Source organism: Chryseobacterium sp. IHB B 17019 (assembly GCF_001456155.1).
Classification (GTDB): Bacteria; Bacteroidota; Bacteroidia; order Flavobacteriales; family Weeksellaceae; genus Chryseobacterium.
In genome coordinates this window covers 3,339,637-4,072,208 of the sequence record NZ_CP013293.1, presented here as the reverse complement: position 1 = coordinate 4,072,208, position 732,572 = coordinate 3,339,637, and the positions used below count along the sequence as shown (strand labels likewise).

The window sequence follows — 732,572 nt, the reverse complement described above, 5'->3', positions numbered from 1 at the left end:
TCGTATAATCTTCTGGATTAGCAGTGAAAACAAACTGTATGTCTAAAGGCATTCTCACTTTAAAACCACGGATTTGAACATCACCTTCCTGCAAAATATTAAATAACGAAACCTGTATACGAGCCTGAAGGTCCGGCAATTCAAATCACAAAAATACATCGGTTAGCACGCGGAATCATTCCGAAATGTATCACACGATCATCCGCATAAGAAAGTTTAAGATTAGCAGCTTTAATAGGATCGACATCACCGATAAGATCTGCAACCGTCACATCCGGAGTCGCCAATTTTTCAAAGAATCTGTCATCGCGGTGCAACCATTCAACTGGTGTATTATCTCCTTCTTTTTCAATAAGTTCTTTGGCATAGCGTGAGATTGGATTGAAAGGATCATCGTTAATTTCACTTCCTGCGACAAATGGAATCCATTCATCTAATAAAGCAGTCATCATTCTTGCCAATCGGGTTTTCGCCTGGCCTCGAAGACCTAGTAAGTTGATATTATGACGGCTGAGAATAGCGTGTTCCAATTGAGGAATAACTGTATTTTCATACCCAAAAATCCCTTCAAAAACAGGCTCTTTTTTAAAAATTTTATTTCTTAAATTATCTCTTAACTCATCTTTGATATTTTTAGATTTATATTCTGTTGCTTTTAACGAACCTAATGTTTTTATATCTGGCTTTGCAGTCATTTTATTAATTTTAATATCTGATTTATTTATTAGAATATTATTAGTGCCTAATTGTTTAAAAATTGATTTAACGGATTCTTTTTTTTACGGTTAGTCTCGTAATCTTCAAAAATCATTTGACCTAAACCGTTAAGTCCCGTATAAAAAGCTTTTCCCTGATTGGCTTCTGTAAATTCTCTCACAAACTGTTGAAGATAAGCATCCTGAGCAATCATAAAAGTAGTGATGGGAATATGCAATCTGCGAGCCTGAGCCGCCATATTGTAACATTTTTTGAACCACATATTCGTCCAAACCAAAAGAATTCATGTAATAAGAACCATCTGCCTGTCGTACACAGCTTGGTTTTCCATCAGTAATCATGAAGATCTGTTTATTGGTATTCCGTTTTCTTCGCAATATATCCATCGCCAGCTGAAGACCTGCAACCGTATTGGTGTGATACGGCCCGACCTGCAAATAAGGAAGCTCCTGAATCTTAACCGGCCACGCATCATCTCCAAAAACAATAATATCCAAAGTATCTTTCGGATAACGGGTAGTAATTAGTTCTGCAAGCGCCATTGCGACTTTTTTGGCAGGAGTAATACGGTCTTCTCCATACAAAATCATACTGTGGCTGATGTCTATCATGAGAACCGTACTCATCTGAGATTGGTGAATACTGTCTTCAACAATTAAATCATCTTCAGTAAGATGAAAATCACCGATACCATTGTTGATCTGTGCATTTTTAAGGCTTTCAGTAATAGAAATTTTCTCAACAGGATCTCCAAAACTATAATTACGGAATTCCCCCGTTGTATCTTCGCCTGTACCGCTTTTATTGGTCTTATGATTTCCACTTCCACTTTTCTCGAGATTTCCGAAGATCTGTTTAAGAGCCTGTTTACGGATATTTTGTTCCATTTTTGCACTCAACTGTACGCTACTCCCGTTTCCATTGGGATCTATTTCCTCGCGGATATATCTCTTTCTCTTAAGATCTTCGATAAAATCATCTATAGTATATTCTGGTGTAGTAAGTTTGTATTCATCATCAAGCATTCGAAGCCAGTCTATCGCTTCATCAAAATCTCCTGAAGTATGGGTCAACAGATCCGTAAAAATCTCCAGCAACCGATCAAATACGGACAATTCCGGTGCTTTATAAGTTTCAAACCTGAACCCTCTCACAATATGCTCTTTCATAAGATAAAGTTACAACATAAAATAAAAAGTTTCCAGAGATTTTATCTATCAATGTCTATTAACCAAACAATTTTCGTAAAATAATTAGGAGCTATTTCCAGCTATCCGCTCATACTCCTCACGCCATTGCTTTTCTGTTACATGTCCTCCAACTCTCCTACATCCAGTTGCGGGGTAACCGCTCCTATCTGGGCTAGGGTCTTCCTGCAATTCAGGCAATAGAAGTTGTGAAACAATCCCCGCTTTATCAATCAAACCATTTACAACATTATCATTAACAGCATTAAATTCCCCTCCTCTGGAGGGTGGCAAAAAATTCAAATATTTTTGACGGGAGTGGTTTCAAAGTAGCTCCCATAAGCACAAGAACCTCAAACCTCTTAAGTTTCTTCCGGTATCTAACAATGGATGATTTTTAAATATTTCTATACTACATTAATATCTTTGTAGTTACAGGCCGCCCTTACAGGGCTCATACATCCAAACATATAATCTGGGCTATTAACAGGTCGCTCCTCCGGAGCTCCCCGCATTTAGCATTTAGCATTTAGCATTTAGCATTTAGCATTTAGCATTTAGCATTTAGCATTTAGCATTTAGCAAAAATAAAGGAGCGGAAGATAATGAACAGTTTTTTTGGTTATTTGGATTTTTTAACGCAAAGCAAGACAAAGAATAATTTAATTTTAAATATAAAAGGTAAACAAAGGTGTAAACTTAGCCAGGTAACACAAGACGATAATATATAAATGGTAATTAAGAATGAAGAATGATCTCTCGCAGATTGGTGATTAAGCAGATTTTTAAATGTAAATAAAAGCTCATTGTTCGTAAAATGTATAATGAAGATTTCCTATTAAAGAAGATTTTAGATCCTTCCAGGATGACAAAGAGAGTATGAAAGTTAAAGGGGTTTAAGATTGTTTTACTTCGACAGGCCGCCCTTACAGGGCTCATAATCCAAACATATAATCTGGGCTATTAACAGATCGCTCCTCCGGAGCTCCCCGCATTTAGCATTTAGCATCTAGCATCTAGCATCTAGCATCTAGCATCTAGCATCTAGCATCTAGCATCTAGCATCTAGCATCTAGCATCTAGCATCTAGCATCTAGCAAAATTATTAATTACCATTGCTTATTACTCATCTATTTTTTTTGGGGTATGGAGTTGTTATGGTATAAAACGAAAAAAGTCTCATACACATTTATGTATGAGACTTTTGTTTATTCTTTTGTTTTTGATTTTAGCGTTTGTAGTTTTTTGCTTTTTGGGCATAAAAAAACTCCTTCATCGATTGATGAAGGAGTTTTAAATAAAAACCGGCGGCGACCTACTCTCCCGCTTTCGCAGTACCATCGGCGCTGGTGGGCTTAACTTCTGTGTTCGGAATGGGAACAGGTGAGCCCCACCGCTAAAACCACCCTAAAGGTTGTATATAAGATATCAGAGGTGAGATTTCAGATTTCAGACTTTTAATGGTCTTAAATCTGATGTCTTCTATCTGACATCTGTTTTAATCGATAAAAACTTTCACAAAGACAAAACCTTGGTTGCACTTATAAGGCTTGTTTTATAGTAACCAATAGGCTATAAATCTACGGGTAATTAGTACTACTCGGCTATGCTGTTACCAACTTTACACCTGTAGCCTATCAACGTTGTCATCTCCAACGACCCTTAAAAGATGTCTCATCTTGAGGCGAGTTTCACACTTATATGCTTTCAGTGTTTATCTCTTCCAAACGTAGCTACTCAGCGGTGCACCTGGCGGTACAACTGATACACCAGAGGTTTGTTCAATTCGGTCCTCTCGTACTAGAATCAAGCCCTCTCAAACATCTAACGCCCGCAATAGATAGAGACCGAACTGTCTCACGACGTTCTGAACCCAGCTCGCGTGCCACTTTAATGGGCGAACAGCCCAACCCTTGGGACCTTCTCCAGCCCCAGGATGTGACGAGCCGACATCGAGGTGCCGAACCTCCCCGTCGATGTGAGCTCTTGGGGGAGACTAGCCTGTTATCCCCGGAGTACCTTTTATCCTATGAGCGATGGCCCTTCCATACGGAACCACCGGATCACTATGTCCTGCTTTCGCACCTGATCGACTTGTAGGTCTCACAGTCAAGCACCCTTATGCCATTACACTCTACGCACGGTTACCAAGCGTGCTGAGGGTACCTTTGAAAGCCTCCGTTACTCTTTTGGAGGCGACCACCCCAGTCAAACTACCCACCACGCAATGTCCTTCTAAAAGAAGTTAGGCTCCAAGTAAGTAAAGGGTGGTATTTCAACGTTGGCTCCACACACACTAGCGTGCATGCTTCAAAGCCTCCCACCTATCCTACACATTACTTACTCAAAGTCAATACGAAGTTATAGTAAAGGTTCACAGGGTCTTTTCGTCCCATTGCGGGTAATCGGCATCTTCACCGATACTACAATTTCACCGAGCTCGTGGCTGAGACAGTGCCCAGATCGTTACACCATTCGTGCAGGTCGGAACTTACCCGACAAGGAATTTCGCTACCTTAGGACCGTTATAGTTACGGCCGCCGTTTACTGGGGCTTCAGTCAAACGCTTCGCATTGCTGCTAACGCCCTTCCTTAACCTTCCAGCACCGGGCAGGTGTCAGACCCTATACAGCATCTTTCGATTTAGCAGAGTCCTGTGTTTTTGATAAACAGTCGCCTGGGCCTCTTCACTGCGGCCACCATTGCTGATGGCGTCTCTTCTTCCGAAGTTACGAGACTATTTTGCCTAGTTCCTTAGCCACGACTCACTCGAGCACCTTAGGATTCTCTCCTCGACCACCTGTGTCGGTTTTGGTACGGGTTGCTTCACTTCGGCTTTTCTTGGATCCGATTTCACTATAACAGCTTCGCCCGAAGGCTAGGCCTTGACACTTCCGTCCGTCTTCAATAGCTACGTCGAACCGTCCCCTTTTTAGTGTGAGCAAGTATGGGAATATTAACCCATTGTCCATCCACTACCCCTTTCGGGTTCGCGTTAGGTCCCGACTAACCCTCAGCTGATTAGCATGGCTGAGGAAACCTTAGTCTTTCGGTGAGGGGGTTTCTCGCCCCCTTTATCGTTACTTATGCCTACATTTTCTTTTCTGTCCGCTCCACAATACCTCACGATACTGCTTCGGCGCAAACAGAATGCTCTCCTACCAGATATAATTAATTATAAATCCATAGCTTCGGTAATATGCTTATGCCCGATTATTATCCATGCCGAACCGCTCGACTAGTGAGCTGTTACGCACTCTTTAAATGAATGGCTGCTTCCAAGCCAACATCCTAGCTGTCAATGCAGTTCAACCGCGTTGCTTCAACTTAGCATATATTTGGGGACCTTAGCTGTTGGTCTGGGTTCTTTCCCTCTCGGACATGGACCTTAGCACCCATGCCCTCACTGCCGCAGAACATTTATTAGCATTCGGAGTTTGTCAGGAATTGGTAGGCGATGAAACCCCCGCATCCAATCAGTAGCTCTACCTCTAATAAACTTTTTTGCGACGCTGCACCTAAATGCATTTCGGAGAGTACGAGCTATCTCCCAGTTTGATTGGCCTTTCACCCCTACCCACAGGTCATCCGAAGACTTTTCAACGTCAACCGGTTCGGTCCTCCACTCTGTGTTACCAGAGCTTCAACCTGCCCATGGGTAGATCACAAGGTTTCGCGTCTAATCCTACTAACTATGCGCCCTATTCAGACTCGCTTTCGCTCCGGCTCCGGACCTGAAGTCCTTAACCTCGCTAGTAAAATTAACTCGTAGGCTCATTATGCAAAAGGCACGCCGTCACCCAACTTGTGGGCTCCGACCGCTTGTAGGCGTACGGTTTCAGGTTCTATTTCACCCTTCTATTCGAAGTGCTTTTCACCTTTCCTTCACAGTACTTGTTCACTATCGGTCTTTCAGGAGTATTTAGCCTTGGAGGATGGTCCCCCATATTCAGACAGGATTTCACGTGTCCCGCCCTACTCATTTATCATCTATATATACCTTTCATATACGGGGCTATCACCCTCTATGGCTGCACTTTCCAGTACATTCTATTAAATATATAAAGACTTTTGGGCTAATCCGCGTTCGCTCGCCACTACTTACGGAATCTCTTCGATTTCTTTTCCTCCGGGTACTTAGATGTTTCAGTTCTCCGGGTTTGCTCCTCTTGCGAGGTGACAGGTCTTCAACCTGCCGGGTTGCCCCATTCGGACATCTCGGGATCAATTCGTGTGTGCCAATCCCCCGAGCTTTTCGCAGCTTACCACGTCCTTCTTCGCCTCTGAAAGCCTAGGCATCCGCCATACGCCCTTAACGATTTCTTTCCTATTTTTAGGTTACTCAAGCACTTATAAGTGCTCGGTTTTCTCTTTGTGATGTCTTTACCGTTAATGTCAATGATCAAATTCTTCTTGTCAACTTAATGAACAGATGTTGTTTTTGGCTCCATCCGTAACTTTTAAACTAAGTCTTCAAAACTGTGGAGAATAAGGGAGTCGAACCCTTGACCTCCTGCGTGCAAGGCAGGCGCTCTAGCCAGCTGAGCTAATTCCCCCTCTAGTAGACTTCAGATTCCAGATTCCAGATCTCAGACTTTTAAATCTGATGTCTAGCATCTTATATCTTCCCGTCTTTTACAATTAGTAGTCTCGGGCAGGCTCGAACTGCCGACCTCTACATTATCAGTGTAGCGCTCTAACCAGCTGAGCTACGAGACTGTCTTTTAGACTAACAGATCCTAGATGCTAGATACAAGACTTTTGCATTCGTCTTGGTTCTTGGCTCTCGGCTCTTGTATCTCTATCCCTATACTAATTTCTAGTGGGTTTTGTATGTTTTTAAATATAAATCAACCAAATAAAAAACTAAAGCCTCTCTTTAAGTAAGTACTTTGTATCTTGCGATACTAATTTTGTTTATCGTCCCGAAAGACGCTCTAAAATGAGATGTTCCAGCCGCACCTTCCGGTACGGCTACCTTGTTACGACTTAGCCCTAGTTACCTGTTTTACCCTAGGCAGCTCCTGTTACGGTCACCGACTTCAGGTACCCCAGACTTCCATGGCTTGACGGGCGGTGTGTACAAGGCCCGGGAACGTATTCACCGCGCCATGGCTGATGCGCGATTACTAGCGATTCCAGCTTCATAGAGTCGAGTTGCAGACTCCAATCCGAACTGAGACCAGCTTTCGAGATTAGCATCCAGTCGCCTGGTAGCAGCCCTCTGTACTGGCCATTGTATTACGTGTGTGGCCCAAGGCGTAAGGGCCGTGATGATTTGACGTCATCCCCACCTTCCTCTCTACTTGCGTAGGCAGTCTCACTAGAGTCCCCAACTGAATGATGGCAACTAGTGACAGGGGTTGCGCTCGTTGCAGGACTTAACCTAACACCTCACGGCACGAGCTGACGACAACCATGCAGCACCTTGAAAATTGCCCGAAGGAAGGTCTATTTCTAAACCGATCAATTCCCATTTAAGCCTTGGTAAGGTTCCTCGCGTATCATCGAATTAAACCACATAATCCACCGCTTGTGCGGGCCCCCGTCAATTCCTTTGAGTTTCATTCTTGCGAACGTACTCCCCAGGTGGCTAACTTATCACTTTCGCTTAGTCTCTGAACCCGAAAGCCCAAAAACGAGTTAGCATCGTTTACGGCGTGGACTACCAGGGTATCTAATCCTGTTCGCTCCCCACGCTTTCGTCCATCAGCGTCAGTTAAGACATAGTAACCTGCCTTCGCAATTGGTGTTCTAAGTAATATCTATGCATTTCACCGCTACACTACTTATTCCAGCTACTTCTACCTTACTCAAGACCTGCAGTATCAATGGCAGTTTCATAGTTGAGCTATGAGATTTCACCACTGACTTACAGATCCGCCTACGGACCCTTTAAACCCAATAAATCCGGATAACGCTTGCACCCTCCGTATTACCGCGGCTGCTGGCACGGAGTTAGCCGGTGCTTATTCGTATAGTACCTTCAGCTTTCCTCACGAGGAAAGGTTTATCCCTATACAAAAGAAGTTTACAACCCATAGGGCCGTCGTCCTTCACGCGGGATGGCTGGATCAGGCTCTCACCCATTGTCCAATATTCCTCACTGCTGCCTCCCGTAGGAGTCTGGTCCGTGTCTCAGTACCAGTGTGGGGGATCACCCTCTCAGGCCCCCTAAAGATCATTGACTTGGTAGGCCGTTACCCTACCAACTATCTAATCTTGCGCGTGCCCATCTCTATCCACCGTAGTTTTCAATATCAAGTGATGCCACTCAATATATTATGGGGTATTAATCTTCCTTTCGAAAGGCTATCTCCCTGATAAAGGCAGGTTGCACACGTGTTCCGCACCCGTGCGCCGCTCTCAAGTCTCCGAAGAGACTCTACCGCTCGGCTTGCATGTGTTAGGCCTCCCGCTAGCGTTCATCCTGAGCCAGGATCAAACTCTCCATTGTATGTTTGTTCTGACTCACTCAAAGTTTTGACGCTTTAGTTTTTCCTTACTTGGTTGTTATATCTATTTTTCAATGATCTCTTTTCTTCCGCTTTCCCGGCTGCCTTTTTCTGTCGTTAAGCATTGCCGTATTTGCGTGTGCAAAAGTAAAAATTATTTCCTAATTGACCAAATGTTTTTACAAAGAATTTTAAAGTTTTTTAATTCACCCTAATCTCTCCATTCCCACTCAATCAATCCTACTCCTGCGCTCCCGTTTTACCGGACTGCAAAGATACAAAAACTTTTAAAACTCACAACTTTTTTTTATTAAAAAAATTAAAGTTTTTTGTCCTATCCTCCTATAGTACTGATATACTACAAAGTAGTTCTTTTTAATCTTAACCGCTTTCCTTAAAGCTCCTCTGCGCTACTGACATACTCTCGTTTTCAGTGGGGCAAAAGTAATCACTTTTACCCCATACTTCCAAATCTATTTAACATAATGTTCATATTTTATTCATAGACAATCATAAGTCACTGAAAGCCTGAATCAATAATTTTAAACGAGGGGGTGATAGGTATTGTGCGACGGGTTAAAGAGTCAGAGAGTTGGAGGGCTGGAAGGGTGAGAGTAGGAGAACAGAGGTTGTGATACCCATTAGGCTAAGTTGTTGATGAAGGTTGGTGGCTGGTGGTTTTCTAATAAACCTTATAGGTTTTAAAAACCTATAAGGTTGGGGTTGGGGAGTTGGCGGTAAAGATTATCGTGCCCAAATAAAGTAATGTAAAAGAATTCTTTTTTCTTTACTGTTTCGTTTGTCATTCTGATGAAGATCTAATTCTACATTTTCTTATTCTGAGATTAAAAACTTTTAGATTATAAAAATTAAAACTAATTTGATTTATATACATTACTGTCATTCCGAAGGAATCTAAACTGCATTTTTTGTATACAAACTCTTTTCTTTAGATTTTAATTTTGGAGAAGGCTAATTCCAGTTGGATCAAAAATAGTCTTTTAGTATAGGGCATTAAGAAAAAATTTTCAAGGTTTTTAAAAGCTTTGAGGATTTAGGTAAGTGTAAGTTATTTTGTTTTTTATTTAATCACTGATAACACGGATTTGCACAGATGTTTGTGGTATTTTTTTGATTAAAAAGTTGTCCTGCTCAAAAGCTTAATGTAGTTTAATGGGCTACTAAAAAATATTAATAATCCTTTGTTTAGATTCTTTCAGAATGACAAGCTTTGAGATATTGATAGAATAAAAATATAAAATTCTTTCATCACATTTTCTACCATTAAAAAATAGTGTAAGAAGTAAAATGAATTAAGAATAACTTTTTGCGACTTTTATTGAAATATATTCCGGCATCTAACAATGGATGATTTTTAAATATTTCTATACTACATTAAATATCTTTGTAGCTACAGGCCGCCCTTACAGGGCTGATACATCCAAACATATAATCTGGGCTATTAACAGGTCGCTCCTCCGGAGCTCCCCGCATTTAGCATTTAGCATCTAGCATCTAGCATCTAGCATCTAGCATCTAGCAAAATTATTAATTACCATTGCTTATTACTCATCTATTTTTTTTGGGGTATGGAGTTGTTATGGTATAAAACGAAAAAAGTCTCATACACATTTATGTATGAGACTTTTGTTTATTCTTTTGTTTTTGATTTTAGCATTTGTAGTTTTTTGCTTTTTGGGCATAAAAAAACTCCTTCATCGATTGATGAAGGAGTTTTAAATAAAAACCGGCGGCGACCTACTCTCCCGCTTTCGCAGTACCATCGGCGCTGGTGGGCTTAACTTCTGTGTTCGGAATGGGAACAGGTGAGCCCCACCGCTAAAACCACCCTAAAGGTTGTATATAAGATATCAGAGGTGAGATTTCAGATTTCAGACTTTTAATGGTCTTAAATCTGATGTCTTCTATCTGACATCTGTTTTAATCGATAAAAACTTTCACAAAGACAAAACCTTGGTTGCACTTATAAGGCTTGTTTTATAGTAACCAATAGGCTATAAATCTACGGGTAATTAGTACTACTCGGCTATGCTGTTACCAACTTTACACCTGTAGCCTATCAACGTTGTCATCTCCAACGACCCTTAAAAGATGTCTCATCTTGAGGCGAGTTTCACACTTATATGCTTTCAGTGTTTATCTCTTCCAAACGTAGCTACTCAGCGGTGCACCTGGCGGTACAACTGATACACCAGAGGTTTGTTCAATTCGGTCCTCTCGTACTAGAATCAAGCCCTCTCAAACATCTAACGCCCGCAATAGATAGAGACCGAACTGTCTCACGACGTTCTGAACCCAGCTCGCGTGCCACTTTAATGGGCGAACAGCCCAACCCTTGGGACCTTCTCCAGCCCCAGGATGTGACGAGCCGACATCGAGGTGCCGAACCTCCCCGTCGATGTGAGCTCTTGGGGGAGACTAGCCTGTTATCCCCGGAGTACCTTTTATCCTATGAGCGATGGCCCTTCCATACGGAACCACCGGATCACTATGTCCTGCTTTCGCACCTGATCGACTTGTAGGTCTCACAGTCAAGCACCCTTATGCCATTACACTCTACGCACGGTTACCAAGCGTGCTGAGGGTACCTTTGAAAGCCTCCGTTACTCTTTTGGAGGCGACCACCCCAGTCAAACTACCCACCACGCAATGTCCTTCTAAAAGAAGTTAGGCTCCAAGTAAGTAAAGGGTGGTATTTCAACGTTGGCTCCACACACACTAGCGTGCATGCTTCAAAGCCTCCCACCTATCCTACACATTACTTACTCAAAGTCAATACGAAGTTATAGTAAAGGTTCACAGGGTCTTTTCGTCCCATTGCGGGTAATCGGCATCTTCACCGATACTACAATTTCACCGAGCTCGTGGCTGAGACAGTGCCCAGATCGTTACACCATTCGTGCAGGTCGGAACTTACCCGACAAGGAATTTCGCTACCTTAGGACCGTTATAGTTACGGCCGCCGTTTACTGGGGCTTCAGTCAAACGCTTCGCATTGCTGCTAACGCCCTTCCTTAACCTTCCAGCACCGGGCAGGTGTCAGACCCTATACAGCATCTTTCGATTTAGCAGAGTCCTGTGTTTTTGATAAACAGTCGCCTGGGCCTCTTCACTGCGGCCACCATTGCTGATGGCGTCTCTTCTTCCGAAGTTACGAGACTATTTTGCCTAGTTCCTTAGCCACGACTCACTCGAGCACCTTAGGATTCTCTCCTCGACCACCTGTGTCGGTTTTGGTACGGGTTGCTTCACTTCGGCTTTTCTTGGATCCGATTTCACTATAACAGCTTCGCCCGAAGGCTAGGCCTTGACACTTCCGTCCGTCTTCAATAGCTACGTCGAACCGTCCCCTTTTTAGTGTGAGCAAGTATGGGAATATTAACCCATTGTCCATCCACTACCCCTTTCGGGTTCGCGTTAGGTCCCGACTAACCCTCAGCTGATTAGCATGGCTGAGGAAACCTTAGTCTTTCGGTGAGGGGGTTTCTCGCCCCCTTTATCGTTACTTATGCCTACATTTTCTTTTCTGTCCGCTCCACAATACCTCACGATACTGCTTCGGCGCAAACAGAATGCTCTCCTACCAGATATAATTAATTATAAATCCATAGCTTCGGTAATATGCTTATGCCCGATTATTATCCATGCCGAACCGCTCGACTAGTGAGCTGTTACGCACTCTTTAAATGAATGGCTGCTTCCAAGCCAACATCCTAGCTGTCAATGCAGTTCAACCGCGTTGCTTCAACTTAGCATATATTTGGGGACCTTAGCTGTTGGTCTGGGTTCTTTCCCTCTCGGACATGGACCTTAGCACCCATGCCCTCACTGCCGCAGAACATTTATTAGCATTCGGAGTTTGTCAGGAATTGGTAGGCGATGAAACCCCCGCATCCAATCAGTAGCTCTACCTCTAATAAACTTTTTTGCGACGCTGCACCTAAATGCATTTCGGAGAGTACGAGCTATCTCCCAGTTTGATTGGCCTTTCACCCCTACCCACAGGTCATCCGAAGACTTTTCAACGTCAACCGGTTCGGTCCTCCACTCTGTGTTACCAGAGCTTCAACCTGCCCATGGGTAGATCACAAGGTTTCGCGTCTAATCCTACTAACTATGCGCCCTATTCAGACTCGCTTTCGCTCCGGCTCCGGACCTGAAGTCCTTAACCTCGCTAGTAAAATTAACTCGTAGGCTCATTATGCAAAAGGCACGCCGTCACCCAACTTGTGGGCTCCGACCGCTTGTAGGCGTACGGTTTCAGGTTCTATTTCACCCTTCTATTCGAAGTGCTTTTCACCTTTCCTTCACAGTACTTGTTCACTATCGGTCTTTCAGGAGTATTTAGCCTTGGAGGATGGTCCCCCCATATTCAGACAGGATTTCACGTGTCCCGCCCTACTCATTTATCATCTATATATACCTTTCATATACGGGGCTATCACCCTCTATGGCTGCACTTTCCAGTACATTCTATTAAATATATAAAGACTTTTGGGCTAATCCGCGTTCGCTCGCCACTACTTACGGAATCTCTTCGATTTCTTTTCCTCCGGGTACTTAGATGTTTCAGTTCTCCGGGTTTGCTCCTCTTGCGAGGTGACAGGTCTTCAACCTGCCGGGTTGCCCCATTCGGACATCTCGGGATCAATTCGTGTGTGCCAATCCCCCGAGCTTTTCGCAGCTTACCACGTCCTTCTTCGCCTCTGAAAGCCTAGGCATCCGCCATACGCCCTTAACGATTTCTTTCCTATTTTTAGGTTACTCAAGCACTTATAAGTGCTCGGTTTTCTCTTTGTGATGTCTTTACCGTTAATGTCAATGATCAAATTCTTCTTGTCAACTTAATGAACAGATGTTGTTTTTGGCTCCATCCGTAACTTTTAAACTAAGTCTTCAAAACTGTGGAGAATAAGGGAGTCGAACCCTTGACCTCCTGCGTGCAAGGCAGGCGCTCTAGCCAGCTGAGCTAATTCCCCCTCTAGTAGACTTCAGATTCCAGATTCCAGATCTCAGACTTTTAAATCTGATGTCTAGCATCTTATATCTTCCCGTCTTTTACAATTAGTAGTCTCGGGCAGGCTCGAACTGCCGACCTCTACATTATCAGTGTAGCGCTCTAACCAGCTGAGCTACGAGACTGTCTTTTAGACTAACAGATCCTAGATGCTAGATACAAGACTTTTGCATTCGTCTTGGTTCTTGGCTCTCGGCTCTTGTATCTCTATCCCTATACTAATTTCTAGTGGGTTTTGTATGTTTTTAAATATAAATCAACCAAATAAAAAACTAAAGCCTCTCTTTAAGTAAGTACTTTGTATCTTGCGATACTAATTTTGTTTATCGTCCCGAAAGACGCTCTAAAATGAGATGTTCCAGCCGCACCTTCCGGTACGGCTACCTTGTTACGACTTAGCCCTAGTTACCTGTTTTACCCTAGGCAGCTCCTGTTACGGTCACCGACTTCAGGTACCCCAGACTTCCATGGCTTGACGGGCGGTGTGTACAAGGCCCGGGAACGTATTCACCGCGCCATGGCTGATGCGCGATTACTAGCGATTCCAGCTTCATAGAGTCGAGTTGCAGACTCCAATCCGAACTGAGACCAGCTTTCGAGATTAGCATCCAGTCGCCTGGTAGCAGCCCTCTGTACTGGCCATTGTATTACGTGTGTGGCCCAAGGCGTAAGGGCCGTGATGATTTGACGTCATCCCCACCTTCCTCTCTACTTGCGTAGGCAGTCTCACTAGAGTCCCCAACTGAATGATGGCAACTAGTGACAGGGGTTGCGCTCGTTGCAGGACTTAACCTAACACCTCACGGCACGAGCTGACGACAACCATGCAGCACCTTGAAAATTGCCCGAAGGAAGGTCTATTTCTAAACCGATCAATTCCCATTTAAGCCTTGGTAAGGTTCCTCGCGTATCATCGAATTAAACCACATAATCCACCGCTTGTGCGGGCCCCCGTCAATTCCTTTGAGTTTCATTCTTGCGAACGTACTCCCCAGGTGGCTAACTTATCACTTTCGCTTAGTCTCTGAACCCGAAAGCCCAAAAACGAGTTAGCATCGTTTACGGCGTGGACTACCAGGGTATCTAATCCTGTTCGCTCCCCACGCTTTCGTCCATCAGCGTCAGTTAAGACATAGTAACCTGCCTTCGCAATTGGTGTTCTAAGTAATATCTATGCATTTCACCGCTACACTACTTATTCCAGCTACTTCTACCTTACTCAAGACCTGCAGTATCAATGGCAGTTTCATAGTTGAGCTATGAGATTTCACCACTGACTTACAGATCCGCCTACGGACCCTTTAAACCCAATAAATCCGGATAACGCTTGCACCCTCCGTATTACCGCGGCTGCTGGCACGGAGTTAGCCGGTGCTTATTCGTATAGTACCTTCAGCTTTCCTCACGAGGAAAGGTTTATCCCTATACAAAAGAAGTTTACAACCCATAGGGCCGTCGTCCTTCACGCGGGATGGCTGGATCAGGCTCTCACCCATTGTCCAATATTCCTCACTGCTGCCTCCCGTAGGAGTCTGGTCCGTGTCTCAGTACCAGTGTGGGGGATCACCCTCTCAGGCCCCCTAAAGATCATTGACTTGGTAGGCCGTTACCCTACCAACTATCTAATCTTGCGCGTGCCCATCTCTATCCACCGTAGTTTTCAATATCAAGTGATGCCACTCAATATATTATGGGGTATTAATCTTCCTTTCGAAAGGCTATCTCCCTGATAAAGGCAGGTTGCACACGTGTTCCGCACCCGTGCGCCGCTCTCAAGTCTCCGAAGAGACTCTACCGCTCGGCTTGCATGTGTTAGGCCTCCCGCTAGCGTTCATCCTGAGCCAGGATCAAACTCTCCATTGTATGTTTGTTCTGACTCACTCAAAGTTTTGACGCTTTAGTTTTTCCTTACTTGGTTGTTATATCTATTTTTCAATGATCTCTTTTCTTCCGCTTTCCCGGCTGCCTTTTTCTGTCGTTAAGCATTGCCGTATTTGCGTGTGCAAAAGTAAAAATTATTTCCTAATTGACCAAATGTTTTTACAAAGAATTTTAAAGTTTTTTAATTCACCCTAATCTCTCCATTCCCACTCAATCAATCCTACTCCTGCGCTCCCGTTTTACCGGACTGCAAAGATACAAAAACTTTTAAAACTCACAACTTTTTTTTATTAAAAAAATTAAAGTTTTTTGTCCTATCCTCCTATAGTACTGATATACTACAAAGTAGTTCTTTTTAATCTTAACCGCTTTCCTTAAAGCTCCTCTGCGCTACTGACATACTCTCGTTTTCAGTGGGGCAAAAGTAATCACTTTTACCCCATACTTCCAAATCTATTTAACATAATGTTCATATTTTATTCATAGACAATCATAAGTCACTGAAAGCCTGAATCAATAATTTTAAACGAGGGGGTGATAGGTATTGTGCGACGGGTTAAAGAGTCAGAGAGTTGGAGGGCTGGAAGGGTGAGAGTAGGAGAACAGAGGTTGTGATACCCATTAGGCTAAGTTGTTGATGAAGGTTGGTGGCTGGTGGTTTTCTAATAAACCTTATAGGTTTTAAAAACCTATAAGGTTGGGGTTGGGGAGTTGGCGGTAAAGATTATCGTGCCCAAATAAAGTAATGTAAAAGAATTCTTTTTTCTTTACTGTTTCGTTTGTCATTCTGATGAAGATCTAATTCTACATTTTCTTATTCTGAGATTAAAAACTTTTAGATTATAAAAATTAAAACTAATTTGATTTATATACATTACTGTCATTCCGAAGGAATCTAAACTGCATTTTTTGTATACAAACTCTTTTCTTTAGATTTTAATTTTGGAGAAGGCTAATTCCAGTTGGATCAAACATAGTCTTTTAGTATAGGGCATTAATAAAAAATTTTCAAGGGGTTTAAAAGCTTTGAGGATTTGTGAGTCCAAGTTATTTTGTTTTTTATTTAATCACAGATAACACGGATTTGCACAGATGTTTGTGGTATTTTTTTGATTAAAAAAATAATCCTGCTTCAAAAAAGCTTAATGTAGTTTAATGGGCTACTAAAAAATATTAATAATCCTTTGTTAACATTAATATCTTTGTAGTTACAGGCCGCCCTTACAGGGCTCATAATCCAAACATATAATCTGGGCTATTAACAGATCGCTCCTCCGGAGCTCCCCGTATCTGACATCTGGCATCTGGCGTCTGGCATCTAGCAAAATTATTAATTACCATTGCTTATTACTCATCTATTTTTTTTGGGGTATGGAGTTGTTATGGTATAAAACGAAAAAAGTCTCATACACATTTATGTATGAGACTTTTGTTTATTCTTTTGTTTTTGATTTTAGCATTTGTAGTTTTTTGCTTTTTGGGCATAAAAAAACTCCTTCATCGATTGATGAAGGAGTTTTAAATAAAAACCGGCGGCGACCTACTCTCCCGCTTTCGCAGTACCATCGGCGCTGGTGGGCTTAACTTCTGTGTTCGGAATGGGAACAGGTGAGCCCCACCGCTAAAACCACCCTAAAGGTTGTATATAAGATATCAGAGGTGAGATTTCAGATTTCAGACTTTTAATGGTCTTAAATCTGATGTCTTCTATCTGACATCTGTTTTAATCGATAAAAACTTTCACAAAGACAAAACCTTGGTTGCACTTATAAGGCTTGTTTTATAGTAACCAATAGGCTATAAATCTACGGGTAATTAGTACTACTCGGCTATGCTGTTACCAACTTTACACCTGTAGCCTATCAACGTTGTCATCTCCAACGACCCTTAAAAGATGTCTCATCTTGAGGCGAGTTTCACACTTATATGCTTTCAGTGTTTATCTCTTCCAAACGTAGCTACTCAGCGGTGCACCTGGCGGTACAACTGATACACCAGAGGTTTGTTCAATTCGGTCCTCTCGTACTAGAATCAAGCCCTCTCAAACATCTAACGCCCGCAATAGATAGAGACCGAACTGTCTCACGACGTTCTGAACCCAGCTCGCGTGCCACTTTAATGGGCGAACAGCCCAACCCTTGGGACCTTCTCCAGCCCCAGGATGTGACGAGCCGACATCGAGGTGCCGAACCTCCCCGTCGATGTGAGCTCTTGGGGGAGACTAGCCTGTTATCCCCGGAGTACCTTTTATCCTATGAGCGATGGCCCTTCCATACGGAACCACCGGATCACTATGTCCTGCTTTCGCACCTGATCGACTTGTAGGTCTCACAGTCAAGCACCCTTATGCCATTACACTCTACGCACGGTTACCAAGCGTGCTGAGGGTACCTTTGAAAGCCTCCGTTACTCTTTTGGAGGCGACCACCCCAGTCAAACTACCCACCACGCAATGTCCTTCTAAAAGAAGTTAGGCTCCAAGTAAGTAAAGGGTGGTATTTCAACGTTGGCTCCACACACACTAGCGTGCATGCTTCAAAGCCTCCCACCTATCCTACACATTACTTACTCAAAGTCAATACGAAGTTATAGTAAAGGTTCACAGGGTCTTTTCGTCCCATTGCGGGTAATCGGCATCTTCACCGATACTACAATTTCACCGAGCTCGTGGCTGAGACAGTGCCCAGATCGTTACACCATTCGTGCAGGTCGGAACTTACCCGACAAGGAATTTCGCTACCTTAGGACCGTTATAGTTACGGCCGCCGTTTACTGGGGCTTCAGTCAAACGCTTCGCATTGCTGCTAACGCCCTTCCTTAACCTTCCAGCACCGGGCAGGTGTCAGACCCTATACAGCATCTTTCGATTTAGCAGAGTCCTGTGTTTTTGATAAACAGTCGCCTGGGCCTCTTCACTGCGGCCACCATTGCTGATGGCGTCTCTTCTTCCGAAGTTACGAGACTATTTTGCCTAGTTCCTTAGCCACGACTCACTCGAGCACCTTAGGATTCTCTCCTCGACCACCTGTGTCGGTTTTGGTACGGGTTGCTTCACTTCGGCTTTTCTTGGATCCGATTTCACTATAACAGCTTCGCCCGAAGGCTAGGCCTTGACACTTCCGTCCGTCTTCAATAGCTACGTCGAACCGTCCCCTTTTTAGTGTGAGCAAGTATGGGAATATTAACCCATTGTCCATCCACTACCCCTTTCGGGTTCGCGTTAGGTCCCGACTAACCCTCAGCTGATTAGCATGGCTGAGGAAACCTTAGTCTTTCGGTGAGGGGGTTTCTCGCCCCCTTTATCGTTACTTATGCCTACATTTTCTTTTCTGTCCGCTCCACAATACCTCACGATACTGCTTCGGCGCAAACAGAATGCTCTCCTACCAGATATAATTAATTATAAATCCATAGCTTCGGTAATATGCTTATGCCCGATTATTATCCATGCCGAACCGCTCGACTAGTGAGCTGTTACGCACTCTTTAAATGAATGGCTGCTTCCAAGCCAACATCCTAGCTGTCAATGCAGTTCAACCGCGTTGCTTCAACTTAGCATATATTTGGGGACCTTAGCTGTTGGTCTGGGTTCTTTCCCTCTCGGACATGGACCTTAGCACCCATGCCCTCACTGCCGCAGAACATTTATTAGCATTCGGAGTTTGTCAGGAATTGGTAGGCGATGAAACCCCCGCATCCAATCAGTAGCTCTACCTCTAATAAACTTTTTTGCGACGCTGCACCTAAATGCATTTCGGAGAGTACGAGCTATCTCCCAGTTTGATTGGCCTTTCACCCCTACCCACAGGTCATCCGAAGACTTTTCAACGTCAACCGGTTCGGTCCTCCACTCTGTGTTACCAGAGCTTCAACCTGCCCATGGGTAGATCACAAGGTTTCGCGTCTAATCCTACTAACTATGCGCCCTATTCAGACTCGCTTTCGCTCCGGCTCCGGACCTGAAGTCCTTAACCTCGCTAGTAAAATTAACTCGTAGGCTCATTATGCAAAAGGCACGCCGTCACCCAACTTGTGGGCTCCGACCGCTTGTAGGCGTACGGTTTCAGGTTCTATTTCACCCTTCTATTCGAAGTGCTTTTCACCTTTCCTTCACAGTACTTGTTCACTATCGGTCTTTCAGGAGTATTTAGCCTTGGAGGATGGTCCCCCCATATTCAGACAGGATTTCACGTGTCCCGCCCTACTCATTTATCATCTATATATACCTTTCATATACGGGGCTATCACCCTCTATGGCTGCACTTTCCAGTACATTCTATTAAATATATAAAGACTTTTGGGCTAATCCGCGTTCGCTCGCCACTACTTACGGAATCTCTTCGATTTCTTTTCCTCCGGGTACTTAGATGTTTCAGTTCTCCGGGTTTGCTCCTCTTGCGAGGTGACAGGTCTTCAACCTGCCGGGTTGCCCCATTCGGACATCTCGGGATCAATTCGTGTGTGCCAATCCCCCGAGCTTTTCGCAGCTTACCACGTCCTTCTTCGCCTCTGAAAGCCTAGGCATCCGCCATACGCCCTTAACGATTTCTTTCCTATTTTTAGGTTACTCAAGCACTTATAAGTGCTCGGTTTTCTCTTTGTGATGTCTTTACCGTTAATGTCAATGATCAAATTCTTCTTGTCAACTTAATGAACAGATGTTGTTTTTGGCTCCATCCGTAACTTTTAAACTAAGTCTTCAAAACTGTGGAGAATAAGGGAGTCGAACCCTTGACCTCCTGCGTGCAAGGCAGGCGCTCTAGCCAGCTGAGCTAATTCCCCCTCTAGTAGACTTCAGATTCCAGATTCCAGATCTCAGACTTTTAAATCTGATGTCTAGCATCTTATATCTTCCCGTCTTTTACAATTAGTAGTCTCGGGCAGGCTCGAACTGCCGACCTCTACATTATCAGTGTAGCGCTCTAACCAGCTGAGCTACGAGACTGTCTTTTAGACTAACAGATCCTAGATGCTAGATACAAGACTTTTGCATTCGTCTTGGTTCTTGGCTCTCGGCTCTTGTATCTCTATCCCTATACTAATTTCTAGTGGGTTTTGTATGTTTTTAAATATAAATCAACCAAATAAAAAACTAAAGCCTCTCTTTAAGTAAGTACTTTGTATCTTGCGATACTAATTTTGTTTATCGTCCCGAAAGACGCTCTAAAATGAGATGTTCCAGCCGCACCTTCCGGTACGGCTACCTTGTTACGACTTAGCCCTAGTTACCTGTTTTACCCTAGGCAGCTCCTGTTACGGTCACCGACTTCAGGTACCCCAGACTTCCATGGCTTGACGGGCGGTGTGTACAAGGCCCGGGAACGTATTCACCGCGCCATGGCTGATGCGCGATTACTAGCGATTCCAGCTTCATAGAGTCGAGTTGCAGACTCCAATCCGAACTGAGACCAGCTTTCGAGATTAGCATCCAGTCGCCTGGTAGCAGCCCTCTGTACTGGCCATTGTATTACGTGTGTGGCCCAAGGCGTAAGGGCCGTGATGATTTGACGTCATCCCCACCTTCCTCTCTACTTGCGTAGGCAGTCTCACTAGAGTCCCCAACTGAATGATGGCAACTAGTGACAGGGGTTGCGCTCGTTGCAGGACTTAACCTAACACCTCACGGCACGAGCTGACGACAACCATGCAGCACCTTGAAAATTGCCCGAAGGAAGGTCTATTTCTAAACCGATCAATTCCCATTTAAGCCTTGGTAAGGTTCCTCGCGTATCATCGAATTAAACCACATAATCCACCGCTTGTGCGGGCCCCCGTCAATTCCTTTGAGTTTCATTCTTGCGAACGTACTCCCCAGGTGGCTAACTTATCACTTTCGCTTAGTCTCTGAACCCGAAAGCCCAAAAACGAGTTAGCATCGTTTACGGCGTGGACTACCAGGGTATCTAATCCTGTTCGCTCCCCACGCTTTCGTCCATCAGCGTCAGTTAAGACATAGTAACCTGCCTTCGCAATTGGTGTTCTAAGTAATATCTATGCATTTCACCGCTACACTACTTATTCCAGCTACTTCTACCTTACTCAAGACCTGCAGTATCAATGGCAGTTTCATAGTTGAGCTATGAGATTTCACCACTGACTTACAGATCCGCCTACGGACCCTTTAAACCCAATAAATCCGGATAACGCTTGCACCCTCCGTATTACCGCGGCTGCTGGCACGGAGTTAGCCGGTGCTTATTCGTATAGTACCTTCAGCTTTCCTCACGAGGAAAGGTTTATCCCTATACAAAAGAAGTTTACAACCCATAGGGCCGTCGTCCTTCACGCGGGATGGCTGGATCAGGCTCTCACCCATTGTCCAATATTCCTCACTGCTGCCTCCCGTAGGAGTCTGGTCCGTGTCTCAGTACCAGTGTGGGGGATCACCCTCTCAGGCCCCCTAAAGATCATTGACTTGGTAGGCCGTTACCCTACCAACTATCTAATCTTGCGCGTGCCCATCTCTATCCACCGTAGTTTTCAATATCAAGTGATGCCACTCAATATATTATGGGGTATTAATCTTCCTTTCGAAAGGCTATCTCCCTGATAAAGGCAGGTTGCACACGTGTTCCGCACCCGTGCGCCGCTCTCAAGTCTCCGAAGAGACTCTACCGCTCGGCTTGCATGTGTTAGGCCTCCCGCTAGCGTTCATCCTGAGCCAGGATCAAACTCTCCATTGTATGTTTGTTCTGACTCACTCAAAGTTTTGACGCTTTAGTTTTTCCTTACTTGGTTGTTATATCTATTTTTCAATGATCTCTTTTCTTCCGCTTTCCCGGCTGCCTTTTTCTGTCGTTAAGCATTGCCGTATTTGCGTGTGCAAAAGTAAAAATTATTTCCTAATTGACCAAATGTTTTTACAAAGAATTTTAAAGTTTTTTAATTCACCCTAATCTCTCCATTCCCACTCAATCAATCCTACTCCTGCGCTCCCGTTTTACCGGACTGCAAAGATACAAAAACTTTTAAAACTCACAACTTTTTTTTATTAAAAAAATTAAAGTTTTTTGTCCTATCCTCCTATAGTACTGATATACTACAAAGTAGTTCTTTTTAATCTTAACCGCTTTCCTTAAAGCTCCTCTGCGCTACTGACATACTCTCGTTTTCAGTGGGGCAAAAGTAATCACTTTTACCCCATACTTCCAAATCTATTTAACATAATGTTCATATTTTATTCATAGACAATCATAAGTCACTGAAAGCCTGAATCAATAATTTTAAACGAGGGGGTGATAGGTATTGTGCGACGGGTTAAAGAGTCAGAGAGTTGGAGGGCTGGAAGGGTGAGAGTAGGAGAACAGAGGTTGTGATACCCATTAGGCTAAGTTGTTGATGAAGGTTGGTGGCTGGTGGTTTTCTAATAAACCTTATAGGTTTTGAAAACCTATAAGGTTTGGGTGAGCAGATAATGTTTTATGTTGGCTTTGGAACCACCCCGTCAAAAATTCAGAGAATTTTTGACGGGGTGGTTCCAAAGGAGGGGAATTTTTAATGCTTGGTTATAATGATAGGTATAGGTGGGTGGATTATGGGTGGGGATTGAGGAAACCTGTATTATTGTTGTGGACTGCCTCTATAAGGGTACGGGACATCCTAGCCCAGATAGGAACGGTTACCCCGCAACGGGATGTGGGAGAGCTAGAGGGTTTGGAGTGGGAAAGCCCGGCGTGAGGAGTATGAGTGGATAGCTGGATTAGCTCCTAAGAAAAAATCAGAGCTTAGTTACTCTGATTTTCTTTATTATATATGGTACTGAGAAATTCTGCGTAGGACTTTTCGAGGCCAATGATGTCTCCACTTTTTAAATTGAGTCCGCCTGTGCCGGTGTCGTCAGACTTTACTTTTGTAGCCGAGATCTGGAAATACTGGTTGGAGCTGTTTTTCTTCGGCTGGATTTTTATCGTTGAGCCTAATAATTTTTTTGTTGAGATTGTATAAACTTCGCCGGGAATAGTTTTTATTATTAAATAGGATCTTGGCGAAATGGTATAATCTTTTTTATTTAAAGCTATTTTCTGTTCTTTTTCCGAAGATGCGAATAGATATAAGGATCCCGTTTGGTTGATTAATTTGTCTTTGGGTAAAAAATATAAATTGAGGCGATAGTTGGCCGGATTGAAATTTTGTGGGGAGCCATCAACATTTTCGAAGGGTTTTAATGAAAATGAGTTGGCTCCGATTTCCTTTGCTTTCTTATATATCAATGAAAAAACTTCAGCGTCATCTTTTGAGAATCCCTGAACTTCGATTTCTCCTAAATATTCTGCTCCTTTTATTTCCGATTCTATTTTATATAAAAACTTATCTGTGTTTTCTTTTGTTTTTTCAACTTTGGTTAAGTATACGTTTTGCGCATTAAAAAAATGCATCAAAAAAACAAAAACAGTGAATATTATTTTTTTCATTCTATATATATTATTGTGTAAGAATATTTACACATTCTTCCAGGCTATTTTCCCAGTATTTGGGTTCTATTTTATAGACTTCTTCAATTTTGTCGAGACACATGGTGCTTCTTTTAGGGCGTTTTGCCGGAGTTGGATATTGTTCTGTTGTTAATTGATTCAATTTAATGTTGGATTTTGAAAGCTCAGCGATTTTTTGGGCAAATTCAAACCAGGTTGTTTCCGGATAGTTGGAAAAATGAAAAATTCCAAAAGTCTTTTTCTTTCTTTCAATGATTTCCATGATTGCTTCCGCCAAATCATTTGCGTTGGTAGGTTGTCCGAATTGGTCTGCGACAATTCCAAGCTCATCTTTTTGGGAGAAGAGATTCAGCATTGTTTTGACGAAGTTTTTATTAAACTCAGAATACAGCCACGAAGTTCTCAGAATAATGGTTTTAGAATTAATCTCTAAAGCCAATTCTTCTCCTTTTAATTTTGATTCGCCATAAACGCCGATCGGGTTGGTGAAATCATCTTCGGAATAACATAAATTGGTATCACCATCAAAAACGTAGTCAGTGGAAACATGGATGAACACCGTTTTAAAGTCTTTGCAGGCCTGAGCCAGATTCCCAACTCCTGTTGCATTAACAGCAAATGCCTTTTCCTTTTCGGTTTCAGCAAGATCTACTGCGGTGTAGGCAGATGCGTTGATGCAGAAATCCGGCTTGTTATCATAAAAGAATTTGCTCACTAAATCCTCATCTGTGATATTGAGAGTTTGCGAGTCTGTAAAGATAAATTCATAATCCAGTTCAAAATTGGGTGTAATCTTTCTGATACAGTTTCCCAATTGCCCGTTACTTCCTATTACTAGTATTTTTTTCATTATGAATTTTTTGCGTTTTGTGATCTTAAAAATTTAACTCTCGACTGGAAATCTTTCTGCTCTAAATCTACATAAAATTTACCAAATGTATCTTTAATGTCTTGTGGATGTACTTCTGATTTTCTTGTTTTAACATTAAAATAAATTACCGTCACCCACAATACTGCATGAACTGTGTTTTCGTCCAGGCTTTTCATTAAGATCTCAACTTTTGCAGTCCTGTCCTGAACATCGATGGTTTTGCTGCTGATCACCACCGAGGTATTGTATCTTACTTCTTTTAAATATGCTATTTCGTTTTGAATCGCGATCCAGGTACAACCAGTCTTTTTGGTATATTCTTCGTAAGTGAAACCGTAAAATGTTTCGACATGATCTTCTCTGGCATTGAACATATATTCCAGATATTTCACATTATTTAAATGTCCGATGGGATCACAATCGCTAAACCTAACCTTTACCGTAGTTGATACTTCTTTATTCATTTTGCAAAAATAAAAAAAACCACCTCTAAGTGAGATGGTAAGTTTTATAAATGTTTGTTAATTGTCAAAATTATTGAACACCTAATTCTTTTTTCACAGCTGGAGTCGCATCCGGACCTCCTTTGAATACGAAAGCAGAAGAGTTTGCATCCATGATATAATCGTAACCGTTTGCTTTAGCAACTTTATTTACAGCATCATTCAGCTTTTTCTCGATTGGTTCGTAAGCTGCATCTTGCTTAGCAACAAAGTCTTTTTGAGCTTTGTCGTTCATTTGCTGGATTTCTTCCTGCATTTTTGCTAATTCAGCTTCTCTAGCTTTGTTTTCGTCAGCAGTTTTCTTAGGTGCTTCTTCAGAATATTGCTTTAATTTAGCTTGTCCAGCATCTGCCTTCTTTTTAATTTCAGCTTGTTTAGTATCTAAGAAAGCTTTAAGATCAGTATCTGCTTTTTTCTTTTCAGGCATTGCATTAAGAACACCTATAACATCTAAAGTAGCAATTTTTTGAGCTTTTGCCATACCTACCGATACAACCATCATTACCGCTGCAAATAATACACTTAATTTTTTCATAATTGGTAAATAAATAATTTAATTTGTTTTTTAGATCTTTAAATTTAGTAAAAGTTAATTTCAACTTTTACTTTTTACTATTAGTTTTTTCTTTTTTGTCGTTTCCTTTTAATAAGATATCCAAAACCTTGTCTGAATAATCAAATCTTTTCTGAAGGAAAATTACATTGTTACTTGTTTTATCAAGAACCATGCCCAATCCGTTTTTCTCAGCCATCGTTTTGATTGCGCCCCAGATCTGATCCTGGAAAGGCTGAACTAAATTTGTTCTCAGCTTTTTAATTTCTCCAGTAGCTCCGAAACGTAAGCTGGTAGTGGTTTTGATATTTTTCTCCAGATCCATTACTTCCTTTTCTCTTAGCTTCAACTGATCGCCTATCAAAAGCACTTTTTCACTTTCAAAGGCTGATCTTTTACGTTCATATTCAGATTGTAGGTTTTGAAGTTCAGATTCCCAAGTGTCAATCTGTGAATTTAGTCTTGCCTCCGCCTCTTGATATTGAGGAAGCTTATTTAAGATATAATCAGTATCCACAACACCAATTTTTTGTGCGTTGCTTATACCAAAAAGCAAAAATAAAACAAACGAGAAAACAATTTTAAAATTTTTCATATTGTGAATTATAATGACTGATTCATCAGGAAGTGAGTCTTCCAACCAGAAGGTTCTGATGAGCCAATTGGTTTATCAAATCCATAAGCGAAGTCAAATCCAATAAGACCAAATGCTCCCATATAAACTCTTACACCAACACCCACTGATCTTTTTAACTGGAATGGATTATAACTACCCCAAGAATTCCAAACATTTCCTCCTTCAGCAAACGTTAATGCATAAATTTTTGCAGTTTGATTTAATGAAATCGGATATCTTAATTCTAACGTAAATCTGTTATAAATAGTACCTCCTCCTAATGGAGTAACATCGACGTCTGACTGTCCTCCGTAAGTAGATGCGTTTTCGTAACCTCTCAACGGAATCAATTCTCTACCATCATATCTACCACCGAATAAGCCTGTACCTCCAACATAGAATCTTTCAAATGGCGGAGCTCCCAAGTTTTTGTTGTATCCGTCCATGAATCCCATCTCAGCAGAAGATCTCAACACCAATTTCCCAACAATCTCGTTGTAAACATCGGCTTTGAACTTCACTTTATAGAATTCCATCCATCTGTATTTGTCAACCGGCGTCATTGTAGAATAATCTTTGTTACTAAACGCTGAATACGGCAGTGTAAATTTCACAGAGAGATCTAAGTTTGAACCTACTGTAGGGAAGATCGGGTCTATACCTGCAGAGTTTCTGCTCAATCCTAAGTTGATACTCAAGTTATTTGCAGAACCGTAATATTCCGTTGTTCCACCGAAATCAAAAGGATAATTTTTAAAATCATACTTCTGATACTGAATTCCCGTGTATAATGAGAAATAATCATCCGGCCATTTCAACAATCTGTTCAACCCTACTGAAGCGGAGAAAATATTCAACTTCTGAGAATCTCCGTAAGCATCTGAGTATTTTACTCTTGAGTTGTTTAAACTTACAGAAAGTGCTGTAGGTCTTGTTCCGAATAACCATGGCTCTGTAAATGAGATCCCGTAATTCTGGAAGTATTGACCAGCCTGCGCCTGAATAGATAATGTTTGCCCATCACCTTGAGGAACCGGCTTAAAGTCTTTAAACTTAAGGAAATTTCTCAATGAGAAGTTGTTGAACGTTAATCCCAACGTTCCGATGAAGCTGTTACCACCGTAACCTGCCTGCAACTGAACCTGAGAAGAACCTTTCTCCACCAATTTCCAATTAATATCTACCGTATTATCCTGCTGGTTTGGCTGGATATCCTGGCCGATCTGTTGTGGGTCAAAGAATGACATCCCCGCAAGATCAAAATATGTTCTTTTGATATCACTTTTAGCAAAAAGGCTTCCCGGCTTTGTTCTTAAAGCTCTAAGGATCACGTGGTCATGAGTAGTAGTATTACCTTCCCATGTTACTTTGTTCCAGGTTGCTTTTTCACCTTCATTGATACGGATTTCAAGATTGATTTTGTCTCCGTCTACAGATTTTTCAACGGGAGTTACGTTTGAGAAAAGGTAACCGTTGTTCATATAAACAGACTTGATATCGGAATCATCTTCCTTACCGCCGTCTTCCCCTACTTTTTTGTTGAATCCTACTGCATCGTAAATATCACCTTTTTTATATCCTAAAAGTCTTTGTAAATAATCTGTAGAATATACTGTATTTCCGGTAAAGGTAACATCACCAATGTAATATTGCTTACCTTCTTTAAGTTTTAAATCGATTTCGTAATTGTTGTTTTTGTTTCTCCAAACAGAGTCTGAAACAATTGCGGCATCTCTATATCCTAAAGAGTTATAATAATTGATAAGGTTTTGTTTGTCTTCCTGATATTTTTCTTCGATGAATTTTGAAGATTTTAAAATACCACCAATCCCGAATCTTTTTTGTTTGGTTTCTTTAAAGGCTTTATTTCTAAGTTTTCTGTCGGTAACAGCTTGGTTTCCTTCAAACTCGATATGGTCGATCTTTACTCTTTTGCCTTTATCAACAGTAATCGTCCAGTCTACTAAATTAGGATCTCCTGCATTTACCTTATCCTGAATCGTAATTTTAGCATCTGCAAATCCTTTTTTGACATAGTCTTTAGGAATATTTGTTTTAAGGCTTGAAACTAAATTTTGAGTAATTTTAGTCCCCGGCTTAAGATTGTTATCTTTTGCTAATTTTTCGCCTTTAGATTTTCCGATCCCTTTACCTGTGAATTTCACTTCACCAAGGTCTTTGAGGTCTTGTAAATAAAATCTTAAAACAATAGTCTCGCCTTCAATACTCTGAACATATACCTCTACTTCCGAGAAAGATTGGGTGTCCCAAAGCTTTTTTACAGCGTTACTGATTTTCTGTCCCGGAATGTCTACAGTTTCTCCTTTTGTAAGTCCTGTAAACCTCAAGATCTGAGCCGGCGTATATTTTTTCACCCCATCTACAACGATGTCTTTCAATGTATACGTTCCTGCTTGATTTTCTGCATGTACAGGATTGCTCACTTTTGTGCTATCCTGTGGAGTTACCTGTCCATAAAAATGTGCAGAAGCAACAAACATAATGATGGGTAATAGTCTAAACTTCATTTTATCGTAGTCTTTCTTTTCTTGTTTTACTGGATTTTTATTTGTTCACCGGTCATCCCGAATCTTCTTTCCTTGTTTTGATAATTAACAATACACTGGAAGAAAATATCTTTTGTAAAGTCCGGCCACAGAACATCTAAAAACTGCAGTTCTGCATAGGCGATCTGCCAAAGGAGGAAATTACTGATTCTGATCTCACCGCTCGTTCTGATTAATAAATCAACAGGTGGAAAATCTTTTGTATATAGATAGCTTTCGAATAATTTTTCATTAATATTCACGGTATCTATCTTACCTTCTTTTACGTCTTCGCTTATGTTTCTAACGGCATTCAGTATTTCATTTTGTGAGCCATAGCTAATGGCCAATACCAAATTCCCTTTTGTGTTTTCTTTTGTAAGTTCCACCACCCGAAGAAGCTGATCTCTTACGAGTGACGGCAGTTTTTCTAAATTTCCAATGACATGCATCCTTAGCCCTTTACTGAAAATCTCTTCCGCCTCCAACAATAAGGTTTCTACAAGTAAACTCATTAAAGTATTTACTTCTTCCGTAGGACGGTTCCAGTTTTCCGAAGAAAAGGTATAAAGCGTTAAATATGGAATATGAATCTCATTGCACGCATTAATGGCATTTCTTACAGCATTAATGGCATTCTTGTGACCGAAAGTTCTTTCTTCGCCACGAGATTTTGCCCATCTTCCATTACCATCCATGATGATAGCAACATGCTTTGGTAAATTCTCAGTATCTATTTTATCTTTTATCAACGACATATTAATCACAATAACATGGAGGTCTTCCAAACGAATATGTCAGCCCTAAGCTTACGGTATTCATCCAGTCCTTAGACCTAAGATCTCCAATATTTCTCTCTCCTAAAAATTTAGCCTCTCTTTCCTTAGACACTACATAATAAGCATCTGTCTCAAGTAGAGAGCCACCTGTAAGAGGACTTAAAATATCTCCATTATATGTAGAAACCACGTCTTTACTCAGAATTTTACTGTGATCCAGCTGATCTGTCATCGTGTATCTAAATGTAGCTTCTGCGAAGATAGCCCAGTTATAGTTAAATTTATATTTCAAGCCTACTCCAAAAGGAATATGCATTGTAGTTTTTTTACCGGTAGTGTAAACTGGTGTCGTTGTAAAATCAAGCTCGTTGATTGGAGCCTGAGCAACACCGTCTGCATCTCTTCTAAAGTCGTTCACCAAAGTAGCCTTTGGAGCATCAAACATCAAAGCACCTACCCCACCGAAGATATATGGACTTACCATACCTTTCTGCTCATTGTTTACCGGGAAGAAGTTGTATTCAAACATCAAACTTGCTTCATACACATCATTTTTTCCAAATGCATTTCTGTTCTTTCTGTATTCTTCTTTGGCAACCTTGTCGCTAAACTGAATCTGGTTGTATCCAAGATCTAATCTTACAGTTTGGTGAGGATTAAAATTAAACCTATATAAAATACCTCCATAAAACGGAACTCCCCAATCCGACGCTTTACTTAAATCCAATGGCTTTTGTAAAATATAATTAGTTCTTCCTATATCACCCACCAGGTTACTCATACCTAGACGAACTCCCAATTCGTTTCTTTGAGCTTTAACACTTACCACAGTTCCTAGAGCGGCAAGGAAGCTAAACAATAATTTTCTATTCATAAAAGAATATGGATTTATGGTTATTTTAAAATTTAATTTTTGCAAATATAAAACATTTTTATATTAATGATAATCTTAATGTTTAGTTAAAAATAAACAAAAAAACATAATTTGTTATAAAGTAAACGATAAACTCATGAAAATATTCTTTTTTTAATAGATTCAAAAATTTATTACCATATAATAAACCCCCATTAAATGAGGGCTTAAATGTATTATTTTTTATTGAATATTGACTGAACTTTATTCCTAATTCTTATCAACAACGGTTCTTTATAGTTTTTATCCTCATCAAAATACCCATATCCATAGCCGTATCCATAGCCGTAACCGTATCCATAGCCATATCCCTGCTTCGTATTATAATCATTGTAAACAATTCCCAAATGATTAATTTCTCCGTTGTGATACTTCTCAGTGATCATTTTCAGCATATATTTTTCCGTGTATTCATGGCGAACTACATATAAGTTGGCGTCAGAATACTTCATCAGCTCATAAGAATCTGCCACCAAACCTACCGGCGGGGAGTCAATGATGATGAAATCATACCTTTCTTTTAGATCTTCAATGAACTTTACGTTTCTTGAACTCATCAAAAGCTCCGAAGGATTGGGAGGAATAGGCCCCGATGTTGCTACATCAAGATTCGGAATTCTTGTTTTATTGATAATCTGATCAACTCCTACTTCACCTGTAAGATAGTTTGAAATACCATATTGATTATCAATTTTAAAGTCCCCGAAAATTTTTGGCTTTCTTAAGTCCATTCCTAAAAGGATTGTCTTTTTATCACTTAAACCGAGCACTGAAGCCAGGTTGATTGAAACGTATGTTTTTCCTTCACCACCAATGGAAGAAGTCACTAAAATCACTTTACTTGCGTCATTTTCTCCAGACAGGAATCTTACATTTGCCCTGATCCCTCTAAATGCCTCTGAAACAGAAGATTTTGGCTGGTCCAAAACGGTAAGCATATTCTCATTACTGTTGTTCCCGATTACACCAAGTAATGGAATTCTTGTAGCATTAAGTAACTCTCTGATGTTTCTGATTTTACTGTCAAGGAACTCGCCAACTAATATAAACAGCAATGGTAGAACCAATAATCCGCCGATAATTCCTGCTTTTGCAGCTTTAACATTTGGCCCGATTGGTCCTTGCCCAACATTTTTTGCAGGGTCAATCACACTTATATCCGACTGGTTTGCAGCCATTCTCAGGTGTGTTTCATTCTGCCTTCCCAGTAAGCTGTTGTAGGTAGCTTCAATCATGTTATATCCTCTTTCTGCATCCAGATACTTTCTTTGCTTTTCAGGATAGGATGAAAGATCTGCATTGGCATTTGCTACCTGCTGGTTGATCTTGTTTATTTCGTTATAATATCCTGTATAATAGTTTCTCAAAGCACCCGAAGAGCCTGTTTTGGCTTCATCAATCAGTCTATTGATTTCCAGCATCGGCTCAGAATTCGGCTTATAAATCAAGGCCATTTCTCTTCTTTTAAGATATAGGGCTCTTAGTTCTGATACTGAAGCGGTGAACAACCCATCCTGAAAACCAGCTGCCGTTGTATTGATCATTTTATCAAAGTTCTGCGACTCAAGGCTGTTCTTGATTTGATTTAATGAAGCTAATTTACTCTCAAGATCTGCTTTTTTTGCCTCCAAATCTTTAATTCTGGTCAAAGATTTTTCATCCCTGTCTTTAATATCATACAACTTTTCGGTTGTTTTCATATAATTCAGGACATTTGCACTTGAATCCAGCTTTTTTCTGATTGTAGTAAGATTATCCTGCAAATAAATATCTGTATTTTTATCTACCAACATTTTATCAGCAAGTCTTTTTTTCTGTAGCTGGCTTACTGATCTGTTCAGGAAATTCACGGTACTGTTAAGATTATACCCTTTTTTGGTAATAATCATTATGGTACTGATTTCCTTATCAAATTCCACTCCTATTGTAGAAGTAATATCTTTAACAGATTGATTTACTGTACTTAAGCTAACAATAATATTGTTCAGTTTAATTTTTGGCGCCAAGTGACTGGAATGCAGTCTGAATTTTAAGTTCGGGGAAGTGTACCACTCTCCTACTTTTATAATTTTATTGGCAGGTCTTTCGTATTGACCGATGTTTGTAAAACCTTCGGACTGATAGCTATATAAATTAGTAGAATGTCCTTCGTCCGGTAAAATTACTTCATAAGTATTACCACTCTTAGGAATAAGGGTAATGGGATAATTTACCTGTTGAGGATATTTTTTATCAATTTGTAAATAAACAGGAGAATCATCCTTATCCAAATAAGTGGATTTTATGATTCCTTTGGTAGAATAATTCACAAAAAGATCCAATTCTTTCACCAAAAATTCATTGTGAGTTCTTGACAAAAGCATTTTCTTTAGATATACTCCATCCTGATTTCCTCCCTGTCCCCAGATAAAATTGATGGACTGGCTAGGAGTGAAATAGCTGGAGGTGTTATTGGAAATACTTAATGACAGATCCGAGGCATAAATATTCTGTGCGTAATATTTGCTGTAAACCCATGAGAGTCCATAGCCTATAAAAAGCATAAGCACAAACCAATACCAATTTTTTAAAACTCTTCTTAAAAAATGTTCAATATCAAATAACGAAAAAGATCCGTATTTTTCCTTCTGAGAATCATTCTTCTCCACGGTCGTGTTTTTTCCTGGAATCATGATTTTAAAGGTTTTTAAGAAGTAGATAAATTGACAACGCAGTGGTAATCACCGAAACTCCGGTTGTAAGAGTCTGGATAGGATCTTTCCCGAATCCGTTCAAGCTTTTCGCTCTTGTATTCAGGTATATTTCATCACCGTTCTGTACGTAGTAGTACGGCGAGTTCATTACATCTTCACGGGTAAGGTCTATTTTTGCGATTTTTATCCCTTCCGGCAGTTTTCTGTGGATCACAATACTTTTTCTGTCGATTGTCCTGTTTAAACCTCCGTTTATTGCTAAAGCTTCGGTAACGGTAAGTGTATTTTTATGAGCTACTTTTTCACCGGTAATCCCTGTAGTTTCAACATCTCCAAGTATATAATAGGTAATTCCATCAGTATTTAAACGTACTTCGGATTTTCCTTCCTGAAAGTTTTCATTTACTTTATCCTGAATTTCCTGGGATATTTCCTCAATTGTTCTTCCTTCAGCTTTAATATATCCGATTCCGAAGACATTAATATCTCCTTTAGAATCTACTTTTAAACCATTAAAATAAAAAATAGAGTTACCACCTGTGCCACCGCCACCAGATCCGCTTATTGAGCCTCCTCTGCCGCCTGTTGCTGCATTGTTTGTACTCGGGGCAACAGTAGATCCGGACGTATTCAACGATGAATAAAACTGTGCGGCATCTCCTTTGGGAGTTGTAACGATGTTAAGGTTTAGGATGTCATTTTTAGTAATTCTATAAACGGGAATGTTATAGGGAACCAAACCTTCTTCATTGATCACAAGACTTTCATTCGGTTGCATGTATCGCACATCTTTTGTGGTGATACAAGAAGTCGTAATCAGAAAAGGTACTATTAAAAGGAATAAATACTTATAATTCTTCATCATATTTTCAAGTTGTTTGCAAAAATAAAGATTTAATTGTTAGTCTTTTTATTATTCTTTAAAAGATAAATAAAATCTGGAATGTAAGCTCCTAAAAAACCAAGGAAAACAATAACACCCAGTAATAGATTTACATTAATGTGCCTGAAACAATAAGCTACACTCACTACAAAAAGATAATATAAAATAATATAAAAACTTGATCTTCTGTGGGTAAGATTCAGTTTCAGCAATTTATGGTGGATATGATTTTTATCTGCGTCAAAGGGTGATTTTTTATTGGCCAGTCTTATAATAATCACATTCAGGGTATCAACAATAGGAAGAATGAGAATAGCGACTGCCACTACCGGTGCCGACTGCAAGTGATATCTTGGGATGGTTGGAAGCTCTTTGTCAATAAAAATATCAATGAAACAGATTGAAGTAAATGCCAATAGAAACCCTAAAAGCATTGACCCCGTATCACCCATAAATATTTTATTGGTCCTGTAGTTTGAAAGATTGTAGTACAGAAACCCTAGGACCGCTCCTATGATCACCACGGATAAGATAACCAGTGGATAATTAAATTCCCCTAACCGATAATAACTAATCCCGAAAAGCGCACTGCAAATCACAGAGTATCCTCCGGCAAGCCCGTCAATTCCGTCAATAAGATTAAAAGCATTAATAAGGATAATAAAAGTAATAATACTGAATATGACACTTACAATATATCCCATCTCATAAATCCCGAATATTCCGAACAAGCTTCTTACCCTTATATCGGAGCCCATGACAATTAAAGCTGACACAACAATCTGCGCAACCAGTTTTTTGTAGGCTCTCATCACCACAATATCATCCATTACGCCTACGTAGAGGAGAATCACAAGTGAGGCAAACAAAAATTTGTACAGATCAAAAAGCTCGTATGCAAAGATGGAGGCACAGATTCCTATAGAATAAAAAATAGCAATCCCCCCAAGATTTGGTATCTTACGTAAATGGGAACTTCTCACGCCCGGCTCATCCATCAAATTTTTCCTTCTGGAAATCTTAATAATGGTAGGAACAGAGAAAAACGTGATGAGGAACGAGAACAAAAAACCCAACCCCATTTTTACATAGAAAATAGGAACACCAGATTGAGTTAAGAACAATTCAAAATTCTTCATTTTTTTTCTATTCAAGCACTTAATGTCTCTTTTAAAAGCTTTGTCGACCTCGCAAAAACATTTGGCTATTAGTTTTTACAATACCGAAACAATAGTACTTACACTTGTGTTTAAACTAATTTTCTTATCAGTCTTTTCTGACCCGCAAAAAATAACAGATAAAAAATCTTTTTTTTCAGGGGCAAAGATAACAGATAATTTTTATCAAAACGACTATACTTCAATATATCTTTGATTTTTATATTTCTTTTTTTCATGAAAAGCCCAAGTTTACTGGACATTTCATAAAAAAGCTTTTCATCTTTTACAAAAGCCAGATAAGCAAGAAAAGAATAAACGCCCTCAAAAATCTGAAAATTTTTAAGCTCTTTTCTTTTTCCTGAATATCGGGATTGTTCAAAAGCCATTTCCACCTCTTCCACAGCTTTCAGGATATCAAGTCCTTTTTCCGTGTGCGTTTTTGTGATGGAATCTGTTCTTTCCAGATATTGATAATGAAAATTCTGGGTTTGAGCAATGGTCTTACATTCTAATAAAAGTTGTGGAATCAACTGAATATCCTCAAAATGTGCTCCTTTTTTAAATCTTTTCCCGTTAAAAAGTTCTTTTTTAAACAATTTATTACAGGCAAAATAACTCAAATCAGAAAAGACAGAAAAATTTTTATTCAGATCGATCTTTTCAGGCATATTTGGAATTTGTGTGAGTTTTTGGGTAACATTTCCGTTTTGATCAACCTTTTGAATATTGCAGACCACCATCTTAGAATAGTGTTTCTCTGCCAGATTCACCATTTCCTCAAACATTGTGGGCGTAACATAATCATCACTGTCCACAAAACCTATATAATCTCCAGTCACACGGTCAATTCCAAAGTTCCGGGCGTCACTCAGACCACCGTTTTCTTTAACGAAAGGTTTAATTTTTTCGGGGTATTTTTGAGCATAATTTTGAATGATCTGCTCAGAATTATCCTTACTTCCATCATTTACAACCAGAATTTCAATATTTTGATGTGTCTGATTAATCAAAGAATCAAGGCATTTTGCCAAATAATTTTCGACATTATAAACAGGAACAATGATGGAAACTTTTGAGGGAACGTTTGTCATACATTAAATTTTCGTCAGTCGTGCATTCAGCCAGCCTTTTTTGGCTTCATCAAAATCTTTCCTCGAACAGGGAATACAGTTTTCTATATTTTCATCCTCCCCGAAATACCAAAGATTACTGAAAGTATCACGTTTAAAAGCATATTGCCTGTCATCAACCAGAACATAAAACACCTCGTACTGCCTTTCTTTCGGATGAGATTTCTGGATGTTGATTCCTTCAATCAGATACCATATCATTTGTGCAAGAAGCTGATGGTTCAGTTGATTTTCAGAATAAATATTATAATTAAAAATCCCTACGGATTTCAGGTTTTCACTCAACCCGATTTCTTTCATGTAGGCGCAGATTTCTCTTCGGTTCAAGCCATTCACCTGCGGATTCATTGAAAAAGGATCGCCGAAACTTTCGATAGCATCACAATTTACAGTCACCAAATCAGCTTTTCTGAAAAACGGTTCTGTTTTTTCCGTGGAATTCATCATTTCAGCCAGACGGACAATCTCAAATTCCACTTCTTTAATCAATTTCACGGTATCAACTTCATTTAAATGCTTTTGATAGCCTAAATGATGATAGTTTTTAATTGAAAAGTTCTTAGCTCCGAAAATTTTACTTAAGAAAGTATGTTCGTTAATTATTTCACCCTGCTTAAGGGAAATAATATTGCTGATTTGAGTATAATTAATATTTTTCGTGTGGAAATTCAATGCTGAAAAAAGTGAAAAAGCAAAGTCATTTGAACCTCCGATGATTACCGGAATGGCTCTTTTATAATGACAAGCCGACAATACTTCCTGTAAAATATAATGGGAATCCTGAACAGATTTTCCTGAAACCAAATCTCCCAAATCCACAACCGGAATTTCAAAATCCAACTGTGAAAGCTTGTAAAACTCCTTCCTGATTCCTGTGAAGTCCTGCACCTCCGCGCCACCATCCGTACCTCTGTAATCCGAAACGAAAAGAAGAACAATGCTGTCTTCCTTTATATCTTTCGTGATTCGACTTCCGATCTGCCAGCTTTCGGTTTTGAAATTTCTTGGTGAAATGATAAAATCTTCAAAATTCATTTGATATCCTGCATTGTTTCCGCAAACATACAAAAAACCTCATCAACTTGAAATTGTGCCGCCTTTTTTGTTAATAAAAAACCATCAACAAATTGTTAACAGCTTCTTTATTTTATTTAAACAACTTTGTCAAAGATTTAAAACTTTGACAAAGTCTGCGGACATATTTTTAACTTTTAGTCTTTACAATTTCAAACACAAATGTCGTAGAAGTCTCGAATTTTCCGCCCTGCGTGGCTCCGAATAAAAATTGAGGCGTTTCTCCGTCTTTACTCAACAAAATCATTGGCCGTTCTAATCTTCCGAATCGTTTTAAATGTTTAGCTGGACTGGTTTCATTAATGTAATGCAACATGTTGAGATAAGCAATCTCAGGCTTTGTCCAGTGGACTCCGTCTTTTGTCGTTAAATGCAATCCATATTCATGGTTAAAAAATCCCATGTCTCGCGCTACCATATGGAATTTTCCTTTTTGCTTCCACACAAATGCATCTTCAAGCTGAGCATTGTTGGGCAAAGATGAAAAGTCAATTACAGGATTTTCGGAAACTTTAATGTAAGGTCCCATCGGAGAATCTGCCTTTGCCAAGCCATATTTTCGATTTCCCCTGACGGCTCCTTTTTGAGTTTCATATTCTTCGGTATTCCAGGATTTGTAAAAGAGCCAATATTTACCGTCGTTTCCTTTTACAAAAGCGGGATTTGTCGTACAATGATCGTCCCAAGTTCCTTTTTCTCCGGGAAGAAGCAAAGGTTGATCCGGTCTTGTCCATTCTCCGTTAAGACTTCTTGAAGTAGCAAGGCCAATTCTTTTGGTATTTGTTTTTCCATTAGAATTTCCCATGAAAAACAGATAATATTGATCATCTACTTTCTTAATTAAAGGGTTATGACAAGTTGTTGCATCCCAAAATTCGCCTCCTCTCGGCGCAAGAATAACCTGCTTATGCTGAAATTCATCAAAAGGAGAATCTGCTTCTGCCCGACAGATTTCGGATCCGTTGAGCCAGCCGCCCATTCCTTTTTCTTTTTTCCATCTGGAATAAAAAAGGTGAACTTTTCCGTCTTCACCCCAAATCGGAGAGCTGCACCAGATATAATAATCCTCCAAAGAAAATTGCCTTCCAATTGGTTTTAAATTAAAATATGGCTTGTCTGAAAAATCTAATTTTGTAAATGATAAACCCAAAACCACAGCCGCGATTCCCAGGGCTGAAGTCTGTAAAAAATCTCTGCGTGTGAACGGCTTGCTCATTTTATTTATTTGAAAGCTAATTTAGTATAAGCTTTTAAATAGAGTGTCCCGCACTTTAGGGTATTTTAGCTGCTGAATTTTTATGAATGTAATTTTTATGAATGTTTTTAGTTTCGGCGGCTTCGCCGCCGAAACTAAAAACCACAAAAAAACCACAAAAAAACCGCTACATTTTGTGGCGGTTTTTTATCTACTTATTTCTTTTTAGCAACTGCTTTCTTCGTTGTTGTTGCCTTTTTAGTCGTTGCTTTTTTCGCGGCCGGTTTCTTTTTCTCAGCAAAGGCTTTAGGATCCTGATCTGTGATCCATTTTTTCACCTCATCCAAAGAAACATCTTTCAATTCTTCGGCGTCGTATTTTATATCATCCTTTTTCTTCGGGATTTTAAACATTGCTTTTCCGAATTTAACAAAAGGACCCCATCTTCCGTTTTCAATGGAAATTTTTTCTTTTTCCCACTGCTGGATATATCGGTTTGCTTCCTTTTCGAGCTTAGCATCAATTAATTCATTGATGTCGCTTTGAGAAAGATTATCAAAATTATATCTCTTCGGAACGTTGATGAAAATATCTTTATACTTAATGAAAGGCCCGAATCTTCCGGAACCTTTTGTTACAGGTTCGCCTTTGTACGTTGCAATCGGGGCGTCTGCTTTTTTCTTTTCATTGATGATTTCTTCAGCACGTTTCTGGTCAACAGAAAGCGGATCTTCACCTTTCGGAATGCTGATGAATGTTTCTCCCCATTTCACGTAAGGTCCGAATCTTCCGACCCCCACAGAAACAGGCTGTCCATCAAATTCATTTAAATCAAAAGGTAACTTAAATAGTTCCAAAGCCTCATCAAGGGTGATTGTTGCAATATTCTGACCAGACATCAATGAAGCAAAAACCGGTTTTTCCTCATCATCCGTTTCCCCGATCTGAATCATGGCACCGAACCTTCCGATTCTGGCGTGGACATTTTTACCCGTTTTCGGATCGAGTCCTAAAAGTCTGTCTCCAGTTGCCCTGTCTGCATTTTCTTCTACGTCTTCAATTCTCGGATGGAATTTTGAGTAGAAATCGGTCATCATTTCTTTCCACTTCTGAGCACCGTTTGCAATTTCGTCAAAACTTTCCTCAACTCTTGCTGTAAAGCCGTAATCCAGGATTTCTTTAAAATTATCTGTTAAGAAATCACTTACCACCTCACCGGTATCCGTTGGAACAAATTTATTTTTATCCCCTCCGAATTTTTCTTCAAGGACTTCTTTTTTGATTTTATCTTTTGTTAAAGACATTTTCACCACCTCACGAGTCTGCGGTTCAATCTCTCTTTTGTCAACATATTCACGGTTCTGGATTGTCTGGATGGTCGGCGCATACGTAGACGGACGTCCGATTCCCAATTCTTCCAGCTTTCTTACCAGTCCGGCTTCCGTATATCTTGCACTTGGCCTTGTGAATTTTTCTGTTGCTATAATTTTTTTATAATCTAAAACTTCTCCAACGCTTACTTTTGGAAGTAATTTTTCATTGTTTTCTTCATCATCCTCTTCGGTTTTAACGATTCCGTAAGCTTTTAAGAAACCATCAAAAATGATAACTTCACCTTGCGCTTCAAAATTGTGAGGCAGTTTTGCGTTACCGATTTCGATCACTGTTTTTTCAATTTTGGCATTTGCCATCTGGGAAGCCAGTGTTCTTCTGTATATTAATTGATATAATTTGCTTAATTGAGCATCACCAATTGTTTTTACAGAAAAATCTGTCGGACGGATGGCTTCGTGGGCTTCCTGAGCTGATGCGGATTTTGTAGTGTAATTTCTTGGTGAAGAATATTCTGGGCCGTACTCCCCGATAATTTGTTTTTTTGCACCTTCAATAGCTTCCTGAGAAAGGTTTACCGAGTCGGTTCTCATATAGGTAATGTGTCCTTCTTCATATAACCTTTGGGCAAGACGCATGGTGTTGGTAACATTATATCCTAATCTTGAAGAAGCCTCCTGTTGTAACGTAGAAGTTGTAAAAGGAGCTGATGCAGAACGTGTTCCGGGTTTTGTTTCAACATTAAGAACTTTGAATTCAGTAGTTTTTGCTAATTCTAAGAATTTTTCCGCGTCTTCTTCTTTTTCGAAGTCTTTTTTAAGTTTAGCGGCAATTTCCTGTTCGGATTTGTTTAGGAAAATTCCGTCAAGCTTAAAACTTGCTTTCGGAACAAATTCACGGATTTCTTTTTCCCTTTCAACAATCAATCTTACGGCAACCGACTGTACTCTTCCTGCTGATAATCCCGGTTTTACTTTTTTCCAGAGCACCGGAGACATTTCAAAACCTACGATTCTGTCCAGAACCCTTCTTGCCTGTTGTGCATTTACTAAGTTTTGATCAATATCTCTTGGGTTTTCAATCGCTTTTAGAATGGCATTTTTAGTAATCTCGTGAAAAACAATTCTTTTTCTATTTTCCGGCTTTAATTTTAATTCATCAGCTAAATGCCATGCAATTGCTTCCCCTTCGCGGTCTTCATCGGAAGCCAGCCAAACCATTTCGGCTTTTTTTACGGCAGCTTTCAATTCTGTTACCAATTTCTTTTTATCCGCCGAAACTTCGTAATCCGGGCTGAATGTGGCAAGATCAATCCCCATCCCCTTTTTAGGTAAATCCCGGATGTGCCCGAAACTGGATTTCACATCGAAATCCTTCCCTAAGTATTTCTGAATAGTTTTTGCTTTTGCCGGTGATTCGACGATTACTAAATTTTTCGACATTCTAAAAATTTTTTGCAAAAGTAAAGTTTTTTTATTAGATAGGTTTTGTAATATCACTATTTTAACAATTGATAGTTTATATCAATGGCTAAATCCTAAGTTTAGTTATGTATTTACTATTTTTTTAATCAATTTTATTTAAATAACAGCAAAACAAATGGGATAAAACTTTCGCTTTACCCCATTTTCAGTATTATCTCAAATATTTAATCCTTAATAATTTTTATAGCTTCTTTTGAAGAATTAACCCTCACCAGATAAGTCCCTGAAATCAATGAAGATACATTTGTTTTTCCATCTTCAAACTTACCGGTTTTCACAAGCTGACCAGACATGTTATAGATCTGATAATAATAACCATCCTTATTATCCGGAGCGTCGATATATAACTCATCTTTCACTGGAACTGGGAATAATGAGATTTTTTTGTCATTTATAATTTCCAGTGCATCATTTTTACTTAGAAGAGCGGCTGATTTGGCTGCAGGTAAAGATGTGATGCGTACTCTGGGAATTACTCCTTCTTCATTTCCATTAGCGTCATACTTTATTTTTACGCAACGGCAGCTCATTCCGAAATAAGGATCATTATTGTCATGAAAAGCAATCATACGATTGGCTGTAGCGGCTGCGTCAAACAAAACATTGATAGGTCTTCCGATATAATTTGCATTGAGAGCTGCTGTCCAGACCCCTGGATATTGATAATTTATAAAATTGTAAGTTCCTGTTGCAGTCTGATTGCTCATCACGCTTCTAAATCCCCGTGAACCGGAATTTGGATAGTTTCCTATACGATAGGAAGGATTCATAAACATATACCCAATAGTATAGCTGTATGTTGCACTCCTTCTTACTCTTTGTCCTAAATAATCAGTTATTACGCTATATGAAGTTGCTACATTTTTGTCTATTTTATACCAAGGTGTCATACCGAAATCTTTTCCGGAGGCGATTGCCACACTTGAAAGATCAGGAATTCTCCACCCGGCAGGACAAGGATCAAACGGAGATTTTTTGCCACCTCTTCCCCATCTGTCCGGAGCGAGATTGGGCTCGTTGGCCAGCCAGTCTGTTCCATTAGTATAAGATGGGGTGGCGCTGTTGTAGGGAGCAAAAGCACTTGGAATCATATAGGTCAAAGGGTTTTTCACAGAATATGATAATACTTTTGCTATTTTATCTGAAACTTTATCTGCCGCTAAAACATTGGCATTTGCTGTATTAGTATAAGTATTATAGGGAACAATAAAGCTTCCTGTCATATTATTATAATTCGCAGCAGAAAGTGCGGTATAAGCCAACGTTCCACTTGCGGTAAGACTTCCTAAATAAACAGAGTATGACGCCCTGTCGTCCGCATACTGAAAAACAGGCAGCGGATCTTTTCTTCCCCATTGATAATGTAATCCTGTAGAAGCTTTAATTTTGGCCAACTCTGCCGCGGTAGGTGTAAGCGGATTTGCTACGGTAGGAAACGCGTCAACAGCTCCCAAATTTCTGTCCATAAATTCTGTTTGGAAAACATTATCAGCTTTTTTAACAAAATTAATATAATTAGGAACCGAAGTATCCGGAAGTTCTGTAGTATAATTATAACTACCTAGTGGTGTATCGGTAATCCAGATATGCCAAGACCAGTACACGGGATTTGAAACACTTCCATTATGCAGTGTGATTACTGCATTACCACTTTGATTAGGATTTACCGTAACTGAAATTTTTGAATTTGAAATCTCAGACAAAGAACCCGGTGAAGGATTGAGTACAGATAATTTATTGATCAAATTAGTATTCGTTGTCCAAAAAACATTGGCTTGAAGGTTATTATAACTTATCGGGTCTAAAATATCTTTATTATTTAAAATCTGGCTTTGTACAGAAAATGCTTTGCTTACAGGAATATCAATTGTAAATGAAGATCCTGCCTTTACTGCCTGATACGTGTTCGGGTTTTCAAGGCCTTCACGGTATTCTGTAGGAGGAACAAGATATACCGTGGGAAAATTATAGTCATTTACTATATACAGCGGGTCTTTCACACATCTGCATCCATTAGCATCTGATGTTACACTTGTCCCTAAAGGAAAATACCAATATCTCCCCTGCACATTTGGGAAATTGGGATCTGGTATATCCGGCTGTCCTTTGTCCGGGATCATGAAGAGGGTTCTCGCTCCTACCGCAGGTGTTGCATCAAATTGTCTCGGCATTGTTGCCGTCCATAAAGCAACATGATGCTGATCAGAGTATTGTCCTAAATGGGCATTAATAGACAATACACCCGTGCCCGGGTACAATCCCATGTTCAATCCTCCGACATTAGAAAAATCAAAACCAACGTTTGGATATAATTTTGCTCCAACCATAAAGCTCGGAACTCCGGAATGGGTAGGTTTTATGATGTGATATCCGTTTTGTTCAAAAACATTTTTTCCCATGTTGGTCCTCACTCCATAAGGAGAATAATCTACTCTGATATCATCGATATAACTTGCAGAGGCCAAATTTGCCACTAATACTGAAGGAAGCCTCCAACCATTAGGACAGGGATCATAGGATGATTTGTTCTTGTAAGGTTGTGCCGCATCATTAGCATTATAATTTGTATTTATCAACCCTTGAGAATTATCAGACCAGAGATTAAGCTCCGGTAACCGATTGTCACTCAATCCCGACATTTTACCAAACCAATTGACCATTAAATTGGCATTATTGTTATAGTAAGCAAGTCCGGAATTATCATCTTTATTTACATAGATAAGACTTAAAGGGTTTTTTACGGATAACCTGATATTATTGGTAATATTTGCATTTGAAAGCAACACGAATTTCCTTAAATTATCTATGGAAGTTGCTCCGGTAAAGTTTTTCGCTCCTCTATGTCTCACTCTCCCGATGGAACCGGAAACCTCATAAAAATCATTTCCCCTATAAACCAAAGGCGGTATTGGATCTTTTCTTCCCCATTGATAAAGCAGTCCGCCGTTCCTGTTCCAATCATTGGCAGTAATGGAGCTTGTTACCGCTCCCAAGTTTCGATCCATCCAGCCCCAGTCTGCATCCGGAATTGCTTCAATAATGCCGTTTGCTCTTTCTCTTTTGAGATTTGGGAAGCTTTTATATCGGGATCCGTTGGTAGGATCATCTGTCACCCAGACATGCCATGACCAATAGATCTCCCCATCTATCCTGAATGCTATAACCGCATTTCCTTTTTTGGCTTTATTAATTGGAACTTTGATTTTTGCATTCTGTCCGGAATCCGCTATTTCGAGCGTGTAGCCCGGACCTGATTTTATCAGGCCATGTACATCTTCCCATAAAACATCAGCCGTTATTTTTCCTGTGGGAATGGAGGAACCGCCTATATATTTGTCCTGCTCCCACATGACATAGGCTTTTTTTACCGGAATATAGAGCCCGTCACTATTACTTACGGGATCAAAAATATAACTATTGGGTGCTTTGGTCCAATCCGGCAAAAGTGATTTTGAAGTTTTTTCTAATGCTTTTGTATTAAAGCTTACCGGTTTTCTATCTGCTGTAGAAGATTTTATTATGGAGTCTGGAATTTTCTCAAAATTTGAAAATTCTGCATTGCAGAGAGAATTTTTCTTCTTCCATTCAAAACTTGTCCCGGCATAAATTTCGTTCGTGACTAGGCAACATAGCATTGCCGCAAAAATGTTAAGTGACTTTTTCATATCCTTGATTTTGTGTGTCTTTTGAAGTACAACATTTAAACCCTTGTTAAAAAAAATCGATTTATTTTATAAATAACACTTAAATAAATAAAATTACCTATTAAATAAATAAAATTATTAAATTATATGTGTCAAAATTTCATTTTCCAACTTGAGCATTGCGAAAATACTGCATTTTTTGAAAAAATTTTTATGCTTATAATCAATTTAAATTAATATTAATAATGAAAAAGCAATAGATTACGTAAATAATACAGAAACAAAAAAAAGACAACACCTAGGTGCTGCCTTATTAAATCATTGTTTTTAATGTTTTTATTCTTTGATAATCTTCGCTAGTGTTTCAGAATCGTTTATTCTTATTAAATATGCTCCGGTTATTAAAGAGGAAAGATCAGTCTGTTCATTTTCAAACTTACCGGATCTCACTAACTGCCCAGACATATTGTACACCTGATAATGATATTCTTTTACTTTATCATTGCCTTTGATGTATAAAATACTTTTCACTGGGTTCGGGAATAATTCAAGCTTATTTTGGGCTACTTTTTCTTCAATTATTGCTTTTGCTAAAACATTTGATGCTTTTGCTGTTGAAGTGGTTGTTACTTGTAATCTTGGTACTGGTCCTGCCTCGTTTGCACCGTCTGTTTTTATTTTTACGCATCGGCAACTGGCTCCGAAGTAAGGATCATTATTATCTTCATAAGGCTGGAGGGTTGAATAACTCACATCGCCTCCTAAAGACATTGGACGACCATATGAATATGATAACCCTGCCATCCAAATTCTGAAATATCCCCTATCAACATTAGAATTAATGACTGATGTAGAACTTCCCGTTACCGTTCTAGCCCCCCGAATTCCAGCTATAGAATAATTACCTATTTTATAAGCAGCATTATCAAAGATAAACGCCCAGTGTCCACTATATGAGAACCCTCTCCCTAAATATTCTGTTGTAAATTTATAAGAAGCATTTTCTATTATCCCTTTTTTATAAAAAGGAGTGGCCCCGAATGTTTTAATTTCCTGAGCAATAGAAGTAACATCAGGAATCCTCCACCCTTCAGGACATGGATCAAATGGTGATTTATTGCCTCCTCTACCCCATCGGTCCGGAGCAATGTTGGTTTCGTTAGTCAACCAATCAGAGCCATTAGTTGCTCCTGCTTTGTATGGTTGTTTATTACTAGGTTTCATAAAGACTAATGGATTTTTTACAGAATAGGCTAATACTTTTGATATTTTTTCAAAGATATTATCTACAGCTAAAATATTAGCATTGGATGAATTTCTGTATACATTTGATTCTACAATATACCCGGCATCGTATGCAGCTGATGAAAGCGTTGTAGGATAAGTAATATTTCCATTATCATCAACATTACCTAGATAGATATTATATGTAGATCCACCGATATTAATGAATGGAGGAATCGGATCTTTTCTTCCCCATTGATAATGCAATCCTCCTGAAAGTCTTATTTTTGCCAAATCTGCAGAACTTGGAGTTCCTGAAACGCCAGGCATCATATCCTGAGCTCCAAGATTTCTATCCATAAATTCGGTTTCTAATATTCTTCCTTGTTTTATATAATTTACATAATTAGGAGCCTCATTAACTGGCTTGTCAGTCGTATACTTTATGGTCTCAACATTTGTATTAGTCACCCATATATGCCAGCTCCAGTAAACAGGATTAGCAGTACTGCCGTTACGTAAGGTTATTACAGCGTTACCAGCCTGATTAGCCGCTATTTTTACATTAATATTTGTAGTTGAAATATCATTCAATGATGATGGACTTATATTAGAAAGTTTGATCTGACTTATTAAGTTTTTATTATCCGTCCACAAAACATTTACTCTAAGATTATTAAAATTAAGCGAATTCAAAATCTCTTTATTATTTAATAATTGACTTTGAACAGAAAACGCTTTACTAATAGGGATATTTAATTCCGAAACTGTAGAAGATTTAACGATATTGTAACTGTTAGGATTGCTTATTCCGGTAATATATTCTACTTCATCATTAAAAAATTCTGTTGGAAAATCATATTGATTTACTATATATAATGGGTCTTTGATACATCTACAAGCAGCTGCATCCTGTGTTGTCGCACTATACATAGGATTATACCAAAATATCCCAGTTACATTGGGCAGATTAGGATCTATTACATAGGGTTGATCTTTATCCGGAATCATACTTAAAGATGCCGCTCCGGTTACTGGCACATTATTTACAGCAGCTTTATGCATTGTAGAAGTCCAGATTCCAACATGATGCTGATCAGTATATTGACCCACATGATAATTTCGTAGAATAGCTCCATTGCCAGGAAATATTCCCATATTGTTGCCTCCTACATTCGACATATCAATACCAAAATTTGAATAAACCTTAAAGCCTTTAAAATAATCAGGAACATTAAAATCATTAGGTTTTATTTTATAGTGATATGTTTTTATACCATTCGCATTTTCATCATAATCAAGTTGATTAAGTTTTATCGTATTCTTAATACCAAACGGACTAAAATCCAGCCTTACATCTTCTGCCAAATTTGCTACCAACATAGAAGGAATTCTCCATCCATTTGGACATGGATCATAAGATGACTTATCCCTATATGGTGCCGCTGCAATGTTTTCGTTATAATTAACAATAGTAAGTCCTTGTGAATTATCAGACCATAAATTTAATTCACTTAATCTGTTTGCTGGTAAAGCAGAAGATGTTCCGAACCAGTTTATTGGGGCGTTTAAATTATCTGCGCTACCCGTTTTATAATATGCTTGTCCGGAATTATCATCTTTATTTATATAAATAAGCCCCAACGGATTATTAACCGCAAAACGGATGTTATTCTGAACATTTGCATTTGATAATTTTATATATTTTGAAAATGTATTTATTTTCTGCCATGTAGTACTATTAGTATTATCTATAAATGCCTGATGTCTGATTCTCCCCACTGTACCAGTAACTTCATAAAAATCATTTTTATGCTGCAGAGGTGGTTGTGGATCTTTCCTACCCCATTGATAAAGTAATCCACCTGATCTATTCCAATCATCAGACGTAATTGTACCTGTTAAAGCTCCTAAGTTTCGATCCATCCAACCCCAATCTGAAGTAGGGATAGGTTCTATTGTACCGTCATTTCTTTGCCTTGTTACACCGTCAAAACTTTTATATTTTGTTCCGTTACGCGGGTCATCTGTTACCCAAATATGCCATGACCAGTAAATCTGGCCGTCAGAACCTCTAAGTGCTATTACTGCATTTCCTTCTTTGGACTTATTAATAGGAACTTTAATTTTTGCGTTTTCACCAAGACCTATAATTTCTAATGCATAATTTGTCTTAGACTTAATTAAACCAGGAACATCTTCCCAATAAACATCTGCTGTAATATTTCCATCAGGAATAGACCCTCCACCCATATGTGCTCCATTTCTCCACATAACATATGCTTTCTTTACGGGTATATATAATCCGTCATTTTCTTGATTGGGAACAAAAATATAGCTATTTGGTGCCTTGGTCCAGTCAGCGATGCTATTATTATCAGGAATAGCCCCAGCTTTTAGGCTATAGCATCCATTAGAACACTCTCCCGTATCTAAAGCTGTATCAAAAATTCCCACATAATTAATAAACTTAGCAATCTCGCTTTGTATATCCTGTAAAGATCGTATAGATTGTGAAGTTGTTGTGGCATCATTCCGAAGTGCACCCATTCCGTAGAACGTCATTTCCGGAGTATTTGAAATAATTAAATTTTCAGATCCGGGACCTCTTCTTGCTCCTGCCTGATCATTTCCATATCCGAAGAATGCAGCTCCATAATTACTATCAGCAGTTAAGGTAATGAACGAGCCATTGTTTTTATAAACCCTTAATCCAGTGGCCTGACTTGAAACAACTACAATTGGTTCCTGATCTGTGATAAACTCGGAAAGCTTTTTATGAATGGTATTCAATGTATTAAAATACTTACTCTGAAGCTGAGTAGGATTTGTGAAATCATGATATCCTAACCCGTTTGTTTCACCTTCCCACTTGCTGAATTTCAGCATTAGTCCGTTGATGGAAAATTTACCTGCAAACATATAAACGGGATCATTATAACTGTATAAATACGGTGTTGGATGACCTGCTATATTATTATAAATATATTCCGGAGTTGAGCCAAGAATATTACTTGCTGTTCCCTGATTGACCATTTTAATGGATTTCACACCAGAATTATCAATAAGAGAGGCGGGAGAGGCAGGAGAAAAGACAACATCATCCTTTTTATTATCCATTTGAACATTTCCGATCTTGTTCCACGAATAAACCGAAGTTACTCTATCTTTCACACCCGTTACCTTACCACTTGGATCCGTAATAAGTGTTCCTTCTTTTTTGGGAGTTAAAAGAATGGTGTATTCATTTTCGTCAAGGTCGCAATTTGTAGCGGCGTAATCTCCAAACTTATAATGTTGTATGGATTTATTCCAGACGATCGTATTAAAGTCTGTAAGATTTGTATCGGAACTAAGCTCAACTTTCAAATCATATGAGCTTTGTACGGATGCAGGAAGTTCAAAACTGGCTTTAACAGTTTCATTGTACTGATTGTAAGAATATAGCATTTTACACCAGCCAGTAACCCAATTTCCCTGGGAATCTTTATACTTGACTGATAATCTTACATGGTCGTTTAAGAAAGACTTTGTCAATTTACCTTCTAGCACTACCAATCCCTTCTCATTCACATTTTGTTGAATGACGATATTTGAATCAAGGTTGTAAAGATATGGCGGCAGATAGTTGCCTGCCATTTTGCTCAATGCTCTACCTGAATTACCCGGTGCTGACGGTAAGTTAGCAGTAGCATGAACGGAAGCAATACAGAGTATTGCAGTAAAAATCTTAGAAATAGATTTTTTTTTCATACGTGTTTTTATGTTTATTAATTATAAAGAATATAACGGGTTATTCGATTAACCAATAATTAATCAAAAGACCTACATATTTTCTAAGGTATTAAAGGTGTGGAAGAATTTTTCTAAATTAGAAATCAAGAAATAGCTAATAAATCTTAGTTAAAATTTTTCATTAAAATGTGTTTTTTAAATTTTTGTAAATATAGAACTTTTATCAGTCTTCTACAATTATTTTTTAAGCTCAATATACTAATATATAATTGTAGACTTAAATAATAAATTACGGATTTAATGCTGAAGTTTATTACGGCAAAATATGATTCTTATACAAGTCAATTGTAAATTTACCTGCGACAATGTTTCGGAAGCTGGCAAAAACAACGAAATTGAAAATTACCAACGAAATAATAAAGCTGTATATTAATTTCTTCCCATTTGAGGAAACTACATACATCGCATTAGGAATAATCACATAAGCAAAACCGATAAATGCTCCTGCCATCCTGGACGAGAATACGGGATTGTTTCTAAAGATAAAATACATACATATTCCAAATACTGCAAATACCTTATGATACTCATAATATGGATATTTCTCCTCCATTTTTTTATCGAAGGTAAACAGGAAAAAAGTAAGGATAGCCATCATTGCCTCAGGAATACCAAATCCACCGTTTAATCTTTCAGCTGTCTCGTCAATATATCCATTAAATCCTTCAACAAGCATACTGTCTGCTGTTAAATTACCCAGAAAATCCCCAAAAACTCTATAAACCTCAAAAGGTGAAAGGAAAACAGATCCTAAAATTAAAACAAGCATAGTCGTCCTGTTTAAAGGAAGCTTTACAAGCCAATACATTGGTAAAAATAAATAACAAACATTATGTATTCCCGTAGCTATAAAGACCCAAAAAAGATAGGGAAGCAACTTTCTTTCCTTTATGTACCGTATCGCAAAATAAATTACAAAAGTTCCTAAATTCTGCCTTATCTGCCCACTTTCACCAATGAAAAAGTTCGGGATAAACATAAATAAAGTAAAGGTAAAAGGATAAAATGTATTGTCTTCCGTATATTCTACCTTAAAGATCATCGCAAAAGTTGCTACAACAAGGGTAACTATATAAAACGGAGCATTAAATATATTCAGTAAAATCTTATTAATCAGCGCATACAACCATTCTATTTCTACATTTTCCGAACCTTCTATATGCAGTGCTTTTCTAAAAATATTAATATATTCCTTGGTATCAGAATAAATATAAATCCCTCGATAACTACCATAATCCGGTCCTACATTATCACGAAGTCCTACAATAAGTATTAGATAAATTGCTAAAAACCAAAACCATTTCTTTTCAACTTTGTTGCCAAAAACCTCCTGGATACTGAAAAATAGCATGTAAACAATCGCTATAATATAATATGGGTGCAGTAAATTCATGCCTTGATTTTTGAATTTTTAAATTGATAAAGCGCCACAATAATTGCCGTAAGAATAAGAGGCAGAAAAAGTCTCACCTCCCAGAACAGCCCCACTAAAGTGATCATAATAAGATAAGGCATTGAGAAAAAAAGATATTTTTTCAATACATTTTTATTCTCTTCATTTATGCACATTTGATAAATAAAGTTCAAAACAATAATTGCAAAAAACAGTCCGGCCAAATTAAACGGGCTTCCAAAATTTCTATTAATATAAAAGCCCTCTACAAAAGTCGTTTCTTCCTGCGTAATCATTTTTCTCAACCCTAAATAAGGAACAAGAAATGCAATAACCAAAGGAATAATCTGCCAGATAAATTTATATTTTTTTTCTTTTAAATCATTAAAGTTAAAGAAAACAGCAGCAAAAAAAGCAATATTAAGACATGCAGTTTCCCTTACAAAGGTTGACACAATAATTAGGGCTATCAGTATATAATAGTATGATTTTTTCTGGGTTAATGAATATTTAAATGTTAAAAAAACACCTGCCAGATAACAAAACAATGCAATGGTATCACAATTCGTTGGAGCATACTGTGTAATCACAATAAAGAAAACCGACAGCAGATGAATAATTCTCCTTACATTATTATTCCGAAGAAATTCTGAAGCATTAAGTTTAAAAATAGAATTGAGTATCAGAGAACACAAAATAAAGAAAAAGCTGTTCATCACGAAAAGCCCATGATAAAAAGGTGTTCCGTTTTTGGAAAAAAAATTCTTAAAAGAAGAAAGCGGATGATTCAAAAGATATTCCATCATATCAGTCATCTGTACACTAAGGTAATTAGGAATTACCCTGTAAGCATACACGGAACTGAATAAAAACGCCGGAGGTCTTTCGGAAGTCTTTAATCTCGTATAAGATGATTCGAACCCATAATAAGACATCGCAAACAACAAAAGCGGAAGAACTATTACAAATAAAAATCCGTTTATTTTTTCATCAAATATTTTAAACATATCAAAATCTAAGCTATATTACTTAGGTAATTTTTGCTTTAAAATGTATTTCATCAATCGGGAACTTTTGCAAAAGTAGAAGTTTTTTTCATTCCACCTAGAATATTTTATTGATTTTCAGACAAAACTTATTGTTAAATCTTTTTAAAGTAATAATGAAAAAATTAAATTTGCAAACTTGATTTTACAATGTCATGCATCGCTTCTTTATATTTTTATATTATCTGATCGCTAAAAATAAGCTTTTGTCTGTACTTTTTGCAGTCGGAATAGCTGTTTTATGCGGTTTCTTTGCTTCAAAAATTAATTTTGAAGAAGATATCAATCAGATAATTCCCAAAAATGAAAAATCTGATCTTACGGCAAAAGTATTGAAGCAGCTTAATTTTTCTGATAAAATTATTGTCATTATTGAAAACAAATCCAATGAAGACAGTTTTCTGCTATCGGAAACGGCAGATACTTTTTTAAATAAAATTGAGCCTTTACAAAAATACATCGGCTCTGTTCAGGGAAAAATTAATGACAATGAAATCTCAGAAACTTTCGATTTTGTGAATCAAAACCTTCCCTTATTCTTAGATGAGAACGATTATAAGGAAATTGAAAGGAAACTTCAAAAAGATAGCATTGCAAAACAGGTTGAAAACAATTATGTTTCATTAGTTTCGCCTACAAGCCTGGTAACCAAAGAATTTATTAAAAAAGACCCGCTCGGAATCACTTTTTTAGGGATCAAAAAACTGAATGCTCTTAATGTCAATAAAGATTTCAAGCTTGAAGACAACTATATCGTCACCAAAGACGGCAAAAACCTCCTGCTTTTCCTCGACCCGAAAAATAAAAGCAACGATACCAAAAGCAACGAATACTTTATCAACCAGCTTAATACTATAAAGGACGGAATTAATAAAAAATTCAAAGGAAAAACTGAGATCAGCTATTTTGGTTCGCCGGTCATTGCCGTTGCCAATGCCCAACAGATCAAAAAAGACATTCAAAATACGGTGATGATTTCCATGACGGTACTTTTGATCTTGCTGATCTACTATTTCAGGAACTTTTTTACGCCGATCATTGTATTTTTGCCGACCGTGTTCTCGGTTTTGCTTGCCCTTTTGATCTTGTACTTTATTAAAGATAAAATTTCCGCCATTTCACTAAGTGTCGGCGCCATTCTTATAGGAATTACGATTGATTATGCTCTCCATATTCTTACCCATTACAAGCACAATAATAATATTGAAGAGCTTTACAAAGAAATTACAAAACCTATTATTTTAAGCAGCGTGACGACTGCAGTTTCATTTCTGTGCCTGATTTTTGTGCGTTCGGAAGCGTTGAAAGATCTGGGACTTTTTGCTGCGATTACCGTTATTTTATCCTCAATTACTGCACTGATTATCGTACCTCAACTCTACAAACCAAAGGAAGAAGAACACAGCCCGAAGGCAAATTTTATTGACAAAATAGGTTCTTATCCTTACGAAAAAAACAAACCGTTGATCATTGTCTGTTCAATTATTATTGTGGCATGTATTTTTGGTTTCAGACATGTTGGTTTTAATGAAGATATTGGTGATTTAAATTATATTCCAAAAGATTTAAAAATCAGCGAAGCAAAACTTCAGAAACTTTCAGACATCACTTCAAAATCCATCTACACGATTTCTTACGGGAATTCAGAAGAAGAAGCGTTGGCCAGAAACTCACAATTAAGCCAATTTTTGGAAAAAGAAAAACGAGAAGGGAAAATTTTAAGTTATAATTCTCTTGGAAACGTTGTTTTATCTGAAAAAGATCAACAAAAAAAGATCGAAGCATGGAAAAAATTCTGGGACAACAATAAAAAGAACCGGACAATCTCCGAACTGATTGATAACGGCTCCAGATTCGGGTTCAACAGCTCCGCTTTTGATCAGTTTAATGAAAATTTGAATAAAAATTATACTGCGCTAAGCTTAAAAGACTACTCAGCAGTAAAAGCTTTACAGGTTTCAGAGTTTTTAAGCAACGAAAATGGCTTTTTCACCGTTTCGAATGTCGTAAAAGTTGATGATAAAAAAAGGGATACCTTCATCAAAGATGTTGAAAAAAATCACGATGCTCTTGCGATTGACCGCCAGCAAATGAATGAAAACTTTTTAGGCTTATTAAAAAGAGATTTTAATACTTTAATTAATTATTCTCTTTTAGCGATTATTTTGACGATCATTGTTTTCTTCAGGAATTTTGAGCTTACCATCCTTACCATGTTCCCGATTGTATTGACGGGGGTTGTGACAGCGGGGATTCTGTATTTTTTGGGATTAGAATTAAATATTTTCAGTACGGTAGTTTGTACGCTGGTTTTCGGGGTAGGAGATGATTTCAGTATTTTTCTTACTCAGGCCATGCAAAAGGAACATACTACAGGGAAAAATGAGCTTCCTACTTATAGAATTTCTATTATCCTTGCGGTTTTCACAACTATTCTTTCTATCGGATCACTTGTTTTTGCAAAACATCCGGCATTGCATTCCTTGGCTTTAGTAGCTCTGATCGGGATGTTTTCCGTAATCATTATTACCTCAACTTTATATCCGTTTTGGTTTAGGGTATTAATCATAAACAGGGCAAAAAAAGGACTTTCACCAATTACTTTCAGATTATTATTAAATTCAATTATTTCTTTTCTGTATTATGGATTAGGAGGGATGATATTTTCCGCTATTGGAAGTATTTTCGTGAAAAATTCAAAAGGCAGGACATTAGATTTTATTAAATTAATTTTAGCTAAGTTTTTAACTTCTGTCTTATATTCCAATCCATTTGTAAAGAAAAGAGTCATCAAAAACCCAAAAGAAGATTTCAGCAGGCCGGCGGTAATTATTGCAAATCATACGTCATTTCTTGATACATTGGCTTTGGCGATGAGCAATCATAAGATTATTTACCTGGTGAATGACTGGGTGTACAATTCGCCGGTATTTGGAAAATTGGTAAGGGCTCTGGGTTTCTATCCGGTTTCGCAGGGAATCGAAAACGGAATGGATAAATTGAAAGAAAAAATAGAACAGGGCTATTCCCTGGTTGTCTTTCCGGAAGCAGAACGCTCTTACACAAACGATGTGAAGAGGTTCCACAAAGGGGCTTTTTATCTGGCTGAGCGGTTCGGACTGGACATTTTGCCGCTTTACATTCACGGGAATTCTGAGGTGTTGCCGAAAGGGGACTTTATTATTTATGACGGTGCGATTACAGTAAAAGTTGGAGACAGAATCAACAAGGATGATGTGTCATTTGGTAAAAATTATTCAGAAAGAACCAAAAAAATTAATGCTTATTTCAGAGAAGAGTTTGCGAAATTGAGAAGTAGTCTTGAAGATGAAAATTATTTTAAGAAAAAATTATTTTTAAGTTTCTTATATAAGGATAATGAAGTGGTAAAAGAGATGAAGGAAGATTTCAAAGCCAACAAATCTGCTTATTTTGAATTGAACAGGCATATTCCAAAAGATGCAAACATTTTGCACTTTGCAGATGATTTTGGGCAAAAAGATGTTTTACTTACCCTTCAGGAAGCAGGCAGAAGAATCTTCACATTTATAAAGAATGAAGAGAAAAGAACAATTGCCCAGCAGAATTATATAGTAAAAAGGAGAAAGATTAATTACATAAAAGATCTTACGGAAATTAATAAGAGTATTGACGTTCTTTTGATTTCAGATGAAAATTTTAATAGCGGTGAAATCACGGAATTACCTGAAACCATCGCCCTTCTGAACATTCAGAACAATCCTTTTGAAAATAGGAATTATGAATTAAAATTCAGTTCAGAATCATTAAAAATATTTAAAACCAGATAATAAATAGGAAAAGCATATTTTTGTAAACGCTAAAAAGTATTAATGAAAAAAAATATACTGATTATATATTATTCACAGACCGGCCAGCTGGAGGATATTGTGAAAAATGTTGCCCGTCCTTTTGAAGAAAAAAAGGATGACTATGATGTTACTTTTTACAATATCCAGCTGAAGAAAGAATTTCCTTTCCCTTGGTCCAGTGATGTTTTCTTCAATACATTTCCGGAATCTTACCTGCAGATTCCCAGCGAAATCCTTCCTCCGCCTCAAGAGGTGCTAAACAAAAAGTTTGATCTTATCATATTCGGATATCAGGTTTGGTATCTGACGCCTTCTATCCCGATTATTTCATTCTTAAAAAGCAGCTTTGCGGAAGGTATTTTAAAAAACACACCGGTTGTCACCATTTCCGGAACAAGAAATATGTGGATGCTATCGCAGGAAAAGCTGAAAGTTTATTTAAGAGATTTAAAAGCTAATCTGGTAGGAAATATTGCACTGGTAGACAGACACGACAATTATACAAGTGTATTGACCATCCTTCGCTGGATGACTACCGGACAAAAAGAAAAGTCCGGAATATTGCCCGCTGCCGGAGTTTCGGAGGAAGAAATTTCAGGTTCTGTAAAATATGGCGAGATTATTGAAAGACATTTCGCCAATAATGATTTGAATACTCTTCAGCCGGATCTGATAAAAAACGGAGCTGTGGAGATCAGGCCATTTTTGGTAAGGGTAGAAAAAGTGGGAAACAAAATTTTCACTGTTTGGTCTAATCTCATCATTAAGAAAAAAGAAAAACGACCATTGCTGATCAAATTCTTTAAGGTATATTTGATGGCAGCCATATGGATTATTTCACCGATCGTGTTGGTTTTACACTTGTTGACAACCCCACTTTTTTGGTTTAAAAGAAAAAAACAAAGAGAATATTTACAAGGAATTAATTTAAAATAGAATGAACGACGTATTCATAACAAAAGCATTTACATACTTACCTAATGAACCGGTTTCTAATGACGAGATGGAAACGTATCTTGGCTATATAAACGGCGCTCCCTCAAAAGCAAAGTCTATTATTTTAAGAAACAACAAGATTACTACAAGATATTATGCTTTAGATAAAGAAGGAAACCCAACTCATACCAACGCACAAATCGCAGCCAAAGCTGTGGAAGGGCTTTTTGATGAGAAATTTAAAAAAGAAGATATGGAATTGCTGTCCGTAGGGACTTCTTCTCCGGATCAGATCCAGCCTTCGCATGCTTCGATGGTTCATGGAGAATTGGATATGAATAAGTCTCTCGCCATCAATACCGCATCAGGTCTTTGTAATTCCGGAATGAATGCTTTGAACTACGGATTCCTTTCTGTAAAAGCAGGAGTTCATAAAAATGCAGTCTGTGTTGGCTCTGAAAGAATGTCTGCATGGATGACTGCAGATAAATTCAACCATGAGGCAGAAAACCTGATCTTATTGGAAGAAAGACCGATCATCGCCTTCAAAAGAGAATTTTTAAGATGGATGTTGTCTGACGGGGCGGGTGCATTTTTATTGGAAGGACAGCCACGAGAAAACGAAGTTTCCTTAAAAATAGAATTTATAGACTTCTATTCCTATGCTCACGAAATCGAAGCGTGTATGTATGCAGGGACAGAAAAGCAAGAAGACGGAAGCTTAAAATCTTGGGCAGATTATCCTTCTGACGAATGGTTGAAGCAATCAATTTTTGCATTAAAACAAGACACGAAAGTTTTAGATAAATATATTTTGGTAAAAGGCGCAGAAAGTTTGAGATCATCTTTCGACAAGCACAACCTTGATCCGGATACTGTGGACCACGTTTTGGCTCATATTTCTTCAGGATATTTTAAAGAAGGCTTAAAAGACGAATTTGCCAAAGTAGGATTGGATTTCCCTTGGGAAAAGTGGTTCTACAACCTTTCTGAGGTTGGAAACATCGGTGCAGGTTCTATTTTCATCGCCCTGGAACAATTAATGAATTCCGGAAAGTTGAAAAAAGGAGAAAAAGTACTTCTTTGTGTTCCGGAAAGTGGAAGATTTGCTTATTCTTGTGCTTTATTAACGGTTTGCTAATGGAAAACAAACTGCCAACATCTGATCAAAATTTTGTGGAAAGTTTAATTCCGCAGCGATTTCCTTTCGTAATGGTAAACAGCATTACGGATTATTCTGAAAATCATTTGATTTCAGGTTTTGAAATAAAAGAGGAAAACATTTTTGTTCAGAATAGAGTTTTTCAGGCTTCAGGCTTGGTGGAACATCAGGCACAGAGTGTAGCTTTACATACCGGATACAAATTTTATCTGTTAGGTAAAGAAGCTCCAACAGGCTACATCGGTGCTATTAAAACTTTTGAGGCAACGGCATTACCGGAATTGGGAGATCAATTGACATCAGAAATTTCTATCCTCAATGAATTGATGGGAGTAACGCTGGTAGATGTCGTGACAAAGGTAAATGATGAGATTATTGCAAAATCTCAAATGAAAACTGTTATAATGTAAAGCAATGGAAATCAAGGAAGAACATATCATCAACATGCACAATTTTCTGCCACATCGCGAGCCGATGCTTATGGCGGATCATATTTTGGAACTGACCAAAGAAAAAGTTGTGACTTCCTTTGAAATCAAAGAAGATAATATTTTTGTTCATAATAATGAGTTTACAGAAGTTGGTTTAATTGAAAATTCTGCGCAGACCTGTTCATCCATTTTCGGGCAAAGTTTCTTCGAAAATCCTGAAGCAGACACAAAAGTGATCGGTTTTATTACCAATATCAAAAAAATTGAAGTTTTCGCCTTGCCGAAAGTCGGTGATAAAATCATTTCAAAAGCGTCATTGATTTCGCAGTTTGAAAACATCTGCAATATCTTTTGTGAGACTTTTAATAATGATGAATTATTAATAAGAGCTGAAATAAATTTGTTTATTCAAGAAGTAAAGCACTAACTAATGAAAAAGCAAGACCTTCCTCAAGACGAGAGCAATCTGAAATCAGCCAACATGACCGAAGTGTTGTATGTGACTGATGAAAACGATAATTACACCACCGCCAACAGCATTGGTTGGGAAGCCAAAAAAGCAGCTTTGGAGGAATCCATGGAGCTGATTAATGAGAGAATTGAAGAAGCAAAACAAAATGTTGCCAATAATATAGTAAGTCCTATCATTTATTTCATGGAACTGAATAAAATGGATTTACAGGTTCTTTCAGCCTATGTCGGAATGTGGCAATGGCGTGTAAAAAGACACGCAAAACCAAAAATATTTAAAACACTAAGCGAATCCGTACTGAAAAAATATGCCGATGCATTCGGAATTTCAGTGGATGAATTAAAAAACTTCGACGGAAAATAGAATTATTAAAATAAACAGAGTTTGTCATTCTGAGGAACGAAGAATCTCAACAAAATAAATTTATTTTCCAGATATAAAGACAAAAGTTAAAAATGAAACTCAATTTTGAACACCATCAGACCGCACATTGCGAAAACGGTGTCGCCTCTAATTTATTATTAAACAAAGGTTTAAAGCTCAGCGAGCCTATGATTTTCGGAATCGGTTCCGGATTATTCTTTGTGTATTTACCTTTTTTAAAAGTAAATTTTGCACCCGGTTTTAGTTACAGGCCAATGCCCGGAGCTATTTTCAGCAAAGCAGCAAAAAGACTGGGAATTAAAATTAAAAGAGTAAAATTTTCAAATCCTCAGGAGGCTCAAAAAGCCCTTGAAAAAAACCTTGAAAACAATATACCGACAGGACTTCAGGTGGGAGTTTTCAACCTGACTTATTTCCCTGAAGAATATAAATTCCATTTCAATGCCCACAATTTGGTGGTTTATGGAAAAGAAAACGGAAGATTTTTAATCAGTGATCCCGTAATGGATTACACCACTTCTCTCTCAGAAGCAGAACTTGAAAAAGTGAGATACGCCAAAGGTGCACTTCCTCCAAAAGGCCACATGTACTATCCTACCTACATTCCCGAAAATGTAAATCTCGAAGAAGCCATCAAAAAAGGAATCAAAGATACCTGTAAAAATATGCTGGCTCCGGTTCCACTTATTGGGGTAAAAGCCATGAGATGGGTGGCCAGAAGTATCCCGAAATGGGCAGAAAAGAAAGGCACAAAAGTGACCAATCATTACTTAGGGCAATTGATCAGGATGCAGGAAGAAATCGGGACCGGTGGCGGTGGTTTCAGGTTTATTTATGGAGCTTTTCTACAGGAAGCATCAGTTATTCTTAAAAATGATGAGCTAAAGGAATTGTCTAAAGAAATCACGGCAATCGGTGATCTTTGGAGAGATTTCGCAGTAGATATTGCACGGGTTTATAAAAACAGAAATTCAAAAAGTAATATTTACAATGAACTTTCAAAATCAATGCTTCATATTGCAGATCTGGAAGAAGCTTTTTATAAAAAATTGAGAAAAGCTATCTAAATCATGGCAGAGAATATTATTGAGATTAAAAATCTATATAAAAAATACAAAAATGCAGAAGATTTTTCTGTAAATGATATTACTTTGAATATCGAAAAGGATGAGATTTATGGAATCCTCGGCCCCAATGGAGCAGGAAAAACTACTTTGATTTCCATGCTTTCCGGATTGATAAAACCGACCTCAGGGACATTTAAAATTAATGGATTATCTCCTCAAAAAGACGGCTATAAATTAAGACAAATTATCGGAATTGTTCCTCAGGAATACGCTTTATACCCAACCCTTACAGCCAGAGAAAACTTAATGTTTTTCGGAAGCCTGTATGGTTTAAGCCATAAAAAACTAAGAAACGCCATCGACGAATCTTTGGAAATCATGGGATTGTCAAAATTCGCTGATAAAAAAATAGAACAGTTTTCGGGAGGGATGAAACGCCGTTGCAACCTTATTGCCGGAACACTTCACAACCCAAAAGTTTTGTTCCTGGACGAACCCACAGTTGGCGTTGACGTTCAATCTAAAAAAGTAATTATTGATTTCTTGCAGGAATTAAACAAAAACGGGACTTGCATCATTTATACCTCCCATCACCTTTCGGAAGCGGAAGAGTTTTGTACTAAAATTGCGATTATCGATCGAGGAAAAATCCACGCCATAGGAACACCCGAAGAACTGGTGACAAGAGTGGCCAGCGCCGAAAACTTGGAGGATGTTTTCATTTCATTAACCGGAAAAGAATTAAGAGATGTTGTTGTATAAACTGTGGAGAAGCTTCGTTAAAGAAATCCTTTTACTGAAAAGAGATATCGGAGGAATTGTGATTATTTTCGTAATGCCTTTATTGTTGATCGTCACGATTACATTGATTCAGGATTCTACTTTTAAAAATCTTGAAGGTTCAAAAATCCCGATTATTTTCATTGATAAAGATAAAGCTGAGGTTTCAAAAAGCATCAAAAAAGAGCTTGAAAACAGCAAAACGTTCCAGCTTTTGACCAATTATAATGAAAAATCAGCTCAAAATGCAGTTTTTTCAGGTGATTATCAGATGGCCATCGTCATTCCGGAAAATTTAACGAAAGATTTAAATTCAAATATTGATTCTAAAGTTCAGGCAATCGTCAGTTCGTTCGGAATTGAAACCGATTCTGCCTCGGCCAAAAAGAAAGTTGATATAAAAGCCAAAGACATTCATTTGTATTTTGACCCTGCTACCAATGCCGGATTCAAAAACTCCGTGATGAATTCCGTGAATAAAATGGTTTTTGAAATCGAAAATAAAAAGATTTACAAAGCTTTCCAGGACCAATTGGGAACCACGGAAAATCTTGAAGAAAATAAAAATTTAATAAGCTTTAAAGAAATCACTCCGAAAAAAGGAGCGACGGAAATCATTCCGAACTCTGTTCAGCACAACGTTCCCGCTTGGGCGCTGTTTGCAATTTTCTTTATCGTTGTACCTTTATCTATTAATTTAGTTAAAGAAAAAAGCCAGGGAACGAGCGTAAGGGTAAGAATCAGCCCAACTCCATATTTTGTGCATATTTTAGGGAAAACATTTACCTATCTTATTATCTGTATCGTTCAGTTTTTGCTGATGGTTGCAGTAGGAATTTACCTTTTCCCTTATATGGATCTGCCACAGTTTGATGTGACAGGAAAAATGTTTCATTTGATTATTGTTACCATTTTTGCAGGTTTGGCAGCGATTGGTTTCGGGGTTTTATTGGGAACAATTGCCGATACTCAGGAACAATCTGCGCCGTTTGGAGCAACTTCCGTTGTTGTTTTGGCAGCCATCGGAGGAATTTGGGTTCCGGTATTTTTAATGCCGGATTTTATGCAGACCGTCGCAAAATTTTCCCCGATGAATTGGGGGTTAAATGCTTATTACGACATCATTTTAAGAAACAGCGGAATCGGAGGAATCGCCAAAGAACTCGCTTTATTATTTTTATTTTATCTTGCAGTGGTATCCATTTCACTATTCTACGAAAGAAAACAAAATGCAGTCTGAAAAAAACATATTAAGTTGCACGGAAGAAATCCGCGTAAGATTCAATGAGACAGATCCTTTGGGAATCGTCTGGCATGGGCATTACATCGTGTATTTCGAGGATGGCAGGGAAGCTTTCGGGCGCGAACATGGGTTGACCTATCTTGATATTCAAAAGGCTGGTTACGTTACACCTATTGTAAAAAGTACATGCGAACATTTTCTTCCTTTAAAATACGGAGAAACCTTTAAGATTGTAACGACTTTCGTGAATTCCACTTCAGCGAAATTAATTTACCGATACGAGCTTTTTAACGAAAACAATAAATTAGTCTGTTCCGGAGAAACTATTCAGGTTTTCTTGGATTCTGATAATAATTTATGCCTGTATAATCCTGAGTTTTTTCAAGCTTGGAAAGATAAAATGGGATTATGAGAAAAGAAGTTTACATAACAGATTATAACTGCGTCACTCCTTTAGGTTTTGATGTTTCTTCCAATTGGAATGCTCTTTTAGAAGGAAAATCAGGTGTAGCTTTACATAAAGTTATCGAAAATCATGACTCGTTTTTCGCTTCAATGATTGATTCTGAAAAACTGGAAAACGAGTTTCAAAAGCACTTTGAGAATCTTAATTTCACCAGACTGGAAAAAATGTTTTTGTTAAGTCTAAAACCTTTAATTGAAAGACATAACATCACAGAAGAAACCGCATTTATTTTATCGACAACAAAAGGAAATATCAGTTTATTAAAAAATCAGACGACTTTGCCGGAAGGGGTTTTTCTTTCAAGCTTAGCACAAAAAATCGCTGATTTTTTCGGATTTAAAACAAAACCTATTGTTGTTTCTAACGCCTGTGTTTCGGGAGTAATGGCGATTGCTGTTGCGAAAAACATGATTCAAGCCGGAAAATATAAAAATGCTTTCATTGTTGCAGGCGATGAGATTACAGAATTTGTGATTTCAGGATTTAATTCTTTTCAGGCAATTGGAACTGAACCTTGCAAACCTTATGACAAAAACCGAAACGGAATAAATATTGGCGAAGCAACGGCAGCAGTTTATATTACTTGTCATTCTGACGAAGGAAGAATCTCACAAAACGAAAAATTTAGTTTTAAAGTTTTGGGAGACTCAGCCATCAACGATGCGAACCATATTTCCGGGCCATCAAGAACGGGTGAAGGATTGTTTGCAAGCATCAAAAATGCAATGACAGAAGCTAAAGTTTCAGCAGAACAGATTGATTTCATTTCTGCTCATGGAACGGCAACAATATACAACGACGAAATGGAAGCCATCGCTTTCAACAGAATGGAATTACAGCATGTTCCTTTAAACAGCATGAAGGGCTTTTACGGACACTGTTTAGGCGCATCCGGTTTATTGGAAAGCATTATCTCCATGGAAAGTGCACTTCACGGAACTTTAATTTCATCTAAAAACTTTGAAGAACCGGGAATTTCCCAACCTTTGAATATCATTAAAGAAAATCAACCTGCAAAAATCAAATATATTTTGAAAACAGCTTCAGGTTTTGGTGGGTGTAATGCAGCAATTGTTTTAGAAAAATGTTAACAATGAAGACAGACATTTGCACCATAGAAAATTCAACAATTATCGTAAATAATGAGATTATTTTTGAAAGTCAAACCGAAATATTTTCAGAGTTTGCAAAAGAAGCTTATAAAAGTTTAGAACTAAATTACCCTAAGTTTCACAAAATGGATAATTTGAGTAAGCTTGCTTTTTTGGCTTCAGAAGTGATACTGAAAGATGATGACCACTGCAGAACAGCGTTGGTTTTTGCTAACAAATCATCAAGTTTAGACACCGATTTTAAATATCAGGAAAGCATCAATTCTCAGGAAAATTATTTCCCAAGTCCTGCCGTTTTTGTGTATACTTTACCGAATATATGCGTGGGTGAAATCAGTATCAAACATCAAATGCAGACAGAGAATGCTTTTTTTGTTTTGGATGAATTTGATGAAAATTTTTTAAACGATTACTCAGCCCAGATTTTACAGTCCGGAAAGGCTGATAAAGTATTGTGTGGCTGGGTAGAACTCTATCAGGAAAGTTATAAAGCTTTTGTATATTTGCTAACTTTATAAATGTAACAATATAACAGTGAAAAATGTAACAATCTTAATTGGAAACTGTTACATTGGAAAATAAAAGAAATTATGGAAAACTTAAGAGAAGAATTAAAGCACAAAATTATCGAAGTTCTTAACCTTGAAGACGTTGCAATAGAAGAAATCAAAGATACAGATCCATTATTCGGGGGAGGCCTTGGATTGGATTCTATCGACGCTCTTGAATTAATTGTTCTTCTTGATAAAGAATATGGAATAAAATTAGCCGATCCTAAAAAAGGAAAGGAAATTTTCGCATCTATTGACACAATGGCGAAATTTATTGAAGAAAACAGAACAAAATAAAATAATATACCAATGTATCAATGTAACAGTCTAGCAATTAATTGGTAAACTATTACATTGTTAAATTGTTACATTTTATATAAAATGAGTCAAAAAATTGCCATAACCGGAATGGGAATCATTTCCTCCATTGGAAACAATGTAGAGGAAAATTTTCTTTCGCTGCAATCTGGTAAACACGGAATTTCAGACATTCAATTGTTTGAAACCCGTCACGCCGGAAATATTAAAACAGGCGAAATAAAATTGTCTAATGAAGAATTGGTCCAAAAACTTCAGCTTTCTGAAGACAACAATGTGACGAGAACCGCTTTATTAGGCATGGTTGCTGCAAAAGAAGCTGTACAAAGCGCCGGAATTTCGGATATTAATGAATATAAAACAGGCTTGATTTCCTCAACAAGCGTTGGCGGAATGGACATCACTGAAAAATATTTTTATACCTACGAAGATTTCCCTGAAAAGCAAAAATATATCGACTCTCACGATGCCGGAAATTCCTCATTGGCGATTGCGGATTTTCTTGGCTTAAAAGGCATGGTTTCTACCATCAGTACAGCCTGTTCATCTGCTGCAAATGCCATTATGATGGGTGCAAAACTGATTAAAAACGGTGTTTTGGACCGCGTAATTGTTGGTGGAACGGATTCACTTTCAAAGTTTACTCTGAATGGATTTAACACGTTGATGATTCTTACCGATTCTTACAACACCCCTTTTGATAATGACAGAAAAGGCCTGAATTTGGGTGAAGCAGCCGCTTTCCTTATTTTGGAATCCGACGAAATTGTTAAAAAAGAAAATAAAAAAGTTCTCGGTTATCTTTCAGGTTATGGAAATGCGAATGATGCCCATCACCAAACCGCTTCTTCTGAGAACGGACAAGGTGCCTATTTAGCAATGGAAAAAGCCTTAAAAGTTTCAGGTTTACAAAAGGAAAACATCGATTATATCAATGTTCATGGAACAGCAACTCCAAATAATGATTTATCAGAAGGTATTGCAATGATCAGAATTTTTGGTGAAAACAATGTCCCTGAATTCAGTTCTACGAAAGCGTTTACAGGTCACACTCTGGCGGCGGCGGCGGGAATTGAGGCTGTTTATTCGATTTTAGCAATGCAAAATAATGTCATTTTTCCAAACTTGAATTTTAAAACAAAAATGGAAGAATTTGATTTGACGCCTGTTACAGAATTGAAAGAGAAAAATATTAATCATGTGCTTTCCAATTCATTTGGATTTGGAGGAAATTGTTCAACTTTAATTTTCTCAAAATCATGAGTGTAGTTTACATCAACAGTGCAGCCTGCATCTCTATTCAGGACACTTTAAACGCTCAATTCTTTCAAAATCTTAAGTCTGAGAATTTCACTCAGATTGTAAAAGCTATTGAACCGAATTACAAAGAATTCATTCCGCCAACCATGAGCAGAAGAATGTCTAAAACAGTGAAAATGAGCTCGGTAGCATCACACTTCGCATTAAAAGAAGCAGGAATTGAAAAGCCAGACGCGATTATTGTAGGAACCGGAATGGGCTGTTCACAGGATTCTGAAAAGTTCTTGAAAAATGTTCTTGAAAATAATGAAGAATTTTTGACTCCGACTTATTTTATTCAATCCACTCACAATACGGTTGCAGGGCAAATTGCTTTGGGACTGCAATGTCACGCTTATAATTTCACCTATGTAAACACTTCTTCGGCCCTTGAGTTTTCGTTTTTGGACGCAAAGCTTCAAATTAATGACGGAGAAGCTGACAATATTTTGGTAGGTTCTACAGACGAACAAACCGACAGAACAATGGCGTTGTATAAATTAAACAATACCATCAAAAAAGATGAAAATTTTCCCGTTGACTACTTACATTCAACAACGGATGGAGTTATCTGGGGTGAAGGTGCAAGTTTTTTTGTCTTAGGAAAAAATAAAACAGAGAAATCTTACGCACAATTGAAAGATATTAAAATTAGCAGTAGATTAGATGTAGCAGAAACTCAACAATTTATTGAAGATTTTTTAGCTAAAAATGATTTAACTAATAATCATATTGACGCTGTAATTTTAGGCTTCAGTGGAGATGCAAAGTCTGATGTTTATTATACGGAAATAATGGATTTATTTAATGATTCTGCGTTGTTGTATTACAAACATTTAAGTGGAGAATTTAATACAGCAAGTGGTTTTTCTACATTTATGGCTTGTCATATTCTTAAAAATCAAGAGATTCCGGAAGTGATGATGATTAATACTGTCAAAAAAGAAGGTATTAAAAATATCCTACTGTATAATCATCTTGGAGGAAATGATCATAGTTTGGTTTTGTTGGAGAAGGCTTAAATATTTTAACCAAAACTCAAAAACAACTTAAAGATGAAACACTACCCGTTTATTCTATTTTATCTTTTCTGTAATGTATTTGTTTATGCATTTCATGGGAGTGTTTGGGTGTATTTGTTTTGTTTTTTTGCGTTTTCAGCGGTAGTAGTTTGGGGTTCTTTTGATATCACATTAGGCTATTTTATTAATAATATTACTCATAAAAGAACAAAGATCAAGGAAGTAGCATTGACTTTCGATGATGGACCCACTGAATTTACTCCGAGATTTTTAGATATTTTAAAAGAAAATCAGGTAAAAGCAACCTTTTTCTGCATCGGAAAACAGATTGAAAAACATCCTGAAATATTCCAAAGGATTATCAATGAAGGCCATATCATTGGAAATCATACCCTTTCACATTCAAATAATACCGGATTTTTGTCAACTTCAAAAATGGTTGAAGAAATTGAAAAATGTGATGAGATTATCTCTAAAACCGGAAAAATTAAAACAGATTTGTACCGGCCTCCATTCGGAGTTACCAACCCGAATATTGCAAAAGCGATTAAGAAAACCCACAAAAAAAGTATCGGATGGAATGTCCGTTCTTTAGACACGATCATAGAAGATGAGAAAAAAATTTACCGAAAAGTAACAAAAGGATTAAAAAAAGGAAGTATAGTTCTTCTTCACGATACTTCGGAAAAAACGTATAATGTTTTGGTAGATTTATTGCTATTTTTGAAGGATAAAAAATATTCGACTTTTACAATTGATACAATTACAAATTCAAAGAAAAATGATTAAAAATATTGCTTTTGGGGCATTTTTATTAGTTTCCAGTCTCTTTTTTGCTCAAAATACAGCAATGTCCGGAGCAGAGGCAAAAGCATTCGTGACAAAAATTTCATCCGAAACAAAGCAGATAAAAACATTGCAAAGTGATTTTACCCAAACCAAAAAAATGGACTTTTTGGATAAAAACATTGTTACTCATGGGAAAATGTCTTTAAAATCCCCGAATATGTTGAGCTGGAAGTACACAAAACCTTATCAATACAGCATTGTTTTTAAGGAAAATAAAATTTTCATTAACGATCAGGGTAAAAAATCTTCCGTTGATGCAAAAAGTAAAACCTTTGAAAAGATTAATAAATTAATTGTCGGCAGCTCAAACGGGCAGATGTTCAACGATCCGGAATTTTCTGTGAGCTATTTTAAAAATGCGAATTTTAATATTGCAAAATTTACTCCTAAATCTACACAATTACTGAAATATATTAAGCAAATTGAACTTCATTTTCCTAAAAACCAGTCAACGGTTTCACAGGTAAATATGACGGAAGCTTCGGGGGATACTACCAATATTGTTTTTAAAAACACAAAAATCAATGCGTCGATTCCTGCTTCAGAGTTTTCTTTATAGTTTAGTTTTTCTGCTGTTTCTTTCGTGTAAAACATACAAGCTTACGGGTGTAAAACCTACTCCAAACTTTGAGAAAACAGTTGAAAACTTATACTTTTCATCCAATGAAGATTATGTTTATAAATGCCAAATGGATATTTATAAAAATCACGTAAGTGGAATTCTTATTATTAAAAAAATCAACGAAACGACTCACCGTGTTGTATTAACATCTGATTTTGGAAATAAATTAATCGATTTTGAAATTTCAAAGGATAATTTTACATTGAATTATGTTCTTCCCGATTTAGATAAAAAAATTGTCATTAATTTTTTAAAGGATGATTTCCAACAGCTTTTAAAGCAGAAATATCCTGTGAATGAAAGTTTTGAAAACGAAAAATTTAAAATTTATCTTTCAAAAATTGATAAGAAAACTTATTATTTATTTTTCAACAAAGAAAATAATTTGCTGAATCAAATTATATATACAAAAAACAATAAGGAAAAAATCGATTTTACTTTTGATGCAAAAAAACATATCTTCGCGGATAGTTTAAATCTTCAGCACAAAGATTTCAAAATCAACATAAAATTATTTCAAATCACTGAAACAGAGTAATCTATGCAAACAATTCTTACAGATTTTTATATTTTACAGTCTTATGAACAGACAGAGAACGGGGGTTTCGTTGCCAATATCAGCTTAAATAAAGATCATGATATTTTCAAGGGTCATTTTCCTGGAAATCCTGTGACTCCGGGAGTTTGTATGATGCAGATTGTAAAGGAACTTTCTGAAGAGTTTACAGGGTTAAAATTATTCTTAAAATCAGCTTCTAATGTGAAATTTATGGCGATTATCAATCCATTTGAAACACCGGACCTGAAACTTCAACTGGATATTACTCAAACGGAAAACGAAGTTAAAGTAAAAAACATCACGTCTTTTGGCGAGACAATTGCATTAAAAATGTCAGTTAACTATCAAAAATTGACAATATGAAACTTATTTTATCTTTCTTAACGGTATTTTTTTTATTCTTTCAAACAGGTCTTGATGCATTAAGAAACAGCTATGCAAAAGCAAATTCCTCCAATGCAAATACAGAAGCTTTCATTAATATCGCAGAAAAACAATCAGGTTCTGATGTGGTGACAAACGGTTACAAAGCCGCTGCAAAGATTATGGAAGCAAAAATTGCCAAACAAAACAGAAAATCTCTTGTAAAATCCGGCGCAACAACCCTTGAAAGTATTATTAAAAATAATCCTAATAATATCGAATTAAGATTAATAAGATTAAGTATTCAGGAAAATATTCCGAAAATCGTAGGATACAGAGGAAGCCTTAAAGATGACAAGACATTTATTTTAAATAATTACGGCAAGCAAAATGCTACCATGAAAAATTATATTAAAAGATTTGCAGCACAATCTAAAACCATCACGGACACAGAAAGAGCAACATTAAAATAAACCAATGACCCTGCCTGAAGTACAGAACGCGATTTCAGAAAAGAAAATCTGTGTTTTAATACCTACTTACAACAACGAAAAAACCCTGAAAAGGGTGATTGACGGTGTCTTGGATTATACCGGAAATATTATTGTTGTAAACGACGGCTCTACCGATTCTACATTGGAAATTTTAAATCATTATCCTCAAATAACGGTAATTAATTTACCTGAAAACAAAGGAAAAGGCAATGGATTGAAAACCGGATTCAGAAAGGGGAAAAAATTGGGGTACAATTACGCTATAACCATCGACTCAGACGGACAGCATTATCCGGATGACATTCCTGTTTTTGTAGAAGCCCTAGCCCATGAAGAGCAGGATGTTTTACTGATCGGAAACCGGAATATGTCTCAAGACGGGATTCCAAAGAAAAGCAGTTTCGGGAACCGTTTTTCCAATTTTTGGTTTTGGTTTGAAACAGGAATTAAGCTGGAAGACACCCAATCCGGGTACAGATTATATCCTTTACACAAAATCCCGAAAAAATATTTTACACCGAAATTCGAGTTTGAGATTGAAATTATTGTAAGAACTGCATGGCGACACGTACCTGTGAAAAATGTTCCTATCAAGGTTTTGTATGATCCCGCAGAAAGAGTTTCGCATTTCAGGCCTTTCAAAGATTTTACGAGGATCAGTATTCTGAATACGATTTTGGTGACAATCACTTTGCTGTACATTATTCCGAGAAATTTCGTGAATAATTTCAAAAAAAAAAGCATTAAAAAATTTATAAAAGAGGACGTTCTGGAAAGTGACGGAACCAATCGTACCAAAGCATTTTCTATTGCATTGGGTGTTTTTATAGGATTTTCTCCTTTTTGGGGATTTCATACTTTACTGGTGATATCTTTGGCCGTACTTTTTAAGTTGAATAAAATCTTGGCTTTTGTAGCTTCAAATGTGAGCCTACCGCCATTTATTCCTTTTATTATTGCGGCTTGCCTGTTTTTGGGCGCACCTTTTGTTCATGGTGACAGTAATATTCTGAGTCAGGATCTGAATTTTGAACTGGTGAAAAATAATCTCCTCCAATATGTGATCGGAAGTGCTATTTTAGCAACAACCATGTCCGCGATTGCAGGGATTGCGACTTTTCTTTTTTTGAATAAAGTAAGCCCGGAAAACGATTAACTTCAAAAAAACTGCAAAGCCTTTCGACCTTGCAGTATTATGTTATTTTAAATTAAAATTATTTCTTCGTTACTTTCTGAGAATATGTTTTACCGTTTTTATCAATTAAAACTAATAGATAATTACCGGAATTCAATTGCTTAATAGAAATTGAGTTTTGTTCTACCTTGGCTTGTAAGACTATTCTACCGGTCATTTCATATACTTTGGCTTCCTGTGGAGTGAAATTATTTTTAGCTTTAAAATAGATAATATCAGAAGCAGGATTCGGGTAAATTGTGAATATTTCCTGGGTATCGTGAATTTCTTCTGTTCCTAAGAATGTTCCTTCCACTACGTTTAATGTTGTATTCGGGGCTACATTAAAGATGGTATCTACAATGCCTGAAGGCCATTTTACCACCACTTTTGTGATAGCTGTTGCTTGGCCAATCCCGAAATGCACATTTAATGTATTCATATTTCTGAAGCCTATCCCACTTTGCACGTCACGGATCTGTTTTCCCCAAGCTCCGTAGATCTCTACCCTTGCCCCAATTCCATTTCGGTTACTTTGGGTTCCTTTTAGGGTAATTTTCAGCCACTTATTGGTATTTCCGTTATTGATCATGATTTGACCTTCATTTTGGATATCCAGAAAACCATCATTATTAAAATCTCCGATCGGCCTGTTATTATAGTTTAAATTATACTGACTGGCATTCGGAACAAATGTAAGATCACCATTTCCAAACATAATGGTATTTCCTGCTCCTAATACGTCCAGGAATCCGTCATTATCAAAGTCATAAGCTACATATTCCCTACTCAATGCAGAAACGGCGTCATATCCCGAACCTACAGAAACATCCGTAAATGTTCCATTACCATTGTTTTTCATGACTTTACTTAAGCCATTATTCGTAGAATTAATTCCAACGACTGCATCCATCCAACCGTCGTTATTAAAATCTCCCCACGCAGAAGACCATGTCTGTACCGGGTTGTTCATGTTTGCTGTCGCAGCAACATTGGTGAAAGTTCCGTTGCCATTATTTCTATGCAGCTCATCAATATTCCCTCCGGGACCTGATCCTCCACCGCTGCATTTAGCAATATATAAATCCTGGTCTCCATCATTATCATAATCCATCCAAATCGAGCCATAATTCCCTCCGGAAGGGAAATCTCCCAATCCTCCCTGGTTATGATTCATATTGGTTCCGTCGTTAATATAATATCTGTTCGGGCCATTGTCGTCACATACAAAAGCATCTAATTTTCCATCATTATTAATATCGATAAAATTGGTGCGCTGTACCAGGAAAGACTGAGGTTTTCTGTCGACTGTAAAGGCTGTTCCGTCTGCATTAGCTTTCAAAAAGGTGATTCCGCTTCCGGAACCATACACAAGATCATTAAAGCCGTTATTGTCATAATCTCCCGCAGCAATACTCCAGGATGGCGGTATTATGGTATTGGGAGTGGTATAAGAAACACTGTTGAATCCTCCACCAGCTTGTTGATAGGCAATAACAAGAGAAGTATTATTAACCACAGAAACTATGTCATCCAGGTAATCCCCGTTCATATCCACCACACAATGATTGTAATCACCCGGTGCATTTATGGGTTGTGAAGTAAATGAAATCCTGTTGATTCCCGGTGCTGCTTCGGAGAGTGTAATATTGAAGCCCTCAGAAGAATATCTATTATCAAATACAATATAATAGGTAGTTCCTGCAATGGCATTAAAAGACACTTGTGAAAATGTTCCGGAAAAGTCATCATTAGCGGCAACACAGCTTAGAGCTGTGCAACTTCCGTTAAAAACCATTAACCTTGTATCAGGACTTTGTGCCGCAGCTGAAGTAAAAACTGTAACGGTTTTATCCTGCGTCGCAATATATTTATACCACAAGCCTTTTGTACCGGGTAGCCCCAAAGAGCAAGCCGATGCGGGCGGAGTTCCTGTAATATTCGGGGCTGTTGTGGTCCCGGGAACTAATGCGATGGCCGTAGCACATGTTAATTGTGCAAAGCCCCATGTTATATTCAATAATAAAACAAAAAGGGATAATATTTTTTTCATGGTTATTAATTTGGTCGTTATTAATTTTTTACGGACAGTTTTGATTTAATGTACTGATCCACTGTTTTAAAAGTTGTACGCCTTCATCATGAACAACTGTTCTTCCGAGCAAAGGCATTCTGTTGCTTTCATCAGTAGAAGTAAGCCTGAAGTGCATCACTGACTTGTTAGGATTTCCGGGAGTGATAATTCTTTCCAACGACGGATCAATAGGCTCATCTGCCATAATACAAACTCCCATTTTCGCGAAGTTGGCTGTCTGGGTGAAACTTAAACGTATGGCGCGATAATCACACCTTGCATTTTCCTGATGACAATGGGCACAGTTAATATCAAGATAAGAACGTAGGCGAATATCCAAAGGCTTGCTTGTATCATTATAATTGACTGTAGAAACTATATTAGAAGGATAACTTTGAAGATATCCTTCATCCACTAATTTCTGTAATTGATTTTTCAAACCGTTGGGATAGTTGTACGTTATGTTCAGGTTTTGTGGTTTTACGCCAATGGGAACAGGTTTGTTGTCAAGTTTGTGACATGCATAACATTCTGTTTCAGAAGGAATTCTATAATCTGTTGTGATCACATCTCCATTATCTTTTTTGAAAGTAATATTTTTAGAACTGCCGCTTGTAAAATCACTTCCGGTAACGAGCTCGGCTTCTGTCTGAGCATCATTCCAAAGGTATTCTGCGAAAATCCAACCGCTGGATTTCTTAATCATCAAACGGGTTTCGATGATTTTAGCAGTATTACCAGGCTGAATTGTATTGTAATAGAAATTCTTAATGAGAACCGTCCCTACAGGGAAATTCAGTGATTTGTCATCTGCCTCATAACTTGCTTTTATACCTTCCGGCATCCAGATAAATCTCTTTTTTGAGGCATAGTCCGTAAAAAGCGAGCTGGCCGGTTCATAAGGAATCACCCTCGAGACAGGGTTTAGGTTTTTAATATCACCCTTAAAAAAAGCATAAGTGGAGAGTTTGGAATAAGGAACAGCATCAATATTAAAGTTGACAAAGGAACTTTCAGGTTCAACACCTCCTATTTGTTCGTCACTTTTACATGAAAACAGCATCAGGAAACAAAAAACAGAGAATAAGTAAATTTTCTTCATTCATTTAATAATTAAAAAAACGAAGTTAAATAATAAATCTACATTTTGCCAAAATTTTGCTAATAAAAATGAGTTTTGATTAAAAATATTCAATTAAAACACGCAAATTGGAATAAATTAATCAATAAAAACAAATTATTTATAAACCACATCCGAGAACAATAACGGAGTAGTAATAATAGTAGCAAAAATCGCTATAATCACCAATACCAACTGCATGGTATAGTAGGTTTTAGCTTTATCTTCTTCCTTCACCTCAAAAGGAAATTTGAAGTTTTCAGGTTTTCTTAAACAAAGCCAAATAATTAACAAGATAACGAGATTAAGAACAATCGGGAAAAACAAAAACATTTTACTTCCAAAGCCATCTGCATTTTTTCCATAACCATGAATAGGAATTATATCCGGAATTGAATCAAATTTATTGAATAAATAAACAGAATAACCGATAATTATTACAAAAGGAACCGCAAATAAAATCTTTATACTCTTTGGGATCATTTTAATTTCTTTATTGTTTTTTGCAAATATTTTTCAACATTTTCTTTATCAGGAACCGTTGTGATTTCTTTTGTCAGAGCCTTCTCAAATTCAATTTTTGCTTTAGAATATTCTTTTTGATTAAAATAATACTTCCCGGTTTGATAATAAACCAGCCAAAAATCAGGATTTAAAGAATGATAATGACTAAAAAATTCTTCTGTGAGTATTTTTTTATTACTAATTGCATCTTCAAATTGAGAACTTCCTTTTTTATATTCTTCGTAATTTTTGTAATCTTGAGAATTTACGAAAGGATCTTTAGCAATATTTAAATCTGACTTTGCAAATCCACCACTTTTTAACCTTTTATCGGAAAAAATTTCATTCAAATCATAGCATACAAATTCTCCCAACTGATAAGGATTTGAAGACACCCAAACCAATTTTTTCTGAGGCGAAAAAATCACTGCATGGTGCGCCAACAGCTGATTGATCGCTTTTTCATTCCCGTACCCTATTTTTTCATTTTTTAAGCCCGACCTATCTCTTAAAACAGAAGCCATTTTCTCAGGATTTAGTTTTTTATTTTCCTGTAAAAGCTCTTGAAGTTTTTCATAACGGTATTCCGAATGGCTTTCTACAATATGTTTTTGATTTCTCTTATCATCTTTGTAAGCATCAGATTGAAAGTGATTGGTACAAAAAACCCGACTTGTATTTTCAACTTTGTACACTCCAAAATTATCAGGAGAAACTTCAATAATCACAGCATTTTTATCGTTCGCACTTCCCACCAGAATCGATTCTGAAACGAAAACTTTTCTCTTTTTTGCAATCGCAATCGCTTCGTCAATATTTTTTGCGTATTGTAAAATTTCTCTTGTCACCAAAGAAATCGGAGTTTTTGCTGTCAATGGAATTTTTGATTTTCCCGCGTTAATTGTCACTGTAATTCCTTCCTTATTCATCCCCGAAACTACACCGATCATCCCGGGCCAACTTACAGACATATAAGGAATTCCGTCTTCGGGTTCTACAAATTCAACCAACTTATTTTTAGCAAAATCATCTCCCACGTAGAAGTCAAAATTCCGCCCGATCAGCAGATCTCCGTCTTCCGTATTTTCATTCCAAACCGCGAGAGAAGTACAGCCCACCATCATCAGATCCTGCATCGCATGCCCAATGTCGTGGGCTCCGTGAAGATATAGGCTCCGCAGATATTTTGGAGCAATAAAGTCATATTTATCAGATGAATACTTGGACAATCCATACAATTCTGCCTGATAATCTTCACGAACGTTCAGGTACATTTTTCTGTTGTACCATTTCAGAAATCCTCGCAACAAATTTTGTTTAAATTTCGACGGAACAAAGCCTTCAACTTTTGAAAAGAAAATTTCTTCCTGTTTCTGCATTAAATTTTGTGTTAAAGCTCCATTGTTATAGCCCAACTGCAGGGGGTTTCCTTTAATGTACAGCTCCCAAAGCTGTTGCTTATTTTTGGTTAAATAATTTTGATTAAAACTAAAAGTTGAATCATTGATTTTATTCACTTCCGGGATTTCCAGGGAATATTGTTTTACGTCAGGAACGTGTTTTATTGATTTTCTGACACCACAAGATGTAAGGCTTAGGATTAAAAATAAATAAAATAAGGTACTTATTTGACATTTGTCTTTTTGACGATAGGAAGAATTTCCACGAATTAGTTTGGATTTTTCACTCCACTCCATTTCATTCTGAATGACAAAAAACTGCATATTATTTTCCTTCTTCACTTTTATTTTTGTTAATCAATTGTGTTAATCTTTTGTCAATAAGCTCTTTACCTAAAATTTCAGAGCAAGTATTGAAAGCCCCGATTGTACAGCCCAAAATCCCATGCATATTGACAGATTGCCCTGTAAGAAAGAGATTGTCGATCTTCGTGCGTGGAGAAACCATTGTTTTTAAAGGATTTTCTGAACTTTTAATATAGCCGTACATATTTCCGTCAAAACTTCCGATATAATCCCGGTAGGATAAGGGTGAGGAAGTGTACATTCTTTTAATAGATTCCCTTATATTCGGAATTTTTTTCTCCAAAGCATCAATCATTTTTTCTGTTTTTTCCATCTTAAATTGGTCATACAATTCTCCTCTCTCATGCTCATCAACGACCGTGTTGACCGTATTTTCCCATTGCTTCACCTCATCAAAATCCATATATGAAATAGCAGTTATACTTTCTGCAAATTCCGGATGATGTTTTGATTGCGTAGAAGAAAGCATATACGTTTCGGGCCACTTTTCCTTGTCGTAACGATAAGCATTCCAAACCAAATCTTCCGATGAATAATGGTAAATATTATAATTAAAATTAGAAATTGTATGCGGCTTCAACACCAAATAAACACTGAAACATGAGGAAACAGGTTCCCAGCTTAAGACCCTGTTTAAAAAGGATTTTTTCAACCGTTCTTCTCCAATCAGTTTAATGGTTGCACGAATTTCTATATTTGATATAAATTGTTTCGCTGAATATTCTTTTCCGGCTTTCGTTCTGACTGAACTTAATTTTTGATTGTCATTAAATACAAACTCAGAGACATCAGAGTGTTTATGGACTTCCGCGCCATACTGACGAAGCTTCCTGATCAGTAATTTTGAAATCTGGCTTCCGCCTTTCACACATTTGTAAGCACTTTGAATGTAGGAATTGACCGTCAAAGCATGAACATAAAAAGGTACATTTTCAGAATCTCCGGCATATAAAAAGTTTGAACCTAATAAAATGGATTGTAGTTTTTTATTCGACGTTAGCGATTCAATAAATCTTTTTGTATTAAGATGGAGAATTTCTTCATTATAATTTTCTCTTCCGATCAGATTATATCTCGGAAACTGGCCGCAAACTCTCTGAATTTCCTCACAATAATCTTCCAGATTGTCTCTTTCTTCAGGAAAATATTGAGATAATTGTTCCACAAAATTCTCATAACCCTGAGCGTGCGGATATTCTATCTCATCATCTCCGAAACTGATTTTATCATACCCATTTTCATCCATTTTCTGAAGCTCGAGTTCATCCATAATTTCCAGATAAGAAAAATATTGATGAAGATTTTGCCCTTTCGAAAGCCCGCCCAGATAATGAACTCCCGTATCAAAAATTAATTTGTCACGTGAAAATGTCTGTAAATTTCCGCCGTATTGATTGTTTTTCTCCAAGACACAGACTTTCAAGCCCTCTTTCGCCAAAACCAGCGCCGAAACAAGGCCGCCCAATCCGCTGCCGATAACAAGTATGTCGAATTCTTTTTTCAAAGGAGAAATTTACTTAGTAAGATATAATTTTAACGCAAAGATCGCAAAGATTTTTCTATAAACTTCATGTTTTAAATTCGCAAAACGTGTTAACACTCAGCAAAGAAAAATATTTCTAAAATATCTTAATAATTTAAGTTTTAAATATTAGTTTTCGAGGTAAAAGTAGGAAATTAATCGATATCATCCCAAAAATCAAAGTAATTGAACCATTGGAGAGGATATTTTTTAATCATGGATTCAAGATTTTGGGTATAAGAATTCAAAAGTCCTTGAGCGTCACGCTTTTTCACATTCTGAGCCACTCTTGCAAACAGGTGATAATGAAGGTTTTTCTCTTTCATCACATATACATACACAACGGGAACTCCCAATCTGGAAGCGATTAAGAAAGGTCCGGCCGGAAATTTTGCACTCTTTCCGAGTAAATCACCCTCAAGATATTTTGAACCTTCAAAATAACGGTCGCCGGTAAAACAAATCAGTTCATTCTTCGACAACGCCTCATTGATCTCGAAAATATGAGACATATCGTCCTTGATGTAAATGAATTTGATGTTGCTTTTGTTTACAGCAACACTTTCCAGGTATTCTTTTATTATCGTAACTTCCTGATCTGTTGTCACTAAATTAATCTGACAATCAAAATCGATATCCGCAAAAAAATATTCTGCAACTTCAAAATTACCGATATGAGCACTGATAAGAACTCCGCCTTTTTTTTCGGCTAAAAGATTTCTAAGGTTTTCAATACCGTCGAATTCATAAGTATATTTATCCCGTAACCCTGCCGAAATCGCTGTTTTATCAATTAAAACCGTTCCGAAAGTGAAATAACTTTTATATATTGAAATTTTTGATTTCCAATATCCGTAATTTAATCTTTTTTGGAAATAATATTTGTAGTATTTATTGCTCTTTTTTTCGAATAAAAAGTAATAGAAAGCAACAAAATAAAGCACAATATATGAACTCCGGACCCCGATATTTCTAATGCACCAGACGAAAATTTTGTATCCTAAAATCGTCCCTTTAGATTTACCTTTCCACTTGTTCATAGTTTTAATTTAACAATGTATCAGCTTAACAAAGTAACAATATTTTTAAACATTGATAAACTGTCAGATTGCTAAATTGTTACATTTTTAGAGTAAAGTTTTATCGATAGTTATCCGTTTTTTTCAGCGATTTTGTTCTCAATAGTTGAATAAAAGTCATCAAAAGTGACCATTTTCTTGAAGTCTGCCTCGCCTAATTTCACACCGAAATTAGATTCGATCACTACAACCATATCAATATAATCTAAGCTGTCTAAGCCTAAAGTCGTTTTTAAGTTAGCATCATTGCTGATTTCATCGCCGTCTACCTCGAATTCATTCACCAAAAAGTCGTTGACGATCGCAACAATTTTTTCCCTTTCCATGTTTTTAATTAAATTTTTTAACAATTAATGCGGAATTGGTTCCCCCAAATCCGAAAGAATTTGACAAAAATACGTCAATTTTTTGACTTTTTGTTTCAGAGACTAAATTTATCTTTTTTGCCTCATCGTCAGGGTTTTCCAGATTAATATTTGGGGCAACGAAATCATTCTGCATCATCAGAATTGAGTAAATAACTTCACTAGCACCCGCCATCCAGCATTCGTGACCGGTCATTGATTTTGTAGAACTTACCGGAACTTCATTTCCGAAAATCTCATAAATTGCTTTTGCTTCATTCGCATCGCCAATCGGCGTAGAAGTCGCATGGGCATTGATATAATCGATATCTTTTGCTGATAAGCCGGATTGTTTTAAGGCTCTGTCCATCGCTAAAGCCGGACCATCAACATTTGGGGTAGAAATATGCCCTCCGTTTGACGAAAAGCCATAACCGATGATTTCACCAAGAATATTTGCGCCTCTTTTTTGAGCAGATTCTAAACTTTCAACAATTAAAGTTGCCGCACCACCGCTCGGAATCAGACCGTCTCTTCCTGAATCGAAAGGTCTTGACGCTTTTGTAGGCTCATTTTCTCTTACTGAAAAAACTCCCAATCCATCGAAGCTTGCCATCGAATATTTGTTGGTTTCCTGAGCTCCTCCACAGACGATCATGTCTTGTAACCCACTCTTAATCATCATGTAAGCTAACCCCAAAGAGTGAGATCCGCTTGCGCAGGCTGCGCTGATGGTAAGATTGATTCCTCTTAATTTAAATATCGTGGAAAGGTTCATGGTAACAGTTGAGTTCATTGATTTGAAAATCGCTCCTGAACCCATCAAAGTAGTATCTTTTTTCTCTCTTGCAATGTCGATTGACTCCACAACTGCCTGAGAAACACTATCATTACCATATAAAATCCCTACTTCATTATGATCTAAAAAATCCTGATCAACTTTCGCCTGTTTTAATGCATCGATGGTCGCTAGATAAGCGTATTCGCTTTCCTCGCCCATACTTACGCGCTGTCTTCTGTTTAAAAGGCTTTTCAAATCAGGCTTCGGGACAACACCCGTCAATCCCGATCTGAAACCGAATTCTTTTCTTTCCTGAACTAATGCAATACCGGATTTTCCTTGATATAGAGATTCCTTAACTTCTTCTAAAGAGATTCCTATACAAGAATAAATTCCCATTCCGGTAATTACAACTCTGTTTTCCATTAAATCTTAGGTTTTAGGTGGCAGTTTCCAGGTTGCAGCTATCACTGTCACCTATTATCTGCTACCTGATTTTATGAGTAAATTCCGCCGTTAATATTAATTATTTCACCTGTAATGTACGATGACTTCCTGGAAGCTAAAAACGCAACCAAATCAGCCACTTCTTCCGCTTCACCGAATCTGTTGGCAGGAATCATTGCTTTTAATTCATCTTCATTGAATTCCTGCGTCATATCTGTTCTGATGAATCCCGGTGCTACTGCATTTACCGTGATATTTCTTTTGGCGACTTCCTGAGCCAGTGCTTTTGTAGCTCCGACTAAAGCTCCTTTTGCTGCAGAATAATTCGTCTGACCCGCCGTTCCTTTCACTCCGGAAACCGAAACCATATTGATAATTCTGCCGTATTTGTTACGTAACAATTTTTGAATAAAGAAATTCGTCACGTTGAAAAATCCATTCAAACTTGTGTTAATCACAGCGTTCCAGTCTTCACTTGGCATCCACATGAATAATCCGTCTCTTGTAATTCCGGCATTATTCACAATAACTTCAACAACAGAATTAGGATTTTTTTCCTGCCATTCCGTTAAAACTTTTTGAGTTTCTTCGGCATTTCCTACATCGAATTTAAGGATTTCTGCGGTAGAGCCCAATTCTTCTACTTTAGCTAAAGTTTCCTTTGCTGCAGCTTCATTTGAAGTGTAGTTGATTAGTATGTGATAATTTTTTTCTTCTGCCAGTTTTATACAGATTGCTCTTCCAATTCCTCGTGAGCCGCCTGTGATGATTGCACATTTCATGTGTTAATGGTAATTTTAGTTTTTTAAAATAATTCTTTCATCTTTAGTTTTTAAACAATTAATTATGTAAAATAATTACATCGTTTTTAAATATTTTTTCACTTCCTCCAAATATGGATACATGACCATATCATCTGAAAAAGCAGGGATGATCTTTCTTATTTCATCATACAATTCTTTTGTTGACGATGAAACTTTATCTTTAAACTCAAGATATTCAATGGCTTGAATGATAGTAATTGCTTCAATCGCTAAAACTTCAAAAGCATTTTCAATCACCTTTCTGCAAATCACCGCAGCATTCGTCCCCATGCTTACAATATCCTGATTATCATTATTATTAGGAATACTGTGAACGTACATTGAGTTTGATAACATCTGGCTTTCCGCCGTTGTGGAAGTTGCCGTAAACTGAACACCCTGCATCCCGAAATTAAACCCTAATTTACCTAAATTTACAAAAGGAGGCAAAATTTCGTTGATTTTTGAGTTTAAAAGATAATTTAATTGCCTCTCTGCCAACATTGTAAGCTTCGTAACCACAATTTTAAGCTTGTCCATTTCCAAAGAAATATAATCTCCGTGGAAATTTCCACCGTGGTAAACGTGTTGGCCTTCAACGTCTATAATTGGGTTATCATTCGCTGAATTGATCTCATTTTCAAGGACTTTCTCAGTATATTCCAACGTATCCAAAACAGGTCCTAAAATCTGCGGAACACATCTCAAAGAGTAATATTCCTGAACCTTTTCTTTAAATACCTTTTCCTGCTCTTCAAAATGAGTATACAAATGATCTTCCCTTTTTCTAATCAATTTACTGTCAGACAAATGCGCACGCATTCTTTCTGCAATTTTTTGTTGTCCCGCATGAAGCTTTGTTCCGTTTAAAGCTTCAGATAAGTGATCATCATAAGCCTGAACAATTTCATTAATCGCACAAGATAATTTAATGGAAATATCAGTCAATTGATTGGCTTTGTATGCATTAACAATACCAATTCCTGACATAACGGAAGTCCCGTTCATTAAAGCAAGCCCTTCACGAATCTCCACTTGAATGGGTTTTAAACCTTCAATTTCAAATACTTCTTTTGTCGATTTTCTTTCTCCCTTATAGAAAACTTCACCTTCGCCAATTAAAACCAGAGCCAAATGCGCCAGCTGAACCAGATCGCCACTTGCGCCAACGCCACCATGTTCAAAAACAAGTGGTGTAACATCCCTGTTAATGAGCTCTTTAAGCAAATCAACTACGGAATGGTGCACTCCGGAATTACCCAACGACAAAGTATTCAATCTGGCCAACATGCAGGCTTTCACTTCTGCCGGCGGAAGAGGATTTCCAATTCCCGAAGAATGACTTCTAATGAGGTTATACTGAAGCTGATGCGTATCTTCATCGCTGATTTTAAATTGGGCCATCGGTCCGAAACCTGTGTTCACACCGTATATTACCTTGTTTCTGGAAAATTCTTTTAAAAACTGAAAACTTGCATCCACTCTGGCAAGAAGTGTATCATCCAGTTCTATTTTTTCATTTTCAATGATAATTTTCTGAAAGTCTTTCAGTTTTAAAAAGTTGTCTATTTTCATTAATTAAAGTAATAATGAGATAATGTTGTAATTATTAATTAATTGTCATTAATTTTGCGGCAAAGATAAAAGTTTTATTAAAATAAAAAATCAAAGATGGGCAAAGAATTTGTTGATGTGCTCGTAATCGGCGCTGGGCCGTCCGGATGCGTATCTTCTTCATACTTAAAGAAGAACAATATCAACGTAAAAGTTGTTGAAAAGACAAAATTTCCAAGATTGGTTGTAGGCGAAAGCTTAATTCCAAGGGTCATGGATCATTTTGACGAGGCCGGACTTTTCCCTGCTTTGGATAAAATGGGCTTTGAAAAAAAATTGGGAGCGCGTTTTTTGCGTGGCGATGAAGTCTGCCTGTTTGATTTTAGTGATAAATTCGGGGAAGGATGGGACTGGACGTGGCAAGTTCCCAGAGCGGATTTTGATAATACTTTGGCCCAGGAAGTTATTAATAAAGGTATTGATCTTGAATTTGAGACAGAAGTTATCGGTATTGAGTTTCACGGAACAGATTCTGTCACTACCGTGAAAAATAAAAATGGAGAAACGAAGGAAATTCATGCAAAATTTGTGATCGATTCCAGCGGTTACGGAAGAGTTTTGCCGAGATTGTTGGATTTGGAGAAACCTTCAAAACTATCTCCACATTCTGCAATTTTTTCCCATGTAGAAGACGTTAACAGAGAAGAAGGCGTAGAAGGAACTTTGATTTCTTTTGATATTATTGAAACGGAAGTCTGGCTTTGGGTGATTCCTTTTTCCAATGGAAATACGAGTGTCGGAATCGTTGGTCCAACTGAATATATCGATAAATTATCCGAAAGTGGAGATCCCGCAGAAGCGCTGAGAAAGGCAATTTCGCTTTCTGATTATTATGTAAAACGTTTTGGTGATGTGGATTTTCTTTTTGAACCAAGACATTTGAAAGATTATTCCTGTTCGGTAAAAAAATTATTTGGAGACGGATTTGCTTTGACGGGAAATGCTTCGGAATTCCTTGATCCGGTTTTTTCTTCAGGAATGGCTTTTGCAACGGAAGGCGGAATGACAGCTGCAAAACTGGCATTAAGACAGCTGAACGGCGAAAAAGTTGATTGGCAAACAGAATTTGCAGATTATATTTTATACGGCGTGGATGTTTTCACCACTTACGTGAAAGAATGGTATACCGGAAATCTTCAGGAATTATTTTTCCACCGCCCGGAAAATCCAGATGTAAAGAAAAAAATATGTGCAGTTTTGGCTGGTTACGTTTGGAATAAAGAAAATCCTTTTGTGAAAAAACACGATACTGTTGTTAAAAATCTTGCGAATCTAATTAAAATGGAGAAGCAACAACAATAAAAAAACGGTCTGAGATTTCAGACCGTTTTTGTTTTTATTTTAAAGCATTTTTGATTTCTTTTCCTAATAATTTTCCTGTCTTTTCGTATGCTGCAGATATTCTTCCATATTCCATTCCATAATTAACCTTACTTCCGATCCCTTCAATTTTATCACCTTGAACTTTAGCTAAAACCTTAGATGGGTTTTCAGTTTCAACAAATATCAGCTCCGAAGACAATTTACCCGGTTGCATTACAAATCCGCTCCAGCCCGCATAAATCCATTTTGATTCTATAATTAAAGTATATTTTACTGAGGCATTTTTACTAAATTTAATTTTCTTCGCTTTATCATTTAATCCATCAATAAATTTGTCAAAAAAAACAGATTCTTTATGTTTTTGCCACTCTTCATCCCATTTTCTCCAAGATTCTTCGCTTTTCTTTGCTAACGTTTCTGTCTTTCTTCTTTCAAGATATTGAGCTTCAGTATAATTTTCAGCCTGAAAAAGAGGATTTTCAAATTTGAATTGAACATTGACCTCAGTCTGATCTTTCAAGAAATCAAAATTCCCCGATTCGAAGTTAATTTTGTTCTGCGCAAAAGCTATTGTTGCGATTGCCATAAATAAAAGCAGAAATAATTTTTTCATAGTTTATTTTAAATTAAGTCCGCAAAGATATTATAAAAGACAGCTCAAACGAAGTGTCTTAATTATATTTTTGTTAAATCTTAAAAATCAGATCTACCTCAAATCAATAAATGCAATTGGTTTTCTGCTATTCGGATTGTGAACGGTTTTAGACAAAACATCAAAATCAATGATTTCAATTTTCGGACTTACCCTTAATTTTGCACGGAAATGATCCCTTACTTCATTTACGAAGCTTTCAGATTCGCTGTCTGTACTTACCTTAATGATAATTTCATCCAACCCGATTTCATTCGACTGAATAACAATCTGATAGCACAAAATATTATTAAAATCATTCAGAATATCGTTCATCGCAGGCGGATACAAAGTCGTTCCTTTATATTTGATCATCTGCTGTTTTCTTCCTACAACCGGTCCTAACCGCATGGTATTTCTTCCGCATTGACAAGGCTCGTAATGCGCTTTTACAATATCTCCCGTTTTGAATCTTAACAATGGAAGAGCCTCAACACCCAAAGTTGTGATCGTCAATTCGCCGCTTTCGCCTTCTTTTACAAGGTTCCCATCGTCGTCAAGGATTTCTGTGATAATTAATTCCGGGTGATGATGTCCTCCGATTTGATATTCGCATTCCGTAAATGCCGTGCTCATTTCTGTGGAAGCGTACGTTGAAAACAACTTAATATCCCACTTTTCTTTTATTTTCTGAGATAAAATATTATCTGTAAAGTCCTGATTTTTGATACTTTCCCCGATACAAACAGCTCCATAAACACTAGAATTTTTATAATCTAGCCCATGTTTTTCAGCATAATCGATCATTTTCAACAGAAAAGACGGAACAGTAATCAAATATATCGGCTTATACCTAAAAATTGAATCCCATTGCAATTCCGGAATTCCGGGGCCCATCCTGACAACACTTGCACCCATTTTTCTTAACCCTAAAAAATAAGCCAACCCAGCCATGAATCGTTTATCAATGGTCGTAATCATCTGAACCACATCACCTTTTTGAATTCCGGCGCAGACAAAAGAAATCGCTTCGTTGTACGCCAGTCTTTCAAGATCATTGTCTGATAATCCGAAGGTTACAGGATCTCCCAATGTGCCTGAAGTTGTGCTGTAATCCACAATTTTATCATGAGTGATACAGAAAAAATCATCGTTATTCTGCTGTATGTCATTTTTTGTAGTCGTGGGGATTTTCTGTAAATCTTCCAACGTCTGAATCTCAGAAACACTAATATTATTTTCTTTGAATAATTTTTGATAAAAAGGCGAATGATCTTCAAGATAAGTTAAAAGCTCCTGAAGTTTTTGCTCCTGAAACTTTTTTATTTCCTGACGGTCTGATTTTTCGATTGATGGATAGAATTCCAATGTTTTTATTTTAAAGGACAAATTTATTTATTTAAAATTAAAAATATTCATCTTAATTTTTAACCACAGATTTGCACAAATTTTCTCAGATGATTGTGTTGTAATTTTGTGTTTATTCGTGAAAACATTTGTGTCATTTGTGTTTAATAAAATTATCTCGAAAAACTAAAAGTCTGCGTATTTGTATTCCCCGCGGTATTTGTCGTGGTAACTTTCAAAGTATGAGACCCGGAACCTTTCGGGCATTTTTCGTCGAAAACATAAACAAAATCATCTTTTACTCTGGCAAAACGGAGCCATTTTCCATCCAATTCCGCACGAAATGATTCAATATCACCGATTTTGGTTGTTCCTTTTAATCTTAATGAACCGGAACTTACAATTGCTCCATCTTTCCAGCTTGGCGACACCGAAGGCAAACTATTGTCTAACAACAGCCTTACGGTTCCTAGCCTATTGAATTGACCTTCTGCCCAATCACCATTCCATTTTGGTTTGATTATATTTTTATCGCTTCCATAATTGAGCTCTAAGACCGTTTTGCCTTTTTCTTCGTTGGATAATTTTCTGTTGGGTTTGATTTTTACCGTGTAATAATCATGCACCGGAATGGATGAATTATTCAGAACAACAGCGTTGGAAACTGCGGCTGCGTCTGACTTTTCAGACATATTAAAATTTACAGCATCATAAACAGCGTTTTTACTTAAATTAATTTCCGCATTATCTGTTTTAATTATCTTTCCTTCGTTTGGACTTACAGTTTTATCACCAGAAGAAATTTTACCTGAATTGGTGGTAAGCTGAACTTTTGTTGTCAATCGGCTCGTGTTTCCTTTGACATCTTTTAAAACTATTTCGATATTATGGATTTCGTTATCCTGAAGATTGATAATTCCATCTGATCCGGAGCTGTAATTTTTCAGTTTCATTCCTGGCAAAGTCGATAAATGCTGAATGCTAATTTTATCACGAACAAATTTTGGATAATCAATACAGCCGTTCAAATAACGTGTATCATCGTAATGTACCTTATCAATTTTAAAATTATAAATCAGTTTTCCATCCATAAATAATTCGGCATCATAAATCCCCAGATTAAACCCCTGATTCGCTTTATCAACAGCTTTTATCGCAAAACTTATGGTCGGAGAATTCACCTGAATAACATTGGAAGTATAAACATTTCCTGCTTTTTTCACGGCAATTCCGTTTGCTCCCGGCTCGTAAGTACTGAAACGTCTGTCGTACCAATATAATCCACTGATGATGGGAGCAATTCCATCTGGAATATTGAATCCAAAAAGCAATGGATTAATACATTCCTCTGTTTTTGTATCTCTGATTTCAAAATGTAAATGAGGACCGGCAGAACCTCCCGTATTTCCACTCAACGCAATTAACTGTCCTTTCGTCACAGGAAATTGGTTCGGAGAAAAAGTAATATCCTGCTCCCATTTCTCATCTTTGTACTGTTTTTCTTTTACAAATTCATCGAGTTTATCGAAATATTTATTTAAATGTGCATAAACTGTTGTATAACCATTCGGATGAGTCACATAAACAGCATTTCCAAAACCGTATCGTTCGACTTTTATTCTGCTTACATAACCATCTGCTGCTGCAACGACAGGTAAATTTTCCTGACTGTTAGTCCGCATATCCAATCCCATATGAAAATGATTGGAACGGACAGCTCCGAAATTGGCAGCCAGCTGAATAGGAATATTTAAAGGATTTCTGAAATAATTTTGAGGATAATTATCCTGGGCGAAAATTAGACTTCCATTAATTAAACAAACTAAGAATATCACTTGGGAAAAGGCTTTCATACAAATGGTTTTAAGTGGTATTTTAAAATTACGAAATTTCTTTTTATTTTCCAGAGATTTCAAGGATTTTCACAGATGATTTAACAAACAATATAAGAATTATAAGTTTAGACAACGAAATCTTTGTGCTTAATGGACGAAATTAAATATGCTCAATCATATCTGTGAAAATCTGTGAAATCTGTGGGAGAAAATAATTCAAAAAGTTGGCTGATTCACCATTAACAATTCACAAAAAAACAATCTCTGCATTTATATTTCTGAAAGAGAAGTTTTTAATAGATGATCTCAAAATAAAACATATATTATAAACCGACAAATTTTAGTAAATTTGCCAACTTAATTAATCAACGATATTGAGATATTACAATGAGCCAGTTTAAAGAATACAAAAACCTCAACCTTATTGATGTTGCAGAGAATGTAGCGGAATTTTGGAAACAAAATAAAACCTTCAATAAAAGTGTTGAGATTCGTGAGGGGAAACCTGAGTTTGTTTTTTATGAAGGTCCACCTTCAGCAAATGGTATGCCCGGAATTCACCACGTTATGGCCAGAGCATTAAAGGATATTTTCTGTCGTTATCAGACCCAAAACGGGAAGCAGGTTTTCCGTAAAGCGGGTTGGGATACACACGGACTTCCTGTGGAGCTGGGCGTAGAAAAAGAATTAGGAATCACTAAAGAAGATATTGGCTCAAAAATTTCTATTGAAGATTACAACAAAGCTTGTCGCGAAGCGGTAATGCGTTACACCGATGTTTGGAACAACCTTACCGAAAAAATTGGGTATTGGGTTGACCTTGAAGATCCGTATATCACGTATAAGTCAAAATATATGGAGACGGTTTGGTGGTTGTTGAAACAATTGTATGATAAAGGATTATTGTACAAAGGTTACACGATCCAGCCTTATTCTCCAAAAGCAGGAACCGGACTTTCTTCACACGAAGTTAATCAACCCGGAGCTTACCGTGATGTTTCTGACACAACGGTTGTAGCACAATTCAAGACATTACCGGAAACATTACCTTCGTTTTTACAAGGTTTTGGAGACGTACACTTCTTAGCCTGGACGACAACTCCTTGGACATTGCCATCTAACACAGCTTTGACTGTCGGACCAAAAATCGATTATGTTTTAGTAAAAACTTTCAATCAATATACTTTTGAGCCGATCAATATTGTTTTGGCTAAAGCATTGGTTGGAAAACAGTTTGCAAAAAAATATAGTGAAGGAACAGACGAAGATTTTGTGAATTACACTTCAGAAAGTAAAGTTATTCCTTATAAAATTCTAGCAGAATTCAAAGGTGCTGATTTAGTTGGAATTAAATATGAGCAGTTATTAGATTATGCCAAACCTTACCAAAACCCGGAAAATGCTTTCAGAGTAATTTCAGGAGATTTTGTGACAACGGAAGATGGAACAGGTATCGTTCACACGGCGCCGACTTTTGGTGCAGATGATGCGAAAGTAGCCAAAGAAGCTACCCCAGAAGTTCCGCCAATGTTGGTTTTAAATGAAAACGGAAACCCGGTTCCTTTGGTAGATTTACAGGGAAGATTTTTATCTATTGTAAAAGATGAAATCTATGGTTTTACCAATGAATATGTAAAAGGAGAATATCTGAGTGATGATGAAAAAAACACAGAATTCAACATTCAGAAGGAGCAATTAAAATACATTATTTCTGACTTAAAAGCGTATTTATCTGTTGACGAAAGAATTGCTTTAAAATTAAGAAAGGAAAATAAAGCCTTTAAGGTTGAAAAATACGTTCACAGTTACCCACACAGCTGGAGAACTGATGAGCCGCTTTTATATTATCCGTTAGATTCTTGGTTTGTTAAAATGACCGCTGTAAAAGAGAATTTGGTTAATTTAAACAAAGAAATCAACTGGAAGCCAAAATCAACAGGAGAAGGCCGTTTTGCCAACTGGCTGGAAAATGTAAACGACTGGAATTTATCACGCTCAAGATACTGGGGAATCCCATTGCCAATCTGGAGAACTGAAGATTTGAAAGAAGAAATCATCATCGGTTCTGTAGAAGAATTATACAACGAGATCGAAAAATCCGTTGCAGCAGGATTTATGAAAGAAAATCCGTTCAAAGGTTTTATCATTGGAAATATGTCTGAGCAGAATTATGCTTTGGTCGATCTACATAAAAATATTGTTGACAAAGTAATTTTGGTTTCAAAATCAGGAAAAGAAATGAGACGTGAAAGCGACTTGATCGACGTTTGGTTTGATTCAGGTTCAATGCCTTATGCACAGCTGCACTATCCTTTTGAAAATAAAGAATTAATCGATTCTAATAAAGCATTCCCCGCAGATTTCATCGCAGAAGGTGTTGACCAGACCCGTGGTTGGTTCTACACGCTTCATGCCATCGGAACGGCGGTTTTTGACTCGGTTGCATATAAAAATGTAATGAGTAACGGACTTGTTTTGGATAAAAACGGTGTGAAAATGTCAAAATCCAAAGGAAATGGAATTGATCCGTTTGAAACATTAGCGGTTTACGGACCTGATGCTACACGCTGGTACATGGTTTCAAATGCAAATCCTTGGGAAAATCTGAAATTTGATATCGAAGGAATTGATGAAACTAGAAGAAAATTCTTCGGAACACTTTATAATACCTATTCATTCTTTGCTTTGTATGCGAATGTGGACGGATTCAATTATTCTGAAAAAGAAGTGGAAAATCGCCCGGAAATCGATCGTTGGATTTTATCTGAATTAAATTTATTAATTAAAGAAGTAAAAGCATTCTACGAAGATTACGAACCGACAAGAGTGGCAAGAGCGATCAGCAATTTCGTGAATGACAACTTAAGTAACTGGTACGTAAGATTATGCAGAAGACGTTTCTGGAAAGGAGATTACTCAGACGATAAAATCTCTGCTTATCAGACTTTGTATACCTGTTTGGAAACTGTTGCTAAATTATCTGCGCCAATTGCACCGTTCTTTATGGATCAATTGTATCAGGATTTAAATAAAGTAACAGGAAAAGACAAAGCTGAGTCTGTTCACCTGACGGATTTTCCGGTTGCCGATGAAAGTTTAATCGATCAGGATCTGGTTGAAAAAACGCACTTGGCACAGAGTATTACGAGTATGGTTTTCTCTTTGAGAAAGAAAGAAAACGTGAAAGTTCGCCAGCCGTTACAAAAAGTTTTAATTCCTGTTTTGGATAAGAAAACGGAAGAACAAATTTTAGCGGTTGCAGAATTAATTAAGCAAGAAGTAAATGTTAAAGAAATACAGTTAATCAACGCTGAAGAAGCATCACATTTAATTGTAAAACAAATAAAACCGAACTTTAAAACATTAGGTTCAAGACTTGGAAAAGACATGAAAACAGTTGGAGGAGAAATTTCAAATCTTACTCCAGAACAAATTTCAGAGCTTGAAAAAGAAGGAAAAATGAACATCCAAGGGTATGAAATTACTCTTGAAGATGTAGAAATTTCAACAAAAGATATTCCGGGATGGACGGTGACTTCCGACGGGAAAACAACTGTGGCATTAGATTTGAAGCTAACAGATGAATTGAAATCTGAAGGTATTGCAAGAGAATTTATCAACAGAATCCAGAATCTTAGAAAAGAAAAAGATTTTGAATTAACTGATAAAATTTCAATTGCTTTGGAAGAGAATTCTCCATTCTTAAATGATATAAAGAAAAATGAAGAATATATTTCATCGGAGGTCTTGTCAAATAAAATAGAAATTGTATCTTCACTTTCAAATTTTAACGAAATCGAAATAGATGAGGTTAATTTTAAGATAAATGTTGAAAAAAATTAACATATAGTTATTGTTTTTCAAATTCCATTTCATAATTTTATTAAAAAAGAGAAAAGAACATGTCAGACGAAAGAGTAAGATATAGCGATGCTGATTTGCAGGAATTTAAAGCTATTATTAAGGAAAAAATAGAAAAAGCCGAAAACGATTTGAAACTGATCAGAGAGAGTTTCATCAACGACCAGAATAACGGGACTGATGATACTTCCCCTACTTTCAAAGCTTTTGAAGAGGGTGCTGAAACGTTGAGTAAAGAACAAAATTCTATTTTGGCCGGAAGACAGGAAAAATTTGTACGCGATCTTAAAAACGCTTTAATAAGAATTGAAAACAAAACTTATGGCGTTTGCAGGGTGACAGGTAAATTAATCCCTAAGGAAAGGCTTCTGGCGGTTCCTCACGCAACATTGAGCATTGAAGCGAAAAATATGCAGAAATAACCGCAAGGTTAATTAAAATAAATTTGGGTTTATATTGTATTTCATGAATACTTTATAAACCTAATTTTTAATTTATATCCATGAGCGAATTATTAATCTTAGGAATAATTGTCGTTGCCGTTTTAGCGTTTTTCAATAGGAATTGGATCAAAAACAGGTTCTTTCCCGACAAGGAAAAGAACTATACGATGGACGATAAATTTAATTCTGATAAGCGCGAAAGGGAAAAAGAAATCGACAGGCTATTAAGTAAGATGGGTAAAAACGGAATCAATGATTTATCTGAAAAAGATAGGAAAAGGCTCGATGAATTGTCCAAAAAATAAAATTTAAATAGAGAAAAATGGAATCTATAATAGTACACACCAAAAATGCAATGGAACTGAATGCGCTGAAAAGTGTTTTGAAAGAAATGAACATTCGTTTCGAGAAATTCCATACCAAAAATACCCACCACAACCAGAAAACGATCAAGAAAATTGTCGATCAAAAAAACGAAAAAATAGGAAAACCGTTTAAACCAAAAGGATTGTAATGAAATCGCAAGGCGGTTCATATCATCATTAAAACAATTCAATTCTCTTATGAAAAAGATATTATTTGTAACGTTTCTTATTTTATTAATAGATCAGGCTTCAAAAATTTATATTAAAACTCATTTCAACCTGGACGACAGTATTTCGGTATTTCCGGGCTTCAAACTTACCTTCGTGGAAAATCCGGGAATGGCTTACGGGCTTCATTTCGGCGGCGTAATCGGGAAATATTTCCTGGTAATTGTAAGAATTTTCTTAATCGGGGGAATGATTTATTTATTCAAAAAATGGTTGCAGCGTGGCGAATCCAATTATCTTCTGATTCCGATGGCTATGATCTTTGCCGGAGCAATTGGTAACCTGATCGACGGTATGTTTTACGGGCTTATTTTCGATAGCGGAACAGTATACGATGCAAGTATCGACCGATGGATCGGCTATGGCGGGATTTCAAAAATTGTCCCTTTTGGTGAAGGATACTCTACTTTCATGAAAGGATGTGTAGTTGATATGCTTCATTTCCCGCTGGTAGACTGGAATGTTCCTGAAAATGTCCCATTAATCGGAGGAAAACATATTGAATTTTTTAAATATATCTTCAATGTAGCAGATTCAGCAATTACAGTGGGAGCTATTTTTTTATTAGTCTTCAGAAAAAAAGCATTCCCGAACGGACTCGAATTTTAGAATATTTTACATTAGATGAAAAAAAATATAAAAAATCTTTTTAAAATTTTCCTGCTTCTTATTGTTGCAGGAATTATTTTTATTGCCTGGGCAAATTACAGCATTCAGAAAAACAGTGACTTATACGTTTCTTACAATATTGCAGATATTCCTGAAACCAAAACTGCACTTCTTCTTGGAACCAGCAAAAATCTCAACAGTGGTGTACCCAACGCCTATTTTTATAACCGAATTCAGGCAGCCGTGGATCTGTATAAAAGCGGTAAAATAAAATATATTATCGTAAGCGGCGACAATAGTACAAAAGACTACAATGAGCCAGAAGACATGTTGCTGACTTTAACAAAATACGGAATTCCGCAAGAAAGAATTTTCCTGGATCATGCCGGTTTTAGGACTCTGGATTCTGTAGTAAGGGCTAAAGAAATTTTCGGACAGACTAAGCTTATTATTATTTCACAAAAATTCCATAATGAAAGAGCTGTATTTTTAGCTAAGCAAAACGGAATAGATGCGTTCGGATATAATGCTAAAGATGTAAATAAATATGCCGGCTTTAAAACCAATATGAGAGAGTATCTGGCTAAGACAAAGGCTTATTGGGATTTGATTTTCGGTGTTGAACCAAAGTTTGGCGGAGAGAAAATTTTGATTCCTTGATTTTTTCTCTTTGATTTTTTATTCAATTTTTTTTAACCGCAAAGTTTTAAATTAACCATAAACAGCTTTAAGTGGGCCAAGAAGAATCAACAAGTTGATTTGATGAAGCTGGATTTTCAAGCTTCACGCAGCAATTTTTTTGCCTTTGCCCTCTCTTATAAAAAGTGAGCTAATAAAATCTTTGCATCTAAAAATATAAATATCTGTGAAATCAGTGGTACAACCTTTAGTGTACTTTAAACTGATTCTCGTAAATTTGCAATTCATTAATTTTAAATATAAATTTTAAACAATGTCAAGAATTCTTACCGGCATTCAAGCCACCGGAACACCACATCTTGGAAACTTGTTGGGTGCTATCATTCCTGCGATTGAGCTATCAAAACAGCAAGGAAACGAATCATTTTTATTTATCGCAAACTTACATGCTTTAACGCAGATTAAGGATGCTAAAGTTTTAAAACAATATACCTACGAGATTGCTGCGGCTTGGCTTGCTTGTGGATTGGATACCGAAAAAACATATTTTTACAGACAGAGCGATATTGCAGAAGCCTGTGAACTTTCTTGGCATTTATCATGTTTTTTTCCTTATCAGAGACTTACTTTAGCGCATTCATTTAAAGATAAGGCAGACAGATTGCAGGATGTAAATGCAGGTTTGTTTACGTATCCTATTTTAATGGCGGCGGATATTTTATTGTATGATGCAGAGATTGTCCCTGTGGGAAAAGACCAGCTTCAACACTTGGAAATTGCCCGTGATGTCGCTGTAAAATTTAATAATCAGATGGGTGAAGTATTGACTTTACCACAGGCTGAGCTTCAGGAAGACACCAAATATGTTCCCGGAACAGACGGTCATAAAATGTCGAAATCCAGAGGAAATATCATTAATATTTTCTTACCTGAAAAGGAACTGAAAAAACAGGTAATGAGCATCGAAACAGATTCAAAATCCGTGGAAGAACCGAAGGATCCTGAAACTGATAAAGTTTTCGCCATCTATCAATTGATTGCAAATCCTGAGCAGACAGAAGAATTAAGAGCTAAATATTTAGCCGGAAATTTCGGTTATGGGCATGCAAAAAAAGAGCTTTTGGATTTGATTCTGACAAGATTTGAAAAAGAAAGGGAAACTTTCAACTATTATATGAACAATCTTGATGAATTGGAAGCAAAACTTCAGGAAGGAGCAGCAAAAACGAGAGTTATCGCTCTGGAAACCATTAAGAGAGTAAGAGAAAGCTTAGGAGTTTAAATAATTCTATCTAAATAATAACGAGCGGTGTCACAATGTTGATACCGCTTTTTATATTTTAGTGCTTCTGTGGCTTTCAAGGATTCTTTCTCTGTGAATTTCGCCCCACTCTCTCAAAATCATAAGAATTTTGGTGAGAGACAGCCCGTGTTCCGTTATCTGATATTCTATTGACAAAGGGTATTCATCAATAATATTTCTTGTAATCAGTAAGTTTTCTTCCAGAAATTTCAGTTCTTTGGATAAAGTCCGGTCAGTAATTGTTTTTAATTCCCTGGAAATTTCACTGAACCTTTTTGGTTTGAATGAAAGGCAAATGATGATGGGGATTTTCCATTTTCCTGTTAGAACATCAATGGTATCCGCCATATTAAGGATTTTGTTATAACAGATATTCTGTTCCAGTTTTCCCAGATAGTCTTCATTAAAATTTAGTGTATTGATCATCATTATTTAGTGTATTGATTATTACCTATCCTATAAGATAGTGAATGAGAAAACTACTGTTTCTGTCCCTAACTTTGCAATATAAAATTAAGAAAAAAAATGAAACCAAAATTTTTAAGTTTAATACTAATTGCATTAATGGGATTAATAAACATTAATGCCCAGACAAAAACCATAAAACAAAAATCTTCACCTATCCTTCAAAAAGAAAATACTGTATTACTTTTAGTAGATGAGCAGGTTGGACTTCTTTCCGGAGTAAGAGATATCAGCACCGCTGAACTAAGAAAGAACGTAGTAGCAATGGCCAAAGCAGCACAGATCATGGGAGTTCCCGTTATTATTACAGCTGTGGGGTCTGACGGTTTATGGGGCCCGGTAATTCCTGAGCTTACTGCAGCATTACCGAATGTTACGATCATTAAAAGAAGCGTAATCAATGCATGGGATGATCCCAAAGTTGTAAAAGCTGTGGAGGCAACAGGACGTAAACAAATTCTGATTGCGGGTATTTCCCTTGAAGTTTGTGCCTCTCTTCCTGCAATCTCTGCTACACAAGCCGGATACGATGCAAGAGTGATTCTTGATGCCTCAGGGACATTTAACGAAAGCAAAAGAGTAGCTGGTATCCAGAGACTTACCACTTTGGGCATTCCATTAACGGACTATGCAACTGCAGCAGTAGAATTATTAAGAGATAATGCTGATCCTAAGGCTCATGACGTTTATAATGTTTTAGGACTTGATTTTGCTACAACAGTTTGGCAATTAAATGATGCCGTAAAAAAAGGATACAAATAAAAACGAATAGCTTCAGGAGGTATAAACACAATAAATAATAAAATGATGAAAATTTTAAATATAATTTCGAGCCCTGTTAATGGCACTTCAGCAAGTACAAAATTAGGGAATGCCATTGTAACTAAACTACAGGAAAAATACGCCGACAATACGGTTACTTTAAGAAATATAGCACAAGAGCCACTTCCTCACCTTGAAGAAATACAGATGACTTCCTTTTTTACTGCTGATGAAAAAAGAACACCGCAGCAGAAAGATGCATTAAAATTATCCGATAAAGTAGTGGACGAGGTAATGGATGCCGATGTCATTGTAATCAATGTTCCGATGTACAATTTTGGTATTCCTTCTACTTTAAAAACATGGCTGGATCACCTGATAAGAAAAGATATTACTTTCCAACATTCTACCAGCGGAATTCAGGGAATGGTGACCGGCAAGAAAGTATATCTGGCAATTTCTTCAGGAGGTATCTATAGTGAAGGCCCTAGAAAACATCTGGATTATACTGAAAATTATCTTAGATCCGTTCTTGATTTCATCGGCATTACTGATGTTACAGTTTTCAGGATAGAAGCACAAAGTAAGCCGGACTTAAAAGAAGAATATGCCGCAAAAGCGATGAAAAATATTTCAATATAAATAACAGAAATTCTTCAATTACAAGCTAAAAACACAAACACTGATGAAAATTTCTTGATGAGAAGCCTTATATGAAGGCTTCTTGTTTTTTATAAATATTCTTTAATCTGCAACAGATGTTTAATGACTTTTAATCCTTCTTCCTCCCTGTTCTCATTGAGAACATCAAAGAAAATAACATCCATTCCAAAACTTTGTGCGCCTACAACATCTGCAATCCAATCGTCCCCGATCAGAATACTGTTTTCTTTTTGGGCATCAGATAAGCCTAAAGAATATTCAAAAATTTTAGGATTCGGTTTTCTTACGCCAACAGAATCCGCGCTGGTGATGGTTTGAAAATATTTAGCAATTCCGGATAAAATGCATTTTCTCTCCGTTACTTCTTTGAAACCGTTGGAAATAATATGCAATATGTAGTTTTTAGCTTTAAGATATTCCAAAATATATTCTGCGCTTTCCACCAACTCATTATGATTAAGAATTTTATCTAAAAAATGCTCCTCAAAATACATTGACAGCTCTTCATCATCAATATTAAAATGTTTAAAAGTATCGTAAAAACGGTGCTTTCTCAGATATTCCTTACCAATAATCCCATCGCGGATTTTTTCCCAGAGCCTCTCGTTTATTTCATGATAAACGGAATGAAACTCCTCAAAATCAATAGCATATTTTAAAGTAATTTCTTCTTTTTCGAAAAGATCTTTGATAGTAAGGTAAGCGTTCTTGCGGTGATCCCAAATCGTATTGTCCAGGTCAAAAAAAATGTGCTGAATTTTCATACAGCACAAAATTAATTTTAATTTTTGGAAATCGGGTAACTCTTTCTCTCAGTTTTTACAACTTCAAGGTTCTTTGAAAAATTGAGCAAAAACTCAATCGTTTGTTTCTTAGGTTTCAAAGTTTTCACTTTTAAGGAATCATTTTTTCTCATAGGCGATGAATGTTTTTCCTTAAAACGAGAATTTCCCAAAATTATTATCTATCGTGTCAAGATAATATTATTTTCGTCCATGATTTTCCTCAGGTTTATCAACGCGTAACGTACTCTTCCCAACGTGGTATTGATGCTCATGTCTGTATGATCGGCAATTTCTTTGAAGCTTAATCCGTCAAAAAACCTAAGTTTGATGACTTCCTGCTGATTTTGTGGCAAAAATTGAAGCATTCTCATAAGATCTTCCTGGATCTGATTGCTTACCAACTGGTCTTCAATATTTTCCGAAGGTTCTCTTAATAGATCAAAAATAGAATATTCATCTGTTTCAAAAGTAGTTTCTGAAACTTTGATGTTTTTTGATTTTGATCTGAAATGGTCGATAATAAGATTGTGGGCGATTCTTTTTGCCCAAAGAATGAACTTTCCTTCTTCGTTGTAGCGTCCTTCCTTCAACATTACAATGATCTTCATGAATGTATCCTGGAATACATCATTGGCTAGATCTTCATCATTAATTTTGTAAAAAATGAATGTAAACAGTTCTCTCTGATGACGATGAATAAGGGTTGACAACGCCTCTTCGTCTCCTTTCTGGTAAAGGGAAATTAGTAAACTATCCGATTTTGATTTCATAACTTTTCTTCTCAATAAATATTTGCTGACAGTCATTCGTCCAGATATTTTATCTGGTGACAACTGTAAATACAAAACAATTCTTCAGAGTAAAGTCAAATCAATAGGCGGTACAATTTTATATGATGTAAATATAATAAAAAATTAATAACTGTTAACCAATTATTAATTTTTTACGAGAAAAATTTAAAATAAATCATTTAAACATGTCATGAATGAATACAGTAGGCACATTTAGTGTAAAATTAATATTTAAACCTTTTAGCTCTTTTCCATTTATTCCGCTGTCCCCGATAGGAAAAGCATAGCCGCCGGTGAGGTCTAATATGCCGAAAAGGGTAACGCCGATCTTCGGAGCAACATATTTATTGGTTCCTTCCGCACCGATTAAGAAATAATAAGAATGATAGAAGTCTACATTTTTTTCAAAATTTAACAAAACATCTGCTGATAATTTTGGCATTATGGCAAACTTGGAATTGGCTGAACCCATCAATGCAGAGCCTCCCAAGCGGTAAATCACATCATCGTTTTTCAGGAAAAGTAATTTCCCTCCCACTTCTCCAAAGCTTTGGTTTTGATAGGTATATCCTACACTTATCATTTTATGCATGGTATACTGAGCTTTAGCAAATATGCTTAGAAAGAATACGGAAAATATTGTAATCGCGAATCTGGCGTTCATCATCTTAAATCTATTTAGGTGTAAAATTAAAAAAAACTGCCTTACCGGAAAGATAAAGCAGTTATTTATTATTTAAGTCTAAAATTAAATTCCGAAAGCGGCTTTAATTTCTTCTACTTTGTCAAGTTTTTCCCATGTAAAGAATTCCAATCCTGTAAGAGTTAACTCGTTTTTCTGTCCTTTATTGAAGGTTTTGTCAGCTACATAATGCTCTCTTCCCATGTGGCCATATGATGCTGTATCCTGATAAATAGGATTTCTCAATTTTAAATTTTGTTCGATTGCGTAAGGTCTTAAATCGAAGATTGTAGACACTTTTTTCGCGATATCACCATCGTGAAGATCTACTTTTGCCGTTCCGTACGTATTGATATACAATCCGCAAGGCTCAGCAACTCCAATTGCATAAGAAACCTGCACCAAAACCTCATCAGCAACACCTGCAGCCACTAGATTTTTAGCAATATGTCTTGTTGCATAAGCAGCACTTCTGTCTACTTTTGAAGGATCTTTTCCAGAGAAAGCACCACCACCGTGAGCACCTTTTCCACCATACGTATCAACGATGATTTTTCTTCCTGTAAGACCTGTATCTCCGTGAGGACCACCGATTACGAATTTTCCTGTAGGGTTGATATGATATTTGATCTGATCGTTGAATAACACTTTTATTTCCTCAGTCTGTTGGGCTACAACTCTTGGAATCAAAATACTTTTGATGTCTTCACGGATTTTGTTCAGCATTTCTTCCTCAGCTCCGAAATCATCGTGTTGGGTAGAAACCACGATAGAATCAATCCTGATTGGTTTGTGATCATCAGAATATTCAATAGTTACCTGGCTTTTTGCATCCGGACGAAGGTATTTAATATCTGTATTTTCTCTTCTGATTGCAGAAAGTTCTTTAAGAATAGTATGTGCTAAATCCAGCGCCAAAGGCATGTAGTTCGCTGTTTCGTTGGTTGCATATCCAAACATCATCCCCTGGTCACCCGCACCCTGAGCATTTGCCTTAGCTTCAAAAGATTCGTCGGTTACCACTCTGTCAACTCCCTGATTGATATCCGGAGACTGCTCATGAATGGCAGAAATAACTCCACAAGAGTCACCATTGAACATGTATTCACCTTTCGTATATCCGATTCCGTTGATCACTTCTCTTGCGATAGTCTGTACATCAAGGTAGGCATCAGATTTCACTTCACCAGCCAAAACTACCTGCCCTGTTGTAACAAGTGTTTCACAGGCAACTTTTGAAGATTTATCGTAAGCTAAAAAGTGGTCGATTAATGCATCGGAAATCTGATCAGCGATTTTATCCGGATGTCCTTCTGAAACTGATTCAGATGTAAATAAATAAGACATATTATTCTTTGTTTTTTAGATTAAAATTGCGAAGAAAAATAAGAATAAATTGCCCGGAAAAGACTAAAAAAGATTACTGTTTTAGCATATTTTTATAGAGGTTGCAATCAGGTCAAATTTTTCCTCGTTCGTAAACGTTGGCAAATTTAAGTACTATTTTTTAATACTCAAAACTTTTGTTTACTAATTTTTATTTCTTTAAATTAATGGTTTATAAAGCGTTAACAACAAAGCTATTGTGGTTTTATGCTCACAAATTCTTTAGGACTTTCATGATAATTAAGCTTTTTCTCTAATGCAGCTCTGATAGAATGTGATAATTCATCAATAATTTTCTGCTTAAATGTCGGTTTGTAGTAAATAATACTTATTTCTCTGTATGGGAAAGGCTTTTTAAATCTGAAAACATTTTCTTTTTGGCGTTCAGAAAGCTGGCTCAATGCCAACTCAGGCAGGATACTGATTCCTCCCACTTTATCTACCATGTGTACCAACGTCTGGATATTTGAAGCTAAGAAATCCAGATTTTTAGGCTTCAAAGTATTTTCCTTCAGGTGACAGATATTTTCAAATTGATTTCTCAGACAGTTTCCTTCTTCAAGAAGCCATACTTTTTCTACATTTAATTCCTCAGGAACTACGTAAGAATTTTTCTTGTTGGCCTCAGTATCGGAGCTGTAGATCATCAATTCTTCATTAAAAAGGAAGTCCTGATAGAATTCATCAGCCGTATCATAAGGTGTAGAGATAATTCCGGCATCCAGCTCTCCGGCTTTCAATGCCTTAATAATATTATCCGTGGTCATCTCTTTTACATTCATCTGGATTTTCGGGTTGTCTTCCAAAAACTTAAAAATCTCAGTAGGTAAAATAAAAGAAGAAACGGTAGGGATGATTCCGATATTGATGGTGCCTCCTAAAATATTATTTAGCAGATTGGCTTTATTCTTCAGCTCATTGACAGACTCTATGATAACCTTTGCCTGATCGATGATCTGAAGGCCCACATCTGTGGTACGAATCGGGTGTGTAGTCCTATCGAAAACTTTCACATCCAGTTCATCCTCAAATTTCTGTATCATTGCACTTAGCGTTGGTTGTGTAATAAAACATGCCTGAGCTGCTTTACCAAAATGTTTGTACTTATCTACAGCGATAAGATACTCCAGTTGCTGAATGTTCATCTAATTAATATTATCTATTACAAAGATATGATGTTTTTGCTATTAGTAATTAAAAATTAAAGTAATTTTCACTGAAGCCTTTAGCAGTTTCAGTTTTTAATAATAATTCAAATAGATAATGAAAGGTAATGCCTATCAACAAGGATATGCAGTCATTTATTCATACTATACAATTATCTAATAATCAGCAGCAAACAATTTTAAAATAAGTAACTTTTTGGTGATTTATGTTTATTTATTCAAATATTAAGCTAAATTAGTACTCCATGAAAAAAATATCAATAATATAACATTTTAACTTATGGACTCAAAAAAACTAAACCAAGAAAGCAGCTATCCGCTTCATTACAATTTTAATGAAGCACAGGTAGAGATTAGAAGAAATTTGCAAAATGATTCTTTTGGATTATTTAATGACGTTATTTTTATAAACGGACATTACAGCCATGGCTGGATGATATAAAACGCCATATTACTATCAATGATTTACTTGATTATAAAAGATTATACACTTACGAATAGTTCAGACAGTTATAAACAAAGGGCCGGTAATGGCTCTTTTATTTTTACAATACTATAAGATTAATAAAATCTATTATACCTATACAAACCTCAAGTAAATTTGATATTTACTACCTTTACATCATCGAATGCAATTAAGAAATTATTCATACAAATCATAAGCATATGGATTCTAAAAAATTAACGTTAAGCAACGGCTCTCCTTACTTTGAACATCAGGATTCACAGACAGTCGGCCCAAGAGGCCCGGTTTTGTTGCAGGATTTTATACTTCAGGAAAATCTGGCGCATTTTGTAAGAGAAAGAATCCCTGAAAGGATTGTTCATGCAAAAGGAAGCGGTGCGTATGGAACATTTACCGTGACACACGATATCAGTCAATATACAAAAGCAAAACTATTTTCTAAAGTTGGAAACTCATGCAGGATGTTTGCTCGTTTTTCCACTGTTGGAGGCGAAAAAGGAAGCGCAGATACGGCAAGAGATCCTAGAGGTTTTGCTTTAAAATTTTATACAGAAGACGGAAACTGGGATCTGGTAGGAAACAATACCCCTGTTTTCTTTATTAAAGATGCTAAAAAATTTCCAGATTTCATACATACCCAAAAAAGAGTTCCGAAAACGAATCTGAAAAGCGCAACCATGATGTGGGATTTCTGGAGCCTAAATCCGGAATCTCTTCACCAGGTTCTTATTTTAATGTCGGACAGAGGAACACCTTACGGATACAGGCACATGCACGGTTTCGGATCTCATACGTATTCCATGATTAATGATAAAAATGAAAGAGTTTGGGTAAAATTTCATTTCGTTACAAAACAAGGGATAAAGAATTTCTCAAACGAAGATGCCGTAAAAATGGCGGGAGAAAACCCGGATTTTGCACAGGAAGACCTTTGCAATGCCATTGAGAACGGAGATTTCCCGAAATGGACCATGTATATCCAGATAATGACAGAAGAGCAGGCAAGAGATTTCAGATGGAACCCTTTTGATGTTACGAAAGTGTGGTTTCATGAAGATTTCCCAATGATCGAAGTGGGAGAAATGGAATTGAATGAAGTTCCTGTCAATTATTTTGCTCACGTTGAACAGTCTACATTTTCACCAAGCAATTTAATTAACGGAATCAGCTTTTCACCGGATAAAATGCTTCAAGGCAGATTATTTTCTTATCCCGACGCCCACAGATACAGGGTTGGCGTAAATTCTCACCTGTTGGAAGTGAACAGATGCCCTTTTGCGGTTAATAATTACCAGCGAGACGGTTTTATGGCAGATTCAAGCCAGTATCAGGACAAGCCGAATTATCACCCGAATAGTTTTGACGACATTAAGCCGGATCCTTCCTATAAAAATTATGAATATGAATTAGACAGCGCCCATGTGTCCAATTACAACAGAAATGAAAACGATGATGATCATTATACTCAGCCAGGATTATTATATTCAAAAGCGATGAGTCCGGAAGACAGGCAGAATCTTGTTACAAATATTGTTGGAAGCATGAACCAGATCAACGGCCCGAAGAAAGATGAAATCATCAATCGTCAGCTGTGTCACTTTTTCAGAGCAAATATTGAGCTTGGCATGAAAGTGGCATCTCAACTGAATGTCGTTATCGATGCAAATATGATGAATCATTCCAAATAATTATATTGAATAACAATAATTTCAATAATAAAGGAAAAAAAGTTAATATTTTTCCTTTTTTTTGTAAAAAATTTATAATTTGCACAAATAATATTAATGCTGAAAATGAGTTACGAGAATATATTATTAAATAAAGAAGATAAAGTATCTACCATTATAATAAACAGACCTGAAAGTTTAAATGCATTAAATGCTCAAACGATTAAGGAAATAAGTTCTGCACTGGAAGAACTCAATTCAGACATTTCTTGTAGAGTGGTTGTTATTACAGGAAGCGGAGAAAAGTCTTTTGTTGCAGGAGCAGACATTAAAGAATTCAGTGATTTCGGACAGGAGAAGGCAGAAGAATTGGCCAGAAACGGACACAACACTTTATTCAACAAAATTGAAAATATGACCAAGCCTGTGATTGCAGCCGTAAACGGTTTTGCTTTAGGCGGTGGTCTTGAGCTTGCTATGGCATGCCACATCAGATATGCATCGGAGAATGCAAAATTGGGTCTTCCGGAAGTGACTTTGGGATTAATTCCTGGTTATGGAGGAACTCAAAGGCTTCCGAAGCTTGTAGGAAAAGGTATTGCCAATGAAATGATCTTCTCAGCCAAAATGATTACTGCTCAAAAAGCAAAAGAAATCGGGTTGGTAAACGAAGTGTTTCCTATTGAAGAATTATTAACCAAAACAAAGGAATTAGCAAACGTAATTGCCCACAACTCACCAATGGCAATTTCTAAGGCAATTCGCGCAGTGAATTTATCAGATACGGATAAAGGCTTTGAAGCCGAGATTAAATATTTCGGAGAAGTTTTTGAACTTGATGATAAAAAAGAAGGAGTAACCGCTTTTATTGAAAAAAGAAAGCCAAACTTCTAAAAATTATCCACCTTAAACAAATTATTTCGAAACAAAACAATGCTGCGGTATGAATAAGTTTGACAAAGCTTATCTTAAAATGGCTCAGGAATGGGCAAAACTTTCCTACTGTAAACGAAAGCAGGTAGGAGCTCTTATCGTAAAAGATAGGATGATTATTTCAGATGGTTACAACGGTACTCCCTCAGGATTTGAAAACTGCTGTGAGGATGATGACGGGAAAACACACTGGTATGTACTGCATGCAGAAGCCAATGCGATCTTAAAGCTGGCCGCATCTACACAATCTGCAAAAGGTGCGACCTTGTATTTGACACTTTCGCCCTGTAAAGAATGCAGCAAGCTCATTCTACAGGCAGGAATTACAAGGCTGGTGTATATTAATGAATATTCGGACGAAGACGGAATATCGTTCCTTAGAAACCATAACATTGAAATAGAACAAATTTCGGATATTGAACTAAAAAAATAACACAACAATGACTTGGGATGAAAAAATTAAGGATTTTGAAATCTTTCTTCGATTCGAAAGAAATTTTTCAGAAAACACACTCGACGCCTACATTCGGGACATCAGAAAATTAAAAGAATACGCAGAAGAAGACCTGGAAAACATCGGCCCGGATTCCATCGGCTATGAAAATCTACAGGAGTATATCTTCAACCTTTCCAAACAAAAATTCAGCGAAAGATCGCAGGCAAGATGGATCTCTTCCATTAAAGCATTCTTCAAATATCTTTTGGAGGATGAATATCGTGATGACAATCCGGCCTCTTTGCTGGAAGGCCCCAAGTTGGGATTGTACCTTCCGGATACCTTAAGCCTTGTAGATATCAACAAGATTATCAGTGCTATAGAGATAAATTCTGATCTCGGAAAGAGAAATCAGTGCATTATCGAAGTATTGTACGGATGTGGGCTTCGTGTTTCGGAACTGATTGATCTTAAAATTTCTAATATTAATTTTAGAGAACAATATATCAAGGTAAATGGAAAAGGAAATAAAACCCGTTTCGTTCCTTTGGCTGATTATACTGCAGAATTGCTGGAAGGCTATATTCAGGAAACCCGTTCTAAAAATAAAATTAATAAAAAGTATGAAGACACCCTATTCCTCAACAGTAGAGGAACATCGATGTCCAGAGTAATTGTATTTTTAATTATTAAAGAACTGACTGATAAAGCGGGTGTAAGCAAGAAAATCTCGCCACACACATTCAGACATTCTTTTGCTACCCATTTGCTTCAAAACGGGGCGGATCTTCGTTATATTCAGGAAATGCTGGGTCACTCAAGCATCACTACAACGGAAATCTACACCCACCTGAAAACCGAAGAACTTCGTGATGTGATCCTGTCATATCACCCGAGAAATATTAATATTGCTCAATGAAAATATTGAAATATTGCCCAAGCTGCGGCAAAGAATCTCTGAATTGGGATGGCGAAAAAAAATGGAGCTGTCCCAATTGCAATTTCACATTATACAACAACGTAGCCGGAGCTGTGGCTGTCGTGATCAGGCATAATGATGAAATCTACCTTACCAGAAGAAACAGAGACCCGAAAAAAGGCAAACTTGATCTTGCCGGAGGTTTTGTAGATCCTAAGGAAAGTGCAGAAGAAACATGCAAAAGAGAGCTTTTTGAAGAATTGCAGCTTGATATCGATATTTCAAATTTAAAATACTTAACAAGCCTTCCAAACGTCTATCAATATAAAGAGATTGATTACAATACAATTGACCTTTTTTATGAATATAATGTTTCCGAGAAGTTTGAAGTAAATCTTGAATTATCTGAAATTTCAGAAGCGGCATGGATTCCGTTAAAAGAATTGAATCTTGATGATCTTGCTTTTGATTCCCAAAAAAGGTTTTTTGAAGGGTATTTGAAAAATATTTAAATTATTTTGCCACAGATTTCAAAGATTTGCACAGATGATTGCGCATATTTTCTTATAGAAAGTTAAACGTAAACATCTGTACAAATCTTTGAAATCTGTGGTTAATTTTATTTGAATTAATAAGTTTTAGACTTCAGCATCTCCTCAAAATAGGTTGTCAGTAACACTCTTTCGGCTTCCGAGAGATTGGCTTCTTTGTGATAAACAATATAAGCCGGCATTGGCATCGTTTTATTCTGAATGGTCTGAATAGAATTACTCAGCATACTTTCCTTTAATTCTTTATTATAAGTTTCCCAAACAGAAAAATTCAGATGCTCCCTTCCTTCGTTGATATGGCTTTTCACCGACCATGAGATGGGTGCAATATAAGCGTATTTCGGGTATACCGTTTCATTGGAATGGCAGTCATAGCAAGCTCCTTTTATCAGTCCTCTGATTTTTTCAGGAGTATTTTTAGCATCAACAAAATTTACTTTGTGATCAACAGGCAGATTTACTTTATCCGTGGGAATAAACTGAATTAAGGCAAAACCTAATAAGCTCCAAAAAAGGATTTTTTTAAACGTTTTCATTGGCATTACCTTGTTGGTGTCAACACGGCATCATTAGTCTTTAAATCCATTTTCTTTGTATCCTGCTGCTGAGTATTCGTATTTGTCTTCGGCAAGCTTAGTTTTGAAGTATCCAAAGCTCTTGTATCTTTCAGATCCCAGTTTTCATTACTGTCCCAAAGCGGTCGTACAACCACTACCTTATAATAGATGTAAGAATCTTCCGCAAATATATCATTCTGGAAGTCAGCTTCATCCCAATATTTATTTTCATTGTTATCCACCAAAATCCTTACAATATATTCTCCAGGCTTCAGAATATTAAACTTAACCTCATCACCTTTTGTGTATTTTTGGAATAAGACTTTATCAGAAGTATCAACCAGCTGAATCCAGTAGCTTGAAGACGGCGCATTTTGCAGTTTAAATGTTAAGCTTCCGAAATTTTCAATTTTATCAACTTCAAAATCAAAACGTTTGGACTGTGTATTCTTGGCATAAAAAGATGAAACCGTTTCTTTCGGAACTGTCAGCTGATATTTTTTTCCTGATACAAAATCTGATTTTACCAAAATCTGATAAGGATTCGTCTCAGAAATATTTGCTGTGAAAGGGACTGTATTTATTGTATCACCTTCCATTCTCAGAGCCCATTTATCCGGATTGATTTTATCTAAATAATAATTCGAGCTTATCTTGAAATCTGCTTTTGGAGCCAACATTCCCCCGCCATTATCACTGTTGATATCCATGGCGTTTTTCGTATTGTACTTATAAAATACTGAAACGGTATCCTGTTTATTGTCTGCATTGTAGCTGAATTTTAAATTTTCGGTTACCGTTTGCCCAACATTACTTTTCACCGCATCAAACCAGATATTTACAGAATCAGATTTTGGGCGATGTGTTGCTTTAATATTCTGGAGCTTTTCATTAATGGAAAGCACTTTTACATCACTAGGTTTACCTTCAAAAGTCATTAAGATACCACCAGGAGTTTCTTTCATTTCGACATATTTTAAAGGCTTTTTGGATGGAAATAATTTTAAATTTAACCCTGAAACAGACTTTTCAACAACTACATGCTCTTTCTGGAAACCTACCTTTTCTTTTCCGGGATCGTACATTGAGTTTCCGTTCTCGTCGTCAAAAGCGATAATCTTATATTGTCCCGGAGACAGATAATTCAGTTCATAATAGCCATCCTCATCCACTTTTGTGATGTAGTAAGGCTTCTGCTTGTAATTAATAGTATCTTTTACCTGATACAGCCCGACAACAAATTTGTTTTCAGTAGTATTTTTTATAGATAATGCATCTTTGACGTCTCCACTGATGTAGAGATCATCAAGTTTTTCACCTGTGGAAAAAGCGAAATTGAAATAACGTAAAATATTAGCTTCATTATTATCGGCAATGGAGTTCCCGAAATTGAAATTATATGTCGTATTCGCCTGCAATGTATCCGTCCATTGAATTAAAATAAATTTATTCGCAATATTGGAAGGAATAATTCTTTTAATATTTTTAATAGGCGGGGAAATAATCAGGTTTTTGCTGACATCTTTCAGCGTTATATATTCGTCAAAATCAATACGGAGCTCTTTGATATCTCTTGGAACATTAATTCTTGTCGTATCAATATTTGAGCTTAAAAATTTGGGGGCCAATGTATCTTTTGCTCCACCAACAGGGGAACCAACTCTTGCACAAGACTGCAAAAGAAAACCAATGACAAATATTAGAAGAAGTCTTTTCATGAATATGTTTAAGCAAAAATAAACATTATTCTCCATAAACCTCGTTATGACCGTTCAAAGTATCCTTATCATCGCTCATAATGCTGTGAAGCTTGTCTTTCTGAGGTGGAAAATCTTCAAACAACCCGGACAGAGCCAATGCAGTATATACTCTGTTTGAATATTTGTTTCCGATGGCCACAATCGTTACTTTTGATTTTAACAAATGAGCAAAAACAGAATTAGTTCCATGCCACCACCCGTTGTGATACGTCAGCTTTTCACCGTTATCAAAAATTTTCATCCTGAAACCAAGCCCGTAATTATTTGTCCCGAATTTTTCATTGCTGTAAGGCGTAAAAACCATTTCCATAAGTTCCGGCTTTAAAAAATCCTTAGAATACATCGCTTTTGAAAAACTATATAAATCTCTTGGTGTTGTATAGACATTTTTATCACCATAGATAAGATCCAGCCTGTCCAGAGGATACAACCTGTTTCCACCGTAATAGAAAGATTGAGAAGCCGTCGGGATATCTTTTTCCTGGAAAATAAAGGAGTTTTTCATTTTCAGCGGATCAAAAATCATCTCTTTCATTGCCTGAGGAAAAGGAACTTTCGTTACTTTTTCGATCAATAAAGCCAGCATGGCAAAATTCGTGTTGCAATACATAAAGCCGGTATCGGTATCTCTGGCCAAATCAGGTTTATATTTAATGATCATATTTAAAACATCCTGATTTGTAATAAAAGTCTTTGAAAGCTCTGCCGGAGCGGGTTGTATTTTGGTAATAAAATATTCGTATTTCGGAAGGCCGCTTCTTTGAGATAATAAATTTTTTACCGTAACATCTGGGTAAGGAAACCCGGGAAAAAACTGGGTCAGATGATCTGATAATTTTATTTTTCCGGCTTCCACTAATTTCAGCATAGCCATTGCCGTCAACGTTTTTGAAACTGAAGCAACGTGCAGCGGTGTATTTTTATTAATCGTTTTTTGGTCACCTTCTCTGGCAAAACCTCTGTAATTTTCATAAAGAATGTCATCTCCTTTTGCAACTAAAACTCCGCCGCTAAGATTACTCCCTTCCCAAACCCTTTTATAATACTGATCAATGTATCGTACCAAAGAAGCTTTGTCAGAAAGTTCGCTATCTCCTTTTGTGAAAACAGTACTCAAATCTACGTTCCCGTAATTAGGAAGACCGGTCGCACTTCCGGCGACAGTATCTTGATTTTCAGAGTTTTTTTTACAGGAAAAAAGGAATAAAAAGACAGTTAAAAAAAGTACAAAATTACGCTTCTTCATGAGTTTCGAAAATGAGCGGCAATTTAATAAAACTCAAAATAATTATTATATATTGAGTGCGAATTATGAATTATTTAACATAAAAGAACGAAATAGCGAATAAGCTAAAATACGAAAGTGTTATACGTTTGTTACGTTATTTGCTAAATGAAGCTATAATTTTATCAACAATCACCTGCGCCAGCTTTTCCTTGCTTTGAATGGTCCATCCTGCAATGTGGGGAGTCACAATTACTTTTTCGGACTCCAGAAGATATTTTAAGTCTTCATTTTCTGTTTCCAAATGCTCAAAAGATGATTTTTCGTATTCTAAAACATCAAGACAGGCTCCTTTTACTTTTCCGGCTTTTATAGCTTCAACTAAAGCTTTAGTTTCTACATTTTTCCCTCTTGCCGTATTCACAAAATAGAAATCGTTTTTCATATCAGAAATAAAAGGTCCGTCTATTAAATAATAAGATATTTCAGTCAAAGGAATATGTAAGCTCAAAACCTCAGCTTTTTCTTTTAATTCTTCCAAAGAAACCTGTGTAGCATATTCATCTGAAAGGTTGGGCAAAATATCATGAAAAATCACTTTACAGCCAAATCCCGAAAGTCTTTTTGCGGTGGCTTTCCCCATATTCCCGTAGCCGATGAGCCCAACAGTTTTTCCCATTAATTCGTCGCCCCTGTTTTCTTCACGCAGCCAGATTCCGTTTTTTACTTCCTGTGATGCAATGAAAAGCCTGTTCATTAAAACCAATAACATTCCAACAACATGTTCCGCTACAGAATCTCTGTTTCCTTCGGGAGAATTAATTAATTGAATTCCCAGTTTTTCAGCAACAGGAATATCAATATTTTCCATTCCGGCTCCCACTCTTGCAATGAACTTCAGATTTTTTCCTTTCTCTAAAAAGTTTTTATCCAAAGGAATTCTGCTTCGGATAATAACCCCGTCATAATTTTCGATTTTGTTGCAAACCTCATCATAAGTAGATACGAAATCTTCTTCCAGAATAAAGTTTTTTTCTAAAAGCTGATCGGTAATTAATGGGTGGTTCTTATCTAAAAGGAGGATCTTCATTTTTTTTAATTTAACACAAATGACACTAATTTTTTCACGAATAACACTAATTCTTATTATAAATTTCCGTTGATTACTCTTTTAACTCCATTTTTAAAATGAAGTGTATTGAAATTCATTAACATCCCTAGTTTACAATTACTTAAACGAAGATACGTCAGAATCTGAGCCAGATGAATATCATTCAAAGATTCAACAGATTTTATTTCAAGAATAAATTTATTTTCAATTATTAAATCGAGTCTATATCCAATATCTAATTTTACTTCATCATAAACTAGTGGCATCGGTTTCTGTTTTTCAACAAGAAGATGATGCTTTCTTAATTCATAAAACATGCATTCTTCGTAAGCACTTTCCAACAATCCCGGCCCTAAGCTTTTATAAACCAAATAACCTGATTCATAAACAATTCGCGATATATCATTTTCTGAAATATCCGTTTTCATATTTTTTTCATCTTTATGTTTTTAATTTAAAGAATTACACTAATATCCCATTGTAACACTATTAAATTATTTGTGAAAATCCGTGTAAAACATTTGTGCTTATTTGTGTTTAATTAACTAGGTTCCTGGAACAATTTCTTCAACTCCACAGATTCCAAAGGTTTCATTCTTCCTGAAAGAATCAATGACAGCTCTTTTCTTCTGAAAGCTGCGGCATGTCTAGATTTTTCCTCTTCTGTTTCCGGAATCATATCGGGAATAGGAATTGGCCTGTTGAATTCATCCACAGCCACGAATGTATAAATTCCCTCATTGGTATGAACTTTCGTCTGATTGATAGGATCATCCAGCCAAACATCTACGTAAACCTCCATGGATGTGGAAAACGCTCTGGAAACTTTAGATTCCAACACTACCACTCCGCCTTCCGGAATCGGATGATTGAAGGAAACGTGGTTTACAGAAGCCGTCACTACTCTTCTTTCGCAATGTCTTGCTGCGGAGATAGATGCACAGCGATCCATTTTTGCCAACAGTTCGCCTCCAAAAAGGTTTCTCAAAGAATTTGTTTCGTTCGGAAGAACAATATTTGTCATGATAGTCAGAGATTCTGACGCTTTTTTTACTTTTGCCATTTAGTCTTAGTGTTGTGTGTTGTGGGACTTTTGACATCATTTTGTGTTGCCGGCTGAACGGCTGAATCTTTTTTCAAAGAATCTATAACCGGTGGAGTATAACTATGTAATTTCACAGTATCTTTTTCAATCCTGTGGGTTTTTGTCTGTACGGAAATATTCGTTTTATCGAAGGATTTTTTCCCGAAAAGAAGCTCCTGTTGAGTATAAGCTACATAAATAATTCCTAAAACCGGAATAATAACCAAGAAAGTCCAAAGAATTGATTTATTAAATTTATAATCCTTTTCAGAATTTACAGGAACTTTTTGTTTCAGATTTTTATTATTAATGTCTGAAATTATGATTTCTTCCAAGCCGTAAAAATTGGGATGGTCAGATTGCAGCCTGTTTCCTTTAAAATGAGTTTCGCCGTCCTCAATGAAAATTTCTCCCAAACCCTGAATTTCCAGTGTTTGGTCTGCCTGCAATTTTTTCTTCCAAAAATCTGTTTGAATCTGCAGATCTGTTTTTGACGCTTCCAAAGTCATCTGCTTGTGATTCGCGATAAAAGCCGCCAATTCATCAGATTGCACCTCATAATCAGGCGAGTAGACGATTTGACTGGCAGGAGGAAGAATGCTCCCATTTTCGGAATTGATAATTGCTTTGGAATTTTCAAGAGAAAACACCCCAAATCCCGGAACTGTAACGGTCCCGAATTGTTTCAAATATTCTAAAATGTAAGCTGAAATATTCATTTGGTGGCAAATTTATGACTTTTTCGTGACTTTTGGAGAGATTTATTTTTAAGTTGAGATTAAGATTAAGGATAAGATTGAGACCGATTTAATTTAATATTTTCAAATCTGAAAATCCACAAATAAAAAAGACTGCCGAAGCAGCCTTAAAAAAATCTAACTTTTACCTTTTACTATAATTTAGTTTAAATATAGCCTGATTGATTACTGAATTTTCCAGCTGATCCCGAACATAAAATTGGTTCCGGCTTGGGAAAAATAGTAGGGAGTTCCGTCATAAACAGCTCCGTTGTTCACATACTTTTTGTTGAAAATATTATTCACCAAAAGCTTCAATGCAATATCATTATTTTTTATTTTAAATTGATATTGTGCATTAAAATCCGTCAAAAGATAATCTTTCAACTGTAAATTTTCATCTTCTGAATTATCTAGGTATTGCTTTCCAACGTATTGATTCATTAATGCAAACTGGAAGTTTTTTGTAGGATTAAATTTCACTCCTAAATTGGCAATAACGTCCGGCGAAAAAGAAATCTGAGTATTACCTAAATCTTTCGTTGAACCTTCATTTTCTACTTTAAAATCTAAGTTTCTGTTGTTGCTGAAGCTTACATTTCCTGAAACCTCCCATTGTTTTGAAAGTTTTGCCAAAGCTCCTAATTCAATTCCGCTTCTGAAACTTTTCCCGGAATTGGTTCTGATGAAAGCTCCGACATTATTCAGTTCACCATTTAAAACTAACTGATTGACATAATACATATAATATAAATTCGCCGTAAACGACACAATCCCGAATTGTTTTTCTAAACCAGCCTCAAAATCATGAAGTTTTTCTGCTTTAACGTTATTATTGGCTAATAAATCATCTCTGTTTGGCTCTCGGTGAGCATGAGCATAGGAAATGAAGATTTTTCCTTGTGGAATTCTATAATTAACTCCCGCTTTTGGGTTGAAAAACAACCAGTTTTTGTCCAAATTAGCACCTTCATCGTCTCCTTCCGTAATAATTCTCGTATCGTAATCAATATTTCTCAACTGCAGATCTCCAAAAAATTCAAAGTTATCAACTCTGACTAAAGCTTTTGCAAATCCCGCTACTTCATTTTTCACAGAACGGTTTCTGTAGTATTCGTGCTCATCAATTTCCGGGAAGAAAACGCCGGTCACATTTCCGAAATGTCTTCCGTAATACTGATTTCCTACAATTCCGAAATTCAAATCAAGATTCTCAAATTTTCCGTACAATGTAGAAACTAAGCCATAAAAGTCATTATTCAGCCATTTTTTTCTGATAAAATCTGAGTATTCTTCACCATTTGTATCAGCCAAATTGTATCTCGCAAAAGGATCTCCCTGCTTGTAATTTTCATAGTAACCTTTTCCTTTTGTGTAATGTAAAGTTGTTTCTAAATTCCAACGGTCATTAAATTTTTGCTCCCAAAGTAACTGGTAATGGTTTTGTCTGTAATTATCAGTTTCGTTGTCGTAAAAACCAACGATATTTTCCCAATTTGCATCATAAATTGCTCCGGAATAATTGAATTTCGGGTTTGTTTCCCAGGTTTTCCTATCAATTCCGTTCCAGGCCTGATACGTTTTTTCTTTTCCACCAAAAGCCATTAAGCGGATTCTCGTTTTTCCTTCTTCATACAAAGCTGTGAAATTGTAAGAATCCAGTTTTGAAAAAGCTCTGTCAATATAGCCGTCGGAATTGATGTGCGTGTATCTTCCCATCACAGAAAGCCTGTTTCCCCAGAATTTTCCGGAACCTATTTCCGCAGAATATTTGTAGGTGTTGAACGAACCGTAGCTGTCATCGGTTTTAAAATAAAACTTCTCTTCAGGATCTTTGGAAAGAACATTGATACTCGCCCCAAACGCTGCCGCACCGTTATTTGAAGTTCCAACTCCTCTTTGAATTACGATTTGTGACGCAGAGCTTGTAAGATCCGGGACATTCACAAAAAAAGTTCCCTGGCTTTCGGAATCGTTGTATGGAACGCCGTTCATCATGACATTAATTCCGTTTCCTGCAACTCCACGAATCCTGAATCCCGTGTAGCCAACACCATTTCCGGCATCCGAAGTTGAGATAATGGAAGTCTGGTTTTTAAGAAGGATCGGCAGATCCTGACCTAAATTCCGGCTGTCAATATCTTTGGCAACATTGATGATTTCTTTGGCAACAGGAAGTCTTTTGGTAAAATTAACAGCTTCAATTTCCCTTATTTTCAGGGAATCGGTATTTTGTGCTTGTAAAAAAGCAAAAGAGCCAACGGTAAGCCCTAAAAAAAATAATCCTTTCATTCTATAAATTTTTAAAATTTAATGAATAAAAGGGGCGGATTATTTATAATTGATAAGCGATAAAAGATGATTGATTTTAACTTTTTTTATAAAAACTGATAAAATTATTTATCAATTATCATTTATCAATTATATAAATGCTTCCCTAAACAGCATTACCCGTTCCAGGTTCATTGGGTATAATCTCAGCTTGTTACAGCACCCCTTTATTTCAGTCGCGAAATTACGAAAAATTTACGAAATGTTGGTTTTAAGCTTTTAGGATTAATTTTTAGTTAAAAAATTCGCAGATTATAATTGAAGAAGATGCTTCGGCTCCAGCCTAATACGTTTTGTTTTTTGAATCAACGTAGTAGTAATTTTTTCCGTCTTTGGAAACATCAAACATCTTCCCCAGTTTCCAGCTGAAGTTTCGTTTTATATCTGAATATTCAAAAGGGATAATAATATTGTTATTGACATCAATGACCCCGAAAGTATCATTTTTTGAAGCAACAATCATAGGATTTGCTACATCATCTCCTTCCAGAATATATAAATATTCATATTGAGGATATATCTGAAAATCTCTGTAATCCTGAGCATTTCGGAATTTTGCTTTTTCTATAATACCGAAAAAGCCGTTCATAGTGTAGGCCTGAAATAGCTGCTGCACGTATTCTTTATGAGCACATTGCCCAAGATCCTCTTTTTTAAATTTATAAACCCTCTTTCCTTTTTTATTTATCCTATATGATATTTCATCCTTTTCCACCGTTGCATAATCTGCTGTTCCGAACTTTCTTACTTTTTCGTTAGGTGAATTTAAAAGATTACAATCTTCATAAAAAAATACGGCAATATGATATTCCGGTTGGATAATAAACTTTCCTTTCTGGTTTACATAGCCAAAATTTCCGTCTTTCTTTTTCGGGATCAAAAGAGGAATTTCTGCATTCACCACAGGTAAATCAGAGGTTTTCTTCGGCGTTCCGGTTATCTTTTTAACAGCAGTTTTCGGTGTATTTTTAATAGGCAGTTTCTTCACAGATTTGGTCTGAGAAAAAATGAAAACTGAAATAAATACGCATAAAAATTGAACTACATTTTTCATATCCATCATTTGGTTGCAAAAATACGACCAAAAATAGAAAATATAAAATTCATATTTATAAAGAATCTAAATAATTTAACTCCGATAAAATATTAAAAATTCGTAATTTTGGGAACATTTTAATTGTTTGATAATTTTAAAACGTTTTTGAGATATGACATTTGATATCGATATGATCAAAAAAGTGTACGAGCGTTACCCGGAAAGAATTGCTGCGGCAAGACAAATCGTGGGCAAACCTCTTACATTATCAGAAAAAATACTATACACTCACCTTTGGGAGGGTAATGCTACACAAGTTTATGAAAGAGGGAATTCCTATGTGGATTTCGCTCCGGACAGGGTAGCAATGCAGGATGCAACTGCACAGATGGCACTTTTACAGTTTATGCAGGCAGGAAAAAGCAAAGTTGCAGTTCCTTCTACAGCTCATGCCGATCACCTGATTCAGGCAAAGGTAGGTGCAGATAAAGATTTACAGGAAGGTATCAATAAAAACTCTGAGGTATTTAATTTCTTAAGTTCCGTTTGTGATAAATACGGAATCGGATTCTGGAAACCGGGAGCTGGTATCATTCACCAGGTTGTATTGGAAAATTATGCATTCCCTGGAGGTATGATGATCGGTACAGATTCTCACACGGTAAACGCGGGAGGATTGGGAATGGTAGCCATCGGTGTAGGTGGTGCTGATGCAGTAGATGTAATGGCGGGAATGGCTTGGGAACTTAAAATGCCTAAACTTATCGGTGTAAAATTAACTGGTAAAATGAGCGGATGGACTTCTGCCAAAGACGTTATCTTAAAAGTAGCAGGAATTCTTACTGTAAAAGGTGGGACAGGATGCATCGTAGAATATTTCGGGGAAGGAGCAGAATCTCTTTCGGCAACCGGTAAAGGTACTATCTGTAACATGGGTGCTGAAATTGGGGCTACAACTTCTACTTTCGGGTATGATGATTCCATGAGAAGATATCTGGCTGCTACAGGAAGACAGGATGTAGTAGATGCTGCTGATAAAATTGCTGAGCACTTAACGGGTGATGCTGAAGTATATGCAAACCCTCATCAATATTTTGATCAATTAATCGAAATCAACCTTTCTGAACTTACTCCTCATCTTAACGGACCTTTCACTCCGGATTTAGCGACTCCTGTTTCTGAATTCAGAGCTAAAGCGGAAGCAAACGGATGGCCATTAGAAGTTGAATGGGCTTTGATCGGTTCTTGTACCAACTCTTCTTACGAAGATTTGTCAAGAGCTGCTTCTATTGTAGAAGATGCTGTAGCCAAAGGTGTAAAGCCAAAAGCTATTTTGGGAATCAACCCAGGTTCAGAGCAGGTAAAATATACAGCTGAGAGAGACGGATTCTTAGATTCTTTCAGAAAATTTGAGAACGCAAGAATCTTTACTAATGCTTGTGGGCCATGTATCGGTCAATGGGACAGAGAAGGCGCTGAAAAAGGTGAGAAAAACTCTATCATCCACTCTTTCAACAGAAACTTTGCAAAAAGAGCTGACGGTAACCCAAATACTCACGCATTCGTAGCTTCTCCTGAAATGGTAGCTGCTGTAGCGATCTCTGGAAGATTAGACTTCAACCCGATTACAGATACTTTAACAGCTGAAAACGGTGAGCAGGTAAAATTAGATGAGCCTAAAGGTTCTGAATTGCCGGCAAGAGGATTCGCAGTAGAAGATGCGGGATACCAAGCGCCTTCAGCAGACGGATCTATTGTTCAGGTAAATGTAAGCCCTACTTCAGACAGACTTCAGTTATTAGAAGAGTTCCCGGCTTGGGACGGTAAAAATATCGAAGGAGCTAAAGTATTGATCAAAGCTTTCGGAAAATGTACAACTGACCACATTTCTATGGCCGGACCATGGTTGAAATACAGAGGTCACCTTGATAATATTTCAAATAACATGTTGATTGGAGCCGTAAATGCTTACAACATGGAAACTAATAAAGTTAAAAACCAACTAGACGGTTCTTACGGAGAAGTTCCTGCTGTACAAAGAGCTTACAAAGCTGCAGGAGTTCCTTCAATCGTTGTGGGAGATCAAAACTACGGAGAAGGTTCTTCAAGAGAGCATGCTGCAATGGAACCAAGACATCTTGGAGTAAAAGCAGTATTGGTAAAATCATTCGCGAGAATCCACGAAACTAACCTTAAAAAACAAGGTATGCTTGGATTAACTTTTGCAAACGAAGCTGATTATGACAAAATCCAGGAAGACGACACTGTAAACTTCCTAGATCTTGAGCAATTCGCTCCAGGTAAACAATTGACTTTAGAATTCGTTCACGCAGACGGAACGAAAGACATTGTTATGGCAAATCATACTTACAATGCTCAGCAAATCGATTGGTTTAAAGCTGGTTCTGCATTAAACTTGATTAAACAACAAGAAAATTAATTGTTAGATTAAATTAATCATAAGTAAAGCAGTTCCAATTGGAGCTGCTTTTTTTGTGTTTTTAATCCCATATTATTTCACGATATGAAGAAAAATCTTTACTTTTGCACTGATCAAAAAAAATTATCATCGTGAATACTGTTTCCATCATTTTAATCTGTTTCTTCGCTGTAAGACTCATTACAATTTTTATTTCCATCAAAAACGAGCAAAGAATAAAAAAATCAGGGGCTATAGAATACGGAAAACTAAATTCGTTATTACTAACTCTTGCTCACATCGCTGTTTACGGAGGTTCGTTTTATGAAGCATATACCAACAATGTTGAATTCAATCTTTACTTAAAAATCGGTTTATGTATTCTTACATTTTCATATTTGATGCTATTTTATGTAATCTATGCGCTTCGTGAAGTTTGGACGGTGAAAATTTTCATCGTTCCCAATCATAAAATTGTAAAATCATTTTTGTTCAGAACTGTCCGCCACCCGAATTATTTTTTAAATGTAATTCCCGAAATCATTGGCGTTACCTTATTATGTAATGCCTGGAAAACGATGATGTTTGTACTTCCGGTTTATCTTGTTATTTTAATCATAAGAATTTATCAGGAAGAAAAAGCAATGAAAGGGATGTTATAAATTAAACTTCATATTTAATCATAATAAAGGTTTTGCGTTTGCAAGACCTTTTTTTGTAACAAAACTTATTTTTCAGCGTCTAACTGATAGAAGTAGAAAAAACATTATGAAAAAAATAACTATTCCGTTGCTGATTTTAGGCTCAATATTTACCTATGCCCAGGAAAAGCCTGATAATCAAACCAAAGAAAAACAAATCGAAGGAGTTACGATCACTAAAACTAAAAAAGCTGTTGAACAAAAAGCTGACCGTACCATTTTTGATTTCTCAGAACAGCCGCAACTCAATAACGGGAATGTTTTAGAAGGAATTAAAAAACTTCCCGGCCTTGTTTCTACAGACATTGCAGGAATGATGTATCAAGGAAAAGTTTTAGATGTTTATCTTAACGGAAGACCTTTAAATATTACCTCCAACGAATTAAATTCTTTTCTTGAAGGCATGCCTGCCAATTCAGTGGACAGAATTGAAGTGATCACGCAGCCCGGCGCAGAATTCCCGGCCACTTCCGGAGGTGCGATCATGAATATTATCACGAATAAAAATGCCAATAAATATTTAACGGCAACTTATTCAGGAAATTATTCTTTCACCAATTACGATAAATTCCGAAGCAGAACGAGTAATTCATTAAACTTAAATGCAAGAAATAAAATTTTCGGATGGCAATTGAACATCGGTCAAAACTATCGTGAAAGTATGCTTACTACTAATCAAAATGATTTGTTACGAAGCAATACAGACAGATACGGACGCGGATATTTTGCAAAATCAGGGTTGACTTTTGATCTTGGGGATGACAGATTATTATTAAACTACGATATTTATCACAATAACAATGACAATTACACCTTGAGTGATGGTGAAGGAGCTGAAAAAGTTACAATTCCCAACACCAACCCTGAACAATTTTATTACAGAGACTTTATTTTTGATGCTTCCGATGCCGCGCATACTTTGAATACGAGACAGGAAGCGGTTGTCACTTATCAAAAACGATTTGATGATAAAGCTCAGAAATTAGATTTCCAGTTTGGATATACAAAATCGGACAGCAAATTTGATCAGGATAACATTTTCAGAAGAGGTACATTTTACAATCCGGAAGAAGCATTTTCATTTACAGCAGGAAATGTTTTAAGCAACAAATCCGATATGAGAATCGCCAATTTTAAAGTCGATTATTCTCAACCATTGAAAATTCTTGACGGTGGAAAAGTAAGCTTGGGAGGTTTATATGAAAATCAGGATTTTGATACGGAAAGCAAAGGTTTAACGAATTTAGAATATAAAAGACAAACTACAGCAACTTATCTGGAATTCCAGGCTAAGTTGAAAAAGTTTGACTTTATTTTAGGGACACGTGCAGAAAACTACGATATTTCGGGAGTTACGAGAGTGTTGGACAGTACAAATACTGTGGTTCAGAAGGATTTAATTCCATTTAATAAATTTAAATTATTCCCGAATGCAAGCGTTCAGTACAACTTAATGAACCAAGTGTATGTTGCTGCAAATTACAATAAAAAGATCAGCTTACCGAGTATTTCTGCCTTAAACCCGAACAACACAACGTTTCAGGGACCCAATACACAGGTAACAGGTAACCCGAATCTACAGCCAACAATTTTTGATAATTATGAATTGAAAGTTTCGGCCTTCGATTATGCTTTCATCGGATACAGTGTAAGTTCGGCGAAAAATCAGGTGGCTCAGATCATTAGAAAAGATGGTAAAAACCTGTACAATGAGCAGGTGAATATTTCCAATATGAAGATTCACAACTTCAATGTGGGGCTTCCGATTCCGTTTATGGTTTTCAGTAAGCCGATCAGTGAGATTATGAAGTTTAATTTTAATCCTGATAAAATTAATTTCATGTATCTGTACGCGGGTTATCAAAAGCATGACATTGACAATCTAAACAATAAAGGTTTCTGGATTTTTAATATTATGACGCAAATTATTTTGCCGAAAGAGATTAAATTAACGGCAAATTACAGTTATTTAACGCCAAAAGCAGGATATTTTTATTTCACGGCGGAAAAACCATTTAATAATTCTTTAGATATAACTTTAACAAAGAAATTTATGGATAACCGTCTTACGGTTTCTGTTTTTGCGAATGATATTTTCAACGGGCAGGTAATGCAGGTGCGTTCCAATCCGCCTTCCGGAGAAGCTGTTTATATGAGGAATAAATATGATACGAGAAACTTTGGTTTATCAATCAATTATAAAATCCCAACAAAAAATAAGTTGGCCAAAGAAGATCCAAACATCCTGAACAGTACCAAAAAAGAAGAAAATGGCGGTGTAATACAGCCAGGACAATAACTTAAACAATAAAAAAACGGCTCATTAATCTGAGCCGTTTCTTTTTATTATTTCTTAATCACTTTAATGGATTGTTTCGTTCCGTCCTTCATATCAAGAATTAAAATATATAAACCTTGCGAAAGATCATTAAACCTTAAAACTGATTCTGCTTTGACGTTATTTTTAATTAATTTTCCGGAAACATCAGTTACCTGAATTGATTTTACCATCTCCGGCCTGTCAATGTTAATAACATCCGTGAAAGGATTAGGATAAACCTTCAGCAAATCTTTTGATTTTACTTCCGAAGTAGACAAACAATTGGCATCTACGGTTGCCATTACTGTTGTTCTTGGAGATTCACATCCCGAATTTACTTTAAGATTATACATAAAATAATAAGAATCGGAAGCTGCATTTGAGCCTGTTGTAATACTGAAATTAGGAATTGAATATGGGAAAACCGCATTACTCTGATAATTTCTGTAATAATTTCCACCGGACATTCTCATTCTGTAAGTTCCCGGCGTCAGTGTCATATTGATAGGAACTGTCTGAGGTGTTGTTCCATCACTTGCAATTGTGGAAGTGAAAGGAATGGTATTAATTACACTAAATGATGTTGGTCCCTGTAAAATTTCGAGCGTTGTACTTTGTCCTGCCGATTCCGGAAATACATCTGTCGAAACTAAAGTTAGCGGCTGATTTGTCACTTCAAACTGAATATAATAAGTATTAATTGCTCCTGTTATAGCCGGTGCTGCCATAGAATTCGGAGTTGCCGGACCTACAAACATAGAAGTTCCGTTGGTAGCAGAAACATAATATGGAGTCGTAACAGATAGTGCAGGTGTCGTAAAAGTACTTCCTGTACCTACGACATTTCCTCCTGAGCTTGCGTCATACCAAGTCAAAACAGCTGCAGGATCCGTTGTCACTGCTGATAAAGTTGCTGTGCTTCCCGGACAGACCGTAGCCTGAGTAGTTGAAGAAACTACAGGCGGCTGACATTGTGTAGTAAATTGTACAGGTAATAAAGACCATGCACTGAAATTACCTGAACCACAATTTGATCTTACCCAAACATAATACGTTGTTGCAGCCGTCAGCGGACTTAATGTAGCTGTCGTACCCGCAAAGTTTGGCATTGTAGGAGGTGTAGAAGAAGTTGGCGGTGTACTTGAAGTACTGTAATAAATATCATAACTCGCCGGTGCGGTGGAAGGAGCCTGCCATGTGATATTTGCTGAATTTGTTGCAGTGGATACTACGGTTAACGTTTGTGGAACCCAGCATGTAGGTGGAGTCCAGGTATACGTTAATCCAGCAGTAGGCATTCCCGGAACAGCATTAATTGTATGAAAATTCTGTGTACTCGAATTCGCAGTACCTGGAGTAGAACTTATGAATTCCAGTGATGTTGCATTTAGCCTGTTATTAAAATCAGCATTAGAATTTCCCCTTAAACCAATCTGTACAGTTCCGGACAAAGCAGTGTTACCTATAATATAACCTCCGGTATCATATACGGTATTAATAACATTTGTGGTTTCATGTAATCTTATCTGAAATGCAAATGCATACGCTGCCGTTACAGAAGTACTGCTGTTTGGGCGGAAATTTTTCCACTGAACAACAACCTCACGGTTGGGAGCCGTCCCCAAAGTTTCCCAACTGATACTTCCTGTAGTCCCGTTAATTTCATACATACTGCTGATATCTCTTCCGAAAGCCGCAATAGCTCCTTCATAGGCAGTTGTAGAGGAAATAGGTGTTGTAGTTGTCGTGGAAGGTGCTGTTGCCCCGAATGTTACAAAACCATTCGTCGATACATTCATGGAACTATAAGAAATTCCATTAAAAACAAAGTTAAAAGGTAATGTTACAGGATAAACAGCGCTGTTAAGATTAGTTGTAGAGGTATTACCCGTCGCAATATCTAAATTTGTTCCGCTAATAGCCGAAAAACTCCCTGCCGACTGGGTAAAGCTATAGGTACTTACCTGAGCCGTGTTATATATTCCTAAAAATAATGCAACCCCAAGTATGGTTGGCGTAAAAAACTTTTTTCCCCTCTCCGGAAGAGAGAAAGATTTGTAAAAATGTTTCATTTGGATGTGGATTAAATTAATCTTAAATATACATTTTAAATAAACATTACCCAAAATAAATAACAAATTCAAAATAATATTCGGATTAAATTAACTAAAACAAAATAAAATGCTTTTTCACATACCACAAAAGATAGAAATATTCTTTCTTGGAAATTAGAAATCAAGAGTCTGAAATCTCCAGTTTAAAGTATCAATTAATGTTAATTGATTGACGTGTAAAGGCAAATCAGTCATTATTTTCAATGTCAAATTTGCCATCATGCTCCCAACAATTCCCGGTAGGGCTCCCAAAACTCCGAGACTGTCACAATCCGGAAGATTTTCATCCAAAGGTGGTTCAGGAAAAATATCCCTCAAGTTTTTGCTTCCTTTAAAATTGAAAATAGCAACCTGCCCCGAAAAGCCTAAAATACTTCCGTAAACCAACGGTTTAGAAAGCTTTTTACAAGTATCGTTAATTAAATACCTTGTTTTAAAATTATCCGAACCATCAACAATAATATCAAACCGAGAAATGATTTCTTCTGCATTTGAATCATTGATTTTGCTTTCAATTCCGATAAAATCGACTTGATGATTAAGGTTTTTCACGAACTGTTCTGCACTTTTCACTTTTGAAATCCCAACCGAATTTTCATTGTGAATAATTTGTCGGTTTAAATTATGTAGTTCAACCTCATCAAAGTCTGCAACTCCCAAAGTCCCAACTCCCGCCGCCGCCAAATACTGAATAACTGGGCTTCCCAAACCACCGGCTCCAATGACAAGAACTTTTGAATTCATGATTTTTCGTTGACCTTCAAGTCCTATTTCTTCAATAAAAATCTGTCGGCTGTATCGTGCAAAAGTGTCTTCGCTTTTCATAAATAAGTTATGGTTGAATCATTTTAAATTTTGTTTTTAATGCAAAGATCTCAAGGTTAGTTTTAAAGTTTTACTGCATATTTTTTGTCCGCAAAGGCGCTTCACTCAGCCAGGGCGAAAAATAACATCTATCATTTGCAGAGTGAAACGCCTTTGCGAACGGAGAGATATGATAGTTGGATGAAAAATTTTGCGAACATTGCGTTAAATAATTTCTAGATTTAAATTCCACTATAAACAGAATCCCAGTCTTTCATCACAGGATCATAGCCTGCTTTTTTAATGATATTTCTAATTTCCTCCATGCTTCTTTCGTCACTGGTTTCAAATTGTTCCAAAGACTCTTTATCAACCGCATAACCACCGGGATTCGTTTTTGAAGCCGCACTCATCGCCGTTGCTCCCAATGAAATGATATTATCTCTAAACTTTTCATTTTCTCTTGTTGAAATAGAAATTTCCAGATCTTCGTTCCAAATTCTATAGGCGCAAATTAATTGTAATAAATCTCTATCAGACATGATAAAATTCGGTTCAATGATTCCTTCGGCAGGTCGAAGTCTCGGAAATGAAACGGAAAATTTACTTTTCCAATACTGCTTTTGAAGATAATCGATGTGTAACGCATTAAAAAAGCTATCGACTCTCCAATCTTCCAGACCGAGCAAAACGCCCAACCCTATTTTGTGAATTCCGGCTTTTCCGATTCTGTCAGGCGTTTCCAAACGAAAATTGAAATTCGACTTCTTACCTTTCGGATGATATTCTTTATAAACTTCCTGATGATACGTTTCCTGATAGACCAAAACAGCATTCACACCCGCATCATGAAGCTGCTGATATTCTTCTTCCGACAACGGCTGAACTTCAATTGAAATATTGGCAAAATGTGGCTTCAACAAACGGACAGCATTCAAAAAATAATTAATCCCGACTGTTTTATTCGCTTCTCCGCTTACCAACAAAACGTGATTGACATCCATTGATTTTAAAACAGTGGCTTCTATCATCAATTCCATATCAGAAAGTGTTTTTCTTTTAATGGAATTATCCAAACTAAAACCGCAATACGTACAAATATTCTGACATTCATTGCTCAGATACAGCGGAGCATACAGCTGGATAGTTTTTCCGAATCGTTTCTGAGTGAGTTGCTGCGTCATTTTCGCCATGACCTCCAATTTCTGAGCCGCAACAGGTGAAAGAAAATTCAGGAAATCTTCGATTGTTTTATTCTTTTTTTGAAGACTGCTTTCCACATCAGATAACGTCACTTTTTCAAGTTTTGCCTTTACCTCATCCCATTGATAATTTTCAAAAAAATCTTTAAAACTCTTCATAAAATTAAGTTTAATCAAATAAGAAAGAAGTCAACGGACTTGATGCTTCAGCATGATTCCCAATCGCTCCTAAACCAGATTCAAAGGCTCTTCTTCCGGCAATTACCCCTTCTTTAAAAGCTAATGCCATATTCACAGGATTTCTTGCAACCGCAATGGCAGTATTCACCAAAACCGCATCAGCGCCCATTTCCATGGCTTTTGCCGCATCGGAAGGTGCTCCAATTCCAGCATCAACAACCACAGGAACATTACTTTGGGCAATAATTATTTCTAAAAAGTCCAGCGTTCTCAAGCCCTTATTCGTTCCAATCGGCGCTCCCAAAGGCATCACAACTGCTGTTCCTGCATCTTCCAGTCGTTTGCATAAAACAGGATCGGCATGAATGTAAGGCATCACAATGAATCCTAATTTTGCCAATTCTTCCGTTGCATAAAGGGTTTCAATAGGATCTGGTAATAAATATTTTGGATCAGGATGGATTTCCAGTTTTACCCAATTGGTTTCCAATGCTTCTCTTGCCAATTGCGCTGCTAAAACCGCTTCTTTTGCTGTTCTGGCTCCTGAAGTGTTGGGTAAAAGATGAGATTTTGTAGGTTTTAAAGCACTCAACAAATCGTCTTCTGAAGATTGGGAATCGATTCTTTTCAATGCCATTGTTACCATTTCACTTCCTGAAGCGATAATGGAATCGGTCATTTCTGAAAGGTTTCCGAATTTTCCTGTTCCTAAAAACAATCTCGATTCGAAAGTTCTTTCTGCTATAATTAATGGTTGATTTTTCATTGTAAAACTTTTTTAAATTCTTTTACGAAAGTCGGTTCGTTTGTAATTACTCCTGAAACTGCGACACCATAAATTCCTATTTGCTGTAATAATTGAATGTCATTCAGAACAACTCCGCCAATGGCAAATATTTTTGGAATTTCTAATGATTTTTCTTTTAAATCTTGAATGATTTTTTCATACCCTTCAAAACCTAAAATCGGGCTCAGTTTTTCTTTGGTTGAAGTAAATCTCAAAGGTCCCAAACCGATATAATCACATGGCTCATTCATTCTTTGAAGAACATCTTCGATGGTGTTTGCTGTTCCTCCAATAATTTTATTTTGACCTAAAATATGTCTTGCAATTTCTATAGAAGTATCTTTTAATCCTAAATGAACACCGTCTGCATCAATATCTTTTGCAATCTGAACATGGTCATTAATGATACAAACTGTCTGATTGTCTGAGCATAAATTTTTTGAAATTTCACAAAGTTTAATAAATTTATTTTCAGGAGCATTTTTCCAGCGAACCTGGATCCATCTTACTCCGGCATCAAGAGCTTTTCGGATGTTCAGTTCCTGGTCTTCTATCGTAAATCCTTGTGAGATGTATTGTAATTTTTCCATTTAATTCTTAATTTAATTTTTAACGCAAAGATCGCAAGGTTAGTTTTAAAGTTATACTGCATATTTCTTTTTCGCAAAGGCGTTTCACTCAGCAAAGACAGCACGTTTTACTCATAATTTTTAAGAATGAAAACCCAGTAAAGTAGAATTACTTGTTAAAAACTTTTCAATGTATAATTTTCCGTTTCGGCAGGCATTTTCTAAATTTTCACCTAAAGCTAAATGACTTGCAATCGCAGAAGAAAGTACACAACCGGAACCATGTTTTGGGTAGAAAACCGAGGTTTCATCATTTGGATGAATTGCAATTTCTTTTCCATTATCCAATAAAATATCCATGCCTAATTTATCCTCTCGATGTCCACCTTTAATTAAAACTGAACATGAATTTTTCGCATTTTTAAAAAGATTAAATTTCTGTAAAACCCTATATTCATTATAGTTTGGTGTCATTAAATCAATTTGTTGTAAAACATTTTCCAGTTCAGAAATTGTATTCAGATCAAAAAAAGAAAACTCGGATGTACTTTTCAAAACGGGATCCCAAATTATTTTTGTTTGAGGATTAATAGATTTAATTGTTTTTACAATTTCAGTTAAAAATTCCGCATCTTTGACAACTCCGATTTTTACAACCTGAACAGCATATTTTTTCATTAAAACATCAATTGAGTTCAAAATTTCATCTAAAGGTTGCCAATTCAAACTCAAACATTGAGATTCTGTCTGTAAAGTCATTGCCGTACAAACTCCTAAACCCTGAACTTTCAACTGTTCCATTGTTTTAATATCCGCCAACAAACCTGCTCCACCACTTGGATCGTAGCCTGCAATACTCATTACGAAAGGACGTTCTGTCTGCATTTTTTGAAAATTTGTAAAGGTTGATCACTTTCCCAAATCGCACCTAACAAAGCCACGCCATCTACTCCACTTTCAAAAGCTTCATTGATATTATTTTCATTAATTCCTCCCAAAGCAATTAATTTTACATTGTGATTATCACGACCTTTAATCTCATTTAAAATCGTTGAGCTTTCTCCATATCCTTTTTTAGAAATACTCGGAAAAACCGGACTGATAAATGAATACTCCCAGTCTTCATTTAATTCATTAAAGCTTTCAATATCATGAACAGATGTTGAAATTGTTTTATCTGAAAAAGATTTATACAAATCATTTCGTCTGTCAATTTCCCGGAAATGAAATCTTGAAATAGTATAATCTTTCGACAAATTATAATGATTATGCAAAACCAATTGGTGATGAAATTTTGAATTTATCTTATGAATAAAATCCGTCATTTCTTCTGAATTGATGAAAGGTTTTCTGATGTGAAGCAAATCCAAGCCTTCCTGAAATAATTCATTCATAATTTCAGTTTCGTTCTCAATAATCTTTTCAGGAGTGATAACGATGATCATATATAAATTTCTTTCCCTTTTTCGATGAATTCCTGAGATTTGTCGAACATTCCTTTTTCTGCGGATTCACGGATTTCCTGTGTAATTTTCATAGAGCAGAATTTCGGTCCACACATTGAACAGAAATGGGCAATTTTCGCTCCATCCGCAGGAAGTGTTTCATCATGATAAGATCTTGCAGTTTCTGGATCCAACGAAAGATTGAACTGATCTTCCCAACGGAATTCAAATCTTGCCTTACTTAAAGCATTGTCCCTATATTGTGCTCCTGGATGGCCTTTCGCTAAATCTGCAGCATGAGCAGCCAATTTGTAGGTAATAACTCCAACTTTTACATCTTCTTTATTCGGAAGTCCTAAATGTTCTTTCGGTGTCACATAACACAACATCGCACAACCAAACCAGCCAATCATCGCTGCCCCAATTCCCGAAGTAATGTGATCATAACCTGGTGCAATATCTGTAGTCAAAGGACCCAATGTATAAAACGGAGCTTCGGCACAGACTTCCAATTGTTTCTCCATATTTTCTTTGATCATATGCATTGGAACGTGACCTGGACCTTCAACCATCACCTGAACATTATGTTTCCAGGCAATTTTTGTAAGTTCTCCCAACGTTTCCAGTTCTGCAAACTGCGCTTCATCATTGGCATCAGCAATTGAACCCGGACGAAGACCGTCTCCCAAAGAAAAAGCAACATCATATTTTTTCATGATTTCGCAAATTTCCTCGAAATGGGTATATAAAAAGTTTTCTTGATGATGAAACAAACACCATTTTGCCATAATAGAACCACCTCTCGAAACAATTCCCGTCACACGTTTTGCAGTCAAATGAATATATCTCAACAAAACTCCAGCGTGAATCGTGAAGTATGAAACTCCCTGTTCTGCCTGTTCGATCAACGTATCTTTAAAAATTTCCCAGGTTAAATCTTCTGCAACACCTTTTACTTTTTCCAATGCCTGATAAATCGGAACGGTACCAATCGGGACAGGACTGTTTCTGATGATCCATTCCCTGGTTTCATGGATGTTTTTTCCCGTAGACAAATCCATAATCGTGTCGGCTCCCCATCGGCAAGCCCAAACTGCCTTTTCAACTTCTTCTTCAATGCTTGACGAAACGGCACTGTTTCCGATGTTGGCATTAATTTTAACCAAGAAATTTCGTCCGATAATCATCGGTTCGCTTTCGGGGTGATTGATATTGTTGGGAATAATCGCTCTTCCGGCTGCAATTTCATCTCTTACAAATTCAGGAGTGATTTTGCTTTTCGGCGTTCTTGCTCCAAAACTATTTCCCGGATGTTGAAAAGCCATGTCTTTTGAAACAGAATCCAGCTGCTCAATTTTTTGGTTTTCTCGGATGGCAATGTATTCCATTTCAGGAGTGATGATGCCCTGTTTTGCGTAATACAATTGGGTAACTTCTTTACCTTCTTGGGCAACTTTTGGCTTGTGATTGTAAGAAAAACGCAGCTCATCCAGTTTTGAATCAGCAAGGCGTTTTTTTCCGTAGTCGGAAGTAATTCCATCTAAAATTTCGACATCATCTCTATCCAAAATCCATTGTTCTCTGATTCTTGGGAGTCCTTTTTCGATATCAATTTCAGAACTTTCGTCTGTGTAAGGTCCTGAAGTATCGTAAATGGTGACAGGCGGATTTTCTTCAATTTTTCCATTGGTAAGTTTTGTCGGACTTAATTGTATTTCGCGCATCGCTACATTAATGGGATGAATTTTCCCTTCAACATAGATTTTTTTTGAGTTCGGAAACGGTGAACGTGTGATGTTGTGAGCCATAAAAATATTTTTTAACCGCCTTGAGTAGCAGTGATAATTAAAATTGAATCTTTGTCGTTGAGAATAGTTCCCGCCCAGAATGACTGCGGAATAATGCGATTGTTGAGGGCAACTGCAATACCTTTTTTCTTTTCGGGTATTTCAATAGCCAATAATGCTCCCAGGGTTTCGGGAAGTGAATCAAATGTTCGTAATGTGTGATTGATTGTGAGTTCCATTCCTAAATTTTTTAAATATACTTTAGGAATGTCCGTCATTGCACAATAGAATGTGCAGCAAAAGTCATCTCACTTTTCCCTACGCTGGTATAATCCAGATCAGGTTCAAAGGGTAAAATCTCAGTCCGCTTCTCGCAGACACCCCTAAAGTTTGGACGAAGTTAGTTATTTTTTTGAAATGGGCAAAATTTTTCAGAAGGGGCTGGAAGTTGGATGAAGGCTGGAGGTTTTGTAACCGTAAAAAGTATTATTTGATTTTAATTATGGGCTAAAATAAAAAATGGAACCCCCGAATATAACTTCCAGCTTCCATCTTCTAACTTCCGACCTATTAAAAATCAATCCTCACAAGCTCTCCAAATCGCATCATTCTGCGGAACGGGAGCTGTAATTTTTATTTTTTCTTTGGTAACAGGATGAATAAATTCCAGCTTCCTGGCATGAAGATTAATTCCGCCGTCCGGATTGGAACGTGGCGCTCCATATTTTAAATCACCTTTAATGGGAATTCCTGTTTTTGACAACTGAGCCCTGATTTGATGATGCCTTCCTGTTTCAAGATCAATTTCAAGAAGTAAATAATTATCCAACGTTTTAATAATATGATAAGTAAGAATCGCTTCCTTTGCGCCTTGTGTAGCTTTCGGGAAAACAATAGCCTTATTATTCTTTTCGTTTTTCTGTAAGTAATGAACCAGCCTTTGCGTCTGGGGAATCATTTCCTTAGCAACAACTGCCCAATATGTTTTTTCGATTTCACGGTTTTTTACCATTTGGGTTAATCGGGTAAGGGCTTTTGATGTTTTAGCATAAATCACCAACCCCGATGTCGGCCTGTCAATACGATGGACCAAACCCAGAAAAACATTTCCGGGTTTATTGTCTCTTTTTTTTATAAAATTTTTAATTGAATCCAATAGAGATTCATCGCCGGTTTTGTCGCCCTGTACAAGCTGCCCGACCTTTTTATTAATCACCAAAAGATGGTTGTCTTCATACACAATCTGCTCCTCCATGATCTACTGACGGTACGTTGGTCTGTTTGTAAATGAAAGAATAATTCCTCCTAAAAGTCCAATTGTTTTTATCCCTGCAATCTTCCATTCCAAAGGAAATAATGCTCCCACGATACACAGTGCAGCTGCGCCGTACATTGCATACATAAAGTTTTTATTGGTAAGAGATGGTGCCTGCAGGAAAAAGCTAATCCCAATGAGCACATAAAAGATTCTTCTGGAAAGTAAAATATTAATTTCCGGTGAAAAGAAATTGAACCATCCCGCTGCAAGGCAAACCAATGCAACGATGGAAAGAATTCCCTGTGTAGATTGTTGATTTTTCATTAATTAGTAACTTTCATTTTCGTTAGGAAAAGTCTGGCTTTTCACGTCTTGTACGTATTGAGAAACCGCTCCTGTGATTTCTGTGTAAAGGTCAAGGTATCTTCTTAAAAATTTTGGACTGAAACCTTTATTCATTCCAACCATATCGTGGTAAACTAAAACCTGTCCGTCACAATGAGGTCCGGCTCCGATTCCGATGGTTGGGATTGAAATTGCTTCTGTCACTTTTTTGGCTAAATCTGCTGGAATTTTCTCTAAAACAACAGAAAAACAACCCAATTCTTCCAAAAGTTGTGCATCACTGATTAATTTTTCAGCTTCAGCCTCGTCTTTCGCTCTTACTTTATAGGTGCCAAATTTATAAATGGATTGTGGCGTTAAACCCAAATGTCCCATCACAGGAATTCCGGCATTGATAATTTTCTTTATTGATTTTGAAATCTCTTTTCCTCCTTCAATTTTCACAGCGTGAGCACCACCCTCTTTCATCATTCTTACCGCAGATTCCAAAGCTTTTTCAGGATTGCTCTGATAAGATCCGAAAGGTAAATCAGCAACTACCAAAGCTCTGTCCGTTCCCCTCACAACACTTTGGGCATGATAAATCATCTGATCCAAAGTAATTGGCAATGTTGTTTCAAAACCCGCCATCACATTAGCAGCAGAATCCCCGATCAGAATTGTATCAACTCCTCCTGCATCCACCATTTTCGCAGTGGTAAAATCGTATGCCGTAAGCATCGTTATTTTTTCCTTGTCGAATTTCATTTTACGCAAGGTTTCAGTCGTAACTTTTTTAATTTCAGAGTGAACAGACATAATGTATCTATTTTAAAAGTTAAAAAGTCGGCCCTGAGCCGACTTAAATTTTGTATGATTTATAAAACTACGTGTCCTAGTTTCATTAATTTGTCGTGGTTGAGAATTTTGATGTTTCTTCCATCTACTTCGATGAGATTGTCTCCTTTAAATTCGGAAATCAAACGGATTGCACTTTCTGTAGCCGTTCCGATAATGTTGGCAATTTCTTCCCTTGTTAAAGAAATTTTGATAAATCCTTCAGGGTCAACTCCTAATTTCTGTTCCAACAGCAATAAAATCTCCGCTAATCTTTCTCTTACCGTTTTTTGAGCCAGGAAAGTAATCGTATTTGATGATTCTCCCAATTCATAAGAAATTTTCTGAAGCATTATAAAAGAAAGCTGGGAATCGACTTCCAGCAGATGCATGAAAACATCTGAAGGTAAAAAAGTAGCTTCAATGTCTGTCATAGCTTCAGCCTTCGCCTGGAAATTTTCCCCGCAAAGCAAAGAACGGTATCCGATGATGTCCCCTTCTTTGATAAATCTTAAAATCTGATCTTTTCCGAAAGCTCCTGATTTTGATAATTTTGCAGCACCTCTCTCCAAAACATAAACCCCTCTCGGAGTTTCACCATCCTCGAAGATCGTATCATGTTTTTGAAAACTCAGTTTCTTTTTGGCGTTGATATATTTATCAAAATCTGCACTTGAAAGTCTTTCCTTAAATGATTTATCATTAAAAACTCTGGCGAACCTCTCTTCAATGGCAATCTGTTGTTCCTGCGACATTTTATATGACATTTATCACAAAAATAGAACTTTTTAACTCGATAAACAAAAAAAATTGTTATAATTTTGTAGTTCAATAATTTATGGAGGTGAGCGAGAACTGTTTTCATTGTGGTCAGGGTATCGAAAAGGAAAGAATTTCTTTTGATGAAAGGATTTTTTGCTGCAACGGCTGTAAGTCTGTTTACGAGATTCTGAATGCTAATAATTTAAGTAATTTTTACGAATTAAATAAAAGAGCAGGAATTCGTCCGAGCGATGAAAATTCTTCACAGTTTGATTATTTAGATACTCCGGAAATTTTTGAAAAAGTAACCGATTTCTCAGAAGGAAACACAAGCCTTGTTACATTTAAAATTCCCGTAATCCATTGTTCATCATGCATTTGGCTATTGGAAAGCCTTCATACTTTAAACAAAGACATTAAATATTCCCAGGTCAATTTCACAAGAAAGACCTTACAGATTTCATTCAACCATAATGATTTAAAACTAAGCGAATTAGCTAATTTCTTAACAAATTTAGGATATAAGCCCGTTATCAGCCTTGAAACGGCTGATAAAAATGTTGAGCATCTCGATAAATCCCTGCTTGTAAAGTTTGCTATTGCCGCTTTTGCTTTCGGAAACGGGATGTTCCTTGCCTTTCCTGAATACATCGGTGGCGAAGATTATTGGATGGATCACTATAAAGGGCTTTTCAGGGCTTTGATGTGTTTTCTCGCGATTCCGGTTGTAGTTTATTCGGCTTCGGATTATTATAAATCTGCTTGGTATGGATTAAAAAATAAAATTGTCAACATTGATGTTCCGATTGTTTTGGGAATTATTGTTCTTTTCGGTCGTAGCTTGTATGAAGTTGCAACTGATTATGGGCCAGGATATTTCGATACTTTATGTGGACTTTTATTCTTCATGCTTTTAGGCAAAATTTTCCAAAAAAGGACCTACAGTGCGCTGTCTTACGACAGAGATTACAAATCATTCTACCCGATTGCAGTAACAAAGGTTGATTTTGAAGGAAAACAGGATAATATTTTACTTTCTGAAATTAAAATTGGCGATAGAATTTTAGTCAGAAATCAGGAAATTATTCCTGTTGATGCCATTCTGATTCATGGAGAAGGGAATATTGACAATGGTTTTATCACCGGAGAAAGTGCAACGATCAGCAAACAGCCGGGAGATAAGATTTTTGCAGGGGGAAAACAAATTGGATCTTCTTTGGAGTTGGAAGTTATTAAAAATGTTGATCAGAGTTATCTGACTCAGCTTTGGAATAAAGAAGCTTTCAAAAAGCACGAAACAGGGCTTGACACACTTACAAATAACATCAGTAAATATTTCACATTCATTATTTTAGGCATTGCTTTACTATCCGGAATTTATTGGGCAACGGTTGATTTCGAGAAAATGTTTCAGGTAATTTCCGCGATTTTAATTATTGCCTGTCCTTGTGCGCTTGCGTTGTCAGCACCTTTTACTTTTGGACACATTATGAGGATTTTAGGTCGAAATAAGTTTTATGTAAAAGATACTTTAACGATCGAAAAAATTGCAAAATTAGATACCATTGTTTTTGATAAAACAGGCACAATTACCCACAGAAAAAAATCCAATATCAAATATGAAGGTTCGGAAATAAAAGACTTTGATTTACTGAATATTAAAACATTATTAAAGAATTCAAACCATCCGCTTTCTAAATCTTTATATGAATTTATTGAGATAAAAGATGAGTATTTCCCGGTTGAAAATTTTCAGGAGATCTCCGGAAAAGGATATGAGGCAAGCATAAGAGGAAATGTTTACAAGATCGGTTCTGCAAAATACAACAATCAGGAATCTAAAAATCTTGAAACAGCTGTATATATCAGTAAAAATGGAGAATTTTTAGGGAAATTTATTTTTAAAAATGAATACCGCGAAAATCTTAAAAATTTATTCAAAAAACTGACTGATTATAAAATTTTTATTCTGAGCGGAGACAATTCTTCTGAAGAAAACCAGTTGAAGGAATTAATCCCGAATTATCAGGGAATGGCCTTCAATCAAAGTCCGGAAGACAAACTTAATTACATCCAAAACCTTCAGAATCAGAAAATGAAAGTCGCCATGCTTGGAGACGGACTGAATGATGCGGGAGCATTGAAACAAAGCAATGTCGGGATTGCCATTGCAGACGACACCAACAGCTTTACACCCTCATCCGATGTGATCATGAATGGTGAAAAAGTAGTCAGGCTGGATGACTATCTCAACGTTTGTAAGGGCTCGATTACGATTGTGAAAATGACATTTATAATCAGTTTCCTTTACAATATTGTCGGTTTAAGTTACGCAGTTACAGGACATATGCACCCACTTTTTGCAGCGATACTTATGCCTATAAGTTCGATCACGGTGGTAACGTTTACAACATTTTCGACTTGGATCCTGGGCAGAAAATATTTCAAAAAACAGGCTTAAAAGCCCTTATTTAGACTGATTTTAAATTAGCTGAAATCCTTATTTCGTGATGAATGTCATTATTTTTCATTAAATTTGAACCCCGAAAATAGGTTAATTTTGTTGTCTGATGGATATTCTATATTTAATGATCCTTTGCAGCGTTTCTTTGGCTGCAGTTTTCCTGGTCGTCTTTATAGTCTATGCCAGAAAAGGACAGTTTGAAGATGATGAATCTCCGGCTGTACGAATACTTTTCGATTCCGAAGAAATCAAGGAAAAGGAAGGTGATGGCAACGAAGAAGGCGATAAAGAGAAAGGAGAAAATAATAAAATTGAAGAAAAAAGTGAATAGTTGATATGGAAACACAAAAGTTTAGTTATGACAACAATATTGTCCGGGCATTTCTTTATGCGACCGTAGTTTTCGGGATCATAGGGTTTTTGTTTGGGCTTACAGCAGCATTAATGCTCTTCTATCCGGAGCTTCCAGAGTTTTTCTTTGGGACGGATGATACTACCATCCAGAGTTTGAGAAGCGGAAATATCCAGGGGCTTATCAATTCCCAGGGAGCATTTGGTTTCGGAAGAATAAGAATGTTGCATACTACGACTGTAATTTTTGCCTTCGTATGTAATAGTGTATTTGTGGGAGTTTATTACTCTTTACAGAGATTATTAAAAACAAGAATGTATAGCGACACCCTGTCTTGGATCCATTTCTGGACTTGGCAGATCATGATTGTGGCGGCTTACATTACTTTCTTTATGGGAATCAACACCTCTAAAGAATATGCAGAACACGAATGGCCAATTGATATTTTGATCGCAGTTTCATGGATCATTTTCGGGGCAAATATGTTCTTAACAATTGCCAAAAGAAGAGTAAGACACTTGTATGTTGCAATCTGGTTCTACATCGGTACGTGGATTGCGGTAGCAATGCTTCATATTTTCAATAACCTTGAAGTTCCATTATCATTCACAGGATGGAAATCTTATTCTGCTTATGCGGGTGTAAAAGATGCTATCGTTCAGTGGTGGTACGGTCACAATGCCGTTGCATTTATCTTAACGACTCCGGTTTTAGGTTTGATGTATTATTTCTTGCCAAAAGCTGCAGACAGACCGGTTTTCTCTTATAAACTGTCTATTATTCACTTCTGGTCATTAATTTTCGTATATATCTGGGCTGGTCCTCACCACCTTCAGTATACAGCGTTGCCGGCTTGGGCTCAGGCAGTGGGAACAGGTTTCTCTATCATGTTGATCGCACCATCTTGGGGAGGAATGCTGAACGGGCTTCTTACGCTGAGAGGAGCTTGGGATAAGGTAAGAGAAAATCCTATCTTGAAATTCTTCGTTGTTGCAGTAACTTGTTATGGTATGGCAACTTTTGAAGGACCTTTATTGGCAACGAAAAACATTAACAAAATCGGTCACTTTACAGACTGGGTAATTGGTCACGTACACTTAGGTGCTCTTGGATGGAATGGTTTCATGGCATTCGGGGTTATCTATTATCTGATCCCAATCTTGTGGAGAACGAAATTATATTCTACAAAATTAGCGAATTGGCATTTCTGGCTGGGAACGTTAGGAATTATTTTCTATGCGGTTCCAATGTATATCTCAGGATTTACTCAGGGATTGATGTGGAAACAATTCAACCCGGACGGAACTTTAGTTTGGAAAAACTGGCTGGACACTGTAACGGCGATTATTCCTTACTTTAAAATGAGATTCTTAGGAGGATTATTTTATCTTTCAGGAGCTATTTTAATGGTTGTAAACCTTATAGCAACGGTAAGAAAAGGATCATTCCAGAAAGATGTACCTGCAGAAGCACCAGCTTTAGCAAACATTGGAGCTAAGCGTAAAGAAGGAGAAGGTACTCACCTTTGGTTGGAGAGAACACCAATGTTATTAGGTATTTTATCTTTATTAACGATCTCAATAGGTAGTATGGTGGAAATCATCCCTACTCTATCTCTTAAGAAAAGTGTTCCAACCATTTCAGCAGTAAAACCATATTCCCCATTAGAATTAGAAGGAAGAGATCTATATATCAGAGAAGGATGTAACGCTTGTCACTCGCAGATGGTAAGACCATTCAGAGATGAGATTACTAGATTCAACGGTAAAAACGGACAATACTCTAAAGCAGGAGAGTTTGTATATGACAGGCCGTTCCTTTGGGGATCGAAGAGAACAGGACCGGATTTGCATAGAGAAGGTGGTAAAAACCCAAGCTCTTGGCATTACAAGCACATGTACAACCCAAGATCTACGTCTGCAGGTTCTATCATGCCTCGTTACCCTTGGTTAATTGCCAACAATCTTGACAGATCTAAGATGGTGGACAAAATGAAGTTGATGAAGAATGCATTTGACGTTCCTTACACAAAAGCTGAAATTGATTCTGCAAATTCTTGGGCAGATAACCAGGCTTCAAAAATTGTAAGAGATATCTTCTCTGAAGCAGCAGACTTAAAAGACGCTTATGCTAAGAGACCTAAAGGTGAATTAGAGAAAAAAGAAATTGTAGCTCTTATTTCTTACCTACAAAGATTAGGAACGGATATCAAGACAACTGAAATAAAAACAGCAAGTAATAACTAAAAAACATTAAAAGGATCGTATCATGATACCTCAGAACTTTAAAGACATATTATCCAACACAGATAACGCTGGTTTTTACCAGACGTTGGCTCTGATTTTCTTTATGCTGTTCTTCGTAGCTTTGGTAATTTATGTTTTTAGCAGGCCTAAAAAATATTACAAAGAGGAAGAAGAAGCACCTCTGCAGGATGATGAAGATGATGATTTTAATTTAAAAAATTAAGCTACTATTATGAAACAAAGAACACCTGTTGTTGTAAACATTTTAATAATAATCGGACTTTTAATAGTTTTTTATTATCTGTTTGTACAAAGCTATAATTTCTTAGGATCACCTTATTTCTGGGGAACTGTAGTAATTGCCGGTATTTTAGCATATATCCACAGTGCCATTGGAGATTTAATTGAAAATAATAAATTCAAAAAACTGTCTCCTGAAGAGAAAGCGGCATATTTAGCTGAAAAGAAAGTTCCTTACTTAAAGAGATTATATAACGCAGCATTCAAAAAGCAATCTGCAGCTGAAGAAAAGGATATCCTTATCGACCACGGTTTCGACGGAATTATGGAGTTGGATAATCAATTACCAAAATGGTGGTTAGGTTTATTCTATTTTGGGACCGCTTTTTGTATTGTGTATATCACAGCCTATTCTTTCACAAACTTCGCCCACCCGCTGGACGAATATGAGCAAGAATATAAGGAACAATTGGCAAGTATAGAAGAATATCAGAAAAACCAGCCTCCTGTAACTATTGAAACAGCAAAATATTCAGCTGATAATATTGCAGAAGGTAAGGAGTTGTTCAAAACAAATTGTGCATCTTGTCACAAGGAAGATGGTAGCGGTGGTATCGGGCCAAACCTTACTGATAACTACTGGATCAACCAGCCGGAGAAAACATTATTTAAAACAGTTTTCCATATGGACTGGAACGGTTCTCCTACCAACCCTTCGATGAGACCATTCGGTAAAAACGGTGAGGTTTCCGGAGCTGAAATTGAAAAGATTGCAGCATACGTTTATCACATCAACCAGGAATTACCTCCAGTGGCACCTGCTCAGGGTGGAGCTGCTCCTCAGGGAACTGAAGCACATTGGGAAAAAGAATAATTTTAAATAAAAATTAAAGCATATGAAAAAACATAATTTGTTATTAGAAAAAAATAGTAACGAATTATGTTTTTTCTTTTTTTAAATATATAGTAAAATGTCAGACATAGAAGAAATAGAAGTACGCGGCGGACAGGGACAAGTTCTGGACCCTGAAACTTACAGAGATTCTATAGGGACAATGGATCAATCCGGAAAAAGGAAATGGGTATATCCCAAAAAACCTAAAGGAAAGTATACCAACTATAGATATCTTGTAAGCTATATTTTATTACTCATTTATTTTGCGGTTCCATTTATTAAAATCAATGGAAATCCGCTGATACTATTCAACGTAATTGATAGAGAGTTTTTCATCTTTGGACAACCCTTCTATCCTCAGGATTTTTTCATCCTTACTCTTGGAGCGATTGCTTCCTTAATATTTATTATTGTATTTACGATTGCTTTCGGTAGAATTTTCTGCGGGTGGATCTGTCCTCAGACAATTTTTCTAGAAATGATCTTCCGTAAAATAGAATATGCTATCGAAGGAGACAGAAACAAGCAGATGAAGCTTGACAGACAAGAATGGAATACCGAAAAAATCTGGAAAAGAGGTCTTAAATGGACTGTTTACGTCATCATTTCTTTAATTATTACTCACTTTATGCTCATGTATATTGTAGGTTATAAAGAAATTTTCAGAATCATTTCGGAAGGACCGTTTGCACATCCCACCAATTTCATTGTAATGGTCCTCTTTACGGCAGCCTTTTACTTTGTATTTGCTTGGTTCAGAGAGCAGGTTTGTACATTAGTTTGTCCGTACGGAAGATTGCAGGGAGTTTTAATTGATAAAGACACCATCAACGTTTTCTACGATTTTAAAAGAGGCGAAAACAGAGCCAAATGGAGAAAAGGTGAAGACAGAAAGGCAGCCGGAAAAGGAGACTGTATTGATTGCCATCAATGTGTGGTGGTCTGCCCTACCGGAATCGACATCAGAGACGGACAACAGCTGGAATGTGTGAACTGTACAGCATGTATCGATGCCTGTGATGAAGTAATGGAGAAAGTAGGTCTTCCAAAAGGACTGATCAGATACGCCTCAGAAAATGAAATTGAAAAGGAAACTGAATTCAAGTTTACGGGAAGAATGAAAGGTTTTGCCTTAATACTTGTTCTTTTGGTAGGATTTTTAGGCTATCTTCTCTATAACAGAGGTGAAATGGAAGCAAAATTCATTAAGCCTGCTGGAAGTACCTTCTTCCTGAGAGACGGAAAGATCACCAATACTTACAATTATACTTTCTTAAACAAGACCAACGACAAAAAGCTGGTAACTATTAAAGTAATCGAGCCTAAGCATGGAGAAGTAATTTACAGTGCTTCAAGCAAGATTGCGGTAGAAAGAGACAAAATTACAAAAGGAACCATTAATATAAGCTTCCCGGAAAAAGAGATGAATCTTTCCAAACAGAATATTACCATCGGGGTGTATGATATGAAAGGAAACCTGGTAGATTCTTATCAGACTTATTTTGAGGGACCATTTAAATTACAATTTTAATTTTAAGCAATGAAGAACTTCAGTTGGGGACACGGTGTTGTAATCGCATTATTTGCGTTCATAATTTTTATTTTGTCGATGCTTTTTCTTTTCCCGAACGGGCAGAAAAATTCAGAGATGGTAACTGATAATTATTACGAAGAAGAATTAAAATACCAAGATGTAATTGATGCTAAAAGAAGAGCTGACCAATTGCAGGAAAAGCCTGTATACAGCCAAAATAAAAACGGAATTACCATTACTTTTCCAAAAGACTATGACAATTCCAATACTACGGTAAAATTTGTTTTAAACAGAACCGACGACCAGAATCTGGATATACATAAATCTGTACAGCTTGATGCCAACAAATCATTCATAATTCCCGCTCAGGTACTGACACTGGGAAATTATACATTAAGGCTAAACTGGACAAAAGATAAGACAGACTACCGAATGGATTACGACGTGATATGGAAATAGCACTTATTGTATCGGCAATTGCGCTAGGTTTCGCTTCCGGATTCCACTGTATCGGGATGTGCGGACCTATTGCCTTGTCGATGGGATTAACAAAAAAGCAGGCTACCAATTACTACCTTCAGAATCTTACGTATCAATTTGGGAGAATTTTTACGTACTCCCTTCTAGGAGCGATTCTCGGGACTATTGGTGAGGGGTTTGAAATGGCCGGTTTCCAGAAATATCTTACAATCGCTGTTGGGATTTTATTGATTGTAATGGCTGTTTCTTCTTTTGGAGGAAAGGATTTTGCTTCAAAAATTCCTTTTTTTTCTAAATTTTTATTTAAAGTTAAATCAAACTTAGGAAAGCTCCTTCAAAAAGCAGATTACCGCTCAAGATTCACCACAGGAATATTAAACGGATTTCTACCTTGCGGAATGGTTTATATGGCTTTAACGGCTAGCCTTGCAAGCGGAGGAATCTGGCAGGGAGCTTTATATATGGCTTTATTTGGGTTGGGAACACTTCCGTTCATGTTTGCAGTAGTTTTGGCCGGTAATCTGATGAATCAAGCTTTTAGAATGAAAATTTTAAAGGTGATTCCTGTTGTCATGATTATTTTAGGCGGATTGTTTATCGTGAGAGGCTTGGAGCTGGGAATCCCTTATATTTCTCCACCCGCTGCAGCAATGACGATTTCCAAAGACAATAACGGACAATGCCATTTGCCGGGAGATCACAGTACGCATGATCACAGCAAAGAAAATTGTCATTAAAAATAGTTTAACCTAACAAAAAAAACCTCTGAAAGATTTTCAGAGGTTTTTTTGTTTTATATTTAAATAATTAAATTAATTAATCAAATCAAATCTCGCATATTCAGCAACCTTCTTTGGAAGCTTAATGCCTTCTGCTGTCTGATTATTTTCAAGCAAAGCCGCCATAATTCTTGGCAATGCCATTGCAGAGCCGTTTAATGTATGAACCAGCTGAGACTTTCCTTCCGTTTTGTAACGGCATTTCAATCTGTTCGCCTGGAAAGTTTCAAAATTGGAAACAGAGCTTACTTCCAGCCACATTTCCTGAGCTGCACTCCAAACTTCAAAATCGTATGTCATCGCAGAAGCAAAACCAGTATCGCCGCCACAAAGTCTTAATACTCTGTATGGAAGCTCAAGATCAGTAAGAATTTCCTTGATATGTTCCACCATTTCTTCCAGAACAGCGTAAGAATTTTCCGGCTTTTCAATTCTTACGATTTCTACTTTTTCAAACTGGTGAAGACGGTTCAAACCTCTTACGTGAGCCCCGTAACTTCCGGCTTCCCTTCTGTAGCATTGTGAAAAAGCAGTATTTTTTATCGGCAAATCTTTTTCCTCGAACAAAACATCACGATAAAGATTCGTCACAGGAACTTCTGCAGTCGGAATTAAATATAAATTATCTTCATTAATAAAATACATTTGCCCCTCTTTATCAGGCAATTGACCCGTTCCGTATCCTGAAGCTTCATTGACAACGTGAGGCGGATTCACTTCCATATATCCTTTCTCAACATTCTTATCCAGAAAATACTGAACCAAGGCTCTTTGTAATCTTGCACCTTTACCAAGATAAACTGGAAAACCTGCACCTGCGATTTTTACTCCTAATTCAAAATCGATAAGGTTGTATTTCTTTGCCAGTTCCCAGTGAGGAATTGCTCCTTCACCAAGACCTTCCACATCGTGAGATTGATAAATGATTTCGTTGTCATCTGCAGATGCACCGCTTTTTACCTTTTCATTCGGAATGTTTGGGAGTTGGTACAGAATATCTAATAAAGCCTTTTCTTTTGTATCTAATTGTGACTGCAATTCTTTACTGGACTCTTTGTATTGCGCTGTTTTAGATTTTGCGGATTCAGCTTCTTCTTTTTTTCCTTCTTTCATTAAAATCCCGATTTCTTTGGAGATTTTGTTGATTTCGGAAAGTTGGGAGTCTAATTCAAACTGAATTTTTTTTCTTTCGTCGTCAGTAGCAATAGCCTCATCTACCAACTCAAGATTCTTGAATTGTCTTTTTTTAAGACCTTCTAAAACGCGCTCTTTGTTGTCGCGCAAAAAATTGACTTGTAACATTTTATTTAGATGTTAATTATTAGAATGTTGATCATCAGAAATGTCAACAGTTTTGCAAATTTAAAATTATTTTATGATAGTAACTACGTTCGAGGAACCCGGTGTTTTCGTAAATCTCAATGTATCATTATAATACACTTTCGAGACTTCAAAAACTGAAGGTGTCCAACGGTACTGGATCTCCAGCTCTTCACTAATAGTGTCTATCACTGTATTGTTCAGGTGTTTTAGTAAAGATACTGTGATTACAGAATGATACGTTTTGTTATTTGGATCAAGCGTATCCAGCCCAACTCTTTTGGCGCCTGCAATATATTCTATGAAAAGCGTAGAATCTGAAGTTGCCTTCAACGAACTGCTTACCGGAGCAATATCTTTATCACCATTTACATCATTCATACTGTAAGTAAAATAAGTGGTATTCTTCTTTTTATGAAATAAATCCCGCCCGGCATCATTTTTCATATAAATATTTATGATCTGATCAATTTTCTGCAAATCTTCATCATCGCCGTTTTTACAACTTAAAAACGCACAAAAAACTACCAGAAAACCAAAAACAATATTCCTCATTCCCACAAAGATAAAAACTTATTTAATTTTTTGGAAGATAAATTTTCTTATTTAAACACAAATGTTATCCGGACTTGAATTCCCCTACGGCGAAAATTGAATTTTTGACGGGTGGTTAAATAAAAGTTCGCTTAGTATTGTACTCTATTTCTTCAAAACCTTCTTCAACAACAAATTAATTTCTGCCTTCGACAAAATAAAATCCTTAATATGAAAATCCGTTATCTGATAAAACCTCCAAAATAATAGCGCGGAAGAAAGGCAATAAGAAATCGAAGTAATCACACAGGCACCCTTGATTCCCCATTTCGGAATAATAAAAAATGATGAAATCACTGTAAAAATAAGTCCGACAATAGCTTTTACATTTAAAATCCTTAATTTATTAATTCCGGCAAAATAATATCCTATAATATTACTGACTGCAATGGCCAAAATTCCGGGTGAAAGAAATAACACAATTTCTTTAGTCTGATTAAAATCTTTCCCAAAAATCATAGAATACACCTCTGCAGGAATTAACAACATTATAATGATAAATAATAAGGTAATCAAAAAGCTGACCCTCAAAGAAACTTTGGTCTTTTCAATGGCATCATTGGAATTTTTATTATTAATAACATCCGCATAAAGCACCACAGAAAGACTCCGGCTCACTGTCCATATCGCCTCTGAAAAAGCAATACCAACAGAAAAAACGCCGACACTCACAATTCCTTTGAAATATTCAAGGAAGTAAAAGGATAATCTGTTATTTAAAAATTGTAGAAAAGCACTTAATTGGGTTTTCCAACCGTAATCGAATAGTTTACTACCAATTTCTTTAGAAAACGAAATATTTTTAAAATTGCATTGTCTTAAAACCTGAAAAGCGCTCACTAAAAACAGCAATCCGAAACAGCTTATTTGCGCGATAAAATAAGAATCAACAGAAGTAATTTTAACGATATAAACATTAATGACAATAAATACAATATGAATAATTTGCTGTAAAACAGTATAAAGATTGAACATTTTAATGTTCCGCTGTCCCACAAACAAATTCACATTTGTAGCTAAAAGTGACGATAAAACAGAAAGAACAATCAGATAGTTAGAATATTCCGAACCATGATTAAAACTGAAAAAAACAGGAATCAATATTCCAATAATAACTGACCATAAATAGGCAAACGGTAAAATTTGCTCAACCTTAAATTTTGAGGCAAAATAACTCATGCTGCTTCCAACAAAGATATTCGCAAAAAAGCTGATGATGGTAAGGTCTGCAATCACTATCGAAATCACACCTTTCCCCTCACTGCCCCACATATTCGTGGAGTAAATGACTAATCCAAAATTTAATATTAAAATTAAAAAACGGGAAAAAAATGTTTTCAAAATAGTGTTTTGCTTCATCTTATTTTATAGATTTTTTGATGAAGTTGATAAATGAGTTTTTAATAACATTCCAGTTATAGTTCTTCTCATATTCTGACCTGGCATTATGAGCGTGTTTAAAATATAATTCAGGGTTTTCGATATATGTGAGAATAATATCCGCTATTTCATCAGAATTTGTAGGATCAACCAAAAACCCAAATTCTGAAACGTTTACCTGTTGCCGGGTTGCTTTCAGATCTGTATAAATAACCGGCTTCCCAGAAGCTGCATAGTAAAATATTTTTATTGGAAGACAATGATGATTTTCATAATTCAGAGTTCGCAAATCAAAACAAATATCAGCGTCTGTGTAAGCTTCTGTAAAGCTTTCAAAAGAAGCCGATTTCTTAATAGTGATATTCTCAAATTGATATTTTGAAATTAATTCTGAAAAATATTTCTCATCTTTTTCTTTTCTGGTACCTCCCATTAATAAAATTGAAATCTCAAGATCTGGCTTTTTATTCTTTAAACTATTAATTGCCTCGAAAAAGTTTCCGATTCCTTTTTCTTCGGAAAATTGGCCTGTATAGCATAGGGTAATTTTATTTTGCTCTAATTTTTTGATGTGTTGATGGATATAAATATCATCCGGATAATAAGGTAAAACAATACTTTTTTTAAATGGGAAAAAATATGCCAGAGGAAATTTTTTCGTGTTTTCGCCAAAAATATAATGAGTGCTGATAAAGCCTGCATACAATTGGACAAGAAAAAACTTAACAGCGTGAATAATATTTAATGGAAAGGAAAAATTTTCAACCATTCTCATCGATGGATACCATTCCGTAATATCGTAAATAACACTGATTTTTTTCTCTTTTTTGAACTTCTTTGAAGCAATCACAGCCAATGGCTCAGAGCAGATGATACAATCCGGCTGGAAGGTATCGCAAACTCTTTCGAAAACTTTCGTTTTCTCTTCCGTGCTCTTTTCTAAAATAGAATAAGATTCAATTTCAATTCCTTCAAGATAACCTTGGAACTCTGAAGAAAGACTGCAAATTTTAACTTGATTTCCCTCACTTTTAAGCGTCTTCGCCTGATGATAAAATATTCTATCATCGTCGTATCGGTGAGCAGTGGTTAAAAAAAGAATCTTCAACATCGTTTTGAATAATTTTAATCAGAAATCTTTTAATAGGGGATTTTTTACAAATATACTTTAAAGCAAAAAAGTGGAATAGCTCCACTTTTCTTTTTATTGATTTTAATAAGTTTACTTAATAGAAGCGGCCCAACTCTTTTCAAAAGGCAAAAGAAAATGACTTAGGAAATCCAGATATGTATTTTTTGAAAAATCAAAAACCTGAATATCACTAGAAACCTCCCCATTTCTCACCTTTGATTTAAAATCCATAAGCTTCAATGTCTTAACTTCTCCATCTTCTACAAAGCTTGCTTTCATTCTGTCGAATAAACCAAGCTGAAACTCTTCATCAATTTCTCTCATTACCTTTCCAAGTGCATCAATACTGCATCCGGAAGCCAATTCCTTCTCCTCATCTACACAAATAATAATAAATTGATTCTTTTCAATTTTAAAAGATGATGAAAGTGGTTTTCCGTGTGCCGCCCAAGTTGCCAGAAAATCGAAAAGCTTTTCTGTAATCAGCTTGGCCTCTTTTGTTTCTAAAGGTCTTGATGCCGGATATATGATAACTCTATAATCGTTTGTTTCTACAATGTTTGATTCTTCAATCTTCATTTCTGATAAATTTATAAAGTATAAAATTACGCAATTTTCCTGAGTTTAAAACCATTATATTTTTTGCTTAATGCATACAAAAACATTAGAAAAAGCAACATAATAAATCCAAAGAAAAATCTTAACCCCGCTGAATTTGGAAAAAATAAAAATTTGATATAAATATTTGCGAAGATAAAAAGTGAACAGATTCTTACCCACGAATGTTTTGAAAAAAAAAATAAGTCCTAAAAGCCCAGTGGATATGAGTTCACGAACAGTAGATGTAGGTGTTTAAAGGTATATAAACTACCGATGTACCCGGGCATATCCCAGTCATACACTCTATTCTCGTAATTCCAATAGCTAAGAAATGTCAACAGAGACAATATGAAAAAAAAGGAAAGCCTCCATTTTATTTTCATGGAAATTTGTTTCAATTTATAAATCTTCCGCTTCAGCAAGAAGTTCTACAATATCTTTTACTTCAACTTCGGTATTTTTATTGAAATGTTTCACACCATCCGTCATCATTGTATTACAGAACGGGCAACCTGTTGCAATTACTTTAGGCTCAAAAGATAATGCTTCTTCTGTTCTTTCGATGTTAATGTCTTTATTGCCTTTTTCAGGTTCTTTAAACATCTGTGCACCTCCGGCACCGCAGCAAAGTCCATTTGTTTTACAACGCTTCATTTCTACAAGCTCTGCATCCAGTTTTTCTAATAAAATTCTGGGAGCCTCGTATTCATTATTTGCTCTTCCTAAGTAACACGGATCATGGAAAGTGATCTTTTTCCCTTTGAATGCACCGCCTTCAATCTTCAATCGTCCTTCTTCCATTAAGGTTTTGAGGAATTGTGTATGGTGAACAACGTCATAGTTTCCACCCAGACTTGGATATTCATTTTTAAGGGTGTTGAAACAGTGTGGACAAGCCGTTACAATTTTCTTTACTTCATAAGCGTTCAGAACTTCAATATTTGTCAGGGCCATCATTTGAAAGATGAACTCATTTCCAGCACGTTTTGCAGGATCTCCCGTACAGCTTTCTTCCTGTCCTAAGACTGCGAAATCAACACCTATTTTATTTAATATTTTGCAAAATGCTTTCGTAATTTTTTTAGCACGGTCGTCAAAACTTCCTGCACAACCCACCCAAAATAAAACTTCAGGTGATTTTCCTTCGGCAGCATATTCTGCCATTGTTTTTATATTGAAATCCATTATATTATGAATTTTTATTTAAATAGTTTGTTAAAAATTTTTTCAAGAAGAGTCACTTTTATTTCTTTACTGTCATTATAAGTTTCTATAATAAATTTATCTAAATTATCATATTTCTGACGATTTAAAATAGCATAATTCCTTGAAAAGGATGCATCAAATAATAAAGTCTGAAATAAAAAATAAAAACAGAAAAACCTAATGGGAGGAAACAATAAAAATTCAGAAGACTTTATGCTCTTTATAATGATATAAATGATAAAAAATATTGACGGTATCCATAAAGAATAATTACCTACATTATTAGGGAGATTACTCTGGGAGAAAAGATACACTACAAAATTGATCCAAACAATATTGATAACTATTAGATAGAAAGACAGCCTAATTTCCAGCTCATTTTTTTCTATAAAGTTGACAATTTTTTGCATGGTTTATTATTAATCATTTGCCCAATTCAGACGATCCGCCTGATTATACTGCCAAGGAGCGGCATTGTTTTCTACATTTGTCATCATAAGATTCAATTCCTGCGGTGCTGCAGACTGCTCCATCACGAGGAATCTTCTCATTTCGAAAATAATAGAAAGCGGATCAAGCAATACGGGACAAGCCTCAGTACAGGCATTACATGTCGTACAAGCCCAAAGTTCTTCTTTTGTGATATAATCGTTCAGGAGTTTCTTTCCATCATCAACAAAACTTCCGTTTTTATCAATGTTTTTGCCAACTTCTTCCAAACGGTCTCTTGTTTTCATTAAAATTAATCTCGGAGACAGTTTTTTTCCTGTAATATTTGCAGGACAAACATCAGTACAACGACCACATTCCGTACAGGAATAAGCATTTAAAAGCTGAACCTGATTTAAGTCAAAAACATCTTCTGCACCAAATTTTGAAGGAACTTCTGCCTCACTTCCTTCTGCCGGAGCAGCGTAAGGATCAGCATTCGGGTCCATCATTAATTTAATTTCCTGAGTTACCGATTCCAGATTATTGAATTTCCCTTTTTTCTCCAGATTGGCGTACCAAGTACTAGGAAAAGCTAAAATTATATGTAAATGTTTTGAATAATAAAGGTAATTCATAAAGAACAAAATCCCTACAAAATGGAACCACCAGGCTCCTCTTTCTATAAAGAATAGAAAACCATTATCAAAACTAAAAACTTCAAAAAATGGAACAAAAGTCATCTGACTGATCGGGAATGATCCTACCTGATGAAACCCTTCAAAACCTCTCATCTGAAGAATAGAATCTGAAGCATTCATTGTGAAAAAAGCCATCATTAAAGCAAACTCGATGATCAGAATCCAGTTGGCATCCTGTTTTGGCCATCCGAAAAGTTCTTTCATGGTTAACCTCTTTACCCCGTAAAAATTTCTACGGATGAAGAATGTCACAACCCCGATTACAACCAAGATTGCTAAAACCTCTAAAGTTGCTGTAAAGAAATTGTAAAAACCATGCCCTAGAATTGTTGCTAAAAATCTATGTGTCCCGAAAATCCCATCAACGATGATCTCGATAAGTTCTATATTAATAATGATAAAACCGACGTAAACGAAAAGGTGCAAAATACCGGCAATCGGCCGTTTTCCCATCTTGCTCTGCCCCATTGCCACTCGTGCCATGGTTTCCCAGCGCTCTCCTTTTCTGTCATTTCGGTTGATCTCGCGTCCTAATCTGATGTTTCTATATATCTTTTGCAGACTTTTTGCAAAAAGTCCAAAACCTGCAACTAATAAAATCAGAAAAATTATATTATCGATATATTGCATGGTAATCTATTAGTCTTTATTATTTTTACCAAAAACCGAGAAATTAATATATCTCTTCGGATTTGCTTTCATGTCTTCAATTAATGAATTCAAATTGGTAGATGCAGAATTCAAGTTGTTGTAAAGCTGCTCATCTTTCATCAGTTTACCCAAGCTTCCCTGTCCGTTATTGATACCGGCAACTACATCATTAAGTCTACCAACAGTAGCATCCAGATTAGCAATAGTAGCATTCAATCTCTTCGTATCGATGCTTTCTGCCAGGTTCCCATATTTATCCAAAGTCACTTTACCACTTTGCATGGTAAGGCTTGCATCATCCAATACTTTCTGCAGCTTCGGATCGTTATTTCCCACCAGAGTATTCACACTTCCGGCCGTGGTCTGAAGTGCTGCAACGGTTTTATTAAGATTGGCTAATAAAGCTCTGATTTCTTCTCGGTTTTGAGCGTTTACGACCTGATTTGCATTGGCCATTAAAGAATCTACACGATATAAAACCGTCTGTAGTTGATCTTTCACGGGACCTACTTGAGAAGAAAGGCTTCCCAAAGTTCCCAGTTTGAAAGCTCCTTTTAACGTATCTCCATCTTTTGCAGTTGGCCCACCGTATGCAAGATTTACTCGCATTTCTTTTCCTGACATCAATCCTGGTTCGAAGATCTCAAGTGTGGAATTTTTTGAAAACTCAAAATTATTGTCAACTGTGATTTTTACAAGAAAATCAATTTTACCGTCTTTGGCGGTATGAGGTATAATTTTATCAACTTGCCCCACTTTCAAACCATTGATGGAAACGGGCGAGGATTGAGCCAACCCTTCTACGTTGTCATATTTTGCGTAAAATATATTATCGGTAGTAAAAAGGCTTCTGCCCTTCATAAATTGAAATAAAATCACAAATCCTACAATAGCTAAAAGTGCAATTACACCAGCTTTTAATTCTTTACTGAACTTCACTTGCTAAATTTTTTCTAATGAGCAAATATACTACATTTTAATTAATGTTTTTCTTTTATTGCTCTGCGTTGAACACAAAAAAAGTGGCAAAAATTCTGCCACTTTTATATTTTAAAAAATTAATTTCTATTATTGTTGAGAACCTACTTTGTTCCAGATCTCAATTCTATAATCATCAATTTTAGCATTATCCTGTAAGCTCTTCAACCAAGCTTGACCGAACATTCCTGCGTTTCTCTGAGTGATAGATTCTGTGAACTGTTTAAGATCTCCAGGCTGTTTGTTTACCGTTTCGTTCTTTTTGATTAAAACATAAACTCCTGTTCCGCCTTCTACCGGCTTAGAAAGCTGTCCTTTCTTAACACCGAATGCTGCACCGGCAACTTTCGGCTCCATTGATCCTGCAACTGAAGGATTCAATAGGTTAACCTGAGCCGATTGTTTTGTAGTAGCAAATTGCTTAGCAATCTGATCCAAATTCCCTGCTTTACCGATTTTTTCAGAAATCTGTTTTGCAGCCAATTTATTTTTAACTACCACTTCGATCTGATCTCTCACAGATTCCGGATCAGCAGTTCCTTTTTCCTGCTTCCCGTTTAAGTAAACTACAATTTTATCTCCTGTCCCGTCTACAGTGAAGAATTCTGTATCCCCTTTTTCTCTTTTCTTATCAAAAGCCCATGCAAGGATTTCAGCATCTTTATCTGTTCCTAAACCTTGAAGCTGACCGTCAAATCTCTTCGCCTGTTTAGGATTTGAAAACTGGTAGTTTCCTTTTTTAGCAATATTCACGAAATCGTTGAAGGATTTCCCTTGAACCTGCTGGATAAATTTTCTTGCTTTTTTATCAGTTTCAGCTTCCGTAGCATCAGAAGGCTTAACAGCTTTTACTAAATGGGCAACTTTATAACCCATCGTTCCTGCCTTTTTATCTTCTACATTAATGATGTGATAACCAAATTCTGTTTCTGCAAGACCTGTAGATCCTTTAGGATTGCTTGCCAGGAAATTAAGATATCCCGGAGCAAACTGACTTTGAGGAGTCGTCCATCCCACGCTACCGTTTCTTTCAACTGCGTTTGGCTCATCAGAAAGCTTAAGACCATTTGCAAATGCTGCAGGATTACCTTTAATCACAGTTAAAAGACTATCAGCAATCTTTTTCGCTTGCTCCTTAGTTCTTGTTGCTGTAGATCTCTCCGCACCTTTGTACGCAATTAAAATATGCTTAGATAATGTAGAATCAGAAGCTTTTTTATCTAAAAGTTTAGAAACTACATAGAAGTTTTGCTCTTTGTACGGTCCGAAGGTTTGTCCAATCGCTGCTGTAGCAATCTGGCCCTGGATAGTCTGTGGCAATTGGTTTGGCATTACATACTGATTGCTGAAAGGCATATCAGAATTCGCCATAACAAACATAGAATCGTTTTTAGTATTCTGGAAATTTTCTGCGCCTCCACTTGCATCAGTTCCTGCTGAGAATAGCTTATTGATTTCTTTCTGAGCCGCCGCATCATCTGCTGCACTTGGCTGAGAAGGGAAATATACAACACCTAGATTTCTGCTCGCTTCCGCTTTGAACATGATAGGATGCTGCTTGATATAATTCGCTAAATCTTCAGCAGTAACTTTAATATTATTTTTTTGAAGGTATGCAGCATAATCAATTTTTACAAAGTCGATATCAGCTAGCTGATCTCTTTGCTTCATTAATTCTTCAGCTTCTTTTTTACCTGTCGTAATACCTTGGGAAACATTAGCAAAAACCTGTCTTGCCATCAATCTGTACTCGATTGACTTTCTGGTTTTCAGCCATTGATTGTATCCTTCCGGCGAAGCAGCCTTCATGTCTTCGATTTGTTTTTTAAGCTCCTGAGTCTTGAAATTCCCTTTCTCATCAAAGAACTGCTGCTGTTGAGCAAACATCTGATCATACTGAAGTTGATTCCAGAAATAATCTTCCGTCATTTCAAAGCCCAGCTTTTCGAATTGTTGTTTAATCAGTTTCGATTGCACAAGCAATTGCCAAGCCTGCTCCTCAAGACCTGCTTTTGGCTGGCCCTGCTGATCTGCCTGTTGCTGCAACACGAAAAGTTGATCATTAAACTCTTCACGGGTAATTTTCTCACCATTCACTTTTCCTAAAACATCAGGATTTTTACCAAAAACCTTATCGATACTCTCCGGGTTTACAAGGAACGCCAAAAGCGCTAATGCAATTACTCCCATCAAAAGCCAAGGCTTACTCCTAATTTGTCCTAAAATTGCCATTATATATATTATAGTTTTTTATCAGTGTGCGAAAATACACATTTTTAAGAAATTACGGAAATCAAAGCCCTCTTTTTAATTTTTTTAAATTTAAATTTTACAAAAAAGGAAATTTTGACCATATTTTTTGTTAAAAAATGAATGGCATAAGTCTTGTGCAATTTAAGCACACATCATATGCAATCTCTTTTTAAAGCATATTGTGAAATTTCACGTTAACGAATTAAAACGGCAATGACAATTTGTCATTCGATTTACTATGACAGACTTTGAAGATATTAGTTTAGAAGAAATGATAAGCGATGGATTTGATATTGTAGCTGAAGAGATCAACCTTTCCGATCTTGCGGAGACAGAAAAAAATTCTGAGCAAAAGATATTCCCGATCCTCCCTGTAAGAAATATGGTAATGTTCCCGAACGTTGTTATTCCCATTACAGCAGGCAGAAAAACATCAATTCAGCTTCTTGAGGAAGCACAGAGAAATGGAGATTTTATAGGTATTATAAGCCAGAAAAACTCAGATCTGGAACAGCCGACCGTAAATGATTTGTACCAAACCGGGACTTTGGCGAAAATCATTAAAATCATAAAGCTTCCCGAGGGTAACATTACAGCCATTACCAAAGGATTCCACAGATTTAAGATCAAGAAAATTGTTGAAACTTCACCTTATTTTAAAGCTGAAATTTCAAAATTAAAAGACGGAAAAGCAAAAAATAAGGAAGAATATGAAGCACTCCTGGAAAATATTAAAGATTTAGCCTTAAAAATAATAGAGCTTGATCCCAACATCCCAAGTGCCGCGAACTTTGCCATTAAAAACATCAACAACAATGATGATTTATTAAATTTCATCTGCACAAACGCTAATTTCCCCTCTTCTGAAAAGCAAAAACTGCTTGAAGAGAAAAACTTGCTGGAAAGAGCCAGCAAATGTTATGAAATGATGCACGAAGATTTCAGAAAACTGGAATTGAGGAATCAGATTCATCAGAAAACATCAAAGGATCTTGACAAACAGCAGAGAGAATATTTTTTAAATCAACAGATCAGAACCATCCAGGAAGAGCTTGGAGGCGGACCTGAAAGCGATGTTGAAGACCTCATCAAAAAGGCAAAAGAGAAAAAATGGACTAATGAAGTTGAAGAACATTTCCAAAAGGAGCTCAACCGATTACAACGCCAAAATCCAAACTCACCCGATTATAATGTCCAGAGAAATTATCTTGATTTTTTCACGGATCTTCCCTGGGAAACCTATACCAAAGACGTTTTTGATATTGCAAAAGCCGAGAAAATCTTAGATAAAGCCCATTTCGGACTGGAAGATATTAAGAAAAGAATTCTGGAACACATGGCTGTTTTAAAATTAAAAAACAACATGAAATCCCCTATTCTATTGCTTGTAGGACCTCCGGGAGTTGGTAAAACTTCACTCGGGAAATCTATTGCCGATGCATTGGGAAGAAAATATGTAAGGCTTTCTTTGGGCGGGCTTCACGATGAAAGTGAAATCCGTGGTCATAGAAAAACCTATATCGGGGCAATGGCGGGAAGAATCCTTCAATCTATCAAGAAATCAGGGACTTCCAATCCTGTGATTGTTCTGGATGAAATGGATAAAATTGGGCAAGGTTTACATGGCGATCCGAGCTCAGCGCTTCTAGAAGTTCTTGATCCTGAGCAAAATAAGTCATTTTACGATAATTTCTTGGAAATGGACTATGATTTATCTAAAGTAATGTTTATTGCTACGGCAAACTCATTGTCAACGATTCAGAGCCCGTTATTAGACAGGACTGAGATTATCCAGATTGCAGGATATACTTTGGAAGAAAAAATAGAGATTGCAAAGAGACATTTAATAAAAAAACAGCAGGAAGAAAACGGCTTGGATTCAAAATCATTCAAGCTTGGCAATGCTGAACTGAAACATATTGTCGAAGCCCACACTTCAGAAAGCGGGGTAAGAACTTTAGAAAAACGAATTGCCGGAATCGCCCGTTGGGTAGCCCTCCAAACCGCTTTATTAAAAGATTATGACCCAAAAATTTCAATTGAAAAAATTGATGAAATTTTAGGTGTCCCGAGACCGAAAAGCTTATCTGAAATCACTGGGGTTCCAGGTGTTGTGACAGGTTTGGCGTGGACAAGCGTAGGAGGAGATATCTTATTCATTGAGAGTATATTAAGTAGCGGAAAGGGCACTTTGACAATGACCGGAAATCTGGGAACAGTCATGAAAGAATCAGCTACAATTGCATTAGAATATATCAAAGCAAAGCATGATGAGCTGGGAATTTCTCAGGATGATATTGAAAAGAAAAACATCCACGTCCACGTTCCGGAAGGCGCAACCCCAAAAGACGGACCTTCTGCAGGTATTGCAATGCTGACATCGATGGTTTCTTCATTTAAAAATAAAAAAGTAAAACCTCATCTTGCCATGACGGGTGAAATTACTTTAAGAGGAAAAGTACTTCCTGTCGGCGGAATCAAAGAGAAACTGTTGGCAGCAACAAGAGCCGGGATCAAAGATGTAATTCTTTGTGAAGCCAATAAAAAAGACGTTGAAGAAATAAAAAAAGATTATCTTAAAAACCTTAAAGTACACTACGTCAATAGAATGGAAGAGGTAATTGACATTGCTATTGAAAAATAATTCATAAAAATCATCATTATTAATAAAGAAGCACGTTTCAGATTTTGGGACGTGTTTTTGTTTTTTTTATATTTAAATAAATGTAAAAATGATATTGGCTTTTATTATTTTTGATTCTTCATTACAGATTTCATTCATTCGGATTTATTATTAATTTTGCAAAAAACAAAAGATGAAAAAACTAAGCATTTCTATAGTGTTGCTTGGAGCTGTTTTCGTTTCAGCTCAGGAAAAGGAAAAAGAAACTCAAATTGAAGATGTAGTCATTGTCGGAAACCGAAATGCTAAGCGAACTAAAATAGAAACGCCGGTTCCGGTAGATGTCATCAGCATCGAAAAAATACAAAAATCTTCACCACAAACTACCGTTCAGGATTTACTGAACTACCTCATTCCTTCTTTTAATTCTGTAAAGCAGACAGCTTCAGACGGAACAGAGCATATTGATCCTGTGAGTTTAAGAGGTATGGGTCCGGATCAGGTTTTAGTTTTGGTGAATGGTAAAAGAAGACATACAACATCTTTGGTTAATTATCAGAATACAGTTGGTAATGGCTCTGTAGGAACAGATCTTGGGACAATTCCCGTGATTGCGATTGACAGGATTGAAGTTTTAAGAGACGGCGCGGCAGCACAATACGGCTCTGATGCCATTGCCGGAGTCATTAATATTATCCTTAAAAAAAATATGGGCGGTTCCGCAAGTTTAAATTACGGAATTACCGGAAGAAATGATGGGGAAACTTACCAGGCAGGAGCCAATTACGGAGCTTCTTTAGGAAAAAAAGACGGGTATATCAATCTTTCATTACAGTTGAGCCACAAAGGAAAAACAACGAGAACACAGAATCATAATCTTGATATTTTCGGGGATAATTTTGCCTACGATTTTGCTGATGATCCCGCTACGGCAAGAGCTGATGATGATGAAATAATTCGACAAAGAGGTCTAACCCGTGACGATTTCAATTTCCAGATCGGAGATGCCCAAATCAGGCAGGCACAATTATTTTTTAATTCAGAATATCCTTTTAATGATCGTTTTAAACTATACTCTTTCGGAGGATTCAGCATAAAAGAAGGTGAAGGTTTCGGTTTCAGAAGGCTTCCAAGTGAAACTTCCAACAATGTAAACTCTATTTATCCCAACGGTTTTCAGCCGGTTTTAGGTTCAAAAGTTTATGATATTTCTTATGCAGTCGGAGCAAAATATAATGTGAATGACTGGCTTTTTGATCTGAGCAATACTTTCGGGAATAACACTTTCAATTATGATGTAAGCAATACGGTGAACGCTTCTTTAGGAGCAAAATCACCAACAAGTTTTAAGGCGGGATCACACAGTTTCCTTCAAAATACAATCAATCTTGATGTTTCTAAAAATATCAACAATTTTAATATTGCTTTTGGTGGAGAATTCAGGTTTGAACAATACGATATTCAAGCAGGTGAAGAAGCTTCTTACTCAAGATATGATATTAATGGAAATATAGCAGTTCCGGGATCTCCAGTTCCGATGGAAGGAGCAGGCGGATCGCAGTCTTTCATTGGTTTTTCACCGAATAATGCTTTAAGAAAATCGAGAAATTCAACGGCGGTTTATGCAGATGTTTCTTATGATTTAGATAAAAAATTAAATATAGATTTAGCCGGAAGATTCGAGAATTATTCAGATTTTGGAAGTACTTTGAACGGGAAACTGGCCGTAAGGTATGAATTTGTAAAAAATTATGCTATCCGTGCTGCGGTGGGAACGGGTTTCCGTGCGCCATCTTTGCAACAGCAGCATTTTAATAATTCTTATGCGGATATTTCTACAACAGGAAATTCAATTGTTACAAAAGGTATTTTTAACAATGATAGTGGGGCCGCAAAAGTGCTTGGTTTTGATAAGTTAAAACAAGAAACTTCCGTCAATGGAAGTGTAGGATTTACCTTGAAGCCGGCAAACAGGCTTTTCATTACGGTGGATGGATATTTAATTAAAGTAAAAGACAGAATCGTTATTACAAGTAATATTACAGACGATCGACTGACGCCTTACGGAGTGGAAAGCGGAAGATTTTTTGCCAACGCCATCGATACAGAAACAAAAGGTGTCGACCTTGTTGTTTCCTACGATTGGAAATTGGCCGGTGGAAATTTAAACATTAATCTCGCAGGAAATTATACCGAAACAAAAATCACGGATTTTCATTTTCCAGCAAATCTACAGACGCCTCAAAACGAATTTTTCGGGCCGGATCAGATCAATATTATCGAAACATTATCTCCAAAAACAAAAGCCACACTGGGCTTGAATTACGGAATTGGAAAATTTAATTTCCTGGTGAGAAATACCTATTTCGGGAAGGTGATTCGTGATGGTTATCCATTTGGTGACGTTCAGGAATTTGCTCCAAAAGTAGTGACCGATGTAAGTGTAGGCTATGATTTCACGAAAAATGTTAACCTGACGGTCGGGGCAAACAATGTTTTTGATGTTTTCCCGGATTTGCAGATTTATGAAAATTCTTATTTTGGTGTTTTCAAATATGCGCCGGTTCAAATGGGAACGTTGGGGAATTATTTCTTCGGAAGGCTTAATTTTACATTTTAATTAAATGGAAAACACTTCACATCAAATCGGCTGGAAGACTGCGGTTGCCATCGTCGTTTCAAACATGATCGGTACAGGAATTTTTACAACTTTGGGCTTTCAGCTGGTTGATATTACGAATACCTACAGCATTTTCCTTCTTTGGGCAATTGGAGGGGTTTTGGCTTTGTTCGGTGCTTTTTGTTATGCGGAATTGGGAGCTCATTTTAAAGGAAACGGAGGCGATTTTATTTATCTCAAAGAAACCTATCATCCGCTTTTGGGTTATCTGGTGAGCTGGATTTCTCTGATCATCGGGTTTTCTTCGCCGGTGGCTTTGGCCGCCCTGGCAATGTCGAAATACCTTTCAGCTTTTAATTATTCTTTTGGAAACGGTTTTGCCATTGGAATGATTTTTCTGGTGGCAATGTTTTTATCGTTTAGTTTAAAGGCTTCGAGCAGGTTTCATAATTTTTTTACTTTTATTAAAATAGCTTTTGTTGTTGTTTTAATCATTCTTGGCGTAATGCTTTCGGGACCGGAAATCGGAAATGGTTTAAAATTAGATAATTCCTGGAAAAACGAAATCATGCTTCCTGCTTTTGCAACTTCTTTGGTTTTTGTAACCTATTCATATACAGGTTGGAATTCCGCTTCATATATTGCAGGGGAGATTAAGGATGTTCAGAAAAACCTCCCGAAATCATTGATTTTAGGAACCGTTTTTGTAACCGTTTGCTACCTTTTGGTTAATTTTATCATGCTGAAACATGCTCCTGTCAATCAATTAGCAGGAAAGGAAGATGTGATGGGAGAAGCGGCCAATAATATGCTCGGACATACTTTCGGAAAGGTGGTAAATATCTTTATTGCATTGCAATTGGTGGCGACAATCAGCGGATATTTGTGGGTTGGTTCAAGACTAACGCAGGCTTTTGCTAAAGAAAACAGATTATGGAAAACTCTGTCAGCCGGCAATCAGAAAGGAATTCCGGTAAGAGCTATTTTCGCTCATGCTATTATTGCAACGTTGATTATTCTAACGGGAAGTTTTAAAGAAATTTTTGTTTACACTTCTTTTATCCTTCAATTGTTTGCGAGTTTGGCAATTTCTACGGCTTATTTCATTAAAAAAGATCAACGGAAAATATTTAAATCAAATTTGTTTTACGTTTTTCCGACCGTTTTTTTATTATTTAGCTTTTACATTTTATATTTCACTTTAGTTCACAATCCAAAAGAAAGCATGATCGGATTGGGGATTGTTGCAGTAGGAATTGTTTTGTATTGGGTTGATAAAAGGTTTTCCAGAGTTAAACATTGAACTATCAGGACGATTTAAGTTGTTAAGTTTAATTAAAGAATACTTTGCTTTAAGTCAAAAAGCAGTCCTTTAAAATCGACATAGGAAGCTGATTTTTAAAGAAAGCCTACCCCACTTGTGAATCAAACTATTAGTTTTAAAATTGAATTAATAATCCTTATCTTTGCACCCACAAAATTTTCATAATGTCTAAATCATTAATTCCAAAATTAGAAGCTATAAAACAACGATATAATGAGGTTGCCGACCTTATTATTCAGCCTGATGTGATTTCAGACCAAAAAAGATATTCTTCTTTGAACAAAGAATATAGCGATTTGGGAAAAATTGTAAGAGTTTACGATCAATATAAAGGAGCTTTGGACACCATCGAAGAATCCGACGAAATCATTGCTGACGGATCAGATAAAGATTTTGTTGAATTGGCAAAAATCGAGAAAAACGAAGCGTTGGAAAAAATTCCCGGACTAGAGGAAGAATTAAAAGTATTATTAATTCCGAAAGATCCTGCAGATGATAAAAACGTAATTGTAGAATTACGTGCCGGAACCGGTGGTGATGAAGCGGCTATTTTCGTGGAAGATATTTACAGAATGTATTCCATGTATTTCAAAACAAAAGGCTGGAAACATGAAGTGACGGATTCCAACGAAGCGGCAAAAGGATACAAAGAATTGATCATGAAAGTGGAAGGAGAAGGCGTGTACGGAATCATGAAATTCGAGTCCGGAGTTCACCGTGTACAGCGTGTTCCCGAGACGGAATCTCAGGGTAGAGTTCACACTTCGGCCATCACGGTTGCTGTTCTTCCGGAAGCAGAAGAAGTTGATTTTGAATTGAATCCTGCGGATATCGAAATGCAGACTTCACGTTCAGGAGGAGCCGGGGGTCAGAACGTAAACAAGGTTGAAACCAAAGTTCAGTTGACACACAAGCCTTCAGGGTTGGTGGTTGTTTGTCAGCAGGCCCGTTCTCAGTTGGCCAACCGCGAACTGGCAATGGAAATGTTGAGAACGAAATTATACGACATCGAATTACAAAAAGTTCAGGGAGATATTGCTGCACAGCGTAAATCAATGGTTTCTACAGGTGACCGTTCGGCAAAAATTAAGACCTACAACTATCCTCAGGGAAGGGTGACAGATCATAGAATCAACAAATCTATGTACAATCTTGACGCTTATATGAATGGTGATATTTCTGAGATGATTGACGCAGTAATCATGGCAGAAAACGCTGAAAAGATGAAAGGCGAGGAAGAAAACTTATAAAAAAGTATTAAAAAATATACAATCAAGGCTCCTGAATTCAGGGGCTTTTTTATTTGATATAGATTCCTTATTTTTGAGAAAATCGAATTTTGATATGAATTTTAAACCGATCTTATTAACAGCCGGAGTTTTGTTCTCCGCAGCAATGTATTCTCAAAATATGACTTATCCTAAAGCAGTAAAAGGAAATCAAAAAGATATGTACTTCGGAATTTCTGTTGCAGACCCATTTAGGGATTTGGAAAATGATTCCGACGCTACTCAGAAATGGGTGGATCAGGAAGTGAAGCACAGTCAGGACTATCTTTCAAAAATTCCTTTCAGAGAAGAGATCAGAAACCAGTTGAGAGATATCTGGAACTACGAAAAAATTTCAGCACCTTTCAAAGAAGGCGATTATACTTATTATTATAAAAATGACGGCTTACAGGCTCAGTCGGTTTTATACAGAACAAACAATCAGACAAAAGAAACGGAAATTTTCCTTGATCCCAATAAATTTTCGGCAAAAGGAACAACTTCCCTGTCTCAATTGTCTTTTAATAAAAAAGGAAATCTTGCAGCGTATTCAATTTCAGAAGGTGGAAGCGACTGGAACAAGATTATCGTCATTGATGCCATTACCAAAAAGCAGATTGATGAAACTTTAGTGGATGTAAAATTCAGCGGAATTTCATGGCAGGGTGATGAAGGGTTCTATTATTCAAGCTATGACAAGCCGAAAGAAGGAACCGTACTTTCCGGAATGACGGACAAGCATAAGGTATATTTTCACAAATTAGGCACAAAACAATCTGAAGACCAATTGATTTTCGGGGGAGATAAAACTCCGAGAAGATATTTAGGAGCAGGCGTTTCTGAGGATCAGAGGTATTTAATTATTTCTGCTGCCAATGCGACCAACGGAAATGAATTATATATTAAAGATTTAAAAAATGGAGGAGAATTTGTCAGAATTAATGAAGGTTTTGATATCAACGCCAATATTGTTGATACGCAAAGCGACGATCTTTTCATTTTTACTGATAAAGATGCCCCAAATATGCGTTTGGTAAAGACAAGCATCAAAAATCCAGCCCCGGAAACCTGGAAAGATGTAATTCCTCAAACAGATAATGTATTGTCAATTTCTACTGGAGGCGGCTATTTCTTTGCAACGTATATGATCGACGCGATTGATAAGGTGAAGCAATATGACAAATCCGGAAAGCTGATCAGAGAAATTTCTCTTCCCGGAAAAGGAAATATTTCGGGATTCGGAGGTAAGGAAAAAGAAAAGGAACTTTATTTTTCATTCAGCAATTATATCACGCCCGGAACAACCTACAAATTCAATGCGGATACAGGAAAATCGGAGGTTTATCAAAAGCCTAAAGTAAAATTCAATCCTGAAGATTATATTTCTGAGCAGGTTTTCTATACCTCAAAAGATGGGACAAAAATCCCGATGATGATCAATTATAAAAAAGGGACAAAGCTAGACGGGAAAAATCCTACAATTTTATACTCTTATGGAGGTTTCAACATCAGTTTACAGCCTGCATTCTCAGTTGTAAATGCCATATGGATGGAAAACGGCGGAATCTATGCCGTTCCAAACATCCGTGGCGGTGGTGAATATGGTAAAAAATGGCATGATGCGGGAACAAAACAGCAAAAGAAAAATGTTTTTGACGACTTCATCGCAGCGGGAGAATATTTGCAAAGCAAAGGTTATACATCCAAAGAATATATGGCTCTTTCCGGAAGGTCAAACGGCGGACTGCTTGTTGGTGCAACGATGACAATACGTCCTGACTTAGCTAAAGTTGCCTTCCCGGGAGTTGGGGTTTTGGATATGTTAAGATACAACAAATTCACGGCTGGGGCGGGCTGGTCTTATGATTACGGAACTGCAGAAGACAGCAAGGAAATGTTTGAATATTTAAAATCATATTCTCCGGTTCACAATGTAAAAAAAGGAACCTGCTATCCTTCCACAATGATCATTACAAGTGATCATGACGACAGAGTTGTTCCGGCCCATTCTTTCAAATTCGGGGCAGAATTGCAGGAAAAACAGGCATGCAACAATCCGATTTTGTTAAGAATCGAAAAAAATGCAGGTCATGGAGCAGGAAGAGCAACCGATCAGGTGATCAGTGAAAATGCTGATTTGATTTCTTTTGCTTTGTATGAAATGGGAATTAGAAAGTTGGGAAAATAATTTATTCAAAAATAAAATATAACATCAATAGGAACGGGCTAAAGCCCGTTTTTTATTTAAATCAAAGTAGTTTAAACAAAAATGACACTAATATTTTCAAAAATACCCACATTATCCGTGTAAATCCGTGAAATCTGTGGCAACAAGAAGATGTTTATACGTCATTTCTATTTAAAATTAATCACAAAATTATTATTTCAAAAATGTGTAATTTTAGCCATCAAATAAATCAAGTATGAGAAGGGAAGTTCAGAATAAAACTCCTCAATTTAATATAACCGAAAAAAATATTGAAATCTATTCTTTTGAAAAAGATGGATTGCAGTTAAAATCCTCTTACAAATCAGAAGATGTTAAAGATCAAGCCTTAACAAAGACTTCCCCGGGAATTGAGCCTTATTTAAGAGGACCATATTCGACAATGTATGTTCAAAAACCCTGGACGGTTCGTCAATATGCAGGTTTCTCAACAGCGGAAGAGTCGAATGCTTTTTACAGAAGAAACTTGGCGGCAGGTCAGAAAGGACTTTCTGTCGCTTTCGATTTGGCAACCCATAGAGGTTACGATTCAGATCATGCAAGAGTTGTTGGTGACGTTGGAAAAGCGGGTGTTGCCATTGATTCTGTGGAGGATATGAAGATTTTGTTTAATGAAATTCCATTAGATCAGATTTCGGTTTCTATGACGATGAATGGAGCGGTTTTACCGGTTTTGTCTTTCTATATCGTGGCTGCAGAAGAACAGGGAGTGAATCAGGAATTGCTTTCCGGTACGATTCAAAATGATATTTTAAAGGAATTTATGGTGAGAAATACCTACATTTATCCACCTGCACCTTCCATGAAAATCATTGCCGATATTTTTGAATATACTTCGCGAAATATTCCGAAATTCAATTCAATTTCTATCTCGGGTTATCATATGCAGGAAGCGGGAGCTACTCCGGTTCTGGAAATGGCTTATACTCTTGCAGATGGTTTAGAATACGTACGAACAGGAATAAAAGCAGGCATGAAAGTCGATGATTTTGCCCCGAGATTATCCTTTTTCTGGGCAATCGGAATGAATCACTTCATGGAAATTGCAAAAATGCGTGCTGCAAGATATATCTGGGCAGAATTATTGAAGCAGTTCAATCCCCAGAATCCAAAATCTTTGGCTTTAAGAACCCATTCACAAACTTCCGGATGGTCCTTAACCGAACAGGAGCCTTTTAATAATATTACAAGAACAGCAATTGAAGCGCTGTCTTCTGCTTTGGGCGGGACGCAGTCACTTCATACGAATGCCTTGGATGAAGCGATTGCTTTACCAACGGATTATTCGGCGAAAATTGCAAGAAATACCCAGATTATTCTTCAGCAGGAAAGCGGAATCTGCGATGTTGTAGATCCAATGGGCGGAAGTAATCTGGTGGAAAGCTTAACCCAGCAAATGATCAAAGAAGCGATGAAATACATCGATGAGGTTGAGCAGGAGGGCGGAATGACAAAAGCTATTGAAGCAGGAATTCCTAAGATGAGAATTGAAGAAGCGGCAGCCAAAAAGCAAGCTAAAATTGATAGCGGTGAAGAATTTATTATTGGAGTTAATTCTTTCAGATCAGCTTTAAAACAAGATCAGATCGAGATTTTAGATATTGATAATACGGAAGTTCGAAGAAAACAGATCGAAAGATTAAACAAAATAAAAGCAGAAAGAAATCCCGAATCCGTTGAACAGATTTTAAATGAAATCAGAGAATCTGCAAAAACAGGAAAAGGAAACCTTCTGGCATTGTGCATTGAAGCGGCAAGGAGAAGAGTGACTCTTGGTGAAATGAGCGATGCTATGGAAGAAAGCTTCGGAAGATATAAAGCAAGCATAAAAACAATTTCCGGTGTATACGCTATGAATGCAGGAAAAAATGAATATTTCGAAAAAGCCCTGAATCTTACTCAGAAATTTGAAGAAGAAGAAGGTCGTCGTCCAAGATTAATGGTTGCAAAAATGGGACAGGACGGTCACGACAGAGGCGCAAAAGTAGTGGCAACAGCGTTTGCGGATATGGGATTTGATGTGGATGTTGCTCCATTGTTCCAAACTCCGGAAGAGGTTGCAAAACAGGCAGTTGAGAATGATATTCATATTTTAGGGGTATCTTCTTTAGCGGCAGGTCATAAAACGTTGGTTCCGCAGGTTGTCGCGGAATTGAAAAAACTCGGTGCAGACGATATTACAATCGTTGTAGGGGGAGTAATTCCACAACAGGATTACGAGTTTTTATACGCCAACGGTGCCGACTTTATCTTTGGTCCAGGAACCAATCTTCCGAAATGTGCCGTAGATATTTTGGAGAAATTTTTAAATTAAATTAACTTTTCAAAAATAAAATTTGCATGGCTTTTGTACTGTCTAATGAAAAATTTCATTATGGCTTATACAGTAGTTTCAGTATTTCCGGTGACTGTAGATACAGAGGAAATTAAAAAATCTTTAAAAGAAAATGGCTTTCAGGAAGCGAACATCATTGTTTCCAGGTCAAAATTAGAAAATGAATCGTCTGCTGGTGATTATAGAGACGATGTAACAACAAGAAACTTTTGGGACTTTGTTTTCGCTCATGATACGGAAATGTTGGAGGCGTACAGCAGAGAAAGTGTCGGTAAAAATAATATCATTGTGTATGCCGATAATCTTGAAGAGGCTCAAAAAGCAAATGATGTACTCAATGCCAACGGAGCCGTGAAAGTATATAAAAAACAACAGGAAGAGCCACATGCTCCGGCAGGAATGTCCGAAGAAGTTTATAACGGTATCATTGCGAAAGCAAAACACGACATCTATTTTCTCGGTTCAGAAAGGGTTTATCACTCCAATGAAGGCAGGGGAATGAATGATGAAATGGACAGCCAGGGCTCCAAAGATTAAAATTTTAATAAGAAATACAGAAACCTGAATAGTAAAAACATTCAGGTTTTTTTATGAAAAAATTTGCATATTCAGAAAAAGTAATATATTTGCACCTGAAAATCAAGTTTAACCAATTAAAAAACAACGAAGCAATGTTCAAAGCGACACAGAATTCTACAGTTGGATTACCCCTTATGGTGGTAAGGCTTCGTGGTTTGGTACACTCATAGGAATAACAGTATAATGAAATATCAAAACCCGAAGTCGTAGAGATTTCGGGTTTTTTTTGCGCAATATTTCAAACTCATATCAGTTTCCCCGAAATCCTTTTTTAATAAAATGTAGGACTTTCCGAATAGCCAATCTATTTTTTAGAAGCTATTTCCCGCTTTCCGCACTCGCTATTTTGTGGTTTTCGGGCGGCGGCGAAGCCGCCGCCCGAAAACCACAAAATGAGCTCAAACAAGTGCTGCAATCGGGGCTAGGAGAAATGTCCGCCAATAAAACCTAACAGGTTTCAAAAAACCTGTTAGGTTTAACAAATTAAAATCAACTAAAATTTTAGTTGAAGGAGAAATGATCGGAATATTAGGTCTAACTTCTAATATCTCACATCTAATATCTTAAACAAAAACAATGGGAAATTTAAAACTTAAAGGAAAAGACATATTAAAAATAGGCTATCCAAACAATCAAAGTGTAAACATCGCTTTGGAAGTCATGAAAAGAAATTTTGCAACGAAAAATATACATCATGTAAAATCTCTTTTAAAGGAAATTCTGATGAATCCGGAGAATTATGAAAAAGATTTAACCTTCGGACAAATTGCAGAAGCCCTGCTTTCATCCAGGAAAACAGAAAAAAGAATGCTTAATACAAACCGTACTTCTTTTCACATTTTTGGAAATAATATTTCGGATGAAGCCAAAAACCAGTTGTATACCGCATTGAAACTCCCCATTGCAACACAGGGAGCTTTGATGCCCGATGCTCACAGTGGTTATGGACTTCCGATCGGTGGAGTTCTTGCCGTAGAAAATGCCGTGATTCCTTATGGAGTCGGCATGGATATTGGCTGCAGGATGAGCCTCAGTATTTTGGATACGCCGGTTTCATACTTGGATGGCGCAAGAGATAAATATGAAAAAGCGCTGGCCGAGCATACCAAATTCGGAATGTATGAAACACATAAATCTCATGTCGATCACGAAATTTTCGACAGAGATACGTTTGATTTAATTCCGATTTTGAGAAGGTTAAAAGGAAAAGCCATCAAACAAATGGGAAGTTCCGGTGGTGGAAATCACTTTGTGGAATTCGGGGAAGTTGAGATTACGGAAGAAGACGAGCAGATCGGGCTTCCGAAAGGAAAATACCTCGGAATCCTTTCACACAGCGGTTCGCGTGGTTTGGGAGCTGAAATTGCTCAATATTATTCAAGAGTTGCCGTAGAACAATGTCCGTTGCCGAAAGAAGCACAAAACTTCGCCTGGCTGGATTTGAACACGCATCTCGGATTAGAATACTGGACAGCAATGAATCTCGCAGGAGATTATGCTTCGGCCTGTCACGACGACATTCACCGGAGGTTGGTGAAAGCAGTCGGAGGACGGGTAAAAGCGAAAATTGAAAACCATCACAATTTCGCCTGGAAAGAAATCCACAACGGAAAAGAAGTGATCGTTCACAGAAAAGGCGCAACTCCTGCCAACGAAAATGAATTGGGAATGATTCCCGGGTCGATGACGGCAAAAGGATTCATTGTTCGCGGAAAAGGAAATCCGGATTCACTGAATTCAGCTTCGCACGGCGCAGGACGAGCTTTTTCAAGAGGAGAATGCAGAAATCTGTTCACTCAAAATGACATCAAAAAAGAATTAAAATTAAAGAATGTCACTTTGATGGGTGGAAACACCGAAGAAGCACCAATGGCATACAAAGACATCAACGAAGTCATGAATGCACAAAGCGAATTGGTAGATATTCTAGGAACTTTTCAGCCAAGAATTGTGAGGATGGATAAGTAAAATAGTTGTTGGTTTATAGTTGTTGGTTAATGGATTTAACTGACAATTATTAACCTTCAATAATCAACAAAAAAATAACAAAATGGGAGCATCACATAACATAAAAAGATACGGTGAAGTCTGGCCGGAATTTAGAATTCAACACGGACTGGAAATTTTAGAAAAATTAAAAAATAAAGTCATTTTATCAGGAGGTTGGGCGTGGCATTTTTTGTCTGAAACAGGGCATACGGAATACAAGCACGCTCACGACCATAAGGATATTGATATTTTTGTGTCTAAAGAAAATGTTGCTGAAGTCGTTATGACTCTTCAGCAGGAGGGTTTTCAGAAAGTATGGACCCGCTACGATCATTTACCAAGTGAAGAAAATTTCCGCAGGTACGAGAAAACAGTCGAACTGGAAAATAAAAAGTTTCACAGAATAACAATAGACTTTTTTGAAAGAAACGATTTGGAAACCGTCGAAGCCAACGGATTTACAGTTGTGAAACCGGATGTTTTACTTTCATTTTACAGAAATATCCATTCTAGTGATAAATGTTGGGCAGTGATGGCTGCAAAAGATTTATTAGAAAGAGGAATTGATCCCGTTGGTCATCCGAGATTAAGTGAAATGCCAAAATAACAATGGACAAATTAATACAAATAACCTCAGGAAGAGGACCTTTAGAATGTCAATGGGTGGTTGCCAAAGTTCTGAAGGTTTTCCTTGATGAAACAAAAAACGATAATATAGATTACGAAATCATACACCGAGAAAATGGTGATGAAAATCTGACATTGAAATCTGTAACCATCCTTTTAAAAGGAAAAAATTTAAATGAATTTTTAAAAACATGGTTGGGAAGTATTTGTTGGACAGGAAAAAGCACATTCCGGAAATTGCACAAAAGAAGCAATTGGTTCATAGGGATTTTTGAACTGGAAGGATTAGAGAAGATTGATTTTAATGAAAAAGACATTCAGTTTCAAACTACAAGAAGCCAGGGAAGTGGCGGACAAAACGTGAATAAAGTGAACACCGCTGTTCGCGCAACACACTTACCTACGGGACAAAGTGTTTTTGTGCAGGATTCCCGGTCACAATTGGAGAATAAAAAATTGTCGATCACAAGACTAAAAGAAAAAGTGACAGGAATTTATATTCAACAATTGGAAAAGAGGATGCAGGAAACCTGGAACAACCATTTGCAGGTGCAGAGAGGAAATCCGATCCGAACATTTTCCGGAACAGATTTTAAAAAGAATTATCAGGAAAAATCTTTCAAAAAACAAAGAAATCAACTGAAAAATGAATTAAAAAACTACAAAAATGACCTTAACTAAAAGTAAATACTACTTCGAGGCTTTAGATAATTACCCTTACAGCTTGCCGGATTGCCTGGAAGCATTGAATTATGCGCTGTCTTACGATCCTGAAGATGCCGACAGCCTGTGTTTGATGGGAAGAATCTACAGCGAGATGCTGACCGACTACGAAAAAGCAAAGCTTTATTTTGAAGAAGCCATGCAATGTGATGTTACGAATTTAAACGTTCCGCAATATTACATCAAATGCCTTTTGGATAACGAAGATTTCCAGGAAGCAGAAAAACTGATTGCTTATTCATTAAAAATCAAAGGGATTGACAAATCAACCTTATGGTTATACAGATCTTTACTTTCTGAGAAGAGAGGAAGTTTATCTAATGCTTTGAAATTTTTAGACGAAGCTGAAAAATACTGTTTTACATCATGCAGTTTCGAGATGATAAAAGACCGTAAAAAATTCTTAAAAGAAAAAATGCCGAAGAAAAAGCAAACTAAAAAGAAGAAGGAGACGAAATAAGTCTCCTTTTTTTGTAAATTTAATAATGGAATTACGGTTTGAGCTTAAACAATTACATTTAAAAGAAACATTTTCAATTGCTTACGGAAATTACAACAAAAGAGATGCATTATTGATAGAATTATCTCACCAAAATTGTAACGGGTTTGGAGAATGCGTCGCGATCGATTATTATCAAATTGATTTTCAAAGTTTTGTCTTAAAATTAAAAGAAATTAAACCTAAAATTGAAGCTCAGAAAATTATTCATCCGAAAGATTTTTTTAAATTTTTATTGAATCTAAATTTGCATCCCTTTTTACTTTCAGCATTGGATTGTGCCTACTGGGATTTGTTCGGTAAGCTGGAAAATAAAAGCTTTATTGAGCTAAATCAAATTCCTTCTGAAAATTCAGTTGAAAGTTCCATCACGATTTCCGTTGCCAGTGTTGAAGATCAAATTAAAAAAATTGAGAAAAGCGGGTGGAATAAGTTCAAGGTAAAATGTAAAAGTTTAAATAAAAATGATATTGAAAGACTGTTGAAGTTAAATAGAAATATCGCATTAGATTCCAACGCAAGCTTCACCGATGAAGACTGTATCTGGCTTCAGGAAAATACTGAGGTTCAAAAGTTTTCATATCTCGAACAGCCGAGACCCATCGACAATTATCACGTTTTAAAGAAAGAAAGTTTTGCCAATTGGATGGCAGATGAAGATTGCCAGAATATTGATTCTTTGGATGAATTAGTTCCATATTATAAAAGCATTAATATCAAATTAATGAAATGTGGCGGATTAACACCCGCTCTGGAAATGATTAAAAAAGCCCGTGAATTAAACTACAAAATCATGATCGGCTGCATGACAGAATCTACCGTTGGCATTTCTGCGGGATGTGTTTTGACAGGACTTGTTGATTATGCAGATTTAGATGGGGCAAATCTTATTTCCAACGATTATGCCACCGGAAATTTTGCAGAAAACGGCAAAATAATATTATCCCAAAAACCAGGCTTAGGAATTGAGCTGAAATAAATCATTAATAGTGAAGTGAATACTCAATACGTTCACTTGTCAATTTTTGCGTTAAAATGAAACACAAAACAAAAATAGACTTCAAAAGAAGCCTATTTTTTATTTACAGAAATCAGATAATCATAAACCATTTGATGTTGATCATCATTCAGTTTAGCTCTTGGAGCCATTCTGCTCAATGTTTTTATCCATCCCTGATCGTCGTGCCTTTCGGGATTTGGCAGTCCGTGACACTTGTTGCATGAATTTTCAAAAATGGTTTTTCCCTGTGCCAGTTGTTCCGAGGAAGTGTACTTAGGTCCTGTTACGGCAGTACTTTTGGGTCCACACGACACCAAAAATGCGGAAATACCAATTATACCAAAAATCATTTTTTTCATAATAATATTTTTTTTGAGGTGATTATTTTTTCACAGATACGATATAATCGTAAACCCATTGATGTTGTTCATCCGTAAGCTTTGCTTTTGGAGCCATAGAATTCATAATTCCCACCCACTGTACTGAATTGTGAGACGTTGGATCAGGAAGTTTGTGACATTTTCCGCATGAGTTTTCAAAGATTGTTTTTCCTTGGGCTATCTGTTCTGCTGTAGACGTTGCAGCTACCGGAGCTGTCGCTGTTGAAGCTTTTGGAGTACACGACACCAACAAAACAGCAGTGAAAGATGCTACAGCTATTATTTTTTTCATTGTTTAATTATTTGATTTAAAACAAATGTAGGAAATTCCCTTTCTTATTGATGAGACAGTGCATAATTTAGAAGAAATACAAATTAAAAAGTGCGAATGATAAATTTCATTTCACTTGTCAATTGAGAATTTTGTGAATTTAAAAAAAAGAAATTAAATTCTTAAAAAAATTCACAAGCAAAGCAAATTCACTATTGACCGTTGACTTTTATTTGTCTATTTTTGAATTAATGAAATTTTCTACAGAAGAGCTAATAGAAGGAATAAGATCGGGAAACAAACGCCTGATCGCAAAAGCTATTACATTGGTTGAAAGTAAAAAATCCGAGCACAGACAACAGGCGGAAGAACTGTTGAAACAGATCATGCCGTTCACAGGAAACTCAATCCGAGTAGGTGTTACGGGAGTTCCGGGGGCCGGAAAATCAACTTTCATAGAAAATTTCGGAAGACTGGCGATTTCTAATGGTAAAAAAGTGGCTGTCCTAGCCATTGACCCGAGTTCTGCTATTAATAAAGGAAGTATTTTGGGTGATAAAACCAGAATGGAAGAACTCGCCAAAGAAGAAAATGCCTTCATCCGCCCCTCCCCAAGTTCCGGATTTTTGGGAGGTGTTGCCAATACAACTTTTGAAACGATGATGATCTGTGAAGCAGCAGGCTATGATTTTATTTTAATTGAAACAGTTGGTGTGGGTCAGTCTGAAGTTCTGGTTGCTGATATTACTGATGTCTTTTTATTTTTAAAAATAATTGGCGGCGGTGATGAGCTTCAGGGAATCAAGCGCGGAATCATGGAAATGGTGGACGTGATTTTCATCAATAAAGTGGAAAAAGAAAATCTTCAGAAAGCAAAAAATACAAGGCTAGAATTAAAACGTGCGTTGGATTTTATTCCATCTAAAGAAAAAGACTGGAGAGTTCCTGTTTTGCTCGGTTCTGCCTTGCATAATGAAGGATTGAGTGATGTTTTCGAGAAAATTAATGAGTTTATTAGTCTTAAAAAGAAAACCAACCGATTTGAAGAAGTTCGGACTCAACAGGCAGAAAAACGCTTTGAATATTGGGTTCAGGAATATATTCTATCAATGATGAAGAAAAATAACGCTGCGGAAGAAGCTTATATTCAACATAAAAAAAATGCTTCGACCATGGTTTCCAATCCAAGTACCGAAGCAAAATTATTTGTGGAAAAATTTTTATCTAAAGATTAAGGTTGAGGTTTTACCTCTTCATTTTTAGTAATATATCCGTCGTAAGAAATTGGTTGCCTGTCGTTACTTCTGATTGATGTGAAAGCTTTCCCGTTTTTAAATACTTCAATGATAATTTCATCTGCGTTACTTACATCGTTCGGTTTAATACTTACAATCCAGTTTCCTTTTTTATTTTGAGATTTGTTTACTGTAAAATCTTTTGATGTAAATCTGTAGCTGTTTTTATCTGTATTTCCATAAGTTGCATTGAAAACCCTTCCAAAATAAGGTAAAACTACTTCCAGCTTATCCTTTCTCAAATCAACACTGTAGTTACTTCCGGTAAGATCCAGAATTCTTGTGGATGTAGAGTTCGGCATAGAATTCATTACATTGATGACGTCATAATTCGTAGGAGTTGCTCTTTCCGCACGAAACGAAAAATCCTGGGAATTCACGAGCATCGACACTGTTTGAGAATCCATTCCACTCTGCGAAGAACAGTTTTGAAAGAGGAATAAAAACCCAAAAACAAATATGATTGAAATATACTTTTTCATGATAATAAAATAATTGTTAAATTTAAATAGCAAAATGTATGCAAATATATTGCTTAGAAACTATTTTGGAACAAAAATTGTAAAGGTTGAACTAATACACTCGAACTATGAAAATAAAACATTTATTAGGAATAGGAGCAGTTGCCCTTTCAGTTGCTGCCTGCACCACGAACCCTATCACGGGTAGATCTTCTTTGCAGCTAGCAAATAATTCAGAAATTCTGACGATGTCTTCTCAGGAATACAGATCGACATTGACAAAATCAAAAGTAATCACAGGAACAGCAGATGCAAAAAGGGTGGTGAATGTAGGATCGAGAATAAAATCTGCAGCAGAAAGATATTATCAGTCTATTGGACGTTCTGCGGATCTTGCGAATTATAGCTGGGAGTTTAATCTTATACAGAGCAACGAACTGAATGCATGGTGTATGCCCGGAGGAAAAGTTGCTGTATATACAGGAATTTTACCGGTTACCAAAAATGATAACGGACTTGCTGTAGTAATGGGGCACGAAGTTTCTCATGCTTTGGCAGGACACGGAAATGAAAGAATTTCTCAGGCAATGGTGGCTCAATATGGAGGTGCTATTTTGGGAGGAACAATTTCTAATGCGCAATGGGCAAATGTTTTCCAGAAAGTCTATCCTATCGGATCTCAGGTTGCCTTATTGAAATACGGCAGAAATCAGGAGTCTGAAGCAGATAAAATGGGATTATATTTAATGGGGATGGCAGGTTACGACCCAAGAGAGGCAGTCCCTTTCTGGAGCCGAATGGAAGCCTCATCTAAAGGAGGAAGACAACCGGAATTCTTATCCACCCACCCGAATCCTGAAACAAGAATATCAGATATTAATAAAGATCTGCCTAAAGCTCTTGAATATTATAAGGCTGCGGGAGGAAAAATATAATTAATAAAGAATTTTTAATCTTGAGTAAAGCCTTATTGAATTTTTTTAAATTTGGTAAGGCTTTCTAATTTTTTAATCGCTAAACACAATATTATGAAGAGTTTATCACTTACAGGACTTGTACTTTTGGCTGTTTCAGCTTTACTTTTTTATCTGACGACAGATTTTACCGTTGAGCAAATCAGAATGCCTCATATTATGGGAATAATGGGAGGTATCGGAATTGGGTTGATCATTGGTGGACTTGTAGGATATGTCAGTAAAGGAAGCGCCATAAAGCAAGAGCAGAAAAGAAAGGAATATAAACAATTACAAAAAGATAAAGAAGAGCTGGAAAAGCAGGCAGCGGAAATCGCAAAACGTGAAGCCGAACTTCGGAATCAGCAAAATCAAAATCCTCAAATCTAAGATTTGAGGATTTTTTATAGTTGTTATTTTCTTTAATTTAAAACTTGTATCCAACACCTACCATAAATAAATTTGGTCTGTTGTCGTATCTGATTTCTTCACCCGAAACTCTGTTGATAAAGTTTCTGGAATCTTTGCTGAAAGCACCTTCATATCTTGCATTCACAAGAAATTTCTTGATTTCAAGCTGAGCTCCGAACTGATAACCTACAGTAAAATTTTCTCTCGCATTCTCCTGAAAATCGTTGAAGGTATCTTCTTTGCTTAAATTATAACTCGCAACCGGACCTACGAAAACACCCAACATATCTCCTAAAACCTTATGTCCAACAAGCACTGGTAAATCAATACGGCTGCTTTTGATGTCAAAAGTCGTGTTTTCTGCAGTGAATTCGTTTTTAAAGTTGGTGTAATATAATTCCGGCATTACAAAAAATGCCGCCGGAAGATTCGCCTTCAATGAAAGCCCGATATTGAAGCCTACATTGTTTTTTCCTTCACCTTCAATGGCCTGGTTTACTGTTCCTTTAATATTTTTCCATGACGGTGAACCTGTCGGGAATATTAAGTTTGCTTTAGCAGCTAAAGAAATCTGAGCTGATGCAAGCATGGAAAACCCTATTAATGCTATACTAAGAACCTTTTTCATTGTCTTCTATTTTTGTGATTGTATTATCAATAGTTTTATTATTTTCAAGTAAATATTCTCTCAATTCTTTAAAAAGCTCTGACGAATAAACGAAATCAATCAGATTTTTATTGCCCGCTGTAATGAGAATGTCCTTATTACCTTCCCATTCTTTAATTCCTAATCTTAAGTAAACAATTTTCTCGCCAATCGTCATTACAGAGTTCATATCGTGCGTATTTATGATTGTGGTAGTATTATATTCTTTTGTGATTTCCAGCAAAAGATCATCGATTACGTTAGAAGTATAAGGATCCAAACCTGAGTTAGGCTCATCACAGAAAAGATATTTCGGGTGATTTACGATGGCTCTTGCAATGGCCACACGCTTTTGCATACCTCCGGAAATTTCAGAAGGAAATTTTCTGTTTGCTTTATCCAAATGTACTCTTCCGATTACCTCAAAAACCCTTCTTTTTTTCTCCCTGAATGTAAGATTGGTAAACATATCCAAAGGAAACATAATGTTTTCCTCCACCGTTAAAGAATCAAACAAAGCACTTCCCTGAAACAGGGTCCCGATTTCCGAACGAAGGTGCTGTTTCTCCTCTCTATTCATTACATTAATGTCTCTTCCATCAAAAAGAATCTCTCCCGAAGAAGGTTGATAAACATTCAATAAACTTTTTAGGAAAACAGTTTTCCCCGAGCCACTTTGCCCGATAATCAGGTTTACTTTTCCTTTTTCAAAAGTTGTTGAAATTCCTTTAAGTACTTCAACCTCATCAAAACTTTTCTTTAAATTTTTTACCTCAATCATTAGCTTAATATTAATTGGGTTAAAAGTAATTCCGAAAGGATAATGAACACCATTGTCCAAACCACAGCCTGTGTACTTGCCCTACCTACTTCCAGTGACCCTCCTTTTACATTATATCCGAAATAAGACGGCACCGTAGCAATAATAAATGCAAAAACAATGGTCTTGGTAAAGGCGTAATAAACAAAAAGATTAGGCATATACATCTGAATTCCTGTAATATAGTCGTTGGTGGTCCAGTTACCCGTTAAAACCCCGGCCAAATACCCTCCGCCAATACCGAATACGATACTAATGGCAATCAGTAGCGGATTAAAGATCATACAGGCGATTATTTTTGGTAAAATCAAAAAGTTTGGTGAATTTACTCCCATAATATCCAATGCATCAATCTGCTCCGAAACCCTCATTGTTCCAATACTCGAAGCAATATATGAACCAACTTTTCCGGCAAGAATAAGGCTGATAATGGTAGGTGAAAACTCCAGAACCAAAACCGCTTTTGTAGCATATCCTACAAATGACGGCGGAATGGGGAAATCCGAAGTGTCAAAGTTATTAAACATCTGAATGGCTACTACCGCCCCCACGAATATGGATGTAAAGATAACCAACCCAAATGAGTTGACACCCAAATCATTGATCTCTCTCATGAATAGTTTCCAGAACACTCTCATTTTCTGAGGTTTCTGGATGGATTTACCAACAAGGATTATATATTCTCCTATCGCTGTAAAAAACTTTTTTAACATGCTGCTAAATTAGACTTTTTTTATTAATTCTAAGGTTGAGGCTAAGGTTGAGGTTTAGTTTAACCTGAATTTAGTCTTCCCTTTATTTCGCATTTTTATCTCCGCCTACAACCAGAAAAATTGTTTTTAAAATAATAACCAGATCCAGCACAAAACTCCAGTTTCTCACGTAGAAAGCGTCTGCCAAAACTCTTTTATTCATTTCCACTTCCACATCTCCTGCATCGCCACGAAGTCCGTTTACCTGTGCAAGACCAGTAATTCCCGGGTTCACCATGCTTCTAAGACTGTATCGCCCGATCTTTGGCTTATAATAATTATCAACAGCCAACATGTGTGGTCTTGGGCCCACAATTGACATTTCTCCTTTCAAAACATTCAAAAACTGTGGCATTTCGTCTAAGCTGGTTTTTCTTAAAAATTTTCCGAATCTGGTAATTCGGGAATCATTTTCACTCGTAGTTCTTGTTGAAGATTCATCATTTACGATCATTGTTCTGAATTTAATACAATCAAAAACCTCCTCATGAAAACCATATCTTTTCTGTATGAAAAAAACAGGCCCTTTTGATGTTGATTTAATTAAAATTGCAATAATCGGAAACAGCCACGAACAAATGCAAACCAAAACAAAGACTGAAAAAACAACATCAAATGTTCTTTTTAATAAAAAATTGGAGTAATAATCCAACGGGTATTTTGCCTGATTCAGAACAGGTTGCGTCTGAATATATCCCATATCATACAGGAAAAAATCACTTTGTGTGATACTCGGAATCAATGAAATATGAACCTTATTAGCTTCTGCTAATCTGAAAATTTCTTTTTCGGTATCTTCATCGTAAGAATTTTCTATCGGGACAAACAAAGTATGAATACCGTTTGCTTTCCAGAATTCTATTAACTCGTTAGGCTTTATTTCAGGATTACTGTATTCGAAAATTTTGTACCCGTAATCTTTTCTTTCCTTTAAAATATTTTTTAAAACCTCCGTTGAGCTGTTTTCGTCCAGGAACATAATATTCCTGTGATTGATCCCTAAACTACGGATATATTTAATTCCGAAATAAATAAAGGATTTTGCCAGAAAAATAAAGAAAAACAGATAAAACGAAAGCCAGTAAATATCCGAATTGAAAAATACGTTATAACTCACTTTCCCAATCAGTAAAACCCCCAGAATAAATATCAGAAAATGAAGGAGAAGGCGCTCCAGAAACAAGGTATAAGTGAGGTTTCTGGGAATATTGTAGATTCTTGTCCTGCCACTGAGGAGCATCCAGAACAAAAATAACAACACTAAAGAAAATGCATTCTGGTACCATGTTTCCTGATTGTATTTCAAATCCTGGTTTCTGCTTACAAAAAAGAATATGAAAATAGATGCAATAACCAGAAGGTCAAGCAAAATGATAATCGATTTCAGGTATCTAGAGTATCGAATTCTCTGCATCTAGCTGTATTACGGATACGAAAGGCTAATTTACATATTTTTATGGGATATTCAGATATTTATGGGTCTGAACTGATGCCCGCCATTCCGGATGCTGTAAAATGAAATCAGTAATTTTCGGGTACATTTCGTCCCGCTTACTCCATTCGCTCTGCAGATATAAGGTACAGTTTTCCGAAACTTTTGCGGCCTGTTCCTGAGCAAATTTAAAATCATTATTATTAAAAACAATCATTTTAAGCTCATGAGCTTTCTGATAGATTTCTTCTTTTGGAAGTCCTGTTTTCTTTGGTGAAAGGGTGATCCAGTCGATGTGTCCGCTCATCGGATACGCTCCGGAAGTCTCAATATGAACCGTGCATCCCAATTCTTTTAATTTGGATGTTAAAATATCTAAATTCCACATTAATGGCTCACCGCCTGTTAAAACAATTGTTTTACAGTGACTTGCCGCAGTTTTTGCAATTTCTTCTGCATTCATTAGCGGATGTAAATTTGGATCCCAGCTTTCCTTTACATCACACCAGTGGCACCCAACGTCGCAACCGCCCAATCTGATGAAATAGGCTGCTTTTCCGGTATGCGCTCCTTCCCCCTGAAGAGTGTAAAAATGCTCCATCACCGGGAGCATTTTACCTTCTTTTAATAAAATATCTTCTTCTATTTTCATTTTAAATTAGTCGTTATAGACCGAAGTTTTGTAAGCAATGATGGTATTTTTCATCAACATCGCTCTTGTCATAGGCCCAACTCCTCCCGGAACCGGCGTAATCCAGCTTGCTTTTGCAGCACAGCTGTCAAAATCCACGTCACCGGCAAGGTAATATCCTTTTGGAGAGTCGTCGTCTACTCTTGTAATTCCTACGTCAACAATCACGGCTCCTTCTTTGATCATGTCTCCTTTTAAAAAATGAGGATCACCTAAAGCTGTGATTACGATGTCTGCTTTTTTAGTATATTCTTCGATGTCTTTGGTGTAAGAGTGCGTCAATGTAACCGTTGAGTTTCCAGGGAAATCTTTTCTTCCCATCAAAATACTCATTGGTCTTCCCACGATTTTACTTCTTCCGATAATTACACAATCTTTACCTTTCGTTTCAATATTATATCTTTCTAATAATGTTAAAATCCCGAATGGAGTTGCAGGCAAGAAAGTATCCATTTCCAACGCCATTTTCCCGAAGTTTTCAGGGTGAAAACCGTCAACATCTTTTCTTGGATCGATGGCATTAATGATTTTCTCCTGGTCAACCTGATCTGGTAAAGGTAACTGAACGATGAATCCGTCAACTGCTTTTGATTTATTTAATTCATCGATTTTTTCCAATAATTCAGATTCAGAAACCGTGCTTGGGAATTTGATTAAGCTGGATTGAAATCCTACTTCTTCACAGTCTTTTACTTTAGCATTTACATAAGCCTTGCTCGCTCCGTTGTTTCCAACAAGAATGGCCACCAAATGCGGCGCTCTTCTTTTGCTTTCAAGGATTTTATCAACTTCAACCTTGATTTCTGCTTTTATTTCTTTGGATACTTTTAATCCGTCAAGAATTTCTGCCATTTTTATTTTATTACTTTTTATTATTAGATTTTAAGGATATTTTTCCGGATTCTGATGAGTGCAGAAAACGGAAAGTATGTAAATTATTTTTTCTTTATCATCAACTTCATAAAATATGATGTAAGGAAATTTCTTTACCGGAAGAGCTCTTACCTGTTTAAACCTTTTCTGAAAATAAGGATTATTTATAATTTTGTTAATAGAAGCGTCGAATTGGTTATTAAAATTCTTGAGAACTTTTAATGAAATACTAGCATAATAATCTGTCGCTTCTTCGATATTTTCTTCAGCAAGCGGTAAAAACTTAAAATTAAAGTCCATATTTGGATCTCATTCTCTTCAAGGATTCCTTACCATCTACTGCCTTAGATTTATCTTGTTTTAAAGCTGCTTCTATAGATTTCACCATCTCGTCAGTCAATTCAAAATCATCTTCATTTTTTTCAAAGCTGATTTTCATTTTTTTCAAAAAAGTTTCCACAAAGGTCTCTTCTTCCTTATTGTGTAGGTTAATGATAATCTGTGTCATATCTTTATTTTTAATCAAAATTAATGAAAATCCTGAACAGTTATTTATTTCCTTTATAATAATTAATCAACCCATTCGTCGAGCTGTCGTGAGAGTTAATGGTCTCATTATTTTCAAGTTCCGGTAGAATTTTGTTTGCTAAAACTTTTCCTAATTCTACACCGAATTGATCGAAGCTGAAAATATTCCAGATCACTCCCTGAACAAATATTTTATGTTCATACATTGCAATTAACTGCCCCAATGAAAATGGAGTTAATTCATTGAATATAAATGAATTTGTTGGCGTATTTCCATGGAAGACTTTATAATTTAATAAGAAATCAATTTCTTCATCAGATTTCCCGGAATTCTTTAATTCTTCCTCAACTTCCTCTTCTGTTTTTCCGAAGGCAAGTGCCTCAGTCTGAGCGAAAAAGTTAGCCAGCAATTTATCCTGATGATCAGAAACTTTGTTTGGGCTTTTTGCATACGCAATAAAATCAGCAGGAATCAATTCTGTTCCCTGGTGAATCAATTGATAGAAAGCATGTTGCCCGTTTGTTCCCGGCTCGCCCCAAATGATGGGCCCTGTTTCATATTCTACGAATTCACCATTTCTGTCAACACATTTTCCGTTACTTTCCATGTCGCCTTGTTGAAGATATGCTGCAAATCTGTCTAAATATTGAGAGTAAGGTAAAATTGCATAGCTTGTCGCTGCAAAGAAATTACGATACCAAATTCCCAATAATCCCATTAAAACAGGAATATTGTCAGCAAAATCAGCTGTTTGGAAATGTTGATCTGTATCAAAAGCCCCTTTTAATAATTGCTCAAAATTTTCATATCCGACTGAAAGAACGATGCTAAGACCAATCGCACTCCAAAGTGAATATCTTCCGCCAACCCAATCCCAGAATTCGAAGATGTTTTCCTCTGCGATTCCAAAGTCTTTAACTGCCTGAACATTAGTCGATAAAGCCACAAAGTGTTTGGCGACATCTTCCTGTTTTCCAGCTTTCAGGAACCAGTCTTTTGCTGAATTGGCATTGGTCATTGTTTCCTGGGTTGTAAATGTTTTAGAAGCAATGATGAATAATGTTGTTTCAGGGTTTAAGTTCTTTACAACTTCTGCGATATGATTTCCGTCCACGTTGGAAACGAAATGAACATCTAACCTTGTCTTAAAATGTTTCAAAGCCGAAACTACCATCACGGGCCCCAAATCTGAACCCCCGATTCCGATATTCACAACATCAGTGATTTCTTTTCCGCTGAAACCTTTGTGCTCTCCCGAAATAATGCTTTCCGAGAAAGATTTCATATGATCAAGAACTCTTTTAATCTGAGGCTTGATATTTTCGCCATCAACTAAAATTTCTTTATCAGAAAAATCCCTCAAAGCGGTATGCAAAACCGCTCTTCCTTCTGTTTCATTGATTTTATCTCCGGAAAACATTTTAGAAATAGCGTCTCTTAACTGGCATTCTTCTGCAAGACTTAATAAAAGCTCTTTCGTTCTATCGTCAATTAAATTTTTAGAATAGTCAAAAAGGAAGTTGTCTCTTTTTAATGAAAATTCATTGAAACGGTTCGGATTATATTGAAAAAGAGTTCTTAAATCAAAATCATTGTTTGCAAAATGCTCATCAAGAGCTTTCCAGCTGTTGGTTTGGGTAGGATTTATTTTTGATAGCATATGTTTAGAAATTAAGGTTTTAGAGCGTAGGATTTAGGATCTTGGTGTACCAAATCCTCATGCCATATTATTGATCTGCAAATTTACGGAATTTTACTGCAATGATGTTAATTGATGATTAAAAATCAACTGGTAATTGTAGCCTGTTACCTTTTAAATCATTACTTTTAAATTAAATATTTTCATTAAAGATCATGATTAACAGAAGAAGTTTCATTAAAAAATCAGGATTAGGGCTTGGTTTTTTTGCTTTGCCAACCTCTGCAAAATTTTTATATACAATTGATTACATTTCGAAGAGACCGAATATCAATCAAAGGAAATTCACTTCCCAGGCAGTTGAAAATACGATCAAAACTGTCAAAAAATCTATTGCTGATGAAGAACTGGCCTGGATGTTTGAAAACTGTTTTCCTAATACATTGGATACAACAGTAAAATTTTATCAGAAAAACAATAAATTTTATACGTATGTAATCACGGGAGATATTGATGCGATGTGGCTTCGAGATTCTTCGGCGCAGGTTTTCCCTTATCTGAGTCTTGCAAATGAAGATAAAAAGTTAAAGGATTTGTTGAAAGGTGTGATCAATAAACAGGTTGAATGTGTTCTTCTTGATCCTTACGCGAATGCTTTTTTTGATGATTCGAGTAAAATAAGTGAATGGAAAAATGATTCAACACAAATGAAACCGGGAGTTCACGAGCGGAAATGGGAAGTTGATTCTCTGTGTTATGTCATGCGTTTGTCTTATCATTACTGGAAAACGACCGGAGATTCTTCTGTTTTTGATGCAGAATGGAAAAAATCGATGCTTTTGATTTTGCAGACTTTTAAAGAGCAGCAAAGAAAAAATTCTAAAGGGCCATATTGGTTTCAAAGATCAAACGGAAATGCTTTGGATACACAATTTGAAGGAGGTTTTGGAAACCCCACGAAGAAAATCGGACTCATTCACTCGATGTTCCGGCCTTCCGATGATGCTACTTTTTATCCTTTTTTAATTTCTTCCAATATGTTTGCGGCGGTGTCTTTAAGGCAAATTGCTGAGATTTTTTCGATGATTTTAAAGGATGAAACTTCTTCAATTCAATTTAAAGATTTAGCAAAAGAAGTGGATGAAGCCATTCAAAAGTATGCGATTTTAAATCACCCTGAAGCCGGAAAAATTTATGCTTTGGAAATTGATGGTTTCGGAAATGCTTTATTTATGGACGATGCCAATGTCCCTAATTTACTGTCGATTCCTTATTTGGGCTATGCTTCAAAAGAGGATGAAGTGTATGAAAATACAAGGAGATTTTCTTTAAGTCATGCCAATCCATGGTTCAGTTCGGGAAAATTTGCAAAAGGAATTGGCGGTCCGCATATCGGTGAGCATAAAATCTGGCCTCTTGGTTTGATTATGCAGGCTTTGACAACGGATGATGAGGAAGAAATAATTTCTTGCCTAAAGATGTTAAAAGCCACTCACGCCGGAACAGGCTTTATCCATGAATCTTTTGACGTCGATAATCCGAAAGATTTTACAAGATCCTGGTTTTCCTGGGCAAATACACTTTTTGGTGAGCTGATTCTTCATTTATATAAGACAAAACCCGAAATTCTGAAAAGAAAATTTTAAGCATAAAACCTCCGGAAAATCTGGAGGTTTCTTGTAAAATCTAAAATTAGTTTATTTAACCGCAAAAAGAATCAAAAGCTATTTGCATATTTTTTAATTAGCAGAAACAAAAGTTTTCCAAAAATAAAAAATCAAAAATTTTAAAGTTTATGTGCTCTTCTTTACGTTTTTTTTGATAAACTTAAAATATTAATGGGTTAAGCTTTTGCTTCTTTTGCGGTTAAAATATATAGATAACCAAAAGGTTAGGATAGCTTATATTTGTGGGATATTCTGTTCTGTTTTTTTCACTGGTTTTCTTTTTCTCAGGAAATAAACAATCACGGCTCCGATCAGTAGAATTGGCCAGATCATAATTAATCCCACAACAATTTTCTGAATTAAATAAAACCCTTCTACAAAAGCATTTTTTGCATCGTAAATGAAATTGAATTTATATTTATTGTCGATATTTTGCGTATTAGTGATCGCAATTTCTGCCATACGAAGATTAGGTTCTTTGATGTAAATATCAATTGTGCTGTATTTCAGGTTGTCTGTAACATCCATATTAGCCAATTGTTGTTGATTTTCTTCCGACATATTTCCGTTGTCTAGTTCTACTTTATCCTTATTCGCTTTTAACTGAGAAATATTTTCACTTGTTTTCTTAATTCTTTTACCTTCCAATTCGGCATATTTGATGCTTGAAGTCACGTCTTCTGCATTGATAGACCTTGAATTCAGGAATAATTTTTTATCATTAATTAAGGTTAAAAGTGCTCCTAGTTTTTCAGTCGGAACCCTTACCTGCATTGTATTTTCAGTCTGATATTTTTTCACCAGCATTGCGTTTTCATTTGAAGTATTGTAGGTCTCTTCTGAAATTACATTACTTCGTAAGTTGCTGTGCGTCACAAATCCACCCAATTCCTGAACTGATTTTTCGATGGAAATTGTAGCCTCGTAAACATCTTTTACTTCCATATTGACATCTGCTGTTTTGATAAACTGTTTGTCCTTCACCTTCATTGTAGCAGCCGAAGAGACACTGTCTGAAATAATGACTGCCGAAGAATCTGCCGCCGCGGATATTTCATAATCTGCTGTTGCCTCCCCTTTTTTACATGAATAAATTCCCAATAGAAGCGCTGTTGCGATTGATAATCTGATGTAAGTTGTTTTCATAACTATTTATTTTTAATGTTTGTTTATTCCAAAGTTCAGTCTGAATTTTTTGTAATGTTTGAAAATCACGGGTAAAAAATTTGTAAAGAAAAAATTATATTTTAAATATTTTAAAATCAGCGTTTTGTAAAATAAAATCAATTAAACAGGCTTGTTTTCGGATTAATTTTTGCTTACCTTTTACAAGTCAAACACACAAAACACTACTATGTCAAATACTTTTTCCAAAATCAGAAACGCAATAGAATTGTTCAGATCAATTGATTTTGATCAGCTAAGTGAAATTTCTCAAAAAGTAAACCTCCCGAAATTGATGGAAAACTTTTCCAAGCTGGATGACAAACAGCTTAGCGGAATGATGAAAATGCTCGATCCGAATAAAAAGAAGAAGGAGCTTCCGCCGATAGACGGAGATTTCTACGATATTTATCACACATTAAGTCCCGAGCAGCGAGAAATTCAGCTTAAAGTAAGAGCGTTCATGGAAAAAGAAGTGAAGCCTTTGGTGAATCATTATTGGCTCAGAGACGAATTTCCACATGAATTAATTCCAAAATTTCAGAAACTCGATATTTGCGGGGTAACGTATCAAGGTTATGGCTGTCCCGGATTACCTTTTTTAATGGAAGGTGTACTAGCGATGGAGATGGCTCGGGTTGATGCTTCAATTGCTACATTTTTTGGAGTACAATCCGGCTTGTCGATGGGTTCTATATATATGTGCGGTTCGGAGGAGCAAAAACAAAAATGGCTTCCACAGATGCAGAAATTCGAGAAAATCGGAGCTTTTGGTTTAACAGAACCTGAAGTTGGTTCGGGAGCAGCGGGAGGATTAACGGTAACCTGCAAAAAAACTCCTGATGGCTGGATTCTCAACGGACAGAAAAAATGGATCGGAAATGCAACTTTTGCAGATTTAATAATTATTTGGGCAAGAGATTTGGGTGATGGCGAAGTAAAAGGTTTTATTGTTGAGAAAGATAATCCCGGCTATTCCGTTGAGAAAATTAAAGGAAAAATGGCGTTGAGAATCGTTCAGAATGGATTAATTACATTAAAAGATTGCCTGGTAACGGAAGAAAACCGTTTACAGAACGCCAATTCATTTAAAGATACTGCAAAAGTATTGAGAATGACCAGAGCCGGAGTCGCATGGATGGCAACGGGTTGTGCAAGAGGAGCTTATGAAAGCGCATTGGATTACACAAGAAAAAGAGAACAGTTCGGGAAACCAATTGCTTCTTTTCAAATGATTCAGGGGCATTTGGTAGAAATGTTGTCGAATCTTACAGCAATGCAGACGATGGTTTTCAGGCTTTCTGAAATGCAGGACGAAGGAATTTTAAAGGACGAACATGCTTCTTTAGCCAAAGTTTTCTGTACGATGAGAACGAGAGATATTGTTTCCAGGGCTCGTGAAGTGATGGGAGGAAACGGAATTCTGCTTGAATATGACGTAGCAAGATTTGTCGCCGATGCGGAAGCCATTTATTCGTATGAAGGAACGAAAGAAATCAATTCACTGATTGTCGGAAGATCGATTACCGGTTTCAGTGCTTTTGTATAACAAAAAATTGATAGTCATTTTAAAGTGAATGATCAACAGTCAATTTGCTCCGCAAGTGAATTTTAAAATTGACAAGCAAAGCGAATTGACTGTTGGCCATTCACATATATCAGCTCACTAAAGCTTTATATTTTTCTTTATTGTCAATAAGCATCCAAATATTGATTAAGAATAAAACACCTGCTATTGTCATGCCCATTGTAGATTTATCCATTGTGAAAACGTGAACTACAATTCCTACCATTACCGGTAAAATTACGATAGCACCCAAAGCTCTTGTCTTAGGGAAAATAAAAAGAAGCCCACCAATAATTTCTACAATACCTACCAATGGCATTAACCAGGTGATTTCCCCGAAAGCAGCGAAAAGCTTCATTTGTTCAGGGGTAGGCTTGGGAGCCGGCATATAATTTAGGAATTTGTTTAATCCGGCATTAATAAACATTAACCCAAAAAGAAGGGACAGAATAAATTTTACGATTTTCATAATTGATAATTTTTTATCAAATTTAAGTAAAAATACAATCCATTGATTAAAAGTGAACTAAATTTTAAAATCATTATCAAATAACTGCCAATTATTGCCCATTACTCATAATCAGTCCATTTCCTCTAATGTAATATTCTTTGAAATTTTGTATTTCTTTTTCTTTTTATGAGGCTTTTCTTCTTCTCCAAGTAATCTTCCCCAAGGTTGCAGACCTTCCACTCTTTCAAAAATAATTTTAAGAATTGCGATCGCCGGAATACAGAGAAACATACCCGCTATTCCCCAAAGATGTTCCCCAATAATTATTCCTATGAATGAAAACAGGGCATTAATTTTTACTTTTGAACCCACCACAAACGGTAAAATAATATTCCCGTCAACAATGTGAACAGCTACGTATCCGATAATTACATAAATACAAGTGGATGGCGTTGTAGTCGCAAAGGCAATGAAACAGGAAATCAAAAGCCCGATACATATTCCCAAATATGGAATTACATTTAATAAACCTGTCAAAATCCCCAGAAGAATAGCATATTTTACTCCTAAAATTGCCAATACAATTGATGTAAGGATTGAAACAATAACTACCTGCAGACAAAGTCCGATGATATATTTTTTCGTCATCACACGAACTTCATTCACAACTTCCTGAACGCTTGATTTATGTTTTTCGTTAAAAACCGATACAATAAAATTATTTAAAACCCTTCTGTAATTTAAAATGAAAATGAAAAACAGAATAAAGAAAACAATAAAACCGAGCCCCGTAGAAAATATTCCGAAAGTAAAGCCCAAAATTACAGCGGATGAAGAAAGAAGCTTATCCAACCCCTGATCCAGATAATCCAACTGCTCATCGATTTTCACATGAAAAGTGGCCGAAACCCAATTTTGGAGATCATTAAAAACGTTGTTAAACTGTACTCTCAGATGCGGAAGATCTTTACTGAAATCCGACAATTGTGACCCGAAGAAGTACACAAGCCCCGTTAAAATCATCAACATCATCAAAACAGAAGTGATGGTAGATAATGATCTTGTAAATCTTAACTTCTTTTCCATAAAACTGGCAACCGGCAAAAAAAGCATTGCCATTAAAAAAGCCAGAAAGAACGGAGCCAGAATACTTTCACCCAACGCCAGAAGATACCCGATCCCGATAATCGAAATGACTACAAGTGTAAGCTTAACAAGGAAAGGGAATCGAATAAAATTCATAATTTTAAAAATCTACTATAAAAATAAGAAAAACCCTCCGAACTGAAGGGTTTATTTTTATTTATCGGATTCTTTAGCCGGTTTACTGTACAATCATCTTCTGAATGGCAATTCCGCTATCAGATTTCAGATGAACCAAATACGTTCCGGCAGGATAATTTGTTTTTAAATCATAGATTCCGTTCTCATTTTTTAGCTTAAATGAATCCATTTTTTTACCACTCAAGTCGTAGATGGTGATTTCTCCGTTTTTAGCTTTGTGATAAATTAATTTTGCTGATCCATTTTTTACCGGATTATCAGCAATTTGCAGAGATAATTTGTTTTCTGCATTTTCATCGATAGTCGATAAACTTCCCACATAATTTCCGAAGATTCTGAATTCTCCTGGCAGAAGGGTAATTGGAGCTGTTGTAGATGTGATATTTGACACAGAATTATCCATTAAATTCTGCCATTGCCCGATATAAGGAAAATAAGGAACAACATTTTGAGATGATGTAGTGTAATTTGCCAGAACCACAACATTTTTCACACCATTCACAATAGTATTATCATATACATAGATTCTTGTTATCAAACCATCCGGATCGTTTGCCAGGTTATTGGATTCTACGCTGTATGTCTTGGATTTGAAAACCGGATAAGTATTTCTTAAACTAATAATTTTCGCCCAGGTATCATAAACCGCTTTTCTGCTGGCGTTTGTATCATAACCTAATGTGAAAGCAACCGGTTTTTCGTCAGTTCTGCAACCACTGTTGATTGATCCGTCTGCACATCTGTTGATGCTGAATTCATATCCCAATTCTCCAAACTGCCAGATCATTTTCGGGCCGGGAGTCGTGAAAAATGTTGCTCCGAAAGTTTTCATTCTATCTAAAGCCGTATTCAAGTTTTTAACGTCATAGCTTCCGTTTACTGCACCGTATGCAAGATTTTTAAACATTAATCTTTCCTCATCATGACTTTCTCCGTAGCCAACCGCGTGCATATTCATGAAGCCGTGAAGGGTATGATTCATTCTGTCGTAGCTGCTGTTTTCCTTGTAGCCCATTGTGTTTTGGTTGTAAGGCTCGGTTTGCTTGTTCCAAAGCATTACGCCTTTTCCTTCTGCAATCCTGTAATTTGCCCATTGCTGTTCTTCCTGATCTGTTCCCAGATGCTCAAAAATCATGTAAGAATTTGGGTCAATGGCCCATTGTCTGTCAGCGTAGTATTTTAGAATATCTACCCTGTCCTGCTGATAAGCGTTGGTGCATGTTTCGTCACTTTCGGAGCAGCTTTGCGTGAAACCTTTTGTTAAATCCCATCGGAAACCATCAATTTTATATTCTGTCAACCATTGCTGAAGACATCTTTCAACGTAATATTTAGTTGAAGCACTTGTATGGTTGAAATCATTGAAAACATTGTATGAGTGTTTAGGAACCTGATTAAAATAAGGATTATTCGCAGCAATATCTCCATAGCCGTCTCCGTCCGGATCTACGTTCCAGAGTCTTGCCAATGGAGAACGTCCGGTAGCATGATTAAACGCAATATCCAAAATCACAGCGATGCCGTTCTGATGGCATAAATCAACAAACTCCTTGAATTTTTCAGGCGTTCCATACGCTTTGTCTAAGGCATAATGAAACGATGTATTGTATCCCCACGAAAGATTTCCTTCAAATTCCATGATGGGAAGAAGCTCGATAGCGTTGATATTTAATCCTTTTAAATAGTTGATTTTGTTAATTAATGACTGCCAGTTTTTTTCCTGGGTGAAATCTCTCAACAATAGTTCATAAACGACAAGATTTTCTTTTGCCGGCCTTGTGAAATTTGTCACCTGCCAATTGTAAGGAGTCTGTCCTGTTTTAAACATAGAAACCTCGAAGCCCTGTCCAGTCGGGAATGGAGGCAAGCTTGGGTAAGTAGAAGCAGAAATCCATTGATCATCATAGGAAGATAAAATCTGTGGAGAATATGGGTCTGCAACTTTTTTGAGATCGTTTGTCCTGTATTGGAATGTATGTAATTGCTGCGGCGTTAAACCACTTAATTCAATCCAATATAAATCCGGGTTTACGGTGTCTCTTTTCATTAAATAAGAATCGTTCACCACCCAATTGTTGAAGCTTCCGATCACATGAACGAAATTTTTAGACGGAGCATATAAAGCCAACCCAACTTTAGTATTATCTGTCGGATGATAGTTTATTCCCTGTCTCATCCAGTTTGGAATTGCTTCGGAAATAACCGTTCTCGGAATCTGTAAAATGAAGGTTGCATTTTTTGTATTTGAATTGGTATCTGTGGCGATCAGTTCCATATTAGCGTCCGCCGTTACCGTATAATTGAAGGAATAAGAAGTTGAGGGTGTGGAAGTAGAATTGACGGCCGTTCCATTCGCTTTTAGCTGAAATGTTGAGTTTACATTTGTTGTCGCCGTAATATTGATAGAATTTCCTGCCGGAACCGATGTCAAGCTGTTCGCAGCTGGGTTTGTCATGTTTATATTTAAAATTCCGACGTTTACAAAGGTATCGGATGTTTGATGAGCACCTGCTTTATCTTTTAACAAAAATCCAAACCTCCCGATTCCCGTTCTACCGTAAAAAGTAGTTGGAGTGAAGGATAGAGAATAAGTATCTGTTGCCGAATTATAATTTAATTTATTTAACTCGTTGGAATTACTCCAGCTTCCATTGGTAGGGCAATCCTGACTGTTCTGATAATTTGCATCCAAAGACCAGGACCAAATATAAACCGCGTTATTGGAAACTCCCCAAGCCGATTCATCAATCTGATTTCCGGGTACAGTCAAAGTAATGGCATCCGTTTCGTTGAACGGATTCGGAGTGATGGTATAGCTTATCTGCCCAAAAACCAGAGCGACAATAAACAGCATTATACCGGAATAAAATTTCTTCATAAAGTTCGTTTTTTCAAATTAGTAGTATACGAAAGTTAATTATTTTTTAAGAATTTTTCATCTTTTAATGAAAAAAATGCATTTTTTAACTTCCTGAAAAACTATGCATTACCTAATAATTAGGTACTTTAATTTTTAATTTAAGTTTTGTCTAATTCAGGATCAAGATTGTCCGTTTCAGCTAAATTTTAATGGTTTTGCCTGTTTAAGCTTTTTACTTTTGACGCATCATTTAAAAAATCATACTATGAAGCCATCAACACGAAAAATTTATTGGATTAGTGCAATTCTTATTTTAATTTTTAATCTCGGATTACATGCTCAACAACCGAAAAGCTCATTAGGAACATTAAAACAAATTGATGCAGGCGCCCTGAATATCGGTTATACAGAAGCCGGACCTTCCAGTGGAACCCCTGTAATTTTACTTCACGGCTGGCCTTACGATATTCATAGTTATGAGGAGGTTGTTCCAATATTGACAGCAAAAGGATATCGAGTAATTACACCCTATTTGAGAGGTTTTGGTACGACTCGTTTTCTTTCTGATAAAACAATGAGAAATGGTCAGCAGTCGGCAATTGCAATGGATATTATTAATTTAATGGATTCCTTAAAAATTGACAAAGCGATTGTCGGAGGATTTGATTGGGGCGCAAGAACTGCGGATGTAATGGCTGCGCTTTGGCCGGATCGTGTGAAAGGCCTGGTTTCCGTAAGTGGATATTTAATCACCAATCTGGATTCTAATAAAAATCCATTGCCTCCTGCAGCCGAATCAGGGTGGTGGTATCAGTACTATTTTTCTACGGATCGCGGTGAAAAAGGATATAAAGAAAACACGTATGAATTCAATAAGCTAATCTGGAAAACCGCTTCATCATTATGGAATTTTGACAAATCAACTTATGATCAGACCGCACAGTCTTTCAATAATCCGGATCACGTGGCCATTGTTATTCACAATTACCGATGGAGATTGTCTTTAGCAAAAGGAGAAACAAAATATGATGAACTGGAGAAAAAATTGTCAACACGGCCTGTAATTACGGTTCCCTCCATTACGATCAGCAGCGATTTTGACGAAGCAGCCATCGATGGAAAAGCTTATGCCAATAAATTTACAGGAAAATATTCTCATAAAATTTTAAAAGGAATAGGACATAATGTTCCCCAAGAAGACCCGAAATCCTTTGCTGAGGCCATTTTTGAAGTGGACGGATATTCAAAATAGTTCACAATTTACAATCACAATTCATAATTCATAATAAATAACAATCTAATTTTTTTAACAATGGAAAATAATCAAACCTTAACCGCAGAAAAAGTGTTATACACAGGAAAAACTCACACCACAGGAGGCCGAGACGGATTTTCTAAAAGCTCCGACAATAATCTTAATGTAAAACTTTCAACACCAGGTGGAATAGAAACCGGGACGAATCCGGAACAGCTTTTTGCCGCTGGATGGTCAGCCTGCTTTATCGGAGCATTGGGAATTGCTGCCAGAAAAAGAAAGATCAGACTTTCGCCCGAAACAGCAGTAGATGCTGAAGTGGATCTTTGTATGAGTGACGAGGCTTATTTTTTACAGGCTCGATTGAATGTTAGTCTTCCGGGAATTGACAATGAAACAGCAAAATTGCTTACTGAAGAAGCTCATCAGACTTGTCCATACTCTAAAATGTCGAGAGGGAATATTAATGTTGAAATTAATATTATCTGATTTTAAACAGAATTTACCTATATTTTTTAAACAGATTATGGCGCGGGCCTTTGGCCCGCGCCATAATCACTATTTTAATAGAGTTAATATGAATTAAATATTTATAGAATTAATTTTTTATTACTTTTTTAGAAATAGCTTCTCCATTTTTTAATTTTAATTCTACAATGTACATTCCGTTAGAAAGACCTTGCATATTAATTTGATTATTGGAGAACTGGGCATTGATTTTTTGTCCTACAGCATTAATGATGTTTAGGTTTTCGATGGATGAATCAGCTTTAATATTCAATATTCCTTTGGTAGGATTTGGATACATTTCAATTGAATTAATCTTAAGACTTATATCAGAAGTTGCCAACCCTGTAAAATCTTTGATACATCTTACTGACTCTCCCTGACCTCTTGCGCCTCCGGAAGTAGGAGTAACAATAGTTGATCCAACATAAAGAAATTTTCCACCTGTGTTTGCGGTGTCTGAACTCCAAAAATATCCCCTTTGTCCGACATATGTGAGGTTCCCGGTAGTATTGCTTCTGTAGCCCCCTGCAGGTAATTTCAAATAGCTTAAATATGCTGATGACGGATTGGTAATACCTTCGGCACCAACTAAAGTTACCCATTCTGCAGTTTTGGGAAGCCTCCACCCCTGCCCGATTGCCATGCATGGATCTGCGCCGATTGCGGCAGTTGCTTCCGTCTTGTTATTCGCGTTCCAGGCATCACTTGTCGCATTGGTTGCCCACCACGACGCGGAGCCGGAACCGATTATAAATGAGTTCACTCCTGCCAATCCCGCTGGAGAGTTTGTAGAAGGTATTGTTGTTGTCGCAGAAGTTCTCAACTGGTGGCCGTCATCCCATCTTCCCCATTGGAAAAGGTCTCCGAAAGAATCTGCATCATCAAATGAGGAAGCCACTTTTGCACTTCCTAAATTTTGTTGAAGCCAAATTTTTCCATCTGCACCTCTTACGGTTGTGTACGTAACAGATTGTCCATTATAATTGAATGTCACACAACCAAGATCCCCTGTATTGGTTCCTGGATCGGTACATTGTTGAGCATTTATATAACCTGCTGTACTCATCAACAGTCCTAAACCAACTCCAATTTTCTGCATCACAACTTGTAATTTTCCAAACATATTTAATATTATTTTTATTTATTCTAAATTATATTTAATTTTGCACAAAATTAGTTGACTTTATTAACCTCAGGTTATCATTTCCAACCTTTTTGTTATCCCAGATTCAGCTATTATTTGAAGTTGTACCATACCTGTAAAGCCGTTTATATGAAGAATCAATCAGATAAAGGATTATTTTTCAGATCTGAAGACATAAAAATTGTTATGCAGGAAGACTTGTATCCTGAAAAATTTTCATCTTCGATAATAATTGAAAGCCCATTGAGTTTTAACATTTTGTTTTTGCTGAGTCCTGATATTTATCTTAAAACACCCGACTGCGGTTCAAAATTTTTATTCAAAAAAAATCAATACATTCTACATTATTCATCACAGGAAAATATTGTTGAGCTGTGGACAGAAAGACAGGAAATTTTAAAATATCTTCAAATTCAGATCAGTTATAATTATATTGTGAACCTCATCAATCCTGAATACGATAAAGAAAGTGCACATATCCTGGAAAGCATGATTAAGAATAATTTCATTTTCCTTCATAAGCAAACTCCACCGTATATGACTGTTGAAATGCACATGATTTTAAAGGAAATTCTAGGCCATCCCCAAAAAGGAGTAATGCAGAAATTATTCGTTGAAGCAAAAATTATTAAATTTTTAATTCTGATTTTTGAACAGTTTAATGGAAAAAACATCACTGAGGAAACTCCGGAAATACCGTTAATGATCAAAAAATTCGTTGATGAGAATTACCATAAGAATATTAAAGTTGAAGACATCGGGAAGCTCATCGGTATCAATCAAAATAAAATCCGAAAAGAATTCAAGACACAATATAATATTACTGTGAGTGATTATATTGCAGAACTAAGGATGCTGAGAGCAAAAAAACTCATCATTAACAAAGAAATACTGATCAAAGAAATTGCCATAGAATGCGGCTATGAATATGTGCAGAACTTCACAAGAGCCTTCAAAAAGAAGTTTGGAGTCTCACCCGAAAAGTTAAGAATGCAATAAAAGAAAAACCACCTACTAAAGTAAGTGGTTTAATATATGTTGTTTTGCTTTGATATTGCTTTCTCAGAATTCAAGTGAGAAAACAATGACAATCAATTAATGATGTCCGTGTCCGTGATCATCGTGTAAGAAAGGACCGTTACCTTTAGGGCTGCTGTAGATCACCTCTACACCTTCCTGCTCATTAACTTGCTTTCTTCTGATATCTTCAGGATCAAAAGGTTTTACTTTCCCGAAATATTCTTTCAAACCTTCTGTCAACCACATTGGAATTACCAATCCGAAGAACATAAAAATACACCAAAAACCTACCAGGAACATTATCACGAAGAAAACTGTCCATAGGAATTGGTAAAACGGCCAAAACGCTGATAAAATCGTTATCATTTCTTAAAGATTTTAGGCAAAAATAGGACTTTTTATTTTTGTACACAAAAGATATGTAGCCTATTTTATTATTTATTTTGATTTTAAACTAAATCCAAATAATAAGTATTGCTATTTTCTTATCACGAAACTCAAGTTATTTAAATAAAAATTTAACCAACATTTTTTCTATACATTTGCAAAAAAAAATTTCAAATGAATAAAAAAATTTTAATTTCGGCATTATTAGGTTCTTCATTGTTAATTTATTCTTGTAGCTCAAAGGAAGTAAAAACCGGAGACCAAACATTAAACGAAACAAGTTCTGCTGCAGTGGCAGATTCTACATCTGTTTCTAAAACAAATATAGCTTCCGCTTCAGACCAAAAGTTAGTTGGAAAAATATTTGAAAGACAACTAGCACCTGGAGAAAAACCAAATAAAGATCCTGAATTGTCTAATCCTGGCTTTATTGAGTTCAAAACAGATTCTACTGCTGATTATTTACCTGGTGGCGATATTATTTTCCCTGCTACTTATCAGGTTTCAGGAAATAAAATCTCTTTAAAATCTGACATGGGAGACGAAAAAAAGGAACTAACAATTGTTGATGAAAATACGCTTAAAGATTCTAAAGGCAATACTTATAAAGCAAAGTAAATCTGCAACTTCATTATAAATAAAATTCCAAAGCAAGCTTTGGAATTTTTTTATATACGTTTATAAAAGCATCACATGCTAATATCTTAACAAAATATTTTCTGATTTAATGAGCAAGATCTGCAAAGAAATCATTCCCTTTATCATCCGTAATAATGAATGCAGGAAAATCTTTCACTTCGATTTTTCTTACAGCTTCCATTCCTAATTCCGGGAAATCTACCACCTCAACGGATAAAATATTATCTTTTGCAAGAATTGCAGCAGGTCCACCCACTGATCCCAAATAGAAACCTCCATACTTATTACAAGCATCCGTAACGTCTTTGGTTCTGTTTCCTTTTGCCAACATCACCATGCTTCCGCCGTGGCTTTGGAATTCATCAACATAAACGTCCATTCTTCCCGCCGTTGTAGGCCCGAAGCTTCCTGAAGCCATACCTTCTGGAGTTTTTGCAGGTCCTGCGTAATAAATCGGGTGATTTTTGAAATATTCCGGCATTGGTTGTCCGCTGTCCAATAATTCTTTGATTTTTGCGTGAGCAATATCTCTGGCAACAATCAGGGTTCCATTTAATTTTAATCTTGTTTTGATCGGATATTTTGAAAGCTCTGCTAAAATTTCGGGCATTGGCTTATTCAAATCAATCTCAATCGCTTCTTCCAAATGTGGCGGTGTTGCGGGTAAAAATCTTTTCGGATCTTGTTCCAATTGCTCTAAGAAAATACCTTCTTTGGTAATTTTACCTTTAATATTTCTATCTGCCGAACAGGAAACTCCCATACCAACCGGGCAAGAAGCTGCGTGACGTGGCAATCTTATCACTCGAACATCATGAGTCAGATATTTACCTCCAAACTGGGCACCAATAGCACTTTCCTGGCAGATTTTCTGAACTTTTGCTTCCCATTCCAAGTCTCTGAAGGCTTGTCCGGCTTCATTTCCTTCTGTCGGAAGATTATCGTAATATTTCGCGGATGCTTTTTTCACCGCAGCTAAATTTGCTTCCGCAGAAGTTCCACCAATCACCAAAGCTAAATGGTAAGGCGGACAGGCAGCCGTTCCTAAATCTGAAATTCTCTCTTTTACAAAAGCTTCAAGAGATTTTTCGTTTAATAAAGATTTCGTTTTTTGATAAAGGAAAGTTTTGTTGGCAGAACCTCCACCTTTTGTTAAAAATAAAAACTCGTAGTAATCTCCTTTTTTAGCATAAATATCAATCTGCGCCGGAAGATTTGAACCCGAATTTTTCTCGTCAAACATCGTCAAAGGGACAACCTGAGAATATCTTAAATTCCTTTTTTGGTATGTGTTATAGATTCCTTTGCTTAAATATTCACCGTCATCAACGCCCGTGTAAACATTTTCTCCTTTTTTACCCATCACAATCGCAGTTCCTGTATCCTGACAAGAAGGCAAAGCTCCTTCAACGGCAACCGCAGCATTCTGCAATAAGTTATACGCAACGAATCTGTCGTTATCTGTAGCTTCAGGATCATCAATAATTCTTCTCAAACTTTCTAAATGTGAAGAACGAAGCATGAAAGAAACATCGGCCATTGCTTCTTCAGCCAATAGCTCAAGACCTTTTGGATCGATGGTTAAAATTTCTCTTTCTCCCAATTTTTCAACTTTCACATAATCTGATGTAAGCTTTTTATACACCGTATCATCTTTCTGAATCGGATACGGATCCTGATATCTAAATTCCATTCAATTTTTCTTTGGGTGCAAAAATACGGCTTACGCAAAAAACATGAGTAAAATCAGTGACTTAGATTGATATTTATAATGATTATAAATTGCGAGAGTTTTCATTTATATTTAACTTTATGGAACCTATTTTTAACCACAAAAGACACAAAAGCTTTTTGACACATTAGTTATCTTAAGTTTAATAAAATAATGTCTTAGAAGAACACATAAGTTTTTGAAACCTCTTCGAGATTTCATTTTGTGAGCTTTGTATAGCTATTAAAATTTCAATTTAAATCTTTTGTGCCTTTTGTGGTTAAATAAAAAATTAAAAATTTCAATCACAATGAATTACAGAATAGAAAAAGACACCATGGGAGAAGTGCAAGTTCCTGCTGATAAGTTTTGGGGCGCACAAACGGAACGTTCTAGAAACAATTTCAAGATTGGGCCGGAAGGTTCTATGCCACATGAAATTATCGAAGCTTTTGCTTATTTAAAAAAAGCGGCTGCTTTCACCAACACGGATTTGGGAGTTCTTGCTGCCGAAAAAAGAGATATGATCGCGAAAGTCTGCGACGAAATTTTAGAAGGAAAATTAAATGACCAGTTTCCTTTGGTGATCTGGCAAACGGGTTCCGGAACACAGTCGAATATGAATGTGAATGAAGTTATTTCCAACCGGGCCCATGTCAATAATGGCGGAACTTTGGGCGACAAATCTGAAGTTCACCCGAATGATGACGTGAACAAATCCCAGTCTTCTAACGATACATATCCGACAGCAATGCACATCGCCGCCTATAAAAAAGTGGTTGAAACAACTATTCCTGCGGTTGAAAAATTAAGAGATACCTTAAAAGAAAAATCAGAAGCGTTTAAAGATATCGTTAAAATCGGGAGAACCCATTTGATGGATGCCACTCCATTGACTTTAGGCCAGGAGTTTTCCGGGTATGTCGCTCAGTTGAATTATGGAATTAAAGCGTTGAAAAATACATTACCTCACCTTTCCGAGCTTGCTTTGGGAGGAACTGCAGTGGGGACTGGATTGAATACTCCAAAAGGTTACGATGTAAAAGTAGCGGAATATATTGCAAAATTCACGAATCTTCCTTTTGTAACCGCAGAAAATAAATTTGAAGCTTTGGCTGCTCACGACGCCATTGTAGAATCTCACGGAGCGTTGAAACAACTGGCGGTTTCGTTATACAAAATTGCTCAGGATATCAGATTATTGGCTTCCGGGCCGCGTTCGGGAATTGGTGAAATTCATATTCCTGAGAATGAACCGGGCTCGTCAATTATGCCGGGAAAAGTAAATCCTACACAAAATGAAGCGATGACAATGGTTTGCGCGCAGGTTTTAGGAAATGATACTACGATTTCTTTTGCAGGAACTCAGGGTAATTATGAACTGAATGTTTTCAAGCCTGTGATGGCTTACAATTTCTTACAGTCGGCACAGTTGATTGCGGATGCATGTATTTCATTTAATGATCATTGTGCAGTAGGAATTGAACCGAATCATGAAAGAATTAAGGAGTTGGTAGACAAATCTTTGATGCTCGTAACTGCCTTGAACACTCATATCGGTTATGAAAATGCAGCAAAAATTGCCAAAACAGCTCATAAAAATGGAACAACGTTGAAAGAAGAAGCTATTAATTTAGGTTTTGTAACTTCCGAACAGTTTGACGAATGGGTGAAGCCTGAAGATATGGTGGGAAGCTTAAAATAAAATTAATTCAATTCAAATATCAGATAAAGCTCTAGGAATTCTTAGGGCTTTTTACTTATAATATTATGAATAACAGATTTTTATATTAAATTAAATTATTTTTCATATATTAGTGATATAAAATCAACCCAAAAATTATTACTATGAAAAATTTAAAGAAAATTAACAGAGAGAATCTTAAGCAAGTGTTAGGCGGTCATACATGTCCTTCCGGAACGTATCACATTACTTATAACGGATATCACGCATGCTGCCTTCAAATCCCGACTGGAAATCCTTGTACATCCACAAAATGCCTGGTTCCGGTAGAAATGTGTGATGGAGGTGTAAGCTAGCACACAATCAATAGTCGATAAAAACAAAAGACTGGAGCCAATAACTCCGGTCTTTATTTATACTGTAACTGTTGAAACCTGATCGGCAAAATATTGTTCCAGATCCTTCAATGTTTCGGGAGTGGTCAAAATATCTTTTACCAGCAGACCTTTATTTACGACAACAATCCTGTTACAAACCTCAGTGGTATGCGAAAGATCGTGGCTCGAAATAAGGAAAGTCACGCCGTCCTGCTTTGATAATTCTTTGATTAAGTTTTTTAATTTAATCTGGGTTGAAGGGTCAAGATTAGCGAAAGGCTCATCCAAAATAATGATCTCAGGATTTCCGATAATGGCACCAATAATTCCGACTTTCTTCTGATTACCTTTTGAAAGGTCACGAACATATTTTCCCGAATTTAAAATTTCTCCATTAAAAAGATCATGAAACTGTTTTAGAAATTCATCCACAGAAGCTTTATTCTGCCCTCTCAACTCTCCGATGAAATAAAAGTATTCTTCCGGCGTGAGATAACCGATTAAAAAAGAATCATCTACAAAAGCTGAAACTTTATTTTTCCAGGCTTCGGATTCGTTTACTTTGATGCCGTCTATGCTTACGAAACCTGTTGTAGGCTGTATTAAATCAAGCATTAAACTAAAAAGTGTAGTTTTTCCCGCTCCATTGTTCCCAACCAAGCCAAAAGTTTCGCCTTTGGGAATTTCAAGGTTTTCTATATTTAAAACGGTTGCTTTTCCGTATGTTTTAGATAAATTATTTACTGTGATCATAGTTTAATCTTTATTTTTGAATGCTTCCAGCGTGCTGTATTTTTCTGTTTTATAATGCTTTACAATAATATCAAAAATTTTCTCTCTTAATAAAAACCCGATCAGTCCCAGAACTGCAACACTTATAACACCCGCTGCAATTCCGAAGAAATGCTGCATTACTGCGAAAACTACCATCGGTAAAAACATTTTTGGAATTAATAGTAATAAAGCTTTTAAATTAAAGCTGCTTTTCTGCCCCATTCTTTTTTCTTTGGCATTAAGGTCAATCTGTGCTTTGTTGAAGGCTCCCGACCAAAGTGTAAATTGAGAATTTACGCCTATATTATAGATCCCTGCCGCAAAAAAGGCCAGATAAACATTCCATCCGAAATAAACATATCCCAAAGCAACGATAATAGAAGCCGCCGTTACGATATTCATCAGCCACCATTTTGCTTTCAGATATTCTTTATAGGGAACGTTTAAAGTCATCATTAGCGGATAATAGGAGCTGTCGAAGGCTGGAACTTTCTGCCCAAACATAAACTGAAATCCTCCCGTTACAAACAATCCCATAAACATCATCATCGCCGGAGTTTTGTAAATGGATGATGTGAACATCAACATTCCGTAAAAAAGAAACGTAAAGCTGCCGATCAAAATGCCTTTGGTTACTTTGTTTCTTCGAAGCATCTTAATGTCGTTATTGATGAAAGTCCCGATGGCTCCGTATTTGTTTAAGAAAGCAATATTCTCAGTTTTACCTACAGTTTTTTTCGCTTCAAGGCCCTGATCAAGATAAAATACTTTTCGGATATGATGGTAACAGATCTTCCAAAGACCCAAAAATAAAACAATAGAAATAACAGCAAAATAAGGTCTTTCAAAGAAATTGTAGAAAACCTTTTCAGAATAAGAAAGTACCGGAACAATATTGTAATATGCCAAAACTCCAATTACAGCAAAAATACATCCTACAACAATCGCAACGACCTCTTTGTCATTAAATAAAATATTGATAAAATTATTAAGGTAAAACAACAGGGAAACACCGATAAACCAACCCAAGACACCTGTAAAGCTATATCCGTTGAATAATGCAATCCCGCAAAATGTAATAAAAAACAAAGAGTTCAGCCAACTTAAAGCGGACAAAAACGTCTTACTCAATAAATAATTAACCAGCGTTTTCTTGGAAATATTTAAAGTAAGGAACGGCTTAATGTTCTGAGTCGGCATTTCCTGCCAGATATATTTGATAATCAGATCAATTGCCCAAGCCGCAATAAGAAACTTTGAAACAATTTTTACTGGATTTTGATGCATCTTTTCCTGAGTACCGTAAAATATAATAAACGCGGCTCCCGCAAAACATAACATAAAATAGAGAATCCCGATAAAACGAAGAATTTTCATTGCCACATTAATCCCTAAAGAACTGCCACGAAAAAAACTTTTGATTTCTAATCTCAGAAACTTAAAAAACATAGTTATCTTTTTTACATTAGTAAATATAATACAAAATATGTTACAGAATTTTTAGTTTAATACGAATACAGACCAAAATTAACCCGCAGAATGCTGTGCGGATTAATTTTGTTATTTTTTAAAGTTATGTTTTACTTCGTATCCTTTATATTATCAGATTTTATAAGTAACGCTCAGAATATTGATACCATGCGAGGTGTCCTGACATCATTAGTTCCATATTCAAAATACAGTCCTCAAACTTTTCCTGCCAGGAACCTACATCAGGCAATGAGGATCTTACAGCGACAAACTCTTGGACATCCCTGTTATGCATATTGATAGCCTCTGCTTTGGCTTCTTCCAGTGTACAATTCCATTCATGTTGAATCACCAAGATGCTATTCATTGTATCGCCATTTTTAATATCTTTTTTAACGGAAAATACATCATTACACAGAGCTGTTATTCTGGTAAAAAGATGTCGTAACTGAAGCAGTGTAGGGTTGTATAGAATTTCTTCTGGCGGCATGAATCCGGTCACTATATCTGCAAGATAGCTGTCTCATTTCCACCTAAAGCCTTTACTCTTATTGCCATAAACTCTTTCAAAGGCAGAAATTTGCGGCCTCCACTACGACTGTACTCCGCTTCTTGTTTCATGCCATCAAACCAAGCTATATGACCAAGGGCAAATCGCTTCATCCACTGCGGGCTTACGTGTGGCAATATAGTATCTCTTACAATAACGGTCCTGCGAACAATATCGTTGTCTTCTGGCCGGGGACTACCCCCATTCAATATTTCCAGCATTCGTTCACTTGCTCTCGGAAGCTCCTCCAGAGGTCCATAGCTATAATAGTCATCAATAATAAAAGCCCAAATAATCCATTGAGCAATGATAAGACCTTGATCGAAAGTGGCATTCGGAAAATAAGTGGCAATCACATGACCTACTTTAATTGCTTTCATTTGCTTATTAAATGATGGCGTAAAGCAGGTATATTCATCAATCCAGTTGTCTACAATTTTTTCCAATGCCGGTCCGTGAGGACTAATCTTAACAGGAAATGGATAGGTAATTTGTGGGGTGGTGTTGGTATTCATGGTAGTGATTTAGTTTACCAACTAAGATACAAATCATTCTTATAGAATAAATAATAATTAAGAAATAACGCCTATTTATTGATGTTTTAAATTGATTTAAATTTATCCTATCAGTTCTTTTGCCTGCGCCAACGCCGCTTCCGTAATTTTACTTCCTGAAAGTAATTGGGCAATTTCGTTTAATTTTTCGTCGTCGTTTAAAGTAACAATGGTCGATTGCGTTTTTCCGGAAATATCCTGTTTTACAACCTTGTAGTTATTATTTCCTTTTGCTGCAACCTGCGCCAGGTGAGAAATGACGATCAATTGCATATCTGCAGACATTTCACGCATCAGATTTCCTATTTCTTCCGCTACTTTTCCTGAAACTCCGGTGTCGATTTCGTCTAAAATTAAAGTTGGAAGCTCATCACTTTCGGCAATTATTTTCTTTACCGCCAACATTACTCTTGATCTTTCACCACCGGAAATGGCAGTTTGAATGGGTTTTAAAGGAAACCCGGAATTCGCCTGGAATAAAAGCTGAATATTTTCTTTCCCAAATTGATTAAAATCGGCAGAATCTTGTAGATCAATATCAACCCTCGCTTTTTCAAGGCCTAATTTTTTAAGTAAACCTTCTGCTTTCTGAACAAAAACCGGAATACTTTTCTTTCTGTTTTTAGAAAGTTTTTCTGCAAGAGTTTGAAGTGTTTTTTCTTTTTTGACAATATTTCCTTCAATTTCAGCAATAAGAGTTTCCAGTTCGGAGGCTCCTTTCTGTTCGCCGGCTAACTGATCTCTTATTTCTTTTAACTCATTGACATCGGAAACATTATGCTTCAAAAATAAAGCGTTAATTCTATTATTTAATTCAGAAAGTAATGCTAAGTTTTCAGGATTAATTTCAATTTCATCGGCTTCATTTTCAAGCTCTGAAATGATATCTTTTACTTCAACAAAAGAAGTTTCCAGTCTTTCATCAAGCTCAGAAAAATTGTTTGAAACTTCTGCAATTTTTGATAATTTACTTTTAGCTTCATTAAAAAAGGAGAAAATCCCCACCTCTTCCTGATGGAACCTTGATAAGATCTGCGCCAGATTTTCAGAAATCATCTCAGCATTTTCCTGCACAGAAAGCTGGTTTTGGAGTTCTTCATAATCAACATCATCAAGATTTAAGTCCTCAAGTTCTGTTAAAAGAAATTTTTTGTAATCACTTTCTTTATTGTTTTCGGAAAGCTGGGTCTGATATTTTTTAAGCTGAGTTTTAAAACTTATAAAATCTGAAAATTCATTTTGATATTCTTCAATAATCTGCTTATTTTCGGAAAGCCCGTCGATGATTTTAAACTGGTATTCTGAAGTAAAAAGATTGGAAGTTTCAAATTGGGAGTGAATATCAATTAATTGAGAAGACAATTCCTTCAAAACATCCAGGGTCACCGGAACATCGTTGATAAATGCCCTCGATTTCCCGGAAGGCAGAATTTCCCTGCGAATGATCGTTTGATGTTCGTAATCAAGATCATTTTCAACAAAGAATTTTTTGAATTGATTATTTAAGTCAAATTCCGTTTCAACAATGCTTTTTTCTTCCGTATTGGATATTGATTTTATATCAGCCCTTTCGCCCAGGATTAGTCGTAAAGCACCTAAAATAATAGATTTTCCGGCACCGGTTTCCCCAGTGATCACTTGCAGACCATTGTGTAACGATACTTCAAGGGTATCAATCAGGGCAAAGTTTTTAATATAAATTCTCGAAAGCATTGATAATAGCAGATTACTTAGCTATTGCAAATATAGAACTTTAGATGGCAGAATTCAAGTTAAGATTACTGTTTCCATTTGCTCCATCTGGCATCTGTATTTTTTGGAGATAAAATGGTCATTACATTTTTAAGATCTCCCAATACAATCCCTCCATTATTTCCGGAATTGAAAACATTGAAAATCTCGTCTGCTTTTGCATCTATAAAAAGATTAAAGTAATACGCCTGCTGAAAAGAATTTTCATATTGCTTTAACTGCATTAAGGCATCAAAAATCACTTTTTTCGCTGCAGTCTGGTCCTGGTTGAACAAATTATCCAAACCGGCCCTGTGATACGAGTAACTCGTTGCACGCAACTGACTCCAGTTCGGGCTCATGATCTCTTTAATAAGAATTGAACGGCTTCTGGGCTCGTTGACCTGCTTCCAGCCGTCATAAGTGTTCTGAGATTCGCCATTTTGTGCGATCTGCTGTGCTTTTTGAAACCATTGTGTTCCGGCCATTGATTGGAAACTATCCGCATCAACCCCTAAAATCACATAAACATAAAAACTGATCACATCAATCAGGTTTTTTCCTGAAAACTGTCTTTCATTGAATATAAGGTTCTCATTCTCAACATAATCAAAAGAAAATCTCTGATCCTGAAGATTAAGAAGCGGACTTTCATAAGTTGTATTAAATACCGGGCGAACGGCCTGTACTACGAGATTTCCTCTGAAACGGTTCCCGTCTCTTTCAGTAATGACGATGGCAAAATTAGATTTGATCTTTTCAAAGTTCTGAAGTTTTTTGCCCGTCCAGCTTGTGTTATTGATAAAATCCCTTAGGCTTTTCTCCAACGCTTTATAAGCTGATTGGTTACTTCCTCCCAATTGCTGGGAATTCACCTGGACTGTCGCTAATAATTCCTGAGAAAAATTAAGATTAAACAAAAACAACAGTAAAAATATGCTTAAAAATTTTTTCATTATCTATTAAAAATTGAGAACGGAAATTTATTAAAATTATTTTAAAATCTGAGCCTCAACGAAATCCAAAATGTCTTTTGCTACATCATCTTTAGATTTGAGGTCGAATTCTTTCTTTTCCGTTTTGGTAAATATTTTTATTTTATTGGTATCTTTTTTAAAGCCTGCTCCTTCATCACGAAGAGAATTCAGGACAATCATATCCAGATTTTTTTTGGCTAATTTTCCCTTTGCATTTTCTTCTTCATTCTGGGTTTCCAAGGCAAAACCTACCAGAAACTGATGTGTTTTCTTTTCTCCCATTGTTTTCAGAATATCTGGATTTTTAACCAGTTCAATCGTTAAATTGTCATCATCCTTCTTGATTTTTTCCTTCGCAACATCTCTCGGAGTGTAATCTGCAACGGCGGCGCTTGCAATTCCGATGTCTGTTTTATCATAAAACTCGAATACTTTTGCCAGCATTTCTTTTGCTGAAGTAACCTTATGTAAATCAACATTTTTATTATTGATAGTCTGAGAACTCGGTCCGGAAATTAAAATGACCTTTGCACCTCTTTTTGCCGCTTCTTCTGCTAAAGAAAATCCCATTTTACCGGAAGAGTGATTTCCGATAAACCTCACAGGATCAATAGCCTCGTAAGTAGGTCCAGCTGTAATTAACACTGTTTTTCCTTCTAGCGTTTTTCTATTATTTAAACTAAAAAAATCTTCAACAGTTTTTGCAATTGTTTCCGGCTCGGCCATTCTTCCCTGTCCAATCAATCCGCTCGCCAGCTCACCACTTTCTGCAGGAATAACAATATGTCCGAAGTCTTCCGCCAGTTCTAAATTTTGCTTAGTAGAAGGATGTACATACATATCCAAATCCATTGCAGGTGCGATGAACACAGGACATTTTGCAGACATATACGTTGCAATAACCAGATTATCACACATCCCATGAACCATTTTTGCCAACGTATTTGCCGTACAGGGTGCAACGATCATTACATCCGCCCATAAAGCCATTTCCACATGACTGTTCCAGGTTCCGTTGTCACCGTAAAAGTCGGTATAAACAGGTTTTTTTGATAAAGTGGAAATACTCAGTTTGGTCACAAAGTGTTCTGCATCAGGAGTCATAATCACCTGAACTTCCGCACCTTTTTTGACAAAATCCCTGATCAGAAAATGAATTTTATAAGCAGCAATTCCTCCAGAAACCGCGATGAGAATTTTTTTCCCGGAAAGACTCATTTAGTTTTAATTTTAAGAATACTAAATTACTTATTTTTTTCTCATAAATGTATTTTAACCAACAATTGTAAAGGCTTACATCAAAATCAACTTTTGCTTCTGCCGAACTGAAATCCATTTTACTTTATAAAATGGTTTAGACTATCTGCCAGTTTCATTGTAAATACAGCACTTCCCTTAGCACTTAAATGTCCATAATCATAAACATTGCCGGGAGAATAAAGCTCTTTAAACTTATTGCGGGAAGAGAAATCCAGAATTTTTGCATTAGGAATCTTTCTTAATTCCGATAATTCTGTTGGTTTTGCAAAGGGCGGGAGTATCAAAATCAGCTTAATTCCTTTACTGTCACATTCTTTTGCTAAAAGCCCCAATTCATCAACTAGTGCAGGGTTTAATTTTTTCTTTACCGTTTTTTCGAAATTCTTATTATCTCTGGAAATAAATGTTGTGTCTTCTAAATATTGCAATCTTAATTCCTTAACTTTTAAAAGTTTTTCATAATCTTTTTCTAAAGGATAAAATCCATTATTATAATTTACAAATTCATTTTGGGGTTTATCTCTTTGTCCTAATTTTTTGAGGTAAAAAATATTAGCCAAAAAATGAGAAACGGATAAAAATGAAGAATTCCAGTCATGGTCATTTATAAAATACTTTAATTCAAAATTTACAGTAGAAAAGTCATGACAGTATAAAAATTTTTCAGTGTAGGCATTTATATCAAATGGCTGCACATCCTGGATTTCAAAAATGATATATTTAATATTCTTATTTATGTTTATCTGACGGAATACATACATACTTTCCGAGAAGAATGTACCTCCGGTCGCCAAATTGTAGGCCTTTATTTTATGTAATGTTGCAGAGTCCAGCAGTCCCGGCTGCATCTGTCTGTACATCCTGCTGCTTCCAAAAACAACTGTATTATATTTGTCTGAATGCTTATTATAATAGTTCACTTTCTGTCTTATGAAGTAGTCACCATACAGCCTGTACTTTTTTAGTGAACTCAGCCAGTATCCAACTAAAAAAAGACAGAAACACAAGAATATAAGATTAAGAATAAATTTTTTCATAATTATTAAAATTGAAAATAAATAAACTCTTTGCTTCCAAAATTTGCATACCGAAGGATAATAAAGATTATAATCAAATATATTATCCTTCGTACCCAGCGATTATAATTGCTAATTTCTAGACCGTGAAATTTCTGTCTGTTTATCCATTCGATGAAAATCATCAGTATTATGAAACATAAAATTTTGAAGGGAAAAGGGTTTGGAAGTGAAAATAAGGTGTTGGAAAATATATTTTTAATATACTGTAATGCCTGAGAAACACTTTCTCCCCGAAAGAAAATCCATGCAAAGCACACCAATAAAAAGGTAAGGAATATATTAATGACTTCTTTAACAGAAGGTATGCTTCTATTCAGCGCCACTACTTCGAGATTGTGGCGGTTTTTATTAGTAACAAGCAATGGTAAAAAATAAATTGCATTAAGCCCGCCCCAAATAATAAACGTCCAGTTGGCTCCATGCCAAAAGCCACTCAGCAGAAAAATGATAAAGGTATTTCTTATTTTCATCCACATCCCTCCTTTACTTCCGCCTAATGGTATGTAAACATAATCCCGGAACCATGACGAAAGCGAAATATGCCATCGTCTCCAAAACTCCGCTATATCCCTTGAAAAATAGGGAAATGCAAAATTCTTCAACAGCTCAATTCCAAACAATCTGGAAACCCCTAACGCAATATCAGAGTATCCTGAAAAATCACCGTAGATCTGGAATGCAAACAGGATGGCTCCCATTACCAGATTACTGCTGCTCTCCGTTTGATAATTTGTAAAAATTTCATTGACAATAGGTGCGCAGTTATCTGCTATCACCATTTTTTTAAAGAATCCCCAAAGGATCTGCCGCATCCCATCTATGGCCTGATCATAACTAAAAATTCTTTTTTTCTGGATTTGAGGTAGTAAGTGTGTCGCTCTTTCAATAGGTCCGGCAACAAGCAGCGGAAAGTAACTTACAAATACTGCATAATCTATAAAGTTTTTTTCAGCAGCAATTCTTTTTTTATAAATGTCTATTACATAAGAAAGCCCATGAAAAGTATAAAAGGATATTCCTACAGGAAGTATGATATTCAGCATCCATATATTGGGATAAAATCCAGCCCGGTGAAGCAGATCAGCAAAACTTTCTACAAAAAAATTATAATATTTAAAGAAGCCCAGGAAGCCGAGATTAATAGTAATACTTAGAATCAGCCAAAATTTTGATTCTCTTTTTGTTTTACTTTTTTCGATTTTAAGTCCTGATACAAAATCCAATCCGATTGAAAACAACAGCAGCAAAAGAAACCTCCAATCCCAACAGCCGTAAAAAAAGAAACTTGCTAAAAGAAGCAATATATTCTGATACTGATATTTTTTATTAAAGACAAACCAATAAAAAATGAATACCACAGGTAAAAACAGCAAGAAACCGACTGAATTGAAGAGCATAAATGTTCATTTGAGTTTTTTTAAAATTACCCAAAAACAATTGCAAATTTGAAAAAGCAAAAAACATCCTAAAAATTAAATACTTGATAGAATCCCTTTCTTTTCAATGCTAAATTTAAATGAGAAATAAATGTGATATATATAAGAATATTGAAACTTATTTTGTGAAAAAAAGCATATAAAACAACAAAGGTCATAAAGAATTACTCCTTTATGACCTCCATATATAAAAATACAAATGATTTTTATTTTCTTTCTTCAGTTTTTCTGAAGTAAATATCTTCATTCAACCACTCTTCGATAGCAATAGAAGTTGGCTTTGGAAGCTTTTCGTAATGTTTTGAGATCTCGATCTGCTCTCTGTTTTCGAAAACTTCTTCCAATGTAGAATTGTGAACAGCGAACTCATCAAGCTTATTATGCAATTCTGTACGAATCTCCGCATTGATCTGCTCTGCTCTTTTTCCCATGATAACAATCGCTTCGTAGATTGAGCCTACTTTGTCTTCAATCTTATCCTTATCGTAAGTAATGGTATTTACTTCTGCTTTTGTATCTTTTACACTCATTTTGAGAATATTAATTTTATTTAAGTTCGCAAATTTACGAATTATCTTTGAATTTTGAAAGTCGCTGCCGGTGGAGGGGTCTGAAGTGCCGCGCTATCCCTCTGGATCTGCATTGCTTTCTTCTCTGCATCTACCTGATCTTTCATTTGTTGTTCCGTTTTTGACTTTTCTGCAAGCTTTGCAGCTTCTTTTTTCTGTCTTTCCGTAAGCGCTGCAATTCTTGCCTCCGTATTTTTCTTAACTACAACAAAATCTTTCTTTTCTTTTTCAAGTTTTTGTCTAAGCTCTACTGCCGTTTTTGCAACATCAGTATTAGGCATTTCTTTTTCCACCTGTCTTGTGAAGGCCAAGGCACTTTCGATACGCTCATCTTTAAGATCATAAACAGATTTTAAAGCCAGCTCGTAACGGGATTTTAAAATATAATCATAAATTTTCGGGCGAAGCTTTGTACTTGGAAAATCTTCCAATACGTTTTCCAATGCTACGTTTGCCGCCTTATAATCGCCCATATTGAAGTATTGTCTTGCGTTTTCGTAAGATTTGAACTCTAACTTATACGAAAGCTCCTCAATAAGAGTATTGATATTTTTTGAACGTTCCGAATTCGGATAATTATTCAAAAAGTCTTGTAATTCATTGATTGCCAACTCCGTACTAGTCTGATCCAGGTTGTAGTCCATAGAACCTTCATAGTAACACAAAGCCGACATATAAGCCGCCTCTTCTTTTCTGCTGTCCTGAGGGAAACTTATAGAAAAGTTTTTAAACTGGTGACCTGCCAATTTGTAGTTTTTGTCATAATAATTGGCATATGCCGAATTGAAAACCACATTTGGAGCATCATCCGTTCCTGCAACCAGATTCGGAAGCCTGTCATAAAGCGCCAATGCATTCTTCCACTTCTTTTTAGCAAAATTTTCATTAGCTGCTTTCAAAATGAAGTTCTTATCAGCACTTTTCATCGCTTTTTCCTGCTGGCTCACGCAAGACGCCACTACAGCCACAGCAAAAAGACCTAAAATATATTTTTTCATATAAAAAATTCAACAGTTTTCGGATTGTACAGCCGATTTACTAATTTGCAAAAATATAACTTTTTTGTCAATAGATTTTTTTTTATGATTATTTAACGTAATTTTAGTCTGCAGCGTATCCCAAAATTGCAAAAACACTCATTAAGAGATTCATTCTTACTTTTTTTTCGGCTTCTTTGGTATAGGTTTCTTCATTTTTGTTCGGAACATAGAGTTCGTAAAAATTTCTGTTACGAATTACAAATAATGTAGAGCCAATAATGGTTGTAAGGACATCCTCAGGTTTTGGTGTAAAAGTAAAAACTCCGGAAGTCACTCCTTTTTTAATGACCTCATCCAGTTTTTTAACAAACAGCTGATAAAAATCCAACAATTCATCTTTTAGATTATCCGTATGACGAAGTTCCTGCGTAACAAAACCGTGGAAATAATTATATTTAAATAACTGAGCAACAATATATTTTATAATCTCCTTCATCTGCATTTCCGGTTTCCCATCTTTGATCGTGTCTGCAAATTCTGAAAAATTTTCCCTGGTTTTCAGCACCCTGTACTGATAAAGATAAGACATCATTTTTTCCTTGGAACCAAAATAATAAGAGATCATCGCTACGTTGATATTAGCTTTGGAACAGATGTCTCTTACGGAGGTACCCTCGTAGCCTTTTTTAGCAATCAGCTCTTCGGCAATGTCTAAAATATGGATTTGTTTTTCCGTAAATTTTTTCTTCATGTAGTGTACTTTGAGTAAAGTTAAGAAATTTTTAACAGATTTATAAACGTTTGTTTAAGAAATTTACGTTAATTCTAAATTAATAGTATTTTTGAAAATGGATTTTTTTGATTTTCATCACCATAAGAAAAATATCTCATTCGGAATTTACAACCTCGACCAGGAAGCCATTCCGGAGGATTTTCCGTATTCATTAGGTATTCACCCGAAGGATATTGATGTGGACAATATTGAAAATCAATTCCATTGGCTTGAATCCAATATTACTGAAAATTGTTTTGCGATCGGGGAATGCGGACTGGACTCTTTGGTTGAAACAGCTCAGAAAATTCAAGAGAAAGTTTTTTTAAGGCAAATTAAAATTGCCAACGATCTTAAAAAGCCCGTCATCATTCATTGTGTGAGAAAATTTTATGAAATAATTTCATTTAAAAAATTCGCCGAACAACCAATGATCATTCATGGTTTTAACAAAAAACAAAATATTGCGGAAGATCTGCTTAAAAATAATTTTTATCTGAGTTTTGGAAAAGCGGTTTTGTATAATTTATCTTTGCAAAATACTTTGAAAATTACTCCTTTAAACAAAATCTTTCTGGAAACGGACAATGAAGATTTCAACATCGAAGAATTGTACCGGAAAGTCTCAGAAATAAAGGAAATTTCTTTGGAACACGTAAACAAACAAATTTTAGAAAATTTAGAGACAATAAAAAATGGATAAGTACTGGTTGGAAAGAACGGAGCTTCTCATCAAGGAAGAAGGGTTGGAAAAGCTGAATAAAGCAGCTGTTCTGGTGGTAGGTTTGGGTGGAGTCGGTTCGTTTGCCGCCGAATTTCTGGCAAGAGCCGGGGTCGGGAATATGACAATCGTAGATGGTGACACTGTTGATATCACAAACATTAACAGGCAGTTACCGGCTTTACATTCAACAATAGGCCAGCATAAAGTGGACCTTGTGGGTGACAGGCTTTTAGATATTAATCCAAAACTTAATTTAATCAAAATCAACGAGTTCCTAAACCCTGAAAGAATGGATCAGATTCTTGATCAGGGAAAATTCGATTATATTCTTGACTGTATTGATAGTGTAACGCCAAAACTTAAGCTGCTAATCTCAGCCAGAAGAAGAAAAATAAAAATTGTCAGCTCAATGGGAGCCGGCGGAAAAATAGACCCGAGCAAAGTAATGGTAAGGGATATCAGCAAAACCCACAATTGCTATCTGGCAAAACAGGTAAGAAAAAGGCTGAAAAAAGAAAAAATAAATAAAGGAATCCGTTGCGTGTTTTCTAATGAACTTCAAAATGAAGAAAGCCTAAAAATGACCGACGGAACCAACTATAAAAGATCTTTCTACGGAACGATCAGCTATATTCCTGCGATTTTCGGGCTGTATGCGGCGGCGGAAGTTATTAATCATTTAGTGAAGAAAAAGTAAATCCAATATTTGCTCGACAGGCTTAGCATGACATCACTAAAACAAGACGTATAGTATTGGGTCTCTCATGCCGAGCCCGCCAAAGCATCGTAAAATAAATAAAAATATACCTTATATTTACGTCCGTAAATGACAGATTTCAAATATCCCAGAGCCGAAAAACTCAAAAAAAACATCGAGATTACTTTACTTTTTGAAAAAGGTAAATGGAAAACGAATGGGAATTTGAGAATTATTGTCCTTAAAAACAAGCCTACAGTTCCGGTTGAAAGCACCAAGTTTGCGGTTTCAGTTTCTAAAAAATATTTCAAAAAAGCGGTTCACAGAAATCGTATAAAAAGGCTTTTGCGGGAATGTTACCGTTTAAATAAAGAGGTATTTAAAGAAGCTTTTGGCGACAAAACGATGGCGATGCTTTTTTGGGTTTCTCCGGAAATGCCGGAAAAATTTCAGGATGTGGAAGCGCAGTTTATTAAGCTTTGTGAAGCTCAGAAGAAATTATAACTAAGACATAAAAATTTGTGTAATCCGTGTGAAGAATATTAACCACAGATTTTCACAAATGATTGAGAATATTTTTTAAATTTCTGGGGATTTATAAGAATATAATTTTTGTAACTTTATAGGAAACAAATCTGAAAATTAATATGTTAGACAATGTTCCCTATCTACCTTATGTACTGAGTGCATTTATTGGCATCGGTCTGGCTGCCGCAACGGGCTTTAGGGTTTTCCTGCCGATGTTTGCCGTAAGTTTAGCCTCGTACCTTCATTGGATCCCGATGAATGAGCAGTTTGAATGGCTTGCAGGGCTCCCTACACTCATCACTACCGGAATTGCCACTATCGTGGAAATTTTGGCGTATTACATCCCTTTTATCGACCATTTACTGGATACAGTTTCTGTTCCGATGGCTACGGCTGCGGGATCAGTATTATTTGCGAGTCAGTTTGCGGATCTGGGAACATTTCCACAGTGGGCATTGGCCTTAATTGCGGGCGGCGGAACAGCAGCAACGATAAGTTCGGGATTTGCGGGTATTCGGGCGGCATCTACGGCTACGACCGGCGGGCTGGGAAATTCTGTAGTTGGAACTACGGAAACAGCCGGGGCAGGAATTATGTCTGTCCTAGCAATGGCAGCCCCCGTTATTGCAGGGATTTGTGCGATTGCTTTGGTAATATTAGTTATAATCGTTGGACGAAAAGCCTGGCGAAAATTGAGGAATAAAGATGTCATTGATCATACATAAAAAACGGCTGAAAATTTTCAGCCGTTTTTTTATTTTATCTTTTTTAAATTTCCCAAAAGAATTCCTAAAGGTCCCAATATTGGAAAAAGAATTAAAGCAATATAAGGCAGAACGCCTGATTTAGTTTTAAACAAAATCATAATTGCTGAAATATATAATCCAATTACTGCAAGTGCAGCAAATAATATTGCGAAAGGTGTGATTAATAATATACCCATTAATTTATCCTTTACTTCTAAAATCTTTTATTTCCTGAATTTTCCCTTCATAATATTCTTTCTTTTCAGGGGTTTTTCTGATCAGGGTTTCGAATGCTTTTATGGCTTTGGTGTATAATTTTTGTTCAACATAAAGATTGGCCAACGTTTCTGTCATTAAATGTGAAATGTCATCATTCTTTTCTTTAACAACAAAATTAACTTCATCTTTTAATTGACTGATTTTAGGATTATTTTCAATAAAATTTTCGATTACTTTAGTTTTAAGATCCTTATCTTTTTCGCCCTCCTCGGTTCTGTCAATTTTCAGCCAGTTTTGCCAGGTGTTGATAAATCCCGGGATATTACTGTCTGCAAGAATTGGTTTAATTACTTTTTCTTCTGAGACTTCGGATTCTTCAACTTCTTGAGTCTCTTCCTGCTTTTCCTCTTTTTTAGGCTCTGCAATTGTCCATCCCTTGCTAAAGAAAGAAACATTCATCACTGGAACATCTTCCTTAGTTTCTTCAGTTTTTGGGGCTTCTTTATCAATTTGAAGCTCCTCCATATTTTCTTCGAATTTTTCGGATTTATCTTTCTGCAATTCAGGGATTGCTTCTATTTCAGGTAGAATTTTTTCCTGTTTTGTAATTTCTTCTTGTTTAATCTCAGGTTGAGAAACTTCGGCTTTCTTAGTTTCAGTCTCGGTTTTTGGTTGAGAAATTTCCGCAGGTTTATTGATCAAAGAATCCGGAAGATTAGATTCAAAAGACATAGGCTTCCATGCAGATTTTATTTCTGTTTCTGCCGCTGGCTGCATCTTTTCTTCTTCAATAGCCGCCTTTTGAAGCTCTTCGGTTTTTTCCAGCTGAGCTACTGTTGGTTTCTCTTCTTTAATTTCCTGTTTAGCTTCTTCTTTAATTTCAGGCTCAATCGGTTTTACCTCAAAGCTTTGTGTTTCCGCAAAACTGATATCGTGACCAATATTTTCAGGTTCCTCTTCTTTTTTCCTTTCCTGAGAAGCTGCTTTTTCCTTCATTTTTTTCTCAACTTCCTCTATCAGACGGCGCATTTCTTCTTCATGTTTATTAAAGCTGGATTGGGAAACTTCTGGCTTCTTTTCTTCAGAACCCGCCTGAATTTTTACATCAGGTAGGAAAGACTCCATTCCGTGAAAACTTAGTTCTTCATCATCACGAACTGATTTTTTTTCTTTTTCCGAAGAAATTTTATCTTCATTAATGATTCCTTCGGGAGTAAATTCTGTTATTCTTTCAGTTTTATCTACCTCCAGACTTTCAGTTTCAATAACAGTTTCCTTTTCTTTTATTTCTTCTTCAATTTTGTTATTCTGATCCTTAACTTCAGGTAAAAAAGGTTCCGTTTCGTGAAAACTTAATTGTGAATCACTCAAAATTTCCTGTTTTTCCGGTTCGGAATTGATTTTTTTCTCCTCAATAATTGTTTCAGGAGTAAATTCCTGAATTTCTTCAACTATCTCAGGTTTTTTCTCAATTTTCTGAGTAACAATGGAGCCAGATTCAAGTGTAGATTCAAGATCAATTGTTTCTACATTTTCATCATTTAAGAAATTTTCTTCGCCTTCAAACAGAATTCTGTTTCGCTCACCATTTACATAAATATGCTTAGTTTCCTCCCTCAGAGCTGAAAGAACGCAGATTTCTTCTTTAGCTTCAACTGCTTCAACGGTTTCTACTTTTGGTTCTTCAATTATTTCAGGCTTAACCTCAGCCTTTGGAGTTTCTTCTCTCCTGATCGGGAAGCTGGAAAGTCTTGCTTTCTGTAAAAGTTTAAGCGGATTTTCAGTAGGAATTACCTTTTCCTTTACGGTTTCAGGTTGGGTTTCAACTCTTGGCTTTTGTTGAATTTTACCGTTGATCAGCTGATATAGAATTTTTTTATCCGTTGTATAAGCCGCCGTTGTGGAAAGTACTTTCTGATAATTTTCCTGATCATGAAGATGCACCCCATATAAGTATAACGCTCTGATATTCTGAACATAGGGAAAAGAATTAATTTCCTCTTTCAGAAGATTGAGATCCTCTGACTGAATGTTTTTCGGGGCCTTTAATAATTCTAAAACTCTATGATTCATGTTACCAATTCGCTACAATATCGTTAAATATTTTATTAATAATTCTGTCCGTCGCAATTTTCACCTGAGATGTTTCGATCTCAGACTGTGACAAATTACTATTAAAAACGGCCTCATCGGAATATGTCCTGTCAAAACTGAAATCCGGATGAAGCTTATTTTCATAATGTACTTTCACCGTGATGGTCAGTTTGTTTTGAGACTCCTGAATAGTTCCACCGGCATTTGTGGGAACTGTTGTAGAGCTGATTGTTGTTGGTGTGATGGAATAATCCGTGATTTCTCCTTCAATGAGGATATCCGGGTTTTCTTTTGTCCCTTTTAAAGTTGTTCTTTGTAGAAAACGATTTTGAATATCGGTAGAAAACTGCTGTGACAAAGTAGGATTCACCAACGCTGCATTATTTGGAAATTCGTTGATCTGCACTGTTTTTTCATCCGTAAGGGATGATCCGGTAAAACTGTAGCAAGAGTTGAGAACTCCCAAGCAAAGAAGTAAAAGCCAGGCAAATTTTGGCCGATTGATTTTGTTATTTTTAATTTTAAAATTCATTTTTTGATCCGATTTCTTTTATTTCGTCATAGGTAACCTGCTGCATTGCGTCTTCAAAAGCAAAATAATGGGATGTATAAAGTAATGGTAAAGTAAATAAAAGCCCGATACCACAAGCCAAAATTCCCAACTGTGCAAGAATACTTATCACAATTGTAAACAGGAAAATTGACAAAAGATTACCTTTCCCCATTGTTACAGACATATTCCAGGCGGTTTTAATATCCTTCACACCTCCCAAAGATATCACTGCTGGCATATAAAACCCTTTTAAGCAAACTATTACAAGTGCAATATATAAAATAATCATGTAAGGGATAAAAAATATCATTGCTGTGGATGGCTCCCCATTATTATTAGCCATTATCGGCATCATAATGATCATAGGAATGTACAACAGCAAAATTCCCCCGATAAGAATCAACTGCAAAATGAAGTATGGCATAAAGTCATCAAAATTGAAAATATCTCCCGCACTTGCCTGTTTGCCGGCTCGTAAGTCTCTGCAATATTTATAAAAGTTTCCTACGGCCAAAAAGCTGCAAAATGGGATAATTGACATTAGAATGGTAAGCAAAAATGCTCCAAAAAGGCCTCCGAAATTGTTCTTTAAAAATTCATAGCCCTTGCTAATGTATTCTCCTAATTTAAAATTGACTGGCTTTGCGTTGATTTGCATCATAATTTTTTATTCTTCTAGGTTATATTGTTTTATTTTTCTGTATAAAGTTCTTTGTGAGATTCCCAGTTCATCAGCAGCTTTGTTTCTTCTTCCTTTATGCTTTTCCAACGCTTTGATTATCAAATCTTTTTCGTTATTCTGAAGCGACAAGGATTCCGGTTTGTTTTCTTCAATTTCAATATCTTCAATATCCTCATAGCTTTCTTCCTGATTTGAAATGATCGTCGGATTTTGGACTACAGGTGAATCATTTTTATTTTCAAAATACAATAAAGAGTTTGGCGCTACATTCTGCTGTGTTTCAGGAGTATATATTCTGTTGATCAGGTTTTTTTCATGATTGCTCAGGTCAGAAGTTCCGCGGTTCTTTATCAATTCCGAAGTTAAGGATTTTAAATCATTAATATCGTTCCGCATGTCAAAGAGAATTTTATACATAATTTCTCTTTCGCTGCTGAAATCAGTTTGCTTCTGAGAATTGGGCGTATTAACAACCATGGGAAGATGGGCATCCATCGGAATATATTCTGACAGCTTTTCTACCGTAACATGTCTGTTTCTTTCCACAACGGTCATTTGCTCAACCAAATTTCTGAGCTGACGAATGTTTCCTGGAAAAGCATAATTTTCAATATAATGAACGGCACTTGGTTCTAATTCCAGCTCCGGCATTCTGTATTTTTCAGCAAAATCGATCGCAAACTTTCTGAATAGCAGGTGTATATCTCCTTTTCTTTCTCTCAAAGGAGGCATGTCAATCTGCACCGTATTCAAACGATAAAATAAGTCTTCCCGAAATCTCCCGTCATGAATGGCCTTCATCATATTGACATTCGTTGCGGCAACGATTCTCACATTTGTTTTTTGAACCTGGGAAGAACCCACTTTCATGAATTCACCGCTTTCCAGCACTCTCAACAGTCGAACCTGCGTCTGCAAAGGTAATTCCCCAACCTCATCAAGAAAAATTGTCCCTCCGTCTGCCACTTCAAAATACCCTTTTCTGGTAGCTGTAGCTCCTGTAAACGCGCCTTTTTCGTGCCCGAAAAGTTCAGAGTCAATAGTTCCTTCCGGAATGGCTCCACAGTTCACAACGATGTATGGCTGATGTTTTCTTTTTGATTCTGAATGAATAATTTTCGGGATAAATTCTTTACCAACACCACTTTCTCCTATCACAAGGACAGAAATGTCTGTAGGCGCCACTTGAATTGCTTTTTCCAAAGCACGGTTTAAAGCCGGAAAATTCCCGATAATTCCGAAACGGTTTTTTATATTTTGTAACTCGATACTCATAAGTTAATTTAGATTATTGATTTAAAATTCAACCTACATTAATGTATTGTAGATCTGTTAATTAGTTTGAAATATTGTTTACACTTTAACTAATTACATCTAAATAATCCTTATTTCTAATCTTTGAAACTTTACTTTTAAAATATAAGATTCCGGCAAAGAAGTTTTCTTCACCGTTTTTTTCGAAATTTTTCAGGAGCTGATCATGTTTTTCTTTTTCAGAAAAAACTGTTCGTCCTGTATTTTTATGGGAATAGTTTTGCTTTTTGGAGAAAAATTTTCCAATAAGATCAATGGCATTTTGCTTATGATGAATGGCAAAATGAATTCCCTCTTTTTCCTTTGTACAAAATCTTTGTGAAGCTTCACAACCCTGAGATTTTAAAAACTGATGGTAAATTTCGTATAACTGCCTGCAATCATCACTTTCAATAGACCCATTAGTAATCTGTGCCGAAATATTACTACAGATTATTACCAACAATACACTTAGGCAATATTTATGAAATTTTTCCATTGTCTGAGTTTAAAATGTTAATAAAATCTTCTTTAGTAGGCAAAACCGTAAGGTATTTACTTGCAAAAAACTGCGAATTATCTTCCGGCAAAGTATATTGAACCAAGGCTTCGCTTTTATCCTGACAAAGAATAATTCCTATGGTTTTATTTTCACCTTCAAGTCTTTTTTCTCTATCGAAATAATTTACGTACATCTGCATTTGCCCTATATCCTGATGCTTTAGCTCACCAATTTTTAAATCTATCAAAACGAAACATTTCAAAATTCTATTATAAAAAACAAGATCTATTTTAAAATGTTTTTCATCGAATGTTATTCTGTCTTGTCTTGCAACAAATGTAAAGCCTGTTCCAAGCTCCAAAAGAAAGTGTTCTAATTTATCAATTAGTTCGGATTCCAGTTCATTTTCAGAATAATCCGGCTTTTCAGATAAACCAAGGAATTCCAGAATATAAGGATCTTTAATAAGGTCTTTTGGTTTTTCTACAATTTGCCCCTTTTCCGAAAGCTGAAGGATTTCTTCTTTATTTTTACTTAAAGATAATCTTGTATATAAAGCTGAATCGTATTGTCTTTGTAATTCTCTTAAACTCCAATTATTTTTATAGCTTTCTATTTCGTAGAATCTTCTTTCTTTAGCATCTTTTATTCTCATTAATTTAAGGTAATGAGACCAGGAAAGTTTAAATTTTATAGAATTCTGATGAATTTGCCCCTGATTTATTAATTTTTCTAAGGTTGTTTCCGATTCGCCAGACAGTGTTTGTCTTTTTTCAACATACTCATTATCAGCATCATGTAAAAAGACAGACAGTGTTTGTCCTTTTGAATAAATCAAATAAAATTGTCTGATTTGTTTAAGGTTTGACACAGAAAATCCTTTACCAAATCTCTTCGTAAGATGTAGAGATAAATCTTTAAGGACAGTCTTACCATATTCAGCCCGATTTTCGCCGTTTTGTTCATCTTCTACAATCATCCTCCCAATCTCATAATAAGTGAGAACCATGGTTTGATTCACAGCAACCACAACTTTTTTCCTGGCATTATCCAATAATGCAGAAATATTCTGTAAAAGTTGTTGTGATTGCAGATTGTTCATTATTATAAGAACTAACTTTAAATTCTATACTGTTTCCCCTAAAAGCGTGCCCTGTGTATTGTCGAATACAAAAACGTCCACAATGTCACCAATTTTTTGTCCGTCCAGTTTATCAAAAACACAAACTGCGTTCTGAGAATTTCTTCCTTTCCATTGGTTTTCGTTCTTTTTGGAAGTTCCCTCAATTAAAATCTGGTGAACTCTTCCTACATAAGATTTCATTCTTTTTCTGGATAATTCGCCCTGTAAAGCAATCACTTCCGCCAAACGTCTCTGTTTCACATCAGCCGGAATATTGTCTTCCATCTTCTTGTGAGCCGGAGTTCCGGGTCTTTCTGAATAAGCGAACATATAACCATAGTCGTATTCAACTTCTCGCATCAAACTTAATGTATCTTGGTGATCTTCTTCCGTTTCGTTGCAGAAACCGATGATCATATCCTGAGAAAAAGAAATGTCCGGAACAATTTCTTTCGCCTTTTTAATTAAATCTAAATATTCTTCGCGAGTATGTTGTCTGTTCATGGCTTCCAGCATTTTATTGCTTCCACTTTGAACCGGAAGGTGAACATATTTGCAGATATTGTCGTGCTTCGCCATCATTTTGAACACATCCAGACTCATATCCTGAGGATTGGAAGTAGAGAACCTGATTCTCATTTCAGGAACTGCTTTAGCCACTAAATCAAGTAAATGTGCAAAATCAACAGCCGTAGCTTTCTGCATTTCCGATGCTTTTGCGAAATCTTTTTTAGGACCGCCACCATACCAAAGGTAAGAGTCTACGTTCTGTCCTAAAAGGGTAATTTCTTTATATCCACTTTCCCAAAGGCCTTTACATTCTTCCAAAATCGAATGCGGATCACGGCTTCTTTCTCTTCCTCTCGTAAAAGGAACCACGCAGAATGTACACATATTATCACAACCTCTTGTAATGGTAACGTAAGCCGTAACACCATTTCCGCCCAAACGAACAGGATTGATATCCGCGTAAGTCTCTTCTTTTGAAAGAATTACGTTGATGGCATCTCTTCCGTCTTCGGTTTCTTTTAAAAGGTTTGGTAAATCTCTGTACGCATCCGGACCAACCACAAGGTCAACCAATTGCTCTTCTTCCAAGAACTTGGTTTTCAGCCTCTCAGCCATACAACCAAGAACACCGACGGTCATGTTGGGTTTTTCTTTCTTCAGATTTTTAAACTGAGAAAGACGCATTCTCACCGTCTGCTCAGCTTTTTCACGAATTGAGCATGTATTAAGAAGGATAAGGTCTGCTTCTTCTACTTTAAGGGTTGTATTGTATCCCTGTTCATTAAGGATTGACGCAACGATTTCAGAATCAGAGAAATTCATCTGACAGCCGTAGCTCTCCAAGAATAATTTCTTAGAGTTTCCATCTTTTTCAGCGATTGCAAAAGCTTCACCCTGTTTTGTTTCGTCTATATATTTTTCTTGCACGATAGTCTCTGTTTAAGGTTTAAAGTTTGAGATGTAAAGCCTATTGCCATGCAATTTTAACTTATCTCATTAAACTCTGAACTCATTGAATTTGCAAAGATACAAAATATTGTGACAGAATGGCAGGAGTTTATCACATTCCGATCCAAGCCATTAAGTATTATTTTACACATCCGTCGCAATCGACGACAAATTCATTTTTATTTTAATTTTTGAAGTTACCGGTTGTCCATTACAGGTCGCCGGAATCCAGTTTTTTTTGATTCTTCTTACCACATATTTCATATCATCAAAGAAAACTTTACTGTTGGCTACTTTCGGGGAACCTTCTATGTTGGTGACTTTCCCGGTTTGATTTACAGTCATGGTAAATGTAAAATCTCCGTTCAAAACATAAAATTCTGAGTTAAGATAATCATACATATATCTTCTCAACATTTCTTTGTACGCCGGAATTCCGCCTTCGAAACCTGCTGCCTTGAAATCATCGCAGTTTTTTACAGCGATCTGAAATAGAGGTTCTTTAATATCTATTTTTAAAATATTTTTGTTGTTTTCCGTAATCATATTATCATCCCTTTCCTCAACATCGAACTGTGCAAAGGCAACATTTGAAATGAAAAGTCCCAGAAATAGCACCAGTGATTTCATGATCTTATTATTATCGATTAACAACACAAAATTACAACCAAAAAACAAAGAAACCTCGCTATTGGGCGAAGTTTCTTTCTAAATATTTTCATTTTGATTATAAAATTTCAATCTGATTTCTCAGCAAATCCTCAAATTCGTCTCTTTTTCTGATCAGATGAGCTTTTCCATCAAGGAATAATACTTCGGCAGGCTTTAATCTTGAATTAAAATTAGAACTCATCTCAAAACCGTAAGCTCCGGCATTATGGAACGCCAAAATATCGCCTTCTCTTACTTCATTCAGTTTTCTGTCCCATGCGAAAGTATCTGTTTCACAAATATTTCCTACTACCGTATAAATTCTTTCCGCCCCCTTTGGATTAGATAAATTCTCGATAACATGGTAAGAATCGTAGAACATCGGACGGATCAAATGGTTGAATCCTGAATTAACGCCTACGAAAACCGTTGCTGTCGTTTGCTTAATTACATTAGCTTTAACTAATAAATAACCGCTTTTTCCAACCAAAAACTTTCCAGGCTCAAACCAAAGCTCAAACTTCTTTCCTGTTGATTTTGAAAACTCGGAAATTACTTTCTCTACTTTTTTACCCAGCGTTTTTACATCCGTTTCTTCTTCACTGTCCTGATAAGGGATTTTGAAGCCACTTCCCATATCCAAATATTTTAAATTAGGGAAATGTTCAGAAAGTTCCAGCATGATATCCAAAGCCTGTAAAAAAACTTCCGGATCTTTGATCTCACTTCCTGTATGCATGTGAAGCCCTTCTACATTAAGGTTTGTGCTTTTCATCACTCTCTCGATGTGACGAACCTGATGGATGGAAATACCGAATTTGCTATCAATATGACCTGTTGAGATTTTATAATTCCCGCCGGCAAAAATATGCGGGTTGATTCTTACCAAGATCGGATAGGTATTCCCATATTTATTCCCGAATTGCTCAAGAATAGAAATATTATCAATATTGATATGCACCCCGAACATCATTGCTTCCTCTATCTCGGCTAAATCAACACAATTGGGAGTGAATAGTATTTTTTCTTTCGGAAATCCTGCTTTTAAACCAAGTTTTACTTCATTAATAGATACACAATCCAAAGAAGCACCCAGGTTCTTGACATACTTAAGGATGTTGATGTTGGTCAACGCCTTTGCAGCATAGAAGAACTTTGTGTGTTTTAAAAAAGAAGATGTAAGCTTTTCGTATTGAACTTTGATAGATTCTGCATCGTAAACGTACACCGGTGTGCCAAACTCATTGGCAATCTTTAATAATTCTTTTGAATTCATAATTAAATAAGTAAAAACTTCTTTTGTTTAAGAATGCAAAGGTAGTTAGAAATGTTTATAATTTAGAACCAAGCAGATAGAATATTATTCCTATAATTTTACATTTACAGGATAAAAAACTTTTTCAAGACAATTTATCAGTGTTTTATTTTGTAAATTTTAAGAATCCCAAATACCCAATCAACAGTTTAGAGCATTAAACACAGTAGCAGAAAGGGAAATAACCTTTTCGTTTTAACAACTACAAAAAATTACAGTTATTTTGGTAATGGTAATGTTTCAAAATCGCCGCGGAGTAAAGCCAGCTGCAATTCATTATTAAGGTCTGTGGATTGAAAAAGCAGATCTATTTTCAATTTGGAAAGTTTACTTAACGTCTGAATTTGTGTGAAAAGCTCGTAAAAACCATAAGAAATTACTTTACCGTTTTCAACAATTAAAAATAGTTTTTCACCCAATTTTCTTCCCTGTCCCAGCCAAAGCTCGTTTCTTTTTTTAAACTCGATTTTCTTTTTAAAGAATTCAATATCGTTGTATTCTTCAATCTTTCCGATGAATTGAATTGCTTTTGAACCCTGTGTAAAGGACCTGAATTTCAAAATTGGCTTCTCTGCTTTGTTCAGCTTATTTTTTTCAACAACGTATTTATTATTCCTATAATATAGCCCGAACGGCAACATTTCCCTTTTCTTGATCCCTTTCGAATTTAAAATCAGTTTGGCGATAATATCCGTTCCGGTAAGCTCAAAATTGATCTGTTCGACATTTTTCTGAACCGGCTCCCATTTTTTTGATTTGGAATTAAAAATTTTCTTAGAAAACTTATTAATATCCTGAACATGATCCGTAAAAATGATTTTACCTTCCTCATTCTGGAAATAAACGAAGCCTTTTTCGTTCGGAAGATCCTGCGTCAAGACTTTGATTTTGTTGATATAAGTCTTCGCATTCGTCTCGTCATGCTGTTTTTGAATGATTTCGTTTTCAGTATCCTTAGAAACTAAAAGCTTAAATAATTCTAAAGTCGCCCGCGCATCACCTTCAGCCCTGTGATGATTTGTTAAAGGAATTCCAAGCGATTTTACCAATTTACCGAGGGAATAGCTTACTTCATCAGGAATCAGTTTTTTCGCTAACGGAATTGTATCTAACGTGTTGATTTTAAAATCATAGCCAAGCCTTTGGAAAGACTGGCGAAGCATCCTGTAATCAAAATCTATATTGTGCCCAACTAAAGTTGTATTTTGGGTAATTTCGATGATTCTTTTGGCAATTTCATGAAATCTCGGGGCAGTTTTGACCATTTTGGGGGTAATATTAGTCAATTTCTGTACAAAAGGGGTAATATCACCTTCAGGATTTACCAATGATATAAACTGGTCAGTAATCTTCTGACCATCATACCTGTAAATGGCTATATCTATAATGCATTCTTTTCTGTAACCTGCACCATTACTTTCTATATCAATTATTGAATACATTTAAATTTATACAACTTCTTTTAGATTAATAATACCCTTGCACAACTTATGCCAACGTCTGCCTCAATGTTTAAGGCAATCCTGCTAAAATAATAAAAAAATATATAATTCTATCTTCGTCTTCCTCCTAATCCCAGCATTCCCAGAATTGCTTTTGCTCCTTCGCGCATCAGAGTACTTGTAAAAGTCCTTCCTGCACTGCTTTTTAAAACCTGTTCTAGCATTCCAGGCTCTTCTTTTACGGGACGTGATTTTTGAGTAGGGCCGGAATTTTCAACCGCCTGCTCCATTCTTTTTACCAGGATTTCATAGGCTGATTCATTGTCTACAAGCTTATCATATTTGGCCACCAAAGCTGATTTGTTTGTTAAATCAGTGATTTCTGCATCATCCAGGACATCCATTCTTGATTCGGGAGAAATTAAATACGTATGAACCAACGGTGTCGGAATTCCTTTTTCATCCAAAGCCGTCACAAAAGCTTCCCCGATTCCTAAATTTTGAATTAAAGTTGGAGCATCATAAAATTCCGTTGTAGGATAATTTTCTACCGCTTTTGAAATTTCTTTTTTATCTTTTGCTGTAAAACCTCTCAAAGCATGCTGGATTTTTAATCCTAATTGGGACAACACCGCTTCAGGAACATCTCCAGGAATCTGCGTAATAAAGTAGATCCCGACTCCTTTTGAACGGATCAGCTTCACCATTGTTTCGATCTGTGAAACCAATGCTTTTGAAGATTCATCAAAAATCAAATGAGCTTCATCAATGAAAAGAACCAATTTTGGTTTTCCACTGTCACCTTCTTCCGGGAAAGTCATGTAAATTTCCGCAAAAAGCGATAACATAAACGTTGAAAACAACTGTGGCTTGCTTTGAATATCAGCAACTCTCAGGATATTTACCACCCCTTTTCCGTCTCTTGTTTCCAGCAGATCATGAACGTCAAAGCTCAGTTCTCCGAAGAAACTTCCCGCTCCCTGCTGTTCCAGAGCAACGATTGATCTTAAAATTGCACCCAAAGAAGCAGAAGCAATGGAGCCATAATTGGAAGCCAGTTCTGCTTTACCCTGCGGATTTTCAGTGACATATTGCAAAACTTTTTTAAGATCATTAAGATCAATTAAAGGCAAGCCCTTATCATCACAATATTTAAAGACAATTGACATGATACTTTGCTGAGTTTCATTCAATTGTAAGATTTTACTTAACAAAACAGGCCCGAATTCGGTAACGGTAGCCCTCAATTTTACGCCTCTTTCTCCGGAAATTGTCATCAATTCTACCGGAAAAGCCTGCGGATTATAGGGAAGCTGTGTTTTTGCATATCTTTCCTGAATAGCAGGATTTTCTGTTCCCGCTTCTGCAATTCCCGAAAAATCGCCTTTAATATCTAAAACCAAAGAGGGGATTCCCGCGTGAGAAAGCTGTTCTGCAAAAACCTGGAGTGTTTTGGTTTTACCCGTTCCTGTGGCTCCGGCGATAAGACCGTGACGGTTAATAGTTTTCAAAGGAATGGTAACGTTTACTTCGGGAACTACTTCTCCGTCCAGCATTCCTTTTCCCAATATAATATGTTCTCCTTTCGGAGTATATTTTGCATTCAGCTCCTCTATAAATTGATTTTTATCTGACATGTGGTTTTTTTTAACTTATAAATATAAAAGTTTTTGCAAAATATTCATCATTAAGAAATAATATTAATCAAGTTCTGATATTAATTTTTTTATAAATATTTTTGTTACTATAAATTAATAGCATGAAAAAAAATTTATTATTCCTATTCTTTTTCATTTTCTCTATATTTTTTTCACAAAACAGAAAACAGCCTGTTGATTTAAAAATAAAAGGAGATTATAACCATCTTCCGACAAAAACTACTTTTCCTGAGCTTTGGGCCGGATTTCAGAGACAAGCTGTTATTTCTTACAATATGAAAAATACTCATATTGGCGTAAGCTATCTTCAGCAGACTTCAAAGAAGAGTAAAACCGTACTTACCATTTATCTTTATCCTAAAGAATATATTGATAATCAAATATTAAGGGATGAATTCTACAGTTACGGCTATGCGCTTAACCGAAACTCCAATAAAAATGTTGATGTAAAACCTTCTTTTGGAAATCTTTCTAATGACAAACTGAAAGTGAGCTATATCTATTCTGTTTTCAACAATTCATTGGGACAGCCGGATTTCTTCAAAGGAGTAAAATATGTTGATAAAAATTCATTACTTTCCATCTATGAATGCGGCGGATGGACATTTAAAATAAGAGCTTCAAGTGATGAAATGACCAATGATCAATTAAATGAACTGAAAAATAAAGTTGAAAATTATTTTGGAGTTTTAAATGTTGCTTCCTTAAAAACGTTACCAATAAATAAAGTTCCGGACATTATTTTATCTGCTGCTGTAAAAAGAGATTCTATGATGATGCATGCAACTTCGGAAGCTGCAAAGGAAAAAATCAACTGGCTGGCAAAGAATTTGGAGGAGAAAGAAATCCTAACCGGTTTCAATGACATGAGAATTGATTCTGAAATATACTCAATTGAAAAAATGATCGCTTATTACAAAGCCCATGAAAACGATTGGCAGATCAACCCTGACACAAAAAAATATTTTGATGAAATGATGAGAATTGCTGAAAACGGAAGATTAAAAGATCATGTGTACGAAAAATATCATGGCCTCATTGATTACCCCGAAGGTGTGTCAAGAAAAGAAGATTATGTACAATTCAAAATTGACAAAAACATCTCCGAGAATACCAACGAGATTTTCTATAAAATTTTCTATAAGCTGGAATAGTTTATTATAGATTTATTCTATTATAATAGATTTTTTAATTTTAGCCTATTTTAAAAAAATAAACACGATTTTTGTATTCATAAAACATTAAAACTGTTACACCACATAATGAAAGTCGAACAAATATATACCGGATGTCTGGCTCAGGGTGCGTACTACATCGTATCAGAAAATGAAGCAGCCATCATTGATCCTTTGAGAGAGGTAAAGCCCTATCTGGATCGTCTGGAGAAAGATAATGTAACTTTAAAATATATTTTTGAAACACATTTCCATGCAGATTTTGTCTCTGGACATTTGGATCTAAGCAAAAAAACGGGAGCCCCGATTGTTTACGGACCGACTGCTCAACCCGCATTTGAAGCTACTATTGCAGAAGACAATCAGGTTTTTGAGATCGGGAAAGTAAAAATAAAAGCTCTTCACACGCCCGGCCACACGATGGAAAGTACAACCTATCTTTTGATCGACGAAAATGGCGTAGAAACGGCAATATTCACCGGTGACACATTGTTTTTGGGTGATGTAGGAAGACCAGATCTTGCTCAGAAAGCAGGAAGCCTTACCCAGGAAGATCTCGCCGGAATTTTATACGACAGTCTTCACAACAAAATTTTGCCTTTGGATGACAGCATCACGGTTTATCCGGCACATGGAGCGGGCTCGGCGTGCGGAAAAAACATGCAGAAAGAAACTGTTGATATTTTAGGAAATCAAAAAAAGACAAACTATGCTCTTAATCAGCCGAATAAAGAATCTTTCATTAAAGAAGTTCTGGATGGGTTGACAGCTCCACCAAAATATTTCGGGATGAATGTTGCCATGAACAAAAATGGTTACGACAGCCTTGATGTAGTGATGGATAAAGGTTTAACGCCAATTCCTGTTGAGGATTTTGAAGCGTATGCCGAAGAAACGGGAGCATTAATCCTTGATACAAGAGGCGCGGCCGATTTCCATAAAGGATTTGTTCCGAATTCTGTAAATATCGGTTTAAAGGGTGATTTTGCACCATGGGTAGGAACTTTAATCGTTGATGTAAAACATCCGCTTTTGTTGATCGCTGATGAAGGCACAGAAGAAGAAGCCATTACAAGACTAAGCCGGGTTGGGTTTGATAATGTTTTAGGATATTTAAAAGGAGGTTTTGAAGCCTGGAAAAATGCAGGAAAAGAAACGGATGATGTGAAAAGAATTTCTCCAGCCGAATTTGCAGAACAGTTTACAGAAAACTCCAAAGTAATTGATGTAAGAAAAATAACGGAATATTCTGCGGAGCATATTAATAATGCTTACAACAAACCGTTAGATACGATCAGTGATTGGGTAAAATCAATTGATGATTCTGAACATTTTTTCCTGCACTGTGCGGGAGGTTACAGAAGCATGATCGCAGCAAGCATCCTTAACTCACACGGAATCAGAAATTTCAGCGAAATAGAAGGAGGCTTCAACGGAATAAAAAAAACAGAAAAATTCCCGACATCAGATTTTATCTGCCAATCGAAAATAATGTAAAATATAATGAAAGGAAAACTTTTTGGAATTATTCTTGCTGCAATATTGATGTTGAGTGCCTGTAAAACTGCTCATGTAGCGGAAGCACCAAAGTCCAATATAAAAGATGTGATCAACAGTTCTGACGTAACTTTGGTTGATGTAAGAGTTCCGGAACAATATGCAGAAGGAACAGCAAAAAATGCTGTGAATATTCCTTTAGCGGAAATTCAGAATAACACAGAATCTCTGAAAGGTAAAAAAGTAGTTGTTTTCTGCAACAAAGGAATTCAGGCAGATCAGGCAATGGAAATTTTAAAGAAAAATGGCATTGATGTCTACGACGGTACAAGCTGGAAAAACGTAAAAGCCATTCAGGATCAGAAATCTGAGAAATAATAATAATAATAATAATAAATCATCACACTTTAGTTTATTAGGTAAGCCATTTAACAACACAAAGTTTCGATAACCTTCGATTATTCTTTTAAGTGATTTTAAATTCAGGCTTAATCTTTTTAAGCTAAAGTGTTTTTTAAATAAAACCAATCATGTCACAAAAATTTCAGGAAATCATAGACTCCGAAAGACCAGTATTAATCGACTTTTTTGCAACCTGGTGCCAACCTTGCAAAGTACAGTCGTCAGTTTTAAATACAGTAAAGGAAAATGTGGGCGAAGGTGCCAGAATCATAAAAGTAGACGTAGATCAATATCCGGCTCTGGCCAATCAGTATGGTGTTCGTGGCGTTCCGACATTGGCTATCTTCAAAAAAGGAGAAATGCTGTGGAAGGAAAGCGGCGTACACGATGTGAATACTTTGACACAACTTTTAAAAGAATATGCTTAAACTGTGAAAAATCAGATTTTTTTTAAATTTATTTGACCACAGATTTACACGAATTTACACAGATGTTTACGCTTAAAACTATAAAATATCCGCAGTAATCGTGTAATCTGTGGTTAAAGCTACAATTGAATAGAAAAACTATCCCTATCATTCAAAAACTGAAAATGATTTCTAAAATCCTTCAATTCATCTAAATTTAATTCCGCGGAGACAATATCCCCACTTTTCTGTGAAATTTCTGTTCCGTCTGCAAAAAAACAATGAGAACTTTCCTGATAGAAAAGATTATTTCCGTCCGTCCCGATCCTGTTCAGCCCAAACACAAAAGACAGATTTTCGATTGCCCTTGCTTTTAACAGATGTTCCCAAGCTCCTACCCTTTTTTCGGGCCAGTTGGCGATGTATAAAATGGCATCATAATCATCATTATTTCTTGCAAAAACAGGAAAACGAAGGTCATAGCAAACCTGCAAGAGAATCCTGAAACCCTTATAATTCACAATTGCCCTCTCCCTTCCCGGCGTATACACCTTATCTTCTCCCGAAAAGGAAAACAAATGTCTTTTATCGTAAAAATCAACATGAGAATCCGGTTGCACAAAATACATCCTGTTGTAAAATTTACCGTCCTCCTCTACAGACGCGCCTCCGCAGAATGCTGCATTCTTTTCCACTGACATTTTCTTTAAAAGCTCCAGAGATTCTTGATTTCTGTCGGCAACTTCCGATGCATCCATGCAGAAACCCGTTGAGAACATTTCCGGAAGCAGGAAAATATCAGCATTTTGATTTTGCAACTCTTTTTCAATAAGTTGAAAATTTCCGGTTTTATTTTTCCAGATGATGTCTAGATTCAGTCCTGTGATTTTCATAAACTTCGTTAAAATACTTCAATAAAAATACGATTTTCCGTTGATTTCGGTTCTATTTTTGATGCGAATATTTTTTAGCAATAACTATTAAAGAGTAAAATTTATGAAGAAATTGATTTTAATGTTCATGATAATTTTCATGGGAACTGCTGCAAATGCTCAGGCATGGACCGGAAAGGGAGACCAAAAGATTAATGCAGGATTGAGCGCCTGGGGATACGGAACCGGAATTACAGGAACTTATGATTATGGCCTTAACGGGCTGATCTCAGTAGGAGCAGGACTAAATGCTTATTTCGGCAACTATAAAGACAATGATGATGACAACAGAATCTTCGTTTTTGGACGGTTGAATTTTCATTTGAAAGACGCACTGCAATTACCTGAAAAATGGGATGTTTATCCCGGTGTTGATGTGGGAGTTGTAGGAAGCGAATTCGGGCTTGGTGCTCATATCGGGGCAAGATATTTTTTCACTGACAAAATCGGAGTTTTTGCTGAAGTCGGAAACAATGGCAGTTTAGGCGTTTCTATTAATTTATAAGAAATCATCATATTTATGACAAAGCTTCTCGTTTCGGGGAGCTTTTTTATTTGGCATAGTTTTGATAATTGTTACCTTTGCAAATTAAACATAAAAAGTATTAATGGAATTAGCAATCAAGATTTTCCAGTTCATTCTAAGTATTTCTATTTTAGTAGTCCTTCATGAGCTTGGGCACTTTCTCCCGGCAAAGTGGTTTAAAACCAGAGCAGAGAAATTTTTTCTGTTTTTTGATCCTTGGTTTTCAATTTTTTCAATGAAAAAAATCAATGGAAAATGGCAGTTTAAATTTCTTTCACAAAACCTTCCGGACACAGAAATCATCGAGGTGAACGGAGAAAAGAAAGAAGTTCCTATTGATATATCAAAGCTTCCAGACAGTGACTGGAGAAAGCATCCGGAAAAAACAAAATACGGTATCGGATGGCTGCCTTTCGGTGGATATGTGAAAATTGCCGGAATGGTGGATGAAAGCATGGATACCGAACAGCTGAAAAAGCCTGCCCAACCTTGGGAATTCAGATCAAAACCAGCTTGGCAGAGATTAATCATTATGTTGGGTGGAGTTACGGTAAACTTTTTCCTGGCGTGGGTTATTTTTTCGGCGTTAGTGGGTAAAAACGGTGAGAATATTTTTGAGGCAGATAAAATCACCACTCCTCTTCATTATACGGAAGCAGCGAAAAAAATGGGCTTTCAGGACGGAGATAAAATCCTAAAGGTTGATGGAAAAACTCAAAAAGACTTCAAAAAACTAGCTTTAGATGTCTTATTAAGTGACGAAATTACTGTTTTAAGAAACGGTAAAGAAGTTACTTTTCCTACAAGTGATGACGGAAAAGCCATTGCATTTAACAATCCGGAGCCGAGAGCATTCCTTACCCCAAGGATGACACCAATAGTTGATACAATTGTTACGAAATCTACCATTGATGCCGGACTGAAAGAAGGTGACAAAATCACGGCAATTAATGGAAAGCCTATTCAGTATTACGATGAATTGAAGCCTTTGGTAATACCTAATGCCGGAAAAGTTGTTGATTTTCAAGTTCAAAGAAATGATCAGATTGAAAATTTAAAAATACCTGTTTCTAAAGATGGAACTATTGGGATCGCAACTTATAAAGACATTGAGAAATATACTGTCCATAAAGATTATAAATTCTTTGGAGCCATAAAAAGAGGGTTTACGCTTACGATTGAAAGTTTAACTTATCAGATTAAACAATTTAAGCTAGTATTCAATAAAAAAGTAAAAGGTTACAAAAAAGTAGGCGGGCCTTTAGCTATTATTAAAAACATGCCTGTTGACCAAGGTAAAGACGGAAGTGTATCCATAGACTGGTCTGCATTCTGGGGCTTCACAGCAATGTTCTCCGTATGGCTTGCATTTTTGAACTTAATTCCTATTCCGGGATTGGATGGCGGACACGTAATTTTCACTTTATATGAGATGATTGTGGGGAAACCTGTTCCTCAAAAAGTATTGGAAAACGCACAGATGGTGGGAGTTATCTTCCTGCTAGGCTTGATGTTGTTGATCTTCGGAAGTGACATTTTCAAAGCGGTTACGGGAAGCCTATAATATTTTTAAAAAATTTCAATAAAATATTTGTAAGGTATAAATATTCGTCCTATATTTGCACCACTAAAAAAGAAGGACATTCCTCCTTAGCTCAGTTGGTTAGAGCATCTGACTGTTAATCAGAGGGTCGCTGGTTCGAGCCCAGCAGGAGGAGCCAAAAAGACTTACAGAAATGTGAGTCTTTTTTTTGCTTTATGTTTTTTAAATTTCTTATTAAATTATAAAATTTAAACTCCTGAAAAATAATCAAATACACTAAAAAGCCTTTTAACAGGAGAAAATTTCAGTTTTTTTGTAATTAAATATTTGCTTGATATTAATATTCCTATTATATTTGCACCACTAAACAAAGGGACATTCCTCCTTAGCTCAGTTGGTTAGAGCATCTGACTGTTAATCAGAGGGTCGCTGGTTCGAGCCCAGCAGGAGGAGCCAGAAAAGACTTACAGAAATGTAGGTCTTTTTTATTTACGTTAATAAAAATTAATCTATCATTTCCACTCTTTTTATAGTGATTTATTGATAATAATCGCCAAATACTGAATTATTTTAACATTAAATTTAAATTCTTCGTAAATTGTGGTAACAATAACTATCACAATTATCAAATATGAAAAGATTATTATTATTCACAGTATTAATTCCACTAGCATATTCAGCTCAAGTTGGAATTCAGACACCCACGCCAACCTCTACATTAGACATTGCCGCAAAAAATCCAACAGGAACCGCCACCTCAGTAGATGGAATTATCATTCCCAGAGTTGACAGGCAAAGAGCCCAGTCTATGACAACTGTACCCGTTTCAACTTTAATTTATATCAGTGACATATCTACGGGAACAGCAGCTGGAACAACAGAGGATGTAAACTCTGTAGGATTCTATCATTTTGATGGCACAAAATGGATCGCTCTGATTACAACATCGTCCAACAACGACTGGCATACTATCGGAAATGCAGGAACTAATCCCACGAGCAATTTCGTAGGAACGACTGACAACCAGAATTTAGTTTTTAAAAGAAACAATGTAAACTCTGGCCTCTTAGGTACAATTAATACATCTTTTGGAGTAGGTTCGCTGCCATCTTCCACCGCACTTTTAAGTACGGCCTTTGGAGTAAGCTCGTTAAGTGCGGCCACATCAGGAAGTGTTGCCAACTCGGCTTTTGGAAATCAATCACTTTCTGCAAATACTACGGGCGTACAAAATTCGGCATTTGGACATCAGGCCCTATTAAATAATACAACCGGATCAAGGCTGACAGCAATAGGAAGTGGCGCTCTCAGGTCAAACAATGGGGGAGATAATGTTGCCGTAGGATATAATGCCCTTGATGTATTGAGTGGTACAACCGCTTTCAATGTTGCTGTGGGAGCGGATGCACTAGGTACTTTAACAACCGGTACAGCTAATACAGCTATTGGAGACAATACCGGAAATCCTGCTTCTGGAGCAGGCGGAGTTGCATTAACATCAGGAAACAGAAATATTTTAATTGGAGCAAATTCTACTTTCTTAAATGCAGCAGCAAACAGCCAGATGAATATCGGAAACGCAATTTTCGGGACTAATTTAAGCATTGATATCAACAGCCTTACGGCGAATATCGGTATCGGAACAGCAACACCCACTGCAAGATTAGAACTCGCTTCCGGAACCAATGGAGTTTCCGGAATGAAATTCACCAACATTAATAATGCAACAGTTACCACTCCCAATGCTGCGGCTTTAGGTGTAGATGCTTCAGGAAACGTAGTAATACAAAATGTGGCGCCTCTTACTACAAGTTTTAAATCTTTTTCAATTGATGCAAATTCTGCTACTAATTCATTAATTACAATTGGATCACTGGAATTTAGATATCCCTCAACAACCTGTACTTCAACATCATCCTTTGTTCAGGTGAGATCTACAACCGGAACTAATAATTTGGGGGTACAGCATGCCATATTAACAACTGCACAGAATGGATCCGGCTTCGTAAACACTACTCCATTAACAGCGACTCCTACCTTTACAAACCTCACAGGAATACCGTTAAATTGTGTTCAGGACGGGCATGCACAATTCAACTTTTTCTCTTATACCGACAGGACTTTCTATAGGGTAAATGTTCATGTCGCAGATGGTGACAGTCAAGGTTTTGGAGCCTTAGGATACATCTTTGTTGAGCTTCAAAAATAGATTATTCAGTCTTATCCTATTTTTTAACAAAATAATAATGATAACACCTTCAAAATGATGGTGTTATTTTTGTTACATTTGCAGTTTTGTATTTATTTATAAAAAATCTTTTGAAAAACCTAATCTTTTAAAATAACAGCATACTTTTTGTTTATGCTAAATGCTTGAAGAAACAACTAATGTTAATTAATAATTCTAAATATTATTCTCTTTTTATCCTTCTCTTTTTTGTCGGTTTTTTTTGCGCACAAAATTCGGCGAACGGAAGAATCGTTGATGCAAAAACCAACAAAGAAATCACCGGCGTTGATGTTTTTATCAATGAAAATAATAAACCGGCCTTAACAACGACTTCAGGAAACTTTATCGTTCAGTCTGACAGTATTATTTATAAATTAAAATTTCTGAGAAAAAATTACGCTCTGGAAACGGTAAATGTCACTGCTGAAAGTGCCTCTAATATTTTTGTAAAACTTTCTCAGGAAAAAGAAAGCAATATTGAAGAAGTCGTTATCCACAACGAAAAACCGAAATACAAAAATAAAAAAGAAAACCCCGCTTATGCAATCATGCAGAAAGTCTGGGAAAGAAAAAGAAACAACGGATTAGACAAATTCGATACTTATACTTACAAAGAATACGAGAAAATTCAGTTTGATGCGAACAACCTTGACAGCGCATTTATGAAGAAAAAAATCTTCAATAAGCTTGAATTTATTTTTGATTATAAAGATTCCACCGCAACCGGGAAAATCGGGCTTCCCATTTTCTTAAATGAAGCCGTATATGAGAATTATGGTGAAAATAAGCCTTCAAAAAGATCAAAAAGGCTTTTGGTTGCTCAAAAAACATCAGGCTTTCAGGATAACCAGATTATTACGTTGACGGCAAAAAACCTTTACCGAGATATTAATATTTATGATAATACTTTAAATTATTTTGATATTGGTTTTCCAAGCCCGGTAGGAGAAACAGGCTTCAGCACTTATGAATATAATTTGCTTGACACCGTTTCCGTAAGAGGAGAAAATGCTTATAAAATCCGTTATCAGCCAAAAAGAACAGAAGTTTTAGCTTTTCAGGGTTATCTTTATATTGACACGGATAGCTATGCCGTTTTGGGGGCTACTTTAAAATCAACACAAAAAATTAACGTTAATTTCATCAATTCAATTTCCACTGAACTTGAATATGATAATCCGGATGAAAACACCTTTCTACCAAGGAAGTTCGTCACAGAGATTGAAATGACACCTTTTTCCAAAAAGAAAACATCAAAGAGCATCATTGCAAAAAGATCAGTCGATTATTCTGAATATCAATTCAATAAACCTCTTGAAGAGAAAATTTTTGTAAGAAGAGAAGAGGAATATGATGATAAATTTGTTGATAAAGATGATTCCTACTGGGTAAAAGCCAGGCCGGATTCTTTATCCAAAAGCGAACAGGGGATTTACGAAATGCTTAATAAACTTCAGCAGACGCCAAAATTCAACAGAATTATAAAGCTATATGAGACTTTGGGCTCAGGCTATTACAATGTCAAGAAATTAGGTATTGATATAGGTCCGATTTTCTCTATTTACGGCAAAAATGAAGTGGAAGGCGATAGAATTCGATTGGGAGCAAGAACCTATTTCACAAGAAATGACCCGTGGAGGGTTCAGTTTTATACGGCTTACGGTTTCAAAGATCACCAGGTAAAATATGGTGCTGAAGGTAGATTTATGTTCAACAGAGTCAACAGGTTTACAGTTGGAGCCGGGACAAGAAGAGATGTCCTGCAATTAGGAGTTCAGCTTACGAACGACGATGGAATTATGGCAAGGACCTTCGCTTCATCAACAATTTTTGCAAGAGGTGAAAATGCTTCATTGAGCTCCGTAAACCAAACCAATGTCTTCACATCAATAGAACCCTGGAAAAACTTCCAAATCAGGCTAGATGGCACGATGCAAAGCATTAAATCTGCCAATCCGGAAGGATTCAACCTGATGTATTACAAAGACGGCAACTTGAGGAAAACCACCAATGATTCTCACTTTACTTTAAGCCTGATCGCAAGGCCGGGTGCAAAATTCTCGCAAACTGGGATTGACAGATACGAACACGGAACGCTGGCTCCTACCATTGTTTTAAAATATACAAGAGGTATTGAGGGGTTATTCGGGTCTGATTTTAATTATAATAAATTACAGTTCCTTTTCTATAAACCGGTTTTACTCGGAAGCTGGGGAAAAACGTTGGTAAATTTTGAGGCGGGGAAAAACTTCGACACCGTTCCTTTGGCTTTACAGAACATAATTCCTGGGAACCAGTCTTATAGCTTGGCGGCGAATACTTTTGCCCAGCTTAACTATTATGAATTTGTGGCGGACACCTATACAACGCTGCATCTGGAGCATCATTTTAACGGTAAGATATTGTCCTATATTCCTTTAATTAAGAAATTAAAATTGAGAGAAGTTGCCTTCATCAGAGGAGCTTACGGAACTTTGAGCGATGCTTCAAAAGCAATCAATGTAGAAGGGTTCAAATATTCTGCCCCGAGTGAACATATTTACTTTGAATACGGTTTCGGAATTGAAAATATCGGTTTTGGAAACTTGAGGATTTTCAGGGTGGATTTCAACTGGCGAGGAAATTATCTTGACCGCCCGGACATTTCAAAATTCGGCGTGAAGGCCGGATTCCAGGTTGGCTTTTAAAAATATAAAATCTCCTTTCGAATGAAAGGAGATTCTTTTTTGAAATTAAACGTCCATTTTAAATGTCACTAGTATTACAACCTCCGCAAATCGGCACTAACGTTTGTGGAGATAGGCAAACAGGACGGCTTCCTGCCGGTAAACTACAGTACCAGTCGCAAGAAATACCTTCGCACTTAAAACCTCCTTTTAAGGTCTTAAGCTCATGTCTTGAAAGCTTTTTTAAGTTTTTCATATCGTATAATTTTAATTTGGTGATTTTATTATAAACGAGGAAAATTTAATAATCGTATTAAAATTATGAATTAATTTCAAGAAACAACGATAATTTTTAATAATAATAAGCAAAACCAATTAATATTAAACAACTAATTATAAATACTACTTTATTTTTAAAGCTAATTTCTGGGATTTATAAGGTTCAGGCGAGCACATTCACTATAATGAAATATCGAATATGCTTAAAATATATTTTAAAAAAATAAACAGTTACAACGTAAAAAACCTCAGCATTTATTTGCTGAGGTTTTTATTTTTTATAAAACGCTGATTATGCGTTTGCTTCTACAGATACGAAAGATCTGTTATTTGCTTTTTTTCTAAAGACTACTTTACCGTCAATTAGAGCAAACAAAGTGTGGTCTTTACCGATACCCACGTTTGCACCTGGGTGGTGTTGAGTACCTCTTTGTCTAACAATAATGTTTCCAGCAATAGCTTCCTGACCTCCGAAAATTTTCACACCTAATCTTTTAGAGTGAGATTCTCTACCGTTTTTGGAGCTACCAACTCCTTTCTTGTGTGCCATTTTATTAGTGGATTATTATTTATTTAACGCTTTGAAACTTTCAATATTCTTAACGATAGCTGCATCTACTTCAGCGTGTGTAAGAACATTTTTTTCTAATTCTACTTTTACTGCTTTACCTAAAGTAACCAGAGTTTCTCTGTTTTCTTTAGTCTGAGACAATCCGTTTTTCTTCAAGTGATAGTTCAATTCATGATCTTCACCAAAGTTTACCGTTTCGTTATCAGCAAGAATCTCTGCTTTAGCAGTTTCTTTTTTAGCCGCTTTTTCTTTCTTTGGAGCACCTTCAAAACCTGTAATACCAGTGATTTGAATTTGCGTTAAAGATTGTCTGTGACCATTCTTTACTTTGTAACCTTTTCTTCTTTTCTTCTTGAAAACGATTACTTTATCAGCTTTTACGTGGTCTAGGATCTCTGCTTCCACAGTGATTCCGTTTACAGCTGGGGCGCCTACAGTGATTGCTCCGTTTACAGTAAGAAGTACTTTATCGAAAGATACTTTACCTCCTTTGTCTCCTGATAAACGGTTTACAAACAACTTTTGGTCTTGCTCAACTTTGTATTGAAGCCCTGCTATTTCTACAATTGCAAACATTGTTTATAAATTTTTAGTTATTTCGAGGTGCAAATATATGAAAATTTTCTAATTACCTTACACTCAAACCCATCTTTTTTACAAATTAAAATTTTAACTATGTTTTGAATAATTTTTCACCTTAAAGTGATAATATTTTTCAGATAATTTTATACCTTCGTTTACACCTAAAATATTTAATATGAAAAGAAACTTTAAATTCCCCTTACTAGCGGGAGCAATTGCTGCACTCTCATTATCAGCATGTAATGACGACTCAATGGAAAATCCGGTAACAGCGGAACAACAGGAGCTAAATGCAAAAATCGATCAGCCCAACGAGCTTGAAAAAGTCTGCTATTATGTAGATCAGTACTGGAGTTCTTCATCTGTTTTGACGACTTCTCTACAAAATTCTACAGACACCAATTTTATGAATTCGCAGATGACAAAAATCGCAAGCCTGTGGGGAAGAAGCAATCCAACGCTGAGATTTGTAAATGACCCTTCCAATTTTAATTCAACGTACAATGCGATTTCTTATTCTACGGGGAAAATCTATTACGGGTATGCTATTTATTATGATGCCAAAAGCAAAGGCGGAGATATTGTCAATGCAATGATCCTGGCTCACGAGTATGGCCATCAGCTGCAGTACATTTTCGGCTTACCATCTGTAAATGAGTCCACTGCAAGACCCAACGAACTGGAAGCAGACGGTTTCGCAGGGTATTATCTGAGAAGACCGAACGGGTACAATCAAACTTCATTTGCGCAAATTGCTGCAGCTTATGAGTTTGCCCAAAGCATCGGAGATTATCAGACGACAAGTCCAGGACATCACGGAACTCCTCCACAAAGGAGATCTGCAGTTCGTCTAGGCTTCCTTTTAGGACAGTACAGCCTTTCTGCAGCAGATTTTGATTACAATTTCTTCTATTATTACCAGGGTGTTTTGAACGGAACTTACAAAATGGGCAAGAATACAAGAAATCCTGAGATTGACGCTTATATGAGTCAGTACATCGATGAATTGAAAAGAATTCAGAATGGAGAAATCTCTGCTGAGGAATTCAAAGATCTTAAATAAACATTCATTTTCGATATATTTAAGAAAGGAGGTAAGCTATTTGTCTTACCTCTTTTTGTTGATTAATAGTAAGGAAGGAGGGGTTTGGGATGATGGAATTTTAGAAAATCCTATCAATATTTTCAAGGTTATTTACTTCCTGCTCCAACTTCAAACTTCCAATGAATTAATTTCTTACTTTTGAAAGATATTCCAAATAATGAACAGAGATCTATACATTGATTTTGCGAAAGGTCTGGCAACCATTTCCATTATATTTATACATACGGCTTTCTGGTCGGGACAACTTTATATTCCGGCGGAAGTACGGGTTTTTTCTCTGGTTTTTGACGTTGCTTTATTCTATGCGCTCAGTGGTATCACATCAGGCTCCAATATTGAAAAAACATTGTACAGGCTTCTGAAACTACAGATCACGTATATGATTTTTGTGACATTTCTGTTTTTTCTGGACTACTTTTTTAAAGTTTTTGGCTTAAGCTTTTTCTCTTTAGAATGGCTGCAGAGCTTTTATTCAACTTTTGGATCAAAATATTCTGCAATCAATATTTCTGCCGAACCGCAATGGCAAAATCTCGGTAACTGGTATCTTCATCAATATACCAATGCAGACACTTTTCCTGTCGTGATGGGAAGCTTCTGGTATTTGAGGGTTTATTTTATCTTAACAGTTTTCGGACTTTTAATTTTAAGATTTTTTCCCAAGCATATCAATTGGTTTATCGGAATTTGTGTTACTTTGACACTGCTGTTCAATATCTTTCCTGAAATTTATCCTTCAGGACAAGTGGGTTATGTCGCATTTTATCTTTGTATATTCTTAATTGCCAACAAAATGCGTGGTAAAAAAATCCCCACAAAAATAATCCCGGTTCTTTACGGAGTTGTTGCCGCCGCCCTTATATGGATGTTCTGGTATTACGGAAATGAAATTTTTTACAAAATCAACAGAAATAAATTTCCTCCAAAAATCCCTTATATTATTTGGTCTTTATTTTCCCTGGTGACGCTTTTTGTTTTTTACAACAGATTAAAAATTACAAAAGAAAATTTTATTACCTATATCGGGAAAAATGCTATATTTTTCTATTTCGCCCAAGGAATAAGCTCTTCTTTGATTTATTTTTTAGTTGCCCCATTAAAAGATAATATGCCCTGGTGGTTATTAATGGTTCTAATTTATGCCTTCAATATTCTTATAGCTTACGCTATTTCAGCAGGATTGAAGAAAGTTGATGACTTAGGATGGAAAATCCTGGAATTTTTAAGAAGAAAAACGGCAGCTAAAATTTAATCATTACGTTTTCCGCCCCTTGCTATAAGTGCAATAATAATGATCAGAATAACCGCTCCGCCGATGATATACATAGGGTCAGCGTACCATTCTGTGGTAGTTGTAGTTTTTGTAGAGTTTACCTTTTCAACAACCTCTCCTGTATTTTCCTGAGCAAAAGCTGCTACGGAAGTAAACATTATGAATGCAAATACTAAGATGGCATTCATTTTACTTTTTAAAATTGTAATCGTTTCCATTGTTTATATTTTTAATTGTTTTTAAAAGAATAACAAAAAAAGTACCAGCCATTTAATAAGTTAATGAAAAAGATATTTAAGTAAAAATCTTAACTATAAATAAACTTCTATCATATCACAATTTATTTTAATTTTACAGAAATTTTTTAAGTCATGTTTAAGTTGAAACTTCCTACCGATCCAAGGTGGGCAAATATTGCAGAGGAAAACATTGAAGAAATTTTGACGGATCATGCCTGGTGCGAGCAAAAAGCCGCTACCAACGCTATCGGATTGATCACCATGCTTCCCGAATATCCGGAAATTGTGACAGAACTTCTCGCCATTGCGCAGGAAGAGCTTGAGCATTTCAACCAGGTTCATGAGATCATTAAAAAAAGAGGATATACTTTTGGGCGCACAAGAAAAGATGATTATGTCAACGAGCTTATAAATTTTATCCAAAAAGGCGGCAACAGAGACGATCTGATTGTTGATAAAATGCTTTTTGCAGCGATGATTGAAGCAAGAAGCTGCGAAAGATTCAAAGTTCTTACTGAGAATATTAAAGATGAAGAGCTTAAAACATTTTACAGAGAGCTGATGATTTCCGAAGCCAACCATTACACGACTTTCATTGGTTTTGCAAGACAATTGGGAGACGAAGAAAAAGTAAACAAACGTTGGGAAGAGTGGCTGGAATATGAAGCAAAAATTATCCAGTCTTACGGGAAAGGTGAAAGTATTCACGGATAAAAACAGATTATAAAATTGAAAAAACTGACTTTTGAAAATATTGCTAATTATTTTCTGAAAAATTTCTTTCAGGGGTTGGTTATTATTGGCCCGATCGGGCTCACCATTTTTGTAATTTGGTATGTTGTTACTTCTATTGACAATATTATTCCTTCGGTTGCCAAAGAAATTCCGGGGTTAGTTTTTATTTCAACTATTTTAATTACAGCACTTTTAGGATTCTTAGGAAATAAATTCGTGGTCGGAAAGTTTTTTTTCGATACCATGGACAGTATTTTGGAAAGAACCCCGGGAGTAAAGCATATTTATACCCCCACAAAAGATGTAATGTCTTCGTTTGTTGGAGATAAGAAAAAATTTAACGATCCTGTTTGGGTTAAAACCAATGAAAATCCCGAGATTTGGAGAATCGGATTTTTAACTCAAAAGGAAATGGCAGATGTTGAAAAACATAATTACGTAGCTGTATACCTTCCTCATTCCTACGCTATTTCTGGCTGGGTAATCGTGACGGAAGAGAAAAACATCAAACCTGTAGTGGGTATGACGGCTGCTTCTGCAATGAAATTTGCGGTAAGCGGTGGTGTTGCCGGGTTCCATTCTGATGACAATATCTTCAAAGCACCGGAATAGTTTCTTTTATTCTAAAAAATAGCCACTTCCGGCTGTTATTCATTTTACGTCTTAAATATTATGTTAAACCAAAAAAAACTACATTTTGGACACCATCACATATATCGTTTTACTTTTAACTACTTTTAACTCAAATAATTACAAAAATATGAACAAGAATCCTCTTCTCAATTGCGATTACGAAAAGGGAGTATGCGAAATCCTTGATGCGCCAAACACAGAATCCTCAGTAGATCAATTACAAGATATTGCTACAGATAAAATTCACATTATTTATTATACAGACCCTATTTGCTCTTCTTGTTGGGGGATTGAACCTCAGCTAAGAAAATTCAAACTGGAATACGGAAATGCAGTGGAAATTGATTACAGAATGGGAGGGCTTTTACCATCTTGGGATATCTATAACTCCGGTGGAATCAGCAAGCCAAGTGATGTTGCACACCATTGGGAAGAAGTAAGCCCATACTATAAAATGCCTATCGAAGGAGGAGTATGGCTGGAAGACCCGCTGAATTCTTCTTATCCTCCATCCATTGCTTTCAAAGCAGCCCAAATGCAGGATGCAAAAAAAGCAATCAACTTCATGAGAATCACCCGCGAGATGGTTTTCCTTGACAAATTAAATATTACCAAAGACGAGAATCTTGAGAAGGCAGCAGAACTGGCAGGATTAGATGTTAAGCAATGGAAAGAAGATTATGAATCCAAAGCTCAGATCGAGTTCAAAAAAGATCTTGACCTTGGAAAACAGCTTGGAGTAAGGGGATTCCCTACTTTAATCTTTACCAAAGATAATGAGATGTTGGATGTTCTTTACGGATTTAAGCCTTATGCAGAATTCGAACAAAGAGTGAAAAAAATCAAGCCTGATGTAAAGAAAAAAGCATATTCTTCAGAGTGGGATCAGTTGTTTGCAGTTTATCCTACTTTAACGACTCAGGAATTTGCTGTGCTTTCCGACATCAGTTTTGAAAAAGCATTCGAGAAACTACAAAACCTTACCAACGAAAACAAAATCACCCGCAAAAAATATAAAAACGGAGATTTGTGGATTCTTAATAAAAACTAATAACACTAACTAAGGGATGAACAAAGTTGCAATCATAGGAGCTGGAGTTTCCGGATTGAGTATGGCCAATTATTTGGAAAAAAATAATATTGACTACCATATTTACGAAAGAAGAACTCAAAATGACCTGAAAGGTCACGGATTTATCCTTCCCAAAGAAGGTATTGAACATCTATCAAGTATTATTGATATTGATGACCTTTACGGAAAAGGAAGTTTCCTGAAAAAATATATTCATTACTGCCAAAGCGGCGAGGTGCTTTCTGAAAAGGATCTTGATGATGTTTTTGTGGTTTCCAGAAGTGCTTTGATAGAAATTTTGGCTAAAGGTATTCCTTCCCATAAGATTTCTTACAAGACAACAGTAAACTTAAACGGTTTTTCAAATGGAAAAGCTGATATAACTCTTGATGAAGATACTCCACTTGAAGCAGATATTGTTGTAGCTTCGGACGGCTCAAGAAGCAGAATCAGAAGAACTATTTTTCCGGATGAAACGATGAAAGCTGTTCTGGAAAATGAAGTGGTAAATATTATTGAAAATGAAGAACTTGCCAGCCAGATTGAAAGCAATTTTCTCAAATTCCATCATGAAAAAGGAGGTCTTACTTTTGGAGTTCTGAAACTTTCAGCATCAAAAATCCTTTGGTATTGCCAGTTTGATATTACTAAGTTTTTCATTAACGAAGATTATACTCCGGATTGTATCAGACAGTTTATGCTGGATAATTTCGGTGACTGGAATCCTTTGATTTCATCTATTATTGAAGGCTCAAGCTATGAAAACGCTCATATCTGGAGAGTGTATGAATTGGAAAAATTAAATCCTTTCTATCACGAAAATGTAGTGTTCGTCGGAGATTCAGCACATCCGTTGATTCCTTTTACGAGTCAGGGAGTTACTTCTGCGCTTAAAGATTCTTATACTTTAACCAATCTTTTATTGGAAGAAAATGATCTTAATGAAACTTTCAAAAAGTACGAAGAAGAAAGGAAACCCGAGATTGAGATTCATATCAAAAACGGAAGAGCATTATTGGATCAATTCCTTTTACCACTGAACGAACAACCGAAAAATACCTTACCAATTTCTTATAAATAAAAATGTTTACAAATACTGATATTAATTTCGAAGCCCTGAAAAGAAAAGCCTACAACGGCAGATGGGCAACGCTGGAAGATGGAATAATTCCTTTAACGGCAGCTGATCCGGATTTCAGGATGTCATCAGAAATCGAACAGGGAATTATTGAATACATCAAAGACGGTTACCTCAGTTATGGTCCGTTTTCCGGTATTCCCGAGTTTAAAAAAAGTGTTGCGGAACATTTTAATACTGAGAAAAAAGGAAATTTTACGCCTGACAATGTTTTAGCTGTAAATAGTGCTGCTCAGGGTATGTTTTTAATCGCCAAATATGTTTTAAATCCTGGAGATGAAGCCATTATCTTTGATCCCGTTGATTTCCTTTTCAAAAAAACGGTAGAAGCTGTTGGCGGAAACATAAAACTGTGTGCTGTTGATTCCAAAACGGGAGATATTGATTTTGAAATGTTGCTTTCATTAATTTCTCCTAAAACAAAGCTGATCAGCGTCTGCAATCCTCACAATCCTGTGGGAAGAGTTTATTCTAAGGAAATTTTAAAGAAAATCTCGGAAATTGCAGCGGCCCACGACCTTTGGGTAATGAGTGACGAAATCTGGAGTGATATTGTTTACGATAAAAAAGAATTCAATACCTATTCTTCGGTTTCTGAGGAAGCCAAAAAGAAAAGTTTTACGGTTTTCGGTTTTTCAAAATCTTTTGGAATTGCAGGATTAAGAATTGGTGCCGTTTTGTGTAATGATCAGGAATTATTGGATGATTTTACGGAAAAATCTAATTTCAATTCAACCATTGAAGGCGTTTCTACTTTATCACAAATTGCTGCAAGTGTGGCGATTGACAAAGCAAAACCTTGGTTTAATGATTTTTTGACACATTTACAGCACAACAGAGATCTGGCGCACAGCATGTTGAGCAATTCAGGAATTCTGACTCCAAATCTACCTGAAGCAACTTTTGTAATCTTCCCTAAAATTGAAAACGGAATGTCTAGTGAAGCATTTGCCCAGCATGTTTTACAGCAAGGAAAAGTAGCAATCGTTCCCGGATCGGAAAGATGGTTCGGAAAAGGCGCGGAAGGACACATCAGAATTTGTTTCTCAACTTCACGAGAACTTCTGACAGAAGGATTAAACAGAATTATCAATAGTTTCTAAATACAAAACGCCTGGAATTCCAGGCGTCTATTTTTGATCTTTAATTTATTTCTTAGAAATCCTATACAATTTCCCACTGTCGGTCACTGCATACAGATTTCCGTCACTACCATTCAAAACATCACGAAATCGTTCTTTCTGATCTTCTAATAATCGTTCTTCGCCGACCACTTTATTATCTTTCATGACAATTCTATTGATATGTTCACCGCTTAAACAGCCGATCATCAGATTTCCTTTCCATTCTTCAATATTACCGGTGTAAAAATCAACTCCACTTGGTGAAATCACAGGATCCCAATAATAAATGGGTTGTTCTGTTCCTGCTTTTTGGGTGGTACCGTTGTTTATTTTCTCCCCGGAATATTCAATCCCGTAAGTAACGTCTCCCCAACCGTAATTTTTCCCGGGTTGGATCAGGTTAATTTCATCACCCCCTCTCGGTCCCATTTCCACATCCCAAAGCGTTCCGTTTGGATCAATTACCATTCCCTGAGGATTTCTGATTCCGTAGGCATAGATCTCAGGCTTATATCCTGCTTTTCCAATAAAAGGATTTCCCGGAGCCGGTTTTCCGTCTTTGGTTATTTTTAAAATTTTTCCTAAATAATTATCCGTTCGCTGAGCATAGACCCTTGTCTGTTTATCCGAACGTTCTCCAGTACCCACAAACAGATTTCCGTCTCTATCAAAAGCCAGTCTGCTGCCGTAATGCTTATCTCCGTCATAAGTTGGAGTTGCTCTGAAGATTACTTTTACATCAGAAATTTTCTTCATGTCCGACGAAAGTGTTCCTTTTGCAACCGCAGTGTGATTACCTTCTCCAAAAGGTTCCGAAAAACTGAAATAAATAATATTATTGGTCTTAAAATCGGGATCAAGTGCTACATCCAGCATTCCTCCCTGCCCTTTTGAGTCAACTTTTGGGAAGCCTTCTATTTTGGAAATCTGTTTTCCATCTGTTGATACGACATTCATGTATCCTCTTTTATCGGTAATTAAAAATCTTCCGTCCGGCAAATTGATAATTCCCCAAGGTTTTCCTAAGTCCTTGCTTAAAATTTCCACATTATAGGGTGTGGTGGTCTTTACTGCTTTTATTCTTGTCTGCCCTGCGAAAGCCGGCTTATAATTAGAATTTGGCTCTTTTGTTTCTACACTTCCATCATTTTCAGCCTGCTGAGCATTGGCTGTACTTTTTTTGCACGCTGTTAAAATTAGAAATAAGCTTAATGCTGAAACATAAAATCTATTGAATTTCATAATATTACGATTTGGTGATTTAAAAAATGAATGGAAAAATAATGCCACAAAAAAAGCACTACTGGGTAGTGCTTCAAATTTATTTCTTAATTATTTTATGTTTAAAAGAAATTCCGTCTTCAAAAGTTGCTTTTAAAATATAAACTCCCGGCTGGAGTTCACTGATATCAGATTCTCCACCCTTGAACGTTTTCACCAGTCTTCCATCTGTAGAATACATTTCAGTTTCCCTGACTTTCTTCGTACTTGATATTTTTATAAAATTGGTAGCCGGATTTGGATAAATTTTAATGTCGGTAACTGTCATTTCCTGAGTTCCTAAAATGGCAGCTGTTTCACCTTGAAAATATACGGACAAAGGAAAATCTCCCTGCTGACCAACAAATTGAGCATCCGGAACCATAATCACAAAGGTCTGTAAGCCTGGCTGCAGAGTTCCTACGCTTATTTTCCTGATCGGAATTGAGTTTCCTGGGCACCAGTTGTTCCAGGAAGTCCACCACGCCGTAGATTGCGGCGAGCTTCCGTAAATACCATTTCCCTGAGTATTGTACTGACGGAATGGTTCGCAGGAAATTCCTCCGGGTTTGTACGTATAAATCTGCGCGTCATTAAGATAAACATAATGCTGTCTCCTTACATATTCTTCTCCGCCGCTGTTTGCCCCGTGATTTGAAGTAATAAGGTAAAAATTGGCATTATTAACTGTATTTGTTAATGTAAAATTCAACATCCTCAATGTCATTCCCGGCTCGTCTGTTCCATTATAATTATTAAAGCTTTTATTGGCCGCCATTGTCATAAGAAAATTATTTACCGGCGGAATGGAAGAATTATTATCCGTAACAAAAGTAAGTGAACCTTTGAAGACATCAATCCTCCCCGAGCATCCTGCAACCTGAGTCTGGGCGGCGTAAGGAACTCCGAAAACCGTAAACTCTATCCAGAAATCAAATTGAGCACGCAAAATCGGGTCTTTGAAAATGGCTCCTATATTATCTACCTGAAAAGTATAAGGAACACTTGTAGGAGACACATTTTTATTCATAAACGGTGTTATAAATCTCCCGATTTCAAGCTTTTTAACAATATTTGTATCGTAAGAACTCGCCCCTTTAGGAACCAATGCCAGAAAAACATGGGCAAGACGGTCATAATTATCACACAAAGCACCAATGGTAACATTCATAGTCACCTGATTTCCAAATGAATCAAGTTGAGTATCCGTCATTTTCTTTGTATAGGTACTATTATTTAAACGAATTGCTCCCGAAGGCAAAGGCTGGCTGACTGTAGATGCATACATATCATAAAAAACCGCCTCTTCATAAAAAGCAAGTGTAGTCGGTGGAAGTGCGCTCTTTCCAAACAGGGAAACGAAAAAACAAATTAAGGCTAGAGAAAATAGATTTTGTTTCATATTACTTTTAAAGAATTAAAAAGCAAATATAATTCAAAAAGAAGCAAAAATACATACAAACTTGTCAATAAATACATTTAAATATTAAAAATAACAAAATACGAAATCAGAATTTTTCTTGGAAAAGCTTAAATTCATTTAATTTAAAAACAATTAACGGCCATAATGAATTAAAAACATTTTAATAATCTGAAAATCAATTAAAAGCATTAACTCCAAAATTGGAAAGCTAAATCCTTTCAATGTCAGCAATTTCTTTCGTATTTTTGTTTACATAACATCACTTTTCTATGCAGTTCAAACTTCAATCAGAATATAAACCCACTGGAGATCAGCCACAAGCCATTGAAAAACTTACCGAAGGAATCCAAATCGGCGAGAAATATCAGACTTTACTGGGTGTTACGGGATCCGGGAAAACCTTTACGGTAGCCAATGTAGTTGAGAATGTACAAAAACCGACCCTCGTTTTAGCTCATAATAAAACATTGGCAGCTCAGCTTTTCATGGAGTTTAAAGAATTCTTTCCGGAAAATGCTGTCGAATATTTCGTGAGCTACTACGATTATTATCAGCCTGAAGCTTATATTGCTACAACGGGAACTTATATTGAAAAAGACCTGAGCATCAACGAAGAAGTTGAAAAGTTAAGGCTTTCTGCAACAGCCAGTTTGCTTTCCGGAAGAAGAGATGTTTTGATTGTAGCTTCAGTTTCATGTATTTACGGTATCGGAAACCCAACGGAATTCCATAAATCATTAATATCAATAGGAATTGGTGAAAAAGTAACGAGAACCGCACTGCTCCATTCTTTAGTTAACGCATTGTATTCCAGAACATTAAATGAATTCCAGCGGGGTACATTCCGGGTAAAAGGAGATGTGATTGACGTATTTCCGGCTTATGCTGATAATGCCGTGAGAATCCAGTTTTTTGGAGACGAAATTGAAAAAATACAAAGTTTTGACCCGGTTTCAGGGAATGTTACTTCAAGTTTTGAGCAGATTCAGATTTATCCGGCTAATCTTTTTGTGACTTCAAAAGAAACGCTGAACGGAGCAATCAGGCACATTCAGGATGATCTGGTAAAGCAGGTTGATTTTTTTAACTCTATTGAAAAACCACTGGAAGCCAAAAGGTTACAGGAAAGAACCGAGCTGGATCTTGAAATGATCAAAGAATTGGGCTACTGTTCTGGCATTGAAAACTATTCGAGATATCTGGACGGAAGATTGCCCGGTTCAAGACCTTTCTGCCTATTGGATTATTTCCCGAAAGATTTCTTAATGGTAATTGATGAAAGCCACGTAACAGTTCCTCAAGTCCACGCCATGTACGGAGGAGACCGGAGCAGAAAAGAGGCCTTGGTGGAATATGGTTTCCGACTTCCGGCTGCGATGGATAATAGGCCTTTAAAATTTGAAGAATTTGAAGCGATCCAAAATCAGGTTATCTACGTTTCTGCAACACCTGCAGACTACGAACTGGAGAGAACCGGTGGAGCTTATGTTGAACAGATTATCCGTCCGACAGGGCTTTTAGACCCTATTATAGAGATAAGACCTACTTTGAATCAAATTGATGATTTAATGGAGGAAATCCGGAAAAGAGCTGAGGTTGATGAAAGGGTTCTTGTAACAACCCTAACCAAGAAAATGGCGGAGGAGCTGACGAAATATTTCACAAAATTCGGGATCAGAACGAGATATATTCACTCTGATGTTGAAACCTTGGAACGTATTCAGATTATGCAGGACCTTCGTTTAGGTCTTTTTGATGTTTTAATCGGGGTAAACCTTTTACGAGAAGGTTTAGATTTACCGGAAGTGTCTTTAGTAGCGATTCTCGACGCCGATAAAGAAGGAATGTTAAGAAGTAGAAGATCAATGATCCAGACTGTAGGCCGCGCTGCAAGGAATATTAACGGAAGGGCGATTATGTATGCCGATAAGATCACAAAATCCATGCAGGCAACTTTAGACGAAACAGAATACCGTCGTGCAAAACAAATACAGTACAACGAAGAACACGGACTGGTCCCTACAGCTTTAAATAAAAAGATTTCTGAAAGCCTTGTGGGAAGAAGCAAAGATTTCCCTGACGAAAAATATACGCAGAAAGAAATCCTTCAAAAAGTTGCCGAAGCAAAGGCAAGCTATACCAGTGAAGACATCGAAAAGGTAATCGAACAGAAGCAAAAAGAAATGGAAGCCGCCGCAAAAAACCTTGATTTCATCAAAGCCGCAAAATTAAGGGATGAAATTGCTGCTTTAAAAGCATAGAGTTTCGGCGGCATCTTCGATGCCGCCGAAACTCTATATTAAAACTTGTAGGTCTTTGTTTTAGGCTTTTCATAGCTTACTGTACCTCCACGAATGGGAATCAGCAAATCCATCAAGCCATTTAACTTTATTTCATAAATCGTTGAAAGCTGCATTCCGAGCTTTCCCTTGGGCATTCCTTTGCGGTAAAACCATTCCAGGTAGCTTACCGGAAGGTCGGCCAAAACTGTTCCTTCATATTTTCCGAAAGGCATTTTTACGACACAAATCTCCTTTAATATCTCCGGATTTATTCCTTCTTCCATTTTATACTATTAAATCAATTTTTTGTTCCAAATCATCATCTTTATCCGGTAATTTTAGCTCTGGTGTGTCATCATCAGAAAATTCGTTTCTGTAAACCTGGATTAAAAGCAATGTTAGAGAAATTAAAATCGGACCGAAAATCAAACCCATAAATCCAAACAGGCTCATTCCCATAATAATTCCGAAAACCGTATTGAGAGGATGAACATCTTCAAGTTTTTTCAAGAGAGTAAAACGTAAAAGATTATCCGTAAGCCCTACGATGATCAAACAATAGGCAGCCAGACCAAGCCCAGGACCTGTATCCCCTTCCGCAATCATGTAGATACAAACCGGGATATAAACAACCGCCGCTCCAACTACAGGAACCATTGAGGCCGCAGCCGTTAAGGCAAAAAGTAAAACAGGACTAGGAGCTCCAAAAATAAAATATCCCACTAACGCAACAAGCCCCTGACCAAGTGCTACTACCGGAATTCCGATGGCGTTGGCCATGATTAGCTTTCTCATTTTTTCTCCTATTAAAGAAACATTTGCTCTTTTTAATGGTGCGGATGATGCTAAAATTCTTTCGAAAAGCCTGGGTTTTTCCAGCATAAAATAAAGAATAAAATACATGGAAAGCACTATTGTAAGGGTATTGAAGGTACCACTAAGAGCTTTGGTCGAGAATTGTCCAACGCTACTCTTCAGCCTGGTCATATTATCTTTACTTAAAATATCAACTCCTGCTTTTGAATAGATGTAAGAGTGTATTTTTTCCAGAAACACATTGAACTTCTGCATATAAGCCTGTGCATTTCCTAGTTTTTCTATTAATAAATCTCCAATAAAATAAAGTGGAAGAATAAGAACAATCAAACTTGCCAGCATTAACGATAATGATGAAGCCCACGGTTTCCAGTTTTTTTCTTCCTGCAGGTAAAAATTATACTTCCGGCAAACAACATAAATGGTGATTGCTCCTAAAACTGAAGGTATAAAAAGGGCAAGATTAAAACATATTAAACCCGTAAGCACCAGGATAATAGCAAGTAAGGAAACCTGCTTTATTTTAACACTGCTTATTTGCTGATCTTTGTTCATTATTTGCTAAACGTTATTTGTCTTGGTTTTCCTAAATAAGCACAATATGTAGAATACATTACGATCATAATAAACGGAGCGGTAATTATAACTCCTATACAGCAAAGAATAATTCCACTGACACTGATGAGTCCACCAAGTAATCCTGCGCCTAAAAACGTGCCGTAATTCTCTTTTGCAATATTAAAAGTTTTGCTAATTGCATCCATTGCATTAGCATTTTCAAATAACAAAATAGGATACCCCAAAAGGAAAAGAGGAAAAACAAAAAAGAAAGGAATCCCGCACATTGCAGCTGCAATTCCAAAAATAATTGTTGTAATTAAACTATATAAAAGAATATTTCCTAAATTCTGACGATAGCCGATAAACAAATCAGAAAATTCTATAGCACTTTTAGTATTAAATTTATTAGCAATATAAATCAATCCAACATACAGTGGAGAAAGCAAAATTCCCAAAATACTTGAAAAAGAATAGTACAGAGAAAATTCCGGTCTACTCCAATATTCGTATTTTGAATAATCTCCATCAAAGTCCCCGAAATCCGAAAAGCCTTGCCACGCGTTGAATCCAGTAATTGCCTGCAAAACAAAATCTCCGATCAAATATATAATCATTGAAATAATTGCATAAAGGAAAACCCCTTTGTACATCTCGAAAGCATGGGAAATAATAGATCCCGTGGTTCTCTCAGGCACAGAACCCTGTTGGTCAAATTCATTAAATTCTGACATGGTGTTTAATTTTTAATGTTGTTTCTACCAAATTTAACTTTTTTTGACAGAAAAACATTAAAACAAACTGAAATTTATCTTTTCTCAGTAAAAATTGTCTTATAAAGCGAATAAATCATCGCATTCCAGAAAGGAAAAGTGAGCAATCCACCTACAAAAAATAGCGCAAAACCTATATACTTAAAAATAACTGCCACAATCGCGCAAACGAATATTTCAATGAAAAACATTCTCAAGGCGCGGATATTTAATGAAATTGCTTCAAAAATCCTCTTATCCATAAAAAACATCAAAGGCGTAACAAATAACGTCACACAAACCCAAATAACCGCCAAAATAACGGTAGGAATTGTAAACCTGTACACAAAATACCAGAAAATATAAAATCCTACATACTTAAAAAAATTAATCCCATTGTATCCCACCAGCAAATCACCAAGCTCACGTTTTTCACCCAAATCAATTTTTCTGAAAATCTGGAAAAAACCAACATTTAAAGGATATAAAAAAATTGCAGTTCCCATCATCCATAATGAAAACGACTGAAAGCCATCAGTCACAGCCATTTTATTCAGCTCTGTCAAATAAACCTGAGTCCCGTCTTTCAGGTATTTTGAAACTTCATTGAGCTGACCGAAAATTCCGTATTTCATATCGCAGAAAAAGAATACCGTCATAAAGATTCCAAAATATATAATGGAAAAGATTAATTGAAAAATCAATGTTTTGTTCCAGTAGAAAAATGCCTGCTTCAAAATAAAATCGATTCCCGGTTTCTGTGGATATTTGTTTTCCATAAAAAAATTTTGTGCAAAAGTAAACATCAATAATTACTTTTGTCGAATGTTTTCAACGAATCATCAAAAATTTATGGAAATGGATGAACTTTCCCTTCAGAAGGTTCCCTATTTCTTTATCATAGACTTCCTTGCAGAAAATATTGAGGTTTTTAAAGAAAATGAAATTGAAAAATCAGGCTTATTAATTGATTTTCAGAATTTTTCAACGACAAAAACTCAACACGAATTAATTAAAAACATCGAATGGAAATCTTATCCTGAGACACTGGAAAATTTTAAATCAGGATTTGATATTGTTCAGAAAAATATTCGCTTTGGAAATTCTTATCTTGTAAATTATACAAGAAAAACGAAAATTGAGACGAATTTAACACTTGAAGAAATTTTTTTTCATTCAACAGCGAAATATAAAGTTTTTTATAAAGATTTTTTTGTATTTTTTTCTCCTGAAACTTTTGTAAAGATCATCAACGGAAAAATTCTGACTTATCCAATGAAAGGCACCATTGACGCCTCATTGGAAAATGCTCCGGAAATTTTGAAAAACGATAAAAAGGAGAAAGCTGAGCACTACACCGTTGTAGATTTGCTTCGAAATGATCTCAGCATGGTGGCGGATGATGTGAAGGTTGACAAATTCCAGCATATTGATTTCATCAAAACACAGCAAAAAGATTTGTATGCCATGAGTTCCGAGATTTCAGGGAATCTGAAGCCTGAATTTGACGGGAAAGTGGGAAGTATTATGGAAAAACTTCTTCCTGCCGGTTCTATTTTAGGGGCTCCAAAACCGAAAACTTTAGAAATTATCCTTGAAGCCGAAGGTTATAAAAGAGGCTATTATACAGGCGTTTGCGGTTGGTTTGATGGTAAAAATCTGGACAGCTGCGTGATGATCCGTTTTATTGAAAAAGAAGGCGATGAGCTTTATTTCAAAAGCGGCGGTGGAATCACCCACATGAGCAAATTAGAAGACGAGTATCAGGAAATGAAAAACAAAATCTATGTCCCAATTCATTGAAAGCATTAAAATTGAAGATAAAAAAATCTTCTTATTAGAATATCACCAGAAACGTGTAGACCAGACTTTTACCCATTTTGGTAAGGAAGGCACTATTGATCTGGCCAAGATTTATAAGCATCTGGAGCATGATGAAGATGGCCTTTTTAAATTAAGGATTGTGTACGATTTGGATAAAAAAGTCCGTACTCAGATGATCCCTTATGCGATTCCGGAAATTGAAGATTTTCAATTAATTGAAAACAACAGCTTCGACTATTCCTTTAAATTTGAAGATAGAAAAGAGCTTGAAAAGATGAAGATGAAAGCAAAAGCGGAGGAGATCATTATTGTTAAAAATAATCATATCACGGATACTTCTTTCTCCAATCTTCTATTCCTGAAAGGTAAGGATTGGTTCACCCCGACATCCTATCTTTTGAACGGCGTGCAAAGACAAAATCTTTTAAAACATAAAGAAATAAAAGAAACCGAGGTTACGTTACAAAACATAAAAGAATTCTCTCATTTCCAGATCATTAACGCTTTAAATGACTTTGATGAGAACTTTATATATCCGCTGGACAGAATTATTAATATTCCGGGAGACGAAGAATATTTAGACTTTTAAATCTTCTTTCATAAACGCAAAATAAGACTTCAGCACGTCTGCGCTATTCTTTCCGTATGTATTGACTTCCAGTATTTTAGGTTGTACATCAGGCTTGAAGAAATTTTCCATCACTCTGTCAAGGGTCGCTTCCTCATCCACTTTAGTATAGGAGAACCCAAAGTGTTTGGCTAAATGTTCTGCAGTTTTATGATGCTTTGTAGTGATAAATTCGTCTAAAGTATTGGGGTTTGCATTTCCAGGCCCGGGAATAATTTTAAAAATATTTCCTTCCCCATTATTAAAGATCATAATCCTTACAAATGGCGGAATATACTGATTCCAAAGTCCATTAATGTCATAAAAGAAGCTTAAATCTCCTGTAATCAATAAAGTAGGATTGGTATTTTTGATTGCAAAACCCATTGCTGTAGATGTTGAGCCGTCAATACCGCTGGTCCCTCTGTTGCAGTAGATTCTTCTTTTACCATAATCAAACAATTGAGCATACCTAATCGCCGAACTGTTGCTGAAATGTATATTATAATTTTCAGGAATCGACTCCGAAGTCCTGTTGAAGAAATAAAAATCTGAAAACTCAACAGTATTTAAAAACTCTTCATGTTTTGCATCTTTTTTATCCCGCAAAACATCCCAAAGGTTGTAGTATGGTTTTGGCTCTAAACTTACGAAATTCAACAACTTAGAAAAGAAAACCTCGGGTTTGACTTCGATTTTTTCTGTTAATGCAAAATAAGTATCCGGCTGCCAAACTTCATCCAGATGCCAGTGTTGTTTTGGCTGAGCGTTTCTTAAAAACTGTTTTACCTTTTTAGACACTACATTCTGTCCGATAGTAATCAGTAAATCAGGCGCATAAGTCTTATAATCTTCTTCCGTAAAATTAAAAATATAACGGTCGATATGTCTGAAGAATTTTTCGTGATACAGATTTGAATTAACTTCACTTAAAACTACAACAGAATGATTCTTAACCAATTGCGTCAACTGGCTTTCCAATTCCGGGCTGTAATCCCTTGTCCCCACTAAAAGCATGATTCTTTGTGAAGTATTCCAGTCTGCAACCAGGTTTGACGGAATTTCATATTCTTTCTGCTTAATTGTTTTTTCAACGTCAGGAAACGTCGGAAGCTCTGAAACTAATTCATACAGAGGCTCTTCCAACGGAATATTGATATGTACCGGACCTTGCTTCTCAATGCAAAGCTCGATTGCTTTTTTAATAATGTCAAAATTAATGTCTTCCGCATTTTCCTTACTGTCTTCCAAAAGCTGGAAATCTCCGTAAGAATGTTGATGAAAAAGATTATTCTGTCTAATGGTTTGTCCATCAAAAATATCCACGTAATCTGTTGGTCTATCAGCAGTTAAGATCAAAAGTGGAGTATTGGAATAAAAAGCTTCCGTGATGGCAGGGTAATAATTCGCTGCTGCCGAACCGCTTGTACAGGTTATGGCAACAGGTTTTTTCTCACTCATCGCCATTCCCATCCCAACAAAAGCTGCACTCCGCTCGTCTACAATACTGAAAGCATTAAAAATTCCAGGCATTTCCGCAAAATGAATCGCTAAAGGAGCATTTCGTGATCCCGGTGAAATAATAATATCTGAAATTCCGTATTGCTGAAAAAGGTGTGCGAGTATTTGAATACTTCTCTTAGAAGAATATTTTTTCATGGGACAAATTTAATTTATAAATGCTTAACACGGAAAAGATTTTAATTTAAAAAATGTAAATTAGCATTCGTTAAATTTCTAAAAATGGATAAAATACCTAGTGTAGACCTGCGTGATTTCCTTTCGGGTGACCCGGAACGCAAACAGAAATTTGTAAATGAAATCGGAAAAGCTTATGAAGAAATTGGTTTTGTTGCTTTAAAAGGCCATTTTCTTGATGACAAACTGGTAGATGAATTGTATGAAGAGGTAAAAAACTTTTTTGAGCTGCCAACGGAAACGAAACAGAAGTATGAAATTCCGGGAATCGGCGGACAGAGAGGCTATGTAGGATTCGGTAAGGAAACTGCAAAAGGCTTTAAAAAAGGAGATTTGAAAGAGTTTTGGCATTTCGGGCAATATGTCTCTGATGATTCAAAATATAAAAGCGAATATCCTGATAATGTGACCGTTGAAGAACTTCCAAAATTCAATGAAGTAGGTAAAGAAGCTTATAAAATGCTTGAAAAGACCGGACAATATGTGTTGAGAGCTTTGGCTTTGTATCTTGACCTTGATGAGTTTTATTTTGACGATAAAATTGCAGAAGGTAATTCTATTTTAAGGCCAATTCATTATCCGCCAATCACTCAGGAACCGGATGATGCAGTAAGAGCAGCCGCGCACGGAGATATTAATCTGATTACTCTTTTGATGGGATCTCAGGGGAAAGGACTTCAGGTTCAGAATCATAAAGGAGAATGGATTGATGCGATTGCGGAGCCGGATGAATTGATGATCAACGTTGGCGACATGCTTTCCAGACACACCAACAACAAATTGAAATCTACAATCCACAGAGTGGTAAATCCTCCAAGAGAATTGTGGGGAACTTCAAGATATTCAATTCCTTTCTTTATGCATCCAGTCAGTTCAATGTCTTTAAATGCTCTTGAAAATTGTGTCGATGAAAACCATCCGAAGATATATGAAGATACCACAGCAGGAGAGTTTTTACATGAAAGACTGATAGAACTAGGACTGATAAAAAAATAATATACCACACTTGTTTGAGTTAATAATTTTTTAATTATCTTTACTTTACTATCAAATTTTTAATTAAAATAATATGAAAAATTTAAAAAAACTAAGTAAAGGCCAATTAAAAAGCATTAAAGGAGCAGGTGGAATTAAACTTCCGGAACCAGAATTTTGTATGTACGCATGCAATGGAGTTGTGATTTGCGCAGCTTGCAGTGATGACTTCAAATGCCCGGATGATTCAATGTAATTGAACTCAAAAATTATACAAGAAACCGTTCCTTTTCGGAGCGGTTTTTTATTTTTAATTAAATTTTTAACAGATGGCACCAATATTTTCACAAATAAACACAAAAAACAATACACAATCATCTGTGAAAATCCGTAAAATCTGTGGTTAAGATTAATCAAATAATCGCAATTGCTGATCTTTAGATCCTGTAAAATTTGCAGTTGTAAGTTTTGGAAATTCTTTCCCATCGAAATATTTTTTTCTTCCGATTTTAAAAGTATTATGAATCATTTCTGCAATATTTCCTTCTCCTTTTTGCCTGTTAAAATATCTTTTCTCACCTAGCTTTCCACCTCTCATTGAACGAATTAAATTCAATACTTTTTGCGCCCGATCCGGAAAAGCAGATTCTATCCACTTTACAAAAACAGGTTCTACCGTATCATTCAATCTTACCAAAGTATAGCCGAAACTTTGTGCTCCAGCATCGGAAATAGCTTTTAAAATCGTTAAAGGTTCATCACTGTTCAATCCCGGAATAATGGGTGCAACCATTACATTCACAGGAACTTTGTTTTCGGAGAGGATTTCTACGGCTTTCAGCTTATTTTTTGCCGAGCTTGTGCGCGGTTCCATTTTCCTGCGCAGTTCCTCGTTAATGGTAGGAATGCTGAGTGAAACGGAGACCAAATTCTGTTCAGCCATTGGCTTTAATATTTCAATATCCCTTAAAACCAGAGCATTTTTCGTGAGAATATTGACAGGATGCCTGTAATCAAGGCAGATCTGCAACATCTTTTTTGTAATCTCGAATTGCCTTTCAGCAGGTTGGTAACAGTCGGTGTTTCCTGAGAGTAAAATCGGGGCAGGTTTATAACCTCTTTTCTGGAAAAATTTTTCCAGTAATTCCGGTGCATTTTTCTTCACCATTATCTTTCTTTCGAAATCAATCCCAGCGCTGTATCCCCAATATTCGTGGGTAGGTCTTGCAAAACAATACGAACATCCATGCTCACAGCCCTGGTATGGATTCATGGAATATTCCATCGGCAAATCTTCGCTTTTTACCTGATTTACAATGGTTTTCGGGAAAACTTCCGTGAAAGTTGTTTTTACAGTTTCAAAATCTTCATCTTCAGGTTCAAAGGTATATCTGTCGAAACGGTTGATAACATTTCGCTGAGCTCCCTGACCTTTTATGATATTTTCGTTCTGCATTTCAGATGTAAAATTAGAATGGAATTTTTTGAAAATAATGAGTTTTAACACTAAAGTTTTCCACAAAAAAATCCAACACTTTCAAAAGTGTTGGATTTAAACATAATTAAATATATTTTTTTACTACTTCAGTGCGTAAAATTCCACGCCGTGGTATTCGTCGTCGTGGTTTTTTTCATCAAAGTGCCTGTGATAGTCTGAATAGGTATCACTATATTTTTTGTCTTTTCTGTGTAATATTTTTTTAATCCCTATAAAGCTTAATACTGCCAAAAGACCAACTCCTCCTGCCAGTAATACTCCGACTTCTTTTTTCATGTTTGTCCGATTTATTAAACTGTTTATTGCAAAAAGTATACCCAATTAATCAATTCAAATTATAAATTTTGTTAACATTAAAATTGAATCCTAAGAAAAATATTATTCATTAAAATGCCTTAATTTCATTGTCAATGGTTTAATTATTGTAGTAAACAATAAAAATTTTATTATGGAAAGTACAGGAAATATTGACAAAATGACTACCTTAAGTCAGGTCATGACGAGATTAGCACAAAGAGGTATCCACAGAGAGTTTAGGATGAATGAAGACCGTGAAATGAAGTTTGAAAATTCAGAAAAAATCTACACTCCGTCTGAATTAACCATCATAAAAACTTACCGTTTTGAGGGACCGAGCAGCCCAGATGACAATGCCGTTTTGTATGTTGTAAAAGATAATGAAGGAAACCACGGAATGATCATTGATTCTTATGGTGCGGAGAGTAATTACCCAAAGGAATTTGATAATTTTTTAAGAGAAATTCCTATTTTAGAAAGTGACGAATTTGATTTTGAATAAAATAAAATAAGCCCGGAACTATTCAGCTTCGGGTTTTTCTTTTTTCTTGAAAACACCTTTCAGAAAGCCTTTCTTTTTTTCTTCTGCCGGTTTCGGCTGTTCCTTTTTCTCAGGGCGCGATCTTTTTATTTCCTGTCCGATTTCTTTTACAGACTGTTTCATATCTTTTACCCCTGCCACTGTTTTTTGAACAGTTTTCTTGGTTTTATCTATATTAATTCCTATTAAAGTTTTCTTCAAACCCTGCTCAATTCCTCTCCAAAACAAATTAAAAAAGGATTTGGTAGGATCTCTTTCCACATCTTCAACCATCACATCCTGAGGAAGTTTACCCGAATTTGATTTTACAACAAGATTGGCAATTGCTGAAAGGAAACCTTTCTTTTCATTATTATTTTTGTCTAAAATGGCAACCTTCAAATCTTTATGCCTAAGATTAAATCTCCCATTCAAGCCTTTAGGATTCCCCCTGAAATTAAAAATCATCTCCTGAATAGTTCCTGTAGCCGTCACATGCAGATACGGACGGATAAACGGATTGATTCCTGCCGCAGGAAGATTGAGCGCCCTTCCGGAAATATTAAATATATCACGCTGATCTGCCACATCAAAATTCCAGCTAACAGCCAATGGAGCCATATTCATGAATGAGCAATTGATTCTGATGTCAACTTTTGTGGGTTTTCCTTTTGTTTTTGCAGAATTTAAGTTTTTCACATTCATATTAAAATTACTGAATGTAAGTTTTCCCGGTCCCAGGCTTTCCGGAGTATCTTCTTCATAGACCAGAACCGAGTTTTTCAAATCAAGATTATTGACAATCAACGGAATTTTAATGGATCTGAGCATTCTGGAGTACAAAGGCTTTTCTTTCGGGTCGTCTTTTGGGATTTTGCTCCTGAAAATATTGGCATCTGCAGACTGGATCACTACATGGGAAGCCGTGATGAACTTGTTTTCAGAAAAAAGATCCCAGTTTCCCTCAGCTGAAATCTGATTTGCTTTTAAATCATATAAATCCCTTTCCACAGGTATCATTTTGATAAACTGCGCCCTTGAAACGAGAGGCTTCATCCCAAAATTGTTGATCTGGACTTTATTTTTATTTAATTTTAAAAGCCCCACCGTCATATTGTAAAATTTGGTTTTGTAGGCAAAATTGCGGGTCGTCAGAAAATAATCTCCTACTTTTAAAGTGTGCCCGTAATAATTGGGCTTGGACTTGTATTCAACATTATTAATTGTTGCATTTAAATCATTAAAAACCAAAGGCTCGCCTCCTTTATCATAAGCAACATTAGAGTTTTTCAAAGTAACTTTTCGGGCTAGAATGAGCTCTACGTTATTCTCTTTACGAACTTTCCGTGCAATTTTTTCACCAATTTTTATTGTTCCGTTTGCTTTATCAACCAAAATATCTTTTATATCAAGATTTAATTTTCTATTGATAAACTCAAACTTATTGATATTAAAAGAAGCGAAATTTGCTTTTAAATTCATAGCTCTTCTTCCCGGGTCGAGCACATTCGGCGTAACGGAAATATCCCTCATTTCACCGCTTTTTTGGTTCAGGGCAATGCTTCCAATACTATAATTCTGATGAGTCGAGTATACAATATCTTTTCCCGAAAACTGGAAGTTTTTATAGCCCACCGGGATTACCTGTTCCCTTGTTTCTTTGTCAAATTTTAATGTATTGGCATTAAGATTAAGGCTTTTTGCAACCAAAAGATCATTTCCGTCCGGTTTGACTATTTTTACGGTCGCATTATTCACTCTTACATCTTCCAGATTAAGCTCAAAATCAGAGGTTTTTTTAATTTTTATAGGAACAGCATCCGTATTGAAAACCAAAAGATTAGGATATTGAAAATCTGCATTGGCAAGAGAAACGATATTTTTTTTAAGAATCACATCTTTGAATTCCATTTTTGGAATACTAAACTGATACAGCTTTGTTCTTTTCGGATAAAATCTTTTCAGCTGATCAATATTCAACAAAGGAATTAAACGGAAATCTTCCACAGACATTTGCCCGTTCGAAGTCGTTATTGATTTGATTTTTAAAGCATAAATATTATCCGGACGAACAAAAAAGTTCTTTCCTTTAATATCATATTTATCAAAAACAACCGGAAGCTGGTTTTCAACAGACTCTTCCGTCATCTGCAGGTTTTCAACATCCAAATTCAAATCCTGAACAGATAAAAACTTTTGTTTTGTATGTCTGAAAATGCTGATGCTTCCGTTATTGATCCTGATATTTTCGAAAAGAAAAGGATTTCTTTTTTTGCCTGTTTTATTGTCGACCGGCTTTGCAAGTACAATATTCAGGCTGGGACTTGATAACAATAAGTCAGATGAATTGATCTGCTTATTAAAAACGGCATCATAAATCCCAAAACGGCTGACCTTCAAAGTGTCAATTGTTCCTTGAAGCCCGATCACATTAATATTCTGAGGGTTCTTACTATTAACGGAAACGCCCGTTGAAAGGATATTTCCGGACAACAGATCAACCTCCAAAAGCTTATAGGAAATCTTGTAATCCGTATTGTTTTTGATGTAATTAGGAAGCTGGGTTTTAAGCCAGATATTAAGTCCGAAATTTGCGAGAAGGATCACTCCCAGCAGAATCCCAAAACCTATTAAAAGCTTTTTAACCCATTTTCTCATATTGTTATTTGTTTTTATTTAATAGGATCAATTACTGATATTCAATTCAATAACATATCCTTCATGCCCTCTCACATTAATAAACTCACCACCATGGAAACCAAGATACTGTCCTTTAATGCCTGTAAGTCTTCCAGTGAATTCCGGTCTTTTATCCAACGTGAAAGAAGCTACTTTTTCTGGTTTTTCAAAAGGATAGTCGAATGTCCAGAGGTTTTCACCTTCACTGTAGAATTTCTGAAAATCTTCCGGAAAGTATTCTTTTATTTTTTGTTGGAAATCTGCTAAGTCAATATCATCTTCCAAATCATCCTGAAGCATTTTTTTCCAACTTGTTTTATCGGGAACATGCTGTTTTAAAGCAACTTCAATCATTCCTGCTTCGTAGCGGTTTTCAGTTCTTGCAATAGGCAATGCAAATGTCGCACCCTGATCGATCCATCTTGTAGGAATTTGTGTATTTCTTGTCACGCCCACCTTCACTTCTCCGGTGTAAGCCAGATAAACCGTGTGTGGCTGAAGCTGAATTTGCTTTTCTACGTCCAGATCACGCTCTGCAACGCCCAAATGCGCTGTAGAAAGTTCCGGACGAATGATGGTATCACTCGCGTAAGGACTTTCAAAAAAGCAATTCTTACAAAATCCCATTCTGTAAATCGGTTTACTTTCCTGGCAGTTTACACATTGAAAACCTATATGTTTTATCGTTAATTCTTTCCCGAACAGCTCATTCATGTGGATAAGATCACCCGATAGATTAAGATAATATTGGATCGGCTCATCATTGAAGCTCGTCATCTTTAAAATTTGCCCTTGAAAACGCATATTAATTTTATGTTACTTTTTTAAGTAAATTTAATGATTATATTTTCAAAAACTAATTTTTATATTTTTGCATTATTAAAAGACACGGATGAAATATCTTGTAACAGGCGGAAGCGGATTTATTGGTTCACACTTAGTAGAACAATTATTAAAAAAAGGACATTCTGTCATAAACATTGACAATTTTGATGATTTCTATAGTTATCAGATAAAAATCAAAAATACTTTAGAGTCAATTGACAAAATTTCGGATTTTGAATTCTCTGATAAGGAGGATGATATTAAGAAATTAATTTCTCTTTCAAAATCAGACAATTATACACTTTATCATCAAGATATTCGGGATAAAAAAGGGCTTGAGGAAATTTTCCAAAATCATAAAATTGATCTAATTATCCATCTTGCTGCGCTTGCCGGAGTTCGGCCATCCATTGAAAGACCTTTGGAATATGAAGAAGTAAATGTTCGGGGAACGATGAATCTTTGGGAATTATGCAAAGATTTTACTATTAAAAAGTTCATTTGTGCTTCTTCATCAAGCGTTTATGGCAATAACGAAAAAACTCCTTTTGCCGAGACTGACAATGTTGACAGCCCTATTTCACCCTATGCTGCAACTAAAAAATGTGGAGAAATTTTAGGTCATGTTTACCATGATTTATATAAAATTGATATGATTCAGCTAAGGTTTTTCACGGTTTATGGTCCGAGACAAAGACCTGATCTAGCTATTCATAAATTTACAAAATTAATTTCCGAAAATCAGGAAATCCCTTTTTACGGAGACGGAACCACAGCCAGAGATTATACCTATATTGATGATATTATTGATGGAATTACAAAATCCATTACTTATTTAGAAAATAATTCGGACGTTTATGAAATTATGAACCTTGGGGAAAGCCAAGTGATTAATTTAAATGAAATGCTTTCCACCATAGAAAATACCTTGGGAAAATCTGCCATTCGGAAAAATCTGCCAATGCAGCCGGGAGATGTCCAGAAAACCAATGCCGATATTACAAAAGCTAAGACATTAATAGGCTATAAACCTGACACCAACTTCCAAAATGGCATAAAAAAATTTGTGGAATGGTTTTTGAGAAAATGACTCAAGGTAAGTAGCAGAACATCGTTTAAATGCTCTCTGTAACCTACAATGAACAAAAATTAATAAAAAGAATTGAAAATCAGGTGTAAAAAAGCATATAATATAAGCTATTTTTATACTTTTGCAAAAAATTAGAGAAATTATGTACTGGACATTAGAATTAGCTTCATACTTAAGTGACGCACCTTGGCCAATGACTAAAGCAGAGCTTATTGACTACGCAATCAGAACTGGTGCACCTATGGAAGTAGTAGAAAATCTTCAGGCTATTGAAGACGAAGGTGAGATCTATGAATCAATTGAAGAGGTTTGGAGTGATTATCCAACCGATGAAGACTTCCTTTGGAATGAAGACGAATATTAATTAAAGCGATAAGCTTTAGGCAATAAGCTTAAAGCTTTTTTGCCCTTTTTCAAATATCAATTTTTGCGCAATAAGCGTGTTAATAAAACGCTTAAAGTATATCGCTTTAAGCATAAAGTAAAAAATTTATGAGTTTTTTAAACAAAGTTCTTAAAGGGTTTTTGGGAGACAAGAAAGCGCAGGACCTTAAAGAAGTAAAAAAAGTTGTAACAAAAATCAAAGCTGTTGAACCAACAATTCAGCAATTGTCTGATGATGGTTTAAGAGATAAAACTGCTGAGTTTAAAGAGAGCATTAAAACCGCCACCAGCAAAATCACAGCTCAAATAGAACAGATCCAGGAGCAAATCAAGGCATCTACAAATGTAGATGAAAAAGAAGCTCTTTTTTCAAAAATTGAAGCTCTGAAAAAGGAATCATACGAAATTGAAGAGAAAATCCTCCTACAAATCCTTCCTGAAGCTTTTGCCTTGGTAAAAGAGACAGCAAGAAGATGGGCTGAAAACGGAGAAATCCGTGTGACAGCAACTGATTGGGACAGACAATTAGCAGCTGCAGGTAAAGATTTCTTAGAAATTCAGGGGGATCAGGCTGTTTGGAAAAACTCATGGGATGCTGCCGGAACACCAGTAAACTGGGACATGGTACATTATGATGTTCAGTTTATCGGAGGGGTTATTCTTCACAGTGGTAAAATTGCCGAGATGGCAACCGGTGAAGGTAAAACTTTGGTAGGTACGCTTCCAATTTTCTTAAATGCACTTCCTGGAAGAGGAGTTCACGTAGTAACCGTGAATGACTACCTTGCAAAAAGGGACTCCGCTTGGATGGGACCGCTATATCAATTCCACGGTATGTCAATCGACTGTATTGATAACCACCAGCCGAACTCGGACGGAAGAAGAAAAGCATACAACTCAGATATTACTTACGGAACGAATAACGAATTCGGTTTCGATTATTTGAGAGATAACATGGTAACTTCACCTTCAGAACTGGTACAAAGAGAATTAAACTTTGCTATCGTGGATGAGGTTGACTCTGTTTTGGTAGATGACGCAAGAACACCATTGATTATTTCCGGTCCGGTTCCACAGGGAGACAGACAGGAATTCGATGTTCTGAAGCCTTCCATCGACAGAATTGTTGAAGTTCAGAAAAAAACCGTTTCTGCAATTTTTAATGAAGCTAAAAAATTAATCGCTGCAGGAAACACGAAAGAAGGAGGATTCAAATTGCTTCAGGCATACAGAGGTCTTCCTAAAAACAGACAATTAATTAAATTCTTATCGGAAAGCGGAAACCGCGCATTGCTTCAGAAAACTGAGGCTCAATACATGCAGGACAACAACCGTGATATGCCGATTGTAGATAAAGATCTTTACTTCGTAATTGAAGAAAAGAACAATCAGGTTGACCTTACAGACAAAGGGGTTGAATACATGTCTCAAGGAAATGAAGATAATAATTTCTTCGTTCTTCCGGATATCGGAACTGAAATCGCAGAACTTGAAGCTAAAAATTTATCTAAAGAAGAAGAATTTGAAGCTAAAGAAAAACTATTCTCTGATTTTGCCGAAAAATCCGAAAGAGTTCACACAATGAGCCAATTATTAAAAGCATATACCTTATTCGAAAAAGATGATGAATATGTGGTAATTGATGGCGAAGTAAAAATCGTTGATGAGCAGACAGGCCGTATCATGGAAGGAAGACGTTATTCAGACGGTCTTCACCAGGCGATTGAAGCGAAAGAGAACGTAAAAATCGAGGCTGCAACCCAAACTTTTGCAACCATTACGCTTCAAAACTATTTCCGTATGTACAACAAGCTTGCGGGGATGACAGGTACTGCCGAAACTGAAGCAGGCGAGCTTTGGGAAATCTACAAATTAGACGTTGTGGTAATTCCTACCAACCGCCCAATTTTAAGAAATGACAAACAGGATTTAGTTTTCAAAACTAACAGAGAAAAATATAACGCAGTAATTGAAGAAATTGAAAAATTAACAGCAGCAAGAAGACCTGTATTGGTAGGTACGACTTCTGTTGAAATTTCTCAGTTACTTTCAAAAGCGCTTCAATTAAGAAAAATTCCTCACCAGGTTCTTAACGCAAAGCTTCACAAAAAAGAAGCGGAAATCGTTGCAGGAGCAGGACAGCCGGGAGTTGTAACTATTGCAACCAACATGGCGGGTCGTGGTACCGATATTAAACTTTCCAAAGAAGTAAAAGAAGCCGGAGGTTTAGCAATTATTGGTACAGAAAGACACGATTCAAGACGTGTTGACAGACAGTTGAGAGGTAGAGCAGGACGTCAGGGAGATCCGGGAAGCTCGCAGTTCTATGTTTCTTTGGAAGATAATTTGATGCGTCTTTTCGGTTCTGAAAGAATCGCAAAAATGATGGACAGAATGGGTCATAAGGAAGGTGAAGTTATTCAACATTCTATGATTAGCAAATCTATCGAAAGAGCTCAGAAAAAAGTAGAGGAAAACAACTTCGGAACAAGAAAAAGGCTTCTTGAGTATGATGACGTTATGAACAAACAGCGTGACGTTATTTATAAGAGAAGAAAGAATGCCTTATTTGGAGATCACTTAAAGTACGATATCGCGAATATGATTTTTGATGTAGCCAATTCAATTGTAAACAAAGGAAAAGCTACAGGAAGTTATAAAGATTTCGAATATGAGATCATCAAAACTTTCACCATGGAATCTCCAGTTTCCGAAAACGATTTTAAGAATAAAACTGTTCAGGAACTAACGAATCTTTTATTCCAGGCAGCTCAGGATGATTATCAGATGAAGCTGAACTTATTGAAAGAAAAATCATTCCCAATCATTGAAAACGTATATCAGAATCAAGGTTCTATGTTTAAAATGATCCAGGTTCCTTTCACGGACGGTCACAAAACACTGACGATCGTTGCAGATCTTAAGGAAGCCTATGACACAAAATGTGAGAGCCTAGTAAATGATTTTGAAAAGAACATCACTTTATCAATCATTGATGAAAACTGGAAGCTTCACCTTCGTGAGATGGATGATTTAAGAAAATCCTCTCAGGGTGCCGTTTACGAGCAGAAAGATCCATTGGTAATTTACAAACAGGAATCTTTCCACCTATTCAGTGAAATGATTGACAGATTAAATAAAGAAATTATTTCTTTCTTATATAAAGGAGAAATTCCTTCATAAGAATTATTTAATAATAGAATAAAAACCGCTTCAATACTGCTTGGAGCGGTTTTTTATTATTTATTGTGTAATATTTTATGATAAATATCAATTCTGAAATTTATTTAGAATAATTAAAAACAATATATTTGCAGAAAATTTTTGAGTTTCATGAAAAATGTACTGATTTGTGCTTCTATGTTGGGTTCTATGCTAGCGTTTGCACAGGAAAAGGATTCTATCAATTCTAAAAATATAGAACAAGTTATCATCAATAAAATGGTGAAAAAACTCGATACCGAATCCTCCAACAAAATGCCGGTGAAATTCATAGAAAATCCACAAGTCTATTCTTCTATCGATAAAGGGATTTTAGAAAATGAAAATATTTTCACTGTTGATGATGCTTACAGAAACGTAACTGGTTTACAGAAAATGTGGAACCCTACAGGAAGAGCCGGAGATGGCGGTTCATTCTTCGTTTTGAGAGGTTTTCCTTCGCAAGCTTCTACACGAAATGGTGTGGTTGCACCCGTAACCTCAACAATTGATGCAATAAACGTGGAAACACTGGAGTTTTTGAAAGGTCCAGTTGGAACACTCTATGGAAGCACAGTCGCTTCTTACGGCGGCCTTATTAACAGAGTTACCAAAAAACCTCAGCCAAATTTCTTTGGTGCAGTTTCAGCTTCTGCCGGAACTTACAATACTTACAGAGCAACTGCAGATATTAACGCTCCGATTACAAAAGACTTGCTTTTTCGCATAAATACGGCTTATACAAACGAAGGAAATTTCACAAAAACTGACGCTAAAAATCAATATACTACATTCGCTCCCAGCTTGACTTGGAATGTTTCCGACAAATTGCAGTTAAATGTAGATTATGAATTATTCCACAACCGGGTAACAGCAAATCCTTATTTCTTCTATCTTTCACCGAAAACCTTGAACGGAATTGATAATATGAAAGATTTAGAAAAAGTAGCAGGCTTGGATTATAAAGAATCTTTCACGGGAAAAGATCTATATATGACTGCAAGAAATTCTAATGTTTTTGGAAATGTGAAATGGAAAATCAATGATAATATCACTTCAAATACTTACATCAATAATTCCGATTCTTATTCAGACGGCTACAATCCATATTTTTCGGTTGCATACGATGCTGTATCTTCTTCGTATTTAGTTGCAAGAGCAGACCAATCTACAAACGGCAGTAAAAAATCTTGGTTTCAAATTCAACAAAACTTCAATTTCAATTATGATTTCTCAAATGGAATGAAAAACAGAACTGTTGTTGGTTTTGACTATATGAGGACAACGGAAAGATTACGTTACAAGTATTTGAACTCTAATTTTGATACTGTAGCAGTTTCAGGTGCAGATTATTCCGGAATGAATAATGACGCATTGTCTGCACTTTATGCAAATTCCGCAAATTATTCAACATGGGATTATTTGAGAGATTTGAATACCTATTCAGGATATATTTCCAACTTATTTACTCCGATTGCCAACTTGCATATTATAGCAGGGCTTCGTTATGAAAACAATGATTATTTAGGCGGAACGTCTGGACCAAATTCGGAGAAAGCATTCAACCAATCCGCATTTTCGCCAAAAGCCGGAATTGTTTACGAAATCGTGAAAGATAAATTTTCGGTTTTCGGAAATTACCAAAACTCATTCAAATCCAATGGGTATTATACTTCTGATATAGCGGGAAATACAACTTTATCAGACCCGGAAAGAGGAAACCAGTTTGAAGGAGGTTTCAAAGCGAGTTTATTTAATAATAGATTCAATGCAACGGTTTCTTACTACAACATCAAAGTGAAAAACCAATTGCTTTACACAGGAGAATATGCCCCAAATTTTGTTTCTGTTCAAAAACAGGCTGCTTCTACACTCAGCAAAGGTTTCGAGTTGGAAGTTAACGCATATCTTGTAAAAGGTTTCTCTTTAGTTGGAGGTCTGGCTTACAATGATACAGTGGATGAATCCACAGACTTAAGACCAACAACGGCGGGTTCGTTTTGGAATGCAAATTTCAATTTGGCTTACCAGTTTGTTGATGGAAAAGCAAAAGGTCTCGGATTCGGATTTGGTGGAAATTATGCCAGTGACAATAATGTAACAGGAGATTTCATTTTACCAAAATATTTCGTTTTGAATGCCAATGCGTTCTATGATGCCAAGAAATTCAGAATCGGAGTTAAAGTTGATAACTTCACGAATGAACATTATTGGACAGGATATTCTACGGCAAATCCACAAAAATTAGCAAACTTCTTAGGAACGATTGCTTATAAATTTTAATCAACAACAAACCCACTATTCCTGAAAATTCAGGAATAGTATATTTTAATGAGGAAGAAACATCATCATAAGAAAAAACCTTCATTTACAAAAAAATGGTCTGCCAAACTGCATTTGTGGTTTGGCTTATCCATTGGTATTATTGTATTTATTGTTTCTTTGACAGGGACGATGTACGTTTTCAAAGACGAGATTCAGGGTGCTCTTAGAAAAGATGCTATTTATGTAAAAGCTGAAACGATTACACAAAAACCCTTGTCAATTGAGGCTCTTCGTGAAAAAGTAGCGTTGGAGATCAATGAAAAATATCCTATAAGCTCTGTTGAAATTCCTTTAGATAAAAACAAATCTTATGAGTTTCTGTATTACGAAAAGGATAAAAAAGCATGGAATTATTTTGATGAAGTAAAAATCAACAAATTAATTTATGTCAATCCATACACCGGCGAAATCCTTGGAATTTACAATGAAAAGTACGACCTCTTCCCTATTCTAAAAGCCATTCACTGGAGTTTATTGCTAAAAGCAGACTGGGGGAAATATGTGGTAGGGATTCCGGTGATTCTTTTCATCATTATGCTGATTACAGGAATTATCCTTTGGTGGCCGAAAAGCAAAAAAACTGCAAAAGGGCGCTTTTGGTTCAATTGGAAAAATGTGAAAAACTGGAAACGTAAAAACTATGATCTTCACCGTATTTTAGGATTTTATGCATCATTTATTAGTTTACTTTTAAGCTTATCCGGAATTTATTTTGCTTTTCCATGGGTGAAAAATGCATTCAATTTTACATTATCAGGTTCAGTTGACTTGCCTAAAGAAAAGGAAATCAAGTCGCCTGATTCGCTTTTAACAAAAAACAATTCGGTTTTTGATCTTACTGCTCAGGAAACAAGAAAATTATACGCCGGATCTTCAAGCTTCAGAATTCCATTAAACGGAAAAAATAAAAAAGGAAAAGAATTAAAAAACATTCCTGTTATTGTTTATGGTGAAAACGGAAAATTTGCCATCAGAAATCAGATTGTTTTTGATAAATATTCAGGGAAATTATTATCAAATAAACCTCATCAGGAACTTAACAACGCAGAAAAATATGCCAATGCCAATTATGATATTCACACAGGATCATACTTTGGGTTGGTGGGAAAAATCATTTGGTTCATCACAGGATTAATCTGCACATCATTACCCATAACGGGATTTTTAGTATGGCTGGGAAAAAAGAAAAAAGGAATTAAAACACTATCATGAAAAAAATAATACTATCTGTAGCAGCATTAACTGCGATTACGACATTTGCACAAAAAAAAGATTCTTTACAGGTTAAGGATATGGACGAAGTTGTAATGACAGCATCCAGAAAAAGGGAGAATATCAAAGAAATACCAAGCTCCGTAACAATTGTTGGTGAGAAACTGGTTCAGTCACAATTGACGGTAAATTCAGACATCACAAGCATTTTACAATATACGGTTCCGAGTTTAGCGACAAGCTCAGGACAGACTTCAAATACCGGACAGACATTGAGAGGCCGCCAGGTTTTGGTCTTAATTGACGGAATTCCGCAATCTACTCCACTTCGAAATGGGGCGAGAGATTTAAGATCTATCGATCCTTCGGTGATCGAAAGAATTGAGGTAATAAAAGGCGCTTCATCCATCTACGGAAACGGTGCAGACGGAGGTATCATTAATTATATTACAAGAAAAAGCAATTCTGATAAAAAAATTTCCGGAATTTCTCAATTTGGGATTACAGGACAGCCTTATGGCGGAACATTAGGCTTCAGGGCAAGTCAATTGCTTTCAGGAAAAATTACTAATAAATTCGATTATGTAGTTTCTTTAGCCTACGAAAGAACAGGTTATATGAAAGATGCGGATGGCGTGAATTTAAGTCCTACTTACAGCACCGCAAAGATGGATAATTACAACGGAATGTTGAAGTTAGGCTACAACATCAATGACAATCAAAGAGTTGAGGCATCATACATTGGTTACGCATCAAAATCTGATTTAAATTTAGGCTTAAAAACAGGAAAATACGGCATCACACCAACCATCGGTGAAGGCGAAGGAAAAAACCTGGAAACCACCCCACAGGGAACGCCGAGAAACCATAATTTCAAAGTAAGCTACGACAATAAAAATATCTGGAAAGGAACTTCATTGAATGTAAACCTTTATTTACAGGACTTCAGAACCGTTTACGGATACAGCGATACATTTTTTAATGGTGGTCAGTCCAACGTAATTTCAAAAAAATACGGAGCAAGAGCAAACTTCGATACTCAACTTTGGAATGCTCAGAATTCTCAGGCAGAAATCATTTACGGAGTCGATATTTTGAACGATAAAACCGTTCAGAAGCTGGAAGACGGCCGCTACTGGACGCCCGATATGGATATGACCAATATTGCTCCATTTGCTTTAATTAAAATCGATTTATTAAAGAAAATTACCATCAAAGGAGGTCTTAGATATGAAAATATGAGTGTGAAAGTTGGAGATTTCAACACCCTTTCAACCATTAAAAACGACGGAACCTTTACCCAAAGTATTTTCGTAAAAGGCGGAGATTTGGAATACAACGCATTGGTTGGAAACATTGGGATCCGTTACAATATCAATCCCATGATCAATATTTTCGGAAGCTTTTCACAGGCCTATTCCATTAACGAATTGGGAAGAATTTTGAGAACATCAACTTCTGACACCATCACCAACCTTGAAACAAAGCCCATCATCGTCAACAATTACGAATTGGGAGCAACAGGACAGATCACAAAATGGTTCAATTATGAGATAACATCTTACGTAAGTACTTCAAAATTAGGTGCAACCTTCATTCAAAGCCCGGACAGAGCGCTTACCATTCAGAGAGCGCCGGAAGTGGTGTATGGTGTGGAAGGATTTTTACACTTCAACCCAACGAGATGGATCAATTTCGGGGGAAGTTACAGCTGGATAGAAGGAATTACTTCACCGAAAGACGACGGAGATTATTCAACAAAAATCAACAACAGCAGAATTTCCGCACCCAAAGTTTTGGCTTATGTTCAGGTGAGACCAACGCAAAAATTAACTGTTGGATTGGATATGCTCCACGCTTTCGGGCAAGACAGATTCGATCCGAATACAAAAACCGGTTTGTATCCTTACGGAGAGGGCGAAGTTCCGGAATACACGGTTTTCAACTTTAAATCAAGCTATGAAGTCAATAAAAACTGGAAAGTTTCTTTAGGAATCGAAAACGTTTTCAACAAAATGTATCAACCCGCAATCGCTTGGTGGGCAGCAAGAGACGCAGATTTTACCAATTCTTTAGGAATGAGAGGAACCTTTATGGTTGAATATAAATTTTAATTAAAGCTGTTTTAAGTTTTTATTTGAAGCTTTATCCCGCTTTCCACTATATCTTTTTCTCCATCGCTTTTTTTCAAAGCCATTCAGAAAAAGGATGTCGTTGCAATCGGGGCTAGGGTTGTAGCCCGTCAATTTAAACATAGAAATATCCACAATGTTCTCATCCTGAAAGAATCTAAGGATAGTATGAAAAATAGGAAGATCCATACATAGATCCTTTCAGGATGACAACATTGTGCGAAAATAAAATAATTATTTATAAACATTCTAAATAAAAATTAAAAGATTTATCTTTGTCAAACTTTAGGGAAAACATGAGGAAAAAGCACCACCATAAGAAAAAGCCAAGTGCATTCAAAAAATGGACAGGAAAACTGCATTTGTGGTTTGGTTTGGGCATTGGTTTTCTGATTTTTATCATTTCCATTACCGGAGCTTTGTTTGTTTTTAAAGACGAAGTTGAAAACTTTACCAGAAAAGATGTTATTTACCACAACGAACAAAATATTGATCAGAAGCAGGTTCTTCCAATCCGTGTTCTGGAAAAAGCAGTGGTGGAACAGGTAAAAGAAAAATATCCCGTTCATTGGGTAAATATTCCTATTGATAAAAAGATGTCATACCTTTTCTACTGGTATGAGCACAATCCGAAAGCTTGGAATTATTTTGATGAATTTCCGATCTATAAAGTAGCTTACGTCAATCCTTACAACGGAAAAGTTTTAAAAACTTATGACGAAAAAAACGGATTTTTCCAGATCGTAAAAATGATCCACTGGAGCTATCTTTTAAAGCAGGAATGGGGAACTTATGTCGTTGGAATTCCAGTGATTATATTTGTCATCATGCTTATTTCCGGTATTATTCTCTGGTGGCCGAAAAATAAAGCAGCCAGAAAACAACGTTTCTCTTTCAAATGGGAAAATGTAAAAAGCTGGAAAAGAAAGAATTATGACCTTCACAATGTTTTAGGTTTTTATGCTTCAATATTTGCTTTAATCTTTTCATTAACAGGATTATTTTATGCATTTTTTGCTGTTCAGGCGGCTTTCTATTTCATTTTTTCAGGAGGAAGCACACAATATCCGGACTTTTCATCAATTACAACAAAAGCTCCGATTGAATTAAGAACAGAAGGAACTTTAGATAAAATCAGCAATACTGTTAAAGCAAAATATCCGGATTCATACGGTTTTTCGCTCGATCTCGGCCACGAACATATGGACGATCACGAGCACCCGAATTTTGAAGTTTATGTAAAACACTTATCATATTCTTATCACAAAAGCAGCAGCCTTATTTTCGATGAAAACTCCGGTGAATTGCTTCATACTCACGATATGAAAGATAAAAATTTCGGTGAAAAAACTGTTGGAGCCAACTATGACATTCATGTTGGATCCATTTTAGGCCTTCCGACAAAGATCATTGCTTTCATTGTAAGCCTCATATGTGCCTCATTACCAGTCACCGGCTTCATGATCTGGTGGGGAAGACGAAAAAAGAAAACGGTAAAAACCGCTTAAAAACTTTTTTAAATAATTACTTAGTTAATAATCCATTAATACAATCTTTTTTATAATTTTAACCTTTTAGAATTTTACAAAAGAAATGTCACTAATAGATTTATCAAAAAACGTTGCTCTGGGGATTGATATCGGTGGAACAACCACAAAGTTTGGAGTTGTAAATCATCGAGGCGAAGTTCTTGAAAAAGGCAGCATACAAACAGATGTCTACGAAAAAGTTGAGGATTTTATCGATGCACTTTATGAAAAGGTTTATCCTTTAATTGAAAAGCACGGTAAGGAAAAAAACTTTGACGGAATAGGTGTAGGTGCCCCAAACGGCAACTATTATAAAGGAACCATTGAGCAGGCGCCCAATTTACCATGGAAAGGAGTAATCCCTTTTGGTGAAATGATGCAGTCCAGGTTCAATATGCCTTGTACGATAACCAATGATGCCAACGCGGCCGCAATTGGAGAAATGCTTTTCGGGGCAGCAAGAGGAATGAAGGATTTCATTATGATTACTTTGGGAACAGGTGTTGGAAGCGGAATCGTGGCTGGTGGTAAATTAATCTACGGACATGACGGATTTGCAGGAGAACTAGGCCATACCATCGTAAAACCGGGTGGAAGAAAACACTGGAGTACGGGTTCTGAAGGCAGTCTGGAAGCATATGCATCAGCAACAGGAATTGCGATCACCGCAAAAAAAATGAGAGCAGAATTCCCGGAATCTATGTTGAGCCAGTATCCTGAAGAATTAATCAATTCTAAAACGGTTCATGAATGTGCTTTAAAAGGTGATCCTATCGCGATTGAAGTATTCAGATATACAGGCCAGAAATTAGGGGAAGCATTGGCGAATTTCGTGATGTTTTCTTCACCGGAAGCTATTCTTTTATTTGGAGGAGTAATTAAAGCGGGAGATTTTATCTTAAAGCCAACAAAGCTTCACATGGAAAGAAATCTACTTCCGATTTTCAGAAATAAAGTAAAATTGGTTTTCAGCGAACTGGACGAAGCGGATGCTGCTATTTTAGGAGCGAGCGCTTTGGTTTGGGACAAATAATAAATGAAAACATTAAATAATATTGAGCATCCTTTTGGGTGCTTTTTTGTTTTTCTTTTATCCCACAGATTTTCACAGATGATTGCCTGATATTACTTTATATACAAAATCCTTGTCAAGGTTTAAAACCTTGACAAGGATTATTTTGAGAACTATTTAACCAAATATTTTCTGTTTGTTATTTACCAAGTCTATCAGTCTAATTTGTGCTTAAAACCCTGTTTTCAACATAAAAATGAAAAACTTTTTCTTACTTTTGATTAGTTTTTTAATACAATAATCAACTTAGAATGGATAACAATAATTTAGAACAGATTACTTTTGGGGGCGGATGTTTTTGGTGTGTGGAAAGCTGTTTCAATATGCTGAAAGGAGTGAAATCTGCAATCTCAGGATATTCCGGAGGTCATAAAGACAATCCGACTTACGAGGAAGTGTGTACAGGAGAAACCGGACATGCAGAAGTGGTACAGATTACTTATGATCCGGCGGTTATTTCTTATGAGCAATTGATGGATGTATTCTTTTTCCTTCACGACCCTACGCAATTAAACAGACAGGGAAATGACATCGGAACTCAGTACCGTTCAGTAATTTACTATAAAGATGACGCCGAAAAAACTAAGGCTGAAGAAGCAATTGAAAAATCAAAACAATCAGGAAGATGGCAGGGAGCGTACGTGACGGAATTAACAAAATTCGATAAGTTTTGGCCGGCTGAGCAATATCATCAGGGGTATTACAATGAAAACCCAACACAGCCTTATTGCAGCGCTGTTGTTGGTCCGAAAATCCAGAAGTTTAAAAAGCATTTCGGGGACTTGGGAATGTTGAATGAGGAATAATATTTAAGTTTTGTTAAACGGGATAAAGCCCTTCCTATTGATAAAATAAATGCGAAGAGAAAAATCTCTTCGCATTTTTGTTTACGCAAATAATTGATATGAAAAATCTAATATCCAGGATTTTGCGAGAAATCTTTCGATGCATCAAGCGTTGCCTGAGGAATCGGGAAAATTCTTCTGTAAGGTTGAGAAGCAGGTTTTGCCGTTCCCGGAAGATCAAATTTTCCGAACCTGATCATCGCTTTTCTTCTGTACATTTCCCAATACAACTCGTATCCGGATTCTTTAAAAAGAGTATTTGCATCCAGAGAAGCAATCGCCACTCCCGGAGCATTTCCGAATAAGGCTTCGCGGGTTCTGCTTGTTCTTAATTTATTAACATCAGTCAGCGCCGCCCCTACATTTCCGCTTCTGAAATAGGCTTCTGCCCTCATCATGTAGATGGCTCCTAATCTGTACAATGGCACGTCCATTCCGCTGGTTCCGTTATTTCCTAAGCCCGGGTCGAATTCAAATTTGAAATTTCTAACCCCTCTGTTGATTTGAGCCTGTGTGAATACCGCTTCGGAAGGATTATCAAAGTTCAGTTCCGGGGTAAAATCTGCTGCAAGAGTTGTATTTTTTTCTGTAAATAATTTGAAAACTTTAATTCTTCCGTCAGAAGTCAACTCAAAATTACCATTGGTAATTTTAGGTCCGTATTGCTGGCCAACCTGAAGGCCTCTGTTGAAATGAAACCAAGGCTTTCCTGTCCCCTCCACTTTACTTGTTGAAGGTACGCTTACATCTGTTCCATCATTTTTGAACCATGTTCCATCGTCATACTGATAATATCTGTGGAAACGGGGATCTTCGAAATTTCCGTTCCATGAATAATAGAATTCCGGAGTGACGCAATTGGCATTTGTTCCTCTGTTATCCGGCGAAGGCTTCTGGATTCTTTCCATTGACATATAGGCCAAATCATTATCCGAACCTTTATCTGAGCTGGCAATTTTCTTCTGGACGATCGTAAAGATCATTTCCTTACTCGTATGATTATTAATATCAAAATTGTGGAAATAATTAGACTCTAAGCTGAAATTTGGATTATTAATCAACAAATCAGAATAATAAATTACTCTGTCCATATCCGTTCCTCCTCCGTTCACTGCTTGCTCTAAAAAATTAAAACTACTTGCTGTTCTATTCTTTAAAACTGCTCTGTTCAGATACATATCTGCCAAAAGTGCATAAGCCGCCTGTTTTGTAAATCTTCCGGCGTGCGTATTCTGAGTTTTAATATCTGCTAAGTTGGGAATAAGTCCTTCTACCTCAGTGATTAAAGCATCAATTGTAGTTTCTGCTTTCCTGATCTGAATCGGTGCATTGATATTATCCGGATCTCTGTAAGGAGCCTGTCCAAACAAATCGATTGTTGTATAGGTATAAAATGCCAATAATCCTTTTGCTTCTGCTAAAAACAATGCTTTATTGGCTCCGTTGCTTTTGTTGGCACTTGATATTGCCGTTAAGGATTTTGTAATTCCAAAATTCAGTTGGTTCCATGTTGTTTTCACAACATCATTGTTGGCATCCCACGTGAATTCGTGCATGGCTCTCCATTTTCCTCCATCTCCCCAGTCACTTCCTCTTGTTGGTAAAATTGCTTCGTCAGTAGAATATTCCTGCAAAGCAAAAACACTTCCATGATCTACAAAAGTTCCTTCACCAAGCTGACTGTAAGCCGCAGCCAAAGCCGCTTCAGGGTCTGCAACTTCAGATCCCAAAACCTCATCGATTACTTTTTCATCCAGATTTGTACATCCTATTAAAGCCAGTACAGCAAAGGATAAAACGATTTTATTGATATTTAAAAATTTAGATGTCATGATTCTTTTAACTTAAATTAAAATTTAACGGTTGCTCCCAAAATGAAAGTTTTCGCAGACGGATATGTCGTATAATCAATTCCCAAAGACTGGTTTCCTCCAACCTGTTTGTTTGTATCAACAAGCGGATCATACCCTGTGTAGCTGGTAATTGTAAATAAATTCTGCGCGCTTATATAAAGATTAATGCTTCTCAGGAATTTCAACTGATTCATATCGAAAGTATATCCCAATCTTACATTGTTCAGACGAATAAAGTCGGATTTTTCAAGATATAAAGAAGACAATTGCGGTTGATTGGTAAAGTTTGCTCCTGAACTGTAGAAGTCATTCAATACGTTTCTGTCTGAAGCTAAGTTGTTGATATTTAAATCCAATGCTGTATTATTAACCAAATAACCTCCCGTCTGTCCGATGAAAGAGAATGCAAAATCAAACTTCTTGTATTTCATATAAGAATTGACCCCAAAAGTAAAGTTCGGAATAGCTCCTTCGAAAATCTTTCTGTCATTCTGATCGATTCTTCCGTCTGTATTCAGGTCTTCATAAATGTATTTTCCGTTGGCATCAACTCCCAGATAATTATACATATAAAAAGATCCGGCTTCGTAACCGTTTCTGTAAATATTCGCCGTAACTCCGGAAAGTCCGGGACCGGAAACTTCCCCCGAATAGATTGCCGAAACAGGAAGATCTTTCACCACATTATTTACTGTGGCTCCGTTTACGTCAAAACTCCAAGTGAAATTTTCATTTTTAATGATTTCTGAACCTAATGAGAATTCAAAACCTTTGTTAACGATCTGTGCATCAACATTTCTCCACACCGTACTTGTCGGACTTAAAGGACTTGAAGGAATATTTAAGATAGGATCTTTCGTTGTTTTGTGGTAATATTCCAGTGATCCGTACAATTTATTTTTAAATAAACTAAAATCCGCACCGATATTGGTTTGTTCCACAACTTCCCATTTCAGATCAGGATTTACGGTTCTGTTGATCGAAACTCCATTGATCAGATTTAAATTATCATATAAATAATATCCTGCAGCCTGCGTCAATGAGGAACTCGCCTGTGTAATTTTGTTTGGAACTTCCTGGTTTCCGGTTTGTCCCCAGCTTCCTCTTAATTTTAATTCGTTAATAAATTGAGAATCACTCAGGAAATTTTCATTGGAAACCGTCCAACCTACGGCAACAGAAGGAAAATAACCGTATTTGTTGTTCTTTCCGAAGCGGGTTGAGCCGTCTGCTCTTAATGAAGCCGTTAATAAATATTTTTTATCAAAATTGTAATTTACCCTTCCGAAATACGACTGTAACTCGTTTTCCTGAGCATAGCCCGCTCCCGGAACAAATGCCGTTCCCGAATATCCAGGATTAATTTCCGGAGCAATTCCTGCACCCTGAGCTGCAATATCTCTTACTCCAAAATATGTTCCCGTAGATTTGAATTTCTGATAAGAGAAACCTCCCAATAAACTGAAATTATGTTTATTTAAATTAAAATCATACGTTAAATAATGTTCCAAAAGCACATTATAAGAGTCAAGATTGGCCTGAACATACATTCCTTTCGGCGTTCTGTCAGTAAGGTTCGGATACATGGTTGTATTTCTTTCCGACATTGTTTTATCAATCCCTAAATTGAATTTATAATGTAATCCCGGCAAGATTCTCAACGTCGCTTCCGTATTTCCTAATACCCTGAATGTATTGGTCTTATCATTATAAACACTCAACAAATACAATGGATTGTAGTGAGCATTCATATTAAAATTAGTAAAGTTTCCGTTTTCATCATAGACGGAGCGCGTAGGATTTGCCATCAAAGCATGGATGATTAACTGACCATCAGATCCTGCATTTCCTCCATTCGGAACGCCAGTTTCTTTGATATCACTCGCCGTAAGGTTTACTTTAACTTTTAATCTTTTGTTATCGAAGAAAGATTCTTCTGCATTCAAACGGGCTGTTGTTCTTTTGAAGCCGCTGTTCAGCACGATTCCATCCTGATCTATGTGGGAAAGTGAGGCAAAATAATTGCCCGTTTCCGTAGCTTTTGAAAATGAAACCGAGTGGTTGGATGAAACTGCATTCCTGTAGATTTCGTCCTGCCAGTCTGTATTTCCGCCGTGGTCGTACAATTTATTGATCCCTGCTGATCTGTATTCGTCGGCAGTCATTAAATCTAATTTCTTAATCACAGAAGAAAAGCCTAAATAGGTGTCATAAGTAAACATCGGTTCACCCTTCTTTCCTCTTTTTGTTGTTACCAAAACAACACCGTTTGACCCTCTCGCCCCATAAATTGCCGCTGCGGAAGCATCTTTCAACACAGTGATGGATTCAATATCGTTTGTATTCAGAAAGTTTAACGGGTTTTTTGCCTGAGCATTTCCTAAACCAACATTCGGGCTTTGTGCACTTACCGCATCATTACTCAACGGAACACCGTCTACAACGAACAAAGGCGTGCTTCCACTCCTGATTGATCCGATTCCCCTGATTGAAACATTCACTCCCGCTCCCGGTTCTCCACTCGATTGAACAATACGGACACCGGCGATTTTTCCCTGCATCAAATTATCAACAGAAATATTCATTCCTTCCTTGAAATTTTCGGCTTTTAACTGGCTTACAGCACCCGTTAAATCAGATTTTTTCTGAGAACCATAACCTACCAAAGTCACCTCCTCAATAGAAGTAGCATCTTTTTTAGATTGTAATTTTACAGAAACCGAAGTACTTGAAATTTTCACGATCTGATTTGCATATCCGTCGTAAGAAATAGACAGCGTTTGCCCGATATTGGCAGAAATACTGTAGTTTCCTGATGCATCGGTAGTGGTTGTGGCTCCGGTTTCAACGACCGTTACAGTTGCCCCTTCAATCGGGGAGCCTTCCTGATCCGTTATGTTTCCGGTGATCGTTTCATTCACCTGCGAGGAAACAGAATAGTTTGCCATCAATCCTTCCGCATGAGCCTGGTTTGCCGCCAGGAAAATTATTGCGATCGGGATTAGCTTTTTAAACTTAAAAAAATTAATTTTGTGGTACATATCATTAAGTAAAGTAATTGCAAGACGTTACATTGCTTAATAAAAAGCCGCTGTTGTTGCCGCAACAGTGGTTTTCATTTTAGCCTGTTAGTTTTTATTTTTTCGACATACAAAGAAAAAGGATATACCACAAAATCACTTTAACATAATATTATTTTAAAATCAACAAAATATAAATATCTCAAAATGAGAAAATAAATAATATTCATTATCAATTACTTAGAAACCTCCATTTTTAGGCATTTACATAATCGTAAAAAACACTTAACATAATATATAGACAGCCTGGAAAAAAGAGTTCTTAATTTCGCTGTTACAAAAATTGATCTAATGAAAAAGGCAGTATTACTGGGTTTATATTTATCTTCAATAAACCTATTCTGGTCTCAATCTCAAAATTTAACCGATTTAAAAATTAATGAAATCCAGGTGATTGGCTCACATAATTCTTATAAAAAGGCCATCCTTCCCGAGGTTTACAGTTATTTATCTAAAAAAGATACTCTGAATTGGCTGCCGAGAATTCAATATGAACATATTCCAATACCTCAACAATTGGATCTGGGATTGAGAAACCTCGAAATTGACGTGTATGCAGACAGCAAAGGCGGAAAATATGCCCATCCCAAAATTTTGGATCTTGTAAAAACAACACAGTCTTTTGACCCGGAAGGAAAAATGAAAAAGCCCGGCTATAAGATGATCCACATTACCGATATTGATTATCAGACATGGTATTATACGCTGGAAGATTGTTTAAAAGACCTAAAAAAATGGTCTGATGCACATCCTGATCATGACCCGGTTTTCATTACGCTTGAACCGAAAGACGGAAAAGCCAACCAATTCGGGACAGAGCCGGAGCATTATACTTCAAAACTTTTCGACGATCTGGATAATGAGCTAAAAAAATATTTAGGAAAAAATAAAATTATCACTCCGGACGATATCAGAGGAAATTATTCAACTCTGAATGAAGCGGTTTTACATAAAAACTGGCCGAAAGTGAAAGATGCAAAAGGAAAATTCCTATTCGTACTGGATAACAACAGCGAAAACAGAGATTTGTACATGAAAGATCATCCTTCATTGAAAGGTAGAATGGTTTTTACAAACTCCGCTCCGGGAACGCCCGAATCAGCAGTTTTGTTCATGAATGATCCAAGCCCCAAGATTGCCGAACTGGTACAAAAAGGCTACATTATCCGCACCAGAGCCGATGCAGACACGATGGAAGCGAGAAAAGAGGATTATTCAAGGTTTGAAAAAGCTAAGGAAAGCGGGGCACAGATTATTACGACGGATTATTATCAGCCAAGCCAACTTTTTAAGTCAAACTATAAAATTAGTTTTGAAAATAACACGTACGAAAGGAGAAATCCTGTAATAGGAAAATAATATAAGAGCAAGTAAAATTTCATATTAAGGGGGAAAGGTTGTCTGAATTTTTGGGCAGCCTTTTTATTTCAAACAAAAAAATTACATACTTTTTATCTCCCTTTTCTTCAAATCTATTTCAAAATGATCTGCCGGATCTGCATTTGAAAGCAAAGAAAGAATTTTAAAAATAGATTTTAACTGCAAAATAAAAGGATCCTGGGATTGTTTTTCTTCAAACAGTTTTTCCAGTGTTTGATACTGCTGCAGCCTTTCTTTTGGAATATCTTTTTTGGCCAGTTCGTCCGCAGATTGGAATTTGTATAAGTCTAAAATCAAATCTTCAAAACTCCATTTTTGAAATGTTCTTGAATCAATTCCTTTCTGTGTTAATTGATTTTTATCCTGAATTAACAACAATAAATTTTCGCCGTTAAGCTTTTTTGATCGTTCAACTAAATCTTTCGGCCAATCAGACGGAATCATTCTCAGACGGACCAATTCTTTCAAATGAAACAACATAAAATCATGATACGTTTTTGATTTTAAAATATCTTTATTCCAGAGAATTTTGGTGTGCTCTTTTTGTAAAGTCTCATATTCTTTTTCGTATAGTGGAAATAATTCATCGAAATTGGGAACATCATTTAAAACTTCCGTTTTCACTTCTACTTTATCAGGTGATTTTATCGTTAAAATTTTATATGCCGGAAGATAAGCTGCTAACGAAGGAACCTGAACATTTACCAGCATTTTATCTCCAATTTTACGAATTCCTGTGTCGTTGATGTGCATGTGCCCGGCAAAATGAATTTGTAAACCCGCTTCGGCAAAGGCTTTTGAAACTTCTTCTTCAGGAACTCTTTCTAATTGCCATTTTTTTTCTCCCAACAAATTTTTAATTTCACCGGTTGCTCCATCATTATAATCAATCATCGGATAGTGTGTGAAAGCAATGACCGTTTTCCCGTTACTTTTTGCTTCCTGCGTAATTTTTTTCACCCATTGGATCAAATGTTTTTTATTGGTCAAAACATTATTGTAGCCAATGCTTGCTCCTTTATAATTTGAAGGATTATCTGGATTTTCATTTAAATTTTTCGGAATGTAAGTATTGCCGTCGATAGCCATCATCCAAACTCCTTTTACGGGTTCGACAACATAGCTTAAATCGGGAACAGAAAAGCCTTTGGAAACTTCATACATTCTTTTTGAATAACCGGCATTTTGAAGAGCTTTTTCATAAGCATAATCTTTGTAAGAGCCTTGGTCAAAAGGTGTACCCCAATACAAATCTTCTTTTTTAGGGTAAAAACCAAAGTCTCCTAGCTCATTTAAAATCTCCAGATATCCGGATTCTGCAATATCTTTTGTGATGATTTTATTATTGGCTTTACCCATATTTTCCTTACTGTAAATTCCCAATGGATTTCCGTCTTGTCCAAGAAAATCATCTTTTCCGGCATCCTGTAGAAACGGTCCGACAGGATCGTGATTTCCCGTCGTGAGATAAAAATTTATCCCATATTTTTTGTGGTATTGGTCTAGAATTTTGTGAAGTCCGCGAAGGTTGTACGCCTGTCCGTCATCCGAAAAATCGCCGGGCATCGCGACAATTTTGATTCCTTTTGCGGCAATATCATCCAACGCTTTCAGGAAAGCGAAATAATTTTCATTAAAAATCCTGGTTGAATGCAATTGCGAATTCATCGTCCTGAGAATAGTCGGTTTTGCGTTTTTAGGATTGATAATTCCTTTAAAATTGTTATCCGAAAAGCTTCCGTACAAATCCTGAAAATGCACATCAGAAAGAAATGCGATCTGTACTGGCTTTTGAGCAGAAAACACCGTGAAAGTAAATAGTAGAAGTAAGAATATTCCTTTATTCATCTTAAATAGACGAAGGTAGAGGTTTCTTTTTCGAAGTGTTTTAAATGAAGATTAAATTATCATGAAAATTATTCTTCAATTTGTAGTGAGTCTGTTTGTACTCCTGCATGGTTATATAGTATTGTCTCTGAAACATCTTTCAATGCTTTTCCATTTTCAGGATGTATGCCTGGGCTTGTAAAAAATTCTACATTATTGTTGCTTTTATCATACCAAACATTGCCCATCGCATTTTCTACTGTTAAAGTATCTTCCCTATTAATTTTTTTAAAATATTTAAATAAACTTTTATTCATTGGAATCACTTCAAATTGTGGTCCCAAATTACTACTGTCAGTTGCTTTATATCTGTCATTATTCCAATACATATAGTCTTTTTCTATATCCGGTTTTCCTCCAAACATTATACCTAAAGGATTTGTTAATGCATTATTAGTTTTCTTACCATTTGAAAAAATAACACCACCAGTAACAAGAAGTAAAACAAAAGCCATTTCGATAATGCCTAACCCATTTTTCTTCAAGAAATCCGGCATTTGTAGAATAGGCTTATTAGTAATATTTATAACAATCTTAGAAATGGTTTCGCTGATTGTGTATTCTATTGTTTTCCAATCCGAACAATAATTTCTAAAATTCTCATACTCTAAATATCTGCTTAAATCATCAAGAATTGCAGGTTTTATATTATAATCTTTTTCGTTCTCAACTATGGTTTTATAATATGTTTCAAAAGACTTATAGCTAAGATTTATTCTAAAGTCATCTAACAAATCTCTTTCTAGAGATTTCAAAATTCCACTAAATGTTTTTTCAGTGGTTTCATTTGATGCTTTTTCAAACACTTCTTCTAATAATTTCTTTTTCTGGAGTAAAAATCTTGACATATAAATAAAATTTTATTCGGAAAATTAAAGACTTATTCTCAAAAACAATTACGGTTTCCCGTAGAAAAGTTTCCAAGAACTTTCCAAGAACTTTCTAACCCTTGCCTTTGTTTCCGCCGTTACTTTGTCCCAGAAATCAGTGATAAACAAAACATTACAAAAACAAATTTACAAAACTGATTTCAAATTACCAGATAAAACGGAGGTAAAACTCCGGGTTGGGAAGCAGATGTTTCTCCTCCGTTTTTGAAGGTTCCACTTCCCAAAAAATTTAAGAAGCGCTTCGAAATTTTTAAAACGTGTAACACTATCTGCGATCTGTTTCGCAGGGAAGAGCGCGAATGCTTTAACATTAAATTTTTTGACAAAATGATACAATTTATTTTAATGCTACTAGGTTTAGCATTTGGAAATCATAACGGAAACACAACCTCATGCAATAATAACAACCAAAATCAGGTAACTACATTAGACGACGAACCGGGTGAGCCGGGAACGGGAATAGATCCGGGAACGGGAACCGGCGGTGATGGAGGACCAGTAGGAGGGAATACAGGACAATTACCTCCTCCTTTTACAAATCCATAAATTAATGAAGGACAGATTGCATAAATCTGTCCTTTTTGTTACTTTGCATAAAAACTAACCACCATGAAAATATCATTCTTTTTACTTTTATCATTCTTTCTATTTTCCTGCAAAGAAGAAATTAAACCTCCAGAAGATAATATTAATTTTAGTAAAGCAATTGTATGCAGGGATTCGAAGGCGTATGATTCTGCATTTTACTATTATAATTTGGCTAAAATTGATTTTATAGAAGCGAAAGATTCAATTAGCTCAGCCAAATCTTTAATCAATATGGCGTACATTCAAAACGGCAAAGGAGATTTCTTAGGAGGAATTGAATCATCTTTGGAAGCAAACAAATTTCTTAAGAGAGAAAAAGATAATAGTGTTAGAAGTTTACTAGGTAAAAACTACAATAGCATAGCTATTTCATTTAATTATTTGAAAGATTATGACAGTGCTTATAGCTTTTATAATAAAGCTTTAAAGTATATTGAGAATAATGAAGATAGATATGTCTGTTATAACAATATTGGAGACTTATTGATAAGCCAAGGAAAAATAAATAAAGCAAAGAAATATTTAGAAAAAGCTGTTTTAGCCGATAGCAGTTATAATTACTCCAGAGCTTTAAATAATTTTGCAAAAGTCAAATATCTTGATGATAAAAATTATGATCCCTTACCAGAACTATATCGGGCATTAGAAATTAGAGAAAAAACACAAGATGGCCCAGGACAAAATTCAAGTTTTGAGACATTATCTACTTACTATTTAGATAAAAATAACAAACTGTCTTTAGAATTTGCGAGAAAAATGCTTCAAGCCGCAACTAATAATGAAAGTCCTGATGATCAAATCTTAGCCTTGCAAAGAATCATTAATTTAGATCCAAAAAGTTATTTAGAAAATTTTCAAAGATTTAATTCAATAAATGATAGTCTACAAATTAGTAGAAATAAAGATAAAAGACAATTTGCTATAATAAGATTTGATGTTGATAAAATAAAAGATGAAAAAGCAGAAAAAGAAGTAGAATTATTACAACGAAATATTGGCATAATTGCCCTACTTCTAGCTATTACCTTCATTATAATCTGGTATCGCAAAAGACAAAAAAGACTCAAACAAGAAAATGAATTAAAAATAAAAAACACCCAGCTCAAGCTCTCCAAAAAAGTCCACGATGTTGTTGCTAATGGAATTTACCAGGTGATGACAAAAATTGAAAATCAGGAGCAGTTTGATAAAGATAAAATGCTGGACGAGCTGGAATTTGTGTACGAAAAGTCCCGAGATATTTCCTATGAAAAAACAGAATCCGGTAATGAAGAAAAAGATTTCAGTGAGGAAATTTCTGAATTGATTGGTTCTTTCAACAACGAAAATGTAAAAACCTATCTTGCCGGAAATGATAAAAATATCTGGTTTAAGGTAGAGGAAACAACAAAAGACGAAATCTACCAAATTATCCGTGAATTGCTTGTGAATATGAAAAAACACAGCAAAGCAGATCGAGTAGTTTTCAGGTTTGAAAGAGAAAATGATGTGATCAAAATCTATTATACAGACAACGGAATCGGCATTTCCGGAGATGTAATTCATAAGAATGGCCTGTCTTCTACGGTTTCCCGTATGGAAACTATGAACGGAGAAATTATTTTTGACAACAAAACTGAAAAGGGATTGAAAATCAATATTTCATTTCCTGTTTCTTAAAAAATTAAAAAATGTTCAAAAAAATTCTAATCGCCGAAGACCACGAAATGGGCAGCTATTCTGTTCAAAAAACATTGGAAGACCTCAAGATTCCTAAAGTTGATTATGTTTATTATTGTGATGATGCCTTAGCTAAGGTCCAGAAATCCATCCGGGAAAAGGAACCTTATGATTTGTTGATTTCCGATCTTTCTTTTGAAGAAGATCATCGTGAGCAAAATATTAAAACCGGTCAGGAACTGATCAAAAAAGTAAGGGAAATACAGCCTTTGTTAAAAATAATTGTGTTTTCCGGTGAAGATAAACCCAGAATTATTGATTCGCTTTTTAATGAATACCAAATTAATGGCTATGTCCGTAAAGCGAGAAATGATTCTAAGGAATTAAAAAAATCCATTGCCTCAGTTTATATTAATGAAAATTATTTATCCCTTGATCTTAAGCAGGACATGAAAAAACTGAACAGTTATGAGTTTTCTGCTTATGACATCACTTTAGTTTCTCTTCTCTCAAAGGGCATTTTACAGAAAAATATTCCTACTTATCTTGAAAACAACAATATAAGACCTTATAGTTTAAGCAGCGTTGAGAAAAAATTAAACAGCTTAAAAGAAGATCTGGAAGTTACCAGCAATGAGCAGTTGGTTGCCTTCTGTAAGGATATTGGGATTATTTAAAAACAACTTCTTACACATACTTGATAAAACCTTTCAATCTTTTTTGAGAGGTTTTTGTGTTTTTAAGTGTTTTACGGTTTCCCGTAAGGTTTGGTTATGAAAGGGTTATATTTTTGAATCAAATTAATATCCATTAAAACCTCATACAATATGAATCAGATTAACACAACCTATAAAAAAGCTCTTTATCTAAAAAAAACAATTTTAATTCCTTTAAGTATTTCTTGTCTTCTTTTTGTAAAATGTACAAAAACTGATTCTCTTCCTCAAAATATTCCTGTTGAAAAGACTGTTAAGATAGAAGAAAAGAAAAATGATTTAAAAACAAGATTAGAGAAGGAAATAAAATCATTAGAAAAAGATTCTGATTTAACAAAAAATGTTAATTCTGTAGATGGAATAGTTATAGTTCTTGCTCTTTACAAAGTATATGCATCCATTATAAAAGAAGGGAAGGAAAGCCCTTATGTTGAGGAGCAAAAATTAGCAAAAAGTCTCGAGAAAAAGGTAATGAATTCCCAAATAAAAGCTTTTCCAAAACTGAGACTTATCTATTATAAATTAATGAAGGAAAAACTTTGGGAGAATGATATTGAGGTTAAAATTATTGGTTCAACAAACAAAACCTTACAATTTACAGCAGGATATTTTGCCAGCAATAAAAATATTCAAGAAACTCAATCCACATTACATGAAATGCTCTTGAACTTGAGATTCAAACAAACTCAGTATAAATGGTATTCCGGTGATGACGAATATACCTACTACAATATTGAGTCTCTAAAAGATTCTGAAATCATTGACGAAACACTTTAAAAAATTAACCATAATGGATCTTAAAATTAAACTTGAGCAACTGCATCAGAAAGTAGTTGGCTTAAAAGACCAGATCGGTACGGAAGAAGCTACGAAAAATGCCTTTGTAATGCCTTTTATACAGATTTTGGGATATGATATTTTCAACCCAACCGAAGTTGTTCCCGAACATGTCTGCGATATTGGAACTAAAAAAGGAGAAAAAGTAGATTATGTAATAAGAAACAATGATGAACCTATTTTTATTATTGAATGTAAACACTGGAAGGAAAGTGCGGATGCCCACAATTCCCAGCTTCACAGGTATTATCATGTTTCGAAAACGAGGTTTGGAGTTCTTACCAACGGGATTGTTTACAACTTCTATACAGATCTTGAGAAACCTAATATTATGGACGAAAAACCTTTCTTTACCATCAATATTGAAGATTTAAAAGACAGTTCAATTAAAATTCTTGAAAGCTTTACGAAAAAAGACTACAATCTCGAAAGTATTCTGGATTCGGCCGAAGCCTTAAAATACATCAAAGCCATTCGAAAGGAGTTTGAAAAGGAAATAGAAAATCCATCGGATGAAATTGTAAAACTTTTGGTCAGTCGGTTTTTTGAAAAACCTATTACAGCCAACAGGATGATTTCTTTTAAGGAATATACCAAGAAAGCTTTATCAACTTCCATCAATGAATCCATCAGTTTCAGGCTTAAATCTGCATTAAGCATCAACGAACAGATTGAGAAACAGGGCGATAATGTAAAACCGTCTCAACCGATCGATGAAAATAATGATTCTAAAATTGTGACAACAGAAGAAGAGCTTGAAGGGTTCCAAATTGTAAAAGCCATATTGAGAGAAAAAATTCCTTCCTCTAGAATTGCCCATAGAGACACATTGTCGTATTTCGGGATTTTACTGGATGATAACAACAGGAAGCCTCTTTGCAGATTGCATTTCAATACCGTAAATAAATACCTGGAAACATTTCATAACGGAAAAGAATCCGGAGAGAAAGTTTTGCTGAACAACCTCGATGAGATTTACAATTACAGGAATCAAATTCATCAGACTTTGGAAAATTATAATTAAAGCCATGAAAAAACTAATACCATTCCTTATAACAATACTGGGTTTATTTCTTTTAAATTCTTGTTTTAAAGCAAATGATAATGTAGGACATGACGGAAGATGTACCGGCTCTGCATATTGTACGGCTTGCAAAAATTGTTCCCGTTGCGGACATTGCAGCGGAGGAGGAACCTGCGGAGCTTGTGGTGGTGGATCGTCAGAAACGAGTTCTTATCATCGTTCGTCAAAAAAAGGTAAGCCTAAAAAATCAAGGTCTTCCGGTTATGATAATTTTAAATCAAATAACCCCAAAGGAAATAAATCTACCAAAGGTCCATCTGTTTTCATTGATAAAATAAACATCAATACCAACAACAGATATATTGCAGGGATTGGAACAACAAATATTTACGAAAAAACTTCATTAAAATCTAAAATAATAGCAACAGTTCCAAAAGGTACGAAGTTGATTCAGCTTTCTAAACAAGGATCATGGTACAAAGTACAGATTAAAAAAGGAGGAAAAACGGGATATGTTTATTCTAAGGATGTAAAATAATTAAAAACAAATAACATGAATCTAAAGAAATTTTTAAACGAAGAGCAAGATCCGAAAGCCGTCGAAAAGCTTTTAGTTAAAATAAACAGCCTTCTCACTTCACAGGAGTTTGTAGAATATATTGCGGTTCAGAAGAAACCGGCTCTTAACTTGTCTCCCGATTGTATTGCGCTTACCAACAGAAGAATTATTTTCTGCAGGCCTAAAAATTTTGGTTTGTCGATGGATTTTCAGGATTACAGTTGGGTTGATGTTGCAGATTGTCACATCAAGGAAGGAATTATGGGTGCTACTTTTATGATGAAAACGACAAGAAATCTCACCAATATGATGGATTATCTTCCAAAAACTCAGGCAAGAAAGCTTTATCAATATGCTCAGGAAATTGAAGAGCAGATGAGAGCTGTTCGCAGAGAAAAAGACCTTGAAGCCAGAAGAGCTTCCGCAGGCGGAGTTACAGTAAATAATGCAACTCCAATTATTACACAACCACAGCAATTCCAACAGCAGACACCTCAGCTGATTGAAAATGAAGATCCGTTTGCCCTTTTACAGAAACTGAAAGGCTTAATGGAAAACGGGATCATTTCTCCCGAAGAATTTGAAAACAAAAAGAACGAAATATTATCAAGAGTTTAAAATTATGAAATCAAAATTTACTGCCGCACTGCTTGCTTTTTTCTTAGGAGGATTGGGCATTCACAGATTTTATTTGGGACAGAATAAACTAGGCCTTTTTTATCTTCTCTTTTTCTGGACTTTCATTCCTGCGTTGATCGCGCTGTTTGATTTCTTCGTGTTCATTTTTATGTCCGAAGATAATTTTAATTATAAATATAATCTCCGCACAGGATTTTAAAAACTTTATACCATGAAACCTTTCCTTACATTCTGTGCTATAAGCTGTTTCGCTGGTATTTTCAGGCTTCCTATTGAGTATTATACTTTTCTCAGAGTGTTGGTTTCCATTGGAGCGCTCATAGTTATTTATAGCTTTTTAAGTTCTAAACAATATAACTGGAGTACAGTATTTATCGTGATACTTATTATTTTCAATCCTGTTTTTCCTATTTATTTATACAGAAAAAGCTTGTGGATTCCTATCGATACCATTACAGGAATTCTGTTTTTGCTGGTCGCTTTTGCGGAAAAATTAATACAAAAAAAGAAGGAAGTAGAACATACAGAAGAAACTTCAGAATACTCAACCGGACCTAGAACACATTCCCGGGACAGAATTATTAACCCTAAAAAACCAAAAGAAGACTAACCAACCATGGACAACACTCAAATTACAGAAAATCTTAAAGCCCATTTCTTACGACTCTATCAAATGGCAATTTGTGATGATGATTTCAGCGCATTAGAACTCAAAATGTTATATAAATGTGCGGAAGACAGAGGTATTTCTTCTAAAAATCTAGACGATATTCTTTTAAATCCTATTAATATTAAATCTCTCCTTCCTCAAACGATCGAAGAAAAAGTAGATTATCTGTATGATCTCACGGTAATGATCTGGGCAGACGGAATTGTTTCTCCCAACGAATATTCCGCGATGGAAAAATATGTTTTAATGTTCGGCTTTGTGGAAGAAAATGTAAAAGCCATCGTCGATTACCTCATCGAAGCCGTACAAATCGGTAAAGATAAAACTGATATTTTATATGAATTAAAAAACTAATACACTATGGATACCACCAGTATAAAAAACTTATTTAAATTAAAATCAATTCCCATTGAGCCTCCGAAAGAAGAACCACCCAAAACGGAAACCGATTCCCATGAAGAATCTCCCGAAGAAAGCCGAAAACGCACCTATCACGAAGGCGGCTACAGAGATAGCTCCAGAAACAATGGAAACCACACGACTCTGTCTATCTGCCTTGATGCCGTTTACTCAAAATTCCAGAATGAGGAAAAAGAAATGGTAGAAAAACAGCAAAAACTCAAAGAATCTTACGTTAACGAACAAAAAAACAGGGAAACTGAAATCAAAGCTCTCACTGTTTCGTTAGAAACTAAAGAAGAACAGCTAAAAAACAAAAATACCGAGATTGAAAATCATCAAAATACTATTGAAAAATTAAAAGCTGAAATTCTTGATCTACCAAGAAACCCGGAAAAGTATAATGTAAAAGCTTCAAAAGGAGCTTCCTCGAAGTTCTGGATCGGCGCGATTCTTTTGATTCCTATCACATTGTATTTGCTTACCTTTTATATTTCAACTTCATATTCTGCATTTTTTAAAAGTTTTGATGCAAAAGTGACTGTCATCCAAAGTGTTTTGGATGCACAGGCTCTTACTAAAGCCTGGAATGAAGGTTTAATTGAAGGTGCATTTGTGACTTTAATTCCGTTTGTATTTTTAGGATTAGGATTTCTCATCCACATGTTTAGCGAAAATAAAACGTGGGTAAATTATGTCAAATTAGGATTACTATTTGTCGTAACATTTATTTTCGACGCCATTTTAGCCTATGAAATCGAATCTAAATTATATGAATTAAACAAAACTTTTGAATCTCCACCATTCGACCTTAAAATTGCTTTTACTAAGAACCAGTTTTGGGGAATTATTTTCGCGGGATTCATTGTTTATATCATCTGGGGACTGGTTTTCGACTTTGTGATGAAGGAACACAGAGAAAAAGATAAGATTAAAAACGAACAGGAAATCAAACAAAAAAACGTTCTTTTTCTTTTAGAAAAAATTAATGTTCTTAAAAAAGAAATTGAAGAAGTTTTCGTAAACATTGGGAATACAAAAGAACTTATCATAAAAACACGAGGCAGAATAGAAGAGCTTCAAAATATTATTGACGGAGTGATCATTCCTACCAAGGATTACAAGTTGTACGCTTCCGAATATGTTCAAGGCTGGGTTACATTTATTGGTGAAAAAATAGCCGTCTCAAAAACTGAAAAGCAAAACATGATCGACAGTTGTATTGAAACCTACAACACCAATCTGGAAAGCGTTGGGGCTAATTCTGATAATCAAAATCTTGTTTATTTATCTGCACTTTAAATCACGAATTATGAAAAAAATATTTTATGTATTAATGATCATTTCTTTGGTTTCGTGCTGTAAAAAAGAGCCAACAATCCCGGGAGGAAATGAGGACTCAATTGTTTCCGATCCAAACAATATTAATGTGAGTATTTTAATTGATTTATCAGACAGAATCGATCCTCAAACCAACCCAAATCCCACCATGGAATATTTCCAACGGGACACAGAATACATCAAAGCCATCGAAAAAGGATTTCTGAATCACATTAAAACAAAAAGAATTATCACATTTAATGATCAGATGCAGGTTTTCTTTAATCCGGAACCTTCAGACCCGAAAATGAATGAATTTACAAAAGCGCTTAAAATATCTTTTGATAAAAACACAAGCAAAGATTATTTTAGTTCTGTTGAAAAAAAATATTCTGAATTGCCATTAAAGATTTATCAATCAGCTATTAAAGATGGAAATTACGTAGGTTCAGATATCTGGGAATTTTTCAAAAATAAAGTGAAAGATTACTGTATAAAAGATGACCACAGAAATATTCTCTTTATTTTGACGGATGGATATATGTATCATCAAAATACAATGTTTTCAGAAGAAAAGAAAACGTCATATTTAACTTCAAAATTGATAAAATCAAACGGTCTTGTGACTTCTGATTTTAAAGATATCATCGAAAAAAACGGACTTGGATTTGTGAAAGCCAATGAAAATCTAAGCAATCTGGAAGTTATTGTTCTGGGAATCAATCCGGAAAAAGGAAATCCTTTTGAAGAAGGCGTTATCAAAGAATACTGGGAAAACTGGTTTAAAGAAATGAAAATCAAGAACTACCAAATAAAATCCGCCGACCTTCCTTCCAACCTTGAGCCCATTATTTTAAAAGCGATTTCAAATAAAAATTAAAAAAACACTCAATATATTTAACTAATCAATAAGAAAGCGAAGAAAATTTTCCTCGCTTTCTTTATTTTCTCAACATTTCCGTATGTGGAATGTCATCTTCTAAATATTTCTTCCCTGTATCTTCAAACCCAAATTCCGAATAGAATTTTAATAAATAATCCTGTGCAGAAATCCTGATTTCAGAAGTATGGAAACGGTTTTCTATCGTTTCAACCGCATATTTCATAAGTTGTCTTCCTATGTTTTTTCCTCTCGCAGCATCGGTTGTTAAAACTCTTCCTAAAGAAGCCTCTTCATATTTAATTCCCTTATCAAAAATTCTGCAATTGGCTAAAATTTTCCCGTCTTCTTCCGCCCAGATGTGAACTGCTTTTTGATCATAATTATCCAGATCAGGATATGGACAATTCTGTTCAATCACAAAAACATCAATTCTTGCTTTTAAAACAGCATATAATTCCGGAACGGTAAATTCGTCAAAGGTTTTTATTTTCCAAATAATATTATTCATCGAAGGTTACACTATTATTTTTTAAAAACTCGTTTGTTGTTTGTATAAAATTTAGGATTTCATCGCATCCTTCTTTCTTTTCAGCGGAAGTCACGTAGATTTCCGGTAAATCTTCCCATGTTTTGTGAAGTTCTGCTTTATAATCTTCTACATTTTTAATCGCTGCATTCGGTTTCAGCTTGTCAACTTTTGTAAAAACAATCGAAAACGGAACCCCACTTTCGCCACACCATTGGATAAATTCTAAATCAATTTTTTGTGGTGTATGCCTTGAATCCACCAAAACAAAAAGGTTTACAAGGTTTCTCCTGTTAAGAATATAGTTCGTAATCAGTTTTTCGAAATCCTTTCTAATTGATTTTGAAACTTTTGCATATCCATAACCCGGTAAATCCGTCAGATACCAGTCTTCATTGACCAAAAAATGATTAATAAGCTGGGTTTTTCCTGGAGTCTGCGAAGTTTTAGCCAAATCTTTGTGATTCATCATTGCATTAATCAATGAAGATTTTCCAACATTTGACCTCCCGATAAAAGCATATTCAGGAATTGTAGGTTCCGGACAGTCCTGCCACTTTCCGCTGCTCTTTACAAACGTTGCTGTTTTAATAACCATTTTTTAGAATATTTTTAGAAAAACAAACCATTAAGAAAAGCTCTTAATGGTTATTTATATTGTTAAATTTTAAACCTTTTCTTTTAACCAGCTGTAAAGAATTTCATTGAATTCATCCGGCTTTTCCATCATCGCTGCGTGGCCGCATTTATCAATCCAGAACAGATCCGAATTTGGGATAAATTTATGCATATCTTGCGCTACTTCAGGAGGTGTCACATTATCCTGCTTTCCCCAGATCAGACACACCGGTGTAAGAATTTTGGGAAGATCATTCAACATATTGTGTTTGATGGCGCTTCTTGCCAGCATAACTGTTTTTATCCCCTTCATCCTGTCATTCACGACTCCAAAAACCTCATCCACCAAGTCCTCAGTCGCAACACTTGGGTCATAAAAAACCTCTTCTGTTTTCTTTCTTATATATGAACGGTCATTTTTCCTTGGAAAACTATCCCCGAAAGTTCTTTCGTATAAACCCGAACTTCCGGTAAGAACAAGATTTTTAACCAAATCAGGTCTTGCCAGTGTTAAAATAAGACCTATATGACCTCCCATTGAATTTCCCACAATCGTTGCAGGACCCTCAACATGAGTTTCTATAAACTTGGCTATATATTTTGCAAGAGTCGTAAGATTAGTATTGAGTACCGGCAAATCGTAGATTGGCAACTGAGGAACATATACTTTGAATCCTCTGTCTGAAAAAAAATCTACCATTTTATCGAAATTACTCAAACCACCCATTAACCCGTGCAACAGCACCAATGGATGTCCCTCTCCCGCCTCAACAAAGGTATATTTCTTTTCTTTTTTTGTACTAAATATCATATAATGCCTTAATAAAGCCTTGCAAAAATACAAATTAAACCTCAAAAATATTTTGATTACCCTAATTTAAAATAAAAATAATATACCAAACTGCTTTTTCTTCACTTTTTTGAATGCCACTTTGCTATGGGCCAAATAACACATTTCATAATAAGCTTTATATCAATTTGTTATAGCTATTAAGTTCAATTATTGATAAAACTTATTAACATTAAGGCAAAAAGTGGGCAAAAGTGGGAATTTTTAGAAATTATTATATAAATTTGTCCCAAATGAAAAGTTTCATTGGAACATACGAGTGTAAAATCGACGATAAAGGCCGATTGAAAGTTCCTTCCTCTTTGATCAAACAGATGGAAGACTTTGACGATAAGGCTTTTGTAGTCAAGAGATCCGTGTTCCAACCTTGCCTGGAGGTTTACCCCATGAATGCCTGGGATAAAATGATGGGCAAAATTAATAAACTAAACAGATTCATTAAAAAGAATGCTGATTTCATTAGAATGTTTACGGCAGGAGTAAAAACTGTAGAATTGGATAATGCGGGAAGATTGCAGATTTCAAAAGACCTGATGCATTTCGCAAATCTTCAGAAGGATATTGTGATCACAAGCGCAGGAGAATTATTTGAGATTTGGGATAAAGAAGCTTACGAGAAAGTAATTTCCACCAATGAAATAGATTTTGCCAGCCTTGCCGAAGATGTAATGGGCTCTTTCGATGAAGAATAACCGCGCTGATTATTAAATTAAATAAAAAGCGAGAAAAAACACAACTTAAACATGTATCATAACCCCGTTTTGTTGAAGCAAAGTGTTGATGATTTGGTGACGAATCCAGACGGAACATACGTGGACTGTACTTTTGGTGGCGGTGGCCATTCAAGAGAAATATTAAGCAGGCTTTCGGATAAAGGAAGACTGTTTGGTTTTGACCAGGATTTAGATGCTCTTAAAAATACAATTGATGACCCGAGATTTACATTAATCAATCAGAATTTCAGGTTTCTGGAAAATTCTTTATTGATGTACGGAGTTTCTCAAGTGGACGGCATTTTGGCTGATCTTGGTGTTTCATCTCACCAGTTTGATGAAGCGGAAAGAGGTTTCTCCACAAGAAGCAATGCACCGCTGGACATGAGAATGAATGTGATGCAAAGCCTTGATGCCAAAAGAGTAATCAACGATTATGATGAAGAGCAGCTGGCGGATATTTTTTACTATTATGGTGAATTGCGAGAAGCGAGAAAATTAGCAAGAGATATCGTCCATCACAGAAAAAATAAAAGCATTAATACAACGGAAGACTTGAAAAAATTATTCAATTTTCTTCCACCGCATAAGGTTAATAAATTTTATGCCCAGTTGTTTCAGGCGATTAGAATTGAGGTAAATCAGGAGCTTGAGGTTTTAAAAGAAATGCTGATTCAGGCTTATAATGTGTTAAGACCGGAAGGAAGATTGGTCGTAATTTCTTACCATTCATTAGAAGACAGGCTGGTAAAAAGATTTTTGAAAAACGGAATGTTTGAAGGCGAACCCGAAAGAGACATTTACGGAAATTATAAAAAGGCATTTGAGCTGGTAAAGAGTAAAGCGATCATCCCCGACGAGAAGGAAATCGAAGAAAACTCCAGAGCCAGAAGCGCAAAAATGAGAACAGGAATAAAAATATAAATGATTAATAATAAATGATAAATGATTTCAAACTCTATCAATTATCATTTATCAATCATCAATTATAAACAACGTGGCAAAAAGAACAACATATCGCCCTCAAAAGAAGCTCACTTTTATAGACATTATAAAAGGAAACTTCCTGAACCGTGATGAGGTGAAGATACATTACAAGTATTTCCTCCTGTTGTTCATATTAATGATGGCGATGATTTACAGCAACCATTTGGTTAATAAAAAAATCAAGATCGTCAACGCCTTAAAAGAAGAAACAGAAGAATATAAATCGAGAAACGCTTACGCACAAAGTAAGCTGATTAAAGTAAAAATGGAATCGCAGTTGGGGAAAGAAGTGGCAAAAGATTCATTAATGACTCTTGAAAACCACCCTCATAAACTGCTAATAAAACTGGACAGTACAGATGCAAAAGCAAAATGAATACGATAACAAACGTAAAAGAACGTTACGTTGGGGCTACCTCTTTGCAGTGGTGGCTTTGTGCGTGTTTGTGCTTTTCCTTACGAGGATTGTAATCCTTCAAAATACTAATGTCCAGGAAATTAAAGACGATTACATTAATAAAAATTACCGCGAGGCTACTTTAAAAGCTGCCCGTGGAAACCTATTCGCTTCCGACGGTTCAATTCTCGCAACCACCGTAATGCGTTACGATATCTATCTGGATTTCAAAACAATGAAAGATACTGTTTACACTAATAATATCGGTGCATTAACGGATTCTTTAAGCAAAATGTTTGGAAAACCGAGAGGAGAATTCAGAAAGAAATTTGACGAACAGAGAAAGAAGAAAAATCAATATTACACCCTTGTAAAAGGTCTGGACTTCGATCAATACGACAGAATCAGAAAATTTCCAATCTTTAAAAGAGGTAAAAATAAAGGAGGTTTCATTGTTGACAGGAACTACAAAAGAGAATTGGCTACTACTGAAATCGGAGCCGGAACCATCGGAATGGATAACGGTGTATACAGTTCTGGTCTGGAAGGGGCTTTCTCAAAATATTTAAGAGGAACCGACGGAAAAAGATTAGAGCAAAGAATCAACTCTTCACAATGGAAGCCAATTGATTACTGGAAAGTTCAGGAGCCAGTTGATGGTGAGGATGTTTACACAACATTAGATCTTAGAATTCAGGATATTGCACATTCAGCTTTAGAAAAACAACTGATCAATTTTGAAGCAAAACACGGAACCGTGATTGTAATGGAAGTTGAGACTGGGAAAGTTCGTGCCATGGTAAATTTAAGAAAAACCGAAGACGGAAATTACGAAGATTCCTACAATTACGCCATAAAAGATAATATCGAACCGGGTTCTACATTTAAAACCATTTCGTTGCTGGCAGCAATGGACGACGGTTTTATCGATGAAAATACAACAGTAAATGTTGGTGGTGGAGTTTGGACGTATGCAAAACAAAGAATTTCAGACGGTCACGGCGGAGGAACGTATGATATCAGTGATGTTTTGGCTAAATCTAGTAACGTAGGAACGGCAAAATTAATTACGAAATATTACGCCGACAAACCCCAGATTTTCCTTGATCATCTGAAACGTTGGAAATTATTCGATAAAATGGAGATCGAGCTTCCGGGAATCACAAAACCGAAAATCGTAACGCCGGAAAATAAAAGATGGAACGCCGCGACATTGGCGTCAATCGCTTACGGATATTCCTCGAACATCAACTTATTACAATTGGCAACTTTCTACAATGGGGTTGCTAATGGCGGCAAAATGCTAAAGCCTCTATTCATCGATAAAATTATGAAAGACGGAAAGGTAATGTACAATGCAAAACCCGCAGTAATTGTTAATAAAATGGCTTCTGAAAAAGCTATCAAAATGATGACTAGCGCACTGACAAAAGCCGTTGAGAAAGGGACAGGAAAAAGTATTTTCACCCCAAATTTAAAAATGGCAGGAAAAACCGGAACCGCAAGATTTGAATATTGGTTGCCTGGTCCAATGAAGTACCGTGCATCATTCGCAGGCTTCTATCCGGCTGATAATCCGAAATATACGTGTTACGTGATGATCAGTGAGCCGAATACGGCCAAAGGATTTTACGGAGGAACGGTTTCCGCGCCGGTATTTAAAGAAATTGCCGGAAAAACATTCCTGAAAACACCTCAAAACATTGAAAAAGAAATGCTTGTCGACAGAAAGGTAAACCTTAATAAAATGGTGGAACCGAATGTAAAAGTAGCAGTTAATAATAAGCAAATGCCAAGTGTAGTCGGATTAATCGGTAAAAATGTAATTCCGCAGTTGGAAAATTTAGGATACCGTGTTGACTATAAAGGAGTGGGAAGAATTAAAGAACAATTTCCATTGGAAGGCACAATAATCAGTAAAAACCAGAGAATTTATTTGTCTCTGCAGAATTAAAATATAAAGCATCAAGGAAATGCAATTAATTGAATTATTAAATAGAATCCCAGTCTTGGAAATTCACGGTGACAACACCCGTGAGGTTTCAGAATTGGTTTTCGACAGCAGAAAGGTTACGGAAAACTCTTTGTACATCGCAATGAGAGGAACCGTTGTGGATGGGCATTCATTTATTGCTTCTTCGGTTGAAAAAGGCGCAACAACAGTTGTTTGCGAAGAATTTCCTGAAAATTTAGATGAAAATATTACTTATGTTAAAGTAAAAGATTCTTCCAAAGCTTTAGGTCAATTAGCTTCCAATTTTTATGGAAATCCATCCGAAAAGTTAAAATTAATCGGAGTTACAGGAACAAATGGAAAAACTTCCGTTTCTACCCTACTTTTTGATGTTTTTAAAAACTTAGGATATGATTCTGCTTTACTTTCTACGGTAGAAATCAGAATTGGAGATAAAATAATTCCGGCGACTCACACGACTCCGGATGTTATTACGATTAATAAAATCTTGGCTCAGGCCCTTGAGGAAGGCTGTGATTTTGCTTTCATGGAAGTAAGTTCGCACGGAATCGCTCAAAACAGAATTGAAGGGTTACATTTTAAAATTGCAGGTTTTACCAACCTTACGCACGACCATTTAGATTATCATAAAACTTTCGATGAATATTTAAAAACAAAGAAAAGATTTTTTGATGAATTAAATGAAAATGCCGTTGCCATCACCAATGTAGATGATAAAAACGGAAATGTCATGCTTCAAAACACGAAGGCCACGAAAAAGTCTTATGCTTTGAAAACAATGGCCGACTATCATGGAAAATTACTGGAAGTTGATTTCAACGGAATGTTGTTGAACTTCAACGGAAAGGAATTCTGGACGACCTTAACAGGTAAATTTAATGTTTACAATTTACTGCTTGTTTTCGGAATCACTTCTGAACTTGGTTTTGAGCAGGACGAAATTCTTCAGGCAATCAGCAAGTTAAAAAGAGTTTCCGGAAGATTTGAGACTTTCAAATCAGACGGCGGGATTTTCTTCATTGTAGATTATGCTCATACTCCGGATGCCTTGGAAAACATCCTGGACAGCATTAATGATATCAGAACAAAAAACGAAAGATTAATCACAGTTTTCGGTTGCGGAGGCGACAGAGATCAATCCAAAAGACCTGAAATGGGAAATATTGCCACAAAAAAATCAACATTGGCAATTATCACTTCGGATAACCCGAGAACGGAAGATCCGGCACAGATTATAAAGGAAATTGAAGCTGGCGTTGAACCTCAAAACTTCAGCAAATACACTTCAATTCCGGACAGAAGGGAAGCCATAAAAATGGCGATCAAATTTGCAGAACCGAAAGATATTGTTCTCGTAGCCGGAAAAGGCCATGAAAACTATCAGGAGATTAATGGTGTAAAAAATCATTTTGACGACAAAGAAACGATCAATGAACTTTGGAAATTGATGAGTAAGTAAAATTTATAATCAATAATTGATAAATGTTAATTGATTTTACCATTCATCAATAATCATTTATCATTTATTAAAATTTAAACAAATGCTATACTATCTATACGAATACTTAACCAGCCAGGGAATTCACGTTCCGGGATTAGGAATGCTGAAATATATCTCTTTCCGTGCGGGAATATCAGTTTTGCTGTCTTTGATTATCGCTTTGGTTTACGGGAAAAGAATAATCAACTATCTGAGAGCAAAGCAGATGGGCGAGTTGGTTCGTGATCTTGGATTGGACGGACAGAAGCAAAAAGAAGGGACGCCTACAATGGGTGGCCTTATCATTATTTTGGCGACCATTATTCCGGTTTTGCTGTTTACTAGAATTACCAATGTTTACATTGTTCTTCTGTTGGTTTCAATGCTTTGGATGGGCGTGATTGGTTTTATTGATGATTATTTAAAGAAAATTAAAAAAAATAAAGACGGTTTAAGTGGAAAATTCAAAATTGTAGGACAGGTCGGATTAGGACTAATTATTGGAGTTACAATGTATTTCCACCCTGACATTACGGTTAAAAGAAAATATGCAGATGCGAAAGTAGTGAACAGAAATAATGTAGAGCAAAACTTCATGCCTACGGAAAAAATCACCGTTTCTACCGTTCCTTTTGCTAAAAATAATGAGTTTGATTACAGCGGAATCCTGTTTTGGATGAATGATAAAGACGCTCATGAATGGGCATGGATCGTTTTCATCCCTATCGTTATTTTTATCGTAACAGCCGTTTCAAACGGAGCAAATATTACAGATGGAATCGACGGTCTCGCAGCAGGAACAAGTGCCGTCATACTGCTTACTCTGGCGCTTTTCGCCTACCTTTCCGGGAACATCATTTTTGCAGATTATCTCAATATTATGTTCCTTCCGAATATGGGGGAAACCACCATTTTTGCCGTCGCAATGGTAGGTGCCGTTATCGGGTTTTTCTGGTACAATACCTATCCGGCGCAGGTTTTCATGGGCGATACGGGGAGTTTGATGTTGGGAGGAGTAATTGCTGTTTTAGCCATTATTCTAAGAAAAGAATTGCTGATCCCTGTATTATGCGGAATATTTTTAATTGAAAACTTATCTGTAATGCTTCAGGTTGCAGTTTTCAAATACAGAAAGAAAAAATTCGGGCTGGAATATGCCCAAAACAATAGATTGTTTAGAATGTCACCATTACACCATCACTATCAGAAAGGCGGTTTCCACGAAAGTAAAATCGTCAACAGAATGATAATTATCGGTGTAGTTCTGGCAATTGTATGTCTCATTACATTGAAGATGAGATAAATCAGCTGTAAGCGATAAGCATTAGGCTTAAAGCTTACCGCATAAAGCATAAAAAGAATGAAAATAGTTGTTTTAGGAGGAGGCGAAAGTGGTTGTGGAGCTGCTTATTTGGCTAAAAAACAAGGGATGGAAGTATTTCTTTCAGACAAAGGGGCCATTAAGGATAACTATAAGCAGTTTCTCACTGAAAATGAAATTGAATTTGAGGAGGAAAACCACGATGAAGAAAGGATTCTAAATGCAGACTGGATTGTAAAAAGCCCGGGAATTCCGAAAAAGGCAGAAATTATTAACAAAATTCATGAGAAAGGAATCAGGCTTTCTTCTGAAATTGAATTTGCTTCGGAATTTACCAATGCGAAAATCATTGCGATCACCGGAAGCAACGGAAAAACAACGACCACGTCTTTAATCTATTACATCCTGAAAAATGACGGACTGAATGTAGGTTTAGGCGGAAACATAGGATACAGCTTTGCAAAACAGGTTGCTGATGAGAATCATGAATATTATGTATTGGAGGTAAGCTCTTTTCAATTGGATGATATTCAGAACTTTAGACCATATATTTCTTTATTGTTGAATTTGTCTCAGGATCATTTGGATCAGTACAATTACAATTACGAAGAATATGCTTTAGCAAAGTTCAGAATTACTGAAAATCAGGAGAATGACAACTTCTTCATCTACAATAAAGATGACGAAATGAGCAAAAATCTGCTGGAAAAATTAGAAATAAAAGCGAAGATGATTCCTTTTTCAACAAAAGAAAAACTGTCTGAAGGAGGTTTTATTAATGAAGATAAAATTGAGGTAAAATTAAAAGATGATTTCTCCATGAAAATTGAAGAATTGTCACTTTTAGGAAACCATAACGTTGCCAACAGCTTAGCCGCTTCAATCGCTGGTAAAATATTGGAAATCAATAATGAAAGCATCAGAAATTCATTAATGACTTTCCAGGCAGTTGAACACAGACTAGAGTTTGTAACTGAAATTGATGGGGTAAAATACATCAACGACAGCAAGGCAACTAACGTTAACGCAACGTATTACGCTTTAGAAAGCATGAAAAACCCGACCGTTTGGATTGTCGGAGGTTTGGACAAAGGAAATGACTATACCGAAATTGAAGATTTAGTTAAAAAGAAAGTAAAAGCAATTGTTTGCTTAGGAATTGACAATCAAAAGATTATCAACTTCTTTAAAGATAAGAAAGAGTTTATTTATGATACCTCAAGCATGGCGGATGCAGTGAAGATTTCAAAATCTTTGGCAAAAAAGGGAGATACCGTTTTACTTTCCCCATGTTGCGCCAGTTTTGATTTATTCAAAAGCTATGAAGACAGAGGCCGTCAGTTTAAAGAGCAGGTATTAAAAGCCAATGGCAATTAACCAAAGCCAATAGCAGTACATATGAACGAACAAGACACAGACAGCAGATTTGAATTCCTGAAGGGCGATAAAGTACTTTGGATGGTCATTCTTGTGATCTCCATTTTCTCTATTTTCCCTGTATATTCAGCAAGTTCGAATCTGGAATATATCGTGAATAACGGGACTACAACTGGTCACGTTATCAAGCATATGTTTTTTGTGGTCTTAGGATTGGCAATCATGAGAATTGTGGGAATGGTAAAATATGAGTACATCGGAAAACTCAGCAGCATTCTGCTCGGTTTAATGGTTATTCTATTGATTATCACTATGTTTACAGGACAGACAATCGACGGAGCAAGTGCTTCCAGGTGGTTGAAAATCCCCGGGACACCGATCTCATTTCAGCCTTCTTCATTTGCATTTTTAATGTTGATTATTTATCTGTGTCGATATTTAACCAAGAAAATTACCCGCGAAAGGCTTCCGATTGAGAACATTATGTACATTTTCGGGCCTATTTTACTGGTTTTTGTATTGGTTGCGAAAGATAACGGTTCTACGGCTTTAATGATTTTAATGGTTTCCGTGGTTGTTTTAATTATAGGACAACTGCATTGGAAATACATTGCAGGATTCATTTCCTCTTCATTTGTTGCGATTGTTTTGTTTTTATTAATTGCTCTAAATACAAACATGATCGGCGGAAACCGTGTTCACACGTGGATGAGCCGTATTGAAACCTTCACGTCAAGCAAAGCCAAAACAGCCGATGTAGATGATGAAAGCGTAAAAGCGAAAAACTACCAGGTAATGCAGGCAAAAGCAGCCATTGTTCACGGTGGGATTACCGGAATGGGACCGGGAAAAAGTGCCTTAAAACAAATGCTTCCACAATCTGCATCCGATTTTATTTTTGCGGTAATTGTCGAAGAATATGGAGTTATCGGAGCTGCTTTCCTGATCTGTCTGTATTTAATTATGATAATCCGTATCGTAATGATAGCCAGTAAGATGCCCGCCTTTTTCGGATCGTTGCTTGTGCTCAGCCTTGGGGTGATGATTTTTATACAACTCTCTGTAAATATTGCAGTTGCAGTCAATCTGATTCCGGTGACAGGGCAACCGTTGCCATTGATAAGTTATGGAGGAACATCAATGTTGGTTACCTATTTGCAATTAGGAATTATTTTAAATATAAGCTCAAGAATCCAGATTTATGACGAAGAAGGAATGGGCAAAAAACAAAGTGTAGCTGAAATAAACGATATCGCTTAGAACGAGAATAAAGATAAAAGAATAAAGACTTAAAAAATGAACAATCAATCAGTCAATAGCCAAAAGCCAAAAGCCATCCGCGTTTTATTATCCGGCGGCGGAACGGGAGGACACATCTTCCCAGCCATCGCTATTGCTGATGAAATCAAGAAAAGATTTCCTGATGCTGAGTTTTTGTTCATTGGAGCCAACGGAAAAATGGAGATGGAAAAAGTTCCGCAGGCAGGTTATAAGATTGAAGGAATTGATATTGCCGGAATCGACAGAGGAAATATGTTGTCGAATTTAGGTTTGCCTTTTAAGATTTTAAAAAGCTTATCTAAATCAAAAAGAATTATTAAAAAATTCGCTCCGGACTTTGCAGTGGGAACAGGAGGTTTTGCCAGTGGGCCGGCTTTGTATGAAGCAAGCAAACTGGGAATTCCAATTTTTATTCAGGAACAAAATGCCCATGCAGGGGTAACGAATAAAATTTTAAGTAAAAAAGCAAAAGCTGTGTTTACGGCATACCCGAAAGTGGATGGTTTTCCGGCTGAAAAAATACTGTTTCTAGGTAATCCAATTCGTGAGAATATCATTTCAGGAATGCAGGAAACAGCTTCGGCAAAAGAAAAAATGGGACTGGATAAAGACAAACTGACGATTTTATCTGTCGGTGGATCTTTAGGTTCAAGAACATTAAACAACGGCTGGAAAGAAAACCTTGAGAACCTTAAAGAAAAAGGTTATCAATTGATCTGGCAAACCGGAAAGTTGGATTATGCAGAAATTGTTGGAAGCCAGAAGCTGGAAGCTGGAAGTGAAAATAGCGAAGCTAAAAAAACTTCCGACACCCAACTTCCATCTTCCATCCAAATAAAAGAATTCATCAAAGATATGGAAACCGCATATTCTGCGGCAGATGTAATTGTTTCCAGAGCAGGTGCGATTGCCATTTCAGAGTTGGCGGTAGCGCAGAAGCCAGTATTGTTGGTGCCTTTCCCTTTCGCAGCGGAAGACCATCAAACAAAAAATGCCATGAATCTGGTTGAAAAAAATGCAGCCAGAATGGTAAAAGACTCTGAAATGCATGAAAAATTCTGGAATACCCTTTCAGAAATCTGCGAAAATGAAAGTGTAAGAAAAGAAATGTCTGAAAATCTGAAATATTTTGCCAAGCCTAATGCCGCAAAAGAGATTGTAGACGAGATTTTTAAGAAAATATAAAGAACTAATAACCTCAATGAATATGAAAACAAGATTTTTAATATTACTCCTGGTTGGCTTTTTTGCCAATTTATGGACCGCACAAACTCTTGTAAAACCTGCAGATATTAAAATTTCTGCTATAACATCTTACCTTAAAGGTAAAGGATATACTATTTTGGAAGAAACCCCTCAATATATTGAGGTAAAAACAAAAAACAATACGTATATTTTTCTGGATCTTGATGTTAAAAAACAAGCAATATATTACTCTACTCATATTCTTGTAAATACCTCTGCAAGTAAAGATAAAATTAGAGACTATACAGAAAAGGTTAATAGCATGATACCTATTGTTAAAGCAATACATGTTGAAGAAAAAAAGAAAGTCATGTTTGAATATGCTTTTTGGACGATGCATGGATTTACTTATGAATCTTTTGAAGACTCTCTTTCTGAATTTAGTTTATTCGTCGGTGATGCTCTGAATTTAGATAAAGAACGTCAAATATTACAATAATTGAAAATGAAAGTTTTAGAAACATATCAAAATTTTTACTTCGTTGGAATCGGAGGTATCGGGATGAGTGCTCTGGCGCGCTATTTCCATGCTTCGGGCAAGAAAGTTTTGGGCTACGATAAAACCAACACCAAATTGACGACGGCATTAATGAACGAGGGCATTGATATTGTTTTTGAAGATCTTATCGATGAAAGAATAACTTCTCTTGAAAAGGAAAATACACTGATAATCTATACTCCGGCCATTAAAAAGCTTGGGATTTTAGATTATCTTAATGAAAATCAGTTTGAAGTGCTGAAACGCGCAAAGGTTTTAGGTTTAATTACAGAAAACACAGATTGCATCGCTGTTGCCGGAACCCATGGAAAAACAACGACGTCTACTTTGGTTTCGCATTTGTGCAAAGAAGCAGATTTGCCTTTTTCATGCTTTCTTGGAGGAATTTCTGAGAATTTTAAATCGAATTTTCTATATAACGGCTCACAATATTCAGTGGTTGAGGCAGATGAGTATGACAGAAGTTTCCTAAACCTTTCTCCGGACTGGGCAGTGATAACTTCCACAGATGCAGATCATTTGGATATTTATGGAGATAAAAATACGATTGAAGAAGGTTTCAGACAATTTGCGGCCTTAGTTCCGAATGACAAACAACTTTTTGTAAGAAAAGGAATTGAAATCGGAAGACCTCATCTGACGTATGCCGTGAACGAGGTTGCTGATTATTATTCAGATAACCTTCGAATGGAGAATGACAAAATCTATTTTGATTTTCATACCCCAACTGAAACCGTGAAAGATTTTATCTGGGAAATTCCGGGAATTCACAATGTTGAAAACGCGACGGTTGCGTTGGCTATTTTAAATAATCTGGGAGTCGATTTCGAAACTTTAAAGAAAGCAATTGCCAATTTTAAAGGAATTAAAAGAAGATATACCAAACACAGATATCAAAACGGTAAAATATATATCGACGATTATGCTCACCATCCTACAGAGATTAATGCCGTGGTAAGCTCGATCAGAACTTTTTACCCTGAGAAAAAACTATTGGTTGTTTTTCAGCCGCATTTGTTCAGCAGAACAAGGGATTTTGCAGACGGATTTGCTGAAAGTTTAAACAATTCTGATGAACTGATTTTGCTTGACATTTATCCGGCAAGGGAACTTCAGGAAAATTTTGAAGGAATAACTTCAAGCTGGCTGCTAGATAAAGTAACATTAGATAAAAAAGAAGTATCAACATTAAATGATGCTTTTAATAAAATAAAAGAAAAAGAATTTGATATTCTTCTCACAGTGGGCGCAGGAAATATTGATACGCTGTATGATCCTATTTGTGAATGGATGGAGAAAAATTAGTTTAAAATAAATGAAAAATAAATACAGAATATTAAAAATTGCTATCACGGTAATCCTCCTTGGGTTCCTGTTGAGTTTCTCTTTGAAGAAATTCAGCGGCCAGAAGATTACGGATAATAAAATTTCTGTAAAAATGAATGAAAAAACTCCCGTTTATTTTATTGATGAAAAAGACATCCGGGAAATTGTAAAAAAAGAAAATCCTTCAGGGAAAGTCGGAGACTTGAATATTCCGGCTTTGGAGAAAAAAATTAATGCCCTTCCGGCTGTTGACAGCGCGAATGTTTATTTAAACTTAAATGGAAAATTAAACTTAGATATTAAGCAGAGAGTTCCGGTTTTTAGGTTAAATAAAGAAGGAAGAGATTTTTACGTGGACGAAAAAGGAACGGAATTCCCGATTTCAAAAACATATTCACATCCTTGTATGCTCGTAACAGGAAATGTAAAGAAAGATGAATATGAAAAACTCGCTGAACTGGTTGGCAAAATCGACAAAGATGATTTCAGTAAAAAATATTTCATTGGAATATCAAAAGATAAGGATGACTACAATCTTCTTACAAGCGATGGCAATTATAAAGTAGAAATTGGAGACTTAGATAATATTGACTTTAAAGTAAAAGGTTTTAAAACATTTGTAGAAAAATATCTTGTGTATCAGGATCCTCAAAAATACAGCATGGTTTCAGTAAAATATCAGAATCAGATTGTAACAACCCTGAATCCTTATTTTAAAGAAAACGACAGTATTTTGAAGGCAGGAAATAAAGAGTTGGCAAAAGTTCCAACCCCAACAACTGTCAAAAAAAATACCGAAGCAAAACCCAAAAAGGCCGAAGCAAAAAAAGAAACTAAAAAAACAAGCTCAGCGGCATCAAAACCGAAGGTGAGCACAAAACCAAAAGCTATAACCAAGCCTAAGGAAACAAAAAAAACAGAGAAGAAACCAACGGCAGCAAAGCCGAAGACAAAAGCAAAAGTTAAAATAGAATAAAAAAATCAAATCGATATAATCAAATGGAAAATCAAGAGTATTCAGTAGGTCTGGACATCGGGACAACGAAGATTGTCGCGATTGTCGGAAGGAGGAATGCACACGGGAAAATAGAAGTTCTCGGTGTTGGTAAGGCCAAAAGTCTTGGGGTTCACAAAGGTATTGTGAATAATATTTCGCAAACCATTAATTCAATCAAAGCTGCTGTGTCTGAAGCACAGTCCAGCGCAGGAGTTCCTATCCGTAAAGTAACGGTGGGGATCGCCGGGAAACACATCCGTTCCCTGCAGCACTCCGATTATATTATGCGTGAACATCCGGATAAATTCATTACAGATGATGACATTGAAGCATTGAAAGATCAGGTCAAGAAGCTGGTCATGCTTCCTGGCGAAGAAATTATCCATGTACTTCCTCAAGAATATAAGGTAGATTCCGAAGGTGAAATTCAGGAGCCTGTAGGAATGCACGGAAAACGTTTAGAAGCTAATTTCCACGTTGTAGTAGGTCAGATGGGAAGCATCCGAAATATCGCAAGATGTGTTCGTGAAGCCGGATTGGAGATGGAAGCCCTTACGCTGGAACCTTTGGCATCTTCGGAAGCCGTTCTTACAAAAGAAGAGAAAGAAGCAGGAGTCGCTATCGTAGACATCGGTGGTGGTACAACGGATATTGCTATTTTTAAAGACAATATCATCCGTCATACCTGCGTAATCCCTTACGGTGGCGGAATTATTACAGAAGATATTAAAGAAGGATGTTCAATTATTGAAAAGCATGCCGAGCAATTAAAGGTTAAGTTCGGTTCTGCGGTTCCTGAATTGGAAAAAGACAGTACGTATGTAACCATTCCAGGGCTTCATGGAAGACCTGATAAAGAAATTTCACTTAAAACTTTAGCACAGATTATCAATGCGAGAGTAGAGGAAATTTTGGAAATGGTAAATACGGAATTAAAAGCTTACGGCGCCTTCGAACAGAAGAAAAAGCTAATCGCAGGAATTGTTTTAACGGGGGGTGGATCAAACCTGAAACACCTTCGTCAGCTGGCCAATTATACAACAGGTTTCGACAGCAGAATCGGTTTTGCTAATGAATATATCGCCAACGACAAAAACCAGTATCTGAAAGGTCCCGAATTTGCAACTTCTATTGGATTATTAATGGAAAGTTTAAAAATCAGGGATAAAAAACAGATTGCTGAAATAGAAGAACCCGTTCAGGAACAAGCCCAGGCACAGCCAAAAGCTGATACTGCAACAAGTCCGGCCGAAACCGAACAACAAACGGGAACTATGGCAGAGCAACAGATTCTGCAGCAGGAAACTGCCAGCGAACAGCAACAAAAAAGAGCGGCTAAACTGACTTTCGGGCAGTCGCTTATGGAAAAAGTAAAAAAATTCTTCGAAGAAGTAGAATAAATATAAGGGATAAACAATCAATGATAAAAGCTTACAGCATATCGCTTACTGCCTAAACCATTGATTAATTATAATTATAAAAAAGTATAGTTATGGAAAATTTAGGAACTCAGGGGTTTTCATTTGATTTACCAAAAGGAAATTCATCAATAATAAAAGTAATCGGTGTAGGAGGCGGTGGAAACAACGCGCTGAAACACATGTATGAAAAAGGAATTCACGGCGTAGATTTCGTGATTTGCAATACAGACGCTCAAACCTTAGATAACAACCCGGTTGCCAACAAAGTACAGTTGGGAACTACCATTACAGAAGGTCTTGGTGCAGGTGCTGATCCCGAGGTAGGTGAAAAATCTGCTATCGAAAGTATCGAAGACATCAAAGCTGCGATGGGACAAAACACCAAAATGGTTTTCATCACTGCCGGAATGGGTGGTGGTACAGGAACCGGTGCCGCTCCCGTTATTGCCAAAGTGGCAAAAGATATGGGAATTCTTACCGTAGGTATCGTTACCGTTCCTTTCAGCTTTGAAGGTAAAAGAAGACTGGACCAGGCAGAAAACGGACTTGAAAAACTAAGAAATAATGTTGATTCTTTAATTGTCATTAATAATGATAAACTAAGACAGCAGTTCGGGAACCTTGGATTCAAGCAAGGATTCTCAAAAGCCGATGAAGTCCTGACCAACGCGGCAAAAGGTATGGCAGAAGTTATTACCGGTTATTTCGATGTAAACATTGACTTTAGAGATGCCAAATCTGTGCTTCAGAATTCCGGTACGGCATTGATGTCTACAGGAATTGCTTCAGGTGAAAATAAAGCGGAAGAAGCCGTGAAAAAAGCACTTGATTCCCCATTGTTGAACGACAACAAAATTACAGGCGCCAAAAACGTTCTGTTGTTGATCAGAAGCGGTGTGGAAGAAGTTACCATGGACGAGATCGGTGTTATCATGGATCATATCCAGAAAGAAGCAGGAAATACGGCAGACATCATCTTTGGAGTTGGTGCTGATGAAGAATTAGGAGATTCTGTAAGCGTTCTTGTAATTGCAACAGGTTTTTCAAATGATAATAAAAAATTTTCAGGGCCGGCGGAAAAGATCAAAATCAGTTTGAATGACTCTTTTGATGTTCCCAAAGAATCACCTTTCAAAACAAGAGAAGAAAGAGAAATTACTTCTGAATCTACTCATGATTTCGGAGGGAAAAGCCTTTTCAGATTAGATGACGAAGACAGTGACGCTCCGCAGTTCAATGCTTCGCCTGCTGAAAAAAAAATGATTATTGAGGATGAAATTGTAAAAGCTGAAATCAAATTCTTTGATAAAGAGAAAGATACACTAGACAATCCTGCCCAGAACTGGAGAAACGAAGATGAAGAAGAATCTTTCAACCTATTTTCTTTAGATGAAGAAATAGAAGATCCTAATGATCTGGAAATCGAATCTTTTAAATTTGAATTTGATAATAAAAAGGAAGAAACTCAGGCAACTAACAGTTTGAACAATTCTTTTTCAGAGGAAAAGCCTGTTGAGTTTAGCTTCTTTGTGAATGAGCCTATCAAGAATGAGCCAAAATCAGATTTTGGGCAGCCAAAAGCGGAATTTTCGTCTTTCAACGAGGTGAATCAATTAACGGAAGAACCCCTTCAAAAAGTGGAACATTTCTTCCAGAATTTAAAAGAAGAGCCAAAAGCTGAAACTCTTCCGGTTGCTGAAACAAAAACAGAAGCCGAAGCTCCAAAAACCACAGAATCAGAATTCACTTTTGTGAATAAAACGGTGGATCAGGATAAGGTAATTGAAAGAAGAAATAAATTAAAAGAATTCAATTCACGCTATCAGAGTTTTGACAGCTCAAGCGAATTTGAATCTGTTCCTGCCTTCAAAAGAAAAAATATTTCCATTGAGGGAACTAATGCTTCAGACCAAAATATCAACACTTATTTGTCTGATAACAATGGTTCTATGCAAGTAAGAGAGAACAGATTTTTAAATAAAGATGTAGATTAAAATGTTGTAAGCAATAAGCAGTAAGCCATAAGCTTTCCAAGTCGAAAGTTATTCAAAGCATGCTGCTTACTGCCTAAAACCTAAAGCCCAAACCATGAGTTTAGAAAATACAATAAGCGAAGCTATAAAAACAGCAATGAGAGCTAAAGACAAAGTTGCTTTGGATTCTCTTCGTGCCGTAAAATCTCAGATATTATTGCTGAAAACAGAAGCCAGAGGAGCAGAAGTTTCACCGGAACAGGAAATTGCTATTCTCCAGAGAATGGTAAAACAACGTAAGGATTCTTACGACCAGTTTGCCGCACAGGGAAGAAATGACCTGGCGGAAGTGGAAGAAGCGCAGATGAAAATTATTGAGCAATTCTTGCCGAAACAGCTTTCTTCAGAAGAGCTGGAAGCAGAAATGAAAAATATTATCGCTGAAACCGGCGCTGAATCTATAAAAGATTTAGGAAAGGTAATGGGAATAGCATCAAAAACATTAGCCGGAAAATCTGACGGGAAAAGTATTTCCGAGATGGCGAAAAAGCTGCTTTCTTAGTTGATTGTCGGCTGTTCTAGTTACTATTATAGTAAACATTAGCAACCTCAAAACAAACAACAATTTTATACGGATATTCAACCTTTGCATATCGATTTGATTAAAGAAGCCCGGAACTTTCGTTCCGGGCTTCATTTATTTGTTTGTAAATTTAATTGATTCAATCTTATCAAGCAGAATTGAATAAAACATGATGATTGAGGAAATGGAATAAAAATTTTTTCATGGTAGATTGTTTTCAGAATCATTTCAAATTTAATAAAAATATTTAAATATTAACAAATTTAATTTATATAAATCGATAATTTCTTAAACAATTAATATTCAATACATTTTATTTAACAAAAGCACTGATAGTTTTTATATATTGAAGAAAACTAAAGAAATGCTTAAATTTGTATCTGATTAAAAAACAAAAATATGTATCCAACAGATTTAGTAATGCCTATGAAGGCTGAACTTACAGATAAAGGCTTTGAAGACCTGACAACTCCTGCTCAGGTAGAAGAAGCAATAAAGCAATCAGGAACTACCTTATTAGTGATCAATTCTGTATGCGGATGTGCTGCAGGAGCTGCAAGACCAGGGGTTGTTTATTCTTTGACGGGAGATAAAAAGCCTGATCATTTGACGACTGTTTTTGCAGGTTTCGATACTGAAGCCGTGGCGGAAGCCAGAAAACACCTTGCTCCATTCCCTCCAAGCTCTCCTTGTGTAGCCTTGTTTAAGGATGGAGAATTGGTTCACATGCTTGAAAGACACCACATTGAAGGAAATCCTGCGGGAGCAATCGCGGCAAACCTTCAGGCTGCTTACGATGAGTATTGCTAAGAAATAATATACCTAAATAGAAAACCGTTACAAATTTTGTAGCGGTTTTTGTTTTTTATGGAGCTTTTTCCTGCTTTCCGCTATATCTTTTTGGTCGCGGGCTCCGCCCGCACCAAAAAGGATGTCGCTGCAATCAGGGCTAGGGTTGCAGTCGTTCTATTCAAAGATGGAATATCCACGATGTTGTCATCCTGAAAGGATTCAGACACGATTCTTTCCATTACTTTTCTAATACTATGCCTAGTTTCAGGATGAAAACTTTGGGGATATTGTAAAACAAATTCATTTAGGCTTCCAAAGAAAAAAATAAGTTTTAATTTTTATTTAACACTATAAAAAATTCTCAGAAAATGCAAATATCATTATATTTGTTGTAATGGCGACGAAAGCACTTTTCAATACTGTGGTCAATTGGTTTATCCGTCAAAGGATAGATCAGATTCAGAATTTCATGGATCATCCCATTGAAACACAAAAAGGAATATTATTTTCCCAGTTATTTCATGCCGAAGATACGGAGTATGGCAAGAAGTATGGTTTTAATTCCATCTCGAGTTATCAGGATTTTAAAAATAAAGTCCCGATCGTGACGTATGAAGAAATGGAGCCTTATATTGAAAAAGCCAGACAGGGGCAAAAAGATGTGAGCTGGCCTGGCTACATCAAACATTTTGCAAAATCATCCGGAACAACGAATGCAAAAAGCAAATTTATCCCGATTTCTACAGAAAGCCTGGAATACTGCCACATGAAAGCCGGAAAAGACATGGTTTCCATTTATGCCAATAATCATCCGGAAAATCAGCTTTTTAACTATAAAAATTTAAGATTGGGCGGAAGCTCCGAGCTTTATGCAGATTTTAATACAAAATTTGGCGATTTATCCGCTATTTTGATTGATAACCTCCCGTTTTGGGTAGAAATTACAACCACTCCCAGCAAAAAAGTTTCTTTAATGGGAGAATGGGAAAGTAAGCTGAAAGCAATTACTTCTGAGGTGAAAAATGAGGATGTAGGAAGTATTTTGGGCGTTCCAAGCTGGATGATGGTTCTTTTACAAAGAGTAATAAAGGAAACCGACGTTAAAAACATATCAGAATTATGGCCAAACCTTGAAGTGTTTTTTCACGGCGGAATCAGCTTTAAACCTTACAGAGAACAGTACAAGAGTATTATCGGGAAAAATATCAACTACTATGAAATTTACAATGCTTCCGAAGGCTTTTTCGGGATCCAGGACAGATCAGACAGCGATGAAATGTTGCTGATGCTGGATTACGGCATTTTTTACGAATTTATTCCGATGGATCAGTTCCATTTTTCAAATCCGAAAGTGGTAAGCCTTGAAGATGTGGAAGTAGGGAAAAATTACGCTATGGTCATTACTACAAACGGTGGTTTGTGGAGATATTTAATTGGAGATACTGTAGTTTTTACCTCAATCAACCCTTTCAGGATAAAAATAACAGGACGAACGAAACATTATATCAATGCTTTTGGGGAAGAATTAATGATCACCAATGTAGAATCTGCGCTTTCCAGAGCTTGTGAGGAAACCAATGCTTCAGTCCTGGATTTTACGGGAGCTCCAGTCTTTATGAAAGAAAATGAAGGTGGCGCCCATGAGTGGATTTTTGAATTCTGCAAAGAGCCAGATGATCTGGACCGTTTTATTGACGTTTTTGATCAACATCTAAAGTCTATCAACTCTGATTATGAAGCGAAACGCTACAACAATATGACTTTGAAAAGACCCATCGTACATATTGCAAAAGAAAAATTATTTTACCAATGGCTGGAATCCAAAGGAAAACTGGGTGGCCAGAATAAAGTCCCAAGACTCAGCAACGACAGGGAATACATTGACCCGCTATTGGAATTGAACAAATAAAAAAACCGCAGAGCGTTCTGCGGTTTTCTTTCATTAATTATTATTTACTTGCTTAAATCTTCTTTTATTTTTTTCGCTGCTTCTTCAACTTTGGTAGCACCTTTTTTTGCAGCTTCCTTAGCATCTTCCCCTACCTTATTCGCTTCGGTTTTTATATCTTGCCCAGCTTTGTGAAGATCGGCTTTTGTTTTGTCCGCAGTTTCATCAATCTGGTTTTTTGCTTTTTGAGCTGCATCGTCTATTTTATTTCCAGCTTCGTCAATTTTTGCTTGGGCATTTTCCTTTGCCTGATTTATTTTTAAAGAATCAACACCGATTCCACCTCCAGAAACTGTTGTAGTTGTAGTTGTTACTGTTCCGTCCGGATTTTCAACTTTCTCGGTCTTAGTCGTTGATTTTGTACATGATACCACCAAAGTGGCGATCAATACAGCTGATAAAATGTTTTTTTTCATATTTATAATTCTGTTTTTAAAACGTAATTTGTATTAAAATATTATTCTGTTTTTGTTTCAGGTGTTGCCGGAGTTTCTGCGCTTTTTTGCTTTTTCTCGTCTTCCGCTTTCTTTTTATTTTCTTTTTCCAGCTCTTCCTTTAATTTTTTCTCTTCTTCCTGAAGCCTTAAAGCCTCTTTCACAGAGTCCTGATATTTTTGGGAAGACATCCGGATCTGCCGCACAACATCAATAGAAGTGGCGCCCGCAGAAAAGGAATCTACAGCTACGGTGTCGTAACTTGCTTTTGTACTGTCAGTTGGATAAAAATCTGCCGGTTCTTTTTTTGAACAGGATATCATTAATCCCCAAAAAAGAAATCCCGCAAAAAGTAAATTTTTCATGGAACTAATTTAACAGAAATTCTGCAATTACAGGATAATGATCTGATAATTGTACAGAATTATCCACTTTATAGCTTAAAGGAATAATGGATTTTGAACTGAAAATATAATCAATCCTTAACGGAACCTTATAATCATGAAAGCTTGAAGAACTCCCGTTCCCAGCCACCAAAAAAGCATCCTGAAGGTCTCTTCCAAGATTATAATATTCATAAGAATTCGGAACTGAGTTGAAATCTCCCGCCAAAATCACGGGATAAGGTGAAAGATCTATTACTTTCCTGATCTTTTTGATCTGATTTTCATGGGCCTTAAAAGTAGGAATCATGTGGGAGAGAAGCGTGTTGATATTTTTCCCTCCCTTTCCGAAACCGTCAAATTTTAACATGGATTTGTGCAATCTGAATGGCTCAAGATAGACATTAATAATTCTTATGATCTTCCCGTTGATATCAACATCGGCATAGAAAGAATTTCCCCTGGATTCATCAGTAATAAGCTCTTCCTGTCTTACGATCTTATGCTTTGTTTTTAAAATAACAGAAGGATATTTCACTAGATCCTGTCTCAGTAACCGATTGGTGTCTCTTTCCTGAACCAAAATAATATCCGCATCCTGATCATGAATATATTTCTTTATCTTTTCCCAACCAAAATCGCCATATTTAACATTGAAAGTCAATACTTTAATATCCCGAATTGATTTTAAGTTTTCTGTTTTCGGAGAGAAATTCACCCATCGCCGGATAGGATTATAGAATAAAAAGATGCCCAAAACAAAGGCAATTGCAATTTTTTTTCTTTTGACAACCCAAACCAGCGTCAACAAAATATACAGTGTAATAAGATAAGGAAAACCTAAAGACAGCAGATTAAGATTACCTACTAGATTAGGCGGAATCCACGCATTTCCCAACGTGCATAAAAGTAAAACGGCAACACTAATATGGACAAACAATAATATCTGGCGTAATTTCATGAAAACAAAGTAAGGGTACCACAGATTTTTATCAAAAACCCTACCACGTTTAAAATTTTAACCTTTTTTATGATTTACCTTTCTAATTTAAAGGTAGTGAGTACTGGGTAATGATCGGAAAGCTTCACGGAACGGTCCACTTTATAGCTAAGCGGCTGAATTGATTCTGAAGTAAAAACATAGTCAATTCTTATAGGAAATTTATAATCATGAAAACTTGTAGCGCTTCCCTTTCCAGCCTCTACAAAAGCATCCTTCAATCCGTCAACCAAATGATAATATTCATACGAATTCGGAACCGAGTTGAAATCACCCGCCAAAATTACAGGATATGGTGAATTTTCTACACTTTTCCTGATTACGGCAATTTGCTCCTGGTGCATTTTAAAAGTAGGGATCAGTCTTTTCACAACATCTTTTACTTTTTGTTTATCTTCCTCACTGTTGCCATCCAGCTTTACCATTTTCTTTTCAAATTTAAAAGGCTGAAGATACATGTTAATAATGCGATAGGTTTTTCCTTTTATTTCAATATCTGTTTGGGTAGCGTAGGCATTATTATATTCATAATCACTTTCAATAAGCTGCTTATGATCAATAATCCTGTACTTTGAAAACATAGTGATGATCGGGCTTTCCGGACCTTCTTTTAATCCTTCAAAGTGATATTTTTTATTGCCTCCATATTCCTGAAACAATACAATATCAGCATTCTGGCTGTTAATATATGATTCAATATTTTTTACTCCAAATCCGCCGTTTTTAGCATTAAAGGAAACGATTTTCAAGTCGGGAGTTTCACTTTTCACAGAGGAATAATTAATACATCTGGTAACAGAATTAAAGAATAATAATCCCAAAAGCAGGAAGACTATCCCTCTTTTTTTCCAACTGAAAATCCAGAAAATGGTCAGAAGTATGTAAGCTGAAATCAAAATAGGAAAACCTAAAGAAAGCAGATTAAGCCATGGAAAAACTTTCGGTGGAACATAAGCATTCAGTAACATCCCGACTAAAAGAAGGAAAATTCCTAAATGTAAAATTAAAAATATGAGACGAACGACTTTCACAGAGAGATGTTAATTAAACCTATATAAATGTTTTCTCCAAATCCGGGCCAATATCCATCCAACCAGAGCACCTCCAACGTGAGCCAAATGTGCAATCCCCCCTACATTCCCTGAAACTCCTAAAAATATGGAAACAACAATGACAACCGGCATCAAATATTTTACTTTCATAGGAATTGGAATAAACATCATCGCAATTTTTGCATCAGGATATAGCGTTGCAAAAGCAGCTACCACTCCGAAGATAGCTCCTGAAGCGCCTACCATTGGGGTTATAAGATCTGCATACAAATTCAGTGCTTGTTTATTATTCAGATAAGGTGTGGGATCAAAACCAAATTTTTTTAAATCTGATTTCATAAAAATTTCCGCTACATTAACATTAGCATTGGTAAGCTCGTTTGTTAATTGCTGAACTTCATAAAAATTCCAGAGATTGAACAAGAAAAATGCTCCCAAGCCGCTGGCAAAATAAAGAATCAGATATTTCTTTTCACCTAAACTTTGTTCTAAAATCGGTCCGAAGCTCCATAATGTCAGCATATTAAAAAGTATATGCATAAGTCCACCATGCATAAACATGTGAGTAATAATCTGCCAGGATTTAAAATTGGGAGAAAATGGATAAAATCCAGACAATGTATTATATAATTGTGGCATCATGAAAGACGTCAAAATAAACATTAAAACGTTTATAATGATAATATTTCTTGTAACCGGCGGTATATTGTTAAACATTTAAAACTTATTTTTAAAATCATTAAAAGGAACCTCAAAAAAACACCTTTTCCCGTTTGGTAAAAATTCCGGGAAGCCTAATGCCGTAAAATCTTTCAGCAACTGTTCCGCATCTTTTTTATAAATAAAATCAAACCTGGATTTTGATTGCATCTTGCTCCATTGATTCTGATAGAATTGCAAAAATTCTCCTTCAGTTTTATATTCCAGGATCTCAAAAAGATTCTCAAGGAATTTCATGACCTGCGTTTCTTTCAACCCTTCCGGAACGGCATCAATTCTCAGTACATTTTCATGAGCGATACTCATTTCAAACCCGAGTTCGGGAAGATACTTTTTGATTGATTTATATTTATTTTTCTCAATTTCGTTCATGTGATATTCCAGGGAAAAAAGCAGAGCATGGCTGTTTGTTGTTCCTTTTTTCAGAGGTTTTGTACTCTCCGAAACCACGAGCCTGTGCATTCTTCCCAGATCCAGCATCAACGTTCTGTCACCTTTATTGAAGAGCCAGTATCCGTTGGGCAGCCTCATCAGGTCTTCATCAAAGTCTTCATCTTCAAACAGATTGATCTTTGAAGGTTCTGCGGCGATATTCTGATGGTACATTTCCGCAAGATTCTGAATTTCAACCTGTTTTATTTCCCTTTCTTCCAAAAACGGGTTGTAGTCTTTGTCTACAATAATTTCCGGCATTTTCAGGGTTCCACCACTGTTTCCTTTGCTTGGAAAAGTCTTCTGCATGATCTCATCCAATTGTGGATCTCTTTCAAAATCCAGGCTTGGAGCTACATTATAAATTCCTAAAGATCTTTTTATGGTTGATCTCAATAAAGCAAAAATAAGATGCTCGTCTTCAAATTTTACTTCTGTTTTTTGTGGATGAATATTGACGTCTATTTTTTCGGGATCAAGTTCCAGAAAAAGGAAAAAAGTTGGAATATAGCCCGGTAAAAGCAATCCGTCAAACGCTTCCTGAACCGCCTTATTAAAATATGGGCTTTTAAAATATCTTCCGTTGACAAAAAGAAACTGCTCGCCTCTTGTTTTTTTCGCGCCTTCCGGCTTTGCAACAAAACCGTGAAGTTTGCACCAGATAATATCTTCTTTAATCGGAATGAGCTGCGGTTGTAATTTTCTTCCGAAAATATCCACAATACGCTGCATCTGGCTGCCTTTTCTTAACCTGAAAACCGCTTCATCATCATGAAACAAAGAAAATTCTAAGTTTTCATGAGCTAAAGCAACGCGTTGAAACTCATCGATTACATGTCTGAATTCGATATTATTATTTTTAAGGAATTTCCTTCTTGCAGGAACATTGTAGAACAGGTTTTTAACTAAAAAATTAGAACCGTCCGCCGTCTGAATCGGGTCCTGAAACTGGAAAACCCCACCTTCAATATAGATATTTGTCCCGATGGTGGCATCTTTTTGTTTTGTCCTCAATTCCACCTGGGCAACGGCGGCAATGGAAGCCAACGCTTCGCCACGAAAACCTTTCGTGGAAATCTTGAAGATATCATCCGTTCCCCTTATTTTGGAGGTGGCGTGTCTTTCAAATGCCATTCTTGCATCGGTTTCAGACATTCCCTTTCCGTCGTCAACTACCTGTATCAGATTTTTTCCGGCATCCCTTACGATAAGCTCAATCTTAGTTGCATCTGCATCAATGGCGTTCTCCAAAAGTTCTTTCACAATGGATGCAGGCCGCTGCACCACTTCCCCTGCCGCAATTTGGTTGGCTACATGATCTGGTAAAAGCTGAATAATATCTGACATAAAAAAACGAAAATCAACTTACAAAAATAACTAAAGCAAATGGGAATAAAAATATAAACTATAAATAAAAACTCTTATTCTTTTCTTAAAATCTTAGTTTCTTTTGCTGATTACCGTTCTGAATCTTTCTTATTACTTAAAATTAATATTTAAGCTTAAATTTCAAAGCACTTGTTTAATTAACAAAATTCATTTTAAATCCAAAATCAATTAAATAATTAAAAGGCATATTGATAATTAACAAAAATAAAACATAATAAATCCCATATTAATGAAATTTTATTTTGAAATAATCTCTCAAATGTATATTTTAGCTTAAAAACTAATTAATTCCTTAAAAAAACTATCTATTTTTCTTTAATTCTTAAGAATATTCTAAGCAACTTCCTTATAAAGACATTCTACTTTTTAAAAAACTCTTAACAATAAATTTTTATGAAAAAACTTATCTTCCCTCTGCTTTTAATTACTGTATATTACAGCAATTTACAAGCTCAAACAACTAATAATGTTGGTATCGATACAACAACTCCTGGTTCAAAACTTACCGTTAATGGTTCGTTTGCACCGGCCTACAGAGCAGTAACAGGAAATTACACCATGACCGGTGACGATTATTATCTTGTTTCCAACAGTGCTGCCAACAGTACAGTAACTCTTCCGGCTGCACAAGCTGTTGGTTCCGGCAATTTTAAAGGTCGTTTGTATGAAATCAAAAATACACATGCTACCAGTACATTAACTGTAGTAGGCAGTGGAACAGAACTCATTGATGATGTGGGCGCAGCAGGTCTTGCCTCTATCAGTATTACTCCGGGTGACGGGGTGCTTTTAGTGAATAACGGGAATACTTCGGGTACAACCTGGGAAGTAGTGAGTTTTCACAGTGCTGTTCCTACCAAAAGCTACGACTGGCTGAAAGGAGCTAATCAGTTCCCTATAAGTCCTACAGATAACAACACAACAATCTACCACATGGGCGGTAATGTAGGTATCGGAACCAATGCGCCAACTTCCAAAGTGGATGTTGAAGGTGGTAATATCGAGCTTACACAGGGAAATTCCTTGCGATGGGGACCTGATGATACAGGAGAACGTATTTTCTCAAACGCAGGATTAGGAGGTAATTCCGGTAATAATCTACATATAGAATCCAGAGAATATATGTATTTCATTGCCGACCGTAATAATACATCGGCAGCAGGCAACGACGTAGGCTTTGTCTGGGGTACGAACACAAGCTGGCAAGACGGAACTCCTACAGAGCTGATGCGTCTTACTGATGCCGGTAATGTAGGAATTGGGACTGCTATTCCTACTGAAAAACTGCATGTAAACACTTCTGTTGTTAATGAAGGAATTGCCTTATCTCAAACTTCGCTTACCAATACTGTCATGCTTAATTCTAACTCCGGAGGCGGATATCTTGGCTTTATCAACAATAGTGCAAGTACCGACGCTGGGCTTACAGCGTATATTCAGCAGCGGGAACCTAATGGTACAGGCGGAGTTGCCAATGACCTGGTATATGTGGCTCAAGGCGGAACCCACCATTTCCTTCAGGCGGTAGGTATCAATACGAGTGCTCCTGCTGCAGGTTTTTGGCTGGATGTAGCCGGTAATATCCAATGTAATAATATCCAGTTAACCGCTTATGCAGGAACAACCAACAGGGAAATTGGAGTAAATGCCGGCGGGAGTATAATCATTTATCCTTCTGATCAACGCCTTAAAAAAGACATTGCTGATGTAAATGATGGTTTAAGTAAAATAATGAAGCTCCGTCCTGTATATTACAACTGGAAAAATACGGAAGAATATGGAAAACAAAGAGAAGTTGGCTTTATCGCACAGGAAGCGAATAAAGTAATTCCTGAAGTTGCAAGCACCTTTAAAAAAGATGGTGAAGAATACAACTCTATAAATTACTCCAGAGTGGTTGCGGTGCTTACAAAAGCGATTCAGGAACAACAGGCTTTAATTGAATCTCAAAATAAGCGTATTGCCGAGCTGGAAGCCAAAGGAAAAACAGCTTCCTCCCTCGAAGAAAGAATCATAAGAATGGAAAAAATTATAGAAGAAGAGAGTGCAAAGAAATAAATTGAGATTTATTGATCTTTCATAAAAATAACAGCCCTCACCGTTTAAAAAGTGAGGGCTGTTTCACAGCTAGTTTATACAAAATTAATACTGATATTTTAATTATTTAATCATCAAATATAAGCTTCCTCTTATTTTGCCTTTTTTCTTTTATTTCAGGAATTCCGTGGATTTTATCATACAAATAAGCCATAAGATTCGGTTTTTTATAAATTTTACTGTATCTGTACTGCGTGTGAAAATGTCTCATGTGAATTTTATAAGCATCATACCCGATGACCACCAAAAGACACAAACTGATCACATAAAAAACCCTGAATTCAAGATAATAATACGTTAAGCCCGAGAAAACCGCACCCAGAACATAGGCAATCATAATACTCGATAAAAGCTTGGCCCTTCCGATAAGCTCATCATTTTTTCTGAATTTTTTCTGGGTAAACATCGAAAATAATATTCCCAAATCGGTTGTAGTTCCTGTAAGGTGCGTAGTTTTCACAGAGAAATTGGAGATACTTGCCGTCAAGCCATTCTGCAAACCTGTTGCAAAGAGCATTAATGCAACCAGATATTCGGTTTCCTCCAGTGTTTTGCGGTAATAAAACTGCCCATACATTCCCACAAACAACAGACAGATGATTTCCAAAACCAAAGGCATTGCATGGGCAAAATATTTACTCTTATTATTAAAATTAATAACAATAAAATTCGACACGAAGCTTCCGAAGAAAAAAAGGAAAATCCAGATTCCTACGACCGCAACCTGCGCCCAGTTGCCCTTGCTTATTTCCGCCGCTAAAATGGCGTAATGTCCCGTCACATTTGACGTAAAAGAGAGAAATATCAACAGAGAAGCTATATTTATAGTACCCGCCGTGAAGGCAGTCAGCGTCCCCAATCTGATGTTGTCTCCTAACGTCCTGCTGTTACTATAATTCCTTAACATTTTAATTTTTTTAATGTATTTTATTAGGCTTCCACAAAAATCTCTGCCAGTCTTCCTTTTTCAGGAAGGGTTTCACGAATCTCAACAGAAATTTCATGAGACTTAAGATCTTTACAGTTTTTGATGTAAGGAATCAGGTCAAACTTGCCTTTACCCTTACTTTTTATGGACGAAGAATAATAGGCTTCCTCAATATTTTCCGCTTTTACATAATTATTAAATGTCCGCTGGAAGCTTCCCGTAAAGATGTCACAGACAATCTTATTGATGAGATGAGGATATTTATTTCTGATTATTTCGTAAGCCTCACAAAACTCAACCGGTCTGAGCTTACTGAAAATCACACTTTTCGTATTAAACAAAAGATCCCTGATAGAATCTCCCATATCATATCCCGAAACCAAAAGAATATTGTATTGATTCTGGTAGTCCGAAGCGTCCTTTTCTCTCAGTACCTTTTTCAAAATGTTTAAAGATTCAAGAGAATAATCCGTGGCTATTAAAATTGTTTTGGTCATATTTTTAAGATTTAGTTTATTATTCTTTTTTGATGATACAAAACTAAAATGACCAAATTAAAAGCTCTTTGGAATGGAATTAAAATGTGATTAAAGAAATTAAAATGAGATTAGAAAATTGTTAAGGATGATTAATATTGCGGAAGCATCTTGAATTTTATATTAATTCTCTTCCGATTGTTTCGTGTAAAAATTCGGGAAACGAAGCTGTACCGTTGTGCCCTGATTTTCATGAGAACTCACGGTCAGCTCACCGTGGTGCATTCTTACGATATTTCTTGCCAGAGGCAGCCCGATTCCGTAACCCTCGTAGTTTTTTGTGTTGGAAGCACGAAAAAAAGGATCGTAAATTTTATTCATTTCCAGCTCAGGAATTCCGATTCCGGCATCTTTCACAATAATGTAAACATCTGTATCTGTGGCTCCCAAAGAAACCCTAACTTGTTGGAAGTTGGAATATTTACAGCCGTTTTGAATAATATTGGTAACCGCAAGATGCAGCAATTGTTCGTTACCCTGAACTTTTAATTTTTTTGGATTATCCGGTAACATGCTTATATCCAGATAAATATTGTTTCTTGAATCAATTCTTCGTAGCGTCTCGATAACATCCCACAGCAATTGATCGATCCTGACTTTATCCATTTTCTGGATCTTACCATCAAATCCTGTTTGAGCGATCATCAATAATGCCTTGATCTTTTTGTCCAGTTTTTCAGCTTCATCGAGAATAATCCCCAACGTTTCCTTGTATTCATCGTTGGTTCTGCTGATGGAAAGCGCAACATCCGCTTCACCCATAATCGAAGTAAGAGGCGTTCTCAATTCATGGGAAACATTCCCTATCAGGTGATTTTGGGTTTCAAAAGACGTTTCGATACGGTTCAGCATATCATTAAAGGTATCCACCAATTCATTTAATTCTTTATTATCCGGCTGAGATTCAAGCCTCAAGTGGAGATTTTCAGAACTGATTTCCTTTACTTTTCCTGTGATTTTTAAAATGGGTTTAAATAAAGTTTTAGATAAATAAAAAGAGAAAATCATACTAAAGAACAGCGAAAGTACAATACAAGTTATTAAAGTTCGCTTCAAAAACCCTAAATAATAAACTACATAATGATTTTTGGCGGAAGCTATGGCAATATAATCTTTATCATCATATTTAAAAGTCTGCCCTATATAATAAAACTCTTTGTCATTATAATTAGCCTCTCCGTTTTTTACAATACTTTTAAAGAAATAGTCCGGGATATGGACTTCCTGAGAAATTTTACTAAAATTAGAATCTGTAGGAACCGCAAAAACATAGTCCCTTTCCATTGGCAATTCTTCATCATTCAATCCGTTTAGAATATAATTTGGAGGAAGGTCAAGATCATCTTTGCTTTTTTCAATCTGAATGATTGTTGCCGTACGAATTTTTAGGAGCTCATAAAACCTCTGGTGCGAAAAGTTGACAATCGAAAAATACACCAATCCACTGAACAGCAATATGATGGCAGTAAAAACCAACATCAGAAGCACCATTGTTTTGGTCTGATTTGTGACAACTTTATTAAACATCTTTAAGATTTTTTCAATACATAACCCATTCCTATCACCGTATGAATCAGTTTATTATCTTCCTGATTATCTAATTTTTTTCTTAAATAATTCACATAAACGTCTACAACATTGGTTCCCAGCTCATAATTCACGCCCCAAACCGCATCCAGAATCTCAGCTCTTGAAATAACTTTTTCGGGATTATTCAGGAAATATAAAAGCAATTTGTATTCCGTGGAAGTCAATGTAATCTCTTCCCCTGCGCGGGTAACTTTTTTAGTATAGTCATTTAAAGTCAAATCTGAGAACTGAAAAACATGTTCATTATCTGATTCAGACTCTGTGATTTCCGGCGTATTTCCGTTACTGCTTCTTCTCAGCAGAGACTTCACACGCGCTACTAATTCAATGAATTTAAATGGTTTAACTAAATAATCATCACCCCCACTTTCCAGCCCAAGAACAATATTTTCAGAACTTCCCAGAGCTGTTAAAAATAAAATAGGAACATGCTGATTGGTTTTCCTTATTTCTTTACAGACATCAAGCCCGTTCATTCCCGGCAACATAATATCCAGAATTACCAGATCGAAATCATTTGCCTGGACCAGCTGTACTCCCGTAGGCCCATCAAAAGCCACAGAAACTTCATACCCATTTTCCTGCAATCCTTTCTTAATAAAGGACACAACACTGGTTTCGTCTTCAATCAGGATAATTTTTTTCATTGAAATAAGGAATTTTACAAAAATAGAAAAAAGAAGGGAAACGCAGATTTAGAAATCATTTTTAAATGAATTAAAAGCAAATAAAGCTGTAGAAAAAGTCAGTGACAGTATTGTAAAGAAACTTGTTTTAAAAATCAAAGCCATTATCAACGTAACAGCACAAATAATCATTAAAATAAAAGAGACTGTTTTGTTCATTTTTTAAGTTTTTTAAAATAAAAAACCCTCCGTAAATAATTACAGAGGGTTTTTGTAAGTACCCCAGACGGGACTTGAACCCGTACGTCCTTGCGGACACAGGATTTTAAGTCCTGCGTGTCTACCAGTTCCACCACCAGGGCATGGAGTGGAGCGAAAAACGGGATTCGAACCCGCGACCCCAACCTTGGCAAGGTTGTGCTCTACCAGCTGAGCTATTTTCGCAAAACGTGTGCGGATGAAGGGACTCGAACCCCCACGCCTCTCGGCACCAGATCCTAAGTCTGGCGTGGCTACCAATTACACCACATCCGCGTGTTTTTGTTAAGTTTTATTTTAAAGAACTTGTTTCGTTTTTGTGAGTGCAAATATAGGACATTTTTCTTTAGTTGCAAGAGTTTTCAAAGAATTTTTTAAAATTTTTATATTTTTTTTTCATCACTCGTTTTATTACATTTCATTTTATTACTTTTACATCGTTAATTAATTTAATATGGAATTACAAGGAACGGTAAAGAAAATATTTGATGCTCAGACTTTTGCGAGCGGTTTCCAGAAAAGAGAAATGGTTATTTTGACGCAGGAACAGTATCCACAGCCAATAAACATCGAATTTTTGTCTGATAAAATCAGTTTATTAGATAATCTTAAGGAGGGAGAAAATGTAAAAGTTGGGATCAACATCAGAGGAAGAGAATGGGTTTCTCCTCAAGGTGAAACTAAATATTTCAACTCAATTACGGGATGGAGAGTAGAAAAAGTTTTCGACAATGGTTCGGAGCCTACACAAGCTGCGCCTTCTCAATCTGCATCACCGGTTTCAAACGAAAATCCTTTCGCTGGAGACGAAGACGATGATTTACCTTTTTAATTAAAGAATACTATCAGATAATAATCCTGCTTTTTATTAAGTGGGATTTTTTTTCCTAAAAAATGGTTCGATTAGACAAAAATGAGATTGCATTTCCGGATCCTGAAATTTATGACGGTCATGAAGGCTTAATAGCGTTTGGAGGAGATCTGTCCGTAGAAAGAATCTGGTTTGCCTATCAGCTCGGGATTTTTCCGTGGTATAATCCCGGGGAAGAAATCTTGTGGTGGTGTCCGGATCCCAGGTTTGTTTTATTTCCGGATGAGCTCAAAGTGTCAAAATCAATGAGAAAAGTCCTAAACAGGAATGTTTTTACCTTTTCAGAGAACCAAAACTTTAAAGAAGTGATTAAAAACTGCCAGCAAATCAGCAGAAAAGAGCAAAGCGGAACGTGGCTTTCGGATCAATTGATGGAGTCTTTCATTCAGCTTCATGAATATGGACTGGCAAAAAGTATCGAAGTCTGGCAGAATGAAGAGCTGGTTGGTGGATTTTATGGTCTTCAGATCGGGAATGTTTTCTGCGGCGAAAGTATGTTTGCAAAAGTAAGTAATGCTTCAAAAGCCGGATTTATTCACTTTGTGGAAGCTCATAAAAATGACATTGAATTGATTGATTGTCAATCCCATACAGACCATCTTGAAAGCTTGGGAGCAAGGATGATTCCTAAACAAGAATTTTTAAACATTTTACACCAAAACAATGAACGCAAATAATGAAAAATGGATTCTTCTGGTTGTTTTAAGCATCATTTGGGGATCGTCTTTTATTTTGATTAAAAAATCTTTAGAACATTTCGATCCATATCAGGTGGGAGCTTTAAGGGTTTTAATTGCCGGAATTATTTTAATGCCAATTGCTGTTTCAAAATATAAATTATTTCCGAAAAAACATTTAAAATGGCTTCTTTTGGCTGCATTTACAGGAAATTTTATTCCGATGTTTTTATTTCCGATTGCGGAAACGGAGGTAAGCAGCAGTATTGCGGGAATTATTAATTCGATGATGCCGATTTTCGTGATTATTGTAGGCGCGCTCGCCTGGAAATTTGAAACAACAAAACAGCAGCTTATAGGGATATTAATAAGTTTTGCGGGAGTTTGCCTACTTGCTTTCGGAGGAGATGGCGAAGGTGGAAAATTTAAATTGATTCCTATTTTATTGTTATTACTCGCCACTTTATGTTATGCGGTAAGCACCACTACGGTAAAATCTAAATTAATGGATGTTTCTTCCACCATTTTATCTGCTTTTGTTTTTGCATTTGTTTTATTTTTTCCTTCATTAATTGCTTTAAGCTTCACAGGATTCTTTTCAACATTTAGTTTTGATGAAAATAATCTTACAGGCCTTATGTTTGTAAGCTTATTATCCATTTTCGGAACAGGATTGGCGATGATGATGAATTACCGCCTATTAAAGGTATCTTCGCCTCTTTTTGCATCAACCGTGACTTTGCTGATGCCGATTGTTGCCATTATCTGGGGTATTCTCGATGGCGAAACTTTAAGCTCGTTACAGTTTGTAGGGGCAACCATTATTATAGCCGGACTGATATTTTTAAGAACAAAATCAAATATTATCAAGAAATAATTGTTTTTTTTAAAAAGATAACTCCCTGATTCTAAATCCAGTATACTTTATTTTTGTTTTTTTCTATACTTTTGTGTAATACTTTATTATGTAGTGTTGTCTTAATAACATAACAAAATAAAAAAACACACAATGAAAAAAATTGCAATGTTCTCATTTTTATTAATGAGTATTTTCACTTTATGTCAGGGAATAAAATTTGACGAAGGTAGTTTTGCTAACATTTTAGCTAAAGCAAAAAAGGAAAATAAGCTCGTATTTATTGACGCCTATACTTCTTGGTGTGCTCCCTGTAAACTAATGGCGAAAAATATTTTCCCACTCCAGTCTGTGGGAGATTACTACAACTCCAACTTCGTTAATGCTAAAATAGACATGGAAAAAGGAGAAGGGAAAACTTTGGCAAAAAGATATGCTGTTACCTCTTTCCCCACTTATCTTTTTATAAATGGTGATGGCGAAGTTGTACACAGATTCGGCAGCAGTCTTTCGGAGGCCGAGTTTTTACAGTTGGGAAAAGATGCTACAGATCCGTCCAAGCAATTTTCTTTAATAAAGAAAAAATTTGAAAAAGGAGAAAAAGACCCGATATTTTTAAACACAGCCATTGTTGCCTTTCTAAGCACCGGAAATTCAGACCTTGCAGAAAAAGCTATGGATCAATATTTTAAACAGAAAAGCGACATTAGTGAAGATGATGTAGACCTTATTGCCAGTATGATCTATCAAAAGCCGGAGGGTAAGTATTTTGATTTTTTTATAACTAAAAAAGATAACATCCTAAAAGTCATAAAACCCGAAAGCTATAATTCTTACGAGAAAACCTTCAAAACAAAACGTATTGTTGCCAAGAGCTATGATAAGAAAACCAATAAGTTCAGTGAGTCCATATTCCTTACTGAAGCAGAAAAATATTTCGGAAAAGAAAAAGCTCCTCAGGTTTTATTACAATATAAAGCAGGAGCAGCTTTGCATGATAAAAACTATTCCGGCTATGAAAATTTAATGCTCCAGATACTTCAACATCCGGCATCTTTCAGCTCAGCTGAATTGAATACTGCCGCATGGAATTTCTTTGAGCATGTAAGCAATCCTTCATCATTGGAAAAGGCTCTGGCTTGGGCAAGAGAATCAGTAAGAAAAAGTGAAGGCTATGACAATGCAGATACTTTAGCTAATCTTTACCATAAAACAGGGGATAAAAATAATGCCAAAATCTGGGCTGAAAAAGCAATAGAACTGGCAAAAAGCTCTAATAGAGATTATTCTGAAACAGAGAAACTTTTAAAGAGCCTTTAATTTAAGACAAAACCCTGCACATCTGCAGGGTTTTTATTTTGATTTAAATTAATAATTTTAAAGGCAGCCAATTGTAAACGTCAAGCTTCCACAATTTCCAGACTTTTAATTCTTCTTCTTTACTTTTGCCTTGGCCTTTTTCACCTCATCTTTAATGAAAGGATATTTTTTCTGCATATCCGAAACTAAAGTTGGATCTAAATCTAATGCCTGAAGCAATGTTTCCTTACCTTTGTCCTGTTCTTTCAAGTTGAAATAACAGTTGCTCAGCTGGTAAAACAATTCCGCTCTGTGATGCGCTTTTACAGCTCTGTTTAAAACCAGAATAGCTTCCTCATATTCGCCCAAAAGCATCAATACTTCGGAATAAGCATACCAGTTGTAAAACCTTGAAGGCTCGGCGTCCACCAGTTTTTTAAGACAGGAAAGACTTTCTTCAAACTTACCCGCATCAATGAATAAAAATGCTAACCTTTTTTGATAATCAAGATTATTTTCATTCAGGTGAGTGGCTTCTTTTGCAAAATGCAGCGCCTCCGTCATCCCTCCCATTTCTTCGTAAAGATAAGACTGCTCCATCATGGCAAGATAAAACTGAGGGTCTTCCCTTAATGATTTCTGAAAGGCATTTAAAGCTATAATCGGTTGTTTTAAAGCCTTATAGCAAAGTCCGATTTTATAAAATGTAAATGCTTTCGTGTATTCCAGCTCCAGCATTTCTTCATAGACCTCAATGGCTTTTTTGTATTGACCTAAAGCTTCATAACAAGCCGCTTTATTGGCATAAACACCTACAGAGCTTGAGTTGATCGCCAACAGATAATCATATCCTTTTATGGCTTCTTCATAATTTTTCCTGTTGAAATAATATTGCCCGTACTCAAACCATGCGACTTCAGAATAGGCAAATTCATCCAAATATTCATTTAGAAAGGCAATTGCCTCCTCGTTCTTATTCAAATCTGCAAAGCAAACCATACAGTTTTCCAACGCATAATCGTCCGTCGGATCTTCTTTCAGTGCTTTTCTGTAATGTTTAAGAGCGTTAAAAGGATCCCCTAAATTCACATATTCATCTGCAATGAAATTATGAAGAAAATTCTCTTCTTCTTTTAATTCCAAAGCTTTCTTACAAATTTCAATGGCTTTTTTAGGATTTCCAAGGTTCGAATAATACTTTGCGTAGCAAACCAAAAAGTCTGTGTTTTCCATAGAAGAACCCTTCAGCTCGTCGATAAGCTCTTTCGCCGTATTATAATCTTCCCATTCCAGAAGAATTTCAAGCCTTTTGATCTTGATATCTAAAGAATTGGGATGAAGCTTAAGCCCATAATTAACCGCAGTATCGGCATAATTAAAGTCACCCAGCTCCAGATAGTAGACAATGATATCCTCTAACTCTTCTGTATCAAAGTAGAATTCATCATGGTTTTCCATCATTTCTTCGAACTTTTTTACAAGTTCATTTCCAAAATATTCTTCCAATATAAAACAGTTTTAAGATTTAAGACTTGAGATATGAGATATACAAATACTCGGTTCTGAAAATCTTAGTACTATAAAGTTAATAATAATTCCTTTTTAAAATGATGAATTAGCTGTTAATTTTTTTAAATCAAACTATTGATTTTAGCTATCATGTCATCACCTAATTTATCGGCTTCTTCCTGAGATTTAGCCTCTGTATAGATCCTGATAATCGGCTCTGTATTAGATTTTCTAAGATGAACCCAATTATTTTCAAAATCTATTTTAACACCATCTACCGTAGACACCTCTTCATTTTGATATTCTTTTTCCATTTTAGTTAAAATATCATCAACATTTATCTCCGGAGTCAGCTCAATTTTCTTTTTACCCATGAAATAACTTGGGTATCCGGCTCTTAATTCAGAGACCGTTTTATTTTCTTTAGCCAGATGCGTTAAAAACAACGCTACACCTACCAAAGAATCTCTTCCGTAATGCAAATCAGGGTAAATAATTCCACCGTTTCCTTCTCCGCCGATTACTGCGTTTTTTTCCTTCATTAAAGTAACCACATTCACTTCTCCCACTGCACTTGCAAAATATTCTGAGTTATGGGATTGCGCAACATCTCTCAGAGCACGGCTTGAAGAAAGATTGGAAATCGCCACGCCGTTTTTATTTTTCAATAAATAATCTGCAACAGCAACCAAAGTGTATTCTTCGCCGAACATTTCACCTTTTTCGTCGATTAATGCTAATCTGTCCACATCCGGATCTACTACAACGCCAAAATCAGCATTTTCTTTTTTAACCAATTCACAAATGTCTCCCAAATGTTCTTTCAACGGTTCAGGATTATGAGGGAAATGACCTGTCGGTTCGCAATATAGTTTTACGGTTTCACAGCCCAATTTATCCAACAACATCGGAATTGCAATTCCTCCTGTAGAATTTACCGCATCTAAAACCACTTTGAATTTTTTAGCTTTAATGGCTTCTACATCTACCATCGGCAAATCAAGAATCTGCTGGATATGAATATCAAAAGCATCATCTCTCGTTTCATACTTACCCAAATCATCAACTTCTGCATAATTGAAGTCTTCGCTTTCAGCCAAAGCCAACACTTCTGCGCCATTTTCTCCACTGATGAATTCTCCTTTATCGTTTAACAATTTCAGGGCATTCCACTGTTTAGGGTTGTGGGAAGCAGTAAGGATAATTCCGCCGTCTGCTTTCAGTTCCGGAACCATTATTTCAACAGTCGGAGTGGTAGAAAGTCCCAGATCAACTACATTAATTCCAAGTCCCTGTAATGTCGCTGTAACCAAAGAAGAAACCATTTGTCCGGAAATTCTTGCGTCTCTTCCGATGATTAATGTTAAATCTTTTTTATTTTTTTCATTCTGAAGCCAAGTTCCGAACGCCGAAGCAAATTTTACAACATCAAGTGGTGTCAGGTTATCATTTACTCTTCCACCGATAGTTCCTCTGATCCCTGAAATAGATTTGATTAACGACATTATATTTTTATATTTTTTTAAAGTTTAAATAAATTTTGTGCAAAGATACTTATAAAATAGGAACCTTCTTTTGAATTTTATCATAAGTGTTTTTTACTGCTTTTGGCGGTGCAAAACGATATCCTATATAGATTAATCCGTAGATATTGTTGTTCTCAACAGTATAATTGTCCTTCTCATCATACGCAGACGCATTGAAATTAAGTTTTCCACCAAATAAAAATCGATCTGAATTATATCCGATGTGAAGTCCTCCCGACCCTCTCACGGTAGCATATTGTGCTTTTTCTTTCGGTCCTTTTGATCCATCTTCCAGAGTATCTCTGAAGCTTGTGAATTTTCCTCCGAAACCTACCGTTAAATAAGGAGCAACACTTACTTTATCGGCAATTACCCAATTGTAAAAGTAGCCGATATTAGCTCCAATGTTATATTGATATTCTTTAATTTTCTGGCCATCAAGGACATCCCTGAAAATTGTAAGGTCATAATCTAAAAACGGCACCCAGCTTCCGCTGCTGTTTTTCTGCCATTCGCTCTGTGTATAAATGCTTTTTAACGAAAAATCTTTCTTTAAAACATACGAAGTCGAACCACCGAAGGTCTGCACCCTAAAATCCGGAAACTGCAGATAACCATCTCTTTCTTCCTGCCACCCCGGAATCAGATCCTGCATATTTTCAATATAAAATCCTTTTACATTTTTATAGTAAACCGTCTGGATGAATCTTTTAGGAAAAAACCTTAATCTGAAATCTGTGTAAGAGCTGTTTCCCTTCAATTCATTATCATTATTCCCAGGGAAAAATTTCGGAGCAAAGGATAAAGTGGCACTTATATTTCTGTAATCAAGAGATAATGATGTTTTTGTCTTATTGTTGATGGAAAATTCCATCTCTTTAATCACATTTTCCTGATCCGTTTCTGAAAAGGTAAAACTCTCCAGATTCGTATCCAGATTGACACGGATCATTACCTGATCTACATAAGATTTGATTTTTGTACTGTCGATCTGGGCATCCGCAGGCGTGTACAACAGACCAAGTAAAAAAAGATATGCTGCTTTTGGTTTCAAATAGAGTTAACTTAATATTTCGGAGCTGAAAATAGTGTTTTTTTTAATTCATAGTGTTAAAAACCTATGAACATCCACAATCTTTGTCGCAGTTTGTTCTTTTTGAGCTGAATTTTTTCGGGGCAAAATTCTTCCTGAGTATCTTAAATAAAGAATAGCAGGCAAATGCAACGACCAAAAAAACAATAATATATTGTAAAATAAGCGAATCCATTACTTTAAAATCTGATATGCTATCATCGACACAAAATATGCCAAACCTGTCATCATCACAACCTGTAGGCCGGTCCATCTCCAGCTTTTGGTTTCTCTGTAGACTACTGCGAGTGTGGAAACACACTGCATTGCAAATGCGTAAAATAAAAGTACCGAAACCCCTGTTGCAAAACTGAAAACTTTTTCGCCGTTGGGTTTTACGTCTCTTTTCATTTTATCGATTACTTTCACTTCCGGAGCATCATCTTCCAGGCTGTACAGCGTAGACATCGTTCCTACGAAAACTTCCCTTGCCACGAAGCTCGTCAGAATTCCGACGCCCATTTTCCAATCGTAGCCGAGTGGTTCAATTATCGGCTCAATTCCTTTTCCCATTTTGGCGAGGTAGGAATGATCAAGCTCAACATTCGTGGCTACAAATTGATTCGGCTTCTGTTTTGGACCGAAATAACTCAGAAACCAAATGATGATACTTACAATGAAAATAATTTTTCCCGCTCCGGTAATAAAATCCCAGACTTTACCCAAAACCATTTTAAGATCATATCCGAAAAGCGGTTTTTTATACGTCGGCAAATCCATTACCAGATACGTTTTACCTTTATTTTTAATAAATCTTTTAAGAATTGCTGCGGAAAATAATGCTACGGCGAAACCGAGCAGATACATCCCCATCAACACCAAAGCTTTATATTTTATTCCTAAAAATGTTCCGTCCGAAATAATCAATCCGATGATGATGCTGTACACCGGAAGCCTTGCCGAACACGTCATAAAGGGTGTTACCAGAATGGTTAACAGTCTTTCTTTTAAATTTTCAATATTTCTGGTGGAAATTACCGCCGGAATTGCACAAGCCGTCCCAGAAACCAGCGGAACGATGCTTTTCCCGTTTAATCCAAATGGTCGTAAAAGCCTGTCCATCAGGAAAACAACTCTCGCCATATATCCTGAATCTTCCAGTAAATACAGGAAATACAGTAAAATCCCAATTTGCGGCGCAAATACTACAATTCCTCCGATTCCCGGAACAATTCCGTTGGATATCAATGAGTTGATAGGTCCTTCCGGTAAATGTTCGCTCGTGAAAGCGGCCGTCCATGAGAAGAGATCGTCGATCCAGTTCATTGGATATTCGGCCAGGAAGAAAACGCTTTGGAAGATGATTAATAAAATCATCAAAAAAACTATATATCCCCAAAATTTATGTACTAAAACTTTATCAAGCTTTTCTGTCAATAATTCTTTAAACTGAGGTTTTTTGGATATAACATTTGATAAAATCTTATCAACATGCTGATATCTTCTTACTGTTTCCTGGACCTGTAATCTTTTCGGAACGAGACTTTTAGAATCCGGGTCGTTCATTAACCCCATAATGGATTCGATTCTGCCTAAATCCGTTCCCAAAGAAAGGCTCATCCAGGCTTTGTATTCGTTATCTATCCCTTTATGAGAAGCTACTTTCTGAATAAAATCTTTATGCTCATTCGGCGTTTCGAACGATTGTTTTTCTGCTTTTACAAACTGATTATTTAAAACAGCTTTTTTAATTTCTTCAATACCAATCTGCTCTTTAGCGTTGGTCTGAATAATTTTAATGCCTAAAGCGTCTGAGAATTTTTGAATGTCGATATTAATTCCCCTTCTTTCCGCCTGATCAATCTGGTTTACCACCAAAATCATCGGAACACCAAGATCCTGAATCTGTTGGAATAAAAGAAGTCCTCTTTTTAAGCTTAATGCTTCAAGAATGTAAATAACACCTGCATAATTTTTCTGCTCATCGATAAGAAATTTTGAAAAAATGGCTTCATCTTCCGAGCTCGGGTAAATACTGTACGAACCCGGCAAGTCGATGACCTCAACTTCCTCATTCTTAAAAGTATAATGCCCCGAATGGCTCGCTACGGTAACTCCTGCATAGTTTCCGGTCTTTTGTTTTTTATTGCAAAGTGCATTGAAAACCGTTGACTTTCCTACATTTGGATTTCCGACTAAAAGTACCTGTTTTTTCTGAGTGTCCTGCATTAATTCAATTCTTCGACAATGATATAATCTCCTTCTTCCTCACGAAGGGCGATACGGCTTTTCTCATCCCCAAATTCTACATACATCGGTCCCTTGAAGGGAGCCTGATACAAAATCCTGAACGCGGTCTCCGGAAGAAGCCCCATTTCGATGATTTTATTGGGCATTCTAAGACTGTCATTATCATACCCCAAAATCTTTCCCATTTTGTTTTTGGGAAATCCGCTCAACTTATGTAAATCCTTATCTTTCAAAAGCCTACTTTTTGTGTCTGCAAATATAGGCTATTTAAATTTAATCTAAATAACAATGTTTTATGAAAAAAATCAACCCAAACACTTATCTGTATCCGGGTTGATTTAAATATAATTTAGTTGATATGAATGCTATTTTTTCCCTGAAGAAGGCTGAGTCAGCTCAATCGGATTGTCATTAGAATTAAAGAAATCCTTGTACATTTTCTCCTGCTTTTTCATCATGTCCCCGATTGTTCCGTCCATTCCGGGAATTGTTTTAGACATCATTTCCTGTGTCATCATTGGTCTTGCCGTAGCAAACGGATCTTTCTTAAAGTCATTAAAAGTTTTTTCGAATTTGGCTCTTGGCATATCCGTTACCTTTAAGCTCATATTGGAAATTTTTTCTGCATAAGATAATTCTTCCCAATTTGGAACTTTTTTGTTCCCTTGAAGAATCCATGAGTAGTTTTTGCCTTCATCTTCGATTTTAACAATTAATCCCGGAAGCCCTGAGAATTTATAAGGCCCATCCTGGAAAGGAAGATCTGTACTGAACCATGCCGTCCATTTTCTGCCTCCGAATTCTGCGGTTGCTTTTTGAGCATTGTAAGCTCCTATTTTTTCTTTTTCGTTTGAAATTTTCCAGTCGAATTTTATGGTTTCACTATATGCAATGCCCATTGGACTGAATCCGCTTGCTATTCTCTCAATATACTGCATTTTCATGTCAGGATATGTTTTAACAATTTTTTCAGAAAATTTCGGCATTTTGATTGATTTAGACATGTCTTTAAATACTCCAGATTTTTGCATCATTTCAATCTGAACTTTAATAATTGAATCTTGTCCAATCACGGTATAATCTCTGTAAACAGATTTGTCTTTTACAATATCAAGAACTGTCATCACTTTTTCCAGCTTCGCTGAATCTTTCCTTGGCTTAAAGGTCAATTCATAAAAAAAGCGGTTGGCTGTTTCTTTAGAATCTTTGTCCTGTGCATTTACAAAAGCAAAAAGAGCAATAAAAAATATTGAAAATAGGTTTTTCATTTTTAAGGGTTTACTAATTAGTTAGTGGTTTCTAACTTTTGTTACAGTTTTTTTGAATTTATTTTTTTTCTTCATCCCTAAAGTTCTATCTTTAAGTAACTTAAAAACAAATATTATGGACACCTTATCCCAATTAAGAAATGAACTTCAAGAAGAGTATCAGACGACCAGAAAGTTTTTTGAAATTTATCCTGAAGGAAAAAATGATTATACTCCGCATGAAAAAAGCATGAAACTGATGCCTCTTGCAACGCATATTGCAGAGGTTGTCGGGTGGGCAGATACGATGCTGAAAACTTCGGATCTTGATTTTGCCAACACAGATTACAGGCCCAAACAACTTTCAACAAGGGAGGATTTATTAAAAGCATTGGATGAAAATTATCAGTCAAGCAATAAAGCTCTCGAAAATGCAAATGAAGAGGACCTGAACCAAACCTGGGCATTGAAGAACAACGGTGAAGAGCTGGCAAAATGGTCAAAATACGGCTCAATTCGTCATAGTTTGAATCAGATTACGCATCACAGGGCTCAGCTTGGAGTGTATTACAGGTTGAATGATATTCCATTGCCTGGAAGCTATGGCCCGTCTGCAGATCATCAGGGATTTTAAAATTTAATTCTTATCATAATAAAAAAACCAACCTCAGTGAGATTGGTTTTTATTTTTATTTAAAGTTGAATTTTACGGTGAACATGACCTGGCTTGGGCGAAGCTGGATTCTGGTGTATCTGATATTAGTGGTATTAATATCATAAGTTTCAAATACTTTTTTATTTGCGATATTCATCCACTTAAGTTCAAAATCAATCTTCTTTTTTGCCCATGTAAACTGATATGACACATCATAAAAGCCATTATGGTATTTCTGATCGTTTGCATTTGTATTTATCTGATCCCAATTGAATCCAATTGTGTGGTTTTCTATAGGATAGAAGAATACCCCGAGATTATGTGTAAATCCTGTTCTCTCAGCATTTGTAATTACTTTTCCTGTACTTTTCTGATTTGTTCGTGAGAAACTTGCATTATAATCAACGCTCATCCAGGTGAAATAGGTATTATTAAATTTCACGCCGAATGATTGACTGTTATTATTATTAGTATAGGACTCGTTATCTAAGAAAGCATCAGATTTCGTTGTATTATTACTATAACTAAGTGATGCATTGGTTTTAAATTTTGGAAAATATTTTCCTACTTCTGCGCTGTAGCTGTTATTTAAAATATGATTATCCTGTTCAATATATTGCAATGTAGTATATCCTGCATCATTAATGATAGGATTTGAGATAAGGTTTCTCTTTGCATCAGAAAATCTGTAGTTGATATTAAAAAATAAGTTATTCAGAGGATTTCTGTATTCTAATCTTGTTCCTGCGGATTTATTATTATTTTGAGGAATAGGATTATTAATATCCATGGCGTTGATCCCGTTTGGAGAGTTCATTAAAAACCCTGAATAGGCAGTATTTATTTCACCAAAATTGTTGTTGATATTGGCATTTACCGAAGCTTTCCAGAAAGAAGCAAAAGTATATTGTGCAAAAACACTTGGCTCAAAAGTAACTTTATTTACAGACTTTGAAACCAACCTTAAAGGATCTTCCGCTTTGATATTATTGGAGTTTACCGGAAAGTTTGCATACAACATCCATGCATCATTTTTATAATTTACTCCTAAGCTTCCATAAGGTGTTGCTGTTGTATATTTTAGATCATTACTATATTGCGTTGGTAATACATCTATTGTTGTAATGTTTGACAAATCAGAAACCAAATTTGTTGATTTGAAATTAAACCCAACTTCCGGAGTAAAAGTCCATCCTTTTGTAGAAAAACCAATATTTGCGGAATGATTGGCTTCAAAGGTTTTAAGTCTTAAATCCTGACGAACAAAATCACTTGCAGGGTTCGGTGTAAACCCTGGAATAGCCAAATAAGATGATGGTGAAACTTCTAAAGTCTGCTTATCCGTTTGATAACTTATGAAAGATAAAACATTTACCATTTTTTCCTTCCACGGAATAATTGTACTTAATGAGTTTTGGAAAGATACTGTAGGCGACTCAATAGCTTCATCGGCATTGGTTTGAATACCATCGCGGTCTGTCCTGTTTACTACCCCTCTGTCTGCATTCCAATATTGAGAGAAGCTGGTTGTATTTTTAAAGAATCCCTTTTTGGCATTTTTGGTGAAAATCAATTCTCCTTTGGCTTTATCTGTGTAAAAATTATTAAGGATTTTAACAATATTTGAAGCCCCGTTGAAATAATTGGTTTCATCAATAGATTCTCTTTCTACTGCGTTATTCGTATAGTTTGCATTAGCTTTTAGTTCCCATTCTTTTTTCTTATCTATATTTGTAAGATAGTTTGCTGACAGATAATGTACGCTATTCATTAAATATCTTTTCACAGGAAGATTTGGAGTACTTGCGTTTTCTACATTTAGCCAGTCATTTTGGGAAGCGTTGATTCTTCTTCCTTCAAACCGGCTTCCAAATGCCAGAATATTTCCTTCATTTTCCACTTGCTCACCCATATTGTTGGTCTTGTAATTAACAACCCACTGGCTTTTCTGCCCGAAAAACATAGGCGTTAATTTTACGTTCCAAAGCCATGGATCCCCGAAACCTGTTCCCACTTCTCCACGACCAGTCATTGTTACTGAGTTTTTAAGCTTAATATTAATAGCGGCCTGGTCAGAAGGCACTTTATCCTGAAGGATTTTTACGGGCTGGTGATTTTCAAGAACCTCAACTTTCTGTACGGCATCCTTTGGAAGAGAATTATTGATCGTTCCGTATCCTCCTTCCATCAAGTCTTTCCCGTTTACGTAGAATTTGTTGATGGCATTACCCTGATAGAGAATTGTTCCGTCTGTATTGACTTCAATACCCGGGATTTTTTTCATGACATCAGCCAATGTCCTGTCACTTTTGCTGTCAAAAGCTTTAAGATCATAAGCAATGGTGTCACCTCTTGCGGTGATCAGCTTCGTTTTCAACTGAACTTCTTTGATTTCCGTGGCTTCACCCTGCATTTTAAAATCCAGGCTTTGATCACTGTTATTGATTTGTTTTGTAAGAGGTCTTTGGTTGAAAGCCTTCACTTTCAGGTCTACATTGGGCTCCGCAGAAGTGAAGGTTACTTTATATTCTCCTTTAGAATTGGTGATTGCGTAGGCCAGGATTGCATCTTTTCCTGGCTCTTCCACGGTCACACTCGCGCTTGGAATAGCAACACCATCTTCATCCGTGATCTTTCCGGAAACTGTTTTTTGTGCAAAAGACAGTACGGAGAGAAAAATCAACAGGAATAGAGAGATTTTCATTTTCATAATTTATTATTTGCTTAATTAGTTAGTGCTTACACGTTTTTGTTACACTTCTTTAAAGATTGGTTTTGACACAAAAGGTTAAAGCTCTATTTATCACTACAAACTTAGTGATAATTTTTGATTGTTTTCAGATTCTTTATTTTCTGACATTATATTTATTGTTTGATAGAAAATTTTTCTCCGTTTTTCTCTTTATCAATCTTATTTAATCAAAAAATAAAACTTTATGCATTTTAATTTTTGATTTTTTTTAATGATCTATAGTTTTGCACAAATCTCGCGATGGTGAGTTTTTCTTCATATCACTAAATTATTGTTTAAGGAATTGGAAGCATCGGTGGATGTAATTTTTTCTTCCTATTTGTGTTTTGATACCCTGATTTTTTCAGGGTATCTTATTTTAATAATCTGATTAAGGCAACATCAACTTATATCATGTCACAAACCCAGGAATAAAATAAAATTGTATTAATAAGAAAATCAGCAAATTATGAGACTCTTGTTTGCTATGAAAAAAAATAAAAATTTTTTTTTACAATAAATCATTCAACAAAAAGGGATAAATTATTTCTTATATGAAGCATAATTTTTCATTTAAATAAAATTTTAAAAAACAAAAGCAAAATGTCAATATTTTATCCTCTTTTGGCCGATTTTGTTTATTAAATAAAAGTTTTATCTTCGCATCAGAATGAATTTTTATTCAATCAATTTGTGTTTTTGCCCTGTAAATCTTTTGCAGGGTATTTTGTTTTTATATTACTTAATTATTCTTTTAAAATTTTAAATTCAGACTGAATTGTTAAAATAAATTTGAATCATAGATTAAAAAAAGCTTAAACTTGTTAACATATATTTTTATTTAATAATTTTGTAATATTAAAATTTAAAAAATGGGAATCAACTTAAAGCCGATAGATGTTGTAGATGATATTACTCAGGAAGAATTTATAAGTAAATATCTTAAACCAAGAAGGCCCGTTGTGATCAAAAATATGGCAAGAAAATGGCCGGCGTATCAAAAATGGACTATGGAATACATGAAGGAAGTAGTTGGAGATGTGGAAGTTCCGTTATATGACAGTTCCAAGGCAGACCCCGCCGCTCCCATTAATACACCTACCACTAAAATGAAATTTGCAGATTATATAGACCTCATCCAAAGAGAGCCTACAGATCTTAGAATTTTCTTTTTTGATCCTATAAAACACGCTAAAAAATTATTGGAAGATTATATTTCTCCAAAAGAACTGATGGGTGGCTTCTTAGACAAGTATCCATCTATGTTTTTCGGTGGAAAGGGATCCGTTACGTTTCTACATTTTGATATCGATTTAGCCCATATTTTCCATACCCATTTTAATGGAAGAAAACATGTCATTTTATTCGAAAACAAATGGAAGGAAAGGCTGTACCAACTTCCTTATGCAACCTATGCATTGGAAGATTATGATATTGAAAACCCAGACTTTACAAAGTTCCCGGCACTGGAAGGCATAGAAGGAATTGAGTGCTTCCTGGAGCACGGAGACACTTTATTTATGCCTACCGGATGGTGGCACTGGATGAAATATCTGGACGGAAGCTTCTCCATTTCGCTAAGAGCCTGGGACAAATCCTGGGCTGTAAAAGCACATTCTTTATGGAATCTTACGGTTCAGCGCAAATTTGATGATATCATGAAGAAAAGTTTCAAGAAAAAATACATGGACTGGAAAGAGAAAGTAGCCATCAAACGAGCAGAAATTGCTTTAAAAAGAGGCTTACCAAAATAAAAAGAAGACGTTTCTATATGAAGCGTCTTTTATTTTTAATTAAAACTGAGTTTCTTCATTCTAAATTCAAAAGAAGTTCTTCCATATTCCTCGTAATCTCGTTACATGAAAAACATGCTTCTTTTCCATCTTGAAAAAACCATCTGCATTGCGAACGAATCGGGCAAAAGAATAATTCTGCCTGTTGATTTGTATTAAAATTCTGAACTTTTTGTGACAATGAACATTTAGATTCTTCATTATTCCATTGAGCGCAACCTTTTTCCACACATTTTCCTGTAAACCGGAATCGTTGTTCCAGGCTGTTTTGATCTTTATTCAGCTCAAGAAAATCTTCTGTGACGGTAAGAGGCGTAATAAACTGAACATTCCCGTCCTTGTTCATGACTCCGAAAAGCTGTGCCCCAACTTTTCCAATATAGCTGGGACACATCTTCTTTGAAGAATTAAAACTAACCTCCATAACTTTTGATTTGAGACTGAAGGTCTTTAATCTGGCCTTGGATATCAATTCCCGGTTTGAAAATGATGATTCCCCACGGAAACCATTCTTTTACTCTAAGAGGTTTTACCAACCCCCTGAAATCTCTGTGTGCAGAAAAAGCCTGTGTATTATCTACTTTTGAAAGTTCGGAAAGTACAACACTTTGAATTCCCCTGTCAATGTTTTTCAACTGCTCATCGGTAAGGTCTACGCCTTCCAATGAAACGAAAAAATGCTTTTTAGTTGCCATAATGTAAGTTTTATTTGGTTTTACTTAAAGCAAATTTCGTCTGGTAAAAAACAAAAAACGTCAGGGAAAACAACAATTCCGTGTGTGAAAAACACTGAAATTAGACATTGACAATCAATAAACTAACTCAAATATTAAAATTATAAAATTCTGTAAATCGGGTATTGCCGGAATGTTTTTTCTTCGAAGTACGGAGAGTTTCTGTAGATCCAGTCAAGTTGTGCTTCTCCATCATCTGCAAACTTCTTGTCGGAAGATTTTTTAGCTTCAAATTTTTGTTTTAAAGTTTTATCTTTTCTTAATAATTCTGCTGCAGTATCTTCAAAAATATAAGCTGAATAATATTCCTTCTGAGATAATATTCCGTCGAAGAAATTCCAGTTGAAGAAAGAATCTAACGCTTCCGGTTCGAGGGTTTCGATAATATATTTTACGCCTTCCTGATTGGTCGGAACGATGTAGTCTCCTTCCGAAAATGTTATATTTTTATCTGATTTATCAACCTTTGTTTCGTAATGAAGATAGTGGCCTTCATAAGGATTTTTAACTGTTTTAAAATCATTGATCTTGTAGGATTCCACGGCAATTGTACTGTCTTTTTGAAGAGGTTTCATTTGAATGCGATTTCTCTTAAACTCTTCAATGACACGATATTGCGATTGCGGAATCACATAATATTTTGGAATTGTAAGGTAACCGGTGGGGATTGCCGTTGTAAACAATTTGATTTTCTTTGTGAAAGGTTTGTTCCTGTCATAATACAACCTTGGCTTTCCGGAAATTTCACTTGACTTATACTTTCCTTCATATCCTTTGAAATCCATGGTAGAATATTTCGTAGAATCTATTTTCCAACGAATTCCATACGGTTTTCCAGCTTGGTATTGTTTTAAATTATCAACCCGAAGTTGTTTTATCTTTTTGTAGTCTTTATCTAAATTTTGAAGATTAACCAACATATATTTGTACGTTGCATCCACTCTTTTGCCGTAAGGCTTCAACATGTGTGTTTCCGGAACGGTTCCCAAAGAATTAAACAAAGAGGTGTAGCCTGTAGAATATCTCGGGGAATCCTCAAAAGCCGCAAAACCAACCTCCGGAACATCACCGTGAATATTGACATAAGGTGTGCTTTCATACCCTAATTTCTTTAAATCTTCAAGATTTTTAGCCTGGTAATTATTGTAAAAGTATTCTCCCAAAACGGTTCCCAATCGTTCCTTAAAAGTTGAAATATAGGTGAAAGTATATTGATAGTCAGCGCCATTACTTACATGATTATCAATAAAAACATCAGGTTTCAGCCATTGATAAATCTCCTGAAAACTCCTCGCATTTTTTGAATCTGCTTTAATAAAATCTCTGTTTAAATCGAGATTCCTTGCATTCCCCCGGAAACCGTATTGCTCCGGTCCATTCTGATTGGCCCTGGAATATGAACCGCGATTTAACATTCCACTTACATTATAAGCTGAGATGGCAGCAACGATAAAATTCTGAGGAGTTTTTATTTTTTTTGAAGCTAAATCTCTCATTAACATCATGGTAGCGTCAATACCGTCCGGTTCGCCAGGATGAATCCCATTGTTGATGAAGAGAATTGCTTTTTCTTTTCTTAATTGATTTAAATCTTTTTCAGGAAAAGGGTTGTAGACAACAACATAAATTGGCTTCCCATTATCATCTTCCCCTTTTTTGAGGTATTGAATGGTATTAAAACTCTCGGCTAAACTTTGATAATAAGCATTCATCTCACCATAATTAGCCGTCTGATTTCCATTTCCTTTCTCAAAAGGTGTCTGGAAATTATTCTGTGCAAAAAGTAAAGATGAGGCGAATGGAAATAGAAGATATTTCAGTTTCATGGAGTGATATTTCGAGCTTTAAAATTACTGAAACTTTAGGAAACCGATTGTTTGTTTTTAACGCTAAGATCGCAAAGTATTATTTAATGTTTGTATTTTTTCATTCGCAAAGGCGTTTCACTCAGCAAAGAAATTCAACATAAAGCTTGACTTTTCTCTGTTTGTTATCCCGTAGAAATTATTAAGGGTTAGTTTGTAAAGATTCGTGTATAGATTCCTACGGAATGACAAATTTATGGTGAATCTGTGGAAATAATTATCTCGAAATATATTTTGCATCCACAAAATCTGTAAGCCAGACTCCATTTTCCGAAAGGTAAAACAAAATTCCGTCATTAAACATTTCCCCTGTTCTGATCATTAGAATAACAGGTTTTCCGTGGCGCATTCCGACTTTGGTTGCTGTTTCTTTATCCAAGCTCAGATGAACATGCTGCCGACTTCTTTTCTCAATCCCTTTTTCTAGAATGAAATCAACATTCTTTTGAGCCGTTCCATGATAAAGAAATTCCGGTGGCTGTTGGGGTTTTAAAGCCAGATCAATATCAATAGAATGCCCTTGGTTTGCTCTGATTTTTGATTTATCTTCATTAAAAATAAAACGTTTTTTATCATTAGTTTCCACTACCTCATCGAGCTGTTCTAAAGTGAAATATACTTTATTATTGCCCGATTTTGATCGCAATTCCTCAACATTTGCCCAGCCGTTCTCATCCAATGTTAAATTGATTGTTTCCGGCTGGTGTCGAAGGATAAGGCTTAGAAACTTGCTTATTTTCTTCTTTTCTTGTTCGTTCATGGTTGCGTTTTTATTCATTAATTATTTGTAATGTTTCATTACGCCAGATCTACCAATTTATCAAATAATAACTGCATTCCCTTGGTTGCTGTTTCTTTCATCACAACAGCTCTTTCTCCGTATCCGAAGCCCGTTTCATTGGGATTGATAACAATTAAAAGGCAATCATCTTTGATCTCATGAACCAAGCCTGCCGCCGGATATACCTGCAGAGAAGTCCCGATAACCAGTAAAATATCAGAGTCTTTCACGATTTCCCGGGCTGTCTCGTACAAAGGAACATCTTCCCCGAACCAAACGATAAAAGGCCGCAATTGTGCACCATCCTCAGCTTTATCCCCGATATTGATATCTCCTTTTTGTTCGTAAATCAGCTTTTTATTGTTGCTCGAACAGGACTTGAACAATTCCCCGTGAAGATGAAGAATATTGGTAGAACCTGCTCTTTCGTGCAGATCATCAATGTTTTGAGTGATAATCTGAACGTCAAAATATTTTTCCAGTTCTGCCAATAATCTGTGAGCATCATTGGGTTGAACCTCATGCAGCTGGCGCCGTCTCTGATTGTAAAATTCCAGCACCAAAGCGCTGTCTTTTCTCCATCCTTCCGGACTTGCCACATCTGTTACATTATGATTTTCCCAAAGGCCGTTTCCGTCCCTGAATGTTTGTATTCCGCTTTCGGCACTGATTCCTGCGCCGGTTAATATGGTTAATTTTTTCATTGGTTTTTAATTTATTCTTGTTCTTTAACGCAAAGTTCACAAAGAATTTCTTAATGATAATCTGTTTTTTATTTCGAAAGGGCTGTTCGTAAACTTTCAGTTTATACTCAGCAAAGAGATTTGTTTAGTTTATCAAATAACTTTTCTGTTTAAAATCAACTTTTCAATAAGAGCAATCGCTGCTTTTTCCCTTTCCTCCCAACTTCCGGAGATCTCCAGGAAATTAACTTTGTTTTCTTTTAAAACATTCCGGTGGCTTTCATCCAGCTTGTTTCTTTCTTCCAATTCAAGGCGGGTCCCGTCCTGAATATATTCTGCATCTTTTGTTGAATAAAGGTATAAATCGGCTTTATTTTTCTCGATAATTTCTTCCGGAACGAATAATTTTCTTCCGAAAACAAATTCAGCATAAGATTTTGTAATGTGAATATCGGTATCAATTAGGGTTAAATAACTTTCATTATGTTCTACATTTTCAATCCTGTTGGCGTGTTCTGTATAGACTTTCTCAAGATCTTCAAACTCAAATTTGTTGGAATCCGAAATTAAGTCTCTCCCCGCTTCGGAAACTTTATTTGCTTTAAAATATTCAGACAGCTTATTCGTCATCATTGTTTTACCTGTTGATTCTGTTCCTAGAAAAACAACTTTTAATGTAAAATATTTTTGAACGGCTAATGGCAGATAGTTCCAGTTTTTAAAAACATTTGTGCGGATTTCTGATGCAGATATTTGGATGTTTTCACGTTTTTCATCAAACATAAAATGCTCAATATCCATAATCACAGAAAGCATTTCCCCATATTCTTCGGAAGTCACGAGGAAATTTTCAGCAGGAAAATATTCATTGAAAACCTGGCTCCAGATTTTGGACGCTTCCCAATCGGAAACCGAAGTATTCGGAAAGTCTCTTTCGCTGTATTTAAAAACTTTTACTTTCAGATTATTGTTGTCCGGAAATGTTTCTTTAATCCACTGTTTTCTGATATTACCATCAATTTTTTCACTTTCTTCATGACATACCAAAACCGTTACACTTCCTTTTTCAAGGGCAAACTCGATCATCTTTTGATGACCGATATGAAACGGATAAAATTTTCCAAATACAAAACCTTTCATTTAAAAAATTTTAAATTTTACAGAAACCATATAGTTTCTCGGCATTTGAATAAAATACTTTCCTGTTCCATCTGCCTCTGTATATCCATAATTGTAATATCTTTTATTCGTCAAATTATTAACGAAAAATCCTATCTGCCACTGTTTCCAATCATACAAAATCCCTGAATTGAAAATGACATAAGATGGCAGTTTTGTGGTGTTAGAAAAATCCATGTGTGAACTGTCTTGAAACCTTGAATTTAAGTTAACTGTAATATTTTTAATTTTATAGCTTACTTCCTGATTTACAATAAATTTTGGCGTCAATATCGGACTAAACGAAATGTTTTCTTCCCTAATTTTAGCAAAGACAAAAGATGAATTATTTTTCACATTCCAATGTTCATTAATTTGATAATTTAATGAAAGTTCTGCACCCATTCTATAGCTATTATCGACCTTATTTGTTAAAGCTAATCCGTTTGGTCCGAAATTTCCGTTTAGTATAATTTCATTTTTAAAATCCATGTAAAACACATTGAATTCCAACTTTAATTTTTCTTTATTTAAACAATAACCTAACTCATAATCATTCACATATTCCGGTGTAATTGTTCCTAGTATCAATTGATTATTTTCATCCAACATTAAATTATCATTTCCCGCAAAAATATCATTTCTTGTCGGCTCCCTCCCCACTCTTCCTAAGCTGAAATATACATTTGACGTATTGTTAATCAAATAATTAACTCCAAATTTTGGATTAAAGAAATTCCAGTCCAATTTTTCCATTGAAAGATCTCCTTTATACCTGAAATCTGCAAATCGGTATTGAAAATCTGCAGAGAAAATAAATTTACCTGCTTTAAATTCTGCCTGCCCAAAAGCACTTACATCATTTTTGTAGCCAGTATTTCTGTACAATTCACCGAGAGACATTTCGCTTCCGATATGATTTCTGTGATAAATATTTCCGTTAACTCCTAATACAATTTTTCCATTTTTAAACTTATTTTGAAAATTAGTATAAAAACCTAAAAAATTGGAAGCAAAAGCATAGTTGTAAATTTCTCCATTTTCCGGTAATCCGATAAAATTATTCCAGTTAAAATCATAATTTCCGTTCAAATATGTGTAATGAATACTACTTTGAAGAGAAGAAGAGTGACTCAATTTCGTCTGGTTAAAAACCTGTAAGAATGTCTGGAAAAATCTGTCTTTTTCATCTCTGTTTCCATTTGTTCTGGGATCCTTATCAATCTGCTCCTGAGTTACCCCCAACCAAGCCAGTTGATTTCTCTGATTTCCTATCAAAGCATTAAACTTCCAGATGCTTTTATCCTTAAAAATTCCTCCGCTGATAAAGGCAGACTGACCATGATTAGTAGAATTGTATTTGTAGCCATCTGAATAAATTTCTGATAATCTTATGTGAATTGCTTTGTTATTTTTAATTCCTGAAGTATATTTTCCGTACAGCCTCAATGAATTATAAGAACCGTAATTTGCGCCGAATTCAAGATTTCTTTCCATCAAAGCTGGAGAAAAAAGCTGGATACTTCCACCATAACTCGCTGTTCCATTCTTCGATAAACCCACTCCTTTTTGAATCTGAACTTTATCAAATGAATTAAAAATATCAGGATAATTCGAAAAATAAGACCCTTGATCTTCCGGTTCATTCATTGGAGCCCCATCAATCGCAACATTGATTCTCGTCTGATCAATCCCGCGAATTCTGTAGTAAGAATAGCCATTGTTTCCGCCTGTATCCGAATAAGCCGTTACCGACGGAACAGATTCCGACAATAAGAATGATGGCTCCTGACCAACGTTTTTAATATTTTTAGAGGGACTGATATTGTGGAAATTCACAGCCTGCCGTCTTCCGGCTTCACTTTGAATCACCACCTCCCGAACATCTGTGATTGAATCTTTTTCCTGTGAAAAAAGGTAAGAAATTGGGATAAATATTGCTAAAAGCGTGAGCTTTTTCATGGTTTAAAGATTTAAAAGCTTTTTATAAATCATTTCATTTTCCTCATCAAAACAGACAAAAATAACTTTTTCAATAATTTCTGAATTAAAATTCTGAATTTCATCAACAGCAATTTTCCCAGCTAATTCTTTCGGAAACCTATAAACCCCTGTGCTAATATTAGGAAAAGCTATGATTTTAACATCAAGACTTTCTGCTAATTTCAAAGAGTTTTTATAGCAATTTGCTAATAAATGTGAACTTTTTTCTTCATCATTATTCCAAATAGGACCAACGGTGTGTATTACATACTTTGCAGGAAGATTTCCGGCCGAAGTAACAACAGCTTCCCCCGTTTTACATTTTCCTTGTCTGTTTCTAATTTCAATACATTCATCCAAAATTTGTTTTCCGCCTACACGATGAATTGCTCCGTCAACACCACCTCCGCCAAGTAAAGATGAATTGGCCGCGTTGACGATTGCGTCTGTTTTTATTTTGGTGATGTCACCTTTTATTAATTCAATGTTCATAAAATCTGCTTTTTTCCCATTTCTCTACTTTTTTTGTCCAATCCGGAATTGTATTTTCGCTACAACAAAGAATACTTATTCCTCCTGCCATTGCACAGATTGTATCTCTGTCACCTAATGCTGCAACAGTATTCCAAAGGCACTTTTCAAAGTCATTTCGATACTTTGAAAGCATCCATAAAACAAGAGGAACAGTGTCCTGAGCTGTCATTTTCATTCCATTGCCAAGCGTTTTTACCAGCAATTCAATGCTTGGATTTCCATCCATATAAAGAACTTTATTTAATTTGCTTTTCATATCGGAATCGTCCAATTCACCCTGAATTTTTAGAATAAAATCTTTTTGGCTGAACTCTACTCCTCTTTTTTTCTCCTGCACGGCAAAAGCTGCTGCCAAAGCTATAGCTTTTGTTCCTTCTATCGCTTCTTTATTCGCATGGGTAACTTCACAGGAAAGAGATGCATTTATTTTAATTTTTTCTAAATCGTCATAAAAATAGGCCCCAATTGCAGACGCTCTCATTGCACCGCCATTTCCCATAGAACCCTGTCCTTCAAATTTAGAATAAGAAATTTCTTTCCAGCAATTTCCCTGTTTAATCGATCTGAAATATTGATGCATTGATGGCCCATATCCTCTATTAATATCTAAATAATAGTTTTTTGTAAACTCTTGTGCCAAGAAATTTTGATCAATTTCTCCAAACTTTTGTAAAGATTTAAAAATAACGATTGACATTATTGTATCATCTGTAAAATCAAGAGAACTTTGAGGAAGAGTTTTTTGATAAATGTTCTTTTTCATCAAATTCTCTTCTCCAAAAAAGCTTTCTCCAAAAGCATCTCCAATAGAAACTCCATTGAGACATCTTAAAGCAAGAGAAATTCTATCTTTTAATGTACATTTCATAATTGCGTTATTTTTACACAAATTTAAAAGAACACGAGAGATCAACCAAATTTATTTGCGTTTATTTTACGCTAATATATATAATTAATTGATTTTCAGCGATAAAATTTATTTAATTTCAAAATAAAATCCTTGTTCTTCAAGCTCTTTATATTTCTCCTGATTAAAAGTGAACAATTTTCCCGGTCTGCCGCTGCCTTCTTTTTTAACGTTATTAGTTTCATTTAGGAGTCCGTAGCTCATTATTTTTTTGCGGAAATTCCGACGGTCAATTTCTTGCCCGATGATTGTTTTATAAAGGTTTTCAAGGTCTGAAAAAGGAAATTCTTCATTGAGAAGATTAAACCCGATTGGTTGATATTGAATTTTTGTACGAAGTCTTTTTAAGGCAATATCAATTATGCTTTGGTGATCGAAAGCCAGGCTTGGAAGGCTATTGACACTGAACCATTGTGCATCATCGGCATCAGAATCTGCAAAAAGTTCATGATAAGATGGATTCACAAGCCCTAAATAAGCCACAGAAACCACCCTATTCCTCGGATCACGACCAACATTACCAAAAGTGTAAAGCTGCTCCAAAAAATCCGGCTTTATGCCTGCCTCTTCATGCAATTCCCTTTTTACGGCATCGTCCAGATTCTCATCATCCAAAACAAGTCCGCCCGGAAGAGCCCAACCTCCCTTGAAAGGTTCAATATTTCTCTTAATCAAAAGGATTTGCAGATCTTTTTTATCAAAATAACCGAAAATAACTGCGTCTACAGCAACTTTTATATCCTGTATTTTATGGGGAGATTTCATAATTGATTTGCGTTACGATTACACAAAGTTACAATTTAGGACGGTCAACATCAATATTAAAATAATAATTCTTTGCAAAGAAAATTTCATTACTTTTATAAACAACTTAAAATGAAACTATTATGAAAAATTTATTATTCGCAGCTTGTACCGCACTTCTTTTTGTAGCCTGTGAAAAAGGAAAGCCTGCCGCGGACTCAGATTCTAAAACAACAGATTCAACGGAATGGAAGCCTGTAGATTCTGCAACGGCAACCAAAGCATGGATGGATTATGCAACTCCAGGAGAGATGCAAAAAATGCTGGCAAAATCTGACGGAATGTGGACAGGCGAAACCACAATGTGGATGGAAGCCGGAGGAAAACCGATGACGAGTAAATCTGAAGCGACCAATAAGATGATTTTTGACGGACGTTATCAGGTAAGCGAACATAAAGGAAACTTTATGGGAATGCCGTTCGAAGGCATGAGTATTGTAGGCTACGACAACGCAAAGAAAAAGTTTGTAAGCACATGGGTTGATAATATGGGGACTGGAATTATGCACACAGAAGGCGATTGGGATGCAGCTAAAAAATCCATTGAATTCAAAGGAAAAATGACTGATCCTTCAAGACCCGGAAAAGACTGTGACGTAAGAGAAGTTTTTACATTTGTGGATGATAATACCCAGATCATGGAAATGTACGGCCCTGACTCAAAAACAGGAAAAGAATACAAAACAATGGAAATAAAATACACCCGTAAAAAATAATTTACAGTGAAATTACTGTCGTAAAATAGTGATTTTACTTATTGATTGCTTGATAGTTATCATCAATTTTGGTATAAACAAAAGGTACTGCCGAAAACCTGAAAAGTAGGCATTAAACTAACAATACCATCATGAAAGCATTATTAAGAATCTTTATTGTAGTCATCATTATTATTGGCGGCGTTTTAATTATTGTAGTAGGGAAAAAACCTTTCCCAGAACCGGAATGTATAGTCTGCGGACCCAATCTTGTGAGAATTTTAGGAATTGCTGAAGTTATCCTCGGATTAGGAGCATTAGTCATCCAGGGAAATCTCATGGAGAAGCAGAGAAATATTTGAAAAATAAAAGACCGATAAAATTTATCGGTCTTTTTTATGGTTTAATCGTTAAGTTTCAAAACTGCCATGAACGCGGATTGCGGTACTTCTACTCTACCAATCTGCTTCATTTTTTTCTTACCCTCCTTCTGCTTTTCCAATAATTTTCTCTTTCTGGAAATATCCCCACCGTAACATTTTGCGGTAACGTCTTTTCTTAAAGCCTTAATGGTTTCTCTTGCAATAACTTTCGCTCCCAAAGCCGCCTGAACAGCAATATCAAACTGTTGTCTAGGAATCAGCTCACGAAGCTTTTCACACATCCTTTTACCGATGTAATAAGCATTAGAATCGTGAATCAAAGAAGATAATGCATCTACCATATCCCCATTAATCAGGATGTCCATTTTCACCAACTTGGAAGCCCTGAATCCGATTGGGTGATAATCGAATGAAGCGTACCCTTTAGAAATAGATTTTAGCCTGTCATAGAAATCAAAAACAACCTCAGCCAAAGGCATGTTGAAGATCAATTCAACTCTTTCAGATGTCAGATAACTTTGGTTTACGATCTCTCCTCTTTTTTCGATACATAAAGTCATTACAGCACCTACGAAATCAGATTTTGTAATGATAGAAGCTTTAATGAAAGGCTCTTCCACTCTGTCCATTGTTGACGGATCCATCATTTCGGATGGGTTGTTGATCAAAATCGGAACATCCGGTTCTTTTTTAGTATATCCAAAATAAGAAACGTTCGGAACCGTGGTGATCACGTTCATATTAAACTCTCTGTCAAGACGTTCCTGAACAATTTCCATGTGAAGCATTCCCAGGAATCCGCAACGGAAACCAAAGCCTAGAGCAGCAGAACTTTCCGGTTCGAAAACTAAAGAAGCGTCATTTAATCTTAATTTTTCAAGAGAGAATCTTAATTCTTCAAAATCTTCAGAATCAATAGGATAAATTCCTGCAAAAACCATCGGCTTTACTTCTTCAAAACCTTCAATCGGTCCCGGAGCAGGATTTTCAAAAGACGTAATGGTGTCTCCTACCTTTACTTCACGGGCATCTTTGATCCCCGAAATCAGATATCCTACATCTCCACAATGAACGGTTTTCTTTGGAACCTGTTTCAGTTTTAAAGTACCAACCTCATCTGCTCCATATTCTTTTCCTGTTGCAAAGAATTTAATTTTTTCGTTTTTAGAAATACTTCCGTTTACCACTTTGAAGTAAGCCTCAATTCCCCTGAAAGGATTATAAACAGAGTCAAAAACCAAAGCCTGAAGCGGTGCATCCGGATCTCCCACCGGAGCCGGAATCCTTTCCACAATCTGCTCCAGCAAATGAAGAACACCCTCTCCTGTTTTCCCGGAAACCCTTAGTACATCTTCATATTCGCAACCGATCAAATTCATAATTTCATCTGTTACTTCTTCTGGATTTGCGGAAGGAAGGTCAATTTTATTCAAAATCGGAATGATTGTCAAATCATTTTCCAACGCCAAATACAAATTACTAATAGTCTGTGCCTGAATACTTTGAGCAGCATCTACAATAAGAAGCGCTCCTTCACAAGCAGCAATTGAACGGGAAACTTCGTAAGAAAAATCTACGTGTCCCGGTGTATCAATCAGATTTAAAATATATTTTTCTCCTTTATATTCATAATCCATCTGGATCGCATGAGATTTGATCGTAATCCCACGCTCTTTCTCCAAATCCATATCGTCAAGTGTCTGAGATTGTAATTCTCTCTGAGTCACCGTATTGGTATACTCCAAAAGACGATCCGCCAAAGTACTTTTACCGTGGTCGATATGGGCGATTATGCAAAAATTTCGTATGTTTTTCATTTAAGAACCTTGTAATTTGCAAAGATAAGAAAATGCGAGGGAATTTCTAATTCTTATTTTATTGGGTGAAAATTTATTTTTTAGAAGCTGTTTCCCGCTATCCACTTTTACTCCTCGCGCCAAAGCTAATCCAATTCTTGCTGTGGGGTAACCGTTCCTATCGGGGCTAGGAAGTGCGGCAGTACAAAGTGAATTGTGAATTTTTAGGACTTTCTAATCACTGCGAAGCAAAATTCACTTGTTAAACCACCCCGTCAAAAATTCTTTCGAATTTTCGCCACCCCTCCAGAGGAGGGGAATTTTCACCGCTCAAAGTTCCTTGTTATTTATTGTAGCTTGTCATTACTAATAAAAATTTTTAACTTTTCACATTAAAATCTTTACAGAAAGCCAAAACTTATTTTAAATTCATGAAAAAAGTTCTTTTATTCCTTTTAATTATTCCCTTAACCCTGTTGAAATCTCAATGGGTTGAAAACGCACCGCAAAATCCCGAAGAATTTGTAAATCCGTTAATAGGAACCCTTTCAAAACCTTCTTTATCGAATGGAAATACATATCCCGCCGTCGCTGTTCCCCACGGAATGAACCTTTGGACACCGCAAACCGGAAAAAACGGAAACGGATGGCAATACACTTACGATGCAGACAAAATCCGTGGAATAAAACAAACGCATCAACCATCGCCCTGGATGAACGATTACGGAATGTTTTCAATCATGCCTGTGACGGGAAAAATGCGTTTTAATGAAGAAGAAAGAGCAAGTTGGTTTTCCCATAAATCAGAAGTTGCAAAACCTTATTATTACAGTGTTTATCTGGCTGATCACAATGTAACGGCCGAAATAACTCCGACTGAAAGAGCTGCACAAATGCGTTTAACATATCCGGATTCCAACGATTCTTGGTTTGTGGTGGATGCTTTTGATAAAGGTTCAAGCATTACTATTATTCCTTCTCAGAATAAAATTGTGGGATATTCAACAAAATATTCAAGAGGAAAATTGGTTGGTTTTAAGAATTATTTTGTGATTTATGCGGATAAACCTTTCACGAAATATTCAACATGGAAAGATAAAGATTTTGTAAAAGATGCATTGAAAATTACAGGAGATCATTGCGGTGCAGTGGTCGGTTTTGCAACAAAAAAAGGCGAAAAAGTAAATTTGAGAATTGCTTCATCTTTTATCAGTTTAGAACAGGCAGAATTAAATTTACAAAGAGAATTAAGCAAAGATTCATTTGATGAAACTTATAAAAAAGCAAAATTAGCCTGGAATGAAAAATTAAAACGAGTTGAAGTTGCGGGCGGAACCATCGATCAGATGCGGACTTTCTATTCTTCCTTATATCGAATGCTTTGCTTTCCACATAAAATGTATGAAATTAACAAAGCGGGGGAAGTTGTGCATTACAGTCCGTATTCAGGAAAAACTGAGGCTGGTTATCGTTTTGCGGGAACCGGTTTTTGGGACACTTTCAGGGCACTCTACCCTTTTTTAAATCTGGTTTATCCAAGCATTAATGTTGAAATGCAGAAAGGCTTAATCAACGATTATAAAGAAGGCGGCTGGCTTCCGGAATGGTCAAGTCCCTCTTATTCAAATATTATGATTGGAAATAATTCTGCTTCTGTGGTGGCGGATGCCTACATGAAAGGCTTGCGGGGTTATGATATTGAAACTTTATATCAGGCGTTGCTTCACGGCGCAAATAATGAAGGTCCGGAGGCGACTGGAAGACTGGGAATTGAGTATTATAAAAAGCTGGGTTACGTACCTTATGATGTGAAAATCAATGAAAATACTGCAAGAACATTGGAATATGCTTACGATGATTTTGCGATTGCCCAATTAGGAAAAGCCCTTGGAAAACCGGAATCTGAATGGGGAGAATATTACAGGCGTTCCCAAAATTTCCAAAAAGTAATTGATCCAGAGACAAAACTGGCTCGCGGAAGAAACCAGGATGGCAGCTTTCAAGCACCTTTTAATCCTTTCAAATGGGGTGATGCTTTTACGGAAGGTAATTCGTGGCATTACACATGGTCGGTTTTTCAGGATATTGAAGGATTGGCCAAATTAATGGGCGGAAGAAAGGATTTTTCAAAAAAATTAGATCAGATTTTTGAGTTACCTCCTATTTTTGATGACTCTTATTATGGTTCAACAATCCACGAAATTCAGGAAATGGTAAATGCGAATATGGGACAATATGCTCACGGAAATCAGCCGGCTCAACATATTATTTATTTGTATAATTATTCCGGAGAGCCCTGGAAAACACAATATTGGGTTCGCGAAACGATGAACCGCCTGTATCAGCCAACACCTGATGGATATTGCGGCGATGAAGATAACGGACAGACTTCGGCCTGGTATATTTTCTCGGCACTTGGTTTTTATCCCGTAACTCCGGCGACGGATCAGTATGTTTTGGGCGCTCCTTTATTTAGAAAAGCAACAATTAATCTGGAAAATGGAAAAACTCTTGAAATTAAAGCTGATAATAACAGCGAAGAAAACAGATATGTGAATTCCTTACAATTTAATGGAAAAAAATATTCTAAAAATTGGCTAAGTCATCATGAATTAATGAAAGGCGCAACCCTGAAATTTGATATGTCTCCTCAACCGAATAAAGATCGGGGAACGAATGAAAAAGATTTTCCTTACTCTTATTCTAAAGACAAAAAATAAAGAAAAAGAGAGACAGTTGTCTCTCTTTTTTATTCTATTATTTAGTTTTACCAAAGTTTTCGGGTAAGATATAATGCCCTGTGAAAGGATCTAATGAGACTTCGGTCCCTGCCATAGCTCTTCTTTTTTTTGCCGCACCCGCGTCAATGGCTGCAATGGCCACATTAGCCGCAACACTTCCTATCAAACCTGCAATACCTCCGCCAATCATAATAAAAGAAGAATTAGATTCGGGGAAAAGTTCTTCTTTTTTAACCTCAATAAAAAGCCCCTGATCATCCCTGAAAATTTCAACATAACCCACAGGAATTACCTTAAACGGAATTCCATTATGAACAAATGCATAAAAGTTTCTTATAGGCTCTTTTTTCTCTCCGTTAACCGCTTTTGTTACGATTCCTTTTGTATTGGTTTCAATAATAAAACCCGGTTCAGGATTGTGCGTGAAAAAACTATAGTAATCTTTATACACACCATCTTTTAAAGTTTCTGTTTTTAAAATATCAAGCTTATCTTTTAATAAAGAAGTATAATTTGGAAGGTCATTTTCTGAAATACTATATTCCCATGGTTTTAATTTATAAGAACTTTTAAACAAATCCGTAAAAATAAGTGTTGTTTTTTTTGCCAAACTTTGTGCTAAATACGGCGTAGTGCGTGATGAAACTGTTGCGACTGTATCTATCCTATAAACAAAATGATACCCATCATCTCTTTTAATGAAAGTGCTTGCTCTCAGGTTTAATTTTCCAATTGAAGACTTTTCTTTTTTATCTTCTGTTATTTCTATATTTTCTAATAACAAAACAAAGTTATCATTTCCTCTTACCGGATTATTTTTGTAGAACCAGTCTGTGATATCTTTTTCTGCGTTGTTTTCAAAAACAACATTTACCTGATCTTTGTGATACATGACAGATCCGATATCCTTATTTGGTCTTTGATCAATGACCGTAAAAGTTTTAATGGATTTTTTATCGTCTTTAATAGATTTTGACAGGTTTATGGTTTCCTTTTCCTGCGCCATTAATTTCACAGAAAACAACAGTAATATGAAAATTTGCTTCATCAATTTATAATTTTTTCAAAAATATGAATTAGTTCAACATAAAAAAACTCTCACAAAGATTTGTAAGAGCTGTTATTTTATTCATTCAAAAAATCATTATAAATTTCAAACATTTATTTTGTGAAAATGTATCCTCCGGTCAGAGAATCTATATAAACATAGGATTCTATGGTAGATTTATAGCCGATTCCATTCATGGCCCCACTATTTGAGTTTGACGCAGAATCTATTGCCGCACCTATCAAAGCGCCTACAACTCCTCCTGCAATAGCACCAACCATGGCTCCTCCCCCTTTATTCTCAGCAAAAAGATTGACTCTGGAGCTAAAAATTGAAAATCCTTTTTTATCCTTCTTCATTTCATCGAAACCAACAGGTGTTAGTTTATATGCCTTTCCACCTTCTACATAACAATACATCTCGGACAAAGACGTCTGTATGCCGTTTTGCATTAATCGTACAACCTTACCTTTTCTATTTTTTTCAGTAGAATAATCTGCATTGGGTTCTTGATTATAAAAACTTTTAAAACTGGTATAAACTCCATCCTTAAGTTCAGGATTATTAAATGCTTTATAATTTTTGCCTAAATATTCATTGTAATTATTGATCTCACTTTCAGGAATAAATGATCCGGAAATTGTGTTGGAATAAGAGGCCTTAATAAATTCTGTGATGATATCAGAAATTCTTGGAACCAAATATCTTTGAGCATGAGATGTTATTTTCGGATTACAAACAATCACATTGTCAAAACGATTAATAAAATAATATTTGTCATTTCTTTTTAAAAAACTCGAAATTCTTATTTTCAGTTTTGCATAAGGAAAATCTTTGTTTCTATCCTGCTCATCATATACTTTAAGTTCTTCCAGCATGACAACAATGTCTGTATTTCCTAATTTCTTATTATCATTCAGAAACCTGCTTTCAATGTGGCTTTTCAGATTCTCATCAGCAAATTTTATTTCCGCCGTTTCATCTTTATCTGTAATTGTACCTATTGTTTTATCCGTTCTGTTATCAACAAAAGTAAGGGATTTTGTACGTCCGTTTTTGTCCTTAATATTCTGGTCAAGCTTGATCAGCTCAACTTTTTGAGCAGAAATAAGCACAGAAAACAGAATGAATGCCAGTATTTTCTTCATAATTTATGTTTAAAAATTGCCGCAAAAATACAAATTCATTTAAAATTAAACGACCCTCACAAATAAATTGCAAGAGTCGTCCAACATTAAAAAAATAAACTATTATGGGTTTTGTCTTTGTCTCGGAGCGTCATTTTTGTTTCCGTGAGGCTTTCTTTCGTTCATTTTATCTCTCATCATTCCCTCAGATTGAAACAGCTTCAAGACTTTTTGGCAAGGAATTACCTGCTGCATTTTATCAGCGTATTTTTTTCTATTATCTAATAACTTTTGTCCAACATCAAAGCTTTGCTGAAGTTTGGCTTTAGCCTCATCATCTGACAAAGTTTCAGGATTAAAATTGGAATTGAACTGACTTTTTATCTGCTTCTGACTTTCCAGATATTCATTATAAATTTCTGTAAATTCAGTTTTGTCGCTTGGGTCAATATTCAGATTTTCCATCACCATATTGTTCCTGAACTTAGTAAGAAGCGCCTTTCTTTCTTCCGGAGAAAGATTGTTTATTACTTCTTTTCTTTGTTTAGGGTCCATCTTCTTCCAGTCATAATCTGTCCTTTGGGCGTTCAGTCCAAAACCATAAATAATTAAAAGTGTAAATAATATCTTTTTCATCTTTCTCATTAATTATATAAATCCAAATAAACGTCCTGCGTTGAATTGCTAGCCAATTCTGAAATTTCAGAGTTTGTAAAAGAATCCAAATATTCGTTCATCTGAGCTTCCGTTTTTTTGGAAGCAGGTTTTACTGTTTGAGTTTTCATCTCAGCCCTTGTCTTATCTGCCTGGTTATCCTGCACATAGATAGGCTTCTTATTATTCTGACTTTCACCTGTTTGATTGTTGTTTTCAACAGAAGTTAAATCAGATTTTAAAGTTTCATAGGCGATTTCGCTCTCTGTCTTTGTTTTCTGGTTATTTACAGCATAAGATGTCTGAGAATCCGTCTGGTCTTTTGTTGAATCATTGTTTAAATTATAAACAAAAGTCGCCCCAAAAATCAAAGCTAATGACGCCGCAGCAGCATATCCCCAATTTAATTTGAAGATAGGTGCTTTTTTCCTAGCTTGTAAATCATTCATCACATTTTGCTGAATATTTTCAAACAAATTATCAGGAATTGTGTAAATGTTTTTACGTTCAAGTTTTTCTATATCGAACTCTTTCATCTCTGTTTTTTCAAAAATTATCTCTCGTAATTTTCTTTAATATATTCTTCTATCTTTTGTTTGGCATAATGATAATTCGTTTTTAAAGTCCCTACCGACATCTCTACAATTTTCGAGATTTCTTCGTAAGGCAAATCATCATAATACCGCATCATAAATACCAGTTTCTGCTTTTCCGGCAGGCTTTGTATGGCGCTCTGTAGTAAGATCTGTATTTCTTCTGCATTTCCGTCCGTATTATCTGCCACCAAATTCTGCATATAATATTCCGGGTCTTCATCCGTTTTCTGCATTTTTTTCAGTTTGTTCACCTGCTGCAGCGCTTCGTTGGTAGCAATTCTGTACAGCCATGTATACAGCTGGCTATCATTTTTAAACTGGTGAAAATTCTGATAAGCTTTAATAAAAGTCTCCTGCAATGTATCCTGAGCAAGATCTCCATCCACAATAATTCTCCGTATGTGCCAATACAATCTACTTTGATAAGCATCCATCAAGGCACGAACTCCTTTTTCGAGAGTCCGTGGATTTTGCATCAACGAAATAATTTCCGCGTCCTTAATCTTCATAAGATGCTTTCATTGTTTTGGATTACAAAAATAACTGAAAGTTAAATTACTCCTTCAATTTTCAGTCCAATATATTCAAAATATAAGAATTTTCAGATACTTTTTAATGAAATTAGTATAAAACGCTGGGTTCGCAAAGATTTGTTTTATTTCTGCCGCATATTTCCGTCGCAAACTTCCCTCATAAAAAACTCATCACAAAAACCTATCTTTGTTATATGCAAATTGTAATTATCGGTTCCGGAAATGTAGCCTTTCATCTGGCCAAAGCTTTTGTTCTGAATGACATTCCTTTAGCCCAGATTTTTGGAAGGAATGAAAAAGAATTAAATCAAATTTCTTCAGCGTTAAAAATTCCGTACTCGACGGAAAAACTAAAGGACGCAGATTTATACATCGTCTGTGTAAGCGACAATTCTGTGGAAAATGTATCTCAGTTAATTACTAAAAAAGACAGTCTGGTTGCCCATACTTCCGGTTCGCTTCCGAAAGAAATTCTGACAGGAGAGTACAGAAAATCAATTTTTTACCCACTTCAAACTTTTTCTAAATCAAAAGAGCTGGAATATGAAAAAATTCCTTTTTTTATAGAAGCTGAAAATGAAGAAGATAAAAAATTCCTTTTTGAAATAGCTTCCAAAATCTCAGGAAATGTAATGGAAAGCACTTATGAAAAGAGAAAATATATTCATTTAACGGCTGTTTTTGCCTGCAATTTTGTCAATCATCTTTTTTCTAGGGCAAAAGAAATTTCGGATTCCCAGGAAATTCCGTTTGAATATTTTTTACCGTTAATTGATGAAACGGTACAGAAAATTCATGAAATAGATCCTAAATCAGCACAAACCGGCCCGGCTGTGCGAAACGACAAACGGATATTGGAATTACATGAGCAATTACTAAAAGACGAAAGTCTTGAAATTTACAAAACAATGAATCATTCTATTCAGAAAATGTATGAGCTATAAAGAGAAATTAAAAGATATAAAAGCATTTGTATTCGATGTAGACGGGGTTTTCACGGACGGAAGCATTTATTTAATGCCCGGAGGAAACATGTCGAGAGTAATGAATGTTTTGGACGGCTATGCGGTCGTTAAAGCCTTAAAAAACAATTATTTAATCGGGGTAATCACCGGTGGGAATGATGAAATGGTAAAACACAGGATCAATTATCTCGGAATTGAAGATTATTATCCTAAATCACCAGATAAAATGATCGATTTTGAAGATTTTAAGGCGAAATATAATCTTAAAAACGAAGAAATCTTAACAATGGGAGATGATATTCCGGATCTGCACATTATGGAAAACTCCGCGATTGCGACTTGTCCGGAAAATGCCGTTCCGGAAATCAAAGAAATTTCAAATTACATTTCACCTAAAAAAGGAGGAAGTGGGGCCGTGCGAGATGTCATTGAGCAGGTCATGAAAGTTCAGGGAAAATGGCATGATGATAACACACAATCAGTTTAATTAATTGAAAATGAAATTATTATTAGCATCACAATCTCCCAGAAGAAAAGAATTATTGTCCAGTTTAGGCTTCGATTTTGAAGTCGTGAAAATCGACTGTGAGGAAATCGTTCCCGACCATATCAAAGTGGGAGAGTCCGCAGCTTATTTATCTGAATTAAAAGCAGAGGCATTCAGAAAACTGGAAGAAGGTGAGGTTTTACTGACAGCTGATACTGTTGTAGCCATTAATAATCAGTTTCTTGGAAAACCGAAAAATGAAGAGGATGCAAAAGCAATGCTACAAATGCTTTCAGGGAAAACACATCAGGTTTATACCGGAATTACGATTAAAACTTTAGATAAAACCATCACACAAACCGATGTTGCAGAAGTAGAATTTGATGAAATTACAAATGATGAAATAGCGTATTACATTCAACATTACAAACCTTTCGATAAAGCAGGAAGCTACGGCATCCAGGAATGGCTGGGAATGGCGAAGATTAAGAAGATGAATGGCAGCTTTTATACCATTATGGGATTGCCTACCCATTTGGTTTACAAAATTTTGAAAGAAATATAAAGAGTTTCAATACAAAATTTTATTATTTTTACAAAATCATCTATCCTACTGATAATAAAAAGTAGATTAGCGAGTTATATTGAAATAATGAAAAAGAATATTTTATTCCTTTTAGTGCTTTGTATCGTAGCTTCTTGTGCCACAAAAACCAAGAGGCCGGATCAGAGATCGAAGTTCATGAAAGGATTTTCCACATACTACAATACCCTTTTTAATGCAAAAGATGCGTTAAACAGCGAATTTGAAACAAGAGATAAAGGTCATAAGGACAATTTTTATGCACCTTATATTCCTATTCTCACCTATGAGGATCAACCTTTGGGAAGTGATCTTGGTCAGTCACAGGCTTTTGCCGAAAATTCCATGAAAATGGCTGAAGTAAACAGACCTGCCCAGAATAATCCCAATAACGGTAAAAATGGTCCTCCGGGAATGCCGCCAGGAATGCCTGGAAATCCGGGCAATAACACTTTGTCTGGAACAAACGGTGTGGGAGCTGATCCCAATCAGCCGGAACAGAAAGGGGCAACAACTTTAGAAATTGCAGAGGCAAAAGCTTTAAAAGCAATTAATAAATATTCTGTCATCAAGCATGGTGAAGAGCAAAACAAACAGATTTTTGAAGCTTATATGATTCTGGCCCAGGCACGAATCTATAGAGGCAAATCTTTGGAAGCTTTAGATGCTTTAAATTACGTTTTCACCCACATGAAAGATGATAAAAGGCTTCCTTTGGCTAAAGTTTATCAAGGTTTAGCCTACGCTCAGGTAAAAGATTATCATAAGGCTCAGGATGTTTTCAATAAATTAAAAAGTGAAAAAATAAGCAAAGACTATGATAAGCTTTTAAGCATTTATCAGGCTGAAGCTTATTTGGATGCAGATAAAAAAGAAGAAGCCGTAAAAGAGCTTGACCGCGCTTTTGAACTGAATTCCAACAGAAAACTGAAAAGCAGAATTGCATACCTGAGAGGACAGGTGTTGGAAAATATCGGACAGAACGAAAGAGCTAGAGAAAGTTTTATGGCTGCTTATAAATATGCCAATGATTTTGAATTTGAGGTAAAATCGCAAATCGAAATTGCAAAAACTTTTAACGGAAAAGGAGATTACAGCGGCGCAAAAAAATATCTTGAAGACATCAGTAAAAAAGGAACTTATGGCTCGAGAAAGAACGAATTTTACTATGCACTAGGCTTAATGGCCAATAAAGCCGGAAAAAAGGACGAGGCTCAGGAATATTTCAGAAAATCTCTGAAAGAAAAAGTTTCGGATCCACAGGTTCGTGGTCTGGCTTATTATGAAATAGGAAAGGGGTACTTGGACAAAAATGATTATATCGGGGCAGGAGCTTATTATGATTCTGCATTGGCTGTAATGACGTATGAACCTTCAAAAGTTCTTTTAGCTGACCAATCAACTTACATTAAAAAAATCTCAAGAAACTATTATTTAATTAAAAAAAATGACAGTATTCTGAATTTAGCTAAAATGAGTACTGAGCAGAAAACCGACTTTTTCACAAAATATATTGCAAAAATAAAAGCAAAAGAAGAAAGGGAAGAACTGGAAAGAAGACGTGCGGAAAGAAGCAAAGGGTTTGATACAGGAGTTTACAATGCAAATTCAATTTTTGCCAACAGCTCAAGTTCTTTTGAAGATTTCGGAGTGGCAACAAGAGGTTTTTATTTCTCAAATACCGGAACTGTAAGCAAAGGAACTTCTACGTTTAAGCAGACCTGGGGAGAAAGAGCCCTGGTTGATAACTGGCGTTTTTCTAAAAAAATGGCAACGATTGAAGACATGAAAAATGAGGCTTTAGGAACAACCGATGTCCCAAATCCAAGACGTTTTGAGCCTGCTTTTTATATTGAACAAATTCCTACAGATGCAACCAAATTAGGCCAATTGAAAAAGGACAGAGATACCGCTTCTCTGGGATTAGGCGTAATGTATCAGAATTACTTTACAAATACTCCTTTAGCTACCAAAACATTGTATGATCTGGTGGATGTAAAGCCGGAAGAAAAGGTAATGCTGCAGGCTTTGTATGAAATCTTCGCGATGAATTATGAGAAAAATCCACAGATTGCAGAAAGGGCAAAACAGATTTTACTGACGGATTATCCATATACTTCTTATGCAGAATTTGCGAGAAATCCTAAGAATACCAGCTTCGTAAAATCTTCTGTAGATGTTGAAAGCCAGTATAAACAGGCTTTTGCGTTGTATGAATCTGAGAAATTCGGGGAAAGTAGGGAAATTATAGATCAAACGATTCAGAAATATCCTAAAGATGCTTTAGTCCCTAAATTATATTTATTAAATGCCTTCAATGCAGGGAAATCGAGTGGGAAAGAGGTAATGATCCTCCAGCTGGAACAGATTGCTTTGAATTATACCAAAACTCCGGAAGGAGAAAAGGCCAAGGAAATGCTTAATTACCTGAAGTCTGAACTCAACTTCCAGCCTACGGATAATAAAGGAAATAATGTGCCTCAGAATCCTGGAAATTTGGGCAATAATGTGCCACAGAATCCGACACAGCTGAACAATTCCGGTGTTCCTCAAAATCCAGCTAATAACAGCCAGATGATGAACAACCCTCAACAAGTACAGCCGTCCAGCGGTAATACTAACCGCCCGCCAAAGAATCCTAACTAATGTTTTACAAAATCCGGGTTCAATACCCGCAAAACCTCAATAAAAAAGAAAAGCGAAGATTAATTCTTCGCTTTTTTTATACCTTTTATTTTTTAGTCAATAGAATCTGACGGTTTCTTTTTCTTTACTCCATGAAATTCTTTGAGGTAAAACGGTTCGAAATATGCAACGTCTTCAAACTCTTTTTTATCAATTTTTTCAATAGTTTTTTTGATTAAATACTGAGCAGAAGGGTAGATGCTTTCATTATATTCAGCGTTTGGAAGCTGTAAAATGTCCTTTGCTTTTTTCGCGCCGTCTCCTACAAAAAGTATTTTTTTATTTTTAAATTCTTCAAAAGAAGTTTCATCTAAAATTTTAGCTTCCGTTTCAGAGATCTCATCTCCGGTTTTCCCATCATAAACAGCTGTATAAACCTCCATTCTCCTTGCGTCCACCATTGGGATTACAAAATCATAGTTTTGCCCTAAAAAAGGCTCAATCATGCTTTCTAAAGAATTCACGGCAATCAATGGAACTTTTAGCCCATAACAAAAGCCTTTTGCAGAAGAAGCACCAATTCTTAATCCTGTATATGAACCAGGCCCTTTGCCCAAAGAAACGGCCTCAATATCCTTCATTGAAATTCCGGCGCCTTCCAAAGCCCATTCTACAAAAGTGTGGAGACTTTCGGACTGCTTATAGTTTTCAGAAACCTCTTCCGTCAAGCAAAGCAGCTTTTCATTTTCAGAAATAGCTACCGAGCAGTTTTTTGAAGATGTTTCGAGATATAAAATTTTCATTTTTTTAATGTAACAATTTAACAGTATAGCAATTTATCAATGAATAAAATGCTAAACATTCTGCAAATTTAAGCCATAATTTCGAAACTATTTTCTGTAAATCGTTCTTGGTTCCGCCTGAGCTGTCGGGTAAATCGTCATATCAGAAATACAGACATGTTTCGGAGCATTCACACAATACGCGATAGAATCTGCAATATCTTCGGCTTTTAAAGGCTCATACCCTGCATACACTGTTGCTGCTCTTTCGTTATCTCCTTTAAATCTAACCAAAGAAAAATCCGTTTCAACAGCTCCAGGTTGAATATTGGTAACCTTAATACCGAATTCGGTTAATTCTAAACGCATTCCTTCGGAAATAACATCGACGGCTTTTTTGGTCGCACAATACACAACTCCGTTTGCATAAGTCTGTCTCGCTGCAATCGAGCTGATATTCACAATATGTCCGGAGTTTCTTTCTTTCATTCCAGGAATAATCATTTTGGAAACATATAAAAGCCCTTTCACATTTCCGTCGATCATAGAGTCCCAATCGTCGGTTTTGCCTGCAGAAAGAGGGTCTAAACCGTGTGCATTTCCTGCATTGTTAATCAAAACATCAATATTTTTCCATTCTTCCGGAAGCGAATTAATGGCAGTTTCAACTTCCTCCAGATTCCTGACATCAAACTTTAAACTAAATATTTCGGTGAAAGCAGAAAGTTCTGTTTTTAAAGACTCCAAAACTTCAGATCTCCTTCCACAAATAACGACTCTGTTATCTTGTTTTGCAAGAAGCTCTGCAGTGGATTTTCCTATTCCGGAAGTGGCTCCGGTCACTAATATTGTTTTCATAAAAATTATAAATCTTTAATATAGCGATCTTAATAATTTAACAAGATTACAATCATTGGTAAACTGGTACATTATTAAATTGTGCATTATTCAATTGGCATCGAATGCTTCAAAAGCATCCTGAATATGTTCGATAACTAATCTTCCTTTTTCATCCGGAAGAACAGAAATTATGTCAAATCTTACTTCCTGGTTTTTATTAAATTCTTCCAGATAATTGTTCGCTGCGGAGACTATTAATGAAATTTTCCTTTTGTTAACGGCTTCCTGAGGCAACATAAAAGCATCTGTTGAACGTGCTTTTACTTCTGTAATAATAATTAAATTATCTTTTTCAGCAATGATGTCTATTTCCGCTTTTTGAAAACGGAAGTTTCTTATTAAGACTTTATAGCCGTTTTTCTGTAGAAATTCTGCTGCAAGATCTTCTGCTTTCTTTCCTAAATCGTTGTGTGAAGCCATTGTTGGGATTTGAGGGTTTTAGTGTTTGTGAGTTAAAATCACCTTATTTTTAAAATAATTTATTCTTAAAACTCAATCTTAACCTTATCCTCAACTTTTACCTTCACATTTCCACCGATAATCAGCGGTCGGTTGTCTTTGATATGACCATTTGGAAAGCCAAAAACTACCGGAAACTTGTATTTTGAAATTCTGTCTGAAATTAATTGATAGGTAAATTCATCGAAGCTTTCTTCGTATTGTTTATTGTCTTTTTCATCGCCCATATTGGTCATTCCGCCAACAATTAATCCTGATATTTTTTTAAAAACACCTGCCAGTTCCAAGCTCATAATCATTCGGTCGAGCGCGTAAAAATTTTCGCCGATATCTTCAATGAATAAAATTTTATCTTTAAAATCAAAAGAATATTTTGTTCCTAAAAGCGCATAAATTAAGGCTAAATTTCCTCCAATCAATTCTCCTTCAATATTTCCATTCTTATTAAATTGATGCGACTCAAGGTTATATTTTAGCTTTTTACCCTTTAAAATATCAAAAATAAGATCATAGCTTTCTTCCGTTACTCCAAAGCTGGAAGTTTTAACGGTTTGTCCGTGAATGGAAGCGAACCCTTTTTTCAATAAATAACTTTGGATCACCGTGTTATCAGAATAACCGATGTACCATTTTTGATTTTTAATGAAATTTTTTAAGTTTAAGCTTTCAACTAAATGCTGACATCCGTAACCGCCTCTGGAAGCCCAAATTGCAGAAATTTCGTTGTCATTTAAGGCCCAATTGAGGTCTTTTATTCTTTCCTGTTCTGTTCCTGCGTAATTGTAGCCGTTGGAAAACTTAGTATAAAGATGTTCTCCTAAAATGGGTTCGTAACCTTTGTTTTTAATCATTTCGATTCCCTTTTGAAGCTGAGTCTCATCTACGGCTCCGGCAGGGGAAATAATGGCTATTTTATCACCTTTTTTAAGGGATTTTGGAAAGATTTTTTTCATTTGGTCTTTTGATATTTTACTTCAGTTTTTTCGGCTTCTTCCAATTGCCTATCGAATTGATTGAATTTTTTGAAGCTTTGCAGGAAAATAAAGAAGCTGAAAACGATGAGGATTCCGCCAACAATTCTTCTGATCTGGTTGGCAAGTCTTTGTGTCAATTTATCGTGGAATTGCTTTGCCAGAAAGATCTTTGCAAGGTCAATACAAAGGTAAGTGGCAATAACAATGCTGATGTAAAAAATAAAATTGCCGGTATCCGGATATTGATTCCTTACGGAAATCACCGTTACCAGCCAGAAAAGGATTACTCCTACATTTAAAAGATTAAAGAAAAAACCATTAATGAATGTTTTAAAATAATTCTGATTAATGATTCTTTCTTCGCCGGGCATGTGCATCTTGGTTTTGGTAACCATCATCACGATGCCGTATATAAAAATAAGTATTGCTGTAATCCTGTAAAAACCAGGATGTTTGTCTATTAAAGTAACAATATCTGCACTTGCATAATAGGCCGCCAAAATACACAGAAGATCTGCAGAAATAACGCCGATATCCAAGGCCAGGGCATGTTTTGGGCCTCTTGAAAAACTGGTTTCTATGAGCAGGAAAAAAATAGGTCCTATAAAAACCAGACTCAACATGAATCCCAATACAATAGCAGATAATATAAGTTCAAACATTCAATAGCTTTTTAAATGAAAAAAATTTCATCCCACTTATACAAAGTTAGCCTTTATGTTTTAATTAATCAACAATCTTGAAATCTAACTGCTTTTGAATCAAGTTTGCCTTCACAACTTTTATCTGAACATTATCTCCCAATTGGTATCTTTTTCCGTGTCTCGAGCCGTATACTGCATGAGTTTTGGAATCATAGGTATAAGAATCGTCCACTAAATCTCTTAATTTAATCAAGCCTTCTGCACCATTTTCAGGGATTTCTACCCAGAAACCAAATTCAGCAACACCGGAAATTACTCCATTGAAAGTTTCTCCCAAATGTTTTTCCATGAATTTCACCTGCATGTATTTGATAGAATCCCTTTCTGCATCGGCCGCCAATCTTTCCATGGAGCTGCAATGCTTTGCTTTTTCTTCAAGCTCTGCTTTGTTTGGAGATTTTCCTCCATCCAGATAATGTTGAAGCAAACGGTGTGCAATCAAATCCGGATAACGACGGATAGGAGAGGTAAAGTGAGAATAGAAATCAAAACCAAGCCCGTAGTGACCAATAGGCTCCGTTGAGTATACTGCTTTGCTCATACTTCTCATCGCTAGTGTTTCGATCATATTTTCTTCGCCTTTTCCTTTTACGTCGTGCAATAATCTGTTTAATGATTCGGCAACTTTTTTGGTATTGGCAAGATCCATTTTATATCCGAAAGTGGAAACAAAATCTCTTAAAGATTCCAGTTTTGCAGGATCCGGATCATCATGAATCCTGTAAATAAATGTATTCTGAGAGATTTCTCCTCTTTTATTTAAAGAAACAAATTCAGATACTTTTTTATTCGCAAGCAGCATGAATTCTTCAATCAAATGATTTGAATCTTTACTTATTTTAAAGTAGACACCCACCGGCTCATTTTTTTCATCTAAATTAAATCGAACTTCGCTTCTGTCGAACGTAATTGCACCGTTTCTGATACGTTCTGCTCGCATGATTTTCGCTAATCTGTCCAACACATTGATTTCTTCCTGAAGATCACCCTGTTTTGTTTCAATTCTTTCCTGAGCTTCCTCATACGAGAATCTTCTGTCAGAATGAATAACCGTTCTTCCAAACCATTGTTTATGAATTTTTGCATCATCATCCAGTTCAAAAACAGCAGAGAATGTGAATTTATCTTCATTCGGACGAAGTGAACAAACATCATTACTCAAAACTTCCGGAAGCATCGGTACAACGCGGTCTACAAGGTAAATTGAAGTCGCTCTCTGATAGGCTTCATCATCTAAAATAGTTCCGGGAACCACATAATGTGAAACGTCCGCAATATGAACACCAATTTCCCAGTTCCCGTTTTCTAACTTCCTGATTGACAAGGCATCATCAAAGTCTTTTGCATCTTTCGGGTCAATGGTGAAGGTCGTAATTCCACGCATATCCCAACGTTTTGCTACTTCTTCATCATTGATACTTCTGTCAATTTTATCGGCATCTCTTTCAACTTCTTCAGGGAATTCGTATGGTAAGCCGTACTCTGCAAGAATAGAGTGAATCTCCGTTTCATGCTCACCGGGAGCTCCTAAAACCTGGATAATTTCACCTTCAGGATTTTTGTCGCCGGGTTTCCATTCTGTCATTTTTACGACTACTTTATCGCCGTCTTCCGCACCCCCGAATTTTCCTTTAGGAATAAAAATATCTGTATTTATTGTCTTTTTATCACAAACAACAAATCCGAAATCTTTATGGGTAACCACCTGTAAAGTTCCTACAAATTCCGTTCTTGTTCTTTCCAGAACTTCCAAAACAGAACCTTCCAGTTTTTTTCCTTTATAAGTATAGGTTACGATTAAAACTTTATCACCCTGTAACGCATCTTTTACATTTTTGGAATGGATAAAAATATCATCTTCCAGTCCTTCGACACTTACGTAGGCATTCCCGGATTGGTTGAAATCTATAGTTCCGGTAAGTGTTCCTTTTATATTAAGGTTTACGATATATTTTCCTTTTTCTGTTTCTTTAATCCTTTCATCAGCCTGAAGCTTATGCAAAGCCTGGATAACAAGCTCTCTCTGTCTTGGATTTTTGTGATCTATTCCGTCCGCGATCTGCTTATAATTATAGATCTTCGTAGAATTTTCATTCATAAAACGCAGAATAAGTCTTCCTATTTCCTGTAATTTATGATCATTTTTCTGACTTATATATTTTCTTTTTTTTGGCATATTTATTAATTATTAGTTAGTTACAATTTTAATTTAAAAAATTAAAACTGTTTTTAAATCATCTCACAATTATTTAGATAAATTTTAATATTTACTAAAACTATTATTCTTTATTTCAACAACATCAATTTTCCTTCCAATTTATTTACAAGGGGAGTTTTAGTTTTGTATAAATTTAATACAAATATGGAGAAGAGAGGGGAAAACCTTTTATTAAATATTGTAAAGGTTTCTGGTAGATAATAGATTGGTAAATTCTATTGTACGGTGCAAATATACAAAATTAAAAATAAATAAGGCTTGCAAATTGATTTACAAGCCTTTATAGTTTTAGCAAAATGCGATTTTATCAACTCTGTTTTGGTGTCTTCCACCTTCAAAATCTGTTGACAGGAATTTATCTACAATTTCAATAGCTAATTCCTTAGAGATAAATCTCGCTGGTATCGAAATCATATTGGCATCATTATGCTGTCTGGCCAATGTTGCAATCTCCGGCATCCAGCAAAGTGCGCAACGAATTTTCTGATGCTTGTTTGCTGTAATCTGAACTCCATTTCCACTGCCACATATTAAAATACCTAGTTCATTTTCTCCGTTTTCTACTGAAGTTGCCGCAGGATGCACGAAGTCCGGATAATCCACACTGTCTGTGGAGAACGTTCCAAAATCCTGAACCTCAAAGTTTTCTGATAAATAGTTCTTAACAATTTCTTTGTATTCAAAACCTGCATGGTCAGCGGCAATAGCGATTTTTCTTTTCATAAACTGCTTTATTAAGTCTTACTTGATTCATTTCCTTACAAAGGTAAGAATAATAACAAAGCCTGTTAGTCTTTCGGGGGTAAATTGTGAAAAGCATTGTGAATAACTGTGGATAACTCCGGCAAAGTAAATGTTTCGTAACATGGAAAAAATTTGTAATGAAACTTGCTTCCTAAAATTTTAACAAATACTTTCGAAAACTTTCGGGTGAGATTTATGGAGTTTCTCCATAGATCAGTTATTCATAAAGATCTTGGAGAAAAGTTATCCATAATTGTTAGTAACGAACCAAAGAATCAGATTTACAGCAATTTGTATTGTGAATTAAATATGAATTGAATTGAAAATTAATGTTATGAAATATTTCTCAAAAACTTATCCCCGAAACTCACATCACTTAACAACAAAGACATATTCTTTTTTTTATAAAGAGAAAAAAATGTTGATTAGTGAATGTTGGGTTTGCGGGAAAGTTTTTGAAAACTTTTGTCGGGTTGGGCCTTTTCAAATATTTTAAAATCTTACATTTGTGAAAAGAAAATTCTAGGTTATTTATGAAAACAATCAATGATTTCAATTTTAAAGAAAAGAAGGCTCTGGTAAGGGTGGATTTCAATGTTCCGCAGGATGACCAGCTGAAAGTTACAGATAATACAAGAATAGTGGCGGTAAAGCCTACCATTGATAAAATCCTTAAGGACGGAGGTTCTGTAATCCTGATGGCTCACCTTGGAAGACCAAAAGGTGAAGTAAAAGATGAGTTTTCGTTGAAGCATATAGTTGGAGAAGTTTCTAACGTTTTGGGCCAGGAAGTAAAGTTCGTAGAAGAATGTGTAGGAGAGAAGGCTGTACAGGCTGCATCTGAACTAAAGCCAGGCGAAATTCTTTTATTGGAGAATCTGCGTTTTCATAATGAAGAAGAAAAAGGTGATGAAGGCTTTGCTGAGCAGCTTTCTAAATTAGCAGATGCTTATGTAAATGATGCCTTTGGAACAGCCCACAGAGCACATGCTTCAACAGCTGTAATTGCTAAATTTTTCCCTTCAACTAAATTTTTCGGTTTACTGATGGCAAAAGAGCTTCAGGCAATCGACAGAGTTTTAAAAAGTGGTGAACGTCCTGTAACTGCGATACTTGGAGGATCAAAAGTTTCAACTAAAATTACCATTATAGAAAATATTTTACCAGCCGTCGACAATTTAATCATCGGTGGTGGAATGGCTTTTACATTCATTAAAGCTCTTGGTGGGAAGATAGGAAATTCATTGGTTGAAGAAGATAAATTACCTCTTGCTCTTGAAATTTTAGGAAAAGCAAAGCAGCATAATGTAAAAGTTTATCTGCCGTCTGATGCAATCATTGCCGAAAGTTTTAGTAATGATGCTGATAGGAAAGAAATTGATATTTATACAATTCCTGAAGGATGGATGGGATTGGATGCAGGCCCGAAATCAAGAGATCAATTTAATGATATTCTTTTAAATTCAAGAACAATTCTTTGGAACGGACCAATTGGAGTTTTTGAAATGTCAAATTTTGCAGCAGGAACTATTGCTCTTGGTGATAGCATTGCAGAAGCAACAAGACAGGGAGCTTTCTCTTTAGTTGGAGGTGGGGATAGTGTTGCTTTCGTGAAGCAGTTCGGATATGATGAGAAAGTGAGCTATGTTTCGACTGGAGGTGGAGCGATGCTTGAAAGTTTGGAAGGATTGGAACTTCCCGGAGTTGCTGCAATTAATAAATAAGAAATTGTAATTAATATAAATTTTAAGTCCGCTGAGTTTTTGGTGGACTTTTTATTTTATTAAATTATAAATATTTGGTTTTTATTAAACTTTGTGAAAATGATAAAATCAAGTTTTGAGGAGCTTAAATTATTTATAAACTTAAATAAAATTTTCTGTTAACATTTACAAAGTAAAAATTTAGATATACCGTTAAAAATAAAAACTCAAGAAATTTTCTTGAGTTTTTTAATTTTTTATGTAGAATTGCTGAAAATTGACCTTTAGAAATGTGTCAAAAATCGATTTTCTACTTTTTTTCGATAATGTATATCAAACTTGAAAATTCGTTCGAAAAAAGGGCTTTTACGTTAGAAATCGTTCCGTAGATGATGGCTTTTAGCCAAAAAAGGGGTGATTTTTTATATTTTTCGCTCAACATTGAGATGTAATAAGAATCTAAAACCAAAGGTTTGATTTTTCTCATTTTCCAGTTTGGTTTCTTTGAAATTAAATTTTCCATTCCGTTTTTTGAAAAATGATAGATGTGTCTTGGTACATCATAAGCTGCCCAATATTCTTTATAATGTTTGGCATCGTAAGAAGTAGGGTTGGGAACAGCTATAATTAATAGTCCTTTTTCTTTTAACTTTTTATTGAAAATTTCAAGCATTTCATCCTGATTTTCTACGTGCTCGAAAACATGCCATAGAGTAATTGCATCTAGACTTTGATCTTCAATATTATTAATATCGTCTAAAATTTTAGCTTTTGAAACTTTACTGTGTGCTGCATTCCTTGCATCTGCATCTGGCTCAAATCCGAAAGTTTGAAAATCATTTTCTATATATTTTACAAATTCTCCGGCACCACAACCATAATCTAAAACTCTGGATCCTTTTTGAATTCTATCTAAAAGAATTGTTTTTTTATACTGTAAATTGAATGACTGTAAAAATTTATAAAGCTTTTCTTTTAAACTTCCAGAATCCTGATGATGAGAAATATAATCTTCGCTTTCATAATATTTGGAAATATTGGATGGAATAGGGGAGGTTTTAAAAACTCCTTTTGTTTCCGTTTCTTTAATTTCAAATATTTCCTGTGAAAGAAAATGATCTTTAATTTTCATTTTATTCGTATTTAAAATGAAATTTGAAGCTCTTTTAAAGCCTCAAATTTCAATTAATTTTATTTCAAATTTTCTTTATGTTTCACGTGAAACATATATTAATTATCGTCCTAAATAAACCAATAAAACATTAATATCAGCGGGAGAAACGCCACTTATTCTTCCGGCCTGGGCAATTGTTTTTGGCTTTACATTGGTCATTTTTTGTTTGGCTTCTGCAGAAAGGCTGGAGATCTTTGTAAAATCAAAATCTTCCGGAATTTTAATATTTTCCAGACGGTTTAATTTTGCTACATTTTCTTTTTCCTTTTCAATATACCCTTTATATTTGATATTTACTTCTGCCTGTTCCCTTACTTCATCGTCATATTGAGAAGCTTTTTCCTTTATAATATCAATATTTTCCAACTTTTCGAGTGTAATATTAGGTCTTGTAAGGAATTGAGCTGCTCTGTAAGCCTGATCTACAGGATTACTATCCATACTCTCAAGAATAGGATTAATAACGCCTGGTTTTAAAGAGGTTTCCCGTAAAAAGGCTTCAAGTTCCTCACTTTTAGCAATTTTCTCTTCAACTCTTCTTAGTCGATCTTCTTTTGCAAGGCCTAATTGATAAGCTTTTTCAGTTAATCTGATGTCTGCATTATCCTGTCTTAAAAGTAGCCTGTATTCTGCTCTGGAAGTGAACATTCTGTAAGGTTCTTCCGTACCTTTTGTGATTAAATCATCGATTAAAACACCGATATAAGCTTCATCTCTGTTAAGAATGAAATCATCCTTTTCGTGTACTTTATTGTGGGCATTTATACCTGCAATTAATCCTTGTCCGGCTGCTTCCTCATAACCGGTTGTACCATTAATCTGACCTGCAAAGTATAAATTATCGATTAATTTTGTCTCTAAAGTATGCTTTAATTGAGTAGGAGGGAAGTAGTCATATTCAATAGCATAGCCTGGACGAAACACTTTTACATTTTCAAAACCTGGAATATGCTTCATAGCTTTGATCTGAACATCTTCCGGTAAAGAGGAGCTGAATCCGTTTACATATATTTCTACCGTTTTCCAGCCTTCCGGCTCTACAAATAACTGGTGCCTGTTTCTTTCTGCAAAACGATTGATTTTATCTTCAATACTTGGGCAATATCTTGGTCCCAAACTTTGAATTGTACCATTAAACATAGGACTTCTGTCGAATCCTTCACGTAAAATATCGTGCACCGTTTCGTTGGTATAAACGATATGGCAACTTAATTGTTTAGTTATTTTGGGAGTATCTAAATAGCTGAATTTTTGAGGGTTTTCATCTCCTTTTTGTTCTTCCATTTTAGAATAATCAAGGCTTCTTCCATCTACTCTCGGTGGAGTACCGGTTTTCATTCTTCCTGCTTCAAAACCTAAGGAAACGAGTTGTTCTGTAATACCAAAAGCTCTTGGTTCACCCATTCTTCCGCCGCCTAATTGTTTATCTCCAACGTGGATTAATCCGTTCAGGAAAGTACCGTTTGTAAGAACTACTGATTTACTTTTTATCTCAATTCCCAAAGAAGTAATAACACCTGTTACCTTGTTATTTTCGACAATAAGCTGTTTTACCATATCCTGAAAGAAGTCAAGATTTGGTGTGTTTTCTAACGCTAAACGCCATTCTTCTGCGAAAAGCATCCTGTCGTTTTGTGTTCTTGGAGACCACATGGCGGGACCTTTGGAAAGGTTTAGCATCTTGAATTGAATAGCAGATTTATCCGCCACAATTCCTGAATATCCTCCCATTGCATCTATTTCGCGTACAATTTGTCCTTTTGCGATTCCACCCATCGCGGGGTTGCAGCTCATCTGTCCGATAGTCTGCATGTTCATTGTAACTAGCAGCGTTTTTGAACCTAAGTTTGCTGCTGCAGCTGCTGCCTCACATCCTGCGTGACCGGCACCAACTACAATTACATCATATATTTCTGAAATCATTTTAATTGCTTGTTTAAGCCTTAAATTTTTTATTTTCTATTAAATGTTTCACGTGAAACATTGTTTCGAAATAAGGTCTGAAAGTGCCTGTATTCCGTATTATTTAGCCCCGATAGTAGCATTTGTTTGAGCTCTTTTTTCTTTGAAAAAGAAAAAAAGCGAGTGCGGATAGCGGGATTAAGCTTCTAATTATTTAATTATTATATTTTGCTAAATAATGATCTTCTTTACTTCGCATTAACTGTTCTTCTTCCTCGGTTTTATCCTTGTATCCACAAAGGTGAAGAATGCCGTGAGCCAAAACTCTTCTTAATTCTTCTTCATATTCTCTGGATAGGGTAGAAGCATTGTCTGAAATGCGCTGCAAAGATACGAAAATCTCTCCGCTTATCGTTTTCCCTTTTACATAGTCGAAAGTAATAATGTCTGTATAGTAATCATGCTGTAGATAATCCTGATTTACTTTCAGCAAATATTCATCATCACAGAAGATATAATTGATTTCTCCAAGTTTTTTTCCTTCTGAAAGAATGATATCTTCCAGCCATTTTTTGTAGTCTGCGTGTACAGATTCCGGTAAGTTTTCGTAAAAGAATTGTATCATTGTTTAAAACCAGTGTCCTAAAATAACACTGAATATGCCTTTTTGATTATTTTTAAGTGAGTGACTGAAGTTGACCTTGATCTGCCCGAAAGGCGATTTGTATCCTGCCGTAATTCCCAGTGAGCTATAATTTAGCTGTACAGCGTCTTCGAAGCTTATATCATCGGAAAGATTGGCTAATGAAAAGTTTCCGCTGATGAAATAGTTTTTATTAAACTTAAACTGAAGATCATTGGAAATTAAAATAACATTATTGGTATTAAGTTGCCCAAAATAGAATCCTGAAAAGCTTCTGAAATTAACAATATTCTGTTCAAAAATTCCTCCCAGTCTGTATTGGTAGAATTGAGGAAGATTGTTTCCTATTGTGATTCCGCCGTACAGGTTGAGGCGATAGGTGAATTGTTTTGTTAAAGGAATATTGATTCTGATATCCGCTTTTACCTGAACGAGCCTTTTTTCAACTTCAGATTTCATTAAATCGATTACCTTTCCTTCAGCATTAATGTAAATTCCGCGGGAAGGGAAGTCTTTGTCGTTCTGAGTATCGCTTTTTAAGAATACATAGGGGTTCAAAAACCGGCTGTACCGTTTATTGTTACCATTGGCTTCGGCTTCGAAATAATCGTGGCTAATTCCGCCTCCTATGGCAAATTTATCTTTCCAAATGGATTGGATATAGGCTTCATTCCTGAACCATTCCCAATTATCAATATCATAATTGTTATCATCTTTAAGATAAAAACTCATTCCCGAAGAATAAATACCGAATCCGGGAATATATCCGTTATCAATAAAATAATTTAAATAGTATCTTGGCTTATCTCCAACAATTACATCCAAAGAAAGATTGGTATTTCTAAATAAGAGCCGTTTTGCAGAATAATTAACAAGAAGTCCGGTCTTAAAAACTTCATCATAATGCAAACCGAATTTTACAAAATGCCGTGTATTATCTTCCGTTACATAAAGTTTCAGATAATTAGATTCGTTTTCAGGAACAATATCATAATTGATAAATTTATAATTATTGGTAGCAACAAGCTTATCTATTTTTTTATTAATGCTTCCGTAAGTTTGCATGGAAGGAAGCCGCAGTCCCATTTTTCCTAAAACATAGTTTGTACCGTAAATCCGGCCTCCGTCTATGGAAATGCTGTCAATTTTATATACATTGGAGTAAATAGGATTTATGCGTTGCCGAAGACGGTCAAAAGGACGTTTGGGCAGTTGTGATAAGATTTCGGAATATTTCAGGCCTTCTGCATAGCCGCTGTCGAGGATCTTTTTCTTTTCGTCATAGCTTGTGGCGGTCATACCTTTCAGATCAGGTTTAATATTAATATCAGTGTATTTATATTGTTTCCGGGTATCTTTCTTGATTCCCATGTCAATAATCTGATTAAGAATGTCGATAATGCTGTTTAAATCCTCTCTTTTGGATAGGTCCTGGTTAAGATCCACGCCGATGACGATATCGATTCCTTTGTCCTTTAAAGGCTTTGAAGGATAGTTTACCGTCATTGCTCCGTCAATATAAATGCTGTCCCCAATTTTTACGGGGTCCATTAACGAAGGAAAGGCTGAGCTGGCCATAATGGATTGTACCAGATCTCCTTTTTCAAATATCTCCATATTGCCGCTTTCCAAATTGGTGGCAACACACATGAAAGGAATCGGAAGCTTTGAAAAATCATTGATATTTGAAACGTTTTTAAATAATTCTTTAAGTAAATAAACATTTTTTTGTCCTGTACTAATAGAAGAGGGAAGAGTAATTTTTCCGTTTTTTAATGGAATAGACAAGAGATATTTGTCTACGGATTTATTGAAGAAAGTAGTTTCCTGGCGGGTAGATTTTGGATCGAGTATCAATGAATAAAAATCGGTATCCATCACAATTTTTTCAATTTCCTTTCCAGAATAGCCTGAAGCATAAAGTCCTCCCACAATAGCACCCATACTTGTTCCGGCGATGTAATCAACCTTTACTCCTAAGGAATCCAATACCTTAAGCACTCCCACATGAGAAAATCCTTTAGCACCGCCGCCAGCAAGTGAAAGCCCGATTTTAGGATTTTTCGGTATCACAAGGCCTTTCTTCACCTGAGAATGGATCAAAAGCAACTGAAAAGCAAATAAAATAATCAGGAATTTTCTCATAAGTGTTAATCTTTTACATAAATCCGTTTCACACGGGGTGAAATAGAGGTTAATACTTCGTAAGTAATGGTTTTACAATATTCTGCGAACTCTTTTAGGCTTGGTTTTGCATTAAAAACAGTTACCGTATCCCCTTCTTTTACATCCGGAACATGATCGACGTTGATCATCATCATATCCATGCAAATGCTTCCGATAATGGGAGCCAGTGTTTTATTGATGCCTACATTCCCAACCTGATTCCCAATTAATCTAGGAATTCCGTCCGCATATCCTACAGGAATTGTTGCTATTTTTGTGGTGTGATCCGTTTTAAATCTTCTGCTGTATCCCACCGATTCTCCATTTTCTACCATAGAAATCTGCGAAATCACTGTTTTAAAGCTTACTACGGACTGCAGTTGTTTTTGTATTTCACTATTTGGTGATTCTCCTAGCATTCCGATTCCAATCCGGACCATGTCATATTGATAGTTGGTATAACTTGTTATTCCTGAAGAATTCAAAATATGTCGGATAGGGGAGTAACCTAATTTTTCAATTAAATATGTCGAACTTTTTTCGAAAGTTTCAAGTTGATGCATGGTAAATTCTTTCTCTTCCGGCATATCCGAGGAGGAAAGGTGGCTGAAAATACTCTGAACTTTTACATTAATTTTATTTAAGGTTTCGCTTAATTGATCTAATTCAAAACTCTTAAAACCAAGGCGATGCATGCCTGTTTCCAATTTAATATGAACAGGATATTTTTTGTCATAACCTGATTTCTGAACTGCTTCATAAAATAGTTCCAGCACTCTGAAGCTATAGATTTCCGGCTCCAGGTTATATTCAATCACTGTTTCGTAACTGTGCTGTTCAGGATTCATGACAACAATGGGTACGGTGATTCCTTTTTTTCTCAGCTCAACACCTTCATCCACAAAAGCAACGCCAAGATAATCAATATGATGATGCTGTAGGAATTCTGAAATCTCATAACTCCCTAGTCCATAAGAATTTGCTTTTACCATAGCCATCATTTTAGTCGTCGGTTTCAGTAAAGATTTATGATAATTGATGTTGTGTAGAATTGCATTTAAATTAATTTCTAAAACCGTATCATGCTTTCTCAGTTCAAGAATATCTTTTAATTTTTCGATTTCAAATTTTCTTGCTCCTTTTAATAAAATGATTTGATTTTCAATTTCTGTAAGATGTTTACTGTCAATTAATTCCTTAGTATTAATGAAAGTAAAAGTTTTAGATTTAAATAATTCACTAAATTTTGATATTTCATTGCCTATCAGGAAAACAGAATCGAATTTTTGTTCGTTTACTAATTCTGAGACTTCTTCATAAAGCTCTTTAGAATTTGAATTTACCCCAACAATATCCGTTAAAACAAGGGATTTTTTCGGTTTTTTGTATTCATTTAAAAATTGAAGGGCGGTTTTCAGAGAGTCTAAATCAAGATTAAAAGAATCATTGATGATCATATTATTTTTAATTCCTTCAATGGCTTCAAGGCGCATTTCAACAGACTTTAAAGCATTGATTTTCTCGACAATCTTTTGGTTATCGATATTCAGTTCTTTTAAAACGGTTATCAGCGCCAAAGCATTCGTTAAGGTCGCTTCGTCCCTTTGATGAACGGGAAAAGTGATTTCTTCGTCAAAATATTGTACAACAACATTTCCATCTTTTGAAATACTGTTTGTAATTAAAACCTGATTTTCTTTTTTTAAACCGTAAGAAATTAATTTCTTACTTGAATATATTTCTTTTATCTTTCTGTCAACCAATACGTTGTCACCATTGTAAATGATGACTTCAGAGTTTTTAAAAAGCTTTATTTTTTCATCAATTAATTCTTCTTCAGATTCAAAATTCGCAAGGTGGGCGGTTCCGATATGAGTCAGCAAACCAATCTGAGGGTGAAAAATATTTTCCAGCTTCTGCATTTCATCAGGCTTCGAAATCCCGACTTCAAAAATTCCCAGCTCATGAGAATTATTGATTTGAAGCAGAGAAAGCGGAAGACCGATCTGAGAATTGAAACTTTTGGGGCTTTTTACGGTCGGAAATTCGTTCCAGAGGCATTGATATAACCATTCTTTTAAAATAGTTTTCCCGTTACTTCCCGTAATTCCAATGGATTTAAGATGAGAATTTTCGAAATGATATTGGGCTAGTTTCTGAAGAAAATCCACGGAATTTCCAACAATAATCCACGTTATATTTTCAAACTGCGGAAAATGATGCTCGGAAATAATTACAGTAATACCTCTGTCAATCGCTGACTCAATAAACTTTTCCCCTGAATTTTTATGGGTATTGATGGCAATAAAAGCAGTGTTTTTAGTAGAATAAATAATCCTGCTATCAAAAGCTATATTTTTGATAATTAATTCCTTATCACCAATTATCTGTGCATTGGTAATTTCTGCGATCTGATTTACTGTATAATTCATTGGTGCCCCTTCTACTTTATATTCTAAGGCAAAAAACCAAAAATGACGAATAAGCTTAGCTTAAATTAAGACCTTAATTCATTTGCTTTTAGCTTTATCAGCCATCTTTGCTTTTTAGCTAATTTAACTATTTTTTCTTCTTTAAAAGTACTTCATCAATAAAAACACGCCGGCTAACCGCTTCATAACTCTCCGTTTCGCCCAGTTCCACAAGGTTGTTTCCGGAAGAAATCCTCATGGAATAATTAGCAAGATTTCCTGTTCTTTTACAAATAGCATGCACTTTCGTTACATATTCTGCGGTGGCCATCAAATTCGGCATAGGCCCGAAAGGTCGGCCCAAAAAGTCCATATCCAATCCTGCAATGACTACTCTTACTCCGCTGTTTGCCAATTGATTAGATACATCAACAATGCCCTCATCAAAGAATTGCGCCTCATCAATCCCTACAACATCACAATTGGAGGCCAACAAAAGTATTTCGTTGGGATTTTCCACGGGTGTACTGCGAATTTTATTCTGATTATGAGAAATTACATCCTCATCAGAATAGCGTGTATCCAGTTTCGGTTTGAAGATCTCCACATGCTGCCCTGCCATTTCTGCCCTTCTCAGCCTCCGGATCAACTCTTCGGTTTTTCCGGAAAACATTGAACCACAAATAACTTCCATCCAACCGCTTTGTTTGGAATGATTAATTGTATTTTCTAAAAACATTTGTTAAATTAGCCGTATATTTTTAAGATCAAAAGTAAGCAATTTTAACAAGATTCTTAATATGCAAAACATCCAAGACTTAAAGGAAAAGATTTTTTTTGAATCCAAGAATATCATAGCTATTCTGGACAAAATAAGCAATGTAGACGAGTTACTTTCCAAGCAAGATCTTGTGGATGAGCTTGCGAACAGGATTTCGTTCTTACGTTTGCTGGAAAAAAATATAGAATATTTCGGGAAGGAAACTTCTTCATCAGGTTTAGAAATTCATAGAAGCGTGGTTTCAGAAATTGCTGTTGCAGAAGCCTATAACGCAGACAATGAAGTAACCGAAGAAGAAGCGATTTTCAATAATGAATTCAACGAAATCAACGAAAAAGGGAATGAATCTTTTTCAAATGGAGTAACTGAGGAGGAAGCAATTTTTAACAATCAATTAAACGAAATTGTTGAAGGTGAATTCCATGAATCACTGGTTAATCTTGTTGAAGAAAATTCTGAGCCGGAAATTGCTGAAGATTCAGAAGAGCAAATCCAAAAGCATACTGTAACGGAAGAAGAGGCTGTTTTTAATAATCAATTGAATGAAATTGATGAAAATGAAACTTCGGAATTCAGCGAAAGTGCTTTAAGTTTTGTTGATGAAGAAAGAATTTTAGCAGATTCTGAGCCGGAAAATGATGATGATATTCATGAAAAGATGTTTAATAACGAAATAACTGAGGAGGAAGCTATTTTCAATAATCAATTAAACGAAATTGACGAATTCGAAAATGAAATTTCTGATGATCGCGGAGACGAACTGAATGATTTTGATGAAGAGGAAAAAATTCAGGATAATTTTGAATCCAATATAAATAATGAACCTGAAACTTCTGAGATTACCGAAAAAATTCCAAGCATTTTTGATACGGAACCAATGGAAACCGATCTGTTGATCGAAGAAAATGAAGAACAGTTTATCATATCAAATATAGCAATGGATCAGGGAGAAATGGCGACCGAAACTTCCAATGCAGAAAATATTGTAAACGAAATAAAAAACGAAGGCAGAAGCGAGGAGGAAGAGCAGGAAAGAATTATCCTGGCGGAAATTAACGACAGAAGGAAAATCGTAGAAATCAACAGGCCTGTTCCTGAAGGAGAAAAAGAAAAATTGGCTTCTGATGAAAATTTCGAAAACTTAGAACAATATCAGCAGGAAAAAAAGATAAAGTTAGCCAATATCAAAGGATTAAAAGCTGTACAGACACTTTTTGATGATGATCACCTGGAAAGAGTATTTCCGGAAGAAAAAAGAACTTCTACAGAGAGCAAAGAAGATACGGGAAGCATTTTAAAAACCAATATTCCTACCAATTTTATGGAAGCGGAAAAGCCAAAGCCCCAGTTTAAGCTTGATTTGAACGACAGGATTGCTTTTACAAAAACATTATTCGGAGGAAGCCAGTCTGAACTGAATGAAGTGGTAAATAACCTAAACAGCTTCAAAAACCTGGAAGACGCAAAAGAATACCTGAGCGATCTTTATTATCAGAAAAAATGGAGTAAAGTAGATGAATACGCCCAAAGACTGTGGATATTGGTAGAAAATAAATTTTTATAAAACAAATTTTGAGCGGAATTCTATATTTTGTTCCTACACCGGTCGGGAACTTGGAAGATATGACTTTCAGAGCGGTAAATGTACTGAAAGAGGTTGATTATATTTTGTGCGAAGACACGAGAACTTCAGGGATTCTTCTGAAGCATTTTGAGATTTCCAAGCCTTTAAAATCTTATCATCTGCATAATGAGCATCAGGCCACGGAAAAGGTGATTACAGACCTTAAAAACGGTCAGAATATTGCGATTATTACCGATGCAGGAACTCCAGGAATCTCGGATCCGGGTTATTTGCTCGGAAAAGCGGGAGCAGATCATCAGATTGAAATGATTTGCCTGCCGGGAGCAACAGCTTTCGTGCCGGCTCTGGTAGTTTCCGGGCTGCCGAATAATGAATTTCTTTTTGCCGGGTTTTTACCTCAGAAAAAAGGAAGGCAGACAAAGCTGAAACAGCTCGCAGAAGAGAAAAAAACCATCGTTTTATACGAAAGCCCTCACAAAATAAACACAACTTTAGAGCAGATCAAAGAATTCTTTGGGGAAGAAACTAAAGTAAGCCTGAGCAGGGAAATCTCCAAAAAATTTGAGGAGACTAAAAGAGGGACAATCAATGAATTAATTGAATTCTCAAAAAGCAAAACTTTAAAAGGTGAGATTGTTCTCATTGTAAATAATTCCATTTAATTGAAAAAAATAATTTTCGTGCTGTTTTCATCGGTTTGCCTTGGACAGACGGATCAGTACAAGCAGATACTTTTAACCAAAAAACTAGGCAAAGAAGTACATTCCTACACGAAAGGCTACGGAATGACCACAGACGCCAAAACCGGGAAATCCGGAATTGTAGACTCTTTAGGCAATATTACTTTTGATTATCCTTCTAAAAGTGAGATCTCTCATTTGTGGAAAAACAGATTTATTTTAAAAGTAAAAGCCGGAAATTCCAACGGAAAGATTGCTTTAATTGATGAAAAAGGAAAAGAATTAATCCCTTTGGCTCAATTTAAATACAGGACATGGGAAAAAAAAGACAGGTTAATTTACTCAAAACAGGGAAAAGAATGTGTTTATGATTTTAATGGAAAACAGATTATTCCTTTTTCTGATAAAATAGAATTCGCAAGCGAGAGTAGATTTTTTGTTAAAAAAAATGGAATTTGGTTAATCTATGACTTTAACGGAAATAAAATTTCGGACAGAGAATTTACCGACGATCTTCGTTTTTATAAAGGCAGAACTTACCTTACAAAAGGTGAAAAGTCCGGAGAAATCATTGATAATAACGGCAAAACGCTAAGTACAATTTCCAACCATAATATCGACAATATCAATGCTTTTCCTTATTTGGTAACTCTTGATCCGATAAAAAACAAATATGGGATTATTGACGAAAAAGAGAATGTAATTGCAGATGAAATCTATGAACAGGCTTTCGTGGGAAGAGAATATATTTACCTTACAAAAGATGATAACGTAAGCATTTTTTCAAAGAAGGAAGGAAGAGTGTATGGTCTTGATTATCATTATGTAAACCCATTATTTAATGGGTTATTCAAAACTTCTCAAGACTCTAAAAATCCAAAGGCTGCAGTCATAAAACTGAATGGAGAAATTGTCTTTCCAAAAGAATATGACAGAATAGAAGGTTTAAATATCGCTGGTGAAAAATATCTTTACTTAAGAAAAGGCGAAGAAGAAACGATCCTGGATAAAAATTTAGAAAAAGTCTTAAAAGATGATTACGAAATAGAAAAAATATTTCCTAATACATTGATTGTAAGCAAAAGCGGTGTCTATTACAAATTTTCCCCAACAGATGCACAATACAAAGAGCTGAAAGGGTTTGCAGAAATGAAACCCTTGGAATCGTATCCAATGCTGATCGGGAAAAATACAGAAAACCTGTACGGAATACTTGACGAGCAGGGAAATGAAATTATCCCGTTTATCTACAATGATATCATAACTTTCGTTGGAGCTAATGAATTTGTAGTGAAAAAAGACAACAAATTCGGAATTACCAACCATAAAAACGAGCCGCTGACAGAAGTTATTTTCGATAAATATCTAGCGGACAAAAAGGGAATAAAACTCATCAAAGGAAAAGATTCAGAGTACATCTATTTTAGTGAACAGGAGGACAGGAATTTCATCGATTAAGTGCTTCCTATGCTCTTACATGACAAAAAACAGTTATAAAATTTTACTAAAAAAATGATTTAGAATGCTTTGAATAACATTTTATAATATCTTTGCGGACCGCTTATTTTGATAAAATTAAATATTGGTATATTAGTCAACTTTCAAAAGGCTAATAAGTTATAAAGAAAATAATGTCATAAATATGAAACTATTAGAAGGAAAAGTAGCGCTAATTACAGGAGCTACGAGAGGAATCGGGAAAGGGATTGCTGAAATGTATGCTCAACAGGGAGCAAAAGTAGCATTCACTTATGCGGGATCTGTAGACAAAGCGAAGGAATTAGAAGCGACTTTAAGTTCTGTAACTCAAATTAAAGGTTACCAATCTGATGCATCAGATTACGATGCGGCTCAAAAACTGGTTGAGGAAGTAATGGCTGAGTTTGGCCAGATTGATATCCTGATCAACAATGCAGGAATTACAAGAGACAACCTGCTGTTGAGAATGTCTAAGGAAGATTGGGACACAATTATCAAAGTAAATCTGGATTCTGTTTTCAACCTTACAAAAGCGGCTATCAAGCCGATGATGAAGGCAAAATCAGGGTCTATTATCAATATGACTTCAGTGGTAGGGATTAGCGGAAATGCAGGCCAGGCAAATTATGCTGCGTCTAAAGCAGGAGTTATCGGTTTTACAAAATCTGTAGCCCTTGAGCTGGGTTCCCGAAATATCCGTTGCAATGCAGTTGCGCCCGGGTTTATCGAAACCGAAATGACGGCTGCTCTGGATGACAAAAAAGTTCAGGAATGGAGAGACGGAATTCCGTTGAAAAGAGGCGGAAAACCTGAGGATATTGCCAATGCCTGTGTGTTTTTAGGAAGCGAAATGGCGTCTTATATTACAGGTCAAACGTTGAACGTTGACGGCGGAATGTTGACATAAAAAGAATATGAAATTAGTACAGAATATCATCTTATTCTTGTCGATTTTATTATGCATCGGTCTGATTTACATTGCTTTTTTTAATGTATATCAGACCGATGATTATATTTATTCCTGGGGCGCAAAAAGACTCGGGATCATAGGAAACAGTATAGATTTTTATACAAATTGGGGCGGAAGATACTTTGGATATACTCTTAATATGTTGAATCCGGTTTCTCAGGACCCGGAAAATATTTTACCTAAACTCTATCCTATATTTTTATTTTCAACCTTTATTGGCGTTTCTGCCTTAAATTTTAAACAATATTTTAAATATTCCTTTTCAGATTCATTAGTGAAAGGATTTCTGTTGTTTTTCTTCTACACAACTCTTCTGATAAGTATTTCCGAACATTATTATTGGATTTCAGGAGCGAATATTTACTTTATACCTTTGATTTTATCAGGTTTTTTACTGCTTTTTTATGGTAAATTTCAGGAATCAGGAAAAATGGGATGGTTTCTTTTAAGTGCTGTATTAGTGGCAATTTTAATGGGATCTAATGAAATTCTGGCATTAATTCTTTTGGGAGCCTTAATCGTATTAAATTATCAAATTAAATCAAAAGAAAACAGGATTTTATTAATCATCGGAACGATAGGATTTTTGATAAGCTTTTTAGCACCCGGAAACTTCAAACGACTGGCAGATTCTACAGATATCTTTTATATAAAATGGGCAAAAAGAGTAGGAGTATTAGGAGCAAATACCATTTATATTGCATTCAAAACTGTGCTTGTACTGCCACTTTTTATCAAAGTTTTTGAAAAAGAATTGCAGATAATTATTAAAAAAATAAGCTTTAAAAAAGCAGTTTTAATTTGGGCAATTTCATTTCTGCCCTTACTTTTTACGGGCTACATTATGAACACGGTCGGGCGTCAGTTTGAGAATATTATTTTCTTTTTCTTGCTTACTTTTTCCGTGGTGATGATGTTTAGATGGAAGGGGATAAAAAAATTATGGGGAATCTCCTTTATTGTTGTTTTTTTGCCACAATTCAATATTTTCCCTGAAAGATATTCTAATTTTAATATAGATTATAACTTAAGCTCTATTGTTAAAGAAATCCTTTATACAGACTTGAAAGCCTATGATCAGGAGATAGAAGACCGTATTTCTGCCATTAAGAATTCAAAAGAAGATTCTTTGATTTTAAATAAAATAAAAACCGTTCCCAACGTCTTGTATTTTGATGAAATGTCTTCCGTAAATGAAGATAAAAAATACGTGAATGACCAGTTGCAGAAGTATTTTAATAAGAAATATATCAGAACAGAATAATCTATTTTGTATTCAAAACTTTATTGTAAATCGTCTTCACCTGAAGATCACCAAAGCCTAAAATTTCAAATTCTTTCAGGAACTTTTCAAAGATAATATTAAAGTCTGTTGTACCGGTTTTGACTAAATTTTCAATAAAAGCTTCAAGATTTATAGTTGAATATGCTGTTATCACTTCTTTCAAAAAATGAAAGCAATTGGATTGATTACTAGAGAGTTCTTTCAATAATTCAATATTGTTGTTTCGATAAGCTTCCCAAAGATTGATGCCTAATTCGATATCTTTTTCTTCAAACAAAACCTTTGAAAGTAATGACGCTTCCAGATCTGAATTCTCGGAAACAGAGAATCCCTTCCAATGATCTTTATTCGTTGTTTTTGGAAAAACACGGTAGATTTTTAACCCTTTACTATCAGATAATAATGAAAGGCAAAACCACATATTCACCTGGCAAAACAGATCATCTTCAAACCAAAGATTGACCTCAGAACCTTCCGGAATCTTCAATAATTTTTCGAATTCCGAAACCACTTTTGAATAATAGCATTTCTGTGAATTATTATAATCTCGTTCAATATACTCAGACCGTATTTTCCAGAAACTATCCAGATTATCAGCCTGTAACGGCCCGCAACTAAAGCTTCTCTACAAACAATGATCTCGCCGGCGATAGAAGTTTTCTTCAACTGATCGGCGAGATAATCTCCGTTTGCTATGTTGAATATTACATTCAATTATTAATCCTTAAATATTTGATTTTCTTGCTCTTGAACCCGAATAAAAGTCGTTCTTTTCGACAGTTCTTTCAATTTTGAAGCTCCCACATACGTGCAGGTAGATCGAACACCTCCCAAAATATCCTTCACAGTCTCCGAAACCGGACCTTTGTAAGCCACTTTCACTGTTTTCCCTTCTGAAGCCCTGTATTCTGCAACACCACCAGAGTGTTTATCCATCGCGGTTTTTGAGCTCATTCCGTAGAACAGTCTGAATCTTTTACCGTTTTCTTCAATGATTTCGCCGCCGCTTTCATCATGACCGGCAAACATTCCGCCCAGCATTACAAAGTCTGCACCTCCACCAAAAGCTTTGGCCACATCTCCCGGAACTTTACAGCCACCGTCTGCAATAATATGCCCTCCCAACCCATGCGCCGCATCAGAACATTCGATAATCGCGGAAAGCTGAGGATAGCCAACGCCTGTTTTTACTCTTGTTGTACAAACAGAACCCGGCCCGATGCCCACTTTTATGATATCTGCTCCCACGAGAAGAAGCTCTTCCACCATTTCTCCGGTTACCACATTGCCCGCAATGATGATTTTGTCAGGGAAATTAGCTCTTGCTTTCTTCACAAAATCAACAAAATGTTCGGAATAACCATTGGCTACATCAATGCAGAGAAACTCGATTTTTGGGTGCTTTTCGAGGATTGTCCTGATTTTTTCTTCGTCTGATTTTCCGGTTCCCGTGCTTAAAGCAATATATTGATGAATGCTGTCCGGCTGGCTGTTCAAAAATGCTGACCATTCTTCAACGGAATAATGCTTATGAACAGCTGTAATTATTTTATCTTTTGCCAGTTCTACAGCCATTTCAAAAGTTCCCACCGTATCCATGTTAGCGGCAATTATCGGGGTTCCTTTCCATTTCTTTTTAGTATGTCTGAATGTGAATTCTCTTTCCAAATCAACCTCAGAACGGGATTTCAATGTAGAACGTTTCGGTCTGAACATCACGTCCTTGAATCCCAGTTTTATATCATATTCAATTCGCATTTCTTGTATTTGGTTTAAATTGTTTAAATAAAATTAGCAAATAATCTTAAATATCTTACTTTTGAAGCAATGGATTTTCCTGTTACTTTTCACATTTTCGGCAAAACGGTTCTCGCACATCCTGTTTTTGAAGCATTGGGAATGTTTATCGGAATGCGGTATTATTTTTATTTAAAAAGAAAATCGAAGGAAAAACTTCCCTTTAATACTTCTGCTGCAGTTTTAATAGGGGCAATGGCGGGAGCTTTATTAGGTTCAAAATTAATTGGCAATCTGGAAAACCCGTATAAACTTTTCGAACATTTTGACTTTAAAACTTTCTGGACTAATAATACGATTGTCGGCGGATTGGCTTTCGGGCTGATCGGAGTGGAACTGGCAAAAAAAGTTGTCGGACATAAAGAAAGTACAGGAGATTTAATTGTTTTTCCTTTAATATTGGCCATAATTATCGGAAGAATCGGCTGTTTTCTGACAGGAATTTACGAAGAAACCTACGGAATTCCTACAGATTCCATCTTTGGGATGCATCTTGGAGATCAATATTTGCGGCATCCCGTTGCTTTGTATGAAATTGTATTTTTAATAATGCTTTGGATTTGTTTAAAATTAATTGAAAGGGAAAAAATATATCCGCCAGGTTTTGTGTTTCAGTTGTTTATGCTCAGTTATTTTACTTTTAGGTTTTTCTTGGATTTTATAAAACCGAGATTGGAATTAATCGGAAATCTTGGAACCATTCAATTAGTCTGTATTGCTGTAATTATTTATTATATTTTTAAATTGAAAAGCACAAAAACTGTAAATTCACATTAAAATACTTCACATGAAATCTTTAATATTATTAGAAGTTGGGAATCTCGGGGGATTAATTGCCATGATCATCATCGTTTTTATTTTGGGGGCATTATTTATTTCCTTTATTATCACGATGATTGTGAAAGTTTATTATGAATGGAAAGGCGATAAAAAATTCTCAAGAAAACAATTTATTCAAACAATGCTTATCTCTTTGTTGCTGTGCGGTTTAGTGAGTGGGGCAATTTGCGGAGGCGGACTTTAAAACTACATTATGCCAGTAAGAAACTATACATATTACGATTATACCATCAGCCTTTGCCCGGAATGCCTGAAAAGGGTAGGTGCAAAAATCATTATTGAGGATGGCGCGGTTTTTATGACCAAAAGATGTCCGGATCACGGTTTTTTTAAAACTAAAATTGCTTCCGATGTTCATTATTACAAAAATATCAGAAACTACAACAAGGCTTCGGAAATACCTGTACATTTCGGGACGGATGTAGAATATGGCTGTCCGTACGATTGTGGTTTATGTGTTGATCATGAGCAACATAGCTGTCTTTCCATTGTGGAAGTGACAGATCGTTGCAACCTTACTTGTCCCACTTGTTATGCCATGTCTTCACCGCATTACGGAAGCCACAGAAGTCTGGAGGAAATTGAAGCAATGTTTGATATTATTGTTAAAAACGAAGGTGAGCCGGACGTTGTCCAGATCAGTGGAGGTGAACCGACGATTCATCCGGAATTTTTTAAAATAATGGATCTTGCCAAATCGAAACCCATCAAACATTTGATGTTAAATACAAACGGGGTACGGATTGCCAATGATCCCGGTTTTGCAGAAAAGCTGGCAACGTATGCTCCGGAATTTGAAATTTATCTTCAGTTTGATTCTTTCAAGCCCGAAGTTTTGCAGGATTTCAGAGGGAAAGATCTCACGGATGTCAGAATGAAAGCTTTGGAAAAATTAAATGCTTTAAATCTTTCTACAACCCTTGTAATTGTTCTTCAAAAAGGTAAAAATATTGATGAAATAGGAAAAATTATTGATTTTGCTTTAAAACAAAAATGCGTCCGCGGAATTACTTTTCAGCCCGTTGAAATTGCCGGAAGAAACCGAGAAGATTCTGCTCATGAAAAAATTACATTAACGGAAGTAAGACAGGAAATTTTAAACCAGTTTCCTCTCTTAAATTCTGATGATATTATTCCTGTTCCCTGTAATCCGGATGCTTTGGCTATGGGCTATATTTTGAAGTTGGAGGGTGAAACAATTCCTTTAACACGGTATATCAATCCTGCTGATTTACTGAATAATGAAACCCGGAATACAATTGTCTACGAACAGGACACAGGTTTGCAGATGCAGCTTCTGGATATTTTCAGTACCGGGATTTCTGTGGATAAAGTACAGCCTAAAGTGAATCAGTTATTGTGTTGCCTTCCAGAAGTTTCAGCTCCGAATTTGGATTATGATAATCTGTTTAGGATTATTATTATGAATTTTATGGATGCCCATGATTTTGATGTGCGTGCTGTGAAGAAATCATGTGTTCATATCGTTAATAAAGATTTGAAAATGATTCCTTTTGAAACGATGAATCTTTTTTATAGGGATGATAAAATTAAATATCTTGAAGAATTGAGGAAAGAGGATAAGGTATTATTTTGATGTCCTTTTGTCTTGAAATAAAGAACGAAAAATTCAAGACTGGAAACTTCCGCTAAAAATTAAAATTTAATCCTAAGATCCCCAAAACTTGCGCGAGATCAATGTTGTTCTTCGATTCAAAATTCTGTCGCGCTTCGAACAGTGGGAATTTTTTAACGGATTAATTTTTAATTTTCTTAACGCCCCATTTTCCTATGTTGTTAAAAACCAACACAATCATCTGTGTTAATTTGCTAAATCTGTGGTTAATTAAACAAAAGGCGTAAACAATCTTACGCCTCAATATATTTAATCAAAATTCATTACTTCTTCCAACGTCTTCATGTATTCGTAAGCCGTTAAATCAAACTTCACAGGGACAATGGAAATATATCCATTCGCCAAAGCCGTTTCATCAGCATCTTCAGAATCATCCATATTGTTGAAATATCCTGTAAGCCAGTAATATTTTTTACCGTGAGGGTTTACTCTTTCGTCGAAGCTTTCCTCCCATTTTGCGTGAGCTTGCTTGCAGATTTTTACGCCTTTAATTTCTTCTTTAGAAAGTTTCGGGATATTTACATTTAAAACAATCCCTTTTGGCATTGGGTTTTCCAACGTTCTTCTGACAATATTCTGAATATATTCTTTTGCTTGGGTAAAATCTGCTTCCCAGCTGAAATCCAACAGGGAAAAACCTATTGACGGGAGTCCTTCTACGCCGCCTTCTACAGCTGCGGACATCGTTCCTGAATAGATCACATTGATTGAAGAATTCGCTCCGTGATTGATTCCTGAAACTACAATATCCGGTCGTCTTGGAAGAATTTTATCGAGAGCCATTTTTACACAGTCTACGGGAGTTCCGCTGCATGAAAAATCCCTTTGAGGGCCTTCAAGATGTACTTCTTCAAAACTTAGGGTAGAATTAATGGTAATAGCATGGCCTTTACCGCTTTGTGGAGAGTTGGGAGCTACAACAACAACTTCTCCGATTTCGTTCATAAAACTGACAAGATTTCTGACTCCCGGCGCTGTAATTCCGTCATCATTTGTAACCAGAATAAGTGGTCTTTCCATATTAAAATTTAATTTTAACAAAAATACTTAAAAGTATCCGATATTTGTAAAGAAGGTATTAAATTTGATAGTTTGTAACAGTAAATGAAAATTTACTACTAATTGAGATACTTTTAAGAAAATTAATAAAAATACATGACAGATTTATGTGGAAAAATTTCAAACTAAATAAATTTTTACTTCTAATTCCATTAACAAGTCTAATGTTTTGTTTCAACTCGCCACAAAACGATGATGAAAAGATGCAGACGATAATGGTGAGCGTAAAAAACACACTTTCCTATCTACATTACAGCCCGAAACCTATCAACGATGCCTATTCAAAAGATGTTTATAAGCATTATTTTGAATTGGTGGATCCGGCTAAGAGATACTTCCTGCAGTCGGATATGGATGAATTCGGAAAGCATGAAACAAAGCTTGATGATTATATCAACACGGGTGATCTTACGTTCTACAAACTGACTATTGACAGGCTGTACCAAAGAGTGGACGAAATTGATAAAATCACTCAGGAGATTTTCAGTAAGCCTATCAGCCTTGAAGAAGATGAAAGCCTTACCCTTGAGCCAAAATTGAAAAAAGTTCCGGCCAACAAACAGGAGCAATACAATGAGTGGAAAAAATTCATCAAATACAATATTCTTCAGGAAATTGAATCGATGAACAGCAAAGAAGAAGCTCAGAAAGAGAAAAAAGATTCTGTTCAGAAATATAAGCTAAAGGATACCATCAAATATCAGCCATTAAATCAGGAAGCGAAGATCAAAAAAGCTACAGATGAGGTAAAAGATCTTGTGAAAGAGACGTTTACAAGATTTAAAAAGAGAAAGAAAATGGATTGGTTTACCGTATATATGAATGCTTATACTGAAGTTTTCGATCCGCATACCAACTATTATTCTCCAAAAGATAAAGAAGATTTTGATACCAATTTCACAGGAAAAGTAATCGGAATTGGGGCAATTATCCAAGAGAAAAAAGGAAATCTTTATTTAGGGGCCCTTACTATCGGTGCTCCGGCCTGGAAGTCAAAACAGCTTTCGGAAGGTGATAAAATTTTAAAGGTAAAATCTAAACCAAAAGAAGATGCCGTAAATGTTGTAGGAATGCTTTCTGACGAAGCTGTACGCTTAATCAGAGGTGAAAAAGGAACACCAGTGACTTTGACTGTTCAGAAAAAAGACGGAAGCATCAAAGATGTTACGATGATCCGTGAAGAAGTTGCTATAGAAGATACTTTCGCAAGAAGTATTGTGGTAAACTCTCCAAACGGTAAAAAATATGGTTTCATCAATTTACCAAGCTTTAATGCTGATTTTGAAGATGCTAAAGGAAGAAATGCTTCCGATGACATTAAAAATGAAATCCTTAAACTTAAAGAGCAAAACATCCAGGGAATTGTTTTGGATTTAAGAAATAATGGAGGTGGTTCATTAACGGAAGTTGGTGATATTATGGGACTTTTCATGAACGCAGGACCTTATGTTCAGGTAAAAGATGGAAACGGAAAAATCCAAACTTTAAAAAATAAAAACGAAACTCCAATTTGGACAGGCCCTCTTGTAATCATGCAAAACGAGCTTTCTGCTTCTGCTTCTGAAATCTTGGCGGGTGTAATGCAGGATTACGGAAGAGCAATGATTATCGGTTCGCCTCAATCTTTCGGAAAAGGAACTGTTCAGACGTTTGTTGACTTAAACAGATTCTTAAATACAGAAGATGATTTCGGGTCTTTAAAGCTGACGATCCAGAAGTTCTACAAAATTACAGGAGAATCTACTCAGAGAAAAGGAATCGTTTCTGATATCCAAATGAAAGATTTCTTCACCTATGCTGAAATTGGAGAAAGATATGATGATTTTGCTTTAGCTTGGGACAAAATACCGTCTACAAACTTCCAAAAGCTTAATTATTTCAACATTCAGACTTTGGAAAAGGCAAGCGCAGACAGAATGGCTAAAAATGCAAAATATCAGCTGTTGTTAGAATCTGCTCAATGGAGAGAACAACTAGACAAAGAAGAAACAATTACTCTTAATATCAATAAGTTCAACGAACTGATGAAGCAAAGAAAAGCTCAGATCGAGAAATTCAAATCGTTGACTAAATTTGAAAACGGTCTTCAGTTTACAATGTATCAAAACGAAATTGAGAGAGAGAAAAAAGACGAAGCATTCAAGAAAAAATCTGAGATCTGGATCAAAAATCTTAAGAAAGATCTTTATCTTCAGGAAGCAATGAATATTATTGCAGACATGAGTGTAAAATCTTAATATCAATAAGATCACATAAAAAAACCGCTAATGAAATTAGCGGTTTTTTTATTTAAAATAATTGAATTATTTAATTTCTACACAACCTACTCTTCCTCCTGCATTTCCGGTTGGCTGAGTATGGAAATCATCTGCTGCAGCATGTACGATAAGACCCTTTCCGATGATGTTTTTAGATTCGTCTGTACACCCAAGACACCATTTGTTGGTCTTGAAAGTCAACGTGGCAACTCCGCTCTGGTCAGCCACTAAATTACCGATATCTCCCATGTGGAAATGCTCGGCTCCCCATTTTCCGTGGTCGTTTTTCGATGGATTCCAGTGTCCTCCGGTAGAAGTTCCGTCCGCTGCGGAGCAGTCTCCTTTTTCATGGATATGCACTGCGTGAATTCCTGGAGTAAGATTCGTTACATCAAGTTTCATGATAACTTCATCTCCCTTTTGAGTAAACTTTGCCGTTCCTCCTGTCTGTGTGTCGCTTTTAGACATGATCTGATACGTATTTGTTGTTCCGCATGAAACAGCAAATAGCGTACATCCTGCTAATAATGCTAATGTTGTACCTTTCATTGTAAATGATTTAAAGTGATTTTACGATAAATTTAAAAAACATTTTCCAAAATGCTTTATGATTTGTGTTCTTTTTATGTTAATAGGCGGTTTTTACAGCTCAGCGATCAAAGCTTACCTTTCGGTAAGAATTTTTTTAAATAGAATGCTTTAGAGTGCTATTTTTGAACCGAAAATAAAAGCTATGGAAACGCAGAGTAAAAAATTATTATTTCTCATTTCTTTTTTATCATTTACATTAAGTTTTGCACAGACAAAAATCTCAGGGAAAGTAACGTATAGAAATAAAGGAATAAGTGAGGTAAATGTAACATTAAAAGATACTTATGACGGAGCAACAACGGATGCCAACGGGAATTTCTCTTTTGAGACTTCAGAAAAAGGCAATAAAGTATTGACATTTACTCATCCGAAATATATTGATGTTGAAAAACCAATAACGATTGAAAATCAGGAAGTTTCTATAAATGCAGAGTTAAAAGAACAGATCAACGAGATTGATGCTGTCGTGGTTTCCGCAGGTTCTATCGAAGCGAGCGACAAAAAACGGGCAACTGCTCTTTTGACACCAATTGACATCTACACAACCGCCGGAGCAGACGGACAAATTTCCTCGGCGCTGACTTATCTTCCGGGTGTTCAGAAGGTTGGAGAAACAGAAGGTCTTTTCATCAGAGGCGGAACCGGCACAGAATCTAAAATTTTTATGGATGGAAGCTTGATTAATAATTATTTCTCAAGTTCAGTTCCGGGAATTGCCGGGAGAGACCGTTTCAACACGTCACTTTTTAAAGGAAATGTTTTTTCAAGCGGTGGATATTCTGCGCTTTATGGGCAGGCTCTTTCCGGGGCGTTGATGTTGGAAAGTGTTGATCTTCCGGATCAGAGCTCTTACGATTTCGGAATTTCTCCAATCTTTTTGAGTGGTGGGTTTCAAAGATTAAGCGATAGTAAAAATTCGTCTTTTGGAGCGACTTTAGGGTATTCAAACTTAAAATTGATGCAGGAAGTTTTTAATTTTAACACCAATTTCAGTGATGCACCACAAGGTTTGAATGCAGATTTTAATTTCAGAATTAAAACAAAATCAGGCGGGTTTTTTAAATATTACGGAATGTACGATTCCAACAGGATGGGCGTAACTGTGGAAAGCCTTGAGCCGGGAAATGATTTTTCTCTGGTTAATTTAAAAGGGAAAAATACGTATCACAATTTATCTTTTAAGCAAAAATTCGGGAAATATTTATTGAATACAAGTGCTTCTTATTCTTATAACACATCTGATTTAAAATTTTCAACTCAGAATAATGAGATTGAAACAGGGAACACAAAAGTTCTGAACGACGCAAATTACATTAATTTCAAAGCTGTTTTAGAAAGGAAAATCAATAAAATCAGCGCCTTGCGAGGCGGATTTGAACTAAACAGCACAAGCGAAAAACTCAACTTCAATAATTTCGTAGAAAAGCATTACAAAGATTTAATTTCTGCCGCTTTTGTGGAAACGGATTTGGGTTTTAGCAACCAGTTATCAGCAAAAATAGGGGTGAGAGCGGAGAATTCATCTTATCTTAAAAAAAGTAATATTGCACCACGTGTGGCGCTGGCTTATCGTTTTGCAAAAGACTGGACAACATCTTTCGCTTACGGGCTTTTCTATCAAAATCCGGAAAGCAAATATATCAACGGTCCCGCAAACCTGGGTTTCCAGCAATCACAGCACTATATTTTCCAGGTTCAGAGGGCGGCAGATGGAAGAAGTTTACGATTTGAAGCCTTTTACAAAAAATATGATGATTTGTTGAAAGTTAAAAACTTACCCTTCACAGACGGTCAGAATCAATATATCCAAACGGCAGACAATAACGGTGGTTACGGCTATGCAAAAGGACTGGAACTGTTCTGGAGAGATAAAAAAACATTTGAAAACATCGATTATTGGATAAGCTATTCATTCTTGGATTCCAAGAGGGATTTTATCAATTATCCTCTTAGTTTAAAACCGAATTTCGCTTCCGAACATACAATTTCTGCTGTTGCAAAAAGATTTATTCCAAAATGGAAAACAGGAGTAAATTTTTCTTATACCTATGCAAAAGGACGTCCTTACTACGATATTGCAGCGAAAGATGTGAACGGAGAATCAATGTATTACATCAGAAATGAAGGAAGATTAAAAGATTATAACGCTTTGAATTTCAGCATTAATTATCTTCCGAATTTGGGAAAGAAAGATGCAAAAGCATTCACCGTTCTTGTTTTAAGTGTGTCGAATATTTTAGGAACAAAAAATGTTTATGGATATAACTTTTCAATGGATGGATCAAGAAATTCTACAGTCGTTCCACCGGTAAATACCTTTATTTTTGTGGGCGCTTTTATCAGTTTTGGAGTTGATAAAACACAGGATGCCATCAACAACAATTTGTAAAAATCTCAATGAAACGGACTTTTAATAATTTAATTATATAAATTAAATACATATCTTTGAATAATATAAAATATAACCTTAAAAAATAGAAAAAATGAAGAAATATCTATTAAGTTTTGCTTTAGCTTTCATGAGCTTAATGGCTTTTGCTCAATCAGATTACGAAAAGGCAATGAAAGAAAATATTGCAAAAGTTGAAACGGCTCAAACGGCAGAAGAATTTACAACGTTAGCAAATAATTTCCACAGAATTGCAGGAAAAGACGAAAACAACTGGCTGCCTTTTTACTATGCAGGATTGGCAAATATCCAAAAAGGTAGAGCATTAATGAGAGAAGGGAAAATGCAGGATCTTGACTTCATCGCCGGACAGGCTCAGAAATATATTGATGCAGCTTCTCACGTAGCACCTACAGACAACGCGGAAATTCATTTGCTGAACAAAATGGCAGCTTCTTTAAGAATGATGGTGAATCCTCAGCAAAGATATATGACGGACGGCGCAAAGGCTGCTGAAGAAATGAAAAAAGCGGAAAAACTTGACCCAAACAACCCAAGAGTTGCCCTGATCAAAGCGGAAGATACTTACTTCACACCGGAGCAATACGGAGGCAGCAAAACAAAAGGAATGGAGCAGTTCAAAGATGCTTTGGCAAAATTCAACTCATATACTCCGAAGTCAGCATTGGAACCAAACTGGGGCAAATCAGAAGCTGAATATTTTGTAAGCGGAGCTAAAAAATAATATTTTTAATATCTCATCTGAAACCTTTCCATTTTTGTGAAAGGTTTTTTTATGCGGCTCAGTCAGGAAAAATGACGGGTCGGCGAAAAATAATTTTTGATACCTTTAATTTCGGTTAATTTTGACCCAAGAAAACTACACATGAAACGTAAAAGCATTATCATATTACTTTGGGTGACGTTGGGAACGACCTTGTTTTTCTTTTTATTTTTTAACAATGAAAAGACCTTCCGGAACTTTGGGATTACTTTGCTCATCTGCACCATGTATTCTTTCATTCTCGGCTTCGGAAATATGGTTATTAATGATTTTCTCAACAAAAAGTTTCCGTGGTCCGAAACCACCAGAATGAGGGCGTTTCTCAGCATTGTATCCATCATTATAGGAAATTTTATTTTGGTATATTTCTGTAATTATATGAACTATGTTGTCATTCAGAAGTCTGCCACAATAGAAGAGTTTTTCTCTGCAAAATACGGTTTCATGAATTGGTTTACGATCAATATTGCGTTGCTGATCTCGGCCTTTCTTCATGCAAAAAGCTTCATGGAAGAATTGAAAAAAACATCCAGAAAAGAAGTTGTAGAGCAGAAATTAATTGCAAAATCAGCCAATGCACAATTTGAAAGTTTAAAAAATCAATTGGATCCTCATTTTTTATTTAATTCTTTAAATGTTTTAAGTTCATTGATTGACGAAAACCCACGGCAGGCTCAGAAGTTTACGGCCTCAATGTCAAAGATTTACCGCTATGTTTTGGAACAGAAAGATAAAGAGCTGGTAACCGTAGAAGATGAATTGGAATTTGCAAAAACCTATTGTGAATTATTGAAAACCAGGTTCGAAGACAGTGTGGATTTTGTTTTTGATGTTAAAAAAGAGGACTACAGAAGATTTGTCGTTCCGTTGTCGTTGCAATTGCTGTTGGAGAACTGTATCAAGCATAATTTTGCGACTTCTTCAAAACCATTGATTATTAGAATTTTTTCTGAAAATGATACACTCTGCATTGAGAATAATCTGCAGGTAAGAGAGCAAATAAAAGAAAGCTCAGGGATCGGTTTGGCGAATATTGTTCAGCGGTATTCTTTGCTTACAAAACGGAATGTTTTCATTGAAAAATCCGAAGATTATTTTAAAGTAAAACTTCCGGTATTATCCGTTAAGCCAAACGTTGTGAGTACACCTGTTGAGGATAAAGACAAAGCATACGAAAGAGCAAGAAAGAGGGTAAGAGAAATGAAAAGCTTTTATGGAAACCTTATTTCGTATTGTATTATCATTCCTTTTTTAATGATTATTAATTTGATAACAAATCCGGACAACATTTGGTTTGTTTTTCCAATGCTGGGTTGGGGAATCGGGCTTGCGGCACACGGAATGAGCGCTTTTGCGATAGGGAAAAGATGGGAAGAAAAAAAGATCCGGGAAATTTTAGAAAAGGAAAACAAACAATAAAATAAATGATTATGGAAAATATAAGTAAAGACGATATCAGATATCAGCAGGCAGAGAGAAAAGTGAAAAAAATGAAGAACTTTTATGTGTTTACATTTATTTATTTCGCTGTGAATATTTTTATTTTATTCCTGAATTACAGAGGCTTAAAACCTAATGAAACGATATGGCAATTGAAATATTTTGCATTACCACTCTTCTGGGGAATCGGTGTTGTAGGGTACGGGATGAGTCTGTTTTTACCGGGTTTTATACTCGGAAATAAGTGGGAAGAAAAGAAAATTAAGGAATTGATGGAGAAAGAAAAACAGCTTTAAGTATCAATTAAAAATAACAATCAATCGTGAAATGGAACGGTAAAAAATTAATAACTTTACTATAACCATTTCACGATTTTGTTTTCTATCCATTAACGTTAAAAATATTAAAATGAAAACACTGCAAATCATATTCATTATTTCAATGATCGTTTGGTTTATAAGCGAATTTCTGTACAAAAATATTTTAAAATCAAACGAAAAAGACAAGAAAGACAAAGACAAATCGACCTTGAATATCTTATGGATTGCCATTCCGCTTTCTGTTGCCTTAGCTGTGACGGCTTCCTATACAACGGAGTTTCCGGTTACAGATGAGGTTTGGATCTATTATTTAGGTGTAGCATTTATTATCATTGGAATAATTTTAAGGTATATCATTATCAAGTCTTTAGGGAAATATTTTACCGTAGATGTGACTATAAAAGAGGATCATAAAATCAAAAAAGAAGGCTTTTATAAATATGTAAGGCATCCATCCTATAGTTTTTCATTATTGACTTCTCTTGGCTTTGGATTATACTTAAATAACTGGTTGTCATTGGTTTTGGCTGTTGTTCTGCCGCTTTTAGCATTCGGGTACAGAATTAAAGTTGAAGAACAGGCTTTAATTGAACAGTTTGGTGATGAGTATCTGGAGTATAGAAAAAAAACGAAGAAACTGATTCCGTTTATTTATTGATGGACATTTTACCCAACAATTACTCTAATAAAAAGATCCTGATTCGGTTGAGTCGGGATTTTTACATTTCAGGAAGCAATTTCTACGGTTCGGTTATATAAAATTGATTTCAGGCAGCTTTCCGGCCTACATTTGTCTCAAGAAAAACCAACAAACTTTAAACTTAAAAATTATGGAAACATTTACAAACAAAGAAAATCTGGCGTACGAAAAAGCAATAAGAAGAGTAAAAGAACTGAAAAGCTTCTACGGAAACCTTACCTCTTACTGTCTGGTAATACCTTTTTTAGCAGTTTTAAATCTTATAACTGCTCCGGAACAATTATGGTTCTACTGGCCAATGCTGGGATGGGGAATAGGTCTTGCCGCACACGGGATCAATACTTTCGGAATTGGAAAAAACTGGGAAGAAAAGAAAATCAGAGAATTGATGGAAGAGGAGAGAAGAAACACAAAAACACTTTAATTACAATAACTTTGAAAAATTAATACAATGGACTACAATCAGGCACAACAAAGAGTAAACGACTTAAAAAAATTCTACAAAAACCTTCTTTGGTTTGGAATTGTTTCTTTAATTATCTTCTTTAATGATGTTTTTGAAAAAGGAAGATTTAATATCACATTACTTGACGGATCGATATTTTTAGCTATTTGGGCTATTGTTTTAACGGTAAAAGCAGTAAAGTTATTTGTTCTAAATTCCGAATGGGAAAAGAAAATTTTACAGGAAGAAATGAAAAAAACAAAACAGCCTATTCAATTTTAAAAGCTGATAAGTTTTAAGTAAATTTATTTCGAATTTTAAAAACTAAATCTGGAACTCAATGATCAAAACTGTCATTATCGAAGACGAAAAACCTGCTTCAAGGAAACTGGAAAGAATGCTGAATGAATTCCCTGAAATTGAGGTGGTTGCAAAAATAGAATCTGTGGAAGAAGGTGTGAAATGGTTTTCAGAAAACGAGCATCCGCAACTGATCTTTTCGGATATTGTTTTGGGAGATGGACTGTCATTTGATATTTTTGAGAAAGTTCCTACGAAAGGCTTTATTATCTATACAACGGCTTTTGATCAATACACTTTAAAAGCTTTCAAATTAAATAGCATTGACTACCTTTTAAAACCAATTTTAGACGAAGATCTGGCCGGAGCTATTGAGAAATTCAAATCTTTTCTTCCTTCGGATAGCTCTGTCAATTCACAGGAAATTAAGCAGTTAATTAAAAAAGATAAAACAACACTGTCCAGGATTTTAGTTAAAATCGGGTATAATTTGAAAATTGTTCAGACTCATGAAGTAAGCTGTTTTTTCAGTGAAAATAAGATTGTTTACCTGCAGACTCAGGAGCGAACTTATCCCTCGGATTTTACCCTGGATGAGCTGGAAGATATTCTGGATGAAAAGAAATTTTTCAGGGTCAACCGACAGTTTATTATCAACTCGGATTATATCAAAAACATTCACACTTCTCCTTACTATAAAGTCGACCTTGAATTTCAGCCACAGGAAGAGATTACCGTAAGCCGGGATCGTGTAAAGGATTTTAAAGACTGGCTGGTAGGGTAATGTTAATTTTTTATAGAATACATCAAGGTAAAATAATGTCTATAAATATAATGCAAAGTATGGATTTGTCTGTTTTTAATTATTTTAAAGCTCTTCCGGGTTTCACCTTAAACGGAAAATATAACGGTGGAGGAATTCTCCCGGCTAATCCTATAAGCAATATCAATAATGGTACACTGGGATATTTTTCTGCCCATACTTCGGAGAAGAAAACAATTATAATTAACTAGAGTTTTAATATAAAATATTTATTAAATTTGAGATATATAGAAATAAAATTTATAAATAACCAATATTATTATGAAAAATTTAAAAAATCTCTCAAGAAAAGAACTGAAAGCAATTAAAGGAGCAGCAACTTGCCCTTCAGGAAATCATTGGTGCCCGGATGCTGCAGTGTGCGTGCCGATCATCGTGGAATGCTATATTATAGTACCAGAATTACCAGAAGGAGGATGTTTATCCTGTTAATGAGTTTATTAAAAGTTCTTCATCATGAAGAACTTTTTGTTTTATCCCTTTTATCGAATTATTGAAACTTCTTTTCAACAACTATCTGTAATCAATTCTATTAGATTCAGTGTCTTCAAGTTGTTTTATGATAGATTTCGGGATTTCGTCACTGTCAATCGGATAACTGATTGAGTCAGGAACAAATGTTTTTACAGTTCTGTTTTCCTTTTAAAATCATTCATGGAGAATATTTCCAAAGCTACATTTTACTTCATGACTCTGATTTTTGCCTTGGGAATTGTAAAATTAATAAGAGGAATTATGTTAGGTAAACCAATTGGCTTTTTAATGGTGGTCTTGATTATGGAAATACTTATCACTGTATGTATTAGCTCATTTAAAGTAAAGGACAAGATTAAATACTTTTAATTTCTTCAAAGAGCTATAAGTCAAAAAAGAAAACATTTCGTATTTAAAATCTCATAACTAAAGTTAATTGTTGTTAATTTATTAAAAGTTGAATATTGTTAGATAATCAACATTTTATTGCTTTTAAGTATATTGTATAGTATAATGTTTAAATTGTTTAAAAATTTTCATCCAAATTAATTTAATTAAAAATATTTTAAAATTTAATTAAAAACCTGTTTTTTATCATAAAAATTTATGGGTTTAAAATCTGTGTATATTTGCAAAAAATACACAAACACACACAAATGATGCGCACTACTACGCTGGCTATTTTTTTGTCAGTACTTACCTATGCTCAGCGAACTGAAAAAGATGAAGCTCTCATAGAAGAAGTTGTTATCAACGAAAAAAGAGAAGCAATTACCAAAACCAATTTGGGAGCGGAGGTAATAGATATCCAGAGTATTTCCAAAATTCCCGTATTACTTGGTGAAAAAGATATCATTAAAACACTGCAGTTTCTGCCTGGGGTTGTATCTACTGAAGGTTCATCCGGGTTTAGTGTGCGTGGCGGAGCGATCGATCAAAACCTTACTTTATTAGATGACGCTCCGGTTTTTAATAACTCTCATTTGGGAGGTCTTTTCAGTACATTCAATAGTGATGCTTTGAAAAGTGTTACCCTTTACAAAGGGAATATGCCTCCATCATTCGGGGGAAGACTTTCTTCGGTAATAGATATAAAATCAAAGGATGGAGATTTTAATAAATACAATTTTTCCGGCGGTATAGGCTTGATCAGCAGTAGATTAAGCATTGATGGGCCAATACAAAAAGGGAAATCATCTTTTATAATCTCTGCAAGACGAACGTATGTAGATCTTTTTTTCTCTGATGATTCGGATGTGGAGGATCTCTTTTTTTATGATATAAATGCAAAGGCAAACTTCCAGCTAAACAAAAATAACGGAATTCATTTATCAACTTATTTCGGAAGAGATGTTTTAAATTTAAGAGACTCTAAAAATTACTGGGGCAACATTGTAGCTTCATTGGACTGGAACAGTATCATCAACAGCAAATTAAGATCGAACACTTCATTAACCTTTAGCCGGTACAATTATAAAACAAGCATCCCGGATTCTAAAGGAGAACCCTTGGAAATAATTCCGAATATGGATAATTTCGGGCTGAAACAGAATTTTACCCACTATTTAAGAGAAAACCATATCCTGAACTACGGTTTGCAGTCATCATACTATACCTTTAATACACCCAATCTTCCCGCAAGAATACAGTCCGGATTCTTAAAAGATCCGAGATCGATGTGGGAAAGCGCATTGTATGCCAATGATGAGTTTAAAGTAAATGATAAATTTTCTATTAATTACGGCTTAAGACTTTCCATGATTTCTTCCAAAAACAAAGGGGAAACAAATAGTTATTTTAATCTGGAACCGAGACTGGTTTTTAATTATGAGTTTATTAAAGATAATATTTTCAGATTGGGATATACAAGAAATACACAGCCCTTACAAACTTTATTGACTCTGGATGGAAGCATACCTATTGATATTTTCCTTAACACGAAAAAGCCGGCAATCGCGGATCAGGTGAATTTTGGCTATACAAAAAAAATCAATAAAGATTACGAATTCAATGCTGAAGTTTTTTATAAAAAAATGTCCGGACTTCAGGATTATAAAGAGGGAGTTGTGATTAGTGTTTTGGGCGATCTGCAAAGCAGTTTACTGTATAACGGAAGGGGAAGGGCCTACGGACTCGAAATTTTAGCAAAGAAAAATAATGGAGATCTTACTGGATGGATATCCTATACATTGTCTAAATCCCAAATGCAAATTGACGGGATTAATGGTGGAAGATGGTACAATGCAAGGCTGGATAAAACACATAATCTTGCCATTGTTGCCAACTATCAGCTTTCTACAAACTGGTCCTTATCAGGCGCATTTTCTTTAAGCACGGGAATTGCCGTAACGCTTCCTACGGGAAGATATGAACTCGATGGAGAAACCTATCTGCAGTTTGGAGACAAAAACAGCAACAGGATGCCGCTTTATCACAGATTAGATCTTAGTGCCACTTATGAACGCAAGAGTAGTAAACGTTTTAAAGGCTCATGGACATTTGGTTTTTATAACATATATGCACAGAAAAACCGCGAATGGCTTTATTTTGAAAAAAACAGGGATAATCATGACCAAATAGAGGTGAGTCAAGACGGTCTTTTTTTTAGATTAATTCCCAGTGTAACTTATAATTTTAAATTTTAAACCAATGAAAAAAAATAAAATTTTAATTTTCTTCTCTTTATTAATTCTTTTAGTAAACTGTGAGAACGAAATTGCCCTGGATGACATGAGCGGTAAAGTAGTGATTGAAGGTAATATAACAGATGAAGCCGGGCCTTATTATGTAAAAGTAACGAAATCCACAAAGTTTTTTGACGGAAGCGGAGAAAATTTCATAGAATATGCCAAGGTTGTTATCAGCGATCAAAACGGGCAGACAGAAACTCTGGTATATGATGAAGATGGGACCTATCAGACAATTAATTTCCACACCCATTATGGTGATACTTATACGCTGTCCGTAACCGTGGAAGGAAATACCTATAAAGCAACCAGTAAAATGCCTGAATATGTAGAATTTAGTGGGTTGAAGCAACAGATGATTTACATTTATGATGAGTACAGAAAAGGCTTGATTCCTTTATTTACTGATCCCGCTGCTCAGGAAAATTATTACTTTTTCAAAAGCCAGGTAAATGATGGTGAATATTTTAGCTACACCCCAATATCTGATGAAGGACAAGATGGACAGGTTAACTCCAAACCACTTTCCAGAGGGTTTAAAGAAAAGGATACGGTATTAGTTGAAATGCAGTGTATTGACAAGCAAGTTTACAATTATTTTAAAGATCTTCCTCAGGCCAGCTTTGAAAATAATGGCGAAACTTTATCTCCAATCAATCCTATAGGGAATTTCAGTAATGGCGCATTAGGGTATTTTTCAGCACACACAACTTCAACGAAGACTATAATTATTGAATAAAATATAGATTAATTTATTCAAATAATTCAAAAAATAAGCCCGAAACAATCTTTTGTTTCGGGCTTTATGTTCATCAGGACTATTTAATTCTCTTCTTTTTCTTTGGTCGTTTTATAACCGTATTCTTTGCATACATAGCAGGTAATTGCCAATAGAATAATACTTAATATTAAATGTGATTTTTCAGGATTTGCAATCGCCTGATAAAGATTATACCCGAAAACGGCAGATACTAAAGCAATTAATACTTGGTTAGTAATGATGTACTGTTTTTTTAAAGTAGCTTTCATAATTAATATTTTTTAATTGTTATACCAAGTAAGTATATCAATTCAAAATATGTTACAGAAAAATTTTAAAATTATGAAATAACCCCGCTTCCCAAAAGCTCTTCACCGTCATACCAAGCCGCAAACTGCCCTTCCGCAATGGCAGACTGAGCTTCTTCAAACTCAATATAAAAAGCGTTTTCAAACTGATGCAGTGTTGCTTTCTGTAATGGCTGTCTGTACCTGAATCTCGCCATTACCTCCATAGATTCGCCATTTTTCAGTCTTAAATCTTCACGAACCCAATGAAGCTCAGAATTATCAATCTTTAAAGCCCTTTTCAAAAGTCCCGGAAACTGATGCCCTTCTCCTACGAAAAGAATATTATTTTCCATATCTCTGGAAACGATAAAGCAGCTTTCCTTGTGTCCGCCGATTCCTAATCCCTTGCTTTGTCCGATCGTAAAAAATTGGGCTCCCTGATGCTTGCCGATTACTTTTCCGTCGGATTTTTTATAATTAATTTTCTTGCTTAAAAATTCCAGCTCTTCTTCTTTTGAAGAAAATTGAGGTATTTCTTGCCCAAAAAGTGGAGAATCTTTAAAGATTTCTACAATTTCGCCTTCTTTTGGAACCAATTGCTGTTGCAAAAACTGTGGAAGACTCACTTTCCCGATAAAACACAATCCCTGGGAATCTTTTTTATCAGCCGTCACCAACCCAATTTCCTTTGCAATTTCTCTTACTTCAGGTTTTGTCAGTTCACCAATCGGAAATAATGCTTTAGATAATTGATCCTGAGATAATTGACACAAAAAATAAGACTGGTCTTTATTGTTATCTTTTCCTGCCAAAAGGTGGAAAATTTCTTTACCATTTTCGTCGAAAGTTGAGGTTACCTGCGCATAATGTCCTGTCGCCACCTTATCTGCACCCAAAGACATCGCCGTTTTCATAAAAACATCAAATTTTACTTCTCTGTTACACAAAACATCCGGATTCGGGGTTCTTCCTTTCTGATATTCGTCGAACATATAATCAACGATCCGTTCCTTATAAAGATCGCTCATATCAATCACCTGAAACGGAATTCCCAATTTCTGGGCCACCATTAAAGCATCATTGCTATCCTCTATCCAGGGGCACTCATCTTCTAATGTCACGGACGCATCGTTCCAGTTTCTCATAAATAAAGCCACGACTTCATGGCCTTGTTGCTGCAGCAAATATGCTGTAACACTGGAATCTACACCTCCAGATAATCCTACTACTACTTTCATTGTATTCAATTTTACGAAACTCTTAACGGGAGTTCTTAGTTTGATCCGGCAAAAATACAATTAAAAAAATTCGTAAAAAAATCATATTTTTAGCATTGATAAAAACAATATTTATGAAAAAATTTATTATTCCGTTGATACTCATGATTTCAGGATCAGTATTTTCCCAGGTTTCGGTAGGTGCAACGCCGCAGAACAACAACAAATGGACCTTCGGAGGTGGAATTGGGGTTGGTTTTGGAAGTAACAGCGCTTTTTACTTATCCGCTTCACCCAGAGTAGGTTACAGGCTTACGGATGATCTTGAAGGTGGAATAGCGGGAAGCATTTCCTGGCAGACTTCTGATTATTACAGATCTACCATGCTTGGTGTTGGCCCTTTTTTGAATTATTATATTGCAAGGACGTTTTATTTAAGTGCTAATTATCAGCATTATTTTATCAATTATAAAGACAAATTTTACGATTATAAAATGAATACGGATGAAGATGCTCTATATCTCGGAGGCGGTTATATGCAGAGAATAGGGAATAATTCCTACATGCAGCTGGGAATTATGTATAATGTTCTATGGAAAGAAAACGAAAGTGTTTTTTCCAGTGGTTTGGTTCCTAGTATTGGTTTTGTGGTGGGGCTTTAATTAAACACAATTAACACAAATGTTTTCAAAAATAAAAACACGAACATCTTTGTAATCAGAGTAATCCGTGATTAAAAAATAGTTAAAATTAAAATAAAAAAGCATCGAGAAAACTCCCGATGCTTTTATTTATATTAAATTATTTGTTTAAGACTGAGAAGACTTTTCCGCCGACTTTTTAGTTTTTGAAGTTTTTCCGGCCAAGCCGTCTTTCGCTTCATTAACATCTAAAACAATCGTTTCTCCTTCATTTAATTGCTTGTTTACCAGCATTTCAGCCAATAAATCTTCAATATATTTCTGGATAGCACGCTTCAATGGTCTTGCCCCGAAGTCTTTATCCCAACCTTTTTCAGAGATAAAGTCTTTCGCTTCTTCAGTTAATTCCACTTTATAACCTAATTTTTCTAATCTGCTGTACAGCTTATTCAATTCAAGATCAATAATTTTCTTGATATCGTCTTGTACAAGAGAGTTGAAAATTACAATGTCGTCAATTCTGTTCAGGAACTCAGGAGCAAATGCTTTTTTAAGGGCATTTTCAATAGTACTTCTTGCTCTTGTATCTGAGCTCGACTTTTTCGCAGAAGTTCCGAATCCTACACCATCTCCGAAATCTTTAAGATCTCTTGTACCGATGTTTGAAGTAAGGATAATGATCGTATTTCTAAAGTCAATTTTTCTACCTAAACTGTCTGTAACATGTCCTTCGTCCAAGATCTGCAACAGAATGTTGAATACATCAGGGTGAGCTTTTTCAATCTCATCCAAGAGAACCACAGCATAAGGTTTTCTTCTTACAGCTTCCGTTAATTGTCCACCTTCTTCGTATCCAACGTATCCCGGAGGCGCACCAACCAATCTTGAAACCGCGAATTTTTCCATATATTCACTCATATCAATTCTGATCAAAGCTTCGTCAGAATCGAATAATTCTCTTGCCATTACTTTCGCAAGCTCAGTTTTACCAACACCGGTTGTTCCTAAGAAAATGAAAGTACCGATCGGACGGTTCGGATCTTTAAGACCGGCCCTGTTTCTTTGGATTGCCTTAACAACCTTTTTCACAGCATCTTCCTGACCGATAACTTTTCCGTTCAGTTTTCCGTCCATTTGGGCTAATTTATCAAGCTCATTCTTACCAACTTTCGTTACCGGAACTCCACTCATCATAGAAACCACTTCCGCTACATTTTCCTCCGTTACGGTTTCTTTTTTCTCTTTTACATCTTTGTCCCACTTGTCCTGAGCAGCATTCAGTTCCATTTGAAGTCTTTCCTCTTCATCCTTCAGTTTTCTTGCTTCAAGATAATCCTGAGCTTTTACTGCTTTTTGTTTTAATTCCTTGATATCTTCAATTTTCTTTTCAAAATCAATGATTTCTGTAGGAACTTTCATGTTTTTAATATAAACACGGGATCCGGCTTCGTCCATCGCATCAATCGCTTTGTCCGGTAAGAAACGGTCTGTAATGTAACGAGATGTCAAATTGACACAAGCTAAAATCGCTTCATCAGTATACACTACATTGTGGTGTTCTTCGTATTTATCTTTGATTTGATTTAAAATCTGAATGGTTTCATCAATTGAAGTCGGTTCCACCATCACTTTCTGGAATCTTCTTTCTAAAGCACCGTCTTTTTCGATATATTGACGGTATTCATCCAGAGTTGTGGCACCAATACATTGGATTTCACCTCTTGCCAAAGCTGGTTTGAACATATTTGACGCATCTAAGCTTCCTGTAGAACTTCCTGCACCAACAATAGTGTGAAGCTCATCAATGAATAGGATGACATCTCTGTTTTTCTCCAACTCGGTCATGATGGCCTTCATTCTTTCTTCAAACTGACCACGGTATTTTGTTCCGGCAACTAAACTCGCCAAATCCAAAGTGATCACACGTTTTCCGTAAAGAACTCTTGAAACCTTTTTCTGTTGAATTCTTAAAGCCAACCCTTCCGCAATCGCAGATTTACCAACTCCAGGCTCCCCAATAAGAAGCGGATTGTTTTTCTTTCTACGTGATAAGATCTGAGAAACTCTCTCAATTTCTTTTTCACGGCCGATTACAGGGTCCAGTTTTCCATCCCTTGCCAAAGAAGTTAAGTCTCTACCAAAGTTGTCCAAAGTTGGAGTTTTACTTTTTGCAGAGCCTAAGTTTCCTGTTGGCTTCCTCATTTGCTCAAATTCCTCTCTTTCATCGTCATCGTCATAAGCACTCATTTGTGGCGCCTGTCCGGAATTTTTAAGCATTGTTTGATACTCTCTTGAAACTCCTTCATAATCAATGTCGTAAGCTCCTAAAATATTTGAAGTAGGGTCCTCATATTTATATAGAATGCCCAGAAGCAAATGAACGGTATTAATCTCATTGCTTTTGTATTGTCTGCATTCCAGCTCCGCACGTTTAACGGCGTGATCCGCCATCTTAGTGAAAGAAATATTAGTAACCTCCTCAGAAATAGGATTTAGACTTGCTGTATTTAGAGTTTCAATTTTTCTTCTGATTTGTGTTAAATCCGCATTAAGGTTTTGAAGGATTTCTTTTGCAGAGTTTTCCGTTTTTATAATACCTAAAAGTAGATGTTCTGTATTAAGAAATTCACTTTTCAGCCTTTTAGCTTCGCTTTTGCTTTGTTTGAACACTTGGCTCAAACCTTGTGAAAACTTATAATCCATAATATATCTCATTAGAATAAAGGCAACGTTGCCGTTTATCCATTATCTAAATTACAAATATTTTACCAAAAACCAATAAATGACTTTATGGCAGAAAAAATTTTATTATCTTATTGAAAATGATTAAGTTTGTTATCCTTTAAATTTCTCTCATGAACCCCAACGTTGCTACTTATATCGGATATTCGGCTTCACTTTTTATCGTGTTGAGTTTTATATTGAAAGATGTAAGAAAAATTAGAATTGTCAACATGGTTGGCTGTATCTGTTTTGTCATTTATGGTGTTTTCAGCGGAATGCTTTGGCCTGTGATCATTCCGAACGGACTGATTTGCTTCATACAGGTGTATCATCTTTTGGCGGATAAAAAGAAGTAATGCAAAGAAAAAGAATTATTACCTCCGCTTTCAGTAATTTATGTACAGATCAGCGTATAGAAAAGGTTTGCAGCACTTTGCATAAGAATGGTTATGAGGTTGAACTGATAGGAAACGACTGGGGTGGAAGTGGAAAAATGTCGCGGCCTTACCCTTTTTCAAGAATAAAATTAATTTCAACAAGCTTAAAAACTGCTTATTTTGAATTCAACTGGAAATTATACCATGAATTAAAGAAAAAAGCAGATAAAAACACAATTCTTCATGCCAATGATTTAGATGCTTTGCTTCCGAATTATTTAATATCAAAAAAATTAAATATTCCGTTAATTTTTGATAGCCATGAAATTTTTTCCGAAATGCCGGCAATTCAAGGCAAAATGTCACAAAAATTATGGCGTTATCTTGAAAAAAAAATAGTTCCAAATATAAAATTCATGATTACGGCAAGTTCAGGGTACGCGAATTGGTTTAAAAAACAATATGGAATTCAGCCTGTTGTTGTTCAAAATTCGCCAAGAAAATCAGATTTTACTCTTGAAATTCCTGAAAATAGCCCTAAAATTATTTTATATCAAGGGGTTATTAATCCATTTCGCGGAATTGATAAAGCAATTCTGGCTATGCATCATTTAAATAATGTGATTTTTAAAATTGCAGGTGATGGCCCAAAGAAAAGAGAATATGAAGAATTGGTGATTAAAGAAAATCTTCAACAAAAAGTTCAGTTTTTAGGAAAATTATTACCTGAGGATTTACGGAAAATTACGGTAACAGCCGATTGCGGAATGAGCATTGAAGAAAATGGCGGCGAAAGTTATTATTATTCTTTGCCTAATAAAGTGCTGGATTGCATTCAGGCGCGTGTTCCATTAATATTGTCAGATCTTCCTGAAATGCAGAATATTAAATCACAATTTGACATTGGTGAAATTATCAAAAATCACCAACCAGCAACCATTGCAACAGCTATTCAATCAGTTTTAAATAAAGGAAGAAAAAATTATCAACCGGAGCTTGAAAAAGCCGGCAATTTACTTTGCTGGGAAAATGAAGAAATCAAATTGCTTGAAGTTTTTGAAAAAGCATCCTCGTTGTGAACTATAACAGTAAGCGATAATCAAATTAATAATGGATTATATTAATTGGCTTAGCGTCTAAAGCTTACCGCCTAAAGCATAATTTAGTATCTTTGCAGAAAGAAATTAGTTAAAATGACCATTAAAGAAAAACAGCAGGAAATAATCGACGAATTTGCGTTTCTTGACGATTGGGAGCAAAAGTATGAGTATATTATTGACCTTGGAAAAGAGCTTAAAGGGCTTGCTGAGGACAAGAAAACTGATGAAAACCTGATCAAAGGCTGCCAGAGTAAAGTTTGGATTGATGCGGAATTCAAAGATGGAAAACTGTTTTTCAATGCAGATTCTGACGGTATTTTGCCGAAAGGAATCGTTTCTTTGCTGGTGAGCATCTACAGCGGTCATTCTACCCAGGAGATCTTAGATTCTGATTTCGAGTTTATCTCAGAAATCGGGTTGCAGGAATTTCTTTCGCCTTCAAGAGCCAACGGATTGATGGCCATGACAAAACAAATCAAATTTTACGCGGTTGCTTATCAGTTGAAATCGTAGTTGTGACAAGAATTTTAGCATATCGTTTTTCTGCTTTTGGTGATGTTGCAATGACAGCGCCTGTGTTCCGGGAGTTTCTGGAACAAAATCCTGATGTGGAAATTGTAATGGTTTCCCGGAAGAATTTTGAAAGCTTATTTGCTGATATTCCGAATGTTATATTCAAAGGAATCGACCTTGATGAATATAAGGGTTTCTTTGGATTGACGCGATTGGCGAATGAACTAGTTAAAGAATTTCATCCTGATCTGATTGCCAATCTTCACGATGTGATCAGAACAAAAATTTTAGATAAAATATACCGAAGAAAAGGGCTTAAAGTATTCAAAATCAATAAAGGAAAGGAAGAAAAAGAACACCTGACGGATATATGGAATTTAAATAAAATCCAGCTAAAGAAAACAGTAGAGCGCTACGCTGATGTTTTCCGTGAGATGGGCTTTACATTTGAATTATCACATGAGCTGAGGCCGGCTTCAGGCAAAAGGGAAGGTATTGGTTTCGCTCCTTTCGCGCAACATCGTGGAAAAATGCTTCCACTCGAAAAATCTTATGAATTGATAAGAATTCTTGCAAAAAGACATAAAATCTACTTTTTCGGAGGAGGAAAACAAGAAACCGAAACGCTGGAAAAATGGGCTAGTGAAATTCCCAACACAGAAAGCTTGTCGGGAAAACTAAGCCTTATAGAAGAATTAAACAAAATCTCTGAGCTGGAATTAATGATCTCCATGGATTCTGCCAATATGCATTTAGCGAGCCTTGTGGGGACCAAATGCATCTCTATTTGGGGACAGACCCATCCGTTTGCCGGATTTTTAGGTTTCGGGCAAAGTGAAGATAATGTGGTTCAGGTAAAGGATCTGAGCTGCAGGCCATGCTCTGTTTTTGGTGATAAGGAATGCTATCGTGGTGATTGGGCTTGTCTGGAAGAGCTTAATATTCAAAAAATTGTCGAAAAAATTTATAATTAAGACCTTTCATTTTGAGAGGTTTTTTTAATTTAAATAATTGGTTATAAAAACTTAGTGTTTATTGGCATAATATTTTAATATATTTACAAAAAAGAATTATGAAAACACTAAAAAAGATAGGAGCCGTTATAATGGTAGGGTTATTTGTCATTTCCTGCGTCCCTGTTGTAAAATCTAATGGAAATCGCGGACTTCCTCCAGGCCAGGTAAAAAAAGTGACAGGAGCTAAATCTGCCAAGCATTATGCTCCCGGACATAATAAGTAATATTGATCAACTATTACAACAAAAAAATCTCCCAAAACTTTGAGAGATTTCTGTGGGTCCTGAGGGATTCGAACCCCCGACCCTCTGGGTGTAAACCAGATGCTCTGAACCAACTGAGCTAAGAACCCGAATTTTTTTAAAAGGTCTCGTTTCCTTTTGTGTGGGTCCTGAGGGATTCGAACCCCCGACCCTCTGGGTGTAAACCAGATGCTCTGAACCAACTGAGCTAAGAACCCTCTTTATCGTTGTTTTCTCGATTAGAGTGGTGCAAATATACGACTTATTCGGAAATCTCCAAATTTTTTTCTAAAAATTCTCCCACTACAAAGTTGCTTCCACCGACAAAAATCATTTCATCATTTGTACATTCCTCTTTTGCAGAAAGATACGCTTCCTGTACAGAATCAAAAATTTTATAAGAAATTTTCGCGGCAATTAATAAATCTTTATAATCTTCCGGATGCCTTCCCCGATGAATAGATGGTTTTGCAAAATAAAATTCAGAATTTTCCGGCAAAATTTTCATCACATCATCGATTTTTTTATCGTTTACGAAGCCTAAAATAATGTGTTTATGCTTATTAATTGAATTTAACTGATGGAAAACATATTCCAGGCCGGCCTGATTGTGGGCTGTGTCACAAATCGTCAGTGGATTTTGTGAAAATTCAAACCAACGGCCGATGAAACCGGTGCTTTTGTGGACGTTTAAAAGGCCTTTTTCAATGTTTGCATCTGAAATAATGAAATTTAATTTCCTTAATTCTTCAATTAGAGCTAAAACAACTTTAATGTTTTTCTCCTGATAGTTTCCTTTTAAATCAGATTTTAAGTCGGATTTTAATAAAGAAGCATCGATAAACGAAGCATTTTCTTCCTTGGCTTTATTTTTAATTATACTTTTAACGACATCCTTTTCGTCACCGGAAATTACCGGAATTTTATTTTTAATAATCCCGGCTTTTTCACCTGCTATTTCTTCAATTGTATCTCCTAAAATATTCTGGTGGTCCAGCTGTACATTGGTAATCGCAGAAACCAAAGGTGTAATAATATTTGTTGAATCCAATCTCCCACCCAAGCCAACTTCAATAATGGCAAAATCTACTCTTTGTTGATAAAAATATTCAAAGGCCATAATCGTTGTAAATTCAAAAAAAGATGGCTGAATATCTTCCGGAAGCTGTCTGAGTTTTTGAATAAATTGATAGACAAATTCTTTATCACAATTTTCACCGTTTATTTTGATACGTTCCGTAAAATCAATGAGATGCGGTGAGTTATATAAACCTGTTTTGTAACCGGATTCCTGAAGAACAGAAGCCAGCATATTGCTTGAAGATCCCTTTCCGTTTGTTCCCCCGATGTGGATGCATTTTATTTTTTCCTGAGGATTTCCGAAAAATTCACAAAGTTTTATAATATTATCCAATCCCGGTTTGTATGCTTTCTGACCGTCTATCTGGTAATTCGGGGCTTGCACGAAAAGCCAGTCAACAGCTTCCTGATATTGTTCGTTTGTCATGATGCAAAATTCTCAAAAAGTTTGATTAAAAGAAATAAAAACTTCTATTTTTAAATTAAGTTTAAACAATAATTTTTTAAAACTGTAACTTTTCTATATTTGAATCGTCTAATCTTGTAAAATCATTATATGAAAAAAGTTTTGACTATTATTTTGGGATTATCTTGCCTGGCTGTAAATGCCCAGAAAAAGTGGTCTTTGAGAGAATGTGTAGACTATGCCACCAAGCATAATCTTCAGGTGATCCAAAATGAATACTCAAAACAAATGCAGGACCTGAACCTGAAAATTGCGAAGAAAAACTATCTTCCTTCTGTCTCTGCAAGTGTTGGAAACAATGTGAGTTTCGGGCAGGCTTCTTTGGGAACGGGAAGTATCAGAAATGACAGATTCAGTAATAACGCAAATCTTGGAGCAGATATTCTTGTTTATAACAATGGGAGGCTTGAAAAAACTGTAAGAAAAACAGAATTTGATGTGGAAGCCAGCCAGTATGATATTGAAACAATCAAAAATGATATTTCGCTTCAGATTGCTCAACAATACTTAACAACTTTATTAAATAAAGAAATTGTAAAAATTTCCCAGGCTGCTGTTGAAAATGCCCAAAAGCAATTTGACAGGGCAAAAATTACAACACAGGTCGGAACTACAGCCCAAACGGTTTTAGCGGAAGCGGAAGCGGGATTAGCAAGAGAAAAGCAAAACTTAAAAACAGCCGAAATTAACGTAGGAAGGAGTTTGTTTGCACTGGCGCAGCTTCTACAGCTTCAGGAATACAAAGATTTTGATGTGGAAGATGTAGATGTTCCGGATCAGTTGGCGCCACAATTGAAGTCTGTTGATGAGGTTCTTACAACGGCTTATGAAACCCAGCCACAAGTGAAAGCGGCAGAAAGCAGAATAAGATCGGCGGAAGCTCAGACTGAAGTTACCAAAACGGCTTTTTGGCCAACAATTACGGCAAGTGTAGGAATAGGGAGTTTTTATAACAATTTGCTTAATACCAGAACGATAGGAATCGATGAATTGGGGAATCCAATCAATGAGCATAATTTCTTTAATCAATATAAAGATAATTTCGGACAACAGGCCGGAGTTTCCGTTAATATTCCGATTTTTAATAAAGGAATTACAAAACTTCAGGTAGAGCAGTCGAAACTGAATGAAAGTATTGCTAAAACCACTTTATTGCAACAAAAACAAACTGTGAAAGAAAATGTTCAGAAGGCACAGTTTGATGTTGATGCAAATTATGAAATTTATTTATCTGCTGTTCAGGCCGAAAGAAGTACAAAGCTAGCTCTGGATTTTGCGGATAAAAGCTATGCAGCGGGAAGATCCACAATCTATGATGTAAATACTGCAAGAAACAATTATGCGAATGCACAAGGCTCTGTGGCTCAGGCTAAATATAACTATCTTTTCAGTCTAAAATTATTGAATTTCTATGCGGGAATTCCGTTAAGTTTATAAAATGTCAATTCAATCCTTAGAAAAATACTTACCTCAGAATACATTACAATATTTAAAAGTCTGGTTTGCAGATTACTATATTCATATAAAAATTACAAGAAACAGGGATTCCAAATTAGGAGATTACCGTAAGCTTCCGGATCATTCCCATGAAATTACGATCAATTCTACATTGGTTCCCCATCTTTTTTTCTTCGTCCTGACTCACGAACTGGCGCATCTCATTGCCTTTGAAAAATATGGACGCAGGATCTCTCCACACGGAAATGAATGGAAGGAAACCTTCAGGCAGATGCTTTTGCAAAGCCTTGATGTTTATGAAGAAGAATTGAGGCCAATCATCATAAAGTTTTCAAAATCTCCGAAAGCAAATTTCATGGCAAGTCCTGATTTGGTTAAATATTTTCACATTGAAAAACAAGATGATACCCTTCTGTTCATTGAAAGATTACAAAAAGGGGACTTTTTTATTTATCGAAATGAGAAGTATTTGTTAGAAGGTCTGATTAAAAAAAACTATCTTTGTAAGAACCTGGCTACAGGAAGAAAGTATTCTTTCAAACCTTTGGCTAGGGTAGAAAAATGCACTTAAGAATGTCAAAATCAGATAGATATTGCGTGATTATGGCAGGAGGAATCGGCAGTAGATTCTGGCCTATGAGTACGCAGAAATTTCCGAAACAATTTCAGGATATTTTAGGAGTAGGGCGCACAATGATTCAGCAGACGTATGACAGAATCAGCAAGATACTTCCTAATGAAAATATATTTGTCATTACAAATAAAGAATATGTTGAGCTGTCTCATCAGCAGTTACCTGAAATTCCGCAAGAAAATATTGTGGGAGAGCCTCTGTTGAAAAATACGGCACCCTGTAATCTTTACATGGCCAATAAAATTGCACAAATTGATGCTGATGCAACAATGATTGTCTTACCGGCAGACCATTTGATCTTAAAAGAAGATATTTTTTTGGAAAAAGTAGAGCTTGCTTTCGATCTTGCTTCCAAAAATGATTATTTGGTTACATTGGGAATTACGCCTACAAGACCAGATACGGGTTATGGTTATATTCAGTTTGTAGACAAGCACAATTCAGATTATTACAAGGTAAAAACTTTTACGGAAAAACCTATTCTGGAGATTGCAAAAAGCTTTCTTGAAAGTGGAGATTTCCTTTGGAACGCCGGGATTTTCATATGGAATGTAAAAAGTATTCATCATGCTTTTGAAATGTATCTTCCTGAGATGACACAGCATTTTATGGCTTGCGAATACAATGCGGACAGTGAAAAAAGCTGTATTGAGCTGATTTATCCTAAAGTACAGAAAATCTCAATAGATAATGGGATTTTAGAAAAAGCTAAAAACGTTTACGTAATTCCTGCAGATCTTGGCTGGAGCGACCTTGGAACGTGGACTTCCGTATATGAAAACACGGAAAAAGATGAAAATGAAAATGCTGTGAAGCTAAAACATTTTCTGGCGTATAATTCAAAAGGAAATGTTATTCGCTTAAAAAACAGTAATAAAGCTGTTATTATTGACGGACTGGAGAATTATATTATTGTAGATACGGATAAAGCCTTACTTATTTGCCCGAGAGAAAATGATCAGCTGATCAAAGATTATGTTCTGGACTTGAAAAACTTAAAGAAGGGAGACAAATATATGTAAATAATTGGCATACTTTGTGCCTCACTTTGAGCTATGAAAAAAAATAATTCTAAGTTTATTGTATTCATTTTCTTGCTTTTAGGGGTTTTTTCTTTGGCTCAGGAAAAAAAACAGTTTTTAAGTATTCAGAATGTTTTACAAAAAATGAACCCGAACGGTAAGATAGATTCCTGGTTCCTGATATACAACACTTATGGGAAAGATAATGTTCTTGTAAGTTCGGGAAAGAAGGATTATACACCGCAATTTTCAGGTTTTGATGTGGTTCCGGATGAAGACAGTTTTTATTATATTGCCTATTCGCAGAACGGGAAATTGAATTATATTACTGAACTTCAAGAACTTAAAAATTTCATTGGGAAAATTGATAATGTAGAAGAAGCTGCTATTATTGCAATGTCCGAAGGCTATTTTATTGATGAAGAATTCAAAGATGTAGCGGGAAATTATTATGAAGATACTTCCAATTACTATTTGGATCTGGGAAAACTAACCTCAAAAGAATGCCCTTATCAAAAAAAGCATTATACTTTAACGATAAGTAAAACAACAGGAATAATTAACTATACAAAGGATAATGGGACTTATATTGAACTTTACAATAAAAAGTGCACCAACAATCCGAGGCTTTTAAAAATAGAGAAAAAAGAAGAACCAAAAGATGAGCCTAAAAAATCCACAAAATCCACAAAACGCAGATAAATTCTACGAAACAGAACGATTACTCATTCGTCCAATGTCTTTGGAGGATGCCGAGTTTATCCTTGATCTTTACAACAGACCGAAGTTTATTCAGTATATCGGGGATCGTAATATAAAAACGGTTGCTGATGCTGAGAATTATATTAAAAATAAGTTTCTTCCACAGCTTGAAAAGTTAGGTTATGGTAATTATCTAGTGCTTACAAAAGAAGGAAATCATAAAATCGGTGGAGTAGGAATTTTTGAAAGAGAAGGCTTGGATGTCGTAGATATTGGGTTTTCTTTGCTGGATGAATTTGAAGGAAAGGGTTACGCCTATGAAGCGGCTTTAAAAGTAAAATCAATCGGAATGGATGATTTTGGATTAAAAAAGATTTCCGCCATTACTGTAAAAGACAATTATTCTTCCCAAAAATTAATTGAAAAACTAGGTCTGAAATTTCAGAAATACGTTACCATTCCCGGAGATGATGAGGAATTAATGTACTACGAAACGGAATAATTTTATGGTTCTTTGTCATTCTGACGAAGAGAAAAATCTAAGCAATAATTACCCTATGTTTGTCATTCTGAAAGTATCTAAGCATAGTATCAGAGAGTAGTTAGAAAATTCATTTCTAGATCCTTTCAGAATGACAATATGACGATCAAAATTGAATAAAAACTAGATTTTTCACTCCACTTCTTTTCTTTCAGAATGACAATAAAATTTTTAAAACTATACCTCCAGAATTTGTTCAGCCGCAGTCTTCGATGTCACTTTTTCAATAACCCTTGTACAAAAGCCATTTTCATCAAAAATAAAAGTCGTTCTTACAATTCCCATATACGTTTTTCCAAAAGTGGTTTTTTGTTGCCACACCCCGAATTTGTCAATAATATCATGACTTTCATCCGCAATTAGGTCATAAGGAAATGCAAATTTGCTGTGGAAATTTTTCTGTTTCTTCACCGTATCTCCACTTATTCCCAACAACTGAAAACCTGCTTTCTTGAGCTTAGAATAATTGTCACTCAGGTTACAAGCCTCCACAGTACAGGTTGGAGTATTTGCCTGAGGATAGAAAAAAACAACTAATTTTTTTCCAATTAAATTTTCAGATTTTACCGTTTCCCCGTCTTGATTTATTCCTTCAAATTCCGGTAATTTGTCTCCAACTTTCAGCATAATACATTAATTTTGTTCAAATTTAACGGTTAAATGACAAAAAAGCAAAGAGCAGCGCTTATTCAATTAGAATTAGAAAAATTATATCCGGAAGTTCCTATTCCGTTGGCTCATACAGATCCTTTTACATTAATGGTTGCAGTGGCACTTTCTGCACAGACCACCGACAAAAAAGTGAATGAAGTGACTCCAAAGCTTTTTAAAGTAGCCGGAACACCCGAAAAAATGGCAAAGCTGGAAGTGGAAGAAATAAGGGAGTTAATCAAAGAAATAGGGCTTTCCAATACAAAGGCAAGAAACCTGAAAAGAATGGCCGAACTCCTTTTGGAAAGGCACAATGGAGTAGTACCCCAAACTTATGAAGAACTGGAAGCCCTTCCCGGGGTTGGTCACAAAACAGCATCCGTGGTGATGAGCCAGGGCTTCGGATTTCCTGCTTTTCCTGTTGATACACACATTCACAGGCTGATGACGCAATGGAAACTAACTTCCGGAAAGAATGTAGTAGAAACGGAAAGAGACGCAAAAACAATCTGGCCGGAAAATGTATGGAACAAGCTTCACCTTCAAATCATCTTCTACGGCAGAGAATATTCTCCCGCAAGAGGAAAAGGCGAGAAAGATTTTATTACGAAAATGTTGTTCGAGAAATAAACAAAATAAATCAGCCGCCGCAAAATTCCCCTCCTCTGGAGGGGTGGCGAAAATTCGTAAGAATTTTTGACGGGGTGGTTAAAGAAGCAGCTGTTTAAAAGTTATTCCACATCCAACAATCTTCTGTGATAATTAATCTGTCCCAAATGATATTCCAGATGTCCAAGCAGATGAATCAGAAAATATTCTGTCGTCATTTTGTATCCTAAGGCTTCAAGTGGATATTCTTTTTCCATATCTTCGGCAGATAAGTTTCCAAGCGAGGAATTTATAACTTCAATCGTACTTTCAATTTGTTGAATCAGCTCTGCTCTTGGAATATTTTTTAAAGAAAATTCAAGATCGCGATTTCTGATATATCCTGAATTTCCAAGTTGTGCACCAACGAAATGGTTGAGGTTTCCAACCAGGTGAAGGCACAGATTTCCTGCAGAATTTAAAATATTTTTATCGGTTTTCCAGATTGTTTCTTCGTTTTGATAAGACTCAATTTCTGTTTTCAGTTTATTTAAATCTCTTGTGAATAGTGATTTTAGGCTTTCTGCTATCATTGCACGTTTTTATTGGTTTTGTTTTAATTGTAAAAGTATATCATAAAGTTTTGTCAATCCTCTTGTTCCCATGCCACCGTAATCGGAGATGTTTTTTACTTTCAGACTATCGTAGGTTATCTTCAGCGATGTAGTTCCGGCATCAGAATAGCTTACATTGTATTCTTCTTCAAGGTTTTCAAAATCAATATAATGTAATAAGTCGATAATTCCTTTAAATTCCTCATTCGAAAGTTTTGAAGATGAAACTTTGGTATTATAATCCTCGTCAATAATCCAGGTTATATCTTTATTTGATACTATTTTTATTTTAGTTGATGAACGATTCCAATATGATCCGGTGTCCTCAAGTTCTATTTCTAAAATATTATGTTTTTTAGGATTGCTGTTTTTTTCAATAAAATCACCGTATTTATAAACAAGGTTTTCTTTTGTTAATTTACTCAGACTTCCATATTGGTCTAATATCTTTACACTTTGATATTCTATTTTATTGCCTTTTACAGTAGAAAAAGAACATTGCTCGTAGAGTTTTCCTTTGCTCAGGGTTTTGGATTCAAAATAATTGCCCTTGTCTAAAATATAAATTGTTCTGGGGCCTTCGGTTGTATTTCCTGTTACCAGAAGATCTGTTAATCCATTGTTATCAAAATCTGCTTTTCCCCAGTTTTGTTTTAATTTCAAACTATCTGCAATCACATTGCAATACCAGTCATAATCAATTTTATCATCTATATTTAGTTCATAATTACTTTTATTGTTCTCATTTTTGATGAAATTTTTAACATCATTTGTTGACAGTAATGAATCAATTTTATTTAATTTTTGAGAATAGAGAGTTGATAAAAAACATAAAAATAACACAGAAAAAAGAGCTTTACCCATATTCAAAAATTGTAATGTAAATCTAAACAAAAAGTCACAAAAATTAATTTGTGACTCAGATATTTTAATGAGGAATTTCTTCCACCAAAACCTCGTTACCGGCTTTGTCGTAATACGTACAGGTGAATTTATCCAAATCAACAAACCATTTTTCCACTCCTGTTTCAGCACAATCCCTGCAAAATTTCATATAATCCGTTTCTCCTCTTTGATGCATTTTCATATATTGAATAAATCCTTCTTTGTCAACCAGCTTTACAATTTTTAAATCCTCATATTGAGGTTCCGAAGTTGTTGTAAATGCATTTTCTCCAAAATATTCGGTATGACTGTCCTTTACCCAAGTTTCAAAGGATTTTACACCCATTTTCTTGATTTCCTGAATGTAAGCCGGAAAATCTGCTCCCGACTTTACTTTGCTGTGGGCATCTTCAATTTGTTTTACCGTAAACATTTTTTCGTTTGTATTTTTTCAGTTAATTTACTTCTGTTTCTTAGCCCAAAGCTCCATTTTCCTATTCAAAACATCCAAAGGAAGACATCCCTGGCTCAGAACTTCATCATGGAATTTTGCTAAATTGAATTTATTTCCCAATTGTTTCTGGTATTTCTCTCTCAACTCACGAATTCTCAATGACCCAATTTTATAGCCCAAGGCTTGTCCCGGCATTGCCATATATCTTTCTACCTCGGCGGTTGCACCTGCTTCATCGTAGGAAATATTGCTTAAAAAATATTTAATAGCATCCTCTCGCGACATTTTTCCTGTGTGCAATCCGGTGTCAACAACCAATCTTACCGCTCTCAACATTTGATCGCTCAGATAACCCATTTTTTGATAAGGATCCGTATACAACCCGAATTCCGGACCTAAAGTTTCGCAATAGTGAGCCCAGCCTTCACCATACGCCCCAAACCAACCGAATCTCATGAATTTCGGGAGTTTTGTGTTTTCCTGCTGCAGGGAAACCTGATAATGATGCCCCGGAATGGCTTCGTGAAGGAAAAGCGATTCCATTCCTGATGTTACATTAAATTTTGTTGGGTCCGGCAAGGGAATATAGAAAATTCCCGGTCTTTTTCCATCCGGAGTTCCCTGTGTGTATTCTGCACTCGCACTCGCCTCCCTGAATTTTTCCGTCTGTCTGATCTCAAATCCGGTTTTTGGAGTAACGGAAAACATAGTCCTCAATTTCGGGGTTATTTTTGCTAAAATTCCGTTGAAACCGTCCAAAACTTCTTTTGAAGTCTTGTAAGGCATTGCTTTCGGATCTGTTTTCACATAATTGATAAATTCTTCCAGAGTTCCGGAAAACCCAACCTGCTGCTTTACTTTTTCCATTTCTGCCCGAAGCATAGCAACTTGTTGTTGTCCTATTTTATTAATCTCTTCAGGCTTTTTATTGGTTGTTGTCCAGCTTTTTGCGTAATATCGGTAAATTTCTTTTCCGTTGGGCAGGCTGTTGTAACCGTCTGTTTCTCTTGCTTTTGGAAGGTACTCTTTTTCTAAGAAATCACCCATTTTTGTATAAGCAGGAATGATTTTATTGATGATCGCATCTTTATAAAGTGCTGAAAACTTTTCTTTTTGTTCTTTTGTGAAATCTTTGGGGAAGTTTTTAATAGGGCCGTAGAAAATATTCTTATCTAAGTCCGTCGTAGTCATTTCTTCTGCTCGCATTTGAGGAATCATTTTGACAACAAGCTTTTTAGGCAAAACCATTTTATTGTTAATTCCTTCACGAAAATTATCAGCCGCTGCATTCATCCAGCCAGGGAATTTCTCCATTCTTTTGAGCCAGTCGCTGTAATCTTTTTCTGTTTTAAATGGCTGACTTCCCTGTCCGCTTCCATACAGAGGAAACGTCAACGGCAATCCTCCAAACTGGGTGAAAGGAATATATTCAGGATGATAAGCGTAAGCTTCAACTTTATCTTTCAAGGTATAATCCAATACATCATAAACCACTTTATCGTCATCAGAAAGACTCTTGTAATCAACATTTTGTAATTGTTTCTGCACCGAATTGTAAAAAGCAACCTCGCCGGAAATAAAATCCTTATCAATATTGATCGGAAGCTGGTCATTATATCTCAAATCACCTTGTGAAGTCGCCTCCAAGGGGTATAATTTTAAATATTGCTCATAGTAATTGGAAGCAATAGAGTCCAGATTGGAAGGTGTGACTTTCGTTAAAGGGGAATCCGATTTTTTGCAGGAAACAAGGCCTATCATTAGCCCCAACCCCAAAATACTTTTCGATAAAATGTTTTTCATTTTCCAGAATATTTGTGAAGCAAATGTAAATATTAAAACTAAAATAGCGGCAAAAGATTATTTTTTAAGTCTGATTTTCTTGATCCCGACAAGAATTTCCCCTCCTCTGGGGTGGCGAAAATTCGTAAGAATTTTTGACGGGGTGGTTTTTAGAAGTGAAATGTGAACGGTCAATTCTCAATTCTCAATTTTTATTGTGCTAGATTAACAATTCACTTACAAAGTAAAATTCACCATTCATTTTCATAGCCCAGATAGTAACGGCATCCTTTTTTGTTGCGGGCGGAGCGAAGCGGAGGCCGTAACAAAAAAGATACAGTGGATAGCTGGATAAAGCTCCTAATAAAAAGAAACCCAGTTTAGCTTTAATCTTTTAAAATTTACTTTTTAAATAATGTTATTGTTAATAATCACTCATTTTTCAAAAATAATTTTCAAAAAATTTTTCACAATCAATCTATTTTTTATCTTTGTCGCAAAACGTTTAACAATCATATTATTACCGTTCTTTTTTAAGAAATAATGAAAGGGATTTTAAAAATTTACCATCCGGAGGAAACGCTAAAGTACAATATCAGAAATACTTATTGTAAAGCGGTTTACAGCAACCAACAACATCTCCTAGAGGTTGAGATTATTACGGATGACAGCTTGGATCATGTAGATGATGATTCATTACAGTACAATTTTCCGCAACTCTCGCTTGAGATTTTCGATTTCCCTATCGACTCTGCGGAAATAGAAGGAAAAACAATCACAATCAATGATTCTGAGGAGGAAACTTTTACGGAAGTAGATCTTTTCGATGATGAGGATGCCTTCATTTATGATAATGAATTGGTGTTCGACAAAAACGAAGAAGGAGAACTTCAGGTGATCTGGAAGGGAACCATTGATGATTTTTACACCGGATCAGGAACCCCGATTCCTTTCAGGCTTAAGTGTGAATTCAAGCAGGATGCTATTGAGATAGACGAAGATTAGATCTTCTTCATTCACTTTATACCCGAATTTCTTTTCAAATTATTTTTTGGAAAGAAATTTGCTGTTTTACGAAAATAACATATTTTTAAGTTGTTTTTAAGCAATTTTTAAGATATCAATTAATAATATTCCACTACATTTGTCGTTAAAACTTTTATAAAAATTCACTTTAATGCTGTTAACGGAACTTACTCAGATTTTATTTGCACAGGTGGCTGCTCCTGCAGTAGCTGCAGACGATTTAGAATTTTCATTTTGGAAGATCATGTTTCATGGGGGAGCTTTCGCTAAGATAGTGATGTTTACCGTATTGCTGCTTGGTATATTTTCCGTGTATCTTTTCTTTGAACGTTTTTTCTTTATTAAAAGATTAACATCAAAAACAGATGCCAATTTCATGGATAATATTGAAGATTTCATCAAAGAAGGCAAAATAGAATCTGCAGCAGATTATTGCAAGAGACAGAATTCTCCGGAAGGCAGAATTTTGGAAAAAGGAATTTCAAGATTGGGACGCCCAGTTTCAGACATTGTAAGCGCAATGGAGTCTCAGGCGCAGATAGAGGTGGCCAACATGGAGAAAAACCTGAACCTTTTGGCTGTTGTACCAAGTATTGCCCCGATGTTGGGGCTTTTAGGGACGGTTATCGGGATGATTATTGCTTTCTTTAATTTATCTCATGCCAGCGGTTCTTTCTCTCCGAAAACATTGTCTGAAGGTATTTATACTGCGTTGGGACAGACGGCAGTTGGTTTGGCGGTGGCAATTCCAGCGAACTTTTTCTACAATATTCTTTTAACAAGAATTGATAAGTTTGTATTGAAAGCTCAGAATATGTCGGGCGAATTTTTAGACCTTATCAACAAACCTTTATAATCTTCATTATGAAAATTCAGAGAAGAAATAAGGCGAACCCGGAATTTAGTTTAGCAGCGATGACAGACGTTATCTTGCTGATGCTGATATTCTTTATGATTACTTCATCAGCAGCCAATCAAAGTGCTATTGAGGTTAATTTACCAAAGGCCGGAGCAGTGGAAGATAACATCCCAAATCCTTTGGTGATAAGCATAAAACCCGATGGCTCTTATTTTGTAGACGATAGTCCTGTTACGAAGGATCAACTGGAAGCAATGATTGTTAATAAATTAACCAATCAGACCAATAAATCTTTCACGATAAGAGCAGATGAAAACACCATGCATAAAGATGTGGTTTTTGTGATGGAAATTGCCGAAAAACATAAATTTAATATCGCCATTGCAACGGTTAAAGATAAATAGTACCTCCGGAACTCCCGGAAAAAGATCATTTTAAGATGAGAAGCTATATTGTAAACAAAGACGAACAAAACAGAGACAGGATTAAAAGTGCATTGCTTTCTATCCTGATTTGGTCTGCGATTTTGCTTTTTGTTTTCCTTTATAAATTAAAGCCGGAACTGGATAAGCAGCCGGATGAGGTGGTTACCACAATGCTTGTCAATTTCGGGGACAACAGAAACGGAAAAGGTGAAGAGGAGCCGGCCGATCAGCCGGGAAGCTTAGCCGCTGCAACGGAAGAAATTACCACTGAGCCTGTGGAAACGGCCGTTCCTGAAACAAAAACGGTAATAAAACCCGAGCCTCAGCCTGAAACTAAGAAATCTGAATCGAAGGAAAAGATTATCACAGGAAAGAATTCAAAGGTTAGTGTTCCAAAAAAAGAAGACTCGAAAAAGTCTGATAAAGCAGCTACAAGTTCTTCTGCTTCAAAGAATACTAAAAAATCCGGTGCAACAACGGCAAATTCCAAAACAGGGAATGGTGATGGAAAAGGTACTGCTGCAATTGGAAACCTGATCCGTGGAAGAGGCACAAAAGCCGGAAGCCAGGGGGACGGAACAGGAATAGGAAATGCTGGAGATCCTTTAGGAGGAGATGGAAATGGTGACAGTAAAGTAGGAATTGACAGGAAATTAGTTGGTTTCATTCCCGGAACGATGGGAAGAGGCGGATCTCAACCGGCAAACAGCTGTACTGCAAGTGGAGCCATTACCATTGCTTACACCGTTGATAAGGCTGGAAATGTGGTTTCAGCAAGAAGAGCCGGCGGAACATCTGATCCGTGTATTACTTCAAACGCGATTTCGTGGGTGAAAAAGTATGTGAAAGCTGAAAAAGCAAGCACATCTTCATCAGGAACGTATAAAATTATATTCTAATACAAAAGCACTTTATTCAGTGCTTTTTTTAATTTCGTTGATTCTATTGATAACGGGAAGGGCAAAAATTCCGCTGGTTTGAAGGTACAGTTCGTAGAACGTTTTTGCTTTGTCTAAGAAATCAGAGTTGTTGGTTTGTTTTCCCGTAAAATAAAAGAGATTTCCCAACATTTCGTAATAATCTTTGTGGTCCCTTTCCTGTCTTTCATTAACGATTGCTATAATCTCTTCTTTTGATTTTGATGAGATCTCCTTGAAATCAATCTTAAAAATATCTTTCATTAAAGAATCAAAATCCAGCTCTTTCTGCATTAAACTTTCTTCTGGTTTGTCTAAAATCAGTTTTTCTAATGCCTGAGTTAATTGACGGATTAATCTTAATGTGAATTCTTTATCTGTAATCATAGTTTGATTGTTATCTTATTAATTAAAAGTTTAAAAAATCCTCAGTCTCGGTTAATTCACTCCACCTTGCCGAAAGAAATTTAGCATAATGAGCAGATGAAATACCATATGTTCCCAAAGAATGACCATCATTGACCTCCACTAAAAACATCTCTCCATTTTCATTTAACCCAAAATCCAAAGCATACGAATTAGGCTGTGAAGTAAATGAATTTATTGCTGATAAAACGGTCTTTACATCGATTTTTGTATCCCAATCTCCTTTGTATCTTCTTATGTCAAGAATTTCTTTATAACGGATAAAACACCTCCATTCTGTTTTAAAATTTACAAGTTCAGGACACCATATTTTTATATCATTCTCTTCATCAATTAATCCTAAAAGGTCCATTTCGCTTTTAATGACCTTTCCTGCGAATAATTTTGTTTCTGTTTGGGGCTTAATAAAAATATTCCATTCTTTTTTATTAAATATTTCATTGATTGAAGAAGTCCAAATCTTTCTTTTTAAAAATGGTTTTAATTCCTCAGGATAATCTATTTCTTTATTTTCGCGGATAATATTTAAATTTTGCAATCGCTTTCTTACATTTCCAATTCCACCAACAATAATATTTTCAGGATTTTTATTTGAAATTTCATCAGCATCGACAAATTTTTCAATCTCAAAACCAAAATTTTTAAAACCTTCATTGGCAATAAAAGCATTAACATTATAGAATTCACCTCTTTTATCAGTTTGAATATAAGCTTTCATAAATTGAATTAAGCAAAGAAAAGATAAGCCAAAGCAATCGCAGTAATAACCCCAACCAAATCCGCCAAAAGCATAGCAATTACCGTATATCTCGTATTCTTCACGGCTACGGCCCCAAAATAAACTGCAATCACATAAAACGTCGTATCTGAGCTTCCCTGAAGAACCGCTGCCAATTTCCCCTGGAAACTATCCGCCCCGAAAGTTGCCATTGTATCAACCATCATTCCACGCGCTCCGGAACCGGATAAAGGCTTGATTAAAGCAGTCGGAAGTCCATCCACAAATCTTGCGTCTAAGTTTGCATTATAAGCAACCCATTTCATTCCGTCGATGATTACATCAAAAACGCCGGAAGTCCTTAAAAGAGAAATAGCGATCAACATTCCGACTAAGTAAGGAATAATCTTTACACAAGTCCAGAAACCTTCTTTTGCTCCTTCAATAAAAGCATCAAAAACATTAATCTTTTTATAAACTGCTCCCAAAACTATCGCCACGAAAATAAAGAGGATCAGTCCGTTACTCAAAACTTTACTGAAATCGTCGAGTTCATCTTTGCTTAATTGAACTAAATATACAACCAGCAAAGCAATAATTGCTGAAATTCCGCCAACATAAGCGATAACAACAGGTCTTAATAAATTGATTTTCTGATACAAAGAAACAATAATCATGGCTGCTAAAGTTGCGGCAAACGTGGCAATCATGCACGGAAGGAAAATATCCGTCGGTGTTTTTGAACCCATCGAAGCCCGGATTGCAATAATAGAAACCGGAATCAGTGTCATTCCTCCAGCATGAAGGCAGAGGAACATGATCTGTGAATTACTTGCCGTGTCTTTATTGGGGTTCAAAGTCTGGAGGCTTTCCATCGCTTTCAAACCAAAAGGCGTTGCTGCATTATCCAGCCCTAAAAGATTCGCGCTGAAATTCATCAGCATATGTCCGAAAGCCGGATGGTTTTTAGGAATTTCAGGGAATAATTTAGAGAAAAATGGTTGAATTAAACGACTTAAAAGATTAATTCCCCCCGCTTTTTCTGCAATACTCATGAATCCCATGAACAAGGTCATAATTCCAATCAAGCCGATACAGATTTTCACCGCGGTTTCAGAAGTTCCGATCACGCCATCAGCTTCCTGAACACGGTAAACTTTTACGTCTTGTTTCAGAGAATCGGTTTTATAATGAATTCTGCTGTCTGCAAAATCAGGTTTTTTCATCAGGCTGTCCCGAACAATGGGAGAAAGCGTATTCATTTTCTGTGTTGCGATCTGCACCGTATCGCCGCCTTTCCCAACAACCATATCATTAAAAATGGTTTTGTAATGGCTTGACGAAATGTATTTTATACTTGCAATAGCAATGGCAACAATGATAAATGCCGACCAAATTCTGCTGAGAACCATTTGATTGAATTAATATTGTTTAAACTTATCAAAAAATCTTCAGATTACAAAGAGACGGAAGGATTTAAAGGTTTTCATTTTCGTTTTTAGGAGCTTTTTCCCGCTATCCACTGTATCTTTTTTGTTGCGGTCTCCGCTTTGCTCCGCCCGCAACAAAAAAGGATGTCGTTTCTATCGGGGCTAGGAAAAGGGAATGGTGAATTTTACTTTGTAAGTGAATTTTTAATCTAGCATAATAAAAATTGTCAATTAGCCATTGACAAGTCACTACTAAAACCACCCCGTCAAAAATTCTTGCGAATTTTCGCCACCCCTCCAGAGGAGGGGAATTCTAACCGCTACAACTATGCGTCATTGCGAACAGACTGAAGGTCTGCGAACGTAGTTCAGAAGCGACGAAGAAATCTCATTATGAATGATTTTGTTGTTTTAGCTGTTTAGATCCTTTTAGGATGACAACTTTATCATTAAATTTAATAAAAAGGGAAAATTATTTCTCGTCTAGATACACCAAGAACCCTTCAAAATTATCATCCGGATTTTTCAAAACTTTGGCGTCTGCCATTTTTTTCTCGAGGGCATCAATAAAAAAGCCTTTTTCAAAAAACTGGCGGTGAATTCCGGGCAATAATTCCATGAAATAATCCATCCCGATTTTATTGTTATGGAGATCCATTTTTGTTTCCAATGGTTTGTTGGGGAACAGATCTTCGTGCATATCGGTGATTCTTTTACAAAAATTGAGTGCTTTTCGGGGTGATGAGACTTTACAGCAATACATCATGATAAAACAGGTCCACAGTGCATGCCTGAAAGCATTTCCGATCCCGTTGTTGGAAGCTGTTTTCGGAAATTTCTTTTGCGCGATGGTAAATGCCTGAGCTGTAGCATAGAAACTTAATAAAGAAAAAATAGGATGCGGCAAAACAAGCGATAAAAGACGCATAATTTTTTTTAAGCTTAAAGTCTTAATCGTATTAAAAAATATCCTGAAAGTTCTCATAAATAAAAATCTCTCCCCAATTAGAGAGAGATTATAGTATTTTGTTACAAATTGTTATGCATTTACTGCTAATAATTTAACGGTCTTAGAAACAGTATCCTGAATTTCAGTTCTTTTCACAATGAAATCCACGAAGCCTTTTTCCTGAAGGAATTCCGAGGTCTGGAAACCTTCCGGTAAATCTCTACCGATGGTTTCACGGATAACTCTTGGTCCTGCAAAACCGATCAAAGCTCCCGGCTCAGCCATGATAATATCTGCTGTCATTGCGAAAGAAGCGGTAATACCACCAAAAGTAGGGTCACAAAGATAAGCGATGTATAAAAGCCCTGCTTCTGAAAGCTGCGCCAATTTTGCCTGTACTTTTGCCAACTGCATCAGAGAATAAGTTGCTTCCTGCATTCTCGCCCCTCCTGACTGACAAATAATCATGTAAGGAAGCTTGTTTTTGATACAGTAGTCTACCGCTCTTCTGATTTTTTCACCCATTACAGAACCCAAAGACCCTCCGATAAAGGCAAAATCCATACACGAAACCACCATTTCGGTTCCTTTTACAGTTCCTACTGCGTTTCTGATAGAATCTGTAAGCTTTGTTTTGGCTCTCACTTCCTTTAGACGGTCTGCGTAAGGTTTTGTATCTTTAAAATTAAGGATGTCTATACTTTCAACATTTGCGTCCAGTTCAGTAAACTTACCTTCATCAAAAAGGATTTCAAAAAATTCTGCACTTCCTATTCTTACATGAAATCCGTCTTCCGGAGAAACATAATTGTTTCTTCTCAATTCATCATGTTCCACTACTTTTCCTGACGGAGTCTGGTGCCAAAGACCTTTTGGAACGTCTTTTTTCTCGTCGGTAGAAGTCGTAATGTTTTTTGCTTTTCTTTTAAACCAGTCGAATGCCATATTGTTTTATAATTGATATGTGATAAATGATAAGAGATGAAGAAAGCGGTTTAGAAAATCACTTATCATTCATCTTTTATCAGTTATAATTATTTAAGCGTATTTACGTTATTTAAATCTTCAAACGCTTTTACCAATCTTGTAGAGAAAGTTTCTTCACTTTTTCTTACCCAAACTCTTGGGTCATAGAATTTTTTGTTTGGTTTTTCTTCACCTTCAGGGTTTCCGATTTGAGTTCTTAAATAATCAATATTGTTGATCATATAATCTCTAGCCCCTTCTGTGTAGGCAAACTGAAGATCTGTATCGATATTCATTTTGATAACTCCATAGTCGATCGCCTCTCTGATTTCTTCCAAAGTAGATCCTGAACCTCCGTGGAATACAAAGTTGATAGGTTTCGCAGCAGTCCCGAATTTTTCCTGAACAAATTTCTGAGAATTATCAAGGATTTTCGGAGTAAGGACTACGTTTCCTGGCTTGTAAACTCCGTGTACGTTACCGAAAGCAGCAGCAATGGTAAAGTTGTCGGAAATAGCCTTCAGTTTTTCGTACGTGTAAGCTACATCTTCCGGCTGAGTATATAATTTTGAGTTATCAACATCTGAGTTATCAACACCGTCTTCTTCCCCTCCTGTAACCCCTATTTCTACTTCAAGAGTCATTTGCATTTTGGCCATTCTTTCGAAATATTTAGCAGAAACTTCTAAGTTTTCTTCTAAAGACTCCTCAGAAAGGTCAAGCATGTGAGAAGAGTAAAGAGATTTTCCTGTCTGCTTGAAGAATTCTTCGTTAGCATCCATTAATCCGTCGATCCAAGGCAATAATTTCTTTGCACAGTGGTCTGTGTGAAGAATCACAGTAGCTCCGTAAGCTTCTGCAAGCGTGTGAATATGTTTTGCGCCGGCAATACCTCCTAAAATAGCAGCTTTTTGTCCGTCATTGCTTAATCCTTTTCCTGCGTTGTAAGCAGCTCCACCGTTTGAGAACTGAATAATAACAGGTGAGTTTAATTTTGCAGCAGTTTCCATTACTGCGTTTACGTTACTGGAACCAATTACGTTTACTGCCGGTAATGCAAATTTGTTTTCTTTAGCATGCTGAAAAATATCAGTAACTAACTGACCTGTGGCAACTCCTGCCGGGAAAATTCTACTCATGTTTTACTTTTTAATATAAATTATTAGGATGTTTGTAAAATTCCTGTAAAGGTAATAATTTTTAAGATATTCTTAATTTCTTTTGTCCCTTCCCCAAAGTAGCTTCTGGCGGATGGTTTCATAGAAACTTAAGTTATTCGGCTGTACCAGCAAAATCTGGAAACCGGCCTTTCTGATGACAATTTCTTTATCTGTTTCTATGTGTATCAATCGGGAATCCAGTGAAAGTGAGTATTGTGGCACCCGGCTTTCTACTTTAAATTTTATTTCAACTCTGTCGTTTACTACCAAAGGCCTTACATTCAGATTGTGGGGAGCGATAGGGGTAATGACAAAATTTTCGTTATTTGGTGAGATGATAGGTCCTCCGCAGCTTAAAGAATAAGCCGTAGAACCGGTGGGGGTCGAAACAATAACACCGTCTCCCCAGAATACATTCAAAAATTCGTCATTAATATAAGAATCTACCGTAACCATCGAGGTTGTTTCTTTTCTGGAAACGGTAACATCATTTAAAGCATACGGAAAAAAGTCCTGTAAAACAGGTGAAACCACTTCTATCACAGCGCGGCGGCTTGTTTTTACATCACCTTTCAGAATGGAATCCAACTCCTTAAAGGCTTCTTCTTTGGTAAAACTTGCCAAAAATCCCAGTCTTCCGGTGTTTACACCTACAATCGGGATTTCAAGGTCTTCAATAAAGGTTAAAGAATTGACAATTGTTCCGTCTCCTCCGAAAGTAAAGAAAAGATCTACTTCTTTATCTATAAGGTCCTGTTTGCAATTAAATGTTTCAAAAATCTTTGAAAACTGAAGTGCTTCAGCCATTTCGTCGTACAAAACAGATTTTACGTTTCTGTTTTCAAGCTCTGAAATAAATTTGCTTAAATATAAAAAAGTATCAAGATCTTTTTTCTGAGAATATATGGCTGCCTTCATTAGTTTTTATATTTCTATAAATTTCTGGAAAAATCCGAATCTGTCTTTAAATAAATCCGATTTTTCATCAGAATAGTATTTTTCAACGATTCTATAATCATACCGGTCAAATGTCTCATCAATGGAACTCAGGTTTTCATTGCTGATTTTTATCGTCACATGAATGGCTTCATCAGACATAAAACTGATAAATGCACCATAAAATTTAGAATTATTACTCTCCACAATATTGGCGATCTCCGTCATGGAATATTTTCTTGAAGGAACTTCTACCGTAAGGATTGCTCCCGATTCCGAAAACAGCGGATATTTCGACAAATCCTGAAAAATATCCTCACAGCCGATATACCCCAAGTATTTTTCTGCCTTGTTGATGACAGGAATTACATTGGCGTTGAATGTGTAAAACAACCGGATACTGTCCATAATGTTATTATCTTCAAGAATCGCAAAACGTTCGATCTGATGTTCCAGATCCTTCAGGGTGCCTTCTTCTTCGTAAAGGAAATCCTGTGCGAGTGCCCCGTAAAAGTGATGGGATTTTTTGATGAAAATATGGGAATATCCAAATGCTTCTAACATGTCTCTTGCTGATTCTATTGAGTCAGTCAGGCTAAAACATGGGTAATCTTTTGAGATATAGTCCTTGATAAACATTGTGCTAATTTATAAAAAATTAAACGAAGATTTCAATTCAAAAATAAAAACTTAGCAAAAAAAGTAAATCCGGATAAATAGATTACAACTCATTTATTTTATCTGATCTTACTCATAACTTTAATATTTACAATTTTGAAACCATTTCTCGAAATTTCTTGATTAATATTTCAAATAAATAATTATTAGTTAGTTGAAGCTTCAAAAGTTTAAAAAATAAATTGATACTTTTTGATTACCTGTATATTTGTTTAACTTATTAAATAAGAAAATCTAAAACGTTATTGCATTTTTTTAAATTTAAGAAATGAAAATATTTGTATTTATTTTTTTTATACCTCTCTTTATCAATTGTCAATCCAATAGATTTGTTTACGAATATAAATCGATTAAAGACATTAATAAAATAGGTGATACAACAAAGGCTGTCATGTATTTGGATGTTTTTAAAAAAGGATCTGTGTTTTATGATGCACAAAATTATAGAGATGATTCAATTGCGATATCAAAAGGGTATAAATTAAGCCTTTTCACAGACAGGGTATATAAAGAATATCCGGATACTATTTTTCTGATCACCAGAGTAAACAATGATTTTTATTCGGTGTCAGATAATAGGAATATGAAATGGGATATTTCACCTGAAAAAAGGGAAATCAATAAGATGATTGTTCAAAAAGCTACTTTAAATTTTGGAGGAAGAATTTGGAATGCCTGGTTTTCTACAGATATTCCCATATCTGATGGGCCATATAAATTTCAGGGCTTACCGGGACTTATAGTAAAAATAACAGATAATACCTTAACACATACCTTTGAGCTTGTTTCTACTCAAACAATAAAGGGAAATTTGAATAATAAAACGGATCACGGAAAATTAATTCCTATCGATCAGAAACAATATAAAAAGTTATATAAGGAATATCGTGAAAACCCTAATAAAAACTTTCAGGGGGTGGAAGTTTTAGAAACGCAGGATGGAAAAAGCAACAGTGAATTCAAAAAGAATATGGAGAAGTATTATAAAAATAAAATAAGAAAAGAAAACAACATCATCGAAATTGATTTGCTAGACGAATAATAATAAGATATCAGTGAATTTTGAGATAAAAAAAATTTAGGAAAAATCGATTTTAAAATTTGTTTGTGAAGAAAAAAAATTTACCTTTGTAGCCTTTCATTTTTACTTTTTATTAGATTTATTTCAAACTGCACTGTCTAAAAGACTTCTGCAGTTTTTTTATTTTAGAGCCTTTGCAAACTCCCACATTACGATTCCGCCACATACACTTACATTCAATGAATGCTTGGTTCCCAATTGCGGAATTTCAATAAACGAATCTATATTGTGAAGGGCTTCATCACTGATTCCTTCTACTTCATTTCCGAGAATAACGGCGTATTTTTTTGATTTATCAATGGTAAAATCGGTGATTATCCGGCTGTCCGTGGTCTGCTCAATACCTACAATTTCAAATCCCTGAGATTTGAGATCCTGAATTGTTGTATTTATATCACTTTCATGGCTCCAGTCAACACTTTCCGTTGCTCCCAAAGCAGCTTTGTGAATTTCACGGTGTGGAGGCTGAGGTGTAATTCCGCAGAGGATAATTTTTTGAATCAGAAAAGCATCCGCTGTCCTGAAAGTTGCCCCTACATTGTGCATGCTTCTGATGTTATCCAAAATGACTATCAAAGGAATTTTTTCAACAGTTTTGAATGTTTCCACGTCTATTCTGTTGAGGTCTTCCAGTTTTAATTTTTGTACCAATTTTATTGTATTGAGATTAATTTGTTTCGAGGCTTATTTCGTGTTGCAATTTACCAAATTTTACAATTTTAATCTAATTACTTTTTGAGTTAATGAATCTCCTGAAGTTTTTCACATAAAAAAGCCGCCTCAAAAGAGACGGCATATTAAAAAGAAAAATTAAAATTAAGATTTCGGTTCACAGGCTTCTGAGCCCAGATTTCTCCACATAGGGCCGGAAGAACTGCCTGGTTCATCTCCGGGACCTGCGTAATAGCTTGCCTTCCATTGAGAGCCATTGTGATTTACATAGCTATTGGCATCGTAGCTTCTTATGTTGTTCCAAGGAGTTGCGATATTGCTTACTAACATCCATCCATCATGTATATCCGGAGCCTTTTCACCGGCATTGATGTAATGTTTATTTTCCCATACTAATCCTTTATAGCTTACTTTATAGGCTCTTTCTTCGGGATAGGTTGAAGATGAGCTCCATGCCGGATAATTATCAGCATCGGGATCAGTACATTGACTAGGATCTGGAGACGTGTCTTTTTCCACTAATAATCTTGCCGTTGCATCTGCAGTTTGTCCATTACGGTCACTAACCCTGCACGTTATATCAAAATTTGTACTGTTTGAAACATTGTCTGTTGCATAAGTAATATGAGACATATTGTGATCAATATCCGGAGAGGTTAATGGGTCCGGCAAATTCCACGAATAGGTAAAAGGACCTTCACCACCCTTAACTGTAGCATTAAATTTAGCCGCAGAGCCAACTTTCACGTTTTGTGAATTAGGCATTATTTGTAATGTAGGAACAGATGGTGCAGAGCTGTCTTTTACTGCTAAGCTCGCACGTGCCTGCGTTGATTTGCCATTTTTATCTGTTACCGTGCAAGTAATATCAAATGTTTTATCACCTGTTATATCACTTGTTATATAAGTAATATTTTCTTTATCAAGATGGTTGTCATCAGTGCGCAACCCTGTAGGCAGATTCCATAAATAAGTAAAAGGGGCATCTCCCTCAGTGGAAGTTGTGAAAGAAGCATTTTCTCCTTTTTCTACTTCATTTCTGGATGGTGATATACTTGCGGACGGACCTGGTTCTGTTGCCCCGTCAAAATCCAGATCAAATGTCTGATAAAATGCATGACCTGTATCTGCTACAATCCAGGCTACAATCATTATATGATAGCCTGATTTTTGTGGCAAAATTACACTCGTTTCTGTGGGAGCTGCACCTTCTGGGAGAGGTGTGGGATAGTGATGCATGTAAAAAGGGGCAGGTTCAAGTTGGTCAATGGTAATCCTTTCATTTTGGAACCAGCCATCTTTTGTGATCCAATAATTATAACCTCTTGTTTCATGTGGAGCACTGTATTTCCAGCTTATTTTAAAATCCTGCCCGGAACTTACTTTTATTCTTGGCCAGGTTTTTCCTTTTTTTTCCTGGAGTGCAGTATCTGTATAGTTTACAATATCCCAGTCGGATCCGTGTTCATTTGTCCAGCCTCCGCTGGAGATAAAATTGTTCGGCGGTATTGGCCTGTAAATTCCTTCATATTGAGGATCGTCCGGATCTACATCGCCCGGATAATTGTCTAATCCTGCGATTTCTTTTGTTGGGAAGAATTTTCCCCCTTCAAATTGACGGATGTTCCACTCAGCTAACCACCCTTGGGTTAGAGCAAATTCGCCACGGGAATCATACGCGTGGCCATGTTTTGGATTTGGCATAGTTTTAAAAATTTAAATTAATATTTTAAGTTTGGTTGACTAATAAATATCACAATGCCAGTTCAATTAGGGATTTATAAAATTAAAAAAAATATTAATAAAAAAAACATTTTATTTATAAAATAAAACAATAATTATTATATGGTTGAAATTTTTCTACTAAATAAAGGTGTTTTAGCATACTATAGAATTTTTCTATAACAGTTTGATAAACAGATGGAAATAAGAAGGGGATTGCTAAATGAGTCTGCTTTAATTCATAATCTGGTGAACACTTCTTTCAATATTCTGTGCAATGGCCTCCATCGGAATATCATTCTCGTCATTACCGAAAGGATCTTCAATTTCTTCCGCAATCATTTCAAGGCTCATCAGAACATAATATACAAAAACCGTCAAAGGAATAATGAAAAAACCAATCGAAACCACATAAGCTATAGGAAGTGCCAAAACATATAAAATGATAAACTTCTTCACAAAAGAGGAATAAGAATAGGGGATCGGAGTATTTTTAATTCTTTCACAACCTCCGCAAATATCAAGAAACCCCGAAAGCTGTGTGTCTAAATATAAAATTTCAATATCCGAAATTTTTCCTTCTCTTTTTAATTGATTTAATTTATGAGTTAAAAGAATAACGATTTCGCTCGGACCATGATGCTTTATATATTGTTCAATTTCAGAATAATCTTCATCCAAAGCTAGCCTTGTTGACTCCTTAGAGAGGTGTTTTGCTAAAAAATGAGGGAAATATTTTAAATATCTTGCAATCTGCTCCGCGTCTTTTCTGTCGTTTTCAAGAATAGAATTTATTTTAATGGCAAAATTCCGGGAATCGTTCACCAGTTTTCCCCACAGTTTTCTTCCCTCCCACCATCTGTCGTAAGCTGTATTGGTCCTGAAAACCAACAATAAAGAAAGCACAAAACCCAGTAAAGAATGGATAAGGCTCACATTGCTCACCGCAGATTTTGAAGAAAGATGAAGATATTCCACTTCCAGATATTCTATTCCCCAGGAATATAGCCCTACAAGAATCATCGTTGGAAAAAGAATAATTAATGTATCATTTTTATGTAAGCTGAAAAGTATTTTCAGGAAATGTTTGGTATTATAAACTCTCATAAATTTCGTTGGTCTTACAAATATAAACTTTAAAATTTTTTTAGATTTCAAAAAAACATTACTTTTATTTGCATTTTAAATACCACACAAAATGATTCTCGAAAACGTTGATGTAGTAACTGATATTAGTAAAGAAGATTTTCAGAAAAATTATTTCAAAAAGCATAAACCTCTTTTGATTAAAAATTTTGCGAGCCGATGGGATGCCTTCGACCAGTGGAATTTTGATTTTATCCGTGAAAAGGCAGGAAACCAGGAAGTTCCGTTGTATGACAATAAGCCTGCAGATGCTTCCAAAAGCTCCGACGCTCCTGTTACTCAGATGAAGATGAAGGACTATATTGATACCATAAAAAGCAAACCTTCAGACCTTCGTATTTTCTTTTATATCATTACCGACAGGCTTCCGGAATTGTTGAAAAATTTCACCTATCCTGACTTGGGAATGAAATTTTTTAAACGGCTTCCGACATTGTTTTTCGGAGGAAGTGAGGCTCATGTTTTGATGCATTATGATGTAGATTTGGGAGATTTTCTTCATATTCATTTTGAAGGAAAAAAAAGAATTTTATTATTTGATCAAAAACAATCTCCATTTTTATATAAGGTTCCGTTGTCTGTTCATACTATTTACGAATTGGACTATGAAAATCCAGACTATGAAAAGTTTCCCGCTTTGAAGCACGCCAAAGGCTTTGAGATTTTTATGGAGCACGGTGACGCGCTTTTTATTCCGGGAGCATTCTGGCATTTCAACAGGTATCTGGAACCCGGATTTTCAATGTCACTGCGCGCGCTTCCTAATAAGCCTAATGTTTTTGCGAATATGTTGTATCACGTTTTTATCATGAGATATACGGATAAACTGATGCGTAAGATTTTTAAAGCTAAATGGGTAGACTACAAACAAAAATGGGCATACAGGAACAGCTCAAGAGAACTTGAGAAACTTTCAAAACATTGAATAATTAACAAAGACTTCTCTTAACAAAGAAAAGCCTTTTGTTTAGGATTAAAAACTATTGATAAAGCTTTATCCGGATAACCTTTCTCCCAAGATTATCTTTTGTCGTTTCCAAAAATACGGGAAAACCGCCACCGATTCCATTAAAATCAATAGTATTGGATAGCGAAAAGGTAGGCTGATTATAGTTTCGTATTAAAGTAGATTCTTTTTGCCCGTCATCTTTATATATGACATTATTTTCGGAGAAAAGAATATAATCTGATTTGTTTAAATATAATTTCTTCACCGGCGAACCCAAATAGGTATATCTGCCCAGCGAAGGATTATAAGATAAGATAATATCAGACTCGTGATCACTATTGGAGTGCAGCTCCTGAGTATATTCTTTTCCTTCATCATACTGAAAGGTGAGAAGTATAGAGGGAAGTGCCCTGCTGTTTCTTATGACAAGCGTTTGCTCATCTATAGTAGCATCCGTACAGGAATACAGGGATATCATAGAAATGATAATCCAAAATAACTTTTTCATCAAATGTTGTTTTACAGTGCAAATTTATAAAGTGTTGTAAAATAGCCTGTTATAAATACTGTTAATTTTTAAAGCATAAAAAACAGTTTGAGTTAAATCTTTGTTAATGATATTTTGCAGTACGGAAACATCTAATAGATTTTAATGTTGAAAACAGTTTTTCAGATAGGATAAATGCTTTACTGTTTTTATTTCCTATTTTTACGAACCCAAATTTTAAGATAATTTTTAATGGCAAAGGCGACGAAGAAAGAGACCCCGTTAATGACGCAGTACAATACCATCAAGGCGAAATACCCGGATGCACTTTTACTATTCAGGGTGGGAGATTTTTATGAAACTTTTGGGCAGGATGCAATTAAAACATCACAGATTTTAGGAATTGTCCTTACGAAAAGAGCGAATGGGGAAGGGCACATCGAATTAGCTGGATTTCCGCACCACTCCGTAGATTCTTACTTGCCAAAACTGGTAAGAGCAGGAATGAGAGTTGCCATTTGTGACCAATTGGAAGATCCAAAAACTGTTAAAGGAATTGTAAAAAGAGGAGTGACAGAATTGGTGACCCCCGGAGTTACCTTCAATGACCAGGTCTTAAATTCAAAAAAGAATAATTTCCTTCTTTCGCTTCATAAGGAAAAAGAGAAATTCGGGATTGCTCTGGTGGATATTTCTACGGGAGAATTCCTGGTGAGTGAAGGGAATTTGGAAAAATTGCTTCACATCGTCGGTACTTTTGATCCGAGTGAAATTATTTACCAGAGAAGTGTTCAGCTTCCGGAGCAGCTTAAAAATAAAAGTGCTTTCAAGCTCGAAGACTGGGCATATCAATACAATTTTGCCTACGAAAAACTTACGAATCATTTTAAAACCAATTCCTTAAAAGGTTTCGGAGTTGAAAACCAACCGTTAGCGATTACCGCAGCGGGAGCTATTTTTGCTTATTTAGTTGAGGACACGCATCATAATTTACTTTCACACATCACCAAGCTTCAGGTGATTCCGCAGGAAGATTATCTGATGATGGATAATTTTACCTTGAGAAACCTTGAAATCGTCTATCCAAGCAATCCACAGGGAAAATCTTTATTGGATATTATCGATAAAACTTCTACTCCAATGGGCGGAAGATTGTTGAGGAGAAGAATTATTTTACCTTTAAAATCCGTCAATGAAATCAACAGAAGACTTTCTTTGATTGATTTTTTAAACGAAAACGATCATCTTAAATATGAAATCTGCCAGTTATTAAAATCCATTTCGGATTTAGATCGATTGATGGGAAAACTGGCGGCAGAAAAGATCTCACCGAAAGAATTAGGTTATCTCCGTCAGAGCTTAATTAATATTCATACAATTAAGGCCCTACTACATCCTCACGCCGATGTTTTGGCTTGGCTTGAGCCTTTATATGATCAGGATGAACTGATAAAATGTCTTCAAAACCATTTGAACGATGAACTTCCTGTAAATCTTGCAAAAGGAAATGTAATTAAAGAAGGAATTTCTGAAGAGCTGGACAGATTGAGAGGACTTCAGTCTAAAGGCCGTGGCTTCCTGGACGAAATGTGTCAGAGGGAAATCGAAAGAACAGGAATCACAAGTCTTAAAATTGATTTTAATAATGTTTTCGGATATTTCATTGAAGTTCGAAATACGCATAAAGACAAAGTTCCGAGTGACTGGGTGAGAAAACAAACCCTTGTAAATGCAGAAAGATACATTACCGAGGAGCTGAAAGAATATGAAAACCAGATTCTTGGAGCGGAAGAAAAAATAGGAGTTTTAGAAAACGAACTGTACAGAAATGTCTGTTCTGAAACGATGATTTATATTGACCAGATTCAGGAAAATTCAAATATTATTGCGCAGCTTGATGTTGCAGTCGGGTTATCGGAACTCGCTGTTTCTGAAAGCTATACGAAACCGGTTTTAAACGAAAGTTTTGCGATCGATTTAAAAGAAGCCAGGCACCCGATCATAGAAAATGCACTTCCGCTAGGAGAAAAATATATCCCGAATGATATTTTCTTAGATAAAGATACTCAACAGATTATCATGGTTACCGGACCGAACATGGCGGGTAAATCTGCTATTCTTCGGCAGACCGCAATTGTTTGTTTAATGGCTCAGATCGGAAGCTTTGTGCCCGCAAAACATGCGGAAATCGGGATTTTAGATAAAATTTTTACAAGAGTAGGAGCCACGGATAATATTTCTGCCGGTGAATCAACTTTCATGGTAGAAATGAATGAAGCGGCGAATATTTTAAATAATATTTCAGAAAGAAGCTTAATTCTATTAGACGAAATAGGCCGTGGAACTTCCACCTACGACGGTGTTTCTATTGCCTGGGCGATCGCAGAATATCTTCACCAGCATCCAACTCAAGCGAAAACATTATTCGCAACCCACTATCACGAGCTTAACGAAATGACAGTGAATTTTGAGCGTGTGAAAAACTTCCACGTTTCCATTCAGGAGAATAAGGGAAATATTATCTTTTTAAGAAAATTAATTCCCGGAGGAAGTGAGCACAGTTTCGGTATTCATGTGGCAAAATTGGCTGGAATGCCTTCAAAAGTGGTCAACAGAGCCAATGAAATTCTTAAAACGCTAGAAGCAAGCCGAGCTCAGAGCGGTTCCTCCGAAAGCATCAAAAGAGTTACCGAAGAAAATATGCAGTTGTCTTTCTTCCAGTTGGATGATCCTGTTTTGGAAAATATTCGTGAAGAATTGACAAAAATTGATATCAATACCTTGACGCCGATAGAAGCTTTAATGAAGCTGAATTCTATTAAAAAAATGATTGGTGGATAAAATAAATATAGATCAAAGTAATCTTTATAAGTTTTTTAGTCAAAACTTACTTTTAAAGGTAATCTAAATTTCGATCGAACAATTTGTCCATTATTAATACCGGGAATCCATTTTTGTTTTATTTTAGAAATGGCTCTTTCTGTTTCTTTATTGAATAAATCATTATTTCCTGAAGCTTTAATGTTACTCATTGATCCATCAGTCTCTACTATGAAAGTAATTTCACATGATGCATTCTCTTTAATTTTTTGAATTACTTTCTGTCTGAAATTTTTTACAATTAATTGTTTAAATACCTCATTTCCGTTTAAAAATACAGCTCTTTTTTCGTTTAAAAGATAGGTTTCCTTGTTTGCTGGAATTTGTAATTCTTCCATGATTTTTGTTACTGCAATAGAATCTTGGGCAAATAAAATATTGCTAATTATCAGACATAAAAGTGTAATTATTTTCATTGATGAATTTGTGCAAAGATAAAATTTAAAGATTTAATCTTAATATTTCTTCAAAGTTAAAGGAAAAGTATACATATAGCGAACCGGTTCTCCATTGATTGTCGCAGGTTTCCATTTTACAAACAGCCTTCTCACAGCAACTTCTGCGGCTTGAGAATGTTTTTTGTCGTCCCCGGTTGCGGTGACATATCTTACATATCCCGTTTTTTCAATAATAAAATAAACTCTTGTATTAATCTTGCTTGATTTTACATCGATAACGTCCATACTTTCTGCAAATTTTCTCTTAAAAGTATCCATTCCGCCGGGAAATTCAGGAGCCGTATCTGCTTTGGTGACAACATCATCCAGCTTCATTTTTGTTTTTAAAACGGCATAATCCGGAAGTTGTGTCACGCTGCTGAATTCCTGAGCAAAAACTGAAACACTTAAAAAAAGACCTAAAAAAAGTATTATTTTCTTCATAATCACAAAAATAGTTTATCTTTTTTTGAAGCAAAAAAAGAGCCGAAGCTTAAAATTTTTAATGATATGGTGTAGAAAACCAGAAATTTTTAAATTAATTTAAAATAACACATAAAAAAAAGAGAGCCGAAGCCCTCTTGATTTTATAAGTGATTGTACTCGTAAGTTATAACTTTCGTTTGGTACAAAGTTCCGTTTTGGTCTTTATATTTTTTTGTTTCCTTGGTTGGATAGCTTGAAGAATTATATTCAAATGTAGAAGAGAAAATTGTAGTTTCCCATCCACCGTTTGTATAACCAACTTTATCACTGTAGTTTAAAAGGTTGTGCGCAGAACCAGTCATGCCTTCCGCATTAATGATTTTTAAATATCCAGTCACATTTTTGAAGGGAGAATTTGAAGAATCATATGAAACACCAAGCAAACCACCACTTCCTGTAAGTGTTCCTGATGATTGAGTTTCAGTTACTGTAGTTGTCCATCCTTTAATAGAGTTGTCCATATTTAATAAAGCATCTCTTTTATGAACTTTGGTATAGCCAACCATAGTATTATTTGTAGTTTCAACAATTTTAACATTATTATTGGTTACATACGTATAATCAATAGTCGTTGTATAATTATTGATTCCGGTACTGGTATGAGTCATTACTGATTTACTAAGTCTACTGTTGCTATCATAGGTTAAGACAGTAGATTCCGTTATTGAACCATCTTTTTCAACAATCTTAGTGATCAGATCACCTGTATAAGTATACGTTGTTGTATCCCCACTTGAGTGTTTTCTCTCCGCAATTTTGTTACCATTATACGTAAATGTATAAGTTTCTCCGTCATCCACCATTTTCGTTACTAAAACAGGAGTATTACCGTTGGGATTTTCATTTGGATTGGTGCTATCGTCATCACCATTAGAACAAGATGCCAGGAAAAAGACTGGCAATAATAAATAACTTTTTTTCATAAATTTTTTTTAAAGAAGTGCAAAAGTATTAAAAATAATAATAGAAAACGAACAATTCATTCAAAGTTAAATTCATAAGCTTTGGCTTACAATATTTTACTAATTTTGAGTATGAAGAATTTAATCAAAATACTATTCCTATTGTTGACTTTTACGGTCACAAAGGCACAGCAGACAAAAGTTCCTTCTATAAAATATGAAGAACTTGAAAAAAGAATTCAGCAGGAAAAAGATAAATTGCTTGTCGTGAATTTCTGGTCGACAACTTGTGCACCATGTGTAAAGGAGTTGCCTGATTTTATGGAGGTTAATAATAAGTATGTTGATAATCAGAGATTTAAAATGATTTTAGTTTCCCTGGACAGATTGGTGGACATGGAAAGGGTTATTAAATTCATTAAAAATAAAAACCTCACCGCCGAAGTTATACTGCTAGATGACATCAAAAGAATGAACACCTGGATTCCACGTTTTGAGAAGAATTGGGACGGAAATATTCCCGTGACAATCTTTTATAAAAATGGCGAAAAAATTCATTTCAATGACGGCGAAATGAGTAAAGAAAATCTGGAAAATACGATTGTAAAAAATTTACCTTAAACAAATATCTTATGAAAAATTTAAAAATTTTAATAACAGCTGTTATAGTCGGGCTTGGATTACTAAGTTTCACAACAGGAACAGATCATAACGGACCTCAAAAAGAGAATAAATCTTCTGCAAAAGGCTACGAAATCGGAGATGAAGCAACGGATTTCAAACTAAAAAATGTTGATGGAAAAATGGTTTCCCTAAACGATTTCAAATCTGCAAAAGGCTTTATTGTGATTTTTACCTGCAACCATTGTCCTTACGCAAAAAAATATGAAGACAGAATTATAGAATTAGACAAGAAATATAAGTCTCAAGGCTATCCCGTAATTGCTATCAACCCCAATGATCCGGCTGTACAACCTGAAGACAGCTACCAGAAAATGATTGAAAGGGCAAAACAAAAAGGCTTTACATTCCCATATTTAATGGATGAAGGGCAGAAGATTTTTCCTCAGTATGGAGCAACAAAAACACCTCATGTTTTTCTTATACAAAAAGAAGGTGGGAAAAATATCGTGAAATACATTGGTGCCATCGACAATAACTACGAAAACCCAAATGATGTTTCAGAATATTATGTTCAGGACGCCGTAAATTCCCTGATTAAAAATGAGCCGATAAAAATGACAAAAACAGTCGCCATCGGATGTACGGTGAAAGTAAAGAAATAAATATATATTTGTGAAATTAAAAAAATCGGGATTCGTATGAATGCCGATTTTTTATGCTTAAAAATTTAAATGATGAAATTCAAATTCAGTTTAAAATATTTTCTTTTAACGATTGTTATTTTCTTAATTGAGGTCTTAATCGCCACCAAATTAAAAGATATTTTCCTTTTCCTGGATTGATATTCTTTGTTATGCTGCTGGATGTTTGTTGTTGAGTATTTTTGTTAAAACTGAGGATTCAAAGAAAAATTTAAATTAATTTATCTTCCAAAACTGTCATATTTATCTTCCGCATATTTTATAAAACGGTTTAGAAGGGCCACATTTTCCTTTTCCATCGGAGAAAGATCATTGTCGACGTTGCTGGAAACAGGGATGTACCAATCCGTCTGCTCGAAGAAATTTCTATAAGTCGCTTTTTTAAAAGAATATCCGTGTCTCGCAAAAACCGAATTTTTGATGATTTCCATATCCAGTTTTCTAAGGTTTTTAAGGTCTTTTTCCGTAAGTTTTTGTTTGGAAGCATTTAATTTAAATACAGCATCGGAAGCCACCCTGTTTTTTGAAGCCGTGAAAGTTTCGGTCTTCCCTGTTTCTTCATCAGTGTATTTTTCGACAAAATCTTTCGGATTTTCCCAATCGATGAGGTCGTTATCCTTACTCAGCATAAAATTAGGATTGTAAACGAATTCTTTTTTGGTAAGCTTTAATGTTTTTGTAGGAGCTTTTACAGCGGATTTATTGAAAGCCGTCCAGCTTCCTGTCAGACTGTCTTTATTTAACTTAATTTCAAATCTTCCATCCGTTTTATCATCTCCCGGTTCATCCAAAACAAATGATTTTGAGACCTCATTGAAAACCCCGCGGAAAGGGCGCTGATTGCCTTCTACAATGCTTTGTCCGTAAACACTATCCTTCGTGATTCTATTGATTTTTAAAGATATTTTCTTGTAAACTTCACCTTCATATTCTTCGCCATATTCAGGAGTAATCATTGCTTTTCCTGCAAAATCGCCCATATAAATTCCGTAATATTCCGTGTAAATTTCAGGAACTGCCATCGAGTCTTTTTTAGCGGTAAGGCTGTCTTTTGAATTATTTATGGCTTGTGTATCCTTTTTACAGCCAACCAAACTGATTGTAAATAAGGAGATTAATGTTATTTTTAAAGTTTTCATATAAGTTTTTTTGTGATTAAATATTCAATTAAAATGATATTCGGGATCCAGCCGAGCCAGGCAATAATTTGATAAACATCCATGGGACTTGGGTGAAATAAATATACGATAATTACCTTCCAAATTCTTAAGGTAACGGCAGATAATGTCAACGCAAAACTCCTCCACATCCACTGTTTGTGGTGGGTGAAGTTTTTCCTTCTTGCCGATTGATACGCCTTAAAAGTCGAAAACCACCATAAACTACCTAATATAACGAAAGAAAATTTAGAAAAAATTCCGCCATTAGCAAAGAATCCCATATAAATCCCTGACGGAGCAGTCAAAATTAAAATCAGAAAAATATAAACCTTTCCAGAAGTTTTATGGAAATTTTTTAATCCGAAATCTTTTCTTATAATGGATAAAAATCCTGACAATAATACAAAAATACTTGTGTAAACATGAGTGTAAAAAAAGTAGAGATATTCCGGTCTTTCAACAACTTCTGTTTGTTTAATCATTAAAAAGCTGACATCAGTTTTTAGCGGAATATATTCTAAAGTGATTTTTAACATCAGCCAAAAGAAATACCCAAATCCCAAGATGAAAAGGATTCTGAAGATGTGCGGCATATTTTTTTTGACTAAAACCATTTTCATAAGTTTTTTTAGCGTCGAATTTGTCATTTTGACGAAGGAAGGATCTCAACAATATTAAAGAGATTCTTCATTTCACTCCGTTCCATTCAGAATGACAAACATTTGCATTTTATTTTAAATTCAAATCCTGAGCAATTAGCCAAGCTTCACTCCAACACGCCTGAAAATTAAAGCCACCGGTTACTGCATCAATATTTAAAACTTCACCGGCAACATAAAAATTAGGTAAAATTTTCGAAGACATATTTTTAAAATTAATTTCCTTTAAATCAACACCTCCCGCTGTTACGAATTCATCTTTAAAAGTCGATTTTCCGGTCACATTAAATTTCTTTTTGCACAAATTTTCAATAATTTTCTGCATTTCTTTTCCTGAAATATTCGCGACTTGCTTATTATGATCAACATTTGAAACTTCTAAAACCCGCTGCCAGAAACGATTCGTAATATCAAATATTTTTGACTGCCCGATTGTTTTCTTTGGATTTGATTGTTTAAAATTCTGAAATAATTCTTCTGCATCCTCAATATCTTTTGAGATAAAATTAACTTCAATTTCAAAATTATATTTCACTTTCGCTAAATTAATCGCTTCCCACGCAGAAATTTTCAAAATTGCAGGTCCCGAAAGTCCCCAATGGGTAATCAATAAAGGCCCGCTTTCTTCTGTTTTCAATTTTGGAATTGATGTTTCTGCCATTTCAAAGGTTGTTCCGGCAAGTTCTTTCAACAAATCATCTTTAATATTAAAGGTGAAAAGAGATGGAACCAAATCAATAATTTTATGACCCAGATTTTCAATGATTTTTAAGGATTTTGGTGAGCTTCCAGTTGCATAAATAATAAAATCAGCTTCAAAATCACCCAAACTTGTTTTTATTAAATATTTTTCGTCTAATTTCTCAATTTCCTTTACAGAACATTTTGTTTTTACTCCAACATTTTTTTGTTGAATTTCATTTAAAAAAGTATTGATAATGGTTTGTGAAGAATTGCTTTCAGGGAAGATCCTGTTGTCGTTTTCTATCTTCAACGAAACTTTTCGTTGATCGAACCAATCCATCGTGTCACCCGGCTGGAATTTTGTAAAAACGCTTAATAATTCCTTGTTGCCACGAGGATAAAACCGAACCAGTTCTTTCGGATCAAAGCATGCATGGGTGACATTACATCTTCCTCCTCCGGAAACTTTCACTTTCTGAAGAACATCTGAATTTTGTTCGAGAATGGTAATTTTATATTTCTTTTCGTCAAGATTTGCTGCACAGAAAAATCCTGCCGCACCGCCTCCGATAATGATAATTTGCTTCATAGTTTATTTAATCTTATGCTCAAGATTATTTTTCCAAAAGTACAATTTTTATAAACCATCTTATTTGAGTAATTTTGAGGAATATAATTTTAATTATTCTAAAACAGATTTCTAAATGATATTTTACCATAAATTCGAAGTTCGTTGGAGTGATCTTGATGCCAACAAACACTTAGCAAACTCTTCTTACGTTCAATATTGCGCCCAAACCAGAATGGCTTTTATGAAACAGGAAAAAATGGGAGTTACGCAAATGAGCCGATGGGGAATAGGTCCTGTAATCATGCATGAAAGGTTTTCTTTTTTCAAAGAAATATTTGCAGATCAGACAGTGATTGTAAGCCTGGAAATCGATGCCTGTGCAGAAGATTGTTCTATCTATCGTTTTGTACACAAATTTTATACTCCCGAAGGAGAACACTGTGCAACAGCCGAAGCAACGGGTGTCTGGATAGATACAATGTTGAGAAAAATGACAACACCACCGGATGATGTGGTAGAAGCAATGAATAAATACAAATCTCCGGAAACAACAGTTTTAACAAGAGAAGACTTTAAAAAACTTCCTTTCCGTCCGGAAAATATTAATCCGGCAGAACTTAAATAATAAATGATAAGAGGTAAATGATCATTGATAGCTAAAGATCTTCAAATCATTTATCTCTTATCAATCATCACTTATAATTAAAAGATATGTTTGAAGATAAAGAACCGGAATTAACGCCGATTTCTAAATTAGGAGAATTTGGTTTAATAAAGCATTTAACAGATCATTTTCCCTTATCCAATAAATCCTCGGAGCTTGGAGTGGGAGATGATGCGGCCATTATTAACCCTGAAAATAAAAAAGTTATCCTTACGACCGATGTTTTGGCGGAAGGGGTACATTTCAATTTGGGATATGTTCCGTTGAAGCATTTGGGATACAAAGCCATTGTTGTTAATCTCAGCGATATTGCAGCAATGAATGCAACTCCGACTCAGATTCTAGTTTCTCTGGCTGTTTCAAATCGTTTTCCGGTGGAAGCGCTGGAAGAAATTTATTCCGGAATTCAGGCGGCTTGCAGTCGTTACAAAGTTGACTTAATTGGCGGAGATACAACAAGTTCTAATGCCGGACTTGTCATGAGCATCACAGCAATAGGACTTGAAAATGACGAAAAGATTGTAAAAAGAAGTACTGCAAAACCAAACGATCTACTTGTGGTGACAGGTGATTTGGGAGGTGCCTATATGGGACTTCAAATTCTGGAAAGAGAGCATGCCGTTTTCCTTGCAGATCCGAATATGCAGCCTGAAATGGAGGGCTACGACTATATTCTGGAAAGACAATTAAAGCCTGAAGCAAGAACTGATGTGAAAGCTATTTTAGAACAATTGGATATCAAACCAACTTCTATGATTGATGTTTCTGACGGTTTGGCTTCGGAAATTCTACATATTTCTGATCAATCGAAAGTAAGTTTTAGATTGTATGAAGAGAAAATCCCGATGGATAATCTAACGATAACTACGGCGGATGAATTTAATTTAAATCCTGTAATGGCAGCATTAAGTGGAGGTGAAGATTATGAATTGCTATTCACGATTTCACCAAATGATTTTGACAAAATTAAAAACCACCCGGATTTTACGATTATCGGTCATGCTGTAGAAAAAGAAGAAGGGAATTTTATGGTGGCGAGAGGCTCTAATCAACTTGTGGCGTTGACAGCACAGGGTTGGGATGCTTTTTTGGGAAATCAGCAAAATGATTAAAATTTATTTAATTTAAATATTGTAACCACTGCTCTTGTAGTGGTTTTTTGTTAAATCAATATGTAGCAAATAGCAATTTTCTAAACATTCCTTTTTAGTTTATGAAAAGATTATATCTTTGTAAAAATTTCATAAAACACAAAAATTTAAACACAATCCGATGAAAAATGTATACTTCTTATTAGATTTCTTTTCTAATCATATTTCTCTTAATGGGGAATTAAAATAGATAATCACTTAATTTTAACACAGTTTTTACTACTTGATATTTGAATTGTCAAGAAGGATTATATTATATATATGATCAACTAAGGAAAAATTAATTATTTTTTCACCACAATAAATTATTATAAAAATCATATTAATGTAAAATTTTTATGGTTTCAATCTACAATACTTAAAAACACACGATTAATAAACAATGGTCTTAATTATATCAATAACCCTAATAATTTATTCCAGCAATACACAAGCACTTCATCCAATAATGGAACAATTATTATTGGGCAAACGACAAGATTATATTTTGAAATAGGAAATTATGTTCCTACTACTTCTGCTACGCTTTCAATTCTTGATTCCTCCGGAGCAGGTGTTAATTTCCCGAATTCTACATTATCCGGCCAGCCAGGAATTGCTAAAAATACTTTTGTAGATCTACAACCAGGCGTTTATAGTTATCATTTAAACTTCTTTCATGCATCAGGATCAAGTGATTATGGAAAGATCTACATTACAAATGGAGGAAGTGAGTCTATCATTACAAACTTTACAAACTCACCTCCGCATAAACCGGTATTAACTCCACAAAATCCTACATCGGCATTAAACTCAGATCAATACGACAGCAGGCTCGGAATCCTATACCGTGGCTGGGGAGCATTTGTGTTAAATGGTAATAATGCGGCTAAAATAAATATTATTGAAGCTTATGATGTTAACAGCAATTTTGCCAACGGAGGAACAATTGCTGAAATGAAAGTAGATGAAACGAGGCTGAAACTTAACAATGCTTATGGCACAGACCCGGGAACAAACCCTACAATCAACGAACCTACTATTGACGCTAACGGGAATGTTGCTATTACAGATAATGATGGAGCATTGTCAAAAAACTATTTCCTGACAATTAATTCTAATGTAAACAATGATGACAAAGGAAGATTAGTAGATATTGATCCTACTGTTTATATATCTCAAAATACAATCAATGCTTCACGTTTGGGAATTCATAATATAGACTCTAATTTTAATAACCATTCACTAAGCCAAGCTGTCGGTTCTGAATTGAATGCTCCTGACATTCAACTGAAAAATCAGAGTGTGAGCGTGGGCGCAGGAGCTAGTGTAGGCTTTGCGGGTATAAACGCCTCAAAAACTATTTTTTCTGAAGCAAAATCTGTGCGTAACGTATTAGATTATAACGGAGACGGTTTCCCTGATGATTTTAATAAAACCAATGTTAAAATAACATATCCTATAGGATTTTTATCTGGAAAATCAATGAGTGTGGGAAGCCAGTCTATTTCGAAAGCCAGTTCTACAGGCGTCTCGTCCGGATATTCATTTGTACATGGAGAATCTTCCAGAATGGCATTTATACAGACGGCCGGTAAAAATTCTAAAAATAAATCATTTAATGAAAGCTTAATAGAGAGCTCGGTTAACAGTAAAGAGGGCTCAACAAAGCTTTCAATAAGTGTAAATGGAGATGTTTCAAGTGAAAATTCCAAACAGACATTTTTAGATATTAATGGGGATGGGCTTCCGGATAAATTTAATACAAATAGCTTTGAGTTGAATATCGGAAACGGCTTTGCAGGAAACGATTCCTGGGGAACGGATTTTACTTCTGAAGGAAAAGGGGCCGGATTTGGACTTGGAGGAGGAATAAGCCTGTTTAGAGGTAGTTTTGAATTCGGAGTCAATTTTAGTTCCAATACAAGTAAAACTACAAAAGAATTGGTTGATATTAATGGTGACGGATTAGCAGATAAGGTAGAATATGCCGGAAATAATGCAACGGTATATCTTAATTTAGGAGATAAAATGTCTGGTACTCCATTAAACTTAAGCTTTCCAAATGGAGACGATATCCATAAAGATGTATCTGTGAGTGTTGGAGGAAATGCGGCAGGAACTATCTTAATTCCTATTCCTATTGTTGCCGGTGTGAGCGGACTAAAACTGAATGTTACATTAGGAGTTTCGAAAGGAACTTCTACCTCAAGGTCTAATGCTACCTTCAAAGACATGAATGGGGATGGCTATCCTGATTTTGTAACATCGGATGATGCAGATAATGTTAAAGTATCCCTCAACCAAATAGGCACGACAAACCTTCTTAAAAAAGTAACAACCCCAATGGGAGGATCTTGGGAGGTTGCTTATGAAAGAATAGGAAATACTTACAATATGCCACAAAGTAAATATGTTTTAAAAAGCGTAATTACCAACGATGGCTTTACAGGAGATGGTGCATTTGGTGTTGATATTTCAAAGGTTACTGTTGATTATTCAAATCCATATTATAGTCGTAGAGAAAGAACATTCTATGGGTTTGATGGTGTTACAGTCAATCAAATTGATACCAAACAAGGTGGAGCTTCTTCGAATGTGGTTTATAGAAAAACGATACAAAAATTTAATAATAGTAATTATTACCTGAAGGGAGCATTGCTTACTGAAAGACTTATAGATTCAAATAATAAGACGTGGACAACAAAGGTTAGTAATTATTCATTAAGAAAAATAAAAAGCACGAACGATTCATTTTTATATAAAGAAAAAGAAAACGAAAAAACATATGAAGAATATGCTTGTTTTGTAGCCTTAGACAATACAAACTCTCACTTTACCGAAGGAGATACAGGTTGGAAAACTACAAACACAAAAATAAAAAAATATGACCAATGGGGTAATGCAACAGAAGTAGAAGACTTGGGAGATCCTGATATCGGTGCTTCAGAAGTTTTAAATAGTACGGTTACTTATACATTGGTCAACCCATCGGCTTATATAGTTGCACCTACGTCAGTTAAAAATACAGCAAATAGTGTCACCAGGGAGAAAAAAGCAGAATATAACTCAAACGGGGATCTTTCAAAAATGACGATCCTTAATCAGGGTGCTAATTATTCTGTTTATGATTTTGAATATGATATTTACGGAAATATCACCAAATCTACAGGTCCCGCAAATTATGCAAACCAAAGATTTTTCCATCAGTATATCTATGATGATAATGTAAAAACCTACCCGGTAAAAGTTCAGGACGCATTTGGATATAGCAGCAAAACAAAATATGATTTTAGATTTGGATTGCCAACTCTTACTGAGGATATGAATCTTCAACCAATGAGATATGTTTATGATGCGAAGGCAAGAACAACTGAGATCACAGGGCCGTATGAAATGTTCAACAATATTCCGTGGACGATTAAATTTGAATATAATCCAATTACGGATGCCCCACAAAATGCTACAAACGCACAATCTTATGCAATTACTAAGCATTATGATCCGGAATATGCAGATAATACGATTAATACAATAACAATTGCCGATGGTTTCGGAGGAGCTGTTCAGGTTAAAAAAACCGGAGATATTCATAATCAGGGGTTAAAATATATTGTTGCAGGTAAAGTAGAAGAAGATGCATTTGGAAGGGCATTAAAAACATATTACCCAACTGTTGAAAGTGTGGGCTCAAACAATATCCAGTATAATCCGGATGTAGATAATATTGAACCTACAATTAATCAATACGATGTATTGGACAGAGTCGTTTACACAAAATTACCTGGAGAAAACCTGTTCTCAACAATTTCGTATGGCTTTGCAAACGATGTTCAAGGAAGAAACATGTTTGAGACTATTTTTACTGACGAATTGGGAAGTGTTAAAAAAACATATACCGATATCAAAGGCAGGACGACATCCGTTTTTGAAGGTTCAAATACGGGAGATATTAAAACTCAGTTTACCCATGATGCCATTGGTGAAATACAGCAGGTAAAAGATGTACAGGGAAATATTACCACATCTGTTTATGATGATTTGGGTAGAAGAACAGCCTATACTCACCCGGATAGTGGATTGACTACTTATACCTATGACTCTGCGGGGAATATGTTAAGTAAAAAGAATTCAGCTAATGAAACTGTAGAGTATCAATATGATTATACAAGATTAAAAGCAGTTAATTACCCTGTTTACCCCGAAAACAATGTAAAATATTATTACGGAAATGCGCTGGATGCTGCCGCGATGGATAATAATTCTGTAGGAAGACTATGGTATCAGACAGATGCAACAGGGACACAGTATTTAAAATACGGAAGATTAGGAGAGCTTACCTACCAAAGACGTTCGGTGGCAGTGCCTAATGCAGGAGTATACTGGTTCGGTACAGAATGGAAGTATGATACCTGGAATCGTGTAAAAGCTATTACTTATCCTGACGGGGAAATCTTAAACTATACCTATAATAAAGCAGGAAACCTTAAGACGGTAACCTCTGCAAAAGACGGATTTAGTTATCCGATGATCAATAATATAGGATATGACAAATTTGAGCAGAGAGTCTATTTAGCCAATGGTAACGGTACGGAAACTACATATGAGTATGAAACAAACCGCCGGAGACTGTTGAAAATGTTTGCTAAAAACAGTACAAGACATTTCATGCAGAATATTTATCAGTATGATGTTGTCTCAAATGTCATGCAGATCCATAACAATGCTCCTATAGTCAATGGCCTTTTGGGTGGAGGAACCAACCATGCTTTTGGATATGATGATCTCTATCGTCTGACTTCAGCTTCAGGAAACTGGAGAGGAATCAATACACAAGGTCAGGAAGAGCGCCATCGTTATACTGTAGGAATGACTTATGATAATATGCATAATATCATGAGCAAAACACAAAAGCATGAATGGACTACAGGCGCAACAAATAACAACTGGACGGCTTTAGAACCAACATCTTATAGATTAAACTATAAATATGAAGATTCGGCACACCCACATGCTCCGTCTACCATTATAGATGAGCAGAACCTGGTTCCGACTTCTACATGCTGTAACCCGAACGATCCGGGAGTGAAATTCCATAGATATGAGTATGACCAAAAAGGAAACCCTCTGCAAACAGTACAGGAAACATGTGGATTGGATGAGCAGAAAGCAGTTTATCAATGGGATGAAGAAAACAGATTACGCTTTGTAGACACCAATCCTTCTACACCCGAAATTGACGGAGCGGCGATTTATACCTACGATGCAGGAGGAGAGAGAATTATAAAAGATGTATTATATTCCGGCTATTTATTCAGAACAGCAGGAGAACAAACGAACACTTGGCCACAACCGATCGTAACTTCTCATGCAGTAACAATGTATCCAAACGGATTATTAACTTTAAATTTCTCGTTTGATAATACAGGAGCTTTAGAACCAAAATATACCAAACATTATTATGCAGGAAGTCAGAGAATAGTTACTAAAAACGGAACAGGTAAAAATGTAGGAGCCTTCAACTGTCAGTGGCTGATCATACCATTTGCAGGAAGTACACCGCCTATAAATCCTGTCGCAGTTTCTAATACTATTTTGCAGACATCTACCCAAAGTAGTTTGACCATAATGCAGCAAAATTCAATAACTCCACCGCCAAATTACGGACAAAATGCAGGGTTTAATGGAAACTGTGTCAGCGATTATCCAGGAGTTAAAGAAAACCAGATCTATTGGTTCCATCCGGATCATTTGGGATCAAGCAGCTATATTACGGGAATAGACGGTGAAGTAACACAAAATATTGAATATTTCCCGAGTGGTGAAACCTTTGTAGAAAACCACAGAAACAGTAACCATAGCCCATATAAATTTAATGGCAAGGAATTGGATGCTGAAACGGGGTATATGTATTATGGGGCGAGATATTATAATCCTAGAGTTTCTCTTTGGCTGAATGTGGATCCGCTAGCGGAGAAGATGCCAAGCTGGTCGCCTTATGCCTATGCGTTTGATAATCCGATTCGTTACATTGACCCAGATGGTAAAAAACCAACTCCCGCGGAGGCATCGGCAATGGCATTGCATGTATATGGTGAGCATAAAGATAATATGCTGATTGGCGGATGGAGAGTTTCTAAAACAAAATTTGATGGAGTTCGTTTAAATGATATAGAGTCTGGTTTTAAATCTCAGGTTTATGAGAGAGTGGTCAATGGAAAAGTTACGGAATATGCTTATGCCACAGCAGGGACAGAAGATATAGAAAAGGATGGTGTAGCGGATTTAGTGCAACCATTGGGCGCATCAAGCCAATATTCTTTATCAGCTCAAAATGCTACTGCAATTTCTAACCAATTAGGTGATATAGAGCTTACCTATACGGGACATTCATTAGGGGGCGGTTTAGCGGCACTTAATTCTAATCTTACCCGTAGATCAGCTGTTACCTTCAATGCTGCAGGCGTAGGTATGTCTACAAAGTATCTGAACGGGTTTAGTAACTCAGATATGAAAGGCTTTTTTGGAGGCTTTACTGCAGCCTTCAGAACTGAAGGGCTTATTGATGCTTATATTATGAGAACAGATCCTCTTAACAAACTACAGAATAGCCTTACATCCGCAGGTTTAATTATGCCGGATGTAAACGGAAAAAAACACTATATTACTCCAAGAACAGCAGGGGCCATATTTAATGGACACAGCATGGATCATATGGTGAAGCATTTAGGTATTAACCCTGATAAATACAAAAAATAATATGAAAAGAATTATAATACTATTTTCATTGTTATTAATGGCAGTGGCTTGTAGCAAGATAGACAGGAATAAAAAGGCAGATAAGAATAAACTTCTGGGTGCGGATTATAGATTGTTTCAGGATACTCCGGCTTGGGAACTGACAAAAGCAGTCTGGGATGATGATGTAGATAAAATCGATGAAGAAGTGAAAAAGAATCCTAGAATATTAAACTATCAAGAAACTCTATATGGGAAAACCCTTTTACACTTAAGTTCTTATAATAATAATTACAAAGCTTTTAAAGAACTCTTGAGGTTAGGAGCTAATCCTAACATTGCCGATTCTTTACATTGCACAACACCATTAATTGAAATAGCTCTATCTTTTGATGATAAAACTAAGTATGCAGAAGAGCTGATTAAATACAAGGCAAATGTTAATTATGTTGAATGTAATAGTGGAAAGGAAGAACAAAAAACCTACGCTACTCCACTAATAGCAGCATCTAATCGAAATAATTTGGAGTTAGTAAAGCTACTTATTGGAAATGGGGCTAACATAAATTATACTAATCCGAATGGAGAAGATGCTCTATCTGCTGCTGCTTTATTCAAAAATTACGATGTTGTTTTATATCTTTTACAGCAGGGAGCAAATTGTAGCAAGATTTTATACAAAAAAGGCGGAGCAGTGAATCCTAAAGATATTTATATGAAAGACTGGATAGTAGATGAAGCCGACCACTCTGCAAAAGAATATCAAGAGATAAAAGAACTCCTTAGAAAGAAAGGATGTTTATAACTAACAACCCCCGCTGCGCAAAGTCTGTGACTTTGAGCCAGATTAATTAAAAAAAACCGCTACTAAATTGTAGCGGGTTTTACATTAAAAAGGAAATTAATTTTACATTTATAGTAAAAAACAAAAAGATGAAAGAAGGATACATTATAAGAGATCAGGAGAAGCCACATTTTATAACCTTTACAGTTGTAGATTGGGTAGACGTTTTCACAAGAAAAGTTTATAGAGATGTAATAATTGAGTCCCTAGACTATTGTAAAAAACATAAAGGTCTTATACTGTATGGCTATGTCATAATGAGTAATCATATTCATTTAATTATACAATCAAAAGAAGGTAAGCTGTCAGATTTAATCAGAGATTTTAAAAAATTTACATCAAAGAATATTTAGAGAAAATACAAACAGAACCAGAAAGTAGGCGAGAATGGATGCTGGAAAGATTTTCTAAAGCAACAGAAAGTCATAGCAGAAATAAAACCTATCAATTCTGGCAGTATGGTAATCATGCGGAGGAAATCTATACTTTGCCCTTTTTATGGGATAAGCTTAATTATATTTATTTAAATCCTATAAGGGCGGGTCTGGTAGATAAGGCACATCATTATTTATATTCATCTGCAAGTAATTATGTTCTGGGAAATGGATTATTGGATGTAGAACTGGCAGATAATCCTGTAATTGATGTAACTAAGAAAAATGAGTTTTGGAAATATAATAATTATAATGATTAGCTCAAAGTCACAGACTTTGCGGAGCGGAAGATAACAGGAATAAGCTTGAAAGAGCTGAAGTTAGAAAATAATCTCTGCCAAATAAAAAAGCCAGCTCAATCAGCTGGCTTTCAATTTATAAGTAAAGCATTACGCCTTCACAATATTCACAATCACCTCAACCGCCTTTTCCATGCTCTCTAAAGCCACATATTCATAAGGTCCGTGGAAATTCATTCCTCCTGCAAAAATATTCGGACAAGGAAGTCCCATGTATGACAATTGCGCTCCGTCTGTTCCGCCTCTGATTGCTTTGATTTTAGGTTCGATATCCGCTTCTTTCATTGCTTTTGCGGCAAGATCGATGATGTGCATTTTACCTTCAAATTGCTGTTTCATGTTGCGGTATTGCTCTTTAATCTCGACTTCGGCAGTTCCTGCACCGTGTTTTTGATTAAATTCAGCCACTTTTTCTTCCATGAATTTCTTTCTTGCCTCAAATTTATCAGCGTCATGATCGCGGATGATATATTGAAGTTTAGCCTCAGAAATATCAGCGGTAAGATCCATTAAATGATAAAATCCGTCAAAACCTTTCGTGGTAGCTGGAGTTTCATTAGCCGGAAGCAGCTGAATAAATTCAGCAGCTAAAAGACCAGCATTCACCATTTTTCCAAAAGCATAACCGGGGTGTACACTCAATCCGTGGATTTTTACGACAGCACCTGCAGCATTAAAGTTCTCATATTCCAATTCTCCAACCTCGCTTCCATCCATTGTATAAGCGAATTCCGCCCCAAATTTTGCCACATCAAATTTATGTGCACCTCTTCCGATTTCCTCATCTGGAGTAAATCCAACGGCAATTCTTCCGTGCTTTATTTCAGGATGAGCGATCAAGTATTCTGCAGCCGTTACAATTTCTGCACAACCTGCCTTATCGTCTGCTCCAAGAAGTGTATTTCCGTCGGTTGTAATTAAAGTCTGACCGATATATTGCTTTAAACTTTCAAATTTTGAAGGCGATAAAGTAAATCCTGTTGTCTGATTTAAAACCAAATCACTTCCGTCATAATTTTCCCAAACCTGTGGTTTTACATTTTCCCCACTGAAATCCGGCGAAGTATCATAATGTGAAATAAATCCAATGGTAGGCTTATCATTATTTTCAAGATTTGAAGGCACATATCCCATGATATAGCCATTGTCATCAATTGAAACATCTTCAAGACCGATCGTTTTCAGCTCTTCAACAATATATTTTGCGATATCCCATTGTTGAGGTGTAGAAGGTGTTGCTTCACTTTCTGCATCACTTGTTGAATATATTTTTACATAACTAAGAAAACGGTTCAGTAACTTTTCTTTCCACAATTGGTTGAATTCTATTGCGCTCATTATTGATATAAAATTTTTACAAATATACAATGTAATTCTTTCATAACTTTAAACTAAGTTGCCAACACATCATGATGGAATAATTATTGTCGGATTTTATTTAAGGTTAATTTAATTCTCAAAAAAATGAAAATAGCAACATATAATGTCAATGGTGTCAACGGCCGTCTGCCGGTTTTACTTCAATGGCTGAAAGAAGCCCAGCCGGATATTGTCTGTCTTCAGGAATTAAAAGCCCCACAAGAACGATTTCCTGTAAATGCCATTAATGAAGCCGGTTACAAAGCTATTTGGAAAGGGCAGAAAAGCTGGAACGGGGTTGCGATACTTACCAAAGATCTTGATATTGTAGAGGTGCAGGATTCTTTACCGGGAGATCCTGATGATTTCCAGAGCCGATATATAGAAGCAATTATTGATAATATTGTAGTTTGCTGTCTTTATCTTCCGAACGGGAATCCTTATCCGGGACCTAAGTTTGACTATAAATTAGCATGGCTTAAGCGCTTTAAAAAACGAACAAATGAATTAATAAAAATGGAACTTCCGGCTATTCTTATCGGGGATTTTAATATTATTCCGACACCATTTGATGTCCATAAGCCGGAACGTTGGGAAAATGATGCCCTTTTCAGGACAGAAGTAAGAAAAGTATACCAGGATTTAATGAAAAAAGGGTGGCTTGATTCTATCCGAACCCTTTATCCGGAGGAAAAAATCTATACTTTCTGGGATTATTTGTACAAAGCTTATCAGCGTAATGCAGGAATCAGGCTGGACCATATTCTGTTAAGTCCTTATTTAAGTTCGGCTTTGCAGGCAGGAGGTGTTGACAGTCACGTGCGCGGTTGGGAGAAAAGTAGTGACCATGCTCCCGTCTGGATAGAATTAAAAAGATAAAATTTTTAATCTAATTTGAATATACCGCCTTATTTTGAAATACATTCATCCCTGCGATTGTATTATTGGCCGTATTATAAATAATCTCAACAGTAAAATATGAAATTTCATATAAAACATATTTTAATTTGTCTATTGTTGTCTCATTCATCACACGTCCCTGATTCATAACAATATTGCACTGAGCCTGATCCGGCAGGTTTTTAAAATCGTAATAAGAAATATTCATAGCTGTTAATTTTAATAGTATTTTAATTATTCTGTGAGTATATATGCAATTTGTTTACCAATTTGAAAACAAAATGTACCACATTTTCAACTTCTATCAATTAATCCTGAATTGATGAGTTTTATGTGACAGCTTCTTAATTATAAACTGTTTTTTTAAATGAATCTTAACGACCATATTTGCTTTTCCATAATGTAATTTCAGCTTTAGATTCGTTATTGGTATTTGAATATGAATTATCGAAATTTTAAATAAGATATAAACCTTTGAGAATCAAATTAATGTTAGCTTTGTATGTTTCGGAATCGAAATTGATAAGTTTTATTATATTTGAGAAAATCAAAAGTACCAATGTTTCTTACTGAATGTCCGCGTGATGCAATGCAGGGTTGGGGAGAATTTATCCCGACTGATAAAAAAATAGATTATATCAACTCTCTCATGGATGTTGGTTTTGATGTATTGGATTGTCTTAGTTTCGTTTCCCCGAAAGCAATTCCCCAAATGGCCGACTCTGATGAGGTTGCCGAAAATATTGACAAATCCCGCTCCAACACAAAAGTTTCTGCGATTATAGCAAATTACAGGGGCGCTGAAAAAGCATTAAAACATCAGTCTGTGGATATTATCGGTTTTCCTTTTTCTATTTCTGAAACTTTTCAACACAGAAATACCAATAAGAATCAGGAAGAAGCCTTCAATGAAATCGTTAAAATGCTTGAACTCGTAAAAAGAGAAAACAGACAGCTAAACATCTATTTTTCAATGGCTTTTGGGAATCCTTACGGTGAAATGTGGAAATGGGAAGATGTAGATTTCTGGGCACAAAGGTTTTCAGAAATTGGAGTTAAAAATATCTTACTTTCTGATACAACGGGAGTTGCAACGCCGGAAACCATTGCTCTTTTGTTCGACAAAATACCTTCAAAATATCCGGATATTAATTTTGGGGGACATTTTCATAACCGTTATGAAGATTCCTATTCAAAATTAAAGGCGGCCCATGATAACGGCTGTACAAGATTTGATACAGCAATCAAAGGAATCGGCGGTTGCCCGATGGCAAAAGATGATCTGGTGGGAAATATGCCTACAGAACAGCTTATTAACTTCATGAGTGTAGAAAAAATCGATCACAAATTAAATTTATTAAACTTCGAAAGCTCTTATAATAAAGCGAAAGATATTTTTCATTTTTAAATAGAAAATGTAGTATTAGCGATATCATCCTGAGCCTGTCGAAGGATTTCAATAATTAAAATAAATTAAAAATATCAATAGGAGCGGGCTTTAGCCCGCTTTATTATTCAAAACTCAAATGGCTTTAGCCAAAAATTACTTTAATCAAACCAAAAATCAACAAAATGTTACCCATCATCTCACCTTCCGAATTAAAGAATCTTCCAACCAAAAAGCTCATCATTCTTGACGCGAGAGCCGGAAAAGATGTTTATCAAAACTATTTAAATAAACATATCAAAGGAGCAAGGTTCATAGATCTGGATAAAGATCTGGCTGAAATTGGTGAAAATGCCGCATTCGGAGGAAGGCATCCTCTTCCAGGTCCCGAAAAATTTGCAGAAACACTTTCAAAGCTTGGGATTTCAGAGGATTCCCATATTGTTGTTTATGACGATAAAAACGGGGCAAATGCAGCAGCAAGAGCTTGGTGGATGTTAAGATCTTTTGGGTTTGAAAATGTCCAGATTTTGGATGGCGGATTTCAAAATGCTGAAAAAGAAGGATTAGAGTTTTCATCGGGTGAAGAAACTTTTGAAAAGGCAGAACTAATTAAAAAAGGCAATTGGCTTCTTCCGGTTTCGACATTGGAAGATGTTGAAAATGAATTGATAAACAATAATTCTACTGTAATTGATGTAAGAGATGCTTATCGCTATAAAGGAGAATCTGAGCCTATTGATTTAGTTGCCGGACACATTCCCGGAGCCATTAATATTCCTTTTTCAGAGAACCTTGATGAAAATGGAAATTTCCTTACACCAGAAATTTTAAAAGAAAAATATTCAAAATTATTACAGAATAAGCCCCAGAGTTTAATTATTCACTGTGGTTCCGGAGTTACCGCCTGTCACACTATTTTAGCATTGAACTATGCCGGGCTCAAAATCCCGCATTTATATGTAGGCTCTTGGAGCGAATGGAGCAGAAGGGAAGGAAAAGAAATTGCAAGGGAAAGTTAAAAAAGTAGCTGTCCATTTGTCATTCTGACGAAGAAAAAATCTCAGCGTTAGTTTAGAGAGATTCTTCACTCCGCTTTCGCTTCGTTCAGAGTGACAAAACGTGTAAACAATAAAGGCTGCCAAAAACTGACAGCCTGTTATATTTTAAAGTCAAATTTTAAAGCATTCCCAGCTCAAACTTCGCTTCTTCACTCATCATATCCTTGTGCCAGCTCGGTTCGAAAGTAAGCTCTAAATCAACACTTTTTACGTTTTCTACCTCTGCCACCTTGTCTTTTACTTCTTGTGGAAGCGTTTCTGCAACAGGGCAGTTCGGGGTAGTAAGGGTCATAATGATTTTAACATCCGCATCATCGGAAATCTGAACATCATAAACGAGCCCCAATTCATAGATATCAACCGGAATTTCAGGGTCATACACGGTTTTTAAGACTTTGATGATTTCTTCACCAATGTCAGCAATCTGATCGTCTGTAAATTTCATTTTTTAATCTAAATTGATGTACCTTTTCAACAAATCTTCCTGACGCATCCGCCGGAAAATATTTGCCAAAGTTAAGACATCTTTTTCACAATAGTCAACTATTCTTTGCAAGTCTTTCTCTATGTAGTAGATTGATGAAACCATTGATCCGTCAATATCATCCTTCGGAGTAGGAATTCCGAAAAGATGGGCTAATAATTCTAATGAGACAAAGCTTTTGTAATCCCCAAACTTCCAAAATTCCATCGTATCAATATGCGGAATTTCCCAAGGCTTTTTCCCGAACATCTGAAATGGAGTGGGAGGCTGTATTCCATTGATTAAGAATCTTCTGGCTATCCAGGGGAAATCAAATTCTTTTCCGTTGTGAGCACAAAGAATCACATCCCGAAGCCTCGGACTGTTAAATATTTCGCCAAATTCCTGAAGCATTTTCTTCTCATCGTGATTTGCAAAACTTTTTATTTTTAAGGTATCATTCTTTTCGAGCATACCGATGGTAATACAGACAATTTTTCCGAATTCTGCCATTATTCCGGCTCTTTCCGGATAAAAGTCTTCTGCGGAAATTTCATCTTTTCTTTGAAACCTCGTTTTTTTATCCCAGAGCAAGCGTTCGGTCTCAGATAGATCTTCCCACAAGGCTGCACCGGGAACTGTCTCAATATCAAGAAATAAAATCCTTTCTAAAGGAATGTTTTGTATCATTTTTATTGCATTTCGAACCCGAATATACATAATAAATTAATTACCAAAAACGTTTAATTTATACACAAAATATCATTCTATGAAAAATTTTATATTATTAGGCAGCTGTATATGCGTGCTTTTTTTCGCTTCATGCAATGATTCCGACGAAAGTGGTACAGCTACAGTAAACGTACGTCTTACTGACGGACCTGCGGATTATGATGCTGTTAATATTGATATTCGGGGGATTGAGATCAATAGCAACGGACAGTGGGTCGCCCTAAACTTTCCAAATCCAGGAGTTTACAACCTTCTAAACTTTAAGAACGGAACCGATGTGGTATTAGGTCAGGCAGTATTGCCGGAAGGAGAAGTTTCTCAGATGCGAATGATTTTAGGCCCGAATAATACATTAGTTGTCAATGGAGTTACACATCCGCTTCAAACTCCGTCTGCACAGCAAAGCGGGCTCAAGTTCAACTGGCACCAAACTTTAGCGGCCAATGGAGCTTATACCGTATGGATAGATTTTGATGCAGGAAAGTCTATCGTAACAACAGGAAACGGATCTTATATTTTAAAACCAGTGATCAGAACTTTCTCTGAGCTTACCAACGGACAGATAAAAGGATATGTACAGCCAGCGGCAGCTGAAGCAGTGGTACATGCGATTGTTGCTTCGGATACTATCGCGACTGCAATTCCTAATACTGACGGATTCTTTATGTTTTCAGGCTTGCCACAGGGAAATTACACGGTTTCTTATGATGCTGATGATGGCACCGGTTATGTGGATGAAAATACCGGCAGTGTTACAGTAACCTTTGGACAAATTACTGATTTGGGAACTAAAACTTTGCACCCATAAAAATCAACCAACCTGAAGGCCATTCTTTGTAGGAAGTGATGTTGTAATTAATGTTACTTCCTGCTTGTTTTCGCCGTACACTCCCAAAACAAGGCATTCGCTGAAAAAGTTGGCGATCTGTTTCTTCGGAAAATTAACAACGGCAAGAATCTGTTTTCCGACCAATTCTTCTTTGTGATAAAGAGCTGTGATCTGTGCGGATGATTTTTTTATGCCCAAATCTCCAAAATCTATTTCTAGCTGATAAGAAGGATTTCTGGCCTTTTCAAAGTCACTTACAGAAATTATCGTTCCGCATCTGATATCTATTTTCTCAAAATCTGTCCACGAGATTTCGGGTTTTATTGTCATGATAATGAGTTGATTAAGTGTTCTACTTCTGTTTTCTGTTTTGCATATTTTTGTTGAAGCTCAGAGCCTTCACCCATTCTTTTGTAATATTCCAGTGCTTTGTTTCCAAATGCCTTTTTATGAAAATCTGAAACTTCCGGAATTTGTGGGAAAAATTGATGAAAGAGCATTTCATAATAGGCCTGAAATTCCCTTTCATTCTTATCTTCAACCACTTGTCCCGGTGCTTTCTGACGTACGTGAAGCATTTCATGAGCTACCATATTTAAAACCAAATTAAGATCAAAATCAAATAAATTCTTAGGAATCATTACTTTTTGTGGCCCTCCCAATTCACCTTCAGCTGTTAGCAGCATTGAGTTCGGGGAAAGTTCCGGCCTGAATCCGAATCCTGCAAAATTTTCATGTTCCAGATTAAATGAGCGTATCAGATATTCTGCCGCATCAAGAATCTGGTCGTGTTCTTTATAAGCGTCTAGATGCAAATTGACCTGTTCAAAATTCATTTCAAAAGATGTTTTAACAAATGTATTAAAATAAAAAAACTTAAAAATAATTTTTAGAACATAAAAAATTTACTATTAAAGATCAACTAGTTATGAATTTTTTAAAACATTTTTGTTAATTCTCATGCAAGATTTCCGAAAAACCTGATTTATATAGTTGAGTACTCAAAGGAATAATATTTAATGCTAAAAAATCAGAATATGAAGAAATTAACAGTACTTAAATCTTTAATAGTGGGTTTAACTGTCTTTTTGGGGCTTTCTCTAACATCTTGTAATGATGATAGATACGAGCCGACTCCAGTAAAACTGGAAGATGTAAACGGAAATTATAAAGCGAGATTGGTGACTTCACAGGGAAGTAAATTCAACGAAAAGATCATTGAGTTTAAAGCAAAAGATACAATCATCACTTTTAAGGATTTCCCGGTGAGAGAAATTGTAAAAACGATCATAACAGATCCGGTAAAAGCAGATACAGCACTGGCGCACATCGGGAAAGTGGAATATACATTAAATTATCAATCAAAGATAAATAGCGGTCAGAACGTGGTAGAATTATCTTTTGAGCCTAAAACTTTAGCCTTTCAGATTCCTGTGGACGGAGTTGTAAAAAACACGGTAGTGAAGTTGGTGGCTAAGCAAAAAGGATTTTTCATTGGGTACGACTGGTCTTTGAGGTTTGGATTGGAAGCTGAAAAAATAACTGTTGACGGACTAGAATTAACCCCTTATCAGACAATAAAATACGATGTCCCAATTAGTGTTAAAAATTAAGTAATGGTTATTTGTCAAATAGGTTGAGCCTCTTCTGAGGCTTGCCTATCTTTGCATTATGTAAAATCAATAGTCAATGGATGATGTTGCAATGAATCAATGAAAGAAAATAATGAGCAGATTCTGGTAAACCGCCTTCTGAAAAAGGAGGAAGCCGCTTGGAAGGAGCTTTTTGGAGCTTATTCAGGTAGTCTTACCTATGTCTGTTCGCGATATATTATTGATAAAGAGGATGTTCACGATGTTTTACAAAACAGCTTTGTACAGATGTTCCGCTCTATTGAGTCTTTTGAATATCGGGGAAGTGGTTCTTTGAGAGCCTGGATTACAAAGATAGTAGTGAATGAATCTTTAAAACATATAAAACAAAATCCTGATTTGAAGACTGTTTCAGGAGATTTTGAAATTCCGGATGAGCAAATTGAAGAGGAGGAGCCCGATTTAGAAGAAATTTCACAGCATACAATAATGAAGATGATACGCTCACTTCCGGAAGGGTACAGGACGGTTTTCAACCTCTATGTTTTCGAAAAGAAAAGTCATAAAGAAATTGCAGAAATAATGGGCATCGCAGAGAATTCTTCTGCCTCCCAGTTTCACAGAGGAAAGGCAATGCTTGCCCAGAAAATAAAAGAATATAAAATGTCAAAAGCAGCGCAATATGAATAATGAATGGTTAAATGATCTGCGCAATAAAATGGAAGATCACACAGAAGATGTTCCGGACGGGCTATGGAATGACATCAGCACCGAGTTATTCGGGGAGGATGATGCCAAAAAGGCTGTTGGGTTTAGTGATCTTAAAGCTCAGAAAAATGCTGTCAAAATGAATTACAAAACTCTGCTATATCGTATTGGCGGGGTTGCGGCTGCTATTGCTATGTTTTTTATCGGAGGTAAATTATTAGATTTTAATGGAAAAAAAGAACCGTCAAAACAATCAAAATATTCATCTCATCAATCCAAAACAAACTCAGGAGAAGCGATTTCTCATCAGAAACCATCAATTAAAAAAGAGAATAAAGCTGTTGAGAATTATTTTAACGAAAGAAATGATTTAAGTGAAATTAATTCAAGCATAAGTCATGTTTTTAATAAAAATATTTTTGAAAATCCTTTAAATAATCCCGAAACGAATATCTGGTACAATTCAGTGCTGGAAGTTGAAAAACCAAACCAGGAAGGGAATTTATTTAACCAAAATCAAAATCTGGCTCAAGAAAATACAATTAAAGAGAAAGAAAATAACGGAGAAAAAGAAAATTACGAGCTCCTGACCAAAGAAGAAAGAGAATGGAAAGAAAAATTTGAAGAGGCGGAAAAAGCAAAACTAGCCAAAAACCAACCCAAAAGATGGATGTTAGGCGTAGCTACAGGAAATGCATCCTCAAATTCCAGTGAGCAGTATCCGGGATATGCCACATTGAACGGAACCACACTCAGCCTTCCGGAAATATGGGGAATGGATTATGGAGCAGATCCTTTAATGGCGATTCTTATAGCCAATCAGGATAAAAAAGTGGATGCAAAAATTAAGCATAAAACACCGATCACCTTTGGGGCTTCCGTGTATTATAATTTGGGTAAAAGATGGGGCATAGGAACGGGAATTAATTATACCAGGCTTTCTGCAGATCTTACCACGGGAAGCAGTTCCAATTTTATCAGCAGCGAGCAGAATATTCATTATGTGGGAATTCCTGTTCAGGTTAATTATAATGTGGTTGAGAAAGGCGCATTTACAGGCTATGTAGCAGGAGGAACGGTGATAGAGAAAGCAGTTTCCGGTGATATTAAAACAAAATATACCGTTGATGGCGTAATAAAAGAAGAGACCAAAGAAAATATCAGCGAAAAGCCTATTCAGGTTTCTGTAAACGGAGCCGTGGGGTTACAATTGAAAGTAATCAAAAATATAGGGATTTATGCTGAGCCGGGAGTGAGCTATCATTTTAAGGACAACAGCTCATTAAATACGGTATACAAAGAAAAACCATTGAATTTCAATCTGAAATTCGGGATCAGGTTATTGCTTGATTAATATTAAAACCAACACAATTAAATTGAGTATATGAAATCAAAACTAATTTTTTTAAGCCTTTTGTTTTTAAGTTTTTTAAATATAAAGGCACAGCAGTGTACACCAACGATTACAAGCCCAAGATTGGGAACAATGTTTTCCGGGAGCGTGGTTTTTTGTAATTCTGAAAGCGAAACACTTTCTACAACACAGACGTATGCCAGCTATCAATGGTACAAACAGGAATGGTATTGGCAATCACCAAATCCTAATCCGTGGGTAGCAATTCCGGGTGCAAATTCCCAGACCCTGACAATTAACGGAACAGATGACATGCTGCACAACTTCAAGGTGGAAGTTACTGATGGAGATTGTACCGCAGAAAGCCCGTCGATCCTTGCGGATGGATATGCTTACGGACTTCCTTTCATGATGGTGGATCTTCAGCCCGGAACTTATGAAGAAGTAGGGCCTGGGGTATATAATGTTTGTCAGGGAGCGAGTGTACAGCTTAATAACGGATTCCCAGGTGTTTATGGGCATCATACTTGGTTCAAATGCCTTCCAAGCAGTAATCCGCCATCGCCTACCGATCCTTGTATCATTGCAGGGGCAACAGGGGATTCTTATGTAGCTACAGAATCAGGATTTTACGGGTTTTATGCTTGTACGGAATATTGTCCTGACCAATGTGAAATGTTAAGTGACGCGGCATATATGCAATTAAACTTCGGAAACTGGAGCTTCTGTAACCTATCAACAGGGGAAACAAAACCTAAGGAAAACAGCTTAAGTATCTATCCGAATCCGACTTCACAATTCCTATACATTGGGAAAGTATCAGAGAAAAAATACACGGAAATCTCTATTATCGATATGTCCGGAAAGCTTGTACAGCAGAAAAAAGATCATATCTATTCTGAACCTATTAATGTAAGCAGCCTTGTTCCGGGAACGTATATGGTTGTTTCTAAAAGTGCAGATGGGAAGATTTATAAAAACAAATTCATCAAGAAATAAGATATAAAGTCCGACAGTGGATTTTAGTTTTTTCAATAATTCTCTCTGGCGCAAGGCTTTTTTGCTTTGCGCTTTTTATTTTAATAAATGGAAAAAGCCCGCTAAATCAGCGAGCTTTGTTATTTCTAAATTGTAAGATTATTTTATAATAATTTTTTTGGAAACCGTATTTCCTTCTGAAATTAATTTTAATAAATAAACTCCCGACTGTATTCCGGCTACAGAAACTTTATTGGTTCCCGAGTTCAGCTTCTGGGAAGGAATCAACAGCTTCCCTGAAAGATCATACAGCTCATATTTTGTATCTCTGTTTTCTTTGGTTTCGATAGTAAAAGATCCCTGAGTTACAGGATTAGGATAAATTTTAATATTATTTTCTAAAGGTTTTACCTCTGTAGTAGCCAAAACTCCGTTGCCAATTCCTACGGCATACCAAGCTTTTGCAACCTGCAAGCCTTCATTGCTTGTAATTCCGTACAGGTCAATGGCTGCTTTTTTGGTTGCATTATAAAAATCCATATAGCCGCTATTTGGGGTGAGATAATTCATTAAGGCCCTGAAAACAATTTTTTCAGCCTTTTGAATAGTGATTCCCGACACCGCAAAAGTATTCCCGATATCATTGGTTCCCGAACCTCCTACAGATAAGAGATAAAACCAGTAATTTCCGACACCGCTGTTTGTATGAACACCGCCGTGGTCGTTACTTTCACTAGGTGTCACATTAGTATTTTGCCAGTAAGTTCCAAGATAAGTATCAGGTTGGGCAGAGCCTGCAATTGACTGTGCTACATTAGGATTGGCCATGTTTCTAAAATATGTTCCCGGATAGGCTGATACAGGAATTGGTATTCCCTCTCCGATAGTCCAGTTGGGAGTAATTCCTGAGTAAAACTCTATTGCTGTTCCCATCATATCTGCGATAGATTCATCCAGCGCGCCGGATTCTTTTTGATAATTTAAGCCTCCGTGGCCGTTTCTTCCGCTAATTAAATGGGTATATTCATGTCCCGTAACATCCAGGTTTACCAACGGATTAAAAACCTGAGCATTCAAATACTTCCCACTACCGAAAATCATAAAAACCTGACCATTGTTATCCACCGCAGCAGCATTTGTCCCGTCCCCGGAATCACTGAAATTATAATAATTTTTTATTACCGAACCAAGACCATCATAGCTGTTTCTGCTATGTCTCGTTAAATAATAATCATACGTTTTCTCCATTCCCCAATGTACTTCTACCGCAGCCTTTGTGGCATCAGAAGTGAAGTTGGGTGTATTGCTTGTATATTCTGCATTCGTAATGCCTTGTAATGTTCCGGTTACGGGATTGATCGTAGTATTGGTTCCGTTGTAAGTGTAGATTTTTCTTGCATTATCTTTTAATCGATAGCTTCCGTTGTAAGAATCCACAGTAATCTGCTGATTACCTTTATTCAGCGTTGCACTTGTGGATGGAGTGTCTGTATGACGTATTTTTGAAAGTTTATTAATGATTTTACGAGAAGAATTATCAATATAATAAGTAAAAGACTGCAAAGGACTTGCTGCGAAAACATCAATTTTTGATACATAAAAGCTTTGAATTCCTCTGCCTGTGTCAATTGTAGCAATCGCCTGTTCAAAATTAGAAAAAGAAAGCTCAATATTTTTCTTAAGATCTGCTTTTACGATAGTTTCAGTTTCAGATTGAGATAAAGAATTTCCTGTTGATAGGTCTATTTTGGATGTTACTTCACCATTTACGTAAGTTAAAAACCCATTTTTTTCGTGCAGGGATACTATTTCATCGGCTACTTTTACATTTTTATAATAATGTTGTAGAGTAATATGCTTAAATCCTAAATCATCACTTTCTTCATTAATAATTTTAAATGTGTGGTCACTGTTAGCATCCATCCATTCATTTAAACGATTAATCAGCTGTTTTGAAGTAACATTTTTCCCATCCATATCATACTGGAAACTTCCCGTTGAAGGATTGGTTTTAAATGAAGGTAAACTGTTGTTGGATGTTTGCTCGGAAGGATTCCGTTCCTGTGCTATTAAAAGATTAGATTGAAAATAAAAGCTTACAGCACCTGTAAGTAATAAACTTAAAGTAATTTTTCTTGTCATCTTGTGTTTTTTTAATTATAATATTTACCGTTTCAATATTCCGAATGTAAATTTTCACAAAATTATCAAGAATAATGCCATAAATTAAAACAGTTAAAAAAAGCATAAGATGCCCTGTAATTTTAAGGCAAAAATTAATAAAAAACTGTATAACCAATGACTGACTTACATTTTTAAATACTTATCATATAACATAAAAATATTTTATTTTAAATTAATCAAAGTGCGAAAATTATTTTTTCTGCTGAAAAATTGGAGTTAGAAAAATAAATTAAATTTACAGCAAAACACGATAAATGCTGATTAAAATTTTTGGAAGTGCCATTCACGGTGTTGCGGCACAGACAATTACGATAGAAGTCAATATAGATACAGGCGGGGTAGGATATCATTTGGTTGGGCTTCCCGACAATGCGATTAAAGAAAGCAGCTATAGAATTTCCGCGGCCTTGAAAAATGTAGGCTATAAAATTCCCGGAAAGAAAATCACGATCAATATGGCTCCTGCAGACCTCAGAAAAGAAGGGGCTGCCTATGACCTGTGTATTGCTATCGGAATCCTTGCTGCTTCTGATCAGATTCTTGCAGAAAATGTACATGAATACATTATCATGGGTGAGCTTTCCCTGGATGGAACTTTACAGCCGATCAGGGGAGTTCTGCCAATTGCAATTCAGGCCAGGGAAGAAGGCTTCAAAGGAATTATTCTTCCAAAACAAAACACACGGGAAGCAGCAATTGTCAATAATCTCGATGTGTATGGTGTAGAAAATATTAAGGAAGTTATTGATTTTTTTAATGAGGGAAAGCCACTTAAAAAAGTTGAAATTGACACCCGAAAAGAGTTTCAGGAAAAAATCAACGATTTTCCGTTCGATTTTTCGGAGGTTAAAGGACAGGAGACTGCAAAAAGAGCAATGGAAGTTGCAGCAGCCGGCGGTCACAATATTATTTTGATAGGCCCTCCCGGAAGTGGCAAAACCATGCTTGCCAAAAGGGTTCCCAGTATTTTGCCTCCATTAAGTTTAAAGGAAGCTTTGGAAACAACAAAAATCCACTCTGTTGCAGGAAAGATGGGAAGAGTGACTTCATTGATGACCGTTCGGCCGTTCAGGGCTCCCCATCACACAATTTCGGATGTAGCACTTGTCGGAGGTGGAAGTTATCCGCAGCCCGGCGAAATTTCTCTGGCTCATAACGGTGTTTTATTTTTGGATGAAATGCCGGAATTCAAAAGGACGGTTTTGGAGGTTATGCGACAGCCATTGGAAGACCGGGAGGTGACCATTTCGAGGGCGAGATTTACCGTTAATTATCCTGCGAGCTTTATGTTGGTTGCCTCCATGAATCCCAGCCCAAGCGGATTTTTCCCGGACGACCCGAATAATACTTCCAGCACTTACGAGATGCAACGGTATATGAATAAGCTTTCGGGGCCGCTTTTGGACCGGATTGATATTCATATTGAAGTCCAGAAAGTTGAATTTGAACAATTGGCAGAAAAGAGAAAAGGAGAAAAAAGCGAAGAAATCAGAAAGCGCGTTCTTACGGCTCGGGATATTCAAAGGGAAAGATATAAGGATTTAAAAATCAGTTATAATGCTCAGATTGGGCCGAAAGAAATCGAAAAGTTTTGTGAATTGGATGAAGCTTCGTTCAACCTCATCAAACTAGCCATGGAAAAGCTGAATCTTTCTGCCCGGGCCTACGACAGGATTCTGAAAGTAGCCAGAACTATTGCCGATCTTGAGGAGTCTGAAAATATTTTGTCACAGCATGTTTCGGAAGCGATACAATATAGAAGTCTGGATAGGGAATTTTGGAATGTTTAAAACAAATAAAAGACTGTCTTATGACAGTCTTGCTTTTATCGTCCTCCCTCAAAACTAAAAGATAAGGGTATTTTACTGTAAAAATCTTCATCTTGTTGCTTTGCAATTTTTTTATCAGTAAATAATTTTTTTGCAATTTGCAAGGCATTCATATCCACAAAGAATGAACCGGAAGATTCTGCAATTTCCAAAGGTTCATAAATTCCTTCTTTTGTAATTCTGAATAGAATCTTGGTTTTAATAATATTTGTGTCGTAAAAAATATATTCCTCAATCTGGTATTGTCTTTCAATTTCATTTCGAAATATTGTGGAAAAGCATTTTTTCGGATCAACATCAGTTTCGCATTTAATTAGGACGGGAAGATTAAAGTTAGTGGTATACAACGCCAGCTTCTCAAATTTTGATTTATTTCTTTTTTTATTCTGGTAAAACTCTTTGTATTTATCATCAACAATCTTTAAATTTTCATCATAAAAACGTTCTCTCAGCGCCTTATCATCTTTACTGAGCTTTTCTATATATTGATAAATCTTTGAGTAATCTTCGTATTTTTTATACAATAAAGCGTCTTGATTATCCAATTTTAACGCTACGGAATCTTGATGAGTAAGCCTTGGGCCGGCAATTTGAACCGGATGATCATCTTTCAGATTTTGTTCTTTCCTGAATTGTTGAGCTTCCTTATGAGCCTTTTCTGATAAATATTTCTGAACCTTATTTTCTGAATCCAATATTTCTAAAATTTCCTGGGAAATTTTTTCCTGTTCAGCAATCTGGGCTTTAAGATCTTTGTTTTTTATTTGTGATGGAATAATTGAGTTATTTTGTGAATAGGCTTTTAAACAAAATAATATCAATATATAAGTAGATAACCGCTTCATAAGTTATAGTTTAGATTCTTTTTACAATTCAGCAAATATATTCTTTTTTGTTGAAGGTTATATTCGTTTTGTTATATTGATAATTACAAATAAAAACCCGCGAAAGTTTTCTTTCGCGGGTTTTAAAAATATATCAAATAAGATTATTTTTTCTTTCCTTTTGCCGTTGTTGACTTAGGCATTTTTGTTTTTGTATCAGCAGGAGTATTTTCATCTCTTACCAATTGCAATTCGTCGATCAATCTTCTTGCACCAGCATATTTGTCAATAGTCCAAAGAACGAAACGAACGTCTACGTTGATAGTTTTCTGCCATTCCGGCTCAAAAACGATATCACCACTCAATGCTTCGCTGTTTCCGTCGAATGCGATACCAATAAGGTTTCCGTCTCCGTCAATTACCGGCGAACCAGAGTTTCCTCCTGTAATATCATTATTGGAAAGGAAGTTTACAGGCATATATCCTTTTGCATCTGCATACTGACCGAAATCTTTCAGATTGTAAAGGTCAATCACTCTTTGCGGAAGGTCGAATTCTTCGTCACCTTTTTTGTATTTTCCAACGAGTCCGGTCATATCCGTATAATAGTTGTCAGTAACACCGAAGTAGTTTCTGTCTGTTCTGATCGGCAATTTGTCTACCGTTCCATATGTTAATCTCATGGTAGAGTTTGCATCCGGATAGAATTTTTTATCAGGCATTGACTTCATTAATCCTGCTAGGAATAATCTGTTGTTTTTAGCAAAATTATCATCAATTTTTACAAATCTTTCAGCAGATGCTTTTTGATCAGCCATGATTGCGTTGGCAATTTTCCAAAGCGGATCTGCATCCAATTTTAATTTGTCTGGGTTCAACATAAAGTTGGTCGCAGAAACTTTATTAGCAAAGATTGAAGAATAGGCAACATTAGAAAGGTTATTGGCATCCAATCCCATAATGGTAGGGGAAGCAACATCTGGTTTTACTCTTGTTTTATAAAGATTAACCAGAGAATTCATCATTTCACCTTCAAGCTTTGTATTGATGTTTTCATAAGCAGATTTAAGAGCCGCTTCTACTTTTGGCTTCATGGCCAATCTTCCCTGCATATCCTGATCAGCGTAAGATTTAAGTACGCTTCCAACCTGTAATGCAAGTGAGAAATATTTAGCATTTCTTAAAAGCTGAGAAGCATAGTTTCTCTCAACATTTCTGTCTGAAGTTTGTTTGTAATAGATGGAGATATCATCCAAAACAGTTTCATATTCAGCAACATTGGCAGGTTGTACGGCCCACGCTCTGAAAGTTTCTTCTAATTTCTGCTTATCGGTAATCGTTCCGTTTTTGATTACAGCATCAATAGTTCCCTGTCTGTTTTTCCAGTAGTTGGCTACAGAAGCGTACTGAGAAGCATAGTTAAGCTGAGTAGCTTTGTCCTTGTCCATGTACTTCTTCATTACATCCATTGCTAATTTTGAAGATTCTACCCAAGCCGGATAATCTTTGTTTACCATCTGCTGGATTCCGTAAGAAGTCAGGTAACGGTTTGTTCTTCCAGGATACCCTAAAATCATTGAGAAATCACCAGGCTTAATTCCTTTAAGAGAAACCGGTAAGAAATGCTTAGGCTTCAATGGAACGTTCCCTGGAGCATATTCAGCAGGGTTTCCTGCAGCATCAGCGTACACTCTGAAAACCGTGAAGTCTGCAGTGTGTCTTGGCCATTCCCAGTTATCAGTATCACCACCGAATTTTCCTAATGATGAAGGTGGAGCACCTACTAATCTGATATCTTTATAGTCTTGATAAACAAAATAATAGAATTCGTTTCCGTTGAAGAAATCTCTTACAACTACTGTGTATTTTCCGTTTTCAGAGTTTTCAGTCTGGATCGCTTTTGTTTCAGCATCGATCACAGCTTTTCTCTCTGCAGCGGTCATTTTGTTATTTAATTTTGAATTGATTCTTTGCGTAGCATCATCCATTCTCACCAAAAATCTTACATAAAGATCTTTCGCATTGAATTCATCTTTTTGCTTCATTGCCCAGAAACCATTCTTCAAATAGTCTTTTTCAGGAGTAGAAGCTGCAGCTACCGCCCCATAACCACAGTGGTGGTTTGTAAAAATAAGTCCTTGGTTAGAAACAATCTCACCTGTACAAAAGCCACCGAAACTTACGATAGCATCCTTTAAGCTTGAGTTGTTTACTGAATAAATTTCTTCAGGTGTAAGATGCAATCCTTCTTTTTGCATATCTACACCATTAAGTCTTTTGACAAGCATTAACAGCCACATGCCTTCATCCGCTCTCATCTGAGCAAACCCCAACAGGAATGTGAAAAGTAGAAATAGTCTTTTCATTTTATAAAATAATTTTTGTGTCGCTAATTTACTAATTTTTATGCTATTCTGCCCGGGAATGGTATGAAAATGGATTTGAATGTGCTATGAAAAGAATATTACTGTCAGTTTTCGTGATTTTATTCGCAACAATAATGCTGAATTGTGCTTCATCAACAACGCAAAATTCTAAGCCCGAAGCCAGGAATCATCAGATTCAGAGGGAATGGATGATGATTGCTTTTAAAAATTATTCTAAACCCCAACTGGTTGAAAATAAAGCTAAAATTAATTTAACAGAAAATATTGAGAACGGAAAAATCAGGGGTGGGGCTTTTATGGGTTGTAATTCAATGTTTTTCACTTCAGAATTTATATCTGAATCAAAAAACGAAGGAAAAGTAAAAATTTCCGGAATCGGATCAACAATGAAAGCTTGCCAGAATATGAAACTGGAAGACGATTTTTCTGAAAGGTTCAAAAAAATGACGAAATATTCCGTTCAGGGACATTTCCTGACCTTATCTGATGACAATGGTAATCAAATGAAGTTTATTGCCGCGGATTGGGATTGATTTTGACTTAATTGTATCTAAACAGAAGATACTCTATCTTACTTTTTATACCACCACTGGCTATCCTTCCTGTCAGAACGCTTCACTCCATTATTCAAAGTATAGGCAAAACCAACGCCCAGCGTCTGTTTAAGCTGTGTTTTTTGAATCTGGTTGTGGTCATACAGTAAATCCAGCGTTATATTGGATGAAATAAACTTATTAACCTTTAAATTTAAAATCATTCCGTAAGCAAGAACCAGCCTTTCAGGATGGTCCAGATAATTGGAGAAAACGGATGCTGTGTTGGTAAGATTAATATTTTCCATTAATTTAACCTTATAAAAAGCCGTTCCCAGAAAACCGAACTGCAATAATGAAGAGTCTCCGCCAGCTTTTAAACCATAAGTTCCTGCTGTCTGAAGGTCTTTATCCAAAACAAAAGTCCATCTGGCATTGGTAGGGCGTAAGGTGACATTCACATTATCATTCGGTCTGTACGTGATACCCATCCCCACATTTACATAACCCGGAGCCATAAAATTTGATATCTTCTTCGCTTCAGGATTGTTTCCATCTTCATACCCTGTTGAAAACTGCGACTGGAAACCGGCCCCAACCGACATATACCAGCTTTTTGACACTTTTCTTCCGTAGTTTGTGGAAACATTAATGACATCCTGGGTTTTTCTTACTCCGATGCCTTGTGTATTGTTTTGTCCGTAATTTAAAGTGATGATATTTTCCCAAAGATCCTTGTCTTTTTCGTAGGTAATATTATAGTCTACACCTGCGAGCCAGCCGACGTTATTGGCACCACCGCCCACCCAGTTTGAGAAAGCAGCCTGATTAATCATTAATGAATTCTTTCCTAAAACCGACCAGTGTTTTACCGTGTCTGCAACTGCGGAATCTTTTTTAATTTCTTCCTGAGCACTTACAAAAATCCCCAAAGAAAGGGTAAGGATTGATAAAAACTTCTTCATTATCCAAAATTTTCATTTACAAAGTTCTTACAAAAGTATTAAATATAATTTTTGAAAGCCAGCATTCACAGACGATCACTTCAAAATTGAATGACAAATATTGATGTTTCCAAATAAAGCTGATGAAAATCATTACCTTTTGTCTGAAATAATCTTGAAACTCAACAATTCATCGCCAAATTTTCCGAAATTTATCCTTGGCTTTTCATTTGACGTAAATCCTTCATGCTAAAAAATAATGTAATTTCCAAAAAAGCGCTTATATACCCTTTGCTGATGCTCGCAGCAATGTGGGTTGGTTATTTCCTCCAGCTAAACGGCTTTTTTGAAAGTTGCTTTGGAGCGATTATTCCATTGTTGCCAGAAGGCTTACTTGGGATCATTACCTCTCCACTTTTGCATGGAAATATAGATCATATCGTTGGAAATTCTATCCCAATCGCCGTCTTGATGTTTTTACTGTACCAGTTTTATCCTTTGGTGGCCAATAAAGTATTTATCATCGGATGGCTTGCGACGGGCTTTTTAGTCTGGCTTCTTCCACCTATTGACATCATGACCGGTGATTATCTTTATACCTGTACAATTGGGGCTAGCGGAGTGGTATATGTCCTTGCTTTTTTCCTTTTCTTTAGTGGAATTTTTAAATGGAATACGAAGCTTCTTACTATCTCTTTACTTGTTGTTTTGTATTATGGAAGTTTGATTTGGGGAATGCTGCCTGAAGAACTGCTTTACAACCTTCAGGAGCCAAGCAAAATCTCCTGGCAGGCGCATCTTGCGGGTGCGGTTGTAGGAATTATTCTGGCATTTGCATTTAAGAAATTCGGTGAAAAAAAGAAAAAATTCATCTGGGAATTTCCTAATTATTACAGTGAAAAAGATGATAAACTATGGCAGGAATACAAAGAAAATCATCCAGACCATTTTTTAGAACTTCCATACAAGAAAAAGGACGATATCTGGGAACGCCTGGATGAGCTGAGAGGAAAATAAGAATAAATTAAACAATTAAAACATTCAGTTCAGAATGAATTAAGAAAAATAATCCGCCGAACTTTGTGTTGAAAATCTAATATTCTTACATTTGCCAAAACAGCACAAATGTATTCCGAAGAACATCTTTACTCCATCGCTCTGCGCGAATGCAACCTAATCGGCGATATCAACTTTCATAAACTTGTCCGGATATTCGGGAGTGCAAAAAGCGTTTGGGAAAACGCGCCCAAAGAATATAAAAAGCTGGATGGCATCGGAAAGAAAATGGTTTCCGATATGGGAAACCCCGAACATCTGAAATTTGCAGAAAAAGAACTTATATTTTGCGAAAAGAATAATATTAAAATCAACTTAAGGCATTTCCATGAGTTACCGCAATTCTTGAATGAGTGTGATGATGCTCCGGCAATCCTTTACCAGAAAGGAAATTTTGATGATTCTATGCAGAAACTAAGTATTGTCGGAACCCGGAATATGACTTCTTACGGCAAGCAATTTATTCATGATTTTTTCGAGGAGACACAATCCTTCGATTATATTTCGGTGAGTGGGCTGGCTTTGGGAGTAGATAAGGAAGTTCACGAACAATCAATTCATTTTCAGATACCTACGGTTGCCGTTTTGGCTCACGGGCTTCATCTTTTGTACCCTGCAAAAAACAGAAATTTATCAGAGAAAATTTTGGAAGAAGGCGGAGCTTTATTGACGGAATTTAATTCTTCAAGGAAGCCGGATCGTGAGAATTTTATTCAAAGGAATAGAATTGTGGCAGGAATTTCTCCTTCAATCATTGTGGTGGAAACCGCATTTGGGGGTGGATCGATAAGCACTACAACATTTGCCAACGGCTATAACCGCGAAGTTTTTGCCCTTCCGGGAAAAATTACCGATAAACAAAGCCAAGGTTGCAATCACCTTATTTTTCAGCATAAAGCAACGGCAATTTCTACGATCAAAAATTTGATAGATTATCTTGGATTTAATAAACCAAAGCAGAAAATTGAAGAATTATTTCCGGCTGATGAGGTTACTATTCAAATGACTGAAAATCAAGAATTAATATTCAGATTAATTTTTAATAATCCACAAATTTCTTTGGACAGTCTTGTAGAGAAATCTGACCTTTCTTCACACAAAATTTTACCTGTAATTTTGGAATTAGAGCTTTTGGGGAAACTAAAATCATTTTCCGGGAGGCAATTTATAGCAATTTAAGAATTAACGATTTCTTAATATTGCATTGTTTTACAGCTAACATTTAATTATTAACAAAATAAAGGCTTAAATTATTAATTTAATAATATTAACTCATTATATTATTAAATTTTAAACAATCATTGTTTAAGGTGTTGTGAATTTTGAAAAAAAAATTAAATTTGTTGGCAATAATATTCAACCCTAATATATGGAACAATATAATATTGACCAGAAAATCCAAGAGTTTATAGCAAAAATTGAGGCGAAAAACCCTAATGAGCCAGAATTTTTACAAGCCGTAAAAGAAGTTGCTGTTACAGTAATTCCGTTTATCATGACGAAAAAGGAATACACGGGAATGAAGCTTCTTGAAAGAATGGCTGAGGCTGAAAGAATCATCATTTTCAGAGTTCCATGGGTTGATGATAAAGGAGAAATCCAGGTAAACAGAGGTTTCAGAATCCAGATGAACTCTGCGATCGGACCATACAAAGGAGGAATCCGTTTCCATCCTACTGTAAACCTTTCGGTTCTTAAATTCTTAGCTTTCGAGCAGGTATTCAAAAATTCTCTTACGACGCTTCCGATGGGAGGTGGTAAAGGAGGTTCAGACTTCGATCCGCAAGGAAAATCTGATATGGAAGTAATGCGTTTTTGCCAGGCTTTCATGACGGAATTGTGCAAGCACGTAGGTCCTGAAACAGACGTTCCTGCCGGAGATATTGGTGTTGGTGCAAGAGAAATAGGATATTTATTTGGTCAATACAAGAAAATAAGAAATGAATTCACAGGGGTTCTTACAGGAAAAGGCCTTGCTTACGGTGGTTCATTGATCCGTCCTGAAGCTACAGGATACGGTGTTGTTTATTTCGCAGAGCAAATGCTTAAAACAATCGGAGAAACATTCAAGGATAAAACAGTAACGGTTTCAGGTTTCGGAAACGTAGCTTGGGGAGTTATCAAAAAAGTATCTGAGCTGGGTGGAAAAGTAGTAACTATTTCAGGACCAGATGGATATGTTTATGACAAAGACGGAATCGAGGGAGAAAAAATAGATTATTTATTAGAATTAAGATCTTCTGGAAACAACAGAGCTGAAGATTATGCTAAAAAATATCCTTCTGCTCAATTCTTTGCAGGAAAACGTCCTTGGGAAGTGAAGTGTGATGTTGCCATCCCTTCTGCAACTCAAAATGAGCTGGATCTTGAAGATGCTAAAATATTGGTTGGAAATGGTTGCCTTTGCGTGACTGAAGCTGCAAATATGCCTTCAACGCTTGATGCCATCAATTATTTCTTAGACAATAAAGTATTATTCTCTCCGGGGAAAGCTTCTAATGCGGGTGGTGTTGCCACATCAGGATTGGAAATGACTCAAAACTCAATCCGTCTAAACTGGACTTCTGAAGAGGTAGACGCAAGATTGAAAGAGATCATGATCGGAATTCATAAGGCGTGTAGAGACTACGGAAAAGAGGAAGACGGCTATGTAAACTATGTAAAAGGTGCAAATATTGCCGGTTTCGTAAAAGTTGCTGAAGCAATGCTAGCGCAAGGAGTAGTATAAAAAACAAAGGTTGGGAGAATTCCCGACCTTTTTTGATATAACCTGTTCCCGGGATTATAAATGGGAAAAAAGTAAAAAGTGAAAGGAGAAAGCGTTGATATATTCAACGCTTTTTTTTATTTGGTTTCTTTTTAATCTCTAAATTAAATGAGATGCTTAAATTATGGTCAGTAAAATAAACTTCTATAAAACAGTTAGTAGAGTCATTATGCTGAGCGTAGTCGAAGCATCTTTATGTTACAATAATTTATTAAATTTAATATATGAAAAACAGCTTTAAAAATATTGATGAATACATGCTCCTGTTCCCGGAAATTCAGGAAAAATTAGAAGAATTGAGAAAAATAATTCACGCTCAAAATCCTGAGATTGAAGAGTATATTGGATATCAAATGCCGGCTTTTAGGTATAAAAATAAGCCTTTGGTTTATTTTGCAGGTTATAAAAAACACATCGGGTTTTATCCCGGTCCGGAAGGTATTAAAAATTTTGAAAAAGATTTTATCCAAAGAAAGTATAAGTTTTCGAAAGGAGCAGTACAATTTCCTGTGAATGAGGAGCTTCCGTTGGATTTAATTAAACAGCTTGTGAAGTTCAGACTGGATGATATTGATCAAAAAAAATCCTGAAATAATATATTCCAGGACTTTCTTTCTACTTATTACGACTTATTTATTTTTCTTTTTTGTTTTTCTGTCACTTTGTACAGCATCTTTGTTATTCAGGTTGGTTGTATCGCTTTTTGCTTTATCCCAACTGTTGTTGTTGTTAGTGTTATTCATACTGTTAGTATTATTCGTACTATTGCCGTTATTCAAAGTACTGTTGTCATTCCTCATGTCCCGATTCGTGGTATCGGTTTTCGTGGTGTCTCTTTTCTGTGGTGTTGTCTGTGCCGAAACAGCTACCGTTCCTACTAGTAATGCTGTTGCCAAAATTAACTTTTTCATAATATTAATAATTTTTAAAATGGTATTATGGTAAGTACAATTTTCATACTAAAACATCATGTAACTTATTGTTTTAACGGGTTTTATAATTTTTTAAGATAATTTAAATTATAAGCATTATAAAATAAAAATCCTGAAACATAATGTCTCAGGATCTCATTTCTACTTTGCTTAAAAAACTTTACTTAGATCTTTTCTTTTTAGACTTTTTTTCTTCTTTAGTTGCTTCCACTGGCTTTGTTGCTTCCAGGCTTGTATCCGCGCTCACACTTGCTTCGGTTGCTGGTGCTGCTGCCGTTGCATCCACAGTAGCTGTTGCTGCCGTTGTACTCTGATCTTGGGCTGTGCCTAAAGTTGCCTGTGTATTCTGTTGTGTTTGAGTAGTCGTTTGGTTATTAGGGGTTTGTGACGGGTTCTGTGGAGTTCCTGTCTGTGCCGATAATGCGATTACGCCGACTAATGTAAACGCTGCTGTTAAAACTAACTTTTTCATAATACTAATATTTTAAATGGTTGTTTAATATTTGTAAAACGAAGCATTTTAATTTAATAGTATATCGAAGAAGCGTATTTAACGATACTTTATCGTTTTTTAAGATGTTTTTGGATTATACTTTATTTTGCTAAATTTTTCATAATTTTTTCCACAAATTCGAATGCTGCAGGGCAAATGAGCGAATTTTTCATCATCAGATCATTGATCTGGTAAATCTTCTTCCGATCTGTGTGAGGGTACTCTCTGCAGGCTTTCGGGCGTACTTCGTAGATGGAACAGGTGTTATCATCATTCAGGAAAAAGCAGGGAAGATTTTGAAGCACTTTATCATTATCTTCATCCACTCGCAGGAATTTGGCTTCAAAATCTGCCGGTTTCATACGAAGGTGCTTAGCAATTCGCTCAATATCTTTTTCAGTGTACAAAGGGCCGGTTGTTTTGCAGCAATTGGCACATTGAAGGCAATCTACTTTACTGAAAACCTCGTCATGCCCTTCCTGAACAATATAATCAAGGTTTCTGGGCGGCTTCTTTTTTAGTCCGTCCAAAAATTTCTTGTGCTCCTTTTGTTTTTGTAAAGCCTGTTTTTTGTAACCTTCTAAATCCATTTATTATTGCTCCTCCAAAACAGGAAGATCTGCTTGTTGATAATGATTAATTCTGTCCAAATCCAAAATTGTAGACAGATTTTCTTTGTCGGGATAATACATCGGGATAAATTTAGCTCCGTAAATAATCTCTTTGGAGACATACGAAGACCTCTGAACTACCGTATTCGAAAACACCTCATCAAAAGCACGTACATGCACAATGATTTCAATATCCGTATTTTTAAAATCCTCTTCCGAGAAACCAAAAAACGGTGACTCTTCATCTATTTTATGAACAACCGTCCAATTGAGCGCCAATGTATTAATTTTACTTAGCTGAGTTTTTAAAGTATAAAAATTACTTTTCGGAACACTGTTTTCAATTACTTCAATCGCTGTTGAAACGATCACATCTGCATCTGTAAGAGAATTGTTTTTGTAAGGAGCCAGCCTGAACATTAAAGCTGAACCTTCCTTAAAGGGAGCAATCACCGCAATATCAGAAAACTTCAAATAGGCTCTCGGCCTGGAAAATCTTCCGTAAAAAAGTCCCGTTGCAATGGCAAAGGTAAGCAATCCCAGAAAGGCTTCAAAAGTGGCCACAAGGCTTGCCGTAAAACCTACCGGCGCAATTCTTCCGTATCCAACTGTTGTAAAAGTCTGTGAACTGAAGAAAAAGACATCAATAAACTCATTCATCGGGTTGCTTTTGTCGATGCCCGTTAAATGTTCAACCCCGATTAAAAAATAAATTAAAGCAAACAAGATATTCACAATAATATAAGCTATCACCAGATATGAAAGAAACTGGAATGTAGACAAATCCAGCATGGTGTGATACCAGCTAAAGCGGTTGAGAATCCCAACCCCTTTTTTATGCACGTTCGGAAGGCCGTCTTTATTAATAAACCTTCCCGAAGCATTGTCCCCGAAACCACTGTTTTCAGTATTTTTCTGCCGAATTTTCTGTCTGAATCCTCTTGCCATTTTTTATTTTAATTCTAATTGTTGATTAGCAAATAAGTAATTAATCTCTATCGTTTTTGCTGCATTTAGTTCATTCTTGCATTTACTCATTTGCTTAAATCCAACATGCAAAGATAAAATATTGTTTTCATGAAATTTATCAACTTGATGATTGAATTTCTCAATTGATTTTGCACTAACTTTGAAGTATGAAAAAGTTGGAATCAAGACAGGATATTGAGCATCTTGTGAATTCATTTTACAGCAAAGTTGTTAAGGATGAGGTAATTGGGTTCTTCTTTAATGATATTGCGAAAGTTGATTGGGACAAACATCTTCCGAAAATGTATTCGTTTTGGGAATCCATTCTTTTTGGGCAGATGAGCTATAAAGGAAATCCGATGGCCGTTCATTTTCCAATCAATGAAATTCAGGCGATGGAACAGAAACATTTTGACCGCTGGCTGGAACTTTGGAAAACATCAATCGAAGAAAATTTTGTAGGTGAAAATGCAGATATGGCTATTTATAAATCTGAGAATATTGCAAGACTGATGGCTTATAAAATGGATTTGGCGAGGAGGCTTTAATGATTTTTAAATTTTAATTATGGATTTTAGATTTTTTAAAATTCATTATTTAAGGGACAATTACGGTAAAAATATAAGCAGCAAGATTGACTAATAAAACTGTACCGTAAAGGATATTGGTTTTCCCCCGGCTCAGGGAAAGCATGACGATAAACACCGATAAAGAAAGGAGAATAATATCTTTTTTGTCAAGGCCTAAAACCAAAGGGATATCATACATAATACACACCGCAGAAACCGCAGGAATCGTTAATCCGATACTGGCTAACGCCGAACCCAATGCAAGATTCAAACTGGATTGGATCTGATTGCTGCGTGCCGCCCTGATCGCTGCTAGACCTTCCGGAAGAAGAACTACCGCCGCAATAATCACCCCAACCAGGGATTTTGGAGCTCCTAAGCTTCTTACCATACCTTCAATCGTCGCAGAAAGACCTTTAGCCATCATGACCACAATCGCAAGGCAGATGACAAGGATTACAAAGCTTATTGCGGTTTTAGGAAATGAAGGAATATAATGTTCGTGGGAATGATCTTCCGGTACAATGAAATAGTTTCTGTGCCTCACCGTCTGAACCATTAAAAATACTCCGTAAATAACGAGACAGGCAATAGAAACAAATGTCAATTGTGCTTTATTGTAAAATGGTCCGTTGATACTTGACGTGAAATTCGGGAGAACTAAGGTTAAAACCAAAATGGAAACGATACAGATGAGATAAGTGGTGGCCGAAGTACGCGCAAAAAATTGTTCATAATATTTCACTCCACCTACCAAAATACAAATCCCGAGAATCCCGTTGAGAATAAGCATTACTGCTGCAAAAACCGTGTCTCTGGCCAGCGTGATCGCCTGATCTCCGCCGGCAACCATCAGTGAGATGATCAAAGCAACTTCAATGATGGTGATACATAATGCCAGGATAATTGTACCAAAAGGTTCGCCAACTTTATGGGCTACGACTTCCGCATGATGAACTGCTGATAAAACGCTTCCCGTGAGTAAAAGTCCGGCAATTACATCAAACACAACACCTGTTCCCATCAGTCCGGAAAAATAATATCCTACTGCTAAAACAGGAAAAATATAAGTATAATGTAAGAGTTCCTTTAATTTCATAAGTGTCTACAAAATACAAAAAATCTATGGAATTTGAAATATTAAAAGAAAATATTAATAACATTTTAATGATGCCAGAAATAAAAATCCTGGAAATCCGTCAGCATGTGAAACAAAAGCCCGATGCCAATAATTCTAATATTCCCTTTGAAAAAGAGCATCAAAAAATACACCGCAATCGCATAATAAGAATGTAAAAAGTGAAATCCTATGCTTCCCCTGTCCGGATCAAAAATAGGGTGAGCAAATAAATGATCCAGGTCTACGAGCATGGTTGCCAATAGAATAATATACACCTTTTTCCAATTTTCACGGTAAAAAATTAATGCAATAAAAACCGGAAAAATAAAATGTAAGAAATAGTGTGTGACCGTTTTTATTAATATAATGTCAGATTGATCCATCAATAATTAAGCATTTGTGTTTACCACCTTAAAATCAAAGGTAGCTCTTCTTTTTTACCTTTTAATATTATGTAATAATCTTCTCCTTTATTTCCATAGAAAATATAATCTATGCTTGAAACTATTTTCTTTTCAGTTGCCGTTACTGTTTTAAATGAAGATAATAACAGAGGATTATTTCTTACAAAAATATAGTTTTCGTTTAATTTTGAAGATAATTGTACAGGTTTTCTCGTTGATTTTATTTCCATTCCGGTTTTATTTTTTTCAACAAAATTAGGTTGAAACGGAATTGCCGTGAATTGGTTTCCAGCATTAACCCATTTTTTATTTTGAAAATATTGCCAGGTTTTTTCCACGTCCTTGCTTTGAAGAACAATCACATAATTCGGCTGAGTAATGGTTTGGAAGGTCTTTTTTTCAATTTCATTAAAATTATCATCATAGCCGTAAGTGATAATCGTATCCTTTACCTGCTCGAGTTCTGCTGTTGCCTTAAAATGAGTAACTTGGGAAGAATCTGCCAGATTTACATTGAAAAAAGCGGAAAAATATCTGATGTTTTTGGCATCCAGTTCTGCATCAAGAAAAAGCATTTTTTGTTGGAGGTCAGATATGATCGGAGCAAAATTTTCTGTTTTTGGTGTATTTTTTATTTCAATTTCATCTGAATTTAAATCAATCGAAAAATTCCGGATTCGCTGTCCCGAAATGAAGGAAATACTTCCTAAGCTATTATCAATAAACGAGTCTGCATTAAAAACATTTTTCCCCGAAGATATTGAATGACTGATCTTCTCAAAAGCCAGATCAGAAGTGCCAACGATACATTTTTCACCATCAATTTTCAAGAAAAGCTGGTCTTTTTGGAATATATTTTCTCCTTTTCTTACAAATTTCTGCTGTTTCAGATATGCTGAGAATTTCTGTTTGTCTGTGAGCTCAAAAACGCAGTACCACTGTAAAAAGCTAGTATTTTTAATATGGAAAATCTGAAAAAAATCGGGAACTTCCACTCCCGATTCCTGTATAAAATTTGCATTTCCTTTTTTGCCTTTTCCCCGAAACCATTGGGAAGGATGTGTTGCAAAGCTTGCAATATATTGTCTCTTAAGGTTTTTCACGTCTATTAAAATTACGGCATCTGCATTTTCAGGGATATATTTCAACGTTTTATTTTTATGAAACAGTAAAAAATAAATCGTGGCCGCAATTAGAAGAACCGCTAAAACAATAAGCTTCCTTTTCATTATAATATTGGCGTTTTTTTCTCAGATTCCTTGATTTTGTAAATATCATCCACCAAATCAAAGAAATACATTAAACTGTTTTCTGAGGAATTTTTAATATTATAATCAACCTCTGTCTCTATTCTATTTCCTTTTACTTCGGTTTTGAAGTACATTTCCCCAATATTTTTCTTGAATACATCCATTATTTTTCTTTCAGAAGTAGTCTTGAATTCTTTCTCCAGACCAATCAAAAGCCTTTGCATATCCAGTCTTCCGGAGATGGGATATTTAGCCGAATCTTTCATCCATTGTTTAGATTTTTCAGATTGACTTTTAGGGAAAGTATTATCCATTGAAGTAGTTATATAAACAATTCCGTCTCTAACCGTAAAGAATAGCTGATCAAGATAACCTGTCGCTTTCCCTTCTTTAAATTCATAATAATCTCCTTTTTTAGAGAATTTTTTCGCTGTTTTCTTATTTGTTGCTAAAACATCAAAAATACGGTTCCAGTATCTTTCGTTATCAGTTGCGAATGCAAAAGTGAAATTGGGTACCATTACTTCCTTCGTTTTCTTTACTTCTTTTTCATTGTAATCGTCGTCGTAATCGTAATCTGTATATTCCACTGTTTTGGATTTTAATTCATTCAGAACAAAAATCCCGTTCCCCGGTGCTATTTTAGTAATTGCTTCTTCATCCAGAACAATTTTCATGGTTTCCATGATCAGCTCCATTTCTTTTTGATAATCAGACTCACCGGAATTTTCAAGCAAGCTGTACATTAAATCAAAATATTTGCTTCCATTGAGATTTACCATGTAATATCCCATGCTTTTATCATTGATTAATGCCGACAGTTTCTTGTTTTTTCTTCCTTTATAGATTGACGAGAAATTTTTCTGAACGTCAGGATCTTTATGCTGATAATTATTGACAAGTTTTACTTTATCTTTTTCAAAATACAAATTGTATGATGAGTTGGAATTGTACATGGTATTAAAAATCTGTCCGAACTCAAACCTTTTCATCATTCTTCCATAAATCCCTTCATTTACGATTCTTCCGTAGTCAGAATATACGAAAACATCGGCGTTCAGGTCACGGAATGAAATTACATCTTGCGAAACTTCAATCTCCAGACTTGAACTGAAATATTTATCAAAATCACTTTCCGCGAGTTTTTTCACCACCTTGAATCTTTCAATATTCAAAGAGTCAAGTTCTTTTTGATAGGCCAGATCTTCCTCAGTTTCTTCAGCTTCCATGTTCTCATCTTCAGCAGGGGGAGGCAAAACTTCCGTATTTTTATCAGAATAAATTGTATCTGTTGACCCTTTTTTCTCTTTCGGGTATTCGTGGTGTTTTTCGAGGTATTTGATATCTTTCTGAATTCTTGCGATTTCAGTATTGTGTTCTTTAATATCTTCTTTTAAATATTTAATATCATCTTTCAGAATCTGAATTTCTTCCTTATAATCGAAAGGTTTTTCCTGCTCGTCAGCATAAGCGCTGTCTGCCACAACCGCTGCTGTGCTGTCAATAACCGCTACCGCACTGTCCACAGCAACGGTCATGCTGTCTTCTTCCATCCAGTCTTTGTAGGGCTTGCTGTAGCTGATCATTTTTAGAACTGCCCGATTCCCGTTCCAGGCTACAAAAACATCATCATCCAGATTTACATAAGAATAATTGTTTTTTTTGGAAACTTCCAAGCCTTTTTTCTTAGTAGAATTGATGAATTCTTGAAATTTTTCTTTATTATCCAAAATAAAATGTGCCGTGTAGGCTTTCACAGAATCATTAAAAATGGCATAATGATATTGGGTTGCATCGTATTTAATTCCTGTTTTTGAATAATCTGTCCATGAAGGTTTTTCTTTTCCTTCTTTGGCAACTTCCTGCAAAAATGGATTGAACTTTTGCCAGTCGATTTTTTTATTAAGCTGTCTTCCGTTGATTTCCATATAGAAAACGGCATCGGCCGGAATTTTCATTTTTTGTTGCGCAAATGCAAGCACAAAACCGAAAAGTAAACAGATAGTTTGTGCTTTTAATAGGATATATTTCATGGTTTTTAAGATTATTGGAAGAAAATATTATTCTGTAATTGTTTTTTCTGAAGGATAAGATCTAAAATATTAGCTTCAAACTTAATTGCTTTTTTGTTGGGCGAAAGCAGGTATAAAGTATTGGATTGAGATTTTATGGTATTTTCAAATTGTAAGACGGAAATATACTTGGCTCCATTAAAGATTTCTTTGTCGGCTTTGCTCATCTTGTCGTAATCCGTTTTGAACGTATTGATTTTATTTCTCACAAATGATTTCTTTTGAAGGCTTTGATTGTAAATCTGTGAAGGAATCATTTTTCCAAGAATATTTTTAGCTTTTAATTGTTCCAGTCCGGCATTAATGTTTTCAATCTTTTTAAAATTACAGCTTAATTTTATGATGTAATTATCAAAATCCATTGAAGTTTTTACATTGCTGATTCCCGGGGTAGCTCTGAAAATCTTTGCCGCTTCATTGATTTTATTTTCAATTTCGGCTTTTTTAGGAACTTTTTTTCCGTTGATTGTTTCCATTTTAGAAATAGAAGCCAGCCTGGTTTTGCTCTTGCTTGCGTTGAGAATAACTGTGTATTCCCCGCTTCCGTCAGCCTTTACATTGACCTTATCAAGAATATCGAAACAACTTGTCAGGAATAATAATGGAATAAGCAGAACAAACTGCTTCAGAAAAAGTTTCATAGTTGAGTTTTAAAGCGCAAAAGTACATCTTATTTTTAAATTCTGCCTTTTAGATAATCCTGTCTTAAGCTTTCCTCCAGTTTTTCGATGGCGTATCTTAAGCAGGTTCTCGGCATTTCTTTGTAGTATTTATTTAAATAACTGATGAGCTCTGCTTCATTTTTTTGACCCATTTCCCGCAATAGCCAGCCGTTTGCTTTATGCATGAGATCGTGGTTGTGCTTAAGATTCTGAGTTACAAATTCTTTCATCAGGTCAAATGAACCTTTTTTCACATAATACATTGTCCCAACCACAGCTATTCTTTTGTGCCACATTTCTTCGGAACCAGAAAGCTTTCTCAACAGCTCTTCTTTCTGATTTTCAAAGGCATATCGGCCCAAAATTTTATAACAGCTGGAATCCACCAGATCCCAATTGTTGACATACTGAAGATGATTTAAATAAAATTGAACTATTTCGTCTTTTACCGTTTTATCTTTTGTTTTTTCAAATTTAAAAATGAGTATAAACAAGGCAGTCAGTCGATGTTCATGGTATTTTGATGAAAGTAATTGGCTTAATTCATCCAGAGAAATTTTTGAATAATACTCTTTAGCTACAATCCTCTGATCCGGAACTTTTACGCCAAGAAAAAGATCTCCCTCCCCGTATTCTCCTTTCCCGGTTTTGAAAAATTTTGGAAAAAATGCGGCTTTTTCAGGAATGGATAAGACAGCCAGGGCTTCTTCTATTTCTTTTAAGGTGTTGTTCATCTTTTTTTATAAATAATTTCGCCTATCCAAAGTAACACTTTCCTTCTCTTCTTCTTCCTTCGCAATTTTCTTCGGATTGGCAACTTTTCCAATCGTAAGTCCCTGAACAATAATTGAGAATACCACCACGCAATAGGTAATACTCAAAACAATATTGCTGTATTCGTTCTTCGGGATGGACAATGCCAAGGCAATGGAAACGCCACCACGAATTCCTCCCCAAACCAGCACCTTCACCGTCTGCGGACTGAATCTTGTTTTAAAAGACATAAACTTCGTAGGTCCCCAAATCGAAATAAATCTCGCCAATAAAACCACAACAATCGCCAGTGCTCCCGGAATCATGAAAAGTCTTAAATCTTTTATCATTAGCAGCTCAAAGCCGATGAAAAGGAAAAGAACTGCATTGAGAATTTCGTCAATCAATTCCCAGAATTTGATGAGATAGTCCTGAGTCACGGATTTCATTTTAAATTTCATATTAAAATTCCCCATGAATAGCCCTGCTGCTACCATCGTTAACGGCCCTGAAATATGCATTTGTCTGGCAATAAGATAACCACCCATCACCACAGAAAGCGTTACAAGAACGGAAATTATATAATCGTCCACTTCACGCATCAGTCTGGAAGTTACCCAACCAAGAACTACACCCAGCAAAAGTCCGCCACCGGCTTCTTTTAACAGTAAAATCCCGATACTTTCAACACCGAGATCTACTTTATTACCAATCGCAAGCTGAAGAATAACCGTGAAAACCACGACCGCCATACCGTCATTGAAAAGTGATTCTCCTGCAACTTTAGTTTCCAACGCTTTTGAAACATTGGCCTGTTTTAGAATACTCAAAACCGCAACGGGATCTGTAGGAGAAATCAATGCCCCAAAAAGGAGACAGTAGATAAACGGAAGCTGAATTCCCACCAGAGGAAGGAGATAAAACATCCCGAAACCCACTACAAACGTGGAGATTACCACTCCTGCAGTAGAAAATATAACGACGGGCCGAAACTGTTCTTTGAGGTCATCGATATTAATATGAATTCCCCCCGCAAAAAGAAGAAAATTGAGCATGGCACCCATCAAAACCTCCGTAAAGTCAATGCTGATCATCAAGTTGTTGAGATGTCCAAAGGTTCTTGGTAAAATGGTTTTCCCGAAAGAAACCAGAAATATTGAAACTACTATGGCAATTACCATAATTCCGATGGTGCTCGGAAGTTTAAGAAATCTGTAATTAAGGTATGAAAATATTGATGCTAAAACGATTAACGCTGAAAATGAATAATATAACTCCACTAAGTTTTTTTAAAAATTTGTTTTTAAGATTAGTAATCCAGATAAAGCACTTTGATATAGACTTTACTGTTGTCTTTTTCCCAAATGTCAAGCATTCCGTCTTTTAAAGGTTTTGATCCTCTTGTAAAATCTTCGCCGATTTGCAGAATATTAAGTAAAATATACTCATCTCCTACAGAATTTACCAGATAAGCTGTTTTTTCGGTTTTTCCGTCACCTGATTTCTTAATGGCATCTGTCAGCAGCCTAAACTGGCTCACATGATGAGAGAAGTTACTCGCATCCTGTTTCGAATCATAAGCACGAAGCAAAATGAGTAAAACATCCAGATTGGTAGGATCTTTTTGATATAAAGCAGTACCCAGTTTGACGCATTCATCAGCATTTCTCTCTTTGAAAAATTCAGCCAGTTTTTTGAAGTCATCATCCATTGTTGAGACTTTATTTTCCTGAAAGTTTCTTCCGTAATACAGATATTGAGCTTCAAGGCTGTCCAAAGACTTGGGATACGCTTTATATTTAAAAATCAGCTTATCATAATTGTATGGAGATTGCTTGTTAGTAAGATTTTTCTCTATACTTTTAAAATCCGGCTTCAGTTTCTGGCCAAAACCGAGAACCGAAACAAAAAGCAGTAAAAGGAAAAAGTGATATTTCATTAATCTTTGTTTTCTTCTTCCTCATCGTTATCGAAATATTCGAAAAGGAAATCATTGTAAGGGAATCTGGAGATATGGATCTTCATTACCTCATCGTAAATCATTCGCTTCATTTCCGGGAAATTTTCCTTCGTTAATGCTGAAATGAAAACGGTAGGATATTTAGACTTCGCCATCCATGTTTTCGTCCATTCTTCAAGAGAAATATTTCGTTTCGTAGACGGCGTAAGATCATCTTCATCTTTTTTCTCATAACTGAAATCATCGATCTTATTGAAAACCATTATCATTGGCTTTTGATGGGCATTGATTTCCATTAAAATCTGATTTACGGAATCAATATGATCTTCAAAACTTTCGTGAGAAATATCCACCACATGAATCAGCAAATCAGCTTCTCTTACCTCATCCAACGTAGATTTGAAAGATTCTACAAGCTGGGTCGGCAATTTTCTGATAAACCCAACGGTATCCGTTAAAAGGAAAGGTAAATTTCCAATGACAACTTTTCTTACGGTTGTATCCAGTGTTGCAAATAATTTATTTTCAGCAAAAACCTCAGACTTCGACAATGCATTCATCAATGTAGATTTTCCAACGTTGGTGTACCCTACCAAAGCGGCACGAACTACTTTCCCGCGATTGTTACGTTGTGTTGCCATCTGTCTGTCAATCGTTTTCAATTTATCTTTCAATAAAGATATTCTGTCACGAATGATACGTCTGTCGGTTTCAATTTCCGTTTCACCGGGACCTCTCATCCCGATACCTCCTTTCTGACGCTCAAGGTGGGTCCACATTCTTGTTAATCGTGGTAGAAGATATTGATATTGAGCGAGTTCTACCTGTGTTCTTGCATAAGAAGTTTGAGCTCTCTGGGCAAAAATATCAAGGATAAGATTGGTTCTGTCAAGAATTTTTACTTCTATTTCTCTTTCCAGGTTTTTAAGTTGGGAAGGCGATAATTCGTCGTCAAAAATAACGGTTCCTATCTCATTTTCCTTTACATATTCTTTTATTTCCTGAGCTTTTCCGCTTCCGATGAAGGTTTTGGAATCCGGTTGGGTAAGTTTTTGAGTAAAACGTCTGTCGACTGTAGCACCTGCCGTGAAAGCCAAAAACTCCAGCTCATCCATATATTCCTGAAGCTTTTCTTCATCCTGATGCTGCGTAACAACGCCCACCAAGATTGCCTTTTCATAGTTATGTTCTTTCTTTTCTAGCATTAAATTCTGTCTATGTTTGTGAGATTTACAAGTTAACATTTTTCATGAAAAAAAACAAGATGAATTTATGAAGTACATTTTTTGTATTAATTTGAGTTCATGTTGGGATTGATTGACGGAAAATGAATAACTTTAGGATATAATTTTAATTTTTACAGTTAAAATTATTCAAAAACTAATCCAGAGTATCATGATTACTAATATTAAGTGCCTGATAATTGATGATGATGAGCTGGACAGGCTGGTTCTTCTTCATTATCTTAAGCAATATGAGAATATTGAGGTCATCGCATGTCTCGATTCAGCAGAAAAGGCGATTCCTTTCCTTGATTATCCTATTGATCTTCTTATCACCGAAACCAGTATGAAAGGAATGAACGGCTTGGAATTCAGGAGAATAGCCCACAAAATTCCCGCCTGTATTTTCATTAGCTCTTATTCTGAATTTGCTATTGATACTTATGAGCTTAATACTTTAGATTTCATTATAAAACCCTTAAAACCAGAACGTTTTCATCAATCTATTCAAAAGATTTTTGATTTTTTTGAAACAAAAGAAAAATGTGAATGTTTTGATGCTTTACTGGGTGAAAATAGCATTAAAATAAAAGAAGGATGTAATATTTTTCAGGTAAAAATTACAGACATTCTTTATCTTGAAGCTTTAAAAGATTATACAAGGATCATCACTCCAGAAAAAAAGCACTGCATTCTGGATTCTATTGGGAATATTTTACATAAAACGCATTTTGATTCTTTTGTCAGAATTCATAGAAGCTTTGCCGTTCCCAGACATTTGATAAGGAGTAAAAACACTCATGAAGTAGAGCTCGTACATCAGATAAAACTTCCCATAGGAAGAGCTTATAAAGAAAATCTTTCCTTTTTTGAACCTCAAAGTTAATCTTCCAAAATACCGGTAAACAGTGATATTTTGCTGTAAAACCGCAACAATAATTCTACTTTTTGTCGTTTGTCGATTTTTTCTGTCGTTCGTCTATTTTCCGATTATCCGTGCTTGATATGTGGTAATTTAGTCTTCCAAAATTCTCTTTAAAAATTTTGACTTAAACCAATTAATAACCACAAAACTATTTTATATGAAAAGGACATCTATTCAATGCTTCTTTCTCATTCTGTTTCTCGTCCCCATCAGTCTGTTGAAAGCACAGCAGGCAGTTCTGGCAACGGGAGCAGATGCAACAGGAGGCAGCGGTTCGGTTTCTTATAGCGTAGGGCAAGTAGCCTACCTTATCAAAGGAACCAACCGGGAAATTTCTGAAGGAGTACAACAAGTCTACGAAATTACCACACTCGCAACCGACGAAACGTTTACATCAACTGAAAAAGGTATTTTGCTTTATCCTAATCCTTTCAAAGATTATCTGTACCTGGATTTTACCACAAACAGCTTCAAAGGCTCAGAGTATCAGCTTTATGACGCTCAGGGAAAACTGATTAAAAAGGATAAAATCACTCAGTCCAAATCTGAATTTAATTTTTCTTCTCTTCCTTCCGCGATGTATATCATCAAGATTAGCCGAAACGGAGAAAGTATCAAAACATTTAAAATCATTAAAAAATAATTACCATGAAAAAAATATTATTCGCAATGGGACTTGTGTTGGGTTCACACCTAGCCTTTGCACAAGTACCTGAAAAAATGAGCTATCAGGCTATCGTTCGAAACGCGGGCGGACAGGTTTTGGCTAATCAAAGTGTAGGCATCAGAGCAAGTATTCTGCAGGGTTCTCCGGCAGGAGCGGCCGTCTATTCTGAAAGACTTACAGGAAATACAAATGCCAATGGCCTTCTTACATTAGAATTAGGCTCGGGAACAGTACTTACCGGAACTTTCAATACAATCAACTGGTCTACAGGAAATTATTACCTTAAGACAGAAACAGATCCTACAGGTGGTACAACGTATACCATTACCGGAACAAGTCAATTATTGAGCGTTCCTTTTGCCATGTATGCAAAAACTGCCGGTGGCGGTGGAGGAAGTTTCTCAATTCCTTATACAAATACGGTTAATAACGCGGCAAGTCTTTTTTCATTAACAAATGACGGGGACGGAACCTCTTTAGAAGGTGTAAATAATACAACTTCTTCAAGCATTGCCTCTGTGAGAGGTATCGTAAGCAATATAGCTCCTGGAGGATTCTCTGCTGGGGTTCGCGGTATCAATAACGGTACAGGCGGACTAGGAGTTGGAATCTGGGGAAGCCAGGCAGGAAGCGGATGGGGAGTATATGGTGTGACGCCAACAGGTTTAGGAATTTACGGAAATTCATCAGGTGCCGGATACGGAGTATATGCCAACAGTAATACGGGAACGGGTCTTAATGCAACCAGTACTACCGGTATTGCAGCTACTATAGCAAATTTTAATAATGCTAACAATAATAATGTCCTTAATGCCACAAACGTAGGAAATGGAACTGTTGTCAATGTAAGTACTACAGGAAGCGGAGCGGGTGTTCGTAGTTCTACAGAATCAGGATTTGCAGTTCACGGAATTACTTCTGCCCAAACTTCTGCGGGTATTATTGGTGACAATAACGGAGCCGGAGAAGCAATAGTTGGTAGAACTACCAGCGATATTGCCGGAGCAGTAGTAGGTAGAAATGATGGTGGAGGATACGGAGTAAGAGGTTTCGTGTCCACTAATGCTACAGGAACTTCAGTCGGTGTTTTGGGACAGGTTGGACTTAACAGTGGGAAAGGACGTGCAGGACGTTTTGAAAACCTTAACGCAAGCAACGACAGAAATACTTTTGAAGTAGCTTCTAATACGAATGGTAACATTCCTGACAACACACAAGGTAATGCATCTTCTTTCTTTTTAAATAACACAAACAGTGTTGGAGCCGCAGTAAGAGGAGAAGTTAATACTATTTTCGGGAACTTTGGTGCTTCGGGTATTTTCGGAGTTTCTTCAGGAACGGGTGGCCGCGCAGGATTATTCTACGCATCAAATCCAGCAGGAAACGGAGCTTCATTAATTGCCTTAACCGATGGAAACGGAAACGCCATCACAGCCAATGCCGGTAAAAACGGGAATGGAGTAGAAACAAATGTAGATGGAACCGGAAATGCTCTATACGCCTGGGTACCTACATTTTCATTGGGACGAGCAGGAAGATTTAACATTTTTAATGAATCCAATACCAGCGACGTAATTACAGTAACTACAGTAGGAAACGGTATCGGTGGAAACTTCAAAGTGGACAGGGTAACTGGAACTTCTGCTGCGGTAAAAGGAGAAGTTAATTCTCAGTTTGCAAATTTCGGGACTGCAGGTGTTTACGGAGTGTCTGCAGGCACCGGTGGATATGCAGGTTTATTCTATTCCTCTAACGCCGCGGGGAACGGCCCAGCTTTATTGGCGCTTACAGAAGGTGGCGGTAATGGAATTACTGCAAATGCAGGCGGAAACGGGGACGGTATAGAAGCAACTGCGGACGGAACAGGTAGTGCAATTTATGCCTGGACTCCTAACTTCGGAGTAGGACGTGCGGCAAGATTTGCGAACTTCAATAGTGCGAATGCTCAACCTGTAGTACACATAAGCTCCAATGGTACGGGTTCTACTCTTCTTATTAATCATCAAGGGGCTTCGGGGAATATTGCTGTCTATCAAAGTGCATCAGTAAATGAAGCTCGTATCAATAAAGATGGTAGAGGATTCTTTAATGGAGGAACACAAAACAGTGGGGCCGATATCGCCGAAGCTTTTGACGTGGAGGGAAATATTTCGGCCTATGAACCTGGAGATATTTTAGTAATTTCAACTACAAAAGACAGATCCGTAGAAAAATCTTCAACTCCTTATTCTACTCTTGTAGCCGGAGTTTATGCTACAAAACCGGGAGTTTTATTAACGGAAGAACATATTGACACCGATATTTCAGATAAAGTGCCGATGGGCGTAATCGGGGTAATTCCGACAAAAGTCTGCCTTGAAGGAGGAAAGATTAAAAGAGGAGATCTTCTGGTAACTTCATCAAAATCAGGAGTGGCCATGAAAGCGAATCCTAAAAAAGTAAGAATCGGGCAGGTTCTTGGAAAAGCACTTCAGGATTATGATCAAAACGGAATCGGAAAAATAAACGTACTTGTAAACATTAAATAAACCATCATGAAATCATTATATATTATAGCATTTTTAGCGTTGAGTGCCAATATTTACGCACAACAAGACAAAAAAGCCGAAATACAGGAAGCTGCTAATTATAAAGAATCTAAAGAATTCGAAGCCAGAATGATGAAAGAAGCTCAGGAAAGAGCTGCTCAAAAACCATCTGCAACGGCATTAGCTTCCGAACAGGGCCTTGAAATGAATAAACAACAGTCTCAAAAGCAGGAAACGACAGCCAATTCGGGAAAATTACTCCCAAATACGGCAAGTTTTGAAGAATTTTTAGCAACAATACCGGGAAGACAAGCCCGTAAGGCCAACCATTCTAAAAGCACAAATACCAATACCCAGGGAGTATTGAGTACTCCTGAGCTAACGATTTATGACATTAAAAAAACAATCCCTAAAAACTAATATCCTATCAGATTTTTCAACAAAAGAAGCCCGTATTGCGATACGGGCTTTTTAATTTAAATACATAAAAAAACAAAAGCACTTCATTTGAAGTGCTTTGCTATTATCAATTATATATTGTTAAAACTCTATATCAACTCCCAGTTTCTCCGCCAAAAGCTTTGAAACTTTCTCCTTTAAAGGCTCAATATCAATATTCTGCATTGCATCGTTTGCAAATGCGTACAACAATAACGCCTGAGCTTCTTTTTTGGAAATACCTCTTGCTCTTAGGTAGAACAGGGCATCTTCGTTCAATTGACCCACTGTACAACCGTGAGAGCACTTCACATCGTCTGCAAAAATCTCCAATTGAGGCTTGGTGTCAATCATTGCTCCTTCGCTTAATAAAACGTTGTTATTCTGTTGATAAGCATTCGTTTTCTGAGCAAGTTTGTCTACAAAAACCTTCCCGTTGAAAACCCCGTGAGATTTTCCGTCGAAAATACCTTTGTAGTTCTGATAACTTTCACAGTTCGGGAAGTTGTGGTGAACCGCCGTGTGGTGATCTACCAGCTGGTCTTTCCCGATAATTGTGATCCCATTCATGAATGAATTGATATTCGATCCGTTATGAATGAAATCCAGATTGTTTCTTACCAGTTTACCTCCGAAAGAGAAGGTATTTACAGTCGTTAAGCTGTCTTTTTCCTGCCTTGCGAAAGTATTGTCAACTAAATAAGAAGTATCGTTATCGTTTTGTAATTTATGCCAATCCGCTTTTGCATTTGGATAGGTGAAAATTTCTGTCACAGAGTTTGTCAGAACATATGTGCTGTCAAAATTGTGGTGACTTTCAATGATTTCCACTTTTGCACCTTCCTCTACGATCAATAAATTTCTCGTATTGTAGAATGTGTTTTCTTCCTGATTTTGAGAGATATAAAAAACATGGATTGGTTTTTCAATCACAACATTTTTAGGAACTTTTAAAAAGAAGCCATACTTGCAGTAAGCTTGATTTAAGTTCGTAAAAGCAGATTTGTCCGAAGCAATTGTATTAAAATATTTATCAAAAACATCTCTGTGTTTCTCATCATTCAACGCATAATTGAATGAAAGAAACTCAACATTTTCAATAGAAACTTTGGACAATTCTTTACGAAGTTTACCATTCACGAAAGTAATCCAGTCAAAATTTTCTTCACCAAGATGGAGTTCATCCAATTGCTCTTTGGTGATATTATGACTTTCTTTCGGGAAAAAGTTGTATCCTTTTTCAGTAATCTCCTTTAGGTTGGTATATTTATATTCTTCGTCTTTTTTCGTTGGAAAACCTAAGTTTTCGAATCTTCGAAGAGCAGCTTTTCTCTCGTCATCCAAAAATCTGTGACGAAGACTCTCCAAAAACTCACCGTGATTTTCAATTATCTGATCGTATAAAGCCATTACTGATATTTCGGCCATCACACCTTAATTTATATTTTTAAATTATAATAATGCGGTTTTTCCGCTTATCTTAAATGAAAAAATGATAATCTTTCACTTAAAAATTTTCTTCTTAGTTAAGAAGCCAATCGTAACCTTTTGCTTCGAGTTCCAAAGCAAGGGATTTGTCACCGGTTTTGATGATTTTCCCGTTTGCTAATACGTGAACGAAGTCAGGTTGAATATAATTAAGCAATCTTTGATAATGTGTAATCAAAAGAACTGCATTTCCTTCATTTTTAAACGCGTTTACCCCATCTGCTACGATTCTCAATGCATCAATGTCTAACCCTGAATCTGTCTCATCAAGAATAGCCAATTTTGGATTAAGCATCATCATCTGGAAGATCTCGTTTCTTTTTTTCTCACCTCCCGAAAACCCTTCATTTAAAGATCTTGAAAGGAAATCTTTTTTGATTCCCAATTGCTCAGATTTCTCACGAATCATGGCAAGCATCTCTTTTGCGGGCATTTCTCCCAAGCCGTTTGCCTTTCTGTTTTCGTTTAAAGCAGCTTTAATAAAGTTAGTTACAGAAACTCCCGGAATTTCCACCGGATACTGGAAAGAAAGGAAAATTCCTTTGTGTGCTCTTTCTTCAGGGGCATCTTCGATAATATCTTCACCACCGAAAAGGATTTCACCGTCCGTAACTTCGTAGTCTTCTTTCCCTGCAATCACAGAAGAAAGAGTAGATTTTCCGGCTCCGTTCGGTCCCATGATCGCGTGAACTTCACCCGGTTTTATTTCTAAGTTGATACCTTTTAAAATTTCTGCGCCATCTTCAATTTTGGCGTGCAAGTTTTTTATATTTAACATAATTTCAATATGATAATTTGGTAATGAGATAATATTATAATTATCTCCTACCGCTTATTTTGGATGTTATAATTATTTTATTTGTGATATTTTCAATTTCCTTTAATTTTTCAATTAATTCATCACAACTTGGATAACTTTCAGAGTGCTTACACAAAAGTAACCAATAGTTTGTTTCTTCTATTTCTTTTGCAGAAATTTTAAATTTATGGATAAAATCATTCCTGCTTTCAGAATTTTGTGCTTCTCTTATATTCGCTCCAATTGAAGTTCCTGATTTTAAAAGCTGATTTGAAATAACAAACTTTTTCTGTTCATGAAGTAATTCACAATATTTGATAATTTTTAATGAAAACTCAAAAGTCTTAGTAAGAATAATATTCTCTTTCATTATCAAATTATCTCATTAACAAATTACCACATTCTCAATTATCCAACAGAACCTTCCAAAGAAATCTCCAACAATTTCTGGGCTTCAATAGCAAACTCCATTGGTAATTTATTTAAAACTTCTTTACTGAAACCATTCACAATCAGAGCAATTGCTCTTTCTGTGTCGATACCCCTCTGGTTACAGTAGAAAATCTGATCTTCCCCGATTTTTGAGGTGGTAGCCTCGTGCTCCAATTGTGCAGTTGGATCTTTGATCTCAATATAAGGGAAAGTGTGTGCTCCACATTCATTACCCATCAATAAAGAGTCGCACTGAGAAAAGTTTCTTGCTCCTTTTGCAGAAGGCATTACTTTTACCAGTCCTCTGTATGAATTCTGAGATTTTCCTGCGGAAATACCTTTGGAAATAATCGTTGATTTCGTATTCTTTCCGATGTGGATCATTTTCGTTCCTGTATCTGCATATTGGTGATTGTTGGTCACCGCGATAGAGTAGAACTCACCGATTGACCCATCACCTTTCAGGATACAAGAAGGATATTTCCATGTAACGGCAGAACCTGTTTCCACCTGTGTCCAAGAGATTTTTGCGTTCTTTTCGCAAAGCCCTCTTTTTGTTACAAAATTGAAAACTCCACCTTTTCCTTCTTCATTTCCCGGATACCAGTTCTGAACGGTTGAATATTTAATTTCTGCATTATCCATTGCAATTAACTCAACAACGGCTGCGTGAAGCTGGTTTTCGTCTCTTGATGGTGCTGTACATCCTTCAAGGTAAGAAACATAGCTTCCTTCATCGGCAATTACAAGTGTTCTTTCAAACTGGCCTGTTCCTGCCTGATTAATACGGAAATAGGTTGATAATTCCATCGGACATCTTACGCCTTTTGGAATATAGCAGAAACTTCCATCAGAGAAAACTGCGGAATTTAATGCTGAATAAAAATTATCTCCTCTCGGAACTACTTTTCCGAGGTATTTTCTTACTAGATCAGGGTGATTTTTTATTGCTTCAGAAATGGAGCAGAAAATAATTCCTTTTTCCATTAATGTATCCTGGAACGTTGTCTTTACAGATACTGAGTCCATTACGATGTCAACCGCAACTCCTGAAAGTCGTTTTTGTTCTTCGATATTGATTCCAAGCTTAGCAAACGTAGCCAATAATTCGGGATCTACTTCATCCAAACTTTCCAATTCCGGCTTTACTTTTGGAGCAGCATAGTATTTAATCGCTTGAAAATCAGGTTTTTCGTATTTAATATTGGCCCATTCCGGCTCTACCATTTTCAGCCAGATTCTGAAAGATTCCAAACGCCATTCCGTCATCCATTCAGGCTCTTCTTTTTTAGCAGAGATTGCACGGACAATGTCTTCGTTTAAACCAATCGGGAAATCTTCATAATCGATCTTTGTTTCCCAACCGAATTCATATTTTTTATTTTCTAGATCGACTCTTAAATCGTCTTCAGTATATTTACTCATTTTATTAGATTATAGATTTTAGACCTTAAATGTTAGTTTCGCAATTTGCTAATTTCTAACCTCTAGTTTCTAACTTCTAATTATAAAGAAAAACTTTCTCCACATCCACATGTTCTGGACGCGTTCGGATTGTTGAAAACAAATCCTTTTCCGTTTAAACCTCCTGAAAATTCAAGAGTTGTCCCTGCTAAATAGAGGATTGATTTTTTATCTACAATAATTTTGATATTATTGTCTTCAAAAACTTGATCAGTGTCTGCTTTTTGGTCGTCAAACCTCAAAACATATTCTAAACCAGAACATCCTCCGCTTTTCACCCCTACTCTTATATAATCTTCAGCAGGGTTAAAGCCTTCCTCTGTCATCAGCTGGATGGCTTTTGCCTTTGCTTGGTCTGATACTTTTATCATTGTATTTATTTAGAATGATTTAATAGTGCAAAAATACGAACTAATTTCCGCAATCTCAAATCGAAGATATCTATTTTAATGATTCTGTTCTTAATAGCATTATTAATAATTTAAAAACCGCATTAATATTTGCTTGAGAATCCACAGATATCCGTTTTGATTTTAACTTTGATGCATAATTTTGATCTATAAAGAAATGAAAAGGAGTATATAGAATTAAGATTTTATAACGCTTTAAACCAACAATTAAAATTAAATAATGAAAAAATTAGGTATAATTGCTTTCGCACTATTCATACAGACTGCTTTTGCACAAACAAACAGATTTGTGTATCAAGTCACCATGAAACCCGATGCTTCGAACAAAAGTGATATTAAAACAGAAAATGCGTACCTCGATATTTCCGCCGAAAAATCAGTTTTCTACTCTGAAAACAGGATTAAAAGAGATTCTATTTTGCAGAAAGCTTTTCAAAGTGGCGGTGGAAGAGGAAGTGTTGACAGAAATCAGATGGAAGGTTTGAGATCAATTATTAATTATTCCATTGAAAAAGATAAGAAAAATCAAAAAACATTTTTCAAGGACAGAATTGGCAGGGATAATTATTCTTATGAAGAAGACAGACCTATCAATTGGAAAATTTCATCTGAAACCATGAAGATTGGTGAATATAAAGTCCAAAAAGCGGAAACAGATTTTGGAGGAAGAAAATGGACTGCCTGGTTTACCACAGATCTGCCTTATCAGGATGGACCTTACAAATTCGGTGGGCTTCCGGGGCTTATTGTAAAAGTGGAAGATGATAAAGGAGAATATTCTTTTGATCTAATGAAAAACTATAAAATTGCAGATTTTCCTACCTTAAACCAATTCGGGAACACCATTAAAGTGAAAAGAGCTGATTTTGTAAAGCAACAGAAAAAATTCATGGACGATCCGATGTCTTTCATGACTCAGGGTGGCGGCGGACAATTCAGAATAGCGGCAACTCGTGGCGGTGGAAATCAAAATCCTGCTGAAATGAGAAAAAGAATGGAAGAGAGGATAAAAGATGAAGCGAAAAAGAACAGTAATCCAATCGAATTGCAATAAAAAAACTCCTGGAGAATTTCTTCAGGAGTTTCTATTTTTATAAAGTTAAATTATTTCAAAAGCTGGTTAAAAGTATCACCCTGCCTAATGTCGCCGGTGTTGTACCCCTTCATGAACCATTCTTTACGTTGTGCAGATGAGCCATGCGTAAAGCTCTCTTGATTCACATAGCCCTGAGATCTTTTTTGAATGTTATCATCGCCCACCGCTTCTGCAGCTTCAATTGCGGACTGGATATCTCCTGGCTCTAAAATATGTCTGTTTGCATCAGTTCTTTTAGCCCAAAGTCCGGCATAGAAATCTGCCTGCAGCTCTGTTGCAACGGAAACTCTGTTCATATCTGCTTCAGAATATCTACCGCTTCTTCTCAATTGATCTACTTTTTGTGTTGTTCCCAAAAGAGTTTGCACGTGATGACCTACTTCGTGAGCTAATACATAGGCAACTGTAAATTCGGTAACCTGTGCTCCGAATCTTTGCTGCAATTCATTAAAAAACCTCATATCCATATAAACGGATTGGTCGGCAGGACAATAAAACGGTCCCATTGCTGATTGAGCTGTTCCACAACCGGATTGTGTAGTATTTTCAAAAAGGATAATTTTTGGGGGAGTATAAGTCATACCGTTTTCTTTAAATACCTGATCCCATGTAATAATGTTCCATTTTCCCATCATGTCAACCATTTCCCCGACTTTTTTATCTTCGGCGGTTAATTCTCTTTGTTCGGTACCTGCAGAACTCGATCCGGCACCGGAAGAGAGAACCGAAGAAGGATCACCACCCAGGAAAAATATAATTGCAGCGATAATGAGCGTTCCCAGTCCGCCTCCTACAACGGCACCGCCGCCAAGTCCACGTCTGTCTTCCACATTACCACCTCTGTCGTTAGTCCATTTCATAGTTTGTATTTATTTGTATGTAAATTTAGAAATTTAATGAATACATTCTATGAAAGCAGAAAATATTTTATCATTTAATTAACGGTTAAGCTGATTTTTTTCCAGCCAGTATGATGTAGATTGATATGCAGAAATTGTTTCTTCAATAAGTTTTTTATTCTGATCTGGAGTTTTCAATTGCTTTTCGTCATAATAAATATTAAACTCCGGAGACAACTTATTTTTTTGTTGCGTTAAAGCATATTGTTTTACTTTTCTCAAAGGAGAAATTATAGTCAAATAATTGTCCTTCACAAATCCTAAATCCTGATAAGTTGCAATGTAAGCTTTGGGCTGGAAACCCTTTTTAAAAATATCCTGACCCAAAAATTTAGATTGATAATTAAAATTCAACAGTCCGAAAAGGGTAGGCATCACATCAATCTGTGACATGGTTTGTGTGAATTTCTGAGGCTGGATGAAACCTTCGGAGAAAATCATTGCCGGAATTTTGTATTTATCCATCGGAAGTTCCGTATCTCCGGCACTTGAAGCACAATGATCTGCGATGACCACGAAAACGGTGTTTTTGTACCAATCTTGTTTTTTTGCCATTTCAAAGAACTTACGAAGAGAATAATCGGTATATTTTACCCCTCCTTCACGGGATTTTACATCTCCTGGAATGTCAATTTTTCCGTCAGGATAAGTAAAAGGCCTGTGATTGGAAACCGTCATCCAGTGATTGAAGAAAGGTTTTCCGGATTTTGCTTCGGCGTTCATGGTTTGGATGGCCTTTTTTGCCATATCTTCATCAGCAACACCCCAGACGTTTGCGAAAGTAATTTCTTCCGGCTTAAAATTGTCACGATCAACAATTCCGTAGCCGTTTCCAGCAAAGAAATCCCGCATATTGTCGAAATAACTGTATCCGCCGTATAAAAATTTTACATCATAACCTTTTGATTTGAAAACACTTCCGGTGGTGAATTTGTTTTTATTATTTTCTCTCTTGATGATGCTTTCTCCTGCAGTGGGTGGGATGCAGAGTGTCAATGCTTCCAGGCCGCGAACGGTTCTGTTTCCCGTTGCATAAAGATTGGTGAACATCAGAGAATGGTCTGCCAAACTATCCAGAAAAGGAGTGATTTTTTGTGTATTTCCATAATGTTCCATGAAATCTGCGGATAAGCTTTCAATAGAAATTAAAACAACATTTTTCTTTAATTCCGGCTGATCTGAAGTGATATTTCTTTTTAGAACAGGTTCCGGATATTGATTGAGAAAATTATTTTCGGCCGTTTTTTGATTAATTGTGGGGTAAAATTGGAAATAATCCAGTTCGTTGTGAGTAAATGCCCAATAAAATTTAGGTAACCCATTCGCCTGGATTTCTCCTTCAAAAACACTGTTCCCTTTGATTTTCGTAGTAAGGCTGAGACCAAATAAGCTAATACCTATTAAAACAAAAAAAGCTCCCAACAACATCAGTTTTTGTTTAATATTCGGAAAATCTAAAAGCTCCATTTTTGTTTTTCTATAAATGAAAACAGAGATCAGTGCGGTTATGGTAAAAATTGCCAGAAATAAAGGAACTACAGGGTAACTTTCCATGATATTTCCAATCACCTCGTTGGTATAAATGAGATAATCTACCGCAATAAAATTATATCTTAAACCAAATTCATTATAAAAGAAATATTCACTTACCGCATTGAAAACAATTAACAAGATATACAAGAAAAGGGTGATAAAATAAAGCGTATTCCTGATTTTAAGGCGTCTTTCCGGGAGAAAAAACATTAGTGCAAAGAAAATTATTTTTACACCGATAAAAGCCAGTGCAATTTCTGCAACCGAGCCTCCATATTGTTTAAATATATTATTCGGGATGAGGAGTATATACAAAAAGAAAAGTACCAATGCGCCCAGAATGATTTGTCCATACGGCTTCTGGTATTTTGAGTCAGATAAAAATAAAAAATAAAGGGCCAGAAAAGGGCATGTCAAGATAAAAACAAAAGAATCATTGATTGCACCGATTATCAGAATCTTCAATATTTCAAAAAAACCAAAACTTACTGTTGTAATGGGGTGAAAAAAGAAAACTACTCTTACAAGTAAAGAAATGATAAGATATAAAGCTCCTAAATAAAGGAACGGTTTCATTTTACTAGAAATCATCTGATTTATCTGATATTAAATTTCTGCAAAGATAACTTTTATGCTGATTTGTTTAATAATAAAAACAAAAAGCTGTTATTAATTAGAAATTTTATAAATATTTAAAAAAATATTAAGAAAATCACATATCGGAAAAATCATCACAAAATTGGACTTAAATGAAAAAAAGAGCCATCTTTTAATAGCTCTTGTATTTTAAATTTTAATTAAAAAGTGTTAAAACTAAGAATGCCCGAAACCGATATTTCCTTTTTTACCGGCAAGATTTTTCTTAAAATCTATCATCCTTAAAGCTGTTACCGCAGCTTCTACACCCTTATTTCCAAGATCACCTCCGCTTCTTGCGATAGATTGTTCCTTTGTATCATCTGTCAATACGCAGAAAATGGTAGGGGTATCCGTCATGATATTACAATCTTTAATGCCCTGAGCAACGGCCGAGCAGACATAATCGAAATGTGGCGTTTCTCCACGAATCACACACCCGATTGAGATTACAGCATCATATTTACGCTCCTTGCAGAGCTGCATGCTTGCATAGTTTAGTTCAAAAGCTCCCGGAACCGGAAAAAGTTTAATATTTTCAGATTTTACTCCTTCTTTTTGAAGAATTTCCAGAGCTGCATCACGAAGATTATAGGTTACAAAATCATTCCACTCAGAAAAAACAATGCCGATAGAAAATTCATCGGCATTTGTTATATTAAGTGGCTTGTAATCAGAAAGATTAACTGTTGCCATTGTTTAGTAATATTTAGTCATTTCAATATAAGAATCAGACATTCCGTTGTCGTAGTCCTGATATTTTTCGTCAATTGTTGCAAAATATTTTTTAGCTTCCGGTTTTTTGTTTAATCCTAAAGCCAAAATACCAGCTTTTCTTGTAAAATAATAAGTTGTATAAGGATCATCAGTTGCAGAAGCAGCTTTGTCCAACAATTGCAAAGCCTCATCATTTTTATTAAGACCAGATTTTGCATCAGCCATTGCGCCAAATTTCATGGCCATCAGCGTTTTGTTGTCAGATGAAAAATTATCCAAAAGATCGTACGCTTCCTGGAATTTTCCTTCTTTAAACTTCAAAATACCAGCATTATAAGCAGAAAGCTTACCAACATCAGTTCCTGAATATTCATTATAAGTTCCTAAGAAACCTGGATTTGCAGCAGATTTTCCTCCTAATGCCTCTTTTTCTTTACCTTCAGTAAGGTTTTTCTGAGCAGCAAGGAAACTTTTTACAGCTTCAGTATTTTTAGGAGCCACAACGAATTGTTTGTAACCGAAGAATCCCAGAACACCTAAAATAAGCACTCCAAAAACAATACCTAGCGGTTTTGAATATTTTTCAAGGAATCTTTCTGTGTTTAAAGCCTCTCTGTCAAGATCTTTAAAAAACTCCACTGTTTCTTTACCTTCTTGCTCATTCTGAGCATTCTTTGTAAGTTTTGCCATAAATTCTTAAAAATTGAATTGCAAATTTAATTGTTTCTGAATGATTTACAAAATACTTTGTGTGTATTATTGATTTTATTTGAATAAATAGAGTAAATTGTTAAAGGTGAATCGTGTATTTATTGAAAAAGATGGCTTCGACTTTGCTCAGCGTGACATATAATACTATTAATAATAGATTGTTTAAATGTGTCATGCTGAGCAAAGTCGAAGCATCTTATTTTTAAATGAAAAGTTTAATATTCTAGAATATGATAAACTTCTGCGTTGAATTTCTTTAATTTTTCCTGTCCGTTCAATTCTTTTAAGCCAATTAAGAAACTGAATTGGGCAACTGTTGCACCTTGTTTTTCAACCAGTTTTGCAGCGGCTTCTGTTGTTCCGCCTGTTGCTAGAAGATCGTCATGGATCAGCACTTTCTGTCCGGGTTTTATCTGTCCTTCGCGGGTTTCAATTTCTGCACTTCCGTATTCCAGGTCGTATTTTTCTGAAACAACGGGTGGAGGAAGTTTCCCGGCTTTTCTTATTAAAATAAACGGAACTTCGAGGGCAACAGCAATAGCAATCCCGAAAAGATAGCCTCGACTTTCAATTCCGCAAACAGCATCCACTTTTCCTTTACTGAATTCAACAAGATCTGCGATCACATCTTCATACAGTTTTGGGTCTAAGAAAATAGGGGAGATGTCTTTGAACTGAATTCCCGGAATCGGAAAATCAGAAATATTTTCAATTGTTTCTTCTAATCTCTTAATTAATTCTTGTGAAGCCATCCTAAGGATTGATTTTATAGCTGGAAATTTTCCATTCTCCGTTTACATTTTTCAGTCCGAAGGTTGCTTTTAAGGAAGTTGTTTTTCCGCTTTTATCCGTTACGTCATATGTTGCATTTACACTCGCCACATTTGGAGTTGTAGCATTGGTAGTAATATTTTTTACGCTTACATTCTTTACAGATCCGAATCCTGAAGTTGGGTTTGAGAAAGATTCATAATTTCCCCAGCTTGGATTGCTTGAAGCGTTAAAGGCTGCTTTTAAGTTTTGAGAGCTTACATTATTTAAAAAGCCTGTTACTGTACTTTTAGGGTCTGAAGCAGGTTGTTTAGGAGTTGCCGGAGTTGTTGTAGGTGCCGCATTAGGATCCGTTGTTGGAGGAGTTGTAGCGCCCGGATTATTTGGATCAATTACCGCAGGATCTTGGTTTACCGCAGTTGAATCTACTTTTGGTACAGCAGGAACTTTCAGTAATGATGAATTTACATCCAAACCGATTTTCGTCATTTTAAAAGTTTTTGCCGTTGTTTTTACGGAAACGGTGATGTCAATTTTATTGTCTACCACTTTAGCTGCGGGAATGGATGAGAATTTTAAATTAAATCCTTTAAAATTGTTATCCTGCATTAAATTTTTCGCTGTTGAAAGTTTTACACCATTACTGAAAACTTCGAGTGTCGTTTCCAGGCCGGCGCCGGTGAATGCGATTGGTTTTCCTGCATTGTCAACTAATCTCGGTACAATTTGAATGGCCGTTGGTGCTCCCGCCCCATCGTCTCCTGTAGGTCTTGTAATAACGCTCAAGGAGTTTGCTTTTACATCATTCGGGTCACTTTCTTTTGCCTTGTCATCTCCAAAGATATTCATTTCTCCTAAAGACGGTGGCGCTGTACTGGCCCATTCAATGCCGTTTTTCTGAGCCACCTGATCTGCCATAGACATGATTTCAGGTACTTTTTTCCCGTTGATCAGTTGTCCGAGGGCTTTTAGTTCCGCAACATCGCCATCTGCCTCCACGCCAAAAGTTTTTAAAATATAAAGAGCTTCATTAAACTTAATTTGTTTAATGGTCGGAAGACTGGCCGTCATATCATTGATACTCGACTGTAAAGTTTTAGTATTCGTAGCATCTACATGGTCCTTCTTACATGCTGTGAAAAGCAATAAGCTGAAAACGAGTAGAAAAGAAAACTTTTTCATTTTAATTCGGTTTACCACAAAAATAATAAAACCTTTATTAATAGACGGTTTTATTTTTTATTTTGTTGCTCTTTTAGATCTGCTCCGAAAAACGAGCTAAAAATATTCTGCATATTCTGATATTCCGGGTCTTTCCAGTATTCTGTTGTGTAATAGCTGGAATTGGTATCAAGTTTTATTTTTTCTAAATTATTTTCGTTTTTAAAACTTATTTCAGTGGGATAAAAATTACCATAAACCGTAATGGCATTATAATCTGGTTCACTTTTATGTTTAAAATGCAGAAAAACAATTTTATTATACTCTAAAAGGTCTTTCAACGTTTTTTTAGAATTTTTTTCATAAGCGATATTTAAAATACTTTTGAAATCAAAGAATCTGTAACCGAATAATGCAAATTCTTTTTTCTGAAGGGCTTCTCCTGTGATCTCAACTTCATCTTTACGGTCTCCTTTTAATTCTGTGAATTTTGATCTTTTATCTTCTTTGTATTTCAGTATATTTCCAACATCATCCATTTCCGGAATTTCTAGAAAAGTATCGTAGTCCCAGGAATCCGTTTTTTTTCTGTCTTCTGATAGATTTTCTAATTTGAATACTCTATACTGCTCGATACGGGAAGTTTTTAATTTTTTAGTTTTATTGTCAAAAATATAGGTGATTATTCCATCTGTAAAACTGCTCAACTTGTTATTTACGGTAACATAAGAATTGAAATTACCTTTCACAAAAATGTATTTTGCAGGTTTATTATTTTTAATGACAACGGTTTCGATATCTTTTACATTATCAATTATTTTAATCACGTCTTGATTGAAGTCTGCATAAGAAAGTGTAGCGACGGTAAGATTGTTATGAACCAACTTAAATTTTTCCTGGTCCGGCTTCAATACCTGTTTATCAATTTTTCCATCGATATCAGAATACGCCACAATGCTTCCGTCTTTTCCAAAAACTGAAACTTTTGGAAGGGGTTTGTTTGTTCTTTCGGAAATAAAAGTAATGGTTTGTGCATTAATGAAGCTAAGCATCAGCACAAAAAATAACATTAAATAGTTTTTTTTCATAGTATTTATTTTACTTATGTTTAATTGATTTTTTATTCTATGGGTTTTTCTATTGTATATTCTTCTTGTAAAATTTTCCTGAATTCTTCTTTGGTAACACCTCTTTCAGATTTAAAACTTATATTTATCCAAGCCTCTTCATCAGCTATGTATTTCCCTTTTCCATAGATTGTATCTGAGATTTTTTGCAGCTGATACTGCTGTGCATCTAATGTATAAATTTTCTCACCTGCTTCATTTAATTTTAAAGTTTTAGGTTTGTTTTCATTAAAGAAGGCTTGTTCTTGGATTTTGATATCATAATGCTTCCCTGAATATGTATATGGATCATTAAAAGTAATAGTTAAAAACGGTAGTACAATGGCAAACGAAGCATTCCAAATGCAGTGGTACAATATGCTGTAAAAAATATTTAATCTAATTCTGATATAGCTGAGAATAAAGCCACCACATATTTGTGAGATTAGAATTAATGGTAATAACGCATAAAACTTCCAGGAATCATTAGCATAATTAGTCAAATGCAGTAATCCAAATATTGAGGAAAGAAAATACACTAGAAATGGAAAAATTCTGTTCCATTTTTCACGCGTTATTAATTTTGAAAAAAGAATATTATACCTCAGAGGATATCTTAAAAGTAACTCCTCTGCAATAGGAGCTGCTACAACAGCTAAGAGAAATCTAAATAATAAGGTGTCGGGGATATTGAGATCATCTGGATTTAAACTTTTAGTCGAAATTAGTTTTTTAACAAGAAATAGTATCGGAAAGACAACCAAAAAAGTAAATATTGTCTCAATAATCAAAAAATTAAAAATCATTGAAAATTTCCTTCTTGCTGGAATCTCTAGCTGAAAATCATTTGGTCTTTTAATAAAAGAAATAAAATTAACGAAATCGTTTTTTAATTGTAATAGGAACATAAATTTGTATTTCTTAATAGGTTGGTTTTTAAACCAATTTGTTACAATGGTTAATATTTTGCAAAAAAAAGACTGATTATTACAATCAGTCTTTTTTATTTTTATCTTGTTACAAATTCCTTAGAAAGGATACTCATAAATTTCAGATTCGTGTAGGTAAGGGTTCCCTGTAGGGATAAGCTTAAGTTTCGATAATGCTGAAAGCACTGTAAACATAAACAATCCAACTACAAATAGAACTGCTCCTAAGATTAAGATGAATACTTCAGGAGTTTTCCAGTATGGACCTACCGTTCCCGGCATTACCATGTTGAAGTAATCTAAAAGGTGTCCTAAAATAACAACTACTGCCATTGTTGTAACCACTTTGTAGTTTCTCTTGATGCTGCTGCTTACTAAAACCAATAATGGTAATAAGAAGTTTACAATCAGCATCGGTAAGAACGTAGGAGAGTAGTGCTGGAATCTTCCAAAGAAATAATTAACCTCTTCCGGAACGTTCGCGTACCAATATAACATGAACTGAGCGAACCACGTATACGTCCAAAGCATACTTGTAGCGAAAAGGAATACTCCTAAATCATGCAAGTGATTGTCATTGAACTGTGGTAAGAATCCATTTTTCTTTAAATAAACACTTAAAAGAATGATAACAGCGATTCCGCTTGAAAGGCAGCTAACCATTGAATACCAGATATACATTGTAGAATACCAGTGAGGGTCAATAGACATCAACCAATCCCAAGCCCAAGCTGCAGAAGCAAATCCGAAGAATGCAATATATCCTACTGCCCATCTGTAAAGCATTTGATATTCTACTTTATCAGACTTGGTATCGTCTACTTTTTTAGATTGAGCTTTAAGCTTCCATGCGAAGAAAGATGCACCTAAAACATAGATGAAAGTTCTGATTGCATAGAAAGGAATATTTAAGAATCTTTTCTTTTCGAATAAGATCACGTCAAAATGAGCAGAGTTAGGGTCTGTCAAATCCGGATCCATCCAGTGGAAAAGGTGTCCCTGGTGGAAGATATTCAGAAGCATTAAAATGATCAAAATAGCCCCTCCGTATGGAATATAAGAAGCAATAGCTTCCATTACTCTTGTAATAATAATTGGCCAACCTGCGTGGGCTGCATGCTGAATACAGTAAAAAAACAATACAGCACAACTTACTCCAAAGAAAAATACAGCTACAAAATGTATTGCCGCTAAAGGCTGGTTGTGAACCTGAAGTGTAGCATGCTCTAAGTGAGCAGTGTGATCCTGAGGTCCTACCATTTCACTAGAATGCGTAGGAGCAGTATGACCGGAAGCATGAACAGCCTCCATCATATGTTCAATTTGTTCTGTAGAAATCCCTTTATTCATAAAGAAACCGATACCAAATAGAACTAAACCTACAACAAGAAGGATTATAGAAGTTGATTTTAATTTTGGTGAAAAACTATACATTTCTTTTCTTATTTTTTAGTTTCGGTAGTTTCTGTCTTTGCATCCGCTGCTGGTGCAGGTGTTGCTCCTGTTGTTGCCGGTGCAGCTGCAGCAGGTGCCGCCGCTCCTTTCTTGAATGCGTTCATTACATACATGGCAACTCTCCATCTGTCTCCAGCGTTAAGTTGTCCCGCATAAGATCCCATCGCGTTTCTACCGTTTGTTAATACATAATGAACAGATCCTACAGTAAGTTCTCTATCAGCATAATTCGGTACACCTGAGAAAGCTCCTGACTGTACAATTGGTCCTTGTCCATCTCCTCCTACACCGTGACAAGCAGCACATGTACGATCGAATAACATTTTTCCTCTTTCAATATCCTTTTCAGCGTTAGCCGGATTTAAAGGTGAAGCTGTTACTGATTTTGATGCATCATATCCTGCATTGTATTCGTCTACATTTTTCGGAAGTAATCCTTCTTCGAAAATACCGTCTTTATTTTGAGCTACTGATCCTTCTACAGGGGAAAGACCTGTTGCAAAACTGTTGTTAGCAAAAGCAGGAATTTCGTTTTCGTGATCTGAATATGCATCCTGAGCTTTCATCAATGGATCATAAGCTACCGGGAAATACATATCAGGGAAATATACTAATGGTGTATTTTCTTTCGGTCCGCAAGAGTTAAGTAAAACTGTTGTTAACCCTAAAACCGCTGTAATTCTTAATACATTCTTTTTCATTTTAAGCATCTTTAACAGTTATTTCTTCAACTCCAGTTTCTATTAGCAACTGCTTTACAGATTCTACATCCTCCGTTACGAATTCCATCATGAATTTATCATCTGTTGTTCTCGGATCCGGGTTTTGTGCAGGTGCTCCAGGATACATTTTGTTTCTTACCAAGAAAGTCAATGACATCATGTGAGCGGCACAGAATACCATAAGCTCGAACATTGGTACTACGAATGCCGGCATATTGTGTGCCCAATCGAATGCTGGTTTACCACCGATATTTTGTGGCCAGTCATGATTCATTACATACCAGGTTACAGTAGCACCGATAGTAACACCATAAAGAGCGTAGAGAAAAGCAGCATCAGAGATTCTGGTTTTCTTTAAACCTAAAGCCTTATCTAGTCCGTGAACCGGAAACGGAGTATATACTTCGTTTATTGCGATTCCTTTATCGTTGAATGCTTTAACGCCGTTCATTAAATCGTCGTCGTCAGCATAAAGTCCGTATACAATTTTAGTGGTGCTCATCTCCTTCTTTTGCTTTATAAGTTTCACCTGAGATTTTCAAAATCGATTTTAATTCGGCCTGTGCAATTACAGGGAATGTTCTTGCGTATAATAAGAATAATACAGAGAAGAATCCGATTGTTCCTAAGTATACACCCACATCAATAATCGTTGGCTTAAACATTGTCCAAGATCCTGGTAAATAGTCTCTGGAAAGGTTGATAACGATGATATCAAAACGCTCAAACCACATACCGATGTTGATAATTAATGCAACAATGAAAGTCCAGATAATATTCGTTCTTAGTCTCTTGAACCAGAAAGAAGCAGGAACTACAAGGTTACAGATAATTAGTGACCAGAAAGCCCACCAGTAAGGTCCAACAGCAGCACCAGGAGAAAGATAAGTAAAGTCTTCAAATCTTGATCCGGAATACCATCCGATGAAATATTCGGTTGCATAAGCTACAGTTACCATACCACCTGTTAAGATAATTACGATGTTCATGATTTCGATATGATACATTGTAATATAGTCTTCTAAGTGACATACTTTTCTTGCAACCAACAATAGTGTTTGTACCATTGCAAATCCTGAGAAGATCGCACCGGCAACGAAGTAAGGAGGGTAGATTGTAGAGTGCCATCCTTTAATAACCGAAGTTGCGAAGTCAAAAGATACGGTAGTGTGTACTGAGAATACAAGTGGAGTTGCCAAACCTGCAAGAACCAAAGAAAGTTCTTCGAATCTTTGCCAGTGTTTTGCTTTACCACCCCAACCGAATGCAAGGAATGTATAAATTTTCTTAGTCCAAGGAGTTTTTGCTCTGTCTCTGATCATTGCAAAGTCAGGAATTAGTCCCATGAACCAGAATACTGTTGATACTGAGAAATACGTAGAGATCGCGAATACGTCCCAAAGTAGAGGAGAGTTGAAGTTCCCCCAAAGAGAACCGAACTGGTTTGGTAAAGGGAAAACCCAATATCCTACCCAAACTCTACCCATGTGGATTACCGGGAAGATCGCTGCCTGTACTACGGCGAAGATGGTCATCGCTTCCGCAGATCTGTTTACAGACATTCTCCATCTCTGTCTAAATAATAATAATACCGCTGAGATTAGGGTTCCGGCGTGACCGATACCAACCCACCATACGAAGTTAGTAATATCCCATCCCCAGTTAATAGTTCTGTTAAGTCCCCATGCTCCAATACCTGTTCCGATAGTATAAGCGATACACCCGAATCCATAGATGAATAGAACTAAGGCTGCATACAATGAAATCCACCATAATTTGCCTGCTCTTTCTTCGATAGGTCGTGCGATATCTTCTGTGATATCGTGATAAGTTTTGTGACCAATAATTAGAGGTTCCCTTATCGGAGCTTCGTAATGTCCTGACATTTTTTACCTATTTATTATTTAAACTTTATTTTTCTACTCTGTTTCTTACTTTAGTGTGATAGAACACGTTTGGCTTGGTTCCGATCTCTTCCAGTAAATAATATCTTCTGTTGCCAGCATATAATTTTCTGACTTCAGATGCCTTGTCATTCATGTCCCCGAACTGGATAGATCCAGTAGTACAAGCTTTTGAACAAGCTGTCTGGAATTCTCCGTCTTTTACCACTCTATTCTCTTTCTTAGCCTCAAGAATAGTAGTTTGAGTCATTTGGATACATAATGAACATTTCTCCATTACCCCTCTTGTTCTTACCACTACATCCGGATTCAGCACCATTCTTCCAAGGTCGTTATTCATATTGAAATCGAACTTGTCATTAAGGTTATACGTAAACCAGTTGAAACGTCTTACTTTGTAAGGACAGTTGTTTGCACAATATCTTGTACCGATACATCTGTTGTATGCCATGTGGTTTTGACCTTGCTTACCATGTGAAGTAGCCGCTACCGGACATACCGTTTCACAAGGAGCGTGGTTACAGTGCTGACACATTACCGGTTGGAAGATCACATCAGGATTATCAGCCGGGTGGTTCAATGCACCTCCGTCTCCGAATGCAGTACCGTACAATTCTGGTACAGCCATTCCTTCTTTTAATCCTTCATAAACTTCTACCTTCTGTCTTGAAGAATAGTAACGGTCAATTCTTAACCAATACATATCTCTGGACATTCTGATCTCTTCTTTACCTACAACAGGAACGTTGTTTTCTGCCTGACATGCGATGATACAAGATCCACAGCCTGTACAAGAGTTAAGATCGATAGACATATTGAAGTGAGGCCCGTCCGTATCATCGAAAGAATCCCAAAGGTCAATCTTTCTTGCCGGAAGAGCACCGCTGATTGTATGATATTCCAAAGGCTTATTCCATCCATCATGTTCGTCATCAAATGCTACATTTAAGAAATCAGCCAAAGGAACTTCCTTAGCAATTTCATAACGTCCCATTAATGTATTCTGAAGCTGGATACCTGCAAATTCATGATCTTCTCCTGTTTTTTCGATTTTAACATTAGATAAAGCTAAGTTAGAACCATCAAATAAAGGATAAGCATTTACACCTGTATCAGCTGTAGCTCCTGAGTTTTTCTTACCATATCCAAGCGCAAGACCTACAGATCCTTCAGCTTGTCCTGGTTGAACGAATACAGGAACATCTTTTATTGTTACCCCATTTACAGTAAGATTTACGATAGAACCATCCAACTGCATTCTTGCATTAAGATCGTTTTCAATACCTAATCTTTCTGCATCTTTAGGAGACATTGTCAGATAATTATCCCAAGACATTCTTGTGATAGGATCCGGTAATTCCTGCAACCAAGGATTGTTTGCCTGAGTTCCGTCTCCCATTGAAGTCTTAGTGTATAATACCAATTCTAAATCAGAAGCTTTGAAACCGCTTACTTCAGCAACAGCCTGAGCTGCATTTCCTCCTGCGTAAGACAATGTCGTTGCATTTGAAGAAACATTGATACCGTTATATAAAGCTTTGTTGAAAGAAGTTCCTCCTAAAATAGAAGAAGCACTAGCTTTTAAATAGTCATAATAATTGTTTGCAGCATTGTTTTTACCATTCTTCCAAACCAATAGAGATTCTTCAATCTGTCTTGATTTGTAGATTTTCTGGATTGTAGGCTGCATTAATGAATATACACCTGTCTGAGGCTCAATATCACCCCAAGATTCCAGCCAGTTAGCTACAGGAATTACAGCCTTCGCTGCTTTGTACATTTCATTTTTCTTATCGGCAACAGCGATTACATAAGGAACTTTTTCTAAAGATTTTTTGAAATCTTCTCCTTTGTGGTAAGAATAAATAGGGTCTACGTTGTTTGCAATTAAAACACCAACCTGACCTGCATTTACCCATCCAAGGAATTCCTGGAATCTTGCTTTATCGAAATCTTTTAGGAAGTTAGCCTTACCAGTGAAAGCAACTGATCCTAATTTTTGGTTAATTAAATGAGCTAAAACCTGAGCACCTTTAGAACCGTCTGCGAAAACAACAGCTTTGCTGCCTTTTGCCTGAAGTTCTTTTGCAATTTCAGAAGCAGTCTTATCTGAAGTACCACCACCAACGATTGCGTTGTAAACTTCAACCAAAGTTTTGTTTACAAGGCTTGGTTTTAATCTAACTCTTGAGTCAGCATTAGCACCCGTAAGAGACATGTTTGATTCCACTTGGATGTGTCTCATCATGTTTGCTCCCGGCTTTCTTGCTGCTGCGTAAGAAGATTCTAAACCTCCGCCATTATAATCTCCTAAGAAATCAGCCTGGAAAGCAACTACCAATTCAGTTCCTTTAAGATCATAAACCGGCAATGCTCTTGTTCCGAAAACTTCCTGAGCTGCATCTAAAGCTGCTGCATAAGGGAAAGCATCATAAGTTACTAATTCAGCTGTAGGATATTTTGCTTTAAATTCAGCAAATAATTTTTTGAAAGTAGGTGAAGCAAAAGAATGTGATAATAATACGATTCTTTTACCTGCAGCTTTAGCTTCCTCCAATCCTTTGATTACAAAACTGTCTACTTTATCGAAAGTTTCGTCTTTACCTTCAAACTTAGGTTGTTTTACTTTATCGTTATCATATAGAGAAAGTACACTTGCCTGAGCTCTTGCGTTAGTTTTACCTAAATCACCGGCAGCTGGATTCGGCTCAATTTTGATAGGTCTACCTTCACGTGTTTTTACTAAAACACTGGCAAAATCAAACCCGTCGAAATATGTTGAAGCATAATAATTCGGGATCCCTGGAATAATGTCGTGTGGTTTTACCACGTAAGGAATCGTCTTAATTACCGGAGCTTCACAAGCAGCTAATGTTACTGCTGCAGTAGAGAAACCTAATAATTTTAAGAAATCTCTTCTTGAAGTTCCGGAACCGTTTTGTTCCGCATCTCCAAGGAAATCTTCTACAGGAATTTCTTCCTGGAACTCTTTCTGAGCCAGCTTATTGTTTAAAGCTGGATCTTTAAGTTCGTGAATACTTCTAAATTGTATTTTGTTTGAAGCCATTTGATACTTCTAATTTTTAGTTATTAATAATGACATTTACCACACTCAAGACCTCCAATTGCATCTACAGTAATCTTACCACCATCTTTAGGGTATTGTTTTTTCAACTTGTCATGTAGATTCTTGAAGTATTCTTTATTATAACCGTTGTTCATATCAACTTCAGTAGTTCTGTGACATTCGATACACCATCCCATTGTGAAGTCATTAGCCATCTGAACAACATTCATTGTGTCAATTTTTCCGTGACAAGCTTTACATACAACATCAATTTTGTTGTTAGGATTCTTTTTGTTGAAAGAATTGATGATCGCCTGCTCACCTGCTACAACGTGTTGTGAGTGGTTGAAGTATACGAAGTCCGGCATGTTGTGGATTCTTGTCCATTCAACCGGCTGGGTTTTTCCTGTGTACTGTTGTTTTTCAGGGTCCCAACCTGTAGCGGCATAGATTTTCTGGATTTCTCCATCGTAGAATGCCTTGTCTTTTCCAGGCTCCATGTAGTGTTCTGCGTTGTATTCAGAAATTGTTCTGTGGCAGTTCATACATACGTTCATTGATGGGATCTCAGATACTTTACCGTATTTAGCACTAGAGTGACAAAGTTGACAGTCAATCTTCTGTTCTCCAGCGTGGATTTTATGTGAGAAATAAATAGGCTGTTCCGGCTTATATCCTTTGTAAACCCCGATCCACATGATCCAGTTCCAAATTCCATAAGTTGCCAACAGAGCAAGGATTGCAATTAATCCCTTACCTACGTAATGATATTTCTGGTAGATTTCACTGAAAGAACGAACTCTTGATTCGTTAAGCCCCGCAAGATCTTCAGATTGTCCTAATTTTACTAATTGTCTTAGTTTCATTAAGATCCAAACCAATAAACCTGCAATCGCTATAAGTGAAATAATTACAACGTTTGTTGTAGTGGTGCTTGCAGGAGCTGCCGCACTGCCTGCTGATGTTGCTTTTGCATCGTCAGTCTTTGCTGGTTCCGGTGCCGGAGGATTAGTTGTATAAGCTAAGATGTCATCAATATCCTTATCCGTAAGATTAGGAAAGACCTGCATCTCAGTCTTATTGTATTTTTCGAAAATCTCATTGGCGTATTTGTCTCCAGAAGCTCTCAGAGCCTTGTTGTCCTTGATCCACTTATGAAGCCAATCTTTGTCTACACCGCCTTCTGTCTTTACTCGTTCTACAACACCCTTCAGAGGCGGTCCTACAACTTGTTTGTCTAGTGCGTGACATGCAGTACAATTTGCTTTGAAAAGTTTCTCACCATTCTTTGGATCGCCGTCTTGCCCGTAAATTGAAGCACTGGTTGATAACAATAAGCCTATTGCGATCAACGTTTGTCTATAATGCTTTCTCCAACTAATCATTTAAATTATCTTATGTTAGTAAAATATTGAACATTCAATCAATTCGGCAAAAATAATATATTTAACAGGAATTTAACGGTATATCCAAAGGGGAAAATATCATTTACGTTTAATTTGTATTGATTCTAAATAACCATGTTTGGTATAATTTTTTAATTTATATAAATTTGCGGAAACAAAGTTTAAATGAGAAATTTAATCAAAATAATTTCAGTATTATCATTATTTAGTTTTTATAATGTTGATGCTCAACAGATTGTCAAAAAGGATACATTGTCCGGGACAGAGCTCGTAATGACTATGGATTCTAAGGTAAATGGTGCCTTGGAAAACCTAGAGGAAAAGTGTTCCAGGGGACCTTCACCAGCGGGTATCAGGGATAATGATGAAAATTATACAGCTTCAAAACCTACAAAAATCTATGTTCCGAACAGAGAACTGACCAATGCAGAGATTTGTAGAAAAAATCCAAGGATTTTAGGATATAAAATCCAGATTACAACAGTAAAAAGTAATGAGGAAGCCAATGAAGTGAAGTCTTATTTCAGAAAAAGATTCCCAAATCTGAAAGTTGAAACTGATGCTTCGTTGAGACCCAACTATAAAATCCTTGCCGGAAGCTACTTTACGAAACAAAGTGCAGCTTCTGATCTTGCGAGAGTACGTGAGTATTTTAAATCGGCAATTGCGATACAATACAGGATTTTCTGTGCTGAAGCAAAGTAAAAATTTAATCTAAGGTATAAAAATTGAGCTGAGAATTTTTCTCGGCTTTTTTTATTTAATATAAATTTAATAATACTTGTTCAAGAACCAGAAAAATTCGGTCATTCTCAGGTAATTGTTGGTTATTAAATAGATAAAAAGGATGCAGAAAACAGCCGTCAGAAAAGATAACATTTTTGGTGATTCCTTGTATGAATAAAAGAGCCAACCCAAAAGCAGTGGGTAAACAAAAACAAAATGACCCCCGTAAATATAAGCCGTATGAAGCCCGAATTTCATGATACAATGGATGATAATATCCATCAGAAATGAAATCATAATTACCTGAACTAATTTATTTTTGAAGTTTCTGAAATAGCTCCAAAAAATTAAAATTAATAAAATGAGAATGAAAATATAAGGTCCCCATGAAGAATAAACATCCATTATAATGCCCTTGTAATCAAACCCTTGTGTGTTGTGTTTGTCTCTGATAATAAAATTTGAGAATAAAATATTTCCTCCAAAAAAATAGGAGAGAATCATATCCCAGGTAGGGGTGGATTTTACGCTGGAAAATTTTTCATACTGCTCACTGGTTTTGTTGAAAATTTGTTTATACTTAAAATCAAGTCTGTTCAGGTATAGCAGGACAAAACAAATGATCGTAAAAAGTACTCTCAAAACAGCATTCCCAAATTTTTTCCAATTCTTAAATATATCTTTTTCAAAAGCAATGGGAATGAAAATCTTTGCAATATTTGTGATCGTAATTCCTCCGACAGAAATTCCGGAAAAGGCTAATGCCAAGGCTGGGATTTTTTGTTCTTTCTTTAATTTTATTGCAGCATAATGATGAAATAAAGTCAGTAAAAATAGAGTATAAGTAAAGTTCTCAGGAGTAAAAGAAAGTAAAAGCGTAGTCGAAAAAGCTCCGAAAAATAAGATCAATAAAAAATTAAGAACTAAGGGTAGTTTAATAATATTTTTTAAATATTTAAAAATCTGAAGAACACTCAGACTCACTGTGATATTGCTGAACCAGGCCAAAGCAAAACGGAAATTTCCATCCATCTTTCCATGTGAAAAAAATAAAGCTAATCCTCGAATCCAATTGAAAAAATAATATGAGAACGGATGTCTTTCAACGCTTCCGCCAGAGAGTACAATTGCCCGATTGTCAAAGCTGAAATATGCGTCATAAGGAATCCTATCATCAAAAATTATCTTGTAATGGATGGCAATATATGAGCCTAAATATCCGTAACAAACTAAAAAGAAAAGAAAAACAACAAGCTCAAGACCTGTTGAAGGAAAAATTAACTTAAAAAAATCAACGAATTTTGTTTTGAACTTTGACACGCGCTAAAAGTTTCTGCAAAAATAAAATAAAAAACTCACCATTGAGGTGAGTTTCATTTAAATATATCGTGAGTGATATTATTCTTTGATAATTTTTTCAGAAGATGAAGTTCCGTCTGTGAACTCAACTTGCATTAAATAAGTTCCTTTTGGAAGTAATGAAAGATCTGATTTTTCAGCATTTGTTTTTATCAGAGATCTTCCGGCCATATCCACTACAGTAGAAGACTTGATCTTTTTATCAGTTTTGATATTGATTTCTCCTTTTGTAGGGTTAGGGTAGATGCTTACTGATTTTGTTTTAGTTCCAACTTCATTAGTAGCAAGAGCTGTTCCGGTAGTAATTTTAACATCATCAACCATAAACATATATTTGTCTGATGCCATATATTGGATTCCTACTCGGATATTTTGACCTGCATAAGCATTTAGATCGTAAGTAACTTGTTGCCATGCAGCATAAGGTGCAGTAAGAGCAGCCGTTCCGGAGATAATTGTGAAATTAGAGGCAGTAGTTGGTGTACCAGTACCTGTATAAACACCAATTTTATAATTTTCTATAAAGGCTGGAGAAAGAGCTTTAACCCATAATGTTAATACATTATTAGTTGCTCCCAGATTTACTACTGGAGTGATCAGCCAGTCATTGTTTGCATTGACTCCGCCATCAGGAACTCCCGCCCATGATACCGCGCATTTCAGACCTCCATGTGGAGAAAAATTTCTTACTTCTTCATCAACACCTGGAATTGATGTTGCATTGTTTGTTGCATTACTTGCTGAAAGATTAAATATTTGAAAAGCCATAGGGCCACCTGCATTAGCCCAATTGGCACTCCACGTTGTTGTTCCTCCAACTACAGGACCTCCTCCTGTATAAGTATCAAGACCATCAAGATCTAACGTTTGCCAGCTTCCAAATCCTGTAATTGCAAAATTTGTGTAGGATTCAAATCCCTCATCTAATAAAACAGTTTGAGCATTTACTAATGACATAGTAAGCAATAGACTTGCAGATAGTAAAATTCTTTTCATAGTAACTTTTTTTTGTAAAAGTAATTAAAAAAAGAAAAATAACAATCATTTAGCATGTTAAAGTTAATTATTTACAAATTTTAACTTAAGAACTGCAAGAAAGCATCGAGCATCCTGAAATATCGTCATAGTTGGAAGGTCTTTTTACTGAAAATTCAGGGTAAATTTCTTCATAAGGGTTCTCTAATGCTTTTGTTAATTTCTCCAGCATTTCGATTTTGCCATCGTTAATTTCTTCGATACATTGAAACAAAAGATAATTTCTCAAGATAAACATCGGATTTGTTTTTTTCATTAAATCTAATGATTGCTCTCTCGAAATTTCGTTTTCTTTTAATCTTAATTGATAATTTGTCATAAAATCTTCAAGCTTTGATGATTTTTCATCATCCAGAAAAGTGTAGGAAACATTTTCAAACTGTGTCTTAAGATCGGCCTGATCATCATACTTTCCAAGCTGATTAAAAAATAGGGTATAATCCAACTGAAGTTCCTGCATCAGTCCCTGCCAATTGGTAAAAAACTGCTCGTCACTTTTTAATAATCGGTCAAAACCAAATTTTTTACAAAGCATTTTATCATGAGATTCCCAGAAATAGCTGCCGTAATCATTCAAAACATCTTCCAAAAACTTTTCATCCTGAATTAAAGGGTGAAGTGCGTTGGCCAGCTGCCAAAGATTCCATTGAGAAATTTGTCCTTGTTTTCCGAAGGCATACCTTCTTCCCGGCAAATCGGTTGTGTTGGGGGTGAAATTGAGATTGTATTCATCCATCATAGAATAAGGTCCGTAATCAATTGTCAAACCGAGAATCGACATGTTATCTGTATTCATCACCCCGTGGACAAAACCTACACGATACCATTCAACCATAAGATCAGCGGTTCTTCGGGAAACATTTTCAAAAAAGTCTTTATATTTCTGAACACCTTCTGAAGTGATTTCCTTAAAATAATTTTTAATGGTAAAATCAGCAAGATCCTGCAATGTTTTATATTCTCCTTGAGCCGACATCAACTCAAAATGACCGAAACGTAAAAAACTGTCTGCTGTTCTAACAACTACGGCTCCTTGTTCATTCTGCGGATTCCCATTATACATCATATCTCTCACTACATCTTCTCCGGTAAAAGCCAAACTTAAAGCTCTGGTTGTGGGAATATTTAGATGAAACATGGCTTCACTCATCATATATTCACGGACGGATGATCGCAAAACAGCTCGGCCGTCTGCGTGTCTGGAATAAGGTGTTGCTCCGGCGCCTTTCCATTGGATCTCGGTTTTCTGTCCCGAATTATTGGTGATCTCACCGGCGAGAATTGCTCTTCCGTCTCCTAATTGCCCCGCCCAATTCCCGAATTGATGTCCTGCGTAAGCCGTAGAATATGTTTTAATATTTTCAGGAAGGTTGTTTCCGACTAAAAAGTCAAGGTCTTTTTCCTCAAATTTTCCAAGCCCGATTTCTTCTGAAAGTGTTTCATTAAATGCAATTAATTTCGGGTGGTCAAAACCAACAGGATCAATCGTTGCAAACAAGACTTTCGGAGTATTTCTCTGCATTGGGTTGCCGGAAAAGTCTCCCGGAAATATTTTTATAAAGGGTTGTTCAATTTTATCAATATTCATATATCAAAGATATTAATTATAAAAGAAAGACCTTCCAAATGATTGAAAGGTCTTGTATATTTCTAAAAGAGAAGTTATTTATTATTAAAGTCAATATCTTCACTTGTGTTCAAGTTTTCATTGACATTTTCTTCTTTTTTACCTGAATTATTTTTTGGAGTAGTAGGCTCCACCGGTTTCGGATTTTTGATTTCGTCGATGGTCTGCAATCCTCCGTCATCTCCGTACCCTGAGCTTAATCCTTTAAGATCTGAGCATCCGTCTTTCCATTCCGAAGGTTTTACGAATTTATCGTCAGGTGAAATGCCTAATGTTTTATCCGCCCAGACTTTTTTCATGAAAATTGCCCAAATTGGGAGTGCCATTTTCGCACCCTGACCTTCGCCGGTTCCGAAGAAGTGGGTTGCCCTGTCTTCCCATCCTACCCAGGCTCCTGTTGCCAGTTTCGGAACAATCCCCATAAACCAACCGTCCGAGTTGTTCTGTGTAGTACCGGTTTTACCTGCAATTTCCACATCTTTTGATATACCTTTTCTGCCAAGCTCTCCGGAAGCTGTACCATATTGCGCCACCCCTTTCATCAATTCGATCATGGTGTAAGCGTACATTGGGTTCATTACTTCTTTCGGCTCTACGTTTACTTCTTTGATTACTCTACCGTTTGCATCTTCAATTCTCCAGATCATTTCCGGCTTGTTGTAGTTACCATAATTGGCAAAAGTACTGTAAGCTCCTACCATTTCGTAGATCGTAATGTCTGATGAACCTAAAGCCATTGGTAAACTTGTCGAAATATCTTCCGTCACTCCCAGATCTCTTGCGGTCTGTATTACACTTTGCGTGCCTGTCATTTCTGCAAGACGTAAAGCTACCGGGTTTTGAGAATGCGCCAAAGCATCTTTTAAGGTAAGCATTCCTCCTCGTCCAGGAACGTGATAGGTTCCTTTATTAAAACTTGCATTAGAAACCACAGAACAAGGTGTCATTCCTAATTTCATGATTGCAGTTGCATATACGAAAGGCTTGAATGTTGATCCTACCTGTCTTTTTCCTTGCTTGATGTGGTCATATTGGAAGTGCTGCCAATCGATACCTCCAACCCAGGCTTTGATCTCACCTGTTCCCGGAACCATTGACATCAGACCCGCCTGAGCCACTTTCTTATGCCATCTGATAGAATCCCAAGGAGACATTTCCACTTCCTCTTCTCCTGCCCAAGTAAAACGCGATGTTTTGACCGGTTTTTTGAACTCCATCATAATAGAATCTTCAGAAACACCTGCCGCCTTCAACTGCTTGTAACGTCCGGTTCTCTTCATGGCCTGAAGCATCAGACTATTAATTTGCTTGTCATTAAGATAATAGAAAGGCCAGTTTTTTCTGCCTCTTTGCTCTGCATCAAATCTTTTCTGAAGATCAGTAAGGTGTTCCCTGATAGCATCTTCTGCATATTTCTGCATTTTGGAGTCAAGAGTAACATATATTTTTAAACCGTCTTTATAAAGGTTTAATTTTTTACCGTTTTCTTTTTCGTAATCTTTAAGATAATTATCGATTTCCTTTTTTAAGTAAAACTTATAATACGCAGAATAATCATCATTAATATTTTTGATTGGGTGATAATCCAGGGTAATCGGTGTCGAAACTCCTTTTTCGTAAGTAGCCTGATCAATATACCCCGTTTTTAGCATCTGTTCCAACACAACATCCCTTCTTGCTTTCGCTCTTTCAGGATTTCTCATTGGGTTGTTTTTTACTGGGTTTTCCAGCATCGCTACAAACATTGCGGCTTCGGGTAAGGTAAGCTGGGAGGTTTTTTTGTTAAAATAAACTCTCGACGCCATTTCAATACCGTTGGCATTATATAAAAAGTCGAATTTGTTGAAATATAAAGTAACAATTTCTTCTTTAGTATATCTTTTCTCAAGACTTACGGCAACGATCCATTCTTTGAGCTTTTGGAAGGCTCTTTCAATTTTATTCTGAGAAGCTCCGTTTGTAAAAAGCAGCTTTGCCAGCTGTTGGGTAATGGTAGAACCACCGCCTCGTCCACCTCCGTAGACAACCGCTCTGGCAACAGACTGCAGGTCGATTCCGGAATGTTCTTTAAAACGCTCATCTTCTTTTGCTTGTAAAGCGTATACAAGATAAGGTGGAAGTTCTTTATAGATAACAGGCTGCGTTTTTTCCTTTTCAAATTTCCCTAATAAAACACCGTCTGAAGAGTAAATTTCAGAGGCGACATAAATATCGGGGTTTTCAAGCTCTTTTACATCAGGCATTTCTCCAAGAAAACCTTGAGAAACGGCAAAGAAAAGACCTGAAATTCCTAAAATCACAGCAATGAGCCCAATCCAGATGAATCTGACCCATTTTTTCCAAGCAGTATTTTTCTTTTTGGGAGGAAGAGGGAAAGTTTTCCCTTTGTTTCCTGTGCTTTTTTTGTTTTCTTCCATTTATGATTACGGTTTAGCCGTTTCAATTTTTACTCCAATGTCTTCAATTCCCGGAAGGTTGTCGTTTCTCATTGCCTGAGTCACACCGATTTCATATTTTCCTTTTGCCGGAAATTTATAATTTAGTTTATACTGAAATAAAGTTTCCTTCGTGTCACCAAATCCTGTACCAAGCCATTCCCCGTTGGGCTTTGCCAATACATAATTCAACGTATCAGTTTGTTTTTTCTTACTTTGAAGATCGGTGAAATTGACAATAAATCTCACATTGCTGTAAGGATAATCACTATTATTTCTTACAACAAATATAATATTTTTAGGATTTTGCGGATCTGAAATTTCAAGATTAAATTTTTGTTCACTTTTCTTATTCCACTTATTATCAACGGAATTCATGATAACTTCTCCTTCCGAGGAAGAATTACAGCTAAAGAAAAGAATAAGAGTAAATAACCCTAAAATTTTACGCATTGTTATCTTTTTTTGGAGGAAACTTCTTTTTGAATTTCTTTTTATTTGGGTTTGGTTTTTTTTCGGCGTCAGAACCAGATGCGGCATCTACTTTCTCCAGTTGGGCTTTTGGCTGTTGAGGCTTTTGCTGTCTTGGCTGATTATTAGAATTTGCATTCGGGTTTTGTGGCCTTTCCTGTCTTTGAGGAGACTTTTCACCTTTATCAGTATGGTCTTGTCTTTCCGGCCTGCTGTTATTTCTCTTTTGGCCCTGGCTTTGACTGTTCTGATTGTTATTTGGTCTGTTCTGATTCCTGTTTTTGTTATTATTACCCCTGTTTTTCTTCTCGAATCTGTCAACATTATTCTCCTGTATCAGGTCGATGCTTACAAATGATGCATCTGGCTGTCTCAGTTCTTCAAGAGGCAGGGTTTTCTCGCCACGTTTGTTTTTTGCTATTAATTTTTTCACCAAATCAATATCAAAATCATACCACGCCATAGAGCTGTCTACGTAGGCAAACCACATTTTCTTTTTGAAAACATCAATTTTAATACAAAAAGCTCTTCCTTTTTCCGTGTCCAACGTTGTTGAAGAAGAAGGAAAGTCGCTCAACGCATCAAGATAGCTGTCTAATTCATAATTAAGACAACATTTAAGTTTTCCACACTGTCCTGCAAGCTTCTGAGGATTAATGCTTAATTGCTGATATCTCGCAACATTCGTGTTCACAGATCTGAAATCTGTCAACCAGGTTGAGCAGCAAAGCTCTCTTCCACAAGACCCAATTCCGCCTACTTTGGCAGCTTCCTGTCTGAAACCAATCTGCTTCATGTCGATTTTCGTTCTGAAAGCAGCAGCATAATCCTTAATCAACTGTCTGAAATCCACACGGTTTTCAGCGGTATAATAAAACGTAACCTTCGAAGCATCTCCTTGATACTCAACATCCGTGATCTTCATTTCGAGACCTAATCTGTGAGCGATTTTTCGGGCTTCTAATTTTACATTATCTTCTTTTTTTCTTGCTTCCTGCCAAACTTCCAGATCTTTCTGGTTGGCCTGTCTGTATATTTTTAGGGCAGATTCTTCAGGAAATTTCTTCTTTTTCATCTGAATCTTTACCAATTCTCCGGTGAGACTTACCACACCTACATCGTGTCCGGGACTCGATTCTACTGTTACTACGCTACCTATATGTAAAGGAACATTATTTACATTTTTAAAAAACGATTTTCTGTCATTTTTAAATCTAACTTCCACATAATCACATCTGTTTGATGCGGGATTGTTGATGTTAGAAAGCCAGTCAAAAACACTTAATTTATAACTATTACCACAGGTATTTACATTTTCACAGCCATTCGCGGTTTTCTTGGGTCCGCAAGAATGTGCAGAATCGCCGGATGTTTTACATCCACAACTCATATATTATATATTTAATCTTGCAAATTTATGATTTTTATCTTTATGTGGTCTAAAATAATCAAATATTAAGTAATTCGGGTGTTTAAGATTAAACAAAATTTAATATTCTTAACTTAATCTCTGTTAAATATCTAATACCAATTGATTTAAGAAGATTTTTGTGAAAGTGTTATTTTAAACATAGTTTTCTTTGTTCATATTGTTTAAAAATTTATGATTTATTAACAGGAGTAACCAAAATAATTTTATATTTGATACTATTAATAATAGTCTATGAAAAAAATATTAGTATCAACTGCATTATTGGCAGGGGTTTTATCTTACGCGGGAGGCTTCAGGGTTTCTCTCCAGGGGGTGAAACAATTGGCGATGGCACACACCAGTGCGCATGCTGAAGATGCAAGTGTGGCATTCTTTAACCCTGCGGGTATGTCATTCATTCCCTCGAAACTAAGCATCGTTGCGGGAGGGTTTGGAGCGAGTAATAAAGTTACTTTTCAGAATTTAAATACTTTACAGAGTACTGAAACTGATAACCCGATGGGAACACCCATTTATGCTGCGATTGCTTATAAACCGATAGATAAATTGTCAATCGGGTTCAGCTTTTCAACACCTTTCGGGAGTACTATCGAATGGCCGAATGATTGGGAAGGTAAAGAAATGGTACAAAAGCTTGAGCTGAAAAGTTTTTACTTCCAACCAATGGTTTCCTATAAATTTAATGACTGGCTGGCTTTCGGGGCAAGCTATATTTATGCGAGAGGAAAAGTGAATTGGGATAAAGCGGTAACTCAATTTGGAGGCGAGCTTAATATTAAGGATGAAAAAGCAAGCGGCCACGGATATGGCTTCGGGTTTTATTTCAGACCTGATCCAAAACTTGATGTGAGTATTGCGTACCGTTCACCCGTTGATATGAAAGCTAAAAACGGTAAAGCTACCTTTAAATTCCCGTCTGCTTCTATTTATCCTTTGCTGGGATTGGATCCTGCAACTGGAACAGACAATTTTACAGCAACATTACCTTTAGTGGAAGAATATACTATTGGTTTAACATATAAAATCACTCCGAAATGGTTGGTTTCAGCAGATTTCAACTACCACGGATGGGAAAGATATGGCAGGCTGACCCTGGATTTCGAGAATGCTCCTGTTGGAAATCAGGCAGATCCTACGGTTTTGGTTTCGCCTAAAAACTTTAGAAATTCTAAAACATTCAGATTGGGAACTCAATATGCATTCACTAATATGATCTACGGACGTTTGGGAGCTTATTATGATGAATCTCCTTATACTGATGAGAATTTTATCCCGGAAACACCTTCATTCAATACGTATGTTGTAACGGGTGGGGTTGGATTTAAGCTAAAACAATTCGGGGTTGATATTGCGGCAGGATATGCAATGCCACAGGCAAGAGATGTGAAGAATGCCGGTCTTGGTTTCTACGGACAGGCTAAGGCTACAGCGTTCTATTTAGGTTTAGGTTTATCTTATAACCCTTTTTAATTGACAGACTATGAAAAAAATTATAATTTCTACATTCGCTATTTCTGCTCTTCTTTTTACAACGAGCTGCGAAAATGATTTCGATACAGATGTAAAAGATGTTGTGGTAACTTCCGGAGAAGCAAATTTTTCTAGATATATTGCACTGGGAAATTCCCTGACCTCGGGTTATAGAGACGGCGCTCTGTATGTTGACGGACAAAATGAATCATATCCATCAATGATTGCTCAGCAAATGAAACTTGCAGGAGGAGGAGATTTTAAACAACCGTTAATGCCAAATAATATTGGAGGTTTCAATAACCTTCCGGGTTTTGCCGGAAAGCTTAACCTTCAGGTAGTTAATGGGGCTTTAAGTCCTGTTCCAAGTGCGCCGGGAGGAGCATTGGATAATGTAGCCGCAGGGAGACCTTATCAAAATATGGGAGTTCCGGGAGCAAAATCTTATCATTTGGTAGCACCTGGATACGGAAGTATGGCAGGGCTTGCTTTAGGAACTGCGAATCCTTATTTTGTAAGATTTGCATCTTCTGCTACCACTACTGTTTTGGCTGATGCGATGTCTCAGACGCCTACATTTTTCTCTCTTTGGATAGGAAGTAATGATGTATTATTATATGCTACAAGTGGAGGGACAAACTCTCAGACGGTAGGAGGTGTTACAACGTATACTGCGGCGACAGTTCAGACAGGAAATACAAATCCGGCAACTTATAAGTCCAATGATATTTCAGACCCGAATGTGGTGGCTGGTTCTATTAAAGGAGTTTTAGATGGTTTAAAAAGCGTTGGAACTACAAAAGGAGTTATTGCAAACGTTCCTTATGTTACTTCAATTCCTTTCTTTACAACCGTTCCTTACAATCCTTTGACGCCTGCGGCTTTAGGAACAAATCTTACAACACTTAATACAAGCTTGTATGGTCCGCTAAAACAGGCACTTACTGCTTTCGGAGCCGGAGATAGAATTAATTTACTTTCTTCTACGTCTAATAATCCTGTTTTAATTAAAGATGAATCTCTTACGAATCTTGCTCCACAGCTTACCGCAGCCTTGACACCTTCTTTAGGATTGCCAACTGCAACAGCTTTCGGACAGATTTTCGGGCAGGCAAGACAGGCAACATCAGAAGATTATATTCTTCTTACATCAAGCTCAGTGATTGCAAGTACGGCACCTGGAGCACCGTCTCCTGTGAATGTTTATGGAATTTCTTATCCGTTACAAAATCAACATGTATTAACAAAAACAGAAGCAGCTAGCGTAAAAACGGCTATCGATGCTTATAATGGTTCTATAAAAACGCTTGCTGATTCTTACGGGCTGGCTTTTGTAGATGCTAATTCTAAAATGGTTGAGCTTAATGGAAAATCAGGAATTACATTTGATGGTGTAAAATACACCGCTAAATTCGTGAGTGGAGGAGCTTTCTCTCTTGATGGGGTTCACCTTACAGGAAGAGGATACGCAATTGTTGCCAATGAATTTATCAAAGCGATTAATATGAAATATAAATCTACCCTTCCACAGGTAGATGCCAATAAATATTCGGGGGTAAAGTTCCCATAATATTTAGATAAATAAAAACTTAGAAACCACAAGACAGATTCTTGTGGTTTTTTTTTAAATTTGCAAAATCTTTAAAAAGTAAAAATGGCCGATCAGTTAAGTTATCTATTTTGTACAAGGACGAGTAAGGACTTGGCAGAGAAAATTGCCCAGTATTATGGGCAGGAATTAGGAAAAATCAACTTTCAGGAGTTCAGCGACGGGGAGTTTGAGCCTGTTTTGGACGAATCTGTAAGAGGAGGAAGAGTTTTCTTAATTGGATCTACATTCCCTCCAGCAGACAATCTTTTGGAACTTCTTCTAATGATTGATGCTGCGAAAAGAGCTTCTGCTAAAAGCATTACAGTCGTACTTCCTTACTTCGGGCTTGCAAGACAAGACAGAAAAGACAAACCAAGAGCGCCAATCGGCGCAAAATTGGTTGCCAATCTTTTGACAGCCGCAGGAGCAACGAGAATCATGACGATGGATCTTCACGCAGATCAGATCCAGGGATTCTTTGAGATTCCGGTAGATCATTTGTATGCATCTACAATTTTTGTAGATTACATCAGAGATCTTAATCTGGAAGATCTTACCATCGCTTCTCCGGATATGGGAGGTGCAAAAAGAGCAAAAAACTATGCCGGTCACCTTGGTGCTGATGTAGTAATTGCTTATAAAGAAAGAAAAAAAGCAAACGTTGTAGAAGAAATGTTCCTTATCGGGGATGTAGAAGGTAAAAATGTAATTCTTATTGATGACATGATCGATACGGCAGGAACGCTTTGCAAGGCTGCAGACATCCTAATGGAAAAAGGAGCAAAATCAGTAAGAGCAATGGCAACTCACGGAGTACTTTCAGGGAAAGCGTATGAGAATATTGAGAACTCAAAATTGTTGGAAGTAATTGTAACTGACTCAATTCCTGTGAAAAATAATTTGTCATCTAAAATAAAAGTGCTATCTTGCGCCGCATTATTTGCAGACGTTATGAAGATGGTGCATGAGCACCAGTCAATTAGTAGTAAGTTTATTATCTAATTGATTTTCAGAATTTTGCAAGCTTAAATCAAAATAATTTTTTAAATTTTTATAAATGAAATCTATTACAATTCAAGGTACAAAAAGAGAAAACGTGGGCAAAAAGTCTACAAAAGCTTTACGTGATGCTGAATTAGTTCCTTGTGTTGTTTACGGAGGTGGCGAGCCATTGAATTTCTCTGCAGAAGAGAGAGCATTCAAAGGTTTGGTATATACTCCTGAAGCACACACGGTATCTATTGAGGTTGATGGTCAAACAATTCCGGCTGTTCTTCAGGACATTCAGTTCCACCCGATTACAGATAAAATTCTTCACGCAGACTTCTATCAGTTATCTGAAGATAAGCCAGTTGTTATGGAAGTTCCTGTAAGAATTACAGGTCGTTCTAAAGGTGTTGTAGCTGGTGGTGTTTTACGTCAGTCTTTCAGAAAACTGAAAGTAAAAGCAATCCCTGCAAACTTACCTGATGAGGTAGTTGTAGATGTTACTCCATTAAAAATCGGTAACAAACTTTACATTGGAGCAATCAAAACTGAAGGATATTCTTTCATGCACCCGGACAATGCAGTTGTAGTAGCTGTTAAGATGTCTAGAAATGCAATGAAAGGTGGTGCAGTGGCAGATGACGATGATGAAGAAGAAGTTGCAGCAGAAGGAGCCGCTCCGGCAGCGGAAGAAACAGCAGCTGAATAAGAATTGCTTATTAAATAATATAAAACCTGTCAATGTATTTGGCAGGTTTTTTTTATGATTAAAAGTAAATAATATCAGGTCAAAAATTTTAGTGTCCTTTTATAAGTGAACGGCTTTGCGAACGAAAAATACTTACAATTAAATTATCCATTTATAGCGACCTTTAGCGTTGAAAGAATTTCACATAAATCCATCGAATCTTTGTATCAATTATCTTGCAACAAGAATCCGAAAAAAAGCCGTAAATTTGAAGTGTTCTAAATAAGAGCGTTTAATTTAAAAATTTAATAAATGTTTGACATTCAGGAAATCAGAAGTCAGTTTACTATATTAGACAGGCAGGTGAATGGTAAGCCGTTGGTTTACTTAGACAATGCGGCGACATCACAGAAACCCAACTCAGTTTTAGAAGTTTGGAATCAATATTACACAGATCTTAATGCGAACGTACATAGAGGAATTCATACTTTAAGTCAATTAGCTACCGAAGAGATGGAGCTTTCCAGAAGGAAAATCCAGAAATTCATTAATGCTAAGCATGATTTTGAAGTAATTTTCACAAAAGGAACTACAGAAGGATTAAACCTTATCGCTTATATTTTAACTCAAAAATTAAAAAAAGACGATGAAATTATTATTTCTTATCTGGAACACCATTCCAATATTGTTCCATGGCAATTGCTTTGTGAAAGGACGGGAGCAAAATTAAAAGTCATTCCCATTGATGAAAACGGAATTTTGCAGCTTGATTATTTGGATCAGTTTTTAAGTGAAAAAACGAAGGTTGTTTCTTTTAATCAGGTTTCAAATGCATTGGGAATTGTAAACCCGATCGAGGAAATTATAGCAAGAACAAGAAAAAATACGGATGCTTATATCGTAATAGACGGTGCACAATCCGCTCCACACTTCACTATTGATGTTCAGAAACTCGACTGCGATTTCTTTGTTTTTTCAGGACATAAAATGTATGCTCCCATGGGAACGGGAATTTTATATGGAAAACAGGGAATTCTTGAGGATTTGCCACCATTTCATGGGGGAGGAGAGATGATTGCCACTTGTTCTTTTGATGGGACAACTTATGCCGCATTACCTTTTAAATATGAAGCCGGAACGCCAAATGTAGGAGGGAATATTGCGTTGGGAGCCGCAGTTGATTTTATTCAGGAAATTGGACAGGCTAATATCCAAAGTCACGAAAACGCTTTATTAGAATATGCTCAAAAGAAGCTTCTGGAACTGGATGGAATAAAAATTTACGGTGAAAAGGCAAAAAGAACGGGTGTAGTTTCTTTTAATCTGGAAAATGTAGGAATCTCTTCCGATGTAGGAATGATCCTTGATAAAATGGGAATTGCCGTGAGAACCGGCCATCACTGTACACAACCCATCATGGAATTTTTCAATATTGCAGGAACGGTAAGAGCTAGTTTTGCGGTTTATAATACTTTCGATGAGATTGATCTTCTTGTGGAAGGCGTAAAGAAAGCGCAACGAATGTTATCGTAATTCCTAATTCAATATTTACTCATAGAAAATCCCTTTCAATTCCTGAAAGGGATTTTTATTTTAAGTTAAATCTTATTTTATATATAAGTCTGCATAAAATTTGTCATTCCGTAGGAATCTCGACATTTTATACAATTTTTAAGCTAAGCCTGCATTCCTGCGAAATGATCAACATACTGTAAATCAGTGTAAATATGTGAGATTTGTGGGAGAAAACAAAATTAATTATTCGGTTTCCAATCCACCACCGCTCTGATAAACGCCTCTGCATTTTCCAAAGGAATATTAGGCAAAATTCCATGTCCCAGATTGGCTATATATCGGTCTTTCCCGAAACGGTTGATCATTTCATTCACCATTTTTTTAATCGTTTCAGGGGTAGAATGTAATCTTGCCGGATCAAAATTACCCTGCAAGGTCATAGTATGATTGGTCAACGTTCTTGCAAACTCGGGCTTAATCGTCCAGTCAACACCCAAAGCAGAAACCGGAGACTGAGTCATTTCCTCTAAAGCAAACCAGCAACCCTTCCCAAAAACAACAACGTGTGTCAATGGACTTAAGGCTTCAACAATCTGGCTGATATATTTCCAAGAAAACTCCTGATAATCAGACGGAGAAAGCATTCCGCCCCAGGAATCAAAAACCTGAACCGCAGAAACTCCTTTTTCAACTTTTCTCTTCAAATAAGCAATCGTAGTATCTGTAATTTTCTGAAGTAATAAATGCGCTGCTTCCGGCTGTTGGAAACAGAAAGATTTCGCAATATCAAAAGCTTTACTTCCTTTTCCTTCCACACAGTAGCAAAGAATCGTCCATGGAGAACCTGCAAAACCGATCAACGGAATTTCATTGTCTAATTTCTGCAAAGTCAGTTCAATGGCATCAAAAACATACCCTAATGTATCGTTCACATCAGGAACTATAACATTTTGAACCTGTTCCAGCGTTCTTATCGGATTATCCAACCACGGGCCAACATTTTCCTTCATCTTAAAATCAATTCCCATCGCCTGAGGAACCACCAGGATATCAGAGAACAAAATCGCAGCATCCAAAGGATACCTTCTGATAGGCTGTACAGTGATTTCTGAAGCCAGTTCCGGGGTCTGACATCTTGTGAAAAAATCAAATTTGTCACGAAGAGCAATGAATTCCGGCAGATATCTTCCGGCTTGTCTCATCATCCAAACGGGCGGTCTTTCCACGGTTTCTCCGCGAAGCGCTTTTAAATACAGGTCGTTTTTAATCATAATTTATTTAAACTGATATTGCCATCGTACCTTTTATCAATAATAAGTATTTTAAAAGGATTAAAATGACTAGTTGTAGAGGTTACTGTTTTGTCTTTTATTGAATATCTGACAATTATATTTCCTTGATCTTTCACAATGTTATTGACTACAATTTCCTTATTCTTAAAAGATTGAGGAGCAATTAATGCAACTACATTATTCTTTGAAAAATCAATTTGTGTTGGTTTTCCATCTGAAAGCGCATATCCGTCTTTACCTATTTTTGGCTCCATAGCAAAAAGGCTGCTGAATTCTTTGAAAGAGGTAATTTTTTTAGAAATAACTTCTTCATTATCCATTTTACCCATGTAGTAATTATGAGCTTCAGAATAAACTACATTGGGATCATTCGGGTTGAATGTACTTCTGGATGAGCAGGAAAAAATAAATAACAAACTGATAAATAAAAGTGTTAATTTTTTCATTTTTATGTTTTTTTTAATTGTTTCCGCATCAATTCCAAAATAGATGCCAACGTATTCCCATGAGAAGTTAAAACCGGTTTTGAGGTATACTTTTTAAGTTCATCAGTTGTTGTTTCCCCGATGGAATAAAGCGTCATATCACCAAAAAAATTTTGCTTTGCAAAGCTACGAACTCCGCTCGGACTAAAAAAAACAGCCGCATGATATTTTTCAGTTATCAGAGGATTGAGTTCCTCAGTATTGTAAACCGTAATTTTTTTATACTTTATATTTTGAAGGGGAAGATTGTGATCCAGAACGTCCAATGCTATATTTCCACAGAAATGTAGGAATTTTTCATGTTGGCAGTTATCAATAATAAACCTGGAGAGCGTATCTGCATTTTTCAAAACTTTAAAAGTCCCGAAACCGTGTTTTCTTATTTCCCGTTTTGTTTTTTCGCCAACACAATAGATTTTATTGTAATTTTTTGAAGTAAAATTTTCGTTGGGTTTAAAATGATTCTTAAAGAAAGCGTCAACGCCATTTACGCTTGTAAAAATCAAAGAGCAATCTCTTAAATCAAATGGATTTACTTTTATAGGATTGGTCTTAATTACCTCAACACAATCAACCAGAATATCCTCTCCTAACTCTCCGGATATCACAGATGGGTCTATATTATTAGTAAATAAGATTTTCATGTTTCTTACATTTGAGAAAAGCTGAGGATTTAAGCTAATAATCTAAAGTTTAAAATCCAAAATTTAGAATTAATTAAATCTAAAGTTGGTTTTTAATTTCTGCCATCAATTCTTTTCCGCCGTTTTCGAGAACAATTTTCGCAAATTTCTTTCCATAATTTTCTCCTTCTTCATAAACGAAATTCTCATCGGTAGCGATACAGTTTCTACCATCCAGCGAACAAAGAGCCGCTTTGAAACGGATCTGGTCATCAAAAATCTCTGCAAAAGCTCCAATGGGTGCAGTACAACCTCCCTCCAGAGTATTTAAAAAGCTTCTTTCGATTTCTACGCAGATTTGCGTTTTTGTGTGATTGGTAAACTGCCTTACAACTTCGTTGATTTCTGTCTTTTCAGAGTGTCCCGCAACAGCAATTACGCCCTGTGATGCGGCAGGAATTAAGAACGGCAGCATTTCGTAATCGATGTCCATTTTCATCCTTTTGATTCCGGCTAAAGATAAAATAGTGGCATCAAAATCTCCTTCTTCAAGCTTCTGAAGGCGTGTCTGTATATTTCCACGAATGTCAGAAAATTCAGCTTGTGGGAAGTTTTTCAGCCAAAAAGCTCTCCTTCTTAGGCTGCTTGTCGCTAGTTTCAGTTCGTGGAATTCCTTATTCTGTGCAGATTCTTTTCTGATCAGAACGTCATGTGGAAAATCTCTTTCCAGATAAGAAATCATCTCAATATTTTCAGGTAAAACAGTAGGAACGTCTTTTAAAGAATGTACGGCGATATCAATCTCGTCATTCAGTAATGCGACATCAAGATCTCTCGTAAAAATCCCGGTGATTCCCAAAGAATAAAGGGGTTGAGTAAGATTTTTATCCCCCGAAGATACGATGGGTACAATTTCCGTTAAATAATTATTGTTCTGAAGATGTCTCGCAACTTCTCTTGCCTGCCAAAGTGCAAGTGCGGAATTTCTTGTTCCGATTCTAATGCTTTTCATTGAATTCGTTGTTTGGTTGTTCAACTAATATTTCGTGCATTAATTTACTAATTTCTTCGGCTTTTAACGGATTATCTATTATATATTTTGCAAAACGGTTGGTAATTTTCTGAATCATTTTATCGGAAAGTTCCATGTCCGTGATGTTTATGTATTTATTTTTTTTGTAAAAATTGTGCATTTCATTACGTTCCATATTCTTTAGAACCGCTTTGAAATGATGAATATTGGGAGCCAGTTTTCTCTTTTTTTCCCATTCAAGGAAATCTTTTGTCATTTCCTTAATGATTTTTTCAGCCTTCGGAATTTCTTTTTCTCTCTGCTGAATGGTTTCCTGAATCTGTTTTGAAAGCTCATCAACATCAATCAACGTTACATTTTCGTTTTCCGTTACATTTTTTTCAACATTATGCGGAATCGAAAGGTCGATAACAAGCGTTTCCTTTCCGTTCGGGAAATGGGATTTGTTGACGATCGGGTGTTTGGCTCCGGTTGCTACGATGAGAATGTCTGTATTTTTCAGCTCTTTATCAAATTCTGTGTAATCAATATTAGGAATATTATATTTTTCAGAAATTTTTGCAGCTTTTTCCTTTGTTCGGTTGGCGATTTTAATTTTTGGCTGATAAACGTGTTTTACCAGATTTTCAACTGTATTTTGTCCGATTTCACCAACACCCAGCAAAAGAATATTTTTTTCAGTAATCCTTTTTTGATTATTTAAAATATAATGAACCGCAGCATAAGAAACAGAAGCTGCACCGTTGGAAATCCCGGTTTCATTTTTAATTCTTTTCGAAATCTGAATCGCAGAATTAATCGCTCTTTCCAAATAAGGATTAGAATTTTGCCTTTCTTTTTTGAAACGGCTATATGCTTTTTTGATTTGCCCGATAATTTCAAAATCCCCGATAATCTGGCTTTCCAGGCCGGCCGCCACTCTGAATAAATGTGTTAAGGCTTCTTCTTTGGTTAAAATATTAGCAAACTGTAAAAAATCCATCAAATTGACTCCAATGGTTTTACAATATTCTTCAGCTACTAAAAGATAATTGGGAGAAGTGGTATAAATTTCGGTTCTGTTACAGGTAGAAACCACAAATGCATCCCCTAAATCCTCGTCATGAATCCGGGTCACAAAGCTTTTGATATTTTCATCAAAGAACGCAAACTTCCCCCTCGTTTCTACATCAGCCTTTTCAAAGCTAATGGAAAGTACGGCAAAATTCGACGTTTGATGTATGTTGGAATACTGTAACATAAGCGTGGCAAATTTACATTTTTTTTAGCAATTCGTTCTCTGATACTGTATATGATAATTATCGTAAATAACTATTTTGGGATGGTTCTAAATAATTAAAAATAGTTTAGCATTTTTATGTTAAGCTTTTGCTCTTAGATTTGAGTCAAATGTTAAAAATTTTAAGGTTTATCATTCGTAAGCAAAATATACTGTGACCTCAGAAAAATTTCCATCTTCCACCATCCCGCTTCCAGCCGCCAATCCCCTTAATTTTAATTGAATTTTATGTGATAAATACTTAAAATAAAAGTTAATGGATTGTTGAAAACTTTAATAAAATTTTAACCAAATTATATGCTTACGGAATTTCTTTAGTAGTCTTAAATTTATATCTTTGTAAATCTTTAAAAAATCAGAAGGAAAATATGAGTTTATTCGATATGTTTACGCAAGAAATTGCGATAGACCTTGGTACTGCCAACACCCTTATCATCCATAATAATAAAATTGTTATAGATCAGCCGTCAATTGTTGCAATTGAACGTTCTACGGGTAGGCCGATTGCCGTCGGTGAGCAGGCAAAACATATGCAGGGTAAAACTCACGAGGATATCAAAACGATTCGTCCGTTGAAAGATGGGGTAATCGCAGATTTCCACGCTTCTGAGCACATGATTAAAGAATTTATCAAAAAAATTCCTGGTATTAAAGGCAAATTTATTCAGCCTGCCTTGAGAATTGTGATCTGTATTCCTTCCGGTATCACTGAAGTTGAAAAAAGAGCGGTAAGAGATTCTGCTCAGAAAGTAAATGCAAAAGAAGTACGGTTGATTTATGAGCCAATGGCTGCTGCAATCGGGGTTGGAATCGACGTTCAAAAGCCTGAAGGTAACATGATTATCGACATAGGCGGTGGTACTACGGAAATTGCGGTGGTAGCTCTAGGAGGTATCGTTTGCGACAAATCTGTGAAAATTGCAGGTGATGTATTTACCAATGATATTGCTTATTACCTAAGAACTCACCATAATCTTTACATCGGGGAAAGAACTGCAGAAAGAATCAAAATCGAAGTAGGTTCTGCCGTTGAAGATTTAGATGTTGATATTGAAGATATTCCGGTACAGGGTAGAGACCTTATCACAGGTAAGCCGAAAGAAATTATGGTTGGGTACAAAGAAATTGCCCGTGCATTAGACAAATCTATCATCAGAATTGAAGATGCCGTAATGGAAACACTTTCTCTTACGCCTCCGGAATTGGCTGCTGATATTTACAAAACCGGTATATATCTTGCTGGTGGTGGTGCTTTATTGAGAGGTCTTGCGGACAGATTACACAAGAAAACCGGTCTTCCTGTATTTGTTGCAGAGGATCCGTTGAGAGCTGTAGTTCGCGGAACGGGTATTGCGCTTAAGAATATGGATAAATTCAATTTCCTGATTAAATAATTCTAACCTTTTTACGAACACATCTGAATGGGATTTTTGCTGAGATTATTTTCGAAGAACGCGCTTTTTGTCTTCTTTATATTCCTGCAAATCATTGCTCTGGTTCTGATATTCTCTAAAAATGCCATGCAAAGATCCTGGATTGCCGGCCAGACTGCCGCGTTCAATTCCTGGGTTTCAGGGTATATTGATGAGGGTGTTTCTTATTTGAAACTAAAGCAGATTAATGAAGATCTTGTTGCTCAAAACAAGGCTTTAATGGTTGAGCTTTACGGAAAACAGGGCGCTGCAAATCCTCAGTTCAGAAAAGTTCATGATACGCTGGGAGGCGGACAAATCTATACATTCGTGGATGGAGAAATTGTTTTCAACAGTATTAACAGACGAAATAATTACTTTACAATCAACCGGGGCAGACGAGACGGGGTATTTCCTCAGATGGGGGTAATGGCTCCGAGAGGTATTGCGGGAATTGTGATCAATTCTACGGATAGCTACTCATTGGTACAATCGGTTTTGAGTGTTAATAGAATCAGGATTAATGCTTCTTTAAAAAGCTCAGGCTATTTTGGAACACTTACCTGGAATGGGGATAATTCCAGAGTAATGCACCTGGCGGATATTCCCAAATATGTTGCTTTGAAAGTTGGTGATACTGTTGTAACAGACGGGAAATCAGCAATTTTCCCTAAAGGCGTAATGATAGGAACTGTAGCGGGCTACTCCGTTGATAATAAAACAGGATTCTGGGATATCTCAGTGGAATTAAGTGAAAAAATGGGAGCTTTGCAAAAAGTTTTCGTTGTTAAGAATCTTAAAAAAGCTGAGGTGCAAAAAATTCAGGATACAATGCAAGCCGTAATAAATAAGGAAAATGATTAGCAGAACTTTATTTACCGACATATTAATCATGATTTTCCTGGTTGCATTACAAATATTTGTATTGAACAGGGTCACTATTTTCGGGAAATACACTCCGGTGCTGTATCCTGTATTTGTCATGTTTTATCCCTTTTTTAGAAATAAATTTCAGTTTCTGGCTTTAAGTTTTCTGATAGGACTATCAATCGATATGTTCCTGAACGAGGGCGGGATCAATGCTTTTGCAACAACCCTGATCGCTTACTTCAGAACCTTGATTTTCAGAACTTCTACGGATACTTCCACAGATTTTTTCTCTTTTCAGTCCCTTCAATGGGGGCAGTTTTTATTGTTTTTATTCTCGAGTATCTTTTTACATCAGCTTTTAGTACAATATATAGAGTTCTTTAAGTTTAGTAGATTTTTTGAAATATTATTTAATGTATTGGTAACGAGTATAATTTCGTTTATATTTATAGTTATGTATGCATTAATATTTAAAATCAAACAAAAAGTTTGAACACACGTTATTTAAAAATTTTTTCCATTCTCGTTATTATCGCCTTGATTTTCGTGGCGAGACTTGCATATTTGCAGTTATTAACTGATCGTTATGCTTTAAATGCAGCGAATACTTCCATTAAAATTGAATATGTAATTCCACAAAGAGGGGTGATTTTTGATCGTAACGGTAAAATCCTCGTGGGGAACCAGCCTGCCTATGAAATTTCTTTCACTCAGGCTTTGATGAAACCGGATTTTGACACCCTTGGCTTTTGTAGTTTAATGAGAATTACAAAGGATGATTTTATCAAAAGAATTCAGCTTATTAAAAAAGAAAAATATTATTCCAAGCTGAACCCGATGACTTTTATGAAGGATTTGAGCAGGGAAGATATTGCGAGAGTCCAGGAAATTATATTTAAATATCCTGCTTTCAGTATTGTTCAGAGACCTCAGCGTCAATATGAAGTTTCTACTTCCGGAAACCTTTTGGGATATACCAGTGAAGTAAATGAGAGGGAAATTAAAAAAGACTCAACCTATTATTTACCAGGCGATTTCATCGGGAAAACCGGCGTTGAAAAGTCGTATGAAAAAGAACTTCGTGGGATAAAAGGAATGAAGTATATTCAAAAAGACATCAAGCTTCGAAATATAGGTTCTTATAAAAACGGATCTCTGGATAAGGATGTGGTTACCGGAAAAGATCTTACTTTAACCATTGATTACGATCTTCAGAGAATGGCCGAAGAAATGTTGGTCAACAAACACGGAGCAATTGTTGCAATAGACCCGAATAACGGTGAAGTTCTTGTTGCAGCCACCGGACCGGATATTGATCCGAACTTATTTACAGGCCCAAATAAATCTAAAAATTTATACGCTCTTTCAAAAGATACTATTTACGACAATCAGCCTACTTTCGACAGATCGCTTCAGGCAGCTTACCCTCCGGGGTCTACTTTTAAATTGTTAACCGCTTTAGCGGCAATGCAGATGGGAGTGATGGATGAAAACACGATTTTCCCCTGTGGTGGCGGATTCAATTATAGAGGATTAAGAATTAAAGGGCATGGTGGAGCAGATCCCTTGATTCCCGCGATTCAGATTTCCAGTAACTGCTACTTTTCTTACGCTTATTTAGCGATTATAAACAAATATCCGGGAAATCCCTCAAAAGGAGTGGACGAATGGAAGAAAATCATGAGTAGCTTTGGTGTAGGAGAGTTTCTGAACAACGACTTTGCGGTAGGAGCAAAGGGTAGAATTCCTTCCGGTGAATTCTATGAAAAAAGAATGCAATCTATTCTGAAGGCAAGCGGTTCGAAAAAAGACCCTAAAAACTGGGACCCTTTAGCTACCGGGGCTGTCTTCAACGGAATGGGGCAGGGAGATGTTTTGGTTACTCCGCTTCAATTGGCCAATTATGTTGCAGCCATCGCTAATAAAGGTTGGTATTACACTCCACATATCGTAAAATCCATTGATGGAAAACCGAATCCTGATAAAAGATTTAAGACAAAACATAAAACACTTGTTGATCCGAAACATTTTGAACCGGTACTGAAAGGTATGGAAGCTGTAGTTTTGAGAGGTACGGCGCATGGTTTGAAATCAAATGATTTTACACAGTTGGCAAAAACGGGTACAGCACAGGTTCCACAAGGGAAAGATAACTCTATCTTTGTGCTGATAGCACCTGCAGACAAACCGAGAATTGTTGTGGCTGCGGTAATGGAGCATGCAGGTTTCGGGGCGACTTGGGCAGGTCCTGCAGCGACTGTAATTGCTGAAAAATATATCACAGGAGATCTGAAGCGTGAACATCTTTACAAAAAGATGACAACCTCCAGCTTTATGCCTGAATACAAACGTCAATGGATTGCTGATTTGAAGCGTAAAGGTCTTTATAAAGATCCGAAAGAAGATTCTATAAAGCAAAAAAGGATTCAGGACAGCTTGGATTTTATTAAGCAACAAAAGGCAAAGCTGCAGAAACAGATAGATATTGAAACAAAGAATAATAAAAATACAAAATCAACAAAGTAATGAAATGGGCTGAAGGAATAGATAAATTGGGTCTCGGCCTGTATTTCCTGCTTTGCATTTTTGCCATTGCAAATATCTACAGTGTTGACCACAAGTTAGGAGAAAAGCAATTGATTTTCTTCTGTATTTCTTTGTTTGTAGGATTAATAATTTTCGTGGGAAGAAGCAAATTCTTCGAAAACATGTCAGCAATTATATACATTGGCGGTGTTTTACTTCTTATCGGGCTTTTCCCTTTTGGTAAAGAAATTCTTGGGCAGAAAAACTGGTACAAATTTGGGAGTTTTACGATGCAGCCGGTGGAATTTGCGAAAATAGGAACAGCATTAATGCTTGCCAATTATGTTTCCGGGCCAGAATTTAATTTAAGTAATAAAAAATCTCTTTATACTACACTTGCCATTGTAGGAATTCCGGCGGCAGTAGTTTTGATGATTCCGGATGTAGGATCAATGTTGGTTTTCATTGCTTTTTTCATTGCGTTGTATCGTGAGGGATTGAGCGGATTACTATTCGGGATAGGATTTCTTTTTGCGGGTGTTTTCCTGATTTCTTTAGCGATAAATCCAATTTATGTAGCTGGAGCCATTGTCCTCATTATCGGAGGTTGGATTGCTATGAATTACTATAAAATGTCCTGGAATATTATTTCTATTTCCGGAATTGTTGGTTCTGTTGTTTTATTGTGCGGATTAGCTTTTGCATCACCAAAGATTTTAGAAAAGCTTCCAAAACACCAGAGAGAAAGAATTGAAGTTTTATATAAAGGCGAAAAAGCGTTCAGAGATACGTCTGGATATAATTTATTATACTCAAAAACTGCGATAGGTTCCGGTGGGCTTTTTGGAAAAGGTTATCGTGAAGGTTCCGTAACACAGGGAAAATTCGTTCCTGAGCAGGAAACCGATTATATTTTTTGTACAGTGGGTGAAGAGTGGGGCTTTGTTGGAAGTGCCGTCCTTATTCTCTGTTACTTGGTCTTCATCGGCCGGATTTATTATCTCGCAGAACAGCAGAAATCAGCATTTAACCGTGTTTTCGGATATTGCTTTGCTTCGATCCTATTAATGCACTTTACGATCAATTTAGGAATGGTAATGGGCCTTTTCCCGACAGTTGGTATTCCGCTGCCTTACTTTAGCTATGGAGGAAGCTCGCTGCTTGCCTTTTCGATCATGACTTTTATTTTTTTTAAACTGAATTATTCGGATAGGAATAGCTTGGTGTAATAGGCTGAAGTTTCGAGGTGGGAAGCTGGAAGTTTAATAATATTCTTTTTTAAATTCTATTAATCATAATTCCAATGAAAGAAGCACACGTTCTGGACCAAACTTTCGAAAACACAGACTTCACCCAACAACCTTTAGAAAAAGGCGAATACGAAAACTGCATATTCAAGAACTGCAATTTTGAATATGCAAATCTTTCCGGTTTCAGCTTTAATGACTGTGAATTTATCGGATGCAATATGAGCATGGCAAAACTTCTTACAACGGCTTTTCGTGATGTGGTTTTTAAAGAATGCAAAATGTTTGGGCTTCATTTTAATGACTGTAATGAATTCGGGATGTCGTTCAGGTTTGATGGTTGTTCTTTAAACAATTCTATCTTTTATAAAACTACCATTAAAAAGACTTTATTTAAAAATTCAAAATTAATAGAAGTTGATTTTGCAGAATGTGATTTATCAAATGCAATATTTAGCGGATGCGACTTATCCGGAGCTATTTTCGAGAATACAAACCTTGAAAAAGCAGATTTCAGGACTTCAGTCAACTATTCAATAGAACCTTCTCAGAACAGGCTTAAAAAGGCTAAATTTTCTCTATCCGAAGTTTATGGACTTTTGCATAAATTCGATATTGAAATTGACAGGAATAGTTAATTTTGCTAGAAGCTAGAAGCTAGAAGCTAGAAGCTAGTATTAGCGATGCTATATTCCCCTTCCTTGAAGGGGTGGATTTTTGCAAGGCAAAAAGACGGGGTAGTTAAAAATACAGCTGTTGGTTTCGAGAGTCTCACCAACGAGCAATAAAAAAACCATCAAAAATTTTGATGGTTTCATTATTTAAATCAATTATTTAAAATTAAAAACTTGTTCCGTTTGATGCAGGAGTCGTCGTTGCAAGATTGTTATAAGCTTCTCCGTTTTCATTGATAATTCTTTTTCCGAATCTGTATCTAGGTCCCCAATAAGAATCATTCAGTGAAGAAACCATTACGCCTCTTGAAGTAGCTGCGTGGATGAATTTCACTTCACCGTCTTCTGTTACGCTTTCTACAATACCTACGTGAGAAATTCTTCTGCCATGAGAAAAGAAAATCAAATCTCCTTTCTGAAGCTCGCTTTTTTCGATTTTTTCACCTTCCTGAGCCTGAGAAGCTGCTACTCTAGGTAAGCTAAGCCCTGCTGCTGCCCCGAAAACTGAAAGAACAAACGCTGAACAGTCGATACCGTTTCTTGTCATTCCTCCGTATCTGTAAGGCGTTCCAAGGTAAGTTTGCGCCTCTGTAAGGATATTGTCGATGGTTTTATTGTGTCTGATTGATTTTGCAATTTCAGAATTTTTAATAGAATTTTTAGCATTAGCTAAAGATGCCGCCTTTTCAGCAAGAAATGAGTTGATCAATTGCTGCTTATCCTGCTCCATTTTCTTTGTGTCGATAGAAGCTAGTTTGGCATCTGTTTTGTATTCTTTAGTGTAAGTTGCTGGTTTTGAAACTACGTAATTTGTAACACACGATTGTAACGATACTGTAGAAACGAAAGCAACTAAATAAAACAAAACTCTTTTCTTCATATATATTTGATTATCCGTGTTAAAAATGGAATATTATTTTTCAAAAGCATTACAAAAATATGTATTCCAGCCAAAAGGGCTTTGATATGATTATTATCAGGTTCTATTTTTAACACATTTTAACATATTATCTAAGTATGTTAAAGAAAAACAAACCGCAACCGCCTATTTTCGGTGAGTGTGCGGTTTTTTTTATTAAGGTTTTTTAACAAAATAAATGTAATTCCTTTACTAATCGTACTTCAGGTTTTAAAACTCCAACTTTTATATCTGTTAATAAAACAAAAAAACTCCCCGGAAAAATGCCGGGGAGTGTAATTAATATGGAACTTTACAAATGTTACTTTGTAAATAACATTTCTCTGTATTTTGTCATTGGCCAAAGCTCATCATCCACCATCATTTCAAGATCATCAGAAGCATCTCTGATTATATCAAATAGAGGTTTTACCTTGTTACAGTAGTCTTCTGCCTGTTTTTGGCTGTCTGTTACGGCTTTTGCCGCTTCCCTTGCCTTGATCAGGTCTTCAACACCTAGCTTGATTTTAGATACATTTTCAGAAATATTTGTGATCAGACTCATTTGCTCTTTTGCTAATGTCTTGAATTCTTTATCTCCGAAAATTTCTTTAAGACCTTTTACATTTTCAATTAATCTGTTCTGATAATTTAAAGCAGAAGGAATAATGTGGTTTCTTGCGATATCACTTAAAACTCTTGCTTCAATATCAATCACAGTAGAATATTTTTCTAATTTGATTTCATTTCTAGCCTCAACCTCTCTATGATTGAAGATTCCTATTTCTTCATACAGATCAAGGAATTTCTGATTCATTTCCTGCTTTAATGCTTCAGGAGTTGTTTTCCAGTTATTCAGGCCTCTCTTTTCAGCTTCTTTCGCCCAGTCATCAGAATATCCGTCACCTTCAAACATAATGTTTTTACACTGCTTGATGTATTCTCTTAATACGTTGAAGATGGCTTCGTCTTTCTTAAGACCTGTTTCAATTAAGGCATCAACTTCTTTTTTGAAATCGCTTAATTGTTTTGCCGCAATTGTATTCATTACCGTCATAGATTCTGCACAGTTTGCAGAAGAACCTACCGCTCTGATCTCGAATTTATTTCCTGTAAATGCAAATGGAGAAGTTCTGTTTCTGTCAGTGTTATCTAACAAGATTTCAGGGATTTTTCCAACAACATTTAGTTTTAAATCTGTTTTTTCGTCTGGTGAAAGTTTTCCTTCCGTTACTTTTTCAAGCTCTTCCAATACTCTGAACAACTGGCTCCCAATAAATACAGAAATAATTGCCGGCGGAGCTTCGTTTGCGCCCAATCTGTGATCGTTGCTTGCTGATGCAATGCTTGCTCTTAAAAGATCCGCATATTCGTGAACCGCTTTAATTGTATTCACGAAGAACGTTAAGAACTGTAAGTTTTTCTTAGGATTTTTTCCAGGGCTTAACAAGTTTTCACCTGTGTCAGTTGCTAAAGACCAGTTGTTGTGCTTTCCGCTTCCGTTTACTCCTGCGAATGGTTTTTCGTGGAATAAAATATGGAAGTGGTGTCTGTGAGCAATTCTCGCCATGATATCCATCAACAAAGAGTTGTGGTCTACGGCAACGTTTACTTCCTCAAACATTGGAGCAAGCTCGAATTGGTTTGGAGCAACCTCATTGTGTCTAGTTGTTACAGGAATACCCAATTTCATACATTCGATTTCCAATTCCTTCATGAAGTTCATTACTCTTGTAGGAATTGAACCGAAATAATGGTCATCTAATTGCTGTCCTTTTGCCGGAGAGTGTCCCAATAAAGTTTTACCTGTTAAAACTAAATCCGGACGAGATTGATACAATGCTGAATCAACCAGGAAATATTCTTGTTCCCAACCTAAAGTTGGAGTTACTTTTGTTACATTTTTGTCAAAATACTGCATTACGTTGGTTGCAGCTTCGTCTACAGCGTTCAACGCTCTTAAAAGAGGTGCTTTATAATCTAAAGTTTCTCCTGTATAAGAGATGAAAATAGAAGGGATACATAATGTAGTTCCCATAATGAAAGCTGGAGAAGTAGGATCCCAAGCGGTATAACCTCTGGCTTCGAAAGTGTTTCTGATACCACCGTTCGGGAAAGAAGATGCATCCGGCTCCTGCTGAATCAATAAGTTTCCGCTGAATCTTTCGATTGCTCTACCTCCTTCAATTGGGGTGAAGAAAGAATCGTGCTTTTCTGCAGTACTTCCTGTCAAAGGCTGAAACCAGTGCGTGTAGTGAGTTACTCCTTTGCTCATTGCCCAGTCTTTCATAGCTACAGCTACCTGGTCTGCAATGTGTCTTTGGATTTTAGTTCCTTTTTTCATCGCATCCAAAATAGATTGGAATGCTTCTTTTGTTAAATATTCTCTCATTGTCTCTTCTGAGAAAACATTCTGACAGAATAATTCTGACAATTTTGCAGGGACTTCAACAGAATTATCTTTTCTAAAGTCCTTGAATGGTAGGGTTTCTAACGCTTTGAATCTTAAAGTTGACATAATAAGGTTAATTTTTACAGGGCAAATTTACAAAAAAAATGAATTGAAAATATTTTCACCCTAAAATTTTAAGGGGTAATTTTAATTTTAAATAAATTTTAAACAGTGATTTGGTTTTTGAAAAGGGGTAAAGCCATTATAAAGTTTAAAACCCGATACTACATATTAAGATCGCTTACAATTACTAATAACATATATAAATATTACGTTAAACCATTTATTAAAAGTTACTTAAAATAAGTTGCAGGGAGATTTTGTATATTTGTGTGAAATTTATTTTATGACAAATTCTAGAGCAAGAGAAACAACGGAAGCAATTGAAAGATTGTATATTTCTATGAGACACCTCTTTTACAGAGGTTTTTTTAAACCCGCCGGTGTTTCAGGAGAGAGTATCAGAAGTTTGTTGAAGACCATTAATCCGGAAATTTACGGAAGCATGAATATTCCGAGCAAATTGGAATTGGATGGTTTGATGTACGTTCTGGACAGGCTTCCGGAAGGGATTGAAGAATGCGCTTTTATTCATCTTACATCAGATGAAGGTTTTGATAAAGGAAGTTTCGAGCCAATAGTACCTAAAAAAAGACGAAGAAACTGCTACAGAATCGATGAGCATCAGATGAACATTGAAGTTCTTCTAGGACGTTCGGAAATCTATGATATTCTTACTCACCTTACATTTTTATTTATAGAAGCGGATAAAATTAGAAATCTGGCCTTCATTCAGGATGAAAACTGGAAACCGACACGCGCTTTTAAAATTATTGAAGAAGTAGTAAAAGGCGAAAAAAAATTCAGCAGAAGAGAAAAAGAGGTTGCTCTTATTCATTTATCTTCTTTAATAGGAAGAACTTTTGATGAGACATTAAATGCTTACAATACTTTCGGGGATGACAGCAATCCGGACCGTTTATTTAAAATCATCTACAACTTAGGAAAAGTAAGCCTGGAGGATGCAAAACAGACGAGAGAAAGGGAAATTCATTTCAGTGCGATATTAAAGGAAAGGGTAGGACATCATTATTTTGGTGAAAAATGGGCCAACAAAGTGAAAGAAGTTTTGTTTGAAAACGATCTTCACATGCGTCCGCTGCATATCATTTCTGCCAACATGCACTCGGTGAAAAATATGCTGTATGCAAACGATGCTTTAAAGAAAAAAGACCCTAAAGAAGTTGATTACAAATTATACGGAGATATTTCTGATAAAAAAGAACTTCGCGACAAGGTTTCAAAATATGCTTTGGAAGAAGGTTTGATCTATATTAATGACAAGAGCGGAAGTAATATTGATGTTCAGATTATTGATTTAAGCAAAACAAATCTTAAGAATACTCCTTTCGGACACATAAAATACGGTGGAGACGATGTGATCATGGTTTTCGATTATGCTTTCGGCGAGCAGGCTTTTGAGGTAATGGATGAATTGTTGAGGCCTTTCGAGCAGAAAGAAGAGGTGTATATGATGAAGGTAAAATCTGTTTCTATCATGGGGAAAGCGGGAATTCTTGCCGGTGGAAAAGGAGATATCATGATCCCGACCGCCCATATTTTTGAAGGAACGGCAGATAATTATCCTTTTGAAAATGCCTTAAAACTGGATGATTTTATTGATGATGAATTGCAGGCTTTTGAAGGTCCGATGATTACCGTTTTAGGAACTTCACTTCAAAACAGGGATATTCTTTCTTATTTTATGAATACTTCATGGAAGGCAATCGGTCTTGAAATGGAAGGAGCTCATTATCAAAAAGCCATTCAGGTGGCGTCTAAAATCAGGCATCATATTGCACCGGATCTGTTCGTCTGCTATGCGTATTATGCTTCGGATAATCCTCTGGAAACAGGAAGTACGCTTTCTTCGGGAGGTTTGGGACTTACGGGTGTGAAGCCGACTTATCTTATTACGTTGAGAATCTTGGAGAAAATTTTGCAACACGGAAAAAAGGAAGTTTCTATTAAAAAATAGTTTATTCTTAAATTAAATATAAGCCTCGAATGTTTTTGCATTTGAGGTTTTTTGTTTTTAAACACAAATGGCACTAGTTTTTTCACGAATTACACTAATTTCTATCCTTGTCAAGGTTCAAAACCTTGACAAGGGTGATTGGAAAAACTACGTCAGCTGTAAAATCCGCGAGTAAATCAAATTAATTATCTTTAAAAAAAATTAAAACAATGAGTTCAACTTCACAATTAGCCAAAAGATTTCGGGAAGTATTGCTTGATGGTTTATGGATTGCCAATACTAATTTTAAAGATCAGCTTAAAGATGTAGCCTGGGAAACGGCAACAACAAAGGTCGGTTCTTTAAATACCATCGCTATGCTCACTTTTCATATTGATTACTATGTCGCAGGATTGGTGAATGTATTTGAAGGCGGCGATTTGGAAATAAAAGATAAATACAGTTTTGATCTTCCACCAATTGAGTCTCAGGAACAATGGGAAGCTTTATTAAATAAACTATGGACGGATTCCGAAAAATTTGCAGCCTTATTGGAACAAATGCCCGATTCTAAAATGAATGAAGTATTTGTTGATGAAAAGTACGGGACTTATTTAAGGAATATTGATGGAATGATCGAACATGCTTACTATCATCTTGGGCAGATTACTTTGATTAAAAAGCTTTTGAACTAAAGCATAAATAAGTACTAATTTTTTCACGAATAACACGAATACTGTTCGTGCTTAAAATTGTGTAGACATTGTGATATTCGTGTTTAAAATATTTAACAATTAAATTTAAAATCAATCTAAAACCATAACGAACAAAACAAAAACCTCATCATAACTCCACATTTGAGGTTATTATTTTAATTACATATCTTTAAAAAAATAAAATTTTAAATGAAAAAATCGGTTGCAATCCTGTTTGCATTTATCATTTCACAATTTCAGGCGCAGCAAGGTCCTTATTATCAGCAGGCTGCGAAATATAAGATGAACATTGATGTAAATGCAGAAAAATTTACTTACACTGGAAATCAGACATTGGAATACACCAACAACTCACCGGACGAACTGAAAGTTGTCTATTTCCACTTGTACTGGAATGCTTTCAAACCAAATTCTATGATGGACCAAAGAGTGGCAAATCAAGGGAAAAATGGTGATTCAAGATTGCAGAAAGACGGAATTTCAAGATTGGCTTCTATTCCTAAAGATCAGGAAGGAACGCAAAATATTCATTGGATCAAACAAAATGGTAAAGATCTGAAGTTTGAAATTCAGGAAACGATCATGAAAGTGTATCTGGCAGAACCGATTAAGCCAAATTCAACCACAACTTTTACGATGGATTGGGATGCCGTGATTCCGCAGCAGATCAGAAGAAGCGGTAGAAATAACAAGGAAGGTGTTGATATGACCATGACGCAATGGTATCCGAAAATTGCGGAGTACGATTATGATGGCTGGGCAACGTTTGATTATGTAGGAAGGGAATTCCATGCGCCGTTCGCAGATTTTGATGTTACCATTAAAATCAATAAAGATTATGTAATCGGAGCCGGAGGAATCCTTGAAAACCCGGCAGAAGTAAAAGGCTATGATCCAAACGCAAAAATTAAAGCCGAAAAAAATAAAACAATATGGAGATGGACGGCGAAAAATATACTAGATTTTGCATGGAGTGCCGACAAAGATTATATTGTGAAAAGTTTTGATGTTCCGCAAGGCCCGAAAGTGTTTTTTGTATACCAGAATAATGATAAAACGAAAGTTTGGGAACAGGCTCAGCCTTATGTGACAAAATATTTCCAGTTGATGAATTCTCATTTCGGGAAATATGTTTACCCCACTTACGCTTTCATCCAGGGAGGTGATGGTGGAATGGAATACGGAATGTGCACGATGATTTTGGGTGAGGCGAAAGATATTCAGGGGTTAATGGGACTGATGGCTCACGAAGGTGCTCACTCTTGGTATCAGCAGATGTTGGCTACGAATGAGCCGATGCGTCCGTGGATGGATGAAGGGTTTACAAGCTATGCCGAGACTTTTGTGATGTCGCAATTGTTTCCGGAAGATCTCCCGAATCCGTTTGCAAAATCAGTGGATGGTTATAGAAATTTCATTAAAAAAGGAATCGAAGAACCGGCCGTTTGGTTTGGCGACCACCATGATAACGGGACTTCTTACTCTTATGCTTCTTACGTGAAAGGGGAGTTGTATCTGGTGCAGTTGGGTTACATTATGGGAGAGCAGAATTTAGCTGAAACATTGAAGCAGTATTATGATCAATGGAGTATGAAGCATCCGTCTGACAGGGATTTCCTGCATATTGCCCAAAAAGTTTCGGGGATGGATTTGAAATGGTTCCAGAATTATTGGATCAACACGACAAAAACGATCGATTACGGAATTAAAGACGTAAAATACGATGCAAAATCCACAACCATCACTTTGGTGAATAAAGGACAAATTCCGATGCCTATTGATTTCAGTGTAATGACAACAGATAAGAAAATTATCACGTACCAGATTCCAATGAATATGACACACACCTGGAAGGAAAAAGATGCGTACGGCGAGTTTAAGACAATTCCTTACTGGCCGTGGACACAGAAAGAATACACGGTGATAGTTCCTTATACAAAAGCCCAGTTGGCGGTATTGGGAATTGATTTCAGCCAGAGAATTGCTGATGTGAATTTGGAGGATAATTTTGTTGAGGTGAAATGATTTTTAAGATAAATAAAAACCGCAGATTTTTTCTGCGGTTTTTTTATGGATTTATACGTTTATAAAATTCATCAATTATCTTTTCTTTTTCTTTCAGCTTTTTGTTGGAATTGATAATATTCATGGAAAAACTAGCTCCGATAGGACTGTATCCAAGATTTAAACAGGCAGTATTGATTAAACTTGCTGTTAAAATAGAAGCATAAGGATCAGGTAATTTATTCTCTAATTTATAATTTTCAATAAATGCTATATATTTAGGATCATTAAGCTCATTATCAATTTTATCGGTATCTTTTTTAGTGATAACCTTTTTTAGCTTTATTAATTCTTTCATATAAGATAAGCTATATAGATTCATTCCTATGTTATTCTTTAATTGAATTGTATCTGTGTTATAGTTTATCATTGCTTGTTTGGTTAGATGATTAATATCTCTTACCATTATAAGCTCTTTTCCATTCTTATTTTTGTATATAGAAATTTTAAATCTGTCTTCCGGATAAGGTTTAGTTGTTAATGGAATACTGTCAAGGGTTTCTAATTTTATCACTATAAAATCTGATGGTTTTTCGGTAACATCCCAAATCTTATAATGACTTTTATATTTATTTATATTAAATGGCTCCAAAGAAAATGTTGTTGATGCATATAACGTGTCATGAGACTGTTTATAAACATGCATTTCATCAGGGCCAATAAAATAATATGGTTCTTTGAATACTTGTGAGTTTATTAAACTATATAGACTTAATAAAAAGATGAATGATATTTTTTTTATCATAAGATTATAGTTAATTAATGATTTTTTTAAAAACATACCAATTCATTAATCCTAAAGCTAATACTATTACTATACAAAAGAAGTTTATTTCTACATTAAAAAAAAGAATCGAAATATTATATAGGAATAATAAATATAGAATTTGTAGTGATATTTTATTACCGAACCGTTTAATTATAAAAAATAAACAGATATATATAAGAAAATAAGCACTTATACCAATAATTAATATTTCGTATAGAAAAAAATAGATTAAATAAAATTTTAAGGTTGAACCAGTAAAATTTGAAGGATTAATTAGAATTAAACTATCATATTGTTTATTAGGAGAACTAGTGATTAAACCAAAAAATATTTGAAGAATATTTTTTATAAAAACAAAAACAATAGTTGTTAATAATAATTTATGTATATTATCCGCAAATTTCATAGATTAAGAATTAATTACAGCCTAAACTTGATAAGGGGGCCTTATTTTTCAAATAGTTTTTAATCTTTGAGTAAGCAGGTCTATATGTTTTAGGTTCTAACTTATTAGCCAACCCTCCATTTTGTGGTAAATTAATATAGTTTTCCAGTTTAGTCTGCATACCCTTCCATAATTCATCGGCTTTTTTAAATGCAAAACTCTCTGCTAAATAACTGATTCTTTCACATATTTAGGTTTCCCTAAAATTGAGTCTTTGATAACCTGAGAATTAAAAAGAGCAGGTGAAAAAACTAAAAAGAATAATATTTGTTTCATGTTCATCATTTGAAAAGCCTCTTTTCAGAGGCTTGAATTATTGTTTTGTAAAAATTATATCTTTAGGTTCATCCGGTAAATTTATTTTTATACCTCCGGCAGGATAATCTGGACAATTTATATTAGTAATAACTGTTGATTCTGGTATGTAATTCCATTTCAAGTGTGTTGAATCGATGTATGTTACATCAATCATTCCCCAACCAACACCACATTTTCCTCCTTCATAATCAAAAATTATAGAACCATCAATATCTAAATCCATACTAGTGATATTAGCATTTTCAAGAGTATAATTCTTTGTACTCTCTACTATTTGATTATTAACTAAAATTTCATATTTAATTACCAAGACATCACTATAGTAACTTTTACTTATTAAATTAATAGGCCGATCTTCTTGTTTTGTAATATAAAGATGTATTTGTTTATCTCCTACAGAAGCATTCCAACTTCCCACATATTTGTTTAAGTCATTATTTAAATCTTTTATATGTGCATTATTGGGAATTTGACTATATTTCGTGCTTAATGGTAAATTTTGAGCATTACATGAAGATGTAGTTATTGCAAATAGAATTAAAATTATATTTTTCATTTTAACAAGATTTTGTTTCTGGAATTCCGTTTGAGTTTTGTTCTATTGTTGAAGTTGTAGTACTTCCGTTTTCTTCATTTACTTTTATTAATTGTATTTTATCTTTTAACCCCATTTTTTCAAGCATATTAAAAAATAATTTTTCAAGACCTAAATTTGAGGCTTTTTGACCAAAACCTTTATATTCAGATTCCAAAATTTGTATGTGATGCTTTTTATATTCTTTAACTAAATTTTTTACATAGGCTTCTTCTTGAGCATCCGTCATAGCAAGAGGCAAATCAGATGCCGTTCCTGTAAAATTAATAAAATAAGTTCCGGTAGAAGATACCATACCACTGTATGCATTCCCAAGAGTACTAGCATCCTGTTCTCTCACAATATGTAAAAATGTCATAATATCTTTCGGTGCAAACATAGCAATGGTTGGTAGTTGATGCGTATGCACAGTTCCCAAAGAGTTGGGTCCTATTCCAAATTCTATTTGATTGTTGACAATGACACTTCCTGGTAGAAAAGTTCCACTTTTTAATTCCTGAAAGCCTCCTTCGTCTTTTGAACTTGTCCCGGAATGTTCTTTTAAAGTAATAAGAGAACTTTTTATTTGTGGTTTGCTTATTATAGTCTTTATTTTATTGCAAGGAGTATACTTCGGATTCCCGCCCAGATTCGGCAAAGTAGGAGTACCGATAGCACATCCATTCTCATCTGTTAATGTTGGATCTAGTGAGGTAGAGGGTACCACTACACAGGGCGGTTCTTCCGGCTGTGGGTCTGGATTTGGAAAGATTCCACCACCTCCCGAGCTTCCTCCTCCACCGATAGGATAGAAAGAATCATCAATAGGGTCAGGATCTCCTGTACATACCATAGCAACCATTGTATAATGCTTTGCAGGATAGCCTCCACCCCCTTCTGCACTCTCCCAGTTACAGCTTCCCCAGGTGCTTTCATTTCCTGCATGATGATCTCCTGTGTAGCAGGCGAAATAAACATCTACATCCTGATAGCCGCATGTTTGTTTTCCCATAGGATTTCCAAATGTTCCTTTTTCAAGTTCTGTCACTTCTACTTTTCCTTTTCGGCTGACATCTCCACCTGAAAGGATGATCTGTTTTTCTTGCTCCGTAAAATTATAGGTTACCAAAAACTCCCTGTACGTTCCATCCGGAAGAGGGGTTAATAATAAGTTTTCTACAGGAGCATCCGCGGGAGCATTTTCTCTGTTAATTTTAAAGGTGTAAGTGTGATAGTTGGATCCGTTTTCTATATAGATCACTTGTTCAGTATCTATTGAAACACCGTTTCCGTAATCAACAACCTTACCTGAAACATTTGCTTTGAAAGTTTTAAATGTTTGCTCTGCTTTTTGCAATTCAGTGGAAAGTTTAGCAAAATGTTTACTTTCACTTAAAGAAATAGTTTTTGAAGTTAAACGGAATGCACTGCCGTTGTTGTGTGTTTCCTGTTCGGGGAATTGATCATTTCTGCAGGATTGCAGCAAAAAAATAAAGACTGCCATAAGCGACAGCCATGAAATAAATTTGTTTTTCATTTCGTGTTGAATTATTTTTTGCAATACTAAAATAATTTTTTTAATACGCAACACACTTTCGCGGAAAAATTATTACTTTTACGAAAAGTATTTTTACTATTATGGAAAAGATTATCAAAAAGATAGCGGAAATCCGCAGTAAAAAAGGTTTCTCTTATGAGAATATGGCTCAGGATCTTGATCTGAGTACTTCGGCATACCGCAAAATAGAAACAGGAGAAACAAAGCTGACCGTAGAACGATTGGTTGATATTTCCAAAATATTGGAAACTCCGCTTAATGATCTTTTGGATACAGAATCTCAAAAAAATTTTAATCAAGAGAATAAGGATAATGCACACGGATTTCAAGGATTTAATGACAATATCTTTAACGAATATTCTGAAGTTTCAAAAAAGCTGATTGCTAATTACGAACAACAAATCGAAGAACTGAAAGCAGAAATCGAAGAACTGAAAAACAAGTAAATGAATTCAATCGTAATAAACATAGGAAACAGCAATATCAGGTTTGGGCTTTTTGATGATGACAATTGTGATATTTCGTGGGTTATCAATACTAAGCCTTACAGGACGGCGGATGAATTGTATGTTCAGATGCTGATGCTGTATCAGACGTATAAAGTGGAGCCTAAAGCAATCAGCAAAGTAATTATCGGTTCCGTTGTTCCTCAGCTTACCAAGGTGATGAATTCGGCGATTAAGAAAATCCATGATATTACTCCGGTGATTGTCGACAGGAATACCCCTTCAGGAGTGGTCGCAAAATCTAAGCAGATGGGAACGGATATTTATGCCAATCTCGTTGCTGCTCACAATATGTATCCGGACAGAAAGAAAATTGTCCTTGATTTCGGGACGGCTCTTACGGCAAGCTGTGTTGCGGAAGACGGTGAAACGCTTGGCGTAATCATTGCTCCCGGAATTGTAACAGCCTTAAATTCCCTGATCAGCCAAACCGCCCAACTTCCGGAAATCGAATTGAAAAAACCAAAAACAGTTTTAGGACTAGACACCGTAACCTGTATGCAAAGCGGTATGGTATATGGGTTCTTAGGAATGGTGGAAGGTTTTATCGACCGTATCAATGATGAAGTAAATGATGATTGCTTTGTTGTAGCAACAGGCGGAGTTTCCCATGTCTACAAACCCTTAACGGATAAAATCCACATAATGGACAGGCTTCATACGTTGAAAGGACTTTACTTTTTAGGAAAAGATATTTAGGATTTTACCACAAAAGTTACAAAAGATTTTTTAACACAAGTTATTTTAAGTTGATTACTAAACTGCAAGAAGATCACATGATTTTTGAAAATCTTTGATTTTCTCTTATGTGAACTTTTTTAGCTTTAAAACTAATGCGTTCTAACGTGTTAAAAAATCTTTTGTAACTTTTGTGGTTAAAAAATAAGTTTAAAAAATGAAAGAATTTCCAAGAATAGAAACAGAAAGACTCATTCTCTCTCAATTGAAAGAAGAGGATCTTCCTTTTATTGTTGATTATTTGCAGGATAAAATTTTTTCTGATCTTACTTCCAATATTCCTTATCCTTATCAAAGAGAAGATGCTGAAATTTGGTTAAAAATGTCAAAAGAAGGCTTTGAAACCAGGAAAGGATTTACATTTGCCATTCGTGATAAAGAGGAGAAAATCATCGGAGCCATCGGGCTTCATGACCGGGAAGACGGGAAAGCCGAATTGGGCTATTGGATTGCAAAACCCTTCTGGAACAATGGTTTCGTAACGGAAGCGGCAAGAGTGATTCTTGATTTTGGGTTTAAAGAATTATATTTCAACAAAATTTTTGCGACACACTTTCCTCACAATCCTGCGTCCGGAAAAATCATGGAAAAAATAGGCATGCAAAAGGAATCTGTTTTAAAGCAACACATCAAAAAAGGTGAAGAATATTACGATATTGTGATGTATTCTATTGTTAAAAAGTAATTAACGTTTTGATTTAAAAAATTCTTTCACAATCAAAGAACATTCGTATTCCATAATTCCGGTTACAATTTCTGTTTTAGGATGAAGGGAAAGATTTTTGTTGATAAAGCCCCGCTGTTCGTCCCTGGCTCCAATAACCACTTTTGAAATCTGCGCCCAGGAAAGGGCTCCGGAACACATCACACAAGGCTCCAAAGTCACATAAAGAGTACAGTTTTTCAGGTATTTTCCGCCAAGAAAATTGGCTGCGGAAGTAATGGCCTGCATTTCTGCGTGAGCGGTGACGTCATTTAAAGTTTCCGTAAGATTATGTGCTCTTGCAATCACCCTATTGTTGGAAACAACCACACAACCAATAGGAACCTCATCTTTTTCTAATGCGATTTCGGCTTCATTGAGAGCCATTTTCATGAAATATTCGTCGGTAAACATTTATTCAAAACTCATAGTTAAAGGAAATTTGAAACGATATCTCACCGTATTTCCTTTAAAAATAGCCGGTGAAAACTTTTCCGAAATGGAATATAGTGCAATTTCTGCCTGTCTGTTGAATGTAAAATTATTGCCCTGAGCCTGGACATTGCTGATCGTTCCATCTTTTTCTACAATAAAATCGACATTGGCTTTCACAATTTTTTCATCTGCATACACCCCATCGGTATAAAAGATATTGACAACCTCTTCGCGTAAAGCATTGAGTCCGCCGGGATAATCCGCAGCTTTATCGGTTACCGGGATAAAATCTGCATTGGGATCTATTTTAAGATTTCTGCTCTTAAGATTTCCGAGATCCTCCAAATTTTTCACTTTTAATAAAGCTCCGATAAGTGCAATATTTTCTATGCTATCCATCTTTTTCATGAAAAATATAAAGTCACGCTTGATGTCATCTTTAGAAAGAATATTGGGCTCGTTTTCGTATTTCTTCTTAAATTCATTATTAAGGAGAACTCGATGGTGGTTGTAATAATTCTTTACATTCTTAAATTCTTCCAACTGCTGTGAGAAACAAAAAGAAGAAATAAGACAAAAAAGGCAAAGAAATAGTGATTTCACTTTGATATATTTGTGTAAATGTAATCAAAAAATATGAAAAATCTAACTTTCTAGCTTTCCAGATAGCGGTTAAGAGATTCCTGCAAATGATTGCGAATATCTTCAACTAAACCTTTCGGTTCTAATACCTGAACTTCTTTTCCATAGGATAAAATTTCCTGCATAAAGTCGTAGGTAGGGTGTAGGAAAAACTCGAAAAATATCTCTTCCGGTGTTTCCTTTGTTTCTTTTTGGGATTGGTGAAGAGGGAAACTTTTGATATATTCTCCCTGATGGCGACTGCATTTCATAACGATTTTCTGAGGGTTTTGCTCAGTAAGATTCATTACTCCGAAAGCATTTTTAAAATGTTCTCTAAAATTGTATTTATACTTTTCCCTGAATTGTTTGTCGCTTACATCGAGATAATTAATTCTGTCTAATCCGAAAGATTTTAAGACTTTATCTTTTGTATCGATCGCAATAAGATACCATCTGTCCTTGGACTCTTTTAATGCCAAAGGGTGAACTTTTCGCGAAGTCATCAGCTTGTTTTTGTAATTGTAATGCTCAAAAGAAACGATTCTTTTATTTCTGATCGCGAAAAATAAATCGTAAAAATTTTCGACACCGGTTGGTTTTCTGGATTCAAAGAAGATGAAATTTGAGAAATCCGGATGAAGATTCAGGGCATTGCTTACCTGAAAAGATTCGAGTAGTTTCTGATTGTATTCATCTACTTCCATGATCGGACGGCTCTCGATATAATATCGGTTGTCACCCTTTTTTTTGTTATGAATGGAAAGATTAAAAAGATCCGAAATCTCCCGAATATCCCGCTGCAAGGTACGAATAGAGTAGCTCTTGATCCCCGCATCCTGAAATTCGAAGGAGTTGAGTAGATAGTCCTCCAGCTGCGAATAGGTAGCCGGAGAACTTTCTAATCTTTTTATAATTAAGGCATATCTTGTCAGGTAAAAGTCTTTTTTCATTGCTAAAGTTTCTACCACAAATATATGGGCTTAATGCGACAAAAGGTGTCGTGTTTTATTTTTGTGGATAAAGTTTTAGGAATGCTAACCCATAAATACTTTCCATTCTTCCAAAAGATCTATTACTTCATTAAGAGGCATTTCAAAGGTTGTATATTGTTTTTGATCAGAAATAAAGTACGCGGTATTTTTATTACATTTAAAATAACCACTATCATAACCTATTTGAAGGAATATATCATTATATGGTTTTATTACTTCTTCCCAAGTTTTATTACCACTTTTAACAGCCTCAAGCATATTTATGGTTTCTTGGATATCCTCAACTGATCTTGATTGCCCTATGAAATGCCCTAATAAAATATATTTATCATCTGTAGGATTTTCATATCTATAGCCATTATTATTTAAAAATTCTATTTTTTTCATTTTTATTATTCAAATATTATATAAGCAGTTATAATTTCTTTTGTTTTCAAATCAACTCTCATTTCTATAAAAATTCCATCTTTGGTTTTGCCAACATAGCGGTTACCTTCCTTTTCAATAATATTTTCACTAGCTTCTTTCACTGTTTTTTAAATTTTATGTAAGTCCCTTTCCGTCAATACCATCAAAGGCAATATTATTAAAATCTCCAGCCAAAAATAAAAATTCTCTAAATGCTTTTGGAAACTCTTTCCCATGATTATATTTTTGTTCAATCTGTTTAATTTTATCCAAAGAAAACCCTCTATTTTGAATCCTTCTAAAACTGGATTTTCCTTTAGTTGGGTCATATACTGTATATTCATAATTATTTAATTTTGAAGCGATACCTTAAAAATAGACAAAATAAAATCCACTTCTGATTAAATCTCGGAAGTGGATTTGATTAAGTTATTCGATTATAAATGTTTATTAGGAAACAAAACTTCAATCAAATTATATATTTACAATTTCTTCAGTATAAGAATATCGATTGGGAGTTCTTCGAATTAAACATTTTGTAAAAGGCAAAAACTCACCTTTATCCGGATCGAAATATCTTTGTTGAAGATAAGCATCAAAAGGGTTATTTTTATTTTCAAGCGCAATGATAAGAATGTTGTAGAATTTATTTTCAAATTTAAAATAATCATCTATTCTTACAAATCTTGTGCTGTAATCTTCTCTTTTGAAAAAAGTATTTTTCCCAAAATATTTTTCATACTCTTCCAATTGTATTAGTTCAGGAACTTGTACAATAAATCTAGTAGAGGCATCACTATTTAAAATAATAATACTCTTGGGATCTATTATTTTTACAATACTATCCCAAAAATAAGAAGGTGTTCCTCCTAAATATTCAGGAACTACGATTTTCCCATCATTTACCCAAGTTTTAACCTTATGAATACCAAGATCCTCTTTTTTACTCCTTTCCAAGTATAATGAATATTCTTCTCTATTATAAATATTTGTGTGTGTTTGCCCTTCTACAGAGAATTCTATTTTTTCTATCATATTTATTATTTAAGTGTTTTAGTAAAACTTTCAATTCGTTCTATTGCTTTGCCGGTATTTGATGTATCTTCACTTGGAATAAAAACATCTTCACGTATAAACCTTCTCAATGATTCATACTGTTGGTTGCCACCTTTATAAACTTTGCCAAAGTTAGCACTTCCCTTAGTTGTTTCTTTCATTGGGCCAATCCATCCATCCCTTACTTGAAATTCTTTTAAAACTTTATATTTTCTAATAACTAAGGGATCTCCGGGCTGCGGATATTTCCAACTTTCTAAGACTGCTAATTTTTCTCGTAAATCTTTAATAGTATAAATTGGTTTATCAGTTAAAAAACCTCCAGGTGTATTTTGAGTTTTACTTTCAACAATGTAAAACTCATCGCCTTCTTTTAAAAATTTATCTATTACTCTTGATTTGCTTTTAGGATCGGTTGCATATGGTGGATTACTATTAGATTTTTCATATGTATAATTAATATATTCTCCATCTCGAACTTTTCCTTCTTCAAACTTTGCCCTAAAGCTAACATCATCTCCCTTCTTCATTACCTCCACAGTATCTTCATAATTCTTAATGATTTTTCTTCCTGAATCATCTACTATTTCTAGCTCTATTTTTATTTTTTTAAGTTCAGCAAAATATGTATAATTACCGAGTTCTCTAAAGTATTTTATCTCAACTATAATACCTTTTGGATTTATTTTTGCTAAAATATTTCCTTTAAATTCAATGACTAAGAGTCCATCGATGATCTTTTTTTGAAGTTTAGGAAAATTTTTAGATAATAAATCTACAAATTTTCCAATATTAGAAGGCAATTTTTTTATAAAAATTGAAGCTTGCTCATCCATTAGTTTTATGGATCTTTTAAAAACATCATCAAGCATTCGTTTTATCTCAGCCCAACCTTTTTTTAAGAAGTTAAGCAATTCTTGGAAGCCTTTGATTAAATCTTTAATAGATTTCAAGAAAAAATTAGCAAAAGTTCTTACCGCTTTTAAAGCTCCTTTAGCAATTCCAAAACCTAATCTGAAAATTCTGAAAATAACTTCTTCCAGTTTTTCTATAATTAATGGTACGGTTACTGTACCACCTGTTAAAAAAACGGTTAGAATAATTTCAATAATTAAAGATAAAATAAATCCATATGCATAACCTAAAAAATATGAGCAAGCAACCGGATCAAATGTAAGATTTATTTCTTTTATTTTTTCATAAACGTATTTTGCAATTTCTGTAAAATCAATGTTTTGGATAGCTTGTATAGCTTCATCAAATTGTTCTAATAATACAGGTAAATATTTTTCGACATTTTGTGCGAAATCTGCTCCTAATGAAAGTCCGTCATAGATCATTTTTACCATTGCAAATAATCCTGAGATCGCATCTATCAAACCATTCCAAACCCCACATAATAATGCATTGTACGCTCTTACACCATATTTTAAAACTTCCAGATTAGAAATTTCATTTAATTTATTTATTGTATCCCAAGCAATATAATAGGCATCTACATATTTTTTATAAAGAAATTCTAAAAGACTGGTTGGCTCGGCATATCTGGAAAATTCTTTTTTAATTTTTAATTTTGATCTTACAAAGTTGTGCTGTTCTTTTAGTTTGTCTTGTAAATAATTAACTATTTCTGAAAAATTTATGATACCATTATCTGACCCGATAGAAAGAATAGGATTATAACGATAATTGGGATCTGAATCTCCATTATCAAGTTTTGGAGGTTTAGGTTGCCATCTGTTTTCTTCAAAGCGCAGGTCTTCGATTTCTTCAATAACTTCCTTTAAAATACTGCTTGTTAGTTGTCTGGCTGCAGGATTTACAAAAACGCCTAAGCTTGGAAATATTGAACTAATTACACTGGTAAAGAAAGATGCAATTTGAAAGAACGTTTTTGCTGTTTTAATACGGGGATCTTCTATATACCCTTTATGAAATAAACTATTAATTTGTTCATCAGTAAGGCTCGGAACAAACTTTTTAATCTGTTTATATACATTGTCATTATCCTGTAGGTCATAAGCAAGACTGTTTTTGGTGCTTAAAGTATCTAAAACATTCTGAGATATTCTGATAGCTCCATAAGTTCCGCTAACACTATCTGATGAGTTATCCTCAACAAAGATTAAGATTTCATTTCCTTTTGGTTTACAAACTTCAAAACATTCTTTAAGTTTTGTTGCTTCTGTAGAAGAAAATAAAATTACTTTAAATGCAAAATGTTCAATATCTACTATACCATAATAATAAAAGTCCTGAACGTCTTTGATATATTTTGCTAAGTCACTTCTTATATCTGAAATGTAAGTAAAAGTGCCCTCAACAGGAGGATTAGAATCAGGATAATATTTAGTTAAAATATCATCTGATGATTGATTATATAGCTTTGCTGTTGCAAGTGGGCTCACATTATTCATTCCTCGGATATTTTCACCTATAGTAAAAGCATTTTTAAATGTTGGAAATGTGAAGGATTGGAATTTATTCTCCATCGACAAAGCCTCTTCACTAAAATCAAAAACATCTTTATATTCTGTATTTTTCATTTTTAATAATTTTAAGATTAATAAAAAGGGCAGAGCTTTACACTCTGCCCATAATTATGATTAAACAGAATTATTGAAGTGCTTGTTTTAGATCAGATAAAGGAATCTGTGCAACGACTTCTTTGGGATTGTCATCTGTAGTTAACTGAAGGAATCCGTTATTTAATTCGATGTTATCGACAAATCTGTCGTCTCCCGAATTCAATTGAGAATCAACAATTGAGAACTCAGTTTCTGTAACAACATCTGAAGGAACTTCAAATTCTTCAGGATTTTCCTGTGTGAATGGCAATGCAGTTGTGGTTACCAATCCTGCAGAATCTTTCTGAAGAATATTTAGAGAAGTTGGTAATGTTGAGATCCATGCTTTTCCTTGTTTTAAACCTACTGGCTCACGCATTTCGTCAACAATACTCATGTACATCGGGTCGCCGATTACGGGAACTTCACCGCCATTCCAGATTCTTCCGGTTGTTAAGAAGAACTGAACAGCATCTTCAAAACCTGGATTTACGGTTACAATAACTCTCGCCATACCTGCCTGAAGGAAATTTCTAAATAATGGATCTGTACTGTTTGACAGGTACATCGTTTGCCATTCATTACGGTTTGCCCAATAATAAGGATAGAATGTGTAATCCATAATTGTCCATTCAAAGGCCTGTTCCATGAATTTTGCCAAAGCAGTATATTGATCTAGATTTTCATCCAGAATAATGCTGAAATCCTGCATTGTCGTTCCATTATTAGTAAGATTTTTGCCTAAAGCAGAATAATCCTGAAGTAAGAAAGCAATACAGTTATGCTTAAGAATCACTCTTTCCATATCACGGTAGAAGTTGGAAAGTTTTTCCTGATTTTCTTTTTCCTGTTCTTTGGCTGCATCTTCCAATTCTTTTTGTTTTTCCTTAAAAGCTGTATATGCTTCTTGATAAGCTTGAATAATAGCATCAAAGTTTTCTTGTTTCCAGGCGTTCATATAAGCATCGGAAAGTTTGCATGTAACTTCAAAATTGAAATTTACAGAATCGATATTGTGTCCCTGATACATAAAGTCGTAAGAACCCGTTAGGTTTTGAGGATCAAAATCTGCAATAAGGTCAACAGAATCAGAATAAGTTTCAACAATTTGATTAAAACCTCCGGCGAAATTACTTGTAAATAATCTTGCAATTCCTTTTACATCTTTTTCAAATCCGTACCACATTTTCACATGGCTTGCCTGATAATTATCTGGAATATTAATGGCAATATGTTTATATCCGTTATCCCCGTCAAGCTTGATCCAGTTAACTCCTGTTGTGAATTTCTTCGTGGCTTCAATAAGCTCAGTTAATTTTACATTATAATAGCTTGCCCAATGCTGTAACTGATCTACAGTTGCCGATTTTGGATCTGCCATGGTCCATGGTTGCGGCGCAATTCTAGGATCAATTGGTGCTGTTAATGTTTCTGTTACAGTAGCAGCAGTTGCTAAACGATGTAATTTTGCCGGCTCTGGAATCATGAATTCAAACATGGTGCGTTTTCCATAATTGTAGATCTGATTCTTCATTTTTTTATCTACCCATCTGTAAACGCCAATTACATGCTTGTCACCATTTCTGTTGTCGAAACCGTGAGCGTTGTTTTCTTCAAATTCTTCAATGATTTTTTCAATTCTTTCTTCAGCAACTTTAGTAAGAAGTCTTTCTGTTGCTTTTTCAGTGATTTCCTGAGATTTTGCAATAGCCTGTCTTGTACTGGTTTCTTTAGAATTATGGGAGGCGAAACTTCCCCCTACTTCAAATGGTTTTTTTCCACCGCCATATCTAAAATGCGCTTCTGCATTAATATCTTGCTGAAGAATATTGGCAACTTCAGATTGCATATCATTTCTTGTCGTTGACGTTGTATCGCTTAAAGTTTCTCTTTCAGTTGACTTTGAAGTAGTGGTTTGAATTTCGCTTCTTCTTAGTTTTCTTGTAGATTTTTGTTTAAACTCTTTAGCCATTACGTTTTCAATATGAGTAACTTCTCCTGCAACATAGGCATGAGTACTTTGTACTACTTTCAAATAATCTGCAATACCCAATCTTTTTACCCCGAAATGTTTAGGAAAGAAGGTTCCCGGCTGGGGAGTTCCGCCGCCTTCTCCTGGATTTTCAGGATCTTCTACAGTGATTTCTTCTGCATATAAAATGCCTGTATAAGGCTGACCAATAATAATATCCGTGTATTCTACCGTTGCCTGTTTCCCATTGTTGAAGAAAATCTGAATTTTTAATGATCTGATTAATTTTCCAAATTTATCAACCAAGATAGGAGGGAAGGTTACTTTATTATCTACAATTTCAATATTAGAATATGTTTCGTCAAAAGTTCCAAAATCTGTAATAGCTGTTACTTTCGCAGAACCTAAAGCATAAGAATTGCTTTCTGCCTGATAATAGAACGTAAATGAAGCAGGAGTTCTTGAAAAAGTTGGATCGTAACTAGCTTTTAGATAATATGTTCTTGAAATAATTTGTGAAAGGTTACTTCTTGAATTGCTTACAGGAACTAAAACATTTCCAAGGTTAAGATATTTCTGCTCCTGAAGAGGTGATTTCTGAAATAATAATTGCGTGTTTGCCGATAATTCTTCATCTAATTTTTCAAAAACTTCAACATAAGTATCGTAGAAATCAATCATTTCAATTACCGCAGTTCCTAATTGCAGTTTTCTGTCAGTTAAAGCAGTGATATTTGAGAAATCATAACCATCAACAGGCATTTCTCCGCTTTCTAATTCGGTGAAAATATTGACAAATAATTTTAAAGAATCTAATGAAAGTTTTGCTTTAAAATCCCCGAAATTAAGCTGATCTTTATAAACAAATTCAAAAGGCGGAATGTTTAATGGCTGAAGTGCTTCATACAATTCGTCAATTTGTGCCTGCGTCATGCCTTCTGTGATTTGAGATTTTATTTGTCTTAGCTGCGCATTATAAGCATCAATTTCTTCTTTATATTGCTCCTGATAAGCTTGATAAGCCGTCTCATAAGCTTTGTTTTTAGCTTTTACATAAACAACCTGGATTTTTTCCAATTCTGATTTCAACTTCATAAGACCTTCTTTTTCAAAATTAAGTTTTGATAATTCTGAAATTTTGTCTCCTTCCGCTTTCAGCTGATGTTGGATTGATACAGGAATATCCGTTCCACTGATTACTCCTTCTCCAATTTGCGAAACATTTACCTGAAATGCATTGTTGGTGTTAGGGTTTGAAGGATCTGTGGGTGCTGTACCTTCGTAGCCATCTCCGAAGAATTTCATAGGTAATACAACTCTTGCCTCCAAAGCCTTAGCTTTTAAATCAGCACCGTTGATTTTTGTTAATTCTTCAGTTACAGGTAAGTCGGCGGCGTATCCGAAATGAAGAGCTTTTAAAATATGAACCAAAGCTTCTTTTACATAGAAATTCTCTTCTGTAACGGTTTGATACATCAAGTTATCCCATACTGCCGGAACTTTACTTTGGATGATACTGCTGTTATAAAGGCTCTTTGCTGTTATTTCATCGGATGTAGAGAGTGTTTCTCTTTTAGCGATTTTTCTACCAATTTTTAAAGCTTCCGCTAAAGGACCTTGTTCGATAATTAGCTCAGATTCATAACCAATGGGATTGAACTCTTTTGCAAGACGCTCCAAAGCCTGGAATTTTGCCAATGCAGAATCATTTGGGTTTATTTTATCATCAAAAGCACTGGGTAAAGTAGAAGGTCTTAGAATAAAGCCAAGGTTTTCTTTTTTAGTTGCTGTTAATTGTGGGTTTCTTAAGCTTACAAACCTGAAAAGAGTTTGTGAAGCATTTTGTGTGTTTTCTGTTGCCATTTTGTATTTTGTGATTTTTAGTTATTAGTCTGTTGTTTTTGTGTATTCCAGGGTAAGAGTGAATGAATCGATTAATGAATAATTGTAACCTAAGTTTTTGATGTCTTCAATTTTCGCCACATTGGGCTGTAAAGTGATAAATACCTGTCCTCTCCACTGATTTCCGGCAAAAGCAACATCCATTGCATACCATTCTGTAAACATCTGGTTGGAAACAATCATTTCTACATCTTTAAAATCAACAGTAATATCAATTTCACCGTTGGAAGGGATGGTGTCATAAACGACTGTTTTTCTGTAGATCGGTTTGCCATTGATCCACGTTGCTCCTGTTTTTACTTCTGTGGCTGAATGGGATTGCTTTTTGTCTACATATTTCTTTTGAACATAATCTAAGTCTTCTATATTTTCTGTATAATCAAAATGTCCGGAAAGACCTCTTGCATTGGGTTTATAGCAGGCAATAGTGAATTCTCCTTCTAGCGTAGTAATTCCATATTTTGTAAAATCTGCTGTTCCCTGGTTTGCTTCTAGAAACTTAACTGAGGCAGTTGAAATAATAGTTCCGTTATCGGATAAATCTGAGCAATAAATAAATCCTGGGGATAGGCGTGTATAGTTTAAGCTGTCTTTAACGTATATATCTCCTGTAACCGGTTTATTCATTGGGGCACCTTCTAAAGGAATATATTCCACCTTATTCTCCCATCCGAAAGTTCCGTCTGGTTTTGCCACAATATTTTTTGTGTAGCTGCTGTCTGATGAAGGCATTTGGCCTGGAGTTACAGAAAACTTACCGTTGATGTTGACGTATCGGTCAACAAAATCGCCTGAAATTAGGGCGTCTGATACTGTTTTGGTATAACTTGAAGAAGAGGTATGTATATATAATTTATTCTTTAAAACTACATTTCCAAAAGCTGATTGAGCACCAATAATGATATTACTGCCTGAATTAGAGCCTAGCCCATTACCTGCATTATATCCAAAAATTGTATTTTGAACTAGAGATTCGCCAGAAAACTGACCGGCATAAGTTCCAAATATAGCATTTGCAAATGCATTTGTAGAACTACTGAAAGTATTGTAGCCAAAAACAGCATTTTCACTTGAGCTTGGAGACTGCATCATTGCAAAATGTCCGACAACAGTATTACCGATTGAGCCACTAACATTATTGGCTAATGCAGTATTTCCGATTACTAAATGATCCGTTCCTTCCGGCTTTGTCCCTTTTCCGATTGCAATTGTACCACCTGCTCGATTATTAACATAAGAAGACTCATCACCAATGATGATATTCTCAGCACTTGCTAATCCTCCAAAGTATGTCCCTTGAATTTTAACGTTTTCTGTTGTTTCATTTCCTCTTTCCGTTACAGCCTGTAAGGTTCCTACATCTCCTTGTGTAATATCGATGTATATTGTTCCCGTCCATCTGTAAATTTTATTAGTATCGGTATTAACATAAATTTTCCCAGATTCACCCTGTATAGGTAAGGCCGTAAACGAATTAAATTCTATTACATCATCTACATAGCTTGGAAGTTGTGCCGCAGGAACTTTTCCGCCAACTAAATCTGCTTTTTGAGAAAGATCAATATCAACTTTATTGGATGGAATGTTTTCATCTTTATGCCAATAGGAATCCTGCCAATCCCAAAATTGTTCCTGATTGGGAATATCTCCGTTTTCGAAGAATTTTTTTATTTCTTGTTTTGATTTCATAATTTCTTTTTTATCTATATGTAATTGTGGCTGTTGCAGGAATTCCTGCGTTACTTAAATCCAACCCAGTAGGAGCGGAAACAGTTTCAAGGGAAGGGATTGCAAAAGCATTTTGACCGACAATTTGTACCGAGCCAGGAATGTATAAGTCTTTTACAGTACTTCTAGGACAATTAAAAGCAGAGTCTTCTATTTTTACTAATCCCTCATTCAAAGTAATTGCTTCGAGCGAGTCTGAGCCATTGATAACATTTCCTTGATATGCAAATGCTGATTGGCCAATGATTTTTAATGTTGACGGAGTTACAATACTTTTAATATTTTGGTTATTAAATGCAGATATTTCTATTTCTTCAAGCCCTTCATTAAAAATTACCTTTATTATTTGGTATGACATTCCCGAATAGAGATAAGCGCCACTAATAATTTTTTTAGTATTTTTAGGAATGAAAAGCTGAATAGCCGAACCCTGTAAATTGTCATTTATCAAAAAAGGAATTACTCTTTCGTAATATTCAGTAGAATCCTGTGTAATCTTCTCATCCTTATGCCAGTAAGAATCCATCCACTGCCAAAACTGCTCTTGCGTTGGTTTATCTCCATTTTCAAAATAGAGTTTTAGTTCTTCTTTTGTTTTCATTTTAATATTTATCTATATGTGATTGTGGCTGTTGCAGGAATTCCTGCGTTACTTAAATCTAGTCCTGTAGGAGCGGAAACCGTTAGAAGCGAAGGGATTGCAAAAGCATTTTGACCGACGGTTTGTACAGAGCTTGGAATGTATAAATCTTTAATGACTTGTGCTCGAGGACACTCAAATGCACGATCTCCGATAGTTACTAACCCTTCATTTAAATAAATAGCGTCTAAAGATTCATTACTATTATATGTATTTACTTGATTAATAAATGCATATGGATGTATGGTTTTTAGCGTAGAAGGAGTTTTGATCTTTTTTATATTTTGGTTAAAAAAGGCATATTCTCCAATCTCTTCAAGACCTTCATTTAAAAATAATTCTACAATTTGGTTAATAGTACCATTATAGAAATATGCCTGATCTGCAATTTTCTTTACATAATTAGGAAATGTTACAGATAAGAAAACTCCTTTGAATTCATTATTATCAATCAGAGGTAATACTTTCTCAATCGCATCAATTGAATCCTGTGTAATCTTCTCATCCTTATGCCAGTAAGAATCCATCCACTGCCAAAACTGCTCTTGTGTCGGTTTGTCTCCATTTTCAAAATAGAGCTTTAGTTCTTCTTTTGTTTTCATAAATTTTGTAATTTGTTGTTAATTAATAATGTGTTGAAACCTCTTTTCATTAATTGTTTTATTAGGTTTTTGATGTTAATTTTAAACACAGTTCTGGCTGTCCAACATTTTGTGAATGGTGAATTCAAAGGAGTTTTGAGATGTTTATCTGATTGGTTTTTGTGTTTTATTTATACCTCAAAGGTAAGATCGGACATCGACAGAACTTGACGTGTTTAAAAATTTAGTTTAATAAATAGCTTCTTCTAAAATATCATTATCAAAATCTTCCCGAAAGAAATTTTCAATGTCATTAAGATAGTTTTCATAGTCTATCTCTGCGTTTTCGATGTCGCTCCATTCAATGGTGTACAGTCCTTCATCGAAGATTGTATCTTGGTTGTGATTTGGTGTTTCCATGTTTTTGTTTGGTCTTTTTTGTGTTAAAATTAGAATAGAGTTCTTGCTGTTCAGCATTATATCAATGTTGAATTCGAAGGTTATTTTTAAGTTTTTAATGATTGTTTTTGTGCTTTATTTTATACTTCAAAGATATAAGTGGGAAGCGACAAAACTTGACGTGATTTAATTATTTAAAAAATTATAATTTTCTTTTTTGCATTTAAATAGTAGCTATAAAATATAACTATTTCTAAGTTAATAGTATAATGAATGCCTTCAATTAAATGAATACCAGAAATGAAAACAGAGTCGTATTATTTTATAATGCTCTCATTTCTGGTGTTCATAAGTAATAAAGCTAATATTATTTTTATATAATCTAAAAAGCTAATATTAGCTAATTATAATCTCAAAAGCTTATATTTTGTTTTTAATCAGCTTCTGTACAATTTGATTTAAAACTTCTCTGTTATCATCAATATAACTCAGTCCTGCCTGTATCAGATTTTCTATATTTGACCTCTTTACATTATCCATCGCGGGAGAAGCATTCTTCAACGAAGGATTTAGTCGATAATAATTTTTCTGATTTCTTTGCCCTAAAGTCTGGAACATCTGGCAAAGCTGATAATCCACTGTTTCGGCATTCGCAGACATTAAAATATCAATAATAGGATTTACCCAGCCGATTTTTCCAGCTTTCTGCAGTTTCCTGAAAGAATAAGGCCTTGCTTCAATTCCTGTTCCGATGGAAACGATCAGTAAATCGTTCACAGTCGGATGATTCGCCTTCTGATGGTTTTTCAAAGCTTCCGCAAAAGGAATCTTTCTGGCCTCTGCATAAGCACAAAGTGCAGGATTATTGGCAAACATTCCGCCATCAATCAAACTAAAAATCTGTCCATACATGGATTTAATCTGAACCGGACAAAAATACGTCGGAGCTGCAGAAGTCGCTCTACAGACATCCTTTACATAAAAATTGTCGGTGCTTAATCTGGCTTTCCATGAATTGAAAATTTTTGCCCTTCTGTTTTCGATATCATAACTTGTTATCAAACATGGTTTTATCAATTCCTTTAATTCTAAATTTCCAAAAAAGTCATTCAAATTTTTTTCAAGCTCGTCTTGGGAAATTTTTTCGTTGATCAATCCAAACGGATTTATCAATCGTTCCCAAAAAGAAACCTGGAATATGTCGCCACCTTTTTCAGCATACAATTCTAATCCTTTCTGGATAGAATATTTTGCCTTCCGGTGTTCATCGGGACATAGAATAATAGACGCAATCAGCCCTCCTGTACTGCTTCCTGCAACCAAGTCGAAATAATCGCCCAATTTTGCATTTGGGTTATCATAAAACTGCAGCTGCTCTTCTATGTAACGCAGAATAATGCAGGTGATAATTCCCCTGATTCCGCCTCCGTCCAAAGAAAGAATGGTTGTCTTTTTCATGTGATTTACTTTATTTTTCAAGAATCGCCTGGCAATTTTAGACAACTAAAACCAATAGATTTCCGAAAAAATGACTATTGGTTTTAGCTTTTTATTGAGTTGCTTTTTGGTGTTTCTTGTAAAGCAAATGTAGGCCGGAGAAGCGACAGAAGTTGTCGTATTAAAAAATAAATTCCCTATTAAGAGAATTTATCTTGTGATGTCGATTGATAGAGTAATTACAGAATTACATACCCTTCTTTATCCCTTTTCATCTTCTGCAACGTTCTCCAACTCGTCTTTACCACACCTTTTTTGGTCGGAATATTTTTCTTTTCAAAATGGGGAAGATCCTTAAATATTTTCCAGTTTCCGCCCCAGTCCCAACCATGTTTTGCGAAAATTTTCACACATTCATACCAATCGGCTACCTGATCATTGTCCCAATCTTTTACCGTATCCCAACTCACTGTTTTCCCGTCAATCATCAGACAGATGTCAACTGCCAATCCGTAGTTGTGAATACTTTGTCCGGCTTTGGCATTGGTCACTTTCTTTCCTGCTGTAATTCTTCCGATAGCGTACAGTTTTTCCTGTTCTTCAAAAGTTCTTAAGCCTTGTGTAATTCTTACTTTAGCTCTGCCTTTTAGAGATTCGTCACATTCTTTAATAATTTGTTTTACTTCCTCTCTTACCAAAGGATGAAGCCTCTCGATTCTTTGTAATGTTATTTTATCCATATTATCAATTTTTGTGTGTTTTTGGAAAGCAAAATTAGATGCTTGGTGCGACAAAACTTGTCGTATTTGAATAAATTAATATGCTAAAAATCAATCAATTAAATTTAACGTTAAAATTTAAATTAAACATAATAATCTGTTTTAAAAATTATAATTTTGTGTATTGAAATGTTCAGATTTTAATCATGTATGCCTTAGTAGATTGCAACAATTTCTTCGTTTCCTGCGAGAGAACGCTCGATCCGGACCTCGAAAATAAACCCGTTGTGGTACTTTCCAACAACGACGGATGTGTTGTGTCCCGAAGCAAAGAGGCAAAAGATCTGGGAATTCCAATGGCGGCTCCGGCCTTTAAGTATAAAGAGCTTTTTAAAAAGTATGATGTAAAATGCTTTTCCGCAAAATTTGAATTATATAATTTTAAAAGCCAGCGTGTTATAGAGATTTCAACAGCGTATGTTGATAAGGCAGATTTTGAAGTTTATTCAATTGATGAATTATTTCTTGACCTTAAAAGCTTTAAATACATTAATATTTACGATTATTGTATCAACATTAAAAATGAAATCCAAGAACAAGAAAATATTCCCGTAAGCATCGGAATTGCACCTACAAAAACCCTGTGTAAAGTAGCCAACAGAATCGTAAAAGAATTTCCGGAAAAGTTTGGAGGAGTTTACATTTTAGACACACCAGATAAAATCGAAAAAGCCTTAAAATGGTTAAACATCGATGATGTCTGGGGAATCGGGCGACGACTGGCCGTAAAAATGAAGGACAACGGCGTTTATAAAGCTTGGGACCTTCTTCAAAAACCTGAAATGTGGGTTCGTAAAATCATGGGAATTCATGGGGTGAGAATGGTGAACGAATTAAAAGGAATCCGCCAGCTCGAGCTGGATGCGCCGTCCCCAAAAAAGTCCATTGCTGTTACCAGAAGCTTCATGGAAATGTTGACCAAAAAAGAAGATGTCCGCGAACGGGTGGAAACCTTCGGGATGTATTGCTCCGAGCGATTGAGAAGACAAAATACCTGTTGTAAAATGGTGACGGTTTTTGTTCAGACGAACCGCTTCAGAAAAGATCTGCCGGAATACAGAAATGCAGCCACGAGAATTCTTCCCAATCCTACAAATTCGTCAATTTTGATTGGCAGGGTAGTGAATGAACTTTTTGAAGAGATCTTTCGAGAAGGTTTTTCTTATAAAAAAGCCGGAGTGATCGTTAATGATTTTGTACCTGAAGATCAGCGATTGATCAATCTTTTTGAAGAGGACACCCAGAATCAACATTTACCCGTAATGAAGGCCATGGATGCAATGAATAAGAAATATGGGAAAGATAAAGTCCGCCTCGGAAGTATGAGCGGAGAAAATACTTTTGGACGCAAACAATTATCCCCAGAATATGAAGCTTTCCTTAAAAACAATACGCTTACAGAGGCTAATTTTCGATTCCACTAAAATTTTAGTTAATAAAAGCTTATAACTCAAAATTCATAACTCAAAACTCATTTTCTCTTATATTTCCAGTTCCGTCCTTTTCCTTCGGAAATCCATTCCAGAGCCTGTTCCATTCTTTTATTCCTTGTAGTTTCGGTTTTTGCATCAAGAATCCACGTAATGTATTCTTTTCGGAAAGAAGGTGATGCTTTTCCAAAAATTTCCAGGGCTTTTTTATTCTTATTTAATGCATTTTGAAAATATTCAGGGACTTCAATTTCAACTTTTGAAGGTGCAGCTTTTTTCAGTTTCACTCCCATATCCGTTAATTCCACTGCTTCCTGAATAATTTTTTTGAGCTGAGGTTTTGGAGGAAGGTCTTCAATTTTAGTGATTTTTCCTAAGCTGAACATATTGGTTTTTTCAACTTTGGTATCTATTTCGCGTAATGTTTTTATCTCGTCATGAAGCCAGAAGCCCATGCTGCAGTATTGTTTAAACGAAACTACGGAACAAAGAATTTTTCCTTTATACATAAATGTAGGAAATTTCCACTTTATCGCTTCTTCGCAATCCGGGCAAAATTCATGAACCACTTCACGGAGATAATTTAAAATAGGTTTTGCAAAATCCTGCGATTTTTCAATGTATTCATCAACTTTTGTGCTGTATTTTTCCATGATTTTTATTGAAATAATTTTACAGTTTCATTCACAAGAAATTTCACCTGATCGGGTCTTCCTCTGTCGGTTTTAGGCAGATTATTATAGCTTCCTGTTCTTACAATTACCATATTATGTTCAGGAATCATAATGATATATTGACCTTGAAGTCCTAAAAAATAATAATGTTTAATAGGATTATCATTATTGATCCAGAACCCCATTCCATATATTTCTTTAGATTTTTCTGTGGGAGTTCTCATTTGATTAATAAAATCAAGATTTAAAATTTGTTGGTCCCCAACTTTTCCGTTGTCTAAAAATAACTGACCAAGCTTAGCAAAATCCCTTGAGTTGGAGTGGATACAGCAGTACGTTTTTTCCATTCCGCTTTCATCGGTACTCCATTCTGCATTTTGTTCCATTCTCAACGGGATCCAGAATTTTTCTGATAAATAGCTTGCCAATGATTGCCCGACAGCTCTTTTTACTGCAAATCCTAAAAGTTGTGTGGAGCCGCTTTGATATTCAAATTGTTCTCCCGGACTGTGTTTAAATTTTCTTGAAAAAGTAGCGGTTTTGAGACTTCTTCCATAATAAGCTTTGGCGTTGGGAAGAAAAGGGTTTTTGTAATCCTCATTCCAGTTTAGTCCGGATTCCATTTGAGCAAGATTTCTTAAGGTTAAATCCTTTCCGAATTCTTTTTGCTTAAATTCATCAAAATAATCTGAAAATTTTTCATCAATATTTTTTATTTTCCCTTCTTCTAAAGCTTTACCTAAAAGCATTACCGTAACAGCTTTCGCCATTGAGAAAGAATTCGTTTTTGATAATTGATTATAGCCGTTCCAGTATTGCTCATGGACTAATTTTCCGTTCTTTATTACAAGAAATGATGCAGTATTGGAATGAATTAAATCATCAACTATATTTTTAGGTAAGTCTGTTTTATTGTATTCAGCAGCCTCTTCCCAGAGTTTTGGGCTTCCTGTGGAGATGAGGTTGCTGGTGAAAAACTTTCCGTCATCGATATTGGCGCTTAGTTTTCCTTTAAGGTAAGTTTTAGAAATCCCGTTAAATAAATATCCATATCCCAAAATATAAATAAGGATAACCGAAACAATAAGGAGAATTAAAAAGCCCTGTAAGATGATTAGCCCCATGAATATTTGAATTAAATTAGTTTAAAAACAAATCTATTCAAAAAAAGTGTATAAAAAAAGCCCTGATTTCTCAAGGCTTTCAATTTATATTTTAGAAAGTAAATTTCTGAAGTTTGTTTTCTCATCGATTATCCTTCTCAGCTCGGAAACAGGAACTCTTTCCTGCTGCATCGTGTCTCTGTCTCGGATTGTCACTGTGTGATCCATAAGAGAATCGTGGTCGATAGTGATGCAATAAGGTGTTCCGATGGCGTCCTGTCTTCTGTAACGTTTTCCGATGGCATCTTTTTCTTCGTAGAATAAATTGAAGTCGTATTTCAAATCATTGAAGATATTTTCTGCGTATTCAGCTAAACCGTCTTTCTTCATTAATGGAAGAATTGCTGCTTTAATTGGCGCTAAAGCCGGTGGTAATGATAAAACCGTTCTTTCTGAACCGTCTTCCAATACTTCATCTCTTAAACAATGAGAGAATATTGAAAGGAATAATCGGTCTAAACCAACGGAAGTTTCCACAACATAAGGAACATAATTTTCATTTCTTTCCGGATCGAAGAACTGAAGTTTCCTTCCTGAATGCTCTTCGTGAGCTTTTAAGTCAAAATCTGTTCTTGAGTGAATACCTTCCAGCTCTTTAAATCCAAATGGGAAATTAAACTCAATATCAGCCGCAGCATTGGCATAATGCGCCAATTTCTCATGGTCATGGAATCTGTAACTGTCGTTTCCTAAACCTAAAGCTAAGTGCCAGTTCAGACGTTTTTGCTTCCATTGTTCGTAGAATTCCAGTTCAGTTCCCGGAGCAACGAAAAACTGCATTTCCATTTGTTCAAATTCACGCATTCTGAAAATAAACTGTCTTGCAACGATTTCATTTCTAAATGCTTTTCCGATTTGTGCAATACCAAAAGGAAGTCTGTGACGAGAAGTTTTTTGTACATTTAAGAAGTTGACAAAAATACCCTGAGCGGTTTCCGGTCTTAAATAAAGATCCATCGCAGAATCTGCCGAAGCACCTAATTTAGTTCCGAACATCAGGTTGAATTGTCTTACTTCCGTCCAGTTTTTAGAGCCGGTATCAGGATCAGCAATTTCAAGTTCTTCAATTAAAGATTTTACATCAGCAAGATCTTCATTTTCCAAAGATTTTGCCAGTCTTGAAAGAATAGCTTCTCTTTTTGCGCGATATTCCAACACTTTTGGATTCGTTGCAACAAACTGCTCTTTATCGAAAGAATCACCGAATCTTTTCGCTGCTTTCTCAATTTCCTTGTTTTCTTTATCTTCAATTTTGGCGCAGTAATCTTCCACCAAAACGTCTGCTCTGAAACGTTTTTTAGAATCTTTATTGTCAATCAATGGATCGTTGAAAGCGTCTACGTGTCCCGATGCTTTCCAGGTTGTTGGATGCATAAGGATCGCCGAATCAATACCCACAATATTTTCGTTAAGCTGTACCATCGCTTTCCACCAATATTGCTTGATATTATTTTTTAGTTCGGCACCGTTTTGTCCATAATCATAAACCGCGGATAAACCGTCGTAGATCTCACTGGAAGGGAAAATAAAACCATATTCTTTAGCGTGAGAAATCACTTTCTTGAAAACATCTTCTTGCTTTGCCATAATCTTTTTTACGTCTGAAGTGCAAAAATAATGTTTTTTATCGGGAAAATATTAATATCGGTAAGAACCTACATTGGATATAGTTATTAAAAAATATCGGCCTAAACCAATGATCAAAAAAATACCAGCAACAACAAATAAAAATATTCTTACTATTTTATGTTTTTTAGGATCAATAGCAGCCAATGTAAGTGCAGCTATAATGATAGAAATGATGATCAATGCTATGAAAAAATTAGAATATTCTCCCATAATTTTCAGTTTTTACGAATATAAAGAAATTTAATGAAGGTTTTACTAAATTAATTTTTCAGGAGCCGGGAACCTGCTTTCACTACTCGCTATTTCAGGAGTTTCGGCGCGGCGGCGGAGCCGCCGCGCCGAAACTCCTGAAATGAGCTCAAACATACCGTTCAATCAGGGCTAAATCGGTCGGAAAATTCTATTTTACCAAAAACTCAAACCTAACGGGTTTCCAAAACCCGTTAGGTTTTTTACTCGCCAAAGAAGTCAGGAAAAAATTAAATAGATTTGAAATTTCTACTTTTGTCCCATGTTAGAAATTCTTTATCGCGACGAGCATCTTATTGCCATTAATAAACCAAGCGGATTATTGGTTCATAAATCTTTTTATTCCGGAGAAGCTGATACCTATGCTATTCAGGAATTGAGAAAGCAGATTGGGCAAAAAGTTTTTCCTGTACATCGATTAGATAGAAAAACTTCTGGCGTTTTGTTGTTTACTTTAAATAAAGATACCTTGAGAACCATGAGTGATCAATTTGCAACAAGACAAGTTGAAAAGAAATATCTGGCAATTCTTCGAGGCTGGACGAAAGAAGAAGAAACAATTGATTATGATTTGGTTAATGAAAATGAAGTTAAACAAAATGCAATCACTTATTATCATCGTCTACAGACTTCGGAAATAGATCTGCCTTTTTTAAAGCACCAAACTTCGAGATATTGCTTGGTAGAAGCGATTCCTGAAACGGGACGATTTCATCAGTTGAGAAAACATTTTAAACATATTTTACATCCGATTTTAGGCTGTCGTAAACACGGTTGCAATAAACAAAACAAGTTATGGCTTCAAACATTTGGTATCACCAAAATGACGCTTCACGCCCATCAGTTGGTTTTTAATCATCCTGTTTCTAACGAGAGAATTACGGTAAATGCCACTATAGATGAGGAGTTTAAAAGAGTAGGAGATATTCTGAATTTCGATTTGAGCATGTATGGTTAGCGGTTTACATTTTTTGATTTTAGCTATTTCTTATTACATAAAGTTTGTCATCCTGGAAGGATCTAAAGCATGAAAATAAGACTGTTATAATATTTTTTTAAATTACACAGTAGAGATCCTTCCAGGATGACAAGCAGAACTATTATTTGGGCGTATTGAATGAGATTGTTTCGCTTTGCTCGCAATGACAAATAATTTGAGTTAACGACTGTGATCCTAGCCCCGATTGAAATGAAAATCCTTTTTTGCAAAAAAAGATTGCAATGAAAAGCGGGAAAAAGCTCTAAAAAATTTTAAACAAACTCTTTTAATATTTTAAACAATTTTTGATAAAATATGATCAGTTCGCCAAAGATTAAGTTTAAAATAAGTATTTTTGTAAAACTTTTTTTCAATGTACAAATCGCTTATTCGTCCTATTCTTTTTAAATTCGATCCCGAAGAAGTTCATTATTTTACATTTTCGATGCTTAAGAATTTTTCTTTTTTAGCAAAACTTTTCCTTCCAAAACCTGTTGAAGACAAAAGATTAGAAAGAGAAGTTTTTGGATTAAAATTTAAAAATCCGGTGGGTTTAGCTGCCGGTTTTGATAAAAATGCAGTGCTTTTCAACGAACTTTCAGATCTTGGTTTCGGGTTTATAGAAATCGGGACTTTGACGCCAAAGGGTCAACCCGGAAACGATAAAAAGAGATTATTCCGTTTGATGGAAGATTCTGCGATCATCAACAGAATGGGTTTCAATAATGATGGAGTAGATGCGGCTGTTGAAAGGCTAAAGAAAAATAAAAACGTCCTGATCGGCGGAAATATCGGTAAAAATAAAGTGACTCCGAACGAAGAAGCAGTCAACGACTACAAAATCTGTTTCGAGAAACTTTTCCCGTATGTGGATTATTTTGTGGTGAATGTAAGTTCCCCGAACACGCCAAATCTTCGCGAATTACAGGATAAAGAGCCTTTAACTCAATTGTTGGGAACTTTACAGCAAATGAATTCAGAAAAATCAAATCCAAAACCTATTCTATTGAAAATAGCTCCGGATTTGACGGATGATCAGCTTTTAGATATCATTGATATTGTAAAAGATACAAAAATAGCAGGAGTAATTGCTACAAACACTACGCTTTCTCGTGATGGATTAACTTCAGAAAATAAATCCGAAATGGGCGGGCTTTCCGGAAAACCTTTAACCAAAAGATCAACAGAAGTGATTCGTTTTCTTTCCGAAAAAAGCAACAGAGCTTTCCCGATCATTGGAGTTGGTGGAATTCATACGGCAAAAGATGCGATCGAAAAACTGGATGCCGGAGCAAGTTTGATTCAATTATACACTGGATTTATTTACGAAGGCCCGGAATTGATTAATGAAATCAACAAAGAGCTTTTAAAAAGAGCAAGCAGATTACCGAGATAAAAATGATAAAAAAAGAGAGTTGTAGTGACTCTCTTTTGTTTTATTTTGACTTTACAACCGAAGCATTTTTCACATCAACAGTTAAAGTATAAGCCGGAGAAGTCGTGGTTTTTTGAATATTAAATTTTAAAATCTTAGGATCTTTACTCTTCATAATCTTAGTGTCATAAATATTCTCAATACAGCTTTCTGTCAAAAAATCCTCATACTTTTTGAAATTCCAGTCGTTGGTAAAATAAATGATTCTATAGCCTTTTTCGCCGTCACTTGCACCGCACATTCCACAAAAATTGAAGTTGGAAAGTTCTTCAAAATATAATAAAACCCGGTTTCCTGACTTGTCTGAGGCATAGGAAATCAGTTCATTTCCTCCGCGAGGATTAATGAAATCGTAAGTGTTGATCTTTTTATTTTTCGGTAAGGTCAGATAATTATTATAGCGGTAAATTCTGGTATCTTTTGTGAATAATTTAGCCGGAAATGTTTTGTTTCCCATGTAAAAATTCCCAGAAACCCCTTTGCTGAAGTCCTGTCCGGATAAACTTAAAATTTCTTTTACCTTTAATTTTTTTGCAATACTGTCTGATTTTTCGATGAGGTTGCGGGTAATTTTCTGTTTAAAATTTTTGGATGAATTTTTTTGTTGATTTCCAAAGTTAAAAAGGTATAAATCACCGAGATTATAAATTCCTGTCAACGGAATTTTTTTCTTGTATTTATCATAATAATACCAGCCGTCTACAAAATGCTGATATTGGTGATAGTCAATAATGCCGCTGAAATTCAATTGAAGAGTGATAGGATTTCCAGCAATTTCCCCTTTGAAAACTTGTGAGGAATCTGTTACTTTCTTAAGTTCAACTTTCTGACAGAGGAAAAATGTTAAGCTTAAAGAAAATAAGAGAGTGAAGATTTTTTTCATGGTTAAGTTATAGTTTGGTTAATGTTTTTTCAGAGGAAGAAATGAGCAATTGTATAAATGAGCAACCCAACCAATCCGCCGACCAAAGTTCCGTTGACCCGGATGAACTGGAGATCTTTCCCAACTTCCAGCTCCAGCTTTTCGCTTAGTTCTTTTCCCTGCCAGTTCCCAACGGTCGAGCTGATAAGACTTCCAAACTGATGGGTATTTTTAAGAATGTATTTGTAAGCCGTTACACGAACCCAATGATCGATTTTATTTTGAAGATTTTCGTCAGTTTTAAGATTTTGTGAAAATTCATTCAGGTTTTTAGTTAAATAATTTTTTAATGAAGATTCATCGTCCTGTAGTTCTTTTTTCAATGTATTTTTAATGGAAATCCAGATGTCATTGGAGTATTCATCCAGCTTATCATTTTTCAGGAGATTGTTTTTGATGTCTTTAAACTCGTCTTCCCATTTCGGATCTTCTTTTAAATCAACGGAAAATTCGTAAATCCTTTTTGTAATTAAACTTCTGATTTCATGTTCAGGATCTTCTTCCACTTCTTTAAAAAAATCTGCAAGTCCGCTCGCAATTTTATCAGCAATTTTGTTATCTACAAAAGACGGTATGAAAGAATAACTACCTTTTTTCACTCGCTCCTGAATCATTTCATCATTTTCGATGATGTAATTTTTAATTTGAGATGAAAGATTTGTGATGATTTTCTGGTGATCATTTTTGTCTAAAAGATAATTGATTCCGTTTCCGAGAATAGCGTTAAACTTAATATTATCAGTCATCTCCGTAACTTTTTTGCTGATAAAATGGCTTACTTCAGAATCATCCAGCTTATTCAGAATGTCTAAAACAATATCCGAGAGATTTTTAATCAAAACTTCCTGATTTTTCTCCTTTCCAAGCCATTCTCCGACAAAATTTGAGATCTTTAATTTTTGAATATACGGACGGATATTTTGTGGTGAAAGGAAGTTGCTCACCACAAAACTTCCCAGATTATCACCTAACTTTTCTTTACTGTTTTCAATTAAATTGGTATGCGGAATCGGTAATCCAAGCGGATGGCGGAAAAGTGCAGTAACCGCGAACCAGTCTGCCAAAGCACCTACCATTGCCGCTTCCGAGAAAGCCCGCACATAGCCAATCCAATGTGAATCATTCGTTTTTTGAAGAATCGTCATGATAATAAAAATCACCGCCATCAAAACAAACAATCCTGTGGCAAATGCCTTATATTTTCTTAGCTGTTTTCTTTTTGCTTCATCATTCATATTCTCAAATTTAGTAATTTTGGTTGTGAAGTTTATACTTAATCTAGCCACAAAAGATTTTTAATCACATTAGAACACTTAAGAAAGTTTAAAGCTTTGAAAATAATTAAGATCACATAAGAAGAAAATCAAAGATTTTAAAAAGACTATGTGTTCTTCTTTGTTGTGTAATTTTAATCTTAAATGAACTTATGTGTTTAATATTTTAATTTAAACTAATATCAAAAAAATATTTAAATAAATCTATGGAAAACGAAGCAAAAAACAATCCATATTATTCAAGGACAAATACTACAAAACTGGATATTTCTAATGATGAATGGAAGAAAATCCTTGCTCCCGATTTATATACCATCGCGAGAGAGGCTGCAACGGAAAGGCCTTTTACCGGAAAGTATAATGAATTTGATGAATTGGGAGAGTATTATTGTGCGGTTTGTGGTAATCATTTGTTCCGTTCGACCTCAAAATTTTCCAGCAGTTGCGGTTGGCCAAGTTTCTTTGAAGCCGATAAAGAAGGAGTGTATTATAAAAGAGATACAGCCTACGGAATGGAGAGAGTAGAGGTACTTTGTAAAAGATGTGATTCACATTTGGGACACGTTTTTGACGATGGGCCGAAACCGACGGGACTGCGTTACTGTATGAATTCGATCAGCTTGGAATTCGTCCCGGACTCGGAAAAGTAATTCTTTAATTCACAAAATCAGGAAGTTAAAGTTTCTTAAATTGCGTTAAACTTAGTTGGAAAATTCAGGTTAAAAAATTATGTTTTTATACATTTGCTGACTCAATTGGATTTAACATAATATTGAATGAAAGGATTTTATAGCTTATTAACTATTGTTTACATGGTAACTACTTCATTCTATTTGTCTCCAAAAAAGGCAATTGTAAAGAATGATATCAGTACAAAAAAAATTGAAAGATTAGCCGACACGAAATCTGAGAAGACCACAAATTCTGCGTCTTCATCAGAAGAATTATACAAATCTATTGCATTTGAACCAGGACATGAGCTCAACGATGATGTTTTCTTCAAAGCTTTAACAGGTTTTGAAAATCTAAAGAAAGCAGGTTTACTTGATCAGGATTCGCATTTACTTACGGTATGCGATTTTTCTATGTCTTCAAATACGAAAAGACTTTGGGTAATTGATATGAATGAGAGAAAAGTATTATTCAATTCATTGGTAGCACACGGAAAAAATACAGGTGAAGAATTTGCGACGAATTTTTCTAATACGGAAAGTTCGCTGCAGAGCAGCCTTGGATTTTATATCACGGATGCAACTTATGATGGTGAGAATGGATACTCTCTAAGATTATTGGGAATGGACAAAGGCTTTAATGATGCGGCTTACAGAAGAGCAATCGTAATGCACGGTGCAGATTATGTAAGTGAAGATTTTGCAGCAATGCATAAAAGAATTGGGAGAAGCTGGGGTTGTCCGGCTGTTCCGAGAGATCTTACACAGCCGATTATTAATACCATTAAAGGAAGAAATCTTCTCTTCATTTATTATCCGGACCAGAACTACCTTTCCCGATCGGAATGGTTGAAATCATAAAAACAAAAAGCAGTCGGATTTGACTGCTTTTTTTATTTGTATTAAATTCTATAGTTTGTCATTCTGACGAAGGAAAAATCTCTAATATTCTTATTACTAATCTAAATCTTAATGGTTTAAATTTAATTAAGAAAATTTCTTAAAAATCACCGTTGCATTATGTCCTCCAAACCCAAAAGCATTGCTTAAAGCATAGGTAATGTCCTTTTCCTTAGCCTCCCCAAATACAATATTAATATCTCTCGGGATATTTTCATCAATGTTATGAAGATTAATCGTTGGTGGAATAATCCCGTTTTCGATCGCCTTAATGGAAAGAATAGCTTCCGCTGCTCCGGCTGCTCCCAATAAATGACCTGTCATCGATTTTGTAGCACTGATGTCGAGGTTCTTACTTCCTTTGAATAATTTATTAATGCCGTTCAATTCGACAATATCTCCCATTGGAGTTGAGGTTGCGTGAGGATTAATATAATCAATATCTTCCGCATTTATTCCAGCTTCCTTTAATGCCAATTGCATCGCTTTAATTGCTCCAATCCCGTCCGGATGAGGTGCCGTCATGTGATACGCATCGGCTGTCATGGCGGCTCCCACTAATTCTGCGTAGATTTTTGCACCTCTTGCTTTGGCATGCTCATACTCTTCCAAGATCAATGCTCCCGCGCCTTCTCCCATCACAAAACCGTCTCTGTCTGCATCGTAAGGACGACTGGCTGTTGCAAAATCATCATTTCTCGTAGACATTGCTTTCATAACTGAAAAACCTCCGATGGAAGCCGGTGAAATCGCTGCTTCAGAACCGCCGCTCACAATTACTTTCGCTTTTCCTAATCGAATGTAGTTGAAAGCATCCATTATGGCAGTATTTCCTGTGGCACAGGCAGAAATTGTGGTATAATTAATTCCCTGAAGGCCAAACTTCATGGAAATCATTCCCGAAGCCATGTTTGCAATAAATTTAGGAACAAAAAAAGGATTGAATCTTGGTGTTCCGTCACCGTGTGCGAAATTCATTACTTCGCTTTCAAAAGTCCACATTCCGCCTTGGCCGGTTCCCCAGATTACTCCGGTATCGAACGGATCCATGTTTTCCAGTTCAAGGCCGGAATCTTTCAATGCTTCCGCAGTTGAATACATCGCATATTGTGAAAACAAATCGCTTTTTTTGATTTCATTATGAGTTAAATGAACCTTTGGATCAAAATTTTTAACCTCACAGGCGAAATGTACTTTAAATTTTTCTGTATCGAAATGGGTGATTTTATTCGCCCCGCTTACTCCGTTGATACTATTTTGCCAGAATTCTTCGACATTATTTCCCAAAGGTGTTACTGCTCCAAGACCTGTAATGACAACTCTTTTCATTTTTTTAATTATTGATTTTGAATAAATTAGAGGTTCCTCTTGCAATTAATCGCGTTTTGTCTGCATTCCAAATTTCACATTGCGCGTTTACAAATTGTTTTCCTCTTTTAATGATTTTGGTTTCGGCTACAATATTATCATTTTCTTTTGCAGTTGAAAAATAATCAATCACATTATTAATGGTTGTGATGAAAGAATTTTCGTTTAAAGAAAACATAGTGGCCCCAATGATATCGTCAACAATCGCTGCCGTAACTCCACCATGAAGATTTCCAACCGGATTCAGCCATTCCGGTCTTACTTTATATTGAAAAGCTAAGCTTCCTTCCTCTACGGACACAACAATCGGATTGAGCCACTTCATAAAAGGCGATGGCGACTGGTCGAATTCTTTTCCGATGAACTGTTTTAATTGTGTTAATCTATCCATATTCAGTTTTTATTTTTCTAAAATCATCGTTATACCCTGTCCACGAGCGGCACAGATGGAAATAAATCCTTTTCCGGTTCCTTTTTCGTTTAAGAGCTTGGCTAAAGTCCCGATAATTCTTCCTCCCGTTGCTGCAAATGGATGCGCTACTGCAAGGCTTCCGCCTTTTACGTTTAATTTATTTCGATCGATTTTTCCTAACGCTTTTTCAAGCCCGAATTTTTTGGCCAGATCATCATTTTCCCAGATTTTTAAAGTTGCTAAAACCTGTGCTGCAAATGCTTCATGAATTTCATAATAATCAAAATCTTCCAGATTCATTCCTGCTTTTTTGAGCATTCTGTCGGCTGCAAAGACAGGAGCGAGCAATAAGTTTTGTTTATTTTCAACATATTCAATTCCGGCAATTTCTGAAAAGGTGATATATGCTAAAATCGGTAGATTGTTCGCTTTTGCCCATTCTTCACTAGCCAGCAAAACCGCTGAAGCTCCATCGGTAAACGGTGTTGAATTTCCGGCTGTTAATGTTCCGGTTTGTTTATCGAAAGCTGGTTTTAATGAAGCTAATTTTTCCAAACTCGTATCACGGCGAAGATTATTGTCTTTATCTAAACCAAAAGCCGGCGTAATCATATCGTCAAAGAAGCCTTCATCATAAGCTTTTGCCATATTCTGATGACTTTTTAAAGCCAGTTCGTCCTGATCTTCGCGGGAAATCTGATAGTATTTTGCAGTGATTTCTGTGTGGCCGCCCATTACCAACCCTGTTTTTGGTTCCTGTCCTTTATAAGGAATCGGCATCCAGTCTTTAAGCTTCGGACTTAATAATTGTTTCAATTTTCCAAAGGCAGATTTTTCTTTATTGGCTTTTAATAATGCTTTTCTTAATCTTGGTGAAGACTCAAAAGGAATGTTGCTCATAGCTTCGACACCACAGGCAATTCCGCTTTCGATTTGTCCTAATGCAATTTTATTTCCGATATAGATGGCCGCTTCAATTCCTGTATCACAGGCCTGTTGAAGGTCACATGCAGGAGTTGCAGGGTCGAGAGAAGTATTCATAACGGTTTCTCTGATGAGGTTGCTCTCGGAAATATGCTTGATCGTCGCTCCTCCGGCAACTTCACCCAGAAGTTTTCCTTTCAGATTGTATTTGTTGATCAAACCATTCAACGTGGGAATCAGTAAATCCTGGTTTCCTTTGTCTGAGTATGCTGTACTGATTCTGGCAAACGGAATTCTGTTGTATCCGACAATTGCTACTTTTTTTGTTTCCATGTTGTGAAGTTTTATGATGGAAGGAGTTTTAATTCTTTATCAATAATTAATAGTATTCTGTCTAAAGCGAGGTTGAGATATTTTTCGTCACCGGTGGTTTTTGAAAGTAAAATTCCGCCTTCAACAATCATGATGAATAACGATCCATATTCTTCAGCATTTAATTCTTTGTGAATTTCTCCATTCTTTTGTCCCTCAACAATAACTTCTGAGATGTTTTTTATCCAGCTTTTAAATGATTCTGTAACCTGCTTTTTTAAATTCGGGAAAGTGTCGTCGGCTTCTGTTGCGGCGTTCATCAAAGGACAGCCACCGGTTTCAAAGACAAATTTCCAGTTTTTACGGTAGAAGTTTACAAAGGCATTTAATTTATCAATATTTGTAGGAAATTCTTCACCCAATGATCGGGACATATTTTTTCCCAACAACCCTGAGTTGTATTTGTAAACTTCAATTGCAACTTCATCTTTGTTCTGGAAATTCCCGTAAATGCTGCCTTTTGTTAATCCCGTTGCTTCCGTGATGTCAGAAAGAGACGTGGAAGTGTAGCCTTTGGTGTTAAACAAAGAAGCCGTTTTCTCGATAATGAATTGTTTTGTCTTTTCTGCTTTTGTTGACATTGTCAATTAATTATGATACAAATGTACAAAAAATATACCGATTGGTATATTCTATTTGAAATAAGTAATTTAACCATTAAGGATTTAAGGAGAAAGTTTAATTAAGATAAATCATTTAATTGGCGTTATTGAAAAAAAAACGGGCTAAAGCCCGTTCCTATTGATTTTATAATGTTGTTTTCAAATAAATTGAGAAAAGCGAACTTAATATCCTTAACTTCTTAAGTTAAAACTAATGGTTTAAATTAATTCGCCAAAGTAGCATTCAAAGTAATCTCAAAATTGAAAGCTGCACTCACAGGACATCCTTCTTCCGCTATTTTAGCATATTTCTGAAAATCTTCTTCCGAAATCCCGGGAATTTTTGCAGTTAAAGTCAATTCAGATTTTGTGATTTTTCCGATGTTTGGATCTAAAGTAATCACTGATTTTGTCGTTAATTCTTCAGGTGTGAAACCAGCCTGGGAAAGTTCTGCACTCAATTTCATGGTAAAGCATCCTGCGTGGGCTGCTGCCAATAATTCTTCAGGGTTTGTTCCTACACCGTCAGCAAAACGGCTGTTGAAAGAATATTGAGTTTGGTTTAAAGTTGTGCTTTGAGTAGTGATGTGTCCGTTTCCTTCTTTAATGTTACCGTTCCAAACGGCTGTTGCGTTACGTCTCATAATGTTTTGTTTTTTTTGTTATTTAATGTTGTTTGTTTTTGATGATACAAATATATGTCGGCTTTTAGTTTAAATAAATAGATAAAAAGACTTAAATCTTGTACTTTTTTCCCGAAGTGTAATTTTTCTTGAAATTTGCCGGAGTGCTTCCTATTTTATTGGTAAAAAGCCGGTTGAAATAAGCCGGATCTTCATATCCAAGATCGTAGGCAATTTCTTTGACTGCTTTATCCGTGTAAAATAATAACCGTTTGGCTTCCAGTAGAATTCTATTGATAATAAACTGATTTGGAGAATCCAGGTTTAAATTTTTGAATTTATGGGTTAATGTTTTTGGAGCGATATGAAGCAAGTCTGCATAATCTGCCACATTGTGCTTTTCCCTGAAATGAATTTCGAGATGCCTGCTGAAATCGCGGAAAATATCCAATTCACTGCTCGGAATTTTTATGTTGTCATTATTAAGATTCTGTTTTTTCCATTTTCTAGTCGCGCGGATGATGATTTGCTTCACATAAGTGCGGATCATTTCTTCGGCGGAGGAATCACGAGATTCGAGCTCATCTTTTATATGTTGAAATAAATTTTTAATGATCCCAGTTTCCTCTTCATTAAGCTCTACAAAAGGAATTTCGAAAACATTATGAAAAAGCAGTCCATCACAGGCAACTTCCTTGTCGTGAATCTGGATACAGTAAAAATCCCGGTTATAATATAAAAGCATTGCTTCTTCTTCGCCTTTTTCAACTTTTAAATGTTGATTGGTTATGAAAAACAGGCTTGGTTTTGTCGTTTTAAAATGATTGAAATCTACCGAAAGTTCGTAACCGGCAGGAATAAAAAAAACTTTGATATCGTAACGGAACTTATTTCCATTAATTATTTCAAGGTTTTTATCAGAAAAAACTTCAAGACCAAGTTTCTTGTAGTTATCTTCAAAAATAAGCGGTAGCGACATGGATTTACTTTAGTTTAAAGATACAAAAAAGCATGGCTTCAAATATTAAATTATTGAAACCATGCTGATAATTTTAATTTTTGAAAATTTGAAATAATGAGTTTAATAGCACTGAAACTCTACAATTCTCAAACTCTCCAACCTAGAATGTCACATCCAATCCAACATAAAGATTTGCCTTCATGATCGGAGCATATACCATTCCGCCATCAAAATAATTTCCAAAAGGATTTTTAAAATCAACAATAGCATTTTTCTGATAGTAAGAAGTGAGATTCTCACCACCCAGATATGCTCTGATTTTCTTATTGAAATTCCTTGAAATCTGTGCATTCAAAACCGCGTAGGATTCTGAATACATCGGTAATTGAAATTCTGCGGGGTTTGTTGAGGTGTTCGGAAGTCGTTGTTTCCCGACCCAGTTTAAAGTGGTGTCAAAACTCCAGAATGCTCCTTTTTCACTTTTATTGGTTGAATAGGCCAAATTCACAAAACCTCTGTTCTTCGCCATGAACGGAACTTCCCGTCTTCCATCCAGATAATCAGCCTGAACATCATAATATTTATAAGCCAATCTTACATCAAAATTCTTGAAAGGTGTAAAATCCAACTGCGTTTGGAAAGAATTGGCGAAAGATTTTCCTTCCAGATTATAGAAAGTCAATTGCTGAGGTGATTTGTCTAAATCAACCAACACCTGATCCTGGAAATCTGTTCTGAAAAAATCAGCAACAATCGTGGATTTTCTTCCGAAAAGCTTGAATTCCTGCTGTAAACTCGCTCCGTAATTCCATGCAATTTCTGGTTTTAAGCCATAAATATTTCCGCCGTTCTGTAAAATCTGAATTGAACGGTTTGAGGCAAAATATTGCTGACTTTCCGCAAAGACATTGGCCGTTCTAAAACCTCTTCCGGCGGAAAGTCTTAGAATAGTTTGTGGAGTGATGTCATATTTAAAATTCATTCTAGGTGTAAACTGAGTTCCCGCCAGATTGTGAAAATCAACTCTTGCGCCCGCTACCAAAGTATATTTTAATCCTGTTAAAGTATATTCTGCAAAAGCTCCTGGAACAATTTCATTTCGCTTAAAATTATTCGTTAAATAGGTTTCTTCATAACCGTCATACATAAAACTTGCCCCGGCCTTATATTTATGATTGGTATTTCCTAAAATACTTTCAAAAATTAAGTTTGAATAATAGGTATGCTGTTTCCCTGAGTAATTTCTCAACCCAAAAAAACTGTCCTGCTGATGATAAGTATACTGATTCATCCAGCCTAAACTTTGGTAAGGTTTCCCTTTGAAAACATAGCCTGTTTTGTTCCAGACCTGAAATCTTGAGATATCAATCCCAACGCCGTAAAGCGATTGTTTATCCTGAGGAATTTTTTTATCAAAACCGATCTGCCCCGAAGTTCTTTCATCTTTAATAAAATTAATTCCAAAATGTGAACCTAATCCAGAATGATCTAAGTCATTGTAATTTAATAAATAAGCTGCATTTAGCTGTGTTCCTTTCGGTCTGTCAAGAAAGCCGTCGTCATTCATGTCCGTATCTCCGAAAGTTCCGTTTCCGTGAAGTAAAAATGTCTGCGACCAATGCTCGTTGATCGGGGCAACATTTGTGAAGTTGGCTTCGGCTCTTCCGTTAAAATCAGAAAATAAATTCAATGAAGTTTCTGGAGTATCGGCATGTTTTAATAATTCTGTATTGATTTGTCCGGTAATGCTCTCGTAGCCATTGGTAACCGTACTTCCTCCTTTTGTCAGCTGAATGCTTTCGATCCATCTTCCGGGAATGAAATTCAATCCGTAAGCTGAGGCAAGCCCTCTGATTTCAGGTAGCAATTCTTTGGTTAAGCTCGTATATTTTTGATCTAAGCCTAACATTTTCAACTGTTTCGTACCAGTAACCGCATTGCTGAAAGAAACGTCAACCGTCGCATTGGTTTCAAAGCTTTCGGATAAATTACAGCATGCTGCTTTTAATAGTTCTTTTTTATCAATATTAAAAACCAGACCCGCTTCTTTTTTACTTAAAACAGTTGAGCCTTTTGTGCCCGTCAATGTAACCCCTGCAATTGATTTTTCGTCATTAGTTTGGGGATCATTATTTGATGCTTCATGATTAGAATGTACTGAATGTTCATCACCTTTACCTATTTCATTTTCTTCAAAATGTACTTTCGGATTGGCTTCACCAAAAGGAATTTCCCTGTCATATAAGCAACAAGATGGCAGATTTTTGTAAGTATTATCGCTGGATTTATACTTTTCGTTGTCGTGACCGACATCTGCAATTTTCTTTAGAATTTTATCTGATGAGGTTTTTGCAGGGTTAAAATTCAAGGTAACCATCTGCTTTTCCGCATTCCATTCCGCTGAATCGGCTCCGGCATCTTTTGCTGCTTTCTCGATTCTGGTTTTGCAGGATTCACAGTTTCCTTTTACATAAAATTCATTCTCTTTTTTTGAATGATGCTCATGGTTTTCTGCTGTTTTTGGCTGCAGATCTCTGTTGTAGTGACAACATCCCGGCAGCGCTTCATAATTAGCATCAGAAGCCTTGAATTTTTCATTGTCATGGCCTGCTTCAGCAACTTTCTTTAAGATGTCATCGGTAGAAATATTACTATCTGTTTCTAAAGTTAGAATCTGTGAATCGATAGAATATCTTGCTTCTTTTGCACCTGCTTTTTTGGCAGTGTTTTCGATTCTTTCCTTGCACATATCGCAGTTTCCTTTTACGGTGAACTGGTTTTTAGAAAGATTTTGAGCAAATATAAATTGTGTGAATAATAGGAATAGTCCAAGAATAACCTTGGAAATATATAATTTCATTTGTTTAAAATTTAGATTAATTTAAAATCGGTTCATTAAAAATTTAATGAATCCTGCTGATGAATTAACCTATTTTCGGCGGTTGCCAAATCTCTTTTAAACGATCTGAAATATGAGGATCAGAATATTGAAACTGTAAATTTTTGTTGGTTTTGTAATACGACATTTCCAATTTTACACTTTTGGAGAAAGGAGTTTCTATAAAAGTGAAGCATGAAAGACAGAAAGAACAGCAATCATCATTACAAGAAGATGTTTTGGATTTGCTGTCGTGGCTGTTTTCTGATTTTTGGTGATCTTTTTCGCAGCAGCTTGTTCCGGAATCTGATTTGCAACAGTTTTCCTGCATATTTTGAGCATAGAAATTGTCTTTAGGGATTAAAAAAATTCCTAAACAAAAAACAATTGCTATGATATGAAATAGTTTCACGGCTGCAAAAATACAAAAAATTATGGTAATGGATCTCCTACTTTCACTCCACAATTATGCCAAGGCTCTCCGTGAGCCGGATTTAATGACGGTTTTGGACCTGTTGGAGCGGGAGTTGGTGCCGGAGCAGGTGTATTTTGAGCTATTGTCTGTGTTTGCGTCGGTTGTGGAGCCGGAGCGGGCTTACTGTTCAAAGGTTGTCCTACAGGAATATCACATCTGTGTCCCGGTTCGCCATGAGCAGGATTCATTCCCGGCGCGGTTTTTACGGTCTGTGCTTTACCGTTTTTATCAACATTAAATTTCCCAGGTTGTAAAGCATTTGGATCAATTTGAATGGTCTGGTTTTGATTGGCATTCACCGTTACGTTTTGAGTTCCCTGTTGTTGAGTCTGAGCCGGCGCAGAATTCAAAGGTTGTCCTACAGGAATGTCGCATCGGTGACCCGGCTGTCCGTGAGCAGGGTTCATTCCAGCTGCGGCAACATTGGGCGCGGCGTTTTGTGTAGCCTGAACCCCGGCCTGATCCAGAAGAGAAGGTTTCGGAGTGTTATTAACCGCTACATTGGGTTGTTGAATACCCGCTTCTTCCGTTAAATAGGTTGGTCTTTCATCTTTTTTACAGGAAATTGTCAGTATCGAGATGGCAATAATGCCTAAAAATGTATTCTTCATAACTTTTGGTATGAAACAAAATTAGCAAAACATTTTTAATTGTTTTGCTAATTTTACATTTATAATGTTTTTTCGGATTTAATTCTTAACTAAAAGTCTGAATCCTTCGCCATGAACATTGATGATTTCCAATCCTTCGTCGTCTTTTAACAGTTTACGAAGTTTTGCGATGTAAACGTCCATACTTCTTGCGGTGAAGTAGTTTTCTTTCTTCCAGATTTTTCTTAAAGCCAAATCTCTCGGCATGAAGTCGTTTCTGTGGATACAAAGCAGCTTTAATAATTCATTTTCTTTTGGAGAAAGCTTGTACTCATTATCACCAACTCTTAATTGTCTCAGCATAGAATCGAAGAAAATATTACTGATCTTGAATTGTTCCTGCTCTTCATTTTCCAGCGTAGAACTTCTTTGAAGAATAGCTTTGATTTTATATAAAAGTAACTCAGTATCAAATGGTTTTGTGATGTAATCATCCGCTCCCAGCTGATAGCCTTTTAAAATATCTTCTCTCATATTTCTTGCAGTCAAGAAAATGATAGGTGTGTTTTTGTCAATTTTTTTTACGTCTTCGGCTAAGGAAAATCCGTCTTTCTTAGGCATCATTACGTCAAAAATGCAGATATCGAATTCGTTTTCGGTAAATTCTTTTAATCCCTGTTCTCCATCTGTGGCAAGAGTAACTTCGAAATTATTTATCGTTAAATAATCCTTCAACACTGCCCCGAAACTCTGGTCGTCTTCTACTAATAATATTCTGTTGCTCATAATTTTAAATAATTAAAAATTAATAGTAAGAATGAACTCTGTCACTCTCTTCTTCTTATATTTTGTTTTGGTTAAATTCTTTATAAATAATCTTCTTATCTTTTTTATTTTTAGGTCATTGGCAGTTTAATTGTAAACGTACTTCCATTCCCTTTGTTGGAGTCTACAATGATCTGGCCTTTATGCAGCTCTACAATTTTTTTAACGTAGGAAAGTCCCAAACCTTGTCCTTTTACATTGTGAATATTTCCTGTTTCTTCCCTGAAGAATTTTTCGAAAATTTTCGTTTTGTTGTGGGTTTCCATTCCCATTCCTTTATCAGAAACTTCGATCACGTACCAATGGCCTTCGTTTCGGGTTTTTATGCTGATCTCCGGTGCTTCGGGAGAATATTTATTGGCATTGTCCAGAAGATTCACCAGCATATTGGAAATATGGAATTCGTCAATTTTAAAAATATAATTTGTTGCGTTGAATTCCTGAGTAAGGGTTCCGTTTCTCTGTTGGACAATCAGATTAAAAGATTCTGTTGTTCTTCGGATTAGTTCTCTTACATTGGCATCTTTTAAGAATAATCTTACCTCATTTCTTTCAAGCTTCGACATATTCAGGACGTTTTCCACCTGTTTTTTCATCCTTAAATTTTCCTGCTTGATCAGCTCAGAATAGTATTTTACCTTATCAGGATTCGTTGCAATTTTATCATTCGCCAGAGAATCTGTTGCGACGGATATTGTTGCCAGTGGAGTTTTAAACTCATGAGACATATTATTAATGAAATCCGTTTTTACTTCTGCGAGCTTTTTCTGTTTCATCATATAATTAATGGAAATAATATAAATTCCCAAAATCGTAAGAAGCGAAAGGAAAGTTCCTAAAAGCATCGGCCAGTTGTTCATCGCCAAAGAATATTCCTTTTTGGGGAAAACCAAAGCAAGACTGTATAATGTTCTTTCTTTTTGGTCTGTAAAAAGAGGATAAGTATAAGTGTTGCTGTCGCTTTTTTCTTTGTAGGCTTTATTGACCACGCCGGTCAGTTTATTAGCCTTATCTGTAATGCCATAACCGAATTTTGCAGAAATACCTCTGATTCTCAATTCTTTAGAAATAACAGAGTCCAAAACTTTTGGATTTACTCTTTTTGTAATAGGAAGGTTATTTCCGTAAACTTTTGCATATTCTTTCATAGAAAAATCACCATTCTCAATATCTTGATTGATGTCTGCTGTAAGGATTTCACGACTTGTTGTGTCCCTCTTTATTTTATATGCCGCTTCGTCCGTATATAAAGTGGTCAGCTTTATCGAATCTCCTTTCTGGGAAATCGGAAGCTGTGTTTTTTCAATGATATTTTTTGAATAGATAATCTGTCTCTGAGTACCGGAATCTTTTACCTGCTGAATAGTCGTTAAAGAAGGTTGTTTACTATTGGCAATTACGTTTTTCCTGAAATCTTTAAAATCCTCATTTAAATATTTATCAACTTCAATTTCAGCCATGTTTTTAGCTGTATTTTCCAATGCAGAATATACTTTGGAAGAAAAATCCTGCTCTAATGCACCATAATAACTTTTCAGCCAATAAAACTGGAGCGTGACGAAGACAATCAGTGAGATCGTCATAAACACCGAAATTATTGGGATGAATTTATTATTCATTTACTTTATTTTATGAGTTTTTTAAAAAGCTGAATGTTAAAATTAATTATTTTAAGACTTGATAAACAAAAAACGAGCCAAAAAATTGTGTTATTTTTCTTAAAACCGAGTTTTTTAACATTTAATTATAAATTTTTAATATCTTGTCATATGAAAAGACGCGTCAGAGAATAAAAAACTAGATTTGTTTAAAACAAATTATTATTATGGAATCTAATATCATTTTTAACAAAGATTTTGATTCAAACAGCGTTTATGTAATGAAAATTTACGATGCTGATGTTTCAAAAGTATGGGATTATTTTACCAAATCCGAATTACTGGATCAATGGTGGGCTCCAAAACCCTGGAAATGCGAAACCAAACAGCAGGATTTCAAAGAAGGTGGAACCTGGCTGTACTCAATGGTTGGTCCTGAAGGGGAAAGACATTATGCAAAAGTGGAATATGGTGAAATCATCGAGCATAGAAGCTTTGACGGAACGGATTCTTTCTGCGATGAAAATGGAAATATTAATGAAGATTTCGGGCAGTCAAAATGGCTGATCGGTTTTACAGGCGTAGAAGAGGGCACGAAAATAACGGTTAATATTCATTTTCCAAATCCCGAAGGAATGAAACAGCAAATTGAGATGGGTTTTGAAGAAGGTTTCAAAACAGGATTGAATCAATTGGAGGAAATTCTGAAAAAATAATTTGAGCATTAAGATTTTGTTTAGATGTTAAAAATATTAAGTTTAACTCCTAAACTGACCTTAATAATTTAAAAATAAAAACGGAAAGCAGTATTACTTTCCGTTTTTTTATATCAATTCTTCATCCTGAAAATATTGAATGATTGCTTTTTTCATCAGAATTTGTTGTTCATTTGGCTTTAATTCCGGAAGTTCTTCCAACGTTTCAAAATGAGGATATCCATCATCATCGTAATGTGAAAATTTATAGTATCCAAAAGGTTCTAACAGTCTACAAACCGCGATGTGAAGCAGGTTAAGCTTATCGTCTTTCGTATATTTCTGCTGGCCGCTTCCTAATTCCTGAAGGCCAATTAGAAACAAATAGGTTTCAATAGGTGCATTTTTTTCAGTATCAAAATTTTCAATAAAGAATTGCTCTATTTTTTGCCAATATTCTGCGTCGTTGATCATGCTTCTATGTTTTCTAATTTAAATAAAAATGCATATTCCAATGCATCTTCTTTCAGTGATTCAAATCTTCCGCTTGCCCCGCCGTGGCCCGCGCTCATATCTGTTTTGAAAATTAAAATATTATTGTCGGTTTTTAATTCTCTTAATTTTGCCGTCCATTTTGCAGGCTCCCAATATTGAACCTGAGAATCATGCAATCCGGTTGTGATCAGCATATGTGGATAATCTTTGGCTTCTACATTGTCGTAAGGAGAATATTCTTTCATATAATGATAATATTCCTCATCGTTTGGGTTTCCCCACTCGTCATACTCTCCAGTTGTTAAAGGAATTGTTTCATCCAGCATCGTTGTAACCACGTCTACGAAAGGAACCTGCGCTACGATCCCGTTGAATAAAGTGGGTTCGTAGTTCATCACAGCTCCTACCAATAATCCTCCCGCACTTCCTCCCATTGCGTAAAGGCGTTTTGATGAGGTGTAATTTTCTTTAATCAAATATTTCCCGGCATCAATAAAATCGAAGAATGTATTTTTCTTAAACAACATTTTTCCGTCTTCATACCATTCTCTTCCCAGATATTCACCACCTCTGATATGGGCGATTGCATAGATAAAGCCTCTATCCAGAATTGACAATCTTACATTTGAAAAGCTGGCATCAACGGTGTGTCCGTAGCTTCCATAGCCGTACAAAAGCAAGGGAGTATCTGCGGATTTCTTCGTGTCTTTATGATAAACTAAAGAAATAGGGATTTTTGTTTCTCCGTCTCTTGAGTCTGCCCAGATCCTTTCGGAAATATAATTTTCGGAGAAAAATTTTCCGCCTAAAACCTCCTGTTGCTTCAAAAGCTGGGTGGTTTTTTCCTTCATATTATATTCGTAGGTGGAATTTGGCTGTGTCAGAGAAGTGTAGCCGTAGCGTAAAACTTCTGTGTCAAATTCCAGATTAACACCAATATAAGCGGTGTAAGTAGGGTCTGAAAAAGGCAAATAATGTGATTCCTGAGTTTTTTCGTCAATAATTTTTATCTGCAAAAGGCCTTCTTCTCTTTCTTCAAGAACAAGGTAATTTTTAAAGATCTCAAAACCTTCCAATAAAACTTTTTCGCGGTGAGGAATGACATCAACCCAGTTTTCCATTCCGCAATTGTTGATTTTTGTTTTTACAATTTTGAAATTAATGGCATCGTCGGCATTTGTAATAATATAAAATTCATCTTTGTAATGCTCAACGGAATATTCAAGGTCATCAATTCTTGGATGGATGATTTTCCAGTCTGCAAAAACGTCATCTGCAGGGATGAATCTGTGTTCGTCCGAAATTGTGCTGGAGCTAGCAATGAAAATATATTCCAAAGATTTTGTTTTGAATACATTTACATCAAAAGTCTCATCTTTTTCATGGAAAATCAAAACATCTTCTGCGGTATCGGTTCCCAGTTTATGTCTGTAGACCTGAAATGCACGCAGGCTTTCATCTTTTCTAATATAAAAGACGTGTTCATTGTCGTTTGCCCAAACTGCTTTTCCGGTAGTATTCTGGATTTTATCGGGAAGGATTTCTCCTGTTTTTAAGTTTTTTAAATTAATGGTATAAATCCTGCGGCTTACATTATCTGAAGAAAAAGAGGCTAGTTCATTGTTTGGAGAAACCGCAACGCTTCCTACTTCAAAATAATTTTCGCCTTCTGCCAGAATATTGACATCAAGAATGATCTCTTCTTCGTTGTCTAAGCTGTTGTGTCTTCTGCAAAAAATAGGATATTCTTTTGCCTCCTCATAGCGGACGATATACCAGTATCCATTGAAGAAATACGGCAAAGACTCGTCATCTTTTTTATATCGCGCCTTCATTTCTTCAAAAAGGTTTTCCTGAAGCTGTTCCGTATCTTTCATGATGAAATCTGCATAGGCATTTTCTTCTTCCAGATATTTGATGACCTCGGGATTTTCTCTTTCATTGAGCCAAAAATAATTGTCTATTCTTTTATCACCGTGTATTTCGAGTATTTTCTCTATTTTTTTTGCCTGTGGAGCTTCCATTCAATGTTAATTCTTGTTCAAATTTAATTAAAAAAAAACCATCTTTCCTTAAACTGAAAAGACGGTTAGTTTATATTTTACATTAAAACCTACTTGTGAAACGCTTTAATATATTTTTCCAATGCCATTGTCATAGATGGAGTTTCTTTTGTAGGAGCCATTAAGTCTACTCTTAATCCTGATTCTTCCGCCGCCGCCAAAGTCGTTGTCCCGAAAACCCCGATCTTTGTTTCATCCTGCTTAAAGTCAGGGAAGTTTTGTTGTAATGATTTGATTCCCTGTGGGCTGAAAAAGATCAACATGTCGTAGTCCTTAACGTTAATATCTGTAAGGTCACTGCAAACCGTTCTGTACATGATTGCCCTTGTCCAGTCTACATTAGATGCTTCCATTGTTTTCACGGTCTCCGGGCTCAAAACATCTGAAGATGGCAACAGGTATTTTTCTGTCGGAAACTTTTTGAAAAGAGGCAGAAGATCTGAGAAGTTTTTCTCCCCAAAACTGATTTTTCTTTTTCTGTAAACAATATGTTTTTGAAGATAATTAGCAATAGCTTCAGACTGACAGATATATCTCATCGTATCAGGAACCGTAAAACGTAGTTCTTCGGCTAATCTGAAGTAGTGATCAATCGCATTTTTACTTGTGAAAATAATTCCCGTATATTGCGTAAGATCAATCTTCTGTGTTCTAAGTTCTTTGTTGTCAACTCCTTCGACGTGGATAAAGGGACGGAAATCAATCTTTATCTTTTCCTTCTTCGCAATATCCAAATATGGAGACGACTCACTAGGCGCTGGTTGTGATACCAATATAGACTTTATTCTCATCATTGACTTTATTAAAAAAATAATACTTTCCAAAGCAACAATAGTGGTGCGATTTGGAGGGTGCAAATATACAAAAATTTATAATACCATTTTTCAGGTAAGATGTTGTTCTTATGAAATAAATAGAAAAAAATCTTGAAAATGAATACAATAGAAAAAAACAGCAAATAGTATAAAAACATTTTATTTCTGTCGATAGGGAAATAATAGTGGGTTACACATAAAATTATTAATAAAAATGACAGAATGAAGTAAAATTTTGTGGAGGTAAAATAAAAAGTTGACCATTTTTTACCATCACCGATACTTTGGAAAAATAAAAACCCCAAACTTGATTTTAATACATAAAAAAGCACAACAGCAATCAGGCAAAATCCAAATTTGTTTAATTGAAATCCAAAAAACTGCAAATCTGCAACATATTTCGGGACAACAGGAACGTACTGCGAAATTAAAACTGATAAGGTAAGAGCAGTCACACAGGAAGTGATCACCCAGCTGGGCAGGTTGTTACTCGCATCAAAATATTTTTGAAGCAGAAAATCTCTCAGGTTGGCCTCCCTTTCTATGATATTCATCATGAAAACATATAAAAATATGCAGCCCAACAATATAAAGATTACCCAATCGTTGTTCTCAGGTATTCTTATATGATTTGTAATATTTTGTGATAATGGCAAAGGAAATTTTTTTGCAAAATTATAGATTATTTTGTATAAAATAAAAAGGTTAAATAAACTATCTTTGCAAACTGAAATGAAAAAACTGGTCATCATCCCCACTTACAACGAAAAGGAAAATATTGAAAATATTATTTCCGCGGTTTTTGCGGTGGAAGATGATTTTCATATTTTGGTTGTAGATGACTCATCTCCGGATGGTACAGCAGAATTGGTAAAAGATTTGCAGAGAAAATTTCCGCACTATCTGCATTTGTCGATAAGGCATGTGAAGGATGGTCTTGGAAAAGCTTATATCCACGGATTCAAATGGGCAATGAAGAACAATTACGACTACATTTTTGAAATGGATGCCGATTTTTCCCATAATCCGAACGACTTGCCGAAACTTTTTGAAGCGTGTTTACATGCTGATATGGCCATCGGTTCGCGCTATTCCAAAGGAGTGAATGTCGTAAACTGGCCAATGGGAAGGGTTTTACTTTCTTATTTTGCTTCAAAATATGTAAGGTTTATTTTAGGACTTCCCATTCATGATACAACGGCAGGGTTCGTTTGTTTTTCAAGAAAAGTGCTGGAAGAAATAGGATTGGATAATGTAAGATTAAAGGGATACGGCTTTCAGATCGAAATGAAATTCCGGGCCTTTAAAAAAGGATTCAGAATTGTAGAAGTACCTATTATTTTTACAAACAGGATATTAGGAGAAAGCAAAATGAATGGCGGAATCATTCATGAAGCGGTTTTTGGAGTTTTAAATTTAAAATGGAAATCAATAATCAACAGATTATGAAAAAACTGATATTCATTTTCGTTTTACTATTTGTAGTTTCCTGCGGAGGAGATTATATCGACAAGCCTAAAAATCTTGTCCCAAAGGATAAGATGGCAGAAATCATGGTTGATTTAGCCATTAATGATCAGGCAACTTATCTGTACCCAAATTCTAATCTGGAAGCGGGAACAAGATATGTTCTTAAAACACATAATGTGAAGCCCAAAGATTTTGTTGAAAGTTTCAGATATTATGTAGTAAAGGAAAAAATGAACGGTATTGCAGAGGATGCACAAAAAATATTATTAGAAAAAGATCCAAAGGCGGATCAATATGTAAAAGATAAATTAAAGAAAAACGGAAATATCCCTACTTTCGCAAGATAATTTAAGATGCAAAAATTTTTTAATATAGAAAAAACCTCGGAGGGAAAGGCAAGGGCAGGAGAGCTTACCACAGATCACGGTAAGATCCAAACCCCGATTTTTATGCCTGTAGGAACTGTTGCCAGCGTAAAAACAGTTCACCAAAGAGAATTAAAAGAAGACATAAAAGCCCAGATTATTTTGGGTAACACATATCACCTTTACCTTCGTCCGGGTATGGAAACCATGCAGGAAGCAGGAGGTTTACACAAATTTATGAACTGGGATCTTCCTATTCTTACGGATTCTGGAGGTTTCCAAGTATTTTCATTGGCGAGCAGCAGAAAAATGTCTGAGGAAGGAGCGAGGTTCAAATCTCATATCGACGGAAGCTATCACATGTTTTCTCCGGAAAGATCAATGGAAATCCAGAGACAGATCGGAGCTGATATTTTCATGGCTTTTGATGAGTGTGTCGCTTATCCTTGTGAATACAATCAGGCAAAATCATCCATGGAACTTACGCACAGATGGCTGAAAAGGTGTATCGACTGGACAGAAAATAATCCTGAATTATATGGTCACAAGCAAAGGCTTTTTCCAATCGTTCAGGGATCAACGTATTCGGATTTAAGAAAAATCTCTGCTGAAGTTATTTCTGAAGCAGGAGCGGAAGGAAACGCAATCGGTGGGCTTTCCGTAGGTGAGCCTGAAGAGGAAATGTACAGAATTACCGATGAGGTTACCGATATTTTACCGAAAGAAAAACCAAGATATCTGATGGGAGTGGGAACTCCATGGAATATTTTGGAATCAATAGGGTTGGGAATTGACATGATGGATTGTGTGATGCCGACAAGGAATGCAAGAAACGCAATGCTTTTCACATGGCAGGGTGTGATGAATATGAAAAACGAAAAGTGGAAAAAAGATTTTTCGCCTTTGGATGAGTTTGGAACAAGTTTCGTAGACAAAGAATATTCGAAAGCATATTTGAGACATTTATTTATTTCTAAGGAATATTTAGCAAAACAAATTGCTTCAATTCATAACTTAGCTTTTTATTTAGATTTGGTAAAAGTAGCGAGAGAACACATTATGGCAGGAGATTTCTACGAATGGAAAAATTCTGTAGTACCGATTCTCAGACAAAGACTTTAAAATATTTATGTTAAAAATTATAGACAGATATATCGTTAAAAAGTATCTTGGAACATTCAGTTTCATGCTGATACTGCTGTCTATAGTTGTCCTTGTAATTGACGTTCAGCAAAAAATTCCGAGAATTGAAAATGCGACTGCGATTGATGCAAAATTGAATCTTACTTATTTTTTGATCCATTTTTACCCGTTCTGGATTATCAATCTGGTCATGACTTTCCTTTCGATCCTGGTGTTTATCTCAGTCATTTATTTCACCTCAAGAATGGCAAACAATACGGAAATTGTAGCCGTAATCAGCAGTGGCGCGAGTTTTCACAGGTTTGCAAGACCCTATTTGGTCACTTCTTTATTTATTGCTGTTGTTTCATTGGGTGTCAATCACTTTGTTCTGCCTTGGGCCAATATCCAGAAAAACCAGCTGGAAGCTTATACTTACAATGCGGCAAACAAAGAAAAAGTGTTGGGAACGGCTCCTGTTTCAGCACAATTGAGCAAAACGGAGTATATTTTTGTCAATTCCTGGAATAAAAGAGAAAAAAGAGGGTCTGGATTTGTTTATCAAAAGTTTGATAAAGACAGGAAGCTGACTTATGAGTTAAAAGCTTCCGAGGCCAATTGGGATAAAACTAAAAAACTTTTTGTCTTAAATTCTTACACGGAAAAAACGATCAATAAAAACGAGACAGAAAAACTGGCCAATGGTTTTGACTTAAAGAAGAGCTTTGGACACGATCCGGAAGAGCTTTTCCCGAACGAACTTTTGGGTCAGAATAAAACAACGCCGGAACTTTTAAAATTCATTAAAAGAGAAACAGAAAAAGGAAACAGCAACCTGAACGCCCATTTGAATGAGCTTCATCAAAGGACCTCAATGCCTGTTTCGGTGATTATTTTGACGTTTTTGGCACTTTCTCTTTCTTCGCAAAAGAAACGTGGTGGGTTGGGAATTAATCTCGCGCTCGGTATTTCTTTGGCCTTCGTTTTTGTATTCTCATTTGAAGCATTAAAAGTGGTTTCAGAGAACAAAAGTATGTCTCCGGCCTTAGCCATGTGGTTTCCGAATATTGTATTTTTCCCGCTGGCAGCCTTTTTATATCTTAAAAGAGCCAATCAGTAAAGCAGTTTTATTTCTTTGTGATAAAAGGAATGTAAACCATCTTCAAATTCAATCAGCAATTCACCGTTTTTGTCGGCTCTTCGAATGATGCCATTTTGTCGTGTTTTATTCACTTCAAAAACAGAGATCTCATCTTTCCGGAACAAATTGGAGTTAAAAAGATTCATAATTTCCTCTTCAGATGGGATATTTTTTAATTTTTCGACAAGAAATTCATTAAGATTTAAAGTAAATTCTTCAAGCTTAAATTCTTCTCCGGTTTGTGTGAAGAGCGAGCCCGCATTGGATATTTCGTCAAATTCTTCCTGAAGCACATTAATCCCACACCCAATAATGAAATAATTATTTTGGTTAATTTTTTTCTTTTCAATTAAAATTCCTGCGATTTTTTTATTTTTAAGGATAATATCGTTCGGCCACTTTATTTTTACCTTGTTTTCAGTCAAATAGGCAAGATAATCCCTGATTATAATTGCGGTATAATAATTGAACATAAAATCCGAGAGTGTAAAGTTTTGAGTCTTTACCGCCAAAGTATATGCTAAATTTTTTTCAGCCGTCGATGACCACGTATTTCCGTATTGACCGCGACCTCTGGTTTGGTTGAATGTATACAATGTCATAAAATCTGAATTTTCATAAAGTAAAAACTTTGAAATTTCGTCATTAGTAGAAGGACACTCTTTCAGGTAAAATAGTTGACTCATTTAAGAAAACTTTAAGACTTTCGGGAGCCAAAAGTAAGGCTAAAGTAAAAGAAAAACAATAAATTTGCAGATTATAGATATTTTAATGAATAAAACAGCAGAAAAACAAGCGCTAATAGATAAAATTGTAGAGGCAATCCAAGATGTAAAAGGTGAAGATGTAATGATTTTTGATCTTTCGAAAATTGAAAACTCCGTAGCCGAAACTTTTATAATTTGTAGCGGAAACTCAAATACACAGGTTTCTGCATTGGCGGGAAGTGTAGAGAAAAAAGTAAGAAACGACCTTAAAGACAGACCTTGGCACGTAGAAGGTACCGAAAACTCAATGTGGGTTTTGGTAGATTACGTTACGGTAGTTGTCCATATTTTCCAGAAAGAAGTACGTGCATATTATGATATCGAAGAACTTTGGGGAGATGCGGAAATTACGAAAATTGAAAGTGAATATTAAATTTTAAAAAGTATAAATGAACAATAAAGGATTTAACTGGTTTTTTCCGATTGCGATCATAGCTCTTTTGTTATTCTTTATCCCTAATTTTTTTGGTGATAGCAGTGCAAAGACTATTGATGAAGATGGTTTCTTCAGAGAAATGCAGGCGGGAAAAGTTCAGAACATTATAATTTACAAAGATACTGAGAAAGCTGATGTGTTCCTTACACAGGCTGCAAAAACAGCAACGGTTAAGACTAAAGAAAATGATCCGTTTTCTGCATTCTCAATGGCTCCAAAAGCAGATTTTTCTGTTAAATATGGGGACCTTCAGCTTTTCCTTCAAAAATTTGATCAGGTAAGAGCAACCAATCCGGCAATTAAGACAAGTAAAGATTACGGCACAGGGAAAAGTCAATTTATGGAGATTATTGTTCCGGCTTTAATCTGGATTGGAATTTTTGGATTATTCTATTTCCTTCTTTTCAGAAAGATGGGCGGCGGCGGAGGTCCCGGCGGACAAATTTTCTCTATCGGAAAATCTAAAGCTAAACTTTTTGATGAAAAAGAAAGAATTCAGGTGACATTTAAAGATGTTGCGGGTCTTGAAGGGGCTAAAGAAGAAGTTCAGGAAGTAGTAGATTTCCTGAAAAACTCAGAAAAATATACGAAGCTGGGAGGCAAAATTCCTAAGGGTGTCCTTTTAGTAGGGCCCCCGGGAACTGGTAAAACGTTATTGGCGAAAGCTGTGGCAGGTGAAGCTAAAGTTCCTTTCTTCTCGCTTTCAGGTTCGGATTTCGTGGAAATGTTTGTTGGGGTAGGAGCTTCGAGGGTAAGAGATCTTTTTGCCCAGGCTAAAGCTAAATCTCCGGCAATTATCTTCATCGATGAGATTGATGCAATCGGTCGTGCAAGAGGAAAAAACAATTTCTCTGGCGGAAACGACGAAAGAGAAAATACACTAAACCAGCTTCTTACGGAAATGGATGGTTTCGGAACAGATACCAACGTAATCGTAATGGCAGCAACCAACAGAGCAGATATCCTTGATAAAGCTTTGATGAGAGCAGGGCGTTTTGACCGTTCAATCTATGTAGACCTTCCGGAATTACACGAAAGAAGACAGATTTTTGATGTTCATTTAAAGAAGATCAAGCTTGATGATACGGTAGACAGAGAGTTTTTAGCAAAACAAACTCCAGGATTCAGTGGAGCAGATATTGCGAACGTTTGTAACGAAGCAGCATTAATTGCAGCCAGAAACAATCATACATCAGTAAACAAGCAGGATTTCCTTGACGCTGTAGACAGAATCATCGGCGGTCTTGAAAAGAAAAATAAAGCCATCAAACCTTCAGAAAAGAAAAGAGTGGCTTATCACGAAGCGGGTCACGCTACAATTTCATGGTTGGTAGAGCATGCTTCGCCACTATTGAAAGTAACGATTGTTCCGAGAGGACGTTCTTTAGGTGCAGCGTGGTATCTTCCGGAAGAAAGACAACTGACTACAACCGAACAAATGTTAGACGAAATGTGTGCTACATTAGGAGGTAGAGCAGCAGAGCAGGTGATCTTTAACAATATCTCAACAGGTGCATTATCCGACTTGGAAAGTGTAACGAAGAGAGCTCAAGCAATGGTAACGATCTACGGTTTGAGTCCGAATATTGGTAATATTTCTTACTATGACAGCTCAGGGCAGTCGGAATATTCTTTCGGGAAACCTTATTCTGAAGAAACGGCTAAGAAAATTGATATTGAGATCAAAGGAATTATCGAAAATCAATATGACAGAGCGGTTCAGATTTTAACGGATAATAAAGATAAGCTGGATGCGCTTGCGACTAAGCTTTTAGAAAAAGAAGTAATCTTCCGTGAAGATTTGGAAGAAGTATTCGGGAAAAGGGCTTGGGATCCGGAATTGACGGAAAAGCCCGTAACCAATACAATTCCTGCTAATGGAGAATCAGCAGAACCGATTCTAATTAAAGAAAAGGAAAGAGAAGAAGAAAGTGAAATTCAGGCTCCAGAAAGCCCGACTCAACTTTAAGATTCTTTATAAAACAATAAATAAAAACCTGGCAGTTTCAAAATTGTCAGGTTTTTTCATATTTATCGGCATATTTTTGGATTTCTATTTAATTAATTTTATATTTTTGTATAAAGTTGATTAAAAATAAATTAAGTTGAATTTATTCAAGAGGATTGTAAGCAAACTGACAAACCAGCCTGAGGAAGAAGAAGCTCAGAGTTTGGAAAAGCTGGGAGATTCGCTCAAAAATGCGGATCTTGATTATAAGTTTGCGCAATTATTTACGCATTCAGGGGGATTTTTCAATTATTGTGCAGATGAGGCGGAAGCTCTACAGACTTTAAATCAAATCGTTAAAATAGAAGGAATCAGCAATATTTTCTGTTGGGATAGAGACCTCCAGAATTTTTTGAATGTTGTGAAATCTCCGTATACCTCAGAGCTGCAGACCAACAATGATGCTGCTTTCATCACCTGTGAGTATTTGATTGCTTATGATGGAAGGATTATGCTTTCTCACAATAATATTCTTCATTACCATTCTTCAAGGCTTCCTAGTAAAATTATCATTATGGCAAACGTTTCACAGATCGTGAACAACCTGAATGACGCAATGGGGAAAATTAAGAGAAACGGAAATATCAAAAATCTTACTTCTATCAGCGGAAGCCAATCCAAAATGGATACCTCTTCCAATACCAATACAAAACTGTTTTTATTGTTGCTTGAGGATTAAGCATCAACTTTTAAATTTAAAATTTTGGACAAAAATCTCATTCAAAGAACCATTTCAGGAATTGTATATGTTGCAGTCATCATTCTTTGTACAACTCCGCTTGGAGCGAAACTGATCAATAGTATTTCGCCGGATCTCGTAAAACAGGAATATCTATATTACGGTTTGATCACGCTTTTGTTGGGTGTCGGTTCTTGGGAATGTTTTAAAATAATGAAATTTGGGAACGGCTACGAAAGGTGGGTTGTTTTTCCGTTGGTCATTTTTATCTTTTATATTTTTTCGAAGAGATATTTCCATTTTGATTTCTTTTTTGATTTTAGAATAAGTGAAATTCTGGCTCTGCTGTTAATTGTCATTGCCGTCGTCACTTTATTTAAATATCCCAACGAATTATACTTCGACAGCGGAAAACTGATTTTTACAGTTATTTATGTAGCTTTACCATTCAGTTTTGCATTAGGTTTGCCGAAGTTTTCAAGATTTGACGACACGTTTTCGTTAGAAGTTCTTTTCTTGTTTATTTTAATCTGGAGTAGCGATACTTTTGCTTATTTAACCGGGAAATTCTTCGGAAAACATAAAATGGCTCCCAAAATATCACCTAAAAAAACCTGGGAAGGATATATTGGTGGCGTAGTTCTTACATTAGTTTTATCCTATTTTGTTGAACATTATCATCCGGATCTTCGAGGAAACTGGATGGTTGTAGGATTTTTAGTGGCTGCATTTGCTCCCGTGGGAGATTTGGTGGAGAGCCAATTAAAAAGAAATTTCGGGGTGAAAGACAGCGGAAACATCATTCCGGGGCATGGCGGAGTATTAGATAGGCTTGATAGTTTTTTAATCTGCGTTCCTGTCGTATATTTGTACTTTATTTTAGAAAAATTTATTTAATCTCATGAAATTACACAGAGAATCAAAAGGAACAATTACCGTAGCAACAATACTTTTCATCATATTGGGTGCTTTGGCTATTTATTTTCTTGAAATGTGGTCGTTGATGATCATTTTGCCTTTATTGGTAATTTACAGTTTGATATTTTGGTTCTTCAGGGTTCCGGACCGCGATATCCAGGAGCACAGAGAAAATGTAGTAGCTCCGGTAGACGGAAAAGTGGTGATGATAAAAGAAGTTGAAGAAGACGAATTCATCAAAGGAAAAGCGATTCAGGTTTCTATTTTCATGTCTCCGTTGAATGTCCACATCTGTAGATATCCGGTTTCAGGGAAAGTGATTTATAAAAAATATCACCCGGGAAAATATCTTGTGGCATGGCATGAGAAATCTTCTACAGAAAATGAAAGAACAACCGTTGCTGTAGAAAGTTTAACGAATCATAAAGTGGTTTTCAGACAGATTGCTGGATATGTTGCTAGAAGAATTGTTTTCTATTGTAATGAAGGCGATGAGGCAAAAGCAGGACATGAGTTCGGATTTATTAAATTCGGGTCGAGAATGGATGTTTTCCTGCCTTTGGATACGGAGATTATCTGTAAGATCGGAGATATTACAAAAGGGGGTATCGATGTGATTGCAAGAATGAAGGATTAAGATTTAAAATCAAAATATTTAAAAGACTGTTTCGGAAGAAGCGGTCTTTTTTTATTTAAACACAAATAGTACAATTTTTTTCACGAATAAACACGAATGAAAATGAGATTAAACGTAATATGGTATCAATAGGAACGGGCTTTAGCCCGTTTTGAAAAATTAAATCATCAAATTGGCCTTAGCCAAAACAAAAATAATCACATTTGCTGCAACCTAAAACCTGCAACCTACTTAATATACTTTTTAACCTCATCAATCAGCCTCAAAATAAACTCCACCGGCAAATCCTCACCCATATCAATTAAAAGGATTTTAAACTTCTTTCTGCCTTCCTGAAGCAGCTCCGGATGATCCAACCTGTCACCGTGATAGAAGCTTACGTAATGTTTTTTATATTTTTTGCTGTAATACAGATAACACAGCATTTTCTTTTTATACTTGAAAAAAGGCAGCCCAAAGCTCAATGTTTCAGTAATATTTTCCGTGTCGGATTCTAATATTTTTTTGCGTAAAAAAAGAAGAGTACTTCTATCAGGCTCTTCAATTCTGTAGAAATACTCTTGTATTGGGTTCATTTTTAAATAAAATTAAAAAGATGTTAGTCAAAATTTTGAAGCTCAACAAGCTTGTGATACATTCCTCTTTTCGCGATGAGGTCATGGTGAGTTCCCTGTTCTACGATGTCACCTTTTTCCATAACTACGATCCAGTCGGCTTTCTGAATAGTTGAAAGTCGGTGAGCGATCACCAGGGAAGTTCTGTTTTCCATCATTTTTTCCAGCGCATCCTGAACGAACCTTTCGGATTCTGTATCCAATGCGGAAGTTGCTTCATCCAAAATCATAATCGGCGGATTTTTCAATACCGCTCTTGCGATAGAAACCCTTTGTTTCTGGCCTCCGGAGAGTTTTCCTCCATCATCCCCGATATTAGAATCGTAGCCTTCCGGAAGATGGGTAATAAATGAATCTGCATTGGCGATTTTTGCTGCTGCAATGACTTCTTCCTTCGTCGCATCAGGCTTACCCATCAGAATGTTATTATAAACAGAATCGTTGAATAATACAGATTCTTGGGTTACCATCCCTAAAAGCTGGCGGTATTCTTTTAATTTTAAATTTTTAATATTAGTGCCGTCAATAAGGATTTCACCTTCTGAAACATCATAAAATCTGGCTAAAAGATTGGCGATGGTGGTTTTTCCACTACCACTTTGCCCCACAAGTGCGACTGTTTTTCCTTTTGGAATTATTAAAGAGAAATTTTTAAGAATCGTGTGGTCTTTATCATAGTAAAAACCAATATTATTAAACTCAATCTGATTATTAAGGGTAGAAATCTCGACAGGGCTTGCTACTTCATCAATTTTCACGTCGGCATCAAGAATATCCAGGACTCTTTCCAGGGAAGCTTCTCCCTTTTGTACATTAGAAATAGACGTTGATAAACTTTTCGCCGGAGGTAAGATCTGGAAAAACATTCCTAAGAAAACCAAGAAATCTGCCGGGGAAATTGATTGTTCCACGATGATTTGTTTTCCACCGTACCAAGCGATAATTAAGAACGTAATAGATCCTAAAAATTCGCTCATCGGAGAGGCCAATTCTTTTTTTCTTCCCAAGCTGATGGAGCTGTTGATCCATTTTTGCATCGATTGCGAGAATCTGTTGCCCATGATTTTTTCAGCATTGAAAATCTTAATAACTTTTGAAGATTTCAACGTTTCATCTACAATGGAAAATATGTTACCCATTTCATGTTGGGCTTCATGGGAATCCTTTTTTAAGCTTTTCCCCACCAACGCAATCATCGTCCCCATCACCGGCAATACCAGTAAAGAGAAAAGCGTCATTTCCGGACTTAAAAAAAATAAAGTAATCAATGTACTGATTAACATAAACGGGGCATTGATCAATTCAATTAAACTTCCCAAAATGTTACCTTCTACTTCACCCACATCATTGGACATACGGGACATTAAATCACCTTTTCTACGCTCTGTAAAAAATGAAACCGGCAAGGAAAGAATTTTATTGTACATCGCACTACGAAGATCTTTTGTAACTCCTACACGATAATTAATCAGTAAGAAAGAGCCCAGATAACGGAAAAAATTCCTCAATAAAAACATAAAGGCAGTTACAATGCATAACCAGGCCAAAACGTTCAATGCACCATGCTCTGTGACCAAAGTCTGAACATAGTAATTGGAATATTCTTTCAGATATTTAAAAAAATCTACCACTTCTCCGGAATAAACAGGGGCGGTTTCATATTTTTCAGGTTTTATAGTTCCGAAAAGCATTCCCAAAACCGGCAGGATTGTCCCTAAGGAAGCAATCTGAAATACAGAATACATGATGTTGAAAAACAAACTTCCGTAGATGTATTTTCGGTGAGGCCTTGCGAACTTAAGTATTTTAAGATATTGATTCATTCAATGAAAAAATTGGAATAGCAAAATTACGTAAAATTAAAAGATTAGACGTTTCCAACCTGTTTTTACTTTACTAATATGTTTGAATTGAGCTCTATTTGTTACAAAATGTTTTGCATTAAAATAAAAACCACCAAAAAATGGCGGCTTTGTTTATCATTAAAATTATATTAAAATTTTACTTTATCATTATATTTCGGGGTAAAATTCTTCGGATTGAGCTTTTCCAGTGTCTTTCCGAAATTGTTGATAATTTGCGTCATATTTTCGAAATCAACTACATTCACATCGTCACTTTCATTATGATAATGTGTTGCTTTCGTCATGTCAACCGTTGAAAAAGAATGGGCAATAATTTTCTTTTTAACAAAACTTACATTATCCGATCTGTAAAATAACTGTTCAGAAGCGTAAGGATCTGGGTTGATTTTCAAACCATTAACTGCATTTTGATTAAATAGTTCGTCAAGATCAGAAAATTCGTCACCTGTCATGAATAATCCATTTTTCCCGAATTGAGATTCTGTGGCCACCATTTCAAAATTGAAAAGGGTAGTAAGATTATTGTAAATTTTATCTAAATTTTTGTCCTGAGAAATAGCTCTTGATCCCAGCATTCCCTTTTCTTCTCCATTAAAAGCGATGAAAACCATAGAAAAATCAGGCTTTTTATTTTTAAAATAATCTGCAATTCCTACCAAGGTTGTAATTCCGCTGGCATCGTCGTCGGCTCCGTTGTAAATATTGTCTTTTGGATTATTACTTGTTCCGATGTGATCAAAATGGCCTGAGAAACCTAAATATTTGTCTGTTTTTCCTTTTTTAATTCCACAAACGTTGTACGCAGTTTTTCCTTGATAATCAAATGGAACCAGGTAAGAATTCCCTGTACAATATTCTAAATTGTTTTCTTTAAAAAGTTTGGCAATATAATTTGCTGCGTTTTCATTTTCCTGAGTCCCGATTTCGCGGCCTTTCATTTCATCCGAAGCCAATGTTGAAAGAACGGTTTGGACTCTTTCTTTTGAAACTTCCTGTGCAAAGGAGAAAATGGAGAATAGGGTAAAGGTGAGATAGGTTAGTTTTTTCATTTTTAATAATTATAGATAATCTGTCGCAGTTTAAACGGAAATGTTGCATTAAAATTTCTTTTTCCACAGATTTCACAAATTTCCACAGATGTTTGCGTTTATAAATCAAGGGTTAAAACCTTGTCAAAGTTCTGCCGAAAAAAGAAATATGCACAATAATCTGTGAATTTGTGAATCTGTGGTTAAAAAAAAGAAATAAAAAAACAGCTCCCAAAAGGAAGCTGTTCTTACTCAAAAAATCGTTGTAAGGCTATCGAAGTCTGTCTACAGATTTTACGAGCCTCTCATCTTTTTTGATGTAAATGTTTGCAATAAACAAACAGATAATCGCAATCAATGGAAAAATTGGCTCAATACCCTTCTCAGGAACCTGAATTCCTCCGGATAATTTTAGTAACCAGTAAATCAATACACCAATCAACAAAGCGTTTATAATGATGCTGATATTGTTCAGCAAAATTTGTCTTTTTCTGTTTTTAAAGCTGAATACACTCAGTAATCCAACCAAAACAAGCACAATACAGCCAATATTAAGCACAGGAAAACTATCAGAAATGATAACATCCTGTCCTGTAACGAACAGAAACACAGCAGCTAAAACTGCCAAAAAAGTCCATATAGTCTGTATTCTTTGTAACATGGAATATTAAATTCTTTGCAAAAGTAGTATAAATTTTGCACAATTCAAAAATAAGTGTAGATTTGCATTATACGAATGTACTTGAAAACAAAAGTCACCGGACTTACTTTTCTTACTCACAATTAATTACATTTTTTACACTAATATGTTTAACATTGAAACGTTAAGGTCAAAATCCGTAACGGAACTGGCTAAAATCTTAAAGGATTTGGGCGTTAAAGTTGCAAGAAACAGCACTGAAAATGACAAAATCTTTGCAATTCTGGACTTTCAGGCTTCAAATCCCAAAGTGGCGAAAGAGTATTTCAACGCCACCGAAACTAATATGAATACTGAAGAAACACCAGCAGAAAAACCTGCGAAGGCTCCTGCCAGAAAGGCTGCTCCAAAGAAAACTGCAGCTAGACCGAAAGCAGAAACAAAGGCTCCGACAGAAGAAAGGCCCCAAGCCGAGGAAAAAACAGAAATAGAAAAAATTTCTGAAGATCCAAAACCGGAAGAAATAAAAGCTGAACCGTTAACAACAGAGGAGACAGCAGCTTCACAAGCTAAGAAAAAAAGAAAAAGGGTATCAGCTCCCAATACAGGAAACACAGAAATTTCGCAAGAAAGAACAGAAGCTCCTAAAAACACAGAATCTCAAGAATCTGCTCCAGCAGAAGAAAAGCCAAGCAATCCTCAAGCTCAGGCCAGACCTCAAAAAGGACAACACAACAATCCGCACAACAACGGAAACCAGCATAGAAATCAAAACCCGAATCAAAACCAAAACCAAAACCCGAATCAGAATAAGCAGCAACAACAACAGCAGCATTCTGAAAGACAGGAAGAGCATCATGAACAGAAAAAAGAGTTCAGCTTTGACGGAATGGTAAGTATTGAAGGAGTTTTGGAAATTTTACCTGATAACTACGGATTTTTACGTTCATCAGATTTCAGCTATATCTCTTCACCGGATGATGTGTATGTTTCTACAGCTCAGATCAGAAATTTCGGTTTGAAAACCGGAGATACGGTAAGAGGAATTGTAAGACTTCCAAAAGAAGGCGAAAAATATTTTTCTTTATTAAAACCAATTGAAGTAAACGGACGTGATCTGGCTTTCATTAAAGATCGTGTTGCTTTTGAATATCTTACACCACTTTTCCCTGAAGAAAAATTCAATCTTGCAGGTAAAGAGGCTACAATTTCTACAAGAGTGGTCGATTTATTCGCACCGATTGGGAAAGGACAGAGAGCAATGATTGTTGCCCAGCCAAAAACGGGTAAAACAATGTTGCTGAAAGATATTGCTAATTCTATCGCAGCAAACCACCCTGAAGTTTATATGATGGTACTTTTGATCGACGAACGTCCGGAGGAAGTTACCGATATGGAAAGAAGTGTAAATGCCGAAGTAATCGCATCTACATTTGATGAAGCGGCAGATAAGCACGTAAAAGTTGCGAATCTTGTTTTAGCAAAAGCTCAAAGAATGGTGGAATGCGGACATGATGTTGTAATTTTATTAGACTCAATTACCAGATTGGCTAGAGCTTACAATACTGTAACTCCTGCATCCGGAAAGGTTTTATCGGGTGGTGTTGATGCTAATGCACTTCACAAGCCGAAAAGATTCTTCGGAGCGGCAAGAAAAATTGAAGGTGGCGGATCTTTAACGATTATCGCTACGGCTCTTATTGATACAGGTTCTAAAATGGATGAAGTGATCTTTGAAGAATTCAAAGGTACCGGAAACATGGAACTTCAGTTAGATAGAAAAATTGCCAACAGAAGAATTTATCCTGCTATTGATTTGGTGTCTTCAAGCACAAGAAGAGACGATTTATTGCTAGATGAGGTTACTTCCCAGAGAATGTGGATCTTCAGAAAATATCTTTCTGAAATGAATCCTGTAGAAGCCATGGAATTTGTAAATAAAAACATCAGAGGAACTTTAAACAACGAAGAATTCCTGATGTCTATGAATAAATAATTTAAATTAATTTTTAAATAGAAAAAGCACGAATGTAATGTTCGTGCTTTTTTGTTCACTGAAAGTGTGAAGATGATGAAAGCTTGGATATGGAAGTTTGATTCCGTTGATTTTTAAAATCTGTCAACAGCTTTAAAAACCTCTAGCTTCCAGCTTCAATCTTCCATTCCAAAACTCAATTAAATTATCAATGTTAAAGATTTATTAAAGTAATCTCAATTTTTGAAATTGGGTTAAATTATGGCTAACTTTGGATTATAACATTAAAAATAATAATTATGTCATTTGAATTACCAAAATTAGGATATGCTTACGATGCATTAGAGCCGACTATTGATGCAAGAACAATGGAGATTCACCATACAAAGCACCACCAAGCATATATCGACAATTTAAATAATGCCATTAAAGGAACTGATCTGGAAGGAAAAACAATAGAAGAAATCTGCCAGACAGGAACAGATAAGCCTGCGGTAAGAAACAATGGAGGAGGACATTTCAATCACACGTTATTCTGGGAGATTTTAACACCTGGAGGTAGCAAAGAACCTGTAGGAAACGTAAAAGCTGCGATCGAAAACTATGGCGGACTTGAAAAGTTTAAAACAGATTTTTCTGATGCTGCTAAAACAAGATTCGGTTCAGGATGGGCATGGTTGGTAAAAAATGCTGACGGTTCCGTAGCGGTAACTTCTACTCCAAACCAAGATAACCCGTTGATGCCTGTTTCAGACGTAAAAGGAACTCCGGTTTTAGGACTTGACGTTTGGGAGCATGCTTACTATTTGAACTATCAAAACAGAAGACCTGACTATGTTGCTGCATTTTTCTCTGTGGTAAACTGGGATAAAGTTGAGGAATTATTCAACAAATAATTTTTAACTATTATAAAAAGAAAAGGTTCAGAATTGCTCTGAACCTTTTTTAATATCTTGTGGTATCACTTCCCGAAAGCCCATTCATCCGCAACCCATACTTCCAGTTGACATACGCAAAAACCTGGTACAATTTATACTCGAATTTTAATCCATAATTTTCTTTAGGGTCATAATCAATTGAAGATTCTATGATATTTCGATATCTTCCGGAAAAGTAATAAGAATTCCATTCACTTACCAGAAGCATATTTTTAGTTTTTAAATAAGATTCTGAATATTGACTGATAGGCTTCGCAATTGCATTCAGGAAATAATCAAACTGAGTATCAATTACTGTAAGATCCCATTCTCCGTCTTCATTTTTTGAAGGTTTCATCTCTGATTTCTCTTTATCGTTTTTTGGGTCAGTCTGTGCAGAATAACTGAAAGGTAAAAGAGAAAAAATTAATAATAAGATTACATTTTTCATACTCATAAAGTTACATAAAAAAAGCACTCAAATTGAGTGCCTGATTTGTTTATGGTTCTTTCTGGAGAACTACGAACGCCGGAAAGTGGTCGCTGTAGCCGCCGGTGAATTGGTCGCCATTCCAGGAACGGAAGGGGTAACCTTTATAATTTCCTTCTTTATTCACCAAATAAGCCGGAGCAAAGATTTCTGCTTTGAAAACCGAATATTCCTTTGTCACCTGATCGTTAATTAAGTTTTTGGAGACAATAATCTGGTCAAATAAATTTGGGGCATCCTGATAAGCTAATGAAGCTACTCCTTTTTTGTACAAAGGATACATTAAATTAAGGTAAGGAGCATTTTCGCTTAAATCTTTCGGGCTTGCCTGAGCTTTTAAATGATTTTTTAAACTTGCACTTACAGGATCATCATTAAAATCACCCATTGCGAATAGCTTTGTGGAAGGATCTGCTGCTCTTACACTGTCCATTTGCTGTTTTAGCAGAACTGCAGCTGCATTTCTTTTCGGTAAAGAAATAGCTTCACCTCCTCTTCTTGAAGGCCAGTGATTCATGAAAAAAGCTACTTTTTCGTTGTCCAGAAAACCTGTAACTACCAAAATATCTCTTGTATATTCTCTTCTTCCGTCATCGCCATAGACTTTCAACTCTTTTTTTAATGAATTGGTTGGCGTAAATCTTCTTTTCTGGTAAATCAACGCGACGTCAATTCCTCTGTAATCGTAAGAATTGTAATGGATAATTCCGTAATCGTATTTCTTTAAAGCGGGTTCTTTCACAAGATCTTCAATGACCTGTCTGTTTTCAACCTCGATTAATCCTACCACAGCCGGCGCCGTTTTTGTGTACTGTGCACCAAGCTCGGAAATTACCTTTGCTTCGTTGGCAAGCTTGGCCTTGTAGATTTTTGTATTATAGTTTTTCGCGCTGTTTGGCGTAAACTCTTCAGATCCACTTTGATATTTTACCGCTTTTTTACCTATTAAAGCTCCATCGCTCCATACTCCCTCGTATTTTTCAGCTTCCAGAAACTTGATGGAATCCATTGGAATGCTTCTGTGAAATGCAGGATTTTTAATATCCTTGGTTCCGTCAATATAATCTGCTGAGCGAATCGTGTCCCAAAGGTTTTCTACATTCAAAAAACCAACGGTGGCAACTTTTCTCAGTTTTCCCTGCTGTTGTGAAAATGCCATAACCGAAAAAATGATGGCCAAAAAACTCAAAAATTTCTTCATCCTCTTTAGAGTTGTTATTAATATTATTTAATCTGCAAATTTACCTTTTTTTAATTCATGCCATTTTAAATATTTGTAAATTTAAAATGTGGTATCCGTGTTTTTTTTATATAATGATTCTTAAAAGTTTGCAATGTTAAGAAAAAATAATGTTAAAAAGGTTGTTAATTCTAAAATTTGACTAAATTTGCGTCCCCAACTTTTAAACTGTTGAGAATTAACAAGAAAAGTATTTAAAAATAAAATATACTCATGATTAAAAAATTATCATTAGTCTCTTTATTTACTTTACTTCCGGCTTCATTTTACTTTGCGCAGACTACAGTGTTTGCGTATCTGAAAGATGCAGATGGAAAGCCCGTTGAAAGGGCAGAAGTAGATCTAAAAGGGAACGACAATGATGTAACGGCTGACAAAATTGGATACTTCCAGTTTGTAGACCTTCAGCCGGGGCATTACCAAATTGTGATTACGAAACCCAATTACGAAACCAAAGTAATGGAGTTTGACGTAGCCAATGAGAAAAGAAAGGATCTTGGGATCGTTACTCTTTATTCTACACTTACAAGTGCGGATCAGGGTTTAGCAATTATTGATAATGATGGTGATGATGAAGACAGCAACAGCGGACAGGCTTCTACGGTAGGTTTGCTACAGTCTTCCCAGGATATATTCAGTAGAATTGCGGCATTCGATTTAGGATTTTACTGGTTCCGCCCGAGAGGAATCGACGGAAGATTTGGAGAAACTATGCTGAATGGTGTATCTATGATCAAGTCTGACAATGGTAATGTTGATTTTGGAAATTGGGGTGGTCTTAATGAGATTACAAGATATCCTGAAATTTCTCAAAATCATGCCCCTTCAGAGTATGCTTTCGGTGGAAACAGTTCAGTGGTATATAAAAACACAAAAGCCAGCGAGTACAGAAAAGGATTTCAATTCACACAATCTTTAACGAACAGAAACTACAGAAACAGGACTTCTTTACGATACAGTTCAGGAATGAGCAAGTCGGGATGGGCGTTTACTGCAATGGGTGCAAGAAGATGGGCGGAAGAAGGAATCCAGGAAGGAACTTTCTATGATGCTTACGGAGCTTATCTGGGGATTGAGAAAAAGTTTAGTGACAAACATACAATGACATTCAACTTTATCGGTGCTCCCTACAGAAGATCAACATCGAGTCCGAGTACTCAGGAAGTTTATGATTATAGAGGAGTTCATTACAACTCTTATTGGGGTTATCAGGACGGTGAGCAGCGAAGTGAAAGGGTAAGGAAAGGTTTCCAGCCTATCTTCCAAATTCAAGACTTCTGGAAAATTAATAAAAATTCAAGTCTTTGGACATCAGTTTCTTATCAATTCGGAAAAGATAAAGGTTCTCGTTTAGACTGGCAAAATGTTCAAAACCCCTCTCCAACATATTACAGAAATTTACCAAGTTATTATGATTCTTTAGATCCTAATGCTTCAGTGGTAAATCCTGACGGAACTATGACAACAGCTCAGGACGCCTTCCAAACTTCTCTTAGAGGATGGCAGAACGGGGATCCAAATATTACTCAAATAAACTGGGATAGATTATACCAGAGAAATATGCAGCAGGCTCCACAAAATTATTACGGACAAAATGGAAAAAGAGCTTTATATTATCTGGTAAATGATGTAAGTGATGATAAAATATGGAATGTTGCAACACACTTTATCCACAATTTTAATGATACCACTAAGTTTTTATTAAATGTATCTTATCAAAACTACCGTTCTGAGCAATACAGAGAAGTAAATGATCTTTTAGGTGCTGATTTTGTACTCAACAGAGATCCGTTTGCGGCAACGAACCAACCGGGGAAAACAGGTTTATATAATGAAGGAGAAGAAAATGTAACTAAAAAAGTAGGTGATAAAATGACTTACGACTACATTTTCAGAAGACAGGAAGTAAAAGTAAACCCGGGATTGAAATTCTCATCAGGAAAATTTGATGTGTTTGTTTCCGGAATGTTCGGATATTCTTCTTCAAACAGAGAGGGCTTGTTTAATCATTATTTATACAAAGATTCTTACGGAAAAGGGACAGATTACAACTACTGGAACTATGGTATAAAAGGTCAGGCTATTTATAAAGTAAACGGTAGAAACTTTATTGTTTACAACGGTGCATATTATTCACAGGCTCCTTATTTGGAAGACTTATTTGTGAACCCACGAGTTAACGGATCTGTTGCGCCAAATGTAAAAAATATGGTTGTAAATGCTAATGATTTAAGCTATGTAATGTCAACTCCTTTCTTAAAATTAAGATTAACAGGATATTTAGTTGATACAGATAACGAAACGACGGTACAAAGGTTCTTCGCGGATGGTCTTGCATTGAAAAGTGTAGATGCGGATGGTAACCAAACCAATGTACAGAGTGCATTTGTATCTCAGATCATGACAGATGTGAAGAAAAGAAACATGGGATTAGAATTAGGAGTTGACGTAAAAATTATTCCTACCTTATCTTTACAAGGTTTGGCAAGTATAGGACAATATACTTATCAAAATGATCCAACGACTTATTTTGCATCAGATGCAACTGGAGTTTTCGGAAACGGTCTTCCATATACAAGCTTAGGTAAAGCATATATTAAAGATTATCGTCAGGGAGGAACTCCACAACAGGCTTTCTCTTTAGGCTTCCGTTATAATAACCCTAAATATTGGTGGGTAGGAGCAAACTGGAACTATTTTGATGACAGTTATTTAGACCCTGCCTCATTGATTAGAACCGAAGGATTTATTCAGAATGACCTTACTTCATCACCATTTTATGGATTAACAGAATCAGATCTTAGAAGAGTTCTAGAACCAAACAAATTACCTTCTTCATTCTTCCTGAATGCTAATGCAGGGAAATCCTGGGTAATTGGGAAGTATTATGTTTTAATTTCTGCGACGGTAAATAATATTTTAGATAACAGAAAATATATCACCGGAGGTTTTGAACAGACAAGAAATGCTAAATTCGATACTTTCTCAGAAGATTTGAATAGAGAATATCCTTTGTTCGGACCAAAATACTGGTACACTCAGGGAAGATCATATTTCATAAATTTACAGTTTAGATTCTAATAATCACCACAAACTATTTTAATTTAAAAATTATTAAAATGACAATAAAAAAATACTTAAGTTTAGTAGCAGGAGTTGCATTTGCCGCAATTTCTATTACCTCTTGCGTACAAAAAGATGAGTGGGATACGCCACCGATCAAGTGCGAAAACAAATTCCCGGCTCCTACGATGTCTTTAGCTGATTTTAAAGCTCAGGCTCCGGCTACAGGATATCTTTTAATTACTACCGACCAGATTATTGACGGATACGTTGTTTCTTCTGATGAAAGCGGAAATTTTTACAAAACAATTTCTTTCCAGGATAAACCTGAAAATCCAACTGCAGGTTTGCAGATCGAAGTTGACAGAGCAAGTAACTATGCGGATTTCCCTGTTGGAGCGCACATCAGAATTAATGCTAAAGGATTAAGACTGGGATTAGATAGAGGAGCTGTGAAAATTGGTTCTGTGGATCCTAATTTCTCTATCGGAAGAATTCCTGCTTCTTTGTTAAGCAGATATATTTCAGGTGTTTGTAACGGAAACGGACTTGAAATTGTAAATATTAAGCCTGTAGAATTACCAAACCTTGCCGCTGCTAAAGCTGAGCAATATATCAATACATTGGTGAAAGTTCCTAGTTCTCAGTTCTCAATCGGTGATATTTTCCCTGTTAATAAAACCTATATCGACTACGTTGGTGGTGCAGGTGTTGATACAGATAGAACTTTAGAAGATGCTTCAGGAAACTCAGTTACGCTTAGAAATTCAGGCTTCTTTGCACAGGGATCTACTTTATTGCCAACAGGAAACGGAGATATTACTTTTGTTGTAAGCCGTTATATATCCACGTGGCAAATGTTGATCAGAAATACAAATGACATCAATTTCAAAGGAACTAGAGTAGATGCAACACCACCAAAAGGAGGCACAGCAATTACTTATTCGGGTTCTTTCCTTGAAAATTTTGAAAGCTATTCATTAACGCCTACAAACTTAGAAGTTTATCCTAAATATGTGAATGACGCTCTTTTAGGAAACAGATATTGGCAGTTGAAAACTTTCAGCAGCAACAAATATATCCAGTTGGGAGCAAACTCTGGTTCTGGTCCTTATCAAACGTATTTCGCTGTACCAGTTGATTTTACAGCGGCAAATACATTAAAGTTTGACGTAAATGTAGGATTCTGGAACGGTAACGCCTTAAAAGTTTATTATACAACTAATTATACTCCTCTTGGAGATATTACGCAGGCTACAAAAACAGATATTACATCTTCATTTACAATTCCGCAAGCTCCAGCTAGCGGGTATGGAACTTTAGCTCCTGCAGGTACTTATGCTATTCCTCCTGCACTTACTGGTAACGGATTTATTTTGTTTGAATATACAGGAAATGGAAGTGGAGTAACAACTACAGTTCAGTTAGATAATATTCAGGTTCAATAAGAATGTCTAAATAAAGACTATCTATCAGGCAGTCTTATTATAAAAACAAATCCACCGTTTTACGCGGTGGATTTTTTTATTTCGTTTTATTTAACTGTAATCGTTGGATCCCAGTAATAGTATCCGTAAAGGATCTGTTTGTTACTGTTATTTGGATCTATCGTGTATAAGGCAAATTGTACGTAGAAATTCTCTGTACCCGTATTCCTTACCTTAGAATCAAAACTTGAGAAAGTGATTGATGCATAATTGGGAGGTAAGCCGTTTGATGAATCATAATTTGGTACTACAGCTTGTTGTCTTGTTACGGCATCGTATACAAATGAATTAAATACCTGATCTCCGGACCAATATTTAATGTTGTAGATAATAATAGCATCATCAGAATTCTGGTAGATTGAAGTACCTCTGAATGCTACAAAATCTCCTGCTCTTGCACTGAAATTCAGATATGTAGTTCCCTGGCCTGAAACTACATTTGCATTGGATGCAATCATATGCTGGCTGTTGTGGTCAATGCCTGTCGGATTGTTCGGGTCCTGGCTAGGGTTGGGATAATTAGACTTTACATAGTCTGTGTCAATAACTACCAGGATATCAATTTCCTGGCTCGATGCTTTTAATTCTGCTTCCATTGTATTAGTTTGTTTTGGTGTTCCTACTCGTTTGGCTTTTCGGAGTCGCCTCGTTGATTAATGTGGTTTCTGAGCTCCACCTCTTTGATTTTGTAATTACAATGCAAACTTACGGTGTTGTTAATGAGAAAGTTAGATTATAAACGCGCAAATTCAAAGAGCAGTAGTTTCACCTAATAAATCTCTTTTTGGTGATTTTAATTTAAATTAATACAAATCTTTCATATCTTATTTAAAATAAAAAAACCACCGCAATTGCAGTGGTCTATCTAAACTAAGTAATTCTGTTAAAAAGAAACTTCATTCACCTCTTTTCCCCTTTGGAAATTCATTGTTTTCTGACTTCCTTTATAAGCAATATTAACAAGGTTAATCTGCTTTGGAAAAGCGCTTAGAAGAATCGTATTTTTAATTTTTAAGGTACTGATATCCGAAACACCTCCCGCTTCAAAATATACCCATACAGTTTCTCCGCTTACCTGGCTTCCTGTGAATGTTATTGTTTTCGGAGAACCATTGACGTACACATCAAAATTATTATTTACATATTTTTTTACCTCTGCTTCAAACCCTGCTGTATTCGGATTTATTTTAATGGCATCTGAAATATGGCTTGTATTCATTTTTGTGGTGAACTTCAATGTTTTGCTTCCGTCTATATAATCCACTTTCGTCATTGAAGAGAAAAAGTCTACACTCGTGAAACTCATTAACACAAAAAATGTTAAAATTCCTGTTATATATAAAAATTTTTTCATCTTAATTAATTGATTTGCAATCATGCTTGTTTCTAGTAAGTGACAAATAATATGCCAATTAAAAATTAACATTTACAGAATACTTATCATAAAATGCTTTGATGTGTGCTACCGCTTCATCAGCCGTATCTACCACTCGATAAAGATCAAGATCTTCCTCGTGAATCATTTTTTCTTTTAATAAAGTCGCCTTAAACCAATCCAGCAATCCGCCCCAGAATTCAGAGCCTACCAACACGATAGGAAACCTGCCGATTTTGTTGGTCTGAATTAATGTTAAAGCTTCCGTAAACTCATCCAATGTTCCAAAACCTCCCGGCATCACCACGAACCCCTGAGAATATTTCACAAACATTACTTTTCTCACGAAAAAATAATCAAAGTTCATGGAATAGGATTTATTAATAAAAGGATTAAAATGCTGCTCAAACGGGAGATCAATATTCAGTCCGATAGACTTTCCCTGCGCATTGAAAGCACCCTTATTTCCGGCCTCCATAATTCCAGGCCCGCCACCGGTAATGATTCCAAAACCGATTTTTGTAATTTTTTCCGCAATTTCTACGGCCATTTTATAATATTTGCTCTGAGGCTTTAGCCTTGCAGAACCGAAAATAGAAACACAAGGCCCGATTTTGGCAAGCTTTTCATAGCCGTCCACAAATTCAGCCATCACCTTGAAAACCATCCAGCTGTCTTTGGTAATGGTTTCGTCCCAAGTCTTTTGCCTCAGGCTGTTTTGCAGCTTTGTTTCGTTAATATCGAGTTCAGGATTTACTAAGCTTTCATCTCTCGTTCCTTCAATTCCCATTTCAAAAATTATTTAAAATATTTTTCGGCTTCCATTACAGATTCCGGTCTTCCAACATCTATCAGAATACTGTCGTGCACAAAACCGTGGATTTTCTCAGTCTGCATCAGGTCCAGATACTCCTCCATAACGGAAAATTTGCCTGTTCTTTTAATTTTGTCAAAGATAGCAGGGTTAATACAATGAATGCCGCTAAAAGCCAGTGCCTTGAATCCTTTGTTGAATTCTGCGAGCCTTTGTTCCCCGGTCTGTACATTCAGCCAGCCTCTTAAGACCATTTCATCATTGAAAAGCAATTTTCTGGAACTTTCCCTGTCCGAAACGGCTAAAGTAGCAAAATCTTTTATCTTTTTATGATAATTTACCAAATCAGTGATATTTATGTTTGTCAAAATATCAGCATTCATAATCAGGAAATCTTCTCCATGATCAAGAAATTTTCTTGCAAAAACCAAGCCGCCGCCAGTTTCCAAAAGCTCATCAGACTCGTCTGAAATCTCAATATTGCAACCGAAATTATTGTTTTGCTTTAAAAAATTAACAATCTGATTGGCAAAATGGTGAACATTAATGACAAAATCATTTATCCCGAAATTTTTTAAATATTTAATATTTCTTTCTAAAAGTGGTACGTCATTCACTTTGGCCAATGCCTTCGGGTGAAAATCCGTAAACGGTTTCAATCTTGTTCCTTTTCCTGCCGCAAAAATAAGTGCCTTCATAGTTTATCACTTATCATTTATGAATTAAGTTGGTGCTGTTCATCATGATGAAGGCTAACTTCCACCTTTTCACCGTATTTTTCTTCAATAAAATGAGCAATTTTGATGGCTGAATAAACCGATCTGTGCTGTCCTCCCGTACATCCGAAATTGATCTGAAGATTCTCAAAACCTCTTGCCAGATAATTGTCGATGCTCATGGAAACCATACTTTTTACCAGTTCTAAAAATTTAGGCATTTCGGTTTTGGCTTCAAGATATTCCTGAACGCCGATGTCATTTCCAGTCTGGATTTTATATTCTTCCACTCTTCCGGGATTCAGGATGCCTCTGCAGTCGAAGGTAAAACCACCTCCGTTTCCTGATTCATCTTTAGGAATTCCTCCTTTTTTGTACGAAAAACTGTGTATGTCTATGTGTAGCATTTTCTTATATTTTAAATTTATTTTTGAACTACTAAGGATTAATCTCTTTTTTTAGTCATAATCTTAATGGTTCAAAATCTCTTCAATTTTTAACTTAGTTTTCTCCAATCTCAATTGTTTGATTACTTTCTCCAGCTCAGGATAATCCTTCATACCTTCCCAATTCCGGGCAAATTCTGTAATATTTTCAATCCCTTTTTCAATACTCGCAATAAAATGTTGCTTCCTTTGAATCAGACCTCTGAAGCCATAAGCTCCCAAAACCTGCAAAAATCTCATCAGCTGAATTGGTTTCACCGAAACTTTTAGTTGAAGTTGTGTTTCTTTATTTTTAAACTGATTAATGTAGAAATCAAGCATTTCATTTTTAAAGTCTTCAGGAAAATTGGCCTTCGCCTGAAATAAAAAAGAAATTACATCGTACATCAAAGGTCCTTTCATTGCCGATTGATAATCAATAAACGAAACTTCATTTTTTTCATTCACCATAATATTCCTCGCCTGAAAATCACGGATCATGACCCCTTTCGGTTCAAGATTTTCGATGAGGTTTACAATTTTTTTGAATTCTTTTAAAAGAGTAGATTTATGATATTCCAGTTCCAGGACATCGGCCACAAAATTTTTAAAATAATATAAATCGTGGGTTACAGGAAGCTCATCATAATTCTCATATTCAAAAGTTTTGCTGAAATCTATTTTGTTCTGCGTTGAAATTTGCAGTTGGTATAGCTTTTCTAAAGTCTGTCTCACCAAAGCTTTTACATTATCGGATAAACCTTCGTTGGTAATAATTTCCGACAGTGTTTTTTCTCCCAAAAACTCCTGAATATACATTTTCCGGTCATCAGAAATTTTATAAATAAGTGGCGTGTTGAGTTTTAATCCTGAGAAAATTTCAGAATAATATAAAAAACTCTCGTTCTCCTGAATATTTTCATTGAAAGTAATAATATACTTCGTATTTTCATTTATAGCTAAAAAGTTTACTCTAGCAGAGCCACTTTGAGCTAAAGTAATAAACTCAGATGATTTTTTACCGGTATAATTTTCAAAAAATTGTTTGGCGTTTTCAGAATTCATAGGCGAAACAAATATAGTAATTTACGGGCGAATTTTTATCTTTGTATTATGCTAAAGGATTTTAAACCGGTTTTAGCCATTCTGTTACGTTTCATCATCATTTATCTGGTGCTGCTTTTTGCGTATCAGTTTTATCTTAATAGTTATCAGAATCTGGGTTTAGATCCTTTTTCAAGACTGATTGCCACGCAGGTGGGTCATATACAGGATTCTTTTAATTATCCTACGCAATTTTATGATGATATAAAAGGTGAGCAGGTCTGGTTTTATGTAAAAACGGGATATGCGACGAGAATGGTGGAGGGATGTAATGCCATTTCGGTGATGATTCTTTTTGTAGCTTTTGTTTTTGCATTTTATAAGGGTTCAAAAACGGTTTTATTTGTATTGGCCGGGCTTCTTGTGCTTTATATTATGAATTTATTCAGGATTGTAGGGCTGAATATTGTAATGACCGATTATAAGGCATACGGAAAGATTTCCCACGATTTTATTTTTCCGGCGGTTATTTATGGGACTGTTGTGGTTCTTTGGTTAATCTGGATTAAATGTTTTGCTTTAAAAAATGAGAATTCTTAGTTGGTTTTTGGTGATAGTAGGTGTTTTTGGGCTGATCAGTGTGAGAGCGCTTGAAGACAGGATTTTTTATGACCCTTTTCTTACTTATTTTCACGAAGCGAATAAAAATCTGCCTTTCCCTGATTTTGAATGGGGAAAATTAATTGCAGGGCATGTTTTCAGATTTGTTTTAAACTTATTTTTTTCTTGCTTAATTATCCATTTTTGGTTTAAAAATAAAGAATGGACGATTCAGGGCGCTATTTTAATTACAATAATTTTTTTAATCACTTTTCCAATTTACCTGTATTGTATTTACGACAGATTTGAAATCGGATATTTATTTTCTTTTTATATGAGAAGATTTGTGATCCAGCCTTTGATTTTACTGCTGATTATTCCGATGTTTTATTATAGGAAACAGGTTTTGCAAAAAAAATAAAAATTTATTTTTCGTTTTTTATGGATTTTAATAATATAAATTTCTTTTAAAAAGCCAACTGGGTTAATTTACTGATTGATAAATAGTTATTTTGTATGAATGTTTGAAAAATGCAACAGTTTTTGTTGTATTTCTTTTACATATTTATTGAATTTTAATTCTTAGGTTTGTGATGTTTAACAATTAAAATTTATACAAATTATGAAAAAATTATTTATTATTGGAGCTGTTGCTATCGGAACACTGGCAAGTGCTTTTCCTTTTAGAACTTCTTGTGGACAGGTTGTAAATGTAACAGAGACTGAAGGGTTTTCTGTAGAACAAGTAAGGAATTTTTTAGGATATGTAAACTATAGGGTATGTGGGACAACACCCCAATCAATAACCATTTACATTCATTAAAGCCGAGTTAAAAAATCTAAGCAAAGTGTATATAACACTTTGCTTTTTAATTAAATGTCACATAATGAAAACATATTATACACTTTTTTTATTTTTTTTTATAGTTATTGTGAAATCTCAAACTGGTTTTAATGTTGTTTATGAAGCAGATTATAATTTAATTTATAAAAGTCAAACAAAAAATGCTGTCGTTCAAGATGCTGCTTATGCACTTCTCATGAATGATAAAGAATCTTATTATAAAAATATGAATAAATATGTAGGAGATTCTTTACGATATGAGAAAAAACTGCATGAAAACAGCCCTCTTGATGAACAAATGAAGTATATCGCAGAGTTCCCTGAAAATGTAGGGACAACAAACGCGAAATTTTATGTAACACTCGAAATGTCAGATAAATATTTTAGATATGAGGAAACTAACAATATGATTTGGCAGCTTGTAAATGAATATAAGAAGATTGGAAAATATAAATGCCAAAAGGCTGTGACAAAGAGGTACGGCAGAACATGGATTGCTTATTTTACTAAAGAAATACCTTTTCCTTTCGGTCCGTATAAATTTAATAAATTACCGGGCTTAATTTTAGAAGTTTACGACGATAAAGATGATTATCATTTTACAATGTATAGTTTCAGGAAAAGAAAATACTACTGTAAATCGGCTAATATGCATTCCAATGCTACACTAGTAAAAAAAGAAAAAGTATTTGATTATCAAAGAAAAGTACTTGCTGATCCAACTCTAACCAATAAGTTTATTGCGGATCCTGAAGAGCGTAACTTTATAAATAAAAAAGGGCAGGAAAGAGCAAAACTTTATAATCCAATTGAATTGAAAATATATTAAAAATAGAAAACCCTGCAATTTGTAGGGCTTCCTATTTTTATGTCAATTATTTTTTAAGATTCTTGATAAGTTCAGAAATTTGGAAGCTCAATTTTTCAGCGACATCTTTATCTGATAAATTAAAAACAATAATATTACTATTTGTTGAATTATCTTTGTTATCGAAAGTATTGTTTGTGATATTAATATTTTTCATCTCATCCTCAAACAAATCTTTAATATCTACTTTAAAAATTTCTGCGAGTTGTGGGATATACTGTGATTTCACATCGGAAGTTTCATTTTCCCACCTGATATATGTTGCTCTATCTAAGCCAAGCATATCTGCAATCTCTTGTTGAGAAAATTTAGTTTTATTTCTTAATCTTTTAAGATTTGTTCCAACTCCCATATTATTTATTTTTAACAAATATAATATTTTTTTTACTGCGCTGTATGCTTATCCGCACTCGTCACGTTTTCCGGAGTCCACTGTACTCTTTTTACAAAATCTTTTTCACGGACAGGGCAATCTGAAATCTGACAGATAGGGCAGGAAATGGGTTTGCAGTCATCCATGTGAAAATTAAATTCTACACTTCTTTTTGTGTTTTTTGCCAATAGGATAATCATCTTTTCCATTTCATTGTGGGCGTCCCGAAGGCTGTAATACCAAGGCAAAGTAATATGAGCATCAATATGGAGATTGGCCCCAAACTGCTGGATTTTCATGTTGTGAACATCAATCCATTCTGTACGCCTGTTTTCTTCAAGAACTTTAATGATTTGATTTAATAATTCCGGGTCCTGCTCATCCATTATCCCACTTAAGGATTTGCGGACAATTTTATACCCAACTACTATGATATAAGCTCCAAAAATCAATGCTACAACAGAATCGATCCAGTAAATTTTCGTGAAATAAACAATCACCAAGCTGATAACAACCCCAAGCGTTGTAATGGTATCGGATTGTAGGTGTTTTCCGGAAGAAATAAGTACCAGGGAGTTTTCGTTTTGACCTTTTTTTATGGAGATATAGCCAAGAAAATAATTGATAACGGCTGTAGCAGCAATAATCCAGATTCCCCAATCCAGCTTGTTTAAAACCTTGCCTGTGATAAGGCTGTTGGTTCCTTCATAGATGATCATTATTCCGGCAATGGCAATTAAAGCACCTTCAATTCCGGCGGTTACAAACTCTACTTTTCCGTGGCCGTACGGGTGATCTTCATCTTTCGGTTTTGAGGCAAGATGTAGAGAGTAAAGCCCCATAAATGCACTGATGATGTTTACAATACTTTCCATAGCATCAGAAAAAACAGCATCTGAATTGGTGAGTTTCCAGGCGATAATTTTTCCGATAAAAAGAATAACTCCAAAAACGGCAATAAGTTTTTGAAAGCCTATTTTATCTTTTTTATTACTCTGTATATCCATAGTTTGATAAAAAAAAGAATCTCAATTCTGAGACTCTTTTTATATTTGTTAGTTTACACTAAGTTATTTGCTACAATATATTCTGCGATTTGTACGGCGTTGGTAGCAGCTCCTTTCCGCAGATTATCTGCCACGATCCAGAGGTTCAGGGTCTTTGGCTGTGAAAGGTCCCGTCTTATCCTTCCTACAAAAACTTCATCTTTTCCTTCCGAATAAAGGGGCATCGGATATTCGTTGTTTTTTACGTTATCCATTACCACAACTCCGGGAGTTTCAGATAAAATTTTTCTTACTTCATCAAGCTCGAATTCGTTTTCAAATTCAATATTTACACTTTCGGAATGTCCGCCCTGTACGGGAACTCTTACCGCAGTCGCCGTTAAATTGAATGTGTCATCACCCAGAATTTTCTTAGGCTCTTTCATTAATTTAATCTCTTCTTTGGTGTAATCGTCATCTGCAAAAGCATCACAATGTGGAAGTGCATTTTTAAAGATCTGATAAGGATAAACTTTTGCAATAGAATCATCTCCTGTGATTTCGGCATTTAGCTGATCTACAGCCGCTTTACCGGTTCCGGTAACGGATTGGTAAGTGGAAACAATGACTCTCTTTAAGTCATATCTTTTATTCAAAGGTCCTAAAACCATCACCAGCTGAATTGTAGAACAGTTCGGGTTGGCAATAATTTTATCTTCTTTTGTTAAAACATCAGCATTGATTTCCGGAACGACTAATTTCTTGTCGGGATCCATTCTCCAGGCTGAAGAATTATCGATCACTGTTGTTCCGACTTCTGCAAAAAGGGGCGCAAATTCCAGGGAAGTTTCACCTCCGGCCGAGAAAATGGCAATATCAGGTTTGGCAGCTATAGCGTCTTTCATGCTTACAATCGTAAATTCTTCCTGTTTATACTTCACCTTTTTGCCAATAGATCTTTCCGAAGCTACCGGAATTAATTCTGTGACAGGGAAGTTCCTTTCTTCAAGAACTTTCAGCATAACTTGTCCAACCATTCCTGTTGAACCTACTACAGCTACTTTCATTGATTTAATTAAAATTGTTTAAGTTAATATATTAAGCCCCGAACACTCTTGTCCAAGGGAATGCAAATGCAAATAAGCCTACTGCAATTAATCCCATAATAACAATTCCTAATGAAATTGTAGGGCTGGTTTTTACTTTTTTGTTGATGATCGTCATCAAAACTGCAGCGATTAACATAGAAAACGGATGTTCTACATACTGAAATCTTAAGTCAGCATTTTTCATGATTGATCCCATATCCATTCCTTTTGTGAAATTAATGACCAACATCACAATCCCCAATAAAAACTGAACATGGAAGAAGATCATCGTGAAAAGTGTAGTTTTCTTTAAGAAATTATTCACTTTCCCGCTGTATCCAAACATGGTAACTAAAAGGGCAACGGTAAATAATGTCACTAATAGAATTTCTAAATATCCAAATCCTTTGTGTGCATTAAGCAAAATGTTGTAAAAATCCATACTTCTATTTTTTCTGTTTTAAAGTACACAAATATAGCAAAAATCCCGGCGAAAAGCCGGGATTGATATTTATAAAATCTAATGTTTTTATATTATTAGAAGTTGAATGATAATGTAGCAGCCCATGTTCTACCGAATCCGAATAATACACGGTTACCGTTAGCAATGCCATCATACATATATCCAAGATCTTGATAGGATTTCTTAGCTGTATTAGGTGTTCCATCAGCCAATGTCGTAGGAGAATCCGTTGGAGCAATGTTTGTAGAAGCATCAGAAATATAAGTTGTATCAAACAGGTTATAAACGTTTGCGCCAACAGTAAAGTATTGAGCAGCATCTCTTAATCTGATTTTGTAAGAAATTCCTAAATCAAATAAGTTGAAATCAGGTAATTTCATTACACCTTTTTCTTGTGCAGCTTCATTAGAAAATGTTGCAATATCAATTGAAGAATAAAGTTTACCTACATATCTCCAAGTTCCAAAAATACTAAGATCTTTTACTGGTTTTACAGTCGCTCCTAATGACGCTGTCATTTGTGGAATACTGTTGTTGCTTGTTCCTCCAACTTTTACTTTATCTAAATAAAGCGTTGTAGAAGTAGAAGAACCTGCTAAAGTAAGTGGATTGTTGTTGTCATCAAATGCAGCTCCTGTAGCATTACCTTCATAGTAGTAATCTCCCCAAGAGAACATAGCTTGAAATTCTAGGAAATTAAGAGGTTTGTAAACTGCATCCACTTCAACTCCTTGGTGGATCTCAGTAATACCACTGATTTCAGCATATCCTGTAGCAGTAGTGTTGTCAGGTAAAGTAAATGTCTGGTTTGTTCTTCTTAACCATCTGTCTCCCCATGATGTTCTGTAGATGTTAACATTAGCACTGAATTTTGGAGATCTGAAACCATACCCAACTTCAGCAGAGAAAATTTTCTCATTAGTTAAGGTTGGATTAACAACTTGGAAGTTGCTTGGATAAACAGAATTGAAGAAAGGCTGTTTGCTATAGTAACCAATGTTTGCGAAAACGTTATGGTTTTCATTGATGTTATAGTTAGCACCTCCTTTGATGTTATATCCAAAAAGGTTTTTAAATCCAGTTTTAGTATTAACAGTTTGTCCCTGTTGTTTAGTTACTCCATCCTGAACGAAGTTATCAATTCTTTGATATCCTTGATTTGATACTGATCCTTGTATAAATGCTGATAAGTTGTTTTTAGAATATTCAACTTGACCAAAACCACTGTACCAGATTACTTCTCCATCATTACTGTAACCTATTTGGTCTTCAATAGGAGCTGTTTTTCCTCCAAATGGATTCCAAGAAAGTTTCTTATAATCGTAAACTTTATTTACCACATAAGGAGAAACGTTTTTATTGTTTCCTTCTTTATATCCTGCAGCTCCATAAAGATCTGAAACTACCTGATAATGATATCCGTAGTAATATCTATCATCTGTACCTACTGAGAAATTCCAGTTGTCATTGATTTTATGCTGGAAGTTTGCTAAAATACCATACCAGTTGTGAGAATTAATACTTGCTCTACGAACTAAAGTACTTGAAGCAGGTGCGGTATTTACATTAACAGCTTGGTTGGCTGCAAAAATAGCATCATAATTAAAATGTCCGTTTGCGTCGTAGAAGCTGGTTATTCCTTTTCCCCCAACTCTACCAATTTCTCCGGTTCCACCACCTCTACCATTAGACATGTATGCAACTGTACTTAATTTTGATTTTTCATTAATATTAAAATCCCAGTTCAACATCATTACTGGCTTAGCGTAATAATTTGCTCTGTTAGCCAATGCTATTTTATTACCACTGCCATCAGTATAATATCCATAGTCTGAGTTATACTGTCTGTATGGTGATCCATCATGATCTGGGTTATAATTAATATAGTTCTGGATTGTCGGAGAGAAGGTTCTTTGGTTGTGCCACTGAGGCGCAGAAGTTAATGTAAATTGGAAATTATGCTTTTTATTTGGTTCCCAACCTAATGCAAAATAGTAAGCATAAGATTCGTAATCTGTATTTTCAATATAAGTGCTACCAGCTTGTCTGCTCATTAAGAATGAAGAAGACCATCCTTTATCAGATTTCCCTGTATTATAAGCAAAAGATGTTTTAAAATAGTCATTGTTACCAACTCCTAATCTAATAACCCCACCTTTTTTCATATCTGCAGATTTTGTTAGGAAGTTCATTGTACCCCCAACAGAAGCAATGGCTAATTTTGAAGATCCTAAACCTCTTTGTACTTGTAATGTACTTGTAACGTCAGATAATCCAGTCCAGTTTGAGAAATAAACAGTACCTCCTTCCATATCATTTACAGGCATACCGTTTACCATTACTGCAATGTTTCTAGATTCAAATCCACGCATCGTGATCTGAGAATCTCCAAATCCACCACCACCTTTTGTAGCATATACTGATGGTGTTGTGTTTAGCATTTCAACAAGCTCTTGGTTTCCCTGTCTTTCAAGAATTTGTGCAGCTTTAATTGTAGATACTGCAACTGGTGTCTTTCTATCCTTTGCGATATCAGTAACACCTCTTAGGATCACCTCTTCAATATCCTTAGACCTTGTTTCTTTAACAGTGTCCTGAACCTGTTGAGCGTAATAAACACTAGCTGTTGATAAGGTGATTATCGCAGTTAGCATTGTTTTGTTGATTAATTTCATAATCGTTAGTAATAGTTAGATTTAAATTTTCTGCAAAATTCGGGAAATAAATTTTAACTAATATTAACTTTATGTTAATTTTTAATCAATCTTAATAAGATTTAATGATTTGATTTACAATGTATTGAATAATAGTTGAAATTTTACATGAAAAAAATCATATTACTGAATTTTTAACAAATTGAGGTCATTTTTATTAATAATTCAACGCTATTTCACGGCTTTGAGACTCAAATCCATATTTTCTGCAGAATGAGTCAGGGCTCCTGCAGAGATATAAGTAACGCCCGTGGAAGCGATTTCTTTCAACTGTTCACGGGTAATTCCGCCGGAAGCTTCGGACTCACAAACCCCGTTGATCATTTTTACCGCACGTTTCATGGTTGGTACATCCATATTGTCAAGCATGATTCTGTCAACCTTTGCATTAATGGCTTCTTGGACTTCATCAAGATTTCTGGTTTCAACCTCTATTTTTAATTTCTTTTTATTTTTTTTGATATAATCTTTAGCCATTTTCACAGCATTTGTGATACTTCCGTTGTAATCGATGTGATTATCTTTCAGCATGATCATATCATACAATCCGTATCTATGGTTGGTTCCGCCACCGATCGCAACAGCCCACTTTTCACAAACCCTAAAATTTGGGGTAGTTTTTCTTGTATCTAAAAGTTTAGTTTTAGTTCCTACCAATCTTGAGTCCCAGTCATGGGTAAGGGTGGCGATTCCGCTCATTCTCTGCATACAGTTCAATACAAGTCTTTCGGTAGAAAGAATAGATCTTGCGCTTCCGGTTACGATAAATGCAACATCGCCAACCTTTACGGCATCTCCGTCTTTTACGAAAGTTTCAACTTTTAAGTTTTTATCAAAAGTTTTAAAAATAATTTCAGCCAATTCCACACCAGCCAGGATGCAGTTTTGCTTTACCAGGAGTTTTGCGCTCTGCTCAAGATCTTTCGGAATAGTGGAAAGGGTAGAGTGATCGCCATCTTGAATGTCTTCCTCTAAAGCATTTTTGATGAATTGTTTTAAAACTTTATCTGTAACGTAAGCTGGTCTTTTCATTTTGTATGCTTTTAAGCTAAATCTTTATTGTAAAATGCCCCTTTATTCTCTGTCATTTCCATAGATTGGGTAATGATGAGGTGGGCAACGGTTGTTAAGTTTCTTAATTCCGATAATTGTGGCGAAAGAATAGAGTAGTGATAGATTTCATCCACTGCGGCCGCAATTTCCTGATGTTTTTGTAATGCCATATTCAGACGACGGTTGCTCCTCACGATTCCCACAAGGTCGCTCATCATTTCCTGCAATTGTTTTCTTAAATAAGATATAATCACCATTTCATCCATGATTTTCATGCCTTCTTCATCCCACTCGGGAACAGCTTTTAAATCCTCAAAATTAAAATTATTCTCATTTAAAAGATCAACTGTTTTCATCGCTGCATTGTGTCCGTAAACCAATCCTTCAAGTAATGAATTGGAAGCGAGTCTGTTAGCTCCATGAAGCCCCGAATTTGTACATTCTCCCACTGCGAAAAGGTTTCTGATGGAAGACTGGCCGTCTCTGTCGACTTCAATGCCGCCCATCAGATAATGACAGGCCGGAACCACGGGAATCAATTGTTTAAAAGGATCAATTCCTTCATCTTTACATTTTTTATAAATATTCGGGAAATGTTCAAGGAACTTTTTATGATCCATTTTACGGCAGTCCAAACCTACAAATTCGTCACCGGTGACCTTCATTTCAGCGTCAATCGCTCTGGCAACGATGTCTCTTGAGGCTAATTCTTCACGCTCATCATATTTATGCATGAATTTTTCGCCTTTTTTTGTTCTTAATTTGGCTCCGTCACCACGAACGGCCTCCGAAATTAAAAATAACATTCCGTCCATTTTACTGTACAAAGCAGTGGGGTGAAACTGGTAATACTGCATGTTGGAAACCTGTCCTTTTGCTCTTGCCACAAAAGCGATCCCGTCACCTGTTGCAATTGTGGGATTGGTCGTGTTTTTATAAACGTGACCTGCGCCGCCGGTTGCCACTAGGGTTATTTTTGAAGTAATTTTTTTAATTTTTTTGCCTTTTTCATCCAGAATATAGGCTCCGTAACAGTGAATATCACCTTCATTTAGCTCCTTTCCGGGAACGTGGTGTTGGGTGATGATATCGATTACATAATGATGGTCGAGGATTTCAATATTTGGGCTGCTTTTGGCTGTTTCGAGTAAGGCTCTTTCGATCTCAAAACCTGTGATATCTTTGTGATGAACAATCCTGTTTTCGGTATGTCCGCCTTCTCTTCCTAAGGCAAATTCGCCATTTTTCATGTCAAAATTCGCGCCCCATTCTACAATTTCATTGAATCTTGCAGGAGCTTCCTTTACTACCATTTCCACCACATCGCGCTTGTTTTCGCCGTCTCCGGCACGCATGGTATCTTCAATGTGCTTGTCGAAATTATCATTTTTAGAATCTGTAACTACCGCAAGGCCGCCCTGGGCGTATTTGGTGTTGCTTTCGTCTTCGTCAGATTTTGTTACGATGATTATTTTGGCATCAGGAAGCTGTTCAGAAACCTTAATGGCGTAGGAAAGTCCCGAAATCCCGGAACCGATTACTAATACATCCGCTTTTATCATTATGCTTGCTTTAGGTAGATCGTCTAAATAAATTTAAACAATTTTTCGTTTGGTTTTCTTACTTTTTTCATGTGTTGGAAATAATCTTCTTCAGACCGGTAGCCAAGAGCAAGGGTAACGGTTACTTTTTCAGCTTCAGGGTTTATATCTAGAATTTCTTCCATCAGGTCCTGACGGAAGCCTTCCATAGGACATGAATCTATGCCTTCGATAGCTGCGGCATACATTAAATTAGCCAAAACTATATAAGATTGCTTTTCTGCCCAATTGAAAATTTCATCCTGAGTTTTTTGATTAATATGTTGATTGATGCTGTTTCTAAAAAGCTCCAGGTTTTCCATTGGCGTTTCCCGAACGTCTGAAATATGTCTGAAATATCCATTAATATAGCCTTCTTCAACTGTTTTTTTTGAAATAATAACAATTAAATGAGAGCATGTGGAAATCTGTGAAGGGTTGTAAAAAGCTGGAATCAACTTTTTTTTCATTTCTTCACTTTCTACCACTAAGATTTTATAAGGCTGAAGTCCAAGAGAGCTCGCTGATAACTTCCCCGATTCAAGAATGTTGAATAACTTTTCCTGGGGGATGATTTCATTGTTAAATTTCTTTACAGAATATCTCTTGCTTAAAGCCTCTAAATAATTCATAGGACAAATTTAAGAATTGAATACGAATTAAATTAGTTTAAAAATAAATATCTCATTCTAAATTAGGCAAAAAAAGAAGGCCGCTCAAAAAAAATTGAAGCGGCCTCTGTTATAGAATGATGTTTTTTATTAATCTCTATTTTTTACCAACACCCATCCTGAATATCTGAACGGTGTGTTTTTCTTATCGTTTTCATTCCATGAAACGGAGTACCAGTAGCTTCCTGTAGAAATTTTTCTACCTCCCACGGTTCCGTCCCATCTGTATTTATTTGATTTGTCAGCGTGGTGGATCTGAGCTCCGTATCTGTCAAATACATTAAATACAAGGTTTTGCTTGCCTGCCAAAGCTGAATAATCAATAGCGTCGTTGATTCCGTCACCGTTTGGCGTGATCACATTGATAAGGTTCGGCACAACAATACTGATGTCGATCGGCTCACAGTCATAAGCATCTTTTACATAGATCTTGCTGTCACCTCTCGGAACGTTTTTGAATTCATTGGAATCCTGCCAGTTGATCCCGTCCATTGAATATTGATAAGGTGCAGTTCCTCCTACTGCATAAACGGATACCGTGTTATTTGAAATATCAATACTTGATATCACCGGCTGTTCTGAAGCATATACTTTTACATATTGCGTGGTTATACATTCTCCGGTTTTTAATTTTACCCAATACGTTCCTACTCCCACATCATTTATGGCCTGGGTAGTTGCGCCGGTGCTCCATTCGTAGCTTGTAAACCCGGGACCTGCATCCAGCGTTGTTTTGTCTTCAATACAGATAATTTTATCTTCAAGAATATTGGAGGAAACAGGTGCCATTACAACCAGATTCACTTTTGCGATGTCATAGCAGCCGAAAGAATTGGTTACTTTTATGTAAACCACTCCTGTTGGAGCAATATAATTGGTAGGATTTACAATTTCATTGGTTCCGTTTTCGGCATCCGTTAATGAAGGGTAATATGTTTTGATGATTCCTGTGGATGTTCCTATTACTGCCGCTGTGGTAAGATTGAAGAGACCAGTTGAAGGTTTGGTTTCAATAAAACAAGAGCGCAAAGTAGCATCTGTTGCGGTAACTGTCGGGGCGACTTTCAGCGTAATTGTCGCATCATTGTTGTCGCATAATACCGTTGCAGGATCTTTGATAACGACAGAAATGTTGGTGTCTGCGTTATATTGGAAATTGGTAGGATTGGCAATCGGGGTTGCGCTTCCTGTAATATAATAGGTAAAATTATAATTGTTAGGTGTAGCGGTAAGCTGAGAGTTGAAAGTCGTCAAATCAACCGTTGCCATACCCGCCAGATCCGGACAGATAGATTTTGTAATTGCACTTTCCAGAAGAGGGATTTTATCAACGTAAACTTTCACGTTTTTGATAGAATGTCTTGATCTCGCACCTCCCGTAGAAGCAGAAAATCCGAAATATCCCACCGTCATTGCTGCTGCAGCGCCGGAAGGTGCAAAAGATTGGTTGCAAATCACCGTTCCATTTAATGTGATTTTTACAATCCAGTTGGCAGGAGCGGCAGGGTCTACCTCGGCAGTTACTTCAACATGCTTGTAGGTTGTTCCCTGAAACGGTAATGTTGCGTTGAGATCCGGCGAGTGAAAAGAACTTCCGGGAATATTGAAGAATTCCACGTTGTTGGTATCGGTGGTGTTTTGCACCTGCCCATAAGCGACGTGTACTTTGCTCATTCCTGAGCTTCCTGTGGCATTATTATAAGTGTCAAAACCTACAATAAAACCAACTGCATTTTGGGAAACCCCGATTCCGGAGCCCAATACGCTTGCGACTGGCGGATTTGCCAGGTACCAGAATGCAATACCGTCACCATTATAGGTCTGGCTCGAATCCATTCTGAAATCGAATTCTATTCTCCACTTATCACAATATTTCAAGTTGATAGGCTCATTCAATCGGATTGATCCCGAATTGTCATTGACATCAGGGGTGAGCTGTACAAAATCAGTACTTACCACTGTGGGTCCCACCATTGTCCATCCAGTGGTGTTTACGGGGTTTCCAATTAGCTGATAAGTTTGTGATGAGAGTTGTTGAGAGAAGCAGAATAAAAAGATGAAAAATAAAAGGGGTAGTTTTTTTTCCATACGTTAAAGTTTATTAGTTTAAGATTTTGTAAATATAATTAATTTACGATGATTTTTGTTTAATTATTTTTAGGATTTATCTATTGATTTTATAATGTTGATATATTTATTAGCCTAAATGTTTAATGGTGTGGTATGGATTTAGATTCTTGATTTTAATGCTATCGAATTAATTCTATTAATTTTTAATAAAAAATCACTTCAAAATGCTTGAAGTGATTTTTTTATGTTGAAATATTTTTAAAATTAATCTCTGTTTTTTACAAGAATCCAACCTGAGTATTTGATTAGTGTATTCTTCTTGTCATTTTCGTTCCATGAAACAGAATACCAGTAGCTTCCGGTAGGAACTTTCCTTCCCCCTACAGTTCCGTCCCATCTGTATTTGTTTGATTTATCGGCTTGGAAAATTTTTGCTCCGTACCTGTCGAATACATTCAGTACGAGACCTTGCTTGCCCGCCAAAGCCGAATAATCAATAGCGTCATTAATTCCGTCGCCGTTTGGAGTGATTACATTAATAAGGTTCGGAACTACGATTGTAATAACGATAGGATCACAATCATAGGCATCTTTTACATATATTTTTGCATCACCTCTCGCAACGTTTTTGAATTCGTTGGAATCCTGCCAGTTGATCCCGTCCATTGAATATTTGTAAGGAGCAGTTCCTCCCGTTGCAAACACGGTAACTGTGGAATTAGAAATATCAATACTTGTGATCACTGGCTGCTCGGAAGGATAAACTTTTACAGTCTGGGTTGCCACACATTGTCCGGTTTTTAGTTTTACCCAATAAGTTCCTACGCCTACATTAGTTATGGTCTGCGTAGTTGCACCGGTACTCCATTGATAACCTGTGAATCCGGGACCCGCGTCCAGAGTTGTAGTGTCTTCCATACAAATGATTTTATCTTCCAAAACATTTGAGTAAACCGGAGCGATTACAATTAAATTAACTTTAGCGATTCCGTAACATCCATTTGCATTAGTTACTTTAATATAAATTACCCCATTTGGAGAAATGTATGCTGTAGGATTCAGAATTTCATTGGTTCCGTTTTCTGCATCAGTTAAAGAAGGGTAATATTTTTTAGTAGCTGTTTGTGTAGTTACAGCTGCCAGAGTAAGATCGAATGAAGCCATTGAAGGATTGGTTTCAATTGCACATGATCTTAAAGTAGCTTCCTGTACGTTTACCACCGGATATAATGCTAATGTGATTTCTGCTACATCAACACATCCCTGCGGAGTTGTCACCTTACAGTACAATGTGGCTGCCGGTGAAAGGTAAGCTGTAGGATTTGTAATCTGGTTAAGATTGTTGTTCAGGTCGTACATTGTGTTGTAGAACTGTTTTGTAACGCCCGGAACAGTTGAAACAGCTGCGGTCGTAAGGTCAAATATTGCACCTCCTGCATTATTGTTATTACACCCGGTCAATGTTACATCGCTGGCGGAGAAAGGTGTCGGATTCAGGACAATTTGCCCATCGCCGTTATCGCACAATGTGGAGGAGGGATCTTTTACAACAACAGAAATATTTACTGCACCCGAATAACTATAGTTGGAAGGGTTTGTAATGGGCGTTCCTCCCGGGCCGAAATAGGTAAAAATATAACTTCCAGGATTAGCAACGAATTGATTCTGGAAAGATGTAAGATCCACCGTTCCGTTTCCTGTCGAAGGATTTACACAAACGAAAGGAGTAACCGTATTTGTTAAGATAGGAACCTTGTCGATATATACTTTAGCATTTTTTATGGAATGCCTTGCACTCGCGCCTCCAGTTGCCGCAGAGAATCCGAAATAGCCTGTAGTCATCCCGATTGCTCCTCCTGAAGGGGCAAAAGATTGGTCTACAATCAAGACTCCGTCCAGTCGGATTTTGATGATCCAGTTCGTTGGGTTTGCAAGATCTGTTTCTCCGTTTATTTCCACGTGCTTGTAGGTTGCACCTACGAATGGCTGCGTTGGATTAAGATCCGGAGAGTGGAATGTACTTCCAGGAGTTGTATTGTATTCAATATTATTTCCTGTTGTATTATTGGTTCCGTATAGAACATGGATCTTACTCATCTGACCTTCTGTGCTGTTGTTGAAAATGTCAAAGCCCACCATAAGTCCGTTTGCGTTTGCCGGAATTCCTAATCCACCTCCGGAAACAAATCCTGTTGGCGGATTGGCAAGGTACCAAAAAGTAAATCCGTCACCTCTGCCATATTGTGTAGTTCCGTTTCCGTCTATTCTGAAATCGAATTCCACTTTCCATTTATCACAATATTTAAGATTAATAGGAGTTGCCAGCTTTACCGCACCATATTGGTTTCCTATATCTTGGGTAAGTTGCACAAAATCTCCGCTTACTACGGCGCTTGAAACAAGATCCCAACCTGTAGTATTTACGGGATTCCCGGTAAGCTGATAGGTCTGTGATGATAGCTTTCCGGACAGACACAATAAAATGATAAAAAAATAATAGAGTAAATTTTTCTTCATATAAAATTGGTTAAGTTGTAAATATATTGAATTTATCCGATTGATTACTGTAAATGTGTTAAATATCATGTTAATTATTGTTATTGTATAATTTTTGCTAAACAATATGAATAAATCAATAACAAAAACTTAAAATATTCATTAAATTATCAGTTGAGCTATAAAAAAGATCGCTCCAATTGAAGCGATCTTTTAATATAATTTATTCTCTGTTTTTTACTAATACCCAGCCGTTATAGGTTGTTTTAGTATTTTTCTTGTCATTTTCGTTCCATGTGATGGTGTACCAGTAGGTTCCGGTTACTACTTTTTTGTTGCCGGAAGTTCCGTCCCATGTGAAGTTTCTTATTTTATCGGCTTCATACTTTTTATTTCCATATCTGTCATAGATGGTGAAAACAAGATTTTTCTTGTATGCTAAAGCTGAATAGTCAATTACATCATTGATATTATCACCGTTTGGCGTAATAGCATTAATGAGATTTGGAACTGTGATCTGTACATGAATAGGGTCACAATTATAAGAATCCCTTACAAATACTACAACCTCACCTCTTTGAAGACCTGTAAATATATTGGAGTCCTGCCAGTTTATTCCGTCTAAAGAATATTGGTAAGGAGCTTTTCCGCCGTTTACATTTACGGTAATGGTGTTGTTGGTAATATCAATGCTGGAAATCACCGGCTGAGGTGCAGGATTTACTTTTACAACTTGCTTTGCTGTACATTTTCCTGTTTTCAGCTGTACCCAATACTGGCCCGGTGTAACACCACTAATAGCTTGGGTAGTTTCCCCCGTACTCCATAAATAGCTGTCAAATCCTGGTCCTGCATCAAGAGTAGTTCTTGCATCAATACAGATCGTTTTGTCTTTTAATATAGAAGAATAGATAGGTTCTAAAACTTTCAGATTGATTTTAACAATAACAAAACAGTTGGCTATATTGGTAATTCTCACATACACCGTTGATGTTGTTGCAATATAAGCGGTAGGTGGAATTTCATTAATACCCGCAAGAGCATCGGCCATTGTTTTGTAATATTTTTTGGTAATGCCTTGTGCTGATGTTACATTAGCCTGTGTTAAATCAAATAAAGCTGTATTGGGCGCACTTTCAATAAAGCAGGATTCCATTGAAGCATCGTTTGAAACAATTTCCGGGAAGAATGTCAGAGCTATCGGTGCAGATCCTACGCATCCAAGAGGAGTGGTTACTTTTACGTATACCGTTCCGGCTGCAGATATATAAGCTGAAGGATTATTGATCGGGTTAGTTCCTGCGTTCAGGTCTGCTAAAGTTTTGTAATATATTTTAGTAGAGCCTGCAGGTTCATTGACATTCGCCAGTGTAAGGTTGAATGTTGCGGTTCCGGCATTGTTATTATTACAAGCCGTAAGGGTTGCGGGAGTTGCCGTAAACGGAGAAAGATTCAATTGGATTTTCCCGTCCGGGTTATCACAAAGCACACCCGCGTTATCTTTAACTACGACAGAAACCGTTGTATTGGCACTAAACTGATAATTGGCAGGATTCGTAATCGGTGTTCCTGCAACACTGTATGAAAAAGTGTAATTGGCAGGATTCGTCACGAATTGATTCTGATATGCGGTTAAGTTTACAGTTCCCTGACCTGTGGAAGGATTCGGGCAAAAAGTATCTGTTACTGTTGTCTGATTGATCGCAACTTTATCTACATAAACCTTTACATTTTTAATAGAATGTCTTGATCTGTTTCCTCCTGTAGAAGCAGAAAACCCAAAATACCCAATGGTCATGCTTGCAGCAGCTCCTGCAGGTGCAAAAGACTGATTACATATTACATTACCATCAATCGTGATTTTTATGATCCAGTTTGCCGGTGCGGCAGGGTCTACCTGTGACGTTACCTCAACATGTTTATAGGTAGTTCCCTGGAAAGGCAGCGTTGTATTCATATCCGGTGAGTGGAAAGAGCTTCCCGGAGTGTTGAAAAACTCCACATTGTTCGTGTCGGTAGTGTTAGTTACCTGTCCGTATGCAACGTGTACCTTACTCATTACGGCGGTCGTCGTATTGTTATATGTATCAAATCCTACAATAAGACCAACGGCATTTTGAGAAACTCCAAGACCAGAGCCTAATACACTGGCTATCGGAGGATTGGCAAGATACCAGAAGGCAAGCCCGTCCCCATTGGCGGTTTGGTTGGAATCCATCCTGAAATCGAATTCCACTTTCCATTTATCGCAGTATTTAAGGTTAATTTGGTTATCCAGCCTGATGGATCCGGATTGTGTATTGGTATCCGGGGTAAGCTGGACAAAATCCGTATTTACTACCGTAGGAGCGACCATTGTCCATCCTGTTGTATTGACAGGATTTCCGGTAAGCTGATATGTTTGGGAAGCAAAATGTTGTGGTAAGCACAGCAAAAGGCATAAAAATAAAAGGAGGTAGTTTTTTCTATTCATTTATTGGTACACTTAAATTAGACGCATCAAAGATATTAAATCCCAATCAATAAATATATATTTAATGTTAATTTCGGCTTAATTGGTGGATACTCTATAATAAAAGATATATTAAAACAAGAAATACTGAAAAATTTTAAGCAAATTTTAATTTCAGTATAATTTAAAATAGAGAATTGTTTTCAAGGTTCTCAAAATAAGCATCAACTTCCAAATCTGTTGAATTTGAGGCTGCCACAGCAAGTTTATCGCACAATTCGTTCTCAAAATGCCCGGCGTGGCCTTTGATCCAATGCATTTTTGGTTTGTGGATATTATATAAAGCCACAAATTTTTGCCAAAGATCCGGATTTTTTACATTCTTCCAACCTCTTTTTATCCATCCTGCCAACCAATTCTGGTTGATGGCATCCGAAACATATTTGCTGTCGGTATAAATGTGAATTTCATTGTCCGGAGATTTGAGCTTTTCCAGCGCTGTGATTACGGCGAGAAGTTCCATTCTGTTGTTGGTGGTCTTCCGGAAGCCTTTGGAGAATGTTTTCTGATAGTTTTTCTCAGGAACGCGCATGAGAATTCCATATCCGCCTTTTCCGGGATTTCCGCTGCAAGCTCCGTCGGTGTATATTTCGATTCTCATCTTAGATTGAGGCTGAGGTTTAGTTTAAGATTAAAAAATTTAGATGCATCTGAGTTTTAGCCTAAATCTTAACCCTAAAATTAAAAAGGAAAATCATCTTCATCATCAAAATCATTCATGGAAGATCCTGATAGCTTAGAATTATCCGGAAGGTCAAAAGCTGCACCCGGCTGAATGGTTGTTTTAATTTTATCAAAACCACTTGGTTCATTGGATCCCATGCTTGAAGGATATCCACCACCGCCGCCATTGAATGCTGCTTCAATATTATCGAATTTTGCAAAATGTTTTAAGAATGATAAACGGACATCTGCTGTTGCACCGTTTCTGTGTTTTGCGATGATCAGTTCCGCCTGATTTTCGGTGGAAGTTTCCTGTCCTTCTTCGTCATTATCCCAAACGGTGATTTTATAATATTCCGGTCTGAAGATGAAAGATACAATATCCGCATCCTGCTCAATAGCTCCCGATTCCCTAAGGTCTGAAAGCTGAGGTCTTTTTCCCGGACGTGTTTCCACACTTCTGGAAAGCTGCGAAAGAGCAATTACCGGAACGTTCAATTCTTTTGCAATGGCTTTTAATGAACGTGAAATCATGGAAATTTCCTGTTCTCGGTTTCCGGTTCCTTTTCCGCCACTACCAGCGGTCATCAGCTGAAGGTAATCGACCATGATAAGCCTTACTCCATGCTGCATTACCAGTCTTCGGCATTTTGCACGGAAGTCGAAAATGGAAAGGGAAGGGGTTTCGTCGATATATAAAGGAGCGTTTTCCAATTCTGATACGTTGGAGAACAGTCTTTGCCATTCTTCATCGTCCAGTGTTCCTTTTCTTAATTTTTCTGATGAAATTCTTGTTTCGGAAGCAATCATCCTGGTGATCAACTGTACCGAGGCCATCTCCAGGGAGAATAATGCCATTGGAATTTTGTGCCCCACAGCAATATTTCTTGCCATTGAAAGAAGAAATGCGGTTTTACCCATCGCCGGACGTGCCGCGATAATGATAAGGTCAGAGTTTTGCCAACCTCCGGTTTCCTTATCCACATCCCGGAATCCTGACGGTACTCCGGAAAGTCCTTCTTTGTCTTTCAGGGACTTGATGGTCTCAATGGCCTGTTTTACTAATGAATTGGCGGTGTCGAATCCTTTTTTGATCGTTCCGTTGGTGATTTCAAAGAAAGATTGTTCCGCTTTATCCAGAAGTTCAAAAACGTCTGTTGATTCTTTATAAGAAGCATCAATTACGTTGGCCGAAACATTTATTAAACTTCTTAAAATATATTTTTCAAGAATAACACGAACATGATATTCAATGTGAGCAGATGAGCTTACCCCCATTGTAAGGTCGATAATATAGCTGTCACCTCCTGCTGAGCTTAATTTTCCGTCTTTCTTCAGATCCTGAATAATGGTCATTAAGTCAACCGGATTGTTGCTTTCGTATAATTTTAAAATGGTGGAAAAAATTACCTGATGTCTCGGATCATAGAAAACTTCCGGGGTAAGCAAGTCGATGGAGTGATCAAGCCCCTTTTTGTCAATCAAAAAAGTACCGATAACCAGTCTCTCGAATTCCAATGCATTGGGAGGCATTTTCCCGTCTGCAATAGAGAGCTCTTTTGCAAAGTTTCCGTTCGTCAAAGAAGATAGTGTTTCTTTCTGCGCCATAGTTCTGCAAAGATAGTTTTTTTACGAAGTAAATGAAAAATAGTAACCAACATTTTATTTGCGTGGCATGGGTTTAAGCTAGTATTCAAGCATGTTGGTGTTGTTGTGCATAAAAAAATCACCCCAGGATTGAGGTGATTTAAGTATCTGAAAATTAGCATTTCAAATTAATCGATATTTTTTACCAATACCCATCCACTGTATTTTGTTTCGGTATTTTTTTTATCGTTTTCTGTCCATGTGATCGTATACCAGTAAGTTCCTGTAACAATTTTTTTGCCACCTGAAGTACCGTCCCATGTATAGTTTCTGATTTTATCTGCCTGATACATCATGTTTCCGTATCTGTCATAAACAGTGAAAACCAGATTCTTCTTGTACGCCAAAGCTGAGTAATCAATATAATCATTTCTGTTGTCCCCGTTTGGAGTAATGGCATTGAGAAGGTTCGGAACTGTTACCTGAACATCGATAGGATTACAGTCGTAAGCATCTTTTACATAGACTTTGTTTTCACCTCTCGGAAGACCAGTGAATACATTGGAATCCTGCCAGTTGGTGCCATCCAGAGAATATTGGTAAGGTGCTTTTCCTCCTGAAACATTCACGGTGAATGAGTCGTTTGTGATGTCAATGCTTGTGATGACAGGCTGAACTGAAGCGTTCACGTGTACTTCCTGTAAAGTCCAGCATCTACCAGTTTTTAATTTTACCCAGTATTCACCGGCCCCTACATTTGTAATGGTTTGCGTGGTTGCTCCTGTGCTCCATTCGTAACCGTCGAATCCCGGGCCTGCGTCTAATGTTGTCTTATCTTCTATACAGATGATTTTATCTTTAAGAACATTGGATTTTACCGGTGGTAAAACTTTAAGGGTAATTTTAGCAATCGCATAACAGTTGTCATCATTAATTACTCTTACATATACAACTCCATTTGTGGAAATATATGGGCTGAATATTTCATTTATTCCTGCTATTGCGTCTGCCTGTGTTTTATAGAACTTTTTGGTTGTTCCGTTTTGTGAAGTAACATTGGCCAACGTAAGATCAAATGATGCTGTGTTAACATTGGTTTCGATAAAGCATGACTCAATAGTTGCGTCATAGGCTACAACTACCGGGAAGAACTCTAATTTAATGGTTGAACTTCCAACACATAGTCCGGTTGTGGTAACTTTTACAAAAATCGTTTTTTCTCCTGAAACATAAGCTCCGGGATTTTGGATTTTGTTTATTCCTGCATCCATATCACTTTGTGTGAGATAGAATTCTTTAGTGGCCGTAGGATCAAAATAAACATTGGCAGCCAGCAGGTTGAATGTTCCTGTTCCCGCTCCATTGTTGTTACAAGCCTTAATTGTTACATTCTGCGGAGTGATTGTTCCTAATTTAAACTTAAATGAACCTGTCTGTCTACAAGCATTTAACGGGTTATTCGGGTCGGTAGGATCCTGATAATGCATACTGTAATAATAAGTATCTGTTGCATTAACGGTAATTGGAGTTGTTATAGGGTTGGTCCCAAATAATGCATCATTAGCAGTCGTGTGATAGCTGATGATAAAGTTTGGGTTCCCATTTAGAATTCCTGCAGATAATGTGGTGAAATCAAACTGGCCCGGTAAAGGACATGTTGATACCAGGTTCGGGCCTCCCGCCGGATTTGTATCTCCCGGAGCTATAAAAGGATTTGGAGCCAAGGTAGGGTCTGTAAATGCTGAAGAAAGGGTGGCCGTTCCGCCCCACGTTAAAGAGAAGCCATACGGGTTACTCGGAATATAGTTATCGATAAGAAGATAATATGTTTCTCCTGCATTCACGGTCAAAGGTGGTTCCCATTGGTCTCCTGTTTCTGTGGAGCTTAATCCCGTAGGGCCGCTTAAACCCGAAAAGTTACAGCTTGCTGCATTCCCGAAATCCCAAGTTGCGCAATCAATATTTGCTCCGTAAACGGCAAAATCATAATCATAATGGTTGACATTAGGAACTGTATTCGGATTTATGGTGAACTCAATTGTCCCGGAAGTGGCTGCTGTAAATACATACCAAACGGAATAATGTTCCACATCCAGACAACTTCCAGCCGTATTTTCCGGTGTAGTACCTGAACTGTTGGGATTATAAGAAATATCGGAATTTCCGCAAACCGGAATCGCCGAAACACAATCTGATTGTGCAAAAGTCATTTGTGATAAAAACACTACGATCAGTAGTAACAACTTCTTCATTAGAAATGATTTTTGTAAATATTATTATAGAATTATTTATTAAGTGAAAAAAACCGCTTGAAAAAGCGGTTTTTTCCTTAGTATATCATAGATTACTCTCTATTTTTTACCAATACCCATCCTGAGAATTTGAATGGTGTGTTCTTCTTGTCATTTTCGGTCCAAGTTACCGAATACCAGTAGGTTCCCGTAGGTACTTTTTTACCTGAAGTGGTACCGTCCCATTTGAATCCTGATAATTTGTCAGCCTGGCCTACTTTTCCTCCGTATCTGTCATAGATGGTTAGTACTAAGCTTTGTTTGCCTGCCAGTGCAGAATAGTCAATCACATCATTTACACCGTCGCCGTTTGGAGTAATAACATTTACCAGATTAGGAACTACAATATCTACGGTAATAGGGTCGCAGTCATAAGCGTCTTTTACATAGACCATGTTGTCACCTCTCGGCACGTTTGTAAACGCGTTAGAATCCTGCCAGTTGATACCGTCCATTGAATATTGGTAAGGAGCAGTTCCGCCTACAACATTCACTGTTACTGTATTATTTACAATATCGATTAGTGAAATTACTGGCTGCTCGGAAGCATATACTTTTACAGTCTGTCTTGTAATACAAGTTCCTGTTTTAAGATCTACCCAATATGTTCCAACCGATACATTATTAATAGATTGTGTGGTAGCACCTGTACTCCATGCGTATCCTGTAAATCCAGGACCTGCATCTAATGTCGTTTTATCTTCCATACAGATGATTTTATCTTCCAAAACATTAGAATATACCGGAGGAAGTACAATAAGATTTACTTTAGCCACTCCATAACATCCGTTTGCGTTTGTTACTTTAACGAAAACTACGCCATTTGGAGAAATGTATGCTGTTGGGTTTAAAATTTCATTAGTTCCTGCGATAGCATCTGCCAGAGACGGGAAATAAGTTTTTGTTCCTGTCTGTGTCGTTACGGCAGCTGTTGTCAGATTAAATAATGCTGTAGAAGGATTCGTTTCGATGAAACAAGACCTTAAAGTAGCTTCTGTTACGACCACTACAGGATAGAAATTTAATGTAATCTGAGCAGAATCAGAACAACCTTGCAATGTGGTTACATTTACAAAAACAGTACCTGTAGAAGATGTAAAGTTGGCAGGGTTTGTAATTTCGTTCGTTCCCGCAAGAAGGTCAGCCATTGTAGGATAATACTTTTTAATAGCTGTAGGGTCTGATGGCAACACATTCGCTGATGTCAGGTCATAAATTGCCGTACCGTTATTATTATTGTTACAAGCTGTTAATGTAACATCAAGTGCTGTAATATTTCCTTGCTTGAATTTGAATGTTCCAGTCTGTTTACACTTACTGATCGGGCTATTCGGGTTTGCTACATCCACGTAGCTGAGACTGTAGTAATATACAGTGGTTGTATTTACTACCTGAGGAGCAGTAATAGGGTTGTTGCCTGTAAGAGCATCATTAGAGCTTGTATGGTAGCTTACCTGGAAATTAGGGTTTCCGTTGATAATTCCCGTTGATAACGTTGTAAAATCAAAAGTCGCAGGATCAGAACAAACGATTACTTCGCTCGGTCCACCCGGAGTTGCATTTGGAACACCTGGTGGAATGAATGGATACGGCTGAGTAGCTGATGTAAACGGAGAAGACAGAGTAGCAGTACCACCCCAGCTTAATACAAAACCATTGGTATTGGTAGAGAAGTTGTCTACTATCAAATAATATGTTTCTCCGGCTACTACGTCCAGATATCTACAAAAACCATCACCTCCTGCACCTTCAGTAAGGTCGGTAGCAGTCATATTCAGTCCTGTAAGCACTCCGCTTGCAGTAGATGCATAAGAACATCTTAATGGTGAGCCTAAGCTTCCACATTGTTTATTAGGCCCGAAAACAGCCCAGTCATAATCGGTATTTGTAGGATTGGCTGGATTTACGTTAGGCGTAATTAAAAATGTAAGTGTTCCGCTTGTAGAAGCTGTAAAGGTATACCATACGGAAAAATGTTCCAATGAAAGACAACCTCCGCCAAGAGGGTTTTCCTGAACATTTCCGAATCCGCTCGGCGTATAGGAAATATTAGAATTTCCGCAGACAGCAAGAGCGGAAGTACAGTCCGACTGTGCGTAAAATATTTGGGCAAAGAGGCCCAAAAAAATTAGTAAAGTTTTTTTCATGTAGGGGAAATTTTATATCACAAATATAAAAAATTATTAATCTTAAATTAAAGTTTTTAAGATTAATTTAATAATAACGTCTATATTGTCCTAATATTGCATTTTTCTCAATTTCGCATTGGTGCTTCCTACGATCAAAGCAATAAGTACTGTCATTGTTCCTCCAAAGACCACAGAGCGCACTACACCCAGTAATTTTGCCATCAGTCCACTTTCAAACTGTCCCATTTCGTTACTGGACATAATGAAAATCGAATTTACACTCAAAACCCGGCCTCTGATATGATCCGGAGTCTTCAATTGTACGATAGTCCCTCTGATCACTACCGAAATCCCATCCAGCATTCCGCTTAATACCAAAAACATAAACGAAAGCCAATACAAATGTGACAATCCGAAACCAATGATACAGATACCAAATCCTGTTACCACACCAAGCAAAATCTTACCTTGATTTTTCCTTAACGGAATAATGGACAAAATGGTAATAATACACATCGATCCAATATCAGATGCCGCATTCAATAGCCCGAAACCTTCTGCGCCCACCTTTAAAATATCGGTCGCATAAACAGGAATCATCGCCACAGCACCCCCGAAAAGAACGGCAAACATATCCAGACAAAGCGCTCCTAAAATCTCCTTGGTTTTAAAAATATAGGAAATCCCTTCACGCATACTGTCTATAACGTTGATATTTTCTTTTTTGTATTCGGAATATTGTTTTTTTAATTGAAAAAAGAATAATGAGGCTAAAAATATTAATGAAATAATGACAACTAATGTCCATTGTACACCAAAGTACCCGATTAGAAAACCGCCAATCGCATGTCCGCAAACGGAAGAAATAAGAAATGTAGCCTGATTAAGGGTTACCGCATTGGGAAGATTTTCTTTTTTTACGATTTTAGGAATCATGGACGGAACTATCGGGCCAATGAAAGCTCTCGCAATTCCTGTGAAGAAAATCACTCCATATATAAAATAAGTGATCTGATGTCCCGTAAAATGCAGTTCTACATTAAGAAAAGCAGGAATCAGCAATAATCCTATTAAAAAAATATAAGCATAATTGCAAATAAGAAGAAGTCTTTTCTTTTCATTTGTATCAATCACGTGGCCCGCGTACAGCGCACAGCTTACCGCCGGAATGACTTCCGAAAGCCCGATCAGACCAATTGAAAAAGGATCTTTTGTTAGCTGATACACCCACCATCCTAGTAAAGTAGCGAGCATCCTGAAAGCTAAAACAATAAAAAATCTTCCTGTAAGAAGATTCCTGAATTCGACATTTTCCAATGTTTGTAGCGGGGTAAAAGAAATCATCCGACAAAAATAGCCTCAAATATTGATTTAAGGCTAGTAATATCTCGTTTTTTTAAATGATAAATTAAATGGTAACCAAAAGATAAAATCTATTTTAGTTATCCGCTCTGGAAGAGCTCAAAACCAAAGCTGCAACACCTGCTGCCCCGATTACCACAGCGCCCGCCGTAGTTCTTGCTTTTCTGCTGTCTCTCACCGCAGCCACATTGGATTTCGGAATGATCACCTCCGTACTGTCCTTTTTTCCGGCAGTCCCAATAATATTGTCGCCATCTACATTACGGAATAGCATTCTTTGGTTTTTAGAACCGTCCTTCATTGTAACAACATAGGTTCTTCCGGCTTGTAAATTAGAATAATCATTTTTCGAAATGTCTTCTGAGTATTTTGTAGTTGCACAAGATGAAATTACAAATAACGACGTCAATAAAGATGATTTTAAAAGTACAGATGCTCTCATTATTATTTTTTAGTTTTCCAAATTTATAATTTTTTTCGAATATACGTTTCCGGAATTAAAAAAATGTGTTTAAAGTTTATAAATTTCTAATAAATCTGCGATTTTTCTGTCATTTGCAAGTCTTGGAATTTTATTCTGGCCGCCCAATTTTCCCTGGGATTTTGCATATTCATGAAAAGCATTCTTCTTTAATGAAGAAATATGAAGTTTTTGCAGAATATTTCCGGAAATCAGATCATCATAATAAGTATTTCGTTTTCTGAGCTGATCGTCCAGCTCATTTTTAAAAAGATCTAAATTTTCAGGTTCTTTTTCAAATTCAATAAACCATTCATGATAAGGAAGTCCTTCACCCGGGTTAACTTGCGGAGCCAGGTGAAACTCTGTAATTTGAGCAGGATATTTTTCTAGAGCTGCTTTGAGAGCTTCTTCCACTTCAAAAGCGATCACATGTTCCCCAAAAGCCGAAGTGAAATGCTTCGTCCTTCCGCTTACCAGGATTCTATGCGGATCTTTATCAATAAATCTCACCACATCGCCAATGGAATAAGCCCACAAGCCTGAATTTGTTGTTAAAATTAAAGCATAATCTTTGTGAAGCTCAGTTTCTTTTAAAGTTAATCTTCTGGCATTTGGTTTTCCGTATTCTTCCAACGGAATAAATTCATAGAAAATGCCATGATTGGTTAAAAGTAATAATCCCTCTTTGATATAATCATCCTGAAACGCAAAAAACCCTTCTGAAGCAGGAAATGTCTGGATGATATCAACTTTTCCACCCAAAAGTTCTTCCATTTTGTCGCGGTAAGGCTCGTAATTCACACCTCCCGTTACAATAAGTTGGAGATTCGGGAAAATCTGTTTGATTTTTTTACCACGTTTTTCAATTAATTTTTCAAAATACATGATCAGCCACGGCGGAATTCCGGAGATCAAAGTCATGTTTTCGTTTTCTGTTTCTTCAACGATTTTATCAACTTTGGCTTCCCAATCCTCCATAATATTGGTTTCCCAGCTTGGAAGCCTGTTTTTCTGCAGGTAATTAGGGATATGATGGGCTACAATTCCTGAAAGCCGGCCGGTATTTATTCCAAAAACCTCTTCTAATTCAGGGCTTCCCTGTAAAAAGATCATTTTTCCTTTTACGAAATCAGCATTATTTTTTTTAGCAATATAATGGAAAAGCGCGCTCTGAGCTCCTTTAATCTGAAAAGGCATTCCTTCTTTAGAAATCGGAATGTATTTTGAGCCGGAAGTGGTTCCTGAAGTTTTTGCAAAATATTCCGGAACATCTGTCCAGAGAATATTGGCCTGTCCTCTTTTTACTCTTTCAATATAAGGTTTAAGGTCTTCATAGTCCGCAATTTTTACTCTTTCCTGAAAATCTTTAACGGATTTAATATTTTCAAAATCATGTTCCCTCCCAAAAAGAGTTTTTTTGGCCGTCTTCACAAGAGATAATAATAATTCTTCTTGATCTTTTTCTGCATTTTTCTTGAATTGATCAGCCTTTCGGACGTGATTTTTCGCCCAAACCAATGCTGCATTTTTCTTTAGGAAGTTTAACATGCTTCAAATTTATAAATAACTAAAGAAACTGCTGCAATTTTCGTCAGATATACAATAAAAAAACCGATGAATGAGTGGTCATCGGTTCTACGAAATTTGATTATGAAAATAACAACTAATGTTGAGTTTTACTTGTTTTCTTTGTACCTTTTATCAAGAGTACCGTCTTTTTTTAATTTTTTGTTTTCCTTATATCTTTTGTCCGGCGTTCCGTCTTTCTTCATTTTTGCTGCTGTAGGCGCTGTTGCGGGTTTTGCTGTTGTGGCAACTGTTGCCGTAGTTGCAGGCTTCGATGTTTTTACCGCTTTTACGGTGGTGTGAGTTGCTGTCTTCACAGCGGGGGCAGTTTGTTGTGCGGTCGCAAGTCCTAGTCCTAATACTATTGACATTGCAGATAATAATTTTTTCATAAGAAATTATTTTGCTTGTTTTTCTTAAGTCAAAGTTATACAAAAATTGGACTGAAAACCTCAGTTTTAGAAACTTAACTAAAGTTTATTACAGCTTAAAAAAAGATTAAATGATAGCTGGCAAAAACAAAACCTGCTTTCCCTAATAAGAAAAAGCAGGCCCTAACATATGTATGAAAAGTTGGTTAACGCGTACAGTTTGCTGTCCACGTACGGCCATCCTTTAAGTATAGTATTTTCAATTCATTATTATCAATTCTAATGTACGAAGTAGCTGTCGATCCTACCATTACCAAAGTGTGATCTCCTTCCTGGTTGAATTCCACTCCGTTCAGATCGGGAATACCGTTCGAGAAAGCGAAATTATACTTTGTACCGCTTGCTATTTTTGTGACAAATACGCTTCCGTTATCGGTGCTGATATCATCATCATCGTCATTGTAGGAAACACTACCTCTATAAGTTCCTGCAAAAAAATCGTTGTTTGCCGGGTCGTCGTCATCGCTGCAAGATGAAAATGAGGTGACGGCAAAAAATACCAACAGAAACAATCCTAAGATTCTAATTGCTTTTTTCATAATATATTTCTTTAATGGTTGATAAGGAAAATGGTTCAAATGAAATGCCATGGGATAGTTTTGAAACTATTTTAACTTTAAATTAAAAATTTTAGTAAAATATTAAGATTTATAAGGTTTTTAATGGTTTATTTTAAACTTTGAATAATCTGTAATCTCTCTTTCAAAGAAAAAAATATCCGTACATTTGTGGAAATCAAACGGTTTCGGGATGCCCCGAAATCGCTTTTGTCGTTTATATCATATTATTTATGCAGTTAAAAAACATCAATGAAAAATTTCTGCCTGATTTGCTTCAGAAAGAATTCGGCAAGGAAATTTTTATTCAATTGGAAAACAATCAACATATTGCTGTAAAAGGAAGTGCAGGATCTTCAGTTTCTATTTTTATAGCTGAACTTTTCCTTACCCAAAAAAAGCATATCCTTTATTTGGTGGATGATAAAGAAGATGCTTTATATGCCAATACGGAAATAGAAGATTTGCTGGGAAAAGACAAGGTTTTGTACTTTCCGGCGACTCATCTTGAGCCGTATCAGGTCGAGAAAACGCAAAATGCCAATCTGGTTCTTAGAACAGAAGCGATCAACAAGATTACTTCAGGCAAATCTCCAAAAGTAATCGTTGCTTATGCAGGAGCTTTGTCAGAAAAAGTTTTAAAGAAAGAAGATTTTAAGGCAATTTCTCACCATATCAAAGTGGGCGACCAGCTTGACTTTGATTTTGTAGACGAATTACTGAATCATTATAATTTCCAGCAAACAGATTTTGTTTCCGAGCCGGGAGAGTTTTCCGTAAGAGGTGGGATTGTTGATGTTTTCTCCTTTTCTAATGAAAAACCATACCGTATCACATTTTTTGGAAATGAAGTTGAGAGCATTAAAACTTTTGATATCGAAACCCAGCTTTCTATTGATAAAGTAAAGGATTTTCAGTTGGTTTCCAATATGAATTTTGCGGTGACGGGAACCCGGGTTTCATTGCTTCAGCTGTTGCCGAAGGAAAGTTTTGTGATTTCTAAAAACGGGATTGTCGGAATGCAGAAGTTGAAATCATTTTACGAAAAATCACTGGAAAAGTTTGAAACGTTAAGCAAAGATATTGCACACAGAACACCACAGGAATTATTTATTTCCGATCAGGAATTTTTATTTGATTATAAAAAATTTAAAACAGTTGATTTCGGAAGTGTCCCGATTGAAGGATTAATAGACTTGTCCGAGATAAAAATCGAACAAACCGCGCAGCCTTCATTTCACAAAAACTTTGAATTATTAATTGAAGATCTCGAAGGCAAACAAAACGAAGGTTTCGATACCTGGATTTCTTTCTCAACAGAAAAACAGAAGGAAAGACTGGAATCCATCTTTGAAGAGCTTGAACATCAGCTTCCTTTTAAAAGTTTCAGATCAGAGCTTCATGAAGGGTTTGTAGATTTTGATCATAAATTGTTAGTTTATACGGATCACCAGATTTTCGACCGTTATCAAAGATATAAAGCAAAAAATATGTTTGCAAAATCTGAGCAGCTTACCCTGAAAGATCTGATGTCCCTGAAAGTGGGAGATTATATTGCTCACATTGACCACGGAATCGGGAAATTCATGGGATTGGTAAAGGTGAATAATGATGGCAAAATTCAGGAATGTTTTAAGCTGACGTATAAAAACGGTGACCTTTTATATGTAAGTATTCATTCCCTTCACAAAATCTCTAAATATAATGGCCCGGAAGGCAGGGAAATTGTTCTGAGCAAGCTGGGATCACCTTCCTGGAAATCTTTAAAACAAAAAACAAAGGCGAAAGTAAAACAAATTGCTTTTGACTTAATACAATTATACGCTCAAAGAAAGACAGCGAAAGGGTTTGCTTATACTCCGGATTCTTATTTACAAAATGAATTGGAAGCAAGTTTCCTTTATGAAGATACACCGGATCAGGAAAAAGCAACCATCGATGTAAAAAAAGACATGGAAGCAGATACGGTAATGGATCGTCTGGTTTGCGGTGACGTAGGATTCGGTAAAACGGAAGTTGCGATTCGGGCGGCTTTCAAGGCGGCAACTGATGGAAAGCAGGTTGCGGTATTGGTTCCTACAACGATTCTGGCGTTCCAGCATTACAGAAGCTTTAAAGAAAGATTAAAAGATTTTCCGGTAAATGTTTCTTATGTCAACCGCTTCAGAACGGCAAAGCAAAAATCTGAAACGCTGGAAGCCCTTAAAAACGGAAAAGTAGACATTATAATAGGAACGCATCAATTGGCAAGCGCTTCCGTTAAGTTTAAAGACCTGGGGTTATTAATTATTGATGAAGAGCATAAATTCGGGGTTTCTGTAAAGGATAAATTAAAAACCCTAAAAAGCAATGTCGATACTTTGACCTTAACGGCTACACCAATTCCAAGAACTTTGCAGTTTTCCCTTATGGCTGCGAGAGATTTATCGGTAATAAAAACGCCGCCGCCAAACAGACAGCCTGTTGATACGCAATTAATTGGTTTTAATGAAGAAATAATCCGTGATGCGGTTTCTTATGAAATTCAGCGTGACGGTCAGGTTTACTTTATTAATAACAGGATTGAAAACCTTAAAGATATTGCAGGATTAATCCAGAGGTTGGTTCCGGATGCCAGAGTGATCATAGGTCATGGGCAGATGGAAGGAAAGCAGCTTGAGAAAAACGTCCTTGATTTTATGGAAGGAAAATATGATGTTTTGGTTTCTACAACAATCGTTGAAAGTGGAGTAGATGTCCCGAATGCCAATACAGTTTTCATTAACGATGCGCACAAATTCGGGATGGCGGATCTTCACCAGATGAGAGGAAGAGTGGGGCGAAGCAACAGAAAGGCTTTCTGTTATCTGATTACGCCGCCTTATGATATGATGACTTCCGATGCAAGAAAACGTCTGGAAGCGATTGAGCAGTTTTCAGATTTGGGAAGTGGTTTCCAGATTGCGATGAAAGACCTGGAAATCCGTGGTGCGGGAGATTTGCTGGGTGCGGAACAGAGCGGATTTATTAATGAGATGGGGTTTGAAACTTATCAAAAACTGATGCAGGAAGCTTTAGAAGAATTGAAAGATGACCAGGAATTTGAAAATCTTTTTGAAAATGAAGAGGAAAGGAATAAATTATTTAAAACTACTAAAGATGTCAATATAGATACGGATCTGGAGCTGATGCTTCCGGATTGGTACATCTCAAATACGGAAGAAAGATTATTGCTTTATCAAAAACTTGCTGAGATTGAAAACGAAGAAAATTTGTTAAAATTTGAATCTGAGTTAATAGACCGGTTCGGAAGTTTACCAGATGAAGCAAAAAATTTATTAAAAAGTGTAAGCTTAAAATGGCTGGCTTCTGATATCGGCTTCGAAAAAATTGTAATGAAAAACGGGGTGTTTTTAGGATACTTTCCGGGCAATCCACAAGACAAGTTTTACCAGACAAACAAGTTTAAACACATTATCAACTACTTGACACGGAATCCATCTGAAGCCCAACTGAAGGAGAAAGTAAGCAAGGATGGAAATCACCTTATGATGAGAAAAGACAAGGTAATAAATGTCGATGAGGTGAATTATCTGCTAAAATCGATCTTAAAAGAAGATTAATCCTAACGCTTGTTAGTAGAAATAATTCTACTTTTCACGATGCGGGAAAAGGCTGTAATCGATTAATATCTATTGATTTATATCATAAAACTCTACTTTTTGTATAAATTTTTATTTACCTTTGCAGTCCCTTATTATGAAAAAAACTGTGTATTGCTGCGTGGCTGGATTGTTGATATCAATCCAGATCCATGCGCAGGTGGGAGTTGGTACAAGTACCCCCAACTCTACTCTCGATATAAACGGGAAAACCACCTTAAGAAAAGAACTTAGAGTAGGCGGTACTTCGACTACAACCGGAAAGCCCGGTTTGAACGGCCAAGTTTTGGTTTCACAAGGAGAAGGCTTGCCTCCTGTTTGGAAATCATTGAATGTTACCTTCATTGAAGAAGGACAATACAAATTGATAAATTCTTATTTATCATCAGACCAAGTGGGTGTTACTACTCTTTCTAATGGTATTCTTGGCGATAGTGTTGAGAAAAACAGTGTCGGAGATGATATCAACGATACCACCAAAGGAAAGTGGAAGAAAATAGCTGGTCTTGAAAACAATTTCACTGTAAAAAATGGCGAAAACAGACTTACTTACCAATTCCAGACAGGAGTTGAAATGAAGTCTTCTTCCGCAACCACATCACAGAACATCAGCTTCACTTGTGGTGTCTTCAGGAACAGTAAACTGGTAGCAGTACGTCCTGATAAAATCTCATCTACCAATAATTCTGAAAGAGCAGGTATCCAGGATTATATTTTCACCTTGAATTATACGGAAAAGAATGTTCCGGTAGGGCCTCAGAAAATTGAGGTCGCGTGTAGGAAGATTAATGCATCCAACTCAAACGCCCAGTTTGCTATTGGAAGAAACGTGTCGAATACGAACACCGTTTCCAACGCATTTACTCTCGAGTCTATGATGAAAATTGATATTATAGAACGCGTAACCTACTAAAAACAAAAAATAATTCATGAAAAATATAATTTCTATCCTATTTATCACAATAGGGGTATCACTTTCTGCGCAAGTCGGAATAAAAACAGAATCTCCAAAAGCAACGCTAGACGTGAACGGAGACACGAATCTAAGAGGAAAACTTGCCGTTTTAGACGTAACAAACAACACTCTTTCTGAAGGAACTGACACGCAGATTTTAGTTTCCCAAGGTGAAGATTATCCACCAACATGGAAAACCTTGAGAATTCCTGAATACGAACCGAATAAGTTTTATTTAATTTTTAATAATTCATTTTCGGATAACACGGGAATTTCATTCACCAGTTCGGAAGAACCCAGCATTACATCCAGAGCTGCAACTTTTACCAAGAACAGTGCTTATTCTACTTTTTCAAAGTTTAAAAAAATTGCAGGACTTTCTCAGACCGTTAATATCTTCAGTACGGTAAGTAAAGCTTATTTTCAGTTTGAAACAGTGGTTCATGCCAATTTTGCACCAGCAGGAACTACAGATACTTCTATTGACTATGCCTGCGGAATTTTCATTGATGATAAGCTGATTAATATGAGACAAGGAAATCTGAGAGCGAGTAGTGCAAGTAACACTTTTGTGATCCACAACCAGATCGGGCTTGTAGAAAACCTTTCTAAAGGCGCTCATACGGTAAGCGTAGCATGCTCAAGACTTGATTCTTATAATGTTGCCACAGGATCTGTTTTAGGAATCGGTAGAGCCGTGGCTTCGAACATTGACTCATTCATTGCACAATCTTCCCTGAAAGTGGATGTATATGAAGTTCCTCAAGTCTTTAACACAATTACAAACTAAATACAAATGAAAAAAATAATATTAATCACGAATCTGTTTCTGGTTGCTTTTTTTAACTGTCAAGTTGGAATTAATACTTCAACACCGGTGAACATGCTCGACATTAATGGAGATCTTAATGTAAGAAAAGAATTAAGAACCGGAGGAACAAGTACCGTAAAAGGTTCTGCAGGTGCTGCCGGGACAATTTTCCATAACAGTTCTACTTTAAATGTAAATGACTGGAAAAATATAAAAGTGGCAGACGGGTTGTCGAGTATGTCTCTATTCCACATTAATACGCTGGAAGATAAAATAGGAGTAGCATTCTCCGGGAACAACGGATCAACTTCTCCGTACGATGAAGGACTTACAATAACAACTGCATGGTCCGTCCTTACAGGAACACAGACGACTTTCTCTATTACCAATGCTACCAATAAAGTAACATTCAATTTCCAGACAACAGCCCAGAAAACAGGAAACGGAAATGAATCCACAAGTTTTGCATGCGGGATTTTTGTTGATAATAAATTGAGAGCGGTAAGAACTGACGTAATCGTAGGAGGTGACGGTACGAACAAGATTTTTAATCTTAATGCAACACTGGCCAATCTTACTCCAAAAAATAATTACTCCGTAAAAGCGGCTTGTACAAAAAGAAATATTAATAATAATACTTTAGGAATCGGAAGGGCAGTAAATACAGAGTACCTGAATGCTGATATGTCACAATCTGTATTGACATTGTCAGTTTTACAGCCTTACTAATTTTTTCATTAATAAATGGTAATTTTAAAATCTAAAAGCGAAAGTTTTTAGATTTTTTATATAATTATGATATTTATTTAAAATTTTTAATTCCTTCGTAAGGGAAAATCAATTATATTTGAAGGCATTAAATTTAATTTATATGACAAAAAAATACTTTTTTTCAACCTTTGCTGCTTTAGCGCTCGGATTCGTGGTTTCATGTGACAATACAACGGATGATCCGCCAAATCACAATACTGATAATTCCGGAGGATCAACCATCACGGGGCCTAGAATTTTAAGTAAAGTAACTACTGGCACCAAAGACACTGAAGAATACATTACAACGATAGGAGGGGCGCTTGCTGAAGCTTACATCAGAGATGCAAGTTCTACCAATACAATTGCTGCAACGCTAACATATACAGGAGATAAGATCACAAAAATAAAATATCAGGATAATGTAAATCCGCATGTTGTGGATAATCTTTATACCATTACCTATACCAATGGAAAAATGTCTGCAATATCTATGGATCAGACGGCTATGTCTACCACGAATCATAGTGATTTCAGTGTTTTTTATGATGCAAACGGACAGCTGTACAGAATTGTAGAGAAGAAAAAAATGGGTGGAAGCGCTACATATACCCATTATGTGGAATACAAATTCACATTTTCAGCAAGCAATGTAGTAAGTCTGGATAAGACAAGCATGTTGATGAGCGGAGGAAATCCGGATACATCCACAGCTTCTGTCATGACGTATGCGTATGACAATTTCGACGGCAAGATCAACCCTTATACCACATTGCCAAAAGAATATTTTATGGTGACGGGTACTTTATTCCCCATCAATTTTTATATGCTTTCTACAAATAATGTTGGGAAGATCACCATTCACAGTCCGGGATCACCTGCGGTACCTATTCCGAAAGGCTACCTTTACGACTCGCAGAATTATCCTGTTTCTGATCAGAGCCAGGCAATTAAATATGTATATAAACCGTTATAAGTTGGAATAATCTTTTGACAGTTTTCATGTAATATTAATAAATATATGCTTTTTATTTAAAAAAAAATTATATTTGTGGAAAAATAAATAATCCCCTTTGGAATGAAACGACTTTTTTATTTTATTTTATTGTTAGTTGGTGTTTCTACGATCCATTCTTGTAAAGATTTATTAGATGAAGATGGAAATCCATTAAATGATGTTAATACTAACACGGGGCTAAACGGCCCAAGAGCCTTATATAGAGAGATTACAGATTCAGATACACTGGCTACGTATTATTATAACGGGCTACAGTTATCGAAAGTAGTCACAGATGGCGCATCTGTTACGGATATAGCATGGAGTGGAGACAAGGTAAGTAAAATCGATTTCAAAGGCTTTTTAGATCTTGATGGAGACGGAGATTTGGATGAAGACAGTATTGTATACACTCAACTGTTCACTTATGGAAATGCCGGAAAACTGGAAAAGATTTCAGAAAACCGTTCTTTCTATAAAAGAGCCCCAGGAACTCCTCCCGGCCCATTTACGCTTTATAAAAAGGCAAAAACATTGTATGACCTGAAATATACTGCGACTACGGCAAAGCTTGATTCCATTATTATGAGAAACGGCCCGGATACTTCAGGAACGCCATTTGCTTACACGGATTATTCCAAAACTAAATATGAATATGTAGGAGACAATGTTTCCCGTGTGATCAGACATTACGGTCCTATGGCCGGAAGTGTATTCAGCCCGCCTGTTACGAAGTATGCTTATGGATATTCAAATTATGATGCAAGGATCAACCCGTTTACGTTAATACCATTTGCTTATAAAGTTTCAAGGGTTTTAAATACTGAGATTAATGATGTGGAAAGCTGGATACTATCACCAAACAGTCCTAAGAGGCTTTCAATTACAGACCTTACATTACCGATTCCGACCCCGGTGATATTCTCCACAGATTATAACTACGATCCGCAAACGTATATGACAAAAGGATTTGATATAAATTATATCTACAAACCATTGTAAAAATAATTTTAAATAATATTTTTAAGCTCAATCTTTCCGAAGGTTGAGTTTTTATTTTTAATGCCTTAATTTTGCAAAAAATTTCTCGATGAAATATTTAATAGTGGGTCTCGGAAACAAAGGCCCCGAATATGAAAATACACGTCACAATATAGGTTTCAAGGTAGCTGAAAAAATTGCGGAAACCCTGGAAGTTCCATTTAATACAACAAATTTCGGGTGGATGGCTGATGGGAAATACAAAGGAAGAAGAGTGCTGGTTTTAAAGCCGGATACGTACATGAATCTTTCCGGAAATGCGGTGAGATATTGGATGCAGAAAGAAAATATCCCTTTGGAAAATGTTTTGATCGTTACGGATGATCTTGCTTTACCTTTCGGAACATTGAGAATGAAGGGAAAAGGCTCTGACGCAGGACACAACGGATTAAAAAACATCAATGAAGTGCTTCAGACCCAAAATTATGCACGGCTGCGTTTCGGAATTTCATCGGATTTCTCAGAAGGAAGACAGGTAGATTACGTCCTCGGAACCTGGAATGAAGAAGAAGCAGAGAAACTTCCGGAAAGGATTGAAAAATTTACAAAAGCAAGCCTGTCATTTGTTTTTGCGGGGATTAGCAATACAATGTCTGCTTTTAACGGAAAATAAATGAATTAAGCTTAAACAAAATAAAAACCTCTTCACGGAGGTTTTGTTATTTATAAACCACAATATCCTTCACCACCTTTTTCTCGAAAAAATTCCTTTCGCTTACTGTAAAGCGGTAATTATGTTCCTGCTCAAAAAACTCAATCGGGGTATTCGGAATAGTATCCGGTTTCCATTTGATAATTAAAGTAACCTCGTGGCCGGAACTGATATCCTTATTCGAAAACGTGAACATTGTACTTTCTAGCGGTTTGCTTGGGTCTTCGTTAATGTCGGATTTTGCATTTTTCGGCTGCAGTTGAGTCATATCTTTTAAAAGCAGTGAAAAAGGCTTTCCGATATACTTTTCTTTATTGGTTTCAAATTTTTTTACGTATACTAACGTGTCGCTTACTGCTTTCTGCGCTTTCAAAAACGGATTAAAACAAAATAAAAACAAAAACGGAACTAGAATAAGCTGTATTTTCATAAGAAATAAAAGAATTAATTTTCTGAATATCAAAAGTAAGTTTTTTTGGAGCTTTTTCCCGCTTTCCGCTGCAATCTTTTTTTTCAAAAAAGGATTTTCGCTGCAATCGGGGCTAGGATCGTAGGAGTGGTGGCTTCGGGAGCCTCAGCCACCAGACAACTTTTCAGCCTTTCAATACAACTGCAATTATTTATGTATAATTTGTCATCCTGAAAGGATCTCTACGGGCGAAGATGAAAATTGAAATTTTTATTCAAAAAAAATAAGATTACGTCGTCACTTCGTTCTTCGCACTGACCTTGAATTAATAAAAAACAAAGACCACCGAAATTCGGTGGCCTTCCTCTTGTACTTTTAAAAATTAATTTCCAATCTATCTAACGATAAACATATTTCGGTATTCGTGATAGCAGAATGTACCCTACAACCAGGTTACAACTCCTGTTTCAACGTCATAATTAGCGCCTACAATCTTAATTTTACCCTCTTCTTCAAGCTTTTTAAGTGTTGAACTCTGCTTACGGATATCTTCGATTGCATTTTTTACGTTCTGCTGATTCAGTCTTTCCAGCAGTGAAGTATTTTTGGATGAACGCTCTTCTCCTTCCTCAATCACTTCTGTGATAATAGTATCGAAATGATTGATCAGATGATTAAGGTTGTCCATTCCCAGTCCTTCGATTTGCGCCGCGTCCAGACCGCCTTTCAGAGCACCACATTTAGTGTGTCCTAAAACTACAATCAGCTTGGAACCCGCCACATTACAACCGAATTCCATAGAACCCAAAATATCTTGATTTACAAAATTACCCGCAATTCTGATACTGAAAACATCTCCCAGTCCCTGATCAAAGATAAGTTCTGCAGAAGTACGGCTGTCGATACAGCTTAGGACCACTGCAAAAGGCCATTGTCCTTCACGGGTAGCATTTACCTGCTCCAGAAGGTCTCTGTTGGCTTTAAGGTTGTTCACGAATCTTTGGTTTCCTTCCTTCAAAAATTCTAATGCTTTTTCAGGAGTAATTGTTGACTGAGTTTCGTATGTATGTGCCTTCATATATTCTATTTATTTTTTTGAAATTATATTATTTTAAAGTTAAAAATCACTGTAAAGAGCTTACATAGCCCTTCTGTGCGTAATCAGGATGTGAGAATCTTCATCTCTCTCGTAATCCCTGTAAGATGTTTTAAAGCCTAAAAGCTCTACATTAATATCCTCTTCTTTTGCACGGATATTGGCAAAATCCTGGATCATTTCCAATACGTCCGTTGCAATGTATGAAGTTCCTCTAGCATCGATGGTCACGGTAGAGTTGGGCTTAATATTTTTTAAAGTTTTTTTGATGGCTGCTTTGTTCAAAAATGAAACCTCCTCAGCAAGCTTCATGTTGATTTCATCTGCATCATCCAGCTTTTCTCTACTCAGATAATAAGCTCTTTTCATATTTCCCTGAAGAATATAGAAAACTGAGATCGCAAGCCCAATTCCCACTCCTTTCAATAAATCTGTTGCCACTACAGCAACTACTGTTGCTACAAACGGGATAAACTGGAATTTTCCTAATTGCCAGAAATGCTTGAAAGTGGCAGGTTTTGCTAATTTATATCCAACTAAAATTAATACCGCAGCAAGTGTCGCCAACGGAATTAAATTCAGAATAACAGGAATTGACAATACACAAATCAACAATAAAATTCCATGAATGATTGTTGACATCTTTGAAGTAGCTCCTGCATTGGCATTGGCAGAACTTCTCACAACCACCGAAGTCATCGGAAGACCACCAATAAATGAACTGATAAGATTCCCAATTCCCTGCGCTTTTAATTCTAAATTGGTATCTGTAATTCTTCTCTGGCGATCCAGCCTGTCGGATGCCTCGATACAAAGTAACGTTTCAATAGAAGCTACAATAGCAATCGTTCCTCCTACAATCCATACTTTTGGATTGGTAAATCCATTAAAATCTGGGGTGGTAATCAGGTTTTTAAAATCATCAAAAGATTGCGGAACGGGTAAAGAAACCAAATGTTGAGGTTCTATCGCCAGTGAGCTGCCCATCATTTTGAAAATTTCGTTTAATAAAATCCCTGCAACTACCGCTACTAAAGCTCCTGGAAGCATTTTAAATCTTTTTAAAGCCGGGAATTTATCCCACGCAATAAGAATAGAAACGGAAACTAAAGTAACAATAATGGCTCCCGGATGAATCGCCCCGAATAATTCCGTGAAATACCCGAAGTTTAAACCATTATCGAAAATAGATTCATGGCCTTCATAGTCCTTATCAAATCCCAAAGCATGCGGAATTTGTTTTAAAATGATAATAATACCGATGGCGGCAAGCATTCCTTCGATTACATTATTTGGGAAATAATTGGAAATACTTCCTGCCCTGACGAATCCCAAGATTAACTGGATAAGTCCTGCGATCATTCCTGCACAAAGGAAAAGCTCAAATGCGCCAAGATCTGTAATAGCCGTTAAAACAATGGCTGTAAGACCCGCAGCCGGCCCTGAAACCGAAATATTTGAGTTACTGAGGGTTCCTACTACCAAACCTCCTACAATACCTGCAATAACACCTGATAACGGCGGTGCGCCCGAAGCCAAAGCAATTCCTAAACATAGCGGAAGTGCCACTAAAAATACAACGAGTCCTGAAGGGAAATTTTCCTTAATTCCTCCTATTAATGATGTTTTTTTCATGATATGAAACTGTGAAATTATAACCGATGTATCTGTCCTTTAATAAATCAATTATAAAAGATTGGAAATTTTAATTGTAAAGCACATCTATCCGATATCAAAAAATGATATGAATATTATTTTAAATCTAACTTTAAGAATTAAGCTTCGGGAGGCGGAGAAAATATAGTAAGTAAGGGTGAAAGATGAAAGGAATCATCTATTAGAATAAAAGATTTGCCCTGAAGATCAGGTTCGAAAAACTTCAGATAATCGAATACATCTAAAGTCTTCGGAAGTGTCTTTTCGTAAACAACAAAAGTTGATGGATGAGAATGAGGTTCTTCTTCGCTGATCACTACATTGGTTCTGGTAAGATCCCAGCCGAAAACAGCAGCAATACCAGGTAATGCTGTAAAATTCAGGAAAAGCAGTAAAGTAACAATACTCCAGAATTTCATCTTATTCTATTCTCTTCTTTATATGGAAAAACGATTAGTTTTTCTTTTTGCTCATAACCCAGTCAGAACTTGTAAGGTTGTAGATCTTTTGGATGTCTTTCAGAATTTTTTCAAAATCAATCTCCAGATCAATGATCTTACCGGTTCTAAGGTCAAATACCCAGCCGTGGACCACAGGAAATTCGTCTAAAATATATCTTTCCTGCACACATGCCATTTTTATCACGTTGATACACTGTTCCTGAACATTGAGCTCAACAAGCCTGTCATAACGTTTTCCTTCATCTTCGATAGCGTCTAATTCAGCCTGATGCAATCTGTATACATCACGGATGTTTCTCAGCCAGGGATTCAATAGCCCCAGATCCTGAGGAGTCATCGCCGCTTTTACGCCGCCACAATTGTAATGTCCGCAAACAATAATGTGCTTTACTTTGAGATGCTCTACCGCGTACTGAATCACGGCTGTGGAGCTCATGTCCAAAGTGTTTACCACATTGGCAATATTCCTGTGAACAAAAACTTCACCCGGATTTGTCCCCATCAATTCTTCTGCTGTGACTCTGCTATCCGAACATCCGATATATAAATAATCGGGATTCTGGGTTTTTGAAAGCTCTTCAAAGAATTTCGGGTTGTTTGCTATTCTGGATTCTACCCATTTTCTGTTGTTTTCGAAAATAATTTCGTACGACTGTGACATAATTTTAAAATCTAATTATTTATTTCGTTTAAATTATTTTCAAATTCAATAGACCGAATCAATAACTATGCAAAAATATAATTTTTACAGAAACAGCAATTGTTTTTAACAAAATTTAATATTAAAATATGCTTAAAATCATATGCCACTCCAATAAAGACCATACTAATTGCTCTTATTGTTTCAATATGCTGATAATTTAAACTTCAATAAAATCAAGGTAAAATTACGAAGTATTAATAATATATGAGAAATATTCTTACACCTTATTATTAATATATCCGTCTGTTGCGGTCGTATTCGGGAAAATACTCGCGGGATTTCCTATTACAACAGAATCTGCGGGAACATCAAAGTTCACATAAGAATTCGGGCCCACCAAAACATTATTTCCAATGGTGATTCCTCCCACGATCACGGCGTTTGTACCAATCCAGACTTCATCTCCGATGACAGGGAACCCTGCATTTTTCCCACGGTTTTGTTGCCCGATTGTCACACCCTGTGCAATATTACAGTTTTTCCCGATTTTAGCATTTGGGTTGATGACCAGGCTTCCCCAATGCCCAAGGTAAAAGCCTTCCCCGATTTGAGTTTCCGGGTAGATTTGGAAGCCATATTTGATCTGGTGGCGCCTCAAAACCAATCGCCAGAAAAGACCTACCAGAGATTTCTTTTTATATTTCTGGGTTTGTCTTAAAATGTATATAAAATGAAGATTGGGATTAACACATTTTGCCCAGATTTCAAAGGTGGAAAGCCATTTTCCACTTTCCCGGTAAAAATCTTTCTGTAGCGTAGAATATTGTTCTGCCATAAAGCAAATGTAAGAAATCTGTGGTTTTGAAAGTTAATTTAGTTATAATTCATCTAAAATAGAAGTTATTTTACCGACTGAATTTTCAAGGTTGAAAGGCATTTCGTAGTCTTTCAGTTTTTCTGAATATTTTTCAAAAGAACCTGGTTGTGATAGTGCTTTTTTCATTCCTTCATAGATTCCGTCTTCAGAATTTTCTATAATTAAGCCTAATTCGCCGTCTTTCAACATTTCACTGGCTCCGGAAACTTCAGTGGAAATTATTTTCTTTTTTAAGGTAATAGCTTCAAATAATACCGTTGGAAAACCTTCATATCTCGAACTTAAAATATAGAAATCAGCATTTTTGAAATAAGGATATGGATTGTCTGTAAAACCAAGCATTGTCGCAGTTTCATCTACACCAAGATCTGATTTTAATTTTTTAATATTTTCAAAATCGTAGCCGTCACCAACGATGAGGATTTTATGCTGAAAACCTTCATCCAAAAGCTTTTTGTGGACCTTTAATAACCTGTCGAAGCCTTTTTGGGGGAAAACAGTTCCTACGGAAATAAAGGTCGGAATGTTTTTATCAAACTCATAATTCAAAACGGGTTGATCCGCTTTTTTAATGAATTCTTCCGTATCTAATGGATTGTAAATTTTTACAATTTTCTGTTTTTCCGCTTCATTTTTAGCCAAGCTGTGAAAGAGCTGTTCAATTTTTTCTGAAATGACCATGATTTTATCAAATCCGAAAAATTTCCTGATTTCATCAGTGGTGTAGCCTTTCACCTGGGAAAGATCATTGTGGATCCAAACCACTTTTTTTGAGCTTTTTATGGGGGAACCCAGAATTTCGTCACGCATTCCGTGGATGGCAGCGAATTCGATATCGTATTGTTTGTTCTTTAATTTCCCTTTGTAGAGAAGGTTTGGGAACTTTTTTAATGCTCCCTGATAGATCACTCTTGCCGCCTTTTTAGGAATTTCGTGGGGGCGGTTTGTAGTGATCATTTCACCTTTATTTAAATGTAAAATAGTAATCCAATCCGGGACTTCCGGCAAATATTTTCCGGAATAAAGATTTAAAAGCAAATCAATTTCATATTTGTCTTTTGGAAGATTTTTCAAAAAAGTGACTAAAACTTTTTCTGCACCGCCATGACGCAGTGAACCGATACGGATGAGGATTTTCTTTTTTTCTGACACTATCTTGCAGTTTTGAATTTCACAGGTAAATTTTTAATCAACCATTGGTTTAATTTTTTCCTGTCTTTTTCCAATTCAAGAGGATATTCTACAGTGGTCTTTTTCAATACATCAGCGTAATCCTCGATTTCACAAACGTATTTTGCGGGATTTCCGGCATAAACAGTGTGTTCCGGCATGGATTCTGATAAAACAGAGTTAGCTCCCAAAATGCAGTTGTCTCCGATTTCAACATTTTGTAATATGGTTGAATTGCTGCCAATTGCACAGTTTTTACCGACTTTTATATGTCCAAAATTTCGTACTTCCTCATAGCCTTCTAGCTTTCTGATATTTACGGTGGTTCCGGCATGGGTTACAAAAGTTACTCCCGCACCAATTCTTGAATCATCTCCAATCTCAACTAAAAATGGTTCTGAACCAAAAGAAACACCATTTCTGGCAACTACATTCTTTCCCAGCTTTAGGCCATTTTGAATGCATGTTTTTAGATAAACCGCGTGTTGGAAATCCTGGAATGAGGTGAATAATTTATTTAAAATTTTATATATCATCATAGCAAGGCAAAGTTAAAAATTTATTTATAAATTTGTCCGCGAAATATCTAACACAATGAAGATCGAACAATTTTGTGAACTGCTACAACAAGAACTTAACGAAGAAACAGCCATCACTCCGGAAACTAATTTCAAGGAACTAGAAAGCTACGGATCTTTATCTGCTGTTTTGGTAATGAAACTTGTTGAAGACCAGTTTGATACAGAAATCAACCCAAGAAGCTTCAGAAATATCAATACGGTGAATGATATTGCAGATGCCATCGGAAGAGAAAAATTTAATTAACTTTTTCGTTTCTTTTATAAAGCATGATCTTATGAGTTCCCGGGTAAATTTTATTTTCCGGAGTATCTATAGGAAATGTTTTTATATTTTCATCTTCTACGAACCCGAATCTTCTGTAATAATCTATCGCAAAAGTATTGTTGACCAAAGGAATAAGGTAAAGAACATCGGTCTTTGCAAATAGGTATTCTAAGATTACTTTTGAAACACCTTTTCCCCTGAATTTGTCGTCTACATAAAGATATTCAAGAAAATATTTGTGTGTGGAATACTGTTTTGTATCAGGAAGAGCTTTTGCATTTTCTACAAATTTTTGCAGATGTTCTTTCTTTAAATGAATGGGAAAGAGCTCGCTTTTATTCTGATAATACTCTGAATCTGTATAAAAAAGACAGCAGCAGCCTGCGTTTTCTCCATCAATCTCTACAATGGAGTAAGTATTTAAAGAAAACTCTGTATTCAGACTTTCATCATCAAGCAAAAATTGCTCCAGGTAATATCTGGTTGTTACTTCATCTGTACCGAATAAATTACTGAAAGTATCTGTATTTCCAGTTCTTTCAATATTAATGATAGCATCAACAATGAATGGGATGTCAATTTTTGTAGCAGGTCTTATGATCATAAAAGTGTTTTTTTAAGTTCGTTTCTGTCAATTTTTCCCGAAGTATTTGTAGGGAATTTTTCCAGCTTAATAATTTTTGAAGGAATACAATAATCCGGTAAATTATTTTTTAAATGAGCATTTATTTCTTCTTCATTTGAATGGATATTATTAATAAAAAGAATCAGGTTGTCATTATCATTTTTATCTTTATGAATCACCGCAACACTAATCGCGTTTTCTAATTTTTGATTCGCAAAATATTCAATTTCAGATAATTCTACCCTGAAGCCATTGATTTTTGCCTGAAAATCTATTCTGTTGATATAATAATAATCTCCGTCTTCATCTTTTAAACACCAATCTCCGGTTTTATAGAAAATTTTCCCATCTTTTTCGATAAAAGCTTCATTTGTTTTTTCTTCGTTTTTCCAATAAGATTGGGTAAGGAATTTTCCAGACAACAAGAGTTCACCTTCATTTGTATTGTCTTCAAGGAAGCTCATGCTGCTGTTTTCCATTGATTTTCCAATGCTGATGATTCCTTTTCTTTCTTTAATCGGGGTTTCAACTTTATATTGTGTACAGAAAATCGTGTTTTCTGTAGGACCGTAAACATTGTAAATCGCAGCATTCGGGATAAAATTTTTCCAGCCCTCAATCTGTTTTACAAGCAATGCTTCACCGCAGAATAAGTTTAAACGTAAACTTTCGTTTTGAATGGAAGGATCAAGGTAAGGAATAATTAAATTCAAAATACTTGGAACCATTAAAGCAACTGTAATCTCATTGGCTTCCAGTAAATCCAAGATCTGTAAAAACTTCGTTTCTTTTTTATGAAGACCTACAACTTTAGCTCCATTTAAAAAAGGAATTAAATAACTCATTACCGATAAGTCGAAGGTGAGCTCAAACATCTGTAAGACACTATCCTGAGGGCTTAATTTTCCAAAAGCTGCATGGAAAGATTCCGAGAAATAATACAGGTTTGAAAACTGTATTGGAACTCCTTTCGGATTCCCTGTGCTGCCTGATGTGAAAAGAATGTATGCATTATTAGTAAGAGAAGATTCCTTAGGAGAATTTGCCTTTACTTCAAAGTTTTTTTGAGTGTCAATTATAGTAATATCAAGATTTTCCTTTATTTCTATTGAGCTTAAGACGGTGTCAATATCGGCCTGTTGGATTACATTTAAATTTTTAATTAAAGGGAAATCCGGATGAATAGGAACATACGTTTTACCCTCAAACCAAATGGCCAAAATCGAAGCGTACATAAACACATCATCGGTCAAATAAATTCCGATATTCTGAGAATTTATCGACTGCAACTGATGTCTTATCTGATGAGAAATATTTAAAACATCTTCGTATGAATAATTTTTATCTTCAATGCTGATACAAGTATTTGCTTTATGCTGCAGGAACGATTGGTATAAGTTTTCTATAAAGGAATTCATCTGTGAATATTGTATAATGTGAATTTATTTAATCAAATGTATAAAATTAGTGAAATTATTTCCTCAAGACTGTTTCAATAATTTCTTCGACCGCATCAAAAATCTTCTTATTGTCAAAGCGTTCTTCTATGTTTGTTAAATTTTTCTGAATATTTTCAACCAAAGTTTTATTTGTTAGGAATTCTTTTATTCCATTATATAAGCCTTCTTCGGAGTATTCTGTTAAATAACCTGTGATTTTATGGTCAATCATTTCAGGAATGCCACCAACGGCCGTTGCTAAAATTGGTTTTTGAAGGATCAAAGTTTCAGCAATAATTAATGGCCAGCCTTCACTTTCGGAAGGCATGATATAAAAATCTGCATGTTGAACATAAGGATAAGGATTCATTTGGGTTCCTAAAAGTTTGAAAGAATCCTGAACGCCCAATTCTTCAATTCTTTTGGTAAGAATCTGATAATCTTCACCATCTCCGATAATGTCAATATGGTGAATAAAACCGTTGTCCAAGAGTTTTTTATGGGTTTCGATAAGTGTTCTATAGCCTTTTCTGAAGTGCAATCTTCCTACAGAAATAAAAGTGGGTATTTTTTTTAACTCGGGAATAAAGGCTTTTGCTTTTACTTTTAATTCTTCAATCGGGATGGCGTTCAAAACCACTCTTCCCGGCGGAAATTGTACGTCCGGATATTTTTGATCCAAAGCATCTTTACATTGCTGTGAACCGTAAATAATATAATCGAACTGCTTCATACTGTTGAAAATATCCTCACGGTAAGGATCAAATCCCGGTAAAGTAAGATCAGAATGGAGCCACGCGATTTTTTTTGAATTTTTATTGGTTGAGTTCAGAACTATTTTGTAAACCGAATAGGTTGTGGCAATTTCCACATCATATTTATCGTTCAGAATGCGGTCTGCAATTCTTGGGTCTTTTTCAGCTTTATTGAGTTTCAGCTTTCTTTTTGCCAGCTGAAGCTTTTGGATGACGGGATTTTTCGACAAATCCTCTTTTCCATCCGTGAGGTAAACTTTTCTTACATCTTTCGGGATTTCATTTCGAAGTTCTCCCTGATTAATATTTAAACAGATTGTCAGCTCAAATTTATCTTTGTTAAGATGATTAAGCATGCTTAAAACCACTTTTTCTACGCCTCCCATTTCCATGGAGCGGTGCCTGAAAAGTACTTTAGTTTTTTTGTTTTCTGACATTAACTGAAAAGTTTTTGTAATAAAGTTGTTATTCTTTTTTTAATACGAAACGGCATTCTGTTTTGATACTCCAAAAGGTCAAAAATTTCCTGAGGATCGCTGTAGCTTGCTGGTACGGGTTTGCCGTTGATTACCTTTAAATTCCTTCGCTGCATAGCTTCCCAGATGGCGCGTGCATAATATTGATAAGATTTCCCTTTATTGTCATTCTGGGAAATTCCTCCGGCATGTGCCCTGTACATATAATCCGTCTGGTTGATAAAATGTACTTTTCCTACTTCATACATTTTGTAATAAAGATCCTGATCTTCGGCAATTTTAAGTTCAGGGTTTATTCTTGGGCCTTTCAGATAAACATCCCTTCGAAAAGCCACGAACGGCGCAATTTGTATGGGAAAATTAAAGAAAGCTTTCTGCCCGTTGGGAACCTGCATGGCGGCTGTAAATTCTTTTAAAATATTTAAATTCTGATCACATTTTGCCAGTCTGGAATAGGTAAGGACCACATCTTTTTTCTTTTGTAAAACCTCAACGGCGCTTTTCAAAGCATTAGGGCTGATACTATCATCAGGGTCTAAATATCCGCAGACATCTCCGGTGGAATATTCAATTAGCCTGGCTTTTGTAACCCCGACTCCGTAGTTGGCATCATTTTCATACAACTTAAATCTGTCATCATCACCAATTATTTTTTTGATCACTTCCACAGAATCATCTGTTGAACGGTCATCAATAATCACTACTTCCCAGTTTGTATATTGCTGTGCAAGAATGGATTCGTAGCAGTCCATAAAGAACTTTCCATTATTGTAATTGGCTATCAGAACAGAAAATTTCATCCTTTTGTGTTAATAAATTTTTACAAATATAATTATATCTTAAAAATAACAGAAAAATCTTTATTTTTGTGTCCTAAATTTAACACAGTGAGTGAAATTTCAAGAGTTCTAAAAACGTTTGTTGCATATCTTAAAAGACCGGACCTTTATCCTGAGCTTGGTAGAAAGATCATCAAAAATACCGTAAACAGAGGAAATGCCTTCAAAGGAAAAGAAAAAACGAATTCCTGGGCGGCTTCAAGAGCAGTTTCTCAAAAAGAAGCAGTTGCTAAACTTTTCGGGATTGATATTACCCCTTTCAGAAATACCTATGCTGAAATTTTAAAGCTTTCCGAGCAAAAAGAAAAAGAATGTCCTATCAAGATGGGCGGACCGGGGGCATTGGAACTTATTTATTATGCTTGCGAATTTACTAATGCTAAACATGTAGTAGAAACCGGGGTTGCTTATGGATGGTCTTCTCTTGCGGCTCTTTTATCATTGCAAAAAAGAGGAGGTACTTTATATAGTTCGGATATGCCTTATCTGGCGCAGGATGGCGATCAGTATGTAGGCTATGTCGTTCCTGAAAATCTGAAACCTAATTGGAAATTATTCCGTTTCGCAGATAAGGAGTCTTTGCCGAAAATTTTTGCTGAAAGTTCTTCATTTGATGTCCTTCATTATGATTCTGATAAGGCTTATAACGGGAGATTGTGGGCTTATGACGAAGTTTATAAAAGGATGAAAAAAGGTGGAGTATTCATCAGTGATGATATTGGTGACAACTCTGCGTATCAGGATTTCTGCGAAAAAAATAATATTGAGACAACGGTAGTGGAATACGAAGGGAAATACATAGGTGTTTTTGTGAAATAAGCATTATATGTAATTTAATCCGTGAAAATCCCTCAGATTACTTTTACCCGATTTGTCGCTGCAATGGCGATCGTTATTTCTCATTTTAAGAAAGATTTATTTTTATATAAGATCAATTATATCTCCGATATTTTCCTCAAGGCGAATGTCGGGGTGAGTTATTTCTTTATTCTTTCGGGCTTTATTATGATTGTGGCCTATCACAGAAAAGCGAAGATTGATTATTTGGATTTTTACAGGAACAGGTTTGCAAGGATTTATCCTTTATATGTTGTAGGATTGCTGTTGTTTCTCGTCACGAAATATTCGGGTTTCAGTTTTTATAAACTTTTTCTGTATCTTTTCGGGATTCAGAGCTGGATTCCGGGAGAGGCGCTTGTACTTAATTTTCCGGGATGGTCTATCTCCGTTGAATTTCTTTTTTATCTGATCTTTCCTCTATTGTACAATTATTTTTATTCAAAAGGGAATAAAAGCATTTGGGTCATTACTATTTTGATATGGATTACCACGCAGGTGTTTTCTAATCTGTATGTGAATTCTTCGATGTTTAAGGGTCCACACACAGTCAGTTATGAATTTGTCCATTACTTTCCGCTTTTACATATAAATGAATTTTTAATGGGAAATCTTGCGGGTTTATTTTTCGTTAAAAATTTCAGGGAGAATAATTATGATGTTATCATTTCTTTAATTTTTATGGCTATTTTATTGTCATTAATTTTTGTTCCGTTAAACTTTCACAATGGTTTAATGGCAGTTTTCTTTATTCCGCTGATCTATTTTATTTCCTGTAATAATGGAATTTTAACTACAATATTTTCCTTGAAACCTTTAGAGTATCTAGGCGAAATCAGCTATGCAATTTATATTGTACATATTCCGGTTTTGTATATTTTGAGATCGGTCTTATGGGATTATTTCCAGATCTATGAAAGCAATGGTGTATTTTGGGTCTATGTTCTAGTTTTAATATTTGTTTCAGCGCTTTTCTACCAATTTATTGAGAAACCTTTACGAAATTACTTAAAGAAGCTTAAGGTTAAAATCACCTGATAATTTCAGAGTTTTATGTTGCAATTGGCACTATTGATCGGAATTTATAATTCCACCAAAACCGTGAAACTTAAAATAGCATTTTTCTTCTCAAGAAAAACTTCATTTAAATAATTCTTTTTTAAAATTAATATTGTAAAGCCCTGATCTAATGCTAGGATAATCGCAAATGAGGTATTTCACAACCATTGCCCATTTTTTTAAAACAGGTGCAAGTGCGATTTCATAGCTGCGTTGCATCCTCTCAATGTGAAGCTTTATATCTGTCGGAATTGTATTTTCGTTTTTTGCCCATTCATTGATTTCTCTCCAGAGAAGAACTTTCGTAGTGGCAGGTTTTATTTTCTTTGTGTCGACAGCCGTAATTCTATTACTTTCATGCACTCCCCTTACCGCCACAGCCTTATCTAAAATCCCGGGATAAAGATCCAGATAGTAGGACAGCCTAAATAAAAATTCTGTATCCTGATGAAGCCTTAAATGCGTTTTAAAGAATGGCTTAAGTTTTTTCACCAAAGCATCTCTTCGTATCGTTAGCGTATCAATGCTGAAAAGTCCGAAACTTCCTCTCATATTGATCTGTCCGGGAAAAACGTCTTTAGGATCGTGTCTTTTGTGAACCGTTGTCAGCCTGTCTCCAAAAATATGATAATACTGCTCTTTTGCTTTTTCAGAATAATAATGAACGCCCAGCGCACCGTAAACACCTTCCACTTTAGGATCTTTAAAAAGCTCTTTTTCTGCATCAAAACGGTTCGGAAGATAGTAATCATCGGCATCCAAAAATGCGATAAAGTCTCCCGTAGCATTTTCCAGACCGAGATTTCTCGTCGGGCCGGCTCCGTGATTTTGTTTATCAGGATGCTGAAAAAGCTTTACCCTGTCATTCTCTTCGGCCAATTGACGACAGACTTCCAAAGCATTATCAGGGGATTTGTCTTCAACTAAAATTATCTCATATACTTCGTCAAACTGAAGCGCAGATTCCACTGCCTGAGCTACATATTTTTCAGCATTATAAACAGGAATGATTACAGAAATGTTCATTTTTTGAAGGGGGTTCTAAAAGAATTAAATTATTGTATTTCTGAAATTGACATTGTACAAGCCGGATCTTATACTTTGATAATCAAGAATTAGATATTTAAGGATCATGATCCATTTTTTCGGCTTCGGAGCATTGGCAATTTCAAAGCTGCGTTTCATTCTCTCGATGTGAATTTTGATATTTTCAGGTATTGTTTTTTCGTCTTGTGCCCATTCAGAAATATGTTTCCAGAACAAGTGTCTTGAAGCCTGAATCTTCTTTTTATTCAAGCCTGCTGTGGTAATTCTGTTTTCTTCATGTACGCCCCTCAGTGCAACTGCTTCATCAATATTCCCGGAATAAAGATCCAGATAATAAGACAGCCGCAAAAGGAATTCTGTATCTTCGTGAAGCTTCAGACCAGGATTAAATAAAGTATTCATTTTGTTTGTCAAAGCATCTCTGCGAATTGTCAGCGCAACAATACTGAACATTCCAAAGCTGCCCAATAAATACAATTGCCCGGGAAAAACTTCTTTAGGATGATGTTTTTTATAAACTGTGGTGAGAGAGTCTCTAAAAACTTTAAAATATTGCTCCTCTGCTTTCTTGGAATAAAAATGTACTCCTATGGCTCCGTAAACGCCCTCTACTTCAGGGTTTTTAAAAAGATCTCTCTCGGCATCGAAACGATTCGGAAGATAATAATCATCAGCGTCCAGAAAAGCTAGAAAATCTCCGCTCGCTTTTTTGATTCCTAAATTCCTTGAGGCAGAAGCTCCGTGATTTTCCTGGTCAGGATGCTGAAAAAGCTTTACCCTGCCATTTTCTTCGGCCAATTGACGGCAAACCTGCAACGCATTATCTGGTGATTTGTCTTCAACTAAGATAATTTCATAAACTTCTTCAAATTGAAGAGCAGATTGTACAGCTTGCGTCACATACTTTTCCGCATTATAGACGGGAATGATTACGGAAATTTTCATCTGCGTTTGTTATCTATAATAATTAAACCGGTATTTTGTCTTTAATATTTCAGGGTTTTTAAAACCTTCCCATAAAATATTGCTGTATTTTGCCCATCCTTTTTTCTGGGAAAGGTCAAAAGATTTAAAGCTTAAATAAATTCTCTTTTTATATTCTAAAGATAAATTATTTTCACTTACCCAGTCATACAAAGATTTCCAATAAAGATATTGTCTTTGATTGTACTGAGGTGAATACTGCGCGATTTTCGTGATCCTGTTGTCATCGTGAATCCCCCTGATTGCCACTGCGTTATCAATAATTCCTGATTTTAAATAACAATGATAAGAAAGTTTAATATTAAAATCGGAATCCTGATGCACCCGAAGGTTTTCGTTAAAACGAAGTTTGCTTTTTTCCAATGCAGATTTTCTGATAGTCAAAGCATTAAGGTGAAAAAATGTTCCGAATTTCTTAGGAGTTAAGCTTAACAAACCTCTGAAAACCTCTTCGCCTTCTGCAGGATAATTTACAGTTGTAAGTGGTGCATCCTTAAATTTTTTCTGATATTCCAGTTTACCTTTTTCTGTTAAATACTCAACACCGATGGCCCCGAAAACACCTTCAATTTTCGGATCATTAAAAATATTTTTTTCTGCGTCGAATCTATTGGGAAGGTAATAGTCATCGGCATCTAAAAATGTGATAAAATTCCCGGATGCTTTTTCTATGCCCAGATTTCTTGTGGCTCCGGCTCCGTGATTTCCTTTATCGGGATGCTGAAACAATTTTATTTTGGGATTTTCAGAAGCTAATTTCTGACATATTTCTAATGAATTATCCGTCGACTTATCTTCAATCAGAATAACTTCTTTTACTTCATCAAAATGTACAGCGGAATTCACAGATTTCTCTAAAAACTGAGCTGCATTATAAACCGGGATAATTACGGAAATATCAAGCATTATAAAACATTTTGGTTGTTGTGCGCCCAAAGAGCCAATTGTAAAAGATTCCAGTGTTTGTGGTCTTTATTAAGGAACTTTTGAGTTGCTTTAAAATCAATATAATTAAATATTTTCTGATCCTTATTCTTTAATAAGTCATTCGAAAGCTGAACAAGGTTTTCTTCTTCAAACCAACTTTTTACGCTCATACCAAACCCTTGTTTGTGGCGGTTTCTGATGGTTTCCGTCCAGTAAGATCCCATGGCTTCGCGAAGGATGATTTTGTCATTTTCATTGTCCAGTTTCAGTTGTTCCGGAAGCTGAATGCAAAATTCTGCAAAATCAATATCAAGAAAAGGAGTCCTTACTTCCAGGGAATTGGCCATTGCCATCCTGTCGGATTTTACCATCATATTTCCGGGAACATAGCCTTCGAGATCCACTCTCATGATATCATTCAAGGAATCAGGATTAGGGGTGAAACTGTATGGCTGAGTATATGTTGCTGAAATTCCGAGAGAATTTTTTTCTTGCTTATTAAAGGAATTCCTTACAAAGTTCTGATGGAAATCCAGAATATTTTCATGAGCCAGATTCTTTTGTGTGATAAAAGAAGTAGGTCTTAATTTTTGATATAATTTTAAACCAAATTGGGCTACGATATTTTTATAGCTAAAATGGTTTCTTAATTGATTTTCAACTCTATAAAAGTTGTATCCTCCAAATAGCTCATCACCAACATCACCGGAGAGAACAACGGTAAGATTTTTCTTAGCATTTCTGCATATTTCAAAATGCGGAATGAAAGAAATATCCGCAAAGGGCTCATCAAAAAAAGGAGAAATTTTTAAAAGTGAAGTTGCGAGATCTTCTTTTTTCTCATGAACTTCAATGTGGTTTGTATTGTATTTTTCTGCAATTTCTTTGGCATATTTCAGTTCGCTTTCCTTGTGGTCGTAACCAAAACTGATAGTTGTCTGTTTAGGTAAAAACTCAGCAACCAAGGCAACAATCGACGAAGAGTCCAAACCGCCGCTTAAAAAGCTGCCAACTTCAACATCGGCAATAAGCTGCTTTTGAACTGCATTTTTTAATAAATAAATAAATTCTTCCTTGGCATCAGATAAGCTTAAAACTCTGTCTTTTGAAGGTAAGCTGTAGTATCTCGAAATATTAACTTTTCCGTCTTTCCAGATCAATTGATGAGCGGGAGGAAGGGTGTGAATATTTTCGTAAATGCTGTGATAGGTGCTTACATAACCATACTGCAAATAATAGGAAAGTGCTTCCTGATTTACTTTTGGCTGAATTAATCCTGATGCTAAGATCGCTTTGATTTCAGAAGCAAAAATGAATTCATTATTTTTTCCGATGGCGTAAAAGAAAGGTTTTTCGCCAAAACGGTCTCTTGCACAAAATAATTCCTGTTTTCCGTTGTCCCAGATAGCAAAAGCAAACATTCCCGGAAGATCATGAATAAGATTTTCATGTTTCCTTTGATACATGGCCAGAATAACCTCCGTGTCTGAACTGCCATGATAAGGATATTCCGGATACTGTGCCTTGATGTTCTGGTAACCATAGATTTCGCCATTCAGGACGATGCATTCGTTTTTTGTGCTGGAAAGCATGGGTTGTTTTCCATTTTCTGAAAGGTCGATAATGGAAAGCCTGCGGTGGCCGAGTGCTGCATTTTCGTAAAATTCGAAATCTGAAGAATCAGGACCGCGATGCGCCATTGCATCCGTCATTTTTTTGAGCTCTTCCTGATAATTTCGGGCATTATTAGCAATTATTCCTGCTATTCCACACATTTGCTGTTATTTTTTATGTTTTGAGGGAATGTATAATGTAAATCTTCCGGTTTTTACCACTTTGTAATTTTCCGGATGGCTTACGAATTTCAAAGGTACAATTTCTTTAGAATAGAAAGGATAATCGTTACTTTCAATATAAATAAAATCATCCGGAGTTTTTCCTACCTTGTTAATAATAAAGCTAATGTAATCTTTTAATGTAAAATAATAATAAATTGGTGGTTTTGCATTTAAAATATACAGATAGCCCGCCAAATGATTACTTGAGTAGATTACATTGGGTTGATCCTGAAGATAGGGACGAAGGTCTTCAATATCCTTTTTTCTTCCTTTATCTAAATATAAATCGTAGCCGTTGATTTTTACTTTTTCAGTTTGTTCCGTAAATACGAAATCTTTCCAGCCTTTTTCCTTTAACACACTTGGAAAACTGGCACATTGATAAATAAAAAATACAATGAAAAGAATATAAGGTTTAACAGAATAGACTGATAAAAGAATTATTACCAAAGCCAGATAATAGTAAACATTATAAAGTGAACCTCGTGTTTCAAAATAGGCGCCTGAACCAAAAGAAAGCCCGAAAGGAATAAGTGATAAAACGATGAGCATTGTCTTCTTTTCAAGACTGATTTCTTTTTCTAAAAAATATCTGAAAATTAATAATGCTAATAAAATATAATTTATATAAATGGAAGTAAAAACAAAATTAGAAATAATAAAAATTATACCTAAAACAATTAAAATGCGGTCCGTGTGCTGGATTTTATTCTTTGAAAATTTATATAAACATCCGATTAAAATTGCTGCCGGAACAAAAATAAATCCTACTACTTTTAAAATCCAGAATACAAAAAACCTTTTCGGATGTTGCTTTGTATGGAATTGCTTATAATACTGAATCCATTCAAACTGGGAAATAAATTTTGAAAAGCTTTCAATGCATGTAAAATAAAATAATATGCCAATTAATCCTCCAATAACAATATAAATTATCGGGGTTTTGTCTTTTTTCCAAAAATTATATAATAAAAAAAGAGCAATAGGTAAAATTACAATTGTGTGTGGTATCCCATTGAACAATAATAATCCAAGACAAAATCCTGAGATTATTAATGGGAATAATCTTTTATAAATGAGATAAACAAAGACCAGCGATAGAGAGATGTTGATAAGAATTGTATTTCCGATATATTGGTTCAGTACAATGTTGCTAATTCCCCAAGCCCAAAAATTAAAACAGATTCCCAAGAATCCTAAGAGAAAAGGAGAAGCTTTAAGCTTGTAATATCTGCTTCCAAAAAAGTAGAGTAGGTATGTGGAAAGGTTTAATAATCCGTACGTTATTATCCTGAAATGATAAATATTTTCTGTATAGATAAATTTGAAAATTCTATAAAAATTAGTTGCATCAACTGTCGGCAGACTTTCATGATCTCTATAAAAAAACAAATAATACGCCTCATCATTAAATATGAAACCTTTATTAAGATTAGAATAAACTATAAAGCCAATAAAAAGGGCTCCAAGAACAAAAAACCAACTTAATATATTTTCATATTTATTTTGAATCTTTTCCATGCTTTATTTTTTTTTGTGCATAAATACTAAACCCCGAAGCCATATTTTTGCTCATCGGGTAATATTGTAGAATAACATCCAAAAATTTTATAGGAAAGGTAAGGATCATAAAAAGTAAGTAAAGAAAAGTATGAAGGGGCTTAATACCAAAAGAAAAAACCAAAGCAAACCATTCCTGAACTACCCAAAGCATTCCTGAAGTAGGGCCTACCGGTTTCAGGTTCAAAATTTCAAAATCCTTGAACTGATGCTTCATTCCTTCAAAAGTAAACCTTTGGAAATCATATGGAGATGCATGAAAAGGTTGCATAAACGGGATAAAACAATAAATTTTCCCACCAGGTTTTAAAACCCTGTGGATTTCGGCAATTACTTTTTGTGGATTCGGGACATGCTCTAAAACGGCAATGTTAATAATATAATCCACAGAATTATCTTTAAAAGGAATATTTTCAATATCGCAGATTACATCTACATTTTGATAGGGAAGCAAATCCACGTTCAGCAAATCATCTCCAAAATCAGAATTTCCGCTGCCAAGATTAAGCGCTACAACCTCTTTACCTCTTATTTCATTGCGGATGATACGTTTCGCATCAAAGAAAGGTTGCGGATAAACAGGACTTATAATCTCAATCAGAGCGCTGTATATCTTGTTGAATTTCTTTATCTTATATTTTATTTTATCAAGAAAATCAGTCACAACTTCTTCCTGAACCGGAATGAAGATGTATTTTCCATCCTTTACTTTATATTGATCTTTAAATATTTCAGGATTAATTTTTTTCATCAGTGTATGTTAGAACTTATTAATTATATCAATTATTTTCTGTTGCTCAGTTTCGCTTAGCTCAAAATATAATGGAAGCCTCAAAAGACAGTCTTCAAAATGATCGGAATTGGCAAGCTCACCATTGCTGTGCTTTTCAGCATAAAACTCGCTTTTGTGCAAAGAAAGATAATGGAATACCGCTAAAATTTCATTTTCTTTTAATCTCTTAATAAGCTCTGTCCTGCAGTTTAAATCCTTACAGATAATGAAAAACATATGAGCATTATTTGTTGCATAATCCGGGATTTGAGGCAAAGAAAAGTTTTTATTATCCTTTAAACCTTCAAAATACCTGTTCCAAATTGCCAGTCTTTTTTTCTGAATAGAATCGATATTTTCCAGTTGTGCCCAAAGAAAAGCTGAAATAATTTCACTCGGCAAAAACGAAGAACCCGTATCTACCCAGCCATATTTATTGATTTCACCACGGAAAAACATTGAACGGTTGGTTCCTTTTTCCCAAATAATTTCTGCCCTGTTGATGAACTTTTCATCATTTATGGTAAGCATTCCGCCTTCTCCTGCAATGATATTTTTAGTTTCATGGAAGGAAAACGCACCCAGATGACCAATACTTCCCAAAGCTTTTTTCGTCCCGTCTCTAAATGTATAAAAACTGTCAATTGCCTGTGCAGCATCCTCAATAATGATGAGGTCATGCTTTTGCGCAATTTCAAGAATTTTTTCCATATCACAGGCAATTCCTGCATAATGAACGACAACAATTGCTTTTGTTTTTTCGGTAATTAAATTCTCAATTTTATCTGCATCAATATTAGGATTGTCAGGGTAAGAATCAGCGAAAACAATATGAGCGTTCTGCCTTACAAAAGCCAGTGCAGAGGATACGAAAGTATAGCTCGGAACGATTACTTCATCTCCGGAATTAATATCTGCAAGAATGGCACACATTTCCAGGGCGTCTGTGCAGGAAGTTGTAAGCAAAGCTTTTTTAAAGCCATATTTTTCTTCAAAAAACTTCTGGCATTTTTGCGTAAAAACACCATTGCCGGAAATTTTTCCGGTGGCAACCGCTTCTTCTATGTATTTTGTCTCTTTTCCTGTAAGATAAGGTTTATTAAAGGGAATCATTTTTCCAGTAATGTTTTATTATAATTTCATCTTTTATGCTGTAGCCCTGTTTTTTATAAAATGCACAGGCCTGAATATTTTCTTTCTGTGTCGGAATTTCTAATTGATATATCCCGTTTTTGATGCAGAAATTTTCCACATGATTTAAAAGCTTCTTTCCAAAACCTTTGCCCTGAAAATCCGGATGCGTGGCAATTAAACCAATTTTTCCAAGCGTATTGTATTTCTGAAGCGTCACAAATCCGATGGCTTTCCTATTTTCTTCGATATAAAAAGTTTTTAAAGCAAATTTTTTATTAAGACTGTTGATGATCCACATGTCATACAGCTCTTTAAATTTTTCTTCACCGAATTTCTGATCCAGTAAAAATCGGCTTTTTTTTCCACTTTCATAAGCCAGTTCTCTGAAAAACTCAATATCCTTATCATTAGAGTCTGTATCCTTAATAGTAAAAGAGTCGGGCTGATGAGGTTTTTCCAGTGTTTTTATAAAATTCACCTTAGTTTCCTGAAAAGAAAGGAGAGCGTTTTTTAATTCAATATTAAATTCTGAAGGCTGTTTTACAACAATAAGATCATAATCTTCCGTTTCTATATCTTCTTTTTGATGAATAGAAATATCACCAATTTTTTTATTGAAAAAATCACTGTCCCACTGTAAATAATTAACTTTCATAAGCTTCATCAATAATAAACACAGGTCTGTTTTTGGTTTGGTTAAAGGTCTTTCCGAGATAGATTCCCACAATGCCAATGCAGCTGATTACTACTCCGGATAAAAACCAAATGGAAAGAATAAGTGAGCTGAAACCCGGTTCGGTGATTTTACCTTCAAAAAATCTCACAGCAAAAAATAAGGCAACCAAAACGGATAAGCAAGAGATTGCCGCCCCAAAGCCAACGAAAATTTTCAGTGGTTTATCCGAAAAAGATATGATTACATTGAATGCAAGAGAGATAAGCCGGGAAAAATTATAAGAAGATTTCCCCTCTTCGCGGGAACTGTGCTCCACGGAAACACTCGTGGTAGTATAGCCCACCCAGTTGACAAATAAGGGAAAGAATTTAATATTATCTTTTATATTTAAAACAGATTCAATGACTTTTTTATTGTAAATACCAAAATTAGCGATTTCATTATTGATCTCAATCCCAGCAAAATAGTTGAAAACTTTATAAAAGATTTTAGAGCATGATCTTTTAAAAAAAGAATCAATCCGTACTTCTCTTCTTGCGAGGACAACATCGTAGCCTTCAAGTGCTTTCTGATAAAGTTTTTCTATTTCTTTGGGCTGATCCTGCATATCGCAATCCATTACAACGATCCATTCTCCGGAAGCTTTGCTTAATCCGGCCATTATTGTTGCATGCTGGCCAAAGTTTCTGCTTAATCTGTAGATTTTCAGATTAGTGTTGGTTTCAGTAAGGTGTTTCATTACTTCCCACGAATTATCGGGGCTTCTGTCGTCCACAAGAATGATCTCATATTCCTGGCCGATTTTCTGCGCCAGCTTAGAGATTTCCGTGACCAGAAGGGGAAGTATTTTCTCAGCACGATAAACGGGGCTAACGATACTAATCATAAATCTGAGGGATAATAAATTTTTTTTTCAATTTGTCTGCAATCTACAATTTTTTTGAATTATAAAAATAACCCTTTTTCATGATAGATCAAGGAAGCAATGAGGTGTATTTGTTATTTTTTTCTTAATTTTTAGTAATTCAGAATCATATTTGTTGATGTTTTTATAACTTTTATAATGTTTTTTAGCTTTCTCAAAATTTCCTGTCAAACTGTTTTTTACAATACTTTGGAGGAGTGCTTTTTTTTCCTGTTGTAATGAACCGGGAAGATTGGGATTCATAATATTTGTTTCAATCCGGAGATCTTCATATTTATTGTAATCCACTTTTTGTAATGACTGTTTGCCATCATGTACCACTTTGCTTTTTGGGGCCAGTAAAATCTTTTTCTTGTGAAAATGTACTCTGTTTACATACTCATTATCTTCTCCATAATGGAAAAAAAATGGGTTAAAACCACCTACGATTTCAATGGTGTCCCGCGGTATAAACCAGTGGGCTGCATTTATGAAATCAAGCTCATACCATGGTTTCAATGTCTGAAAATACAGATCGGAAATCAATCTCGTTTTATCGCAGTTGTAAGAAATATATTTATCCAAAAAAATGTCGAGCTTTTTCTCGGAACCGTCGATGTGGATTGGGCTGATAATTCCAATTTCATTTTTATTGGGATAAGAATTATAGACATCAAGAAGCTCTTTCAGGCTGTCTTCATATAACCAGGCATCCTGATTCATCAGGTAAAAAAAATCAGCACCTTCTTTATAAGCCTTTTCTATACCGATATTATTAGCCTTTCCGAATCCTAAATTTGTATCAGACTGGATAAAATCTACTTCAGGAAAATGGGTTTTGACATATTCCTGAGTACCATCCTCAGAACCGTTGTCGATCACAATTGTATGTACAGGAACGGAAGACTGTCTTAAACTGGTAAAACATCTTTCTGCCCATTTCATGGCATTGTAGGTAACGATAATAAAATAAACCTTAGACATGTGTACTTTTTTAAATATATTTTTGTGCTAAAATTTTCAGGTATTCATCGGCCGTGGTTCCAGCAAAGAAATCATTCGTTTTGGCATCAAAATCTACTTTGTAAAAATCTCCTTCATCAGACTCTTCGTAGTTGGCTTGTTTTTGCATTTCATTCTGAATGGCTCCTATAATTTCTTTTAAATCATAATAATATGGATATGCAAAATTGATGGTGTCATTTTTTACAGCAATACAATTCGAGCTCAAAAAATCCGCAATATCATCAATATCCAGTAATAATCTTCTTGCCTTGCTGTGAACTTTAAAATGAGCGTTATTTTTAATCTGATTTTTAAGAAAATTAAACAAAGTATTCGGGTTTCCTCCTTTCCCTACGATATTTCCTATCCTTAAAACAAGATAGTTTTCGCAGTTCTTTTTTATGTAATCTTCAATTTCAAGTTTATGCAAAACGTAATGGCTGCCTTGCTTCGACTGATCGTTAACACTTAAAGTCGAGAAATAAATAAACTTTTTTCCATTGCTGTTTTCAAGGTTGGTTTTCAAAAGAGAAAATTCTCTTTCAAATTCTGAGCTTCTCGTTTCGAGGGAATTGGAGACGCCTGAAGCAAAAAAAAGATAGTCTTCAGAATCAATATTTTTTAATGAATTGGCAATAAGCCCATTTCCTATGATCATTGTTTTGTTGTGTTTATTTTCTGAAACAGTAAATTAATCTGATGCCTGATTATGAAGAAAGCATAATCCTTCCTCCTCTTTAGCTTATTAAGATAATAATTGGGCTCTTCTGATATTGAAAACAAAAAAGATTTTCTACGATATTTTCCATATGCTATATCTGCATCCATTATATTTCTGCCGTTCTTTTCAAATTTTATAAGCTTGGGATAATGCTCAGGAACTGTACCCTGAAGGAATAATCGGCTTAAGTCTTTTCCTTTAATTTTTAAATTAAAATTATAAAAATGAGCCATATCGTTGGCCGAAATCATCAATATACGATAGTTTTTTGATCTTCGCATGACCGTCATTGCAGCCTGATAAGCGATAAGATAGTCAAGTAACCAGTCTTCGGTAATATTCTGTCGTAGAGCGGGATTATTTTTTATTTCAGAGTAAAAATTATGAGGATCCGGAGAATAATAGCATTTTCTGAATTCCATGTGCCAGTCATGAATCATTTTGCCGTTTTTAGGAGAAGCCAAAAACCATGTTTCAAGGACAGGGTATTCAAAATCATTAGTTACAAGATCGGAATAGAAACCTATGAGATCTGCATTATATTCAGACTTAAGGTTAAAAATCCAGTCAAAATTTTCTGTAAGCATAATGCTTGCATCCAGCCAAAAGCCACCGTATACATCCAGCACATTTAATCTTACAAGATCTGTAAAATTAACAAAAGAAATATCCTCACGAATCTGTATTTCTGCCTCGGGTAAAAACTTCTTTACATTTTCTCTGTTTAAAATATGAACTTCAAAGCCGGGCAGATATTTTTTTAAATTTCTAAAGCATGCGTTTACCAATGGAGATTCTTTAGGATAATCCCAGAATGACCAGATTATTTTGGGAATGTTTTCGGTGTTTTCCGGACCTTCTCCCCAAAGTATTTCGCGATATTTAACTGGCGGAAGCATACTTTTTATTTTGTATTAAAAATTTTATGTATTTCGGTGTTTTATATAAATCTTTTGTCATCGTTTAGATAATAATTTTGTCCTGATCTGATGCTTTAATAATTTATATCTAAAATACGAGTAAGCATAAAAAAACGGTCTTACATGCCTGAACAGGAACAGTAAAGATACAGATTGTCTTTGCATTTCATAATATATCCAGAAGTGTTTTCTTTCGTAGGAAAGCTTTTCCCCAATAGTTTTATAGATAAATGACAGTACAAGCAGATATTCTTTGTACCTATTGGTAGATCTGTTACTTCTTGTAGTTTTGTCATGGAATCTAAAATGATTGAGTACTTCACTGCAGAAATAGACATTGCCCGTTGACAAAACTTTGGCCCAAAAAAGCCAATCACCGGCAAAAAACATTTTTTTCATTTCAGAAAAATCAAAATCCTGCTTCCTGAAAAGACATGCGCTGGCGTTGGGAACGGTATTGGTATATCTTACAAAGTTTTTTAATTCATCATTTCCGTTATTAAAATAGGAGGTTTTCCATTTTTGATTATCAAAATTATCAGGGTAAAAAATGTCGAAAAAGTTGCCGTTTTCGTCTACATTGTTGGATCGGCAGTAAACAAGCGCTACATTCTCTTCTTTGAAAAACAAAGGGACAAGCTTTTCTAAAAAATCAACTTCACAAAAATCATCACTTTCAGCAATCCAAATATAATCACCTTTTGCTAAACCCAATCCTTTTTCCCACTGAGCAAATGGGCTTCCGGAATTTTTCTCGTTAAAAACAACATGAGATGTTTTTGGGTGCTCAGCATACTGTTCCAATACAGATTTGCTGTCATCCGTAGAGGTGTCATCCAGAAGAATGACTTCAAAGTTTTGATAGGTCTGGCCAAATACACTTTCCAGCCTTTGTTTTAAAAAGCGGGCATGGTTGTAATTAGGTATTATTATGGAAACCAATGGGTTCATCTATGTGTTGCTTATTTATTTTCCTGATAAGATTTTTACTTGTAAATCTTTTTATCTGTTCAAAGTTATTAATATATGATCTCCAGGTTTTATTTAAAAACATCTTTTACCACCTCAAGGTATTTTCTTCCCCAGGTTCTGTTGGGTTCCAGATAATTTCCTTCTGCCCATTCGTTCCAGGCATTAATAAAAAATAAATTTTCTTCCTCACTGTAAGGTTCAAAAGTTTTTACTTTCTCTTCCAACCAGTATTTGAATTTTTCCGGAGTAGAATCTTTAAGGATAAAATAATTCTTTGATTTTCTGGGGCTGTTGTCAAATCCCGGGCATACACATCTGTAAAATTTGTGATCCGGTTTTTCCTTTTTATGAAACTCAATGTCCGCATCCACAAAATCCGAATATTCTACAATGCTTCCGTCGAGCTGCACTGGCTGTTGCTCATTCTTCATTTTCAGCTTTTTAGTCCAGTGGTCATAGCTTTGCTTTATGGTCTGGATACTGATTTCGTCACGTAAAGATTTAAAATTTTGCTTTACTTCTAAAGCCCGTTCTTTTTTTACATCTCCCAGAACTTTCAAACCGGAATGCGGCTGAAATTCTATACTGGCATCGATATTTTCCGTGATAAATTCTGCGCCCCTTTCTCCGAAGCTTTCGATTCTTGTAATGTATAATTCTACATCATGTTTTCGGGCTTCATCTTTCCACATTTGGGCAATTTTATCAAAATCAGGGATTTTTGTTGACCTGTAAACAGCAAAAACGGCTTTCCCGTCAATTTTAATATATCTTTCATCCTTAAAAAACGGAATCAGATAATTGATATGTGCAATATGATCCGGCAAATCTTCATAATTCTGTTCCATCAGAATATTGTTTTCTCCGCCATCCCAGACTCTAGTCCAGTTTTCATTGGCCCAGCAAAGCATAAAAGGGAAATCTTCCTCAGGATTTTTTAATTTTTCTTCGAGAGGTCTTTCCATTAATAATTTACCATTAAACCAATAATGATAATAGCAGAAACCATAAAAACCATATTCTCTGGCTAATTTTTCCTGTTCCAGTCTGCAGTCTGCAAGACGAAGATCATAGAAACCAAGATCTGTGGGAAGCTGAGGCTGGTCATGTCCTTCGTACAAAGGCTTAGCTTTGGTTACATTGGTCCATTCGGTAAAGCCTTTTCCCCACCATTCGTCATTTTCGGGAAATGGATGGAATTGTGGTAGATGTATGGCTATTGGGCGTAATTTCATATTTGGTTTAATTTATAATTATCTGCCTATCAAATATCTAAGCGTTCTTTTTTTTGGTAAAAGTTTTACCCAGTCCGGATTGTTCAAGGATAAAATAACAACTTTTAATCTTGAAAAAAATCCCAGGCGTCCGGTATAGCTGTAATGATTCATTGGTATTGTCTGTATCACGGATACCAACTCCTCATCTCTGCCGTCCAGATATTTTTCTTCAGCAGGTATTGTTCGGACAGAATGTTTTTTATTTTTTGTAAGTGATTTAATTTTTTCCAGTTGTGACGACCATGCTTCCGCAGAGAAATATTTTTTTAAATAATTCTGCTGCAAATCACTGATTTTTTTTCTGTATGTTTCGTCAGTTATGATTCTTTCTACTTCCTGGTGCCACTCCGTAAGACTTTCAGGATAAAAAATACCTTCTTCTTTTTTATCATCAAATACCTTATAAACGCTCGCTGGATCGTAATGAAGCACAAACGGCATTCCTGCCATTGCAGGCTCCAGCAGGGAGGTAAATGAAGGTATTGGAAACCCTTCCAGATATAGATCTGCATCTTCAATATACTTATTAATTTCCCTGGTGGGGTGCACAAGAATAAGTCTTTTGTGCTGATATTTTTTTCTGTTTTCATTCATGTCGGAGATTCCAACAATGGTAAAAACTACATTTTCAAATTTTTCAACAATTTTCAGAGCTGCTTCATAAAAATTATATGTTTCGTTAGGCTCATACTTCGACTCTCTGCCGATGGACAGGATATGGAACGTTTTTCTTTCAGTTTTTTTAAGTGTGAAAGATTCATCTACTGGTATGGGCAGGAAAAACTGATCTTCAACAGGAATATTTCTGTTTTTTGAATCCTTTATAAGGTTTGATTCACGGATTTGTAATAAAAAATCAATGACGGGAGCGCCCAGCCAATAGGTATGTTCAGCATGATTCAGAAAAAATACAGGGTATTGTAGCATTTCTGAAGAAAATACCATCGACGGGATAACGTCATGAGGATGGATATGTAATACGATACGGCTAAAATCATTATTCTCCAGCGTTTCAATGATTTTTTGAGCTTTTTCGAGAATATTTAAATCTTTTTCAAAAGCGAATAAGTTGTTGTTTATCTTATAATTATAAGACTCCGCAATCTCAGAAACCTGTTGCTGGTCCTGCCATGTGCTGAGTAAATAGTGGCTGCTGTTTTTGTCATTCTCTATCCAGCTGAAAATAAGTTTTGAATGCCCCCCTACATAGCTGATCTCAGAAAAAATATGTAATGTTTTATCCTGTCCGGATTCCGCTGTCTTTTGCTTTGTAAATTTTAAAGTTTTTGAAGCGATATTTCTAATGATAGATTCAATAGCATTAGAAGTATAATATCCGGGAAAGTTGTACCAGGCAGAATAGGAGAGCCTTTCTATATACAGCAAACAATGGTTGTACTTCTTTTCTTTGTAAAGAAGTTTGGCAATTTTCACTGTTTTAAGAAAATATTCTTTATTTTCTAATAGCCTGGACATGGATTAAAATGTATTTGTAACTGCTATAATTCTGCTGATTTCTTCTTCACTCATCACAGGGGAAAGAGGCAGTGTCAGCACCTCATCATGAATCTTTTCGCTGATAGGGAACGACAAATCATTCCATTCTTTATATGCTTCCTGTTTGTGTGGCGGAATAGGGTAGTGGATCAAAGTCTGAATACCGTTTTCCGTAAGATAAGCCTGAAGCTGATCCCTTTTTTCCGAACGGATCACGAAAAGATGCCACACATGTTCATTTTCATAAGCCGGGTATTCCGGAAGAATGATTGCCGGATTGTTTATTTCATCAATAAAACGTTTTGCAATCTGTCTTCTGATGTTATTTTCGTTGTCAATATATTGAAGCTTTACATCCAAAACGGCAGCCTGAATTTCATCTAGCCTTGAATTTAAGCCTTTATAAATATTTACATATTTTTGATTGGAACCATAATTTGCCAGCGCTCTTATCGTTTTTGCCAGATCATCATCATTCGTGGATACGGCTCCGGCGTCTCCAAGAGCGCCTAGGTTTTTACCGGGGTAAAAGCTGAATCCGGCTGCATCACCAAGATTACCGGTTTTTTTGCCTTTCCATGCTGCTCCGATGGCTTGTGCATTATCTTCAATTATTTTCAGATTATGCTTTTTCGCGATCTCTGTAAGCTCATCAGAAAAAACAACTCTACCCTGAAGATGTACAATAAGAATTCCTTTTGTTTTTGAAGTAATTTTTTCTTCAATTTTTGAAATATCAATATTATATGTATTAATCTCCGGTTCTACTAAAACAGGTGTTAATCCGTTATCTGAAATTGCTAAAATAGAGGCAATGTAAGTATTTGAAGGAACAATAATTTCGTCTCCGGCTTTCATTACTCCCATTTCCATATAAGCTCTCAGAATCAATCTCAACGCATCTAATCCATTAGCAACGCCGATGGAATGTTTTGCTCCGATGTAATCAGAAAGGTTTTTTTCAAAATTTGAAAGTTGATTTCCCATCAGGTACCATCCGGAACGGAAAACTTCTAAAAGCTTCGTTTCAATTTCGTTTTGATATTGTAGATTGATCTTTTGTAAATCAAGAAATTTAATCATTTGGTTTAATTTAAAGTTTAATAGAGTAAAAATCTAATGCAATTCCTCTCGCTCCCATATTTTCTTTCTGCTGAATCAGGCCTTCGTTCAGAAACTGACCTTGTTTCTCTGTAGAAATCCCGAAGCTGTAATATTTTCTGTCACTGAATTTTTGCAGCAGCGTATGATTGATAAAATCCAAGGCTCCCAATTTTCTGCCTTCCTGTGATGCCGCCATATATTGTGTGTGAACCACATTTCCAAAGTCGAAAAGAACTATTCCTGCTAAGAGATTGTTTTCAATTTTTGCTTCAAATAGCTTTATGTTATCGGGAAATTTCTTTTTAAGCATTCTAATTTCTTCAACCGTGTGTACAGGTTTTGCATCAAATTTTTGAAGAACGGATGAGAGTAATGCCCAATATTCCTCGAAATTTTCATTTTCTGCAACTATGATACTTTTTTCTTCGCATTTTCTGACGAGTTGTCTTTTTGTTTCGGAAAAACGGATAGGGTTTGCAAGATCAATCACAGAAGAAATATCTCTTCTGAAAAGCGTTGCTTCGTTACGAAAAAGTGCGTAGAGATCTTCTTCGGAAGGGTATTTGTGAAAAATATGAGGAACAGCTTTATAAATTATTTCATTAAAGGAAAGCGCTTTGTAATATTTTTTTATTTCATTAAAAATTTCTAAAACTTCAGAAGCTTTTATGTAATGTGATAAAATAAGCGATCCAAAAGTAAGTCCGCCGTGAGAAACAATCTCATTTCCGGATTCATTGGCAGGGAAAACAGCGATGATTTTATTATTATTAAAAATCAAAAGCGAATGGTCTGTAAAACGATCGGAATGATATTCCATGAAATCCCTGTTAAAAAAGAAGAGTCCATTTTTGCTTTCCTCAACAAACCGATTCCAATCATTAAAATATTCCTGCGTGTATTTTTTTATTTCAACACTCATGTTATAAATTTAATGACATTGTTATATTAGAATCTGTACGGTCAGATATTGAGAAACCTGCCTTTTCATAAGATTTTACAGCTCTGATATTATCCGGAACAACATTCAGATAAAGACTTTCCAGCGCAAACTGATCTTTGGCAATTTTAAAAATTAATTTAAACAAATCTTTACTCAGTCCTTTTCCCCAATATTCTTTCTCCCCAATATAACCGAAGTATTCTGCGGTTTTTTTTGAAGGATCAATTTTCTTTAATCCCGCAACACCAATAATTTTATTGTCATACTGAATGCCCTGCACCCAATAGGAGTCATTTTTTTCTAATCCCGAGAACCAATTTTGCTGATCTTCTTTTGAGAAATCGGGAGTGCTTGTAAGGTGCTTTATTTCCGGGTCGTTTAGCCAGTTCCATGATTTTTCAAGAATATCTTTTGTATAGTTGACTAATTGCAGGTTATTAAGATTCAAAAAATCTTCGTAATTTCTTATGTAATCATCTTCAATGTAAAATTCTGATGCTAAACACAATAAAACGGAATTATGAGAAAACTTTATATCTCTCCACACTAATTTTGGTAAATATAAGCCTGTGGATGGATTATCTAAAATGAAAGTTTGCTTATTTCCTTGTTTATCCTCTGTATTAAATTCAATAACTCCTGAAACTGCAATAATTATCTGCTCAAGATTTTTATGTGCATGACCACCCCTTATTACATCTTGCGGTGTATAATATGTCCAATATACACGTTTAACTTCAAAGGGTATATTTTTGAAATTTTCTGCAACAGTAATAAAGCCTAATGACGAACTACCTATCTTATCGAATTGTATATATTTGGCTTTATCCATGGAAATCTACTTTATAATCAAAATGAGGTCTTGTAACACCCGGATAGATATGCATTTTGTTTCCTACCTTTACGTTTTCTACTTCAAAACCGACAAAATTGTCGATTCCATATAACAATACGGTTTGATCTTTCCCGAAATATAGTTTAAAGTAGTAGTTTCCAGCGTTCAAAAGGCCGGCTGGTATGTCAAATTCTACGGTATATTCTCCGACTCTTGAATCGTTGTTTTCTGATAATGCTTTTCCCACATGGAAAATTACCAACTCCTCGTAAGTCCTTAATTCAAAGGTGGAATCAAGGGTAATATTAGGACAATAATTGTGAAAAACCAGTTTTACGCGCACTCCGGAATCAATATCAATCAGCTGGCCGGTGATAGGTTTTACGGAAAATTCTTTTATTCTGATGTTTTCGTTTCCTAAAGCTTCATTAATGTTACCATTGTAATGATAAGAACTTGCTTTGGCGCTGGTTTTTTGATATTCAATAATTGTATTCAGCATGTCACCTTCATATTGAAGGTTACCGTGAGTAAGAAGTATACCTTTACTGCACAGCTCTTTCACCGCTGTCATATTGTGGCTTACGAAAAGAATAGTTCTGCCTTCCCCCTTTGTAACGTCATTCATTTTCCCCAGGCATTTTTTCTGGAAATCCGCATCACCTACAGCTAAAACTTCATCAACGATCAAAATTTCAGATTCTAAGTGTGCAGCCACCGCAAAGGCAAGACGAACATACATCCCCGAAGAATATCTTTTTACGGGAGTGTCAATATACCTTTCAACACCTGAGAAATCTACAATTTCGTCAAACTTTCTTGTGATTTCTTTTCGTGTCATCCCTAAAATGGCACCATTAAGGAAAACATTTTCACGGCCCGTCATTTCAGGGTGAAAACCTGTTCCTACTTCCAACAGTGAAGCGATTCTTCCGTTGGTGTATATTTGGCCAGTTGTGGGTTTTGTTACTTTACTTAAAAGTTTTAAAAGGGTAGATTTTCCGGCGCCATTTCTTCCAATGATACCAACGGCGTCTCCCTGCTCAATTTCGAAATTAATATCCCGAAGTGACCAAACATATTCCGAAGTTCCTTTTGTGGTTCTGTCATTGGCATCACCTATTTTCAGGTAAGGATCTTCTTTTCCTCTTACTTTGTGCCAAAACCGGTTGAGGTCATGGGATAGTGTGCCTGTTCCCACTTGTCCCAGACGATATTGTTTTGATATGTTTTCTGCTTTTAAAGCCAGCATTTTTTTAATTTAAATTAGGGAAATTAATAATTCTTTTTAAACTGTGTCCATGAAAGTTTTCTCAACTTTATTGAAAATGAGCGTACCAAGCATTAATAGAGTTAAAATAATGCATGTGCTGATAATCAACATCATTGGAGAGAAATCGCCTACGCCTAGCCAGGCATATTTGAAGCATTCAAAAATACCGGTCAGAGGATTATAAAAAGATATCTTTTTAAAGAATCCCGGTAAAGCTGATGTAGGATAAATCACCGGTGTTGCATACATATACAAGCTGACCCCGAATCCCAGCAACATGCTTAAATCTTTATATTTTGTCGTTAATGCAGAAAAAATCATACCCACACCAAGAGCAAAGAGTGCCATTAAAATCACCAGAAACGGAGTTGCTAAGATCCATAGATTAGGATGTACTTCGCCTTTGGACAAATAATAAGCCCATCCAATGATGAACAGTACAAACTGGACCCCGAAACGCATCAGATTGGATATAACAATAGACAGTGGTGTCACGAGTCTCGGGAAATATACCTTGCCAAAAATATTGGCATTTCCTATAAATGTGGATGAGGTTCCTAAAAGACACGATGAAAAGTAGTTCCAAAGGGTAACTCCTGCAAGATAAAAAAGTAATGGCGGAGCACCATCTGTAGGGAGATTTGCTATTCTTCCGAAAACGATCAGATAAACAATCGTTGTAAGAATAGGATTAATAAAAAACCAGATCGGTCCTAAAATTGTTTGCTTAAAACTGGATATAAAGTCTCTTTTTACAAACATGTAAACAAGGTCTTTGTATCTCCAGACTTCTTTTAATTTTAAATCAAATAAAGAATGGTTGGCTTCAATCGTTTCAGTCCACTTTTGTTGTGGTTCACTCATCTGTGTAAAATTTAATGCAAATTTATAATATTTAATTTATCCGGTATTTCCGTTATTATGAATTATTATTCATATAAAACAGGAAAATAACAACTAATATATTAATATTTGTTGTTACGCGCAAAAACTATCAACCATAAAGGTAATAGATTTAAAATTTATTAATTTAGCCGTGATTATTTGTTAACTAATTGTTTTAAGTATTCACCGTAACCGCTTTTTCCATATTTAGTGGCCGTTTCCAGTAACTTTTCTTCATTAATGAATTTATTTCTGAAAGCAATCTCTTCAATGCATCCGATTTTGAAGCCTTGTCTTTTTTCAATTACTCTTACAAATTCTGAAGCGTCGTTCAGGGAATCAAAAGTTCCTGTATCCAGCCACGCTGTACCTCTGTCCAGAACACCTACTTCAAGTTTTCCTTTCTGAAGATAAACATTGTTCACGTCTGTGATTTCGAGCTCGCCTCTGTGAGAAGGCTTGATGTTTTTTGCAATTTCAACAACATTATTGTCGTAGAAATACAATCCCGGAACAGCGTAGTTTGATTTTGGTTTCAACGGTTTTTCTTCAATGGAAACCGCCTTAAAATCATCGTCAAATTCTACAACACCATATCTTTCCGGATCTGAAACGTGATAAGCGAAGACAACACCTCCATCCGGATTTGTTTTGTCTTTAAGTAAAGTTCCCATCTCGGAGCCATAGAATATATTGTCACCTAAAACTAATGCCGCAGCATCGTCTCCGATAAATTTATCTCCTAAAATAAAAGCTTGGGCTAATCCGTCTGGACTTGGCTGCACTACATATTCAATATTACATCCAATTTGTGAGCCATCACCTAAAAGCTTAACAAAACCTTCCTGGTCATGCGGTGTCGTGATGATTAAAATATCTTTAATTCCTGCCAATAATAAGGTTGACAGTGGATAATAGATCATCGGTTTGTCATAAACAGGCATAAGTTGCTTGCTGACTGCGATGGTAAGAGGGTAAAGTCTTGTTCCGGAACCTCCGGCTAATATTATTCCTTTCATTTTTTGTCTTTTGTGTATTCTTCAATTTGTTTATTAAGATAACTGATAAAGTTTAGGATAATTACATCATTATTTATGAATAAATCACCAAACTTGGTCATTCTTGCGTTTGGACTTTTATAAAACTCTATCAAAGCTTTTAGATTCTCTTCCGAAACAAGTGAAAATGCATTATAAATACTTTTTTCTTTAAAAGAATTAAAATTAAAGTTTTTAAGTATACTTTCTGCCTGCTCGGTTGATAGAATCCTTATTTCTTTCCCATTTTCATCTTTAAACATTTGGAGATAGATATAATTCATCCCAAATTTTTTTAAAGATTTTTCGTAATGGGAAACTTTAACAAATTCTTCTATTAATGCAATTTGATTTTCTTTTGGCATAGATGGTGCGGAAGGGCTCTGTGCAAATGCTGTAAAAGAAATTAAAACTGTAAAAAAAGTGAGAAAAAATCTCATATTAATTATATTGTTTCTCGTAATAAGCCTGATAATTACCAGAAGTCACATTTTCCAGCCATTCTTTATTTTCAAGATACCAGTCGATGGTTTTTCCTAATCCTTCCTCGAAAGTTACAGATGGTTTCCAGCCAAGATCCTGATTTAATTTTGTTGCATCGATGGCGTAACGCTTGTCATGACCAGGTCTGTCTTTTACAAATGTGATTAATTTTTCAGAATAACCTTCCGGTCTTCCTAGTTTTGCATCCATTTGCTTGATTAATTCTTTTACGAGATCAATATTCTGCCATTCGTTGAAACCTCCGATATTGTACGTTTCTCCAGTTTTAGCTTCATTAAAAATCTGATGAATTGCTCTCGCATGGTCGATTACGAATAACCAGTCTCTTGTATATTTTCCGTCACCGTAGATAGGCAAGGGCTTTTCGTTAATAATATTTGAAATACAAAGCGGAATCAATTTTTCTGGGAAATGATTCGGGCCGTAATTATTGGAACAGTTGGAAACGATAAACGGCATTCCGTAAGTATTTCCGTAAGCTCTCACCAAGTGGTCAGAAGCCGCTTTTGAAGCCGAATATGGAGATTGTGGGTCGTAAGAAGTTGTTTCCAAAAAGAAACCTGTTTCCCCTAAACTTCCGTACACTTCGTCTGTAGAAATATGGTAAAATAGGTTGGTTCTTTTTTCATTTGGGAATCTTCCGTGTGTGTGATCCGGATTCAGGGTCCAGAATTCTTTACAAAGATTCAGGAGGTTTGCCGTTCCGTTTACGTTGGTGCTGATAAACGCCATCGGATCTGTGATACTTCTGTCAACATGACTTTCTGCAGCCAGGTGAACAACAGCGTCCGGATTGTATTTTTCGAATATTTTTCTTAATTCTTCAGGTTTTGTGATGTCTGCTTTTTCGAAAACATAATTAGGCTCATTTTCAATATCCTTTAAGTTTTCCAGATTTCCAGCATAGGTTAGAGCGTCAAGGTTAATAATCGTTGTGTTCGGATTGTTTTTTACAAACTCTCTTACAACGTGGGAACCAATGAAACCTGCTCCACCGGTAATAATTATATTTTTCATTTTTTTAGTTTACAATTGTTTTACGTCCGATACTCTTATAAAAGAATCCGTTCTGCTCAGGGATTTCCAATGGATACATATTTCTTCCGTCGAAAATCACCTTGTTTTTCATTTTCTTAGCCATTAATTCAAAGTTAGGGTTTTTAAATTCAGGCCATTCTGTTGCGATAAATAATGCATCAGCACTTTCCAGAGCTTCATACATGCTTTTCGCATATTGTATTTTATCTCCTAAAACTTTTTGAACGTTACTTTCCGCAATGGTATCATAAGCAACAATTTTTGCGCCTTTTTTTAATAAAAGATCAATATTGTCTAAAGATGAAGCTTCGCGGATGTCGTCTGTATTAGCTTTGAAGGCCAATCCCCACATTGCAATGGTCTTACCTTCGATATTTCCACCGAAATATTTTTCAATTTCTGAAACAAGGATTACTTTTTGGGCAATATTTACATTTTCTGTTGCTTCTAATATCTGAAAATTGAAATTTTCCTGCTTTCCTGATCTTATTAATGCTTTTACATCTTTCGGAAAACAGCTTCCGCCATATCCGATGCCCGGAAATAAGAATCTGTGCCCGATTCTGTCGTCACTTCCCATTCCCAATCTCACTTTATCAACGTCTGCGCCTACTTTTTCGCAATAATTGGCGATTTCATTCATAAAGGTAATTTTTACGGCTAAAAATGAATTGGCGGCATATTTTGTAAGCTCAGAAGATTTTTCATCCATAAATATAATAGGAATACCGGTATTGGTAAATGGCTGATAGATCTTCGCCATAATATCTTGGGCTTTTTCAGAGCTTGCTCCTACAACCACTCTCGCTGGATTCATAGAATCTTCAACAGCAAAACCTTCTCTTAAAAATTCCGGATTGGAAACTACATCGAAAGGAATTTGAGTTTTTGAAGCAATGACTTCTCTTACTTTATCTGCTGTACCTACGGGAACGGTACTTTTGTTAACGACAACCTTATATTCGGTCATCATTTCCCCGATATCATTTGCAACTTTCAGTACATAAGAAAGGTCGGCGGATCCGTCTTCTCCCGGAGGAGTAGGTAAGGCCAGATAAATAACTTCGCTTTTGTCTAAGGCTTCCTTTAAATCAGTAGTGAAGAATAATCTTTCTGCCTGAATGTTTCTTAGGAACATTTCTTCAAGGTTCGGCTCATAGATGGGAACGACGCCGTTTTTCATACCTTCTACTTTTTTCTCATCAATATCTACACAGTATACTGAATTGCCAAGTTCTGCTAAGGTAGTTCCTGTAACTAATCCTACATAACCTGTTCCTACAATGGTAATATTCAAAATGTATGTTTTTAAAAATTCAATGACAAAAATAATAAAAATACATTCATTACCACTTTTAATTTAATGTAAATGAATATTAACATATTTGCTTGATAATAAGATGTTTTGCTTTTTTAATAAAATTTTGTATATTTGCATTGGATTTACAGGAAAAACATGCGAAGGCCTTCGGAAGAAAGCCTTTTTTCGTACGGTAAATCATGATTTTAAGTATTGTATGGAGTTTAGAAAAAAAATTGAAGAATTATTAAATGAATTCCTTGAAACCAGAAAAGATTTATTTCTTATTGATTTGAAATTTTCTGCGGGGGATGACATTACAGTGATTTTAGATGGTGACAATGGAGTTTCTTTGCAGGACTGCCTTGACGCAAGCCGTGCCATAGAATTCAATATGGATCGTGAGGAGCACGACTTCAGCCTTCAGGTAATGTCTGCGGGACTGAGCGAGCCTCTTGCCACTCCGAGACAGTTTGCCAAAAATTTAGGAAGAGAAATTGAGGTTTTACTTAATGACTCTACGAAAATTGAGGGTGAGCTGGCGAAAATAGATGAAGAAAAGATTACGCTTATTCTGCGTTACCGCAAACCGAAAGATATCGGTAAAGGAAAAGTAGATGTGGAGGAGGAAAAAGAAATTCCGTACTCTGAGATTAAAAAAGCATTAGTAACAATTAAATTTTAAAAAGAAAAAAGAATAGATGGACAATATAGCGTTGATTGAATCCTTTGGTGATTTTAAAGACGAAAAAGGGATCAGTAAGATTGATCTTATGGCAATTATTGAAGATTCGCTGAAGACACTTTTAAGAAAAAGATACGATTCGGATGATCATTTTGATGTGATTGTAAACCCTGATAAAGGAGATTTTCAGATATTTTTGAATAAAACTATTGTTGAGGACGAGATGTCTGAAGATGATGATTTGGAAATTGAAATCTCGGAAGCTAAAAAAATTGACCCTACCTTCGAAGTAGGAGAAGATTTTACGATGGAAATTCCTGTTGCACAGTTGGGAAGAAGAAATATCCTTACTTTGAAACAGATTTTGGCTACGAAATTGCAGGAACACAACAATGCCATGTTGTATGAGCAGTTTAAAGACAGGATCGGGGAAATTGTAATCGGGGAAATCCACCATATCCGTCACAAGCACGTGATTTTGCTGGATGATGAAGGAAACGAATTTATTTTGCCTAAAGAAAATCAGATTCCGTCAGATTTCTTTAAAAAAGGTGAGAATATCAGAGCTATTGTGGAAACAGTAGATTTCAAAGGTTCAAAACCGCAGATTATTATTTCCAGAACTGCACCTAAATTCCTTGAGAAATTATTAGAGCTGGAGATCCCTGAAATTCAGGATGGTACTATTATGCTGAAAAAAGTAGTAAGAATTCCCGGAGAGAAGGCGAAGATTGCAGTGGATGCTTACGACGACAGAATTGATCCCGTAGGAGCCTGTGTGGGTGTGAAAGGATCAAGAATCCACGGAGTGGTAAGAGAGTTGAGAAATGAAAACATCGATGTAATCCAGTGGTCGAAAAACCCTGAGATTTTGGTGAAGAGAGCTCTAGGAAATGTTACTATCAACAAAATTGATATCAATGAGGATAACAACTACGCATTAGTTTATACCCCTGTTGAGGAGATTTCTAAAGTAATCGGAAAACAAGGCCAGAATATCAGACTTGCTTCTTGGTTGTCAGGTTATGAGATTGATGTACACAGAGAATCCAGCGAAGATGATGATGTTGAATTGAAAGAATTCAATGATGATATCGAGCAGTGGATTTTGGATGAATTTAAAAAAGTAGGTCTTACTACTGCAAAATCGGTTTTGGATAAAGAAACTGAAAGTCTACTGAATATGGTTGACTTGGAGGAAGAGACGATTGAAGACGTGAAGCGTATTCTGAGAGAAGAATTTGAAGATTAAGATTTTAAATAAATTTTAATAAACAGTAAAAAAGAAATACTTTAATTTTAAGAATTAAAAAAATAGTAAAAATAATAGATGCCAAAAATAAGATTAAATAAAGCGGTTAAGGAATTCAATATTTCGATGTCCAGATTAGTAGAATTTTTACAGGCTAAGGGTATCGAGGTTGAAAGCAATCCTAACGCTCAATTAGAAGAAGCGGCATATTCTGCATTGGAGGCTGAGTTTGCCAAAGACGGCGAACAACGTAAAGCTTCCCATGAGGTGGTGATCACAAAGGTTCCGGAAGAAAAACTGGAAATTGAGAAAGCCCCTGAAGTAATAAGAGCTAAAGCTAATAAACCAGAAACTAAAATTTTAGGTAAAATAGATCTTGAATCTAAACAGCCTGAAGTGGAAGAAACTCCTGCTCCAGCTCCGACTCCTGCACCAGAGCCGGTTGTACAAGAGAAGAAGGAGGAAGCTGCTCCTGCTCCTGAGGTAAAAGCAGCACCTGAAAAACAGGAATTTAAAGTTCTGGATAAAATAGATTTGTCACAAATAGAGTCCAGAAACAGACCTGTAAAAAAAGACAAACCAAAAACAGAGGAGAAAAAAGCAGAAGAAAAACCAGTAGTGGAAGAAAAGGTAAAAGAAACTCCAAAACCACCAGTAGTAGAAGCTCCGGCTAAACCTGCTGAGGTAAAAGCTGCCGAACCTGCCAAAATTGAAGAAGAGTCTCAGGAACCTCAGAAAATTGAAACAGTTTATCAAAAACTTGACGGTCCTAAGATTGTTGGGGAAAAAATTGACTTGAGTCAGTTTGCTGATAAATCCAAAGGCGGAGCAAAAAAGAAAAGAAAAAGAATTGAAAAGCCTGGAGGTCCAAACCAACAAGGTGGAAACAATAATAATCAAACAGGACAAGGAAACCGCCCACAAGGGCAGGGTGGACAGAACCGTCCTCAGGGACAAGGAGGCCAAGCAGCTGGCGGAAACCGTTTTGGTAACAACCAGGGTGGACAAAACCGTCCTCAAGGTCAGGGTGGACAAGCCGCTGGAGGAAACCGTTTCGGAAACAACACAGGTAATCGCCCTCCAGGACAAGGTGCTCCAGGAAACCGTCCTCAGGGACAAGGTGGACAAGGCGGAAACCGTTTTGGGAATAACAGACCTGGTCAGAGAACAATGCCTGTTGAGTTGACAGACGAACAAGTTAAAAACCAGATCAAGGAAACTCTTGAAAAATTAACGAATAAAGGAGGTAAATCAAAATCTGCTAAACACAGAAAAGATAAAAGAAATTACCGTAGAGAACAGGACGAACGTCAGCAGGAAATTGATGCGGCAGACAGAACATTAAAAGTAACGGAATTCATCACGGTTGGTGAATTGGCGAGTTTAATGAATGTTTCGCCTACAGAAGTAATCTCTGCTTGTTTCTCATTAGGAGTAATGGTTACCATGAACCAAAGACTGGAAGCTGATACCTTATTGTTGGTAGCTGACGAATTTGGATATAAAATTGAATTCTCTGATGCTGATCTTGAAGAAAGCGACGCAGAAGATGAAATCGATAACGAAGAGGACCTTACTTCAAGAGCTCCGATTGTGACGGTAATGGGACACGTAGACCACGGTAAAACATCGCTACTGGATTACGTAAGAAAAACCAACGTAATTGCCGGTGAATCCGGAGGTATTACACAGCATATCGGTGCTTATAATGTGAAACTGGAAAACGGACAAAGAATTACATTCTTAGATACACCAGGTCACGAAGCCTTTACGGCGATGAGAGCAAGAGGTGCTCAGATCACGGATATTGCAATCATTGTAATTGCTGCCGATGATGATGTGATGCCTCAGACAAAAGAAGCAATTTCCCACGCACAGGCTGCAGGTGTACCAATGATTATCGCATTGAATAAAGTGGACAGGCCAAATGCCAATCCGGACAACATTCGTCAGCAACTTTCGGGTATGAATATCTTGGTTGAAGAATGGGGAGGTAATGTTCAGGCTCAGGAAATTTCGGCGAAATTTGGTAACAATATGGATGTTTTATTGGAAAAAGTTCTACTTCAGGCAGAAATGCTGGATTTAAAAGCTAATCCTAATAGAAATGCCCAAGGTGTTGTTATTGAAGCTTCATTAGATAAAGGAAGAGGATATGTTGCTACCATGTTGGTGCAAACAGGAACTTTAAGGGTTGGAGATTATGTAGTAGCCGGTAAAAACCACGGTAAGGTAAAGGCGATGCTTGATGAAAGAGGTAGAAACCTTACAGAAGCGGGTCCATCCATTCCGGTAACTATTTTAGGTCTTGACGGAGCTCCGACTGCGGGTGATAAATTTAAAGTTTATGAAGATGAAAGTGAAGCTAAAACAATTGCTAATAAGAGAGAGCAGCTTCAGAGAGAACTTTCTATCAGAACTAAAAAACATACGACATTAGAAGAATTAGGAAGAAGAATTGCTTTAGGAGATTTCAAAGAATTGAACATTATCCTTAAAGGTGACGTGGATGGTTCTGTTGAGGCATTATCTGATCAGTTACAAAGACTTTCTACTGCTGAAATCAATGTTAATATCCTTCATAAAGGTGTAGGACAGATCACTGAATCTGATGTAAACTTAGCTGCTGCTTCTGATGCAATTATCATCGGATTCAACGTAAGAGCTGGTGCGAATGCAAAAGATCTTGCAGACAGAGAAGAAATCGAAATCAGAAACTACTCTGTAATTTATGCTGCAATTGAAGAAGTAAAAGAAGCGATGGAAGGTATGCTTTCACCTGAGATTAAAGAACAGGTTATTGGTAATGTTGAGATCAGAGAAGTATTCAAAATTTCTAAGGTTGGAACAATTGCCGGATGTATGGTTCTTTCAGGAAAAGTTACAAGACAATCGAAAGTAAGAGTTCTTCGCGACGGAATTGTAAAATTCGACGGCGAGCTTGAAAGCTTGAAACGTTTCAAAGATGACGTAAAAGAAGTAACAAAAGGCTACGAATGTGGATTGAACCTGAAAGGATACAATGACATCGAAGTCGGTGATATTCTTGAAGTTTATGAAGAGGTTGCTGTGAAGAAGAAACTGAAATAAGCATACTATAAATAAAAAAACCACTCGGAAGAGTGGTTTTTTTATTTATAATTTATAGTAAATTAAAGTCTTTGTTTAAAAATAAATTTCTTAGTTTTTAATAAATTTAAAATTCTTTTTTACTCCTGTTGAAGTAGTGTAATTAACAATATAGTTACCTTTTATTAAATCACTGATATTTAATTTTCCATCTATAAGCTTTGTTTTTAAAACTAATTTACCAGAAATGTCATAAATAATAATATTTAAATTATTATCTTTTTCTTTAATATAAAGATACTCTTTTGCCGGATTAGGATAAAAATCTACTGTATTTTCATTAAGAGCTAAATCATTAGTTGATAAAGTTGAAAGATTTTCTGATGTTGCAATTAAACTGAAATTTTGACTTCCCCCAGAAAGAGTTCCTTTGTGTGTCACAGTTATTGTATAAGTTCCTGAAGGATTATTAATATCTACTCTTTCGAAATTATCGGCGTTATTAACTGAGGTATTGGTTGCTGGATCTCCAGGATTTGACATTCCTTGCATTTTCCAAGGGTAATATATTGTATCGTTATGTGTTACTTTAATATCTAAATCATTAATTAGATATTTAGTTGTTGGATCAACAGTTCCTGTATTTATAGTTGGTGATTGTGGATCAGTCCAAGATATTGAAATCTTTAAAGGACTTGTTCCGCTAGCAGTAATTGTTTTGGTATAAGTTGAGTTGTTATTTAAAGTTAACTCTTCTATTACACTTTTATTTGATGCAGTAGCATTTTTATCGCGAATAGCAATTGCTGCTTTTTCAGCATTAATAAGCCCCCAGCCGAATTCATAATCAGGACCCGGATAAATTCCCGCTTCATCGGCAGTATGTAATATTAAGCCCTTCACAGTTGCAGCTTTCATATAGTTACTATAAAGTTGATTATAATATTGTTGTAAAAGAAGTACAACACCGGTAACTCCTGGTGATGCCATAGATGTTCCTGACATAATACCTACCGAAGTATCTGATGTCGATAAAGTTGATCTTACATTCACCCCTTTCATAGAAATATCCGGTTTAATTCTTCCATCATCTGATGGTCCCCAACTACTAAATGGAGACATAATGACACTAGAAGCATTAACATAATTTGCAACTTGATTCACTGCGGCTACTGTTATGACATTTTTTGCATTTCCATGCCCAAAAATCATATCATATCCACCCTTAGTTCCTAATTGGGTAGATCCTGGTGGGGTAACTTCGTTACGGTCATTTCCAGCAGCAACAACAGGGAGATAGTAAGGATTGTTATAACAAATGTTATCCATCTGTCTTGCTCTACTATCATAAGCTCCATAAAACCATAGGCTGCCAAGTGATCCCATTCCATATGAATGATTAGATACCAATGTGCCGGAAGAAGCCTCAGACAACATTTCAGTCAAGTCATCTGTCCAGTTATATGATCTTATGGAAGAGTTAAAAGCCAGACCTCTAACTAAACTGTTAATTCCTTGTGCAGCAATTGTACCGGCAACATGTGTTGAATGATCTGCAAAAACAACAGCATCCATATTTGTAATTTTACTGATACCATTTACCATAAATTCCTGATGTGTATCTCTAACATTTCCTCCGTCCCAAACACAAGCATCCATGTTTTGTCCCTGAATATTTATACCTAAGCTTCCACCATTGTATAGCTGAGTTGCCCGTGCAGTAGTTGCTGCTCCTAAATTATAAGTCCTGGCATAAATCTTCTCTCCATTTGGTAATACATCAACTATTTCTTGAATCCCAAACTCTCCAATTTTCAATCTACTAACATTGTTATTGGAAGAATTTAAATACATTTTTAATCTTAATTTACGATCGGAATCTTCTTTTTTCAAAATTGAAAATAACTTTTGATTTTCAAAGTGATTAGATTCAAGTGAGATTTTTTTACGTTCTTCGACAGTTTGAGCACTAAAAAAAGATGCTATTAGAAAAGCATTTATAAAAAGTATTTGTCTCTTCATATTTAAAATTTTATCAACAAATATATAGAAATATAATGATTTTAATAGCTTATTAAAAATATAACGTAATTTATTTGGAGGATTTAATATTTATTAACATATTTGCACCTATAATATTAAATTTTGTTAATAATGAATGGTAAACTAAAAGTGCTAAGTGCTGGAGTTATGTTCTTTATAGGAGGACAGCTAACAATGGCGCAATCAACAAAAAAGGTAACCGATACTGTTCCAAAGACTTCTAACATTGAAGAAGTTGTGGTATTAGGGTATAGTAAAACTCAGACTAAACCTCAAAATGCTACTGCTTCTGTAACGATTTCAGGAGAAAGATTGGAGAATAGACCCAATGTTTCTTTTTTACAATCAATGCAGGGGGAAGTTGCTGGTCTTAGTGTAAGTTCTACTTCAGGATCTCCGGGTTCTGCAAAAATGGATCTAATCATCAGAGGGGTAAGTTCAATTAACTCTCAGTCTGATCCATTATATGTAATTGATGGTATGATCTCTAATGCAACACAGTTTCGTAACTTAAATCCAAACGATATCGAAAGTTCTTCAGTTCTTAAAGATGCTGCTGCAACTGCAATTTATGGTAACAGAGGGGCGAATGGTGTAGTTATCATCAATACGAAAAGAGGAAGGTATGGAACTAGATTTGATGTTTCTTATAATACAAGTATAGGGACAAGTTTCTTGCCGGAAACAAAATATGATATGGCAAGCGCACAAGAATTGCTGACAATTCAAAATCGTGCAGGTTTAGGGCAGGGTGCTAATATGACTCCTGAACAAATTGCAAATTATACAACGAATACAAATTGGAGAAAGCAATTCTTCAGAACGGGTATAACTCAAAGTCATGATTTACAAATATCAGCAGGAGGTGCGAATTTAAGTAACTATTCTTCTGTTGGATATATGAAGCAGGATGGTATCGTGCCTACTACAGATTTCCAAAGATTTACATTAAGAAATAACTTAATGGGTAAATCGAAAAATAATAAATTTAATTACTCACTAAATATTGGTTTAGGTCATTCTGTAAGACATCAGTTAGAAGAGGAAACCAGAGGTGATATTAATTCTAATGTTATCCAAAATCCTCTATTAGGGTCTATTGTAGGTTTGCCAACTTTAGCACCTGATGTATATGCTAATGGTCAGGATTTATTAAATGGTATTGGTTCTGATTTTAGTAATGGTAATAACGTGTATGTTTTACAAGATATCTTAAAAGGAACACTTCCTAACAAGCTTACTGAGACTAGTATTATTGCAAATGCGGCTTTGTCTTATAAAATTACTGATGACTTAACCGTTGGTAACAGAACAGGTATTGATTATAAGTATAATCAAAGAATTTTCGCAAGAGCTCCCTGGTCTTATTTAGCTTTAGTTGTTGCTTCTTCTTCAGGCACGGAGTATGGAGGAGTTGAAGATAATGTAAAGTCAACAGATCTTACATTCAGCTCAATTACTAACGTAAGTTATAAAAAATCTTTTGGAGAGCACACAATTGATCTTGGCGCTTATTTAGATTATATGAAAGTTCACTATGAGGCTACTTCAGGACGTCAAAATGGTTTGAACCCACTAAACTGGTCATTCGGAGCTGGAACAGGATGGATCCCGTTCAACCCAGCAACTCCAAATATTTATAATCCATCAAACAGCACGTCTAAAATTACAGCTGGTACATTAGCTTATTTTGGAACTTTTGATTATGATTATGCTAATAAATATGGTGTTTCTGGTACAGTAAGAAGAGACGGAAGTTATAGATTTACTGGTGATAACAAATGGGCTACTTTCTGGGCTGTGGCAGGTCGTTGGAATATCGATAAAGAAAACTTTATGCAGGGTTCCAATATTGATATGTTAAAATTAAGAGCTTCGTATGGTACTAACGGTAATGCTCAAGTTGTTACTGCTGCTTATGGAACCAACCCATTAATTGTAGGAACTAACTTGGTTAGGGATACAAATACTGTGGGGCTAGGATATAATAATAACAATGCAGTTTATTATACAGGAGTAATTGCAAACCCAGACATTCAATGGGAAGAAATTTCACAGTTTAACGTTGGTTTAGACTATATGTTCTTAAACAGAAGATTAGAAGGTAGCTTAGATTATTACAAGAAAAGCACGGATAAATTATATAGTCCAATTAACATTTCTGCAATTACAAGTTTATATTCTATCAATGGAAACAACGGAAAATTACAGAATGAAGGTGTAGAAGCTAGTTTAAAGTATCACCTATTTAGAAATTCAGATTTCAAATTGTCTGTATATGCTAACACGGCTTATAATAAGAGTAAGATTGTTGACCTTATCCAAAATCAAACAACAGGAAGTATTAGAAATGTAGTAGGAGGTCAGTTAGCTGAATGGTACATGATTCCTTACGTAGGAGTAAATCAGAGTAATGGTAACTTATTGTTCTTAGATATCAACGGAAATGTTACTGAAACTCCAGATGTTAACAGAGATGCTAGAGCAACAGGTAAAAACTACTTGCCAAAATGGGTTGGTGGTTTCGGTGT

At 36.1% G+C, this 732,572-nt stretch carries 649 protein-coding genes, 13 tRNA genes, 9 rRNA genes, 3 pseudogenes and 1 riboswitch (1 of these 675 running past the window's edge); of the genes and pseudogenes, 275 read left to right on the top strand and 399 right to left on the bottom strand.

Annotation, left to right across the window (positions count from 1 at the left end; all coding sequences use genetic code 11):
* Position 1 precedes the first annotated feature (1 nt).
* From ATE47_RS00005 to ATE47_RS18620, 36 genes and pseudogenes are all read right to left on the bottom strand, one after another.
* Positions 2 to 695, bottom strand: a pseudogene (locus ATE47_RS00005) (magnesium chelatase); the annotation flags it as partial.
* A gap of 47 nt (positions 696 to 742) precedes the next feature.
* Positions 743 to 1,886, bottom strand: a pseudogene (locus tag ATE47_RS18800) (vWA domain-containing protein).
* Positions 1,887 to 3,206: 1,320 nt separating this feature from the next.
* Positions 3,207 to 3,314, bottom strand: a 5S ribosomal RNA gene (gene rrf, locus ATE47_RS18790).
* Positions 3,315 to 3,474: 160 nt separating this feature from the next.
* Positions 3,475 to 6,230 (bottom strand): 23S ribosomal RNA (locus ATE47_RS18785).
* Positions 6,231 to 6,386: 156 nt separating this feature from the next.
* Positions 6,387 to 6,460: transfer RNA gene (locus ATE47_RS18780), tRNA-Ala, on the bottom strand.
* A gap of 89 nt (positions 6,461 to 6,549) precedes the next feature.
* A tRNA-Ile gene (locus tag ATE47_RS18775) sits at positions 6,550 to 6,623 on the bottom strand.
* Positions 6,624 to 6,844: 221 nt separating this feature from the next.
* Positions 6,845 to 8,361: ribosomal RNA gene (locus ATE47_RS18770) — 16S ribosomal RNA — on the bottom strand.
* A 1,743-nt stretch (positions 8,362 to 10,104) separates the two neighbouring features.
* Positions 10,105 to 10,212 (bottom strand): 5S ribosomal RNA (gene rrf / locus ATE47_RS18765).
* 160 nt (positions 10,213 to 10,372) lie between these two features.
* Positions 10,373 to 13,129: ribosomal RNA gene (locus ATE47_RS18760) — 23S ribosomal RNA — on the bottom strand.
* A 156-nt stretch (positions 13,130 to 13,285) separates the two neighbouring features.
* A tRNA-Ala gene (locus ATE47_RS18755) sits at positions 13,286 to 13,359 on the bottom strand.
* 89 nt (positions 13,360 to 13,448) lie between these two features.
* A tRNA-Ile gene (locus ATE47_RS18750) sits at positions 13,449 to 13,522 on the bottom strand.
* A 221-nt stretch (positions 13,523 to 13,743) separates the two neighbouring features.
* Positions 13,744 to 15,260 (bottom strand): 16S ribosomal RNA (locus ATE47_RS18745).
* Positions 15,261 to 16,805: 1,545 nt separating this feature from the next.
* Positions 16,806 to 16,913: ribosomal RNA gene (rrf, locus tag ATE47_RS18740) — 5S ribosomal RNA — on the bottom strand.
* A 160-nt stretch (positions 16,914 to 17,073) separates the two neighbouring features.
* Positions 17,074 to 19,830 (bottom strand): 23S ribosomal RNA (locus ATE47_RS18735).
* Positions 19,831 to 19,986: 156 nt separating this feature from the next.
* Positions 19,987 to 20,060 (bottom strand) — tRNA-Ala (locus ATE47_RS18730).
* An 89-nt stretch (positions 20,061 to 20,149) separates the two neighbouring features.
* Positions 20,150 to 20,223 (bottom strand) — tRNA-Ile (locus ATE47_RS18725).
* A 221-nt stretch (positions 20,224 to 20,444) separates the two neighbouring features.
* Positions 20,445 to 21,961, bottom strand: a 16S ribosomal RNA gene (locus ATE47_RS18720).
* Together the 16S, 23S and 5S rRNA genes with 6 tRNA genes alongside form the textbook arrangement of a ribosomal RNA operon.
* Positions 21,962 to 23,002: 1,041 nt before the next feature.
* Entirely contained in the window at positions 23,003 to 23,689 is a 687-nt protein-coding gene (locus ATE47_RS18710; RefSeq protein ID WP_062163382.1) for a hypothetical protein, read from the bottom strand.
* Positions 23,690 to 23,699: 10 nt separating this feature from the next.
* Positions 23,700 to 24,560, bottom strand: a complete 861-nt coding sequence (rfbD, locus tag ATE47_RS18705) for a dTDP-4-dehydrorhamnose reductase (RefSeq protein WP_062163381.1) — start codon at positions 24,558 to 24,560, stop codon at positions 23,700 to 23,702.
* Positions 24,560 to 25,045: an acyl-CoA thioesterase gene (locus ATE47_RS18700; RefSeq protein WP_062163380.1), complete on the bottom strand. Its 486-nt coding sequence runs from the start codon at positions 25,043 to 25,045 to the stop codon at positions 24,560 to 24,562. The genes rfbD and ATE47_RS18700 overlap by 1 nt, the downstream gene beginning before the upstream one ends.
* A 70-nt stretch (positions 25,046 to 25,115) precedes the next feature.
* Entirely contained in the window at positions 25,116 to 25,619 is a 504-nt protein-coding gene (locus tag ATE47_RS18695; RefSeq protein ID WP_062163379.1) for an OmpH family outer membrane protein, read from the bottom strand.
* A 67-nt stretch (positions 25,620 to 25,686) separates the two neighbouring features.
* The gene (locus ATE47_RS18690) at positions 25,687 to 26,232 is read right to left on the bottom strand and encodes an OmpH family outer membrane protein (RefSeq protein ID WP_062163378.1); all 546 of its coding nucleotides are present in this window, start codon (positions 26,230 to 26,232) and stop codon (positions 25,687 to 25,689) included.
* 8 nt (positions 26,233 to 26,240) lie between these two features.
* Complete coding sequence (gene bamA, locus ATE47_RS18685) at positions 26,241 to 28,781, bottom strand: outer membrane protein assembly factor BamA (RefSeq protein WP_062163377.1); 2,541 nt, start codon at positions 28,779 to 28,781, stop codon at positions 26,241 to 26,243.
* Positions 28,782 to 28,807: 26 nt separating this feature from the next.
* Entirely contained in the window at positions 28,808 to 29,557 is a 750-nt protein-coding gene (gene uppS, locus ATE47_RS18680) for a polyprenyl diphosphate synthase (protein WP_062163376.1), read from the bottom strand.
* 1 nt (position 29,558) lies between these two features.
* Positions 29,559 to 30,452, bottom strand: coding sequence for a type IX secretion system protein PorG (locus tag ATE47_RS18675; RefSeq protein WP_062163375.1), 894 nt, complete (start codon positions 30,450 to 30,452; stop codon positions 29,559 to 29,561).
* A gap of 215 nt (positions 30,453 to 30,667) precedes the next feature.
* Entirely contained in the window at positions 30,668 to 33,163 is a 2,496-nt protein-coding gene (locus tag ATE47_RS18670; protein WP_062163374.1) for an exopolysaccharide transport family protein, read from the bottom strand.
* Between the two features lie 4 nt (positions 33,164 to 33,167).
* A complete protein-coding gene (locus ATE47_RS18665; protein ID WP_062163373.1) occupies positions 33,168 to 34,046 on the bottom strand; it encodes a polysaccharide biosynthesis/export family protein in 879 nt (292 codons plus the stop codon).
* Between the two features lie 32 nt (positions 34,047 to 34,078).
* Positions 34,079 to 35,206 (bottom strand): glycosyltransferase family 4 protein, encoded by a 1,128-nt coding sequence (locus tag ATE47_RS18660; protein WP_062163372.1) that lies wholly within the window; start codon positions 35,204 to 35,206, stop codon positions 34,079 to 34,081.
* Between the two features lie 110 nt (positions 35,207 to 35,316).
* Positions 35,317 to 36,318 (bottom strand): glycosyltransferase family 2 protein, encoded by a 1,002-nt coding sequence (locus ATE47_RS18655; protein WP_062163371.1) that lies wholly within the window; start codon positions 36,316 to 36,318, stop codon positions 35,317 to 35,319.
* A gap of 3 nt (positions 36,319 to 36,321) precedes the next feature.
* Positions 36,322 to 37,392, bottom strand: coding sequence for a formimidoylglutamase (locus tag ATE47_RS18650; protein WP_062163370.1), 1,071 nt, complete (start codon positions 37,390 to 37,392; stop codon positions 36,322 to 36,324).
* A gap of 169 nt (positions 37,393 to 37,561) precedes the next feature.
* Positions 37,562 to 38,647, bottom strand: coding sequence for a twin-arginine translocation signal domain-containing protein (locus ATE47_RS18645; RefSeq protein WP_062163369.1), 1,086 nt, complete (start codon positions 38,645 to 38,647; stop codon positions 37,562 to 37,564).
* Positions 38,648 to 38,841: 194 nt separating this feature from the next.
* The gene (gene topA, locus ATE47_RS18640) at positions 38,842 to 41,400 is read right to left on the bottom strand and encodes a type I DNA topoisomerase (protein ID WP_062163368.1); all 2,559 of its coding nucleotides are present in this window, start codon (positions 41,398 to 41,400) and stop codon (positions 38,842 to 38,844) included.
* Positions 41,401 to 41,606: 206 nt separating this feature from the next.
* On the bottom strand, positions 41,607 to 45,107 hold the full coding sequence (locus tag ATE47_RS18635; RefSeq protein WP_062163367.1) for a T9SS type A sorting domain-containing protein: 3,501 nt from the start codon (positions 45,105 to 45,107) through the stop codon (positions 41,607 to 41,609).
* Positions 45,108 to 45,422: 315 nt separating this feature from the next.
* Entirely contained in the window at positions 45,423 to 50,063 is a 4,641-nt protein-coding gene (locus tag ATE47_RS18630) for a T9SS type A sorting domain-containing protein (RefSeq protein ID WP_062163366.1), read from the bottom strand.
* Between the two features lie 295 nt (positions 50,064 to 50,358).
* Positions 50,359 to 51,498: an EpsG family protein gene (locus ATE47_RS18625; RefSeq protein ID WP_062163365.1), complete on the bottom strand. Its 1,140-nt coding sequence runs from the start codon at positions 51,496 to 51,498 to the stop codon at positions 50,359 to 50,361.
* Positions 51,495 to 52,505 (bottom strand): hypothetical protein, encoded by a 1,011-nt coding sequence (locus ATE47_RS18620; protein ID WP_062163364.1) that lies wholly within the window; start codon positions 52,503 to 52,505, stop codon positions 51,495 to 51,497. Before ATE47_RS18620 ends, ATE47_RS18625 begins: the two co-directional genes overlap by 4 nt.
* A 245-nt stretch (positions 52,506 to 52,750) precedes the next feature.
* Here ATE47_RS18620 and ATE47_RS18615 point away from each other — a divergent pair, with 245 nt between their 5' ends.
* From ATE47_RS18615 to ATE47_RS18515, 21 genes are all read left to right on the top strand, one after another.
* Complete coding sequence (locus ATE47_RS18615; RefSeq protein ID WP_228376295.1) at positions 52,751 to 56,353, top strand: MMPL family transporter; 3,603 nt, start codon at positions 52,751 to 52,753, stop codon at positions 56,351 to 56,353.
* A 42-nt stretch (positions 56,354 to 56,395) separates the two neighbouring features.
* Positions 56,396 to 57,310, top strand: a complete 915-nt coding sequence (locus ATE47_RS18610) for a hypothetical protein (protein ID WP_062163362.1) — start codon at positions 56,396 to 56,398, stop codon at positions 57,308 to 57,310.
* Position 57,311: 1 nt separating this feature from the next.
* Positions 57,312 to 58,451 carry a beta-ketoacyl-ACP synthase III gene (locus tag ATE47_RS18605; protein ID WP_062163361.1) on the top strand — a complete coding sequence of 380 codons (1,140 nt, stop codon included), beginning with the start codon at positions 57,312 to 57,314 and terminating at the stop codon, positions 58,449 to 58,451.
* Entirely contained in the window at positions 58,451 to 58,882 is a 432-nt protein-coding gene (locus tag ATE47_RS18600; RefSeq protein WP_062163360.1) for a hypothetical protein, read from the top strand. Before ATE47_RS18605 ends, ATE47_RS18600 begins: the two co-directional genes overlap by 1 nt.
* A gap of 4 nt (positions 58,883 to 58,886) precedes the next feature.
* Positions 58,887 to 59,330 carry a hypothetical protein gene (locus tag ATE47_RS18595; protein WP_062163359.1) on the top strand — a complete coding sequence of 148 codons (444 nt, stop codon included), beginning with the start codon at positions 58,887 to 58,889 and terminating at the stop codon, positions 59,328 to 59,330.
* 3 nt (positions 59,331 to 59,333) lie between these two features.
* Complete coding sequence (locus tag ATE47_RS18590) at positions 59,334 to 59,738, top strand: hypothetical protein (protein WP_062163358.1); 405 nt, start codon at positions 59,334 to 59,336, stop codon at positions 59,736 to 59,738.
* Between the two features lie 92 nt (positions 59,739 to 59,830).
* Positions 59,831 to 60,826 carry a BtrH N-terminal domain-containing protein gene (locus ATE47_RS18585; protein ID WP_062163357.1) on the top strand — a complete coding sequence of 332 codons (996 nt, stop codon included), beginning with the start codon at positions 59,831 to 59,833 and terminating at the stop codon, positions 60,824 to 60,826.
* A gap of 3 nt (positions 60,827 to 60,829) precedes the next feature.
* On the top strand, positions 60,830 to 61,588 hold the full coding sequence (locus ATE47_RS18580) for an ABC transporter ATP-binding protein (RefSeq protein ID WP_062163356.1): 759 nt from the start codon (positions 60,830 to 60,832) through the stop codon (positions 61,586 to 61,588).
* A complete protein-coding gene (locus tag ATE47_RS18575; RefSeq protein WP_062163355.1) occupies positions 61,575 to 62,846 on the top strand; it encodes an ABC transporter permease in 1,272 nt (423 codons plus the stop codon). The genes ATE47_RS18580 and ATE47_RS18575 overlap by 14 nt, the downstream gene beginning before the upstream one ends.
* Positions 62,836 to 63,261 (top strand): acyl-CoA thioesterase, encoded by a 426-nt coding sequence (locus ATE47_RS18570; RefSeq protein ID WP_062163354.1) that lies wholly within the window; start codon positions 62,836 to 62,838, stop codon positions 63,259 to 63,261. Before ATE47_RS18575 ends, ATE47_RS18570 begins: the two co-directional genes overlap by 11 nt.
* Positions 63,258 to 64,406 carry a beta-ketoacyl synthase N-terminal-like domain-containing protein gene (locus ATE47_RS18565; RefSeq protein ID WP_062163353.1) on the top strand — a complete coding sequence of 383 codons (1,149 nt, stop codon included), beginning with the start codon at positions 63,258 to 63,260 and terminating at the stop codon, positions 64,404 to 64,406. The genes ATE47_RS18570 and ATE47_RS18565 overlap by 4 nt, the downstream gene beginning before the upstream one ends.
* Before the next feature lie 2 nt (positions 64,407 to 64,408).
* Positions 64,409 to 64,945 (top strand): hypothetical protein, encoded by a 537-nt coding sequence (locus ATE47_RS18560; RefSeq protein ID WP_062163619.1) that lies wholly within the window; start codon positions 64,409 to 64,411, stop codon positions 64,943 to 64,945.
* Positions 64,946 to 65,017: 72 nt separating this feature from the next.
* Positions 65,018 to 65,275, top strand: coding sequence for a phosphopantetheine-binding protein (locus ATE47_RS18555; RefSeq protein ID WP_062163352.1), 258 nt, complete (start codon positions 65,018 to 65,020; stop codon positions 65,273 to 65,275).
* A gap of 84 nt (positions 65,276 to 65,359) precedes the next feature.
* Positions 65,360 to 66,559, top strand: coding sequence for a beta-ketoacyl-[acyl-carrier-protein] synthase family protein (locus ATE47_RS18550; RefSeq protein ID WP_062163351.1), 1,200 nt, complete (start codon positions 65,360 to 65,362; stop codon positions 66,557 to 66,559).
* A complete protein-coding gene (locus ATE47_RS18545) occupies positions 66,556 to 67,617 on the top strand; it encodes a beta-ketoacyl synthase N-terminal-like domain-containing protein (protein ID WP_062163350.1) in 1,062 nt (353 codons plus the stop codon). Before ATE47_RS18550 ends, ATE47_RS18545 begins: the two co-directional genes overlap by 4 nt.
* 33 nt (positions 67,618 to 67,650) lie before the next feature.
* Positions 67,651 to 68,406 (top strand): polysaccharide deacetylase family protein, encoded by a 756-nt coding sequence (locus tag ATE47_RS18540; protein WP_062163349.1) that lies wholly within the window; start codon positions 67,651 to 67,653, stop codon positions 68,404 to 68,406.
* Positions 68,399 to 69,025 carry a LolA family protein gene (locus ATE47_RS18535; protein ID WP_062163348.1) on the top strand — a complete coding sequence of 209 codons (627 nt, stop codon included), beginning with the start codon at positions 68,399 to 68,401 and terminating at the stop codon, positions 69,023 to 69,025. Before ATE47_RS18540 ends, ATE47_RS18535 begins: the two co-directional genes overlap by 8 nt.
* Positions 68,991 to 69,626 carry a hypothetical protein gene (locus ATE47_RS18530; protein ID WP_062163347.1) on the top strand — a complete coding sequence of 212 codons (636 nt, stop codon included), beginning with the start codon at positions 68,991 to 68,993 and terminating at the stop codon, positions 69,624 to 69,626. The genes ATE47_RS18535 and ATE47_RS18530 overlap by 35 nt, the downstream gene beginning before the upstream one ends.
* A 3-nt stretch (positions 69,627 to 69,629) precedes the next feature.
* A complete protein-coding gene (locus ATE47_RS18525; RefSeq protein WP_062163346.1) occupies positions 69,630 to 70,010 on the top strand; it encodes a 3-hydroxyacyl-ACP dehydratase in 381 nt (126 codons plus the stop codon).
* Positions 70,007 to 70,483, top strand: a complete 477-nt coding sequence (locus ATE47_RS18520; RefSeq protein ID WP_062163345.1) for a hypothetical protein — start codon at positions 70,007 to 70,009, stop codon at positions 70,481 to 70,483. The genes ATE47_RS18525 and ATE47_RS18520 overlap by 4 nt, the downstream gene beginning before the upstream one ends.
* Positions 70,484 to 70,487: 4 nt before the next feature.
* Positions 70,488 to 71,660, top strand: coding sequence for a DUF2062 domain-containing protein (locus ATE47_RS18515; protein WP_062163344.1), 1,173 nt, complete (start codon positions 70,488 to 70,490; stop codon positions 71,658 to 71,660).
* Between the two features lie 58 nt (positions 71,661 to 71,718).
* Here ATE47_RS18515 and ATE47_RS18510 read toward each other — a convergent pair whose 3' ends face one another.
* The 10 genes from ATE47_RS18510 to ATE47_RS18465 all read right to left on the bottom strand — a co-directional run bounded on the left by ATE47_RS18510 (position 71,719) and on the right by ATE47_RS18465 (position 83,693).
* Positions 71,719 to 73,731, bottom strand: a complete 2,013-nt coding sequence (locus ATE47_RS18510) for a CRTAC1 family protein (RefSeq protein WP_062163343.1) — start codon at positions 73,729 to 73,731, stop codon at positions 71,719 to 71,721.
* A 28-nt stretch (positions 73,732 to 73,759) separates the two neighbouring features.
* A complete protein-coding gene (locus ATE47_RS18505; RefSeq protein ID WP_062163342.1) occupies positions 73,760 to 74,854 on the bottom strand; it encodes a hypothetical protein in 1,095 nt (364 codons plus the stop codon).
* Positions 74,855 to 74,989: 135 nt separating this feature from the next.
* Complete coding sequence (locus tag ATE47_RS18500) at positions 74,990 to 75,355, bottom strand: hypothetical protein (protein ID WP_062163341.1); 366 nt, start codon at positions 75,353 to 75,355, stop codon at positions 74,990 to 74,992.
* Complete coding sequence (locus ATE47_RS18495) at positions 75,352 to 77,073, bottom strand: C45 family autoproteolytic acyltransferase/hydolase (RefSeq protein WP_082632661.1); 1,722 nt, start codon at positions 77,071 to 77,073, stop codon at positions 75,352 to 75,354. The genes ATE47_RS18500 and ATE47_RS18495 overlap by 4 nt, the downstream gene beginning before the upstream one ends.
* Positions 77,074 to 77,101: 28 nt before the next feature.
* Positions 77,102 to 78,646 carry a phytoene desaturase family protein gene (locus ATE47_RS18490; protein WP_062163340.1) on the bottom strand — a complete coding sequence of 515 codons (1,545 nt, stop codon included), beginning with the start codon at positions 78,644 to 78,646 and terminating at the stop codon, positions 77,102 to 77,104.
* A gap of 173 nt (positions 78,647 to 78,819) precedes the next feature.
* On the bottom strand, positions 78,820 to 79,704 hold the full coding sequence (locus tag ATE47_RS18485; RefSeq protein WP_062163339.1) for an LpxL/LpxP family acyltransferase: 885 nt from the start codon (positions 79,702 to 79,704) through the stop codon (positions 78,820 to 78,822).
* 110 nt (positions 79,705 to 79,814) lie between these two features.
* Positions 79,815 to 80,069, bottom strand: a complete 255-nt coding sequence (locus ATE47_RS18480; RefSeq protein WP_062163617.1) for an acyl carrier protein — start codon at positions 80,067 to 80,069, stop codon at positions 79,815 to 79,817.
* A 4-nt stretch (positions 80,070 to 80,073) separates the two neighbouring features.
* Positions 80,074 to 81,294 (bottom strand): beta-ketoacyl-[acyl-carrier-protein] synthase family protein, encoded by a 1,221-nt coding sequence (locus ATE47_RS18475; protein WP_062163338.1) that lies wholly within the window; start codon positions 81,292 to 81,294, stop codon positions 80,074 to 80,076.
* Positions 81,295 to 81,365: 71 nt separating this feature from the next.
* Positions 81,366 to 82,097: a 3-oxoacyl-ACP reductase FabG gene (gene fabG, locus ATE47_RS18470; protein WP_062163337.1), complete on the bottom strand. Its 732-nt coding sequence runs from the start codon at positions 82,095 to 82,097 to the stop codon at positions 81,366 to 81,368.
* Positions 82,098 to 82,172: 75 nt separating this feature from the next.
* Entirely contained in the window at positions 82,173 to 83,693 is a 1,521-nt protein-coding gene (locus ATE47_RS18465; protein ID WP_062163336.1) for an HAL/PAL/TAL family ammonia-lyase, read from the bottom strand.
* 96 nt (positions 83,694 to 83,789) lie between these two features.
* On the opposite strand from ATE47_RS18465, the gene ATE47_RS18460 reads away from it, so the two are divergent.
* Positions 83,790 to 85,034 carry an NAD(P)/FAD-dependent oxidoreductase gene (locus ATE47_RS18460; protein ID WP_062163335.1) on the top strand — a complete coding sequence of 415 codons (1,245 nt, stop codon included), beginning with the start codon at positions 83,790 to 83,792 and terminating at the stop codon, positions 85,032 to 85,034.
* 34 nt (positions 85,035 to 85,068) lie between these two features.
* Here the strand turns inward: ATE47_RS18460 and ATE47_RS18455 are convergent, their stop codons facing one another.
* The 3 genes from ATE47_RS18455 to ATE47_RS18445 form a co-directional block, all read right to left on the bottom strand.
* Positions 85,069 to 85,668 (bottom strand): hypothetical protein, encoded by a 600-nt coding sequence (locus ATE47_RS18455; RefSeq protein WP_062163334.1) that lies wholly within the window; start codon positions 85,666 to 85,668, stop codon positions 85,069 to 85,071.
* A gap of 93 nt (positions 85,669 to 85,761) precedes the next feature.
* Entirely contained in the window at positions 85,762 to 87,054 is a 1,293-nt protein-coding gene (locus ATE47_RS18450) for a phenylacetate--CoA ligase family protein (protein ID WP_062163333.1), read from the bottom strand.
* Between the two features lie 152 nt (positions 87,055 to 87,206).
* Positions 87,207 to 88,886 (bottom strand): M23 family metallopeptidase, encoded by a 1,680-nt coding sequence (locus tag ATE47_RS18445; RefSeq protein ID WP_062163332.1) that lies wholly within the window; start codon positions 88,884 to 88,886, stop codon positions 87,207 to 87,209.
* Between the two features lie 369 nt (positions 88,887 to 89,255).
* Here ATE47_RS18445 and ileS point away from each other — a divergent pair, with 369 nt between their 5' ends.
* The 7 genes from ileS (at position 89,256) to trpS (ending at position 96,295) form a co-directional block, all read left to right on the top strand.
* On the top strand, positions 89,256 to 92,711 hold the full coding sequence (ileS, locus tag ATE47_RS18440) for an isoleucine--tRNA ligase (protein ID WP_062163331.1): 3,456 nt from the start codon (positions 89,256 to 89,258) through the stop codon (positions 92,709 to 92,711).
* A 59-nt stretch (positions 92,712 to 92,770) separates the two neighbouring features.
* Entirely contained in the window at positions 92,771 to 93,151 is a 381-nt protein-coding gene (locus tag ATE47_RS18435; protein ID WP_027378898.1) for a TraR/DksA family transcriptional regulator, read from the top strand.
* An 80-nt stretch (positions 93,152 to 93,231) separates the two neighbouring features.
* On the top strand, positions 93,232 to 93,477 hold the full coding sequence (locus ATE47_RS18430) for a DUF6576 domain-containing protein (protein ID WP_062163330.1): 246 nt from the start codon (positions 93,232 to 93,234) through the stop codon (positions 93,475 to 93,477).
* 17 nt (positions 93,478 to 93,494) lie between these two features.
* A complete protein-coding gene (locus ATE47_RS18425) occupies positions 93,495 to 93,686 on the top strand; it encodes a DUF2683 family protein (RefSeq protein WP_062163329.1) in 192 nt (63 codons plus the stop codon).
* A gap of 49 nt (positions 93,687 to 93,735) precedes the next feature.
* Positions 93,736 to 94,374 carry a lipoprotein signal peptidase gene (locus ATE47_RS18420; protein ID WP_062163328.1) on the top strand — a complete coding sequence of 213 codons (639 nt, stop codon included), beginning with the start codon at positions 93,736 to 93,738 and terminating at the stop codon, positions 94,372 to 94,374.
* A 15-nt stretch (positions 94,375 to 94,389) separates the two neighbouring features.
* Positions 94,390 to 95,034: a SanA/YdcF family protein gene (locus ATE47_RS18415; protein WP_062163327.1), complete on the top strand. Its 645-nt coding sequence runs from the start codon at positions 94,390 to 94,392 to the stop codon at positions 95,032 to 95,034.
* A 292-nt stretch (positions 95,035 to 95,326) separates the two neighbouring features.
* The gene (gene trpS, locus ATE47_RS18410) at positions 95,327 to 96,295 is read left to right on the top strand and encodes a tryptophan--tRNA ligase (protein ID WP_062163326.1); all 969 of its coding nucleotides are present in this window, start codon (positions 95,327 to 95,329) and stop codon (positions 96,293 to 96,295) included.
* Between the two features lie 51 nt (positions 96,296 to 96,346).
* Here the strand turns inward: trpS and ATE47_RS18405 are convergent, their stop codons facing one another.
* Positions 96,347 to 96,745, bottom strand: coding sequence for a winged helix-turn-helix transcriptional regulator (locus tag ATE47_RS18405; RefSeq protein ID WP_228376294.1), 399 nt, complete (start codon positions 96,743 to 96,745; stop codon positions 96,347 to 96,349).
* Between the two features lie 96 nt (positions 96,746 to 96,841).
* Here ATE47_RS18405 and ATE47_RS18400 point away from each other — a divergent pair, with 96 nt between their 5' ends.
* Complete coding sequence (locus tag ATE47_RS18400) at positions 96,842 to 97,543, top strand: isochorismatase family protein (RefSeq protein ID WP_082632638.1); 702 nt, start codon at positions 96,842 to 96,844, stop codon at positions 97,541 to 97,543.
* Between the two features lie 42 nt (positions 97,544 to 97,585).
* Positions 97,586 to 98,185: an FMN-dependent NADH-azoreductase gene (locus ATE47_RS18395; protein WP_062163325.1), complete on the top strand. Its 600-nt coding sequence runs from the start codon at positions 97,586 to 97,588 to the stop codon at positions 98,183 to 98,185.
* An 89-nt stretch (positions 98,186 to 98,274) separates the two neighbouring features.
* On the opposite strand, the gene ATE47_RS18390 is transcribed toward ATE47_RS18395, so the two are convergent.
* The 5 genes from ATE47_RS18390 to ATE47_RS18370 all read right to left on the bottom strand — a co-directional run bounded on the left by ATE47_RS18390 (position 98,275) and on the right by ATE47_RS18370 (position 102,995).
* On the bottom strand, positions 98,275 to 98,970 hold the full coding sequence (locus ATE47_RS18390) for a YjjG family noncanonical pyrimidine nucleotidase (protein ID WP_062163324.1): 696 nt from the start codon (positions 98,968 to 98,970) through the stop codon (positions 98,275 to 98,277).
* Positions 98,971 to 99,170: 200 nt separating this feature from the next.
* On the bottom strand, positions 99,171 to 99,761 hold the full coding sequence (locus ATE47_RS18385) for an RNA polymerase sigma factor (RefSeq protein WP_062163614.1): 591 nt from the start codon (positions 99,759 to 99,761) through the stop codon (positions 99,171 to 99,173).
* A gap of 196 nt (positions 99,762 to 99,957) precedes the next feature.
* Positions 99,958 to 100,449: a hypothetical protein gene (locus ATE47_RS18380; RefSeq protein ID WP_062163323.1), complete on the bottom strand. Its 492-nt coding sequence runs from the start codon at positions 100,447 to 100,449 to the stop codon at positions 99,958 to 99,960.
* An 81-nt stretch (positions 100,450 to 100,530) separates the two neighbouring features.
* Complete coding sequence (metK, locus tag ATE47_RS18375; protein WP_062163322.1) at positions 100,531 to 101,811, bottom strand: methionine adenosyltransferase; 1,281 nt, start codon at positions 101,809 to 101,811, stop codon at positions 100,531 to 100,533.
* A gap of 233 nt (positions 101,812 to 102,044) precedes the next feature.
* Positions 102,045 to 102,995 (bottom strand): LysR substrate-binding domain-containing protein, encoded by a 951-nt coding sequence (locus ATE47_RS18370; RefSeq protein ID WP_062163321.1) that lies wholly within the window; start codon positions 102,993 to 102,995, stop codon positions 102,045 to 102,047.
* A 687-nt stretch (positions 102,996 to 103,682) separates the two neighbouring features.
* On the opposite strand from ATE47_RS18370, the gene ATE47_RS18365 reads away from it, so the two are divergent.
* From ATE47_RS18365 to ATE47_RS18345, 5 genes are all read left to right on the top strand, one after another.
* Positions 103,683 to 105,170: a catalase gene (locus tag ATE47_RS18365; RefSeq protein ID WP_062163320.1), complete on the top strand. Its 1,488-nt coding sequence runs from the start codon at positions 103,683 to 103,685 to the stop codon at positions 105,168 to 105,170.
* Between the two features lie 105 nt (positions 105,171 to 105,275).
* A complete protein-coding gene (locus ATE47_RS18360; protein WP_062163613.1) occupies positions 105,276 to 106,043 on the top strand; it encodes an enoyl-CoA hydratase-related protein in 768 nt (255 codons plus the stop codon).
* A 49-nt stretch (positions 106,044 to 106,092) separates the two neighbouring features.
* The gene (locus ATE47_RS18355) at positions 106,093 to 106,515 is read left to right on the top strand and encodes a deoxycytidylate deaminase (protein WP_062163319.1); all 423 of its coding nucleotides are present in this window, start codon (positions 106,093 to 106,095) and stop codon (positions 106,513 to 106,515) included.
* Between the two features lie 7 nt (positions 106,516 to 106,522).
* Positions 106,523 to 107,437 (top strand): site-specific tyrosine recombinase XerD, encoded by a 915-nt coding sequence (xerD, locus tag ATE47_RS18350; RefSeq protein ID WP_062163318.1) that lies wholly within the window; start codon positions 106,523 to 106,525, stop codon positions 107,435 to 107,437.
* On the top strand, positions 107,434 to 107,949 hold the full coding sequence (locus tag ATE47_RS18345) for an NUDIX hydrolase (protein WP_062163317.1): 516 nt from the start codon (positions 107,434 to 107,436) through the stop codon (positions 107,947 to 107,949). The genes xerD and ATE47_RS18345 overlap by 4 nt, the downstream gene beginning before the upstream one ends.
* 116 nt (positions 107,950 to 108,065) lie before the next feature.
* On the opposite strand, the gene ATE47_RS18340 is transcribed toward ATE47_RS18345, so the two are convergent.
* The 9 genes from ATE47_RS18340 to ATE47_RS18300 all read right to left on the bottom strand — a co-directional run bounded on the left by ATE47_RS18340 (position 108,066) and on the right by ATE47_RS18300 (position 117,847).
* The gene (locus tag ATE47_RS18340) at positions 108,066 to 108,524 is read right to left on the bottom strand and encodes a heme-binding domain-containing protein (protein ID WP_062163612.1); all 459 of its coding nucleotides are present in this window, start codon (positions 108,522 to 108,524) and stop codon (positions 108,066 to 108,068) included.
* Between the two features lie 5 nt (positions 108,525 to 108,529).
* Positions 108,530 to 110,263, bottom strand: coding sequence for an Ig-like domain-containing protein (locus tag ATE47_RS18335; protein ID WP_062163611.1), 1,734 nt, complete (start codon positions 110,261 to 110,263; stop codon positions 108,530 to 108,532).
* A gap of 25 nt (positions 110,264 to 110,288) precedes the next feature.
* Positions 110,289 to 111,551 (bottom strand): serine hydrolase domain-containing protein, encoded by a 1,263-nt coding sequence (locus ATE47_RS18330; RefSeq protein WP_062163316.1) that lies wholly within the window; start codon positions 111,549 to 111,551, stop codon positions 110,289 to 110,291.
* Between the two features lie 136 nt (positions 111,552 to 111,687).
* Positions 111,688 to 112,620 carry a 2-hydroxyacid dehydrogenase gene (locus ATE47_RS18325; RefSeq protein ID WP_062163315.1) on the bottom strand — a complete coding sequence of 311 codons (933 nt, stop codon included), beginning with the start codon at positions 112,618 to 112,620 and terminating at the stop codon, positions 111,688 to 111,690.
* A gap of 56 nt (positions 112,621 to 112,676) precedes the next feature.
* Positions 112,677 to 113,069: a GxxExxY protein gene (locus tag ATE47_RS18320; protein ID WP_228376293.1), complete on the bottom strand. Its 393-nt coding sequence runs from the start codon at positions 113,067 to 113,069 to the stop codon at positions 112,677 to 112,679.
* Between the two features lie 113 nt (positions 113,070 to 113,182).
* Positions 113,183 to 113,704, bottom strand: coding sequence for an acyl-CoA thioesterase (locus ATE47_RS18315; protein ID WP_062163314.1), 522 nt, complete (start codon positions 113,702 to 113,704; stop codon positions 113,183 to 113,185).
* Positions 113,692 to 114,444 carry a hypothetical protein gene (locus tag ATE47_RS18310; protein WP_062163313.1) on the bottom strand — a complete coding sequence of 251 codons (753 nt, stop codon included), beginning with the start codon at positions 114,442 to 114,444 and terminating at the stop codon, positions 113,692 to 113,694. The genes ATE47_RS18315 and ATE47_RS18310 overlap by 13 nt, the downstream gene beginning before the upstream one ends.
* Before the next feature lie 204 nt (positions 114,445 to 114,648).
* Positions 114,649 to 116,754 (bottom strand): TonB-dependent receptor, encoded by a 2,106-nt coding sequence (locus ATE47_RS18305; RefSeq protein ID WP_062163312.1) that lies wholly within the window; start codon positions 116,752 to 116,754, stop codon positions 114,649 to 114,651.
* Positions 116,755 to 117,076: 322 nt separating this feature from the next.
* A complete protein-coding gene (locus ATE47_RS18300; protein WP_062163609.1) occupies positions 117,077 to 117,847 on the bottom strand; it encodes a WG repeat-containing protein in 771 nt (256 codons plus the stop codon).
* A gap of 154 nt (positions 117,848 to 118,001) precedes the next feature.
* Here ATE47_RS18300 and ATE47_RS18295 point away from each other — a divergent pair, with 154 nt between their 5' ends.
* The 3 genes from ATE47_RS18295 to ATE47_RS18285 all read left to right on the top strand — a co-directional run bounded on the left by ATE47_RS18295 (position 118,002) and on the right by ATE47_RS18285 (position 123,248).
* Complete coding sequence (locus tag ATE47_RS18295; protein WP_062163311.1) at positions 118,002 to 120,269, top strand: aconitate hydratase; 2,268 nt, start codon at positions 118,002 to 118,004, stop codon at positions 120,267 to 120,269.
* Between the two features lie 131 nt (positions 120,270 to 120,400).
* Entirely contained in the window at positions 120,401 to 120,910 is a 510-nt protein-coding gene (locus tag ATE47_RS18290; RefSeq protein ID WP_062163310.1) for an isoprenylcysteine carboxyl methyltransferase family protein, read from the top strand.
* A 106-nt stretch (positions 120,911 to 121,016) separates the two neighbouring features.
* Complete coding sequence (locus tag ATE47_RS18285; RefSeq protein WP_062163309.1) at positions 121,017 to 123,248, top strand: outer membrane beta-barrel family protein; 2,232 nt, start codon at positions 121,017 to 121,019, stop codon at positions 123,246 to 123,248.
* A gap of 47 nt (positions 123,249 to 123,295) precedes the next feature.
* Here ATE47_RS18285 and ATE47_RS18280 read toward each other — a convergent pair whose 3' ends face one another.
* The 13 genes from ATE47_RS18280 to ATE47_RS18220 all read right to left on the bottom strand — a co-directional run bounded on the left by ATE47_RS18280 (position 123,296) and on the right by ATE47_RS18220 (position 135,331).
* On the bottom strand, positions 123,296 to 125,341 hold the full coding sequence (locus tag ATE47_RS18280) for an Ig-like domain-containing protein (protein WP_062163308.1): 2,046 nt from the start codon (positions 125,339 to 125,341) through the stop codon (positions 123,296 to 123,298).
* Between the two features lie 156 nt (positions 125,342 to 125,497).
* Positions 125,498 to 126,208, bottom strand: a complete 711-nt coding sequence (locus ATE47_RS18275; RefSeq protein ID WP_062163307.1) for a HesA/MoeB/ThiF family protein — start codon at positions 126,206 to 126,208, stop codon at positions 125,498 to 125,500.
* Between the two features lie 221 nt (positions 126,209 to 126,429).
* A complete protein-coding gene (gene thiH, locus ATE47_RS18270) occupies positions 126,430 to 127,548 on the bottom strand; it encodes a 2-iminoacetate synthase ThiH (protein WP_062163306.1) in 1,119 nt (372 codons plus the stop codon).
* 10 nt (positions 127,549 to 127,558) lie between these two features.
* Positions 127,559 to 128,335 carry a thiazole synthase gene (locus ATE47_RS18265; protein WP_062163305.1) on the bottom strand — a complete coding sequence of 259 codons (777 nt, stop codon included), beginning with the start codon at positions 128,333 to 128,335 and terminating at the stop codon, positions 127,559 to 127,561.
* Positions 128,332 to 128,946, bottom strand: coding sequence for a thiamine phosphate synthase (locus ATE47_RS18260; protein WP_062163304.1), 615 nt, complete (start codon positions 128,944 to 128,946; stop codon positions 128,332 to 128,334). The genes ATE47_RS18265 and ATE47_RS18260 overlap by 4 nt, the downstream gene beginning before the upstream one ends.
* 120 nt (positions 128,947 to 129,066) lie before the next feature.
* The gene (locus ATE47_RS18255) at positions 129,067 to 129,810 is read right to left on the bottom strand and encodes a hydroxymethylpyrimidine/phosphomethylpyrimidine kinase (protein WP_082632636.1); all 744 of its coding nucleotides are present in this window, start codon (positions 129,808 to 129,810) and stop codon (positions 129,067 to 129,069) included.
* Positions 129,786 to 130,370: a thiamine phosphate synthase gene (locus tag ATE47_RS18250; protein WP_062163302.1), complete on the bottom strand. Its 585-nt coding sequence runs from the start codon at positions 130,368 to 130,370 to the stop codon at positions 129,786 to 129,788. Before ATE47_RS18250 ends, ATE47_RS18255 begins: the two co-directional genes overlap by 25 nt.
* Complete coding sequence (thiC, locus tag ATE47_RS18245; protein ID WP_062163301.1) at positions 130,367 to 132,178, bottom strand: phosphomethylpyrimidine synthase ThiC; 1,812 nt, start codon at positions 132,176 to 132,178, stop codon at positions 130,367 to 130,369. Before thiC ends, ATE47_RS18250 begins: the two co-directional genes overlap by 4 nt.
* 11 nt (positions 132,179 to 132,189) lie before the next feature.
* Entirely contained in the window at positions 132,190 to 132,396 is a 207-nt protein-coding gene (gene thiS / locus ATE47_RS18240; protein ID WP_062163608.1) for a sulfur carrier protein ThiS, read from the bottom strand.
* Positions 132,397 to 132,455: 59 nt separating this feature from the next.
* A riboswitch (TPP riboswitch) is annotated at positions 132,456 to 132,552 on the bottom strand.
* Positions 132,553 to 132,734: 182 nt separating this feature from the next.
* A complete protein-coding gene (locus ATE47_RS18235; protein ID WP_062163300.1) occupies positions 132,735 to 133,415 on the bottom strand; it encodes an RluA family pseudouridine synthase in 681 nt (226 codons plus the stop codon).
* Positions 133,416 to 133,739 carry a hypothetical protein gene (locus tag ATE47_RS18230; protein ID WP_062163299.1) on the bottom strand — a complete coding sequence of 108 codons (324 nt, stop codon included), beginning with the start codon at positions 133,737 to 133,739 and terminating at the stop codon, positions 133,416 to 133,418.
* Between the two features lie 3 nt (positions 133,740 to 133,742).
* On the bottom strand, positions 133,743 to 134,558 hold the full coding sequence (panB, locus tag ATE47_RS18225) for a 3-methyl-2-oxobutanoate hydroxymethyltransferase (RefSeq protein WP_062163298.1): 816 nt from the start codon (positions 134,556 to 134,558) through the stop codon (positions 133,743 to 133,745).
* Between the two features lie 59 nt (positions 134,559 to 134,617).
* Complete coding sequence (locus tag ATE47_RS18220; protein WP_062163297.1) at positions 134,618 to 135,331, bottom strand: Crp/Fnr family transcriptional regulator; 714 nt, start codon at positions 135,329 to 135,331, stop codon at positions 134,618 to 134,620.
* 89 nt (positions 135,332 to 135,420) lie between these two features.
* Between ATE47_RS18220 and ATE47_RS18215 the strand changes: the two genes are divergently transcribed.
* The 8 genes from ATE47_RS18215 to ATE47_RS18180 all read left to right on the top strand — a co-directional run bounded on the left by ATE47_RS18215 (position 135,421) and on the right by ATE47_RS18180 (position 144,286).
* Positions 135,421 to 137,799 (top strand): heavy metal translocating P-type ATPase, encoded by a 2,379-nt coding sequence (locus ATE47_RS18215; RefSeq protein ID WP_062163607.1) that lies wholly within the window; start codon positions 135,421 to 135,423, stop codon positions 137,797 to 137,799.
* Between the two features lie 109 nt (positions 137,800 to 137,908).
* Positions 137,909 to 138,133 (top strand): cbb3-type cytochrome oxidase assembly protein CcoS, encoded by a 225-nt coding sequence (gene ccoS / locus ATE47_RS18210; RefSeq protein WP_062163296.1) that lies wholly within the window; start codon positions 137,909 to 137,911, stop codon positions 138,131 to 138,133.
* A gap of 5 nt (positions 138,134 to 138,138) precedes the next feature.
* Positions 138,139 to 140,400, top strand: coding sequence for a cytochrome-c oxidase, cbb3-type subunit I (gene ccoN / locus ATE47_RS18205; RefSeq protein ID WP_062163295.1), 2,262 nt, complete (start codon positions 138,139 to 138,141; stop codon positions 140,398 to 140,400).
* Positions 140,401 to 140,422: 22 nt separating this feature from the next.
* Positions 140,423 to 140,623, top strand: coding sequence for a cbb3-type cytochrome oxidase subunit 3 (locus tag ATE47_RS18200; RefSeq protein WP_062163294.1), 201 nt, complete (start codon positions 140,423 to 140,425; stop codon positions 140,621 to 140,623).
* 9 nt (positions 140,624 to 140,632) lie between these two features.
* Positions 140,633 to 141,514: a cbb3-type cytochrome c oxidase N-terminal domain-containing protein gene (locus ATE47_RS18195; protein WP_062163293.1), complete on the top strand. Its 882-nt coding sequence runs from the start codon at positions 140,633 to 140,635 to the stop codon at positions 141,512 to 141,514.
* Positions 141,515 to 141,611: 97 nt separating this feature from the next.
* Positions 141,612 to 143,066, top strand: coding sequence for a cytochrome c oxidase accessory protein CcoG (ccoG, locus tag ATE47_RS18190; RefSeq protein WP_062163292.1), 1,455 nt, complete (start codon positions 141,612 to 141,614; stop codon positions 143,064 to 143,066).
* Between the two features lie 9 nt (positions 143,067 to 143,075).
* Complete coding sequence (locus tag ATE47_RS18185) at positions 143,076 to 143,528, top strand: FixH family protein (protein WP_062163291.1); 453 nt, start codon at positions 143,076 to 143,078, stop codon at positions 143,526 to 143,528.
* Positions 143,519 to 144,286, top strand: a complete 768-nt coding sequence (locus tag ATE47_RS18180; protein WP_062163290.1) for a sulfite exporter TauE/SafE family protein — start codon at positions 143,519 to 143,521, stop codon at positions 144,284 to 144,286. The genes ATE47_RS18185 and ATE47_RS18180 overlap by 10 nt, the downstream gene beginning before the upstream one ends.
* Before the next feature lie 75 nt (positions 144,287 to 144,361).
* Here ATE47_RS18180 and serS read toward each other — a convergent pair whose 3' ends face one another.
* The 9 genes from serS to ATE47_RS18130 all read right to left on the bottom strand — a co-directional run bounded on the left by serS (position 144,362) and on the right by ATE47_RS18130 (position 155,551).
* Positions 144,362 to 145,630 carry a serine--tRNA ligase gene (gene serS, locus ATE47_RS18175; protein WP_062163289.1) on the bottom strand — a complete coding sequence of 423 codons (1,269 nt, stop codon included), beginning with the start codon at positions 145,628 to 145,630 and terminating at the stop codon, positions 144,362 to 144,364.
* A 66-nt stretch (positions 145,631 to 145,696) separates the two neighbouring features.
* Positions 145,697 to 146,203 (bottom strand): hypothetical protein, encoded by a 507-nt coding sequence (locus ATE47_RS18170; RefSeq protein WP_062163288.1) that lies wholly within the window; start codon positions 146,201 to 146,203, stop codon positions 145,697 to 145,699.
* 144 nt (positions 146,204 to 146,347) lie between these two features.
* Positions 146,348 to 147,514: a polysaccharide biosynthesis C-terminal domain-containing protein gene (locus ATE47_RS18165; RefSeq protein WP_228376292.1), complete on the bottom strand. Its 1,167-nt coding sequence runs from the start codon at positions 147,512 to 147,514 to the stop codon at positions 146,348 to 146,350.
* A gap of 88 nt (positions 147,515 to 147,602) precedes the next feature.
* Complete coding sequence (locus ATE47_RS18160; protein ID WP_062163286.1) at positions 147,603 to 148,733, bottom strand: glycosyltransferase; 1,131 nt, start codon at positions 148,731 to 148,733, stop codon at positions 147,603 to 147,605.
* 111 nt (positions 148,734 to 148,844) lie between these two features.
* The gene (locus tag ATE47_RS18155; RefSeq protein WP_062163285.1) at positions 148,845 to 149,333 is read right to left on the bottom strand and encodes a hypothetical protein; all 489 of its coding nucleotides are present in this window, start codon (positions 149,331 to 149,333) and stop codon (positions 148,845 to 148,847) included.
* A gap of 420 nt (positions 149,334 to 149,753) precedes the next feature.
* On the bottom strand, positions 149,754 to 150,539 hold the full coding sequence (locus ATE47_RS18150) for a (Fe-S)-binding protein (RefSeq protein WP_062163284.1): 786 nt from the start codon (positions 150,537 to 150,539) through the stop codon (positions 149,754 to 149,756).
* Between the two features lie 440 nt (positions 150,540 to 150,979).
* Complete coding sequence (locus ATE47_RS18140; protein WP_062163282.1) at positions 150,980 to 152,320, bottom strand: (Fe-S)-binding protein; 1,341 nt, start codon at positions 152,318 to 152,320, stop codon at positions 150,980 to 150,982.
* Positions 152,321 to 152,329: 9 nt separating this feature from the next.
* The gene (locus ATE47_RS18135; RefSeq protein WP_062163281.1) at positions 152,330 to 153,280 is read right to left on the bottom strand and encodes an MlaD family protein; all 951 of its coding nucleotides are present in this window, start codon (positions 153,278 to 153,280) and stop codon (positions 152,330 to 152,332) included.
* A gap of 129 nt (positions 153,281 to 153,409) precedes the next feature.
* Entirely contained in the window at positions 153,410 to 155,551 is a 2,142-nt protein-coding gene (locus ATE47_RS18130; protein WP_062163280.1) for a SurA N-terminal domain-containing protein, read from the bottom strand.
* 259 nt (positions 155,552 to 155,810) lie between these two features.
* Between ATE47_RS18130 and lon the strand changes: the two genes are divergently transcribed.
* The 13 genes from lon to ATE47_RS18070 all read left to right on the top strand — a co-directional run bounded on the left by lon (position 155,811) and on the right by ATE47_RS18070 (position 173,365).
* The gene (gene lon, locus ATE47_RS18125) at positions 155,811 to 158,216 is read left to right on the top strand and encodes an endopeptidase La (protein WP_062163279.1); all 2,406 of its coding nucleotides are present in this window, start codon (positions 155,811 to 155,813) and stop codon (positions 158,214 to 158,216) included.
* Positions 158,217 to 158,388: 172 nt separating this feature from the next.
* Positions 158,389 to 160,815 carry a TonB-dependent receptor plug domain-containing protein gene (locus tag ATE47_RS18120; RefSeq protein ID WP_062163278.1) on the top strand — a complete coding sequence of 809 codons (2,427 nt, stop codon included), beginning with the start codon at positions 158,389 to 158,391 and terminating at the stop codon, positions 160,813 to 160,815.
* A gap of 4 nt (positions 160,816 to 160,819) precedes the next feature.
* Entirely contained in the window at positions 160,820 to 162,118 is a 1,299-nt protein-coding gene (locus ATE47_RS18115; protein ID WP_062163277.1) for an APC family permease, read from the top strand.
* A 185-nt stretch (positions 162,119 to 162,303) separates the two neighbouring features.
* Positions 162,304 to 163,389, top strand: coding sequence for a peptide chain release factor 1 (gene prfA / locus ATE47_RS18110; RefSeq protein WP_062163276.1), 1,086 nt, complete (start codon positions 162,304 to 162,306; stop codon positions 163,387 to 163,389).
* Positions 163,390 to 163,534: 145 nt separating this feature from the next.
* A complete protein-coding gene (locus tag ATE47_RS18105; RefSeq protein WP_442857095.1) occupies positions 163,535 to 165,595 on the top strand; it encodes a prolyl oligopeptidase family serine peptidase in 2,061 nt (686 codons plus the stop codon).
* Between the two features lie 235 nt (positions 165,596 to 165,830).
* Complete coding sequence (gene scpA, locus ATE47_RS18100; protein ID WP_062163274.1) at positions 165,831 to 167,948, top strand: methylmalonyl-CoA mutase; 2,118 nt, start codon at positions 165,831 to 165,833, stop codon at positions 167,946 to 167,948.
* Between the two features lie 60 nt (positions 167,949 to 168,008).
* Positions 168,009 to 168,506 carry a hypothetical protein gene (locus ATE47_RS18095; RefSeq protein WP_150114847.1) on the top strand — a complete coding sequence of 166 codons (498 nt, stop codon included), beginning with the start codon at positions 168,009 to 168,011 and terminating at the stop codon, positions 168,504 to 168,506.
* 53 nt (positions 168,507 to 168,559) lie between these two features.
* The gene (locus ATE47_RS19325; RefSeq protein WP_185097109.1) at positions 168,560 to 168,718 is read left to right on the top strand and encodes a hypothetical protein; all 159 of its coding nucleotides are present in this window, start codon (positions 168,560 to 168,562) and stop codon (positions 168,716 to 168,718) included.
* A gap of 406 nt (positions 168,719 to 169,124) precedes the next feature.
* On the top strand, positions 169,125 to 170,516 hold the full coding sequence (locus tag ATE47_RS18090) for an RtcB family protein (RefSeq protein ID WP_062163272.1): 1,392 nt from the start codon (positions 169,125 to 169,127) through the stop codon (positions 170,514 to 170,516).
* Between the two features lie 82 nt (positions 170,517 to 170,598).
* On the top strand, positions 170,599 to 171,144 hold the full coding sequence (locus ATE47_RS18085; RefSeq protein WP_062163271.1) for a nucleotidyltransferase domain-containing protein: 546 nt from the start codon (positions 170,599 to 170,601) through the stop codon (positions 171,142 to 171,144).
* 2 nt (positions 171,145 to 171,146) lie between these two features.
* Entirely contained in the window at positions 171,147 to 171,845 is a 699-nt protein-coding gene (gene prfH, locus ATE47_RS18080) for a peptide chain release factor H (protein WP_062163270.1), read from the top strand.
* Complete coding sequence (locus tag ATE47_RS18075; RefSeq protein WP_062163269.1) at positions 171,832 to 172,347, top strand: tetratricopeptide repeat protein; 516 nt, start codon at positions 171,832 to 171,834, stop codon at positions 172,345 to 172,347. Before prfH ends, ATE47_RS18075 begins: the two co-directional genes overlap by 14 nt.
* A gap of 25 nt (positions 172,348 to 172,372) precedes the next feature.
* The gene (locus ATE47_RS18070) at positions 172,373 to 173,365 is read left to right on the top strand and encodes an enolase C-terminal domain-like protein (protein WP_062163268.1); all 993 of its coding nucleotides are present in this window, start codon (positions 172,373 to 172,375) and stop codon (positions 173,363 to 173,365) included.
* A 92-nt stretch (positions 173,366 to 173,457) separates the two neighbouring features.
* Here the strand turns inward: ATE47_RS18070 and ATE47_RS18065 are convergent, their stop codons facing one another.
* Complete coding sequence (locus tag ATE47_RS18065; protein ID WP_062163267.1) at positions 173,458 to 173,745, bottom strand: hypothetical protein; 288 nt, start codon at positions 173,743 to 173,745, stop codon at positions 173,458 to 173,460.
* A 22-nt stretch (positions 173,746 to 173,767) separates the two neighbouring features.
* Entirely contained in the window at positions 173,768 to 174,058 is a 291-nt protein-coding gene (locus ATE47_RS18060; RefSeq protein ID WP_062163266.1) for a hypothetical protein, read from the bottom strand.
* A gap of 230 nt (positions 174,059 to 174,288) precedes the next feature.
* Here ATE47_RS18060 and meaB point away from each other — a divergent pair, with 230 nt between their 5' ends.
* Positions 174,289 to 175,272, top strand: coding sequence for a methylmalonyl Co-A mutase-associated GTPase MeaB (gene meaB, locus ATE47_RS18055; RefSeq protein ID WP_062163265.1), 984 nt, complete (start codon positions 174,289 to 174,291; stop codon positions 175,270 to 175,272).
* Here meaB and ATE47_RS18050 read toward each other — a convergent pair.
* On the bottom strand, positions 175,269 to 175,814 hold the full coding sequence (locus tag ATE47_RS18050; protein ID WP_062163264.1) for a DUF4251 domain-containing protein: 546 nt from the start codon (positions 175,812 to 175,814) through the stop codon (positions 175,269 to 175,271). The genes meaB and ATE47_RS18050 overlap by 4 nt on opposite strands.
* A gap of 107 nt (positions 175,815 to 175,921) precedes the next feature.
* Here ATE47_RS18050 and ATE47_RS18045 point away from each other — a divergent pair, with 107 nt between their 5' ends.
* Together ATE47_RS18045 and ATE47_RS18040 are read left to right on the top strand one after the other, a co-directional pair.
* On the top strand, positions 175,922 to 176,728 hold the full coding sequence (locus ATE47_RS18045) for a M48 family metallopeptidase (RefSeq protein ID WP_062163263.1): 807 nt from the start codon (positions 175,922 to 175,924) through the stop codon (positions 176,726 to 176,728).
* 93 nt (positions 176,729 to 176,821) lie between these two features.
* Positions 176,822 to 177,136 carry a lipopolysaccharide assembly protein LapA domain-containing protein gene (locus tag ATE47_RS18040; protein WP_062163262.1) on the top strand — a complete coding sequence of 105 codons (315 nt, stop codon included), beginning with the start codon at positions 176,822 to 176,824 and terminating at the stop codon, positions 177,134 to 177,136.
* Between the two features lie 37 nt (positions 177,137 to 177,173).
* Here ATE47_RS18040 and ATE47_RS18035 read toward each other — a convergent pair whose 3' ends face one another.
* The 9 genes from ATE47_RS18035 to pgi all read right to left on the bottom strand — a co-directional run bounded on the left by ATE47_RS18035 (position 177,174) and on the right by pgi (position 184,560).
* Positions 177,174 to 177,785, bottom strand: a complete 612-nt coding sequence (locus ATE47_RS18035; protein ID WP_062163261.1) for an outer membrane beta-barrel protein — start codon at positions 177,783 to 177,785, stop codon at positions 177,174 to 177,176.
* Complete coding sequence (locus ATE47_RS18030; RefSeq protein WP_062163260.1) at positions 177,769 to 178,584, bottom strand: ABC transporter ATP-binding protein; 816 nt, start codon at positions 178,582 to 178,584, stop codon at positions 177,769 to 177,771. The genes ATE47_RS18035 and ATE47_RS18030 overlap by 17 nt, the downstream gene beginning before the upstream one ends.
* Complete coding sequence (locus ATE47_RS18025) at positions 178,584 to 179,336, bottom strand: MlaE family ABC transporter permease (RefSeq protein WP_062163259.1); 753 nt, start codon at positions 179,334 to 179,336, stop codon at positions 178,584 to 178,586. Before ATE47_RS18025 ends, ATE47_RS18030 begins: the two co-directional genes overlap by 1 nt.
* A gap of 82 nt (positions 179,337 to 179,418) precedes the next feature.
* Positions 179,419 to 180,789 carry an exopolysaccharide biosynthesis polyprenyl glycosylphosphotransferase gene (locus ATE47_RS18020; RefSeq protein WP_062163258.1) on the bottom strand — a complete coding sequence of 457 codons (1,371 nt, stop codon included), beginning with the start codon at positions 180,787 to 180,789 and terminating at the stop codon, positions 179,419 to 179,421.
* A gap of 40 nt (positions 180,790 to 180,829) precedes the next feature.
* Positions 180,830 to 181,459: a 7-carboxy-7-deazaguanine synthase QueE gene (locus ATE47_RS18015; protein ID WP_062163257.1), complete on the bottom strand. Its 630-nt coding sequence runs from the start codon at positions 181,457 to 181,459 to the stop codon at positions 180,830 to 180,832.
* A gap of 6 nt (positions 181,460 to 181,465) precedes the next feature.
* Positions 181,466 to 182,350: a bifunctional 5,10-methylenetetrahydrofolate dehydrogenase/5,10-methenyltetrahydrofolate cyclohydrolase gene (locus tag ATE47_RS18010; protein ID WP_062163256.1), complete on the bottom strand. Its 885-nt coding sequence runs from the start codon at positions 182,348 to 182,350 to the stop codon at positions 181,466 to 181,468.
* Positions 182,351 to 182,380: 30 nt separating this feature from the next.
* On the bottom strand, positions 182,381 to 182,671 hold the full coding sequence (locus ATE47_RS18005; RefSeq protein ID WP_062163255.1) for a type II toxin-antitoxin system RelE/ParE family toxin: 291 nt from the start codon (positions 182,669 to 182,671) through the stop codon (positions 182,381 to 182,383).
* Positions 182,661 to 182,879, bottom strand: a complete 219-nt coding sequence (locus ATE47_RS18000; protein ID WP_062163254.1) for a DUF2683 family protein — start codon at positions 182,877 to 182,879, stop codon at positions 182,661 to 182,663. The genes ATE47_RS18005 and ATE47_RS18000 overlap by 11 nt, the downstream gene beginning before the upstream one ends.
* Before the next feature lie 40 nt (positions 182,880 to 182,919).
* Positions 182,920 to 184,560 (bottom strand): glucose-6-phosphate isomerase, encoded by a 1,641-nt coding sequence (pgi, locus tag ATE47_RS17995; RefSeq protein WP_062163253.1) that lies wholly within the window; start codon positions 184,558 to 184,560, stop codon positions 182,920 to 182,922.
* 197 nt (positions 184,561 to 184,757) lie between these two features.
* Here pgi and ATE47_RS17990 point away from each other — a divergent pair, with 197 nt between their 5' ends.
* Complete coding sequence (locus ATE47_RS17990; protein WP_442857094.1) at positions 184,758 to 186,185, top strand: glycoside hydrolase family 125 protein; 1,428 nt, start codon at positions 184,758 to 184,760, stop codon at positions 186,183 to 186,185.
* 255 nt (positions 186,186 to 186,440) lie between these two features.
* On the opposite strand, the gene ATE47_RS17985 is transcribed toward ATE47_RS17990, so the two are convergent.
* Positions 186,441 to 187,352, bottom strand: coding sequence for a DUF4349 domain-containing protein (locus ATE47_RS17985; RefSeq protein ID WP_062163251.1), 912 nt, complete (start codon positions 187,350 to 187,352; stop codon positions 186,441 to 186,443).
* Positions 187,353 to 187,560: 208 nt separating this feature from the next.
* Between ATE47_RS17985 and ATE47_RS17980 the strand changes: the two genes are divergently transcribed.
* Positions 187,561 to 188,919 (top strand): acyl-CoA dehydrogenase family protein, encoded by a 1,359-nt coding sequence (locus ATE47_RS17980; protein WP_062163250.1) that lies wholly within the window; start codon positions 187,561 to 187,563, stop codon positions 188,917 to 188,919.
* 109 nt (positions 188,920 to 189,028) lie between these two features.
* Here ATE47_RS17980 and ATE47_RS17975 read toward each other — a convergent pair whose 3' ends face one another.
* From ATE47_RS17975 to ATE47_RS17965, 3 genes are all read right to left on the bottom strand, one after another.
* A complete protein-coding gene (locus ATE47_RS17975; RefSeq protein WP_062163249.1) occupies positions 189,029 to 189,406 on the bottom strand; it encodes a DoxX family protein in 378 nt (125 codons plus the stop codon).
* 111 nt (positions 189,407 to 189,517) lie between these two features.
* The gene (locus tag ATE47_RS17970; RefSeq protein ID WP_062163248.1) at positions 189,518 to 190,630 is read right to left on the bottom strand and encodes an AI-2E family transporter; all 1,113 of its coding nucleotides are present in this window, start codon (positions 190,628 to 190,630) and stop codon (positions 189,518 to 189,520) included.
* 82 nt (positions 190,631 to 190,712) lie between these two features.
* A complete protein-coding gene (locus ATE47_RS17965) occupies positions 190,713 to 193,550 on the bottom strand; it encodes an alpha-amylase family glycosyl hydrolase (protein WP_062163247.1) in 2,838 nt (945 codons plus the stop codon).
* A gap of 247 nt (positions 193,551 to 193,797) precedes the next feature.
* Between ATE47_RS17965 and ATE47_RS17960 the strand changes: the two genes are divergently transcribed.
* Positions 193,798 to 194,784 carry an alpha/beta fold hydrolase gene (locus ATE47_RS17960; protein WP_062163246.1) on the top strand — a complete coding sequence of 329 codons (987 nt, stop codon included), beginning with the start codon at positions 193,798 to 193,800 and terminating at the stop codon, positions 194,782 to 194,784.
* 60 nt (positions 194,785 to 194,844) lie between these two features.
* On the top strand, positions 194,845 to 195,276 hold the full coding sequence (locus tag ATE47_RS17955) for an organic hydroperoxide resistance protein (RefSeq protein ID WP_062163245.1): 432 nt from the start codon (positions 194,845 to 194,847) through the stop codon (positions 195,274 to 195,276).
* Between the two features lie 109 nt (positions 195,277 to 195,385).
* Here the strand turns inward: ATE47_RS17955 and ATE47_RS17950 are convergent, their stop codons facing one another.
* Positions 195,386 to 196,420: a T9SS type A sorting domain-containing protein gene (locus ATE47_RS17950; protein WP_062163244.1), complete on the bottom strand. Its 1,035-nt coding sequence runs from the start codon at positions 196,418 to 196,420 to the stop codon at positions 195,386 to 195,388.
* Positions 196,421 to 196,570: 150 nt separating this feature from the next.
* On the opposite strand from ATE47_RS17950, the gene ATE47_RS17945 reads away from it, so the two are divergent.
* The gene (locus tag ATE47_RS17945) at positions 196,571 to 197,440 is read left to right on the top strand and encodes a helix-turn-helix transcriptional regulator (protein ID WP_062163243.1); all 870 of its coding nucleotides are present in this window, start codon (positions 196,571 to 196,573) and stop codon (positions 197,438 to 197,440) included.
* Positions 197,441 to 197,536: 96 nt separating this feature from the next.
* Here ATE47_RS17945 and ATE47_RS17940 read toward each other — a convergent pair whose 3' ends face one another.
* Positions 197,537 to 197,827, bottom strand: a complete 291-nt coding sequence (locus tag ATE47_RS17940; RefSeq protein ID WP_181898081.1) for a hypothetical protein — start codon at positions 197,825 to 197,827, stop codon at positions 197,537 to 197,539.
* A 195-nt stretch (positions 197,828 to 198,022) separates the two neighbouring features.
* Between ATE47_RS17940 and ATE47_RS17935 the strand changes: the two genes are divergently transcribed.
* Positions 198,023 to 198,466 carry a hypothetical protein gene (locus ATE47_RS17935; RefSeq protein WP_062163242.1) on the top strand — a complete coding sequence of 148 codons (444 nt, stop codon included), beginning with the start codon at positions 198,023 to 198,025 and terminating at the stop codon, positions 198,464 to 198,466.
* A gap of 106 nt (positions 198,467 to 198,572) precedes the next feature.
* On the opposite strand, the gene ATE47_RS17930 is transcribed toward ATE47_RS17935, so the two are convergent.
* Positions 198,573 to 200,180, bottom strand: a complete 1,608-nt coding sequence (locus tag ATE47_RS17930; protein WP_062163241.1) for a fumarate hydratase — start codon at positions 200,178 to 200,180, stop codon at positions 198,573 to 198,575.
* A 328-nt stretch (positions 200,181 to 200,508) separates the two neighbouring features.
* Between ATE47_RS17930 and fumC the strand changes: the two genes are divergently transcribed.
* Entirely contained in the window at positions 200,509 to 201,903 is a 1,395-nt protein-coding gene (gene fumC / locus ATE47_RS17925) for a class II fumarate hydratase (RefSeq protein WP_062163605.1), read from the top strand.
* Between the two features lie 143 nt (positions 201,904 to 202,046).
* Positions 202,047 to 202,238 carry a bacteriocin-like protein gene (locus tag ATE47_RS17920; protein ID WP_062163240.1) on the top strand — a complete coding sequence of 64 codons (192 nt, stop codon included), beginning with the start codon at positions 202,047 to 202,049 and terminating at the stop codon, positions 202,236 to 202,238.
* Positions 202,239 to 202,295: 57 nt separating this feature from the next.
* Here the strand turns inward: ATE47_RS17920 and ATE47_RS17915 are convergent, their stop codons facing one another.
* The 12 genes from ATE47_RS17915 to ATE47_RS17860 form a co-directional block, all read right to left on the bottom strand.
* Positions 202,296 to 203,012: an ABC transporter ATP-binding protein gene (locus tag ATE47_RS17915; RefSeq protein WP_062163239.1), complete on the bottom strand. Its 717-nt coding sequence runs from the start codon at positions 203,010 to 203,012 to the stop codon at positions 202,296 to 202,298.
* Between the two features lie 3 nt (positions 203,013 to 203,015).
* Positions 203,016 to 204,482: a DUF5687 family protein gene (locus ATE47_RS17910; protein ID WP_062163238.1), complete on the bottom strand. Its 1,467-nt coding sequence runs from the start codon at positions 204,480 to 204,482 to the stop codon at positions 203,016 to 203,018.
* A 160-nt stretch (positions 204,483 to 204,642) separates the two neighbouring features.
* The gene (locus ATE47_RS19425) at positions 204,643 to 204,993 is read right to left on the bottom strand and encodes a terpene synthase family protein (RefSeq protein ID WP_062163237.1); all 351 of its coding nucleotides are present in this window, start codon (positions 204,991 to 204,993) and stop codon (positions 204,643 to 204,645) included.
* Positions 204,994 to 205,004: 11 nt separating this feature from the next.
* A complete protein-coding gene (locus ATE47_RS19420; protein WP_062163236.1) occupies positions 205,005 to 205,568 on the bottom strand; it encodes a terpene synthase family protein in 564 nt (187 codons plus the stop codon).
* 102 nt (positions 205,569 to 205,670) lie between these two features.
* Complete coding sequence (locus tag ATE47_RS17895; protein WP_062163235.1) at positions 205,671 to 207,320, bottom strand: DNA repair protein RecN; 1,650 nt, start codon at positions 207,318 to 207,320, stop codon at positions 205,671 to 205,673.
* Between the two features lie 65 nt (positions 207,321 to 207,385).
* Positions 207,386 to 208,294, bottom strand: coding sequence for a type IX secretion system protein PorD (locus tag ATE47_RS17890; protein WP_062163234.1), 909 nt, complete (start codon positions 208,292 to 208,294; stop codon positions 207,386 to 207,388).
* Positions 208,295 to 208,330: 36 nt separating this feature from the next.
* A complete protein-coding gene (coaBC, locus tag ATE47_RS17885; RefSeq protein ID WP_062163233.1) occupies positions 208,331 to 209,533 on the bottom strand; it encodes a bifunctional phosphopantothenoylcysteine decarboxylase/phosphopantothenate--cysteine ligase CoaBC in 1,203 nt (400 codons plus the stop codon).
* 119 nt (positions 209,534 to 209,652) lie between these two features.
* Positions 209,653 to 210,612, bottom strand: a complete 960-nt coding sequence (locus ATE47_RS17880; RefSeq protein WP_062163232.1) for a hypothetical protein — start codon at positions 210,610 to 210,612, stop codon at positions 209,653 to 209,655.
* Positions 210,613 to 210,617: 5 nt separating this feature from the next.
* Positions 210,618 to 212,051, bottom strand: coding sequence for an MBOAT family O-acyltransferase (locus ATE47_RS17875; protein ID WP_062163231.1), 1,434 nt, complete (start codon positions 212,049 to 212,051; stop codon positions 210,618 to 210,620).
* Between the two features lie 245 nt (positions 212,052 to 212,296).
* Entirely contained in the window at positions 212,297 to 212,620 is a 324-nt protein-coding gene (locus tag ATE47_RS17870; protein ID WP_027378789.1) for a DNA-directed RNA polymerase subunit omega, read from the bottom strand.
* A 41-nt stretch (positions 212,621 to 212,661) separates the two neighbouring features.
* The gene (locus ATE47_RS17865) at positions 212,662 to 213,657 is read right to left on the bottom strand and encodes an outer membrane protein assembly factor BamD (protein ID WP_062163230.1); all 996 of its coding nucleotides are present in this window, start codon (positions 213,655 to 213,657) and stop codon (positions 212,662 to 212,664) included.
* Positions 213,658 to 213,760: 103 nt separating this feature from the next.
* Complete coding sequence (locus ATE47_RS17860; protein WP_062163229.1) at positions 213,761 to 214,390, bottom strand: TetR/AcrR family transcriptional regulator; 630 nt, start codon at positions 214,388 to 214,390, stop codon at positions 213,761 to 213,763.
* A 97-nt stretch (positions 214,391 to 214,487) separates the two neighbouring features.
* Here ATE47_RS17860 and ATE47_RS17855 point away from each other — a divergent pair, with 97 nt between their 5' ends.
* From ATE47_RS17855 to ATE47_RS17840, 4 genes are all read left to right on the top strand, one after another.
* Positions 214,488 to 215,114, top strand: a complete 627-nt coding sequence (locus ATE47_RS17855; protein ID WP_062163228.1) for a TatD family hydrolase — start codon at positions 214,488 to 214,490, stop codon at positions 215,112 to 215,114.
* The gene (locus tag ATE47_RS17850; protein ID WP_062163227.1) at positions 215,107 to 215,832 is read left to right on the top strand and encodes a tRNA threonylcarbamoyladenosine dehydratase; all 726 of its coding nucleotides are present in this window, start codon (positions 215,107 to 215,109) and stop codon (positions 215,830 to 215,832) included. The genes ATE47_RS17855 and ATE47_RS17850 overlap by 8 nt, the downstream gene beginning before the upstream one ends.
* Before the next feature lie 129 nt (positions 215,833 to 215,961).
* Positions 215,962 to 216,336 (top strand): ribonuclease P protein component, encoded by a 375-nt coding sequence (gene rnpA / locus ATE47_RS17845; protein ID WP_062163226.1) that lies wholly within the window; start codon positions 215,962 to 215,964, stop codon positions 216,334 to 216,336.
* 143 nt (positions 216,337 to 216,479) lie between these two features.
* Positions 216,480 to 217,085 carry a DUF4126 domain-containing protein gene (locus ATE47_RS17840; protein ID WP_062163225.1) on the top strand — a complete coding sequence of 202 codons (606 nt, stop codon included), beginning with the start codon at positions 216,480 to 216,482 and terminating at the stop codon, positions 217,083 to 217,085.
* 29 nt (positions 217,086 to 217,114) lie between these two features.
* Here the strand turns inward: ATE47_RS17840 and ATE47_RS17835 are convergent, their stop codons facing one another.
* The 12 genes from ATE47_RS17835 to ATE47_RS17780 all read right to left on the bottom strand — a co-directional run bounded on the left by ATE47_RS17835 (position 217,115) and on the right by ATE47_RS17780 (position 230,075).
* Positions 217,115 to 217,303, bottom strand: a complete 189-nt coding sequence (locus ATE47_RS17835; protein WP_062163224.1) for a hypothetical protein — start codon at positions 217,301 to 217,303, stop codon at positions 217,115 to 217,117.
* 4 nt (positions 217,304 to 217,307) lie between these two features.
* Positions 217,308 to 219,398, bottom strand: a complete 2,091-nt coding sequence (locus tag ATE47_RS17830; protein ID WP_062163223.1) for a hypothetical protein — start codon at positions 219,396 to 219,398, stop codon at positions 217,308 to 217,310.
* A 1-nt stretch (position 219,399) separates the two neighbouring features.
* The gene (locus tag ATE47_RS17825) at positions 219,400 to 219,951 is read right to left on the bottom strand and encodes an LptE family protein (RefSeq protein ID WP_062163222.1); all 552 of its coding nucleotides are present in this window, start codon (positions 219,949 to 219,951) and stop codon (positions 219,400 to 219,402) included.
* Positions 219,941 to 220,633, bottom strand: coding sequence for a hypothetical protein (locus ATE47_RS17820; protein ID WP_147297037.1), 693 nt, complete (start codon positions 220,631 to 220,633; stop codon positions 219,941 to 219,943). The genes ATE47_RS17825 and ATE47_RS17820 overlap by 11 nt, the downstream gene beginning before the upstream one ends.
* A gap of 6 nt (positions 220,634 to 220,639) precedes the next feature.
* Positions 220,640 to 221,929, bottom strand: coding sequence for a sigma-54 interaction domain-containing protein (locus tag ATE47_RS17815; RefSeq protein ID WP_062163220.1), 1,290 nt, complete (start codon positions 221,927 to 221,929; stop codon positions 220,640 to 220,642).
* An 85-nt stretch (positions 221,930 to 222,014) separates the two neighbouring features.
* Positions 222,015 to 222,446, bottom strand: coding sequence for a hypothetical protein (locus ATE47_RS17810; RefSeq protein ID WP_062163219.1), 432 nt, complete (start codon positions 222,444 to 222,446; stop codon positions 222,015 to 222,017).
* Positions 222,430 to 223,551 carry a PDDEXK nuclease domain-containing protein gene (locus ATE47_RS17805; RefSeq protein WP_062163218.1) on the bottom strand — a complete coding sequence of 374 codons (1,122 nt, stop codon included), beginning with the start codon at positions 223,549 to 223,551 and terminating at the stop codon, positions 222,430 to 222,432. Before ATE47_RS17805 ends, ATE47_RS17810 begins: the two co-directional genes overlap by 17 nt.
* 24 nt (positions 223,552 to 223,575) lie before the next feature.
* The gene (miaB, locus tag ATE47_RS17800; RefSeq protein ID WP_062163217.1) at positions 223,576 to 225,009 is read right to left on the bottom strand and encodes a tRNA (N6-isopentenyl adenosine(37)-C2)-methylthiotransferase MiaB; all 1,434 of its coding nucleotides are present in this window, start codon (positions 225,007 to 225,009) and stop codon (positions 223,576 to 223,578) included.
* Positions 225,010 to 225,174: 165 nt separating this feature from the next.
* Positions 225,175 to 225,660 (bottom strand): hypothetical protein, encoded by a 486-nt coding sequence (locus tag ATE47_RS17795; RefSeq protein WP_062163216.1) that lies wholly within the window; start codon positions 225,658 to 225,660, stop codon positions 225,175 to 225,177.
* A gap of 97 nt (positions 225,661 to 225,757) precedes the next feature.
* Complete coding sequence (gene lysA, locus ATE47_RS17790; protein ID WP_185097108.1) at positions 225,758 to 226,957, bottom strand: diaminopimelate decarboxylase; 1,200 nt, start codon at positions 226,955 to 226,957, stop codon at positions 225,758 to 225,760.
* A gap of 257 nt (positions 226,958 to 227,214) precedes the next feature.
* Positions 227,215 to 228,438 carry a 3'-5' exonuclease gene (locus ATE47_RS17785; protein WP_062163214.1) on the bottom strand — a complete coding sequence of 408 codons (1,224 nt, stop codon included), beginning with the start codon at positions 228,436 to 228,438 and terminating at the stop codon, positions 227,215 to 227,217.
* Positions 228,439 to 228,548: 110 nt separating this feature from the next.
* Complete coding sequence (locus tag ATE47_RS17780; RefSeq protein WP_062163213.1) at positions 228,549 to 230,075, bottom strand: helicase HerA-like domain-containing protein; 1,527 nt, start codon at positions 230,073 to 230,075, stop codon at positions 228,549 to 228,551.
* A gap of 122 nt (positions 230,076 to 230,197) precedes the next feature.
* Here ATE47_RS17780 and ATE47_RS17775 point away from each other — a divergent pair, with 122 nt between their 5' ends.
* The 4 genes from ATE47_RS17775 to ATE47_RS17760 all read left to right on the top strand — a co-directional run bounded on the left by ATE47_RS17775 (position 230,198) and on the right by ATE47_RS17760 (position 233,598).
* On the top strand, positions 230,198 to 231,250 hold the full coding sequence (locus tag ATE47_RS17775) for a hypothetical protein (protein WP_062163212.1): 1,053 nt from the start codon (positions 230,198 to 230,200) through the stop codon (positions 231,248 to 231,250).
* A 108-nt stretch (positions 231,251 to 231,358) separates the two neighbouring features.
* Positions 231,359 to 232,768 (top strand): MBL fold metallo-hydrolase, encoded by a 1,410-nt coding sequence (locus tag ATE47_RS17770; protein ID WP_062163211.1) that lies wholly within the window; start codon positions 231,359 to 231,361, stop codon positions 232,766 to 232,768.
* A gap of 6 nt (positions 232,769 to 232,774) precedes the next feature.
* Positions 232,775 to 233,146, top strand: coding sequence for a rhodanese-like domain-containing protein (locus tag ATE47_RS17765; protein ID WP_062163210.1), 372 nt, complete (start codon positions 232,775 to 232,777; stop codon positions 233,144 to 233,146).
* Between the two features lie 152 nt (positions 233,147 to 233,298).
* Positions 233,299 to 233,598 (top strand): thioredoxin family protein, encoded by a 300-nt coding sequence (locus ATE47_RS17760; protein WP_062163209.1) that lies wholly within the window; start codon positions 233,299 to 233,301, stop codon positions 233,596 to 233,598.
* A 119-nt stretch (positions 233,599 to 233,717) separates the two neighbouring features.
* On the opposite strand, the gene ATE47_RS17755 is transcribed toward ATE47_RS17760, so the two are convergent.
* Entirely contained in the window at positions 233,718 to 234,470 is a 753-nt protein-coding gene (locus ATE47_RS17755) for a nitrilase-related carbon-nitrogen hydrolase (RefSeq protein ID WP_062163208.1), read from the bottom strand.
* Between the two features lie 103 nt (positions 234,471 to 234,573).
* Between ATE47_RS17755 and ATE47_RS17750 the strand changes: the two genes are divergently transcribed.
* The 6 genes from ATE47_RS17750 (at position 234,574) to ATE47_RS17725 (ending at position 241,495) form a co-directional block, all read left to right on the top strand.
* Positions 234,574 to 235,014, top strand: coding sequence for a DUF6646 family protein (locus tag ATE47_RS17750; protein ID WP_062163207.1), 441 nt, complete (start codon positions 234,574 to 234,576; stop codon positions 235,012 to 235,014).
* A gap of 103 nt (positions 235,015 to 235,117) precedes the next feature.
* The gene (rseP, locus tag ATE47_RS17745; RefSeq protein WP_062163206.1) at positions 235,118 to 236,599 is read left to right on the top strand and encodes an RIP metalloprotease RseP; all 1,482 of its coding nucleotides are present in this window, start codon (positions 235,118 to 235,120) and stop codon (positions 236,597 to 236,599) included.
* Between the two features lie 80 nt (positions 236,600 to 236,679).
* Positions 236,680 to 236,756: transfer RNA gene (locus ATE47_RS17740), tRNA-Asn, on the top strand.
* Positions 236,757 to 236,957: 201 nt separating this feature from the next.
* Positions 236,958 to 237,034 (top strand) — tRNA-Asn (locus ATE47_RS17735).
* A gap of 175 nt (positions 237,035 to 237,209) precedes the next feature.
* Positions 237,210 to 238,787, top strand: coding sequence for a beta strand repeat-containing protein (locus ATE47_RS17730; protein ID WP_062163205.1), 1,578 nt, complete (start codon positions 237,210 to 237,212; stop codon positions 238,785 to 238,787).
* Positions 238,788 to 238,951: 164 nt separating this feature from the next.
* Entirely contained in the window at positions 238,952 to 241,495 is a 2,544-nt protein-coding gene (locus tag ATE47_RS17725; RefSeq protein ID WP_228376291.1) for a DUF5686 family protein, read from the top strand.
* Positions 241,496 to 241,553: 58 nt separating this feature from the next.
* Here the strand turns inward: ATE47_RS17725 and ATE47_RS19585 are convergent, their stop codons facing one another.
* The 3 genes from ATE47_RS19585 to rplU all read right to left on the bottom strand — a co-directional run bounded on the left by ATE47_RS19585 (position 241,554) and on the right by rplU (position 242,900).
* Positions 241,554 to 241,754 (bottom strand): bacteriocin-like protein, encoded by a 201-nt coding sequence (locus ATE47_RS19585; RefSeq protein ID WP_442857093.1) that lies wholly within the window; start codon positions 241,752 to 241,754, stop codon positions 241,554 to 241,556.
* Positions 241,755 to 242,045: 291 nt separating this feature from the next.
* Positions 242,046 to 242,303, bottom strand: a complete 258-nt coding sequence (gene rpmA / locus ATE47_RS17720) for a 50S ribosomal protein L27 (protein ID WP_027387413.1) — start codon at positions 242,301 to 242,303, stop codon at positions 242,046 to 242,048.
* A gap of 15 nt (positions 242,304 to 242,318) precedes the next feature.
* Positions 242,319 to 242,900, bottom strand: a complete 582-nt coding sequence (gene rplU / locus ATE47_RS18970) for a 50S ribosomal protein L21 (protein ID WP_082632635.1) — start codon at positions 242,898 to 242,900, stop codon at positions 242,319 to 242,321.
* 181 nt (positions 242,901 to 243,081) lie between these two features.
* Between rplU and ATE47_RS17710 the strand changes: the two genes are divergently transcribed.
* Together ATE47_RS17710 and ATE47_RS17705 are read left to right on the top strand one after the other, a co-directional pair.
* Complete coding sequence (locus tag ATE47_RS17710) at positions 243,082 to 243,969, top strand: hypothetical protein (protein ID WP_062163204.1); 888 nt, start codon at positions 243,082 to 243,084, stop codon at positions 243,967 to 243,969.
* A gap of 199 nt (positions 243,970 to 244,168) precedes the next feature.
* Positions 244,169 to 245,263 (top strand): acyltransferase family protein, encoded by a 1,095-nt coding sequence (locus ATE47_RS17705; RefSeq protein ID WP_062163203.1) that lies wholly within the window; start codon positions 244,169 to 244,171, stop codon positions 245,261 to 245,263.
* Here the strand turns inward: ATE47_RS17705 and ATE47_RS17700 are convergent.
* The gene (locus ATE47_RS17700) at positions 245,260 to 245,502 is read right to left on the bottom strand and encodes a hypothetical protein (RefSeq protein WP_062163202.1); all 243 of its coding nucleotides are present in this window, start codon (positions 245,500 to 245,502) and stop codon (positions 245,260 to 245,262) included. The two genes, ATE47_RS17705 and ATE47_RS17700, sit on opposite strands and share 4 nt — an antisense overlap.
* Before the next feature lie 153 nt (positions 245,503 to 245,655).
* On the opposite strand from ATE47_RS17700, the gene ATE47_RS17695 reads away from it, so the two are divergent.
* The 5 genes from ATE47_RS17695 to ATE47_RS17675 all read left to right on the top strand — a co-directional run bounded on the left by ATE47_RS17695 (position 245,656) and on the right by ATE47_RS17675 (position 250,204).
* The gene (locus ATE47_RS17695; RefSeq protein ID WP_062163201.1) at positions 245,656 to 246,237 is read left to right on the top strand and encodes a tRNA-(ms[2]io[6]A)-hydroxylase; all 582 of its coding nucleotides are present in this window, start codon (positions 245,656 to 245,658) and stop codon (positions 246,235 to 246,237) included.
* A gap of 15 nt (positions 246,238 to 246,252) precedes the next feature.
* Positions 246,253 to 246,870, top strand: coding sequence for a DUF502 domain-containing protein (locus tag ATE47_RS17690; protein WP_062163200.1), 618 nt, complete (start codon positions 246,253 to 246,255; stop codon positions 246,868 to 246,870).
* Between the two features lie 148 nt (positions 246,871 to 247,018).
* Positions 247,019 to 247,942: a DsbA family protein gene (locus ATE47_RS17685; RefSeq protein WP_062163199.1), complete on the top strand. Its 924-nt coding sequence runs from the start codon at positions 247,019 to 247,021 to the stop codon at positions 247,940 to 247,942.
* Between the two features lie 16 nt (positions 247,943 to 247,958).
* A complete protein-coding gene (locus ATE47_RS17680; RefSeq protein ID WP_062163198.1) occupies positions 247,959 to 249,044 on the top strand; it encodes an FAD-dependent oxidoreductase in 1,086 nt (361 codons plus the stop codon).
* A 2-nt stretch (positions 249,045 to 249,046) separates the two neighbouring features.
* Positions 249,047 to 250,204, top strand: coding sequence for a pyridoxal phosphate-dependent aminotransferase (locus ATE47_RS17675; protein ID WP_062163197.1), 1,158 nt, complete (start codon positions 249,047 to 249,049; stop codon positions 250,202 to 250,204).
* A gap of 45 nt (positions 250,205 to 250,249) precedes the next feature.
* Here the strand turns inward: ATE47_RS17675 and ATE47_RS17670 are convergent, their stop codons facing one another.
* Entirely contained in the window at positions 250,250 to 251,467 is a 1,218-nt protein-coding gene (locus ATE47_RS17670) for a PQQ-dependent sugar dehydrogenase (protein WP_062163196.1), read from the bottom strand.
* Between the two features lie 79 nt (positions 251,468 to 251,546).
* Positions 251,547 to 252,887, bottom strand: coding sequence for a peptide-N-glycosidase F-related protein (locus ATE47_RS17665; protein WP_185097107.1), 1,341 nt, complete (start codon positions 252,885 to 252,887; stop codon positions 251,547 to 251,549).
* A gap of 290 nt (positions 252,888 to 253,177) precedes the next feature.
* Here ATE47_RS17665 and uvrB point away from each other — a divergent pair, with 290 nt between their 5' ends.
* Positions 253,178 to 255,169, top strand: a complete 1,992-nt coding sequence (gene uvrB / locus ATE47_RS17660; RefSeq protein WP_062163195.1) for an excinuclease ABC subunit UvrB — start codon at positions 253,178 to 253,180, stop codon at positions 255,167 to 255,169.
* 38 nt (positions 255,170 to 255,207) lie between these two features.
* Here uvrB and ATE47_RS17655 read toward each other — a convergent pair whose 3' ends face one another.
* The 4 genes from ATE47_RS17655 to ATE47_RS17640 all read right to left on the bottom strand — a co-directional run bounded on the left by ATE47_RS17655 (position 255,208) and on the right by ATE47_RS17640 (position 258,095).
* A complete protein-coding gene (locus ATE47_RS17655; RefSeq protein WP_062163603.1) occupies positions 255,208 to 255,462 on the bottom strand; it encodes a DUF3820 family protein in 255 nt (84 codons plus the stop codon).
* Positions 255,463 to 255,475: 13 nt separating this feature from the next.
* Positions 255,476 to 256,561 (bottom strand): AI-2E family transporter, encoded by a 1,086-nt coding sequence (locus tag ATE47_RS17650; RefSeq protein WP_062163194.1) that lies wholly within the window; start codon positions 256,559 to 256,561, stop codon positions 255,476 to 255,478.
* Complete coding sequence (locus ATE47_RS17645; RefSeq protein WP_062163193.1) at positions 256,561 to 257,298, bottom strand: hypothetical protein; 738 nt, start codon at positions 257,296 to 257,298, stop codon at positions 256,561 to 256,563. The genes ATE47_RS17650 and ATE47_RS17645 overlap by 1 nt, the downstream gene beginning before the upstream one ends.
* 74 nt (positions 257,299 to 257,372) lie before the next feature.
* Positions 257,373 to 258,095 (bottom strand): hypothetical protein, encoded by a 723-nt coding sequence (locus tag ATE47_RS17640; RefSeq protein WP_062163192.1) that lies wholly within the window; start codon positions 258,093 to 258,095, stop codon positions 257,373 to 257,375.
* Positions 258,096 to 258,141: 46 nt separating this feature from the next.
* On the opposite strand from ATE47_RS17640, the gene ATE47_RS17635 reads away from it, so the two are divergent.
* A complete protein-coding gene (locus ATE47_RS17635; RefSeq protein WP_062163191.1) occupies positions 258,142 to 259,119 on the top strand; it encodes an aminodeoxychorismate synthase component I in 978 nt (325 codons plus the stop codon).
* Entirely contained in the window at positions 259,103 to 259,729 is a 627-nt protein-coding gene (locus ATE47_RS17630; RefSeq protein WP_062163190.1) for an aminotransferase class IV, read from the top strand. Before ATE47_RS17635 ends, ATE47_RS17630 begins: the two co-directional genes overlap by 17 nt.
* Here the strand turns inward: ATE47_RS17630 and menD are convergent.
* Complete coding sequence (gene menD, locus ATE47_RS17625) at positions 259,718 to 261,406, bottom strand: 2-succinyl-5-enolpyruvyl-6-hydroxy-3-cyclohexene-1-carboxylic-acid synthase (RefSeq protein ID WP_062163189.1); 1,689 nt, start codon at positions 261,404 to 261,406, stop codon at positions 259,718 to 259,720. The genes ATE47_RS17630 and menD overlap by 12 nt on opposite strands.
* A gap of 84 nt (positions 261,407 to 261,490) precedes the next feature.
* Between menD and ATE47_RS17620 the strand changes: the two genes are divergently transcribed.
* Together ATE47_RS17620 and ATE47_RS19320 are read left to right on the top strand one after the other, a co-directional pair.
* Positions 261,491 to 262,441, top strand: coding sequence for an isopenicillin N synthase family dioxygenase (locus tag ATE47_RS17620; protein ID WP_062163188.1), 951 nt, complete (start codon positions 261,491 to 261,493; stop codon positions 262,439 to 262,441).
* 73 nt (positions 262,442 to 262,514) lie between these two features.
* Positions 262,515 to 262,676, top strand: a complete 162-nt coding sequence (locus ATE47_RS19320; RefSeq protein ID WP_185097106.1) for a bacteriocin-like protein — start codon at positions 262,515 to 262,517, stop codon at positions 262,674 to 262,676.
* A gap of 153 nt (positions 262,677 to 262,829) precedes the next feature.
* Here the strand turns inward: ATE47_RS19320 and ATE47_RS17615 are convergent, their stop codons facing one another.
* Both ATE47_RS17615 and ATE47_RS17610 read right to left on the bottom strand, forming a co-directional pair.
* The gene (locus ATE47_RS17615; RefSeq protein ID WP_062163602.1) at positions 262,830 to 263,876 is read right to left on the bottom strand and encodes a PA0069 family radical SAM protein; all 1,047 of its coding nucleotides are present in this window, start codon (positions 263,874 to 263,876) and stop codon (positions 262,830 to 262,832) included.
* A gap of 123 nt (positions 263,877 to 263,999) precedes the next feature.
* On the bottom strand, positions 264,000 to 264,194 hold the full coding sequence (locus ATE47_RS17610; protein ID WP_062163187.1) for a hypothetical protein: 195 nt from the start codon (positions 264,192 to 264,194) through the stop codon (positions 264,000 to 264,002).
* A 172-nt stretch (positions 264,195 to 264,366) separates the two neighbouring features.
* On the opposite strand from ATE47_RS17610, the gene ATE47_RS17605 reads away from it, so the two are divergent.
* On the top strand, positions 264,367 to 264,717 hold the full coding sequence (locus ATE47_RS17605; RefSeq protein WP_062163186.1) for a hypothetical protein: 351 nt from the start codon (positions 264,367 to 264,369) through the stop codon (positions 264,715 to 264,717).
* Between the two features lie 18 nt (positions 264,718 to 264,735).
* Here the strand turns inward: ATE47_RS17605 and ATE47_RS17600 are convergent, their stop codons facing one another.
* Together ATE47_RS17600 and ATE47_RS17595 are read right to left on the bottom strand one after the other, a co-directional pair.
* Complete coding sequence (locus ATE47_RS17600; RefSeq protein ID WP_062163185.1) at positions 264,736 to 267,393, bottom strand: hypothetical protein; 2,658 nt, start codon at positions 267,391 to 267,393, stop codon at positions 264,736 to 264,738.
* A 27-nt stretch (positions 267,394 to 267,420) separates the two neighbouring features.
* A complete protein-coding gene (locus ATE47_RS17595; protein WP_062163184.1) occupies positions 267,421 to 268,218 on the bottom strand; it encodes a DUF2797 domain-containing protein in 798 nt (265 codons plus the stop codon).
* A gap of 88 nt (positions 268,219 to 268,306) precedes the next feature.
* Between ATE47_RS17595 and ATE47_RS17590 the strand changes: the two genes are divergently transcribed.
* From ATE47_RS17590 to ATE47_RS17565, 6 genes are all read left to right on the top strand, one after another.
* A complete protein-coding gene (locus ATE47_RS17590; RefSeq protein ID WP_062163183.1) occupies positions 268,307 to 269,329 on the top strand; it encodes a GDP-mannose 4,6-dehydratase in 1,023 nt (340 codons plus the stop codon).
* Between the two features lie 142 nt (positions 269,330 to 269,471).
* A complete protein-coding gene (locus tag ATE47_RS17585; RefSeq protein ID WP_002662059.1) occupies positions 269,472 to 269,693 on the top strand; it encodes a DUF2795 domain-containing protein in 222 nt (73 codons plus the stop codon).
* Between the two features lie 128 nt (positions 269,694 to 269,821).
* Entirely contained in the window at positions 269,822 to 272,896 is a 3,075-nt protein-coding gene (gene secA / locus ATE47_RS17580) for a preprotein translocase subunit SecA (protein WP_062163182.1), read from the top strand.
* 150 nt (positions 272,897 to 273,046) lie between these two features.
* Positions 273,047 to 275,197: a TonB-dependent siderophore receptor gene (locus ATE47_RS17575; RefSeq protein WP_062163181.1), complete on the top strand. Its 2,151-nt coding sequence runs from the start codon at positions 273,047 to 273,049 to the stop codon at positions 275,195 to 275,197.
* A gap of 48 nt (positions 275,198 to 275,245) precedes the next feature.
* Positions 275,246 to 276,451 carry a PepSY-associated TM helix domain-containing protein gene (locus ATE47_RS17570; protein ID WP_062163180.1) on the top strand — a complete coding sequence of 402 codons (1,206 nt, stop codon included), beginning with the start codon at positions 275,246 to 275,248 and terminating at the stop codon, positions 276,449 to 276,451.
* Positions 276,448 to 278,565 (top strand): TonB-dependent receptor, encoded by a 2,118-nt coding sequence (locus tag ATE47_RS17565; protein ID WP_062163179.1) that lies wholly within the window; start codon positions 276,448 to 276,450, stop codon positions 278,563 to 278,565. The genes ATE47_RS17570 and ATE47_RS17565 overlap by 4 nt, the downstream gene beginning before the upstream one ends.
* On the opposite strand, the gene ATE47_RS17560 is transcribed toward ATE47_RS17565, so the two are convergent.
* A complete protein-coding gene (locus tag ATE47_RS17560; protein WP_062163178.1) occupies positions 278,566 to 278,772 on the bottom strand; it encodes a hypothetical protein in 207 nt (68 codons plus the stop codon).
* Between the two features lie 107 nt (positions 278,773 to 278,879).
* On the opposite strand from ATE47_RS17560, the gene ATE47_RS17555 reads away from it, so the two are divergent.
* From ATE47_RS17555 to msrA, 3 genes are all read left to right on the top strand, one after another.
* Positions 278,880 to 280,091, top strand: coding sequence for a PepSY-associated TM helix domain-containing protein (locus ATE47_RS17555; RefSeq protein WP_062163177.1), 1,212 nt, complete (start codon positions 278,880 to 278,882; stop codon positions 280,089 to 280,091).
* An 85-nt stretch (positions 280,092 to 280,176) separates the two neighbouring features.
* Positions 280,177 to 281,145, top strand: a complete 969-nt coding sequence (locus ATE47_RS17550) for an ROK family protein (protein ID WP_062163176.1) — start codon at positions 280,177 to 280,179, stop codon at positions 281,143 to 281,145.
* 290 nt (positions 281,146 to 281,435) lie between these two features.
* Positions 281,436 to 281,990 (top strand): peptide-methionine (S)-S-oxide reductase MsrA, encoded by a 555-nt coding sequence (gene msrA / locus ATE47_RS17545; protein ID WP_062163175.1) that lies wholly within the window; start codon positions 281,436 to 281,438, stop codon positions 281,988 to 281,990.
* Positions 281,991 to 282,097: 107 nt separating this feature from the next.
* On the opposite strand, the gene ATE47_RS17540 is transcribed toward msrA, so the two are convergent.
* Together ATE47_RS17540 and ATE47_RS17535 are read right to left on the bottom strand one after the other, a co-directional pair.
* Complete coding sequence (locus tag ATE47_RS17540; RefSeq protein ID WP_062163174.1) at positions 282,098 to 283,861, bottom strand: RagB/SusD family nutrient uptake outer membrane protein; 1,764 nt, start codon at positions 283,859 to 283,861, stop codon at positions 282,098 to 282,100.
* A gap of 17 nt (positions 283,862 to 283,878) precedes the next feature.
* Positions 283,879 to 286,923, bottom strand: coding sequence for a SusC/RagA family TonB-linked outer membrane protein (locus ATE47_RS17535; RefSeq protein ID WP_062163173.1), 3,045 nt, complete (start codon positions 286,921 to 286,923; stop codon positions 283,879 to 283,881).
* A 330-nt stretch (positions 286,924 to 287,253) separates the two neighbouring features.
* Between ATE47_RS17535 and ATE47_RS17530 the strand changes: the two genes are divergently transcribed.
* Positions 287,254 to 288,321 carry a phosphatidylinositol-specific phospholipase C1-like protein gene (locus ATE47_RS17530; RefSeq protein ID WP_062163172.1) on the top strand — a complete coding sequence of 356 codons (1,068 nt, stop codon included), beginning with the start codon at positions 287,254 to 287,256 and terminating at the stop codon, positions 288,319 to 288,321.
* A gap of 81 nt (positions 288,322 to 288,402) precedes the next feature.
* On the opposite strand, the gene ATE47_RS17525 is transcribed toward ATE47_RS17530, so the two are convergent.
* Both ATE47_RS17525 and ATE47_RS17520 read right to left on the bottom strand, forming a co-directional pair.
* Entirely contained in the window at positions 288,403 to 290,190 is a 1,788-nt protein-coding gene (locus tag ATE47_RS17525) for a metallophosphoesterase family protein (RefSeq protein ID WP_062163171.1), read from the bottom strand.
* 68 nt (positions 290,191 to 290,258) lie between these two features.
* Positions 290,259 to 291,077: a hypothetical protein gene (locus tag ATE47_RS17520; RefSeq protein ID WP_062163170.1), complete on the bottom strand. Its 819-nt coding sequence runs from the start codon at positions 291,075 to 291,077 to the stop codon at positions 290,259 to 290,261.
* Positions 291,078 to 291,446: 369 nt separating this feature from the next.
* On the opposite strand from ATE47_RS17520, the gene ATE47_RS17515 reads away from it, so the two are divergent.
* The 12 genes from ATE47_RS17515 to ATE47_RS17460 all read left to right on the top strand — a co-directional run bounded on the left by ATE47_RS17515 (position 291,447) and on the right by ATE47_RS17460 (position 300,410).
* Positions 291,447 to 291,665, top strand: coding sequence for a hypothetical protein (locus ATE47_RS17515; protein WP_150114845.1), 219 nt, complete (start codon positions 291,447 to 291,449; stop codon positions 291,663 to 291,665).
* Between the two features lie 63 nt (positions 291,666 to 291,728).
* On the top strand, positions 291,729 to 293,366 hold the full coding sequence (locus ATE47_RS17510; RefSeq protein ID WP_062163168.1) for a tetratricopeptide repeat-containing sensor histidine kinase: 1,638 nt from the start codon (positions 291,729 to 291,731) through the stop codon (positions 293,364 to 293,366).
* Between the two features lie 11 nt (positions 293,367 to 293,377).
* The gene (locus ATE47_RS17505; protein WP_062163167.1) at positions 293,378 to 294,043 is read left to right on the top strand and encodes a response regulator; all 666 of its coding nucleotides are present in this window, start codon (positions 293,378 to 293,380) and stop codon (positions 294,041 to 294,043) included.
* Positions 294,044 to 294,193: 150 nt separating this feature from the next.
* Complete coding sequence (locus ATE47_RS17500; RefSeq protein ID WP_062163166.1) at positions 294,194 to 294,859, top strand: hypothetical protein; 666 nt, start codon at positions 294,194 to 294,196, stop codon at positions 294,857 to 294,859.
* Between the two features lie 13 nt (positions 294,860 to 294,872).
* Positions 294,873 to 295,943 carry a type I restriction endonuclease gene (locus tag ATE47_RS17495; protein ID WP_062163165.1) on the top strand — a complete coding sequence of 357 codons (1,071 nt, stop codon included), beginning with the start codon at positions 294,873 to 294,875 and terminating at the stop codon, positions 295,941 to 295,943.
* 4 nt (positions 295,944 to 295,947) lie between these two features.
* Positions 295,948 to 296,481 carry an SH3 domain-containing protein gene (locus ATE47_RS17490; RefSeq protein ID WP_185097105.1) on the top strand — a complete coding sequence of 178 codons (534 nt, stop codon included), beginning with the start codon at positions 295,948 to 295,950 and terminating at the stop codon, positions 296,479 to 296,481.
* Positions 296,482 to 296,496: 15 nt separating this feature from the next.
* Entirely contained in the window at positions 296,497 to 297,120 is a 624-nt protein-coding gene (locus tag ATE47_RS17485) for a PH domain-containing protein (RefSeq protein ID WP_062163163.1), read from the top strand.
* A gap of 4 nt (positions 297,121 to 297,124) precedes the next feature.
* Positions 297,125 to 297,340: a TM2 domain-containing protein gene (locus ATE47_RS17480; protein WP_062163162.1), complete on the top strand. Its 216-nt coding sequence runs from the start codon at positions 297,125 to 297,127 to the stop codon at positions 297,338 to 297,340.
* Between the two features lie 12 nt (positions 297,341 to 297,352).
* Positions 297,353 to 297,751, top strand: coding sequence for a DUF6804 family protein (locus tag ATE47_RS17475; protein WP_062163161.1), 399 nt, complete (start codon positions 297,353 to 297,355; stop codon positions 297,749 to 297,751).
* 6 nt (positions 297,752 to 297,757) lie between these two features.
* Positions 297,758 to 298,165, top strand: a complete 408-nt coding sequence (locus ATE47_RS17470) for a hypothetical protein (protein ID WP_062163160.1) — start codon at positions 297,758 to 297,760, stop codon at positions 298,163 to 298,165.
* A 6-nt stretch (positions 298,166 to 298,171) separates the two neighbouring features.
* Positions 298,172 to 299,512 carry a coiled-coil domain-containing protein gene (locus tag ATE47_RS17465; RefSeq protein ID WP_062163159.1) on the top strand — a complete coding sequence of 447 codons (1,341 nt, stop codon included), beginning with the start codon at positions 298,172 to 298,174 and terminating at the stop codon, positions 299,510 to 299,512.
* Between the two features lie 10 nt (positions 299,513 to 299,522).
* Positions 299,523 to 300,410, top strand: a complete 888-nt coding sequence (locus ATE47_RS17460; RefSeq protein WP_062163158.1) for a hypothetical protein — start codon at positions 299,523 to 299,525, stop codon at positions 300,408 to 300,410.
* Between the two features lie 61 nt (positions 300,411 to 300,471).
* Here the strand turns inward: ATE47_RS17460 and ATE47_RS17455 are convergent, their stop codons facing one another.
* The 3 genes from ATE47_RS17455 to ATE47_RS17445 form a co-directional block, all read right to left on the bottom strand.
* Positions 300,472 to 300,921 carry a GNAT family N-acetyltransferase gene (locus ATE47_RS17455; RefSeq protein ID WP_062163157.1) on the bottom strand — a complete coding sequence of 150 codons (450 nt, stop codon included), beginning with the start codon at positions 300,919 to 300,921 and terminating at the stop codon, positions 300,472 to 300,474.
* Positions 300,914 to 301,537, bottom strand: a complete 624-nt coding sequence (gene yihA, locus ATE47_RS17450) for a ribosome biogenesis GTP-binding protein YihA/YsxC (protein ID WP_062163156.1) — start codon at positions 301,535 to 301,537, stop codon at positions 300,914 to 300,916. The genes ATE47_RS17455 and yihA overlap by 8 nt, the downstream gene beginning before the upstream one ends.
* A gap of 69 nt (positions 301,538 to 301,606) precedes the next feature.
* Positions 301,607 to 302,368 (bottom strand): alpha/beta fold hydrolase, encoded by a 762-nt coding sequence (locus ATE47_RS17445; RefSeq protein WP_062163155.1) that lies wholly within the window; start codon positions 302,366 to 302,368, stop codon positions 301,607 to 301,609.
* Between the two features lie 272 nt (positions 302,369 to 302,640).
* Here ATE47_RS17445 and mraZ point away from each other — a divergent pair, with 272 nt between their 5' ends.
* The 17 genes from mraZ to ATE47_RS17360 all read left to right on the top strand — a co-directional run bounded on the left by mraZ (position 302,641) and on the right by ATE47_RS17360 (position 322,683).
* Entirely contained in the window at positions 302,641 to 303,099 is a 459-nt protein-coding gene (gene mraZ / locus ATE47_RS17440; RefSeq protein WP_062163154.1) for a division/cell wall cluster transcriptional repressor MraZ, read from the top strand.
* Positions 303,100 to 303,150: 51 nt separating this feature from the next.
* Positions 303,151 to 304,044, top strand: a complete 894-nt coding sequence (rsmH, locus tag ATE47_RS17435) for a 16S rRNA (cytosine(1402)-N(4))-methyltransferase RsmH (RefSeq protein WP_062163153.1) — start codon at positions 303,151 to 303,153, stop codon at positions 304,042 to 304,044.
* Positions 304,045 to 304,117: 73 nt separating this feature from the next.
* Positions 304,118 to 304,483, top strand: a complete 366-nt coding sequence (locus ATE47_RS17430) for an FtsL-like putative cell division protein (protein WP_062163152.1) — start codon at positions 304,118 to 304,120, stop codon at positions 304,481 to 304,483.
* A complete protein-coding gene (locus ATE47_RS17425; protein WP_062163151.1) occupies positions 304,467 to 306,458 on the top strand; it encodes a penicillin-binding transpeptidase domain-containing protein in 1,992 nt (663 codons plus the stop codon). Before ATE47_RS17430 ends, ATE47_RS17425 begins: the two co-directional genes overlap by 17 nt.
* Positions 306,459 to 306,477: 19 nt before the next feature.
* Positions 306,478 to 307,938: a UDP-N-acetylmuramoyl-L-alanyl-D-glutamate--2,6-diaminopimelate ligase gene (locus ATE47_RS17420; RefSeq protein ID WP_062163150.1), complete on the top strand. Its 1,461-nt coding sequence runs from the start codon at positions 306,478 to 306,480 to the stop codon at positions 307,936 to 307,938.
* A gap of 82 nt (positions 307,939 to 308,020) precedes the next feature.
* Complete coding sequence (gene mraY / locus ATE47_RS17415) at positions 308,021 to 309,262, top strand: phospho-N-acetylmuramoyl-pentapeptide-transferase (RefSeq protein ID WP_062163149.1); 1,242 nt, start codon at positions 308,021 to 308,023, stop codon at positions 309,260 to 309,262.
* Between the two features lie 57 nt (positions 309,263 to 309,319).
* The gene (gene murD, locus ATE47_RS17410; protein ID WP_062163148.1) at positions 309,320 to 310,657 is read left to right on the top strand and encodes a UDP-N-acetylmuramoyl-L-alanine--D-glutamate ligase; all 1,338 of its coding nucleotides are present in this window, start codon (positions 309,320 to 309,322) and stop codon (positions 310,655 to 310,657) included.
* A gap of 21 nt (positions 310,658 to 310,678) precedes the next feature.
* Positions 310,679 to 311,917 (top strand): FtsW/RodA/SpoVE family cell cycle protein, encoded by a 1,239-nt coding sequence (locus ATE47_RS17405; protein ID WP_062163147.1) that lies wholly within the window; start codon positions 310,679 to 310,681, stop codon positions 311,915 to 311,917.
* A gap of 36 nt (positions 311,918 to 311,953) precedes the next feature.
* Positions 311,954 to 313,123 (top strand): undecaprenyldiphospho-muramoylpentapeptide beta-N-acetylglucosaminyltransferase, encoded by a 1,170-nt coding sequence (gene murG, locus ATE47_RS17400; protein WP_062163146.1) that lies wholly within the window; start codon positions 311,954 to 311,956, stop codon positions 313,121 to 313,123.
* Between the two features lie 22 nt (positions 313,124 to 313,145).
* Positions 313,146 to 313,622, top strand: coding sequence for a hypothetical protein (locus tag ATE47_RS17395; protein ID WP_150114844.1), 477 nt, complete (start codon positions 313,146 to 313,148; stop codon positions 313,620 to 313,622).
* A gap of 6 nt (positions 313,623 to 313,628) precedes the next feature.
* Positions 313,629 to 314,987, top strand: coding sequence for a UDP-N-acetylmuramate--L-alanine ligase (murC, locus tag ATE47_RS17390; RefSeq protein WP_062163144.1), 1,359 nt, complete (start codon positions 313,629 to 313,631; stop codon positions 314,985 to 314,987).
* Positions 314,988 to 314,997: 10 nt separating this feature from the next.
* Entirely contained in the window at positions 314,998 to 315,984 is a 987-nt protein-coding gene (locus tag ATE47_RS17385; RefSeq protein ID WP_062163143.1) for a cell division protein FtsQ/DivIB, read from the top strand.
* A 23-nt stretch (positions 315,985 to 316,007) separates the two neighbouring features.
* On the top strand, positions 316,008 to 317,405 hold the full coding sequence (gene ftsA, locus ATE47_RS17380) for a cell division protein FtsA (protein ID WP_062163142.1): 1,398 nt from the start codon (positions 316,008 to 316,010) through the stop codon (positions 317,403 to 317,405).
* A gap of 92 nt (positions 317,406 to 317,497) precedes the next feature.
* On the top strand, positions 317,498 to 319,420 hold the full coding sequence (gene ftsZ, locus ATE47_RS17375; RefSeq protein ID WP_062163141.1) for a cell division protein FtsZ: 1,923 nt from the start codon (positions 317,498 to 317,500) through the stop codon (positions 319,418 to 319,420).
* Between the two features lie 94 nt (positions 319,421 to 319,514).
* Positions 319,515 to 319,961: a GatB/YqeY domain-containing protein gene (locus ATE47_RS17370; RefSeq protein WP_062163140.1), complete on the top strand. Its 447-nt coding sequence runs from the start codon at positions 319,515 to 319,517 to the stop codon at positions 319,959 to 319,961.
* A 420-nt stretch (positions 319,962 to 320,381) separates the two neighbouring features.
* The gene (locus ATE47_RS17365; RefSeq protein ID WP_048509182.1) at positions 320,382 to 320,792 is read left to right on the top strand and encodes a BrxA/BrxB family bacilliredoxin; all 411 of its coding nucleotides are present in this window, start codon (positions 320,382 to 320,384) and stop codon (positions 320,790 to 320,792) included.
* A gap of 376 nt (positions 320,793 to 321,168) precedes the next feature.
* Entirely contained in the window at positions 321,169 to 322,683 is a 1,515-nt protein-coding gene (locus ATE47_RS17360) for a GH3 auxin-responsive promoter family protein (RefSeq protein ID WP_062163139.1), read from the top strand.
* A gap of 44 nt (positions 322,684 to 322,727) precedes the next feature.
* On the opposite strand, the gene ATE47_RS17355 is transcribed toward ATE47_RS17360, so the two are convergent.
* The 6 genes from ATE47_RS17355 to mutL form a co-directional block, all read right to left on the bottom strand.
* A complete protein-coding gene (locus tag ATE47_RS17355) occupies positions 322,728 to 323,138 on the bottom strand; it encodes a hypothetical protein (protein ID WP_062163138.1) in 411 nt (136 codons plus the stop codon).
* 41 nt (positions 323,139 to 323,179) lie between these two features.
* Positions 323,180 to 323,521 (bottom strand): hypothetical protein, encoded by a 342-nt coding sequence (locus ATE47_RS17350; protein WP_062163137.1) that lies wholly within the window; start codon positions 323,519 to 323,521, stop codon positions 323,180 to 323,182.
* Positions 323,522 to 323,525: 4 nt separating this feature from the next.
* Positions 323,526 to 324,500 carry an endonuclease/exonuclease/phosphatase family protein gene (locus ATE47_RS17345; protein ID WP_062163136.1) on the bottom strand — a complete coding sequence of 325 codons (975 nt, stop codon included), beginning with the start codon at positions 324,498 to 324,500 and terminating at the stop codon, positions 323,526 to 323,528.
* 74 nt (positions 324,501 to 324,574) lie between these two features.
* Positions 324,575 to 325,570, bottom strand: a complete 996-nt coding sequence (locus ATE47_RS17340; RefSeq protein ID WP_062163135.1) for an endonuclease/exonuclease/phosphatase family protein — start codon at positions 325,568 to 325,570, stop codon at positions 324,575 to 324,577.
* 9 nt (positions 325,571 to 325,579) lie between these two features.
* Complete coding sequence (locus ATE47_RS17335) at positions 325,580 to 326,308, bottom strand: rhomboid family intramembrane serine protease (protein WP_062163134.1); 729 nt, start codon at positions 326,306 to 326,308, stop codon at positions 325,580 to 325,582.
* Positions 326,309 to 328,090: a DNA mismatch repair endonuclease MutL gene (gene mutL / locus ATE47_RS17330; protein WP_062163133.1), complete on the bottom strand. Its 1,782-nt coding sequence runs from the start codon at positions 328,088 to 328,090 to the stop codon at positions 326,309 to 326,311.
* A gap of 435 nt (positions 328,091 to 328,525) precedes the next feature.
* Between mutL and ATE47_RS17325 the strand changes: the two genes are divergently transcribed.
* Positions 328,526 to 330,190 (top strand): tail fiber domain-containing protein, encoded by a 1,665-nt coding sequence (locus ATE47_RS17325; RefSeq protein ID WP_062163132.1) that lies wholly within the window; start codon positions 328,526 to 328,528, stop codon positions 330,188 to 330,190.
* A gap of 106 nt (positions 330,191 to 330,296) precedes the next feature.
* Here ATE47_RS17325 and ATE47_RS17320 read toward each other — a convergent pair whose 3' ends face one another.
* The 7 genes from ATE47_RS17320 to ATE47_RS17290 all read right to left on the bottom strand — a co-directional run bounded on the left by ATE47_RS17320 (position 330,297) and on the right by ATE47_RS17290 (position 334,443).
* The gene (locus ATE47_RS17320; protein WP_062163131.1) at positions 330,297 to 331,136 is read right to left on the bottom strand and encodes a YoaK family protein; all 840 of its coding nucleotides are present in this window, start codon (positions 331,134 to 331,136) and stop codon (positions 330,297 to 330,299) included.
* A gap of 23 nt (positions 331,137 to 331,159) precedes the next feature.
* Positions 331,160 to 331,654, bottom strand: a complete 495-nt coding sequence (locus ATE47_RS17315; RefSeq protein ID WP_062163130.1) for a hypothetical protein — start codon at positions 331,652 to 331,654, stop codon at positions 331,160 to 331,162.
* 162 nt (positions 331,655 to 331,816) lie between these two features.
* Positions 331,817 to 333,220, bottom strand: a complete 1,404-nt coding sequence (locus tag ATE47_RS17310; RefSeq protein ID WP_062163129.1) for a sensor histidine kinase — start codon at positions 333,218 to 333,220, stop codon at positions 331,817 to 331,819.
* A gap of 2 nt (positions 333,221 to 333,222) precedes the next feature.
* Positions 333,223 to 333,930, bottom strand: a complete 708-nt coding sequence (locus ATE47_RS17305) for a response regulator transcription factor (protein ID WP_062163128.1) — start codon at positions 333,928 to 333,930, stop codon at positions 333,223 to 333,225.
* A gap of 257 nt (positions 333,931 to 334,187) precedes the next feature.
* Positions 334,188 to 334,271, bottom strand: a tRNA-Leu gene (locus ATE47_RS17300).
* A 6-nt stretch (positions 334,272 to 334,277) separates the two neighbouring features.
* Positions 334,278 to 334,353: transfer RNA gene (locus ATE47_RS17295), tRNA-Gly, on the bottom strand.
* Between the two features lie 8 nt (positions 334,354 to 334,361).
* Positions 334,362 to 334,443 (bottom strand) — tRNA-Leu (locus ATE47_RS17290).
* Positions 334,444 to 334,621: 178 nt separating this feature from the next.
* Between ATE47_RS17290 and ATE47_RS17285 the strand changes: the two genes are divergently transcribed.
* From ATE47_RS17285 to ATE47_RS17270, 4 genes are all read left to right on the top strand, one after another.
* The gene (locus ATE47_RS17285) at positions 334,622 to 334,999 is read left to right on the top strand and encodes a DUF3127 domain-containing protein (RefSeq protein WP_062163127.1); all 378 of its coding nucleotides are present in this window, start codon (positions 334,622 to 334,624) and stop codon (positions 334,997 to 334,999) included.
* A gap of 62 nt (positions 335,000 to 335,061) precedes the next feature.
* Positions 335,062 to 335,715: a leucyl/phenylalanyl-tRNA--protein transferase gene (aat, locus tag ATE47_RS17280; protein WP_062163126.1), complete on the top strand. Its 654-nt coding sequence runs from the start codon at positions 335,062 to 335,064 to the stop codon at positions 335,713 to 335,715.
* Positions 335,702 to 336,592: a DMT family transporter gene (locus ATE47_RS17275; RefSeq protein WP_062163125.1), complete on the top strand. Its 891-nt coding sequence runs from the start codon at positions 335,702 to 335,704 to the stop codon at positions 336,590 to 336,592. Before aat ends, ATE47_RS17275 begins: the two co-directional genes overlap by 14 nt.
* 132 nt (positions 336,593 to 336,724) lie before the next feature.
* On the top strand, positions 336,725 to 337,891 hold the full coding sequence (locus tag ATE47_RS17270; RefSeq protein WP_062163124.1) for a thioredoxin fold domain-containing protein: 1,167 nt from the start codon (positions 336,725 to 336,727) through the stop codon (positions 337,889 to 337,891).
* A gap of 105 nt (positions 337,892 to 337,996) precedes the next feature.
* Here the strand turns inward: ATE47_RS17270 and ATE47_RS17265 are convergent, their stop codons facing one another.
* The 6 genes from ATE47_RS17265 to ATE47_RS17240 form a co-directional block, all read right to left on the bottom strand.
* On the bottom strand, positions 337,997 to 339,376 hold the full coding sequence (locus ATE47_RS17265; protein WP_062163123.1) for a tetratricopeptide repeat protein: 1,380 nt from the start codon (positions 339,374 to 339,376) through the stop codon (positions 337,997 to 337,999).
* A gap of 125 nt (positions 339,377 to 339,501) precedes the next feature.
* The gene (glmM, locus tag ATE47_RS17260; RefSeq protein WP_062163122.1) at positions 339,502 to 340,884 is read right to left on the bottom strand and encodes a phosphoglucosamine mutase; all 1,383 of its coding nucleotides are present in this window, start codon (positions 340,882 to 340,884) and stop codon (positions 339,502 to 339,504) included.
* A gap of 49 nt (positions 340,885 to 340,933) precedes the next feature.
* On the bottom strand, positions 340,934 to 341,959 hold the full coding sequence (locus tag ATE47_RS17255) for a DUF4421 family protein (RefSeq protein WP_062163121.1): 1,026 nt from the start codon (positions 341,957 to 341,959) through the stop codon (positions 340,934 to 340,936).
* Positions 341,960 to 342,172: 213 nt separating this feature from the next.
* Positions 342,173 to 344,206: a ferrous iron transport protein B gene (feoB, locus tag ATE47_RS17250; protein WP_062163120.1), complete on the bottom strand. Its 2,034-nt coding sequence runs from the start codon at positions 344,204 to 344,206 to the stop codon at positions 342,173 to 342,175.
* A complete protein-coding gene (locus ATE47_RS17245) occupies positions 344,206 to 344,460 on the bottom strand; it encodes a FeoA family protein (RefSeq protein ID WP_082632634.1) in 255 nt (84 codons plus the stop codon). Before ATE47_RS17245 ends, feoB begins: the two co-directional genes overlap by 1 nt.
* Before the next feature lie 132 nt (positions 344,461 to 344,592).
* Positions 344,593 to 345,495: a GLPGLI family protein gene (locus tag ATE47_RS17240; protein ID WP_082632633.1), complete on the bottom strand. Its 903-nt coding sequence runs from the start codon at positions 345,493 to 345,495 to the stop codon at positions 344,593 to 344,595.
* Between the two features lie 115 nt (positions 345,496 to 345,610).
* On the opposite strand from ATE47_RS17240, the gene ATE47_RS17235 reads away from it, so the two are divergent.
* Positions 345,611 to 346,108 carry a DinB family protein gene (locus tag ATE47_RS17235; RefSeq protein WP_062163119.1) on the top strand — a complete coding sequence of 166 codons (498 nt, stop codon included), beginning with the start codon at positions 345,611 to 345,613 and terminating at the stop codon, positions 346,106 to 346,108.
* Between the two features lie 55 nt (positions 346,109 to 346,163).
* Here the strand turns inward: ATE47_RS17235 and ATE47_RS17230 are convergent, their stop codons facing one another.
* Positions 346,164 to 348,839, bottom strand: a complete 2,676-nt coding sequence (locus ATE47_RS17230; RefSeq protein WP_062163118.1) for a carboxypeptidase-like regulatory domain-containing protein — start codon at positions 348,837 to 348,839, stop codon at positions 346,164 to 346,166.
* Between the two features lie 893 nt (positions 348,840 to 349,732).
* Here ATE47_RS17230 and ATE47_RS17225 point away from each other — a divergent pair.
* Positions 349,733 to 350,614 carry a cupin-like domain-containing protein gene (locus tag ATE47_RS17225; protein WP_062163117.1) on the top strand — a complete coding sequence of 294 codons (882 nt, stop codon included), beginning with the start codon at positions 349,733 to 349,735 and terminating at the stop codon, positions 350,612 to 350,614.
* Between the two features lie 55 nt (positions 350,615 to 350,669).
* Here ATE47_RS17225 and ATE47_RS17220 read toward each other — a convergent pair whose 3' ends face one another.
* From ATE47_RS17220 to ATE47_RS17175, 10 genes are all read right to left on the bottom strand, one after another.
* Entirely contained in the window at positions 350,670 to 351,077 is a 408-nt protein-coding gene (locus ATE47_RS17220) for a hypothetical protein (RefSeq protein ID WP_150114843.1), read from the bottom strand.
* Entirely contained in the window at positions 351,067 to 351,348 is a 282-nt protein-coding gene (locus ATE47_RS17215) for a hypothetical protein (RefSeq protein WP_062163115.1), read from the bottom strand. The genes ATE47_RS17220 and ATE47_RS17215 overlap by 11 nt, the downstream gene beginning before the upstream one ends.
* A 140-nt stretch (positions 351,349 to 351,488) precedes the next feature.
* Positions 351,489 to 353,213 carry a hypothetical protein gene (locus ATE47_RS17210; RefSeq protein WP_062163114.1) on the bottom strand — a complete coding sequence of 575 codons (1,725 nt, stop codon included), beginning with the start codon at positions 353,211 to 353,213 and terminating at the stop codon, positions 351,489 to 351,491.
* Positions 353,214 to 353,469: 256 nt separating this feature from the next.
* The gene (locus tag ATE47_RS17205) at positions 353,470 to 354,012 is read right to left on the bottom strand and encodes an RNA 2'-phosphotransferase (RefSeq protein WP_062163599.1); all 543 of its coding nucleotides are present in this window, start codon (positions 354,010 to 354,012) and stop codon (positions 353,470 to 353,472) included.
* A 38-nt stretch (positions 354,013 to 354,050) separates the two neighbouring features.
* A complete protein-coding gene (locus ATE47_RS17200; protein ID WP_062163113.1) occupies positions 354,051 to 354,737 on the bottom strand; it encodes an SIR2 family NAD-dependent protein deacylase in 687 nt (228 codons plus the stop codon).
* Positions 354,738 to 354,869: 132 nt separating this feature from the next.
* Entirely contained in the window at positions 354,870 to 355,856 is a 987-nt protein-coding gene (locus ATE47_RS17195) for an AAA family ATPase (RefSeq protein WP_062163112.1), read from the bottom strand.
* Entirely contained in the window at positions 355,857 to 357,836 is a 1,980-nt protein-coding gene (locus ATE47_RS17190) for a TonB-dependent receptor (protein ID WP_062163111.1), read from the bottom strand. It abuts the gene before it with no gap.
* A gap of 3 nt (positions 357,837 to 357,839) precedes the next feature.
* Positions 357,840 to 358,349 (bottom strand): O-acetyl-ADP-ribose deacetylase, encoded by a 510-nt coding sequence (locus ATE47_RS17185; RefSeq protein WP_062163110.1) that lies wholly within the window; start codon positions 358,347 to 358,349, stop codon positions 357,840 to 357,842.
* Positions 358,339 to 359,259 carry an ADP-ribosylglycohydrolase family protein gene (locus ATE47_RS17180; protein ID WP_062163109.1) on the bottom strand — a complete coding sequence of 307 codons (921 nt, stop codon included), beginning with the start codon at positions 359,257 to 359,259 and terminating at the stop codon, positions 358,339 to 358,341. The genes ATE47_RS17185 and ATE47_RS17180 overlap by 11 nt, the downstream gene beginning before the upstream one ends.
* Positions 359,260 to 359,367: 108 nt before the next feature.
* Entirely contained in the window at positions 359,368 to 360,045 is a 678-nt protein-coding gene (locus ATE47_RS17175; RefSeq protein ID WP_062163598.1) for an NUDIX hydrolase, read from the bottom strand.
* A gap of 140 nt (positions 360,046 to 360,185) precedes the next feature.
* On the opposite strand from ATE47_RS17175, the gene ATE47_RS17170 reads away from it, so the two are divergent.
* Positions 360,186 to 360,818, top strand: coding sequence for a DUF1579 domain-containing protein (locus tag ATE47_RS17170; RefSeq protein ID WP_062163108.1), 633 nt, complete (start codon positions 360,186 to 360,188; stop codon positions 360,816 to 360,818).
* A 131-nt stretch (positions 360,819 to 360,949) separates the two neighbouring features.
* On the top strand, positions 360,950 to 361,159 hold the full coding sequence (locus ATE47_RS17165) for a hypothetical protein (RefSeq protein ID WP_062163107.1): 210 nt from the start codon (positions 360,950 to 360,952) through the stop codon (positions 361,157 to 361,159).
* A 41-nt stretch (positions 361,160 to 361,200) separates the two neighbouring features.
* Here the strand turns inward: ATE47_RS17165 and lepA are convergent, their stop codons facing one another.
* The gene (gene lepA / locus ATE47_RS17160; protein ID WP_062163106.1) at positions 361,201 to 362,997 is read right to left on the bottom strand and encodes a translation elongation factor 4; all 1,797 of its coding nucleotides are present in this window, start codon (positions 362,995 to 362,997) and stop codon (positions 361,201 to 361,203) included.
* 410 nt (positions 362,998 to 363,407) lie between these two features.
* On the opposite strand from lepA, the gene ATE47_RS17155 reads away from it, so the two are divergent.
* Positions 363,408 to 365,696 carry a GH92 family glycosyl hydrolase gene (locus ATE47_RS17155; protein ID WP_062163105.1) on the top strand — a complete coding sequence of 763 codons (2,289 nt, stop codon included), beginning with the start codon at positions 363,408 to 363,410 and terminating at the stop codon, positions 365,694 to 365,696.
* 37 nt (positions 365,697 to 365,733) lie between these two features.
* Here ATE47_RS17155 and ATE47_RS17150 read toward each other — a convergent pair whose 3' ends face one another.
* The 5 genes from ATE47_RS17150 to ATE47_RS17130 form a co-directional block, all read right to left on the bottom strand.
* Positions 365,734 to 366,765 (bottom strand): hypothetical protein, encoded by a 1,032-nt coding sequence (locus ATE47_RS17150; protein ID WP_062163104.1) that lies wholly within the window; start codon positions 366,763 to 366,765, stop codon positions 365,734 to 365,736.
* A gap of 113 nt (positions 366,766 to 366,878) precedes the next feature.
* Positions 366,879 to 367,913 carry a hypothetical protein gene (locus ATE47_RS17145; RefSeq protein ID WP_062163103.1) on the bottom strand — a complete coding sequence of 345 codons (1,035 nt, stop codon included), beginning with the start codon at positions 367,911 to 367,913 and terminating at the stop codon, positions 366,879 to 366,881.
* A gap of 102 nt (positions 367,914 to 368,015) precedes the next feature.
* Positions 368,016 to 368,528, bottom strand: a complete 513-nt coding sequence (locus ATE47_RS17140) for a hypothetical protein (RefSeq protein WP_062163597.1) — start codon at positions 368,526 to 368,528, stop codon at positions 368,016 to 368,018.
* Between the two features lie 8 nt (positions 368,529 to 368,536).
* Complete coding sequence (locus ATE47_RS17135; RefSeq protein WP_062163102.1) at positions 368,537 to 369,082, bottom strand: hypothetical protein; 546 nt, start codon at positions 369,080 to 369,082, stop codon at positions 368,537 to 368,539.
* 17 nt (positions 369,083 to 369,099) lie between these two features.
* Complete coding sequence (locus tag ATE47_RS17130; RefSeq protein ID WP_062163101.1) at positions 369,100 to 369,651, bottom strand: RNA polymerase sigma factor; 552 nt, start codon at positions 369,649 to 369,651, stop codon at positions 369,100 to 369,102.
* Between the two features lie 218 nt (positions 369,652 to 369,869).
* Between ATE47_RS17130 and ATE47_RS17125 the strand changes: the two genes are divergently transcribed.
* The 4 genes from ATE47_RS17125 to porW all read left to right on the top strand — a co-directional run bounded on the left by ATE47_RS17125 (position 369,870) and on the right by porW (position 374,356).
* Positions 369,870 to 370,619 carry a Rossmann-like and DUF2520 domain-containing protein gene (locus ATE47_RS17125; RefSeq protein WP_062163100.1) on the top strand — a complete coding sequence of 250 codons (750 nt, stop codon included), beginning with the start codon at positions 369,870 to 369,872 and terminating at the stop codon, positions 370,617 to 370,619.
* On the top strand, positions 370,609 to 371,127 hold the full coding sequence (locus ATE47_RS17120; protein WP_062163099.1) for a KdsC family phosphatase: 519 nt from the start codon (positions 370,609 to 370,611) through the stop codon (positions 371,125 to 371,127). Before ATE47_RS17125 ends, ATE47_RS17120 begins: the two co-directional genes overlap by 11 nt.
* A 10-nt stretch (positions 371,128 to 371,137) precedes the next feature.
* Entirely contained in the window at positions 371,138 to 371,692 is a 555-nt protein-coding gene (locus ATE47_RS17115; protein ID WP_062163098.1) for a Maf family protein, read from the top strand.
* An 87-nt stretch (positions 371,693 to 371,779) separates the two neighbouring features.
* Entirely contained in the window at positions 371,780 to 374,356 is a 2,577-nt protein-coding gene (gene porW, locus ATE47_RS17110) for a type IX secretion system periplasmic lipoprotein PorW/SprE (RefSeq protein ID WP_062163097.1), read from the top strand.
* Between the two features lie 92 nt (positions 374,357 to 374,448).
* On the opposite strand, the gene tsaB is transcribed toward porW, so the two are convergent.
* The 7 genes from tsaB to rpiB all read right to left on the bottom strand — a co-directional run bounded on the left by tsaB (position 374,449) and on the right by rpiB (position 381,095).
* Positions 374,449 to 375,138 (bottom strand): tRNA (adenosine(37)-N6)-threonylcarbamoyltransferase complex dimerization subunit type 1 TsaB, encoded by a 690-nt coding sequence (gene tsaB / locus ATE47_RS17105; RefSeq protein WP_062163096.1) that lies wholly within the window; start codon positions 375,136 to 375,138, stop codon positions 374,449 to 374,451.
* A gap of 87 nt (positions 375,139 to 375,225) precedes the next feature.
* Positions 375,226 to 375,975: an SDR family NAD(P)-dependent oxidoreductase gene (locus ATE47_RS17100; protein ID WP_062163095.1), complete on the bottom strand. Its 750-nt coding sequence runs from the start codon at positions 375,973 to 375,975 to the stop codon at positions 375,226 to 375,228.
* Positions 375,976 to 376,065: 90 nt separating this feature from the next.
* The gene (locus ATE47_RS17095) at positions 376,066 to 376,437 is read right to left on the bottom strand and encodes a YraN family protein (protein ID WP_062163094.1); all 372 of its coding nucleotides are present in this window, start codon (positions 376,435 to 376,437) and stop codon (positions 376,066 to 376,068) included.
* Positions 376,438 to 376,502: 65 nt separating this feature from the next.
* A complete protein-coding gene (locus ATE47_RS17090) occupies positions 376,503 to 377,429 on the bottom strand; it encodes a S66 peptidase family protein (RefSeq protein WP_062163093.1) in 927 nt (308 codons plus the stop codon).
* Positions 377,426 to 378,112 carry a LysE family translocator gene (locus ATE47_RS17085; protein ID WP_062163092.1) on the bottom strand — a complete coding sequence of 229 codons (687 nt, stop codon included), beginning with the start codon at positions 378,110 to 378,112 and terminating at the stop codon, positions 377,426 to 377,428. The genes ATE47_RS17090 and ATE47_RS17085 overlap by 4 nt, the downstream gene beginning before the upstream one ends.
* Before the next feature lie 64 nt (positions 378,113 to 378,176).
* Positions 378,177 to 380,330, bottom strand: coding sequence for a ribonuclease R (gene rnr, locus ATE47_RS17080; RefSeq protein WP_062163091.1), 2,154 nt, complete (start codon positions 380,328 to 380,330; stop codon positions 378,177 to 378,179).
* Positions 380,331 to 380,660: 330 nt separating this feature from the next.
* Positions 380,661 to 381,095, bottom strand: a complete 435-nt coding sequence (gene rpiB / locus ATE47_RS17075; RefSeq protein WP_062163090.1) for a ribose 5-phosphate isomerase B — start codon at positions 381,093 to 381,095, stop codon at positions 380,661 to 380,663.
* Positions 381,096 to 381,649: 554 nt separating this feature from the next.
* Between rpiB and ATE47_RS17070 the strand changes: the two genes are divergently transcribed.
* Positions 381,650 to 382,840, top strand: coding sequence for a phosphoglycerate kinase (locus tag ATE47_RS17070; protein ID WP_062163089.1), 1,191 nt, complete (start codon positions 381,650 to 381,652; stop codon positions 382,838 to 382,840).
* Positions 382,841 to 383,129: 289 nt separating this feature from the next.
* On the opposite strand, the gene ATE47_RS17065 is transcribed toward ATE47_RS17070, so the two are convergent.
* The 6 genes from ATE47_RS17065 to ATE47_RS17040 form a co-directional block, all read right to left on the bottom strand.
* Positions 383,130 to 383,951 (bottom strand): class I SAM-dependent methyltransferase, encoded by an 822-nt coding sequence (locus ATE47_RS17065; protein WP_062163088.1) that lies wholly within the window; start codon positions 383,949 to 383,951, stop codon positions 383,130 to 383,132.
* 102 nt (positions 383,952 to 384,053) lie between these two features.
* Entirely contained in the window at positions 384,054 to 385,916 is a 1,863-nt protein-coding gene (mnmG, locus tag ATE47_RS17060; RefSeq protein ID WP_062163087.1) for a tRNA uridine-5-carboxymethylaminomethyl(34) synthesis enzyme MnmG, read from the bottom strand.
* A 193-nt stretch (positions 385,917 to 386,109) separates the two neighbouring features.
* Positions 386,110 to 386,520, bottom strand: coding sequence for an rRNA maturation RNase YbeY (ybeY, locus tag ATE47_RS17055; RefSeq protein ID WP_062163086.1), 411 nt, complete (start codon positions 386,518 to 386,520; stop codon positions 386,110 to 386,112).
* A 3-nt stretch (positions 386,521 to 386,523) separates the two neighbouring features.
* Positions 386,524 to 388,683: a patatin-like phospholipase family protein gene (locus ATE47_RS17050; protein ID WP_062163085.1), complete on the bottom strand. Its 2,160-nt coding sequence runs from the start codon at positions 388,681 to 388,683 to the stop codon at positions 386,524 to 386,526.
* A 5-nt stretch (positions 388,684 to 388,688) separates the two neighbouring features.
* Complete coding sequence (locus tag ATE47_RS17045) at positions 388,689 to 391,136, bottom strand: bifunctional UDP-N-acetylmuramoyl-tripeptide:D-alanyl-D-alanine ligase/alanine racemase (RefSeq protein WP_062163084.1); 2,448 nt, start codon at positions 391,134 to 391,136, stop codon at positions 388,689 to 388,691.
* Positions 391,137 to 391,263: 127 nt separating this feature from the next.
* On the bottom strand, positions 391,264 to 391,854 hold the full coding sequence (locus ATE47_RS17040; RefSeq protein WP_062163083.1) for a thymidine kinase: 591 nt from the start codon (positions 391,852 to 391,854) through the stop codon (positions 391,264 to 391,266).
* 61 nt (positions 391,855 to 391,915) lie between these two features.
* Here ATE47_RS17040 and ATE47_RS17035 point away from each other — a divergent pair, with 61 nt between their 5' ends.
* From ATE47_RS17035 to ATE47_RS17015, 5 genes are all read left to right on the top strand, one after another.
* A complete protein-coding gene (locus ATE47_RS17035; RefSeq protein ID WP_062163082.1) occupies positions 391,916 to 393,460 on the top strand; it encodes a hypothetical protein in 1,545 nt (514 codons plus the stop codon).
* Between the two features lie 8 nt (positions 393,461 to 393,468).
* Positions 393,469 to 394,143, top strand: coding sequence for a 16S rRNA (cytidine(1402)-2'-O)-methyltransferase (gene rsmI, locus ATE47_RS17030; RefSeq protein WP_062163081.1), 675 nt, complete (start codon positions 393,469 to 393,471; stop codon positions 394,141 to 394,143).
* Positions 394,144 to 395,619 (top strand): WG repeat-containing protein, encoded by a 1,476-nt coding sequence (locus ATE47_RS17025; RefSeq protein WP_062163080.1) that lies wholly within the window; start codon positions 394,144 to 394,146, stop codon positions 395,617 to 395,619.
* Between the two features lie 184 nt (positions 395,620 to 395,803).
* The gene (fabG, locus tag ATE47_RS17020) at positions 395,804 to 396,547 is read left to right on the top strand and encodes a 3-oxoacyl-[acyl-carrier-protein] reductase (RefSeq protein ID WP_062163079.1); all 744 of its coding nucleotides are present in this window, start codon (positions 395,804 to 395,806) and stop codon (positions 396,545 to 396,547) included.
* Positions 396,548 to 396,554: 7 nt separating this feature from the next.
* On the top strand, positions 396,555 to 397,874 hold the full coding sequence (locus tag ATE47_RS17015; protein WP_062163078.1) for a DUF6056 family protein: 1,320 nt from the start codon (positions 396,555 to 396,557) through the stop codon (positions 397,872 to 397,874).
* Between the two features lies 1 nt (position 397,875).
* On the opposite strand, the pseudogene ATE47_RS17010 reads toward ATE47_RS17015, so the two are convergent.
* Both ATE47_RS17010 and ATE47_RS17005 read right to left on the bottom strand, forming a co-directional pair.
* A pseudogene (locus ATE47_RS17010) lies at positions 397,876 to 398,502 on the bottom strand (DUF1835 domain-containing protein); the annotation flags it as partial.
* A gap of 110 nt (positions 398,503 to 398,612) precedes the next feature.
* Positions 398,613 to 399,653 (bottom strand): GMP reductase, encoded by a 1,041-nt coding sequence (locus ATE47_RS17005; protein ID WP_062163076.1) that lies wholly within the window; start codon positions 399,651 to 399,653, stop codon positions 398,613 to 398,615.
* A 69-nt stretch (positions 399,654 to 399,722) separates the two neighbouring features.
* On the opposite strand from ATE47_RS17005, the gene ATE47_RS17000 reads away from it, so the two are divergent.
* Genes ATE47_RS17000 through ATE47_RS16990 form a run of 3 tightly spaced genes read left to right on the top strand, consistent with a single transcriptional unit; the run spans position 399,723 to position 402,129 of the window.
* A complete protein-coding gene (locus tag ATE47_RS17000; protein ID WP_062163075.1) occupies positions 399,723 to 400,469 on the top strand; it encodes a prolipoprotein diacylglyceryl transferase in 747 nt (248 codons plus the stop codon).
* A 10-nt stretch (positions 400,470 to 400,479) separates the two neighbouring features.
* Positions 400,480 to 400,716, top strand: a complete 237-nt coding sequence (locus ATE47_RS16995; RefSeq protein WP_062163074.1) for a hypothetical protein — start codon at positions 400,480 to 400,482, stop codon at positions 400,714 to 400,716.
* A gap of 9 nt (positions 400,717 to 400,725) precedes the next feature.
* A complete protein-coding gene (locus tag ATE47_RS16990) occupies positions 400,726 to 402,129 on the top strand; it encodes a radical SAM protein (RefSeq protein ID WP_062163073.1) in 1,404 nt (467 codons plus the stop codon).
* A 288-nt stretch (positions 402,130 to 402,417) separates the two neighbouring features.
* Here the strand turns inward: ATE47_RS16990 and surE are convergent, their stop codons facing one another.
* Positions 402,418 to 403,188 carry a 5'/3'-nucleotidase SurE gene (surE, locus tag ATE47_RS16985; RefSeq protein WP_062163072.1) on the bottom strand — a complete coding sequence of 257 codons (771 nt, stop codon included), beginning with the start codon at positions 403,186 to 403,188 and terminating at the stop codon, positions 402,418 to 402,420.
* Between the two features lie 146 nt (positions 403,189 to 403,334).
* Here surE and ATE47_RS16980 point away from each other — a divergent pair, with 146 nt between their 5' ends.
* Positions 403,335 to 405,464: a carboxy terminal-processing peptidase gene (locus ATE47_RS16980; RefSeq protein ID WP_062163071.1), complete on the top strand. Its 2,130-nt coding sequence runs from the start codon at positions 403,335 to 403,337 to the stop codon at positions 405,462 to 405,464.
* A 66-nt stretch (positions 405,465 to 405,530) separates the two neighbouring features.
* On the opposite strand, the gene ATE47_RS16975 is transcribed toward ATE47_RS16980, so the two are convergent.
* Positions 405,531 to 406,034, bottom strand: coding sequence for a superoxide dismutase family protein (locus tag ATE47_RS16975; RefSeq protein WP_062163070.1), 504 nt, complete (start codon positions 406,032 to 406,034; stop codon positions 405,531 to 405,533).
* A 184-nt stretch (positions 406,035 to 406,218) separates the two neighbouring features.
* Here ATE47_RS16975 and ATE47_RS16970 point away from each other — a divergent pair, with 184 nt between their 5' ends.
* From ATE47_RS16970 to ATE47_RS16915, 12 genes are all read left to right on the top strand, one after another.
* A complete protein-coding gene (locus ATE47_RS16970; protein ID WP_062163069.1) occupies positions 406,219 to 408,465 on the top strand; it encodes a TonB-dependent receptor in 2,247 nt (748 codons plus the stop codon).
* A gap of 94 nt (positions 408,466 to 408,559) precedes the next feature.
* Entirely contained in the window at positions 408,560 to 409,210 is a 651-nt protein-coding gene (locus ATE47_RS16965) for a hypothetical protein (RefSeq protein WP_062163068.1), read from the top strand.
* A gap of 141 nt (positions 409,211 to 409,351) precedes the next feature.
* Positions 409,352 to 410,668 (top strand): 2TM domain-containing protein, encoded by a 1,317-nt coding sequence (locus ATE47_RS16960; protein WP_062163067.1) that lies wholly within the window; start codon positions 409,352 to 409,354, stop codon positions 410,666 to 410,668.
* An 11-nt stretch (positions 410,669 to 410,679) separates the two neighbouring features.
* Positions 410,680 to 410,985 carry a 2TM domain-containing protein gene (locus ATE47_RS16955; protein ID WP_062163596.1) on the top strand — a complete coding sequence of 102 codons (306 nt, stop codon included), beginning with the start codon at positions 410,680 to 410,682 and terminating at the stop codon, positions 410,983 to 410,985.
* A gap of 112 nt (positions 410,986 to 411,097) precedes the next feature.
* Entirely contained in the window at positions 411,098 to 411,667 is a 570-nt protein-coding gene (locus ATE47_RS16950) for a methyltransferase family protein (RefSeq protein WP_062163066.1), read from the top strand.
* Positions 411,668 to 411,839: 172 nt separating this feature from the next.
* Positions 411,840 to 412,133 (top strand): 2TM domain-containing protein, encoded by a 294-nt coding sequence (locus ATE47_RS16945; RefSeq protein ID WP_062163065.1) that lies wholly within the window; start codon positions 411,840 to 411,842, stop codon positions 412,131 to 412,133.
* Between the two features lie 27 nt (positions 412,134 to 412,160).
* Positions 412,161 to 412,436, top strand: a complete 276-nt coding sequence (locus ATE47_RS16940) for a 2TM domain-containing protein (RefSeq protein ID WP_062163064.1) — start codon at positions 412,161 to 412,163, stop codon at positions 412,434 to 412,436.
* Between the two features lie 58 nt (positions 412,437 to 412,494).
* Positions 412,495 to 413,238, top strand: a complete 744-nt coding sequence (locus ATE47_RS16935) for a LytR/AlgR family response regulator transcription factor (RefSeq protein WP_082632632.1) — start codon at positions 412,495 to 412,497, stop codon at positions 413,236 to 413,238.
* Between the two features lie 35 nt (positions 413,239 to 413,273).
* Complete coding sequence (locus tag ATE47_RS16930) at positions 413,274 to 413,468, top strand: hypothetical protein (protein ID WP_062163063.1); 195 nt, start codon at positions 413,274 to 413,276, stop codon at positions 413,466 to 413,468.
* Positions 413,469 to 413,538: 70 nt separating this feature from the next.
* Positions 413,539 to 413,709 carry a bacteriocin-like protein gene (locus ATE47_RS19580; RefSeq protein ID WP_442857069.1) on the top strand — a complete coding sequence of 57 codons (171 nt, stop codon included), beginning with the start codon at positions 413,539 to 413,541 and terminating at the stop codon, positions 413,707 to 413,709.
* 698 nt (positions 413,710 to 414,407) lie between these two features.
* Positions 414,408 to 416,396: a TonB-dependent receptor plug domain-containing protein gene (locus ATE47_RS16920; protein ID WP_062163061.1), complete on the top strand. Its 1,989-nt coding sequence runs from the start codon at positions 414,408 to 414,410 to the stop codon at positions 416,394 to 416,396.
* Between the two features lie 4 nt (positions 416,397 to 416,400).
* The gene (locus ATE47_RS16915) at positions 416,401 to 417,177 is read left to right on the top strand and encodes a DUF4249 domain-containing protein (protein ID WP_062163060.1); all 777 of its coding nucleotides are present in this window, start codon (positions 416,401 to 416,403) and stop codon (positions 417,175 to 417,177) included.
* 83 nt (positions 417,178 to 417,260) lie between these two features.
* Here the strand turns inward: ATE47_RS16915 and ATE47_RS16910 are convergent, their stop codons facing one another.
* A complete protein-coding gene (locus tag ATE47_RS16910) occupies positions 417,261 to 417,467 on the bottom strand; it encodes a hypothetical protein (protein ID WP_062163059.1) in 207 nt (68 codons plus the stop codon).
* A gap of 71 nt (positions 417,468 to 417,538) precedes the next feature.
* Complete coding sequence (gene mnmA / locus ATE47_RS16905) at positions 417,539 to 418,726, bottom strand: tRNA 2-thiouridine(34) synthase MnmA (RefSeq protein WP_062163058.1); 1,188 nt, start codon at positions 418,724 to 418,726, stop codon at positions 417,539 to 417,541.
* Positions 418,727 to 418,839: 113 nt separating this feature from the next.
* Between mnmA and ATE47_RS16900 the strand changes: the two genes are divergently transcribed.
* Entirely contained in the window at positions 418,840 to 419,367 is a 528-nt protein-coding gene (locus ATE47_RS16900) for a hypothetical protein (protein WP_062163057.1), read from the top strand.
* Positions 419,368 to 419,514: 147 nt separating this feature from the next.
* Here ATE47_RS16900 and ATE47_RS16895 read toward each other — a convergent pair whose 3' ends face one another.
* Positions 419,515 to 422,049: an ATP-dependent Clp protease ATP-binding subunit gene (locus tag ATE47_RS16895; RefSeq protein ID WP_062163056.1), complete on the bottom strand. Its 2,535-nt coding sequence runs from the start codon at positions 422,047 to 422,049 to the stop codon at positions 419,515 to 419,517.
* A 152-nt stretch (positions 422,050 to 422,201) separates the two neighbouring features.
* On the opposite strand from ATE47_RS16895, the gene ATE47_RS16890 reads away from it, so the two are divergent.
* The 5 genes from ATE47_RS16890 to ATE47_RS19315 all read left to right on the top strand — a co-directional run bounded on the left by ATE47_RS16890 (position 422,202) and on the right by ATE47_RS19315 (position 425,300).
* Positions 422,202 to 422,426, top strand: coding sequence for a hypothetical protein (locus tag ATE47_RS16890; RefSeq protein WP_062163055.1), 225 nt, complete (start codon positions 422,202 to 422,204; stop codon positions 422,424 to 422,426).
* Entirely contained in the window at positions 422,426 to 423,526 is a 1,101-nt protein-coding gene (locus tag ATE47_RS16885; RefSeq protein WP_062163054.1) for a glycosyltransferase, read from the top strand. Before ATE47_RS16890 ends, ATE47_RS16885 begins: the two co-directional genes overlap by 1 nt.
* 114 nt (positions 423,527 to 423,640) lie before the next feature.
* Positions 423,641 to 424,060 carry a SufE family protein gene (locus ATE47_RS16880; protein WP_062163053.1) on the top strand — a complete coding sequence of 140 codons (420 nt, stop codon included), beginning with the start codon at positions 423,641 to 423,643 and terminating at the stop codon, positions 424,058 to 424,060.
* A gap of 2 nt (positions 424,061 to 424,062) precedes the next feature.
* Positions 424,063 to 425,034, top strand: a complete 972-nt coding sequence (locus ATE47_RS16875) for a glycosyltransferase family 9 protein (protein WP_228376290.1) — start codon at positions 424,063 to 424,065, stop codon at positions 425,032 to 425,034.
* A gap of 98 nt (positions 425,035 to 425,132) precedes the next feature.
* Positions 425,133 to 425,300, top strand: a complete 168-nt coding sequence (locus tag ATE47_RS19315; RefSeq protein WP_181898076.1) for a hypothetical protein — start codon at positions 425,133 to 425,135, stop codon at positions 425,298 to 425,300.
* Between the two features lie 53 nt (positions 425,301 to 425,353).
* Here the strand turns inward: ATE47_RS19315 and ATE47_RS16870 are convergent.
* The 3 genes from ATE47_RS16870 to ATE47_RS16860 form a co-directional block, all read right to left on the bottom strand.
* Positions 425,354 to 425,428: transfer RNA gene (locus tag ATE47_RS16870), tRNA-Val, on the bottom strand.
* A gap of 33 nt (positions 425,429 to 425,461) precedes the next feature.
* Positions 425,462 to 425,536: transfer RNA gene (locus tag ATE47_RS16865), tRNA-Val, on the bottom strand.
* A gap of 44 nt (positions 425,537 to 425,580) precedes the next feature.
* Entirely contained in the window at positions 425,581 to 426,825 is a 1,245-nt protein-coding gene (locus ATE47_RS16860) for a bifunctional folylpolyglutamate synthase/dihydrofolate synthase (protein ID WP_062163052.1), read from the bottom strand.
* Positions 426,826 to 426,954: 129 nt separating this feature from the next.
* Between ATE47_RS16860 and ATE47_RS16855 the strand changes: the two genes are divergently transcribed.
* The 5 genes from ATE47_RS16855 to ATE47_RS16835 are packed head-to-tail and all read left to right on the top strand — an operon-like array spanning position 426,955 to position 431,182.
* Positions 426,955 to 428,301 (top strand): TolC family protein, encoded by a 1,347-nt coding sequence (locus ATE47_RS16855; RefSeq protein ID WP_062163051.1) that lies wholly within the window; start codon positions 426,955 to 426,957, stop codon positions 428,299 to 428,301.
* A 1-nt stretch (position 428,302) separates the two neighbouring features.
* Positions 428,303 to 428,893, top strand: coding sequence for a SprT-like domain-containing protein (locus tag ATE47_RS16850; protein WP_062163050.1), 591 nt, complete (start codon positions 428,303 to 428,305; stop codon positions 428,891 to 428,893).
* Positions 428,894 to 428,895: 2 nt separating this feature from the next.
* A complete protein-coding gene (locus ATE47_RS16845) occupies positions 428,896 to 429,978 on the top strand; it encodes a mannose-1-phosphate guanylyltransferase (RefSeq protein ID WP_228376289.1) in 1,083 nt (360 codons plus the stop codon).
* Between the two features lie 33 nt (positions 429,979 to 430,011).
* A complete protein-coding gene (locus ATE47_RS16840) occupies positions 430,012 to 430,680 on the top strand; it encodes a hypothetical protein (RefSeq protein WP_062163049.1) in 669 nt (222 codons plus the stop codon).
* Positions 430,640 to 431,182: a GNAT family N-acetyltransferase gene (locus ATE47_RS16835; RefSeq protein ID WP_062163048.1), complete on the top strand. Its 543-nt coding sequence runs from the start codon at positions 430,640 to 430,642 to the stop codon at positions 431,180 to 431,182. The genes ATE47_RS16840 and ATE47_RS16835 overlap by 41 nt, the downstream gene beginning before the upstream one ends.
* Before the next feature lie 216 nt (positions 431,183 to 431,398).
* On the opposite strand, the gene bcp is transcribed toward ATE47_RS16835, so the two are convergent.
* Positions 431,399 to 431,848, bottom strand: a complete 450-nt coding sequence (gene bcp / locus ATE47_RS16830; RefSeq protein ID WP_062163047.1) for a thioredoxin-dependent thiol peroxidase — start codon at positions 431,846 to 431,848, stop codon at positions 431,399 to 431,401.
* A 33-nt stretch (positions 431,849 to 431,881) separates the two neighbouring features.
* Here bcp and ATE47_RS16825 point away from each other — a divergent pair, with 33 nt between their 5' ends.
* Positions 431,882 to 432,502 carry an endonuclease III domain-containing protein gene (locus ATE47_RS16825; protein WP_062163046.1) on the top strand — a complete coding sequence of 207 codons (621 nt, stop codon included), beginning with the start codon at positions 431,882 to 431,884 and terminating at the stop codon, positions 432,500 to 432,502.
* Positions 432,503 to 432,603: 101 nt separating this feature from the next.
* Here the strand turns inward: ATE47_RS16825 and ATE47_RS16820 are convergent, their stop codons facing one another.
* From ATE47_RS16820 to ATE47_RS16805, 4 genes are all read right to left on the bottom strand, one after another.
* A complete protein-coding gene (locus ATE47_RS16820) occupies positions 432,604 to 433,053 on the bottom strand; it encodes a DinB family protein (RefSeq protein WP_062163045.1) in 450 nt (149 codons plus the stop codon).
* A gap of 9 nt (positions 433,054 to 433,062) precedes the next feature.
* Positions 433,063 to 433,938 (bottom strand): DUF6438 domain-containing protein, encoded by an 876-nt coding sequence (locus ATE47_RS16815; protein ID WP_062163044.1) that lies wholly within the window; start codon positions 433,936 to 433,938, stop codon positions 433,063 to 433,065.
* A gap of 64 nt (positions 433,939 to 434,002) precedes the next feature.
* Positions 434,003 to 434,392, bottom strand: a complete 390-nt coding sequence (locus ATE47_RS16810; protein ID WP_062163043.1) for a DUF1398 domain-containing protein — start codon at positions 434,390 to 434,392, stop codon at positions 434,003 to 434,005.
* 27 nt (positions 434,393 to 434,419) lie between these two features.
* The gene (locus tag ATE47_RS16805) at positions 434,420 to 436,216 is read right to left on the bottom strand and encodes a DUF885 domain-containing protein (protein ID WP_062163042.1); all 1,797 of its coding nucleotides are present in this window, start codon (positions 436,214 to 436,216) and stop codon (positions 434,420 to 434,422) included.
* Between the two features lie 522 nt (positions 436,217 to 436,738).
* On the opposite strand from ATE47_RS16805, the gene ATE47_RS16800 reads away from it, so the two are divergent.
* From ATE47_RS16800 to ATE47_RS16785, 4 genes are all read left to right on the top strand, one after another.
* Positions 436,739 to 437,200, top strand: coding sequence for a hypothetical protein (locus ATE47_RS16800; protein ID WP_062163041.1), 462 nt, complete (start codon positions 436,739 to 436,741; stop codon positions 437,198 to 437,200).
* Between the two features lie 172 nt (positions 437,201 to 437,372).
* Positions 437,373 to 438,077, top strand: coding sequence for a MotA/TolQ/ExbB proton channel family protein (locus ATE47_RS16795; protein WP_062163040.1), 705 nt, complete (start codon positions 437,373 to 437,375; stop codon positions 438,075 to 438,077).
* 8 nt (positions 438,078 to 438,085) lie between these two features.
* A complete protein-coding gene (locus ATE47_RS16790; RefSeq protein ID WP_062163039.1) occupies positions 438,086 to 438,484 on the top strand; it encodes an ExbD/TolR family protein in 399 nt (132 codons plus the stop codon).
* A gap of 35 nt (positions 438,485 to 438,519) precedes the next feature.
* Positions 438,520 to 439,404, top strand: coding sequence for a hypothetical protein (locus ATE47_RS16785; protein ID WP_062163038.1), 885 nt, complete (start codon positions 438,520 to 438,522; stop codon positions 439,402 to 439,404).
* 12 nt (positions 439,405 to 439,416) lie between these two features.
* On the opposite strand, the gene ATE47_RS16780 is transcribed toward ATE47_RS16785, so the two are convergent.
* The 8 genes from ATE47_RS16780 to ATE47_RS16745 form a co-directional block, all read right to left on the bottom strand.
* Positions 439,417 to 439,809, bottom strand: a complete 393-nt coding sequence (locus ATE47_RS16780) for a hypothetical protein (protein ID WP_062163037.1) — start codon at positions 439,807 to 439,809, stop codon at positions 439,417 to 439,419.
* 22 nt (positions 439,810 to 439,831) lie between these two features.
* A complete protein-coding gene (locus ATE47_RS16775) occupies positions 439,832 to 440,566 on the bottom strand; it encodes an ATP-grasp domain-containing protein (protein ID WP_062163036.1) in 735 nt (244 codons plus the stop codon).
* A gap of 8 nt (positions 440,567 to 440,574) precedes the next feature.
* Positions 440,575 to 441,978, bottom strand: a complete 1,404-nt coding sequence (locus tag ATE47_RS16770) for a nucleoside recognition domain-containing protein (RefSeq protein ID WP_062163035.1) — start codon at positions 441,976 to 441,978, stop codon at positions 440,575 to 440,577.
* A 490-nt stretch (positions 441,979 to 442,468) separates the two neighbouring features.
* Complete coding sequence (locus tag ATE47_RS16765; RefSeq protein ID WP_062163034.1) at positions 442,469 to 442,981, bottom strand: DUF6973 domain-containing protein; 513 nt, start codon at positions 442,979 to 442,981, stop codon at positions 442,469 to 442,471.
* Between the two features lie 54 nt (positions 442,982 to 443,035).
* Positions 443,036 to 443,890 (bottom strand): acetyl-CoA carboxylase, carboxyltransferase subunit beta, encoded by an 855-nt coding sequence (accD, locus tag ATE47_RS16760; RefSeq protein WP_062163033.1) that lies wholly within the window; start codon positions 443,888 to 443,890, stop codon positions 443,036 to 443,038.
* Positions 443,891 to 443,979: 89 nt separating this feature from the next.
* Positions 443,980 to 445,050: a class II fructose-bisphosphate aldolase gene (gene fbaA / locus ATE47_RS16755; RefSeq protein ID WP_062163032.1), complete on the bottom strand. Its 1,071-nt coding sequence runs from the start codon at positions 445,048 to 445,050 to the stop codon at positions 443,980 to 443,982.
* Between the two features lie 72 nt (positions 445,051 to 445,122).
* Complete coding sequence (locus tag ATE47_RS16750; RefSeq protein WP_062163031.1) at positions 445,123 to 445,989, bottom strand: NAD kinase; 867 nt, start codon at positions 445,987 to 445,989, stop codon at positions 445,123 to 445,125.
* Positions 445,990 to 445,995: 6 nt separating this feature from the next.
* Positions 445,996 to 446,646 (bottom strand): CBS domain-containing protein, encoded by a 651-nt coding sequence (locus ATE47_RS16745; RefSeq protein WP_062163030.1) that lies wholly within the window; start codon positions 446,644 to 446,646, stop codon positions 445,996 to 445,998.
* A gap of 307 nt (positions 446,647 to 446,953) precedes the next feature.
* On the opposite strand from ATE47_RS16745, the gene ATE47_RS16740 reads away from it, so the two are divergent.
* Positions 446,954 to 447,727 (top strand): GLPGLI family protein, encoded by a 774-nt coding sequence (locus tag ATE47_RS16740; RefSeq protein WP_062163029.1) that lies wholly within the window; start codon positions 446,954 to 446,956, stop codon positions 447,725 to 447,727.
* Positions 447,728 to 447,886: 159 nt separating this feature from the next.
* Here ATE47_RS16740 and ATE47_RS16735 read toward each other — a convergent pair whose 3' ends face one another.
* From ATE47_RS16735 to ATE47_RS16725, 3 genes are all read right to left on the bottom strand, one after another.
* Positions 447,887 to 448,417 (bottom strand): RNA methyltransferase, encoded by a 531-nt coding sequence (locus ATE47_RS16735; protein ID WP_062163028.1) that lies wholly within the window; start codon positions 448,415 to 448,417, stop codon positions 447,887 to 447,889.
* A gap of 165 nt (positions 448,418 to 448,582) precedes the next feature.
* Positions 448,583 to 450,142 carry a lytic polysaccharide monooxygenase gene (locus ATE47_RS16730; RefSeq protein WP_062163027.1) on the bottom strand — a complete coding sequence of 520 codons (1,560 nt, stop codon included), beginning with the start codon at positions 450,140 to 450,142 and terminating at the stop codon, positions 448,583 to 448,585.
* Between the two features lie 252 nt (positions 450,143 to 450,394).
* Positions 450,395 to 451,267, bottom strand: a complete 873-nt coding sequence (locus ATE47_RS16725; protein WP_062163026.1) for a bestrophin family protein — start codon at positions 451,265 to 451,267, stop codon at positions 450,395 to 450,397.
* A gap of 91 nt (positions 451,268 to 451,358) precedes the next feature.
* On the opposite strand from ATE47_RS16725, the gene ATE47_RS16720 reads away from it, so the two are divergent.
* Entirely contained in the window at positions 451,359 to 452,231 is an 873-nt protein-coding gene (locus ATE47_RS16720) for a cupin-like domain-containing protein (RefSeq protein WP_062163025.1), read from the top strand.
* Positions 452,232 to 452,286: 55 nt separating this feature from the next.
* Here ATE47_RS16720 and ATE47_RS16715 read toward each other — a convergent pair whose 3' ends face one another.
* On the bottom strand, positions 452,287 to 452,763 hold the full coding sequence (locus ATE47_RS16715) for a hypothetical protein (RefSeq protein ID WP_062163024.1): 477 nt from the start codon (positions 452,761 to 452,763) through the stop codon (positions 452,287 to 452,289).
* Positions 452,764 to 452,994: 231 nt separating this feature from the next.
* Here ATE47_RS16715 and mutS point away from each other — a divergent pair, with 231 nt between their 5' ends.
* Entirely contained in the window at positions 452,995 to 455,583 is a 2,589-nt protein-coding gene (gene mutS / locus ATE47_RS16710; protein ID WP_062163023.1) for a DNA mismatch repair protein MutS, read from the top strand.
* A gap of 35 nt (positions 455,584 to 455,618) precedes the next feature.
* Here the strand turns inward: mutS and ATE47_RS16705 are convergent, their stop codons facing one another.
* The 3 genes from ATE47_RS16705 to ATE47_RS16695 all read right to left on the bottom strand — a co-directional run bounded on the left by ATE47_RS16705 (position 455,619) and on the right by ATE47_RS16695 (position 457,468).
* Positions 455,619 to 456,038: an energy transducer TonB gene (locus tag ATE47_RS16705; protein ID WP_062163022.1), complete on the bottom strand. Its 420-nt coding sequence runs from the start codon at positions 456,036 to 456,038 to the stop codon at positions 455,619 to 455,621.
* A 39-nt stretch (positions 456,039 to 456,077) separates the two neighbouring features.
* Complete coding sequence (locus ATE47_RS16700; RefSeq protein WP_062163021.1) at positions 456,078 to 456,503, bottom strand: energy transducer TonB; 426 nt, start codon at positions 456,501 to 456,503, stop codon at positions 456,078 to 456,080.
* Positions 456,504 to 456,646: 143 nt separating this feature from the next.
* Positions 456,647 to 457,468 (bottom strand): hypothetical protein, encoded by an 822-nt coding sequence (locus tag ATE47_RS16695; RefSeq protein WP_062163020.1) that lies wholly within the window; start codon positions 457,466 to 457,468, stop codon positions 456,647 to 456,649.
* Between the two features lie 111 nt (positions 457,469 to 457,579).
* Between ATE47_RS16695 and ATE47_RS16690 the strand changes: the two genes are divergently transcribed.
* Both ATE47_RS16690 and ATE47_RS16685 read left to right on the top strand, forming a co-directional pair.
* Positions 457,580 to 458,068 (top strand): TlpA family protein disulfide reductase, encoded by a 489-nt coding sequence (locus ATE47_RS16690; protein ID WP_062163019.1) that lies wholly within the window; start codon positions 457,580 to 457,582, stop codon positions 458,066 to 458,068.
* Between the two features lie 11 nt (positions 458,069 to 458,079).
* The gene (locus ATE47_RS16685) at positions 458,080 to 458,733 is read left to right on the top strand and encodes a thioredoxin family protein (RefSeq protein ID WP_062163018.1); all 654 of its coding nucleotides are present in this window, start codon (positions 458,080 to 458,082) and stop codon (positions 458,731 to 458,733) included.
* Between the two features lie 260 nt (positions 458,734 to 458,993).
* On the opposite strand, the gene ATE47_RS16680 is transcribed toward ATE47_RS16685, so the two are convergent.
* From ATE47_RS16680 to ATE47_RS16670, 3 genes are all read right to left on the bottom strand, one after another.
* A complete protein-coding gene (locus ATE47_RS16680; protein ID WP_062163017.1) occupies positions 458,994 to 459,911 on the bottom strand; it encodes a YARHG domain-containing protein in 918 nt (305 codons plus the stop codon).
* A complete protein-coding gene (locus ATE47_RS16675) occupies positions 459,908 to 460,546 on the bottom strand; it encodes a DUF2306 domain-containing protein (RefSeq protein ID WP_062163592.1) in 639 nt (212 codons plus the stop codon). Before ATE47_RS16675 ends, ATE47_RS16680 begins: the two co-directional genes overlap by 4 nt.
* A 115-nt stretch (positions 460,547 to 460,661) precedes the next feature.
* Positions 460,662 to 461,864, bottom strand: a complete 1,203-nt coding sequence (locus ATE47_RS16670; RefSeq protein WP_062163016.1) for an NAD(P)/FAD-dependent oxidoreductase — start codon at positions 461,862 to 461,864, stop codon at positions 460,662 to 460,664.
* 115 nt (positions 461,865 to 461,979) lie between these two features.
* Between ATE47_RS16670 and ATE47_RS16665 the strand changes: the two genes are divergently transcribed.
* From ATE47_RS16665 to ATE47_RS19485, 6 genes are all read left to right on the top strand, one after another.
* A complete protein-coding gene (locus ATE47_RS16665) occupies positions 461,980 to 462,471 on the top strand; it encodes an acyl-CoA thioesterase (RefSeq protein WP_062163015.1) in 492 nt (163 codons plus the stop codon).
* Between the two features lie 86 nt (positions 462,472 to 462,557).
* Positions 462,558 to 463,622 (top strand): thiamine-phosphate kinase, encoded by a 1,065-nt coding sequence (gene thiL, locus ATE47_RS16660; RefSeq protein ID WP_062163014.1) that lies wholly within the window; start codon positions 462,558 to 462,560, stop codon positions 463,620 to 463,622.
* 885 nt (positions 463,623 to 464,507) lie between these two features.
* Positions 464,508 to 470,399: a toxin TcdB middle/N-terminal domain-containing protein gene (locus ATE47_RS16655; protein ID WP_062163013.1), complete on the top strand. Its 5,892-nt coding sequence runs from the start codon at positions 464,508 to 464,510 to the stop codon at positions 470,397 to 470,399.
* A gap of 1 nt (position 470,400) precedes the next feature.
* Positions 470,401 to 471,183 (top strand): ankyrin repeat domain-containing protein, encoded by a 783-nt coding sequence (locus ATE47_RS16650; protein ID WP_082632631.1) that lies wholly within the window; start codon positions 470,401 to 470,403, stop codon positions 471,181 to 471,183.
* A gap of 128 nt (positions 471,184 to 471,311) precedes the next feature.
* Positions 471,312 to 471,575, top strand: coding sequence for a transposase (locus tag ATE47_RS19490; protein WP_309804313.1), 264 nt, complete (start codon positions 471,312 to 471,314; stop codon positions 471,573 to 471,575).
* A 38-nt stretch (positions 471,576 to 471,613) separates the two neighbouring features.
* Positions 471,614 to 471,916 (top strand): hypothetical protein, encoded by a 303-nt coding sequence (locus tag ATE47_RS19485; RefSeq protein ID WP_335338438.1) that lies wholly within the window; start codon positions 471,614 to 471,616, stop codon positions 471,914 to 471,916.
* 129 nt (positions 471,917 to 472,045) lie between these two features.
* Here the strand turns inward: ATE47_RS19485 and pepT are convergent, their stop codons facing one another.
* On the bottom strand, positions 472,046 to 473,293 hold the full coding sequence (gene pepT, locus ATE47_RS16640) for a peptidase T (RefSeq protein ID WP_062163011.1): 1,248 nt from the start codon (positions 473,291 to 473,293) through the stop codon (positions 472,046 to 472,048).
* Positions 473,294 to 473,419: 126 nt separating this feature from the next.
* On the opposite strand from pepT, the gene xth reads away from it, so the two are divergent.
* Complete coding sequence (gene xth / locus ATE47_RS16635) at positions 473,420 to 474,193, top strand: exodeoxyribonuclease III (protein WP_062163010.1); 774 nt, start codon at positions 473,420 to 473,422, stop codon at positions 474,191 to 474,193.
* Positions 474,194 to 474,203: 10 nt separating this feature from the next.
* Here the strand turns inward: xth and ATE47_RS16630 are convergent, their stop codons facing one another.
* Positions 474,204 to 474,422 (bottom strand): hypothetical protein, encoded by a 219-nt coding sequence (locus ATE47_RS16630; RefSeq protein WP_062163009.1) that lies wholly within the window; start codon positions 474,420 to 474,422, stop codon positions 474,204 to 474,206.
* Between the two features lie 351 nt (positions 474,423 to 474,773).
* Between ATE47_RS16630 and ATE47_RS16625 the strand changes: the two genes are divergently transcribed.
* Both ATE47_RS16625 and ATE47_RS16620 read left to right on the top strand, forming a co-directional pair.
* A complete protein-coding gene (locus tag ATE47_RS16625) occupies positions 474,774 to 475,622 on the top strand; it encodes a hydroxymethylglutaryl-CoA lyase (protein WP_062163008.1) in 849 nt (282 codons plus the stop codon).
* A 164-nt stretch (positions 475,623 to 475,786) separates the two neighbouring features.
* Complete coding sequence (locus ATE47_RS16620) at positions 475,787 to 476,623, top strand: sulfurtransferase (RefSeq protein WP_062163007.1); 837 nt, start codon at positions 475,787 to 475,789, stop codon at positions 476,621 to 476,623.
* Between the two features lie 157 nt (positions 476,624 to 476,780).
* Here ATE47_RS16620 and ATE47_RS16615 read toward each other — a convergent pair whose 3' ends face one another.
* Positions 476,781 to 477,107, bottom strand: a complete 327-nt coding sequence (locus ATE47_RS16615) for an SUF system Fe-S cluster assembly protein (protein ID WP_042722805.1) — start codon at positions 477,105 to 477,107, stop codon at positions 476,781 to 476,783.
* A 3-nt stretch (positions 477,108 to 477,110) separates the two neighbouring features.
* A complete protein-coding gene (locus ATE47_RS16610; protein WP_062163591.1) occupies positions 477,111 to 477,815 on the bottom strand; it encodes a 3'-5' exonuclease in 705 nt (234 codons plus the stop codon).
* A gap of 79 nt (positions 477,816 to 477,894) precedes the next feature.
* Between ATE47_RS16610 and ATE47_RS16605 the strand changes: the two genes are divergently transcribed.
* Complete coding sequence (locus ATE47_RS16605) at positions 477,895 to 478,665, top strand: DUF4382 domain-containing protein (protein WP_062163006.1); 771 nt, start codon at positions 477,895 to 477,897, stop codon at positions 478,663 to 478,665.
* Positions 478,666 to 478,668: 3 nt separating this feature from the next.
* Here the strand turns inward: ATE47_RS16605 and ATE47_RS16600 are convergent, their stop codons facing one another.
* Positions 478,669 to 479,016, bottom strand: a complete 348-nt coding sequence (locus ATE47_RS16600) for a tRNA-binding protein (RefSeq protein WP_062163005.1) — start codon at positions 479,014 to 479,016, stop codon at positions 478,669 to 478,671.
* The gene (locus ATE47_RS16595) at positions 479,013 to 479,522 is read right to left on the bottom strand and encodes a hypothetical protein (RefSeq protein ID WP_062163004.1); all 510 of its coding nucleotides are present in this window, start codon (positions 479,520 to 479,522) and stop codon (positions 479,013 to 479,015) included. Before ATE47_RS16595 ends, ATE47_RS16600 begins: the two co-directional genes overlap by 4 nt.
* A gap of 201 nt (positions 479,523 to 479,723) precedes the next feature.
* Between ATE47_RS16595 and ATE47_RS16590 the strand changes: the two genes are divergently transcribed.
* The 4 genes from ATE47_RS16590 to ATE47_RS16575 all read left to right on the top strand — a co-directional run bounded on the left by ATE47_RS16590 (position 479,724) and on the right by ATE47_RS16575 (position 483,339).
* Entirely contained in the window at positions 479,724 to 480,299 is a 576-nt protein-coding gene (locus ATE47_RS16590) for a DUF4840 domain-containing protein (protein ID WP_062163590.1), read from the top strand.
* A 99-nt stretch (positions 480,300 to 480,398) separates the two neighbouring features.
* On the top strand, positions 480,399 to 480,968 hold the full coding sequence (locus tag ATE47_RS16585; protein WP_062163003.1) for an RNA polymerase sigma factor: 570 nt from the start codon (positions 480,399 to 480,401) through the stop codon (positions 480,966 to 480,968).
* Positions 480,961 to 482,340 carry an outer membrane beta-barrel protein gene (locus ATE47_RS16580; protein ID WP_062163002.1) on the top strand — a complete coding sequence of 460 codons (1,380 nt, stop codon included), beginning with the start codon at positions 480,961 to 480,963 and terminating at the stop codon, positions 482,338 to 482,340. The genes ATE47_RS16585 and ATE47_RS16580 overlap by 8 nt, the downstream gene beginning before the upstream one ends.
* A gap of 30 nt (positions 482,341 to 482,370) precedes the next feature.
* Positions 482,371 to 483,339 carry a T9SS type A sorting domain-containing protein gene (locus ATE47_RS16575; protein ID WP_062163001.1) on the top strand — a complete coding sequence of 323 codons (969 nt, stop codon included), beginning with the start codon at positions 482,371 to 482,373 and terminating at the stop codon, positions 483,337 to 483,339.
* A gap of 138 nt (positions 483,340 to 483,477) precedes the next feature.
* Here the strand turns inward: ATE47_RS16575 and ATE47_RS16570 are convergent, their stop codons facing one another.
* On the bottom strand, positions 483,478 to 485,460 hold the full coding sequence (locus ATE47_RS16570) for a M4 family metallopeptidase (protein ID WP_062163000.1): 1,983 nt from the start codon (positions 485,458 to 485,460) through the stop codon (positions 483,478 to 483,480).
* 296 nt (positions 485,461 to 485,756) lie between these two features.
* On the opposite strand from ATE47_RS16570, the gene ATE47_RS16565 reads away from it, so the two are divergent.
* Positions 485,757 to 487,292, top strand: coding sequence for a YifB family Mg chelatase-like AAA ATPase (locus ATE47_RS16565; protein WP_062162999.1), 1,536 nt, complete (start codon positions 485,757 to 485,759; stop codon positions 487,290 to 487,292).
* A gap of 35 nt (positions 487,293 to 487,327) precedes the next feature.
* On the opposite strand, the gene ATE47_RS16560 is transcribed toward ATE47_RS16565, so the two are convergent.
* Positions 487,328 to 488,176, bottom strand: a complete 849-nt coding sequence (locus ATE47_RS16560; protein ID WP_062162998.1) for a hypothetical protein — start codon at positions 488,174 to 488,176, stop codon at positions 487,328 to 487,330.
* A 143-nt stretch (positions 488,177 to 488,319) separates the two neighbouring features.
* Positions 488,320 to 490,521 carry a S46 family peptidase gene (locus ATE47_RS16555; protein ID WP_062162997.1) on the bottom strand — a complete coding sequence of 734 codons (2,202 nt, stop codon included), beginning with the start codon at positions 490,519 to 490,521 and terminating at the stop codon, positions 488,320 to 488,322.
* A gap of 86 nt (positions 490,522 to 490,607) precedes the next feature.
* Here ATE47_RS16555 and ATE47_RS16550 point away from each other — a divergent pair, with 86 nt between their 5' ends.
* Positions 490,608 to 491,075, top strand: coding sequence for an META domain-containing protein (locus tag ATE47_RS16550; protein WP_082632630.1), 468 nt, complete (start codon positions 490,608 to 490,610; stop codon positions 491,073 to 491,075).
* A 38-nt stretch (positions 491,076 to 491,113) separates the two neighbouring features.
* On the opposite strand, the gene ATE47_RS16545 is transcribed toward ATE47_RS16550, so the two are convergent.
* Positions 491,114 to 492,040, bottom strand: a complete 927-nt coding sequence (locus tag ATE47_RS16545) for a DUF3078 domain-containing protein (protein ID WP_062162996.1) — start codon at positions 492,038 to 492,040, stop codon at positions 491,114 to 491,116.
* Positions 492,041 to 492,265: 225 nt separating this feature from the next.
* Between ATE47_RS16545 and ATE47_RS16540 the strand changes: the two genes are divergently transcribed.
* The 4 genes from ATE47_RS16540 (at position 492,266) to ATE47_RS16525 (ending at position 496,432) form a co-directional block, all read left to right on the top strand.
* Positions 492,266 to 493,036: a rhomboid family intramembrane serine protease gene (locus tag ATE47_RS16540; RefSeq protein WP_062162995.1), complete on the top strand. Its 771-nt coding sequence runs from the start codon at positions 492,266 to 492,268 to the stop codon at positions 493,034 to 493,036.
* A gap of 108 nt (positions 493,037 to 493,144) precedes the next feature.
* Positions 493,145 to 494,254: a DNA-processing protein DprA gene (dprA, locus tag ATE47_RS16535; protein ID WP_062162994.1), complete on the top strand. Its 1,110-nt coding sequence runs from the start codon at positions 493,145 to 493,147 to the stop codon at positions 494,252 to 494,254.
* Between the two features lie 190 nt (positions 494,255 to 494,444).
* Entirely contained in the window at positions 494,445 to 495,803 is a 1,359-nt protein-coding gene (gene gdhA, locus ATE47_RS16530; protein ID WP_062162993.1) for an NADP-specific glutamate dehydrogenase, read from the top strand.
* Positions 495,804 to 496,066: 263 nt separating this feature from the next.
* Complete coding sequence (locus ATE47_RS16525) at positions 496,067 to 496,432, top strand: iron chaperone (RefSeq protein WP_062162992.1); 366 nt, start codon at positions 496,067 to 496,069, stop codon at positions 496,430 to 496,432.
* Positions 496,433 to 496,471: 39 nt separating this feature from the next.
* Here ATE47_RS16525 and ATE47_RS16520 read toward each other — a convergent pair whose 3' ends face one another.
* The 4 genes from ATE47_RS16520 to ATE47_RS16505 all read right to left on the bottom strand — a co-directional run bounded on the left by ATE47_RS16520 (position 496,472) and on the right by ATE47_RS16505 (position 498,826).
* Complete coding sequence (locus tag ATE47_RS16520; protein ID WP_062162991.1) at positions 496,472 to 496,753, bottom strand: hypothetical protein; 282 nt, start codon at positions 496,751 to 496,753, stop codon at positions 496,472 to 496,474.
* Between the two features lie 181 nt (positions 496,754 to 496,934).
* Complete coding sequence (locus tag ATE47_RS16515) at positions 496,935 to 497,246, bottom strand: hypothetical protein (protein WP_062162990.1); 312 nt, start codon at positions 497,244 to 497,246, stop codon at positions 496,935 to 496,937.
* Between the two features lie 122 nt (positions 497,247 to 497,368).
* Positions 497,369 to 497,857, bottom strand: coding sequence for a YkgJ family cysteine cluster protein (locus ATE47_RS16510; protein ID WP_062162989.1), 489 nt, complete (start codon positions 497,855 to 497,857; stop codon positions 497,369 to 497,371).
* A gap of 3 nt (positions 497,858 to 497,860) precedes the next feature.
* Positions 497,861 to 498,826: an ion channel gene (locus tag ATE47_RS16505; protein WP_062162988.1), complete on the bottom strand. Its 966-nt coding sequence runs from the start codon at positions 498,824 to 498,826 to the stop codon at positions 497,861 to 497,863.
* A gap of 188 nt (positions 498,827 to 499,014) precedes the next feature.
* Between ATE47_RS16505 and ATE47_RS16495 the strand changes: the two genes are divergently transcribed.
* Positions 499,015 to 499,395 (top strand): group III truncated hemoglobin, encoded by a 381-nt coding sequence (locus ATE47_RS16495; RefSeq protein ID WP_062162986.1) that lies wholly within the window; start codon positions 499,015 to 499,017, stop codon positions 499,393 to 499,395.
* Positions 499,396 to 499,444: 49 nt separating this feature from the next.
* On the opposite strand, the gene ATE47_RS16490 is transcribed toward ATE47_RS16495, so the two are convergent.
* From ATE47_RS16490 to hflX, 9 genes are all read right to left on the bottom strand, one after another.
* Complete coding sequence (locus ATE47_RS16490; RefSeq protein WP_062162985.1) at positions 499,445 to 500,515, bottom strand: calcium:proton antiporter; 1,071 nt, start codon at positions 500,513 to 500,515, stop codon at positions 499,445 to 499,447.
* 65 nt (positions 500,516 to 500,580) lie between these two features.
* Complete coding sequence (locus ATE47_RS16485; protein ID WP_062162984.1) at positions 500,581 to 500,919, bottom strand: DUF6122 family protein; 339 nt, start codon at positions 500,917 to 500,919, stop codon at positions 500,581 to 500,583.
* A gap of 20 nt (positions 500,920 to 500,939) precedes the next feature.
* The gene (locus tag ATE47_RS16480) at positions 500,940 to 502,169 is read right to left on the bottom strand and encodes a hypothetical protein (protein ID WP_062162983.1); all 1,230 of its coding nucleotides are present in this window, start codon (positions 502,167 to 502,169) and stop codon (positions 500,940 to 500,942) included.
* Positions 502,169 to 504,223 carry a hypothetical protein gene (locus ATE47_RS16475; protein WP_062162982.1) on the bottom strand — a complete coding sequence of 685 codons (2,055 nt, stop codon included), beginning with the start codon at positions 504,221 to 504,223 and terminating at the stop codon, positions 502,169 to 502,171. The genes ATE47_RS16480 and ATE47_RS16475 overlap by 1 nt, the downstream gene beginning before the upstream one ends.
* 11 nt (positions 504,224 to 504,234) lie before the next feature.
* Complete coding sequence (locus ATE47_RS16470) at positions 504,235 to 504,903, bottom strand: hypothetical protein (protein ID WP_062162981.1); 669 nt, start codon at positions 504,901 to 504,903, stop codon at positions 504,235 to 504,237.
* A gap of 35 nt (positions 504,904 to 504,938) precedes the next feature.
* Positions 504,939 to 505,658 (bottom strand): DNA alkylation repair protein, encoded by a 720-nt coding sequence (locus tag ATE47_RS16465; RefSeq protein WP_062162980.1) that lies wholly within the window; start codon positions 505,656 to 505,658, stop codon positions 504,939 to 504,941.
* A 6-nt stretch (positions 505,659 to 505,664) separates the two neighbouring features.
* The gene (locus ATE47_RS16460) at positions 505,665 to 506,957 is read right to left on the bottom strand and encodes a cation:proton antiporter (RefSeq protein WP_062162979.1); all 1,293 of its coding nucleotides are present in this window, start codon (positions 506,955 to 506,957) and stop codon (positions 505,665 to 505,667) included.
* A 29-nt stretch (positions 506,958 to 506,986) separates the two neighbouring features.
* Positions 506,987 to 507,616 (bottom strand): DUF4919 domain-containing protein, encoded by a 630-nt coding sequence (locus tag ATE47_RS16455; protein WP_062162978.1) that lies wholly within the window; start codon positions 507,614 to 507,616, stop codon positions 506,987 to 506,989.
* The gene (hflX, locus tag ATE47_RS16450; RefSeq protein ID WP_062162977.1) at positions 507,616 to 508,842 is read right to left on the bottom strand and encodes a GTPase HflX; all 1,227 of its coding nucleotides are present in this window, start codon (positions 508,840 to 508,842) and stop codon (positions 507,616 to 507,618) included. The genes ATE47_RS16455 and hflX overlap by 1 nt, the downstream gene beginning before the upstream one ends.
* A 190-nt stretch (positions 508,843 to 509,032) precedes the next feature.
* On the opposite strand from hflX, the gene ATE47_RS16445 reads away from it, so the two are divergent.
* The 4 genes from ATE47_RS16445 (at position 509,033) to ATE47_RS16430 (ending at position 513,400) form a co-directional block, all read left to right on the top strand.
* A complete protein-coding gene (locus ATE47_RS16445) occupies positions 509,033 to 509,746 on the top strand; it encodes a LytR/AlgR family response regulator transcription factor (protein WP_062162976.1) in 714 nt (237 codons plus the stop codon).
* 196 nt (positions 509,747 to 509,942) lie between these two features.
* Positions 509,943 to 510,428: a T9SS type A sorting domain-containing protein gene (locus ATE47_RS16440; RefSeq protein ID WP_062162975.1), complete on the top strand. Its 486-nt coding sequence runs from the start codon at positions 509,943 to 509,945 to the stop codon at positions 510,426 to 510,428.
* A 5-nt stretch (positions 510,429 to 510,433) separates the two neighbouring features.
* The gene (locus ATE47_RS16435; protein WP_062162974.1) at positions 510,434 to 512,980 is read left to right on the top strand and encodes a beta strand repeat-containing protein; all 2,547 of its coding nucleotides are present in this window, start codon (positions 510,434 to 510,436) and stop codon (positions 512,978 to 512,980) included.
* Positions 512,981 to 512,986: 6 nt separating this feature from the next.
* Positions 512,987 to 513,400, top strand: a complete 414-nt coding sequence (locus tag ATE47_RS16430; protein ID WP_062162973.1) for a hypothetical protein — start codon at positions 512,987 to 512,989, stop codon at positions 513,398 to 513,400.
* A gap of 120 nt (positions 513,401 to 513,520) precedes the next feature.
* Here the strand turns inward: ATE47_RS16430 and sufD are convergent, their stop codons facing one another.
* The 5 genes from sufD to ATE47_RS16405 all read right to left on the bottom strand — a co-directional run bounded on the left by sufD (position 513,521) and on the right by ATE47_RS16405 (position 517,972).
* On the bottom strand, positions 513,521 to 514,828 hold the full coding sequence (sufD, locus tag ATE47_RS16425; RefSeq protein WP_062163588.1) for a Fe-S cluster assembly protein SufD: 1,308 nt from the start codon (positions 514,826 to 514,828) through the stop codon (positions 513,521 to 513,523).
* Positions 514,829 to 514,940: 112 nt separating this feature from the next.
* Positions 514,941 to 515,684, bottom strand: a complete 744-nt coding sequence (sufC, locus tag ATE47_RS16420; protein ID WP_062162972.1) for a Fe-S cluster assembly ATPase SufC — start codon at positions 515,682 to 515,684, stop codon at positions 514,941 to 514,943.
* 40 nt (positions 515,685 to 515,724) lie between these two features.
* The gene (locus tag ATE47_RS16415; protein ID WP_185097104.1) at positions 515,725 to 516,075 is read right to left on the bottom strand and encodes a four helix bundle protein; all 351 of its coding nucleotides are present in this window, start codon (positions 516,073 to 516,075) and stop codon (positions 515,725 to 515,727) included.
* 38 nt (positions 516,076 to 516,113) lie between these two features.
* The gene (gene sufB / locus ATE47_RS16410) at positions 516,114 to 517,562 is read right to left on the bottom strand and encodes a Fe-S cluster assembly protein SufB (protein ID WP_062162970.1); all 1,449 of its coding nucleotides are present in this window, start codon (positions 517,560 to 517,562) and stop codon (positions 516,114 to 516,116) included.
* An 80-nt stretch (positions 517,563 to 517,642) separates the two neighbouring features.
* Entirely contained in the window at positions 517,643 to 517,972 is a 330-nt protein-coding gene (locus ATE47_RS16405) for a HesB/IscA family protein (protein WP_062162969.1), read from the bottom strand.
* Between the two features lie 259 nt (positions 517,973 to 518,231).
* Between ATE47_RS16405 and ATE47_RS16400 the strand changes: the two genes are divergently transcribed.
* Positions 518,232 to 519,065, top strand: coding sequence for a GLPGLI family protein (locus ATE47_RS16400; protein ID WP_062162968.1), 834 nt, complete (start codon positions 518,232 to 518,234; stop codon positions 519,063 to 519,065).
* A gap of 50 nt (positions 519,066 to 519,115) precedes the next feature.
* Here the strand turns inward: ATE47_RS16400 and ypfJ are convergent, their stop codons facing one another.
* The 14 genes from ypfJ to ATE47_RS16330 all read right to left on the bottom strand — a co-directional run bounded on the left by ypfJ (position 519,116) and on the right by ATE47_RS16330 (position 536,103).
* Positions 519,116 to 519,967: a KPN_02809 family neutral zinc metallopeptidase gene (gene ypfJ / locus ATE47_RS16395; RefSeq protein ID WP_062162967.1), complete on the bottom strand. Its 852-nt coding sequence runs from the start codon at positions 519,965 to 519,967 to the stop codon at positions 519,116 to 519,118.
* 78 nt (positions 519,968 to 520,045) lie between these two features.
* Positions 520,046 to 522,130: an LTA synthase family protein gene (locus ATE47_RS16390; RefSeq protein ID WP_062162966.1), complete on the bottom strand. Its 2,085-nt coding sequence runs from the start codon at positions 522,128 to 522,130 to the stop codon at positions 520,046 to 520,048.
* Between the two features lie 222 nt (positions 522,131 to 522,352).
* Positions 522,353 to 522,871 carry a 6,7-dimethyl-8-ribityllumazine synthase gene (ribH, locus tag ATE47_RS16385; protein WP_062162965.1) on the bottom strand — a complete coding sequence of 173 codons (519 nt, stop codon included), beginning with the start codon at positions 522,869 to 522,871 and terminating at the stop codon, positions 522,353 to 522,355.
* 3 nt (positions 522,872 to 522,874) lie between these two features.
* A complete protein-coding gene (locus ATE47_RS16380) occupies positions 522,875 to 523,582 on the bottom strand; it encodes a hypothetical protein (protein ID WP_062162964.1) in 708 nt (235 codons plus the stop codon).
* 236 nt (positions 523,583 to 523,818) lie between these two features.
* A complete protein-coding gene (locus ATE47_RS16375; protein ID WP_062162963.1) occupies positions 523,819 to 524,355 on the bottom strand; it encodes an adenine phosphoribosyltransferase in 537 nt (178 codons plus the stop codon).
* Between the two features lies 1 nt (position 524,356).
* Positions 524,357 to 525,556, bottom strand: a complete 1,200-nt coding sequence (locus tag ATE47_RS19310) for an NTF2-like N-terminal transpeptidase (protein ID WP_062162962.1) — start codon at positions 525,554 to 525,556, stop codon at positions 524,357 to 524,359.
* Between the two features lie 50 nt (positions 525,557 to 525,606).
* Positions 525,607 to 526,623 carry a hypothetical protein gene (locus ATE47_RS16365; RefSeq protein ID WP_062162961.1) on the bottom strand — a complete coding sequence of 339 codons (1,017 nt, stop codon included), beginning with the start codon at positions 526,621 to 526,623 and terminating at the stop codon, positions 525,607 to 525,609.
* 32 nt (positions 526,624 to 526,655) lie between these two features.
* A complete protein-coding gene (locus ATE47_RS16360; protein WP_062162960.1) occupies positions 526,656 to 527,549 on the bottom strand; it encodes a CPBP family intramembrane glutamic endopeptidase in 894 nt (297 codons plus the stop codon).
* Between the two features lie 120 nt (positions 527,550 to 527,669).
* The gene (locus ATE47_RS16355; RefSeq protein ID WP_062162959.1) at positions 527,670 to 529,004 is read right to left on the bottom strand and encodes a hypothetical protein; all 1,335 of its coding nucleotides are present in this window, start codon (positions 529,002 to 529,004) and stop codon (positions 527,670 to 527,672) included.
* Positions 529,005 to 529,012: 8 nt separating this feature from the next.
* The gene (locus tag ATE47_RS16350) at positions 529,013 to 529,735 is read right to left on the bottom strand and encodes a c-type cytochrome (RefSeq protein WP_062162958.1); all 723 of its coding nucleotides are present in this window, start codon (positions 529,733 to 529,735) and stop codon (positions 529,013 to 529,015) included.
* A complete protein-coding gene (locus ATE47_RS16345) occupies positions 529,728 to 530,249 on the bottom strand; it encodes a DUF3341 domain-containing protein (protein WP_047376185.1) in 522 nt (173 codons plus the stop codon). The genes ATE47_RS16350 and ATE47_RS16345 overlap by 8 nt, the downstream gene beginning before the upstream one ends.
* Positions 530,236 to 531,633: an NrfD/PsrC family molybdoenzyme membrane anchor subunit gene (gene nrfD, locus ATE47_RS16340; protein WP_027381049.1), complete on the bottom strand. Its 1,398-nt coding sequence runs from the start codon at positions 531,631 to 531,633 to the stop codon at positions 530,236 to 530,238. The genes ATE47_RS16345 and nrfD overlap by 14 nt, the downstream gene beginning before the upstream one ends.
* A gap of 25 nt (positions 531,634 to 531,658) precedes the next feature.
* Positions 531,659 to 534,718 carry a TAT-variant-translocated molybdopterin oxidoreductase gene (locus tag ATE47_RS16335; RefSeq protein ID WP_062162957.1) on the bottom strand — a complete coding sequence of 1,020 codons (3,060 nt, stop codon included), beginning with the start codon at positions 534,716 to 534,718 and terminating at the stop codon, positions 531,659 to 531,661.
* 23 nt (positions 534,719 to 534,741) lie between these two features.
* Positions 534,742 to 536,103, bottom strand: a complete 1,362-nt coding sequence (locus tag ATE47_RS16330; protein ID WP_062162956.1) for a c-type cytochrome — start codon at positions 536,101 to 536,103, stop codon at positions 534,742 to 534,744.
* 186 nt (positions 536,104 to 536,289) lie between these two features.
* Between ATE47_RS16330 and ATE47_RS16325 the strand changes: the two genes are divergently transcribed.
* Positions 536,290 to 536,829: a hypothetical protein gene (locus ATE47_RS16325; protein WP_062162955.1), complete on the top strand. Its 540-nt coding sequence runs from the start codon at positions 536,290 to 536,292 to the stop codon at positions 536,827 to 536,829.
* A gap of 66 nt (positions 536,830 to 536,895) precedes the next feature.
* Here the strand turns inward: ATE47_RS16325 and ATE47_RS16320 are convergent, their stop codons facing one another.
* The 6 genes from ATE47_RS16320 to ATE47_RS16295 form a co-directional block, all read right to left on the bottom strand.
* The gene (locus tag ATE47_RS16320; protein WP_082632629.1) at positions 536,896 to 538,170 is read right to left on the bottom strand and encodes a DUF6080 domain-containing protein; all 1,275 of its coding nucleotides are present in this window, start codon (positions 538,168 to 538,170) and stop codon (positions 536,896 to 536,898) included.
* A gap of 78 nt (positions 538,171 to 538,248) precedes the next feature.
* Positions 538,249 to 539,205: a T9SS-dependent choice-of-anchor J family protein gene (locus ATE47_RS16315; RefSeq protein WP_082632627.1), complete on the bottom strand. Its 957-nt coding sequence runs from the start codon at positions 539,203 to 539,205 to the stop codon at positions 538,249 to 538,251.
* Positions 539,206 to 539,290: 85 nt separating this feature from the next.
* Complete coding sequence (locus ATE47_RS16310) at positions 539,291 to 540,832, bottom strand: protein adenylyltransferase SelO (RefSeq protein WP_062162953.1); 1,542 nt, start codon at positions 540,830 to 540,832, stop codon at positions 539,291 to 539,293.
* A 74-nt stretch (positions 540,833 to 540,906) separates the two neighbouring features.
* Positions 540,907 to 543,288, bottom strand: coding sequence for a penicillin-binding protein 1A (locus tag ATE47_RS16305; protein WP_062162952.1), 2,382 nt, complete (start codon positions 543,286 to 543,288; stop codon positions 540,907 to 540,909).
* A gap of 6 nt (positions 543,289 to 543,294) precedes the next feature.
* Positions 543,295 to 543,759 carry a gliding motility lipoprotein GldH gene (locus tag ATE47_RS16300; RefSeq protein WP_062162951.1) on the bottom strand — a complete coding sequence of 155 codons (465 nt, stop codon included), beginning with the start codon at positions 543,757 to 543,759 and terminating at the stop codon, positions 543,295 to 543,297.
* Positions 543,752 to 545,167, bottom strand: coding sequence for a PSP1 domain-containing protein (locus ATE47_RS16295; protein ID WP_062162950.1), 1,416 nt, complete (start codon positions 545,165 to 545,167; stop codon positions 543,752 to 543,754). The genes ATE47_RS16300 and ATE47_RS16295 overlap by 8 nt, the downstream gene beginning before the upstream one ends.
* A 273-nt stretch (positions 545,168 to 545,440) precedes the next feature.
* On the opposite strand from ATE47_RS16295, the gene ATE47_RS16290 reads away from it, so the two are divergent.
* The 5 genes from ATE47_RS16290 to ATE47_RS16270 all read left to right on the top strand — a co-directional run bounded on the left by ATE47_RS16290 (position 545,441) and on the right by ATE47_RS16270 (position 551,478).
* Positions 545,441 to 546,679, top strand: a complete 1,239-nt coding sequence (locus ATE47_RS16290) for an OmpP1/FadL family transporter (RefSeq protein WP_062162949.1) — start codon at positions 545,441 to 545,443, stop codon at positions 546,677 to 546,679.
* Between the two features lie 10 nt (positions 546,680 to 546,689).
* Positions 546,690 to 548,249, top strand: coding sequence for a G-D-S-L family lipolytic protein (locus tag ATE47_RS16285; protein WP_062162948.1), 1,560 nt, complete (start codon positions 546,690 to 546,692; stop codon positions 548,247 to 548,249).
* Between the two features lie 84 nt (positions 548,250 to 548,333).
* Positions 548,334 to 549,272: a ribose-phosphate pyrophosphokinase gene (locus ATE47_RS16280; RefSeq protein ID WP_062162947.1), complete on the top strand. Its 939-nt coding sequence runs from the start codon at positions 548,334 to 548,336 to the stop codon at positions 549,270 to 549,272.
* Positions 549,273 to 549,327: 55 nt separating this feature from the next.
* The gene (locus ATE47_RS16275) at positions 549,328 to 549,966 is read left to right on the top strand and encodes a 50S ribosomal protein L25/general stress protein Ctc (RefSeq protein WP_062162946.1); all 639 of its coding nucleotides are present in this window, start codon (positions 549,328 to 549,330) and stop codon (positions 549,964 to 549,966) included.
* A 291-nt stretch (positions 549,967 to 550,257) separates the two neighbouring features.
* Positions 550,258 to 551,478, top strand: coding sequence for an aminotransferase class V-fold PLP-dependent enzyme (locus tag ATE47_RS16270; protein ID WP_062162945.1), 1,221 nt, complete (start codon positions 550,258 to 550,260; stop codon positions 551,476 to 551,478).
* Positions 551,479 to 551,699: 221 nt separating this feature from the next.
* On the opposite strand, the gene hemE is transcribed toward ATE47_RS16270, so the two are convergent.
* The 5 genes from hemE to hemA form a co-directional block, all read right to left on the bottom strand.
* Positions 551,700 to 552,731 (bottom strand): uroporphyrinogen decarboxylase, encoded by a 1,032-nt coding sequence (gene hemE / locus ATE47_RS16265; protein ID WP_062162944.1) that lies wholly within the window; start codon positions 552,729 to 552,731, stop codon positions 551,700 to 551,702.
* Positions 552,728 to 553,198 (bottom strand): hypothetical protein, encoded by a 471-nt coding sequence (locus tag ATE47_RS16260; RefSeq protein ID WP_062162943.1) that lies wholly within the window; start codon positions 553,196 to 553,198, stop codon positions 552,728 to 552,730. Before ATE47_RS16260 ends, hemE begins: the two co-directional genes overlap by 4 nt.
* A 2-nt stretch (positions 553,199 to 553,200) precedes the next feature.
* Positions 553,201 to 553,881 (bottom strand): uroporphyrinogen-III synthase, encoded by a 681-nt coding sequence (locus tag ATE47_RS16255; RefSeq protein WP_062162942.1) that lies wholly within the window; start codon positions 553,879 to 553,881, stop codon positions 553,201 to 553,203.
* A gap of 79 nt (positions 553,882 to 553,960) precedes the next feature.
* A complete protein-coding gene (gene hemC / locus ATE47_RS16250; RefSeq protein ID WP_062162941.1) occupies positions 553,961 to 554,872 on the bottom strand; it encodes a hydroxymethylbilane synthase in 912 nt (303 codons plus the stop codon).
* Positions 554,859 to 556,133: a glutamyl-tRNA reductase gene (hemA, locus tag ATE47_RS16245; RefSeq protein ID WP_062162940.1), complete on the bottom strand. Its 1,275-nt coding sequence runs from the start codon at positions 556,131 to 556,133 to the stop codon at positions 554,859 to 554,861. Before hemA ends, hemC begins: the two co-directional genes overlap by 14 nt.
* 407 nt (positions 556,134 to 556,540) lie before the next feature.
* On the opposite strand from hemA, the gene ATE47_RS16240 reads away from it, so the two are divergent.
* From ATE47_RS16240 to ATE47_RS16215, 6 genes are all read left to right on the top strand, one after another.
* Complete coding sequence (locus tag ATE47_RS16240) at positions 556,541 to 557,566, top strand: rod shape-determining protein (protein WP_027381028.1); 1,026 nt, start codon at positions 556,541 to 556,543, stop codon at positions 557,564 to 557,566.
* Between the two features lie 27 nt (positions 557,567 to 557,593).
* On the top strand, positions 557,594 to 558,448 hold the full coding sequence (gene mreC, locus ATE47_RS16235) for a rod shape-determining protein MreC (RefSeq protein WP_062162939.1): 855 nt from the start codon (positions 557,594 to 557,596) through the stop codon (positions 558,446 to 558,448).
* A complete protein-coding gene (locus tag ATE47_RS16230; protein ID WP_062162938.1) occupies positions 558,441 to 558,947 on the top strand; it encodes a hypothetical protein in 507 nt (168 codons plus the stop codon). Before mreC ends, ATE47_RS16230 begins: the two co-directional genes overlap by 8 nt.
* Positions 558,944 to 560,980 carry a peptidoglycan D,D-transpeptidase FtsI family protein gene (locus tag ATE47_RS16225; RefSeq protein ID WP_062162937.1) on the top strand — a complete coding sequence of 679 codons (2,037 nt, stop codon included), beginning with the start codon at positions 558,944 to 558,946 and terminating at the stop codon, positions 560,978 to 560,980. The genes ATE47_RS16230 and ATE47_RS16225 overlap by 4 nt, the downstream gene beginning before the upstream one ends.
* Complete coding sequence (gene rodA / locus ATE47_RS16220; protein ID WP_062162936.1) at positions 560,980 to 562,209, top strand: rod shape-determining protein RodA; 1,230 nt, start codon at positions 560,980 to 560,982, stop codon at positions 562,207 to 562,209. The genes ATE47_RS16225 and rodA overlap by 1 nt, the downstream gene beginning before the upstream one ends.
* 74 nt (positions 562,210 to 562,283) lie before the next feature.
* On the top strand, positions 562,284 to 562,865 hold the full coding sequence (locus tag ATE47_RS16215) for a pentapeptide repeat-containing protein (RefSeq protein WP_062162935.1): 582 nt from the start codon (positions 562,284 to 562,286) through the stop codon (positions 562,863 to 562,865).
* A 202-nt stretch (positions 562,866 to 563,067) separates the two neighbouring features.
* Here the strand turns inward: ATE47_RS16215 and ATE47_RS16210 are convergent, their stop codons facing one another.
* Both ATE47_RS16210 and ATE47_RS16205 read right to left on the bottom strand, forming a co-directional pair.
* A complete protein-coding gene (locus ATE47_RS16210; RefSeq protein ID WP_062162934.1) occupies positions 563,068 to 563,781 on the bottom strand; it encodes a C40 family peptidase in 714 nt (237 codons plus the stop codon).
* A gap of 340 nt (positions 563,782 to 564,121) precedes the next feature.
* Entirely contained in the window at positions 564,122 to 566,317 is a 2,196-nt protein-coding gene (locus tag ATE47_RS16205; protein ID WP_062162933.1) for a glutamine synthetase III family protein, read from the bottom strand.
* A gap of 280 nt (positions 566,318 to 566,597) precedes the next feature.
* Between ATE47_RS16205 and ATE47_RS16200 the strand changes: the two genes are divergently transcribed.
* The 3 genes from ATE47_RS16200 (at position 566,598) to ATE47_RS16190 (ending at position 571,009) form a co-directional block, all read left to right on the top strand.
* Positions 566,598 to 568,289, top strand: coding sequence for a DUF6909 family protein (locus ATE47_RS16200; RefSeq protein WP_062162932.1), 1,692 nt, complete (start codon positions 566,598 to 566,600; stop codon positions 568,287 to 568,289).
* Between the two features lie 209 nt (positions 568,290 to 568,498).
* Complete coding sequence (locus ATE47_RS16195) at positions 568,499 to 568,963, top strand: hypothetical protein (RefSeq protein WP_062162931.1); 465 nt, start codon at positions 568,499 to 568,501, stop codon at positions 568,961 to 568,963.
* Positions 568,964 to 569,173: 210 nt separating this feature from the next.
* Entirely contained in the window at positions 569,174 to 571,009 is a 1,836-nt protein-coding gene (locus ATE47_RS16190; protein ID WP_062162930.1) for a M1 family metallopeptidase, read from the top strand.
* Positions 571,010 to 571,052: 43 nt separating this feature from the next.
* Here the strand turns inward: ATE47_RS16190 and ATE47_RS16185 are convergent, their stop codons facing one another.
* The 3 genes from ATE47_RS16185 to ATE47_RS16170 form a co-directional block, all read right to left on the bottom strand.
* Positions 571,053 to 571,793 carry a hypothetical protein gene (locus ATE47_RS16185; protein ID WP_150114841.1) on the bottom strand — a complete coding sequence of 247 codons (741 nt, stop codon included), beginning with the start codon at positions 571,791 to 571,793 and terminating at the stop codon, positions 571,053 to 571,055.
* A gap of 782 nt (positions 571,794 to 572,575) precedes the next feature.
* The gene (locus ATE47_RS16175) at positions 572,576 to 573,136 is read right to left on the bottom strand and encodes a DUF6705 family protein (protein ID WP_062162927.1); all 561 of its coding nucleotides are present in this window, start codon (positions 573,134 to 573,136) and stop codon (positions 572,576 to 572,578) included.
* Between the two features lies 1 nt (position 573,137).
* Positions 573,138 to 574,691, bottom strand: coding sequence for a hypothetical protein (locus tag ATE47_RS16170; RefSeq protein ID WP_062162926.1), 1,554 nt, complete (start codon positions 574,689 to 574,691; stop codon positions 573,138 to 573,140).
* 101 nt (positions 574,692 to 574,792) lie between these two features.
* On the opposite strand from ATE47_RS16170, the gene ATE47_RS16165 reads away from it, so the two are divergent.
* The 3 genes from ATE47_RS16165 to ATE47_RS16155 all read left to right on the top strand — a co-directional run bounded on the left by ATE47_RS16165 (position 574,793) and on the right by ATE47_RS16155 (position 576,641).
* Positions 574,793 to 575,158: a helix-turn-helix domain-containing protein gene (locus ATE47_RS16165; RefSeq protein WP_062162925.1), complete on the top strand. Its 366-nt coding sequence runs from the start codon at positions 574,793 to 574,795 to the stop codon at positions 575,156 to 575,158.
* On the top strand, positions 575,159 to 575,917 hold the full coding sequence (locus ATE47_RS16160) for a type III pantothenate kinase (protein ID WP_062162924.1): 759 nt from the start codon (positions 575,159 to 575,161) through the stop codon (positions 575,915 to 575,917).
* 196 nt (positions 575,918 to 576,113) lie between these two features.
* On the top strand, positions 576,114 to 576,641 hold the full coding sequence (locus tag ATE47_RS16155; protein WP_062162923.1) for a GNAT family N-acetyltransferase: 528 nt from the start codon (positions 576,114 to 576,116) through the stop codon (positions 576,639 to 576,641).
* Here the strand turns inward: ATE47_RS16155 and ATE47_RS16150 are convergent, their stop codons facing one another.
* The 15 genes from ATE47_RS16150 to ATE47_RS16085 form a co-directional block, all read right to left on the bottom strand.
* Positions 576,642 to 577,073 carry a nucleoside deaminase gene (locus ATE47_RS16150; protein ID WP_062162922.1) on the bottom strand — a complete coding sequence of 144 codons (432 nt, stop codon included), beginning with the start codon at positions 577,071 to 577,073 and terminating at the stop codon, positions 576,642 to 576,644.
* The gene (locus tag ATE47_RS16145; RefSeq protein ID WP_228376288.1) at positions 577,074 to 577,697 is read right to left on the bottom strand and encodes a hypothetical protein; all 624 of its coding nucleotides are present in this window, start codon (positions 577,695 to 577,697) and stop codon (positions 577,074 to 577,076) included.
* Positions 577,698 to 577,747: 50 nt separating this feature from the next.
* A complete protein-coding gene (locus tag ATE47_RS16140) occupies positions 577,748 to 578,668 on the bottom strand; it encodes a helix-turn-helix transcriptional regulator (RefSeq protein ID WP_062162920.1) in 921 nt (306 codons plus the stop codon).
* An 84-nt stretch (positions 578,669 to 578,752) separates the two neighbouring features.
* Complete coding sequence (locus tag ATE47_RS16135) at positions 578,753 to 579,097, bottom strand: hypothetical protein (RefSeq protein WP_062162919.1); 345 nt, start codon at positions 579,095 to 579,097, stop codon at positions 578,753 to 578,755.
* Positions 579,098 to 579,102: 5 nt separating this feature from the next.
* Positions 579,103 to 579,240: a hypothetical protein gene (locus ATE47_RS19305; protein WP_185097103.1), complete on the bottom strand. Its 138-nt coding sequence runs from the start codon at positions 579,238 to 579,240 to the stop codon at positions 579,103 to 579,105.
* A gap of 13 nt (positions 579,241 to 579,253) precedes the next feature.
* Entirely contained in the window at positions 579,254 to 579,391 is a 138-nt protein-coding gene (locus ATE47_RS19300) for a hypothetical protein (RefSeq protein ID WP_185097102.1), read from the bottom strand.
* 201 nt (positions 579,392 to 579,592) lie between these two features.
* Complete coding sequence (locus ATE47_RS16125) at positions 579,593 to 580,153, bottom strand: hypothetical protein (RefSeq protein ID WP_062162917.1); 561 nt, start codon at positions 580,151 to 580,153, stop codon at positions 579,593 to 579,595.
* A gap of 5 nt (positions 580,154 to 580,158) precedes the next feature.
* On the bottom strand, positions 580,159 to 582,720 hold the full coding sequence (locus ATE47_RS16120) for a hypothetical protein (RefSeq protein WP_062162916.1): 2,562 nt from the start codon (positions 582,718 to 582,720) through the stop codon (positions 580,159 to 580,161).
* A gap of 70 nt (positions 582,721 to 582,790) precedes the next feature.
* Positions 582,791 to 586,576 (bottom strand): hypothetical protein, encoded by a 3,786-nt coding sequence (locus tag ATE47_RS16115; protein ID WP_062162915.1) that lies wholly within the window; start codon positions 586,574 to 586,576, stop codon positions 582,791 to 582,793.
* 24 nt (positions 586,577 to 586,600) lie between these two features.
* Complete coding sequence (locus ATE47_RS19400) at positions 586,601 to 588,304, bottom strand: hypothetical protein (protein WP_062162914.1); 1,704 nt, start codon at positions 588,302 to 588,304, stop codon at positions 586,601 to 586,603.
* 10 nt (positions 588,305 to 588,314) lie between these two features.
* On the bottom strand, positions 588,315 to 588,944 hold the full coding sequence (locus ATE47_RS16105) for a leucine-rich repeat domain-containing protein (protein ID WP_062162913.1): 630 nt from the start codon (positions 588,942 to 588,944) through the stop codon (positions 588,315 to 588,317).
* 8 nt (positions 588,945 to 588,952) lie between these two features.
* Positions 588,953 to 589,585, bottom strand: a complete 633-nt coding sequence (locus ATE47_RS16100; protein WP_062162912.1) for a leucine-rich repeat domain-containing protein — start codon at positions 589,583 to 589,585, stop codon at positions 588,953 to 588,955.
* Positions 589,586 to 589,813: 228 nt separating this feature from the next.
* Entirely contained in the window at positions 589,814 to 589,984 is a 171-nt protein-coding gene (locus tag ATE47_RS19295) for a hypothetical protein (RefSeq protein WP_185097101.1), read from the bottom strand.
* 399 nt (positions 589,985 to 590,383) lie between these two features.
* Positions 590,384 to 591,421, bottom strand: coding sequence for a patatin-like phospholipase family protein (locus ATE47_RS16090; RefSeq protein WP_062163586.1), 1,038 nt, complete (start codon positions 591,419 to 591,421; stop codon positions 590,384 to 590,386).
* Positions 591,422 to 591,639: 218 nt separating this feature from the next.
* A complete protein-coding gene (locus ATE47_RS16085) occupies positions 591,640 to 592,140 on the bottom strand; it encodes a M15 family metallopeptidase (protein ID WP_062162910.1) in 501 nt (166 codons plus the stop codon).
* Positions 592,141 to 592,325: 185 nt separating this feature from the next.
* On the opposite strand from ATE47_RS16085, the gene ATE47_RS16080 reads away from it, so the two are divergent.
* Positions 592,326 to 593,603, top strand: a complete 1,278-nt coding sequence (locus ATE47_RS16080) for a Y-family DNA polymerase (RefSeq protein ID WP_062162909.1) — start codon at positions 592,326 to 592,328, stop codon at positions 593,601 to 593,603.
* A 47-nt stretch (positions 593,604 to 593,650) separates the two neighbouring features.
* Here the strand turns inward: ATE47_RS16080 and ATE47_RS16075 are convergent, their stop codons facing one another.
* From ATE47_RS16075 to ATE47_RS19090, 4 genes are all read right to left on the bottom strand, one after another.
* On the bottom strand, positions 593,651 to 594,262 hold the full coding sequence (locus ATE47_RS16075; protein ID WP_062162908.1) for a YdeI/OmpD-associated family protein: 612 nt from the start codon (positions 594,260 to 594,262) through the stop codon (positions 593,651 to 593,653).
* 5 nt (positions 594,263 to 594,267) lie between these two features.
* Positions 594,268 to 595,407, bottom strand: a complete 1,140-nt coding sequence (locus tag ATE47_RS16070; protein ID WP_062162907.1) for a serine hydrolase domain-containing protein — start codon at positions 595,405 to 595,407, stop codon at positions 594,268 to 594,270.
* Between the two features lie 84 nt (positions 595,408 to 595,491).
* Positions 595,492 to 597,033, bottom strand: a complete 1,542-nt coding sequence (locus ATE47_RS16065) for a glycine--tRNA ligase (RefSeq protein ID WP_062162906.1) — start codon at positions 597,031 to 597,033, stop codon at positions 595,492 to 595,494.
* 51 nt (positions 597,034 to 597,084) lie between these two features.
* Positions 597,085 to 597,285, bottom strand: coding sequence for a hypothetical protein (locus ATE47_RS19090; RefSeq protein ID WP_150114840.1), 201 nt, complete (start codon positions 597,283 to 597,285; stop codon positions 597,085 to 597,087).
* Between the two features lie 301 nt (positions 597,286 to 597,586).
* Between ATE47_RS19090 and ATE47_RS16060 the strand changes: the two genes are divergently transcribed.
* Together ATE47_RS16060 and ATE47_RS16055 are read left to right on the top strand one after the other, a co-directional pair.
* Positions 597,587 to 598,282, top strand: coding sequence for a pseudouridine synthase (locus tag ATE47_RS16060; protein ID WP_062162905.1), 696 nt, complete (start codon positions 597,587 to 597,589; stop codon positions 598,280 to 598,282).
* Positions 598,283 to 598,676: 394 nt separating this feature from the next.
* Entirely contained in the window at positions 598,677 to 599,699 is a 1,023-nt protein-coding gene (locus ATE47_RS16055; protein ID WP_062162904.1) for a quinone-dependent dihydroorotate dehydrogenase, read from the top strand.
* A gap of 40 nt (positions 599,700 to 599,739) precedes the next feature.
* Here ATE47_RS16055 and ATE47_RS16050 read toward each other — a convergent pair whose 3' ends face one another.
* The gene (locus ATE47_RS16050; RefSeq protein ID WP_062162903.1) at positions 599,740 to 600,621 is read right to left on the bottom strand and encodes a hypothetical protein; all 882 of its coding nucleotides are present in this window, start codon (positions 600,619 to 600,621) and stop codon (positions 599,740 to 599,742) included.
* 29 nt (positions 600,622 to 600,650) lie between these two features.
* Positions 600,651 to 601,895, bottom strand: coding sequence for a DUF445 domain-containing protein (locus ATE47_RS16045; RefSeq protein WP_062162902.1), 1,245 nt, complete (start codon positions 601,893 to 601,895; stop codon positions 600,651 to 600,653).
* Positions 601,896 to 602,140: 245 nt separating this feature from the next.
* Here ATE47_RS16045 and msrB point away from each other — a divergent pair, with 245 nt between their 5' ends.
* Positions 602,141 to 602,584, top strand: coding sequence for a peptide-methionine (R)-S-oxide reductase MsrB (msrB, locus tag ATE47_RS16040; protein WP_062162901.1), 444 nt, complete (start codon positions 602,141 to 602,143; stop codon positions 602,582 to 602,584).
* A 126-nt stretch (positions 602,585 to 602,710) separates the two neighbouring features.
* Positions 602,711 to 603,466, top strand: coding sequence for a murein L,D-transpeptidase catalytic domain family protein (locus ATE47_RS16035; protein ID WP_062162900.1), 756 nt, complete (start codon positions 602,711 to 602,713; stop codon positions 603,464 to 603,466).
* 126 nt (positions 603,467 to 603,592) lie between these two features.
* On the opposite strand, the gene fabF is transcribed toward ATE47_RS16035, so the two are convergent.
* The 11 genes from fabF to ATE47_RS15980 all read right to left on the bottom strand — a co-directional run bounded on the left by fabF (position 603,593) and on the right by ATE47_RS15980 (position 615,154).
* Positions 603,593 to 604,834: a beta-ketoacyl-ACP synthase II gene (gene fabF / locus ATE47_RS16030; RefSeq protein WP_062163585.1), complete on the bottom strand. Its 1,242-nt coding sequence runs from the start codon at positions 604,832 to 604,834 to the stop codon at positions 603,593 to 603,595.
* Between the two features lie 4 nt (positions 604,835 to 604,838).
* Entirely contained in the window at positions 604,839 to 605,264 is a 426-nt protein-coding gene (locus ATE47_RS16025; RefSeq protein WP_062162899.1) for a PaaI family thioesterase, read from the bottom strand.
* Positions 605,265 to 605,273: 9 nt separating this feature from the next.
* Positions 605,274 to 606,542, bottom strand: a complete 1,269-nt coding sequence (locus ATE47_RS16020; RefSeq protein ID WP_062162898.1) for an acetyl-CoA C-acetyltransferase — start codon at positions 606,540 to 606,542, stop codon at positions 605,274 to 605,276.
* 11 nt (positions 606,543 to 606,553) lie between these two features.
* On the bottom strand, positions 606,554 to 607,162 hold the full coding sequence (locus ATE47_RS16015; RefSeq protein WP_062162897.1) for a TetR/AcrR family transcriptional regulator: 609 nt from the start codon (positions 607,160 to 607,162) through the stop codon (positions 606,554 to 606,556).
* Between the two features lie 245 nt (positions 607,163 to 607,407).
* Positions 607,408 to 607,827, bottom strand: a complete 420-nt coding sequence (locus ATE47_RS16010; protein ID WP_062162896.1) for an OsmC family protein — start codon at positions 607,825 to 607,827, stop codon at positions 607,408 to 607,410.
* Between the two features lie 91 nt (positions 607,828 to 607,918).
* Positions 607,919 to 608,785, bottom strand: a complete 867-nt coding sequence (locus ATE47_RS16005) for a helix-turn-helix domain-containing protein (protein ID WP_062162895.1) — start codon at positions 608,783 to 608,785, stop codon at positions 607,919 to 607,921.
* 142 nt (positions 608,786 to 608,927) lie between these two features.
* Positions 608,928 to 611,627 (bottom strand): TonB-dependent receptor domain-containing protein, encoded by a 2,700-nt coding sequence (locus ATE47_RS16000; RefSeq protein WP_062162894.1) that lies wholly within the window; start codon positions 611,625 to 611,627, stop codon positions 608,928 to 608,930.
* A gap of 64 nt (positions 611,628 to 611,691) precedes the next feature.
* The gene (locus tag ATE47_RS15995) at positions 611,692 to 611,976 is read right to left on the bottom strand and encodes a hypothetical protein (RefSeq protein ID WP_228376287.1); all 285 of its coding nucleotides are present in this window, start codon (positions 611,974 to 611,976) and stop codon (positions 611,692 to 611,694) included.
* A gap of 101 nt (positions 611,977 to 612,077) precedes the next feature.
* Entirely contained in the window at positions 612,078 to 612,731 is a 654-nt protein-coding gene (locus tag ATE47_RS15990) for a hypothetical protein (protein WP_062162892.1), read from the bottom strand.
* Between the two features lie 78 nt (positions 612,732 to 612,809).
* A complete protein-coding gene (locus ATE47_RS15985; RefSeq protein ID WP_027380477.1) occupies positions 612,810 to 613,496 on the bottom strand; it encodes a response regulator transcription factor in 687 nt (228 codons plus the stop codon).
* 110 nt (positions 613,497 to 613,606) lie between these two features.
* Complete coding sequence (locus ATE47_RS15980; RefSeq protein ID WP_062162891.1) at positions 613,607 to 615,154, bottom strand: sensor histidine kinase; 1,548 nt, start codon at positions 615,152 to 615,154, stop codon at positions 613,607 to 613,609.
* 206 nt (positions 615,155 to 615,360) lie between these two features.
* Between ATE47_RS15980 and ATE47_RS15975 the strand changes: the two genes are divergently transcribed.
* On the top strand, positions 615,361 to 615,849 hold the full coding sequence (locus ATE47_RS15975) for an SRPBCC family protein (RefSeq protein WP_062162890.1): 489 nt from the start codon (positions 615,361 to 615,363) through the stop codon (positions 615,847 to 615,849).
* A gap of 108 nt (positions 615,850 to 615,957) precedes the next feature.
* On the opposite strand, the gene ATE47_RS15970 is transcribed toward ATE47_RS15975, so the two are convergent.
* The 4 genes from ATE47_RS15970 to ATE47_RS15955 form a co-directional block, all read right to left on the bottom strand.
* A complete protein-coding gene (locus tag ATE47_RS15970; RefSeq protein ID WP_062162889.1) occupies positions 615,958 to 616,302 on the bottom strand; it encodes a hypothetical protein in 345 nt (114 codons plus the stop codon).
* The gene (locus ATE47_RS15965) at positions 616,299 to 618,347 is read right to left on the bottom strand and encodes a S9 family peptidase (protein WP_062162888.1); all 2,049 of its coding nucleotides are present in this window, start codon (positions 618,345 to 618,347) and stop codon (positions 616,299 to 616,301) included. The genes ATE47_RS15970 and ATE47_RS15965 overlap by 4 nt, the downstream gene beginning before the upstream one ends.
* An 89-nt stretch (positions 618,348 to 618,436) precedes the next feature.
* On the bottom strand, positions 618,437 to 619,177 hold the full coding sequence (locus tag ATE47_RS15960) for a uroporphyrinogen-III synthase (RefSeq protein ID WP_062163584.1): 741 nt from the start codon (positions 619,175 to 619,177) through the stop codon (positions 618,437 to 618,439).
* Positions 619,178 to 619,188: 11 nt separating this feature from the next.
* Entirely contained in the window at positions 619,189 to 619,950 is a 762-nt protein-coding gene (locus ATE47_RS15955; RefSeq protein WP_228376355.1) for a DUF4271 domain-containing protein, read from the bottom strand.
* Between ATE47_RS15955 and ATE47_RS15950 the strand changes: the two genes are divergently transcribed.
* Genes ATE47_RS15950 through ATE47_RS15935 form a run of 4 tightly spaced genes read left to right on the top strand, consistent with a single transcriptional unit; the run spans position 619,934 to position 623,278 of the window.
* Complete coding sequence (locus tag ATE47_RS15950; protein WP_062162886.1) at positions 619,934 to 620,650, top strand: polyprenol monophosphomannose synthase; 717 nt, start codon at positions 619,934 to 619,936, stop codon at positions 620,648 to 620,650. The two genes, ATE47_RS15955 and ATE47_RS15950, sit on opposite strands and share 17 nt — an antisense overlap.
* Positions 620,647 to 621,018, top strand: coding sequence for a DUF4296 domain-containing protein (locus ATE47_RS15945; RefSeq protein ID WP_062163583.1), 372 nt, complete (start codon positions 620,647 to 620,649; stop codon positions 621,016 to 621,018). The genes ATE47_RS15950 and ATE47_RS15945 overlap by 4 nt, the downstream gene beginning before the upstream one ends.
* Before the next feature lie 6 nt (positions 621,019 to 621,024).
* Positions 621,025 to 622,158, top strand: a complete 1,134-nt coding sequence (tgt, locus tag ATE47_RS15940; protein WP_062162885.1) for a tRNA guanosine(34) transglycosylase Tgt — start codon at positions 621,025 to 621,027, stop codon at positions 622,156 to 622,158.
* A 7-nt stretch (positions 622,159 to 622,165) separates the two neighbouring features.
* Positions 622,166 to 623,278: an LptF/LptG family permease gene (locus ATE47_RS15935; RefSeq protein WP_062162884.1), complete on the top strand. Its 1,113-nt coding sequence runs from the start codon at positions 622,166 to 622,168 to the stop codon at positions 623,276 to 623,278.
* On the opposite strand, the gene ATE47_RS15930 is transcribed toward ATE47_RS15935, so the two are convergent.
* Entirely contained in the window at positions 623,272 to 623,985 is a 714-nt protein-coding gene (locus tag ATE47_RS15930; RefSeq protein WP_062162883.1) for a biotin--[acetyl-CoA-carboxylase] ligase, read from the bottom strand. The two genes, ATE47_RS15935 and ATE47_RS15930, sit on opposite strands and share 7 nt — an antisense overlap.
* A gap of 85 nt (positions 623,986 to 624,070) precedes the next feature.
* On the opposite strand from ATE47_RS15930, the gene rsfS reads away from it, so the two are divergent.
* The 5 genes from rsfS to ATE47_RS15905 all read left to right on the top strand — a co-directional run bounded on the left by rsfS (position 624,071) and on the right by ATE47_RS15905 (position 628,744).
* Positions 624,071 to 624,439: a ribosome silencing factor gene (gene rsfS / locus ATE47_RS15925; protein WP_062162882.1), complete on the top strand. Its 369-nt coding sequence runs from the start codon at positions 624,071 to 624,073 to the stop codon at positions 624,437 to 624,439.
* A gap of 16 nt (positions 624,440 to 624,455) precedes the next feature.
* A complete protein-coding gene (ftsH, locus tag ATE47_RS15920) occupies positions 624,456 to 626,471 on the top strand; it encodes an ATP-dependent zinc metalloprotease FtsH (protein ID WP_062162881.1) in 2,016 nt (671 codons plus the stop codon).
* Positions 626,472 to 626,607: 136 nt separating this feature from the next.
* Positions 626,608 to 627,189: an LUD domain-containing protein gene (locus ATE47_RS15915; RefSeq protein ID WP_062162880.1), complete on the top strand. Its 582-nt coding sequence runs from the start codon at positions 626,608 to 626,610 to the stop codon at positions 627,187 to 627,189.
* 24 nt (positions 627,190 to 627,213) lie between these two features.
* A complete protein-coding gene (locus tag ATE47_RS15910) occupies positions 627,214 to 628,086 on the top strand; it encodes a phosphatidate cytidylyltransferase (protein ID WP_062162879.1) in 873 nt (290 codons plus the stop codon).
* Positions 628,087 to 628,090: 4 nt separating this feature from the next.
* Complete coding sequence (locus ATE47_RS15905) at positions 628,091 to 628,744, top strand: phosphatidylserine decarboxylase family protein (RefSeq protein ID WP_062162878.1); 654 nt, start codon at positions 628,091 to 628,093, stop codon at positions 628,742 to 628,744.
* A gap of 227 nt (positions 628,745 to 628,971) precedes the next feature.
* Here the strand turns inward: ATE47_RS15905 and ATE47_RS15900 are convergent, their stop codons facing one another.
* The 4 genes from ATE47_RS15900 to ATE47_RS15885 form a co-directional block, all read right to left on the bottom strand.
* A complete protein-coding gene (locus ATE47_RS15900; protein WP_062162877.1) occupies positions 628,972 to 629,319 on the bottom strand; it encodes a DUF1801 domain-containing protein in 348 nt (115 codons plus the stop codon).
* Positions 629,320 to 629,342: 23 nt separating this feature from the next.
* Complete coding sequence (locus tag ATE47_RS15895; RefSeq protein ID WP_062162876.1) at positions 629,343 to 631,181, bottom strand: ABC transporter ATP-binding protein; 1,839 nt, start codon at positions 631,179 to 631,181, stop codon at positions 629,343 to 629,345.
* A gap of 170 nt (positions 631,182 to 631,351) precedes the next feature.
* Entirely contained in the window at positions 631,352 to 632,272 is a 921-nt protein-coding gene (locus ATE47_RS15890) for a M28 family peptidase (protein WP_062162875.1), read from the bottom strand.
* A 250-nt stretch (positions 632,273 to 632,522) separates the two neighbouring features.
* Complete coding sequence (locus ATE47_RS15885; RefSeq protein ID WP_062162874.1) at positions 632,523 to 632,912, bottom strand: DUF4293 family protein; 390 nt, start codon at positions 632,910 to 632,912, stop codon at positions 632,523 to 632,525.
* 145 nt (positions 632,913 to 633,057) lie between these two features.
* On the opposite strand from ATE47_RS15885, the gene rho reads away from it, so the two are divergent.
* Both rho and ATE47_RS15875 read left to right on the top strand, forming a co-directional pair.
* On the top strand, positions 633,058 to 634,887 hold the full coding sequence (gene rho / locus ATE47_RS15880; RefSeq protein WP_062162873.1) for a transcription termination factor Rho: 1,830 nt from the start codon (positions 633,058 to 633,060) through the stop codon (positions 634,885 to 634,887).
* 278 nt (positions 634,888 to 635,165) lie between these two features.
* On the top strand, positions 635,166 to 635,762 hold the full coding sequence (locus ATE47_RS15875; protein WP_062162872.1) for a superoxide dismutase: 597 nt from the start codon (positions 635,166 to 635,168) through the stop codon (positions 635,760 to 635,762).
* A gap of 49 nt (positions 635,763 to 635,811) precedes the next feature.
* On the opposite strand, the gene ATE47_RS15870 is transcribed toward ATE47_RS15875, so the two are convergent.
* The gene (locus ATE47_RS15870; RefSeq protein WP_062162871.1) at positions 635,812 to 636,234 is read right to left on the bottom strand and encodes a DUF6146 family protein; all 423 of its coding nucleotides are present in this window, start codon (positions 636,232 to 636,234) and stop codon (positions 635,812 to 635,814) included.
* A gap of 49 nt (positions 636,235 to 636,283) precedes the next feature.
* Positions 636,284 to 637,474 carry an endonuclease/exonuclease/phosphatase family protein gene (locus ATE47_RS15865; protein WP_062162870.1) on the bottom strand — a complete coding sequence of 397 codons (1,191 nt, stop codon included), beginning with the start codon at positions 637,472 to 637,474 and terminating at the stop codon, positions 636,284 to 636,286.
* Between the two features lie 252 nt (positions 637,475 to 637,726).
* On the opposite strand from ATE47_RS15865, the gene ATE47_RS15860 reads away from it, so the two are divergent.
* Entirely contained in the window at positions 637,727 to 640,594 is a 2,868-nt protein-coding gene (locus tag ATE47_RS15860; protein WP_062162869.1) for a carboxypeptidase-like regulatory domain-containing protein, read from the top strand.
* 38 nt (positions 640,595 to 640,632) lie between these two features.
* Positions 640,633 to 642,024, top strand: a complete 1,392-nt coding sequence (locus ATE47_RS15855) for a DUF5689 domain-containing protein (RefSeq protein WP_062162868.1) — start codon at positions 640,633 to 640,635, stop codon at positions 642,022 to 642,024.
* A gap of 86 nt (positions 642,025 to 642,110) precedes the next feature.
* Here ATE47_RS15855 and ATE47_RS15850 read toward each other — a convergent pair whose 3' ends face one another.
* From ATE47_RS15850 to ATE47_RS15825, 6 genes are all read right to left on the bottom strand, one after another.
* On the bottom strand, positions 642,111 to 642,659 hold the full coding sequence (locus ATE47_RS15850) for an inclusion body family protein (RefSeq protein WP_062162867.1): 549 nt from the start codon (positions 642,657 to 642,659) through the stop codon (positions 642,111 to 642,113).
* A gap of 287 nt (positions 642,660 to 642,946) precedes the next feature.
* Positions 642,947 to 643,417 (bottom strand): DUF6702 family protein, encoded by a 471-nt coding sequence (locus ATE47_RS15845; RefSeq protein WP_181898072.1) that lies wholly within the window; start codon positions 643,415 to 643,417, stop codon positions 642,947 to 642,949.
* A gap of 58 nt (positions 643,418 to 643,475) precedes the next feature.
* Positions 643,476 to 644,228 carry a TIGR00730 family Rossman fold protein gene (locus ATE47_RS15840; RefSeq protein ID WP_062162865.1) on the bottom strand — a complete coding sequence of 251 codons (753 nt, stop codon included), beginning with the start codon at positions 644,226 to 644,228 and terminating at the stop codon, positions 643,476 to 643,478.
* A gap of 8 nt (positions 644,229 to 644,236) precedes the next feature.
* Positions 644,237 to 644,950, bottom strand: a complete 714-nt coding sequence (locus tag ATE47_RS15835) for a nucleotidyltransferase family protein (RefSeq protein WP_062162864.1) — start codon at positions 644,948 to 644,950, stop codon at positions 644,237 to 644,239.
* 17 nt (positions 644,951 to 644,967) lie between these two features.
* Entirely contained in the window at positions 644,968 to 645,375 is a 408-nt protein-coding gene (locus ATE47_RS15830; protein ID WP_062162863.1) for a RapZ C-terminal domain-containing protein, read from the bottom strand.
* 63 nt (positions 645,376 to 645,438) lie between these two features.
* Complete coding sequence (locus tag ATE47_RS15825; RefSeq protein WP_062162862.1) at positions 645,439 to 646,458, bottom strand: aminoglycoside phosphotransferase family protein; 1,020 nt, start codon at positions 646,456 to 646,458, stop codon at positions 645,439 to 645,441.
* Between the two features lie 48 nt (positions 646,459 to 646,506).
* Between ATE47_RS15825 and xrtF the strand changes: the two genes are divergently transcribed.
* From xrtF to ATE47_RS15805, 4 genes are all read left to right on the top strand, one after another.
* Positions 646,507 to 647,037 carry an exosortase family protein XrtF gene (xrtF, locus tag ATE47_RS15820; RefSeq protein ID WP_062162861.1) on the top strand — a complete coding sequence of 177 codons (531 nt, stop codon included), beginning with the start codon at positions 646,507 to 646,509 and terminating at the stop codon, positions 647,035 to 647,037.
* Complete coding sequence (locus ATE47_RS15815; protein WP_062162860.1) at positions 647,024 to 647,458, top strand: exosortase F system-associated membrane protein; 435 nt, start codon at positions 647,024 to 647,026, stop codon at positions 647,456 to 647,458. Before xrtF ends, ATE47_RS15815 begins: the two co-directional genes overlap by 14 nt.
* A 201-nt stretch (positions 647,459 to 647,659) precedes the next feature.
* Positions 647,660 to 647,860 (top strand): hypothetical protein, encoded by a 201-nt coding sequence (locus ATE47_RS15810; protein WP_062162859.1) that lies wholly within the window; start codon positions 647,660 to 647,662, stop codon positions 647,858 to 647,860.
* Between the two features lie 64 nt (positions 647,861 to 647,924).
* The gene (locus ATE47_RS15805; RefSeq protein WP_062162858.1) at positions 647,925 to 648,710 is read left to right on the top strand and encodes a GLPGLI family protein; all 786 of its coding nucleotides are present in this window, start codon (positions 647,925 to 647,927) and stop codon (positions 648,708 to 648,710) included.
* Positions 648,711 to 648,756: 46 nt separating this feature from the next.
* Here the strand turns inward: ATE47_RS15805 and ATE47_RS15800 are convergent, their stop codons facing one another.
* The 20 genes from ATE47_RS15800 to ATE47_RS15705 form a co-directional block, all read right to left on the bottom strand.
* A complete protein-coding gene (locus ATE47_RS15800; RefSeq protein ID WP_062162857.1) occupies positions 648,757 to 649,101 on the bottom strand; it encodes a helix-turn-helix domain-containing protein in 345 nt (114 codons plus the stop codon).
* 32 nt (positions 649,102 to 649,133) lie between these two features.
* The gene (locus tag ATE47_RS15795) at positions 649,134 to 650,129 is read right to left on the bottom strand and encodes a cation diffusion facilitator family transporter (protein ID WP_062162856.1); all 996 of its coding nucleotides are present in this window, start codon (positions 650,127 to 650,129) and stop codon (positions 649,134 to 649,136) included.
* A gap of 53 nt (positions 650,130 to 650,182) precedes the next feature.
* Positions 650,183 to 651,175 carry an aspartate-semialdehyde dehydrogenase gene (locus ATE47_RS15790; RefSeq protein ID WP_062162855.1) on the bottom strand — a complete coding sequence of 331 codons (993 nt, stop codon included), beginning with the start codon at positions 651,173 to 651,175 and terminating at the stop codon, positions 650,183 to 650,185.
* A 31-nt stretch (positions 651,176 to 651,206) separates the two neighbouring features.
* A complete protein-coding gene (locus tag ATE47_RS15785) occupies positions 651,207 to 651,638 on the bottom strand; it encodes a hypothetical protein (protein ID WP_062162854.1) in 432 nt (143 codons plus the stop codon).
* A 95-nt stretch (positions 651,639 to 651,733) separates the two neighbouring features.
* Positions 651,734 to 654,334: a TonB-dependent receptor gene (locus ATE47_RS15780; RefSeq protein ID WP_062162853.1), complete on the bottom strand. Its 2,601-nt coding sequence runs from the start codon at positions 654,332 to 654,334 to the stop codon at positions 651,734 to 651,736.
* A gap of 210 nt (positions 654,335 to 654,544) precedes the next feature.
* Entirely contained in the window at positions 654,545 to 655,405 is an 861-nt protein-coding gene (nadC, locus tag ATE47_RS15775) for a carboxylating nicotinate-nucleotide diphosphorylase (protein ID WP_062162852.1), read from the bottom strand.
* Positions 655,406 to 655,416: 11 nt separating this feature from the next.
* A complete protein-coding gene (nadB, locus tag ATE47_RS15770) occupies positions 655,417 to 656,988 on the bottom strand; it encodes an L-aspartate oxidase (protein WP_062162851.1) in 1,572 nt (523 codons plus the stop codon).
* A gap of 23 nt (positions 656,989 to 657,011) precedes the next feature.
* Positions 657,012 to 657,638 (bottom strand): NAD(P)H-dependent oxidoreductase, encoded by a 627-nt coding sequence (locus ATE47_RS15765; RefSeq protein ID WP_062162850.1) that lies wholly within the window; start codon positions 657,636 to 657,638, stop codon positions 657,012 to 657,014.
* A gap of 129 nt (positions 657,639 to 657,767) precedes the next feature.
* Positions 657,768 to 659,765 (bottom strand): T9SS type B sorting domain-containing protein, encoded by a 1,998-nt coding sequence (locus ATE47_RS15760; RefSeq protein ID WP_062162849.1) that lies wholly within the window; start codon positions 659,763 to 659,765, stop codon positions 657,768 to 657,770.
* 246 nt (positions 659,766 to 660,011) lie between these two features.
* A complete protein-coding gene (locus tag ATE47_RS15755; RefSeq protein WP_062162848.1) occupies positions 660,012 to 662,264 on the bottom strand; it encodes a T9SS type B sorting domain-containing protein in 2,253 nt (750 codons plus the stop codon).
* A 202-nt stretch (positions 662,265 to 662,466) separates the two neighbouring features.
* Positions 662,467 to 664,716: a gliding motility-associated C-terminal domain-containing protein gene (locus ATE47_RS15750; RefSeq protein WP_062162847.1), complete on the bottom strand. Its 2,250-nt coding sequence runs from the start codon at positions 664,714 to 664,716 to the stop codon at positions 662,467 to 662,469.
* A 163-nt stretch (positions 664,717 to 664,879) separates the two neighbouring features.
* Positions 664,880 to 665,356, bottom strand: a complete 477-nt coding sequence (gene rnhA, locus ATE47_RS15745; protein WP_062162846.1) for a ribonuclease HI — start codon at positions 665,354 to 665,356, stop codon at positions 664,880 to 664,882.
* Positions 665,357 to 665,436: 80 nt separating this feature from the next.
* Positions 665,437 to 667,026: a replicative DNA helicase gene (gene dnaB / locus ATE47_RS15740; protein ID WP_062162845.1), complete on the bottom strand. Its 1,590-nt coding sequence runs from the start codon at positions 667,024 to 667,026 to the stop codon at positions 665,437 to 665,439.
* 167 nt (positions 667,027 to 667,193) lie between these two features.
* Positions 667,194 to 669,257, bottom strand: coding sequence for a T9SS type B sorting domain-containing protein (locus ATE47_RS15735; protein ID WP_062162844.1), 2,064 nt, complete (start codon positions 669,255 to 669,257; stop codon positions 667,194 to 667,196).
* A 92-nt stretch (positions 669,258 to 669,349) separates the two neighbouring features.
* Positions 669,350 to 671,443 (bottom strand): T9SS type B sorting domain-containing protein, encoded by a 2,094-nt coding sequence (locus tag ATE47_RS15730; RefSeq protein WP_062162843.1) that lies wholly within the window; start codon positions 671,441 to 671,443, stop codon positions 669,350 to 669,352.
* Positions 671,444 to 671,533: 90 nt separating this feature from the next.
* Complete coding sequence (locus ATE47_RS15725; protein WP_062162842.1) at positions 671,534 to 672,769, bottom strand: MFS transporter; 1,236 nt, start codon at positions 672,767 to 672,769, stop codon at positions 671,534 to 671,536.
* Positions 672,770 to 672,863: 94 nt separating this feature from the next.
* Complete coding sequence (locus ATE47_RS15720; protein WP_062162841.1) at positions 672,864 to 673,229, bottom strand: hypothetical protein; 366 nt, start codon at positions 673,227 to 673,229, stop codon at positions 672,864 to 672,866.
* Between the two features lie 69 nt (positions 673,230 to 673,298).
* Positions 673,299 to 674,798: a GH3 auxin-responsive promoter family protein gene (locus ATE47_RS15715; RefSeq protein ID WP_062162840.1), complete on the bottom strand. Its 1,500-nt coding sequence runs from the start codon at positions 674,796 to 674,798 to the stop codon at positions 673,299 to 673,301.
* A 128-nt stretch (positions 674,799 to 674,926) separates the two neighbouring features.
* The gene (locus ATE47_RS15710; RefSeq protein ID WP_062162839.1) at positions 674,927 to 675,208 is read right to left on the bottom strand and encodes a hypothetical protein; all 282 of its coding nucleotides are present in this window, start codon (positions 675,206 to 675,208) and stop codon (positions 674,927 to 674,929) included.
* 185 nt (positions 675,209 to 675,393) lie between these two features.
* A complete protein-coding gene (locus ATE47_RS15705; protein ID WP_062162838.1) occupies positions 675,394 to 675,786 on the bottom strand; it encodes a hypothetical protein in 393 nt (130 codons plus the stop codon).
* Between the two features lie 251 nt (positions 675,787 to 676,037).
* Between ATE47_RS15705 and mfd the strand changes: the two genes are divergently transcribed.
* The 7 genes from mfd (at position 676,038) to pth (ending at position 684,612) form a co-directional block, all read left to right on the top strand.
* Positions 676,038 to 679,406 carry a transcription-repair coupling factor gene (mfd, locus tag ATE47_RS15700; RefSeq protein WP_062162837.1) on the top strand — a complete coding sequence of 1,123 codons (3,369 nt, stop codon included), beginning with the start codon at positions 676,038 to 676,040 and terminating at the stop codon, positions 679,404 to 679,406.
* Positions 679,407 to 679,542: 136 nt separating this feature from the next.
* Entirely contained in the window at positions 679,543 to 680,358 is an 816-nt protein-coding gene (locus tag ATE47_RS15695) for a hypothetical protein (RefSeq protein WP_062162836.1), read from the top strand.
* 16 nt (positions 680,359 to 680,374) lie between these two features.
* Positions 680,375 to 681,190 carry a hypothetical protein gene (locus ATE47_RS15690; RefSeq protein ID WP_062162835.1) on the top strand — a complete coding sequence of 272 codons (816 nt, stop codon included), beginning with the start codon at positions 680,375 to 680,377 and terminating at the stop codon, positions 681,188 to 681,190.
* A gap of 6 nt (positions 681,191 to 681,196) precedes the next feature.
* Positions 681,197 to 681,940 carry a hypothetical protein gene (locus ATE47_RS15685; protein ID WP_062162834.1) on the top strand — a complete coding sequence of 248 codons (744 nt, stop codon included), beginning with the start codon at positions 681,197 to 681,199 and terminating at the stop codon, positions 681,938 to 681,940.
* Positions 681,941 to 682,082: 142 nt separating this feature from the next.
* Positions 682,083 to 682,937 (top strand): hypothetical protein, encoded by an 855-nt coding sequence (locus ATE47_RS15680; RefSeq protein WP_062162833.1) that lies wholly within the window; start codon positions 682,083 to 682,085, stop codon positions 682,935 to 682,937.
* A gap of 102 nt (positions 682,938 to 683,039) precedes the next feature.
* Positions 683,040 to 683,960 carry a hypothetical protein gene (locus ATE47_RS15675; RefSeq protein ID WP_062162832.1) on the top strand — a complete coding sequence of 307 codons (921 nt, stop codon included), beginning with the start codon at positions 683,040 to 683,042 and terminating at the stop codon, positions 683,958 to 683,960.
* 88 nt (positions 683,961 to 684,048) lie between these two features.
* Entirely contained in the window at positions 684,049 to 684,612 is a 564-nt protein-coding gene (gene pth, locus ATE47_RS15670; protein ID WP_062162831.1) for an aminoacyl-tRNA hydrolase, read from the top strand.
* A 46-nt stretch (positions 684,613 to 684,658) separates the two neighbouring features.
* Here the strand turns inward: pth and ATE47_RS15665 are convergent, their stop codons facing one another.
* The 8 genes from ATE47_RS15665 to ATE47_RS15630 form a co-directional block, all read right to left on the bottom strand.
* The gene (locus ATE47_RS15665; RefSeq protein WP_150114839.1) at positions 684,659 to 685,081 is read right to left on the bottom strand and encodes a hypothetical protein; all 423 of its coding nucleotides are present in this window, start codon (positions 685,079 to 685,081) and stop codon (positions 684,659 to 684,661) included.
* Between the two features lie 421 nt (positions 685,082 to 685,502).
* Positions 685,503 to 686,138 carry a carbonic anhydrase gene (locus ATE47_RS15660; RefSeq protein WP_062162829.1) on the bottom strand — a complete coding sequence of 212 codons (636 nt, stop codon included), beginning with the start codon at positions 686,136 to 686,138 and terminating at the stop codon, positions 685,503 to 685,505.
* Positions 686,139 to 686,198: 60 nt separating this feature from the next.
* Positions 686,199 to 687,791, bottom strand: a complete 1,593-nt coding sequence (locus tag ATE47_RS15655; protein ID WP_062162828.1) for a SulP family inorganic anion transporter — start codon at positions 687,789 to 687,791, stop codon at positions 686,199 to 686,201.
* Positions 687,792 to 687,931: 140 nt separating this feature from the next.
* Positions 687,932 to 688,231, bottom strand: a complete 300-nt coding sequence (locus ATE47_RS15650) for a hypothetical protein (protein WP_062162827.1) — start codon at positions 688,229 to 688,231, stop codon at positions 687,932 to 687,934.
* 34 nt (positions 688,232 to 688,265) lie between these two features.
* Entirely contained in the window at positions 688,266 to 688,934 is a 669-nt protein-coding gene (locus ATE47_RS15645; RefSeq protein ID WP_062162826.1) for a carbonic anhydrase, read from the bottom strand.
* Positions 688,935 to 689,193: 259 nt separating this feature from the next.
* Positions 689,194 to 689,751: a serine acetyltransferase gene (locus tag ATE47_RS15640; RefSeq protein WP_062162825.1), complete on the bottom strand. Its 558-nt coding sequence runs from the start codon at positions 689,749 to 689,751 to the stop codon at positions 689,194 to 689,196.
* Between the two features lie 42 nt (positions 689,752 to 689,793).
* Positions 689,794 to 690,948, bottom strand: a complete 1,155-nt coding sequence (locus ATE47_RS15635; RefSeq protein ID WP_150114838.1) for a glycosyltransferase — start codon at positions 690,946 to 690,948, stop codon at positions 689,794 to 689,796.
* Positions 690,945 to 691,502, bottom strand: a complete 558-nt coding sequence (locus ATE47_RS15630; RefSeq protein ID WP_062162823.1) for an acyltransferase — start codon at positions 691,500 to 691,502, stop codon at positions 690,945 to 690,947. The genes ATE47_RS15635 and ATE47_RS15630 overlap by 4 nt, the downstream gene beginning before the upstream one ends.
* 55 nt (positions 691,503 to 691,557) lie before the next feature.
* Between ATE47_RS15630 and ATE47_RS15625 the strand changes: the two genes are divergently transcribed.
* Positions 691,558 to 691,788 (top strand): acyl carrier protein, encoded by a 231-nt coding sequence (locus tag ATE47_RS15625; protein ID WP_062162822.1) that lies wholly within the window; start codon positions 691,558 to 691,560, stop codon positions 691,786 to 691,788.
* Here the strand turns inward: ATE47_RS15625 and ATE47_RS15620 are convergent.
* Genes ATE47_RS15620 through ATE47_RS15605 form a run of 4 tightly spaced genes read right to left on the bottom strand, consistent with a single transcriptional unit; the run spans position 691,781 to position 695,904 of the window.
* On the bottom strand, positions 691,781 to 692,413 hold the full coding sequence (locus ATE47_RS15620; RefSeq protein WP_062162821.1) for a GNAT family N-acetyltransferase: 633 nt from the start codon (positions 692,411 to 692,413) through the stop codon (positions 691,781 to 691,783). The two genes, ATE47_RS15625 and ATE47_RS15620, sit on opposite strands and share 8 nt — an antisense overlap.
* Positions 692,410 to 693,852 carry an AMP-binding protein gene (locus tag ATE47_RS15615; protein WP_062162820.1) on the bottom strand — a complete coding sequence of 481 codons (1,443 nt, stop codon included), beginning with the start codon at positions 693,850 to 693,852 and terminating at the stop codon, positions 692,410 to 692,412. Before ATE47_RS15615 ends, ATE47_RS15620 begins: the two co-directional genes overlap by 4 nt.
* A 55-nt stretch (positions 693,853 to 693,907) precedes the next feature.
* Positions 693,908 to 695,065 carry a glycosyltransferase gene (locus ATE47_RS15610; RefSeq protein ID WP_062162819.1) on the bottom strand — a complete coding sequence of 386 codons (1,158 nt, stop codon included), beginning with the start codon at positions 695,063 to 695,065 and terminating at the stop codon, positions 693,908 to 693,910.
* Positions 695,065 to 695,904, bottom strand: a complete 840-nt coding sequence (locus ATE47_RS15605) for a glycosyltransferase family 2 protein (RefSeq protein ID WP_062162818.1) — start codon at positions 695,902 to 695,904, stop codon at positions 695,065 to 695,067. The genes ATE47_RS15610 and ATE47_RS15605 overlap by 1 nt, the downstream gene beginning before the upstream one ends.
* Positions 695,905 to 695,991: 87 nt before the next feature.
* On the opposite strand from ATE47_RS15605, the gene ATE47_RS15600 reads away from it, so the two are divergent.
* Together ATE47_RS15600 and ATE47_RS18960 are read left to right on the top strand one after the other, a co-directional pair.
* Entirely contained in the window at positions 695,992 to 696,762 is a 771-nt protein-coding gene (locus ATE47_RS15600; protein WP_062162817.1) for a class I SAM-dependent methyltransferase, read from the top strand.
* Positions 696,763 to 696,783: 21 nt separating this feature from the next.
* Positions 696,784 to 697,818, top strand: a complete 1,035-nt coding sequence (locus tag ATE47_RS18960; protein ID WP_150114837.1) for an acyltransferase family protein — start codon at positions 696,784 to 696,786, stop codon at positions 697,816 to 697,818.
* Between the two features lie 102 nt (positions 697,819 to 697,920).
* Here ATE47_RS18960 and ATE47_RS15590 read toward each other — a convergent pair whose 3' ends face one another.
* The 24 genes from ATE47_RS15590 to ATE47_RS15475 form a co-directional block, all read right to left on the bottom strand.
* Positions 697,921 to 698,865 carry a glycosyltransferase family 2 protein gene (locus tag ATE47_RS15590; RefSeq protein ID WP_062162816.1) on the bottom strand — a complete coding sequence of 315 codons (945 nt, stop codon included), beginning with the start codon at positions 698,863 to 698,865 and terminating at the stop codon, positions 697,921 to 697,923.
* A 24-nt stretch (positions 698,866 to 698,889) separates the two neighbouring features.
* The gene (locus ATE47_RS15585; protein ID WP_062162815.1) at positions 698,890 to 699,831 is read right to left on the bottom strand and encodes a glycosyltransferase; all 942 of its coding nucleotides are present in this window, start codon (positions 699,829 to 699,831) and stop codon (positions 698,890 to 698,892) included.
* Between the two features lie 9 nt (positions 699,832 to 699,840).
* Positions 699,841 to 700,776, bottom strand: coding sequence for a glycosyltransferase family 2 protein (locus tag ATE47_RS15580; RefSeq protein ID WP_062162814.1), 936 nt, complete (start codon positions 700,774 to 700,776; stop codon positions 699,841 to 699,843).
* Positions 700,776 to 702,572: an asparagine synthase (glutamine-hydrolyzing) gene (gene asnB / locus ATE47_RS15575; RefSeq protein WP_062162813.1), complete on the bottom strand. Its 1,797-nt coding sequence runs from the start codon at positions 702,570 to 702,572 to the stop codon at positions 700,776 to 700,778. Before asnB ends, ATE47_RS15580 begins: the two co-directional genes overlap by 1 nt.
* A gap of 6 nt (positions 702,573 to 702,578) precedes the next feature.
* On the bottom strand, positions 702,579 to 704,156 hold the full coding sequence (locus ATE47_RS15570; protein ID WP_062162812.1) for a hypothetical protein: 1,578 nt from the start codon (positions 704,154 to 704,156) through the stop codon (positions 702,579 to 702,581).
* A complete protein-coding gene (locus ATE47_RS15565; RefSeq protein WP_062162811.1) occupies positions 704,137 to 704,946 on the bottom strand; it encodes a class I SAM-dependent methyltransferase in 810 nt (269 codons plus the stop codon). Before ATE47_RS15565 ends, ATE47_RS15570 begins: the two co-directional genes overlap by 20 nt.
* 9 nt (positions 704,947 to 704,955) lie before the next feature.
* The gene (gene rffA / locus ATE47_RS15560; RefSeq protein ID WP_062162810.1) at positions 704,956 to 706,080 is read right to left on the bottom strand and encodes a dTDP-4-amino-4,6-dideoxygalactose transaminase; all 1,125 of its coding nucleotides are present in this window, start codon (positions 706,078 to 706,080) and stop codon (positions 704,956 to 704,958) included.
* The gene (locus ATE47_RS15555; protein WP_185097100.1) at positions 706,067 to 706,756 is read right to left on the bottom strand and encodes a GNAT family N-acetyltransferase; all 690 of its coding nucleotides are present in this window, start codon (positions 706,754 to 706,756) and stop codon (positions 706,067 to 706,069) included. Before ATE47_RS15555 ends, rffA begins: the two co-directional genes overlap by 14 nt.
* Entirely contained in the window at positions 706,746 to 707,663 is a 918-nt protein-coding gene (locus tag ATE47_RS15550; RefSeq protein WP_062162808.1) for a glycosyltransferase family 2 protein, read from the bottom strand. Before ATE47_RS15550 ends, ATE47_RS15555 begins: the two co-directional genes overlap by 11 nt.
* A 78-nt stretch (positions 707,664 to 707,741) precedes the next feature.
* A complete protein-coding gene (locus ATE47_RS15545) occupies positions 707,742 to 708,665 on the bottom strand; it encodes a glycosyltransferase family 2 protein (protein WP_062162807.1) in 924 nt (307 codons plus the stop codon).
* 10 nt (positions 708,666 to 708,675) lie between these two features.
* Positions 708,676 to 709,344 carry an NAD(P)-dependent oxidoreductase gene (locus ATE47_RS15540; RefSeq protein WP_062162806.1) on the bottom strand — a complete coding sequence of 223 codons (669 nt, stop codon included), beginning with the start codon at positions 709,342 to 709,344 and terminating at the stop codon, positions 708,676 to 708,678.
* Positions 709,341 to 710,306: a capsular polysaccharide synthesis protein gene (locus ATE47_RS15535; protein ID WP_062162805.1), complete on the bottom strand. Its 966-nt coding sequence runs from the start codon at positions 710,304 to 710,306 to the stop codon at positions 709,341 to 709,343. Before ATE47_RS15535 ends, ATE47_RS15540 begins: the two co-directional genes overlap by 4 nt.
* Positions 710,307 to 710,363: 57 nt before the next feature.
* On the bottom strand, positions 710,364 to 711,278 hold the full coding sequence (locus ATE47_RS15530; RefSeq protein ID WP_062162804.1) for a glycosyltransferase family 2 protein: 915 nt from the start codon (positions 711,276 to 711,278) through the stop codon (positions 710,364 to 710,366).
* A gap of 89 nt (positions 711,279 to 711,367) precedes the next feature.
* The gene (locus ATE47_RS15525; RefSeq protein ID WP_062162803.1) at positions 711,368 to 712,534 is read right to left on the bottom strand and encodes a glycosyltransferase WbsX family protein; all 1,167 of its coding nucleotides are present in this window, start codon (positions 712,532 to 712,534) and stop codon (positions 711,368 to 711,370) included.
* A gap of 18 nt (positions 712,535 to 712,552) precedes the next feature.
* On the bottom strand, positions 712,553 to 714,052 hold the full coding sequence (locus ATE47_RS15520; RefSeq protein WP_062162802.1) for a hypothetical protein: 1,500 nt from the start codon (positions 714,050 to 714,052) through the stop codon (positions 712,553 to 712,555).
* A gap of 3 nt (positions 714,053 to 714,055) precedes the next feature.
* A complete protein-coding gene (locus tag ATE47_RS15515) occupies positions 714,056 to 715,156 on the bottom strand; it encodes a DegT/DnrJ/EryC1/StrS family aminotransferase (RefSeq protein WP_062162801.1) in 1,101 nt (366 codons plus the stop codon).
* A 10-nt stretch (positions 715,157 to 715,166) separates the two neighbouring features.
* A complete protein-coding gene (locus tag ATE47_RS15510) occupies positions 715,167 to 716,099 on the bottom strand; it encodes a GNAT family N-acetyltransferase (protein ID WP_062162800.1) in 933 nt (310 codons plus the stop codon).
* Position 716,100: 1 nt separating this feature from the next.
* A complete protein-coding gene (locus tag ATE47_RS19290; RefSeq protein ID WP_082632623.1) occupies positions 716,101 to 716,952 on the bottom strand; it encodes a GNAT family N-acetyltransferase in 852 nt (283 codons plus the stop codon).
* Positions 716,945 to 718,207, bottom strand: coding sequence for an ABC transporter ATP-binding protein (locus ATE47_RS15500; RefSeq protein ID WP_062162799.1), 1,263 nt, complete (start codon positions 718,205 to 718,207; stop codon positions 716,945 to 716,947). The genes ATE47_RS19290 and ATE47_RS15500 overlap by 8 nt, the downstream gene beginning before the upstream one ends.
* Before the next feature lie 36 nt (positions 718,208 to 718,243).
* Positions 718,244 to 719,092 carry an ABC transporter permease gene (locus tag ATE47_RS15495; RefSeq protein WP_062162798.1) on the bottom strand — a complete coding sequence of 283 codons (849 nt, stop codon included), beginning with the start codon at positions 719,090 to 719,092 and terminating at the stop codon, positions 718,244 to 718,246.
* A 176-nt stretch (positions 719,093 to 719,268) separates the two neighbouring features.
* On the bottom strand, positions 719,269 to 720,132 hold the full coding sequence (rfbA, locus tag ATE47_RS15490) for a glucose-1-phosphate thymidylyltransferase RfbA (protein WP_062162797.1): 864 nt from the start codon (positions 720,130 to 720,132) through the stop codon (positions 719,269 to 719,271).
* The gene (locus ATE47_RS15485; RefSeq protein WP_150114836.1) at positions 720,129 to 720,515 is read right to left on the bottom strand and encodes a hypothetical protein; all 387 of its coding nucleotides are present in this window, start codon (positions 720,513 to 720,515) and stop codon (positions 720,129 to 720,131) included. The genes rfbA and ATE47_RS15485 overlap by 4 nt, the downstream gene beginning before the upstream one ends.
* A gap of 76 nt (positions 720,516 to 720,591) precedes the next feature.
* Positions 720,592 to 721,671, bottom strand: a complete 1,080-nt coding sequence (gene rfbB / locus ATE47_RS15480) for a dTDP-glucose 4,6-dehydratase (RefSeq protein WP_062162795.1) — start codon at positions 721,669 to 721,671, stop codon at positions 720,592 to 720,594.
* Between the two features lie 4 nt (positions 721,672 to 721,675).
* On the bottom strand, positions 721,676 to 722,989 hold the full coding sequence (locus ATE47_RS15475; protein ID WP_062162794.1) for a UDP-glucose dehydrogenase family protein: 1,314 nt from the start codon (positions 722,987 to 722,989) through the stop codon (positions 721,676 to 721,678).
* Positions 722,990 to 723,209: 220 nt separating this feature from the next.
* On the opposite strand from ATE47_RS15475, the gene rimP reads away from it, so the two are divergent.
* From rimP to infB, 3 genes are all read left to right on the top strand, one after another.
* Entirely contained in the window at positions 723,210 to 723,677 is a 468-nt protein-coding gene (rimP, locus tag ATE47_RS15470; protein WP_062163582.1) for a ribosome assembly cofactor RimP, read from the top strand.
* Positions 723,678 to 723,693: 16 nt separating this feature from the next.
* Positions 723,694 to 724,929 carry a transcription termination factor NusA gene (nusA, locus tag ATE47_RS15465; protein WP_062162793.1) on the top strand — a complete coding sequence of 412 codons (1,236 nt, stop codon included), beginning with the start codon at positions 723,694 to 723,696 and terminating at the stop codon, positions 724,927 to 724,929.
* A 78-nt stretch (positions 724,930 to 725,007) separates the two neighbouring features.
* A complete protein-coding gene (infB, locus tag ATE47_RS15460; protein WP_062162792.1) occupies positions 725,008 to 728,019 on the top strand; it encodes a translation initiation factor IF-2 in 3,012 nt (1,003 codons plus the stop codon).
* Between the two features lie 90 nt (positions 728,020 to 728,109).
* Here the strand turns inward: infB and ATE47_RS15455 are convergent, their stop codons facing one another.
* Positions 728,110 to 730,020, bottom strand: a complete 1,911-nt coding sequence (locus tag ATE47_RS15455; RefSeq protein WP_062162791.1) for a S8 family serine peptidase — start codon at positions 730,018 to 730,020, stop codon at positions 728,110 to 728,112.
* A gap of 195 nt (positions 730,021 to 730,215) precedes the next feature.
* On the opposite strand from ATE47_RS15455, the gene ATE47_RS15450 reads away from it, so the two are divergent.
* A protein-coding gene (locus ATE47_RS15450) for a SusC/RagA family TonB-linked outer membrane protein (RefSeq protein WP_228376286.1) crosses the window boundary here: on the top strand, positions 730,216 to 732,572 show its 5' portion. 454 nt of this gene lie beyond the right edge of the window; the window shows 2,357 of its 2,811 coding nt (coding positions 1–2,357); the start codon lies at positions 730,216 to 730,218; its stop codon lies beyond the right edge, outside the window.

Excerpts from the sequence above, each read along its gene's own strand:
- ATE47_RS18710 (WP_062163382.1), bottom strand. The coding sequence starts at position 23,689 with ATGAAAAAAATAATATTCACTGTTTTTGTTTTTTTGATGCATTTTTTT.
- rfbD (WP_062163381.1), bottom strand. The coding sequence starts at position 24,560 with ATGAAAAAAATACTAGTAATAGGAAGTAACGGGCAATTGGGAAACTGT.
- ATE47_RS18700 (WP_062163380.1), bottom strand. The coding sequence starts at position 25,045 with ATGAATAAAGAAGTATCAACTACGGTAAAGGTTAGGTTTAGCGATTGT.
- ATE47_RS18695 (WP_062163379.1), bottom strand. The coding sequence starts at position 25,619 with ATGAAAAAATTAAGTGTATTATTTGCAGCGGTAATGATGGTTGTATCG.
- ATE47_RS18690 (WP_062163378.1), bottom strand. The coding sequence starts at position 26,232 with ATGAAAAATTTTAAAATTGTTTTCTCGTTTGTTTTATTTTTGCTTTTT.
- bamA (WP_062163377.1), bottom strand. The coding sequence starts at position 28,781 with ATGAAGTTTAGACTATTACCCATCATTATGTTTGTTGCTTCTGCACAT.
- uppS (WP_062163376.1), bottom strand. The coding sequence starts at position 29,557 with ATGTCGTTGATAAAAGATAAAATAGATACTGAGAATTTACCAAAGCAT.
- ATE47_RS18675 (WP_062163375.1), bottom strand. The coding sequence starts at position 30,452 with ATGAATAGAAAATTATTGTTTAGCTTCCTTGCCGCTCTAGGAACTGTG.
- ATE47_RS18670 (WP_062163374.1), bottom strand. The coding sequence starts at position 33,163 with ATGATTCCAGGAAAAAACACGACCGTGGAGAAGAATGATTCTCAGAAG.
- ATE47_RS18665 (WP_062163373.1), bottom strand. The coding sequence starts at position 34,046 with ATGAAGAATTATAAGTATTTATTCCTTTTAATAGTACCTTTTCTGATT.
- ATE47_RS18660 (WP_062163372.1), bottom strand. The coding sequence starts at position 35,206 with ATGAAGAATTTTGAATTGTTCTTAACTCAATCTGGTGTTCCTATTTTC.
- ATE47_RS18655 (WP_062163371.1), bottom strand. The coding sequence starts at position 36,318 with ATGACAAACGTTCCCTCAAAAGTTTCCATCATTGTTCCTGTTTATAAT.
- ATE47_RS18650 (WP_062163370.1), bottom strand. The coding sequence starts at position 37,392 with ATGAATTTTGAAGATTTTATCATTTCACCAAGAAATTTCAAAACCGAA.
- ATE47_RS18645 (WP_062163369.1), bottom strand. The coding sequence starts at position 38,647 with ATGAGCAAGCCGTTCACACGCAGAGATTTTTTACAGACTTCAGCCCTG.
- topA (WP_062163368.1), bottom strand. The coding sequence starts at position 41,400 with ATGTCGAAAAATTTAGTAATCGTCGAATCACCGGCAAAAGCAAAAACT.
- ATE47_RS18635 (WP_062163367.1), bottom strand. The coding sequence starts at position 45,107 with ATGAAAAAGTCACTTAACATTTTTGCGGCAATGCTATGTTGCCTAGTC.
- ATE47_RS18630 (WP_062163366.1), bottom strand. The coding sequence starts at position 50,063 with ATGAAAAAAAAATCTATTTCTAAGATTTTTACTGCAATACTCTGTATT.
- ATE47_RS18625 (WP_062163365.1), bottom strand. The coding sequence starts at position 51,498 with ATGAATTTACTGCACCCATATTATATTATAGCGATTGTTTACATGCTA.
- ATE47_RS18620 (WP_062163364.1), bottom strand. The coding sequence starts at position 52,505 with ATGTTTAAAATATTTGATGAAAAAATAAACGGATTTTTATTTGTAATA.
- ATE47_RS18610 (WP_062163362.1), top strand. The coding sequence starts at position 56,396 with ATGAAAAAAAATATACTGATTATATATTATTCACAGACCGGCCAGCTG.
- ATE47_RS18605 (WP_062163361.1), top strand. The coding sequence starts at position 57,312 with ATGAACGACGTATTCATAACAAAAGCATTTACATACTTACCTAATGAA.
- ATE47_RS18600 (WP_062163360.1), top strand. The coding sequence starts at position 58,451 with ATGGAAAACAAACTGCCAACATCTGATCAAAATTTTGTGGAAAGTTTA.
- ATE47_RS18595 (WP_062163359.1), top strand. The coding sequence starts at position 58,887 with ATGGAAATCAAGGAAGAACATATCATCAACATGCACAATTTTCTGCCA.
- ATE47_RS18590 (WP_062163358.1), top strand. The coding sequence starts at position 59,334 with ATGAAAAAGCAAGACCTTCCTCAAGACGAGAGCAATCTGAAATCAGCC.
- ATE47_RS18585 (WP_062163357.1), top strand. The coding sequence starts at position 59,831 with ATGAAACTCAATTTTGAACACCATCAGACCGCACATTGCGAAAACGGT.
- ATE47_RS18580 (WP_062163356.1), top strand. The coding sequence starts at position 60,830 with ATGGCAGAGAATATTATTGAGATTAAAAATCTATATAAAAAATACAAA.
- ATE47_RS18575 (WP_062163355.1), top strand. The coding sequence starts at position 61,575 with ATGTTGTTGTATAAACTGTGGAGAAGCTTCGTTAAAGAAATCCTTTTA.
- ATE47_RS18570 (WP_062163354.1), top strand. The coding sequence starts at position 62,836 with ATGCAGTCTGAAAAAAACATATTAAGTTGCACGGAAGAAATCCGCGTA.
- ATE47_RS18565 (WP_062163353.1), top strand. The coding sequence starts at position 63,258 with ATGAGAAAAGAAGTTTACATAACAGATTATAACTGCGTCACTCCTTTA.
- ATE47_RS18560 (WP_062163619.1), top strand. The coding sequence starts at position 64,409 with ATGAAGACAGACATTTGCACCATAGAAAATTCAACAATTATCGTAAAT.
- ATE47_RS18555 (WP_062163352.1), top strand. The coding sequence starts at position 65,018 with ATGGAAAACTTAAGAGAAGAATTAAAGCACAAAATTATCGAAGTTCTT.
- ATE47_RS18550 (WP_062163351.1), top strand. The coding sequence starts at position 65,360 with ATGAGTCAAAAAATTGCCATAACCGGAATGGGAATCATTTCCTCCATT.
- ATE47_RS18545 (WP_062163350.1), top strand. The coding sequence starts at position 66,556 with ATGAGTGTAGTTTACATCAACAGTGCAGCCTGCATCTCTATTCAGGAC.
- ATE47_RS18540 (WP_062163349.1), top strand. The coding sequence starts at position 67,651 with ATGAAACACTACCCGTTTATTCTATTTTATCTTTTCTGTAATGTATTT.
- ATE47_RS18535 (WP_062163348.1), top strand. The coding sequence starts at position 68,399 with ATGATTAAAAATATTGCTTTTGGGGCATTTTTATTAGTTTCCAGTCTC.
- ATE47_RS18530 (WP_062163347.1), top strand. The coding sequence starts at position 68,991 with ATGCGTCGATTCCTGCTTCAGAGTTTTCTTTATAGTTTAGTTTTTCTG.
- ATE47_RS18525 (WP_062163346.1), top strand. The coding sequence starts at position 69,630 with ATGCAAACAATTCTTACAGATTTTTATATTTTACAGTCTTATGAACAG.
- ATE47_RS18520 (WP_062163345.1), top strand. The coding sequence starts at position 70,007 with ATGAAACTTATTTTATCTTTCTTAACGGTATTTTTTTTATTCTTTCAA.
- ATE47_RS18515 (WP_062163344.1), top strand. The coding sequence starts at position 70,488 with ATGACCCTGCCTGAAGTACAGAACGCGATTTCAGAAAAGAAAATCTGT.
- ATE47_RS18510 (WP_062163343.1), bottom strand. The coding sequence starts at position 73,731 with ATGAAAAAAATATTATCCCTTTTTGTTTTATTATTGAATATAACATGG.
- ATE47_RS18505 (WP_062163342.1), bottom strand. The coding sequence starts at position 74,854 with ATGAAGAAAATTTACTTATTCTCTGTTTTTTGTTTCCTGATGCTGTTT.
- ATE47_RS18500 (WP_062163341.1), bottom strand. The coding sequence starts at position 75,355 with ATGATCCCAAAGAGTATAAAGATTTTATTTGCGGTTCCTTTTGTAATA.
- ATE47_RS18495 (WP_082632661.1), bottom strand. The coding sequence starts at position 77,073 with ATGGAGTGGAGTGAAAAATCCAAACTAATTCGTGGAAATTCTTCCTAT.
- ATE47_RS18485 (WP_062163339.1), bottom strand. The coding sequence starts at position 79,704 with ATGAACAAGTGGAAAGGTAAATCTAAAGGGACGATTTTAGGATACAAA.
- ATE47_RS18480 (WP_062163617.1), bottom strand. The coding sequence starts at position 80,069 with ATGGAAAGGGAAAAAATTGTTGCGATCGTCAACGACTTTTTGGTGAAT.
- ATE47_RS18475 (WP_062163338.1), bottom strand. The coding sequence starts at position 81,294 with ATGGAAAACAGAGTTGTAATTACCGGAATGGGAATTTATTCTTGTATA.
- fabG (WP_062163337.1), bottom strand. The coding sequence starts at position 82,097 with ATGAAATGTGCAATCATCACAGGCGGCTCACGAGGAATTGGAAGAGCA.
- ATE47_RS18465 (WP_062163336.1), bottom strand. The coding sequence starts at position 83,693 with ATGAAAATAGACAACTTTTTAAAACTGAAAGACTTTCAGAAAATTATC.
- ATE47_RS18460 (WP_062163335.1), top strand. The coding sequence starts at position 83,790 with ATGGGCAAAGAATTTGTTGATGTGCTCGTAATCGGCGCTGGGCCGTCC.
- ATE47_RS18455 (WP_062163334.1), bottom strand. The coding sequence starts at position 85,668 with ATGAAAAAATTATTTCTGCTTTTATTTATGGCAATCGCAACAATAGCT.
- ATE47_RS18445 (WP_062163332.1), bottom strand. The coding sequence starts at position 88,886 with ATGAAAGCCTTTTCCCAAGTGATATTCTTAGTTTGTTTAATTAATGGA.
- ileS (WP_062163331.1), top strand. The coding sequence starts at position 89,256 with ATGAGCCAGTTTAAAGAATACAAAAACCTCAACCTTATTGATGTTGCA.
- ATE47_RS18435 (WP_027378898.1), top strand. The coding sequence starts at position 92,771 with ATGTCAGACGAAAGAGTAAGATATAGCGATGCTGATTTGCAGGAATTT.
- ATE47_RS18430 (WP_062163330.1), top strand. The coding sequence starts at position 93,232 with ATGAGCGAATTATTAATCTTAGGAATAATTGTCGTTGCCGTTTTAGCG.
- ATE47_RS18425 (WP_062163329.1), top strand. The coding sequence starts at position 93,495 with ATGGAATCTATAATAGTACACACCAAAAATGCAATGGAACTGAATGCG.
- ATE47_RS18420 (WP_062163328.1), top strand. The coding sequence starts at position 93,736 with ATGAAAAAGATATTATTTGTAACGTTTCTTATTTTATTAATAGATCAG.
- ATE47_RS18415 (WP_062163327.1), top strand. The coding sequence starts at position 94,390 with ATGAAAAAAAATATAAAAAATCTTTTTAAAATTTTCCTGCTTCTTATT.
- trpS (WP_062163326.1), top strand. The coding sequence starts at position 95,327 with ATGTCAAGAATTCTTACCGGCATTCAAGCCACCGGAACACCACATCTT.
- ATE47_RS18405 (WP_228376294.1), bottom strand. The coding sequence starts at position 96,745 with ATGATGATCAATACACTAAATTTTAATGAAGACTATCTGGGAAAACTG.
- ATE47_RS18400 (WP_082632638.1), top strand. The coding sequence starts at position 96,842 with ATGAAACCAAAATTTTTAAGTTTAATACTAATTGCATTAATGGGATTA.
- ATE47_RS18395 (WP_062163325.1), top strand. The coding sequence starts at position 97,586 with ATGATGAAAATTTTAAATATAATTTCGAGCCCTGTTAATGGCACTTCA.
- ATE47_RS18390 (WP_062163324.1), bottom strand. The coding sequence starts at position 98,970 with ATGAAAATTCAGCACATTTTTTTTGACCTGGACAATACGATTTGGGAT.
- ATE47_RS18385 (WP_062163614.1), bottom strand. The coding sequence starts at position 99,761 with ATGAAATCAAAATCGGATAGTTTACTAATTTCCCTTTACCAGAAAGGA.
- ATE47_RS18380 (WP_062163323.1), bottom strand. The coding sequence starts at position 100,449 with ATGATGAACGCCAGATTCGCGATTACAATATTTTCCGTATTCTTTCTA.
- metK (WP_062163322.1), bottom strand. The coding sequence starts at position 101,811 with ATGTCTTATTTATTTACATCTGAATCAGTTTCAGAAGGACATCCGGAT.
- ATE47_RS18370 (WP_062163321.1), bottom strand. The coding sequence starts at position 102,995 with ATGAACATTCAGCAACTGGAGTATCTTATCGCTGTAGATAAGTACAAA.
- ATE47_RS18365 (WP_062163320.1), top strand. The coding sequence starts at position 103,683 with ATGGATTCTAAAAAATTAACGTTAAGCAACGGCTCTCCTTACTTTGAA.
- ATE47_RS18360 (WP_062163613.1), top strand. The coding sequence starts at position 105,276 with ATGAGTTACGAGAATATATTATTAAATAAAGAAGATAAAGTATCTACC.
- ATE47_RS18355 (WP_062163319.1), top strand. The coding sequence starts at position 106,093 with ATGAATAAGTTTGACAAAGCTTATCTTAAAATGGCTCAGGAATGGGCA.
- xerD (WP_062163318.1), top strand. The coding sequence starts at position 106,523 with ATGACTTGGGATGAAAAAATTAAGGATTTTGAAATCTTTCTTCGATTC.
- ATE47_RS18345 (WP_062163317.1), top strand. The coding sequence starts at position 107,434 with ATGAAAATATTGAAATATTGCCCAAGCTGCGGCAAAGAATCTCTGAAT.
- ATE47_RS18340 (WP_062163612.1), bottom strand. The coding sequence starts at position 108,524 with ATGAAAACGTTTAAAAAAATCCTTTTTTGGAGCTTATTAGGTTTTGCC.
- ATE47_RS18335 (WP_062163611.1), bottom strand. The coding sequence starts at position 110,263 with ATGAAAAGACTTCTTCTAATATTTGTCATTGGTTTTCTTTTGCAGTCT.
- ATE47_RS18330 (WP_062163316.1), bottom strand. The coding sequence starts at position 111,551 with ATGAAGAAGCGTAATTTTGTACTTTTTTTAACTGTCTTTTTATTCCTT.
- ATE47_RS18325 (WP_062163315.1), bottom strand. The coding sequence starts at position 112,620 with ATGAAGATCCTCCTTTTAGATAAGAACCACCCATTAATTACCGATCAG.
- ATE47_RS18320 (WP_228376293.1), bottom strand. The coding sequence starts at position 113,069 with ATGAAAACGGATATTTCAGAAAATGATATATCGCGAATTGTTTATGAA.
- ATE47_RS18315 (WP_062163314.1), bottom strand. The coding sequence starts at position 113,704 with ATGGCAAAAGTAAAAAAAGCGTCAGAATCTCTGACTATCATGACAAAT.
- ATE47_RS18310 (WP_062163313.1), bottom strand. The coding sequence starts at position 114,444 with ATGAATATTTCAGCTTACATTTTAGAATATTTGAAACAATTCGGGACC.
- ATE47_RS18305 (WP_062163312.1), bottom strand. The coding sequence starts at position 116,754 with ATGAAAGGATTATTTTTTTTAGGGCTTACCGTTGGCTCTTTTGCTTTT.
- ATE47_RS18300 (WP_062163609.1), bottom strand. The coding sequence starts at position 117,847 with ATGAAAAATGTAGTTCAATTTTTATGCGTATTTATTTCAGTTTTCATT.
- ATE47_RS18295 (WP_062163311.1), top strand. The coding sequence starts at position 118,002 with ATGACATTTGATATCGATATGATCAAAAAAGTGTACGAGCGTTACCCG.
- ATE47_RS18285 (WP_062163309.1), top strand. The coding sequence starts at position 121,017 with ATGAAAAAAATAACTATTCCGTTGCTGATTTTAGGCTCAATATTTACC.
- ATE47_RS18280 (WP_062163308.1), bottom strand. The coding sequence starts at position 125,341 with ATGAAACATTTTTACAAATCTTTCTCTCTTCCGGAGAGGGGAAAAAAG.
- ATE47_RS18275 (WP_062163307.1), bottom strand. The coding sequence starts at position 126,208 with ATGAAAAGCGAAGACACTTTTGCACGATACAGCCGACAGATTTTTATT.
- thiH (WP_062163306.1), bottom strand. The coding sequence starts at position 127,548 with ATGAAGAGTTTTAAAGATTTTTTTGAAAATTATCAATGGGATGAGGTA.
- ATE47_RS18265 (WP_062163305.1), bottom strand. The coding sequence starts at position 128,335 with ATGAAAAATCAACCATTAATTATAGCAGAAAGAACTTTCGAATCGAGA.
- ATE47_RS18260 (WP_062163304.1), bottom strand. The coding sequence starts at position 128,946 with ATGGAAAAATTACAATACATCTCACAAGGATTTACGATAGAAGACCAG.
- ATE47_RS18255 (WP_082632636.1), bottom strand. The coding sequence starts at position 129,810 with ATGCAGACAGAACGTCCTTTCGTAATGAGTATTGCAGGCTACGATCCA.
- ATE47_RS18250 (WP_062163302.1), bottom strand. The coding sequence starts at position 130,370 with ATGATCATCGTTATCACTCCTGAAAAGATTATTGAGAACGAAACTGAA.
- thiC (WP_062163301.1), bottom strand. The coding sequence starts at position 132,178 with ATGGCTCACAACATCACACGTTCACCGTTTCCGAACTCAAAAAAAATC.
- thiS (WP_062163608.1), bottom strand. The coding sequence starts at position 132,396 with ATGGAACTCACAATCAATCACACATTACGAACATTTGATTCACTTCCC.
- ATE47_RS18230 (WP_062163299.1), bottom strand. The coding sequence starts at position 133,739 with ATGAAAAATCAACAATCTACACAGGGAATTCTTTCCATCGTTGCATTG.
- panB (WP_062163298.1), bottom strand. The coding sequence starts at position 134,558 with ATGTCTGTTCACTCTGAAATTAAAAAAGTTACGACTGAAACCTTGCGT.
- ATE47_RS18220 (WP_062163297.1), bottom strand. The coding sequence starts at position 135,331 with ATGTCGCAGGAACAACAGATTGCCATTGAAGAGAGGTTCGCCAGAGTT.
- ccoS (WP_062163296.1), top strand. The coding sequence starts at position 137,909 with ATGGATATTCTATATTTAATGATCCTTTGCAGCGTTTCTTTGGCTGCA.
- ccoN (WP_062163295.1), top strand. The coding sequence starts at position 138,139 with ATGGAAACACAAAAGTTTAGTTATGACAACAATATTGTCCGGGCATTT.
- ATE47_RS18200 (WP_062163294.1), top strand. The coding sequence starts at position 140,423 with ATGATACCTCAGAACTTTAAAGACATATTATCCAACACAGATAACGCT.
- ATE47_RS18195 (WP_062163293.1), top strand. The coding sequence starts at position 140,633 with ATGAAACAAAGAACACCTGTTGTTGTAAACATTTTAATAATAATCGGA.
- ccoG (WP_062163292.1), top strand. The coding sequence starts at position 141,612 with ATGTCAGACATAGAAGAAATAGAAGTACGCGGCGGACAGGGACAAGTT.
- ATE47_RS18185 (WP_062163291.1), top strand. The coding sequence starts at position 143,076 with ATGAAGAACTTCAGTTGGGGACACGGTGTTGTAATCGCATTATTTGCG.
- ATE47_RS18180 (WP_062163290.1), top strand. The coding sequence starts at position 143,519 with ATGGAAATAGCACTTATTGTATCGGCAATTGCGCTAGGTTTCGCTTCC.
- serS (WP_062163289.1), bottom strand. The coding sequence starts at position 145,630 with ATGTTACAAGTCAATTTTTTGCGCGACAACAAAGAGCGCGTTTTAGAA.
- ATE47_RS18170 (WP_062163288.1), bottom strand. The coding sequence starts at position 146,203 with ATGAGGAATATTGTTTTTGGTTTTCTGGTAGTTTTTTGTGCGTTTTTA.
- ATE47_RS18165 (WP_228376292.1), bottom strand. The coding sequence starts at position 147,514 with ATGTGGGGCAGTGAGGGGAAAGGTGTGATTTCGATAGTGATTGCAGAC.
- ATE47_RS18160 (WP_062163286.1), bottom strand. The coding sequence starts at position 148,733 with ATGTTGAAGATTCTTTTTTTAACCACTGCTCACCGATACGACGATGAT.
- ATE47_RS18155 (WP_062163285.1), bottom strand. The coding sequence starts at position 149,333 with ATGAAGATTGAAGAATCAAACATTGTAGAAACAAACGATTATAGAGTT.
- ATE47_RS18150 (WP_062163284.1), bottom strand. The coding sequence starts at position 150,539 with ATGGATTTCAATATAAAAACAATGGCAGAATATGCTGCCGAAGGAAAA.
- ATE47_RS18140 (WP_062163282.1), bottom strand. The coding sequence starts at position 152,320 with ATGCAATATATCGATAATATAATTTTTCTGATTTTATTAGTTGCAGGT.
- ATE47_RS18130 (WP_062163280.1), bottom strand. The coding sequence starts at position 155,551 with ATGGCAATTTTAGGACAAATTAGGAGTAAGCCTTGGCTTTTGATGGGA.
- lon (WP_062163279.1), top strand. The coding sequence starts at position 155,811 with ATGACAGACTTTGAAGATATTAGTTTAGAAGAAATGATAAGCGATGGA.
- ATE47_RS18120 (WP_062163278.1), top strand. The coding sequence starts at position 158,389 with ATGAAAAAACTAAGCATTTCTATAGTGTTGCTTGGAGCTGTTTTCGTT.
- ATE47_RS18115 (WP_062163277.1), top strand. The coding sequence starts at position 160,820 with ATGGAAAACACTTCACATCAAATCGGCTGGAAGACTGCGGTTGCCATC.
- prfA (WP_062163276.1), top strand. The coding sequence starts at position 162,304 with ATGTCTAAATCATTAATTCCAAAATTAGAAGCTATAAAACAACGATAT.
- ATE47_RS18105 (WP_442857095.1), top strand. The coding sequence starts at position 163,535 with ATGTATTCTCAAAATATGACTTATCCTAAAGCAGTAAAAGGAAATCAA.
- scpA (WP_062163274.1), top strand. The coding sequence starts at position 165,831 with ATGAGAAGGGAAGTTCAGAATAAAACTCCTCAATTTAATATAACCGAA.
- ATE47_RS18095 (WP_150114847.1), top strand. The coding sequence starts at position 168,009 with ATGGCTTATACAGTAGTTTCAGTATTTCCGGTGACTGTAGATACAGAG.
- ATE47_RS19325 (WP_185097109.1), top strand. The coding sequence starts at position 168,560 with ATGAAAAAATTTGCATATTCAGAAAAAGTAATATATTTGCACCTGAAA.
- ATE47_RS18090 (WP_062163272.1), top strand. The coding sequence starts at position 169,125 with ATGGGAAATTTAAAACTTAAAGGAAAAGACATATTAAAAATAGGCTAT.
- ATE47_RS18085 (WP_062163271.1), top strand. The coding sequence starts at position 170,599 with ATGGGAGCATCACATAACATAAAAAGATACGGTGAAGTCTGGCCGGAA.
- prfH (WP_062163270.1), top strand. The coding sequence starts at position 171,147 with ATGGACAAATTAATACAAATAACCTCAGGAAGAGGACCTTTAGAATGT.
- ATE47_RS18075 (WP_062163269.1), top strand. The coding sequence starts at position 171,832 with ATGACCTTAACTAAAAGTAAATACTACTTCGAGGCTTTAGATAATTAC.
- ATE47_RS18070 (WP_062163268.1), top strand. The coding sequence starts at position 172,373 with ATGGAATTACGGTTTGAGCTTAAACAATTACATTTAAAAGAAACATTT.
- ATE47_RS18065 (WP_062163267.1), bottom strand. The coding sequence starts at position 173,745 with ATGAAAAAAATGATTTTTGGTATAATTGGTATTTCCGCATTTTTGGTG.
- ATE47_RS18060 (WP_062163266.1), bottom strand. The coding sequence starts at position 174,058 with ATGAAAAAAATAATAGCTGTAGCATCTTTCACTGCTGTTTTGTTGGTG.
- meaB (WP_062163265.1), top strand. The coding sequence starts at position 174,289 with ATGAAATTTTCTACAGAAGAGCTAATAGAAGGAATAAGATCGGGAAAC.
- ATE47_RS18050 (WP_062163264.1), bottom strand. The coding sequence starts at position 175,814 with ATGAAAAAGTATATTTCAATCATATTTGTTTTTGGGTTTTTATTCCTC.
- ATE47_RS18045 (WP_062163263.1), top strand. The coding sequence starts at position 175,922 with ATGAAAATAAAACATTTATTAGGAATAGGAGCAGTTGCCCTTTCAGTT.
- ATE47_RS18040 (WP_062163262.1), top strand. The coding sequence starts at position 176,822 with ATGAAGAGTTTATCACTTACAGGACTTGTACTTTTGGCTGTTTCAGCT.
- ATE47_RS18035 (WP_062163261.1), bottom strand. The coding sequence starts at position 177,785 with ATGAAAAAGGTTCTTAGTATAGCATTAATAGGGTTTTCCATGCTTGCA.
- ATE47_RS18030 (WP_062163260.1), bottom strand. The coding sequence starts at position 178,584 with ATGATTGAGGTAAAAAATTTAAAGAAAAGTTTTGATGAGGTTGAAGTA.
- ATE47_RS18025 (WP_062163259.1), bottom strand. The coding sequence starts at position 179,336 with ATGTTAAAAAAGTTTTTTACAGCGATAGGAGAATATATAATCCTTGTT.
- ATE47_RS18020 (WP_062163258.1), bottom strand. The coding sequence starts at position 180,789 with ATGCAGAGAATTCGATACTCTAGATACCTGAAATCGATTATCATTTTG.
- ATE47_RS18015 (WP_062163257.1), bottom strand. The coding sequence starts at position 181,459 with ATGAAAATAGAAGAAGATATTTTATTAAAAGAAGGTAAAATGCTCCCG.
- ATE47_RS18010 (WP_062163256.1), bottom strand. The coding sequence starts at position 182,350 with ATGGCAGAAATTCTTGACGGATTAAAAGTATCCAAAGAAATAAAAGCA.
- ATE47_RS18005 (WP_062163255.1), bottom strand. The coding sequence starts at position 182,671 with ATGGACTTTAATTTTAAGTTTTTACCGCTTGCTGAAGAAAATATCGAA.
- ATE47_RS18000 (WP_062163254.1), bottom strand. The coding sequence starts at position 182,879 with ATGACACAGATTATCATTAACCTACACAATAAGGAAGAAGAGACCTTT.
- pgi (WP_062163253.1), bottom strand. The coding sequence starts at position 184,560 with ATGCTATCAAAAATAAATCCTACCCAAACCAACAGCTGGAAAGCTCTT.
- ATE47_RS17985 (WP_062163251.1), bottom strand. The coding sequence starts at position 187,352 with ATGAAAACAACTTACATCAGATTATCAATCGCAACAGCGCTTCTATTG.
- ATE47_RS17980 (WP_062163250.1), top strand. The coding sequence starts at position 187,561 with ATGTCAAATACTTTTTCCAAAATCAGAAACGCAATAGAATTGTTCAGA.
- ATE47_RS17975 (WP_062163249.1), bottom strand. The coding sequence starts at position 189,406 with ATGAAAATCGTAAAATTTATTCTGTCCCTTCTTTTTGGGTTAATGTTT.
- ATE47_RS17970 (WP_062163248.1), bottom strand. The coding sequence starts at position 190,630 with ATGAATTTTATTCGATTCCCTTTCCTTGTTAAGCTTACACTTGTAGTC.
- ATE47_RS17965 (WP_062163247.1), bottom strand. The coding sequence starts at position 193,550 with ATGAAGAAATTTTATTCCGGTATAATGCTGTTTATTGTCGCTCTGGTT.
- ATE47_RS17960 (WP_062163246.1), top strand. The coding sequence starts at position 193,798 with ATGAAGCCATCAACACGAAAAATTTATTGGATTAGTGCAATTCTTATT.
- ATE47_RS17955 (WP_062163245.1), top strand. The coding sequence starts at position 194,845 with ATGGAAAATAATCAAACCTTAACCGCAGAAAAAGTGTTATACACAGGA.
- ATE47_RS17950 (WP_062163244.1), bottom strand. The coding sequence starts at position 196,420 with ATGTTTGGAAAATTACAAGTTGTGATGCAGAAAATTGGAGTTGGTTTA.
- ATE47_RS17945 (WP_062163243.1), top strand. The coding sequence starts at position 196,571 with ATGAAGAATCAATCAGATAAAGGATTATTTTTCAGATCTGAAGACATA.
- ATE47_RS17940 (WP_181898081.1), bottom strand. The coding sequence starts at position 197,827 with ATGATAACGATTTTATCAGCGTTTTGGCCGTTTTACCAATTCCTATGG.
- ATE47_RS17935 (WP_062163242.1), top strand. The coding sequence starts at position 198,023 with ATGAATAAAAAAATTTTAATTTCGGCATTATTAGGTTCTTCATTGTTA.
- ATE47_RS17930 (WP_062163241.1), bottom strand. The coding sequence starts at position 200,180 with ATGGAATTTAGATATCAGGATCCGTATCCGATTCAGAAAGATGATACG.
- fumC (WP_062163605.1), top strand. The coding sequence starts at position 200,509 with ATGAATTACAGAATAGAAAAAGACACCATGGGAGAAGTGCAAGTTCCT.
- ATE47_RS17920 (WP_062163240.1), top strand. The coding sequence starts at position 202,047 with ATGAAAAATTTAAAGAAAATTAACAGAGAGAATCTTAAGCAAGTGTTA.
- ATE47_RS17915 (WP_062163239.1), bottom strand. The coding sequence starts at position 203,012 with ATGATCACAGTAAATAATTTATCTAAAACATACGGAAAAGCAACCGTT.
- ATE47_RS17910 (WP_062163238.1), bottom strand. The coding sequence starts at position 204,482 with ATGTTTTTTAAGTTTCTGAGATTAGAAATCAAAAGTTTTTTTCGTGGC.
- ATE47_RS19425 (WP_062163237.1), bottom strand. The coding sequence starts at position 204,993 with ATGCCGCCAGAAGAAATTCTATACAACCCTACACTGCTTCAGTTACGA.
- ATE47_RS19420 (WP_062163236.1), bottom strand. The coding sequence starts at position 205,568 with ATGAATACCAACACCACCCCACAAATTACCTATCCATTTCCTGTTAAG.
- ATE47_RS17895 (WP_062163235.1), bottom strand. The coding sequence starts at position 207,320 with ATGCTTTCGAGAATTTATATTAAAAACTTTGCCCTGATTGATACCCTT.
- ATE47_RS17890 (WP_062163234.1), bottom strand. The coding sequence starts at position 208,294 with ATGAAAAAATTTTTAAGCATATTTTTACTGTTGTTTTTGTTTAATCTT.
- coaBC (WP_062163233.1), bottom strand. The coding sequence starts at position 209,533 with ATGAGTCTTTCCGGGAAAAAAATTCTCATCGCGGTTTCTGGAGGAATT.
- ATE47_RS17880 (WP_062163232.1), bottom strand. The coding sequence starts at position 210,612 with ATGAAAAAATTTATTCTTAATCTTATATTCTTGTGTTTCTGTCTTTTT.
- ATE47_RS17875 (WP_062163231.1), bottom strand. The coding sequence starts at position 212,051 with ATGCTCTTCAATTCAGTCGGTTTCTTGCTGTTTTTACCTGTGGTATTC.
- ATE47_RS17870 (WP_027378789.1), bottom strand. The coding sequence starts at position 212,620 with ATGAGTGTAAAAGATACAAAAGCAGAAGTAAATACCATTACTTACGAT.
- ATE47_RS17865 (WP_062163230.1), bottom strand. The coding sequence starts at position 213,657 with ATGAAAAAATATATTTTAGGTCTTTTTGCTGTGGCTGTAGTGGCGTCT.
- ATE47_RS17860 (WP_062163229.1), bottom strand. The coding sequence starts at position 214,390 with ATGAAGAAAAAATTTACGGAAAAACAAATCCATATTTTAGACATTGCC.
- ATE47_RS17855 (WP_062163228.1), top strand. The coding sequence starts at position 214,488 with ATGGATTTTTTTGATTTTCATCACCATAAGAAAAATATCTCATTCGGA.
- ATE47_RS17850 (WP_062163227.1), top strand. The coding sequence starts at position 215,107 with ATGGATAAGTACTGGTTGGAAAGAACGGAGCTTCTCATCAAGGAAGAA.
- rnpA (WP_062163226.1), top strand. The coding sequence starts at position 215,962 with ATGACAGATTTCAAATATCCCAGAGCCGAAAAACTCAAAAAAAACATC.
- ATE47_RS17840 (WP_062163225.1), top strand. The coding sequence starts at position 216,480 with ATGTTAGACAATGTTCCCTATCTACCTTATGTACTGAGTGCATTTATT.
- ATE47_RS17835 (WP_062163224.1), bottom strand. The coding sequence starts at position 217,303 with ATGGGTATATTATTAATCACACCTTTCGCAATATTATTTGCTGCACTT.
- ATE47_RS17830 (WP_062163223.1), bottom strand. The coding sequence starts at position 219,398 with ATGAATCATAGAGTTTTAGAATTATTAAAGGCCCCGAAAAACATTCAG.
- ATE47_RS17825 (WP_062163222.1), bottom strand. The coding sequence starts at position 219,951 with ATGAATTTTAAAATTAAAAATAACAAAATCAATCGGCCAAAATTTGCC.
- ATE47_RS17820 (WP_147297037.1), bottom strand. The coding sequence starts at position 220,633 with ATGATGCAAATCAACGCAAAGCCAGTCAATTTTAAATTAGGAGAATAC.
- ATE47_RS17815 (WP_062163220.1), bottom strand. The coding sequence starts at position 221,929 with ATGAGTATCGAGTTACAAAATATAAAAAACCGTTTCGGAATTATCGGG.
- ATE47_RS17810 (WP_062163219.1), bottom strand. The coding sequence starts at position 222,446 with ATGGAAAAATTTCATAAATATTGCCTAAGTGTATTGTTGGTAATAATC.
- ATE47_RS17805 (WP_062163218.1), bottom strand. The coding sequence starts at position 223,551 with ATGAACAATCTGCAATCACAACAACTTTTACAGAATATTTCTGCATTA.
- ATE47_RS17795 (WP_062163216.1), bottom strand. The coding sequence starts at position 225,660 with ATGAAATCACTGGTGCTATTTCTGGGACTTTTCATTTCAAATGTTGCC.
- lysA (WP_185097108.1), bottom strand. The coding sequence starts at position 226,957 with ATGAATTCAAAAGAATTATTAAAGATTGCCAATGAGTTTGGCACACCG.
- ATE47_RS17785 (WP_062163214.1), bottom strand. The coding sequence starts at position 228,438 with ATGTATTCAATAATTGATATAGAAAGTAATGGTGCAGGTTACAGAAAA.
- ATE47_RS17780 (WP_062163213.1), bottom strand. The coding sequence starts at position 230,075 with ATGTCAGATAAAAATCAATTTATAGAGGAGCTGAATGCAAAATATACT.
- ATE47_RS17775 (WP_062163212.1), top strand. The coding sequence starts at position 230,198 with ATGAAAAAAAATTTATTATTCCTATTCTTTTTCATTTTCTCTATATTT.
- ATE47_RS17770 (WP_062163211.1), top strand. The coding sequence starts at position 231,359 with ATGAAAGTCGAACAAATATATACCGGATGTCTGGCTCAGGGTGCGTAC.
- ATE47_RS17765 (WP_062163210.1), top strand. The coding sequence starts at position 232,775 with ATGAAAGGAAAACTTTTTGGAATTATTCTTGCTGCAATATTGATGTTG.
- ATE47_RS17760 (WP_062163209.1), top strand. The coding sequence starts at position 233,299 with ATGTCACAAAAATTTCAGGAAATCATAGACTCCGAAAGACCAGTATTA.
- ATE47_RS17755 (WP_062163208.1), bottom strand. The coding sequence starts at position 234,470 with ATGAAAATCACAGGACTGAATCTAGACATCATCTGGAAAAATAAAACC.
- ATE47_RS17750 (WP_062163207.1), top strand. The coding sequence starts at position 234,574 with ATGAAGAAATTGATTTTAATGTTCATGATAATTTTCATGGGAACTGCT.
- rseP (WP_062163206.1), top strand. The coding sequence starts at position 235,118 with ATGGAATTAGCAATCAAGATTTTCCAGTTCATTCTAAGTATTTCTATT.
- ATE47_RS17730 (WP_062163205.1), top strand. The coding sequence starts at position 237,210 with ATGAAAAGATTATTATTATTCACAGTATTAATTCCACTAGCATATTCA.
- rpmA (WP_027387413.1), bottom strand. The coding sequence starts at position 242,303 with ATGGCACACAAGAAAGGAGTTGGTAGCTCCAAAAACGGTAGAGAATCT.
- rplU (WP_082632635.1), bottom strand. The coding sequence starts at position 242,900 with ATGTTTGCAATTGTAGAAATAGCAGGGCTTCAATACAAAGTTGAGCAA.
- ATE47_RS17710 (WP_062163204.1), top strand. The coding sequence starts at position 243,082 with ATGAAAAGAAACTTTAAATTCCCCTTACTAGCGGGAGCAATTGCTGCA.
- ATE47_RS17705 (WP_062163203.1), top strand. The coding sequence starts at position 244,169 with ATGAACAGAGATCTATACATTGATTTTGCGAAAGGTCTGGCAACCATT.
- ATE47_RS17700 (WP_062163202.1), bottom strand. The coding sequence starts at position 245,502 with ATGGAAACGATTACAATTTTAAAAAGTAAAATGAATGCCATCTTAGTA.
- ATE47_RS17695 (WP_062163201.1), top strand. The coding sequence starts at position 245,656 with ATGTTTAAGTTGAAACTTCCTACCGATCCAAGGTGGGCAAATATTGCA.
- ATE47_RS17685 (WP_062163199.1), top strand. The coding sequence starts at position 247,019 with ATGAACAAGAATCCTCTTCTCAATTGCGATTACGAAAAGGGAGTATGC.
- ATE47_RS17680 (WP_062163198.1), top strand. The coding sequence starts at position 247,959 with ATGAACAAAGTTGCAATCATAGGAGCTGGAGTTTCCGGATTGAGTATG.
- ATE47_RS17675 (WP_062163197.1), top strand. The coding sequence starts at position 249,047 with ATGTTTACAAATACTGATATTAATTTCGAAGCCCTGAAAAGAAAAGCC.
- ATE47_RS17670 (WP_062163196.1), bottom strand. The coding sequence starts at position 251,467 with ATGAAATTCAATAGATTTTATGTTTCAGCATTAAGCTTATTTCTAATT.
- ATE47_RS17665 (WP_185097107.1), bottom strand. The coding sequence starts at position 252,887 with ATGAAACAAAATCTATTTTCTCTAGCCTTAATTTGTTTTTTCGTTTCC.
- uvrB (WP_062163195.1), top strand. The coding sequence starts at position 253,178 with ATGCAGTTCAAACTTCAATCAGAATATAAACCCACTGGAGATCAGCCA.
- ATE47_RS17650 (WP_062163194.1), bottom strand. The coding sequence starts at position 256,561 with ATGAACAAAGATCAGCAAATAAGCAGTGTTAAAATAAAGCAGGTTTCC.
- ATE47_RS17645 (WP_062163193.1), bottom strand. The coding sequence starts at position 257,298 with ATGTCAGAATTTAATGAATTTGACCAACAGGGTTCTGTGCCTGAGAGA.
- ATE47_RS17640 (WP_062163192.1), bottom strand. The coding sequence starts at position 258,095 with ATGGAAAACAAATATCCACAGAAACCGGGAATCGATTTTATTTTGAAG.
- ATE47_RS17635 (WP_062163191.1), top strand. The coding sequence starts at position 258,142 with ATGTTTTCAACGAATCATCAAAAATTTATGGAAATGGATGAACTTTCC.
- ATE47_RS17630 (WP_062163190.1), top strand. The coding sequence starts at position 259,103 with ATGTCCCAATTCATTGAAAGCATTAAAATTGAAGATAAAAAAATCTTC.
- menD (WP_062163189.1), bottom strand. The coding sequence starts at position 261,406 with ATGAAAAAATATTCTTCTAAGAGAAGTATTCAAATACTCGCACACCTT.
- ATE47_RS17620 (WP_062163188.1), top strand. The coding sequence starts at position 261,491 with ATGGATAAAATACCTAGTGTAGACCTGCGTGATTTCCTTTCGGGTGAC.
- ATE47_RS19320 (WP_185097106.1), top strand. The coding sequence starts at position 262,515 with ATGAAAAATTTAAAAAAACTAAGTAAAGGCCAATTAAAAAGCATTAAA.
- ATE47_RS17615 (WP_062163602.1), bottom strand. The coding sequence starts at position 263,876 with ATGCAGAACGAAAATATCATAAAAGGTCAGGGAGCTCAGCGAAATGTT.
- ATE47_RS17610 (WP_062163187.1), bottom strand. The coding sequence starts at position 264,194 with ATGAAAAAAGAAGTCGGAGTATTACTGGCAGGAGGAGTTGGTCTTTTG.
- ATE47_RS17605 (WP_062163186.1), top strand. The coding sequence starts at position 264,367 with ATGGAAAGTACAGGAAATATTGACAAAATGACTACCTTAAGTCAGGTC.
- ATE47_RS17600 (WP_062163185.1), bottom strand. The coding sequence starts at position 267,393 with ATGAGAAAATGGGTTAAAAAGCTTTTAATAGGTTTTGGGATTCTGCTG.
- ATE47_RS17595 (WP_062163184.1), bottom strand. The coding sequence starts at position 268,218 with ATGCGTTTTCAAGGGCAAATTTTAAAGATGACGAGCTTCAATGATGAG.
- ATE47_RS17590 (WP_062163183.1), top strand. The coding sequence starts at position 268,307 with ATGAAATATCTTGTAACAGGCGGAAGCGGATTTATTGGTTCACACTTA.
- ATE47_RS17585 (WP_002662059.1), top strand. The coding sequence starts at position 269,472 with ATGTACTGGACATTAGAATTAGCTTCATACTTAAGTGACGCACCTTGG.
- secA (WP_062163182.1), top strand. The coding sequence starts at position 269,822 with ATGAGTTTTTTAAACAAAGTTCTTAAAGGGTTTTTGGGAGACAAGAAA.
- ATE47_RS17575 (WP_062163181.1), top strand. The coding sequence starts at position 273,047 with ATGAAAAATGTACTGATTTGTGCTTCTATGTTGGGTTCTATGCTAGCG.
- ATE47_RS17570 (WP_062163180.1), top strand. The coding sequence starts at position 275,246 with ATGAGGAAGAAACATCATCATAAGAAAAAACCTTCATTTACAAAAAAA.
- ATE47_RS17565 (WP_062163179.1), top strand. The coding sequence starts at position 276,448 with ATGAAAAAAATAATACTATCTGTAGCAGCATTAACTGCGATTACGACA.
- ATE47_RS17560 (WP_062163178.1), bottom strand. The coding sequence starts at position 278,772 with ATGGATCTTCCTATTTTTCATACTATCCTTAGATTCTTTCAGGATGAG.
- ATE47_RS17555 (WP_062163177.1), top strand. The coding sequence starts at position 278,880 with ATGAGGAAAAAGCACCACCATAAGAAAAAGCCAAGTGCATTCAAAAAA.
- ATE47_RS17550 (WP_062163176.1), top strand. The coding sequence starts at position 280,177 with ATGTCACTAATAGATTTATCAAAAAACGTTGCTCTGGGGATTGATATC.
- msrA (WP_062163175.1), top strand. The coding sequence starts at position 281,436 with ATGGATAACAATAATTTAGAACAGATTACTTTTGGGGGCGGATGTTTT.
- ATE47_RS17540 (WP_062163174.1), bottom strand. The coding sequence starts at position 283,861 with ATGACATCTAAATTTTTAAATATCAATAAAATCGTTTTATCCTTTGCT.
- ATE47_RS17535 (WP_062163173.1), bottom strand. The coding sequence starts at position 286,923 with ATGTACCACAAAATTAATTTTTTTAAGTTTAAAAAGCTAATCCCGATC.
- ATE47_RS17530 (WP_062163172.1), top strand. The coding sequence starts at position 287,254 with ATGAAAAAGGCAGTATTACTGGGTTTATATTTATCTTCAATAAACCTA.
- ATE47_RS17525 (WP_062163171.1), bottom strand. The coding sequence starts at position 290,190 with ATGAATAAAGGAATATTCTTACTTCTACTATTTACTTTCACGGTGTTT.
- ATE47_RS17520 (WP_062163170.1), bottom strand. The coding sequence starts at position 291,077 with ATGTCAAGATTTTTACTCCAGAAAAAGAAATTATTAGAAGAAGTGTTT.
- ATE47_RS17515 (WP_150114845.1), top strand. The coding sequence starts at position 291,447 with ATGATACAATTTATTTTAATGCTACTAGGTTTAGCATTTGGAAATCAT.
- ATE47_RS17510 (WP_062163168.1), top strand. The coding sequence starts at position 291,729 with ATGAAAATATCATTCTTTTTACTTTTATCATTCTTTCTATTTTCCTGC.
- ATE47_RS17505 (WP_062163167.1), top strand. The coding sequence starts at position 293,378 with ATGTTCAAAAAAATTCTAATCGCCGAAGACCACGAAATGGGCAGCTAT.
- ATE47_RS17500 (WP_062163166.1), top strand. The coding sequence starts at position 294,194 with ATGAATCAGATTAACACAACCTATAAAAAAGCTCTTTATCTAAAAAAA.
- ATE47_RS17495 (WP_062163165.1), top strand. The coding sequence starts at position 294,873 with ATGGATCTTAAAATTAAACTTGAGCAACTGCATCAGAAAGTAGTTGGC.
- ATE47_RS17490 (WP_185097105.1), top strand. The coding sequence starts at position 295,948 with ATGAAAAAACTAATACCATTCCTTATAACAATACTGGGTTTATTTCTT.
- ATE47_RS17485 (WP_062163163.1), top strand. The coding sequence starts at position 296,497 with ATGAATCTAAAGAAATTTTTAAACGAAGAGCAAGATCCGAAAGCCGTC.
- ATE47_RS17480 (WP_062163162.1), top strand. The coding sequence starts at position 297,125 with ATGAAATCAAAATTTACTGCCGCACTGCTTGCTTTTTTCTTAGGAGGA.
- ATE47_RS17475 (WP_062163161.1), top strand. The coding sequence starts at position 297,353 with ATGAAACCTTTCCTTACATTCTGTGCTATAAGCTGTTTCGCTGGTATT.
- ATE47_RS17470 (WP_062163160.1), top strand. The coding sequence starts at position 297,758 with ATGGACAACACTCAAATTACAGAAAATCTTAAAGCCCATTTCTTACGA.
- ATE47_RS17465 (WP_062163159.1), top strand. The coding sequence starts at position 298,172 with ATGGATACCACCAGTATAAAAAACTTATTTAAATTAAAATCAATTCCC.
- ATE47_RS17460 (WP_062163158.1), top strand. The coding sequence starts at position 299,523 with ATGAAAAAAATATTTTATGTATTAATGATCATTTCTTTGGTTTCGTGC.
- ATE47_RS17455 (WP_062163157.1), bottom strand. The coding sequence starts at position 300,921 with ATGAATAATATTATTTGGAAAATAAAAACCTTTGACGAATTTACCGTT.
- yihA (WP_062163156.1), bottom strand. The coding sequence starts at position 301,537 with ATGGTTATTAAAACAGCAACGTTTGTAAAGAGCAGCGGAAAGTGGCAG.
- ATE47_RS17445 (WP_062163155.1), bottom strand. The coding sequence starts at position 302,368 with ATGATATTTAGTACAAAAAAAGAAAAGAAATATACCTTTGTTGAGGCG.
- mraZ (WP_062163154.1), top strand. The coding sequence starts at position 302,641 with ATGAAAAGTTTCATTGGAACATACGAGTGTAAAATCGACGATAAAGGC.
- rsmH (WP_062163153.1), top strand. The coding sequence starts at position 303,151 with ATGTATCATAACCCCGTTTTGTTGAAGCAAAGTGTTGATGATTTGGTG.
- ATE47_RS17425 (WP_062163151.1), top strand. The coding sequence starts at position 304,467 with ATGCAAAAGCAAAATGAATACGATAACAAACGTAAAAGAACGTTACGT.
- ATE47_RS17420 (WP_062163150.1), top strand. The coding sequence starts at position 306,478 with ATGCAATTAATTGAATTATTAAATAGAATCCCAGTCTTGGAAATTCAC.
- mraY (WP_062163149.1), top strand. The coding sequence starts at position 308,021 with ATGCTATACTATCTATACGAATACTTAACCAGCCAGGGAATTCACGTT.
- murD (WP_062163148.1), top strand. The coding sequence starts at position 309,320 with ATGAAAATAGTTGTTTTAGGAGGAGGCGAAAGTGGTTGTGGAGCTGCT.
- ATE47_RS17405 (WP_062163147.1), top strand. The coding sequence starts at position 310,679 with ATGAACGAACAAGACACAGACAGCAGATTTGAATTCCTGAAGGGCGAT.
- murG (WP_062163146.1), top strand. The coding sequence starts at position 311,954 with ATGAACAATCAATCAGTCAATAGCCAAAAGCCAAAAGCCATCCGCGTT.
- ATE47_RS17395 (WP_150114844.1), top strand. The coding sequence starts at position 313,146 with ATGAAAACAAGATTTTTAATATTACTCCTGGTTGGCTTTTTTGCCAAT.
- murC (WP_062163144.1), top strand. The coding sequence starts at position 313,629 with ATGAAAGTTTTAGAAACATATCAAAATTTTTACTTCGTTGGAATCGGA.
- ATE47_RS17385 (WP_062163143.1), top strand. The coding sequence starts at position 314,998 with ATGAAAAATAAATACAGAATATTAAAAATTGCTATCACGGTAATCCTC.
- ftsA (WP_062163142.1), top strand. The coding sequence starts at position 316,008 with ATGGAAAATCAAGAGTATTCAGTAGGTCTGGACATCGGGACAACGAAG.
- ftsZ (WP_062163141.1), top strand. The coding sequence starts at position 317,498 with ATGGAAAATTTAGGAACTCAGGGGTTTTCATTTGATTTACCAAAAGGA.
- ATE47_RS17370 (WP_062163140.1), top strand. The coding sequence starts at position 319,515 with ATGAGTTTAGAAAATACAATAAGCGAAGCTATAAAAACAGCAATGAGA.
- ATE47_RS17365 (WP_048509182.1), top strand. The coding sequence starts at position 320,382 with ATGTATCCAACAGATTTAGTAATGCCTATGAAGGCTGAACTTACAGAT.
- ATE47_RS17360 (WP_062163139.1), top strand. The coding sequence starts at position 321,169 with ATGGCGACGAAAGCACTTTTCAATACTGTGGTCAATTGGTTTATCCGT.
- ATE47_RS17355 (WP_062163138.1), bottom strand. The coding sequence starts at position 323,138 with ATGAAAAAAAACATTTTATCAGCTGTATTGATCGCCACTTTGGTGGTA.
- ATE47_RS17350 (WP_062163137.1), bottom strand. The coding sequence starts at position 323,521 with ATGAAAAATTTACTTTTTGCGGGATTTCTTTTTTGGGGATTAATGATA.
- ATE47_RS17345 (WP_062163136.1), bottom strand. The coding sequence starts at position 324,500 with ATGAAATTACGCCAGATATTATTGTTTGTCCATATTAGTGTTGCCGTT.
- ATE47_RS17335 (WP_062163134.1), bottom strand. The coding sequence starts at position 326,308 with ATGTTTAACAATATACCGCCGGTTACAAGAAATATTATCATTATAAAC.
- mutL (WP_062163133.1), bottom strand. The coding sequence starts at position 328,090 with ATGTCAGATATTATTCAGCTTTTACCAGATCATGTAGCCAACCAAATT.
- ATE47_RS17325 (WP_062163132.1), top strand. The coding sequence starts at position 328,526 with ATGAAAAAACTTATCTTCCCTCTGCTTTTAATTACTGTATATTACAGC.
- ATE47_RS17320 (WP_062163131.1), bottom strand. The coding sequence starts at position 331,136 with ATGTTAAGGAATTATAGTAACAGCAGGACGTTAGGAGACAACATCAGA.
- ATE47_RS17315 (WP_062163130.1), bottom strand. The coding sequence starts at position 331,654 with ATGACCAAAACAATTTTAATAGCCACGGATTATTCTCTTGAATCTTTA.
- ATE47_RS17310 (WP_062163129.1), bottom strand. The coding sequence starts at position 333,220 with ATGTTTAATAAAGTTGTCACAAATCAGACCAAAACAATGGTGCTTCTG.
- ATE47_RS17305 (WP_062163128.1), bottom strand. The coding sequence starts at position 333,930 with ATGAAAAAAATTATCCTGATTGAAGACGAAACCAGTGTTGTGTCCTTT.
- ATE47_RS17285 (WP_062163127.1), top strand. The coding sequence starts at position 334,622 with ATGGAATTACAAGGAACGGTAAAGAAAATATTTGATGCTCAGACTTTT.
- aat (WP_062163126.1), top strand. The coding sequence starts at position 335,062 with ATGGTTCGATTAGACAAAAATGAGATTGCATTTCCGGATCCTGAAATT.
- ATE47_RS17275 (WP_062163125.1), top strand. The coding sequence starts at position 335,702 with ATGAACGCAAATAATGAAAAATGGATTCTTCTGGTTGTTTTAAGCATC.
- ATE47_RS17270 (WP_062163124.1), top strand. The coding sequence starts at position 336,725 with ATGAAAAAAATTGCAATGTTCTCATTTTTATTAATGAGTATTTTCACT.
- glmM (WP_062163122.1), bottom strand. The coding sequence starts at position 340,884 with ATGTCGTTAATCAAATCTATTTCAGGGATCAGAGGAACTATCGGTGGA.
- feoB (WP_062163120.1), bottom strand. The coding sequence starts at position 344,206 with ATGCAGGACACTCAGAAAAAACAGGTACTTTTAGTCGGAAATCCAAAT.
- ATE47_RS17240 (WP_082632633.1), bottom strand. The coding sequence starts at position 345,495 with ATGAAAAACCTATTTTCAATATTTTTTATTGCTCTTTTTGCTTTTGTA.
- ATE47_RS17235 (WP_062163119.1), top strand. The coding sequence starts at position 345,611 with ATGGACACCTTATCCCAATTAAGAAATGAACTTCAAGAAGAGTATCAG.
- ATE47_RS17230 (WP_062163118.1), bottom strand. The coding sequence starts at position 348,839 with ATGAAAATGAAAATCTCTCTATTCCTGTTGATTTTTCTCTCCGTACTG.
- ATE47_RS17225 (WP_062163117.1), top strand. The coding sequence starts at position 349,733 with ATGGGAATCAACTTAAAGCCGATAGATGTTGTAGATGATATTACTCAG.
- ATE47_RS17220 (WP_150114843.1), bottom strand. The coding sequence starts at position 351,077 with ATGGAGGTTAGTTTTAATTCTTCAAAGAAGATGTGTCCCAGCTATATT.
- ATE47_RS17215 (WP_062163115.1), bottom strand. The coding sequence starts at position 351,348 with ATGGCAACTAAAAAGCATTTTTTCGTTTCATTGGAAGGCGTAGACCTT.
- ATE47_RS17210 (WP_062163114.1), bottom strand. The coding sequence starts at position 353,213 with ATGAAACTGAAATATCTTCTATTTCCATTCGCCTCATCTTTACTTTTT.
- ATE47_RS17205 (WP_062163599.1), bottom strand. The coding sequence starts at position 354,012 with ATGAACGAACAAGAAAAGAAGAAAATAAGCAAGTTTCTAAGCCTTATC.
- ATE47_RS17200 (WP_062163113.1), bottom strand. The coding sequence starts at position 354,737 with ATGAAAAAATTAACCATATTAACCGGCGCAGGAATCAGTGCCGAAAGC.
- ATE47_RS17195 (WP_062163112.1), bottom strand. The coding sequence starts at position 355,856 with ATGAAAGGTTTTGTATTTGGAAAATTTTATCCGTTTCATATCGGTCAT.
- ATE47_RS17190 (WP_062163111.1), bottom strand. The coding sequence starts at position 357,836 with ATGAAAAAGCTCACGCTTTTAGCAATATTTATCCCAATTTCTTACCTT.
- ATE47_RS17185 (WP_062163110.1), bottom strand. The coding sequence starts at position 358,349 with ATGAACATTGAATTAATAAAAGGTGACATCACCAAAATAAAAACAGAC.
- ATE47_RS17180 (WP_062163109.1), bottom strand. The coding sequence starts at position 359,259 with ATGAAATGTACATTAAAAGATAGAATTTCTCTTGCTTTAAGATGTCTC.
- ATE47_RS17170 (WP_062163108.1), top strand. The coding sequence starts at position 360,186 with ATGAAAAATTTATTATTCGCAGCTTGTACCGCACTTCTTTTTGTAGCC.
- ATE47_RS17165 (WP_062163107.1), top strand. The coding sequence starts at position 360,950 with ATGAAAGCATTATTAAGAATCTTTATTGTAGTCATCATTATTATTGGC.
- lepA (WP_062163106.1), bottom strand. The coding sequence starts at position 362,997 with ATGAAAAACATACGAAATTTTTGCATAATCGCCCATATCGACCACGGT.
- ATE47_RS17155 (WP_062163105.1), top strand. The coding sequence starts at position 363,408 with ATGAAAAAAGTTCTTTTATTCCTTTTAATTATTCCCTTAACCCTGTTG.
- ATE47_RS17150 (WP_062163104.1), bottom strand. The coding sequence starts at position 366,765 with ATGAAGCAAATTTTCATATTACTGTTGTTTTCTGTGAAATTAATGGCG.
- ATE47_RS17145 (WP_062163103.1), bottom strand. The coding sequence starts at position 367,913 with ATGAAGAAAATACTGGCATTCATTCTGTTTTCTGTGCTTATTTCTGCT.
- ATE47_RS17140 (WP_062163597.1), bottom strand. The coding sequence starts at position 368,528 with ATGAAAAAGATATTATTTACACTTTTAATTATTTATGGTTTTGGACTG.
- ATE47_RS17135 (WP_062163102.1), bottom strand. The coding sequence starts at position 369,082 with ATGAAAGAGTTCGATATAGAAAAACTTGAACGTAAAAACATTTACACA.
- ATE47_RS17130 (WP_062163101.1), bottom strand. The coding sequence starts at position 369,651 with ATGAAGATTAAGGACGCGGAAATTATTTCGTTGATGCAAAATCCACGG.
- ATE47_RS17125 (WP_062163100.1), top strand. The coding sequence starts at position 369,870 with ATGCAAATTGTAATTATCGGTTCCGGAAATGTAGCCTTTCATCTGGCC.
- ATE47_RS17120 (WP_062163099.1), top strand. The coding sequence starts at position 370,609 with ATGAGCTATAAAGAGAAATTAAAAGATATAAAAGCATTTGTATTCGAT.
- ATE47_RS17115 (WP_062163098.1), top strand. The coding sequence starts at position 371,138 with ATGAAATTATTATTAGCATCACAATCTCCCAGAAGAAAAGAATTATTG.
- porW (WP_062163097.1), top strand. The coding sequence starts at position 371,780 with ATGAAAAAGAATATTTTATTCCTTTTAGTGCTTTGTATCGTAGCTTCT.
- tsaB (WP_062163096.1), bottom strand. The coding sequence starts at position 375,138 with ATGAAAATTTTATATCTCGAAACATCTTCAAAAAACTGCTCGGTAGCT.
- ATE47_RS17100 (WP_062163095.1), bottom strand. The coding sequence starts at position 375,975 with ATGAAAACAATATTAGTGACCGGAGCCACTTCCGGAATAGGAAAATCC.
- ATE47_RS17095 (WP_062163094.1), bottom strand. The coding sequence starts at position 376,437 with ATGGCTTCACACAACGATTTAGGAAAGAAAGCAGAAGATCTTGCAGCA.
- ATE47_RS17090 (WP_062163093.1), bottom strand. The coding sequence starts at position 377,429 with ATGAAAAAAATCTTTCCAAAATCCCTTAAAAAAGGTGATAAAATAGCC.
- ATE47_RS17085 (WP_062163092.1), bottom strand. The coding sequence starts at position 378,112 with ATGTTTGAACTTATATTATCTGCTATTGTATTGGGATTCATGTTGAGT.
- rnr (WP_062163091.1), bottom strand. The coding sequence starts at position 380,330 with ATGCCAAAAAAAAGAAAATATATAAGTCAGAAAAATGATCATAAATTA.
- rpiB (WP_062163090.1), bottom strand. The coding sequence starts at position 381,095 with ATGAAAAGAAAAATCGCTATTGCCGCTGACCATGCAGGTTTTGAATAC.
- ATE47_RS17070 (WP_062163089.1), top strand. The coding sequence starts at position 381,650 with ATGAAAACAATCAATGATTTCAATTTTAAAGAAAAGAAGGCTCTGGTA.
- ATE47_RS17065 (WP_062163088.1), bottom strand. The coding sequence starts at position 383,951 with ATGAAAATTAAAGATCATTTTCTTTCACAGGAAATATTTGAAATTAAA.
- mnmG (WP_062163087.1), bottom strand. The coding sequence starts at position 385,916 with ATGATTTCAGAAATATATGATGTAATTGTAGTTGGTGCCGGTCACGCA.
- ybeY (WP_062163086.1), bottom strand. The coding sequence starts at position 386,520 with ATGATACAATTCTTTTACGAAAACTTACCGGAATCTGTACACGCAGAC.
- ATE47_RS17050 (WP_062163085.1), bottom strand. The coding sequence starts at position 388,683 with ATGAGAAAATTCCTGATTATTTTATTTGCTTTTCAGTTGCTTTTGATC.
- ATE47_RS17045 (WP_062163084.1), bottom strand. The coding sequence starts at position 391,136 with ATGAATTATACAGTAAATCAGATCGCAGAAATTACCAATGCACAGATA.
- ATE47_RS17040 (WP_062163083.1), bottom strand. The coding sequence starts at position 391,854 with ATGTTTTTAGAAAATACAATTAATCATTCCAAACAAAGCGGTTGGATG.
- ATE47_RS17035 (WP_062163082.1), top strand. The coding sequence starts at position 391,916 with ATGCAAAACATCCAAGACTTAAAGGAAAAGATTTTTTTTGAATCCAAG.
- fabG (WP_062163079.1), top strand. The coding sequence starts at position 395,804 with ATGAAACTATTAGAAGGAAAAGTAGCGCTAATTACAGGAGCTACGAGA.
- ATE47_RS17015 (WP_062163078.1), top strand. The coding sequence starts at position 396,555 with ATGAAATTAGTACAGAATATCATCTTATTCTTGTCGATTTTATTATGC.
- ATE47_RS17005 (WP_062163076.1), bottom strand. The coding sequence starts at position 399,653 with ATGCGAATTGAATATGATATAAAACTGGGATTCAAGGACGTGATGTTC.
- ATE47_RS17000 (WP_062163075.1), top strand. The coding sequence starts at position 399,723 with ATGGATTTTCCTGTTACTTTTCACATTTTCGGCAAAACGGTTCTCGCA.
- ATE47_RS16995 (WP_062163074.1), top strand. The coding sequence starts at position 400,480 with ATGAAATCTTTAATATTATTAGAAGTTGGGAATCTCGGGGGATTAATT.
- ATE47_RS16990 (WP_062163073.1), top strand. The coding sequence starts at position 400,726 with ATGCCAGTAAGAAACTATACATATTACGATTATACCATCAGCCTTTGC.
- surE (WP_062163072.1), bottom strand. The coding sequence starts at position 403,188 with ATGGAAAGACCACTTATTCTGGTTACAAATGATGACGGAATTACAGCG.
- ATE47_RS16980 (WP_062163071.1), top strand. The coding sequence starts at position 403,335 with ATGTGGAAAAATTTCAAACTAAATAAATTTTTACTTCTAATTCCATTA.
- ATE47_RS16975 (WP_062163070.1), bottom strand. The coding sequence starts at position 406,034 with ATGAAAGGTACAACATTAGCATTATTAGCAGGATGTACGCTATTTGCT.
- ATE47_RS16970 (WP_062163069.1), top strand. The coding sequence starts at position 406,219 with ATGGAAACGCAGAGTAAAAAATTATTATTTCTCATTTCTTTTTTATCA.
- ATE47_RS16965 (WP_062163068.1), top strand. The coding sequence starts at position 408,560 with ATGAAGAAATATCTATTAAGTTTTGCTTTAGCTTTCATGAGCTTAATG.
- ATE47_RS16960 (WP_062163067.1), top strand. The coding sequence starts at position 409,352 with ATGAAACGTAAAAGCATTATCATATTACTTTGGGTGACGTTGGGAACG.
- ATE47_RS16955 (WP_062163596.1), top strand. The coding sequence starts at position 410,680 with ATGGAAAATATAAGTAAAGACGATATCAGATATCAGCAGGCAGAGAGA.
- ATE47_RS16950 (WP_062163066.1), top strand. The coding sequence starts at position 411,098 with ATGAAAACACTGCAAATCATATTCATTATTTCAATGATCGTTTGGTTT.
- ATE47_RS16945 (WP_062163065.1), top strand. The coding sequence starts at position 411,840 with ATGGAAACATTTACAAACAAAGAAAATCTGGCGTACGAAAAAGCAATA.
- ATE47_RS16940 (WP_062163064.1), top strand. The coding sequence starts at position 412,161 with ATGGACTACAATCAGGCACAACAAAGAGTAAACGACTTAAAAAAATTC.
- ATE47_RS16935 (WP_082632632.1), top strand. The coding sequence starts at position 412,495 with ATGATCAAAACTGTCATTATCGAAGACGAAAAACCTGCTTCAAGGAAA.
- ATE47_RS16930 (WP_062163063.1), top strand. The coding sequence starts at position 413,274 with ATGTCTATAAATATAATGCAAAGTATGGATTTGTCTGTTTTTAATTAT.
- ATE47_RS19580 (WP_442857069.1), top strand. The coding sequence starts at position 413,539 with ATGAAAAATTTAAAAAATCTCTCAAGAAAAGAACTGAAAGCAATTAAA.
- ATE47_RS16920 (WP_062163061.1), top strand. The coding sequence starts at position 414,408 with ATGATGCGCACTACTACGCTGGCTATTTTTTTGTCAGTACTTACCTAT.
- ATE47_RS16915 (WP_062163060.1), top strand. The coding sequence starts at position 416,401 with ATGAAAAAAAATAAAATTTTAATTTTCTTCTCTTTATTAATTCTTTTA.
- ATE47_RS16910 (WP_062163059.1), bottom strand. The coding sequence starts at position 417,467 with ATGAAAGCTACTTTAAAAAAACAGTACATCATTACTAACCAAGTATTA.
- mnmA (WP_062163058.1), bottom strand. The coding sequence starts at position 418,726 with ATGAAAGTAGTAGTAGGATTATCTGGAGGTGTAGATTCCAGTGTTACA.
- ATE47_RS16900 (WP_062163057.1), top strand. The coding sequence starts at position 418,840 with ATGAAAAAATTTATTATTCCGTTGATACTCATGATTTCAGGATCAGTA.
- ATE47_RS16895 (WP_062163056.1), bottom strand. The coding sequence starts at position 422,049 with ATGGATTATAAGTTTTCACAAGGTTTGAGCCAAGTGTTCAAACAAAGC.
- ATE47_RS16890 (WP_062163055.1), top strand. The coding sequence starts at position 422,202 with ATGAACCCCAACGTTGCTACTTATATCGGATATTCGGCTTCACTTTTT.
- ATE47_RS16885 (WP_062163054.1), top strand. The coding sequence starts at position 422,426 with ATGCAAAGAAAAAGAATTATTACCTCCGCTTTCAGTAATTTATGTACA.
- ATE47_RS16880 (WP_062163053.1), top strand. The coding sequence starts at position 423,641 with ATGACCATTAAAGAAAAACAGCAGGAAATAATCGACGAATTTGCGTTT.
- ATE47_RS19315 (WP_181898076.1), top strand. The coding sequence starts at position 425,133 with ATGAAAACACTAAAAAAGATAGGAGCCGTTATAATGGTAGGGTTATTT.
- ATE47_RS16860 (WP_062163052.1), bottom strand. The coding sequence starts at position 426,825 with ATGACAAACGAACAATATCAGGAAGCTGTTGACTGGCTTTTCGTGCAA.
- ATE47_RS16855 (WP_062163051.1), top strand. The coding sequence starts at position 426,955 with ATGAAAAAAGTTTTGACTATTATTTTGGGATTATCTTGCCTGGCTGTA.
- ATE47_RS16850 (WP_062163050.1), top strand. The coding sequence starts at position 428,303 with ATGTCAATTCAATCCTTAGAAAAATACTTACCTCAGAATACATTACAA.
- ATE47_RS16845 (WP_228376289.1), top strand. The coding sequence starts at position 428,896 with ATGTCAAAATCAGATAGATATTGCGTGATTATGGCAGGAGGAATCGGC.
- ATE47_RS16840 (WP_062163049.1), top strand. The coding sequence starts at position 430,012 with ATGAAAAAAAATAATTCTAAGTTTATTGTATTCATTTTCTTGCTTTTA.
- ATE47_RS16835 (WP_062163048.1), top strand. The coding sequence starts at position 430,640 with ATGAGCCTAAAAAATCCACAAAATCCACAAAACGCAGATAAATTCTAC.
- bcp (WP_062163047.1), bottom strand. The coding sequence starts at position 431,848 with ATGCTGAAAGTTGGAGACAAATTACCGGAATTTGAAGGAATAAATCAA.
- ATE47_RS16825 (WP_062163046.1), top strand. The coding sequence starts at position 431,882 with ATGACAAAAAAGCAAAGAGCAGCGCTTATTCAATTAGAATTAGAAAAA.
- ATE47_RS16820 (WP_062163045.1), bottom strand. The coding sequence starts at position 433,053 with ATGATAGCAGAAAGCCTAAAATCACTATTCACAAGAGATTTAAATAAA.
- ATE47_RS16815 (WP_062163044.1), bottom strand. The coding sequence starts at position 433,938 with ATGGGTAAAGCTCTTTTTTCTGTGTTATTTTTATGTTTTTTATCAACT.
- ATE47_RS16810 (WP_062163043.1), bottom strand. The coding sequence starts at position 434,392 with ATGTTTACGGTAAAACAAATTGAAGATGCCCACAGCAAAGTAAAGTCG.
- ATE47_RS16805 (WP_062163042.1), bottom strand. The coding sequence starts at position 436,216 with ATGAAAAACATTTTATCGAAAAGTATTTTGGGGTTGGGGCTAATGATA.
- ATE47_RS16800 (WP_062163041.1), top strand. The coding sequence starts at position 436,739 with ATGAAAGGGATTTTAAAAATTTACCATCCGGAGGAAACGCTAAAGTAC.
- ATE47_RS16795 (WP_062163040.1), top strand. The coding sequence starts at position 437,373 with ATGCTGTTAACGGAACTTACTCAGATTTTATTTGCACAGGTGGCTGCT.
- ATE47_RS16790 (WP_062163039.1), top strand. The coding sequence starts at position 438,086 with ATGAAAATTCAGAGAAGAAATAAGGCGAACCCGGAATTTAGTTTAGCA.
- ATE47_RS16785 (WP_062163038.1), top strand. The coding sequence starts at position 438,520 with ATGAGAAGCTATATTGTAAACAAAGACGAACAAAACAGAGACAGGATT.
- ATE47_RS16780 (WP_062163037.1), bottom strand. The coding sequence starts at position 439,809 with ATGATTACAGATAAAGAATTCACATTAAGATTAATCCGTCAATTAACT.
- ATE47_RS16775 (WP_062163036.1), bottom strand. The coding sequence starts at position 440,566 with ATGAAAGCTTATATTCAAACTGATAAAAGAGGTGAATTCTATAATGTT.
- ATE47_RS16770 (WP_062163035.1), bottom strand. The coding sequence starts at position 441,978 with ATGGTTCTCAGCAGAATTTGGTCGGCATTTATCATTGTTGCCATTGCT.
- ATE47_RS16765 (WP_062163034.1), bottom strand. The coding sequence starts at position 442,981 with ATGAGAACTTTCAGGATATTTTTTAATACGATTAAGACTTTAAGCTTA.
- accD (WP_062163033.1), bottom strand. The coding sequence starts at position 443,890 with ATGGCATTCGACTGGTTTAAAAGAAAAGCAAAAAACATTACGACTTCT.
- fbaA (WP_062163032.1), bottom strand. The coding sequence starts at position 445,050 with ATGAGTAGAATTTTCCCGGCAGGAGTTGCCACAGGTCAGTTAGTTACT.
- ATE47_RS16750 (WP_062163031.1), bottom strand. The coding sequence starts at position 445,989 with ATGAAGGCAGCCATATATTCTCAGAAAAAAGATCTTGATACTTTTTTA.
- ATE47_RS16745 (WP_062163030.1), bottom strand. The coding sequence starts at position 446,646 with ATGTTTATCAAGGACTATATCTCAAAAGATTACCCATGTTTTAGCCTG.
- ATE47_RS16740 (WP_062163029.1), top strand. The coding sequence starts at position 446,954 with ATGAAAATATTTGTATTTATTTTTTTTATACCTCTCTTTATCAATTGT.
- ATE47_RS16730 (WP_062163027.1), bottom strand. The coding sequence starts at position 450,142 with ATGCCAAATCCAAAACATGGCCACGCGTATGATTCCCGTGGCGAATTT.
- ATE47_RS16725 (WP_062163026.1), bottom strand. The coding sequence starts at position 451,267 with ATGAGAGTTTATAATACCAAACATTTCCTGAAAATACTTTTCAGCTTA.
- ATE47_RS16720 (WP_062163025.1), top strand. The coding sequence starts at position 451,359 with ATGATTCTCGAAAACGTTGATGTAGTAACTGATATTAGTAAAGAAGAT.
- ATE47_RS16715 (WP_062163024.1), bottom strand. The coding sequence starts at position 452,763 with ATGAAAAAGTTATTTTGGATTATCATTTCTATGATATCCCTGTATTCC.
- mutS (WP_062163023.1), top strand. The coding sequence starts at position 452,995 with ATGGCAAAGGCGACGAAGAAAGAGACCCCGTTAATGACGCAGTACAAT.
- ATE47_RS16705 (WP_062163022.1), bottom strand. The coding sequence starts at position 456,038 with ATGAAAATAATTACACTTTTATGTCTGATAATTAGCAATATTTTATTT.
- ATE47_RS16700 (WP_062163021.1), bottom strand. The coding sequence starts at position 456,503 with ATGAAGAAAATAATACTTTTTTTAGGTCTTTTTTTAAGTGTTTCAGTT.
- ATE47_RS16695 (WP_062163020.1), bottom strand. The coding sequence starts at position 457,468 with ATGAAAAAAAGTTATTTATTATTGCCAGTCTTTTTCCTGGCATCTTGT.
- ATE47_RS16690 (WP_062163019.1), top strand. The coding sequence starts at position 457,580 with ATGAAGAATTTAATCAAAATACTATTCCTATTGTTGACTTTTACGGTC.
- ATE47_RS16685 (WP_062163018.1), top strand. The coding sequence starts at position 458,080 with ATGAAAAATTTAAAAATTTTAATAACAGCTGTTATAGTCGGGCTTGGA.
- ATE47_RS16680 (WP_062163017.1), bottom strand. The coding sequence starts at position 459,911 with ATGAAAACTTTAAAAATAACATTAATCTCCTTATTTACAATCAGTTTG.
- ATE47_RS16675 (WP_062163592.1), bottom strand. The coding sequence starts at position 460,546 with ATGGTTTTAGTCAAAAAAAATATGCCGCACATCTTCAGAATCCTTTTC.
- ATE47_RS16670 (WP_062163016.1), bottom strand. The coding sequence starts at position 461,864 with ATGAAGCAAATTATCATTATCGGAGGCGGTGCGGCAGGATTTTTCTGT.
- ATE47_RS16665 (WP_062163015.1), top strand. The coding sequence starts at position 461,980 with ATGATATTTTACCATAAATTCGAAGTTCGTTGGAGTGATCTTGATGCC.
- thiL (WP_062163014.1), top strand. The coding sequence starts at position 462,558 with ATGTTTGAAGATAAAGAACCGGAATTAACGCCGATTTCTAAATTAGGA.
- ATE47_RS16650 (WP_082632631.1), top strand. The coding sequence starts at position 470,401 with ATGAAAAGAATTATAATACTATTTTCATTGTTATTAATGGCAGTGGCT.
- ATE47_RS19490 (WP_309804313.1), top strand. The coding sequence starts at position 471,312 with ATGAAAGAAGGATACATTATAAGAGATCAGGAGAAGCCACATTTTATA.
- ATE47_RS19485 (WP_335338438.1), top strand. The coding sequence starts at position 471,614 with ATGCTGGAAAGATTTTCTAAAGCAACAGAAAGTCATAGCAGAAATAAA.
- pepT (WP_062163011.1), bottom strand. The coding sequence starts at position 473,293 with ATGAGCGCAATAGAATTCAACCAATTGTGGAAAGAAAAGTTACTGAAC.
- xth (WP_062163010.1), top strand. The coding sequence starts at position 473,420 with ATGAAAATAGCAACATATAATGTCAATGGTGTCAACGGCCGTCTGCCG.
- ATE47_RS16630 (WP_062163009.1), bottom strand. The coding sequence starts at position 474,422 with ATGAATATTTCTTATTACGATTTTAAAAACCTGCCGGATCAGGCTCAG.
- ATE47_RS16625 (WP_062163008.1), top strand. The coding sequence starts at position 474,774 with ATGTTTCTTACTGAATGTCCGCGTGATGCAATGCAGGGTTGGGGAGAA.
- ATE47_RS16620 (WP_062163007.1), top strand. The coding sequence starts at position 475,787 with ATGTTACCCATCATCTCACCTTCCGAATTAAAGAATCTTCCAACCAAA.
- ATE47_RS16615 (WP_042722805.1), bottom strand. The coding sequence starts at position 477,107 with ATGAAATTTACAGACGATCAGATTGCTGACATTGGTGAAGAAATCATC.
- ATE47_RS16610 (WP_062163591.1), bottom strand. The coding sequence starts at position 477,815 with ATGATACAAAACATTCCTTTAGAAAGGATTTTATTTCTTGATATTGAG.
- ATE47_RS16605 (WP_062163006.1), top strand. The coding sequence starts at position 477,895 with ATGAAAAATTTTATATTATTAGGCAGCTGTATATGCGTGCTTTTTTTC.
- ATE47_RS16600 (WP_062163005.1), bottom strand. The coding sequence starts at position 479,016 with ATGACAATAAAACCCGAAATCTCGTGGACAGATTTTGAGAAAATAGAT.
- ATE47_RS16595 (WP_062163004.1), bottom strand. The coding sequence starts at position 479,522 with ATGAATTTTGAACAGGTCAATTTGCATCTAGACGCTTATAAAGAACAC.
- ATE47_RS16590 (WP_062163590.1), top strand. The coding sequence starts at position 479,724 with ATGAAGAAATTAACAGTACTTAAATCTTTAATAGTGGGTTTAACTGTC.
- ATE47_RS16585 (WP_062163003.1), top strand. The coding sequence starts at position 480,399 with ATGAAAGAAAATAATGAGCAGATTCTGGTAAACCGCCTTCTGAAAAAG.
- ATE47_RS16580 (WP_062163002.1), top strand. The coding sequence starts at position 480,961 with ATGAATAATGAATGGTTAAATGATCTGCGCAATAAAATGGAAGATCAC.
- ATE47_RS16575 (WP_062163001.1), top strand. The coding sequence starts at position 482,371 with ATGAAATCAAAACTAATTTTTTTAAGCCTTTTGTTTTTAAGTTTTTTA.
- ATE47_RS16570 (WP_062163000.1), bottom strand. The coding sequence starts at position 485,460 with ATGACAAGAAAAATTACTTTAAGTTTATTACTTACAGGTGCTGTAAGC.
- ATE47_RS16565 (WP_062162999.1), top strand. The coding sequence starts at position 485,757 with ATGCTGATTAAAATTTTTGGAAGTGCCATTCACGGTGTTGCGGCACAG.
- ATE47_RS16560 (WP_062162998.1), bottom strand. The coding sequence starts at position 488,176 with ATGAAGCGGTTATCTACTTATATATTGATATTATTTTGTTTAAAAGCC.
- ATE47_RS16555 (WP_062162997.1), bottom strand. The coding sequence starts at position 490,521 with ATGAAAAGACTATTTCTACTTTTCACATTCCTGTTGGGGTTTGCTCAG.
- ATE47_RS16550 (WP_082632630.1), top strand. The coding sequence starts at position 490,608 with ATGAAAAGAATATTACTGTCAGTTTTCGTGATTTTATTCGCAACAATA.
- ATE47_RS16545 (WP_062162996.1), bottom strand. The coding sequence starts at position 492,040 with ATGAAGAAGTTTTTATCAATCCTTACCCTTTCTTTGGGGATTTTTGTA.
- ATE47_RS16540 (WP_062162995.1), top strand. The coding sequence starts at position 492,266 with ATGCTAAAAAATAATGTAATTTCCAAAAAAGCGCTTATATACCCTTTG.
- dprA (WP_062162994.1), top strand. The coding sequence starts at position 493,145 with ATGTATTCCGAAGAACATCTTTACTCCATCGCTCTGCGCGAATGCAAC.
- gdhA (WP_062162993.1), top strand. The coding sequence starts at position 494,445 with ATGGAACAATATAATATTGACCAGAAAATCCAAGAGTTTATAGCAAAA.
- ATE47_RS16525 (WP_062162992.1), top strand. The coding sequence starts at position 496,067 with ATGAAAAACAGCTTTAAAAATATTGATGAATACATGCTCCTGTTCCCG.
- ATE47_RS16520 (WP_062162991.1), bottom strand. The coding sequence starts at position 496,753 with ATGAAAAAGTTAATTTTGGCAACAGCATTACTAGTAGGAACGGTAGCT.
- ATE47_RS16515 (WP_062162990.1), bottom strand. The coding sequence starts at position 497,246 with ATGAAAAAGTTAGTTTTAACAGCAGCGTTTACATTAGTCGGCGTAATC.
- ATE47_RS16510 (WP_062162989.1), bottom strand. The coding sequence starts at position 497,857 with ATGGATTTAGAAGGTTACAAAAAACAGGCTTTACAAAAACAAAAGGAG.
- ATE47_RS16505 (WP_062162988.1), bottom strand. The coding sequence starts at position 498,826 with ATGGCAAGAGGATTCAGACAGAAAATTCGGCAGAAAAATACTGAAAAC.
- ATE47_RS16495 (WP_062162986.1), top strand. The coding sequence starts at position 499,015 with ATGAAAAAGTTGGAATCAAGACAGGATATTGAGCATCTTGTGAATTCA.
- ATE47_RS16490 (WP_062162985.1), bottom strand. The coding sequence starts at position 500,515 with ATGAAATTAAAGGAACTCTTACATTATACTTATATTTTTCCTGTTTTA.
- ATE47_RS16485 (WP_062162984.1), bottom strand. The coding sequence starts at position 500,919 with ATGGATCAATCTGACATTATATTAATAAAAACGGTCACACACTATTTC.
- ATE47_RS16480 (WP_062162983.1), bottom strand. The coding sequence starts at position 502,169 with ATGAAAAGGAAGCTTATTGTTTTAGCGGTTCTTCTAATTGCGGCCACG.
- ATE47_RS16475 (WP_062162982.1), bottom strand. The coding sequence starts at position 504,223 with ATGAAATATATCCTATTAAAAGCACAAACTATCTGTTTACTTTTCGGT.
- ATE47_RS16470 (WP_062162981.1), bottom strand. The coding sequence starts at position 504,903 with ATGAAACTTTTTCTGAAGCAGTTTGTTCTGCTTATTCCATTATTATTC.
- ATE47_RS16465 (WP_062162980.1), bottom strand. The coding sequence starts at position 505,658 with ATGAACAACACCTTAAAAGAAATAGAAGAAGCCCTGGCTGTCTTATCC.
- ATE47_RS16455 (WP_062162978.1), bottom strand. The coding sequence starts at position 507,616 with ATGAAATATCACTTTTTCCTTTTACTGCTTTTTGTTTCGGTTCTCGGT.
- hflX (WP_062162977.1), bottom strand. The coding sequence starts at position 508,842 with ATGCTAGAAAAGAAAGAACATAACTATGAAAAGGCAATCTTGGTGGGC.
- ATE47_RS16445 (WP_062162976.1), top strand. The coding sequence starts at position 509,033 with ATGATTACTAATATTAAGTGCCTGATAATTGATGATGATGAGCTGGAC.
- ATE47_RS16440 (WP_062162975.1), top strand. The coding sequence starts at position 509,943 with ATGAAAAGGACATCTATTCAATGCTTCTTTCTCATTCTGTTTCTCGTC.
- ATE47_RS16435 (WP_062162974.1), top strand. The coding sequence starts at position 510,434 with ATGAAAAAAATATTATTCGCAATGGGACTTGTGTTGGGTTCACACCTA.
- ATE47_RS16430 (WP_062162973.1), top strand. The coding sequence starts at position 512,987 with ATGAAATCATTATATATTATAGCATTTTTAGCGTTGAGTGCCAATATT.
- sufD (WP_062163588.1), bottom strand. The coding sequence starts at position 514,828 with ATGGCTTTATACGATCAGATAATTGAAAATCACGGTGAGTTTTTGGAG.
- sufC (WP_062162972.1), bottom strand. The coding sequence starts at position 515,684 with ATGTTAAATATAAAAAACTTGCACGCCAAAATTGAAGATGGCGCAGAA.
- ATE47_RS16415 (WP_185097104.1), bottom strand. The coding sequence starts at position 516,075 with ATGAAAGAGAATATTATTCTTACTAAGACTTTTGAGTTTTCATTAAAA.
- sufB (WP_062162970.1), bottom strand. The coding sequence starts at position 517,562 with ATGAGTAAATATACTGAAGACGATTTAAGAGTCGATCTAGAAAATAAA.
- ATE47_RS16405 (WP_062162969.1), bottom strand. The coding sequence starts at position 517,972 with ATGATAAAAGTATCAGACCAAGCAAAGGCAAAAGCCATCCAGCTGATG.
- ATE47_RS16400 (WP_062162968.1), top strand. The coding sequence starts at position 518,232 with ATGAAAAAATTAGGTATAATTGCTTTCGCACTATTCATACAGACTGCT.
- ypfJ (WP_062162967.1), bottom strand. The coding sequence starts at position 519,967 with ATGAAATGGACTAACGACAGAGGTGGTAATGTGGAAGACAGACGTGGA.
- ATE47_RS16390 (WP_062162966.1), bottom strand. The coding sequence starts at position 522,130 with ATGATTTCTAGTAAAATGAAACCGTTCCTTTATTTAGGAGCTTTATAT.
- ribH (WP_062162965.1), bottom strand. The coding sequence starts at position 522,871 with ATGGCAACAGTTAATCTTTCTGATTACAAGCCACTTAATATAACAAAT.
- ATE47_RS16380 (WP_062162964.1), bottom strand. The coding sequence starts at position 523,582 with ATGGCAAAACTTACAAAGAATGCTCAGAATGAGCAAGAAGGTAAAGAA.
- ATE47_RS16375 (WP_062162963.1), bottom strand. The coding sequence starts at position 524,355 with ATGGCTTCACAAGAATTAATTAAGAGATTAGAAGAAACAATTGAAAAT.
- ATE47_RS19310 (WP_062162962.1), bottom strand. The coding sequence starts at position 525,556 with ATGAAAAAGTTTTCTTTTCTACTCGTTTTCAGCTTATTGCTTTTCACA.
- ATE47_RS16365 (WP_062162961.1), bottom strand. The coding sequence starts at position 526,623 with ATGAAAAAAAACTATTTAATGTTATTTTTTGTGCTGATGCTTAGCTTC.
- ATE47_RS16360 (WP_062162960.1), bottom strand. The coding sequence starts at position 527,549 with ATGTTCCTATTACAATTAAAAAACGATTTCGTTAATTTTATTTCTTTT.
- ATE47_RS16355 (WP_062162959.1), bottom strand. The coding sequence starts at position 529,004 with ATGTATAGTTTTTCACCAAAATTAAAATCAACTTCTATAATCCTTCTT.
- ATE47_RS16350 (WP_062162958.1), bottom strand. The coding sequence starts at position 529,735 with ATGCTTAAAATGAAAAAGAATGTATTAAGAATTACAGCGGTTTTAGGG.
- ATE47_RS16345 (WP_047376185.1), bottom strand. The coding sequence starts at position 530,249 with ATGAGCACCACTAAAATTGTATACGGACTTTATGCTGACGACGACGAT.
- nrfD (WP_027381049.1), bottom strand. The coding sequence starts at position 531,633 with ATGTCAGGACATTACGAAGCTCCGATAAGGGAACCTCTAATTATTGGT.
- ATE47_RS16335 (WP_062162957.1), bottom strand. The coding sequence starts at position 534,718 with ATGGCTTCAAACAAAATACAATTTAGAAGTATTCACGAACTTAAAGAT.
- ATE47_RS16330 (WP_062162956.1), bottom strand. The coding sequence starts at position 536,103 with ATGATTAGTTGGAGAAAGCATTATAGACAAACGTTGATCGCAATAGGC.
- ATE47_RS16325 (WP_062162955.1), top strand. The coding sequence starts at position 536,290 with ATGAGAAATTTAATCAAAATAATTTCAGTATTATCATTATTTAGTTTT.
- ATE47_RS16315 (WP_082632627.1), bottom strand. The coding sequence starts at position 539,205 with ATGAAAAGAATTTTACTATCTGCAAGTCTATTGCTTACTATGTCATTA.
- ATE47_RS16310 (WP_062162953.1), bottom strand. The coding sequence starts at position 540,832 with ATGAATATTGATAAAATTGAACAACCCTTTATAAAAATATTTCCGGGA.
- ATE47_RS16305 (WP_062162952.1), bottom strand. The coding sequence starts at position 543,288 with ATGGAAGAAAACAAAAAAAGCACAGGAAACAAAGGGAAAACTTTCCCT.
- ATE47_RS16300 (WP_062162951.1), bottom strand. The coding sequence starts at position 543,759 with ATGCGTAAAATTTTAGGGTTATTTACTCTTATTCTTTTCTTTAGCTGT.
- ATE47_RS16295 (WP_062162950.1), bottom strand. The coding sequence starts at position 545,167 with ATGAGTTGTGGATGTAAAACATCCGGCGATTCTGCACATTCTTGCGGA.
- ATE47_RS16290 (WP_062162949.1), top strand. The coding sequence starts at position 545,441 with ATGAAAAAAATATTAGTATCAACTGCATTATTGGCAGGGGTTTTATCT.
- ATE47_RS16285 (WP_062162948.1), top strand. The coding sequence starts at position 546,690 with ATGAAAAAAATTATAATTTCTACATTCGCTATTTCTGCTCTTCTTTTT.
- ATE47_RS16280 (WP_062162947.1), top strand. The coding sequence starts at position 548,334 with ATGGCCGATCAGTTAAGTTATCTATTTTGTACAAGGACGAGTAAGGAC.
- ATE47_RS16275 (WP_062162946.1), top strand. The coding sequence starts at position 549,328 with ATGAAATCTATTACAATTCAAGGTACAAAAAGAGAAAACGTGGGCAAA.
- ATE47_RS16270 (WP_062162945.1), top strand. The coding sequence starts at position 550,258 with ATGTTTGACATTCAGGAAATCAGAAGTCAGTTTACTATATTAGACAGG.
- hemE (WP_062162944.1), bottom strand. The coding sequence starts at position 552,731 with ATGATTAAAAACGACCTGTATTTAAAAGCGCTTCGCGGAGAAACCGTG.
- ATE47_RS16260 (WP_062162943.1), bottom strand. The coding sequence starts at position 553,198 with ATGAAAAAATTAACACTTTTATTTATCAGTTTGTTATTTATTTTTTCC.
- ATE47_RS16255 (WP_062162942.1), bottom strand. The coding sequence starts at position 553,881 with ATGAAAATCTTATTTACTAATAATATAGACCCATCTGTGATATCCGGA.
- hemC (WP_062162941.1), bottom strand. The coding sequence starts at position 554,872 with ATGAAAAGCATTAGAATCGGAACAAGAAATTCCGCACTTGCACTTTGG.
- hemA (WP_062162940.1), bottom strand. The coding sequence starts at position 556,133 with ATGTTACAGTATTCCAACATACATCAAACGTCGAATTTTGCCGTACTT.
- ATE47_RS16240 (WP_027381028.1), top strand. The coding sequence starts at position 556,541 with ATGAGTTTATTCGATATGTTTACGCAAGAAATTGCGATAGACCTTGGT.
- mreC (WP_062162939.1), top strand. The coding sequence starts at position 557,594 with ATGGGATTTTTGCTGAGATTATTTTCGAAGAACGCGCTTTTTGTCTTC.
- ATE47_RS16230 (WP_062162938.1), top strand. The coding sequence starts at position 558,441 with ATGATTAGCAGAACTTTATTTACCGACATATTAATCATGATTTTCCTG.
- rodA (WP_062162936.1), top strand. The coding sequence starts at position 560,980 with ATGAAATGGGCTGAAGGAATAGATAAATTGGGTCTCGGCCTGTATTTC.
- ATE47_RS16215 (WP_062162935.1), top strand. The coding sequence starts at position 562,284 with ATGAAAGAAGCACACGTTCTGGACCAAACTTTCGAAAACACAGACTTC.
- ATE47_RS16210 (WP_062162934.1), bottom strand. The coding sequence starts at position 563,781 with ATGAAGAAAAGAGTTTTGTTTTATTTAGTTGCTTTCGTTTCTACAGTA.
- ATE47_RS16205 (WP_062162933.1), bottom strand. The coding sequence starts at position 566,317 with ATGTCAACTTTAAGATTCAAAGCGTTAGAAACCCTACCATTCAAGGAC.
- ATE47_RS16200 (WP_062162932.1), top strand. The coding sequence starts at position 566,598 with ATGACAAATTCTAGAGCAAGAGAAACAACGGAAGCAATTGAAAGATTG.
- ATE47_RS16195 (WP_062162931.1), top strand. The coding sequence starts at position 568,499 with ATGAGTTCAACTTCACAATTAGCCAAAAGATTTCGGGAAGTATTGCTT.
- ATE47_RS16190 (WP_062162930.1), top strand. The coding sequence starts at position 569,174 with ATGAAAAAATCGGTTGCAATCCTGTTTGCATTTATCATTTCACAATTT.
- ATE47_RS16185 (WP_150114841.1), bottom strand. The coding sequence starts at position 571,793 with ATGATAAAAAAAATATCATTCATCTTTTTATTAAGTCTATATAGTTTA.
- ATE47_RS16175 (WP_062162927.1), bottom strand. The coding sequence starts at position 573,136 with ATGAAAAATATAATTTTAATTCTATTTGCAATAACTACATCTTCATGT.
- ATE47_RS16170 (WP_062162926.1), bottom strand. The coding sequence starts at position 574,691 with ATGAAAAACAAATTTATTTCATGGCTGTCGCTTATGGCAGTCTTTATT.
- ATE47_RS16165 (WP_062162925.1), top strand. The coding sequence starts at position 574,793 with ATGGAAAAGATTATCAAAAAGATAGCGGAAATCCGCAGTAAAAAAGGT.
- ATE47_RS16160 (WP_062162924.1), top strand. The coding sequence starts at position 575,159 with ATGAATTCAATCGTAATAAACATAGGAAACAGCAATATCAGGTTTGGG.
- ATE47_RS16155 (WP_062162923.1), top strand. The coding sequence starts at position 576,114 with ATGAAAGAATTTCCAAGAATAGAAACAGAAAGACTCATTCTCTCTCAA.
- ATE47_RS16150 (WP_062162922.1), bottom strand. The coding sequence starts at position 577,073 with ATGTTTACCGACGAATATTTCATGAAAATGGCTCTCAATGAAGCCGAA.
- ATE47_RS16140 (WP_062162920.1), bottom strand. The coding sequence starts at position 578,668 with ATGAAAAAAGACTTTTACCTGACAAGATATGCCTTAATTATAAAAAGA.
- ATE47_RS16135 (WP_062162919.1), bottom strand. The coding sequence starts at position 579,097 with ATGAAAAAAATAGAATTTTTAAATAATAATGGCTATAGATATGAAAAT.
- ATE47_RS16125 (WP_062162917.1), bottom strand. The coding sequence starts at position 580,153 with ATGATAGAAAAAATAGAATTCTCTGTAGAAGGGCAAACACACACAAAT.
- ATE47_RS16120 (WP_062162916.1), bottom strand. The coding sequence starts at position 582,720 with ATGAAAAATACAGAATATAAAGATGTTTTTGATTTTAGTGAAGAGGCT.
- ATE47_RS16115 (WP_062162915.1), bottom strand. The coding sequence starts at position 586,576 with ATGGCAACAGAAAACACACAAAATGCTTCACAAACTCTTTTCAGGTTT.
- ATE47_RS19400 (WP_062162914.1), bottom strand. The coding sequence starts at position 588,304 with ATGAAATCAAAACAAGAAATAAAAAAATTCTTCGAAAACGGAGATATT.
- ATE47_RS16105 (WP_062162913.1), bottom strand. The coding sequence starts at position 588,944 with ATGAAAACAAAAGAAGAACTAAAACTCTATTTTGAAAATGGAGATAAA.
- ATE47_RS16100 (WP_062162912.1), bottom strand. The coding sequence starts at position 589,585 with ATGAAAACAAAAGAAGAACTAAAGCTCTATTTTGAAAATGGAGACAAA.
- ATE47_RS19295 (WP_185097101.1), bottom strand. The coding sequence starts at position 589,984 with ATGGAAACACCAAATCACAACCAAGATACAATCTTCGATGAAGGACTG.
- ATE47_RS16090 (WP_062163586.1), bottom strand. The coding sequence starts at position 591,421 with ATGAAAAAGACAACCATTCTTTCTTTGGACGGAGGCGGAATCAGGGGA.
- ATE47_RS16085 (WP_062162910.1), bottom strand. The coding sequence starts at position 592,140 with ATGGATAAAATAACATTACAAAGAATCGAGAGGCTTCATCCTTTGGTA.
- ATE47_RS16080 (WP_062162909.1), top strand. The coding sequence starts at position 592,326 with ATGTATGCCTTAGTAGATTGCAACAATTTCTTCGTTTCCTGCGAGAGA.
- ATE47_RS16075 (WP_062162908.1), bottom strand. The coding sequence starts at position 594,262 with ATGGAAAAATACAGCACAAAAGTTGATGAATACATTGAAAAATCGCAG.
- ATE47_RS16070 (WP_062162907.1), bottom strand. The coding sequence starts at position 595,407 with ATGGGGCTAATCATCTTACAGGGCTTTTTAATTCTCCTTATTGTTTCG.
- ATE47_RS16065 (WP_062162906.1), bottom strand. The coding sequence starts at position 597,033 with ATGGCAAAGCAAGAAGATGTTTTCAAGAAAGTGATTTCTCACGCTAAA.
- ATE47_RS19090 (WP_150114840.1), bottom strand. The coding sequence starts at position 597,285 with ATGGGAGAATATTCTAATTTTTTCATAGCATTGATCATCATTTCTATC.
- ATE47_RS16060 (WP_062162905.1), top strand. The coding sequence starts at position 597,587 with ATGTTAGAAATTCTTTATCGCGACGAGCATCTTATTGCCATTAATAAA.
- ATE47_RS16055 (WP_062162904.1), top strand. The coding sequence starts at position 598,677 with ATGTACAAATCGCTTATTCGTCCTATTCTTTTTAAATTCGATCCCGAA.
- ATE47_RS16050 (WP_062162903.1), bottom strand. The coding sequence starts at position 600,621 with ATGAAAAAAATCTTCACTCTCTTATTTTCTTTAAGCTTAACATTTTTC.
- ATE47_RS16045 (WP_062162902.1), bottom strand. The coding sequence starts at position 601,895 with ATGAATGATGAAGCAAAAAGAAAACAGCTAAGAAAATATAAGGCATTT.
- msrB (WP_062162901.1), top strand. The coding sequence starts at position 602,141 with ATGGAAAACGAAGCAAAAAACAATCCATATTATTCAAGGACAAATACT.
- ATE47_RS16035 (WP_062162900.1), top strand. The coding sequence starts at position 602,711 with ATGAAAGGATTTTATAGCTTATTAACTATTGTTTACATGGTAACTACT.
- fabF (WP_062163585.1), bottom strand. The coding sequence starts at position 604,834 with ATGAAAAGAGTTGTCATTACAGGTCTTGGAGCAGTAACACCTTTGGGA.
- ATE47_RS16025 (WP_062162899.1), bottom strand. The coding sequence starts at position 605,264 with ATGGATAGATTAACACAATTAAAACAGTTCATCGGAAAAGAATTCGAC.
- ATE47_RS16020 (WP_062162898.1), bottom strand. The coding sequence starts at position 606,542 with ATGGAAACAAAAAAAGTAGCAATTGTCGGATACAACAGAATTCCGTTT.
- ATE47_RS16015 (WP_062162897.1), bottom strand. The coding sequence starts at position 607,162 with ATGTCAACAAAAGCAGAAAAGACAAAACAATTCATTATCGAGAAAACG.
- ATE47_RS16010 (WP_062162896.1), bottom strand. The coding sequence starts at position 607,827 with ATGAGACGTAACGCAACAGCCGTTTGGAACGGTAACATTAAAGAAGGA.
- ATE47_RS16005 (WP_062162895.1), bottom strand. The coding sequence starts at position 608,785 with ATGTCGCTACCGCTTATTTTTGAAGATAACTACAAGAAACTTGGTCTT.
- ATE47_RS16000 (WP_062162894.1), bottom strand. The coding sequence starts at position 611,627 with ATGAAATTATATATTTCCAAGGTTATTCTTGGACTATTCCTATTATTC.
- ATE47_RS15995 (WP_228376287.1), bottom strand. The coding sequence starts at position 611,976 with ATGCAGGAAAACTGTTGCAAATCAGATTCCGGAACAAGCTGCTGCGAA.
- ATE47_RS15990 (WP_062162892.1), bottom strand. The coding sequence starts at position 612,731 with ATGAAGAATACATTTTTAGGCATTATTGCCATCTCGATACTGACAATT.
- ATE47_RS15985 (WP_027380477.1), bottom strand. The coding sequence starts at position 613,496 with ATGAGCAACAGAATATTATTAGTAGAAGACGACCAGAGTTTCGGGGCA.
- ATE47_RS15980 (WP_062162891.1), bottom strand. The coding sequence starts at position 615,154 with ATGAATAATAAATTCATCCCAATAATTTCGGTGTTTATGACGATCTCA.
- ATE47_RS15975 (WP_062162890.1), top strand. The coding sequence starts at position 615,361 with ATGGAATCTAATATCATTTTTAACAAAGATTTTGATTCAAACAGCGTT.
- ATE47_RS15970 (WP_062162889.1), bottom strand. The coding sequence starts at position 616,302 with ATGATCAACGACGCAGAATATTGGCAAAAAATAGAGCAATTCTTTATT.
- ATE47_RS15965 (WP_062162888.1), bottom strand. The coding sequence starts at position 618,347 with ATGGAAGCTCCACAGGCAAAAAAAATAGAGAAAATACTCGAAATACAC.
- ATE47_RS15960 (WP_062163584.1), bottom strand. The coding sequence starts at position 619,177 with ATGAGAATAAAGTCTATATTGGTATCACAACCAGCGCCTAGTGAGTCG.
- ATE47_RS15950 (WP_062162886.1), top strand. The coding sequence starts at position 619,934 with ATGAAAAAACTGGTCATCATCCCCACTTACAACGAAAAGGAAAATATT.
- ATE47_RS15955 (WP_228376355.1), bottom strand. The coding sequence starts at position 619,950 with ATGACCAGTTTTTTCATTTCAGTTTGCAAAGATAGTTTATTTAACCTT.
- ATE47_RS15945 (WP_062163583.1), top strand. The coding sequence starts at position 620,647 with ATGAAAAAACTGATATTCATTTTCGTTTTACTATTTGTAGTTTCCTGC.
- tgt (WP_062162885.1), top strand. The coding sequence starts at position 621,025 with ATGCAAAAATTTTTTAATATAGAAAAAACCTCGGAGGGAAAGGCAAGG.
- ATE47_RS15935 (WP_062162884.1), top strand. The coding sequence starts at position 622,166 with ATGTTAAAAATTATAGACAGATATATCGTTAAAAAGTATCTTGGAACA.
- ATE47_RS15930 (WP_062162883.1), bottom strand. The coding sequence starts at position 623,985 with ATGAGTCAACTATTTTACCTGAAAGAGTGTCCTTCTACTAATGACGAA.
- rsfS (WP_062162882.1), top strand. The coding sequence starts at position 624,071 with ATGAATAAAACAGCAGAAAAACAAGCGCTAATAGATAAAATTGTAGAG.
- ftsH (WP_062162881.1), top strand. The coding sequence starts at position 624,456 with ATGAACAATAAAGGATTTAACTGGTTTTTTCCGATTGCGATCATAGCT.
- ATE47_RS15905 (WP_062162878.1), top strand. The coding sequence starts at position 628,091 with ATGAAATTACACAGAGAATCAAAAGGAACAATTACCGTAGCAACAATA.
- ATE47_RS15900 (WP_062162877.1), bottom strand. The coding sequence starts at position 629,319 with ATGAACCCAATACAAGAGTATTTCTACAGAATTGAAGAGCCTGATAGA.
- ATE47_RS15895 (WP_062162876.1), bottom strand. The coding sequence starts at position 631,181 with ATGAATCAATATCTTAAAATACTTAAGTTCGCAAGGCCTCACCGAAAA.
- ATE47_RS15890 (WP_062162875.1), bottom strand. The coding sequence starts at position 632,272 with ATGAAAAAACTAACCTATCTCACCTTTACCCTATTCTCCATTTTCTCC.
- ATE47_RS15885 (WP_062162874.1), bottom strand. The coding sequence starts at position 632,912 with ATGTTACAAAGAATACAGACTATATGGACTTTTTTGGCAGTTTTAGCT.
- rho (WP_062162873.1), top strand. The coding sequence starts at position 633,058 with ATGTTTAACATTGAAACGTTAAGGTCAAAATCCGTAACGGAACTGGCT.
- ATE47_RS15875 (WP_062162872.1), top strand. The coding sequence starts at position 635,166 with ATGTCATTTGAATTACCAAAATTAGGATATGCTTACGATGCATTAGAG.
- ATE47_RS15870 (WP_062162871.1), bottom strand. The coding sequence starts at position 636,234 with ATGAAAAATGTAATCTTATTATTAATTTTTTCTCTTTTACCTTTCAGT.
- ATE47_RS15865 (WP_062162870.1), bottom strand. The coding sequence starts at position 637,474 with ATGAAGAAATTTTTGAGTTTTTTGGCCATCATTTTTTCGGTTATGGCA.
- ATE47_RS15860 (WP_062162869.1), top strand. The coding sequence starts at position 637,727 with ATGATTAAAAAATTATCATTAGTCTCTTTATTTACTTTACTTCCGGCT.
- ATE47_RS15855 (WP_062162868.1), top strand. The coding sequence starts at position 640,633 with ATGACAATAAAAAAATACTTAAGTTTAGTAGCAGGAGTTGCATTTGCC.
- ATE47_RS15850 (WP_062162867.1), bottom strand. The coding sequence starts at position 642,659 with ATGGAAGCAGAATTAAAAGCATCGAGCCAGGAAATTGATATCCTGGTA.
- ATE47_RS15845 (WP_181898072.1), bottom strand. The coding sequence starts at position 643,417 with ATGAAAAAATTTTTATATATAACAGGAATTTTAACATTTTTTGTGTTA.
- ATE47_RS15840 (WP_062162865.1), bottom strand. The coding sequence starts at position 644,228 with ATGGGAATTGAAGGAACGAGAGATGAAAGCTTAGTAAATCCTGAACTC.
- ATE47_RS15835 (WP_062162864.1), bottom strand. The coding sequence starts at position 644,950 with ATGAAGGCACTTATTTTTGCGGCAGGAAAAGGAACAAGATTGAAACCG.
- ATE47_RS15830 (WP_062162863.1), bottom strand. The coding sequence starts at position 645,375 with ATGCTACACATAGACATACACAGTTTTTCGTACAAAAAAGGAGGAATT.
- ATE47_RS15825 (WP_062162862.1), bottom strand. The coding sequence starts at position 646,458 with ATGAATTCTGAAAACGCCAAACAATTTTTTGAAAATTATACCGGTAAA.
- xrtF (WP_062162861.1), top strand. The coding sequence starts at position 646,507 with ATGCTAAAGGATTTTAAACCGGTTTTAGCCATTCTGTTACGTTTCATC.
- ATE47_RS15815 (WP_062162860.1), top strand. The coding sequence starts at position 647,024 with ATGAGAATTCTTAGTTGGTTTTTGGTGATAGTAGGTGTTTTTGGGCTG.
- ATE47_RS15810 (WP_062162859.1), top strand. The coding sequence starts at position 647,660 with ATGAAAAAATTATTTATTATTGGAGCTGTTGCTATCGGAACACTGGCA.
- ATE47_RS15805 (WP_062162858.1), top strand. The coding sequence starts at position 647,925 with ATGAAAACATATTATACACTTTTTTTATTTTTTTTTATAGTTATTGTG.
- ATE47_RS15800 (WP_062162857.1), bottom strand. The coding sequence starts at position 649,101 with ATGGGAGTTGGAACAAATCTTAAAAGATTAAGAAATAAAACTAAATTT.
- ATE47_RS15795 (WP_062162856.1), bottom strand. The coding sequence starts at position 650,129 with ATGGATATACAGAGTAATAAAAAAGATAAAATAGGCTTTCAAAAACTT.
- ATE47_RS15790 (WP_062162855.1), bottom strand. The coding sequence starts at position 651,175 with ATGAAAGTAGCTGTAGTAGGTTCAACAGGAATGGTTGGACAAGTTATG.
- ATE47_RS15785 (WP_062162854.1), bottom strand. The coding sequence starts at position 651,638 with ATGGATTTTTACAACATTTTGCTTAATGCACACAAAGGATTTGGATAT.
- ATE47_RS15780 (WP_062162853.1), bottom strand. The coding sequence starts at position 654,334 with ATGAAATTAATCAACAAAACAATGCTAACTGCGATAATCACCTTATCA.
- nadC (WP_062162852.1), bottom strand. The coding sequence starts at position 655,405 with ATGAAAAGACCAGCTTACGTTACAGATAAAGTTTTAAAACAATTCATC.
- nadB (WP_062162851.1), bottom strand. The coding sequence starts at position 656,988 with ATGATAAAAGCGGATGTATTAGTAATCGGTTCCGGGATTTCGGGACTT.
- ATE47_RS15765 (WP_062162850.1), bottom strand. The coding sequence starts at position 657,638 with ATGAATTATTTAGAGGCTTTAAGCAAGAGATATTCTGTAAAGAAATTT.
- ATE47_RS15760 (WP_062162849.1), bottom strand. The coding sequence starts at position 659,765 with ATGGAAAAAAAACTACCCCTTTTATTTTTCATCTTTTTATTCTGCTTC.
- ATE47_RS15755 (WP_062162848.1), bottom strand. The coding sequence starts at position 662,264 with ATGAAGAAAAATTTACTCTATTATTTTTTTATCATTTTATTGTGTCTG.
- ATE47_RS15750 (WP_062162847.1), bottom strand. The coding sequence starts at position 664,716 with ATGAATAGAAAAAACTACCTCCTTTTATTTTTATGCCTTTTGCTGTGC.
- rnhA (WP_062162846.1), bottom strand. The coding sequence starts at position 665,356 with ATGAGAATCGAAATATACACCGACGGAGCTTGCAGCGGAAATCCCGGA.
- dnaB (WP_062162845.1), bottom strand. The coding sequence starts at position 667,026 with ATGGCGCAGAAAGAAACACTATCTTCTTTGACGAACGGAAACTTTGCA.
- ATE47_RS15735 (WP_062162844.1), bottom strand. The coding sequence starts at position 669,257 with ATGAAGAAGTTGTTACTACTGATCGTAGTGTTTTTATCACAAATGACT.
- ATE47_RS15730 (WP_062162843.1), bottom strand. The coding sequence starts at position 671,443 with ATGAAAAAAACTTTACTAATTTTTTTGGGCCTCTTTGCCCAAATATTT.
- ATE47_RS15725 (WP_062162842.1), bottom strand. The coding sequence starts at position 672,769 with ATGATTTCTTTTACCCCGCTACAAACATTGGAAAATGTCGAATTCAGG.
- ATE47_RS15720 (WP_062162841.1), bottom strand. The coding sequence starts at position 673,229 with ATGAGAGCATCTGTACTTTTAAAATCATCTTTATTGACGTCGTTATTT.
- ATE47_RS15715 (WP_062162840.1), bottom strand. The coding sequence starts at position 674,798 with ATGTTAAACTTCCTAAAGAAAAATGCAGCATTGGTTTGGGCGAAAAAT.
- ATE47_RS15710 (WP_062162839.1), bottom strand. The coding sequence starts at position 675,208 with ATGAAAAAATTATTATCTGCAATGTCAATAGTATTAGGACTAGGACTT.
- ATE47_RS15705 (WP_062162838.1), bottom strand. The coding sequence starts at position 675,786 with ATGAAAAAAGCAATTAGAATCTTAGGATTGTTTCTGTTGGTATTTTTT.
- mfd (WP_062162837.1), top strand. The coding sequence starts at position 676,038 with ATGCAGTTAAAAAACATCAATGAAAAATTTCTGCCTGATTTGCTTCAG.
- ATE47_RS15695 (WP_062162836.1), top strand. The coding sequence starts at position 679,543 with ATGAAAAAAACTGTGTATTGCTGCGTGGCTGGATTGTTGATATCAATC.
- ATE47_RS15690 (WP_062162835.1), top strand. The coding sequence starts at position 680,375 with ATGAAAAATATAATTTCTATCCTATTTATCACAATAGGGGTATCACTT.
- ATE47_RS15685 (WP_062162834.1), top strand. The coding sequence starts at position 681,197 with ATGAAAAAAATAATATTAATCACGAATCTGTTTCTGGTTGCTTTTTTT.
- ATE47_RS15680 (WP_062162833.1), top strand. The coding sequence starts at position 682,083 with ATGACAAAAAAATACTTTTTTTCAACCTTTGCTGCTTTAGCGCTCGGA.
- ATE47_RS15675 (WP_062162832.1), top strand. The coding sequence starts at position 683,040 with ATGAAACGACTTTTTTATTTTATTTTATTGTTAGTTGGTGTTTCTACG.
- pth (WP_062162831.1), top strand. The coding sequence starts at position 684,049 with ATGAAATATTTAATAGTGGGTCTCGGAAACAAAGGCCCCGAATATGAA.
- ATE47_RS15665 (WP_150114839.1), bottom strand. The coding sequence starts at position 685,081 with ATGAAAATACAGCTTATTCTAGTTCCGTTTTTGTTTTTATTTTGTTTT.
- ATE47_RS15660 (WP_062162829.1), bottom strand. The coding sequence starts at position 686,138 with ATGAAGGCACATACATACGAAACTCAGTCAACAATTACTCCTGAAAAA.
- ATE47_RS15655 (WP_062162828.1), bottom strand. The coding sequence starts at position 687,791 with ATGAAAAAAACATCATTAATAGGAGGAATTAAGGAAAATTTCCCTTCA.
- ATE47_RS15650 (WP_062162827.1), bottom strand. The coding sequence starts at position 688,231 with ATGAAATTCTGGAGTATTGTTACTTTACTGCTTTTCCTGAATTTTACA.
- ATE47_RS15645 (WP_062162826.1), bottom strand. The coding sequence starts at position 688,934 with ATGTCACAGTCGTACGAAATTATTTTCGAAAACAACAGAAAATGGGTA.
- ATE47_RS15640 (WP_062162825.1), bottom strand. The coding sequence starts at position 689,751 with ATGGCAGAACAATATTCTACGCTACAGAAAGATTTTTACCGGGAAAGT.
- ATE47_RS15630 (WP_062162823.1), bottom strand. The coding sequence starts at position 691,502 with ATGATGATATATAAAATTTTAAATAAATTATTCACCTCATTCCAGGAT.
- ATE47_RS15625 (WP_062162822.1), top strand. The coding sequence starts at position 691,558 with ATGAAGATCGAACAATTTTGTGAACTGCTACAACAAGAACTTAACGAA.
- ATE47_RS15620 (WP_062162821.1), bottom strand. The coding sequence starts at position 692,413 with ATGATCATAAGACCTGCTACAAAAATTGACATCCCATTCATTGTTGAT.
- ATE47_RS15615 (WP_062162820.1), bottom strand. The coding sequence starts at position 693,852 with ATGAATTCCTTTATAGAAAACTTATACCAATCGTTCCTGCAGCATAAA.
- ATE47_RS15610 (WP_062162819.1), bottom strand. The coding sequence starts at position 695,065 with ATGTCAGAAAACAAAAAAACTAAAGTACTTTTCAGGCACCGCTCCATG.
- ATE47_RS15605 (WP_062162818.1), bottom strand. The coding sequence starts at position 695,904 with ATGAAATTTTCTGTTCTGATAGCCAATTACAATAATGGAAAGTTCTTT.
- ATE47_RS15590 (WP_062162816.1), bottom strand. The coding sequence starts at position 698,865 with ATGAACATTTCTGTAATCATTCCTGTTTATAATGCTGAAAAATATGTA.
- ATE47_RS15585 (WP_062162815.1), bottom strand. The coding sequence starts at position 699,831 with ATGAAAATTTCCGTAATCATTCCCGTCTATAATGCGGAAAAGTATGTG.
- ATE47_RS15580 (WP_062162814.1), bottom strand. The coding sequence starts at position 700,776 with ATGCTTGATATTTCCGTAATTATCCCGGTTTATAATGCAGCTCAGTTT.
- asnB (WP_062162813.1), bottom strand. The coding sequence starts at position 702,572 with ATGTGTGGAATAGCAGGAATAATTGCTAATAATGCCCGAAATTATCAG.
- ATE47_RS15570 (WP_062162812.1), bottom strand. The coding sequence starts at position 704,156 with ATGGAAAAGATTCAAAATAAATATGAAAATATATTAAGTTGGTTTTTT.
- ATE47_RS15565 (WP_062162811.1), bottom strand. The coding sequence starts at position 704,946 with ATGAAAAAAATTAATCCTGAAATATTTAAAGATCAATATAAAGTAAAG.
- rffA (WP_062162810.1), bottom strand. The coding sequence starts at position 706,080 with ATGATTCCCTTTAATAAACCTTATCTTACAGGAAAAGAGACAAAATAC.
- ATE47_RS15555 (WP_185097100.1), bottom strand. The coding sequence starts at position 706,756 with ATGAAAGTTAATTATTTACAGTGGGACAGTGATTTTTTCAATAAAAAA.
- ATE47_RS15550 (WP_062162808.1), bottom strand. The coding sequence starts at position 707,663 with ATGATTAGTATCGTTAGCCCCGTTTATCGTGCTGAGAAAATACTTCCC.
- ATE47_RS15545 (WP_062162807.1), bottom strand. The coding sequence starts at position 708,665 with ATGTCTAAGGTTTATTTTATTATCGTTACCTACAATGCCATGAAATGG.
- ATE47_RS15540 (WP_062162806.1), bottom strand. The coding sequence starts at position 709,344 with ATGATCATAGGAAATGGGCTTATTGCCAATTCATTAAAAAATATTGAT.
- ATE47_RS15535 (WP_062162805.1), bottom strand. The coding sequence starts at position 710,306 with ATGCTTCCGCCAGTTAAATATCGCGAAATACTTTGGGGAGAAGGTCCG.
- ATE47_RS15530 (WP_062162804.1), bottom strand. The coding sequence starts at position 711,278 with ATGAACCCATTGGTTTCCATAATAATACCTAATTACAACCATGCCCGC.
- ATE47_RS15525 (WP_062162803.1), bottom strand. The coding sequence starts at position 712,534 with ATGAAATTACGCCCAATAGCCATACATCTACCACAATTCCATCCATTT.
- ATE47_RS15520 (WP_062162802.1), bottom strand. The coding sequence starts at position 714,052 with ATGTCCAGGCTATTAGAAAATAAAGAATATTTTCTTAAAACAGTGAAA.
- ATE47_RS15515 (WP_062162801.1), bottom strand. The coding sequence starts at position 715,156 with ATGATTAAATTTCTTGATTTACAAAAGATCAATCTACAATATCAAAAC.
- ATE47_RS15510 (WP_062162800.1), bottom strand. The coding sequence starts at position 716,099 with ATGAGTGTTGAAATAAAAAAATACACGCAGGAATATTTTAATGATTGG.
- ATE47_RS19290 (WP_082632623.1), bottom strand. The coding sequence starts at position 716,952 with ATGGATAAAGCCAAATATATACAATTCGATAAGATAGGTAGTTCGTCA.
- ATE47_RS15500 (WP_062162799.1), bottom strand. The coding sequence starts at position 718,207 with ATGCTGGCTTTAAAAGCAGAAAACATATCAAAACAATATCGTCTGGGA.
- ATE47_RS15495 (WP_062162798.1), bottom strand. The coding sequence starts at position 719,092 with ATGAGTGAACCACAACAAAAGTGGACTGAAACGATTGAAGCCAACCAT.
- rfbA (WP_062162797.1), bottom strand. The coding sequence starts at position 720,132 with ATGAAAGGAATAATATTAGCCGGAGGTTCCGGAACAAGACTTTACCCT.
- ATE47_RS15485 (WP_150114836.1), bottom strand. The coding sequence starts at position 720,515 with ATGCCAAAAGAAAATCAAATTGCATTAATAGAAGAATTTGTTAAAGTT.
- rfbB (WP_062162795.1), bottom strand. The coding sequence starts at position 721,671 with ATGAAAAATATAATTATTACCGGTGGAGCAGGTTTCATTGGTTCCCAC.
- rimP (WP_062163582.1), top strand. The coding sequence starts at position 723,210 with ATGGAGTTTAGAAAAAAAATTGAAGAATTATTAAATGAATTCCTTGAA.
- nusA (WP_062162793.1), top strand. The coding sequence starts at position 723,694 with ATGGACAATATAGCGTTGATTGAATCCTTTGGTGATTTTAAAGACGAA.
- infB (WP_062162792.1), top strand. The coding sequence starts at position 725,008 with ATGCCAAAAATAAGATTAAATAAAGCGGTTAAGGAATTCAATATTTCG.
- ATE47_RS15455 (WP_062162791.1), bottom strand. The coding sequence starts at position 730,020 with ATGAAGAGACAAATACTTTTTATAAATGCTTTTCTAATAGCATCTTTT.